The sequence below is a fragment of the Acinetobacter sp. TW_SC_4 genome (assembly GCF_054861205.1).
On record NZ_CM142174.1, the window covers coordinates 1,095,759 to 2,018,504 of the forward strand.

At 41.8% G+C, this 922,746-nt stretch carries 843 protein-coding genes, 12 tRNA genes, 3 rRNA genes, 1 other RNA gene, 28 pseudogenes, 1 riboswitch and 2 other annotated features (2 of these 890 running past the window's edge); of the genes and pseudogenes, 470 read left to right on the forward strand and 417 right to left on the reverse strand.

Annotated features, from left to right (window positions below; all coding sequences use genetic code 11):
• On the forward strand, positions 1-71 hold the end of the coding sequence (locus tag ACWM1W_RS05180) for a pyridoxal phosphate-dependent decarboxylase family protein (protein WP_208462056.1). The gene continues 1,462 nt to the left of window position 1, outside the view; 71 of the gene's 1,533 nt are visible here — the last part of the coding sequence; its start codon lies off the left edge, out of view; it ends in the stop codon at positions 69-71.
• An 87-nt stretch (positions 72-158) separates the two neighbouring features.
• Here ACWM1W_RS05180 and ACWM1W_RS05185 read toward each other — a convergent pair whose 3' ends face one another.
• Positions 159-1,211: a Rieske 2Fe-2S domain-containing protein gene (locus tag ACWM1W_RS05185; RefSeq protein WP_175967275.1), complete on the reverse strand. Its 1,053-nt coding sequence runs from the start codon at positions 1,209-1,211 to the stop codon at positions 159-161.
• Between the two features lie 304 nt (positions 1,212-1,515).
• Between ACWM1W_RS05185 and ACWM1W_RS05190 the strand changes: the two genes are divergently transcribed.
• Positions 1,516-2,946 (forward strand): aldehyde dehydrogenase family protein, encoded by a 1,431-nt coding sequence (locus ACWM1W_RS05190; protein ID WP_208462058.1) that lies wholly within the window; start codon positions 1,516-1,518, stop codon positions 2,944-2,946.
• A 53-nt stretch (positions 2,947-2,999) separates the two neighbouring features.
• Here the strand turns inward: ACWM1W_RS05190 and ACWM1W_RS05195 are convergent, their stop codons facing one another.
• Positions 3,000-3,473 carry an Lrp/AsnC family transcriptional regulator gene (locus ACWM1W_RS05195; protein ID WP_034170074.1) on the reverse strand — a complete coding sequence of 158 codons (474 nt, stop codon included), beginning with the start codon at positions 3,471-3,473 and terminating at the stop codon, positions 3,000-3,002.
• A gap of 139 nt (positions 3,474-3,612) precedes the next feature.
• Here ACWM1W_RS05195 and ACWM1W_RS05200 point away from each other — a divergent pair, with 139 nt between their 5' ends.
• The 10 genes from ACWM1W_RS05200 to ACWM1W_RS05245 all read left to right on the forward strand — a co-directional run bounded on the left by ACWM1W_RS05200 (position 3,613) and on the right by ACWM1W_RS05245 (position 14,159).
• Positions 3,613-5,328 (forward strand): alpha-keto acid decarboxylase family protein, encoded by a 1,716-nt coding sequence (locus ACWM1W_RS05200; protein ID WP_208462059.1) that lies wholly within the window; start codon positions 3,613-3,615, stop codon positions 5,326-5,328.
• 44 nt (positions 5,329-5,372) lie between these two features.
• Positions 5,373-6,755 carry an amino acid permease gene (locus ACWM1W_RS05205; RefSeq protein WP_208462060.1) on the forward strand — a complete coding sequence of 461 codons (1,383 nt, stop codon included), beginning with the start codon at positions 5,373-5,375 and terminating at the stop codon, positions 6,753-6,755.
• 194 nt (positions 6,756-6,949) lie between these two features.
• Complete coding sequence (locus ACWM1W_RS05210; RefSeq protein WP_005234940.1) at positions 6,950-7,975, forward strand: substrate-binding domain-containing protein; 1,026 nt, start codon at positions 6,950-6,952, stop codon at positions 7,973-7,975.
• 100 nt (positions 7,976-8,075) lie between these two features.
• Entirely contained in the window at positions 8,076-9,455 is a 1,380-nt protein-coding gene (gene pstC / locus ACWM1W_RS05215) for a phosphate ABC transporter permease subunit PstC (RefSeq protein WP_005234942.1), read from the forward strand.
• Positions 9,452-10,843, forward strand: a complete 1,392-nt coding sequence (pstA, locus tag ACWM1W_RS05220) for a phosphate ABC transporter permease PstA (RefSeq protein WP_005234946.1) — start codon at positions 9,452-9,454, stop codon at positions 10,841-10,843. Before pstC ends, pstA begins: the two co-directional genes overlap by 4 nt.
• A 13-nt stretch (positions 10,844-10,856) precedes the next feature.
• Entirely contained in the window at positions 10,857-11,780 is a 924-nt protein-coding gene (gene pstB / locus ACWM1W_RS05225; protein WP_208462061.1) for a phosphate ABC transporter ATP-binding protein PstB, read from the forward strand.
• 202 nt (positions 11,781-11,982) lie between these two features.
• Positions 11,983-12,225 carry a hypothetical protein gene (locus ACWM1W_RS05230; RefSeq protein WP_034170036.1) on the forward strand — a complete coding sequence of 81 codons (243 nt, stop codon included), beginning with the start codon at positions 11,983-11,985 and terminating at the stop codon, positions 12,223-12,225.
• Between the two features lie 138 nt (positions 12,226-12,363).
• Entirely contained in the window at positions 12,364-13,326 is a 963-nt protein-coding gene (gene sohB / locus ACWM1W_RS05235) for a protease SohB (protein ID WP_005234956.1), read from the forward strand.
• A 107-nt stretch (positions 13,327-13,433) separates the two neighbouring features.
• Positions 13,434-13,895: a hypothetical protein gene (locus ACWM1W_RS05240; protein ID WP_005234958.1), complete on the forward strand. Its 462-nt coding sequence runs from the start codon at positions 13,434-13,436 to the stop codon at positions 13,893-13,895.
• Positions 13,896-13,922: 27 nt separating this feature from the next.
• Positions 13,923-14,159: a hypothetical protein gene (locus ACWM1W_RS05245; protein ID WP_005234962.1), complete on the forward strand. Its 237-nt coding sequence runs from the start codon at positions 13,923-13,925 to the stop codon at positions 14,157-14,159.
• Between the two features lie 62 nt (positions 14,160-14,221).
• Here ACWM1W_RS05245 and ACWM1W_RS05250 read toward each other — a convergent pair whose 3' ends face one another.
• The 5 genes from ACWM1W_RS05250 to ACWM1W_RS05270 form a co-directional block, all read right to left on the reverse strand.
• Complete coding sequence (locus tag ACWM1W_RS05250) at positions 14,222-14,863, reverse strand: DUF2238 domain-containing protein (protein WP_005234963.1); 642 nt, start codon at positions 14,861-14,863, stop codon at positions 14,222-14,224.
• A gap of 89 nt (positions 14,864-14,952) precedes the next feature.
• Positions 14,953-16,341 carry an adenylosuccinate lyase gene (gene purB / locus ACWM1W_RS05255; RefSeq protein ID WP_034170034.1) on the reverse strand — a complete coding sequence of 463 codons (1,389 nt, stop codon included), beginning with the start codon at positions 16,339-16,341 and terminating at the stop codon, positions 14,953-14,955.
• 57 nt (positions 16,342-16,398) lie between these two features.
• A complete protein-coding gene (gene hflD / locus ACWM1W_RS05260) occupies positions 16,399-17,130 on the reverse strand; it encodes a high frequency lysogenization protein HflD (RefSeq protein WP_005234970.1) in 732 nt (243 codons plus the stop codon).
• Positions 17,131-17,137: 7 nt separating this feature from the next.
• Positions 17,138-18,277 (reverse strand): tRNA 2-thiouridine(34) synthase MnmA, encoded by a 1,140-nt coding sequence (mnmA, locus tag ACWM1W_RS05265; RefSeq protein WP_005234972.1) that lies wholly within the window; start codon positions 18,275-18,277, stop codon positions 17,138-17,140.
• A gap of 4 nt (positions 18,278-18,281) precedes the next feature.
• A complete protein-coding gene (locus ACWM1W_RS05270; RefSeq protein WP_034170033.1) occupies positions 18,282-18,767 on the reverse strand; it encodes an NUDIX hydrolase in 486 nt (161 codons plus the stop codon).
• A gap of 271 nt (positions 18,768-19,038) precedes the next feature.
• On the opposite strand from ACWM1W_RS05270, the gene ACWM1W_RS05275 reads away from it, so the two are divergent.
• Entirely contained in the window at positions 19,039-20,973 is a 1,935-nt protein-coding gene (locus ACWM1W_RS05275; protein WP_034170032.1) for an acyltransferase family protein, read from the forward strand.
• 66 nt (positions 20,974-21,039) lie between these two features.
• Here ACWM1W_RS05275 and ACWM1W_RS05280 read toward each other — a convergent pair.
• Positions 21,040-22,622 (reverse strand): annotated as a pseudogene (locus tag ACWM1W_RS05280) (ATP-binding cassette domain-containing protein).
• Positions 22,623-22,979: 357 nt separating this feature from the next.
• Between ACWM1W_RS05280 and ACWM1W_RS05285 the strand changes: the two are divergent.
• Positions 22,980-23,495 carry a DUF1543 domain-containing protein gene (locus ACWM1W_RS05285; protein ID WP_005234992.1) on the forward strand — a complete coding sequence of 172 codons (516 nt, stop codon included), beginning with the start codon at positions 22,980-22,982 and terminating at the stop codon, positions 23,493-23,495.
• Positions 23,496-23,534: 39 nt separating this feature from the next.
• Here the strand turns inward: ACWM1W_RS05285 and ACWM1W_RS05290 are convergent, their stop codons facing one another.
• The 4 genes from ACWM1W_RS05290 to ACWM1W_RS05305 form a co-directional block, all read right to left on the reverse strand.
• On the reverse strand, positions 23,535-24,065 hold the full coding sequence (locus ACWM1W_RS05290) for a gamma carbonic anhydrase family protein (protein ID WP_214001404.1): 531 nt from the start codon (positions 24,063-24,065) through the stop codon (positions 23,535-23,537).
• Positions 24,066-24,168: 103 nt separating this feature from the next.
• Positions 24,169-25,317, reverse strand: a complete 1,149-nt coding sequence (gene dacC / locus ACWM1W_RS05295; RefSeq protein ID WP_214001403.1) for a D-alanyl-D-alanine carboxypeptidase PBP5/6 — start codon at positions 25,315-25,317, stop codon at positions 24,169-24,171.
• A 128-nt stretch (positions 25,318-25,445) separates the two neighbouring features.
• Positions 25,446-25,826: an MCR_0457 family protein gene (locus tag ACWM1W_RS05300; protein ID WP_214001402.1), complete on the reverse strand. Its 381-nt coding sequence runs from the start codon at positions 25,824-25,826 to the stop codon at positions 25,446-25,448.
• Positions 25,827-25,986: 160 nt separating this feature from the next.
• Entirely contained in the window at positions 25,987-26,358 is a 372-nt protein-coding gene (locus ACWM1W_RS05305; protein WP_004782632.1) for an MCR_0457 family protein, read from the reverse strand.
• A gap of 108 nt (positions 26,359-26,466) precedes the next feature.
• Between ACWM1W_RS05305 and surE the strand changes: the two genes are divergently transcribed.
• From surE to ACWM1W_RS05320, 3 genes are all read left to right on the forward strand, one after another.
• On the forward strand, positions 26,467-27,243 hold the full coding sequence (surE, locus tag ACWM1W_RS05310) for a 5'/3'-nucleotidase SurE (protein ID WP_214001401.1): 777 nt from the start codon (positions 26,467-26,469) through the stop codon (positions 27,241-27,243).
• 107 nt (positions 27,244-27,350) lie between these two features.
• Positions 27,351-28,190: a peptidoglycan DD-metalloendopeptidase family protein gene (locus ACWM1W_RS05315; RefSeq protein WP_214001400.1), complete on the forward strand. Its 840-nt coding sequence runs from the start codon at positions 27,351-27,353 to the stop codon at positions 28,188-28,190.
• 91 nt (positions 28,191-28,281) lie between these two features.
• The gene (locus ACWM1W_RS05320; RefSeq protein ID WP_214001399.1) at positions 28,282-29,211 is read left to right on the forward strand and encodes a LysR family transcriptional regulator; all 930 of its coding nucleotides are present in this window, start codon (positions 28,282-28,284) and stop codon (positions 29,209-29,211) included.
• A gap of 57 nt (positions 29,212-29,268) precedes the next feature.
• Here the strand turns inward: ACWM1W_RS05320 and ACWM1W_RS05325 are convergent, their stop codons facing one another.
• Positions 29,269-30,480 (reverse strand): aspartate aminotransferase family protein, encoded by a 1,212-nt coding sequence (locus ACWM1W_RS05325; protein WP_214001398.1) that lies wholly within the window; start codon positions 30,478-30,480, stop codon positions 29,269-29,271.
• A gap of 160 nt (positions 30,481-30,640) precedes the next feature.
• On the opposite strand from ACWM1W_RS05325, the gene grxD reads away from it, so the two are divergent.
• Positions 30,641-30,982: a Grx4 family monothiol glutaredoxin gene (gene grxD, locus ACWM1W_RS05330; protein WP_004782624.1), complete on the forward strand. Its 342-nt coding sequence runs from the start codon at positions 30,641-30,643 to the stop codon at positions 30,980-30,982.
• Positions 30,983-31,080: 98 nt separating this feature from the next.
• Here grxD and ACWM1W_RS05335 read toward each other — a convergent pair whose 3' ends face one another.
• Entirely contained in the window at positions 31,081-33,720 is a 2,640-nt protein-coding gene (locus tag ACWM1W_RS05335) for a Lon protease family protein (RefSeq protein ID WP_375725986.1), read from the reverse strand.
• Positions 33,721-33,898: 178 nt separating this feature from the next.
• Between ACWM1W_RS05335 and ACWM1W_RS05340 the strand changes: the two genes are divergently transcribed.
• From ACWM1W_RS05340 to rpmE, 4 genes are all read left to right on the forward strand, one after another.
• Positions 33,899-36,070, forward strand: a complete 2,172-nt coding sequence (locus tag ACWM1W_RS05340; RefSeq protein ID WP_375725985.1) for an AmpG family muropeptide MFS transporter — start codon at positions 33,899-33,901, stop codon at positions 36,068-36,070.
• A gap of 1 nt (position 36,071) precedes the next feature.
• Entirely contained in the window at positions 36,072-36,473 is a 402-nt protein-coding gene (gene gloA / locus ACWM1W_RS05345; RefSeq protein ID WP_004782618.1) for a lactoylglutathione lyase, read from the forward strand.
• A gap of 144 nt (positions 36,474-36,617) precedes the next feature.
• Positions 36,618-37,595, forward strand: a complete 978-nt coding sequence (locus tag ACWM1W_RS05350) for a bile acid:sodium symporter family protein (protein ID WP_034170026.1) — start codon at positions 36,618-36,620, stop codon at positions 37,593-37,595.
• Positions 37,596-37,798: 203 nt separating this feature from the next.
• Positions 37,799-38,023 (forward strand): 50S ribosomal protein L31, encoded by a 225-nt coding sequence (rpmE, locus tag ACWM1W_RS05355; RefSeq protein WP_004782616.1) that lies wholly within the window; start codon positions 37,799-37,801, stop codon positions 38,021-38,023.
• A 98-nt stretch (positions 38,024-38,121) separates the two neighbouring features.
• On the opposite strand, the gene ACWM1W_RS05360 is transcribed toward rpmE, so the two are convergent.
• The 3 genes from ACWM1W_RS05360 to epmB are packed head-to-tail and all read right to left on the reverse strand — an operon-like array spanning position 38,122 to position 43,046.
• Positions 38,122-40,287, reverse strand: a complete 2,166-nt coding sequence (locus tag ACWM1W_RS05360; protein ID WP_034170025.1) for an EAL domain-containing protein — start codon at positions 40,285-40,287, stop codon at positions 38,122-38,124.
• Positions 40,269-42,014 carry a GTPase gene (locus ACWM1W_RS05365; RefSeq protein ID WP_261634913.1) on the reverse strand — a complete coding sequence of 582 codons (1,746 nt, stop codon included), beginning with the start codon at positions 42,012-42,014 and terminating at the stop codon, positions 40,269-40,271. The genes ACWM1W_RS05360 and ACWM1W_RS05365 overlap by 19 nt, the downstream gene beginning before the upstream one ends.
• Positions 42,015-42,023: 9 nt before the next feature.
• Positions 42,024-43,046: an EF-P beta-lysylation protein EpmB gene (gene epmB, locus ACWM1W_RS05370; protein WP_261634912.1), complete on the reverse strand. Its 1,023-nt coding sequence runs from the start codon at positions 43,044-43,046 to the stop codon at positions 42,024-42,026.
• Between the two features lie 378 nt (positions 43,047-43,424).
• On the opposite strand from epmB, the gene efp reads away from it, so the two are divergent.
• From efp to ACWM1W_RS05420, 10 genes are all read left to right on the forward strand, one after another.
• On the forward strand, positions 43,425-43,994 hold the full coding sequence (gene efp, locus ACWM1W_RS05375) for an elongation factor P (protein ID WP_004782608.1): 570 nt from the start codon (positions 43,425-43,427) through the stop codon (positions 43,992-43,994).
• 170 nt (positions 43,995-44,164) lie between these two features.
• Positions 44,165-46,264, forward strand: a complete 2,100-nt coding sequence (locus ACWM1W_RS05380; RefSeq protein WP_005235012.1) for a carbon starvation CstA family protein — start codon at positions 44,165-44,167, stop codon at positions 46,262-46,264.
• 10 nt (positions 46,265-46,274) lie between these two features.
• Positions 46,275-46,577 carry a YbdD/YjiX family protein gene (locus ACWM1W_RS05385; RefSeq protein ID WP_104426300.1) on the forward strand — a complete coding sequence of 101 codons (303 nt, stop codon included), beginning with the start codon at positions 46,275-46,277 and terminating at the stop codon, positions 46,575-46,577.
• A 381-nt stretch (positions 46,578-46,958) separates the two neighbouring features.
• Positions 46,959-47,909, forward strand: a complete 951-nt coding sequence (locus tag ACWM1W_RS05390; RefSeq protein ID WP_375725984.1) for an AAA family ATPase — start codon at positions 46,959-46,961, stop codon at positions 47,907-47,909.
• A gap of 12 nt (positions 47,910-47,921) precedes the next feature.
• Complete coding sequence (locus ACWM1W_RS05395) at positions 47,922-48,827, forward strand: DUF58 domain-containing protein (protein ID WP_034170023.1); 906 nt, start codon at positions 47,922-47,924, stop codon at positions 48,825-48,827.
• 11 nt (positions 48,828-48,838) lie between these two features.
• Positions 48,839-50,836: a transglutaminase TgpA family protein gene (locus ACWM1W_RS05400; RefSeq protein ID WP_375725983.1), complete on the forward strand. Its 1,998-nt coding sequence runs from the start codon at positions 48,839-48,841 to the stop codon at positions 50,834-50,836.
• A gap of 47 nt (positions 50,837-50,883) precedes the next feature.
• Positions 50,884-50,960, forward strand: a tRNA-Val gene (locus ACWM1W_RS05405).
• 1,213 nt (positions 50,961-52,173) lie between these two features.
• Positions 52,174-52,920 (forward strand): IS5 family transposase, encoded by a 747-nt coding sequence (locus tag ACWM1W_RS05410; protein WP_261634917.1) that lies wholly within the window; start codon positions 52,174-52,176, stop codon positions 52,918-52,920.
• A gap of 744 nt (positions 52,921-53,664) precedes the next feature.
• Positions 53,665-55,902, forward strand: a complete 2,238-nt coding sequence (locus tag ACWM1W_RS05415) for an NADP-dependent isocitrate dehydrogenase (RefSeq protein WP_461603309.1) — start codon at positions 53,665-53,667, stop codon at positions 55,900-55,902.
• 246 nt (positions 55,903-56,148) lie between these two features.
• Entirely contained in the window at positions 56,149-57,192 is a 1,044-nt protein-coding gene (locus ACWM1W_RS05420) for a metallophosphoesterase (RefSeq protein ID WP_034170010.1), read from the forward strand.
• A 43-nt stretch (positions 57,193-57,235) separates the two neighbouring features.
• On the opposite strand, the gene ACWM1W_RS05425 is transcribed toward ACWM1W_RS05420, so the two are convergent.
• On the reverse strand, positions 57,236-57,658 hold the full coding sequence (locus ACWM1W_RS05425) for an OsmC family protein (RefSeq protein ID WP_004782528.1): 423 nt from the start codon (positions 57,656-57,658) through the stop codon (positions 57,236-57,238).
• Between the two features lie 147 nt (positions 57,659-57,805).
• Between ACWM1W_RS05425 and crp the strand changes: the two genes are divergently transcribed.
• From crp to clpB, 4 genes are all read left to right on the forward strand, one after another.
• Positions 57,806-58,513 (forward strand): cAMP-activated global transcriptional regulator CRP, encoded by a 708-nt coding sequence (gene crp / locus ACWM1W_RS05430; RefSeq protein ID WP_005235028.1) that lies wholly within the window; start codon positions 57,806-57,808, stop codon positions 58,511-58,513.
• A 193-nt stretch (positions 58,514-58,706) separates the two neighbouring features.
• A complete protein-coding gene (locus tag ACWM1W_RS05435) occupies positions 58,707-59,756 on the forward strand; it encodes an NADP(H)-dependent aldo-keto reductase (RefSeq protein ID WP_214001389.1) in 1,050 nt (349 codons plus the stop codon).
• Positions 59,757-59,901: 145 nt separating this feature from the next.
• Positions 59,902-60,267, forward strand: coding sequence for an MbcA/ParS/Xre antitoxin family protein (locus tag ACWM1W_RS05440; RefSeq protein ID WP_005235031.1), 366 nt, complete (start codon positions 59,902-59,904; stop codon positions 60,265-60,267).
• Between the two features lie 254 nt (positions 60,268-60,521).
• Positions 60,522-63,101 (forward strand): ATP-dependent chaperone ClpB, encoded by a 2,580-nt coding sequence (gene clpB, locus ACWM1W_RS05445; RefSeq protein WP_175967300.1) that lies wholly within the window; start codon positions 60,522-60,524, stop codon positions 63,099-63,101.
• Between the two features lie 66 nt (positions 63,102-63,167).
• Here the strand turns inward: clpB and rlmKL are convergent, their stop codons facing one another.
• Positions 63,168-65,372: a bifunctional 23S rRNA (guanine(2069)-N(7))-methyltransferase RlmK/23S rRNA (guanine(2445)-N(2))-methyltransferase RlmL gene (gene rlmKL, locus ACWM1W_RS05450; protein ID WP_214001388.1), complete on the reverse strand. Its 2,205-nt coding sequence runs from the start codon at positions 65,370-65,372 to the stop codon at positions 63,168-63,170.
• 655 nt (positions 65,373-66,027) lie between these two features.
• Here rlmKL and ACWM1W_RS05455 point away from each other — a divergent pair.
• The 4 genes from ACWM1W_RS05455 (at position 66,028) to ACWM1W_RS05470 (ending at position 70,537) form a co-directional block, all read left to right on the forward strand.
• Positions 66,028-66,360, forward strand: coding sequence for a hypothetical protein (locus ACWM1W_RS05455; protein ID WP_034170006.1), 333 nt, complete (start codon positions 66,028-66,030; stop codon positions 66,358-66,360).
• 224 nt (positions 66,361-66,584) lie between these two features.
• Entirely contained in the window at positions 66,585-67,601 is a 1,017-nt protein-coding gene (locus ACWM1W_RS05460; protein WP_034170005.1) for an aspartate carbamoyltransferase catalytic subunit, read from the forward strand.
• 10 nt (positions 67,602-67,611) lie between these two features.
• Positions 67,612-68,850 carry a dihydroorotase gene (locus ACWM1W_RS05465; RefSeq protein WP_034170004.1) on the forward strand — a complete coding sequence of 413 codons (1,239 nt, stop codon included), beginning with the start codon at positions 67,612-67,614 and terminating at the stop codon, positions 68,848-68,850.
• Between the two features lie 193 nt (positions 68,851-69,043).
• Positions 69,044-70,537 carry an OmpA family protein gene (locus ACWM1W_RS05470; RefSeq protein WP_214001387.1) on the forward strand — a complete coding sequence of 498 codons (1,494 nt, stop codon included), beginning with the start codon at positions 69,044-69,046 and terminating at the stop codon, positions 70,535-70,537.
• A 57-nt stretch (positions 70,538-70,594) separates the two neighbouring features.
• On the opposite strand, the gene ACWM1W_RS05475 is transcribed toward ACWM1W_RS05470, so the two are convergent.
• From ACWM1W_RS05475 to ACWM1W_RS05510, 8 genes are all read right to left on the reverse strand, one after another.
• Positions 70,595-72,007 carry a short-chain fatty acid transporter gene (locus ACWM1W_RS05475; protein ID WP_104426287.1) on the reverse strand — a complete coding sequence of 471 codons (1,413 nt, stop codon included), beginning with the start codon at positions 72,005-72,007 and terminating at the stop codon, positions 70,595-70,597.
• Positions 72,008-72,102: 95 nt separating this feature from the next.
• Positions 72,103-72,741 (reverse strand): CoA transferase subunit B, encoded by a 639-nt coding sequence (locus tag ACWM1W_RS05480; protein WP_214001386.1) that lies wholly within the window; start codon positions 72,739-72,741, stop codon positions 72,103-72,105.
• A gap of 2 nt (positions 72,742-72,743) precedes the next feature.
• On the reverse strand, positions 72,744-73,448 hold the full coding sequence (locus ACWM1W_RS05485) for a CoA transferase subunit A (protein ID WP_180013207.1): 705 nt from the start codon (positions 73,446-73,448) through the stop codon (positions 72,744-72,746).
• Positions 73,449-73,548: 100 nt separating this feature from the next.
• Complete coding sequence (locus tag ACWM1W_RS05490) at positions 73,549-74,451, reverse strand: hydroxymethylglutaryl-CoA lyase (RefSeq protein ID WP_214001385.1); 903 nt, start codon at positions 74,449-74,451, stop codon at positions 73,549-73,551.
• Positions 74,448-76,442, reverse strand: coding sequence for an acetyl/propionyl/methylcrotonyl-CoA carboxylase subunit alpha (locus tag ACWM1W_RS05495; protein WP_214001384.1), 1,995 nt, complete (start codon positions 76,440-76,442; stop codon positions 74,448-74,450). Before ACWM1W_RS05495 ends, ACWM1W_RS05490 begins: the two co-directional genes overlap by 4 nt.
• Positions 76,443-76,461: 19 nt before the next feature.
• A complete protein-coding gene (locus ACWM1W_RS05500) occupies positions 76,462-77,256 on the reverse strand; it encodes an enoyl-CoA hydratase/isomerase family protein (protein WP_180139268.1) in 795 nt (264 codons plus the stop codon).
• Between the two features lie 12 nt (positions 77,257-77,268).
• The gene (locus ACWM1W_RS05505) at positions 77,269-78,870 is read right to left on the reverse strand and encodes a carboxyl transferase domain-containing protein (RefSeq protein ID WP_004782485.1); all 1,602 of its coding nucleotides are present in this window, start codon (positions 78,868-78,870) and stop codon (positions 77,269-77,271) included.
• Between the two features lie 35 nt (positions 78,871-78,905).
• Entirely contained in the window at positions 78,906-80,078 is a 1,173-nt protein-coding gene (locus tag ACWM1W_RS05510) for an isovaleryl-CoA dehydrogenase (protein WP_375725680.1), read from the reverse strand.
• A gap of 146 nt (positions 80,079-80,224) precedes the next feature.
• Between ACWM1W_RS05510 and ACWM1W_RS05515 the strand changes: the two genes are divergently transcribed.
• From ACWM1W_RS05515 to ACWM1W_RS05535, 5 genes are all read left to right on the forward strand, one after another.
• Positions 80,225-80,860, forward strand: a complete 636-nt coding sequence (locus ACWM1W_RS05515) for a TetR/AcrR family transcriptional regulator (RefSeq protein ID WP_214001382.1) — start codon at positions 80,225-80,227, stop codon at positions 80,858-80,860.
• Between the two features lie 97 nt (positions 80,861-80,957).
• The gene (locus ACWM1W_RS05520; protein ID WP_034169998.1) at positions 80,958-82,646 is read left to right on the forward strand and encodes an AMP-binding protein; all 1,689 of its coding nucleotides are present in this window, start codon (positions 80,958-80,960) and stop codon (positions 82,644-82,646) included.
• Positions 82,647-82,888: 242 nt separating this feature from the next.
• On the forward strand, positions 82,889-83,560 hold the full coding sequence (locus ACWM1W_RS05525) for a class I SAM-dependent methyltransferase (protein ID WP_005235056.1): 672 nt from the start codon (positions 82,889-82,891) through the stop codon (positions 83,558-83,560).
• A gap of 62 nt (positions 83,561-83,622) precedes the next feature.
• Positions 83,623-84,420 (forward strand): thioesterase family protein, encoded by a 798-nt coding sequence (locus tag ACWM1W_RS05530; RefSeq protein WP_214001381.1) that lies wholly within the window; start codon positions 83,623-83,625, stop codon positions 84,418-84,420.
• 83 nt (positions 84,421-84,503) lie between these two features.
• Positions 84,504-85,280 carry a Rossmann-like and DUF2520 domain-containing protein gene (locus ACWM1W_RS05535; RefSeq protein WP_034169997.1) on the forward strand — a complete coding sequence of 259 codons (777 nt, stop codon included), beginning with the start codon at positions 84,504-84,506 and terminating at the stop codon, positions 85,278-85,280.
• Positions 85,281-85,323: 43 nt separating this feature from the next.
• Here ACWM1W_RS05535 and trmB read toward each other — a convergent pair whose 3' ends face one another.
• Complete coding sequence (trmB, locus tag ACWM1W_RS05540; protein ID WP_005235062.1) at positions 85,324-86,040, reverse strand: tRNA (guanosine(46)-N7)-methyltransferase TrmB; 717 nt, start codon at positions 86,038-86,040, stop codon at positions 85,324-85,326.
• A 150-nt stretch (positions 86,041-86,190) separates the two neighbouring features.
• Positions 86,191-87,636, reverse strand: a complete 1,446-nt coding sequence (locus ACWM1W_RS05545; protein WP_214001380.1) for a SulP family inorganic anion transporter — start codon at positions 87,634-87,636, stop codon at positions 86,191-86,193.
• A 216-nt stretch (positions 87,637-87,852) separates the two neighbouring features.
• On the opposite strand from ACWM1W_RS05545, the gene ACWM1W_RS05550 reads away from it, so the two are divergent.
• From ACWM1W_RS05550 to ACWM1W_RS05560, 3 genes are all read left to right on the forward strand, one after another.
• Positions 87,853-88,464, forward strand: a complete 612-nt coding sequence (locus ACWM1W_RS05550; protein ID WP_004782472.1) for a glutathione binding-like protein — start codon at positions 87,853-87,855, stop codon at positions 88,462-88,464.
• Between the two features lie 156 nt (positions 88,465-88,620).
• Positions 88,621-89,202, forward strand: a complete 582-nt coding sequence (locus ACWM1W_RS05555; RefSeq protein ID WP_005235065.1) for an NAD(P)H-dependent oxidoreductase — start codon at positions 88,621-88,623, stop codon at positions 89,200-89,202.
• A 15-nt stretch (positions 89,203-89,217) separates the two neighbouring features.
• Positions 89,218-89,529: a putative quinol monooxygenase gene (locus tag ACWM1W_RS05560; RefSeq protein ID WP_005235067.1), complete on the forward strand. Its 312-nt coding sequence runs from the start codon at positions 89,218-89,220 to the stop codon at positions 89,527-89,529.
• A 40-nt stretch (positions 89,530-89,569) separates the two neighbouring features.
• Here the strand turns inward: ACWM1W_RS05560 and ACWM1W_RS05565 are convergent, their stop codons facing one another.
• The 6 genes from ACWM1W_RS05565 to ACWM1W_RS05590 all read right to left on the reverse strand — a co-directional run bounded on the left by ACWM1W_RS05565 (position 89,570) and on the right by ACWM1W_RS05590 (position 93,387).
• Positions 89,570-90,295 (reverse strand): hypothetical protein, encoded by a 726-nt coding sequence (locus tag ACWM1W_RS05565; protein ID WP_005235069.1) that lies wholly within the window; start codon positions 90,293-90,295, stop codon positions 89,570-89,572.
• A 309-nt stretch (positions 90,296-90,604) separates the two neighbouring features.
• Entirely contained in the window at positions 90,605-91,387 is a 783-nt protein-coding gene (locus ACWM1W_RS05570) for a thiazole synthase (RefSeq protein WP_214001379.1), read from the reverse strand.
• A gap of 17 nt (positions 91,388-91,404) precedes the next feature.
• On the reverse strand, positions 91,405-91,602 hold the full coding sequence (gene thiS, locus ACWM1W_RS05575) for a sulfur carrier protein ThiS (protein ID WP_005235073.1): 198 nt from the start codon (positions 91,600-91,602) through the stop codon (positions 91,405-91,407).
• Positions 91,603-91,641: 39 nt separating this feature from the next.
• Positions 91,642-92,007, reverse strand: a complete 366-nt coding sequence (locus ACWM1W_RS05580; RefSeq protein WP_214001378.1) for a DUF423 domain-containing protein — start codon at positions 92,005-92,007, stop codon at positions 91,642-91,644.
• A gap of 135 nt (positions 92,008-92,142) precedes the next feature.
• Positions 92,143-93,012 (reverse strand): RNA polymerase sigma factor RpoH, encoded by an 870-nt coding sequence (gene rpoH / locus ACWM1W_RS05585; RefSeq protein ID WP_004782464.1) that lies wholly within the window; start codon positions 93,010-93,012, stop codon positions 92,143-92,145.
• Between the two features lie 141 nt (positions 93,013-93,153).
• Positions 93,154-93,387, reverse strand: coding sequence for a sulfurtransferase TusA family protein (locus ACWM1W_RS05590; protein ID WP_175968201.1), 234 nt, complete (start codon positions 93,385-93,387; stop codon positions 93,154-93,156).
• Positions 93,388-93,771: 384 nt separating this feature from the next.
• Here ACWM1W_RS05590 and ACWM1W_RS05595 point away from each other — a divergent pair, with 384 nt between their 5' ends.
• Together ACWM1W_RS05595 and rhlB are read left to right on the forward strand one after the other, a co-directional pair.
• A complete protein-coding gene (locus ACWM1W_RS05595) occupies positions 93,772-93,987 on the forward strand; it encodes a cold-shock protein (RefSeq protein WP_004782461.1) in 216 nt (71 codons plus the stop codon).
• 96 nt (positions 93,988-94,083) lie between these two features.
• Entirely contained in the window at positions 94,084-95,235 is a 1,152-nt protein-coding gene (gene rhlB, locus ACWM1W_RS05600; protein WP_004782458.1) for an ATP-dependent RNA helicase RhlB, read from the forward strand.
• 62 nt (positions 95,236-95,297) lie between these two features.
• On the opposite strand, the gene ACWM1W_RS05605 is transcribed toward rhlB, so the two are convergent.
• Complete coding sequence (locus ACWM1W_RS05605) at positions 95,298-95,675, reverse strand: hypothetical protein (protein WP_375725705.1); 378 nt, start codon at positions 95,673-95,675, stop codon at positions 95,298-95,300.
• A gap of 265 nt (positions 95,676-95,940) precedes the next feature.
• Here ACWM1W_RS05605 and ACWM1W_RS05610 point away from each other — a divergent pair, with 265 nt between their 5' ends.
• The 13 genes from ACWM1W_RS05610 to ACWM1W_RS05670 all read left to right on the forward strand — a co-directional run bounded on the left by ACWM1W_RS05610 (position 95,941) and on the right by ACWM1W_RS05670 (position 108,876).
• Entirely contained in the window at positions 95,941-96,519 is a 579-nt protein-coding gene (locus tag ACWM1W_RS05610) for a nitroreductase family protein (protein ID WP_004782456.1), read from the forward strand.
• A 33-nt stretch (positions 96,520-96,552) separates the two neighbouring features.
• Positions 96,553-97,626: an NAD(P)H-dependent glycerol-3-phosphate dehydrogenase gene (locus tag ACWM1W_RS05615; RefSeq protein WP_214001376.1), complete on the forward strand. Its 1,074-nt coding sequence runs from the start codon at positions 96,553-96,555 to the stop codon at positions 97,624-97,626.
• Positions 97,627-97,699: 73 nt separating this feature from the next.
• A complete protein-coding gene (locus ACWM1W_RS05620) occupies positions 97,700-98,155 on the forward strand; it encodes a SixA phosphatase family protein (protein ID WP_214001375.1) in 456 nt (151 codons plus the stop codon).
• Between the two features lie 30 nt (positions 98,156-98,185).
• Positions 98,186-99,328: a type II secretion system protein GspL gene (gene gspL / locus ACWM1W_RS05625; RefSeq protein ID WP_214001374.1), complete on the forward strand. Its 1,143-nt coding sequence runs from the start codon at positions 98,186-98,188 to the stop codon at positions 99,326-99,328.
• A complete protein-coding gene (gene gspM, locus ACWM1W_RS05630) occupies positions 99,328-99,807 on the forward strand; it encodes a type II secretion system protein GspM (RefSeq protein WP_214001373.1) in 480 nt (159 codons plus the stop codon). Before gspL ends, gspM begins: the two co-directional genes overlap by 1 nt.
• 90 nt (positions 99,808-99,897) lie before the next feature.
• Complete coding sequence (locus ACWM1W_RS05635; RefSeq protein ID WP_005235085.1) at positions 99,898-100,899, forward strand: quinone-dependent dihydroorotate dehydrogenase; 1,002 nt, start codon at positions 99,898-99,900, stop codon at positions 100,897-100,899.
• A gap of 5 nt (positions 100,900-100,904) precedes the next feature.
• Positions 100,905-101,486, forward strand: a complete 582-nt coding sequence (locus ACWM1W_RS05640; protein ID WP_005235088.1) for a CvpA family protein — start codon at positions 100,905-100,907, stop codon at positions 101,484-101,486.
• A 24-nt stretch (positions 101,487-101,510) separates the two neighbouring features.
• On the forward strand, positions 101,511-103,046 hold the full coding sequence (gene purF / locus ACWM1W_RS05645) for an amidophosphoribosyltransferase (protein ID WP_214001372.1): 1,536 nt from the start codon (positions 101,511-101,513) through the stop codon (positions 103,044-103,046).
• A gap of 91 nt (positions 103,047-103,137) precedes the next feature.
• Complete coding sequence (locus ACWM1W_RS05650; protein ID WP_214001371.1) at positions 103,138-105,027, forward strand: M48 family metalloprotease; 1,890 nt, start codon at positions 103,138-103,140, stop codon at positions 105,025-105,027.
• A 209-nt stretch (positions 105,028-105,236) separates the two neighbouring features.
• The gene (locus ACWM1W_RS05655; protein WP_214001370.1) at positions 105,237-105,884 is read left to right on the forward strand and encodes a hypothetical protein; all 648 of its coding nucleotides are present in this window, start codon (positions 105,237-105,239) and stop codon (positions 105,882-105,884) included.
• Positions 105,885-105,906: 22 nt separating this feature from the next.
• Positions 105,907-106,887: a 2-hydroxyacid dehydrogenase gene (locus ACWM1W_RS05660; RefSeq protein WP_214001369.1), complete on the forward strand. Its 981-nt coding sequence runs from the start codon at positions 105,907-105,909 to the stop codon at positions 106,885-106,887.
• Between the two features lie 85 nt (positions 106,888-106,972).
• On the forward strand, positions 106,973-108,415 hold the full coding sequence (locus ACWM1W_RS05665) for a M48 family metalloprotease (RefSeq protein ID WP_214001368.1): 1,443 nt from the start codon (positions 106,973-106,975) through the stop codon (positions 108,413-108,415).
• 101 nt (positions 108,416-108,516) lie between these two features.
• Entirely contained in the window at positions 108,517-108,876 is a 360-nt protein-coding gene (locus ACWM1W_RS05670) for a hypothetical protein (protein ID WP_214001367.1), read from the forward strand.
• An 80-nt stretch (positions 108,877-108,956) separates the two neighbouring features.
• Here the strand turns inward: ACWM1W_RS05670 and ACWM1W_RS05675 are convergent, their stop codons facing one another.
• Entirely contained in the window at positions 108,957-109,403 is a 447-nt protein-coding gene (locus ACWM1W_RS05675) for a GatB/YqeY domain-containing protein (protein ID WP_005235099.1), read from the reverse strand.
• Positions 109,404-109,436: 33 nt separating this feature from the next.
• Positions 109,437-109,652, reverse strand: a complete 216-nt coding sequence (rpsU, locus tag ACWM1W_RS05680; RefSeq protein ID WP_001136722.1) for a 30S ribosomal protein S21 — start codon at positions 109,650-109,652, stop codon at positions 109,437-109,439.
• 146 nt (positions 109,653-109,798) lie between these two features.
• Between rpsU and tsaD the strand changes: the two genes are divergently transcribed.
• The 3 genes from tsaD to ACWM1W_RS05695 all read left to right on the forward strand — a co-directional run bounded on the left by tsaD (position 109,799) and on the right by ACWM1W_RS05695 (position 113,510).
• On the forward strand, positions 109,799-110,815 hold the full coding sequence (tsaD, locus tag ACWM1W_RS05685; protein WP_214001366.1) for a tRNA (adenosine(37)-N6)-threonylcarbamoyltransferase complex transferase subunit TsaD: 1,017 nt from the start codon (positions 109,799-109,801) through the stop codon (positions 110,813-110,815).
• A 205-nt stretch (positions 110,816-111,020) separates the two neighbouring features.
• Entirely contained in the window at positions 111,021-111,977 is a 957-nt protein-coding gene (locus ACWM1W_RS05690) for a sensor domain-containing diguanylate cyclase (RefSeq protein WP_214001365.1), read from the forward strand.
• Between the two features lie 489 nt (positions 111,978-112,466).
• On the forward strand, positions 112,467-113,510 hold the full coding sequence (locus ACWM1W_RS05695) for a hypothetical protein (protein WP_214001364.1): 1,044 nt from the start codon (positions 112,467-112,469) through the stop codon (positions 113,508-113,510).
• 56 nt (positions 113,511-113,566) lie between these two features.
• On the opposite strand, the gene ACWM1W_RS05700 is transcribed toward ACWM1W_RS05695, so the two are convergent.
• Positions 113,567-114,439 (reverse strand): ATP-binding protein, encoded by an 873-nt coding sequence (locus tag ACWM1W_RS05700; protein WP_214001363.1) that lies wholly within the window; start codon positions 114,437-114,439, stop codon positions 113,567-113,569.
• Positions 114,440-114,633: 194 nt separating this feature from the next.
• On the opposite strand from ACWM1W_RS05700, the gene ACWM1W_RS05705 reads away from it, so the two are divergent.
• From ACWM1W_RS05705 to ACWM1W_RS05745, 9 genes are all read left to right on the forward strand, one after another.
• A complete protein-coding gene (locus ACWM1W_RS05705; protein ID WP_214001362.1) occupies positions 114,634-116,142 on the forward strand; it encodes a DUF3336 domain-containing protein in 1,509 nt (502 codons plus the stop codon).
• On the forward strand, positions 116,114-116,953 hold the full coding sequence (locus ACWM1W_RS05710; RefSeq protein ID WP_171065449.1) for a protein kinase domain-containing protein: 840 nt from the start codon (positions 116,114-116,116) through the stop codon (positions 116,951-116,953). Before ACWM1W_RS05705 ends, ACWM1W_RS05710 begins: the two co-directional genes overlap by 29 nt.
• A 107-nt stretch (positions 116,954-117,060) precedes the next feature.
• Positions 117,061-117,145: transfer RNA gene (locus tag ACWM1W_RS05715), tRNA-Leu, on the forward strand.
• A 33-nt stretch (positions 117,146-117,178) separates the two neighbouring features.
• Positions 117,179-117,252: transfer RNA gene (locus tag ACWM1W_RS05720), tRNA-Trp, on the forward strand.
• A gap of 40 nt (positions 117,253-117,292) precedes the next feature.
• Positions 117,293-117,377, forward strand: a tRNA-Leu gene (locus ACWM1W_RS05725).
• Positions 117,378-117,761: 384 nt separating this feature from the next.
• Positions 117,762-117,847 (forward strand) — tRNA-Leu (locus ACWM1W_RS05730).
• Positions 117,848-118,201: 354 nt separating this feature from the next.
• Positions 118,202-118,286: transfer RNA gene (locus ACWM1W_RS05735), tRNA-Leu, on the forward strand.
• Positions 118,287-118,319: 33 nt separating this feature from the next.
• Positions 118,320-118,393: transfer RNA gene (locus ACWM1W_RS05740), tRNA-Trp, on the forward strand.
• A 40-nt stretch (positions 118,394-118,433) separates the two neighbouring features.
• A tRNA-Leu gene (locus ACWM1W_RS05745) sits at positions 118,434-118,518 on the forward strand.
• Between the two features lie 145 nt (positions 118,519-118,663).
• Here the strand turns inward: ACWM1W_RS05745 and ACWM1W_RS05750 are convergent.
• Complete coding sequence (locus tag ACWM1W_RS05750; RefSeq protein ID WP_004786362.1) at positions 118,664-118,867, reverse strand: hypothetical protein; 204 nt, start codon at positions 118,865-118,867, stop codon at positions 118,664-118,666.
• 537 nt (positions 118,868-119,404) lie between these two features.
• Here ACWM1W_RS05750 and ACWM1W_RS05755 point away from each other — a divergent pair.
• A protein-coding gene (locus ACWM1W_RS05755; RefSeq protein WP_375725726.1) for an IS3 family transposase occupies positions 119,405-120,549 on the forward strand; the annotation gives its coding sequence in 2 pieces (ribosomal slippage) (positions 119,405-119,669 and positions 119,669-120,549; 1,146 coding nt in all).
• A gap of 71 nt (positions 120,550-120,620) precedes the next feature.
• Positions 120,621-120,845, forward strand: coding sequence for a hypothetical protein (locus tag ACWM1W_RS05760; RefSeq protein ID WP_448765306.1), 225 nt, complete (start codon positions 120,621-120,623; stop codon positions 120,843-120,845).
• A gap of 11 nt (positions 120,846-120,856) precedes the next feature.
• Here ACWM1W_RS05760 and gloB read toward each other — a convergent pair whose 3' ends face one another.
• Both gloB and ACWM1W_RS05770 read right to left on the reverse strand, forming a co-directional pair.
• A complete protein-coding gene (gene gloB / locus ACWM1W_RS05765) occupies positions 120,857-121,591 on the reverse strand; it encodes a hydroxyacylglutathione hydrolase (RefSeq protein WP_261634901.1) in 735 nt (244 codons plus the stop codon).
• Between the two features lie 120 nt (positions 121,592-121,711).
• The gene (locus tag ACWM1W_RS05770) at positions 121,712-122,296 is read right to left on the reverse strand and encodes a flavin reductase family protein (protein ID WP_214001360.1); all 585 of its coding nucleotides are present in this window, start codon (positions 122,294-122,296) and stop codon (positions 121,712-121,714) included.
• Between the two features lie 116 nt (positions 122,297-122,412).
• On the opposite strand from ACWM1W_RS05770, the gene ACWM1W_RS05775 reads away from it, so the two are divergent.
• Complete coding sequence (locus ACWM1W_RS05775) at positions 122,413-123,234, forward strand: PhzF family phenazine biosynthesis protein (RefSeq protein WP_461603310.1); 822 nt, start codon at positions 122,413-122,415, stop codon at positions 123,232-123,234.
• 141 nt (positions 123,235-123,375) lie between these two features.
• Positions 123,376-126,141: a M16 family metallopeptidase gene (locus ACWM1W_RS05780; protein WP_214001359.1), complete on the forward strand. Its 2,766-nt coding sequence runs from the start codon at positions 123,376-123,378 to the stop codon at positions 126,139-126,141.
• Between the two features lie 271 nt (positions 126,142-126,412).
• Here the strand turns inward: ACWM1W_RS05780 and ACWM1W_RS05785 are convergent, their stop codons facing one another.
• On the reverse strand, positions 126,413-127,477 hold the full coding sequence (locus tag ACWM1W_RS05785) for an amidohydrolase family protein (RefSeq protein ID WP_005235122.1): 1,065 nt from the start codon (positions 127,475-127,477) through the stop codon (positions 126,413-126,415).
• A gap of 108 nt (positions 127,478-127,585) precedes the next feature.
• Positions 127,586-127,981 (reverse strand): DUF3144 domain-containing protein, encoded by a 396-nt coding sequence (locus ACWM1W_RS05790; RefSeq protein WP_005235124.1) that lies wholly within the window; start codon positions 127,979-127,981, stop codon positions 127,586-127,588.
• 110 nt (positions 127,982-128,091) lie between these two features.
• On the opposite strand from ACWM1W_RS05790, the gene ACWM1W_RS05795 reads away from it, so the two are divergent.
• Positions 128,092-128,724 carry a hypothetical protein gene (locus ACWM1W_RS05795; protein WP_004786345.1) on the forward strand — a complete coding sequence of 211 codons (633 nt, stop codon included), beginning with the start codon at positions 128,092-128,094 and terminating at the stop codon, positions 128,722-128,724.
• Positions 128,725-128,743: 19 nt separating this feature from the next.
• Here ACWM1W_RS05795 and ACWM1W_RS05800 read toward each other — a convergent pair whose 3' ends face one another.
• Positions 128,744-130,198, reverse strand: a complete 1,455-nt coding sequence (locus ACWM1W_RS05800; RefSeq protein ID WP_005235126.1) for a CYTH and CHAD domain-containing protein — start codon at positions 130,196-130,198, stop codon at positions 128,744-128,746.
• Positions 130,199-130,320: 122 nt separating this feature from the next.
• A complete protein-coding gene (locus ACWM1W_RS05805) occupies positions 130,321-131,778 on the reverse strand; it encodes a CYTH domain-containing protein (protein ID WP_034169976.1) in 1,458 nt (485 codons plus the stop codon).
• A gap of 333 nt (positions 131,779-132,111) precedes the next feature.
• On the opposite strand from ACWM1W_RS05805, the gene ACWM1W_RS05810 reads away from it, so the two are divergent.
• From ACWM1W_RS05810 to ACWM1W_RS05855, 10 genes and pseudogenes are all read left to right on the forward strand, one after another.
• Complete coding sequence (locus tag ACWM1W_RS05810) at positions 132,112-132,495, forward strand: Mpo1-like protein (RefSeq protein ID WP_034169975.1); 384 nt, start codon at positions 132,112-132,114, stop codon at positions 132,493-132,495.
• Between the two features lie 836 nt (positions 132,496-133,331).
• Complete coding sequence (thiE, locus tag ACWM1W_RS05815; RefSeq protein WP_004786336.1) at positions 133,332-133,952, forward strand: thiamine phosphate synthase; 621 nt, start codon at positions 133,332-133,334, stop codon at positions 133,950-133,952.
• Positions 133,953-133,991: 39 nt separating this feature from the next.
• Positions 133,992-135,293: a glutamate-1-semialdehyde 2,1-aminomutase gene (gene hemL, locus ACWM1W_RS05820; RefSeq protein ID WP_214001358.1), complete on the forward strand. Its 1,302-nt coding sequence runs from the start codon at positions 133,992-133,994 to the stop codon at positions 135,291-135,293.
• A 125-nt stretch (positions 135,294-135,418) separates the two neighbouring features.
• Positions 135,419-135,835 (forward strand): annotated as a pseudogene (locus tag ACWM1W_RS05825) (GlcG/HbpS family heme-binding protein).
• Between the two features lie 201 nt (positions 135,836-136,036).
• A complete protein-coding gene (locus ACWM1W_RS05830; protein WP_228301712.1) occupies positions 136,037-136,276 on the forward strand; it encodes a hypothetical protein in 240 nt (79 codons plus the stop codon).
• A gap of 265 nt (positions 136,277-136,541) precedes the next feature.
• A complete protein-coding gene (locus tag ACWM1W_RS05835) occupies positions 136,542-137,252 on the forward strand; it encodes a phosphopantetheine-binding protein (protein WP_214001357.1) in 711 nt (236 codons plus the stop codon).
• 178 nt (positions 137,253-137,430) lie between these two features.
• The gene (locus ACWM1W_RS05840) at positions 137,431-138,027 is read left to right on the forward strand and encodes an RluA family pseudouridine synthase (RefSeq protein ID WP_286740928.1); all 597 of its coding nucleotides are present in this window, start codon (positions 137,431-137,433) and stop codon (positions 138,025-138,027) included.
• A 143-nt stretch (positions 138,028-138,170) separates the two neighbouring features.
• Entirely contained in the window at positions 138,171-141,008 is a 2,838-nt protein-coding gene (rapA, locus tag ACWM1W_RS05845) for an RNA polymerase-associated protein RapA (RefSeq protein ID WP_214001356.1), read from the forward strand.
• 146 nt (positions 141,009-141,154) lie between these two features.
• Entirely contained in the window at positions 141,155-141,421 is a 267-nt protein-coding gene (locus tag ACWM1W_RS05850) for a PAAR domain-containing protein (protein ID WP_375725682.1), read from the forward strand.
• A 128-nt stretch (positions 141,422-141,549) separates the two neighbouring features.
• Entirely contained in the window at positions 141,550-142,350 is an 801-nt protein-coding gene (locus ACWM1W_RS05855; protein ID WP_214001354.1) for an alpha/beta fold hydrolase, read from the forward strand.
• 46 nt (positions 142,351-142,396) lie between these two features.
• Here the strand turns inward: ACWM1W_RS05855 and fabR are convergent, their stop codons facing one another.
• Positions 142,397-143,074, reverse strand: coding sequence for an HTH-type transcriptional repressor FabR (gene fabR / locus ACWM1W_RS05860; protein ID WP_004786319.1), 678 nt, complete (start codon positions 143,072-143,074; stop codon positions 142,397-142,399).
• 153 nt (positions 143,075-143,227) lie between these two features.
• Between fabR and ACWM1W_RS05865 the strand changes: the two genes are divergently transcribed.
• Entirely contained in the window at positions 143,228-144,292 is a 1,065-nt protein-coding gene (locus ACWM1W_RS05865) for a ferredoxin reductase (protein ID WP_214002318.1), read from the forward strand.
• Positions 144,293-144,306: 14 nt separating this feature from the next.
• Entirely contained in the window at positions 144,307-145,401 is a 1,095-nt protein-coding gene (locus tag ACWM1W_RS05870; RefSeq protein WP_214001353.1) for a fatty acid desaturase family protein, read from the forward strand.
• A 53-nt stretch (positions 145,402-145,454) separates the two neighbouring features.
• On the opposite strand, the gene ACWM1W_RS05875 is transcribed toward ACWM1W_RS05870, so the two are convergent.
• On the reverse strand, positions 145,455-146,120 hold the full coding sequence (locus tag ACWM1W_RS05875) for an HAD-IB family phosphatase (RefSeq protein ID WP_214001352.1): 666 nt from the start codon (positions 146,118-146,120) through the stop codon (positions 145,455-145,457).
• A complete protein-coding gene (locus ACWM1W_RS05880) occupies positions 146,087-147,292 on the reverse strand; it encodes a DUF1615 domain-containing protein (RefSeq protein WP_214001351.1) in 1,206 nt (401 codons plus the stop codon). The genes ACWM1W_RS05875 and ACWM1W_RS05880 overlap by 34 nt, the downstream gene beginning before the upstream one ends.
• Positions 147,293-147,372: 80 nt before the next feature.
• On the opposite strand from ACWM1W_RS05880, the gene dusB reads away from it, so the two are divergent.
• Positions 147,373-148,398 carry a tRNA dihydrouridine synthase DusB gene (gene dusB / locus ACWM1W_RS05885; protein ID WP_214001350.1) on the forward strand — a complete coding sequence of 342 codons (1,026 nt, stop codon included), beginning with the start codon at positions 147,373-147,375 and terminating at the stop codon, positions 148,396-148,398.
• 245 nt (positions 148,399-148,643) lie between these two features.
• The gene (locus ACWM1W_RS05890) at positions 148,644-149,321 is read left to right on the forward strand and encodes a hypothetical protein (protein ID WP_214001349.1); all 678 of its coding nucleotides are present in this window, start codon (positions 148,644-148,646) and stop codon (positions 149,319-149,321) included.
• A 64-nt stretch (positions 149,322-149,385) separates the two neighbouring features.
• On the opposite strand, the gene ACWM1W_RS05895 is transcribed toward ACWM1W_RS05890, so the two are convergent.
• Positions 149,386-150,429: an NAD(P)H-dependent flavin oxidoreductase gene (locus tag ACWM1W_RS05895; protein WP_214001348.1), complete on the reverse strand. Its 1,044-nt coding sequence runs from the start codon at positions 150,427-150,429 to the stop codon at positions 149,386-149,388.
• Positions 150,430-150,637: 208 nt separating this feature from the next.
• Here ACWM1W_RS05895 and ACWM1W_RS05900 point away from each other — a divergent pair, with 208 nt between their 5' ends.
• From ACWM1W_RS05900 to ACWM1W_RS05910, 3 genes are all read left to right on the forward strand, one after another.
• Positions 150,638-151,897 carry a putative DNA modification/repair radical SAM protein gene (locus ACWM1W_RS05900; RefSeq protein ID WP_175967365.1) on the forward strand — a complete coding sequence of 420 codons (1,260 nt, stop codon included), beginning with the start codon at positions 150,638-150,640 and terminating at the stop codon, positions 151,895-151,897.
• Positions 151,897-152,676 (forward strand): TIGR03915 family putative DNA repair protein, encoded by a 780-nt coding sequence (locus tag ACWM1W_RS05905; RefSeq protein ID WP_214001347.1) that lies wholly within the window; start codon positions 151,897-151,899, stop codon positions 152,674-152,676. The genes ACWM1W_RS05900 and ACWM1W_RS05905 overlap by 1 nt, the downstream gene beginning before the upstream one ends.
• A gap of 62 nt (positions 152,677-152,738) precedes the next feature.
• The gene (locus tag ACWM1W_RS05910) at positions 152,739-153,248 is read left to right on the forward strand and encodes a hypothetical protein (RefSeq protein WP_214001346.1); all 510 of its coding nucleotides are present in this window, start codon (positions 152,739-152,741) and stop codon (positions 153,246-153,248) included.
• A 44-nt stretch (positions 153,249-153,292) separates the two neighbouring features.
• Here the strand turns inward: ACWM1W_RS05910 and ACWM1W_RS05915 are convergent, their stop codons facing one another.
• The 3 genes from ACWM1W_RS05915 to metK form a co-directional block, all read right to left on the reverse strand.
• Positions 153,293-154,504, reverse strand: a complete 1,212-nt coding sequence (locus tag ACWM1W_RS05915; RefSeq protein WP_214001345.1) for a YeeE/YedE family protein — start codon at positions 154,502-154,504, stop codon at positions 153,293-153,295.
• Positions 154,505-154,754: 250 nt separating this feature from the next.
• On the reverse strand, positions 154,755-155,099 hold the full coding sequence (locus ACWM1W_RS05920; RefSeq protein WP_175967370.1) for a hypothetical protein: 345 nt from the start codon (positions 155,097-155,099) through the stop codon (positions 154,755-154,757).
• A gap of 336 nt (positions 155,100-155,435) precedes the next feature.
• Positions 155,436-156,602, reverse strand: a complete 1,167-nt coding sequence (gene metK, locus ACWM1W_RS05925; RefSeq protein WP_214001344.1) for a methionine adenosyltransferase — start codon at positions 156,600-156,602, stop codon at positions 155,436-155,438.
• A 471-nt stretch (positions 156,603-157,073) separates the two neighbouring features.
• Here metK and ACWM1W_RS05930 point away from each other — a divergent pair, with 471 nt between their 5' ends.
• From ACWM1W_RS05930 to ACWM1W_RS05950, 5 genes are all read left to right on the forward strand, one after another.
• Positions 157,074-157,457 carry a pilin gene (locus ACWM1W_RS05930; RefSeq protein ID WP_214001343.1) on the forward strand — a complete coding sequence of 128 codons (384 nt, stop codon included), beginning with the start codon at positions 157,074-157,076 and terminating at the stop codon, positions 157,455-157,457.
• A gap of 441 nt (positions 157,458-157,898) precedes the next feature.
• Positions 157,899-159,887 (forward strand): transketolase, encoded by a 1,989-nt coding sequence (gene tkt / locus ACWM1W_RS05935; RefSeq protein WP_214001342.1) that lies wholly within the window; start codon positions 157,899-157,901, stop codon positions 159,885-159,887.
• 135 nt (positions 159,888-160,022) lie between these two features.
• Positions 160,023-160,238 (forward strand): hypothetical protein, encoded by a 216-nt coding sequence (locus ACWM1W_RS05940; RefSeq protein ID WP_004786275.1) that lies wholly within the window; start codon positions 160,023-160,025, stop codon positions 160,236-160,238.
• A 204-nt stretch (positions 160,239-160,442) separates the two neighbouring features.
• Complete coding sequence (locus tag ACWM1W_RS05945) at positions 160,443-160,856, forward strand: GNAT family N-acetyltransferase (protein WP_214002317.1); 414 nt, start codon at positions 160,443-160,445, stop codon at positions 160,854-160,856.
• A gap of 129 nt (positions 160,857-160,985) precedes the next feature.
• Complete coding sequence (locus ACWM1W_RS05950) at positions 160,986-161,573, forward strand: YceI family protein (protein WP_005235180.1); 588 nt, start codon at positions 160,986-160,988, stop codon at positions 161,571-161,573.
• Positions 161,574-161,620: 47 nt separating this feature from the next.
• On the opposite strand, the gene ACWM1W_RS05955 is transcribed toward ACWM1W_RS05950, so the two are convergent.
• A complete protein-coding gene (locus ACWM1W_RS05955; RefSeq protein ID WP_214001341.1) occupies positions 161,621-162,337 on the reverse strand; it encodes a glutamine amidotransferase in 717 nt (238 codons plus the stop codon).
• A 225-nt stretch (positions 162,338-162,562) separates the two neighbouring features.
• On the opposite strand from ACWM1W_RS05955, the gene yfcF reads away from it, so the two are divergent.
• Both yfcF and ACWM1W_RS05965 read left to right on the forward strand, forming a co-directional pair.
• Entirely contained in the window at positions 162,563-163,210 is a 648-nt protein-coding gene (gene yfcF, locus ACWM1W_RS05960) for a glutathione transferase (protein WP_214001340.1), read from the forward strand.
• Between the two features lie 197 nt (positions 163,211-163,407).
• The gene (locus ACWM1W_RS05965) at positions 163,408-164,358 is read left to right on the forward strand and encodes a cation diffusion facilitator family transporter (protein WP_214001339.1); all 951 of its coding nucleotides are present in this window, start codon (positions 163,408-163,410) and stop codon (positions 164,356-164,358) included.
• A 56-nt stretch (positions 164,359-164,414) separates the two neighbouring features.
• Here the strand turns inward: ACWM1W_RS05965 and ACWM1W_RS05970 are convergent, their stop codons facing one another.
• The 3 genes and pseudogenes from ACWM1W_RS05970 to ACWM1W_RS05980 form a co-directional block, all read right to left on the reverse strand.
• Entirely contained in the window at positions 164,415-165,392 is a 978-nt protein-coding gene (locus tag ACWM1W_RS05970; protein WP_214001338.1) for a fatty acid desaturase family protein, read from the reverse strand.
• A 94-nt stretch (positions 165,393-165,486) separates the two neighbouring features.
• The gene (locus ACWM1W_RS05975) at positions 165,487-166,275 is read right to left on the reverse strand and encodes a PaaX family transcriptional regulator C-terminal domain-containing protein (protein WP_005235191.1); all 789 of its coding nucleotides are present in this window, start codon (positions 166,273-166,275) and stop codon (positions 165,487-165,489) included.
• A 479-nt stretch (positions 166,276-166,754) separates the two neighbouring features.
• A pseudogene (locus ACWM1W_RS05980) lies at positions 166,755-168,000 on the reverse strand (IS3 family transposase).
• Positions 167,609-167,725 (reverse strand) — a sequence feature (AL1L pseudoknot). (Overlaps the previous pseudogene by 117 nt.)
• A 66-nt stretch (positions 168,001-168,066) precedes the next feature.
• Here ACWM1W_RS05980 and ACWM1W_RS05985 point away from each other — a divergent pair.
• The 16 genes and pseudogenes from ACWM1W_RS05985 to ACWM1W_RS06060 all read left to right on the forward strand — a co-directional run.
• Positions 168,067-168,177: pseudogene (locus ACWM1W_RS05985) on the forward strand (IS5/IS1182 family transposase); the annotation flags it as partial.
• Positions 168,178-168,185: 8 nt separating this feature from the next.
• The gene (locus tag ACWM1W_RS05990) at positions 168,186-168,611 is read left to right on the forward strand and encodes a hypothetical protein (RefSeq protein ID WP_005235199.1); all 426 of its coding nucleotides are present in this window, start codon (positions 168,186-168,188) and stop codon (positions 168,609-168,611) included.
• A 146-nt stretch (positions 168,612-168,757) separates the two neighbouring features.
• Complete coding sequence (gene cysS / locus ACWM1W_RS05995) at positions 168,758-170,179, forward strand: cysteine--tRNA ligase (protein ID WP_375725683.1); 1,422 nt, start codon at positions 168,758-168,760, stop codon at positions 170,177-170,179.
• 65 nt (positions 170,180-170,244) lie between these two features.
• A tRNA-Gly gene (locus ACWM1W_RS06000) sits at positions 170,245-170,320 on the forward strand.
• 273 nt (positions 170,321-170,593) lie between these two features.
• Positions 170,594-171,571: a KpsF/GutQ family sugar-phosphate isomerase gene (locus ACWM1W_RS06005; RefSeq protein WP_005235203.1), complete on the forward strand. Its 978-nt coding sequence runs from the start codon at positions 170,594-170,596 to the stop codon at positions 171,569-171,571.
• Positions 171,572-171,574: 3 nt separating this feature from the next.
• Positions 171,575-172,114 carry a KdsC family phosphatase gene (locus ACWM1W_RS06010; protein WP_214001337.1) on the forward strand — a complete coding sequence of 180 codons (540 nt, stop codon included), beginning with the start codon at positions 171,575-171,577 and terminating at the stop codon, positions 172,112-172,114.
• Between the two features lie 33 nt (positions 172,115-172,147).
• Positions 172,148-172,696, forward strand: coding sequence for an LPS export ABC transporter periplasmic protein LptC (gene lptC, locus ACWM1W_RS06015; RefSeq protein ID WP_005235213.1), 549 nt, complete (start codon positions 172,148-172,150; stop codon positions 172,694-172,696).
• On the forward strand, positions 172,680-173,246 hold the full coding sequence (gene lptA, locus ACWM1W_RS06020; protein ID WP_004786229.1) for a lipopolysaccharide transport periplasmic protein LptA: 567 nt from the start codon (positions 172,680-172,682) through the stop codon (positions 173,244-173,246). The genes lptC and lptA overlap by 17 nt, the downstream gene beginning before the upstream one ends.
• Positions 173,246-173,989, forward strand: a complete 744-nt coding sequence (gene lptB, locus ACWM1W_RS06025) for an LPS export ABC transporter ATP-binding protein (RefSeq protein ID WP_005235214.1) — start codon at positions 173,246-173,248, stop codon at positions 173,987-173,989. Before lptA ends, lptB begins: the two co-directional genes overlap by 1 nt.
• A gap of 332 nt (positions 173,990-174,321) precedes the next feature.
• A complete protein-coding gene (locus tag ACWM1W_RS06030; RefSeq protein WP_079281079.1) occupies positions 174,322-175,350 on the forward strand; it encodes an IS701 family transposase in 1,029 nt (342 codons plus the stop codon).
• A pseudogene (locus ACWM1W_RS06035) lies at positions 175,347-176,778 on the forward strand (TolC family protein). Before ACWM1W_RS06030 ends, ACWM1W_RS06035 begins: the two are co-directional and overlap by 4 nt.
• Positions 176,775-178,913, forward strand: a pseudogene (locus ACWM1W_RS06040) (type I secretion system permease/ATPase). The pseudogenes ACWM1W_RS06035 and ACWM1W_RS06040 overlap by 4 nt, the downstream one beginning before the upstream one ends.
• Positions 178,910-180,097, forward strand: coding sequence for an HlyD family efflux transporter periplasmic adaptor subunit (locus tag ACWM1W_RS06045; RefSeq protein ID WP_214001336.1), 1,188 nt, complete (start codon positions 178,910-178,912; stop codon positions 180,095-180,097). Before ACWM1W_RS06040 ends, ACWM1W_RS06045 begins: the two are co-directional and overlap by 4 nt.
• A 120-nt stretch (positions 180,098-180,217) precedes the next feature.
• Entirely contained in the window at positions 180,218-180,817 is a 600-nt protein-coding gene (locus tag ACWM1W_RS06050) for an IMPACT family protein (protein ID WP_214001335.1), read from the forward strand.
• Entirely contained in the window at positions 180,810-181,427 is a 618-nt protein-coding gene (locus ACWM1W_RS06055) for an acyltransferase (protein WP_214001334.1), read from the forward strand. The genes ACWM1W_RS06050 and ACWM1W_RS06055 overlap by 8 nt, the downstream gene beginning before the upstream one ends.
• Positions 181,428-181,613: 186 nt before the next feature.
• Positions 181,614-182,456, forward strand: a complete 843-nt coding sequence (locus ACWM1W_RS06060) for a universal stress protein (RefSeq protein ID WP_034703837.1) — start codon at positions 181,614-181,616, stop codon at positions 182,454-182,456.
• A gap of 170 nt (positions 182,457-182,626) precedes the next feature.
• On the opposite strand, the gene ACWM1W_RS06065 is transcribed toward ACWM1W_RS06060, so the two are convergent.
• The 21 genes and pseudogenes from ACWM1W_RS06065 to ACWM1W_RS06165 form a co-directional block, all read right to left on the reverse strand.
• Complete coding sequence (locus tag ACWM1W_RS06065) at positions 182,627-183,292, reverse strand: O-methyltransferase (RefSeq protein ID WP_175967406.1); 666 nt, start codon at positions 183,290-183,292, stop codon at positions 182,627-182,629.
• A gap of 132 nt (positions 183,293-183,424) precedes the next feature.
• Entirely contained in the window at positions 183,425-184,138 is a 714-nt protein-coding gene (locus ACWM1W_RS06070; protein ID WP_461603311.1) for a peptidase M15, read from the reverse strand.
• 141 nt (positions 184,139-184,279) lie between these two features.
• A complete protein-coding gene (gene fdxA, locus ACWM1W_RS06075) occupies positions 184,280-184,603 on the reverse strand; it encodes a ferredoxin FdxA (RefSeq protein WP_004786212.1) in 324 nt (107 codons plus the stop codon).
• Between the two features lie 204 nt (positions 184,604-184,807).
• Positions 184,808-187,432: a DNA mismatch repair protein MutS gene (mutS, locus tag ACWM1W_RS06080; RefSeq protein WP_214001331.1), complete on the reverse strand. Its 2,625-nt coding sequence runs from the start codon at positions 187,430-187,432 to the stop codon at positions 184,808-184,810.
• A 289-nt stretch (positions 187,433-187,721) separates the two neighbouring features.
• Positions 187,722-189,728 (reverse strand): esterase/lipase family protein, encoded by a 2,007-nt coding sequence (locus ACWM1W_RS06085; protein WP_261634883.1) that lies wholly within the window; start codon positions 189,726-189,728, stop codon positions 187,722-187,724.
• A gap of 124 nt (positions 189,729-189,852) precedes the next feature.
• Positions 189,853-190,803 (reverse strand): ABUW_2363 family tetratricopeptide repeat lipoprotein, encoded by a 951-nt coding sequence (locus tag ACWM1W_RS06090; RefSeq protein ID WP_214001329.1) that lies wholly within the window; start codon positions 190,801-190,803, stop codon positions 189,853-189,855.
• Positions 190,804-190,926: 123 nt separating this feature from the next.
• Positions 190,927-191,736, reverse strand: coding sequence for a serine O-acetyltransferase (gene cysE / locus ACWM1W_RS06095; protein WP_214001328.1), 810 nt, complete (start codon positions 191,734-191,736; stop codon positions 190,927-190,929).
• On the reverse strand, positions 191,736-192,584 hold the full coding sequence (locus tag ACWM1W_RS06100) for an RNA methyltransferase (RefSeq protein ID WP_214001327.1): 849 nt from the start codon (positions 192,582-192,584) through the stop codon (positions 191,736-191,738). The genes cysE and ACWM1W_RS06100 overlap by 1 nt, the downstream gene beginning before the upstream one ends.
• A 35-nt stretch (positions 192,585-192,619) precedes the next feature.
• Entirely contained in the window at positions 192,620-196,192 is a 3,573-nt protein-coding gene (gene dnaE, locus ACWM1W_RS06105) for a DNA polymerase III subunit alpha (RefSeq protein WP_214001326.1), read from the reverse strand.
• Positions 196,193-196,776: 584 nt separating this feature from the next.
• Complete coding sequence (locus tag ACWM1W_RS06110) at positions 196,777-197,472, reverse strand: methionine ABC transporter permease (RefSeq protein WP_214001325.1); 696 nt, start codon at positions 197,470-197,472, stop codon at positions 196,777-196,779.
• Complete coding sequence (locus ACWM1W_RS06115) at positions 197,469-198,494, reverse strand: methionine ABC transporter ATP-binding protein (RefSeq protein WP_261634882.1); 1,026 nt, start codon at positions 198,492-198,494, stop codon at positions 197,469-197,471. Before ACWM1W_RS06115 ends, ACWM1W_RS06110 begins: the two co-directional genes overlap by 4 nt.
• A 72-nt stretch (positions 198,495-198,566) precedes the next feature.
• The gene (locus ACWM1W_RS06120; RefSeq protein ID WP_214001323.1) at positions 198,567-199,442 is read right to left on the reverse strand and encodes a MetQ/NlpA family ABC transporter substrate-binding protein; all 876 of its coding nucleotides are present in this window, start codon (positions 199,440-199,442) and stop codon (positions 198,567-198,569) included.
• 540 nt (positions 199,443-199,982) lie between these two features.
• Positions 199,983-200,522, reverse strand: a pseudogene (locus ACWM1W_RS06125) (GNAT family N-acetyltransferase).
• Positions 200,523-200,649: 127 nt separating this feature from the next.
• Entirely contained in the window at positions 200,650-201,933 is a 1,284-nt protein-coding gene (gene purD, locus ACWM1W_RS06130; RefSeq protein WP_214001322.1) for a phosphoribosylamine--glycine ligase, read from the reverse strand.
• 150 nt (positions 201,934-202,083) lie between these two features.
• Positions 202,084-203,658 carry a bifunctional phosphoribosylaminoimidazolecarboxamide formyltransferase/IMP cyclohydrolase gene (purH, locus tag ACWM1W_RS06135; RefSeq protein WP_005235255.1) on the reverse strand — a complete coding sequence of 525 codons (1,575 nt, stop codon included), beginning with the start codon at positions 203,656-203,658 and terminating at the stop codon, positions 202,084-202,086.
• A 95-nt stretch (positions 203,659-203,753) separates the two neighbouring features.
• A complete protein-coding gene (gene fis / locus ACWM1W_RS06140) occupies positions 203,754-204,023 on the reverse strand; it encodes a DNA-binding transcriptional regulator Fis (protein ID WP_001086304.1) in 270 nt (89 codons plus the stop codon).
• 401 nt (positions 204,024-204,424) lie between these two features.
• Entirely contained in the window at positions 204,425-205,285 is an 861-nt protein-coding gene (locus ACWM1W_RS06145; protein WP_005235262.1) for a DUF3426 domain-containing protein, read from the reverse strand.
• Between the two features lie 18 nt (positions 205,286-205,303).
• Positions 205,304-206,209 (reverse strand): 50S ribosomal protein L11 methyltransferase, encoded by a 906-nt coding sequence (prmA, locus tag ACWM1W_RS06150; RefSeq protein WP_214001321.1) that lies wholly within the window; start codon positions 206,207-206,209, stop codon positions 205,304-205,306.
• A gap of 123 nt (positions 206,210-206,332) precedes the next feature.
• A complete protein-coding gene (locus ACWM1W_RS06155; RefSeq protein ID WP_180017654.1) occupies positions 206,333-207,232 on the reverse strand; it encodes a bile acid:sodium symporter family protein in 900 nt (299 codons plus the stop codon).
• Between the two features lie 88 nt (positions 207,233-207,320).
• Positions 207,321-208,208: a bile acid:sodium symporter family protein gene (locus ACWM1W_RS06160; RefSeq protein WP_214001320.1), complete on the reverse strand. Its 888-nt coding sequence runs from the start codon at positions 208,206-208,208 to the stop codon at positions 207,321-207,323.
• Between the two features lie 212 nt (positions 208,209-208,420).
• The gene (locus ACWM1W_RS06165; RefSeq protein ID WP_175967433.1) at positions 208,421-208,792 is read right to left on the reverse strand and encodes a hypothetical protein; all 372 of its coding nucleotides are present in this window, start codon (positions 208,790-208,792) and stop codon (positions 208,421-208,423) included.
• Positions 208,793-209,041: 249 nt separating this feature from the next.
• Between ACWM1W_RS06165 and mnmG the strand changes: the two genes are divergently transcribed.
• Both mnmG and ACWM1W_RS06175 read left to right on the forward strand, forming a co-directional pair.
• Positions 209,042-210,922, forward strand: coding sequence for a tRNA uridine-5-carboxymethylaminomethyl(34) synthesis enzyme MnmG (gene mnmG, locus ACWM1W_RS06170; RefSeq protein ID WP_214002316.1), 1,881 nt, complete (start codon positions 209,042-209,044; stop codon positions 210,920-210,922).
• Positions 210,923-211,106: 184 nt separating this feature from the next.
• Positions 211,107-211,433, forward strand: a complete 327-nt coding sequence (locus ACWM1W_RS06175; RefSeq protein ID WP_214001319.1) for a hypothetical protein — start codon at positions 211,107-211,109, stop codon at positions 211,431-211,433.
• 56 nt (positions 211,434-211,489) lie between these two features.
• Here the strand turns inward: ACWM1W_RS06175 and glnG are convergent, their stop codons facing one another.
• Entirely contained in the window at positions 211,490-212,971 is a 1,482-nt protein-coding gene (glnG, locus tag ACWM1W_RS06180) for a nitrogen regulation protein NR(I) (RefSeq protein WP_175967439.1), read from the reverse strand.
• Positions 212,958-214,067, reverse strand: coding sequence for a nitrogen regulation protein NR(II) (gene glnL, locus ACWM1W_RS06185; RefSeq protein ID WP_214001318.1), 1,110 nt, complete (start codon positions 214,065-214,067; stop codon positions 212,958-212,960). Before glnL ends, glnG begins: the two co-directional genes overlap by 14 nt.
• A gap of 350 nt (positions 214,068-214,417) precedes the next feature.
• Here glnL and rimO point away from each other — a divergent pair, with 350 nt between their 5' ends.
• From rimO to ACWM1W_RS06250, 13 genes are all read left to right on the forward strand, one after another.
• Positions 214,418-215,761 carry a 30S ribosomal protein S12 methylthiotransferase RimO gene (gene rimO / locus ACWM1W_RS06190; protein ID WP_004786172.1) on the forward strand — a complete coding sequence of 448 codons (1,344 nt, stop codon included), beginning with the start codon at positions 214,418-214,420 and terminating at the stop codon, positions 215,759-215,761.
• 46 nt (positions 215,762-215,807) lie between these two features.
• Positions 215,808-216,536, forward strand: a complete 729-nt coding sequence (pyrH, locus tag ACWM1W_RS06195; protein WP_004786170.1) for a UMP kinase — start codon at positions 215,808-215,810, stop codon at positions 216,534-216,536.
• 79 nt (positions 216,537-216,615) lie between these two features.
• Positions 216,616-217,170, forward strand: a complete 555-nt coding sequence (gene frr, locus ACWM1W_RS06200; protein ID WP_005235283.1) for a ribosome recycling factor — start codon at positions 216,616-216,618, stop codon at positions 217,168-217,170.
• A gap of 7 nt (positions 217,171-217,177) precedes the next feature.
• Entirely contained in the window at positions 217,178-217,930 is a 753-nt protein-coding gene (gene uppS, locus ACWM1W_RS06205; RefSeq protein ID WP_005235285.1) for a polyprenyl diphosphate synthase, read from the forward strand.
• A 5-nt stretch (positions 217,931-217,935) separates the two neighbouring features.
• Positions 217,936-218,760 (forward strand): phosphatidate cytidylyltransferase, encoded by an 825-nt coding sequence (locus ACWM1W_RS06210; RefSeq protein WP_004786167.1) that lies wholly within the window; start codon positions 217,936-217,938, stop codon positions 218,758-218,760.
• Positions 218,761-219,957 (forward strand): 1-deoxy-D-xylulose-5-phosphate reductoisomerase, encoded by a 1,197-nt coding sequence (gene ispC, locus ACWM1W_RS06215; protein ID WP_005235287.1) that lies wholly within the window; start codon positions 218,761-218,763, stop codon positions 219,955-219,957.
• 3 nt (positions 219,958-219,960) lie between these two features.
• Positions 219,961-221,316 (forward strand): RIP metalloprotease RseP, encoded by a 1,356-nt coding sequence (gene rseP / locus ACWM1W_RS06220; protein ID WP_214001317.1) that lies wholly within the window; start codon positions 219,961-219,963, stop codon positions 221,314-221,316.
• 83 nt (positions 221,317-221,399) lie between these two features.
• Positions 221,400-223,859, forward strand: a complete 2,460-nt coding sequence (gene bamA / locus ACWM1W_RS06225; RefSeq protein WP_375725706.1) for an outer membrane protein assembly factor BamA — start codon at positions 221,400-221,402, stop codon at positions 223,857-223,859.
• Positions 223,860-223,939: 80 nt separating this feature from the next.
• Positions 223,940-224,431, forward strand: coding sequence for an OmpH/Skp family outer membrane protein (locus ACWM1W_RS06230; protein ID WP_034581159.1), 492 nt, complete (start codon positions 223,940-223,942; stop codon positions 224,429-224,431).
• Positions 224,432-224,434: 3 nt separating this feature from the next.
• Positions 224,435-225,505: a UDP-3-O-(3-hydroxymyristoyl)glucosamine N-acyltransferase gene (lpxD, locus tag ACWM1W_RS06235; RefSeq protein ID WP_005235295.1), complete on the forward strand. Its 1,071-nt coding sequence runs from the start codon at positions 224,435-224,437 to the stop codon at positions 225,503-225,505.
• A 5-nt stretch (positions 225,506-225,510) separates the two neighbouring features.
• Positions 225,511-225,996: a 3-hydroxyacyl-ACP dehydratase FabZ gene (gene fabZ, locus ACWM1W_RS06240; protein WP_171064833.1), complete on the forward strand. Its 486-nt coding sequence runs from the start codon at positions 225,511-225,513 to the stop codon at positions 225,994-225,996.
• Positions 225,993-226,781: an acyl-ACP--UDP-N-acetylglucosamine O-acyltransferase gene (gene lpxA / locus ACWM1W_RS06245; protein WP_005235299.1), complete on the forward strand. Its 789-nt coding sequence runs from the start codon at positions 225,993-225,995 to the stop codon at positions 226,779-226,781. Before fabZ ends, lpxA begins: the two co-directional genes overlap by 4 nt.
• Before the next feature lie 139 nt (positions 226,782-226,920).
• Positions 226,921-228,072: an IS4-like element ISAbe18 family transposase gene (locus tag ACWM1W_RS06250; protein WP_004646736.1), complete on the forward strand. Its 1,152-nt coding sequence runs from the start codon at positions 226,921-226,923 to the stop codon at positions 228,070-228,072.
• Between the two features lie 58 nt (positions 228,073-228,130).
• Here ACWM1W_RS06250 and ACWM1W_RS06255 read toward each other — a convergent pair whose 3' ends face one another.
• Complete coding sequence (locus ACWM1W_RS06255) at positions 228,131-228,934, reverse strand: YbgF trimerization domain-containing protein (RefSeq protein WP_214001314.1); 804 nt, start codon at positions 228,932-228,934, stop codon at positions 228,131-228,133.
• A 295-nt stretch (positions 228,935-229,229) separates the two neighbouring features.
• Here ACWM1W_RS06255 and ffs point away from each other — a divergent pair.
• Positions 229,230-229,326: signal recognition particle sRNA small type (gene ffs / locus ACWM1W_RS06260), an RNA gene on the forward strand.
• A 300-nt stretch (positions 229,327-229,626) separates the two neighbouring features.
• Here the strand turns inward: ffs and ACWM1W_RS06265 are convergent.
• From ACWM1W_RS06265 to ACWM1W_RS06280, 4 genes are all read right to left on the reverse strand, one after another.
• Positions 229,627-230,241: a regulatory protein RecX gene (locus tag ACWM1W_RS06265; protein WP_214001313.1), complete on the reverse strand. Its 615-nt coding sequence runs from the start codon at positions 230,239-230,241 to the stop codon at positions 229,627-229,629.
• A gap of 75 nt (positions 230,242-230,316) precedes the next feature.
• Positions 230,317-231,360 carry a recombinase RecA gene (gene recA, locus ACWM1W_RS06270; protein ID WP_004786150.1) on the reverse strand — a complete coding sequence of 348 codons (1,044 nt, stop codon included), beginning with the start codon at positions 231,358-231,360 and terminating at the stop codon, positions 230,317-230,319.
• Between the two features lie 145 nt (positions 231,361-231,505).
• Entirely contained in the window at positions 231,506-231,946 is a 441-nt protein-coding gene (locus ACWM1W_RS06275; RefSeq protein WP_004786147.1) for an RNA-binding S4 domain-containing protein, read from the reverse strand.
• Positions 231,939-232,625, reverse strand: a complete 687-nt coding sequence (locus ACWM1W_RS06280; RefSeq protein ID WP_214001312.1) for an HAD-IA family hydrolase — start codon at positions 232,623-232,625, stop codon at positions 231,939-231,941. The genes ACWM1W_RS06275 and ACWM1W_RS06280 overlap by 8 nt, the downstream gene beginning before the upstream one ends.
• Positions 232,626-232,637: 12 nt before the next feature.
• Here ACWM1W_RS06280 and ACWM1W_RS06285 point away from each other — a divergent pair, with 12 nt between their 5' ends.
• From ACWM1W_RS06285 to ACWM1W_RS06295, 3 genes are all read left to right on the forward strand, one after another.
• On the forward strand, positions 232,638-233,489 hold the full coding sequence (locus tag ACWM1W_RS06285; protein WP_375725687.1) for a 3'(2'),5'-bisphosphate nucleotidase CysQ family protein: 852 nt from the start codon (positions 232,638-232,640) through the stop codon (positions 233,487-233,489).
• A gap of 60 nt (positions 233,490-233,549) precedes the next feature.
• The gene (locus tag ACWM1W_RS06290) at positions 233,550-234,299 is read left to right on the forward strand and encodes a histidine phosphatase family protein (RefSeq protein WP_034590199.1); all 750 of its coding nucleotides are present in this window, start codon (positions 233,550-233,552) and stop codon (positions 234,297-234,299) included.
• 120 nt (positions 234,300-234,419) lie between these two features.
• A complete protein-coding gene (locus ACWM1W_RS06295) occupies positions 234,420-234,542 on the forward strand; it encodes a hypothetical protein (RefSeq protein WP_004786141.1) in 123 nt (40 codons plus the stop codon).
• Between the two features lie 139 nt (positions 234,543-234,681).
• Here ACWM1W_RS06295 and rpsT read toward each other — a convergent pair whose 3' ends face one another.
• A complete protein-coding gene (rpsT, locus tag ACWM1W_RS06300; protein WP_004786139.1) occupies positions 234,682-234,951 on the reverse strand; it encodes a 30S ribosomal protein S20 in 270 nt (89 codons plus the stop codon).
• A gap of 213 nt (positions 234,952-235,164) precedes the next feature.
• Here rpsT and ACWM1W_RS06305 point away from each other — a divergent pair, with 213 nt between their 5' ends.
• The 5 genes from ACWM1W_RS06305 (at position 235,165) to ACWM1W_RS06325 (ending at position 240,082) form a co-directional block, all read left to right on the forward strand.
• Positions 235,165-235,830, forward strand: a complete 666-nt coding sequence (locus ACWM1W_RS06305; RefSeq protein WP_004786137.1) for a Rossmann-fold NAD(P)-binding domain-containing protein — start codon at positions 235,165-235,167, stop codon at positions 235,828-235,830.
• Between the two features lie 12 nt (positions 235,831-235,842).
• Positions 235,843-236,352 carry a ribonuclease E activity regulator RraA gene (gene rraA, locus ACWM1W_RS06310; protein ID WP_004786136.1) on the forward strand — a complete coding sequence of 170 codons (510 nt, stop codon included), beginning with the start codon at positions 235,843-235,845 and terminating at the stop codon, positions 236,350-236,352.
• Positions 236,353-236,453: 101 nt separating this feature from the next.
• Positions 236,454-237,251: a glutathione S-transferase N-terminal domain-containing protein gene (locus ACWM1W_RS06315; protein WP_004786134.1), complete on the forward strand. Its 798-nt coding sequence runs from the start codon at positions 236,454-236,456 to the stop codon at positions 237,249-237,251.
• Between the two features lie 225 nt (positions 237,252-237,476).
• Entirely contained in the window at positions 237,477-238,160 is a 684-nt protein-coding gene (locus ACWM1W_RS06320) for a LuxR C-terminal-related transcriptional regulator (protein ID WP_214001310.1), read from the forward strand.
• 59 nt (positions 238,161-238,219) lie between these two features.
• Entirely contained in the window at positions 238,220-240,082 is a 1,863-nt protein-coding gene (locus tag ACWM1W_RS06325) for a sensor histidine kinase (RefSeq protein WP_375725688.1), read from the forward strand.
• A gap of 86 nt (positions 240,083-240,168) precedes the next feature.
• Here ACWM1W_RS06325 and ACWM1W_RS06330 read toward each other — a convergent pair whose 3' ends face one another.
• The 3 genes from ACWM1W_RS06330 to ACWM1W_RS06340 are packed head-to-tail and all read right to left on the reverse strand — an operon-like array spanning position 240,169 to position 242,339.
• Positions 240,169-241,338, reverse strand: a complete 1,170-nt coding sequence (locus tag ACWM1W_RS06330; protein WP_214001308.1) for a ribosomal protein uL16 3-hydroxylase — start codon at positions 241,336-241,338, stop codon at positions 240,169-240,171.
• Positions 241,339-241,362: 24 nt separating this feature from the next.
• On the reverse strand, positions 241,363-241,956 hold the full coding sequence (locus ACWM1W_RS06335) for a Maf family protein (protein WP_214001307.1): 594 nt from the start codon (positions 241,954-241,956) through the stop codon (positions 241,363-241,365).
• Positions 241,956-242,339: a DUF2237 family protein gene (locus tag ACWM1W_RS06340; protein WP_214001306.1), complete on the reverse strand. Its 384-nt coding sequence runs from the start codon at positions 242,337-242,339 to the stop codon at positions 241,956-241,958. The genes ACWM1W_RS06335 and ACWM1W_RS06340 overlap by 1 nt, the downstream gene beginning before the upstream one ends.
• A gap of 141 nt (positions 242,340-242,480) precedes the next feature.
• Here ACWM1W_RS06340 and ACWM1W_RS06345 point away from each other — a divergent pair, with 141 nt between their 5' ends.
• The 4 genes from ACWM1W_RS06345 (at position 242,481) to ACWM1W_RS06360 (ending at position 246,198) form a co-directional block, all read left to right on the forward strand.
• Complete coding sequence (locus ACWM1W_RS06345) at positions 242,481-243,668, forward strand: phosphoglycerate kinase (protein WP_214001305.1); 1,188 nt, start codon at positions 242,481-242,483, stop codon at positions 243,666-243,668.
• Positions 243,669-243,822: 154 nt separating this feature from the next.
• Positions 243,823-244,101: a hypothetical protein gene (locus ACWM1W_RS06350; protein WP_214001304.1), complete on the forward strand. Its 279-nt coding sequence runs from the start codon at positions 243,823-243,825 to the stop codon at positions 244,099-244,101.
• A gap of 119 nt (positions 244,102-244,220) precedes the next feature.
• Positions 244,221-245,258 carry a class II fructose-bisphosphate aldolase gene (gene fba / locus ACWM1W_RS06355; protein ID WP_004786117.1) on the forward strand — a complete coding sequence of 346 codons (1,038 nt, stop codon included), beginning with the start codon at positions 244,221-244,223 and terminating at the stop codon, positions 245,256-245,258.
• Between the two features lie 85 nt (positions 245,259-245,343).
• Positions 245,344-246,198, forward strand: coding sequence for a DMT family transporter (locus ACWM1W_RS06360; RefSeq protein ID WP_214001303.1), 855 nt, complete (start codon positions 245,344-245,346; stop codon positions 246,196-246,198).
• Here ACWM1W_RS06360 and ACWM1W_RS06365 read toward each other — a convergent pair.
• On the reverse strand, positions 246,161-246,388 hold the full coding sequence (locus ACWM1W_RS06365) for a hypothetical protein (RefSeq protein WP_004786112.1): 228 nt from the start codon (positions 246,386-246,388) through the stop codon (positions 246,161-246,163). The two genes, ACWM1W_RS06360 and ACWM1W_RS06365, sit on opposite strands and share 38 nt — an antisense overlap.
• Positions 246,389-246,495: 107 nt before the next feature.
• Entirely contained in the window at positions 246,496-247,149 is a 654-nt protein-coding gene (gene nfsB, locus ACWM1W_RS06370; protein ID WP_175967469.1) for an oxygen-insensitive NAD(P)H nitroreductase, read from the reverse strand.
• Between the two features lie 245 nt (positions 247,150-247,394).
• On the opposite strand from nfsB, the pseudogene hpaI reads away from it, so the two are divergent.
• Positions 247,395-248,190 (forward strand): annotated as a pseudogene (gene hpaI / locus ACWM1W_RS06375) (4-hydroxy-2-oxoheptanedioate aldolase).
• Between the two features lie 652 nt (positions 248,191-248,842).
• Positions 248,843-249,061: a hypothetical protein gene (locus ACWM1W_RS06380; RefSeq protein WP_004786100.1), complete on the forward strand. Its 219-nt coding sequence runs from the start codon at positions 248,843-248,845 to the stop codon at positions 249,059-249,061.
• Positions 249,062-249,098: 37 nt separating this feature from the next.
• Here ACWM1W_RS06380 and ACWM1W_RS06385 read toward each other — a convergent pair whose 3' ends face one another.
• Together ACWM1W_RS06385 and ACWM1W_RS06390 are read right to left on the reverse strand one after the other, a co-directional pair.
• The gene (locus ACWM1W_RS06385; protein ID WP_034170333.1) at positions 249,099-249,824 is read right to left on the reverse strand and encodes a UDP-2,3-diacylglucosamine diphosphatase; all 726 of its coding nucleotides are present in this window, start codon (positions 249,822-249,824) and stop codon (positions 249,099-249,101) included.
• Between the two features lie 119 nt (positions 249,825-249,943).
• Positions 249,944-250,453 (reverse strand): peptidylprolyl isomerase, encoded by a 510-nt coding sequence (locus ACWM1W_RS06390; protein ID WP_004786097.1) that lies wholly within the window; start codon positions 250,451-250,453, stop codon positions 249,944-249,946.
• A 430-nt stretch (positions 250,454-250,883) separates the two neighbouring features.
• Between ACWM1W_RS06390 and ACWM1W_RS06395 the strand changes: the two genes are divergently transcribed.
• Positions 250,884-252,611 (forward strand): glutamine--tRNA ligase/YqeY domain fusion protein, encoded by a 1,728-nt coding sequence (locus tag ACWM1W_RS06395; RefSeq protein ID WP_005235338.1) that lies wholly within the window; start codon positions 250,884-250,886, stop codon positions 252,609-252,611.
• Between the two features lie 66 nt (positions 252,612-252,677).
• Entirely contained in the window at positions 252,678-253,589 is a 912-nt protein-coding gene (locus tag ACWM1W_RS06400) for a bestrophin family protein (protein WP_214001299.1), read from the forward strand.
• A gap of 117 nt (positions 253,590-253,706) precedes the next feature.
• Here the strand turns inward: ACWM1W_RS06400 and ACWM1W_RS06405 are convergent, their stop codons facing one another.
• From ACWM1W_RS06405 to putA, 4 genes are all read right to left on the reverse strand, one after another.
• Positions 253,707-254,270, reverse strand: a complete 564-nt coding sequence (locus tag ACWM1W_RS06405) for a lecithin retinol acyltransferase family protein (protein WP_034170334.1) — start codon at positions 254,268-254,270, stop codon at positions 253,707-253,709.
• 390 nt (positions 254,271-254,660) lie between these two features.
• Positions 254,661-254,885, reverse strand: coding sequence for a hypothetical protein (locus ACWM1W_RS06410; RefSeq protein WP_004786091.1), 225 nt, complete (start codon positions 254,883-254,885; stop codon positions 254,661-254,663).
• 242 nt (positions 254,886-255,127) lie between these two features.
• Entirely contained in the window at positions 255,128-256,210 is a 1,083-nt protein-coding gene (trmA, locus tag ACWM1W_RS06415) for a tRNA (uridine(54)-C5)-methyltransferase TrmA (RefSeq protein WP_005235344.1), read from the reverse strand.
• Between the two features lie 179 nt (positions 256,211-256,389).
• Entirely contained in the window at positions 256,390-260,145 is a 3,756-nt protein-coding gene (gene putA / locus ACWM1W_RS06420) for a trifunctional transcriptional regulator/proline dehydrogenase/L-glutamate gamma-semialdehyde dehydrogenase (RefSeq protein ID WP_375725689.1), read from the reverse strand.
• Positions 260,146-260,263: 118 nt separating this feature from the next.
• Between putA and ACWM1W_RS06425 the strand changes: the two genes are divergently transcribed.
• Positions 260,264-260,761 (forward strand): Lrp/AsnC ligand binding domain-containing protein, encoded by a 498-nt coding sequence (locus tag ACWM1W_RS06425; protein WP_004786082.1) that lies wholly within the window; start codon positions 260,264-260,266, stop codon positions 260,759-260,761.
• Between the two features lie 54 nt (positions 260,762-260,815).
• Here ACWM1W_RS06425 and putP read toward each other — a convergent pair whose 3' ends face one another.
• A complete protein-coding gene (gene putP / locus ACWM1W_RS06430; protein ID WP_375725690.1) occupies positions 260,816-262,330 on the reverse strand; it encodes a sodium/proline symporter PutP in 1,515 nt (504 codons plus the stop codon).
• 414 nt (positions 262,331-262,744) lie between these two features.
• On the opposite strand from putP, the gene aspA reads away from it, so the two are divergent.
• From aspA to ACWM1W_RS06455, 5 genes are all read left to right on the forward strand, one after another.
• Complete coding sequence (gene aspA, locus ACWM1W_RS06435; RefSeq protein ID WP_005235353.1) at positions 262,745-264,193, forward strand: aspartate ammonia-lyase; 1,449 nt, start codon at positions 262,745-262,747, stop codon at positions 264,191-264,193.
• 124 nt (positions 264,194-264,317) lie between these two features.
• A complete protein-coding gene (locus tag ACWM1W_RS06440) occupies positions 264,318-264,677 on the forward strand; it encodes a hypothetical protein (protein WP_214001295.1) in 360 nt (119 codons plus the stop codon).
• 124 nt (positions 264,678-264,801) lie between these two features.
• Positions 264,802-268,263: a transcription-repair coupling factor gene (gene mfd / locus ACWM1W_RS06445; RefSeq protein ID WP_214001294.1), complete on the forward strand. Its 3,462-nt coding sequence runs from the start codon at positions 264,802-264,804 to the stop codon at positions 268,261-268,263.
• Between the two features lie 226 nt (positions 268,264-268,489).
• Positions 268,490-268,924, forward strand: coding sequence for an HIT domain-containing protein (locus ACWM1W_RS06450; RefSeq protein WP_004786072.1), 435 nt, complete (start codon positions 268,490-268,492; stop codon positions 268,922-268,924).
• A gap of 57 nt (positions 268,925-268,981) precedes the next feature.
• Positions 268,982-270,472 (forward strand): adenylate/guanylate cyclase domain-containing protein, encoded by a 1,491-nt coding sequence (locus ACWM1W_RS06455; RefSeq protein WP_375725691.1) that lies wholly within the window; start codon positions 268,982-268,984, stop codon positions 270,470-270,472.
• A gap of 71 nt (positions 270,473-270,543) precedes the next feature.
• Here ACWM1W_RS06455 and fdx read toward each other — a convergent pair whose 3' ends face one another.
• From fdx to ACWM1W_RS06495, 8 genes are all read right to left on the reverse strand, one after another.
• Positions 270,544-270,882, reverse strand: coding sequence for an ISC system 2Fe-2S type ferredoxin (fdx, locus tag ACWM1W_RS06460; protein ID WP_004786069.1), 339 nt, complete (start codon positions 270,880-270,882; stop codon positions 270,544-270,546).
• Positions 270,883-270,897: 15 nt separating this feature from the next.
• Positions 270,898-272,757 (reverse strand): Fe-S protein assembly chaperone HscA, encoded by a 1,860-nt coding sequence (gene hscA / locus ACWM1W_RS06465; RefSeq protein WP_034170341.1) that lies wholly within the window; start codon positions 272,755-272,757, stop codon positions 270,898-270,900.
• Positions 272,758-272,796: 39 nt separating this feature from the next.
• On the reverse strand, positions 272,797-273,312 hold the full coding sequence (gene hscB, locus ACWM1W_RS06470; RefSeq protein ID WP_004786065.1) for a Fe-S protein assembly co-chaperone HscB: 516 nt from the start codon (positions 273,310-273,312) through the stop codon (positions 272,797-272,799).
• A gap of 131 nt (positions 273,313-273,443) precedes the next feature.
• Positions 273,444-273,764, reverse strand: a complete 321-nt coding sequence (gene iscA, locus ACWM1W_RS06475; RefSeq protein ID WP_004786063.1) for an iron-sulfur cluster assembly protein IscA — start codon at positions 273,762-273,764, stop codon at positions 273,444-273,446.
• A gap of 36 nt (positions 273,765-273,800) precedes the next feature.
• Positions 273,801-274,187 (reverse strand): Fe-S cluster assembly scaffold IscU, encoded by a 387-nt coding sequence (gene iscU, locus ACWM1W_RS06480; RefSeq protein WP_004786061.1) that lies wholly within the window; start codon positions 274,185-274,187, stop codon positions 273,801-273,803.
• A 104-nt stretch (positions 274,188-274,291) separates the two neighbouring features.
• Positions 274,292-275,509 carry an IscS subfamily cysteine desulfurase gene (locus tag ACWM1W_RS06485; RefSeq protein ID WP_375725692.1) on the reverse strand — a complete coding sequence of 406 codons (1,218 nt, stop codon included), beginning with the start codon at positions 275,507-275,509 and terminating at the stop codon, positions 274,292-274,294.
• 1 nt (position 275,510) lies between these two features.
• The gene (locus tag ACWM1W_RS06490) at positions 275,511-275,984 is read right to left on the reverse strand and encodes an Rrf2 family transcriptional regulator (protein WP_004786058.1); all 474 of its coding nucleotides are present in this window, start codon (positions 275,982-275,984) and stop codon (positions 275,511-275,513) included.
• Between the two features lie 111 nt (positions 275,985-276,095).
• On the reverse strand, positions 276,096-276,746 hold the full coding sequence (locus ACWM1W_RS06495) for a hypothetical protein (protein ID WP_375725693.1): 651 nt from the start codon (positions 276,744-276,746) through the stop codon (positions 276,096-276,098).
• Positions 276,747-276,951: 205 nt separating this feature from the next.
• Between ACWM1W_RS06495 and ACWM1W_RS06500 the strand changes: the two genes are divergently transcribed.
• The 3 genes from ACWM1W_RS06500 to ACWM1W_RS06510 all read left to right on the forward strand — a co-directional run bounded on the left by ACWM1W_RS06500 (position 276,952) and on the right by ACWM1W_RS06510 (position 279,857).
• A complete protein-coding gene (locus ACWM1W_RS06500) occupies positions 276,952-277,431 on the forward strand; it encodes a phasin family protein (RefSeq protein WP_034170344.1) in 480 nt (159 codons plus the stop codon).
• 157 nt (positions 277,432-277,588) lie between these two features.
• Complete coding sequence (locus ACWM1W_RS06505; protein WP_004786051.1) at positions 277,589-277,861, forward strand: HU family DNA-binding protein; 273 nt, start codon at positions 277,589-277,591, stop codon at positions 277,859-277,861.
• 130 nt (positions 277,862-277,991) lie between these two features.
• Entirely contained in the window at positions 277,992-279,857 is a 1,866-nt protein-coding gene (locus ACWM1W_RS06510; RefSeq protein ID WP_005235368.1) for a SurA N-terminal domain-containing protein, read from the forward strand.
• Positions 279,858-279,973: 116 nt separating this feature from the next.
• On the opposite strand, the gene ACWM1W_RS06515 is transcribed toward ACWM1W_RS06510, so the two are convergent.
• Entirely contained in the window at positions 279,974-280,846 is an 873-nt protein-coding gene (locus ACWM1W_RS06515) for a DUF2797 domain-containing protein (protein WP_034170346.1), read from the reverse strand.
• A 35-nt stretch (positions 280,847-280,881) separates the two neighbouring features.
• Between ACWM1W_RS06515 and ACWM1W_RS06520 the strand changes: the two genes are divergently transcribed.
• Positions 280,882-281,352, forward strand: a complete 471-nt coding sequence (locus tag ACWM1W_RS06520; protein ID WP_005235370.1) for a DUF6231 family protein — start codon at positions 280,882-280,884, stop codon at positions 281,350-281,352.
• A gap of 113 nt (positions 281,353-281,465) precedes the next feature.
• Positions 281,466-282,140 (forward strand): YidB family protein, encoded by a 675-nt coding sequence (locus ACWM1W_RS06525; protein WP_005235371.1) that lies wholly within the window; start codon positions 281,466-281,468, stop codon positions 282,138-282,140.
• 58 nt (positions 282,141-282,198) lie between these two features.
• On the opposite strand, the gene ACWM1W_RS06530 is transcribed toward ACWM1W_RS06525, so the two are convergent.
• From ACWM1W_RS06530 to ACWM1W_RS06540, 3 genes are read right to left on the reverse strand one after another with little or no spacing between them, the layout of a single operon-like run.
• Positions 282,199-282,819: an OB-fold-containig protein gene (locus ACWM1W_RS06530; protein ID WP_005235372.1), complete on the reverse strand. Its 621-nt coding sequence runs from the start codon at positions 282,817-282,819 to the stop codon at positions 282,199-282,201.
• A gap of 20 nt (positions 282,820-282,839) precedes the next feature.
• Entirely contained in the window at positions 282,840-283,148 is a 309-nt protein-coding gene (locus ACWM1W_RS06535) for a Rieske (2Fe-2S) protein (RefSeq protein ID WP_373684488.1), read from the reverse strand.
• Positions 283,149-283,162: 14 nt separating this feature from the next.
• Positions 283,163-284,167 (reverse strand): adenosine kinase, encoded by a 1,005-nt coding sequence (locus ACWM1W_RS06540; RefSeq protein ID WP_375725695.1) that lies wholly within the window; start codon positions 284,165-284,167, stop codon positions 283,163-283,165.
• 261 nt (positions 284,168-284,428) lie between these two features.
• Between ACWM1W_RS06540 and ACWM1W_RS06545 the strand changes: the two genes are divergently transcribed.
• The 3 genes from ACWM1W_RS06545 (at position 284,429) to ACWM1W_RS06555 (ending at position 289,130) form a co-directional block, all read left to right on the forward strand.
• Positions 284,429-284,878: a GNAT family N-acetyltransferase gene (locus tag ACWM1W_RS06545; RefSeq protein ID WP_375725696.1), complete on the forward strand. Its 450-nt coding sequence runs from the start codon at positions 284,429-284,431 to the stop codon at positions 284,876-284,878.
• Between the two features lie 147 nt (positions 284,879-285,025).
• Positions 285,026-287,965, forward strand: coding sequence for an insulinase family protein (locus ACWM1W_RS06550; RefSeq protein ID WP_375725697.1), 2,940 nt, complete (start codon positions 285,026-285,028; stop codon positions 287,963-287,965).
• A gap of 22 nt (positions 287,966-287,987) precedes the next feature.
• Entirely contained in the window at positions 287,988-289,130 is a 1,143-nt protein-coding gene (locus ACWM1W_RS06555; protein WP_375725698.1) for a phospholipase A, read from the forward strand.
• Positions 289,131-289,194: 64 nt separating this feature from the next.
• On the opposite strand, the gene ACWM1W_RS06560 is transcribed toward ACWM1W_RS06555, so the two are convergent.
• The 3 genes from ACWM1W_RS06560 to ilvA form a co-directional block, all read right to left on the reverse strand.
• Entirely contained in the window at positions 289,195-290,535 is a 1,341-nt protein-coding gene (locus ACWM1W_RS06560; protein WP_313659699.1) for a TrkH family potassium uptake protein, read from the reverse strand.
• Positions 290,532-291,188 carry a potassium channel family protein gene (locus ACWM1W_RS06565; RefSeq protein ID WP_125278300.1) on the reverse strand — a complete coding sequence of 219 codons (657 nt, stop codon included), beginning with the start codon at positions 291,186-291,188 and terminating at the stop codon, positions 290,532-290,534. The genes ACWM1W_RS06560 and ACWM1W_RS06565 overlap by 4 nt, the downstream gene beginning before the upstream one ends.
• A gap of 162 nt (positions 291,189-291,350) precedes the next feature.
• Positions 291,351-292,889, reverse strand: coding sequence for a threonine ammonia-lyase, biosynthetic (gene ilvA, locus ACWM1W_RS06570; RefSeq protein ID WP_375725699.1), 1,539 nt, complete (start codon positions 292,887-292,889; stop codon positions 291,351-291,353).
• A 104-nt stretch (positions 292,890-292,993) separates the two neighbouring features.
• Here ilvA and rpiA point away from each other — a divergent pair, with 104 nt between their 5' ends.
• From rpiA to ACWM1W_RS06605, 7 genes are all read left to right on the forward strand, one after another.
• Positions 292,994-293,665 carry a ribose-5-phosphate isomerase RpiA gene (gene rpiA / locus ACWM1W_RS06575; RefSeq protein ID WP_034170356.1) on the forward strand — a complete coding sequence of 224 codons (672 nt, stop codon included), beginning with the start codon at positions 292,994-292,996 and terminating at the stop codon, positions 293,663-293,665.
• Positions 293,666-293,794: 129 nt separating this feature from the next.
• Positions 293,795-294,475: a M48 family metallopeptidase gene (locus tag ACWM1W_RS06580; protein WP_004786018.1), complete on the forward strand. Its 681-nt coding sequence runs from the start codon at positions 293,795-293,797 to the stop codon at positions 294,473-294,475.
• Between the two features lie 198 nt (positions 294,476-294,673).
• A complete protein-coding gene (argC, locus tag ACWM1W_RS06585) occupies positions 294,674-295,729 on the forward strand; it encodes an N-acetyl-gamma-glutamyl-phosphate reductase (protein ID WP_375725707.1) in 1,056 nt (351 codons plus the stop codon).
• Positions 295,730-295,805: 76 nt separating this feature from the next.
• Positions 295,806-296,552, forward strand: a complete 747-nt coding sequence (locus tag ACWM1W_RS06590; protein WP_004786014.1) for a DUF6776 family protein — start codon at positions 295,806-295,808, stop codon at positions 296,550-296,552.
• Positions 296,553-296,570: 18 nt separating this feature from the next.
• On the forward strand, positions 296,571-296,984 hold the full coding sequence (gene clpS / locus ACWM1W_RS06595; RefSeq protein ID WP_034170359.1) for an ATP-dependent Clp protease adapter ClpS: 414 nt from the start codon (positions 296,571-296,573) through the stop codon (positions 296,982-296,984).
• A gap of 9 nt (positions 296,985-296,993) precedes the next feature.
• Positions 296,994-299,270 (forward strand): ATP-dependent Clp protease ATP-binding subunit ClpA, encoded by a 2,277-nt coding sequence (gene clpA / locus ACWM1W_RS06600; RefSeq protein WP_375725700.1) that lies wholly within the window; start codon positions 296,994-296,996, stop codon positions 299,268-299,270.
• A gap of 107 nt (positions 299,271-299,377) precedes the next feature.
• Positions 299,378-299,731 (forward strand): YnfA family protein, encoded by a 354-nt coding sequence (locus tag ACWM1W_RS06605; RefSeq protein WP_005235392.1) that lies wholly within the window; start codon positions 299,378-299,380, stop codon positions 299,729-299,731.
• An 80-nt stretch (positions 299,732-299,811) separates the two neighbouring features.
• On the opposite strand, the gene ACWM1W_RS06610 is transcribed toward ACWM1W_RS06605, so the two are convergent.
• From ACWM1W_RS06610 to ACWM1W_RS06620, 3 genes are all read right to left on the reverse strand, one after another.
• Positions 299,812-300,285 (reverse strand): hypothetical protein, encoded by a 474-nt coding sequence (locus tag ACWM1W_RS06610; protein ID WP_005235393.1) that lies wholly within the window; start codon positions 300,283-300,285, stop codon positions 299,812-299,814.
• A 106-nt stretch (positions 300,286-300,391) separates the two neighbouring features.
• Positions 300,392-301,312, reverse strand: coding sequence for an ornithine carbamoyltransferase (gene argF, locus ACWM1W_RS06615; protein WP_005235395.1), 921 nt, complete (start codon positions 301,310-301,312; stop codon positions 300,392-300,394).
• Between the two features lie 112 nt (positions 301,313-301,424).
• Entirely contained in the window at positions 301,425-302,075 is a 651-nt protein-coding gene (locus ACWM1W_RS06620; RefSeq protein WP_375725701.1) for a TetR/AcrR family transcriptional regulator, read from the reverse strand.
• Between the two features lie 229 nt (positions 302,076-302,304).
• Between ACWM1W_RS06620 and prpB the strand changes: the two genes are divergently transcribed.
• Positions 302,305-303,189: a methylisocitrate lyase gene (prpB, locus tag ACWM1W_RS06625; protein ID WP_034170361.1), complete on the forward strand. Its 885-nt coding sequence runs from the start codon at positions 302,305-302,307 to the stop codon at positions 303,187-303,189.
• A gap of 4 nt (positions 303,190-303,193) precedes the next feature.
• On the forward strand, positions 303,194-304,333 hold the full coding sequence (gene prpC, locus ACWM1W_RS06630) for a bifunctional 2-methylcitrate synthase/citrate synthase (protein WP_005235399.1): 1,140 nt from the start codon (positions 303,194-303,196) through the stop codon (positions 304,331-304,333).
• 75 nt (positions 304,334-304,408) lie between these two features.
• Here prpC and ACWM1W_RS06635 read toward each other — a convergent pair whose 3' ends face one another.
• Positions 304,409-305,023: an aminotransferase gene (locus tag ACWM1W_RS06635; RefSeq protein ID WP_375725702.1), complete on the reverse strand. Its 615-nt coding sequence runs from the start codon at positions 305,021-305,023 to the stop codon at positions 304,409-304,411.
• Between the two features lie 108 nt (positions 305,024-305,131).
• Entirely contained in the window at positions 305,132-305,605 is a 474-nt protein-coding gene (locus ACWM1W_RS06640) for a CinA family protein (protein WP_034702490.1), read from the reverse strand.
• A 255-nt stretch (positions 305,606-305,860) separates the two neighbouring features.
• Here ACWM1W_RS06640 and ACWM1W_RS06645 point away from each other — a divergent pair, with 255 nt between their 5' ends.
• Positions 305,861-306,091: a hypothetical protein gene (locus ACWM1W_RS06645; RefSeq protein WP_034702487.1), complete on the forward strand. Its 231-nt coding sequence runs from the start codon at positions 305,861-305,863 to the stop codon at positions 306,089-306,091.
• A gap of 623 nt (positions 306,092-306,714) precedes the next feature.
• Positions 306,715-306,957, forward strand: a complete 243-nt coding sequence (locus ACWM1W_RS06650; RefSeq protein WP_375725703.1) for a hypothetical protein — start codon at positions 306,715-306,717, stop codon at positions 306,955-306,957.
• 92 nt (positions 306,958-307,049) lie between these two features.
• Here ACWM1W_RS06650 and ACWM1W_RS06655 read toward each other — a convergent pair whose 3' ends face one another.
• Positions 307,050-307,391: a hypothetical protein gene (locus ACWM1W_RS06655; RefSeq protein WP_448765270.1), complete on the reverse strand. Its 342-nt coding sequence runs from the start codon at positions 307,389-307,391 to the stop codon at positions 307,050-307,052.
• A 485-nt stretch (positions 307,392-307,876) separates the two neighbouring features.
• Positions 307,877-308,623 carry an IS5 family transposase gene (locus tag ACWM1W_RS06660; protein ID WP_261634917.1) on the reverse strand — a complete coding sequence of 249 codons (747 nt, stop codon included), beginning with the start codon at positions 308,621-308,623 and terminating at the stop codon, positions 307,877-307,879.
• Positions 308,624-309,527: 904 nt separating this feature from the next.
• On the opposite strand from ACWM1W_RS06660, the gene ACWM1W_RS06665 reads away from it, so the two are divergent.
• The 3 genes from ACWM1W_RS06665 to ACWM1W_RS06675 all read left to right on the forward strand — a co-directional run bounded on the left by ACWM1W_RS06665 (position 309,528) and on the right by ACWM1W_RS06675 (position 310,586).
• Complete coding sequence (locus ACWM1W_RS06665) at positions 309,528-309,818, forward strand: type II toxin-antitoxin system HigB family toxin (protein WP_375725348.1); 291 nt, start codon at positions 309,528-309,530, stop codon at positions 309,816-309,818.
• A 1-nt stretch (position 309,819) separates the two neighbouring features.
• Complete coding sequence (locus ACWM1W_RS06670; protein WP_375725349.1) at positions 309,820-310,221, forward strand: helix-turn-helix domain-containing protein; 402 nt, start codon at positions 309,820-309,822, stop codon at positions 310,219-310,221.
• 212 nt (positions 310,222-310,433) lie between these two features.
• Entirely contained in the window at positions 310,434-310,586 is a 153-nt protein-coding gene (locus ACWM1W_RS06675; protein ID WP_375725350.1) for a hypothetical protein, read from the forward strand.
• Positions 310,587-310,677: 91 nt separating this feature from the next.
• Here ACWM1W_RS06675 and ACWM1W_RS06680 read toward each other — a convergent pair whose 3' ends face one another.
• From ACWM1W_RS06680 to ACWM1W_RS06690, 3 genes are all read right to left on the reverse strand, one after another.
• Positions 310,678-311,976 (reverse strand): Y-family DNA polymerase, encoded by a 1,299-nt coding sequence (locus tag ACWM1W_RS06680; RefSeq protein ID WP_375725351.1) that lies wholly within the window; start codon positions 311,974-311,976, stop codon positions 310,678-310,680.
• Positions 311,973-312,530 (reverse strand): LexA family protein, encoded by a 558-nt coding sequence (locus ACWM1W_RS06685; protein ID WP_159122954.1) that lies wholly within the window; start codon positions 312,528-312,530, stop codon positions 311,973-311,975. The genes ACWM1W_RS06680 and ACWM1W_RS06685 overlap by 4 nt, the downstream gene beginning before the upstream one ends.
• 119 nt (positions 312,531-312,649) lie before the next feature.
• The gene (locus ACWM1W_RS06690; RefSeq protein WP_375725352.1) at positions 312,650-313,285 is read right to left on the reverse strand and encodes an SOS response-associated peptidase; all 636 of its coding nucleotides are present in this window, start codon (positions 313,283-313,285) and stop codon (positions 312,650-312,652) included.
• Between the two features lie 326 nt (positions 313,286-313,611).
• Here ACWM1W_RS06690 and ACWM1W_RS06695 point away from each other — a divergent pair, with 326 nt between their 5' ends.
• The 4 genes and pseudogenes from ACWM1W_RS06695 (at position 313,612) to ACWM1W_RS06710 (ending at position 319,327) form a co-directional block, all read left to right on the forward strand.
• The gene (locus ACWM1W_RS06695) at positions 313,612-313,752 is read left to right on the forward strand and encodes a hypothetical protein (protein WP_375725353.1); all 141 of its coding nucleotides are present in this window, start codon (positions 313,612-313,614) and stop codon (positions 313,750-313,752) included.
• Positions 313,753-314,022: 270 nt separating this feature from the next.
• On the forward strand, positions 314,023-314,364 hold the full coding sequence (locus tag ACWM1W_RS06700; RefSeq protein WP_005235426.1) for a hypothetical protein: 342 nt from the start codon (positions 314,023-314,025) through the stop codon (positions 314,362-314,364).
• A gap of 2,157 nt (positions 314,365-316,521) precedes the next feature.
• Positions 316,522-317,772: pseudogene (locus tag ACWM1W_RS06705) on the forward strand (IS3 family transposase).
• Positions 316,797-316,913: a sequence feature (AL1L pseudoknot), on the forward strand. Its footprint overlaps the pseudogene before it by 117 nt.
• Before the next feature lie 388 nt (positions 317,773-318,160).
• Positions 318,161-319,327: an MFS transporter gene (locus tag ACWM1W_RS06710; RefSeq protein ID WP_375725354.1), complete on the forward strand. Its 1,167-nt coding sequence runs from the start codon at positions 318,161-318,163 to the stop codon at positions 319,325-319,327.
• Between the two features lie 15 nt (positions 319,328-319,342).
• On the opposite strand, the gene ACWM1W_RS06715 is transcribed toward ACWM1W_RS06710, so the two are convergent.
• Positions 319,343-320,833, reverse strand: a complete 1,491-nt coding sequence (locus ACWM1W_RS06715; RefSeq protein ID WP_375725355.1) for an amidase — start codon at positions 320,831-320,833, stop codon at positions 319,343-319,345.
• 49 nt (positions 320,834-320,882) lie between these two features.
• A complete protein-coding gene (locus tag ACWM1W_RS06720) occupies positions 320,883-322,313 on the reverse strand; it encodes a sensor domain-containing diguanylate cyclase (RefSeq protein WP_375725356.1) in 1,431 nt (476 codons plus the stop codon).
• A gap of 325 nt (positions 322,314-322,638) precedes the next feature.
• On the opposite strand from ACWM1W_RS06720, the gene ACWM1W_RS06725 reads away from it, so the two are divergent.
• A complete protein-coding gene (locus ACWM1W_RS06725; RefSeq protein WP_375725505.1) occupies positions 322,639-323,085 on the forward strand; it encodes a hypothetical protein in 447 nt (148 codons plus the stop codon).
• A 62-nt stretch (positions 323,086-323,147) separates the two neighbouring features.
• Here ACWM1W_RS06725 and accC read toward each other — a convergent pair whose 3' ends face one another.
• The 3 genes from accC to aroQ are packed head-to-tail and all read right to left on the reverse strand — an operon-like array spanning position 323,148 to position 325,425.
• Positions 323,148-324,518 carry an acetyl-CoA carboxylase biotin carboxylase subunit gene (accC, locus tag ACWM1W_RS06730; protein ID WP_375725357.1) on the reverse strand — a complete coding sequence of 457 codons (1,371 nt, stop codon included), beginning with the start codon at positions 324,516-324,518 and terminating at the stop codon, positions 323,148-323,150.
• A gap of 18 nt (positions 324,519-324,536) precedes the next feature.
• Positions 324,537-324,953: an acetyl-CoA carboxylase biotin carboxyl carrier protein gene (gene accB, locus ACWM1W_RS06735; RefSeq protein ID WP_004785952.1), complete on the reverse strand. Its 417-nt coding sequence runs from the start codon at positions 324,951-324,953 to the stop codon at positions 324,537-324,539.
• Positions 324,954-324,969: 16 nt separating this feature from the next.
• Positions 324,970-325,425, reverse strand: a complete 456-nt coding sequence (aroQ, locus tag ACWM1W_RS06740; protein ID WP_375725358.1) for a type II 3-dehydroquinate dehydratase — start codon at positions 325,423-325,425, stop codon at positions 324,970-324,972.
• A 1,033-nt stretch (positions 325,426-326,458) separates the two neighbouring features.
• Between aroQ and ybaK the strand changes: the two genes are divergently transcribed.
• The 3 genes and pseudogenes from ybaK (at position 326,459) to ACWM1W_RS06755 (ending at position 328,938) form a co-directional block, all read left to right on the forward strand.
• Entirely contained in the window at positions 326,459-326,926 is a 468-nt protein-coding gene (gene ybaK / locus ACWM1W_RS06745; RefSeq protein WP_375725359.1) for a Cys-tRNA(Pro) deacylase, read from the forward strand.
• Between the two features lie 260 nt (positions 326,927-327,186).
• Positions 327,187-328,391 (forward strand): annotated as a pseudogene (locus ACWM1W_RS06750) (YncE family protein).
• 64 nt (positions 328,392-328,455) lie between these two features.
• On the forward strand, positions 328,456-328,938 hold the full coding sequence (locus tag ACWM1W_RS06755) for a hypothetical protein (RefSeq protein WP_375725360.1): 483 nt from the start codon (positions 328,456-328,458) through the stop codon (positions 328,936-328,938).
• 110 nt (positions 328,939-329,048) lie between these two features.
• On the opposite strand, the gene ACWM1W_RS06760 is transcribed toward ACWM1W_RS06755, so the two are convergent.
• Genes ACWM1W_RS06760 through tusD form a run of 4 tightly spaced genes read right to left on the reverse strand, consistent with a single transcriptional unit; the run spans position 329,049 to position 330,440 of the window.
• Positions 329,049-329,360: a TusE/DsrC/DsvC family sulfur relay protein gene (locus ACWM1W_RS06760; protein ID WP_004785942.1), complete on the reverse strand. Its 312-nt coding sequence runs from the start codon at positions 329,358-329,360 to the stop codon at positions 329,049-329,051.
• A gap of 14 nt (positions 329,361-329,374) precedes the next feature.
• Entirely contained in the window at positions 329,375-329,659 is a 285-nt protein-coding gene (locus tag ACWM1W_RS06765; RefSeq protein ID WP_034171185.1) for a sulfurtransferase TusB, read from the reverse strand.
• A gap of 17 nt (positions 329,660-329,676) precedes the next feature.
• Entirely contained in the window at positions 329,677-330,027 is a 351-nt protein-coding gene (locus tag ACWM1W_RS06770) for a hypothetical protein (protein WP_034171184.1), read from the reverse strand.
• A gap of 44 nt (positions 330,028-330,071) precedes the next feature.
• Positions 330,072-330,440: a sulfurtransferase complex subunit TusD gene (gene tusD, locus ACWM1W_RS06775; RefSeq protein WP_004785936.1), complete on the reverse strand. Its 369-nt coding sequence runs from the start codon at positions 330,438-330,440 to the stop codon at positions 330,072-330,074.
• Positions 330,441-330,720: 280 nt separating this feature from the next.
• On the opposite strand from tusD, the gene ACWM1W_RS06780 reads away from it, so the two are divergent.
• Positions 330,721-331,740: a tyrosine-type recombinase/integrase gene (locus tag ACWM1W_RS06780; protein WP_180025369.1), complete on the forward strand. Its 1,020-nt coding sequence runs from the start codon at positions 330,721-330,723 to the stop codon at positions 331,738-331,740.
• On the opposite strand, the gene ACWM1W_RS06785 is transcribed toward ACWM1W_RS06780, so the two are convergent.
• The 12 genes from ACWM1W_RS06785 to ACWM1W_RS06840 form a co-directional block, all read right to left on the reverse strand.
• Positions 331,737-332,015 carry a DNA-binding protein gene (locus tag ACWM1W_RS06785; RefSeq protein ID WP_180053630.1) on the reverse strand — a complete coding sequence of 93 codons (279 nt, stop codon included), beginning with the start codon at positions 332,013-332,015 and terminating at the stop codon, positions 331,737-331,739. The two genes, ACWM1W_RS06780 and ACWM1W_RS06785, sit on opposite strands and share 4 nt — an antisense overlap.
• A complete protein-coding gene (locus ACWM1W_RS06790; protein ID WP_162835340.1) occupies positions 332,015-332,167 on the reverse strand; it encodes a hypothetical protein in 153 nt (50 codons plus the stop codon). Before ACWM1W_RS06790 ends, ACWM1W_RS06785 begins: the two co-directional genes overlap by 1 nt.
• The gene (locus tag ACWM1W_RS06795; RefSeq protein ID WP_180003601.1) at positions 332,160-332,324 is read right to left on the reverse strand and encodes a hypothetical protein; all 165 of its coding nucleotides are present in this window, start codon (positions 332,322-332,324) and stop codon (positions 332,160-332,162) included. The genes ACWM1W_RS06790 and ACWM1W_RS06795 overlap by 8 nt, the downstream gene beginning before the upstream one ends.
• Positions 332,324-332,707: a hypothetical protein gene (locus ACWM1W_RS06800; protein WP_375725361.1), complete on the reverse strand. Its 384-nt coding sequence runs from the start codon at positions 332,705-332,707 to the stop codon at positions 332,324-332,326. Before ACWM1W_RS06800 ends, ACWM1W_RS06795 begins: the two co-directional genes overlap by 1 nt.
• Positions 332,707-332,991: a hypothetical protein gene (locus ACWM1W_RS06805; protein ID WP_375725362.1), complete on the reverse strand. Its 285-nt coding sequence runs from the start codon at positions 332,989-332,991 to the stop codon at positions 332,707-332,709. Before ACWM1W_RS06805 ends, ACWM1W_RS06800 begins: the two co-directional genes overlap by 1 nt.
• Entirely contained in the window at positions 332,988-333,668 is a 681-nt protein-coding gene (locus tag ACWM1W_RS06810; protein WP_375725363.1) for a putative quorum-sensing-regulated virulence factor, read from the reverse strand. Before ACWM1W_RS06810 ends, ACWM1W_RS06805 begins: the two co-directional genes overlap by 4 nt.
• Positions 333,665-334,786, reverse strand: a complete 1,122-nt coding sequence (locus ACWM1W_RS06815) for an ATP-binding protein (protein WP_341256456.1) — start codon at positions 334,784-334,786, stop codon at positions 333,665-333,667. Before ACWM1W_RS06815 ends, ACWM1W_RS06810 begins: the two co-directional genes overlap by 4 nt.
• 1 nt (position 334,787) lies before the next feature.
• Entirely contained in the window at positions 334,788-335,324 is a 537-nt protein-coding gene (locus ACWM1W_RS06820) for a hypothetical protein (protein ID WP_291359975.1), read from the reverse strand.
• Positions 335,321-335,755, reverse strand: a complete 435-nt coding sequence (locus tag ACWM1W_RS06825) for a hypothetical protein (RefSeq protein ID WP_375725364.1) — start codon at positions 335,753-335,755, stop codon at positions 335,321-335,323. Before ACWM1W_RS06825 ends, ACWM1W_RS06820 begins: the two co-directional genes overlap by 4 nt.
• 325 nt (positions 335,756-336,080) lie before the next feature.
• Positions 336,081-336,314, reverse strand: a complete 234-nt coding sequence (locus tag ACWM1W_RS06830) for a hypothetical protein (RefSeq protein WP_180033910.1) — start codon at positions 336,312-336,314, stop codon at positions 336,081-336,083.
• Positions 336,315-336,521: 207 nt separating this feature from the next.
• Positions 336,522-337,025, reverse strand: a complete 504-nt coding sequence (locus tag ACWM1W_RS06835) for a hypothetical protein (RefSeq protein ID WP_375725365.1) — start codon at positions 337,023-337,025, stop codon at positions 336,522-336,524.
• 43 nt (positions 337,026-337,068) lie between these two features.
• The gene (locus ACWM1W_RS06840) at positions 337,069-338,016 is read right to left on the reverse strand and encodes a GGDEF domain-containing protein (protein WP_375725366.1); all 948 of its coding nucleotides are present in this window, start codon (positions 338,014-338,016) and stop codon (positions 337,069-337,071) included.
• Positions 338,017-338,197: 181 nt separating this feature from the next.
• On the opposite strand from ACWM1W_RS06840, the gene istA (ACWM1W_RS06845) reads away from it, so the two are divergent.
• Entirely contained in the window at positions 338,198-339,217 is a 1,020-nt protein-coding gene (gene istA / locus ACWM1W_RS06845) for an IS21 family transposase (RefSeq protein WP_286716026.1), read from the forward strand.
• Positions 339,217-339,990, forward strand: coding sequence for an IS21-like element ISAba8 family helper ATPase IstB (gene istB / locus ACWM1W_RS06850; RefSeq protein WP_075167882.1), 774 nt, complete (start codon positions 339,217-339,219; stop codon positions 339,988-339,990). Before istA (ACWM1W_RS06845) ends, istB (ACWM1W_RS06850) begins: the two co-directional genes overlap by 1 nt.
• 137 nt (positions 339,991-340,127) lie before the next feature.
• Here istB (ACWM1W_RS06850) and ACWM1W_RS06855 read toward each other — a convergent pair whose 3' ends face one another.
• The 6 genes from ACWM1W_RS06855 to ACWM1W_RS06880 form a co-directional block, all read right to left on the reverse strand.
• Entirely contained in the window at positions 340,128-340,481 is a 354-nt protein-coding gene (locus ACWM1W_RS06855; protein ID WP_005262268.1) for a hypothetical protein, read from the reverse strand.
• 206 nt (positions 340,482-340,687) lie between these two features.
• Positions 340,688-341,023, reverse strand: a complete 336-nt coding sequence (locus tag ACWM1W_RS06860) for a hypothetical protein (RefSeq protein ID WP_375725367.1) — start codon at positions 341,021-341,023, stop codon at positions 340,688-340,690.
• 94 nt (positions 341,024-341,117) lie between these two features.
• The gene (locus ACWM1W_RS06865) at positions 341,118-341,555 is read right to left on the reverse strand and encodes a hypothetical protein (protein WP_375725368.1); all 438 of its coding nucleotides are present in this window, start codon (positions 341,553-341,555) and stop codon (positions 341,118-341,120) included.
• Entirely contained in the window at positions 341,552-343,414 is a 1,863-nt protein-coding gene (locus ACWM1W_RS06870; RefSeq protein ID WP_375725369.1) for a DEAD/DEAH box helicase, read from the reverse strand. Before ACWM1W_RS06870 ends, ACWM1W_RS06865 begins: the two co-directional genes overlap by 4 nt.
• A gap of 162 nt (positions 343,415-343,576) precedes the next feature.
• The gene (locus ACWM1W_RS06875; protein WP_180003584.1) at positions 343,577-344,332 is read right to left on the reverse strand and encodes a DUF3800 domain-containing protein; all 756 of its coding nucleotides are present in this window, start codon (positions 344,330-344,332) and stop codon (positions 343,577-343,579) included.
• A 45-nt stretch (positions 344,333-344,377) separates the two neighbouring features.
• The gene (locus tag ACWM1W_RS06880; protein WP_375725370.1) at positions 344,378-345,076 is read right to left on the reverse strand and encodes a LexA family protein; all 699 of its coding nucleotides are present in this window, start codon (positions 345,074-345,076) and stop codon (positions 344,378-344,380) included.
• 116 nt (positions 345,077-345,192) lie between these two features.
• Between ACWM1W_RS06880 and ACWM1W_RS06885 the strand changes: the two genes are divergently transcribed.
• The 30 genes from ACWM1W_RS06885 (at position 345,193) to ACWM1W_RS07030 (ending at position 364,079) form a co-directional block, all read left to right on the forward strand.
• Positions 345,193-345,447 (forward strand): hypothetical protein, encoded by a 255-nt coding sequence (locus tag ACWM1W_RS06885; protein ID WP_375725371.1) that lies wholly within the window; start codon positions 345,193-345,195, stop codon positions 345,445-345,447.
• 57 nt (positions 345,448-345,504) lie between these two features.
• Positions 345,505-345,996 carry a phage regulatory CII family protein gene (locus ACWM1W_RS06890; RefSeq protein ID WP_375725372.1) on the forward strand — a complete coding sequence of 164 codons (492 nt, stop codon included), beginning with the start codon at positions 345,505-345,507 and terminating at the stop codon, positions 345,994-345,996.
• 49 nt (positions 345,997-346,045) lie between these two features.
• Positions 346,046-346,702: a Rha family transcriptional regulator gene (locus ACWM1W_RS06895; protein WP_375725373.1), complete on the forward strand. Its 657-nt coding sequence runs from the start codon at positions 346,046-346,048 to the stop codon at positions 346,700-346,702.
• Positions 346,699-347,433 (forward strand): helix-turn-helix domain-containing protein, encoded by a 735-nt coding sequence (locus tag ACWM1W_RS06900; RefSeq protein WP_375725374.1) that lies wholly within the window; start codon positions 346,699-346,701, stop codon positions 347,431-347,433. The genes ACWM1W_RS06895 and ACWM1W_RS06900 overlap by 4 nt, the downstream gene beginning before the upstream one ends.
• Positions 347,433-348,032: a restriction endonuclease gene (locus ACWM1W_RS06905; RefSeq protein ID WP_375725375.1), complete on the forward strand. Its 600-nt coding sequence runs from the start codon at positions 347,433-347,435 to the stop codon at positions 348,030-348,032. Before ACWM1W_RS06900 ends, ACWM1W_RS06905 begins: the two co-directional genes overlap by 1 nt.
• Positions 348,029-348,364, forward strand: a complete 336-nt coding sequence (locus ACWM1W_RS06910; protein ID WP_286378633.1) for a hypothetical protein — start codon at positions 348,029-348,031, stop codon at positions 348,362-348,364. Before ACWM1W_RS06905 ends, ACWM1W_RS06910 begins: the two co-directional genes overlap by 4 nt.
• On the forward strand, positions 348,361-348,636 hold the full coding sequence (locus tag ACWM1W_RS06915; RefSeq protein WP_461603312.1) for a hypothetical protein: 276 nt from the start codon (positions 348,361-348,363) through the stop codon (positions 348,634-348,636). Before ACWM1W_RS06910 ends, ACWM1W_RS06915 begins: the two co-directional genes overlap by 4 nt.
• Positions 348,633-348,923, forward strand: a complete 291-nt coding sequence (locus tag ACWM1W_RS06920; RefSeq protein WP_375725377.1) for a hypothetical protein — start codon at positions 348,633-348,635, stop codon at positions 348,921-348,923. Before ACWM1W_RS06915 ends, ACWM1W_RS06920 begins: the two co-directional genes overlap by 4 nt.
• The gene (locus ACWM1W_RS06925; protein WP_375725378.1) at positions 348,920-349,327 is read left to right on the forward strand and encodes a hypothetical protein; all 408 of its coding nucleotides are present in this window, start codon (positions 348,920-348,922) and stop codon (positions 349,325-349,327) included. Before ACWM1W_RS06920 ends, ACWM1W_RS06925 begins: the two co-directional genes overlap by 4 nt.
• Positions 349,324-349,833: a hypothetical protein gene (locus tag ACWM1W_RS06930; RefSeq protein WP_375725379.1), complete on the forward strand. Its 510-nt coding sequence runs from the start codon at positions 349,324-349,326 to the stop codon at positions 349,831-349,833. The genes ACWM1W_RS06925 and ACWM1W_RS06930 overlap by 4 nt, the downstream gene beginning before the upstream one ends.
• Positions 349,826-350,242 (forward strand): RuvC family protein, encoded by a 417-nt coding sequence (locus tag ACWM1W_RS06935; protein ID WP_375725380.1) that lies wholly within the window; start codon positions 349,826-349,828, stop codon positions 350,240-350,242. Before ACWM1W_RS06930 ends, ACWM1W_RS06935 begins: the two co-directional genes overlap by 8 nt.
• A gap of 11 nt (positions 350,243-350,253) precedes the next feature.
• Positions 350,254-350,694: a hypothetical protein gene (locus ACWM1W_RS06940; protein ID WP_375725381.1), complete on the forward strand. Its 441-nt coding sequence runs from the start codon at positions 350,254-350,256 to the stop codon at positions 350,692-350,694.
• Positions 350,695-351,560: 866 nt separating this feature from the next.
• Complete coding sequence (locus ACWM1W_RS06945) at positions 351,561-351,749, forward strand: type II toxin-antitoxin system HicA family toxin (RefSeq protein WP_034581200.1); 189 nt, start codon at positions 351,561-351,563, stop codon at positions 351,747-351,749.
• A gap of 2 nt (positions 351,750-351,751) precedes the next feature.
• Positions 351,752-352,138, forward strand: coding sequence for a type II toxin-antitoxin system HicB family antitoxin (locus ACWM1W_RS06950; protein ID WP_375725382.1), 387 nt, complete (start codon positions 351,752-351,754; stop codon positions 352,136-352,138).
• Positions 352,139-352,195: 57 nt separating this feature from the next.
• On the forward strand, positions 352,196-352,366 hold the full coding sequence (locus ACWM1W_RS06955) for a hypothetical protein (protein ID WP_180025358.1): 171 nt from the start codon (positions 352,196-352,198) through the stop codon (positions 352,364-352,366).
• 226 nt (positions 352,367-352,592) lie between these two features.
• Positions 352,593-353,030, forward strand: a complete 438-nt coding sequence (locus ACWM1W_RS06960) for a hypothetical protein (RefSeq protein ID WP_034703017.1) — start codon at positions 352,593-352,595, stop codon at positions 353,028-353,030.
• Positions 352,990-353,631, forward strand: coding sequence for a putative metallopeptidase (locus tag ACWM1W_RS06965; protein WP_375725383.1), 642 nt, complete (start codon positions 352,990-352,992; stop codon positions 353,629-353,631). Before ACWM1W_RS06960 ends, ACWM1W_RS06965 begins: the two co-directional genes overlap by 41 nt.
• Before the next feature lie 45 nt (positions 353,632-353,676).
• Complete coding sequence (locus tag ACWM1W_RS06970; RefSeq protein ID WP_180049187.1) at positions 353,677-354,174, forward strand: DUF2280 domain-containing protein; 498 nt, start codon at positions 353,677-353,679, stop codon at positions 354,172-354,174.
• Complete coding sequence (locus ACWM1W_RS06975; protein ID WP_375725384.1) at positions 354,171-355,847, forward strand: terminase; 1,677 nt, start codon at positions 354,171-354,173, stop codon at positions 355,845-355,847. Before ACWM1W_RS06970 ends, ACWM1W_RS06975 begins: the two co-directional genes overlap by 4 nt.
• Before the next feature lie 9 nt (positions 355,848-355,856).
• Positions 355,857-357,314 (forward strand): phage portal protein family protein, encoded by a 1,458-nt coding sequence (locus ACWM1W_RS06980; protein ID WP_375725385.1) that lies wholly within the window; start codon positions 355,857-355,859, stop codon positions 357,312-357,314.
• 3 nt (positions 357,315-357,317) lie between these two features.
• Complete coding sequence (locus ACWM1W_RS06985; protein WP_375725386.1) at positions 357,318-358,523, forward strand: phage head morphogenesis protein; 1,206 nt, start codon at positions 357,318-357,320, stop codon at positions 358,521-358,523.
• Between the two features lie 502 nt (positions 358,524-359,025).
• Positions 359,026-360,000 carry a hypothetical protein gene (locus ACWM1W_RS06990; protein WP_375725387.1) on the forward strand — a complete coding sequence of 325 codons (975 nt, stop codon included), beginning with the start codon at positions 359,026-359,028 and terminating at the stop codon, positions 359,998-360,000.
• Entirely contained in the window at positions 359,997-360,383 is a 387-nt protein-coding gene (locus tag ACWM1W_RS06995) for a hypothetical protein (RefSeq protein ID WP_180018049.1), read from the forward strand. Before ACWM1W_RS06990 ends, ACWM1W_RS06995 begins: the two co-directional genes overlap by 4 nt.
• Before the next feature lie 3 nt (positions 360,384-360,386).
• Positions 360,387-361,460, forward strand: coding sequence for a major capsid protein (locus ACWM1W_RS07000; protein WP_005236581.1), 1,074 nt, complete (start codon positions 360,387-360,389; stop codon positions 361,458-361,460).
• Between the two features lie 10 nt (positions 361,461-361,470).
• The gene (locus tag ACWM1W_RS07005) at positions 361,471-361,809 is read left to right on the forward strand and encodes a hypothetical protein (protein WP_086044619.1); all 339 of its coding nucleotides are present in this window, start codon (positions 361,471-361,473) and stop codon (positions 361,807-361,809) included.
• 7 nt (positions 361,810-361,816) lie between these two features.
• Positions 361,817-362,257, forward strand: a complete 441-nt coding sequence (locus tag ACWM1W_RS07010; protein WP_086044620.1) for a gp436 family protein — start codon at positions 361,817-361,819, stop codon at positions 362,255-362,257.
• A 7-nt stretch (positions 362,258-362,264) separates the two neighbouring features.
• Positions 362,265-362,759 carry a phage virion morphogenesis protein gene (locus ACWM1W_RS07015; RefSeq protein WP_375725388.1) on the forward strand — a complete coding sequence of 165 codons (495 nt, stop codon included), beginning with the start codon at positions 362,265-362,267 and terminating at the stop codon, positions 362,757-362,759.
• Complete coding sequence (locus ACWM1W_RS07020) at positions 362,737-363,156, forward strand: phage tail terminator protein (protein WP_375725389.1); 420 nt, start codon at positions 362,737-362,739, stop codon at positions 363,154-363,156. Before ACWM1W_RS07015 ends, ACWM1W_RS07020 begins: the two co-directional genes overlap by 23 nt.
• A gap of 9 nt (positions 363,157-363,165) precedes the next feature.
• Positions 363,166-363,336, forward strand: a complete 171-nt coding sequence (locus tag ACWM1W_RS07025; RefSeq protein ID WP_162835337.1) for a hypothetical protein — start codon at positions 363,166-363,168, stop codon at positions 363,334-363,336.
• Positions 363,336-364,079, forward strand: coding sequence for a phage tail tube protein (locus ACWM1W_RS07030; RefSeq protein ID WP_291358679.1), 744 nt, complete (start codon positions 363,336-363,338; stop codon positions 364,077-364,079). Before ACWM1W_RS07025 ends, ACWM1W_RS07030 begins: the two co-directional genes overlap by 1 nt.
• Positions 364,080-364,215: 136 nt before the next feature.
• Here the strand turns inward: ACWM1W_RS07030 and ACWM1W_RS07035 are convergent, their stop codons facing one another.
• Entirely contained in the window at positions 364,216-365,244 is a 1,029-nt protein-coding gene (locus ACWM1W_RS07035) for an IS701 family transposase (protein ID WP_079281079.1), read from the reverse strand.
• An 852-nt stretch (positions 365,245-366,096) separates the two neighbouring features.
• Here ACWM1W_RS07035 and ACWM1W_RS07040 point away from each other — a divergent pair.
• The gene (locus tag ACWM1W_RS07040; protein WP_375725390.1) at positions 366,097-366,435 is read left to right on the forward strand and encodes a hypothetical protein; all 339 of its coding nucleotides are present in this window, start codon (positions 366,097-366,099) and stop codon (positions 366,433-366,435) included.
• Between the two features lie 30 nt (positions 366,436-366,465).
• On the opposite strand, the gene ACWM1W_RS07045 is transcribed toward ACWM1W_RS07040, so the two are convergent.
• The gene (locus tag ACWM1W_RS07045; protein ID WP_005262212.1) at positions 366,466-366,636 is read right to left on the reverse strand and encodes a hypothetical protein; all 171 of its coding nucleotides are present in this window, start codon (positions 366,634-366,636) and stop codon (positions 366,466-366,468) included.
• A gap of 499 nt (positions 366,637-367,135) precedes the next feature.
• On the opposite strand from ACWM1W_RS07045, the gene ACWM1W_RS07050 reads away from it, so the two are divergent.
• From ACWM1W_RS07050 to ACWM1W_RS07065, 4 genes are read left to right on the forward strand one after another with little or no spacing between them, the layout of a single operon-like run.
• Positions 367,136-367,696, forward strand: a complete 561-nt coding sequence (locus ACWM1W_RS07050) for a hypothetical protein (protein WP_375725391.1) — start codon at positions 367,136-367,138, stop codon at positions 367,694-367,696.
• Between the two features lie 52 nt (positions 367,697-367,748).
• Complete coding sequence (locus ACWM1W_RS07055; protein ID WP_375725392.1) at positions 367,749-368,030, forward strand: hypothetical protein; 282 nt, start codon at positions 367,749-367,751, stop codon at positions 368,028-368,030.
• A 2-nt stretch (positions 368,031-368,032) separates the two neighbouring features.
• On the forward strand, positions 368,033-368,452 hold the full coding sequence (locus tag ACWM1W_RS07060; RefSeq protein ID WP_375725393.1) for a hypothetical protein: 420 nt from the start codon (positions 368,033-368,035) through the stop codon (positions 368,450-368,452).
• Complete coding sequence (locus ACWM1W_RS07065) at positions 368,449-368,937, forward strand: DUF4124 domain-containing protein (RefSeq protein WP_375725394.1); 489 nt, start codon at positions 368,449-368,451, stop codon at positions 368,935-368,937. Before ACWM1W_RS07060 ends, ACWM1W_RS07065 begins: the two co-directional genes overlap by 4 nt.
• 6 nt (positions 368,938-368,943) lie before the next feature.
• On the opposite strand, the gene ACWM1W_RS07070 is transcribed toward ACWM1W_RS07065, so the two are convergent.
• Positions 368,944-369,270, reverse strand: a complete 327-nt coding sequence (locus ACWM1W_RS07070; protein ID WP_375725395.1) for an Arc family DNA-binding protein — start codon at positions 369,268-369,270, stop codon at positions 368,944-368,946.
• 116 nt (positions 369,271-369,386) lie between these two features.
• On the opposite strand from ACWM1W_RS07070, the gene ACWM1W_RS07075 reads away from it, so the two are divergent.
• The 19 genes from ACWM1W_RS07075 to ACWM1W_RS07165 all read left to right on the forward strand — a co-directional run bounded on the left by ACWM1W_RS07075 (position 369,387) and on the right by ACWM1W_RS07165 (position 390,549).
• Positions 369,387-369,542: a hypothetical protein gene (locus tag ACWM1W_RS07075; protein ID WP_375725396.1), complete on the forward strand. Its 156-nt coding sequence runs from the start codon at positions 369,387-369,389 to the stop codon at positions 369,540-369,542.
• Positions 369,543-369,620: 78 nt separating this feature from the next.
• The gene (locus ACWM1W_RS07080; protein ID WP_375725397.1) at positions 369,621-370,478 is read left to right on the forward strand and encodes a KilA-N domain-containing protein; all 858 of its coding nucleotides are present in this window, start codon (positions 369,621-369,623) and stop codon (positions 370,476-370,478) included.
• A gap of 83 nt (positions 370,479-370,561) precedes the next feature.
• Complete coding sequence (locus ACWM1W_RS07085; protein WP_375725398.1) at positions 370,562-374,836, forward strand: tape measure protein; 4,275 nt, start codon at positions 370,562-370,564, stop codon at positions 374,834-374,836.
• Positions 374,833-375,252, forward strand: coding sequence for a hypothetical protein (locus ACWM1W_RS07090; protein WP_375725399.1), 420 nt, complete (start codon positions 374,833-374,835; stop codon positions 375,250-375,252). Before ACWM1W_RS07085 ends, ACWM1W_RS07090 begins: the two co-directional genes overlap by 4 nt.
• A complete protein-coding gene (locus ACWM1W_RS07095; protein ID WP_375725400.1) occupies positions 375,242-377,203 on the forward strand; it encodes a hypothetical protein in 1,962 nt (653 codons plus the stop codon). Before ACWM1W_RS07090 ends, ACWM1W_RS07095 begins: the two co-directional genes overlap by 11 nt.
• A gap of 9 nt (positions 377,204-377,212) precedes the next feature.
• Positions 377,213-378,826: a hypothetical protein gene (locus ACWM1W_RS07100; RefSeq protein WP_375725401.1), complete on the forward strand. Its 1,614-nt coding sequence runs from the start codon at positions 377,213-377,215 to the stop codon at positions 378,824-378,826.
• A gap of 53 nt (positions 378,827-378,879) precedes the next feature.
• Complete coding sequence (locus tag ACWM1W_RS07105; protein ID WP_375725402.1) at positions 378,880-380,133, forward strand: hypothetical protein; 1,254 nt, start codon at positions 378,880-378,882, stop codon at positions 380,131-380,133.
• A 277-nt stretch (positions 380,134-380,410) separates the two neighbouring features.
• Complete coding sequence (locus ACWM1W_RS07110; protein WP_375725403.1) at positions 380,411-380,797, forward strand: hypothetical protein; 387 nt, start codon at positions 380,411-380,413, stop codon at positions 380,795-380,797.
• A gap of 17 nt (positions 380,798-380,814) precedes the next feature.
• The gene (locus tag ACWM1W_RS07115) at positions 380,815-382,902 is read left to right on the forward strand and encodes a hypothetical protein (RefSeq protein WP_375725404.1); all 2,088 of its coding nucleotides are present in this window, start codon (positions 380,815-380,817) and stop codon (positions 382,900-382,902) included.
• Entirely contained in the window at positions 382,895-383,128 is a 234-nt protein-coding gene (locus ACWM1W_RS07120; protein WP_375725506.1) for a hypothetical protein, read from the forward strand. The genes ACWM1W_RS07115 and ACWM1W_RS07120 overlap by 8 nt, the downstream gene beginning before the upstream one ends.
• Positions 383,129-383,191: 63 nt before the next feature.
• Positions 383,192-383,587, forward strand: a complete 396-nt coding sequence (locus tag ACWM1W_RS07125; protein WP_034171137.1) for a hypothetical protein — start codon at positions 383,192-383,194, stop codon at positions 383,585-383,587.
• Positions 383,588-383,598: 11 nt separating this feature from the next.
• Positions 383,599-384,354, forward strand: coding sequence for an NlpC/P60 family protein (locus ACWM1W_RS07130; RefSeq protein ID WP_375725405.1), 756 nt, complete (start codon positions 383,599-383,601; stop codon positions 384,352-384,354).
• The gene (locus tag ACWM1W_RS07135) at positions 384,351-384,629 is read left to right on the forward strand and encodes a hypothetical protein (protein WP_179992528.1); all 279 of its coding nucleotides are present in this window, start codon (positions 384,351-384,353) and stop codon (positions 384,627-384,629) included. The genes ACWM1W_RS07130 and ACWM1W_RS07135 overlap by 4 nt, the downstream gene beginning before the upstream one ends.
• 235 nt (positions 384,630-384,864) lie before the next feature.
• A complete protein-coding gene (locus ACWM1W_RS07140) occupies positions 384,865-385,875 on the forward strand; it encodes an NAD-dependent epimerase/dehydratase family protein (RefSeq protein WP_375725406.1) in 1,011 nt (336 codons plus the stop codon).
• Between the two features lie 139 nt (positions 385,876-386,014).
• Entirely contained in the window at positions 386,015-387,409 is a 1,395-nt protein-coding gene (fumC, locus tag ACWM1W_RS07145) for a class II fumarate hydratase (RefSeq protein ID WP_375725407.1), read from the forward strand.
• Positions 387,410-388,157: 748 nt separating this feature from the next.
• Positions 388,158-388,649 (forward strand): hypothetical protein, encoded by a 492-nt coding sequence (locus ACWM1W_RS07150; protein WP_005235543.1) that lies wholly within the window; start codon positions 388,158-388,160, stop codon positions 388,647-388,649.
• A 416-nt stretch (positions 388,650-389,065) separates the two neighbouring features.
• Complete coding sequence (locus ACWM1W_RS07155) at positions 389,066-389,668, forward strand: nitroreductase family protein (protein WP_375725408.1); 603 nt, start codon at positions 389,066-389,068, stop codon at positions 389,666-389,668.
• 131 nt (positions 389,669-389,799) lie between these two features.
• Positions 389,800-390,165 carry an immunity protein Imm33 domain-containing protein gene (locus ACWM1W_RS07160; protein ID WP_004785922.1) on the forward strand — a complete coding sequence of 122 codons (366 nt, stop codon included), beginning with the start codon at positions 389,800-389,802 and terminating at the stop codon, positions 390,163-390,165.
• Positions 390,166-390,180: 15 nt separating this feature from the next.
• Positions 390,181-390,549, forward strand: a complete 369-nt coding sequence (locus ACWM1W_RS07165) for a hypothetical protein (protein ID WP_375725409.1) — start codon at positions 390,181-390,183, stop codon at positions 390,547-390,549.
• A gap of 34 nt (positions 390,550-390,583) precedes the next feature.
• Here ACWM1W_RS07165 and ACWM1W_RS07170 read toward each other — a convergent pair whose 3' ends face one another.
• Positions 390,584-390,865, reverse strand: a complete 282-nt coding sequence (locus tag ACWM1W_RS07170) for a type II toxin-antitoxin system RelB/DinJ family antitoxin (protein ID WP_375725410.1) — start codon at positions 390,863-390,865, stop codon at positions 390,584-390,586.
• Positions 390,866-391,525: 660 nt separating this feature from the next.
• Between ACWM1W_RS07170 and ACWM1W_RS07175 the strand changes: the two genes are divergently transcribed.
• Positions 391,526-392,293, forward strand: coding sequence for an alpha/beta fold hydrolase (locus tag ACWM1W_RS07175; RefSeq protein ID WP_375725411.1), 768 nt, complete (start codon positions 391,526-391,528; stop codon positions 392,291-392,293).
• Positions 392,294-392,356: 63 nt separating this feature from the next.
• Here ACWM1W_RS07175 and ACWM1W_RS07180 read toward each other — a convergent pair whose 3' ends face one another.
• The 5 genes from ACWM1W_RS07180 to tssH form a co-directional block, all read right to left on the reverse strand.
• A complete protein-coding gene (locus ACWM1W_RS07180; protein ID WP_448765092.1) occupies positions 392,357-393,283 on the reverse strand; it encodes a M15 family metallopeptidase in 927 nt (308 codons plus the stop codon).
• 184 nt (positions 393,284-393,467) lie between these two features.
• Entirely contained in the window at positions 393,468-394,280 is an 813-nt protein-coding gene (icmH, locus tag ACWM1W_RS07185; RefSeq protein ID WP_375725413.1) for a type IVB secretion system protein IcmH/DotU, read from the reverse strand.
• Between the two features lie 8 nt (positions 394,281-394,288).
• Positions 394,289-395,653 carry a type VI secretion system baseplate subunit TssK gene (gene tssK / locus ACWM1W_RS07190; RefSeq protein ID WP_375725507.1) on the reverse strand — a complete coding sequence of 455 codons (1,365 nt, stop codon included), beginning with the start codon at positions 395,651-395,653 and terminating at the stop codon, positions 394,289-394,291.
• 7 nt (positions 395,654-395,660) lie between these two features.
• Positions 395,661-396,782, reverse strand: coding sequence for a type VI secretion system protein TssA (tssA, locus tag ACWM1W_RS07195; RefSeq protein WP_034171461.1), 1,122 nt, complete (start codon positions 396,780-396,782; stop codon positions 395,661-395,663).
• 37 nt (positions 396,783-396,819) lie between these two features.
• Positions 396,820-399,471, reverse strand: coding sequence for a type VI secretion system ATPase TssH (tssH, locus tag ACWM1W_RS07200; RefSeq protein ID WP_034171460.1), 2,652 nt, complete (start codon positions 399,469-399,471; stop codon positions 396,820-396,822).
• Between the two features lie 352 nt (positions 399,472-399,823).
• Between tssH and ACWM1W_RS07205 the strand changes: the two genes are divergently transcribed.
• The 16 genes and pseudogenes from ACWM1W_RS07205 (at position 399,824) to urtE (ending at position 419,425) form a co-directional block, all read left to right on the forward strand.
• Positions 399,824-400,483, forward strand: coding sequence for a hypothetical protein (locus ACWM1W_RS07205; RefSeq protein ID WP_313399506.1), 660 nt, complete (start codon positions 399,824-399,826; stop codon positions 400,481-400,483).
• A gap of 14 nt (positions 400,484-400,497) precedes the next feature.
• Positions 400,498-401,001, forward strand: coding sequence for a type VI secretion system contractile sheath small subunit (gene tssB, locus ACWM1W_RS07210; RefSeq protein WP_313399504.1), 504 nt, complete (start codon positions 400,498-400,500; stop codon positions 400,999-401,001).
• Positions 400,994-402,405 (forward strand): annotated as a pseudogene (gene tssC / locus ACWM1W_RS07215) (type VI secretion system contractile sheath large subunit). Before tssB ends, tssC begins: the two are co-directional and overlap by 8 nt.
• Positions 402,406-402,459: 54 nt before the next feature.
• On the forward strand, positions 402,460-402,963 hold the full coding sequence (locus ACWM1W_RS07220; RefSeq protein WP_004785894.1) for an Hcp family type VI secretion system effector: 504 nt from the start codon (positions 402,460-402,462) through the stop codon (positions 402,961-402,963).
• A gap of 75 nt (positions 402,964-403,038) precedes the next feature.
• Complete coding sequence (gene tssE / locus ACWM1W_RS07225) at positions 403,039-403,518, forward strand: type VI secretion system baseplate subunit TssE (protein ID WP_375725415.1); 480 nt, start codon at positions 403,039-403,041, stop codon at positions 403,516-403,518.
• An 11-nt stretch (positions 403,519-403,529) separates the two neighbouring features.
• The gene (gene tssF / locus ACWM1W_RS07230; protein ID WP_375725416.1) at positions 403,530-405,338 is read left to right on the forward strand and encodes a type VI secretion system baseplate subunit TssF; all 1,809 of its coding nucleotides are present in this window, start codon (positions 403,530-403,532) and stop codon (positions 405,336-405,338) included.
• Entirely contained in the window at positions 405,302-406,297 is a 996-nt protein-coding gene (gene tssG, locus ACWM1W_RS07235; RefSeq protein ID WP_375725417.1) for a type VI secretion system baseplate subunit TssG, read from the forward strand. Before tssF ends, tssG begins: the two co-directional genes overlap by 37 nt.
• On the forward strand, positions 406,294-407,757 hold the full coding sequence (locus tag ACWM1W_RS07240; RefSeq protein ID WP_375725418.1) for a hypothetical protein: 1,464 nt from the start codon (positions 406,294-406,296) through the stop codon (positions 407,755-407,757). The genes tssG and ACWM1W_RS07240 overlap by 4 nt, the downstream gene beginning before the upstream one ends.
• Positions 407,758-407,790: 33 nt before the next feature.
• Entirely contained in the window at positions 407,791-411,630 is a 3,840-nt protein-coding gene (gene tssM / locus ACWM1W_RS07245) for a type VI secretion system membrane subunit TssM (RefSeq protein WP_375725419.1), read from the forward strand.
• A 42-nt stretch (positions 411,631-411,672) separates the two neighbouring features.
• On the forward strand, positions 411,673-412,632 hold the full coding sequence (tagF, locus tag ACWM1W_RS07250; protein ID WP_375725420.1) for a type VI secretion system-associated protein TagF: 960 nt from the start codon (positions 411,673-411,675) through the stop codon (positions 412,630-412,632).
• Between the two features lies 1 nt (position 412,633).
• Positions 412,634-413,401, forward strand: a complete 768-nt coding sequence (locus ACWM1W_RS07255; protein WP_375725421.1) for an OmpA family protein — start codon at positions 412,634-412,636, stop codon at positions 413,399-413,401.
• Positions 413,402-413,851: 450 nt separating this feature from the next.
• A complete protein-coding gene (gene urtA / locus ACWM1W_RS07260; protein WP_375725508.1) occupies positions 413,852-415,090 on the forward strand; it encodes an urea ABC transporter substrate-binding protein in 1,239 nt (412 codons plus the stop codon).
• A gap of 94 nt (positions 415,091-415,184) precedes the next feature.
• Positions 415,185-416,822: an urea ABC transporter permease subunit UrtB gene (urtB, locus tag ACWM1W_RS07265; RefSeq protein WP_375725422.1), complete on the forward strand. Its 1,638-nt coding sequence runs from the start codon at positions 415,185-415,187 to the stop codon at positions 416,820-416,822.
• A gap of 4 nt (positions 416,823-416,826) precedes the next feature.
• Positions 416,827-417,900: an urea ABC transporter permease subunit UrtC gene (gene urtC, locus ACWM1W_RS07270; RefSeq protein ID WP_004785875.1), complete on the forward strand. Its 1,074-nt coding sequence runs from the start codon at positions 416,827-416,829 to the stop codon at positions 417,898-417,900.
• Positions 417,897-418,715 (forward strand): urea ABC transporter ATP-binding protein UrtD, encoded by an 819-nt coding sequence (gene urtD / locus ACWM1W_RS07275; RefSeq protein WP_375725423.1) that lies wholly within the window; start codon positions 417,897-417,899, stop codon positions 418,713-418,715. The genes urtC and urtD overlap by 4 nt, the downstream gene beginning before the upstream one ends.
• An 11-nt stretch (positions 418,716-418,726) precedes the next feature.
• Complete coding sequence (gene urtE / locus ACWM1W_RS07280; protein WP_313582825.1) at positions 418,727-419,425, forward strand: urea ABC transporter ATP-binding subunit UrtE; 699 nt, start codon at positions 418,727-418,729, stop codon at positions 419,423-419,425.
• A gap of 84 nt (positions 419,426-419,509) precedes the next feature.
• Here urtE and ACWM1W_RS07285 read toward each other — a convergent pair whose 3' ends face one another.
• A complete protein-coding gene (locus tag ACWM1W_RS07285) occupies positions 419,510-420,253 on the reverse strand; it encodes a hypothetical protein (RefSeq protein WP_375725424.1) in 744 nt (247 codons plus the stop codon).
• Positions 420,254-420,522: 269 nt separating this feature from the next.
• On the opposite strand from ACWM1W_RS07285, the gene ureE reads away from it, so the two are divergent.
• The 14 genes from ureE to ACWM1W_RS07355 all read left to right on the forward strand — a co-directional run bounded on the left by ureE (position 420,523) and on the right by ACWM1W_RS07355 (position 431,629).
• Positions 420,523-421,005 carry an urease accessory protein UreE gene (gene ureE, locus ACWM1W_RS07290; RefSeq protein ID WP_005235563.1) on the forward strand — a complete coding sequence of 161 codons (483 nt, stop codon included), beginning with the start codon at positions 420,523-420,525 and terminating at the stop codon, positions 421,003-421,005.
• Complete coding sequence (locus tag ACWM1W_RS07295; protein WP_004785865.1) at positions 420,992-421,657, forward strand: urease accessory protein UreF; 666 nt, start codon at positions 420,992-420,994, stop codon at positions 421,655-421,657. Before ureE ends, ACWM1W_RS07295 begins: the two co-directional genes overlap by 14 nt.
• 81 nt (positions 421,658-421,738) lie before the next feature.
• Positions 421,739-422,353 carry an urease accessory protein UreG gene (gene ureG / locus ACWM1W_RS07300; RefSeq protein WP_375725425.1) on the forward strand — a complete coding sequence of 205 codons (615 nt, stop codon included), beginning with the start codon at positions 421,739-421,741 and terminating at the stop codon, positions 422,351-422,353.
• A gap of 13 nt (positions 422,354-422,366) precedes the next feature.
• Positions 422,367-422,933 carry a HupE/UreJ family protein gene (locus ACWM1W_RS07305; RefSeq protein WP_375725426.1) on the forward strand — a complete coding sequence of 189 codons (567 nt, stop codon included), beginning with the start codon at positions 422,367-422,369 and terminating at the stop codon, positions 422,931-422,933.
• A gap of 43 nt (positions 422,934-422,976) precedes the next feature.
• Positions 422,977-423,852 (forward strand): urease accessory protein UreD, encoded by an 876-nt coding sequence (locus ACWM1W_RS07310; protein WP_375725427.1) that lies wholly within the window; start codon positions 422,977-422,979, stop codon positions 423,850-423,852.
• A gap of 160 nt (positions 423,853-424,012) precedes the next feature.
• Positions 424,013-424,315 carry an urease subunit gamma gene (ureA, locus tag ACWM1W_RS07315; protein WP_004785859.1) on the forward strand — a complete coding sequence of 101 codons (303 nt, stop codon included), beginning with the start codon at positions 424,013-424,015 and terminating at the stop codon, positions 424,313-424,315.
• A 9-nt stretch (positions 424,316-424,324) separates the two neighbouring features.
• Positions 424,325-424,636: an urease subunit beta gene (locus tag ACWM1W_RS07320; protein WP_005235571.1), complete on the forward strand. Its 312-nt coding sequence runs from the start codon at positions 424,325-424,327 to the stop codon at positions 424,634-424,636.
• A gap of 33 nt (positions 424,637-424,669) precedes the next feature.
• A complete protein-coding gene (gene ureC, locus ACWM1W_RS07325; protein WP_375725428.1) occupies positions 424,670-426,370 on the forward strand; it encodes an urease subunit alpha in 1,701 nt (566 codons plus the stop codon).
• Between the two features lie 108 nt (positions 426,371-426,478).
• A complete protein-coding gene (locus ACWM1W_RS07330) occupies positions 426,479-427,351 on the forward strand; it encodes a DUF2971 domain-containing protein (protein WP_375725429.1) in 873 nt (290 codons plus the stop codon).
• 125 nt (positions 427,352-427,476) lie between these two features.
• Positions 427,477-428,442, forward strand: a complete 966-nt coding sequence (puuE, locus tag ACWM1W_RS07335) for an allantoinase PuuE (RefSeq protein ID WP_375725430.1) — start codon at positions 427,477-427,479, stop codon at positions 428,440-428,442.
• Between the two features lie 141 nt (positions 428,443-428,583).
• Positions 428,584-429,087 carry a 2-oxo-4-hydroxy-4-carboxy-5-ureidoimidazoline decarboxylase gene (uraD, locus tag ACWM1W_RS07340; protein ID WP_175967567.1) on the forward strand — a complete coding sequence of 168 codons (504 nt, stop codon included), beginning with the start codon at positions 428,584-428,586 and terminating at the stop codon, positions 429,085-429,087.
• Positions 429,084-429,404 (forward strand): hydroxyisourate hydrolase, encoded by a 321-nt coding sequence (gene uraH / locus ACWM1W_RS07345; RefSeq protein WP_375725431.1) that lies wholly within the window; start codon positions 429,084-429,086, stop codon positions 429,402-429,404. The genes uraD and uraH overlap by 4 nt, the downstream gene beginning before the upstream one ends.
• Before the next feature lie 33 nt (positions 429,405-429,437).
• The gene (locus ACWM1W_RS07350; RefSeq protein WP_375725432.1) at positions 429,438-430,793 is read left to right on the forward strand and encodes a nucleobase:cation symporter-2 family protein; all 1,356 of its coding nucleotides are present in this window, start codon (positions 429,438-429,440) and stop codon (positions 430,791-430,793) included.
• 122 nt (positions 430,794-430,915) lie between these two features.
• Positions 430,916-431,629, forward strand: a complete 714-nt coding sequence (locus tag ACWM1W_RS07355) for an outer membrane protein OmpK (RefSeq protein WP_375725433.1) — start codon at positions 430,916-430,918, stop codon at positions 431,627-431,629.
• A 55-nt stretch (positions 431,630-431,684) separates the two neighbouring features.
• Here the strand turns inward: ACWM1W_RS07355 and ACWM1W_RS07360 are convergent, their stop codons facing one another.
• Positions 431,685-432,182, reverse strand: a complete 498-nt coding sequence (locus ACWM1W_RS07360) for an ureidoglycolate lyase (RefSeq protein ID WP_375725434.1) — start codon at positions 432,180-432,182, stop codon at positions 431,685-431,687.
• A gap of 12 nt (positions 432,183-432,194) precedes the next feature.
• Positions 432,195-433,199, reverse strand: a complete 1,005-nt coding sequence (gene alc, locus ACWM1W_RS07365; RefSeq protein ID WP_034170911.1) for an allantoicase — start codon at positions 433,197-433,199, stop codon at positions 432,195-432,197.
• A gap of 213 nt (positions 433,200-433,412) precedes the next feature.
• Between alc and hpxO the strand changes: the two genes are divergently transcribed.
• Complete coding sequence (gene hpxO, locus ACWM1W_RS07370) at positions 433,413-434,570, forward strand: FAD-dependent urate hydroxylase HpxO (RefSeq protein ID WP_375725435.1); 1,158 nt, start codon at positions 433,413-433,415, stop codon at positions 434,568-434,570.
• 85 nt (positions 434,571-434,655) lie between these two features.
• Here the strand turns inward: hpxO and ACWM1W_RS07375 are convergent, their stop codons facing one another.
• Complete coding sequence (locus ACWM1W_RS07375; RefSeq protein ID WP_034170910.1) at positions 434,656-436,008, reverse strand: 8-oxoguanine deaminase; 1,353 nt, start codon at positions 436,006-436,008, stop codon at positions 434,656-434,658.
• A 39-nt stretch (positions 436,009-436,047) separates the two neighbouring features.
• Positions 436,048-436,989, reverse strand: a complete 942-nt coding sequence (locus ACWM1W_RS07380) for a LysR family transcriptional regulator (protein WP_375725436.1) — start codon at positions 436,987-436,989, stop codon at positions 436,048-436,050.
• 280 nt (positions 436,990-437,269) lie between these two features.
• On the opposite strand from ACWM1W_RS07380, the gene ACWM1W_RS07385 reads away from it, so the two are divergent.
• The 7 genes from ACWM1W_RS07385 to ACWM1W_RS07415 all read left to right on the forward strand — a co-directional run bounded on the left by ACWM1W_RS07385 (position 437,270) and on the right by ACWM1W_RS07415 (position 445,818).
• On the forward strand, positions 437,270-438,325 hold the full coding sequence (locus ACWM1W_RS07385) for a Rieske 2Fe-2S domain-containing protein (protein WP_375725437.1): 1,056 nt from the start codon (positions 437,270-437,272) through the stop codon (positions 438,323-438,325).
• Between the two features lie 124 nt (positions 438,326-438,449).
• Complete coding sequence (locus tag ACWM1W_RS07390; RefSeq protein WP_286740903.1) at positions 438,450-438,935, forward strand: nucleoside deaminase; 486 nt, start codon at positions 438,450-438,452, stop codon at positions 438,933-438,935.
• 621 nt (positions 438,936-439,556) lie between these two features.
• On the forward strand, positions 439,557-440,657 hold the full coding sequence (locus ACWM1W_RS07395; RefSeq protein WP_375725438.1) for a BMP family ABC transporter substrate-binding protein: 1,101 nt from the start codon (positions 439,557-439,559) through the stop codon (positions 440,655-440,657).
• Between the two features lie 111 nt (positions 440,658-440,768).
• A complete protein-coding gene (locus ACWM1W_RS07400) occupies positions 440,769-442,370 on the forward strand; it encodes an ABC transporter ATP-binding protein (RefSeq protein ID WP_004785825.1) in 1,602 nt (533 codons plus the stop codon).
• A gap of 15 nt (positions 442,371-442,385) precedes the next feature.
• A complete protein-coding gene (locus ACWM1W_RS07405; RefSeq protein ID WP_375725439.1) occupies positions 442,386-443,480 on the forward strand; it encodes an ABC transporter permease in 1,095 nt (364 codons plus the stop codon).
• 24 nt (positions 443,481-443,504) lie between these two features.
• Positions 443,505-444,425, forward strand: a complete 921-nt coding sequence (locus ACWM1W_RS07410; protein WP_286964232.1) for an ABC transporter permease — start codon at positions 443,505-443,507, stop codon at positions 444,423-444,425.
• A gap of 25 nt (positions 444,426-444,450) precedes the next feature.
• Entirely contained in the window at positions 444,451-445,818 is a 1,368-nt protein-coding gene (locus ACWM1W_RS07415; protein ID WP_005235624.1) for an amidohydrolase family protein, read from the forward strand.
• A 35-nt stretch (positions 445,819-445,853) separates the two neighbouring features.
• Here ACWM1W_RS07415 and ACWM1W_RS07420 read toward each other — a convergent pair whose 3' ends face one another.
• Complete coding sequence (locus ACWM1W_RS07420) at positions 445,854-446,357, reverse strand: hypothetical protein (protein ID WP_005235625.1); 504 nt, start codon at positions 446,355-446,357, stop codon at positions 445,854-445,856.
• Positions 446,358-447,260: 903 nt separating this feature from the next.
• Between ACWM1W_RS07420 and ACWM1W_RS07425 the strand changes: the two genes are divergently transcribed.
• The 3 genes from ACWM1W_RS07425 to ACWM1W_RS07435 all read left to right on the forward strand — a co-directional run bounded on the left by ACWM1W_RS07425 (position 447,261) and on the right by ACWM1W_RS07435 (position 453,472).
• Positions 447,261-448,523, forward strand: a complete 1,263-nt coding sequence (locus ACWM1W_RS07425) for a carbohydrate porin (RefSeq protein WP_286964235.1) — start codon at positions 447,261-447,263, stop codon at positions 448,521-448,523.
• 166 nt (positions 448,524-448,689) lie between these two features.
• Complete coding sequence (locus tag ACWM1W_RS07430) at positions 448,690-451,092, forward strand: glucose/quinate/shikimate family membrane-bound PQQ-dependent dehydrogenase (protein WP_005235630.1); 2,403 nt, start codon at positions 448,690-448,692, stop codon at positions 451,090-451,092.
• 232 nt (positions 451,093-451,324) lie between these two features.
• Positions 451,325-453,472, forward strand: coding sequence for a TonB-dependent receptor family protein (locus ACWM1W_RS07435; protein ID WP_448765091.1), 2,148 nt, complete (start codon positions 451,325-451,327; stop codon positions 453,470-453,472).
• A 279-nt stretch (positions 453,473-453,751) separates the two neighbouring features.
• Here ACWM1W_RS07435 and ACWM1W_RS07440 read toward each other — a convergent pair.
• Positions 453,752-454,131, reverse strand: a pseudogene (locus ACWM1W_RS07440) (tautomerase family protein).
• Positions 454,132-454,314: 183 nt separating this feature from the next.
• Here ACWM1W_RS07440 and ACWM1W_RS07445 point away from each other — a divergent pair.
• The gene (locus ACWM1W_RS07445; RefSeq protein ID WP_375725441.1) at positions 454,315-454,605 is read left to right on the forward strand and encodes a hypothetical protein; all 291 of its coding nucleotides are present in this window, start codon (positions 454,315-454,317) and stop codon (positions 454,603-454,605) included.
• 203 nt (positions 454,606-454,808) lie between these two features.
• On the opposite strand, the gene ACWM1W_RS07450 is transcribed toward ACWM1W_RS07445, so the two are convergent.
• The 4 genes from ACWM1W_RS07450 to ACWM1W_RS07465 form a co-directional block, all read right to left on the reverse strand.
• Entirely contained in the window at positions 454,809-455,252 is a 444-nt protein-coding gene (locus ACWM1W_RS07450; RefSeq protein ID WP_375725442.1) for a BLUF domain-containing protein, read from the reverse strand.
• Between the two features lie 215 nt (positions 455,253-455,467).
• A complete protein-coding gene (locus tag ACWM1W_RS07455) occupies positions 455,468-456,475 on the reverse strand; it encodes an HlyD family secretion protein (RefSeq protein ID WP_004785789.1) in 1,008 nt (335 codons plus the stop codon).
• Between the two features lie 34 nt (positions 456,476-456,509).
• Positions 456,510-456,710, reverse strand: coding sequence for a DUF1656 domain-containing protein (locus ACWM1W_RS07460; protein ID WP_005235637.1), 201 nt, complete (start codon positions 456,708-456,710; stop codon positions 456,510-456,512).
• A gap of 3 nt (positions 456,711-456,713) precedes the next feature.
• Positions 456,714-458,789: an FUSC family protein gene (locus tag ACWM1W_RS07465; RefSeq protein ID WP_375725443.1), complete on the reverse strand. Its 2,076-nt coding sequence runs from the start codon at positions 458,787-458,789 to the stop codon at positions 456,714-456,716.
• Positions 458,790-459,213: 424 nt separating this feature from the next.
• Here ACWM1W_RS07465 and ACWM1W_RS07470 point away from each other — a divergent pair, with 424 nt between their 5' ends.
• Positions 459,214-460,008 (forward strand): IclR family transcriptional regulator, encoded by a 795-nt coding sequence (locus ACWM1W_RS07470; RefSeq protein WP_375725444.1) that lies wholly within the window; start codon positions 459,214-459,216, stop codon positions 460,006-460,008.
• Positions 460,009-460,370: 362 nt separating this feature from the next.
• On the opposite strand, the gene ACWM1W_RS07475 is transcribed toward ACWM1W_RS07470, so the two are convergent.
• Complete coding sequence (locus ACWM1W_RS07475) at positions 460,371-461,300, reverse strand: LysR family transcriptional regulator (protein ID WP_375725445.1); 930 nt, start codon at positions 461,298-461,300, stop codon at positions 460,371-460,373.
• A gap of 134 nt (positions 461,301-461,434) precedes the next feature.
• On the opposite strand from ACWM1W_RS07475, the gene ACWM1W_RS07480 reads away from it, so the two are divergent.
• The 3 genes from ACWM1W_RS07480 (at position 461,435) to ACWM1W_RS07490 (ending at position 463,231) form a co-directional block, all read left to right on the forward strand.
• A complete protein-coding gene (locus tag ACWM1W_RS07480) occupies positions 461,435-461,863 on the forward strand; it encodes a DMT family transporter (RefSeq protein WP_004785781.1) in 429 nt (142 codons plus the stop codon).
• Positions 461,864-461,875: 12 nt separating this feature from the next.
• Positions 461,876-462,340, forward strand: a complete 465-nt coding sequence (locus ACWM1W_RS07485) for a DMT family transporter (protein ID WP_005235646.1) — start codon at positions 461,876-461,878, stop codon at positions 462,338-462,340.
• Positions 462,341-462,532: 192 nt separating this feature from the next.
• On the forward strand, positions 462,533-463,231 hold the full coding sequence (locus ACWM1W_RS07490; protein ID WP_375725446.1) for a DUF1826 domain-containing protein: 699 nt from the start codon (positions 462,533-462,535) through the stop codon (positions 463,229-463,231).
• A 65-nt stretch (positions 463,232-463,296) separates the two neighbouring features.
• On the opposite strand, the pseudogene ACWM1W_RS07495 reads toward ACWM1W_RS07490, so the two are convergent.
• From ACWM1W_RS07495 to ACWM1W_RS07515, 5 genes and pseudogenes are all read right to left on the reverse strand, one after another.
• A pseudogene (locus ACWM1W_RS07495) lies at positions 463,297-463,698 on the reverse strand (flavin reductase); the annotation flags it as partial.
• A gap of 189 nt (positions 463,699-463,887) precedes the next feature.
• The gene (locus tag ACWM1W_RS07500) at positions 463,888-464,580 is read right to left on the reverse strand and encodes a metallophosphoesterase (RefSeq protein ID WP_375725447.1); all 693 of its coding nucleotides are present in this window, start codon (positions 464,578-464,580) and stop codon (positions 463,888-463,890) included.
• A 447-nt stretch (positions 464,581-465,027) separates the two neighbouring features.
• Complete coding sequence (locus ACWM1W_RS07505; RefSeq protein ID WP_375725448.1) at positions 465,028-466,344, reverse strand: PQQ-dependent sugar dehydrogenase; 1,317 nt, start codon at positions 466,342-466,344, stop codon at positions 465,028-465,030.
• Positions 466,345-466,518: 174 nt separating this feature from the next.
• Positions 466,519-468,243 carry a protein kinase domain-containing protein gene (locus ACWM1W_RS07510; RefSeq protein WP_375725449.1) on the reverse strand — a complete coding sequence of 575 codons (1,725 nt, stop codon included), beginning with the start codon at positions 468,241-468,243 and terminating at the stop codon, positions 466,519-466,521.
• Between the two features lie 52 nt (positions 468,244-468,295).
• Positions 468,296-469,105 (reverse strand): formate/nitrite transporter family protein, encoded by an 810-nt coding sequence (locus tag ACWM1W_RS07515; RefSeq protein ID WP_104426134.1) that lies wholly within the window; start codon positions 469,103-469,105, stop codon positions 468,296-468,298.
• Between the two features lie 280 nt (positions 469,106-469,385).
• Between ACWM1W_RS07515 and cynS the strand changes: the two genes are divergently transcribed.
• The 6 genes from cynS (at position 469,386) to ACWM1W_RS07545 (ending at position 475,186) form a co-directional block, all read left to right on the forward strand.
• Positions 469,386-469,835 (forward strand): cyanase, encoded by a 450-nt coding sequence (gene cynS, locus ACWM1W_RS07520; protein ID WP_448765090.1) that lies wholly within the window; start codon positions 469,386-469,388, stop codon positions 469,833-469,835.
• Positions 469,836-470,177: 342 nt separating this feature from the next.
• Positions 470,178-472,334 carry a TonB-dependent siderophore receptor gene (locus tag ACWM1W_RS07525; protein WP_375725450.1) on the forward strand — a complete coding sequence of 719 codons (2,157 nt, stop codon included), beginning with the start codon at positions 470,178-470,180 and terminating at the stop codon, positions 472,332-472,334.
• Positions 472,335-472,406: 72 nt separating this feature from the next.
• The gene (locus ACWM1W_RS07530; protein WP_208462302.1) at positions 472,407-473,018 is read left to right on the forward strand and encodes a DUF4198 domain-containing protein; all 612 of its coding nucleotides are present in this window, start codon (positions 472,407-472,409) and stop codon (positions 473,016-473,018) included.
• A gap of 45 nt (positions 473,019-473,063) precedes the next feature.
• Positions 473,064-473,342 (forward strand): hypothetical protein, encoded by a 279-nt coding sequence (locus ACWM1W_RS07535; protein ID WP_166138842.1) that lies wholly within the window; start codon positions 473,064-473,066, stop codon positions 473,340-473,342.
• Between the two features lie 3 nt (positions 473,343-473,345).
• Complete coding sequence (locus tag ACWM1W_RS07540; RefSeq protein ID WP_375725451.1) at positions 473,346-474,905, forward strand: PepSY-associated TM helix domain-containing protein; 1,560 nt, start codon at positions 473,346-473,348, stop codon at positions 474,903-474,905.
• Positions 474,902-475,186, forward strand: coding sequence for a hypothetical protein (locus tag ACWM1W_RS07545; RefSeq protein WP_375725452.1), 285 nt, complete (start codon positions 474,902-474,904; stop codon positions 475,184-475,186). The genes ACWM1W_RS07540 and ACWM1W_RS07545 overlap by 4 nt, the downstream gene beginning before the upstream one ends.
• A 97-nt stretch (positions 475,187-475,283) precedes the next feature.
• Here the strand turns inward: ACWM1W_RS07545 and ACWM1W_RS07550 are convergent, their stop codons facing one another.
• The 6 genes from ACWM1W_RS07550 to ACWM1W_RS07575 form a co-directional block, all read right to left on the reverse strand.
• Positions 475,284-476,177, reverse strand: a complete 894-nt coding sequence (locus ACWM1W_RS07550) for a copper resistance protein B (RefSeq protein WP_375725453.1) — start codon at positions 476,175-476,177, stop codon at positions 475,284-475,286.
• On the reverse strand, positions 476,164-478,056 hold the full coding sequence (locus ACWM1W_RS07555) for a copper resistance system multicopper oxidase (RefSeq protein ID WP_375725454.1): 1,893 nt from the start codon (positions 478,054-478,056) through the stop codon (positions 476,164-476,166). Before ACWM1W_RS07555 ends, ACWM1W_RS07550 begins: the two co-directional genes overlap by 14 nt.
• Positions 478,057-478,095: 39 nt before the next feature.
• On the reverse strand, positions 478,096-478,521 hold the full coding sequence (locus tag ACWM1W_RS07560; protein WP_375725455.1) for a hypothetical protein: 426 nt from the start codon (positions 478,519-478,521) through the stop codon (positions 478,096-478,098).
• A 118-nt stretch (positions 478,522-478,639) separates the two neighbouring features.
• Positions 478,640-479,515 carry an MBL fold metallo-hydrolase gene (locus ACWM1W_RS07565; protein WP_375725456.1) on the reverse strand — a complete coding sequence of 292 codons (876 nt, stop codon included), beginning with the start codon at positions 479,513-479,515 and terminating at the stop codon, positions 478,640-478,642.
• A gap of 2 nt (positions 479,516-479,517) precedes the next feature.
• On the reverse strand, positions 479,518-479,934 hold the full coding sequence (locus ACWM1W_RS07570) for a DUF6691 family protein (protein ID WP_313582749.1): 417 nt from the start codon (positions 479,932-479,934) through the stop codon (positions 479,518-479,520).
• Positions 479,935-480,351: a YeeE/YedE family protein gene (locus ACWM1W_RS07575; RefSeq protein WP_375725457.1), complete on the reverse strand. Its 417-nt coding sequence runs from the start codon at positions 480,349-480,351 to the stop codon at positions 479,935-479,937.
• A gap of 104 nt (positions 480,352-480,455) precedes the next feature.
• Between ACWM1W_RS07575 and ACWM1W_RS07580 the strand changes: the two genes are divergently transcribed.
• Entirely contained in the window at positions 480,456-480,767 is a 312-nt protein-coding gene (locus ACWM1W_RS07580) for an ArsR/SmtB family transcription factor (RefSeq protein WP_005235664.1), read from the forward strand.
• 62 nt (positions 480,768-480,829) lie between these two features.
• Here ACWM1W_RS07580 and ACWM1W_RS07585 read toward each other — a convergent pair.
• Positions 480,830-481,081, reverse strand: a pseudogene (locus tag ACWM1W_RS07585) (ABC transporter ATP-binding protein); the annotation flags it as partial.
• A gap of 198 nt (positions 481,082-481,279) precedes the next feature.
• On the opposite strand from ACWM1W_RS07585, the gene ACWM1W_RS07590 reads away from it, so the two are divergent.
• The 3 genes from ACWM1W_RS07590 to ACWM1W_RS07600 all read left to right on the forward strand — a co-directional run bounded on the left by ACWM1W_RS07590 (position 481,280) and on the right by ACWM1W_RS07600 (position 483,394).
• Positions 481,280-482,149: an SDR family oxidoreductase gene (locus tag ACWM1W_RS07590; RefSeq protein WP_375725458.1), complete on the forward strand. Its 870-nt coding sequence runs from the start codon at positions 481,280-481,282 to the stop codon at positions 482,147-482,149.
• Between the two features lie 229 nt (positions 482,150-482,378).
• Entirely contained in the window at positions 482,379-482,543 is a 165-nt protein-coding gene (locus ACWM1W_RS07595) for a hypothetical protein (protein WP_005235678.1), read from the forward strand.
• 173 nt (positions 482,544-482,716) lie between these two features.
• A complete protein-coding gene (locus tag ACWM1W_RS07600; RefSeq protein WP_034170877.1) occupies positions 482,717-483,394 on the forward strand; it encodes a type 1 glutamine amidotransferase domain-containing protein in 678 nt (225 codons plus the stop codon).
• A 243-nt stretch (positions 483,395-483,637) separates the two neighbouring features.
• Here ACWM1W_RS07600 and ACWM1W_RS07605 read toward each other — a convergent pair.
• The 4 genes and pseudogenes from ACWM1W_RS07605 to ACWM1W_RS07620 all read right to left on the reverse strand — a co-directional run.
• A pseudogene (locus ACWM1W_RS07605) lies at positions 483,638-484,786 on the reverse strand (AMP-binding protein); the annotation flags it as partial.
• 76 nt (positions 484,787-484,862) lie between these two features.
• A complete protein-coding gene (istB, locus tag ACWM1W_RS07610) occupies positions 484,863-485,636 on the reverse strand; it encodes an IS21-like element ISAba8 family helper ATPase IstB (RefSeq protein ID WP_075167882.1) in 774 nt (257 codons plus the stop codon).
• The gene (gene istA / locus ACWM1W_RS07615; protein WP_286716026.1) at positions 485,636-486,655 is read right to left on the reverse strand and encodes an IS21 family transposase; all 1,020 of its coding nucleotides are present in this window, start codon (positions 486,653-486,655) and stop codon (positions 485,636-485,638) included. Before istA (ACWM1W_RS07615) ends, istB (ACWM1W_RS07610) begins: the two co-directional genes overlap by 1 nt.
• Before the next feature lie 87 nt (positions 486,656-486,742).
• A pseudogene (locus ACWM1W_RS07620) lies at positions 486,743-487,279 on the reverse strand (AMP-binding protein); the annotation flags it as partial.
• A 281-nt stretch (positions 487,280-487,560) separates the two neighbouring features.
• Between ACWM1W_RS07620 and ACWM1W_RS07625 the strand changes: the two are divergent.
• Positions 487,561-488,824: pseudogene (locus ACWM1W_RS07625) on the forward strand (MFS transporter).
• Between the two features lie 66 nt (positions 488,825-488,890).
• Here ACWM1W_RS07625 and ACWM1W_RS07630 read toward each other — a convergent pair.
• The 7 genes from ACWM1W_RS07630 to ACWM1W_RS07660 form a co-directional block, all read right to left on the reverse strand.
• Positions 488,891-490,387 carry a flavin-containing monooxygenase gene (locus tag ACWM1W_RS07630; protein WP_375725460.1) on the reverse strand — a complete coding sequence of 499 codons (1,497 nt, stop codon included), beginning with the start codon at positions 490,385-490,387 and terminating at the stop codon, positions 488,891-488,893.
• Between the two features lie 14 nt (positions 490,388-490,401).
• Positions 490,402-491,241 carry an alpha/beta fold hydrolase gene (locus ACWM1W_RS07635; RefSeq protein ID WP_005235689.1) on the reverse strand — a complete coding sequence of 280 codons (840 nt, stop codon included), beginning with the start codon at positions 491,239-491,241 and terminating at the stop codon, positions 490,402-490,404.
• Positions 491,242-491,376: 135 nt separating this feature from the next.
• Positions 491,377-493,179: an acyl-CoA dehydrogenase C-terminal domain-containing protein gene (locus tag ACWM1W_RS07640; RefSeq protein WP_375725461.1), complete on the reverse strand. Its 1,803-nt coding sequence runs from the start codon at positions 493,177-493,179 to the stop codon at positions 491,377-491,379.
• Between the two features lie 207 nt (positions 493,180-493,386).
• Positions 493,387-494,367: an NAD(P)H-dependent flavin oxidoreductase gene (locus ACWM1W_RS07645; protein WP_005235692.1), complete on the reverse strand. Its 981-nt coding sequence runs from the start codon at positions 494,365-494,367 to the stop codon at positions 493,387-493,389.
• Positions 494,368-494,378: 11 nt separating this feature from the next.
• Positions 494,379-495,167 carry an enoyl-CoA hydratase-related protein gene (locus ACWM1W_RS07650; protein ID WP_005235693.1) on the reverse strand — a complete coding sequence of 263 codons (789 nt, stop codon included), beginning with the start codon at positions 495,165-495,167 and terminating at the stop codon, positions 494,379-494,381.
• 37 nt (positions 495,168-495,204) lie between these two features.
• The gene (locus ACWM1W_RS07655; RefSeq protein WP_375725462.1) at positions 495,205-496,128 is read right to left on the reverse strand and encodes a 2-hydroxyacid dehydrogenase; all 924 of its coding nucleotides are present in this window, start codon (positions 496,126-496,128) and stop codon (positions 495,205-495,207) included.
• Positions 496,125-496,880 carry a class II aldolase/adducin family protein gene (locus ACWM1W_RS07660; RefSeq protein ID WP_004785712.1) on the reverse strand — a complete coding sequence of 252 codons (756 nt, stop codon included), beginning with the start codon at positions 496,878-496,880 and terminating at the stop codon, positions 496,125-496,127. The genes ACWM1W_RS07655 and ACWM1W_RS07660 overlap by 4 nt, the downstream gene beginning before the upstream one ends.
• A 110-nt stretch (positions 496,881-496,990) precedes the next feature.
• On the opposite strand from ACWM1W_RS07660, the gene ACWM1W_RS07665 reads away from it, so the two are divergent.
• Positions 496,991-497,428: a PaaI family thioesterase gene (locus ACWM1W_RS07665; protein WP_004785711.1), complete on the forward strand. Its 438-nt coding sequence runs from the start codon at positions 496,991-496,993 to the stop codon at positions 497,426-497,428.
• Positions 497,429-497,549: 121 nt separating this feature from the next.
• Here ACWM1W_RS07665 and ACWM1W_RS07670 read toward each other — a convergent pair whose 3' ends face one another.
• The 3 genes from ACWM1W_RS07670 to ACWM1W_RS07680 are packed head-to-tail and all read right to left on the reverse strand — an operon-like array spanning position 497,550 to position 501,083.
• The gene (locus tag ACWM1W_RS07670; RefSeq protein ID WP_375725463.1) at positions 497,550-498,761 is read right to left on the reverse strand and encodes a 3-oxoadipyl-CoA thiolase; all 1,212 of its coding nucleotides are present in this window, start codon (positions 498,759-498,761) and stop codon (positions 497,550-497,552) included.
• A gap of 25 nt (positions 498,762-498,786) precedes the next feature.
• Entirely contained in the window at positions 498,787-500,307 is a 1,521-nt protein-coding gene (locus tag ACWM1W_RS07675; protein ID WP_375725464.1) for a 3-hydroxyacyl-CoA dehydrogenase, read from the reverse strand.
• Positions 500,308-500,309: 2 nt separating this feature from the next.
• Entirely contained in the window at positions 500,310-501,083 is a 774-nt protein-coding gene (locus ACWM1W_RS07680; RefSeq protein ID WP_004785705.1) for an enoyl-CoA hydratase, read from the reverse strand.
• Positions 501,084-501,533: 450 nt separating this feature from the next.
• Here ACWM1W_RS07680 and ACWM1W_RS07685 point away from each other — a divergent pair, with 450 nt between their 5' ends.
• From ACWM1W_RS07685 to ACWM1W_RS07695, 3 genes are all read left to right on the forward strand, one after another.
• Positions 501,534-502,832 carry an MFS transporter gene (locus ACWM1W_RS07685; RefSeq protein ID WP_262735793.1) on the forward strand — a complete coding sequence of 433 codons (1,299 nt, stop codon included), beginning with the start codon at positions 501,534-501,536 and terminating at the stop codon, positions 502,830-502,832.
• A gap of 223 nt (positions 502,833-503,055) precedes the next feature.
• Positions 503,056-504,321, forward strand: coding sequence for a DcaP family trimeric outer membrane transporter (locus ACWM1W_RS07690; RefSeq protein ID WP_375725465.1), 1,266 nt, complete (start codon positions 503,056-503,058; stop codon positions 504,319-504,321).
• Positions 504,322-504,338: 17 nt separating this feature from the next.
• A complete protein-coding gene (locus ACWM1W_RS07695) occupies positions 504,339-505,538 on the forward strand; it encodes an MFS transporter (RefSeq protein WP_262735792.1) in 1,200 nt (399 codons plus the stop codon).
• 533 nt (positions 505,539-506,071) lie between these two features.
• Here the strand turns inward: ACWM1W_RS07695 and ACWM1W_RS07700 are convergent.
• From ACWM1W_RS07700 to ACWM1W_RS07720, 5 genes are all read right to left on the reverse strand, one after another.
• Positions 506,072-506,746: a 3-oxoacid CoA-transferase subunit B gene (locus tag ACWM1W_RS07700; RefSeq protein ID WP_375725466.1), complete on the reverse strand. Its 675-nt coding sequence runs from the start codon at positions 506,744-506,746 to the stop codon at positions 506,072-506,074.
• Positions 506,746-507,414 (reverse strand): 3-oxoacid CoA-transferase subunit A, encoded by a 669-nt coding sequence (locus tag ACWM1W_RS07705; protein ID WP_004785693.1) that lies wholly within the window; start codon positions 507,412-507,414, stop codon positions 506,746-506,748. Before ACWM1W_RS07705 ends, ACWM1W_RS07700 begins: the two co-directional genes overlap by 1 nt.
• 50 nt (positions 507,415-507,464) lie before the next feature.
• Complete coding sequence (locus tag ACWM1W_RS07710) at positions 507,465-508,745, reverse strand: MFS transporter (protein ID WP_208462498.1); 1,281 nt, start codon at positions 508,743-508,745, stop codon at positions 507,465-507,467.
• 210 nt (positions 508,746-508,955) lie between these two features.
• Positions 508,956-510,155 carry an acyl-CoA dehydrogenase gene (locus ACWM1W_RS07715; protein WP_005235711.1) on the reverse strand — a complete coding sequence of 400 codons (1,200 nt, stop codon included), beginning with the start codon at positions 510,153-510,155 and terminating at the stop codon, positions 508,956-508,958.
• A gap of 32 nt (positions 510,156-510,187) precedes the next feature.
• Complete coding sequence (locus tag ACWM1W_RS07720; RefSeq protein ID WP_034171043.1) at positions 510,188-511,342, reverse strand: acyl-CoA dehydrogenase family protein; 1,155 nt, start codon at positions 511,340-511,342, stop codon at positions 510,188-510,190.
• A 568-nt stretch (positions 511,343-511,910) separates the two neighbouring features.
• On the opposite strand from ACWM1W_RS07720, the gene ACWM1W_RS07725 reads away from it, so the two are divergent.
• Positions 511,911-512,747 carry an IclR family transcriptional regulator gene (locus tag ACWM1W_RS07725; protein ID WP_004785687.1) on the forward strand — a complete coding sequence of 279 codons (837 nt, stop codon included), beginning with the start codon at positions 511,911-511,913 and terminating at the stop codon, positions 512,745-512,747.
• A 162-nt stretch (positions 512,748-512,909) separates the two neighbouring features.
• Here ACWM1W_RS07725 and ACWM1W_RS07730 read toward each other — a convergent pair whose 3' ends face one another.
• The 5 genes from ACWM1W_RS07730 to betI all read right to left on the reverse strand — a co-directional run bounded on the left by ACWM1W_RS07730 (position 512,910) and on the right by betI (position 520,105).
• Entirely contained in the window at positions 512,910-515,108 is a 2,199-nt protein-coding gene (locus ACWM1W_RS07730) for an OsmC domain/YcaO domain-containing protein (protein ID WP_375725467.1), read from the reverse strand.
• Positions 515,109-515,463: 355 nt separating this feature from the next.
• Entirely contained in the window at positions 515,464-516,234 is a 771-nt protein-coding gene (locus ACWM1W_RS07735; protein WP_375725468.1) for a TorF family putative porin, read from the reverse strand.
• Between the two features lie 129 nt (positions 516,235-516,363).
• Positions 516,364-518,019: a choline dehydrogenase gene (gene betA / locus ACWM1W_RS07740; protein ID WP_034171040.1), complete on the reverse strand. Its 1,656-nt coding sequence runs from the start codon at positions 518,017-518,019 to the stop codon at positions 516,364-516,366.
• Positions 518,020-518,029: 10 nt separating this feature from the next.
• Positions 518,030-519,505, reverse strand: a complete 1,476-nt coding sequence (gene betB, locus ACWM1W_RS07745; protein ID WP_004785680.1) for a betaine-aldehyde dehydrogenase — start codon at positions 519,503-519,505, stop codon at positions 518,030-518,032.
• A 21-nt stretch (positions 519,506-519,526) separates the two neighbouring features.
• Positions 519,527-520,105 (reverse strand): transcriptional regulator BetI, encoded by a 579-nt coding sequence (betI, locus tag ACWM1W_RS07750; RefSeq protein ID WP_034171039.1) that lies wholly within the window; start codon positions 520,103-520,105, stop codon positions 519,527-519,529.
• A 270-nt stretch (positions 520,106-520,375) separates the two neighbouring features.
• Between betI and ACWM1W_RS07755 the strand changes: the two genes are divergently transcribed.
• Positions 520,376-522,412 (forward strand): choline transporter, encoded by a 2,037-nt coding sequence (locus ACWM1W_RS07755; protein WP_034705245.1) that lies wholly within the window; start codon positions 520,376-520,378, stop codon positions 522,410-522,412.
• Between the two features lie 28 nt (positions 522,413-522,440).
• Positions 522,441-523,049: a MarC family protein gene (locus ACWM1W_RS07760; RefSeq protein ID WP_312309992.1), complete on the forward strand. Its 609-nt coding sequence runs from the start codon at positions 522,441-522,443 to the stop codon at positions 523,047-523,049.
• 67 nt (positions 523,050-523,116) lie between these two features.
• On the opposite strand, the gene ACWM1W_RS07765 is transcribed toward ACWM1W_RS07760, so the two are convergent.
• Positions 523,117-525,324: a TonB-dependent receptor family protein gene (locus tag ACWM1W_RS07765; RefSeq protein ID WP_375725469.1), complete on the reverse strand. Its 2,208-nt coding sequence runs from the start codon at positions 525,322-525,324 to the stop codon at positions 523,117-523,119.
• Between the two features lie 480 nt (positions 525,325-525,804).
• A complete protein-coding gene (locus ACWM1W_RS07770) occupies positions 525,805-526,008 on the reverse strand; it encodes a hypothetical protein (protein ID WP_208462514.1) in 204 nt (67 codons plus the stop codon).
• Positions 526,009-526,353: 345 nt separating this feature from the next.
• Here ACWM1W_RS07770 and ACWM1W_RS07775 point away from each other — a divergent pair, with 345 nt between their 5' ends.
• On the forward strand, positions 526,354-526,932 hold the full coding sequence (locus tag ACWM1W_RS07775) for an ANTAR domain-containing response regulator (protein ID WP_004785667.1): 579 nt from the start codon (positions 526,354-526,356) through the stop codon (positions 526,930-526,932).
• Positions 526,933-526,942: 10 nt separating this feature from the next.
• A complete protein-coding gene (locus ACWM1W_RS07780) occupies positions 526,943-527,947 on the forward strand; it encodes an ABC transporter substrate-binding protein (protein WP_375725470.1) in 1,005 nt (334 codons plus the stop codon).
• A 67-nt stretch (positions 527,948-528,014) separates the two neighbouring features.
• On the opposite strand, the gene mtlD is transcribed toward ACWM1W_RS07780, so the two are convergent.
• Positions 528,015-530,141: a bifunctional mannitol-1-phosphate dehydrogenase/phosphatase gene (gene mtlD, locus ACWM1W_RS07785; RefSeq protein WP_375725471.1), complete on the reverse strand. Its 2,127-nt coding sequence runs from the start codon at positions 530,139-530,141 to the stop codon at positions 528,015-528,017.
• A gap of 405 nt (positions 530,142-530,546) precedes the next feature.
• Between mtlD and ACWM1W_RS07790 the strand changes: the two genes are divergently transcribed.
• A complete protein-coding gene (locus ACWM1W_RS07790; RefSeq protein WP_312533486.1) occupies positions 530,547-531,257 on the forward strand; it encodes an HAD family hydrolase in 711 nt (236 codons plus the stop codon).
• Between the two features lie 69 nt (positions 531,258-531,326).
• Here the strand turns inward: ACWM1W_RS07790 and ACWM1W_RS07795 are convergent, their stop codons facing one another.
• From ACWM1W_RS07795 to ACWM1W_RS07815, 5 genes are all read right to left on the reverse strand, one after another.
• Entirely contained in the window at positions 531,327-531,677 is a 351-nt protein-coding gene (locus tag ACWM1W_RS07795) for a hypothetical protein (protein WP_180017333.1), read from the reverse strand.
• Between the two features lie 250 nt (positions 531,678-531,927).
• Entirely contained in the window at positions 531,928-533,094 is a 1,167-nt protein-coding gene (locus tag ACWM1W_RS07800) for a fatty acid desaturase family protein (protein WP_312157076.1), read from the reverse strand.
• A gap of 40 nt (positions 533,095-533,134) precedes the next feature.
• The gene (locus tag ACWM1W_RS07805) at positions 533,135-534,157 is read right to left on the reverse strand and encodes a flavin reductase family protein (protein WP_375725472.1); all 1,023 of its coding nucleotides are present in this window, start codon (positions 534,155-534,157) and stop codon (positions 533,135-533,137) included.
• 318 nt (positions 534,158-534,475) lie between these two features.
• The gene (locus ACWM1W_RS07810; RefSeq protein ID WP_313397604.1) at positions 534,476-536,113 is read right to left on the reverse strand and encodes a long-chain-fatty-acid--CoA ligase; all 1,638 of its coding nucleotides are present in this window, start codon (positions 536,111-536,113) and stop codon (positions 534,476-534,478) included.
• 258 nt (positions 536,114-536,371) lie between these two features.
• The gene (locus ACWM1W_RS07815; protein WP_162835335.1) at positions 536,372-536,533 is read right to left on the reverse strand and encodes a hypothetical protein; all 162 of its coding nucleotides are present in this window, start codon (positions 536,531-536,533) and stop codon (positions 536,372-536,374) included.
• Positions 536,534-536,722: 189 nt separating this feature from the next.
• Here ACWM1W_RS07815 and ACWM1W_RS07820 point away from each other — a divergent pair, with 189 nt between their 5' ends.
• Complete coding sequence (locus tag ACWM1W_RS07820) at positions 536,723-538,144, forward strand: aminotransferase-like domain-containing protein (RefSeq protein ID WP_375725473.1); 1,422 nt, start codon at positions 536,723-536,725, stop codon at positions 538,142-538,144.
• 41 nt (positions 538,145-538,185) lie between these two features.
• Here ACWM1W_RS07820 and ACWM1W_RS07825 read toward each other — a convergent pair whose 3' ends face one another.
• The 3 genes from ACWM1W_RS07825 to ACWM1W_RS07835 all read right to left on the reverse strand — a co-directional run bounded on the left by ACWM1W_RS07825 (position 538,186) and on the right by ACWM1W_RS07835 (position 542,153).
• On the reverse strand, positions 538,186-539,529 hold the full coding sequence (locus ACWM1W_RS07825; protein WP_461603198.1) for a DcaP family trimeric outer membrane transporter: 1,344 nt from the start codon (positions 539,527-539,529) through the stop codon (positions 538,186-538,188).
• 112 nt (positions 539,530-539,641) lie between these two features.
• On the reverse strand, positions 539,642-541,012 hold the full coding sequence (locus tag ACWM1W_RS07830; RefSeq protein WP_395521595.1) for an aromatic acid/H+ symport family MFS transporter: 1,371 nt from the start codon (positions 541,010-541,012) through the stop codon (positions 539,642-539,644).
• A 229-nt stretch (positions 541,013-541,241) separates the two neighbouring features.
• On the reverse strand, positions 541,242-542,153 hold the full coding sequence (locus tag ACWM1W_RS07835) for a LysR family transcriptional regulator (protein WP_005100217.1): 912 nt from the start codon (positions 542,151-542,153) through the stop codon (positions 541,242-541,244).
• A 115-nt stretch (positions 542,154-542,268) separates the two neighbouring features.
• On the opposite strand from ACWM1W_RS07835, the gene ACWM1W_RS07840 reads away from it, so the two are divergent.
• The 12 genes from ACWM1W_RS07840 to pcaD all read left to right on the forward strand — a co-directional run bounded on the left by ACWM1W_RS07840 (position 542,269) and on the right by pcaD (position 553,468).
• Complete coding sequence (locus ACWM1W_RS07840) at positions 542,269-543,378, forward strand: muconate/chloromuconate family cycloisomerase (RefSeq protein WP_104426112.1); 1,110 nt, start codon at positions 542,269-542,271, stop codon at positions 543,376-543,378.
• Between the two features lie 15 nt (positions 543,379-543,393).
• The gene (gene catC / locus ACWM1W_RS07845) at positions 543,394-543,684 is read left to right on the forward strand and encodes a muconolactone Delta-isomerase (protein WP_104426111.1); all 291 of its coding nucleotides are present in this window, start codon (positions 543,394-543,396) and stop codon (positions 543,682-543,684) included.
• A gap of 155 nt (positions 543,685-543,839) precedes the next feature.
• Complete coding sequence (gene catA, locus ACWM1W_RS07850) at positions 543,840-544,760, forward strand: catechol 1,2-dioxygenase (protein WP_104426110.1); 921 nt, start codon at positions 543,840-543,842, stop codon at positions 544,758-544,760.
• A gap of 75 nt (positions 544,761-544,835) precedes the next feature.
• Positions 544,836-546,224 carry a benzoate 1,2-dioxygenase large subunit gene (benA, locus tag ACWM1W_RS07855; RefSeq protein WP_104426109.1) on the forward strand — a complete coding sequence of 463 codons (1,389 nt, stop codon included), beginning with the start codon at positions 544,836-544,838 and terminating at the stop codon, positions 546,222-546,224.
• Positions 546,221-546,712 (forward strand): benzoate 1,2-dioxygenase small subunit, encoded by a 492-nt coding sequence (gene benB, locus ACWM1W_RS07860; RefSeq protein WP_104426108.1) that lies wholly within the window; start codon positions 546,221-546,223, stop codon positions 546,710-546,712. Before benA ends, benB begins: the two co-directional genes overlap by 4 nt.
• Positions 546,713-546,800: 88 nt before the next feature.
• On the forward strand, positions 546,801-547,817 hold the full coding sequence (gene benC, locus ACWM1W_RS07865) for a benzoate 1,2-dioxygenase electron transfer component BenC (RefSeq protein ID WP_104426107.1): 1,017 nt from the start codon (positions 546,801-546,803) through the stop codon (positions 547,815-547,817).
• A gap of 16 nt (positions 547,818-547,833) precedes the next feature.
• Positions 547,834-548,619, forward strand: a complete 786-nt coding sequence (benD, locus tag ACWM1W_RS07870) for a benzoate diol dehydrogenase BenD (RefSeq protein WP_104426106.1) — start codon at positions 547,834-547,836, stop codon at positions 548,617-548,619.
• 44 nt (positions 548,620-548,663) lie between these two features.
• Positions 548,664-549,884, forward strand: a complete 1,221-nt coding sequence (gene benE, locus ACWM1W_RS07875; protein WP_395521596.1) for a benzoate/H(+) symporter BenE — start codon at positions 548,664-548,666, stop codon at positions 549,882-549,884.
• Between the two features lie 24 nt (positions 549,885-549,908).
• Positions 549,909-550,580 (forward strand): 3-oxoacid CoA-transferase subunit A, encoded by a 672-nt coding sequence (locus ACWM1W_RS07880; RefSeq protein WP_175967690.1) that lies wholly within the window; start codon positions 549,909-549,911, stop codon positions 550,578-550,580.
• 15 nt (positions 550,581-550,595) lie between these two features.
• Positions 550,596-551,252: a 3-oxoacid CoA-transferase subunit B gene (locus ACWM1W_RS07885; RefSeq protein WP_175967692.1), complete on the forward strand. Its 657-nt coding sequence runs from the start codon at positions 550,596-550,598 to the stop codon at positions 551,250-551,252.
• Between the two features lie 133 nt (positions 551,253-551,385).
• Complete coding sequence (gene pcaF, locus ACWM1W_RS07890) at positions 551,386-552,591, forward strand: 3-oxoadipyl-CoA thiolase (protein ID WP_175967694.1); 1,206 nt, start codon at positions 551,386-551,388, stop codon at positions 552,589-552,591.
• Positions 552,592-552,688: 97 nt separating this feature from the next.
• Positions 552,689-553,468 (forward strand): 3-oxoadipate enol-lactonase, encoded by a 780-nt coding sequence (pcaD, locus tag ACWM1W_RS07895; RefSeq protein WP_175967696.1) that lies wholly within the window; start codon positions 552,689-552,691, stop codon positions 553,466-553,468.
• Between the two features lie 56 nt (positions 553,469-553,524).
• On the opposite strand, the gene ACWM1W_RS07900 is transcribed toward pcaD, so the two are convergent.
• A complete protein-coding gene (locus tag ACWM1W_RS07900; RefSeq protein ID WP_175967699.1) occupies positions 553,525-554,412 on the reverse strand; it encodes a DMT family transporter in 888 nt (295 codons plus the stop codon).
• Between the two features lie 229 nt (positions 554,413-554,641).
• Positions 554,642-555,106 (reverse strand): GNAT family N-acetyltransferase, encoded by a 465-nt coding sequence (locus ACWM1W_RS07905; protein WP_175968213.1) that lies wholly within the window; start codon positions 555,104-555,106, stop codon positions 554,642-554,644.
• A gap of 457 nt (positions 555,107-555,563) precedes the next feature.
• Between ACWM1W_RS07905 and ACWM1W_RS07910 the strand changes: the two genes are divergently transcribed.
• Positions 555,564-556,652 carry a zinc-binding metallopeptidase family protein gene (locus ACWM1W_RS07910; RefSeq protein ID WP_175967701.1) on the forward strand — a complete coding sequence of 363 codons (1,089 nt, stop codon included), beginning with the start codon at positions 555,564-555,566 and terminating at the stop codon, positions 556,650-556,652.
• A 126-nt stretch (positions 556,653-556,778) separates the two neighbouring features.
• Here ACWM1W_RS07910 and ACWM1W_RS07915 read toward each other — a convergent pair whose 3' ends face one another.
• Positions 556,779-557,954, reverse strand: a complete 1,176-nt coding sequence (locus tag ACWM1W_RS07915) for a thiolase family protein (protein ID WP_175968215.1) — start codon at positions 557,952-557,954, stop codon at positions 556,779-556,781.
• A 78-nt stretch (positions 557,955-558,032) separates the two neighbouring features.
• Positions 558,033-559,814, reverse strand: coding sequence for an acyl-CoA dehydrogenase C-terminal domain-containing protein (locus ACWM1W_RS07920; protein ID WP_175967703.1), 1,782 nt, complete (start codon positions 559,812-559,814; stop codon positions 558,033-558,035).
• Between the two features lie 520 nt (positions 559,815-560,334).
• On the opposite strand from ACWM1W_RS07920, the gene ACWM1W_RS07925 reads away from it, so the two are divergent.
• The gene (locus ACWM1W_RS07925; protein WP_005235816.1) at positions 560,335-560,943 is read left to right on the forward strand and encodes a TetR/AcrR family transcriptional regulator; all 609 of its coding nucleotides are present in this window, start codon (positions 560,335-560,337) and stop codon (positions 560,941-560,943) included.
• 53 nt (positions 560,944-560,996) lie between these two features.
• On the opposite strand, the gene ACWM1W_RS07930 is transcribed toward ACWM1W_RS07925, so the two are convergent.
• The 4 genes from ACWM1W_RS07930 to cysK all read right to left on the reverse strand — a co-directional run bounded on the left by ACWM1W_RS07930 (position 560,997) and on the right by cysK (position 565,555).
• Entirely contained in the window at positions 560,997-561,194 is a 198-nt protein-coding gene (locus ACWM1W_RS07930) for a heavy-metal-associated domain-containing protein (RefSeq protein WP_125278609.1), read from the reverse strand.
• A gap of 54 nt (positions 561,195-561,248) precedes the next feature.
• Positions 561,249-561,683, reverse strand: coding sequence for a Cu(I)-responsive transcriptional regulator (gene cueR, locus ACWM1W_RS07935; RefSeq protein ID WP_159122916.1), 435 nt, complete (start codon positions 561,681-561,683; stop codon positions 561,249-561,251).
• Entirely contained in the window at positions 561,683-564,373 is a 2,691-nt protein-coding gene (locus ACWM1W_RS07940; RefSeq protein WP_395521597.1) for a heavy metal translocating P-type ATPase, read from the reverse strand. Before ACWM1W_RS07940 ends, cueR begins: the two co-directional genes overlap by 1 nt.
• Positions 564,374-564,556: 183 nt before the next feature.
• The gene (gene cysK, locus ACWM1W_RS07945) at positions 564,557-565,555 is read right to left on the reverse strand and encodes a cysteine synthase A (RefSeq protein ID WP_175967709.1); all 999 of its coding nucleotides are present in this window, start codon (positions 565,553-565,555) and stop codon (positions 564,557-564,559) included.
• Positions 565,556-565,846: 291 nt separating this feature from the next.
• Between cysK and ACWM1W_RS07950 the strand changes: the two genes are divergently transcribed.
• The 5 genes from ACWM1W_RS07950 (at position 565,847) to ACWM1W_RS07970 (ending at position 570,901) form a co-directional block, all read left to right on the forward strand.
• Positions 565,847-566,167, forward strand: coding sequence for an ArsR/SmtB family transcription factor (locus ACWM1W_RS07950; RefSeq protein ID WP_104426093.1), 321 nt, complete (start codon positions 565,847-565,849; stop codon positions 566,165-566,167).
• A gap of 206 nt (positions 566,168-566,373) precedes the next feature.
• On the forward strand, positions 566,374-568,122 hold the full coding sequence (locus ACWM1W_RS07955) for a SulP family inorganic anion transporter (protein WP_180053228.1): 1,749 nt from the start codon (positions 566,374-566,376) through the stop codon (positions 568,120-568,122).
• 313 nt (positions 568,123-568,435) lie between these two features.
• On the forward strand, positions 568,436-569,632 hold the full coding sequence (sstT, locus tag ACWM1W_RS07960; protein WP_395521598.1) for a serine/threonine transporter SstT: 1,197 nt from the start codon (positions 568,436-568,438) through the stop codon (positions 569,630-569,632).
• Positions 569,633-569,674: 42 nt separating this feature from the next.
• The gene (locus ACWM1W_RS07965) at positions 569,675-570,349 is read left to right on the forward strand and encodes a YoaK family protein (protein ID WP_005235831.1); all 675 of its coding nucleotides are present in this window, start codon (positions 569,675-569,677) and stop codon (positions 570,347-570,349) included.
• A gap of 15 nt (positions 570,350-570,364) precedes the next feature.
• Positions 570,365-570,901, forward strand: a complete 537-nt coding sequence (locus tag ACWM1W_RS07970; RefSeq protein ID WP_004785589.1) for a DUF2058 domain-containing protein — start codon at positions 570,365-570,367, stop codon at positions 570,899-570,901.
• Between the two features lie 317 nt (positions 570,902-571,218).
• On the opposite strand, the gene ACWM1W_RS07975 is transcribed toward ACWM1W_RS07970, so the two are convergent.
• On the reverse strand, positions 571,219-571,548 hold the full coding sequence (locus ACWM1W_RS07975) for a hypothetical protein (RefSeq protein WP_262477254.1): 330 nt from the start codon (positions 571,546-571,548) through the stop codon (positions 571,219-571,221).
• Positions 571,549-571,955: 407 nt separating this feature from the next.
• Between ACWM1W_RS07975 and ACWM1W_RS07980 the strand changes: the two genes are divergently transcribed.
• The 5 genes from ACWM1W_RS07980 to ACWM1W_RS08000 all read left to right on the forward strand — a co-directional run bounded on the left by ACWM1W_RS07980 (position 571,956) and on the right by ACWM1W_RS08000 (position 578,593).
• Complete coding sequence (locus tag ACWM1W_RS07980) at positions 571,956-573,215, forward strand: mechanosensitive ion channel family protein (RefSeq protein WP_180017393.1); 1,260 nt, start codon at positions 571,956-571,958, stop codon at positions 573,213-573,215.
• Between the two features lie 244 nt (positions 573,216-573,459).
• Complete coding sequence (locus ACWM1W_RS07985; RefSeq protein ID WP_395521599.1) at positions 573,460-575,316, forward strand: ABC transporter ATP-binding protein; 1,857 nt, start codon at positions 573,460-573,462, stop codon at positions 575,314-575,316.
• Between the two features lie 376 nt (positions 575,317-575,692).
• Positions 575,693-576,721: an AraC family transcriptional regulator gene (locus ACWM1W_RS07990; RefSeq protein WP_395521600.1), complete on the forward strand. Its 1,029-nt coding sequence runs from the start codon at positions 575,693-575,695 to the stop codon at positions 576,719-576,721.
• Positions 576,722-576,803: 82 nt separating this feature from the next.
• Positions 576,804-577,178 (forward strand): glycine cleavage system protein GcvH, encoded by a 375-nt coding sequence (gcvH, locus tag ACWM1W_RS07995; protein WP_104426083.1) that lies wholly within the window; start codon positions 576,804-576,806, stop codon positions 577,176-577,178.
• A gap of 239 nt (positions 577,179-577,417) precedes the next feature.
• Positions 577,418-578,593: an MFS transporter gene (locus ACWM1W_RS08000; RefSeq protein ID WP_005235840.1), complete on the forward strand. Its 1,176-nt coding sequence runs from the start codon at positions 577,418-577,420 to the stop codon at positions 578,591-578,593.
• 74 nt (positions 578,594-578,667) lie between these two features.
• On the opposite strand, the gene ACWM1W_RS08005 is transcribed toward ACWM1W_RS08000, so the two are convergent.
• From ACWM1W_RS08005 to ACWM1W_RS08025, 5 genes and pseudogenes are all read right to left on the reverse strand, one after another.
• Complete coding sequence (locus ACWM1W_RS08005; RefSeq protein WP_005235842.1) at positions 578,668-579,864, reverse strand: PilT/PilU family type 4a pilus ATPase; 1,197 nt, start codon at positions 579,862-579,864, stop codon at positions 578,668-578,670.
• 400 nt (positions 579,865-580,264) lie between these two features.
• On the reverse strand, positions 580,265-581,443 hold the full coding sequence (locus ACWM1W_RS08010; protein WP_375725492.1) for a PilT/PilU family type 4a pilus ATPase: 1,179 nt from the start codon (positions 581,441-581,443) through the stop codon (positions 580,265-580,267).
• 266 nt (positions 581,444-581,709) lie between these two features.
• Positions 581,710-582,759 (reverse strand): 3-deoxy-7-phosphoheptulonate synthase, encoded by a 1,050-nt coding sequence (locus ACWM1W_RS08015; RefSeq protein ID WP_005235846.1) that lies wholly within the window; start codon positions 582,757-582,759, stop codon positions 581,710-581,712.
• Between the two features lie 551 nt (positions 582,760-583,310).
• Entirely contained in the window at positions 583,311-583,841 is a 531-nt protein-coding gene (locus tag ACWM1W_RS08020; RefSeq protein ID WP_005235848.1) for a hypothetical protein, read from the reverse strand.
• 208 nt (positions 583,842-584,049) lie between these two features.
• Positions 584,050-585,163, reverse strand: a pseudogene (locus tag ACWM1W_RS08025) (S-(hydroxymethyl)glutathione dehydrogenase/class III alcohol dehydrogenase).
• Positions 585,164-585,283: 120 nt separating this feature from the next.
• Here ACWM1W_RS08025 and ACWM1W_RS08030 point away from each other — a divergent pair.
• From ACWM1W_RS08030 to ACWM1W_RS08040, 3 genes are all read left to right on the forward strand, one after another.
• On the forward strand, positions 585,284-586,837 hold the full coding sequence (locus ACWM1W_RS08030; protein WP_375725493.1) for a phospholipase D family protein: 1,554 nt from the start codon (positions 585,284-585,286) through the stop codon (positions 586,835-586,837).
• A 263-nt stretch (positions 586,838-587,100) separates the two neighbouring features.
• On the forward strand, positions 587,101-587,538 hold the full coding sequence (locus ACWM1W_RS08035) for a hypothetical protein (RefSeq protein ID WP_395521604.1): 438 nt from the start codon (positions 587,101-587,103) through the stop codon (positions 587,536-587,538).
• Between the two features lie 178 nt (positions 587,539-587,716).
• A complete protein-coding gene (locus ACWM1W_RS08040) occupies positions 587,717-588,208 on the forward strand; it encodes a pyridoxamine 5'-phosphate oxidase family protein (RefSeq protein WP_395521605.1) in 492 nt (163 codons plus the stop codon).
• A gap of 60 nt (positions 588,209-588,268) precedes the next feature.
• Here the strand turns inward: ACWM1W_RS08040 and ACWM1W_RS08045 are convergent, their stop codons facing one another.
• The 7 genes from ACWM1W_RS08045 to ACWM1W_RS08075 all read right to left on the reverse strand — a co-directional run bounded on the left by ACWM1W_RS08045 (position 588,269) and on the right by ACWM1W_RS08075 (position 595,194).
• Positions 588,269-588,853, reverse strand: coding sequence for a uracil-DNA glycosylase family protein (locus tag ACWM1W_RS08045; protein WP_395521606.1), 585 nt, complete (start codon positions 588,851-588,853; stop codon positions 588,269-588,271).
• Positions 588,854-588,885: 32 nt separating this feature from the next.
• Complete coding sequence (locus ACWM1W_RS08050; RefSeq protein WP_448765088.1) at positions 588,886-589,596, reverse strand: SGNH/GDSL hydrolase family protein; 711 nt, start codon at positions 589,594-589,596, stop codon at positions 588,886-588,888.
• A gap of 217 nt (positions 589,597-589,813) precedes the next feature.
• Positions 589,814-590,872 carry a fatty acid desaturase gene (locus tag ACWM1W_RS08055; protein ID WP_395521608.1) on the reverse strand — a complete coding sequence of 353 codons (1,059 nt, stop codon included), beginning with the start codon at positions 590,870-590,872 and terminating at the stop codon, positions 589,814-589,816.
• Positions 590,873-591,284: 412 nt separating this feature from the next.
• The gene (locus tag ACWM1W_RS08060; protein ID WP_395521609.1) at positions 591,285-592,028 is read right to left on the reverse strand and encodes an SDR family oxidoreductase; all 744 of its coding nucleotides are present in this window, start codon (positions 592,026-592,028) and stop codon (positions 591,285-591,287) included.
• A 53-nt stretch (positions 592,029-592,081) separates the two neighbouring features.
• Complete coding sequence (locus ACWM1W_RS08065; protein WP_034171363.1) at positions 592,082-592,780, reverse strand: histidine phosphatase family protein; 699 nt, start codon at positions 592,778-592,780, stop codon at positions 592,082-592,084.
• Positions 592,777-593,898, reverse strand: coding sequence for a phosphotransferase family protein (locus tag ACWM1W_RS08070; protein WP_034171364.1), 1,122 nt, complete (start codon positions 593,896-593,898; stop codon positions 592,777-592,779). Before ACWM1W_RS08070 ends, ACWM1W_RS08065 begins: the two co-directional genes overlap by 4 nt.
• Before the next feature lie 54 nt (positions 593,899-593,952).
• Positions 593,953-595,194, reverse strand: coding sequence for an acyl-CoA dehydrogenase family protein (locus tag ACWM1W_RS08075; protein ID WP_375725495.1), 1,242 nt, complete (start codon positions 595,192-595,194; stop codon positions 593,953-593,955).
• Positions 595,195-595,288: 94 nt separating this feature from the next.
• Here ACWM1W_RS08075 and ACWM1W_RS08080 point away from each other — a divergent pair, with 94 nt between their 5' ends.
• Both ACWM1W_RS08080 and ACWM1W_RS08085 read left to right on the forward strand, forming a co-directional pair.
• The gene (locus ACWM1W_RS08080) at positions 595,289-596,206 is read left to right on the forward strand and encodes a LysR family transcriptional regulator (protein ID WP_448765087.1); all 918 of its coding nucleotides are present in this window, start codon (positions 595,289-595,291) and stop codon (positions 596,204-596,206) included.
• Positions 596,207-596,366: 160 nt separating this feature from the next.
• Positions 596,367-596,984 (forward strand): thermonuclease family protein, encoded by a 618-nt coding sequence (locus ACWM1W_RS08085; protein WP_375725497.1) that lies wholly within the window; start codon positions 596,367-596,369, stop codon positions 596,982-596,984.
• Between the two features lie 81 nt (positions 596,985-597,065).
• Here ACWM1W_RS08085 and ACWM1W_RS08090 read toward each other — a convergent pair whose 3' ends face one another.
• The 3 genes from ACWM1W_RS08090 to ACWM1W_RS08100 are packed head-to-tail and all read right to left on the reverse strand — an operon-like array spanning position 597,066 to position 599,629.
• Complete coding sequence (locus ACWM1W_RS08090; protein WP_104426067.1) at positions 597,066-597,173, reverse strand: DUF2474 domain-containing protein; 108 nt, start codon at positions 597,171-597,173, stop codon at positions 597,066-597,068.
• Positions 597,174-597,182: 9 nt separating this feature from the next.
• Positions 597,183-598,187 carry a cytochrome d ubiquinol oxidase subunit II gene (cydB, locus tag ACWM1W_RS08095; RefSeq protein ID WP_375725498.1) on the reverse strand — a complete coding sequence of 335 codons (1,005 nt, stop codon included), beginning with the start codon at positions 598,185-598,187 and terminating at the stop codon, positions 597,183-597,185.
• Positions 598,184-599,629, reverse strand: a complete 1,446-nt coding sequence (locus ACWM1W_RS08100; RefSeq protein WP_005235865.1) for a cytochrome ubiquinol oxidase subunit I — start codon at positions 599,627-599,629, stop codon at positions 598,184-598,186. Before ACWM1W_RS08100 ends, cydB (ACWM1W_RS08095) begins: the two co-directional genes overlap by 4 nt.
• A gap of 260 nt (positions 599,630-599,889) precedes the next feature.
• Between ACWM1W_RS08100 and ACWM1W_RS08105 the strand changes: the two genes are divergently transcribed.
• From ACWM1W_RS08105 to ACWM1W_RS08115, 3 genes are all read left to right on the forward strand, one after another.
• Positions 599,890-600,333 carry a MarR family winged helix-turn-helix transcriptional regulator gene (locus ACWM1W_RS08105; protein WP_004785531.1) on the forward strand — a complete coding sequence of 148 codons (444 nt, stop codon included), beginning with the start codon at positions 599,890-599,892 and terminating at the stop codon, positions 600,331-600,333.
• Complete coding sequence (locus ACWM1W_RS08110; protein ID WP_034171368.1) at positions 600,330-601,529, forward strand: MFS transporter; 1,200 nt, start codon at positions 600,330-600,332, stop codon at positions 601,527-601,529. Before ACWM1W_RS08105 ends, ACWM1W_RS08110 begins: the two co-directional genes overlap by 4 nt.
• An 85-nt stretch (positions 601,530-601,614) precedes the next feature.
• Entirely contained in the window at positions 601,615-601,758 is a 144-nt protein-coding gene (locus ACWM1W_RS08115) for a hypothetical protein (RefSeq protein ID WP_161792067.1), read from the forward strand.
• A 45-nt stretch (positions 601,759-601,803) separates the two neighbouring features.
• Here ACWM1W_RS08115 and ACWM1W_RS08120 read toward each other — a convergent pair whose 3' ends face one another.
• Complete coding sequence (locus ACWM1W_RS08120; protein ID WP_034171369.1) at positions 601,804-602,784, reverse strand: GlxA family transcriptional regulator; 981 nt, start codon at positions 602,782-602,784, stop codon at positions 601,804-601,806.
• A gap of 78 nt (positions 602,785-602,862) precedes the next feature.
• Here ACWM1W_RS08120 and ACWM1W_RS08125 point away from each other — a divergent pair, with 78 nt between their 5' ends.
• Complete coding sequence (locus ACWM1W_RS08125) at positions 602,863-604,686, forward strand: acyl-CoA dehydrogenase (protein WP_375725510.1); 1,824 nt, start codon at positions 602,863-602,865, stop codon at positions 604,684-604,686.
• Positions 604,687-604,740: 54 nt separating this feature from the next.
• Here ACWM1W_RS08125 and ACWM1W_RS08130 read toward each other — a convergent pair whose 3' ends face one another.
• Positions 604,741-605,955, reverse strand: coding sequence for an alkane 1-monooxygenase (locus ACWM1W_RS08130; RefSeq protein WP_375725499.1), 1,215 nt, complete (start codon positions 605,953-605,955; stop codon positions 604,741-604,743).
• Positions 605,956-606,143: 188 nt separating this feature from the next.
• Between ACWM1W_RS08130 and ACWM1W_RS08135 the strand changes: the two genes are divergently transcribed.
• Complete coding sequence (locus ACWM1W_RS08135) at positions 606,144-607,094, forward strand: AraC family transcriptional regulator (RefSeq protein ID WP_262735757.1); 951 nt, start codon at positions 606,144-606,146, stop codon at positions 607,092-607,094.
• Here the strand turns inward: ACWM1W_RS08135 and lpxB are convergent.
• Positions 607,083-608,255 (reverse strand): lipid-A-disaccharide synthase, encoded by a 1,173-nt coding sequence (gene lpxB, locus ACWM1W_RS08140; RefSeq protein ID WP_375725500.1) that lies wholly within the window; start codon positions 608,253-608,255, stop codon positions 607,083-607,085. The two genes, ACWM1W_RS08135 and lpxB, sit on opposite strands and share 12 nt — an antisense overlap.
• A 407-nt stretch (positions 608,256-608,662) precedes the next feature.
• Between lpxB and ACWM1W_RS08145 the strand changes: the two genes are divergently transcribed.
• The 3 genes from ACWM1W_RS08145 to ACWM1W_RS08155 all read left to right on the forward strand — a co-directional run bounded on the left by ACWM1W_RS08145 (position 608,663) and on the right by ACWM1W_RS08155 (position 611,361).
• The gene (locus tag ACWM1W_RS08145; protein ID WP_262735755.1) at positions 608,663-609,553 is read left to right on the forward strand and encodes a sulfite exporter TauE/SafE family protein; all 891 of its coding nucleotides are present in this window, start codon (positions 608,663-608,665) and stop codon (positions 609,551-609,553) included.
• A 127-nt stretch (positions 609,554-609,680) separates the two neighbouring features.
• On the forward strand, positions 609,681-610,772 hold the full coding sequence (locus ACWM1W_RS08150) for a 3-deoxy-7-phosphoheptulonate synthase (protein WP_122959132.1): 1,092 nt from the start codon (positions 609,681-609,683) through the stop codon (positions 610,770-610,772).
• A 64-nt stretch (positions 610,773-610,836) separates the two neighbouring features.
• Positions 610,837-611,361, forward strand: a complete 525-nt coding sequence (locus tag ACWM1W_RS08155) for a protein tyrosine phosphatase family protein (protein ID WP_375725501.1) — start codon at positions 610,837-610,839, stop codon at positions 611,359-611,361.
• Between the two features lie 2 nt (positions 611,362-611,363).
• On the opposite strand, the gene ispF is transcribed toward ACWM1W_RS08155, so the two are convergent.
• Positions 611,364-611,852, reverse strand: coding sequence for a 2-C-methyl-D-erythritol 2,4-cyclodiphosphate synthase (ispF, locus tag ACWM1W_RS08160; protein ID WP_005235881.1), 489 nt, complete (start codon positions 611,850-611,852; stop codon positions 611,364-611,366).
• A gap of 99 nt (positions 611,853-611,951) precedes the next feature.
• Here ispF and ACWM1W_RS08165 point away from each other — a divergent pair, with 99 nt between their 5' ends.
• Positions 611,952-612,605, forward strand: a complete 654-nt coding sequence (locus ACWM1W_RS08165) for an A1S_1983 family putative colistin resistance protein (protein ID WP_005235883.1) — start codon at positions 611,952-611,954, stop codon at positions 612,603-612,605.
• Between the two features lie 195 nt (positions 612,606-612,800).
• Here the strand turns inward: ACWM1W_RS08165 and ACWM1W_RS08170 are convergent, their stop codons facing one another.
• The 7 genes from ACWM1W_RS08170 to ACWM1W_RS08200 all read right to left on the reverse strand — a co-directional run bounded on the left by ACWM1W_RS08170 (position 612,801) and on the right by ACWM1W_RS08200 (position 619,420).
• Positions 612,801-614,045 carry a D-amino acid dehydrogenase gene (locus ACWM1W_RS08170; RefSeq protein ID WP_005235888.1) on the reverse strand — a complete coding sequence of 415 codons (1,245 nt, stop codon included), beginning with the start codon at positions 614,043-614,045 and terminating at the stop codon, positions 612,801-612,803.
• Between the two features lie 134 nt (positions 614,046-614,179).
• Positions 614,180-614,267, reverse strand: a riboswitch (glycine riboswitch).
• A gap of 292 nt (positions 614,268-614,559) precedes the next feature.
• Positions 614,560-615,468, reverse strand: a complete 909-nt coding sequence (locus ACWM1W_RS08175; protein WP_005235890.1) for an AEC family transporter — start codon at positions 615,466-615,468, stop codon at positions 614,560-614,562.
• Between the two features lie 160 nt (positions 615,469-615,628).
• Positions 615,629-615,880 carry a hypothetical protein gene (locus ACWM1W_RS08180; RefSeq protein WP_005235892.1) on the reverse strand — a complete coding sequence of 84 codons (252 nt, stop codon included), beginning with the start codon at positions 615,878-615,880 and terminating at the stop codon, positions 615,629-615,631.
• A 244-nt stretch (positions 615,881-616,124) separates the two neighbouring features.
• Positions 616,125-616,655 carry a GNAT family N-acetyltransferase gene (locus ACWM1W_RS08185; protein WP_005235896.1) on the reverse strand — a complete coding sequence of 177 codons (531 nt, stop codon included), beginning with the start codon at positions 616,653-616,655 and terminating at the stop codon, positions 616,125-616,127.
• 64 nt (positions 616,656-616,719) lie between these two features.
• Positions 616,720-617,814 (reverse strand): chorismate synthase, encoded by a 1,095-nt coding sequence (gene aroC, locus ACWM1W_RS08190; RefSeq protein WP_004785500.1) that lies wholly within the window; start codon positions 617,812-617,814, stop codon positions 616,720-616,722.
• 12 nt (positions 617,815-617,826) lie between these two features.
• Positions 617,827-618,837, reverse strand: coding sequence for a 50S ribosomal protein L3 N(5)-glutamine methyltransferase (gene prmB / locus ACWM1W_RS08195; protein ID WP_375725502.1), 1,011 nt, complete (start codon positions 618,835-618,837; stop codon positions 617,827-617,829).
• 196 nt (positions 618,838-619,033) lie between these two features.
• Positions 619,034-619,420, reverse strand: coding sequence for a DUF1311 domain-containing protein (locus tag ACWM1W_RS08200; protein WP_375725503.1), 387 nt, complete (start codon positions 619,418-619,420; stop codon positions 619,034-619,036).
• 201 nt (positions 619,421-619,621) lie between these two features.
• Between ACWM1W_RS08200 and ACWM1W_RS08205 the strand changes: the two genes are divergently transcribed.
• The 6 genes from ACWM1W_RS08205 (at position 619,622) to ACWM1W_RS08230 (ending at position 625,609) form a co-directional block, all read left to right on the forward strand.
• The gene (locus tag ACWM1W_RS08205) at positions 619,622-619,930 is read left to right on the forward strand and encodes a hypothetical protein (protein ID WP_005235902.1); all 309 of its coding nucleotides are present in this window, start codon (positions 619,622-619,624) and stop codon (positions 619,928-619,930) included.
• 156 nt (positions 619,931-620,086) lie between these two features.
• The gene (locus ACWM1W_RS08210) at positions 620,087-621,460 is read left to right on the forward strand and encodes an ABC1 kinase family protein (protein ID WP_375725504.1); all 1,374 of its coding nucleotides are present in this window, start codon (positions 620,087-620,089) and stop codon (positions 621,458-621,460) included.
• A gap of 251 nt (positions 621,461-621,711) precedes the next feature.
• Entirely contained in the window at positions 621,712-622,998 is a 1,287-nt protein-coding gene (locus ACWM1W_RS08215; RefSeq protein WP_375725511.1) for an acyl-CoA dehydrogenase family protein, read from the forward strand.
• Between the two features lie 23 nt (positions 622,999-623,021).
• Positions 623,022-624,221 carry an acyl-CoA dehydrogenase family protein gene (locus ACWM1W_RS08220; RefSeq protein ID WP_448765330.1) on the forward strand — a complete coding sequence of 400 codons (1,200 nt, stop codon included), beginning with the start codon at positions 623,022-623,024 and terminating at the stop codon, positions 624,219-624,221.
• Between the two features lie 106 nt (positions 624,222-624,327).
• Positions 624,328-624,816 carry a GNAT family N-acetyltransferase gene (locus tag ACWM1W_RS08225; protein WP_034171385.1) on the forward strand — a complete coding sequence of 163 codons (489 nt, stop codon included), beginning with the start codon at positions 624,328-624,330 and terminating at the stop codon, positions 624,814-624,816.
• Positions 624,817-625,102: 286 nt separating this feature from the next.
• Positions 625,103-625,609, forward strand: coding sequence for a lytic transglycosylase domain-containing protein (locus tag ACWM1W_RS08230; RefSeq protein WP_227504435.1), 507 nt, complete (start codon positions 625,103-625,105; stop codon positions 625,607-625,609).
• Positions 625,610-625,763: 154 nt separating this feature from the next.
• Here the strand turns inward: ACWM1W_RS08230 and rrf are convergent.
• The 9 genes and pseudogenes from rrf to ftsY all read right to left on the reverse strand — a co-directional run bounded on the left by rrf (position 625,764) and on the right by ftsY (position 635,278).
• Positions 625,764-625,878: ribosomal RNA gene (gene rrf, locus ACWM1W_RS08235) — 5S ribosomal RNA — on the reverse strand.
• Positions 625,879-626,108: 230 nt separating this feature from the next.
• Positions 626,109-629,000, reverse strand: a 23S ribosomal RNA gene (locus ACWM1W_RS08240).
• 379 nt (positions 629,001-629,379) lie between these two features.
• A tRNA-Ala gene (locus tag ACWM1W_RS08245) sits at positions 629,380-629,455 on the reverse strand.
• Positions 629,456-629,516: 61 nt separating this feature from the next.
• Positions 629,517-629,593, reverse strand: a tRNA-Ile gene (locus ACWM1W_RS08250).
• 61 nt (positions 629,594-629,654) lie between these two features.
• A 16S ribosomal RNA gene (locus ACWM1W_RS08255) occupies positions 629,655-631,192 on the reverse strand.
• Together the 16S, 23S and 5S rRNA genes with 2 tRNA genes alongside form the textbook arrangement of a ribosomal RNA operon.
• Before the next feature lie 478 nt (positions 631,193-631,670).
• Complete coding sequence (locus tag ACWM1W_RS08260; protein ID WP_034171089.1) at positions 631,671-632,336, reverse strand: DUF2057 domain-containing protein; 666 nt, start codon at positions 632,334-632,336, stop codon at positions 631,671-631,673.
• A gap of 194 nt (positions 632,337-632,530) precedes the next feature.
• A complete protein-coding gene (locus tag ACWM1W_RS08265; RefSeq protein ID WP_034171088.1) occupies positions 632,531-633,124 on the reverse strand; it encodes a nitroreductase family protein in 594 nt (197 codons plus the stop codon).
• Positions 633,125-633,304: 180 nt separating this feature from the next.
• Positions 633,305-633,994: pseudogene (locus ACWM1W_RS08270) on the reverse strand (nitroreductase family protein).
• A gap of 180 nt (positions 633,995-634,174) precedes the next feature.
• The gene (gene ftsY, locus ACWM1W_RS08275; protein WP_034171087.1) at positions 634,175-635,278 is read right to left on the reverse strand and encodes a signal recognition particle-docking protein FtsY; all 1,104 of its coding nucleotides are present in this window, start codon (positions 635,276-635,278) and stop codon (positions 634,175-634,177) included.
• Positions 635,279-635,510: 232 nt separating this feature from the next.
• On the opposite strand from ftsY, the gene ACWM1W_RS08280 reads away from it, so the two are divergent.
• Positions 635,511-636,851 carry a M16 family metallopeptidase gene (locus tag ACWM1W_RS08280; protein ID WP_375725873.1) on the forward strand — a complete coding sequence of 447 codons (1,341 nt, stop codon included), beginning with the start codon at positions 635,511-635,513 and terminating at the stop codon, positions 636,849-636,851.
• 11 nt (positions 636,852-636,862) lie between these two features.
• Positions 636,863-638,440: a M16 family metallopeptidase gene (locus ACWM1W_RS08285; RefSeq protein WP_171248469.1), complete on the forward strand. Its 1,578-nt coding sequence runs from the start codon at positions 636,863-636,865 to the stop codon at positions 638,438-638,440.
• On the opposite strand, the gene ACWM1W_RS08290 is transcribed toward ACWM1W_RS08285, so the two are convergent.
• Positions 638,364-638,687, reverse strand: coding sequence for a hypothetical protein (locus tag ACWM1W_RS08290; protein ID WP_375725870.1), 324 nt, complete (start codon positions 638,685-638,687; stop codon positions 638,364-638,366). The two genes, ACWM1W_RS08285 and ACWM1W_RS08290, sit on opposite strands and share 77 nt — an antisense overlap.
• A gap of 104 nt (positions 638,688-638,791) precedes the next feature.
• Positions 638,792-639,154, reverse strand: a complete 363-nt coding sequence (locus tag ACWM1W_RS08295) for a hypothetical protein (protein ID WP_081402667.1) — start codon at positions 639,152-639,154, stop codon at positions 638,792-638,794.
• Positions 639,155-639,374: 220 nt separating this feature from the next.
• On the opposite strand from ACWM1W_RS08295, the gene ACWM1W_RS08300 reads away from it, so the two are divergent.
• From ACWM1W_RS08300 to ACWM1W_RS08310, 3 genes are all read left to right on the forward strand, one after another.
• A complete protein-coding gene (locus ACWM1W_RS08300) occupies positions 639,375-639,608 on the forward strand; it encodes an SEL1-like repeat protein (protein WP_312331263.1) in 234 nt (77 codons plus the stop codon).
• A 156-nt stretch (positions 639,609-639,764) separates the two neighbouring features.
• A complete protein-coding gene (locus ACWM1W_RS08305; protein ID WP_034171083.1) occupies positions 639,765-640,139 on the forward strand; it encodes a DUF2750 domain-containing protein in 375 nt (124 codons plus the stop codon).
• Positions 640,140-640,239: 100 nt separating this feature from the next.
• Positions 640,240-640,671, forward strand: coding sequence for a CBS domain-containing protein (locus tag ACWM1W_RS08310; RefSeq protein ID WP_313660819.1), 432 nt, complete (start codon positions 640,240-640,242; stop codon positions 640,669-640,671).
• A gap of 140 nt (positions 640,672-640,811) precedes the next feature.
• Here the strand turns inward: ACWM1W_RS08310 and trpB are convergent, their stop codons facing one another.
• The 9 genes from trpB to ACWM1W_RS08355 all read right to left on the reverse strand — a co-directional run bounded on the left by trpB (position 640,812) and on the right by ACWM1W_RS08355 (position 648,529).
• Entirely contained in the window at positions 640,812-642,017 is a 1,206-nt protein-coding gene (trpB, locus tag ACWM1W_RS08315; protein ID WP_375725869.1) for a tryptophan synthase subunit beta, read from the reverse strand.
• 107 nt (positions 642,018-642,124) lie between these two features.
• Positions 642,125-643,312: a vWA domain-containing protein gene (locus ACWM1W_RS08320; RefSeq protein WP_180003757.1), complete on the reverse strand. Its 1,188-nt coding sequence runs from the start codon at positions 643,310-643,312 to the stop codon at positions 642,125-642,127.
• 13 nt (positions 643,313-643,325) lie between these two features.
• Complete coding sequence (locus ACWM1W_RS08325; protein WP_104426039.1) at positions 643,326-644,177, reverse strand: AAA family ATPase; 852 nt, start codon at positions 644,175-644,177, stop codon at positions 643,326-643,328.
• Positions 644,178-644,198: 21 nt separating this feature from the next.
• Entirely contained in the window at positions 644,199-644,582 is a 384-nt protein-coding gene (locus tag ACWM1W_RS08330) for a hypothetical protein (protein ID WP_180003755.1), read from the reverse strand.
• Positions 644,583-644,603: 21 nt separating this feature from the next.
• Positions 644,604-644,909, reverse strand: coding sequence for a YcgL domain-containing protein (locus ACWM1W_RS08335; protein ID WP_341256479.1), 306 nt, complete (start codon positions 644,907-644,909; stop codon positions 644,604-644,606).
• 129 nt (positions 644,910-645,038) lie between these two features.
• The gene (locus tag ACWM1W_RS08340; RefSeq protein ID WP_034171077.1) at positions 645,039-646,181 is read right to left on the reverse strand and encodes a ribonuclease D; all 1,143 of its coding nucleotides are present in this window, start codon (positions 646,179-646,181) and stop codon (positions 645,039-645,041) included.
• 192 nt (positions 646,182-646,373) lie between these two features.
• Complete coding sequence (gene recR, locus ACWM1W_RS08345) at positions 646,374-646,970, reverse strand: recombination mediator RecR (RefSeq protein WP_004783720.1); 597 nt, start codon at positions 646,968-646,970, stop codon at positions 646,374-646,376.
• Between the two features lie 13 nt (positions 646,971-646,983).
• Positions 646,984-647,313, reverse strand: a complete 330-nt coding sequence (locus ACWM1W_RS08350) for a YbaB/EbfC family nucleoid-associated protein (RefSeq protein ID WP_375725868.1) — start codon at positions 647,311-647,313, stop codon at positions 646,984-646,986.
• A 28-nt stretch (positions 647,314-647,341) separates the two neighbouring features.
• The gene (locus ACWM1W_RS08355) at positions 647,342-648,529 is read right to left on the reverse strand and encodes an O-succinylhomoserine sulfhydrylase (protein ID WP_375725867.1); all 1,188 of its coding nucleotides are present in this window, start codon (positions 648,527-648,529) and stop codon (positions 647,342-647,344) included.
• Between the two features lie 142 nt (positions 648,530-648,671).
• Here ACWM1W_RS08355 and ACWM1W_RS08360 point away from each other — a divergent pair, with 142 nt between their 5' ends.
• From ACWM1W_RS08360 to ACWM1W_RS08405, 10 genes are all read left to right on the forward strand, one after another.
• Positions 648,672-649,769 carry an alpha/beta fold hydrolase gene (locus ACWM1W_RS08360; protein WP_375725866.1) on the forward strand — a complete coding sequence of 366 codons (1,098 nt, stop codon included), beginning with the start codon at positions 648,672-648,674 and terminating at the stop codon, positions 649,767-649,769.
• A gap of 55 nt (positions 649,770-649,824) precedes the next feature.
• Positions 649,825-650,697 (forward strand): NAD(P)-dependent oxidoreductase, encoded by an 873-nt coding sequence (locus ACWM1W_RS08365; protein WP_375725865.1) that lies wholly within the window; start codon positions 649,825-649,827, stop codon positions 650,695-650,697.
• Positions 650,698-650,780: 83 nt separating this feature from the next.
• A complete protein-coding gene (locus ACWM1W_RS08370) occupies positions 650,781-651,047 on the forward strand; it encodes a YARHG domain-containing protein (protein ID WP_004783731.1) in 267 nt (88 codons plus the stop codon).
• Positions 651,048-651,078: 31 nt separating this feature from the next.
• Positions 651,079-651,492, forward strand: coding sequence for an HIT family protein (locus tag ACWM1W_RS08375; RefSeq protein ID WP_034171073.1), 414 nt, complete (start codon positions 651,079-651,081; stop codon positions 651,490-651,492).
• A 344-nt stretch (positions 651,493-651,836) separates the two neighbouring features.
• Complete coding sequence (locus tag ACWM1W_RS08380; protein WP_104426033.1) at positions 651,837-652,889, forward strand: porin; 1,053 nt, start codon at positions 651,837-651,839, stop codon at positions 652,887-652,889.
• 429 nt (positions 652,890-653,318) lie between these two features.
• Entirely contained in the window at positions 653,319-653,510 is a 192-nt protein-coding gene (gene cydP, locus ACWM1W_RS08385) for a cytochrome oxidase putative small subunit CydP (protein WP_004783737.1), read from the forward strand.
• Entirely contained in the window at positions 653,510-655,129 is a 1,620-nt protein-coding gene (locus ACWM1W_RS08390; RefSeq protein WP_104426032.1) for a cytochrome ubiquinol oxidase subunit I, read from the forward strand. Before cydP ends, ACWM1W_RS08390 begins: the two co-directional genes overlap by 1 nt.
• On the forward strand, positions 655,126-656,271 hold the full coding sequence (cydB, locus tag ACWM1W_RS08395; protein WP_180003736.1) for a cytochrome d ubiquinol oxidase subunit II: 1,146 nt from the start codon (positions 655,126-655,128) through the stop codon (positions 656,269-656,271). Before ACWM1W_RS08390 ends, cydB (ACWM1W_RS08395) begins: the two co-directional genes overlap by 4 nt.
• 24 nt (positions 656,272-656,295) lie before the next feature.
• Positions 656,296-656,397: a cytochrome bd-I oxidase subunit CydX gene (cydX, locus tag ACWM1W_RS08400; protein WP_004783742.1), complete on the forward strand. Its 102-nt coding sequence runs from the start codon at positions 656,296-656,298 to the stop codon at positions 656,395-656,397.
• A 3-nt stretch (positions 656,398-656,400) separates the two neighbouring features.
• Complete coding sequence (locus ACWM1W_RS08405) at positions 656,401-656,703, forward strand: cyd operon YbgE family protein (protein ID WP_004783744.1); 303 nt, start codon at positions 656,401-656,403, stop codon at positions 656,701-656,703.
• A 46-nt stretch (positions 656,704-656,749) separates the two neighbouring features.
• On the opposite strand, the gene ACWM1W_RS08410 is transcribed toward ACWM1W_RS08405, so the two are convergent.
• From ACWM1W_RS08410 to ACWM1W_RS08440, 7 genes are all read right to left on the reverse strand, one after another.
• Positions 656,750-657,109, reverse strand: coding sequence for a hypothetical protein (locus ACWM1W_RS08410; protein WP_375725864.1), 360 nt, complete (start codon positions 657,107-657,109; stop codon positions 656,750-656,752).
• A 138-nt stretch (positions 657,110-657,247) separates the two neighbouring features.
• Complete coding sequence (gene rodA / locus ACWM1W_RS08415; protein WP_375725863.1) at positions 657,248-658,387, reverse strand: rod shape-determining protein RodA; 1,140 nt, start codon at positions 658,385-658,387, stop codon at positions 657,248-657,250.
• Positions 658,388-658,487: 100 nt separating this feature from the next.
• Entirely contained in the window at positions 658,488-659,201 is a 714-nt protein-coding gene (ispD, locus tag ACWM1W_RS08420) for a 2-C-methyl-D-erythritol 4-phosphate cytidylyltransferase (RefSeq protein WP_312087901.1), read from the reverse strand.
• Positions 659,170-659,559: a septum formation initiator family protein gene (locus tag ACWM1W_RS08425; protein ID WP_004783752.1), complete on the reverse strand. Its 390-nt coding sequence runs from the start codon at positions 659,557-659,559 to the stop codon at positions 659,170-659,172. The genes ispD and ACWM1W_RS08425 overlap by 32 nt, the downstream gene beginning before the upstream one ends.
• A gap of 7 nt (positions 659,560-659,566) precedes the next feature.
• A complete protein-coding gene (gene eno, locus ACWM1W_RS08430) occupies positions 659,567-660,856 on the reverse strand; it encodes a phosphopyruvate hydratase (protein WP_034171067.1) in 1,290 nt (429 codons plus the stop codon).
• 64 nt (positions 660,857-660,920) lie between these two features.
• Positions 660,921-661,778: a 3-deoxy-8-phosphooctulonate synthase gene (gene kdsA, locus ACWM1W_RS08435; protein WP_375725862.1), complete on the reverse strand. Its 858-nt coding sequence runs from the start codon at positions 661,776-661,778 to the stop codon at positions 660,921-660,923.
• Positions 661,779-661,809: 31 nt separating this feature from the next.
• A complete protein-coding gene (locus tag ACWM1W_RS08440; protein WP_104426986.1) occupies positions 661,810-663,450 on the reverse strand; it encodes a CTP synthase in 1,641 nt (546 codons plus the stop codon).
• Between the two features lie 228 nt (positions 663,451-663,678).
• Here ACWM1W_RS08440 and ACWM1W_RS08445 point away from each other — a divergent pair, with 228 nt between their 5' ends.
• Positions 663,679-664,134, forward strand: a complete 456-nt coding sequence (locus ACWM1W_RS08445; RefSeq protein ID WP_375725872.1) for a hypothetical protein — start codon at positions 663,679-663,681, stop codon at positions 664,132-664,134.
• 61 nt (positions 664,135-664,195) lie between these two features.
• Here the strand turns inward: ACWM1W_RS08445 and ACWM1W_RS08450 are convergent, their stop codons facing one another.
• From ACWM1W_RS08450 to ACWM1W_RS08460, 3 genes are all read right to left on the reverse strand, one after another.
• A complete protein-coding gene (locus ACWM1W_RS08450) occupies positions 664,196-665,302 on the reverse strand; it encodes a YheT family hydrolase (RefSeq protein ID WP_375725861.1) in 1,107 nt (368 codons plus the stop codon).
• Positions 665,303-665,373: 71 nt separating this feature from the next.
• Positions 665,374-665,784 (reverse strand): nuclear transport factor 2 family protein, encoded by a 411-nt coding sequence (locus ACWM1W_RS08455; RefSeq protein WP_214002218.1) that lies wholly within the window; start codon positions 665,782-665,784, stop codon positions 665,374-665,376.
• 266 nt (positions 665,785-666,050) lie between these two features.
• On the reverse strand, positions 666,051-668,075 hold the full coding sequence (locus ACWM1W_RS08460) for an oxidoreductase (protein WP_375725860.1): 2,025 nt from the start codon (positions 668,073-668,075) through the stop codon (positions 666,051-666,053).
• A 166-nt stretch (positions 668,076-668,241) separates the two neighbouring features.
• On the opposite strand from ACWM1W_RS08460, the gene ACWM1W_RS08465 reads away from it, so the two are divergent.
• From ACWM1W_RS08465 to ACWM1W_RS08480, 4 genes are all read left to right on the forward strand, one after another.
• Positions 668,242-668,790: a PadR family transcriptional regulator gene (locus tag ACWM1W_RS08465; RefSeq protein WP_004783769.1), complete on the forward strand. Its 549-nt coding sequence runs from the start codon at positions 668,242-668,244 to the stop codon at positions 668,788-668,790.
• Positions 668,791-668,804: 14 nt separating this feature from the next.
• A complete protein-coding gene (locus tag ACWM1W_RS08470) occupies positions 668,805-669,737 on the forward strand; it encodes an alpha/beta fold hydrolase (RefSeq protein ID WP_375725859.1) in 933 nt (310 codons plus the stop codon).
• A gap of 19 nt (positions 669,738-669,756) precedes the next feature.
• Positions 669,757-670,461, forward strand: coding sequence for an SIR2 family NAD-dependent protein deacylase (locus tag ACWM1W_RS08475; RefSeq protein WP_375725858.1), 705 nt, complete (start codon positions 669,757-669,759; stop codon positions 670,459-670,461).
• An 87-nt stretch (positions 670,462-670,548) separates the two neighbouring features.
• Positions 670,549-671,448, forward strand: a complete 900-nt coding sequence (locus tag ACWM1W_RS08480) for a LysR substrate-binding domain-containing protein (RefSeq protein ID WP_034171059.1) — start codon at positions 670,549-670,551, stop codon at positions 671,446-671,448.
• 293 nt (positions 671,449-671,741) lie between these two features.
• Here the strand turns inward: ACWM1W_RS08480 and map are convergent, their stop codons facing one another.
• The gene (gene map, locus ACWM1W_RS08485) at positions 671,742-672,536 is read right to left on the reverse strand and encodes a type I methionyl aminopeptidase (RefSeq protein ID WP_375725857.1); all 795 of its coding nucleotides are present in this window, start codon (positions 672,534-672,536) and stop codon (positions 671,742-671,744) included.
• Positions 672,537-672,888: 352 nt separating this feature from the next.
• On the opposite strand from map, the gene brnQ reads away from it, so the two are divergent.
• Positions 672,889-674,175: a branched-chain amino acid transport system II carrier protein gene (gene brnQ, locus ACWM1W_RS08490; RefSeq protein WP_312308580.1), complete on the forward strand. Its 1,287-nt coding sequence runs from the start codon at positions 672,889-672,891 to the stop codon at positions 674,173-674,175.
• Between the two features lie 591 nt (positions 674,176-674,766).
• Positions 674,767-674,982, forward strand: coding sequence for a hypothetical protein (locus ACWM1W_RS08495; protein WP_004783783.1), 216 nt, complete (start codon positions 674,767-674,769; stop codon positions 674,980-674,982).
• 107 nt (positions 674,983-675,089) lie between these two features.
• Here the strand turns inward: ACWM1W_RS08495 and ACWM1W_RS08500 are convergent, their stop codons facing one another.
• The gene (locus tag ACWM1W_RS08500; RefSeq protein ID WP_375725856.1) at positions 675,090-675,548 is read right to left on the reverse strand and encodes a hypothetical protein; all 459 of its coding nucleotides are present in this window, start codon (positions 675,546-675,548) and stop codon (positions 675,090-675,092) included.
• A gap of 116 nt (positions 675,549-675,664) precedes the next feature.
• Between ACWM1W_RS08500 and ACWM1W_RS08505 the strand changes: the two genes are divergently transcribed.
• Entirely contained in the window at positions 675,665-676,531 is an 867-nt protein-coding gene (locus ACWM1W_RS08505; RefSeq protein WP_104426018.1) for an alpha/beta hydrolase family protein, read from the forward strand.
• 152 nt (positions 676,532-676,683) lie between these two features.
• Here ACWM1W_RS08505 and gltS read toward each other — a convergent pair whose 3' ends face one another.
• The 8 genes from gltS to ACWM1W_RS08545 form a co-directional block, all read right to left on the reverse strand.
• Positions 676,684-677,907: a sodium/glutamate symporter gene (gltS, locus tag ACWM1W_RS08510; RefSeq protein ID WP_004783788.1), complete on the reverse strand. Its 1,224-nt coding sequence runs from the start codon at positions 677,905-677,907 to the stop codon at positions 676,684-676,686.
• Positions 677,908-678,031: 124 nt separating this feature from the next.
• Complete coding sequence (locus tag ACWM1W_RS08515) at positions 678,032-678,253, reverse strand: hypothetical protein (RefSeq protein ID WP_034171055.1); 222 nt, start codon at positions 678,251-678,253, stop codon at positions 678,032-678,034.
• 6 nt (positions 678,254-678,259) lie between these two features.
• Entirely contained in the window at positions 678,260-679,054 is a 795-nt protein-coding gene (locus ACWM1W_RS08520) for a hypothetical protein (protein WP_034171054.1), read from the reverse strand.
• A gap of 28 nt (positions 679,055-679,082) precedes the next feature.
• Entirely contained in the window at positions 679,083-680,075 is a 993-nt protein-coding gene (locus ACWM1W_RS08525; protein WP_375725790.1) for a restriction endonuclease, read from the reverse strand.
• A gap of 63 nt (positions 680,076-680,138) precedes the next feature.
• A complete protein-coding gene (locus ACWM1W_RS08530; protein ID WP_034171052.1) occupies positions 680,139-682,778 on the reverse strand; it encodes a bifunctional aconitate hydratase 2/2-methylisocitrate dehydratase in 2,640 nt (879 codons plus the stop codon).
• 297 nt (positions 682,779-683,075) lie between these two features.
• Complete coding sequence (locus tag ACWM1W_RS08535) at positions 683,076-683,345, reverse strand: hypothetical protein (RefSeq protein ID WP_005235947.1); 270 nt, start codon at positions 683,343-683,345, stop codon at positions 683,076-683,078.
• Positions 683,346-683,558: 213 nt separating this feature from the next.
• Positions 683,559-683,918 (reverse strand): hypothetical protein, encoded by a 360-nt coding sequence (locus ACWM1W_RS08540; RefSeq protein WP_004783806.1) that lies wholly within the window; start codon positions 683,916-683,918, stop codon positions 683,559-683,561.
• 112 nt (positions 683,919-684,030) lie between these two features.
• Positions 684,031-684,477 (reverse strand): I78 family peptidase inhibitor, encoded by a 447-nt coding sequence (locus ACWM1W_RS08545; protein WP_375725789.1) that lies wholly within the window; start codon positions 684,475-684,477, stop codon positions 684,031-684,033.
• 455 nt (positions 684,478-684,932) lie between these two features.
• Here ACWM1W_RS08545 and ACWM1W_RS08550 point away from each other — a divergent pair.
• Positions 684,933-685,055 (forward strand): annotated as a pseudogene (locus tag ACWM1W_RS08550) (hypothetical protein); the annotation flags it as partial.
• Between the two features lie 13 nt (positions 685,056-685,068).
• Here ACWM1W_RS08550 and ACWM1W_RS08555 read toward each other — a convergent pair.
• A protein-coding gene (locus ACWM1W_RS08555) for an IS5 family transposase (protein ID WP_085064288.1) occupies positions 685,069-685,891 on the reverse strand; the annotation gives its coding sequence in 2 pieces (ribosomal slippage) (positions 685,069-685,509 and positions 685,511-685,891; 822 coding nt in all).
• Positions 685,892-685,920: 29 nt separating this feature from the next.
• Between ACWM1W_RS08555 and xseA the strand changes: the two are divergent.
• Together xseA and xseB are read left to right on the forward strand one after the other, a co-directional pair.
• Positions 685,921-687,090 (forward strand): annotated as a pseudogene (gene xseA, locus ACWM1W_RS08560) (exodeoxyribonuclease VII large subunit); the annotation flags it as partial.
• Complete coding sequence (xseB, locus tag ACWM1W_RS08565; RefSeq protein ID WP_005235956.1) at positions 687,080-687,274, forward strand: exodeoxyribonuclease VII small subunit; 195 nt, start codon at positions 687,080-687,082, stop codon at positions 687,272-687,274. The pseudogene xseA and the gene xseB, both read left to right, overlap by 11 nt.
• 107 nt (positions 687,275-687,381) lie before the next feature.
• Here xseB and ACWM1W_RS08570 read toward each other — a convergent pair whose 3' ends face one another.
• Together ACWM1W_RS08570 and ACWM1W_RS08575 are read right to left on the reverse strand one after the other, a co-directional pair.
• Complete coding sequence (locus ACWM1W_RS08570; RefSeq protein ID WP_375725788.1) at positions 687,382-691,905, reverse strand: translocation/assembly module TamB domain-containing protein; 4,524 nt, start codon at positions 691,903-691,905, stop codon at positions 687,382-687,384.
• A 38-nt stretch (positions 691,906-691,943) separates the two neighbouring features.
• Positions 691,944-694,700 carry an autotransporter assembly complex protein TamA gene (locus ACWM1W_RS08575; protein ID WP_375725787.1) on the reverse strand — a complete coding sequence of 919 codons (2,757 nt, stop codon included), beginning with the start codon at positions 694,698-694,700 and terminating at the stop codon, positions 691,944-691,946.
• 174 nt (positions 694,701-694,874) lie between these two features.
• Here ACWM1W_RS08575 and ACWM1W_RS08580 point away from each other — a divergent pair, with 174 nt between their 5' ends.
• The 3 genes from ACWM1W_RS08580 to ACWM1W_RS08590 all read left to right on the forward strand — a co-directional run bounded on the left by ACWM1W_RS08580 (position 694,875) and on the right by ACWM1W_RS08590 (position 698,278).
• Positions 694,875-696,194, forward strand: coding sequence for an MFS transporter (locus ACWM1W_RS08580; RefSeq protein ID WP_313583310.1), 1,320 nt, complete (start codon positions 694,875-694,877; stop codon positions 696,192-696,194).
• Positions 696,195-696,197: 3 nt separating this feature from the next.
• Complete coding sequence (coq7, locus tag ACWM1W_RS08585; RefSeq protein WP_313583312.1) at positions 696,198-696,833, forward strand: 2-polyprenyl-3-methyl-6-methoxy-1,4-benzoquinone monooxygenase; 636 nt, start codon at positions 696,198-696,200, stop codon at positions 696,831-696,833.
• A 434-nt stretch (positions 696,834-697,267) separates the two neighbouring features.
• Positions 697,268-698,278: a KGG domain-containing protein gene (locus ACWM1W_RS08590; protein ID WP_461603199.1), complete on the forward strand. Its 1,011-nt coding sequence runs from the start codon at positions 697,268-697,270 to the stop codon at positions 698,276-698,278.
• Between the two features lie 476 nt (positions 698,279-698,754).
• On the opposite strand, the gene ACWM1W_RS08595 is transcribed toward ACWM1W_RS08590, so the two are convergent.
• From ACWM1W_RS08595 to ACWM1W_RS08615, 5 genes are all read right to left on the reverse strand, one after another.
• The gene (locus tag ACWM1W_RS08595) at positions 698,755-699,189 is read right to left on the reverse strand and encodes a 2-amino-4-hydroxy-6-hydroxymethyldihydropteridine diphosphokinase (RefSeq protein WP_461603200.1); all 435 of its coding nucleotides are present in this window, start codon (positions 699,187-699,189) and stop codon (positions 698,755-698,757) included.
• The gene (folB, locus tag ACWM1W_RS08600) at positions 699,146-699,526 is read right to left on the reverse strand and encodes a dihydroneopterin aldolase (protein WP_034171633.1); all 381 of its coding nucleotides are present in this window, start codon (positions 699,524-699,526) and stop codon (positions 699,146-699,148) included. The genes ACWM1W_RS08595 and folB overlap by 44 nt, the downstream gene beginning before the upstream one ends.
• 132 nt (positions 699,527-699,658) lie before the next feature.
• Positions 699,659-700,957, reverse strand: a complete 1,299-nt coding sequence (locus tag ACWM1W_RS08605; protein ID WP_005235976.1) for an ABC1 kinase family protein — start codon at positions 700,955-700,957, stop codon at positions 699,659-699,661.
• Between the two features lie 58 nt (positions 700,958-701,015).
• Entirely contained in the window at positions 701,016-701,786 is a 771-nt protein-coding gene (locus ACWM1W_RS08610; protein WP_214002305.1) for a HesA/MoeB/ThiF family protein, read from the reverse strand.
• A 39-nt stretch (positions 701,787-701,825) separates the two neighbouring features.
• A complete protein-coding gene (locus tag ACWM1W_RS08615; RefSeq protein ID WP_005235980.1) occupies positions 701,826-702,014 on the reverse strand; it encodes a hypothetical protein in 189 nt (62 codons plus the stop codon).
• A 259-nt stretch (positions 702,015-702,273) separates the two neighbouring features.
• Between ACWM1W_RS08615 and ACWM1W_RS08620 the strand changes: the two genes are divergently transcribed.
• Entirely contained in the window at positions 702,274-702,783 is a 510-nt protein-coding gene (locus ACWM1W_RS08620; protein WP_034704527.1) for a pyridoxamine 5'-phosphate oxidase family protein, read from the forward strand.
• Positions 702,784-702,972: 189 nt separating this feature from the next.
• Here the strand turns inward: ACWM1W_RS08620 and ACWM1W_RS08625 are convergent, their stop codons facing one another.
• From ACWM1W_RS08625 to ACWM1W_RS08635, 3 genes are all read right to left on the reverse strand, one after another.
• Positions 702,973-704,619: an AMP-binding protein gene (locus tag ACWM1W_RS08625; protein WP_375725600.1), complete on the reverse strand. Its 1,647-nt coding sequence runs from the start codon at positions 704,617-704,619 to the stop codon at positions 702,973-702,975.
• Positions 704,620-704,873: 254 nt separating this feature from the next.
• The gene (locus ACWM1W_RS08630; protein WP_313399928.1) at positions 704,874-706,010 is read right to left on the reverse strand and encodes an acyl-CoA dehydrogenase family protein; all 1,137 of its coding nucleotides are present in this window, start codon (positions 706,008-706,010) and stop codon (positions 704,874-704,876) included.
• Positions 706,011-706,102: 92 nt separating this feature from the next.
• On the reverse strand, positions 706,103-706,873 hold the full coding sequence (locus ACWM1W_RS08635; RefSeq protein WP_375725599.1) for a 3-hydroxyacyl-CoA dehydrogenase: 771 nt from the start codon (positions 706,871-706,873) through the stop codon (positions 706,103-706,105).
• Between the two features lie 138 nt (positions 706,874-707,011).
• On the opposite strand from ACWM1W_RS08635, the gene ACWM1W_RS08640 reads away from it, so the two are divergent.
• The 4 genes and pseudogenes from ACWM1W_RS08640 to ACWM1W_RS08655 all read left to right on the forward strand — a co-directional run bounded on the left by ACWM1W_RS08640 (position 707,012) and on the right by ACWM1W_RS08655 (position 710,737).
• The gene (locus ACWM1W_RS08640) at positions 707,012-708,034 is read left to right on the forward strand and encodes an AraC family transcriptional regulator (RefSeq protein WP_375725598.1); all 1,023 of its coding nucleotides are present in this window, start codon (positions 707,012-707,014) and stop codon (positions 708,032-708,034) included.
• A 227-nt stretch (positions 708,035-708,261) separates the two neighbouring features.
• The gene (locus ACWM1W_RS08645; protein WP_448765321.1) at positions 708,262-708,615 is read left to right on the forward strand and encodes a hypothetical protein; all 354 of its coding nucleotides are present in this window, start codon (positions 708,262-708,264) and stop codon (positions 708,613-708,615) included.
• A 323-nt stretch (positions 708,616-708,938) separates the two neighbouring features.
• Positions 708,939-709,910 (forward strand): aliphatic sulfonate ABC transporter substrate-binding protein, encoded by a 972-nt coding sequence (locus tag ACWM1W_RS08650; RefSeq protein ID WP_313583326.1) that lies wholly within the window; start codon positions 708,939-708,941, stop codon positions 709,908-709,910.
• A pseudogene (locus tag ACWM1W_RS08655) lies at positions 709,910-710,737 on the forward strand (ABC transporter permease). Before ACWM1W_RS08650 ends, ACWM1W_RS08655 begins: the two are co-directional and overlap by 1 nt.
• 174 nt (positions 710,738-710,911) lie before the next feature.
• Here ACWM1W_RS08655 and prmC read toward each other — a convergent pair.
• Positions 710,912-711,730 carry a peptide chain release factor N(5)-glutamine methyltransferase gene (gene prmC / locus ACWM1W_RS08660; RefSeq protein WP_375725596.1) on the reverse strand — a complete coding sequence of 273 codons (819 nt, stop codon included), beginning with the start codon at positions 711,728-711,730 and terminating at the stop codon, positions 710,912-710,914.
• Complete coding sequence (gene prfA / locus ACWM1W_RS08665) at positions 711,730-712,818, reverse strand: peptide chain release factor 1 (RefSeq protein WP_034704545.1); 1,089 nt, start codon at positions 712,816-712,818, stop codon at positions 711,730-711,732. Before prfA ends, prmC begins: the two co-directional genes overlap by 1 nt.
• Before the next feature lie 354 nt (positions 712,819-713,172).
• Here prfA and ACWM1W_RS08670 point away from each other — a divergent pair, with 354 nt between their 5' ends.
• The 4 genes from ACWM1W_RS08670 to ACWM1W_RS08685 all read left to right on the forward strand — a co-directional run bounded on the left by ACWM1W_RS08670 (position 713,173) and on the right by ACWM1W_RS08685 (position 716,305).
• Complete coding sequence (locus ACWM1W_RS08670; RefSeq protein ID WP_375725595.1) at positions 713,173-713,601, forward strand: glycine zipper domain-containing protein; 429 nt, start codon at positions 713,173-713,175, stop codon at positions 713,599-713,601.
• 249 nt (positions 713,602-713,850) lie between these two features.
• A complete protein-coding gene (locus ACWM1W_RS08675) occupies positions 713,851-714,300 on the forward strand; it encodes a hypothetical protein (RefSeq protein ID WP_375725594.1) in 450 nt (149 codons plus the stop codon).
• A gap of 155 nt (positions 714,301-714,455) precedes the next feature.
• On the forward strand, positions 714,456-715,460 hold the full coding sequence (locus ACWM1W_RS08680) for an LLM class flavin-dependent oxidoreductase (RefSeq protein ID WP_312307873.1): 1,005 nt from the start codon (positions 714,456-714,458) through the stop codon (positions 715,458-715,460).
• 281 nt (positions 715,461-715,741) lie between these two features.
• On the forward strand, positions 715,742-716,305 hold the full coding sequence (locus ACWM1W_RS08685) for an NAD(P)/FAD-dependent oxidoreductase (protein WP_312307874.1): 564 nt from the start codon (positions 715,742-715,744) through the stop codon (positions 716,303-716,305).
• 199 nt (positions 716,306-716,504) lie between these two features.
• Here the strand turns inward: ACWM1W_RS08685 and ACWM1W_RS08690 are convergent, their stop codons facing one another.
• Positions 716,505-717,533 (reverse strand): IS701 family transposase, encoded by a 1,029-nt coding sequence (locus tag ACWM1W_RS08690; protein ID WP_079281079.1) that lies wholly within the window; start codon positions 717,531-717,533, stop codon positions 716,505-716,507.
• Positions 717,534-717,654: 121 nt separating this feature from the next.
• The gene (gene ppsR / locus ACWM1W_RS08695; protein WP_004783863.1) at positions 717,655-718,491 is read right to left on the reverse strand and encodes a posphoenolpyruvate synthetase regulatory kinase/phosphorylase PpsR; all 837 of its coding nucleotides are present in this window, start codon (positions 718,489-718,491) and stop codon (positions 717,655-717,657) included.
• 154 nt (positions 718,492-718,645) lie between these two features.
• Between ppsR and ppsA the strand changes: the two genes are divergently transcribed.
• From ppsA to alr (ACWM1W_RS08755), 12 genes are all read left to right on the forward strand, one after another.
• Positions 718,646-721,024 carry a phosphoenolpyruvate synthase gene (gene ppsA, locus ACWM1W_RS08700; protein WP_375725593.1) on the forward strand — a complete coding sequence of 793 codons (2,379 nt, stop codon included), beginning with the start codon at positions 718,646-718,648 and terminating at the stop codon, positions 721,022-721,024.
• 522 nt (positions 721,025-721,546) lie between these two features.
• Positions 721,547-722,353: an RDD family protein gene (locus tag ACWM1W_RS08705; protein ID WP_375725592.1), complete on the forward strand. Its 807-nt coding sequence runs from the start codon at positions 721,547-721,549 to the stop codon at positions 722,351-722,353.
• A gap of 301 nt (positions 722,354-722,654) precedes the next feature.
• Positions 722,655-723,731, forward strand: coding sequence for a ubiquinol oxidase subunit II (gene cyoA / locus ACWM1W_RS08710; RefSeq protein ID WP_005236020.1), 1,077 nt, complete (start codon positions 722,655-722,657; stop codon positions 723,729-723,731).
• 3 nt (positions 723,732-723,734) lie between these two features.
• Entirely contained in the window at positions 723,735-725,723 is a 1,989-nt protein-coding gene (gene cyoB, locus ACWM1W_RS08715; RefSeq protein WP_175967748.1) for a cytochrome o ubiquinol oxidase subunit I, read from the forward strand.
• Between the two features lie 4 nt (positions 725,724-725,727).
• Positions 725,728-726,348, forward strand: a complete 621-nt coding sequence (cyoC, locus tag ACWM1W_RS08720; RefSeq protein WP_004783873.1) for a cytochrome o ubiquinol oxidase subunit III — start codon at positions 725,728-725,730, stop codon at positions 726,346-726,348.
• Positions 726,345-726,674, forward strand: a complete 330-nt coding sequence (locus ACWM1W_RS08725) for a cytochrome o ubiquinol oxidase subunit IV (RefSeq protein ID WP_171064814.1) — start codon at positions 726,345-726,347, stop codon at positions 726,672-726,674. The genes cyoC and ACWM1W_RS08725 overlap by 4 nt, the downstream gene beginning before the upstream one ends.
• A 10-nt stretch (positions 726,675-726,684) precedes the next feature.
• Positions 726,685-727,563, forward strand: coding sequence for a heme o synthase (gene cyoE, locus ACWM1W_RS08730; RefSeq protein ID WP_375725591.1), 879 nt, complete (start codon positions 726,685-726,687; stop codon positions 727,561-727,563).
• A gap of 285 nt (positions 727,564-727,848) precedes the next feature.
• Positions 727,849-728,235, forward strand: coding sequence for a 30S ribosomal protein S6 (gene rpsF, locus ACWM1W_RS08735; protein WP_004696436.1), 387 nt, complete (start codon positions 727,849-727,851; stop codon positions 728,233-728,235).
• A 12-nt stretch (positions 728,236-728,247) separates the two neighbouring features.
• Positions 728,248-728,475 carry a 30S ribosomal protein S18 gene (gene rpsR / locus ACWM1W_RS08740; RefSeq protein WP_004278792.1) on the forward strand — a complete coding sequence of 76 codons (228 nt, stop codon included), beginning with the start codon at positions 728,248-728,250 and terminating at the stop codon, positions 728,473-728,475.
• A 9-nt stretch (positions 728,476-728,484) separates the two neighbouring features.
• Entirely contained in the window at positions 728,485-728,931 is a 447-nt protein-coding gene (rplI, locus tag ACWM1W_RS08745; RefSeq protein ID WP_004783880.1) for a 50S ribosomal protein L9, read from the forward strand.
• Between the two features lie 222 nt (positions 728,932-729,153).
• Positions 729,154-730,593, forward strand: coding sequence for a replicative DNA helicase (gene dnaB, locus ACWM1W_RS08750; RefSeq protein ID WP_375725590.1), 1,440 nt, complete (start codon positions 729,154-729,156; stop codon positions 730,591-730,593).
• Positions 730,594-730,824: 231 nt separating this feature from the next.
• Positions 730,825-731,895: an alanine racemase gene (gene alr, locus ACWM1W_RS08755; protein WP_034170534.1), complete on the forward strand. Its 1,071-nt coding sequence runs from the start codon at positions 730,825-730,827 to the stop codon at positions 731,893-731,895.
• Between the two features lie 62 nt (positions 731,896-731,957).
• Here the strand turns inward: alr (ACWM1W_RS08755) and ACWM1W_RS08760 are convergent, their stop codons facing one another.
• The 5 genes from ACWM1W_RS08760 to ACWM1W_RS08780 all read right to left on the reverse strand — a co-directional run bounded on the left by ACWM1W_RS08760 (position 731,958) and on the right by ACWM1W_RS08780 (position 736,219).
• Positions 731,958-732,389, reverse strand: coding sequence for a BLUF domain-containing protein (locus ACWM1W_RS08760; RefSeq protein WP_375725589.1), 432 nt, complete (start codon positions 732,387-732,389; stop codon positions 731,958-731,960).
• A gap of 114 nt (positions 732,390-732,503) precedes the next feature.
• Positions 732,504-733,238, reverse strand: a complete 735-nt coding sequence (locus ACWM1W_RS08765; protein ID WP_005236031.1) for a proteasome-type protease — start codon at positions 733,236-733,238, stop codon at positions 732,504-732,506.
• 20 nt (positions 733,239-733,258) lie between these two features.
• The gene (locus ACWM1W_RS08770; RefSeq protein WP_375725588.1) at positions 733,259-734,038 is read right to left on the reverse strand and encodes a transglutaminase family protein; all 780 of its coding nucleotides are present in this window, start codon (positions 734,036-734,038) and stop codon (positions 733,259-733,261) included.
• Complete coding sequence (locus ACWM1W_RS08775; protein ID WP_004783892.1) at positions 734,035-734,637, reverse strand: alpha-E domain-containing protein; 603 nt, start codon at positions 734,635-734,637, stop codon at positions 734,035-734,037. Before ACWM1W_RS08775 ends, ACWM1W_RS08770 begins: the two co-directional genes overlap by 4 nt.
• A gap of 22 nt (positions 734,638-734,659) precedes the next feature.
• On the reverse strand, positions 734,660-736,219 hold the full coding sequence (locus ACWM1W_RS08780; protein ID WP_375725587.1) for a circularly permuted type 2 ATP-grasp protein: 1,560 nt from the start codon (positions 736,217-736,219) through the stop codon (positions 734,660-734,662).
• Between the two features lie 241 nt (positions 736,220-736,460).
• On the opposite strand from ACWM1W_RS08780, the gene ACWM1W_RS08785 reads away from it, so the two are divergent.
• The gene (locus ACWM1W_RS08785; RefSeq protein WP_005236034.1) at positions 736,461-737,483 is read left to right on the forward strand and encodes a helix-turn-helix transcriptional regulator; all 1,023 of its coding nucleotides are present in this window, start codon (positions 736,461-736,463) and stop codon (positions 737,481-737,483) included.
• 456 nt (positions 737,484-737,939) lie between these two features.
• Positions 737,940-739,610: an FMN-binding glutamate synthase family protein gene (locus ACWM1W_RS08790; RefSeq protein WP_175967750.1), complete on the forward strand. Its 1,671-nt coding sequence runs from the start codon at positions 737,940-737,942 to the stop codon at positions 739,608-739,610.
• Between the two features lie 84 nt (positions 739,611-739,694).
• On the opposite strand, the gene ACWM1W_RS08795 is transcribed toward ACWM1W_RS08790, so the two are convergent.
• From ACWM1W_RS08795 to ACWM1W_RS08810, 4 genes are read right to left on the reverse strand one after another with little or no spacing between them, the layout of a single operon-like run.
• Positions 739,695-740,738: an alpha/beta hydrolase gene (locus ACWM1W_RS08795; protein WP_375725586.1), complete on the reverse strand. Its 1,044-nt coding sequence runs from the start codon at positions 740,736-740,738 to the stop codon at positions 739,695-739,697.
• Positions 740,738-741,877: a YdcF family protein gene (locus ACWM1W_RS08800; protein ID WP_312088162.1), complete on the reverse strand. Its 1,140-nt coding sequence runs from the start codon at positions 741,875-741,877 to the stop codon at positions 740,738-740,740. Before ACWM1W_RS08800 ends, ACWM1W_RS08795 begins: the two co-directional genes overlap by 1 nt.
• Positions 741,878-741,882: 5 nt before the next feature.
• On the reverse strand, positions 741,883-742,920 hold the full coding sequence (gene murB, locus ACWM1W_RS08805; protein ID WP_034170542.1) for a UDP-N-acetylmuramate dehydrogenase: 1,038 nt from the start codon (positions 742,918-742,920) through the stop codon (positions 741,883-741,885).
• A gap of 3 nt (positions 742,921-742,923) precedes the next feature.
• A complete protein-coding gene (locus ACWM1W_RS08810) occupies positions 742,924-743,433 on the reverse strand; it encodes a low molecular weight protein-tyrosine-phosphatase (protein ID WP_034170543.1) in 510 nt (169 codons plus the stop codon).
• A gap of 118 nt (positions 743,434-743,551) precedes the next feature.
• Here ACWM1W_RS08810 and ACWM1W_RS08815 point away from each other — a divergent pair, with 118 nt between their 5' ends.
• Together ACWM1W_RS08815 and ACWM1W_RS08820 are read left to right on the forward strand one after the other, a co-directional pair.
• Complete coding sequence (locus tag ACWM1W_RS08815; protein ID WP_375725585.1) at positions 743,552-744,709, forward strand: iron-containing alcohol dehydrogenase; 1,158 nt, start codon at positions 743,552-743,554, stop codon at positions 744,707-744,709.
• A 54-nt stretch (positions 744,710-744,763) separates the two neighbouring features.
• Positions 744,764-745,198 carry an acyl-CoA thioesterase gene (locus tag ACWM1W_RS08820; protein ID WP_214002143.1) on the forward strand — a complete coding sequence of 145 codons (435 nt, stop codon included), beginning with the start codon at positions 744,764-744,766 and terminating at the stop codon, positions 745,196-745,198.
• Between the two features lie 7 nt (positions 745,199-745,205).
• Here the strand turns inward: ACWM1W_RS08820 and dnaX are convergent, their stop codons facing one another.
• The 5 genes from dnaX to ACWM1W_RS08845 form a co-directional block, all read right to left on the reverse strand.
• Positions 745,206-747,293, reverse strand: coding sequence for a DNA polymerase III subunit gamma/tau (gene dnaX, locus ACWM1W_RS08825; protein ID WP_375725584.1), 2,088 nt, complete (start codon positions 747,291-747,293; stop codon positions 745,206-745,208).
• 275 nt (positions 747,294-747,568) lie between these two features.
• A complete protein-coding gene (locus tag ACWM1W_RS08830; protein ID WP_375725583.1) occupies positions 747,569-748,012 on the reverse strand; it encodes a copper resistance protein NlpE N-terminal domain-containing protein in 444 nt (147 codons plus the stop codon).
• A gap of 83 nt (positions 748,013-748,095) precedes the next feature.
• Positions 748,096-749,346, reverse strand: coding sequence for a serine hydrolase domain-containing protein (locus ACWM1W_RS08835; protein WP_448765155.1), 1,251 nt, complete (start codon positions 749,344-749,346; stop codon positions 748,096-748,098).
• A gap of 71 nt (positions 749,347-749,417) precedes the next feature.
• Complete coding sequence (locus ACWM1W_RS08840) at positions 749,418-750,272, reverse strand: MaoC family dehydratase (RefSeq protein ID WP_214002139.1); 855 nt, start codon at positions 750,270-750,272, stop codon at positions 749,418-749,420.
• A gap of 194 nt (positions 750,273-750,466) precedes the next feature.
• Positions 750,467-751,858 carry a 3-oxoacyl-ACP reductase gene (locus ACWM1W_RS08845; protein WP_214002138.1) on the reverse strand — a complete coding sequence of 464 codons (1,392 nt, stop codon included), beginning with the start codon at positions 751,856-751,858 and terminating at the stop codon, positions 750,467-750,469.
• Positions 751,859-752,098: 240 nt separating this feature from the next.
• On the opposite strand from ACWM1W_RS08845, the gene ACWM1W_RS08850 reads away from it, so the two are divergent.
• On the forward strand, positions 752,099-753,616 hold the full coding sequence (locus ACWM1W_RS08850) for an acetyl-CoA C-acetyltransferase (RefSeq protein WP_214002137.1): 1,518 nt from the start codon (positions 752,099-752,101) through the stop codon (positions 753,614-753,616).
• Between the two features lie 94 nt (positions 753,617-753,710).
• Here the strand turns inward: ACWM1W_RS08850 and aceI are convergent, their stop codons facing one another.
• Positions 753,711-754,142 (reverse strand): chlorhexidine efflux PACE transporter AceI, encoded by a 432-nt coding sequence (gene aceI, locus ACWM1W_RS08855; protein ID WP_034170552.1) that lies wholly within the window; start codon positions 754,140-754,142, stop codon positions 753,711-753,713.
• A gap of 94 nt (positions 754,143-754,236) precedes the next feature.
• On the opposite strand from aceI, the gene aceR reads away from it, so the two are divergent.
• From aceR to ACWM1W_RS08875, 4 genes are all read left to right on the forward strand, one after another.
• Positions 754,237-755,127, forward strand: a complete 891-nt coding sequence (gene aceR, locus ACWM1W_RS08860; RefSeq protein ID WP_214002136.1) for an HTH-type transcriptional regulator AceR — start codon at positions 754,237-754,239, stop codon at positions 755,125-755,127.
• Positions 755,128-755,216: 89 nt separating this feature from the next.
• Positions 755,217-756,188 (forward strand): transaldolase, encoded by a 972-nt coding sequence (gene tal, locus ACWM1W_RS08865; protein ID WP_214002135.1) that lies wholly within the window; start codon positions 755,217-755,219, stop codon positions 756,186-756,188.
• An 82-nt stretch (positions 756,189-756,270) separates the two neighbouring features.
• The gene (gene leuE, locus ACWM1W_RS08870; RefSeq protein ID WP_375725581.1) at positions 756,271-756,921 is read left to right on the forward strand and encodes a leucine efflux protein LeuE; all 651 of its coding nucleotides are present in this window, start codon (positions 756,271-756,273) and stop codon (positions 756,919-756,921) included.
• A gap of 119 nt (positions 756,922-757,040) precedes the next feature.
• Entirely contained in the window at positions 757,041-758,216 is a 1,176-nt protein-coding gene (locus ACWM1W_RS08875; protein ID WP_034170600.1) for a benzoate/H(+) symporter BenE family transporter, read from the forward strand.
• Positions 758,217-758,252: 36 nt separating this feature from the next.
• On the opposite strand, the gene ACWM1W_RS08880 is transcribed toward ACWM1W_RS08875, so the two are convergent.
• Both ACWM1W_RS08880 and ACWM1W_RS08885 read right to left on the reverse strand, forming a co-directional pair.
• The gene (locus ACWM1W_RS08880; RefSeq protein WP_034170601.1) at positions 758,253-758,597 is read right to left on the reverse strand and encodes an SMR family transporter; all 345 of its coding nucleotides are present in this window, start codon (positions 758,595-758,597) and stop codon (positions 758,253-758,255) included.
• A gap of 67 nt (positions 758,598-758,664) precedes the next feature.
• A complete protein-coding gene (locus ACWM1W_RS08885; RefSeq protein ID WP_214002134.1) occupies positions 758,665-759,669 on the reverse strand; it encodes an alpha/beta hydrolase in 1,005 nt (334 codons plus the stop codon).
• 275 nt (positions 759,670-759,944) lie between these two features.
• Between ACWM1W_RS08885 and ACWM1W_RS08890 the strand changes: the two genes are divergently transcribed.
• Together ACWM1W_RS08890 and ACWM1W_RS08895 are read left to right on the forward strand one after the other, a co-directional pair.
• Positions 759,945-760,388 (forward strand): universal stress protein, encoded by a 444-nt coding sequence (locus ACWM1W_RS08890; protein ID WP_005236076.1) that lies wholly within the window; start codon positions 759,945-759,947, stop codon positions 760,386-760,388.
• Positions 760,389-760,513: 125 nt separating this feature from the next.
• Positions 760,514-760,960, forward strand: coding sequence for a universal stress protein (locus ACWM1W_RS08895; protein ID WP_034170557.1), 447 nt, complete (start codon positions 760,514-760,516; stop codon positions 760,958-760,960).
• Between the two features lie 37 nt (positions 760,961-760,997).
• On the opposite strand, the gene ACWM1W_RS08900 is transcribed toward ACWM1W_RS08895, so the two are convergent.
• Both ACWM1W_RS08900 and pepN read right to left on the reverse strand, forming a co-directional pair.
• Positions 760,998-761,207, reverse strand: coding sequence for a hypothetical protein (locus ACWM1W_RS08900; RefSeq protein ID WP_034170558.1), 210 nt, complete (start codon positions 761,205-761,207; stop codon positions 760,998-761,000).
• A gap of 209 nt (positions 761,208-761,416) precedes the next feature.
• Positions 761,417-764,026, reverse strand: a complete 2,610-nt coding sequence (pepN, locus tag ACWM1W_RS08905) for an aminopeptidase N (RefSeq protein ID WP_375725580.1) — start codon at positions 764,024-764,026, stop codon at positions 761,417-761,419.
• Between the two features lie 679 nt (positions 764,027-764,705).
• Here pepN and ACWM1W_RS08910 point away from each other — a divergent pair.
• The 3 genes from ACWM1W_RS08910 (at position 764,706) to thiM (ending at position 767,165) form a co-directional block, all read left to right on the forward strand.
• Positions 764,706-764,963, forward strand: coding sequence for a hypothetical protein (locus ACWM1W_RS08910; RefSeq protein ID WP_005236083.1), 258 nt, complete (start codon positions 764,706-764,708; stop codon positions 764,961-764,963).
• A gap of 168 nt (positions 764,964-765,131) precedes the next feature.
• Entirely contained in the window at positions 765,132-766,292 is a 1,161-nt protein-coding gene (locus ACWM1W_RS08915; protein ID WP_375725579.1) for a hypothetical protein, read from the forward strand.
• Positions 766,293-766,331: 39 nt separating this feature from the next.
• Positions 766,332-767,165, forward strand: coding sequence for a hydroxyethylthiazole kinase (thiM, locus tag ACWM1W_RS08920; RefSeq protein ID WP_375725578.1), 834 nt, complete (start codon positions 766,332-766,334; stop codon positions 767,163-767,165).
• Positions 767,166-767,642: 477 nt separating this feature from the next.
• On the opposite strand, the gene ACWM1W_RS08925 is transcribed toward thiM, so the two are convergent.
• On the reverse strand, positions 767,643-769,166 hold the full coding sequence (locus ACWM1W_RS08925) for a TerC family protein (protein WP_214002129.1): 1,524 nt from the start codon (positions 769,164-769,166) through the stop codon (positions 767,643-767,645).
• Positions 769,167-770,129: 963 nt separating this feature from the next.
• Here ACWM1W_RS08925 and ACWM1W_RS08930 point away from each other — a divergent pair.
• Positions 770,130-770,594 (forward strand): MarR family winged helix-turn-helix transcriptional regulator, encoded by a 465-nt coding sequence (locus ACWM1W_RS08930; protein WP_005236095.1) that lies wholly within the window; start codon positions 770,130-770,132, stop codon positions 770,592-770,594.
• 82 nt (positions 770,595-770,676) lie between these two features.
• Here ACWM1W_RS08930 and ACWM1W_RS08935 read toward each other — a convergent pair whose 3' ends face one another.
• From ACWM1W_RS08935 to ACWM1W_RS08955, 5 genes are all read right to left on the reverse strand, one after another.
• Complete coding sequence (locus tag ACWM1W_RS08935) at positions 770,677-771,339, reverse strand: SOS response-associated peptidase family protein (RefSeq protein WP_375725577.1); 663 nt, start codon at positions 771,337-771,339, stop codon at positions 770,677-770,679.
• Between the two features lie 92 nt (positions 771,340-771,431).
• Positions 771,432-772,874: an aldehyde dehydrogenase family protein gene (locus tag ACWM1W_RS08940; RefSeq protein WP_375725576.1), complete on the reverse strand. Its 1,443-nt coding sequence runs from the start codon at positions 772,872-772,874 to the stop codon at positions 771,432-771,434.
• Between the two features lie 462 nt (positions 772,875-773,336).
• Positions 773,337-775,502, reverse strand: coding sequence for a malate synthase G (locus ACWM1W_RS08945; RefSeq protein WP_214002126.1), 2,166 nt, complete (start codon positions 775,500-775,502; stop codon positions 773,337-773,339).
• 363 nt (positions 775,503-775,865) lie between these two features.
• The gene (zapE, locus tag ACWM1W_RS08950; protein ID WP_034170565.1) at positions 775,866-777,017 is read right to left on the reverse strand and encodes a cell division protein ZapE; all 1,152 of its coding nucleotides are present in this window, start codon (positions 777,015-777,017) and stop codon (positions 775,866-775,868) included.
• A gap of 83 nt (positions 777,018-777,100) precedes the next feature.
• The gene (locus ACWM1W_RS08955; protein ID WP_034170603.1) at positions 777,101-778,108 is read right to left on the reverse strand and encodes an AraC family transcriptional regulator; all 1,008 of its coding nucleotides are present in this window, start codon (positions 778,106-778,108) and stop codon (positions 777,101-777,103) included.
• A gap of 144 nt (positions 778,109-778,252) precedes the next feature.
• Between ACWM1W_RS08955 and ACWM1W_RS08960 the strand changes: the two are divergent.
• Positions 778,253-779,748: pseudogene (locus ACWM1W_RS08960) on the forward strand (flavin-containing monooxygenase).
• 65 nt (positions 779,749-779,813) lie between these two features.
• Entirely contained in the window at positions 779,814-780,722 is a 909-nt protein-coding gene (locus tag ACWM1W_RS08965; RefSeq protein WP_375725575.1) for a LysO family transporter, read from the forward strand.
• Positions 780,723-780,797: 75 nt separating this feature from the next.
• Here ACWM1W_RS08965 and ACWM1W_RS08970 read toward each other — a convergent pair whose 3' ends face one another.
• From ACWM1W_RS08970 to ACWM1W_RS09110, 29 genes are all read right to left on the reverse strand, one after another.
• Entirely contained in the window at positions 780,798-781,019 is a 222-nt protein-coding gene (locus ACWM1W_RS08970) for a hypothetical protein (RefSeq protein WP_448765154.1), read from the reverse strand.
• Positions 781,020-781,106: 87 nt separating this feature from the next.
• Positions 781,107-781,787 carry an orotidine-5'-phosphate decarboxylase gene (gene pyrF, locus ACWM1W_RS08975; RefSeq protein WP_004783982.1) on the reverse strand — a complete coding sequence of 227 codons (681 nt, stop codon included), beginning with the start codon at positions 781,785-781,787 and terminating at the stop codon, positions 781,107-781,109.
• Positions 781,788-782,028: 241 nt separating this feature from the next.
• Positions 782,029-782,394, reverse strand: a complete 366-nt coding sequence (locus ACWM1W_RS08980; RefSeq protein WP_005236124.1) for a lipopolysaccharide assembly protein LapA domain-containing protein — start codon at positions 782,392-782,394, stop codon at positions 782,029-782,031.
• A 22-nt stretch (positions 782,395-782,416) separates the two neighbouring features.
• Positions 782,417-782,722 (reverse strand): integration host factor subunit beta, encoded by a 306-nt coding sequence (locus ACWM1W_RS08985; protein ID WP_005097312.1) that lies wholly within the window; start codon positions 782,720-782,722, stop codon positions 782,417-782,419.
• A gap of 164 nt (positions 782,723-782,886) precedes the next feature.
• Entirely contained in the window at positions 782,887-784,563 is a 1,677-nt protein-coding gene (rpsA, locus tag ACWM1W_RS08990; RefSeq protein WP_004783987.1) for a 30S ribosomal protein S1, read from the reverse strand.
• Positions 784,564-784,673: 110 nt separating this feature from the next.
• Entirely contained in the window at positions 784,674-785,357 is a 684-nt protein-coding gene (gene cmk, locus ACWM1W_RS08995; RefSeq protein ID WP_214002125.1) for a (d)CMP kinase, read from the reverse strand.
• 14 nt (positions 785,358-785,371) lie between these two features.
• Positions 785,372-785,806 (reverse strand): SRPBCC family protein, encoded by a 435-nt coding sequence (locus tag ACWM1W_RS09000; protein WP_004783989.1) that lies wholly within the window; start codon positions 785,804-785,806, stop codon positions 785,372-785,374.
• 62 nt (positions 785,807-785,868) lie between these two features.
• Positions 785,869-786,384: a tRNA adenosine(34) deaminase TadA gene (tadA, locus tag ACWM1W_RS09005; protein WP_214002124.1), complete on the reverse strand. Its 516-nt coding sequence runs from the start codon at positions 786,382-786,384 to the stop codon at positions 785,869-785,871.
• 6 nt (positions 786,385-786,390) lie between these two features.
• Complete coding sequence (locus ACWM1W_RS09010; RefSeq protein WP_214002123.1) at positions 786,391-787,512, reverse strand: enoyl-CoA hydratase/isomerase family protein; 1,122 nt, start codon at positions 787,510-787,512, stop codon at positions 786,391-786,393.
• The gene (gene ung / locus ACWM1W_RS09015) at positions 787,509-788,222 is read right to left on the reverse strand and encodes a uracil-DNA glycosylase (protein WP_005236130.1); all 714 of its coding nucleotides are present in this window, start codon (positions 788,220-788,222) and stop codon (positions 787,509-787,511) included. The genes ACWM1W_RS09010 and ung overlap by 4 nt, the downstream gene beginning before the upstream one ends.
• Positions 788,223-788,267: 45 nt before the next feature.
• On the reverse strand, positions 788,268-788,864 hold the full coding sequence (locus ACWM1W_RS09020; RefSeq protein WP_375725574.1) for a 6-pyruvoyl trahydropterin synthase family protein: 597 nt from the start codon (positions 788,862-788,864) through the stop codon (positions 788,268-788,270).
• Positions 788,865-789,022: 158 nt separating this feature from the next.
• On the reverse strand, positions 789,023-789,994 hold the full coding sequence (gspK, locus tag ACWM1W_RS09025; RefSeq protein WP_313399570.1) for a type II secretion system minor pseudopilin GspK: 972 nt from the start codon (positions 789,992-789,994) through the stop codon (positions 789,023-789,025).
• A 14-nt stretch (positions 789,995-790,008) separates the two neighbouring features.
• Positions 790,009-790,635 carry a type II secretion system minor pseudopilin GspJ gene (gspJ, locus tag ACWM1W_RS09030; protein ID WP_375725573.1) on the reverse strand — a complete coding sequence of 209 codons (627 nt, stop codon included), beginning with the start codon at positions 790,633-790,635 and terminating at the stop codon, positions 790,009-790,011.
• A complete protein-coding gene (gene gspI, locus ACWM1W_RS09035; RefSeq protein ID WP_375725572.1) occupies positions 790,632-791,216 on the reverse strand; it encodes a type II secretion system minor pseudopilin GspI in 585 nt (194 codons plus the stop codon). Before gspI ends, gspJ begins: the two co-directional genes overlap by 4 nt.
• Positions 791,206-791,754, reverse strand: coding sequence for a pilus assembly FimT family protein (locus ACWM1W_RS09040; protein WP_005236134.1), 549 nt, complete (start codon positions 791,752-791,754; stop codon positions 791,206-791,208). Before ACWM1W_RS09040 ends, gspI begins: the two co-directional genes overlap by 11 nt.
• 18 nt (positions 791,755-791,772) lie before the next feature.
• Complete coding sequence (locus tag ACWM1W_RS09045; protein ID WP_005236135.1) at positions 791,773-792,378, reverse strand: TetR/AcrR family transcriptional regulator; 606 nt, start codon at positions 792,376-792,378, stop codon at positions 791,773-791,775.
• Between the two features lie 40 nt (positions 792,379-792,418).
• Positions 792,419-793,192 (reverse strand): TatD family hydrolase, encoded by a 774-nt coding sequence (locus ACWM1W_RS09050; protein ID WP_005236141.1) that lies wholly within the window; start codon positions 793,190-793,192, stop codon positions 792,419-792,421.
• A 27-nt stretch (positions 793,193-793,219) separates the two neighbouring features.
• Positions 793,220-793,561 (reverse strand): PilZ domain-containing protein, encoded by a 342-nt coding sequence (locus ACWM1W_RS09055; RefSeq protein ID WP_005236142.1) that lies wholly within the window; start codon positions 793,559-793,561, stop codon positions 793,220-793,222.
• A gap of 17 nt (positions 793,562-793,578) precedes the next feature.
• The gene (locus ACWM1W_RS09060; RefSeq protein ID WP_214002119.1) at positions 793,579-794,559 is read right to left on the reverse strand and encodes a DNA polymerase III subunit delta'; all 981 of its coding nucleotides are present in this window, start codon (positions 794,557-794,559) and stop codon (positions 793,579-793,581) included.
• Between the two features lie 14 nt (positions 794,560-794,573).
• Complete coding sequence (gene kdsB / locus ACWM1W_RS09065) at positions 794,574-795,335, reverse strand: 3-deoxy-manno-octulosonate cytidylyltransferase (protein ID WP_214002118.1); 762 nt, start codon at positions 795,333-795,335, stop codon at positions 794,574-794,576.
• A gap of 12 nt (positions 795,336-795,347) precedes the next feature.
• A complete protein-coding gene (lpxK, locus tag ACWM1W_RS09070) occupies positions 795,348-796,352 on the reverse strand; it encodes a tetraacyldisaccharide 4'-kinase (RefSeq protein WP_375725571.1) in 1,005 nt (334 codons plus the stop codon).
• A gap of 3 nt (positions 796,353-796,355) precedes the next feature.
• On the reverse strand, positions 796,356-798,083 hold the full coding sequence (gene msbA, locus ACWM1W_RS09075) for a lipid A export permease/ATP-binding protein MsbA (RefSeq protein WP_375725570.1): 1,728 nt from the start codon (positions 798,081-798,083) through the stop codon (positions 796,356-796,358).
• Positions 798,083-798,505 carry an ExbD/TolR family protein gene (locus tag ACWM1W_RS09080; protein ID WP_004784014.1) on the reverse strand — a complete coding sequence of 141 codons (423 nt, stop codon included), beginning with the start codon at positions 798,503-798,505 and terminating at the stop codon, positions 798,083-798,085. The genes msbA and ACWM1W_RS09080 overlap by 1 nt, the downstream gene beginning before the upstream one ends.
• Positions 798,506-798,515: 10 nt before the next feature.
• The gene (locus ACWM1W_RS09085) at positions 798,516-799,157 is read right to left on the reverse strand and encodes a MotA/TolQ/ExbB proton channel family protein (RefSeq protein WP_446053831.1); all 642 of its coding nucleotides are present in this window, start codon (positions 799,155-799,157) and stop codon (positions 798,516-798,518) included.
• 37 nt (positions 799,158-799,194) lie between these two features.
• On the reverse strand, positions 799,195-800,082 hold the full coding sequence (locus tag ACWM1W_RS09090; RefSeq protein WP_375725569.1) for a ParB/RepB/Spo0J family partition protein: 888 nt from the start codon (positions 800,080-800,082) through the stop codon (positions 799,195-799,197).
• Positions 800,079-800,861, reverse strand: coding sequence for a ParA family protein (locus ACWM1W_RS09095; protein ID WP_375725568.1), 783 nt, complete (start codon positions 800,859-800,861; stop codon positions 800,079-800,081). Before ACWM1W_RS09095 ends, ACWM1W_RS09090 begins: the two co-directional genes overlap by 4 nt.
• A gap of 24 nt (positions 800,862-800,885) precedes the next feature.
• Positions 800,886-801,518, reverse strand: a complete 633-nt coding sequence (rsmG, locus tag ACWM1W_RS09100; RefSeq protein ID WP_004784021.1) for a 16S rRNA (guanine(527)-N(7))-methyltransferase RsmG — start codon at positions 801,516-801,518, stop codon at positions 800,886-800,888.
• 85 nt (positions 801,519-801,603) lie between these two features.
• Entirely contained in the window at positions 801,604-802,293 is a 690-nt protein-coding gene (gene murU, locus ACWM1W_RS09105) for an N-acetylmuramate alpha-1-phosphate uridylyltransferase MurU (RefSeq protein WP_104425947.1), read from the reverse strand.
• Positions 802,294-803,307: an aminoglycoside phosphotransferase family protein gene (locus ACWM1W_RS09110; RefSeq protein WP_034170583.1), complete on the reverse strand. Its 1,014-nt coding sequence runs from the start codon at positions 803,305-803,307 to the stop codon at positions 802,294-802,296.
• 121 nt (positions 803,308-803,428) lie between these two features.
• Here ACWM1W_RS09110 and ACWM1W_RS09115 point away from each other — a divergent pair, with 121 nt between their 5' ends.
• Together ACWM1W_RS09115 and ACWM1W_RS09120 are read left to right on the forward strand one after the other, a co-directional pair.
• Complete coding sequence (locus tag ACWM1W_RS09115) at positions 803,429-805,900, forward strand: LPS-assembly protein LptD (RefSeq protein ID WP_448765156.1); 2,472 nt, start codon at positions 803,429-803,431, stop codon at positions 805,898-805,900.
• Complete coding sequence (locus ACWM1W_RS09120) at positions 805,900-807,207, forward strand: peptidylprolyl isomerase (RefSeq protein WP_104425945.1); 1,308 nt, start codon at positions 805,900-805,902, stop codon at positions 807,205-807,207. The genes ACWM1W_RS09115 and ACWM1W_RS09120 overlap by 1 nt, the downstream gene beginning before the upstream one ends.
• A gap of 101 nt (positions 807,208-807,308) precedes the next feature.
• On the opposite strand, the gene hfq is transcribed toward ACWM1W_RS09120, so the two are convergent.
• The 4 genes from hfq to tsaE form a co-directional block, all read right to left on the reverse strand.
• The gene (gene hfq, locus ACWM1W_RS09125; RefSeq protein ID WP_104425944.1) at positions 807,309-807,833 is read right to left on the reverse strand and encodes an RNA chaperone Hfq; all 525 of its coding nucleotides are present in this window, start codon (positions 807,831-807,833) and stop codon (positions 807,309-807,311) included.
• 91 nt (positions 807,834-807,924) lie between these two features.
• A complete protein-coding gene (gene miaA / locus ACWM1W_RS09130; RefSeq protein WP_104425943.1) occupies positions 807,925-808,869 on the reverse strand; it encodes a tRNA (adenosine(37)-N6)-dimethylallyltransferase MiaA in 945 nt (314 codons plus the stop codon).
• A 6-nt stretch (positions 808,870-808,875) separates the two neighbouring features.
• Positions 808,876-810,846, reverse strand: coding sequence for a DNA mismatch repair endonuclease MutL (mutL, locus tag ACWM1W_RS09135; protein WP_104425942.1), 1,971 nt, complete (start codon positions 810,844-810,846; stop codon positions 808,876-808,878).
• Entirely contained in the window at positions 810,839-811,315 is a 477-nt protein-coding gene (gene tsaE, locus ACWM1W_RS09140) for a tRNA (adenosine(37)-N6)-threonylcarbamoyltransferase complex ATPase subunit type 1 TsaE (RefSeq protein WP_104425941.1), read from the reverse strand. The genes mutL and tsaE overlap by 8 nt, the downstream gene beginning before the upstream one ends.
• Before the next feature lie 129 nt (positions 811,316-811,444).
• Here tsaE and ACWM1W_RS09145 point away from each other — a divergent pair, with 129 nt between their 5' ends.
• From ACWM1W_RS09145 to ACWM1W_RS09155, 3 genes are all read left to right on the forward strand, one after another.
• Positions 811,445-812,353, forward strand: a complete 909-nt coding sequence (locus ACWM1W_RS09145) for an RluA family pseudouridine synthase (RefSeq protein ID WP_104425940.1) — start codon at positions 811,445-811,447, stop codon at positions 812,351-812,353.
• Between the two features lie 113 nt (positions 812,354-812,466).
• Entirely contained in the window at positions 812,467-812,814 is a 348-nt protein-coding gene (locus tag ACWM1W_RS09150; RefSeq protein WP_004784032.1) for a type II toxin-antitoxin system RelB/DinJ family antitoxin, read from the forward strand.
• A gap of 99 nt (positions 812,815-812,913) precedes the next feature.
• Positions 812,914-813,357, forward strand: coding sequence for a GNAT family N-acetyltransferase (locus ACWM1W_RS09155; protein ID WP_104425939.1), 444 nt, complete (start codon positions 812,914-812,916; stop codon positions 813,355-813,357).
• A gap of 10 nt (positions 813,358-813,367) precedes the next feature.
• On the opposite strand, the gene ACWM1W_RS09160 is transcribed toward ACWM1W_RS09155, so the two are convergent.
• On the reverse strand, positions 813,368-814,075 hold the full coding sequence (locus ACWM1W_RS09160; RefSeq protein ID WP_104425938.1) for a pseudouridine synthase: 708 nt from the start codon (positions 814,073-814,075) through the stop codon (positions 813,368-813,370).
• A 137-nt stretch (positions 814,076-814,212) separates the two neighbouring features.
• Between ACWM1W_RS09160 and ACWM1W_RS09165 the strand changes: the two genes are divergently transcribed.
• Complete coding sequence (locus tag ACWM1W_RS09165; RefSeq protein WP_034170593.1) at positions 814,213-814,665, forward strand: DUF441 domain-containing protein; 453 nt, start codon at positions 814,213-814,215, stop codon at positions 814,663-814,665.
• A gap of 209 nt (positions 814,666-814,874) precedes the next feature.
• On the opposite strand, the gene ACWM1W_RS09170 is transcribed toward ACWM1W_RS09165, so the two are convergent.
• The 5 genes from ACWM1W_RS09170 to hrpA all read right to left on the reverse strand — a co-directional run bounded on the left by ACWM1W_RS09170 (position 814,875) and on the right by hrpA (position 824,696).
• Positions 814,875-816,590 (reverse strand): AAA family ATPase, encoded by a 1,716-nt coding sequence (locus tag ACWM1W_RS09170; RefSeq protein ID WP_104425937.1) that lies wholly within the window; start codon positions 816,588-816,590, stop codon positions 814,875-814,877.
• An 87-nt stretch (positions 816,591-816,677) separates the two neighbouring features.
• Positions 816,678-818,684 (reverse strand): hypothetical protein, encoded by a 2,007-nt coding sequence (locus ACWM1W_RS09175; protein ID WP_375725566.1) that lies wholly within the window; start codon positions 818,682-818,684, stop codon positions 816,678-816,680.
• Positions 818,685-818,838: 154 nt separating this feature from the next.
• Positions 818,839-819,597 carry a 1-acyl-sn-glycerol-3-phosphate acyltransferase gene (locus ACWM1W_RS09180; protein WP_214002107.1) on the reverse strand — a complete coding sequence of 253 codons (759 nt, stop codon included), beginning with the start codon at positions 819,595-819,597 and terminating at the stop codon, positions 818,839-818,841.
• Positions 819,598-819,611: 14 nt separating this feature from the next.
• The gene (locus ACWM1W_RS09185) at positions 819,612-820,721 is read right to left on the reverse strand and encodes a beta-ketoacyl-ACP synthase III (RefSeq protein ID WP_004784039.1); all 1,110 of its coding nucleotides are present in this window, start codon (positions 820,719-820,721) and stop codon (positions 819,612-819,614) included.
• A 30-nt stretch (positions 820,722-820,751) separates the two neighbouring features.
• On the reverse strand, positions 820,752-824,696 hold the full coding sequence (hrpA, locus tag ACWM1W_RS09190) for an ATP-dependent RNA helicase HrpA (RefSeq protein WP_375725565.1): 3,945 nt from the start codon (positions 824,694-824,696) through the stop codon (positions 820,752-820,754).
• 362 nt (positions 824,697-825,058) lie between these two features.
• Here hrpA and ahpC point away from each other — a divergent pair, with 362 nt between their 5' ends.
• Together ahpC and ACWM1W_RS09200 are read left to right on the forward strand one after the other, a co-directional pair.
• Entirely contained in the window at positions 825,059-825,622 is a 564-nt protein-coding gene (gene ahpC, locus ACWM1W_RS09195; protein ID WP_004784041.1) for an alkyl hydroperoxide reductase subunit C, read from the forward strand.
• 295 nt (positions 825,623-825,917) lie between these two features.
• Complete coding sequence (locus ACWM1W_RS09200; protein ID WP_004784043.1) at positions 825,918-826,124, forward strand: KTSC domain-containing protein; 207 nt, start codon at positions 825,918-825,920, stop codon at positions 826,122-826,124.
• A 16-nt stretch (positions 826,125-826,140) separates the two neighbouring features.
• Here the strand turns inward: ACWM1W_RS09200 and ACWM1W_RS09205 are convergent, their stop codons facing one another.
• Together ACWM1W_RS09205 and ACWM1W_RS09210 are read right to left on the reverse strand one after the other, a co-directional pair.
• Positions 826,141-826,731 carry an O-methyltransferase gene (locus ACWM1W_RS09205; protein WP_375725564.1) on the reverse strand — a complete coding sequence of 197 codons (591 nt, stop codon included), beginning with the start codon at positions 826,729-826,731 and terminating at the stop codon, positions 826,141-826,143.
• Between the two features lie 43 nt (positions 826,732-826,774).
• Positions 826,775-826,993: a DUF1653 domain-containing protein gene (locus ACWM1W_RS09210; RefSeq protein ID WP_004784046.1), complete on the reverse strand. Its 219-nt coding sequence runs from the start codon at positions 826,991-826,993 to the stop codon at positions 826,775-826,777.
• Positions 826,994-827,226: 233 nt separating this feature from the next.
• Between ACWM1W_RS09210 and ahpF the strand changes: the two genes are divergently transcribed.
• Positions 827,227-828,792 carry an alkyl hydroperoxide reductase subunit F gene (gene ahpF / locus ACWM1W_RS09215; RefSeq protein WP_005236514.1) on the forward strand — a complete coding sequence of 522 codons (1,566 nt, stop codon included), beginning with the start codon at positions 827,227-827,229 and terminating at the stop codon, positions 828,790-828,792.
• A gap of 65 nt (positions 828,793-828,857) precedes the next feature.
• Here the strand turns inward: ahpF and ACWM1W_RS09220 are convergent, their stop codons facing one another.
• Positions 828,858-829,841: a serine hydrolase domain-containing protein gene (locus tag ACWM1W_RS09220; protein WP_395522023.1), complete on the reverse strand. Its 984-nt coding sequence runs from the start codon at positions 829,839-829,841 to the stop codon at positions 828,858-828,860.
• Positions 829,842-829,856: 15 nt separating this feature from the next.
• Positions 829,857-830,258, reverse strand: coding sequence for a DUF3887 domain-containing protein (locus tag ACWM1W_RS09225; RefSeq protein ID WP_375725563.1), 402 nt, complete (start codon positions 830,256-830,258; stop codon positions 829,857-829,859).
• A 459-nt stretch (positions 830,259-830,717) separates the two neighbouring features.
• Between ACWM1W_RS09225 and ACWM1W_RS09230 the strand changes: the two genes are divergently transcribed.
• Positions 830,718-830,966: a hypothetical protein gene (locus tag ACWM1W_RS09230; RefSeq protein WP_004784054.1), complete on the forward strand. Its 249-nt coding sequence runs from the start codon at positions 830,718-830,720 to the stop codon at positions 830,964-830,966.
• A gap of 127 nt (positions 830,967-831,093) precedes the next feature.
• Positions 831,094-831,303, forward strand: coding sequence for a hypothetical protein (locus tag ACWM1W_RS09235; protein WP_034171414.1), 210 nt, complete (start codon positions 831,094-831,096; stop codon positions 831,301-831,303).
• On the opposite strand, the gene ACWM1W_RS09240 is transcribed toward ACWM1W_RS09235, so the two are convergent.
• A complete protein-coding gene (locus ACWM1W_RS09240; protein WP_034171409.1) occupies positions 831,300-831,938 on the reverse strand; it encodes a LysE family transporter in 639 nt (212 codons plus the stop codon). The two genes, ACWM1W_RS09235 and ACWM1W_RS09240, sit on opposite strands and share 4 nt — an antisense overlap.
• A gap of 225 nt (positions 831,939-832,163) precedes the next feature.
• Entirely contained in the window at positions 832,164-832,730 is a 567-nt protein-coding gene (locus tag ACWM1W_RS09245; protein ID WP_375725562.1) for an FxsA family protein, read from the reverse strand.
• Between the two features lie 125 nt (positions 832,731-832,855).
• Between ACWM1W_RS09245 and ruvC the strand changes: the two genes are divergently transcribed.
• The gene (ruvC, locus tag ACWM1W_RS09250; RefSeq protein WP_004784062.1) at positions 832,856-833,401 is read left to right on the forward strand and encodes a crossover junction endodeoxyribonuclease RuvC; all 546 of its coding nucleotides are present in this window, start codon (positions 832,856-832,858) and stop codon (positions 833,399-833,401) included.
• Here the strand turns inward: ruvC and ACWM1W_RS09255 are convergent.
• Both ACWM1W_RS09255 and ACWM1W_RS09260 read right to left on the reverse strand, forming a co-directional pair.
• Positions 833,398-833,679, reverse strand: a complete 282-nt coding sequence (locus ACWM1W_RS09255; protein ID WP_375725561.1) for an acylphosphatase — start codon at positions 833,677-833,679, stop codon at positions 833,398-833,400. The genes ruvC and ACWM1W_RS09255 overlap by 4 nt on opposite strands.
• Positions 833,680-833,690: 11 nt before the next feature.
• On the reverse strand, positions 833,691-835,148 hold the full coding sequence (locus ACWM1W_RS09260) for an NAD(P)H-hydrate dehydratase (protein ID WP_375725560.1): 1,458 nt from the start codon (positions 835,146-835,148) through the stop codon (positions 833,691-833,693).
• A 23-nt stretch (positions 835,149-835,171) separates the two neighbouring features.
• Here ACWM1W_RS09260 and queG point away from each other — a divergent pair, with 23 nt between their 5' ends.
• From queG to bioB, 3 genes are all read left to right on the forward strand, one after another.
• Positions 835,172-836,266: a tRNA epoxyqueuosine(34) reductase QueG gene (queG, locus tag ACWM1W_RS09265; RefSeq protein ID WP_375725559.1), complete on the forward strand. Its 1,095-nt coding sequence runs from the start codon at positions 835,172-835,174 to the stop codon at positions 836,264-836,266.
• A gap of 106 nt (positions 836,267-836,372) precedes the next feature.
• Complete coding sequence (locus tag ACWM1W_RS09270) at positions 836,373-836,582, forward strand: hypothetical protein (RefSeq protein ID WP_375725558.1); 210 nt, start codon at positions 836,373-836,375, stop codon at positions 836,580-836,582.
• 139 nt (positions 836,583-836,721) lie between these two features.
• Positions 836,722-837,723, forward strand: coding sequence for a biotin synthase BioB (bioB, locus tag ACWM1W_RS09275; RefSeq protein ID WP_375725557.1), 1,002 nt, complete (start codon positions 836,722-836,724; stop codon positions 837,721-837,723).
• Positions 837,724-837,733: 10 nt separating this feature from the next.
• Here bioB and ACWM1W_RS09280 read toward each other — a convergent pair whose 3' ends face one another.
• Both ACWM1W_RS09280 and ACWM1W_RS09285 read right to left on the reverse strand, forming a co-directional pair.
• Complete coding sequence (locus ACWM1W_RS09280) at positions 837,734-837,961, reverse strand: hypothetical protein (RefSeq protein ID WP_034171405.1); 228 nt, start codon at positions 837,959-837,961, stop codon at positions 837,734-837,736.
• A 1,014-nt stretch (positions 837,962-838,975) separates the two neighbouring features.
• Positions 838,976-839,179, reverse strand: a pseudogene (locus tag ACWM1W_RS09285) (DDE-type integrase/transposase/recombinase); the annotation flags it as partial.
• Here ACWM1W_RS09285 and ACWM1W_RS09290 point away from each other — a divergent pair.
• A pseudogene (locus ACWM1W_RS09290) lies at positions 839,173-839,313 on the forward strand (hypothetical protein); the annotation flags it as partial. The pseudogenes ACWM1W_RS09285 and ACWM1W_RS09290 overlap by 7 nt on opposite strands.
• 45 nt (positions 839,314-839,358) lie before the next feature.
• On the opposite strand, the gene ACWM1W_RS09295 reads toward ACWM1W_RS09290, so the two are convergent.
• The 5 genes from ACWM1W_RS09295 to ACWM1W_RS09315 form a co-directional block, all read right to left on the reverse strand.
• Positions 839,359-842,328 (reverse strand): hypothetical protein, encoded by a 2,970-nt coding sequence (locus ACWM1W_RS09295; protein WP_375725556.1) that lies wholly within the window; start codon positions 842,326-842,328, stop codon positions 839,359-839,361.
• Between the two features lie 4 nt (positions 842,329-842,332).
• A complete protein-coding gene (locus tag ACWM1W_RS09300; protein ID WP_375725555.1) occupies positions 842,333-843,406 on the reverse strand; it encodes an OmpA family protein in 1,074 nt (357 codons plus the stop codon).
• A gap of 3 nt (positions 843,407-843,409) precedes the next feature.
• The gene (locus ACWM1W_RS09305) at positions 843,410-849,424 is read right to left on the reverse strand and encodes an SdrD B-like domain-containing protein (protein WP_375725554.1); all 6,015 of its coding nucleotides are present in this window, start codon (positions 849,422-849,424) and stop codon (positions 843,410-843,412) included.
• Between the two features lie 98 nt (positions 849,425-849,522).
• On the reverse strand, positions 849,523-852,315 hold the full coding sequence (locus tag ACWM1W_RS09310; RefSeq protein ID WP_313583547.1) for a hypothetical protein: 2,793 nt from the start codon (positions 852,313-852,315) through the stop codon (positions 849,523-849,525).
• Positions 852,316-852,357: 42 nt separating this feature from the next.
• Positions 852,358-852,867, reverse strand: a complete 510-nt coding sequence (locus ACWM1W_RS09315) for a hypothetical protein (protein ID WP_227504436.1) — start codon at positions 852,865-852,867, stop codon at positions 852,358-852,360.
• 838 nt (positions 852,868-853,705) lie between these two features.
• On the opposite strand from ACWM1W_RS09315, the gene ACWM1W_RS09320 reads away from it, so the two are divergent.
• Both ACWM1W_RS09320 and ACWM1W_RS09325 read left to right on the forward strand, forming a co-directional pair.
• A protein-coding gene (locus tag ACWM1W_RS09320) for an IS3 family transposase (RefSeq protein ID WP_375725553.1) occupies positions 853,706-854,865 on the forward strand; the annotation gives its coding sequence in 2 pieces (ribosomal slippage) (positions 853,706-853,952 and positions 853,952-854,865; 1,161 coding nt in all).
• A gap of 5 nt (positions 854,866-854,870) precedes the next feature.
• Positions 854,871-854,972: pseudogene (locus ACWM1W_RS09325) on the forward strand (IclR family transcriptional regulator); the annotation flags it as partial.
• A gap of 104 nt (positions 854,973-855,076) precedes the next feature.
• On the opposite strand, the gene alr (ACWM1W_RS09330) reads toward ACWM1W_RS09325, so the two are convergent.
• The 8 genes from alr (ACWM1W_RS09330) to ACWM1W_RS09365 form a co-directional block, all read right to left on the reverse strand.
• Entirely contained in the window at positions 855,077-856,303 is a 1,227-nt protein-coding gene (gene alr / locus ACWM1W_RS09330) for an alanine racemase (RefSeq protein ID WP_214002097.1), read from the reverse strand.
• Between the two features lie 60 nt (positions 856,304-856,363).
• Positions 856,364-857,863, reverse strand: coding sequence for an amino acid permease (locus ACWM1W_RS09335; protein ID WP_313583552.1), 1,500 nt, complete (start codon positions 857,861-857,863; stop codon positions 856,364-856,366).
• 399 nt (positions 857,864-858,262) lie between these two features.
• Positions 858,263-859,243, reverse strand: coding sequence for a succinylglutamate desuccinylase (astE, locus tag ACWM1W_RS09340; RefSeq protein ID WP_461603201.1), 981 nt, complete (start codon positions 859,241-859,243; stop codon positions 858,263-858,265).
• 21 nt (positions 859,244-859,264) lie between these two features.
• Positions 859,265-860,605 carry an N-succinylarginine dihydrolase gene (gene astB / locus ACWM1W_RS09345; RefSeq protein ID WP_375725551.1) on the reverse strand — a complete coding sequence of 447 codons (1,341 nt, stop codon included), beginning with the start codon at positions 860,603-860,605 and terminating at the stop codon, positions 859,265-859,267.
• Positions 860,606-860,629: 24 nt separating this feature from the next.
• Entirely contained in the window at positions 860,630-862,099 is a 1,470-nt protein-coding gene (gene astD / locus ACWM1W_RS09350; protein ID WP_375725550.1) for a succinylglutamate-semialdehyde dehydrogenase, read from the reverse strand.
• Positions 862,099-863,130: an arginine N-succinyltransferase gene (gene astA / locus ACWM1W_RS09355; RefSeq protein ID WP_034171394.1), complete on the reverse strand. Its 1,032-nt coding sequence runs from the start codon at positions 863,128-863,130 to the stop codon at positions 862,099-862,101. The genes astD and astA overlap by 1 nt, the downstream gene beginning before the upstream one ends.
• 13 nt (positions 863,131-863,143) lie before the next feature.
• Positions 863,144-864,361 (reverse strand): aspartate aminotransferase family protein, encoded by a 1,218-nt coding sequence (locus ACWM1W_RS09360; RefSeq protein WP_034171393.1) that lies wholly within the window; start codon positions 864,359-864,361, stop codon positions 863,144-863,146.
• Positions 864,362-864,433: 72 nt separating this feature from the next.
• Complete coding sequence (locus ACWM1W_RS09365; protein WP_171248480.1) at positions 864,434-865,708, reverse strand: Glu/Leu/Phe/Val family dehydrogenase; 1,275 nt, start codon at positions 865,706-865,708, stop codon at positions 864,434-864,436.
• A 202-nt stretch (positions 865,709-865,910) separates the two neighbouring features.
• Here ACWM1W_RS09365 and ACWM1W_RS09370 point away from each other — a divergent pair, with 202 nt between their 5' ends.
• A complete protein-coding gene (locus ACWM1W_RS09370) occupies positions 865,911-866,333 on the forward strand; it encodes an Lrp/AsnC family transcriptional regulator (RefSeq protein ID WP_214002092.1) in 423 nt (140 codons plus the stop codon).
• A 268-nt stretch (positions 866,334-866,601) separates the two neighbouring features.
• Here ACWM1W_RS09370 and ACWM1W_RS09375 read toward each other — a convergent pair whose 3' ends face one another.
• Both ACWM1W_RS09375 and ACWM1W_RS09380 read right to left on the reverse strand, forming a co-directional pair.
• Complete coding sequence (locus ACWM1W_RS09375; protein ID WP_375725549.1) at positions 866,602-867,207, reverse strand: metallophosphoesterase; 606 nt, start codon at positions 867,205-867,207, stop codon at positions 866,602-866,604.
• 84 nt (positions 867,208-867,291) lie between these two features.
• Complete coding sequence (locus tag ACWM1W_RS09380; RefSeq protein WP_214002090.1) at positions 867,292-868,275, reverse strand: hypothetical protein; 984 nt, start codon at positions 868,273-868,275, stop codon at positions 867,292-867,294.
• Between the two features lie 102 nt (positions 868,276-868,377).
• Here ACWM1W_RS09380 and ACWM1W_RS09385 point away from each other — a divergent pair, with 102 nt between their 5' ends.
• Complete coding sequence (locus ACWM1W_RS09385) at positions 868,378-869,250, forward strand: competence protein CoiA family protein (protein ID WP_375725548.1); 873 nt, start codon at positions 868,378-868,380, stop codon at positions 869,248-869,250.
• A gap of 122 nt (positions 869,251-869,372) precedes the next feature.
• Here ACWM1W_RS09385 and ACWM1W_RS09390 read toward each other — a convergent pair whose 3' ends face one another.
• From ACWM1W_RS09390 to ACWM1W_RS09400, 3 genes are all read right to left on the reverse strand, one after another.
• Entirely contained in the window at positions 869,373-870,650 is a 1,278-nt protein-coding gene (locus ACWM1W_RS09390) for an McrC family protein (RefSeq protein ID WP_214002089.1), read from the reverse strand.
• 12 nt (positions 870,651-870,662) lie between these two features.
• Positions 870,663-872,846: an McrB family protein gene (locus tag ACWM1W_RS09395; RefSeq protein ID WP_228301761.1), complete on the reverse strand. Its 2,184-nt coding sequence runs from the start codon at positions 872,844-872,846 to the stop codon at positions 870,663-870,665.
• Between the two features lie 226 nt (positions 872,847-873,072).
• A complete protein-coding gene (locus tag ACWM1W_RS09400; RefSeq protein WP_375725547.1) occupies positions 873,073-873,228 on the reverse strand; it encodes a hypothetical protein in 156 nt (51 codons plus the stop codon).
• A gap of 122 nt (positions 873,229-873,350) precedes the next feature.
• On the opposite strand from ACWM1W_RS09400, the pseudogene ACWM1W_RS09405 reads away from it, so the two are divergent.
• Positions 873,351-873,902: pseudogene (locus ACWM1W_RS09405) on the forward strand (IS1595 family transposase); the annotation flags it as partial.
• Positions 873,903-873,906: 4 nt separating this feature from the next.
• On the opposite strand, the pseudogene ACWM1W_RS09410 reads toward ACWM1W_RS09405, so the two are convergent.
• From ACWM1W_RS09410 to ACWM1W_RS09445, 8 genes and pseudogenes are all read right to left on the reverse strand, one after another.
• Positions 873,907-874,657: pseudogene (locus ACWM1W_RS09410) on the reverse strand (IS5 family transposase).
• A gap of 102 nt (positions 874,658-874,759) precedes the next feature.
• Positions 874,760-876,022, reverse strand: coding sequence for a 5-methylcytosine restriction system specificity protein McrC (locus ACWM1W_RS09415; RefSeq protein ID WP_375725546.1), 1,263 nt, complete (start codon positions 876,020-876,022; stop codon positions 874,760-874,762).
• A 1-nt stretch (position 876,023) separates the two neighbouring features.
• Positions 876,024-877,916 (reverse strand): AAA family ATPase, encoded by a 1,893-nt coding sequence (locus ACWM1W_RS09420; RefSeq protein ID WP_375725545.1) that lies wholly within the window; start codon positions 877,914-877,916, stop codon positions 876,024-876,026.
• 28 nt (positions 877,917-877,944) lie between these two features.
• On the reverse strand, positions 877,945-881,208 hold the full coding sequence (locus ACWM1W_RS09425) for a type I restriction endonuclease subunit R (RefSeq protein ID WP_375725544.1): 3,264 nt from the start codon (positions 881,206-881,208) through the stop codon (positions 877,945-877,947).
• A 70-nt stretch (positions 881,209-881,278) separates the two neighbouring features.
• Complete coding sequence (locus ACWM1W_RS09430) at positions 881,279-882,001, reverse strand: Hint domain-containing protein (RefSeq protein ID WP_375725543.1); 723 nt, start codon at positions 881,999-882,001, stop codon at positions 881,279-881,281.
• Positions 881,998-883,380, reverse strand: a complete 1,383-nt coding sequence (locus tag ACWM1W_RS09435) for a restriction endonuclease subunit S (protein ID WP_375725542.1) — start codon at positions 883,378-883,380, stop codon at positions 881,998-882,000. Before ACWM1W_RS09435 ends, ACWM1W_RS09430 begins: the two co-directional genes overlap by 4 nt.
• The gene (locus ACWM1W_RS09440; protein WP_375725541.1) at positions 883,380-885,698 is read right to left on the reverse strand and encodes a type I restriction-modification system subunit M; all 2,319 of its coding nucleotides are present in this window, start codon (positions 885,696-885,698) and stop codon (positions 883,380-883,382) included. Before ACWM1W_RS09440 ends, ACWM1W_RS09435 begins: the two co-directional genes overlap by 1 nt.
• Positions 885,699-885,896: 198 nt before the next feature.
• Entirely contained in the window at positions 885,897-886,244 is a 348-nt protein-coding gene (locus ACWM1W_RS09445; RefSeq protein ID WP_375725540.1) for a helix-turn-helix transcriptional regulator, read from the reverse strand.
• A gap of 448 nt (positions 886,245-886,692) precedes the next feature.
• Between ACWM1W_RS09445 and ACWM1W_RS09450 the strand changes: the two genes are divergently transcribed.
• From ACWM1W_RS09450 to ACWM1W_RS09465, 4 genes are all read left to right on the forward strand, one after another.
• A complete protein-coding gene (locus ACWM1W_RS09450; RefSeq protein WP_375725539.1) occupies positions 886,693-887,334 on the forward strand; it encodes a hypothetical protein in 642 nt (213 codons plus the stop codon).
• A complete protein-coding gene (locus ACWM1W_RS09455; RefSeq protein ID WP_375725538.1) occupies positions 887,324-889,507 on the forward strand; it encodes a hypothetical protein in 2,184 nt (727 codons plus the stop codon). Before ACWM1W_RS09450 ends, ACWM1W_RS09455 begins: the two co-directional genes overlap by 11 nt.
• On the forward strand, positions 889,500-892,559 hold the full coding sequence (locus ACWM1W_RS09460) for a tyrosine-type recombinase/integrase (protein WP_375725537.1): 3,060 nt from the start codon (positions 889,500-889,502) through the stop codon (positions 892,557-892,559). Before ACWM1W_RS09455 ends, ACWM1W_RS09460 begins: the two co-directional genes overlap by 8 nt.
• 459 nt (positions 892,560-893,018) lie before the next feature.
• A complete protein-coding gene (locus ACWM1W_RS09465) occupies positions 893,019-893,363 on the forward strand; it encodes a helix-turn-helix domain-containing protein (protein WP_103799872.1) in 345 nt (114 codons plus the stop codon).
• Between the two features lie 507 nt (positions 893,364-893,870).
• On the opposite strand, the gene ACWM1W_RS09470 is transcribed toward ACWM1W_RS09465, so the two are convergent.
• The 3 genes from ACWM1W_RS09470 to ACWM1W_RS09480 form a co-directional block, all read right to left on the reverse strand.
• Complete coding sequence (locus tag ACWM1W_RS09470) at positions 893,871-894,128, reverse strand: hypothetical protein (RefSeq protein ID WP_103799874.1); 258 nt, start codon at positions 894,126-894,128, stop codon at positions 893,871-893,873.
• Between the two features lie 127 nt (positions 894,129-894,255).
• Positions 894,256-895,455, reverse strand: coding sequence for a tyrosine-type recombinase/integrase (locus ACWM1W_RS09475; RefSeq protein WP_103799875.1), 1,200 nt, complete (start codon positions 895,453-895,455; stop codon positions 894,256-894,258).
• A gap of 193 nt (positions 895,456-895,648) precedes the next feature.
• Positions 895,649-895,725, reverse strand: a tRNA-Ile gene (locus ACWM1W_RS09480).
• A 797-nt stretch (positions 895,726-896,522) separates the two neighbouring features.
• On the opposite strand from ACWM1W_RS09480, the gene ACWM1W_RS09485 reads away from it, so the two are divergent.
• A complete protein-coding gene (locus ACWM1W_RS09485; protein WP_004784088.1) occupies positions 896,523-897,077 on the forward strand; it encodes a 1-acyl-sn-glycerol-3-phosphate acyltransferase in 555 nt (184 codons plus the stop codon).
• A 243-nt stretch (positions 897,078-897,320) separates the two neighbouring features.
• Complete coding sequence (locus ACWM1W_RS09490) at positions 897,321-898,070, forward strand: YebC/PmpR family DNA-binding transcriptional regulator (protein ID WP_004784089.1); 750 nt, start codon at positions 897,321-897,323, stop codon at positions 898,068-898,070.
• 67 nt (positions 898,071-898,137) lie between these two features.
• On the opposite strand, the gene ACWM1W_RS09495 is transcribed toward ACWM1W_RS09490, so the two are convergent.
• The gene (locus ACWM1W_RS09495) at positions 898,138-898,608 is read right to left on the reverse strand and encodes an Lrp/AsnC family transcriptional regulator (protein WP_034170685.1); all 471 of its coding nucleotides are present in this window, start codon (positions 898,606-898,608) and stop codon (positions 898,138-898,140) included.
• A 703-nt stretch (positions 898,609-899,311) separates the two neighbouring features.
• Between ACWM1W_RS09495 and ACWM1W_RS09500 the strand changes: the two genes are divergently transcribed.
• Positions 899,312-900,007 (forward strand): hypothetical protein, encoded by a 696-nt coding sequence (locus ACWM1W_RS09500; protein WP_375725536.1) that lies wholly within the window; start codon positions 899,312-899,314, stop codon positions 900,005-900,007.
• Positions 900,004-900,645, forward strand: coding sequence for a hypothetical protein (locus ACWM1W_RS09505; RefSeq protein WP_227504410.1), 642 nt, complete (start codon positions 900,004-900,006; stop codon positions 900,643-900,645). Before ACWM1W_RS09500 ends, ACWM1W_RS09505 begins: the two co-directional genes overlap by 4 nt.
• Before the next feature lie 56 nt (positions 900,646-900,701).
• On the opposite strand, the gene ACWM1W_RS09510 is transcribed toward ACWM1W_RS09505, so the two are convergent.
• Positions 900,702-901,466, reverse strand: a complete 765-nt coding sequence (locus tag ACWM1W_RS09510) for a glutathione S-transferase family protein (protein WP_375725535.1) — start codon at positions 901,464-901,466, stop codon at positions 900,702-900,704.
• A 381-nt stretch (positions 901,467-901,847) separates the two neighbouring features.
• Here ACWM1W_RS09510 and ACWM1W_RS09515 point away from each other — a divergent pair, with 381 nt between their 5' ends.
• From ACWM1W_RS09515 to ACWM1W_RS09550, 8 genes are all read left to right on the forward strand, one after another.
• The gene (locus ACWM1W_RS09515; RefSeq protein WP_375725534.1) at positions 901,848-903,050 is read left to right on the forward strand and encodes an SfnB family sulfur acquisition oxidoreductase; all 1,203 of its coding nucleotides are present in this window, start codon (positions 901,848-901,850) and stop codon (positions 903,048-903,050) included.
• 11 nt (positions 903,051-903,061) lie between these two features.
• A complete protein-coding gene (locus ACWM1W_RS09520; protein WP_375725533.1) occupies positions 903,062-904,285 on the forward strand; it encodes an SfnB family sulfur acquisition oxidoreductase in 1,224 nt (407 codons plus the stop codon).
• A complete protein-coding gene (locus ACWM1W_RS09525; RefSeq protein WP_125279408.1) occupies positions 904,285-905,700 on the forward strand; it encodes an LLM class flavin-dependent oxidoreductase in 1,416 nt (471 codons plus the stop codon). Before ACWM1W_RS09520 ends, ACWM1W_RS09525 begins: the two co-directional genes overlap by 1 nt.
• A 28-nt stretch (positions 905,701-905,728) precedes the next feature.
• Complete coding sequence (locus ACWM1W_RS09530; RefSeq protein ID WP_313584007.1) at positions 905,729-906,559, forward strand: MetQ/NlpA family ABC transporter substrate-binding protein; 831 nt, start codon at positions 905,729-905,731, stop codon at positions 906,557-906,559.
• A gap of 10 nt (positions 906,560-906,569) precedes the next feature.
• Positions 906,570-907,640, forward strand: coding sequence for a methionine ABC transporter ATP-binding protein (locus ACWM1W_RS09535; RefSeq protein WP_375725532.1), 1,071 nt, complete (start codon positions 906,570-906,572; stop codon positions 907,638-907,640).
• The gene (locus ACWM1W_RS09540) at positions 907,621-908,280 is read left to right on the forward strand and encodes a methionine ABC transporter permease (RefSeq protein ID WP_375725531.1); all 660 of its coding nucleotides are present in this window, start codon (positions 907,621-907,623) and stop codon (positions 908,278-908,280) included. The genes ACWM1W_RS09535 and ACWM1W_RS09540 overlap by 20 nt, the downstream gene beginning before the upstream one ends.
• Positions 908,281-908,391: 111 nt before the next feature.
• The gene (gene ychF, locus ACWM1W_RS09545; RefSeq protein WP_005236355.1) at positions 908,392-909,483 is read left to right on the forward strand and encodes a redox-regulated ATPase YchF; all 1,092 of its coding nucleotides are present in this window, start codon (positions 908,392-908,394) and stop codon (positions 909,481-909,483) included.
• Positions 909,484-909,698: 215 nt separating this feature from the next.
• Complete coding sequence (locus ACWM1W_RS09550; protein ID WP_125279404.1) at positions 909,699-910,313, forward strand: superoxide dismutase; 615 nt, start codon at positions 909,699-909,701, stop codon at positions 910,311-910,313.
• A 528-nt stretch (positions 910,314-910,841) separates the two neighbouring features.
• On the opposite strand, the gene ACWM1W_RS09555 is transcribed toward ACWM1W_RS09550, so the two are convergent.
• Positions 910,842-911,336, reverse strand: coding sequence for a hypothetical protein (locus ACWM1W_RS09555; RefSeq protein WP_375725530.1), 495 nt, complete (start codon positions 911,334-911,336; stop codon positions 910,842-910,844).
• Between the two features lie 128 nt (positions 911,337-911,464).
• On the opposite strand from ACWM1W_RS09555, the gene ACWM1W_RS09560 reads away from it, so the two are divergent.
• The 6 genes from ACWM1W_RS09560 to dapC all read left to right on the forward strand — a co-directional run bounded on the left by ACWM1W_RS09560 (position 911,465) and on the right by dapC (position 918,488).
• On the forward strand, positions 911,465-912,193 hold the full coding sequence (locus tag ACWM1W_RS09560) for an AzlC family ABC transporter permease (RefSeq protein ID WP_179993099.1): 729 nt from the start codon (positions 911,465-911,467) through the stop codon (positions 912,191-912,193).
• Positions 912,190-912,537, forward strand: coding sequence for an L-valine transporter subunit YgaH (gene ygaH, locus ACWM1W_RS09565; RefSeq protein ID WP_312332436.1), 348 nt, complete (start codon positions 912,190-912,192; stop codon positions 912,535-912,537). Before ACWM1W_RS09560 ends, ygaH begins: the two co-directional genes overlap by 4 nt.
• A gap of 244 nt (positions 912,538-912,781) precedes the next feature.
• Positions 912,782-913,264 carry a hypothetical protein gene (locus tag ACWM1W_RS09570; protein WP_375725529.1) on the forward strand — a complete coding sequence of 161 codons (483 nt, stop codon included), beginning with the start codon at positions 912,782-912,784 and terminating at the stop codon, positions 913,262-913,264.
• Between the two features lie 127 nt (positions 913,265-913,391).
• Positions 913,392-914,606 carry a formate-dependent phosphoribosylglycinamide formyltransferase gene (gene purT, locus ACWM1W_RS09575; protein ID WP_180002242.1) on the forward strand — a complete coding sequence of 405 codons (1,215 nt, stop codon included), beginning with the start codon at positions 913,392-913,394 and terminating at the stop codon, positions 914,604-914,606.
• 23 nt (positions 914,607-914,629) lie between these two features.
• Positions 914,630-917,296, forward strand: coding sequence for a [protein-PII] uridylyltransferase (gene glnD / locus ACWM1W_RS09580; protein WP_005236380.1), 2,667 nt, complete (start codon positions 914,630-914,632; stop codon positions 917,294-917,296).
• Between the two features lie 22 nt (positions 917,297-917,318).
• Positions 917,319-918,488, forward strand: coding sequence for a succinyldiaminopimelate transaminase (gene dapC / locus ACWM1W_RS09585; protein WP_375725528.1), 1,170 nt, complete (start codon positions 917,319-917,321; stop codon positions 918,486-918,488).
• 131 nt (positions 918,489-918,619) lie between these two features.
• Here the strand turns inward: dapC and ACWM1W_RS09590 are convergent, their stop codons facing one another.
• Positions 918,620-919,096 (reverse strand): glutathione peroxidase, encoded by a 477-nt coding sequence (locus tag ACWM1W_RS09590; RefSeq protein WP_004784130.1) that lies wholly within the window; start codon positions 919,094-919,096, stop codon positions 918,620-918,622.
• On the reverse strand, positions 919,093-919,512 hold the full coding sequence (gene msrB, locus ACWM1W_RS09595) for a peptide-methionine (R)-S-oxide reductase MsrB (protein ID WP_004784131.1): 420 nt from the start codon (positions 919,510-919,512) through the stop codon (positions 919,093-919,095). The genes ACWM1W_RS09590 and msrB overlap by 4 nt, the downstream gene beginning before the upstream one ends.
• Positions 919,513-919,664: 152 nt before the next feature.
• Between msrB and ACWM1W_RS09600 the strand changes: the two genes are divergently transcribed.
• Positions 919,665-920,900: a pyridoxal phosphate-dependent aminotransferase gene (locus tag ACWM1W_RS09600; protein ID WP_004784132.1), complete on the forward strand. Its 1,236-nt coding sequence runs from the start codon at positions 919,665-919,667 to the stop codon at positions 920,898-920,900.
• Between the two features lie 208 nt (positions 920,901-921,108).
• Complete coding sequence (locus ACWM1W_RS09605; RefSeq protein WP_034170700.1) at positions 921,109-922,320, forward strand: YbfB/YjiJ family MFS transporter; 1,212 nt, start codon at positions 921,109-921,111, stop codon at positions 922,318-922,320.
• A gap of 70 nt (positions 922,321-922,390) precedes the next feature.
• Here the strand turns inward: ACWM1W_RS09605 and ACWM1W_RS09610 are convergent, their stop codons facing one another.
• A protein-coding gene (locus ACWM1W_RS09610) for an SGNH hydrolase domain-containing protein (RefSeq protein ID WP_375725527.1) crosses the window boundary here: on the reverse strand, positions 922,391-922,746 show its 3' end. 361 nt of this gene lie beyond the right edge of the window; only the last 356 of its 717 coding nucleotides appear in the window; its start codon lies off the right edge, out of view; the stop codon is at positions 922,391-922,393.

The following is a 922,746-nucleotide window of genomic DNA, read 5'->3' on the forward strand; positions in this document are numbered from 1 at the left end:
TGGTGCTTGCAGAAGCGGATCGAATCAAGGATTCCATCGCTGACGGTACTTATACACCACCAATTGCATAAGCTGTGATGGTGTGAAAAAGGAGATCGTTAAGATCTCCTTTTTTATTGGAATTTGGCTGACACATAGATAATGATTTTTAAATAAAATTAAGCTGCAAATAAAGGACTAAAGCCTTTTTTCCTTAACAGTTTGCGGTACATGCTGGAGCTGCGATCTGCCGGGAAATGTGCTTCCAGAGATAAGTCCAGCGGTAAAAACTCAGGCTTCTGATTTTCGACAATCAGGCGATCTTCTTCAAAAATCTTCAGATTAAAATCATAGGCTTCTTCGACGGGTAGGTCTTTATCATAATTACGACAGATAGGAGCAAACAGTCGGGTCTGACGGGCGGTCATCGGTGAAGCAGCATTCATAATCACCTGTTTGGCATCATTAGGGAAATGAATGGTCAGGGTCGCGGTAAAGGGCAGACTAATTTCAAAATGTCGTAGCCATTTAAAATCTTCCTGACCACGCTGATCTAACCCAATCGGATAACGGCCAACACTGCTGATATAGTCGGCACTGAAACCATATTCAGTTTCTATTGGTGTGTAATTCGGGACTTCAACATCATTCGGATCACCAAAGGTATCCGGATGTACCCAGGCAAAATGGGCTACATCAATAAAGCCTTCTAGCTGTCTGCCAGCAAAACATTTGATGTCGACTTGTGGGCAAACCAGTTGCTGATAATCTGCATCGTTCCAATAAGGCATCATTGGAATATTCGGTTCAGCGTCTTTGTCAGCTGTCAGTGAACACCAGATCAGACCATAACGTTCAACCGCGGCATAAGCCCGTAAATGAAACCGATCTGAAATTTTATGCTGTGGATGTGCAGGGATACGGTTACATTTACCTTGTGCACCAAAACGCAAGCCATGATAAGGACAGACGACGCCTTGACCATCATTTTTTCCCAGACTTAAGGGCACACCACGATGCGGGCAGGCATCTTTGGCCACGATCAGTTCATCCTGCATCTTGTAAATGACCAGTGACATATCTAGAAGCATTGTTCCTAACGGCTGTTCAGAGACATCACGGGCTAAGGCCACTGGATACCAATATTGAGCAAGGAGATGCCAGTCAAGTTCTTCAAATGTCATGTGAATCGGTAAATCGGGATTGAAAACTGGAATGGTTGTGCTGTTCATGGTGCTATCACTGTAATTCTTTATTTCAATATAGGCCAATGTGATGTTCTACGAAATTTCAAAGATCAGGACATCCTGTTGCATAAATTCGAACAGGATGTAAGGAAGAATGAGCTATAGACAAAAAAATTAAAGGAAGCGATATTTAAAGCGCTTAAAAACGTATACCGAAAGATACTTCTTCTATTTTCCATGCACAAAATGTGTATTCAGGGCTTTATACCTAATGTGATATGCAAGCTCCATTCAGACAAAATCAGCTAATGTCAGGGAACAACAAAAATATCTGATTCAGGATGAAGAGATGACTAATTTGCATGTATCCCAACCCGTTGGCTGTATTATTCAAGGAAAAATGATACAAGGCGCTGCCGAAAGTTTTGTAGTGATCAATCCTGCTGATGAGCAGGTATTGGCACTGTGTTCCTCTCCCTCAGAAGCACAAATTGAAGACACCATCCGTAGTGCCGAGCAGGCTTTTCATCAATGGAAAAATACGGATGATGCCACGCGACAGTCAATCTTGCATCGTATTGCGGATCGTATTGAAGAACATCGGGAAGAGTTAGCGCGTTTGGTGGTGCAGGAGCAGGGCAAACCTTATGCGCTGGCTGAATTTGAAGTCGGTGGGGCCATTGCCTGGACCCGCTATCAGGCAGAACTCAAGATTGAAACTGAAATCTTACAGGATGATGCCAATAAACGGATCGAACTGCATCATCGGCCTTTAGGGATTGTGGCATCGGTCACTCCATGGAACTGGCCTTTAATGATTGCTGTCTGGCATATCATGCCGGCAATTCGCGCTGGCAATGTGGTCATCAATAAACCTTCAGAATTTACCCCATTGTCGACCCTTCGACTCGGTGAGCTGATTCAGCAAGAAGTTGCACCTGGAGTCGTATCTATACTTACTGGAGGCGGCGAAGTTGGGGCCAAGCTGACCAGTCACCCTGCAATTGCTAAAGTGGTATTTACCGGTTCGACCGCAACTGGTCAAAGAATCATGCAGAACGCAGCTGCGACTTTCAAGCATTTAACACTGGAACTTGGTGGCAATGATGCAGGCATTGTTTTGCCAGATACCGACATTCAGGCAATGGCAGTCCGAATCTTTCATGGAGCTTTTATCAACATGGGCCAGACCTGTGCTGCGTTGAAGCGTCTTTATGTGCATGACAGCCAGTATGATGCACTGGCACAGGAATTAGTAAAAGTCGCACAGCAACAATCTCTGGGAGATGGTTTAGCCAAGACGACTACTTTTGGTCCGGTACAAAATATTAAGCAATACCAAAAAGTTCAGGCCATGATTCAGGAAGCCCGGGATGAAGGGGCAATAGTCATGACATCTGGTCAGAATCTACCGGATACAGGCTATTTTATTGCACCGACGATTGTGACCAAGGTAAGCCCAGATAGCCGTCTGGTACAGGAAGAGCAGTTTGGTCCGGTATTACCTTTGATTCGTTATCACGATATTGAAGAAGTACTGACTGAAGCCAACAATACGGATTTTGGTTTAGGTGGCTCAATCTGGTCATCCGATCTGGAGCAGGCGCAGCAGTTTGCTCAACGGCTGAGTTGTGGTACGGCATGGATCAATACGCATGGTGAGATTTTCCCGCATGTACCTTTTGGCGGATGGAAGCATTCAGGTATCGGTGCCCAGTTCGGACTGAGTGGTCTGCTCGAAAATACGATTCAGCAGATTGTTTATATCAATAAAAATTAAATCAAAAAAAGCTCAAGTTAAACTTGAGCTTTTTTCTTCTGCTTTAAGACATATTAACGTAATAAAGGGCGGGCAGCCTGAAAATCAAAATGTAATTGCTTGAATTTATCTAAGACAATATAAGATTTGATATGGCCGATAAAATTACAGCTTAGTAATTTTTCAGTCACAAAATTTGCCAGCATTTCCAGATTTTTAGCGCCTACTTTTAACATGAAATCTGCATCACCACTTAAAGAAAAAGCTTCCTGAATGGCTTCTTCTTCTTCAATCAATTGTTGAAAAGCGATCTTGGCTGCTGCGTCATGTGTTTTGAGATTGACCTGAACCATAGCCAAAACTGCAATTCCCAAAGCTTCAGGATGAATGCAGGCGCTATAACCCAAAATAATTCCTTTTTGCTCCAGCAGCTGACGCCGTCTAGAACATTGAGAGGCTGACAGACCGATTAAATCCCCGATTTCCTGATTCGTTAGGCGCCCATTTTTTTGCAAAGCCTGGATGATTTTCCAGTCAAATTTATCCATTGCATCCATTGCACTGAATCCTTATCCGATACACGTTTTATGTGTTTTTGAATCATTGTGACTTGCATTATGCACGAAATCAGAAAATGAAATGCAATATTCTGTAATTGAAGCATAATAATTGATAGGGAAAATAATAATGTTTATGGAAATTGGTCAATACCTTAATCAGCGCCTGCAAGAACTAGGAATTCAGCATATTTTTGGTGTGCCAGGTGATTTTAATCTCTCCTATTTAGAACAGATCGAAATTGATCCAAAACTGGAATTTATCGGTAACTGTAATGAGCTAAATGCAGCCTATGCAGCAGATGGTTATGCACGTCTGCATGGTGTCGGTGCTTTGCTCACCACTTATGGTGTGGGTGACCTGAGCGCGATTAACGGCATTGCAGGTGCATATGCCGAGCAGGTTGCCATGGTGCATATTTCCGGTATTCCGCCTTTACATGCCGTAGAACAGGGTGCTTTGTTACACCATACCCTGATCGATGGTGATTATGACAATATCATGAACTGCATGCGCGAATTTACCGTGGCACAGACGCGTTTGACTCCAGCCAATGCAGTGAGTGAAATTGACCGGGTATTAAAGCAATGTATTTTGATGCGTCGACCGGTTCATATTCAGCTTCCATCGGATATTACCCATCTCCAGATTAAAGTGCCTAAGCAGCCTCTGGATCTGAGCCGTCCACAGAGTGATCCAAAACTTCTGCAAGAAACTGCGACACGGATAGCCAAACGCATCAAACAGGCACGTCAGCCAGTTCTGCTCATTGACAATGAAGCAGAAATTTTCCAGCTTACCGATATGCTGCAAAATTGGGCTGAGCGCATGCAGATTCCCTATACCTGCCTGTCTACTGCCAAAAATATCATGAATGAAAGTCACCCCTTATATGCGGGCGTTTATGCAGGTGCAGCAAGCGCAGCATCGACTTGTCAGCTGGTGGAGCAGTCAGACTGCCTGATCGCTATTGGGCCACGTTTTACCGATGTTGCCACAGCATTTTTCTCACATCGTGTATCCGCACAAAATATGTTGTATCTGGCGGATTCCTGTCTTTGCTTGGATGGGCAGATGATCAGTGGACTGGATTTAGTTCAATTGGTCCAAGCCATCTCAAAACAGACTTTAGATGATCAACCACGTACTTTTAATCCTGCACCGAAACCATCGTTACAAACTCAACAGATCGAAGAAAATACTGCGCTTAGCCAAACTGCACTCTGGCAGCAAATTTCTGAGTTCTTACAGGAAGATGATGTGATTGTGGCAGAAGTGGGCACTGCCAATGCAGGTTTATCAGGATTGACTTTACCTGTGACTGCTAAGTATCTGGTTCAACCGATCTGGGGATCGATTGGTTATACCTTGCCTGCTTTGCTTGGCAGTATGCTTGCTGCACCGAAGCGCCGTCATCTGTTATTTATTGGGGATGGTTCGATTCAGCTGACCATTCAGGAGCTCTCTACCTTATTAAGAGAAGGCTTAAAACCTGTAATTTTTATTTTAAATAATGGCGGCTATACCATTGAACGTTTGATTATGGGTGAAAATGCCAAGTACAACGATATTCAGAACTGGCAATACAGCCAGTTTGCTCAAGTCTTTTCTGCTGATACTCCGCATCAGGCTCATATAGTGAAAACCCCGGCAGAATTAAAGCGTACACTCGCACAAGTTCATCAGGCTGAGAAATTATGTCTGATTGAACTGCAACTCCCACGTATGGATGCGCCACAACGCTTAAAACAGTTTGCTGAAGTCGTGGCACGCTATGACTATGGTGAATATGGTTATAAGCAGCTGGTTGAGCAGAATACACCTCTCTACAAAAAGGCAATCTAGCAAAATGTAGAAATTAAAAAAAATTGTTCACAAGGAGTGACAATATGGATGTTGAAGATCATCAATTAAAAAAACAGCTTTCCAACCGGCATATCCAGCTAATCGCCTTAGGTGGAGCGATCGGTACAGGATTATTTTTAGGTTTATCACATACGATTCAGCTGGCAGGTCCATCAGTACTTTTAGGCTATGCCATTGCTGGCATCATTGCATTTCTGATCATGCGCCAATTGGGTGAGATGGTGGTGCATGAACCGGTTAGTGGTTCATTCAGTTATTTTGCTAATAAATACTGGGGCAAAAAAGCAGGCTTTATTTCAGGCTGGAACTATTGGGTGCTCTATGTCTTAGTCAGTATGGCTGAGTTGAGTGCAATTGGTACTTTCTTTCAGTTCTGGTGGCCGGAGATTCCGACCTGGCTCACGGCACTGGCATTCTTCCTGCTCATGAATGGCATCAATCTGGTCAATGTCAAATTCTTCGGTGAGAGTGAATTTATATTTTCCATGGTCAAGATCATTGCCATTTTAAGCATGATCGGATTCGGGATCTATCTGTTGTTTAGCGGTTCTGTTGGCAGTCAGGCCAGTGTGACAAACTTGTGGCAGCATGGCGGATTTTTCCCTGAGGGCTGGTCAGGTTTTATGATGGCACTTGCTGTGATTATGTTTGCATTTGGTGGGCTTGAGCTGATTGGTATTGCTGCCAGTGAAACCAAAAATCCAGAAAAGACCATTCCAAAAGCAGTGAATCAGATTGTCTACCGTGTATTGATTTTCTATATTGGTGCCATTGGCGTGTTGCTATGTCTGTATCCATGGAATCTGGTGGCGCAGGGCGGTAGTCCGTTCGTAATGATTTTCCAGTCATTGAACAGTCATGGTGTGGCGAATGTTCTTAATTTTGTAGTTCTGGTTGCTGCACTTTCGGTCTATAACAGCTGTATTTATTGTAATACCCGCATGTTGTTGGGTCTGGCCCAGCAAGGTAATGCATCAGCATTTTTGAAGAGAATTAACCGCCGGGGTATCCCAGTAAATGCTGTTCTATTCTCGGCAGCAGTCTCCGGTATCTGTGTATTAATGAATTACCTCATGCCGGGTGAAGCTTTCGGTATTCTGATGCTACTAGTGGTTTCTGCTTTGGTAATTAACTGGCTGATGATTTCACTGACCCATTTGAAATTCAGAAAAGCCATGCAGGAACAGCAGCAGACGACCGCATTCCCAAGCCTGTTTGGCCGCTGGAGTAATTACCTGACAATTTCATTTATCATCATGATTTTAATGATCATGAGCTTTACCAAAGAAATGCAGATTGCCGTTGCATTGGTGCCGGTCTGGTTGCTGTTTTTGACGGTGATGTATGTGATGAAATATCGCAGGAAACCGGTACTCTTGCCTGAATCTACTGAACCCACCACTTAAATAGAAAGGCCCTGAAAAGGGTCTTTTTTCTATTATATTGTCTTGAGCAGATAACGAATTAATTATCATAAAACCGTCATAAAGCTGTAACCCGGCTGTCATATTCTAAAATCAAAATGCGTGTATCGAAAAAGTACAAGACTTTATTAGAAAGTGGCGTACTCCAATAAATGCATCAATAAAGAGAGATGAGAATGCGCTTCAATCATATCGCAATTGCGTTGGCACTTTCAGGGGTAGCTGTTGCAACAACTGCAAATGCAGCTCGTGACACGATCCAAATTGCTGGTTCTTCTACAGTTTTGCCTTACGCGAGTATTGTTGCAGAAGAGTTTGGTAATACATTCCCACAATTTAAAGCACCTGTTGTAGGTTCTGGTGGTACTTCGGGTGGTTTGAAACAATTCTGTAATGGCGTTGGTGATAACACTATCGATATTGCTAATGCATCTCGTAAAATTAAAGACACTGAACTTGCAGCTTGTAAAAAAGCAGGTGTAAACCAAGTTCTTGAGATTAAAGTAGGTTATGACGGTATCGTGTTTGCATCAAACGCTAAAAAAGCGGCATTCAAATTACGTCCACAACATGTATTCGCTGCTTTAGCTGCTGAATTACCATCTAACGGTAAAATGGTTGCAAACCCATATACACGTTGGAACCAAATTGATCCAACACTTCCAAATGAAGCAATCACTTTAGTGATTCCTGCATCAAACCACGGTACACGTGAAGTGTTCCAAGAAAAAATGGTTGATGCTGGCTGTGAAACTTACCAAGCATTTGCGAAGTTAGATAAAGATGCACAGAAAAAGGCATGTTCTACATTCCGTAAAGATGGCCGTGTGATTGAAATTTCTGGCGACTACACTGAAACACTGGCACGTTTAAAAACATCTCCAAATGCAGTCGGTGTTTTTGGTTTAGGTTTCTATGATCAAAACCGTGACAAATTACGTGTAGCGACAGTTAACAACGTAGCTCCATCTGAGAAAACAATTCTGAATGGTTCTTACCCTGTATCACGTCCATTGTTCTTCTACGTGAAAGGTGAACATCTTAAATCAATCAAAGGCTTGAAAGAATTTACAGAATTCTTTGTAAGCAAAAAAGTATCTGGTAAAGGTTCTAAGCTTGAAAAAGCTGGTCTGATTTCAATGTCTGACAAAGAACGTGCTGCGGTACTAGCAAACTTCAAAGCGGGTAAAGCTGTTAAATAAAAGTATGGAAATAGCCAATGGCAGGGTCGACCTGCCTTTGGTTTTTTTGCAAAGAAACCGTTTTTTCAAAGTGTGTAATTGAAGAAACAGTGGAGATTACATGAATCTGCTCCTCATTGGTGTGTTACTGGCGATTATTGCCATTGCCTATCAAGTTGGCTTAACCAAGAGCCGTAAACTTGCAGGTAAAGGGAATAACTCAGCGATGCTGCATTCTCGACCGGGTTACTATGGTGCATTGGTCGCGTTGTGGTGTGGTATCCCAGCATTTTTAATTCTGATTGTTTGGAATTTAGTTGAACCAAGTATTTTTCAACAAGTCATTTTAAATCATGTGCCTGAACAAATTCGTGCGACGCTAGATCCGGCGAGTACAAGCGTGATGGTTGAGCGTGTACAAGCATTGGCTTCGGGTTTTGGGGTGAGCGATACACCAGCTGCTTATGAACTTGCAGCAGCAGAACAGTTAAAGAAAATTGAGAACATTGGTTCATTCGCGAAATTAGCAGTTGTTGTAAGTGCGGCATTGATTGGTTTAGTGATGGCTAAACGTCGCATTGCAGAAAAATATCGTGCACGAAATCAAGTTGAAAAAGTCTTAAATGTAGCATTGGCACTATGTTCAGGCGTGGCGATTTTGACCACTGTCGGTATTGTCATGTCGATGTTTAGTGAAGCAATGCGCTTCTTTAGTTTTGTTAATCCTCTCGATTTTTTCTTTGGTACTGAATGGAACCCAGGTTTTAGTACTTCGGGAAGTGCAGAAGGCAGTTACGGCTTGTTACCTTTATTGTGGGGTACGCTCATGGTGAGTGGTATCGCATTATTGGTAGCTGTTCCTGTTGGTTTAATGATTGCGATCTATCTTGCTGAATATGCAAAACCAAGTTTTCGTTCATGGGCAAAACCTGCGATTGAAGTATTGGCAGGTATTCCAACCATTGTTTATGGTGTCTTTGCTTTAATGGTCATTGGTCCATTTGCTAAAGATTTAGGCGCAATGATTGGGCTCGAAATTAATGCGACAAGTGCCTTAACCGCTGGTTTTGTCATGGGCATTATGATTATTCCATTTGTCTCTTCATTATCAGATGACATCATTACTCAAGTGCCACGAGCACTACGTGATGGTTCACTCGGATTAGGTGCGACAAAATCTGAAACGATTCGCCAAGTGGTTATTCCAGCAGCATTGCCAGGTATTATCGGTGCGTTCTTGCTTGCAGCATCACGTGCCATTGGTGAAACCATGATTGTGGTACTAGCCGCTGGTAATAGTCCGCTGTTACATATCAATCCACTCGAAGCGGTTTCGACAGTCACAATTACCATTGTGAATCAATTAACAGGTGATACAGATTTTGCGAGTCCTCAGGCCTTGGTTGCTTTTGCATTGGGCTTAACGCTGTTTGTAATTACTTTAGGTCTGAATATTGTTGCGCTGTACATCGTGCGTAAATACCGTGAGCAATACGAATGAGTACGATTAATACATCAAATATGGATCAAACATTCGATCCGCAAGCTGCTGCTGAGCAGCGTGAAAAGCGTAAAAAAATCATCGAAAGCTCATTGGCAAAGCGTCACCGTAAAGAAAAGACATTTCGTATGTTTGGCTTCGGTGCGGTCATTACAGGTTTATTATTTGTTGCTTTGCTATTTGGCAGTATCTTGGCAAAAGGCTTACCTGCATTTTGGCAAAGTAGCATGACTGTGCCAGTGTTTTTTGATCCAGCAATTATTCAAGTCGGTCCTAAACCGGTTCAAAAAGGAGGTGAGTCACCTGCACAGTTTGAAGAGCGTTTTATCGCTTGGCAAACTGAAATGGGTATGGTGGATTGGGATGCGCTCATTGTTAATGGCATTGTTAAAAAAGCACCTGAAATTGCAAATCAAAGTGATGAGTTGAATAGTATTTACACCAGTTCCGAAGCTTATCGCTTACGTGATATGGTGATGAAAGATCCGTCACTGATTGGTAAAACGCAGGACTTCAGAATTTTAGCTGATGCGAATGTCGATGTATGGTTAGCAGGTAATATTGACCGTAGTCTTCCAGATGAACAGCAACAGCTGAGCCCTGAAGTACGTCAATTGGCCGATCAGTTAAAAGCCGATGGTGTAATCACGAATAGCTTCAATACAGAAATCTTTAAAAATCCAGATTCACGTAGTTCACCAGCAACTTCTGGCTTAGCAGGCGCATTTATGGGCTCGCTATTTATGATGCTGATTGTGATTGTGTTGTCTATTCCAATTGGTGTGGCATCTGCTATTTACCTTGAAGAATTTGCACCGAAAAACTGGATTACTGACATTATTGAAGTCAACATCAATAACCTTGCAGCAGTACCATCGATCGTATTTGGTTTGTTGGGTGCAGCAATCTTTATTGGTTGGATGCATATGCCACTTTCTGCACCTGTTGTGGGTGGTTTGGTCTTAAGTTTAATGACACTACCAACCGTAATTATTACAACGCGTGCATCTTTAAAAGCCGTTCCACCTTCGATTCGCCAAGCCGCTTTAGGCTTAGGTGCATCACGCTTACAAACAGTTTTCCACCATGTATTGCCATTGGCTTTGCCGGGTATTTTAACGGGCGGTATTATTGGTGTTGCCCAAGCTTTAGGTGAAACAGCACCACTATTACTCATTGGTATGAGCGCCTTCGTTGCAAACGTACCTGCTACGCCACTTGATCAATCGACTGCTTTACCTGTTCAGATTTTCTTATGGCAGGGGAATGAATTGCGTAACTTCTTCGAAGGACGTACCGCAGCAGCGATTATTGTACTTCTTGCACTGATGATTGGCTTAAACAGTCTAGCCATTTGGCTACGTAAGAAATTTGAAGTACGCTGGTAATTGAGAGCATTATATGAATACAGTTATTACTCTAGAACAGAATTCCTTAGAACAGGATAAGTCCGTGAATCCAGAACCAACGCAATTTACCTCTGCTCAGGGCAGTCAAAAACAGCCATCGACTTCGTTTGTGTCTCAGTTCGATACACAGACAAGTCAAAAGAAAGATGCCAAACCTACTGATGTAAAAATTAGCACACAAGATGTTCATGTTTACTACGGTGAGAGTGAAGCCATTAAAGGAATTGACCTAAATATTTATGCAAATGAAGTGATTGCATTTATTGGTCCATCTGGCTGTGGTAAGTCAACATTCTTACGTACCTTAAACCGTATGAATGACACCATTGATAGCTGCCGTGTAACAGGTAAAGTGATGATGGATAATCAAGATATCTATGATCCAAATCTAGATGTGGTGTTACTACGTGCACAAGTTGGTATGGTTTTCCAAAAGCCAAACCCATTTCCAAAGTCAATTTTTGATAATGTCGCTTATGGACCAAAATTGCATGGTCTGGCACGGGATAAATATGATCTGGAAGAAATCGTAGAAAACAGCTTGCGTAAGGCAGGGCTGTGGGATGAAGTCAAAGACCGTTTAAATCAGCCGGGTACAGGGTTGTCGGGCGGACAGCAACAGCGTTTATGTATTGCACGGACGATTGCCGTTTCTCCTGAAGTGATTCTGATGGATGAACCTTGTTCAGCACTCGATCCGATTGCAACAGCTAAAGTTGAAGAACTGATCTCTGAACTTTCAACCCAATACACCATTGCTATTGTGACTCACTCCATGCAGCAGGCAGCGCGAGTCTCTGATCGGACTGCTTATTTCCATTTAGGTGATCTGATTGAAGTCAACTCGACCGAGAAAGTCTTTACTCAGCCTGACCATCAGCTTACAGAAGCCTATATTACCGGGCGTTTTGGTTAAGAAGTTTTATCTCAAGAAAGAAGGGCTAAAAAGCTCTTTTTTTATATCCAAAAGTAACGAAAGAATAAGATATATCAATTTAATCAGTGAAATGTGGAAAAATAAACCGAATCCTATTGTGCCCGAAATTCTTATAGAATATGCCGTCTTTGACATGGCAGAGCTGTCAAAAGATAGATGTTAAGAAAAGGTTGCATCCGCTATGGAAACACTCAAAACGATGTCAGTTTTTCTGATGCTGCTGATCGCATTAAGTTTAAGCATCGGTGGTCTGTGGCATCAATTACAAGGCGGCAGAATGTTTTATATACTGATTGGATTGCTGTATGGACTCAGTTTGAATTTCTATTTCAAAAAGCAGGAAAAAGCCTTATATACGAATTCTGCTATATTGCTAGGAGTTATTGTCTGGGCAGGTTATCAACATGGTATTAATTTTCTATAGTGCGAATTATTTTTGCCTTACTAAGACCATATGGATACTGCTCAGTTTCAGCAATTAAACAACAATATTCTATTGAAAAAAATTCATTTGACCTTATCTTAAATTGAAACCTATATAAATAATTGAGACCCGATTTTTATGTTATTTCATACCCCCAAATTACCCGCTGAAATCCGTATTAGTCATTTGAATGCGCGCATTAATGAGCAACGAAAAAAAATAGCGCAAACAACGTCGTCTAAACTGGAACTTTTGCAATTGAGCCAGCAATTGTCAAAAGAAGCGCGTGCGCGTAAGAAAACTAACCAGAAAATCTATGTACTCGATTTTAAAGGTGATATGGCTGCGTCAGCAGTAGAAAGCTTGCGTGAAGAAATTACCCTGATTCTATCTACAGCCAAAGCTGGTCGTGATCGTGTCATTGTACGTTTAGAAAGTCCGGGTGGTATGGTACATGGTTATGGTCTTGCAGCTGCGCAGCTGGTGCGCTTACGTGAAGCGGGTTTTCATGTGACCATCTGTGTCGATAAAGTTGCAGCCAGTGGCGGTTATATGATGGCGTGTATTGCAAATGAAGTGCTTTCTGCACCGTTTGCGATTGTGGGTTCAATTGGGGTAGTGGCACAGGTGCCAAACTTTAACCGTCTACTGAAAGAAAACAAGATCGATTTTGAACTTTATACTGCGGGTCAATATAAACGTACGGTGACCATGTTTGGTGAAAATACCGAAGAGGGCAAAGCCAAGTTTGAAGAAGAATTGCAACAGACACATGCCTTATTTAAACACTTCGTGGAAAAATATCGTCCACAGTTAAATGTTGAAAAAGTGGCAACGGGTGAACACTGGTATGGTCAGGATGCCCTAGACCTGAATCTGGTAGATAAACTGCAAACTTCTGATGAATATCTGCTAGGTCTTTTACCGCAACATGATGTGTATTTAATCCAGACCCGTAAAAAACCAACGCTGGGCGAAAAACTAGGTTTGCAAGCAGCACAAATCGCAGATTCTTTTATCCCCGCGGTGATGGATAAAGTGGTAGATACGCTAACCAAAGCCAATTCAAATCTGGTTCAGATGCGTGATCCGAAACTTTAATTTATTGCTCTAAAAATGATATGGAAAGCTCACTTGGTGGGCTTTTTTATTTTTGAAATCAAATCATTATGATATAAGTGAAGTACTTTGGTTAAGTCTAGGCTCATATGCTCACGTTTATTTTATTATTGGGATTCTTTAACATCGTGTTTATTCCGATGTTATGTATGCTCTATGCTGAAGCCAAACTCATAAATAATGATTCGAAGAAGATTCTGTTTTGGCTGAGCTTTCTACCTGGTGCATGTATTTTTCTATTATATGGTGTTTTAAAGCCAAATAATCCACCCGTTACTTCATCGAAAGAATGTGGTGTGGTGCAGTCTTATCAGGTATATAAAACTCGAGGTGGAACTCAGCATGAAAGCGTGATCATTCGCTTCAATGGTGCCAAGTATAGTCGTTATTTATATTTCGATCAGCATTTTGAGAAAATGCCGAAAGGGCAAAGGGTCTGTTTTGAGTATTTAGATAAGTTTAAATACCCACACTTGTCAAAATCTAAGTTTGTTAAATGGATTGACCCCACTGAAATGCCGACCAGCACTGAGGTAAATCATATAAAATAAAGCATATTTTACTGTTAGAGCAGAAACATGGCTGTCGCTGAAGCATATCTTGCAACGCAAAATTGTTATTTTAATTACGAGTTTGAAGAATTGAATTTAGAGGATTTTCCTGAGGAGTTATCTGTGTCACTGCGTGGCATGATGTTCCGCCATGAGATTCAATATCCTGATGCCACCTATTTTATTTATTACAGCGAGATATTGACGGGTCATGAATTGCAAAAAATGAAAGATGATTGGATGCGATATTGCCCACTTCCATAATTGAAAAATATGCAGCTCATTAAATTTGTGATGACACACTTTAATTCAATGAGATGCTGAGTTTAAGAGCTTGCTTCTATGGGCTTTTTTTGTAATAGCATGATACTCCCCGTAAATATAGCGCCAATGGTTGCCAGCAAAATATCTTTATGTGCATCCCACATATCACCTTGTTGTCCATTATAGTTTTCAGCTTCCTCAGGAGATAGACCAATGGCAATCAGCCATTCCAGCCATTCATAGAGCATGCTGCTGGCCACCACAAACTGAATCACCAGCAGGAAAATGACCACAGGTTTCTGCTGCGGCAGCCAGACCTGAAACAACCGGTAAAATACCGGGTAGAGTAAAAGACCAAAAGCCAGGTGCACAAAACGGTCAAACATGTTGCGTGACCAGCCCATGGCAGCATTCAGGTCAAAGCCAAAGAGTGTCTGAGTCCATTCATTATAAGGTACATAAGAATACAGATAATGTGCAGCAACCACATGAATCAGCAGAAAAGCCAGATAAAGGTTGAAACTGAAGAAGCTCAATCCGATTTTATACAGGCACAAGATCAACATAACGATCATAAAAACCGTACCTGTTTGATGGAGCAGATAAGATTCCATTTCTAAAGGTTGAATACTGGCAAAGATAATCGCAATTGCCAAAATCCCTAAACTAACAAAATGTTTGCTGCTTAATCGATGATCCATCATCTATTTCTATATCATTTTTCTTAAAGTTAGACATGATTATAAATAAAAAAGCGAAGCCGGAGCTTCGCTTTTGGTCTTAATTGTCTAAATTAGATTTTAGCGATTAAGTCTTTAATTTGTTTTGCTTGTTCAGATGCATTACCTGTATATGTTGCAGGTGTCATTTCAGCCAAACGAGCACGATCCGCTGCAGGAACAGCTTCTAATTCGTTACCGTTTACGAAATCAACCATCATGTCGCGAGTCATGGCTTGACCACGAGTCAGTGCTTTTAATTTTTCATATGGTTTTTCAACATTATAACGACGCATAACCGTTTGAATTGGTTCAGCCAAGACTTCTTGAGCATTGTCTAAGTCTTCATCAATACGTGCAGCATTCAGTTCAAGTTTACCCACGCCTTTTAAGCAAGCTTCAAACGCGATCAAGCTTTGCGCAAAACCTACACCCATGTTACGAAGAACAGTTGAGTCAGTCAGGTCACGCTGCCAGCGAGAAATAGGCAGTTTTTCACCTAGATGCGCAAGAACTGCATTGGCAATACCCAAGTTACCTTCTGAGTTTTCGAAATCAATCGGGTTAACTTTGTGCGGCATGGTTGAAGAACCCACTTCGCCTTCTTTCAATTTTTGTTTGAAGAAACCAAGTGAGATATAACCCCAAACGTCACGGTTGAAATCGATCAGGATAGTATTGAAACGACGCAGCGCATCAAACAGTTCCGCCATGTAGTCATGTGGCTCGATCTGGGTGGTGTACGGGTTAAAAGTCAAACCTAAAGATTCAACAAATGCTTGTGAATGCGCAGGCCAGTTGATGTCTGGGTAAGCTGAAAGATGCGCGTTGTAATTACCCACTGCGCCATTGATTTTGCCCAGTAGCTCAACTTGCTTGAACTGTTTGATTTGACGGGCAAGACGGTAAGCCACGTTCGCCATTTCTTTACCCAAAGTTGTTGGGCTCGCTGTTTGACCATGTGTACGAGACAACATTGGTTGGTCAGCATGTTTCTCAGCCAATGCAACAATTGAATCAATGATTTGTTGCATAGACTCAACCAGTACATCACGACCGCTTTTCAGCATTAATGCATGAGACAGGTTATTGATGTCTTCAGAAGTACATGCAAAGTGAATGAATTCGCCTGCATTTTTCAGTTCTTCAATGCCTGCAATTTTTTCTTTCAGGAAATATTCAACCGCTTTCACGTCGTGGTTCGTAGTACGTTCGATCTCTTTAATGCGGTTGGCATCTTCTTCAGAGAAGCTGGCAACAATCGCATCAAGTGCAGCATTGGTTTCAGATGAGAACGCTGGCACTTCAGTGATTTCAGGACGGTTGGCAAGCGCTTGTAACCAACGCACTTCAACAGTCACACGAGCATGGATCAGACCAAACTCAGAAAGAAAAGGGCGCAGCGCATCACATTTGCTAGCGTAGCGTCCATCTAATGGAGAAAGTGCAGTTAAAGCGTTCATATCGATTCCCTAAATTTTGGAATTAAACGAAAAACGGTGCGCGTACAACAACATGGTTTAGATCACCTGAAACTGTAAGCGCGCGAGATTTTGGATATCCTGTAGCAACTTGCGCTTGCCAAAAATCATGCCCCATGAACTGCCGCCAAGCTGACGCCATAAGTGCGCCATTTGCAGTCCAGTAAAGAGTGAAGCACGGATGCGGTTGGTATGACCGGAATCTTTAAAGGCTTCAGCATTGCCACGCACCATGATCCGCGGATTGATCTGGCCGGCGGTATCGACATAGGTCTGAGCGAGATTGGCAATGATGCTGGGGTGCATGTAATTGTTATCGAAGAAGGAGAGCTGTCTGAGGATTTTTTGCTGGGATTGTTCGATGATTTCAACAAACTTGGTATTGCTATAGACCTTCTTTTCTAACTGAAGAAGTGCCATGGCATAGGACATTGGAAGCTTGGTCGATGAAAGTTTTGGAAGTCTGGATTTTGGGGAAGTATTAAAAGGTTGGGTAATGCTGCTTTCCAGGGTTTTTAAACCGAGGGAAATATCGGCCAGCTGATTAAAGAAGTCTAAGGTCTGGGCATTTAACTTGCCACTTGGACGGATATTTAAACTGGCTTTAATCAACTGTTCAAAATAGAAATTACCGCTTTCACCAATGCTTTGCTGTCCCGTCAATGCAGTCATATGCGTCAGCTGGGTGGCCTGAAAAACCCCCGCTAGCGCCAACGCACGATTTTGACGAACATTCAACGTTGTGGCTTGTTGAAACGGTAACTCCGTCATACCGAAATCATCCTTTAATAAAATCAGGTTTAGGCGCATTGGTATGATGAATCACGCCACCACCTAAACAAACTTCACCTGAGTAGAATACAACGCTTTGACCCGGGGTCACTGCACGTTGCGACTCATCAAATTCAACACGAACACCATTTGGTGTTTCTGGATCCTTGAAAATAGTACACGCTTGGTCAGGCTGACGGTAGCGGGTTTTTGCCGTACAGCGGAAACCTGTTTCAGGAATATCCTGTTCACCGGCTACCCAGTCAATCGCTTCAGACCACAATATGGTACTGTGCATCAGTGGATGTTCATGACCTTGACCCACCACCAGACGGTTACCTTCAATATCTTTATGCAGTACAAACCAGGCACCCTCTTCCGCGCCTTTCATACCGCCAATACCGATCCCGCCACGTTGGCCGAGCGTATAGTACATTAAGCCGTGATGATCACCAACCTCTTTGCTATCTTCCAGCACGATTTTTCCAGGTTGCGCCGGCAAATATTGCTTTAAGAAGTCATTGAAGCGACGTTCACCAATAAAACAGATACCCGTAGAATCTTTTTTCTTCGCTGTTGCCAGACCTAATTCTTCTGCAATTTTACGGACTTGCGGTTTTTCAATTTCGCCGACAGGGAACAGGGTCTTATTAATTTCACGACCATGGACCGCATGCAGGAAGTAAGTCTGGTCTTTATTATTGTCATAACCACGCAGTAATTGGGCATATTGCTCACCGCGCGAATTGGTCATGGTTTTGCCGCGACGACAGTAGTGACCAGTCGCGATAAAGTCAGCGCCCAGATTGATCGCATGATCCAGGAAGGCTCGGAATTTGATTTCTTTATTACACAAAATATCCGGGTTTGGGGTACGGCCAGCAGTATATTCAGCCAGAAAATGCTCGAACACGCGATCCCAGTATTCCATCGCGAAGTTGGCGGTATGCAGTTTGATCCCGATCTTGTCGCAAACGGCTTGTGCATCGGCAAGATCTTCCATTGCCGTACAGTATTCTGTGCCGTCATCTTCTTCCCAGTTTTTCATGAAAAGACCTTCAACCTGATAACCCTGTTGAAGGAGGAGAGCTGCAGACACAGATGAATCTACACCACCAGACATACCGACGATGACACGTTGTTGCATAGGATTAGGCATCCAAATTTAAAATTAAGGGAGAATTTTGGTGCTCGTAAATGAGCGATAAAGGATAGTGTTTGCCAGCTTGGGCATCCTGCACGGCTTTAATCACCAATGGGCTGCGAGCACGTGCGGTTTCAACCAGTTCATCCAGCGTCATCCAGACTGCACCGACAATACCGGTATCCAGTTCAGCATTTTCATCATGGCTGACGGCTTCTGCTCTCAGGCAGAAACGGAAATAGGTACGATCCGGGAACATCGGCGGGGTATAGGTATAGATGCCGATCAGATCAGTAACATTGACCTGATAACCGGTTTCTTCTATGGTTTCACGAATGGCTGCTTCGACAATGGTTTCACCTGCCTCCACATGGCCTGCCGGCTGATTGAATACGGTATGGATGACACCTTCAGTATGTTCTTCAACGAACAGGAATTTTCCATTTTTTTCGACGATAGTTGCGACAGTGACGTGAGCAGTCCAAGCGATCATAGAGGAGCACCATGGAATAAAAACTGTATTCTACAAAATTTAGGCGGCGGTGGCTATGTTGATACTCGGGATTTTAATTTAGATGATTAACAATAAAGGTATTTGGCGAAAAAGAAAGCGTAGAATATAATGAGTGCATAAAATACTAAAACAGCAATATTTGCATTCTACGCTTTAATATAAGAATTTGATTTAAAATAAAATTTAATAAAAATTAGCAGTATTTCATAACAATTAAAATAAATAACAGGCTTTATAGGACAGGACTCCAATGAAATTCAGAACAGACATCAATGGCCTCAGAGCAATTGCCGTGATTGCAGTCATGCTATTTCATTTTAATGCGGCATGGATGCCTGGCGGTTTTGTTGGAGTAGATGTCTTCTTTGTGATTTCAGGTTTTTTAATGACTGGAATCATATTTAAAGATTTAGAACATGAAAAATTTTCTATTCTGAAATTTTATGTGGCTCGTGCGAATCGGATTATTCCAGCTTTGGCCGTGCTGTGTCTGGTATTAATGATTTTTGGCTGGTTTTATCTGACGCCTTTTGATTACAAGTTATTGGGTAAGCATGCCGCGAGTAGCATGACTTTTTTATCCAATATCAGTTACTGGAAGGAATCCGGTTACTTTGAGGCAGGCACTCACGAAAAGTGGTTATTACATACCTGGTCACTTTCCGTCGAATGGCAATTCTATATGATTTATCCGCTCGTTCTCATTGCCATGCGCAAGTTCATGTCTATCCAGACCATGAAATTTATGCTGCTGGCAGGAACGATTTTAGGATTCATTCTATCTGTGATCGCTACCTACAAATGGCCAAATCCCGCTTATTTCCTGTTACCTACCAGAGCCTGGGAAATGATGATCGGGGGAATTGCTTATCTTTACCCTTTGGCCTTGCAGGAAAATAAGAAAAGGTTGCTGGAAGGAACGGGATTGGCACTTATTCTGGGATCCTATTTCTTCATTTCTGCAGAAGACTTGTGGCCTGGTTATCTGGCAGTTTTTCCTGTTACCGGTACCTTCCTGATGATTCAGGCACATCGACATGACAGTGTTCTTACCAATAATATTGTATTTCAAAAGCTGGGGACTTGGTCTTATTCTATTTACCTATGGCACTGGCCTTTGGTTGTGCTGATCTATATCTACTCATTGCCTGAGTATTATGTGTATGCCGGAATAGCACTTTCTATAGGGTTAGGTTTTCTGAGCTATAAGTATATTGAGCAGATTAAATTACCTTCATATCATCAGTGGAAAGATATTTATCGTATAAAACCGCTTTATTTTTCTCTAGTGCTCATGAGCTTAGGCGTTACTTTAAATATATTTAATGGTTTTAATACAGATCTGCGCCAAGGTGCAGCCTCAGAACAGGCAAAATTTTTAGATTATTATAATGAGAAATTCAAAAATTTAAGGGATGCATACTGGCTGAAATGTGATACTTACGTGAGCCTGACTGAGCATAATAGTTATGATCCTGATCCAATCTGTATCACGAAACAAAAGGAAGGTGGGGTGTTCTTATGGGGAGATTCTCATGCTGAGGCACTTTCTTTAGGGCTGAGGACATTACTGAAATCCAATGATATCCCTTTTTATCAGAAAACCTCCTCCATTTGCCGGGCATCGCTGACCGAGATCAACTATCATAAAGGAGCTTATAAAGAAGCCTGTGACTATTCCAATAAACTGGCACTAAAGAGCATCGCAGAACTGAAACCCAAAATTGTGGTTATCACTCAAGCCCTGAAACACGATGAAACCAATTGGGAAAATATCGGGAAAAGTTTGCTTCAGCTTGGCGTATCTAATATCGTCATTGTGGGGCCAATTTCGCAATGGAAACCTTCGCTTCCTAAAGTGATGGTGAAACCGAAAAACTGGAATAGTGCTGAAGATTTTATATTTGATGCCGGACTGGATTTAAGAGCAGTTCAGGTAGACGAGAAAATGAAAAAATTACAATATCCTCAGGGAATTACCTATATATCCCTCATTGATCATCTATGTAAAAAAGATGATGTGCAGCAGCAATACAAATGTCGGATTCGGGCAGCTCAAGGAGAAGACCTGCTTCAGGTGGATTATGGGCACCTAAGTGAATCAGGCTCTTTATTTGTGGGGAATACCATACTGTCAAAATACTTATTAAATTTATATTCTCAGGATGTGACCACAAAACAATAAGCTTATTTCCTATGATTGATCAGCCACCCATTGAGGTGGCTTTTACGTATATAAGTTTAATCAAAATTATTCATTCATATTGAACACTTCAGTGATCCCGCAATCACGCACAAACTGTTCATCGTGTGAAACTAAAATCATAGCGCCTTTATAAGACCGAATTGCACTTGCCAACGAAGCTTTAGACTCAATATCCAGATGATTTTCTGGCTCATCCAATAATAAAAGTTCGGGTTGAGGAGAGACTTGGCTGAGACCTAGTAACGCCACTTTCAGCTTTTCACCACCACTTAACTGAGGCAAAGGATAAGTACCTTTATCACCACGAATTCTAAGTTGGCCCAATAAATTACACCATTTCACTTCCGGAATATCAGGATTCATCTGCCTTAAATTTTCAATTGCACTTAGTGCTTCATTGAGAAAACTAAAATTTTGATCCAGATAAAAACAGTTTCGTGCCAAAAAGATTTGATCGAGAGGTTGCTGCTTTTGTAGGGCGGTCAGTTTCAGCAAAGTGGATTTACCACTTCCGTTTCGGCCTACAATATGGATTTTTTCACCTGCACTTAAAGCAAGATTCACAGGCTATGGAGTACCAAAAAGAAGCTTTAAGTGTTTAACCCGCAGAATTTCACCAGACTGTAGTTTAAGGTCTGGAAATTGAAATAGCTGAGGTTTTATCTTTTTAAGTCGCTGCTTTTGAACTTTTAATTCAGATTGTTCATTCGAAATTTGCCGTTGGTGCTGTGCCTGAACTTTCCCTACACTTTGACCAGCCTGTTCTTTTTAAAGTCTAAAAGCACTTTGGCTTGGGAATTCGAATCACGTAATTTGTTTCCGGCATGTTCCTGCTTTTATACTTTCATTAAAACGTCATGCTGCTTGTGCTTCATCTGTTTAATATCACGCTGACTCTGTTGAATTGACTGTTCGAGTGAAGCGACATTTTTCTGATACTGTTCAAAAAACTCCGCATAGTTTCCAGTAGAGTGCTGTAATCCATACTCATTTAAATAATAAATATGATCAACCTGATCTAGTAAAGTCCGGTCATGACTAATGATCAACGCACCAGCAGGATGTAATTTTAAATGCTCTATTAACCATGTTCGTGCTTCACAATCCAGATGGTTAGTCGGTTCATCCAGCAATAAATAATATTCAGGCTTTAAGAACAAGCTACATAAAGCAAGTTTGGTCTTTTGGCCCTCACTCAAATATTGCACAGGAAAGTCCAGATCGGTGGGTAATTGTGCTGAGCTCAACAGTTGCTGCCATTCATGCGGCAAGTGCCAACTATCCTCAAGTAGCTCATAATCCTCGAAACTGACTGTACCATGTTCAACATTTTTAAAAGCACGATGTAATTGACTTACTTCGAGTGCTTCAGCAATTGTGGCTGCCTTTAACCGATGCAATTGTGGTAGATAGGCATTATGCATTTGCCAGGAAACTTTACCTGAGCAATGTGGAGTAGAATACTGAGTCTGATGCAAAAGCTGCATGAGCAAAGACTTACCTTGTCCATTACGGCCTATTAAAGCGCTGACCTGAGCTTTAGGAAGGGTAAAATTTAAATTCTGAAATATGACTTTGGACGGGAATTCTAAAGTCAGATTGGATATTACACATGCCTGTTGAGTCATAAATAACCTCATAAATACAGGATGCACAAAATAAACAAGAGATTTTTTCTAGAAAAGATCAAGCCAGACGATCTATTTTGCACATCAATCTAAAAATAATCGTTGATGAGAAAAATAGACTTACTTCATTGGCGTGACTCATTTATAAGAGAAGGGGAGTTCGGACCTTATTTTAATATAAATAAGCTTGCTTAAAAATAGATCAAATTAGGATTGTTTATCCACTGTATTGATGCTGATTTAAGTGAATTTCAGGATTTTAAGAATATGAGATGATTGACTTGAAGTGGAACGAGTAAGTTTCATTTATACTATGCGGCTAAAGTCTTCTCTATTTTGCTTTTAAAGGATTTTTTTATGTCTGAACTCAAGCTCTACATTGCTTTATTGGGCGGAAAGCATGAAAAAGCCAATGTAGAAGTACATGACGTAATTCCGGTCATTAGTTCAGATATTAAGACAGCTTTCCCATATTTGAAGCAGCAATGGTTTGGTTTACAAAAAGGCCTGCATGTCGATGGTTGGATGACGATCAATGGTGTCAACTATCAGGATCTGAATTATCAGGTTCAGGTGACGGACATACCTGTAAAACAGGATTTAAAACTATTCCTGATCAATCTGGGTGCTTATGTGCCAGATCAGTTTGGTGAAATCCATAAATATCTGGTAGTTGCTGCAAAAAATAAGACTGAGGCTAAAGCACAAGGCAAGCTGGCCATTGAAAAAACTTGGTTTAAACCTCATACCGATGCCGTGATTGATGTGGATGATTGCTTAGAACTGAACAAGATTGACCAGAAATTTGTGCATCTAGTAGAGGGAGACTTTGAAGCCAATAGTTTTAAGAACGATTATGTGGTTATTCCTTAATTAAGATAAGGCTACATAAAGTAGCCTTAGTTTGTCGATTTATTTGTAATAACCTGAGACTTTCACATAATTCTGTGCTGAATAAGGCAAGAAAGCTATTTCCTTTTCAGTCAGTGGACGCACTTTTTTGACTGGACTGCCTACATACAAGTATCCACTTTCTAATACCTTATTCGGTGGTACCAGTGAACCTGCTCCAATCATCACATCGTCTTCAACAACTACATCATCCAGAATAATTGTACCGATACCCACTAAAACACGATTACCAATGGTACAGCCATGTAATTTTACATGATGACCAATTGTCACATCTTCACCAATAATCAGTGGTGAACCTTCAGGTTTATCCGCCTTTTTATGACTCACATGCAACATGGAATGATCCTGTACATTCGAATTCTTGCCAATACGAATATGATTCACATCACCACGAATTACAGCAAAAGGCCATACAGATACATTTTCGCCTAAAACAACATCACCTACGACCACCGCCATCGGATCGATATAACAGGAGTCAGCGACTTGCGGGCGAGTATCCAGATAAGGGCGAATGTTTTGGCTCATGTCAGTATAATCCTGAAAGTTTATAAGTATTATAAAATAAAAAAGCACACATTCGATGAATGTGTGCTTTCGCTTTAGTAAGATCTAATATTGATAATAAATATTAGAACAGGTTACTAAAAAATTGTTTGATATGATCCAGCAAACGAGCAAAGAAGCCAGCTTCTTCAACTGCTTTTAGTGCAACAAGTGGTTTCTCAGCAATCACTTTGCCGTTTAAAGTCGCCACATATTTACCTACGACTTGACCTGGTTGTAAAGGTGCAGTCAGTTTAGGCTGAACGACCAATTGAGTTTTAATGGCATTGGCCTGACCTTTAGGCATAGTCACGTTAAAGTTTTCTGCAAGACCGATCTGAACTTCATTTTCCTTACCAAACCAGACTTTAGACTTGGCTAGAACCTGTTTAGCTGGCTGAACATTTTTGGTTTCAAAGTTTGCATAACCCCAAGCCAGAAGTTCACGTGTTTGTGATGCACGTTCATTCATGGTTGGTGCACCGAAAATCACTGAAATCAGACGAGTCGGACCACGTTTTGAAGAAGTCGTTAAGCAGTAACCGGCTTCATCGGTGTGACCAGTTTTCAGACCATCTACACTTGGATCAGTATAGAGCAGGGCATTACGGTTACCTTGCTTAATCCCGTTAAAAGTAAATTCTTTTTCAGAGTAAATTGGATAGTATTTTGAACTGTCTTTAATGATGTGCTGAGCCAAAGTTGCCATATCTTTCGCTGTCGAATAATGGCCTTCAGCTGGCATACCAGTCGAGTTGATGAAGCTGGTATTAGTCATGCCGATCCGTTTCGCTTCCTGGTTCATCATATGTGCAAAGGTACCCTCGTTCCCTGCAATATGTTCAGCCATCGCTTTAGACGCATCATTACCAGACTGGATAATAATCCCACGCAACATTTCTAGTGCAGTCGCCGTACCGTTTAAAGGTACATACATACATGATTCTGCACTGCTACCACGGCACCATGCAGATTCATTCATGCGAACCTGTTCATCTTCAGTCAGCTCACCACTTAATAACTTCTGCTCGATGATGTAACTGGTCATCATCTTGGTCATTGAAGCAGGGGCTAATTTTTCATTTTCATTTTTTGATGCGAGAATTTGCCCTGTCTCGTAGTCCATTAGCACATAAGATTTATTATTCAATTCTGGTGGTGCAGATAAGACAGTTGCTGCAAAGCTAAAACTAGGAATTAATAATAATGCAGCAAGGGCAGTTTTTTGGGTCATTTCTAGTGGGTTCCAATATCTTGATGTAAGCACGAAGAGCCTAGCATTTTAGGACAAAGCTAGGCTGACTTCTATGGGAAACCCGGGGTTATTTCAAAAGTATTGTAAGCAATCACTCAAAAAGTGGATTATTTACTGTAGCTCACCAACTCATTGCAAATGGCCTGATTCTTTTTCTTGCCAGCCTTTTTGGCATCGCTCTGTGCTTCAGCCAGAATGTTACGGAAATCTGACTGTTTTACCATCTGGTTCAGGCGTTCTACCGGATTTTTTTGACCCGGCAAATATTCAGTTACGAGCTGGTTATAACCCTGATTGAATTTTGCTTTGTCTTTGACCATGCTTGGGCAAATTTCAGAAAGGACATAAATTGCAGCTAATTCTTGCTTGGTGATTTCCTGACTCGGGGTGACTTCAATATTTTCATTTGCTGCATAAACCGAGCTGCCCCAAAGTGTCATACCAGCAACAACAGATAAACTTAAACTTTTAACTAATGTATGTTTCATCAAAAAACTCAAAAATTACATGTAGAACAATAATTTGTTAGCTTAAAGATATTTTTAAAATTGAAAAGAGGGGAAATGTAGTGAAGCTGTAGAATTATGAAGAAATGTGTAAGAGAAAAAAAGACGATGCTGGCATCGTCTCATTTTAGTGAGAAAAACCTTATTCCTGATAGGCTAAAACATCTTCACACGCTGTTTTTTGTTCGTCTTTTGCAGTCTGTTTTGCACCTTGACGTGCTTCTTCAAGCACAGTCTTGTATTCACTGTCTGCCTGAAGTTTTTGATAGGTCATCGACTTGTCAGAGTATTCTTTTAGATAAGATTGAATCAGCTGCTGAATCGTTGTATCGAATTTTGCATTCTGACCAATAATGCCTGGGCATACTTCAATCATTACCTGTGCAGACGCAACATCTTCTTTCACGATCATGTCATTTTCTTCAGCTGTCAAATCATTGGCAATAACTGCAGGAGAAACAAAAGTTGCCAAACTTAAAGCCAAAGTACCCCAAAGAGAGAATTTTTTCATCATCTTAAGCCATATGTATTAATGGATATCGTGCTACAAATATATATAATTCCTGAACTAATACAATGAAATGTCCTAGCGAGTCATTTTTTAGCTCAACGAGATTTTGCAGTGAATATATTAATTTCAAATGATGATGGTGTTTTTGCACCGGGTATACAGGCATTGGCGCAGGCCTTGAGACCTTTAGGACGCGTTGTGGTGGTAGCTCCGGAAAGTGAACGTAGCGGATTTTCCAGTGCACTCACTTTAGACCGACCATTAAGACCAATCCAGATTTCTCCCGATGTATGGGCAGTGAATGGTACGCCAGCAGATTGTGTTTATCTGGCCATGAATGGTTTATTTGATGTTGAATTCGATCTGGTGGTCAGCGGCATTAACAGTGGTGCCAATCTGGGAGATGATGTGCTGTACTCAGGGACGGTGGGTGCCGCATTTGAAGGTCGTCTGGCCAAACAACCTGCATTGGCAGTTTCTCTATGTGGGCAAAATGTTCGATCTTATACCTTGCCAGAAGATTATCGCATTGCAGCGCAATGGGTACATGATTTTATTGCGGCAGGTTTGCCGACTTTGCCTGAGCGTCATATTTTTAATGTGAATATTCCTGATGTGGCTAAGCTGAAAGGAACTAAAGTGACCTTTCAGGGTCGCCGTAGCCAGTCCAAGCCGATTACCAGTCATGTAGATCCACGTGGTCGTCAGGTTTACTGGATTGGGCTATCGGGTGAAGCAGTCGCAATGCCAAAACATAAAGGAACTGAAATCGAGTCAGACTTTTTCGCAATTGCCAATGGCTATGTAAGCGTGACGCCAATTCAGATGGATGCCACAAACTATGACACACTTCACACTTTGCAAGCCCAGATTCTAAATAAAATCTAATGAATGTTATAAGTTTGTGAAAAATGAAAGCTTACAAGTATATTGTAGTAAAACTTTGCTAATCTTACTGGGTTTTTGCAACCGTATAGATGTTAGAGAGGAAGATAATGTCCTTGGTGTCACCGAAATACTTCATTCATGCTTCACCATCCAGCTTCATCAAAACTCTGGTTTTGTCCACTGTGGTTGTTTCCACAATGATTATTACTGGTTGTGCCACTAAACCTCAGGTCAATAATATGACCCGCTATGCCGCAGCGCCTGACTTCTATACGGTACGCTCTGGGGATACTTTGAGTGGCATTGCTGCACGTTATGGTCTGAGCTATATCAGTGTGGCAGAGATGAATGATATTGCTCCGCCGTATCGTATTTATGTGGGTCAGTCGATTCGCCTGAAAAATAACACTACCGCTCGCCGTACTACCGCGACTCAACCTGTTACCCAAGTTTCACCGATTCAGCGTCAAACGATTGCGATTCCAGCGCCAACCACTCCCGCTCCAACAACTGTTAAGACTACGCCAAAACCTGCCACCACTACTTCTGCACCGATTACCCCAGTATCGACAGCAGCAGGATTACGTTGGGTCAAGCCATCAAATGGTCCGGTATTACAAAACTATGATCTGGCTGCAAATATCAAAGGTACCCGTTATGGCGGTAATGTCGGAGATCCGGTCTTTGCTGCAGCAGATGGGCAGGTGGTATATGCAGCAGATGGCCTGAAGGAATATGGTAATCTGGTACTAGTTAAACATATTAATGGCTATATCACCGCTTATGCGCATAACAGTAAATTAAGCGTGAAAAGTGGCCAAAATGTAACGGCTGGTCAAAAAATTGCCGAGATGGGGGCGACTGGTACAACCCGCACTATGCTTGAGTTTCAGGTTCGCTTAGACGGAAAACCGATTAATCCAACAACAGTTTTACCAAATAATTAAATAAATAATGCAAAACGTAAATTTCACCGTATAATACAATGAGTTGCTTTTATCAAAAGATGAAGCATCTCATAAGTTTAGAGGGGAATTTATGTTAGATCAACTTCGAGCAATGGGTGTCTTTGCTTGTGTTGTGGAAAAGAACTCGTTTAGCGGTGCTGCACGTGAGTTAGGGATTACAACCAGCGCCGTGAGTCAACAAATTCGCTCTTTGGAACAGGATATGGAAGTTGTACTTCTAAATCGTTCTACGAGAAAATTAAGTCTGACCGAAGCGGGACAAGCTTTTTTTCACAGCTGCCAGGAAATGTTGTCTGCTGCTGAGCGTGGAAAGGTTCGCATTAACGAGTTACGTGACGATCTTGTTGGTGAACTTCGTATTGTATCCTTACCGGAAGTGTGCGCGAACCATGTGATTCCTGCACTTTCTCACTGGATGTCCGCACACCGTGGCCTGACAGTCCACCTGGAAACAAACAATCATGAGGTTGATTTGTTGGAAGGGCGCATTGATATTGCCCTGCGATTTGACCAGAACGATGATGACCACAACCTTCAGGTTGTGCCATTAATGCAGATTGAACAGATTCTTGTTGCTGCGCCAAGCTATATTAACCAGACCGCAATTATCTCGCGTCCTGAAGACCTGAAACACCATGATGTTTTGCCTTTAACGCATATTAAAAATCATCAGAATTTCAGTTTTCAGCATGTGCATAGCACAGAAAAGGTTGAATTTGAACTAAGCTCACGCTTTAGTACCAATAACAGCTTGGTTGCAAAAGCCATGTGCCTGCAAGGCAACGGGGTTGCCAAGATTTTATATCTTGATGTTAAAAAAGATTTATTAAATGGTTCACTGATTGAAGTCTTGCCTGAATGGAAACTTCCGCCAGTCACCCTTTATGCAGTTATACCTAATCGAGAACAGCAACCGACTAAAGTCCTGCGCTGTCTGGATGCATTGAAACAATATTTTAGCCAGATCTCTGGTGGACGTTTGTTGCAAGTCGCATCATAAATTCCCTATAAACAAAAAAGCCGCTTTAAAGCGGCTTTTTTGTTTTTCAAGATAGACTTAAGCAAGGTAGGCCTTGATCATTTTCACTAAACGCTCGATCAGTTGATCGGCCTGTTCCTGTGTAATATTCAGGGTAGGCAACAGACGAACGACATTACCTGCAGTCACGTTGATAATGGTTTTGTATTCATCGCGTGCAATATCCACCAGCTCACCACAATCTTTAGGCAACTCAATCCCAATCATCAGACCGAATCCGCGTATAGTCACTTGATGATCTGCAAGCTGGTTACGTAACTGCTCAACAATATATGCACCTTTTTCAGCGGCATTGGCTACGATATTTTCTTTTTGCATAATATCGATGATGGTATAAACCACGCGTGAACCCAATGCAGTACCGCTATAAGTCGAACCGTGATTCCCCGCAGTTAAAACACCGACACCACGACCTTGAGTCATCACGGCACCAATTGGGAAGCCATTGCCCAGACCTTTAGCAGTCGTCAATACGTCGGGCACAATATTGGTGTGCTGATAAGCAAAATATTTACCGGTACGGCCATTACCTGTTTGTACTTCATCCAGCATCATCAAACAGTTGTGCTGATTACAGATCTGACGGATTTCTTCCAGGTAACTAAAGCCTTGCGGTGCTGTATTGACACCACCTTCACCCTGGATCGGTTCAACCAGAATAGCCACGATATCCGGATGGTTAATTGCAGCTTCTTCAATGGCTTCAATATCACCAAAAGGTACACGAATAAAGCCTTCAACCAATGGACCAAAGCCTTGTTGAACTTTTTTGTTACCGGTTGCAGACAGGGTTGCCAGCGTACGGCCATGAAAAGATTTGTCAGCTACAATAATTTTTGGTGACGCAATACCTTGCATATGACCGAATTTACGCGCAATTTTGATCGCACCTTCATTCGATTCTGCACCACTGTTGGAGAAGAAAACTTCTTCCATGCCAGCGACTTCAGCCAGTTTCTGTGCTGCAGCAGTTTGCCAAGGCACTTCAAACAGGTTACTGGTATGAATCAGGGTTGCAGCCTGTTCCGCAATTGCTTCAGCAATCACTGGATGAGCATGACCCAAACCGCAAACGGCGATCCCAGTTAAGGCATCTAAATACTCTGTACCATCTTCGGTATAAAGATATGCACCTCGTCCTCGGACAAAGCTGATCGGTTGACGACCAAAGACTGGCATCAAATGTGAAGGTTGATCAGTTTGTACCGGAGCGAGGGTAATATTGTTCATGACTAACTCTTTACTGTTAGGTGGAAAGAAAAACTTATATAAGCAAAAACTTGGTCAGATTTAAAGGGTAATTGTAAATAAAAATGGATTTATTACTTTAGACGTACTGTTTTTCTCTGTTTTGGGTATAATGCGAGACAGATTAGTTGAGGATTTATCAATGACTGAACAAGCACGCGATACCGAAGCGTTAATTCGTGACCAAATTGCCAAGCACGCAGTACTTCTTTATATGAAAGGCACACCACAATTTCCACAATGTGGTTTTTCTGCACGTGCGGTAGAAGCACTCAGTCAAATTGGTCGTCCATTTGCTTATGTTAATATTCTGGAAAACCCAGATATTCGTGCAACTCTGCCACAAATTGCGAACTGGCCGACATTCCCACAACTTTGGATCAATGGTGAATTGATCGGTGGTAGTGACATCATCCTAGAAATGTTCCAAAAAGGTGAGTTACAGCCTTTAGTAGAACAATACAGTCCAGCACCTGAAGCTTAATCCTTGGATTAAACTGATAGATGTGAAAAAGCGCTTCCGAAAGAAGCGCTTTTTTTATGGGTGAATAGTGAGAAAGGGGGGCAGAATTAATCTTCTGCCTAATCCTCAGATTTTTCCAGTTCTTTTGATTCAGCAACCAAGGCCTCAGCTAAGGTATCTGGATCGGTCAGAACTTCCTTTATAGGCGCCTTATCTTTTTTCTTTTTCTTCTTTTTTTTCTTTTTCTTAGGTTCTTCGTCAAACTCGGCACCATCTTCAATGGCTTGCCAGTATTCGAGTTGTTCCATCACAGCAGCAAAGATCGAGTTTTTGCTATAACGGCCTTTCTTGTCCATAGTCCCGACCGGACGTGCCATCAGAATTTCCAAAGCCTGCGCGATATTATCAATGGCATGAATATGGAACTGACCTTCTTCGACTGCAGCAATAACATCTTTACGTAACATCAGATGCTGCATGTTTTGTCGTGGAATAATCACACCCTGCTTACCTGTCAGGCCTTGCAGCTTACAGGCATCGAAGAAACCTTCAATTTTTGCATTAACTCCACCAATCGGTTGCACCTGACCAAGCTGGTTCATGGAACCGGTAATCGCCCAGGACTGGTCAATCGGTAACTGACTAATCGCAGAAATAAGCGCTGAAAGTTCAGCGACTGTCGCGCTGTCACCATCCACCTGACCATAACTCTGTTCGAAAGCCAAAGCGGCAGAGAAGTGCAGGGTCTGTTCGCGGCCAAAATGTGCTTTTAGAAAAGAGGCCATCAATAACACGCCTTTGGCATGTAAAGAACCGCCAAGTTCTACGCTACGTTCGATATCCAGAATATCACCGCCACCCTGATATACAGAAGCAGTTAAGCGTGAAGGTAGACCAAATTCAACATCTGCATAATGAATCACAGACAGCGCATTGATTTGGCCTAGACGATGACCGCGAGTTTCAATCAGTTGAGTGCCACGGGTCAGATCTTGCCAGAATAGCTCACGTAAATAGCCTAAGCGATATTTACGATGATCCAGTGCGGTATTGATATGCTTTTCTGACACCATCTTATCACCCGCTTCGAATGCATGATGATGCGCTTCACGAATCAGGTCGCCCAGCGTTAATGCATGTAGTGACAGGGAACTCTGATCTTCAGCCTGACGGCTTGAGTCGGTCAGCAGGGCAGATAATGCAGAACGGTCAAATGGTAATAATTTATCTGATTGCACATAGTCAGCAATGAGCTGCATATAGGCTTGCTCATTTTCATCATTACGTTGCAAGGTATCGGTAAAATCAGCACGGATTTTAAAGATACTGCCTAGTTCTGGTTCAAGTTCCAGAATTTCATAATAAATTTCTGGCTCTGCCAGCAGCACCACTTTGATATTCAGCGAAATAGAAGCTGGTTCAATGGAAATGCTACCGGTAAGAGTCAGCATATGCTCTAAAGATGAAAGCTTGAGATGCCCAGATTTCAAGGCACGTTTCAAACCTTGCCATGCATAAGGTTGTTCCAGTAACTGTTCAGCTTCAAGTATCAGGAAACCGCCATTGGCATTATGCAAGGAGCCGGGACGGATCAGCGTGAAATCTGTAGTAATCGTACCATTTTGGGTCAGCTGTTCTACATGACCCAATAGATTGTAATGCGTCGGGAAATCTTCAAAAATAACGGGTGCACCGCTATTTGGCTTATGGGTGACGATCACATTGGCCTGGAAGCGCGCTGGTACGCGGCTGAACTGGGCAGGGGTAAAATCGTCTTCTTCCTGTTCCAGTACAATTTCAACATTATTAATAATGTCTTCAGCATATTGCTTCAGATATTGTTCTAGACCTTCGACATGCTTGAATTTAGTCAGCATCTGCTCAACGCGTGGCATCACTACCTGTTTGGCAATATCACGATTCAGCACTTGAACACGGTCACGCGCATCATCTTCCAAATCGCCCAAATGAAGGCCCAGGCGTTCCAGTTTCTTGTCCATGTAACGCATGTTTGACGCGATTTCAGCACGATCTTTATTGCTTAAAGCATTCAAATCTTCCTGAGACATTTCCTGTACTTTGTCATCTTTCAGATGAATCGGTACAAAACAATGTTCATCACTGCGAGAAATCAATTTCAGATCGAGTTCTTCACCTTCACGGGTCAATTCGATCAGTGCGAGTTGCTGTTCATCACCCGTTTCCTGACGAATCATTTCAATCCGGTTGTGATAGCTTTCTGTAGTAAAACGGCGCTCCAGCTGTTTTAGAATAGATTGCCAGCTTTGATGCAGCATCGTCTGAAACTTGGGTCCCTGACCGGCTGGAAATTCCAGTGCGATAGGCTGACGAGGATTCTGAAAATTATTGACATAGACCCAGTCATTAGGCGTTTGCATGGTTTTGGCATGCTGTTGCAACAAACGCTTTACCATAGTGCGTTTGCCGAGTCCTGCTGTACCCACCGCAAAGATGTTATAGCCTGAATATGGCAGGGCAATACCGGCTTCAACCGAAGCACGGGCACGGTCCTGGCCTAGAAAATTATTTAAAGGCTTGATTCGCTTGGTCGATGCCGGGATTTTATCCGGATCGGCAATACGCGTCAGTTGTGCCGGTTTCAGGCATGTCTTTTCAAGGGTTGGTGTAATTTCGCTTTGTTCAAAGGCTGAGATAAGTAGGTCGGAGCTGATGTTTTGTTGAGATATAGTTGTATTACTTGAAATTGAAGAATGAATTTGATCGAGTCTCTGAGTCACTGTTGAAAGTCCAAAACGAAATATGACGTGGATAAGGTTTAAGGTATACAGATTTACTTGAAAAATTCAAGCCAACATGTCAGTTTTGCCACAAAATAAAAAATCGGGTATGCGAGAAATATATAAATTTTGTTGAAAGATACGTTATTAAAGGATTGAATAGCAGCAATTGGTTTTCGTGGAAAATAACAAAGCAATGACAACACAAACGACGGGTTGGAAATCCGCATTTACAGCATTTCTGGATCGACGTGCCCTGATCATGCTGTTTCTCGGATTTTCAGCCGGTGTCCCGATTCTTTTGATCTTTTCCAGTTTGTCTTTATGGCTCGGTGAAGCCGGAATCAGTAAAAGTGCGGTGACTTTTTTTAGCTGGGCTGCACTAGGCTATTCATTTAAGTTTGTCTGGGCGCCATTGATTGATGAATTACCTGTCCCATTTCTGACCAAAGCTTTGGGTCGCCGGCGCGCCTGGCTATTGATTGCTCAGATCCTGATTGTAACTGCGATTTCAATTATGGCTTTTTCAGATCCAGCATTGGGGCAGGCACATTTACAGCAGATGGCATTAGGTGCAGTCCTGCTGGGATTCTCGGCTGCAACGCAGGATATTGTCATTGATGCCTATCGTATTGAGCTGGCCGAAACTCAGATGCAGACCGTACTGGCATCGACCTATAATGCGGGTTACCGGATCGGGATGATTGTGGCTGGCGCTGGAGCTCTGTTTCTGGCGGCATATTTAGGCACGGCCAAAGGCAATTATATCTATGATGCCTGGAAATGGACTTATCTGGCGATGGCAGTGGTTATGCTGGTTGGGATTATTACTACACTGGTCATTCGTGAGCCTCAGGTGGATCGGATACGTAAAGATTACCAGCGCAGTGATTATTTCCGTCTGGTTGGCGTGTTTTTTGTGGCTGTTATAAGCTTTGTGCTGAGTTATGTCTATTCCGGTGACTTGGTATCGAGTATCACTGAACAGTGGGCGATTCAGGATACTTTTGCCTTATTCTGTTTTGAGGCTTTACGCTTTATCGGTTCAGGTGCTGTTGCTTTCGGTGTGGGTACGATTCTGGTCAAAGTGGGTGCTGTGAATAAGCAGATGGCATTCGAAACCTGGGTCAATCCCGTAGCAGATTTCTTTGATCGCTATGGCTTAAAGCTGGCTTTGGTGTTGTTATTGTTGATCGGTTTCTATCGGGTCTCCGATATTATTGCCGGTGTGATTTCCAATGTGTTTTATCAGGATCTAAATTTTAGCAAGGAGCAGATTGCTGAAGCTGTGAAAGTGTATGGGGTAATTTTCTCCTTGCTTGGCGGTTTTTTAGGTGGCTTGCTGGCCCAGAAAATGAACATCATGAAACTGATGTTTGTAGGCGCGATTCTGGCCTGTTCAACCAATCTGATTTTTATTGGCTTAGTGAAGTCTGGTGAAAAGCTGGGGCAGGTCGAAGTTCAGGTAGGTCAGCAAACCTTTCGGGCAGATACAGATGAAGTCGGTTACTGGAAACTGAATGTACCCAATACTGCTTTTAAAGAGGCCGAACAGATTCAGGTTCGTGCACATTATCTGAATCATCCGGCAGATGCAGTACAAGTCAACCTGCCTTATCTGCAACAGAATGATTCGAAAGCAGCACAATTACAGCTTCTGCCTGTTACCACAGATAACCTGATCAGTGCCAATGAACAGGAAAATAGCATCGTGGTTCGCGGTCAGTATCTAGGGCCGGATTTAACTGCAGAGCAAAAAATTGTATTGGAGCTGAATGGCGATAAATTCGAAGCCAAGCTGGATGAAGGACGTGTCTTTAGTGCTGCTATTCCTGCCGAAAAACTGATTGCTGCACCTGTGAAGCAAATCAATGCAAGCTTAATGCAGCAAGAGCATCCGATAGTTGCCCAGCAGCATTCATATGCTGTGGACTTGTCGCAGACCCAAGCCAATCCGATGGATATCGATGTTCAGCCAATTATAATTGGAACTGGTGAGAATGTCGAAATTCAGGGTAAAGTGATTAAACCTTATAGTTCATGGTGGCTGTATTTTGCAATTATTGTCGATAATCTGGCTGCAGGTCTCGCAGGTGCAGCCTTTATTGCTTTCCTGTCCAGTCTGACCAGTGTGTCCTTTACCGCTGTTCAGTATGCTATTTTTAGCTCACTCATGACTTTAACCCCTAAGATTTTAGGTGGATATTCAGGTACTATAGTGACCAATATCGGTTATCCGAATTTCTTCCTGATGACCACTTTAATCGGGATTCCAATCCTGATTCTGGTGGTTTGGGTGGCAAAATTACTCGGTGAACACCAACAACAATCTGTAAATAAGGATGATTAATATGCGCATGCTGCATACCATGTTACGTGTAGGCAATCTGGAACAATCACTCAAGTTCTATACTGAGGTTCTTGGTATGACTTTACTTCGTAAGCGAGATTATGAAGAAGGTCGTTTTACCTTGGCTTTTGTAGGTTATGGCGATGAAGAAAATCACACTGTGCTTGAACTGACCCATAACTGGGATACAGAAAGCTATGACCTGGGCAATGGCTACGGTCATATTGCGATTGCGGTAGATGATGCTTATAAAGCCTGTGAAGAAATCAAGGCACGTGGTGGCAATGTTGTTCGTGAAGCTGGCCCAATGAAAGGCGGTGTCACTGTGATTGCATTTGTGGAAGATCCAGACGGTTATAAAATCGAATTGATCCAGCAAGACAATAACGCACGTAATAACTAAGTGTTATAGAGCGAGATATGTGAAATGTATTCATGTATGGATGAAAATATTCCATCAATCTGAATGCATAATATGGACCCGGCATCTGTTAAGATAGCCGGGTATTTTTTATCGAATAATAAAATTTTGAGGGAAGGAAATCAGATGCTTAAACTGCTGGCATTGGACCGCTTCACGATCTTGCTCTTTGTTATGGTGTTACTGGCCAGTGTATTGCCAGTGTCAGGGCAGGCAGCTGAACTCTTTAGCTGGATCACGACAGCAGCCATTGCCATCCTGTTTTTCCTGCATGGTGCCAAGCTTTCGCGTGAAGCTGTAATTGAAGGCTTGATGCACTGGAAATTACACACTTTGGTCTTTGCCTTGACCTTTGCACTCTTTCCAATTTTAGGCTTGCTGGCAAAGCCAATCCTATTGCCAATGCTGGGGCAAGAATTATATTGGGGATTCCTGTTTATGTGCTTCTTGCCATCAACCGTACAGTCTTCCATCGCCTTTACCTCAGTGGCTCAAGGGAATATTGCCGGTGCAATCTGTAGTGCTTCATTTTCCAATATTATCGGGATGTTCATTACACCGATGCTGGTCGCATTCTTTATCCTTGGGAAATCTCAGCATGGCTTTGATCCGACAGCATCGATTCTACAGATTACGCTGCTGTTATTAGTGCCTTTTATTTTAGGTCAGTTACTACGTCCATGGATTTTCCCAAAAATGCAGAAGATGCCCAAGATCGTTAAAGTATTCGATCAGGGCTCAATTCTGATGGTGGTTTATGGGGCATTTAGCAGTGCGGTGGTGGCTGGGCTTTGGCGTGAAGTCAGCTTAAGTACTTTGCTCTTGCTGCTGCTGGCATGTTCGGTTTTATTGACCATTGTGATGCTGTTGTCGCTATTTATTCCACGCTGGTTGGGCTTTAATCGTGCTGACCAGAAAACGGTGTTCTTCTGTGGTTCCAAAAAAACGCTTGCCAGTGGTGTACCGATGGCACAGATTCTGTTTATTGGTCAGCCACTTGGCATAATTGTTTTACCAATTATGATTTTCCATCAAATCCAGCTCATGGCCTGTGGTGTGATTGCGAATCTCTGGGCCAAACAGGCCGTACATACAGAAGAATAATTCGCTTATTGGATTTGTTTGCCGTATAATACCGCCCAACTTGTTGTGCTTAGCTCTGACGGTATCCGTCTCGGTGGGCCAAAAGAATGGTCTGTTGTGGTGTTGATCTGCCTGAATCCTGATTCTGGCCCTTCCTCAATATTTGAGAGTGATCAATTGCGATGACAGCAAAACCTTCTTTCATCTTAATGGAGTAATCGACGATGCGCGCCGATATTCACCCAAAATACGAAAAACTAGTTGCTACTTGTTCATGTGGTAACGTAATCGAAACTCGTTCAGCTGTTGGTAAAGAAACTCTTTACCTAGACGTATGCTCAGCTTGCCACCCATTCTACACTGGTAAGCAAAAGAACGTTGACACTGGCGGCCGTATCGACAAGTTCAAACAACGTTTTGCTGGTATGTCACGTTCTGTTAAACGTTAATACCCAAAATAAAAAAACGGGCTTTATGCCCGTTTTTTTTGTGCCTGCAATTTAGAAAATCATTTCACGTTTCTAGATTGAAAGGCGAGTACAAGACCTTAGTGGTCTTGTACATCAATCAGATGATCCAGTTTTTTCTGGAAATAATCACCCTGAATAAAGCGTGCATCGACGTTCCAGGCATTCGCAAATAAGGTCATGTCATTCAGTTCACGGATCATGATATTCACTGGTTTGATTTCATTGTACGTGGTGATTTTTTCCTGTAACTGTTCAATTTCAGCATCATTGTTCAGCATCTTGGTCAGTTTGCTATCCAGGCTCAGACCATTGATATCAAACTCACGTAGTAGGGTTTCACTATACATTGAGTGACCAAAGTTACGAATCGCAATTCGCGCGCCATGTTCACGTAAAGTACGTAGATATTTCTGCGCATCCTGCTGGTTCATCAGGATATCTTCTTCTGAGAACTGTAAAGTTAAAGGATGTTCGACTTTACTGCGAATAATGGTAATTAGTTTGGAAATAAACTCAGGAAAAGTACGGTCTTTAAATAGTACCGCACGGTTCAGGTTCACGATTAAACGGGCATCCGGATACTGGGTAATGAAGTTGTGCAATTGCTTGCTTGATTCAACCAGAATCCAGCGATCGAGTTTAATAGATAATTCATCATCTTCATTGAGTTCTATCAAGGAAGAAATGTCCTGCCATTTATTTTCAAAGATAAAGCCACTAGTCACCTCATACATATAGAGGTTGGTATCTTCTTTATCATACAGCTGTTGATATTTCAGATGAATTTCACCACGTTCCAGACATTCACGCAGTGCTTTTAATACTGGCGATGTAGTCAGTGGTACAGCACTGACTGCTGGACTGACCGGTATGGACTCAGGCGCTGGAATAACGGGTTCTGAAACCGTGAAGTCAATGCTTGGCATTGAAATCGATTCCTGAGTCGTTGCAGGAATATCCAGAACAAACTCAGAAGTTTTTTGTGCTTGTGGTAAAGGAGTAGAGAAAGCCCGACCGATTAATTCATTACAATGGCTTTCATCACGCAGTTCACCGTCAAGCAGGGTATAACCGATGCGCAGATTGAGCGGATAAGTTTGCTGATTCACTGTAATGAGCTGTGGTTTGGTCAATGAACCTAGTCCAACCAGTTTGGATTCCAGAATGTCTTGCGCATCTGCCTGAATGATCCCCACCAGAACATCATGTTCCAGTTTGAAGAGCGGAATACGAACCTGCTCTTTCAGGAATTTCTTAATTTCATGGAAGTAACCTATGTAGGTCGCCCAGTCACCATTCAGGACTTGCGGTTCATACGCAGCAAAGGAGAAAGTGATCAATGCATTGGCTTTGGCCGGTTCACGATTGAGTTCACGCTTAAGTGACTGTAAGGTATTTGGCTTGTTTGCAACTTTTTCAGAAGAGGCACTTGCCTGAGTAGTCGCTGTATCAATCGTAATTTGTAGTGCATCTTCTTCAGCACTAGATGCCAGAAATTCCAGTTTTAATGGATTGGCAGCAGCCACATTTGGATTCGACGAAGTAATATCAAAACGGCCTAAATCAAACTGGCCCTGAGAAATCTTTTTAAAGCGGGTTTTAAAATCATTCAAATCTTGCGGCTGTAACAGGTCTAAAAGCGGCAGACCGATAATATCATCCTCGCTTTTAAGGCCAAACAGTTTGAGATAATCGGCATTAGCCTGAATATGGATGCCTTCCTGAATGGTTGCGACCGCACGGTTACTGTCTTCTACCAATGATTGTGCCTGGCTTTGTGCAGTTTCCAGTTCTTCAATTAAATGGCGCTGTGCTTGCATCGTACGGCTAAAGGAAAGGGCACGTACCAGATTAAGGAAGAAGCGGCCTGGGTAATCCAGATTCAGAATGTCAAAAATACCTTTACGGATATACTGGGCATATTGTTCAGCCTGATAATCTTCTGGTTTTAACAAAAGAATAGGAAGGTCAGGTTGCTGCGAAAGTTGAACCAGACTTAAGGCCTGTTCATATTTCAGATCATACGCACGACCAAAAATAATCAGGTCCCAGTTAAAGTTTAACTGTTTTTCAAAAGATTGCAGATCATCAAGCAGAACGGCATCGACCTGATATTCATTGCTGGTTAAGAGATCACGGATTTGGTTATATCTAATTTGATTATCATCAATGATCAGTAAACGTGTTTCAGTACGTTTTAACTTTTTAGACAATAATGGATTTCTCACTTCAATGCTTCCCATAAATCGTGATTTCTAGTTTCATTCAATTGCTTATGTATAAAGTTTTCGATGATATCTTCTTCTTGATCATTTAATAATTCATAGTCAAAACGGATAAAACTTTGTGTAATGAGCTGCGCCTTGGTCAGGTAGATTCTGAGTTCTTTTTGGCCAAGTCGTAAATGAATGGTCTGTTTTTCCCTAAACATTTGTGAGCCAGAGACAATAATACTGGTTGAGACCTGATCAAGCTGGGTCATCTGTACCAGAATGGCTGGCTGATAATTGACACTGTGTTTGTCGGTACGGGCATAGACTGCGCAAGGGAACAGTTCCTGTGCGAGAATTTCCAGACCAATTTCCAGACTTTTATCAGCAGACTGTTTGATCCAGCGAATGACACCACCACGCCACTGGCTTTGAGATTTTTCCTGAACCAGAATAAATTCGCCAGTTTTCAGATTGGCAGGTGTGATACCTGACCATTTAATCCGGTAACCATTAACACTGATATCGAGAACTTCAGCGGTATGAATCTGTTTGGCTTCGCGATCGAGCGCCTTGATACTGCTGAATCCGCTTGGAACGGTATTATGCATTGAGCTGATAAAACTGCTTTCGCTCTGGAAACCATAATTACCTTCCAGTTCCAGCGTTTCATTAAAGTTTTTACCCTTAGACAGATAAAAATGCGCCACCGTTAAGCCAAAGCAGATATTGATCTGTGCAGAATATTCATAACGCTCATGACGGCGTTCGACATTATTCGAAAGCAGGTTATAGATATGAAAATGCAGGGCAGGCGTCAGGAACAGCTTTTCATTACGTGACAGATATTGGGCATTTTTGCTTTGAGTGCCGGTCAGGTGTTCCATCAGGTTTTGTGTCGAAATATAGAAGCTCGGCTGGAAATGCTGACCCTGATGAGAATTTAATAAAGGTGGATGATCTTTGCTGGCATCAACCACATAACGTGATAGCGTGGTTTCTTTCGGTAGAATCTGAACCAGTTTCGCCCAGTCTGCACTACATAAATATAAGCCCTGAATTTCAGCAGGACGAATCTGATGAGTATTAAAAATATCTAGTAAGATCAGTCGTGCATAGGCTTGGGCAATATTCTGGATTTCGTGCTGGGTGCCAAGAACCTGATTAATGTTGGTCTGATAGAAATTATTGTCCATCGCACATTCCAGCAACTGATGTGCTGCCAACCACTGGCCAGCGCCAGGTGTGCTATACAGCATATGCTGTTGATAGAGCAGCAGGCTTAACTGTTGCAGACCATAGTAAATGGAAACCATCCGGGCACTTTGCAGACTTTTCTTTTTGCCCAAGGAAAATAGTGAAAACTTTTGATGATTCAGCTGATGATTACAGCGTTTGGCAATATCTATATAGATCTTGGCAAAATAGCTGCGTAACAGCATGGCCAGCTCAATAATCTGGTCATTGCGATCCGTCGTGATCAAACCCTGATTGACGAAATGTTTCTCAAGACTGGCCAAAACATTTTCAAGGGTAGGGTGCAATACCTGAATCAGGTCAAAACGCAAGGTTTCCGCACATTTCAGTTCGGAAATTTCCAGTAAAGCACTGAACAGAGATTTGGATGAATTCCCCAATTGCAGGATTGAAATTCCTGCGACCCATTCCTGCAATGCTTTGGCATTTGTGGGACAAAAACTTAGCTGTTCTATGGTGAGTTCAGCCGTTGTCTGAAAAATGTCTGCAGTATGCTTACTCATCTTTATTATTTAACTCAAAAATGTTGAAACCCCAAAAAGCGGTGTCTTATTCTTCTCACCCGCTATTTCTCGAACTAGTTTAGGAACCAGATACCCCGGTAGGTTCGCTAAAACTTCTGTATAAATCTCATTGATGTGCTCAGCAGGTAAATCAAAATGATGCGCACCTTTTACTTTATCAAGTACATGTAAATAATAGGGCATCACTCCAGCATCAAACAAGCGATAGCTTAAATCAATCAAAACTTGAGCAGAATCATTAACCCCTTTTAATAAAACTGCCTGATTGAGTACCGTGATCTGATGCTGAACCAGCTGATTAAGCTGCTTACAGGTCAGGTCATCCAGCTCTGATGCATGGTTCGAGTGTACCACTAGAATAATACGTAGCCTACTGTTTTTTAACATGCTTAGTAGCTCTTCGTCGATCCGGTTTGGGATCACAATAGGAACTCGTGAATGTATTCTTAAAAATTTGAGATGTGGTACCGATTCTAGTCGTTCAATCCAGGTTTTTAATTTTCGGTTAGATAAGGTCAGTGGATCACCGCCACTCAGAATTACTTCATTAATATCTGGCTGGCTTTCCAGATATTGTTTGATATTAATCCAGTCCTCATTTTTAGGCAGGTTTTCCTGATAGGGGAAATGGCGTCGGAAACAGTAACGACAGTGAACTGCACAGGCACCGGTTAAGGTCAGTAAAAAACGTGACTTATATTTATGTAGAACACCAGGCTGCTGATTGGCTTGTTCTTCACCTAGGGGGTCGGTGACAAATCCCGGATGATCTTCCAGTTCCAGATGATGCGGTAACACTTGTAATAAAAGTGGATCTAAAGGATTGCCTAGCTGCATTCTGGAAGCAAAAGCTCGTGGTACACGTAATTTAAAGGCTTGAGAGGCCAGAAGAGCACCAGATAACAGCTGATCTGGGGAAAGCTGTAAAATCTGTAGTAGTTCCTGTGGATCGGTGATCAGGTCGCTCAGTTGCGATTGCCAATTTGCTTCTTGATATAAATACTGTGTCATGCCGGAAGATCAAAAAAAGATGAAGACGATAGCCAGAAGTGAGCAGTTTAGCAGTTTGTCTAGAGATGGGAATGTGAAAGCTGGCTAAAATTTCTCTAAACACGATCAGTTTGCTATGGTATGCAAAAGCATAGAGACTTTTATATGCTTGGAAGACTGGTTGTGCACCAGTATTGGAATAGCTGATGCTAAGTTAAGCAGTGTCAGCAAGTTAAAACCGATTTTTTCGTTGCGACTTGGTGTATTGCTCATTTAGAATACGCAACATTAAATGAATGTGCATGTGGCAACTCATGTTCGTGTCAGACTTGCTAAATGACATTGCAACAGCCCATAGCATCAATAGCTTAAAGTTAGTAAGTTTGGAGTGAGCCAATCATGGCCTATTATTCTACGAACGATTTCAAGTCTGGCCTGAAGGTTATGCTTGATGGTAACCCATGTTCAATCATGGAAAACGAATACGTTAAACCAGGTAAAGGCCAGGCGTTCAACCGTGTTAAATTACGTAACCTTCGCAGTGGTAAAGTTTTGGAAAAAACTTTTAAATCTGGTGATTCTCTAGAAGCTGCAGACATCGTAGAAGTAGAAATGGAATACTTGTACAACGATGGCGAAATGTGGAACTTCATGGATCCTGTAACTTTCGAACAGATCGCTGCTGATAAAACAGCAATGGGCGATGCTGCAAAATGGTTAAAAGACGATTCAAATGAAAAATGTACTATCATGTTGTGGAATGGCGTACCTTTAACAGTAAGCCCACCAAACTTTGTAGTATTAAAAATTGTTGAAACTGATCCGGGTGTTCGTGGCGATACTTCTGGCGGTGGCGGTAAACCAGCGAAACTTGAAACAGGTGCAGTAGTACGTGTTCCATTATTCGTTCAGCAAGAAGAAAGCGTTCGCGTAGACACCCGTACTGGTGACTATTTAGAACGTGCATAATGGTCGGAAAATAGACTATTATCAAAGGGGATGACTAAAATCGTCCCTTTTTTTATGCCAAAGTCTTAGAGGAATTCGAAAGGAACAAGCGTAAAGTCGCAAGGGAAAACAGCAGTACCTCGAATAAAAAAATCACGCTGATTTATATGCTTCACAAAATGAGGGATTGAATGGAAACTTTACAACAGAAGTCAACCATGACTTCGAAAATCATCTGGCTCCTGGTAGCCATAGTCGGGGCAGTCTCCTTCGGGATACTTGCACTCAGTCGTGGTGAGCATGTGAATGCAGTCTGGCTGGTACTGGCCGCAGCCTGTGTGTATAGCATCGCTTACCGTTTCTACAGTTTATTTATTGCCAATAAAGTTTTTGAACTGAACGCACGCCGTTTAACGCCTGCCCATCGTCTGGGTGATGGTCTGGATTATGTGCCGACCAATAAAAGTGTGTTATTCGGTCACCATTTTGCCGCGATTGCCGGTGCGGGTCCTTTAGTCGGTCCAATCCTTGCAGCACAGATGGGTTACTTGCCGGGCACGATCTGGCTACTGGTCGGTGTGGTACTGGCAGGTGCGGTACAGGACTTCCTGGTATTGTTTATTTCTACTCGTCGTGACGGCCGTTCACTGGGTGAAATGGCGAAACAGGAACTGGGTACCTTTGCCGGTATTATCGTGATGCTCGGTGCGCTGGGTGTGATGATCATCATCCTAGCAGTATTGGCGCTAGTCGTTGTTAAAGCACTGACCAACAGTCCATGGGGCGTATTCAGTATTGCCGCTACGATTCCGATCGCCATCTTCATGGGTATCTACATGCGATTTATCCGTCCGGGTAAAATTGCAGAAGTTTCGATCATTGGTTTCGTATTGATGATGCTTGGCATTATCTATGGTGAAAACGTTGCACAGCATCCCTACTGGGGACAGTTGTTCACTTTAACTGGTACTGAACTGACTTGGGCTTTGATCATTTATGGTTTTATTGCATCGGTATTGCCCGTCTGGTTATTACTTGCACCGCGTGACTATTTATCTACCTTCCTGAAAATTGGTGTGATTGCCGGTCTGGCGATTGGCATTCTGTTCGCGATGCCGGAAATGAAGTTGCCAGCGATTACCAAATTTGTCGATGGTACAGGCCCAGTATTCGCGGGTTCAATGTTCCCATTCCTGTTTATTACCATTGCCTGCGGTGCGATTTCCGGTTTCCACGCACTGGTTTCTTCAGGAACAACACCGAAACTGGTCAACAACGAACGCGATATCCGGATAATCGGCTATGGCGGTATGCTGATGGAATCCTTTGTAGCGATCATGGCTTTGATCTGTGCCGCGATTCTTGATCCAGGTGTGTACTTTGCGATTAACTCACCAGCAGCACTACTAGGTACAACCGTAGATACTGCGGCTGAAGCAGTACGTAATCTTGGTTTTGTGGTAACACCTGAAGCACTGACATTGCTGGCACAGGAAGTAGGTGAAAATTCGATTCTGTCACGTACGGGTGGTGCACCAACTTTCGCGATTGGTATGGCGCATATCATTACCGAAATCTTTAACAGTCGTGAAATGATGGCCTTCTGGTATCACTTTGCAATTCTGTTTGAAGCTTTATTCATTCTGACCGCAGTAGATGCGGGTACTCGTGCTTGTCGCTTCATGGTTCAGGACACAGTTGGTATCGTGATTCCTGCGGTAAAACAATCTCATAACTTCTTCGGTAATATGCTGGGTACAGCCGTTGCTGTTGCGGGTTGGGGCTTCTTCGTTTATCAAGGTGTCGTTGATCCATTAGGCGGTATTAACAGCTTATGGCCACTGTTCGGTATTGGTAACCAGATTCTGGCTGCAATGGCATTGATTCTGGGTACAGTCATCCTGTTCAAGATGAAGAAAGAGAAATATGTGTGGGTAACCATTGTTCCAACCGTATTCCTGTTTATTACTTCAATGACGGCTGGCTGGCAGAAGATTTTCCATGAAAATCCGAAAATCGGTTTCTTGGCACAGGCAGAGCGTTTCAATACGGCAATTGCGAATAATGAAATTCTGGCACCAGCGAAAACCCTGGCTGAAATGCAGACTGTTGCAATGTCGAACCAGATCAACGCAGCACTTTGTGGCTTCTTTATGATTGTGGCGTTTGTAATGCTATTTGCTGCAATTGGCGTAATCCGTCGAGCCCTGGCGAGCCCGGTACCAACAGTAAATGAAGCAGAAGCAGTATATGGCGATCCTGAAGAAATTCAGCCTGCAAAAGGACATTAAGGAGCAGCGCATGAACTTGAAGTTTGCTAAAGGTGGAAAAGCGGTTATCTATAAAATCATCAAGATGACCGTGATGTCACAAAAAGACCTGATCCTGAACCCGAAAAACTGGTCACGGATTGCGACATTGTGGCAGCGTTTACAGCAGAGTTTCCGCCTGATGGTGGGTGTGCCTGATTATCAGACCTATTTGGCGCATATGAAAAAGCACCATCCTGATCTGGAAGCGATGGACCCTAAAACATTTTATCGTCACTGTGTAGATTCTCGTTATCCATCTGCCGGTGGAGAGATGAAGAAGTGTCCATGCTAATGCATGAATAAAATGAGCGCCTTTCGGGGCGCTTTTTTATGGGAAAATTTTAGGATTCAAACAAGATAAAACAAAATCATGATCTATTTTGACATTGGGAATTTAAATTTTTAAAAGTCTCTATCTTTTAGGTATAAGTTCAGATCTCAAAGATTTTTAATAGCTGGTTATTTCTAATAAATATGCCAATCAAAATGCAACTTATCTAAACTTTAATCTTAAAGCTTCAATTAGTTCTTATAGCAAATCTAATCATGTAAAATTCCCAATTTATTCCGTAGAAATAAAGCCGGCAGATGACTGATCTTTGGGGAATTTTAAAAAACAGTGTATGTTAATCCTACAGCATGTTTTATTAGGGAAAATATTGTGATCTGGGGCATGAAACAAAAAGAAAAGCTGGATATTGCGCACGATAATGATGAGCTTGAACAGAAGCTGGCTGATTATGCACCCAAGATTCAAAAATTTTTCGAAGAAATTAATGCGATTGTTCTGGATAAACATGCACAGACCAGATTAGCACTATGCTGTCTGATTGCAGGCGGGCATGTTTTGTTTGAAGATTTACCTGGTTTGGGCAAGACAACATTGGCAAGCAGCCTAGCCCATCTCGCAGGACTGAAATTTCATCGGATCCAGTTTACCAATGACATGCTGGCTAGTGATGTGATTGGTATCAATATGTTTAACCAGAAAGAACATCAGTTCGAGTTTAAACAGGGACCTATTTTTACCCAGATTTTGCTGGCAGATGAAATTAACCGTTCCAGTCCCAAAACTCAGAGTGCCTTGCTGGAAGCGATGGAAGAAGGCTATACCACTGTGGATGGGATACGTTATGCCTTGCCTAAACCATTTTGGGTAATCGCAACCCAAAACCCGTTATTTCAAAGTGGCACTTATGCCTTGCCTGAATCTCAGCTAGACCGTTTTTTAATGCGCCTGTCTTTGGGTTATCCATCCCGTCATGCTGAAAAACTTTTATTACAGCAAGAATCTCGTTTTGCTTTGATCGCTAGCTTGGCACATGTATTTACTGAAAATGAAGTGCTGGAATTACAGCAGTTGACCCAGCAGATTTTTATCAGTGAAACGGTCCAGGAATATATGCTGGATCTTGCGGAAGAAACTCGCAAGAAACGCCAAGGCTTATCAACACGAGGTTTGCTGGCGCTTAAACGTGCAGCACAGGCCAATGCCATCATTCAGCAACGTAGCTTTGTAACTCCAGACGATGTGCAAGCCGTTTTTGTGGCAGTCGCCGCCCATCGTCTGGGACTGAGCGATGCAGAAACATTAAATGTGATGCAACAGGTTGCAGTCAGTTAAAGGAGTCCGCTCTTGGATAAAACCTGGCAAAACTGGCTGGCGAAACGTTTTCAATTTTCACAGCAAAAACAGCTTTCCCAAAAGGATGTACTGGTCTTTATTTATCAGCAGGGTTATCTATATCTGGTTCTGATTTTTATCACCTTTATTGCTGGCGTGAATTATGCCAATAACCTGATCTTAGGTTTCTGCTTTCTGATCAGTGCAGTGCTATGTGTCAGCTTCTATCTGACCTTTAAACAGTTGCATGATCTGGATATTGAAATGGTTGCTGAAGACGTCGGACAGGTGGGTGATGCACTCAATTTGCATTTTTATTTTCAGCAAGCCACAGCCCGGCCGCGTTATCTGTATATTAAGGCCGGCAATCAGCTGGAGAAAGTTTATCTGACTGAACAAAAGCAGCATTGGGTGCTGCCATTTTATGCAGAACGTCGCGGTAAATTTGAGTATCCGGTGATTCAGATCTATTCAGTCTATCCTTTTGGTCTGGTTCGAGCATGGACCTACCTTTATCATCATCAGTTTGCCTGGGTGGCACCCAAAGCCCAAAATAACACTTCGGAAAACAAGATTTATCAAAATAGCTTTGAACCGGATATGGATGAGTTCCGTGAATTACGAAATTATCAATCTGGAGACTCATTGCAGGCGGTTTCCTGGAAACAGTTTGCACGTGGGCAAGGCTTATATGTCAAAGTCTTTGAACAGTATCAGGATGAACATAGCATTGAGATTCATTATGAACATATGCCTAGCCAGTCGCATGAGGAGAAACTGGGCTTGATGATGGGACTGATTGAGCAATGTGAGCAGCAGCAATGTGCATATGCGTTACATTTACCACAGGTAGAATTGCCGCAGGGAGCAGGTGAAGAACAGTTACGTAAGGCTAAACAATTATTGGCTCAGGCATAACGGGTGAATCTATGATTGATGGAAAAATCCGAATTTCGATCGTCTTGACCCTAGGCTTGATCATCCTTGCCCAAGTAGCTTTCATCCCGGTGCTGCTCAGCATTATCTTTGTCATTAGCCTACTGTGTATCTGGATTTTTCTTAAACGGCAAAAGCCATTTCCTAAAATAGGGACTTTTCTACTCACTGGTTTGGCATTAGGTAGTATTTATCTCAGCCACCAAAGTTTTATTGGAGTGGAGGCAGGTGTTGCAGTTCTTTCCACTTTTTTATTTGCCAAATTACTGGAAACGAAAAACCGGCGGGATCTGATTATCCTGTTTAATTTTGCGCTTTTTGTTGCGGCCAGTTCATTTCTATATAGCCAGTCTTTTGGTATGGCTGTTGTGATTATTCTATGCTTGTTGAGCTGTCTAATTGGTTTATACCGGATTCAGACCAGTGAGTTTCAGCAGAGTCAGCAATCACCACGTATAGCCTTGCAGCAAGATGCCAAATATGTTGGCAGCTTTGTGCTTTATGCTCTGCCGTTTTTTATTTTGTTATTCATCTTCTTTCCGCGTTTGCCACCGCTTTGGCATATCCCGATTCCAGAAAATAAAGGCGTGACCGGGATCGGTGACAGTATGTCACCGGGAGATATTGCTGAATTATCTCAATCTAATGCTTTGGCTTTCCGGATTATTGGTGATGTTAGTAAACTGCCGCCACGTTCAGAATTGTATTGGCGGGCATTAGTTTTAGATGAGTATGATGGACAGCGCTGGACCAGTAGCTTTATTAATCAGCAGCCTTTAATCCGTCAGCCTGGAGAAGTTGTTCCAGTATCCCCATCAGGGTGGAATTACCAATATTTGGCTGCTGATCCTTCTGTGTTCTGGGTGATGGGGCTGGAAAAATCGATGCCTTTGGAACGCCGTTATTATAATCGTCAGGATTGGAGTATCGTACCAAGGCGTTTGACCCAAAGGGTAGAACCGATTCATCTGCAATGGCTAGGTAGTCAAAATACTGAAAGTATTTTACCGGAGCAATTTGTTCAGCGACTGAATACCCAGACTCAAGTCCATTTGGATACTCAGGCACAACAGTTGGCACAGCGTTTATATCTACAAAGTGGGGAGGATCCGCGACGTTATATCCGAACAGTCTTGAACTGGTACCAGCAAAATCATTTTGTATATACCCTGAAACCAGGTGTACTCGGCAAAAACCGGATTGATGAATTTCTGTTTAAATCCCGACAGGGTTTTTGTGAACACTATGCTTCCAGTTTTGTGATGCTGATGCGATATGTGGGAATTCCGGCACGTGTGGTCACAGGTTATCAAGGTGGACAATTGGCACCCGATGGGAAAAGTTGGGAGGTTCGTCAGTTGGATGCCCATGCCTGGACAGAAGTCTGGATTGACCAAAGATGGCAGCGTTTTGATCCTACCGCAATGGTAGCCCCGCAACGTATTGATGATGGGATGCAAAATTTAATCTCGCAAGATGAGCGAGTATGGGCAAGTAATTCTGGTTGGACATCACAGCGTAATGTATGGCTGACCAAACTAAGAGTCTGGAGTGATTATGCAAGTTACCAATGGCAAAGTAAGGTCGTGGGCTATAATGCTGAATCTCAACAAGGCTGGTTAGCGAAGTTAGGTCTAAGTTCAGTTTATTCCAGTGTGATCATTCTCATATCCGGTATTGGCATACTCATATTGCTTTATATTATAAAAATCTACCTTAAAGCTCGACAATTACAGTCACCCTTTGATTACTCCATTCAGCAATTTAATCAGACTTTAAAAAAAGATTTAGAAAGACAACCTGCAGAGACTTTTCACCAATGGATGTTAAGGCTATCTCAGCAAGTTCAGGATAAAGATCAGCCTGTATTTTTTGAAGCAATCAGACTATTTGAAAAATCAATTTATTCTGGTAGGGAATTCTCAGACCAAGATCTGAAACAATTCAAAGATTTGCTTAAAACTTGTACGTATATATTGAAAATTAAATGAAAAGGCTTGTCTTAGGATCGAAAAATTTATAATATGCCAAGCATTCTAGGTGTATAGCTCAGTTGGTTAGAGCGCTACGTTGACATCGTAGAGGTCTCCAGTTCGAGTCTGGATATACCTACCAAGATTCAAAACTAATGTTATAAGGGTTTTAAGCGAAAACAGTAGCTTAAAACCCTTTTTTTATGCCTACAGTAAAAAGTACCTTTATCCGCATTATCTTTAAAATTACTGCTTTTTACCGATTATAAGGCTTAAATTACGTCATGAAACTATTTAAGTTAAGCTAAGAAAAAGCAAAAGACAGGGCTTCCAAATATTCATTTTTATGACACGCGACATGAAGCACTCAACCCTTTGTGAATAATTAGAAATTATCGATTGATGTGCTGGCCCTGATCACTGGGCGTATATCAAGGTGCTTGTAAATACTTACTACATCCGGGATCGAAGATTTTGCTAACATGTTAGAGGCAGCATACGAAAAGCCTTATTCAGTTAATGGGGTAGGGTAACTATGTGGGTAGTGAGGCTGAGGATTGGTGTGTGATACGAGATTGTTAATCTTCAGTTATTGTAAAGTGATGAATTATTAGGTCAGTATTATTTGTATCATATATTATAGAAACTAATACATCATATATAGTAGTTAGCTCATCTAGGCTATTGAAAGCGCTCTTTCTATTTATACGCTTATACATATCAAAAGTATTTTTTTGAACTTCTTCAGCATGGTTAATTTTTTCTTTAGTGGGTGTAATTAACTTTCGAATATCACCTTCTATTACTTCGCTATTCTGATCGAGTGATTTGATAGACCCTTACGACAATTCTAATATTTTTTGTAAGTTATTTATTTTTAATACGTTTTATCCAAAGCTATGAGTAACATATTAAGGCATTGTATTTTTAATTCAAATTTTCTTTGTTCATCTGCACGATCTTCCTATTTTTTTTTGCAATTTTTATCTGTTCAATTATTTGTCTATAATCAAAAATTGCAGACTTAGCGCTAATATGCCTATCAGAATCTGAATCTGTCCTGAATTGCTCTTAGCCCCTGTCGAAAAACTAACTAAATAATTCAGCATAAAATAGACTTCTTGCGTTAGTCAAAATTTAAACAGCCCAAAGCTACATTTTATAAGGTTTTAGCTAATTCAAAAATTAGGTAAAACGATACTTTCGCAAGAGGTCTAATAAGTCCTTATTGTAAGTTAATCAGCATTCTACCCAAATTTAATTAGAAGATTCTTATTAGGGTGTGTTGACACTTTTAGCTTAAAAAATAGCGAAGTAGTAAAATCAAATCGCCAAACCCAATTTTACTATTCGCTATGCCTCGTACCATGCTGACAGATCAACACTGGCAAAAGTTGAAAACTATTTTGCGTAATTTATCTATTCATCACAACTCAAACTTACGTAATTTTATTGAAGCTATTCTCTATAGAATTAGAACAGGCTGTCCGTGGCGAGATATTCCTTCCTATTTCGGTCAATCAAACTCTATTTTCAAACGTTTTAATCGTTGGTCAAGCAGCGGTAAGTTGCTTAGATTATTCAAATTATTAGCATCATGCCCCGATATGGAGTGGATTTTTATTGATGGCTCTCACGTACGTGCTCATCAACATTCTGCCGGTATAGCGAATCAATCCATTTCTAAAAGTGTAGGAGGAAACTCCTCAAAAATACATTTGATTGTTGATGCAAATGGCAATCCTGTTGATTTCATGATTACCGATGGAACCACACATGACGTCAAAGTTGCACCTGATTTAATATCAACATTAGACTTAAAAGAGACAAAAGTGGTCTGCGCAGATAAAGGCTATGATTCAGAACCACTGCGTGAACAGATCAGAAAAACAGGGACAAAAGCGAATATACCAAAGAAAATAAATAGCCAATCGAACAATGATCATATGGACTGGTATTTATATAAAATCAGGCATTTAGTTGAAAATATGTTTTGTAGATTAAAGCAATTTAGAGGAATAGCTACTCGATATGACAAGCTCAAAAGAAATTATCAAAGTTCTGTTGCCTTAGCCTGTATATTTTTATGGCTACCTTTATAGGTTTAATTATGAACAGTAAATGTCAACAGACCCTAATTAAACCAACGTACTGGCATCATCTAAAGCCTATTAAACCAATAAAACCAATTTTTTATTTGAATTACGGTAGATACATTTCCAGTGTTTGTAAAGGTAATTAAAAAAATGCACATAATTTAAACTGAAGAAAGAGTAGAAAGGTGACTATTATTTAGGTTGTCTTAAGCCTTCAGGATCAACTATCAATTTATCAGGTGCAGATCATAAATTTCGATAGGAAAGCACAGATCTGTTTCAATTCGCTTTTTAACCCATACTTATGGAAATTACGGTCATTGATAATTTATTTTCATGATACCCAACATGTAGATAAAAATTGATGGCAAAAAACTGAATTAAGCACACTTTAAGTTTATAGGTGAATTTGTTTGATTTTTAATTTAAGTAATTGAATTGTAATGCTTAAATTATATTTTTTGGTAAAATTAAGCAAAATTCGCAAATTAACCTTCTAATGCAAAAATCACATGGTTTGGCAATGTGCCAATTCGAAAAAAGGTTCATTTTCACGTAGAATACTGCTGTCGGTGAATCACACTGACGATCTATACGAATTTTTTAGGCAAAGTTGAATATGTATTGATATTCCTTTGACTGAGGTGCAACCAGCACCACTACTTTCAAAGTTTATTTAAGTAACCGGTTCGCTGAAATTAGGCCAAAAGCCTGATGATCAGAAACTCAATCCAAAGCAAGGGGCTATATATGGCTGGTGGAAAGTCAACAATCATTTACACACTGACCGACGAGGCGCCATTATTGGCGACTTACTCTCTACTGCCGATCATTGAGACCTTTACTAAGCCGGCGGGCGTTGAGATTGTTAAGACAGACATCTCTGTAGCCGCACGCGTACTTGCAGAATTCGCAGACTATCTAAGCGATGAGCAGAAAGTTTCAGATAACCTGGCAGAATTAGGTCGTCTTACCCAAGATCCAGATACTAATATCATTAAACTCCCTAATATTAGTGCATCTGTTGCTCAGTTGACGTCATGTATTAAAGAACTTCAGTCTAAGGGCTATGCACTGCCTGACTATCCAGAAAACCCGACTACTGAAGAAGAAAAAGCAATTAAAGCGCGTTATAGCAAGTGCTTAGGTTCAGCAGTGAACCCGGTACTTCGTGAAGGTAACTCTGACCGTCGTGCGCCGACAGCAGTGAAAAACTACGCGAAAAAACACCCACATTCTATGGGTGAATGGAAACCTTGGTCACAAACTCACGTTTCACACATGCAAGAAGGCGACTTCTACCATGGTGAAAAGTCTATGACTTTAGACCGTGCGCGTAATGTGAAAATGGAACTGATTACCAAGTCTGGTGAAACTATCGTTCTTAAGCCAAAAGTTGCGCTTCAAGATGGCGAAATCATCGACTCAATGTTCATGAGCAAAAAAGCACTTTGCGACTTCTATGAAAAAGAATTAGAAGATTGTAAAGAAGCTGGCATTCTGTTCTCTTTACACGTTAAAGCGACCATGATGAAAGTGTCACACCCGATCGTATTCGGTCACTGTGTGCGTATTTACTACAAAGATGCATTTGAGAAACACGGTAAACTGTTCGACGAGCTAGGCATTAACGTAAATAACGGTATGGCTGGTCTTTACGAAAAAATCGAATCTTTACCGACTTCTTTACGTGAAGAAATCATTGAAGATCTTCACGCATGTCAAGAACACCGTCCAGCACTTGCGATGGTTGATTCAGCAAAAGGTATTACTAACTTCCATTCTCCAAACGACGTGATTGTAGATGCTTCTATGCCTGCAATGATCCGTACTGGCGGTAAAATGTGGGGTGCTGATGGTAAACCTTACGACTGTAAAGCAGTCATGCCTGAATCTACTTTCGCACGTATTTACCAGGAAATGATCAACTTCTGTAAATGGAATGGTAACTTCGACCCACGTACTATGGGTACAGTTCCTAACGTTGGTCTGATGGCTCAAAAAGCTGAAGAATACGGTTCTCACGACAAGACTTTCGAAATTCCAGAAGCTGGTGTTGCGAACATCACTGACCTTGAAACAGGTAAAGTGTTGATGTCTCAAAACGTGGAAGAAGGCGATATCTGGCGTATGTGCCAGGTGAAAGACGCACCGATCCGCGACTGGGTGAAACTGGCTGTGACTCGTGCACGTAACTCTGGCATGCCTGCTATCTTCTGGCTTGACCCGTACCGTCCACACGAAAACGAACTGATCAAAAAAGTTCAAACATACCTGAAAGACCACGATACTGAAGGCCTGGACATTCAAATCATGTCTCAAGTACGTGCAATGCGTTACACACTTGAACGTGTTGCTCGCGGTCTGGATACTATTTCTGTAACTGGTAACATCCTGCGTGATTACCTGACTGACTTGTTCCCAATCATGGAACTGGGTACTTCTGCGAAAATGCTGTCTATCGTGCCTTTAATGGCAGGTGGCGGTATGTACGAAACTGGTGCTGGTGGTTCTGCACCTAAACACGTACAACAGTTGGTAGAAGAAAACCACTTACGTTGGGATTCTCTAGGGGAGTTCTTGGCATTGGCTGTTTCTCTGGAAGAAATGGGCATTAAAGAAAACAATGCACGTGCGAAACTGCTTGCGAAAACACTGGATGCTGCGACTGGAAAATTGCTTGACAATGACAAGTCTCCATCACGTCGTACTGGCGAGCTAGACAACCGTGGCAGCCACTTCTACCTAGCTAAATTCTGGGCTGAAGAACTTGTAGCGCAAGACGAAGATGCAGAATTGAAAGCGAAATTTGCACCGATCGCTCAGTCTCTTGCTGAAAATGAAGAGAAGATCGTAAGCGAATTGAATGCAGTTCAAGGCCAATCTGTAGATATCGGTGGTTACTATGCAGTTGATCCTGCGAAAGTAAATGCTGTAATGCGTCCAAGTGCTACATTGAACCAAATCATTGAATCACTAAACGCTTAATCAGACTGTACTAGCTTTAAAGCTCGTAAAGTGAATAAAACCGGTGCTTAGGCGCCGGTTTTTTATTGTTTTTAGATATACATTTAGATAAGAAATGAAGAAAAGACATTCCAGTTAAGTTTCTGATCTATCATCATTTGATTAAATGATCGAGATGATTAAAAAATAATTCTGAACTTGTTATATTGATTTAAAGTATAAACGCTATATTAAAAAAGGTTTTATTGACCTGGGTAGGGTAGAGCCATGAGTAATCAGATATTCATACAGCAGACTTTTGATGGTCCGGTGGATATTATTGGCGATATTCATGGTGAGATCGACGCGCTACAACAATTGTTAGAAGTATTGGGCTACGATCTGCAAGGTCGTCATTCTGAACAGCGTAAACTGATTTTTGTCGGGGATCTGTGTGATCGTGGACCAGACAGTATCGCTGTCATCAGACAGGTTAAAACCTTAATAGAAAATGGCAATGCGCAATGCATTCTAGGTAATCATGAAATCAACTTGTTAACCGATACGCTACGGGAAGGCAATGGCTGGTTTTTTGGTTCACCGCATCAGGATGATCTCAAAACTTTTGATTCAGTTCAGGCTTCAATTCAGGATCGTGCATGGATTCTAGAATTTCTAAACAGCCTGCCTTTGGCTCTAGATGCACCCCATTTAAGAATTGTGCATGCTTGCTGGGATACGCAGGCAATTCAACAATTGAAATCTGTTCCTTTTAATTCAATCAGACAGGCTTATGATTATTTTGTCCTGAAAAATGAGCTTGAGTTGCAGACGTTAGGCTTTGATGAATATATCCAGAGTGAACAGCAGCAATACCAAGGACAATTCAAGGATCCAGCAGCTAGCATTCCCTTATTAAAATATATCGCTGAGAAAGAGTTACGCGACCAGATGCAAAATCCGATTCGTACCTTAAGCTCAGGCGCAGAGAAAATTGCGCAACGTCCAGTCTATGCAGGGGGACGCTGGCGCATGATTGATCGTTTGCCATGGTGGGAGTGTTATACAGATACGATACCTGTCGTGATTGGCCATTATTGGCGAAACTTTAAAACCACCGAAGAAAAATCCGGTCTGTTTAAGCATATTGATGCCCTGCAATGGTTTGGACAGCAGCAGAATGTATTCTGTGTGGACTATTCAGTAGGCAGGCGTTATCGTGACCGACAGCAACAGGCTGAGTATGCTCATCATCTTGGGGCTTTAAGACTGCCTGAAAATCTGGTGATTTTTGAAGATGACCAGCAGTATTTCACTCAAAAAATGACGTAAAAAAAGCAGCCACGAAGACTGCTTTTTTAATGAAATTAGCGGATCATTCCACTTCTACAATTTCAAAATCGTGGGTGATTTCGACACCACCATCAGACAGCATTTTGCTGGCAGAGCAGTATTTCTCAGCAGAAAGCTCTACCGCTTTAGCGACTTGTTTCTCTTTGATGCCTTTACCGCTGACCACAAAGTGTAGATGGATTTTGGTAAATACTGCAGGAATTGTATCGGCGCGTTCTGCTTTTAATTCACAGCGAACATCAGTAATTTCCTGACGTGCTTTCTTTAAAATTGTCACAATGTCAAAAGAAGCACAACCGCCCAGACCGGTTAAAATCAGTTCCATTGGGCGAGGACCACGGTTTTCACCGCCATATTCAGGTGAACCATCCATGATGATACTGTGACCACTTTGAGTTTTTGCTTCAAAAGCAACATTCTCTAGCCAATGAACACTCGTTTGCATTGCAACTACCTAAAAAAAGCTATAAATTTACGAAGTAACTGTACACTAACATAAATTGGGTTGATAAGGAATTTCAATCCCACTGTGTGACAAGTTGACATTAGGTCTTGTGCGATCTATAAATTATCCATATTCGGAACTGTAAGCATGACTTCAAACTTTTCACAATTAAGCACAGACGCACTTTCGCCGGGGCAACTACCTGTATCAGTGAAAGCGTTATTAAAACGTGCATATATCAATCGCTATCCAAAACGTACCACGATCGTGGATGCAGGGTCAGAATCTAAATCTCTGTATTTAATTCTGAAGGGGTCTGTGTCTATCATTCTTCGTGAAGATGATGAACGTGAGATTGTGGTAGCTTATTTAAATGCGGGAGACTTCTTTGGGGAAATGGGTCTTTTCGAAGCAAATCCACAGCGTACTGCGGAAGTGCGTACTCGTGATGTCTGTGAAATTGCTGAAATTACCTATGAAAACTTTCATGAAATTAGCAAACAATATCCAGACCTAAGCTATGCAGTTTTTGCCCAGCTGGTTCGCCGTCTGAAAAATACCACACGTAAAGTGACTGACCTGGCATTTATTGATGTATCTGGTCGTATTGCGCGTTGTCTGATTGACCTGTCATCTCAGCCAGAAGCGATGATCTTGCCAAATGGTCGTCAAATCCGTATTACCCGTCAGGAAATCGGCCGTATTGTAGGCTGTTCACGTGAAATGGTCGGTCGTGTTCTAAAAACTCTAGAAGAACAGGGCATGATTGAAACCGATGGTAAGGCGATTCTGATTTTTGATGCATCGCTGGAAGAACCTGAAGCACTGGGTGCTGGCGAGTTCGAAGACGAATAAGCCAAAAGCACGATAAAAAGCAAATCTTCGGGTTTGCTTTTTTTATTCCTGTTTAAAAATTTCAGCCTGATTTAGAACATAACAAATTGGCACAAGCTTGTTAGAAAAGATGATTTAAGTCCGTCTTATAATTCCGATAGGCTATAGCACACTTGCTCTTGATAAATAACAGATAAACTTAAAGGACATTTTTATGCAATTCAGACCATTGGCGGATACGGGAATCTTATTGCCAGAAATCTGTTTGGGCACCATGACTTTTGGTGAGCAAAATACTCAGGAAGAGGCTTTTCAGCAATTAGACTATGCCTTGGATCAAGGTTTATATTTCTGGGATACCGCAGAAATGTATCCAGTGCCACCTAAGGCAGAAACGCAGGGTGCAACTGAACGCATTATTGGTAACTGGATTGCTTCACGCGGTGGTCGTGACAAACTGTTTTTAGCTTCGAAAATTGCGGGTCCGTCGCAAGGTGGGAGCCATATCCGTGATGGTCAGACTAAGTTCGTGGCTTCGGAAATTGCATCAGCAATTGATAATTCATTGTCACGTTTGCAAACTGATTATATCGATCTGTACCAATTGCACTGGCCACAGCGTGCGACTAATTTCTTTGGCAAGCTGGGTTATGGCAATGCAGAAGCTGCAGATGATTGTGCCGTAACGAATCTGGAAGAAACCCTGACGGCTTTGCATGACGAAATTAAGAAGGGTCGTATCCGTTATATTGGCCTGTCGAATGAAACCCCTTGGGGCACCATGAAGTTCCTGCATCTGGCAGAGAAACTGGGACTGTCCAAATTTGTTAGCGTGCAAAATCCATATAGCCTACTGAATCGTACTTATGAAATTGGCATGTCGGAAATTGCCAAATATGAAGGTGTGGGTTTGTTGGCTTATTCACCGCTGGCATTTGGTTATCTGACTGGTAAATTCCGCAATGGTGCACGTCCAGCCAATGCACGTGTGACTTTATTCTCTCGTTTTAGCCGTTATAGCAATCCGGAAAGCGAGTGGGCCGTCGAGCAATATGCACAACTGGCTGAGCAGCATGGCCTGACATTAACCCAGTTGTCACTGGCTTTCATTAAACAGCAGTTCTTCGTGACCAGTACCATTATCGGTGCGACCAATCTGGATCAGCTCAAAGAAAACATTCAGGCGTTTGACGTGAATCTGTCTGAAGAAGTCTTGCAGGGCATTGAAGTGATTCACCGTCAGCAGCCCAATCCGGCACCATAATCGTTTAATTGTTCTCTTTAAATGCCCTCCAAGTGAGGGTATTTATTGTTTCAATAAAGGATCAAATTTAATGATAAACAATATAGCAAGAAAAGGATAAAGGCAGCATAATCAAAACAAGATTCATCAATAGAATTTGACAAAAATGAATAATGAAACGGATATTTCTAAATCCCAAGTATTAGCTATAGCAATATTCAATCTCGCTGAACAGTTGCAATTGCAAGAATTTGAGCTTGCATTAGTTCTGGATCTATCTAAAGCAGAATTATCGTCAATCATAAATCAAAAAGAATTAGAACCAGATACTACCGCAGGTAAAAGAGCAATAACTTTAATCAATATCTATCAGGCATTATTTAGTCTGACTGGTGGAGACTTGAGCTGGATGCGCCAGTTTATCAATTCGCCTAACAAGCTTTTGGATGAGCAAACGCCAAGATCCTTGATACAAACAGAACATGGTTTGAGTGCAGTATTGCGATTACTAGGACGCTTGCAACCGCACTAAAAGTCTTTCTCTATTTTCTACCCAGCCGAAAAATAGCAGAGTCAATTAAATCAGATATTAATTATTGATCTTCACTTTAAAAATTCTACTTTCGCTCACTTGAAATATTTTCCTGGAATACCAATATTAATACTGATAACTCTGTCCATTATTAAATTAAGTTTTTGAAAAATAAATAAAAAAATTATTTGAAATTTTATTTCCAGCACCCATATATTTATCAAGTAGAAAATTTGTTGTGAGGAATAACAAGAATGCGTTTTGAGAAATTTACTAATCGCTTACAGCAAACCCTTTCCGATGCGCAATCTCTGGCAATGAGCAAGGATCATGCTGCCATTGAAGGGATTCACATCTTGTCCACCTTGATGGAAGAAGCATCGAATGTGAGCTTGCTGCAACAGGCAGGAGCGAACCTGCGTGAACTGCAAAGCAAAGTACAAACTGCGCTAAATAATGTAGCTACGCTCGGTAATCCCTCTGCCGATATCAATATCAGTCAGGAAGCAGCCAAAGCCCTGCATCTTGCGGACAGTTATGCACAGAAAGCAGGAGATGAGTTCCTGTCCACTGACTGGGTATTACTGGCACTTGCAGAAACGGGTGCCACCAAAACCTTATTAAACAGTGTTGGCGTAAAAACAGAAACTTTACGACAGGTTATTAATCAAATTCGAGGCGATGAAAAAGTCATGAGCAATAATCATGAAGATCAACGGGACTCACTGAATAAATATACGATTGATTTAACTGAACGTGCCATGGCAGGCAAACTTGACCCGGTGATTGGTCGTGATGATGAAATCCGTCGTACGATTCAGGTGCTGTCACGCCGTACCAAAAACAACCCGGTACTGATCGGTGAGCCAGGTGTCGGTAAAACTGCGATTGTCGAAGGTCTGGCACAACGTATTGTCAATGGTGAAGTTCCAGAAGGACTGAAAGGCAAACGCGTTCTGTCATTGGACTTGGGTTCATTGTTAGCTGGTGCCAAATATCGTGGTGAGTTCGAGGAACGTCTAAAAGCTGTTCTGAAAGATCTGGCTAAACATGAAGGCGAAATCATCCTGTTCATTGACGAGCTGCATACATTGGTCGGTGCCGGTAAAGGTGATGGTGCTATGGATGCGGGTAACATGCTGAAACCTGCATTAGCGCGCGGTGAATTACGCTGTGTCGGTGCAACGACTCTGGATGAATACCGTCAGTACATTGAAAAAGATGCAGCCTTAGAGCGTCGTTTCCAGAAAGTGCTGGTGGATGAGCCAAGCGTGGAAGACACCATTGCGATCCTGCGTGGTCTGAAAGACCGTTATGCGACTCACCATGGTGTGCAGATTCTGGACTCAGCAATTATTGCTGCGGCGAAAATGTCACATCGTTACATCACTGACCGTCAATTGCCGGATAAAGCCATTGACCTGATTGATGAAGCAGCATCCCGTATCAAAATGGAGCTGGATTCTAAACCTGAAGCACTGGATAAACTCGAACGCCGTCTGATTCAGCTGAAGATGCAGCTTGAAGCGGTGAAAAAAGATGCAGATTCTGGTGCGCAGGGTGAAGTGAAACACTTGGAAGAGCAGATTGCCACTGTAGAGAAAGAGTACAGCGAACTGGAAGAAATCTGGCGTGCCGATAAAGCGCTGGTAGCAGGCAACAAAGACATTCAGGTGAAACTGGATCAGGCTCGCATTGCTCTGGAAAAAGCCCAGCGTGAAGGTGATCTGGCTGAAGCAGCACGTTATCAGTATGGTGTAATTCCGGAGCTGCAAAAACAGCTGGAACGCATTGAAGGGGCTGAAGAAAGCGAAGCACCAAAACTGCTACGTGACAAAGTCACTGACAATGAGATCGCTGAAGTAGTCAGTGCTGCGACCGGTATTCCTGTAGCAAAAATGCTGCAAGGTGAGCGTGATAAACTGCTGCATATGGAAGACTTCCTGCACAATCGTGTTGTTGGTCAGGAAGAAGCTGTAGTGGCTGTATCTAATGCTGTACGTCGCTCACGTGCTGGCTTGTCAGATCCAAACCGTCCAAGTGGTTCATTCCTGTTCTTGGGCCCAACAGGTGTGGGTAAAACAGAATTGACCAAAGCCTTGGCGAACTTCCTGTTCGACAGTGACGATGCCATGATCCGAATTGACATGTCCGAATTTATGGAAAAACATTCGGTGAGCCGCTTGGTCGGTGCACCTCCGGGCTATGTCGGTTATGAAGAAGGTGGTGTGCTGACTGAAGCGGTGCGCCGTAAACCATATAGCGTGGTGTTATTCGATGAAGTCGAAAAAGCGCATCCGGATGTGTTCAACATTCTGCTGCAAGTGCTGGATGACGGCCGTCTGACCGACTCGCAAGGCCGTGTGGTGGACTTTAAAAATACCGTGATTGTGATGACTTCGAACCTGGGTTCACAAGATGTCCGTGAGCTGGGCGATCAAGCAACTCGTGAAGAAGTCCGTACTGTGGTGATGAATGCGGTATCGGAACATTTCCGTCCAGAGTTTATCAACCGTATTGATGAGCTAGTGGTGTTCCATGCACTGGAAAAAGACCAGATCCGTGGTATTGCTGATATCCAGTTGAACCGCTTGCGTCAACGTCTGGCAGAACGCGATATGCGTCTGTCTGTGGATGACAGTGCTTTCGATCAGTTAATCGAAGCTGGTTTCGATCCGTTGTATGGTGCGCGTCCATTAAAACGTGCGATCCAGCAACGTATTGAAAATGGCTTGGCACAAAGCATCCTGGCAGGTGAGTTTGGTCCTGGTGATACTATCGTCGTTCGTGGTGAAAGCGGCGAACTGGTCTTTGAAAAATTGAAACTCAGCTAATACCAGTTTTCCTCGCAACAAAAAACCCAGCCTAGGCTGGGTTTTTCTTTATCTTATATTCACGCCTTACATTTTTGGATGAGTAATTTTCCAGGCACGGTGAATTTTTTGATTACGCTTGAAGTCTGGACCAATGGTTTCATGCGTGATTTCTTCCACGTCGTATAAACCTTCAATCATTTCATCCATTTCGAAACCACGATAGTTATTCGAGAAATACAAAGTACCGTCAGTGATTAAACGGTTCATGGCACGCTTCAGCAAAGAGACATGGTCACGCTGAACGTCGAAAGTCCCGTAGAATTTTTTCGAGTTAGAGAATGTCGGTGGATCGATAAAGATCAGGTCATATTGTTCATGACCTTCTTTCAGCCATTCGAAACAGTCAGAGGCGAAGAACTGATGTTGCTGATCGGCATGGTCTACAGTCAGGCCATTTAGCACAAAGTTCTCTTTTGACCAGTTCAAATAAGTATTAGACAAATCCACGCTGGTGGTACTCGCTGCACCACCTAAAGCTGCATGTAAGCTCGCGGTAGAGGTGTAGCTGTACAGATTCAGGAAGTGCTTACCTTTGGCTTCTTTGGCAATACGCAAACGCATCTGACGGTGATCCAGGAACAGACCGGTATCCAGATAGTCGGTCAGGTTGACCAGAATCTTGGCTTGGCCTTCCTGTACGATAAAACGTTTAGACGCGGTACTTTGTTTGGTGTACTGGTTTTTACCTTCCTGACGGGCACGGGTCTTGATAAAGATTGCATCACGGCCCAAACCGGTCACGGCACGAATCGCCTGCAGAGCCAAATTGAAACGTTTTTTGGCTTTTTCAGGATCAATTTTCTTCGGTGGTGCATATTCCTGAACATGCAGACGTTCGCCGTATAGATCAACTGCTACGTTAAAGTCCGGCAAGTCCGCATCATACAAACGCAGGCAGTGAATATTTTCTTTTACTGCCCATTTTTTCAGGGTTTGCATATTCTTGGTCAGACGGTTAGCAAATTCCATCGCACCTTCAATCGGCTCGAATTGTTGCGGCTGCCAGCTTTCCAGGAAAGGACGTGTGACTGCTGCCGGTTTTACAGTACCGAAACGGATATAGATTGGCAGTTTACCGTTCATTAAACGCAGAATTTGTGGATCATTGAACGCCAAGACATCGGCTTGTTCCACCTGAGCAGCAATGACTGCCGCTTTCTGATTCGGGAAATTCTTTTGCAGCAGGTTAGACAGACCCAGATACAAGGCACGGTTAGAGGCTTTATCACCTAAACGCTCACCGTACGGTGGATTCGTCACAAAGAAGACTTTCTTGCCTTCAGCCTGGAAATCTGGCCAGTCGGATAAAGTACGCTCTTCGATCTTGATCTGGTCAAGGGCTGATTCAAAACCTGCCGCAATAATATTCTGTTTAGTGGCTTTCACCGCTTCCCAGTCTGCATCGAAAGCATAGAATTTTGGTAATGGGTTTTCTAGCGCAGCTTTATGGCGTTCAGCCGCTTCAGCTTTAATACCCATCCATAATTCATGATCATGACCATTCCAGCCATTAAATCCGAAACGACGCACCAGACCCGGGGCACGGTCAGTCAGAATCATCAGTGATTCAATAATAAACGTCCCTGAACCACACATTGGATCAACCACAATATCCGGGTTGATGTCTTTCAGGCCGCCTTTTTGCAGGATCGCAGCCGCCAGATTTTCCTTGATTGGTGCTTCAGTCATAAAGCGGCGATAGCCACGTTTATGCAGTGAATCACCAGATAAATCTAAACAATAAGTATGTTCTTTTTTACCGGCCAGAATGTACATAGTAATTTCTGGCTGTTTGGTATCAATACTTGGACGCTTGCCCACAGCTTCCATAAAGGAATCGACGACGCCATCTTTGGCACGTAGAGTTGCAAACTGGGTGTTGACCTTAATATCACGTTCAACATGCAGACGAATTGCGAAGGTGCTTTGTGGTGCAAAAATCAGTGACCAGTCGAAGCTCATCGCACCTTCATAAAGCTCTTCTGCAACATCACGCGCATCGTGTGAGAATTCGATTTCATGCGTATGAATTGGCATCAGGACACGAGAAGCCAGACGAGACCACATACAGATGCGGTAAGCATTTTCAAGCGTGCCTTTGAAGGTCAGACGACCTGGGAAACGTTCAATATCCTGAACACCTAAACCTTTGATTTCTTCTTCTAATAAGGTTTCCAGACCATCGGCACAGGTGACCCAATAATTGCTTAAACGTGAAGAGGTATTCATAAAATAGAGAGACCGGAAAAGAATAAATAAAAAACTGCGCTCAGTTTAGCGTATTTTGCCTGTTAAAGCTTTGGAAATTTTTTAAATTCGAGCACATGCAGCCTAGTGTTATTCATCCTAAAAAGCGCTAAATGTTGACTTAAAAAGCAAACTGAAAATTTACGAGATATGTAAGACTACACAATACCAATAAGGTGGATTTTCAATTAAATCTTTTATTTTACAAAGGGATATGTGGTAGGTATTAAAACTAATTCGCAATCTAGCTCTTCAATTGCGACCATGTTGTATGTGTAATTTAGAAAGATAAATAATCGGATTAATGATGTGATGGATCTGATACAGGGTCGTTTATATACACCTCATGGCAACAGCATTACTCTAAAAGTAAAAGCTAAAATTTGGTCATTCATGTCAAGTGATCGAGACTAAGAATTGATTAGCCAGACGAGGAGTGAATCTAAAACAAAAAAGAAGCCAACCTACTATTGCTTGGAGTAGATTAATTTTCATTCATCTCAATTTATAACTCACATAACTTATTTATTAATTTTGGTACGTTTATTGCTCTATCTAATATCAATGAAGCTGTAATGCTGAGGGGAATCATTACAGCTTCATCTTTATTCTTAATTATTATTTCGGAGGGGCTTAGATGTTGGATCTTCAATTACGCAGGAATGAGGCATTTTCAATCGCTACCTTGATCTACGCACGTTTAAGACGAGTAACTGGACGAGTAATTGATGCCATGTATCTTGCAGAAAATATCCACTATGCAAAGCATGTGATTGGGCTGGCAGAGCAGACTGAAGATCCTGAGCTTTTACATCTGGTCAACCGCTTAAAAACCACTCTGGATTTATCGTCATTTTCAGAACTGCAGGCTGAAGAACAGGCGGAAAAGGAACTGATTTCTGTAGAACCAAGTGAAGAAGATATCTATCGCGCACAGGTTTCACATCATTATATTGGCGCATTGCGCTAATTGGGGGGATTGGGTGTGGATGCTCCAGACTGAAGCACTCATGTTTAAATGAAAAAACAAGCATATAGATAAACAGGTTAAATTATCTTATTGAAAAAATGCATGGGAATTTAAATTTCCATTCTTATTACTGAGATGGTTTTTGTACAACTGAGCTCTTTATCAACTATAAAGATTCGCTAATCTCTGTATAATACGTTGACTTAACGTATAAGGAATCTCTCATGCACTTGGCGGCATTGCATACACCGAGCCAGATTCAACTCAACAAAGCAGGTAATCTTAAACATTTCCTGACCATCGAAGGTCTTTCTAAAGAAACTCTTACAAAAATACTGGACACTGCGTTGTCCTTTTTTAATGACCAAAATCAGCTGATCACCAATAATTTGCTCGAAGGCAAAACGGTGATGAACTTATTTTTTGAAAATTCTACCCGAACGCGTACTACTTTTGAGGCAGCGGCCAAACGTCTGTCTGCCAACGTGCTGAATATCGATATTGCCCGTTCAAGTACCTCTAAAGGTGAAACTTTACGTGATACCTTGTGGAATCTTGAAGCTATGGCGGCAGATATTTTCGTGGTACGTCATTCATCTTCAGGTGCAGCACACTTTATTGCCAAAGATGTCTGTCCAAATGTCGCCATTATTAATGCAGGCGATGGCCGTCATGCCCATCCAACTCAAGCGATGCTGGATATGCTGACCATTCGCCGCGAGACCAATAAAAAATTCGAAGATATGTCGATTGCGATTATTGGCGATATCAAGCATTCGCGTGTAGCACGTTCAGATGTGGCGTCACTGCAAACCTTAGGCTGTAAAGATATTCGCGTGATTGCACCGAATACGTTGTTGCCATACGGTTTTGATGACTACAGTGAAGATGTACGCCTGTTTAATAAAATGGAAGATGGCATCAAAGACTGTGATGTAATCATTACCTTACGTATTCAAAACGAGCGTATTGATTCGCCAGCGCTGTCTTCTCAGGCTGAATTCTACAAAATGTATGGCCTGAATAAAGAACGTCTCGCCATGGCCAAGCCGGATTGTATCGTGATGCATCCAGGACCAATGAACCGTGGTGTGGAAATTGATTCCAGTATTGCAGACGGTCCGCAATCCGTGATTCTGAAACAGGTTACTAACGGGATTGCAGTACGTATGGCGGTACTGGCTCTTGCGATGCAGGGTCAGTTACAGGAACAGGGTTTGATTGAAGCGATTGCGGTATAAGGAATAAGTCATGTCTATTGTAAAAATTGAAAATGTCCGTGTTCTTGACCCAATCCAAAACACTGATTCAGTCGAAACGGTTTATCTGGAAAATGGTAAACGTGTTGCAGAGACTGCTAACGTATCTGAAACCATTGATGGACAGGGCAAATGGCTGATGCCAACCATGGTGGATCTATGCGCACGTTTACGTGAACCGGGTCAGCAGCAACACGGAACTTTAAAGTCTGAAGGTAAGGCTGCACGTGAAAACGGTATTCTGCATGTATTTACCCCGCCAGATTCCAAACCGATTGTGCAGGATAATGGTGCGCTGATTCATGGTCTGGTTGAAAAAGCCATGCTGGATGGTGGTATTTATTTACAGGTGATCGGTGCGCAAACTCAAGGTCTGCAAGGTCAGCAACCGGCCAATATGGCAGGTTTGAAAAAGGGCGGATGTACTGCGGTTTCTAATGCCAGTGCACCGTTTGCCAATGATGATGTGGTATTGCGTACACTTGAATACGCAGCGGGCTTAAACCTGACTGTAGTGTTCTATGCAGAAGAGCCGCAAATTGCCAAAGATGGCTGTGTGCATGAAGGCTTTATTGCTTCACGCCAAGGTTTGCCAATGATTCCGGCATTAGCTGAAACTGTGGCCATTGCCAAATACCTGCTCATGATTGAAGCGACTAAAGTACGCGCTCATTTCGGTTTGTTATCTTGTGGTGCATCAGTAGAACTGATCCGTATTGCCAAAGAAAAAGGCTTGCCAGTCACTTGTGATGTCGCAATGCATCAATTACATCTGACTGACCATCTGATTGATGGCTTTAACTCTCTTGCACATGTGCGTCCGCCATTACGTTCTGAATCTGACAAAGAATTACTGCGTCAGGGCGTAAAATCTGGTGTGATTGATGCGATCTGTACCCATCATGAACCACTAAGCAGCTCTGCCAAAATGGCACCGTTCGCAGAGACACAGCCTGGTTTTACCGCTTTTGATACCTACGTACCGTTCGGTATCCAACTGGTGAATGAAGGTTTCTTTACGTCGTTAGAATGGGTGGAGAAAGTCACAGTTGCTCCCGCGAAAGTCGCTAACATGTTTAATCGCTGGAAGGCAGAAGCTGGTTGGGTACTGGTTGATCCAGAACAGGAATGGACGTTGAGCAAAGAAACGATCGTTTCTCAAGGTAAAAATACACCACTGCTCAATCAAAAAGTGAAAGGTAAAGTGCTGCAAACTTTTATTGCTGCATAACACTTACATTTCGCGTTTACAAAAAGTCAGCTTCGGCTGACTTTTTTATATCTTAATCAAAATACTAGAAAAGTTAGCCATACATAAACAGTGAAACTTTATGATATCAGTACAATTATTAACATTCCAAAGAGGGTGGGTCGCTACACTGATTAAATATTAAACATTATAAATCAGAATAATGGTGATCTTGATGAATACAGATTTAATTGAACGTTTAAAGAGTGATGTGACCGCCATTGTGCTGCAAGGTGAAACAGAACATCTATTTGCCAAGGATCAGTCCTTAGCCCAATTCTATCCTGTATTGTTAAGTATTCTTCGTGCAAGACCGGCCTGGATTGAAAGTCTGGGGCAGCAACTTAATCCCAAGATTGATGAATTATTTAATAATAATCCGACCCTAAAACAACAATTCCTGGCTCAGTTAGATTCAACTGCACCTCAAGATGAAATTGAACAGACCCTGAACCGGGCAATTGTTCCAACCATGAACTTCTTGCAGGCAGAAGCGGGTGCACCCACTGCTGAAGCGGTAGGCCATTTGTTAGATACCCATGCAGACTCGATTCAACGGGCATTACCAGTATGGGCCGGTCCTATACTGGCATCTTTAGGTGTATCTCCGCTGGCGGGACAAAACCTGAACCGCGCACCGGGTCGGGCTTCCGAACCGGAGGCAGAGCCGGAACTGACTGAAGAGAAAAAAGCAGTAGTGTTCTGGCCATTTATTCTCCTCGTGATTATTGCTGCAATTATCTTATTCTTCTTCCGTGGATGCCTGCGTGATGATGATCCGGATGAATTACGAAATGCTCAGGCGGTAAGCGAAGCTGCTGCAACGAACCCTGCAATTTTAAAAATCAGCACCGGTAGCCAAGGTGAAATTGTCAACTGTCAGGTACAGATGAATGATCCGAAATATATGCAAATTCTGCAAAATGAAATTAAACAGATCTTTAATTACAGTATTGGCTGTGGCGCAGTAGCCAATGAAAATTACCACTCAGAATTTATTGATCAGGATACAATTCCATCCGTATTGAAATTACTGCAAGGCATGTCAAATGTGACTTTGACTTGGGCAGGTAATCAGGTGTCTGTACAGGCAGCGAACAGTGCAGATGCACAGCGTCTGGCGGGTCAGATTCGTGGTCTAGCTAAAAATGTAGAAGTTGTGACCCAAAAACCAGTTGATATGGATGAGGCGATCAATACAGCCAATACCGAGGCTAAAAAAGCTTTAGACGAACTTCAGATGGAAAATATTGAGGCGTTAGATGTTGCAACTGCCTTAAACCTGCAAATTATTCATTTCGCGACAGGTTCCACCGAAATTCCTGAAGTGAATAAAAGCTTGCTGGATCAGACCGCAGCTTTATTACAATATGCCAAAGATGTACGTCTAATCGTGATGGGCCATACTGATACGGAAGGCAGCAGCACTCAAAATCAGGAGCTATCTTTAAAACGTGCTCAAGCCATTGTGAATTATCTGGTGCAGAAAGGGGTGAACCCGGCGCAGTTACAACCAGTAGGTATGGCGGCGAATCAGCCTGCTCAATCGAATGCGACTTCGAACGGTCAGTATCAAAACCGTCGTGTAACTTTTGAAGTTATGAGTACCGAAGATGATCGTGTCCATACTGTAGATAATGAAGGCGTAGTTGAAAAGAAAGCCAGCTAAATAATTCTTTCATCATAAAAAAGGACGAATGATTCGTCCTTTTTTATTTATTATGAATTAAGAGAAGACAGGTGGGGTATAAGTCAAAGTTCTTCCCAGGAACCAGAGTAAGAACAGTACCAACGGAAGATGAAAGACCAGTTGTGTCACTGTAAAGCCAATTACATCTTTAGCCTTTAATTTCAAGATTCCCAGCATGGGGAGCATAAAGAAAGGATTGATCAGATTGGGTAAGGCTTCGGCTGCATTATAGATCTGGACAGACCAGCCCAGATGTACTTTCAGGTCATGTGCGGCCTGCATCACATAAGGCGCTTCAATAATCCATTTTCCTCCACCAGAAGGAATGAAGAAGCCTAGAATCGCAGAATAAATTCCCATAACGATGGCAAAGGTTTCCTGCGACGCAATCGACACGAAGAATTCGGCGATATAATGTGACAGGGAAAGATCAGCAGAATTCAGGGCATTGGTCATCATAAAGGCAATACTGCCATAAAGCGGAAACTGGATCAGCACCCCTGAAATGGCCGGCACAGCTTTGGATACGGCATTGAGAAAATTACGTGGTGTACCATGTAAAGCTACACCTAAAATCAGAAAGATAAAGTTATAAGTGTTTAAGCTGGAGATTGCCAGAATCGGATTGCTCTTGGAAAACTCGTTAAACATCCAGACCAGACCCAGAACCACAATCAGAATACTTAAGATTGGCGAGTTTTCAAGCCAGTCACCTGGCCGTTTATGGATCACGGTTTCAGTCTTTTCTTCTTCAATCTGGATCGGGAAATGATCAATGGTTTTAATATGATTGCCTTTGGGCGCAGACCAGTAGGCAATGGCAATCGAGGCGATGATCAAGACTGCTGTCATAATCATGGATTGCGGCAGGAAAATCGTTTCAGTAAATGGAATCACGCCAGTCAGATTATACAGAGGTTCTGGCAGGCTGGATTTGTTGGCCTGTAATTGTGCGGCAGAAGAGCTGATACCGAGCGCCCAGGTTGCACCCATCCCAATAATCGCTGCTGCGGCAGCTGCACGGTAATCCATATTTAGCTCTTTACGCTGTGCCAAGGCAATCACCAAAAGTGCAGTTAGCACTGTACTCATCGCCCAGTTAATCAGGGAAATCAGTAGGCTAACTGTGGCGACGAGAACGATAGCTCCACGTCCAGAATGAGGAATGCGCGCCATTTTCTGAATCAATAATTGCATCGGTTTGGAAACCGAAACTACATAACCGACCACGATCAGCATACACATCTGTAAGGTAAAGGGAATCAGGCTCCAGAATCCATCACCAAATGAAATCGCGACGTCTTGTGCCGGTGCACCAATGCCAATCGCGGCAATCGCAACGATGATGACACCGAGTAGGGCAAAGATATAAGAGTCCGGAAACCATTTTTCAGACCAGTCGCTGACGCGCATGGCAAAGCGCTGCAAGATATTTTGTTGAGTTTGCATGATTAAAATCCCTTTATTCTGCATTTGTTATTAAGAAGTGGCTTTCTTCAGCCAAAAAGAAACCCTTAAAATTTTATTTTAAGGGCTGGGAAAAATCAGGCTGCTTTACGGAGTAAAGGTACGCCGGTGACTTTCTGAATTTCATCAAAACTGACATCGGGTGCCAGTTCTACAAGTTGAATACCTTCAGGTGTGACATCCAATACACCTAAGTCAGTAATAATCCGATTGACTACGGCCTGGCCAGTAAGCGGAAGACTACATTGTGAGACAATTTTAGGCGTACCATCTTTGGCGCAGTGTTCCATCAGCACCACAACTTTTTGCACACCTGCGACCAGATCCATGGCACCACCCATGCCTTTGACTTTCTTGCCCGGAATCATCCAGTTGGCTAGATCACCATTTTCTGAGACTTCCATAGCACCCAGAATGGCGATATTGACATGACCACCACGAATCATGGCAAAGGAGTTGGCACTGGAAAAGAAAGAAGCACCTTTGCGGGCAGTTACCGTCTGTTTGCCAGCATTGATCAGGTCGGCATCTACAGTATCTGCCGTTGGAAATTCTCCAATACCCAACAGGCCATTCTCAGACTGTAACCAGACATTAATATTCTCTGGAATATAATTCGCGACTAAGGTTGGCAGACCAATACCCAGATTCACATAGAAACCGTCTTCAAGTTCCTGTGCGGCGCGCTGCGCCATTTCATTACGTGTCCAAGCCATGATCAAGCCTCCGCCTTTAAAGTCATCTGTTCAATCCGTTTTTCCGGTTGGGTATTCAGTACAATCCGGTTCACATAAATGCCTGGAAGATGAATTTCATCTGGATCAAGGGCACCGATCTCGACAATTTCTTCGACTTCAGCAATGGTCACTTTACCAGCCATCGCACAGACCGGATTGAAGTTTTGGGCAGTTTTACGGAAAATCAGGTTACCGGCTTTATCGGCCTTATAAGCTTTAACCAAAGCCACATCAGCAGTCAAGGATTCTTCCAGAATATAAGACTTGCCATTGAATTCGCGGACATCTTTACCTTCAGCAATAACGGTACCGACACCAGTCGCGGTATAGAAAGCGGGAATACCTGCACCACCGGCACGTAATTTTTCCGCTAACGTGCCTTGTGGAGTCAGTTCAACTTCGAGTTCCCCGCTTAAGTATTGGCGTTCAAATTCTTTGTTCTCGCCCACGTAGGAAGAGATCATTTTTTTAATCTGTTTTGTTTCCAGCAATAGTCCCAAGCCAAAGCCATCGACACCGGCATTATTGGAAATACAGGTCAGATTTTTGGCACCGGTTTCTTTTAAAGCTGCAATAAGGGCTTCTGGAATACCACAGAGTCCAAAACCGCCAACTGCAAGAGTATGTCCATCCTGGACCACGCCGTCTAAAGCGGCTTTTGCACTGTCATACACTTTATTTGACATTTTTACCTCGATTTATTCTTCTCTTGCAGATCTCTTTTATTTAAAGATCTGCTGATTTCTATCCATGAGGACTTATAGAGTGTCCGGCTATTTCAAGTTTTTAAGCACAGGCTTTTTGCCAATAGGCATTGGCATAATTGGAGGGATTATTGCGTTGTAGAACCTCACTGATATTACGGCTGGTCTGCATCAGAGTATCCAGTTGAATACCGGTTTCAAAGCCCATCTTGGAGAGCAGGTAATACAGGTCTTCAGTTGAAACATTGCCGGAAGCACCTTTGGCATAAGGACAGCCACCGAGGCCGGCAATAGAGGAGTCAAATACCCGAATACCTTGTAATAGTGACTGGTAAATATTAGCGATGGCCATGCCATAGGTATTATGAAAATGGCCAGCCAGCGCTTTACTATCAATTTCTGAAAGACACGCATCCCAGACGTTCTTCACGCGATCTGGAGTTGCCGTACCAATGGTTTCACCCAGTGATACTTCATAGCAGCCCATATCTAGTAAGCGCTGCGTAACTTTTACGACCTGCTTCGGATCAATTGCACCTTCATAAGGGCAGTCCACCATACAAGAGACATAGCCACGAACCTTGACATCATTAGCTTTGGCAGCTGCCATCACATCTGCAAACTTTTTAAAGCTTTCATCAATAGAGCAGTTGATGTTCTTACGAGTAAAGCTTTCAGAAGCTGCGGTAAATACCGCAACTTCTTTACAACCCACAGCCAGCGCTGATTCAAAACCTTTCATATTTGGCGTCAGTAAACTGAACTGGATATTCGGATCTTTAGGCAAGCTGGCAAATAGCACATCGCTATCTGCCATCTGTGGGACCCATTTGGCTGAAACACAGGAACCGACTTCAATTGCCTGTAAACCTGTTTTCATCAAATCCAGAATCAGGTTTTTGCGGTCATCTAGTGTTAAAGGTGTTTTTTCGTTTTGCAGACCATCGCGTGGCCCGACTTCTACGATTTTAACGAAATCTGTCATGCAACTTCCTCCGCTAGAGGCTGGAACTCTACCAGTTCATCGCCAGCTTTAACCTGGTCACCTTTTTGAAAGTATGAGTTTGCGATAATGCCATCATGCGGAGCGCGAATGGTATATTCGATCTTCATTGCTTCCAAAGTCAGCAGTACATCGTCTTTTTTCACTTTGTCATTTGCCGCAACCAGAACCTGAGTAATCACACCTGGCATTGGTGCAGTCAGATTGTTTTCAGTGCCTTGTTCATCCTGGCCATTAAAATCAGACTTCAGATAAGTAAACTTGTAACTTTGCCCATTCTGGAACAGGGTAATGCCATGTTCAGTCTGACTAAATGCCAGTTTCTGCTGTTGACCTGCAAGATTTAACTGGAGTAGGTGTTGATCGAGCAGTTCACCTTGGATATTGAGTGTCTGGCCTTCATGGTTTGCCAGGAAGCTATTTTCTAGCGCTTTAAAGCTCACCACACGTAAAACGTCATTACATTGTAATTTGATTGTGTAGCTATTTTGCTGATTCAGACGCCAAAATGCTTTTTGCTGCCAGACAGGATTATTGCTCGTCGGGTTTTGAGCCAGACGAGATAACAGTTCAACCAAGGCGGCACTGACCACTAATTCTGCGCTGATATCAGCAGATGGTTTGAGTAGGAACTCTTCTTCGCGTTGAATCAGGCCAGTATCGAGATGGGCATTTTTAAATGAGTCACATAATACTAAGCGATCAAGAAAAGCGATGTTATTCCCGAGTCCATCGACATGGAACTGACCCAAGGCGTGATGCATCTGGGTTAAAGCCGCTTCACGGTTTTTGCCCCAAACAATCAGTTTGGCAATCATCGGATCATAATAGGTGCTGATTTCATCACCTTCGACAATGCCACTATCCACACGCACGCTGTCATTTTGTTCTGGATAGTGCAAATAGCTGATCTGACCGATGGCAGGAATAAAACCTTTTTCTGGTTCTTCAGCATAGACACGTGCTTCGAGCGCATGACCGTGTATCTGTAATTCATGTTGCTGTTTCGGTAAAGGCTCACCGAACGCGACACGTAGCTGCCATTCCACCAGATCCTGACCGGTGATCATTTCAGTGACTGGATGCTCAACCTGTAGACGGGTATTCATTTCCATGAAGTAGGCAGTACCATCTTGTTCAACGATGAACTCGACTGTACCCGCACCAACATAATTCACGGCACGTGCAGCATCAATCGCGGCTTGGCGCATCGCTTCAAGTTTGTCTTCTGGCATTTTAGGTGCTGGTGCTTCTTCCAGAACTTTCTGGTGACGACGCTGCACGGAGCAATCACGTTCAAACAGATGCACATAATTGCCATGTGTATCACCAAAGACCTGAACTTCAATATGACGTGGCTGCACGACATAGCGTTCAATCAGCACATCTTCATTGCCGAAGCTGGAACGTGCTTCGCTTTTACATGAAGCGAGTGAACTGAGGAAATCTTCACTACGCTCGACCAGACGCATGCCTTTACCGCCACCACCAGCACTAGCCTTGATCAGTACCGGATAGCCAATACTGTCTACCTGCTGTTTCAGGAAATCCGCATCCTGATTGGTACCATGATAGCCTGGAGTTAACGGTACACCGGCTTTTTCCATCAGTGCTTTAGAGGTCGCTTTCAGACCCATTGCTAAGATTGCATCCACTGGCGGACCAATAAAGACAATATTGTTGTCCTGACAGGCCAGGGCAAACTGGTCATTTTCAGACAGGAAACCATAACCTGGATGAATGGCCTGAGCACCGGTAGTTTTAGCTGCCTGAATAATACGTTCAATCTGTAAATAACTTTGTGCAGCAGGCGATTCACCAATATGGATGGCTTCATCTGCCAGTTTGACATGCTGTGCCTGTGCATCGGCATCGGAATATACGGCAACAGTAGCGATGCCTAACTTTTTCGCTGTACGAATTACACGACAGGCAATTTCACCACGGTTGGCAATTAAAATCTTTTCAAACATCCTACGATCCTTCTTGTTGTTATGCCGTGGTCTTGATCCAGGCCGGGCTTTGTTTGTTTAAAAATGCATTCAGTCCATTTTTCGCCTCATCTCCCTGGCGAACATGGGCAATATGCTGTGCGGTTTTAAGCAGCAGATCTTCAGTCAGAACTTGCTGATCAACCAGTTGAATCAGCTGTTTTGAAGCGTTTTGCGCTGCTGGTCCACCGAGTAAGAGCGCTTCCACAATCTCATCAATTTTGCTGTCGAGCTGTTCTGGTGCAGTCACTTCATGTGCCAGACCAATGGTTTTCGCCTGTTCAGCTGAGATTCGCTCAGCAGTCAGGAAATAACGTGACGCCTGACGGGCGCCAATCGCACGAATCACATACGGACTAATGGTCGAAGGGGCTAATCCTAAACGTACTTCAGACGTTGCAAACTTGGCATCAGTGCTGGCGATACAGATATCACAAGCGGATGCCAGTCCCATACCGCCGCCAAAAGCAATTCCATGGACACGGGCAATCGTCGGTTGTTTTAATGTCGCCAGACTTTGCAACATTTTTGCCAGTTTGAGAGCATCGGCTTCATTGTCTGCCTGTGAGGCCTGACCGGCCTGTTTCATCCAGTTCAGATCTGCACCCGCAGAGAAGCTTTTGCCTCGGCCTGCCAGAATCACCACGCGTACGTCATCACGCTGATTTAAAGACTGGAAACAGGCATGTAGCTCTTCAATGACCTGGGTATTAAACGCATTATGCAGTTCAGCCCGGTTAATCCAGACCGTTGCTACCTGATTCTGCTGTTCGAGCTGTAAAAATTGATAGTCCATTTTTGTCACCTCTTACATGCGGAACACGCCGAATTTGGTTGGCTGGATTGGTGCATTCATCGCTGCAGCCAGACTTAGGGCCAGGACTTCACGCGATTGCGCTGGATCAATGACACCGTCATCCCATAAACGCGCAGAAGCATAATAAGGATGGCCTTGGCGTTCATATTGGTCACGAATTGGCTGTTTAAACTGGTCTTCTTCTTCAGCTGACCAGGTTCCACCTTTTTGCTCAATCTGATCGCGTTTCAAAGTCGACAATACGCTAGAGGCCTGTTCACCGCCCATCACCGAAATACGTGAGTTTGGCCAGGTCCACATAAAGCGTGGCGAGTAAGCACGGCCACACATACCATAGTTACCGGCACCAAAAGAACCGCCAATCACCAGAGTCAGTTTAGGCACATTGGCTGTCGCGACGGCCATCACCAGCTTGGCACCATTTTTAGCAATACCTTCATTTTCATACTGACGACCCACCATAAAGCCGGTGATGTTTTGCAGGAAGATCAGCGGAATATTGCGCTGGGTACATAGTTCAATAAAATGCGCGCCTTTTTGTGCAGACTCAGAGAATAAAATTCCATTGTTGGCAATAATTCCAACTGGCATTCCATAGAGCTTGGCAAAGCCAGTGACCAGGGTAGTCCCAAAGCGTGCCTTGAATTCGTCAAAGCGTGAACCGTCGACAATACGCGCAATCACTTCACGGATATCAAACGGTTTACGTGCATCGCTTGGCACAATGCCGTACAGCTCTGAACTGTCAAAACGCGGTGCTTCGATTTCATCTGCAGTTTTATTTGGCTTTTTGTTCAGGTTCGCCACAATGTTGCGGGCAATGGCAATTGCGTGTTCATCATTTTCTGCCAGATGATCGGCAACCCCAGATAAACGGGTATGTACATCACCACCACCTAAGTCTTCACTAGAAACCACTTCACCGGTTGCCGCTTTCACCAGAGGAGGGCCGCCGAGGAAAATCGTGCCTTGATTACGCACAATAATGGTTTCATCTGACATCGCTGGCACATAAGCACCACCTGCCGTACAGCTACCCATTACCACTGCAATCTGGGCAATACCCAGACTCGACATACGTGCCTGATTGTAAAAGATACGACCGAAGTGATCACGATCCGGGAAGACTTCATCCTGTAAAGGCAGATAAGCACCACCAGAATCCACCAGATAAATACATGGCAAATGATTCTGCTCGGCAATTTCCTGGGCACGTAAATGCTTTTTTACCGTAAGGGGATAATAAGTACCGCCTTTGACTGTGGCATCATTGGCCACGATCATGCAGGTCACACCATTGACCTGCCCCACACCTGCGACCACGCCTGCTGCAGGAACATCATCCTGATAAACCTGATAGGCAGCCAGTTGACCGATTTCCAGAAAAGCCGTGCCTGGATCAATTAAATGATTAATCCGTTCACGCGGCAGTAATTTGCCGCGATCCAGATGTTTCTGGCGGGCAGTTTCTCCGCCACCCAAGGCAATTTTTTCTACTTTTTGTTTCAGATCATCGACCAGTTGCAGCATGGCAGCCTGGTTGGTCTTAAATTCTTCACTACGTATATTGATTTTGCTCTGTAACTGATTCATGACGAACATCCTTGTTTTATTCTAAGTGTTAATGTTTAGGCTGTTTCGTTGAAGAGCTCACGGCCAATGAGCATGCGGCGGATTTCAGAAGTTCCGGCACCAATTTCATAGAGTTTGGCATCGCGCCATAAACGGCCTGCAGCAAATTCATTGATATAACCGTTACCACCTAGAGTCTGAATAGTTTCACCCGCCATCCAGGTCGCTTTTTCAGCGGCATATAAAATGGCACTGGCAGCGTCTTTACGCAGGCTACGGCTATGATCGGCCTTGTCACATTCAGCACCAACGGCATACACCAGTGCCTTACTCGCCAGCCAGGTAGAGTACATGTCAGCAATTTTGCCTTGCATCAACTGGAATTCACCCAGTGCCTGACCAAACTGTTTACGGTCATGAATATAAGGAATCACGGTATCCATGCAGGCATCCATAATGCCCAGTGGGCCAGCACTCAGAACCGCACGTTCGTAGTCCAGACCACTCATCAGCACTTTAGTTCCATTGCCGACACCGCCAAGCACGTTTTCTTTCGGAACTTCGACATTGTCAAAAAACAGGGGATAAGTATTGGAACCGCGCATACCCAGTTTGTCTAAGTGGGTGCCGTGACTAAAACCTGGCATATTTTTCTCAACCAGGAAGGCGGTCATGCCTTTGGCGCCAGCTTGTAAATCGGTTTTGGCATAGACGACGAGTACATCGGCATCACCGCCGTTAGTGATCCACATCTTGGAACCGTTGAGTAGATAATAATCGCCTTTGTCTTCAGCTTTCAGTTTCATGCTGACCACATCTGATCCGGCATTCGGCTCAGACATTGCTAATGCACCGACATATTCACCAGAAATCAGTTTTGGCAGATAACGCTGCTTTTGTTCTTCATTACCATTTCGCTTAATTTGGTTTACACATAGGTTAGAATGGGCGCCATAGGACAAACCAATGGATGCTGAAGCACGGGAAATTTCTTGCATGGCAATAATATGGGCCAGATACCCCAGATTGGTACCGCCATATTCCTCACTGACCGTTAAACCAAGTAGGCCCATATCACCAAATTTTTTCCAGAGGTGAGCCGGGAATTCATTGTCACGGTCAACTTGCTGGGCAATTGGGGCAATTTCCTTGGCGCAAAAAGCGGCCACTGAATCACGAAGCGCAATAAGAGTTTCATCTAAACCGAAATCTAAGCTTTGTAAATTCATTCTTCATCCATCCTGAGATTATATTTGTTGTGTCCAAAAGCATTTTTGTTGTGCTTGTTTTTTTAACATACAACGAAAAATTAAAAAAGTGAACCTATATTCACAAAATGATTTACAATTCATTTTATCTGGTTGAGAATAAGATTATGAGTTATAAAAGATCATCACTGATGCAGGAACGAATGGAACAAAATCGTTTGTCGATTTTACAGTCTGCTCGTGAACTGATTACTCAAGGGGGCTTTAAAGAGGCGTCGATTCAGGCGATTGCAGAACGCGCAGGCGTTTCTACAGGGCTGGTATATCGATATTTTGAAAACAAAAGCCAGATTTTGATTGAGGTTTTGTCGGCAGCGATTCAGCATGAAGTGGGAATTCTTGTTTCCATTGCTGGGTCGGATTTGTCGCCAAAACTGAAATTGCAAAAATCTGTTACAATTTTTGTGAAACGTGCCATGAATAGCCCCCAGTTGGCGTATTCACTTATGTTTGAACCGGTTGATCCGGAAATGGAACATGAGCGTTTTCGCAGTAAACAGCTGCTTAAACAAAGCATTAAGGAAATCCTGGCCGAAGGAAAGGTGAATGGAGAGTTCGAGTTTGAAGATTTAAATACGGCAGCTTTGGGTGTGGTCGGTGCCATGACCTTTGTCGTGATTGAACCTTTGAATCCGTCCCGTAATGTGATGTTTGATCAGAACTACAAGGATCACTTTGTCAAACAGATTGCCGATTTTTGTGTTAACGCAGTACATCGACAGGAGGGGAATTCAGCAGCATAAACACACAAAAACAGGCACATAGACAAGGTCGTCGTGGTCATAAAACAATTAGTAAAGTTGAAAATCAGAATTACAAAGAATCAAGGAGATCGATTCAATGACACAAGTACGGTTAAGCTATGCCTATGGAACCAGCAGCCAGCCTTTATTGGGCATGACGATTGGTGAAAAATTTGATCAGGCTTGCGAGCAATATGCAGATCGCGATGCAGTCGTCAGCATGCATCAGAACATACGCCTGAGTTATCGGCAGCTACAGGATCAGGTCAATGCCTTTGCCTGTCAGCTGCTGAAATTGGGTATGCAAAAAGGTGACCGTCTGGCGATCTGGTCGCCGAACTGTGTGGAATGGACTATTACCCAATTCGCAGCTTTCAAGGCAGGCATTATTCTGGTTAACCTGAATCCAGCCTATAAAAGCAATGAGCTGGAATATGTTTTGAATAAAGTGTCCTGTAAGGGACTGGTTATTGCATCGCAGTTTAAAACAACGGACTATCAGGAAATTCTGACCAAAATTGCGCCTGAATTAAAACAGGCTGAAAATAAATTACTGAATGCAGAGCGTCTACCACATTTAAAGCATGTCATTAAAATTGATGAGCAGCAGCATACGGGTATTCATCGTTTTCAGGATTTAATGCCTATACCAAGTGCTCAAGAGCTGGAACAGCTGCAACAGATCTCCACTGATTTGCAGTTCGATGAAACCATTAATATCCAGTTTACGTCAGGCACCACAGGTAACCCTAAGGGTACGATGCTGACCCATAACAATATTTTAAATAATGGTTACTTTGTGGGTGAAGCGATTCACTTAACTCCAGAAGACCGTGTCTGTATTTCTGTTCCATTATTCCACTGCTTTGGCATGGTAATGGGTAATCTGGCTTGTATTACCCATGGTTCAGCCATGATCTATCCATCTGCCGTATTTAATCCGCTGGAAACCTTAAAAGCCATTCAACAAGAAAAATGTACGGCAGCTTATGGTGTACCGACCATGTTTATTGCTGTGCTAGAACATGAACAGTTTGACGATTTTGATCTGTCTAGCCTGCGTACCGGCATTATGGCGGGTAGTCCATGTCCACAGGAAATTATGCAGCGTGTAATAGAGCGAATGCATATGTCTGAAATTACCATCTGTTATGGCATGACTGAAACAGCACCGGTAAGTGCCCAAAGTTCAACAGAAGACAGTGTTGAACGTCGTGTGAGTACAGTTGGCCGTGTCCATCCGCATCTGGAAGTTAAAATTGTCGATGAAAATGGCAAGGTGGTGCCGCGCGGTCAATTGGGTGAACTGTGTGTGCGTGGTTATTCCGTGATGCTGGGTTATTGGGAAGATCAGGACAAGACCCAGGAAGTCATTGATGCTGCGCGCTGGATGCATACTGGTGATATTGCGGAAATGGATGATGAAGGCTTTGTCAAAATCAAGGGTCGTATCAAGGATGTGGTCATTCGTGGCGGTGAAAATCTATTCCCGAAAGAAATTGAAGATTTCCTTTATACCCATCCAGCGGTTTCAGATGTACAGGTGATTGGCGTGCCAGACCATAAATATGGTGAAGAGCTTTGTGCTTGCATTATCCTGCATGAAAATGACCCATGTACCGAAGAGGCCATCCGCCAATATTGTGCTGAGCATATTTCTCACAATAAAGTGCCGCGTTATGTGCGTTTCTTCCATGAATTCCCGATGACAGCTTCAGGTAAGGCACAGAAGTTCAAGTTGCGTGAATTTATGCGTGAAGAATTAAATTTAAAAGAGATTGCTTAAATTAATTAAAGCTAAGTTTAAATAGTATTTGATCAGATGACCTGGCGGCATGGATGCCGCCGTTTCATTGTATGGCAAGGATGCCATATCAATGAAACAGAAGGGTTTGGTTACTTTGCCCAGTCAAAGTAACGAAGCACCTGCACAATGGAAGAAGAATCCATCTTGCAAATTGAGGTCATGTATTTAGCAATTTCTTTAAATAGATAAAAATTTATTTCTATATAAATCAGAGTAAACAGATGGCAAAAAACTTTCACAGTGAAGTCGTGGTCGCCAGCTATGACGATCATATCCGCAAACTGATTCCCGGATATGAACTGGTGCATCAGCAGATTGAAGCAATTCTCAGCACTGAACTCCCGGAAACCGCTCATATTTTGGTAGTGGGCTGCGGGACGGGTTATGAGCTATCTTATTTATTGCAGCAGCATCCAAACTGGACATTTACTGCGATTGATCCTTCCGCTGCGATGCTTGGGCAGGCAAGGAAGCATCTGGCTTCTATTGGAGTTGAACAACGAGTTCAGTTTATACAGTGCACCACTCAAGAACTGGATCAGCAAAATACTTACGATGCTGCACTCGCTATTTTAGTCGCCCATTTTATTCCTGAACCTCAGAAATCTGATTTTTTTCAGGATATCTATCACAGCCTTAAAACTGGCGGGATCGTATTGACCTATGATCTGATGCAGCCTGAAGGTGAGAATGAATTAAAGGTAATGCAAAAAATGGCACAACAAACCGGACTTAGTGTGCAGCAAAGCGAAAATATGATGGCCAGATTGCAGCAGGACTTTTTCCTGATTTCAGTAGAAAATTTAAATGAACTTTTAACAAAAGTCGGATTTAAACAACACAAAATTTATAGTCAAATTATGAATTATTGTGGTTTTTTACTCAGAAAATAAAGATCATGAAACCTTATATGAATTTTAAAGTTTAAGAGAATAATCAAGGAAGTTTAAGAAGAATGTCAGCATATTATAGTTTGATCCAGCGCGAACAGCATGCAGATGGCAGTACTACTGCCTATTATTGTTCCAATATTCATGCTCAAGGTGCGTGGAATCCTCATGAACAGCACATGGCACCGGCAACCGGTATTCTATGTGTTGAACTAGAACAGTTTCAGCCTAGATCAGAAATGCGTATTGGCCGGGTTGGACTGGATATTTTTGGACTGATTGCATTTGGTGAGTTTTCTATTACTACGCGCATGATCCGTCCTGGCAAAACTATTGAACTGATTGAGGCGGAAATGTGTGCCAATGGAAAAACCTGTATCGTTGCTCGTGCCTGGAGGATGCTGACTTCGGATAGCCGGGCCATTGCAGGTATCGAAGATTTTCCGATTGAAAGCCCTGAGTTTTTACCGGTTTGGGAGGGTATGAGTTGCTGGCCGGGTGGTTATATTCAAAGTATTGAAACCCGTGCACATCCTGATCATCGAGCAGGCAAAGGCATTGTCTGGCTCAGAAATTCACTGGATATGGTCGAAGGACAACCGACTACAGATTTTAGTCGTTTACTTGGTATGGTAGATACGGCCAATGGCATTGTGCCGCGTCAGGATCCAAATGCGGGCTGGGGATTTCCAAATCTGGATTTACAGATTCATATGCACCGTCTGCCGCAAGGTGAATGGCTGGGGCTGGAAGTAGTGCAACAGTATGGTGAAGATGGGATTGGTCTCACCAGCGGTGTGCTGCATGATATTCACGGGCCTTTCGGTCGCAGTGAACAGATTCTGACCTTACGTAAATTCTAAATCCGATTCAAAAGCAAAAGGATGAATTGATTCATCCTTTTTTTATTGGCATGCTGTGCGCAATGGTTCAGGAATATTGATGAATGCGGATTAGTATCATTGGGGCAGGACGAGTGGCTTATCATCTTGCCCGTGTATTGTCAGCACAACATGAAATTGTACAGATCTACAGCCGGACTCTGGATAAAGCACAGCAACTGGCTAATCGATTTAAAGCGCAAGCTATCGCTCAACCTGAGAATCTGAATCAGAATATAGATTTGATCATCATTGCCGTGAGTGATCAATCAATTGCTAATGTCATCAGACAAGTCCATTCTTATTTGCAAGATGTGCTGATTGTCCATACTTCGGGTAGTACTCACCTGAATGTTCTAGCAGATATACATGCAAAGTCTGGCGTCTTTTATCCATTGCAAACCTTTAGTCTGGAACGTGAAATCGACTGGGAAAATACGCCTTTATTTATTGAAGCATCTGACCCAACAGATCAAGAAATCTTAACCCATTTAGCAAATAGCCTAAGCAAAAGAGTTTATCAATATAGTTCGGACCAACGTTTGAGCTTGCATCTGGCTGCTGTGTTTGCCTGCAATTTTAGCAATTACTGTTATGACATGGCTAAGCAGGTGGTAGATGCACAACAGGTAGATTTTAGCCTGCTTTATCCATTGATTCTGGAAACAGCCAATAAGGCGACGCAAAATGATCCTCGCCAAGGACAGACGGGACCTGCGATGCGTGGTGATCAGAATATTCTGAATATGCATCAGCAGATGCTAGAGCAATCTCAACGACAAGACTTGGCAGGTGTGTATAAATTACTCAGTCAGCAGATTTTAGAACGCCATCATAGCTAATAAAAAAGCGCTGAATAATCAGCGCTTTTTAGACTTATAGATATTAAGAAATTTTCTTAAAGATAAAGTCATTAATCTTGTGGCCAGCTTCGATTCCGCGACGCTCAAACTTGGTTTGTGGACGCCATTCAGGGCGAGGATAGCTGTTGCCTTTATCCGCCAGATTTTCTAAACGTGGACGTTCTTCCAGAACTTCCAGCATCCACTCAGCATACGGTTCCCAGTCTGTTGCAGCATGGAAAGTACCGCCAAGTTCCAGTTTTTGCTCAACCAATGACATGCGGTCATGAGATACAAAACGGCGTTTAAAGTGACGTTTTTTCTGCCATGGGTCAGGGAAGTACAACTGAACGGTGTTAATGCTATTGTCTGGCATTTCACGAAGCACCTGAATCGCATCAGCATCCAGTACACGTAAATTAGTCACGCCCGCCATACCTGCTTCATACACGCACTGCGCAATACCCGGTACATGCACTTCAATTCCGACAAAGTTACGCTCTGGATTCGCTTTAGCCATGAGTACCAGAGAGCGGCCCATACCAAAACCGATTTCTACAGTCAGCGGACGTTCAGGATGTTCAAAATACTGACGCAAATCACCTACCGGATATTCCAAAATTAAGTGACCATATTGTTCAAGCGCAGTACGTTGAGAGGTATTTAATGGCGCTGAGCGGCGCATAAACGTCACAATTTCACGGTGCTCGCTTAAATTGTCCAGCTCCACGACTTGCTGGTCTAATTGATCGTTCGACATAATTTTGGCAAATCTAAAAATTCAGAATGCGGTATTTTAAGTCCTGAGCGGTGCAAGTCAAACTTTTCTCGGTATTTCTCCATAAAAATCGAGCCAGAGATCCCAGGCAAAATAAAAGAGCCAGTTGGCTCTTTTATAGATCAAGCTTGATCAGGTACTAAAACGGTCGATCAAAGTGCTACTGGCTTCATTTAAACCAATTACGGTCACGTCTATGCCTTGGGCTTTAAACTTCTGGATGACATTATTGAGCATATTTACTGAAGTCACATCCCAGATATGTGCATGGGTCAGATCCAGCTCAACATGATCCGGCTTTTCTTTAAAATCAAAAAACTGGTAGAACTTTTCTGTACTACTGAAAAAGATCTGTCCAGAAATTTTATAGCTACGTGAATTAGGCTTATGCAAATAAGTCGAGACATGTACAGTTCTTTCTAGCTTATTAATAAAGAACAAAGCAGAGAGCAATACACCGACAAATACACCGAGCGCCAGATTATGAGTAGCAAGCACGACAGTTATCACAGCAATCATCACGGTATTAAATTCTAGCGGATGCTTGCCAAACTGTTTGATTGCACCCCACTGGAAGGTGGTAAATGACACCATAATCATAATAGCAACCAGCGCAGCCATTGGAATATAAGCCAGCCAGTCTTTCAGGAAGACTACCAGACACAGCAAAAACACGCCAGCCACCAAAGTGGATAAACGGGTACGTGCACCTGAAGAGACATTGATAATCGACTGACCAATCATGGCACAACCGGCCATTCCGCCCATAAAACCGCTGACAATATTGGCCATACCCTGACCACGACATTCCCGATGGCGGTCACCTTCAGTTCCGGTAACTTCATCAATCACTGTAGTCGTCATCATACTTTCAAGCAGACCTACAGTGGCTAAAGTAAAGGAATAAGGCAGGATAATCTGCAAGGTTTCCAGATTCAGTGGAATTTCTGGAAGAAGAAAGACGGGTAGGGTATCTGGAAACTGTCCCAGATCGCTCACAGTACGCATATCTGCACCAAGCAATAACGCAAGTGCGCTCAGCACGACGATACAGATCAGAGGCGATGGAATCGCTTTACCGATTTTCGGTATATAAGGAAACAGATAGATAATTATCAAACCTACTAAAATGAACAGATAACCCGTACTGTCCATCCGGTTAATTTCCGGGATTTGTGCCACAAAAATCAGGATCGCGAGGGCATTCAAGAAACCATATACCACAGCCTGCGACACAAAACGCATCAGCTTGGCAACTTTAAAAAAGCCCGCAATCACCTGAATAATCCCGGTCAGAATTGTGGCTGCAAGCAGATATTGCAAACCATGATCCTTGACCAGCGTAATCATCAGTAGCGCCATTGCACCAGTCGCCGCAGAGATCATGGCAGGACGGCCACCGAAAAAGGCAATGGACACCGCAATACAGAAAGAGGCATACAAGCCGACTTGCGGATCAACACCTGCAATCGCAGAAAAAGCAATAGATTCAGGAATCAGGGCCAGTCCAACCACCAGACCTGCCAGCACATCAGTCCGGATATTGGAAAACCATTCTTCTTTTTTCAGGTTAATCACGAAATATCATCTAAATTTTGAGAACCTGCGTATCTTAAACAGATACAGATAAAAATCTACACAAGATTGACTTGCAAAAGCCTGTAAATTCCTCAATATTGGATATGTAACTGTGCCGAATCACAGTTACGCTTTTTTGCAATTTACAGGTTTGATCACTTGAAAGTTTGTCAGAAGCGATTTAAAACATTGAGAAGTGTATAACAAGGATCAGAAATGAAGCTTTACTATTCGCCAGGCGCATGCTCTTTGGCAGCTCATATTATTTTAAATGAAATTAATGTCGATTTTGATTTGGAACGTGTTGACTTAAAAACCCATAAAACAGAAAAAGGTGCAGATTATTACGAAATTAACCCAAAGGGTTATGTCCCAGCACTAGAAATTAATCCGGGTTTAATTCTTACAGAAAATGTTGCAATTTTACCGTTTCTTGCTCAACACGATCCAAAACAAGATCTGATTCCTCCTTCTGGCATGGGACGTGCCAAAGTGCTGGAGTGGTTAGGTTATCTCAACTCAGAACTGCATGATGCTTATGCTGTCTTCTTCACAGGAAAATTATCAGATGAAGCCAAAGAAAAAGCATATGCAGAAATTGACCGTTTATTGAGTTATATCGATAAGGCCATTGGTGAATCGGACAATGATTATCTGGTCGATGATAATTTCGGTCCGGCAGATGCTTACCTATTTGTTCTGACCAACTGGTCGAACCAGATTGAACATGATCTGAGTCCATATAAAAATATTATTCATATCCGCAATAAGGTTGCAGAACGTCAATCTGTACAGATTGCAATGCGTGATGAAGGTTTAATCCCTTAATCACAAAATTTTGAAAAAGCGCCGTAGGGCGCTTTTTTATTCCTTCCAAAGTAATTGTTGATATTTAGTCAATAATGATTTGCAAAATCACTGCTTTTTAGCAATAAGCAGAATCTATATAGTGCCCGTATAAATTTTTGGTTTCAGGTTCTTTCCATGAAAAATATTCTATTAATTAACGGCGCAAAAGCTTTCGCCCATTCAAATGGTCAGTTAAATGATACTTTGGCCGAACTGGCTCAAGAAGTATTAACAAAGCTGGGGCATCAGGTTCAGGTGACTCGTGCTGATAGTGAATATAATGCAAAAGCAGAAGTGGAAAAATATCTTTGGGCAGATACGGTCATTTACCAAATGCCAGGCTGGTGGATGGGTGCGCCGTGGCCAGTGAAAAAGTATATTGATGATGTTTTTACCGAAGGGCATGGCAGCCTATATGCAAATGATGGTCGCTCACGTTCAGATGCTTCAAAACAATACGGCTCAGGTGGCCTGATTCACGATAAAAACTATATGTTATCTCTTACCTGGAATGCACCGATGGATGCGTTTACGGATACCGAGCAGTTTTTTCATGGCGTGGGTGTAGATGGCGTTTACCTACCTTTTCATAAAGCCAACCAATTCTTGGGGATGCAGGCTTTACCGACATTTATTGTGAATGATGTAATTAAAGCCCCTGAAGTTGAAGCGTATATTACACAGTATCGTGAACATTTAATTCAAATTTTTGCTTAACCAGGAGATATGACCATGCTAACCGTTATTGCTGAAATCATTTGTCATTCGGAACAAGATATGAAAACAGTGCTGGATTCATTTAACAACATCCGCGCACAGGTATTACAAGAGCCAGGCTGTCATCTTTATGATGTTTATATTGATCATCCAGAGATTGAGAGCCGATTACAGACCAAAGTGCCTTTTTCAATCATGATGTTTGAAAAATGGGAAAGTATTCAGCATCTGGAAACCCATATGCATAGTGTAAATATGCAGCAACATGCTAAAGCCACTCAAGGTGCGGTTGCGAGTGTAAAGATCCGAATTTTAGAAGCACTTTAAGCTGTAATTCTCAGTTTGAAAGAGTTTGTGATATTTAATTTTATTTGAACTCTTGTGGCTGATTAAATTGAACCTGTTCAAATTTTAGTGCGTAGCGGTGTTTTAAAGTGGACCATTGAACTTTGGCAGGTTGCGTCTGTTCTGCAAATTCATTTTCATCTGTTGTAGTTTTTACCTTGCCTGTTAAAAAGTTAATGCTTAGTGCTGTACTCTCACCCGAAGCACGGTGAAAATCATCTACATCATAGCCGATCAGCTTAAAAGCATTATTTTGGTATCGGAATGTATAAGTATGATTGGTGACATACCATGAACCACAGCTTAGCCAGTAATATAAATGAACCCGAAGTACACCTTTTTGAATGCTTAAGGCTTCGGATTCACCAAGTGGATCAGCGAGACAAGGTGATTCAACATCACCTTCGTTTGGCAAAGTAGTATTGCTAGCTGCAAGCTGATAACCACTTTCTTGCTTGAATAAAATCAAAAGTTTTCGTTTGTTGGTATTCAGAACATGATTGCCTACACCTGCATTTGCAACAAGGTTTTCGGGATTAGTATCTTCAATAATCAGCGCGAGATCTGCTTGACCGTCCTGATTTAAATCGCCTTGCGTTTTTTCTAGAACTTTCCAGTTTTTCGGAATAAAAGATTGATAGCTTGATTTGAAAGAACTATCTGTCTGAGGTTTTGCACATGCATTTTGTGTAAATGCTATACACAGCAGGGTGCTAAATAGGAAAGGCAGTTTGATCTGATGAAGCATCGGTTTAAATTCCTTTTATTTATAATTTTTTTGATGGTCAAAGCTGAGTAATAAGTTTAGCCAACAAGGTTAAGTCATTTCTTTGAATATTGGATAGATATTTATGGTGAACTTTAAAGCTTTTTTATAAATTCAACTATGGGGATTTGAAGTTCCTATTCAAATTTGTCTAAACCAAGAAGTGAACTTTTAATATTCAATCTTCAAATTTAACTTGGGTATCTAAATTTAAAAGTTCAGGAGTTTGCTAGAAACTCCTGAACAGATCGATATGATTCAAATAATCTTTTAAGCTTCTAGCCCTGATTATTATTTAAAGAAATAACCGGTTTCAGGTGAGCTGGCATTGGCCATGCGTTTGCATGGCATACGGCCGGCAAGGAATGCTTCACGACCAGCTTCAACCGCTTTACGCATCGCAGAGGCCATTAAGACCGGATTTTGTGCTGCTGCAATCGCCGTATTCATTAGTACGCCGTCACAGCCCAGTTCCATGGCAATCGCTGCATCACTGGCTGTACCGACACCCGCATCAACCAGCACAGGCACTTTGGCATTTTCTTTAATGATCGAAATTGTATGTGGATTCAGAATCCCCAGACCAGAACCGATCAGGCTCCCCAAAGGCATGATTGCTACGCAGCCCATACTTTCCAGTTCTTGTGCTACGATCGGATCATCTGAGGTATAGACCATGATTTCAAAACCGTCATCGATCAGGGTACGCGCTGCTTTCAAGGTTTCAGTAATATTTGGATAAAGCGTCTTTTCATCACCCAGAACTTCCAGTTTTACCAAGTTATGACCATCCAACAGTTCACGTGCCAGCATACAGGTGCGTACTGCGCTATTGGCATCAAAACAGCCTGCTGTATTTGGCAAAATGGTGTATTTTTCTGGTGGAACCACTGAAAGTAGGTTTGGTTGGTCCGGATGCTGACCAATATTCACCCGGCGAATAGCAACCGTTACAATTTCTGCACCGCTGGCCTGAATGGCCTGATCTGTTTCATTTAAATCTTTATATTTGCCTGTGCCTACTAAGAGACGAGACTGGAATTGGCGTGAACCGATCTGTAATAAATCTTGCATAATTGTTCCAAGTGTTATTAGCCGCCACCGACTGCGTGAATAATTTCTATTTTGTCCGCTTCGCAAATGGGCGTTTCACCCAATCTGCTTTTAGAAATAATCATTTCATTTACCTCAACAGCAAAGCGCTTACCCTCAAGCGCCAGACTTTGAACCAGTTCCAGCAGGTTCTTGCATTGAGTTTCTTGTTGTTCGCCATTGATATATACCAGCATCTTGGCAACCCTCCATGATTATTGATTAAAGCATCAGACCTATTTGAGGTATTTTACGGCATTCCAGGCCAAAATTAACCAGCCAGCAATCATTAAGGCACCACCAATTGGCGTAATTGCACCTAAACCGCGCGGCAGACCTAGTGCCATGATATAGAGTGAGCCACAGAACAGGAAAATCCCCGCCTGAATCAGGAGAAAACTCCATTTGATTGGCAATTCAGGAATCACTCGGCTGATCACTGCCACAATAAGTAAGCCAAGAGCATGGTAGAAGAAATAATCTGTGGCCGTTTGCCACCAGGTCAACTGTGCTTCAGTTGCTCGAGTCTTTAAACCATGGGCACCGAATGCACCGAGCATGACTGCAAGCGCAAGATTAAGTGCTGAAATCGCAATCCACATTTGAATTGATCTTCCCAATAAAGTTTGCGCTTAACCTTAACATAAAAGCCAAGGCTGAAACACGGCATTAAAAGACAAAAAAGCCTTCATACATGAAGGCTTTTTTTAAGATTAGTAGCTTATTAATTCAATACATCAGTTTGAAGACATTGCCACTTTGATTTTTTCCATTGCATTCTTTTCAAGCTGACGAATACGTTCGGCGGAAACATTATATTCAGCTGCCAGTTCATGCAAGGTTGATTTTTCATCATCCAGCCAGCGACGCTGCAAGATATTGCGGGAACGGTCATCTAGCTGTTCCATTGCTTCATGCAGGGCAGAGGTGCTTTGTTCCTCATAGTCTTCATTTTCAATCAGACGTGCCGGGTCATAACGGTTGTCTTCCAGATATAGTGCTGGAGCAACGTGAGTTGAATTTTCATCATCATCGTCACCTGATGCTTCAAATGCCGCATCATAAGCAGTCAATCGGCCTTCCATTTCCAGAACCTGTTCTGGCGTTACATTCAGGTCATTGGCAATCGACTGGGCTTCTTCAAGCGTTAACTTTTTAGAAGACTTTTTCAGGCTACGTAAATTGAAGAACAGTTTACGTTGCGCTTTAGTAGTCGCAATTTTGACAATACGCCAGTTACGAATTACATATTCATGAATTTCAGCTTTGATCCAGTGCACCGCAAATGACACCAGACGTACGCCCATACTCGGGTCAAAACGTTTAACGGCTTTCATCAGGCCAAGGTTGCCTTCCTGAATCAGGTCACCTTGAGGCAGGCCATAACCTGCATAACTACGTGCAATATGCACCACGAAACGCAAATGAGACATAACCAGCATTTTTGCTGCGTCCAAGTCTTGGTCGTAGTAATAGCGTTCGGCCAACTCTTTTTCTTGTTCGGCCGTTAAAATAGGAATTTGATTGACAGTGCTAATATAAGCACCAAGATTGACACCTGGCGCCGATAATGACAGAGGCATCAATTGATTGCGGCTGTCACTCATGTGTTCTCCTTGAAGTGCGGGGGATTTAACCCTTAACTAGGTTTTATCTTAATCCAAACTATCCTCAAATAATGAATATTTGGGTAGAGAAATGTAAACTTTTATACGAGTATGGGGAGCATCCAGTTTAATTGAAAATTTTTAAGATTCAATCAGGTAGTGATACTCGGTTGCAGAAATCTGTTGAGATTCGCATTTTAACTGATGCATTTGGCAATACCGTGTAACATCAGTTTGACTATGTGGATCTGATGACTTTAGCAAGAATGTTTTGCCCTGATCTGCTTTTAATGCACGCTTTAACATCAGGAGCGGCATCGGACAGGGTTTACCCATGGCATCTATAATATGCGCTTGACCGTGGTTATCACTCATTTCCGTTTTATTCATATCGCAAAAAAAAAGGCTATAAATATTAGCAAATAGGATGCCAAAACCCAACTATTTGGCTAAAAAGTTACATGAAATAATATATATAATTTTTCTGATATATATTGTGAAAAAAATAACTAAATCAAAAGGAACAAAGCTAAAAAATATCTATTAATTGTCATAAACCCATGTTAAGCTCGTTGTGTATTTAGGATTTCAGATAAACAAATTGATTGTTTTTCGCCCTATACACAATGGATGTAACCGGGATTTTGTTAATAGTTTTACAGAATGATTACAAGCTTAAAAATAATATTTTCAAACTTGTTTGCTCTGCTGTTTGCAACACCGGGTGGTCCTTTTTTTAGTATCAATGAGGATTAACTTATGACAGCTGCTCGTGAACAAGGCGTAGTTAAATGGTTCAACGACACTAAAGGCTTCGGCTTTATTCAACGCAACGGCGGTGATGACGTATTCGTTCATTTCCGTGCAATCCAAGGCGAAGGCCACCGTTCACTTCGTGACGGCCAACGTGTTGAATTCAGTGTAGTTAAAGGCCAAAAAGGCTTCCAAGCTGAAGAAGTTCAACCATTAGACTAATCTTCGGATTAAGCTAATAAACGCCTCAATATAAATTGGGGCGTTTTTTGTTTATACTATTCTATCTTAGTGATTATCAAATTAGAGCAGTGCTTTATGTCATCTGGTTTTGAAACCTTAAATTTACATCCCCAACTGAAAAAGGCAATTGATGCTTTAGGTTTTACGTCGATGACGCCGATTCAGCAGAAGGTTTTAAAATTCACCTTGGCAGGACATGATGCTATTGGTCGTGCACAAACGGGTACGGGTAAAACTGCCGCATTCCTGATTAGCGTGATTAATGATTTGCTGAATAATCCGGTAAAAGAACAGCGTTATCGTGGTGAACCGCGTGCTTTGATTCTGGCACCGACTCGTGAGCTGGCATTACAGATTGAAAGCGACGCGCATGAGCTGACTAAATTTACGGATCTAAGTGTCGTAACACTTCTGGGTGGTGTAGATTTTGACAAGCAGAAAGCTCAATTGGATAAAGCGCCAGTCGATATCATGGTGGCAACGCCAGGGCGTCTGATTGACTTTGTCGAGCAAAAAGAAGTTTGGCTAGACCAGATTGAATTCCTAGTGATTGATGAAGCCGACCGTTTACTAGATATGGGCTTTATTCCATCAGTAAAACGTATCGTGCGTTTCTCGCCACGTAAAGAACAGCGCCAGACGCTGATGTTCTCTGCAACCTTTAGCTATGATGTGTTGAATCTGGCACAACAATGGTTATTTGAACCGGTGACTGTTGAAATTGAGCCGGAAAAGAAAACCAATGCCGACGTTGAACAGCGTGTGTATATGGTCGCGAAGGCAGATAAATATAAATTGCTGCAAGACATTCTGCGTGATGAACCGATTGAGAAAGTCATGATTTTCGCTAACCGTCGTGATCAGGTGCGTAAGCTGTATGATCATTTAAAACGTGATGGTTATAAGGTGGTAATGTTGTCAGGTGAAATTGCTCAAGACAAACGTCTGAAAATGTTAGACCAATTCAAAAATGGTAAACATAACATCATGATTGCGACAGACGTTGCCGGTCGTGGTATTCATGTAGACGGCGTATCTCATGTGATTAACTTTACTTTGCCTGAACAGTCAGATGATTATGTACACCGTATTGGTCGTACCGGTCGTGCGGGAACGCGTGGTGTAAGTATCAGTTTCCTGGCTGAAGATGATGCCTTCTATCTGCCAGAGATTGAAAAAGCGATTGGACAGAAATTACCGCTGACCCGTTTGGAAGGTTATTGCTAATCTAAATTGCAAAAAAAACCGCTCTTAAAGAGCGGTTTTTTTATTGTTGCACATGTTGAAGCTTATTTAGCTTCACAACGGAACGTTAAAACAGTCTGATAATCATCATTCTGGTTCAATCCGGTATTGGTGCCGGCAATATTGCCTAATACAGTCGCAGCAGCCTGAATCATTTGTCCGGTCTGTTCATCGACTACACCTTTTAGTGCACCATCATAAGAAGTTTTTTCATCCAGAATAATCGCAGTTGCTTTGGAGCCACAGGTTTTGCTGGCGGCATTCACTGCATTATTTTTAGAGGTTAACTGGTTTTTACCTAATCCTGTTACTTCAAACTGATTATTTTCCTTTTGAACCGCCACTGAAGTCGGGTTAGATGCACAGGCAGTTAAAAGTAGAGCTAAAGCTGCTAATCCGCTGATCGCAATTGTTTTTTTCATCATAAAATCTCGCTTGAAAACAGAACTGGGAATATTGAAACACAGTAAAAAGCACAGAATTAGGAGCTGTTGTATAAGTTTGGCAATTTTTGATGTTACTCTATAAGAGAAAAGTGAATGAAAGAGGCATTTTATTGATTCCACGGAAAATATTATAATCTTCCTTAAATATTTTCAAGGTAGAGGTATTTGCAAGTTTCTAGAGTATTACTAGTGGAATATGCTAATCTTGACCGTAGTTTTTAAGTTATAGATCTATAAAACAATGACGGAATCTGTGGTCGACATCGTTCATCAAAATATTCACCAACGTCAATCAATAGGACATTTGCTGGCACCTGCACCAAATGCAGAGCAGTTAGAACTGGCATTTAAAGCTGCTTTGACAGCACCAGATCATCACCGATTGAAGCCTACCACTTTTGTGATCATCCCGGATGCGCAACGTGAAGCATTTGGCGAACTATTATCACAAGCACTGATAGATCTGGGTCAAACTGAATCAGCTCAGATTGAACGGGTCAAAAATCATCCTTTTCGTGCACCTTTGCTGGTACTGGCATTAACCCGTTTGCAGGATCATCCTAAAGTGCCACATTTTGAACAGATTCTGAGTTCAGGTGCCGCTATTCAAAACTTCCTGCTGTCTTTACAGGCTCAAGGTTTTTCAACCATGTGGCGTAGTGGCGCAGTGGTAGAATCAAAATTTTTCAAGCAGTCGCTCGGCATTGGTAAAGATGATCTGGTTTCTGGCATTATCTATATCGGTACGGCGGCAAAAGCGATTGCACCACGTGCTGAAATCCAAACCCAGAATTATGTAAGTTATTGGAATCAAAACTAAGGCATTTCAAGACACAGGATATTAGAAAATAAGATGTCAGAATTAAATTTTACCAATTTGATTGAACCGGTTGCGGTCAACCAGAATACGGCTTTAAGAATTACAGTTTTAGGCGGTGGTAGTTTTGGTACTGCAATGGCCAATACCGCGGTTCGAAATGGCTGCGATACCATGATCTGGATTCGTGACCCGGAAGTAGCTGAAGATATTAATGCAACACATATCAATAAGCGCTATCTTCCGGATTTTAAGCTGGAAGAAAATCTGCTTGCTGTGTCCAATCTGGAGAAGGCTGTTCGTGATCGCGATATTATTCTAGTCGCGATTCCAAGCCATTCTTTCCGTGATGTATTGCAGCAGATCAAGCCTTTTATCACATCTCAAGCGGTGATTTCCCTGACAAAAGGGATTGAAGCCAATACTTTCAGCTTTATGAGTGACATCATTCGTGAAGAATTACCGGAAGTGCCTTATGGTGTGCTGTCTGGTCCAAACCTGGCCAAGGAAATTGTTGCAGGACAGCCGGCAGGTACGGTGATTGCCAGTGAATCTGAACTGGTACGTTATGCAGTGCAACAAGCACTCCATAGTGCGTTATTCCGTGTTTTTGCCAGTGATGATGTACATGGCGTAGAACTGGGCGGTGCACTGAAAAATATTTATGCGGTCGCAATGGGAATGGCGGCTGCCTATAATGTCGGTGAAAATACCAAGAGTATGATTCTAACCCGTGCTTTAGCAGAAATGAGCCGATTTGCAGTCAAGCTAGGTGCAAACCCGTTGACTTTCCTGGGGCTTTCAGGTGTAGGTGATCTATTTGCCACTTGTAACAGTCCGCTGAGTCGTAACTATCAGGTTGGTTATGCATTAGGTAAGGGTAAAACCCTAGAGCAGGCGACGACTGAACTGGGGCAGACGGCAGAAGGGATTAACACGATTGTGCAGGTAAAAGCACGCTCAGAAGAGCTGGATGTGTATATGCCGATTACAACTGCTTTGTATGAAGTGATCTTTGAAGGAGCGCCGCCGCTGACGATCGCTTTATCCTTGATGAAAAATGGTCATCGCAGTGATGTCGAATTTGTCTTGCCACATCATCAAGTCTGATCTATAACACAAGAAGCGCGATGATTATGATGCTGACTGATGATCGTAGCGACCAAATAAATAGGGAAATAAGATGCAACTGACTTTAGTGCGACATGGCGAAGCCGCGCCACCAGTGAATGGGAATGATACCAAGCGTCCCCTAACGGAGCGCGGGCATCAACAGGCGGAACAGACAGCACAGTATTTAAAGGACATCATTAAACCGGAAGTGTTTGTGGTAAGTCCTTTATTGCGTGCGCAGGAAACTCTGGCGCATTTACAGCACTATTTTAAAGATGTACCCGTGGTGATCTGTAATACCATCAAGCCTGATGATGATGCCAAAGTTGCAGTTGAATGGTTATCACAACTGCCGTATGAGTCCATTGTGGTGGTTTGTCATATGAATGTTGTGGCGCATATTGCCTCCATTCTCGTGACAGAGTCTTTTCATCCATTTCATTTGTCAGAAGCACGTATTTATGATCAGGCCGTGATTGCACCAGGTCTATCAACACAAGTTAAAAGCTTTATTCCAACAGTATAAAAAACCAATTAAAACGGTAGAACACAATCGATGTTGTATTTATGGATGCCGGAAGCCAATGGGGTTTGGCAATGGTCAAAGGGGGAATTCTGGAGCACTGCTGCGACACTCGAGCAGCTGATTCAGGATATTCAGGCCTATCATGGTGAAGAGGCGACGGTCTTTTTTCCAAGTCGTCATGTGCAGATTTTGCAGCAGACTTTGCCAAAGAGCCAATATAAAAAAATGGGCAATGATGGCATCAAATATCTGTTAGAAGAATATGTGGTACTGCCTGTCGATACCATGAAAGTGCTGCATCATTTTCAGCAGCCTGACCAGATCAGTATTATGGGGATTGCAAATTCTACAGTTGAAACTTTGCAGCATGCCCTGAATTTGATTCCTGTTAAAGTCGCTGCTTTATTGCCAGACTTTCTGGTCCTGCCAGCGCCTGAACATGCACAGCAGCGCGCTATTGCACAAATTGGTGGGCATTTGCTGGTACGTGAAGCTGAATATATCGGCCAGTCAGTGGATGATTTGAGCCTTTATCTGGATTTTCAGCCTAAAGATCTGGAATATCAGGTCAGCAATCTCAGCCCTGAACAAATGAGTAGTTTAGAAGCAGTAGCAACACGTGAACAATTAAACTCGTTCCAATATACGTTGCCAATGCTAAAAAAACCGAAACAGCATCCATTTAATATCCTGCCAAAGGGTAAATCGGATCATACTGTTTCTGGTTACTGGAAAGCCTGTGCGGCGGTTTTTCTTGGGATTCTGGTACTGCAGGTCACTTACGATGCAGTGCGCTGGTACCAATATAAGAAAGTCGCCAATACCACTGCAATGCAGGCGATTGATCAGTTTAAATACTGGTTCGGACAGAATTATCCGGTCACTGAGCAGAACATTAAAAGCCAGTTCGAAGCTCAGCTTCGTCAAAGCCAGACCGCAGACACTCAGGCCTTACAGCTCATCAGCCGAGTCGGGCCGGTACTAATGCAAAACCAGATTGTGGCACAGCGCGTCAATTATGACCCGTCAGGATTGAGTCTACAATTACAGTCCAATTCATCTGAAAGTTTAAATACTTTAACCAAGCAACTGGGGCAGCAGGGCTTTAAAGTGGAATTGGGAAATATACAGGCGAATGGAACAGGCGTCGTAGGACTGGTGAAAATACAATAATGAAAGCCATTGAAATTTTACAGAACCGTATGGATCTGCAAATTGAAAAACTGACCGATTATCTGGATCGTTTGTCAGCACGTGAACGCATTCTGGTGATCTTTACAACGATCTTTGTGTTGGTGACCGCTGTTGCAAGTGCACTCTGGGCGATGCATCAGGCAGCAGATACCCAGCAGAAACGTTTAAATGATCTAAAAGATACGCTGGTCTGGATGCAAAGCAATGCGGTTACCATGAAGCCGGCAGGAGACTTGCAATTAGATGCAGCAGAAAAAGTGCAACGCATTGCCCAGCAACAAGGGCTGTCGATTGCATCACAGCAAATGGATGGAAAAATTCAGTTGATGCTGTCTCATGAAAATTATTCTGTGCTGGCCAACTTCCTGACGCAGCTGGCACAAATGGGGCTAAGTATCGAGAAAATGGAACTAAATAATGAAGCAGGGCAGATTAAATTAACAGCGACTGTGCAATAACTGGTAAAAATAAAGATTTGCAAAGCATGGTTTTTTTGTCAGCCTATGCCTATAATATGCCGACTTAAAAAGCAGTAGACTTTTCTAGATATGTTGTATTCTCTAGCCCGCCCTTTGTTGTTTTCTTTAGCACCAGAGCGTGCACATGAGCTGACACTATCACTATTAAAATCATCCCATAAAATGGGCATGATGCGTCAAAATGTTGCTGTGAAACCTGTGACCTGTATGGGAATCGAATTTCCTAATCCGGTCGGTCTTGCAGCAGGGTTAGATAAAAATGGTGCCTATATTGATGCCTTGGCCAGTCAAGGCTTTGGTTTTATTGAAATTGGTACCATTACTCCACGCCCGCAACCTGGTAATCCTCATCCACGTTTATTCCGTCTTCCGAAAGCCAAAGCGATTATTAACCGTATGGGCTTTAATAATGATGGCGTGGATAAGTTGATTGAAAACGTTAAAGCTGCAAAATTTAAAGGTGTACTGGGAATCAATATCGGTAAAAACGCTGATACTCCGGTAGAAAAAGCAGTAGATGATTACCTTATTTGTTTAGAAAAAGTCTATAATTATGCTTCCTATATCACCGTTAATATTTCTTCTCCAAATACCAAGAACCTGCGCAGTTTACAAAGTGGCGATGCACTGACTGAATTGCTGGAAACGCTGAAGAATCGTCAGCTGGAACTGGCTCAGGAACATCAGCATTACGTTCCTCTGGTATTAAAAGTTGCACCGGATCTTGAAGCTGAAGATATTGCCTTTATTGCCAAGCAGTTATTGCAATACAAGATTGATGGTCTGATCGTGACCAATACCACATTGTCACGTGAAGGTGTGGAAGGTCTGGAGCATGCAGAAGAAGCGGGCGGTTTATCAGGCGCGCCAGTCTTTGAGAAAAGCACGGCATGTCTGGCTGCATTTGCAGAGGAATTAAAGGGACAAATTCCATTGATTGGTGTGGGTGGTATTCTTTCAGGTGCGGATGCGCTGGCCAAGAAAAAAGCTGGTGCAAGCCTTGTACAAGTCTATAGTGGCCTCATATATACTGGGCCGGAACTGGTTAAAGACTGTGTAGCCGCGCTTTAAGTCCTATGAATGCCATTGATATCTTTCTACTGATTATCTTGCTCATTGGAGGGCTCAACGGTTTGCGCCAAGGATTTATCAAAGCCTTTGCGAACTTAGTGGGATGGATTTTTGCCTTGATTATTGCGGCGAAATATTCAACACTACTTGCGCCCTCAATGGTTGCTCTCAGTACAGATCCAGTGGTACAGAAGATTGCAGCCTTTGCCTTTATTGTTCTGATGATTGTGGTACTCACCTGGATTGTCACCTTTCTGCTCAACCGCATTTTAAAAACCCTGAAACTTGGTCCGCTGAATCGTCTTGCGGGGGGTGTTTTCGGCAGCCTGAAAGGTTTGCTGATTGTTCTGATTACCATGCAGGGTATTGGTCCGTGGGTCGAAAGTTCGCCGCACTGGAAGCAGTCTAAATTTATACAGGTCTTATTGCCATATGCGCCTTGGGCAACAGAGCTCTCCAAAGAAGCCGCAAATGGCGCCCTGCAACATATCAAGTCTGAAGGGGCACAGAAACCTTCAGATTCCTCATCTGAACCGGCATCCAAGGCCAAGAGTTCAGATGCGTCAACGAATAATCCTTTTTATTAATCCTAGCTTGTCTGCGAGGTTGCTATGTGTGGAGTAGTTGGTATAGCTGGTAAATCACCTGTTAACCAAATGTTGTTTGATGCATTAACGATGTTACAACATCGTGGACAAGATGCAGCTGGGATTGTGACTTGTCAGGAAGGCCGTCTGTTCCTGCGTAAAGATGTCGGTATGGTGCGTGATGTATTCCATACCCGTCATATGCGTGCTCTTCAGGGTAATTATGGTATTGGTCATGTGCGTTACCCAACGGCAGGTACCTCAAGCAGTGCTGAAGCGCAACCATTCTACGTAAACTCACCTTATGGGATTACGCTGGCGCATAACGGTAACCTGACCAATGCTGAAGAAATTCATGATGACTTATTCAAAACTGATCTGCGTCACATGAATACTGATTCAGACTCAGAAGTGCTACTAAACGTACTAGCGCACGAATTACAAAAACGTGGCAAGCTGGTACCAACATCTGAAGATATTTTCCAGGCTGTAACGCGTGTACATGAGCGTTGTAAAGGTGGTTATGCCGTTGTTGCGATGATTACTGGCCAAGGTCTGGTAGGTTTTCGTGATCCAAACGGTATCCGTCCATTGATTTACGGTTCGCGCGAAACAGAAAATGGTATGGAATATATCATTGCTTCTGAATCTGTAGCGATTACTGCGCTAGGCTTCAAGGTTGAGCGTGATATCGAACCGGGTGAAGCGGTTTTCATTGATTCTGACGGTAACTTCTTTACCCAGCAATGTGCAGCAAATCCAGAATACCGTCCATGTATTTTTGAATATGTGTACTTTGCCCGTCCAGATGCAACCATTGATGGGATCTCTGTGTATAAAGCCCGTCTGAAAATGGGTGAGAAGCTGGCACAAAAAATCCTGCGCGAGTGGGGCGATGAGCACGACATCGACGTGGTGATTCCAATTCCGGATACTTCACGTACTTCTGCACTTGAACTGGCTAATATGCTGGGCGTGAAATTCCGTGAAGGTTTCATGAAAAACCGTTATATCGGCCGTACCTTCATCATGCCAGGTCAGCAACTGCGTAAAAAATCAGTACGTCAAAAACTGAACCCGGTTGAGCTCGAGTTCCAGGGCAAAAACGTTCTACTAGTCGATGACTCGATTGTGCGTGGTACGACTTGTAATGAAATTATTCAGATGGCACGTGATGCGGGTGCGAAAAAAGTATTCTTCGCTTCTGCGGCACCTATGGTGAAATATCCAAACGTATACGGTATTGATATGCCGGCGAAATCTGAACTGATCGCTTCTGAACGTAGTGTAGAAGAAATCCGTGAAATTATTGGTGCTGACCGTCTGATTTTCCAGGATCTGGAAGACCTGAAAGATGCAGTACGTACCAAAAAAGTTCCTCATTTGCGTGAATTTGACTGTTCTGTATTTGATGGTGTGTATGTCGCAGGTGGAATTAATGCTGAATACCTCGATCAATTAGAGCAAAAACGCAGTGATGGCGTCAAAAAAGGCGACAATTTTATTGATGTGAATATTGATGCAGCATCAGTTGATCTGACCGGTGTACGCGAAGTCTAAGCAATTAAAATCATGATGAAAAAGCGGGAATTTCCCGCTTTTTTGTTTTATGATGAGCCCAAGGAAAGACCAGATCAGTTAGGGTGGTAGATTGAAAAGCGTAGGATATGCTTTGGTCAAAAACAAGAATATGCTATTGCTAGCCAGCTTTTGTCTGATTGCGATACTATTAACAGTTCTGATTATCAATACAGTGGTTGGCCTGTTTGTTTTCTATGCTGATCCTGGCCAGTCGATATGGTGGCATGTCCTTAGTCCTTATCTGGTAGCACTGGTTTTGTTCTTGATGATTATTTCGGTCATCTATGAATTTTATACGTTTCGTGCCGGCGGCTATTCTTTAGCCCAGCAAATGGGCGCGCGTCGACTGAACCAAATGGAAAGTATCCCGGAAGAAAGTGCTGCACTACGGATCAATACTCAACTGGCAGATACGTTCCTGATTGAACCGCCAGCTATGTATGTCCTGCCGAATGAAGTGGGGGTTAATGCATTAACAGCGGGTTTTAGTCCACGTGATACTGCTATTATTCTGACTTGGGGTGCATTACAAACTCTTGATGAAATTGAACTTTATGGCTTGCTCAGTCATGAATTTAACAAGATTCTATCTGGTGAAACAGCTGAAAATACCCGCCTGAAAATTCTATATAGCAGTCTGACCACTTTTAGCCAGTGGGGCAGCAAGATTGCGAAGTTGGGGTTTTATCGAAATGATGTACCTCGCGAAAACAAGTTTGAAACTTTCTATGTCTCAATCGGAGCAGTCATCTGGTTGATTGGCAGCTTGGGTATTTTGATTACACGTTTTATTAAATATATTTCATTGGGCGGACGTACCTATAAAAATGACCAGAAAACCCGACGCCTGATTCAGAATGATGCCAATATTCAGACTTTATTGCGCATTCATGTGCATCATTCAGGTTCACAGATTTACAGTGAATATGCCGAATCCATTTCACATATGTGTTTTGCCAATTCTTTAAGTCCACAGAACTGGTTGAATATTCATCCGAATATTAATCAGCGTATTTATGAATTAAATCCTGCCTTGATTCAGGATCTGCAGCTTGAAAATCTGAAGAAATTAAAAAACCAGCCTTTGTTTAGTCTGTTTCGTTCACTCGAAGATGTCGTGCCTGAAAGCACAGCAGTCTGGGAATCCCCACAACCTTTGCCTTTGTTACGCTTGTCTCCAATTAGCTTCGCCATTAAAGATGCCATCAAGCCATTAAATCCGGAGCTGCGTGCCAATATGCCGCGTCCGGAGCTGATTGAACGTGCTTTGCAAACTTCGACCGGTTCACGTGAAGTGATGGTCGCAATTTTGATGATCCGGCAATATCGTGAATTTATTCCGACCGAGGCAGAGGTCAGTCGTGCGATTATTGATTCATTATTAAATCTGGATGGACGGGTACATATCTCGATTTTCCAGCAAGCCTGTAAAAATATTGGTGGAATGCCTACCACAGTTGCACGGCAGTTTTTAATGAAGCTGGCAAGGATTATTCAGGAAGATGGTGAAATCGGTTTGCTGGATGCTTTATTGCTAGAGCGGGTGAAGTATGAACTGAATTTACTGCCGATGCATACGCCAACGTCTTTGGATGAGGTCAAACCACAGATTGTACGTCTGATTGATGCCTTGCTGCATGTGCAGCAGATTAATAGCGATAATCAGCTGGAAGTTAGGGAAAAGATTTTAAATCGTATTCTGACACCACGAGAACTTGAGCTGTATAGTGAAATCTCAGATGAGCCGATTGATTTAGCTGAGATTTTAAATGATATTGCCGGATTGTTATTGCGTGATCGTCTGAGCATGTTGGGAATTGCAGAAGTTTGCCTGTGGAGCGACCGGATCATGACTCAGGATGAATTGGATGTGATGGAGCTTTTATACTGGCGCTTGGGCTTTGAATCCAATGAAATTACCTCGCAAATGCTTAAGAAAAACAGCTTGATGATTATCTAATATTTTTAAATTAAGAAGATGTATTTAAGTCCAGTTTTTCAAGAACTGATCTATAAAAGAACTTGCAGTAGAAAAAAAGTAATCTTATAAATTGATTTCTATTCTGAGTTAAAATGATTCAAGATAGAGAGTGAAAAACTGGAAATAGTTCGGCAAAGAAAAGCGAATCCCGTTAAAATGTTCGACCTGAAATAGGTGATGAAGAAAAGATGATTGGGCATCAGCGTGACATACTGGCAACATTAGGAATAGATATCTGGATTCCCAAGGGCGACGTATGTCAGCAGCATCAGGTTTCGATCTGGCGTGATCAGGCCCCAGCAGAATTGCATAGCGAAATCATCCTGCCACAACCGGCTCAGATTGCTCCGGTAGCAAAAGCTCCTTTAATTGCGCCTGAGCCTGTTACAGTTGAAGCAAAAGCTGAAGCTAAAAGTGAAGCGCCAGTAGTTGTTGCAACAATTCAGGAACAGCGGGAAATTCTACATATTCCGCCATTCAACTTGCAGGCTTTAAGCTTGGAACATTGTACGATTGTCATCGATGCCACAGAAATGACCGAGCAAACCCAGCTTTTATGGATCAACATCCAGCGTGCTCTGCAAAGTGAATTTTATGAACTGAACTGGCCATTTCCTTGGGTGAATCTGCAAGATGGTCGAGGTGTTGAATCTTATATTCAAGGTTTTCTGGACATGATGAGCCTGGAAAAAAATATCATTTCCCTTGGCTCTATTCCGCATGTGACACATAATAAAATGATTCAACTGGCATCTTTACAGGAAATGCTGGATCAGCCAATACATAAAAAACGCTTATGGCAGTTTATGCAAAACAGGCCAGCGAACTCAGATTAATATTGATGTGGAATAGGGACATATGAAACAAAAAGTGATTGTATTCAGCCAGATCGATCAGGATGTCCAAAAAAAACTCGAACAAAATTTTAATGTAGTGACCTTACAGCCGAAACTGGGCAATGTGCATGAGCAGTTGCTGGAACAGGTGCGCGATGCCGATGGCATGATTGGGACAGGCCGACTGCTCAATCGCGATAATCTGGCACCAGCAACCCGACTTAAAATCATTTCTAGTGTCAGTGTCGGGTATGACAACTATGAAGTTGATTATCTGAATGAAAAAAATATCTATCTGACCAATACCCCCCATGTCCTGACTGAAACCACGGCAGATCTGGGATTTGCGCTATTAATGGCAGCTGCACGCAAAGTGGCTTATCTGGATCACTGGACCAAGCAGGGACAATGGCACCGTACAACACGTGAAGCACAGTTTGGTGTGGATATTTTCGGAAAAACGCTGGGGATAATCGGCCTAGGGCATATTGGGGCAGCAGTTGCACGTCGTGGGTTTTACGGTTTCAATATGAATATCCTGTACCATAATCGCCATGAAAAACCGGAATTGGCTCAAGGCCTCAATGCACAGTATTGCTCTCTGAATGAGCTTTTGCAGCGCTCAGATTTTGTGGTGGTTACCGTGGATTTAAATGCTGAATCAAAAGCTCTGATTGGAGCCGAACAACTGGCACAAATGCAGCCACATGCGGTGCTGGTGAATATCTCCCGTGGGTCTGTGATTGATGAGCAGGCTTTGATCAAAGCCTTAAAAGCCAACCAAATTTTTGCTGCGGGGCTGGATGTTTATGAGAAAGAGCCTTTAAAAGAATCAGAATTATTTGAGCTGGATAATGTTATTACCTTGCCTCATGTCGGTTCGGCCACAGTGGCAACACGTCGAAAAATGGCTGAGCTGGCTTATCAGAATCTGGTCGATGCACTTGAAGGGCGGGTGCCACGCTATGTGGTGAATCCGCAAGTGATTGGTTCATCTAAGTAATATTAAATAACATTTTCCTGCATCTATGCTCATTTTTCGATGCTATATTCGAGACAGGTTGAAACTGAATTTTAGAGATTTTTCATTGAAACGTTTGGTATTGGCGTGCGGGTTAAGTCTGTGTGCAGCAGCAGGACATAGTGATAATGATTATTTTAATCAGCCTGCTGCACAATTTTCTGTACCGGATATTGGTGCGGGCGTCGGATTGATCGACCAGCAAAAAGAACAAATGATTGGTGAAAAGGTCTATCGTCAAGTCCAGAAACAAATGCCTGTGATTCAGAATCCATGGCTTGAAGATCAGTTACTTTCCATATTTTCCCAAATTCTCAGTCAGACCAAATTACAGCAACCGATCGGTTTAATGGTAATCAATGATCCGCAAATTAATGCCTTTGCGGTACCTGGTGGGTTATTTGCCCTGAATGCGGGTTTGATTAATTCTGCTCGAAATACGGATGAAGTGGCAGGGGTGATGGCACATGAAATTGCACATGTCACACAACGTCATTACAGTCGTTCGCAAGAAACCTTTAAAGGACAAGGACTGTTGGCCCTGGCAGGGATTCTGGTGGGTGCATTAGTGGCTTCACAGGCAGATGGTGATGCAGGTGCAGCAGTGATGATGGGTTCTCAGGCAGCTCTACTGGATCAGCAATTAACTTATAGCCGTAATCAGGAACGTGAGGCGGACCGGATCGGCATGCAATATATGTATGCTGCCGGATACAGTCCGCACAGTATGGCGGATTTCTTTGAAGTGATGCATCGTTCCACTAGCCGTTTAAGCTTTATGCCTGATTTCTGGCTGACGCATCCTCTAACTACTGAGCGTATGAGTGAAGCACGTTTGCGTGCCAATCAGCTGCCTGCGGTTAAGCGTAATTTAAATGATCAGGATTTTGAAATCATTAAATGGTATACACGGGTACTGTCACGTCAGACTACTGAACAACAGCTCAACTTAATGGTGCAACGTAATGATTTTCCTGGTCAGCTCGCTTTAACGGCTTATCAGCTTCAACAGGGAGATTTTCAGGCGGCACAAACCGCACTGGATCAAGCCAAAAAGCACAATAAAATGCATCCTTTGCAGGTGTTATTTCAGACTGATATTTATCTGGGGCAAAATCAGCTGGATAATGCGCTAAAAAGCATTAGTTCAGCCGCAAGGATCATGCCGGAAAACCGTGCTTTAAATTATAAATATGCCGAAACCCTGATTCGTGCCAAACAACCTGATCAGGCCAAAACGATTGTGCAGCCCTTTTTAAATAGCAATACCCGTGATGTTAGTGGCTGGAGATTAATGCAACTGGCAGCGAATGCAGCACCTGATTCATCGATAAAAGCCGCCAATGTCTTACGTTATCGTGCCGAAGTAGAGTACTGGTCAGGCTATGAAGAAACTGCGATTAAATCCTTAATACATGCTCAACGCATCAGCAAAAATAATCAATCTTTGTCAGCAACCATTGGTCAACGTTTAAAACAGATGCAGCAAACGCGACAGTTTAAAATTTAAGTCTATTTTTCTAATGATTTTTAGCTTCAGTAGATATAGCCGAAGTTCACTAAATCACGCTACAATCCGGGCAAAGCTAAGTTGTCTATTTTAATTATTTTATGAAAAAAATATTATTGGGTTTATTGATATTGGGGTGTGGCGGAAATGTATTGGCGGCTAGTGCGGCAGAATACGTGCAGTCCGTTGAGCAGATTAATGCTGATTATCAAAAAGAATCACGTCAGTTTTTAAAAGGTTTAAATCCACAGCAGCAGGGTTTTAGCGCATCGCAGAATCAGCAGTTTTGCGCGATTGTGCAGCGCTATGTGGATCGTTTATATAAAGCGGCAGACCAGAACCGGGCTTATCTGGATCGTCAGTATCAAAATGTAGGCAAGCAGGATGTCATACTGCAGGTAAAATCTTCAAAAGAGATGCAGTTGCTGAAACGTTATAATGTGGACTGTAATTTACAGTAAGAATAAATAAGAAAATGCTGAGAACTGTCCAGAATGGAGGCAGTTCAACGCAGATTTAGATTTGAAATAGAATGGGGGAATTAAGCAAGTTTTGCTTTAATTTTTGCTGAAACTTGTGCAGGATCGGCGCGCCCGGCTATGAGCGGACGCAGAGAATTCATCACCTTACCCATATCTTTCATGCTAGTAGCTTGTTGCGCTTCAATTGTTTGCGCAATCAGGGAATCAAGTTCTTCCTCAGTCATAGCTTCTGGTAGAAATTGAGAGAGAACCTCAACTTCGGCTTGTTCCTTACTAGCTAAATCATCTCGACCAGCGCCTTCAAAGGCTTTAATCGATTCTTTACGTTGTTTAATTTGCTTTTCAATGACCGCAAGAACTTGAGCGTCGTCAAGTTCTTTACGCTCATCGACTTCGATTTGCTTAATTGCTGCTTGCAGACTACGAATGACCGTCAACTTTGACATATCTTTGGCACGCATAGTGGCTTTCAATACGTCAGTAATCTGGTTTTTTAAAGTAGTCATTATTTATTCCAAGCAGTCAATCACAAATTAATCTTAGTAAAGGCGAGTAGTACGTACTGATTCACGTGCCAATTTCTTTTGGTAGCGTTTAACAGCAGCAGCTTTTTTACGTTTACGTTCTTGAGTTGGTTTTTCGTAGAATTCACGTTTACGAACGTCAGCAAGAACACCCGCTTTTTCGCATGAACGTTTGAAACGACGGATAGCTACGTCTACTGGTTCGCCTTCTTTCAATTTAACTTGTGGCATGAAGAATCCTCATTAAGTTATGGATAAGATCAGGGCCGAATTGCCCTCGATCACAAGTGAAGGTCAGTATTTTACTCATTTACATCTCATATCACAAGTCTATAATAGTTGCTGCAATATATTTGATACAGGTTATAGGCAGTTTAATGATCGTTTTAGGCTTGGAAACGTCGTGTGATGAAACAGGACTTGCGCTGTATGACAGCGAGTTGGGTTTGCGCGGACAGGTGCTGTACAGCCAGATTAAACTGCATGCTGAATATGGCGGCGTCGTACCAGAACTAGCTTCGCGGGACCATGTGCGTAAACTCATTCCTTTACTGAATGAACTGTTTGAACAAAGTGGCATCAAAAAATCAGAAATTGATGCGGTGGCTTATACCCGTGGTCCGGGCCTGATGGGCGCATTAATGACGGGCGCACTGTTTGGTCGGACTTTGGCCTTTGCCTTAAATAAACCGGCGATTGGTGTGCATCATATGGAAGGTCATATGCTGGCGCCATTACTTTCTAAAACGCCACCGGAATTTCCATTTGTGGCATTACTGGTGTCTGGTGGTCACTCACAGCTCATGGCTGCTTATGGCATTGGGCAGTATGAATTACTCGGTGAATCGATTGATGATGCAGCGGGTGAAGCATTTGATAAAGTTGCGAAGATGATGGGTTTGCCATATCCAGGTGGCCCGAATATTTCCAGACTGGCTGAGCAGGGCGATCCGAATGCCTTTGCTTTCCCACGTCCAATGCTGCATCAAGGTTTAGAATTTTCATTCAGTGGTCTAAAAACCGCAGTTTCTGTACAAATGAAAAAACTCGGTGATGAAAACCGCGATGCCGATATCGCTGCCAGTTTTCAGGAAGCCATTGTAGATACTTTAGTGAAAAAGTCGGTGAAAGCATTGAAGCAAACAGGGCTTAAACGTCTGGTAATTGCGGGCGGTGTCAGTGCCAACAAGCGTTTACGTGAGCGTTTAGAAGCAGATTTAGCCAAGATTCGTGCATCGGTTTATTATGCGGAACCTGCACTCTGTACAGACAATGGTGCCATGATTGCTTTTGCGGGCTATCAGCGTCTAAAAGCAGGACAGCATGATGGCTTGGCGGTGACCACCACACCACGCTGGCCAATGACGGAACTGACTAATCCGACAGAGGCATAGATTTCAGGCTTGAAGAAAAGAGACTTAGGCCTCTTTTTTTATTGTGAATTTTTAAATGAAAACTTATAGCAACGGTATGTTGTAAATATATAGTTTTATGGCTGTATTTAGAGCTCGTATATTCTATTGAAACCGGAAAAATAGTTTAATAGCTTAAGTTTATATCATGCATATTTTTACAGGTTCGCAGCAGAGGCAATCTCGGATGGAAATTATAAATTTCAAAAGTTTTCAGGATGCGGGACAGGCAGTTTTAAAATATCTGCATCAGCATTTTGGCTTTAATTTATGGATGATCACTCGAGTAGAAGGCCAAGACTGGATTGTGCTGCAAAGTGAAGACCATGGTTATGATATACGACCCGGCCAAGTGTTTCAGTGGGCTGATTCTTTTTGTTCTCATATGGTCGTAGGTAAGGCCCCGAGAATTGCCCCCCGCTCTGAAGAAATTCCTTTATACGCCACAGCGCCGATTAATCAGCAGGTCTGTATAAAATCTTATATTGGTCAGCCACTCCTTAAAGAAGATGGCAGTTTGTTTGGAACACTCTGTGCGATTGATCCAGAAACCAAATCGGAAGCTATTTTGCAAGATATGCAACTGATCGAGTTATTGGGACAATTGCTCAGTTCGATCTTGCAGGCAGAATTGCGTCAGAGTGAGCAGATAAGACAGCATGAATTATTGCAGGAAGAAGCCAGTAAAGATGAATTGACCGGGCTCTATAATCGCCGGGCCTGGGAAAAACTGCTGCGAGCTGAAGAAGAGCGTTGCAAGCAATATGGTCATCCCGCCGCTGTATTATTTATTGACCTGAATGACCTAAAAAAGGTGAATGATAGTTTGGGTCATGATGAAGGTGATAAGCTGATTCAAAACGCGGCTCAAGTATTACGAGATAATGTACGGATCAACGATATTGTTGCCCGTTTAGGTGGCGATGAGTTTGTGATTCTTAGCGTGGAAAATGATGAAACGAGTACTGAAAGTTTAGTGGATCGTTTAATTAATGCCTTTGCAGCAGCAAACATTGGCGCAGCGATTGGTATGGCGATGCGTCATCCTGGTCATGGTTTATTTGCAGCGCTCGCACAAGCGGATCAGAACATGTTTGAGTATAAGCGTCGGAAAAAATCCAGTGAATCGAGCAATCTAAAATAATTCACGCTTTAAATCTTCTATAAGTGATTAAGCATCTCATATCATGAAAATGATTATTTTCTATGCTCTAAAGTCATCCTATCTTTCAATATTCTCTTTCATCGCCATGTATGAAAGTTGAACATGATTCTCCATAAAAAAGAAAATTCAATCCATCTTTAACTTAACCATTACAAATTTTATAAGCTTTGTTGCAAACTTAATCGATCTAATTAAATGTGCTTTAAGTGTGTTGAAAAGTGACTCTGGTAAGGAAAAAAATTCAAATAAGCGCTTCATTTCTTATGATAATTGTTGTTCGAAATATAAATTAAAATTACAGAGTTAATCCTTAGTTTATTAAAAGATAAAGCACGATCAGAGTGTAAGAAATACTGTCCAGAAAAAATATCATCGACAGGTAGTGGGTTTGTATTGTGCAGTTTTAATACACCCATCTTTCATTCTCAGTGAATAAAAATGCAAAGAAATTCTAGGGAATAAAATTTTATGAAAAAGCAGATGTCATTCTTTGGGCTGGTTTTGGTTTCAGGCTTGCTTACCGCATGTGGTGGCAGTGGAGGTAGCTCAGACAATTCTACAGTGACCACACCGCCAAATGTTCCAGAGCAGAGTATTTCTCCTGAACTTTCAGAAGAATTTATTCCTTTTGAGGATCGCGATATCATCGAGAAAATCCGCGACAAAATTAACAATAGCACCAGTAATGATACGGACTATAACGTTGCGTTAGGTCATATGATTGGTGAAGTTTTTGCGGATTATCCTTATGGACGCACGAGCCGTATTATCAAGATTTATAATTTGGGTGTGAACAGCATCAAATATCCGAATCTGATCTGTTCTGAAGTGAATACCAATGGTGCAGTGAAAACTTTTAAATTAAAAACCGATAAAAATAACTGTATTGTTCTGGATAAAACCTATCGCAAAGATTCAACCATTACCCAAACGGTCAACGATGATACTACGACCTTGACCTTTAGCAATGTACATTATGGTTCCAATGTTGATTTTAATCTAAAAGATGATTATCTGATTTCAGGTACGATTGTTCATACCAAAAGCAAAAACAATTTGGGTGCATTGGAAAGCTATAAAATTGCCCGTCTGGAATTTCAGCGTGTAGCGGAAGACAAGAATGCGGGTAAATCTGGCGCCGAGTATGATGAGCTGAGCAAGGAATACTTACTGGTACGTAATTATAACTATAGCCTTGTAGATGACTATGGTAGTGGCAGTAATGGTATTCGTACCTTAACCAGCAGCGACAGCATTATTGGTCAGCCAAATTTGGCGGATTACCGTTATAGTTTTGATTTTAATACGACTACATCATTCAAGATGGACGAAACGGTGTTAAATAATTATAAGCATCTGCCGAAAGAGGGGGTGCTTAAAATTACTGACAGTTATGATCAGGTGATTGAGGTTAAACAGAATCAGCCTGAATCCTTAAAAGCGACTGTCTATTTCAATGGCAGTGAGCTGGATGATCTGCTGTGGTCTACGATTATTGGCAATAAAAAATAAGAACTAACCTTATAAAAAAAGCTCCATTAAGGAGCTTTTTTTATTTGGGGAAAAATTTACAGAGAATTTAACTGCTGCGAACCAATCCAGTGTTTAGAGAACTGATAGGCTGCACGGCCTGAGCGTTGGCCACGTGCCTGACACCAGCGTAATGCTTCAGCACGGGCTTCAGCTGTAAGTTGCATATCTGCCTTTTTCAAATAATGCTCAACGATTTCCAGATACAGGTTTTGATCCATTGGGTAGAACGACAGCCATAAACCAAAACGATCCGACAAGGAAATTTTCTCTTCAATGGCTTCCTGTGGATGTAACTCTGTATATTGCGGTACATCTACTTTGGTCACCGGGGTATTTTCATGCATGAATTCCGGTAATAGATGACGACGGTTACTAGTCGCATAGATCACAAAATTACTGGAACCGGACTGTAATGAGCCATCTAAAACACTTTTTAGACTGCGATAGTTTTCATCTTCCGCATTGAAGGCCAGGTCATCACAATAGACAATAAACTTTTCCGGACGACCGGCGATCAGTTGCTGAATTTGTGGAAGATCTGACAAATCATCACGTTCAATTTCAATCAAACGTAGACCCTGATCTGCATATTCAGTCAACAAGGCACGCACGATCGAAGATTTGCCTGTACCGCGAGAGCCAGTGAGTAAGACATCATTGGCAGGTAATCCTTTTAGAAACTGCAAAGTATTCTGAATGACTTTTTCTTTTTGTCGCTCAATGCCTTTTAAATCTGCCAGTTCAATCTGTTTAAGCTGGTGAATGGGTTTGAGTTCTCCAGCCTGCCATTTATAGGCATAAGCAGAAAAATCAGGACTTTGTTTTAATTCAGGCAGGCTTTGCTGGAGCTGGAGAAGAACAGTAGAAAGAGCATTTACGATATTGTCAGGTAAATCAATTTTCGCCATGATTTGAGCAGTACATTTACAATTATGGCTAGAATACTATCACTGTAAAATTCACAGTCAAAGTCTGGAAAGTGTGATAATTTGCCTAAAGTGGTGAATTTTCGTTATTGTAGTACAAAGAAAATAGATGCCCGTTTTTTGTTTATGGCTGCAGGGTGTCTGAAAATTACAATATAGATAGGGAAGAGGGGCAGATGCTGTTTAAAGATTTTACTCAGGATATCAATCCACATCAGGCCTATCGTATTAAAAAGCTGAAGCAGCAATTGCAGCAGGCTGAAACTTACGAAGAATGGAAATATATTGCCTTAAAGATCGACGAAGAATCTGGGGCACAAGAATGGAAATTGGATAATAGTTCACCGTATTTTGATGCCGAAGTGATTGCGCATCGACTGGGGAAATTAAGACGTTACCGTCAGCAGAAACGCACTCGTGACCTGATGTATATCCTGCGTGAAGGGCTGAGTTACGATATTGCCAATATCGCCCATCCTTTATTGTTTACCGTCACTTATGTCGGCACTAAAAAAATTATTGAGGATTATGTAGAAGAAGTCAGTCTGGGCTTGGCTTATATTGCTTCTGCACAATGTACCTGTCTGACTCTTGAAGAGAAAATTGAATATTTTGAGCACTGCCAACGTGCTTATGGTCAGCCAGCTTTAATGTTCTCGGGCGGTGCAACACTCGGCTTATTTCATACCGGTGTATGTAAAGCGCTAATGGAACAGGATCTGTTACCTCGAGTGATGTCGGGTTCTAGTGCTGGTGCAATTATGACCGCTATGTTGGGCGTCTCCAAACCCGCACAATATGTGGATATTTTAAAAGGTCATAACTTTTTCCATGAAGCATTCCATTTCCGTACCATGAGTGAATTACTGAAGGGTAATGGTGGTCTGGCGGATGTTAAATACCTGAAAAAATTCCTGATCGAAAACTTGGGAGATATGACCTTTGAAGAAGCATTAAAAACTTCGGGTCTACATATTAATATTGCGGTCGCGCCTTATGATGCAGCGCAGGATGCCCGGATCATGAATGCCTATACCTCTCCAGATGTACTAGTCTGGAGTGCGGTGCTGGCATCTTGTGCTGTGCCAATTTTGTTCCCGCCGGTACGTCTCACCAGTAAACGCCACGATGGGCAATATACGCCTTATATGGGCGCAACATGCTGGGTAGATGGCAGTGTTCGTAGCGATTTCCCGCAGGAGAAAATGGCGCGGCTGTACAATATCAATTACACCATTGCCAGTCAGGCCAATCCACACATTGTGCCTTTTATGCAGGATGATATTTCACGCTTCCGTAAAGGGACATTAAGCTGGCCGAAACGCATTGTACGCCGTCAGAGTGTGGTATTTACCAAAGGGATTATGGATTTTGCCCGTGAGCATGCGGGAAGTTTGCCGCCAGTCCGCCGTTTGCTGGATCATGGTTATGGCGTGGTGGATCAGCGTTACTATGGCGATGTGAATATTGTGGGTAAATATAGCCTGCGTCATTATAGCTATATGCTGCAAAATCCTCGTCCGCATTTATTCAAGGTGTTGCAGCGTGAAGGTGAGCGGGCGACCTGGCCAAAAATCTCTCTGATCGAAACTCAGGAGCGGGTAGGTAAAACTATTCAGCATTGTCTGGAACTGCTAAATTACCAGCATGCTCCAGATGCCAAGCAGGAATATATTGTTACTTAACCCCGCCAAACTGCATCAGCTTGATTTTCAGCTTAAGACCAAAGCCCGAAGTCTGGGTTTTGGTCGCCGTCTTTATTATCTAGAATTTAATCCTGAGACCGGGTCAGCATTGTGGTTAAAAACCCAGAATCTGGATTCAACGGCTATTTCTCACTATGCCCAGACTGGCTTAAGTCATGAATTGGATTTTTATGAAGCTTATGGTGAGCAAGAAGGGCGGACTTTCATGCTTCCGCATCAAACTATTCGAAAGCCGTTTCAGATTGGAGATGAATCTTTCAAACTGGCTTTGATCCTGCCTGATGCACCAGCACATTTTGAGGTATGCCCTAAGCTGTTTTCAATTCAAGAAGTCCGTCAGCATATACTACGGGCATTAGAAACGTTGATAAGCTTACAAGAACTCGGGTATCTGCATGCTGATCTCAAACGAGAGCATTTTGTCATTTATCAGAATCGGGTTTGTTTGATTGATTTTGAGCAGGTGCAGCCCCTCAACACTACCAGCCAAGCAATGAACGCAACGCCTCGTTATATGGCGCCCGAATTGTTCCAAGGGCAAGCCAAGTCGCTACAGAGCGAAGTTTATGCGCTGGGTATCATTTTTTATGAGTGGCTTACAGGGCAACGTTTAGAAGCGACAGATTATCAAGATTGGGCATTATTGCATTGTCAGCATTTTAAACCTGAGCTCCCTGCACAATATCAAGCTTTGCAAAGCCTGCTACAAAATATGCTTCGAAAGCACTCACAGGATAGATTGTCTGATTTCAAAGCCGTAAAACAGGCCTTACTTACTGAAATTGCATGAGAAAAATACAATAAATTGGATATTGTTTTTTATTTAATCAAACGAGTAGTTTTTTCTTAAAAAGAGCTTGTCAGGTGAAATTGATCCCTATAGTATACACAGCCATCGGGGACGTGGCGAAATTGGTAGACGCACTGGATTTAGGTTCCAGCGCCGCGAGGTGTGAGAGTTCGAGTCTCTCCGTCCCCACCAATTTACTTAAGAGATTGAGTAAAATGGCCGAGTAGAGGATTGGTGTAATGGTAGCATGACGGTCTCCAAAACCGTTCGTCAAGGTTCGAATCCTTGATCCTCTGCCAAAGTTTGAAAAAAAGTCCAACACAAAGTTGGTACCCTGATGGGGACGTGGCGAAATTGGTAGACGCACTGGATTTAGGTTCCAGCGCCGCGAGGTGTGAGAGTTCGAGTCTCTCCGTCCCCACCATCAAAAGAGACAAGGTTGATGCCTTGTTTTTTTTTGCTTGGAATTTAAGGCTGAGCCATCTTTTAATCTCATTTTCATTATTCGCTTACTTTCGATGAGTAGATTTTAAATACTCAAACTAAGTATCAGTGAAGGTGAGAAGAGGGAAGTCCTTTAAAATATCCAATCAATTGGCTGATCTAAACACTATTAAAATCAATATTCAGCACTCTTTCAAATAACTTGATTTTTTAAATTGGAGAAATGAAATTAAGCGGTTTTATTAAAAATAAGCCAGTATTTAATCACCAAAGAATTAACTGATTAATTTTTGATATAAAAACACCGAGTTGATCATAGAATCGCTTGTCAAGCAGATGCGATCGCTATAATATACACAGCCACGGGGATATGGCGGAATTGGTAGACGCACTGTGTTCAGGTCGCAGCGCCTTCTGGGCGTGAGAGTTCGAGTCTCTCTATCCCCACCATATATGAAGAAACAAGGTTAATGCCTTGTTTTTTTTTGCCTGAAATTTAGTGCGACATTTTTATTGGCTCGGCTTTTTATTCTTTGTATTGGATTAATTTATTGTTTAAACAACATGCTTGATCAAGATAAGTGAGGTTCTAGAGGTCTGTGATCTGCTGGGATTGAACTAGAGAGGCTTAGAGATCAAGTTCAAAGCAGTAGCAAAGAAACCTCATAAGGCCGAGTTTTCTTGTTAAATCTTATAAAAAATAAAAAAATTGCATTAACTGTTTAATTTATAGCGGAATAGGCAGTGATTGCTTGTAAAATCACTTGTCAATGACCTGCTATCTCTATAATATACACAGCCATCGGGGACGTGGCGAAATTGGTAGACGCACTGGATTTAGGTTCCAGCGCCGCGAGGTGTGAGAGTTCGAGTCTCTCCGTCCCCACCAATTTACTTAAGAGATTGAGTAAAATGGCCGAGTAGAGGATTGGTGTAATGGTAGCATGACGGTCTCCAAAACCGTTCGTCAAGGTTCGAATCCTTGATCCTCTGCCAAAGTTTGAAAAAAAGTCCAACACAAAGTTGGTACCCTGATGGGGACGTGGCGAAATTGGTAGACGCACTGGATTTAGGTTCCAGCGCCGCGAGGTGTGAGAGTTCGAGTCTCTCCGTCCCCACCATCAAAAGAGACAAGGTTGATGCCTTGTTTTTTTTTGCCTGAAATTTTATAAACGAAAAAAAGCCCATCGAAATGGGCTGATTATAGGAATAATAGAATTTTACTCAAATAAAAGGGTAAATCATGACTGCATTGATTAATTAAATTTAAGCTTTCAGATGATCTTCAAACTCCTCACCCAGCTGCATGGCCAATGCATTACCTGAAAGATCGCAGGTCACCAGACCATATTCTTTTTTAAAACTGAAACTAAAACCACGATTATCTGCCAGGGTGCGAACCGAATACCCCAATTTTTCTAACCAAAGTCTAAATGCGAGAACGTTTTTTGCTTTAACCACTTTTTTCACGAGATAACTCCTTCATCAGTTAAATCATAGATAAGGGTGAGAATTTTCGTTTTAAAGGGCAAATACCCTTATTTAAATTAATTTAATTGAATTTGTGGATTTAATGAACAAGATAATATAGACGAAATATAAGGTTTTTCATCTAAGTCTATGTTTTTTATTATTTTCAAGATGTTGTAACTAAATATTTTAATTTTAAGCCTAAATAATTTTTTGAATAGTTATTAATATTCAAATATTTAAATCAATAATTGTTTATATATTATTCATTTTAAATTAGGAATTAGCGTGGTTTGAAGTTTTAGAGTTTGAATAAGGCTGAAAAAATATACAATCTAGTAAAGTTTCCGAGTATTCAGATCATGGTGTTAGGCTCAGCCCTTTATACTGTCATGGATATAATTTAAATAAGATTGATGATGACTGAATTAAATATTGAACAGTACGTCAAACAGCAAATTAGAGGTGGATCAGGAAATTTGAACAACACTTATAAGTGATATTTTGCTCCCCAAATGATGTTATAAACATCAATATATGGAGTATTTTATGGCACGTAGACCAAGAAGAAATCATTCAAATGATTTTAAAGCTAAGGTAGCACTTGCTGCGATTAAAGCAGAAAAAACACTTGCTGAATTGAGTTCTGAATTTGATGTTCATCAAAACCAAATTATCGACTGGAAAAATCAACTGATTTCAGCTTCCTCGCAAGCTTTCGATCAATCAAAAGCTCCAACAGAACCACCCATCGATCTAAAAAAACTACATGCAAAAATCGGTGAGCAGGCATTAGAAATTGATTTTTTAGAAGGTGTGTTGAAGAAACTGGGCCGCTTCAACCACAAAAGTTAATCGATGACTCACTTCAGATTTCAGTATCTAAGCAAGCTCAGCTGCTGAAAGTCTCCCGTGGTTGTTATTACTATCGCCCAAAACCTGTGAGTGCATCAGATCTGAAGCTGATGCGGTGTATGGATGAGTTACATATGCAATACCCTTTTGCAGGTAGCCGTATGATGCGTGATTTGTTGAATCGTCAAGGACATCATATAGGACGACGTCATACACGTACTTTAATGAAGAAAATGGGCATTAATGCGTTATATTGCAAACCAAATTTAAGCCAGGCTAATCAAGCTCACCGCAAATATCCATATCTGCTCAAAGGATTGGCTATTCAGCGCAGTAATCAAGTGTGGTCTACGGATATAACGTATATCCCTATGGCAAAAGGCTTTGTTTATTTATGTGCTGTGATTGATTGGCATAGCCGCAAGGTACTTGCGCATAGAGTATCGATTAGTATGGAGGTTACATTTTGCATAGAAACATTAAATGAAGCTATTGAAAAATATGGTCGACCTGAAATATTTAATACAGACCAAGGCAGTCAGTTTACCAGTGATGCATTTATTGATGTATTGAAATCAAATGGCATTCTAATCAGTATGGATGGTAAAGGTCGATGGGTAGATAATGTGATGGTTGAACGATTATGGCGGAGCGTTAAATATGAAGAGGTGTATCTCAAAGCTTATAGCAGTGTCACAGATGCGAAAAAGCAATTGAGTGCATATTTTGAGTTTTATAATCTGAAACGACCTCATTCGAGTCTAGACAAAATGACACCAAATGAGTTTTACTATGATCAGCTACCCCAACAAAACAAGGTGGCTTAACTAGAGCGGAATATCACTTATAAATACGCTTTTAGTTGTTCAAACATGTGGGACCACCTCTAATTGAACTTATGCAGCAACAAAGGCAGGAGCCGGTTGCTGTGATGCTGGGTCATGAAGACTGGCTGGATTTTTCGGTACAGTCCAAGGTGGCGTATACGCCATTCGGTAGTGCGCGTCGTTATCAACCTGCTTTGGGTGGATTATTGCTGGTCAGGATTGATGAAATGAATGCGGTACGAGTGGTCACCCAGCAAGAACTGGATGACTATGCTCAGAAGCATCAGCTGCTCTAAGCAGCTATAGTTTAAAACGAGTCTTTCATCACGCGTAAACGTTGAAACTCTTCGACACTGTCTGCGCGTAAAAAAGGATTGGTTTCCAGTTCTGCTGCAATAGTACTGGGTAAGGTGCATTGCCCAAGCATGCGCATACGCTCAACCTGTTCGAAACGCTCCAGAATTGCTGGATTATCCGGTTCTACATGTTTGGCAAACTGTGCATTCGACAAGGTGTATTCATGCGTGCAATAAACCTGGGTACGTGGCGGTAGGGCAGCCAGGCGAGCCAGAGAGTGGTACATCTTCTGATAAGTACCTTCAAATACCCGTCCACAGCCCATGGCAAACAGGGTATCGCCACAGAACAGCATATCAATGGCATCCAGGAAGTACACGATATGGCCTAGGGTATGACCCGGTACGGCAATAATCTGTACCTCAACACCATGAAAACTGAACTGGTCGTCATGTTCAAGTGGATGGTTAATAAACGGAATTTTTTCCAGCTCAGCTTTTGAGCCATATACCGGTAATGTTTGTTTTCGAATTAAATCCGGAACACCAGCGATATGATCTTTATGCCAGTGGGTGAGCCAGATCTGACTCAGCTCAAGCCCGTGTTCGGCGCAGTAATCCTGAACTAGCTCAGCTTCAGTGGGGTCAATGACCGCGACCTGATGCGTCGGTATATGTTCAAGTAACCAGATATAATTTTGTAATGAGTTTTTGACATCAATACAGTGGATTTTAAACGGCATCATAAGACATCAGACCAAACAGATATTATGGATAAAGTAGCATAAATTCAGGCAGTCTGACTGTGGTCAAGGCCGCCTGTTTGCAAGAATTTTTTATATAATTTGTTTAAAAAGATCAGTTATTTATTCTGCATCTTTTACTGCGACAGCTTCGCCAATGGTATAGAAGTGACCACCGGCGACATGATGAATACTTTTCCATTCTTCGCTGACTTCATGATAGTACCAGTGCCCATTACGGAACACCCGATCATCGGCATAAGCCGCAATGACCTTACCAATAAACAGGTCATGGGTCTGCTGGTTATGTGGCTCGGAAATCAGCTCACATAAAATCCAGGCGGCACAACCTTCTACAACTGGGATCTCTTGATCTGCGAATTTGAATAACTGCACACCGGACTGCTCCAGTTTGTCTGGGTCATTGTACAGACTCAATGTTCCCAGGCTATAGACCATTTCCAGCTGTTTGAGGGTGGGAATCTGCAGTGCAAAGTTGCCAGAATTTTCAATTATTTTTCGGGTCTTGGTGCTTTTATCCAGCACTACGGTGACTTTTGCTGGACTGAATTCGAGTGCACATGCCCAGGCAGCGGTCATGACATCAGTGTCTTGCCCATCATTGGCAGACACCAGTACTGTTGGGCCGTGCGTAATCAGGCGATAGGCTTTTTCTAAAGGTACAGTTTGAATATGTGAATTGTTCATAAAGAACCTTAATGAGTGAAAAGGGAGAAAAATAAATCATCTGATCCACAGCATATAAAATTCCCCTTCTGGAAAAAAGCTTTTAAACTAAACACCTACATACAGGAGTAAAGAAAATGAAAATGTACCAGGTGGATGCTTTTACGACGCCTCTATTTAAGGGAAATCCTGCTGCAGTCATCGTGCAGGATGCTTGGCTGGATGATCACCTGATGCAGAATATTGCCCTGGAAAATAATCTGTCTGAGACCGCTTTTGTCAAAGTGCTGGATGCAGAAAATTATGAAATTCGCTGGTTTACACCGACCAAGGAAGTGGATTTTTGCGGACATGCCACATTGGCCAGTAGCTTTGTACTGTTCAAGGATTTTAGCTCTGCAAAAACCATTTATTTTCATGTCAAAGATCTAGGTATTTTTACAGTACGCCAGGATGAAGATGGCAAAATCCGGATGAATTTCCCAATCCGTCAGCCTGAACTCATTACAGAATATCCGGAAGCCTTAAGACAGGCGCTGACGAAGCCTTTTAAAAATGTTTATCTGAATACACAAGGTTATATTATTGAATATGAATCAGTGCAGGATGTGCTGGATGAGCAACCCAATATTGAATTGCTGAAGCAGCTGAATGGAAAAAGAACCGCGATTACAGCGGTGGGTCCATTACTGGATGTCGCGATTACCGCTGGCGATACTCAATATGATTGTATATCACGTTATTTTGCACCAAGTAACGGGATTAATGAAGATCCGGTCACCGGTTCAATTCATACCGGGATTGCACCGATCTGGGCGGAGAAATTAAATAAAACTGAACTGGTGGCTTATCAGGCCTCTCAGCGTGGTGGTGTATTATATTGCGCATTAAAAGAACAAGACCGCATTGAAATTTCTGGTTATGCCAAACTGTTTATGCTGGCCGAACTTTATATTTAATTAATATATTCAATAAAATACCGTGAAATTGCGCGGTATTTTATTTGGCCTCTTATAAAATAGACTATTCATAATAAAGACTTTTCTCTAAGATCAGAGTGACTGTAAATAAAAATTCACACTTAAAAATTTGGATGAACAATGCAAATACGCTTTAAACGTTTGAGCTTGGCGATTTTATTATCTACCTGGACAGCGGCCAGTTTTGCACAGCCGGTATTGGTGAAAACAGAACAGAATATCGAAGAATATCGACTGGAAAATGGCTTAAGAATTATTCTTGCGCCCAATGATAAAGAAAATAAAGTGTTTATGAATACGGTTTATCTGACCGGTTCACTGAATGATCCGCAAGGCAAAGGTGGTCTGGCACATCTGCTTGAACATTTGGCATTTAAAGGCACGGAAAATGTAAAGGGAGATGAGTTTCAGCGCCGTCTGGATCAATATACCTTAATGACCAATGCCAGTACTGACTATTACTCAACCAAATATACCAATGTGATTCGTCCTGAGCAGACTGCGGTCAATGAAGTAATTTTCCTTGAAGCTGAACGTATGGATAAGCTTGTCCTGCAAGAAAAGTATGTGCCAACTGAAATTGATATCGTGAAGCGTGAGCGTGAAATCCGTCTGGATCAGCCATTTTCCGTGCTGATGGATCAGGTGTTTAAATCAGCTTATGGCAATCAATATCTGGGACGATTACCGATTGGCGATTTGAACGAACTGCAATCGATCAAGATGCAGGAGCTGAACCAGTTTTATCGCCATTGGTATGCACCGAATAATGCCCTCATGATTATTTCGGGCAAATTTAATAAGGCAGAAGTGCTGAAGCAGATTGATACCCATTTTAGCCCGATCCAGTCCCGCAAAGTGCCTGAAGCGGTAAAAGTGCCTGCGCTAAAACCTGAACAGATCAAACAGCGTGAATTTACCGTGCAAAAGGGTAGTGATCTGGCCAAATTTAATATTTATCTGAACCAGTCAGAAGAAAGTATTAAAACCACGCTGGCCATGTCTCCAATCTTATATACATTGCAACCTAGCGGACACCTGTATCAAAGTCTGGTCGAGACGGGTAAGACCACTACAGTGCAGTCTATGACCTGGCTGGATAAAGATTTTAATCTGGTGTTTATGGGTGCCATCTATGCGCCAAATCATCAAGTCAAGCAGGTTGAGCAGGGCCTGATTCAGGGTGTAGAGCAGAGCCAGCCATTTAACGAAACTGAATTAAACCGGGCTAAAAGTCTAACCCGAAACCAGGCGGACAATATTAAAAATAGCGCAACCGCTTTAGGTTCGCGTTTAAGTGAATATGTAGTGGCTTATTCAGGTGACTGGAGCCAGTATTTTAAAGATCTGCAAGCCATAGAAAAGCTGGATGTCAATCAGATCAATCAGGTGTATAAGGCATTCTTTAAGCCAGAATATCGTATTTCTGGCAATATCTTGCCGACACCAGAAGATCAGAAAAAAGCACAGGAGCTGACCCAGACTGAAGTGCCGGCTCAAACTCTGGACCAGCAGGCTGAAGCAGCAGAACCGCTGAAAGATGTCAGTGTCTATCAGGCAGAAGTAAAGCAGTATGTGGTGCAGTCCAAGCAATATTTACAGGCTAAGGACAAGCAGATTCAACGGGGCAAACTGAAGAATGGCATTAAATACGCTTTATTCCCGACCCAGACTCAGGATGACAAAGTTTATGCCACTATTGCACTTAATTTTGGCACGGCACAAAGTTTGTTCAATAAAGGCGAGGTTCTGGATCTGACAGCTTACTTATTGCTGCGTTCTTCTGAAACCCAGAGCTTGCAACAGATTGCCGATAAAATTATTGAGTCTGGTGGTTCAGCCACGGCCAGTTCCTCTGAAAATGGCATGAGCATTCAGATCAGTGCCAAAAAAGAGAAGTTTGAAGAATTTTTCCAGTATGTGCTGGATGTGCTCAATAAACCGGCCTTTGAGCAGAGCCAGTTTGACCTGATTAAAGGACAAAGCCTGTCTGCGTTAGACCGTCCTTATACTGAGCCCAATATGGTGGCAGGCCTGACTATGTCTCGCGCGACCGAGATTTATCAGCCGGGTGACCTTCGCTATCATTTTGAACCTGAACTAGCAAAAAAACAGATTCAAGCTGCTACTCGTGAACAGGTCGTAGCGTTATATCGACAGTTCTTTAATACCCATCATGCCCAGATCGCAGTGACCGGGGAATTTAATCCGAAGTCCGTAAGTAAAGTCCTCAAAAATAACTTTGCGAGCTGGAAAGCTAAGCAGCCTTATGAGCTCTTAAGTGGTCAATATACAGTTTATCCGGCACAGAAAATCCATGCGTTGTCTGAACAGCGTGAGTTCGGTCATTATCAGGCTGTCATGACATTTCCTGTCGGTGCAGAACATGTAGATTTGCCTGCCATGCTGGTATTCCGACACATTCTAGGTGATTCACAGTTGTCTTCACGTTTAGCACAGGAACTGCGTGAGAAAAATGCGCTGGTTTATGGTTTCAGTGCCAATGCTCAGTATGATGAATGGATTGACTCAGGTGCATTAGGCATTCAGGCGAATTATACGCCTGGCCGATCAGCACAGGTGTCCCAAGCTGTGCATAAGGTATTGAATGAACTTTTGGCCAAAGGAGTAACCGAGCAGGAAGTTGAAGCAGCGAAAGCCACGATTTTGAAACAGCGCGTCACTGCACTGGAAGATGATCGTCGTATTCACAGCATGCTGATCCCACAACTTGAAAAGGATCGTAATCTGATTTATCGGGAAAAACGCGATCAGGCCATTGCCAAGCTGACCAAGGCAGATGTCGATGCCGTTATCAAAAAATATGTTAAACCGGATCAACTGGTTGAAGTCATGGCGGATCAGTATGGGAAAGCGGTGAAATAAACTCCATAATTTTTATAAGCCAATGACGGTATCTTTTCATTTTGAATCAGTGTTTAGATGTCTATATGGCTACTTTTGTTTCGGCAAAAGTAGCCAAAACCATTTGTCATTTGCAAAACTCGTCCACCACCTTCACGAAATAAATTTATTATAGAAGCCATCTTCTTACGATGTAGTCCTGCCTCAAACAATTGCGGATGACGTTTCCGCGTATCTATGACCATGAAAAATTTTAATCTACTTGTTGATTCAGTTTTACCCAATAAGACTTCTATAAGCGATAAAAGCGTTTCGCATTCTCATAAAAAACCGGCTTTACAGCATGTTCGTCATAGTTCTGCACAATATCGCTAAAGGCATCAATGATGGTGACCAGATCTGTGCTGACACGATCCATCGGGAAATTAGAAGCAAACATGATGCGATCTTTACAGAAACATTGTAAGGCATGTTGGATTAGCGGAGTCGCGAGCTGAATCAGTTCATCTTTTTTTGCCAGTTTTCGATCTAAATGAAAACGGTGACCGAGTACAGGCATAAACAGACCGGAGATTTTGCTATATACACTCGGGCATTTTGCCAGTTCAGCCAGGTCTTCTTTCCAGGTCTGAAAAATATAGTCTCGCTGCTGTGCTGTTTGTCCTGTCGCTATACCGACTTTACCAAAGATGCCGGCAGGTGTGCCCAAGTGATCCAGCACAATTGGTGTTTCAGGAAATGTTTTGGCCAGATGGGCCACATCAGAAATTTGGGTAGAATAAACCCAGGCATCAAAACTTAAATTGGCTTTGGCTAATTCCTCAAATCCTTTCAGAAATTTCTTGTTGCAGTATAAATGCGGTTCATCGGTCCAAGCATGAATGCCTTTATCGGCATGGAACGATGCCATTTTACGAATACCACGTCGTTTAGGCGAAACTTCCTGATGCAATTGCAGCAGCTGTTTAAAGTTTTTTTGACGAGGTTCAGCTGTGGCCACAATGCCGCCTAGCTGAATACTCTGTTCAGCAAAAGGCAGTCCGGCAATAAACCTGGTTTCATTAACCACACCAGTACCTTTATGCTCATGCCAGCTTGCTTCTATATGAACAATCTGTTCCACCTGATAATGACCGATGTCACGTTTATAATTTTCAGGTAGATAAGGTGCGGTCAGATGTTCGGTTAGACCAATGGTATCGATCACCGCTTTGGGCTTGATCAGTCGCACCATCTTGTCCAGCAGTTTTGGATGTTTGCCAAATAATTTTACGGCAGAGGCTGCGGCATGCGGTGTGGTATAAGGGTCCCATTGATGAATATGCGGATCTATAATCGGAAAGGGCAGTTGCTGCATGATATTTGTGGTCGTCGTTTAATTTTTATTCATTTTTTTATAGGATAAATGCAGCATTAAAGTCAAATTAAAAATCAAAGATTTAAAAAAAGCCCCGTAGGGCTTTCATTAATGATCGTGGTCGTGTTGATGCTTGTTGGCATGAAACTCTTCATTACGACGGAAACGTAAATAGTTTTCAAACTGCTCACAGTATTCATCATAGTTATCTTCCAGCATCATCTGAAATTGCTGCAAGATATAAGACATGACCTGATCTTTAGCGTCGCGCATCTCGTTGCCATCTTTGAAATTGTTGGCAGCGACCCAAGTATTAAAGCGGGCAGTACCAAACAGCATTGCGGCGCTGACTTGACCACGTTTTTCTGCCGGGTTTTCCTGAGAGCCTTTTTCTATACGGCTAAATTCGTTGGCCTGTTTAATAAATTCATCAGCACGTTCAAAGAATGCAGCATTTAACGCTTCTTCTTCGGTTACATCGGTTGCTTCAATCTTTTGAACCATGAATTTTTCCTGATAATAAAATCTTAATCACTAATTATAGGCAAAGCCTTGCAGAAACTAAACCTTTGCCTTAATCTAAAAATAGCCTAAGCAATAAAAATGTGAATCTCATGCAAGATGCAATTGCGGTACAGAGCCTGAAAAGTGATATTGCCTTATTGCGCCAGAATATCTGGCCACCGGCAAATCTGGCTAATGTTGAAGGATTGCCAATTTATTATGGCACCAAGTCGCAGGTCGAAGAATATTACAAGCAATGGCTGGGTCTGATTGAAAGGGCACAGGATCTGTTTCAGCCTTTTATGGAAGATGAAGTCCTGGATGCGATTCATTTGCCAAGTCATTTGAATTTGCCTTTATTCTATTTTCATGTAGACCGCATCCGGATTAATAAAACCCGTGCTAAAGAATCCAAGACCTTTCGTGGTATTGCCAGCCTGATTGAAAAATGTGGACAATTTGAACCGGAACAGATTCAGGCCATGCAACGCTGGCTAGACAGTGATGAGACGGCGGCTTTGGTGGCACATCGTGAATTTGTAGATCTGCGTACTTATGTGTTCCAGCATGGTCAAAGTGAATACACTCGGACTCGATTTTATGTGAATGGAATCGTCCTGAGTGTTGAACCACATTTTGAGCTGGTTGATGCCCGTGATAAGCCGCGTAAGCAGCGCAGCGATAGTTATAGCGATCCATTAGCCGATAACAATACCTGGAAAGTGTACGGCAAATATCGCTAGAGCGATTTTGCCTATTTATCTATTGCCAGAATGGTTTGGTGTGAGAAAATTTCTGTAACTGCTCGGCAGCCTGTTTCGACAGATGCTGCTGTTCTGCAGTAAGCCACCCGATGACAAACCATGCCTTGGAGTGTTTTTTGGCATAAGGTCTATACAGGCTTTCTGCGACAAACAGGTCATTATAATGACCCAAAGTTTCCTGTAAGGGTTTTAGCGCTTTCAGATATCTTTTAACTTCCTTTTCAGGAAACAGACTTTGCAGAAATTCCACATTATAACGCAAGCGTTTAACCCGCTTGCGGGTGCGATGGCGCGATTCAATATCCAGTTCCTGATAACTCTCTGCATCTGCACAGACTTTCTGGTGCAGTTTACTCAGTCCTTTACACAGGATTTTATGGGAGGACTTTTGCTGTTTTTCACTCTGATCCTGACTAAAACGTAATAGCTCCAGTATCAGCTCCATCGTGGTGGACTCTTTGAATAATTGGCTAATATCTGTCTGATCCTGTTGGGCTGGAGGTAATTGCAATACTGGTGAACCTGCCGCTTCTAGCTGAGGAAGCAGACTTTCAGCCAAAGCATCGCGATCCCGGGTAGAACCCAATTGCTGGAAGATATTTCGTAACTGATCCTGCCATTCCTCTGGCAAATCCTGATGATAGGGCTGGAAGATTTTTAAGGCACTGCGTAAACGCCGGATAGCGACGCGGGCCTGGTGCACATGGTCACTATTGTAATTCTCTAGCGCAATCGCCGTCGCATTAGGAAACAAGTGAGTCAGACAGTTGCTGATAATTTTTTGCAAGATATGATGAATATCGTCTTTAGCTGCGAGCTCTAAGGTTGTCTGATGCTGGACCGGAAGATCAGTTTTATTATTCAACAGGGCATAACCACGTTCAGATTTGCTGCGTACATCCAGCCATAACTGATAGCGTTGAATCCAAGGTTTAACAAAATCAATTAGGTCACTAAGTCTGCCACTTTTAAGCTCAAATTCGACTTCATAAATATCCAAAGTTTGGCCCTTAGAACGAATCTCACCTCTATCTAGTGCAATTTCAATCTGACTTCCTCGGTAATCTTTAACCCAAAGATCCCTCTCTACATCAGTTTCAAATTGTAGAGACAGAGTCGTATCTAGGGTGTGAAGTGCCTGTTTTAGAATCTTCCGAGCTTGTTTATGCTTGCTATAAACTTTTAAATCACACCTATCCGGTGCAGTATCCAATGCTTCTTCTAGTTCAAAGCGTTCAAACTGATGCTGGCTCGGTGCTTTTAAGGTCTGAAACCATTGCTGATCTTCCAGACGCTGCCGGAGTGCAATTTTGTGCTGCTGTAACTGCTGATCGGCAGTATCAAAGTATTTGGCACATAAATGATGTCGAGTCGGCCCGTACTGCTGAAAATCTTGTTCGAATTGGTGACGTATACTTTGCGGAATCTGGAATTTGAGTTCGATTTCTGCCATCGGGCCATTCCTTCTCGATGAAGCTCATAACAATCAATATAGACCAAACAACGAAAGTGGTGTGATGTGCTTGTGCAACAAAAAAAGCACGCCGTAGCGTGCTTTGAAAGTCAGTTAAATACTTATTTAAGGAATTTGCGGCTGACCAGAAACTGTTCTGTCGCTTCCAGTAATTTTTGTGCATAGACTTCCTGTTTTGCGGTCAACCAACCCAGCACAAACCAGTCACTGGCTTCCAGCTCGGTCTGTTGAATATAGACTGCAGAAGAGGCTAGCGTCTGATATTCATTAGCTGCCTGCTGTGCATCATTTAAAGCCTTGCTGTATTTTTGCAGGTTTTTGACATCATAAATTGTGGTCAAAATCGGGAAGCTGAATTTTAATTCCTGAATGCGAATTGCTAGCTGATCCAGACTTTCAAAATTGGTAATATCAGTCTGGTTCATCTGTTCTTGCAAGACTTTGTATTGTTGCTGCAAGGTAGTTTGCGCTGCAGATTTCAATTCCTGCGACTTAGCTTCATCTGTACTTAAGCTAAAGACCAGCAATTCCAGATAGTGATGCACATTCTGGGTGGACTTCACCAGATTGCCCAGCTTCTCTTTGGCATAAAGGATATCTTTAGTCAGGTTCTCTGCGGTTGTAGGATTTTGCAGGAAACCAGCCAGAGTGTTTTGCATGTGCTGTAAATGTTGCAGATGTTCAAACTGGTGTTTAAATGCGGCAAGCTGATGCGCCCATTTGTCTGAAACTTGAGGATGCCAATCTTTAAACAAAAGTAGGGTCAGATAGAGATGATCTAAGGCCTGTTGTGCCTGATCAATATGTTGCTGTTCTGCCACTTGCGCGGAGATTGCCGCGATATTGGGCAATAGATGCTGCATTTGCTGGGCCACCAGATGACACAGGTTTTTACCCGCACTATCTTTTTTGCTGATCTGGAATTCTTTGGCAAAAGTAGCGGGACTCACGCTCTGATTAGTTGCTAACAAATTCCCAATTTCAGCCTTACTACGTACATCCAGCCACAGCTGATATTTTTTGACCCATTCAAAACTAAAGGCCAGCAAATCCTGAATTGAGCCATGCTTTAACTCGAATTCAACCTCATGCACTTCCTGTTCAGCATGAGGCGTGCGAATACAGCCGATATCCAAGCTGACTTCGATTGACGTATTTTCATATTCAATCACGCGCAAGGTACGGGCAATATCGGTTTCAAACTGCAGTTGCAGCAGGTCAAACTGATCACCTAAAGCACGATTAAGCAAGGTTTGCGCTTCAGCAGACTGCTTGTAAATACTCAGGTCCAGCTCAGGAGAATATTCTAATTCACCTAGATCATGATTATGCTCGAAACGTTCAATGTGGCTTTTACCTGCCGCTTTTAACGTCTGAACCCAACGACTGCCTTCTAATCGCTGACGTAGGGCAATTCCATGCTGGGCCAGTTGACGGTCTGCAGTATCATAGTATTTGGCTTGAAGCTGGATCTGTTGAGATTTCTTGGGATCAAGTGCCTTAAGCAGGGCAGTACGGCGTGCCGCGGGAATCTGGAACTTGAGTTCAACTTCAACCATGATAATCATCCTGTCTATTCAATTTATTGAAAAATATTAAAAAACAAATTGAATTTTTATTCGCTTGCATGAAATTCCGATATGAAACGGAAATATTTTTTAGACTTTTGAGCGGCTGATTGTAACGAAAAACCAATCTGATGTAAGACTTGACCGATTGAAAAAAATGGAAATGGAAAAATTAACATGCTGATCTCATTCACCAGTTTTTGCTGAAAGCATGACAATTCAATATCTAAGCCAAATTCAGGTACAGAATTGCATGAAAATAAAGGTACTTTTAATTGCCTAAATTATGCGCTAAGGTGAAGAAAAAAGATTAGGATGATGATAATGAATGCACAGGTGCAGCCGAGCAATGAGATTGCAGTACTGACTTCTTCACAAATGCCGATTCGTGACTATCATGAATTTTACCGGTTTTATCTGACTGAGCATCGCCATATCATGAGTCGCCGCTTGCATGTCGCAGGCAGCAGTATCGGTTTATATTTTTTTAGCAAAGCCCTTCGTCAGCGTAAAGCCAAATATGTGGCCTATGGACTACTCTCAGGTTATGCCTGTGCCTGGATTGGTCATTTCATTTTTGAAAAGAATAAACCGGCCAGCTTTAAACAGCCGCTTTACAGTTTTATTTCAGACTGGCGTATGTTTGCTGATGTATTACGTGGTAACCTGAGCTTGGTCGATCGTAAGCACGACAAAACTCCAAGTTAGGGCTTATGACGTTTTATCGGATTTATGCTTAAGTATTGCAATAAAAACGATAAAAACACTTGCAAGTGTAGAGTTATTATTCTATTAATTGTTTTATTACCTATTCAGTATTTTATCAAAGAGTATAAGTCACTGAATAAATCAGTTTTCCAAGCCTGGAGTGACCTTCTCCGGGCTTTTTTTATATTTAAAAAAATAGAAAGATGTGCATTGACGTATTTTTAATTTATCTGAATGATTTCGAAAATATTCACGAGATGAATGAGGCAAGTTCGAAAGATAAGATGGTCGGTTTTTGCTTAGATGGGTCGACCCTTTCTAGCTTTGACACGTCTCCTCATTAACGGTTTACCCAAAGCTAGAAAGGATCTGGTAGATAAAACACAGCTTTTGCTTTTCTATTTATTTGTTGTGTTCAAACTTATTTAAATCCTTTAATGGGTGTAAACCTATCCCTGAAATTGGGTATTTTGAAGTTTTCTTTGAGTTTTTTGACTAATGGTATTCGAACAATTTTATAAACAGGAATTGTAAAATTCGGACATAAAAAAATCGCTTTCAGAATTTTGCAACTTCTCCACTAAGTTATCTGCAAAATCCTAAAAGCGTTTGTCGGAGCGCGTAAGCATTAACACTTTATCATTATTGTTATAAAACCATTAAAACGTAAATTCTCGCAGCCGCCTATCACTGAAAATAGGGATATTGATCAATCACCTGTATAAAAAGTACAAATAATAATCTAATACCTGAATTGGGTATTATTCAGTGTTTAGGATGGGGAAACTCGCCCATTTATGCCTATAATAGCGTATGTATTTTGAATGGCGGCAGTCATGCGCGGTTTGTATTTAATTACCAATGATGATCCTATTGAACTTCTCTTGGCAAAACTTGAAGGTGCAATGGCGACTTATGAAGTTGCGGTACTTCAGTATCGTCGTAAAAAAGTAGCGAAAGAAGATCAGGCTTACGAAATCGAATATATGAAACAAATGTGCGAACAGTACAAAGTTCCATTTGTGATTAATGACGATTTAGAAACTGCAGTAAAATATGGCGTAGGCGTGCATTTGGGTCAGGATGATGGCTCAATTCAGGAAGCTGTTGAACGTTTGCCCAAAAATGTATTGATTGGCCGCAGTTGTAATAATTCACTTGAGCTTGCTGAACAAGCCATTGCTGATGGGGCTAATTATGTGGCCTTTGGCGCGATCTATGCGACTGATACCAAGCCAGAAGCAGGTAATATTGGTCTGGAAACCTTAAAACAGGCCAAAAGTAAATTAAATGTACCGATTTGTGCTATTGGCGGTTTGACGGTGGAAAACGGCAAAGAAGTCATTGAAGCCGGCGCCGACCTTTGTGCAGTCATTAGTGATGTATTGGGTCGCTCAATGTCGACTGTTGGTCAACGTGTGTATGATTGGTCGGAACTGTTTGCTGAACAAGCTTAATTTTTATTTCTTATTGTATTTTTGAGTTGAGTGATTCTCATGAGTTTATCTCCAAAGCAAGAACAACTATTTAAACAAGCCAATAAACATATTCCGGGTGGCGTCAACTCACCTGTACGTGCCTTCAATGGCGTGGGTGGTACGCCTATCTTTATCGAGAAAGCCCAAGGTGCTTATCTGTACGATGTCGATGGCAAGCGCTATGTGGACTATGTGGGTTCATGGGGTCCAATGATTCTGGGTCATGCACATCCTGAGATTATTAAAGCGGTGCAAGATGCAGCAGTAGATGGATTAAGCTTTGGTGCACCAACCGTGCATGAAACGACTCTGGCAGATATCATTTGCGACATCATGCCGTCGATTGAGTTGGTGCGCATGACCAATTCCGGTACTGAAGCAACGATGACTGCGATCCGCTTGGCGCGTGGTTATACCGGACGTGACAAAATCGTAAAATTTGAAGGTTGTTATCACGGTCACTCTGACTCGTTGCTGGTAAAAGCAGGTTCTGGCCTGCTAACTAAAGGCGAAGGTGAAGCAACTTCAGCGGGTGTACCTGCTGATTTTGCCAAACATACTTTAACCCTTCCGTATAACGACATCGCTACTTTAAAAGAATGCTTTGCCAAGTTTGGATCTGAAATTGCGGGTGTGATTGTTGAGCCAGTAGCAGGGAACATGAATCTGGTGAAACCGATTGATGGTTTTCTACAAGCTATTCGTGATGTCTGTGACGAACATGGTTCAGTCTTCATTATCGATGAAGTGATGACAGGCTTCCGCGTGGGTCTCGGTGGTGCTCAAGCACATTATGGCGTGACTCCTGATTTAACCACTTTGGGTAAAATTATTGGTGCAGGGTTGCCAGTCGGTGCTTTTGGCGGTAAGCGTGAAGTGATGGAATGCATCGCGCCACTAGGTAACGTGTATCAGGCAGGTACCTTGTCGGGTAACCCGCTAGCAATGCGTGCCGGCATCGAGATGTTTAAACATCTGCGTGAGCCAGGTTTTTATGAAAAACTGAATGCTCAACTGGAAAAACTGCTTGCAGGCTTACAAGCAGCAGCGGATGAAGCTGGTATTTCATTCAAGACTCAACAAGTGGGCGGTATGTTTGGCCTGTACTTCACGGATCAGGAAGACATCACCAGCTTTGATTCAATGCTGAAGTGTGATGTTGAAGCCTTCAAAAAATTCTTTCATGGCATGTTAAGTCGTGGTGTGAACCTGGCTCCATCTGCATTTGAAGCAGGATTTATTTCAGCTGCGCATAGTGATGAAGATATTGAATTTACGATTCAAGCGGCTAAAGAAACTTTTGCGGAAATGAAAGCTTAAGTTTTTAATCCCCCCTAACCCTTCTTTGGAAAAGGAGGGAAATCTTAAGCTTAAAAATTTAAGTTCCCCCTCTTTTAAAAGAGGGGGCTAGGGGGAGATTCATATTAAAAATTAGGAAAATCTTGATGAAAACCAAACATTATTTGACCTTAAGCGATGCTGAGTTCTTATTAAATCAGGCCTATGAATATGCGTTAAAGTAGGGTTTTAATGTCAGTATTGCAGTGGTCGATGAAACTGGTAATTTACTGGCAATGAAGCGTATGGATGGTGCATCACCGATGACAGCAAACATGTGTCTGGAAAAAGCAAGATGTTCTGCCATTAGTCGCCGTCCGTCCAAGCTGTTTGAAGATATTATCAAAGGTGGGCAAATGGGCTTTATGACGATGGATACTTTTTCTGGGATGTTAGAAGGTGGTGAGCCGATTCTGTATCAGGGTCAGTTGGTTGGTGCGATGGGTGTTTCTGGAGTGAAGTCTTTCCAAGATGCTGAGATTGCACAGCAGGAGATTGAGGAGTTTTTGGCTAAGCAAAGCTAATCCAAAATAGAAATTGATCAGCTCAATTTAATAAAATCATCCAACGATGTTCCAAAATGAAGCGTGGAACGTGAAATATCAACTAAAAAGCCCAATCGCTAGTGAGAGGGCTTGTCTATATACAATAAAATTATGATTTAAAAAGGAAATCAAAATAATTTCGTATAACGCGTATTATGTTAATTTTAGAAAAATTTAAGTATGTGGAAAATATATAAAGAAGAAAGTTCTGATCTTGGATTTGCTATTGGGTGTCTATTTTCAGAAGCAATTAATTTAAATGAGTTTAGGCAATGGGTTGAGCTTTGTATTAACGATTTAAATCAAGATGAAATACCACTTTATATGTTTGATCTTATAGATTTCGAAGACTCATTAGCGAAGATTCATTTAGTTATTGGATTTGTGCCAAGCTCTGGACTATCAAAAACAGAAAAATAGCGTTAGAAGGCATTTCTTATCTAAGGGGAATAGATATTTTTGACCCTATTTCTACGCAAGAACAATCCATTGAATACCTAAAGAACAACCCACATGTCTCAGAGAAATTTAAGCTCACTTTTCCTTTTATAAATTTTATTTAACATAATGGCGGTTATACGAAATTAGAACAATAAACGTCTGTAAAATCAAAGTGTTTTTCAAATCGATGCTAAACTAAAATAGCATGAATCATCATGCTATTTTGTATTTATAAGAGCTTCCCATGCTGTACCCCATGCCCAAAAAAATCCAACTCGCGCCATCTCAAGCCAAATGGCAGCTTACATCAAATGAATCTGTTTTGGTTTTAGTCGGATTGCAAAACTTGCGTATGCAGCAGGGCATACAAGACAGCGACCTGATAACTCATCTGATCCAGATCAGTAATAAAGCCAAAGCACTCGATATTCCAATCGTTGATTTGTATGGCGATGATTTAATGCAAGGTATGCAGCAACTTGGAGAATATGCTTCAACTCATTCACAACTGATTTTCGCCGGACAGATTACACCGATGCTGAAACAGATCCTGCCACATCTGCAAAGTGTGACAGAGCAAATTTGCATAATTAATGATGCAATTTTGATGCCTAGTCAGGAACAGCATATCCAGTGGATTGAGAATATATCGGCACAAGGTTTGCATCATATGAACAGCTATAGTCTGACCCGATTGTGGAACCTGAGTGCGTCGTCAGAATATGTATTGTCAACCAAAGGCATCATGTTAGCAGTAGCTGAACAGCTGGATATGGATGCGCTGGAAATTGATCCTTATGCTGACTTAAAACAGTATGGACTGGACTCGGTTGCGGTAGTGAGTCTGGTTGGCACATGGCGTGCGCATGGTGCTGATCTACGTTATGAAGATGTGCTGGAACACCCGTCATTACATGATTTAGTGAGCTTCGTAATGCAATCTGCACGTCGATGATCGGTAATTGGGTAATTTTCTTAAAATAATCGGAAATTTCATCGCCATTTACATAAATGCGCATTGTAATTATCACTCAAGCTTTCTATTATGGCCGCCTTGTTTTTCGCGATCAGCGTGGGATTGAACTTTGAGTAATTTTCTAACCGAACATCTGATACATCGTGATGAAGATTTTATGGTCATCCATAAGCCTGCAGGCTTACTCACAGTGCCCGGTAAAACAGAAGATTTACAAGATTGCCTGATCAATCGCCTCATCAAATTAGAACCTAAAACTTTACTGATCCACCGTCTGGATCGAGATACTTCCGGTATCTTAGTATTTGCCTTAAGCCGTGAAGGGCAAAAATCCATCTCCCGCCAGTTCCAGGAACGCCAAACCGATAAAACCTATCAGGCCATCGTGGCTGGAACATTAGAAGGCAAGGGTACAGTTGATGTGCCTGTCATTTATGATCCAAGCCGTCCACCACTGCATATTGCTGAACCGAATCATAATAAGCCGGCTATTACAGAATGGCAGGCCATCGAACATTTTGAAATTCAGGGGCAAGCTGTGACCCGGGTGAAACTGACCCCGATTACCGGTCGTTCACATCAACTCCGTGTACATATGCAATATCTCGGACATCCGATTATTGGCGATACCTTATATGCAACGCCAGAGCAGCAACAGCTTAGTCCGCGTCTATGCTTACATGCTGAGCGTTTAAGTTTTTATCATCCTAAAACACAACAGTTAGTTGAATTTAATTGTCCGGCTGAATTCTAGGAAATACTTGTTTAATCGACGTGAATTATGCTCACTTTTTAGTGGGCTTTATGTCAAAATACATTGCTTGAAGGTGTGAAATTTTGCTCAAATGACGTTTCGTGATTGAGCATGATATTCATAATCTTGTACTTAAGATAAAGGTGGAAAAATTGCAGCAATTTGCTATTGGTCAACGTTGGTTATCAGATACTGAAACAGAACTCGGTTTAGGGGTTCTCATTGATGTTGATGAGCGATCGGTCAGCATTTTATTCCCAAAAAGCGATGAAACTCGCGTCTATGCTCGCAGTAACGCACCCTTATCTCGTATCGTATTTAATGCAAATGACGAGCTGCAAGATCAGGAAGGTACGATCTGGACCGTTGAGTCAGTTGAAGATCGCAATGGCGTAGTGCGTTATCACGTGGTCCGTACTCTTGAAGATGGCACAGAAGAACGTAAAGCTTTAAATGAAACCCGTGTAGGCGCAACGATCCAGTTGTCTAAACCTTTAGACCGTTTACTGGCCAGCCAGATTGACTATAAAGAGTGGTATGACCTGCGTATTGAAGCCTTGCTGATGCAAGCCAATATGCAAACCAGTCCATTGCGTGGCTTGGTCGGTTCGCGTGTAGGTCTGATTCCACACCAGTTGTATATCGCACATGAAGTCGGTCAGCGTTTTGCACCGCGTGTTTTACTGGCGGATGAAGTTGGCTTGGGTAAAACCATTGAAGCTGGTCTGATCATTCATCAGCAACTTAAAACTGGCCGTTCTGAACGTATCCTGATCTTGGTTCCAGATTCACTGCAATATCAGTGGATGATTGAGATGCGTCGTCGTTTCAATCTTGAATTCTCTCTATTTGATCTGGCGCGTACTGCCTCGATTAAAGAGCATGATCCTGATCTAAATCCGTTCCTGACTGAGCAGCGCATTATTGCTTCTGTGGACTTGATGGTGGATCACGAAGATCTGCGCGAACAGGCGATTGAAGCGGGCTTTGATCTGTTGGTTGTCGATGAAGCGCATCACCTGATGTGGTCTGAGGAAGAAGGTGGCAATGACCGTTATGATCTGGTCGAAGAGCTGGCAGAGAAAACACCGGGCGTATTGTTATTGACTGCAACACCAGAACAGCTCGGTGTAGAATCTCACTTTGCACGTCTACGTTTACTTGATCCGCAACGTTTCAGTTCATTGGACCGTTTCCTGGATGAAGAAGAGCAGTATCAGCATACCGCTAAAATCGCTGAAGTGTTGATGTCAGATCTGCCACTTGAAGCAGAGCATTTCACTGCGATTGAAAGCCTGCTTGGTCATGCGATTGAAGATACCCCAGAGCAACGTTTCCGTGCGATTCATGAATTGCTAGACCGTCATGGTACGGGCCGTATCCTGTTCCGTAATACACGTGAGGCAATTCAGGGCTTCCCGGGCCGTGACTGTCAGCCAGCACCATTGCCAGCGCCAGAAAACTGGTCTAAAGATGGTAAATTGCGTGAGCAAATGTGGCCGGAAGAATCTCAACTCGATGGCTCGTGGATGGAAACTGATCCGCGTGTAATGTGGTTGATGGAAAAGTTGCGTACTGATCTGAAGCATAAAAAAGTATTGCTGATTGCGCGTAGTGGTCCAGTGGTTGAAGCGCTAGAAAATGTATTACGTCTGCATGCAGGTATACGTACTGCCATGTTCCATGAGGGCATGAGTCTGCTGGAACGTGACCAGGCAGCTGCTTATTTTGCTGAAGAATCTTATGGTGCACAGATTTTATTGTGCTCTGAAATCGGTTCAGAAGGCCGTAACTTCCAGTTTGCATCTGACTTGATCCTGTTTGATTTGCCAGCCAACCCGGATGTTCTGGAACAGCGTATTGGTCGTCTGGACCGTATCGGTCAGGAAAACCGTATCCAGATTCATGTGCCTTATCTGATGGGTACTGCGCAAGAACGTATGTTCCGCTGGTATAACGAAGCGCTGAATATTTTCAGCAACATTTCTCCAACTGCACAAACGCTGCAAGAAAACTTTATTGTTGCTCTGAAAGATTGCCTGCTGGCAGATAAAGGACAGGAATTTGAAGATCTGCTGGAAGAAGTTAGCGTACAACGTGAAGCACTGGAAGCTGAGTTGCAGGAAGGTCGTGACCGTCTGCTTGAGTACAATTCTTGCCGCCCCGTCGTGGCACAGGAAATTGTTAATGCGCTTGAAGACTATGATGACAATACCACCTTGCCAATGTTCATGAAGCGTTTCATGGCATCGACCAATATCGATTTTGATGAACAAAGTAATGGTACGGTGATCATCAAGCCAACGGATCAGATGCAGGTACAAGGTTTAACCCTGGATGAAGAGGGCATGACAGCCACTTTCTATCGTGACCAGGCTCAAATCCGTGAAGATGCACAGTACTTGACCCTAGAACATCCATTCACTGAAAGCGTGATGGAAATGATCAATACTCAGGGCTTTGGTAGTACCAATGTTACAGTCTTAAAGTCTGCAGCGTTACCACAAGGTTCTGTATTGATGGAAGTGTGGTTCAAGGTTGATGTGGTTGCACCAAAAGCACTAAACTTGCCATCAAGCTTGCCACAACAGCTGATCCGTGTATTGCTGAGTGAAAAAGGTCAGGACTTGTCTCAGAAGATTGCGCCTGAAATCCTGAAACCATATCTACATCATTTAGATGGCAATAGCTGCCGTCAGGTAGTGAAAGCGCGCCGTGAAGTAATTGAAGCGCGTTATCAACAAGCATTGGAATTGGCTCGTTCAGCATTACCAAACTTCAAGCAGCAGGCTAAAGAAGTGTATGGTAATAAATGGCAGTATGAAATTGACCGTCTGACTTACTTAAAACAGTTCAACCCAAGTATCCGTGAAGATGAAATCGCACGTTTACAGAAATTGCAGAAAGAAGGTTTGAGTTTGTTAGAAGGTTTATCCGTAACACCTGAAGCAATTCAGGTAATGGTCGTGGTTAAGCCATAAAGGTCTAATGAATTAAAAAGCGGCTTTCGGGCTGCTTTTTTATGACTGAAATTTAAATCTTCATTAAGTGCTTGGTCGGGCCGTGCTAGCTGATATTTTCTGTATTGTTTAAAATCAGCACACCTAAGAATAAGAAATAAAATACCATGTCCAAAGCATTGATTACTATTGGCGCGAAAACCAGCCATGGCGGTATGGTCTCTGAGTGTGAGAGCTCTTTTTTAATTAATGGTATGGCAGTGCATCTGAATGGCATGAAGCATTACTGTCCCAAGTGTCAAACTACGGTTACTGCAATTGCTAGTGATTTATCTACAATAGTCAAAGGTAGGGCTGTAATCATTGCTGGAGATAAAGCCAGTTGTGGAGCCACTTTTTTACCAATGCAGAACCTGACTATTTCTAAAAAATAATGGACCATATGTCGATGTAAGCCAGGAGTGACTTAAAGGTCATAGATTGGTGAATTCGATCCTGTGGAATTTCATATTTTAATATTAAGCTTCTATCAGGCTTTATAAAGAAATGATCAAAGAAAATAATGAAACAGGTTTTGCATTTTACTCATGCCAATGGCATTCCATCGGCAAGCTATCGGAAGTTTTTAAATTATTTTCAGGATGAATATCAGGTCAAGGCGATTCCGCTGATCGGGATGAATCCAGCCTATCCAATTACCAAAGACTGGCGTTATCTAGTAAATGAAGTGATACAGGATATCCAGCAGCAATCTCCGGATCAAAAGGTGATTGGGCTGGGACATTCATTTGGTGGTTTAGTGACGTTAATGGCAGCCTATCAACGTCCGGAATTATTTTCCAAACTGGTGATCATGGATCCACCTTTCGTAATTGGGAAAAATAGTGCATTGTTTGAAGTCGTGAAAAAGTTCAACTTAAAAAGTATTGACCGCTTCACTCCGGCAGGTATTACCCTAAAACGTAAGGATTACTGGCCATCTAAACAGGACGCCGTTGCAGCGCTGAGATCGAATCGTCTGTTTAAGCATTTTGATGAGCAATGTTTTCAGGATTATATTGAAAGCGGGATTGTGCCTGATCAAGAGCGTGGAGGGGTAACTTTAGCTATTCCGAAACAGATTGAGGCAGAAATTTTCCGGACTGTACCGGCCTGGTGGTGGCGTACACCAAGAAAACCACCACAGGTTCCGATACATTTAATCACAGCAGAGCGCAGCCAGTTTTATCAGCAAGGTTTACCACAAGGCATGTATAAGGTTTATCGGGTAGATTATTCAGTGGTGCAGGGCGGACATATGTTTCCACTAGAACATCCAGAAGTGACAGCAAACCATGTTAAAGCTAAATTGAATGAGCTTTAACCTTTATAATAAAAAAGACTCACTAAGAGTCTTTTTTTCAGCTGGTTTAACGGATCTGAGACTGATCCAGATGACGGGCACCTTCCAGAATCATGCGAATCATGATCATGGTTTGTTCCGCAATTTCCTTACGGTCTTCAGGTGCCATATCGATCACATTGGCTCCCATATTAAATACCAGTTGGGTAATCGCTCTGGCAGCAATCTCGGGATGAAATAATTTTTTATTATTAAGTCGTTCCAGACGGATCAGGTCTTCCTGAAGCTCCTGCTGGAAATAGTTCAGTTGGCGTTCGACTGCCTGTTTATAAGATTTTGAACCGGTATAGCCTTCACGTAATAACAAGCTTAAATTGCCTTCATCAGCATCCAGCTGGGCAATAAAGACTTCGACAGAACTACGGATAATACTATTCTGTTTCGATGCTTTTAGGCGGGACTCATTGAGAATCTGACGCAGCACAATCCCGGCACGATCAATCAATTCAATCGCCAGTTCATCGATATCTTTAAAATGACGATAAAAACTGTTCGGAGCAATTCCAGCCTCACGGGCAACTTCACGCAAGCTTAAAGATGAAATACTTTTTTGTGGTCCAATCAGGTTTAAAGCAGCCTGAAACAGTTCTTCCTTGGTAATGGTCGCTTTACGGCCCACACTACGGACAATAATGGGCTCATCAATGCTTTTCGATGGTAAAGACGCGTCACTGCTTATTTTCATTGAAGGCTCATTCATGAGGTGATTAGTAAAAGGCATTAACACATTATAACGAAGGCAGTCCAGCTTGTGAAATGATTAGAAACAATACAAATGTATATACAAGTATATATACAAGTGTATAATAATTAAAAATCCAAGGTGATGTCTAAAACGATGCCTGTACTCGAAAAACTTAAAACGCCATTAAATACGCTGAAAGAGAGTGTGATTGATCCATATGCGATTAATTTCTGGATGCAGAAATTAAATCCTCTATGGTCGATGAATCAGCCTTTAGGCAAGATCGTGCGCAAAGAAAATGCTGCGCAGGATATGCTGAGTCTGACGATTCGTGTCAATCATTTATTCCAGTTCGGTCAGGCGGGCCAGCATCATCCTGTATTTGTGGTGGTGAACGGCATTCGTTATGAACGTAGCTATAGTCTGACCCGTATTGATCAGCAGCATGTTTTATTGACGGTTAAAAAAGTGAATGCAGGTAAGGTTACCACCTGGTTTGCTGAACAGGCTGAAGTCGGCGATATCATTGAATTCGGTCAACCTTTCGGTGACATGACTTTGCCAGAACAGAGCAGCCCATTGCTTTTGCTTGCTGCGGGTAGTGGTATTACACCAATGCTGAGTATACTGGAAGCTTTAAATGATAAAGCTGAATTGGTTGCACCAGTAACTTTATGGTATTGGGTCAAGAAAAATCAGGATGCTGCTTTCATTGCGCGTTTTGAAGAGCTGACACAAAAGTTTTCAAACTTTTCTTATCAGGTATTTGCAACTCAGGAACAACCGGCTGCGCCGCGTCTTGATGAATCTTATCTAGATCAATTGCAGGCATTGGAACACAGCACAGTCTATGCGTGTGGACCATCAGGTTTTGTTGCGACTGCAGAACGACTGTTTGCTTCAGCAAAACTGTTCAAAAGTGAAGCTTTCAGCATGAGTCTGAATGATGAAGCTGATACTGGTTTTGTCAATGTAACCCTGACTCAATCGAAAAAAATTGTCACGATTCCTAAAGGTCAGTCGATTCTGGTGGGTCTGGAACAGCAGAATATCCGACCGACCCATGGCTGTCGTATGGGCATCTGTAATAAATGTGCCTGTAATAAAGCAGAAGGTTCAACCAAGAATTTGGTCAATGGCGCACAAAATACCGAGCCAGGTAATCTTTTAAAAATTTGTGTTAACTCAGCGCAGACTGACCTTGTCATCGACTTATAAGCGAGTTTTATCCTATGAATATGCCAGTAAAATTACAGTATTTTAAAAATCCTAAAAACCGTGAACTGACCCAATCTGAGCTAGATGAACTTGCACGTGAGCTTGATGCCATCAAACAGGAAGTGCTGGATGATTTAGGTGAAAAAGATGCCAAATATATCCGTCGCGTATATTCGAGCATCCGTTATTCATCGATTGCAGGTCGTGCCTTATTATTCGCAGGCTGGTTTCCGCCAGCATGGTTGTTGGGTACAGGCTTATTAGGCTTTGCCAAAATCATGGAAAATATGGAACTGGGTCATAATGTCATGCACGGTCAATATGACTGGATGAATGATCCGAAGCTCAATGGCCAGACTTACGAGTGGGATATTGTCGGAACTTCAGACAACTGGCGTCAAACCCATAACTTTAAGCATCATACCTATACCAATATTAAAGGTATGGATGATGATATTGGTTATGGCTTGTTGCGTTTATTCCCTGAGCAACGCTGGAAACCAGGCTATTTATTACAGCCAATTTACAGTATTCCATTTTGCTTATTATTCCAGTGGGGCGTAGCCATTCAAAACCTTGAATTGGGTAAATACTTCAAAGGCCGTAAAACCAAAGAACAAACTCTTGAAGAATGGGAGCCAATGCAGCGTAAAATTGGTAAGCAATTATTCAAAGATTATGTATTCTTTCCGTTGATTGCAGGTCCTGCAGCATTACCGGTATTGACAGGTAACCTGGTGGCAAATGGTCTTCGTAATATCTGGACTTTTAGTATTATTTTCTGTGGTCACTTTACTAAAGATGTAGAAGTGTTTCCGAAAGCCGTCATGGAAAATGAAAGCCGTGGTCACTGGTATATGCGTCAGATTCGTGGTTCTTCAAACTTAACCGGTTCTGAAGCGTTTCATATTTTGACTGGACATTTGAGCCATCAGATTGAACATCACTTATATCCAGATGTGCCTGCACGCCGTTATCGTCAAATGGCACCAAAAGTAGAAGCGGTATGTAAAAAATACGGCTTAAACTATAATAATGCCAGTCTGGTAAAACAGTATGGCAGCGTGATTAAACGTATCGTGAAATATGCGTTTCCGTTTAAGAAGTAATATAGATTTCAATAAAAAACCGCTGTTCATAGCGGTTTTTTATTATTCTCAGTTTAATTAATTATTTTAAGTTCAGACTTGGGTAAATTCATTTCAAGTAATGGAAGTACTTTATCTCGTCCTTCTAAATAAGCATACTGTGCAAGGCTTAACATTGCCTCATCTTCCTCACTATTTCCATAAGCATAAATTTCAGCATAATCTTCTAAATTATATTTTTCCAAGATTCTGCTTTTCTTCTGATCCTTACTACAATCAGGTGTGTTGTATAAACCTGTCATTTCGCCTGTCAGAATTTCTACTTCACTACAAATCAGGTCAATGCCTAAATAAGTACAAACCGGTTTTAAATATAAATTTAACGAGGCTGAAACGAGAACGACTTGATGCCCGAGTTGCTGGTGTTGTCTGAGTTGCTTTAAGAGCTTGGGATTCAATCTTAAAACAAGCCGCTGTGCATATTCTTCGGCAAGCTGCTGAATTTCATGCGCATGACTATTTCTGAACATGGTGTAATACAGTTTTGGTCGCATCGCATGAGCAGGATAGAGCTTAAGATAGTAAGCCTGAATCCAAGGCAGAATACGAAGTCCACGTTTCAGAATTTGCCTTTTCTTTAAGGCATAGAAAATGAACCCTGTGAAACTGTCATAAGGATACAGGGTTCCATCAAAGTCAAATAAGGCTAGAGTTTTATGTTTTTGATGCGGCGCATGCATGTTTGGTAACGACCATCGACACGGGTGGCAAACCAGTTAGTATTATACTCACGACTCAATTTTGGGCCTGAGATCACGACTTCTGGCATCATTGCATAAATTGGCTCTTTACCAGTTTTTTCTTGATAAAGTTTACTGATGCCACGATAAGTCATAGTATCCTCAAAATCTTTAACTTTTTCTTTCTTTAAGTCAGCCCGAATCTGACGTTCAGTAATAATAAAATTATTTTTTGCAAAAACGTTGATGAGCTCTCGTTCAGATTGACTCTTTTGTGAGCGAATCGCGCCATCTTTAGTATATAGTAGTAAATCGCCATCCAGACTCAACTCAGCTTCGGTTAAGCTATTTAACATGCTCTGGAATGCTGCATTACGGCTGGAATACATCCCAGAGTTATAATCAGCAAAGCGATAAATCGGTTTTTCATAATCCGCAGGGTACATCATCAATCGATGAATCCCGTAATAGAGTCCGCCATACTGGCTATACAGGTCACTACGTAAATCAGCAATACTACCACCTTGACGTTTATATTCCTTGGCATAGCTGATATGAACCTGCATAGAACCCAAGGTTGTAATCGGATTCATTTTTTCGCCAATATTTTGCCCAAACAGTTTAGCTGCACCTGTCAATGCACTTACATGATAATGCTTAGCCATGTAATCAAAGATTTCACGATAAAGTTCATCTAATTGACGTTCGGTTTTGACCCGACGCATCTGGCTTAAATAATTGTCTTCTGGGCTTGGATGGTTTTTTAGTACATCCTGGAAATATCCTGCAACTGTTCCACCGATACTTTCACCAAGTTTATCTTTAAATTTTTCTTCCAGCCGTTCCTGAACTTCTTTAACGGCTTTTCCACCAAGACCAGGAACTACCGGGTCTGCATTAAAGTTAGATTCCTGATCGACAACTGCTACGATTGAACAGATATTCTCTTTAGTTTGTGGAATACCGAGCTGGTCAGTAATGTCATAAATATCTTGTGCCCAGGATTCGCGCTGACTGACACGACTTGGAATGGCTTTGCGAATATGTTCAACTTCAAGAGTTGGTTCATCATTTGACCACCATGAACCATTGCCACACCCTACAAGGCTAATAGATAAAGCAAGTAGGGATAAGGACTTAAGAGAAAAAGCTTGAGCAAAATATTTGTTCATGGTGTCGTAAATAAATTGAAAAGATGAGTGAACAAGGCAGATGCAGTATACTATGACCATTAGAAAAGTGATGAATTTATATGTATATTGGTCCCTATCAACTGTCAAATAATTTGATTGTCGCTCCCATGGCAGGTGTCACCGATCGTCCATTTAGAACCTTATGTAAGTACTTCGGTGCGGGTCATGCAGTCAGTGAAATGATGACTTCTGACAAGACCTTGCGCATGAGCAAAAAGAGCTTATATCGGGCAAATTTTGATGGTGAGCTGGCACCAATCTCAGCGCAGATTGCTGGTTCTGATCCGCATGACTTAGCTGAGGCAGCACGTTATCAGGTTGCAAATGGAGCACAAATTGTTGATATCAATATGGGTTGTCCAGCCAAAAAAGTCTGTAATAAGTTGGCTGGTTCTGCCTTGTTAAAGGATGAAGATCTGGTTGCACGTATTTTAGATGCAGTCGTCGCTGCAGTTGATGTTCCTGTGACTTTAAAGACCCGTTTAGGTTATCTGAATGGACACGAAAATATTCTGCGAGTTGCAAAACGTGCTGAAGACGCGGGGATTGCAGCATTAGCATTACATGGTCGTACTCGTGAAGACATGTACCTCAATACGGCACGTTACTCCTTAATCAAGGAAGTTAAAGAGATGCTGAATATTCCCGTGATTGCGAACGGAGATATTGATAGCTCTGAGAAAGCCAAATATGTACTGGACTATACAGGTGCAGATGCCATCATGATTGGCCGTGCTGCACAAGGACGTCCGTGGATTTTTCGTGAAATTGCACATTATTTAGAAACTGGAGAGCATCTTGCTGCACCAAGTATTGCTGAAGTGAAAAATGTGTTATTAGGACATCTATCTGAGCTTTATGAATTTTATGGTGAATACTCAGGTTGCCGTATTTCGCGTAAGCATATTGCCTGGTATACCAAAGGTTTACGTTCCAGTAATGAATTCCGTCAAAATATGTATCAGGTAGAAAACACTGCCGATCAATATAAAGTGGTGGAAAACTATTTTAATGGACTACTAGAACAAGGCCATATCATGAGCGATGTACAAGTAGATCAGGTGAATCTGTTAGAAACTAAATAAAAAGAGAGATTTCCTAGTTCTTCTAAAAGGTACTGTAGTAAATACAGTACCTTTTTTATCTTATAGCTAAAATTTTATATGCTTCCGTTACATTAAAGACTGTAGTGAACATAGCCGCATATTAAGTTCACTGAAACTGGACAGGATATGGACATTGTTTACGTGAAATTGCTCTAAGCTGAATTTCTAGCATGGCAAGATGTTTATTCAATCTTGTTCATTCTCATGATCAAGGGAGATCTATAATGACAAATACCAATCGTCCAGTTACAGACTTTGGCAATAAAACCTCGACTGAATTACCAGAGGAACGTAGTGACGCATTAAATCAAGATGCAACAGATGCCAGTGCTCGACCAGATTTGAATTCACCTCAAAAAGATAATCCTCGTGTGCCAGATATGAATGAAGGCGAGGATAATGTACTTGCTACCAGTGCAGGTACTTTAGGCGGGGCAGCAGTTGGAGCGACTGCCGGTCTGGTAGGTGGTCCTCCAGGTGCAGTAGTAGGCGGTATCATTGGCGGTGTTGTAGGCGGCATTGCAGGAAATGATATTGCTTCACCTGATCATTCGAAACAGACGGATAACTACGAGCATCCAGAAAATCATCCAGAGGCAGATAATTATCAGCATCCGGACACGATTAAGCAGGAAGATGATTACTGGAGAACTGAGCATACTAACCGTCCGTACTATACTGAATCACGTATTACCTACAGCGATCTAGACTATGATCGTGACTATCGTAGTGCTTATCGGGTTGGTTATGAAAACCGTCCGCTATATGACCGTCAGACTGACTTTGAACATGCCGAACCTGAACTACGAACTAAATGGGAACAGGTGAAAGGTGAATCTCGTTTGAATTGGGAAGAAGCAAAATTTGCGATCAAAGATGCTTGGCATCGTATGACGCGTTAAAAGAATCCATATAAAAAACCTCTCTTTGGAGAGGTTTTTTTATGTTCTAAAATTAAATTTTGCTTTATTTTTGTTTCATTTCCAGCACTAACTGATTAATTAAATCAGAGGCTTCCATCTCACGAATTTGCGCCACATTTGAACCAGCCCAAAACGCGCCATAACCCTGATCACCATGTTTGGACGCTGCTGCATGTAACTGCTTGGCCAGATCATAAGTATATGGATAGGCAGGTACATCCAGACGATCAGGAGTGTCGATGTCTATATGCCAGTGATTAATGATGCCACGCGCTGGACGGCCGGAAATGCTGGCACTAACTTGAGTCAGCGGCTTGGACAGTAGCGCTTTACGATAGGCGTCATTGGCATTGGAAGATTTACACTGAACAAATGCCGTGCCTAATTGTACTGCTTCAGCGCCGAAGTCCATCATCTGACGTGCTTGTTTACCATTCATGATTCCGCCTGCAGCAACCACTGGCAATGAAAAATGCTGTTTTATTAACTTGACCAGATTAGAGGTTTTGACTGAGGCATCAAACTTGGTGCTAAAGATACCTCGGTGACCTCCAGCCTCAATGCCTTGAGCAATGATGATATCAATCCCTGCCTCTTGAATGGCTTTGGCCTCAGCAAAATTGGTGGCAGATACCATCGTCAGAATACCGGCATCTTTTAGAGCCTGAACCTGATGCGGAAGAGGAATGCCAAAATGAAAGCTGACCGCACATGGTCTGGTTTCCAGAACCAGATTCAAGAAATCATCATTGTCTTTAAAACTTGGGTAAATACAGTGTAATTGAGTGGGTGGATTAATTCCGTATTCAGCAAATTTATCTTTAAACTGGTCAATCCAGGCTTGAGCTACGTTTTCATCAAGAGGCTGGCTGTCATGACAGAAAAAGTTAACCTGAAATGGGCAGTCTGTAAGTTCCTGAGTTATTAAAATCTGCTGGCGCGCAGATTCTACGCTGCTGGCTCCCAAGCCGAGCGAACCCAGACCACCTTGATTTGAAACTTCCGCTGCCAGTTCAGGTGTCGAAACGCCTGCCATAGGGGCCAAAAAAATAGGATGTTTTATTCCAAGTTTTTCTAATAAAGACATAGATTTGCTCCCTGTTACTCTACCTACTTTGCCTATAGCCGCAGAATTAAGCAAATCATATTGGTTATTTTATTTTGAAATAATGCTGTATGGATAACGGTTCAATTACATTTCTTACGACATGAGATGTCGTCACAAAGACAGCAAAGCTATAGTTCAGAACAGGGAAAATTTATAATAGGTTTTTAGCCAACAACTTGCTGAAATCATGTCTGATCGTATCCGAGAAAAACTACAAATTTTAGCTGATGCCGCCAAATATGATGTGTCCTGTTCATCGAGTGGCAGCAACCGCAAAAATAAAGACAAAGGCTTGGGCAATACCGGAAATGGGATCTGTCATAGTTATACTGAAGATGGCCGCTGTGTCTCATTACTGAAAATACTGTTTTCCAATGTCTGCATTTTTGACTGTGCCTATTGTGTCTCCCGTCGTTCCAATGACGTAAAACGTGCTGCATTTACCGTGCAGGAAGTGGTCGATCTGACCATGAATTTTTATCGCCGTAATTATATTGAAGGGCTGTTTCTCAGTTCGGGAATCTTTAAATCAGCAGATTACACCATGGAGCGGATGTTGCAGGTGGTGAAAAAGTTGCGTCTTGAAGAAAATTTTAATGGTTATATTCATCTCAAAACCATTCCTGGAGCATCACAGGAGATTATTACTGAAGCAGGTTTATATGTCGACCGGATGAGTATCAATCTGGAAATGCCGACCGAAGCAGGCTTACAAAAGTTTGCCCCAGAGAAAACCCATACTGAAGTACAAAAAGATCTGGGAATTGTGCGGGACCGTTTAATCCAGTTGAAAGATGAACGTAAGATCATCAAATCCGTTCCTAAATTTGTTCCTGCAGGGCAGACCACGCAAATGGTGGTTGGTGCGCATAGTGAGACGGACAAAGATATTATTTTGATGGCTGATCGGCACTACAAGGAGTTTAAGCTGAAACGTGTGTATTTTTCTGGCTATATTCCGATTAATCCCGAAGAAAAAGCCTTACCGGCAATTGGCTCAGCACCACCCTTATTAAGAGAAAATCGTCTATATCAGTCTGACTGGCTGATGCGTTTTTATGGATTTTCAGCAGATGAAATTGTAGATGACCAGCATCCAAATCTGGATCTGGATATTGATCCAAAGCTGAGCTGGGCTTTACGTCATCCTGAGGCCTTCCCGGTTGATATTAACCGGGCCGACTACAAAATGATTTTACGCGTGCCGGGCATTGGAGTACGTTCTGCCAAAAAGATTGTACAGGCACGCCGTTTTGGTCAGATTCATATTGACCAACTGAAAAGGATGGGCGTGGCGTATAACCGGGCACAGCATTTTATCCGCTGTGCAGATACACCAAAATTTAAAAAGGAGCAGCAATCCCAGCAGATTCGCCAGCAGATTTTACAAGCTGGTCAATCCAAATATCAGCAACAATTGTCACCTCAACTGGGATTCGGTTTCTGATGGCACACTACTGTTTTGATGGCACCATGACCGGTTTATTAAGTTGTATCTTTCGGGCTTTTGAATTTAAAGAATTTGATGTCAAGGTGACTGCCAATCCGCAGGCACAAAATGGCTTATTCGATGATTTTATTCATGTGGCCTCGAATGAAAGTCATGGGCAACGTGTCTGGCAAGGCCTAAAACAGAAAGTATCATCTAGCAGTTTAAAGGCCTTTTATTATGCTTTTCTTTCTGAAAAAGAACAGGCATTTCAGAACCTGTTCGATTTTGCAGTTTATGTATTTAAAAACCAACGGCCGGTTGATAAAGATTATGGCCATCATGCAGTCATCGGAATGTCACAATGGTGCAAACAGGTCGGGCGTGAAAAGCATCGTATGGAAGCTTTTGTCCGCTTCAAAAAAGCCAAAGATGGATTGTTCCTCAGTCTGGTCAAACCGGATTTTAATGTACTGCCGATTATTTCCCGGCATTTTAAGGAACGTTACCAAGATCAGCGTTGGTTAATTTATGATGAGCAGCGCCAGTACGGTATCTATTACGATTTAGATGATGTACATCAGATAGAAATGAATGCAGAAATAGTTGATCCACAAATCCGGATTGGACATAGTCAGTCTTTTAGCATTGAACTGGATGATGAAGAAGTACTCTATGATCAGCTTTGGAAAGATTATTTTAAAAGCGTGAATATTCAGGCACGACAAAATATGAAACTGCATATCCAGTATGTACCTAAGCGCTACTGGCGTTATATGAATGAGAAAGTACTTTAAATAAAATCTTCGCCCAAGTTTAAGGCATAATGGCAGCTAATATTTAGATCGAGTGTATAGATATGAAGGTATGGCTGGCATCATTAGCTATGGTAACTGGATTGGCTGCATGTTCAGCAGAGCAACAGAAAATAGCAGTAGATCCGGGTAAATATCAGGTTAAAAGTGCACAGGAATTACAGCAACGTTTTGATGATCTAAACAGTAAGTTGGCACAGGACTTTCAGCAATTTAAAAAAGTAGAAAGCATTGCCTTTTCTCATCAGCTGCCTCTGGATGTAAATAATCTGCAAACCTTGAATCAGCATCCTGTCAGCCGGACTGCTCTAAAATCCAGTAAAGTGGCCTATTGTGACATGATGAATGGCTATTTTGCCGAGATGTATCGCTTGGGGCATTATAATCTGAATCTGGTCGATCAGATCCAGTTACCTAAAGCCGAGAATGAAGACCTGAAATCCAATTTTGCATCTAGCGATCAGTTCTATACTTTTATTCTGGATCGTTATACCACTTATCGCCAGGTTCAACAGACCATGAATTATGGCTGTAACTTAAAAGCTGCGTTATAAGTATGAAGCTATAAAAAAGCCCATCACAAAGATGGGCTTTTTATTTAGCAACCAGTTAATTTTTCTGGTTGAGGTTTCTCACCGGGGAAGAAAATTGGACGAAGTTTTACACCCAGACCATTTCCAAGGAATGCAAAGACCAACCATAACCAGCCATGTACGCTGCCTGAAGCAATACCACTAAAATAGGCACCAATATTACAGCCATAAGCCAAACGAGCGCCATAGCCGAGCATCAAGCCGCCAATAACCGCAGCAACCAATGAACGTTTTGGAATATTGAAGTTCGGAGCAAATTTACCTGCCAGACTGGCAGCCAATAATGCACCAAGCATGATGCCAAAGTTCATCATGGACGTAATATCGAACCAGAGCGATTCAGATAAGGCCTTGGCATTTGCTGGTTGCTGCCAATACGCCCAAGAGGCTACATCAATTCCAACAAAACTTGCAGATTTCGCGGCCCAGACAGCAAGGGCAGAAGTAACCCCCCATGGACGACCAGCCAGCGCCAAAGTAGCAAAGTTAAGCAGGGTTAAAATGATTCCGCCCCAGATTAATGGCCACGGACCACGTAAAAAACGTTTCCAGCCCTGATGCTGGCTTTGAGGTTCAACTTCTAAATTGCCATGACGTTTCTTTTCAAAAAAGATAGTTGCAGTAGCAATAACAGCAAAAATAACAAAGCTCAAAACAAGTGCAGGAATGACACCAAAACTTTCTACAATGGAGATAGGTGCGAAATGAGGTAGGTTAAACCACCAGTCAATATGCGAAGTCGCAATCAGTGAGCCGGCACAGAAAAAGAACAGGGTGACCAGCATACGGGCACTGCCACCACCCACAGTATAGAGTGTACCTGATGCACAGCCGCCACCGAGCTGCATGCCAATCCCGAAAAGAAATGCCCCGATCACCACAGACAGTGAAACCGGACTGACAAAGCCTTGAACTGGATTACCGAACAGTTCACCTGCGCCTAAAGCAGGGAAAAATAGCAATACAGCAAGACTCAGCATGATCATTTGGGCACGTAAGCCACGACCACGACGTTCTTTAATAAAGATGCGCCAGCTGGAGGTAAAACCAAACGAGGCGTGATACAAGGTCATGCCCAGTGCACCACCCACCAGAAATAATAGAGCCTGGTTTAGACCTACGATGTGATAAGCACCGACAGTTCCTAATACAAGTAAAATAAAAGCCACACAGACCGAGAGATTCGATCGCTGGGAAGACGCAGCAATAACAGACATGGGAGATCAAGCTTTAAAAATAAAGTCGCGTATATTACGCAATTTCTCACTAAAATGGGCTGATCTAAGGCTACTAAGAGTCAATTAAACATCCTGATAACTGATAATAATTATGACTTTAAATGATATAAGGTCGTGATTATTTCAAAAGATATCAGCTTAATTAGAACAATCACCTGCCTAATAGTGAAACGTATAAAAAGTTTAAAAGCCTGCAAAGCAGGCTTTTAAAGATCGAAAGCTTTAAAAATTAATTTTCAGCTTTCTCACGTACTTTGCCTGCACCTTCTTCAATAGCACCGGCAGTTGCAGCAGTCGCGTTTTTAGCGGCTTCAGCAGTGGCATCGGCTGCTCGAGAAGTCGCAGCGGCGGCTTCATCAGCGGCACGGGAAGCATTTGCAGCCGCATTATCCATGGCTTGATCAGTTTCTTGAGAAGCCTCATGAGTGGCATCTTCTATATCATGGCCTGCTTGATCAGCAGCATTTTCTAAATGTTCGCCAGTTGTCGCACCTGTTTCAGGATTTTCTTTCTTATTACAACCCACTAAAGCAACGGTTGCAGCTAAACCCAAAGCAACAAGTAATTTATTCATCGTGTCATATCCTTTGTAGTTGTAAGGTCGAAAACAGTCTAGCGAGTATTTATTTGAATTTATGCTAATAATTAGATCAGAATTTGTTCGCTAAATGTAATTTTTATAAAGACTTATACAATTTCTGCTAAATATCAATCGTCTGATTATTTGAATGTATTTTCTTACAAACCTTGTGTGGATTGCTTCTCACCGCTTATAAAAAGTGAGTTTATCTGCTTTAAGATGTAGTTTTAGATGTAACAAAACACAACTATTTCCGGCTCAATTTTTGTCAGGCTAAAATTAGAAGCCATAAAAAAGCCCGCATAAAGCGAGCTTTTAAAACCTGAAAACTTATAGACCAGCAGATGCTTTAAGTGCTTCGACTTTGTCAGTTTTTTCCCAAGTAAACGCAGTATCTGAACCTTCACGACCAAAGTGACCATAAGCAGCAGTCTGTTTATACATCGGTTGGATCATGTTCAACATACGGGTAATACCGTATGGACGCAGGTCAAAGTGCTCACGTACCAATTGAACGATCAATTCATCAGACACTTTGCCTGTATTGAAGGTATTGATTGAAATTGAAGTAGGCTCGGCTACACCAATCGCATAAGACACCTGAATTTCACATTTGTCTGCAAGACCCGCAGCGACAATGTTTTTCGCAACATAACGGCCTGCATAAGCAGCAGAACGGTCAACTTTCGATGGATCTTTACCAGAGAATGCGCCGCCACCGTGACGTGCCATACCACCGTAAGTGTCTACAATGATTTTACGGCCAGTCAGACCACAGTCACCTACAGGACCACCGATCACAAACATCCCGGTCGGGTTGATGTGGAATTTGGTATCTGCATGGAACATGTCGGCAGGAATGATTTTTTTCACGATTTCTTCAATCACAGCTTCTTTTAAATGAGCTTGTGAAATTTCAGGATCGTGTTGAGTCGAAAGCACAACAGCATCTAGACGAACAGGTACGCCATTTTCATAAGCGAAAGTCACCTGGCTTTTTGCGTCTGGACGTAACCAAGGCAATGTACCGTTACGGCGTAATTCAGCCTGTTTTTCCATTAAGCGGTGCGCATAAGAAATTGGCGCAGGCATAAGTACATCAGTTTCACGGCTGGCATAACCAAACATCAAGCCTTGGTCGCCGGCACCTTGATCTTCCGGTTTCTGACGGTCTACACCCTGAGCAATTTCAGGAGACTGTTTACCGATCATGTTGATGATCGCACAAGTCGAACCATCAAAGCCAAGGTCAGAATGATGATAACCAATACTGTTAACGGTATGGCGGACAACCGCTTCAAAATCGATGTTCGCAGTTGTTGTGATTTCACCGGCAAGTACAACCGCACCTGTTTTTACAAGCGTTTCACAAGCAACCCGTGCATATGGGTCTTCTTTTAAGATTGCATCCAAGATAGCATCACTGATTTGGTCAGCCATTTTATCTGGATGGCCTTCGCTTACAGATTCCGAAGTAAATACAGCGTACTCGCGCATAGTCCTATCACAGTTAAATTTAAAGACCCGATATGTTACATCGACTTGTGCTCTAGGACTAGCGCAACTCGACAAAATTGCACGAAATTGTTTCAAATTATTGTGCTTTTATTTGATTATTGGAATTAAAAAAACTGATATGCCTAATTAAACAGCAGGGTGGATTCATTTAATAAACTTAATAAATAATCTGTGAATTGATAAGAGACGCTTATTAAGCAGTGATATTTCTAAACAAATTTGCATAACTAAGTACTAAGAAAAATATAAAAATTAAATGCCTCAAATATCAAGGAAAGTGATCATTCTATTAATAAATTAAGGTGGGTGTATTGACCACACGACAGACAGCCTTGCTGCAAATAGTACGACTCTGCATAGTAGCTTCAAGTCTTCAGAAACCGCCTGTCAGGAAGTGGCGAAATCTTTTGGTATGGATTTGTTTAAAAGACTGTACGGAGATGAAAAAGCATGTATCAAAAGGCGTTTACCTTGATTGAAGTCATGATTGTACTCACGATTATTGCCATTCTGGCGACAGTAGCAGGCATGAGTTATCACAGTTATGTAGTGCGAAGCCAACTAGCAGAGGTTTTTAAGCAGGCAGGTAGCTATCGAACTCAATTTATTGCATCGGATGGCCATTGTGATGCAGGCCGTCAAATTGGCAGCGGAACCCAATATATTGAAAAAGTCGTGATCAATGCCGCTTGTCGGATTGAATTTAAGCTACGGCAGGATAGGGTAGATACGGCAATCCGTGGGAAATCCATCGCTTTTGATGTCTATAGCGGCAGTTGTTCGTCGAGCGATATCAGTCAGCGTTATTTACCTAAAGATTGCCGAGGACAATAATTTTCGTGGTATCGATTAGCCTGATTGAACTTCAACCTTTATCTTTTCATGTCTGATGATCTTGGGCAGATAATAGATATTCACATATGCATTTTTATGGACTGGAAAAGATCACTTATTTAAGTCTGGATCTTCTGTTTTGACTCCTATCTGGATGTATCTTGGAGAGGAATTCAACATATTGTGAAAGTTTAATTTATAAAAAATAGTTAAGAATAATCCCAGATTTATCATCTTATTAGAATCTAACTTAGATTCTAATCAATCAATGCACCTTAAAAGTGCAGAATATTTATCCGATAGGTAAATACAAGATCAATAAATTGATAAATATTGTAGGCTAGTCTTTACCCCTCGCTGTTTTTTTAAGACAATAGACGGCAGTTTTGAAAGTCTTTTCATCATTTCCTATTTCTTCTGAATTTATTTGGACGCTGATTTATGACAACCCCGCTTAATGAACGTCGTATTGCAAACGCAATTCGTGTATTGGCAATGGATGCTGTGCAAAAAGCAAACTCAGGACATCCAGGTGCTCCAATGGGGATGGCAGATATCGCTGATGTGGTTTGGCGTGAATTCTTAAACCATAACCCAACAAATCCGAATTGGGCTAACCGTGACCGTTTCGTATTGTCGAATGGCCATGGCTCTATGCTTCAATACGCACTTCTTCATTTAACGGGCTATGATCTTTCAATTGAAGATCTTAAAGCATTCCGTCAACTTCATTCTAAAACTCCAGGTCACCCAGAATTGGGCTATGCACCGGGTATTGAAACAACCACTGGTCCTTTAGGCCAAGGTATCGCAAATGCTGTTGGTTTCGCACTGGCTGAGAAAACTTTAGCTGCGCAATTCAACAAAGACGATATCAAAGTTGTTGATCACTACACTTACTGCTTTCTGGGCGATGGCTGCTTGATGGAAGGTGTTTCTCACGAAGCATGTTCTTTGGCAGGTACTTTAGGTCTAGGCAAGCTGATTGCTTACTATGACGACAACGGCATTTCAATTGACGGTGAAGTTGAAGGCTGGTTCTCTGACGATACAGAACAACGCTTCAAGTCTTATGGCTGGCAAGTGATCAAAGTTGACGGTCATGATGCTGATGCAATCCGTCAAGCGACTGTTGAAGCAAAAGCTGAAGCGAACAAACCAACCATCATCATGTGTAAAACAGTGATCGGTTTAGGTTCACCAAACAAACAGGGTAAAGAAGACTGTCACGGTGCACCTTTGGGTAATGACGAAATCGTATTGACTCGTGAAGCGCTTGGCTGGTCAGACGAAGCATTTGTCATTCCTGAGGATGTATACACAGCTTGGGATGCCAAAGAAAAAGGTTCACAAGCTGAAGCAGCATGGAACGAAACTTTTGCCGCTTATGCAGCAAAATATCCAACAGAAGCAGCTGAATTAAAACGTCGTCTTTCTGGTGATCTTCCAGCTGACTTCGTTGCAAAAGCAGATGCTTACATCGCTGAAGTAAATGCGAAAGAAGAAACCATTGCAACACGTAAAGCGAGCCAAAATACGTTACAAGCACTTGTACCTTCATTACCAGAAGTACTAGGTGGTTCTGCTGACCTTGCAGGTTCTAACCTGACACTTTGGAAAGGTGCACAAGGTGTACAGGACAATCCAGCAGGTAACTATGTTCATTACGGCGTACGTGAATTTGGTATGACTGCGATTGCCAATGGTGTAGCATTGCATGGCGGTTTCATTCCTTATGTAGCAACATTCCTGATGTTTATGGAATATGCACGTAATGCAGTACGTATGTCTGCGCTGATGAAACAACGTGTGATTCATGTCTACACTCACGATTCAATCGGTCTGGGTGAAGATGGTCCTACACACCAGCCAATCGAACAAATCGCATCTTTACGTGGTACACCAAACCTGAATACATGGCGTCCATGTGACACCGTTGAAGCAGCGATTTCCTGGAAATCTGCTTTAATGCGTTCAGAAGGTCCAACAGCGTTGATCTTCTCTCGTCAAAACCTGCCATTCCAGACTCGTACTCAAGCACAAATTGAGAATGTAGTGAAAGGTGGTTATGTTCTGGCTGAAGAAAAAGGCGAATTGAAAGCGATTATCATTGCGACTGGTTCTGAAGTTTCTCTTGCAATGGAAGCTTATGCACAGCTTGAAGGTGTACGTGTCGTATCTATGCCATGTGCTGAAGAATTCATGAAGCAAGATGCTGCTTACCGTGAATCAGTTCTTCCTGCAGCGATTCGTGCACGTGTAGCGGTTGAAGCTGCACATGTAGATTACTGGTGGAAATTTGTAGGTCTTGATGGTCGTGTGATCGGTATGACCACTTACGGTGAATCTGCACCTGCTAAAGACCTGTTCAAACACTTCGGTATTACAACTGAAGCTGTTGTAGCAGCTGTAAAAGAGATTACTGCTTAATCAACTGATTAAGTCGTTTTTTAAGGGCGCCCCAGTTTTGGGGCGTCTTTTGTTTTTTCGCTTTCTAGCCTTGTTTTCATGTGGCAACCGCTAAAAAGTGTTCTCCCATAATTGAAATGAAAGAGTGAGATAAACATGAGCTTGTATGAACAAATTAGTGATGAAATTACTTTAATGGATGCAGGCGAGCAGAAATGGATCGGGCAGGATCTCCCCCTTGAAGCAATGGTTGCGGTTGAGCTATTACTTCAGGAAATGGCTGAAGAAAAAATCATTAAAGTACGTCGCAAGAACCATGAAAAGCATTCTGGTTTGAAACAGGTGGATCGTATTCTGGTTGAAAAACTTTAAATATAAAGCGTGAAAAGTCCCTAATTGGGGCTTTTTTTATGTCGGATGATTTCCATCTGACAGGTTGCTTATGAGCGCCAGATGAGATAAAGCTAAGTTGAAGTTGCTATAAAAATTCCGCGACCACTATCGAAACGACTTAAATTAAAGAAATAAGCCAAAGAAGCAGTTAAACATGAATATACAGCCCTAGATCCAGATCAAATCTCACAGTCAGAATGGCTATCTTTATGGCAAGACTATCAACGCTTTTATCAAACGCAAATTTCGGATGAGGTAAGTAAAAATACCTGGGATAAATTAACCAATTATGAATTAGATTCAATGTACGGTTTTGCGGCCTTGATTGATGAAAAGGTCGTTGGGATTGTGCATGTCATCGAGCATAACAGTAGCTGGACAGTAAGACCATATGCTTATTTGCAGGATCTATTTACCTATCCGGACTATCGCGGACGGGGCGTGGCGCGAAAGTTGATTCAGCATGTCTATCAGGTAGCGCAGCAGCGTAATTGCGACCGGGTTTACTGGCTGACTCAGGAATCAAATCATCAGGCGCAAGCGTTGTATAACAAAGTCGCCAAGAAAACTGGATTTATTCAGTACCGTATGGATTAAAGCTCAAAAATTAAAAAAATAACTTACAATTTTATCGTTTCATTGCTGCAACAAAACGTTTTATCTTTAAGGCTGTAAACGGTTCCAGATTCTATACACTTAATAACATCCAAAACGTGAGATAAAAACATGAATTTAAAAACATTAGCATTAGGCTTGGCGGTCGCATCTGTAGCAACATTTTCTATGGCAAAACCAGTGGCTTATACGATTGACCCGACTCATTCAGCAACGGTTTTTTCTTGGAGCCACTTTGGTTTCTCTACACCATCTGCAAACTTCAGTGATATACAGGGTACGATTAATGTTGATAATGAAAAACCTGCGAATTCTTCGGTCAATGTGAATATCCCGGTTGCAAGCATTAATACGAATGTGAAAGCGCTGGATGACCATATTAAGACAGCAGAATTTTTTGATGCTGCCAAATATCCGAATATCACTTTTAAAAGTACTAAAGTTCAGGCTTTAGGCAAAAACAAATACAAAATCACCGGTAACTTAACCGTGAAAGATGTCACTAAACCTGTGGTACTGGATGCAGTTTTAAATAAACAAGGCGTACATCCAATGACCAAATTACAAACGATTGGTTTTAATGCAACCACTTCATTTAACCGTTCAGCCTTTGGGGTAGGCGGCTATGTTCCAAATGTGGGCGATAAAATTACAGTGAACATTACTACCGAGGCTTCTGTACCTGCTCCGAAAAAGTAAGAATGACAAATTAAAAAAGCACCCAATAGGGTGCTTTTTTATTACGGTTATTTAAGTTGCAGGTTTTCTAAATAATGCATCAATACCGAACTGGCTGCCTGTTCAAGCGCGGGTGCATAGCTTTGATGATCCGCCCGCAAGGTGGGGATATTGATTTGGGCTTTGCGTAACTCACAGGTATGTCCAATCAGCCATTTCTCTAAACTTTCACTGGCTACTTCAGCATGGAATTGTAGTGCTAGAATATTCTGTCCTACCCGAAAGGCCTGATTTGGATAAAGATCAGAGCTGGCCAGCAATTCAGCCTGTTCAGGCAGATCAAAAGTATCGCCGTGCCAATGTAGCACTTCAATATTTTCCAAGGCTTGTAGTGGATTATTCTCAGCGACTGGAAGAGTAAGCTTAGACCAGCCAATTTCTTTGCTATGTCCTGCATAGACTTTAGCACCGAGTGCATGAGCAATGAGTTGAGTACCCAGACAAATACCTAAAGTGGGTAAATTCTTCTCTAAACGCACTTTAAGTAAGTCTATTTCTTGTTGTAAGAAAGGGTAGTCCACCGTTTCATAGACACCAATTGGACCCCCTAAAATAATTGTCAGACCTTTATATTCATACGCCTTTCGTAGGTCATCAATTCCGGCTTCAAAATAGCGAACACGTAATCCTAGCTGATAAAACACATCTTCCCAGGCACCTAGGTCTTCAAAAGCCAGATGTTGAATGGCATATACGGTATCAGGGAAGTGGTCAAGGTTCAGCATAGCAGTCAGGTCTAAATGGAAAATATTTATTTAACGTTATTCTGCAAAAAATTAGAAGTCTTTTTAATCCGGTGATTTAGCCTTAGGTAGGTGATTCATCCGAATCGGCAAGCCTATGTAAGACTATAACTCCGCTTTGTATCATTATGCAGCGATATTTTCCTTTTCTATAAAAAAGGCGTTAGAGTAGAAAGCAGTGGATAATCATAAGAGGCAGGATAAAAAATGCACAATATCTGCTTATATGTCGATAAAAAACGTATCAGTCCTTATGTCATGTCGGTTTATGTGGCTTTAAAAGAGAAAAGACTCAACTTTCAGGAAAAAATGATCGATCTGAATCTGCTGGAACAGCAATCTTTAGCTTATCGTAAAATTTGTCCGAGTGGCAAAGTCCCTTGCCTGATTATTGATGATTTTCATTTGTTTGAATCTTGGGCGATTACCGAATATCTGGAAGATGCTTTTCCGGCACCGGATTATCCTGCTTCATATCCTGCAGAGATGAAAGCCAGAGCAAAATGCCGCGCCGTTCAGGCTTTGATGAAAACTGATTTTTCCTCTATCCGGCAGGATATGCCTTCAACTTCGATCTTTGTTCCACCTAAAAGGCCTTTAATCGCATCGGCTGAAACCATGCAGGATATTCAGCGCTTACTGGCAATCACAGAAACTTTACTTGAAGAGCTATGGCTCACCGAACAATGGTCAATTGCAGACTTTGATCTAGCCTTTATGCTGCATCGTCTGCTTAGTCACGATGTTGAGCTTCCCGAAAAGATTCAGGCTTATATTCAGCGTAATTTTCAGCGATCTTCAGTGCAGTCCTGGATTTTGGAAAATGAAAAACTGCGTACTCATGCTGAGTTTTGATTCTATATCGGGTAGAGAGGTAAATTTAATAATTTAAGTACTAAGTTTGCTTAATGAATAGACATGGATATTTTAAAAGAGAGACACGTTATACAAAAAATTGCTTAAATATCAGCAGCGCAGGCGTAGTATAGAAAGTATAGGTAATAAGAAGTAGCTAAAACTTAGAATCAGATTCAAATGAAAAGGAGTATACGGTGGGTGGATCACATCATCATGATCATAGTCATGTAGAAGTTAGTGCGAAGAATGCTAAAAAACTGTCCATCGCCTTAGCTCTGACGACAGTCTTTTTAATTGTAGAAGTCATTGCCGGTTTTATGACTCAGAGTCTGGCCTTGCTTTCTGATGCGGCACATATGTTTACAGATGCAGCCGCACTGGCGATTGCTCTAGCTGCAATTAAGATCGGGCAAAAACCAGCAGATGATAAACGTACCTTTGGCTACCAGCGATTTGAAATTCTGGCAGCTTTGTTTAATGCGATTATGCTATTTCTGGTAGCGGTGTATATCCTGTTTGAAGCTTACCAGCGCCTAAGTCATCCCCCTGAAATTGAAAGTCTGGGCATGTTGATTGTCGCCATACTTGGACTGGTTATTAATCTGATTTCCATGAAAATTCTGGTTTCTAGCAGTCAGGAAAGCTTGAATATTAAAGGAGCTTATCTGGAAGTACTGAGTGATGCACTAGGTTCGGTGGGTGTCATTATTGGCGCAATCATCATCTATTTCAGTGGCTGGATGTGGATCGATACCGTGATTGCGGTCATGATCGGATTCTGGGTAATTCCACGGACATGGATTTTGTTGAAACAGAGCATCAATATTCTGCTAGAAGGGGTTCCTGATGAAATCGATATTGAAAAACTGCGCCATGACCTACTGGCGCTAGACGGTGTTGAAGATATTCATCAGCTAAAAGTCTGGGCGATTACTTCCAAGAAGGTAATGTTGACGGTGCATTTAGTTGCGCCAGACGTTGACTATAAAAAGTTGCATCAAGAGGCGTTTGAGATGTTGCATTATGAACATCATATCACCGAGATGACATTGCAAATTGAAGCAGAAGATTGTCCCCCAGAACAGCATCGGCAATCGGACCATTTACATGAACAGCATGAGCATAAGGAAAGCCATCAACATTAAGTTTGAGAAATTTTGCCATCACACTTAATGTATTTTTAAACTTCGATCTTTTAATTTTAGTCTTTCAATAATGACACAATTACATCTTTATAACTCGGTGGTGCTTTCACATAATCGCGCTCTCGCAACATCTGATGCATTTTGGGCAGATTTTGATGTGGAACAGAGGCCATTAAATGATGTTCAATATGATAATTTACATGAATCGGTGCAACGAAAGCACGCGCTAGCCAACCTGCACGAGTGGTACGGGTATTAGTCAATGCAGAATGGCTGGTTTCTAGACCAGCATGCTCAGCCATTGCCCGGATACGGATAAACAGTGGGAAAGGGGTAATATAAGCTAGGGGCCATAATAAATAAAGTTTCGGATGACCGCTGGCCCAAAGTGCGGAAAATAAGGCAGCATTGGAAATCAGCATGCCCGAGCTATTTTTTAACAGATTCTTTGCCAGTTCCAAGTTACTGCGATTACCACGAGGAATTGGTTTCGGATCATTGGAAACACTCCATTCCAGAAGTTCTAAATCCATCAAGACTCGGCCAGACAGAAATTTTAGGCCGGATTGACCATTTAGATCTCTAAAGAATTTTCTGAATAATGATTGTTTAGTAATTGGAAAGTTTTTGACCAGACCTAAATCTGGATCATCAGGTTGAGAGGTGCGGGCATGATGTTTCAAATGATAAGGACGATATTTACCGACCTCATTCCAGATCGGACGGGCGCATAGCCAGTCAGTGAAGTGTGTGTTTAGCCACTTGGTTTTAAACAAACTATGGTGTGAGGCGTCGTGCATCAAAATGGCCATAGCGAGTTGGCGACCCGCCAGAATGGCTAATGCCAAGGCACACATCAATATTTTTCCCCAGACTGGTAAATATTTCCAGCTATAAGCAATTGTGCCAAAGGTCAAAACAATCACAGCCCAAGTTGAACCCACTGCCAGAGCACCCTGTAAATCGGATGGGGTAGTCAGCTCTCTAATTTCTTCACGGCTAAATAGCTCTGTGACGCTCACTTTACTGTTCATTATTCTGCCTTGATCTAATTCTTGTATTTCTTATCACTATATTTGAATTAAAATATTACAGTCAATTTACTTTTGTGAGTATGTAGGAAATAAATTATACACCTTGTTGTTGAAAATATTGCTGCCATAACTGCTGGCCTTGCTCCTCCATACGCCGTACGGCCAGTTCAAACTTTTGTCGGGCTGGAGCATCTAGCCATTCTTCAGGCAATAGCGGATCTGCACGCAGACTAAATACAGCAGATTTTGCCAGATAAAAGGCGGTTTTAGCTGATTCAGCCAAGGATAACTGTTGATGGTTTTCAAACCATTGTTCAATTTCCTGGCTGATATTCAAATAAGTTTGATGCAGGCCATGAATATCCCAAAGTGCAGATACATGGGTGTGCTGATCGATCTCGCTGACCTGAAAAAATCGTGCGCCTTGATCCAGACCAAACTTGACGGCTGCTGATTTAAGCTCGTTCAAACCAAGTTGCAAATTGTCCGGGCGGATAAACACGTTCTGTTCCAGTTCCTGAAATCCATAATAACGCAGGGCTTTTTCCCGTTTAGATAAGGCCGTACGATCTACTCGCCCCAAAGCACCGGTATAAACCAGAATGTACTTACCATCCCAAGCCGTAGCGGTCTGCATATTGGGATGTTTGTTCAGGCTAATAAAAGAAGTATCAAATTTTTTTTCAATTAACTGATAAATGCCGCGTTCTACTGACTGAATGATCTGATCCTGATTAAGTCGTGCGACTGCAACCCGCAAGCTGTTGTCAGAGATTCCTAATAAATCTGCTGCACATAACATCTGTTTGATGCTAACAGTAGAGTTATGTGAGGCATAGAGCAGGTCTAGCACCAGATGTCGGGCATTCAGTTTATAAGTCATGAAACTAGATCGTGATTAGAAAATGAGAAATTGGAAACTTTTTGTACAATAGCATTTTGAATATGAAGAACCAAAGAGAAATACGACTAAAGTGTTTGTATATTCAGGCAATTAATTTTAATTAAAGACAACGTATATGGATAAAAATGACTAGATAAGGTGTTGGTTTTCTACTGTGGCACACTATTTCACAGTCAATAAGTTGGTCTAAGCAGCAAGTCAACGAAAAAGACATGAATCTGTTTTTTTTCTCTTTATTCTTGATTATTTTTAATCCCAGCTCCCTAGGGAACTGGGATTACCTAAAAAATTAAAGTGAAGTGTTAGTTATAACTGCTTCAAAATTGGGTATATGAACAAGAAAAAGATTTCTTATTCATACGAATTACCTTACATATTCGGGTAATTCGGACCACCGCCACCTTCCGGTGTTACCCAGGTGAACCGTACCGGGTTTGTCGGAGACTTTTTTATTTAAGTTAGGCCACCTGACCTAACGGGTTAATCTTATCATAGTACATTGCTTCAAACTCAAAAGGCGATAAATAACCCAGTGCACTGTGTACACGCTTTTTATTGAACCAATCTACCCAGTTGAATGTCGCAAGTTGTACATCTGCTAAACCTTGCCAATCTGCTTTTAAATATTCAATCACCTCTGTTTTGTATAAGCCATTCACCGTTTCAGCCAAAGCATTATCGTATGAATCACCAGTTGTACCGACTGATGCTCGTAAATTTGCAGCTTCTAAACGATTGGTATAGCGAATAGAAAGATATTGAACACCTCTATCAGAATGATGAATCACATTCTTTGGCATGCCTTGATCGTGTAATGCTTGCTCAAGTGCATCGAGCACCATATCTGTATTCATCCGTATAGATACTTTCCATCCAACAATTGCTCGTAAGAACACATCAATAATAAAGGCGATATAGCCCCAACCTGAATTGGTTTGAATATACGTGAAGTCATCGAACTTAGCACTGCTTCGCACGGGTCAGGATGATCAGCATTAAAATTCCGTTTCACTAAATCATCTGCTCTTTTTTGAACATCTAGGCTACGGGTGGTTTGTTTATTCTTACCATGCTAAACACCTTGTATACCTTGCTTTTTCATTAATCGAGCAACAGTACAGCGTGCAATAATATAGCCTTCACGTTTCAGTTTTTGCCAGACTTTACGCACACCATTCCGACCTGAACTTTCCTTCCAAATTCGTTTAATCTCCTCAGCATGATGCTCATCATGTAGATCTCGTTTCGCTCGATGTTCCCTTGCAAAGCGATGCTTTTCATCAGCGAGATCTAAAGTTCGGTAATAGGTTGAAGCTGCGATCGGTAAAATCCTACAAATCGCATCAACACCATATCGATCTTTATTGTTATGGATGAAATCCACCATTATTTATGTGGGCGGTCGAGCTCCGCCTGGGCGAAAAAAGCGGCTGCTTTACGTAGAATTTCATTGGCACGCTTTAATTCTTTAATTTCACGTTCCATTTGCTTCATTTTTTCTTGATCAGATATCTGTTGTACTTTAATAGGATTTTGCTGATCTAAATGCTTTTGATGCCTGGCACGTAGTGTTTCAGGAGTACAACCAATCTTAGGCGCAATTGCTGTGATTGCAGCCCAATTCGATGGATAATCTTTTTCAGATTCAATCAATAATTGAACCGCTCTTTCTCTGATTTCAGGGGTATATTTTAATTTTGTCATCGAACCTTGCGAAGCAGCGCTTCTCACTCAGAATATTGACTCTCCGACAAACCCGGTACGGTTCAGTTTTGTAGATTAAAGCAATTTAGAGGAATAGCTACTCGATATGACAAGCTCAAAAGAAATTATCAAAGTGCTGTTGCCTTAGCCTGTATATTTTTATGGCTACCTTTATAGGTTTAATTATGAACAGTAAATGTCAACAGACCCTAATTGGTCTTGGGGCTATGCTTGTGTCAGGTTCAGTGTTCGCAACAATTGAACAGACTATTGTGAAACTATCTTTAGGGGAATTAAAAGGCCGTTATGCTTTGGATTGTTCAAAAGAGAAAGCTCATAATCTATCTTATGTTATTGGTGAAAAAAGCATTTTGCGCTTGATTTCTGCTAAACAAAAGCGTGCTTTATTAAAGTCAATTGAGCCTAAGTCTGAAAAATCTTTTGACGATTATCAATATATAACTACCGCCGAGTACCAGGGGGCTACGGTAGATTTCTACCAGAAAGATCATCAAAACTATGCGCGTGTTTTAAATACCAGTCTAAGTAATTCATTAGGTCCAAAAAACAAGCAGATGTTAATACAGTGCAAAACTGAAGCTAAATCCTGATATCTAAAAAGACCAGCAGTTGCTGGTTTTTTTAACAATATAGAAATAACCGCAGAAAAAGTCTTGAAAACTTTTCTTAAAACTTTATGAAAAATAATGCTTAGGTTAAGATGAGCCATCATTTGTAAAAGCATTCTAGAAGACCTATGCAACCATTTGTTCTATATAACTCAGAGCAACGTAAAAAAGTAGAATTTGTGCCTCGTAAAGAAGGTCAGATTGATCTGTATGTTTGTGGGATGACGGTCTATGACTACTGTCATATTGGACATGCACGCACGGTGGTTGCATTTGACTATATTATTCGTTTCTTGCGTAGTCAGGGCTGGAAGGTTAAATACATACGCAATATCACTGACATTGACGACAAGATTATTAAACGTGCCAATGAAAATGGGGAAAGCATTTCATCACTGACCAGCCGTTTTATTGATGCCATGAATGAAGACTTTGCCAAATTAGGCTGTCTTGCACCGGATGAAGCACCAAAAGCCACTGATTACATCAATCAGATGCAAAACATGATTGGTACGCTGGTGGAAAAAGGGACTGCATATCCGGCAAATAATGGCGATGTTTACTTCGAGGTTGAAAAATTCGCCAAATACGGGCGTCTCTCAGGCCGTAAACTGGAAGATATGCAGGCAGGCGCTTCTGAACGTGTAGACGTCGAAGTTGAGAAAAAACATCCGTTTGACTTTGTGCTGTGGAAACATGCCAAAGAAAATGAACCGTCTTGGGCTTCACCATGGGGCAATGGTCGTCCAGGCTGGCATATTGAATGTTCAGCCATGTCTACCTGCTGCCTCGGCAATCATTTTGATATTCATGGCGGTGGCGCTGACTTAAGCTTCCCGCATCATGAAAACGAGATTGCACAGTCTGAAGCAGCGACAGGTGAACAGTATGTGAACTACTGGATGCATGCCGGCTTCATCAATGTTGATGGCGAAAAAATGTCGAAGTCTTTGGGTAACTTCTTCACCATCCGTGATGTGATTGAAAAATTCCATCCGGAAGTGGTGCGTTACTTTATCGTATCTTCACACTACCGCAGCCCGGTGAACTATTCAGATGTAGCTTTAAAAGAAGCGAAAAATACGCTAATGCGTTTCTATCATTCTTTCAAAGCTTATCAGGCAGTATATGGCGAACAGCTGGTTGATACGTTAGATCAAGACTTTGTTGAGCGTTTTAATACGGCAATGCGAGATGACTTCAATACGCCAGAAGCCATTGCTGTATTATTTGAACTGAATAAAGAGCTGAACCGTGCGGTAAAAGACCAGAATCAGGAGCAGGCTACTGTTTATTATTCCACTTTGCGCCATCTCACCAATATTCTGGGTCTGGTACAGCACAATATCGACGAATTCTTAAAGTCTGATATTGGTCAGGAAGCTTTAGGCTTGTCTGAAGAGCAGATTGAAGATCTGATCCAGCAACGTAAAGATGCCAAAAAAGAGAAAAACTTTGCTCGTGCCGATGAAATCCGCCAGTCTTTATTAGAACAAGGGGTGGTGCTGGAAGATACCCGTCAAGGAACTGTATGGCGTCGTGCCGATTAATTCGACAGTTGAATCAATAGAGAGTTGACAGTTAGCAGAAACTCTCTATAATTCACTCCCATATTGCGGGAATAGCTCAGTTGGTAGAGCACAACCTTGCCAAGGTTGGGGTCGCGAGTTCGAGTCTCGTTTCCCGCTCCAAAATTCAAAAAACCCTGATCGAAAGATTAGGGTTTTTTATTGCCTACGTAAAATAAAAAGGACAATCAAAACTGGTTTACCTAATGAAATTTTAAATAATGGAGAGTTTTCGGTCAGGGAAATTTTAGAACATTCTGTTTAAGTTTTATGAAAAGCTCTACATTTTGAAACCTGACATTTGCATAGATATGATAAAATTGCGAAAATTATTTTTTGCTAGACTGAGTCAACTCTGTATAGAGTTAAGGTAAACCTACTTTGAACCCACCAAATATGCCAAATCAAATAGACTTCCAGAAAGTTGCACTTGAAACCTTGCGTATCGAAGAACAAGCATTACAGATTTTAGCCACGCAGATCGATGAGCGTTTTAGTCAGGCATGTGAAATTATCTTGCAGTGCAAAGGTCGTCTGGTGATTACCGGGATGGGGAAATCCGGGCATATTGGCCGTAAGATGGCGGCAACTTTTGCCTCTACGGGTACGCCTTCATTCTTCATGCACCCGGGCGAGGCAGGGCATGGTGATCTTGGAATGCTAGTACCGGGTGATGTACTGATTGCCATTTCAAACTCAGGCAAAAGCGATGAAATCATGATGCTGATGCCTTTGATCAAGCGTCTGGAAATTCCTTTAATTACTATTAGCGGTGATGCCAAAGGTCCAATGCCACAAAATGCTGATGTGGCTTTAACTTTGGGTCATCTTCAAGAGGCCTGTCCGCTTGGTCTGGCACCGACTTCGAGTACAACGGCAACTTTAGCGCTGGGTGATGCACTGGCTGTCGCTCTTCTGGATGCACGTGGTTTTACTGCTGATGATTTTGCACTATCACATCCAGCGGGTGCCTTGGGTAAACGTTTATTGCTGCATGTAAAACATCTCATGCATACAGGTTCGGAATTGCCAAAAGTGTCACCAGATACACCGATGAATCAAGTTTTATACGAGATTTCAAATAAACGCCTAGGTTTAACCACAATTGTGGATCAAAATGATGTTCTGCTGGGTATTTTCACTGATGGTGACTTGCGCCGCCTGATCGACAAACAGCAAGGTTTTGATGTCAATTTACCGATTCAGGAAGTGATGACCAAAAATCCGCTGACGATTTCTCAGGAAGCGCGTGCTGTCGTTGCACTGGAAAAAATGAACGAACGTAAAATTAATCAATTTGTTGTGGTTAATGATGCCAATAAAGTCATTGGTGTAATTAGTATGCATGACCTGATTCAGGCTGGGGTAAATTAATAAATGGCATCTTATGTATTATTAGAGCAGGCACGTCATATTAAGGCACTGGTACTTGATGTAGATGGTATTTTAAGCGACGGTTTTGTCACATTGACCAATACGGGCGATGAAATCAAATCTTTTGATATCCGTGATGGTCTGGGCATGAAACTGGTACAGCAAGCCGGAATCAAAGTAATCATTATCACTGGACGTCAAAGCAATATCGTACAGAAACGTATGTCGGATTTAGGTGTAGATCTGGTTTATCAGGGCCGTGAAGATAAAGGGACTGCTTTACGTGAAGCTTGTACTCAGCTCAATATCGATCCTGAAGACTGTTTATACATGGGTGATGACTGGCCTGATCTGTCTGCCTTCGCGATTGCAGGCATGAAAGTGACTGTTCCAAACGGGCATGTTGAAGTACGTCGTCGTGCTGATCTGGTAACGCAGGCCTATGGTGGTCGTGGTGCGGTACGCGAAATTTGTGACATGTTACTGATGTCCAAAGGTAAGTACCAAGAGTTACTTGAAAAATATACTCGTGCGCCTTATTAATAAGTCATACATCCTGGATTAAGTACACCGCTTATGGACACTAGAGTTTTATATCTTACGGCTATTATCATTGCCGCAATAAGTGGTGGTTATTACTATTACAGCGGTAAGGGCAATAAGTTGCAGACTGATTCTGCACGTAGCATGACTTATTCTGCAAATAATATTAACTTAACCCAAACTGATGAAAAGGGCATGTTGTCTGTACGTGCCCAGGTCGACCAGCTTGAACAAAACCTGCAGCTAGAGACTTCGAGTCTCAAAAATCTGCAGGCAACGACCTATAAAGACGGTCAGGTTGATGCGACATTTTTTGCCAAACAGGGCAACGGTTATGATGACAATACAAAAGTTGTACTTTCTCAAGAAGTGCTGGCGACCAAGATCATGCAAAATGGAAAAATGCAGTTCCACACCGAGGAGCTAACGGCTTTTCCGAAAATACGTGAAATTGAAACCGATAAAACCGTCATTGTTGAATCTCCACAGGCTGAATTTATCAGTCAGGGCCTAAAAGCCAATCTTAATGATGGTCAATACGAATTCTTTAATATTCGAGGAAAGTATGAACCAAATTCCTAGAGCTAAAATGATGAACACTTTCCTTAAGCGCGCCGCGTTGTTAAGTTTGGTTGCATTGGGTTCAGCCACTGCGTTTGCATTGCCATCTGACCGTAACCAACCAATTACCTTATTAGCTGACCGTGCGACTTTTAATGAGCGTACCGGAGTCACCACTTATTCGGGTAATGTCATCATTGAACAGGGCACCATGAAATTGCAAGCCAATTCAATTGTGGCGAATCTGAATAATAAAAAACAGATCAGCCTGATTACGGCAACAGGTAGCCCGGCTCAATTTCAGCAGAAAGTTGATCCTGCCAAAGGTTTGGCCAAAGGTCAGGCACAGAAAATTGTCTATAATGCGGAAACCGGGATTATTACCCTGTCTGGAAATGCCTACTTGCAGCAAGATGGCGCTAGTATCCGTGGTAATACGCTGAAATACAGCATGAATAAAGGCGATATTGAAGCAACAGGTACACCAAATAAAACCGGTTCAGCAGCAGGTCGTGTACAAATCGTGATTCCGCCTTCATCTTCGAAATCCTTTCCGGGAGCACGTGATTAATGGCACAGACGCATCAGGTTCAAACTTTAGCCATCAAGCATCTGGCGAAAAATTATAGTAAACGCTGGGTAGTCAAGGACGTTTCCTTCAGTATGGAAAGTGGGCAAATTGTTGGGCTTTTAGGGCCTAATGGTGCAGGTAAAACCACCAGTTTCTATATGGTGGTGGGTCTGGTGCGTATGGACAAGGGTGAAATCCATCTGGATGATCTGGATTTGTCGGACTTGGCGATGCATGAACGTGCGCGTAAAGGGATTGGCTATTTACCTCAGGAAGCTTCTATTTTTAGAAAACTAACCATTTCTGAAAATATTATGGCGATTCTGGAAACCCGTAAGGATTTAAGCAAAGCCCAGCGTCAACAACGTTTAGCCGAATTACTGGCAGACTTTAAAATTACCCATATTAAAGATTCATTGGGTATGAGCGTGTCGGGTGGTGAACGTCGTCGTGCTGAAATTGCCCGTGCTTTGGCGGCCGACCCAAAATTCATGTTACTGGATGAACCTTTTGCCGGGGTTGACCCGATTTCCGTAGGTGATATTAAAGATATTATTACCACGCTGAAAGATCGTGGAATTGGTGTATTGATTACCGATCACAACGTTCGTGAAACTTTGGCCATCTGTGAACATGCCTATATTGTCAGCGAAGGTTCAGTCATTGCTGAAGGCACGGCACAAGAAATTTTGGCCAATGAAATGGTACGTAAAGTTTATCTGGGTGATGACTTTACTGTATAGAAAATTTTCATTATCAGAAAAAACCCGCATTAAGACTTTAGTCGTCAAATGTGGGTTTTTTTACTTAAATTAAGACGAAAAAGCTATCTTTTTGTATGATTTGATATATTTTTAGGCTAAAACACGAAACATTCATTATTATGCAATTTAGGGTGCAGCACTTAAAAAATGTTCAGGGGATAATAGATAAAAATAAGGGAATATAGATCATTCTTCTTTTACCTTTATCTGTGCCATTCGTACATGCAGAAAATTCACAGAATTATTTTAATAATATAGGACTTACGCATTGACGGATTCAAAAAAGTATTAAAATGCTTTATAAAGTATCTGTGATCAGACGAATTAAACATGCTTCTACAGCAACTTGTACATTACCCATTTATATGGGCTTTCTCATGACAGAACCGAACTCTATTAGCTGCACACAACTTGCCGAGACTTATAATATCTCGCATGATAGTGTAAATCGCTTTCTAGAGCGTGAAGACTACACACCTCACGACCTATATCAAGAATCAATTCAACATATTGATAATAATAAACTTATAGTCAGTATTGATGATACTGTTTTAGATAAACCATATAGTCAACATATGGACTTGGTTAGCTATTTTTGGTCAGGCAAACACCACCGATCCGTCAAGGGTATTAATCTCATTACCTTGTATGCGACAGATCAAAATGGTCAAAATATTCCAATTAATTTCCGAATTTATGACAAATCTGAAAGTAAAACCAAGAATGATTACTTTATGGATATGTTAAGTGAAGTACTCAATTGGGGTGCAAAGATTCAATTTATTACAGGTGATAGTTGGTATTCATCGACTGGAAATCTAAAAACCATAAGAAAATATGGTATTCGATTTATGTTTGGTATCGACTGTAACCGTAAGGTTTCCCCAGAAAAAGGACAATGGTTTCAACTGCGTTTATTGCCAGATTTCCATCAGGGTCAAGTGGTCTGGCTCAAAGATTTTGGCTTTGTACAATTATTTAAGACTCAGTTAAAAGAACAGCAGAGGTTTTATATTGTGCATCAAGATGAAGATGATTTATTGTCCTTTGAAGGTTTTCATGAATTACATTCAAGTCATTGGAAAATAGAGCAATATCACCGGGTGATTAAACAGGTTTGTCATATTGAAAAGTTTCAAGTAAGACGATCTAAACTGATTTTGAATCATATTTTTTCAGCCTTGATGGCCTACGTTGAGATACAAAAGAACCAGTTTGAGCGGATCTTTGAAAATATATATCGTTGGCAGAAGAAATTATTTAGACCAATTATCAAAAACTTCATTGATGACTTTATTCTCGATAAAAATCATCTGCTACCACAGAGAATCTATAAATAATAGTGCGTAAGTCCTATAATATTAAAAGTGGATTAGGAAAACTGATTGCACCAGAGCCAACGCGATCTGCGCAAACGATTGATATTAGCTCACTCAGTCAGTACTCACTGGATAGCTCAAAGGTGGCTGAACTGCCGCAGATTACTCGACCGCAGCAGGGACAATCTTCAATTCGGCCTATAAATGCTGATATTCCTGCAAAAATGAGTCTAATTGAGGCGGTTCATACAGCAGTTCAGCGTCGTCCGGAAATTGCCCAAAGTATTTCGTCTTTATCTGCACAGGCAGCCAATATTAATGTGGCCAAAGCAGCCTATTAACCGCAGTTATCTGGCGGTGTAGGTAATGGAGATTTGACCTCAGGTGAACGTGGACGTCAGGTAGCCTCTCTGAATGCTACCCAGATGCTATATGACTTTGGCAAGATTAAAACCAATGTCAGTGTTGAAGAGGCGAGACTGGCAGAAGACCAGGCAAGAGCATTAGTGAGTCTGGATCAGGTTGCACTGGAAGTAGCGGATGCTATTGTCCATGTCAAACGCTATCAGGAAATTACCAAGATTGCCGAACAGCAGATTCAGGGCATTGCACGAATTGCAGAAATTGCCAATTTACGTGACCGCGCCGGAATTAGCACATAGGCTGATCCGGTTTAGGCGCAGTCTAATCTGGAAGCTGCACAATCTAACCTGATCGTGCAACAGACCCAGTTAAGACAATATCAGCAACGTCTCAGAACTTTATTGGGATTTGATTTCTCTGCAATTCAATGGGAAATTCCAGATCGTATCGTAAACCAGGCTGATCTTTATCAGGATCATGAATTTACCCAGATTCCAAGCATGATCTTGGCACATTCAGGAGTAGATGTAGCCCGATTGCAAAAAGATCAGGTACTTTTAAGCCGTTATCCGACTATTAATCTGAAAGGTAGCTTAAGTCAGGCGGTTAATGGTCGAAATCCGAATAATAATGAAGATGATGGCTTTTATAATTCAATCATGATTGAAGCCAGCAGTAATTTTTATCAGGGGGGAGCTGTTCGGTCTCAGGCACGTGCTGCCAGTTATGCCGAAGAAGCTGCACGCGCACAGGTCAATACTGTCTATCTGGATGTACTGGATCAGGTTCGCTTAATCCGGGAATAGATTGAAAATAAACAAAAACAAATGGATGTCCTGGCTCAGCGCCGTGAAACCACGGTACGAACCAAAGAGCTATATCAAGAACAATATAAATTGGGCACACGGACTGTAGTGGATTTATTAAACGCAGAACAGGCTTATTCACAGCGCAGCACAGGAATTTGAATCAGCGCGCTATGACATCTATTCGGCGATTGTGCAATACATTCAGGTGACAGGTCGTACACGGGATATTTACGCGCTTAACCGTATTTCTATTCAGGGGTTTGAAGTCCAGCCATGAGTACTACAATAAATTATCAGCCGTGGCTTCAGGCAGTTTTGAACATTGCCAAGTATTATCGGATCGAACCATCTGAGGAGCGGATTCGTCTGCAACTGGACTGGAACCAGCATCATGACATTGATGAAATGCTCAAAATTGTCAACCGTCAGATGGGATTAAATGTCCGTAAAAATAAATTCGATAGCAGTTTGCTGAATCCCTGGCGTTTGCCCTTACTGGTTGAATTTGATAGCGGAGATGTTGGTGTTATTGAACGTATCGACACACAAGGCAATGTCAGTGTACAACTGAGTGGAAATGCTGGTTTATCGCAAAGTTTTACGATTGAGCAGTTAGAAACAGGTGCGGAGCATGTTTATATCCTGCGACCAGAGTCTTCTGTGCGGGATGCGCGTGTCGACGAATACATCAAGCCCTTTGAGAAAAACTGGTTCTGGTCAATTGTTTTGAAAGACTGGAAACGCTATATCGATGTGATGTTTGCCTCTTTAATCGCCAATATTTTGGCTTTGGCAACTATTGTTTTCTCGATAAACGTTTATGACCGTGTCATTCCTTCACAATCGATTCCCACTTTATGGGTGCTGGCCGGTTGTGTACTGATTGCGGCCATTTTCGAGTTTGTATTGCGGGTATCCCGTATTTATCTCTCCGACATTATTGGTAAACGGGCTGACCTGAAAATATCTGACCGGGTATTTGGGCATTCCTTAAGAATTAAAAACAGTGAGCGTTCCAAATCGACCGGAACGTTTATTTCACAGATTCGTGAACTTGAAGGTGTGGGTGAACTGGTCACTTCCACTACCGTGACGGCAATTGCAGATCTGCCGTTCTTCTTCCTGTTCCTGGGAATCTTCTGGATTATTGGCGGTAACCTGTTCTGGGTCATGCTACTGGTAGTACCACTCATGATTCTTCCTGGGATTCTGGCACAGAAAAAACTGGCCAAGCTGGCACAGTTGGGAATGCGTGAGTCCGCAATCCGTAATACCTTATTAGTTGAAGCCGTACAGGGTATTGAAGATATCAAGCTGTTAAGAGCTGAAACCCGCTTCCAGAACCAATGGAATCACGTGAATGAAGTCTCTGCTGATGTCAGCATGCAACAACGTAAAATTGTTGGATTGATGACCACATGGACTCAAAAAATTCAGGGTTTAACCTTTGCCATTGTGGTCTTGGTGGGTGCATTTGCAGTGATGGATGGTGAGATGACCACAGGTGCTTTAGTTGCCTGTTCAATTTTGTCATCACGGATGCTGGCACCTATTTCACAAATCAACGGTGTCTTAGGGCGTTTACAACAAGCCAAAGTTGCTAAAGGCGGTCTGGATGAATTGATGAAAAAACCGGTGGATCAGCCTGATTATTCACACCTGATTCACCGTCCTGTATTAGATGGTCATTATGATTTGAGTGGTGTGGTGTTCAAATATGGCGATGATGATCCTCAACCAAGTCTGGTCATTCCAAAACTGGAATTCAAGCCCGGTGAAAAAATAGCAATTCTGGGTCGTAACGGTGCAGGTAAATCGACGCTGTTGCAACTGTTGTCGGGTATGCAAACTCCAGCACAAGGCAAGGTCAAGCTGGATGGGATTGATCTGACCCTGATTGATCCGTCAGATGTGCGGCGTGATATGAGTTTGCTAAATCAGAACTCGCAGTTATTTTATGGTTCAATTCGTGAAAACCTGACTTTGGATGCACCTTTGGCCACCGATCAGCAAATTCTGGAAGCCTTATAAATTACCGGTGCACTGGGATTTGTACAGGAGAAAAAAGAAGGGCTGGATCATATCATTTTAGAGGGTGGTGTCGGCTTTTCTGGTGGACAGCGCCAAGCCTTGTTATTAGCGCGGTTGTTGATTCGTCAACCAAAGATTTTGCTACTGGATGAACCGACCGCTGCCATTGATGATGTGTCAGAAAAACAGTTGATTGATCATCTTAAAGGGTATTTAACCCATCGTACGCTGATAGTAGCAACGCATCGTCGCGCCGTACTGGAGTTAGTTGACCGTATTCTTGTGGTCAATGATGGCAAAATTGTCATGGATGGTCCACGAGATCAAATATTAAATCAGTCACAGGTAGGAACTAAACGGGTCGTGGGAGCAAGCGCATGAGTGAACCACATACATTAATGCGTTCAAACAAAGTGAGCTTTCAGGAACCACCATTACCTAAATCCAGTCTGATTATCTGGATTGTGGGCATTGGTTTGTTAATACTGCTGACGTGGGCTTGGTTATTTAAACTGGAAGAGGTTTCGACCGGTACGGGTAAAGTCACTCCATCTTCCAAAGAACAGGTGATTCAGTCTCTGGAGGGTGGCATTCTAACCAAGTTGAATGTCAAAGAAGGTGAGATTGTAGAGCGTGGCCAAGTCTTGGCACAGCTCGATCCAACCCTCTTTGAATCCAACGTCGGTGAATCAGAATCCTTGCTGATCGCTTCACGCGCCACTTCAGCCCGTTTACGTGCAGAAGTAAGTGGTACGCCGTTGTCTTTCCCAGAAGAAGTGCTGAAATACCCGAAACTGGTTAAAGAAGAAACGGCACTGTATCAGTCACGTCTTGCCAATCTGGAAGAATCTCTTGCCGGCTTGCAACAGGCATTAGAACTGGTACAACAGGAACTACAAATGATCGCGCCATTGGTGGCTAAAGGGGCAGCCAGAGAAGTTGAAGTTTTACGGTTGAAGCGTGAAGCCAATGACCTGCGTAACCAGATGAATGATATTCGCAACCAATATTATGTGAAAGCACGGGAAGAACTGTCCAAAGCCAATACTGATGTGGAAACCCAGCAACAGGTGGTACGCGGCAAGTCAGATACCTTGAACCGGACCATTTTTAAATCTCCAGTCCGTGGCGTGGTCAAAGAAATTGATGTCATGACTTTGGGTGGCGTAGTACCGCAAAATGGCAAGCTGATGACTATCGTGCCTCTGGATGAAAAATTACTGGTTGAAGCTCGAATTTCGCCGCGTGATATTGCCTTTATTCGCCCTGATCAGGAAGCATTGGTTAAAATTACAGCTTATGATTATTCGATCTATGGTGGGTTAAATGGTAAAGTTGCGATGATTTCACCGGATACCTTGCGTGATGAAGTTAAGCAAGATCAGTTCTATTACCGTGTCTATATTCGCACAGACAGTGACAAACTGAATAATAGTGCAGGCCAAGAGTTCAATATTACTCCAGGGATGGTGGCCACCGTGGATATTCGTACAGGTTCAAAAACCGTGATGGACTATCTGATCAAGCCATTTAACAAAGCAAAAGAAGTCTTGCGTGAACGATAATATCTACCAAGCAAATGAGTAAAACAATCGATTAAAATCAGGCCTCTCCGTAGTAGAGGCTTTTTATTTGTCTGTGCAAAGCGGGTATACTGCAGCAGTGAGAGTTTAAAGCCTGATGTTATGCCATTTACCATTGCCAGCCTGGTCAGTTTTGAGGAAGACATTAAAAAGAGCCGATTTCAGGCCTTTGCCACACCTGTAGAAAATGAGCAGGATGTGAAGGATTTTCTGGAGGCCTACCGTGATCAGACCACCACTCATCAATGCTGGGCCTGGAAAATCGGTCATCATGTACGCTTTAATGATGATGGTGAGCCATCGGGTACAGCAGGTCGGCCGATCCTTGCGACTATTGAGGGCAATGAGCTAACTAATGTACTGGTACTGGTGAATCGCTGGTATGGCGGTATTAAACTAGGGACTGGCGGACTGGTACGGGCCTATGGCGGTTGTGCTGGACAATGTTTATTGTTGGCAGAAAAAATTGAACTGATTGAAAAGAAAAAGGTGCAATTTTCCTGTCAATTCAGTGAATGGCCCATCTTTCAATATGAATTAAATCAGCAGCAAATTGATTATCAGGAAGACTATAGTGCCCAAGGAGTGCAGGTCAGCGCCTTATTTCAGTTACATCAAATTCAACCCTTTGCCTTAAAAATTCAAGATGTGACCCGCGGCCGCGAACAGCTCAAAATCATAGAAGAAGCGACAGATGACTGAACAAGATCCATTACTGAAATATCGCGAGCAGCATAAACACCGCCTGAATTATATGCCTTGGCTATATTGGTCCTTAAAACCGAAGAATCGTGGTTGGGCTGAAGCTTGGCAGAAAGAATATCAGACCTATCTAATGGAGATGGAAACAGTCGAGATTGGTGAAAACTGTTTTATTTCGCCTCTTGCACATATTTTCGCTGAACCGGGGCGTAAAATTATTATCGGGGATAATACCTTTATTGCGGCAGATTGTACGCTACATGGCCCTTTGGAGATCGGTAACGAAGTCGCCATCAATCATCACTGTATTCTGGATGGCGGTCGGGTAGGGATTAAACTGCATGATCAGGTACGCATCGCAGCTTATTGTCATCTTTATGCTTTTGATCATGGGATGGAACTGGAGCAGCCCATTTATCAGCAGCCGGTCAGGTCTAAAGGAATTGAGATTGGTCGGGATGTTTGGCTAGGTGCCCACGTCGGCATAAAAGATGGGGTGAAAATTGCCGATCAGGCAATTATAGGCATGAATAGCATGATCACGAAGGATATTGAAGCGCGTGCAATTGTCGCCGGAAATCCGGCAAAATTGATTCGATATCGGGATTAAAATAGTAAAAAAGGTGCTTGGAAAAAGGATTTATATCAAGCGCTTAATATTAGGTAAAGGTCTTATCACATCACATAAAAGTTAACATATTTCAATTCAAGCCTTACAGATTTCAGTGCACATTTACTAATGCTTGTGCTAATTTAAAAATAACTAAGAAATTTTATTATAAAAGAGAGGCTGAACATGAAACGTGTCATTGCCTGCATAGACTCCTCACCATGCACGAACGCGCTTGCAGATGCGGCTGCATGGATTGCCAAACAGACCGGCCGTGAACTGGTTTTATTACAGGTTCTGGATTATTACCCGGCCAGTTATCATCTTGGGGAAATTAGCGGTGTGATTGGCTTTGAAAGCAATGCCATGTTGCTTAAAGAGCTGGCTGAGCTGGAACAGAAGCAAAGTGAAATCGCACTCAGCTATAGTAATAATCTGCTCCAGCACATTTCGGACCGTATCTTTAAAGATTATGGCATCCGCACCACGCATATTCAGGAAAAGGGCGATTTTCTGGAACAAAGCTTTCAGATTCTAAAACCTGATGATATTGCAGTCATTGGATTACTCGGTGAACGTTCTGCCGAGAAAAACAAGCCAATCGGCACTAATGTAGAAAACTTTATCCGTGGTGCTAACTGTACAGTGATGACTGTAGGGGAACACTTCAGACCACCGACACGTTTTATCTTTGCTTATGAATATTCACCAACCTGTGTGAAGATGATGAAACGTATTGCAGAAAGTGATTTATTAAGACAATTACAATGTCATCTGCTTTATATCGGGGATCATGTGGAAATCCTGAATGAGCCTCTGCAATATTTGACAGAAGCAGGACTAGAGGTCGTTCCAGAATATCGCTATGGAGAAGTAGCTGAAAATATCCTGTCTTATCAGCAGGAACATGGGATTCAGTTAATTGTCTTGGGGGCATTCAGTCACAGCAAGATCCACCAGTTCTTCTTGGGCAGTATTGCGACAACGATTTTCCGCAATTCTAAAGTGCCATTATTGGTAGCAAAGTAAAAAGAGGATAACAAAAGCGGCAGAGACGTATTTTTTGATAAATTGTTACAGCTTGAATTAAAAATAACCAGAGTTATCCTCATATATTGTGGATAACTCTGTGGTTACATTCTGTAAGATGGTGTTATTTATCAGGAATACTTTATTGGCTGATTTTTGTTCTAGTCGTTTTATTTAACAATTGCGAGTGCAAAACCATCATGGCCTTTGCTACCGACGGTCTGTAAAGCAGTACAAGACAAGATACGTGGATGATTTTCCAGCGCTTTAAACATGTCACGAATGCCTTCAATACTTGGTTTTTTATTGTCCGGATTGATGATATCACCGGCACGAATCACATTGTCCAAGAAAATGATGGTACCGGAGTGAGAAAGGTTTAAGCTTAGCTCCAGATATTCTGGATAGCTTTGCTTATCAGCATCAATAAAAATAAAGTCAAAGGCTTCAGTATCTTCAGGCAGGGCACGAAGCACATCTGCAGCCCGGCCACATTTCAGCTCAATTTTCTGTTTTAACTGTGCACGATCAATATTTTCCTGTCCCATGGCAGCATGCGTGTCACGGCCTTCAATGGTCAGAATATAACCGTCTTCAGGTAGGGCACGAGCCAGCCACATGGTGCTATATGCAGCAAAGGTTCCCAGTTCCAGTACACGTTTGCACTTATTCATTTGGATCAGCATTTGCAGCAGCATTCCCTGATTAGACGCAACAGCCAGATGATCTGGAAAACCATGTGCAGCAGTATTTTCAAGAGTCTGATTCAGGATAGGATCTTCAGGAATTAAATGTGAATCAATGTAGCGGTCAATATCTGTCCACATTTGTTGCATAGTACTCGCACCTCTATTGTGATGCGTGCATTTTAAACTTTTCCGGGCACAGCGCAATTTATTGTTCTATATTCGCTGGTTTTTTCGGCTATACAAAGCCAAAAGTTGGCTTTGTATAGGAAATGGAATGACTTAGTAATTACACATTGATGAGCGACGGCTTAAATCCTGACCCCAAGTACGATAACCTTGAGTATCAATATGGATTTGGCCAGAGGCATATAAACCGAGCCCCATATTCAGGCTTTGTCCATGTTGTAACCAGAATTGGCACAGTTTGAACTTGGTATTTTCAATTGCTGCATAATCCTGAGTCTGTGGGTACTCAGGTCCGATCCGGAAATCAATTGCCGAGTTAAACAGGTGACGTGAAGAATTGGCTCCACCGGCACACTGATTTAAAGGCAGGTCACGATAAACCGAAGTGACTTCAAAATCAGTCAGCACATTGGCTGCAACCAGATATTTAAAGACACGTAAGGTCGGCACCTGATTTGACCAGAGCTCACGGCTTGGAATCATGTATTGCGATCGACCACATTTAGCCCAATCCCGTGCAGTACGCATTAGCTCAAAGCTTGGAATAATATTCCCGACTCCTTGCTGGGCCAAAAAGTTTTCATATTCACGTACAAGAGACAGGTTATTCAGTGCCGATACCCAGTGAGTATAGACATAAGGAACCGGTTTAGGCTGTGGTTTATGATTGTACTGGACTCGTTCTTCTGGGATGTAAATCCTTTTATCTGGAGTTACCTTACCAGACTGTTTTGTGGTGGTAGCACATCCTACAAAGACAAGCGGGATTATACAAACACTCAATAACCCCTTTATTAAATGCTTCATTAATAGCAATTCGGATATTTATAAAATAGCGCTATTTTAGTCCACTTTTACGGAGAAAATCAGGATAAATTGCAATGAAATGTGTGGATGGGGTATAAAAAAAGACCATTCTATGCTGGTCTTTTTTTAAGATTTGAAAAATTATTTTTCAAGATATTGTAATTTATCAGTTTTACCATTCCACTCTTCACGGTCAGCAGGTTGCTCACCAATTTGAGTGATGTTCGGCCATTTTTGAGACAGTTCAGCATTTAGCTCGATAAAAACTTCTTGGCCTTCCGGTAACTCATCTTCAGAGAAAATTGCATTCGCAGGACATTCAGGCTCACATAACGCGCAGTCGATACACTCGTCCGGGTTAATCACAAGGAAGTTAGGACCTTCATAGAAACAGTCTACAGGGCAAACTTCAACACAGTCTTGATATTTACATTTAATACAATTTTCAGTGACAACGAAGGTCATGGCGACAGCTACCTAAAAAATATGGTTCTAATGACGAATACCGTATTTTAGGCAAAAATAGAGGGAACAAACAATTCCTTTTATTGATATTTGTTATATATAGGGCTGTTAAATTTGAAAAAACTGCGATGATTTGAGGAAAGGCTCAGGGAATGAGAATCATCATCAGCTAAGCCCTATGCAGGATAGGGCTTAGGAGTGATTTTAACTTGGCTGTTTCATGAGATCTTTAAGAGCATAAAGTTGCTGTAATGCTTCACGTGGACTCAAATTGTCGACATCAAGGTCTTCTAATAATTCAAGCGCTGCTGAAGGCTTTTCAATCTCGATGACTTTTTCAATGATTTCAGGCATCGCGAACAGATCATGCTGTGGACTTTGCGGTTTGGCCTGATGCTGCTTTTCCAGAATCTTCAAACGATGTTGAGCTTCTTTAATTACAGCCGCAGGAATACCTGCCAGTTTAGCCACCTGTAAACCATGACTCTGACTAGCTGGACCATGTTGGACTTTATGCAGCAGAATCAGGTTGCCATTTAGTTCTTTGGCTGTGACATGGTAGTTATCAATGCCTGATTCTTTATCCAGTTCGGTCAGCTCAAAATAATGTGTTGCGAACAGACATAGACATTGAATCCGTTTAGTCAGATCCAGCACACAAGCCCAAGCGAGTGATAGTCCGTCATAGGTACTGGTTCCACGACCCACTTCATCCATCAGAACCAGAGATTGACTGGTAGCATGATGCAGAATTTGCGAAGTTTCCGTCATTTCCACCATAAAGGTTGATTTGCCAGTCGACAAATCATCTGCAGAGCCAATCCGGGTAAAGATCCGGTCAATTGGACCCAGTGTTGTCGATTGCGCTGGCACATAACTACCGCAATAAGCCAGCAGGGCAATTAGGGCAGTCTGGCGCATAAAGGTGGATTTACCACCCATATTTGGACCGGTAATAATGGCCATACGGTGCTGATAATCCAGCTGGGTATCATTCGGAGTAAATGCAGCCTTGCTTAAAGCTTCCACCACTGGATGACGGCCGGCAACGATTTTCACACCAATTTCAGGGCTGAATTTTGGTCGTGCCCAATTGCGTAAACGTGCTTGATGCGCAAAGTTTGCCAACAGATCGATCTGGGCAATCGCACTGCTCATCATCTGTAGATTACCAATATCCTGACGCAGTTCATCCAGCAACATTTCGAACAGCATTTTTTCACGAGCAAGCGCACGGGATTCGCTAGACAGCACTTTATCTTCAAAAGCTTTTAGTTCAGGCGTGATATAACGCTCGGCATTTTTCAGTGTCTGACGACGGATATAATGTTCAGGTGCCTGTTCAGCTTGTGCACGTGTCAGTTCGATATAATAACCACTGACACGGTTATAGCCGATTTTCAGGGTAGGAATGCCGCTTTGCTCCCGTTCCTTAATTTCCAGATCAATCAGGAACTGTCCAGCATGATCACGGATTTTACGCAGCTCATCCAGCTCGGTATCGAAACCTTCTGCAATGACATTGCCATCACGTAGCAGTACCGGTGGATTTTCAACGATAGCGGACATCAGGCGCTGATGCAGACCATGAAAATCGCCCAGTTCTTGATTCAGCTGCTGTAATAATTTCGAATTCTGCTGACTTAACAGTGGTTGTAACGCATGGCGTAAAAATGGAATCTGTGCACAGGCCTGACGTAATTGAACCAGATCGCGTGGACGCGCACTGCCTAAAGCGATACGGCTGAGTACACGTTCAATATCACTGATTTCTTTTAAGACCAGACGGACTGGCGATTCATGGAAACCTTCAAGCAATACCTGTGTGGCATCCAGTCGCTCATCCAGAATCGCAGTATCACGAAGCGGTTGCATCAGGGTGCGGCTAAGCAGACGGCCACCCATAGCGGTCTGACAGTCATTGATCAGCTGGAACAATGAAGTGCCATGCTCAAATAAAGGCTCAATTAGCTCAAGATTACGACGGGTGACTGGATCCAGTGCAATAAAGTCTGAACTTTGTTCCAGTTGAATGGTTCGGATATGCGGTAAAGCCGTTTTCTGGGTTTCTTTGGCATAGTGAATCAATGCAGCCGCAGCAGCTTTGGCCAAGGGCAGATGATCAATTCCGAAACCTGAAAGCGTACTTACTGCAAACTGGTCACATAAGGTTTTCTGAGCATTGTTCTGGTTGAAGTCAACATTCGGACGTTTACTGATTGGAACATCTAACTGTTGTTTTAAGTGTTTTACCAGTGCTTGATCTTGCAGATTTTCATCAATCACAATTTCGCTAGGTATCAGGCGTGCCAACTCAATGGCTAACTGACTTAAGTCATAATCGATTTGCTGGACTTTAAATAAACCAGCACTCAGGTCAAGAAGTGCAATTCCGATTTGTTGCTGGTGAACACACAGAGCAACCAGGTTGGAGGTTTGATGAGCACCTAATAAGGCATCATCGGTTAAGGTTCCAGGGGTAATGATTCGGACGACACCACGTTCAACTGGGCCTTTACCAGTCACTTCACCGATCTGCTCGCAGATCACCACCGTTTCACCTTTTTTCACCAGACGAGCCAGATAGCCTTCAGCAGCATGGAAAGGTACACCGGCCATCGGAATTGGCTGGCCATTGGCTTTACCGCGATGGGTCAGGGTAATGCCTAAAATTTTGGCGGCCTTATGGGCATCTTCAAAGAACAGTTCATAGAAATCACCCATGCGATAAAACATCAATGAGTGTGGATGCTGCATTTTGACCGACATGTACTGCTGCATCATGGGCGTTAAGCTAGAGAGATCAGCCACAAGTTCTGAACTGGTCATTAAGAAAAAATCCTTTAAATATATAAAGCAAAACCTGAATCTTTTTCCGAAACACTATCCTCGGAAAACCTGGAAAATAGCCTAAGCTAAAATCCTGTAAAGACCGATTTGAATGTCAAAAATAATTGCCTTAAGTCTAACAAATTTAATTTTTAGAAAGAAATATAAATCCTCAGGAATCTGTATTTAGACGGACTTAGTCGATATAAAGCATAAAAGGGTATTGATACATGGGTTGCCCATAAAAAAAGCCACCGATTGGCAGCTTTTTTATGTCTTTCATCAAAATTTAATCAGGGTCATACAATCCTAAGTCGACCAGATGTAATCTGAGAAGGCGGCGGAGTTCCAGTACAGCCTCAGGCGTTTCCTGAACGGAATGTCCACCTTTGATAATTTTATTGGAAGCCGCACCTTCAAGATATGCACTCTGATAAGCAACGACATCATCAGTCATGATATTTTCATCATCACTATCTGTATTATTGCCAATAATCGAGTGAAATTTGAATCCCGGTGCAGGATTAATATCTTTAGTCAATGCCGTGAATTTTGATTTTTTACTAAGGTCACTCGGCCCATTTTGAATCAGGTCACGACCGACTTCATGTAGAAAATCACTTAAGCCAATTTCACCTTGGACTGTGTCGGCAAATGCGCCCAAAAAGGCACTCGGAACACGAATAATTTTACGTGCCAGTTTGGTATGCCAGCGATCTGCATAATCGGTCCCTTTATGCGGTGCTGCCAGGAAAATAGCGCGACTAAAATTCGGAACTGGCTGCATTTTCAAGCGTGCTTTAAAGAGCGGATTGTCCCGGAACTTGGTCAGCTTTGAATTTTTTACAATATTAAAAGCGGGCTCGGTAATATCTGCATCACTTACCAATAGACGGGCAATGACACCGCCCATACTGTGTCCAACCAGTACAGCTTCTTTTTTGGCTGGTGCATTATTACTAATACGCGCGAAACCTTGTTGAAGCAGCGCATTAATCTGGAAACGGCTTTCCAGAATAGGCATGTTGGTTGAGTAGAAGACCTGCCACACCTGGAAATTTTCTCTTAAGACCGGATCACCCATAATATCATTCGTTAAACGAATCCAGGCTTCCGGGCTGCTGGCCAAACCATGAATCAGCACTAAAACCTTTTTATTTGGATTATAAGGTTCCAACATAAATAGATGAGGCATGACCAGATTATCGTCACGATTGATCAGTGTCAGATAGGCTGCACGTCCCAGGTTATTTTCTGCCAGCCATAAGCCATAAGGCGCTGAAAAATTTGCAGCTAAAGTATATTCCTTATTGGCAACTTTAATCTTGTCATATTTATACGGGTCATAAAGTTTTAAATGGAAGTTGCTGTTATTTAGGATCTGTTCTACAGAGTTCGCTGATTCTGGAATGGCAGTAATTGTGGTTGCCAGATAACGTGCTGAATGAATAAAAGGATTTACGCCATTTTGATATTGGTAATTTAGTGGATCAACCAGATATTTTTTATCTTTTTTGGAAATTTTTTCTTCCGGCAAAACCACCAGAAACTCAGAGCCGAAACCGTCACGACGGGTAATCGAGTGCAAACCAGAGAAGTTCATGTTATAGGTCGACATTAACTGTTCAATCGACTGACTCTTGAGCTGGGGGAAATTGTCCAGATTAATGCTATAGACACTGTTGCCAACCTGTAGACGTTGTCCGGTTTCTTTGGTTTTATAACGTTCCGCGTAGATCTGGATTAAATGAGCAATCGCCAGGTTATAAAAGTCACGAATCTGAACTTGTCGGTTGTCGAAAATCCGGTCTTGGGGCGCACGTTCAGTCTGGAACAGATAGGCATAACTGTAGCGGATACTTTTATCCAGCATTTGTAACTGCTGTTCCTGACATTTTTGCAGGTTCTGGGTTTGCAGTTGCTGTTTTTCTTCAGATCGGGTTTTAGCCAGAGCACTGGTTTTACATTCAGCCGATTTACCCAGCTGTAGTGATTTAGCTAGATATAATTCACTCGATGTGGAAAGTAATTGCTCATCCAGAATCTGTGGAATTTCTTGTAGCTCTTTCACACATTCTTCTGGATTATTTTCACAGACTTGTGCTTCACGTCCGGTCATGGACAGGACATTCAGACTGGCCTCACTCAACTTATCGCGTGTAAGAATGCTATCGCGTTCATTATTGATGGTGACATTAATAGCCTGCTCTTTAACACTCACCACCTGACAGCCACTGAGTAAGGCTGTCATGAGTACAGTGCAAAGTAATGCTATCTTATTTATTTTCTCGTGCATAAAGACTTTGAACACTCATTTAAAATTATAAAGCTTGATAATGCTTTGTATTTTACTAATTTTTTCCCATAAAAATAGACCGCCGGAGCGGTCTATTTGTAATATTATGAATCTGAAATATAGCTTATTGTGCTGGTGTAGGCGCCGGGGTTGTTGGTGCAGGAGCGGCTGTTTGCATGACTTGCCATACGTTCCAGCGACCCTGTTTTTCAATTTCCTGAATCAGACGATCAGCGACTTCAGCTTCTTGCGGATATTTAATTTTGTAATTATTCAGAACCTGAACAGCATTCTTTTTATTCTCCATGGCAATGTAGTTATTTGCCGCAGATAAATAAGCTTCCTGAACACTCGCCTGCATTGCCTTGTCCAAATACTGAATCGCCTCACGATGACCGCCACCTTCAGACAGACCAAAGCCAAACCAGAAGTTTGCTTCAGCATCATCCTGGTTGATACGAAGAATGCGCTGTGCATAGGTCATTGACTTGGTGGTATAGATAGAACCTAAATCAAGATTACGTGCCATCACGCTAGCCTTAAATGCACGCATTAATACATCAAATGAAGCATTTGGACGTGAAGCTAGAGTATCTAGCTGTTGAGAAACTTCGCGAAGTTTTGCTTCAAAACCACGGCGTTCCTGACGGTCGCTAAAACGAGGTGGATAATGACGCGCTTTACCTTCTACCATCTGCAAGAAATCATCGATTTCGGTAATGTCGATTTCATTTTCATTGGCAAGTGCTGCATAACGCATACTGCGTGTATTGCTATCCACCATCGGGATAATTAGCTTGTTTACATCTAGGGTTAACTGTTTAGACGGATCTTTAGGATCAGTCACCACCATTTTTGTCACTGGCTGCGCAGCGGCCTTTTGCAAATGAACTTCAAATGGAGGTGGTTCGTTATAGCTAAACGGGTTTAAAGCATAAAATGGCGGAGTAATTTCAGGTTCAACAAAAACTACCTGATCAGCTGGTTTCTGTTCTTGTTTGCTTGATGTTGGTGCCATAGAGCACGCCGTCATGGTAAAAGCTAAGCAAGAAATTGCTAAGGGCTTCAAGGTCATAATATCCGTCCATTCATGTTATTTTTTAAAACATCTATTCAAAAAAATGCATGATCGTCAGTCTATGAAAAGTGCTGCGATCATGCAAGCAAATGCGTGTTACAAAAGAATTACGATTTACAGTCAGGCCTTGGACTGACTGGTTTGTGCTTCGCACTCACGACGCGCATCTTCCAGAATTTTAAGTTCTTCTTTGCTAAATGGCTGTTCATTTAACTGGTTTTTCTTGAAAGTCGGGTCAAGCAAAGACAGGCGGTTGCACAGCGTATTCATGCGTTTTTCATTTTGTTGAATACGGTCAAGTAGAACACGCATGCCTTCCAGAATCGGGTCTGTCTGATCCTGTGTAGTTGCATAAGGCTGGAAGCCAATACTTTCGGCATAATCACGACGACGTGCTTCAGCATCATCTTTTGGCTGATCTTTGGTGATAAAGCGCGCTGGGTTGCCAACCGCTGTGGTATTCGGCGGAACTGCTTTGGTAACTACAGCATTGGAACCGACCTTGGCATTTTTACCTACCGTGAATGGACCCAGGATTTTGGCACCTGCACCAACCACAACACCATCTTCCAGGGTTGGATGACGTTTGCCTTTATTCCAGGTTGTACCACCCAAGGTCACACCGTGATAAAGAGTAACATCATCACCGATTTCAGCTGTCTCACCAATCACCACACCCATACCATGGTCAATAAAGAAACGGCGGCCAATCTTGGCACCGGGATGGATTTCGATACCTGTTGCAAAACGGCTAAAAGAGGACAAAACACGCGCTGTACCTTTACAGTCTTTTTTCCATAGCTCATGTGCCATGCGATGCATAATCAGTGCATGGATGCCAGGGTAGGTGGTTAAGACTTCTAAGGTATTGCGTGCTGCAGGATCGCGCGCAAAGACAGCTTGGATATCTTCTTTGAGCTGTTTTAGCATTAGTTTTGATCCTCATCCTGTTGTGATGTATGGGAAGATTTTTTCCAGGTGCCGTTATTCAGTGCCTGAACACGAGTGAAAATACCACGAAGTAAGTGATATTCCATACGATCTAATTGTATACGTCCGAAAAGGCGACGCAAGCGTAAAGGAAGTAATCGTGGGTTTTTTGAATCCATAAATTCAATTTCTGCCAGCATTTTTTCCAGATGAGGGTAGAACTGTTCCATCTGTTCATGGGTCACCAGCGGTTCATCCCATTCCATTTCAATGCCATCAATAACTTGCATGGTGGCTTTTGGATCACGTGGGTGTTCAACCTGATCCAGTGCCGCCATACGCAGTTCATAGCAGATCACCTGAATGGCTTGAGCAACATTCAAAACACCATAGTCAGTATTCACAGGAATGGTTAAGTGATAATTCGCCATCGCCAGTTCTTCATTGGTCAGACCACGGTCTTCACGGCCAAACAGAATCGCAATTTCCTGTTTTTCTTGCACCACAGCAGAAAGTGCTTTTTCTGCCGCTGGACGGACATCTAGTAAAGGCCATGGAATAGTGCGACTACGCGCACTGGTACCAAAGACGATCTGGCAATCTTTAATGGCTTCTTCTAGCGTTTCTACGATCTCAATCTGTTCGATCAGATCGGTTGCACCTGCAGCCAGCGCATCAATATCTGGATGCGGGTAGGTTTTTGGTGCAACCAAGACCAGTTTGCACAGGCCCATGGTTTTCATGGCACGTAAGGCACTACCAATATTGGCAGGCAGGGTGGTATTAACCATGACAATACGCACATGGGAGAGATGTGCTGAAACAGCAGCATTGTCAATTTGACTCATGATGATTCCAGTTTGGATATATTAAAATGGAAGATTTATGAATACTGCAGCTGAGATTCAGCTTCATATTGTGCCAAGGCATCGTCCATGCTCATGTCAGCAGGCGGAGGCGGAACCTCAACTGGCTTAGCTTCTTCATAAGATATGGCACGTGCAGCTTTAGACTTCACCTGATACTCGATATAGAGCGCAGTCTTGCCAAAATAGTCACGCAGCTTGGCGAGAAGATCATCCAGTGGTGCAACTTTCCAGCTTAAGCCCAGATGCAGTTCAGCCGTGGCATAGCCATAATCCAGATACAGAATCACTGGAATATGCGTGCTCATATCCACATTGGTATATGGCATCAGAATTTGCTGCAAGTCACGGCTGAGGGTTTTGCTGTAATGTTCAGCTTGCAAGGTAATCTTGATGCTGTTAGCACGTTTCTGACGGATTTCATTCAGGCTAAAGGCTTTGGTCAAACGACCGAGTGGGCGATCAAAACCTTCACGCTCGTAAATTTCACCTTCAATCACCACGACTTTATCAACCTGAACGATATCTTTAAAGCGCTGGAAGCGTTCATGGTTGGTGGAGATTTCGATACGTGCCGTACCATCATCTAATGTCACCATCATCCGGTTCGGGAAGTTAGCGACATCGACTACCAGACCAGCAAACACAGTCGTTACACCACGACGGGTCGGGGTTAATTCATTGATCTGACAAGGTACGAATGCTTTTAGCTCATTACGATATACATCAATTGGGTGACCCGTTAGATATAGGCCGAGTGTATCTTTTTCACCTTTGAGACGGACTTCATCAGACCAAGGTTTCACCGGTTTGGCCGGTTTACGCTGAACTTCTTCAACTTCACCAAATAGATCCATGATCCCGGTTTCACGGTTCTGACGGGCCTGATCTGCAGCCTGTACTGCTTCAGGAAGCTGTGCCATTAAATCAGCGCGTTCAATGCCCAAGCAATCCAGTGCACCAGCACGGATCAAGGCTTCGAGCGTACGTTTATTGATTTTTTTCAGGTCGATACGGTGACAGAAGTCAAACAGGTCTTTATAAGGACCTTCTTTCTGACGTGATTCAATCACTGACTGCATTGCCGCTTCACCCACGCCTTTAATCGCACCTAAACCATACACAATAGTTTTTGGATCACTGGCATGGAACTGGTAAATCGACATATTCACCGATGGAGGCAATACTTCCAGTCCGTTATGACGGCAATCATCAATCAGGAACACCACGTTATCAGTGTTCTGCATTTCCGAGGTCATCACCGCTGACATAAATTCAGCTGGATAATGCGCTTTCAACCAAGCTGTTTGATAGGCGACAAGTGCATAGGCTGCAGCATGCGATTTGTTAAAGCCATAGCCTGCGAATTTTTCCATATAGTCGAAGATATGGTTCGCCGTTGCTTCATCGATATCTTTTTTCGCAGCACCTTCAATGAAGATCTTACGCTGCTTGACCATTTCTTCAGGTTTTTTCTTACCCATCGCACGACGAAGTAAGTCCGCACCACCCAAGCTATAGCCGGCACAGAACTGTGCCGACTGCATTACCTGTTCTTGGTATACCATGATGCCGTAAGTCGGCTCTAATACCTTTTCCAGTAATGGATGCAGGTATTCAAACTCGCCACCATGCATACGATGGATAAAGTCAGGAATCAGATCCATTGGACCCGGACGATATAACGATACGAAGGCGATAATTTCTTCGAACTTACTAGGACGTGCTTCCTTCAACATTTTTTTCATGCCGACGGATTCAAACTGGAATACCGCGGTGGTATTCGCCGTCGCGAAGATGTTATAGGCTGGCTTGTCATCCAGCGGAATATAGGAAATATTCACCGGTTCGGTCACGTCTGGGCGTGCATTGATGTGCTTGATGGCATCTTCAATAACGGTCAGGTTACGTAGACCTAAGAAGTCGAATTTCACTAGACCGGCAGCTTCGACATCATCCTTATCAAATTGAGCAACACGTGCTGTACCATCCGCATCACACATCACGGCTGAATAGTCGGTCAGTTTGGTCGGTGCAATCACTACACCACCGGCATGTTTACCGGTATTACGGGTAATGCCTTCAAGCTTGAGTGCCATTTCCCAGATTTCTGAGGCATCGTCATAATCGGGATTGGATGGATTGGTGACGATATCTTTCAGTTGAGGTTCAGCTTCCAATGATTCTTCAAGGCTTAAACCCAGAGGCTTGGTTGGAATCAGTTTAGAAATACGATCGGCTAAACCATAAGATTTACCCAAGACACGGGCTACATCTCGAATCGCACCTTTCGCTGCCATGGTACCGAAGGTGGCAATCTGCGATACCGCATCACGACCATAAGTCCGTGCCACATAGTCAATTACGCGGTCACGACCAGCGATACAGAAATCGACGTCAAAGTCGGGCATCGAAACACGTTCCGGGTTCAAGAAACGTTCGAACAGCAGGTCATAGCGCAGAGGATCAAGATCGGTAATTTTCAAACTATAGGCTACGAGGGAACCCGCACCTGAACCACGGCCCGGACCTACCGGTACGCCATTTCCTTTGGACCATTGAATGAAGTCCATGACGATCAAGAAGTATCCTGGGAAGCCCATATCCAGAATAATCTTGATCTCAAAGGCCAGACGTTCATCATAAGGCTGACGGATTATAGGCCAATCTTCTTCACGTTTTTCTGGTGGGTACAGGAAGTTCAGGCGTTCTTCTAAACCTTCTTTACATAAATGTGCGAAGTAGGTGTCAATAGTATGGCCTTCAGGAATTGGATAATCTGGTAGATCGTTGAAACCTAAACGTAGGGTGACATTACAACGTTTTGCGATATGGAAGGTGTTTTCAATCGCGGTTGGAATATCGCTAAACAGTTCCGCCATTTCTGTTGAGCTTTTAAAATATTGCTCAGGGCTATAGGTTTTAGGACGGCGATTATCACCAAGCACATAACCATCTGCGATACAGACACGCGCTTCATGTGCTTCAAAGTCTTCGCGTGCAATAAAATGCACATCATTATGTGCAACTACACCAATATTATATTTCTTTGCGAGCTTTACCGCTTCTTCAATGAAAGTATCTTCATTAGCACGGCCAGTGCGGGTGAGGGCGAGATAAACACGATTTCCAAATTTCTCTACCCACTCTTGCAGTAGCGGTTCAGCTTTATCGGGATTTGAAGTAATCAGCATTTTGCCGACATCGGACTGTATACCGAGCAATACGATCATGTCATCGTGCTGATTCAAGATCCAATCTTTTTGTACGCAAGGAATATCCAGTTGCTGGCCGCTGATATAACCTTCAGACACCAGTTCGGTCAGGTTGCGCCAGCCTTTGTTGGTCATGGAAAGCAGGGTAACCCGATGCTCAGCATCATTCAGACGAATTTCAGAGCCAAGAATCGGTTTGATGCCTTTATCCAAACATTTTTTATAGAATTTAACAGCAGCATGTAGATTGGATAAATCAGTCAGCGCGAGTGCTGGCATCTCGTCATTCGCAGCAGCTTTGACCAAGTCAGGTATACGTACGATGGATTCAGTAATCGAAAATTCTGTATGAATACCAAGATGAACAAAGTGCATAAATGAGTCCCTGCAAAAACCACTCGATAGTTTAGCACGGGATTTATTGTTTCAGTTTGAAATTGAGGGGAAATGCTGAACTTTTAGATTGTGAATTAGAATTGACTTAAAGTCATGTTTATAATTTTATCGGAATAGAACTACGCACCCAAATTGAATTTGTAGTAGGCGACATGGATGTCGCCTTTGGCTTGTGATACAGGGAAGTATTATCAAGCCAAAAAAAGATTTTTGTTACTTTTGATCTTTCAAAAGTAAAAGAAGAATTTCAAGTGCTAATAAGCTTTGTCATGAAGTTATTGGAAAAATCGAATTTCAGTATTTTATTCAATTTTAACTTTGTAGTGTTTGTGCCTTACTTTTGACGAGTGACGAGCCAAAAGTAACAAAACCCCTTTGTTAATCTGATGGCACGTCCATGTGCCACAGATCAACGGGTGACATCCTGTCACCATTCTTTACAGTTAGTGCTTAGTGGAATTTGAATAAAGAGCTGTTAAGGTGGATTTGTAATGTAAGATCATTTGCTTAATAGATAAAATAAAACCCTCAAAAAGAGGGCTTTACTTACTTAGGAATTTAGCTTAACGAAGTCGAGATAACCAGTCACCGACACTTTGTACAATCTGCACCAGAATCAACAAGACAATTACAGTCATGATCACCACAGATGTATCAAAACGCTGATAACCATAAGAAATTGCCAGATCACCAATGCCGCCGGCACCAACTGCTCCAGCCATCGCCGTTGCACCAATCAGACTGATGGTTGCAGTCGTCAGGTTAAGAATGAGTGAGCTACGTGCTTCCGGCAGAATAAATTTAAAGATAATCTGCATTGGCGTCGCACCCATGGCTTGAGCAGATTCGATAATGCCTTCATTCACTTCCAGCAGAGAGGTTTCTACCAGACGGCCGATATAAGGGCCGACATAAATAGTTAGAGGTACAATCGCTGCCCAAGTACCAATTGATGTTCCAACCAAAAACTTGGTTAGTGGAATCACCGCAATTAGCAAAATAATAAATGGCAGGGAACGCAGTGCATTCACAATCGGGTTTAGAGCATGGTAAATCACACGATTAGACAGAATCCCGTTTGGACGAGTGACAAGTAAAATGATCGCCTGAATAAAGCCCCAGATACAGCCAAACAGCATTGCAAAGAACACCATGTGAAAGGTTTCTTGTAATGCAGTAACAAACTGATCCATCGACAGCGAACTTTTCCAGAATGGTGCAGTAATGGTGGTCAGCCACTGTACAATTAAGTCTCTCATTCTTGTACTCCTGCCTGATCTACTTGTACGCCGTTATCTCTCAGATATTGCATTGCCGCTGTGATTTGCGCTGGATCGCCTAAAAGTTGGATAAACATCTGGCCAATCACCGACCCATTAATTTCCGTCATATTGGCAAACAGGATATTTAAACTGATATCAAACTGTTTAATTACACCCTGAATCACAGTTTCTTGCGCTGAGCTACCCAGGAACTTTAAACAATAAATACTATGATGATTCTGATTTTCCAGATTCGTCAGAATATTTACAGGCAAGTTTTGCTGTAAGACGGTTTGAATAAAGTTTTTCGTGGTCGGATGCTGAGGTTGACTGAAAATCTGTAGGGTAGAGCCAGTTTCAATCACATCACCTTTTTCCATGACTGCCACATAATCACATACAGTTTCAATTACATCCATTTCATGGGTGACCATCACAATCGTAATGCCTTGTTCCTGATTAATGCGTTTCAGCAGTTGCAGTACAGACTTGGTGGTTTGCGGATCGAGAGCTGAGGTTGCTTCATCACATAACAAGATCTTTGGATGATTCGCTAAGGCACGGGCAATACCGACACGCTGCTTCTGACCGCCAGAAAGTTCATCTGGAAAAGCATTGCGTTTATGTTTTAAATCAATAAAGTCCAGCAATTCTTCAAGACGCTTTTCCCGTTCAGCTTTACTCCAGCCAAGCAGTTTCATTGGCATTTCAATATTGGCAGCCACAGTTTTGGTCTGCATCAGGTTAAAGTGCTGGAAAATCATGCCAATCTGGGTACGTTCCTGACGCAATGATTTGGCATCTAAAGCAGTAAAATCTGTCCCATTAATTATTACCCGGCCCGAAGTTGGTCGTTCCAGCAGATTAATCAGGCGAATCAGGGTACTTTTACCAGCACCACTATAGCCAATAATACCAAAGATACTGCCAGTCGGAATCTGCAGGTTAATCCGGTTCAGGGCACGTAAGGTTTGACCCTTGAGCTCATACTGTTTGGAGATGTCTTTAAATTCAATCATAGTGTCAAATACTGCATCACGAATAAAAAAACAGGCAAGAAATCTTGCCTGTTCTGAATATTGATTATTGTATTACTTTTCTTCGGTTAAATAAGTCACAGGTTTATTTACAGCAACTTTAGTACCACCGAAGTGTTCATCAACATAGGCTTTCACAGCAGGAGTATGATACAACTGGCCAACTTTTTGAAGTACAGGATCATTTTGACGGTCAGCAGCGACAGCTAAAATGTTAACATTCATTTTAGTACTTTGATCAATCGCTTCGTAATAGATCGCATCTTTCAATACGTTCAGACCACCTTCCATTGCCAAAGTATTACCTAGAACAATCGCATCTACTTCATCTTTCACACGGACTGCAGTCGCCATTTGAATTGGCTTGATGACAATCTGTTTCGCATTTTCAGTGATTTCAGCAGGCGTACCTTTTACCAGGTCAAAGTTTGGTTTAAGTTTTACCAGACCCGCAGATTGTAAAAGTAACAATGCACGTGATTCATTCGCGCCATCGTTAGGAATAGCAATTGTCGCACCTTGCTTAAACTCTTCAACTTTTTTCACTTTGCTTGAGTAAATCCCCATTGGCTCAAGATAAGTCGTAGAAAGTGGAGCGATCTTTTGAGTATTGGCGTCGTTATAAGCCACCATATAGGCATAAGATTGGAATGCGTTAACATCAATTTCTTTGTTGGCAACCGCAGTGTTCATCGCAACATAATCAGTGAAGTTTTTCACATCAAGTTTGATGCCGGCTTGTTTAGTTTCAGGCAAAGTTGAAATGTAGCGCCATACGTCAGCATCTGAACCAGTGGATGCCATAGTAACTGTTTGAAGTTCACCTGAGTCTTTGTTTTGTGCTGCGTCCGTTGCAGGCGCTTCTTGTTTTCCGCATGCAGTTAGTGTTAATACAGATGCACTGATTAAAACGCCAAGTAGCTTTTTCATAAAGATGTCCTAATTCTCGTGTTGCCTAAAGTATATGCATTTTAAGGTCATGTTAAAGTGGAGTTTTATTACACTTTCATCTGACCCTGGATCGATGTCGCATGTGGCTCCGGCAGGGAAAATGCAAATGTACTGCAACAGTTCACGTTAATTCGATCGGGTCGGAGTTCACCAAACCACTATATCGGTTTTCTATTTGGAGAGAGTAAATAGAGATTTTATAAAAGATATAGTCAAATTTGGTACTCTGAATGGGCGCAATCATAGCAATTATTATTTATTCGATATAGTGGATAAAAACTATCTACTTATCTATTTAATAGAATATATATTAGATGAAAATGATTAAAATATTAATGAATACAATATATTATTTTTATTGAAGATAAATCAGAATTACATATCGCTTAAAGATTGATCTTTATAAGATTTTATCCAATAGAAATCATAAAAATGAATAAACATAGGTAAATTTACTAGCTCATTGAGCTACTGAAAAATCTTTTTTAATGAATGGTTAAGGAGGGTTTAAGTCAACTCTTATTTACTTAAATAATTGCTTTGATTAATTTCATACAATACATGCCAACATAAAGGATGATCCTTAGGCAAGCGTGGATGCTGAAATTCTTGAGTCTTTACCATGCCTATCTTTTTCCTCACCGTTTCGGATGGTGTATTGACTGTGACAGTGAAAGATACAACTTTATTCAAACCTAAAGTATTGAATGCGTAATCCAATACTGCGCGAGCACCTTCAGTGGCATAACCTCGATGCCAATATTTTTTGGCAAGACGCCAGCCAATTTCAACACAGGGTGTAAACTCAAACAGATTAGGCTACGGTTGCAGGCCAATAAAGCCAATAAATTCTTTAGTCTCTTTTAGCTCAACTGCCCATAAACCCCAACCATACTGATCAATCTGATTAGTTACTTTTTCAATAAACTGTAGACTTTGTTCAGGTGTCAGTAGGCTGGGAAAATAACGCATAACTTCAGGATTTTGCCCCATAGCAATAAAAGCTGGATAGTCCGATGCTTGCCAAGGTCGAAGGATGAGGCGTTCTGTTTCTAACATTTCTAAAAATGGAGTTTAGTGATCTAGCTATTTATAAAACTATAAAGCCAAGCATGAGTAAAGTTGAAATTCTTCACTATAAAAAAACCCCGCATTCAGCGGGGTTTTTATTTAATCTAAATATAGATTAAGCATTTTCACGCGCAATTGCACGGTAACCAATATCTTTACGGTATTGAACGCCGTCGAATGTTACTTTTTCACAAAGCTCTAATGCTTTCGCTTGTGCTTCACCGATGGTATTACCCAAAGCAGTCACACAAAGTACACGACCGCCAGCAGTGACAATATCACCATTTTCATTAGCTTTGGTGCCTGCATGGAATACTTTCGCATCTGCCATTTCAGTATCTAAACCTGAAATCACATCGCCATTGCTTGAAGTTTCAGGGTAGCCTTTAGATGCTAAAACGATACCCACAGTTTTACGCTCATCCCACTCTGCTTCCGCAGGAAGATTGCCTTCAAGACCTGCTTGAACCAAATCTACCAAAGATGATTTTAAGCGCATCATGATCGGTTGAGTTTCAGGATCACCAAAACGACAGTTGAACTCGATTACTTTTGGTTGACCTTTATCGTCAATCATCAGACCTGCATACAAGAAACCTATGTATACTTGACCATCTTTTTTCATGCCTTCAACAGTCGGGCGCATCACTTCATTCATAGTTTTTTCAAATACGCCAGCAGTCACAACAGGAGCAGGAGAGTAAGCACCCATACCGCCAGTATTTGGACCTTGGTCGCCTTCAAAAATACGTTTATGATCTTGAGATGTCGCCATTGGCAGGATGTTGTCACCATCAATCATACAAATGAAAGAGGCTTCTTCACCAGCAAGGAATTCTTCAATGACTACGCGAGAACCGGCATCGCCAAATTTGTTGCCAGCCAGCATGTCATCAATCGCATCAAATGCTTCTTGATTGGTCATGGCAACAATCACGCCTTTACCTGCAGCAAGACCATCAGCCTTGATCACGATTGGTGCACCATTTTTCTCTACAAAGGCTTTCGCTGCATCTACTTCGGTAAATACATCGTAGAAAGCTGTTGGAATGTTATGGCGTTTTAAGAAGTGCTTAGCGAATGCTTTAGAGCCTTCCAGCTGAGCAGCAAATTGAGTTGGACCCCAAATTTTCACGCCTGCTTCGCGGCAAGCATCAACCACACCATTCACAAGCGGTGCTTCAGGACCCACAATAATCATTTCAACTGCATTATTTTTCGCAAAATCAATGATGGCAGGATTGTCGAGAATGTCCAAAGCGACATTTTCACATTTATTTTCAGTTGCGGTGCCTGCATTGCCCGGTGCAACAAATACTTTTGCCACTTGATCGTCTTGTGCGATTTTCCATGCAAGCGCATGTTCACGGCCGCCACTACCTAAAACCAGAATATTCATTTAAAAAATCCCTCAAAATTGAATCCCTCCCAACCTCCCTTTACGAAAGGGAGGGGAATCGCGAAATAAAGACTTCCTCTATATGCGCGAAAAGTCCCCCTTTTTATAAAGGGGGATTTAGGGGGATTAATAAATACAACTTATAATTAATTAGTGGCGGAAATGACGCATGCCAGTGAATACCATTGCAATACCAGCTTCATCCGCTGCAGCAATTGTTTCTTCGTCACGCATTGAACCACCTGGTTGGATAATGCATTTGATGCCGGCTTTAGCCGCGTTGTCGATACCGTCACGGAATGGGAAGAAGGCATCAGATGCCATAACTGCACCTTCAACCACTAAACCAGCGTGTTCAGCTTTGATCGCAGCAATACGAGCTGAGTTTACACGGCTCATTTGACCTGCGCCCACACCAATAGTTTGACGGTTTTTCGCATAAACAATCGCGTTTGATTTCACGTATTTCGCAACTTTCCAAGCAAAGATCATGTCATCGATTTCTTGTTCAGTTGGAGCACGCTTAGTCACTACTTTAAGGTCATCTTTCGTGATCATGCCCAAGTCTTGATCTTGAACCAGTAAACCACCGTTTACACGTTTGTAGTCAAGCTGTGGAGCACGTTCATTAATCGCTGGAAGTTCGCCACATACGAGTACACGTACGTTTTTCTTCGCGTCAGTCACTTCAAGTACGCCGTCAGCGATACTTGGTGCAATGATCACTTCAACGAATTGACGATCCACAATTGCTTGCGCAGTTGCAACGTCTAATTCACGGTTGAACGCAATGATGCCGCCAAATGCAGATTCTGGGTCAGTTGCATAAGCAAGATCATAAGCGGCTTTGATGCCGTCTAGAGATACTGCAACACCACATGGGTTCGCGTGTTTTACGATCACACAAGCAGGTTTCGCGAATGATTTAACGCATTCAAGTGCAGCATCAGTATCCGCGATGTTGTTATATGAGAGTTCTTTACCTTGTAACTGCTTAGCAGTCGCAACAGAAGCTTCTTTCGCAGCAGGGTCAACATAGAACGCAGCAGACTGGTGCGGGTTTTCACCGTAACGTAAGTCTTGAGCTTTGTTTAATTGAGTATTGAAAGTACGCGCAAATTTATCTGCCTGACCTTCTTCTTTACCTACGCGAGCGCCTAGGTAAGATGCGATCATACCGTCATATTGAGCAGTGTGTTCGAATGCTTTAACAGCAAGGTCAAAACGCGTTGCATAAGATAAAGCACCCTCAGCTTTAAGCTCAGCAATCACAGTCGTATAGTCAGCAGCATTTACCACGATACCAACAGATGCGTGGTTTTTCGCAGCAGCACGAACCATTGTTGGACCACCGATGTCGATATTTTCAATCGCATCAGCCAGTGAACAGTTTGGTTTCGCTACAGTTGCAGCAAATGGATACAGGTTAACAACGACAAGATCGATCGCATCGATGTTGTGTTCAGCCATCACAGCTTCGTCTAGACCACGACGAGCCAAAATGCCACCATGAATTTTCGGATGTAGTGTTTTTACACGGCCGTCCATCATCTCTGGGAAACCAGTGTGCTCCGAAACTTCTACTACAGCGACATTATTGTCTTTCAACAATTTGTATGTACCACCTGTAGATAAAATTTCTACCCCAAGAGCAGCAAGGTCTTGTGCAAATTCCACAATACCGGTTTTATCGGAAACAGAGATTAAAGCGCGTTTAATAGTCATGATCTTCGTCACAGTTACCAAGGAACAGATTAAATCTAAATAGCTAATTAACAGTCAAAAAAAAATGCCTGCGGTAGCCGCAAGCATTTTATCATTTATTCACTCATTAAACCGTGAGCTTTTAACTTTTTGCGTAAAGTACCGCGGTTTAGTCCGAGAATCTCGGCAGCGCGTGTCTGATTACCACGCGTATATTCTAGAACGACAGATAATAAAGGCTTCTCCATTTCTGCCAGCACCATGTCGTACACCTGAGAAGGTTGCTCGCCTTGCAGTTGTGCAAAGTAGTGGCGAACTGCGCGATCTACGTGAATACGAAGAGCGACATCAGATTGTGCAGTAAAAATAGGAGATTTGCTATTCATGCGAATTAATCCGAAAAATCAAATATCACTTGGGTAAAGCGATATATAAAAGTGGTCTAGAAATTGAAATGAACTCCATTTTAGATCCTAAAACTGGAGTTCTAAAACTTGGTCATTACATTGAGCTTGTAGCTTGCCACATCTCGACGATTTGGTCGAAAAATAAGCGTAACAATAGTTAAAGTTTTGTTACTGACCAAAATCAAAACAAAAAAATCTGCTAGATACGCAATAAGTTTTAGAGCGCATTAGGCAAGACTGTATTTGTTGTGAAAAAGTAGCGAGGAGTTTGCAGCACATAGCTTTCGTGGCGCGTATAATACCATTGTCTCGGGAAAAGTGAGCAAGAAAACTGCATTTTTTTTAACTTTTTTTTCGTTTTTTAATAGTTTTTATCAATATTAAGGTCGAATTATTTCCAAACTGTAATTATCGAAGTCTTTACGGTCGACAGGAAGCACAAATTCAAATTTAAATGGGCTGTTTTGGGGAATACGTTGAATCTTGACCAAGCTTTCGATCAGGTATTCCTGAGGTTTTAAATTATAAGTCGCCAAGACCACACCCTGATCTTTAAGGTGGACTCTCAAATTTGGCATTTCCAGACTACGCTTATGGAAATTGATCAGTTCACCGCTAAACTGGGTTTTATCTGTAGCAATTGCTTTGGCTTTGACCTTATTGGTATTGATCAGATTGTAATGTTCTTCGAGATTGGAACAGTTGAACACTTCACAGATATTGTTAAAAGCCACACTCATCACATGACTATTCTTAATATAGTGTGGATTAAACCAGAAGAATTGAAATAAAAGTAAGCCAAATAAGAACAGGTTTAGGCTGGTCCAGCCTAAATAATAAAGCGGGCCTTTATTGTGCTGTTTATCAGCCTGATCATCCCAGTTCATGCTAGGGAGGATTGCAATCGGTTCGGTACTGAAATAATTCAGGTTGTTCAGATATGTTTTCAGATCAATATTTGAGTTTTCAACTTTTTCATCAAAGATGTTGAGTAAATAGTGCTGATCTGAAGAATTGGCTGAACAAGTAGATTCGGCGAGGCTTCTATTAATATAAGAAACATGACTTGGCGTATGGGTAAGGGCGACCGAATTCTGTGCTTCGGTCACCAGATGCGATAAAGCATTAAAGGTCGTACTACATTTTGGGCAGCAAACCATGCCTTGGGCAATGGTTAATTGCGCAACCGTAACTTTATAGGTTGTAGAGCAGGTCGGGCAGTGGGTTCGCTTGTCACTCATAAATGTTTTATAGACTCTTTAATTCTTATGGCGTTTCCCCGAAATACGGCACCAGTGTTCATCGCGTTTTTCTACTTCTAATATATCAAAATGTTTTGAGTAAATGCTAGTAACATCAGCAACTTGCTCTTCAATAACACCTGCGAGTGCGAACTCTGCCTCAGGTTTGACCAATTCTGCGAACTCAGGCTCAAGCATCATGAGTGGGCCAGCCAGAATATTAGCAACAAATACATCTGCTTTCTGCTCGCCAAGCTCTGCATTGAACTCCTCTGGTAAACCAACATAAAGTCGATCCAATACACCATTCAGTTCAGCATTCTGTTTGGTGGCCAAAACAGCTTGTGGGTCAATATCAGTTGCATACGCATATTTGGCACCGAGTAACAATGCAGCGACAGCCAGAATACCTGAACCACAGCCATAATCGATCACGATCTTGTCTTTTACATCAGTTTTACCCAACCATTGCAGGCAAAGGAAAGTAGAGGCGTGGTTACCTGTACCAAAAGCTAAACCTGGATCAAGCTTGATATTCACTGCATCTGCTTCAGGCGCTTCCATCCACTCTGGAACAATCCAGAATTTTTCAGAAATCTGGATTGGCTCGTAGGCATCCATCCAGGTGCGTTCCCAAGCTTGATCTTCCAGGAATTCGTGGCGGATGGGTGCTTCAGGTAGTTGTGCGCGAATAAAGGTTTCCAAAGCAGCTACATCGATTTCTTCTTCGTCATCTTCTTGAGCATAGATGCCAGTCACGATCACTTTATTCCAGAGCGGTGTTTCACCTGGAAGTGGTTCCAGTAAATCCTGGTTTTCAGCATCATCCAGAGTGACACTTAAGGCGCCCAGTGAGCTAAGTAATGTTTCAGTAAAATCTACCTGAGCTTGATCAACTGTAATATGAATTTGTAACCACTTCACAGAAATAACCTTTATACATTTTTTCAAAAAGCTATTGTAACGGAAGTTCAGCTTGAAGGTGTGATCTTCTTGAGATGGAGTCAAATAAAAAGGATGCTTACGCACCCTTTTTATAAAAACCGGTTAAAACGCATTTTCTTGAGTGGGAGAGATGGTAGGGCGTGCAGCTACTGGAGCAAAGCGATTCAGTAATAATCCAAAAATAGCCGCGAAGATATACATAAAGATGGAATAGACCGCAGCAGGCATGGCAACCACAGTGCTGGACATGACAGTAAGTGCAATGGTCATGGCGAGTGTACTGTTATGAATACCGATCTCGAAAGCGCTGGCACGTGCTTGAGCAGAATTGATGTTCATTAGTCGTGGAACAAAATAGCCAATCATTAAGCTGAAGAGACAGAACAGGGCGGTTGCTAAACCCACCTGAGTCAGATATTCGGCAATATTGGCGCGTTCACTATAAATTGCTCCGGCAATAATCAGCACCAGAAAGAGGACTGCAAAAATGCGAAGAGGCTTATTCAGCTTTACAGTGAGTGCTGGGGCATAATGACGAATCAACATACCAATCGCGACTGGTATAATAATGATACCAAACACTTGCAGAATCTTTCCAAACTGCAAGCTGATCTGCTGACTGTCCTGCATAAAATGCATGATCGAGAAATTCATGATTAAAGGTAAGGTAAATGCAGCAACCACCGAATTGATCGCAGTCAAGGTAATATTAAGCGCCAAATCACCTTTAAATAGATAGCTGAACAGATTTGCGGTGCTACCACCTGGCGATGCGGCCAGCAACATCAGACCAACAGCGAGTAAAGGTGGTAAAGCCAGAACTTTACATAGAATGAAAGCAATGCTTACCAGCAGAATTAATTGACAAAACAAGGCAACCAGCACTGCTTTAGGGTGCTGACTTACCCGCGCAAAATCTTTGAGTGTGAGTTCGAGTCCTAATCCCACCATGATGATGGCGAGTGCGAGGGGGAGGAATATTGTTATGATGCCAGAGTCCATTTGCATGCTCCTTATATAAATTTATTTTAATAGTTTTAAATTTTCTATAAAAAAGCATACAGCTTAAGCAGGCAATTGACTTAGAAAGTTACAAATCTGATAAACGACTCTTGCCACTATAGCTGAGTTTCTGCTGGCTGATCATAAAACCAAAAATACCAGCAAAAACGTACATGACAATTGAATAAATACCCGCAGGGATGGCAATGGTGACATTATTCAGGACAGAAATCGCAATCGTCATGGATACAGTTGTGTTATGAATGCCGACTTCAAAGGTACAGGCACGTGCCATCTTGTCTGGAATATCCATTAATAAAGGCAGGCAATAACCGAGAAACAGGCTGGAAAAACATAATATAGAGGTAGCAATCCCAATGCTGGCAAAATATTCGATAATGTTAAAGCGCTCTTGGAAAATGGCATAGATCAAGAGCATGCTTAAAAAGGCGATAGAAAGCAGCCGCATTGGCATATGTACAACATCTGAAAGCTTTGGAAATTTTGCCCGAATTAGCATGCCGATCACAACCGGAATCAGCGTAATCAGAAAAACCTGAGCCATTTTTTCAAGCGGTAAGCCGATGCCGGTATCCTGTCCTATAAAATAGTACAGGGACAGGTTCATAATAAAAGGTAAGGTAAAAATAGAAATAATCGTATTGATAGCGGTTAACGTGATATTAAGCGCAACATCACCTTTATAAAGATAACTCAGCAGATTGGCAGTAGCTCCTCCTGGAGAGGCAGCCAGCAGCATCATGCCTACAGCAAGCAATGGCGGCAGATCAAGTACCAGACAGATTAAAAAGGTTAAACCGGTTAAAATTACCAGTTGTGAGAATAAGACAATAAAAATCACCTTAGGATAACGGCTAACATGTAGAAAATCCTTGATTGTTAACTGTAGCCCTAACCCCATCATTGTTATTGCCAAAGTAATCGGCAAAAACAAGCTAAAAAACCCCGAATCCATGAAGTTTCCTTTTTATTATTCATTTTTTAGGTATGTTTTGAGTTTAGCGTAGATGAATAAATAAGCAATATAAAAACGGGTAAAATTTATGCATTTTACCCGTTAAGTTTATGATTAAAAATATATTTAATCAGCTATATAGTGATTTACATCCCTGATTGAGATGGGGTTTGAGGCTGAGTTTGCATTTGCGGTTGAGACTGCATATCTTGTTACATCCGTGGCTGAGACTGCATTTGTGACTGTGGACGTGGAGGGGTAAAGCCTAATGCACATTTACCATTGATCTGAGTGCCATTAATGGTTGCAGAAGTTTCGCCGCCTGAACTACAAGATGTATAAAGTTCGGGTTCATCGCCTTTGATATTGGTTGATGATGAAGGGAAGAACTGTTGCTGACAGGTACCATTCCAGATAATGCCGCGGTAAGCAAAACTTACAGGAGCACCCTCTGATTTACCTTTACAAACTTGCTGGTATTTTTGGGCATTATAAACCTTTTCGACTTTATCATTTGCTGAGGCTGCAAATGGAGCGAAACATAGACCGCAGAGCGCTGTTGCTAGGAAAATATTCTTATTCATCATGTATACCTTTGTTTGTAATGTGACCACTTTATAGATTAAAAACTAATCAATATTAAACAATATGAGTCGGGTAACTTTTTGAGTTTAGATGTTTAATTTATATAGTAAGTCTGCAAAGTTTAATTACATTGCTTTATTGGCTGGCAGGGCAAATTCCGAAGGATAAATTCAAGTGATTTTGTCAACTTTGGAAGGAAGTTTGCTATAATGTTCAGCTATCCTTTTTCTATCTCTCTATTTACCACTATGCACTATCCTAAAGTATACGATGTCATTGTTATCGGTGGCGGTCACGCAGGTACGGAAGCAGCACTGGCTGCAGCACGTATGGGTCGACAGACATTACTCTTAACTCATAACATTGAGACTTTAGGGCAGATGAGCTGTAACCCGGCCATTGGCGGGATCGGTAAATCACATTTAGTGCGTGAAATTGATGCCTTGGGCGGTGCGATGGCGCTGGCTGCCGATAAAGGCGGTATTCAATTCCGTATTCTGAATTCACGCAAAGGTGCAGCAGTACGTGCGACTCGTGCGCAGGCTGACCGTGTTCGTTATAAAGCGGCGATTCGTGAGACTTTAGAAAATCAAGCGAACCTAGATATCTTCCAGCAAGCGGCAGATGACCTGATTGTTGAAGGTGATACCGTTAAAGGTGTCGTGACCCAAATGGGTATTCGCTTTGATGCGAAAACTGTGGTGCTGACTGCGGGTACATTCTTAGGCGGTGTGATTCACATCGGTTTAAACAATGCTTCAGGTGGTCGTGCTGGCGATCCTCCTTCAATTTCTCTGGCGCACCGTCTACGTGAATTAAATTTACCTGTGGGTCGTTTAAAAACGGGTACACCACCACGTATCGATGCGCGTTCAGTTGATTTCTCTGTAATGACTCCACAGCCGGGTGATTTTCCATCTCCGACCATGTCATTTATGGGTGATGTGTCTATGCACCCTGAACAGGTGAATTGCTATATTACACATACCAATGAACGTACTCATGAGATCATTCGTGGCGGTTTAGACCGTTCACCAATGTACACTGGTGTGATTGAGGGTGTAGGTCCACGTTATTGCCCATCGATTGAAGATAAAATTCATAAATTCGCGGATAAAGACTCACACCAAGTATTCCTTGAGCCTGAAGGCTTGGATACACATGAGCTTTATCCAAACGGTATTTCAACGTCTTTACCATTTGACGTGCAGTTTGAACTGGTACGCTCAATCCGTGGTATGGAAAATGCACATATTCTTCGTCCGGGTTATGCGATTGAATACGATTACTTTAACCCGCAAGCGTTGAAATTCACTTTGGAAACCAAAGCGATCAATAACCTGTACTTTGCTGGTCAGATCAACGGTACGACAGGTTATGAAGAAGCGGGTGCTCAAGGTTTGCTTGCAGGCTTGAACGCAGCACGTCGCGCTTGGGATCAGGAGCAATGGACACCAAAACGTGATGAAGCATACATGGGTGTACTGGTTGATGACCTGATTACTTTAGGTACTAAAGAACCGTACCGTATGTTCACGTCTCGTGCGGAATACCGTTTGATGCTACGTGAAGACAATGCGGATCAACGTTTAACACCAATCGGCCGTGAAATGGGCTTAGTTGATGACGAACGTTGGGCAGCTTACTGTGAAAAAATGGAAGCTGTAGAGAAAGAAACAGGTCGTTTGCAACATCTTTGGGCTGCACCAAACAACTCAATGGGTAAAAAATTCGTTGAGATAACAGGTGCGGATCTTTCTAAAGAATGTTCTGCGATTGATTTGCTGAAACGTCCAAACATTACCTTTGCTCAAATTGCTGAATTGACTGGTTCTGAAGTCTCTCAACAAGTGGGTGACCAGATTGAGATTGCAGTGAAATACGAAGGTTATATCAACCGTCAGCATCAAGACGTTGCGCAAATGAAACGTTTAGAGGAAACCAAGATTCCTGCTGATTTTGACTATGATGTTGTTTCAGGTCTTTCTCGCGAAATTACCTTGAAGCTAAAAGATATTCGTCCTGAAACACTGGCTCAGGCAAGTCGCATTCCAGGTGTAACACCAGCAGCGGTTCAACTGGTGATGATCACCATCCGTAAGAATGCTCAAGCGAAAAAATCTGCTTAAGATCATGAAGTAATAGAAAACCCGCTAAGTGCGGGTTTTCTATTGTGGAATAGAACTGTTGTTTTGAAATCTACCTCTCCCTGATCCTCCCCTAAAAGGAGAGGGAAAGATCTGTTTATAATAATTAGATTTCATATTCAATCGTTTGTTAAAATAATGAAGGTCTTAATTTTAGATATTAAAGATGCCATATCAACTTGTAGAACTCGACATCCAAGCCACCGATAATATTGCCTGCCCACATTGCCATCAAGAGATTATTAACTGGCAAGAAGAACAGTATGTTCAACCCTGTGAACATACCTTATTTATTGCCATGGATATCGGCTTTGAATACATTACCGATGAATTTGAGCAAACTATGCGAAAGACAGTGGATGAGCTGCATGCCAATGATGACATCGTCAACATGTTCGAAGAAATCACCACAAGTGCTTATCCGAATTATCTGATTTTAAAATCTGATTTGGGTGCAGCAGGTTATTCGCGTTATATCGGTTTAACAGTGTAAGAATCTCATTACTATATATAAGCAATAAAAAAGCACCCTTGGGTGCTTTTTTAATTTCAGGCCTGGCCTTCGACTTCTTCTACTTCATCGTCATCCGCACTGTCCATACCGAGTTCTTTCAGCTTACGAGTGAGTGTATTACGTCCCCAACCTAATAGTTCGGCTGCATGACGCTTACGACCACGGGTTTGTTGTAGTGCAGCATTGATCAGAGTGCGTTCAAACATTGGTGTGGCCACATCTAACAGCTTCATTTCGCCGTTTTTCAGTTTCTGGATCGCCCATTGACCTAATAATTCATCCCAGTGATGCGGTGCAATTTGATTCAGGTTGGGAATTGGAGTGCCCGGATCCTGCTGCTGAATTGGAATTTGCTTCAATTCAGGTGGTAGATCTTCTGGATAAACTTCACGGCCTGTGATCATCACTGTGAGCCAGCGACAGGTATTTTCAAGCTGACGCACGTTCCCTTGCCAAGGCAGCTTTTGCATATATTCCTGAGTTTCAGGGCGCAAGATTTTAGGATTTACACCCAGTTCTTTACCTGCACGCGCGAGGAAATGCTGTGCCAGCATCGGAATATCTTCAGAGCGATGTGCCAGTTTAGGAATATGAATACGAATCACGTTTAGACGGTGATATAAGTCTTCACGGAAGCGGCCGTCATGTACCAGTTTTTCCAGATCCTGATGCGTTGCAGCCACAATACGTACATCAACTTTAACCGGAATGTGACCACCAACGCGATAGAATTCACCATCTGCCAGGACACGTAATAAACGCGTTTGTGTTTCAAAAGGCATGTCGCCAATTTCATCCAGGAATAGCGTACCGCCGTTGGCCTGTTCAAAACGGCCCTGACGTTGCGTATTTGCACCGGTAAAAGCGCCTTTTTCATGACCAAACAATTCAGTCTCAATCAGGTCTTTTGGAATTGCAGCCATGTTTAGTGCAATAAATGGTTTATTACTACGTGGTGAATGGCGGTGTAGGGCATGCGCGACCAGTTCTTTACCTGTACCCGATTCACCATTAATCAGCACGGTAATATGTGATTGAGACAAACGACCAATCGCACGGAACACTTCCTGCATCGCAGGCGATTCACCAATGATCTCCGTTGACTGAATCGTTGGTGCAGATTTAGCAGATTCTTGCTGCTGTAATTTGGTGATATGCAAAATCGCACGATTAACCAGTGCCAATGCTTCATCAATATCAAATGGCTTTGGCAGGTATTCAAAAGCACCCGTTTGATAACTGGATACCGCCGATTCCAGATCTGAATGCGCCGTCATAATAATAACTGGCAGATCAGGATTGGTATTTTTTACTTTGCCTAAAAAGGTCAAACCATCAATACCCGGCATACGGATATCGGTAAGAATCACATCAGGTGCATCGACACCCAACTGATCAAGTGCTGACTGGGCTTCTTCAAAACTGGTAACGTCGAAACCTTCTTCTTTAAATGTTTTTTCTAGTACCCAACGCATGGCACGATCGTCATCAATCACCCATATTTTATTTCGCGACATGATCTGACTCCCAAGGTAAAAATAAGCTAAATAAGGTTTTTCCTGGAACTGATTGGCATTCAATCATTCCGTTATGTTGGTGCATTATATTTTGAGCAATACTGAGGCCCAGGCCGGTTCCTTTGGCACGGCTGGTCACCAGCGGGTAGAAAACGGCTTCAATAATATCGTCTGGTACACCCGGACCATTGTCTTCAATGTCGATGCGTACCACTGAGCGATGTATCACACCATTAATAGTGTATAAACGCTGAATCCGGGTTCTTAAAATAAGTTCCGGTTGATGCTCGATAAAGAAATCCTTGTTTTCTGTCATCGCCTGAACGGCATTCACGCAGATATTTAGCATAACCTGAATGAGCTGATCGCGATCTGCCAGAACTTCCGGCAGGGACAGGTCATAGTCCCGGGTAATTTTAATTTTCTTTTTAGTCTGATTTACAATCAGTGAGCGGACGCGTTCTAAGGGTTCATGCACATTGACCATTTCATAGCTTGGTAATTGACGTGAACCGAGCATGCTATCTGCCAGATTTCTCAGGCGATCCACTTCACTAATAATAATGTCAGTGAACTCTTTATATTTTGGATCTTCAAGGCTACGTGCCAGAAGCTGGGTTGCACCACGAATGCCACCGAGTGGATTCTTGATCTCATGTGCCACGCCACGAATCAACTGACGCGCGACCTGGTGCTGTTGGATATAGTTTTCTTCACGTGAGATTTTCAGCATACGGTCACGCTGATTCAGCTCGATCAGCAATAAAGGATGATTTGGCTTGCCCGCATTGAGCAGGGAAACCGTATAGTCCACATGAATGTCTTTAAAGTTGACGATGATCGTCGCCTCACGGCGAGTATAAGGTTGGCCAGTATGCAGCGTGTTATATAGAGATTCTTCAGTATTGAATTCATCTGTTGGCGCTTGCAGTATATTTAAGACCGGCGTGCCTGATGCGCGTAACAGGCTGACATCAAACATAGCCTCGCAGGCTGTATTTAAGTAATAAATATTCAGTTGGCTATCAACCAGCATAATGGCAGTGGTCAGGTTGTCCACCAAAAGGCGATAATCGATGGAATGAGGCTGATCCATTAGCGGTGGTTTTCCTGTATTAAAATGGCGCAATGGCATCTTCATAAAGCAAAATAACAATTTCAAAGTTCAGATTTGAGGCAAATTAAGCAAGATGCACGCCAACTTTAGAACTCTTGTTAAAATTTTGCTGAAAAATGCACGAAATCTGACGGGGATGCCCAATCAAACTCAGGTATAACGGATTAAATTGAGGCTGTAAACCTAAAATGATTCATTTTGGTGCATAAGCTTTTATATTGAATATTTTATGGCGTTATTTTAGTGCGTGATGCAAAGAGTAGCCATTTCAACTATTTTTATGATGCGAAAAGACATACAATACGCGCATTCTAGTGGAGCGCAGATTCATGAAGTCCCCCAAAGTCGGTTTTGTATCTTTAGGTTGTCCTAAGGCATTGGTAGATTCTGAACGAATTTTAACTCAGTTAAAGACTGAAGGTTATGATGTCGCATCGGATTATGACGGTGCTGATTTAGTAGTAGTAAATACCTGTGGTTTTATTGAATCTGCAGTACAAGAGTCTTTAGATGCCATCGGTGAAGCGATGAGCGCGAATGGTCGTGTCATCGTAACAGGTTGTCTAGGAAAAGACGAAGATAAAATTCGCCAAATGCACCCGAATGTCCTGAAGGTGACGGGTGCAGCAGCATATGAAGAAGTGATGGATGCGGTACATGAATATGTCCCTGAACCGCCAAAACACAATCCATTTATTGATCTGGTGCCTGAGCAGGGTATCCGTTTAACCCCTAAACATTATGCATACCTGAAAATTTCGGAAGGCTGTAACCATCGTTGTACCTTCTGCATCATTCCAAGTATGCGTGGTGATCTGGTATCTCGTCCAGTCGGTTCTGTGCTTGAAGAAGCTGCAGCACTGAAACGTTCAGGTGTCAAAGAAGTACTCGTGATCTCCCAAGATACTTCTGCTTATGGCGTCGACACCAAATACAAACTGGATTTCTGGAACGGCCAGCCAGTTAAAACCAAATTCTATGACATGTGTGAAGCATTGGGTCAATTGGGCATCTGGGTGCGTCTGCACTATGTCTATCCATATCCACACGTAGATGCCGTGATTGATTTGATGGCTCAAGGCAAAATCCTGCCTTATCTGGATATTCCATTCCAGCATGCTAGCCCAAGAATCCTGAAGCTGATGAAACGACCTGCTCACAGTGAAAATACACTGGAGCGTTTAAAAGTTTGGCGTGAGAAATGTCCTGACCTAGTCATCCGTTCTACATTTGTGGTGGGTTTCCCGGGCGAAACTGAAGAAGATTTCCAGATGCTTCTGGACTGGCTGAAAGAAGCACAACTGGATCGCGTGGGCTGTTTTACTTACTCACCAGTTGAAGGTGCGACGGCGAATGATCTTCCAGACCATGTGCCGGAAGAGATCAAGCAGGAGCGTTATGAACGTTTCATGCAGGTTCAGCAGGAAATTTCAGCAGCGAAGCTACAAAAACGTATTGGCCAGAAAATGACGGTGCTAGTCGATGACCTGGAAGAAGAATTCCCGGTTGCTGTAGCGCGCTCATATGCGGATGCGCCTGAAATTGATGGTAATGTTTTTGTTGAAGATATCGACAAAAGTGTGATTAAGGCAGGGGATTTGCTTGAAGTCGAAATCACTGATGCAGATGAATATGATTTATTTGCCAAACTGATCTCAATCAAGTCTGCTTAAGATTTTGAATTAAAAGAATTTAGATTAAATAATTTGGAGTTTGATGATGTTGGATTCTAAAAAGCCACGATTTGGTCGCATCCTGCTAAAGCTATCTGGTGAAGCACTGGCAGGAAACAAGGACATGGGTATCGATGCACAAGTGCTCGATCAGATGTCACTTTCTATTGCGCATCTCGTGGGTTTGGGTGTACAAGTCGGTATCGTGGTGGGCGGCGGTAACCTGTACCGTGGTAGCCAGTTGCAAAAAGACGGTCTTGTTGGTCGTGTAACCGGTGACCAGATGGGTATGTTGGCGACTGTCATGAACGGTCTGGCATTACGTGATGCTTTGGTACGCCGTAATATCAAAACCCGTTTGATGTCTGCATTACCGATTGGTGCAGTGGTTGAATCTTATTCTAGCCGTGATGCGATTCGTCATCTGACTCAAGGTGAAGTGTGCGTATTTGTTGCGGGTACAGGTAATCCGTTCTTTACTACGGATACAGCAGCTTGTTTGCGTGGTATCGAGATTGAATCTGACCTGATCCTGAAAGCTACTAAGGTTGATGGCGTTTACAACAAAGATCCAAGCAAATACGAAGATGCCGTGAAATACGATACCTTGACATTTGATCAGGTGCTGGACGAGAAGTTGGGCGTCATGGATTTAACTGCGATCTGCTTATGTCGTGACCACAATGTGCCACTTCAAGTATTTGACATGAACAAATCTGGCGCATTGCTTTCAGTGGTGATGGGTGAAAAAGAAGGAACTCACGTCACCAATTAATGACGTGAGCTACAAAGCCCTTTATACTACCTCCTAATTTAGTAAATACATCTTTTAAGAATTAAGTAAGGAAGATCATATGATTAACGATCTTAAAAAAGACGCAGAAGAGCGTATGAACAAGTCTCTTGACTCGTTAGAACATGGTTTCGCAAAAGTTCGTACCGGACGTGCGCATCCATCAATTTTGAACGGCGTCATGGTTCCTTACTACGGCTCTGATGTGCCATTGAATCAGGTTGCAAACGTAGGCGTGGAAGATTCACGTACATTGCTGGTTCAACCATTTGAACGTTCAATGGTTGCTGCGATTGATAAGGCGATCCGTGAGTCTGATCTTGGTTTGAACCCGATTACTGCTGACGCGATCCGTGTACCAATGGCAGCGTTGACTGAAGAAACCCGTCGTGACATGCAGAAAGTTGCACGAAACGAAGCTGAAAATGCCAAAGTCGCGATTCGTAACATCCGTCGTGATGTATTGGGTGACATCAAAGCATTGTTGAAAGAAAAAGAAATTTCTGAAGATGATGAACGTCGTGCATCTGACGAAATTCAGAAAATCACAGACAAATTTGTTGCTGAAGTTGACAAGCGCTTGGCTGCGAAAGAAGCTGAATTGATGAAGGTTTAATTCATCAATGACCGCTTCTGAAGAAAATTCCCGTCTTCCAAAACATGTTGCCATCATCATGGATGGCAACAATCGTTTTGCCAAAAAAAATCAGATGCAGAAAGGCGATGGACACCGTGAAGGAAAAACGGTTCTAGACCCGATTGTTGAACATTGTAGAAAAAGAAATATCCAGGCTTTAACGGTCTTTGCATTCTCTAGCGAAAACTGGAACCGTCCCCAATATGAGGTCGACTTGCTCATGAAGTTGTTGGAAGACACGATTCATGAACAGTTACCACGTATGCAAAAATTTAATATTGCTTTACGTTTTATTGGTGATCGGTCGCGTTTATCTCCTGAATTGCAAGCATTGATGTTGCAAGCAGAACAAAGGACTGCTAATTTCGATAGTATGACGCTTACCATTGCAATCAGCTATGGTGGAATGTGGGACATGGCACAAGCTGCGAAGCAGATTGCTGCGGATGTTTTAATAAATAAATTAGATCTTGAAGCAATTGATACTGATGTGTTCGGTCAATATGTCAGTTTGAGTGACTTGCCGCCTGTTGATCTGCTGATTCGTACCGGTGGAGATTTCCGCCTGTCCAATTTCCTGCTCTGGCAGGCAGCATATGCAGAGCTGTATTTTACTGAGACCTTATGGCCAGAATTTACCGTAGAGGAATTCGATGATGCACTTGCTGTATTTGGTGGGCGCGAACGTCGTTTTGGTAAAACATCAGAGCAGATTCTTCAAGAAAGACTTGAGAATTAATACACATGTTTGAGCGGATTATAACCGCATTGGTGCTGGTTGCAGTCGTACTGAGCTGTATGTTTGCGACCAAATCACAATATCCAATGTTCGCATTGATGGTTGTGGCTGCCGGGGTGGCAGGCTATGAGTGGTTTAAACTCATGCCGCGAAAATGTAAAAATGTTATCAAGCCAGTGGCGTGGGGCTATGGTCTACTGACTGCAGCCCTATCTGCACTGGCTTTATACTATTGGGATGTGGCCTTATTATTGTGGTCGGCATCTATTCTGACCTGGTTGCTGAGTATCTACTGGGTTAAAACCTATCCTGATTATGATGGCTGGTACAATGTCAGCTTGCATGGCATCGGGATTGTACTGGTTTCTGCTGCTGTTACGGCAATCTTCTCGGTTTGGTTAAACTCCCCATGGTGGTTAATGTACCTGTTCCTGCTGGTTTGGGGTGCAGACAGTGGCGCTTACTTTGTTGGACGCAAATTCGGCAAGAAAAAACTCGCACCAAATGTCAGCCCAAACAAGTCGGTAGAAGGTCTATACGGTGGTATTCTTACCTCCATGCTCATCGTGGTTGCCGTCGCTTCACTTTATCTGGATATGACCTGGCCAGAGCTATGTCTGTTCCTGATTCTTTCTGTTATTACCGTATTTAGTTCAGTGCTAGGTGACCTGTTTGAATCCATGATCAAGCGTCGTGCTGGAATCAAGGATTCGGGCCGTATTTTGCCGGGTCATGGTGGTGTACTAGATCGTATTGATTCTTTGCTTGCTGCAGCTCCTATCTTTGCAACAGGCATATATGTTTTAAAACTTATTGGCGTAGATTTATAAATGTCACAAGCTGTTTGTATACTGGGTGCTACAGGTTCAATTGGTCAAAGTACTTTAAAAATTTTGCAGCAACATCCTGAAGCTTACTCGGTTTTCGCTGTGACAGCGCAAAGTCGTATTACTGAGCTGGCAGAAATCTGTCAGCAGTACCGTCCTAAAGTGGCTGTAGTGCCTGCAAATAAAGTTGATGAGCTTTCTCAGCTGCTACAAGTACAGGGCTTATCAGATATCGAAATTCTTCAGGACGAAGCAGGCTTAATTTCAGTCGCAGAGTATGCGGATGTTGATATCGTGATGGCAGCAATTGTCGGGGCGGCGGGCCTGCTTCCTACATTGGCTGCAGTCAAAGCGGGTAAGCGTGTCCTATTGGCCAATAAAGAAGCCTTGGTCATGTCCGGCGACATCATGATGCAAGCTGCGCGAGATTATGGTGCATTATTATTGCCAGTCGACTCTGAACATAATGCGATTTTCCAGTGCCTGCCTCAAAACTACTTTGATGCCGAACGTAATGGTCAACCTAAGCTCGGTGTTCATCAGATTTTACTGACTGCTTCTGGCGGTCCATTCCTGAATCATTCTCTTGAGCAATTGCATGATGTGACGCCTGCTCAAGCCTGCAAACATCCAAACTGGTCAATGGGGCAAAAGATTTCTGTAGATTCAGCTACTTTAATGAATAAAGGGCTGGAACTTATCGAAGCGTGTCATTTGTTTGCAGTTCAAGAACAATTTGTTACAGTTGTTGTCCATCCACAGAGTATTATTCATTCCATGGTGCAATATGTGGACGGGTCGACATTGGCACAAATGGGTAACCCGGATATGGGCACGCCAATTGCACATGCTTTGGCATGGCCACAACGGATCAGTACCCATATCCCGGCTCTGGATTTGTTTAAGCATTCACAGCTGAATTTCCAGGAACCGGATGTGGTGCGTTTTCCGGCACTGAAATTAGCACGTCAAGCCATGAAGAGTGGTGGAATTGCGCCTACAATTTTGAATGCGGCCAATGAAATTGCAGTTGCTGCATTTTTAAATCAGCAAATCAGATTTACCCAAATTCCTCAGGTGGTTGAAACTGTCCTGAATCAGATGGACAATCAACCAGCACATGATCTGGATACTATTCTGCATGCAGATCACACAGCACGAGGTTTATCACAGCAATATGTTGTGAATAAAGGAAGTTAAGACATGAACGCCTTGTTTATTATTGCAGCCGCAATCCTATTACTCGGTCCCTTAATTGCGATTCACGAGTTTGGTCACTACATTGTGGCACGTAAACTGGGCGTTAAAGTACTGGTCTATTCCATTGGTTTTGGGCCAACCCTCCTAAAATGGACTTCTAAAAAATCCGGTATCCAATATCAGCTTTCAGCTTTGCCTTTGGGTGGCTATGTCAAAATGCTAGACGAGCGTGAAGGCAATGTGGCAGAAGAAGACTTGCCTAAAGCCTTTAACCGTCAGCATCCCTGGAAACGTATTGCCATCGTTGCTGCGGGTCCTCTCATTAACCTGCTTTTAGCCGTTGTCCTGTTTTGGGTGCTTTTTTTACCTGCACAAGAACAGCTTAATACTCGCGTAGGCAAGGTCTTACCAAACACACCGGCAGCCGCAGTACAGATGCAGCCGGGTGACAAGATTGTCGCTGTAGATGGTGCGCAAGTCGAAACTTGGGAAAAACTGAGTTATGCCTTGGTGGATCGTGTGGGTGAAACTGGTGTGGTCTCGATTCAGGCAGACCGTGCGGGTGAAAACAAGATATTCCAGTTACCAATTCAAGACTTTCTTAAAGATCAAAGTCAGTCACCTCTTGATACACTAGGTTTCTTGCCATATCGTCCGGAAATTCCGGCTGTGGTGAGCAAACTGAGTGAAGATGGTGCAGCCATTCGTCAGGGTCTTAAAGAAGGCGATAAGATTCTGGCCATTGATGGTGTACAGATGAAAGACTGGTTCGATGTGGTACAGGTTGTACAGGCATCACCAGAAAAATTACTTAAGATAGATGTATTGCGTGGTAACCAGGTGGTACATCTTCAAGTCATGCCGCAAGGCAAACGTGACAATATGGGGAATGTAACCGGTATGCTCGGAGTTCAAAGTGATCCGGGCAAGGTGACAATTCCTGCTGAATATAAACAGACGATTCACTATACGCCTGTTGAGGCGATGGTGATGGCCTTTGACAAGACAGCACATCTGTCTTCAATGATTTTGAACTCGATCGTCAAAATGGTACGTGGTCTGATTGGTCTGGATAATCTTTCTGGCCCGATTACCATTGCCAAAGTGGCGGGACAAAGCGCGGAAATGGGTTGGAAAACTTTTATTTCCTTTATGGCGCTAATGAGTGTAAGTTTAGGGATATTAAACTTATTGCCAATCCCAATGCTTGATGGCGGACATCTGGTTTATTATTTTATCGAATTAATTCGTGGTAAACCTGTTTCTGAACAAATACAATTGGTTGGATTAAAAATTGGTATGGTACTGCTCGGCAGTATGATGCTTTTGGCATTATTTAATGACTTTATGCGTTTATAATAACGTAAATGGAATAATTAACAGCGGAAAAGACTGGCATGCAGCACACACATTTATTTATGCCTTTGGCACTCGTTAGTGCAATGGCAGTAGCACAACAAGTATATGCGGCAGAAGACTTCATTGTACAAGATATAAAATTTGATGGATTGGTACGTTTAACTCCAGAAAATGTGTACGGCTTGGTGCCAATCAACAGTGGTGACCGGGTGAATGATCCGATCATTGCCAATGCGATTCGTAGCTTGTATGCATCTGGACTATTTGATGACATTAAAGCCGTTCAGCAGGGCAATACCTTGGTATTCCAGGTGGTAGAACGTCCGGTAATTTCAAAAATCGAGCTGAAAGGCAATAAGCTGATTCCGAAGGAAGCGCTGGAAGAAGGCCTGAAAAAAATGGGTCTGGCTGAAGGTGAGGTACTGAAGAAATCTGCACTGCAAACAGTCGAAACCGAGCTGGAACAGCAATATATGCAGCAAGGTCGTTATGATGCCGATATTACGGTAACAACGACACCGCGACCAAACAACCGCGTTGAAGTGCTGATCGATTTTGTTGAAGGTAAAGCCGCTAAAGTTTTTGATATCAATATTATAGGCAATACTGTCTTTAAAGAATCAGATATCAAACAGGCATTCGCTGTTAAAGAAAGTGGCTGGAGCTCGGTCATCTCGCGTAATGACCGTTATGCACGTGAAAAAATGGCTGCGAGCCTGGAAGCCTTACGTGCGATGTATCTGAACCGTGGTTACATCAACTTCAATATTACCAATTCAAGTCTGAACCTGAGTGAAGATAAAAAGAATGTCTTTATTGAAGTTTCAGTCAATGAAGGCGAACAGTTTAAGTTTGGACAAACCAAATTCCTGGGTGATGCGCTTTATAAACCTGAAGAGCTACAAGCTTTGCAATTATATAAAGAAGGCGATACCTATTCTCAGGAACGAGTGAATGCGGTTAAACAGTTATTGTTACGTAAATATGGTAATGCTGGCTATTATTATGCTGAAGTAAATGTTGTACCTCAAATCAATAATGAAACTAAACAGGTTGATCTGAACTACTATATTAATCCAGGTCAACAAGTGACTGTACGTCGGATCAATTTCACAGGTAATTCTAAAACTGCCGATGAGGTATTGCGTCGTGAAATGCGCCAGATGGAAAGTGCACTGGCAAGCAATGAGAAGATTGATCTGTCTAAAGTACGTTTAGAACGTACTGGTTTCTTCAAAACAGTTGATATCAAACCTGTTCGTATTCCAGGATCACCAGATCAAATTGATTTGAATGTGGCAGTTGAAGAGCAGCATTCAGGTACAAGTACTCTAGCTGTTGGTTTCTCGCAAAGCGGTGGTGTAACGTTCCAGGCTGGATTAAGTCAGACTAACTTCCTGGGTACAGGGAACAGCGTTTCGATTGATCTGTCACGTTCTGAAACTCAAGATTATTATAACTTGAGTGTAATGGACCCGTACTTCACGATTGATGGTGTACGTCGCGGCTATAATATGTACTACCGTAAAACCAAGCTGGATGATGACTATAACGTAAACAACTATGTTACAGACAGCTTGGGTGGTGGTATCAACTTTGGTTATCCAATTGATGAGAACCAGAGTGTAAGCCTGGGTCTGAATATAGACCAGACTGAAGTGACCACAGGGCCATATGTATCTACATATGTGGCTGACTATTTGGAACGTAATGGTGGTAAAGAAACCAAGCGTGGTGACTTCTGTCCAGGTCAGGTTGAATCTGCAACAGGCAACTGTGTAGATGCAAATGGTGCTCCACTTGATACTATTTCATATGGTCAAGAGTTTAAGGGTGATTTCTTGACCTATAACCTGAATCTGGGTTGGTCTTATAATACTTTGAACCGTCCAATGTTCCCGACCACAGGTATGTCACATCGTGTCAATGCAGAAATTGCTTTGCCAGGTAGCGATGTGGAATATCAAAAGCTCACTTATGACGCTCAGGCTTTCTTCCCATTAGGCAAAGATTTTGTTCTGCGTGGATATGGTAAGTTGGGCTATGGTAATGACTTGCCTTTCTATAAGAACTTCTATGCCGGTGGTTATGGTTCAGTACGTGGTTATGAAAACAGTACCTTAGGTCCTAAATATCCAGGCGTATATTTCTCTGACATCGGCCGAACTGATCCATCCCCAGAAGAAGTGGGCGGTAATGCTTTAGTTCAGTTTGGTACTGAGTTGGTTCTGCCTGTTCCATTTAAGGGAGATTGGGCGCGTCAGGTTCGTCCGGTACTCTTTGCTGAAGGTGCTCAAGTATTTGATACTCAGTGTGATGTATCTAATGATAATATTTTCGTGAATGGCAGCTCGGTGAGTGGTAAACAGTACTGTAAAGATAACTTTGGTTTCGATGCAGGCAATATGCGTTATAGCGTAGGTGCTGGTTTCACCTGGATTACCATGATTGGTCCATTATCACTGAGCTATGCATACCCGTTGAATGATAAAGACGGTGATGAAACTCAAAATGTTCAGTTCGAAATTGGACGTACTTTCTAAGAAGACTTTGATCTTAAATACAAATTTTGCTCATGAAGCCATCAGGTTTTGTGAGCAAAATTTTTTGAATGGGTAAAAACATGAAAAAAATGATGATGGCAATGGGTATTGCTTTAGCGGGTTTAACTTCATTGTCACATGCGGATGATTATGGGATCGTTGATCTGGAAAAAGTAGTACAAAACAGTACTTATTTAAAGCAGCAAAATGCCACTCTGGAAAATGAAATCAAGCCGCAAACTGCCCAGATTGCACAGTTTCAAAAAGACCTTGCTGCAATCAAGCAAAAAGGCCAGACTGCAAAAACACAGGCAGAACGTGAAAAAATAGCTAAAGAATTTGAAGGGAAAGCGACTCAACTGGCAGGTGTACAGCAACAGGTACAGGCAACTGTACAAACGCGCATGCAAAGTGTAAATAAGGCTTTTGAAGGGAATTTGAAGCGTGCTGCTGAACAATTGCGCCAAGAAAACAAGCTAGATGTGGTTTTAAATAAAAATTCCGTACTTGCTTATGACGCGAAGTATGATTTAACTGATAAAATGATTCAAAAGGTTAATGCAATTAAATAATCGATGAATCATCAAAAACTTCAGTTAGCTGACCTCGCTCGTCTTGTCCAAGGTGAGTATGTAGGTCAGGCGGATTTATGTTTGAGAGGTTTGGCAAGTCTTGAAAATGCAACCTCTCATGACCTTGCATTTGTCAATGCAGATAAATATCTGGAACAGGCAGCTCAGAGTAAGGCAGGTGCTTTAATTGTGACTGCTGAATTAAAAGAGCAGCTAATTTCCCAGCAGAACTTCATTGTCGTTGCCAATCCTTATCTGGCTTTTGCAATTCTGACTCACGTTTTTGAGAAAAAGCATACGACTCAGGGAATTGAAAGTACCGCACAAATTCATCCATCTGCCATCATTGCTGACAGCGCCTATATTGGCCATTATGCCGTCATTGGTGAGAATTGTGTGGTGGGTGAAAATACCATTATCCAGTCACACGTTCAGATTGACGACCAGGTTGAAATTGGTCGGGACTGTTTTATTGATGCACATGTGACTTTAACAGGTGCTACAAAAATTGGTAATCGTGTTCGTATCCACGCCAATACCGTGATTGGTAGTGAAGGTTTTGGTTTCGCACCTTATCAAGGTAAATGGCATCGGATTGCCCAGTTGGGTTCAGTCCGTATTGCAGATGATGTCCGGATCGGCTCAAACTGTAGTATTGACCGGGGTGCACTGGATGACACAATTCTGGAACAAGGTGTCATTATTGATAATCTTGTGCAAATCGCCCATAACGTCAAGATTGGTGAAAATACTGCGATTGCAGCCAAATGCGGGATTGCCGGTAGTACCACGATTGGCAAAAACTGTATTCTCGCGGGGGCCTGTGGGGTAGCAGGACACCTACATATCACCGATAATGTGACCTTGACAGGAATGTCAATGGTGACAAATAACATTACTGAAGAAGGTACTTATTCTTCAGGCATGGGATTGTTGCCAAATCAGCAATGGAAACGCACAGTGGTTCGCTTAAGACAATTAGCAGATGTGCCATTGACCCAGTTGGTAAAACGATTGGATCATATGCAATCTCAAATTGAGTCCATTGAATCAACATTTAAGTTGCGTAAATAATTATGATGACAGAGTCGAATTTGCCTACATTCACGAAGCCTGAATTGCCAATGAATATTCAAAAGATTCGTGAATATTTGCCCCATCGCTATCCATTTCTGCTGGTAGATCGCGTTGTCGATATTACCGAAAATGGCATTGTTGGTTATAAAAACGTCTCAATTAATGAAGAGTTTCTGCAAGGCCATTTTCCGAACTATCCAATCATGCCAGGCGTATTGATTGTCGAGGCATTAGCACAGATCTCAGGTATCCTTGGTTTTGTCATGAATAATGAAACTCCAAAAGAAGGTTCATTATTCCTTTTTGCTGGCGCTGAAAAGGTTCGATTTAAAAAACAAGTGGTTGCTGGCGACCAATTAGTACTTAAATCTGAATTAGTGATGCAAAAACGTGGCATTTATAAATATAATTGTATTGCCACAGTAGATGGCATTGTCGCAACAACCGCGGAAATTATGGTTTCCCATCTGAAAGTCGAGCAGGCATGAGCAATAATCCCCTAATTCATCCAACTGCCATCATTGACGCATCTGCAGTAATTGCTGCAGATGTACAGATTGGCCCTTATTGTATTATTGGGCCAAATGTCACGATTGGTGCTGGTACCAAACTGCATTCACATGTCGTGGTAGGTGGTTTCACACGTATTGGTGAACATAATGAAATTTTTCAGTTCGCCAGTGTTGGTGAAGTCTGCCAAGATCTGAAATATGCAGGTGAGGAAACCTGGCTGGAAATTGGTGATTATAATAAGATTCGTGAACACTGCAGTCTGCACCGTGGTACGGTTCAGGACAAAGGTATTACCAAGATTGGCAGTCATAACCTGTTAATGGTAAATACGCATATTGCACATGACTGTATGGTTGGTGATCATAACATTTTTGCAAATAATGTCGGTGTGGCGGGTCACGTACACGTAGGCGATTATGTCGTGATTGGTGGTAACTCAGGTATTCACCAGTTCTGTAAAATTGACTCTTACAGCATGATTGGTGGTGCTTCACTGATTCTGAAAGATGTTCCTGCCTATGTGATGGTATCGGGTAACCCGGCCCATGCATTTGCCATGAATATTGAAGGCATGCGTCGTAAAGGCTGGTCAAAAGACGTGATTAATGGTTTACGTGAATCCTTTAAGCTGATTTATAAATCTGGCTTAACGACTCAGGAAGCTATTGAGAAAATCCGTAACGAGATTCTTCCAGAAGTTTCTGAAGCCCAACGTCTGATTGATTCACTTGAACAATCAAAGCGTGGCATTGTGCGTTAAGTTATAGAAGTGAAGTTGGAATTAAAAAAGACACCTGCATGGCACTGCTGTCCCATAGTTTACTTTAAATAAAAAAACCTGAGTCCTAACAGTTAAAATATGAGTGCAAACAAACACTTTAATGACCAGGATTCAGGTTTTGTCACATCAGAATACCGTATTTCATGAGCTAATTAAACCTGTTGTGCGACAGGATTTTGAACAACTTGCTAAAGTACACCATGTTGGACAGAAATTTAGAGCGGCTTCCCGGTGGGATCAGTTTATTGCCATATTGATGTCTCAATTCTCTTGTAGGCAAAGTCTGAGAGATATTCAATCCAATTTGGAGTGCCAACAGGAAAAGCTAAGTCATCTCGGAGCAAAGTCTATTCCCCGAAGCACGCTGGCACGAATCAATGAGCAGCAGCCTGCTGCCTTGTATCAACAGCTATTTTACAAGTTGCTTAAATACTATGAACACTCAAAAGTAGCTCATAAATTTCGCTTTAAGAATCCCTTGTATTCCTTGGATGCCAGTCATATTGACCTGTCGCTTTCCTTATGTGAATGGGCCAAAGTTCACGACTCAAAAGCCAGCATGAAACTCAGTATAGGATTGAATCACAGCAATGATATTCCTGAGTTTGTTGCAGTTGAAAATGGCAAAGAAAATGACATGGTACAAGGCCGCAAATTCCAGTTTCCTGCTGGCAGCATTGTAGTTTTTGATAAAGGCTATGTCGATTACCAATGGTATGCAAATCTGACTGCTCAAAACATTGGATTTGTCACACGTTTTAGGCCTAAATCTGTGTATCAGGTGATCCAGCAACATCCAGTGCTTGAATCCAAAGGTATTCTAAAAGATGAAACCATTCAGCTGAATAGCGCACATGCCCTAAAAAGAAAAGCCCCAGTGTTAAGAAGAATTGAATATAGAGATCAGCAAAGTGGCAAGCACTTTAGCTTTCTCAGCAATAACTTTCATTTAGCCGCCTCTACCATTGCGGCGATTTATAAAGATCGTTGGAAAGTTGAGCTGTTCTTTAAGGCGATTAAGCAGAATCTCAAATTAAAAGCGTTTCTAGGCCGCAGCAGGAACGCAATTCAGACACAAATCTGGATTGCGATGATCGCCTATTTATTGGTGAGTTTCGCTCAACATTTAGGAAAAACAGGTTGGACAGTTCAACGTTTACTCAGAATAATTCAAGTGAATTTGTTTGAAAGAAGAACTTTAAAAGCCTTATTTTCACCCGATAAAATACCCATAAAACAAGAGGAAGCTCAAATGAGCTTCCTCTTGTGAAAAATTGTGGGACAGCAATGACCTGCATGGTGTCTTTTTTATTTTGAGGCTTTATATTTTACTTAAGAAATTTAACTTCTTCAGCTTTCGGATAGTTCTTGAGTAGTTTCGCTTTATATTGCGAAGCAAGAGTAGCATTCTTTTCTACATCCTTACTAATATTATAAAGCTGATAAACGGCAGTAGAGGCTTTTGCAGAATTCGGATAGCGGTCAACCACAATCAGATAATTCTTCTTTGCTTCATTAAAATTCGGTGGATCAATGGACAGGTTGAATTCGGCTAACCAGAAGTGAGCATTGCTGATATAGACGCTATTTGGGTTATTCTTGATGAAATTCTGCATGGGCGCAATGGCTTTAGCTGCACCACCATTTTTATAGGCATCCAGTGCAATAGTATAAGCCGCTTTTTCCTGCTCACTCGACTGTTGCGTTGTGGATGTTTGATTAGTGGTCGTAGGAGCATTAGAGCTTAAACTGGGAGAAATATCCTGTTGGTTATCCTCCGCGGGAGTATCTTCAGCAGGTTCAATTTTTTGCTGCAACAGTTCAAGACGTTGATCCAGATCGGCATAGCGGTTGGTTAATTCGCTTTTTAATCTCTCGATCTCATTTTCTTGTTCCTCGATTTTTCCACGTAAACTGCGTAGATCATTTTCAAGCTGCTGGTTTTTTTGCATGAGCTGCCAGCTGGTATTGGTCTGAGGCGCATCTGCACCTGTAGCAATGGCAGATTGAGAGCTGATATTATTTGATTGAGCACCTTGGCTGAGTCCACGTGATTCGATAGGAATCGCAGCAAAAAGAGAGGTTGTACAGAGTGCAGTGAGGGCACACAATACCTGTTTCTTAAACATCATATAAGTTCCATGATTTTTGGCGAGATTATGTATCCGCAGCTCATTTATTCTAAAAGAGATAACCCGTTTATAGCTTCACATTTAAAACGGCATTTTTAGAAATTGCAACAAGGTTTTACAAAGATCATGTGAATTTCGATATTCATGAATTAATTGTGAAGAATATTAAAAAACCAGCATCTTGGGGCATATTGTTTTTAAAATAATCAAACGGATAGCTTATGCCGAAAATTTGAAATACAGCCCTTGCAACTTCAATAAAAATCTCTATACTCTGTTTCTGTAATGGTAGCCCTGCCGGTTACTTCGCAATTGTACTCTATGAACCCCGCCAGGACCGGAAGGTAGCAACGGTAGTAGATCTATGATGTGCCGGAGCTTTGCTGGTAGGGTTGCCACCAGATTTATAATTATAAAATTTCTCTATTCTCTCTTTATTTTTCAATCTTAATCTTCATTGTTTTCCCTTTCTTTAATGTTTACTTTTAAATTTCTATCTAATGCCACTTCCTTGGATACTTGAATTGTTTGGAACATTAAAATTCAATCATGAAAATAGATTATCTTAATTTGAGCTTTTGAAAGCTTTTTGCTGTTTGAGATTAATTGTAATAAGGGAAACTATTTAAGCAGGATAGCAAAGAGGAAAATAAAAAATAGCCTAAGCATATTTTTTCACAAATACAAAAGAATTAATCTTCTGCCTTGCGGCTAATCGCTTTCATGATCGCATCCATTTCAAAACCACGATACATTAGAAAACGGATCTGTTTGGCTTTAAGTTTTGGGTCTTTCGTCACTTCTGGGCCATATTTTCTAAGCTTCAGTTCATAAGCCTGTTGTACCCAGTCCGTTTCTTTGAGTTCTTCACTGATCAGGGCAGTATCAATCTTTTTGCTTTTTAGCTTCATTTTAATCTGATTGGGGCCTTTACCTTTACGCTTTTGGCTCGACAACATGATTTCAGCGACACGTTGATCACTTTGATAGTTTTCTCTAGATAGTTCTTCAACCAAAGTGACCACTTCATTGCGATCTTCTGCATAAAGTGCCAGTTTTTCGATGAGTTCAGCTTTGGAGTATTCCTTGCGAGTCAGTACAGCAAAGGCATAAGAACGCAAACGGGAGCCGGTTAGACCGGGTTTCTTTTGCTCTTTATTAGAGTTACCAAATAAGCTATCTTCCGGATCAAATTCTGGCAAAGCCTGTGACTCAACAGGTGCAGGAGTGACTGAATCTTCAGCATCACCAAACTGCTGTTTAATCGCATCATAGTCCAAAAGTTTGCTGAATTTTGCGTCTGACATATTGATCTCGATTAAAATATCTATTCCATAATAACAAAAACGCCCCTTAGGGCGCTCTGTTATGATGTTTAAGGATTATGCATCCAGAAAGTCTGCTGGTTCTTCTTCGTCTTTATCTTCGACTACTTTGCCTGTAGTAAGCAGTTGCTCACGGATCAGTTTTTCAATGGTATCCGCCAGCTCTTTGTGTTCTTCCAAGTAACGGATGGTATTGTTCTTACCTTGGCCAATCTTGTCACCTTGATATGAATACCATGCACCCGCTTTTTGAACGATTTCTTGCTGTACTGCAAGATCAATCAGTTCACCAAGATGGTTAACACCTTTACCATACAGAATCTGGAACAGAGCTTCTCTGAATGGAGGCGCCATTTTGTTTTTCACAACTTTGACTTTGGTTTCAGAACCTACAATCTCGTCGCCTTCTTTTACCTGACCGATACGGCGGATATCCAGACGTACAGAAGCATAGAATTTCAGTGCATTACCACCAGTAGTCGTTTCCGGGCTACCGAACATAACACCAATCTTCATACGGATCTGGTTAATGAAAATCACCATACAGTTTGAACGCTTGGCATTACCGGTAATTTTACGCAGTGCCTGGCTCATCAAACGTGCTTGCAGACCCATATGCGAGTCACCCATTTCGCCTTCAATCTCGGCGCGAGGCGTCAATGCAGCAACAGAGTCGACTACAATCAGGTCAATTGCGCCAGAGCGTACCAGCATGTCAGCGATTTCAAGTGCCTGTTCACCGTTGTCTGGCTGAGAAACCAGCAGGTTATCAATATCTACACCGAGTTTACGGGCATATTGAGGATCAAGTGCGTGCTCGGCATCGATGAATGCACATGTACCGCCAGCTTTTTGACATTCAGCAATTGCTTGTAATGTCATTGTGGTCTTACCTGAAGATTCAGGACCATAAATCTCGATAATACGGCCTTTCGGTAAACCACCAATACCGAGTGCAATATCAAGCGTTAAAGAACCCGTAGATACAGCTTCAACTGCTTGCACGGTATTGTCACCAAGACGCATCACTGTGTTTTTACCAAACTGTTTTTCAATCTGGCTTAAGGCAGCGTTGAGCGCCTTGTTTTTATTCTCATCCATCTTACAACCTCAATACGATGTCACAAACTTAGTACTCAAGTGGATGTCTTACATTAGAGCTTCGTTCCACAGGAATATAGTGACAGAAATTTCCCTTGTGTTCTATAAAATCCAGCAATGTTACGACACATGCTGACGCTTGAATTTAATCATCATTATATGACCAATGTTGATCAAAGTTCTGACTATTTTCATTCTTGAATCGACTGATGTCTCGACGATCTTTTTTGCTTGGTCGATGATCGGGACGCGCTAGATTATGCAACTTTCTTTGCGATGCAATCAATTCCCGGCGAGCGATACTGACTTCAGTTTCTTCATACAGTTTCTGTGCCACAGGTGCAGGACCACGAACATCAGAAAGTTCTTTTACAACTACGGTTTTTTTGTCGATACCTTGCTGAATCGTCAACTCCATACCCACACGGACTTCGCGAGATACTTTTACACGCTCACCATTATGATGGACTTTACCGCCCTCAATAGCATTCTTGGCAATTGAACGGGTTTTAAAAAAACGTGCCGCCCACAGCCATTTATCTATACGCATGCCTACCGCATCTTCGGGTAAAGACGATTTACGCATATTGCTTGTTTACCTCAGACTGATTTAAATGAGTGATTAAATCTGTTAATTGGTGCAGCATCGGGTAATTGCAAGTCTGGCGCGCAACTTTACTGGAAGATGGTTGCTGGATGCAGAACAGGTTCTGGATGCCATAAGCCTTGGCGCCATTCAGGACTTTTTCGGTATCATCAATAAAATAGACCTGCTCAGGATCAAAGGAATGCAGGGCATTCAGGCCTTGCCAGAATTCTACAAATTCTTTGGCATGCCCAATGCTTTCCGAGCTGACAATGACATCAAAATAATTTTTGAGATTGAGATGTTCCAGTTTAAAGGCTAGACCGGCACAGTCGGCATTGGTGGCAAGCCAGATCGGATAGCCATTATTTTTAAGATAATCGAGTAATTCGAGGCAATAAGGGCGTAAGCTAACTTTATCTTTATGCTCAATTTGCATGGCCAGAACATCGACTTCGACTTTAGCTGTCCAGAAGCGAGAAGAGTACCAGTTTAGGGTATGATTATGTTGCTGATAGAATGCATAAAGCGTTTCGCGGCTCTGTTCCAGACTACAGCCATGTGTTTCAGCATAACGGACCGGTAGTAATTCGTTCCAGATGAAATCATCGTAGGCAAGATCAAGTAAAGTTCCGTCCATATCAAAAATGACAGGCGGTTTTTCTGAGCAATTCGACATATAAGGTTTTCTATGTTTAAAGCGACAATAGCACCACAAGATCCGATGATTTTGCAGTTTGTGCTCATTTTGACACAGGCTTGTGAAATTTTGCGAGAAGAATATCAGCGTTATTGTTCAGGTGCTGCGTTTGATATTGTCAAGAAAAGTGATGATTCTCCTGTGACCCAGGCAGACTATCGGGTGAATAGTTATTTAACCCAGGCTTTGGCAGAAATTTCAGAATTACCTTTACTGTCAGAAGAGGGGCAGCAGGATCAGCGTCATGCCTGGACAGATTTCTGGTTACTTGATCCTCTGGATGGCACTAAAGAGTTTCTGCACCAGCGCCCGGAATTTACGATTAATCTTAGTCTGATCAGAGGCAGTCTGACTACCTTTGCTATTTTGGCGGTTCCTGCGCAGCAGTTGATCTATTTCTGCCCTGAACAGGGCATGCCTTTAAAATACGATATTCAGGATCAGGCATGGTTTGACTATGAGGCAGCTACTGATCATCAGGATGTCTTTGTCGGTCTGAGTCAGAGCAGTCAGCAAAAGCCAAAATATGTCGAGTATTTGCAAAGTCTAGCTAAACTTAGCGCGTACACCGAGTTCAAGGCAGGAAGTGCCTATAAATTCTGCATGATCCTTGAAGACCGGGTAGACATTTATCCTCGTTTCCATCCAACCTCTGAATGGGATACCAGTGCCGGTCAATGCATGCTTGAGCGGATTGGTGGAGGGCTGGTTGATCTTGAAGGTCGGCCATTCATCTACAACCAGCGCAAGACCTTACTGAATGGCGGGTTTATCGCCTATAAGAATGAAGCTATGAAGGTATTGGCTTTACGGGCACTGGCGGACATGCAAGACAATGATTGAGCTCATAGCCGTTCATGGTATAGTGAGGAAGATTCCGTTGATAGATCAGTTGGCAAGATTGTGGCATTAAAACTGCTTCCACCAAGTATGCTCAGTGCAATAGATTTATTGCCTAATACCAAGACACCTGTGACTCTGTTTACGCGGCATTCTCTGCGTGAAGATGTCGCTGGTCAGGGACTGGCAGGTTATGATTTGCAGTTGACGCCGCAAGGACGTGATCTGGCGCAGGAATGGGGCGCTTATCTGGTCAATCAAACAGATCGGCATATCCAGCATTGTATATCGAGTCCGATTCAGCGCTGTGTAGATACCGCAGCATTGATGATCGAAGGGGCAGATGCAACGGATAAAGCACCGCATACCCATAAGATTGAAATCGTTGAACAGGGTTTGCTAGTTGAGCCAGGCAGTTTTGTACTGGATATTCAAAAAGCAGGGCCATATTTCAAAAAACAGGGGGCATTAGGCTTTATCAATAGCTTCGTCAATAATGCTTTGCCTGGAATGAAACATCCAATTAATGGCGTAGTAGATGTGCTTGAATTAATTTATAACACTCATCCGAAAACGCCGTATGGGCTCAGTCTGGCAGTCAGCCATGACACCATTCTGGCAGCGATGATTGCAGTGATGTCGGGACATCAGGAAGTCAGCCGTGAAGACTGGCCGAAAATGATGGAAGGTCTGTTTGTCTGGTTTGAAGGCGATGTATTTGAGGAATCTAAACTAAAATGGATTTGGCGTGGCAAAGTGCATGAGCTGGATATTTCCCAATTTCAGAATACCGAATTAAAGGTAAATAAATAATTCAAAGGCTCAATCATTTAGGTTGAGTTTTTTACATTTATCGTATGAAAGTGAAATAGAGTAACGATGAAATATCACTATGCTGATATTTAAACCAATTTTGGAAGCATGGGAGTCATCATGAAAATAATCACAATTTTAAGTCTAGTCGTTATGCTGGGATTAACTGCCTGTCAGCGTGATACAGACAATGCACAGCAAGATCAGACCACCACGCCTCATTCTATGGATAAGGATGAATAATTTATTCTGTTTTTATCTAAGTAAAAGATTTCTATGACTAGGATTGAGAATAATCTGGTATTCATCATTCTTTATTGTTGATTTGGTATTAAATTTCAGGCACAAAAAAAGCCCTAAAAGGGCTTCTTTTGATTTGCGATTAGTTAGAAGCTAATGCTTTAACTTGCGCGTTCAAACGGCTCTTATGACGAGCTGCTTTATTTTTATGGATGATACCTTTGTCAGCCATACGGTCGATTACTGGAACAGCTTTTTTGTAAGCTTCAGTAGCAACAGCATAGTCGCCAGCAGCAATAGCAGCTACTGTACGTTTAAGATATGTACGAACCATAGAACGCAAGCTTGCGTTGTGTTTGCGTGCTTTAACGTTTTGACGAGCACGTTTTTTTGCTTGAGCAGAGTTTGCCACTCGTGCACTCCTTGAAATAGATTGGTCTGGGCGGGCTGAAACTCAACTGAAAACCACATCAGAAGAACTATCACCAGCCCGTAAACAAGTGCTATATTTTGAGGAAACTATGGGCTTAAGTCAAGTCTTGACATGCTTTGACAACATTTTAGTTGCAGAAAAATTCTAAAGAAAACGTTAGATTAGTATCTAAGCAGGGAGATCGTACAAAAAATGACTAAAACCATTACATATCCTATCGTGATTGGCGCTACAGGCTTGGTCGGAAAGACTTTGGTGCAACAGCTGGTAAATGAACCAAGTTGTAAGCGTATTAGCGTCATCGTGCGTAAACATCAACCAGAATTTGAACAATGGCACAAGGTCAAACAGGTGGTCATTGAGGACTTTTTAATGCTCAATGACCAGGATGTCAGTGGCCATACCCATGCCTTTAGCTGTCTGGGTACTACCTTAAAGAAAGCCGGCTCCAAAGAAGCTTTTTATAATACCGATTACACCATCAATGCCCATTTTGCCGAACTGGTGCAGCAAACGGATGCTCATTATCTGTTGATTAGTGCGATGGGTGCCAATTCAAAATCCAGACTGTTCTATAACCGGGTAAAGGGTGAATTAGAGGATTATATCCAGACCTTGTCTCTGGAGCGTATCAGCTTGTTCCGACCGTCTTTGTTGATTGGTGAGCGGGATCATCAGCGTTTACTGGAAGACGCGGCACAGAACCTGTTTGACAAGTTTTCGCATTTTATCCCCGATTCTTTTAAATACAAGCCAGTGACAGCAGAGCAGGTGGCTCATACTATGGTATATGCAGCGCTTAATCAGACTGTGAAATTTGAAATTTATGATAATTTAGCCATACAAAAAATGAAATGAGGGTAAAAAATCGTGTCCAGCGTACCATTTGTAACTTGTGACCTGCTTGATGATAATCCGGATAAAGACCTGCAGGTAGTCGCCCCATGCCTGGATGGCAAATTCTTCAGAAGTTATGGCGCACGTAAAAGCTTCGGCGGCCAGATTGTGACCGTAAAATGTTTTGAAGATAACTCTCGCGTAAAAGAGTTATTAGCGACAGATGGTACAGGCAAGGTTCTGGTCGTAGATGGTGGTGCTTCTATGCGCTGTGCATTGATGGGTGACCTGATTGCTGAATCTGCGGTGAAAAACCACTGGAATGGCGTGATTATCTACGGTTGTGTGCGTGACGTCGATGCGATTGCAGAGCTGGATCTTGGTGTGCATGCACTGGCTTCAATTCCACAGAAGAGCAACCGCAAGGGAATTGGTGAAGTTGATGTGCCGCTTTATTTTGGTGGTGTGACCTTTAAATCGGGTGAATACGTTTATGCCGATAACAATGGCATTGTCCTGTCCAAAGAACAATTGGTGGACTAATTCCGGTTATTGAAAATATACAAAAACAAGCTATACCGTGGAAGTTAGGCAGTTTAGATTGCTGCTTTCACGGTTTGAAAATAATAAAGAGGACAGACGATATGTTAGGCCATCAGATTAAAGTAGCACAGGCATTGGCATCCGCATTTCTGGAAGGTGGACGTGGTACGACCGGTACACCATTTCCGAATCAGCCTGAAAAGCCTCTCAAGCTTTATGAATATGAAGGATCACCTTTTTGTCGTCGTGTCCGTGAGGTCATGACTTTACTGAATCTCGATTATGAAGTATATCCGTGCCCACGAGGCGGTAAACGCTTTCGTCCCGAAGTGAAACAGCAGGGTGGCAAACTTCAGTTTCCATTTTTAGTAGATGAAAATACTGGAGATAAGCTATACGAATCTCAGGATATTATTCATCACTTGTTTAAGCATTATGGCAAGACGGGTAAAACACCAGCTAAGTATTCAAATTATCCAAAAGTACCGGTTGCTGCCATTGCAGGTACGATGGTAAATGGGCTACGTGGTGGCATGGCTAAACCGTTGTCGAAGAATACCCCTGCACCTGAACAGCTTCTTGAACTATGGGGCTTTGAAGCCAGTCCTTATACCCGTATTGTCCGGGGCGTATTGTCTGAACTTGAAATCCCTTATATCTATCATAATGTGGCGAAAGAACGCTGGCAGGATCAAGGTCTAGCAAAATTGCGTTTAAAACCGGGTAAATATGAACCCTTATCGGGGGGTAAACGTGAACAAGTCTTAAAAGTAATGGGGAATAATATCCAGGTTCCTTATCTGGTTGATCCAAATACTGGTGTCAAGATGTTCGAATCTAAAGATATTGTGGAGTATTTGAAGCAGCAATACGGTTCTGAAAAGAAAAGCAAAAAATAAACTGCTATTTAATATTTAGAAGCTACAAAAAAATGCCATCTTAAAATAGATGGCATTTTTATAGTTTATAAATTTGAATTTTCCAAGAACAAGAACTCTGCTTCCAAAATTATTCATACATAAAGCTACTCACAATAAAGTTAAAAAAACTCATGATTTTTCTTCTTTTTTTGTTTATATTTTAATCTCAATGGGGTAATAAGAATAACGATAAGGGGTGTGCTTATGACAGCACAAGATGCCGTACTACCGGTACCTGTATTAATTGTTGAAGACGAATATGTCATTCAGTGCCGTTTAAAGAACATATTGAAGGATCTAGGGTATAGCGATGAGGTATTGCTATTCGCCAATAATGTCAGGGAAGCCGAATATCTTCTGCAACAAGAACCGTTCTGTTTAGCACTGATTGATCTTGGACTGTCAGATGGAAATGGCATTTCCATTATTGAAAAAATACATGAGCTCGGTTCACAAACTTTGGTACTCGTCGTATCCGCTTGGAGTACTCAGGACAGTCTGCTAAAAGCAATTAAAGCAGGAGCAACTGGTTATGTACTCAAGGAACGCGATGATACAGAAGTGAGTCTGGCAATTCGCAGTATTTTGTGCGGCGGCGCACCCATTGATCCTTTTATTGCGCGTGAAATTCTCAAGCAGATTTCCAGTTCAGAGCCATCTTCCTCTTTGGAGCAGGTCGTACCTGATCCTGAACAGGAAAGCCTGACCCAACGGGAAAAAGAAATTCTTTCATTGGTGGCACAGGGCCTTAGTAATCGTGAAATTGCCGATGAACTCTGTGTGTCACGGTATACCGTTGAAAGTCATATCAAGCATATTTACCGCAAACTCTGTGTCAGCAAGCGGACTAAAGCAGTCAGCACGGCCCGGCATTTAGGTATTCTTTAGTGCGAATGCTGTCTGTTAGCAAGATGTTTAGACAAGGATTAAGGTTCTTCGCTCTATTAATGATAGGGAGCTGGCTGAGCCTGTTCTCTTGCATCAGTCTGGCACAGAATAATTTTCAGATTAACGAGCTTTGTCAGGTGAACATTGAACAGCAACAAAAAGTTCAAGTGCCGAGCCATCTCGAGATTCCGGAGGGAGGCTGGCAACCTGTAACATTGCCGGATAACTGGAAAAATACCTGGCCGAAATATAATGGGGGTGCCTGGTATAAAATTCGCTGGGGTTGGTCTTGTCGGGACAATATACGTCTGGCTGAACCCATTGTTTTTGGGATTGACTATCTAAACTCTGCTGGCGCTGTTTTTCTGAATGATGATCTGCTGTGGTCGGATCAAAATCTGCAAGAGCCTTTGTCTAAAAGCTGGAATGTACCACGTTACTGGATTTTGCCTATTGCAGGCTTGAAGCAGACAGACAATGAACTGCTGATTTATGTACGAGGCTATAGTTTCCAGGGTGCAGGGCTTGGCAGAATTGAATTCCATAATGTTATTGCCAATGACCAGCATTACTCAAAAAAGATCTGGGATCGCCGTACGCTCTTTCAGATCAATATGATTCTATCCGGTACGATTGGAGTCATTAGCCTGATTATCTGGCTATTCCGACGTTCAGAAACCACTTTTGGCTGGCTGGCGCTAAGTTCATTATTGTGGATTCTGTTTATCTCCAATGTATTAACCACAGAGAATTTTCCTTTTTCCTCCAGTATACGGGCCAGTAAAGCCAATCTGATTTTCTTTATCCTCTATATGCACTGTTTTTGTCTGTATCTAATTCGGTTCTTAAAGCAGAAATTTCAGCGTTTGGAGCGGGGACTTATCGGGGTGACTGCTTTATTCAGTGTATTCATCATAGCCAGTTCTTTAGAGTATTTAGAAGCGGTGCTCAGTGTCGCTTTTGTCTCATATGTGCTGCTTTATATTAGCTCTGTTCTTTATGTCAGCTACTGGGCCATTAAAACCCGCAATGGGGAATATCTGTTCCTGATGCTTTGTCTGTGGGGGATTTTGCTGTGTGTCGTTATGGATCTGATCATTCTGGGTCAAAGGGCGGTTAGTGAATTCTCACCTTTATCACCTTATACATCACCGATTATTATCCTGTTTGTCGTGCTAATTATGGGGACACGACTGAATCGTAATATCAAAAAGATCGAAAAATTTAATACGCAGTTAGAATCCAAAGTGCGGCAAGTCAGTGCAGATCTAAATAAAAGCCTGAGTGATCAGCATAAACTGGAACTGGATAATGTGCGTTTGCAGGAACGGATTAATCTTTCACATGAACTGCATGATGGACTGGGTGGTTCGATTGTACGTTCCATGATTCTGGTGGATCAAAGCACCGAAAACATTTCCAATCGACAGTTTTTATCTATGCTGAAGCTGCTTAGGGATGACCTGCGTCAAATCATCGATAGCGGTTCTTCTATTGACAATAAAGTGCCTGAAACGCCAGTGATCTGGATTGCGCCAGTACGGTACCGCTTTACCCAGTTGCTGGAAGAAATGGATATTGCCGTAGAATGGTCATTTCCTAAAGTTTGGCAACGTGAACCTACGGCTTTGCAATGTCTGACCCTGATTCGTGTGGTAGAAGAAAGCCTGACCAATATTATCAAGCATAGTCAGGCCACAAAAGTGAGTGTGAGTATGGAATATACACAACCACATCAACTGACTTTAAAAATTCAGGACAATGGGGTTGGTTTTAATCCAGAGATGGTGCAGAAAAACGGCATGAGTATTGGTATGCGCAGTATGAAAATGCGCATTGAACGTATGGGTGGAATGCTGGATATTCAGTCTGTAAAAGGTAATACCTGCGTACACGTGGTGATGGAACTCTATCAACCTTAGTCATCTCAAAATTATCCAGACATAAAAAAGGAGGACCATATGATCCTCCTTTTTTTTATAGATTTAAATGACCAAGATATAAAAACTTACTCTTCTTCAACCGGTGGCACTAGCATCAGTACAGAATCATTCAATAGCTCAGCAACATCCTCCAGCATATCTTCGTCAGCGAAATCTTCATCCAGTAAGACACGCTCACCATCAGCAATCTGCTTCAGTTTTGCGGTAAATGCTTCAGAAATACAGATTCCTTCACCATTGGCCCAGAACAAGGTTTCACCGTCTTCTTTTGTATAGAGCAAGCGTGAAGCGGGTTCGAGCATCAGGCTATAGCCTTGATCAAGTGCTTCTTCCAGATCGCCTGTACCAATTTCTTCGGCTTCTGGGATATTCTCTTCATATTTTGGTTCTGACATCAGGCTCATGATGGCGTCTTCAAGCACGTTGGAGTTATGCAACTGCTCTATGATTTTGCCTTTCAGATATTCAAGTTCATTGCCTGTGACTTCACCCGCAGCACTGATATAATCGCGAATAATGTCAGTCAATGGATTGCGTAAGACTTCATTTTCCGCAAATTTATCACCGACACGGTCCATCATGTCACTGACATTTGGCATACGGAAACCAAAAGAGAAAGTCAGACAGTCATCTTCTGCTACGCCGTAGTGGGAAAGGCCGGGTGGAACATACAGCAAATCACCGGGTGCAAGGACTTCATCAAAATTCATATCCATTTCTGGCAATAATTTTAATGGCTGCCCCGGTACAAGTTCGGTCTCGGCATCACACATTTGCCCCAGTTGCCAGCGGCGATGACCATAGCCTTGAATCAGAAAAACATCATAAAAGTCAAAATGTTGACCGACTGAACCGCCTTGAGGCGCATAAGACACCATGATGTCATCACGACGCCATTGAGGGATAAAGGCAAACTTTTTCCAGAGTTCAGACAGGTCGAACGAATAGTGATCCACAGCCTGAACCAGTAAAGTCCAGAGCTTAGGCATCTTCTGGAAGTCAGCTTTCAATAAAGGAGATGTCTTTACCGACCACTGATTTGGATCACGATCTTTCTGCTTGATTAGACGTGCAGTGACATTTTCTTCAAGTGCCAGCTCCATGACATCATCAGGCTCTAGCAGACCTGCGATTTCAGGCATGGCATTACGTACCAACAGCGGTTTTTTCTGCCAGTATTCGGCAAGGAATTGTTCAGCGGTAATACCGCCTAAAACGTCTAGAGGTAGGGACATAAATAAAGCCTAAAATAAAGGAGATTAAGGAACTAAAATCTTTAGCTCACGCAGAATATTGCATAGCTGAATCATCGGCATACCCATCAGGGTAGTTTGATCCTGCCCAATCATGGTTTCAAACAGGCTAATACCTAGGCTTTCACATTTAAAACTACCGGCACAATGCAGGGGCTGTTCGATCTCTACATAACGCTCAATTTCTGCTTGAGATAATTTGCGGAATTTGACTTTATAGTGTTCCACCAGCGTACGTTCAAAACCGGTTGATTTCTGCTGAACGCTGAGCGCCGTACTGAAATACACAATCTTGTCCGAATTGGCCTGCAGCTGGCGAATGGCCTTTTCTATTGTTAAAGGCTTACCCATAAAGATATCTGGTGCGCCTTCACGCCAAGCGACCTGATCAGAACCAATTACAATCGCATCAGGATGTAGCTCAGCGACATGACGAGCTTTCTCAAAAGCTAGGCGTTTAGCTAATTCATCCGCATGATTTTCACCTTGGGGTGATTCATCTATGTCCGGGACGACCGATACGTAATCAAGACGTAGACGGTTCATCAGTTCTTTACGGGTCTGGCTTGAAGAAGCCAAGATGATTTTTGCGGTATTCATTAGACAGCGTATTCTTCTAAAATATGGAGATGAACATAAGCAAGGACAGCTTTGTGACAGGCTTGCAGCTTGACCGGTGGCGCTTGTCCAGCTTCATAAGCTTCTACCCAGCGTGTCACGCAGATACACCAAAAATCACCAGGTTGCAGTCCAGGAAATCCCAGTTCTGGTAATGGTGTAATCAGGTCATTGCCCACTTTCTGGGAAAAATTCAGAAATTCAGAGGTCATCTGTGCACAGACAGTGTGCTGTCCCAGATCGGTAGGTGCGGTATGGCAAAAGCCATTACGGAAATACCCAGTAATAGGATCAAAACAACAGCTCGCCAAAGGCTCGCCCAGAACATTGAGACGGTTAAGATTAGGATCAGGATGTATCGACATAGGTACTGAATCTGGAAGAAGCTTTTTTCTATCATAACAAAACTTTGGCATTCATAATGTTTTCTGCAAAAGATGCTAACCTTTTTCTGCATAATCATTTAAAATCGCCTCGTTTTTAATATCTATAAAGAGAGCTCTACAATGAACTTTCAGCGTATGACTGACCTTGACCTGATGGGTAAACGTGTTCTGATCCGTGAAGATTTAAATGTACCGGTTAAAAATGGTGTAATCACTAGCGATGCGCGTCTACGTGCTGCATTACCAACAATTAAAGCTGCAGTAGAAAAGGGCGCGGCTGTCATGGTGTATTCTCACCTTGGTCGTCCAGTTGAAGGTGAGCCGAAGGCTGAACAGTCTCTTGCACCTGTAGCAGCTTATCTGACTGAAGCATTGGGTCAGGAAGTAAAACTTTTCACAGACTATCTAAATGGTGTTGAAATTCAGCCGGGTCAAGTGGTTTTACTGGAAAATTGCCGTTTCAACATAGGTGAAAAGAAAAATAATCCTGAACTTGCAGCAAAATATGCAGCCCTTTGTGACGTATTTGTGATGGATGCATTTGGTACTGCACACCGTGCAGAAGCATCAACTGAAGGTGTCGCTCGTTTAGCTAAAGTAGCAGCAGCGGGTCCTTTATTGGCAGCTGAGTTAGATGCTCTTGGCCGTGCATTGAAAACGCCTGAAAAACCAATGGTTGCGATCGTTGCGGGTTCTAAAGTTTCTACCAAGCTTGATGTTTTGACTTCATTGTCTGACATCTGTGATCAATTAATTGTTGGTGGTGGTATCGCAAATACGTTCCTTGCAGCTGCTGGTTACAATGTAGGTAAATCACTGTGTGAAAATGACCTGATCGATACAGCGAAAACCATTGCCGCAAAAGTTTCAGTTCCACTTCCTACTGATGTTGTGGTTGCTGATGCATCTGAAATCAACTTTGATGACTTCCTGGGTTCATTGGCTGCTGCTAAAGCGATTGTGAAAAAAGTTGAAGATGTTGCTGACAACGATATGATCCTTGATGTAGGTCCAGAAACTGCAAAAGCATTTGCTGAAATTTTGAAAACGTCTAAAACGATTCTTTGGAATGGTCCAGTGGGCGTATTCGAAGTAGATCAGTTCGGTGAAGGTACTAAAGCATTGTCTTTAGCGATTGCGGAATCTGAAGGTTTCTCGATTGCAGGTGGTGGCGATACTTTAGCTGCGATCGATAAATACGAAGTTGCTGACAAAATTGGCTATATCTCGACGGGTGGCGGTGCATTCCTTGAATTCGTTGAAGGCAAAACCCTTCCTGCAGTTGCGGTACTCCTAGAACGCGCTTAATTGCATGTTTTAGCTTAAAAAAGCTGGCCAAGTGCCAGCTTTTTTATGTCATTTTTTTGACAGCGGAAACTTATCATTCATGACCTCGTCATTAAAATGCAATAAATCTGTCATAAGATGCAGACATTAAATCACCAAATGATGAGATTACGTGATGAAAAAACAGTTAACTTTAGCGGCATTATTGGCAGCATCATTGGCACTGACTGCATGTGCGAAACAGGAAAATGCCCCAGCAGCTGAAGCAGAAGCTTCGGCAGCCGTTGCAGATGAGACTGTAACACCAGAACAGCAAGCAGCGATTGATGCAATTGATCAGCCGGTTCTAGATGAAAAAAATACAGATGTTCCGGCTGAAATTGCCAATGCACCTGCAGATGCAGCGACTGCAGACGACTCAGTCGCAGCAACTTCGGAAGCTGTGGCACCTTAATTAGGTCAATGTGAGACAAAATCCCTGCAAATGCAGGGATTTTTTTTAAATAGTGTTATTTGTTGCTGAATTGAAACCTTTGTGCATGTAGAATATGTGGCATTCACTGGGAGGATATTATGGCTCTTATTTCATTGCGCCAGCTCTTGGATCACGCCGGCGAACATGCTTACGGCGTACCAGCATTTAACGTAAACAACTTAGAACAAATGCGTGCCATTATGTTGGCAGCGGACCAAACAAATTCACCTGTAATCGTACAGGCATCTGCGGGTGCACGTAAGTACGCAGGTGCACCGTTCTTGCGTCATCTGATTTTGGCAGCAATCGAAGAATGGCCACACATTCCAGTGGTAATGCATCAAGACCACGGTACCAGCCCTGACGTATGTCAACGTTCTATCCAGTTAGGCTTCTCATCAGTGATGATGGATGGTTCTTTGGGTGAAGACGGTAAAACACCAACTTCATATGAATACAACGTCGATGTCACTCGTCGTACGGTACAAATGGCGCATGCGTGTGGCGTTTCTGTTGAAGGTGAAATTGGTTGTTTGGGTAGCCTGGAAACAGGTATGGCGGGTGAAGAAGATGGTGTAGGCGCTGAAGGCGTATTAGATCATTCTCAACTGCTAACTTCAGTTGAAGAAGCGCGTCAATTCGTTGCAGATACTAATGTTGATGCATTAGCTATTGCAGTGGGTACTTCTCACGGTGCATACAAGTTTACTCGTCCACCTACAGGCGATATTCTTGCAATTGACCGTATTAAAGAAATTCACGAGGCACTGCCAAATACTCACCTTGTAATGCATGGTTCTAGCTCTGTGCCGCAAGAATGGCTGGCTGTGATTAACCAGTATGGCGGCGACATCAAAGAAACTTATGGTGTTCCTGTTGAGCAACTGGTTGAAGCGATCAAACACGGTGTTCGTAAAATCAACATCGATACTGACTTACGTTTAGCTTCTACTGGTGCAATGCGTCGTATGATGGCTGAAAAACCAAGCGAATTCGATCCACGTAAATTCTTCAGCGCAACTGTAGATGCAATGAAGCAAATTTGTATCGACCGTTACGAAGCATTTGGTACTGCAGGTAATGCAGACAAGATTCGTCCAATCTCTTTAGAGAAAATGGTTGAGCGTTATAAATAATTCATTGTGAATAATTTATAAAAAAAGCCCACAGCGAATGTGGGCTTTTTTATATATAAATCAAGATGAAGAATAAGAGCAGCATATGGAACTGATTTTTATTGCAGCATTATGTAGTGTTGCAGTCTCAATACTCTTAAAAATTGCTAAAAATAGAGGCATGAGTCCAATCCACATGATTAGCTGGAATTATGTCACAGCTAGCATATTGTGTTTTTTTTGGTTCAAACCAGACATCCAGCATATTTCCATGAGTCAGACTCCATGGCTACTGATTTTGGCGCTTGGCGTTTTATTACCGAGTGTATTTCTATTTCTGGCCAAATCATTACAAACAGCAGGAATCTTAAAAACTGAAATTGCCCAGCGATTATCAGTGGTATTATCACTGGCCGCTGCTTATTTCATTTTTCAGGAACAATTTAACCAGCTCAAGATACTGGGTATTGTCTTAGGCATAAGTTCCGTACTGTGCATTCTATTTTCACACCGTCAGGCATCAGAAAGCTCCAAGCAGGGAATGTTTTTTCTAGGCCTAGTGTGGTTTGGTTATGCACTGATTGATGTCTTATTGAAATATACGACCAGCCTCGGTTTGCAATTTGCTGTGGCACTGAACTTGATGTTTATCTGCGCCATGATTCTGTCGATGATCTATCTGCTGCTGCAATACCGTCATCTGGGTTCTGGCAAGGATATTGGTTTCGGTCTGTTATTGGGTGCGTTGAACTTTGCCAATATCGCTTTTTACGTCAAAGCACACATGATGCTCAAAGATACACCAGCGATTGTATTCGCGGGTATGAATATTCTGGTGGTGATTTTTGGTGTAATTGCAGGTTTGCTCATCTTTAAAGAACGACTCAAACCTGCAAGTATGATCGGGCTGATTCTAGGCGTGATTAGTGTTGTTTGCCTAGCATATGCAATGTCTGTTTAACATAGGAAGATGCAAATTCAAGCGGATAACGTAACAGGTCTTCTTTTTCAGCCCGTCCAAGCAGTAAACCGGCCTGTTTGCAGTCTGGACAATGCGGATAACGATGCTGGGCATTAGCATAGTGATGTAAATAGATCTTATCGCAGTGTTTGCATTCGAATTTTAAAGAGCTGGATGGTAAAACAGACATGGGTACCTCTAATTGTTATTCTAGTTGGATGTTTGGAGAATAAAGCAAAAATTAGGCCCGAATTGACAAGAAAAGGGGCACTAGACCCCTTTTATAACATAAAATGCTTACAGTTTGGTGAAAATATCTTCAGCTTGCAGGCGGGATTTCGGCAATTTGGCATTGAAATCATTTTCACTGCGGTAACCTAAAGTAAGCAATACTGATGGAATCAGGCCTTGTTCAGCTAACTGTAATTCCTCACTCAGAATGTCTTCATCAAAACCACCGATCGGTGTGGCATCAATACCTTCACTTCCTGCAGCCAGTAAGATCTGTCCCAGTGCAATAAAGGTCTGGTTTTCTGCCCAGCGCTGAATATCACCTTTTTCATTACGATAATAATGTACATAGCCGGTACGGGTATTCTTTTGACCTTCTTTGGCGCTCTCATCTTTAAAACGACCACTGAGATCATCACGATTTAACAGATTGTCCAGATGTAACTCGTCAATATCGGCTTTGGTACAAAATAAAATGGTATGGGAAGAGTCCAGCACTTTGGGAGCATTGTAGGCATAAGTTCCAACTAGTGCTTTGGCAATACGCTGTTTAGCGGCATCATTGTCGGCAATAAAAAAATGCCAAGGCTGAATATTAATCGAAGATGGGGTCAGGCGTAAGATTTCTAATAAACGTTCAAATTGTTCTGCTGGAATCTTCTTGTTAGGGTCATAAGCTTTAGTGGTATAACGGGTTTGAGCGATCTTGAGTAAATCCATTAGTGGACTCCAATCTTTTGATAAGGCGTTTAGAAATATGCTTTAGGCATCTAGATTTTTCTGATCAAAAGATTATTACAATTAAAACATCATCGGCAAAGTCTATATTTATATAATCTTGAGTAAAATTTTATGAAAAACTAAGAGTTAAATCAGATAAAAAGCAAGCTTTTGTATATTGGCAGTTTTTAGTAACAGGAGTTTAATAAGAGCTTCAGGCAATAGCATGCAAGATAGGTGGGCCGATGCAATATACCAATTACTTTAAACGTAAATTAAAGACGCAGCAGCAAATTGGCTTGTGGGTCGGACTAGCTGACGCGTATGGGACAGAAATTGCGGCAAATGCAGGCTATGACTGGCTCTTGATTGATGGTGAGCATGCTCCAAGCGATTTAAGAACAACGCTCTCTCAATTACAGAGTATCGCTGCTTATCCATCTCAAGCTGTAGTACGCCCCCCCAATAGGCAGTGTATAACTGATCAAGCAGTTACTCGGTATTGGCGCACAGACCTTATTGATTCCTATGGTAGAAACTGTGGAGCAGGCCGAATTAATGGTCAAAGCAGTCCGCTATCCACCAGAAGGAATTCGTGGTGTGGGTGCTACATTAGCACGTGCGACACGCTGGAACAGTATCCCGAATTATTACCAGACTGCTCATGAAAATATCTGTTTATTAATTCAGATCGAATCAGTGACAGGTCTAGAAAATCTGGATGAAATCCTCAAGATCGAGGGGATTGATGGTGTATTTATTGGGGCGGTAGATCTTTCAACGACTATAGGCTATCAGGGGAATCCAAACCGTCCTGAAGTACAAAAAGCAGTAGTAGATGCCATTCAGCGGATTCGTGCATCTGGTAAGGTTGCTGGGATTTTATCGACTCAGCATGAAGCTACTCAGAAATATCTGGCGCTTGGAACTGAGTTCGTTGCAGTGGGTGTTGATATCAGTGTGCTAATGAATTCGCTTCGTGAACTTTTGGCAAAATATAAACCTGATGCTGAAGTCATCAAGTCAGAAGGCGGTTATTGATCATAAAAATATCTGAGAGTCGTAAATTATGATTTCTCAATATTTATTACTTAAACAAAAGATATTTTATAAAAGCTCTGATTTGTCAGAGTTTTTTTTATCTACTTTAACTATAGTAATTTAAAAATAATATGGGTGGGGATTGAAAAATGAAACCAGAAGAAATTGATGTATTTTATGAGCAGCAAAAACAGATCCATGAGCAAAAAAAGCAACAACCTTATCGTTTAGGGCAAGGTATCTTTTAGTCTTTATGCTGATTTATACATTGGTTACTGGATATCTGACAGTTTTAAACTTTCTTGATTCAGGTGATTTGATCTCTGGTTTTAGTGTCATGATATTGATCGGTTTGTTTTATATCGTGAAATATTTCTTTACTGGACATTAAGATATGCGAAAAAGCATCTAAAAAATACTACTTTTGACATATGTCATTACAATGTAATTTTGCTATTTGGTCAAAAAAGAGTTATAAGATAATAACTTTAAAGCGAATACTGTTTTCGCTGGTTTATTTTTAGCTGATTGTGATACACGAAAGACAGGTTTTCCTGTTAAAAAAACTCTAGCAAACCCAGAAATAAGATTTATTTTTAGTCTATAGCTCTCCTTGTTTAATCACAAAAAGCTCATATTATGAGTGAATATTTTGAAAAATTTAAATACATGGTCTATCGCGACCGCCATTAATGGTTGTGAAATTCAAGTCAAAGTTGTACCAATGCAACGCCAGCAAAATACCATCAATGGTATGATTATGGTCAATGTGGGCAAGATGATTGAACTTGAAAACGGTGAACAATATCCATTTAATCTGGATGGTAAAAGTTTCTATACTGGTTTTAACCAGTTATACCGTTTAAGTTAAATAAAATATAAGAAGCAACTGTTCGCAGTTGCTTTTTTTATGGGTAATACCAGATTTTTAGCTGAATGTTATGAATATCAATATCAGAGCTACTCAGCTCTAAAATCTCAGCATAATCAGCTTTCCAATCTCCTAAAACAATTCTTTTTTTACCATTTATATCATGGATTGCTGCGCGGTGAGTATGTCCGTGAATCAGTACATCTGCTTCTTTGAGAGCAGTTTCTACCGCAATTGGATTTACATCCATAACTTCATAGCTTTTCAATTGCTGTGCTTCATGGCTTTTCTTGCGGAAACCATTAGCGAGTCTGGCACGAAAGCTAAGTGGCATTTTTCTTAAAAAGCCTAATATCCAGGGATGACGGATGACTTTTTTGAAACGCTGATAGGACACATCATCGGTACAAAGTGCATCACCATGTTCGATCCGATATCGGAGTGAACCGATATTTAAGCTGGTCATTTCAGGTAAAAGCTGTCCGGAAAATTGATCCAGAAAATCTTGGCCTAAGGCAAAGTCACGGTTACCGATGAGAAAATAGATTTGATTGCCGGCTTGATTAAACTGTTTTAAAGTACTGACGATTTCATCCAGCCAGGGAGCAGTGTAGTCATCTCCAATCCAGGCATTGAACCAGTCGCCCAAAATATACAGTTGGGTATTTTTATGCTGATAAGCTGCCAATAAATCTAAAAACCCCCGAACAAGTCGAGGGTGATCAGGTGACAAATGTAAATCTGAGATAAACAGATAGGTCACGAATCTTTTCCTTATTTTTTAATCCCTCCCGACCTCCCTTTGCAAAAGTGAAGAGAAAAACCATCTTTAAAAATGGTGGTTCCCTCCTTTATTAAAGGAGGGTTGGGGAGGATTTAAAATTACTCAGAAATGATTTTTGCAGATTCGATCACAACGTTCTCTAAAGGAACGTCAGCGTGGTAGCCACGGTTGCCAGTGCGAACGCCTTTGATTGCATCAACAACGTCCATGCCTTCAACTACTTTACCAAATACGGCATAACCCCAACCTTGTGCAGTTTTGCCAGTGTGGTTAAGGAAAGAGTTGTTTTTCACGTTAATGAAGAACTGAGCAGAAGCAGAGTGAGGTGCTTGAGTACGTGCCATTGCAATGGTACCTACATCGTTGCTTAAACCGTTGTCAGCTTCGTTTTCAATCGCATCACGTGTTGCTTTTTCTTTGAAGTTTTCATCCATGCCGCCGCCTTGGATCATGAAACCATCAATAACGCGGTGGAAAATTACGCCGTCATAAAAACCGTCACGTACATATTGCAAGAAGTTAGCTACTGTTTTAGGTGCTTTTTCAGCGTTTAATTCAAGAACAATACGACCTTTATTGGTGTTTAATTCGACTTGAGGAAAACTCATTGTGTAATCTCCTAATCATGGACTAATGCCATGGTTTTTTCTGAATGAAGGAAGCATAAGCAAACTACAATCGACAAGGCAAGCAAAAACATAATTTTCTTTGTTAAAAACATAAAAATCGTATCTTATTTATGCATTGATTTACAAAGTCATTTCTTCGAGATCATTCGTCTTTATAAAGCTTGTCTGACCCTAAGAGCATGCACTGATCTGTTGGCTCAGTCAAAAGCGGATATTTTACGATTTGGTAAGCTATTGTATTTTCCAATTTGAAAATGAACGAATTGAAATCAAATACCTAAGTTAACGGTTGAGAGATCATTCACCTATAGTTAAACTAAAGAACCTTTATTTAGTGAATACAGTTAGACCGCGTGAGCTACTGCATATTCATTAATCCCTTTTTAACTTTAGAAGTGAATGATTAATCATGAAGCCAAATGATGTTGTGACGTCTCTGCCCGACAACCCGACCCAAAATAAGAATGCAGTCGATTCAGCGCAGCAGCAGGAACAACAACCAGGCTTAGACTTTGTACGTCAGGTGATTACTGACGATCTAGCAGCTGGCCGTACCCAGCAAGTGGTCACCCGTTTTCCGCCTGAACCAAATGGTTATTTGCATATTGGTCATGTTAAAGCGATCTGCCTGAACTTCGGTATTGCTGAAGAATTTGGTGGCCTGTGCAACCTGCGTTTTGATGATACCAACCCCGATGCAGAAGAGCAGGAATATGTGGATGGTATTGCCAATGATGTGAAATGGCTGGGCTTCCAGTGGAATGGTGAACCACGCTATGCATCAAGTTATTTTGACCAGTTATATGCATGGGCAATTCAACTGATTGAACAGGGCGATGCCTATGTGGATCTACAAACTCCGGAAGAGATCAAGCTAAACCGCGGTAACTTCGTAGAGCCAGGTAAAAACTCGCCACAACGCGATGCGACTGTGGAAGAAAACCTTGAGCGTTTCGAAAAAATGCGCACTGGTGAATATGCTGAAGGCGAAGCGGTATTGCGTGCCAAGATAGATATGAACTCGCCAAATGTGCATATGCGTGATCCGATTCTGTATCGTATTCTGCATTCTGCGCATCACCAGACTGGCGATAAATGGAAAATTTATCCAATGTACGACTATGCGCATCCATTATCAGATGCGATTGAAGGCATTACACACTCACTTTGTACACTGGAATTCCAAGATCACCGTCCATTCTATGACTGGGTGGTGGAAAAAGTTAAATCGCCATCTGTGCCACGTCAGTACGAATCTAGCCGCCTGAATGTTGATTACACCATCACTTCTAAACGTAAGCTGCGCAAGCTGGTTGAAGGTGGTTATGTCAATGGGTGGGATGATCCACGTATGCCGACTGTTGTGGGTATGCGCCGTCGTGGTTTCACCCCTGAAGGTCTGCGTGATTTCTGTAAGCGTGTAGGTGTGTCTAAAGTCGATGGCAGTATCGTTGATGTAGCAATGCTTGAATATTGCATCCGTCAATCTTTAGAAAATACTGCAGCTCGCGGTATGGCAGTATTGAATCCATTAAAAGTGACTTTAACCAATCTGCCAGCGGATATGGATCTTACTCATTCACGTCATCCAAACGTGGATATGGGCGAACGTATTATTCCGCTCACTTCAGAAATCTATATCGACCGTAAAGACTTTGAGGAAGAGCCACCTAAAGGCTTCAAACGTCTGATTCCGGGCGGTGAAGTGCGTCTTCGTCATGCTTATGTCATCAAATGTGATGAAGTGATTAAAGATGCGAACGGTGAAGTAGTTGAACTGAAGTGCTCAATCGATCCTGAAACTTTAGGTAAAAATCCTGAAGGCCGTAAGGTAAAAGGTGTGGTTCACTGGGTATCTGCAAGCAAAGGTGTTCCTGCTGAAGTTCGCATTTACGATCGTCTGTTCACTGAATCTGATCCAGAAACTGGTGATGACTTCCTGGCGAATCTGAATCCTGAATCATTGAAAGTGGTTCAAGCAGTTATTGAGCCTGCACTGGCTCAGGCAAAACCGGAAGATCGTTTCCAATTTGAACGTGAAGGCTATTTTGTAGCGGATCAATATGATCATACAAGCGACAAACCAGTATTCAACCGTATTCTGGATCTGAAAGACAGCTTTAAACCTGGCAAATAATTTAAGCTAAATCTCTAAAAAGCCCAACTCCGATTGGGCTTTTTCAATCGTGGCAGGGAAGAATGAATGATTGTTCGTGATAAAAGTAATAGCTTTAGTCTGCTGTTTGCATGGCATGGCACAATTTTGCCTAAAGTTTTGCCTGCCTTGGGACTGGTAATTTTTCTTTCAGGCTTGCTAGTTTATCTGCGTCAGGCGCATTTTTTTAGCTTTCCTGCAGTGCCAGCCATTGGCTTTACCATCTTCGGGGTGATTCTGTCGATCTTTCTCAGCTTTCGTAATACCGCCTGTTATGACCGCTGGTGGGAAGGACGCAAGCTGTGGGGAGCGCTGATTGCTACGACACGTCATTTATGTCGTGATAGTTACGTCCTTGATGATCAGTCACGTGAAATCCTGTTGTATCGAATGATGCTGTTCACTCATTTATTACGTGACCGTTTGAGACAGCAACAGCAAAGTATTCAGCATTACCAGGCCCACACTGGTTTTGAAGCTGCTACATATGAACAATTGCCCACGCATATCAATGCATCACAATGGGTACTGGAACAGATCCAGAAAGATTTGGTTCTGCTCTATAAACAGGGCAAAATCACAGATATTATTTATAACAACCTGAATCAGCATACAGTGGCTTTAGGCGATATACAGGCGGGTTGTGACCGGATCCTGTCGACGCCGTTACCATTTTCCTATTCGGTGCTGTTGCATCGTGCTGTTTATTCTTTCTGTTTTATCCTGCCATTTAGTCTGGAAGCCAGTCTTGGTTTATGGACTCCGATTCTAGTCGGCCTGATTGCTTATATGCTGTTAGGGTTAGATGAGCTGAGTGCGGAACTGGAAGAGCCTTTTGGGCTTCAGGATAATGATCTGCCTTTAGACTCTATTGTGAGATTGATCGAACGTGAAACCCTGAGTTCTTTAGGACAAGGACTACCTGAAGCGATTAAAGTCCAAAAAGCTTATTTAACTTAGGTTTAAACTGATTTTATTGAAAGGCTAATCATTAAATAAATCAAATGAAAGTTATCTTATTTTTAAATTATTTTTAAATAGCTATCTTAAAAACTTTAATAGCAAAAAACTAAAACCTTAACGATGTTTTAAATGATTGCCAAGATCTGGGCTATTGTTTTTGACCTGCTCATGTAGCTCACGATATTGCTCTAAACGTTGTTTGGCCTTGTCACGAAGCTTTTTCTTGATATAGAGGGCTAGAGCGAAACAGGTGGTCGTCAAGGTCAGGAAAAGGCTATTCATAAAGCTCATCATGGAGCTGATATAACCGATCGTCGTTAGGCGATTCATCATCTGAATGACTTGTGGGCTGCTTTCTATACCAGTGATTGCCCAAGTACAGAGATGTTCACAATTATTAATAATCAGGTGATAGTTATTTTCATGCATTCTGGAACGCATACGACGCACGACTTTACGGCCTTTATATTTTGCTGAGGCATAATACTGGATCTGAATCAGTTTGCCGTTGCTGAATTTCTCAATTGAGGTGATTTCAATTGGATGCTTCTTAAATAAATGTGCAAAACCGGAATAGTGGATGACACGACCACGCCCGGCATAAATCCCGTGATGAGTATAACCGAAATGTTTAACCATAAGATGCGCACCTATGGGAAACCGTTTAGTTCGCTGCATGTAAAGATTAAGCCATTTAATAACAAGTGTATTTTAAACAGCAAGTGTACTGTTTTTTTGTGAATTAATCGATGTTTTAGGGCTTAATTCTATCCAGAATTCGTTGTCTAGACAGTCATCTTTAAATTTCTCAAACCTTATAAATGTTGTATGTGAACTGATTAAGGCAAATCTAAAATTATAATGTCTAAATAGCCTAAGCAAATATGAAAAGTCATTTATCTGCATATTTGAAAAGAAGTAAAGATATAGACACATAGACACTTAGGTTTAGATATAAGGAGTAGGTTCAATTTGATTGAAAGCAAAGAGGGGTAGGCAAAAATCCAAATGATAGATATAAAAAAAGCATTTGCGTATGCAAATGCTTTTTATCAAGACCTAAGCTGCTTATTGCAGCGGCAGGTGCTGAAGTTCATTGAGTTCTTTACGGCTGTAACCGCGAGAAGCTAGAACTTTTTTGATTCCGATAATGATATCTTCATCAGTTGCTTTAGACAGTGCTTCAAGGAGCTGTTCATTTGTCTTGCAAGAGCAATCATTTTCAACACAAGCAATCTGGTTCTTGTGTTCATTTTGTTGTTCATCTGAAAACAACTTCTGCCAGAAACTCATAGAGCCTTCATACACAACCTAACATAGGGTGAAATATATCCAATTTAATAAATAAAGCAATAGGCCCTATGTGATAAAAGCAGCAGTCAGTATTTTAAATTTTCGATTGTAGAAGAGATTTTGAACGATATTATTTGATTGAAACAAGATAATTCATGGATAAGTTACTAATTTTATGTATAAAAAATGGAGCTAACAAAAGCTCCATTTATGTAACAAAAAAATAAATTGAAACAATATTTTTAGCGTTTTTCCAGCAGTACTCCGGACTCTACATGATGGGTATAAGGGAACTGATCGAATAGGGCAAACTTGGTAATTTTATGGGTTTGGGACAGTTGTTTCAGATTGTCATGTAATGTGTCCGGATTGCAAGAAATGTAGATGATTCGTTCAAAGCGCTGTAGCAGTTTCAATGTTTCATCATCGATCCCTGCACGTGGGGGATCGACGAATACCGTATCGAAGTCATAAGTCGACAGGTCAATATTGGCTTCTTGTAGACGGCGGAAAGTACGATCACCATTAAAAGCTTGTGTAAATTCTTCCGCAGATAGACGTGCTACCTGAATATTGTCGATACCGTTCTGCTCGATATTCCATTCAGCCGCATACACAGATGACTTGGCCAATTCAGTTGCCAATGCACGACGGAAACGGGTAGACAATGGCAGGGTAAAGTTACCATTGCCACAGTAAAGCTCTAACAGGTCTTTATCAGACTGCTGCGCGGCATTACATGCCCATTCCAGCATTTTCTGGCAGACTTGCGCATTGGGTTGAGTAAAGCTGCTTTCGATCTGTTTGTACTGATATTTGCGGTCAAATACACTGAGTTCTTCTACGACAAACTCATCGCTCAAGACAAATTTCTGGCCACGGCTACGACCAATCAGCTTGATCTTTAATTTTTCAGCTATTGCTTTAGCTGCAGGTTCCCAGCTTTCATCCAGCTTGCGGTGATAGATCAGGGAAACCAGTACTTCACCTTTTAGTGTTGCCAGGAAATGCACTTCAAATAGGCGGTGACCCAGCGTTGCATCGGCTTTGAAGGCTTCTAGTAATTGCGGCATTAAGTCATTAATACTGCGGTCAGCCACAGGGAATTCATTAATACGGATCACTTTTTTATTATTGTTCTCATCACGCTCAAACATGGCATAGAACAGGTCATCTTCAGTATGCCAGATCCTGAATTCAGCACGCATGCGATAGTACTGTTCAGGTGACTCAAATACTTCAAGGGCAGGTGGTTGATATTCGGCAAATTGTGCGCTAATGCGTTCAACTTTGGCATCCAGTTGTTGCTGATAAGATGAGGTCATATGCAGTAAAAAATCGCAAATATTTTGAAAGCCAAGATGGTAGCAAAAATTTGCTGTTCTGCCTAAGACTATTCAGGGAAACAGGCTGGAAAAGCAGTTAAAAAAAGGCCAAATCTTCAAAGGGGAGAGATTTGGCCATAAGAGGAAAGGGATTAAAATAATCTCAGTACTAAAGCTTTTTACAGACCTGACATGGTCATGAGACTGGCATTACCACCTGCAGCTGCGGTATTGATACTGATTGCACGTTCAATCACGAAACGCTCCACTGGAATCTCATAATTTCCTGAGCTTAAATGCGTGATACCTACAATAGCTCCTTGTCGTCTTGCAATACGTTGCTGCAAATCCATCAATGCAGAGGTCTTGCCATGATGCAGTACAGCTTCAAAATCACCTGATTCAATATCCTTGATAACTTTAATGGCCTTCACCACACTCGCGGGCATACTTTGCAGATACTTGAGTATAAAAGTATTGTCTGCCAGTACAGCCGGACGGCTACCGACCGATAAAATTGACAAGATTTGCTGAATCTGATCCATATCATTTTCTGCTAGTGATAACACACTCTCACGCGGCAAGATCAAGTACTGGTTTTCTTCACCCGTTGGACCTTGTAGGCTAAAGCTATGTACCGTTGTAATCTGAGCAGGAGCTTGCAAAGAAACTCTTGGGAAAGTCTTGTTTACCCAGGCCTTAAAGTCCTCTAACACCGGATTTCCAAAGGAAGCTTGGGCAGGCTGCATGGCATAAGGCTGAGCCAGTTTCTTCTCAGACACCTGATGCATTAAACGGTAGATATAAAGTGGACCGCCAGCTTTAGGACCAGTCCCAGACAGACCTTCACCACCGAAGGGTTGTACACCCACCACAGCACCGACAATATTGCGGTTGATATACAAGTTCCCGACATGCGCTTTTGAAATCACGGTTTGCATGGTTTCATCAATCCGGGTATGTAGGCCCATGGTTAGGCCATAACCTTTACTATTGATCTGATCTAGAAGTTGTGGCAGCTCACCGGCTTTATAGCTAATCAGATGCAGCACTGGACCAAAGACTTCACGTTCAAGATCATTCAAATTCGGCAGTTCAATCAAAGTTGGTGGGATGAAGGTACCTTGAGCTAGATCAAAAGCATCCTGATTAAACATTAGTTGATGAACTTTATGACCTTTACTGCGCATCTGCTCAATATGTTCCTGGATGTTTTGCTGTGCTTCGGCATCAATCACAGGACCGATATCCATTTTGAGTAGAACCGGATTACCGACTCGCAATTGCTGCATTGCACCTTTTAGCATCTTACGTACGGTATCTAGATTATCTTCCTGTACGCAGAGCACACGCAGGGCAGAACAGCGCTGACCAGCACTGTCAAAGGCTGAGTTAACTACATCCAGCACAACCTGTTCGGTGAGCGCAGACGAATCTACGATCATGGCATTCTGACCACCAGTTTCGGCAATTAAAGTGACGCTTTCGCCAAACTGATTCAGGCGTGCTGCGACAGTTTTTTGCAGAATCTTCGCTACTTCGGTTGAACCGGTAAACATGATGCCCTGGATGCGTGAATCTTGGCTGAGTTGAGCACCAATGGTTTCACCACGACCCGGTAATAATTGCAGTACATCTTGTGGAATACCCGCTTCCCAGAGAATCTGCACAGCTTGAGCGGCAATCAACGGAGTCTGTTCAGCAGGTTTTGCGATGACTGTATTGCCAGCAACCAATGCCGCCGAAATCTGTCCGGTAAAGATCGCTAACGGGAAGTTCCAAGGACTAATGCAGAGTACAGTTCCTAAAGGCTGAATATGTACATCATTAGACAGGTCCAGCATCTGGCCAGCATAGTAGCGTAGGAAGTCAATCGCTTCACGAACTTCGGCAATCGCATTGGCATAGGTTTTACCGGCTTCACGAGACAGTAGAACCATCAGTGGCAGTAAACGTTGTTGCATCAGGTCGGCGGCTTTGTTTAGGCAAGCAGCACGTTCATTCTTTGGCAGATTACTCCAAAAACTTTGTGCATTCACTGCCTGAGTCAGGGCAATTTCTGCCTGTTCAGTGGTGGCTTCATAGACAGTACCAGCAACGTCCTGATGCTGTGCTGGATTGATAATCTGTACTGGATGACTACTATCGATTTCTGAGAAAGCAGTACCCATTGCAGCAGCCTGGAATTGACTATTCGCTAAGTCTGTTGCAACTTCATTTAAGGCTTGCAGGTTTGCATCATTGGCCAGGTCCAATCCGGACGAATTTGATCGCAGAGCACCGTATAAATCTTTTGGATAAGGGATTTTCGGATGTTTAGCACCTAAGGCATTTTCCTGTTGGGCTGCTTTTAAAATGGTTTGACGTGGATTCTCAATCAGGTCTTCGACTTTTAAATTTTTGTCGGCAATGCGATTCACGAATGAAGTATTGGCGCCATTTTCTAACAGACGACGCACCAGATAAGCCAGTAGAGTTTCATGGTTCCCGACAGGTGCATAGATCCGGCATGGAACACCGAGTTTTCCAGCAGCTTTGTCACCCACCACATTTTCGTATAGTGGTTCACCCATGCCATGCAGACACTGGAATTCGTATTGACCGGTGTAATAACGTTCTGGATTGGCTAGTTGGTAAATAGTGGCAACAGTCTGCGCATTATGCGTCGCAAATTGCGGGTAGATATAGTCCGGTTCTGCTAATAGTTTTCGTGCACAGGCAATATAGGATAGGTCAGTATGCACTTTACGGGTAAATACCGGATAATCTGACATGCCTTCAATTTGAGCTTTCTTGATTTCGCTATCCCAGTAAGCGCCTTTCACCAGACGAATCATCAGGCGTTTCTGGCTGCGTTTAGCCAGATCAATGATGTAATCCACGACATAGAAGCAGCGTTTCTGGTAAGCCTGAATCACGAAACCAATGCCTTTCCAGTTATTGAGTTCAGGTTCAAAACACAGGCGTTCTAAAAGCTCTAAGGAAATTTCCAGACGCTCGGTTTCTTCCGCATCGATATTCAGACCGATATTGTACTTTTTCGCCAGAACCGCCAGATTCAGTACTTTGCTATACAGTTCATCATTCACACGATCCATCTGTGAGCGTTGATAACGTGGATGCAGCGCAGACAGTTTAATGGAAATACCCGGGCCGTTATAAACATCTTTATCTGTTGATGCCTGACCGATGGCATGAATTGCATTTTGATAATCCTGATAATAACGTTCTGCATCCGGATCGGTTAGTGCTGCTTCACCCAGCATGTCATAAGAATATTGGAAACCTTTTTCTTCCAGACGTTCGGCATTTTTCAGTGCTTCATCAATGGTTTCGCCAGTCACAAACTGTTCACCCATCATACGCATCGCCACATCGACCGCCTTGCGGATAATGCCACGGCCACTGCGTGCCAAAAGGCCAGTTAACAGACTTGACAGGCTTTTCTGTTGTGGGGTTTCCATCAGCTTTCCGGTCAGCATCAGTCCCCAGGCCGCAGCATTGACAAACATCAGCTGGCTTTGCCCGAGATGTTCTTTCCAGTTGCCCTGATTGATCTTGTCACGAATCAGCAGGTCGCGGGTCGCCGTATCCGGAATACGCAGCAAAGCTTCTGCCAGACACATCAATGCGATACCTTCCTGAGAAGACAGCGAAAATTCCTGTAATAGCCCTTGTACAATGCCGGCCTTGCCACCTGAACCTTTACGTTCACGCAAGGAATGCGCCAGATCAAAAGCCAGGTTTTGGATTTTGTCCGTCAGTTCAGAGGAAATTTCACTATGTTCCAGCAGGTTTTCCACGCACTCGGATTCTGCACGTCGCCATGCAGAATTAATGCGCTGTTCATATTCATTTTTATCCTTAAATTCAGCAATATAATTCGACTGCTGCATGGCATTCGAGTGCGAATTTGGGCGTAGGGTGGTGGACATAGTGACTTCCTGTACTGCGTCAAACGGTTCTTTGAGTTGAATGAGTTTTAATCTATAATCCCAAAATAATTGACGAATATCTCACTATAGTTTGTATCATTTTTAGAGAATAATTCTAATGAATAGCCCTTATTTAAGCCTTGACCGAATAGATATTCGCATCCTTGATTTGCTGCAGTCTGAATCGAAAATTTCCAATATTAAACTGGCAGAAATGGTGAATCTATCACCAACTGCGGTACTGGCGCGTGTACAAAAACTAACCAAGGAGGGATTTATTCTCGGTTATGAAGCGCGGCTTAATCCGATCATGCTGAATAACGGTTTTGTGGTCTTTGTTGAAATCCTGCTGGATAAAACCACACCGAATGTGCTGGAAGAATTTTCCGAGGCAGTGCAGCATATTCCGGATATTGTGGAATGTCATATGATTAGCGGCGGCTTTGATTTCGTAGTGAAAATTCGCTGTGCCAATATGGATGAATTCCGAAAAATCTCCGGTGATATTTTGTGGCAATTACCGGGGGTAAAAGAAACCCGTAGTTATCCGGTCATGGAAGTGATCAAGGAAACCCAGCAGATCAAGTTGAAAATGCCGGCTAAAGCTAAGGTATAAATTCAGACAAAACAAAAGGGACATAAAGTCCCTTTTTAATTTGAAATAGAAAGATTATTTATTCATTTCAGCCATTTCTTTTTGATATTCAGCTTTCGCCAGTTCAAAACGATTAACGACATCGTGACTTGGCGCTTTATCCAATAGACTCACAATCACAATACTCAGCGCAGCCAGAATAAAGCCCGGGATAATCTCATATAGACCGGTATCACCCATATAATTTTTCCAGGCAATTACAGTTACAGCACCAACTACCATTCCGACAATCGCGCCATTGAGGGTCATGCGTTTCCAGAACAATGAGAAAATGATCAGTGGACCAAAGGCAGCACCAAAGCCAGCCCACGCATAAGCCACCAGACCCAGAACTTTACTATTCGGATTAATGGCCAAGGAAATTGCAATCAAGGCAATCACAATCACCATGCCACGACCCACCCAGATCAGTTCTTTTTGTGAGGCATTTTTACGTAGGAAACCCTTATATAAATCTTCAGTCAGGGTAGTGGAGCAGACCAGCAATTGACAGCTCAATGTACTCATAATCGCAGCCAGAATCGCAGCCAAGATGATACCTGCTACCCATGGATTAAACAGAATTTTAGTCAGTTCCATAAACACGGTTTCAGGATTCTGGTTCACGATTGCAGCAGCTGGCAGGTCAGGTTTTGCCGCAAAATAAGCAATTCCGATATAGCCCGCAGACATCGCACCCACCAGACACAGAATCATCCAAGCCATCCCGATCCGGCGTGCAGCAGGAATGGTTTTAACCGAATCTGCCGCCATAAAGCGCACCAGAATATGTGGCTGACCAAAATAGCCTAAGCCCCAAGCTAGGCTGGAAATAATTGCCACAAAACTCAGACCTTCCAGCATATTGGATGCGTGTGGACGGGCGGTTTCTAATAGAGCACCTACTTGTTGAGCATTATCACCCAATGCCAAATAGGTAATGATCGGTGTAATGAGCAGGGCAAAGATCATCAATCCTGCCTGGAAAGTATCGGTCCAACTAATTGCCAGGAAGCCGCCAATACACACATATAGAATCGTAGCCACTGCACCAAGCCAGAGTGCCGTGGTGTAATCCCAGCCAAACAGGCTTTCGAACAGACGTGCACCTGCGACCATGCCGGAAGCACAGTAAATTGCAAAGAACACCAAAATTACAATCGCAGAGAGTAAGCGTAGAATCCGTTTCTTATCCGCAAAACGGCTGGTGAAATAATCCGGCAGGGTCAGGGCATTGTTCTGGTACTCGGTATGCGCCCGTAGACGGCCAGCAACCAGTAACCAGTTCAGCCAGGCGCCAATAATCAGGCCAATCGCAATCCAGACTTCAGACAGGCCAGACAGATAAATGGCTCCGGGTAAACCCATCAGCAACCAGCCGCTCATATCGGATGCACCTGCGGATAGTGCAGTCACTACACTGCCCAGACTTCGCCCACCCAGAATATATTCATCAAAATTGGACGTCGCACGATAGGCGTATAAACCGATCCCAATCATGGCGACGATATAAAACATAAAAGTAATCAGTGTCGGGTTTAGCGAGCTCATAGGCAGAGTATCCTTAAATTTTAAACATCATCATCCGGGATGATTTTTTGAACTGCGTTTACAGGGCAGTGATTCAAACACGGTTTAAAAATTACACTCTGTAACAGTTGATCAGCTTTTATGTATATTTTGTGTAAATTAAGGGTTTTCTCATAAAAATGCAGAATTAGTAGAGGGTCGTAAAATGCAAAGTTACACATGGTTTTGAAGAAAAATAGGTAATTTTAATAAACGGTTAAATTCATTGAAATTTTGTATTTTAATTACACAAATTTACAAAACTAACAACAAGCTCGAATTAGTCATATTTTGTTTCAAATCCTGCTTAAATCCCTTCTATTTGTTTTTAGAGCCTCTCTTCATAGTGCAGTAATGCCATTCTGAATGGCGCATCATCGCTAAGAGTAATATGACATGGACAATATGTTGCAAATAGAATCAAGCCGAATTGAACAGGATTTATTGGGTAAGAAGCAGATTCCCCAGCACAGCTATTATGGTATTCATACTTTGCGTGCGATTGAAAATTTTCAGATTTCAGGTCTGGCAGTAGGCCAGCAAGCACACTTTATTCGCGCATTGGCGCAAGTTAAAAAAGCAGCAGCACAAACAAATTTACATTTTCAGAAAATATCAGAACAACAAAGTACTGCTATTCAACAAGCCTGTGATGAGTTGATTCATCAACCTCAGGATTGGCAGGAAGCATTTCCGCTTGATCCTTATCAGGGGGGAGCCGGTACTTCTATTAATATGAATGCGAATGAGGTTATTGCAAATCGGGCGCTAGAATTGCTCGGGCATCGTAAAGGCGATTACCATATCTTGCATCCGAATGATCATGTGAATACTTCGCAATCGACCAATGATGTCTATCCCACGGCACTACGTCTAGCGACATATACACGTCTGGATGAACTGCTTCATGTACAAAAATCGTTGATTGATACTTTATATAGCAAGGCATCAGAGTTTCAGTATGTGATCAAGATGGGGCGTACCCAGTTACAGGATGCAGTTCCAATGACCCTGGAACAGGAATTCCGTGCTTTCGCGACTCTATTAAAGGAAGACCTGAAGCTGATAGAACAAATGCGTCAGTTATTGCTGGAAGTGAATCTGGGTGCGACAGCCATTGGAACCGGCGTGAATACTCCTGATGGTTATGCCAAACATGCAGTACACACTTTAGCGAAAATTACTGGCCTACCTTTAAAAGGCGCGGAAGATTATGTCGAAGCGACCAGCGATTGTGGTGTGTTTATTATTCTATCGAGCAGTCTGAAACGTCTGGCTGTTAAATTATCCAAGATCTGTAATGACTTGCGTCTTTTGAGTTCTGGCCCACGTACCGGTCTGGCGGAAATCCGTTTGCCAGAATTGCAGGCAGGTTCTTCTATCATGCCAGCCAAGGTCAATCCGGTTATTCCGGAAGTAGTCAATCAGATTGCGTTTCGCGTGATTGGCAATGACTTGACTATAACGATGGCAGCAGAAGCAGGGCAATTACAGCTCAATGTCATGGAACCGGTCATTGCAGTATCCTTAAATGAATCCATCCAATTATTAACTCAAGGTATGCAGACCCTACAACAAAAATGTATTGCCGGGATTCAGGCCAACGAACAGAACTGTTTAAATGCAGTGATGCGTAGTATCGGGATTATCACCTTACTGGAGCCACTTTTAGGTCATGCCACTTGCGATGAAATTGGCAAGCAATGTATTCGTGAAAATAAAACTGTACCCGAAGTGGTGCTGGAGCTGGGTTTGTTGAGTGAAATTCAGCTGGATGAAATCTTTGCCTTTGAAAATTTGGTTTCAGAAGTCCCAATGATGAATCAATGGGAACAGGTATCCTGAAAGCTTAAAGATGAGCCGAATATAGATTCGTGCTGGTTTTAACCATTTGCCTCAAATCCCGTCTGTGGGTTTGGGGCATTTTCATCTAGACTATATCGATCATACGATGAATTGAGTGTATAGCATGTTTGATAAAATCAGTAACTTATTTAAATCAAACAAACCTGATCCGGCTCAGGCTTTTTTGGAAGAGAATCATATCCAATATATAGAAGGGACTGGTTATATTGTGGATGGAATTAATTTAAATCAGGAGCTGGGTGAGCGGCTGGAATACTTGTCTAACCGACGTATGAAAACATTTGATGATTTAAAATCGCTATATTCAACTGCAATGATCATTAATGAAAAAATTGATCTGGAAATTGCCAATCAACGTTTTAATGCAAGATTAGGAAATACTGAAGAAAACTTGCTGCAATTTAAAATGATTGTGAAAAAGTTAAATGACTATTATCGTAACTTTTTACGCGACAAAAAATAGATGAATCATAGGCTGATCTTATCCTGTGCAGTCAATCTGTAACGACTGCATAAAAATAACGAAATAGCACCAGATCATCGTGATAGTATAAGCTTCATGTTGTTTAGACTTTAAAGCTATATACATGTTCCAACAAGAAATTTCCCAACTTAATTTACCCAAGCTCAAGGCAGGCGAGAAACGCTGGTTAGGCAATCTGCAAGGCTCGTCTACTGCATTATTGCTGAAAGAAATTATCAAGCAGCAGCAATCGCGCCTATTTGTTATTGTTGCACGTAATAACCAGCATTTGGGTCAACTGGAAAGCGAACTGGAATTTTATGGGATTAAACCAACCATATTTCTAGATTGGGAAATTTTGCCTTATGACCGTCTGTCACCGCATCAGGATATCGTTTCTGAACGTCTGGCAATTTTATCTAATATGCCTCAAAGTGGCGTATTGTTGCTGGCAGCTTCTACATTGGCACAGCGTGTTGCACCTACTTCATGGGTGCTGGGTGAACACTTCGATATTCGAGTTGGACAAAAGCTGGATCTGGAACAGCAAAAGAAAAAACTGATTCAGGCTGGTTATCATCTGGTCGATACCGTTTATGACCATGGTGAATTTGCAGTTCGCGGTAGCATTATCGATATATATGCTTCAGGTCAGGATGCACCGATCCGGATTGACCTGTTCGATGACGAAATTGAGACCCTGAAATTTTTTGATCCGGAAACCCAGCGTACTACGCAAACTCTAGAACAATTTACGGTATTACCCGCACAAGAATTTCCCCTTAAGGAAGGTCGTGCTACTTTCCGTGACCGTTATGCAGAATTTTTTCCGACAGCTAATCCAAAGAAAAATCCAATTTATCAGGATGTGATGGATGGCATTGCCTCACCTGGAATTGAGTTCTACCTGCCTTTATTCTTTAGGCATGAAACGATGCAAGGGCAAAGTACCTTGATTTCGTATTTACCAAAGAATAGCATTGTCATTACAGATAAGGCATTGGAGCAGAGTTTAGAACAGCTCTGGCAGGACGTAACTCGCCGTTATGAAGATCGCCGCCATAATATTGATCAGCCGATTCTGCCGCCTGAAGTACTGTTCTGTCCGACCAATCAGCTTTTAGAACAGCTAAATCAGTTTAGTCGCATCATTGCGGCACAAGAAGCTTTTGATGAGAAAGCCGGCGTGATTAATCTGGATACCCAGTTACCACCACGCTTGCCTGTTGATCCAAAACGTGAAAAGCCCTTTACCGAAGTCAAAAAATATATTGATGCGGCCAATCATCCGGTTTTACTGGTCGCTGAAAGTGCCGGTCGGCGTGAAACCTTAAAAGATGCGCTGCGTCCAAGTCTGGGTGATATTCCGACCGTAGAAAACTTTGATGCTTTTGTTGAATCTCTGCATGCGATTGCGATTACCAGTGCACCATTAGAACGTGGTCTGGTTCTGACAAATCGGATTAGTGTGATCTCGGAAAATCAGCTCTATGAACATCGTGTAGTTCAACGTCGTCGCAAGCGTCAGCAGGAAGTGTCAGAAGAATTCCTGATCCGCAGTCTGACCGAGCTTAGCATTGGTGCGCCAGTGGTACACATTGATTATGGTGTAGGACGTTATGCAGGCTTAATTACTTTAAGTATTGATGATCAGGATCATGAATTTCTGCAACTGGATTATGCAGAAGGTGCCAAAGTCTACGTGCCGGTGACTAATCTACATCTGATCAGCCGCTATAGTGGCGGTGATCCAGATCTGGCACCTTTACATAAACTGGGTACGGATGCCTGGAATAAAGCCAAACGTAAGGCTTTAGAACAGATTCATGATGTCGCAGCCGAGTTATTACATATCCAGGCACGTCGTTCATCTAAGCCGGGGATCAGTTTTGAAGTTGATCAAAGTCTGTATATGCAGTTTGCCAGCGGCTTTGCCTATGAAGAAACACCAGATCAGGCCAATGCGATTGAAACCACGCTATATGATATGCAACTGGCTAAACCAATGGACCGTCTGGTCTGTGGTGATGTCGGGTTTGGTAAAACTGAAGTCGCCATGCGTGCAGCCTTTGTCGCAGTACAGAATAATCGCCAGGTTGCGGTATTAGTACCCACTACTTTGCTGGCACAGCAGCATTATGAATCTTTTAAAGACCGTTTTGCAGATTGGCCTGTACGTATTGAAGTACTTTCCCGTTTCGGCTCTTCTAAAGCTCATACCAAAACCATTGAAGACCTAGCAGATGGCAAAGTCGATATTGTCATCGGCACCCATAAGCTTTTACAGGAAAATGTCCAGTTCCATAATCTGGGACTGATGATTGTCGATGAAGAACACCGTTTCGGGGTGCGTGATAAGGAACGTATTAAGGCTTTGCGTGCCGATGTTGATATGCTGACCCTAACAGCAACGCCAATTCCACGTACACTGAATATGGCCTTTAGTGGAATGCGTGATCTGTCGATTATCGCGACGCCACCAGCACGCCGTCTGGCTGTAAAAACTTTTGTGCAGGAACATACCAGCGACACCATTCGAGAGGCGATTCTGCGTGAATTGCTGCGTGGTGGTCAGGTCTATTTCCTGCATAATGAAGTCGATACCATTGAACGTGCTGCAGAAAATATCCGGAATCTGGTGCCGGAAGCACGTGTCATTGTGGCACATGGGCAAATGCGTGAACGTGAGCTTGAGCAGGTCATGCAGCAGTTCTATCACAAGGAATACAATGTCCTGGTGTGCTCGACTATTATTGAGACCGGGATTGATGTGCCGAATGCCAATACGATTATCATTGAGCGGGCAGACAAGCTCGGTCTTGCACAGTTACACCAGTTGCGTGGTCGGGTTGGGCGTTCGCATCACCAGGCTTATGCCTATCTGTTAGTGCCATCCCTAAAAGCCTTGAAAGGTGATGCAGAAAAACGTCTGGAAGCGATCCAACGTGCCTCGACTTTGGGTGCAGGCTTTATGCTGGCCACCGAAGATCTGGAAATTCGCGGTGCAGGTGAACTTCTAGGTGAGCAGCAAAGTGGTTCGATGCAGGCGATCGGCTATAGCCTGTATATGGAAATGCTGGAAAAGGCGACTAAAGCGATTCAAAAAGGTAAAACGCCGAATTTTGATACGCCACTGTCTTTAACTGCGGAAATCAACCTGCATATGCCAGCCCTGATTCCAGACGATTATCTGGGTGATGTACATCAGCGCTTGCTGTTCTACAAACGCATCAGTAATACTGATACTCAGGAAAAACTCGATAATATCCGTATGGAACTGATTGACCGTTTTGGCATTCCGCCGCAACCGGTGAAACAATTATTTGCTGTGCATCAGCTACGTCTTAAAGCCGAGCAATTGGGCATCACTAAAATTGACATTGGTGGGCAGGGTGGCCATATCGAGTTTGCGCCAGATACGCCAGTTCAGGCTATGAGTATTATCCAGATGATGCAGAAACATCCGACATATTTCAGGATGGAAGGCGGCCAGCGATTAAAAGTGATGGTGATGCTGGAAGATTATCAAAAACGAATCCAGTTCATCAGCGATTTACTGGATAGCCTATTAAAAGAGCTAAATTAATATTTTTAGATTTCATGGAATATGAATATTCACGCTATATTTCATTTTTATAAATATAGTGTGAATATCAGCTTGTTTTCATATGAAATTATTTAAGCTAATAGTTTGCCGTTTTGTCCTTCACAATTCATACAAAATTGCCCTAAAGCGCCCGCTTACAATACTCAGTCGCAATTGTATATGGTAGTATTAGCCATCATTCTAATTTTGCATCATTTATAAAGATATGTTTAGTTTGCATCCACAACTTGCTCAAGATACGTTTTTTGTAGGCGACTTTCCTTTATCAACATGTCGTTTGATGAATGATATGCAATTTCCATGGTTGATTCTGGTTCCGCGTGTACCAGGCATTACCGAATTATATGAATTGAGCCAAGCTGACCAAGAACAGTTTTTACGTGAATCAAGCTGGTTATCTAGCCAGTTAGCGCGTGTATTCCGTGCCGATAAAATGAATGTCGCAGCTTTGGGCAATATGGTGCCACAACTGCATTTTCATCATGTGGTGCGTTATCAAAATGATGTAGCATGGCCTAAGCCGGTATGGGGTACTCCAGCAGTTCCTTATAGCAGTGAAGTATTGGCACATATGCGTCAAACCTTGATGCTGGCTTTACGCGGTCAAGGGGATATGCCATTTGACTGGCGTATGGACTAAGCGTTGACATACATTTTATGGTCCATTCAGGATTCTGGACTTTAAGAGAGTAATTGAGTGCAATTAGACGACTGGATTCATCAGGAACCGAAACAGTTTGAATATTTCCATCGGATGATGGGATATATCATGCTGTCTCTGGTTCTGATCGTCTATCACTATACGGAGCCGGATACCAATTACCAGATTTTCGTTCCGTTGTTTCTGGCACTGGTCTTGGTGATCACACCGAAATTATCCCGGTGGATGATTTATAAATACGACTATAATTTAAAACGTAATTTCTTCTTTGTTCTAGATGTGATTATCGTATCGGTTGTACTTGCAGCTGTGCATCTGGATCTGGTGTTGTCCCTGCTGGCAGTGGTCACATTGCTGTATACTGCCATTAATAACAAGATTTCATTCATGATGGTGTCACTGGCTGGCCTGATTGGCACGATGATCTTTTATCTGTCTACCATTGGTATTTTTGGATTTACCAGCTATTTCAGTCCAACCAGTACCGAACTCACCGTACTAGGTTTCATCTGTCTGATTACTTATTTTGGTGTTGGAAATTTCTATCAAAGCGGTCGTATGCAATATATGACCCAGAAGAAAAACCATTATTTCGACCAGATGAACCGTTATATGGAATTCGCCAATCAGCTCAGCCGTTATGCGCCAGTGCAGTTATGGCAATCCATCATGAAAGGCGAATCTGAAGCTAAGATCGAATACAAACGTAAAAAACTCACGATTTTCTTTTCGGATATTCAGGGATTTACAGAGCTTTCTGAAACTCTGATTCCGGATGACTTGGCTTTCCTGCTGAATGACTATTTAAGTCATATGACTGAAATCGCCAAGAAATATGAAGCAACAGTCGATAAGTTTATGGGTGATGCCATCCTGATCTTCTTTGGCGATCCGCATTCAGATGGTGTAGAGCAGGATGCTAAAAACTGTCTGGAAATGGCAATTTCAATGCGTCAGCAAATGAAATTGTTACGCGAACGCTGGATCAAAATGGGTTATTCGCCATTACATATCCGTATGGGGATTTCAACCGGTTATTGCCACGTGGGGAACTATGGCGCCAATCACCGTATGGCCTATACGATTGTTGGTCGTGATGCCAATCTGGCTGCACGCTTACAAAGTGCTGCGGAAGTTGATGAAATCCTGATTTCTGAAGATACCCATAACCTGATCAAAAATGACTATCTATGTGCACCTAAAGAGCCAATTTTCCTGAAAGGGATTAAGGCACCAGTTCGCACCTGGCAGGTGATGGAAAAATATGCATTCCAGAAAGTTGAATATCAACGCTGGTTTGATTATGAATATAAAGGTTTCCATTTACTGTTAAATCTGGATGAAGTGCAAAACTATGATTACCCAGAGTTGCTGCATGTGCTGGAGAAAATGATTAAACGCATTCAAACCCAGCAGCAACTGACCAACTCTCAAGGAATTGTGAAATTAAAACTTGAAGATGAAGTGATTGAGCCTTTATCTACTGATGAAGCATTTCGAGCAGCTGAACGATCAAAAGTCATCTAATTTTTATGATTTAAATAAATAATAAAGACCATAAAAAACCACGCCTAAGCGTGGTTTTTTGATTTTGAATCTTAATGATTTTCTGAAGCATGGTTGATGGTGTATTTTGGAATTTCAACTTCCAGATCTTCATCTACAATCTTCACTTGGCAAGACAGACGAGAGTCGGGTTCTAAACCCCAAGCACGATCGAGCAAGTCAGCTTCGACATCATTCATGTCTTCAAGGCTGTCGAAACCGCGACGGACAATTACGTGGCAAGTGGTACATGCACATGACATATCACACGCATGTTCAATCTTGATTCCGTTTTTCAGCATGCTTTCACATAGATTGGCATCTTGTTCAACTTCAAACTCAGCGCCTTCAGGGCAAATTTGCGCATGTGGAAGAACTTTAATACGTGGCATAGTCTTTACCTTAAATTAGTTTGAGTTTGACCAATCGTCGAGTTTAGTGCCTTTAAGGGCAGCATCAATATGTTGATTCATGCGCAGAGCAGCAAATGCATCACTATGTATTTTAAGCTGTTCTACTGCAGATTCAATGGCTTTGATATCTGTACCTTGTAGCTCGGACTCAAGTCGTGCTTGCGCAACAGTCAGTTCTGCCAATTGCTGTTCATTCATCAATTGAGCATCTACTTTCAGTGCCTGAACCAGTGCTTCAAGTTCACGTTGTGCTTCCACCTTGGTTTCCTGCAGATGACGAAGATTTTTATCTTCTTCAGCAAACTGATAACCTTCTAACAGCAGACGTTCAGTATCTTCACTCGACAGACCATAAGATGGTTTGATATCGATTTGTGCAGTCACACCTGAAGTCATTTCTTTGGCAGAAACGGTTAACAGGCCATCTGCATCCACTTGGAAAGTCACTTCAATGCGTGCTTGACCTGCAGTCATTGGAGGAATACCATGCAGTACAAAACGGCCTAAGCTACGACAATGTTCTACCAGATCACGTTCACCTTGAACTACATGGATCAACATCGCGGTCTGACCATCTTGATAGGTGGTAAATTCTTGACGGCGTGCCACAGGAATCGCAGTATTACGTGAAATCAGACGTTCTACCAGACCACCCATGGTTTCAAGACCCAGAGACAATGGTGTTACGTCTAATAATAATGAACCGTCGGTTGAATTACCAATCAATTGATTCGCAGTAATCGAGGCACCAATTGCAACTACTTCATCTGGATTGATGGTACATAGAGGTTCTTGGTTGAACACTTCACGCACTGCTTTCTGAACGGCATAGGAGCGGGTAGAACCACCTACCAGAACCACGTTTTGAATATCATCCAGTTCCAGTTTGGCATCACGCATGACACGCTTACATACACTGATGGTTTTATCCAAGGCAACCTTGATGATTTCTTCAAAGGTTGGACGATCTAAAGTCAGGCTTTGGTCAAGCAGCTTTAATTCAACTGAGTCAGCATCAGATAATGCTTCTTTAGCTTTACGCGCAGCAGTAATGAAATGCGCATATTCAGCATCATCTAGGGTTTCGATATTAAGCTGTTTTTTAGCCCATTTTAAAATCAGACGATCCAGGTCATCACCACCCAGGGCAGTATGGCCGCCAGTCGCTAATACTTCGAACACACCTTGAGAGAAACGCAGAATTGAAACGTCAAAGGTACCGCCACCCAGGTCATAAATCACATAGTTGCGATCTGTGCTCAAGTTGGTTTCCTGATCCAATCCATAAGCTACCGCAGCAGCCGTTGGTTCATTCAGTAAACGCAGGACGTTTAAACCAGCCAGTTGCGCAGCATCGCGTGTTGCCTGACGCTGTGCTTCATCGAAATATGCAGGAACCGTAATCACGGTACCATTAATCTCATTTTTTAAGCTGGCTTCAGCACGTTCTTTAAGCTGCTTTAAAATTTCCGCAGAAATCTCAACTGGCGTTTTACGGCCTTGCGCAGTTTCAAATGCCGGCATTTCATTCGCTTCGCCCACCAAGGCATAAGGATGCTGGAATTTAATATCTGCTTGGGAGCGACCCATAAAACGTTTTACGGATACAATCGTATTTTTAGGATCGGTGGTAATAAAAGGTTTGGCATCATCGCCATATTCAGTGCTTTGTGCTGCATAATGAACGATAGAAGGAAGTAACACACGACCTTGTTCATCTTTGAGTACTTTGGCTTGACCTGAAAGAACCGTGGCAACCAAAGAGTGGGTGGTGCCTAAATCGATACCAATCGCAATGCGGTGTTCATGTGGTGCACTTGATTGACCTGGTTCTGCAATCTGCAAGAGAGCCATAGTGTTACATCCTTTGCACGTTAAAATTAAATAGAAAAATTAAAATTCATCATCAAGATCAAAGCTGTCATCATCCAGGAAACGGTCTTCCGCTTTGTCGATGTCCGCCATGACTTTAACAAAGAAACGCAGTTTACGCACGGTATCGCGAGCTTCACCCCAGTCTTCATCTTCATAGTCGATTTTGAACTCACGAACCAGACCATCAATCCATTGCTGAACTTCAACTTTCAGAGAAGAAAGATCTTCAGCAGATGAGGCTTCATCTAATTGCTCGCGAATTTCCAGCGCATCCTGAAGAAATTCAAAATCGCTAATAGACTGATCCAGATGATAGTCCTGTTTTTTTAAAGACAGTAAATAAGCTGCACGGCTATCAACCGCTGACAAAGCCTTGAATGCTTGGTTGATCTCGCTTGATTTAATCAAAGCCTGATCTTTATCTTCAGCTTTATCGGGGTGATATTGTTGCTGCAACTTTAAAAATTCTGCTTTTAAAGTGGCTAAATCAATATCGAGTGCTACAGGAAGATTGAACAACTCAAAATGATTCATGGGAGATAGAGTCCGCGATTAATATGCAAAAATGATTAAGCTTGATGACAATTAAAATAACTGCCTAAATGCAATTAAAACAGTGTATTTCACACTGTTTTAATGCTGAAAAAAGAGAATTATTGTTGCAATCAGACAGTGAATGACTCACCACAACCACATTCGCCTTTTTTATTTGGGTTATTAAATTCGAAGCCTTCGTTCAAGCCGTTTTTCACGTAGTCCATTTCTAGACCTTCGAGATAAACCAGACTTTTTGGGTCTACGAAAACTTTAACACCAAACTGTTCAAAGACTTGGTCATGAGTATCGACTTCGTCAACAAACTCAAGAACATAAGCAAGACCAGAACAGCCTGAAGTTTTCACACCAACACGAATGCCTTCACCCTTACCGCGACTTTTGAGGTAATTGCTGATATGAGTTGCTGCATTTTCAGTTAAGTGGATCATGAAAACTCCGTGAATCTTTCTTCAAAAAACGAATGATTAAGCTTTAGACTTCTTGTTACGGTAGTCTTCAACAGCCGCTTTAATTGCATCTTCAGCCAATACAGAGCAGTGCACTTTTACTGGTGGAAGAGCCAATTCATTTGCGATATCAATGTTTTTGATCGCTTGTGCCTGGTCTAAGGTTTTACCTTTTAACCATTCAGTCACTAATGAACTTGATGCAATTGCAGAACCGCAACCATAAGTTTTAAAACGTGCTTCTTCAATCACGCCTTCATCATTAACCTGGATCTGTAAACGCATTACGTCACCACAAGCAGGTGCACCGACCATACCAGTACCAACGTTTTCTGCATTTTTGTCTAAAACACCAACGTTACGTGGGTTTTCGTAATGATCAATTACTTTTTCGCTATAAGCCATGTTGCTTCTCCAAAACTCGGGGTCAGCCTTAATATAAATATGGGGATTAAAAATTTTTTATCAATAAGATAGCGGTATAAATACAGCTATCTCAGAGTCAAAAATTAGTGCTCAGCCCATTCAACTGTAGAAAGGTCGATACCTTCTTTGTACATATCCCAAAGCGGAGAAAGTTCACGTAATTTCTCAACAGCAGCTTTAGTGATATTTAAAACGTGATCGATATCTTCTTCAGTGGTGTACTTACCAAAGCTGAAGCGGATCGAACTGTGTGCAAGCTCATCAGAAAGACCTAATGCACGAAGTACATAAGATGGTTCAAGTGTTGCAGATGTACATGCTGAACCTGAAGATACCGCTGCATCTTTCAGTGCCATCATCAATGATTCACCTTCAACAAAGTTGAAACTTATGTTTAAGTAGTTTGCAACGTTTTGAGTTTGGTGACCGTTCAGGAATACCTGTTCAAGACCTTGTAAGCCATTCCAAAGCTTGTCACGAAGGACACGTAAACGAGCTTGTTCAGACTGGAGATTCTTGCCTGCAAGTTCAAATGCTTCACCCATACCAACGATCTGGTGAGTTGCAAGAGTACCAGAACGCATACCACGTTCATGACCGCCACCATGCATTTGTGCTTTTAGACGTACACGTGGTGAACGACGTACGAACAGGGCACCAATACCTTTAGGACCATAGATTTTATGTGCAGAGAAGCTCATCAAATCGACTTTCAATTGAGAAAGATCAATTTCAACTTTACCCGCAGCCTGTGCAGCATCGACGTGGAAGAAAATCTTTTTCGCACGGGTGATTTCACCAATCGCAGCAACATCAGTTGTCGTGCCGATTTCGTTGTTTACCATCATCAGAGAAACAAGAATGGTGTCTGGACGAATCGCTGCTTCAACCATTTTTGGGGTAATTAAGCCAGTTTTTGGTTGCGGCTCAAGATAAGTAATCTCAAAACCTTCAGACTCTAGCTCACGACATGTATCCAAAATTGCTTTATGTTCAATTTTAGAAGTAATGATGTGTTTGCCTTTAGATGCATAGAATTGAGCTACACCTTTCAATGCAAGGTTGTCAGATTCTGTTGCACCTGAAGTCCATACGATTTCACGCGGATCAGCTTTTACTAAATTCGCCACTTGTTCACGGGCGTATTCAACTTTTTCTTCCGCTTGCCAGCCATAAGCATGTGAACGAGATGCTGCATTACCGAAGGTGCCTTCGAAAGTTAAGCATTCCATCATACGTTCTGCAACTTGAGGATCTACCGGAGTTGTTGCTGCATAGTCAAGATAAATCGGACGTTTCATGTCAAATACCTGTAACCGATAAAAGGGCTGAATCAATGTTTGCTGAATTTTGGCGTAATGACACGGTTTGTACGTTGTCACGGGCTACAAGGTCAGCAAGGGTGATTTTTGCGAGATAATCGGCAATGTGGTGGGAGAGTTCTTGCCATAAATCATGAGTCAAGCACATCGCGCCATTTTGGCAGTTGCCTTTATGGTCACAGCGAGTCGCATCAACTGTTTCGTTTACAGCTTCAATAATTGCTAACACAGTAATTTCATCTGCGCTGCGTGCTAAATGGTATCCACCATTGGCACCGCGAACACTCGAAACTAGACCATGACGTTTTAGTTTCGCAAATAACTGCTCGAGATAGGCAACAGAAATAGTTTGACGTGCTGCAATTTCAGCAAGCGTGATCGTTTGTTCAGATGGCTGCAAAGCTAAATCAAGTAGAGCAGTCACTGCGTAGCGACCGCGAGTGGTTAGGCGCATGATTCGATACACATGGTTAGACTAGATGTGTAGATTTTATGAATCCCGACTAAATTAGTCAAGTTATTTTTGTGAATGGCGAGCGTATTTAATTTTCTGAAATTGAAAGAATTACGCGTTGATCCAATTATACACTAATAATGCAATCAAAAGTAATGTGATTATACTAAAGGCCATATTGATCTGCTTTTGACGGCGTTCCATACGTTTAATGCGGTTGCGATACTGTTTAACTTCAACTTGCAGGCTATTAATTTTAGAACGTTGATCTTCAATTTTCTTTAATAAAGGCGCAATACGTTTTCTTGATGAAACAATATCGGTCTCATCTGCTGGTGGTTCAGATAACCAGTGTTTCCAGTCGGACAATACTTTAGGTAAGGCAAATAAAGTCAGTAAATCCCGGAACTCGTCTTTTAAAACCTGATTGCCGTCAATACGCATCGCACGAATGCTTCTGCGATTGCCAAAGATAAAAATTTTAATCAGATCCATTAAAGTGGTACGAACATCCAGATCAATAACTCTGCCTGGTGCTTTATAGTCAAATAACAGCCCGTCTTTGGTAAACTGAACATAGAAATCAAAATATGGAATATAACTATTGATTTTTATTGTGATATTCTCATCTACAAACTTCTTCGCCTGAAGTGCAACAACACGGTCATGTTTGAGAATAAACGTGAATATTGTTTCTAAAACGATCAAAGTCATCGTAAGCAACAAATGTGGTTGATTTTGACTTTGTTGCGATTCACTCATATATACAACCAATCCTTACCTGAAAATTAAAATGAAAAAGCATCCTGCTGAGTAAAAGATTTCAGGGTTAAATCAAATTAGACTTGAAATAAAGTGCTTTGTAGAACAGTTTAGCAAATCTATCAAGCCCTAAATTTGCTATTATGCGGTGATTTTGTAGATAATTTTATGATATTTGCATAGAGAATAAGCAGGAGTCGTGTACATGGATAAAACAAAAACGACACAAGATACAGATCAGGAATTGATTGAAAAACCAGTGAAGAGTAAGTCAAAGTCTGCTTCCGAGCGACGTTCGATGCTGGACTTTCGCAAATATACCAAGCAGATCTGGTTAGCTGGCCTTGGGGCATTTTCCCGGGCGGAGGAAGAAGGCAATAAACTGTTTGACTCGCTGGTCAAGGTCGGAGAAGAGCTGGAATCCAAAACAGTCGATATTGCAGATCAAACTGTGGAAAAAGTCTCCGAAAAAGCACGTGAATCTGTGACAGATACCAAAGATAAGGTTGAAAAATTGATCGACAACTCTGTTCATCATTCCTTGAATCGTATAGGATTAGTAACACTGAAGGATGTACAACATCTGGAGCGTTTAATTCTTCAGTTGCATGCCAAGGTTGATGAATTGACCTTGCAGCAAGAAAAAATACAGAAAGAATTATCGGAAAAAATACACACAAAATGACTTTCTTCATAATTCAATGTTTTTTTCGCATATATTTTGAAAAAAAAGAGGTTTATAAGTATTGCGTTTATACCTAAAGCATTGCTATAAAGGCGTTATGGTAGTTTAAACAAATTCTTGGACCTTAAATAAACGATATTAAGAGGACGTAGTTTTCATGAATAAATCAGAATTAATTGATGCAATTGCAGAGAAAGGGGGATTATCTAAGGCTGACGCAGGTAAAGCTTTAGATGCTACAATTGCTTCTGTTACTGAAGCTTTAAAAGCGGGTGATACAGTAACTCTAGTTGGTTTCGGTACTTTCGGCGTTAAAGAGCGTGCTGCACGTACTGGCCGTAACCCACAAACTGGGGCTACTCTTGAAATTAAAGCAAGCAAAGTACCTAGCTTCAAAGCAGGTAAAGGCTTAAAAGACGCTGTTGCTTAAGCTGCTTCAATCCTAAAACGCGCCTTCTTTGGCGCGTTTTTTATTGATAGATTTAATTGTTTTGATTAACACATTCATTCAATGGGTTTTTTCGGTTAAAATCCTCTGCAAATAAAATATTGGAATACTTATGGAATCTTTTCGTAAAGTTATTAAGGGTTGGTTGGGCAAGGTCTTGCTCGTTCTGTTTTTAACCCCTTTAGCGCTTGTAGGTATTGAAGGATATTTTAGCGGCGGGAATTCTGATGCAGCAAAATCAGTCAATGGAACTGATATCTCTAAACAAGAATTAGAGTCACTGACAAAATCATTCAAACAACAATACTTAAGTTATGCCAATGGTGATGAAACCTTATTAAATCAAAGCTTCATCGATCAAAAAGCGATGGATACCCTAATTGCGCGTACCTTGCTTTTGCAACAGGCAGAAAAACTGGGAATTAGCCTGAGTGACCAGCAGATCGCACAAATGATTTCACAGCAGCCTTCTTTCCAGGAGAATGGCAAATTTTCCAATGCTTTATATGAAAATTATCTGAAATCAATTGGCATGACCAACAATGCTTTAGTAGAAAGTTTACGTAAAGACCATGCACTGAAAATGCTGTCTTCTACTTTTATGGATTATCCACTGGTCAGTCCGGTAGAAATGCAGCAAATTGCAGATCTGCAAACTGAACAGCGTCATATTCATATCGCTAGCGTGAATCTGGACAGCTATAAAAAAGCAGTAAAAGTATCAGAAGCTGATATTGCAACATATTATGAAAAGCACAAATCCCAGTTCAAGCAACCAACTAGCGTTGATGTGGATTATGTGGTGATCAAGGCGAGCAATATTGATACTGCCAATGTAGCGGTTAGTGATGCAGAATTGCAGGAAGCCTATAATAAATTTGTGGCTGACCAGAAGCAGAATGTGAAACCAGAGGTTAAACATATTCTGGTGACTGCTGATAGTCGTAGCGATGCTGAAGCCAAAAAACTGGCAAACGAAATTGCAGCTAAAATCAAAGCCGGTACCACTTTTACACAAGCAGCAGCTCAATACTCTGAAGATCCTGAATCTAAATCTAAAGGCGGTGCTATTGCTGTGTATGAAAAAGGCGTGTTCGGTACTACTTTTGATCAGACTGTTGCATCTTTAAAATCTGGTCAAGTTTCAGCGCCTGTTAAAACAGATTATGGCTACCATATTATTTCAGTCCAATTGCCTGATGTGGCAGTTCCATCTTTTGAGTCTCAAAAAGCACGTTTATCTGAAGAAGTATTGGCAGCAAAAAAATCTAATGCATTCTCTGATACGGTAAACAGTCTGAATGACATGGTCGTAAGTGCGGACTCGCTGGATGTTGTTGCTCAGGAAGTGAAGGGTGTTCAAGTTCAGAAAGCAAATGGTGTGACCCTTGCGACACGTGATCCATTGCTAAGTAATGCGGCTGTCAAAGTTAAACTATTTAATGATGACGTGAAAAATGGCGACCGTAATGCATCGTCAAGCATTCAGTTAGCCAATGGTGATGTGGCTTGGGTAAAAGTTCGCAATTATCATGCAGCGGGTGAGCAGACACTGGCAGAAGCTAAACCAGCAGTAAAAGCGAAACTGATTCAAGATAAAGCATTTGCTGCGGCTAAAGCTGAAGTGCAAACTGCATTAAATGAGTTTAAAACCAAGCCTGCAGCATCAGTTGCGAAAGGTAAACTGGTATTTGAAGATGCAGGCATCTATACACGCGCAGAAGGTCTGCTTAAGCGTGATGTACAACGTGCAGCATTTAGCGTACCAGCGCCTAAAGCAGGTCACTGGTCAGTAACGACAGCAAATATGCCAAATGAATTGGTTGTTGTGGCAGTTTCTGAAGTGAAGAAAAATCCGATCGATGTTTTAAGTGCAGAGCAACGTAGTGAACTGGTGAAATTATATCAACAGCTTCGTGGTCAACAAGAATTTGATGACTATACGCGTTACTTAAAATCTCACGCAAAAATCAAATAAGATCCGATTGTAAAAAACCAGCCTGAGGGCTGGTTTTTTATTATTCTGAGTAGTGAAATAAATCATATCGAAAATAAAAAAGAGAGCATATAGCTTTCTTTTAAAATCCGGCTATTTTATTCCGCTCTAAAAATCAGCTCATAACCTGTATATTTTCGGATATTAATCACGCCAGTATCTAGAATCAGATATTGACCTTTAATTCCTTGTAATTTGCCTCGGATCACTGGAGTTTTGTCCAGATTGTGAGATTTGATTTTGTCTGGATATTGCTCTACCGGATAAATGAACTCACGCGGTAATTCCTTGTCCAGTACTTCAATATTCTCATTAAACTGCAAATTCTGATTAAACTCTTCACGAATGGTTTGGATTTTTGGTGCAAATTCTTCAATCAGCTGATCGCGAACTTCAATCAGATTTAAAGGTTCCGCTTCGCCTTTGAGTAATTTACGCCAGTCAGTTTTATCTGCGACTTGGGTGCCAAACATCACTTCCAGTTTACCGGAAAGCCGGCGAGAACCCACTTTCATGATAGGAAGCGCCTGAGTTGCACCTTGATCCAGCCAACGAGTCGGCATTTGATTGATACGGGTAATTCCGACTTTCAATGCACTGGAATTGGCCAGATAAACAATATGTGGCTGGAAGCAGACATTCTGTGCAAATTCATCTTCCCGGCAGGTACCTAAATGATAATGGCAGGTTTCCGGTTTCATGATGCACATATCACATGAAGCTTTAGTTTTAAAACATTTAAAACAGTGGCCTTGTGAGAATGATTTAGAAGTTTTTTTGCCGCAAGAAACACAATAGATATTTCCTGTCCATTCAATCTCGATTTCCTGACCTAACTGAAATGGAAGGTTAATTTCTGATCCATCTAATATTAATTTATATTCAACATTTGCCCGCTGGGTATTTTGATCAGTTACACTAAGGTCTGTAAGACCGACGTGCATTTTATGGCAAATGCCCTGAAGTTCCATAAAAAATTACTCACTTAAATCATAAGGATGCAGTCATGGCTGAACAGAATGTCATCACTTCAATGCTAGACGATTTCGCTAAGGAACAGCCAATTCATACTGCTATTTGTATCGGGCAGGATTTGACCCAATCTCAATTTCAGCAATCTATTCAATGGCACTATTTTAACGTATCTGAGGTTTTAAATCTGCCTTTTCAACAGCGTTATGACCTGGCAATAGTGATGCTGGATACTCCTGAAACCTTAGCATTGTCAGAACAGCAGAAGAGTCAAATTCTGGTTAAAATGCGTGATTTATTTGCAAAACGTCTGGTTGTGGTGAGTCGCTTGCAGGATGAGAAACTGCTCAGGTCTCTGGGTTTGACCCAGCTGATTGACAAGACAGTTCATGGGGTAGATTTTGCACTCTGGCAATTCAATATTTTGACTTATAAACATGTGCCAGACTGGTTTAACTCTAAATTCTGGGCTAACCCTGAAAATTGGGATAAATATCGCTGGTAAAACTGGAGGGCTGATAAGGTCTTATATCAATATTGCAAATATTAACAAAATCCTGCATGGAAAATAGGAGTCAAGACTCTATTCTGTAGAGAAGTCGTATACAGGAATGAGTTATGACCAATCTTAGTAGTATTGTGGAAATGCTGGCCAAGCAAGCCTTGGGAAATAACCAGTCGCAATCCCAGCAGCGTTCATCCCAGCAAGGGGGATTGGCAGATATTCTTGGATCAGTATTGGGTCATATCAATAATGCCAGTCAGCAAAACCAGAATCCAAATCAGCAGCATCAAAACTCACAACAGCAAAACAAGCAAAATGGTCTAGGCGCAATTTTAGGTTCTGTACTCAGTCAGCTCGGAGGTGGGAGTCAATCTTCCGCTCGACCGAGTTCTGGACTTGGTGGCAGTTCAACGACAAAGACTTTATTGATTGCTGTCTTGCCTCTGGTCTTGGCCTGGATTCAGAAACAGGGCGGTTTGCAAGGAGCCTTGGACAAACTCAAAGGACAAGGTTTAAATAGCCAGGTCGATGACTGGGTCTCTACTGGCCCGGGTGAAAATGCCAATCTTGATCCGCAGCAGGTACAAAACCTGTTTGATGACCAGGAAGTAGAACAGGTCGCAGAACAGACCCATGTGCCTAAACAGGATGTCTATAGCGCCATTTCTCAGGTCTTGCCGCAGATTATTGATTCACTGACACCACAAGGTGAGCAAACCAGCAAGCAGGAAGCCAATAATGATATTCAGAATGTATTGAATATGGTCTCAGGCTTGTTTAAAAAATAAATCTATCTATCCAATAAAAAATCCCGACTTTTAGCCGGGATTTTTTCTATTGAATTCTTTAAGCTTCTTCCAGATTCAAACTAAAGAGTCGGTTGGATTTACAGATCTTCTTGGCCACATAATGCGATTTTCTAAGACGGATTAAAATAATCTGAGACTGAAATTCCAGTTCGCCAAATTCAGGTTCGACCTGAACATAGTGCAACTGACCATACTCATCCCGAACTCGCGCTTGGGCAGAAAACCCGGGTCGGGCATTACCGCTCGAAATTGTGGCTAAACGGCCTAACAGGTTTACATCATTCTTTTTATATTTAGGTGGAATGACCTGATCCAGACAATGAATCATAAATACGGTAAAGAAAATCGCAATGATCAATGCCGGTAGAATGATGTAATAGGCAGGTAAGAAATGATATTCCTGTGAATAGATCAGAAACTGAAGCAAATAGCCGGCAAAGCTAAAATTCATCAAGAAGAAAAAAACAATCAGGGTTTTGGAAAATTTAACATTTAGCCATTCAACATTCTGAAAGTCATATGGGGAAATGCGTTTCAGGAGTTGACTGGGTTTAAGCTTAAAATAGAAGGCAACTGTTTTTGCCATACCAAGCAGAATGATGAACAATAAACTGAGATGAAATGGCATCAGGTTATAGTCAAGTAAAAACTCAGGCATGGCAAAATCCGTTTTAGCTATTATTCTGAAAGATAAATTCCACCATCAGAATGCACGGTAATATCAACTTTTTCAAGTGATTGACCTTGGCAAGGTCCAGAAATACATTCACCGCTTTCTACTACGAACAGCGCACCATGAGTAGAGCATTCAATAAACTCCTGATCACGGTCCAGAAACTGGTTTTCCAGAAATTCCAGTTCTACCTGTAAATGTGGACAAATATTCTGGTAAGCATAAAACGAACCATCACGCTGGGTGATAAAAATTGTATCCCCATTTGGAAGTTCGAAAGAGCGCGCTTCACGCTCTGGAATATCGTCAGTCATGCAAATTTTTAACATTAAGCACATTCCTTAAGAACATCTTTTAATAATGCTGTGTATTCTGAAACAGCCAGACGTGGACCAAATTGCGCTACCACTTGACTAGACACTAAAATTGCCAGTTCTGCTGCTGTTTTTAAACCAAGACCTGCGTTAAGTGCATATAAAAAAGCACCCGCAAAAGCATCGCCAGCACCATTGGCATCCACTGCAGTTACAGCACGGCCCGGTACAGTAAAGGTTTCACTATTATTGGAAATAAGCGCACCATCAGCTGACATTGTAATGACAACGTATTGACTTAATTTCTTGAGTTTAGCTAGAGCTGCTTCGATGGTATCTGTTTCGGTATACATCAATGCTTCTTGCTGGTTGCAGAACAAGAGATCAACGCCATCTGCAATCATTTCATCCAGACCGGCACGAGCATATTGCACCATGGCAGGATCAGAAAGGGTAAATGCGATTTTAACCCCATTGGCTTTGGCAATTTCACGCGCCTGTTTTACGGCCTGACGCGCTGTTTCTGAAGTGGATAGATAGCCTTCGATATAGAGCCATTTAGCGGTTGTTAATGGCTGGAAATCAATCTGTTTATCTGTGAGTTCAGCAGTAATACCTAAATAGGTATGCATGGTACGTTCAGAATCTGAGCTGACCAGAACCATACAGGTGCCAGTTACACCTTCGCTGATCGATTGGGTTGTAGTTTTAATGCCAGCTTCATTTAAGCCATGCAGATAGATATGCCCCAGATCATCATCACCGACACGGCAGGCATAGAATGCAGAGCCGCCCAAAGCTGCAAATGCAACCGTAGTATTAGCTGCTGAACCGCCTGAAGCCTGACCTTTATAGGTTTGAGTTGCTTTTAAATTTTGATACAGAGTAGCCTGAGCTTCACCATCCGCAAGTTGCATGGTGCCTTTTTGCAAGTGATGTGCAGTTAAAAACTCATCAGAAACTTTAAATTCCTGGTCAATCAGCGCATTGCCAATCGCAAAAAGGTCAACAGTAGACATATTCAAATATCACATTAAAAATGAAAGTGCTAAGTTTACACGATTGCTCGGGTTTGCTGTAGTTCACTGAAACATTTTCAGAATACTTTAAAAAATACTCTAACTTATTCAGCTTGAATCTTTGGTCTAAGAATTGGTTTATTTTTAAACGGTGGAGAGTACAGGCATTGATTTAAAGGTTGGATTTTATTTATAAGATTAGAGTACCAAGCAGTTATACTGGTGCGACATTTGAACAATCATCTAACACAGTGTGGGTATATGGATATTAAGATTGTAACAGCCGAGCAACTCCCTGATCAGATTGACACTCTAGCGACACTGGCGCGTAAAGAAGGTTATGACCTGATTGATAAGTTAATTGAAGAATACCGCACTGGAAAAAACTGTTTCAGTCAAACTAATGAATTTCTGGCCTGTGCCTATGATGGCAATAAACTGATTGCCTGTGGCGGATTAAACCAGCAATGGGGTGATAACGGCATTGAAGAACGGATTGGACGGGTACGTCGTTTCTATGTGCATCCAAAATATCGTCAACATGGTGTAGGTAAGCAGCTTCTGGCTTATCTGGAGCAGTTGGCACGACCATTTTATTCAGCACTTTGTTTACAGACCGATACCAAACTGGCCGCCAGTTTCTATCAAAAACAGAACTATGTCTTTGTTGAAAACCACCCGAGTTATAACTATTTCAAGTATATGGTCTAGAGATCATTGCCAAACCTGATCATTTAAAAATCAGATGATCAGGTTTACTTAATTCGATCAAAATCCTCGGTTTTCTGCGTGAATAATTCAAACAACTACAGCTATAATGCGAATAATAATTTTTTAATTTAAGCATTAGGAGATCGCATGACTGTAGATGTCACTGAAACCATTTCTCAAACTGTACATCCTGCGTTTCAGTTGGTACGTCAACAACATGTTGAAGCTTTAGACATTTTAGTGTCTGAATATAAGCATAAAGTGACTGGCGCCACCCATTATCATCTGGCGACCAATCATGATGAAAATGTTTTTCTTGTTGCGTTTCGCACTCAGCCAATGGATTCGAAAGGTGAAGCGCACATTCTGGAACATACTGCACTGTGCGGCTCAGAAAAATTCCCGGTACGTGATCCGTTCTTCTTGATGATTCGCCGTTCGCTTAATACTTTTATGAATGCCTTTACAGCGGCAGACTGGACGGCTTATCCATTCGCAACTCAAAATGATAAAGACTTCCAGAACTTATTAGAAGTTTATATGGATGCGGCCTTTGCTGCGAACCTGAATCCGCTGGATTTTGCTCAGGAAGGTATCCGTATTGAGCTGGAAAATGGCGAGCCAGTGTATAAAGGCGTGGTATTTAATGAAATGAAAGGGGCAATGAGTTCACCTTCAGATCAGCTTTATCATACTTTGGCGCATCACTTATTCCCGGACACTACCTATCACTACAACTCAGGCGGCGATCCTAAAGATATTCCAAACCTGACTTATGAAGAGTTGGTGAATTTCTATAAAACGCATTATCACCCAAGTAATGCTGTATTTATGACCTTTGGTAATAAATCTGCTGCTGAGTTACAGGAACAGTTTGAAAATCTGGCACTGTCTAAATTTGGAAAAGGTGAAACACTTTATTCAACGCCAGAAACCCGTTTAACTGCGCCACTCAATGTAACAGAAACCTATGCAGTTGATGGGGAAGATCTGAAGGACAAGACTTATCACGTATTGTCATGGTTATTGCCAGAAGCGAGTGATATCAAGTTACGTTTAGGCTTGCGTCTGGTAGAAGGGATTTTGCTGGAAGATTCAGCATCTCCCTTACGTCATTACTTGGAAACCTGTGGTTATGCACAGTCAACTGGCCCATTCATGGGCGTAGATGATTCCAACTTTGAAATGACCTTCTACTGCGCGGTTCAAGGTTCAAACCCGGAACATGCTGAAGAATTCAAAAACGGAGTTTTCAAAGTTCTGGAAGATGTTGCCTCTAAACCTGTTGATCAACAGGCAGTAGATGCGATCCTGCATCAGATCGAATTGCATCAGCGTGAAATCAATGGTGATGGTACACCTTATGGCCTAAGCCTGATCTTGAGCGGTTTAAGCAGTGCAATTCACCATCGTGATCCGGTAGAAGTCTGGGATGTGGACTCTGCAATTGCTTCAGTAAAAGAAGAATTGCAAGATCCAATGTGGCTGTCGAATCTGATCAAAGAACATCTTTTAGATAACCCGCACCGTGTTCAACTGACTCTGGTTCCGGATGCAAGCAAATCTACCAAGGAAGCGGAAGAAGAAAAAGCACGTCTGGCTGAAATTGGTAAAGCTTTAACTGAAGAGCAAAAAGCAGAGATCAATGCCCAAACTGAAGCATTAAAAATTCGTCAGGATACACCGGATGACTTGAACTTGTTACCTAAAGTGGGTCTGGAAGATGTGCCTGCGGAATTGCAGATTGTTCAAGGCCAGTTGCGTGAGATTATCTGTAACCGCGTAGATACGCCGTTGAATCTTTATCATGCAGGTACCAATGGGATTTATTACCAACAGGTATTGGTGAAAATTCCAGATGAAGTGGTGCAATCACCGTATTTCAACCTATTGTCTATTTTAATGGGTGAAGTTGGTGCGAGTGAATATGATTACCTGCAATTTCAGCAACTGCAAACAGCAGTCAGTGGTGGTCTGGGCATGGGCGCTTCATTGCGTTCTAAAGTGGATGACAAAAACAAGATCAGTGCGTGGTTAACTTTAACGACTAAATCTTTGGCCAGCCATCTAGATGCGATCCGTCTGTTAAAGATCGGTTTTGAGCAGCTACGCTTTGATGAAAAAGGCCGTATTATTGAGTTATTACAACAACGTAAAACTCGCTGGCAATCACGTATTTCCGGTTCTGGTCATAGCTATGCGATGCAAGTGGCATCACGTCAGCATAGTGCTCTAGCCTTGCGTGATTATCATAATACTGGTCTGGGTGCTTTGAACTGGCTGATTAACTTGGTCAATCAGGCTGAAAAAGATCCAGCAGCTTATGACGCCATGATTGATGAATTAAAACGCATTCATGCAGTCTTGCTACAAGCACCAAAACAATTCCTGTTGGTGTGTGAAGAACAGCAGTCTGAGCGTCTGATTGAAGAAATTCAAAACGTGTGGGACAAACTGGAAGTGAATACTGCACCTGCAGAATTGACTCAGGTTGAAAAAGTTAATCATAGCAATGATGAAGCCTGGTTGATTCAGACTAATGTACAGTTCTGTGCAGCAGCTTATCCTGCGGTAGAAGTTTCACATCCTGATGCTGCTGCCTTGATGGTATTGGCAGGCTACTTGCGTAATGGTTATCTGCATAGCGCAATCCGTGAAAAAGGCGGTGCTTATGGGGGCGGCGCAAACTATGACGGAAATGCATGTTCTTTCCGCTTCTATAGTTATCGCGATCCACGCTTAGCAGAGACTTTCCAAGACTTTGATGCAAGTATCCAATGGTTGCTTAACGCACCTCAACAACCGCATCAGCTGGAAGAAGCTATCTTAGGCTTAATTGCTGGTATGGATAAACCGGGTTCACCAGCAGGTGAAGCAATTACCGCCTGTTATGCCTACCTGCATCAACGTACACCAGCGTTCCGTAAACAGCTTCGGGAACGTTTGTTGCATGTCACTTTAGATGACTTGAAACGTGTTGCACAGACTTATCTGGTTGAACAGAAAGCTTCAAAAGCGGTTGTTGCGCCATTTGCCAAACGAGAAACTTTAGAACAACTCGGCTTTACAATTCAGCAAGTTCAATAAATAAAAACAATGAGGATAGAGGATGGCGCTTAATTCTATTAAGCGCTCAACTTTGCAGCTGGGCGTTTTGTTTGGCTGTGTAGTTGGGACGCAAGTTAATGCGGAAGATAAAAATGTAGTGAGTAGTCCGATGCCGGCAACGGCTGAGGCTTGCTCTGCGGTTGAAACTAATTCAGAACGTTTGGCCTGTTATGATGCGGTATTTAAAATACCGGCTGATAGTAAGCCTGAGATTGTTTCTGAACGGCGTGCAGCCATAGAAATTGCGCCCGAACCCGATAACCTCAAAGCAAAAATTGAACAGACCGTTTCCAATATTTATGCTTCTGAAGGATCAAAGCTGACTCCGGCTTTATCTTTGCTGGATAGTCGTTGGGAACTGTCGCCGGAAAGTAAACTGGGTACCTGGAATATCCGTTCCTATCAGCCGATTTATCTGATGCCAGGATTCTGGACTTCCAAGAAAAACGAGTTTCCGCAAAGTGAAAACCCAAATAACACCGTTGAAGAAGACCAGAATTTGACCTCGATTGAGGGGAAATTCCAGTTATCTTTAAAAACCAAGGCGGTTGAGAATATTCTGGGTGATAACGGGGATCTCTGGTTGGGCTATACCCAGTCTTCACGTTGGCAGGTGTATAACTCGGAAGAGTCCAGACCATTTCGTGAAACCAATTATGAGCCTGAAGCCAGCCTGATTTTCCGCACCAATTATGACTTGTTTGGTTTGAACTGGCGTATGCTGGGATTGACGCTTAATCACCAGTCTAATGGCCGTTCCGATCCATTATCTCGTAGCTGGAACCGGGTAATGCTGAATCTCGGTTTTGAAAAAGACAACTTCGCCATGATGCTGCGCCCTTGGTATCGTATTGAAGAAGATCGTGCAGATGACAATAATCCCGAGATTAAAAACTATATCGGGCGTGGGGATTTAACTGCATTTTATCGTCATAATGCCCACGATTTTTCCCTGATGTTGCGTCATACACTTAAAGGTGGTGATGATAACCGTGGTGCGGTACAGTTCGACTGGTCATTTCCGATCAGTGGGCGTCTACGCGGCCAATTCCAGCTCTTTGATGGTTATGGTGAAAGTCTGATTGATTATAATCACCGTGCGACCTATGTGGGTCTAGGTGTATCCTTAATGAATTGGTACTAATCTGTTTCATGTAAAAAACCACGCTCAGGCGTGGTTTTTTTGCTTATGGGTATTCATTTAAATCTTAACCAATCTGAATTTCTGAAGGCGGATGTTTAAGACGACTCTTTTTCGGTGTTGCAATTAAATAGGCAAGAGTTAAAGGCCCTAGACGACCCGCATACATCATCAGCATTAGAATGATTAAACTCGCTGGCTGCAATTCTCCAGTAACACCACGCGTTAATCCAACCGTACAGGCTGCAGAAACCGCCTCAAATAGCAAATCTAAAAAATCATGATCGGGTTCTAGAATGAGTAAACTCATAAAACCGGTCATGACCAGACCTGCGGTAATACACACAACCGCTAAGGCTTTAAAAGTAGTTTTCTCAGAAATAGAATGATTGAACAAGCGGATTTCATCTTCACGGCGTAGAAAACTGATCACGCTGATCACTACAATAATAAACGTACCAACTTTAATTCCGCCCGCCGTACTTAAGGAACCACCACCAATAAACATTAAAAAAATGGTAACTAGACTTGAGGCATCACTCATCTGGTCCATGGGCAGACTATAAAAACCTGAGGAGCGGGGAACGGTGGCATGGAACCAGGCGTTGAGTGCCTGATCACCCACGCTCATCAGCGCTAGAGTCTGTGGATTAGAGGCCTCTAATAGCCAGAGTACAATAAAAGCACTCAGGTTCAGGCCCATAATTGTAGTCAGAATCAGCTTGCTATTCGGACTGAGCTTGCGCCAGCTTTTATTCTGTTTTACATCCATCAGAACCAGAAAACCGATCCCGCCAATGATATACAGCATACTGATCGTAAAGGTCACAAAATACTGCTCGGAAAAGCTCATTAAACTATTTGGGAAAAGAGAAAACCCGCCATTATTAAACGCAGAAACACTATAGAAAGCCGCATAAAACAGTGCTTCACCAAAAGGATAATCTTCCAGCCACGCCAAGGTTAAAATCAGGGTGCCAATCGCTTCGAAAAACAGGGAATATAGGAAAACTGCTTTAATGGTAAAACTGACTTTCTTCAAACTGGTCTGGCCAATAGCTTCCTGTGCCATTACTTGCTGTCTTAAACCAAGTTTAGGAGACAGGCTCATGAAGGCGAGTATGGCAAAGGTCATAAAACCGAGGCCACCACATTGCAGCAGGAACATAATCACGACCTGCCCAAAGGGTGTATAAGCTTCACCAACATTGACCACAGACAGTCCGGTAATTGTCACTGCAGAAGTCGCTGTAAAAATCGCCTCTAACCAGCTGATTTCAGTTTGATGAGCAAAGGGCAGCATCAGTAATAAAGAACCAATAAAAATCAGTCCTAGAAAACCTAAGGCCAGTAGACTCGGTGGACTGAGATTAACAATCCTGTTCTGGTTTAAATTTGAGCTTTTCATATGGCCTTAAAATGCTTGGACAAACGGCGTAAAGGTTCTAGCAATCCTTCCACTACCAGAATGTCACCTTCTTTAAGTAACAGCTCAAGATCTACGATATGCTGTATTTCAGTGCCGCGTTTATGCAAAAGAACTTTAATTTCGGGAACCTGGTTCATTAACTGGCGTAAAGGAGTGTCATGATGATTGGCATGAATCTCAATTTTGACAATATAGTGATCGTCTTCAAGTGACATATAACGACTAACCATCGGATAGCTGAGTGATTGTGCCACACGGACGCCCATATCTTCTTCAGGATGAATAATTTTTTCGACATTCAGATGAGTCAAAATCATATGGTGGGCTTTGGATTTGGCTTTGGCCCAGATTTTCTTTACACCCATATTTTTCAGATGCAGTACACACAGAATACTGGCTTCAATATCTTCACCAATTGCGACTACGACTGCTTCACAGCGCTGGATATCCAGTTCATCCAGAACATGCTCATCGGTTGCATCGGCAATGACCGCATGGGTGAGCTGATCGGAAATATTTTCCACATATTTTTTATCGAGGTCGATTCCAATCACATCATGTTTCAGGCTGATCAGTTGAGTCGCTACTGTTGCACCGAAGCTGCCCAGCCCAATGACTGCAAATAAAGCCATGCATATTTCCCTAAATCTTTTTATTTCAAATCAGTTCATGTCTAAGTACGTATCTTAAAGATTTTTATAGTTTTCAGCTATCTGGCCTTACATAAATACTTCATACATTTTTTCAGCCGGACATAAAAAAACCGCCTCAATGGGCGGTTTATATTAAACTGATTATTTCAAGAAACGCTGATAACCCAGGTTATTGGTGATTTCTTCATATGGATAAGTGATGCTTTTCAAAGTTTCGATCAAACCATCTGGATTCTGCTGGGCATCTTCTGCTTCCAGGCCGACCAGTACGCGACCTTCTGCAGCGCCGTGGTTACGGTAATGGAACAGGGTGATGTTATGCGTTGGGCCAAGACGTTCTAGGAACATTAGCAGGGCACCTGGACGTTCCGGGAATTCCACGCGGAACAGGCGTTCATTTTCAATATCGGCATGACCGCCGATCAGGTAACGGATATGTAGTTTTGCGACTTCGTCATCAGACAGATCATCAACATCGTAGTCGAATTTCAGGTTTTCATAGATTTCCTGACGTTCTTTTTCACCATTTTTCAGGCTGATACCGACAAAGACCTGAGCTGCAGAAGCATCACTTGAACGGTAGTTAAACTCTGTGATATTACGGCCTTGTAGTGCACGGCAGAATTTCAGGAATGAACCTTTTTCTTCTGGAATAGTTACGGCAAAGATAGCTTCTTTGCGTTCGCCGAGTTCTGTACGTTCGGCAATATAGCGCAGACGGTCGAAGTTCATGTTCGCACCGCAAACAATCGATACGATGTTTTTGCCTTTAATGCCGTGTTCTGCTACATATTTTTTGATACCAGCCAATGCCATTGCACCAGATGGTTCTACAATACTACGACATTCGTCATAGGTATCTTTAATTGCTGCACAGACTTCATCGGTATTGACCAGTACCACATCAGGTTCAACGATTGGGCCAGAATTATCTGATTTTTGCAGGCGGATGACCTCAAAAGGTTTTTCACCAATTTGTGCCACTGCAGTACCATCGGCAAATAAACCGACAGATGGAAGAATCACACGTTCATTGGCTTCTAAGGCCGCTTTTAAGCACGCGGATTCATCATATTCCACAGGAATAACTTTGACATGCGGAGCCACATCTCCCAAGTACGCTGCAACACCGGCAATCAGGCCACCACCACCAACAGCAACGAAGACATATTCCACATCACGCCATTGACGCAAAATTTCATTGGCAATGGTGCCTTGACCGGCCATCACCAGTTCATCGTCATAAGGTGGAATAAAGGTCATGCCATCTTCTTCGGCACGTTGAATGGCATATTTGTTGGCAACGTCAAATGAATCACCATGTAATACTACTTCACCGCCTAAACGTTTTACCGCTTGGACTTTAATATCGGGCGTGGTTTTTGGCATCACAATAATCGCGCGAATCCCCAGCTTTTTCCCTGACAGTGCCACGCCTTGTGCATGGTTGCCTGCTGAAGCTGTGATAACGCCACGTTCGAGTTGTGATTTCGGTAATTGACTAATACGGTTATAGGCACCGCGTAGTTTGAATGAAAAGACCGGTTGTAAATCTTCACGTTTAAAGCGAATATTATTATTTAAGCGTTCGCTAATTCGTGGCGCTGCTTCGAGTGGGGTTTCGATTGCAACATCGTAGACCGTTGCTTGTAAAATTTGTCGAACCAAACGAGACAGCATGTTAATTTTCCATCTAACAGTTTAAAATAAGACTCTATTGTAACAAACCACACGGCTTTGCGGTTTAAAATTACTGCAAAAGTCCAAATTAGTTGAGTGATGTCATGAGTCTATATGCAACCCAAGATGAGAAAAAACAAGCTGCAGCCAAAGCGGCTTTAAAACACTTACCAAAAGGGGGCATTTTAGGCGTAGGTACAGGTAGTACCGTTAACTTTTTAATTGACCTTTTACCAGAACTGCAATTGGAAGCTGCTGTTGCAAGTTCTGAAGCGACTGCACAGCGTCTGAAAAAATTAGGCATTGAAGTGGTTGATATGAATAGCGTGGGCGGTTTAGATGCCTATGTCGATGGTGCTGATGAAATTGACCGTCATATGCACATGATCAAAGGTGGTGGTGCTGCGCTTACACGTGAAAAAATCGTGGCGTCGATTGCGAAAAAATTCGTATGTATCGTCGATGATTCGAAATGGGTAGAGCAGTTGGGTCGTGATTTCCCATTACCTGTTGAAGTGATTCCAATGGCACGTTCAGCAGTCGCACGTAAGTTGGTGGCATTAGGTGGTGATCCTGCTTACCGTGAAGGTGTAGTGACTGATAATGGAAATGTTATTTTGGATGTGCATAACCTGAATATTCTGAATGCGCTTGAGCTGGAAAAAACGATTAATGACATTCCAGGCGTCGTATGTAACGGTATTTTCGCGATCAATAAAGCGGATATTGCGATTGTTGCGACCAATAATGGTATTGAAGAGCGTACTGCTGTTTAATTTTAACTCCTTGAAGAGCTAATCTCCCCAAACCCCTCTTTAAAAAAGAGGGGCTTTCTCCCTCCTTTGAAAAGGTGAGCAGCACTGCTGCGCAAGGAGGAGGATTTAAATAACGATTAAATATAAAAAATGACCCTAAACGACCTACCTGAAATTCAAATTACTCGAAATGTTCGCTCAACACGTCTCAGACTGCGTGTAGAAGGTGATCAAATCCGTTTAACCGCACCTGTATTTTGTAGCAAAAAACAGATTCAGAATTTTATTGATCAAGCTGAAAGCTGGCTACTGAAAACATGGAAATTGCAGCAGGAAAAAAATCAAAGTATTGATAGATCTTTACCAGCAGAATTGCAGCTTTTCGATCAGGCTCAGCCAATCCAGATCGTGTATCAAAGTCAAAAGCAGAACTTTGTTTTTGATGCTAAATTATTACAGCTATCGATCAGTGACCGTCATCCTGAAACCTATTTAAAAGCCTTTGCCATTTCTTATGCTAAAGAACAGTTGCCTGTTTATCTGGACAAAGTAAGCCAAGAAACAGGATTATCATTTAACATTTGTAATGTTCGCCAACCGAAAACACGATGGGGCAGTTGTTCTGCCAAACATGACATCATGCTAAATAGTGGCATCATTCTGTTTCCTGAAAATATCGTGCGTTATTTATGTGTGCATGAATTAGCCCATACCCGGCATTTTGACCATAGTCCTCGTTTCTGGGCGGAAGTGGCAAAGCATGATCCAAACTATTTAACTCACCGCAAAATTCTGAAAAATACTGTCATGCCATATTGGTGGGCAGCTTAAGAATATCTTTAGAGGAACGAAGATAGTATTTACTTACTTCTAAATAGCCTAAGCAAAAGATATAATTCTCTTAAAGTTTTTAAAAACACTCAAAATAGAAGCGTAAATAAAAAACCATCAATCCCTAGTGAAACAGTTTAGAAAACCTCAAGTTCCTGTCATACTACAGCCCATAAAGGAAACATCTAGTTTGAGGTAATCATCGTGATTTCAGTGGGTATTGTGGGTGGTACAGGTTATACAGGCGTTGAACTTTTACGTCTATTACTGCGACATCCGAATGTAGAAGTTAAAGCACTGACATCACGTACTGAAGCAGGCCGTCGTGTTGACGATATGTTCCCGAGTCTGCGTGGACATACGGATCTTCAATTTTCTGACCTCAGCCTTGATCTTTTAAAATCATGTGATGTGGCATTTTTCGCGACACCACATGGCGTTGCCATGAAACATGCTGAAGAACTTATTGCAGCTAATACCAAGGTAATTGACCTTGCAGCGGATTTCCGTTTGCAAAATCTAGAACAATTCGAAAAATGGTATAGCATGGAACATGCTTGCCCAGAAGTATTAAAAGATTCTGTTTATGGTCTGTCTGAACTTAATCGTGAACAGATCAAACAGGCGAGTGTGATTGGTAATCCGGGCTGTTATCCAACGACGGTTCAGCTTGGTCTAGCACCCGTATTGAAATCAAATGAAGCCTTGGTAAAACCAGAAAGCATTATTATCGATGCGAAATCAGGCGTATCAGGTGCAGGTCGTAAAGCAAGCCTGGGCATGATCTATTCTGAAAATGCTGATAACTTTAAGGCTTATGGCGTTGCAGGCCATCGTCACCATCCTGAAATCGTAGAAGCATTGGAAAACATTTCAGGTCAAAAAGGCGTATTTGACCATATCCTGTTTGTGCCGCATCTGGTGCCGATGATTCGTGGCATGTTATCAACGATTTATATCGACTTGACTGAAGCAGGCCAGGCAGCTGACTTGCAGTCACTGTACGAGCAATTCTATGCCAATGAACAGTTTGTTGATGTGATGCCAGCAGGCAGTTCGCCAGAAACCCGTTCGGTGCGTGGTGCTAACCAGTTGCGTATCGCACTGTATAAGCCACAACCAACCAAACTGGTGATTCTGGTGGCTCAGGACAATCTGGTCAAAGGTGCAGCTGGTCAGGCAGTACAAAACATGAACCTGATGTTTGGCTTTGCAGAAAATGCAGGCTTGAATAATATTGGTTTATTACCATAAAAAACGTATTAGAACTTCACACACATTTAGATTTGGATTTAAATGTGTGTCTTGAACAAAGTATACAGAGATCAAAATGCCGAATAATGAGTCAAACATGACGATCCAGGAACCCTCTACAAAGAAACCATTGATGAAAGGCAATACACCTTTGGTAATCGGTGCTGCTGTGTTGATTCTGGGTAGTGGCTTGCTGGGCTATACGGTCGGGCATCGGCAAGGTTTGACTGCGGTAGGTTTTGAGGCAGATGCAGAACAACTGGTTGAAGTGGTACAAAAACAGAAAACCAGTCTGGAAACACTGAATAAATCTCTGAATACAGCGGTACAAGAACGTGATTTGGCCGTTAGTAATGCCAATGATCTTTATCTTGCAGCAAATAAGGCGCGTGATGCCCAGGAGCAGGCTGAAAGCGTTGGTACGATCTACCGCGAGATTTTGCGTCAACGCGGTGGTTTAGCATTAACAGTTCAACATCTGGGGATCAAAGCTTTACCTGATAATGCCTTTGAATACCAGATTGATCTGGTTCAGGTCAGTCCGGGCAAAAATCGCGCCTCTGGTACAGTGGAACTGCGCTTGATTAAGGGCACTGAAATTCTGGTCGTGCCGCTTGAAGATAAAAACTTTAATTTCGACAATTACGAACGTTTGACTGGTCGCTGGACCATGCCTAAAGGCTTTAAACCAGAATTTATTGAAGTGCGTCTCTCAGGTGCTAAGCCTGTAATTCGCCGTTTTAGCTGGGATCAAGGGAAAGCTGTTGAAAGCCAGTCAACAGTCCTGTCAGAGATTCCAAAAACTGAAGCAAATGCAAATTAAGTGTGAAATAGAAATCGTATGCCAAGCAATAAACGTCCAAAATGTTTAAGTGAGATCAAAAATTCTTTTTACGAGTCCGGCATGGTTGATTGGCATATTAGCCCGCGTTTAACAGACGAGCCTTTTCACGATGATGACGCTGACCTTGCAGTCCAGACTGCACCTCCTGAACTGAAGCGTCCACCGATGTATGCAGTGGTGTTATTGAATGACGACTACACTCCAATGGAGTTTGTAATTGAAATTTTACAACAATACTTTGCAATGAATCTTGACCAAGCTACACAAGTAATGCTAACTGTACATTATGAAGGAAAAGGTGTAGCTGGGGTCTATCCTCGAGACATTGCGGAAACCAAAGCGAACCAAGTCAATAATTACGCTCGATCTCAAGGTCATCCTTTACTTTGCCAGATTGAGCCGAAAGATTAAGGGGGTTGCATGCTCAGTCGTCAATTAGAAGTATCACTACGTTTGGCTGTCAGCATGGCTCGTCAAAAGAGACATGAGTTCCTGACCGTAGAACATTTATTATTAGCTTTACTCGACAATGATTCTGCCGTGAATGCCTTAAAAGCATGTGGTGCAGATATTATCGTTTTGCGTAAAGAATTAGAAGAGTATGTAGAACAACATACCCCTAAACTCGGTGAAAATAGTGATCAGGCACCTCATCCTACAGAAAGTTTTGACCGGATTTTGCAACGTGCAATTTTCCATGTTCAATCCAGTGGCGGTGATCGTACTGTAGAAGGCGCCGATATTCTGGTTGCGATGTATTCTGAGCGTGATTCTTTTGCGGTTTATCTGCTTAAACGTCATCAGATTAACCGTCTGACTTTAACTCAGTACCTTTCTCATGGTACGCGTAAAGACGAAGTACAGTCTGAAGAAGAAATTGAAGAGCTGGATGGTGAATCGGCTTCTTCCAATAATTCTGGTCCGCTAGAGCTGTATACGACCAATTTGAATCTGGAAGCTCAACGCGGCAAGACAGATCCATTGATTGGCCGTGAAAAAGAAATTGAGCGGGCAGCGCAAATTTTATGCCGTCGCCGTAAAAATAACCCATTGCTGGTCGGTGATCCAGGCGTGGGTAAAACGTCGATTGCTGAAGGTCTGGCTTGGTTGATCGTAAATGGTAAGGCACCAAAACCGCTAGAAAATGCTGAAATCTATAGCCTAGATATCGGTGCGCTGGTGGCGGGAACTAAATACCGTGGTGATTTCGAAAAGCGTTTAAAACAACTATTAAATGCCTTGAAGAAAAAATCGGATGCAGTGCTGTTCATTGATGAAATTCATATGATCATCGGTGCAGGTTCAAGCATGGGCAGCACTATGGATGCATCGAACCTGATCAAACCAGCATTAGCGAACGGATCTTTACGTTGCATCGGTTCAACCACATTCCAGGAATATCGTCAGGTCTTTGAAAAAGATCATGCCTTGTCACGTCGGTTCCAAAAAATAGATGTGAATGAACCTTCGATTACAGAAACGATTGATATCTTGCGTGGCCTGAAATCTAAATTTGAAGATTTCCATCATGTACAGTATGACGATCAGGCACTGGTTTCTGCGGTTGAGCTGTCAGCGAAATTTATTAATGACCGATTCTTGCCAGATAAAGCGATTGACGTGATTGATGAAGCCGGCGCACAACGACGTTTGAAAGCTGAGCAAGATGACAGCCTGATTACGGTTGAAAACATCGAAGACATTGTGTCCAAGATTGCCCGTATTCCACCGAAAACCGTCTCTAAAGATGATAAGTCTGTACTGGAGAACCTTGAGCGTGATCTGAAACGTGTGGTCTTCGGCCAGGATGAAGCAATTGAAGCTTTGGCTTCTGCGATCAAACTGTCTCGTGCAGGTTTGAAATCTCCAGATAAGCCAGTCGGTAGTTTTGTCTTCGCTGGTCCTACCGGTGTGGGTAAAACTGAAGTTACCAAGCAATTGGCGAAAATTTTGGGTGTAGAGCTGGTACGTTTCGATATGTCTGAATATATGGAACGTCACGCAGTCTCTCGTCTGATCGGTGCGCCTCCTGGCTATGTTGGTTTTGACCAAGGTGGTTTGTTGACCGATGCAATTCACAAAAATCCGCACTGTGTATTGCTGCTGGATGAGATTGAAAAAGCCCATCCAGATGTATTCAACTTGCTATTACAAATCATGGATCATGGTTCATTAACGGATAATAATGGTCGTAAGTCCGATTTCCGTAATGTGGTGCTGGTTCTAACGACTAATATTGGTGCGGAAAGTATTTCTCGTGTCAGCATTGGTTTCATGGAACAGGACAACAGTAATGACAACCAGGAAGCAATGAAGAAAGCGTTCTCGCCAGAATTCCGTAACCGTCTAGATGGCGTGATTCAGTTCAAGGCGTTGCCGAATACCATTATTGAAAATGTCGTGGATAAATTCCTGACTGAACTTCAAGCACAACTGGATGAGAAGAAAGTAGTGCTAGAGGTGGATCAAAGCGCACGTGAGTGGATGGCTGAAAATGGCTATGATCGCTTGATGGGTGCTCGACCAATGCAACGTCTGATTCAGGAACATCTGAAAAAACCATTGGCTGAAATGATTCTGTTTGGTGAACTGGCCGAAAATGGTGGTAACGTTTCAGTTTCTGTGAAGAAAGAAAATGGTAAGTCTGTCGGTCTGAAACTTGAAGTCTTCGAAGACCAGACTGCTGAACCAGCTTAATCATTGAATAGATCATCATCAGACCCGTGTTCGCACGGGTTTTGTTGTTTTATTTACCCTTAATTTATGTACTCTTGGTTTAAAGAGTTTCTGATTTAGAGAAATATATGGATATCCAGATTAGCAAGCTTTTAACTACGTTTTTTCTGTTTTTATTAACGGCATTGATGGAAATTTTGGGCTGTTATTTTCCTTACCTGATTTTAAATCAGGCTAAGAGTCAGTGGTTGTGGGTTCCGGCGGCATTAGCCTTAGCTGCGTTCGTCTGGCTTTTGACTTTGCATCCAGCCGCTTCTGGGCGTATTTATGCCGCTTATGGGGGAATTTATATTTTCTCAGCGTTGATGTGGCTGAGATTCGTGGATCAGGTCAGCCTTTCACGTTGGGATCTGCTGGGTGGAGTGGTGGTCATTCTAGGTGCGCTGATTATTATTTTACAGCCACAAGGTTTGATTCGTTAATCGTCTAGGTGTGTTTAGCAATGAGAACTAATCTAAATATAAAAGGCAGCTATAGCTGCCTTTATTGATTCTGGACAAGATTATTTTACATTACAGTCTTTCTGGGAGAGATCTACATTATAAGTATGCGTTTGGGAGCTAAGGCTAAGTTCGATTTTATAAGGATTGACGATTTGATAGCGATGTTCAAAAAAGATCTGACAGTTATTTAGAAGATTATTACGAATCACCTTAAGGACTTCTTTACGACCTAGGTCTTTCTCAAACTGGCTAAAGTCGGGTGTAGTGATCATGCCTTTAAGTGTGGTTTTATTGGCAGTAAGTTGTAACTGTTCTATGATTGTATTCTGATCGATTTGTAGTGGCAAAGTCTTGGAATCTTCCGCACTTAGCACGGCAAGCAGTTCGTTCAGCTCAGCTTTTTTCTCAATTTTAAACTTGCTGTCTAGAATGCCTTTTACTTGGAGATACTGGTCGAATTCAGAAGCATACACCGGTAAAGCAGCACTACTAAAACCTGCCAAGAGTGCCAAAGTCCAATATTTTTTTTGCATTGTATCGCATCACTTTTTATGTCGTTTCAATTCTGATTATAAGAGCTGAAACAAAAAAAGCACCAGAGATTGGTGCTTAATTTGTGAAGATTTTTTTTTGAGAAAATCAGTCTTTTTTCAGATTTTCATTCAACAGAAATTCAACCAGTGCTTTTTGTGCATGAAGACGGTTTTCTGCTTCATCCCAAGCCACAGCATTTTTGTGATCCAGCATGTTTTCAGAAATTTCTTCACCACGATGCGCAGGCAGGCAATGCATGAACAGGCAGTCTGGATGTGCAAGATCCATTAGGCGTTCATTCACCTGATAGTCCGCAAAAGCTTTCTCACGGATTTTCTGTTCTTCTTCCTGGCCCATACTTGCCCAAACGTCAGTTACGATCAGGTCGGCATTGACTGCTGCATCTTCAGCAGTATCGACCAGTTCTACACAATGTGCGAATTCAGACAGGAACTGTTCTTGAGGTTCATAGCCTTTCGGTGCTGCAACTTTTAGCTTGAAGCCCCACATGTGCGCTGCTTCGATATAAGAATTACACATATTATTGCCATCGCCAATCCAGGCAACAGTTTTACCTTCGATCGAACCACGATGTTCCAGATAAGTCTGCATGTCAGCAAGTAACTGGCAAGGGTGATGATCATCAGTCAAAGCGTTGATCACTGGAACTTTTGAATAAGAAGCAAAGCGTTCTACGATATCGTGACCGAAAGTACGGATCATCACAATATCCAGCATGCTGGAAATCACACGTGCAGAATCTTCAATTGGCTCACCGCGACCCAGCTGGGTATCACGTGAAGACAGGAAGATGGCACTACCACCGAACTGGCTCATGCCTGCTTCAAACGAAACACGCGTACGGGTACTCGATTTTTCAAAAATCATGCCCATGACTTTACCAACAAAGGGTTGGAACACTTCATTATTGTGCTGTTTGCGCTTAAGCTCGATTGCGCGCTGTAAAATCTGGTTCAGTTCTAAAGTTGATAAATCGCGTAAGGTGAGAAAGTGACGGAGAGCCATTCGTTACTCCACAATAATTGCCGAAAACTCGATCAACAATCAGTTGTTGGTTGGTTTAAGAAAAAAATACGGAATCGGCTAATATACTATATGAACAGGAAATTGCAAAAAACTAGACTTTTTGATGACCGTCTAAAAATCGATCCACGCAATAACTGATGTATTTGTCGATTTCTTGATCATCTTCCTCTATGGTAATCCCCATTAGAATCCGCCATTCCAGAGTACGCAAAATACCAAAATATAACTGGGCAGAATATTGCGGATTTTCACAATATAGCAAACCTTGTTCATGGGCCTGTTCCAGTGCGGTAGCAATGGAACTTTGTACCTGAACCGGGCCGCGTTCATGAATATGGCGGGCCAGTTGAGGATTACGCTGACTTTGTTCCAGTACCAAACGCATAAAGGCTGCATTTTCCGGCTGCATGATTTGGCGGTAGAAGGTCAATAATGTCTGTACCAAATAACTACGAAAATCTAGCGCCATCAGTTCAATCGGAATGCTGATATCTTCAAAAAACTTGGTACGTCGATAATCACAAATAGCTTCAAACAGGCCTTCTTTATTGCCAAAGTACTTGTAAATGGAAGCTTTGGAACCGCCTGCATGCTGGACAATATCATCTAGAGAAACTGCCTCATAACCATGTTCCAGAAACAGTTCGGTCGCAGAGACCAACAGCGCAACGCAGCGCTCATGACCACGTTTGGTTTGAGGCAGATCTTTGGCGAGTGGTTCCAGATGAACAAGGTTTTGCATAGAGGATGGTATATCAACAGGTTATATAAACTTGGTAGTTCATCATAACAAATATATCCGCAGATTTCACAATCACACCGAATGAAGGCGGAATTTATTCAGTGAATCAAGTAAAACTTAAAAGTTTGACTAAAGTTTTAGAGTTTTTATTCTATTGGCTTATAGCATCATGGTTTCAAATCAGTATACTCAAATCTCAATAATTATAGCCAAGACTGTGGAAAGGAAGATGACAGAACAAATGTCTGCAGGTTTAAAGTTTAGACAAGCGCTTGAAGTCGAAAAACCATTACAAATTATGGGCACAGTGAATGCCTATGCTGCCATGATGGCCAAACAGGTCGGCTATAAAGCCATTTATCTCTCTGGCGCCGGTGTTGCAAACTATTCTTATGGTCTACCTGATCTAGGCATGACGAGTCTGGATAATGTTCTGGAAGATGTGCGTCGCATTACTGAACGCGTAGATACACCCTTACTGGTTGATATAGATACAGGCTGGGGCGGTGCATTTAATATCGCACGTAGCATCAAGCAGATGATTGCTGCTGGCGCTGCAGCTGTACATATCGAAGATCAGGTTGCACAAAAACGTTGTGGTCATCGTCCGAATAAGGAAATTGTGACCCAACAGGAAATGGTTGACCGGATTAAGGCGGCAGTCGATGCCAAAACCGATTCAAACTTTGTAGTGATGGCACGTACCGATGCACTTCAGAAAGAAGGTTTGCAGGCAGTGATTGACCGCGCTTGTGCCTGTGTCGAAGCAGGTGCAGATGCCATTTTTGCTGAAGCGATGACAGACATTACCATGTATCGTACTGTATGCGATGCAGTTGGTGTACCGGTTTTGGCCAATATTACGGAATTTGGTGACACACCATATTACACCACTGAAGAACTGGCTGAGCAGGGTATTCGCATGGTACTTTACCCGCTATCAGCTACCCGTGCGATGCAAAAGACGGCACTGGAAGTGATGCGCTCAGTGCGTGAAAATGGTACACAGGTGCATGTACTGGATAAAATGCAACCGCGTAAAGAATTATACGAATTTTTAGATTATCACAGCTTTGAAAACACATTAGATAAACTGTTCAAGCAGGAGAATTAAAACAATGGCTGAAGGAAAAGTACTCACTGGCGCAGGATTGCGCGGACAAGTTGCAGGAAAAACTGCACTTTCAACAGTAGGCAAAAGTGGTGCAGGCCTGACCTATCGCGGCTATGACGTACAGGATCTGGCAGAAAACTGTCAGTTTGAAGAAGTCGCTTACCTGATTTTCTTTGGTGAATTACCAACTTCAGAACAGTTGGCTGCCTATAAAGCAAAACTGAAATCTTTGCGTGTACTACCACAAGCGCTGAAAGAAGTACTTGAGCGTATTCCTGCTGATTCACATCCAATGGATGTGATGCGTACTGGCGTATCGATGCTGGGCAACCTTGAGACTGAACAGTCTTTTGATCAGCAACAGGATGTCGCAGACCGTATTCTGGCGACGTTGCCAGCAATTATCTGCTACTGGTATCGCTATAGCCATGACGGCGTACGCATTGATGAAAATACCGATGATGATTCAATAGGTGCTCAGTTCCTTCATTTGCTACATGGCAAGAAACCGAATCAGCTACATGAGCAAGTGATGAATGTATCCCTGATCCTGTACGCAGAGCATGAATTTAATGCTTCAACCTTCACAGCGCGTGTTTGTGCATCCACTTTGTCTGACTTGCATTCATGTATTACCGGTGCAATTGGTTCACTACGTGGCCCATTACACGGTGGTGCCAATGAAGCGGCAATGGATATGATTGAAAACTGGAAATCTCCAGAAGAAGCTGAGCGCGAAATGCTGGGCATGCTGGAGCGTAAAGAAAAAATCATGGGCTTTGGTCATGCGATTTATAAAGACAATGATCCGCGTAATGGCATTATCAAGCAATGGTCTGAAAAACTGGCAAAAGATGTAGGTGATACTGTGCTCTACCCAGTATCAGTGCGTTGTGAAGAAGTCATGTGGCGCGAGAAAAAACTGTTCTGTAATGCGGACTTTTTCCATGCTTCTGCTTATCACTTTATGGGTATCCCAACCAAACTGTTTACGCCAATCTTTGTAATGTCACGCGTCACAGGTTGGGCGGCGCATGTGATGGAACAACGTGCAGATAACCGTATTATCCGTCCGAGCGCGGATTATACTGGTCCAGAGTTGCGTAAAGTGGTTCCAATTGCTGAGCGCACTTCTGCTGCGTAAGCCAGAGATATTCTAAATATGAAAATAAGGTCTCCATGAGGCCTTATTTTTTGCTGATTGTTGATTGACGTTGGTTTACCGACTTAATAATGCTGGATCTTCAATGTGATAACCACTTTCGAATGGGAGGCCTAAGTATTTTACCGTCACCAGTATTTTATTCTGTTTCGGTACTTGATAAGTTTGGCTTAATCTTAAATCTGCTTTATAACTGACTGCTTGTTGAACAGGACTTTTATACTGGCTAGATTGCACCTGATATTGATAAGTCCATTTTGGAACTTTCTGTTTAGGATCATGCCATGCAGGGGCAGTACCTTTGCTGGTCTTTAATAGCTTGAGCTGAATGTTTTGCTTTTGCAAAGATACTAACGGAATCAGACGCTTTTTAATTTTGGCAATTTCCTGGTCAAACTTACGGCTGTCCTGATCATAGTCAATCTGCTTGGTTTTTGGATTGATATACAGGGAGTTCACCTGAATTAGCTGATGCGGAGTTTTGGATTTAAAATGATAATAATACAGTTGAGGTAGGCGTCCGCGACCATCGAGATAATGCCGCAACAGATAAAGTTTCTGGTCTTTGACTTCATACCCCAAAACTTCAATATTCTGTGGGCCACCGACAGTGGCGAAAGCGGATACAGGAATGCCAAGTGCGAGCAAAAGGGCTGTAAATCTTATTTTCATCACTGATCAGGCCTCATTAAAACAACGTGCTTTTATAAGAAATAATTTAACTATAAATACAGTAGAAATAATGAAGTTTGATCAGCATTCATATAAACAGTTTTGGTTTTAGGTGTTGAGTAGATTAATCATGTCATGTGCGATGACGGCTGCCAGTTTATTGAGACGTTCCTGTGGTGTGCCTTTAATATAATACTGGAACTGGTGAGTCTGAAGACCATCATAAACAGCGGCGAAGAAAGTACCTTCCGGTTTATCAGGTGTTGCACTACCGCCTGGTTTAAGCAAGCCTGTACAAGCAATAATCCAGTCCGCCTCCTGAAACATTTTTTTACCTGCCTCAGCCAGAGCTACCGTTACAGGCATAGATTCGGCTGAATGGGTGCTAATTAGATTCGGAGAAATTCCCAAAACATTGATCTTCACGGACGGATCGTAGCATACCAGACCTCCCAACAAGATTTCAGCACCTTCATTTTTGCAAATTGAAAACTGACTGGTTAAATATCCAGAACTTGCACTTTCAATAAAAGCAATCTTGATGTTTCTTTGTTCCAGCAGGCCACAACATGTTTTAATCATAATGTCTTTTTTGTCTTGGAAGGTAATCTTTATTCCAATGTAGTCCCATTTTGCTTTTGTATCAACTGTGAGATTATTTCTTTATTATGATGAAAGGTAAAATATTTTTTGTAATTTTAGTATTCCAAGCGTAAGTTTGGCAGTTGTTAAACTGATTGCTTAATGCTTGGACAATATTTGAAATTAATGGTTTTAACTTGCTCTGATCAGTGGTAAAAATAAAAATAAAGTGCGTAAGGAAAGTAGGTTGTAAGAATGAAAACCACAGTAAAGTATTCCGTATTAAAAAGTCTAGATTATCAACTGGGTACTCCTTTATTTCAGGAAGAAATTGAGGCAGATGGTCAATATTTTGATCAGATCCCAAGCATCATTCATTACCAGAATTTAAAGTTTAAAGTTAAAAGCAAAGAATTAAAGCGTTTATATCTGGCCGAAGAGCAAGAAGAAAGCCAAACAATTATTGTAAAAGTGGTCGCAATCTAAAAATAACTTATTGAAAATAAGCCTCTTAAAATAAGAGGCTTATTTATTAGATAAAGGTCATTAAAATAGAATTTGATTAGATTTAATAAAAAAATCTAATAATAATTTTAAAATATAAAGTCAAGGTAAATTGGCAACTGAAAAGGCCTTATTTGTGATTCTATGTAATATAGACTGCTATTTAAAAATGTTTTTTTCGTTTTTATATTTAATGATTTAATTTTTAAAAAATTAGGTTAAACATGTATAAGAAATTATAATTTTAAATAATTAATAAAATTCAATAACTTATAAATATAATCATATTTTATATAAGTATCAAAATGTATTTCTAAATTTTATTTTAAATTTAAGTTTATATAAAATTTTTTGATTAATTTATGACTTTAAATGAAAAATAAAATTTATAAAAGATAGAAAGCTTTCAATATGTATTCATTCTATTATTAAAAGTAATTTATGTTTCTTATAAATCCAGACTTCAATTACTTAACTTACCTTTTTTTACATTGAATTAATATGTAACAGGTAATAACTTGGCGAATTTTTAAAAATAGGTAGAGTAAATATTAAGTCGAAACCTAATCATCGGCGATTTAAAGCAAATAGTAAGGAGTTACACCATGGCTAATAATCAACAGCAAAATCAGCAAGACCAACAGAACCAACAGCAACAACAACAGCAAGACCAACAACGTCAGCAAAACCAGAATCAAAATCAGCAACAGCCGAACCAGCAGCAACAACAGCCGCAGGGACAGCAAAACCAACAGCGTCAGCAGGGCCAACAGGACCAGCAACTCAATCAGCAACAACAGCAACAGCCACAACAAGATAACCAGCAGCAAAATTTGCGTAATCAATAAGATTAGTCAAAGCTACAGTGCTCATATCTAAGCTGTGTAATCTCTACAAAAAACCGCCTTTTTTAAGGCGGTTTTTTATTGTTCAGAATAAATCAGCATTGAATATTGGCTTTTACTTTATAAAAGTCGAGCGCATTTTTCAGATCTTTCAGTAGTTCCTGCTCATCATATGTTTGTGGCATCAGTTTTATTAGGGCCGGCATATAATGAGTTTTATATTCTTTAGGATAATCCTCACATAAAATATGTGTTCTTTCCTCAAGACTAATAGTAGAAGAATCTAATTTATCTAAATAAGCACTCAATCGGGCATCGGATTTTTCAAATTGAGCTTTCACTGCTGGATCAGGTTCAGCTGATACATCTGCCTGTTGTTTCTGGCAGCCTGTGATGGCCAATGTCAATAGGGCAATTATGAATAATGATATTTTCATGGCAACAAGATATTGTTATCAGTCATTGGAAAAATTATAAAGAGAAATGAGTGAAAGAGCACCTGCCTTTAAACTCATTGACAGCTGAGAAAATAAAAAATGAAAAGGACTTTGATAAAATAAGTAAAATATCTACCAATATGTATAAGTTGCATATTTGCTTTTATGACTCACTTGATTGAATGAAAACTGCATGAACCAAAGTTTTTTGTATTTAATTGCATCTAAGTTGATGAAAAATAGCCAATAAAATATAAAACATAACCTATATTCAACATTTGGTAAAAAAGCCTCTATATTTCATATACATATTAGATGCATGACAAGTGGTACTTTATCATCACTATAACAACTCAGATAAAATAATTTAAAATCAGCAAGTTAAAAAGCCCTGCTTAATCCAGACAGTTAAGCAGGGCTCATTTTTTAGATCATAAATATGCCAAAAAGTAGGGTCTGTTGACATTTACTGTTCATAATTAAACCTATAAAGGTAGCCATAAAAATATACAGGCTAAGGCAACAGAACTTTGATAATTTCTTTTGAGCTTGTCATATCGAGTAGCTATTCCTCTAAATTGCTTTAATCTACAAAACATATTTTCAACTAAATGCCTGATTTTATATAAATACCAGTCCATATGATCATTGTTCGATTGGCTATTTATTTTCTTTGGTATATTCGCTTTTGTCCCTGTTTTTCTGATCTGTTCACGCAGTGGTTCTGAATCATAGCCTTTATCTGCGCAGACCACTTTTGTCTCTTTTAAGTCTAATGTTGATATTAAATCAGGTGCAACTTTGACGTCATGTGTGGTTCCATCGGTAATCATGAAATCAACAGGATTGCCATTTGCATCAACAATCAAATGTATTTTTGAGGAGTTTCCTCCTACACTTTTAGAAATGGATTGATTCGCTATACCGGCAGAATGTTGATGAGCACGTACGTGAGAGCCATCAATAAAAATCCACTCCATATCGGGGCATGATGCTAATAATTTGAATAATCTAAGCAACTTACCGCTGCTTGACCAACGATTAAAACGTTTGAAAATAGAGTTTGATTGACCGAAATAGGAAGGAATATCTCGCCACGGACAGCCTGTTCTAATTCTATAGAGAATAGCTTCAATAAAATTACGTAAGTTTGAGTTGTGATGAATAGATAAATTACGCAAAATAGTTTTCAACTTTTGCCAGTGTTGATCTGTCAGCATGGTACGAGGCATAGCGAATAGTAAAATTGGGTTTGGCGATTTGATTTTACTACTTCGCTATTTTTTAAGCTAAAAGTGTCAACACACCCTAATGATTCTTTGACATTTATCCTTCACATAAGTTTTCATATACAACATAAAACCTGAAAATACGTTCAAGTGTGAAACATGAATAGATGTTATTTATATATCTCTTTTCATGAAAAGATAGGTTAGAGCTATGATGAGATGTATCTGTGCATTTGGTATGGGTGTCATGGTGGGATGTTGCTTTAAATCTTGCAAAGAAAAAATGTGCCGGATGATGAGCAAGGATCACGGTACCAAAGACCAAGCGCCAAAACATGAAGAGAGTGTACAAATTTAGAGGCTATAGCTTGCCTGTGCAATCGCAGTACAGGTGAGTGATTCAATCGTTTCAAGGTAAATAAATCGTGGAACTGTAAGCCATTATCTTTAAAGCAACAAAGCTCGATCCATGATCGAGCTGTTCACAGTCAGGAGAAACATATGTTCCAATTTATATGTTGTTTATTTGGTCTTCATGGTGCGACTGAAATTGATTATACAGTCGATGATTTCGAAGTCAAAAAGTGTCGTGATTGCTTGAAAGATTTAAATTAACTCTCCAGACCTTCGTGGTTTAGATGGATGTTGAACCCCCGTTCGATTTTAGATTGACGGGGGTTTTCATTTTTTTATCATTGCTATTTGAAAATAGAACCAACATATCCACGCTAATTTATAAATATTGATAGTTAATTAATAAAGATTATTAAAAATAAGGGTTTATTTAATTTTAACTTGTGATTTGATCATAACAATACTCATCTCAACTAAATTCATCCTTTAAGCGTTATTGCAATATGCGATATTTAGGTTATACTTTCAATATAGCAAAATGCGATAAATAATCATGCATGTGATCACTCACGCTCGGATTCTGGAAGCAATGCAAAAGTGGCCACACGCTGAAACTGCATTGGATGGTTGGTATCGACTTATCAAGGCCAATGATCCTAAGGATTTTGCCGACATGAAGCGATTATTTCCCGCAGTCGATAAAGTCGGGAAATTTCATGTCTTTGATATTGGTGGCAACAAGATCAGGTTGATCGCAGTTGTGATGTATCAGGCAAAACGTATCTATATTCGCCATGTCTTATCCCATCAGGAATATGACAAAGGTCATTGGAAGGAGGCTTAATATGAATGCAATGATTAAACAGGCCGTTGATCACTGGCGTTATGTTGCACCATTGCTTAGCAAGCCAGAAAATGAAGAAGACTTTAATACCCTTACTGAAGCTTTAGATGAACTTCTGGATATTGTAGGTGATGATGAATCGCATTCCTTAATGGGGCTGATTCTTCAACTGGGTGACTTAGTCTCAGCTTACGAGCATGAGCATTTGCCGATGCCAGAAGGAGATGGACGTACTGCATTGGCTTTCCTGATGGAACAGCATGGCCTAAGCCAATCAGACCTATCTGAGATAGCTACCCAGTCGGTCATTTCTGAAATCCTGAATGGTAAACGTCAGCTCAATATCCGTCATATTAAAGCTTTGTCTGAACGTTTTAATGTTTCTACAGATACTTTCTTTTAAGTAATAAGAAACCAAATTTTAAGATCTATGAGCTGTGTTTCCTGAAAGCAGGTTGCACAGCCAGACAGATTTAGATTAGAACAAGAAGTCTATATAAGCTCGGATTAGAAGAATATATGTTTATTAAAATGTATGGAAAACATAAATATTATTGATGTTTAACCTTATATGTCCTAATAATTTTCCAAGCATCTAGAGAAAAGGGAATATATATGACAACTCATGCAGACCACCAAACAGAGCAAGAAGATAATCCGCAAAAAGAATCTAATGATGATAAAGGCAATCAAGCAACCTATAAGAGTGTAAAGCCTGAGAAAAAGCCTAATGCAGAGCCTGAGCATCCGCTGAGGGAGCAAAAGTAAGATATGAATATCAGAAAGCCCTAATTAAATTTAGGGCTTTTTTGATTTGAGTCTCGGAAAATTTCTGCTTCACTTTACTGGGAAGATGAAATTAATGATCAATCTTTAACAGTCCATCCCAACTAAAATAATTCTGGCTTAGATGCTGTTGAGACATGGCCCAGCTCCGGTCAGGCATTTTAGTTGCTCCAATTGCCAGCTTTTGATCGCCAAATTTTTCTTTTACTTTTTCTAGCGCTTGTTGAAGCTTCTCATTTTTCTCGATCTGAGCATGATCAGAGAGCAAGTCATAGACATAGGCCGATTTAGGTTCAAGCGCCGTTAAAATAACCCCGCATTTTTTAAACTCTACACCTTCTGAAAACAGCTCATGCATCTGTTGCATCAATGCCCGGTTCATGACAACAGCAGAATCAGTAGGTTCAGGAAAAGCGATATTGATAGATTTATGATAAAAGGATCTGTTCTTGTCAAAAAGATTGGCTTGAGCGAAAGCAATGATGCACCCACATAAGGATTGATCTTCTCTTAAGCGTTTGACAGCATTTTGCAGGTAATCACTCATAGCTTCCGTTAAAGCTTCAAGATCTGTTATTCGGGAACCAAATGAGCGTGAAGAAATAATCTGCTTCTTGGGCTGGCACGTCTGTTCAAGTTCAATACAGGAAACTCCCTGTAATTCCATCACAGTTCTTTGCATAAGAACTGAAAATAATTTTCCGATTCGATGACAATCGGCCTGAGCTAAATCAAGAACGGTATATATACCTAAGTTCTTTAACTTTTTACTCTGCTGGCGCCCAATCCCCCAGACTTCAGCAACATCAATCAAGCTCCAGAAGTAATTTCTATGTTTTTGATTCATAGAAGAAAGATCGCAAACCCCATTAAAGCGTTTGGCTTTCTTGGCCATATAGTTGGCTAATTTAGCTTCGGTTTTGGAACGGCCAATGCCGACACAGACGGGTAAGCCAATCCACTGCAAAATACGCCGTCGCATATCCTGACCATATTCTGTTAAATCATGATTTTTTGTATAAGCTGTAATTTTCAGAAAGCATTCATCTATGGAATAAACTTCCTGTTCACCAGGTGCTACATATTCAGACAGAATGGAATGAAAGCGTTTGGACATTTCTGCATATAGCGCATAGTTACTGGATAGCACCTGAACTTGATGCTGTTCGACAATATCGCGAATCTGGAAAAGTGGAACAGCCATTTTAATGCCGAGATCTTTTGCTTCCTGCGAACGTGAAACTACACAGCCGTCGTTATTTGACAACACGATCACAGGTACGTGATTTAGTTTCGGATTGAATAGGCGCTCGCAACTGACATAGCAATTATTGACATCAATCAGCGCATAGATTTCCTGCTGATATTTCATCTGAATTTTTTAATGACGTTGGTGACTACGCCCCAGATTTCAAATTGCTGACCTTCTACAGGATGAATATCCGGATAGTCGTCATTCTCGGCTTTTAGCCAGCAACCTTTTACATCGACAATAAGCCGTTTGACCGTAAACTCGTTATCTACACAGGCAATCACAATATCTCGGTGTTGCGCTTCAATGCTACGATCTACAATCAGAGCATCATTGATATCAATACCTGCATTCAGCATCGACAGCGAATTGGCACGAACAATGAAAGTGGCATTGGCGTTATTGATCAGGAATTCATTCAGATCGAGTTTTTTATCAATATAGTCTTGTGCGGGTGAGGGAAAACCAGCCTGAACGCGTTCAGTGACCAAAGGAATTTCCATTTGAGTAACGGGATCAAACTGGCGAATATCACTGATTTCATTTTCTTTTTTAAGTGATTTTAAGTATGCTTTGATATCCAGGACTTTAGATTCAGGTACACGAATTACTTTGGTTTCTTCGGCCTTTTTTCTGCCTGCACCAATTCTAAAGCCCCCATGTGAATTTGTCATAACTCTGCTACTTCTTGATTTTTGTTACATTAATCAAGATTGTAATGATTGCTTTATTTTTATACAAATAAAATAAATGATTTAAAATCAGATATGAGTGATTAAATTGCTTTTATATTTCAATTTTCCGACAAACGGGGATCTCGCGGCTTTGCAATAAATTCATCCCGCATTTCGAAGAAAAACTCACTTGCTTCCTCATGATCGCAGTGCAGCCAATCCTGTCTTGACTCTTCCGGTATCACAATAATCGAGCGTTTTTCATCATTCGGATTATGGAATTGTTTCATAAAAGGATGCTGATTTGCATTAATCGTGAGCATTGAAAAAGACCGAACTTTTTCACCCTCAATGATTGCATCATCATAAATGGCTGCAACAGTAAAAGGATCGCCGTCTTCACGAGATATTGCATACCAATGAGATTTGCCATCAATGTATTTGGGTTCATAGAACGTATCTACAGGTATCAAGGCAAACTGATTGTTTTTCCAAGCATGCCGAAAACTTGCTTTTGAGGCAACCGTTTCAGTCCGGGTATTATAAGTATGCTGACCAAATTTTAATTCTTTGGCCCAGGAAGGGATAAGTCCGAAACGTGCGATATCCAGTTCAAACTTGTCAGCACCGCGCATAATGATGGGAGCGGGAGCCAAAGGATATACATGCGTTTTCATATCTAGTTCAAGTTGCTCTTCATGAATGTCTAATAAAGAGAGACGGCTTTTTGAGGGAAATTCATAGTTTGAACACATGGGCGAAGGCTCTCATGATGATCTATCATGAGAATTAAAATATAAGAGAGATAAGTTCAAAACAATTTGAATATCGTAAGTTAGATTTTAATCAGAAAGTAAGATTCTTATTTTATAAGTATATATCTAGAGCTTAAAAATATTTAACTCAATAATATTTTAAGTAAATTTAATATTATGAAAAGATTAAAATTTTATTTGATGTATACAGATATACATAATTTAACTTTTTATTTAAAAAAACACTCTAAATGGCTTTGGAAAACTACAAATATAGATGTTAGTTATATAGGCTTGCCAACCCAATTATGAGCATGAGGTGAAAAATGAAGTTATTAACGTTAATTGGTGCAGGTGTACTTGCGGGTTATTGTTATAAGAAAATGAAATACAAAAAGGACGGTTCAAATCATCCTGGTCCTCAGAATGAACAGGTAGATAACCAAGCAGCAAATCCTGTTGAATAATCTCTTTAAAGGACCTCACTACTAGCAAGAGAAGGTTGTGGGGTCTCTGATTTTCTCAGTAGAGCCATCTCTGACAAGTCTTATATAATTTTCAGAACTTTACTATTTGTAGAGAAACAGCAAGCTCTTTTTAGCTATTTTTCCTTTTCATCTGTTCTAAATTTTCCTGATTAAATTTATTGATAAAGTTGAATGGTTTACAAAACTATTCATTTTAATAATAGCCATACTTTAAAAGTAATGTGATCCTCTTTCTCAGGAGAACAGCTTATGAAAAAACTAATTATCTTGCCTCTTGTAGCTTTAATACTTCTGGGGTGTAGTCAACCAAATACCCAGCAAGAAGCTGACTCTAAGATCCTACAGGATGAGGATTTAAAAAAATTTAGGGAGATGGTAAGGAATGCTTTACCGAATTCAGATCTGGTTCAATTTCATCAACAAGAGGGAGAATGTGGTGAGGTTAGTTTCAGAGATAAATCTACGAATGAAATGAAGCATCGGAGGTTTATTTTAGTGAATAAAAATATTGTACTGATTGAAAGACGGCAGATAGATCAGGAATATTTTGACCTTTCATGGAGGAATGCATGTCGAGATTATTTCGGGTAAAGAAAGAATATTTATTAAAATTCTTATTTGAAAATAGTGACCGCTATAATCGAATATCAATAAAAACATTTAATCATTGAGCCACTCTTTAGGGTGGCTTTTTAATGTCTAAATTTCTGAATTTTGTTCGAAATATGATTACTGAGTATATCGGTATTTCATATACTAGCTTCGTACCAATAAATAGAATATTGATCAATTTATATAGATAATAAACATAAAAATTATTTAAAAAAGGAGCAAAAATTGCTTCTTGAAAGCATAGCTTTTGCTTTAGGTTGTGGATATGTATCTCTTTAAAATATGCGGCATTATTTTCCTTGTCATCCTTGCTGTTTCTCTAATGGTTTTAGGTCTTATTTATCAGGATCCTTTATTTGCTTTGATCGGACTATTGTTCACGGTTTGCGCAGTATTATTATTTTCCATGATCAAGGAAAGTTTTGCTGATTTTTAGATCACTCATTTCGTTTAAAAGTTTAAAAGTTTAAAGATTTAGAGTAGAGATCAAGGTGAATAGCAGGATGATAGCGATCAATATTATGCACCGAGATGGAGTCAATAATTTGGAAAAGTAATCTTATTAAAGAGTATTCAGATCAATAAGTGGAATAAGGAAGACTTATATAGGCAACCAGTCATGTGGATTAGATTGATAAGATGATCTGATAACACACTCATTGCTAGGTGCTATTTTGTATAAGTTCATCGAAAGATGGGCTTTTTTGTTGCCTAAAATAAAGCTTCATTAAGCTCAACTAGGAAATTATTGACTCCAAAGATCACAATTCAGACTTTTTATGGATGGATAGATATTTAATTTATATATATTTATATTTGTCATGAATTGGCTATTGTTTGACCGCTGTACATTTCGTCAACAATCCTGAATCAGCGCAAAATGATAAAGGGGAAGAGCCCACAGCAATGTGGGCTTTTTTTATTGCCTAAAGAAAAGTTTGGCTTAATTTCTTACTATATATCTGGCTTGAATAGCCTAGCTAAGCTAAGTAATAGATCTGGTCAAAGATTAAGATTAACTAGAAATTTGAATAAGTGACTTATTTCTATTTTATCGGTCAATATGATTGTTAATCATCGACTTAATATAAAAGTGTGATTGACTGCATACAATATTTTCATTATATTTTACCATATGTTCAAAAATCTCCACGTTTTGAATTTAGAGTTCTGCCCACATCGTCCCCAATGATGTGGGTTTTTTTGACTCAAATATACTGATTAATATTTTTATTTACTTATGCTTAATTTATGAACGCTAGAAACAGTAGTATCTAGTTCCATGGAGAGGCTATTTTTACATCAATAGGTATGATAGATTAGAGTTCTGGCGGTAACTGCCAATGTGGGTCAGTCCAGCAAGTTTATCTTGTGACACTCCCGCCGTTTGAAGTGTTACTATGAGGAAGCTCGCCAAATGGTAGGCTTTTTAAGAATTCAAAGTTCATATACCTGCATTCCATGACTTGCGGGTATTTTTTTGTTTGGTGTAATGTGGATCAAGGACTTTGAATGTTGAGACTTGGTATTGTATATTTTACCAAATGTTGAAAATTGGTATATCGGTATGTGGGATTTTGTAAAAAGTTTTAATAATTCTAATACTTATTTAATAATTTCCTTTGTTTTGTTGTTAGTGCTTTCTATGTATTTTTACGTGATAGATCCTATGTAAGAAAATTAAGTTTAAAAAGCTCACCAAATGGTGGGCTTTTTTTATTGATGTTTTATTAATCAAATAAGTGGCATACTAGGTCTCTTGTCTAAATCAAGTTGAATCCTTGTGAAAAAGAAAAGGGTTGTGATTTTATGCGGAGTATTATTAGCACTTATATTCTTTTTGTGTTTTCACGTACATAACCTTTCTAAAAAAGAGAGGTTGGAGAGTTTAGAGAGACTATCCAGGGAGGTTGCAACCTCCAAATAACTTTTCAACAAAGATTAAATGAAAGCTCATCGAAAGATGGGCTTTTTTGTTGCCAGGAGAAAAGTATGCTCCAATTCATATTCTGTTTGTTTGGCCTACATGGTGTCACTGAAATCGATTACACGGCTGATGATGAAGAAATCACGAACCGTACCGGGTTTGTCGGAGAATCAATATTCTGAGTGAGAAGCACTGCTTCGCAAGGTTCGATGACAAAATTAAAATATACCCCTGAAATCAGAGAAAGAACGGTTCAATTATTGATTGAATCTGAAAAAGATTATCCATCGAATTCGGCTGCAATCACAGCAATTGCGCCTAAGATTGGTTGTACTCCTGAAACACTTCGTGCCTGGCATCAAAAGCATTTAGATCAGCAAAATCCTATTAAAGTACAACAGATATCTGATCAAGAAAAAATGGAGCAAATGGAACGTGAAATTAAAGAATTAAAGCGTGCCAATGAAATTCTACATAAAGCAGCCGCTTTTTTCGCCCAGGCGGAGCTAGACCGCCCACATAAATAATGGTGGATTTCATCCATAATAATAAAGATCGATATGGTGTTGATGCGATTTGTAGGATTTTACCGATCGCAGCTTCAACCTATTACCGAACTTTAGATCTCGCTGATGAAAAGCATCGCTTTGCAAGGGAACATCGAGCGAAACGAGATCTACATGATGAGCATCATGCTGAACAAATTCAACGAATTTGGAAGGAAAGTTCAGGTCGGTATGGTGTACGTAAAGTCTGGCAAAAACTGAAACGTGCAGGCTATATTATTGCACGCTGTACTGTTGCTCGATTAATGAAAAAGCTAGGTATACAAGGTGTTTGGCGAGGTGAGAACAAACAAACCACCCGTAGCCGAGATGACCAAAAACGAGCACCTGACTTGGTGAAACGGAATTTTAAAGCTGATCAGCCTAATCACCTTACGAAACAGTGTTTCTCAGGTTGCTGACTTTACCTATATTCAAACCAATTCAGGCTGGGTCTATACCGCCTTTATTATTGATGTGTTCTCACGAGCAATTGTTGGATGGAAAGTATCAACACGTATGAATACAGATATGGTGCTCGATGCACTTGAGCAAGCATTGCACGATCGAGGTATGCCAAAGAATGTGATTCATCATTCTGATAGAGGTGTTCAATATCTTTCTATTCGCTATACCAATCGTTTAGAAGCTGCAAATTTACGAGCATCAGTCGGTACAACTGGTGATTCATACGATAATGCTTTGGCTGAAACAGTGAATGGCTTATACAAAACAGAGATGATTGAATATTTAAAAGCAGATTGGCAAGGTTTAGCAGATGTACAACTTGCGACATTCAACTGGGTAGATTGGTTCAATAAAAAGCGTGTACACAGTGCACTGGGTTATTTATCGCCTTTTGAGTTTGAAGCAATGTACTATGATAAGATTAACCCGTTAGGTCAGGTGGCCTAACTTAAATAAAAAAGTCTCCGATAAATCCGGTAAGGTTCAAGGGTTTTTTCTTTTCTTATTGGTGATATCCATGACAGACAAGCCCGAGCAAAACTTAGAATTTTGCAGTGCTGAGCTGTCTAAATGTTATAACCTCAGTCATTTTAATTCTTAGATCCATCAAATGATTACGATTGATAAGCTCATATGTGAACTAGCAGAATAAATTAAGAATTTAGCTAATGTATTAAGTTAAAATTTAACTTTTCTCAAATTAGTTAAAGAACTTTGAAGAATCTATAGATGATTATCTTATAGATTATCGAGATCCAACCGAGACCCATTCAATGCAACTCAGCGCAACTTATATTTATTTTAAGTTATCAGAAATGAAAGAGTATCTAGTCTGATGCAATCTCTAGCTATTCATTACAGACTCAGTTTTTTCTACTTTTTTTATTATGCGATTGTGGGCGCATTCATGCCTTTCTGGAGTCTGTATCTGGAAGATCAAGGCTTTAATTATCAGGAAATTGGGATTTTATCTTCGATTGCGATTGTCACCCGATTTTTTGCGCCATTTATTTGGGGGTGGATTGCAGACAAATCCGGGAAACGCATGTTACTGGTACGTATAGCTACCTGGATGGAAGCTTGTATCTGGTTCATGATTTTTATCATTCCAAATAGCTTCCAGTCAGTCGCTTTGCTCATGCTGATTTTCAGTTTCTTTCAAAATGCAATTTTGGCTCAGTTTGAAGGCGTGACTTTATTCTGGTTAGGTGAAAAAAGGGCAGAGCTCTATGGCAAAGTGCGTAAGTGGGGTTCTATTGGATTTATTATTGGCGTATTTGGTTTAGGGGCCATTTTTGAGATTATTAGCATTAGTATGCTACCAGTCTTATTACTCTGTATCTCATTTCTGGCTTTTCTCTGGTCGTTCACTATCAAAGAACCAACAGTAGCACCGACAGCACAGAAAAAACTCGAAGCTTTATGGCCGATTTTCAAGCGCCCGGTGGTATACAGTTTTTTTCTGATTGAACTGATCATGCTGTTTTCACATGCGCCGTTTTATAGTTTTTATAGTAACTATCTCAGCCAGAATGGATTCAGTACCAGTCAGATCGGATTGCTTTGGTCGGTTGGGGTTATTGCTGAAATCATTATGTTTGCCTATGCCACATTTTTTCTGACACGCTGGTCATGGCGTCATCTGGTGATGCTATGCCTGTTAATGACCGGTTTAAGATGGCTAACAGTCGGCATATTTCCATCGTTATTTCTGGCACAGTTTTTTGCCCAGACCATTCATGCCCTAAGTTTTGGCTTATTTCATATGATTGCCATGCGGGTTATTTTTCAGAACTTCTCTGCCGGACAGCAAGGCCGTGGACAGGCACTGTATAGCACCATGTGGGGTTTAGGCGTGGCGAGTGGCAGCATTCTAGCCGGTCGTTATTGGGATCAGGTCGGTGGAACATCAATCTTTATTGCTGCTGCGCTGTCGACCTTGCTGGGCCTATTGCTGGTATTTGGCTTACCCAGCAAAGTCGAACTGCAAAAGCAGGTTTAAGATACGATTGAATGATTAAATGCGGATTTTGGAATATTGATCAAACCAGGGCTGAGCCTGTTCTAATTGAGCGGCTAGTTGTAACAGCAAATCTTCACGGGCAAATGGTGCAATAAACTGTGAGCCCAAAGGCAGGTTATCTTCATTCCAGTAAAGCGGTACTGACATTGCCGGAAGGCCGGTAATATTGGCTAATTGGGTGAATGGCACCCATTGCAGGTTTTCTTTTACAATCTGATCGACCAGCTTACCTTGTGCCAATAGATGTGCCTTATTCATTTTTAATAAAGCTTTAAGAATCGGCTTCTGCCAGTTTGGTGTCTTGACTTCGCCATTTTTGGGTGCAACAGTGGCCGTGGCTGGCGTCAGGTAGAGATCATAATCATCAAAGAAATGATTCATCTGGGCTACATATTGTCCCCAATTAGTCAGATTCTGGATATATTCAATCGCCGTTGTTTTGGCACCAAAAGCAGCCAGAGCCAGAGAATCCAGTTCAAAATCGCCTGATCTGGATGGATAGCCTTTCTGGATTTCGTTCAGCATATAAGAAAACTGGCTAAACCACGTCGTAATAAAATCTTTAGCCAGTTGCATGCCATCAATCTGCGGTTGATCCTCAACGACTTCATGACCTAAAGATTCCAGTAAACGGGCAGTTTGTTCTACCGCTTTAATAGCATCTTGAGAAACAGGCGTATCGATGCTGGAACGCGTATTAAATGCGATTTTTAATTTTTTTGGTGGTTGCTGAATCACTTCCAGATAATGTGTATGCGGACGTTGAATCGTAAACAGTGAACTGCGATCTTCACCATGGGTGGCATCCAGCATTGCTGCACTATCCCGAACAGTTTTAGTGAGTACATGTTGAATGGCAGCACCATGCATTGCTTCACTCATTTGCGGCCCCCACGGTGTACGTCCACGGCTTGGTTTTAAACCAAACAGACCACAGTAGGAAGCCGGAATACGAATTGAGCCACCACCATCACCTGCACCAGCAATTGGCACAATGCCGGCTGCCACAGCAGAAGCAGAACCGCCTGATGAGCCACCGCTGTTATGTCTTAAATTCCACGGATTTTTACAGCTACCCCAGGCATCTGGCTCGGTAATGCCTTTAATTCCGAATTCAGGAGTGTTGGTACGGCCAAAGGTCACGATACCTGCCTGTTCCCAACGGTTAACAATCTCGGCATTGGTATCAGCTATATAGCCAATGCGCTTTAAACCCTGACATCCATAAGACGTCGGATAACCTGCATATTCCTGAAACAGGTCTTTGACTAGAAATGGAACACCGGCAAAGGGACCTGACAGATCTTGCCGGGTACGCTGCAAGGCATGCTCATGCATGGGAATAATAATGGCATTGATTTCAGGATTAATATTCGCACTACGTTCTAAAGCGACTGATAAAAGTTCACTTGAATGTATCTGTTTATTTTTAACCAGTTCAGCCAGTCCTAATCCATCGTATTGTAAGTATTCTTCAAATTTCATCTGCATTCCCTAGCGTTGATATTGTTATAAGGTTGTAGAGGGTTTCAGTTCAGGATGCAAGCACCACCTGATTACGTCCCAAGTGTTTGGCCTGATATAAGGCCTGATCTGCGGTATTGACCAGTTGCTGTAAATCTTGAGAAAGTGGCGCATGTTGATGCGTAATCCCGAGACTCACGGTAATCGATAAAGGTGAGCCATCAGGTTGATACATTGGCGTTTTAGCTACCAGTTCACGAATACGCTCAGCAATAAATTGGGCTTTAGAAGGTTTAGTATCCCAAAGCAAAATGACAAATTCCTCACCACCAATACGCGCAAACAGATCTTGAGAACGTAAATTAGAACGGATGATTTCAGCAAAGTGTTGCAGTACTTTATCGCCCACATGATGGCCAAAATGATCGTTTAAACGTTTGAAATGATCAATATCCAGCATAATCAGGGAGAACTGCACACTCTTGGAATGTTGTAGTAAATATTCACCTTTCTGGAAGAAAAAATGCCGGTTCATGGTCCGCGTCAGACAGTCATGATTGGCCAAATACAATACGCGTTTAAATAGGTCGTTACGGTTCTGACTGATAATACACAGGATCAGCGGCGACAATGCCAGCATAAACAGTCCGATCCTTAATGAGATATAAATGGTCGAGTCTGCCAGCGTATCATGTGTAGTGGTATAGAACTGGGTCAGGCTGTAATACATCAAAATGATTACAAAGGCATTAATAATTGCAATCGTAAAGATGCGATAGGTCAGTGCTGCCCAGATTAAAGCTGCTAAAGGATAAAGCAGGGCACCTGGACCGACAAAAATATTGCTCAGGATAATACACAGGATTACCGTGCCTGCTGGCAGTAAATAACTCAATGAGTTCTGCTTCTTTCTGCGGTTTTTAAATAAATATTTGAGATCTTTGGTTCTAGGAAAGGCCAGAAAAAGCGGCAGGACAATAATGTAATTTACCATTTCGCCTGTCCACCACAGCCCAAAATCTATCCATAAATTTTCCTTGGTCATAAAGGAATGGGGAAGATTGGGTAAGGTCGCAACGGCAAACACTGCACTGGCCAGGCATCCTGCGAATGCACAGATGCCGAACATATGCACGAAAGTGAAGCCAGTATTGTAGTACTTATAATTGATCTGGAAATATCGGATAAAAAACAGCGATACAATAGTACTAATCAAGTTGGCAAGCGTTAGAAACAGACTCTGTAAAAGATTATTACCTGTCGCCAGATCAGCAAGCATGAACGCACAGAAAGCACCTAGCCACCCGCCCATATTGTTTAAATGGGGGAAGCGTAAAAACATGGCCAGTAAGGCAGCATTGGCAGGCCAGAGTATGGCTAAGTAATCCTGTGTCCTGGTCATAATGCTAATCAAACAAGTCACTAAAATAATGAAAAGAATGACCAAGTAGGCATATGTTTCAGGATTCAAGTTCCGGTCTGTGATTCGAGGTATTCGCAAATCTAAGTCCTGTATCTAATTTTTATTTGTGAAATATCACTTTGTTTGGGAAATGCTTTTTACCCAAAAGTACAACTTTATTCTTGGAATAATCTGTTTTTACTTACGTTATCAATATACGTTTGTATACGAAATATATACAAAAAAATTAAAAAAGGAAATCCATGTTTTTAAACTATAATGATAAAAATTTGTTTTATTTCGGTATTTAAACTGATGCAGAGCAGAATATGATCCCGAAAAATATGATAAGTTAAAATTAATTATTAGGATTGAAACGAAGCCTGTGAATATGAAAAAAACCTGTCTTGGCCTTGTCTTGCTCATGAACTCATCTTGGCTAATGGCAACAGAAAATAATAATCAAGCTGCAAATAGTATTGCGAAACCTCTCGAAGTTCCGAATACTTTTACCATTAATACTCGTCCTGAAATTGTTGGGCTATGGGGAATGGAAATTCCAGATAATAAAAAATGTGTTGAATACTATAATTTTAAAGGTAATAACAATGTAGTCATTAAAAGTGGTTCAGAATGGACCACAGGGCTGTATGACTATCAGCCTTCACAAGATCCGGCTGCACAGATACCAGCGTTGATTATGCAGGTTAAATACGATAATAATGAAAAAGACTGTTCCGGCAATCAGGTAGATCAGTCAGGTGAGATTTCGCAGTATTTTGTGAAGTGGCAGAATTCTAATACCATTAATTTCTGTGCCAATGAAAAAGCAGAACAATGTTTTGCTGTGCTTCGACGCATTTTGCCTTGATTGAAGGCTAGATATAAAAAAACCGCTGACTTCAGCGGTTTTTTATTAGATCATGTCTCAAATCAAGCTTTTTCTTTGTCTTCAGCACCTTCAAGCTGCTTTAACAAATGTTTTTCCAGATAGTGAATATCCATTGCATGTTCACAGAAATTTTCATCCTGAAGAATCAGATCTTTGTGTAATGGAATATTGGTTTTCACGCCTGTCAGAATCATTTCATCCAAGGCCTGTTTCATGCGCGCAATTGCAGTTTCACGATCTTTACCATGGGCAATCAGTTTGGCAATCATAGAATCATAATACGGCGGGATGCTATAGCCTGGATAGATATGAGAGTCTAAACGGATACCTGCGCCACCTGGCGCATAGAAGGTCTCGATTTTGCCCGGAGATGGCATAAAGTTCGATGGATCTTCTGCGTTGATACGACATTCGATCGCATGACCTTTAACACGTACATCTTCTTGCTGGATATCCAGACCTAAGCCAGCTGCAATACGTAACTGCTGTTCAATGATGTCGATACCGGTGACCATTTCAGTCACAGGGTGTTCCACCTGAACACGGGTGTTCATTTCAATAAAGAAGAATTCGCCTTCTTCAAACAGGAACTCGAATGTACCAGCACCACGATATTGCATCAATTTACAAGCATTGACACAGGCTTCAAGAATGTCAGCTCGAGCCTGTTCTGGCAGGTTAGGCGCTGGCGCTTCTTCAAGTACTTTCTGGTGACGACGCTGTAAAGAACAGTCACGGTCATATAAATGGATCGCATGACCATTACCGTCGCCTAGAACCTGTACTTCGACGTGACGCGGTTTTTGCAGGAAACGTTCCATATAAACCGTGTCATCACCAAACCACATTTCAGCATCACGCTGCGCAGCTTGTACTGATTCAAGCAGGGTATCTACACGTTCTACAATACGCATACCACGACCACCACCACCGGAAGCCGCTTTCACGATGAGCGGGAAACCAATTTCTTTGGCTTCAGCAAGCGCATTGTGAATCGTCACGGCATGATCGCAGCCCGGTACGGTTGGTACACCCGCTTTTTTCATGGCAATAATCGCAGAAACCTTGTTCCCCATCAGGCGAATATGTTCTGGACGTGGACCAATGAAGATAAAACCAGAACTTTCTACGATTTCAGCAAATTCAGCATTTTCAGATAAAAAGCCATAACCAGGGTGGATGGCATCTGCACTGGTGATTTCAGCGGCTGTAATCAGGGCTGGAATATTCAGATAACTGTCGCTGCTTGCGCCAGGACCGATACACACGGCTTCATCACAGAAGCGTAAGTGCATCAGGTCTTTGTCAGCATCTGAATAGACACCGACGGTTTTAATTCCTAAAGTTTTGCAAGCTCGGGCAATGCGCAGGGCAATCTCACCTCGGTTTGCAATTAAAACTTTTTGCAACATTATGAATCCCCGAAGTGATTAGGCGCGGTAACGGAAAAGTGGCTGACCAAACTGAATCACTTCACCATTTTTCACCAGAATTTCTTCAATCACGCCGCTTTGAGTTGCTTCAATCGGGTTCATGATTTTCATTGCTTCAATGATACCCAGTGTTTCGCCAGCAGAAACAGTTTGGCCAATTTTTACAAAAGGTGCTTCACCTGGGCTTGGAGCTGCATAAAACACGCCAACCATTGGAGATTTTTCAACTGCACCACGAGGAGATTTAGCTGCAGGGACGTCAGCTGCAGGTGCAGGCATTGCAGGAACAGCTGCTGCAACTACTGGATTACGACGAGTCAGAGCGATCGACTGATCACCTTCCTTAACTTCAATCGCCTGTAAGTCAGATTCAATCATCAAATCGATGAGCTTCTTGATTTTACGGATATCCATGAGACAGTATTCCTAATTAAGATTGTTTAGAAGATTGTATTTTTTCAATGACATAGTCGAGTGCGGCAGCATAGCCTTTTGCACCTAGACCACAGATCACGCCAATAGCTTTATCGGATAGATATGAATGATGTCGGAATGCCTCACGTGCATGGACGTTAGACAGGTGGACTTCAATAAACGGGATTGCCACGCCAAGAAGTGCATCACGAACTGCAACTGAGGTATGCGTCAGGGCAGCAGGATTAATAATGATATATTGCACGCTGTCTTGTTGGGCTTGATGAATTCGGTCAACAATTGCGCCTTCCCAGTTGCTCTGGAAAGTGTCAAGTTGTAAAGTAGCTTTTTTAGCCTGAGCAGTAAGCTGCTGATTAATATCTTCTAGAGTTAAATAACCATAAACTTCGGGTTCGCGCTTTCCTAGCAAATTTAAATTCGGTCCATGAATAACCAAAATAGTCGAAGTCATCTATGGTGCTCCAGTTAAAAAGTTTCAGGATGGGTTTGCAAGATGTCTACAAACTTCACCTATTATCGCATGAATTCCTACATTATTTTTATAATTTCTTTGAATTGACATAGAAAAGCATGTACCACGCAGTGGCCATATAATGAAAACTTTGCAAGTATTTAGCAATGTTCAAAACTACCAAATCTTCATCTTTTACATCATTTCTAGATTTTAGATGAATTGGCTTAATTGTTACATTTATGCTGTGTAAGTTAGACCTCAATGTTTATTCATAATTCTTTTAAATTGAGTGTTTATTCGGCACGAGCTTGTCAAAAATAAAAAATATTAGTCGAAGTCTCCGCTCATATCAAAAATTATGGTGATCGGTAAAAGACCGGGTTTTCATTATATTTTTGGATGAATCAAAATTTTATTCTATTCATTATTCTGCAAACTAAAATATCAAACTTGGAATAAAAATCAAAAAGTTATTTGATAAATGGTATGAACTAAAGTTTATTATTGAATGGGTTTTATTTCGTTAGCAAAGTAAGTAGCACATTATTTTTCTGCAAAAAGAGATAGGCTCATTGCTACTGAGCATTGGCTAAATGATACTGATCACAAACGTAAAATTAAAAACTTATGATTCTTCATTAATCTTTTACTAGTCTCATCTGATATTGACGAATGTGCTCAATTTTCTAAGCATTACCTTTATTTGTCATTCTTTATGTTCGCTCAATAACATTGGCAAAATGGCACTTCATGTATAGGCGTTGTTATTCATCTGAATGTTGCCTAAGTTTTTAAATGATGAATTTTTAAGCTTAAGAACGAGCTGGTATGCGGAATTACAATGATAAATGGGATAGCTAAGTTCAGTTAAAGTGCAGTATGAATAGATATTCTTGATTAAAAGCTAATGGTATCTGATTGTATTTTGAACACATATTAATTGTATAGGCTATTCAGAATCACAGAATAAAACCCAAGCAGACTTGATAAGCTATAATGAAGATCCCGTCAAAATACTATCGAAGCTGTTATGACACCTGCATGCAAATTATTAAAATCTCAAAAAATTGAATATAGCATTCACGAATACGAACATGATGCCAATGCTAAAAGCTTTGGTTTGGAAGCAGCAGAAAAGTTAGGGCTAGCAGTAGAAGAAGTATTTAAAACATTATTGGTCACGGATGAGAAGCAGTATTTTGTAGCAGTTCTTCCAGTCAACCATCAGTTAAACCTAAAAAAAGTAGCATCAGCCTTTGGTTGTAAAAAGCTACAAATGGCTGACCCTAAACAGGCAGAACGTCTAACGGGTTATCTCGTAGGTGGGATTAGTCCGGTCGGGCAGAAAAAACGCCTGAAAACTGTCATTGATGCATCAGCGGAACAGCTGAATAAAATTTATGTCAGTGGGGGTAAACGCGGGCTGGATATTGGTTTAAGACCTGCGGATCTGGCTAAGGTTCTAGATGCAAAATTTGTGGATGTATTAGATATCTAAAATTTTCAGTATTCTTCAATAAAACTATCTTACTGAGAAGCGTTCATATCAATGGACGCTTCAACTTTTCTGGGTTCTCATATTTCTATTCTGTCGGAAAATTCAGCATGGTTTTTTCTTCATTGTATAGTGGATGATTGAGATCCACAGCCTGACTGTGGATTGAACAAAGATAAAAACAATAAAATAGAAAATATGGAGAATACCGTATGGAAATCCAGAAAAAACGATTATCACGGTTCTGTATGAGCTTGTCCGCGATGGCCATGCTCTCAGTCTTTTCAACTGCACAGGCAGACTCGTCTACCCTTGCCTCAGCCACCCAATTCCCAGCAAGTTTTTTTTGTGGGTAATAACTGAGATGGAACAGTTACAGTGATTCGGTCTTCAGGTGACTTTGGCAAGGTTGGTGTGATCAATATGATTCCTGATCGTAAGGAGCATCTGAAGGAGATTCACCTCAATCCCTTAAACTAATTGCCTAAACCTATATTTAAGCTACTGCGGGTGAAGGTAATGATCAGCTGGTCGACGATATGTATTCCATGCCAGATGGACAGTCAGTGGTCGCATCCCGTCCAAGTTTTTTGCCGATGTGGTCTCGATTAACATCAAGACCGGCAAGATGAACTGGCGTACTCCAGTTGAAGGCTTCAGTGCGGATCACATGGCAGTTTCACCAGATGGCCAGCGTGTCGCGGTTTCTGCATCATCCGGAAATGTGGTGCATGTACTAGATATTCATACGGGTAAGGAGCTTGGTCGTTTTGCGACAGGTGATAAACCGCATGAAAATATTTACTTTGATAATGGCAAAAAAATTCTGAACTCGGCCATTGGTAATGTAGGAACCTCTCTGGATGCCCAGTGGCAGGATTTCACTAAAGGTAAACGTTATATCACCATTGCAGATGCCAATACCCATCAGGTACTTAAAAAAATTGACTTTAGACCGGCATTGGATGCTTTTGGTCGAAAAGATTTATCTAATTCAGTGCGGCCGATGGTTTTTAGTAAAGATGAAAGCAAACTCTATGCTCAGGTATCATTTTTTAATGGTTTGATTGAGTATGACTTAAACCAGAATAAAGTGACCCGTATTGGTCAGTTGCCAGGTAGCGATAGCATTTCCAAAGATCGTACTAAATGGGTGAATGATTCCCGGCATCATGGTTTATCCATCAGCGCAGACGGTGAAAAACTCTGTGTTGCGGGCACGATGGATAATTATGCCACCATTGTCGATCGTAAGAGCCTGACTGCCGGAAAATTAATTCCTGCAGGTAAACCATACTGGGCCACCCGAAGTCCGGATGGCCGTAGCTGTATCATTTCAGAAAGTGAAACGGATGTGGTGACCGTAATTAATTTCGCGACAGGAAATAAAGTGACCAGTGTGCCTGTAGGAAATCATCCACAGCGTGTCCGAATCGGTTATGCCCCAGCAGACTGGTCTACGCCGTAGCAAATAATGGCTTTAAAAGAGCAATGTGTTATGGACGTTGCTCTAAGCATTGTAGGTAGCATATATGAGGGACAAAACACTTACTTTATATCTGCTGGCGGGAATGTTATCAACCAGTATTCTGGTTGGGATTGCTTATCAGGTTCATAAGGATATTTATAAGACAGAATTCAATATACTGAAACCTGATGATCAGATGACTTTTGCAACGAAATCACTAATTACTTCGAGTTTAAATCCTAAAACAGCTGTATCGGCAAGAACAGCTAGACACCCGGAAGTGGATTCTGAACAGCAGGTCTTATTACAACAGAGAGAGCAGCTTTATCTGGATTTTACCCAAATGATGAATGGCTTAAGTCAAGGTGAAAAGCCAGACTATCGCCAGCTAGATCGTTTGCTGGTACAACAGCAGAATCTGGTGAATGCTCAGGTCGTTGCTCCGAAAGAGGCGAGAGCTCAAATAGAATTTTTGCAGAAAGTTCTGCCTGAAATCTCTCCACAGCTGGATCAAGCCTTAAATGCATTGGATCAGAATAGTTTTTAATCTTCCGGTTTAAAGATTTATTTAGTTGTGAATACAGATCATAGATAAGCTTGATAAGATAAAAGCCCGTAAAAACGGGCTTTTTCTTCATTCATGTTTTAGATTAAAACTTATAAGCAGTTCGCGGGTTTCGGGATGCCAGCCAGTCGGCTTAAATGACGTGCCACCAGACCCGTATTAAACTTTTCCTGTAATAAGGCATTGTTAATTTCCGGACTCACTGTCTTCATCAAAAATTTAATCAACGGACGGGTTGCAGGAGAATGCCCAAACTGATGATAAAACTGACGAACAGCCTGTAGCACTTCAAAATGCCAAGGAGTAAGTTGAAGTTCTAGTGTATCTGCCAGTACTTGGGCAACGTCTTCATTCCAGATGGTGTAATCGACTAAATGACCATCTTGGTCCAGTTCTAGATTCATATGTGACTCATGGATTATTTCATTGAGATGCAGCGACTAAATTTCAGACATAGATCTGCAAATTCGGAGTAGTCGAGTAAAACAACATTTTCCGATAAAGGTGAGATCAGAATTTCTGCATCATTTTTCAGGATATAAACTTGCGGCAGTTGCTGTACGAAGGCATGGTCCAGATACAGCACTGATTCTCCCATCAGGACCACTTGATCATCTGAAGCATGGAGCTGTGCTAACTGATCAAGGACTGACACCGTCGCTGCATAATCTGACTGGATCAGGTAAAGGGTTTGATCTGACATTTATTTATCCTTCGTCCTTACCAATACAATACGTGATCAAATTTTTGAACGAATTCTGAATTGAATTCAATCAACTCAATCTCCTGTTCGCTTTGCTTTACAAAAGGAGAGTCCTGATTTTTCTGTTCAACCAGAATTGGGGTTAGGTCATAAAATTCGAAACTATCCACCAGATTTGAGGCCAGTTTAAAGGCATGTTTCAGCTGGTCAAACTGAAGCTCAGAACGTAAAAGACTCAAGGCTGCGCCTTGGAGTAATACTTTAACTTCAGCACCGAAGGTCGCCAGTACCATCGTGGCAGACAGGCTTTCATGCACCTGCAAGCTGTTTAAGTTGGCTTGGGTTAATATAACAAGTACAGATTTCACACAAGATTCCTTTTAAAAGCAACACATCCTGAAAAATGAAGCATCTAGAATTGAATTAGACGTTGTGAGGACTGAACAGCATCAGCAAGCTCGCCTAGACCGACCAATTCAAAACCATCAGCAAGATTATGTTGCTGAATATTGTGACGTTGAGCATTTTCCTGATCTGTAATCCCACGCGCTAAGGCTGCACTGACACAAACGGGTAGGCGGATATTCAGATCCTGCCAGGAACGTGTGAGATGACGCTGGTCGTCGGGCACCCATTGCAATGCATTTGCGACCGACACGCCATCTTGATAGAAAAATACACGGAAAGCTTCCTGTTTATGTTGTAAAGCTTGGGCGAGTCCAAGCGCATGCCAGGCATAAATAGAAGTCGGTGCGGAGGTAACAAGAATTAAGGTGCTCATCGAAATTCACTACAGGCTTGATCAACGCGGGATGATGATCTTGGCTACAAAGAAAGTAGGTAGTATACAATGATTTTAGATGATCTTTTCTGATAAAAAGACAAAAAATAAAATATAGAAATAATTAATTTTAATAAAAACAATAATTTAAAACAGTATGTTAATCCTATCCCGTCACTAACCCATACCCAAAACTGCACAAAATCCCTTCTATATCCTTTCATTTTTTTACTTTACCGATAAAATGCAAAGTAATCTGCACCAAATCTGCACCAATAAAATGAAAATACCCAAACCCATCCAGCGAGGGTCCAGCTGGCGCATCATTGTCACTTTTGATAAGAAAAGATATTCAGCCACCCGAGACACCGCAAAAGAGTGTGAACAGTGGGCCTATAATAAATTGCTTGAACTTCGGTCTGGTAAAAAGGCAATAGAACAAGGCGAAAAGCCGAATTATCCATTTAGGGAACTTTGTGCTAGATACTATCAAGAGCATGGTCGTCACATGCGATCTGCACGGACTATCAATTTTAAAATTAAAAACCTTGACCGGATTGCACCAAATTTAGCTGACAAGTCTATTTATGATTTCAAGCCTGCTGACATTGCAGAATGGCGAAATAACCGTAAAAAAGAAGTGAAGATAGCAACACTCAGGAATGAACACGCCATTTATTCAGCCGTGTTTACCTATGCCATGAAAGAACTGTTTTTGATTGATTCTAACGTCTGGCATGCGGTCACCATGCCGAGCAAGGAAAAATCCAGAAGCCAGCGTATTACAGAAGAAGATCAAGAATTGTTGCTAAAGGCGTTAAGCTGGGATGGATCTACAACACCAGAAACGTCACGTCACTATGTAGCATGGGCATTTCGATTTGCTCTGGAAACTGCTATGCGTCAGGGTGAAATACTGGCAATGCGTAGGAAGGATATTAAAGAAGGCTTTGTGCATTTACCGATGACAAAAAATGGTGAATCCAGAAACGTGCCTTTATCTGGCGAAGCAAAAAGACTGCTTTCTTTATTACCTAAAGGAACAGATAAACTTCTGCCTATTGATAAACAGATATGTTGTGCTACATGGATGAGAGCAAAGAAAAGAGCAGGGCTTACACATATCAACTTCCATGATTCACGACATGAAGCCATCACTAGAATGGTGAAGGTGAGAAAATTACCGGTTGAAGTGTTAGCCAAAATTACAGGCCACAAAACTATCTCAATGCTGGTGAATACTTATTACAATCCAGATGCTCAGGATTTGGTAGAAATGTTTAACGACAGTGAGAGCTAATTAGCTCTCGGTCTGCCTACTTTAACTTTGGTTGTCAGCAGGTCATGGGCCAACTTTGGATTGTATAGCGCCTTGCCTTGTGTACCTTGATTGATCGAAACTAATTTTTCTCGAATCGTGGTCACTGACAGATTGTATTTTTGAGCCAGATAAGAAGCTGAAACCAGTTCAACTTCAACCTCTTTAAGCTCCTTCACTATTGCGCCACCAATATTCTGGCCTAGCATGATTTGAGGCGGTCTTTCAGCTTCTACAGTGATGTTGTAACGAGCCATTAAGTTACCTCTTTTAAACTTTGTTGTACTGATTCCGGTAAACCAAACACATCCTTAAAAGCCTGATCAAAACCACCGTCAGCAATAAAGCTATCAATAACGTTTTCTTCTTGACCTTCGGATACATCAATGTTTTCTTGAATTTCAGTCACTGTTTTTCTCCTGCAGTTTTAAATATTCAAATTTCGCATCAGCCCAATTCTTTGCATCGTATGGGCTTAAACCTTTTTCTTCACACCATTTGGTGCACCAGAGAAACTGAGCATCGTCATAGGGAGTTGGCTTAACTACTTGATTAGTACTATCCATCACGCCACTCCATAGAAGCGCTTGGCTTCATCAAAATCAAAAGTAATTAACTCAGCATCATCTTTGTAGCAGTGCACGATTTCACCATACTTAAAAGCTTGTTCAGCCTGCTGCATGTTTTTGCACTGATACATCGGCTCTTTAAACCAGTCTTCTGTGTAAAACATTTGCTCCTGGTGTTCTTTCGCTGTGCCTTCCCATTCTTGAACCTGGAAGTATTCATCAAATGATTCAATCATGAACTGATTGCCTTCAGCTTTAGTCATAGCTCTGTAGCGGGCTAAAGCACGTTCAGCAATTTCTTTTGACTGTGCTGGTTGCTGCTCATGTGGGCTATCACCTTCAGGACAAATACCTACACACCACAATTTGCTATCTTCCATCACGCCACCTTCATAATCTGATTAGCCACAATCTTTGTTAAGTTTTCGCTGGTTTCATTCGAAACATTCGGGCAGCGCAGATGCATTTCATATTCATCAAATAGCATCTGGCATGCTGCATTACCTGTTAAATCGTTCTTTAAAAACACATAGCTCAGTGCTTTACGTGTGCCTTTGCCTGAAAAAGTAGCGCTACCATCTGCAAGTTCTTTCTTCGTATAACCCAACTTTTCCAGCCAAAGTTTGAAACCAGCTTCATGTTTCTTTTTAATTTTGAAAATCATGCCGCAGCCTCCAATGCTTTACGCAGATAAGGATCAATATCAGTGGTCAGCATCCATTTCACATAGTCCTTTGGAACCTCTTTTAATGGAGTGCCTTTATGCTTGCCGTAAGGCATTACATTTGGAGTGCGAACCTGTTCAGATAGGACATGCAATGAATTCATGTCTTTGATACCCAACTTTAAACAGATGTTTTTCAGGATGATGTATGTGAACCAGATGTCATACTTCGCACTGTGAGCATTACGCAGGTAATTACGTGCTTTTTCCTTGTCTGAGCTCACAAAATAGAACAGGGCGCTCAGGGTGTGAGTTTCCAGTTCTGGCCATGTGAAACGAGCCAAAGCCAAAGTACAGATAGACTTTTCAGGAACATCCGTACTACATTTACGGATCGCCTCAATGTCGTAATTGATGTTATGGCCAATCAAGCAATCCACATCTTTAGGTAAGCGGAAAGTATCAAAGCTTGGCTTGCCCTCGATGTCAGCTTCCAGGATGTGATGCACTGCCATTGCACCGTAAGCGATTGGCTCAGGACATGAGTAGAACTCATCAAATATCTGGCTTTGATCAAACCCCAAGTTACCTTGCTCAAAAGAGCAAGGTGCGTATGCGATTTCAATAGGGAAACCATTAATCGTATGAGTTTCCGTGTCCAAAATTATTGCTTTCATGCGTTAATAGTTTCCTTTGCTAATTGTTCAATTTCTTGTTGTACAGCCACCAGTTTGCTGGCTTCAATTTGATTAAGTGCATCGATACCTAGATGCTCACATACGGTTTTGGCATCTAAGCCACGTGTATCGATGAAGTCCTGAAGCTCAGCCAGTTGTTGGTCATTGATACCAAAGAACTCAGCAGGATCTACCCATGCATTACGCTGCATATCAAAGGTGCACTTCATTTCGTCAGCTCTGGTTTTAAGAGCAACACGCATATTTTTGTAATACGTATGGTTCTTATCGATAGACTCAGTAAGTTGGTTTAGGTCGCTGGCATACTGAGCTTCAGCACAACTCTGGATCCAGTTATCTAAATCTTCCTGTGCCTTCATTGATGCAAGCTGTTCAGGTGTCATGGTGTTGATGTGGTCTTTGGCCTGCTTGATGAGATCTGCCAGGAAAGACGGATTCGCTTTTAAGTCTGGAACCCATACCTCACCAGTTTCACCGCCTAAACCACCTGCATTTTTGGCATGGTGAGTAGGGCAAGGTCTAAAGCTGATCACACGTTCATGCTTGCCTTCACCTGTTTGCACAGTGGTCAGGTAACCCATTACATCTGCAATGCGGTAAAGCTCATTACGGTTCTTACCACCAAGATCTGGCCGGTAAATCACCTGGTCACCGTTCTGGTCTTCAGAAGCATGGGCAATGAAAACGACGTCTTTACCTGAAGCAATTAGCGTATTCACGTATTGCTTGAAGATGTTATTGGCCAAGCCTTGGGCCTTAAGTTTTAAAGAGCCATCTTTTTGCTTGTTTGTACTGTTTAGCAATAGGTGAGTCTTAATGCTTTCAAGCATTGCGCCAACGGTATCAATCACAATCGTTTTAAATGGTTCTAGATCCTGCATGGTCAGGTTAGCCACATCAGCCCATTGATTGACCTGGACTACAGCACCGCGACGTAGTTCACCAGTACGGTGAGAACCTTTATCAAAGTCGAATGAAATTGCTTTTTCACCAGTGAAGCCAATTGATGTTTTACCCAAGCCCGGATCTGCGTACAGATAAACGATGATGGCTTGTACCAATAGCGGTTGATCCGCTGGAATAATATTAATCGCCATCTCAACGCACTCCTAGCTGACGATTTTTGCGTTTAAAGTTCTTATAGTCCTCAGACCCAAAGAAGCCGGTACTTTCTAAAACTTGATGACGTTTATTTTTGCGCATGGCGACTCGCGCATTTTCCAAACCATCTAGAATCCACTGTGGAGCTGTAGACTTATCCATTTTCTTCAGAGAGCCGTCAGGTTGGATGGAGTAAATCAGCGTATTGCAGAAATAGTCAGCAATAGTTCCTGAGCTTTTGACACGTAAAGCGAAGTAGCTCACCCGATTTTTACCAACCCTGTAAATCTCAAGTCCTTCAAACGTCTTGATGTATTCAGAGAAGTAACGATGAGTTGAGCCAAACTCTACTGGCATTGGAATGACAGGTAGTTCATCTGCTTTGAATTGCAGAAAACCAGTGTAAAGATCAGCAAAATTAACTTGTGCTTGGTCATTAAGTGGGGACCAATCATCAGAGCCATATTCACACCAGTAAACCAGCTGGCCATTCAAAAGTGCTTCAAAGATTTGATCGGCAGATTTAAGAATCATGACTGCACCTCCACCAGACGATGCTTCATGATGTGGCCAGCGATCATTGCGTTAATTTCACGGTGATCCTGATAATCAGTGAAGTCGTTATAAGAATTACCATTGGCATCAAATACCTTGATTTCACCAAGTTCTATCACTTCTACATTAGTGAACTCGGAACCTGGTACACCGTAGTCATCTGGATGTGCTGCAACTTCAAACGAAGTGATTTCCAAACGGAAGCCATCTAGATTAAGGGTTGCTTCACCGCGTACGTCATCAAGCATCTTTAAAGATACGATGCCGTATTCAGATTGAATATTTTGAGCTGGAGCTGCTTGGCTAGTACCAAAGTCAGCACGCCAACCAAACGCTATTGCGCTTACAGTTAAGGCAGTAGCAACAAGAGTTACCTTGAAACTATTGTGTGGAGTCAATTTTGTGTTCATAATAGTCTCACTCAGTAGGGTGATGGGTCACGCTCCAGGTTGTTTGCGCAACACTGGGGCTTTTTGTTGTCTATGAGATGTAATTTAGTATTTACTAAATATTAAGTCAATAGTATTTACTAAATAAATTTAGTGTATATTAAGTTTTTACTAATTTTTATGCTTTAATAGGCAAAAGAAAACCCATCACAGGGATGGGTTGTTTGGAGTTTCACTATGTTGGATCACAATGAAAAATTAAAACTTGTAATTGAATTAATTAGTGCTGGTGTTACTGACGCCTCTATTATCATTGCGAATATAAAAGAAATCGAGGAGGGTTTATTTAAGAATTGCTCTCCTGCAAAACATCCTTAACATCAACACCACTCCAGCTTACGACTCTATGACATTGGTTGTAGAGTTTTAAATAATATTCTCTTGAATTGGGTTTGCGAAATTTTTCCTTATCAGCCACCCTTTCGGATTCTGAAATTATTTGCATTAATTCCAATGCAACCCTTTCAACCGACTTGTCTTTAATTTCGATTGGTCCACTTACTGTAGTGCTATTACTCATTCTTTTCTCCACCCGATCCAAGAGCCGCTCGGGTATGCGGCAAGGTAATTGTTATGAAATTAGAAACTCTTGTTTTAATGGAAGATCGTCTTCATCCTGGCTCAACACAGATTTATCTGGAGCACATAAAAGAAGATGTGCCTGAATTTTTTGTGCCAGTAGGCGATTACAATAAGTCGATTGGTTATTTGAAATTCAAGAATATCGCTAAAAAAGGCTGCTTTGAATTAAGTTCATTAGAGAGCCTAGACCATCCCAGCCCGTATCCACAATTTTCGTTGACAGGTGTTTTATATTCTCGGCGGGCAGCTCTTGAAGCAAACCACGTAATCTCTGCTTATCAGCAGGCGATAAATCGGATTGATCCACCTTTAATTGCAAAATAGTGCGAATGGTATCAGCCTCAAACCTTACAGTTACTACACCTAAAATCGCTGAAAGACCACCATCATCTTTTAGAAAATCCAAGCCTTTTTCTGTGATTTCCGGCTTCATGATAAGAATGGAGCCACCACCATCTCCAGATTTACTATGCACCACTTTGGTGGAGTTCTCGGTAAGAAGGCCATGACCCTTGAGATAGTTCAAATTGATAGCAATTTTATGATACTCAGCACTATCTGGCTTTCGCTCATAATCAGTCCATACAAATGGGTAGCACTCTGCGATCTTACTTAACAACTCAAGCTGTAATTCTCGATCCAATATCATATAGCTTCCTGCTTATTGAGCCGCGTCGGGTTCGCGTTTTTTATTAATTAGTCTCAGGTGATTTGCTTAGGGCTTTATCCTGATACATTTTTTCATCTGCCTCTATGATAGCTGCTGATAGACCGTATGTGGGATTTCGCATTGCAAAACCAATTGCAGCACTAATGCCAGCTTTTGCAATAGCAGTTTGAATTCTGGTTGCAAGTTTATCCGCATTTTTTCGGTTGGTTTCAATACTGAGTACAGCAAACTCATCACCACCTAGACGAGCGACAATATCATTATTGCGTACAGTGTTTTTGAGGGTTAAAGCCATTCTTTGAATGAGTTCATCACCTGCAGCATGCCCCAAAGTATCATTGGTGATCTTGAGGTCATTAAGATCAATCATAAGAATAGCAACAGGGTGACCATATCGTTTGCAGCGCTTTTCTTCTAATTCAATTAACTGGTCCCAAGCACGACGGTTAAAAAGGCCAGTCATCGGATCGGACAATGCCTCCACTTCAAACCGTTCAGCTTTACGTATGTACTCAGCGGCTTTTAATTCAGCTTGAATATTATAGCTAAGCACTTGTGCTAGCAGCTCAAATAATGGAGCTTCCTCGACCAGATTTTTAGATTGAGGTTCAGGATCGATTGCACAGAGAGTGCCAAAAAGGGACCCATCTTCTTTATACAGAGGTTGGCCGATATAGGCTTTAATTGGGACTAAGTGATTTATAGGTGCGTCTACGTAAACTTGAATATCAGGTGAATAGGGGGCAATGCGGGGCGCATTATTTTGTACCATGTGTGAGCAGAAAGAATCTGCCCATCGAAATACTTGTCCTGGCTTAACGTTATAGCCATTATCTTCACTTAGTAACACGATCCAGTCATCACCCTCCGTACGCGTAATCATCCATAACTTGAAGCCAAAGCGTTGAGATAAGAACTTTAAAATAGCTTGGCCTGCTTCTTCAAAGTTCTTAAAGCTAATATTATTCATTAAGTTAGTCCGTATTTGCACTAAGAGAGATATGGAAAAAACAATTTTTAGACTACAGCGTCATATATTATAATTTTAAACTGATAGGAATATTGTTAGCGGCAGTGTAAAAATGACCCCCTAACGGCATTTAAAAACTGACCCCCTTGGTTAATATAGCGGTCATTTTGGACTGCTCAACATGTTAACTTTGGAGCAAGCAGTGACAATCCAAATACTTCATCAGCAAGGTAAATCCATTAAAGCCATTAGTCGTGAACTGGGGGTGTCCCGAAATACCGTACGTAAATATTTACGGCAGAAGGAAACACCTCAGTATCGGCGTACACAACCTAGAACAAGTATTCTTGATCCATATAAACCCTATTTACTCAAACGTGTAAACGCAGCTCATCCTGAATGGATTCCTGCTGTTGTGCTCTACCAGGAAATTTTAAGGTTGGGATATCCAGGAAAGATCAGGATCTTGAGGGAATATCTCGCAACATTAAAACCAGTTGCTAAACCGGAACCGATCATTCGTTTTGAAACCCAACCTGGCCAACAAATGCAGGTGGATTTCACCACGATTCGACGCAACAACACGACTTTGAAAGCCTTTGTCGCAACATTAGGGTATTCCAGAGCGACTTTCGTGAAATTTTATGATCATGAACGTACCGATGCATGGATCGATGGTCTAGAAAATGCATTTCAGTTCTTTGCAGGAGTACCTCAAGAAATCCTGTTTGATAACGCTAAAACGATCATGATTGAACGGGATGCCTATCAGGAGGGGCAGCATAAATGGAACCCCAAACTGCTCGACTGCGCCAAGAAATACAGCTTTCGTCCTCGCGTATGTAAGCCCTACCGTGCACAGACCAAAGGCAAAGTTGAACGCTTTAATGGATACCTCAAATCAAGCTTTATTGTGCCATTGAAAGCAAGCCTGAAGACTTCGGGTTTACTGTTAAATGTTGATGTCGCCAATGCCCACATTGGCCGGTGGCTGCATGAAACCGCCAATCAGCGGATTCATGCCACCACGCAAGAAAAACCGGCTGTTCGACTGCAACAGGAGCAGCAAAAATTTACGCCATTACCGCAATCAGATACAGGTTCTGGCACTGTACCTGTTGCAGCAGCACAGCATATCATGCCCTACGAGAGTTTGCAGCATCCCTTATCGGTATATGATCAGTTGCTAGGAGTTTCCTGATGAATCTGCAATACGACCGTATAGAGCAGCTTTGCCAAAAGCTCAATCTGCCTGCCATCGCATCACAATGGTCACATCATGCACAACAAACATTAGGTCAGGATGGAAGTTATGCCGACTTTGTTGAAGCAATCTTGACGCATGAATATGCTGCCAGGCAACAGCGCAGTCAGCAGGTACTGATGAAACTCTCAGGCCTGCCTCAAGTCAAAACCCTGGAAGACTATGATTTTAATTATGCCCTAGGGGCCCCTAAATCACAGGTGATTGAACTGTTCAATCTGAGCTTTATTGCTAGAGCAGAAAATGTGGTGTTTCTGGGGGCTAGCGGAGTAGGAAAAACGCACTTATCTATGGCATTAGGCTATAAGGCCATCATGAACAACATTAAGATCAAGTTCATTACCGCAGCGGATTTAATGCTGCAACTGAGTACAGCCTATCAGCAAGGTAAATTGAAAACCTATATGCAGCGTGCGGTACTGGGACCAAAGTTACTGATTATCGATGAAATTGGTTATTTACCATTTGGACGTGAAGAAGCGAATCTGTTCTTTAACGTGATTGCCAAGCGTTATGAAAAAGGCAGTACGATATTGACGAGTAACTTACCCTTTAGCCAATGGTCTAAGTCATTTGCGGATGATGTCACGTTGACCGCTGCGATGTTAGATCGGCTATTACATCACTGTCATGTGGTACAAATATCGGGTGAGAGTTATCGTTTGAAGGGTAAAAAAAGAATTGGGATTCAGCCCCAGGTTGAAACTTAATACGAGATCAAAGGGGTCAATTTTACTTTGCCATTTGTAAGGTAAAAGGGGTCAATTTTAGAATGCCGTTGACAATATTACTTCATATAATAAAAAGACAACCCACCACTGGGGTGGGTTGCCCTAGAGCAATAATCTTATTTTTTGTATTCAGTAATACTGATAGGTTTGTCTTTCATAAACTCTACAATACCTTCACCAGCTTTGAAGTGAATTGAAACACCATCATTATTGGCTAAACGCATACCACTTCCTGAAATAGCTCGCTTAAGGTGATAAACCTTGCCAGAATTATCTGTCATTTCTGCAGTTTCAAAATTATCCGAAGATTTCAATTCAACTGTAAGATCCATTGGACCAGTAAAGTTAATTACCTGAGTTTCAGCCGGAGTATTGCTCACAACTTTTTCTTGTACCACTTCGTTTTTTGGATTTGAAGTACAGCCAGTAATTGCTAATCCTAACAATGCTGCACCTAACAAATATTTCATTGATACTTACCTTTCTATTTATGAATCATAGGTGTCTTTATACTAATTGTTATAATGTAGCGTTTAAAGACAAGGTTACACTTACCTTACATAAAGAAAAACCCGCGGATAGCGGGTTAGTGATGCTCTACTTTGTTATTACAGACCTGGTCATGAGAGGTCTTAAGTCCAATATAAAGATTTAATATTTCAGAAGTAAGAAAGCTTTAGCACTGAATAGCATCTTTCTCTTTGTAGTGATCCAAAACCAAATCCATATCAGCCAGAAGTGTAGCTTCAGAGTATTCACCGGGTGATAGCTTCAACAAGTTGGGCATATAGTTCTTTTCATACTCACGCGGATAGTCTTTGCATAAGATTTTTACCCGCACATCTTGAGTGGTGAACTCTGAATCAAGCTTTTCTATGTATTTACTAACAATGTTATCTGAGTTCTCAAGAGCTGCTGTGGTTGTGATTGGGTCTATATCTTGACTTGGTTGCTTCTGGCAGCCGGTAAAAGCTAAAGACAAGAGTAAAGTGATAAGTGTAATGTACTTCATAGTTATAGTTTTATTGTTATTGGAGTTCGAATTATAAGTCAGTCTGAGAAAAAGAAAACCCACCGACGGGGTGGGTTTTTAATAAGACTAAAACCTAACAAGCTATTTTGAGAGTTTTGCTATTTCTTAAGTTGAAATCTTTTGGAATGGTATCTAATATTTTCTGAATCTGATTATCACTGTAGTTAGAATTTTCTAGGGTTTTACTTAATTTATCTAATGATGAATTAATAAGCAAAGTTCTATCCCAAACAGTTTTAAATTTTTTAGAATTAACTGCTTCTTTAATTTTCATTAAAAATTTACACTCATCATAAATATATTTCATATGATGAGTGTAAATTTTACCTGTAATCTCACATTTTTCATTAAATGTAAGCGTAACCTCAATCTTATCCATCTTTCTTTCAGAAATCATATCCACATATGACTCTTCAAAAATTGAATCAGCGAGTTCAGATGGCTGTATTCCTTTGAAAATATAAAGGCTTGCTAAAGAATCTGTAATTTGGGTAAGTGTGAGGTCGGTCATATCATTTTCCTTACTTCTTCAATAAGAGAAGGAATTACCTTCAAGGATTTTACAAGAGTTGGATTATCTCTTGACGCAATGGAGCCAAATTTATCATATAGTTTAAAATTAATATACATTACTAACGTGCCATCATTAGCGGTACCAGGTTTGATAATTGATGTATGTCTTGAAAATAAATTCGCTAATTCAAGCCCTTTAGGGTTATATCCATGGTCTGAAAGAAGATTAGTAACTTCATCTTCAGTTTTCTTTTTAATTAGTTTTCTTAACTGATCACGTGCTACTGTTGGACGTTTTTCAAGTAATTCTGGATCAATAAAGTCAGTTGAAATTTTTTTACTTTCTTGATCAATTAACTGTTTTTCTAAGGTTTTAAGAATATTTTCGTCAAGATCCTGTATCTCTTTAAACTTTTTAAGTGTTTCTTGAACTTTGGAATTTATTTCCTTTCTTTTAGTTTCAAATAATTCATTGAAGTCTATATCTGGTAAAAAAGAATCTTGGTCGCTAATAAAAGCAGCCTCAGAGTCAACATTACCAAGAGTTTGCGGTCTGCGTTTATAATCTGATGTTAACTCTTTCAGAGTATAATCTTTAATTCGCTCAGATTTGGCACGATTAACTTCTTTTTGAAAATCTTCCCATAATTCATTTAAGCCAGTTTCTTCGTGAAAAATAACTGTAGCATTATTATCAATTTCAAAAGCTTTAATCTCTTCATCTGGAATTGCTCGTAATACACGACCTATTACTTGAGCAAATGCATTCAGACTTTTATATGGACGAAAAATCGATAGTATTGTGAGGTATTTATGATCATAGCCCTCCATTAACATATTAACGGAAACAACTACATCGCATTCATGATTCTCAATGGATTTAAATTTTGCTCCTTGAGTACTTTTATCCATATTACTGTGAATTAATATAGATTTAAGCCCTACCTCTTCATACCATTTTTGCAGATCTTCAGCATGTTCAATACTACAGCCAACTGCCAGAATTTTATGAGGTACATCGGACGATATGTCTCTTAGCTCTTTCAACTTAATAAGGCTGTGATTAATAACATCCATTGAGCATTCTTTAGATAGAGCTATACATTTTTGTAACCACTCAGTATCTTTAAATCGTAATACTTGCTCTACTGTTAGCTTCTCATCCGGAAATTCAGGTGTTATAAAATATAGGTGGTGGGCATTTACTGTTTCTTTTTTTAGGTATTTTACCAATCTATCGCGCATAACCTCGGATAATGGGGTTTCATGGATTTTTTCACCAGGTATCGGTAAACCATCTCCCCTAAAAGGAGTACCTGTAACATGAAGTTTCTTAGCGGTATTAAAATACGCAAGGATTGATTCCCAGCTAGATGCAACGGAGTGATGCGACTCATCAATAATTATCATGTCAAAAAAGTCGGGTGAAACTCTATTTTTCAAACAACTATCAGATTGACTTATGACTCTCTGAATATTTGAATAAATAATATTGCTATTAGTTAAATGCTCGTCAGTAATATCAGATGTATATTCACAAACAATAGGCAAGTTATTAGAACCAAAAATTACATCATAGTTAATCCAAAAGTTATCTTTTAATGATTCTTGAGTTTTACTTATACTTTCTTTTGTGACCAATCCAGGGGTAATAATAAGCACACGACCGTTTGATGTTCCATATGGCGCAATTGAAATAAGCCCAGATTTTCCAGTACCTGTAGGCAATACAACTAGCGCTTCACCTTGTGGATTTTGTTCAAAATAATCTTGAATCTTTATATAAGCCTCGATCTGAGGAGATCTAAGCTTATTGTTTCCAACAATATTAACTGTCGTATCTTTAAAATAAGACATACGTAAACCCCTATATTCCCGATCAAAGACCTGCGTCGGGTTCGCAGTATAATGAATCACTATTGCATATTACTTATTTGTGTTTTACACTGTTACACATGGACCGGGGATTCCCAGTCGGCGAAAGGCTCTAGCGTTATGTTAGGGCCTTTTGTTTATCTGTTATTTGGGAAATACTTTTAAACCATAGCCATGATATCCAACCCCAGCTCCTTTACGTCCGTTTGAGCTATAAAATTTATACTTCAACACATCAAACGCTCTGTTAGCCTGGTCTGGTTTTAAGACATGGTTACCAATAGGGCGCGCAACTAAATCAGCAATTTGTAAGCCTGATGAATTTACTTTTTTTGATGCCATTTTAATTTCAAATGGAAGACAGATTTTTTGATAATTATTTCCATCGCATACTCTTCTAAATTCAAGCTCTAGATCTCTATCTTCCTGCAATCCGCGTTGTTCAAAAACAATAAATGTCTTCTTATCTTGTTGATTCTTCTCCACCAAAAACTTATAGATTCGTTCCAAACCGAACTCTAAAGCAATAAAATATGGATTTTTGGGAGCAGCATACCTTTGAATTAAAATATCTTTTCTAACAACACATGAAATTAAAATAAAATTTGTTTCTTGCATTAATTCGGTAAGGTCACTTAAAAGAGCTTCTTTCTGTTCTTTCGAAGAATAATTCTTAAACTCCCCCGTGCCTTTAAGAATATCCCTTTCATGCATCACGATAATATCGTGACCAAAATGCTTAAATTTAAGTTGCTCTAATCTTTTGATTACAGTTTCTGTGTAATATCTTTTATGAAAAATACAAAAAGCCAGAACAAAGACAGGGTACTTTGTGTTGTAGCCATTTATGGTATGGTCGCCACTTTCATCAACATAAACAATATAATCGCTAAACTCCATACCCCACTCCAATACCGACTAAGCCGCATATAGCGGCTTTTATTTTTAATTTTTTCTTAATCGTGGTTTTGCGTGATAAACGTAGCGTACACAGTCCACAACCTGGCCAACAAATTGGCATTCTTCATCAAATTCAATAATATTTGGCTTGAAGTCTGGATTTAATGCTTGAAGGTATCTCTTTCCATTTGTCTCAATAACCAATTTCTTAAAAGTAGCATCATCACCTCGACGAACTACAATAATGTCTCCAGATTGCATGTCTCCATAATAAGCATCTGGATTCACAACAATGTAGTCACCTTCAATAAAATCTGGAAAATTACTTATCCCTTGAACTCTAAGAAAAAAGCAGTTTGAACACTCATCTTCTGGTAGTGGCAACCACTGTGAAACTTGACTCATATCAACTGCTGCGACATTGGTAAAATTACCAGCCTGTACCCAAGATAAAACAGGAGCCATGCGCGCCTTAACTCGCGGAACATTGGCTAAAGTCTCTTCACCGAAAATATTTTTTGTCGGCTCTCTATCAAGCAGGCCCGCTTCCCAGCCGACCTTTTTCTCAAGATTGCGTGCGGCACGCTCACCAAAACTCCCATGACCTTTCACAAGCTGAGATATGTGACTTGGATTCAGGTCGTAATGCTCACAAAAGGCAGCATCCGAAGAAAACCCCTCAGATTTTATTTTGGCATCAATAGCCTGGCGCAAATTAGCGCGTCTTAAAGAAATTATGTCCATTTCGGTATTTCACAGACTTTTTAGTAAAAAGTAAATTCGCAAACACTAAATCTTTATTGACTTGTTAAGTGATAAAAATTAGTATTTACTAAATTAAATTAGTAAAGGAGATTAATATGTCTTCTTCCCAAACAATCGAACTTAAAAGTTACCTCAGCCAATTAACCCTTAGTGAGCGAAAAGCATTTGCTAAACGCTGTCAAACATCGATTGGTTACTTAAATCAAATCATGTATGGCAATAGCAAATGTGGCGTCTCCTTAGCAATCAAGATTGATAAGGAGAGTAACGGTCAAGTGAGTTGTGATCTGTTGTGTCCTGATGTGGATTTTAACTACATCCGAAATCAAGCCTTATCGCTAACCGCTTAAACCAATTATCAACAACTTAGTATTTTTAATAAACGTGAAAGTAAATAAGGTGTTCACATGGATATATCGAAAGAGACCAAAACCGCACTACACAAGATGATTCACCAATCTAACGGGATTACGCCTAAAGAGATTGCTGATGTTGTTGGTGTGTCTCACAACACGATTTTGAACTATGCCAATCCAAATATGGAAAACCATTTGCCGAGCCTAAAGGCATTTGAAGCAATGCTGACTTATACGCAAAACCCAGCTTCGTTAAAGGTATGGGCGCACAAATTAGGTTTCGCATTAATGCCAGTAGAGCAAGCGGAAGGAAAAGATCATCAACTAGGTGTTCTTGAGTCACTGCTTGGCATGAATGTTGGTAATGGCGCAGCGAATAAACAGGTTTTATCTGCTCTGGAAGATGGTGTGGTGACACCTGCTGAAATGGATGAGACAGATCGCATCCTGGAAGGAATCGAACACAAAATTCAGTCTTTGCGTAAAGCCATGAAAGGCGAGTGCGCAAAGTATTTATCAGCTCTACAACGAGAAAAAGCCTGACGGGCGAGGTCAGGCTTTTTCGGTGTTTAAATCATCGGAGATCCAAACAATGAATATGTTAGCACAGATCAATTCTAGCGTAAAAACAATGAGTAGTCGAGAAATATCGACTTTAACCAATAAACAACATTCTCATGTTATTCGTGATGCAAAGGTTGTTATAGATCAAATCCTTGATGATCCAAATTTGGATGATCCTCACTTTCAAATTATCCAAGATGGCCGTGGTTATATTTCAGAAATCCACATGGATCGCAATCTGACTTTATGCCTTGTTTCCGGGTATAGCGTTTCACTTCGCATGGCTATTATTAAGCGTTGGGATGAACTAGAAAACCAAAACGCTGTACAACTTCCGCAAACTTTTGCTGAAGCACTCCAACTAGCAGCCGATCAAGCACGCCAATTAGAACTCGCAGCCCCTAAAGTCCAGTACTTCGACCGTGTTGCCGACACTAAAAATCTTTTAAATGCCTCTCAGGTAGGTAAAAAGGTCGGCATGTCGGCGGTAAAACTCAATCAATACCTTGCTGATATGGGGGTATATGACCGTCGTATTGCTGGACGTACCTTTGCCCAGTGGTTTATTGACAAAGGTTATGGCGAAGTCAAGCAAACAGAACAAGGCTACCCACAATCCAAATTCACCAATAAAGGCGAACAGTGGGTAATTGAGCAGCTTGTGAGTGAGGGGGTGGTGCAATGAGCTTAGATGCAACTCGCTGGGCGTGGACTGCGCCTGTAGAAAGCTGCCCTCAGCGCACTGTCTTACTTTCGTTGGCTGACCGCGCAGGAGAGGATCATAAGGCATGGCCGAGCATCAAACGCCTTGAGGTTGACACCAAGTGCGATCGCAAAACCATTATGAAAGTTTTGGAGCGCCTGCAAGAAATAAACCTTATTCGCTTTACTGAAGAAACGCGTGGCAATGGGGTAAAAGTTTATCAACTGGTTGGTGTGCGTGGTCGCGAAGATGACCTAACTAGTACCAAAAAAGGAACCAGTACCAAAATTGGTACTAGTACCAAAAACGGTACTTCAACCAGTACCAAAATTGGTACCGCGACCAGTACCAAAAACGGTACACAGAATCTACCAATAGAATCTACCAATGAATCTACCAATATATATAAGGAAAAATTCAACTTTGCTAACGCTCTAGTTTCTCAAGGAGCAGATCAAAAGCTTATCTCTGAATACATGGAAGTTCGTAAAGCAAAGAAGGCTGTTAATTCAGAAACAGCATTCAAGTCTCTTATCTCTGAACAACAAAAATCTGGTCTTACTTTGAATCAGGTCCTTGAACACTGTGTTGTGAATTCATGGAAAGGATTTAAGGCGGAGTGGATGAAGAATCAAAACCAACCTGCTCAACAAAACAAACCTCATCGATTTGGCCAAGGCTTTAACCAGCCACAAATGAAGGATGTGAACTAATGAACAGTATTCAGTTATTTCAAGATGCCTTCGCTGTGGACTTTCCAGTTGAAGTGGCAGATCAGATTTTAGGTCGTATACAACAACTTTACGGTGCTGAGTTCGACAAGAAGTTTGGTTCTATTGATCCAGTTCAATTACAGCAAACCACCTGCACTGTTTTGAATGGCCTTAAGCCTAAAGACATTAAGCGCGGTTTGGATCGCATGTTGACTGAAAAATGGTGTCCATCGCTTCCAGAATTCCGTAGCTGGTGTATTGCGGCTGACTGGTGGACTGCTGATCAGGCTTGGGCAAAAGCAATGAACTTTGAAGCAGACCCATCAAAACCGATCACAGCTCTTGCTAAATGCGCTTTGGATGAAGTTCGCCATATCTTGGATGTGGAAGGGCAAAAAGCGGCTCACAGAGCATTTAAGGACATTTACGAGGACTATCTGCAAAAAGCGAAAGATCAAGGCCGTGCTCAAGAGCTTTGGAAAAAGCCGGAAGTGAAAACGATTGGGCATAACTATGCACCGAGATCTGGTGTGCCGTGTCCGCCTGAATTGGCTGCAATGGTGAAACGTGTAGGAAAAAGCGCAGGGGGTGGGGTGTGAGTTTTGATTGGATAAATAAAAACTATGGTGTGAATGCTTGTGTTGGTCGTCGCGTGATAGTTGATGGCGAGCCTGGTGTGATTGTTGGCGCTAAAAACGGGCACATCATCGTCAATTTCGATTCCCACAAAGCAAGTCAGAGGGATTTTTGCCACCCAACATGGCGCGTCGAATATAAAGACATGGGAAAGGTTCGCAAAATGACCGCAGGGCAAAAGCGCTATCAAGAGTATTTGAATTCTGACTGCTGTGAAAGTTTTGCCGAGTGGCTTGGTGTGGATAAGAAGTCCAAAGAGCATCGCGAGTGGCTTAAAAAGTGGGGTGCCGCATGAAAGACCAAAACGACAATAAAACCGTGGATTGGGTGAACGTAAGCCGGTCTAGATCATGTTTTGAAAAGAGAATGGATATCCTGGTCTATTCAGCTTATGCAACCAAGGATGTGACTGTAAGCAACATTATTGAGAATGTACTGAACAGCACAAGGGACACCATTCGGGCTTGCTTAAAAGACTTGGTAGATAGTGGTTATTTGGAAAAGACATCGGTCTGGACTTATAGACCAACTGAAAAGACCAAACAGTTATTTGGGGTGAAGGGATGAACTTAATCGAAAAATTAGGATTGGAAAAGTGCAAGCAGATTGTGGATGGGGCGCCTGTGGGAGCGACAGATTTTCTACATGATACCTACTTCCAAAAAAGAAATGCAGTTGAGTGGTATTACTGGGAGGAGGATCAATGGAAATTTACTAGCTATTCCGAGCGTTTTAAGCACCTTCTAGTTTGTCTTGGGGATCTGCGCGCAACCATCGCCGACCACGACCGCACTGACCATTGCAGCGACATCAAAAACCATATCAGCCCAACTACAGTGGTGATTGAGAGATGAGTGATTTTGAAAAGTGGTTTGAGGATCAAGACTTCTACACAAACATGCGATTCATCCATGGTGACAAGCTGTTTGATAAGGATGGTGGTGCTTATCGGGTGCTTCCGGTTCAGATGACTTATCTAGCTTGGCTGGTTGGTCGAGCCGCCATCCAAGAAATGGATGAAGTAATCAAACTCCAAGATGCCGACCTGCGGAAGTATGAGAAGCAGATTGAAGGTCTGAAAGCCCAGCTCAACAACATGGAGGCTTGTTGTATCCATGTGAAGAAGGAAAGGGATGAACTTCAAGGGCGAGCAGGCGAAGCATTAGAGGAAATTCAAAGAGCATCAAATTGTTGTGAGTCGGCTGAAACCGCTTGTGTATTGGGTGAAGTAAAAGAGATCTTGCGAGGTGAGTCATGAATAAGAACCCAGTAACAGAACAAGATATTCGGTTGCCTCAATTCCGTGATGCAAAACTAGAAGATCTGGAATTTGATGCAAGTGGTGAAGTGGTTAGAAAAGATCGCTTTGAAACATCTATGCGAAAAATATCAAGCATGCTTCATGGTGTTAATGGTCTTTCTGCTCGTTGTGGTTGGACTTGTGAGCAAGTCGTTGGTGCGGTTGATGAGATTAAATCGAAGTTAGAGCGCTTAAAAAGTTTGGTCCTAGCAATTGAATCGGTTCCTGATGGGGCTGAGTTCTATCACATCGAGAACAAGGAGTATGTCAAGAATATTGCTAAAGATGCTCTGGCAGTAGCTGAGAATGAGCCGCAACTTTCTCATTTGGTTGACTTTGATATCTGCAAGCCTGGCGGTGAATGGGAAGAATCTAGTGCATGGCTGGAATATATCAAGGTGCTTGTGAGAGTCAGCGACCTTGAGGCTGAGATTGACAGTATTGTGCGAGGTGCCAATGACTGACCTGATTATCGGCATCGATCCAGACTTGGAGAAATCAGGAGTGGCTGTCTTAGGGCAGTCACTGGAACTTAAAAATTTAACCTTTGCTCAGACTGTAGAGTTATTTCGAAGCCACCAGGATGAAATCAAGAAAGTGGTCATTGAAGCAGGTTGGCTTAATAAGAAATCTAATTTCCGTTTTGGTCATTCTAAGACCGCAGGAGAGAAGATTGCCAAGAATGTAGGGGAGAACCACGCAACGGGTAAATTGCTCGCAGAGATGGCAAAAGAATGCGGTTTAGCGGTGGTATTGGTAAAGCCGACACGTACAAAGTTGAAGGCGGAAGATTTTAATCGAATTACAGGTTGGCAAGGCAGAACGAATCAAGAACAACGGGATGCTGCGATGTTGATCATAGGTATGAAGTAAGGGGTGATGGGATGAATGCGATGGTTAAGACAGAAATTATGAACTGGGATCGTTTTAGTATTGAAGATTGGCTTAAGCAGTATGGGGCATACATCCAGATTTCACGTATGAAGTCAGGAAATCAACCAGACTCACTTGGGGTAAATCAGATCTACTGGCTGATTCTTGAAAACAACAAAGGGGTAGCGCCACGTAGGGATCAGATCGTTTGCCAGATTGGTGACTTTGAGGCTGAGCAGGTGCGGAAATTGATTGTTGATTTTAATAAGTCGAGTTCGGTTTGTGCTTCGGCGAAAGTGGCTGTGCAGTTGTTTATCGAAAAGAATGTGAGAGGGATGTCATTAAGCCAGATGGAGAGAGAATTTGCTCTATCAAGAAGCTCGATAAACAACATGGTTTTTGCAGGAAGTTACTATCTGGTAGGTCATGACAAAAGACTTCGCTTAAAATGATTAAATAACTTGCGTTTAAATGCGAATATGCTATTTTGTGTTATAAGTGACCGAAGTGTAAATAATGCACTTGGTTCTAAAAGAAGCTCATCGAAAGGTGGGCTTTTTTATTGCCCTGAGAAATACTAGTGTAATCATACCAAATTAAAATGCTTGATTAACCAGGAATGAATCTTGCTTAGTTCGACAAAGTTAATGACATTATTTCAGTAATGAATATTATAAATTTATGTTTTATAAGTGAAAATAACTGACATTTCTTGCGACATGATTGCTTGATTGTCCAGGAGTAAAATCATGCTTAGATTACTGATGTGTTTATTCGGCCTGCATGGTGCGACTGAGATCGACTACACGATTGATGATGAAGAAATCAAGGTGTGTCGGAATTGTTTGAAAGAAATAAAGTGACTTAATTCAATTTAATCGTTAAAATCACTTAGTAATTAATAGTTTATTTTTAAAACGAGTTAGATCTCAAATATAATACATACTATCTTACCGATTATTCAAAATCTCCACATTTTGAATTTAAAGTTTCGCCCACATCGACCCCAATGGTGTGGGTATTTTTTTGACTAAAATTCGCCGGACGTATTACGGCAATCAAAGCCCCTCGCATTCTAGATGTTGAGGGGTTTTTCTTTTTATTAAAATATTTTGTTACATTAAATGAACGCCTAGCTTAGTATTTGTTATTCATTAATTTTATTTTTTTTAATGTTAATATATTATTATAAAACAATAACATAGTAAAATATTGCTATTGAGAGTTAGTGCTTTAGTAGTCATCATGAACTAAATACGAAATAGTTATTTAGAGACTTTTTATCATGAAACCACCCAAAAGTGTGTATAGTTACACAATGAACAGCAAAGATATTATTAAGCGTCTAGAGCAGGAAGGCTGGTATAAGGTTGGCGGTAAGGGCGACCATGAAAAGTACAAGCATCCTGAAAAGTCCGGGCATGTTGTGGTGCCACATCCACGTAAAGATATGCCGATAGGAACTCTACGCAATATATATAAACAGGCTGGTTGGGAATGGAGGTAAAAATGTTATATCCAGTATATGTTCATAAAGATGAAGATACTGCATACGGTTTAACTTTCCCTGACTTTGAAGGGTGTTTCAGTGCTGCTGATGAAATGCAAGACATCCAGCGCATGGCGCAGGAAGCGGTTGAAGTTCACTTTGATGGTGAAGATATTCCGTTACCTACACCGTCAAGCCCGGAACAATGGTTAAGTGATAAGAGATTTGAAGGTGGTTTTTGGTTGTTAGTTGATATTGATACAGCAAAGGTAAATACCAAGTCTGTTCGTATTAATATCAGCATGCCAGAAGCTTTAGTGAAACGTATTGATGCTATGGCTAAAAAACAACATTTAAGCCGTTCGGCATTTTTAGCCAAAAGCGCGGAAATGGCATTGCATCAGTAAAATAAACAATATGACAGACCCAGCCTGAGTGCTGGGTTTTTTTATTTTGGGGTACCCATGACAGACAAAGTACAAGCTAAACAAGACTTAGAATTTTGCAGTGCTGAGCTGTCTAAGTATCAGAACCTCAGTAGAGCTGGGCTTAAGCGGCATCAAATGATTGCGATAGATGAAATTATGATTGAACTGAAACAACGAATTAAAAATCTTAGAAATATGCTGCAATAAAAGATTAGTCAAGATATTTAAAATGATCACTTTTGATATTGTTCCATATACCTTTTATCTTTATATCTATTAATGGTAGACATAAAGCTAAGGCATTCTCTAATGACAAAAATTGAAATGTTGGTAACTTTATTGGCGATCTTAATTATAAGCTCAATAATCTATCTAATAGGGCAAACGTACAAATAAAACCTCCTTCGGGAGGTTTTTTAATGGCTGATCTTTTATGGATGAGAAAGCATACAAAATTTTTACTCAGAAGATCCCACCCAAAAAGAAATCACGAACCAGACCATTACCTAAGCCTGGTGAGAAATACTTAGAAGCATTCGATCGACTCAAAGAAATTCTTGATCGGATGGAAATCAAGTACGAAGAATATTTTCATTTTAAAAGCACTAAGCATTGGCGCTTTGATCTTCACCTCGTGGGCTACCTTACATTAATTGAAATTGCCGGTGGTCCTTGGTCTGGTGGGCGTAGAGGTAAGCTGGCAAATAAGGCGTGGAGTGTCGACAAATACGATCATGCTGAAGAAATGGGGTATCGGTTTATACGTTTTGAGATTAGCGATATTCATTCTGCAATCGCCACAAGATGGCTGCGAGATTTAAAGGCATCACATGGAACAGTTCAGACCATTCCCACCGACGGATCTGATTGATCAGGCCGAAGAAGAGGAAGCCATTCGCTTGGCACCTGCACCAGAGCTTAAAGAATGGGTCGTAAAGAATTGGCTTACTTTAGGTGGTGAACTGCACAACCCGGATCATGACCATGTTGCTGAATTACTGCATGACAATGAAGAGTTTCTTGCATTCGCCTGGGCTTCATCTGCCGCCGTAGCGAAAAAACGTATGGTGTTAGGCCAATGTGAAAAGGTCATGTTTAACGTGGGCGGCTGGAAGAAAGCACGCCAGGAACAACAAATGCGTGATTGGTTTGGATTCGTACCCCAATATCTGATTACGGTTGATGCAGCATTCTGTGAACAGGCTTCGGATCGTGAATTCTGTCGACTGATTGAGCATGAGCTATATCATATTGGTGTAGAGCGTGATGAAGATGGCGAAATCATTTATAGCGATATGACTGGGCTGCCTAAGCATTACTTAGCTGGCCATGATGTAGAAGTGTTCTTTGGTGAAACCAAACGATGGGGGGCTGATGATTCAGTGAAACGTCTCGTTGAAATTGCGAAGAATGCACCGTTTGTATCTGAAAAAAGTATGGCTGCGTGTTGTGGGAACTGTGTCATCGGTTAATTTTTTTGCCCACTTTCCTTGATGTACCTTGATGGATGGTGATTTATGGCAAGACTTAAAAAACACGAAAAAGTATTTATAGTTCGAGCACTTGCCCAGTTTATGACCCCCACTCAAGTAGTAGAAGACATCAAGGTAAAATTAGGAGTTGATGTTTCCCCACAACAAGTGGAGACATATGATCCTACCAAAGTTGCAGGTGCTGACTTATCACAGGAATTTGTAGATCTATTTAATGAAGCACGTAAGCAATACATTGCCCAGCCGATCTATAACATTGAAGGTGCTAACGATATTGTGCAGCTTCAGATACTGAGTGATTTGCTGGTTTCAAAAAAAGGTAACGTGGTGATGGCAATCAAACTGATTGATCAGATGCAGAAGATTGTCAAAGGCCACTATGAAAAGAAAATAGAGATTACCGGTAAAGACGGTGGACCTATTCAGCAAGAAACTAAATCAACGCATCAATTCACACCAGATGAGCTTAACGGACTATCCGCGCAAGAGCTTTCGCGTTTAGCAATTAATGGCAAGTTATGACTTACGCAATCGAAGATATAGCGCCACTAATTAAAGAGTGGACGATCAATACGCGTCTGCCTGAAATCATTGAAGAAATGAAACGGCGTTATTACTACCGGATGCTGATAGAGCAGAATGAACTAAGTCGAGAGGCTGAAATCTACAGATGTAAGAGTAATCCGGCTCATTGGTTTAATCACTGGGTATGGACTTACGATCCACGGGGCATGCCTTTCGGGTTACCGGCCAATATTCCTTTTGTTTTGCGTCCGGGTCAGGTTGAGCTTGTTGATTGGCTATTAGAGCGTGAAAGCACCCAGACACACGGCTTAATTGAAAAAAGTCGTGATGAGGGTATGAGTTACGTTGTACTTGGTTTTTATCTGCACCGATGGCTATTTGTTGAAGGCTTTGCAGGTGGCGTCGGTAGCCGTAAAGAAGATCTGGTTGATAAGAAAGGTGATCCGAAAACCTTGCTGCACAAATTCAGGGATATGTTTTCCAAGCTGCCTGACTGGATGAAGCCTAAAGGCTTTGTTGAGAAAGTGCATGACAACTACATGCGAATCATCAACCCGGACAACGGTGCAACTGTTACCGGTGAAGCGGGTGATAACATTGGCCGAGGTGGTCGTACCACAATGTACTTTCTGGATGAATGGGCATTCGTAGAGCGTCAAGAAGCAGTTGATGCTGCAATTTCTCAAAATACTAACGTACACATCAAGGGGTCTACTCCAAACGGGATTGGTGACAAGTTTCACCAAGATCGTTTTAGTGGGCGTTACGCCGTTTTTACAATGGCATGGCGTGATAACCCAGATAAGAATTGGCAGGTCGAATTTAATGGCAAATTAATTTATCCCTGGTATGAAAAACAATTGGCCACCCTTGATGACATCGTTTTAGCTCAAGAGGTTGATATTGACTATGCCGCCTCGGTAGAAGGTGTGTTGATTCCATCAGCATGGGTACAAGCTGCGGTCGATGCTCATCTTGAATTAGATATTCAGCCGTCAGGCGAACGGATGGGCGCGCTTGATGTGGCGGATGAAGGTAAGGATAAGAACTCTTTTGCTGCACGTCATGGCATCGTATTGCAGTATTTAGATACTTGGTCTGGTATTGGTGATGACATCTTTGGAACGACTCAAAAAGCCATTGATGCTTGTCTGGATCTACGCTTGAACTCGTTTTTTTACGATGCTGACGGCCTTGGTGCTGGTGTACGTGGTGATGCCCGAGTCATTAATGAGCAGAATAGATCCAAAGGTATTCCGGAGATCGAAGCAAATCCATTCCGAGGCTCAGGTGCGGTGCACAACCCAGAGCAGGAAATGGTTGAGGCGCGTAAAAATGTAGACTTCTTTGCCAATCTTAAGGCTCAGATGTGGTGGTCATTACGCATAAGATTCCAGAATACTTATCGAGCCTTACAAGGTATGCAATATGACCCAGACAATCTTATTTCGCTCTCTACCAAAGACATAAACAAGCAGGAGCTTGAACAGCTCAAGCGAGAGTTATCGCAACCCACTTATACAAAAAATGGTGCAGGCAAAATCCTAGTCAATAAGCAACCGGATGGAGCTTTATCTCCAAACCGAGCAGACAGCATCATGATTTGCTTTAGCGATATCCGAGAGCGAAAACGGAAAAAACCTGCAGGTGCAGGATCTCGAACTTATTAAGGTGTTTACATGGCAAAGTCTAAAAAGGACAAAGCGTCAAAGAAGGCTTTGTCTTATGGCAATTTATACACTCAAGAAGCGGTCACTCAGTTTCTGGTGAACTTTGGCAAACAGCCTGATACGGATGAAGTACTACGCAAAGCAGGCATTACACGTCATAGATTACGTGTACTGCTTGATGATGATGAGATTGCTCAAGTAGTGGAAACGCGAATTGATGCATTGCTAGCTACGCCGTTGCGTGTTGAACCCAATGATACTGATGAAGCACAAAAGCTTAATCTGATATTGAAAGAATGGTTTCATGAAATTGCTACTGGTGCCATGAGTGCACTGTTCTTTGGTTATTCAGTACAAGAAGCTGTCTATGAGTTAAAACCAGAAGGCTATTTGGGTATTCAGTGGATCGGTGAAAAACCTATGCAGTGGTTTGAACCTAAAAATGATGGCCGCTTAATTTACCGACCAGAAGGCATTGGTACCGAGCATGAAGTGGATCAGGTATTCAAATTCTTTTTAACACGCCGTAAGGCTACATATGAACAGCCCTATGGCAAAGCGCTATTGGCTACCCTGTATTGGTTGTTCTTCTTTAAACAGAATGGATTCAAGTTCTGGGCTAAATTTCTGGAGCGTTTTGGGACGCCGATCTTACTGGGTAAATGTAAAGATACTGAAACCGAGGACATGAGCAGAGCATTGTTAAATGCACATGCACAGAGCGTCTTATCGATTGATGCAGATGATGATGTTCAGATTTTGTCTACATCAGGGACAAGTGGTACTGCTGGTGCTGCGTTTGAATCATTCAATAACCAACTGATTCGCCAGATCCAAAAGGTTGTATTAGGGCAGACGCTTACCAGTGGAACAGATGGAAAGGGAAGTTATAGCCTTGGCCAAGTGCATGAAAATGTAAGATTGGACAAGTTGAAGTCAGATATTCGATTGGTGACTCCAACCCTGCAAGCTGTAGTCGACTCATTATGTGTCTTGAATGGGTGGTCTAAATATACAGTTATGTTGGGTGAAAAGCCAAAACCACTGAATAAGGACCAGGCAGAGCGAGACGTACACTTAAAAAATGCAGGTGCCAATCTTTCTAAAGATTACTTCATTCGTGAGTATGGGCTGCAAGAAGAAGATCTGGTTGATCAAGTCCAAACTGGTTTCAATCAATTCACTGCATTACCTCGCCAGGCATTCAACTTTAAGGCAACAGCCAACAAGCTCTCACCAGAACAGCAGGAAGTTGAAGAACTGACTGATGGTCAGGATGAATTGCAGCTACTGAAACCAGATCAGGTCAAGGAATTGGTATTCAAGTCTGATAGCCCTGAAAGTCTGGCTTATAACCTGATGCAATTAATACCTGGTGCAACTCAGACACAGTTCACAGCTAATCTGGACCAAGCTTTGTATGCTGCAGATGTATTGGGGTATGTGACGGCTCAAAACGGGAAGTAAGCTATGCAACCAGTCACGTTTCTTGAGGCGCTTCGGTACGCTCACAGCAAAAAGATCGTGCTACCTGATGAGTTCTATTCAATGGACCTTAAGACCCGGCAGATGGCAACTACGGTTAGCTTTCTATCGAGTCTTGAGCAGATTGAGACTGTCATCAAGGCAGTGAATAAATCCATTGCCGACGGCGGTACTTTTAAAGATTTTCAGAAGCTTATTGAAGAATCTGAAATCATTCTGCCAAAGCACTACCTGGATAATGTATTTCGTACCAATATTCAAAGTGCTTATGGTCATGGGCGGTGGCAACAACAGCAACGAAATAAGGCTAAGCGACCTTACCTGATGTACTCGGCGATCAATGATAGCCGCGTGCGTCCGAGTCATTTGGCCTTGAACCGGATTGTTCGTCACATTGATGATCCATTCTGGCTGACACATTATCCTCCCACAGGTTTCCGCTGTCGGTGCACATGCATAGCATTAACTGAGAAACAGGCGCTGAAATACGGCATTACACCTGATGATCAGTTGCCTGAAATTGCCGAGGCTTTGGACTGGAGTTCTCATCCATTACAGTTTGGTGAACTTGAATCGCTGGTGGATAAAAAGATCAGTGCTTCGAGTTTAGATAAGGAATATCTCCTGGAGCAGAAAGAAGTTATTAAGGCTGAATGGACAGCGAGTAAAAAGCTCACCAGCCTATTTACTCCGATGGATGATAAGACTCGGGACTTATTCGATACTGTGGCCAATACAGTAATACCACTTGATCCAAGCATTCGACCAAGTGCGATTCGCACCTTCTTGGACTATGTGCAGGGAAATGATGCCGCACTGACTGGCTATTTAAACTCTGCTACAGGCTCACTAGCTGATGATGTACTTAAGCGCTGGCTGAGTACTGATCTGGCAGCTATTCAAGCTGTGGCGAGCAATGCGGCTTCAACCGTGGTGGGTGCTGCGACACTTAATCAAGTAGCGGCTTATCAGGTTGGGCAGACAGCTCAGCTTAATGCGCCGTTGCTGATGGCTGATACAGCTTCAGATATCGTGATTAAGATTGAGAATGCTAAAGGCTTGGGTGTTGATCTGGATATGTTGAATGCTGGTAACGGCGTTTTAATACCGATGGGATTGTCATTTGAGGTTGTTTCGATTGAAGCGGTTGAAGGGCAGATGGTTTATACGATCAGACCACTAGTTAATTAATCTTTTAATTAACTAATCTGCTATAGGACAATGTTTAAGCTACATTTTTTATACAACGAATGGAATATTTAAATATTGGATTAGTGGCAAAGTAGACTTATAAAATCTGTACAGCTTAGTCACTTGGTTGGGATATGGTTTGTTTTGCAATTGAGATCGAAATACCTGCAGATAAGTGCCCTAAAATAAGAGGCCGAAAGCGTTTAATAAGAGAAGGAAAGGCAAGGGTTCTTTTGTCAAATAATACTTCTACAAGGAGAGCGCTTACGGGATTTACAAGGTATGGGGTATCTAGCGGAAGGAATGCAATAGTCTTAACTCCATATGAGTTCAAAGATCGTGAGAACCAGATAACAAACTTTCTAAATAAGAGGTTTGATAGTGAATGGAAACTTAAGCTGATACCTATAAAGAATACTTGAACTATTTACCCACCTCGGTGGGTTTATTTGTAGCTATTTTACGCCGTCCGAAAGGGCGGTTTTTTTATGGAGCATGAGAAATGCCAAAAGAAGAGGAACATAAGCCGAATCAGTATTGCTTCCAGATTGGAAATTTAAATGTTGACCAAGCTGAAGAAGGCAAGAAGAAGCGTACTTTCTCCGGTGTTGCATACAGTGGTGAAGTTATTACCGATCATTGGTATTGGGATCGAATCGTCTTTGATCTTGATTCAATGCAAATTAAAGGTCGAATTCCTGCGTTACTGGATCACTCAACTCGGCAACGTGCTGGAGCCATTAATAGCCATAGCATTGATCACCAGAACGGTCTAACAGTTTCAGGTGACCTAATGAGTAATGAGTTCGGTACTCAGGTTGCCCAGGACTCTGACGATGGCTTTCCATGGCAGATGTCAGTGCGCATTGAACCCTCCGCAGTTGAAGAAATTCAAGCAGGTGCATCAGTCACTGTAAATGGGAAATTGCATCAAGGCCCTATCACGGTGTTCCGCGGTGGTCGTATCCGTGAAGTGTCTTTCTGTGCTTTGGGTGCGGATGACAATACAAACGCAGTGGCAGCAAGTCACTCTCCAAAACAATTTAATCAACCAGAGGACACAGACGTGACCGAATTAGAAAAGGCTCAGGCCAAAATTACCGAATTGGAAGGTCAGGTGAATACTCTGACTGAACAAAACAAACAATTCGCTGCTGCAAAACGTGAAGCTGAAATCACTGCATTAGGTAAAGACCTAGGCAAAGAGTTTAGCACTGAAGATGTTGAAGAAATGAAAAAGCTTGATGATTCTGCATTTGCATTCTCGGCTAAGCAACTTCGTCAATTTTCTGCAGGTAGCCAGCAACCACCAGCTACACCACAGACACAACAAACACCAAGTGTGAATCCGGCATTTGCTCACTTGTTCACTCATCAAGCCAATCCGGGGCAGGGTGGTCAAACTCCACAAGGCTCGGCTTTAGATCAGGCATTCAATCAGTTTATGGCAGCGCAGCAACAAGGAGCTAAATCATGAGCCAAGTATTAACAGGCACTATTGAAAATAAACAGCTAGTGGTCGGTGACGGCGTACGTACAGAAAATGCCAAAGTAAAAACTGCTACAGCATATAAGCGCGGCGATTTACTTAACGTAGATGCCAATAACGTTGCTGATCATCCTGTTGTCACTGAAGGTGTAGTAGGTGAATGGAATGCGATTGCTGTGTCAGATTTCAATGCAGAGCAATCTACTTACCATGCGGCTAATAATCTTGAGATGCCGATCTACGTGCAAGGTCCATTTGATATTGCAGTAGTTACAGTGAATGGAACACCTCTGACTACTGCTCAATATGATGCAGTACGTGCACAAGCATTAAAAAACAAAATCGAACTTCGTAAAGTTGTGGGGAACTAAGACATGAGTCAAACTTTTACATTTCAAAATGCACCAGTGGAATTACTGGATGTGCCACAGCTGGTATTACTGACTGATACCACTCAAAAGGTAGATACCTGGCTGATGGACCGCTTTTTCCCTCAGCGTGTTTCCTACACTAAAAAAGAAGTTCCAGTAGGTGAGCTAAATACAGCGACTCCACTTGCGCCGTTTGTTACTCCGACTGCAGCTGGACGTCAGATTAAAGTAGGTGAATCTGGTAACGTGAAATTCGTTAAGCCAGCTTATCTGAAACCAATGATGACAGTCATGCCAAGTGAAGTGCAAAACACTGCTCTGATCGCACGCTTACGTCAGTTTGGTGTGATTGCGACTGGCTCAAATCGTTTATCAGATGCAGATCTGCTGTTAATCGATCAGGCTCAAAAAGCATTGTATCTGCGTCAGTCTATCGAAAACCGAAAGCTATTAATTGCTCGTGATGTGCTTCTCTACGGTAAAACCACTTTTGCTTCTGCAGACTTCCCGATGTATGAAGTAGATTATGAACGTAATGCAGCATGTAACTTTACGCCGTTGATTAAATGGGGCCAAGCTGGTGCTACTCCAGTCAAAGATATTCAAGCGATGATTGATCTTTCTGTTGAGCATGCTGGTACATCACCAATCATGGCCTTAACTACGTCGAAAGTGTATAACACGCTGATTAAAGATCCTGAGTTTAAGGAAAAGTTCATTGCTCCATATGCGGGTGTGAGTGTTCCACTTACTCCAACCTTTGATCAGTCTGATAAACCTCAGTTCCGCGGTACCATCGATAACCTGGAAATCTGGACTTATGATGCGAAACACAGCATGAATGGAAGTGTTGAGCGTTTCATTCCAGAAGATTTCTTTGGGCTGGTTTCTGATGCTAATGGTTGGATTGCTCACTGTGCATTGCAAAACGTCGAAGCATTTGGTCAAGCTCTAGAATTCTATTTAAGCCAATGGCAGGAAAAGAATCCTTCAAGCATTCAACTACTAGCTGAATCATCTCCACTTGCTGTTCCTAATAACAAGAACGGTTTAGTCGGTGGACGTGGATTTGTATAAGGAGATCAAAATGCCAAAGTACATTGCAAAACAATCGATCGGACACTTCCGTCCAGGTCAGGAAATTGAGGGGCTTGAAGCTAAACAACTTCAGGCCCTTTTAGCATCTGGGGCTATTGAAGAATATCAAGAGCCGGAAGAACCTAAGGCAGATGGTGCCGCTGCACGTTTAGCTGAACTTGAAAAAGCCAATGCTGAGCTGATGAAAGCCAACACTGATCTTGAAGTTGCGAAAGTGAAGGCTGAAAAAGAAGTTACCGAGCTAAAAGCAAAAGTGGCTGAACTTGAAAAGGCGAAGCCTGCTGCAAAACCTAAAGCAGACTCAAAACCTGCTGACGAAACCAAGTAGGTGATCTATGTATGCGACTGAAGCAGATTTGGTCGCACGATTTGGTGATGAGATTGAAAATCTGAAAGCGATGCTTCCTTCTCAGTCTTCAATAACTGATGCAATTCAGGATGCAACAGAGGAGATTAACGGTCATATCGGTGGTCGTTATCCTTTGCCACTTCCCAATGTGCCTAGTAACTTAAAGCGTATGGCGTGTGACATCGCACGCTATCGTCTTTACTTCCAGCAACCCATCGAAGAGGCCCGGAAGCGTTATGAGGATGCAATTGCATTCTTAAAACGTGTGGCTGATAACAAAGCACATTTGCAGATTCAGTTACCAGAAACAAACCAGATCGTGGATGACCAACCTAAAGGACGACCTTCAACAGCACCAGTCGGGACTTCATATACCGGTGGTGTATTTGGAGATTCTATCCTGGACCAGATGCCCAGCTTGAAGTGAGGTGCTTATGGCTTTTGCAATAACCATTCAAGCTGATAGTTCACCGATTGAAGCAGTGCTTAAGCAATTAGGTAACTTTGAATCATTAAAGAACCAGCTGTTTGATGAGATTGGTGCTGGACTTGTGGATAGTGTGCAGCATAGATTCTTAACGGGTACTGATGTAGATGGGAACCCGTGGAAGATTTCATGGCGTGCACGTATGCAGGGTGGTGAAACGCTTCGAGATACTGGCCGCCTGATGAATTCCTACACACACAATGTTCTTTCAAATGGTGTGGAAGTGGGCACTGATGTTGCGTACGCACCGCATCTGCATTACGGCGCAACAATCCTACCTAAGAATGGCCAATACATTACTTTTGCAGTGGGTGGTCAATATCGGAAAGTTAAGCAATCCATTATTCCACCTCGGACTCAGCTTGGTATTGATACTGAAGATGAAGCCATGGTTTTAGATATTGTCGGGAGTTTTATAGATGACATTCTTCGCGGTGCGTGATGAGATTGCAGAAAAGCTGAAAGAAATTCCAGAACTTCTAAAGATCTATACGCCGTTAAACTCAGTCAGCGTAACCGAGATGTCACAAGTCACGCCATCTGCGCATGTCAATTTTGTCCGTATTGACAAGAAAGCCAGCGCAGGTCGTGGAAGTATCAATCAGATCGGTCAGCAATGGGCGGTTACGGTTGCATGTCGTAATGCTCAATCTCAAATGACTGATGGCCGAGTGGTGAGTGATGAAGCTGGTCTTTTAACTGAGAAGGTAATTCAATTGCTTTCCGGCTGGCAGCCTCAGGCATCACGAACGGCACTAGAAATGATTTCGGTTCGGGATGGTTATAGCCCAGGATTTGCATACATCACGATTATTTTTGAATCACAAAAATTCATTTAGGAGCCAGTCATGGCAAAACAATACAAAGCATTACAGCCTGTAGGTCGCTTTCAAAAGGGCGATGTGGTCGGTGGGCTGAGTGATGCACAAATCAAAAAATTACTTGCAGATGGTGTAATTCAGGAACTACCTGAACCTAAAGCTGCTCCAGCCAAGAAAACTACAGGGGATGAAAAGTAATGGCTAAATCAGATTTAATCTCGCTTCAAGGTGAGCTTCATTTGGCGAAGATGGTTAATAGTGTACCTTCCGCATTATTGCCTGTAGGTAATACACCGGAATTGCAAATTGCTATTTCTAGTGAATCAACGGATCACTATGAAAGCAAAACCGGCCTTCGTGCTAAGGATGCGGTACTACGCAAACAAACTGCAGTGGCTATCTCTGGTACGCTTGAAGAAGTAACAAAGCAAAACTTAGCAATGGTCCTAAGTGGCAAATCAATCGAAATCCCTGAAACTCAGCTGACTGATATCGATTTAGGTACAGTACAGATTGGTGCCATGATCGATCTGGGCCATCGCAATTTAAGCGAAGTGGCTTTTAAGGATAGTTCGGACGCTGCTATTGAGGCAGACAAATATTTGCTTGATTCAGTTTATGGCACCGTAATTTTTAACGAAGCTGTAACTGGTCCAGTTAAGTTTTCAGCCAAGTCTGGTGCTAAGACACGTACGACAATTGCAACAAACCTAGGTAATGAATATCGCTTGCTGTTTAAAGGCATTGATACTGTTACAGGTGATAAGGTGATCTTAACTTTATGGCGCGTCGAATTTTCACCAGACACTGAATTTGATCTAATTCATGAGGACTTCGGATCTTATTCAATTGAAGGTGAAGCACTGGCGGATATTACTAAAGCAAATGACGAAGAGCTTAGTGTATTTGGTCATATTGAGCGCTTCAGTGTAGCTGCATAAACTCATACAGGCACAATGAACTCCACGGCGCATTAGCGTCTTTTTTTGTGCCTGTTTAAATATAGAAATTGACTATTTATAAAAATTATTTTATTCATATTTAAGGATATTTATCCTTATTAGGACTTACGCACTATTATTTATAGATTCTCTGTGGTAGCAGATGATTTTTATCGAGAATAAAGTCATCAATGAAGTTTTTGATAATTGGTCTAAATAATTTCTTCTGCCAACGATATATATTTTCAAAGATCCGCTCAAACTGGTTCTTTTGTATCTCAACGTAGGCCATCAAGGCTGAAAAAATATGATTCAAAATCAGTTTAGATCGTCTTACTTGAAACTTTTCAATATGACAAACCTGTTTAATCACCCGGTGATATTGCTCTATTTTCCAATGACTTGAATGTAATTCATGAAAACCTTCAAAGGACAATAAATCATCTTCATCTTGATGCACAATATAAAACCTCTGCTGTTCTTTTAACTGAGTCTTAAATAATTGTACAAAGCCAAAATCTTTGAGCCAGACCACTTGACCCTGATGGAAATCTGGCAATAAACGCAGTTGAAACCATTGTCCTTTTTCTGGGGAAACCTTACGGTTACAGTCGATACCAAACATAAATCGAATACCATATTTTCTTATGGTTTTTAGATTTCCAGTCGATGAATACCAACTATCACCTGTAATAAATTGAATCTTTGCACCCCAATTGAGTACTTCACTTAACATATCCATAAAGTAATCATTCTTGGTTTTACTTTCAGATTTGTCATAAATTCGGAAATTAATTGGAATATTTTGACCATTTTGATCTGTCGCATACAAGGTAATGAGATTAATACCCTTGACGGATCGGTGGTGTTTGCCTGACCAAAAATAGCTAACCAAGTCCATATGTTGACTATATGGTTTATCTAAAACAGTATCATCAATACTGACTATAAGTTTATTATTATCAATATGTTGAATTGATTCTTGATATAGGTCGTGAGGTGTGTAGTCTTCACGCTCTAGAAAGCGATTTACACTATCATGCGAGATATTATAAGTCTCGGCAAGTTGTGTGCAGCTAATAGAGTTCGGTTCTGTCATGAGAAAGCCCATATAAATGGGTAATGTACAAGTTGCTGTAGAAGCATGTTTAATTCGTCTGATCACAGATACTTTATAAAGCATTTTAATACTTTTTTGAATCCGTCAATGCGTAAGTCCTACTTATTTAATATCATAATTTATATTTTATATATATGATCGGCGTGTTGGATATTTCGAGAAATTAGCATGCCTACTAAAGTAGAAGCTTTTTTGATTGCATTATTGATTTTTGCTGCGATTGTGGTTGTTTACATAATTGGACAAAGCTGTAATTGGACTCTCAAATAACTTACACACAAGCCTTTAAAGCAAACTTCCTTAGGGAGGTTTGCTTTAGCTTTAGTTTAAAAACTTTTTAAAGTAAGTTATAAAAACTCTTCTAAACAATAAAAAAGCAGAAACAATTATGAAAAAATTGATATTGCTGATCCTGGTAACTTGCTTTTCAACAATAGCTTTTACGCATGATGGAAGAACTGATAAGAATGGTTGTCACAATTAAACTAAAGCCGGTACCAGACACTGTCATTAATAGGAAACACCTTTAAGGTGGTTTTTTAATACTTCATCATTTTGTAATATTTTGTTAGTTTAATTAGCGCTCAATAGGGCTATAAAAGATATTCAGTTCACGTTGAGAATAAAACTGCTATGACTAAAATAGAAATATTTGTCTCCATCCTAGCCGTAATAATTATTTCTACTTTTATTTATCTTGTATGTCAGTAAGTTAGTAAGCTAAGAACCGCCTTTAGGGCGGTTTTTTGATAAGTGGAAGTTTCACCTGGCTATATAGGGTCAATTTTAAAAAGACTTAAAATAGTAAAACATAACTTTACAAATTCACTCTCCCTAGGCTTTAGATAAGATTGAAAATTAATGTAAAGTGTGGCCCTTGAAAGAAAAGGGGGAATTATGAAAAATTTAAGCTTATTCTTTTTTATTGTGATTTTAGCTGGGTGTGGACACAAGGAATCTAACGGTCAGCATCTTGATTTAGAAACAAGCAAAAAGGAACAGCTTGAATTTGCAAAAGAAGCTACAAAAAAATTCATTCCCAACCCTGATTCGGCAAAGTTCCGCAATCAAATAGGAGAGTGTGGAGAGGTAAGCTATAAAGAAGCAGATAGTGATTATGTTCCCTTCCAGCGTTTTATTGTGCTTTCAAAGGATATAGTACTTGTAGAAAATCAGGCGGATCAAAAGCAATTTGAGTTGTCATGGAAGAATGCTTGTACGCCAAGCTGGAAGTAATTAAAAAGCCCTTTAATTAAGGGCTTTCTTTTATTCACCAGATGATTCAGATTTTTGATCTTTTTCATTTCCATACTCTAAAGCAACCTGTTGCGCTTCAGCTGCAGCAGTGGCTTCTATCGGAATCGAGTCAGCTGCGATAGCAACGGTACCGGTAAATCCCATTAAAGCTAAGATTAGAATTTTCGAATACTTTTTCATTTGAATTTCCTCTACGTTTCTAAGACTTAATTTCAGTGTAGAGAATGATTTAAATCACGGATGTATCAGCTATGTCGGGATATGTAAAATATTCAGGTCTAAAGTTATAGGTTTCTAGGTTTGCGTAAGAATGCTTTTCGGTTGAAACTTTTTGTTGAGTTGCTTAACGAAATGTTTGAATGCTTCAGTAGGTAGTTACACTCTAAAGAAACTTCCCTAACTTCTAAATCTTTGTAACATCCAATAATTTTTTTGTAATCTTTATGTTATTAATTGTATGCTTTGCTTATCATATGAATGATGAAAAGTGGAGCTCCGAAAATGCTGACCAAAGCCGAAATCGTTGTTGTCGTTCTAATGATAGTAGCCTTAATTCTCATCGTTTATGAGATGGGGCAAGGTCGTAATTGGGCTTTATAAAATTCAGCCTTTATTAAAGTTAAAAGAAAAGCACCTCCGGGTGCTTTTTTGATGTCTAAAATTTTCTCGAGACCCCATCATGAATGATTTTTTCTTAGCCACAAATCGAAGCATCAAAATCAATGACATTGAAGTCCGCCAGATCCAGATAAAAGACTTTGACACCTGGGCAATGCATGCTGAAGTTTTGAAAAACTTCATCAAAGACCAGAATCATTCAGATGAAATTTTGACAGGGCTATTCAAGGCTCATGGTGTACAGGTCATTTCGACTATTGCCTGTGTTACTGATCTGGACAATGAATCACTGGTAGAACTTGCCGCTGATGAACAGGTATTTAAGGACCTACTTAAAGCTGTGCTTCTGGTCAATCAGGCATATTTCAAATACGAAAAGCCTAAACGTGGCATTAAAAAGAAAGATGATTCCACCTGGTTTGATTCATTCCAGTTTCTGGTATCAATGGGTCATCAGCATAGCGAGATCATGGAAATGACCTACGGTGCATTCCAGGGCTATGTTAAGGCAGCAAATAAAATGTACAAGCAGGGCATCTTTAACTCTGCGATTGCTGCACGTGTAGCCCAATCTGACAAAAAAGGCTTTGAGTCATTCAAGAAAGAAATGGTTTCTGATTGATCATGCATTACCCTAAAGTTATGATAGGAAAATAATAATTTAGGGGGTTACTGTGAAAAAATTATTATTAATTACGATTCTTATGCTTAGTACCACAGCTTTTGCTGTAGAGGTGAACTCAGTACGTGGCAGTACCAGTTATGTGAAGCCTGGCTCTACATTGGGGCAAATGTATGATGTATTGGGTGAACCTGAATCTTCTTATCATCACGTGATTCATGACCGTAAAGGTTGGCCACATAAAGCTACTTCTTATCGTTACACTGTAAATGGTCAGAACTACACAATTACTGTGGTGAATGGCCATATATACAAGATTGAGTGGGAGCGATAGGAATGGCTACAGTTGAGTGCCTAGTGTGTGGTCATGTAGGGTCTACAAAAACCAAAGGTAGTTTTGCTATTACTTTAATTTTGCTTTGGTTTGCTATTTTACCAGGTATTATTTATGAAGTTTGGCGAAGATCTGGTGGTAAGGTTTGTAGCGCTTGTGGAAGTCACAGTGTAAGGCTTTATACGCCTGTAAATAGAGTGGTAGTGCAGCCTGCCAGTCAATCTACAACGGTTGAGCCTACTAAAAACTATGGTAAAAGCAAGTTAGTGGCAAATGATACCTTCTCATATAGTGCCGGTGAGAGGCTTAATCAAGAAAATCAAGGTGAAAATCCTGAATTTAAAGATTGCCCCTTTTGTGCTGAGAAAATAAAGCTCGCTGCAATTAAATGTAAGCACTGCGGAAGTATGGTGGAAGAATGAAATACTTATTAAGTATTATGCTGTTGCTTTTAGCTCAAAACTCTCTTGCTGCTGAGGTTTATACTTGTACCACAAATGGTAAAACAGTTTACCAAGGAAAACCTTGTAAGGGTGTTGGTAAAACAGTGGGCGATAGAGTGAGAGAGAATAAAGAAGCAGAAAGACATTCAACCGTCCCTACTTATTCCGCTAGTGCTTCAACAACACAAGGCAACAAGTATTCTGAGCAGGATTGGAAAGCCATTTGTAGATCTGCATCAAAAGCAGCTGGTGCTGTTATGCGCAATAGGCAGCTTGGCATATCAATGAATAATCAAATGGATACCCTGCTACCCAAGGCTGAACCAGCTATTAAGGGTATTATGGAGTCCATGATCCGATTAGCGTACACCAAACCAAGATTTAGCACACAAGAATACAAGAAAAGTGCCGAGACGGACTTTGAGGATGAATATCATCTTTTGTGTTTAAGAGCGAGAGAATAAAGCACCCTAGGGTGCTTTTTTAGTGTCTTTATAAATATCAAAAAGATGCTTTTCATCAACCATGATTGCTTTGGTGATTCTTTCCATAGCTTTGGTAAATGATGGGTTTGGGTTATCTGCTTCATTTGCAACAATCATAGCAACATTTGCTAAAAGCATTCTTTTGTAAGGATCAGACGCAACCAAGTTTGTCGTAGTGAAACTTTCTTCTAGTCGAGCAACCATCTCAGCACTTTGGGAGCGATTGTTTTTCTCTGCCGCCTCTTCAATTTTTTGTTTTAGTTCAGGTGGTACACGCAATCTAACTATAGTGTGATCAGCTTGATTACTCATTCAAAAACCTCAATGCCACAAATTGTGGTAAATATTTCATGATAGGTATTTACATTACCACAAAGTGTGGCTATAGTTATTAAACGCCACAAAGTGTGGCATTAATGGAGGATAATATGAAAGAAGATATCGTGTATGTAAAAGGTCGGCTTGATAGCGATCTTCATAAAGAGCTCAAAGCAATCGCAAAGGAGGAAAAGAGGTCAATAGTTTATCTTTTAAATGAAGCGGTTAAATTACTAATTGAAAAACATAAGAGTGCGAAAGCATGAAAACTACAGGCACAAAAAAACCTTGCCATCCGCCAAGATTAAACAAGGTTTTTTTGCCATCACTTAAGGAAAGTAACTATGTCTAATTTAACACAAAATTCAGTAAATCCAAATACTCAACCGTTGGTTATTGGTGATTTCCAGATTCGTCAAGATGAAGATGGCCGTTATTGCTTGAATGATCTACATAAGGCAAGTGGGTATGATAAGAAACACCAGCCTGCTTACTTTATTCGCAATCAACAAACCAAAGACCTAATTGCTGAAATTGAAAACCCTTCGAATGGGGCCTCTGCAAATTTGCAGATGCCTGCTGTTGGAAAAGTTAATGATGGTAAGAATAATGGTACATATGTAGTCAAAGAATTAGTTTACTCATATGCAATGTGGATCTCTGCAAAATTCCATCTACAAGTTATTCGCGCTTATGATGCGATGGTGATGCAATTTAGAGTTAAGGCGCGCCAGGCTATTTCACCAGAGCAACAAGCCTTGCTTCACGAGATTGTGGATCGGCGTTCACAAGGCAATCGCAAGATTTATGCAGAAATGTGGTCGCGCCATAACCGACACTTTAAAATCCCGCGTTATGCTGAGCTTTTAGAGATTCACTTTCCAGAAGCAGTCCACTACCTAGAAACAATGGATCTAAAAGCGAAGGTAGAAAAGCAGGAAGTTAAAGCTTTACCTTACCCTCAAGAAGTTATTCAGGTCGCCCAGCAGATCAGTAACGAGTTCAATAACTCTCGGTATGATTCTTGGCATGTAAGTGCTCGCAATGGCGTATTGACCGCAATGCCACTACCTCCGGGCTTCTACCCAACAATGGATATTGCCGAATTTACCAAGCGTTTTGATAGTGTATTGGATTTGCTGTACGGCACAGATACATTGCGTGTAGGAAGGCATTTTCTAAAAGAGCGTAATTCTAAATAAAACAAGAACCTCCTTCGGGAGGTTTTTTACTTGATTCACACCCGCTTCGGCGGGTTTTTTATTGCCAAAATTTAGAGGTCATCATGGCTGGAAAAGAACTTACATTTAAACTGGTAATAGATGCTGATACTAAAGACTTTGTATCTAATGTTCAGCAGTCTGAGAAAACCGCAAAAGCCCTCTTTGATGCGATAAAAATAGAATCAGATAAACTTAAGACAACATCTGAAGAAACAGCAAAAGAAGTCGGTAAAATTGTACCAGATGACCTCCAAAAGAAAGCTGATCAGGCTAAAGGCAAGTTAAGTGAAGTGTCTCAAGCAGCTAGTGAACTACAAGGTCAAGCTATTGAGGCTGCTGGTAAAATTGATGGTTTAGGCAATGAGCTTCAAGACACAGCAAGCAAGGCCAATAAGGCTGGTTTTGAAATCGGCAGTGCCATTCCTAGTGACGCTGTTCAGTTAGCAGAAATGCTAGGCAATAAGTTCTTCTCTGCCGCAAAAGAAATTGAATCTCTGGGTGATAAATCGACTATCAGTGCTGGTGAACTCCGTGCAATGTCGAGTGCTGGGGAGCAGGGGCTTAATGAACTGAATTTGGCACTGAAAGCCGCTCAGGCTGAGTTGGTTCGTCTACAAAGCACTGATGGCACCCTACAAGACATTGAGATTGCTAAGCAGCGCGTTTTAAGTATTCAAGATGCGATTAACGAAGCCTCCAGTGCCTTCAACTACTACCAAGGTGTAGCGATCAATGCCATGAAAGGCGTGGATGGTGCCACTCAATCAGCTATTAACCAGGTCCAACGTTTTAGCGCCGTAGATCTAACTGGGGTAGTAGGGGAAGCACAGACTGCCACCCGTGCAATTGAAAGTATGGGTGACGGCGCAAGCCTCAGTACCAAAGAAATTGAACGTATTGGCAGCATTGGCACCAATAGCATTAATGCCCTAGAGCGTGAATTACTGACAGCAAGAAATGCATTTTCGGCACTAGAGCAAAGCAGTGAAGCTGTAACACTTAATGAGATTAAGGCAGCTGGTGACAAGGTTAAAGGTCTTGAGCAAGCAGTAGATCTGACTAAATCAGCCTTCTCCGAATTTAATGTAAAAGCCACCACTGCAATGCAGGGCGTTTCCACAAGCACAGATAAGGCATCCGGTAGTGCCAAGCAAGCCGGACATGCAATTTATGAAGCATTAGGCATTAAACCGCCGTCCGTGATTAATGACGCAATTGCAGACCTCACTAACAAACTTGAGAATTTTAAAGCCAATAGTAAGCTCCCCGCAGAAGAAGTAGCGCGTGTAACTCAGGCCACCGAGCAAGAGATCGTAAGGCTAAAGAATGAATTAAATGGAATAGAGCCGGCTGCACAAAACGCCAATTCTGGTATTTCTGGCCTATCTAAGGGGATGGACGGCGCGAAGTTCGCAGTAAATGCCCTTGTTGGTGCTATGGCTACAGTCGGCATTGGGCTGGGTATCCGTGAGCTTGCACAGGCAGCAGATTCCTATACAAACCTTTCAGTACAAATTCAGATTGCCACTCGTGAAGGCGGTGATTTTACATCGGCCATGGCTGGCGTTCATCAGGTCGCATTAGCAACAAACTCAAGTTTGGATGCTACAGCAGGCTTATTTACCCGATTGAATACAGTCGGTAAAGAAATGGGGATGACGCAGCAACAAGCGTTAGACCTTACTAAAACAGTGACCCAAGCGATTCAGATTGGTGGTGGATCAGCACAAGCAAGTGAAGCAGCAATCACTCAGTTTATTCAAGCAATGCAAGGCGGTGTTCTTCGCGGTGAAGAATTCAACTCCATCATGGAAAATGGCTATGGTCTTGCTGAAGCATTAGCTAGAGGGTTGGGAGTCACTACCGGCGAACTTCGCAAGATGGCTGAAAATGGGGAGCTTACCTCTGAAAGAGTTGTTAAAGCTGTTCAAAGCCAGGCTACCCAGATCCAAGAAACCTACAACCAGTTTCCAACTACTATTAGAAATGCACTGCAGAAGATATCAACACAGTGGCAAATCCTGATTGGTGAGATGGATCAAGCCAATGGGTCAAGCGCGACGGTAGCTAATGCTCTCTCAGTCATCGCTGATAATCTTGGAATTTTAAAAGTATTCTTTGATGATGTGGCTGAAGGTGTTGGATGGTTTCAAGACAAGCTCTCTGAAATCGATCCATCTACAATTGAGGCTATTAGAAGCACTTTATCTGCTGTATATGACACGATTAAAACAGTCATTTCAGGCATGGCAGGAATCGCTGAAACCGCCTGGAGTGCCTTCACATCTACCTTGGATGCAATCGCCCCGCTATTTAACGCAATTATGGGTGGTAAGGAAGAGGTTAGTGGCTTAACCACCTTATTCAATGTTTTTAAAATTGCACTGGGTGTGGTTTCCGATGGTGCTACCGGATTAAATATTGCCTTGAAGCTACTCCTTGCAGGTATCCAGTTTATTTCCGGTGGTATTTATGCGCTTAGCGCCTCGGTATTAGATTTCCTTGGTTTCGATGATCTTGCTGCACAGGCTCAAAATGCGTCTGATGCTCTATTTAGACAAGCCGAAAAGAATGGTAAAGAGGCTAACAGGCTAGCACTTGAAAGCAAATCTGCGACAAGAGAAGCAATTCGAGAGATTCGTCAGACTGAGGATGAGGCAAATAAAGAACGGGTTGCTGAGAGCCAAAAAACTCTTAATGAATTAAAGCTTCAAGAAGAAAAGCATAAGGCTGACTACAAGGCTATTAGTGATGAGCGTGTTCAGCTAGAGCAGCAACTCCATGAAGCACGCAAAACTGGCAATCAGGCTGCAATTGATCAGGCTGTAAAAGGTCTTGCCGAACTGGATGCCAAGGAAAAAGCATATCAGGCTGAAAGTCAGAAAATCACTGAAGCTAAGATTCAGGCTGCTCAGATCGTAGCAAGTGCAATGATTCGATCTGCAGATGCTGCGGGGATGGCGCAACTAAAAGTTCTTAATGCCCAGTTGGCTGCCCAAGGCTTACAGGCTGAATTTGATAGCACCGGTAAGGTAGTTGTGAAAGCGATGCAGGATGCAACAATCGCCACCGACGGTCAAGTTAGTGCGACAGACAAAGCCCGCAAAGCTGCTGCTGCGCTTGGTATTGATTTAGATGTAGCTCTTAATCGGGTTTCTAAAAAATTTGCTTCTGATCAGAATCATTTGAACAGTTATGCAGGTGGCTTAGAAGCAATGGGTGTCACTGGCGCACGTGCAACTGAGCTAATTTATCAAGGGTGGGAGAAATGGGCAGAGCAAGCCAAATCACCAGCCGAAATCGATGCAGCAAAAGCTCAACTCCTTTCCTTTGAAAAACAAGGAGTGTTTTCTGCAAAACAAGTTCAGATGGGTATGGAGCATCTGGATCAGGTTAATGGAAAACTGCCTCAAAATATTTCTGAAGTTGAAAAAGCCTATAAGCTGCTTGGTATAACATCAAGAAAAGAAGCGGGTGAGGCTGCGGATGCTCAAATGAGAGCATTTAATGTATTAAAGCAAAGCGGTACTGCCTCGGTCGAAGAACTAAGACAAGCCTTAATTAACATGGCTGATAAGGTCTATGCTTCTGGTGATGCAGTTAAAATTGCAGCCTATGAAGCTAAGCTTGCTTACCACGGTCTATCAAAAGAGGTAAGTGAAACCGGCCAAGTTTCAGTGAAAGCCAATAATGCTGTGGAAGAAAGCTTGCACCGTGTTCGTAATGCCACAAGTAATGCGGGTGATGGCTTCGATGATCTCGGCCGTAGGGGTGTTAGAGCAGGTAACGATACTACTGAAGCATGGGAAGAAGCTCGCAAAGCAACGGAAGCAGCTATGGCTTCTCAGGGCAAGATGAAGGCATCCAAAACTGGAACAACTGCTAAACATGGGCTTTCTGTTGAAGAAATTGAACAGAGACTTAAGGATATTGGTTATGAAGGTGATACTAAGCAAAAAGCCAAACAACTTTTTCAGGATGCCGAGCCGGTGGCTGGGGGTTATTACAAATCAGCCTCCAATGAATGGGTGAAGAAAAAGTATGGTACTACTGCTTACGATAACCAGAAGGCTTTAGGTAATGCTATGTATGTTATGGAACAGATCGAGAAGTTGGAGCAGTATGTAGGTAAAAGTGGTAGATCAGCCAACTTGGGTGATTATGCGCCGTCAATTCCTTCCGTACCATCAACTAAAGATTATGGTAAGGGGGGTGATAGTGTGAATTACAACATTCAATTCGGAGGTCAAACCCTATCCCTTACAGGTGATGCAAGCCAAAAGGATGTAATGACCAATCTGGTAAATCAATTAAAAGGTATAGCGAAATCAACATGAAACTTATTCGCTTAGCAACATCAGAAACCGTCCCATTAGAGGACGGTTTTTTATGGTCTGATGAATTCTCCTGGAAGCCCATCGAACAAACTCAGGCTTATGCAATGGATGGCACTTTGATCATTCAGGAAGGCAAAAAGAAATCTGGTCGGCCTATTACTTTACAGCCAGCAGATCAGGAAATGGGCTGGATCAAATTGCGTGAATTACGAACTGTTCGAGAATGGTCCATGTTGCAGAACGAAGTTTTCAAACTGAAGTTTGAACAACCTCATGACAATCGGCAATTTACTGTCAAATTTAACCACCAGGATGGGGCTTTAGAGGCTGCACCGGTGAAAGGAATTCCAGCGGTATCACTGGATGATTATTACAACGTGACCTTACGCTTTACGGAGTTAGACGATGGCGATTGAAACTAAGGATTTAGTAATTTACAAGTCTGAACGCTTGACTGATAACTCGGATGGCGGTGGTAAATATTCTGGTGTTGTAGTGCAGGATGGCATTAGTAATAACCTGTTCAATGATGTATCTGAAATGGATCGAACCATGGGTGATGTGTCCATGCGCAAGGTTTTCCCAGCGGTTACCACTGAAGATACAGATTTATTGATGGGTGCAACTATTTTTGTATCTGAGCTACCAGAAGATCCAAACGTATCAGCATTGCTTTTCAGTACCAAAAACTGGACCGATGAACGCCAGTCTGCCCAAAACCGGGTAGAAAACTATCTTGCAAAAGGTGGTCAAATTGCTGGCACGCCACTAGATACCCATTGGCAGGGCATGTCATCACTTCAGGTTGTGATGTGGCCACAGGAGGTTGAGGCATCGGTAGGCGATACCATTGTGCTGGTCAGTGATGAAGGCAAGGTATTGGAGCGCGAACAGTACGTACGAATCACCAAGGTCGAAACCCGTACTGCCATTATGGTGATTGATAAAGAGAAAATTGAATACAAGGTTGCAACCTACTCACTCAATGATGCACTTGAAGTTGATTTTTTCGGTCTTTCAGCACGCCAGTGGTACAACGGTGAGAAATCAAAAACCATTATCCGCGATACCATTGTTGCGGATACCGGCCTGTACTATTCGTCTACAAAATTGGCTGCTGATGCGAATGTGGGTGAATTTACAGTCAATGCCAAAAGCATCTTTGCCCAGCTTATTCCATCGGCCCAGACCGAAACACCAATTATTGATGTAAATGCTGCCGGTGAAAGCGTGGTGCTTGTGGCAGGTAATGAAGGCACGATCACGGTTAATTACCCGAATATCGTGATTGGTGTCAGTCAGAATCTGTACATCGGTTCAGCAGTGATTCCATCCAGTGTAGCTTTCACATTACAAGGCCAGCAGATCACCGATCAGGGTGGCTTGCTGAAAAACACCCAAGGCACTCAAGTCGGAACGATTGATTATCAGCGTGGCTTGATTCAATGGACTGCCGCAGCGCCAGCTGGCACCGCAAGTTTGAATATCACATTCAAGCCAGCAGCCGCACCGAATCAGTATTATCAGAGCCATGCGATTCCAGTGACTCAGAATAACCAGAGCACCAACTGGACTGGAGTTTTAATTCCGATTCCAGCACCAGGCGCTTTGTCAATCTCGTATATGTCACAAGGCAAGTTCTATGAACTCAAAGATGATGGCTCGGGGCAGTTAAAGGCTGCGAGTTCGTCATTTGGTTCAGGCATGATCAATTATGAAACCGGCTCATGGTTATTAACGACTGGCGCACTACCAGATGTAGACACACCAATTCTGCTGAACTGGGGTACACCGATTGTCACCTTTGTACGCTCCAATTTAAGTGTGGAAAAAGCTGCATTTGATTTTGATTTAGGTCGACCGGGTGTATTGCCGGGTATCACCATTAACTGGCTGCTTGAGGGTGAGGCGAAAACTGCAACATCAAATGATCAAGGTAAGTTTACTGGGGATGCCACAGGTGAAATTAACTATGCCACCGGTATTGGCAAAATCATTCCAAATAAGTTGCCACAGAAAGGCACGGTCTTTTCGGTGGTCTATAACTACGGCGCTTCACTTGAGCAGACCAAGATGGATGTTACTCCTGTAAATCAAAAGCTGACCTTTACCATTGGTACGGGACCAGCAATTCAGCCAAATAGTGTGGAATTAAGAATTCCACTTCAAAGCAATGAGGGGATTACAGGATCTGTAACCCTGACAGATGTGCCGGTGAATGCAACTATGGGTAATCTAGTGAATAGCCGCGGTCAAGTGCAAGGCACCATTATCTATGCCACTGGCGCAGTTGAAGTCACACCAAAAAGTACAGCGAGCAGATTTGTGCAAACCTTTACACCTATGGCTACCTATGCGGCTGCCTAGCGAGGAAATATGTCTTTTTATTCTCCACAAACGTCAGACATCCAAGGTCAGCAGGTTGAATTAAAAGCCCTTAATGCTGTTGATGTTCAAGTGAAATACCGCGATACCTCTGGCTCGAACTCAGCAACCCATACGGTGACGGCCAACAAGCTCAAGCTGGATTTATCTTCTGGTTTTGATGAGCAGATTCTAACAGGCTCAGCCCGATTCAAAGTCGGTGCTGATACTTTCCTAGACCGTACTGGCTTGCTGTATCGTAATGTGAATCCGGCGAATAACAGCGGAATTCAGTCTGGTGCCATTCAATATGGCACCGGGATCGTTGAAATTGATTCCTGGACCCCGAATGCAGATAACACAATTACACTGGAATCCCTAACCACCACAACCGACTTGTTGCCGGTCAACAAGATCAGCTTTAGAACGCCGATCATGCCGATCCGGCCACAATCCTTAAATGTGGTTGTGGGTACCACTGAATTTGGTCAGCTGACATTAACCGCTGATGAAAATGGCGTAATCGAAACCAGCCGGGCGCATGGTCAGGTCAATTGGGATAATGGCTTTGTGACGATCTACTTCTACACCAAAACCAAAATCACAGAAGCCAACCGTGCGGAGATTGAGGCAAGCGACTGGTATGACCTGCTGCTAGAATACCAGGAGGGAGCCGATACTTATATCAATGTTCCGGTCTGGGTGGATGCTTCAAGTGTACGCTATAACGCAGTGGCTTATACTTATATTCCTTTGGATTCTGAAATCCTTGGTTTGTCTGCCACACGTTTGCCGATTGATGGCCGTGTCCCGATCTTCCGTGTCGGTGGGATCGGCATTGTCAGCTCAAGCAAAGCGCAGGAATTACCAAGTGCAATTGCAGGAACCACGTACGATCTCAATGATCAGCGGATCTCATGGGCAGAATTGGAAGATGCCAACGGAACGAAAGTCGCCTTCGATTTGTACACGGTTGATTATGACTATGGTCGCGTGACGCTGGGTGGTGACTTTGTACTGGGTAATCTGGTTGCGCCACTGACAGTGAAATACCGCTATCAGGATATGGGTTTGATCCGTGACGTGCAGATCAATGGTCAACTGACATTTACCAAGCCACTGACGCATAACTATGATGCAGTGGATACCATTGTTGGCTCTGCTTTAGTGATTGGCGATATGCAGGCGCGTTATACACGAAAGTTTGTGCAAGGTTCATGGAGTAATGCCTGGGCAGATGAACCGAGTTCAGGAATTTTAGCGAACTACAATGATTCCCTCTATCCACTCCAAGTCACAAACAAGGGGGCGATTCAAGAACGCTGGGCATTAATCTTTACGGATGCACAATCATTCCGCTGCATCGGTGAATACTCGGGTCAGATTGGGACAGGTACTACCAATGCAGATTATGCGCCGCTCAATCCGGTGACTGGTGTGCCGTATTTCACGATCAAAAAAGAGGGGTGGGGCGCAGGCTGGGCCAATGGTAACGTCTTGCGCTTCAATACTGTGGCTGCAAACTTCCCGGTCTGGGTGATCCGTACAGTGAAACAATCCGAACCAACGGTAACCTCAGATCAATTCCAAATCATGCTTCGTGGTGATATTGATCGCGTGGTTTAAAAGTTAAATCAAATATGACCGCTTTGTGCGGTCTTTTTTACGAGTGAATAAAAATGGTTGCAAGTACAGATATCAAGTTTTATGTGCATACCAATAACAATGCACCACAACTGCAAAATGCTTATGGCTCGATGATTAATGTGTTAGATGCCTGCCTGGTAAATGGGATCAATATTGGCACAATTTCATCACTCACAGCATCGGGATCCACGGTCACTGCGCTATTCAGCTCTGCACATAATTTGATGCAATACCAAGTGATTAAAATCACAGGTGCCAATCAACCTGAATTTAATGGTGAGCATCGCGTGCTCACTGCGCCAAATGCTCAAACAATCACATTTGAGCTTGCTGCAGTACCAAGCGTGACCGCTGCAACAGGTGTGATTACAGCATCATTACCGCCGCTAGGGTGGGAGAAACCATTCTCTAGCAGTAATCCAAGTGGTGGTGGTAAAGCTGCATATCGTTCGACCAATTTGCTTTTGCCAAGCCGTCCTTTTTTACGTGTTGTAGATGAGCCAGATCCGGCTTACAACACAGCTTATGCAAAATTCGCAAAGGTTGGAATGGTTGAAGATATGACCGATATTGATACCATGATTGGGGTTCAGGCGCCGTTTAACCTAACATTGCCAGAAAAAAATTGGGTGGGTACAGGCTCTGGCATCAATGCAATAAATGGCTGGGCGCGTTGGTATTACGCAAGAAGTGGGGACGCCAGGTCAGATGCAAAAGATTTGACATCACCAGGTAATGGAGCAAGGGAGTATGTTTTAATTGGGACTGATGAGTATTTTTATATCATCAACTCTACGGGGTATTTAGCGAAATATGCCCAGGTTTATGGGTTTGGGGCTTATGACCCCCTTGAAAATGGTTATACGTTTATTAATTTTCTATCCGCCACACTTAACAGTATAAATGGAGATGCTTGGAATAATGTCGGGGAACTTACACCGATAGCCAATAATAACGGTGGCGCCTACTTGATAACTGAAAGATTGTTGTCTAGACATGATAATTATGGCCTTTCTCGAGTTTTTTCCAGCGCATTAGGTAGTGGTACGATATCAGGTTCAGTGGATTCTCACGCATACAGAGCTGATACCGCAGCATTTCCTGTATATATTTCCGGCGAGGGGTTGTATGGAAAACTAAAGGGATGTTTTCACTTGGCTAATAAAGAGCCATATACCCACAAGCAAATAATCGCAAGGCTTAACAAAGCCTATATCGCCCTAAGTGTCGCCAAGTATAACAATATTATGGGGCAAATGATTTTTGAGATTGGGGATATAGCATGACTTTAAAAATAATTGATTCTCTAATTATGTTGAATGGAAGTCCGGTGAATGCAAACCTTACCCGGTCTATACAGGGGCATGTTTTTGAACTAGGGAGGGTCCTACCCTGTAGAGTAAGATTATTTGAAAAGGTATCTGGGAGGTTAATTCGCGAAACTGTTTCCACAGAAACAGGGTTTTATAAATTTGAAAACCTTGATTTAAAAAATTATTTCATTGTTGCCCATCACCCAGCATCTCAATTTAACGCAGTCATTCAAGACAACGTGGTGCCAAAATGAGTCAAACATCAATCAATGCTCGGCTTGCCATGATTCAAGCCTTTTCAGAATTTATGGATAACGGTAGCCAAAGTGCTACCGTTATTTTTTATGCAGGCACGCAGCCTGCCAGCCCTGCGGTTGCAGCAGATTCAAATAATGCATTGGTGACGCTGACTTTTCCTGAGCCATGCATTAAAGAAGCCACAGCTACTTATATTGAATTCCACCCAACAGATGCCGCGACTGTGATTAAAACAGGTACTGCAACGTGGGCGCGTATTTATAGCGGTGCTGGCGAAGTGGCTGCCGATCTGACAGTAGGTACGGATATTGCGTTAGCGAATACCAATTTGGCTTTGGGTGGCACGCTATCCATCACTTCGATAAAACTCAGACCTTAATTTAAAAGGGTGCTCATGTGGATTTTAAAAATAAGCTCGGCACCGTTGATGCTCACAACTTAAACTTAAATTTTAAGCCTGATAATAGCGATAGCCACAATATCATCCTGAATTTTGAGCATCTTGCTGATGGCTCAACTAATCTTAATTTTGGCGATGATGTTACAGCTGTAATCGATACATTACTCGATGCTGAATTCTCATTTGAAGTCACTGCAATTTATGCTGATAGTGGTGTAAATACTGCAGTCATCGACACGATACTTGATACTGAGTTTAGCTTTGAAGTTGTCGCAGTCTTTAAAGACAATATTGATGTTGTCGGGCAGATCGATACTGTCTTAGACACCAGTTTTAGTTTTGAAGTCGAAGCGGTATTTAGTGAAAACCTGTGCACGATTGATATGGTTTTGGATACTGAAGTTCAATTTGAAGTTAAAGCTCTGTTTGATATTAATCATATTGTCGGAGTGTCTTACGGCTTTGATATGCGCTATCAGAAAGCCATCACGGCCTTGAGCGCTACAGAAATACCATGGGCAAAGCCTATTTTGAGAGTCTCAAATGAGGCTCTTTTTTATGAGCAGGGCTTGGTGATTTCCAATCAAGTGGATTTCTGGCATGAGCAGGCCGGATCATTAACCCGGGCGATTAGATCCTTTCATGAGCAAGCAACCGGTTTAAGTTCAGATGCATATGTGATTTGGGAAGAGGGTGATAAACGCTTTATTCATCAGCGTTACTTGCATGAAGAAACGGTCAAGTTGCGCCATAACCGGGAAACCGTTTGGCAAGAAATGATCCGCCGGCGCAAGACCTTTACTTATTCACATGAAGTGGCTCAGGCCTTTGAGCACCGCTTTTCATTTGAGTGGGATAAAGGTCTTGAGATTATTACCAAGTCAGATTTGCCATGGGATAAAGCCAAAGCGATTCATTATCGCAAGCATCCGGTTTTGCCTTGGCCAAAGCCTGAACCTCAGCCATATCAGGGTAGTACAGATTTAAACTTTATCTGTCTCTGTCATGAGAATGACTCACACAATGTTGTTTTAAATTTTGGTGCAGATGACTGTATTCCAGCACTGCCGAACAGAAACTGGTGGTATATCGTGAATACATTAACAGCCGAGCGACTGGATACCGGCGAGAAGATCAAGGTGATTGATGGGACTTACAGTACCAGCCGATCACAGTGGTGCTGGACCTACTCAATTACCGTGGCACATACTGAAAAAGACAAGCTGCAACCTATCAATGACCAGCCGGTGATTCTAAAAGTTATAATTAATGGTTTTGAGCATCATATTTTGCTTGAGGATCCAGAAGAAACTCGGCGCTTTGCCAGTGTTCTCTACACTTACCCAGGTCGAAGTGTCACAGCCTTGAACTCAGACAAGTACTCACCTTCACGCTCATTTATTCAGGACAATGAGCGAACCTCTGTACAGCTGGTGCAAGCTGAACTAGACCGGGCTAATGCCGGCACAGTCTTGGATTGGAAACTGATTGATGAGTTAGGCTGGATCGTACCAACTGAAAGCCTGAGTTATGCAGAACTTGCGCCAATTGATGCAATAAAGCAGGTCGTTGATGCAGGCGGCGGTTTTATCTATAGCCAGAAAGCGGGCAACACATTGACTATTTTACCCCGGTACCAGAAAGGCTATTGGGATACGATGACCGTGGATGATTACGATATTCTATTGTCTGAAAGCCTAGTCATGCAGCAGAACATCAAAAAGAACGATGAATACATTGCTGACTTCAATGCCATCACTGTAGTAAATAGTCGAAGTGGTGAGAGCCTGAAAGTACAGCAACGGGGTACCTCAGGTGATGTGCCGCTTGAGTCAGTCACTGGTCCACTATTCAATGTGGTGTCAGGTGCTAGTTACGGCAAGAATGCATTAGTGAAAGCCAATATTCAAGAACTGCACACATTCTCTGATATTCCGGTCAGTCAGGAAATTGGTGAGATGCTACCTGGTAAAACCATTGCTTTTAATGGTCAGTGGTGGGGTGTGATCGATTCAGTTTCAGGTAGCTTCTCACATGAAAAGGTCAATGAAACAATTACAGTGGAGCGTATCAGCCGTGAGTAATCCATTATTTGAATTGCGAAAGCTCTTGAATCCGACCCATGCAGAATATATTGGCACCATTACATCAGTGAAACATCCAGAGTATCGGGTACAGATTGATGGTGGATCTGGTCCGGTGCTTTGCACATCCGGCACAGCCTACAATTTAGGTGCCCGGGTATTCATCTCAAACCAGGTGATCCTAAGACCAGCACCTACTGGCCATCATTCAGAAATAGAAGTCTAAACTTAACCAAATGACAGCACCTTTTTTAGGTGCTTTTTTATTGCCAAAAAAATAGGGGGGCGTATGCCTGACAGTGAAACGTATGGGGTGCGAGTTGAGAAAAAATTAGATCAACTGCGCTTGGAAATGGGTGAATTAAACAACAACGTCATTCGCTTAACTGAACGGAATGAATATTACCAGTCACAAGCTGTGGCAAACCGACGGGATATTGATCTGCTTCAGGCGGATATGAACCAGGCTAAAGGAGGGCTCACCTTTGCGAAAGCCCTAGGTGGAACTGCTATTGGGCTACTCATTGCCTTTGGTTCATGGATAGTTCAAGGGAGCACAGCACTTGCTAAAGAAAATGCAGGACTAAATCAAAAATTAGCCATTATCGAATCAAAGCAGATCCGCATGGATACAGACCTGGCAGCAATGCGGAACCAGATTGATCAACAAAAAAACAAACAGTGAAGAGAGATAAGATGAAATTAATTAAAGAAAGTGTTTGGAAGTTTGACTCAGTAAAATATGGCGCCTATATGGCGCTTTTTTTATCCTGTGTACATTTAGTTTTGCAGGAAGTCTATAACGCCAATGTCTTGCCTGAACCGTATCAAAGCATTGTGTCTATTGTATTGGTATTCTTGGCTACATATGTAGGACGCAAAAAAGCTCAGCCAGAACTACATGAGCCAAGCCTATCTGGGGTAAATAGCCTTTTAACAGTACAACAGCCAACCAATGATCTGGCATGGATGATTGAAGCTAAAAAGCATATTGGACTACGTGAGGACACCAGTAAGACTAAGCATAATCCAACTATCCTGAAGTGGCTTAAATCACTTGGCGCATGGTGGTCAGAGGATGAAACAGCCTGGTGTGGAACCTTTATTGCTCACTGCTTAAAAGTAGCCGGTGTGAAATATCCGAAGCATTGGTACCGGGCATTAGATTATGTGAATTACGGTGCAAAGTTATCTAAGCCAGCTTATGGTAGTGTAGCTATTAAATCACGTAAGGGTGGTGGTCATGTCTGCTTTGTAGTGGGTCGTGATAGTAAAACAGGTAAGCTGGTTTGCTTGGGTGGTAATCAGTCAAATATGGTGTGTTATGCCTTATATGCTGAGTCTGAATTTCAGGAGTTCCGTTGGTATGGCATGACTAATCGGCCAGCCGATCACCGTTATAACCTTCCAGTTATGTCTGGCGTAACTGCTACAGGAGTGACTGAAGCATGACAGCATTAACAATTGAACAAGTATCAAAATCAACATTAGAAGTAGCTGAATCAGGCGGCCCAATTTTAAGCCAGATCGCAAAGTATATGGATGCTGCTGAAAAGCTGAAAAACAGCACTTTATCTGGTGAAGAAAAACGGAACTGGGTAATTGGGTATGCGAAGAAGGAAATTGTAGAAATATTCACAAACCTTGATTACTGGATACCGATTATCATCCGATTTATTAATGCGGCTAAAGCTGCATTTAATCTACTTAAAAAAGCTATCGTTTGATTAAGTAAGCCCTCGAAGTGAGGGCTTAATTCATTGTCATGAATTCCATACATTACATAACAATCAACTTTTGTTCGACCTGTAAAATAAAATATACTTATTGAGCAGATTAGCCGGCTCAGAAGAAATTTTGGGTCGGTTTTTGCGTTTTTGATCCTGTGGATAAGTTGGAGAAAGCACCAAATAAACACCATATCAATTTAAGATGCTGATTCTAAAGCGGAGTTAATAAACAATGATTTTAGTGACGGGTGGTTTAGGCTTTTTAGGCTCACATATTGCTTTAAGTCTGATGGCACAAGGGCTAGAGGTCATTGTGGTTGATAATCTGGCCAATGCCAGTCTGCAGACCCTAGAACGCCTTGAATTTATTTCCAATCGCTATGTGCCTTTTGTCAAAATTGATATCCGCAACACTCCAGCATTAAATAAAGTTTTTGAACAGAATTCCGTGCAGGCTGTCATTCATACTGCAAGCTTTAAATCATTAGAAGAATCAGTTTTAAAACCACTTGAATATTATAATGATAATGTCAGCTGTATCATGAGCCTGATGCGTGCCATGCAACGTACCGGAGTGCGCAATCTTGTGCATTTGTCTTCATTGACTATATATGGGCATTCTGGAACGGATTTAAAAGAAGATCAGGCTTTCAATTACACTTACCCAAACCCTTATATTAAATCCCAACAGATGGTGGAAGAAATCATCCGGGATACTGCTAAGACGGACAATGAATGGCGTATTGCGATGTTACGTCTTTCCAATGTCGCGGGCGCTTTTGAAAATGGCATTTTAGGTGAATGGGTGCCGCCTTTACCAAAGAATATTGTGCCTCTGGCTATGCAGGTGGGTGCGAAGCAGCGTGAATATTTGGAATTGCGCCGTCAGGCAAAGACCGAGGACTATACGGTAGAACGCAGCTTTCTACATGTAATGGATGTCTGTGATGCGGTATTCAAATCACTACATTGGCTCTCGCAACAGCAACAATGGACTTGCGAAGCCTTTAATATTGCTGGAGAGCTAATCTCAATGCAGACTTTGCTGGATCAGGTTGCAGAAGTCACTCAATCCGCTGTTCCTACAGTAGATGCTTTGCCATATCCACATGCCGAAATGGATCAGCTAGGCGCTAATACAGATAAGGCCCAACAATTGTTACATTGGCAACCACGTTATACCTTGAGGAAAATGTTAGAGGATGAATGGCTGTTCTATCAGAACACGTTAAGAGGGCAGTGATTTAGAATCCTATAAGCTAATTATTGATAATAATTATCATTTGCAAAATTAATCAAACTCATTAAGATGAATGAATGAAGTACAGTATTGAAGCTGCTGTCTAAATGAGTAAAACATGGAATAACAATTGAGGTTGAGCATGCAAACACGTATTGAACATGACACGATGGGAGAAGTCGCTGTACCGAGTGAAGCACTTTGGGGCGCACAAACTCAGCGTAGTCTACAGAACTTCAAAATTGGCAATGAGCATCTGCCGCGCGCCATGATTCGTGCCATGGGCTTGGTCAAGAAAGCAGCTGCAATCACCAATGCCGAGTTAAACCAGATTCCTCATGAGTTATCGACCTATATCATCGGTGCTGCGGATGAAGTGATTAGCGGTCAATGGGATAGCCAGTTCCCCTTAGTCGTATGGCAAACCGGTTCGGGCACGCAAAGTAACATGAACTGTAATGAAGTGATTGCCAATATTGCTAACCAGAAACTGGGCAATCCTTTAGGTGCACAAAAGCCTGTGCATCCAAATGATCATGTCAACCGCGCTCAATCGACCAATGATTCTTTTCCGACCGCGATTCATGTGGCAGCTAGCTTACAGATCAACGAACTGTTAATTCCGGCAGTGACACGTTTACGTGATACCTTGCATGCTAAATCTCAAGAATTTGCCGAGATTGTAAAAATTGGTCGTACCCATCTTCAAGATGCCACACCTTTAACTTTAGGTCAGGAATTCAGTGGATATGTCTCTCAACTGGATCATGCCTTGATTCGTCTGTATCAAGCTTTGCAAGGATTATATGAATTGCCACTGGGTGGAACCGCCGTCGGTACAGGCCTCAATGCCCATCCAGATTACGCCGTTAAAGCCGCCGATACTCTAGCTGAATTAACGGGTTTTCCTTTTGTCACCGCTCCTAATAAGTTCGAAGCTTTAGCCGGCCGTGATGCAGCAGTTTTTACTTCAGGTGCTTTAAAGACTTTAGCGGTTAGCCTGAATAAAATTGCTAATGATATTCGCTGGTTGGCAAGTGGACCACGTTGTGGTTTTGGTGAATTACGTATTCCTGAAAATGAACCGGGTTCAAGTATCATGCCGGGTAAGGTGAACCCAACTCAAAGTGAAGCCATGACCATGGTAGTTGCCCAAGTCTTAGGAAATGACACGACAATTAATGTGGCCGGTGCATCAGGGAATTTTGAGCTGAATGTCTTTATGCCAGTGATTGCTTATAACCTGTTGCAGTCAATCCAACTGCTTGGCGATGCATGTAACAGCTTTAACAATAACTGTGCAGTCGGAATCGAACCTAACCGTGACAAGATTGAACACTTCCTGCATGATTCATTAATGCTGGTCACTGCATTAAATCCAGTCATTGGTTATGAGAATGCAGCTAAAGTGGCCAAGACCGCCTATAAAGAAGGTAAAACCTTAAAACAGGTCGCAGTCGAACTCGGATTGGTGACTGCAGAACAGTTTGATCAAGTGGTGCGTCCTGAGAATATGGTGGCTCCAAACGTAAAATAAGTCTTCTAATTATGGTTAAATAATAAAGCCCTCTAAATGTGGGCTCTATTATATCTAAGGATTATTCATACAAATTTTAATAAAATAACAAGCACATGTTTTTGCCAGAAAATTCTTATTCAATTGAGCTTGTTTATTAAATGCTATGAACCATCTATCGTTCAGGTTTTGACAGATATACAACGAAGGATTACTAATAGAAATTCCCTGATAACTAGAAAAATGAGGTAAGGGTGATGACTGACTTTGATGATGATTTTGATCTGGAAGAGCCCTATCCAGATGAGGATCTATATCCAGATTATACAAAAAAGAAGTGTAGCAGCTGTAGCAGTACCGGCTATAACGCTGTGGACGTTAGACAGTGTATCGAATGTATGGGAACCGACAAAACTGGTGAGATAGACTCATTCAAATTATCATTGTTTATTAAGCCTGCTCTATGAGTGGGCTTTTTTATTCTCCTCATCAGGAGTTCTTAAGTTTATAGATTCATGAGTAAATAAAAGAAAGAATTTAAAATTACGGGTGAAATCGTATTAGAAGGACGTTTAGAGATAACTATTGAAGTTTTTTTAGTGCTAAAGCCTATCCTCATGACTTCTCATACCGAATTAACATTGAATAAGCGTATATAGCTGCTAAAATGCAGTTCGTTTTTACTGCTGTTTTGTCGTTTATTCAGCATGAGTTTCTATGACTTATGAATAAACATCCATAAAATAGCAGGTTGTTTAAGGAAAATTTAATGCTTGATATTTATTTAACAGATGTTCAAAAAAAGGTTCAATTTAAGGATTATCCAGGTGAGCATCCTGTTAAATTTATTCTGAATTTTAAAAAGATTTTTCCAAGCGTAATGGAACTTCTTTTACCTGTTCTCCCGGAAAATGAAAATCTTGATGAAATGACGTGGGAATCAACCACTCAGGACTTTGAAACGTTTCAGATGTTATTAACAGGGTGGGGCATTATTGAATTGCGTTTAAATGCGATCACCCAGTATAAAGATAAGACATTTGCAGATCAGTTGGTGAAAGAGGCACAGCAAAAACGCAGAGAATATCAGAAGAAACATCTTAAGCTTTCTAGTGTGGATCTGGATTACCTATTTATGCATGATGTGCATGGCTTGATTGATGCTGAACTGGTAGAACTAGGTGAAAAATTCTATTTACCAACCTTACGTGATCTTTGGAAAAATAAAGTCTCTGCTCAAGTGCTTAATGCCAAATTCTAAGTAAATTTAAGCTGATTTATTCAATTTCATCCTCCAAATTGGGGGATGATTTTATATAGCGATTTCTTAGGATTGACATTTCCCTTACAATAAATAGCCTAAGCAAATTTCTATATTTATCATCAAAACAACTTTCTGCTACATGATTAAACATGGTGACTTATTTTAAAACAGAAAGTGACTCAGAAAAGAGCATTTATTTTATCGTTTGATAAAAAAATAAATTAAAAAACTATGCTTTATCAAAAGAATATATAAAGATATTACTTTAAGAATATAGCTATTCCAGTCATATTTTTTTAAGCTATCAGTACTAATCAATAAATGAATCACAGAATTCTTATTCATTAGAATTCCTTCATAAAAATAAGTGAAGGTTCCAGTTTTCCCGAAGATATATCCAAGGATTTAACCGAATGTCGAATCAGTTTTTAGATTTAATTACAAAACGCCGTACTATTTATGCCATTGGTAAAAATGTAGAACAGTCTCCTGAATATTTAACTGATTTGATTCAAAATGCGATCAAGCAAAGTCCGTCATCTTTTAACTCACAATCATCTCGCGCCGTTATTTTATTCAATGGCGAACATGAAAAATTCTGGGGCATTGTCGCTGATAAATTAAAAAGCTATGCCAAAGATGAAGAAAGTGCTGCAAAAACGACTGCAAAAATGGCAACCTTTGCTGCAGGTACGGGTACAGTTTTATTCTTTGAAGATCAAAATGTAGTAAAAGGCTTGCAAGAGCAATTCCCATCTTATGCCGAGAATTTCCCAATCTGGGCAGAACATTCAACTGCTATTGCTCAGTTCTCTACCTGGACAGCATTGCATACTGAAGGCCTGGGTGCATCTTTACAACACTATAATCCGATTGTAGATGAGCAGGTTCATGCAGAGTGGGATATTCCAGAAAACTGGAAACTTCGTGCTCAACTGGTATTTGGTTCAGTTGAAGGCGAAGCGCGTGCGAAAGATTATCTGGAAGATGATCAACGCTTCAAAGTTTTCCAATAAGTTTAATTTCCGATCTGTCTTTAATCCTTTTTAAGGACAGATCTCCAGGTTGTTTATAAAAATACGCATTAGATTTTTTAAAACTAGGCTAAACTAAAGCGGTATTTAAAGAATTTAATGAGTCAAACCGAATGTCGAAAAACACGCAGAAGTTATCACCATTACAGGAACTGATTGTAGAGCAGAAATTGCTGTGTGAAGAGGTCGGTTCTGCCTATGTAGAAGTAAGTGGTGATGATGTCGTTGCAGTGGCTGTACATACATTGAAGCAGGATCCAATTGTCGGAATCCGTAGAAAGCCTGAAACAGACGAAAATATTAGCTGGTATATTTATGGTGGTGAACTGGCTTCAAATGAAGATGCTTTTGAAACCATGACTGTGCGTGAGTTACAGGATATCGCCCCTGAAGTTTTACCTTACCTGGCTTTAGAGCAGGGCTACCGCTTCATGATTGATGCAGATGATTATGAAGATGTCTGGAAAGAAGAAAACTAAAAGAAGACCTTCGAAATGATCAAATTCTCATCTTTAATATGTACTTTCTTTATTTGCATGCAATTGAACAATATGGCTTTTGCCGAAAAGCTTTCACAAGTGGATTATGATCAGTTTATTGCTGCGCAAACAAAAAAAGTCAATGAAACCAAACATATTTTAGATGAGCCAGATCAGAATGCTGATGCACAAAGTCAACGTCAGGCATTCTGTCAGCGTTTAACGGCTTATGAAGAGATTCAAAAAGTCTCTGAAGAAAATCAAGAGCTCAATATGGCGCCCACAATGGCGATGATTGCTAAAAACTTTTTGGATCGACAAGCACAAAGTATGAATAATTCAGGTATGACCACCGCAATATTTTGTAAAAGTAGGGAAGTGTAATTAATCCATAAAAGCAAGAGCATTGTCTTGAGGTTTAATAGCCACCATCATCATTTAAAAATGCATCCTTCTGTTCTGGAGTGGAAACTTTGACAGTTGGAATAGAGGAACTCGCTGCTGTTAATCGAGCTATATTGAAATCCTTAGTTCCTACTTGAAGAATAATAGGTATTTGACCTGTTCGAACAATTTCACCATAAACTATCGTAATTAATTCTGCTGGAGTTAATCCGGCTTCTGTGATCACGCATTCTGCTGACTCAACAACGTCTTGATCCACCAAGAATTCAACGCTTTTTTTAACTAAATTGTTCATAAGATAGCCTTAGAATACATTTTATACACTACTTTAAACTATCAGATATGAAGCATATAGAAGCTAATGAAATTAAATCTTCATATCTTATTTAGGAATGTTGATCTTGATAAAGGTATAGACGGATAAAAAAGGGTAGGGCCAAAAAATTAGCCCCTTTTTTCGACTTTCAGCTTGCTTATAAAATGCATAAATACTCTGATACGTAGCATAAGGATTTCAGTGCTTTTTAAATTACTCATTAAATAAACTTTATAAAAATCTATTTATATACAAATTTTACCGGGGATATATCAGCTACTTTTGAAATTTATTAAGAAATATTAAATATTTATGTGTTTCTTTTTTTACTCAAACGAAGGGTGCTAAAATCATTGCATGCTAAAATAGCCTAAGCAAATCTCTACTTTATATTAATTCTCACAAAATTCCATATCCCATAACTAAAACTTAATACTCAAATAAACTCTAAAGCTCAGATACCTCCTGAAAAATTTTTAAAATATTTTCTTTTATTAATGAGCTGATGTGACGCTCAATTATAAGCAGATCTGGTCAAAATAGCCTAAGCAAAATTTTAAATTATGTCATTGGCAATTGATTAACTTCCAATATAACTCCACTATTAACACCTAACATAGGAAATCACGGAATTCTCAAATGATCCTGAATTATCAAATACAAACCCATGAAACATCAACTTTAGCACCAATGGTATTTATTCACGGTTTATTTGGTAGTTTAAGTAATTTAGGTATGTTAGCCCGACATTTTTCAGAGCAAACAACTACGGTTCAAATTGATGTCAGAAATCATGGTTTATCTGACCATTCTAATGAAGTGAATTATCAAGTCATGGCCGAAGATATTTTAGAAACGTTAGCCAGTTTAAATATTAAAAAATTTATTGCAGTCGGGCATTCGATGGGTGGAAAAATTGCCATGAAGCTGGCAGACCTGGCGTCTGATCAGATTGAAAAACTGGTTGTATTAGATATCACGCCAATTCAATATCAAGAAAACCATCATTCTGAAATATTTAAAGCCTTGTTTGCAGTCCAGCAGGCGCAAGTTGCTTCACGGAATGAAGCAGCAAAAATTATGCGTGAATATATCCAAGAGGAAATAGTCCTCCAGTTTCTTTTAAAATCATTCAATAAAGGGCGGTGGTTGTTTAATGTGCAAGCACTGTATGGTCATTATGAAGATATTACTGCTTGGGAGAAGATAGAAAAAAATGAACTTCTAGCATTATTCTTAAGAGGTGGAAATTCATCGTATATCTCTAAACCTGAACATTTTGAAGCCATCAATCAGCAGTTTATTCATGCACAGATTGAAGTGATTGAAAATGCAGGGCACTGGCTACATGGTGAAAAGACGGCGGATGTTTTGCAGCATATGCAGAATTTTATTGATGAAAAATAAATAATAGAAATGAGCAGATGTATCTTCTGCTCATTCTTATGGCTGGGATGTTATTGCATGAGTTTACAGCTGACTTTCATTTATTAATTGATAAGCCATTTCAGGAGTTTTCTTCAGACCAGGCATACGATATTCCGTATGCCCATAATCCTGAATGGTTTTCCATCGTCCCCCCCAAGTGAGTCCAACTGACTCTGCGATTTGTCCATACAGTTGATAACCGCGCATAGCCCATGGATCACGTTCACTAATCACCACTTTGCCATGACGCTTAAAAGCAATATCTGCAGCCAAACCAAACTGATGATAACTCTGAAAGCCTTTGGCACGAGTAATATTACTATTCACTGCCAGCGAATTCTGTCTTTCAGGACTCCGATAGCCTTCAAGCAATACCAGTTCATAACCATGCTGTTCCTGCATGATTTTAAATACCATCAATAAACGCTGCTTAAAACGCGGATTCATCTTATGCCATTTGCGATCAGCTTGATTCAGATTTTGATAGTGGTTTAAATGTATATCCTGAATATTGGAATTAAATCGTTGCGCTGAAATTACCGGTTGATGGGCATATTGATCTTCCTGCAAAGCTTTAAGAATAAGAGCTTTATCAACTTCTTCAGGTGGAGTCAAAATCTGACCTTCCAAAAGTGCATATATTTGCGGGTCGACTTTTTGTAAATAACGTGCCTCAGACATACTGGCAGAAACAGGTCGAGTCAAAGAAAAAATCAGGATACTGATAAACAATATAGACCCGGCAATCAAGATCCACCATTGTTGTAAATACCAATGTGATTGTAGATAGTCTGGAGATCCAGCCAGTTTAAATTGATGTATAAATTGCTTAATTGTGATGAACTGTTTTTTAGTTTGTGGCAGCCATGCAATTAAAGAGTTCTGTATATGCTGCCTAAGCTCATAGAATTGCATCAAAACCAAAATACAGCTGAGAAGAATAAAGCTGCTAATAATGATAAAAATCATCTAGCGGTCATCCCATTCGAGCAGTTTAATATCAGCCTGATATTAAAATATTCATAAATTAAAGCATTTTTTTCCAGGAAGAAATGGCACATTATTTGATATAAGCTGCTTTGTTTTATCTTCATTTTTATTTTAAGTCATTATTTTTTTATTACTTTTTATGGATCATTTATTATAGGCTTCATTAAGGTAAATGAATCGTAATGTAGGCCTGTTCCGCTAGTGCACTCATCACATTCTGATATTGAGTAAAAATTTCTGTAGTTTCACTCGAGAGCATATATTTTAGACCCGCGAAACTCATTAGAGTGAACAAAAGCAAAAATACCAAAATCCATAAAAATGGTAATTCACGATGAATAATATGTTTGATCTTGTCAGGTAGTGCTGCAAAAGGGGAAAACGGCGTTTTCTTACCTTTTAGGTAATCAATCTGTTCACTCACTTGGGTAATCAGCTGATTCAAACTATGCACAGACTCAAGCCGATATTTTCCATGAAAACCTAATAACAGGCAGTAGTGATAGACTTCCAGTACCGCTAAACGTTCATTATCTTTATAAAGTATTTCCTCTAGATGCTCAAAGAAACGATAACCTGCAAGTTGAGAACCAAATAAATTTAATTGTAAGGGATCCATCATCCAGTAATTTTGCAGATCAAAGAAACGGGCATCCTGCTGCGTGACAATGGTTTCATCTAATAAAGCACAATAAGCATATTTAGCATCCTGAATGTCTTCAAAAGAAAATTGCTGTTTACGTGCTTGATGCTCAAAATAGTTTAGCATTTCCAGAATCTTTTCACGAAACGATGCTGGGTGCGAAGGGATATAATGATTTTTTAGCAAAAAGACAATATAAAATCCGTCATAAAGAAGATCAATCAGATTGGTCGTCATATGAGATTTCTGATCAGTCATTTGAGTAAAAATCTGTCCAGATCCGATCTGGCCATCATCAAATAGTGATGGTGCAGAATTTGTAATTATATTCATAATGATACTTATCCTTTCATGACTGCAACAAGTTCAATCCTGATATCCTGAAATCCATTCGGGATATAAATACAAATCGATTCTGAATCGAACATGCGTTGATACAAATCGTTATTCGGTTCAATTTCGAAATAGCTGACTCCAGAACGAACCGGGATCGCTGTTGGTACCTGAATTAAATGTTGAATTGGAATGGCAGGGAGGGCTGCAATGACTCGCTGTTCAACATCAACTGTACTGCCAACTTTAAAACGGATCGGCACATAAGCAATTAAATCTTGGACAGGCATCGCACTGCTTGAAACAGCCAGATATAGACGCGTATCTCGGGTAATCTTGTCGGTTTCCAGACTGCCAAGCCAATAGGATGGTCGGGTTTCTTTTAAGGAGATGCTGATATAACGATTCGAGATAATGATATCCAGTAGATTTCTTAAAATAATGTCTAACTGATTGTAGCTTTCGTATAGATGATAGTGCTGATATTTAGGCAGTTGATCGACATCATAAGCAGTCGAAAAAGTTAGCAATGAGCCAGTTAGGCGTAATAGTTCACTATAGAGACGTTCAGGATGAATAATCGGATACTGCAAAATATGGTTTAGGCTCGCATATGCAGTATTTAAGGCATTGACCAGCCAGAAAGACACAATATCCCCAGAGCGGAATTCAATCAGTTTCTGTTCATTTTCCCGATTATTACTCTGGATGGTCTTAATCTTTGCCTGAATGATATTCAAGGTGCGTTGTAAATTAACCAAAAGATTTACATTGGCCTGTATATGTAAAATTGGTGGAATAAATTTATGATCAAAAATAAAATTCCCCGAACTTTGCCGTTTAATTCGACCTACTGGAAGATATAGATACCCATCCATCTGATGCTGAGGTTCTTGGCTAACTTCAAATATTTTTAATTCAGCACGACGGCGCAATAATGTAATCTGCGCAGTACTTGCATCGGTAAATAAGTCATGAGTTGAACTTAAATGGGAATGATAACGGCTAGGTCGGGCTTGATCAACATGACTGACATTCTGTTTATTTGGCTGTACCATCGGTAAGGCCAAATAAATTTGCATTTCACTTTGTAAATTTAGGGTATCTAGCTGAACCGGTTCAGGTAATAAATCCTTTGCAGGTGCCTGATAAATTTCCCCATCTTGCCAGATCATTTCAACTTTATTTAATGCCAGAATTTGCATTCCAAGTTGAGCTTCATCAAACTCAATCGACTGAATGCCATGAGCAAAAGGGAGGGTCGCACGAATGGTGTGATTCAGTCGCTGTTCGTGATAGGCATCCTGTAATTGAAAATGTTGAGGTCTTAAAAACAGACCTTCACCCCAAAGTATTTTTTCTGCTTTAAACATTGAGATTTCACCACTCGCAGCTTGATTCATTTTGGGCAGGGATGCCTAATAATTCATGTAGATGTTCTAAAGGATTTTCATTTTTAATCACTTTGGCTAACCACTCATGTAAAGGCATTTGGCTCCATGTAATAGTCTTTTGCAGCATATAGCTTACCGGGCTATGTGGCTCATTCATCTGAAAATAATCGGCAATTTCTTTCAGAATCTGGATAGCCTGTTCACGATTAAAAATATGATTTTGATTATGGAATTGAACAGATTGCTGGAAAGTTGGCAGCACCTGACCTGAAGAAAGGTTTATTTCATTTTGAGCAAGTATCTGAGCCAGTTGATGATCGTCTGGAGCCGGAGATGCAGATTTCGCTGAACTTATGTCTTTTTTATATATCCGCTGAGTATTGGCAAAAATAGATTCTAATTGAGCATCAGCTGCAGCAAAACTTGGCCCATCTATTCCAAGAAGTTCATCAAGCGCAGACTTGAACTGTTGCCATTGATGTTGAATATCTAATATATACTGATAATTTTGCTGTTGAACTTCTTTAGGAATATTAAGCAATAACTGCTCAAAATGCTCTAACTTTTGCTCGGAGCCTTCTTGTGCTTCCAAATCATCTACTTGTTGTTTACGTTTTTGATTCTGTAAATATAGAAAATTGTCATAGTCTTTCAGACTATAAAAAGGAGATTGCTGAATAAGAGGAACCTGTTTAATTAATCTCGGAAGTTGATTAATAAAACCTTCCAATAATCCCAAGCGTTGATCCAGATCATTCTCTTCAATTTTAGGATGCAGTTGCAACCAGTATTGCTCCAAGCTACGATGACAAAGTTCCAAACCACAGGCAACACCTTCAAAACCATATAGATGACTCCAAGCTTCAATCAGCCAGGTATATAAACGGATATCTTTGGTTTTTTCGGTCAGTAGTTCTATCGACTTTATTTCTACTAAAGCCCAATCTGCTTGCTTGGGTTCGGCAACCCATTCTCCCTGATCCAGTAAAGGATCATCCTGCATTCTGGCACTTTTAATACTTAGAAATTCGTTCGAAAATGAGCAATCTATACCGCAAGGATGCTCTATAGAAATTTCTTCAAATAAATATTCAAATTTCAATGTCATTATGAATCCTAATTATTCTTATTTTAATCTTTGCTGTTTAAGCAACATTTGTCTTATTTTTCTTGGAATGCCTTTTTTTAAGCACTGATAATTCTGTATCCAGATGATAATAGAAAGTATCTTTCTGAACATCGATATGAATCAGTTTTGGCAGTTGGTTTTCACTCATAGCCACCAGTAATTTTGTCGCCAGATCTGGCAATATGGATGCATTTAAAATGTGATCAATATTTCGTGCACCACTATCTATTTCTGTACATCGACTGAGTAATAATTCTAGTACCTCATCGCTATAGCTCACTTGAGTCACATACTGCTGCTGAATCCTCTTGGTAATTCTCCCTAATTTATGCTGAATTATCTGGATTAACAGTTCATCTGAAAGCGGATAATAAGGAACAATTCGCATGCGTCCTAAAAATGCTGGTTTAAACTGTTTATAAAGACTCGGTTTTAGCTGCTCAATTAATGTATCTGCATCTGGCCATTGATCAACTTCTTGATTTATACAGGCTTGCATAATGACATGTGAACCGACATTCGAAGTCAGCAATATGGTGGTATTTTTAAAGTTAATCAGGCGACCTTCGCTGTCTTCGAGCACACCTTTATCGAAGACCTGATAAAATAATTCTTGTACATCTGGGTGGGCTTTTTCGATTTCATCCAGAAGTACCACACTATAAGGATTGCGGCGAACGGCTTCTGTTAATACACCACCTTGACCATACCCAACATAGCCCGGGGGTGCACCTTTCAAAGAAGAAATTGTATGTGCCTCTTGATACTCGGACATATTAATCGTGATTAGATGCGATTCACCACCATAGAGTTCCTGAGCAAGAGTAAGGGCTGTTTCGGTTTTTCCAACTCCACTTGGACCGGTGAGTAAAAATACTCCTTGAGGTTTATTTGGATCTTCCAATCCAGCCTTTGACGTTTTAATGCCTTGAACCAGTTGTTCTAAAGCATAATCCTGACCCATGACTCGCTGTGAGAGTTTGTTTTTTAGATCAAGAATCTGCGAAATATCATCACTCATCATTTTACCGACTGGAATTCCAGTCCAGTCCGAGATAATCTCATTAATAATGTCGGCATCTACACGTTCATAAACCAACGGACTTTGCGCCTGAATCTTAGCTAATGTTTGACGTAATTGATGAATCTGGTATTGATCAATCGATGCTTCAGATTTAGTTAAGCCATGAATCTCATGAATAAGCTGCAGCTCTTGTTGCCATTGATCATGAGTCTGGTTAATCTCTTTTTCAATGGAATGAATCATATCTGACAACTCTTGTAACCGATCGGTTCGAGATGAAGTTGTCTGTTCTTGATCAAGAAGGTGATATTCTAGCTTGAGATTATGCAGTTGAGCCTGTAACTGATCTAATTTGGCTGGTTGAGCATTTTGGCTCAAGGCCACCCGTGCAGCCGCAGTATCTAATACACTAATTGCTTTGTCCGGTAACTGACGGCCACTGATATAACGATGTGATGCATGCACAGCGGTACGAATGGCTTCATCATCAATCTGGATTTGAAAATGCTGGCTCATCACAGGAACCATAGCACGAAGCATATCGATGGCGACCTGCTCAGTTGGTTCTTCAATTTTGATTACCTGAAAGCGGCGGCTCAGTGCAGCATCTTTTTCAAAATAATGTTTATATTCAGCCCAAGTCGTCGCTGCAATAGTTCTTAATTCACCACGTGCTAGCGCCGGTTTTAATAGATTTGCCGCATCATTCTGGCCAGCTTGACCACCAGCACCAATCAGCGTATGTGCTTCATCAATAAAAAGAATAAAAGGTTGGGTAGAGGATTGTACTTCTGCAATGACCTGCTTGAGGCGATTTTCAAATTCACCTTTGACACTGGCACCTGCCTGTAATAAACCCATATCCAATACGTGCAACTCAACTGTTTTAAGGGCATCCGGAACTTGGCCATTTACAATTTTCAATGCTAAACCTTCAACTACAGCAGTTTTTCCTACGCCTGGTTCACCAGTGAGAATAGGGTTGTTCTGACGGCGGCGCAATAGAATATCCAGCATTAACCTGATTTCAAATTCACGCCCAATCACCGGATCAATATCACCACGACGAGCCTTTTCAGTCAGATTAATCGTGTATTGGTCAAGTGCGGGTGTCTTTTTGGGAACATTAGATAAATCTGGAGAAGGAATAGAGGGTTGAGGCACTTTAAGTTGTTCAATACTTTTCTGGCATTGTTCCAGAAATTGATGCTTCATACTGCCCACTGGAAAATGTGAAAACAGTGAAGATGCCCGAAGAGCAATTTGATAAAGCTCTGGCGAAATCAGTAAAGCGACTAACAAGTGGCCACTACGAATCACTGGGTTTTGATCTGCGGATGCCAGCAACCAGGCCTGTTCCAAGAGTTGAATAATTGATTTGGCAAAAATAGGGGTACGGGAATTTCCCTTGCTAAGCTGCTGGATACTTCGTTCAAGCTGATTAATCAGATGGTCTTTATCCATACAATGTTTTGCTAATAATATTTTTAAATCATTCAATTCTGGATGCTGGAGTAATTCTAGAAAAAAATGCTCGATCTCAATTTCATAATTTTTTTGATGGATACAGGTATTGGCAGATTTCTCAAGACATAGGCGTGCATGTTCAGAAAGTTTCAAAATCAAAATTTTTAAATTATTCATGAGTTTCTCATTATTGTTAGCATACACAACTTTATAATTTTTAAATGGATAGCTGTGTTTTTTTATATTTATTAAAATGAATATTTCTCTATTTTTATCCGGCCCATATTTATACTTTTTATGAAAATTGACCGAACAATTTTGGCTCATTTTACTCAAATAAAAATAAAAGTCTGTATCTTTCATCAGAATTTTGTCAATTCTTAAAATTTTTTGTCACTAAGTCCGTTAATCTCTTTTAGCTTGACTTCTCCTTAATGTTTTATGTTAAATCCGCCAAACGATTGTCAAATAAAAATAATATTTAGACATTAAAAAATATAACAACAAACAAAAACAACTGAGGCTCATTTTGAAAAAGTATATAAGTTTCATATCATTATTTATATTTGGTACAGCCTGTCTTTACCTTCCACAAGTACATGCTGCTGAATTAAAAAAATCATGTATTAAGGCCAATCCTTATGCCGCGGGTGAAACAGACCCAACATTAATTGGCTTATATCAACAGCTTTGTGATAAATCGGCGAAGAAAAATATTTCTTTACAACATGAACTAAATACACAAATTGCTAAACGTTATGTGGAGTTAGGTTCTCATCTCAAAGCACTCAATTTGATTGATCAATTGCATCGTCAACAACAGCATAACCAGACTTTAACAGACTTGGGTTTTATGGCAGGAGTCGCTATTTCATCGAATGCTTTGCAACAAATGCGTAGTACAGAAGTTCGTGCCTTAAATGAAACGACCTATCCTCAAGCTAAACTGTTGGCTGAGAATATTCAGTTTGCAAAACCTGTACCAGCATCGGTTGAGCCTAAATCATATACTGCTTCAAATATTAAGAATATCAAGAAACAGACTGCTGTAAGTATGAAGCGATCTACTACGTCCAGCACTAAAACAAAAAATGTAGTCAAATCTGCCTCTATTAAAAAGACTGAAAATATCAGTACTCGCACCAATACAGCCAGTTCTAATCCATTTGGTTCATTAAAGAATAATTAATAAGGAAACACACAATGGCCAAACGTGAAAGCGTACAGAAAAAATTACAGCGGATCCGACCACCACGTGTGCAGCTAACCTATGATGTGGAAGTAGGTGATGGAAAGGAAATCAAGGAACTACCATTTGTTGTAGGTGTTTTAGGCGATTTTTCTGCTTCCTCTGAGCTGGAAAGAACCAAATTAAAAGATAAAAAATTTATCAATGTCGATTTAGAAAATATTGATGAAGTGATGGAATCACTTGCTCCGCGAGCAAATTTTCAGGTTGAAAATACTTTAACCCAAGCCGGCGGCACTATGGCGATTGACCTGGTATTCAATGGGATGAATGATTTTCGCCCAGAGCAAATTGTGCAACAGGTGGAACCGTTACGTAAGCTGGTTGAAGCACGTGGACGTTTGACTGATCTGCGTAATAAAATTTCCAATAGTGAACGTCTGGAAGATTTATTGGATGAAGTGCTGAAAAACACGGATCAAGTACAAAAGATCAGTGTGGAGGCTGGTGATGAATAATTATAATGCTGCAACTGCCATAGATACTGCACTTGAAGAACATTCACTTTTGGATTCAATTGTCGAGCGTAGCCGTATTGCTCGTACTGAAAAAGAACATGATCGTGCTAAAAGTTTGATTGGTGAACTTGCTAAAGAGGTTATGGCAGGGACCATTACTGTTTCTGAGAATATGACGCTGGCACTTGATAAGCGTATTGCTGAAATTGATGCCATGATTTCAAGTCAGCTTAGCAAGATTATGCATCATGAAGCTTTTCAAAAAGTTGAGTCTACTTGGCGTGGTTTATATTATTTCTGCCAGGAAACACCAGCACATTCTTTAATCAAAGTACGTTATTCAAGAAAATCTATGAAGAAGAATATGGTTCATTCGGTGGTGCACCTTATGCAACGCTGATTGGTGACTATGAATTTGACCGCACACCTGAAGATACGTACCTTCTGGAACAGATTTCTCATGTCGCTGCGGCAGCACATGCGCCATTTATTTCTGCTGCAAGCCCATCAATGTTTGGACTAGAATCATTTACTGATATTGATCGTCCACGTGATGTTTCTAAAATTTTTGAAACAGCAGAGTATGTACAGTGGCGTTCTTTCCGTGAAAGCGAAGATGCTCGCTATGTGGCACTGACTATTCCTCGAGTACTGGGACGCTTACCTTATCATCCACGTGAAGGTACAGTGACTGAGGGCTTCAATTATATCGAGGAAGTTTCTGGTGAACATCATAATGAATACCTCTGGATGAATGCAGCTTATGCGTTTGGCACCCGTTTGACCAATGCCTTTGATCTGCATGACTGGTGTGCAGCCATTCGTGGTGTGGAAGGTGGTGGTCTGGTTGAGGGCCTTCCAGTACATAGCTTCAAGACCAATGATGGTGAAGTGATTTTTAAATGTCCAACAGAAATTGCCATTACCGATCGGCGTGAAAAAGAGCTGAGTGATCTTGGTTTTATTCCTTTAGTCCATTGCAAAAATACGAACTATGCTGCGTTCTTTGGTGCACAGTCTGTGCAAAAAGCCAAAAAATATGACAATGATATTGCTAATGCCAATTCTGCATTATCAGGTCAAATTCAATACATTATGGCAGTTTCACGTATCGCTCATTATTTAAAAGCCATGATGCGGGATAAAGTGGGCAGTTTTGCCTCGGCTGGAAATGTTGAAGCCTTTCTTAATGACTGGCTGTCTCAGTACATTTTACTAGACGACGGTGCTTCACAAGAAGCAAAAGCTCAATATCCGCTTCGCGAAGCTTCGATCAAAGTTGTAGAAAATCCAGCTGAACCTGGTCACTACAAGTCTGTGGTTTTTTTAAGACCACATTTTCAGTTAGATGAGCCCTCTGTATCACTCAGGCTGGTCACTGAACTGCCGCAGTCAAGTCAATAGGACTACTGCGATTAAAGAACTACAAGTATTTATAACAATAGGATAATTATTAAAATGAAAGACATTTATGTCCAATTTCGTGGCAAATATAAAGTCGATGGCGAATCACGCGATTCTGAACATAAAAGCTGGTTAGAAGTAAATTCATGGGCACACCATATCCGTCAGCCTAAATCCGCGACCTCTTCAAGTGTGGGCGGCCATACTGCAGAACGAGTTGAGCATTCTGATATGGTCTTTGTAAAGGATCTGGATGCAACGAGTCCAAAGCTTTGGGAGGCTTGCTCTGCAGGGTATACCTTTGATGAAGTACAAATTGATTTTTATCGTGCCAACGGTGACAAACGTATCAAGTATTTGCAGATCAAACTCAAGCATGTCTTGGTTTCTCAAGTGACACCAAATGTGAATCAGGAAGGCGTTCCAACTGAAACATTTGGTTTGAAATATGCTGCAGTTGAGTGGACTTATAATCAGCAGGATATTAACGGTTCGCAAAAAGGTGCAGTTACCAAGAAATGGTCATTATCAAATAATACTGCTTCTTACGCAGCTTAATTTACATAGCCTGGATAAAGGCTGATATCCCTAGCCTTTATCTTTCTCTTTTAGAAAATATCTAATGAAAAGAATATGAATCTGGATCAACTTTATCCTTATGGATTTAGAAGTACGTTATTCGAACGTTTATTACCTGTAGATGATCAATACAATGGACAAGGTTTGTCTATACAAGAATTAAGACAATCCATTGCCCATGATCTCGAAGACCTTTTAAATAATCGGATGACTCGCCTGAACCAAACGGAAGAGCATTATCCTGGGATAAAAAATTCAATTCTGCAATTTGGAATTATTGATTTTGTTGGCTTGTCGACTGCGAATCCTACAGATCGTGACAAAATTTGCCGTTCAATTGAGCAGTCTATCAGTGCACATGAACCGCGTTTAAAACAGGTAAAAGTAGAGATGCTCATTAATGAAAACAACATGAGTAGCCTGTATTTAAGTATTTCAGCCTACTTAAATATTTCACCTTTATATGAGGTGGTGATGTTTGATGCATTACTTAAACCAACAACACAGCAATACGTTATCTTGGCTCAGAAATAAGCAGGCTGCATGTGATTGAAGATTTACTACCATATTATGAAAAGCAGTTACAGGAGTTTAGCCAGCAATCACGAGAGTTTGCTACTAAATATCCTAAAATTGCGCAACGCTTATCTTTAAATCAAGAACATATTGATGATCCACATATTGAACGGCTGATACAGGCATTTTCGCTGATTTCCGCACGTATTGATAAAAAGCTGAATGACAGTTATGAAATCTTTACACGCTCAATTTTTGAGGTGATGTTTCCACAATATCTAAAAACTTTTCCTGCCTGTTCACTCGTCAGCTTCGAAGATAGCAATAAGACAAAGAACTTAAAAGAAGACTATATAATTCCGAAAAATACAGTCTTAAAGGCGCGCAGTATTCGTGGTGTCCAGTGTGAATACCGTACCGTGAATGATGTCACTTTATTACCAATTCAGTTGAAAGAAGTGAGCTTTAAAACGCATCCTTCTGCCTATATTTATTTGAATCGTAATGCCACACTTATTATAAAATTTGAAATATTTAATCAGCAACTTGAACTATTAGCCCGACAAAAATTGTCTTTATATCTGGATGCGATTTCTAATTTTCCCTTACAGGTTCTCGATACGATTTTTAAGTCTGACACCCATTTTTCTTTAAAATATCAGAATCACGAAGTTGATATTGCTCGTCCATTTGAAGTGATGGGTTTTACTGAGGAGGAAAGTATTCTTCCGATTGATCAACATACACATCAAGCTTATCGTCTGTTGACTGAATATTTCTGTTTTCCAGAAAAATTTAATTTTTTAAATCTCAATTTAAATTTTTTAAAATCTGTGATGGAAGATATTACAGATTTCGAATTGCAGATTCATTTTAAGGTAGACCTGAATGATCAAGCGGTCATCCGAAATTATGCAGAGTTAAATAGTGCAAACTTCAAGCTGTTTAGCACACCAATCGTCAATTTGTTTGAAAAACAGGCTGAACCTCAAAAAATTGATCATCAACAACTCGAATATCCTTTAATCAGTGATGCTCATCATCCTGAATATTTTCAGGTTTACGGCATTACTGAGATGAATCTCTTAAGAGAAAAGAGTGACAAGAATCAACTGATTTATAAAGTATTGCCATTTTTTGCCATGAGTCATTCTCATCAGGAGAACCAACAGTTTTTCTATCAGCTTTTACCAGCAGCGAATAAAAATAACAGTATTGATTTTAAATACTCGATTATTTCCAAGAATTTAAAACCGGGAACGACGACTTCTGATTTTATTAGTGTACGTTTACTATGTACTAATAGGGATCTGCCTTATCAAAGTTATCATCAGGATCAAAACAGTTTATCTCTCAATGAAAATCATCTGGTACGGAAAGGTAAATTATTAAAACGGCCGAACTTACCTTATCGTTTTCAGCAAAAACAGCTAGAACAATGGCGAATCATTTCTCATCTGTCTTTGAATAATTTGTCTCTGATGAAAGGGGATTCAGTTAGTCATATGAAAGAGCTGTTTGAGCTTTATAACTTACCACAAACGAAAGAAAATCAGCACATTATTAATTCAATTCAGGCGATTGAGTTTTCCTTGGGACAAAAGCTGATTGATCATCATCCATTTCCACTGTTTGTTCGAGGGGTTAAAGTCGAGATCCAGCTAGATACCCAAGTTTTTCGGGGTACAAGTATTTATATTTTTGCCCAGATTCTAAATCATATTTTTAATTTAAAAGTTCAGATGAATAGTTATGTGGAGATGACTGTGCTGGACTCAGAATCAAAACAGGAGTTATACCAATGCGTGCAGAACGTTGGTGGCAAGAGACTTCTGTAATTGATCAGCTCTATCAGCGACCGACTGCATTTGAACTGGTTCAGGCAACGCGGTTACTACGACATGATCCTCAGCAGCAAAATCAACAAAAATGGAATAATACTTTTTATTTCTTAAGTTCATTGAATTTGAATTTTCCAGTATCTGAAATTGAATCACTTCAGCTCGACGATGAACGGGTACAAATCACTAATCTGATGGTGGGGCTGACAGGGATTCAAGGGGTATTACCTTATACCTACACCCATAAAGTCAGACATGCAGCACGCCAACAGCATGAACAAAGTCTGCATTTTTTAGGGCTGTTTAATAATAAACTCACTGTGCAATATATAGATGCCTGCCTGAACTACAACCTGCCTGTGCGGTATGAAATTGAACAGGATAATCACTACTTAAAAATTTTACATGCCTTGAATGGTTATGTGGAAGGGCAACAAGACCAACAATACATAGATGATTATTTTGCTGAATTTGCAGGCTTGATGCAGGGACAAAATAATAGTGAATATGCTTTGAAAACCATTCTGTCCTGTATTTTTCAATTTGATTTTGAAATCAAGCAGCTGATGCCAGAGCAATTCCATTTAGATGATCAGCAGAAAAGTTCTTTGAGTGAAGCTCGACCAGTTGTACTCGGCATAAATAGCTTTTGTGGTGAAAATATTACTCAAATAGATGAAAAAATTGAAATTATAATTGGTCCTTTACGCCGGAAGGATTATCTAAATTTCTTAGCCCAAGGGAAATACAGCCTTAAATTACAAAAAATTATCAATACTTGGTGCAGTCCGACTATGCAAGTCGATATTCGACTGATTCTGGATAAACAAGATCTTTTATCTATAGAGCTTGGTAAAGACAGTTCAATGACATTGGGTCAAGGGGCCTTCATCCTGCCTAAACAGGATGAACATAATAATGAAACGTGTTATTGCTTAAAGGGGAGCATGGCATGATCAAATTTATCATTTCTGCTTTTCTGGTCCTTACTATTTTAATTGGCACTTTAGTGATCTATTACTGGCGAGATAGCCACTATGATCCATCCCAAATGGATCTGATCTGGTCTTTTATCTTGTTACCAATTTCACTTTGTCTACTAATTCTAAGCCCTTATTTTATTTATAAAACTATTCAATATTTCCGCAACAAAAAACTGCAGCAACAAAAAGATCAGGAATTATTTATTTTAATACAGCAAAAAGAAAAACAAGCTGTGAATTTAGCTAAGCAAACAGCCCAGCATTACACTTTGAACATTTTATCCAGCGCTGCTTGGCATTGTTTTGGAGAAAATGAAGAAATCATACAGTTTATACAGCAGTTTAGAAGCCCTGATCTGGATTTCCAACTGAGCAATAATTATGGCTTGCCACTTTTATCTTATCGTATTACAGCACTCGATCAGTGTCTGAAAAAAACTCAAAATGATGATGAAGATCAATCTTTAATTTTGACTACACGTGAACGGCGAATACAGCAGTTAATTTGGCAGCAACTACAACAGCATGAACATAGCTTGCAAGGGATTTCCCAGCAGTTAAAACGTTCTGCACTTTTTTATGAGAGTGACTTTGCCTACCAATACCGTATGCATCGCGGATGGGATCCAGAAAATCTTCCTGAAAATGTCGAAGAGGAAGAGGAGATTACTCAGAAAGAGATAGAAACTGTAGTACGTTTAAATCGTCTCAATGTTTATATCTTATTAGCAGAAAATCTGATTCACACTTGGGATGATCAGGTTTTTCAAACTCAACTTTTACAGCAGTTAGAAGATGATTACTCATTCCGGGCAGATCATCTGCATATTGAATTCTATTATTTCAGCCAACCAAAGGCTTATGCTTCTTATATTGAACTTTTACAAGAGATCGCGCAGCAGCCTGAACAAGCAAACCTAATTATTATGGTGGATTCTGAAATCGATCAGGACTGGCTAGATGAACAACTTTGGCAAAATGAACAATATATTGCTTCAGAATATGCAGCCAGTTGGTGCTTAACTGCTGAACAAGTCGTTCTTGAGGTAGTTCCTGTATTACAAAAAATAAAAATAAGTACTCAGATCAAAGAGTTAAAAAATTATTTAACTGAGCAGCATTTAGATTTAGCTGGCCAGATCGAAAAAGAACAGGCCTTTGTATTGCTCTTAGATGAAACAAAAAAATCCAAACACCTTCATCAATTACAGCAAACTTTTATTCCGTTTGGAGTTCATCCAGAATTTTTTATTTATATTCAATCTTTTATAGGAAATACGCAATGTTTAGGACATATTTTTGGGATGATGCTAGTGACACAAATGCGGGACAATATCATAACGATAACCTATAGCTTGGAACAAGAAAACATATATATTTGTTGTGAAAATAAAGATTTAGAAAAAATTGAAGCAACAGCTTTAGTCGCATAAATAACTAAAAATATAGAATAATTAGAGATTATAGTGAATACATTAATTTATACGATCCTAGGTTATGTCTGGCAATATGTCACTCATCCTAAAGTGATCATGGCCCTATCTTTCTTAGTTGTTCTGATTTCAATGAAGAATACGGTATCTGATCGGATCTTCTGGAGTCTGGCAGCTATTTATATTGCTGTTCTGGTTGGCTGGGGAATTTATGAGCTGATTCAACGTTATCGCCATGGCAAAAAGGGTAAGGCGCTAGCTGAGGCCATGTCTAAAAATGCTGAAGCAGAAAATAAATATAAAAATAAGGAAGAACTGCAACTGATTAATCAGCAAATGAAGCAGTCAATCCAACTTCTCCGAAAATCTAAATTGGGGGATCGTAAAGGCAATGCAGCCCTTTATGAATTGCCTTGGTATATGGTCATTGGCAATCCGGCAGCAGGAAAAAGTTCAGCGATTTATCATTCTGGATTAAATTTCCCGTTTGAAGAAACCCATCGTAAAACGGTGTCTGCTGGTTTAAGTGGTACACGAAACTGTGACTGGTTTCTCTCTACAGACGGTGTTTTACTGGATACAGCCGGACGTTATTCAGTATATAGCGAAGATCATTCCGAATGGCTAGGTTTTCTCAATATTCTAAAAAAGAGTCGTTCCAAAACACCAATTAATGGGCTAATTGTCATTGTCAGTATTGCTGAGCTGGTGAGCCAGAGCCCAGATAAATCAATTCAACTAGCAAAAAAATTGCGTGCCCGGATTCAGGACTTGACTGAACGTTTAGAAGTTGTGACACCCGTGTATCTGATCTTTTCTAAAATGGATCTGATTGCTGGCTTTACTGAATTTTTTGATTGTTATAGCGAGCATGAGTTCAATCAGACCTGGGGTGCTACCTTAGCCTACGATCCTCAGTCCAGTGAGAATGCGGTTCAGCTCTTTGAAAAGCATTATAATATTTTATATGACGGTCTAAAAAATGTCAGTCATACCCATTTGTCTCGTCGTCATTCTCAATATATTTCACCAAGTGTGATGACTTTTCCGCTTGAGTTTAAAAGTTTAAAACCGGTATTAAGAACCTTTATTTCAGCCCTATTTCAGGAAAATCCTTACCAGTTTAAACCAGTATTTCGTGGCTTTTACTTTACTAGTGCCCTGCAGGAAGGAACCATTGAAAGCCCAAAAACCGAACAGATTGCTGAAGATTTTCACCTGATTCGAAGTGAAGATGCTGAATTTGGTCTACCTACACGATCGATATCTCAAGATCATGGATATTTTCTAAAAAATCTGTTTTCAGAAGTGATTTTAAAAGATAAAAATCTGGTTAAACAACAGATTAACCCGCTGCGTAAACGTCAGCGTTTTATCGGGTTTATAGGCACTCTGCTGACAGTTGCGATTGTACTCAGTTTATGGATCTGGTCATATCGTAATAACCAGCAACTAATGAGCGAAATCCAGAATGATTTAAATAAAGTTGTGCAGCTGCAACAGCAATCTGGTCATGAACTCTCGACCCAATTGGATGCTTTATTGATTTTGCAAGATCATTTACAACAATTGGATCAATATGAACAGCAGCTTCCATTCAAATACAGTTTTGGACTCTATCAAGGTGATCAAATTCGGGAACAGCTCGAAACTGAATATTTAAAAGGAATAGAGCTGTTGGTATTGCAACCCACACAACAAAATATTGCTCAATACTTACAACAGCTCAAATTAAATGAAGCTCATCTGAAAGCCAATTATATCAATGTACCTGTACAGCAGAATGTTCAAGTGCAACAAGTGATATCAGAACCGTCTGAGCAGAATCCGCAAGATGCTTATAATGCCTTGAAAACTTACTTGATGCTGAGTAATCGGCAGTATATCGAGGCGGGACATCTGAGTGATCAGGTCACCCGTTTCTGGCGTTCCTGGTTGGACACTCATCGTGGTGAGATGCCTCGTGCCGAGATGATTCAGAAAGCTGAAGAGCTATTAAGTTATGTCATGACCTTAACCAATCGCCAGCATTTCCCTCAATTAGATTCTGATGCGGTGTTGGTCGAGCAAAGCCGTCAGATTTTAACCGCGATTACAACAGGCGTTTCGGCACGAGATCGCGTCTATAACGAGATAAAAATGCGTGCTTCTGTGCGTTACCCCATTTTGACATTGAAACAGATCCTAGAACAAGATACTCAATCCACGATGTTAGGTAGTTATGCCATACCCGGTTTTTTTAGCTATCAAGCCTGGAACGAGTATGTACAACCTGCGATTGAAAAGGCGGCACAAAATCCGACCGAGAGTAAAGACTGGGTACTGAATGTCTCAAAATCTGATGATCTCAGTTTTAGTGGCAGTCCGGAACAAATCCGTAAACAGCTCACAGAGATGTATAAAAAAGAATATATTGCCGAATGGCGTAAGTTCCTGAATGGTATTCATTATGCTAAAGCAGCAGACATGAACCAGCAAATCCGCCAAATGGATATTCTGGGAGAAATAGAACATTCTCCAATCCGAATCTTATTGCAACGTGTTGCCAAAGAAACCAGTTGGGATAATCCAATGGTTCAAGCGGAATTAGCGACGCCACAAAAAGGTTTCATGGCCTGGTTTAAACGAAAAATTTTAAGACATGATGAGAAAAATCTGGCACAAAATGCAGATGCTCATTTGTCTCAAGGCATAATTGCCCAAGATTTTCAGGTGCTATACCAAATTGTCCGCCAGCGAGATGATCTGAAAAACAAATCATTACTGGATGAATATCTTGCGTTACTGGGCAAGATGCGTAGCCAGTTCAATGACCTGAAAAGTTCTGGTGATATTGGTCCAGCAAGTATGGCTATACTACGACAAACGATTCATGAGCAGAATTCTACCTTTAATTTAAGCCAGAAATTTGTCACTGAAAAAATGTCGGCAGGAAGCCAGGAACTCGATCAGCAAATCCTGCAAAAGATTTTAGTCGCACCACTGACACAGGCCTTTTCGAGTCTGATTCCACCAGCACAGGCTGAAATCAATAAGTTATGGCAGATTCACGCTTATCGGCCATTTAGCAGTAGTCTTGCACATAAATACCCTTTTAGCAGCCAAGCCAGTCTGCAAGCAACGACGGCCGAGATTAACCAGATTTTTGCTGAAAATGGCAGTATTGCCCGCTTTGTAAAAGAATATCTGGATCCTTTAGTAATTCGTCGTGGCTATCAGCTGACTTCTAAAACCTGGCAGGATTTAGGTGTCGGTTTGAATCCTGCTTTTGTGTCAAATTTTCAAAATTATGTTGCACCTGTACATGGGGTCGCTACAGGTGAATTAAACCAAAGTTCGAATAGAGCAACCTCTTCAAATCAGTCAAATTTCCAGTTCTATCCTTTGGAAAATCCGAATGTATTGTCCTATAGCATTGAGATTGATGGACAGCGTATGCATTTTGAAAACGGCATTCAACAATGGGTGAATTTTATCTGGCCAAATCCCGGAACAATTCCAGGTGCACGGATTAGCGTAGTCGATCTTGAAGGGAAGACCCATACCATTTTTGATGAGCCAGGTGAATATGGGATTAATCGGTTAATTGATTCAGCGCAGCGGCAGCAAAAAGGGAATATTTTTGAAATGGTTTGGCAGAGCAAAGCGCAGCCGAACCTAGCAGTAAAAGTTAATTTCCGTCTGGTCAGTGGAGATACTTCTAGTTCGATTGCAGGAGGTGCGGGGTATCACAATTTACAGCTGGTTGATCAGGTCATGTCAAACAAGGCGGTTCGAGTGGTTGCTGCACAGTCGGCAACTAACAATGGTCAGTTAACGTCATCTTTAACGATGGCGACTAGCCAGCAAAAGTTAGAGGCAACTGCACCATGATGTGGATCAATTTATGGGAGCAGAATTTTGAGGTGAGTGGCGATGTATAAACTATCGACCCAGCCTTTATATTATGGAAAATGCCCAGCTCATGGTGACTTCTTAAAATCCCAAGGCCAGCATGGGCTGATTCAATCTATAGACCGTTGGATCAGTAAAGCGCTTGAATATGCGATGCAGTCTAACAATTTCAAGCAGTATTATATCAAATTGCCATCTTTAGATTTTTTCCTAGTCAATCTTCAGGTAGGTCAGTTTTTGGTGGCAAACCTGATCAGCAGTGAAGATTATTCAGGCCGTCATTTTCCAATGGTTTTAGGACAAGTTATTGAAACGGATCAGCCTCATGAAAACCTGATGTATTTACATTACCGGTTTAAACCGATGCTGATCGAGCTTTATCAGCGTAATCTGGTGATACGCTCGATTCAGAGTCCAGATATTTTATTGGATAAATTAAGTAAATTATCAGATCAAAGTTCGGTATATAGTGCTGAAGATGTTCAGCATTTTTATGATACGCAGACATTGAATTCGCTGGCTAGGCTCATGGGGGGTACAGTATATGAACTGGTACAAACACTGATTGCACTCGGATTATTACTGCAACCCATTATTCAGCAGGGTACAGACCGGTTAAATAAAATTCTGATTTTACCTATTCATAACGTGCCCTATTGCTATGAAATCGCTGCATTCTGGATCAATCTGATTAGCCTGTTTATACAGAAACAGTCTAGTCATTTATTTATTGGATTGTTGCATGCAGATCAACCGGTTTTATTATGTGGCTTCCAAGGTACTGATAGTATAGCTTTAGGCGATATCTTTAATCAAAATATGCAGAGTCAGCATTGGGTGTCCTTGGTGCATGCGGCTTGGATTGATCCTTATCTAGAACAAAATGCAGGACTAGCAGTGTTAGAACAAATACTGAATCAACAACGGATGAGCCTGACTAATATTATTCAAATTTTTAAACAAACATTTATTGAAGAATAAGATGAAAAAAAAGAACTATATTGACCCAATAAAAATACTAATAAGTGTCTTAGGGCTAAGTACAAGCTTTATGATTTTTGCTCAACCGATTGTGATTGAAGGGGTAGTGCCAAATGAGAAAATAAAGACTGAGATTTTGGCTAAAGCTTATAGCATTTATGGACAGCAAAATGTGGTGGATCAGATTCAGGTTCGCCAGGTTACAACACCGAGTGACTGGATAAATACAGTAACGAAAGTGATTAATGATGATCTTAAAAAGGTGAAACAGGGCAATTTAACGGTAAAAGGAACAGAGATTAAGCTGACAGGAAAATTGTCCAACTCTGAAGATTTACAAACAACTCAAGTTAAATTTCAAAGTTTGATACCAGTAAATTTTCGCTTAAATACCCAGTTTTCACTGAATCAGACAGAACAGCAGATTATTGATGCTGTATTAAAAAATCGTATTATTGAATTTGAATCTGGTAGTGCAATTTTAGCGGCATCAGGGGTGCAGATTTTAGATGAAATGGCAGTTGTATTGAAACGTGTGCGTGGAAAAAAGGTCAAGATTTTAGGGCATACAGACAGTTCTGGAGATGCTGATAAAAATATCATCTTGAGTCAGCAACGTGCAGATGCGGTTAAAACTTATCTAATTCATAAGAATATTCCGGCTGAATCTTTAAGCACTGAAGGCCTTGGTTCGAATAAACCAGTTGCTGATAACACAACTTCCGAAGGGCGTAAAAAAAATCGTAGAATTGAGTTTGAGGTGCTTTAATAAGGAGAGTGAGTAGTCAAAAAATTTAAAAATATGAACGGATTTTTAGAATAAGCCAAAAAGTTATGCTTAAAGAAGAAACAATATGGAGTTTTAAAATTTAGAAATGAACTCAAGGTTAGAAAACGCATCATAAATAAGCATTATTGAAATTTAAGTTTGAAAAGCCTGCACTTTTTTGAGGTTTTATAGTCTAATTAATTGATTTTCAGCCTCAGACTTTATTTTCTATTTTAGGGCAACATGTATTTATTGGTGCAAAATTTAATCTCTATTTTTATTCGAAGTAGATAATCATAATGAAATTCAGTGGTTTAAAATTATAAATTAAAAGTGGCACAGTATTTGAATAGCTTCTCTCAAATTTTCTAAAAAAGCCTAACTAGGGTTGGAGAGAAGTAAATGAAAGTCGAACAAAAAAAGTTTTCTAAAAATTTAATTGTTGCTGCGATGTTGGGGACACTGACTTTAACAGGTTGTTCGAAGTCGCCTGAAGATAAAACGGCCGCTACCTCTGAGCCGAAAGCAGCTGCAACTAGTGGGGAAACGATTAAAGTTGGTATTTTGCATTCTTTATCTGGCACGATGGCCATTTCTGAAACTTCACTAAAAGATACAGCAATAATGGCGATTAATGAAATCAATGCAAATGGGGGTGTCTTAGGTAAAAAGCTTGAACCGGTTATCGTTGATCCAGCATCTGACTGGCCACTATTTGCTGAAAAAGCACGTCAGCTCATCACTCAGGATAAAGTTGCTGTTATCTTTGGTTGCTGGACTTCAGTATCGCGTAAATCGGTATTGCCAGTGGTTGAAGAGTTAAACGGCTTACTGTTCTATCCAGTCCAATACGAAGGTCAGGAACAGTCTAAAAATATTTTCTACACTGGTGCTGCGCCTAACCAGCAAGCAATTCCAGCTGTTGAGTATTTGATGAGTGAAGAAGGTGGTAAAGCAGAACGCTTTGTCTTACTAGGTACCGACTATGTTTACCCACGTACCACCAACAAAATTCTTCGTGCTTTCCTGAAATCTAAAGGCGTTGCTGATGCTGACATCATGGAAGAGTACACACCATTTGGTCATAGTAACTATCAAACCATTGTGGGCAATGTGAAAAAATTTGCTGCAGGTAAAAAGACTGCGGTGATCTCAACCATCAACGGCGATTCAAACGTACCGTTCTATCGTGAATTGGGTAACCAGGGCATTAAAGCTTCTGATATTCCGGTTATGGCATTCTCTGTAGGTGAAGAAGAGCTTCGCGGTATTGATACCAAGCCATTGGTCGGTCATTTAGCGGCATGGAACTACTTCATGTCCGTGAAAAATCCTAAAAATACCGAATTCAGCGGTAAGATGAAACAGTATGCAGTGGAATACAAACTGCCTAATGCAGATAAGTTTGTAACCAATGACCCGATGGAAGCGACTTATGTCGGTATCAATATGTGGAAACAGGCGGTAGAAAAAGCCGCTTCTACTGAGGTAGATAAAGTTCGTGAAGCAATGGCAGGTCAGACCTTTGATGCACCATCTGGTTATCAGTTACAAATGGATGCTAACAACCATCATTTACATAAACCGGTGATGATTGGTCAGATTCGTGGCGATGGTCAGTTTGATGTGGTTTATAAGACACCGAAAACCATCGCTGCTGAGCCATGGAGCCCATACATTCCTAAATAATTTCCTCCGAAGCCTGCTGCTTCGGCAGTAGGCCTTTCTTGTTTTTCATTTCCCGGACGGGATAGCGTTAAATATATAAATAGGGAGGGCACTCATGTCCACTCGCCTAAATCTCGCGGCCATTTTTTTAATTTTGAGTCAGTGTTTATGTCTCAATATGGTGCATGCGGAAACTCAATCTAGCGAAACAACCGTATCACAATCATCTCAACAGTCACTTGATGCCATTCAGCAGTTTGTTCGTGGGGACTTTGCCACTCGTCGTGCTTTATTAAATCAGTGGCCAGCCAGTGTTGAACAACTTGATCAGCTGGCAGAATTTGTTGAAAAAGATCAGCTTTATACTGACAGTGCAGGCAATACTTATATTCTGGAAGCAGAAGACAAATTGGTCAGCTATCCGGATAAAAAAGCCGTTGAAACCTGGCCATCTGATGTAACGCAAATTACGTTGGTAAATACCTTACATAAAGCACTGACCTTCGGTTTAGCAAAAAAGAAATTAAATTCAGACGAAGCCTCTCAGCGACTTGAGGCGATTGATATTCTGGAAAGTAACTTGTCTGAACTTGATGCTCAAGCTATCAATCAGATGTATTTAAATGAAAAAAATAATACGGTTAAAGCACGATTTGCCCAGTTAAAAGCACGTCTGGATTATCAGTCCGAAGATGTACTGACCAAAATAGAAGCGGCAAAAGTTTTAAAAGACTCCAATAGACCAGATGTTCTTGCACTGGTTGAAAATGAACTGGCTCAGCCAAATCTGCATCCCGATTTAAAAGCAGCGCTGGTCGATGCCAGAAGCAGTATCAAAACTCGAATTCAGGCCAGTGAATGGGCTGGACATGTATTTTCCGGTTTAAGTACTGCCAGTATTTTATTGCTTGCGGCTTTAGGATTAGCCATTACATATGGCTTGCTCGGTGTCATTAATATGGCGCATGGCGAGCTGATCATGATCGGGGCGTATACCACTTATGTAGTGCAAAGCTTCTTTAAATCCCATTTTAGTGGTTGGGTAGATTGGTACCTGATTGCAGCGATTCCTGCGGCATTTATTGTCAGTGCAGCGATTGGCATGCTGATCGAACGTACCGTGATTCGTCCTTTATATGGCCGTCAACTGGAAACCTTATTGGCAACCTTTGGCGTGAGCCTGATCCTGATGCAAGTGGTGCGGATGATCTTTGGTGCACAAAATGTCGAAGTGTCCAATATTTCATGGCTTTCAGGCGGGATCTCGATTACTCCAAGCCTGATGCTACCTTATAACCGTATCGCAATTATTGTCTTTACTATTGCTGTCTTACTGTTGCTGGTTTATCTACTCAATAAAACCCGTTTTGGTTTATTTGTCCGTGCCGTAACGCAAAATCGTCAAATGGCTCGTGCTGTCGGTATACGATCCAGCCGAATTGACATGATGGCATTTGGTCTAGGTTCAGGTCTTGCCGGTCTTGCCGGTTGTGCCTTGGCGCAAGTGGGTAATGTGGGGCCAGATTTGGGCCAGAACTATATTATTGATGCTTTCCTTGTGGTTGTTGTCGGTGGGGTTGGTCAAGTATGGGGTGCAGTTCTTGCCGCTTTGGGACTAGGTGTCAGTGGTACCATACTAGAAATTGGTATGGGTGCAGTATTGGCGAAAATTATTCTCTTGGTTCTTGTGATTTTGTTTATTCAGAAACGTCCACAAGGTTTGTTTGCCATTAAAGGACGCTTTGTGGAGTAAGCCTATGAAAATCACATCATTACTTTCAGATAAACCTTATAGCACACTCGCAATTGCGATCTGTTTTGTTATTTTACTGGCCTTGCCATGGCTGCATTTATTGCCAGCAGATTCGAGCCTGCATCTGTCTGCTTATTGGGTCACTTTGATCGGCAAGATCATGTGCTTGGCATTGGTGGCTTTAGCACTTGATCTGGTCTGGGGCTATGCCGGTATTTTAAGTTTAGGTCATGGCCTGTACTTTGCCTTGGGTGGTTATGCCTTTGGGATGTATCTAATGCGTCAATCAGCAGGTGATGGTTTGCCTGACTTTATGCGTTTTCTGAGCTGGACTGAGTTACCCTGGTTTTGGGTGGGGACTAATCATTTCTGGTGGGCCATGATACTTGTGGTTCTGATACCAGGACTGATTGCTTTTATTTTCGGCTTCTTCGCTTTCCGCTCCAAAATCAAAGGCGTTTACTTTTCGATTATTACTCAGGCGATGACCTTTGCGGCAGCGCTTTTATTCTTCCGTAATGAAACAGGCTTTGGCGGGAATAACGGATTTACCGGTTTCAAAACTATTTTAGGCATGGACATTACCTCAGCACCGATGCGTGCCAGCCTATGTTTTATCACGGCTCTGGTGTTATTGCTGTGCTTTGTTGGTCTACGCCATTTAATGAATAAACCTTATGGTCGTGTGCTTGGCGCAATTCGTGATAGTGAAAATCGTCTGCAATATTTGGGTTACCGCACCTTATGGTACAAGCTTTCAGCCTGGGTATTATCTGCTGTGATTGCAGGTATCGCTGGTGCACTGTATGTACCACAAGCCGGGATTATTAACCCAAGCGAAATGAATCCAGTGAACTCGATTGAAATGGCAGTCTGGGTAGCGGCTGGTGGTCGAGGTACCTTGATTGGGCCGATTCTGGGTGCAGGCTTAATTAATGCAGTAAAAACTTATTTTACTGTCGCTTATCCGGAAGCATGGTTACTAATTCTGGGGGCATTATTTATTGTGGTCACCATCTTCCTGCCTAAAGGTTTGATTGGTTTATTCGACCGTTTTAAAAAGGAGCGTAGCGAATGAGTGAAATTTTACAACCTCATGGCGGCCATGCTTCTGAAGGCTATGGCCGACCAAAAGAGCAAGGGCCAGATTTTAGCCATGGGATCGCACTTTATCTGGAAAAAGTCAGTGTCTGGTTCGATGCTTTCCGTGCCTTAAATGATTTATCGCTGTATATCGAAGAAGGTGAATTGCGCTGCATCATTGGGCCAAACGGCGCGGGTAAAACTACGTTGATGGATGTCATTACTGGGAAAACCCGTCCTACTGAAGGTTCTGCATTTTTTGGCCAGACCTATAATCTGGCGAAAATGAGTACTGAAGAAATTGCCGAAGCTGGCATCGGGCGTAAATTCCAGAAACCGACAGTGTTTGAAAATTTTACCGTGATGGAAAATCTACTATTAGCTGCACCTAAAGATAAACGGGTGAAAAAAAGCTTTTTCAGCAAGCTCGATCCGGATGCACAAAATGCCTTGGATGAATCCTTACAGCAGATCCGCTTGCAGGAATTTATTCACAAACCTGCAGGGCTTTTATCTCACGGCCAGAAACAATGGTTGGAAATTGGCATGCTGCTGATGCAACGTCCAAAACTGATTTTACTGGATGAACCAGTGGCAGGGATGACTGATGCTGAAACTGAACGGACTGCTGAACTGTGTCTGGAACTGAAAAAGAATCATACCCTGGTAGTCGTCGAACACGATATGAGCTTCATCGATACTATTAGTGAGAAAGTCACGGTGCTGGCACAAGGGGCGATTCTGGCTGAAGGTACATTGGCAGAAGTACAGGCCAATGAAGAGATTATTGAAAAGTATCTTGGACGTTAAGGGGCTGACTGATGCTAGAAGTTAAAGATGTAAATCAGTTTTATGGCGGTAGTCACATTTTACGTGATGTGTCTTTCAATGCGCCTGTTGGTGAGTGCTCAGTGGTACTAGGTCGTAACGGCGTTGGTAAAACGACATTACTTAAATGTCTGATGGGGATTTTGCCCATTAAATCAGGTCTGATTCTTTTAGATGGCAAAGATATTGCCAAACTGAGTCCTGAACAGCGCGTTCGAGCTGGTTTGGCTTATGTGCCACAAGGACGAGATATTTTTTCGACGTTAACCGTTGAAGAAAATATTCTGATTGGCATGGCGAAATTTAAAGGAACCAAAACTCGTAAAGTACCGGAACATCTCTATGAGATTTTTCCGGTATTAGAGGAAATGAAATATCGACGCGGTGGTGACTTATCCGGTGGCCAGCAACAACAACTGGCGATTGCCCGCGCATTGGCATCTGAACCGCGTGTGCTCATTTTGGATGAACCGACTGAGGGGATTCAGCCATCTATCATTAAAGATATTGGTCGGGTAATTCGTAACCTGGCTGATGGCGGTGAAATGGCGATTGTTCTGGTAGAACAGTTCTATGACTTTGCTGAAGAACTGGCAGATGGTTATACGGTTATGGCACGTGGACAAGTGATTGCTCAGGGTGTTGGAAGTGAAATGCCGGAAAAAGGGATTCGCGATTTAGTGGCGATTTAATTTTTTCTAGCTCAAATCCTCTCTTGCAAAAATTTAAACATTTATATTTTAGATTTGATCAGGAGAGGGATTGTCTATTCATGATTATTTTTCTACTTTTAAATAAGTCCCTTCAGATGAGACATTATAGCCAAAACCACAATCAGGACTTATGCCTGACTGTTTTACAAGAATCTGTTGTCCATATTTTTTATCAAAATTAAAAGCTAAATCAATTTTACAATCTTCAGTTTTATATGTTGTTTTTTTCTGATCCAGAGCCATGTAAGTGATAAATTCGCCCATATTTGGACCAGAAATCAATCCTCGATAAGGAAAGTATAATCCTTCATAACTAATTTCATAGTAACTTTGGTTTTTCGTTACTGTAATGGTATCCCAGAAGCCAAAACGATTACTGCGAATATACGGACCACTTAAACTATGAGATGCTTTGGGCGTAGGTAATTTACTTAAGTTAAACTGGCTCGATGTTGCTTCTGGATTAAGTAAGAACCAGGCACGAGCCCAAAGTGGTTTTCCTAACTTGGCATAAGTCAAACCCACATTATTATTGGCTATAACAACATCCTGTTCAGATAATTTCATCCTACTATCTTCTTGATTTAATAAACAGAAAGATGTCCAAGAGGCTTGATCTTGAAATTGATCAAGAGCTTTTTTATATTGTTTTTGATCATAATATTTTTTGCCTAACAAGCCATAAGCTTTGACTTTATTACAGCCACCTCGAATTTCTTGTTCAATTGAAAAATCGGCATGTCCCAATGGTAGTAAAAGAATTAAAAGTGCTAAAACAGAAAAATTTTTAATCATTTTATTGGTCATATTTATGTTTGTGATTTTTGAACTATAACGGAATTTAAAGCCTTATTTAAATTTTTCAAACTAATCCTGTTAAAGCTGATCTCAATCCTTGAGATAACATTTATTTTATGCAATGGGTATCACAAAACGAAATTAACAGAGATGAATAAATAACTAAAATCCAAGTTGGCACGATAACTGCTTTATTTTGATGCAAATTTTAAATGCTAAAAAATATTTGGTTTCAATTTGGAACAAATACAGGATTTATCAGCATCAGTAGGGTAGTTATGAAAATTTATACGCAACGTTTGGAAAACATTGCACCAGAAAGTGATTTTGAGTCTCTTGAACTCACATTCGATACACGACAAAAGAGCCGTTTTCGTGCAACTTTAAAAAATGGTGTCGATATTGGTGCAGATTTACCACGTACTGGAATCTTGCGTAGTGGTTCTTTTATAGCAACTGAACAGGGTGACATTCTTCGGGTCGATGCGAAACCTGAAAAATTGATGCAGGTGACTACAAACAATAGCTTTGATTTATTAAAAGCAGCCTATCACCTAGGGAACCGTCATGTTCCTCTCATGTTAACACCTACTGCATTGTACTTTGAACCGGATCATGTACTGGCTGAAATGGTGCAGGGTTTAGGCCTTGAAGTTCAGGAAGTCATGCACCCATTTGAACCAGAAAGCGGTGCTTATGCACAGCATCAGCATGACCACCGTTTAAGCCCAATCAAGGCTTTACATCATGTCCATCACTAATGCATCTCAGCTACTCAGCTTGCTGACTCTATCTTCAACGGCATTGCCGATTGGAGCGTACTGTTATTCGCAAGGGGTGGAAAGTGCGATTGAAAAAGGCATGGTACATGATGAAGCCTCTTGTGTGAGCTACTTCCAGGAAGTATTGGAAATGCTGCTGGTGCGTTTTGAGCTTCCAGTACTCAAGCGTCTGGTAGAGACTTTTGATGATGCAGAACAGTTTCAGTATTGGGCAGAACTGTATCGAGCCAGCCGAGAATCCAAAGAATTACTGGCTGAATCTCAGCAGTTGGCATTTTCCTTGAATGCATGGATTAGAGATGTTTTAAAACAGTCCCCGAGCGTAAAAAAGCAATTAGGGTTTGTGCCGGTATATGCACATTTATGTGGTGAACTAGGTTTAGATCTTGCAGATGTATTAACTGCTTATAGCTTTACAGTTTTGGAAAATCAGGTGCTGGCAGCAGTAAAAACCATCCCACTCGGGCAAATGAGTGGGCAGCGGATTATTTGGCAATTACATCAGGAAATTCCTGAAGCTGTACAGGCAGCACTAGCTTTGGACGATCATGAAATCAGCAGCGCATTACCGCAATATGCCATGTTGAGTATGTCGCACGAAACCCAGTATTCACGCTTATTCCGGTCTTAGTTTTCAGATTAGAACAGCAGTAAAAAATTTGAAAAGCATCATTAAAACTGATGCCCAGAAAATGTAATAAAGGAAATCAACATGTCAGAACGTAGTCCATTGCGCGTTGGAATTGGTGGTCCGGTTGGATCAGGTAAAACTGCTTTAACCCTGAATTTATGTCTTGCACTGCGTGAAAAATACAATATGGCAGTGGTGACCAATGACATCTACACCAAAGAAGACTCGAACTTTTTAACCCGGCATGAAGCGATGTCGCCTGACCGCATTGTCGGTGTAGAAACAGGCGGCTGCCCACATACTGCGATTCGTGAAGATGCGTCCATTAACTTGGCTGCGATTGATGATTTGTGTGAAAAGTTTGATGGGCTGGAGCTGATCATTATTGAAAGTGGTGGCGATAACCTTGCGGCAACCTTTAGCCCGGAATTATCTGATCTCACTTTATACGTGATCGATGTTGCCGGTGGCGAGAAAATTCCACGTAAAGGCGGTCCCGGTATTACCAAGTCGGATCTGCTGATTATCAATAAAATGGATTTGGCGCCAATGGTCGGTGCCAGCCTCGAGGTGATGGATCAGGATGCGAAGCGGATGCGTGGCGATAAACCATTTTTATTTTCTAATATGAAAACACAAGATGGCTTGAACGAGATTATCAGCTTTATTGAAAAACAAGGTTTATTTAAGTCTTAAGGGGAAATTCATCATGCGTCTATTCAAACAGTTACTGGTCGCAGGTATTGCTGCTTTACCTATGTTGGCAATGGCTCACGCGGGACATGACCATCACAGTGGATTCTGGTCTGGCTTTGTCCATCCTTTTACCGGTTTAGATCACCTGATGATGGCGATTGCCTTTGGTGTATTGATGTGGACTGCAAATCAACGCTGGAAAATTTCGGGTCTCATCGGTCTGGCAGTAGCGATGGTTGCAGGCTTTGTGCTCGGTAGCAAGGGTCTGCTTTCAACTTCACTGGCTGAGTCAGGCATCATCGCTTCACTGGTCATTTTAGCTGTTGCGCTGTGGACTAAATCGAATAAGATTTTGCCTGTCGCTGCAATCTTATTGGCCAGCTTCCACGGCGTGGCGCATGGAAGTGAATTGGGACAAGGCGGACATGTATCCCTATTAATTGTTGGCATGGTTTCAGCAATGGCTTTGATTTATGGCGCAGGCTTGGCTCTGGGTGCATTCGTAAAAAAATATGTGCCTTATGGCAAGCAGATCGTTGGTGGTCTAGCTGCAGTTGTTGCTGTCATTGGCCTGGCTTAATGCCTGGAAAATCATTTTCAGATGAAATTGAGTTGATTTGTTGATGTATGAACTGGCAGAAAAAAGCACACAGCAGAACTTATGGTATGCACGTCTGGAAATGGGATTTCAGGCGCAGCAACAGACTACGCGAACCATTTTGCAGCACCGCAAGCATCATGGTCCGGTACGCATCCAGAAAATGTTATGGCCTGAATCTAACGGAATCTGTCATGCCATTATCGTGCATCCGCCAGCAGGGATTGCCGGTGGGGATCATCTCACTTTTGATATGCAGGTAGATGCCAATGCTCATGCCTTGGTGACCACACCAGGCGCAGGTAAATGGTACAGAACCAATGGCAAGCAGGCTTTTCAGCATATTCACATCCGTTTAAATGACAATGCGATTTTTGAATGGCTACCTCAAGAAACCATGCTATTTGATGGGGCTAATGCCAGTTCCGAAACAATCATCCATTTAGATGCGGCAGCCAGTTTTACCGGTTGGGATATGCTGGTGATCGGCCGTCAGGCACGAGATGAACAGTTTGCACAGGGGGCTTATCAAAACCGTTTTCAGCTTTGGCGTAAAGACAAATTGCTGGTTGCAGATACCTTGAATTTTAAAGGCAATGACCGCTGGCTCAGTTCGTGTCTAGGCATGAATGGACATGCGGTGATGGGCAGCTTCTGGGCTGTACCGCCTGAAAAATACCGTGCGAGTTTTTATCTGGAACAGCATCTCGATTTGATTCGTGAGCTCATTATGCGGATGGATGTTCCGATTACCTTGACCTTGCTTGGCGATGTAGTTAGCGCACGTTTTCTGGGAGATGATGTCCGTCAATGCCATGATGGCTTTGCTGCAATTCGCGCTCGTTTAAGACGTTACTGGTTCGATCTGGATGAGGCATTTCCGAGGATTTGGCGGACGTAATCCTTTAATTCCCTCTCCTTATAGGAGAGGGTCAGGGAGAGGTGATTAAGCATTTATTAAGACCCTCCCTCTAACTCCCTCCCAAAGAGAGAGAACACCAAATATCGAATCTTGCACATATTTTGCTTAGAAATACATATATATCAATGAGGAACCAGTTATGGAACTCAATCCTACAGAAAAAGATAAACTGCTGATTTTTACTGCGGGTCTGGTGGCAGAGCGTCGTAAAGCTCGAGGTTTGAAGCTGAATTATCCAGAAGCCATTGCCTATATTTCTGCAGCACTGCTTGAAGGTGCGCGTGATGGCATGACGGTCAGTGAATTAATGCATTACGGTACGACCTTATTGACACGTGATGATGTCATGGAAGGCATTCCGGAAATGATTGCAGAAGTGCAGGTTGAAGCAACCTTTCCAGATGGATCAAAGCTAGTCACTGTCCATCAACCGATCGTATAGGAGCAGTACATGATTCCAGGAGAAATTTTTACGCCTGAGAGCGATATTGAAATGAATGTCGGTCGGGAAGTTTTGAAGGTAACTGTTGCTAATATTGGTGATCGACCGATTCAGGTCGGATCACATTTCCATTTTGCCGAAGCGAATGATGCCTTGCAATTTGATCGTGAACTAGCCAAAGGCTTTCGCTTAAATATTGCAGCGGGAACGGCGATTCGTTTTGAACCTGGGCAAAAACGCGATGTGGAATTGGTTGCATTAGCAGGTAAACGTGAGGTTTACGGTTTCGCCGGGCGAATCATGGGCAAGCTCGATTCATAAAAATTGCAGCAGAATTATAAAGGTTTATAAATCATGAAAATGTCACGTCGTGCTTATGCCGAAATGTTTGGACCGACTGTAGGAGATCGTGTTCGTCTCGCTGATACTGAATTATTCATTGAAGTCGAACAGGATTTCACCACTTATGGTGAAGAAGTTAAATTTGGTGGCGGTAAAGTCATTCGTGATGGTATGGGTCAATCACAACTTTTGTCATTCGATGTGGCTGACACTGTCATTACAAATGCACTGATTGTTGACTGGTGGGGTATTGTAAAGGCCGATGTAGGCCTAAAAAATGGTCGAATCTGGAAAATCGGTAAAGCCGGTAACCCGGATATCCAGCCAAATATTACCATTCCATTGGGTGCTGCAACTGAAGTCATTGCTGGTGAAGGACAAATATTAACAGCTGGCGGAATTGATACCCATATTCACTGGATCTGCCCGCAGCAAGTTGAAACGGCACTGATGTCTGGCACAACCACGATGGTCGGTGGCGGTACGGGTCCGGCAGCTGGAACTTCTGCGACCACTGTAACTCCAGGACCTTGGCATATTGCCACTATGTTACAAGCGATTGATGATTTACCGATGAATATTGGTTTATTAGGCAAAGGCAACTTAAGCCAGCTAGAGCCAATTGCAGAACAAATTAAAGCTGGTGTAGTTGGATTAAAACTGCATGAAGATTGGGGCTCGACACCAGCAGCGATTGATAACTGTCTGACTGTGGCCGATCAGTATGATGTGCAGGTTGCTATTCATACTGACACACTAAACGAAAGTGGCTTTCTGGAAGAAACTTTGGCAGCTTTTAAAAACCGAACCATTCATACCTATCATACTGAAGGTGCAGGTGGCGGACATGCTCCTGATATTCTAAAAGCCATTGGTCAACCGAATGTATTACCATCTTCAACCAATCCAACCCGTCCATATACGGTAAATACCATTGATGAACATCTGGACATGTTGATGGTTTGTCATCATCTAGATCCAGCGATTGCAGAAGATGTGGCCTTTGCAGAAAGCCGTATTCGTCGCGAAACCATTGCTGCAGAAGATATATTGCAGGACATGGGCGCAATTGCCATGATGTCTTCTGACTCTCAGGCGATGGGCCGTGTCGGTGAAGTAATTTTACGGACTTGGCAAACGGCGCACAAAATGAAAGTGCAACGTGGGCCTTTGGAAGGTGATACTGCCTATAAAGACAATAACCGGGTTAAACGTTATATCGCCAAATATACGATTAATCCTGCAATTACTCACGGTTTAAGCCATGAAATTGGCTCTGTTGAAGAAGGTAAGTTAGCTGATCTGGTATTGTGGAAGCCTGCATTTTTTGGAGTAAAACCATCCATGATTATTAAAGGCGGGATGATTGCAGCAGCGCCAATGGGTGATATTAATGCTTCTATTCCAACGCCACAGCCTGTGCATTATCGTCCAATGTTTGGGGCTTATCCGCGCGGGGTACATAACACCTGTATTACATTCCTCTCACAAGTTGCAATTGATGATGGCGTACATGAAAAATTAGGTCTGAAAAAGTTGATTTCACCATGTAAGGCGACACGCCAGGTCACCAAACAGGACATGAAACATAATAGTTATTGCCCTGTAATGAAGGTGCATCCAGAAACTTATGAAGTTCGTGCCGATGGTGTGCATCTGACCTGTGAGCCAGCAGAAGTGTTGCCGATGGCGCAGCGGTACTTTTTGTTTTAATTGCTTCTAAAATCCCTCTCAAAAGAGGGATTTTTTTCAAAGTATATTTGAGTTATATAATTTAATCTTTAGTGTTAATTTATCAAGACTAAAAAAAATGATTTTATTATGAACTTAGAAAAAATTTTACATGTACTTATGCAAGAAGTCTCAAGACCAGATTATTTAAGGCAATTTGAAAATATTAAATGTGATGATCAGTATTATTATCTCTATAAGCATTTAAGCTTTGATCCAAAGCTTCAAGTGTTAAATTTATTTAAAAAACTTCAATTAAAGTTTACCCATCCTGATAATTTTAATGATCCATATGATTGTATGGGATCTATTGAATTCAATAATGCGTCGAATGATGTTAAAGAAATTCTACATCAACATTTCTCTACAGCTATAAAAGCAAAGCTGAGTGTAACTTGTTTTAATAATAATCCATTAAATATGCTTATGTGGTCTCATTATGCTCAAAGCCATAAAGGTTTTTTAGTTGAATTTAAAATCCCACATCCTAATCCTAAAGCTATGGTACATGAGGTATTTAATGTCCAAGCTGTAAAATATCAGAATGAATTTCCAAAAATTCCTTTAGATATATCAAATCCATTAGCAATGTTTGATGGAGCAAATGGAGCAAAATTGCTGGATTTCGTTGCGAATCAATATTTAATAAAATCAACGGATTGGTCATATGAAAATGAATTTAGAACATTAGCACATGATTATGATTCTAGTAATTTTAATTCACTGTTAAAAGAAATTCCTGCAACTTATATATCTTCAGTGATTTTGGGGGCAAAGCTCACTAATCATGACCCAAATAAAATGGCTTTAATTGAATCAATTAATTATTTTAATAAATACTATCAACAAGATATTAAAGTTTATGAGGCTGTTCTAAAACCTAATAGTTTTAAAATCACTGTTCCTAATCACCCAATTCTAGATAAAAATACTAAAACTTTAGCAGCATTTTTATCTAATTAAACTTGTGGAATGATAAGAAATATTAGGAATATTTTTAAATTTCATAGATGTTCTATTATGGCGCATAAATTGCTTGTCACGCTTATTCAATTTTACTGTTTGATATAACACATCAGGGATTAAACGTGACCAGCACATATCTACGCGGACAAGAACTCATAGATCAAATTCGAAACCAGCCCTATTCACGTGATTTGATTGGCTATCATGGCGATGTACCAAAAGTAGAATGGCCTAATCAGGCCCGTGTCGCAGTTCAGTTTGTACTGAATTATGAAGAAGGTGGTGAAAACCACATTGAACATGGTGATGCCGGTTCAGAACAGTTTTTATCCGACATTATTGGCGCAGCCAGCTTTCCAGACAAACACATGTCGATGGATTCTATGTATGAATATGGCTCACGTGCAGGTTTCTGGCGGATTTACAATGAGTTTAAAAAGCGTAATCTGCCGATGACTATTTTTGGGGTTGGGATGGCTTTAATCCGCAATCCTTATATAGTCGAAGTGATTAAAGAAGCCAATTATGATGTAGTGTCACATGGTCAGCGGTGGGTGCATTATCAGGACATGCCGATTGAACTTGAACGTCAATACATGGATCAGGCGATTAGCGTATTGGAAACCCTGTTCGGCAAAGCACCGATTGGCTGGTATACCGGTCGGGATAGTCCAAATACCCGTCAATTGCTGGCTGACTTTCCTCAGATTCAATATGACTGCGACAACTACGGAGATGACTTGCCATTTTGGAGCACATTGACCAATCAGGCAGGTGAAACACGCCCTCATTTGATCATCCCCTATACTTTAGAAAGCAATGATATGAAATTTAGTTCACCGGGCGGCTTTAATAGCGGGGAACAATTCTATCAATATTTAAAAGATGCCTTTGATGTACTCTATGCTGAAGGTGAAACTGAACCAAAAATGCTATCAATCGGGATGCATTGTCGTATTTTAGGGCGGCCAGGACGCTTTAAAGCCCTACAAAAGTTCCTCGATTATGTGCAAGGTCATAAAAAAGTCTGGATTTGCCGACGGGGTGATATTGCAACGCATTGGTATAAATATCACGCACCAAAATGAGAAAAATATATTAAAAAAGAGAACCTTGAGTTCTCTTTTCTGCTTTATATATTATATAAAAATACAAGATCAAAAAGATTTGGCACTGTTATTGCAAAACCTGTACTGAACAAAAAATGAATATCATCAGGCGATTTAATAGTGCAACTCGTTGAATTTAATCAGGCATCTCCAGAAGAGGCCATTACGTTTTTAAAGCACTGTGTGCAAATACCGAGCTGGTCGACCCAGATTGAAGCAAAGCGTCCTTATGCATCTGTTGAAGATATATTGAATATAGCCAGACAACAGGCTGCAACCTGGACCTGGGACGAAATCAAAGCAGCTTTGGATAATCATCCACGTATTGGTGAAAAAAAGGCACAGGCTGAATTAAGCGAAGTTGAAAAAAACTTTTCCAATCGTGAACAGGCTGCGATAACTCAGGACGAAGCAACTCAGCAAGCTTTGCTAGAAGGCAATATCGCTTATGAAAAAAAATACGGTTATATCTTCCTGATTAAAGCGGCTGGTCTAAATAGCCAAGAAGTGCTGAATGCCTTGAAAGATCGTTTAGCTAATGATCCGGAAACTGAAAAAGGTATTGTTCATACGCAACTGGCGGAAATCGCTTTATTAAGACTGTCACAGGAGCTGCAAGCATGATCAGCACTCATATCTTAGATACGCATCTCGGTAAACCTGCAGCACATGTTTTAATCAAACTCTTTGATGAAGAAGGTGAATTACTCGGAAAAGCATTTACCAATGCAGATGGTCGAGTCACCGATTTTGGTTTAACCGAATTTGAAGAAGGTGGATACAGTCTTGAATTTGCTACTTCTGATTATTTTGAAGGCTTAGGTCTAGAAACTTTCTTTCCTAAAGCAGTCATTCATTTTCAGGTGAAAGATGCCTCTCAGCACTTTCATATTCCTTTACTGATCAGCCCATTCGCGTACTCCACATATCGCGGAAGCTGATTTTTTATTTAAGCTTTGAGGGAGAGAGAAAGAATGACAGAACAAAGCACAAACATTTCACCTGAACATGAATATCTGGGGGCAGGCAAAAGTGCAGCTTATGGCTTGCAACATGTATTGACCATGTACGGCGGTATTATCGCACCACCACTCATCGTGGGTACTGGCGCAGGTTTGGAAGCTACACAAATCGGTTTATTGATTGCGGCTGCATTGTTTGTTGGCGGTCTGGCTACGATTTTACAAACCATTGGAGTGAAATATATCGGAGCCAAATTACCACTGGTACAAGGGGTTTCCTTTGCGGGCGTGGCGACGATGGTGGCGATCGTAACCACAGGTGGAGGCCTATCAGCTGTTTATGGTGCAGTCATCGTAGCTTCATTAATTGGTTTCTTCTTGGCGCCTTATTTTTCTAGAATTATCCGCTTTTTCCCGCCAGCCGTGACCGGCTGTGTGATTACTATTATTGGTTTATCACTTTTACCCGTAGCTGTTCGCTGGATGATGGGGGGTAATAAAAATGCACCTGAATGGGGAAGTGTTGAAAATATCAGCCTGGCCGTGATGACCTTGGCTATTGTGATCTGTCTAAACTTGAGCAGAAATGCCTCAATTCGTCGCTTATCTATTTTATTGGCGATCGTATTGGGTTCAGTGCTGGCTTATCTATTTGGTTTTGGCGATTTTAGTAAAGTCGGCAATGGTGCATGGGTACAATTTCCGAGTTTCTTTGCTTTTGGCATGCCGACCTTTGAACTCAGTGCAATCATTTCCATGCTGATTGTAACACTAGTAATTATGACTGAAACGACGGCTGATATTATTGCTGTAGGTGAAATTGTTGGAACCAAAGTAGATTCAGAACGTATTTCCAATGGTCTGCGTGCAGATATGTTCTCAAGTGCAGTTGCACCGATTTTTGGTTCATTCATGCAAAGTGCTTTTGCACAAAACGTCGGGCTGGTTGCCATTACCGGGATTAAAAGCCGTTTTGTGGTCGCTGCTGGCGGTATGATTTTAGTGGTTTTGGGATTACTTCCAATTATGGGCCGACTAATCGCCGCAATTCCGGTTCCGGTACTTGGTGGTGCAGGATTGGTGCTATTTGGTACAGTGGCTGCGAGTGGTATCCGCACCTTGGCGAAAATAGATTATAACGAGCAGAAAAATCTGATTATTGTTGCAACTTCAATTGCAGCCGGCATGATCCCGATTATTGACTATTCTTTCTATGCCAATTTCCCTAAATGGTTCCAAACCCTGTTCCATTCTGGCATCAGTTCAACCTGTTTAATGGCGATCCTTTTAAACATTCTGTTTAATCATCTGCCAATGTTTAAGTCAAAAACAGAGGTTCCGGAAAAGGTCGCAGAAACGCTGCATTAAAGTTTGATTTCCTCCATATGCCCATGCCAGTCATGGGCTTTTTTTATCAAAAATTAAAAAAGTTGGCTTTGTTCTTGCTTAATCCAGAATGAGATTTTTAATTCCATTGGGGAACCTTATTTATGAAATTTACTCAAGTTGCTGCTGTAACATTACTTGCATTAGGTGCAGCATCTGCACAGGCAAAACCAGTCTGGCAGGATTTTAGCGTTACTGGGCTTTATGGGGAAAACTATGAAGTTGTAGATGAAAAACAGGCAACCCTAACTGTTGAATACGCTGCAAAAGTTAAATATGTAGATGTCTTCTTTTTCATTGACCGTATGCGTGGTTCCGATGATATTAAATCAAGTTATTTTGAATTTTCACCACGTTTAAGTCTGGGTGAAGTTTCAGGCCAAAAGCTGGCATTTGGTCCAGTGAAAGATGTGCTGGTGGCAACGACTTGGGAAGGTGGTGAAGGTTTTGATAACTTCCTGTACGGTGTAGGTTTCGACCTGGCTATTCCAAAATTCAATTATGCCAGCGTAAATCTTTATCGTGTAAATAACGAAAATATGGAAGACGACTATCAGCTCACCTTGACCTATGGTGTACCATTTAAATTGGGTACTGAAGAATTCCTGGTAGATGGCTTCCTGGACTGGTCAACTGCTGAGGATGATCATGCGAGCGAGATGAACTGGACGACCCAGTGGAAATGGAATGTCGGCAAGCACATTTCTCCAGATACCAATTTATATCTCGGTATTGAGCATTCGGTCTGGAATAACAAATACGGTATTCCGGATGCAGATGAAAATAACGTGAGTGCTTTAGTGAAATATCATTTCTAAATACAACAAATAAGAAATTTAAAAGCCCTTATTGATAAGGGCTTTTTTAATGGGCTTAATTTTCAATAAAAATCTTTTCAGGAAAAGTATAAACGTCACAATTTGGACCAGTACCGATGCGATCGATCACCACAAAATCACTCGGATCTTCAAAGGTCAGCAAAGGATGATGCCAGGTTCCGGCACGGTAATTTACACCTTGTGTGCCATTACTGATAAAAGCCTGAATTTGACTGAGATCAGGTTTTTCATGATCCAGATTAGGCGCAACCACAATTAAAAATTTCTGGCCATGCATTGGGATGAACGCTTGTGAACCGGCAGGATGACGCTCCAGCATTTCGATTGCAAAGGGAATTGCTGTAGTCTGAATATTTCTAAAAATACTTAGACCAACTTTAGCATCTGTTTCAGCAACCGCCAGAGCATGATAACGCTCAGTCTGCTGATCATTAATATGGAAGAAATCATTGCCTTCACAGGCAATGACCTCGCCATAAGGCAAGAAACTTTCAGCAGTTAAGGGCTGTATTTTTATGCTTTGTATGCTCATAGATATAATTACTCAGGCAACTTTTCCCCACAGTCGAATCCGGCTAATGCCACCATCCGGAATCATGTTCACTCGAATATGGGAAATCTTTTCCTGTTTTAAGATTTCTTCAACAAAGCTATGAATATGATCCATCTGCATATCTTGTGCTTCAAGCAGGAATGGCCAGAACATACTTTGCGGAATTAACTGCTGATCAGTCGCATCTTCAATATAAATCGCTTGAATAGAAACTTGTGCAGGGAAGTTGCCTTTAAAATGCGCAGTATCAATCTCAATTTTTTCAATCTGACCACGTTGACCCAGAGCCAAGATACACCAGTCAAAGCCGGGTGTACGACGGCGCTTGGTTTCCCAGCCATCACCCATATTGATGCCACGCCCCGGATTAATCAGATTACGTGGATGGCCAAAGTGCGCATCACTATAGGCAATGACACGGCCGCCATTTTCCAGAGCGACCAGATCAACCACCTGATTGCTGTCCTGAACCTGAATTTTTACTTCACCATAGACTTTAAAGCGCGCTACACCACCGTCAGGGAAAATATTTAGACGCACATGCGTAAAGACTTCGTCTGAAGTAATATTAAAAATATGATGCTGACTCGGACCTAATATACTGTTTGGTAAAATTGAGTGCCAGGTTGCAGTGCTTAAGTCACCATTTGGTGCATAGCAGGCTTCAACTGCAGCAGAAGCCGGGTAGTTACCGGTAAAGAACGTGGTGTCGATATCCAAAGCTTTAATGGTTCCAGTCACACCTAGTTTGACAATGGCCCAGTCATAGCCGGCATGGCGCTTGCGGCGAGTTTCCCAGCCATCCATCCATTTGCCATGATCATCAAATTTATCTTCAACAAAAATTGGTGCATCAAATTGCAACATTCGTTTTGCTTCAGCAAAAAAATCATCTGAACATTCAAGAATTTCTGCACCAATCCGGCTATCAGCCAGGTTGGTAAGCTGCTGGATATGCGCAGGGATCTCGAAAATGGGTGCAAATAATGTTGCCATAACTATGTTCCATTCAAATTATGTTTAACGTGAATCTAATTTTTTATAAAAGTCTGTAATTCTGCTGAAAGACCTTATAAAAACAGGTTTTTAATGAATAGATGAATGCACGGCCTGTGCCAACTTTTGAGAAAAATCAGTGCATTATTTTCGAAATGGCACGCTTTTAGCTACACAAGGAGGAAGAAATACAATTTTGAGAGGAGTAAATAGATGGAGATTACAATTATTGGTGCAGGGATGGGGGGATTGACCACAGGAATTGCACTAAAAAAGTTTGGGCATAAAGTCACCATCTATGAACAGGCAGAAAAAATTTTACCGGTGGGCGCGGCAATCTCACTTTGGTCAAATGGGGTAAAATGTTTGAATTATCTGGGCTTAACTGAACAGGTCGCCAAGCTTGGTGGCCAAATGGATCAGCTGGCCTATATTGATGGCTTGACGGGCGACACCATGACCCAGTTTAGTTTATTGCCGTTAATTGAAGAAGTGGGACAACGTCCATATCCGGTGGCACGTGCAGATTTACAAAACATGTTGATGGACGAGTTTGGTCGTGAAGATATTCAGCTTGGCAAGAAGATGGTTGAGCTGCAAGAACAGGAAGATGGTGTTCTGGTTAAATTTGCTGATGGTACAGAAATCAAAACAGACCTACTGATTGGTGCAGATGGAACCCATTCCATTACCCGTACCTATGTACTGGGTGAACAGGTTGCTCGTCGCTATGCCGGTTATGTTAACTGGAATGGTCTGGTAGAAATTTCAGAAAAGCTTACTCCGGCAGATCAATGGACCACATTTGTCGGACAAGGTAAGCGTGTTTCGCTGATGCCTGTGGCAGATGGAAAATTCTATTTCTTCTTTGATGTGCCGTTGCAAGTTGGTTTAGAGAATAATCGGGCGGAATATAAAACCTTGTTGAAACAGTATTTTGAAGGTTGGTGTGCGCCGGTTCGGCATCTGATTGATGCGCTGGATGAACAGAAAACCAATCGGGTTGAAATTCATGATATTGAACCGTTTGCCCAGTTCTATAAAGGTCGTGTCGTAATTGTTGGTGATGCCGCACATAGCACCACACCGGATATTGGTCAGGGTGGTTGTCAGGCCATGGAGGATGCGATCTATCTGGCTCGGTCTTTACAGATTAATACGCTGGGTCTGGAAGATGCCTTGAAACGCTATCAGAACAAACGTAATGAACGTGCCAATGAGCTGGTCTTGCGTGCACGTAAACGTTGTGATGTCACACATATGAAAGATGAAGCCGTGACCAAAGAATGGTATGAAGAACTGCGTAAAGAGCAGGGACCGCATATCATGAAAGGGATTATCAGCAATATTATTGGCAATCCTTTAGATTAATTCTACGTTTAACCTCTTGGCAAAAAGCCCTTCATATTGAAGGGCTTTTTTATATTTAAATATTAGGGATTCGCTAATAGATTTTTTAGGCAGCAAGTAAAGCTTTCGCTGCCTGACGATGTGCAGCCTGAACCGCTTCAAGATCCAGATTTAGAATTTCCCGGTCTTTTACGACCCATTGTCCATTGACCATGACATGTTCAGCACGGTCTGCACCGCACATTAATAGGCCGGCAATCGGGTCATGAATCCCTGAAAAACGGACATCATCTAGGTTATAAAACGCTAAATCTGCCTGAAAATCTGGTGCGATTTGTCCTAGGTGCTTTTCACGTCCCAATAACTGTGCCGAGCCTTGTGTAGCCCAGGTTAAAGCACGTTCAGGTGTAATCACTTCTGCACCATATTTTAAGCGCTGTAAATACATCGCTTGGCGGGCTTCCAGAATCAGGTTAGATGCATCACCTGAAGCAGAGCCATCCACACCCAGACCAATGACTGCACCTGCTTCCAGTAAATCTATGGTTGGGCAAATCCCTGAAGCCAGACGCATATTGGAATGTGGACAATGACAGATACCGACCTGAGCCTGTCCTAAGCGTTGGATCTCATCAGCATTAAAATGAATGCCATGCGCCAGCCAGGTTCTGGAATTAAGCCAGCCTACACTTTCCAGATAATCGACGGTACGCATGCCAAATTTGGACAGGCAAAATTGTTCTTCATCCAGTGTTTCAGCCAGATGGGTATGCAGACGTACATCCAGTTTTTCTGCCAGTGCAGCACTTTCTTGCATAATTTCTTGTGTGACTGAAAATGGTGAACATGGTGCAAGCGCAATATTGACCATGGCATCAGCACTACGCTGATGGTATTTCTGCACCAGTCGTTCTGAATCCAAAAGGATCGTATCCATATCCTGTACGGTATGTTGTGGTGGCAGGCCACCAGAATCTTCACCCAGACTCATGGAACCACGGGTCAGCATCACACGAATCCCTAATTGTTTTGATGCTTCAACCTGAACATCAATGGCATCGGACAGCTGCTGTGGAAATAGATAATGGTGATCCGCAGCAAAGGTACAACCGGAAAGCAGTAATTCAGACAATGCAATTTGTGTGGCTAGATAATGCTGTTCAGTATTCAATTTGGCCCAGACTGGATATAAGGTTTTTAGCCACGGAAATAGCGGAGCATTTACCACAGGAGCCCAGGCACGGGTTAAGGTCTGATAAAAATGATGATGGCTATTAATCAGTCCCGGTGTAATCACTAAATTCTGGGCATCAAAGAATTGGTCATAAGGCGATGCTGGGGTTCGTCCTAGAGCCACCAGTTCAATAATTTTGCCATCACAAATGACCAAGCCACCACGGGTATCCAGATCATTCTCGGTAAATACAGCGAGAGGATTTTTAATCCATAAGGTTGTCATATCTTTTTTCCAATAAGTTTTATTTGTCCTGCATATGAATCAGGCAGCACATGAGGCATTAAGCTGTTGTAATTTGATTTTCAAATCTTCCATCTGGTCGATCAGATGGTTCATCATGATTTGTGAGATACGGGAAATTTGCCGTTTCGGTGCCACACAAAGGGCAAGGGTCAACGGATGCATCCCTTTTTCAATGATCGGTTTAAACACCAGTTCATCACGCTCTAAATAAGGCAAGGCATCGATGTAGGACAGTACCCCAATCCCTAAGTTGCGCTCTGCCAGAGAGGTAATCATGCGAATGTCATTACACTCCAGCTTTTGCTGTGGCATAAATTGGTGATGTTTATACAGGCTATAGACATAGTCATGAATGATTAAAGGGGCACAGGGAATGAGATGCTTAAAGTATAAAGTGTCGGAAAAATAGATTTTTTCTGCCTGAGCTAAAGGATGAGATTTGGCCATCACAAATCCAACCGGGATTTCCACAAAAGACATGACTTCGAGCTGATTATGACTTTTAGGATTGAGCAGAATGCCAAAATCAACTTCAGCATCCATAATCATTTTAGAGACGGTATCACTTTCCTGAATCTGGATATTGAAATTGATCCAGGGATAGTTTTCATACATATATTGCAGGGAATCTAAAACGAAACCGTCACTGAGTGCCACAATGAGCCCTAGTTCAATGCTGCCGCGTGATAAACCCTGAATTTCATCAAAACGTACACAGGTCTGCTGGAATTCTTTTTGCCATTTGAGTAGATCCGCATACAGTAATTCACCCGCTAAAGTTAGCTTCAGGCCACTCGGTAACCGTTCAAAAAGCACGATACCAAATTCTTCTTCTGCCAGAGTGATCTGACGATGAATCGCGGAGACGGAAATATAAAGCTGATCAGCTGCTTTTCTGAGGCTGCCTGTTTTGGCTACGGCAATAAAATATTCTGAAAATCTTGAAAAAGTAATATTCATAAAATCACGTCAATCCACCTGCACATCGTTTTAATCACATAATTTTCAGCTAGAAATTAAGTGATTCTGGTTCTATCAAGTGGATAAGCGATTTCTGTGCCAATTTTCAAAGAAATGGAACGGTAGAAGTTTTGTGTTCTATTTTTTGGAACATAGGCTACGAAACATTCTAATAGACAGCAGAACAGGCATTTGGCTAATTTTATTAAAGAACAACAAGGCAGCTTAATGAGAGAAAAATTTAAGCCGTTGTAATGCGATAAATATTTGTGAGTGAACTATGAATGCGATCCCGGTGCTTAATTTATTCAGTCAACCGCACTGTAGCGGCTTTGACCCATCAGACTGGAATATCCTGGCTCAGCATTGGTATCCAGTTGCCCGTATTCAGGATGTGAGTACTACGCCACAACAGGTACAACTACTGGATGTAAAGATGGCCCTATATCAAACTGAGAGTGGCAGCATTCATCTGGTTCGTGATATTTGTCCGCATCGTGGTGTGCCATTAACCAAAGGCTGGGTAAAGGGTGAAGAAATCATTTGTCCTTATCACGGCTTGCATTACAACACACAAGGAAAATGCACCAAAATACCGGCTCAACCAGAACTGACTAACATTTCGGATCGTTTTACTTTAACCAAGTTTCCAGTGGTCTTGAAATATGGTCTGCTCTGGACCAGCTTATTTAGCCGGAATGAATCCGAAGCTAATTTCCCTGATCTGGATACCTGGGACAGCGCAGAGCATCAATCCATCCTGCCTCCATTTGTTGATATCAGCGGTTCAAGTGGCCGGCAGTTGGAGGGCTTTATCGATGTAGCGCATTTTGCCTGGGTGCATCATGAATCTTTTGCTTCACGTGATAACCCGATCGTGCAAAAGTATTCCACTGTGCGCACCCCTTATGGCTTGCATACGGAATATGTCAGTGATGTCAGCAATTATCCGCATGGCCTGCAGCATCTGGCACCAGAAGGATTCCTGTGGAAACGTGTGTTTGATGTTTATCCACCATTTTCAGCGATTTTAACGGTGCATTTTCCAGAAAATGGCATTCTGAAAATTCTGAATGCCTGCTGTCCGGTATCTCACAATAAAACCCGCTTATTTGTGCCGTTGACCCGTAATTTTGATACGACTGGTGATCTGCAAGCAGTTTACGATTTTAACGCACAGATTTTTTCTGAAGATCAGGACATGGTCGAAAGCCAAAAGCCGGAGGAGTTACCTTTGGATATTACGATGGAAGCGCATTTTGAAGCTGACCGTTCTTCAACGACCTATCGCCGCATTTTGGCGGAATGGGGGCTAAGCAAACGTTATATTGTTTAAATTAAATTTCCTCCTTTATGCACTCTGGTCTGTTGGGGTGCTTTTTTTATTCCATGTCATCTGTTCAAAGTCCTATTTTATAAAGCATATATGACCTTTGAACTCTCAATTGTTAGAGTGATTTATGCCACAGCCTAGTCATGAGCAAATGCTATCTTTTTTAAAATTATCCAATGAAGTTGCCAAACGAGCAATGTCTTTAGGCCATCATCCTTTTGGTGCAGTCCTAGTTGCACCTGATCATGAAACGGTTTTATTGACCCGATGTAATATCGACACGGTCAACCATGCAGAAAGTACCTTAGCCCGGATCGCAGCCAGCAATTTTACACCAGACTATTTAGCTGAATGCACCTTATATACAGCAGTTGAACCTTGCTGCATGTGTTCTGGAACCATTTACTGGGCCAATATCGGACGGGTGGTCTATGCCATGACCGAAGAAAAATTATTGCAATGTACTGGAAACTACAATGAGAATCTGACCATGAGTGTTTCTGCTGCTTATGTCTTTACACATGGTCAGAAGAATATTGAGCTGATTGGACCAATCACGGAACTTGAACAGGAAACGGTTCAATTACAAAAAGACTTCTGGTCATCTCGGTGAAGATTTGAAATTATTCTTTTTATAATCCTGCTTCATTTTATTTATAAGACCATAAATATAGATTTTTTGGATTGTAAGCTCAATTTAAAACGCTGCAATCCAGTTTCTGTATTTTTTTCAAATTACTTTGCTAAATTTGTTTTTCTATTTTTAAAAATCTATTTCTATCCATTCAGTACATTGCCAACTATAAGCCATTTATTGGCGCACACGATTTAGATCTGACGCACTTATCTAGCGCAGATCAGAAGAAAATCACAAGAAATTTTAAATATTCAATCTTATTAACTTCTCAATCTTGAGCTGAGCCTGGTTTTCTAGCAGCTTTGTTTATTGACTTAGATTGGAGTTTATATTTCTCGACTTATTTTCTTAACTGTTAAACTTTTTTATATCAAATATTTGGTAGTAAATAATTGTAATTTGTAAAAATAAATAAAAGAACAGATCATTCTAAAAATTATAAGTGCTTTTCAATCCAGCTGTTCTATTTTTTGAACTGAATTGGAATAGAAGTTGCTAATTAATAGAAATATAGCAATCAGTAAAATTTTTGATGTCGATTCAGATCTTTTAAAGCCGCTATTTATAAAACTCAAATGGCATTCACGGAGGCAATTTATGCTGAATATGTCCAAACATAAAAAGATAATGAAAAAATTTTCACTGCCTGTAATTGCGGCTGCAATTATTGGTTTGGGGATCAGTAGCCAGAGCTTCGCAGTCGATAAAGCTGCATTTGTCTATATTGGACCAACCAGTGACCATGGCTGGACATATTCTCATGATCAGGGGCGTATTAAAGCTGAAAAAGCTTTGGGCGGAAAATTTAAAACGACTTATATCGAAAATGTGCCTGAAACGGCCGATGCTGAACGTGTGATTCGTAATCTGGCACAGCAGGGCAATAAAGTCATTTTTGCGACCTCTTTTGGTTATATGAACCAGATGGAAAAAGTCGCGAAGCAGTTCCCCAATACTGTATTCATGCACGCGACTGGTTATAAGCAAGGGAAAAACCTCGGCATCTATGATGTGCGTACCTATGAAGGTGCTTACATGCTGGGTGTAGTGGCAGGGCAAACCACCAAAACCAATACCTTGGGTGTCGTAGCCTCATTCCCGATCCCGGAAGTGGTTCGTAATATTAATGCCTATACCTTGGGTGCACAAAGCGTCAATCCTAAAGTCAAAACCAAAGTCATCTGGGTGAACTCATGGTTTAACCCGGGTAAAGAACGTGATGCGGCTTTGGCACTGATTTCTCAAAAAGCTGATGTGCTGATGCAAAACACGGATTCGCCAGCAGTGGTGCAAGCGGCTCAACAAAAAGGCGTTTATGCCTTTGGTTGGGATTCAGACATGAGCAAATTTGGTCCTAAAGCACATCTGGCTGCTTCAGTATTGCACTGGGAAAAAATTTATAGCCCAGCCATGCAGCAAGTGGCTAATAAAACCTGGAAACCTGCCGCTCTCTGGTATGGCGTAAAACAGGATGCAGTGAAAATTGAAAACTTCGGGCCTGCTGTTCCTGCCAAGGTGAAACAGTCCGCTTTAAATGCACAAAGTGCGATTCATAAAGGCACATTACATCCATTCCAGGGGCCAATCTATAAACAGGATGGAACTTTGGTGATTACCAAAGGCAGCAAAATGACAGATGAAGCGCTTGGAAAAATGAACTTCTATGTAAAAGGGGTTGAAGGTTCATTACCTAAATAATTCTTTCACTATGTGTATGACTTAAAAATAAAAGAAAGTAAATCCTGAAAAATCATCCCCCAGTCCATGAATCACTTTATGGACTGGGCCAAAATGAGTGGAGACTGAGTTATGAGCGATCTGCCTCACATGTCAAATGACATCGAAACGTCATCGCTCAATGAGCAGCAAATTCCACGACTGGAGCTGATTAATATCAGCAAAAGCTATAACTCATTGAAAGCAAATGACAGTATTCATTTAAAAGTCCAACCTGGGCAAATTCATGCCATCCTGGGTGAAAACGGTGCTGGTAAAAGCACCTTGATGAAAATCATCTACGGCGCCACCAAAGCAGATAGCGGTCATATCGTCTGGAATGGTAAAGAGGTACAGATTGAAAGTCCGTCGATGGCCAGAAAACTGGGCATCGGCATGGTGTACCAGCATTTCTCCCTATTTGAAACCATGACCGTGGCTGAAAATATTTTATTAGGTCTGGATGAAAAAATAGATCTAAAAAGCTTATCGGCTAAAATTACCGAAGTATCAGAACAATATGGCTTGCCGGTAGATCCACGGCGTGAAGTTTTTTCTTTATCGGTTGGTGAACGACAACGGGTCGAAATTATCCGCTGTCTACTCCAAAATCCGTCCCTACTCATTTTAGATGAACCGACTTCAGTCTTAACCCCACAAGCGGTACGTCAGTTATTTAAAACTTTGCGACTGGTGGCTTCACAAGGTGTTTCAATTCTTTATATCAGCCATAAATTGCATGAAATCAAAGAACTCTGTGATGAAGCTACAATTCTGCGTAATGGCAAAGTCACCGGCTATGTACTGCCTTCTGAAAATAGTACCAGTGAACTGGCCAAATTAATGATTGGCCGGGAATTGCCGACTTATGCGCATGCTAAATATACAGGCGAACATCGCACGCTGTTCCAGGTAAAAAATCTGAATTATGAAACTGATGATCCTTTTGGCGTGTCCTTATCCAATATTCAACTCAACCTGAATTCGGGTGAAATTCTGGGCATTGCCGGTATTTCGGGTAATGGTCAATCTGAATTACTAGCTCTGCTTTCCGGTGAGCAAACGGCGAAAAAAGGCCAAGTCTTTCTATTAGATCATGACATTTCTGAACTCAGTGCAGGCCAGCGACGTGATCTAGGCTTGGGCTTTGTTCCGGAAGAGCGTTTAGGTCGGGGTGCTGTGCCGAATATGACATTGGCACAAAACACCTTACTGACTGCTTTCCGTCAGGGTTTAAACAAATGGGGCTTTATCCAGTTTGATAAAACTGTCGCTTTTGCCCAGCAATGTATCGAAAAATTCGGGGTAAAAGCAGCAGGACCACAAGCTGAAGCGCGCAGCCTTTCGGGCGGGAATTTGCAGAAATTTATTGTAGGACGTGAAATCCTGCAACAGCCTAAAGTGCTGATTATTTCCCAGCCAACCTGGGGCGTTGATGTCGGCGCATCGATGTTTATCCGTCAAACCCTGATTGATCTTTCCCGCCAAGGCGTTGCGATTTTAGTAATTTCGGAAGAGCTGGAAGAACTGTTTGAAATTAGCGACCAGATTTGTGTTCTGGCTGGTGGAAAGCTGTCTGCACCCGTTCCAGCTAAAAATACCAATGCAGAACAGATTGGCCTGCTCATGTCAGGTATTCAGGCAGATCCAGCAATATTAGCTGAGTCCGAGCCTGTCCATGAAGCACACGCGTAGAGAAGAGGTGTAAATATGCATTTATTAGAACCTAGAGAACATCCTTCTCAATTAATGAAATGGCTTTCCCCCGTGCTTGCATTACTCGCCATGCTAGTGGTGGGTAGCCTATTGTTTTTAATGCTTGGAGTGAACCCTGCTCAGGCTTTATATATCTTTTTTATCGAGCCGCTAAGCTCAATCTATAACCTGAGTGAGCTGATAATTAAAGCCAGTCCGCTGATTTTAATTGCCTTAGGTCTAGCTGTTGGGTTTCGTGCCCGTCTGTTTAATATTGGTGCCGAGGGGCAGTTGGCTATGGGGGCCATCTTTGGCGGTGGTATCGCCATCCTGTTTCATGAGCAGATCGGCTGGTGGATTTTACCGTTGATGGTGATTATGGGCGCGATTGGCGGTGCAATTTGGGGTCTGATTCCAGCACTGCTAAAAACCTATTTTAATGCACAGGAAACTTTGACGACCTTGATGATGAACTATGTCGCGTTTTTCCTGCTCATGTATCTGGTCAATGGCCCATGGCGTGATCCGGATGGTATGAATTTTCCACAATCCGTAATGTTCTCGGAAAGCGCGACCTTGCCGCTGATTATGGAAGGCACACGGATTAACGCCTCAATTTTTATCACAATCATCGCAGTGGTGCTGTTCTGGATTTTTATCCGTAAGAGCTTGATGGCCTATAAACTGGAAGTCAGTGGTCAGGCGCCTTTAGCAGCCCAATATGCAGGATTTTCAGCTAAAAAAGCCATCTGGTTAAGTTTAGGAATTTCAGGTCTGATGGCGGGGATCGCCGGAATCTGTGAAGTAGCAGGGCCAATCGGCCAGCTCAATCCGAACATTTCGCCAGGATACGGTTATGCGGCCATTATTGTGGCTTATCTCGGCCGACTAAATCCAATTGGAATCGTACTTTCAGGTTTCCTGATGGCGCTGATCTATTTAGGTGGCGAACTGGCACAAATGCAGTTGCAACTCCCAGTCGCGATTACCGGAATTTTCCAGGGCCTGCTTTTATTTTTCCTGCTGGCTTCAGATGCCCTGATTGAAAACCGCTACCGTTTTGCCAAAAAGAAAATCAAAAAAACCATGACCACTGCGCAAGTAGCCTGATCCAGACAGAAGAAGGATAACAACATGAGTATTGAATTAACCGCAATTGTTGCCGGAACTGTCGCTGCGGCAACGCCATTGATCTTTGCCGGGCTGGGTGAGCTGGTAGCAGAGCGTACCGGTGTCATCAATCTTGGGGTAGAAGGCATGATGCTGGTCGGTGCCATTGCTGGATTTGCTTTCGCTAGCCAGTATGAAGCCAGTGTCGCCAGTGCCTTATTTATGGGCGGATTGGCAGGCACATTGATGGCACTAATTTTTGCATTTTTTACTTTGTCCTTAAGTACTAACCAATCCGCCTGTGGTCTGGCACTCACTATTTTTGGGATCGGGATTTCAGCCTTTCTTGGACAGAATTATGTCAGTACCGCCTTACCGGGTCTGGAAAATCTAAAAATTCCGGGACTCGTAGATATTCCATTCATAGGACCAGTCCTGTTCCAGCAAAACTATGTAGTGTATCTGTCCATTCTTGCTTTTGTGTTGGTGTGGTGGGTACTGAGTAAAACTCGTTTAGGCCTGTTACTGAAAGCAGTAGGGGAATCTCCAGAAAGCGCACATGCCATGGGCTATAACGTGCTGGCGATTCGCTATGGTGCAGTCATGTTTGGCGGTGCAATGGCAGGTATTGGCGGTGCATTTTTATCTACGGTTTATACGCCCATGTGGGTTGAAAATATGGTTGCAGGGCGCGGCTGGATTGCAATTGCTTTAGTCGTTTTTGCTGCATGGAAACCAACACGTTTGATGTTGGGTGCATATCTATTTGGTGGTGTAACGATTTTGCAGTTTCATGCTCAAGCGCTGGGTCTAGAAGTACCGAATGAACTGTTATCGGCATTGCCATACATCGCAACCATTATTGTCTTAGTCCTCATTTCACATGACAAGAAGTTATTGAAACTCAATTTGCCAGCGTCACTTGGCAAAACCTTTAGCCCTTAATCGGACGAATTTCAGGAATTACTTTATGAAAATTATAAGCGCAGATTATGTCCTGACCATGAACTCAAACCTGGACTGTATTAAAGGTGGTGCCATCCTGATTGATGGTGTTCTCATTAAACAGGTAGGAACATTACAGGAAGTAACTCAGCAATATCCTGAAGCTGCAGTTATCCAGTATCCCAAAAGTTTATTGATGCCGGGTTTGATTAATACCCACTGCCACTCAGGCCTGCTCCGCGGTACTGCCGAAGGTTTACCAGTCTGGGACTGGCTGCAGCAGTTTATTGACCCGATGCATCGGGTAGTGACTCCGGAAGATGCCAAAATCGCCTCTTATCTCTGTTATGCAGAAGCGCTGCTATCCGGCACAACTACCATTGTGGATATGTGGCGTTATATGGAAGGTAGTGCCGAGGCTGCACAGCAACTCGGTATACGTGCAGTGCTGGTGCCATATGTGGCTGAACATCTAGATCACAACTATTTTGAAACCCTCAATAGCAATGAAGCTTTAATTCAAAAATGGCATCAAGCCGAAAATGGGCGAATTCAGGTCTGGGTTGGCTTGGAACATCTGTTTTATGCTGAAGAAAATGCATTGGCACGTATCCAGAAAATATGTCATGAATATCAGACTGGTTTTCACACGCATAGCAATGAAAGCAAGTTTGATGTCGAAGAAAACCTTCGACGTTATGGCGTGCGCCCGATCCAGACGCTGGAGCAAATGGGTATGCTGGATGTGCCTCAATGTCTGTTAGCGCATTGTGTCTGGGCTGATTCAACAGAGATCGAAATCTTAAAACACTATAATATTGGTGTCGCACATAATCCGATCTCGAATATGAAACTCGCCTCGGGGGCTGCACCCATTACGGAAATGCTTAAACACGGCATAGCAGTAGGACTGGGTACAGACGGCGAGAAAGAAAATAATAATCTGGATATGTTTGAAGAAATGAAAACTGCTTCATTATTGGCGAAGTTTTCTGGTTTAGATGCCGCAGCACTCGACTCATGGTCAGTCTGTCAGATGGCAACTCGGACAGGTGCCAAAGCCTTAGGTATGCAGGATCAGATTGGTTCGCTAGAAGCTGGAAAACTTGCCGATATGATTGCAGTAGATATTGCGACCCCAAGAATGACACCCTTGATTGATCAAGGCCCGTTATTTAATTTACATACCAATCTGGTACATGCAGTACAAGGACAGGATGTGCACATGACCATGGTGAACGGTCAGGTAGTAGTAGAAAACCGAAAACTGGTGCGTGCTGATCTACAAATCTTAATTGATCAGGTCAATCAGGCTGCTCCAGCCTTGTTCCAGCGCCGCGCGAAATGGCTCGCAGAACAGGGAAGTACGGTCAATGAGTTACAGCGCCTATAAATAGAACTCAAAATTGCCCCTAACTTTAAACAGGCTTATCTATGCTCCAGAATGGATAAAAAGGCTTCGATAAAGTTAGGCAGTCTTTTATGATGAATCTGGCCGACCTTGATCACTTCATAGGTCAGACCATCAGCCAGAAGGTTGTTACTTTCAGCTTTTAATTTCTGCAATGTTAACTGTAAGCCTTTTAACCATTCTTCAAGCGCCTTGATCGGAATATCATTTTTAAGATTTCCACCTTGCATGGCAGTTTTAAAATGACTCAAGGTCGTACTATCTTTAAAGCAGGCTTCCACCTGATGTTCAGTACTTTCAAACAGGTCATGCTTAATCACAAATAAAAATTTTCCAATCGCTGGTTTAAGCGCACTGAGATAAATATTTTTTTTATTCAGGGTATATCTTTTATTTCTGGTATTAATAAATTTTGAATTCCAGCCTTGAGATTCTAGAAAATGATCCATTTCAGCGAAGATGAGATCAGTGAATTGTTCCTCAATGCGTTCTGCGATTTCCTTCAGTTCATGACTGAGCACGATCAGGTTATTTTCCAGCTTTGAGCGCTAGGATTTTTCTTCATTATGCTGCTTGGATTGGACCAAAATGGCTTGGAAGCATTGTTCAGGCGTCATGATTTTACTCACTTGATATGCAGCCTTGATCACTTAATCATGTGACTGAATAGCTTTAATTGCAAGTAGGAAAAGAGGAGGGAGAATTGGTAAGATTTGAAAAATAAAATATATACTTTTATCGATGCAAATTATTGTTTTTAAATTTTATATTCTATATTAAATCATGTTTTATTTAGTTTTAAGCTCGAATCATTACATATTTTGTAGCGATTCAATGGAGTTATTTATAATGACTCATTTTACTTACAATTAGCTGATCAAAAGATGAAGCCAATATAAAGTGGTTAACGAGAATATTGATAGAAAGGATTAAGAAAATATACATCTATAATCAACTATAAAGAGTCAATAATTTTAATTTTTACATATATTTAAACTTTATCTAACAGATATCACTTTTTATCTTATTTAATGGTTTTAGATACCTTTATAGAACCAGATTTTTTCAATTTTCCTCGGTAACAAATTCAAGAATAGAAAGGCGATGACCATCAAGTTTCAGTATAAAAAACGCACAAAAAGACCAAATGTTTTTTATTACGCAATTTGAATTGGTAAATTTTTGTACAAAAGAACTAATGTAGAAAAAATATTTATAGGTAGCATTATTTTTATTAATATTATATTTAATTCCTCTTAAATTATTGAATTTAAAATTTAAAATTTTATTAAATTAAAATTAACAAAAGGATTAGATTAGCTAAACTTCATAACATTATTAATACTTTTCCTTCATTATTTGAAACTAAAAAATTAAATGAGTGTACTATATTTAGTAAAAACGTGATTAAGGTGAAGCATTTAATGTTTATTTCTCCCTTATCTAAGGCTGTCTATACATCTTTAGTTGGATTGCTATTGGCAAATACAACTACTCAGGCCGCTGATGCATTTAGTGCAGAAAGTCCGTGGATGTTGGGTGACTGGAATGGTCAACGTATCCAGCTTCAAGAGCAGGGCTATGATTTTAGCTTTGGATATACAGGTGAAATGGCAACTTTGCTTGACGCGAAACGCTCAAATAGCCATGGCACAGAATATACAGGTCAGTTAAACCTGGGTATTCATCTGGATCTGGAAAAAATTGCTGGCTGGCAAGACACTGAAGCACAAATTACAGTAACTCATCGCGATGGTCGCAACCTTTCGAATACTTCTGATGCGCTTACAGGACATTTAAGTTCAGTTCAGGAAGTATGGGGTCGCGGTCAAACTTGGCGTCTAACAGATTTCTGGATCAAGAAACAATTCTTGGATCAAAAACTGGATGTAAAAGTCGGGCGTTTTGGTGAAGGTGAAGACTTTAACAGTTTTGATTGTGACTTCCAGAATCTGGCATTGTGCGGTTCACAAGTGGGTAACTGGGTAGGGGATCAATGGTATAACTGGCCAGTTTCTCAATGGGCTGCGCGGGTTAAATATAACGTTACCCCGGAAGTTTATACTCAGGTAGGGGTTTATGAATACAACCCTGAAAATGCTGACAATCGTGGCAAAGGCTTTAGCCTGAGCACAGACGGATCTAAAGGCGCGATTATTCCTGCAGAAGTGGTCTGGACACCGAAACTGGGTGAGCAAAAACTGCCAGGTGAATATCGTGCCGGTTATTACTACAGCACCGCTGATGCCAAAATATTTGATGGCGTGACTCCACAAGATGAACAAACCCAAAATGGTCATCATCACGGGGGGTGGATTGTAGCTAAGCAACAGCTGACTTCACATCAAGGGGATACATCACGTGGTTTAAGCGGTTTCGTGAACGTCACTGTTCATGACTCTAAAACCAACCAAGTTAGTGATATGCAAAATATCGGTCTTGTCTACAAAGGTGCGATGGATGCCCGTCCACAGGATGAAATCGCTTTAGGTGTTGCCCGGATCAATATGAACAATGATGTATTGGGTAACCGTAGTGAAGAAGTCGATGCAGAAATCTATTACGGCATTCATGCAACTAACTGGCTAACCATCCGTCCAAACCTGCAATATGTCCATCATGTCGGCGCATATAAAGACGGTGAAAATGTCTGGGTAGGCGGAATCAAGTTTAATACGTCGTTCTAAACGGAGTTTTTAGTTGCAAATACACAATTGATTCTTCCTTTACTTTGGGGCATTGATGAACTGATACTCCAAGTATTCATGTATTTATAACTAAGAACTTAACAATATGGTGTCTATGCCGCTTAAGTGCTTAGACGTTCAAGAAATCAAAAAAAAGGTGTTCAATATGAATACTTCGTCTTCAGGTTCAGTACTGAAAACGATTCTGGCAGCTATTGCTGCCATTTTCGGTTTGGTTCTGCTATTTGGAGGAATATATCTGGCAACACTTGGTGGGTCTTGGTACTACATCATTGCCGGTCTGTTCTTCCTGGCGACAGCAGTGTTATTACAAAAACGTAAAAGCACAGCTCTTATTGTTTATGCAGTATTGGTCCTTGGTACAGTGGTATGGGGGCTTTGGGAAGTGGGTTCAGACTTCTTTGCACTGGCACCACGTCTAGATATTTTAGGCCTATTCGGTCTGGCTCTGCTGATTCCTGCAGTGACTCGCGGTTTTGGCGACAGCAAAGCGGCAAAAATGGCGCTGACTGGCTCCTTGGCAATTACGATTGCTGTCATGATTTACTCTGTATTTAATGACCCGCAAGAAATCCGTGGCGAATTAAAATCACAGCAACCTGCAGTCCATCAAGCCATTCCGGGTATTGCCGATGAAGATTGGCCTGCTTATGGTCGTACTCAGTCAGGTTTACGTTATTCTCCATTAAAACAGATTACTGCTGATAACGTAAAAGATCTGGAGTTAGCTTGGGAATTTCATACCGGTGATGTAAAAACGGATAAAGATTCTGGTGAAACTACGAATCAGGTAACCCCGATTAAAGTGGGTAATAACCTGTTTATGTGTACCACTCACCAGTACCTGATTGCACTTGATCCTGCGACGGGTAAGGAAAAATGGCGTTTTGATCCTAAGCTGAAAGCGGACAATACCTTCCAGCATTTAACTTGCCGTGGCGTATCTTATTATGATGCGAACAATACTGCAGGTTTTGAAAGCAGCCTGGCTGCGCGTTCAACTACGTCTGCCGAATGTCCTCAGAAAGTAATCTTACCAGTGAATGACGGACGTTTGGTGGCGGTCAATGCAACTACTGGTAAGGTATGTTCCGACTTTGGTAATAACGGCGAAGTCGATCTGCAAAAAGACATGCCATTCCCATATCCAGGCGGTTATAACCCGACTTCACCTCCTGTGGTGACAGGTACAACTATTATTATCGCCGGTTCAACCACAGATAACTATTCAACTGAAGAACCTTCAGGTGTCATTCGTGGTTATGATGTAAATACTGGTGAATTGCTCTGGGTATTTGATACTGGCGCAGAAGATCCAAACGCGATTCCAGCTCCTGGTCAAAAATTCGTAAATAACTCTCCAAACGCATGGGCGCCATTGGCTTATGATGCACAGCTGGATATCGTCTATGTACCAACAGGTGTAGGTACACCGGATATCTACGGTGGTCACCGTACTGAGCTAGACGAGCGTTATGCGAACTCTATGCTGGCGATTAATGCATCTACCGGTAAATTGATCTGGAACTTCCAGACTACTCACCACGACTTGTGGGATATGGATGTACCCGCTCAACCGACATTGACTGATATCAAAGACAAAAACGGGAAAATGGTTCCAGCGATCTATGTGCTGACCAAAACCGGTAATGCCTTTGTATTAGACCGTCGTACAGGTGAAGCGATCGTTCCGATTACTGAAAAACCAGTACCTCAGTCAGTAAAACGCGGTCCACAAACCAAAGGCGAATGGTATTCAAAAACTCAACCATTCTCTGACTTTAACCTGGCACCTAAAGATAAATTGACTGATAAAGACATGTGGGGTGCCACTATGTTTGACCAGTTGATGTGTCGTGTATCGTTCAAGAAATTAAACTATGACGGTATTTATACGCCACCCTCTGAAAATGGTACGTTAGTGTTCCCGGGTAACCTCGGTGTATTCGAATGGGGCGGTATGTCAGTCAACCCAGACCGTCAAATCGCATTAACCAATCCAATTGGTTTGCCATTTGTATCTCGTCTGATTCCGCAAGATCCGAACCGTAAGCAGACTGCCAAAGGTGCAGGTACTGAAGCGGGGGTACAGCCAATGTATGGCGTGCCTTATGGTGTTGAAATCAGTGCCTTCCTCTCTCCATTCGGCTTACCATGTAAGCAACCTGCATGGGGTTATGTGGCTGGTGTTGATCTGACCAATCATGAAATCGCTTGGAAACGTCGTATCGGTACGATTCGTGACAGTATGCCGGGCATTCCATTACCTCCATTTAAAATGGGTGTACCAATGTTAGGTGGTCCAATCTCGACTGCAGGTAATGTGATGTTTGTCGGTGCAACTCAAGACAATTACATCCGTGCGATCAACGTGACTAATGGTGATGAGCTGTGGAAAGGTCGTCTACCTGCAGGTGGTCAAGCGACGCCAATGACTTATGAAGCCAATGGTAAGCAGTATGTTGTGATTATGGCGGGTGGTCACGGTTCCTTCGGTACCAAAATGGGTGACTCTTTGGTTGCCTATGCACTACCTGACAATAAATAATGAAGTTTTATAGTTAAGTAAAAAAGCCTGATTCGTCAGGCTTTTTTATGCAAAATACAGGCTGTTATGACAATAAAGCTTGATTAGAAAATCATGAACCTTTAGCTCAGCTTTCCTGCAAGTATTCAGTTTGATCTTATGCAGATGCTGAGTCTTTAAAATTAATAAGACACTTTTAAAACGTTTGAACTCCCATGGCATGAGTGAATGCCATATATCAGGAATATTAGCTATGCACCTTCATACCACGCGGTTGCCGATGAAATCGACTTTATCCTGTCTGATTGCTTGTATCAGTCAAGGAATTTATGCGGAAGAACCGGTTACAGAGGTACAGCGACTGGCTCCCATTGTGGTTGAAGCAACCCGTACAGATCGTGCCATTCTGGAAACACCGGCATCTACCTATTATCTGAATCAGGAACAACAGAATAGCCTGAATGTAAATCTGTCTGAAACCTTAAAAGGTGTACCAGGTTTGCAGCTGAATAACCGCGAAAATTATGCTCAGGATTTACAGATCTCAATGCGGGGCTTCGGTGCGCGTTCGACTTTCGGTGTGCGAGGAGTACGTTTATATGTAGACGGTATTCCTGCGACTATGCCGGATGGGCAGGGGCAAACCTCGAATATTGACCTGAATAGTTTGGATCATATTGAAGTGCTGAGTGGGCCATTTTCTTCGCTATATGGTAATTCTTCTGGCGGAACCATCCTGACACAAAGCCGTGAAGGACAGGGACCTGATTCAGTCACTTTGGGATATTCGGGTGGCAGTCAGAATAAAGGCCAAACGAACCTGGTGCTACAAGGTGGTTCAGAAAATGCTTCTGAACCAAGCTATATCATCAGTTCATCTTATTTTGATACGGATGGTTTTCGTGATCATAGTGGTGCACATAAAGTACTGAACAATGCCAAGCTGACGTGGGATCTGGACGATGGCTCTAAAATTAATTGGATCAATAACTATGTCAAAATTGCAGCAGATGATCCAGGTGGTTTAACTCGAGATCAATGGCGAGAAAATCCTGAACAGGTCGCAGCGAATGTGTTGCTATATAATGCACGTAAAGAAATTGAGCAAGTGCAAACTGGCTTAACATGGAATAAACCCATCAATGAATTAAATGAAATTTATGCAATGGTCTATGCTGGTCAGCGTTCTGTAACCCAATATCAATCAACGCCTAAATGTGCTTATGTTAAGGACACAGATGTTTGTATCCCTAATACAATCCAGCTGGGTAAAAAGCATGCGGGTGGTGTCATTGATTTTGATCGTAACTTTTATGGTGCAGATATCCGTTGGATGGGTAAAGAGGTTATACATAACTTAAAATTGATTGCTGGGGTGGCGATTGATGGCATGACCGAAGACCGTAAAGGCTATCAAAACTTTGTCGGTAATACTTTAGGCGTTAAAGGTGAACTCCGTCGTAATGAAGACAATACGCTTTGGAATGCAGATCCTTATATTCAAGCATCTTATAACTTTGCGCCAGATTGGACGCTAGATGCTGGTTTGCGTTATAGCAATGTGCATTTTAAATCTGAAGATCGATACCTAAGCAATGGCGATAATTCAGGTAAAACGACTTATGAGAAATTACTGCCTTCAGTTGCATTAAGTTGGAAAATTCTTCCTGATTTAATGACTTATGCAAGCTATGCACAAGGTTTTGAAACACCAACATTTACCGAAATGGCTTATCCGGCTGATGGTAGCAACGATGTACTAAGCTTAAAAGCGGCTGAAAGTGAAACTTATGAGCTAGGATTAAAATCTGCGAATCGCTTTGGTGATATGACCTTAGCAGCATTTCAGACTCAAACCAAAAATGACATTGTTTCTGCGGGAAGTGATGGCGGGCGCTCAACGTTTCGTAATGCAGATAAAACTCTAAGAAAAGGATTAGAGCTATCTTGGAATAAAGATCTTTGGCGTGATCTAACAGCTCAAGCCAGCTATAGCTATATTGATGCAACATTTGATGCCGATATTCCAGCAATTGGTACAGTAGCTGCAGTTTCGTCAGGTAATTATATTCCTGGAATTGCTAAAAATCAGGCTTTTGTCAGTCTAGGCTGGAAACCTGAAAATGGCTTTAATGCAGGTCTTGATGTGCGTTATTCAGACCGAATTTTTGTGAATGATATTAATTCTGAAGTTGCACCAAGTTATACAGTGGCTGGGGCTAATGTAGGCTATAACTGGAATGTCAAAGATTTATCTATAAAAACGTTTGCACGCGTAGATAATCTGTTTGATAAGGATTATTCAGGTTCAGTCATTGTCAATGAAAGCAATGGTCGTTTCTATGAACCTGCAGAAGGTCGTAACTGGAGTGCTGGGTTAAGCGTGACAAAACAGTTTTAATTTAAATCTGATTTAAGCTTTCTCAATTTATTTAAGATTAATATTCACATATGAGTGTCCGCCAAGATAAGCAATAAGTGCAAATCTAAGGCGGACATTTCTATTTAAAGCTAATATATAATTCATTTCGTATAATGTATATTATGTTAAATAAAATATTATGCATATAGCCTATTTCTGTATGCAGCACTCACCAATTAGTTAATATCTCTTTTTCATCCTATTCGCGTTGAACGTAGATATTAAGATTAGTCTTAAGGTTTTCTTTATATAAATCAATTAAATATTTGCCTCATAACCTAGATGAAGCTCATCCGCAATTTTCCCTCGAATACCCCCCAGTTTTCTTTAAAAGTTTCAAATATGGTTATTTCAATATCATTAGATTTAATCCCACATAAATGACTTATATTTTTAATAAAAGCCTAAATAAATACTCTTTTGGCCTCTTCGTTCTTCCTTCAAACATTGAAACCTCGATAATGATATAAAATCTAGATCGATCCTTTGGATAAATAAAATTTCAGACTCTAAAGGTATAAATCGTTGAAAAATATTTTCCTCGGGATCACTTCGCTCTTTGATTAAAGCTTGATGGATAGCTTTATTCAATATACTTCGATTGTTTCATTTAAAGCATAAATTTTTATTTGAGACATTGTTTTCTACGCTCTTATAGTTACAGTTTTAATTATAGTGTGGGCTTTAATCTGGCTGGCATTGTTGTTCAGCATCATTCATAAAAAGTTCAATTATTTATACAAAACAACTAAATGCTGCCCTGTCTAAATTGTTAAAATTTTGGTCCTCTATAAAAAACTTGAAGATTGATAAGGACTAAAGTGAACAGACAACATAATTTACCTGAACTAAGTAAATATAGTGAGCTAAGTAGCGATGAACAAGTAGCTATTCATCAAATGCTTATCTCTTACGTACGCTCAGATCACTTTTATAATATTATCTTGACTCACAATGTTGAACCTTATGACTTGGTTAAGCTTGTAAGTATTAGTTTTGAGAATAGAGACGCAGCTATCTGGGTTCATTTTGAAACAATAACTGCTGAAAGACTAACTATGCCTCTCGATTTTATTTCAAGAATAGAAATATGTAATCAGGAAATATTTTAAATACTGAGACTTGAAGTGCTGAAATTTATTTAAGTTGTCTCGGAATTTTAAATCCATTAGAAATAGAGATGGTTAACCATCTCTATTTTTTTAAACTGAAAATTTAATTATTTTATAAATTTCAAAAACTTAAAATTATAAATATAACATATAATATAGCAATTTCTTTAAATTAACATATCACATGTTACATCTTAATCTGACTAAGCCATCACCTGAGCTTTGTATAAATCATCTTCGTGCTGTCTGAGTAATTCTATAAAAGCAGGAATAGTGTCTGGTTCCAGGAGATAAGGATTAAATCCATCATGATGATTCTTGATAAAGAACTCAATGAGATCATTATGGACATTGGCATACTTCATGTGCCAACTGGAAAAAAGATATGAGTCGATTATTTCATAAGAGAGAATTTCACAGTTCTTATGGCGTGGATCTTTGACTATTCGATTGTAGAAAAGGTCTTTTACATCTTCTTCAGTACCTTCCAGACACTGGACAAAATAATTATTACCAAAATAGAGTGCGCCATAAATTTTGTGTAACTCATTAAATTCTAAGGCTTCTGTTAAAATATTATAAAGTTCAGAAGTAGAGTATCTCTCATCTTTGAACTTACTTACATATGAAAGCCTTACATCATTCATAATAAAAATTTCCTCCTGCTTAAAAAAGATCCATACGAAAATATAAAAATTTGAACGAATGGTCAATAAAAATGTAATGACAAGGTAATTTAATGGTCAAATTACATACTTCTTATTATTACTGTTTTTATATAGCTATTTGATCTTTTAAATCAGGATTCATGACAAGGTTCTCTTTTCGTAAAGAACCTTGTGTTATTGAATTACAGGTCAGTTTATTTTTCTTGCTTTTCTATATGTACTGTTGCTGTTCGCCCTGCAACGAAGGCAAGTTCATTCTTTGGTAACTCATCCAGAATAATCTTAACAGGGACACGTTGGGCTAAACGCACCCAGCTAAAAGTTGGATTCACATTCGCTAAAAGTCCTGAACCAGCAGTACGCTCACGATCTTCAATCCCCGAGGCAATACCTTGCACATGGCCTTTAAGTTTTTGCGAATCACCCATCAGCTGAATTGTAGCTGGTGCTCCCACGTAAATTTTATCCAGTTTGGTTTCTTCAAAATAACCCACTACATAGAGCTGCTTGCGATCTAGTAATGCGGCAACTGCTTGGCCAACTTTGACATAGTTCCCTTCTTTTAATTCAAAATTTGATAATGTCCCATTTGCCGGGGCAACAACTTCTGAACGATGTAAATTAAGTTGCGCGAGATTGAGGTTATTCTCGGCGACTTGTATTAATGCTTTTTGCTGTTCGATATTCGCTTTGGCCTGTTCGATTGCAGCTAAAGACTGCTCATGCTCGGCATGTGATTCATCTCGTGCAGCAAAAATTTGATCCTGTTCCTGTTTTGAAATAGCACCATCCATTAAGCTTGAATAACGACTTGCATTCTTGTCTGCCAGATGAATATTTGCTTGGGATTTCACGACATTGGCTTTAGCATTCACCAGTTCAGCCTCAGCTTGCGCTAGACCTGCTTTTGCTTTCGCAAGATCCGCACGAGCTTCTTGAACATCCAGTTCTTGACGTTCAACATCAATTTTAAATAAAGGCTGCCCTTTCTTGATGGTCTGGTTATCCTGCACCAGGACTTCTGTGACCAGGCCTGAAATATCTGATGACACCTGAATTACATCACCACGTACACGCCCGTCCCTCGTCCATGGCTCAGAATTATAATAATTCCAGATATGTCGAATCACTAAAATGGCGAGAACAGCCACTACCGTCAAAAGTACAGGTCGCAAATATTTGCGTAAATTGACAGATGTCATATACGGTTTTCCTCAATCATTTTAATATCAGACCTCATAGTAATAAGCCTGCCCAATGGACGGCGCCCAGCAAAAGTACGTAAGTGCATAAATAGAAAATATTCGGCATGATGATCCAGTCATTTGCGACTAGTCTGTCTAGCCACTTCATCAAGATTCTGAGCAGTACATAGGCAATCACAGCTTGAATCAATAAAATCGGCACATACACACCATAGATATTCAGCTCTCCCATGTATTAATCTCCTGCGCCTGCATATCTTGGCGGTGTCTTGATATGACATAAGCTGCTACGAATATTGTTGAGTGAAATATGCAGCCGTTCTACAACATCTGTATGTTCCTGCATGATGAGATCTGCTTCCAAAGCCTGTATTTTGTTAATTAACTGTGTGAAGGCAGCATCATAATTTTGTCCAATTTCTTTGGCACGAAAATATTCATCCAGCTGTATTTGAAGATCTTCGAGTTGCTGGGTCAAAGGCTGCTGTTCAGGTAACTTGAGTATGAGTTCTTGTAACCGTGCCAGATCCACGACGGCGCTGGATTCAATGAGTGCCTGATTGATTTTATTTTTCAGATCTTCAGATTCTACTGTTTTAGTATTTAATACCCCGATGCGGTCAATCATCGTACGTAAATGAATACGGAACCGTACCCCATAAGGAATATACAGTGCCTGACGAATGGCTCGGTTATGAATGGCCAAAATGCGCTGTACGGTTATATCTGGAGACATTGCACGGATCATATGGATAATAAATACAGCGATGATTGGCCCAATCACTGTACCAATCGCTGCATCGAAGAAAGAAATTTGATCGAGTGTATAACGGTTATGAAAATTCAGCCCCATGATCGTACCCATCAACAAAGGCAAACCAATTCCAACCAAGGGTGGATGCAAAAAAAGCATCAGGCAATATATGCAGAATGGTGCAAGTACAAGTGCTAACTGCCAGAACTCTATAATATTTGGAAAAATTCCATAGGCATATATGAAGATCACGATCGAAGCATATAAGCTACTACGAATAAACAGCTTTAATGCAGGCACCGGATTATCCAGCGCTGTTAATATACATGCACTAATTGCAGCCATTTCAGCCAGCATAAATCCAGCTTTCCAGCCGCTTAAGATCCAAAAGGCAGTAGCAATAAAAACAGTGAGACATGCAGAAACCCCGCCCCGCACTGCTACACCATGATCACGATGCAGAGTTGGATAGTTTGTAGTAAGTGGAACAATCATTTCAGGCAGTGAAGTATCCCCTTGTTGGATTCGCTGCCAGATCAACTTAATTGCATGGATATTCTGAATGAAATGGCGGATATCCATTTTCAAGCTTTTCAATATCACAATTTGATCATCTTTTGAATGTTCAAAAATTTTCAGGAAATCTGTTTCAAAATCAGCAGGAAGCTGATTCAGTTCAGACTCTTTTAATGCATGTTCATCAGTTAGATATGTATTAATTTTGGAATGTAAATCTGCTAATGACTGGCGATATCCTGTATCAATGAAGTCTAACTGTTGCATGCGTTCTGACATTGCCACCAAATTACTCACCAGCATTGTGATCTGGTTCAGCATTTCCTGCAGTGGTTTGGTCATTCCCTGTAGAGCCGACTTTTCATAGCTTAAATGCACAGCCATGACATGAATATCTGCAATATCTGCAGCCAATTGACTCAAAGCTTTTGTGTAGTTCTGGTCTTGACGTGGTTCTAATAGAATTTTATTAAAAATCTGCTGAGTATCCGCTAAGGTTTTACTGACACGACTTTTCACTGCGGGGCCAATATGCATTGGAAATATCGTCGTTGTCACAATCGCGCTGCAAACGACGCCAATGGTAATTTCCAGAAAACGCCCTACCGCCATGTCAAATAATGAAGCAGTATCAATAAAGTAAATGATATTAAAGCATATGATGACTGTCGTATATCCAGCCAGCATCAGTATATAACTGCGCGGTGTACGATCAAGCAGAGAGAAATATAAGCAGAGGCCAACCCAGCAGGATAAAAACAGCGTAAACAACCACGGTGTATTGATTAGCCAAGGAGTAACTGCAACTGCCACAATTGCGCCTAATAAAGTACCTAGTACACGATAGATACTTTTTGAAGCGGTCATACCCGTATAAGGATTGGCAATAACGAAAACTGTGCCAATAGCCCAAATCGGATAAGCAAGATCCAAAATCAACGCAACGTAGAGCGCCAAAATACCAGCCACAAACGTTTTAGTCGCAAAAATCCAGTCCATTTTATTTGGACGAAATGCGAGTAAAGATTTTATAAGCAGCATGGTTTCTCTCTAAGAGCTTATTTTATTTTCTAAAGTAAATAACCTGCCCACCAAGCCCAAAGAGCTCAGTGACAAAATTTTTACTTGTTGAAAGGCTATAAAATTAGAATATTCAGCTGATTAAACTGAAACTGTCTGATGAAAATATAAAAAGCAAAAGATAACACTTTGCTTAATTATTCATCATTGGATATTTATGTAATTAATTTTTTCAAATAAACGCTTTATTGTCAATAAAAATATCTCTATATGAGAATAAGTATGATTTTTTTATCATTGCATAGGCCGTTATGCTGAATATTTATCTCTTTTCTTCCTATATCCTCATGATTCGAGAATTTAAGATAAATAATTGCCTCTACTACCCTCTTTTAAGCTAAAGTGAGTCATCATCTTTTTCAATGGTCAGCATTTCAGGTTTTTTATGGCGCAAGCAAGTTTTGGAAAAATTCTTACGGTTCTCGATCTATTTTCATTATCACGTTCAGTGATTAATGTAGATATCATCAGTGAAGAATTAAACCTCTCCAAACCTACCAGTTATCGCTATTTAAAAGAATTGGTATCGGCTGAATTATTACAGCGCATCAGTGGCACATCCGGTGACTACACCTTGGGTTCAAAAATTGCTGTTCTGGATTATATTTCAAGAAAAACTGATCCTTTGGTACAGATCAGCATTCCCTTTATGCAGGAAATCGTCGAACGGACTGAGTTCTCTTGTATATTGACTCATCTCAATTATGATTCTTGTATCGACTTACATGACGAAGTCTTTAAAAATGCACATCTGCTTTCATTCGGGCGTGGTTGTCCACGTCCTGTCTATGTAGGCTCATCGTCAAAAGTCATCATGGCACATTTACCGAAACAAGCGTTGCTTGACTATTACCAACGTTATGCAGATGCATTTGCAGAAGTGGGATTTGTACAGAATGAAACCGCTTTTATGGAACAAATGAGAAAGATCAAAAAACAGGGGTATTATTATTCTAGTGGTGAACTTGATCCTCAAGTTGCCGGTTTGTCTGTGCCAGTTAAATTCTCTCTTAAAGAGCCACCTTTAGCGCTTACTTTATTAGCTTCAAAAAATAGATTTGATTTTGTAAATCTAGAAAAGTTAGTACAAATTCTTCAGGAGAAAGCACAGATTATTGAAAATAAGTTCCTCCACCATCCTGAAAGTACAACAGATATTCGTAATAATTTAACCAAATAAAATTTAAATTATGTTTGAAAAACTATTCATATTCTCATAATATGATTATCAGTCTTTAAGCCATAGCATTCTTACTGAATTAAATGGCGAGAAGATTCCTCAGAGGTAAAAAAGCCTATTTCGAATGAGATAGGCTTTTTTATTTTAATTTTGGATTTATAACAATAATGCGGATACATTTAAGGAAAGTTAAGAATTTTACAATTGCGATGTGTAGATAAAATCTAAAGTTAGAAATTTGAAATCGTATAAATTCATCCATTTTATGCTTTTAATTTTAGCTCTGCTTTAGAATCCTTCTTGATCAAAAACGAGATAACTAAGAAGCCCATTAAGCTTCCTATAATTGAATCATAAAATCTTTATAGCTTAAGAATATTATCCCAGTACGGCGGATCTCCAATTTCTTTTAAAATAAAATCAAGCACAGTTCTAACCTTTTGCGAACGAATTCTGTTTTCAGGAGAAACCAGATGAATCCCTATAGAATAAGGCTCTACTGTACTGATCCAGTCAGGAAGAAGTTGAACAAGTTTATGTGTTTTGAAATAGTCTTCCATAAAAATCCAGGTTGGAAATAATACAATCCCCCGTCCTTCCAATGCCGCATCTACCAGGACTTCTGCATTATTGCTTCTTAAAGGTCCTTGTGGCTCAATTAAAATCGGAGTGTCATGCTCCTGTTGACGGAAATACCAACTTTGACTGCCTGAAACGCCCTTATACACTAGACATTGATGATTCTGAATCTCGTGTGGGGAATGTGGAGTTCCATACTTTCCAAGATATGCAGGACTCGCACACAGCACATATTGTTGATCACAGACCTTGCGTGCAATTAATGCCGAATCTTGTAATGAGCCAATCCGTATGGCAATGTCTACACCTTCTTGTACAGGATCAATAAAAGTATCCGTCAAGATCAGCTCGACTGAAAGATCTGGTAAGCTATCATGCAAGTTATTCACTATACGCGATATATGTAGCCTTCCCAGCGCAACCGCCGTATTGATGCGAATTAATCCTCTGATCGCATTTCTACCAGAAATTTCTTCATTGGCCAGATCTAGCGTATCAAGCACTTCCTTAATTTGCACAAAGTACTTTTCTCCTATGTCAGTCAGCCGGACAGAGCGTGTATTACGATAAAAAAGTTGCTGTCCAATTTCCTGTTCAAGTTTGGAAATAAAACGAGATACTGAGGAAGATGGAACCTGAAAATGCTTTGCTGTGGCTGAAAAACTGCCTGTGGTTGCTACCATCACAAAATAGCGTAATGCATTGAGTTGCATACCTGATCTATCCCTGAATTTAATTTAATCATTTTATTATTGTCATAATAGCAATTATGTTTTGAAAAATTACGGAATTGTAGCTTTTAGATAAGAGAATATAATTCGGTGCTTTCTTCCTTTGGAAAGCATATATGAAACAGTTGTGGATTTTCCCATTAGTCGTTCTTGCAGGTATGGGGTTATCTGTTGAAGCGGGTTTACTGGGTCCACTCGGGGAAGAAATTGGCCATTTCTGGGCCACCTTGGGAATTTTCGCGATCGGTTCACTGCTCTTAACTTTCGGACTGATCTTTAGCCGTCCAAAACTTTCTCTCATGTTCAAGCAGCCACGGTGGCAACTGACTGGTGGCATATTAGGCCCTATATATGTAGTAGCTTTAACTATAGCAACACCTCATATTGGCGTTGGCCTCACCATGGTGGGCATCCTTTTTGGCCAGGTTGCGACCAGTCTTATTATTGATCACTGGGGTTTGTTAGGTAGTCATAAACGGGCTGTAGATAAATATCGTATTGGCGCGCTGGTGGCTATTTTAGCTGCATTATGGCTTATTCAATAAGGAAGCTTCTCCATGATTTATATAATGTTATTAGTCGTTATTTTTGGCGGAGCAGTTTTATGTGCTCAATCTTCAATTAATGGTCGTCTAGGTGCTAAAGTAGGCGTATTAGAAAGTTCTTGGCTGACCTTTGTTTTAGGTGCTTTAGTCAGTTTTCTAATTGCTTTCTTTCTTGAACCAAACCATGAGTTGAATTTATTCACCGCACCAAGATGGCAGCTAACAGGCGCATTTTTTGGCGTAGCCTATATGCTTACAATTGTATTTGCCATGCCTAGACTAGGCGCTGCTGCCACCACTGTCGCCGTCATTAGTGGACAGTTATTAATGAGTCTGCTTATCGACCATTTCGGATGGTTGAATAATCCGGTGATTCATTTAGATGGTTCCAGACTAGCAGCAATTGCTCTATTAGCCGTTGCACTATTTTTTATCTATAAAAGTAATATTGCAGCCAAAGCACAAGCTGAAAATTAAGAGGCTGTGAAAGGAAAGAGATTTTAGGTTTTAAAATCTCTTTTTTTTATGGGTCATAAAGTTATGAGGCAACACCTTAAAAATAGTCAAAATAAAAATGTCGATAAAAGCAGCTGATATCTTTTGCTTTATGCCATTGTGAGGAATCTAAGGGTAATATTAGGCATAGTTCATAAGTCATTTCATTTAAGCATGCATAATCAATTTTCAGGCAATAAACAAATTCGTGTAGTTTCAAACTTTTCTGAACTTGTTAATTCGCATTTTAAGGATGAGATGAATGCGATTTGCTGGTCTAGAAATTTAGCGGGCAATTTTGCCGAGATCGTGAATAAGCTTCATTTAGAGGAAAATATGACCGAAGTTTCAATTGATGATCTGATGACACTCCAGCTTTCAGAAAGCGGTCATCTGGCAAGAGAGATTATCTTAAAAGATATACAGCGACTAACTGACTACGGCGCTTCCCCTTCACTCAATCTGCTCAAATGCTATGAACGGGATAATGAGCTTGATTTTATTACTACAGATGTCTATTCATTTCATGTCGATCGCTCACCGATTGAAACAGATACTTTCTTATGTACCTATCATGGCGCTGCAAGCGATATCTTGCCCACTGATCAGGTGGAACAAAAGATTCTGATTCCAGAAATCAGGGCAAAGCTGAAAGAATTATATGATGGCCCAGAAGCCGGATTTGAAGATTTTCTGGAAGAATATTTCTTTGATCTGCATTATCAACCTAAGCCTGATGCCAAACCTGTCAATTTAGGTCAAGGCCATCTTTGGCGATTGGCAGTAGATCATCCCACCCAACAGGCTCTACCATGTGTACATCGGGCTCCAGTTGAAAATGAGGGTGAATACCGATTGCTTTTGATTTGTTAAATTCGATACAAATCTTAAAAATGAGAAAATCCACATTATCTTATTGTCATTTTTTTCATTTATATTCAAGCAAATTTTAATTGTCCAACCGAATGGTAAGTACGATTAAAATACACTAGGCTCTGATCCTGTTCGCTCCGTTGAATCGCAACCACTCGGCACATCAAGATACTGTGTATCCCTACTTGTTAGATATTCTCGATTTCACAGTCAAAACTCACTAATGCATCGTCTAATACAGGTGAACCTGTTTTTAGCGGTGTCCAAGAACCTAATTGAAATCTTCGTTCAGAACTGAATTTGCTGGATGCGAATGCATTGGAAATCTGTTCGTGCTGTGGACCTAAGACGTTCACTGACAAAATTTTGTTCTCAATAAAATGCACATGTGATCGAGACGACTGATTCATACAGACCAGCAATGTCGGTGGCGTATCGGTCACGCTGCATACCGCAGATGCCGTAAAACAAAGATGAGATAAATTCACTATAGCCGAATTATTTGTATGAATACTTACTTAGAATTAAATAGGACAAAATACAGTTTCTCATTCAAACATTAATGTAGATCGACTTTTGTAAAAATAAGCTATCAAGTTAATTTTAAAGGCAGAAGTTATTGATATATTTTTACAGTTGGCTCTTAGCAATAGTACCTAGTTTGCATCTTTTATTTTAACAATACACAACTTCTGCGTATAAGAAGAACCGACATCGATATAGTGGCAATTATCAATTTGGATATGTTTTTTTACAATCGTATGACCCAGATAGATCTCATCGATATTTTTAACGGTTCCATAGCGATAAGAATGATTGCGAATTCTCCCTCTACCCCAAAGTGCATTGGTATATGCTGAAGTTAAGCCTGGAATTCTACTTTCACCTTTTGCAATTTTCTTTTTAAATACATTCCAGTCATTTAGCGCAATATCTGCGTGCAAAATGCCAATCTTTTTATGTTTTAGGTTTAGTTCAATGGCCAAAGGAAGTGCCGAAAAAATTTCACTGAGTTCATCCTGTTTTTCGGTAGATAAAAGATAGAACCACTCACCGCCATTCTGTGCATGTATATCTTGAATCCATGCATCGTCACGGCCCTTAATACACATTTCCTCATGATTACCGCGAACGCAATAAAACCAGGGTTGACTAACCAATGAAACACATTCTAGATTTTCATTACCACGATCGACCAGATCTCCGGTACAAATCAGTAGATCTTTCTCAAAATTAAAATGAACTTTCTCCAGTTCTTGCATGAGCAAGCTGTAACAACCATGCAGATCCCCGACCACATATAAGGCAGAGAAATTAGATCCATCAATTACCTTAGTTAAAGTGTTCATAAATATCTTCTATAACCTGGAACCCTAGCTGCCAAACCTGAAGCAAAAGATGATTTTTAAATCATATCTTTTAATTTTAATGCTGTTTATAACTGGAAAGTAGTTATTTATACACTACTATTGACTGATTTTTATCTTCAAAAACCTTTGTAAAATATAAGAATATTCACACAATGTTAACTTTTGTATAAATATATTATTTTTTGTAAGTTTTGACTTACATAGTTTGGAGCAAATACTCTATATCCTGATTCCTCAATTTTTGACATTATGTTTCACATAAAGAGTCAGCAAGGAAAGCTGATAATAATCGCATTACAACGATAATAAAGTCGAAAGACAGCGAACTTACTGGGATGGTAAGTGATAAAAGTAGAGACTACAGCCGCTAAGCCTTATAGTTTTGGGAGAGACTATAAGGCTTTTATTTTATTAGTATCTAATTATTTATTGATTCGGTGATACTCGCCAAATCACGTTCCCTACATCATCAGCAACTAATATTGCACCTTGGGCATCTGTAGCCACACCCACAGGTCGGCCAAATGCATCTCCATTTTTGCTTAAAAATCCGGTCAGAATATCTTGAGGCTGCCCAGAAGACTGACCATTTTGAAATTGCACAAAAATAACTTTATAACCGCTATGAGGTTTCCTGTTCCAAGAACCATGCTGGCCAATAAGGGCTCCATCACGATATTGAGGCATTAAATTGGCTTTATAAAATGTTAGTCCCAAAGAGGCAGTATGATTCCCCAATGCATAATCTGGCTTAATTGCCTGTGCGACCAGTTCAGGCTTTTGTGGTTTTACTCGTGTATCTACATGCTGGCCATAATAACTATAAGGCCAGCCATAAAAAGCACCATCTTTTACCGAAGTCATATAATCAGGAACCAGATCATTACCCAGCTCATCGCGCTCATTCACTACAGTCCATAAGGCTCCACTCTGAGGCTGCCAGTCCATGCCATTGGGATTACGCAGGCCTGTAGCAAACGGCCGGGCTTGACCTGTAGAAAGGTCCAATTCCATGATCAGGGCGCGTCCTTCTTCCTGAGCTATGCCATTTTCAGCCACATTACTATTGGAGCCTACCGTAATGTAGAGCTTCGTGCCTGCAGGATTGGCAATAACATTTTTCGTCCAGTGATGATTTAAAGGGCCTGCAGGCAAGTCTAATACATTAGTTCCTTTTTCTTTAATCTGGGTCATACCTGGCTGATAAGAGAATCGCACTAAAGCATCTGTATTTGCGACATAAAGCATATTATCCACTAAGGTCATTCCAAACGGCGAGTTTAAATTTTGCAGAAATACCGTTTTCTGGTCAGCAATGCCGTCTTGATTACTGTCACGCAGCAGGCTAATACGGTTGGCGCTTGGATAGGATGATCCTGCTCTTCTCATTACCATTTTCATGATTTTACCTTTAATCCCTTTACTGTCTTCAGGCTTAGGTGGAGCATCAGTTTCAGCTACGAGTACATCTCCATTCGGCAATACATATAACCAGCGCGGGTGTTGAAGGCCTTGTGCGAATGCTTGCACTTTTAAACCTGGTGCTGGCGTTGGCATGACACCTTCAGGCCAACCTTTTGCAGGGGCAATGTTGACGACCGGAAACAGTCTTGATTTTGGTTCAGGTAAAGACGGCTGGGAGCCATAACTATCTGTTGCAGGTGTTTTGGATGAAACTGTACAGCCGGTAAATGCCAATATGATTACGGTACTTAAGGCTGATAGGAGAAATTGAGCCGCCATGGTAGTTCCTTGCTTTTTGTTTTTATCTCTCCCATTTTAAAAGGTGGTTGAAATCGTAATGATATAGTTCTTGTAGTTTCTGGTTGTGGATTGATTGCCATAAATATACTAGTGACGCAAGCTGTCCAAAGCATAGAACACGGTCTAATTTTTTACTTATATTCACTCCAACCTTTAAATAAATGGCCATGCAATACTTAATAAAAGTAAAAGTCCTAATACAGCACAACTGATTTGCCAGAAACGTAAAGGATCACGTTCAATAATGGTGGGGGCCTTGAATTTTAATAATTCCTTGGATGGGTGTTCCAGATCATGGATCAATTCAGTCAATGCCTCATAACGATACATTGGCTCGATACTCAGAGCCTTTTTTAGAATCTGGTCTAACCAAAGTGGTAAATCTGGCCGATATTTTTGAATGGAATGATATTGAACTTTCTTCAGCTGCTTCAGCGTATTACAACGAGCCAAATCTGTACCATAAGGAAGCTGTTTAGTCAGTAAATAATAAGCCATTGCCGCCAAAGAAAATTGATCAGACTGCACGGATGGTGAATGTTCAATGAAATATTCAGGTGCCATAAATGCCAAGGTACCAAGTGGCCGATTCACATGTTTAGGATTAATTTCGACTAAACCTCGTACAGCAGTTGAACCATAATCAATCAGTTTGACTTTAAGTGTATTATCAACGTTTAAGACCATGATATTTTCAGGACGTACATCTTGATGCAACATTTCCAGTCGGTGCATTGCATTTAAGGCCAATGCTGTTTGCTGCAAAATAGGGAGAATATCTTCCATCTGCAAAGGCTTTTTCTGTTGATGCAGCCAGCGATCTAAGGTTTCTCCCTGCAAATATTCATAACTCTGGAATAAATATTTTTTCTCTGATTGATGCGTATAACATTGCAGCAGATTTTCGTGCTTAAGACGCTTTGAAACCCAGTCTTCAAGTTGAAACTGTTCAACAGCCTGTTCATCTTGTTGTAAATCTACTGCCAGAGTTTTAATCACTAGCGGTTGCCGATCATGATCGTGTGCCAAATACAGGCAACTGCGGTGATTTTGGTGCAGGATTTTGTCAATGGCATAGCCTTCAAATGCTTCACCTTTGCTGAGCTGGGGTGGAAAAACATAATCCTGGTGCATATAAAACTGATCTGGTTCAGGCAACTGCTCAATACGGAGCACTTGAAGACTTAAATTATCATCACTGCCCTGTTTTAAAGCCTGTTCAACCAGGAATTTGGCAAGTTGATTTAAGTGATCTGCTGCTAAGGTGAAATCTAATAATTGTTGGTCTGTAACAAACTCATAAATCCCATCAGTCATGAGTAGAAAGACATCTTTTTCTTTTAGTTCAAGGCTTTGATAATCAATTTCAATACGATAATCCACGCCTAAGGCACGACTGAGATAATGTTCTGTCGAAGACAGACAGACGCGATGATCATGGGTTAATAATTCAATTTCACCATCTCGGATTCGATAAATACGACTATCACCGACGTGAAAAATATGCGCCTGATGCTGCTTTAAAATAAGTGTGGATAAGGTACAGACATATCCCCGATCTTTATCGAAACGTCCCTGACTTTGTTGAGTTTGTGCATATAACCATGAATTAGTGGCACGAATCACCCGTGCTGCTGAAGTCTGAGTGCTCCAGGCATCCGAAGTCGAATAATAATCAGAGAGAAAACTGCTAACGGCTGTTTCTGCGGCAATGTGACTGACATTGCTACTACCGATCCCGTCGGCAATCGCACAAGCTATACCTTTTTGCTTCAGTACATGACCTTCTGGTAAAAAGATGCCATAAAAATCCTGATTCTGATCTTTAATACCAGCCGTAGAATATTGTCCAATAGCGACTTTTAATGTTTTTTTCATATTGAAAACTCAAAAAAGGGATCATATTGATCCCTTTAAAAATGATTCATTATTAGAATTCTTTTTTCGCGCCAGTACGTACATGTGTGGTGTAAAGTGCCAGACCTGTTAAGGCTAAACCACCGACCAGATTACCTAAAGCAACCGGTAATTCATTCCACAGGAAATAATCTGCAATCGAGAAGTCACCACCCATCATCATGGCAAATGGGAACAGGAACATGTTTACCACTGAATGTTCAAAGCCCATGGCAAAGAACAGCATCACTGGCATCCACATTGCGATGAACTTGCCACTCACCGTAGTTGACATCATTGCGCCAATCACACCTAAAGACACCATCCAGTTACACAGCATGCCGCGAATAAAAATAGTCATCCAACCTGAGAAACCATAAGCCGCATAACCCAAGGTCCGGTCTTCACCGATATGAGAAATTTTTTCACCAACTGGATTCGGATCAGTTGCAAAGCCCATGGTATAAACCGCAGCCATCAGGACTGCAACGACTAAACACCCAGTAAAGTTACCTAAAAATACCAGCCCCCAGTTTTTTAAAATGCGTGCCCAGGTAACGCCAGGACGTTTATCCAGCCATGCCAGCGGTGTCAATACAAATACCCCAGTCAGCAAGTCATAGCCCAATAAATACAACATGCAGAAGCCAACAGGAAACAGTAATGCGCCAATCAGTGGCACACCAGTTTGCACTGCAATCGTAATTGCAAATACGGCTGCCAAGGCCAAAATTGCACCTGCCATAAAGGCACGAATCAGAACATCACGGGTTGCCATATGAAGCTTGGATTCACCCGCATCTACTACTTTTTTTGCAAACTCCGCAGGAGCAAGATATGCCATGTTGTCGTCCTCTTTTTCAATATACGGACCTGTTTTTCGAAAAAAAGACGCCTAAGATCACTGAAGACCTTAGGCGCCGTTGCCTTGAATATTAGAACAGGTAATGGTGAATGGCGTCGTTGCCATGTATATCGAAACAGAAGCAAAAGCTGTGCCACAAAAAATTAATAATCGCTTAAATATTCATTTTCTATTTAGCATGAACTCTAGAATGCTGTTGGCATGATATCTGCATTATCCGTTCTGCATACATTCATTTGAGAATAATTTGGAGAGGATTATGATTACCCATCGTCAACAAGTAACTGACATGATCATTTCAGCGAAAGTTTTAAAGTCAATTAAGTGGTCAGATGTTGCCAAAGAGATTGGTCTTTCTAAAGAATGGGTAACCGCTGCATGTTTAGGTCAGATGGCGTTTAATAAAGAGCAAGCAGAAAAGATTGGTCAGATTTTTGGCTTAAGTGATGAAGCCATTGCATGGCTACAGATCGTGCCATATAAAGGTTCCCTGCCAACCAGCGTACCGACTGATCCTTTAATTTACCGTTGGTATGAAGTGGTGAATGTATATGGTTCTACCATTAAAGAACTGATTCATGAAGAATTCGGTGACGGTATTATGAGCGCGATTGATTTTAGTATGGATATTCAACGCGAAGAAAATCCGAATGGCGACCGCGTCAATGTCGTATTGTCTGGCAAGTTCTTGCCTTATAAAACTTATTGATCAATATCATTTATAAAAAGCCATCAATGTGATGGCTTTTTTTTATTTCATTTTTCTTTTTATATTTGAGCATTAATCGCATTCTATACATGAAAAATATTTAGCAAATACTTTATAAATTTAAAATTAATATGAAATCAATAATTTAAATATTATTTTACTGAAATGAATCGTTTTTATTTTAAGCAAAATCTTAATCCCTTCTTTTAATCTGCTTTAACTGCAAAGTATTCCTCTATCAATGAGTATTTTTTAATTTAAATTTCCTATTGTATTTAGATTGATTTAAAAATATCTAATCAATAACATTAGCGATAATTATTATCATTTACATTCATTAAAATGTTTTATACCAATCATCCAACTTTCAAGCTATCTTTGCTCAGTTTTGCCATTTTGCTGACCCAGCAAAGTTTTGCAGAAAATAGTCAGCAGCTTCCTACCATCACGATAGTCACTGATGCAGCACAAACAACAGAAAGCTCTGAACAGACTAAAAGCTATATTATTCAAAATTCTGCAACAGCTTCTAAACTAAATATTCCTCTTAAGGAAACGCCACAAACAGTGAATGTAGTGACGCGTCAACAATTAGATGACTTTGCACTGGATAATACCCGTGATGTACTCCGTAACTCACCGGGGATCACTGTAAGTAACCAGGAGACCGAACGAACTTCCTATCTATCACGTGGTTTTGAAATCTCAAACGTATTGGTAGACGGCGTTGGGATTCCGCTTGAAGGCTATAACTACAATAATGACAATCCAGACAGCTTTTTATTTGACCGTATTGAGATCGTTAAAGGTGCAAATGCCTTAAATAATGGTATTGGCGATCCGGGCGCTACCATTAATATGATTCGAAAACGCCCTACTCAGGAGCTTCAAGCCGCGTTTAATACCAGTTATGGTTCATGGAATACCCAACGTTATGAAGCAGATGTTTCCTCTCCCCTGACACAGGATGGAAAAATCAGAGGCCGAGTATTTGGCTATCAGCAGACAGGTGATAGTTATCTGGATCACTATGAACTCGAAAAAAATGGCATTGGTGCAGTTGTTGAGGCTGACCTGACTGATTCGACCTTAATAACTGCTGGTTATACCGAAACGAATCATAATCCAAATGGTGTCAATTGGGGTTCCAATCCTTTAATCAATACTGAAGGTGAACAGTTAAGCTATTCAAGAAATTATAATTACAGTCCGGACTGGGCCTACTGGGACAGTAATATTAAAAACTATTTTGCCGAGATCGAACAACAACTTGGTGCTGATTGGAAAGCTAAACTGAGTTATGAGGAAAAACGGACTGACCGGGATTCAAAACTTTTATTCCTGTCCGGTAAACCTGGTGCTGACGGTACTTCAGGTATTTTCTTATATCCAGGCATGTATATTGATGACAATAAAGAACAACAAGCCAGCCTGATTTTTAGCGGCACCTATCCGCTTTGGGGACAACGCCATGAAGCCTCATTGGGCTATGTCTGGGCCAAAAATCGTCTGGATGAATTGGGTTATGCTGGCAGCTTTGTCAATCCGCTGACCACAGATTTAGCCAGCTTTACACCCGAAGAACCAAGCTGGGATCTATCGAAAACCAGTGGTGAAATGCATATCCGGCAGAAGAACCAGAGCCTTTATGCTGCGACCCGACTGCATCTGAATGATGATCTGAAACTGCTTTTAGGTGTGAACTACGTTCAGGCTGAAAGCAGTGGCAGTAGTTATGGAAAAGATACTGTTTATGATGAAGCTAAAGTTTTACCCTATGCCGGTCTGACCTATAATTTTAGCCCTGAATATACAGGCTATCTGAGTTATACCTCGATTTTCCGTCCGCAAACCACCAAAGCAGATGATGGCAGCATTAACAAACCGATCGAAGGTGAAAGCTATGAAGTTGGAGTCAAAGGTTCTTGGCTAGATGACAAGCTTACCGCCAGCATGGCTGTGTTCAGAACCGAGCAAAGTAATTATCCGCTTCGTGATTCTGATGGTATCCCGACTTTACGCACAACTCAGGTCAGTGACCTGCGTTCCCAAGGCTACGAGTTTGGCTTGGCGGGACAACTGACCGACCATTTTAACTTAAGCTTTGGTTATACCCAGTTTAGCCTGAAAGATCTGATCAATGGCGGTGATGCGCGTACCTTCAATCCAACCCAGTCTTTTAATCTTTTAACCACCTATCAGGTGCCACAACTTCCAAAACTGAAACTGGGCCTTGGTGTGCAATGGCAGGATAAAACTTATCTAGAAGTTCCTGAAGCTGCTACAGAGGGTGTTGTTACCCAACAAGCAGGCATTATCAAACAGGATGCATATGCGCTTGTGAATCTGATGGCCAGTTATGAACTCAATGATCACATTACTTTGCAGGCCAACGGGAATAATCTCACCAATGAAAAATACTTATTTAATTTCCCGAATCAGCAAGGCTTCTATGGTGCACCGGCAAATTACAGTGTGGCCGTAAAATTCAAATATTAATTTTTCGCTTGAGCTTTGAAAGAATATTCGGAGCTCATTTTCTTATATGTAAACAATCATCAGGTAGAATTCATGAAAAAAATCATTACTTTGACAATTGGACTGTCAATGGCCCTTTCTACTCAGGCCCATATGCTTTGGCTAGAACGTGCTTCAGATGCAAAAACACATGCATTCTTTGGTGAATATAGTGAACAGCTCAAAGAGACTCAAGAAGGTGCCTTAAAGGCATTCAGCCAAGCAAAAGCGATTCAGACTAAAAAACAATTTAGTCCCCAACTACACCAGGATCATCTGGTCTACTCTACAAAGGATCAAGCAGATGTAGAGCTCCATCATGAACTGATCTATGGGGAATCCTTACTCAGCTATCATGCCAAATCCGGCAGACAAAACTTGAAAGCAGAGTCCGAACTGGATATTGTCCCAACCCAGATCAACAGCAATACATTTACGGTACTGTATCAGGGTAAACCCGCTGCGGATGTCAAAGTGACTGTCTATTCCCCACAGCACTGGCTTAAAAACTATACGACCAACAAGCATGGCCAAATTAATATTGCTACGCCATGGAAGGGTCAATATGTACTAGAGGTGAGTCAAGAAGTAGACAAGACAGGAAAATTAAATCAGCAAGTGTATAAGAAACAGTACCTGGTCACTACTTTAAGCTTCGTGCATTAAGTTACCTCAATATTTATTTATACAGATTCATATAAAGGCCTTTCCATGATTTCTACCCTTCAGCCACTTGCTATCCTGTATCGATTAGGCATGAGCTTTGGTATTGGTTATTTATGTAGTTATCTGATTGCTCTCGATCTGGCCTATTTTTTACAGGCGAGTCTACCCAAAGCTGAATCGGTTTATCTGGCTGCCTTTATTGCCCTGATTTTTTATGTCTGTTTTGTGATTGGAATCTTCTGTATCCAAAGTCTTAAAACACTTTCAGTCTATAGCCTGATTCCTCTCATTGTTTTATTTGTCATTTCCCGCTTCATAGGTTAAACCATGCATAAATCTGTCCGTCAATCTATGGCATGGCTACATTCATGGCTAGGTTTAAGTTTTGGCTGGCTCCTCTTCGCGATCTTTTTAACAGGTGCGGTTACCTATTATCGCCATGAAATTACAATGTGGATGCAGCCACAATTTGTCATGATGCAGGTGAACCAGGAAACAGCTTTAAAAACTGCTTATAGCTATTTACAGCAACATGCACCTGATGCACAGAACTGGTATATCGGGGTAGCAAATCATGATTTACCGGTTAATAAAATTTATTGGCAAACTGCAGAGGGTGCTTATCAACTTAAAACCTTGGATGCTATGACAGGTAAGGAATTAACGCTTTCGGCTACACAGGGCGGAGATTTTTTCTATAACTTTCATTTTCAGCTATATGGCGTACCTTATACCATTGGCCGTCTGATTGTCACCATTGCTGCATTCATCATGTTGATGACCCTGATTTCCGGAATCATTACCCATAAAAAAATTCTGACCGACTTCTTTACTCTGAGAGCTTTTAAAGGACAACGTTCCTATCTGGATTTTCATAATGTCAGTTCCGTCATTGCGCTACCGTTCTTTTTAACTATGACTTTTACTGGACTGGCTATTTTCTTTTATATTGTTTTGCCTTCTGGCATGAAGCAGCTATATCCAGAAAATCCATTTCAATATTTTGAAGAAATCCGAACCAAAAATGTGCTTGCTCCCTCTGCTGTGCCCATTAAAACGGAGATGTTACCGATTCAACATTTTATCACTACGGCGCAGCAGCACTGGGGAAAATCAGAATTTGACAATATTACCGTGAAGCAGCCGAATACCCAGCTGGCAAAGATTACCTTAACCGAATTGAAAGATCATTCTATTACCCGCAATCAGGCACAACTCGTATTAAATGCGACGACAGGCAAATTGCTTGAAAACACTCGTAATGACAGTGCAATTGCTACCCTGAATGCCGGAGTATATGGTTTGCACATGGCACGTTTTGCTGAACCTGTTTTACGTGTAGCCCTATTTTTCTCAGGCATATTAGGCTGTGCCATGATCGCTTCCGGATTATTGCTCTGGAGCCTGAAACGGCAGATGCAGAAAAAATCGGATCGTTTTCACTTTGGATATTATCTGGTGAATCGTCTGAATATCACCATGATAATTGGTTTACCTATTGCCATGCTGGCTTATCTTTATGCAAACCGTTTAGTTCACATTCCTGGAGGCACAACAAATTATGAAATCTATATCTTCTTTGGTATTTGGCTGAGTAGTTTTATCTTGGCCTGTTTAACGCCACAACTGCATTTATGGAAAACGCAGCTTAAAATTCTCATCTGTGCCGCTTTTATGCTTCCATTCATCGACCTATATTATTTATGGTCTCAGCATTATCTGGATTCTTTTGCAAACTATTGGCTGTTTTTGCGTATCGATCTGATGCTCTGGATCTTGGCACTTCTCGCTTACTTCCTACATCAGAAAATTACACCTATCCAGCAAAAAGCTGTTCATAAAATTCAGGCCAAGCTTAAAACTGCACAGCAGGAGTCTTCTTCATGATATGGATGGCAATAGTAGGGCTGATCTGGATGGCCTGTTTTGGTTTTTATGCAGTGAGTGAAAAACAGATTTTAAAAACCAGACAATCTCGATATTCTTTTCTTGTGAGTTATCCGGTCATCGTTAAATTGATCTCAGGCAGTCTTTTACTATTGGTATTGTCCCTTTTACGAACTCAATTCAGTAGTAGTATTAGCTTTATAGCACTTTGGGTTTTTATAAGTCCAATCGTATTTATATTTATTCTGAAGATGAATAATTTAAAACAAAGAAAAATTTAAAAGTTTATAAAGGCCTTAAGAATAAGATATAACTGAGTATATGAGGCGAGAAAATGATTTTTCCGCCTCATAAATATTAGCTTATATACATATCTGTTTAGAACATCATTCTTAAACCGATTCCATAACGCCAGCCCTGTTCAGAATCAGATGCGTCCTGCCATGAGGTGTGCTCATTACCCTTGGAATATTCATAAGCAATATCAAGATAAGGCATGATCTTTTTATTGATTTCATAACGAGTTTCCAGACCGAATGCCGCATGACTTATTCCAGTCTTTTTGGCATTGGCTGCTTTATCCTTCAGAATGAGGTCAACTTCAAAATAAGGCTGCAAAATCAGTTTTTGTGTGAGTAGCAGATCACGTTCTGTTTCCAATTCAAGCCCGATAAAATCATCTTCACCAAGATACAGATGTGTATTGGTTTCAAAGAAATACGGCGCCAGTCCATGGAATCCAAACACTGCATCTACATGTTCACTATCTTGCCCAGCATTAGGCTGCCTCAAACTTTCCTGACGATAGCGAAGACCCGCCTGAGCATCCCAGAAATCTGAAATATTCCGGCTATACAGAGCTTGGACTGCATATTCTGTTGTTCTGGATTCTTGTTTGTCAGCTTTGAGTTTAATGAACAGTTTATTTTCATCCGTGCCAATCCGAAGCTCATTCTCAGACTGTAAACCTCCCTCACCTTCTGAATTTTTGATCCATGTATTGTCCAGTTTGACCCACGCATAAATTTGCCCTCCATGTTCCTTGCGATGATCATGCTCATTGGAATAGGTTGAAGCTGAATCTGGAATTAAATTTTCAGCAACTTCCGGTGCTACTGAAGTTAAATAATGCTCTGACGATTGGAGTGATTGTTGATGATGCATCGAATGATCAGCATGCTGTTGAGAACTTTCTTCAGCAAAAACAGCAATATTTCCCAACGCCAATACACTAGCCAAAACAGGTTTCAAACAAAGATTAATGGTGCGCATGAGCATCTCCTTGTTTTTCTGCTGGTTTTGGCATGTGATGATTGGAATGATCTTCTCGCACAGTATCCCGAGTCGAAACGCCATTTTCCTGAACATTTGCTACAATCAGTTTATTCATCATGCCGGCAGTCATGTGATACAGCAGATGACAATGAATCGCCCATTCACCTAGTTCATTTGCAGTCAGCAAAGTCGTAACGGTTTTTCCAGGTGGGACAATCACTGTATGTTTATTCGGCATATCTATTGCAGACTGGCCATTTTCGAGCTGCATGAACATGCCATGTAAATGCATTGGATGCGCCATCATACTGTCATTGATAAATTTCAGCCTGATCCGTTCCCCAAATTTCACTTTGAGCGGCTCTGCTTCATTAAATTTTTTGCCGTTCATGGTCCAGATATACCGTTCCATGGTGCCGCCTAAACGAATCACCAATTCGCTTTCTGCTTCGCGAATATCTTTTTGCGGGGTCAAAGATTTTAGATCGCTATATTGCAAAGCTTTATGCCCTACCGGTGTAGAGGCATTAGCCCAGCCGTAAACTGGTTGCTGCGTAGAAGTTTTGGCGTCTTTTTCATGTTGCATATGCCCGGTCATATTTGAGTGATTCACATGATCTATAGCGGATGAAGTATCTGAATGCTCGGCATGATTATCTTCCCCTTGCTCGATCACTTTGGCTGATGCATGCTGCTCATGCCCCATCATCGAATGTTTAGTAGCTGTTTTGACATTTATGTCATGACTAGCATGATTCTGATGATTCATCTGCTCGTGTTCTTCACCCTGCATGTTGCCATGTCCCATATCTTCCATAGTCAATAAGGCACGAGGACGGGATATAGGTTTGTGTATGGCATGATGAACTGGCTTTAACTCATTCTGTAAGCTGCCAATCGCAAAACCAGAACGGTCAATCGATTCAGCTTCAATCTGATAGTGTTCCGCAGCGGGCTCCACAATCACATCATAGGTTTCTGCGGCACCAATGCGGAATTCATCGACAACTACAGGTTTGACAGGCTGCCCGTCTGCACTGACCACTGTCATTTTTAACTGTGGAATACGCACATCGAAAAATGACATGGCAGAGGCATTGATAAAACGCAGTCGCACTTTTTCATTCGGTTTAAACTGTGCCATCCAGTTCTGTTCAGGCGTTTTTCCATTCACCAAAAAGGTATAGCCGGTTACATCAGACAGATCGGTTTTCAGCATGCGCATCTGATTCCACATTTTGCGATCATTCCAGGTGGCTTTAAGCCCTTCCCGTTTGATTTGCTGAAAAACATCGCCCAGAGTTTCACGCTGATTTTGATAATACTCGGCAGATTTTTTTAAATTATTCATGATCTGCTGGCCGGACTGCTCATGAAATTCTGAAAGCATGACCACATAATCACGCTCGGTATGCTCATGTGCAGGAACTTCCGCCTGGTTTTTGGGATAGATCACAAAGGCGCCATAAAGGCCGTCCTGTTCCTGACCCTTGGAATGGGCATGATACCAGTAGGTTCCACTCTGACGAATTTTAAAGCGATAGACAAATTCCTGATCAGGTGCAATGCCCTGAAACCCGTTAAAACCCGGGACACCATCCATCAGGCCGGGTAGCAATAAACCATGCCAATGAAGAGAACTTTCTTTATTTTTTAGCTTGTTTTTGACGCGAATAACAGCTTCATCACCTTCCTCAAATTCCAGTAAAGGTGCAGGAAATTTACCGTTAACTGTAATACGTTGTACCGTTTTACCAGTGATATTGACTGGACCTTCATCAATAACCAGCTGATATTCTTTTACAGCAGCAAATAATGAAGACGAGATCACTAAACTTAAGCCCAATAATAGGCTTTGACTAATTTTAATCGACATAACTTAATCCTTGATTTATTAAAATATAAATATCGAGGATTAAGCTTTAGGTGGGCGCAGTATTTCCTGCCAATACCCGGCAAGGTGCTTGGCTTGATAATTAGAAATAAAAGTAGTTTCTAAGGCATGAATCTCAGGGAGAGTTAACTTCGAAATTTCCATATCGATCCAGCTACTCAGGTTATGGCAAGAGCTATAAATACAATCCGGACAGTCATCTTTGTGCTCGTTTAAGTCGGAGTGGCAATCCATGTCCTGACTCATATCATGAGCAGAACTATGCATAGCTTGATGCTGGCTATGTAACTTCTCTATTTTTGCCATTTCCTGACAATGGGAACTCATCTGCTTGGCTGACGTTTCCAGATGCATCGTTTTTACTGAAGCAACAGACATGCCGCTCCAGCCTACGGCGAAGACCATAAGCATCACAAACCAGATCTGTTTAAAGAGCTGTCTGAGCACGATGCACCCTGAAAATATAAAAATGAGTTAACCCAAATAGCATAGGGTGGAATATTAAAATTCGCAAACTTTATAAGCGCTTAATTTAAAGATTAATATTTTGTTCCTGATAAATTGATCACTTCTTAAAATAATTTAGCGGCAGCTTCAAATAAGACATACCATTGTTTTCTGGCATTGGAAACTGTCCTCCATTCATATTGATCTGGATCGCAGGCAAAATCAGTCTAGGCATACTTAGACCCGCATCACGCTGCTCTCGCATCTGTACAAATTCAGATTTGCTAATCCCTTCACGGATATGAACGTTTTGCTGTTTTTGCTGCTGAATCGTCGTTTCACATTGATATTCATGACGTGACTCTGGCAAATAGTCATGACATAAAAATACCCGGGTACTTTCCGGGAGTTGAAATAGCTTGTGAACAGAATCATATAAAACCGAGGCACTGCCATTTGGAAAATCACAACGAGCCGTGCCATAGTCAGGCATAAACAGTGTATCCCCTACAAAGACGGCATCACCAATCACATAGCTTAAACAGGCAGGTGTATGGCCTGGCGTAGGAATATTATAAACTTTCAGTTCTCCAATCTTGAAATGCTCACCATCTTCAAACAGATAGTCAAAAGGCTGATGCGCATTGATCTGTTTCATGTCCAGATGATAAATCTCGGCAAAAGTTTCCTGCACCAGCGAAATTTTCTTACTGATTGCAATCTTGCCGCCTAATTGCTGTTTCAGATATGGAGCGGCTGTCAGATGATCAGCATGAACATGGGTTTCCAGAATCCATTCCACGGTCAAACCTTGTGATTTTACATAGGCAATCATCTGATCGGCATGCTCGGTCGATGTGGTGGCAGACGCAGCATCGTAATCCAGCACGCTATCAATAATGGCACATTGGGCAGTTTGAGGATCACTCACTACATAACTAAAAGTATTGGTATTTTTATCAAAAAATGCTTTGACGTGTGACTGCTGTGTCATATTTATACTCCTGCCCATTTACGGTGAATCCAGACCCCAAGCATCATAGATGCGATAAAATACAAGGCTTGATAATGTCCCAAACCAATCAGGGTAAAACTGGGTGCCGGACAAATGCCTGCAATTCCCCAACCGATACCAAATAATAAACTACCCGACAGCAGTTTAGGGTCAATCTTTTGATGCTTTGGTAAATCAATGGATTCATTAAATAAAGTGGTTGGATTTGGATTATGTTTAGCTTTCTGGAAAGGAATAAAAGCCACCAGAATAGCCCCCATCATGACAAAGGCAAGGCTGGCATCCCAATCCCCAAACAGATCCAGAAAATCCAGAACTTTTTCAGGATTAGACATGCCTGAGAGCATTAAGCCGACTGAAAACAGGCCACCAAATAGAAAAGCGAATAGATTTTTCATTTAGATAGCTCCAACCAGATGACGAACAACATAAACCGTGATAAATCCCGCCAGCATAAAAGACCCGGTCGCAACAAAGGAGCGATTTGACAGACGGCTAATCCCACAAATGCCATGCCCACTGGTACAACCTGAGCCTAAACGTGTACCAAAACCGACCAGCAAACCGGCAATGATCATCATCAATGGGCTGGCATTCAGCTCAATTTCTGGCTGAAACAAAACGCCGTAGATAAATGGAACTATAAATAGTCCTGCTAAAAACCAGACCGCAGGAGTTTTGAAAATCGTCTTTCGATTAAGTACTTGCCCAACCAAACCACTCACGCCCGCAATATGGCCATTGACATACAGATAGCCGACCACTGAAAGACCAAGCAGTAATCCACCGAGAAACGCTGCCAAAAAGTCATGCATGAGCATATCCCACTTACAATATATATTTTTATATTATATAATTAAAAATATTAATCAAGACAGTTTTTGAATATTGCGTGACTAATACAAATATAGGTTTTTATATGACAGCAGATGAATCTCAGACACGTATTGATTTTTCTCAGGCTCATGTAGTGAGCGAACGCTTAAAAGTGTTGTCGAATTCTGACCGTCTGAAAATTCTATGTGTACTGGTCGATAGTGAAATGAATGTACAACAGATTGAGCTACAAACTGATATTCACCAACCTACTCTCTCGCAACAACTTACCGTACTCCGAAAAGCCGAAATGGTCAGCACGCGTCGTGAAGGCAAACAGATTTTTTATCAGCTTTCCGACCCCAAATTACTCACCCTGATGCAAACCTTATATCAGCTTTATTGCAAGGCTTAAGTGATAAGAAAAATCTTCATTTATCTATAATTGAAGAATAAAACTTCTTAACTATTTAAAAGTTAAGTACTTTCAGGAATATCTGCTGGAGCTGTTTTGGTATCACTTTGAATCAGACCGTCAACTAACTTGATAGTGCGGTCACAACTAACAGACAAGCGCGGATCATGAGTCACCAGCAAAATGGCACAGCCCTGTTCCTTATTTATTTTACGAAACAGTTCAAAAACTTCAGACGCGGTCTGGGTATCCAGGTTCCCGGTTGGTTCATCGGCCAGTAACAAGGCAGGTTCTGTAATGAGGGCACGAGCAATTTCTTAAAAAGAAACCCGATATTTCATTCTAGAAGTCGACTTTAAATAACTCGAACATACAGTTTTAAAGTGTCAATTTAAGCTAAATGTATAAATGCTAAATCTTGCACAGGTTCTGTTATGAAATGTTGAGTCTAATTTAATCCCAACTAAAAGCTCCTAATATATTTTTTCATCAAGAGCAATCAAGGAAAAAATATGAATAACTATCCTGAAACTCCAGCTTCAACTGAAACCCAGACTCATCAACCGGGTGATCAGACTAAAATGGATCCTACTCCGGAAGTCATTAAAGATAATTATAAAGGTAGCGATAAATTAAGAGGCAAAGTAGCACTCATTACAGGTGGTGACAGCGGGATCGGTCGCTCTGTATCAGTATTGTTTGCTCGCGAAGGTGCCGATATTGCCATTTGCTATCTGGATGAAGACCGGGATGCGCTTGATACCAAAAAAATGGTTGAAGCAGAGGGACGTCGTTGCCTGTTGATTCAATGCGATTTACAGCATCCTGATGAAATCAAAAAAATGGTTGAGCAGACCCTTCAGGAATTTAAAACCATTAATATTCTGGTAAATAATGCAGGTGTACAGTATCCGCAGGACAGTATTACTGATATTTCTCCAGATCAGTTATTCAAGACCTTTAATGTCAATATCCTGTCTATGTTCCATCTGACTCAGGCGGTGCTTCCGCATATGCAGGCAGGTGACAGTATTATTAATACGACCAGTATCACCAGCTATCATGGGCATGACACGTTGATAGACTATTCGAGTACCAAAGGCGCGATTACTTCATTTACTCGCAGCTTATCTACCAATCTGGCGAAAAATAAAACCGGAATTCGTGTGAATGGTGTTGCACCAGGCCCAATCTGGACACCACTCATTCCAAGTAGCTTTGATGAAGAACAACTGGAAGATTTTGGTAAACAGACACCAATGGGACGTATGGGACAACCGAGTGAGGTCGCTCCTGCCTATTTATTTCTGGCCAGTGAAGAAGCCAGCTATATTTCAGGTCAGGTCATTCATGTAAATGGCGGCAGTATTATTAACGGCTAATCAAAGTTTGAAAGTAGATAGCGGTCTTTTAGGTCGTTATCTACTTTTTTATTAATTACTTGATATGTTTTAGATTCAGACACCTTTCAAAGGATAGAATTTGATGAATATCAATAAAATTCATCTTAAAGCTATAAAACAATTCAAACAAATCCTGACAGATGATTACCCGCGCCAAAATCATCCCTTGTTATAGTGATTTCAGACCCTACCTGATGAGGATAGTAAAATGTCTAGAGGTGATAAATCGGCTTATACCGAAAAGCAAAAACGGCAAGCTAAGCATATTGAAGACAGTGAAAAAGATCGTGGTCGTTCTGAAGACGAAGCAGAGCGTATTGCCTGGTCGACTGTGAATAAGCAAGACGGCGGTGGCAAGAAAAAGAAAAACTGAGCTATCCAAAGTTCAAGGAAAGTGATGCTATTGATTTAGCATCATTTCAACTATCCAGATTTTATTCTTTTTATTTTTAAACAATCGAAAAAATCTGATTGCGTTAGGAAGTCAGATTCGTTCCTTTGTTTCGTTATTTCATCAAGTCATTCAAGATAATTTTAAGGAAAAATATGAAAATTCTGATTGTATTAACCTCACATGATCAACTTGGCGAAACGGGAAAAAAAACCGGATTCTGGCTCGAAGAACTCGCCGCGCCTTACTACACTTTTATTGATGCAGGTGCAGACGTAACATTAGCCTCTCCTGCTGGTGGCCAGCCACCACTTGATCCAAAAAGTAATGAACCTGATGCACAAACCGAAACAACCAAACGTTTTGAAGCAGATGAAGTAGCCATGCAGGCACTTGCCAATACGCATAAATTAAGTGAAGTGCTAAATCAGGATTTTGATGCGGTCTTTTATCCGGGCGGTCATGGACCGTTATGGGACCTGGCCAAGGACCAGAATTCTATTTCCTTAATTGAACAGTCTCTACAGGCTAATAAACCTGTGGCACTTGTCTGTCATGCACCGGGTGTACTTCGCGATGTTAAAAATGCAGAAGGCCGACCTATTGTCGAAGGTAAATCAGTGACTGGCTTTAGTAATACCGAAGAAGATGGTGTTGGCCTGACTGATATTGTGCCATTTTTAGTTGAAGATACACTAAAAGAAAAAGGCGGACAGTATTCCAAGGCTGAGGACTGGCAGGTGCATGTACAGCAAGATGGCTTGTTAATTACCGGACAGAATCCGGCATCTTCTGCCGCAACGGCTGAGGCGCTGTTAAAGTTATTAAAATAAGATTTCATCCAGATATAAGTCATTGTAGGCCAGTTATTTATTTACTGGTTAAAAACCCTGATGTGATGTCACATCAGGGTTTTTATTAGTTTTATGCCGAAATTCTAATTCGCTACTGCTGCTGTTGATGCAGTTTGTTTGCACTCATATTTTAACTGTTAGGACTCAGGTTTTTTTATTTAAAGCAAACTATGGGACAGCAGTGATCGAAAGATTCCTTTTTTATTTTGACTATGTCATTCCTTAACAGGCTTTAGCATCCGGCTGCACGGTTTTAGGCAACTCACGACGTAGAATTTTACCGACTGCAGACTTTGGCAATCCAGACACAAACTCAATATATTTTGGTAGCTTATAACTGGTCAGTTGTAGTCTCAGATAAGTCATGACTTCATTCTCAGTCAGACTGGTATCCTGTTTTACAATAAAGGCTTTCGGGACTTGTCCAGATTTTTCATCATTAACCCCAATGACAGCACATTCCAGGATTTTCGGATGTTTGGATAAAACACCTTCCAACTCATTTGGATAGACATTAAAGCCGGAGACCAGAATCATGTCCTTTTTACGGTCCAGAATGGTGATATAACCCTTCTCATCCATACAGCCGATATCACCTGTCAGGAAGAAACCATCTTTGGTAAATACCTGTGCTGTTGCTTCCGGTTGCTTCCAGTAACCTTTCATCACCTGAGGGCCGCGAATAGCAATTTCTCCAGCCTGATGAAGTGCTACAGGTTTTCCTTCATCATCCAGAATCTGAATTTCTGTGCCTGCCAATGGCAAGCCAATACTACTGCTAAAGCGCTTGCTTAAAGGCGGGTTAAATGTTGCCGTTGGTGAGGTCTCAGAAAGACCGTAGCCTTCATAGATATGACAGCCTGTGACTTCATACCATAATTCTGCCGTGTTTTTTAAAACAGATGCACCACCGCCTGTCGTGGTTTTTAGGCGTGAGTGATCCAGCTCGCGGAAACGTGGATGATGAGCCAATGCATTAAACATGGTATTCACGCCCGGAAACACCGTCGGAGGATGTTTATGATATTGATCGACTAAAGCATCCAGATCTCTTGGATTTGGAATCAGCACATTGGCAAAACCTCGACTTAGTCCATAACTGAACAGGCAGATGGTAAAACCATAAATGTGATACAGCGGCAAGGCACAAAACACATATTCATCTTCTGTGGCATAACGATCGCCAAAATGGCTGATAAACACCGTACTGTTCTGGGCAATATTAAATAAGATATTGCGATGACTGAGCTCAGCACCTTTGGAAACACCTGTAGTTCCACCGGTATATTGCAGAATAACGGTATCTTCCTGCTGCTGTACAGGCGCTTCAAAATCAATGACCCGTACCTGATCGATGGCCTGTTTAAAGTCAGTGTCAACGGCATTCTAAAATTGACCCCTTTTACCTTACAAATGGCAAAGTAAAATTGACCCCTTTGATCTCGTATTAAGTTTCAACCTGGGGCTGAATCCCAATTCTTTTTTTACCCTTCAAACGATAACTCTCACCCGATATTTGTACCACATGACAGTGATGTAATAGCCGATCTAACATCGCAGCGGTCAACGTGACATCATCCGCAAATGACTTAGACCATTGGCTAAAGGGTAAGTTACTCGTCAATATCGTACTGCCTTTTTCATAACGCTTGGCAATCACGTTAAAGAACAGATTCGCTTCTTCACGTCCAAATGGTAAATAACCAATTTCATCGATAATCAGTAACTTTGGTCCCAGTACCGCACGCTGCATATAGGTTTTCAATTTACCTTGCTGATAGGCTGTACTCAGTTGCAGCATTAAATCCGCTGCGGTAATGAACTTGATCTTAATGTTGTTCATGATGGCCTTATAGCCTAATGCCATAGATAAGTGCGTTTTTCCTACTCCGCTAGCCCCCAGAAACACCACATTTTCTGCTCTAGCAATAAAGCTCAGATTGAACAGTTCAATCACCTGTGATTTAGGGGCCCCTAGGGCATAATTAAAATCATAGTCTTCCAGGGTTTTGACTTGAGGCAGGCCTGAGAGTTTCATCAGTACCTGCTGACTGCGCTGTTGCCTGGCAGCATATTCATGCGTCAAGATTGCTTCAACAAAGTCGGCATAACTTCCATCCTGACCTAATGTTTGTTGTGCATGATGTGACCATTGTGATGCGATGGCAGGCAGATTGAGCTTTTGGCAAAGCTGCTCTATACGGTCGTATTGCAGATTCATCAGGAAACTCCTAGCAACTGATCATATACCGATAAGGGATGCTGCAAACTCTCGTAGGGCATGATATGCTGTGCTGCTGCAACAGGTACAGTGCCAGAACCTGTATCTGATTGCGGTAATGGCGTAAATTTTTGCTGCTCCTGTTGCAGTCGAACAGCCGGTTTTTCTTGCGTGGTGGCATGAATCCGCTGATTGGCGGTTTCATGCAGCCACCGGCCAATGTGGGCATTGGCGACATCAACATTTAACAGTAAACCCGAAGTCTTCAGGCTTGCTTTCAATGGCACAATAAAGCTTGATTTGAGGTATCCATTAAAGCGTTCAACTTTGCCTTTGGTCTGTGCACGGTAGGGCTTACATACGCGAGGACGAAAGCTGTATTTCTTGGCGCAGTCGAGCAGTTTGGGGTTCCATTTATGCTGCCCCTCCTGATAGGCATCCCGTTCAATCATGATCGTTTTAGCGTTATCAAACAGGATTTCTTGAGGTACTCCTGCAAAGAACTGAAATGCATTTTCTAGACCATCGATCCATGCATCGGTACGTTCATGATCATAAAATTTCACGAAAGTCGCTCTGGAATACCCTAATGTTGCGACAAAGGCTTTCAAAGTCGTGTTGTTGCGTCGAATCGTGGTGAAATCCACCTGCATTTGTTGGCCAGGTTGGGTTTCAAAACGAATGATCGGTTCCGGTTTAGCAACTGGTTTTAATGTTGCGAGATATTCCCTCAAGATCCTGATCTTTCCTGGATATCCCAACCTTAAAATTTCCTGGTAGAGCACAACAGCAGGAATCCATTCAGGATGAGCTGCGTTTACACGTTTGAGTAAATAGGGTTTATATGGATCAAGAATACTTGTTCTAGGTTGTGTACGCCGATACTGAGGTGTTTCCTTCTGCCGTAAATATTTACGTACGGTATTTCGGGACACCCCCAGTTCACGACTAATGGCTTTAATGGATTTACCTTGCTGATGAAGTATTTGGATTGTCACTGCTTGCTCCAAAGTTAACATGTTGAGCAGTCCAAAATGACCGCTATATTAACCAAGGGGGTCAGTTTTTAAATGCCGTTAGGGGGTCATTTTTACACTGCCGCTAACATCAGAAAACTGTTTTCCTGAATATTGCGCAGCCTGTCTATAAGTTGAAACAGGCTGATCCTGAATGAAATCGAGCGGATGGGTAGAAATTACATGTTTCAGTGCAGGACATTCATCCAGATTATTTAACTGTTTTAAGGTTGAGCCTAGAATAATCAAGGCTTCTGCTCCTGAATCCTGCACTTGATGATACAGCTCGCGTTGGGTGTACATCGGGTTTATATTCACCAGAATATAACCTGCGCGAATAATCGCGAAAGTCGCAATCGGATATTGAATAATATTCGGCAACATCACAGCGATCCGGCTACCGGCCGCCAAGCCTAGATTCTGTAGGTAAGTAGCCAGTTTCTGGCTATAAACATCAATCTCCTGATAGCTGAAATTTCGATCCAGATAAAAAAATGCAGTCTTATCTTTAAACTTAAGTAGATTCTCAGCAATTGTCATGCTCAAAGTTTTATCAGGGTCAGGCCAGGTAAATTCCGGATTGACGTTCCATTTTTTATATTCTTCCATCCATGGCTGACTTGTCATTACAGCACTCCTACCCTTGATTTTAAATTTATTTTGTATCGTGAAACTTTATTTTGATTAAAAAATAATAACGTTATCTTTCCTCCCAAATCAATGCAATATTTGGCTAATTTCAAATTTTTACAAATAAAATCACGAATTTTATGGCTAATTATTTGGATATATTTTATCAATTAATAATATGACATTTCTTATAGCGAAATAATAAATCAGTAAAAGCAACAAAAAAATGTGGATTCATTCTTATAAAACAACAATGTAAAAAGAAAAGGATGTCGATGATGACGTATGAAACTTCAGTGCTAGAAGCTGAACAGGCCACAGTTCAGCCTAAAAAAATATGGATGACCGCGTTTATTCTATGTTTTCTTATTTTACTTGCAGACGGTGTTGATCTGGCTTTCTTGGCCTATAGCCTCACCAGTATCAAAGCTGAATTTAATTTAACCACGGTTCAGGCAGGTGCCTTAGGGAGCTGGAGTCTGGTCGGTGGAGTGATTGGCGGTTGGGCCTGTGACCGTTTTGGCCGGGTGAAAGTTATTGTATTTTATATGATTCTTTCTTCAATTTTATCTTGCACTTTGGGTTTTGTAGAATCTTATCATCAGTTTTTAATTATCCGCAGTATTGCAGCTATTGGACTGGGTTCCCTATACATTGCCTGTAATACCTTAATGTCAGAATATGTTCCGACAAAATACCGGACGACTGTTCTGGCGGCACTTATGACCGGTTTTACCTTAGGTTCATTATGTGCAACTTTACTGGCGGGCTGGATTATTCCTGAATATGGCTGGCGTATGCTGTACTGGATTACCATTTGCCCGATCGTTCTGGCTTTTCTGCTTTATTTTCTTGTTCCTGAGCCGGATTCATGGCTACGTTCACGTGAATTAAAACGTCAGGAAGCAGCTAGCAAAGTTAAGGTGAAAAAAGAGAATCCTTATAAAGTCATTCTCAAAGATAAAAATCACCGCTGGATATTTTTACTATGGATTTTAAGTGCAGGTGCCCTGCAATTTGGCTATGCCGGTTTAAGTAACTGGTTACCTGCCTATCTCGAATCGGATCTGGGCATCAGCTTTAAGGCCATGACTGGCTATATGGTTGGCACGTTTATGATCATGATTTTTGCCAAGATCGTCGCCGGGATTCTGGCAGATCGTTTCGGACGACGTGCCTTGTTCGCTTTTGGAACCATGGGCACAGCCCTGTTTCTTCCGATTGTAATTTATTTCAATACACCGACCAATATTTTGTACCTGATGCTCATGTTCGGCTTCTTGTATGGTATACCATTTGCCATTAATGCCACGTATATGACTGAAAGCTTCCCTACTTCGATTCGTGGTACGGCTGTAGGTGGTGCATTCAATATAGGCCGTATCGGAGCAGTATTTGCACCACTCACTATTGGTTATTTTGCTCATGGAGGCTCAATTGGAACGGGTTTACTGGTAAATGGCAGGTGCCTATTTTATTTGCGGTCTGATTCCTGCACTGTTTATACGTGATCGCTTATATGATCCGCAAAAAGCAGATTAATCTCTATCATCTTTTGATAAAAAACCAGTCAAATAGACTGGTTTTTTTAATGAATAAATTTAAAAATCAGACAACTTTTCTCTGAGCATTTTCTATATATTCATAATGGTAACCACTGCGAATAAAATGCTGGTTTTTATCTCTGAAAGAATGTGCATAATCCGGCCAGACCAAAGTCAGTTTGCGACTCACCGGGTCCAGATACCAGCTTTGACAGCTTTCTGATAACCAGACACTGCCTTGGGAAAGTTGCTGTAATTCCTGCATATAGCGATTTTCGGCGTTCTGATCGGCTTCAAAAACCTGAATCTGTTGCTGTTCAAAAAATTGCAAGGCGTCCAGTACCAGATCAAATTGGGTTTCCAGGAAATAAAGCGCTGAGTTATGCCCACTTCCGGTATTGGGACCATTCAGAATGAACAGGTTTGGAAAATTATGGACTGTCGTAGATTGATAACCCTGCATACCACTAGACCATTGCTGCTCCAAGCTTAGGCCATGTTTACCCACTACCTTTGCGGCATAAGGTGGTTGTGCTGCTTCAAATCCGGTAGCAAAGACAATAATATCTGCAGGAAATTCATTGCCGGACTTGCTGATCACGCCATCCTTATTCACTTGAGCCAAAGCTGAATCTTCAAGCGTGACATTCGGTTTTAGAAAAGTCGGATAATAATCATTGGACAGCAGTAAGCGCTTACAGCCCGGTTCATAATTCGGTGTGAGTTTCTGCTGTAATTCAGGATCTGGAATCTGGTGTTTCAAGAATTGTAGGCAGTTTTTTTTGACCCGCTCAATCTGGCTTTTCAGATTACGGCGCTGGGCAAAATTGTATTCATTACCCCAGAACAAGGAATGTCTTAACGCCGACGTGCTGTCCGGATCTTTGCGGAAAAGCTGTTTTTCTGACTCAGAATAAGGTCGGTCCGGTCGCGGCAAGATATACGGTGCACTACGTTGCAATACGGTCAGACTTTTTGCTGTTTTGGCAATTTCCGGTACAAGCTGGATCGCAGAAGCGCCTGAACCTACGACGACCACACGCTGATTATCCAGATTCACTTCGTGATTCCAGCGTGCAGAATGCATCACCTGACCTTGAAATTCATCCAATCCCGGAATTTGTGGCAGATGTTCATCTGCCAGATGCCCGGTTGCTGTAATTAAAAAATCTGCCTGATACAAACCGTTAGAGGTCTGGATTTCCCATATACGTTTTTCGGTATTCCAGCTGGCTTTTTCCAGTTGTGTATGAAAATCAATATGTGACCGGATATTTTCCTGATCACAGCATTGGATTAAATAACGCTGAATTTCTGCCCCTTGCGGAAAGACACGTGACCAGTTGGGATTTTTAATAAACGAGAAAGAATATAAATGTGATGGTACATCACAGGCGACGCCGGGATAGGTATTATCCCGCCATGTTCCGCCTACTTCTGCTGCACGTTCAATGATTTTAAAATCGTGAATGTCCTGCTGTTTAAGACGGATCGCCATTCCTAGGCCACCAAAACCACTGCCTACAATTAAAATCTTGCTGCGCTGTCCTTGAGCCTGCATTATTTTTCTCCTTTTTAAGGCATCATGGGCTGGATTTTTTGATTCGCCGGATACTGCTCTGGATGCTGGCTAAACTGATTAATTAGCTGCACAACTTCTGCTGGCGCTTCAATATGAATCGCATGTCCCGAAGAAATTTCGATATAACGGCTATTCTGAATCGAAGCAAAGAGTAATTTTGCTTGCGCTAAAGGCACCATACGATCTTCACGACAGGCCACGATCAAGGTCTCAGCAGAGATGTCCGGCAAAATGGCGGTGATATCAATGCGATAATTCAGTTCACGCTGTTTAGCTGCATCTTGAGAAGGTTTGACGAAACGTGCCAGATCAAGCACCTGTTTTTCAGTACGAGCTGACAGATAGTCATCGCTATATAGGCAATAATTCACGAAATGCGGCAATGCTGCAGATTGATCATTAAATAACTGTTGCCAGATGGTGGTTCGTAGTTGTTGCACCGAACTGGTTTTTGCCCAACCGGCTAACAAAATCAAACGTGCCACGCGCTGTTTAAGACTTGCAGCCACTTGTGCAGCAATCACGGCACCGAGTGAATAACCCACCACAGTAATAGCTTCATCTTCTTCAACTGCATGATGGATCAGTGCTTCAACTTGGTGACTAAAATCAGTCACTGCCAGATCGGCTTTATCCGGGGTATACAAATCAATGGATAAAACCCGCTGATGAATACCGAGCATGGGGAAAATATAACTGAAATGTTTGTCGGTATTTCCACCTGTGCCATGAATCAGAATAATGGTGGGATATGAGGATTTCTGTCCGACTTCATGATAAGTGAGTTGTTGATCACCATAAGGACATTGTCGTGTAATCGTGTCTAAATCCATATAGACTCCTGATCTTGTTGTTTTATGGCCGATGTAATACTGAAAAGTACCCATCGATATTGAATATTGTGCAGGATGAAAAAATAGAAATTAAAAAAAGACCCACGATCGAGAGATTGATCGTGGGTAAAAGAATTAATCGAATTTAAACTCTTCAGGAGTCAGTAGGAACAAGCTCTCACCACCGGCCTGAATATTGGCAATGTGGCTTGAAGTTCTTGGCAGAATACGTGCAAAGAAGAATTGTGCGGTTTTGATCTTCGCTGCATAGAACGGATCAGTATTGCCTTCTTCAATCTTTTGCTGAGCCGTAATCGCCATTTTTAGCCATAAATATGAAGACACTACATAACCAGAGAAATATAAGTAATCGACTGATGCCGCACCGATTTCATTGGCAGACTGTTGCGTCTGAGACTGAATGGTTTTGGTTAATTCTAGCCATTGCTCAGTCAACTGGCTCACTTGTGCCACTTGCTGGTTAAACTGGGCATGTTGCTGATGTTCTTTTACAAAGCTCTGAATCTCATCTGTTAATGCAGTTAATAAACCTAGTTTCGAACCCAGCACTTTACGAGCCAGTAAATCAATAGACTGAATTTCAGTGGTACCTTCATAGAGGCTAGCAATACGTGCATCACGGGCAATCTGTTCCATGCCATGTTCAGCAATATAGCCGTGTCCACCAAAGACCTGCATACCGTGTTTGGCTGCTTCTACACCCGTTTCAGTCATTAATGCTTTAGCAATTGGGGTTAATAATGCCAGACGATCTTCTGCGGCTTTTTTCTCTTCAGGATTATCTGTTGCTTCAGCAATATCTGCATACGTAGCCAGATAATAAGCCAAGGCACGTGAACCTTCTGCAAATACTTTCTGAGTCAGTAACATATTACGTACTGCCGGATGCACGATGATTGGATCCGCAGGCAGATTTGGCTCTTTCGCACCTTCAAGTGAACGCATCGCCAGACGGTCTTTGGCATAAGCCAATGCACCTTGATAAGAAGATTCAGCTGCAGCAAGACCCTGAATCGCCGTTCCAATACGCGCAGAGTTCATAAAGGTAAACATGCAGTTCAAGCCGCGGTTTTCAGGCCCGATCAGGAAGCCTTTGGCATTGTCAAAATTCAGCACACAGGTCGCATTGCCATGAATACCCATCTTGTGTTCAATCGCGCTACACACCACGCCATTGCGAGAAGCCACATTCCCAGCTTCATCCAGATTGTATTTAGGCACGATGAACAGTGAAATACCTTTGGTGCCGGCAGGCGCATCCGGTAAACGTGCTAATACAATATGCACGATATTTTCAGCCAGATCATGCTCACCTGCAGAAATAAAGATTTTCTCACCGCTGATGCTGTAGCTACCATCTTCATTTGGCACCGCTTTGGTACGGATCAGGCCCAGATCAGAACCCGCATGTGATTCAGTTAAACACATGGTGCCTGTCCAGCGGCCTGCAATTAAAGGTACCAGGAATTTCTGTTTCTGTTCGTCGCTACCATGATGTTCCAAGGTACGCATCGCACCATGTGACAGGCCTGGATACATACCCCAAGACCAGTTGGTCGCTGTGATAATTTCTGAAATGGCAATACGGTATAAAGTCGGGAAGCCTTGGCCGCCATATTTTTCATCACCAGTTAATGAAGTAAAGCCGAGTTCTACATATTTGTCATAAGCCGCTTTAAAACCATCCGGTGTAGTTACGACGCCATCCTGCAAACGGCAGCCCTGCTGGTCGCCTGTTGCATTAATCGGTAGAAGTTCGTTTTGGCAAAAGTCCGCAGCGACTTCCAGATATTGTTCCATAATATCCATAGAAACTTTGTCTGCAAACTTTGCATAGCCTGTGTATTTCTGTTCAACATTGAGCAGATCTTTCAGGACAAACTTCATGTCTTTTAATGGCGCAATATAATTTCTCATCGTAATTCCCTTGTATGAGTTCTAATTTGTATATTTATGACAATTAATTTCATAATACGAAATTATGTTTTAGGTCGAATATAATATAAGTTCATGGATAAAATCTAGTCATGACATAAAAAATCACATTTAAAAAATTAAAACTTTGGTATAAAAAAGCCATTCGGTAATGAATGGCTTTTGATTAAATGATCAAAATGAAACGATCTAGCGCGGGAAAAACTGAGCCAAACGTTGCTGAACAATCTGTTCTGCTTCTTGCATGATAGTGTCAATCAGCATTTGACAGGTTGGAATGTCATGGATCAATCCCATTACTTGACCTGCTGTCAGTATGCCTGCATTAACATCGCCATTTTCCAAAGCCAGCTTGCCTTTTAAGCCACTGACATAAGGGCGAATCTGTTCAAATTCCAGATTTGGATCTTCACCCATTTTAACGACGAGATCAGATACTGCATTCTTCGCAACACGCGCAGTATTCCTGAACTGACGGTAAAGCAGATGCGTTGCCCGTTCATCATTGTCGACATAAAACTGCTTGATATTTGGATGGATCGGCGCTTCTTGTGTGGCACAGAAACGTGTTCCCATATTGATGCCTTCTGCACCTAAAGCAAGTGCTGCCACCAAACCACGACCATCCGCAAAACCACCACTGGCTACAATCGGTACAGTGAGTTGATCAGCGGCTGCTGGAATCAGAATCAGTCCAGGAATATCGTCTTCACCCGGATGACCAGCACATTCAAAACCGTCAATCGAGATCACATCCGCGCCGATTCTTTGTGCTGAAAGTGCATGACGTACCGAGGTACATTTATGAATCACAATGATGCCATGCTGTTTAAAGGCTTCAATGTGTTCATGTGGTTTGTTGCCTGCCGTTTCTACAATCTTGATTCCACTTTCAATAATAGCCTGTCGATATTCGGCATACGGCGGTGGGTTTACAGCGGGCAATAAAGTCAGATTTACTGCAAAAGGCTGATCTGTCATTTCACGGCAGCGTGCAATTTCCTTGGTCAGCGCTTCAGGTGTAGGTTGTGTCAATGCCGTCAGCGTTCCCAAACCACCTGTATTGGAGACTGCACTGGCCATTTCTGCAGTACCGACCCACATCATGCCGCCCTGAATAATCGGATAACGAATGCCTAAAAGCTCGGTAATACGCGTTTGAATTTTCATGAATGCTCTCCTTAGCGTCCGGTAAATTGTGCGGGGCGTTTTTCGACAAAGGCCTGTACACCTTCTTTATAATCCTGACTACTCAGGGCCAGATATTGCAGGTTTTGTTCCAGCTCCAGTTGCTGATCCATGCTATTTTCAGCACTGCGTTGCAGCGCCTGTTTAGTTAAAGCCAGTGCATAGGTCGGCTGTTGTGCCAGTCGCTGTGCAAGTTCTTCGATATAAGCATCAAATTCTGCATCAGGGATCATTTTCCAGATCATGCCCATTTCAGCAGCCTCTTTGGCATGCACAGGTTCACCGAGTAAGGTTAATGCCATAGCGCGTGCATAACCAATTAAACGCGGCAACATCCAGGTACCGCCGGCATCAGGAATTAAGCCGATTTTAGAAAAGGCTTGAATAAATTTGGCACTTTCCTTGGCAATGACCAGATCGCAAGCCAGTGCGATATTAGCCCCTGCACCGGCAGCCACACCATTTACCGCTGCAATCACAGGTTTAGGGCTTTTGCGAATCAGGTTGATCAAAGGATTATAGTATTTAGCCAGCGAACCCTCTGGTGGCAAAGGTACATTGCCAAGCTGTCCAGCCCGTTCTTTTAAATCCTGCCCCGCAGAAAATGCCCGGCCATTACCCAGAATCACAATCACCCGAATATCCGGATTCGTATTCCAGCTTTTCAAAACCTGTTGCACTTCCTCATGCATTTGCCGGTTAAAACTGTTCAGTGAATCTGGCCGATTAAAACTTAAAGTAGCGACGCCTTGCTGAACCTGAGTCTGAATCATTTCCCACATCATCAATTTCCTTATTTTTTTATCTGTATCCCTACAATTAATAGCCTTTATTGACATCCACCTGATGACACAAATCCAGGCCTTGATTTAAACGGCGGTCATTTTCCAGAATCTGCTCTACCACCACAGACATTGGGGCATGTGAGGCCACATGTGGTGTCACCACAATTTTTTCGTGCTGCCAGAATGGATGGTCAGCAGGCAGCGGTTCCTGCTCAAATACATCAACAATCGCACCACGCAGATGACCAGAATCCAGTGCATCCAATAAATCCTGCTCGATTAAATGCTGGCCACGCCCGACATGAATCAAAACTGCCTGTTCAGGCAGTTGCTGAAATAATTCAGCAGAAAGAATCCCGGTATTTTCTTCGGTAAGGGGTAGCAGGTTAATCAGAATCTGACTTTGAGCCAGGAACTCGGAAAGCTGTTCTTGGCCCACATAACTTTTAACTTGATTGATATCTTTTGGGGAATTCGACCAACCAGAGACTTGATAGCCCATGTCAGCAAAGCGTTCTGCTACGTATCCGCCCATATGCCCCAGTCCCATAATCCCGATCTGGATATGATGGCTATAACTTTGACGATACTGTTTCAAGAGCTGCTGCTTTTGCTGCTGGATCATGCAGTCAAAATAACGCTGAAAATACAGCACGCCCCAAAGCAGATAATCAAACATGCCCTTTTGGTGATGTGGATCCAGTACCCGGCAAACGGCTTGATCTGGGCGTACAGCATTTAAGTTTAAATGTTCTACCCCAGCAGCAATCGAATGAATCAGGCCAAGCTTTGGTAGCTGCTGCACTTTTTCCAGATCTGGAAACCAGGCAGCAACTGTGGTTGCCCGTTCAGCTTCAGGGCTGTCCACTGTACAGAAACTGCCTGCAGGCGCATATTTTTGAAAAGACTTGATCAGAATGGCCTCAATATTCGGTACAGAACTGGAAATAACAATCATGATGCATACTCCGTATATTGATGCTCAATCAGGGACAAAGCGGCCTGCCAGGCACGCTGTAATATCGGTTCAATGAGAGGACTCGCGAACTGCTTGGCTGTTTTAATTCGGACTTCTTCTGCTGGATAATGCAATTCAGCACCGCCGCTTAAGGCTTTCACCTGTGCCTGACAGGCGCGTTCCAGAAAATAAATTTCATGAAAAGCCCGTGCAATGGTCTCCCCAGCCGTTAATAGTCCGTGATTGCGTAAAATCATGGCACGATGGTCGCCCAAGTCCTGAATCAAGCGTTCTTGTTCGTCAGTTGAAAGCGCAACGCCTTCATATTCGTGATAGGCCACATGCTGATAAAATTTCATGGCGTGCTGGGAAATTGGGAGAAGCCCATGTTTCTGTGCAGAAACAGCAATTCCATCCGCGGTATGGGTGTGAATAACACAATTCAGATGAGGATGTGCTTCATGAATCGCAGAATGAATCACGAAGCCTGCCATATTCACTGGCTTATCTTGTTCATAGCTTTCTACTACCTGTCCTTCATGATTAATCTTCACCAGCGTTGAGGCACGCATTTTTTCAAATGCGACTCCATATTGATTAATCAGAAAGCAGTCAGGCTGATCTGGAACTCTTAAACTGATATGGGTATCAATCAAGTCAGTCATCCGATAATGCGCAATAATGCGATAAAGCGCTGCCAGTTCACAGCGTGCCTGCCATTCAGCAGCTGTAACGAGATTTTTTATTGTCATCATTCCATCCTAGAAAAATATAGCATTTCGATCACTATCTGTTATATCATAATTTTATAAAAACAGAATATTATTTCATAAAGCGAAATATTTTATTAAAGGGAAACGATATGACTACAGCTCAAATGAATGGACTTGAATATCTAACCGCAATTAAAAATGGCGAATTGCCTGGTTCAGCGATGGGACAACTGATTCCCATGAAACTCAGTGTCGTCCATGAAAACTATGTGGAATATGAAGTTTATCCAGATGAACGTCACTTCAATCTGCAAGGCGGCATTCATGGTGGATTTTGCGCCACTGTTCTGGATAGCGTAACTGGTGCAGCAGTGCATACCACAGTTGATGCTGGTGTCAGTTTTTCCACTATTGACCTGAATGTCAAAATGCTCAAAGCCATGAAAAATGGTGAAACTTATACAGCCATTGGTGAAGTGATCCGGATCGGACGCAATGTGCTGACCTCAGAAGGCCGAATTGTCGACAAAGACGGTAAAATTTATGCCTTTGGTTCAGCAACTTTATTGGTCACTGACCGCAAATAGTCCTTACGCTGATTTAATTAATCCCTGCGATATGCAGGGATTTTTATTTCTATATAAATAGTCTAATAAAAAATGCCATATATATTATCTATACATGGCATTAATACGATGACTAAAGCTTTTATGCAGCTTCAGGGTTTTCAATCACCATCGCCAGGCCTTGACCCAGACCGATACATAAACTAATCACGGCATATTTTTTACCAGTACGCTGTAATTGACGTGCGACGGTTAAGGCCAAACGCGCACCTGAACAGCCCAATGGATGGCCAATCGCAATACCACCACCGTTTGGATTCACACGCGGATCATCAAATGCAACATCCAGACCTTTCAGGCAAGATAACACCTGGCTGGCAAATGCTTCATTGATCTCGATAATGTCCATATCATCTAGCGTCAAACCTGCACGTTTAACGGCTTTTTTGATTGCTTCGATTGGACCTGCGCCCATGATGCGTGGCTCAATGCCAGCGGCTGCAGAAGACAGGATACGAGCTAAAGGTTTTAAGCCATACTGTTCCTGAACTTTTTCACTGCCGATAATCAGTGCTACAGCGCCGTCATTGATACCTGATGCATTACCCGCAGTGACTACACCACCTTCGAAAAGCGGTTTTAACTTGGATAATGCTTCAAATGTCGAAGATGGACGTGGATGTTCATCTTCAGTCACTAATTTAGGCGGTAATTTACGCCCTTGTGAAACTTCAATCGGTGTAATTTCACCTTCAAAGAAACCTGCTTCTTTTGCAGCTTGATATTTCTCTTGTGATGCAGCAGCAAAAGTATCTGCCTGTTCACGCGTAATGCCAAACTCTTCGGCGACGTTATCACCTGTTTCTGGCATGCTGTGCGCGCCAAACTGATCAGTAAATTTACGGTTTGGGAAACGTGTACCAATCGTGGTGTCATAGATTTTGGCATCACGTGAATACGCGCTTTCAGCTTTACCCATTACAAACGGTGCACGCGTCATACTTTCTACACCACCTGCAATATACAGCTCGCCTTCACCTGCGGTAATGGCACGTGCTGAATCAATCACAGCGCCCAAGCCTGAAGCACAAAGACGGTTCACGGTTTGACCTGGAACGGTCACAGGCATACCAGCAAGCAGTGCCGCAAAACGAGCCACGTTACGGCTGTCTTCACCGGCCTGGTTGGTGCTACCAAAGATCACATCTTCTACGTCAGCTGCTGGAATACCGGTTTTTTCTAGCAGATTTTTAATGACTGTTGCTGCCAGATCATCTGGACGTACAGTTGCCAGGCTTCCTGCATGGCGACCGATTGGAGAACGTAAACCATCATAAATATAGGCATTTAACATGAGTGTTATTCCTTTAACTTTTTAATTAATGTGTAGTATGAATAAGAGGTAAACCGAGCTGAACGCGGCGGCGCAACCAAGGACTTGGGCGGTAACGCTGGTCACGGGTAATTGCAGTCATGCGGTCTAAAATTTTCAGAATTTTTTCCGCACCCAGTACATCGCCCCATTCAATTGGGCCGTATGGATAACCAAGGCCTAACTTCACGGCAACGTTGATATCTTCTACGGTTGCAACACCTTGCTGGGCAATATCACAGCCAAGATTCACAATCATGGCCAAAGCACGTTGCGCTACAAAACCAACGCTTTCCTGAATTGTGCTTGCAGCCACACCATCCAGATTGAAAATCGATTGCGCTGCGTTTACCAGTTCAGCTTTGGTCACAAACGTTGGCATCAGGGTACGGTGTTTATTTAGGCCATAAAGCAGATCAATGCAGACTACTTGCTGCGGAGACACCTGATAGCGGACTGCGGCTGAAGTGGCATCTTCACCATAAGTCGCAATTAGGATTAAAGCATCTGCTGAAGGTGCGTCAGTCTGCTCGATCTGGATATTGAACTGCTGTAGATATTGCTCAAGTGCTTGACGGTCTTCGCTATATTCTGTACCCAGCCAAACCGATGGATATTGATCCAGCTTTTCAACCAAGGTTGGAGCTACATCACCTACTTTGCTCCCCGAGGTATAATCGTAAAAACCTTTACCGGTTTTACGACCCAACTGTTTGGCAATAAAACGTTGACGGGTAATCACGCTTGGGCGATAACGTGTTTCTTCATAATACTGGTGATAAATTGATTCACTTACCGGATGAGATACATCCATGCCGGTCAGATCGCCTAACTCGAATGGTCCCATCTTGAAACCGATGCCGTCACGATAGATGCGGTCAATGTCATAAAATGGAGTGACATTTTCATTCAAAATCGCATAGGCTTCGCTACCAAAAGCACGGCCAGCATGATTGATAATGAATCCTGGGGTATCTTTGGCTTTTACCGGGCGATGTCCCATTTTTGTAGATAACTGAGTGAGTGCATCCACAATATCAGCACGGGTATTAAAGCCTTCAATCACCTCAACCACTTTCATCAGTGGAACCGGGTTAAAGAAGTGATAACCGGCAACGCGTTCCGGTTGGCGGCAATTGGCGGCAATCGCACTGATAGACAGTGAAGATGTATTGGATGCCAGAATTGCTTCCGGTTTTACGATACCTTCCAGTTGCTGCATCAGCTTTTGTTTGATTTCCAGATTTTCAATAATCGCTTCAACGATTAAATCGCAATCTTTCAGGTCTTCGATCTGCTGGGCAATGGATAAATGAGCAAGATCTTCAGCAGCTTTTTCATGGCTGAATTTACCTTTATCAGCCAGGGTATTTAATGTTTTAGCCAGCTTTTCCTGTGCCTGTTCAGCAGCATCCGCTTTGGCATCAAACAACACGACATCATGGCCAGATTGAATTGCGATCTGGGCAATGCCCGCACCCATGGTGCCTACGCCAATAATACCGATTTTCTGAATTTGAATGCTCATGCTTATCGTCCCTGATAATTTGGTTTACGTTTTTCAATAAAGGCTTGCATACCTTCTTTTTGATCTTCTGAAGAAAACAGCATCTGGAAAGATTTACGTTCCAGCATTAAGCCAGCATTGAGTGGCACATCTTCAGCCAGTAAAGCCACTTCCTTGATTTGTTCAAGCGCGATTGGCGGCATTTTTGCCAGACCTTCAGCCATTTTGATTGCTGTTGCCAGGGTTTCACTGTCTTCCGTTACTTGAGACACCAGGCCAATCTGATAAGCTTCCGGCGCTGGTACCAGACAACCCGTCATGATGATACGCATCGCATGGAATTTACCCACGGCACGGAATAAACGCTGTGTACCACCAGCACCCGGCATTACCCCTACTTTGACTTCAGGCTGACCGAACTGGGCACTTTTTCCGGCAATAATAATGTCCGCATGCATCGCCAGTTCACAGCCACCGCCCAATGCATAACCGTTTACTGCTGCAATCACCGGCTTTGAACACTGCGCAATGGCTTGCCAGTAACGCTCAGTACGACGTTGCATCATCTGGATCGTTTCAGCATTGGCTAATTCTTTAAGGTCAGCGCCTGCAGCGAAATCAGTTTCACCGCCAGTGAGAATAATGGCACGGATATTTTCATCGTCATTCAATTGCAGAAAAGCCGCAGCCAGTTTCTGGCGCACTTCTGTATTCAGGGCATTTTTAGCTTCTGGACGATGGATCTTGACCATCGCCACATGTGTCGAGATTTGCTCTACTTGAACTACCTGTTCCATCAAAAATCTCCATTTATTTTGTATAGCGAAATTTTATTTTATATAAAACTACGGTTTCTAGACCCATAAATCAAGATTTTTTCTCTAAAAAACGTAAAAAAGTTATTTTTTAATAAAAATTAGAGTAAAAAATCTTGTTCAGCTGGCTATTTTATGATTAATTGATTTCGCAATACGGAATTAATTATTTAATTCGAATTTTGGTTATTCATTTATGTAAATATTAACCACAATACAAAATAAAAAAATTAATTTCCGTCATAAGGATACTACGTTGTTCAGTGATTTTTCACTCAAGGTGAAACGGAAAAATCAGATCCAGCCTGATCGTAACAGGGCGAATGCGCACAGACGCTTAGACCTTAGATGAGGAAAATGCTTTTCCGTGAGGAAGAAAATGGATTTAGCGGTAGCAGAGGAATGCTACTTTAATATATAGAGGATATAAGAATGACAAGCGATACCATCGTAGCTGAGGAAACTAAAACGGGGGTCTCCTCCGACGGCACCATTAAGCAGGCACCTAAACGCCTGTGGATGACGGCCTTTGTCTTCGCTTTTTTGATTTTACTATGTGACGGTGCAGACATTGGTATTCTGGCTTTCAGCTTGACTAGTTTGAAAGCAGAATGGGGACTGACTTCTGTACAGGCCGGTGCCTTGGGAAGTTATTCTCTTTTGGGTATGGGGATCGGTGGCTTTATTGGTGGATGGGCCTGTGACAAGTTTGGACGTGTACGTGTCATCGTTTTGGCCACTATTTCCTTCTCAATCTTGTCTGCCTATTCAGGTTTTGCCCAGTCTTATCAAGAGTTTGCGATTTTACGTACCCTTTCGTGCTTAGGTTTGGGCTGTTTATATATTGCCTGTAATACCCTGATGTCTGAGTATGTACCAACCAAATACCGTACTACGGTACTGGCAACATTGATGACCGGTTTCACTTTAGGTTCATTGGTGATTACCATGATTTCAGGCTGGATTATTCCTGAATTCGGCTGGCGTATGCTGTACTGGGTGACAATTGCCCCATTAGCTTTGGGTATTTTGATGCACTTCATGGTACCAGAACCAGAGTCATGGAAACGTGTCCGTGAAATGAAAAGAACTGGTCAGATCGTGGATAATGATGCCAAAAAAGGCAATCCGTATATCACCATCCTTAAAGATAAAACCCATGGCAAGATGTTCATCCTTTGGTCTTTCAGCTCTGGTTTCCTGCTATTCGGTTATTTCGGTGTAAGCAACTGGTTACCAAGTTATCTTGAAGCTGAATTAGGCATTAAATTCAAGGAAATGGCGCTATACATGGTAGGTACTTTTATCACCATGATGTTCGCCAAAATCATTGCAGGTTATGTGGCTGACAAAATTGGTCGTCGTATCGTATTTGCTTTCGGCACCATGGGAACAGCGCTGTTTATTCCTGTCGTGGTGTATATGCACAATGCCGATAATATTGGTGTACTGATGCTGATCTTCGGATTCCTGTACGGTATTCCATATGCCATTAATGCAACCTATCTAACCGAAAGTTTCCCTACTGGAGTACGTGGTACAGCAGTTGGCGGTGCGTTCAATATTGGTCGTATCGGTGCAATCTTCGCTCCAATTACGATTGGTTATCTTGCGATGAATGGTTCGATCGGTACGGGTCTATTGGTGATGGGTGCAGCTTACTTCCTATGCGGTTTGATTCCTGCCCTGTTTATTAAGGACCGTTTATACGATCCACAAAAAGCTGAATAACTTTTAACTCAAGAGGGCGGTAAATTTACTGCCCTCCTTCATCTATATTTTTATGACTTTAAATATCGAATACATACCCTTTGACCTGAACAGGATGTTTCTTGGTTGAACGAGATTCGTATTCATTATTCAAAAGTCAGCATCTCTGCATTTAGCAATGAGAGCAACGACAAGGAAAGATTTTCCTTCTTAGATATCAGAAAATTTCTTTAGGGATTAAGAAATGAAAAAATTAGTTTTAGCAACATTATGTGGTATTGCTTCAGCACAGGCATTTTCAGCAGAAGCGTCAGAAGACCGGATGCAGTTTTTAGAATCACAGTTAAAGCAAATCCAAGCCGAACTGGAACAGCAGAAAGCCGCGCAACTTGCGTTAAAGAACCAGCAAGAAGAAGCCAAAGCACAAGACTCTAAAACGCTGAGTTCGATGGTGGATAATGTCGATGTTTATGGATTGATTCGCTTTGATGGCGCAGTTGATTTCAAAAGTACCCCTGAAGCTCGTGGCCGTACCATTAACCAGATTAATAAAGTACCTTTCACTGAACCTGACTCTACCCGTTCAGATTTTACTGCTGCTGCCAGCCGAATTGGTTTCCTGGCTAAAGACTTGGGTGGAAATCCAAATGTTTCTGCACGTTTAGAAGCTGACTTCTGGACCAATAATGGTAAAGGCGATGGTGGACTACGTATCCGTCATGCACATTTAAAATACTATAACTGGACTTTTGGTCAGGCCTGGTCATTAATGTCGACACCAGAAATTAGTACTGAAGCTGTCGATTACAGCTTATTACTGGGTGGATCGGTCCTACGTACGCCTCAAGTCAGCTATGCTTTCAAATTTGATCCGGAAAATACTTGGAATGTTGGTCTGGAGTATATGGCTGGTGGCGATCGCTCTTCTGCCTTGCCTGCTTTAACCACTAAATATATTCATCAATCAGGTCCGCTGCATTTATTAGCTCAAGGCTTTGTCAATCAAAAGCAGGCGCAAACTGATACAGGTGATATTGAAAAAGTTGGTTGGGGTGTAGGTCTTGGTGGACGTTATCATCTCAATGATCAAAACTCGATCCAGGGTAACTATTTCCATATGGTCGGTGACCAGCGTATTGCAGCTTTCTTGACTCAAGGTTCAACAACCGATGGTGCTGCTTGGGGTGGAGATTATTCAGTCGATCCAATCAATAACGAACTTTTACTCAATGAGTTTAATAGTTTAAATATCGGCTTTACGCATAAATTTACGCCAAAACTACGTAGTAGCATTAATGCCAGCGTGGTAGATTTTGATGATTCCAGCGACTATGCACGCGCGAATCCTGAAACCAATAAACGTTTAACTGACTATGTGGCTAACGTGATTTATTCTCCAGTTCCAAAGGTTAATCTGGGCGCAGAATATCACCACGGCAAACGTGAAACTTTTGATAATCGAGAAGCGGATGTTTCTCGTGTGAATTTATCAGCGACTTATAGTTTCTAAAGCCTTAGGAGACAAGGATGTCAGCCCAAGGGCAAATTTCACGAAAATTTATGTTTATGATGGCCATGACCTGCGCACTCTGCGCGGGTTGTAACTATTTTAACCAGCCATTAATTTATTCTATCGCAGAAGATCTGCATATCAGTGTGGCTGAGTCTGGTTGGACTGTCGTTTTAACCCAGATTGGTTATGCCACTGGGTTATTCTTGTTTGTGCCTTTAGGCGATTTGTTTGAAAAACGCCTCTATATTTGCAGCCTCATGTTATGTACGGGGCTGGCGCTAATCGGACTTTCTGCCAGTACCAATCTGCATATGCTGTATGGTTTTACCCTGCTCGCTTCTTTTTGTTCGATTACCACCCAGATTCTGATTCCTTTTGCGGCTAACCTGTCTCAAAGAGAAAAAAGTGCTGAAGTGGTTGGTCTGCTGATGAGTGGCGTACTGGTCGGTATTCTGTTTGCCCGGACTGTATCAGGACTGATTTCTACCCTATGGTCTTGGCATGCAGTCTACCTTTTGAGTGGCTGTTCTATTCTCTTGCTCAGTATCGCTATGTGGTATCAGTTACCTAAAGCGAAGAGCCAATTACAAATGAGTATCTTACAGATTTATCCCTCACTATTTACCTTTGCCAAAACTGAACCCATGCTGATCCGACGTAGCATCATTGGTGGTTTGGGCTTTGGTATGCTGAGTATTATTTTTACCACCATGACTTTTGTACTGGCGGAAGCACCCTATCATTTTAATGATTTCCAGATTGGGTTAATGGGTATTGTTGGTGTGGTTGGCATCTGGTCATCACAATGGACCGGTAAAATGATTGGTCGACATCGGGAAAAATGGGTTGCACAACTTGCTACCACGGGTTTAATTCTGGCCTGGATTCCGTTATTTTTTGCGCAAAGCTATTTATGGGTGTATATCATTGGATTAATTCCCGCTTATTTTGGGATTTCTTCACTGCATGTGTTAAATCAGAATCTGGTATATCGAATCTCGGTACAAGCCCGTTCCCGTATTAATGCAATCTATATGACCTGTTATTTTTCAGGTGCCGGGATCGGTGCATTTCTATCGCTAAACCTATGGAAAATGTATGGTTGGTCAGCCTGTGTTGCATTGGGCTTTGGCTTTGCCCTGCTCATCTTTAGTATTAACCGCTATGACCTAAGCCGCGAACGCAATCTGGTCAATATTCAGCCCCAATCCTAATCGATTTAGACTCATACATTGTGCACTCATAGAATATAAGATTGGGTGCGCAGTACATGACACATTATCTCTGCATTTCTATTTTGAATTCTTTTCTGTGAAATTTAGAACTGCTCCCCAGTTTAAAAAGAACTCGGCTCCTGCCAGCATCATTTTCAGGTCAAGTATCGAATTCTTTTTTTAACTTAACACTTAAATAGAGAATGTTACTAAACCATAATTACTTGGATATTTATTCTTATTGCATCAGGACATTTTTTCCGTTTATAGTTAAATGAGACTACATAAAACCGTGGAACATTGCTTATTCATTGAACGTGAAACATGAAAAATTATAAAAAAAGCCCAATCTGTGATGATTGGGCTTTTTTATGGGGTAACACTATGATTTATAAAGATAAATAAAAATATGTTATTCCTAAGTAGAAATGTCCGCTTTTAGAATGCATAACTTAGCGCAAAAAATACAACACATAAAAAAATCGCAGCCTAAGCTGCGATTTCTAATCATGTTTAAATGATTGATAGAATTATTATACGGATGGTTTTAACTGTGCAGCTGCACGGCTATCAAGTAACTTGCAACCTGTCTGTTGCTGAAGTTCTTCGAAACTCAAGCCATCCACCATTTCTAGCACCCAAGCCTGATTATCTTTGAGTTCAATAATGCACAAATCGGTATAAATGCGGTCAACGCAGTTTTTACCAGTAATTGGATAAGTCAGCTCTTCCACAATTCGTGGTTCGCCATTTTTTGTGACATGTTCCATGCAAACATAGACACAGCGAGCACCAACCGCCAGATCCATGGCACCACCCACTGCTGGAACCGCATCCAGTGCACCGGTATGCCAGTTAGCGAGATCACCATTCACGGCGACCTGAAAGGCGCCCATAATACAGAAATCTAAATGGCCGCCACGCATAATATCGAAGGAATCTGCAGAGTTCATAAAACTACCGCCATCGAGCATGCTGACCAGTTCTTTACCGGCATTAATCAGATCATCATCAGCCTGTTCAGGATCAGTTAAAGCGGTAAAACCCAGAACACCATTTTCAGAATGCAGGACAATATCCTGTTCAGGTTTTAAATAACCAGCAACGCGTGTTGGTAAGCCAATGCCTAAATTCACATAAGAAGCGGTCGGAATATCCTGTGCAACTTTTTCTACAATCTGTTCGCGTGTACGTTTTTGAATTGTCATTATTTGATATCTCCTACCTTCACCACATGCTGCACGAAAATACCCGGCGTCACGATAATCTCTGGATCAAGCTCGCCTAACTCTACAATTTCATGCACTTGGGCAATCGTGGTTTTGGCCGCTTTTGCCATTAACGGGCCAAAGTTTCGCGCTGCTTTACGGTAGGTCAAGTTGCCCCATTGATCAGCCTGATTGCCATAAACCAAGGCATAGTCCGCATGAATTGGATATTCCAGCACATAGTCCTTGCCATTGATATGGCGGGTTTCTTTGCCTTCAGCAATCTTGGTGCCGTAACCTGTAGGCGTAAAAATAGCGCCCAGACCTGCACCCGCTGCCTGGATACGGCAAGCCAAGTTGCCTTGTGGTACCAACTCTAGTTCAACCTTTCCAGCTTTATACAGCTCTTCAAACACCTTGGAGTTATTGGCACGAGGAAATGAACAGATCATTTTTGTCACCAGTCCTGACAATAACAGGTTGGTTAGGCCACGGTCACCAGAAGCAGCATTATTGTTGATGATGGTCAAATCTTTAGGACCAATATCAATCAAAGCTTCAATCAGTTCGATTGGCTGTCCTGCCAAACCGAAGCCACTAGTCATAATATGCGCACCATCTGGAATCTGCTTGAGTATAGTTTCGATATCCTGTGTGATTTTATTCATTTAATTGCTTCCTAGCATCTTCCTGTCTTTATAAATATTTGATTAATCAATTAGTCAGCTTTTTGTGGGTCAAACAAACGGTTTTTAATGAAAATCGCTGGGATCAAACCACAAATAAAATAAGCCACACTCATGATAAGTAGACCTGTACCAATTGAGCCACCTTGCGCAAAATAACCGATGGTTAAAGGTGCCAATACTGCGCCTAGACGGCCAATGTTATAAGCGCCACCTGTAGCTGTACCACGGACTTTGGTAGAGAAACTTTCAGTCATATAAGTCGCGTTAATGCCATATGGAATACCGTAAAGGAATCCGAAAAACAGCATCAGCCATAAGATATTGTCCGGTGTGTTGCCAAAGACAATAATTGGAATAAAGATTGCAGTGCCCATGGTACCGAAAGCAAATACTGCACGACGGCCAATTTTATCCGCAATAATGCCTGCGATCACTTTGGTACACATCATGATCAGGAAGGTCCCAATCATATAGGTGGTCATTTCTTTAAATTTAATACCGAGATCTGATTCCAGATAAGCCGGTAACCAGTTACTTACACCGTAATAACCAAACTGTAAAAATGCGGTACTGAACGACCAGAGGATGAACATGCGACGGCTTAAAGCATCGGCAAAGATCATTTTAAACGTATTCTTCGGTTTTTCCTGCACCACGCCGCTGGCTTTGGCTGCCAGTCTCTCTTGACGCGCCTTTAACCAGGCTTGTGGTTCTGGTACCAGGAAGAACATGCCAATGGCAAGAACAATCGGAACAATGGCGATATAGTAAAGGTAACGCCAGCCTAATTCTGGAAGTAACCATCCTGCAAGTACAGTGGCAACGACTGAACCAAGTGTCCAACCTGTCATTAAAGCAGCAAGTACTGTAGAACGATATTTTGTTGGCACATACTCTGCCATTAGCGTATTACAGGCAATATAGAGGGCACCTAAGCCAATTGCTGAAAAGAATCGCAACCATTTGAATTCTTCATAGCTTTGAGTAAAGCCTAGCCAGAAGGTTAATGAAGAGAATAAAGCGATCGCAACAACAATCACCCGAACTCGCCCGAAGCGGTCACAAGCCCAGCCACCAAAAAAGCCACCAATGGCCATACCAGCAAGTGTCCAGCTACCAAGTGCACCTGCCTGAATACTACTTAAAGAAAATTCTTGTTTGAGGCTGGTTAGACTGTAGGCTAATAGTGCAAGATCTGCACCATCTACCAATAACGCTAAAAATGAAAAGACAAAAGCCAGAATCCAGACCTTTTTCTTAGGCATATTTTCTTCTGGTAGAAGATTTTGTTGTGAATTAAGCGTATTCATAATGTCCTTTACACTTTGCTGGCACTCCTGTGCCTTTTAAAAGTTTATGTTTCACCTAATTAATTAAATGAAACATAGAATGTTTAATTGAGCTTTAATTCTGAAACTGACTAGATTTTAAAAAACCATCCCAGAACTTGATTTGCTGACTTTAATTAAAGTCAGCCAAAACAAACTAGCCAGCATTGCTGGCTAGAAGTTGATCTGCATTTAGTTGGAGAATGCAGCAATACCTGTTTGAGCACGACCTAGAATTAGGGCATGTACATCATGGGTACCTTCATAAGTATTGACCACTTCCAGATTTACCAGATGACGAGCTACACCGAATTCATCAGAGATCCCGTTACCGCCCATCATGTCACGCGCTAAACGGGCAATGTCTAAAGCTTTACCACAATTATTACGTTTGATCAGTGAAGTACCCTCGACTGAAGCAATACCTTCATCTTTCATGCGACCAAAACGTAATGCCACTTGCAGACCCAGCGCAATTTCAGTTTGCATGTCTGCCAGTTTTTTCTGAATTAACTGATTGGCAGCCAATGGACGACCGAACTGTTTACGGTCCATGGTGTATTGATGCGCTGTATGCCAACAGAATTCAGCTGCACCCATCGCACCCCAAGCAATACCGTAACGGGCACTATTCAGACAGGTAAATGGACCTTTTAGACCACGAATTTCCGGGAATGCGTTTTCTTCTGGAACAAAAACATTGTCCATCACGATTTCACCGGTGATCGAAGCACGTAAGCCAACTTTACCGTGAATCGCTGGTGCAGAAAGCCCTTCCCAGCCTTTTTCTAAAATAAAGCCGCGAATATCACCGACATTGCCTTCAGGAGACACTTCTTTTGCCCAAACCACAAAGACATCAGCAATCGGACTGTTGGTAATCCACATTTTGGCGCCTGTCAGACGGTAACCACCATCGACTTTTTTGGCACGGGTAATCATGCTGCCCGGATCTGAACCATGATCTGGTTCAGTCAGACCGAAACAGCCGATATATTCACCGGTCGCCAGTTTTGGCAAATATTTCTGTTTCTGTTCTTCAGAACCAAATTCATTGATTGGCACCATCACAAGAGAACTTTGCACACTGGCCATAGAACGATAACCTGAATCCACACGTTCTACTTCACGGGCAATCAGACCATAGCTGACATAATTTAAGCCGGCACCGCCGTATTGCTCAGGAATGGTTGGACCCAGCAGACCGAGTTCACCCATTTCACGGAAAATAGTGGGATCTGTTTTCTCATGACGGAACTGTTCTAGTACACGTGGCATCAGCTTATCCTGACAGTACGCATGCGCGCTGTCACGGATCATACGTTCTTCTTCAGTCAGTTGCTGTTCCAGTAAAAATGGATCTTGCCAGTCAAATCTAATTCTTGTGCTCATTTTAATATTTCCAATATTCTAAAATCTGCTGCTTACGCGGTCGCTTGTTTAATCATTTCACGTGCGATGATGATTTGCTGGATTTGAGTTGTACCTTCATACAGACGGAACAAACGCACATCACGGTAGAAACGTTCAATTGAATATTCACTGATATAGCCCGCGCCACCATGAATTTGCAGACAGCGATCCGCTACACGGCCACACATTTCAGTCGCAAACATTTTCGCGCATGAAGATTCAGTAGTCACATTCTTGCCTTCGTCACGCAGGCGGGCAGCATCTAGAACCATACATTTCGCTGCATAAATTTCAGCTTTAGAGTCTGCCAGCATGCCTTGGATGAGCTGGAAATTCGCAATCGGTTGACCGAACTGCTTACGTTCCACTGCATAATTTAAAGCATCTTCCAGCATACGCTCTGCCATACCTACGCTATAGCCAGCAATATGCAGACGGCCTTTATCCAGAACACGCATTGCAGTTTTAAAGCCAATGCCTTCAACACCACCGATCAACTGATCTTTATGAACTTTACAGTTGTCAAAAATCACGTCACAAGTGTATGAACCATGTTGGCCCATTTTTTTATCAATTTTGCCCAGACTTAGGCCCGGTGTATTCGCTTCTACCAGGAATGCAGAAATGCCGCTTGCACCTTTGATATCAGGATTGGTACGCGCCATCACCGTAAATGTCGTTGCACGCGGTGCATTGGTAATAAAACGTTTGGTACCGTTTAAAATATAGTAATCGCCATCTTTAACCGCGCTGGTTTTTAAAGATGCTGCATCTGAACCTGAATCCGGCTCAGTTAAACAGAATGAACCAATGATTTCACCAGTCGCATAACGTGGCAGGTATTTCTGTTTTTGCTCTTCTGTACCGTCAATCACGATCCCGCTTGAACCGATCCCGTTATTGGTCCCGATCAAAGAACGGAATGCAGCCGATGTACGGCCTAATTCCATTGCGACCAGAATTTCCTCTTCCATGGTGATACCTAAACCGCCGTATTCCTCTGGAATGGTTAGGCCAAACAGACCCAATTCTTTCATCTGCTCGACAATACGCTCAGGAATCGCGTTGCTTTCTTCAACTTCATGTTCTAAAGGGACTAGTTCATTTTTGACAAAGTTACGAATAGTCGAAAGAAGTTGCTCAAGCATTTCCGGATCGCGAATCATAGGGATCTCCATGTTATTTAGTTCATCTGGGTAAATTCCTTTACCCTTTAATTTTAGTTTCGTAATACGAAATAAATAATCATAAAAATTCATTTTGAGCAAGAAAAATTATTAAAAATTTTATTTTTTAAGCAAAAAAGCAAATTTTTCTAGCTTTAATTAAAAATTTTAGTTAGAATTTTATTTCACAATGCGAAATTTTTAGATTGTTGGTAGATTTAGAAAAGAGTTAGATGATTTGAATCAGGTCATAATTGATTCTATAAAAGTGCAGCGAGATAAGAATGTTTCAATTAAATTGTGCTGATGATTCTCGTTTTGATTGGCTCCATTTTCCTGAAATTTTATCTGGTGAACTTTAAATTTTCTAAAGATACTTAAAAATCATTACAGGTCCCAAAAACCTATAGATTCTGCATGGTTTTTAGCTGAATAGCGCTAATTAACTTAAATACAGATAAAGTGAGCACTTTTTTATTTATTTTTATCACTAATAGAAGTGTTTTATTTTGTATCGTGAAATTTAATTGCTATCATATTTATTAATTTACCTTTAATTGCTCTGACCATGACAAAAAATAAAACTGGCGAAATACCTAATTTTGATGAGATCCGTTTAGATCCGATTTCACATATTCATAGAGAAAATAACCCACAATTTATCGCGTCTATTGCACGTGGTTTAGAAATTCTCAGATGTTTTTCCGCAACGAATCAATTACTGGGCAACCAGGAAATTGCACAGCTAACTAATCTGCCAAAACCGACTGTTGCCCGGATCACCAGCACGTTGGTTTCTTTAGGTTATCTAAAACAGTTACCGAATACGACCAAATACCTGTTGGACGTTGGTGTATTGGCTCTGGGTTATGCAGCGCTAAGCAATATTTCGGCACGTACACAGGCATATCCATTTATGGAAGAAATGTCACGTTATGCTCAAGCGCCTGTCGCCATGGCAACCCGTGATCGTCTGAGCATGATTTATTTGGAAGTCGTTCACACAGAGTCTACTTTGACCATGCGTCGTCCAGTTGGCTCTACCCTGCCTATTCATAGTAGTGCGATGGGCCGTGCCTGCCTAGCTGCGATGGAAGTTAAAGAACGTGAGTATCTATTTGATGCCATCAAGAAAAGAAATGAAGATCAGTGGCCAACCATTAAGCGTAATTTAGAACGTGCTATTCGTGATTATCAGGATTATGGCTATTGCTTATCTCTCGGTGATTGGGCCAAAGATGTGAACTCTGTTGCAGTGCCATTGATTCATCCTAAACATGGTATTTTGACTTTTAACTGCGGCGCACCAACCTATCTGCTCAATCAGGAAAAACTGGAAAATGAAATCGGTCCTCGTCTGATTCATATGGTCAATAACATTTCTCTGACTTTAAATAATATCTAAGCTGTTATTTAAGATTTAAATGGGCGGCAATGATCGCCCTTTATTTTTCTTTTTTAAAACACTCGCAAAATGTTAGAGCAATATAAAAAAATAGCCCATTCTAAGATGGGCTATTTTTTAAAGATTTAAAGACCAGTAAAGTCAGCTAATCATCTTCACTTATTACGCTGCTACAAACTTGGCGCGCGCTGCATGGAGTTTCTTGTAGCTATCAATTAAACGCAGATGACGATCCAGACCTTCAAGCTGCATATTGGTTTCAGCTAAACCGTAGAAACGTACTGTACCTTCTACTGAACCGAGGACTGCATCCATACGGGCATCGCCAAACATACGGCGGAAGTTGTGTTCATAGTCTTCCAGTTCCATTTCATCATCCAGAATGACTTCAAGCACTACATTCATGCATTGATAGAACAGGCCACGTTCAACGGTATTGGTATTGTATTGCAAGAACTGTTCGACCAGATCTTTAGCTTCTTCAAATTGTTGTAGAGCCAGATAGATCAGGAGTTTAAGTTCCAGAATGGTCAGCTGACCCCATTCGGTATTTTCGTCAAATTCAATCCCGATCAAGGTACGGATCTCGGTGTAATCATCTTCATCTGCTTCTTCCAGACGTTCAACCAGAGCTTCTAGCTGTTCATCATCCAGACGATGCAGGTTCAGAATATCTTCACGATATAACAGCGCCTTGTTGGTATTGTCCCAAACCAGATCTTCCACCAGATAAATTTCAGAATAACCCGGCACCAGAATACGACAAGCGGTTGCACCTAAATGCTGATAGACCGCCATATAAACTTCATGGCCCATCTCTTCTAGAATGGTAAACAATTCCTGTGCCTCATCGGCATTTGAGTTTTGGCCATTATTGGTGAAATCCCACTCAACAAAATCATAGTCAGATTTTGCGCTGAAGAAACGCCAAGATACGACACCACTTGAATCAATAAAGTGCTCAACAAAGTTATTCGGTTCAGTGACTGCATTTGAACTGAAGGTTGGTTTTGGCAGATCATTCAGGCCTTCAAAACTACGACCTTGTAACAGTTCAGTCAGACTGCGCTCTAAAGCCACTTCAAAGTTTGGATGTGCACCGAATGAGGCAAAGACACCACCCGTACGCGGGTTCATCAAGGTCACGCACATCACCGGGAACTGACCGCCCAAAGAGGCATCTTTGACCAGTACTGGGAAGCCTTGCTCTTCTAAGCCTTTAATACCTTCAATAATTTTCGGATATTTTGCCAGTACGTGTTCAGGTACATCCGGCAGTGCCAGCTCACCTTCCAGAATTTCACGTTTAACCGCACGTTCGAAAATCTCAGACAAACATTGTACTTGAGCTTCAGCTAAGGTATTGCCCGCGCTCATACCATTACTGAGGTACAGGTTTTCAATCAGATTCGATGGGAAATATACAGTTTCACCATCAGACTGACGTACAAATGGCAATGAACAGATACCACGTGCTTTATTGCCCGAGTTAGTGTCATAAAGATGAGTGCCTAGTAACTCATCTTCAGGATCATAAATTTCACGGGTATGTTCATCTAAAACTTCTGCTGGCAACTCACCATTTGGACCCGGCTGGAACCATTTTTCATCCGGATAATGCACAAATTCTGCATTGGCAATATCTTCACCCCAGAACTGGTCATTATAGAAGAAATTACAGTTCAGACGCTCGATAAATTCACCCAGTGCAGATGCCAGCGCACTTTCCTTGGTTGAACCTTTACCATTGGTAAAGCACATCGGTGACTGGGCATCACGAATATGCAATGACCAGACATTCGGTACAATGTTACGCCAAGACGCAATTTCAATTTTCATGCCGAGGCCTGCCAGAATCGCAGACATATTGGCAATAGTTTCTTCAAGTGGTAAGTCTTTACCCGGAATACAGGTTAGGCTGTCTGAAGCCAGATTTGGCATCAACAAAGCCTGCGCATCGGCATCAATGCTCTCAACTTCTTCAATAACAAATTCAGGACCAGTCTGAATCACTTTTTTGACGGTACAGCGGTCGATCGAACGCAAAATCCCCTGACGGTCTTTTTCAGAGATATCAGCCGGTAGCTCGACCTGAATTTTAAAAATCTGTTTGTAACGGTTTTCAGGATCGACGATATTGTTTTGAGACAGACGGATATTGTCGGTTGGAATGTCACGCGCTGCACAATAAACTTTAACAAAATAAGCTGCACACAACGCAGAAGATGCCAGAAAATAATCAAATGGACCTGGCGCAGAACCATCACCTTTATAGCGGATCGGCTGATCGGCGATTACCGTGAAGTCATCGAACTTGGCTTCCTGACGAAGATTATCGAGATAATTGACCTTAATTTCCATGTGGATACCTAAATATTCTTATGTGCCACCACGGACAGATAAGATGCTAAATCTGAATATACAAGCCGAATCACGGAGGAGAATTTGACTCAAAAATAATAATAACCCGGGTTAAACCTTCAACCAGTTAGTTTCAGGATAAGCTCGAGTAAGAATGGGCGCTATTATAGAATCATTTTATGAAATTGATAATGTTTGCTCGAATTTCCTGTGGATTTATCAAAATATCTGTTAATTAAATATTCAGAAAATCTGGCTTTAAGCCGGGAACAGACTGTTTTTATTAATACTTGCTGTTCCGGGCCGGATTTTATGGACTGGGAAATGCGTTTTTTAAATCAGATCAAGATCCAAATTAAAAATCATAGCCAATACCAAACACAGCGAGATCGCGCTGTTTATCACCAAAACGGTCATAACCACCAAAGATATAATCACCAGACAAGGTCAACTTCGGGACAACTTCATAACTCAATCCGGCAGTTGCATAACGGAAAGCATGCTGTTTTGTCGTATTACCCAGCTCATTATCTTCATATTTGCCTTCATCATTAAAATAACCACCCGCTGCACCGACATGCGCACCCAGCTTGTCATTAATCTGATGGGTTAAATCCAAGGTATAAAAAGTATCACCCTGATTGGCATAAGCCACATCATATAAATAGGTCGACACACCTGCTGTAACACTAGTCTTGTCATTCAGTGCACGACTTACGTTCAAACCTAATTCATTTGAAGTCGTATGGCTGCCACCCGGATAATAATAGGTCGCATCCCAAAAATTCCAGTCGTAGTTTTCACTGCTATAGTTATAGCCCACGATAAAATCATGTTCGAATTTATCACGACGATGTGATTTCTTGCCTTCCAGTTCCGGATAGGAATACCCTAAGGTTGAGCCCCAGTAACCGACATAAAAATTACCATAAGCCAGATTCAGTGCTGCCTGTAAGGCAACGTCATCATTTTCTGGTGCATTGGTCAGACCACGGGAGATGTATTTAGAAACTACACTGATGTTTCCACTGGTTTCAATTTTTTTTGCTTCTGCATCGTCTGCAAAACAATAAACACTAGAAACAGCAGCACAGCCGAAAAGGACTGTTTGTTTGAAAATTCTCATAAAATATAAATTATATTAAGCAAAGAATGGATAACACTGAAACCGATTACAGCCTCTTATCCAGCTTTGGGTAAAAATAAATTCCGCTATATTCCTTGATGCAACAAGCAACAGGAATATAGCCATGACTTAAGCGCGTGGGGCCCGGTAGAAAGGCGCTGTAGAAGCAGGTAATGCCTGCTTGCCACAGATATGATCTGCAAGCTTTTCAGCCATCATGATCGTGGTTGCATTGAGGTTGCCTGTAATAATGAGCGGCATAATTGAAGCATCAATGACACGCAGGCCTTGCATCTCATGCACACGCCCATAACCATCGACAACGGCCATATCATCCTCACCCATTTTACAGCTACAGGACGGATGATACGCTGTTTCTGCATGATTACGAACAAATTCATCAATTTCTGCATCAGTTTGCAGATTTTTGCCCGGACTGATTTCTTCACCACGATATGGATCCAGGGCGGGCTGATGCATAATTTCACGGGTAATGCGGATGGCATCCCGGAATTCACGCCAGTCCTGTTCGGTACTCATATAGTTGAACAGAATACTTGGATGCTCGAACGGATCTTTGGATTTCAAACGGACTCGACCACGAGATGGTGAACGCATAGAACCGACATGGGCCTGGAAGCCGTGCTCATGGATAGCATTAGTTCCATTGTAATTGATCGCCACTGGCAGGAAGTGATACTGGATGTTTGGCCATTCGAACTCATCCGAAGAACGGATAAAGCCACCGGCTTCAAACTGGTTGCTGGCACCAATTCCTTTACCTAAGAATAGCCATTCTGCGCCAATCATGGGCTGGTTATACCATTTTAATGCTGGGTATAAGCTGACCGGTTTTTTGCACTTATATTGTAAGTACATTTCCAGATGGTCTTGCAGGTTTTCACCCACACCCGGCAGGTCCTGAACCACCGGAATATCCAGACTTTTTAACAATTCAGCCGGACCTACACCGGAGCGTTGCAGGATTTGTGGAGATGCAATTGCACCTGCACATAGTAGAACTTCACGATCCGCAAAGACCTGAATCGGCTGTAAGGTATTTTGACCTTCAAAATATTCTACGCCAATCGCCTTATTGCGATTAAACAGAATTCGGTTGGTCATGGCATGGGTAATAATGGTGAGATTATCCCGGCCTTTGGCCATATCCAGATAACCACGTGCCGTACTGGAGCGACGACCTTGTGGTGTCACAGTACGATCCATTGGCCCGAAGCCTTCCTGTTGGTAGCCATTCAAGTCATCGGTACGTGGATAACCGGCTTGAACCCCAGCTTCGACCATAGCATGAAACAGCTCATTATTACCATTCTTAGGCGTTGCGACTGAAACCGGGCCTGAATCGCCATGATAGTCATTGCCGCCAATATCGCGGGTTTCAGCTTTTTTGTAATAGGGTAGACACTGCGCATAGTTCCAGTGTTCCAGACCTTTAAGGCTGGCCCACTGTTCCAGATCCATAGCATTACCACGGATATAGCACATGCCATTAATCAGTGAAGATCCGCCCAGACCTTTACCACGGCCGCATTCCATACGGCGATTGTTCATGTGGGGTTCTGGATCGGTCAGATAGGCCCAGTTATAACGGCGTCCTTGTAAAGGATAAGCTAAAGCGGCCGGCATCTGGGTTCTAAAATCCAGACGATAGTCCGGGCCACCTGCCTCAAGTAATAGCACCTTAGTATCTGGATCTTCAGTTAAACGCGCTGCCAGAACATTACCCGCAGAGCCCGCACCGATAATAATATAGTCGTAATTCATCAAATCCCCCTTATGCGCTAAATACAGATTGGAAAGGACTGAGTTCGACCTGAACCGATTTGGTCTGGGTGTAATGCTGCAAGGTCACAAGCCCATTTTCACGTCCAACACCGGAATGTTTATAACCACCGACAGGCATTTCTGCAGGCGATTCACCCCAGGTATTGATCCAGCAGATACCCGCTTCTACCTGATGAATAATTCGGTGTGCACGGGCTAAGTCTGGTGTGACGACACCTGCAGCCAGACCATAATCGGTATCATTGGCACGACGAATCGCTTCTTGCTCAGTGTCATAACTGAGAATACTCATGACTGGACCGAAGATTTCTTCACGTACAATGGTCATGTCATCACGACAGTCGGTAAATACGGTTGGCAGGACATAAGCCCCTTGGACAAACTGTTCATCCTCAGCACGACCGCCACCACATAATAGGCGTGCCCCTTCTATCTTGCCTTTTTCAATATAGCCCAGCACTTTTTCCATATGCTCAAAGCTGGACACAGGACCGAAATTGGTTTCAGGATCGAGAGGGTCACCCATACGAATATGTTCAACACGCTGTAAAATTTTTTCTTCAAATGCTGCTTTCAATGCCAAAGGCACAAATACACGAGTACCGTTGGTACACACCTGACCGGAGCTATAGAAGTTGGCCATCATGGCAATATCAGCCGCCAGATCCAGATCGGCATCTTCACAGATAATCAGCGGAGACTTACCGCCCAGCTCCATGGTAACTTCTTTCAGGCTAGAATTTGCAGCTTGCGCCATGACTTTTTTACCGGTAGAAACGCCACCGGTAAAAGACACTTTGGCAATATCGGGATGCGAAGTTAGATAACCCCCAATTTCACCACTACCGGTAACCACATTAAAGACACCATGCGGCACACCGGCTTCGGTATAAATTTCTGCCAGTTTCAGCGCAGTTAAAGGCGTAACTTCACTGGCTTTGAAAATCATGGCATTGCCTGCAGCGAGTGCCGGTGCAGATTTCCACAATGCGATCTGAATCGGATAATTCCATGCGCCAATTCCAGCGACAACCCCCAAAGGTTCACGGCGAGTATAGACAAAGGAACTGCTTCTCAGCGGGATTTGCTGGCCTTCAAGAACCGGTAGAATTCCCGCATAATATTCGAGTACATCTGCACCTGTCGTAATATCAACAGTTGATGTTTCACTAAAGGCTTTACCGCTGTCCAAGCTTTCTAATTTTGCCAGTTCATCGTTACGCTCGCGTAAAATGGCGACTGCCTTGTTCAAGATGCGCGAGCGTTGAATCGCGGTCATTTCTGCCCAGACTTTTTGCCCTTGTTGTGCAGATTCAACCGCACGATCGATATCATTTTTTGAACAGACCTGCACTTCAGCCAGGACTTCGCCTGTTGCAGGATTAATAGTTTGAAACGTGCTATTGGACGTTGCATCGACATATTGTCCATGAATATAAGGACGTTGCAGTTTGAATGTTGTCAATGGAATTCCCTCGCAGATTGGTTATTTGAGTTGTTGCCGGATATATTCACTACACAGTTCAATCGGCAGTTCTGGATCAATTTCGCCACTTACTAAAGCACCTCTTAGCCAGAATCCATCAATGAGTGCAGCCAGACCTTGTGCTGCCTTCTCAGCTTGATCCTTACTCAGCTTTTTCATGAATTCATATTTAAGATTGGAATGTAAGCGGTAATGGTTTATTTGCTGTAAACGATGTAAATCGGGCTGATGCAGACTGCTGGTCCAAAAAGCCAACCACACCTTCATGGCCGCTTTATCCGTTTGTGGAGCAGTAAAATTGCCACGCACAATTGCCAGTAAGCGTTGTTCAGGGGCGTCATTCACCTGTGACTTGATTTCAGCAACAGATTTACCTAATTGCTGCAATAAGTAACGCATTGTGGCTTCAATTAACCCATTTTTACCTTGAAAATAATGACTTATGATGCCTGTTGAGACACCTGCCCTCTGAGCAATCTGACTAATTGAAGCTTCTGCAAAACCTAGCTCATTCACTGCAGCTAAGGTGGCATCGATCAGTTGCTGACGACGGATCGGTTGCATACCAACTTTTGGCATAGGACTAACCTGAATAACGGATGTAGCAATACAAAATCACTCTGCTAAAGCAAATAGCGGAATGATGTAACAATTCCTAAACGCTTTTTTAATTGAACGTTCAATTAATAAAAATTATAGTACCAGCTCACCCTTGATGTACAGCGCAGTTTGTTTTGGATTTGCAAAAGTTTGTAATTCACGAAAACAAGGAAGCTTTAGGGCCAGCTTTTGCTTTTAAATCACACTGCACTGTAGATCATTCGGCAACAAAACGATGGTCAGAGATTTATGCAAAAGAAAAACGAAGAGGTGCAAGATAGTCTGAATAAGGTAGTCTTCTATTGTTCGGCGACGCTTATTCTGTTGTTTTCTATCATCACGATTTTATTTAATGAACAAGCCAATCTAGTCATTATTAATATTTTAAACTGGGTCAGTAGTACCTTTAGCTGGTATTACCTGCTGGCGGCAACGCTGTATCTGGTTTTTATTGTCTTTATCGCCTGCTCACGTTATGGCGAAATCAAGCTTGGTCCCAAACATTCTAAACCCGAATTCAGCCTGCTGAGCTGGTCGGCCATGTTGTTCTCAGCCGGGATCGGGATTGACTTGATGTTCTTCTCGGTCGCTGAACCCTTGTCTCATTATATGAGCCCTCCAGTCGGTGAAGCTGAAACCTTTGAAGCCGCGCGTCAGTCTATGGTCTGGACCCTGTTTCACTATGGTCTGACCGGCTGGAGCATGTACGCGCTGATTGGGGTTGCGTTGGGATATTTCAGTTATCGGTATAATTTACCACTGACAATTCGCTCTGCGCTTTATCCTATTTTTGGAAAAAGAATTAATGGCCCGATTGGCCATACGGTAGATACCGCTGCAGTACTCGGTACGATTTTTGGTATTGCCACCACCTGCGGTATCGGTGTGGTTCAGCTAAATTACGGTCTGCATGTACTGTTTGGCTTGCCGGAAAATATCTGGATTCAAACTGCATTAATTGGTGTTGCAGTCATTATTACTATTATTTCAGTCACTGCGGGTGTCAATAAAGGTATTCGGGTTCTGTCTGAAATTAATATCTATGTATCAATCGGGTTGCTGCTCTTTATTCTCTTTATGGGAAATACAGAGTTTTTATTAGCGGCTCTAATTCAGAATTTTGGTGATTATCTCAGCCAGTTCCCGAAACTCTCTTTAAGCAGTTTTCCTTTTGAGCAGCCTAAAGAATGGATGAATAGCTGGACCCTGTTCTTCTGGGCATGGTGGATTGCCTGGTCACCTTTTGTTGGTCTGTTCCTGGCACGTATTTCCCGTGGTCGTACTATTCGTGAATTTGTCACCGGGACTTTGGTTATTCCTCTGTTATTTACCCTCACTTGGTTGTCTATTTTCGGTAACAGTGCTTTATACAGTGTGATTTTTGATGGTAATACTCAGCTTGCGACAACTGTTTTAGAAAATCCAGCCCATGGTTTTTATGATCTGCTGGCACAGTATCCAGGTTTCACATTTCTCGCAGGTGTCGCCACCATTACAGGTTTGCTGTTCTATGTGACTTCAGCGGATTCAGGGGCATTGGTATTGGGGAACTTCACCACTAAATTCACTAATATTGAGCATGATTCACCGCGCTGGCTGAGTGTGTTCTGGGCCATTGCTATCGGTTTGCTAACTTTGGCAATGCTCATGGCGAATGGAGTGACAGCATTACAGAACACCACGATTATTATGGGTCTGCCTTTTAGTTTCGTGATTTTCTTTGTGATGGCCGGACTGTATAAGTCCTTGCGTCTGGAGGATTTTCGGCAGGCCAGTACCAGTCTGAATGCTGCGCCTGTGGTCGGTAATGTGGATATCCTGAACTGGAAGAAGCGTCTGAGCCGGGTCATGCTGCATCCAAGCCTGTCCCAGACCCGAACCATGCTGGATAATGTTTGCAAACCAGCCATTGAGGCCGTTGCAACCGAGTTAATTGACAAAGGCATTCAAGTAAATATTCAGGAAAAATCGCTTGAGGAAGAACCTGAACTGTATCACCTGGATCTGACCATTCAGCTCGATGAAGAAGAAAACTTTGTCTATGAAATATGGCCAGTACGCTATGACACGCCAAATTTCAGTTCACGGGGTAAACGAACCAAACGTTATTACTATCGTCTGGAAAGTTATCTGTTTGAAGGCTCTCAGGGCAACGATCTGGTCGGTTATAGTAAGGAACAGGTGATCAATGACATCCTGGATAAATATGAACGCCATATGATGTATCTGCATATTAACCGGATCAGCCCAGGTAAACGTCCGCTGTTCCCGGACCGTGAAATCTAGGATATCTCAACTACGGAAGGACTGAATGATGTCAGAAAGTTTGAATGCATTTGCCCTGTTTTTCTCCCTGCTCAACCCTTTTCTGATGAGTATTTATATGCTCGGAATTATCCGTAATTCCGACGCAAAAGTATTCAACATGGCATTGATTCAGGGCAGTCTGATCAGCTTTATTGTGTTCATCATTTTTGCAAAAACCGGTGAAGCCTTCTTTAATGAAGTCTTGCATGTACGGTTTGAGTCCTTCCAGATTTTTGGCGGTATTATTTTTCTGGTGATTGGCTATCGTTATGTCTTTGAAGGTGCTGATACGATTGGTGTGATGCGTGGAGCGCCCAGTCATCTGGCGGGTACGATTGCCATGCCGTTTATGATCGGTCCCGGCACCATTTCGGCTTCCGTGATTACCGGGATTCAGCTCAGTTTAATGCAAACCATTCTGGTGATCTTTTTCACTTTATTTTTAACCTGTAGCTTACTGATCCTGATGAAGTATCTGCATGATCATATGCAGCACAAATATTCTAATTATATTGACCTTTATGTCGATATCGTTGGTCGTGTCGCAGCGTTACTAATCGGTACTATTGCCATTGATATGATTGTGACAGGTGTCAGTGGAATTCTGGAAGGTTAGTTTTATACAAGCTGACAGGATAAAAAAAGCGGGCAAAAATGCCCGCTTTTTTTATGAAATGATGATTTTAAAATTTAAACGACACACCTGCATAGGTCGAGAAACCTTCACCTGGTGAAGATCGTGCTTCATCTTTCCCATTATCATTAAGACCTGGAATCACCACTGCTGCATATTTCTCATCGGTGATGTTCTTGAAGTTAACCCAGGCACTCCATGACTGATCTTCTGGCACATATCCCAGATCAATACCCCAAATCTGATAATCATCACTAAAGCGGCTATTGGCATAATCATGTGCCATCTTCGATGCGTATTCAGTATTTAACCCCACATAAAAACCATTATTCAAGGCATAACTGAGCTGCGCCTGATAAAGGTGTTTTGGAATTCCCGGCAGCTGGTTTTTGCCAAATAAAGGATCGTTTTTATATTGGAAATCACTCAAGGTATAAGCCTGTCGTAGGCGAAGTTCACCCTGCTGTGATGCATACAATGGTGTATCCAGACTTAGTTCCACCCCTTGATGAATCGTTGGCGTGGCATTTGCTTCTACACTAATTCTTTCCTCTGAAGTATTAGAATCAGAATCATTCCCGTAATTTTTAATCATTTCAGAAGACAATAGCTCCTTTTTAATCTTGGAATAATAGTAGCTCAGTGCCCAGTCTCCAAAGCCCGATTGTCCAAGCCCCCCCAGTTCAAAACTATTGGCGGTTTGCGTGTCTAAATAGATTGGCGCACGTACTCGATTTGATGCAGCTCCACTGTCTTTAGAATAGTAATAAGGTGAAGACCAAGCCATTGCCCAAGGATGTGCCGGTTCAATGCTCCGGCTTAAATTGGCAAACCATTGCACAGAGTCATTTGGCTGATAGGTCAATCCAAGTCTTGGTACAAAATTCCATTCATAACGACTGACTTTAGGATCTACATCAGGACCTAAATTTGGGTCGTGAATAATATTTGCATGAGTCACTTCACTTTCCCGATGGGTATACACGGCTGCCAGTCCCAGATCTAATTTGAACTGATCATTTAATGTAGTTTCCTGATCAAATTGCAGAACGTTATCTGAACCACGATAGGTATAACGGCGTGTTACGGTACCTGCTGGATACTCGTCCCCGTTTATAACCCGATCAGTTCTTAAACTTTCGGTAACCCCACTGTTTGGACGGTGCGTGGTACTTCGAAAAGCAACTCGTCCTTGATGTTCAAGACCGAACAACTGATAAGGCTTTTCATACTGAATCCGTGCACTAATATCTTCATAATCGACATTAGTACGATAGGTACTTTCACGTAAATCTAGTGGATAATGATGATAAGCCAGACTACCGGTCAGTTTGGCATCATCCTGCAAGTTCCAGGTGGTGGTATTTGCCAGCCAGGTACTGCCCGGCTGAATCCGTTTGGCATCAATAGTTACGAAATTAGTGTCAGCCGCTTCAGGATTATTCTTGAGCTGTTCCTGGGTAATGCGTCCCGGCGTTAAGTGTTTGCTTTCACGGTAACGGGCATAAAAGCGGGTCTCAATATCCGGACTGATCTGATAACCCAGATTAAAAGCCAGGCCTTTGCCATCACCTTCGGCATGATCCTGAATCCCGTCAAACTGTGAACCTGTCACTGCGAGATAATAATCTAACTTGTCGAGTTGTCGGCCAGTACTAAACTGGTACTTTTGATAGCCATGGCTACCCGTTTCATATTTTAATTCAGAGCCATTCTGCTCTGCACCAGTCTTACTTTTATAGTTAACTGTTCCACCTAAGGACAATCCGCCCTGTTTTAAACCATTGGCACCACGGTACACCCCAACATGATCAATCCACCATGGCTCAAGTAGTTCATAAGCTGTACCACCCGGTCCGGTAAAGGGAATATCATCGATCATGACATAAGTTCCGGATGCATGTGCACCAGAAGTACGGTTAATGCCAGAACCACGGATAGAAATTTTGGCTCCTTCATTGCCCGGCGATTGGGCATAAATACCGGGCTGGAGACGGAAGACGTCAGCAGTGGTTCCCAGACGCTGATGTTCTAACTGCTGATCTGAAATAAAGTTGGTTCCTCCCGAAACGCTGGCAAGTTCGGCCTCAGTCTGTTTCTGAGAATTTGTATTTTGCTCAGTGGTCACCACAATAGTGTCCAGCTGCTGAACACTATCCTGTGCTAGCGTAGTTTCAGCATAAAGATGGCCTGAAAATGCCGACAGTATCATCAGGCTAAGCGGATTTTTCTTGAGAGGAATTTTTGTCATATTCATGGCGAATTTATACAATCCTGTATAAGTGATCCTGATCTACTTTAGGACTTGGCTTAAAATTTAAGCTGTAGCATAAATGAAGCATGCAAAATTAAGCAGATATTTTCTGCCAAAATATCTGACTGGTGCGGCAATATTTTAATTTATTCTATACAAATAATCTGTCAGTACTTTGCAAGATCGCAGATAGATTCAAACAAGTTCTGATATCTAATTTATTAAGTATTTGTAATTTATAGATATGTATTTTTTTCTTGTAACCATCTCATTCGAGTTGGCAAAAAGTGATTTAAATTAAAAATTTTAAGGATATAAACAATATTCTGATTCATAAAGATCAGTTTAGTAGACAGGTTTCTAAACCAAAATCTAAGTTATAACTAGAAAATAGAATTCTTATTTTTTGAACTATGGCCTATAAATTTCAGTCAAAAAAGAAACCCTCCTGCTGGAGAGTTTCTTCATGTATTTTGGCTATCGTTATTTAGAGGCATTTTCGATTACTTGCGCTTGTAATGGTGCAGCTTGCTGGGTTTCGGCTGATTTTTTCTTGGTTTTCATTTCTGCCACTTTGGCCAGAGTTTTCTCGGTAAAGCGTAAACCACCGTCTTCTGCCATCACATTACCCGCCATCAAAAGACTGCTCATTACTACTAGCAGGGATGGTATAAGATGTAATTTCATGTCTATTCCACCTTTTTATTTTATAGTGGATTAAAAATAAGCAATTATTATTCCAATATTTTTATCTATATTTGATTTTTTATTTTTCCCGATCATCTTGATGAAATTAAAATTGATCTAAGCAATAAATTTTATATTCTTTATTGCCTTAAAACTCCTTCTTTTAGTGCGCTTATTTCAAGAACGCCTCATTTTAGTCAGATTAATTCGGACGTCTAAGTTCCTCTGCACTATTTTTATGACACTTTTAACCTGATCTCTTAATTTTTTGCACCAAATTGCATGGTATGTTTTTTGCATAAGTCCTTATGGAATATTCCCCGATGTACTAGCTAAAAATCTTGCATGTCTAAATTACGAATTGCCCTGATTGATGATGATCCAGAACGCGCTGAATTTATTCAGGCTTCTTTGCTTGCACATGATTTTCATGTGGTGGCCTGTGTCATTCTGAATGACCTCAACATTGTTGATATCAAAAGCCTGCATGCCGATGTCATTCTGTTAAATATGGATCATCCTCATCGCGATATTATCGAAAGCTGCGTGAGTCAGTATGAATTACCTACGGTTCTATTTACCCAAAATTCCAACAAGGACACCATCAGAAATGCCATTGATGCCGGAGTCACGGCATATATTGTGGACGGGATCGATCCAACCAAACTGGAAAATATTCTGGAAATATCGATTGAACAATTCCAGAAACATAAAAAACTGTTACACGACCTGAAGGAAACTCAGGAAAAATTAAGTGATCGCAGGGATATTGATAAAGCCAAAGTCCTGCTGATCCAGCTGCATGGACTGAGCGAAGAAGAAGCATTTGCCCTATTGCGCAAAAATGCCATGAGTCACCGGATTACCATTGGCGATATGGCACGACGCTTACTTGATGCGCAAAAACTGTTATCTGGCCAATAAGGAGCATTCAATGACAACATTAGAAAAAACAGAACTCAATATTGGCTATATTCCCCTGCTTGATTGTGTTGCCATTCTCTGGGCGGAGCGTCAAGGTTATTTTACTGAACAGGGTTTAAAGGTAAATCTTATCCGTGAAGCCTCCTGGTCCAGCTTACGCGACCGTCTGGCCTATGGCTTTCTGGATGCTGCCCATTGCCTGTCTGCCATGCTTCCCGCGGCTGCTTTGGGCGCAGACCAGTTACAAGTCGCTTTGCAGACTCCATTAGTACTCAGTATCAATCAGGCATTTATCAGTTTAAGACAGGATCTGTGTTATGAACTGGGCATTCAGCCTGAAGATAATGAACAGATCACGTCACAAAAGCTGGTCAGTGCCTTAAAGCAGCAACACAAAGTAGGTCTGTCACATGTCTATAAATATTCCATTCATCATTATTGTTTAAGAGAATGGCTGGCCTTAAGTGATCCACAATATGCCAAAAATATATTGCTCAAGACCTCACCCCCCCCTTTAATGGTCAAAGGGATTGCAGCACAGATTTTTGATGGTTTTTGTGTGGGTGAACCATGGAATATTCAGGCCAAGCTTGAAGGTTATAGCCTGATTGTTGCAGCTAGTCAGAATGTCATTCCTAAAGTAGCAGACAAAGTGCTGGCAATAACTCAGGAATGGGGCGAGTTGCATCCACTGACTGTTGAGGCCTTAGTCTCAGCTGTAAAAAAAGCCCAGATGGATTTAAAGCATGCTACCAATCTTTCTGAAGTTTGGGACATGCTGATCGATTATCAGATTATCCAGTTTGAATGTTCAGCTTCCCGACACGTTTATGACTTCCATAAGATTCAGAATATTATCCGTAACCTTGCAGGTGAAAATGTTGAGCCTCAATTCACCGATTTTATCTGGTTATTGGGGCAGATGGAAAAATGGGAAAATATTGATCTGTCTGCAGATGATCAGCGACAGATTGCCCAATCCTGTATTTATCAGCAAGAATCCACGACTGTATAAATTATAAATTTATAAACTTCCATAAAAAGACCCAGAATCGTTCTGGGTCTTTTTATTCACTGCTGATTTAGCTGAACGCTTGCTGTAAATCCAGTTGCATGAATTTCTGCAAGGACAATTTTCCAGCAATAATCTGATTGATGAATTGTGACATTTCATCATACAAGGTCTCATATAGCTGCGGTTCTAATGCCATATGTCTTAACTGGATCTGTAAATGCATCAACAGTTCCTGCTGCTCGCATTCACCCTGTTCCAGAGCATAGATATAGCCCAACACTGCGCCTTTTAAAACCACATCAAATGGCAAGCTATATTTAAGCAAGGTCGATAATGAACCCATAACCCGTTCATTGTGTTCCAGCTTTCTTAGAGGTTCTCGCCCTACACGTGCACATGGATCCTGATAAGCATAGGCACAGGATTCAGTGAAACTTTGCGCCAGACGTTCCAGATCTGAAGCATGCTTAGGAATCTGGTAGCAGAGACTATGCTTCACCTGCGCTAAGGCCTGCTGCATGAATTTTCTGACCGCATGATCTGACATGGCCACGCCAATGGTCTGATGACCGCGCAGGCTGGCATACCAGGCCATCATCGCATGCACACCATTCCATAAGCGGTTTTTAATCAGCTGGATATTGGCAATATCATCTACCAGAATCATTTGGCGCATTTTGGCCAATAATGGACTGTTATTTTCTACATAGATTGGCATATCTGTTTCGGCATTAAACAGAATCAGATCCATCGACTGCAGGATATGACTTGGCTGGAAATTACGGCGCAGGTCTTCAATATACAATCCGGCCTGATGTTCCTGTTCGGCATTCAGGGCTGTAGAATCATCCAGATCCACTACGGACAGATCTTCATCCAGCTGATACTGCTTGAACATGTTGTATTTGATGCGCAGCTGACGATACAGCTTCTGATCCGACAGTTTGGAGACCATACGGTTCACCACTGTGTCACAGAAATAATGCTGATCCATAATGTGCTGCGCTGTCTGTTCATCCGTAATCTGTTTCAAACGGCTCAGAATCTGCTGCATCACCAGCTGTTTGGCCCCGATTTTATTCAGGATAATTAACAGCGTCAGCGGCTGTTCCTGTTGCTCATAAGCCAAGTATCGGGCATATAAACCCTGTGCAATCACCTCTGCTTCAGAAACCAGAGCTTCCTCAGGGACACAGACTGCCACCAGGCTGGATTCAATATACATGTTCTGCATTTGCTCCAGATCATGCGCATCAATCACACTCATATTTTCAATACGCTGGTCAAAAGAGTTCTGACCATAACGAATGCAATAGGTACCAAATGCATTTACGGCAGACTGATAGAGTGGATTACGGGTCGAGGCAATAATTTTGCGTGGACGCGTATAGCCATCCCAGTGTGATAACACCTGAGCCAGATAACCACCGCCAATCGCACCAAAACCGTGAATCCCGACCGTTAACTGATTCAGCGTTTGCGGAAATGTCGTCTCAAGTTCAGGCATTTCTAGCACCGGAACAAACTGGTTCAGATCTGTCAGAAAATCTTCCATCGTTTCATAATAATACTGGGCTTGTGCCAGCATTGATTCATTCGGCGTTTTAATATCTTTAAAAAGTACCGTCATGCCACCTGCATCATAGGCAGATCGCAGGCCATTTTCAGAATCTTCAAACATCAGGCATTGAGCCGGACTTAAATTGATTTTTTCGGCTGCGCTGATAAAAATTTCTGGATGAGGTTTCCCCTGTTTAATCTCATCGCCACACACCAGCACATCAAAAAATTTATAGACATTGGCATTGATCAGATATTCTTCTGCGATCGTACGTCGACTCGAAGTCGCCACAGCCATTTTTAGGCCTGCCTTGCGTAGGCGTTCCAACACCTGTAATAAACCTTTTTTAATCGGAACACCATAATTGCGTACATGTTCTAGTTCCAGTACATCAGCACGCTGGCGGATCTCGGCATAAGGAACATCTTGTCCATAACGTTCTTTGGCCAGCTGTTCGGCACTACGGGCACTTAAGCCCAAACACTGCATTAAATAGTTTTCAGAAAATTCGACGCCGATCAGCTCACGTGAAGCTTGTTGCAAGGTTTGAAAGCGCAAACGTTCAGTATCAAACATGGTTCCATCCATATCGAAAATTGCGCCGTGTACGATTTGATTTTTAAATTCTAGCATTGCTCCCCTTTTATAATTCAATGAGTTAAGAAGTGGACAATACCTTAAGGAAAATAAGAGATTAAATAAACCGATGTAAAGATATGAAATAGTTCTGACTATAAATTAATCAATAAAGACTAAATTAAATAGTTTTAGGTTTTCTTATGTAACCGTTAGGTAACAAAAAGTAACCAGCAAGTTGTTTCTTATAAAAAATAAATATTCAAATTAGGAGGTGTAGATAAATTCAAATGCTGTGCCAATTTAGTATTACGATTTTTATTATTAGTAATACTTAAAATGCTCAAAATAAGTTCATTTTACGAATTTATTGATAAATACAGTCTGGATGTGCACCCAAACTGGACTTTTTATCTCTATCCAAAAACGGGATAATGGCGGTGAAAGAGAATTGGGTGTGACATGTTTAAAGATAAAAAGCTGGTATGTTTTGACCTGGATGGGACCTTGATTGATTCAGTGGGAATCTGGAACCAAGTCGATGCTGCCCTGATTCAGGAATTGTCGGGGATCGAAGTCGGTCTGGATCAGATTCAGCAACTGCGTGACCTGCAACTGAAAGCCTTTAGACATATGCCCGATCCTTATCTGGAATATTGTGGCTATTTAAAAGAGCTATATGGTTTTGAACCCAGCAAGGAAGAGGTTAAAAACCGTCGTTATCATATTTCACGGCATTTTCTGGATCATGTGATAGAACTCAAACCGCAAGCTGAGCTGCTGATTCAAGCCTTAAAACAGCAAGGGATACAATTGGCACTCACGACTACCACTAGTTTATTCAATGTGCAGCGTTATCAGGACAATAACCAGAAGATTAATCAGAAAATCAGTTTTGATGATGATTTTGCGATTATTTTGACTCGTGAAAATGTTGAGAATATCAAACCGCATCCAGAAGTGTATTTAAATGCGCTCCAGCATTTTGAAATTGAGGCTCAAGATTGCCTGATTGTTGAAGACTCTTTAATTGGGGTGGAAGCTGCCAACAATGCGGGAATTGATGTCGTTGCAATTTACGACCAGTATTCTGCGCATGAAATAGATCTGATCAAAGCCAAGGCAGATTATTTTGTAGAAGATTTTGCTGGTCTCATAAAATTGGTGAACTAAAAAAATGCCATGAATCCTCCCTGATCATGGCATTTTTCGTGTTATCTCTGAATTGATTAGATTAGAGCATTATTTGGCTTTTTTATAGACGGAGCCTGAACCCACCAGATTGCCAGTTTTTTCGTCAATTGCGAAATCAACGACACCTGTACCTGAATTAATCTGAAGCAGACCATTATCAGCGACTGAAGCTGGCATCGGATTTTTCTTGTCAGTTTTGCCGCTTTCTTTATCTTTAATAGTATTGGTAATGAAATAGTTTTCACCATTTTTGGAAATTACTAGGATATTTTCCAATTTTGGGTTTTCCAGTGTATTTTTCCAGTTCCCCTGATAATCTGGTGCTGGAGTTTCCGGGGAATTACACGCGGTTAACAGCAATAACAGTGAGATGCCTGAAAAATATTTAAGATATTTCAAAACTGAGACCTTGAATGCTTGAATGCGGCCATTATAAAAAGAACCTCCTCGAGGTAAACGCTTAGCTTGTAGGCGAAGCGTTTCAGTCGTAGTAAATCTGTCCCGGCTTCGTCATTTTTTGAAAAACATCTTCATATTTCATTCATAAATTCGTGTGAACTGACCACTTTTTAACAGATAAAAAAATCCTCAATAGACCATCCAAATCTATTGAGGAGTACCAAACTGGATAATAGAGAAACCTTAAAAATTAATTTACAAGCTTAGATTTAAAATAACGAAACACCGATTTAACTGCATGAGTTTTTTCTGTAATTTGCTGATTCCATTCATTTGGCAGTGAGCATTTCGCCAGTCTGACCCATACAGTCGAGAACTGCTTCATAAAGCTAGCTTCGTTATAGTGAACCCCATACTCAGCACATAAGGCTTTGATTTTTGGTGCTACTTCGGCATAACGGTTTGCTGGCATATTTGGGAACAGATGATGCTCAATCTGATGGCTTAAATTACCACTCAGAATATGCAACCAGTTCGCCCCACTGAAGTTGCTCGAACCACGGATCTGACGCAGATACCATTCCGCACGGGTTTCATTGTCGGTATTATCCATTTCAAAGGTTTCTGCATCTTCAGTGAAATGTCCATTGAAGATCACCGCAGACGCCCATAGGCTACGAATCACATTGGCAACCGCATTCCCGGTAAATACTGGAATCGCATTTGGACCGGCAATAATCGGGAAAAATACATAATCTTTCAGGACCTGACGGCGCATTTTTTTGCGTAAAGGTGCTGCTTCTTCCCAGACCTGTTTCCAGGTTTTGGTTTTATAGGCAATTACATCTTCCAGATGCAAACGCTGTACACCCACATACCATTCAAAGAACACCATCAACTGAATGGTTAAAGGAATATTCCAGATAAAACGTAGTTCCCACGGCTGAGATTCACTGACACGGATCAGACCATAACCGACATCGTGATCCATACCGACAATATTGGTATACGTGTGGTGAATATAGTTATGCGTGTATTTCCAGTCATCCCCAGTGGAAATAGTATCCCAATCATAAGTCGAACCATTCAGGCTCGGATCATTCATCCAGTCGAACTGGCCGTGCATCACGTTATGGCCAAGTTCCATATTTTCCACGATTTTTGAGATACCCAATAAGCCTGTGCCCGCTAACCAGACTGGCGGCAACCAGCCTGCAAACATCAACATGCCGCGGGAAGCAATCTCGCTATAACGTACAAAATTACGGATTTTATAAATATATTCTGCATCTTTTTCGCCCAAATCTTCCATTACTTCACAGCGGATAGCATCAACCTTGGCACCGAACTCTTCAGTCTGTTCCGGGCTTAGAAATTGAGATTTACTGTGTTTTTTAAAATCAATTTGCATATTCATGGGAGCACCTTCTTATTCGTTTAGTAATGCTTGGAATAGCTTATAAATTAATCACTACAGGACTGACGGCCTGTGAAATACAAAGTTTGATTGGAGTATTGCTGCCGTGGTCGATCTCACCCGTCAGCATGTTTTTCACCGAACCGTTGACTTTGGTACATGAGCAAGTATTACAAATGCCCATACGGCAACCATGCGCTGGACGAAGACCCGCCTGCTCTGCACTTTCCAGCAGATTAGATTCTGCCTGGAATTCCTGCTGCGATCTTAAAAACTGTACAGGCTGTGCTTTCGCTTTTTCATCCATTGCAATCTGGAAATATTCAGAATGAAAGCTGGATTTCACCGCCAGTTTATCAGCAATTTTGAGTGCAGTTTTCATCATTCCCGCGGAACCACAGGCATAGATTTCACGCTGTTCAAAGTCTGATACCAGCTTGTTTAGCAATTGCTGGCTCAGATGCTGCTTATGCTCGACTGTATTAAAATGATGATATTTCAGATGAGGATGCATTAACGCCAAGGTTTTGATCTCGGCATGAAATGCATCATCACGGGTGAAATAGATCAGGTCAATCCGATGCTGAAACTGCACGACTGCTTTTTGCAATAAGGAATAAATTGCTGTAATGCCACTACCTGATGCCAGAAATAGAATCGGTTTAGGAGAGTTTAATAAGGTAAATTCGCCCTGTGGCTGAGACAGCTCGACCACTGCGCCCAGTTGCAATAAAGTTAGGGCACGCGACACTTTACCTTGCTGCTTGACTGCAATAATCACATCACCATTTTTTAAAATGGTCACGATAGAATAATGACGTTGATGACGTACTCCATCCAGACGCAGAGTCACCGCGATATTTTGACCGGCCTGAAATGACCCGCGGTTAAAGTTATAATTTGGACGTAACTGGATTTTAAAAAAGTCAGGGCTGACCGCCTGAATATTCACGACCGATGCTTTGACTTTTTTGAGTGCCCAGGTTGGATGGATTTTTTCACCAACAAAATCAATGAAATCTTCACGAATCCAATGCGGCTTGTAGGTTGTCATACTTGTCATTTTTATCCCCTCTATTCCGCAGACAGTATTAATGTACAGCTGTCTATTTATTATATAGTCCAGAATAAAGAATTCTGAAGCTCACACCATGTCAATGTAGGTCAAATTATGTGCTTAGAAACCATAGTCGGACTTTTTGTAAGACAATCCTAGCCAGAAAGTGCTGTTAAAACTGTATGAACTGAATAAATTGCTTTTTTGGTCTGTATATTTTTAGCAAAAACACATAAAAAAACTGACCTCTATATAAGAGATCAGTTTATGTTTTAAATATTGGGTGAGTTAAAAAGGCAAAAATTTACCTTTTAAAAAAATAGCTTAACCTACAGCCTGTTCGAGCAAGATAGAACCATAAAGTTCACGCAGGTCTTTTTTCAGCATCTTGCCGGTTCCACTTAATGGAATAGAATCTACAAAAATCACGCGATCCGGGATCTGCCATTTTGCGACCTTGTCCGCATAGTAATCCAGAATTTCGGCTTCACTTACATGACTCTCTGGCTTTTTAATTGCAATTAGAACGGGACGCTCATCCCATTTAGGATGCTGTGCCGCAATCACGGCAGCCATGGCAATTTCAGGATGTCCCATGGCCATATTTTCAAGATCGACTGAAGAGATCCATTCACCGCCTGACTTGATCAGATCTTTGGAGCGATCACACAGCTTCATAAAGCCATCTTCATTTAAGGTAGCAATATCTCCGGTATCAAACCAGCCATCTGCTGTGAGTGCAGATTCTTCCTTGCCAAAATAATGATCAATGATCCAGTGCCCTTTAATTTGTAGATTCCCTATGGTTTCACCATCTCGGGCAATTTCCTGAGTTCCTTTTTCTTCATCGGTTAAACGTAAATCAACGCCAAACGGTGGACGACCTTGAGACAGACGAATCTGCATTTTTTCTTCATCCGCCAGATCAAGGTGTTTGGTTTTTAGCTGATTGGCACTACCGAGTGGGCTGGTTTCAGTCATCCCCCAGGCATGAATGGTTTCGCAGTTAAACTGCTCTTTAAAGGTTTTCAGCATCGCCGGTGGGCAGGCAGAACCACCGACCACATTCCGTTTCAGGCTTTCCAGTTTTGAACCACTTTGCTGGGCAGCCGCAATCAGCCCTTGCCAGATCGTTGGAACGCCTAAAGCTACAGATACTTTATACGTATCAATCAGATTGACCAGACTGGCTCCATCCAGGCCCGGCCCCGGCAGCACCAAGGTACAACCGACCATGGCAGCGGCATATGGGGTTCCCCAGGCATTGACATGGAACATTGGTACCACCGGCAGCATGATGTCACGCGCTGCCACATTCAGGGAATCCGGCATGATAATGGCGTAACTATGCAATACTGTTGAACGATGACTATATAAAACCCCTTTTGGATTTCCGGTCGTACCGGAGGTATAACACAGTGAACTCGCTGTATTTTCATCCAGTTCAGGCCAGTCAAATTCTGCAGATTGCTGGGCAAGCAAATCATCATAAAACTGAACTTCCGGAATGGCTTCACGAATCGCGGAATCTTCAGCATCCAGACAGATATACTGTTCTACAGTTTTTAATAACGGTTTGACGGCTTTAATCAAAGGTGCAAAGGTTTTATCAAACAGCAGTACCCGATCGGCAGCATCATTGATAATAAATACCAGCTGTTCCGGAAATAAGCGCGGGTTAATGGTATGGCAAACCAGTCCACTTCCCGAAATGGCATACCAAGATTCTAGATGCCGATGATTATTCCAGGCAATGGTTGCAACCCGGTCGCCGAGTGTCAGACCGAATTGCTGTAATACATTGGCAAAACGTTTCGAGTTTTCCCGGATTTCTCCCCAATTGGTCTTTTTAATGCTGGTATCAGTATTTTTAGAAATGATCTCGGTATCGGCATGATAACGGCCGGCATGTTCAATCATGCTGCTGATCAGTAAGGGCTGGAACATCATATTTCCGAGCATGCTTCACTCCTTTATCCTTGCTATTTGTCCATCTGTTATATCGTTGTTATTTCTGTATGATGCGCTGGCGAAAAGCCTGTATTCATTTTTATCATCAAACAGTCTGAATCTAGCAAGGAAATCTGACTTTGTGAGTGTCAAATTGTGACAAAGTCATAAAGTGGATGCAGAAAAAAACAGAAAATAAAACTGGTAATGTGTGCCATAAAAAAAGCCCCAATTTAGATTGGGGCGATGATAGTGTTCAGGGAGAGAATTTTAAAAGCCGCTCATCATAATTTTGTCTGCATTTACTACAAAGATAACGCCTAGGCAGAATAAACCGGCATAAAGTGCAAACCAGAGAATCATCTTCTTGAATGCTGCATCAGAAATACTGCTATCCGCATATTTTGGTGCTTTGTTGTCTTCTGAATTCATATGATCACCCATAGGTTGGTCTGGCGTTATGTGCTTTATTATCAGCAGACCTAAATCAGCTGTATAGATACAATATTCATTAAAAAAAATATAACAGTTAGCCACTGTTTTTCTTCATTTGTTATATTTTAACAACTTATTCATAATATAATCCTGATTATATTAGTACAGTTTAGATTTTATTTTCTTATGTTCAAATCTGAAAAGCTGGCCCAGAATATTCGCCAGATGATTGAAAATGGCGCATGGAAGGCCCATGACAAATTACCTTCATTGCGGGAACAGACTGAACTGTCCGGCTATAGCCTGATGACGGTGCTTAATGCCTATCAGGTGCTTGAATCGCAAGGATTAGTCTATGCCAAAGATAAATCTGGCTACTATATTGCGGAGCGACCTCAAACCTATAACAGCAAAGAACCTGCGGTACAGATTGGCTTAAATTCCAAAATTAAAATCAACTCTGTGGTATTTAATTATTTAAAGTCACTGCAAACCCCAAATATTGCGCCTTTTGGTTCAGCTTTTCCAAATGCTGAACTGTTATATAACAGCCGGTTTATGCAGATTCTGGCGCAGCATAGCAAAAGAAAAAGCAGTTATAGCCATCAAAATCATATGCCACCGGGTAATCAGGAATTACGTCAACTGATTGCCAACCGCTATCAGTTACAAGGCATAAACTGCACTTCGGATGACATTGTCATTACTTCTGGTGCATTGGAAGCCCTTAATCTGTCTTTACAGGCTTTGACTCAACCTGGTGATTTTATCCTGCTCCAGCAAACCATTTTTTATGGTGCCTGGCAGGCGGCTGAACGTTTAGGCCTGCAAGTCATCACAATCCCTGAACATCCACATTTTGGTTTTGACCTGGAATCATTTGAACAAGCACTTAAACAGTACCCGATCAAAGTTTGCTGGCTGATGCTGAATGTGCATAATCCGATTGGCTTTACGGTAAATTCAGAGATCAAGCAAAGAATTGCGGAACTGTTGAATGAATATCAGGTATATCTGATTGAAGATGATGTCTATCAGGAACTAAATTACGGCGCTTATAAACCGGTTTCCGTAAAATATTTTGATCAACATCAACGGGTACTGCACTGCTCTTCATTTTCCAAAACCTTGGGCATGGGTGCGCGGGTCGGCTGGGTTTTCGCTGGCCCATTTTCCGATGCAATCCAGCATTTACAGCTCATGAGTACGTTAACTGTTAGTCCGCTATTACAAAATGCACTGGTTGATTTTCTGTCCCATCATCATTATGAAAAGCATTTGCGCCATTTAAAACAGCAGCTGGAAAAGTATAAGCAAAAGTTTTATCAGGAACTTAAAGCGCGTTTAGATTCAGTCTGTGAAATTTATTATTATTCTAGTGGGTATTTTCTCTGGATCAAATTGCCGGAACAGCTGGATGGCCAAGTTTTATATGAACAGCTGATTCAGTATAATATTGCCATTGCCCCCGCTTTGCTGTTTAAACCGGAACATACCAGCCAGAATTATATTCGCCTGAACTGTTCATTTGACTGGACCTCTGAGATAGAAAACGCTGTCGATGTGCTGGCAAAGGTGATCCTGAATCATGCAAAAAGCGTGGATTAATTCATCCACGCTTAAGGTTTCTTATGTAAAATCGATAGAGCTTAGAAACTGTAAATTGCAACCGCATTCACTCGGTTATCTTTACCTTTTGTACTGCCATTTGGTGCAGCACCCAATGCTTCACGTTCGCCATAGACATATTCCAGGCCAAAACTCAGCGGTTTCGTAGGGTTATAGAACATATTGGCCCAAGCCTGCCAAAGGTCTTTGTTCACTGCTGTTAGATTCAGGCCAGGAGCAGCAAGATATCCATTATCTTGGTCGAAATTCATATAACCATAGCCTACTGTGCCACGCAATTTATCATTAAACTGCTGCGTTAGACCGACTGTAATTGAGTCGAATTCACTCTGTAGAAGATCTCCATTAGCAGCTGTAACGACACCTGGATTAGCATAAGAGACAAAACTGCTATCACCTTTGACATGATAATAATCTGCCTTAAGGCTGGTGCCTGGAACAAACTCGTATTTCGCGCCTACACCTACACCCCATGCAGTTTTTTCATCTTCATTCACGCGTTTTTCATTCCCCATCGCACGCGCGCTGACAGAAAGATTATCCGCAAATTTGTGGTTTAAGCGTGCTGTTAAGGCAGGTAAACGCTGTTTGATTCCCGTAATGGTCGCATCTTTCGGATCTTCTACTGCAAGCACCAGATTGGTCGCTGGACTCAAAGTACTGGTATGACGAATCTGAGGTGTCCGTTTAATTGAACCGCCAGCATAAACCAGTGCATCTACAGTCTCAGGTATATAGTCCGGAGTTGCAAAGTTTGACCAGGTTTGGCCAATTAACCAGTCAGCATAGCTGATATAGGCATGACGGATACGCAGGTTGTCAAAGCCAGCTCCACCTAGGAAATCGACCTCAACCTTACCCCTTAAGGCATTTTCCCCAGCACCCACGGGCGCTTTAAAATCCATCCCTAAACGGGTGGCTGAAAGCGTGGACTTAAACTCATCACTGCGTTCACCTGTGCCTTCAAGAGGTACTGCATTAATCTGGTTATACATACGTGTCGCTGCACCGCCCTCAGCCTGATAAGAGGCATCAGCACGGATATTACCGTATAAATTAAACTCGGCCCCACTGGCAATTTTCATCACAGGTTTGCTTGTAGGAGCTACTGCTGTATTTGCAGGTGCCGGTGTTGTCGCTACAGGTGCAGTCACAGCAGCTGTCTGAGTTTGCTGCTGTTCAATCAAAGCACGTAAAGCTTTAACCTCCTGACGCAACTGCTCAATTTCCTGCTGATTGGACTGAGCTGGAGTTTGTGCCTGGGTAGACAAGCTAAGGCCCCCTAAACTCATTGCCATCATGCTCATCAGAACCGTGCGTTTTAATGTGATTGTTTGATTATTAAATAATTGTTTCGTGTTCATCCTAAACTCACTTTTTTATTATGCGTCTCGATTCTAGCAACAGATCACCACCGCTTACGATGGCGATCTCTATCATTAGAAGTGTTTTCTTTATTAATTGATATTTAATCCATTAACTTGCTTTTTCAGCGAGAGAATTAGTACGAATCTCAGGTGCAGCAAGGGCTTGACCTTCTACAGACATTTTTAAGTTAACCAGGAAAATTGCCAGCGCAGCAATCAAACCGGGAATCGCAATTGCAAAGAAGTTCATTTGATGCGGTAAATTCATGGTGAGTAAAGCACCTGTCAATACCGGTCCAACGATCGCACCAATACGTCCAATCCCAGAGGCCCAGCCCATGCCGGTAGAACGCACCGTCGATGGATAATATTGTGCCACGAAGGTATAGAGCAGGATTTGAGAACCAATGGTTGCTGCTCCAGCCATAGCAATCAAGCTATAAAGCACGAATTGCGGACTGTTATAACCGAGCAGGATTAAAGAAGCTGCCCCGCAAAGAAACATCATTGTCAGTACTTTTTTGATATGGAAACGGTCTGCCAGATAACCTCCACCAATGGCACCAATCATTCCACCAATATTCAGGGCAAATAGGAAGATCATGCTGGCACCCAGTGAATATCCAGCCTGGATCATCAGTTTTGGTAACCAGCTGCCTAGTGCATAAACCATTAATAAACACATAAAAAATGCCAACCAGAACATAAAGGTACTAAATGTGCGGCCTTGCTGGAATAGTGCTTTTAAAGGTGCTTCATCGCCTTTTTGTACTTCATTCAGGACGAACTGGGTGTCAGATCCAATTATCTGTGTTGGCGAGATTTTCTGGATAATGCTTTGCGCTTGAGCAGTCTGCTGCTTATTGGTCAGATACATCAACGATTCTGGTAAATATTTCCAGAGTATCGGCAGGAACAGTAAAGGAGTACCCGCAAGCAAGAACATGATTTTCCAGCCAAACTGTGGTACCAGCCATGCGCCAAGCAAGGCAGATGTCATGCCGCCGATGGCATAGCCACTAAACATCAAAGCGACCAGTGTACTGCGAATCCTTTTTGGTGCGTATTCCGTCATCAGGGCAACGACGTTTGGCATCACGCCACCAATTCCGAGTCCGGCAAGAAAACGTAAAATTCCGAATTCGACAGGTGATGTTGCAAAGGCACCGATAAACGTAAAACCACTAAAGATCGCGACACAGATCATGATGGTTTTTTTACGTCCCAGTTTATCGGACAAAGTGCCGAAACTCATCGCTCCAAACATCATACCGAACAAGGCGGTGCTGGCTAACATGCCTGCCTGTACTGCACTGAGTGCCCATTCCTGCATCAGTAGCGGTAAAGCCACGCCGTAAATCACCAGGTCATAACCGTCAAAAATAATGATCAGCAAACACCAGATCAGGACGCCCCAATGAAATGGCGTGAACTTTGCTTCATCAATCAGCGTATTTATATTCACTTTATTTGTAGACATCTCCACCTCCTAATTGTGAAGTTCAATTTATGAGATTCACAATGCAGAAGATGTGCATAAATGTCCAAAACTGAATAGGCATGCTTCTATACCTATAAAGTCTGCCTTAAAGAAAAAGCTTTATTTACTATGCCTTAATGATATTCATCCAAAAAATGAAACCTTCATTCAATATTAAAATATGGATTCGCTTTATTCCCTATAAGATCCAGACAGGTATTGATCTGAATTAAAATACAGCACGATCATATTTAATCGCTTCAAGATCATAGACCTGATAGACCGCATCAAACAGATAACGAATATATTCACTTTCATCCATATTACGAATAGCCATAAAAACCGGACTGACCGCAAATTCATCTAATAAAGGGATAAAGTTTAAATGTGCCAGACGAATATTCTGGGCACTTTCCGGCACAATACAGACGCCCTCTCCGGCAGCCACAAAACCAAGCGCCAGTTGCAATTCACTGACTGCACGGATATTTTTCGGTTCCAGCCCATACTCGGAAAATATACCGCGCACCTGGGTAGAAAAATTAGCCTTACCATTATTCGGGTATAAAAAGAGTGGCTGATCTACCAGTTCAGCCAGATTCACGCCATCTCGTTGCGAAAGAAAATGGCTGGAATGTGCCGCGACCATCAGCCGTTCTTCACGCAGTAATACCCGTTTCACTGCCGGATCTGAAATCCTTAAACGTCCAAAACCGACATCAATCCGCCCTTCTTTAAGTGCCTGAATCTGCTCTGAAGTATTCATTTCAACCATCTCAATTTTGAGCTGGGGATGTTGCTGCTTAAATAGAAACACAATACGCGATAGCAAACCGAACAATAACGAGCCAACAAAACCAATGCTAATGGTGCGATCCGCGATACCAATCCGCTTGGTCATCGATTTGATTTCTTCCGCATTAGACAAAAGTTTAACCGCATGCTGGTAGAAGAATTGACCTGCTTCTGTGGTCTTAAGCGGTCGGCTACCTCTTTCAAAGAGCTGAATATCCAGTTCCTGTTCCAGATTTTGTATCTGTCTGCTTAAAGGTGGTTGAGCAATAAACAGTTTTTCTGCCGCCTTGGTAAAACTTTGTTCTTCGACGACTGCGACAAAGTAACGCAAATGCCTGAGTTCCATATTCCTAAATACCTTTAAAGTATAAAAAAATGCTAAATCGATCTTAGACCAATCAAAATTATTCTTTTAAGGTATATCAAGTCAAAACATTAAAGCAAGAATGTGAAGCGTAATTATGTATAAGTCAGTTGAAACCTTGCTGGTTCAAATACCGACGATCCGTCCTCACAAGATGGCTGTCGCAACCATGCAAACCCAGACACTGGTCCTGGTCAAAATCACCACCGAAGACGGCTATGTGGGTTGGGGCGAAGCCACCACTATTGGCGGTTTAGGCTACGGTGAAGAAAGCCCAGAAAGTGTCAAAGTGAATATTGAGACTTACTTTGCACCGCTTCTGAAAACATTATCGGGTTTGAATGTTGCACAGACATTACGAGCCATCAAAAAGAATATTAATGGTAACCGTTTTGCCAAATGTGCCATTCAAACTGCGCTACTGGATATTCAGGCACAACGTCTGAACCAGCCACTGAGTGAAATTCTAGGTGGACGTTTACGTAACAGCGTACCAGTGCTGTGGGTATTGGCATCTGGCAATACCGAGAAAGACATTACTGAAGCCCAGAAAATGATTGCGGCCAAACGCCACAATATTTTCAAACTGAAAATTGGTTCTCGTCCAGTGGAACAGGATGTTGAACACGTGCTTGCCATTAAACAGGCATTAGGCAAAGACATTTCGATCCGTGTTGATGTGAACCGTGCCTGGACAGAGCTAGACGCGATTAAAGGTATTCAGTTACTCCAGGACGGCGGCATTGACCTGATTGAACAGCCATGTGCCATTGATAATCTGGATGCAATGCGACGTCTGACCCAGCGTTTTGATATCGCCATCATGGCGGATGAATCCTTGATGGGTCCGCAGTCTGCCTATCAGATCGCACGTCAGCATGGCTCATCAGTTTTTGCAGTCAAAGTGGCGCAATCTGGTGGCCTGATTGAAGGTTGTGAAGTTGCAAAAGTGGCACAGCTGGCAGGTATCGATCTGTATGGCGGCACCATGCTTGAAGGTCCGGTGGGCACGATCGCCTCTGCCCATGCCTTCTCGACTTTTGAAAGTCTCGCTTATGGCACCGAACTGTTTGGTCCACTGCTGTTAACTGATGAAATTTTAAGAACCCCACTCCAGTATCAAAACTTTGAACTTGAGATTCCGAAAGGACCAGGTCTGGGTATTGAGTTGGATGAAAACAAGATTGACAACTTGCGTCATCAATAATTCCAGGAGAATCCCATGCTTTTCCAAGTACGAATGGACGTCAATATTCCAAAAGATATGCCAGTTGAACAGGCCAATGAAATTAAGGCTGTCGAAAAAGCCTATTCACAGGATCTGCAACGCCAGGGTAAATGGCGTCATATCTGGCGCATCACCGGACAGTATTCAAACATCAGTATTTTTGATGTTGAAAGCAATGAAGAGTTGCACAACCTGCTACAGGGCTTGCCGCTCTACCCGTATATGAACATCGAAGTTATGGCATTGAACCGCCATCCATCATCGATTCGAGATGATGACAAGTAATTAAAAATTTGGGAATGGAAATGAAAGAATTTCCTTCCCACCCCATACACCTGAGGGTAATCCAAAAGGACTTGTGGCCAGCAAGATTTAGCCAGCCAAACGAATGCTAAAACATGCGCCACTAAAATATGAAAACATACTTTAGGAGCAATAGTATGAACCGCCAAGAAATTGATGCACTGGTTAAAAAAATGAATGTCGATACAGCGACAGGACCAGTTGATGAGCGTGTACAACAAGTTGTTGTACGTTTATTAGGTGATCTTTTCCAGGCTATTGAAGATCTTGATATTTCTCAGACTGAACTCTGGAAAGGTCTGGAATACTTTACTGATGCAGGTCAAGCCAATGAATTAGGCTTACTGGCTGCAGGTCTAGGTCTGGAACATTACTTAGACTTACGCGCGGATGAAGCAGATGCCAAAGCCGGCATTACTGGCGGTACACCACGTACCATCGAAGGCCCGCTGTATGTTGCAGGTGCTCCTGAGTCAGTTGGTTTTGCGCGTATGGATGATGGTTCTGAAGAAGGCAAAATTCCAACCCTGATCATTGAAGGCACAGTGACTGACACTGACGGCAACATCATTGAAGGTGCAAAAGTTGAGGTCTGGCATGCCAACAGCCTGGGCAACTACTCTTTCTTTGACAAGTCACAATCTGACTTTAACCTGCGCCGCTCTATCTTTACCGATCAAGACGGTAAATATGTTGCCCTGACTACCATGCCGGTCGGTTATGGCTGTCCACCTGAAGGTACTACCCAGTTCGTACTGGATAAATTAGGTCGTCACGGTAACCGCCCATCTCATGTGCATTACTTCGTATCTGCACCGGGTTACCGAAAGTTAACCACACAGTTCAATATCGAAGGCGATCAATACCTGTGGGATGACTTTGCCTTCGCCACACGTGATGGTCTGGTCGCAACCGCTGTTGATGTGACCGATGAAGCTGAAATCGCACGTCGTGGTTTAAATGGTCCATTCAAACATATCCAGTTCAATATTGAACTGGTGAAAGACCAGGCTGCTGCACCAAGCACTGAAGTAGAACGTCGTCGCGCAAGCGCTTAATTCAAAATGGAATCGGGATGTCAGTCTGAGCAACATCCCGATGACTTCCCCTCCTTGGAAAGTCGGAGACTGGACATGCCTCGTATTCCTGTAATTAACACCAGCCATTTAGACCGTATTGATGAATTACTGGTCGATGATTTTGAATCTGGTGAATTTAAACTGCACCGTTCCGTATTTACTGATCAAGCCCTGTTTGATCTGGAAATGAAATACATCTTTGAAGGAAACTGGGTTTATCTGGCCCATGAGAGCCAGATTCCCAATAACAACGATTACTACACAACCCATATTGGCCGTCAGCCAATCATCATTGCACGTAACCGCAATGGCGAACTGAATGCCATGATCAATGCCTGCTCTCACCGCGGTGCACAGCTCTGCCGTTATAAGCGTGGCAATAAAGCAACCTATACCTGCCCATTCCATGGCTGGACATTCAATAACTCAGGCAAGCTGTTAAAGGTGAAAGATCCTGCTGATGCAGGCTATTCAGATTGCTTTAACCAGGACGGTTCTCATGACCTGAAAAAAGTAGCCCGTTTTGAAAATTACAAAGGCTTCTTGTTTGGCAGCCTGAATCCTGATGTTCCATCTCTGGAAGAATACCTGGGCGAAGCTACCAAGATTATCGACATGATCGTAGGTCAGTCTGAGCAAGGTCTGGAAGTTTTACGCGGTTCATCGACTTATACCTATGAAGGTAACTGGAAGCTGACTGCAGAAAACGGTGCCGATGGTTATCACGTCTCTGCCGTGCACTGGAACTACGCCGCGACCACTCAGCAACGTAAGGAAAAAGAAGCTGGCGATAATATTCGTGCCATGAGCGCAGGTTCATGGGGTAAACAAGGCGGTGGTTCTTACGGCTTTGAACATGGCCACATGCTGCTTTGGACCCAATGGGCCAATCCGGAAGACCGTCCAAACTTTGCCAAGAAAGATGAATATACCGAGCGTTATGGCGAAGCCATGGCGAAATGGATGATCGAACGCTCACGTAACCTGTGTATCTATCCAAACGTTTATTTTATGGATCAGTTCGGCTCACAAATCCGTGTTCTGCGTCCAATCTCCGTCGATAAGACTGAAGTGACGATTTACTGTATCGGTCCTGTCGGTGAAGAGCCTGAAGCACGCACCCGCCGTATCCGTCAGTATGAAGATTTCTTTAATGCTTCTGGTATGGCTACCCCAGACGATCTGGAAGAATTTCGTGCCTGTCAGGCGGGCTATGCCGGGATCGCACTGGAATGGAATGACATGTGTCGTGGTTCTAAACACTGGATTCAAGGGCCGGATGATGCAGCCAATGAAATTGGCCTGAAACCAAAGCTGTCTGGCATTAAAACTGAAGATGAAGGCTTATATCTGGCACAACACCAGTACTGGCTAGAACTGATCAAAAAAGGCATTGCGACTGAAAAAGAAATTGCTGCAAGCACTGAAGGAGAAACCGCATGAGCGACATCACTTTAGAAAATATTGCACAGTTCCTGTATCAGGAAGCCCGCTTTTTAGATGATGAGCAATGGGATGACTGGTTACAGTGCTACGCCCCTACTGCTTCTTTCTGGATGCCAGCCTGGGATGATGATGACCGCCTGACTGAAGATCCACAGTCTGAAATCTCACTGATCTATTACCCTGACCGTCAGGGCCTGGAAGACCGTGTGTTCCGGATCAAGACAGAACGTTCATCTGCCACCATGCCGGATACCCGTACCAGCCACAACATCTGCAATATTGAAATTGTGGAACGTGATGGCGACAAGGTCATTGTGCGCTTTAACTGGAATACCCTGAGTTTCCGTTACAAAACCAGCTACAGCTATTTCGGTATGTCTCGTTACGAGATCGATTTTTCAGGTGAAAAACCACAGATTCTAAGCAAATACGTGGTGCTGAAAAACGATTACATCAACCAGGTTATCGACATTTATCACCTCTAAGACTGTTTCGACAGCAAGGTCAGACCTTTCAGCTAGGGAAATATGGCTGAAAGGCTAAGTTTCAAAGATTTATATAGGATATTCAGCCATGTCAAACCACAATGTTGCACTCCAATTTGAAGATGGCGTTACACGTTTTATTAGTGTTGCCCAAGGCGAAACCCTGTCCGATGCAGCTTACCGTCAAAAGATCAATATCCCTCTAGATTGCCGTGACGGTGCATGTGGAACGTGCCGCGCTTTCTGTGAATCAGGTGCGTATGACATGCCTGAAGAAATGTATATTGAAGATGCACTGACTCCAGAAGAAGCCGCAGAAGGTTTTATTCTGGCTTGCCAATGTAAACCGACTTCGGATGCCGTGTTCCAGATTCAGGCTTCGTCTGATGTCTGCAAAACCGAGATTCACGCATTTCAAGGTACGTTGGCTCGTGTAGAAAACCTGTCTGACTCCACCATTACCTTTGATATTCAACTCGATGATGGTCAACCAGATATCCATTTTCTGGCCGGACAATATGTCAATGTCGGTATTCCTGGAACCACCGAAACCCGTTCTTATTCATTCAGCTCTAAACCGGGTAACCGTTTAACTGGTTTTGTAGTTCGTAATGTCCCTAACGGCAAAATGTCGAGCTTCCTCAGCGCTGATGCAAAAGCCGGTGACAAAATGACCTTTACCGGTCCATTCGGCAGCTTCTATCTACGTAATGTCACCCGTCCGGTATTAATGCTGGCAGGTGGTACAGGCATCGCACCATTTATGTCGATGTTACAGGTACTGGAAGAAAAAGGGTCTGAACATCCAGTACGTCTGGTCTTTGGAGTGACCAATGACTTCGACCTGGTCGCAATTGAAAAGCTGAATGAACTACAGGACAAATTCCCATGGTTCGAATATCGCACGGTGGTCGCAAATCCAGAATCTACACATGAGCGTAAAGGTTATGTGACTGGCCATATTAAAAATGAATGGCTAAATGGTGGCGATGTCGACATCTACCTGTGTGGTCCAGTGCCAATGGTTGAAGCAGTTCGCAGCTGGCTGGATGCGGAAGGTGTTAAACCTACCAGCTTCCTGTTTGAAAAATTCTCAGCGAACTGATTGAGGATATTTCGACATGACCGAACGTCAAAGATTTTTAAATAAAGTGGTTATCGTGACCGGTGCTGCCCAAGGTATCGGCCGCGGTGTAGCCATCCAGGCTGCTGCTGAAGGCGCACAGCTAGTATTGGCCGATATTTCCGACTATGTGCAGGAAACCCTGGCAGAAATCGAAGCGGCTGGCGGTGATGCCATCATCGTCAAGGCCAATCTGGAAACCTATGTTGGTGCCGAAGTTGTCATGGCTAAAGCATTAGAGACCTATGGACGTATTGATGTGCTGATCAACAATGTTGGCGGTGCGATCTGGATGAAACCTTTTGAAGAATTTTCTGAAGAAGAAATCATCAAGGAAGTGAACCGTTCATTGTTCCCAACCATGTGGTGTTGCCGTGCAGTGCTACCGCAAATGATCAAGCAGCAGCAAGGCACGATCGTGAATGTGTCATCGATTGCGACCTGCGGGATCCATCGTGCGCCGTATTCGGCTTCCAAAGGTGGCGTAAATGCGCTGACCGCTTCCCTGGCCTTTGCCTATGCCAAAGATGGTATCCGCGTGAATGCAGTGGCAACCGGTGGTACCGAAGCACCGCCACGCAAGATTCCACGCAATGCCAAACCGCTGAGTGAACAGGAAGAACAATGGATGCAGGATGTGGTCGACCAAACCAAGGATCGCAGCCATATGAAACGCTATGGCACGATCCAGGAACAGGTCAACGCCATTCTGTTCCTCGCTTCAGATGAAGCATCGTATATGACTGGAACCGTGGTTCCCGTTGGTGGCGGTGATCAGGGTTAAACCTGATTGCATACAGGTTCATTGACCGCAAGGAGGCAACCGCAATGACACATCTGTTTCAAACCCTGAAGGATGACTGGTCAATTTCAGCCACTGTGGCAGGATTTTTAGCAGTGCTGATTTCCTATTCCGGTCCCCTGATTATTTTTTTCCAGGCGGCCCAGCAGGCGCAGGTCTCGCCTGCCATGATGATTTCATGGATCTGGGGTATTTCCATCGCTGCTGCTATTTCCAGCATTTACCTGTCGGTGAAGTTTAAAGTCCCGGTAGTGATGGCCTGGTCAGCACCAGGAACAGCCCTACTGGTGACCCTGTTTCCTGAAATTTCCCTGAATGAAGCCATTGCCGCCTATATCACCACAGCTGTGGTGTTGTTCGTGATTGGTATTACAGGTTATTTCGACAAATTACTGGCCTTGATTCCACAATCGGTAGCTGCCGGGATGATGGCCGGGATTCTAGTGAATTTTGGACTTGGGCTTTTTACTGCTACCGAAAACATGCCCATCATCGTGACCAGCATGCTGATGGTGTTCCTGATCGCGAAACGCTTTAACCCACGCTATGCCATGCTCTGGGTACTGGGTGTAGGGCTGATCCTGAGTTTGATCTTTGGCAAATTCCAGCCCGTTACCATGAATTTCAGTATTGCTATTCCTCAATTCATCCAACCAGAATGGAGCTGGAATTCTACCCTAAACCTGGCACTCCCGCTGATTCTGGTTAGCCTTTCGGGCCAGTTCCTGCCAGGCATGAGTTTATTAAAGCTGTCTGGTTATAACGTTCCAGCCAAACCGATTATTACCACCGCCAGTATTACCTCACTGATTTTTGCCTGCTTTGGTGCCATCACAACCGTGCTTGGTTCGATTACTGCAGCCCTGTGTATGGGTGCAGATGCGCATGAAGCCAAAGACAAACGTTATATCGCTGGTATCTGTAATGGACTGTTTTACATCCTCGGTGGCCTGTTTGCTGGCAGCATTGTAATGCTGTTTAGCCTGTTTCCAAAAGAACTGGTCGCTGCACTGGCTGGTTTGGCATTACTCGGTGCAATTTCCAGCAACCTGACCGTGGCCATGCAAACCGAAAACCAGCGTGAATCTGCCCTGATTACCTTTCTAGCTACTGCTTCTGGCATGAGCCTGTTGGGCATGAGTTCTGTGGTCTGGGGCATCTGTATCGGCCTGCTGGCGCACTTTGTACTTACCTCAAAGAAATCTTCACCGAAAACAAATTTAGCTTCTGATTCAAAACGTGCCTGAGTGATAGGCAGTAAAGGAAAGATTATGATTGATAAAAGTTCTGCTTCTCTGGTTGAAGCACTTTCACAAATCAAAGACGGTTCCACCATCATGATTGGTGGTTTCGGTACCGCAGGTCAGCCTGCTGAACTGATTGATGGTCTGATTGAGCTGGGCGTGAAAGATCTGGTGATCGTTAACAATAATGCCGGCAATGGTGACTATGGTCTGGCAAAACTGCTAAAGACTGGCGCAGTACGTAAAATCATCTGCTCTTTCCCGCGCCAGTCAGACTCATGGGTCTTTGACGAGCTGTACCGTGCCGGAAAAATCGAGCTGGAACTGGTGCCGCAAGGAAACCTGGCCTGCCGGATTCAGGCTGCAGGTATGGGGCTAGGGCCAATCTACACGCCTACCGGTTTTGGTACCTTGCTGGCGGAAGGCAAGCCTACCCTGAATTATGAAGGCAAAGATTACGTTTTAGAAAATCCAATTAAAGCAGACTTTGCCCTGATCAAGGCGCATAAAGGCGATCGCTGGGGCAATCTGGTTTACCGTAAATCCGCACGTAACTTTGGTCCAATCATGGCGATGGCCGCAGACATTACCATTGCCCAAGTCGCTGAAGTGGTTGAACTCGGTGAGCTGGATCCGGAACACATTATTACCCCGGGCATCTTTGTCCAACACGTTGTCCAAGTACAAACGGCACAGTAATTCAGGAGCAAAATCATGAGCTATATCAAACTGACCCGCGACCAGATTGCTGAACGTGTTGCCCAGGACATTCCTGATGGTACCTATGTCAACCTTGGTATTGGCCTGCCGACCAAGATTGCTAGCTATCTGCCTGCAGACAAGGATGTTTTCCTGCATTCTGAAAATGGCTTGCTAGCTTTTGGCCCGCCACCTGCCAAAGGTGAAGAAGACCCTGAACTGATCAATGCCGGTAAAGAATTTGTGACCATGCTGACTGGCGGTGCTTTTTTCCATCATGGGGATTCTTTTGCGATGATGCGCGGCGGACACTTAGATATCGCAGTTTTGGGTGCTTTCCAAGTCGCTGAAAATGGTGATCTGGCCAACTGGCATACCGGTGCACCCGATGCAATTCCTGCAGTCGGTGGCGCGATGGATCTGGCCGTCGGCGCCAAGAAAGTCTTTATCACTACTGATCACGTCACTAAAAAAGGCGAACCTAAGATTGTGGCTGAACTGACTTATCCTGCGACTGGCCTGAAATGTGTGGACCGCATCTATACTGACCTGTGTGTAATTGATGTCACTCCTGAAGGCATGAAAATCATTGAAAAAGTCGAAGGTCTGTCATTTGAAGAATTGCAGGCATTAACTGGTGCCAAACTGATTGATGCGACTCAATCAAATTAAGGGGAAGTCCCTCCTTTATTAAAGGAGGGATTTAGGGAGGATTTGAGGATTAAAACTACTTCATTAAATCCCTCCCAACCTCCCTTTAAAAAGGGAGGAGTTTTCTTCTTTTAAATATGTGAGCAAATACACAATGAAAAACGCATATATTATCGATGCCATCCGTACCCCATTCGGCCGTTATGCCGGTGGCCTCGCGCCTGTCCGTGCAGATGATTTAGGTGCGCTGCCAATTAAAGCTTTGATGGAACGTAACCCATCGGTAAACTGGGAACAGGTCGATGACGTGATTTATGGCTGTGCCAATCAGGCCGGTGAAGACAATCGTAACGTCGGTCGTATGTCTTCACTACTTGCAGGTCTGCCTTATCAGGTGCCGGCAACGACCGTGAACCGTCTGTGTGGTTCATCGATGGATGCAGTCGCGATGGCAGCACGTGCGATTAAAGCCGGTGAAGCCCATCTGATTATTGCCGGTGGTGTAGAAAGCATGTCGCGTGCCCCATTCGTGATGGGCAAGTCAGAAACAGCGTATGGCCGTAGCCAGAAGATTGAAGACACCACCATGGGCTGGCGTTTTATCAATCCGAAACTGAAAGAAATGTACGGCGTAGAAACCATGCCGCAAACTGCTGAAAATCTGGCAGAACAGTTCAATATCAACCGTGAAGATCAGGACAAGTTTGCTCTGACCAGCCAGCAACGTACCGCAGCAGCGCAGGCCAATGGTTTCTTTGCCAAGGAAATCATTCCTGTGGTGATTCCGCAGCGTAAAGGCGATCCGATCGTTGTCGATACTGATGAACATCCGCGTGCCTCTACCACAGCAGAAGCTCTGGCGAAACTGAAACCTGTGGTGAAAGCAGAGGGGACTGTAACGGCGGGTAATGCTTCTGGTATTAACGATGGTGCGGCTGCCCTGCTGATTGCATCTGATGAAGCTGTTGCTCAGCATGGCTTAAAACCACGTGCCAAAATTATTGGCTCAACCGTTGTAGGTGTTGAACCACGAATCATGGGTTTTGGTCCAGCACCTGCCATCAAGAAATTACTGGTACAAACCGGTCTGACTTTAGAGCAGATGGATGTGATTGAGCTGAATGAAGCTTTTGCTGCTCAGGCACTGGCATGTACCCGTGACTTGGGTATCGAAGACGGTTCAGAGAAAGTCAATCCAAATGGTGGTGCGATTGCTTTGGGTCATCCACTCGGTGCTTCAGGCGCGCGTTTAGTGACGACTGCACTCAACCAGCTGGAACAAACCGGTGGTCAATATGCGCTGTGTTCAATGTGTATTGGTGTCGGTCAAGGTATTGCTTTGATTATTGAACGTGTTTAAAAAATCCCTCCTAACCTCCCTTTCTTGCACAAGGCTTAAGCAGTGCTTATGCCTTGTTCAGGGAGGAACTTTTAGAAGGAAATAAAAGGAATAACAAATGCCAACATTTACATCAAATGATGCCCAGATTAATTACCAGATTTTTGGGGATGCCAACAAACCTGCCTTGGTATTTTCCAACTCACTGGGCACCAAATACAGCATGTGGCAGCCACAGATTGCGCATTTCCAGCAAGATTATTACGTAATCTGCTATGACACCCGTGGTCATGGTGGTTCGGAAGCACCGCAAGGCCCGTATAGCCTGGAGCAGTTGGGTCAGGATATAGTGAATCTTCTGGATCATTTGAACATTGCAAAAGCAGCATTCTGTGGTATTTCTATGGGTGGCTTAACCGGTCAATGGTTAGCGATTCATAAGCCAGAACGTTTTAGCCAGGTGATTGTCTGCAATACTGCAGCCAAAATTGGCCAGGAACAGGCATGGCAAGACCGTGCTGCGCTTGTCCGTGAGCAAGGTCTTGCTCCGATTGCTGCAACTGCGGCATCACGCTGGTTTACCGATCCCTTTATCCAGAGCAACCCGGCAGTCGTTGCAGAACTTTCAAACGACCTCGGAGCTGGCAGCCCAGAAGGCTATGCAAACTGCTGTGAAGCTCTGGCTAAGGCGGATGTCCGCGAACAACTTAGTAGCATTCAAATCCCTGTGCTGATTATTGCGGGTCAGCAGGATCCGGTGACGACTGTTGCAGATGGACAGTTTATGCAGCAACGTATTGCGAATAGCCAGTTGTTTGAAATCAATGCTTCGCATATTTCCAATATTGAACAACCGGAAGCCTTTAATCAGGCAGTACAAACTTTTCTTGCTGCTTAATTCATTCTTATAAAAAAGCCACGATAATTCGTGGCTTTCTTTTATTCGAGTATTTGTTAAGCCCAGATCACCAGCATCGCTGCAATCACCACCAGTACCAAGCCCCAATGCTCGGCACGCGCCAGTTTTTCTTTAAAGAAATAAGCTGAAATCAGCAGACTGAACAGGATTTCGATTTGTCCCAAGGTTTTCACGATTGGCACGCTCATCATACTCATGGCGGTAAACCAGCCGAGGGATGCTATAAAGCTGCAGAAGCTGACTTTAAAGGTTAGACCTAAACGTTGCCACATGGCAACTAAGGTTTTTCGACTAAACAGGCTCAGGTAAATCAGCATACTGATGCACTGGAAACCAATCACCGAAATTAGTACCCATGAAGCGCGATGTACGGTTGGCAACATTGGTAGTTCCAGACTGGCTTCACGTACCAAGAGTGAAGTAATAGCAAAGCTCAAACCGCTGCCGATTCCGATGGCTAAAGTCTTGGTGGATAAGCCGGTCAGCTGATTGCCTTTACTAAGCAAAAACACAGCATAACCACCGATCAGCACCCCGATCCATGCCAGTACAGAAAGATGATCTGATAGAAAAATCACTCCGATAATGGCTGCCAGAATCGCTTCACTTTTTGCCAGTCCAACGCCAATCGCATAATTTTTCTGTTTAAATAGCTGCACCATCAAGGCGGTTGCCAGAATCTGGCTGATACCCGCAATCAGGATATAGATCCAGTACTTCGGGGTAAAATGCACCACACATTCTACCGGTTTGAAGTGGTATAAAGCTGCAATGTAAAGCCCGGCCAGCGGCAAGCCAAACAGGAAACGTGCCAGTGTCACGCCCCAAATATCGACAGTAGTACTGAGCTGTTTTTGAAAGGCATTTCGCCAAGCCTGCATAAATGCAGCCATTAAAGTAAAGAAAATCCAGCTGATTGCCATACCCTGATCATTAGTACCGTAAAAGTGAATTAATTCTATGCCTTAGTACAATCTATGACTAATTAAAAAAGAGATAATGGCTAATAGCTAAAAGTTTAATTTTCTAATTTAGAAATAATTAAAATTTATCAGTCTGATAGGGATAAAATTGATTTCTTAGATTTGAACTATGCTGAAAAAATAAGAAAATAACTCCAGATTCTTGATTAAATTATAATAAAAGACTTTCCTATTCTAAGGGAGCTATATTTGATTCAACAGGATAAACTTTTTCCATTGGAATAAAGCGAATGCCATGTTTGTGAGTAAGTTCACCTGTTTCTACAAAACCAAATTTTTTATAAATATTGAAGCCATATAAACTGGATTTGACTGTGATCCTTTGATGCCCTTGATTACAGATTTGTTCTTCTAAAAAATTCCACATTTGTCGTCCATATCCCTGCCCCTGATAAGCTGGATCCAGAAAAAAGTGCATGAAGTGTGCAGGTTCCATATAGGCCACCACGCCCACAATTTTTTGATTAATTTCTCCAACAAAATAATGAATATCAGCTCGATCAAAAATGGTCTGAAGAATTTTAGGTTGAAAACGCTTGCGTCCCTCTTCACTAGAAATCAAGACATCAACAAATGGGGCAATGACGTTCGCAATTGCTAGTGTGTCCTGAACAGTGGCTTTTCTTATCTTCATCATATTTTAATACCCCAAAAGCAGAACTAAAAAATTAAAAATAATTTATTTTTCAGCATTATGTATGTTTTAAAATTGAGCAAAATATATACCAATTAGGTCTTTTGAAAAACGCGATTCAATCGATTTTTTTCAATAATTTTTGATCTCTAATTTTTTTATAGTTTGCATTATTCAGTTTTTTAAATTAGTGCTCTGTTTTTTTATTTAAGAAAAAAATACATAAATCAGTTCATCAGTTTTTACAGTTCACTCAGCTTTTCTTCTATAAACAGTCACTAAACTATAATTTAATGAATAATCGATCACACGCATTTTACAATTAATCAACATAGTGTTTTTTAAGAAATTTTTATGATGAATTTTTAAACAGGATAAAATTCCGCAATGCAATCTGAATATAAATTATAGAGTTTCAGTAATTCATTGTAATTCATTCATTTTGCAGGGAGTATCGATGAAGTATTTTGAATGTCCAGTTTGCGAACAGCAGATCTTTTTCGCCAAATTCGTATGTGATCACTGCCTTTCTCCTATCGGCTATATCGCATCCGAAAAAGAAATGACGACATTTAAAAAGCTGAATGCTCAGGAGTGGGTTCCCGTTGCCGAAAAGTATCAACATTCCCGTTATAAACCTTGTTATAACTATACCCATCATCAGGTATGTAACTGGATGATCCCTGTAGATGACGAGGAAGATTTTTGTGAATCCTGTCAGCTGACGCATGTGATTCCGAATCTGGAGAATTCTGAGAACATGATTTACTGGTATCGGCTCGAGGAAGCCAAACGCCGTTTTCTGTATCTGACCCAACGTATGAACATTATGCCTCGTCCAAAACATTCGGATGATGATCCGTTGGGTTTGCGTTTTGATTTTCTTCTTCCTGAAAAAGACAAGCCAGTACTTACCGGCCATGCCAATGGTGTGATTACCTTAAATGCCTTCGAGGCCGATGTGGTTTATCGTGAAACCACCCGGGTCAATATGGGTGAAAATTACAGGACATTATTAGGGCATTTTCGTCATGAAAGTGGGCATTTTTATTTTAATGTCATCCAGCACCTACACCCGGAATTACTCGATGAACTTCGCCATTATTTTGGGGATGAGCGGCAAAATTATAGTGAAGCACTCGAGAGGCACTATAATCAGGGTGCACCTATTAACTGGCATGAAAAATATATTAGTCCCTATGCCACCGCACACCCGTGGGAAGACTGGGCTGAAACCTGGTCGCACTATCTGCATATCATGGAAACACTGGAAACAGCATTTTATGCTGGTCTACGCGTGGAAGGTAATGGCCGAAACCTGGCCAGTATGGACTTTAAAGAATGCCCGATTGGTGGACAGGATTTTGAACATATCCTGGAAAACTGGGTCACCCTGACTTTTAACTTGAATGCTTTAAACCGCAGTATGGGTCTGGAAGATGCTTACCCGTTTAAGCTGACTGAAGCTGTGAAAGATAAACTGCGTTTCATTCATCGGCATATATTGGATAAAGTCTTTAATAACCCACGTCTGATTCAGAACTAAAATATTTATCTAACACAATAAATAAAGCCCGTGATTTACGGGCTTTATTTTGGGCTTAATACTATTTCAATAAATTAAGCGATACTCTTAGCTTACCAAAAGCATCGCTATCTCATCTAAATGAACTTAAACCAGTTCTACCGCAATCGCTGTTGCTTCACCGCCACCAATACATAGCGCTGCAATACCTTTTTTGCCGCCAGTACGTTTCAAGGCATGAATCAGGGTCACAATGATACGAGAACCTGAAGAGCCCAGTGGATGACCTAGAGCACAAGCACCGCCATTAATATTCACTTTGGCAGGATCCAGTTCAAAGGCATCAATCGCTGCCATGGTCACCATCGCGAAAGCTTCATTAATTTCCCATAGATCCACATCAGCTGCATTCCAGCCAGTTTTCTTCAGTACTTTTTCAATTGCGCCCACCGGTGCAATCGTGAATTCTGATGGATGTTGTGAATGGCTGGCATAAGCCAGAATATTCGCTAGAGGTTTCAGGTTACGCTGTGCTGCAATCTCGCTCGATGTTACAACCAGTGCGGAAGCACCATCGGAAATTGAACTGGCATTAGCCGCAGTAATCGTACCGTCTTTTTTAAATGCCGGACGTAAAGATGGGATTTTGTCTGCTTTGGCATTCAGTGGCTGTTCATCCTGCTCAACCACCACATCGCCTTTACGCGTGCTGACTGTAACTGGCACGATTTCATCTTTGAAGAAGCCCTGCTGAACAGCAGTCACGGCTTTATTTAAAGAGCCAATCGCATAATCATCCTGTTGTTCACGAGTATAGCCTTTCTTGTCCGCCATTTCTTGTGCCAGGATGCCCATAGATAGACCAGTTTCAGCATCTTCCAGGCCTTCCTGGAACATATGGTCAATGACTTTTCCATGCCCCATACGGAATCCGGCCCGTGCCTTGTCCATTAAATAGGGTGCGTTTGACATCGATTCCATACCACCTGCAACCACAATCTCTGCTGAACCGGCCTTGATTGCGTCTGCTGCTTGCATCACCGCCTTCATGCCTGAACCACAAATTTTATTAATCGTGGTCGCCCCGGTGGAATCCAGTAGACCCGCCTGACGCATGGCCTGACGTGCCGGACCCTGTTTTAAACCGGCAGGAAGAACGCAACCCATGATCACTTCATCAATATCATTGGCTGCCAGACCTGCACGCGCTACCGCTTCCTTGATCACTACAGCACCCAAATCTGGTGCCGTACAGCTTGAAAGTGAGCCTTGAAAACCACCCATCGCGGTACGTACAGCTTCTACAATTACAATCATTCTAATTTCATCCTTTAACATCATTGTTATCAACACTGCAAAGTGATAGCTCTACAGTGTTTGTCCTTCGCAATATTTGCGGGTTTAGGCTTGTGCAGTGAAATATTCTTCTGGCAATTGCATCACCAGCTCTGCACCTGCCTGAATGCGTTGAATTCTCGCACTCAAATCCGGGAGTACTTTAGCAATATAGTAATTTGCCAGTACCAGTTTATTCTGGAAATAGCTCTCTTCTTTGGTAGCCGCCGCTTTGCTGATACGTGCATACATATAGACGAAGCTCAGCAGACCTACAGCGTGCAGATAATCAACAGCAATGGAGTTGGCGAAATCAGGATTCTGCTGAGACTGCTCAACAATAAAATTGGTAATATCTTCCAGTTGCTGACAGGTATCTAAGGTTGCCTTTTTAATCATTAAGGCATCATCCAGACCTTGGGCAAAATCGCGAATTTCCGCGATATATTCTGCAATATAAGCACCTTTACATTTTGTGGTTTTACGGCCAATCAGATCAATCGCCTGCACGCCATTGGTCCCTTCATAGATCTGTGAAATGCGCAGGTCACGGATACATTGTTCCATGCCCCATTCACGAATATAACCATGACCACCGAAGCACATTTGTGCTTCAAGTGCAGCATCCAGTGCTTTATCGGTGAGGTAAGCTTTGGCTATAGGCGTTAATAAAGCTACACGATCGGTTGCTTTACGCACTGCCTCTGGATCAGTGGAGTATTTGGTAATATCCAGCTGCTGGCCGACATAAACTGCGAAAGCACGTGAAGCTTCATTATTGGCACGTACATTCAGCAGCATACGGCGTACATCACCATGAACCAGAATTGAATCGGCTGGTTTTTCTGGTGATTTTGCACCAGTCGATGCACGGCCCTGTAAACGGTCGGTCGCATATTGGGCTGCATTCTGATAAGCAAATTCTGCCGCGCCAATGCCTTGAATCCCCATCGACAAACGTTCGTAGTTCATCATCACGAACATGCCCGCCAGACCTTCATTTTCATTACCCACCATATAGCCTTTGGCACCATCAAAGTTCATGACACAGGTTGCTGAGCCTTTAATTCCCATTTTATGTTCGATTGAACCGGCAGATACTGCATTACGCTCACCTAGTGAACCATCGGCATTGACCAGAAATTTCGGCACAATAAACAGGGAAATACCACGTGAACCTGCTGGTGCATTCGGAGTTTTTGCCAGCACCAGATGAATGATATTTTCACTCAGATCATGCTCACCGCTGGTAATGAAGATTTTGGTCCCGGTAATGTTGTATGAACCATCTTCGTTTGGTTCAGCCTTGGTCTTGATAATGCCCAGATCTGTCCCTGAATGCGGTTCAGTCAGACACATCGTACCTGACCATTCACCCGTATAGAATTTTGGCAAATAGGTTTCTTTCTGTTCCTGCGAAGCACGGTCATTGATCGCCATGCCAGCACCGACAGTTAACAGCGGGTAAAGCATGAAAGAGGGATTGGTACTCCAGATCATTTCGTCTGCAAGTACAGTCAGCATTTTTGGCATGCCCTGACCGCCCCATTCTTCAGGCGCGCCCAGCCCTACCCAGCCGCCTTCAGCAAACTGCTTAAAAGCTTCCTTAAAGCCTGCAGGTGTTTTGACTTCACCATTACTAAACTGAGCACCACCTTCTTCATCTGCAGGGCGGTTCAGATCAAGAATCACATTCTTGGAAAACTTGGCCATCTCCTCCAGAATTGCATTTGCAGTTGCCATATCTAAATGTGCAAGATTTTCATTATCTTGCCAAAATTGTTCGGCCTGAAACACATCATTTAAAATAAATTCCATGTCTTTTAGTGGCGCATTATAAATAGGCATTTTTACATTCCTTCACTGGTGATACTCAATCCTGTTACTGAGTATTTTTTCATTATGGATTCGAGAAAATATTTTGAGGCTTTTTGCTCAAATCCATGCATGTCATTCATAAATCAGCGATATAAAATTTGAAATCAAAAATTTTATACCTTTGGTATTTACTGAATCCTTAAAACTTAAATCCATTAATAAATGAAAAATTTAAGCTGTTAAAATGACTCTGGCTTCACTGCGCTAAACCTTGTCTAGTCTAGGTTTAAAACGAAAATATAATTCAGCTTTATGCCTTAAAACCATAAATCAAATATATTGAAAATGGAATTTTATTTAACAAAGTTGATCTCAAGGGTTCAATTTTCTTGACAATATTTTTAATGCAGCTGTATATGACTTTTTTCTACAAGAAATGTTGAATAAATATACAAATTTAGATAAATATCACGACCTTAGTTTTATAGCTATACCTGCGAAAATAGCATATTCTTAGTAGGTTCCTTTTCGAAAATGATGAGTCAAGAAGATGACGACTGTAAGACAGCAGAACTTCCTTCTTCGTAAAGAGAAGATCCTGAGCATGGCAGAAAGTCTACTGCTTGATAATAATCAGGACATCACCTTGAGTGAACTTGCTGAAGAACTGGACATCGCCAAAGGAACCATCTACAAGCATTTTAAAAGCAAAAACCAGTTATATTTAGAACTCATCATTCTGAATGAAAAAAGAATTCTGGCAATTTCCGATAAATATAATAATGATATTAAAAATTATGTTTCGCAATATATGCTTTATCACATGCTCAATTCAAACCGGACTATTTTGCTGCATGTCATTGAAGAGCGTTTAACCAATAATGAAAAAAACCTGAAAGAGTTATTTCAGGAACTCTATCGTATTCGTGAAGAACGGATTATCCGCATTAAAGATATGACCCATGATTATCTGGTATCTTTAGACAGTGCCATGTCAATCCGGGATTATTTATCTTATATCTGGACAGTCACTTATGGCGCTTCATTATTATTAAATTCGACCAGTTATCAAAAAGCGATTGGTTCACGTGAACGCCTGATTAAGCTATATATTAATCAGGCATTGATGACGCCAGATAAAATATCGGCAGTTTCATAAAAAATGCCTAATCATGATTAGGCATTTTAAAATTATTTTTTAAATGGCAAATATCAAGCCATAGTTTCAGGCGGAAAGCCATCTTCAGTTAATGCCGCGATAATCTCAGATTCGCTTGCACTCGATTCAACTTCCACCATTTTGCTGACTACATCAACATTGACTTTAGCATTTTCATCCAGCTCCTGAATGGTTGCAGTCACACTACGTGCACAACCACCACAAGTCATATTTTCAATACGGAATTTCATCTTGATCTCCCTTTGATCAGTTTAAATTTGGGTTAAGCGAATTTTAATTCAAGGCTATTGATCTGCTTTGATAGCCGTATGTGCAGTTTTCCCATGTGACACACCCTGCTCAATCTGTTTCAGAATCTGACAGTCAGATTGCTCATCTCCAGCACACTGTGCAACCGATTGCTGCAAAATTTTCATCATGTTTTGCATGTCCGCAATTTTCTGTTGCAGTAACTCGATATGCTTTTGCGCCAACTGTTTGACATCACTGCTGTGTCTGGCATCGTTCAGCCACAGGCCGAGCAATTCTTTCATCTGTTCAGAAGAAAAACCCAGTTCACGCGCATGCTGAATAAAACTTAAAGTCTTGATGTCATCGTCACTATAGATACGATAACCCGAATCGCTACGTTTAGGATTGGGTAATAAACCGATATCTTCATAATAACGGATCATTTTGGCCGAGATCCCGGAGCGTTTCGCGGCCTGTCCAATATTCATTACACTGCCTCCTTCAACTGGATCGGCTGATAAGTCTTTAAACGAAGCGCATTGCTGACCACAAAAACTGAGGATAATGCCATCGCGCCTGCTGCAAACATCGGTGATAACAAAATACCGAAGAATGGATACAACAGACCGGCAGCAATCGGAATCAAGGCAATATTATAGACAAAGGCCCAGAACAGGTTCTGTTTAATATTGCGCATGGTCGCCTGACTCAGGCCAATACCGGTTGCCACATGCTGTAAATTTCCAGACATCAGCACCACGTCTGCTGCTTCGATTGCGACATCCGTACCAGTTCCTATTGCCATTCCAACATCGGCCTGAGCCAAAGCAGGTGCATCATTAATCCCGTCACCGACAAAAGTGACGATGCCATGTTGCTGTTGGAGTTGGCGTACCGCATCGACTTTTTCATTAGGCAGAACTTCAGCAATGACATGATCAATCTTCAACTGTCTGGCAATGGCCTGTGCAGTATGCTGGTTATCACCGGTGATCATGGCAATCTTTAAGCCTTGATCATGTAAGGCTTGAATCGCACTATAGGTTGTGGCTTTAATCGGATCAGCCACAGCAATAATGGCAGCCAACTGCTGATCTATCGCGACATATAAAGGCGTGCGTCCCTGCTCGCCTAACTGTTGTGCTTTCTCTTTAAAAATATCGACACTTAAGCCCAATTGCTGCATCAGGCGTTCTGCGCCAATATGAATTTGCTGACCTGAAACTTGAGCTTTCACGCCTGCACCAGTGATTGAATCAAAATCACTGACTTCAGGTAGTGGCAACTGTTGTGCTTTCGCAGCTTCCACAATCGCATGAGCAATGGGATGTTCGGATTTGGCTTCCACTGCTGCGACCATTTGCAATACTATTTGCTGCTCAAAACCAGATGTCACTGCAAAATCGGTTAGGGCTGGTTTCCCTTCAGTTAAGGTTCCGGTTTTATCCACCGCCACAACTCTGGTTTGCTGCAAGAGTTGCAATGCTTCGCCTTTACGGAACAAGACACCCAGCTCTGCTGCCCGGCCGGTGCCGACCATAATAGATGTTGGCGTAGCCAGGCCCATTGCACAAGGACAGGCAATAATCAGTACTGCAACAGCATTGACCAGTGCATAAGTCAGATTCGGTTCAGGACCCAACAGGAACCAGACAATAAAAGTCAAAGTCGCGAGCAGCATCACAGCCGGTACAAACCATAAGGTCACTTTATCGACTGCCGCCTGAATGGGAAGCTTTGCGCCTTGTGCCTGTTCCACCATATGAATAATCTGAGCTAGAACTGAATCTTGTCCGACTGCTGTCGCCTTGATCTGCAAGGTGCCATTCTGATTTACCGTTCCGCCAATCACCCGATCTCCAGCCTGTTTAGCCACCGCTAAAGGTTCACCGCTGATCATGGCTTCATCGATATAACTTTGACCAGAAACGACTTCACCATCAACTGCGACTTTCTCACCCGGACGAATCTCGATCAGCATGCCCTGCTGTACATCAGCAATTTTCAGATCAACCCAGGTTCCATTTTGCTGTACTCGAGCAGTTTTTGGCTGCAAGCCAACCAGATATTGAATCGCTTCAGAGGTTTTACCTTTGGCTCTGGCTTCCAGATAACGCCCCAGTAAGATCAAAGCAACAATCACCGCTGCTGCTTCGAAATACACATGCACAGTGCTTTGCGGCAATAATTGCGGAAAGAAGGTGGAAATACAGGAAAATCCATAAGCGGCTATTGTTCCCACGGCAACCAGAGAATTCATATCGGGGGCCAGTCGGAATAATGCCGGAATCCCATGCTGATAAAACCGCCGTCCTGGAATCAGCAGAACCAGAGTGGTCAGCACAAACTGGATATACCAGCTGTTTTGGGTACCTAGCGTATGTGCAATCCAGTGATGAAAAGCCGGAATCAGATGTGAACCCATTTCCAGAATAAACACCGGAACAGCCAGAATTAGTGCTAACCATAAGTCACGTTTTAGCTGTTCAGTTTCAGCGGTTTTCTTTTCCTGAAATGCCGTCTGGGCATCGGTAGCCTGTGTATCTAATTTTACATGGGCGTTATACCCAGCTTTTTTGACAGCAGCAATTAAAGCTGGAAGCTGACTACGTGGCGCCTTGACCCAAGCGGTTTCAGTAGCGAGATTGACGTGTGCTTCACTTACCTGATCGACTTTTAATAAAGCCTTTTCTACACGTGCCACACAGGAGGCACAGGTCATTCCTTCAATAGCCAGTTCAATTCGGTCGGTTTGAATATCAAAGCCAGCTTTTTGTACCGCCTTAACCAGTTGGGAAACAGCGAGAGGACGAATTGCAGTGACATGAGCTTTTTCGGTTGCCAGATTAACCTGCGCATCTAGTACCTGATCGACTTTTTTCAAGGCTTTTTCAACACGAGCTACACAAGAGGCACAGGTCATGCCTTCAATATTTAAATCAAACTGCTGGATCACGGCTTCAAAACCGGTTTTATTGATAGCATTAACGAGTTGCGTTGCAGGAATGGGTTGTTCACTTTTTAAAAAAGCTTGTTCAGTGGAGAGATTGACGTTCGCTTCCACCACACCTTCAATTTTCTTTAAGGCTTTTTCCACACGTGCGACACAAGAGGCACAGGTCATTCCTGAAATCTGTACCTGCTGTTCGTACAACTGTGTGGTTGCTGGTTTATTCATTCTGCGCTCTCCATTCACCCATTCACTGCCTATGCTATAGCTTAAACATTACCATAATGGGAAGGTCAAGCTTCTGGTTTAAATTCTTGATCTTTCATTATATGAAGGCATAAAGTCCAATAAAAAAGCCCAAAGATGACTTCAGGCTTTTTCGAGATTTAGTGAAACTAATTTGTTAAATATTTACTCAGCAGAAATATCTTCAAAAAGAATTGAAGATAAATAGCGCTCACCACCATCTGGCAGAATCACCACGATATTTTTGCCTGCATTTTCAGGACGTGCAGCCAGTTGCGCAGCTGCAGCCATTGCAGCACCACTTGAAATACCCACCAAGATGCCTTCTTGAGTCGCAGTTTTACGTGCCCATTCCACTGCATCGCTACTAGTAATGGCAATCACTTCATCTACCAGATCCAGATCCAGGTTCTTTGGAATAAAGTTCGCGCCAATACCCTGAATTTTATGTGGTCCTGGAGTGAGTGTCTCACCACGTTTTGCTTGACCAATAATGGCAGATTCAGCAGGCTCTACAGCAACTGAATAAATCGGCTTGTTTTTCACTTTTTCAAAAAAGCGTGAAATACCGGTAATCGTACCGCCTGTACCTACACCCGCTACCAGAATATCGACATTACCTGCAGTCGCTTCCCAGATTTCAGGACCGGTCGTCTCTTCATGGATTTTTGGGTTAGCTGGATTTTCAAACTGTTGTGGCAGGTAATACAGTTCAGGATTTTCATTCACCAGACGTTGTGCTTCTTCCACCGCGCCTTTCATGCCTTTGGCTGGATCTGTCAGTACTAAATTAGCACCTAATGCTTTCACCACTTTACGGCGTTCAATACTCATGCTGGATGGCATGGTTAAGGTAATATCATAGCCTTTAGCCGCTGCTACAAATGCCAGCGCAATACCGGTATTACCACTGGTTGGCTCAACAATGTGCATGCCCGGCTTCAATTTACCTGACTTTTCTGCATCAGCAATCAAGGCTGCGCCAATACGGCATTTCACCGAAAATGCCGGGTTACGGCTTTCAATTTTCGCAAGTACAGTCGCTCCGCCTGAAATGACACGATTGATACGAACCAGAGGGGTATTACCAATTGCCTCTGCATTATTGCTATAAACCGCGATACCTAAATTGGCAGGTGTTGGAAAAGCTGAATCTGTAGTCATTAGAATATCCTTGATGTTATTCGCCAAGATGTATTTACATGATACAAGCATTTTCCGGCTTTGTAGATGCCTGAAACAAGATGGAATCACGATAGCAGTTTGAAATGAAACATCTTCTTCCTAAAAAACCGGAACACGATAAAATTATCTTATATTTTAATTAGTAAATTATAACTATTCTTGATAACACAATTCATTAAAAACCATAGTAATTCACGCTTTCTATCCATCAATTCACGCTGTTCGAGTCGTATAATTCGCGGGCTGTAATTGTATAAATGGACATAGTAAATGAAAACCGATCTTGAAATTGCCGCGATGCGGGATTCAGCTCAACAGGTTGTCGGTATTTTAAAGTTAATGGCCAATACGGACCGACTGCTCATTTTATGTCATCTCTCCCAAAATGAACTGAATGTCTCTCAAATTGAAGAGATTACCGACATCAGACAGCCAACCCTGTCTCAGCAGCTCATGATTTTGCGTAAAAGCGATGCGGTAAATACCCGTCGAGACGGTAAACAGATCTATTATTCGATCAAAGACCAGAACCTGGTAGAAATGTTAAAAAAGCTTTATCAAATCTACTGTGTAAATCAAGCAGTCGCTTAAAGCTGCAATTTACCTCATTCGTCCTGTTTTATTTTAAAGCGATCTGCCTGATTTAAATTTTCTCTACTGAGAGTTTTAAGTCTTTTGTCTTGATCCTTTGTCCTCTCATTCATTTTTTAAAATGTGAATGATCACCTATTTATATCCTAAGACTTCTTAGCAGAATTTATGCATAATATATCTATATTTGTGATTTAGACCTGTATATGCCAAATTTTAAGTCTAGACTGCTCAATAGACTCCCTGCCTGGTCATGGTTAAGTCAGTACAGCCCAGTGAAATTAAAATCAGATGTACTGGCTGCCCTGATTGTCGTCGCGATGCTGGTACCCCAAGGGATGGCCTATGCCATGCTGGCAGGTTTGCCGCCGATTATGGGACTCTATGCCAGTATTCTACCAATGATCATTTATGCCTTATTGGGCGGCAGTACGACCTTATCGATTGGACCAGTAGCCATCATTTCCATGATGACCTTTGCCACACTGAATCCATTATTTGAAGTGGGTTCTCCGGTCTATATTGAAGCGGCAACTTTATTGGCATTGATGGTCGGCATTATTTCCCTGCTTTTAGGTGTATTCCGTTTCGGCTTTTTAATTCAGCTGATCAGCCATCCGGTCATTCAGAGTTTTATTATCGCTTCGGCTCTATTGATTGCTTTTGGTCAGTTCAAGTTTCTGGTGGATTTACCTTTAAAAGCCAATAATATTCCCGAGCTGGTGAAAAGCCTGATTGAATATTTACCACTTTTGCATCTCCCGAGTCTGATCTTTGGCCTGCTTTCTATCGGTTTACTGGTTTATCTGCCGAAACTATTAAAATCTCAAGCAGTACAAAGCCGGATCGGTTCGACTGATTTTCTGGTTCGAGCAGTTCCACTGATTCTGGTTTTTCTCGGTATTGCAGCCGTTCTGTTTTTAGACTTAAAAGTTCAAGGCATTAAAACGGTCGGTGAAATTCCTTCTGGCTTTCCGCCCTTGTCTTTCCCACACTGGAACTGGGAGCTGGTGATGACCTTATTACCGGGTGCCAGCATGATTGCCATGATCAGTTTTGTGGAATCTCTCTCTATTGCTCAGGCAACAGCGCTACAGCAGCGTAGCAATTTAAATAGCAACCAAGAACTGATTGCGCTCGGTGTAGCCAATATCAGTGCCGGAATCAGTTCCGCCTTTCCTGTAACCGGTAGTCTGTCACGTACTGTGGTTAATGCTGACGCTGGCGCCAAAACACCTTTGGCTGGCGTATTGTCTTCTTTATTGATTGTCGTGGTCAGTCTGTTCTTTACCAGCTTCTTTGAGGATCTACCACTGACCATTCTGGCTGCAACCATTATTGTATCTATCTGGAAACTGGTCAATTTCCAGCCTTTCGTCGATGCCTGGCGTTATTCCAAAGCTGACGGCATTGCCATGTGGATTACCTTTTTTGGTGTGGTATTACTGGATATCACCACTGGCCTGATCGTCGGGATTATTTCGACCTTTATTCTTATGCTATGGCGCATCAGCCGTCCTCATATTGCTGTTGTGGGTCTGGTCGAAGGCACCCAGCATTTCCGGAATATCCAGCGTCATCAGGTGATGACTTCTGATCGGGTACTGTCTCTGCGTATTGATGAAAATCTAAGTTTTTTAAATGCGCATACTTTAAAAGGTTATCTGATTAATCAGTTAAGTTTAAATGACAAGTTAGAGCATGTGATTTTGAACTGCTCCAGTATCAGTGCGATTGACTTGAGTGCTTTGGAAACGCTGGAAGAGCTCAATGCTGAATTGTCTAAACTGAATATTCGCTTGCATTTTGCAGAAGTGAAAGGCCCGGTATTCGACCGTTTGCAGGCCTCCAAACTCATGACACATTTGAGTGGACAGATTTATCTGACCCATTTTCAGGCGATTCAGGATCTGGCACCGGAAATTTTCGAAAAGCCTCAGCATTATATGATTTAAGATTTTTCAATTCTTTGCATGATAGACATGCTGTCATGCAAAGAATTCAACTGAAATATAACTGGAAATGATTGATTTAAATTCTATATTCATCTAAAAAATAAAGATTAAAAACCGATCAGTAAATCTGGCCAATTCTAAGAATTTTGTATGGAAATAATACGATCAAGATAAAAAACCATCTTGATTATTTATTAATTTTCAGTCACTTAAATATTATCTAAAAATATATTTTAAGCGATCCTTAATTTAAGTATAAAATAACGCAAATTTTTTTCGCATTTAGCCCTCGTAATTTTCACAAGGCAACCTTATGTTTTCTGCCCTATCGCGTCTGAGTTTAGTCTCCCGAATCATCATCGCCATTATTCTAGGCGTTGGTGTGGCTCTGTTATTTCCTGAAGCTGCACCTTCCTTAAGCCTGTTAGGTGATCTGTTTATTAAGGCACTAAAATCCGTCGCGCCAGTTCTGGTTTTCATTCTGGTTCTTGCATCAATTGCAAATTTCCAGGTTGGCCAGACTAATTCAACGATAAGACCTATTATGCTGATGTATGCTGTCGGCATGTTCCTGGCAGCACTAAGCGCTGTCATCGCCAGTATTTTATTTCCAAGTACATTGTTCCTTGATATTGCAGCGCAAGGTGATTTACAGCCACCAGGCAGCCTAGGTGAAATTCTCAAAAATCTAGTGCTGAGCTTTGTGGCGAACCCGGTAGTTGCCATTGCTGAAGCGAATTTTATCGGGATTCTGGCATGGTCAATTGCGTTAGGGATTGCCTTTCGTCATGCATCGCACACGACTAAAACCTGTCTGAATGACGCTGCCAATGCAATCAATTATGTAATTCGTCTGGTGATCAGCTTTGCCCCAGTCGGTATTTTTGGTCTGGTTGCCGTGACTTTTGCCGAAGCCGGTCTAGATACTCTGACTAGTTACGCGCATTTATTAGCTGTTCTGCTGGGTACCATGGTATTTGTAGCCTTGGTGATTAACCCGTTAATGGTGGGTTTCATTACCCGTCGCAATCCGTATCCACTGGTGTTTACCTGCTTACGTGAAAGTGGTATTACCGCATTCTTTACCCGCAGTTCTGCTGCCAATATTCCAGTAAACCTGGACTTGGCAAAACGCTTAGGTGTGAAAGAGACTACTTCAAGCGTAGCAATTCCTTTAGGTGCAGCAATTAACATGGCTGGTGCATCAGTGACGATTACCGTGTTGTCTTTAGCTGCAGTAAATACTTTAGGTATTAATGTTGACTTCACCACTATGCTAATTCTTTCTATCGTGGCAACTGTGTCTGCGTGTGGTGCTTCAGGTGTGGCAGGTGGTTCACTATTGCTGATTCCCGTGGCTTGTGGCCTGTTCGGGATTTCTTCAGATATCGCAATGCAAGTGGTGGCAATTGGTATGGTGATCAGTGTATTGCAGGACTCTACCGAGACTGCACTCAACTCATCTACCGATGTTTTATTTACAACAGCAGTAGACCGCGCTACAGATTGATTTTATATTGAAGAATCAAGATGTTTTGCTAATGATATTGCCATGCCATTACAGCGTTTACCATCGTGGGTTCAACTGGGTGCATTCTTCCTTGCGGTAAATGCCGGAATGATTAATGTATTAGGACTGGTGACCGTGTTGCATCAGTCCGTTTCACATATGACCGGTAACGTCAGTATGCTGGCAATGGCGCTGCTGGACTGGCAACCACGCCAGATTCTGTATCTGATTCTGGTTACGCTCTGTTATGTGATTGGCTCGATGTATAGCGGGCTGATTTTAGGAAATAGTCACTTTCGCTTGGGGCGCCTGTATGGTTATCCTTTAAGCCTGGTGGCTTTTTTTATATTCATTTGCTGGCTATTATTGCCCTATTTCCCGCGTTATGCCTTGTTATGGGCCTGTGTCGCGATGGGTGTACAAAATGCCATGGTCAGCCACTATAAAGGTGCCATTATCCGGACCACACATCTGTCTGGTGTACTGACAGATTTAGGTCTGGCTATGGGCTATCGCCTGCGTGGTCTGGTAGTAGAATCCCGTAAAGTGATCCTGCATATGCTGATCTTGGTCGGCTTTTTAATGGGTGGCATACTTGCCAGCTGGATTTATCCTTATTTAAAATTAAATGCATTCCTAGTCCCTACAGCGTTAAGCCTGCTGCTTAGCCTGACCTATTGGGTGATCTATTTACGTTATCGACATCAACACGACTAATTTCTGGAAACTCTCATGGTTAAAAATGCATTACAGGCACAATTGTTAAAGGCAGGCCTGGTCGATAATAAAAAAGCCAAAAAACTGTCTAAACAGGCTGTACATGAAAAGCGCACAGGCGACAGTAAAGAAGCCGAAATCAAGGCAAAGATTGAGCAGGACAAACAGGAAAAGCTGGCTAAAGACCAAGCGATTGAACAGGCGAAAAAAGTCCAGTTGCAGGAAAAAGAACTCAAAGCGGCCATCATGCAGATGATTAATCAGCATAAAATCCGCGATACGGATGGTGAGATCAGTTATCAGTTTATTGATGACAGCAAGATCAAGAAAGTTTATATCAACCAGCAGATTTATAATGCACTGGTCGCTGGCAGTCTGGTGATTGCACGTGAAAATGAGAGTTATGCCTTCCTGCCTAAAGCTCTGGCGGATCGCATCAATTCAAAAATGGAAGGCTTTATCATTGTGAATAATTCAGAGAAAAATGAAGAAACCACTGATGAAGAAGACCCATATGCAGCTTATGTGATTCCTGATGATTTAATGTGGTAAGCACATTTTCCTTAAAAGGAAAGCATAAATAAGAAACCGGCATATTTGCCGGTTTTTTTAATCTGTTTCATTAAGTTTATGTCAGCTTGCCTTTTGCATATTCTTGTTTTAATAGATAGCAAATTTCACTCAATTTAAATCTTATTTGGAAACGGCTTTGTTGCATAAATACATAACCAACTGATTTTGTTCATTCAATTTTTAGGTTGAAATTTATACAAACCTATTTAAATCAGAAGCTTACAAAATCTTTATGCAACAAAGCCTTTGGAAACTTCAGATTTCATATAACTAGCCTTAAATGAAAGCGCTAATAACTAAAATTTAGTCTGTAAATATGCAATAAATCCCTCAATTTTCTTAATAACGTATAAGCAGATATGCAAAGGACTCACGTTATTTTGCTGAGCTTTTTCTACCCTATACTTTGCTCTTTCTAAGAGTGCTATTACATAATATATAGAGCTTTTAAGAATTTTTTTCGGATCTTTTTTTGAATACAAGTAACAATCAATTTTTTCAAAAGATTCATCATTAACCACTATCTCTAATATAGTGTTATTAATTTCATAGCTTATTGATTGCTCAATATGTTCCAGTTCATAGAAATGTAGAGCTTGTGCTATAACTATTTGAAGATTTTTCATTTTTAATGATTAAGATTATATGATTTTAATCCTAGCACTATCCCCTATAAAAATTAAGTATATAAAATTTAAAATAAACATTAAGTTATGTTGAATTAACATAATAAACGCTATACCAAATTCTTTTAATTCACTTTGACCTTTTTAATTTTTTAAAGTTTAAAAAGAAGTATAGGAATACCAAGTTAGGCTGTTCTATCGATTTTTCACGTTTCCTAGCCATTAACCAATCAATTTCCATTGATCTATTTAATCTGAATTAACCTGAAGGAAGAAATAAATGTCTGAATAGTGATTAAGTTCGCATCCTCTAAGAAAGATATGTTTTAAAAGGTTATCCAAGATTAAAAAATTGCGTTTAAACCTATAAACTCTAACAAATTTTTTGAGTTAAAGAGAAAGATCAGTTGGAACAGTTTAATTTTATTCAGAATATTCGAGATTGGGCCGATCAGTACCCATGGCTGGAAATGTTATCTTCACTGAGTATTGTGATTTTACTGGCCATCCTTGCCAATGTATTTGCCAAACAGATTGTCGTACGCGGCATCCGTCAACTGATTTCCAAAATGCCCTTTGCCAATAATCAGATTTTTGCTGAACATAGTGTGATTCGCCGGATTTCCAATATTGTTCCGGCAATCGTGATCATGAACGGGATTACCACTGTCCCGCATTTATCCGATAAAGTACAAACTTTTGTACAAATGGGTGCTCAGGCGTTTATTTTCCTGACCATTGCTCTGGCACTCGGTGAGTTACTGAATATCTTTAACCTGATTTATCAGCGTAATCCCAAGTCACGCAACAAGCCGATTAAAGGTTATTTACAGCTGGTCAAGCTGATCATCTTCATTGTTTGTGGCTTGATGATTTTAGGCACTTTCCTGAAAAAAGATGTATTCACCTTGCTCGCTGGCTTTGGTGCAATGGCCGCTGTCCTGATGCTGGTCTTTCAAAATACGATTCTGTCACTGGTGGCTTCGGTTCAGATTTCATCTTATGACATGGTACGTATTGGTGACTGGATTGAAATGCCGACCCTAAACGCCGATGGTGATGTCATTGATATGTCATTACACACAGTGACTGTGCAGAACTTTGACAAAACAGTGACCACGATTCCGACCAATAAACTGGTGACTGATACCTTTAAAAACTGGCGCGGCATGCAGGAAGCGGGTGCCCGCCGGATCAAACGTTCAATTCATATTGACCAAACCAGCGTGCATTTCATGACGGCTGAAGAACAGAACAAACTAAAAAATTTTATCCTGCTGGATCAATATCTGAATACCAAATCAGAAGAACTAGAGAAGTTTAACCAGCAACTCCAGCACCATTCACAATACAACCAGCGCCGTCTGACCAATTTAGGCACGTTCCGCGCTTATCTGGAATTTTATCTGCAACAGCATCCCGGTATTGCCAAAAATTTCTCGTTAATGGTGCGTCAGTTACAACCGACTAGCGAAGGCTTGCCACTGGAAATTTATGCTTTCACCAATACGACGGTTTGGGCAGAGTATGAAAATATCCAGTCAGATATCATGGACCATATTCTGGCGATTATTCCGGAATTTGGATTGAAGGTGTATCAGGCGCCTTCTGGAAGTGATTTTAAGGAATCTTTTAACGCGAGTTCTTCATCTCCGATTATCACTTAAACTAACCTCTCAACTTAAGCCCGAAATAATCTCTTATTTCGGGCTTTTTACTCAGTATTTAAAATGAATTCAATCTCTTATTTTTGGTCTTCATATTATTTGGTATAAATCTGGTATGGGTTTTTGCTCTGCAACCTAAAGTTTGATTTGGTTAAACATTTGTGGCAATTTCACTCAAATTCAGACTTAAAAAGCAGAATCCTTTATAATTTTCGCAAAGAAAATACATGATAAGAGTACGTGAATGTTTCGATGGCTTGAACGGCTGGTAGATCCCTATCCCACCAAAAACCTGAATCAACCTTTACCCACCAGGTTTTTTCCCTTTGTCTGGCAAGCAGCCTATGGGGTACGCCGTTATTTACTGATTCTGGTGCTATGTACCGCGGGTGCAGCCAGTTTTGAGGCCTTACTGTATTCAAAAATTGGCGATCTGGTGAACTGGTTGAGTCAAAGTCAGCCAGAAACTTTTTTAGATCAACATGCCAGCAACCTGACCTTATTAAGTATTATCTTGCTGGCTAATATCCTGTTTGCCAGTGCCCAGTCCCTGATCAAGCATCAGATTTTATATAGTAATTTCCCGATGCGTCTGCGTTGGCGCTTCCATAATTTATTGCTCAAACAGAGTTTGGACTTCTTCCATAATGATTTTGCCGGACGTTTATCAGCCAAAGTCATGCAAACGGCGCTAGCGATCCGGGAATTCTGGGTCATTTTGGGCGATATGTTGGCCTATGTGCTGATTTATTTCGTCACAATTAATATTGTTTTGGGTGCCATTTCACCCTTACTTATTTTGCCGCTTATGGTCTGGCTATTACTGTTTATCTGTGCTGCCTGCTATTTTATTCCAAGATTAAGCAAGATTTCATCCTTACAAGCGGATGCACGTGCAGTCATGACCGGACGTGTGACTGATGCCTATACCAATATTCAAACCGTAAAACTGTTTGCGCATGCAGGTCGCGAAAGTCAGTATGCCAAATCCTCCATGCAGGAATTTATGGTTACGGTGTATAAACAGATGCGTCTGGGCGCTCAATACGAAATCAGCATTCTGATGCTGAGTGTTGTGCTATATGCAGGTGTGCTGGGAACTGCGATCTTGCTCTGGATGCAAGGTCAGGCACAGCTAGGGATTATTGCAGCCACCACAGCGATGGTATTAAAGCTGAATAGTATTGCCGAGTTTATGATGTGGCAGACCTCTGCCCTGTTTGAAAATGTCGGTACTATTCAGGACGGGATGAAAACTCTAGGTCGTCGAATCAATATTCAAGACAAAGAAGATGCGAAAGAACTGCAACTGAAACACGGTGAGATTAAATTCGATAATGTCACTTTTGCCTATAATGAAAAACCGGTCATTGACCAGTTTAATCTGACCATTCGTCCGGGTGAAAAAATCGGCATCGTGGGTCGTTCCGGTGCCGGTAAATCAACTCTGATTCAATTGTTACTGCATTTCTATCATCTGAATCAGGGCCGTATTCTGATTGATGGCCAGGATATTGCCGATGTCACTCAGGACAGTCTGCGTAAAAATATTGCGCTGGTCACTCAGGATACGTCTTTGCTGCATCGTACCGTTGCTGAAAATATTAAATACGGTCGTCCAGATGCGACTGATGAAGAAATGTTTGAAGCTGTACGCAAGGCCAAAGCAGAAGAATTCATTCCGAATCTGACTGATTTGCGTGGCCGTAGAGGCTATGACGCCTATGTGGGTGAACGTGGCGTGAAGCTTTCTGGTGGACAGCGCCAACGTATTGCCATTTCCCGGGTATTCCTGAAAGATGCACCGATTCTGATTCTGGATGAAGCCACCAGTGCTCTGGATTCTGAGGTCGAAGCAGCTATTCAGAATAGTTTGGATGACTTGATGCAAGGTAAAACGGTTATTGCCATTGCGCATCGTCTATCTACCATTGCCCAGATGGACCGTCTGATTGTGATGGATCAAGGTAAAATTGCTGAGCAAGGTACGCATGATGAACTGGTGGCCTTAAACGGGATTTATGCGCAGCTATGGCAACGTCAAACCGGCGGGTTTTTGGTACAACAACATGCCAAATCTGACAGCTTGCATGAAGCATAATTGCTCTCTATTCAGTAGTAGCTAAGCTCTACAACAAAAACCGAAGCATTCTATTTGAGTCACTTGAATAGTAATGCTTTGGTTTGCTTTTATGGGAATATCAACTATTCCACAGGCATTTTTAAATTCCAGATTATTCAAAAAACAGCCCTATTCTGAATTAATAGAAATCTGTAGCCTTAAAATTAAATACCTAAAATATCTCTGGTTTACATTGATTTTCAACTTTAAATTAGGCTACTCTGCTTGAAGTTGATTGAAATTTTCTTGTGGAAATAGCCGCAGCTTTGTCCAACAATTTTTATCAAGAAAATGGCTTTTTCATGCCAATATGAAGTGAAAATAAAAAAATTTGAATGAGTGCAACGGATCGCGCATGAAAACAATAGCTCCACGCCAAGACCAAGGTATTCCAGGTGTATACGGTCTCTTGCTTCTCGATGTCATTTCCCGCTGGGGGTATAATAATGAGTCGCTTTTTAAGCCTTTTGGCCTGACCAGTGAACAGTTGGCAGATCCTGATTACCGTATTCCGACACCAGTGGCCAATGAACTGGTCAAGTATGCCCTGAAACTCACTGGTGAACCGACATTGGGTTATCACTTAGGTACACAGATGCGGATTTCGATTCATGGCTTTATCGGTTATGCCATCATGACGGCGAATAATATTACCGAAGCTCTGGTGCTGGCGAACCGATTCATTCAGTTACGTTTACCCTTCCTGCAGTTATTTTTCTCGACCTTTGGCGCTAAGGCAACGGTACAGCTGCAAACTGATATTCAGCTTGAACCGCTTCGTACAGAAATTTCGATTGCCCTGATGATTGGTCTGATCAGTATGGCTAAGGCTATTACAGGGGTTAACGATGCAACCGGAGAAATCGACTTTGATTTCAAAAAGCCAGAAGGTTTTGAGCGCTTCATGGCGAAATTTCCTACGCATCAGTTCCGTTTTGAACAGCCGCATTTAATTTTAAGCTTTGATAAAAGCTACCTGATGAACAAGTTGGTACATGCTGATCCAATTGCCAGCCAGATTGCGATTAACCAGTGTGAAGCCGAATTATCAGCCCTAGGGGAACGGCACCGGATTGCCATGCGGGTACGGGATATCCTGACTCATTCCGAACAGCATTATCTGAGTATTGAAAGCGTAGCTGAACGCCTGCATATGTCAGATCGAACCTTAAAGCGTCAGTTGGCCGCTGAAGGTACTTCTTTCTCTACGCTGGTGGATGAAGTGCGCTACCGGCATGCCACTTCCTTATTATCCCGTACAGACTTTACTCTGGAGCAGATCGCTGATGAACTTGGCTATAGTGATGTGGCCAATTTTAGTCGGGCGTTTAAGCGCTGGAGTGGTCGTAGCCCGAGCAACTGGCGTAAAGATCCTTATTTATAAGCAAGGATAAACCTTTTGTTTTGGCCAAAAAGAATGTATAAAACATATCAAAAATGATCTTAAGATTTTTAGGGAGTTATCAATGAATCATCCTTCAGAATTAAAGTACGCAAGTACACATGAATGGGTACGCATTGAGGGTGATCTTGTTGTGACCGGTATTTCCGACCATGCACAGGATGCATTAGGTGATCTGGTTTATGTAGAAGCACCAGATCTTGACTCACATATTACTGCGGGCGAACAGGCTGGCGTGGTTGAATCAGTGAAAACCGCTTCTGATATTCATGCGCCTGTCTCTGGTACAGTCGTTGAAATCAATGCTGCGCTTGAAGATGATCCTGACTTCATTAATGATGACCCGTATGGCAAAGGTTGGATCTATAAAATCAAACCGGACAATATGGCAGATGTTGAAAAGCTGCTTTCCAATACAGAATATGAAGCTGGTCTCTAAGCCGGTTTAAATTTAGAAAATCAGCCTTCGGGCTGATTCTTTTATTAAAGATCAATCGCCGCATTTCCTAGTTCAAATTAAATTTCATGTATTTATCATGAAATATCATTGTATTTTTCACTTATTTTTCCTAAAGTCTTGATCATATTCACTTCGCTCCTGAATAGGTCGCGCTTATTTATAACAATAATTTCCCATGCTGAGCCCAGCGTCTTACAGCATATCATTTTAGGAAAATCATGAACGTCAATGCAGCGCCATTATGGACCAAGCCTTTTGTGCTGTGTCTGGCCAATAACCTGTTTTTATTTATTTTCTATTTTGCACAAACTACAATTTTACCAATTTATATCCTGAAAGAATTAGGCGGAAACTTAGCCCAAGCTGGTCTGGCTATGACTTTGTTTATGATTTCAGCGATTGCGGTACGTCCATTTAGCGGCTTAATTATTGAAAAATTGGGTATCCGTAAAACCCTGATTGTTTCTGGAATCTTTTTCAGTCTATTTTCCCTAGCCTATTTGCTTGCCGATCAGCTGATGACCTTATTTATCATCCGTTTTTTGCATGGGATCTGGTTTAGTATTTTGACTACAGTCTGTGTCCCTGTAGTAAATCAGTTTATTCCAGAACAGCGTAAAGGCGAAGGCATGGGCTATTACGTCATGTCAGTCAATCTGGGTATTGTTCTAGGACCATTGATTGGCTTAAGTCTGATTGAATACTGGTCTTATTTTCAGATCACAATGCTGCTTATTGCATTAGTTTTTATCGGATTTGCTTTCTGCTTAATGATTCCGGTCAAAGAGCCTGAGCACATCATTCAAACTATTCCTGAGAAAAAAGGACTGGCGTTGTCTGATGTTGTAGAAAAGAAAGCATTGCCTGTTGCTGTTCTGGCAGCTCTGATTTCTTTCTCTTATGCCAGCATCATGTCTTTTATTGCACCTTTTGCGGCCAGTAAAAACCTGATGGCTTATGCCAGTTTATTCTTTGTCGTATTCGCCATTTCCATGATGAGTTTACGTCCGATTACCGGAAAAATTTACGATCGCAAAGGTCCACAATATGTGATTTATCCTGCGCTATTAGTATTTAGTTTAGGACTTTTTTTACTCAGTCAGATTCAGACGTTGTGGGGATTCCTGCTGGCTGCGGTATTGATTGGTGTCGGTTTTGGTAGCGCACAACCTTGCATCCAGACACTGGCCATTCAACGTGCACCGAAACACCGAATTGGTTATGCGACTTCGACCTTTTATACCTTTTATGATGTAGGAATTGCGGTCGGCTCGCTCCTGATTGGGGTGCTTATTGCGACTTATAGTTATCAGTTCGCCTTTATTCTCTGTAGTTTACTCACCCTATGCAGTATTGTTTACTTTAAATTGGTCGTTCAAGTTAAGACTGCCTAATACAAGTTAATGTCTAAATATAATAAAAAACAGGCAGATGAACTGCCTGTTTTAATTCTGACACGAAGATGTATTTATTCAGATGCTGAAGTATTTTCTTGTTCTTTTTCTTCAGCTTTCGGTTCTTGCATCATCGTGAATTGTGTTGCTTCTCCGGCAGCAGGATTATCTTGGCGGTTGCTTTTCAGCTTGATCTGTAAACGTAATTCATTAGTCGAATCGGCATTACGCAATGCTTCCTCATAAGAAATCGCACCCTCGTTATACAGGTCAAATAAGGCCTGATCGAAAGTCTGCATGCCCAGTTCACGAGATTTGCCCATAATAGCTTTCAGCTCATGAAACTCACCTTTTAAAATCAGATCAGAAATCAAAGGTGTATTTAACATGATTTCAATCGCAGCCCGACGGCCTTTCCCATCCTGAGTACGAATCAGACGCTGGGAAATAATTGCCTTCATATTCGAAGATAGATCCATCAATAACTGATTACGGCGTTCTTCCGGGAAGAAGTTAATAATCCGGTCCAAAGTCTGGTTAGCATTATTGGAATGCAGTGTGCCCAGACATAAATGTCCGGTTTCGGCGAAGGCAATTGCGTGTTCCATGGTTTCAGTATCGCGAATCTCACCAATCAGAATCACATCAGGTGCCTGACGCAAGGTATTTTTCAACGCATTGTGCCAGGAATGGCAATCTACCCCGACTTCACGGTGAGTAATCATAGATTTCTTGTGCTTATGCACATATTCCACTGGGTCTTCCACGGTAATAATATGCCCTGCAGAATTTTCATTGCGGTAGTCGATCATCGCTGCCAAAGAGGTCGATTTACCTGAACCTGTTCCTCCCACAACCAGTACCAGACCACGTTTTTCCATAATCACGTGTTTCAATGATTCTGGTAATTTCAGTTTCTGAAAATTTGGAATTTCTGCCGTAATGGTCCGGATCACCATCCCAACCTGAAGCTGTTGTACGAAAACATTTACTCGGAAGCGCGATACACCCGGCACGGTAATCGCGAAGTTACATTCTAGTTCAGCTTCAAACTCTTGACGCTGTTTGTCATTCATCAAGCTATAGGCAAACAGTTTGGTTTTTTCAGCAGTTAAGGTCTGTTGTCCAAAGGGCTTCATTAAGCCCTGGTGTTTAATACTCGGTGGAAAATCTGCGGTAATAAATAAGTCTGAGCCCCCATATTCCACTACTTTGGTCAGCATGTGATGCATGAATTTTTTTGCTTCGTCCAACAGTTCTGCCGTGAACATTCTCTTCCCCTGGAAATACACAATTACATGAATTTTAAATGCTTGATTCATGCCAATATCATTTGATTTTTATTGTGCAGCGTTTTTTTTAAAGCCTCAAATAGATTTGATTTATAAAGAAAATATTTTTGGAAAAATATGTGATACAGTTCAATAAAATATCAATTAAGTGGACATGATTTGATTTTTAAAACTATTCCACTTTAAAAGAATATTACGATGAAAAGATCATATTTAGGATAAATGCAGACAGGGTTAAATTAAATTCGTCAGGACAGAAAGGATAGAATTTAAAATAGATAGATGGCCGAAAACTGCCTTGCTTAAAAGCCACCATTAAAGAAGATTTATGACTCAGTTCTATTGAGCTGAATGACAGTCTGTTAATAAAAAGCAAAGATTAATCAGGAGAAAGTGCACGTAATCTGGACTGTTCCAGAAGTGATATTTGTGCATTTTCTGCCCGTAAGACTGGATTAATACGACTGCTCTTTAGCTTGATTTGTAGACGTAATTCATTGCTGGAGTCTGCATTACGCAAGGCTTCTTCATAAGAAATAATGCCTTGGTTATATAAATCAAACAACGCTTGATCAAAGGTTTGCATGCCCAGTTCCCGCGAACGAGCCATAATCGTTTTAAGTTCATGGAATTCACCTTTACGAATCAGGTCAGAAACTAAAGGTGTATTTTGCAGAATTTCTACCGCAGCCCGACGACCTTTACCATCTTCAGTACGAATTAGGCGCTGAGAAATCACGGCTTTGATATTGGCTGATAAATCTAGCAATAGCTGATTACGGCGTTCTTCCGGGAAGAAGTTAATAATCCGGTCCAGTGCCTGATCGGCATTATTGGAATGAAGTGTGGTAAGACATAAATGGCCGGATTCAGCGAAGGCAATTGCATGTTCCATACTGTCTGTATCGCGGATTTCACCAATCACGATGACGTCAGGTGCCTGCCGCATGGTATTAATCAGTGCATTGTGCCAGGAAACACAATCCACACCAATTTCCCGCTGGGTAATCATCGATTTTTTATGCTGATAGACATATTCCACCGGATCTTCGATTGTAATAATATGCCCTTCAGTATGCGTATTACGGTAATCAATCATAGCTGCTAATGTAGTCGATTTTCCGACACCCGTTGCGCCGACTACCAGCACCAGACCACGTTTCTGCATGATGACCTGTTGCAATGAAGCCGGTAAGCCTAGTTGCTCAAAGCTTGGAATATCTGTCGTAATGATCCTAATCACCATGCCTACATTGTGCTGTTGCTGGAAGACATTAACCCGGAAACGAGACACATTCGGGATGCTAATACTAAAATTGCATTCCATCACCGATTCAAACTCCTGAATCTGTCGCTCGTTCATCAAGGCATAAGCAAACAAACGGGTCTTTTCGGCTGTGAGTTTCTGCTGGCCAAACGGTTTCATTAACCCCTGCTGTTTGATACTAGGGGGGAAATCAGCTGTGATAAAAAGATCGGAACCACCATATTCAACGACTTTGGTCAGCATTTGGTGCATAAATTTACGTGTTTCATCGAGCAATTCAGTTGTATACATAGCAAGATTCCTGGGATCATGACTCATCCGCTGTATAAAAACAGTGTCAGACTGACCTCTAATAAGTTATTGTTATTGTTATTGTTATTGTTTATTTTTTAAATTAATTATTTTTTATTCAATTTTTAAAATCGTTTTAATACTCATTGTTTTAATTTTCAAAATATCGAATAGTTTTCTTGAGTGTCCAAATATACACTTCTTAATACCCATATTCGATCATAATATCTTTCCCCAACGAATTGAGGAAAGACAAGACCGTCAGTTTAAGCGCTACGCTTTAAACTTTCGCATCGCAGTGAATCTGCCATATTTAACAATAATTGCTCGGTTTTTGTCCAGCCCAGACATCCATCAGTCACTGACTGGCCGTAAACCATATCTTCTGAGATTTTCTGGTTGCCATCGACCAGATGACTTTCGAGCATTACACCACGTACATTGTTGTGCAAACGTTCAGCGACGATCTGCTCCAGCACTTTAGATTGTAGCATTGGGTTTTTTGAACTATTGCCATGACTGCAATCAATAACCAGGGCCGGCAAATCGATTGAGTGTTTTGCTTTAATCTTTTCAATTTCAGACAACTGGTAGTTCGGACCACTATTTGAACCACGCAGGATCAAATGTGCTTTTGGATTACCTTGTGAGTTCAGGATACATGGCAAACCCGATTGACTCATGCCCATGAACTGATGGGAGTTGGAAGCTGACTGAATGGCATCAAGAGCAATTTGAATCGAACCATCTGTCCCATTTTTGAAACCGATGCTGTACGACATATGGCTGGAAATTTCACGGTGAATTTGTGATTCACTGGTACGCGCGCCAATCGCGCCCCAGGTCAATAGATCATCAAAATACGCCGTTGCCATTGGACTTAAGATCTCTGAGGCAATCGGCAGGCCCATGCCAATCAGTTTTAGGTACAGTGCACGAGATTTTTCCAGACCCAATTGCATATTGGATGAGCCATCGAGTTCTGGGTCATACAGGAAGCCTTTCCAGCCGACAGTAGTCCGTGGTTTTTCAATATAAGCCCGCATAACCAGGAAAATTTGATCTGAGACCTGTTCCTGAAGCTGTTTTAATTTTTCTGCATATTCCAGTGCGGAAGCTTCATCATGAATGGAACATGGTCCGGTAATCACCATTAAACGGTGATCTTTACCCTCTAAAATATTTTGAATAATTTGACGCTGTTCAGCGACTTGTACAGCCAATTGCGGAGACAGTGGCAATCGCTGCTTAAGCTGCTGTGGCAAAGCTAAAATGGTTTCTGTTTGATGTTGTTGTGATGTATTTGCAATATTCATGACTTTAAATCCTGGGACTGGCAATCAGTCCAAACTTTTATTTGAGCGTTATGGGTCTAATCGAAGATGTCGAAAGCGTCATTAGCTGGCTAAAGTAAGACCAATAAAAGTTGCTAAAGTATGAATAGTTAAAGTTTGTCATGTCTGTCTCCAAAAACTGTTAAATCACATGCATAAAAAAACCTGATCAGGGTTGCCGATCAGGTATTAACTGGTGGGCAACCTTTTCATTGCCCAAACGCATTCAGGCAATTATCTAAACTGCCAAAAATAAAAATAAGCGTTTGAAATGATAGGTTGCTTTAACATGTTTATGTCTTTCATAAAAATGTGAATCTGAAATTAAAATACGCGCTCTATCCAGTTTTGACAAGTAGTAAATATAAAAAAATATTTATCAGCATTTGTACTTTTACTTATCGCCCTAGAATTCTAGCCTTTCAGTGATTAATTTTCAGATATTAATAATGAACAAAGTCTTGAAAGTCAGCGGACTTTGCCCATTTCCTTAAAACCAAGAGCATATTAGATCTTGGTTTTGGCATTTGCAATTAACGGGTTACGCGATTCCATGCATCACGTACTGCAAATTTTGCCTGTTCCCAGTTCAGACGTGACTGGCCTTTTGCTTGCTCCCATTTTACTTTCAGATCGCTTTCTACGTCTTCAAAACGGGTATTAGCATCATATGCCCCACGGTTTTCATAACCGACACGATAGGCCGCATCATAGTCACGATCGTAATCTAAATCGCTATACGTGGTACGGGCATCTGAATAATAAGGGGTTTCAACAGCATTATCTCGCCAGAAAGCTGCTTCTTCAGTCGGGTTCACAGCTTCGCCTACGCCTTTACCTGCGAGACCACCGACCACTGCCCCAACAACACCGCCTACTGCTGCACCGACCGGACCGCCTGCGGCACCGACCGCTGCACCTGCCGCTGCGCCACCTGCAGCACCAATACCTGTACCCACAGGATGAGCACCAGGTTCACCAGTAATTGGATCAGCATTTAAATCATCGCGGACATCTTTAGGCGCATTCTTAATTACATCACGATCAAAATTATCATTCGACATAGAGCTTATCCTTATTCTTTAAAATGGTTTTATCACGTATTTTCATACGTCCTATTTAATATAAGCATCTGGCATGTAATGACATTAGCAGGCGTGTGTTGTTTCAGTGACTCTCTGTGAGGCTTTCATGCACTAATGTATCTTGAATCAAGTGAAAGCCGCATAAAAAAGACCGGATTGGTACCGGTCTTTTTTAGATTAAAACAGCTTAGTCAAAATGAATGACTGTACGGATTGATTTACCTTCATGCATCAGGTCAAAAGCTTCATTGATCTGATCTAATGGCATCGTATGTGTCACAAATGGTTCTAATTGAATTTCGCCTTTCATGGCCTGCTCAACCATGCCCGGTAATTGAGAACGGCCCTTAACACCACCAAATGCCGTACTCATCCATTTACGGCTTGTGACTAGCTGGAATGGACGAGTCGAGATTTCTTTACCTGCACCTGCTACGCCAATAATCACAGACTGACCCCAACCGCGATGCGCACATTCTAGTGCTGAACGCATTACGTCGACATTACCAATACATTCAAAAGAGTGGTCTACGCCCCAACCGGTCATTTCCACAATCACTTGCTGAATTGGCTTGTCATAGTCTTTCGGATTCACAAAATCAGTAGCACCAAACTGTTTAGCCAGTTCGAATTTATCTGGATTGGTATCCACGGCAATAATACGACCTGCCTTAGCCTGACGAGCACCCTTGTACAACTGCAAGTCCAATACCGCCTAAGCCAAATACAGCAACACTATCGCCTTCCTGCACTTTAGCAGTGTTATGTACTGCACCAATACCTGTAGTCACGCCACAGCCCAATAAACACACTTGCTCATGGTTAGCTTCAGGGTTAATTTTCGCCAGAGAAACTTCTGCAACGACTGTATATTCAGAGAACGTTGAACAGCCCATATAATGATAAATTGGCTGGCCATTATAAGAAAAACGGGTAGTTCCATCTGGCATTACACCTTTACCCTGAGTCGCACGAACCGCTACACACAGGTTGGTCTTACCCGATTTACAGAACAGACATTCACCACATTCTGCTGTGTAAAGTGGAATCACATGATCACCCGGTTTCAGACTCGTTACGCCTTCACTTACCTCAACGACCACACCCGCACCTTCGTGGCCTAAAATTGCTGGAAATACGCCTTCCGGATCATCACCAGACAAGGTAAATGCATCGGTATGACATACGCCAGTATGGCTAATTTTTACCAGTACTTCACCTGCTTTTGGTGGAGCAACATCTACTTCCACAATTTCTAATGGCTGACCTGAGCCAAATGTAACCGCTGCACGTGATTTCATGTAAAACAAGCCTTTTATTACTGATTTACAGATGGTTAACAGTAACCTCTTTCTATTCGGAGATTCAACCATTAACATCACTAGTTGAGGAATAAAACCCCTATAACAAATGGAACATCAATGACTAAGCCCTCGTCAATTACATGTTTAAGTATTTTTGTTTTTAGCCTGACTATTTCTGGCTGTGAATTAGCTCCCAATACAGCAAAAGAAGAAGCTATTACTCCCGTACAATCGGCCCACTGGATTAGAGAGGAACAGCTACCACAGATTCAGGAAGGTAAAACGGCTTATCTGCCTTTATATGATGGTTTTATGAGTATGGCGGCAAGGTTATATCTGATCAATCAGGCCAAATACCATCTCGACCTGCAATATTACATCTGGAAAGATGACTATATTGGCAACATGATTCTCTCCCAATTATTAAAAGCCGCTGATCGAGGCGTGAAGGTTCGGGTTCAGATTGATGACCAGAACGGAACTCAACTGGATGATAAGCTGCTGGCCTTAGCTCAGCATCCTAATTTCGAAGTCAGATTATTTAATCCTTATAAATTCCGTCATTTGCGTGCCCTAGATTACGGATTCCGTATGAAATATGTTAATCCGCGCATGCATAATAAACTGATTATTGCGGATGGTACGGCAGCGGTCACAGGTGGTCGGAATATCAGTAGTGAATATTTTGATGCCAGTGAAGACTTTCAGTTTAGCGATGTTGATATTTTCTTTGCCGGAAAACCAGCACACGATGCGAATCAGACCTTTATCAAATTCTGGAACGATGATCTAAGCTATGACATCCGACAAGTTCTAAATGATTCAGGTAATCCACAACTTTTAAAACGGTTGAGAACAGAATTTAAAGAAGATGAAGTCGATAAAAATGAACTAAGACGTCGAGTCGGTATTGCGGAACAGCAGATTGATGAGCAGCTGAGAAAGCGCCCGATAAAATGGGGAAATGCCTATTTTGTTGCCGACGCCCCTTCCAAGGTCCGTGGTAGCACCCAGAATGGTGATTATATTTATACTCATATGCTGGAACTTATGGGTGAGCCCAAAGACCATCTGGAACTGGTTTCTTCTTATTTCATTCCTACTCAGGAAGGTGCGGATTATTTAAGTAAACGTGCCCAACAGGGTGTCAAAATCAGAATTTTAACCAATTCGTTCCAGGCAAATGATGTTGCTTTGGTTCATGCCTATTATCAGCAATACCGTAAACAGCTCCTCAAAAATGGAATTGAACTCTGGGAATTTAAACCCTATATTGAACGACCAAAACGGACCTGGTATGAAATTATGACCGGTAATATTATTCCGGCCAAAAATAAGAACAGTTCCAGTCTACATGCCAAATTCTTTGATCTGGATGGCATGGTATTTATTGGTTCCTTTAACTTCGATCCACGTTCTGCCTATTTAAACACTGAAGTCGGTCTGGTGATTGAATCTGATCAGCTCCAAGATGAAATTACCAAGTCCTTAAACCAGTATTTACCCAGAATAGCTTATCAACTTAAGTTAAATAAACAGGGCGAGATCATTTGGCTGGAACATCAAAAAAATGGTTCAGTGATTCAGCATAATCATGACCCTGAAACAACACAATTCCAGCGTTATATGATGAATCTGGTGACAAAATTCCCGGGAGAATGGTTAATGTAATGACAGATACATTGCGATCAAATCACATTTAGTGTGGTTTTTCCTTAATTGATAGTTGGCTTTAGATATTTTAGATCTTTATTGGTAATAAGCTGAACAATATAAAATTGACTAAATCTCTAAATCGAGTTTTTCTACTTATATTTTTCAGCTTATTTCTTATACATTAATCAGATCAATGCTGACAAAGGTTTTACCTATTCCGTTGATTGCTCTAGAATTACACTTTTCTAGTATTTTGCGAATTTTCGCTTTCCACTCCCATGCAATTTTTTGATTTAAGCCGCCAGTTTAAACTCAGTGATATTCTCACCCCTGTTAAGACCTTGCAGGATCTGTCTCAACAAGAATGGTTTTTAGCCAAAGTACGGGTTGAACATGATTGCCTGTCTGATTCAGACTTGGTCGAAGGTCAGGTCGTACTTAAATCTAATCAGAATATCCAGATCGAACTGGAATGGTTGATTCAGGATAACGGTTATGAATTACAGGTACTATTTAAAGGTGTTGAAACCGAAGCTTCTGAAGAAACGCTGGTGATGGTTAAAGGTGTACAACTGGTCGATGAACAACAGCAACTGATTTCTGCACAGGCTTTAAGTTTATGGATTGACGGGACATTACTTCCAATGTTGCCAAATATTCGCAAGGAAATTAAAGCGCGCTTAAACCTGTGGGATTATGTGGAATATGATAGTTAATTCATTTTTCCATTTTCCATTTCTAAAATTTAAAAGAGCCATATCGGCTCTTTTTGTTCATAGGAAATTTATTTCTTATTTTTAATTGGTTAAATTGCCTTGACCTGAATATTTTTATGGCAATGCCTATTTTAGACATACAGATTAAGCTTGATTAAAATAATAAAGAGAAAACATCATGATTTCCCCTTCTGAATGGCAAAATATCCGTCAGGTAGTTGCTAATGCACAGCGTGCAGCAATGTATTGTTCGATCGCAACCGTCAATCCCCAAGGCTTTCCTAGTATTACTCCGATCGGAACTGTCTTCCTGGATCAGCAGTCTAATACAGGTTTCTTTTTTGATACCTACTCCACCACCTTCTCTGAAAATTTACAGCATCAGCCACTTGCATGCATTCAAGCTGTGAATAGCAGCAAACTTTTCTGGTTAAGTTCCATGTTTAAGGGAAAATTTAAGCATTATCCCGGTGTACGTCTATATGCAGAAATTGGCTCTTTACGTCCTGCTACAGCGGAAGAGATTGAGAAAGTTGAATCTCGTATTTTAGCTTTAAAATGGAGTAAAGGTAGCAAACTGATCTGGTCCAGCTTTCATCATGTGCGGGATATTAAAGTTAAGGATTATCGCTGGGTCGAATATTCTAATATGCCGATAGAAAACATTTAAACACTTTCTAAAAGTAAGTTTATTTCATAAATATACTTAAAATTTATATTTATTCATAACTCAAATTAGGCCGACATGCTCGAATATCATCCGGTAACTATCTGCTTTCTTTTCCAGAGCCAAAGGATAAGCCCGGGATGAAGACGGCATCCGGTATAAATACAGATCACGACCAATAAAATGTGCTTGGGTAGGTTCGCCTATACTTGGTTTCAACGTACCTTCAGGCATAGATAGCATCAGAGTATCTGTAGCCTTGTCGCCTGTGGTCATGATGTGGTTGCAGTCTGGCATTTTCCCTAATAGATCCTGCAAATTGGTTGGCACTACAATTTCCAGAAATTTATCGGAAGCATTTCCCTTCAGGCGTCGAATCTGATAAGCACTGTCAAAAATCGCAATCCCCGTTTCAGTTAGAAACTCACGGATTAGATGTTCCTGAAATTTTTTATTGGGTAAGTCCAAAAAGTAATCTTTATTTTTAAAGAAAATTAATCCAAATATCCGCCACATATCATTTTGGTAATTCGGATAATAAAAGTTCATTTTCCAGCGCGTTGCGGGTGGCGGAAAACTGCCCAACATTAGTAATTTGGCATTGGGCGGTAAAAATGGCGGTAATGGATGGGTTTCAATATCCGACATAAACTGTTCCAGATTCAGGTAGTTCAGTTATTTTAGAATGCCTGACGGATCTTGCCAGCAACTTCTTGTCCCCAAAGTGTATAAACTTCCTTACTTGGATGAAAACCGTCTTTGGCCATTTGTAAATTCATGGCATGATATTTTTCAATATCGTATTCAATCCATTGCATGTTCCTCTGCTTGTTCACAAATTTTTCCAGTTGCTGGTTCATGTGTTTGGCATATTGACCAAATAACCAAGCCAGAGGATTCGGTAAAGCCGGGAACATGTTCATTGGAGGAACACCGGCTGCAATCACCAGTTTTGGATTAAACTTTTGCTGGATTTTGCTATAAAACTGTTTCTGCTTCTTGATCCAGACATCGGCAGGCATGAGTTTAGTCACATCATTCACGCCGACTGAAGTCACGACCACATCATAGGATTTAGCTTCAATCTGGTCTAAAGTACGAATGACTTTTGAGGTGGTATCGCCTGTTTTTGCCTGCAACTTCCATTCAATTTCAAAGTCATTTTTTAGCTCATTCAGAATCGCGCCGAGTAAGGCATCATCCTGATGATCTACGCCCACGCCTGCTGCTGCTGAATCACCTACAATCAGTAATGAAAGTTTTTTTCCTGTTCCTGTTTGCCCTTCACGTGCACCTTCTGGTTCTGGAAGTTTTATCGTATTTTTTTTGACACGGTTACCCTGAATTATGAGCGCGGGAATTAAGGCGATAGTGGCAGCTTTGAGCAACATAATGGACTAATTTATATAAAGATATGATTGATTTTACTGCAATTTATGGATTACGAGTAATACCTCAGCAGTCATTTTTAATGAATATTCACGTAACTTAGAATTTTGTCCGTACATTGCTTTCTAATATTTGTATATAAAATTTTTACTTAACGAGTAGATTAAAAATTAAAAAATCCCGCCATTTAGCGGGATTTTTTTTAATGTAGCTGATCTATCAAACTTTATGATCATTCCAGCGGTTCATGCGCTTGAAAGTTCCGATATCATTAAAGCGTACACCCACTTCTTTCATGACTTTATGCGCCGTTTTAGAGGTCAACTGACGTATATAAAAGGGTTCTTTGACCACAAAATGATGGATCGCATGAGTTGAACCGAAATTACAGCAAAATAACTGGAATGGCACCATCCACCATGGATTCAGTACCTGAGTCTGCTTGATGACATCGCGTGGATCAATATCACCATAATAATGCATATTGGAGCTAACGAATTGCAGGCTAAAAGAACGGATAAAATTCGGAATGATCCAAATTACTGCCAAGAAATTCACGAGAGGCATAGCTTCGATGATACTTTCCGACCAAAGCATTTCATAACCAAAGATTGGTGCAACAGCATTGCCTACATGAAAAACTACAAATAAATAGCACAGACCATAATAAATCATGCTTAATGGCAAGAAGCCCAAGAGCTGAGAAATCATTGTAACTTTACGTTCTTTTTCAGGTTGTTTTTCCATAAAAAGATGAATCATTTTAAACATCTGAAAAGGACGCAAATACACTGACATCAACTGGTCACTGATCACTAGAATGCGGCGAATCCCCCATGGCATACCATTACTGATGCCACGTTCTTCAAGATCATATTCAGTGCCTGAATATTTATGGTGATGCAAATGCATGCGTCGGCGAGCCCATGGACTAATCGTATTTGGACGAGCCAGCCACACTAAAGCCAACATCAAATGATGTGCCCAAGGCGTTTTTCTGAAATACATATAATGAATCAAATCATGTTCCAATTCATGTGTCAGTGATGCAAAAATTGCAATCAATGGAATGGTGAACCACGCCGAAAGATAACCATATCCATATGCCAATGCGCATGCGATCATCCCCGTCCAGGCAAAACCTAAAATACTCGCACCAATAAAATTCTGATGTTTGAGTATAGGATAACGGGTACGTATTTCTTCCCCGGCCTGTGTAACGATATTTCTGACCTTAGAGATTCGCTGTTGGTCAGTCATATCCGAAGATGTAGACATATGGACAACCTTTGATTTCTGAACAGTTGTACATTAAAGGAATTTATAAAAAAGAGAAGTTATCTTTCCACTTTCGCAGCGAGTATGTCCAAGTTTTGGGCAGTTTTAGTAATTTTTTTAAGATCAAGAATAAAGCAGAAAAATAAGGAGATATTTTCTATAAAATTTATCGTCTAAAAATTCTTTTCTAAAAAATTTAATTATCTCTATTCTGATAAAATTTTTATTTTTATATAGAAATAAAATTTATTCATCATCAAAGTGTTAATGACTTTTAGGAATTTAACTAAACATCTTAATAATTTATAACGCCTTTAAATCCGATACCAGAATTATCCAACCTACTTTTATCCAAATTTTTAAATACTAAAAATTAAAAAAGCCCCTGATGGAGCTTTTTTGAATTGAAGTTTTAACCTAATTTATTGACTAATTTTAGCGGCAATACTTTCATTGCCAGACCGAGTGGCAACCAAGGCCATTTCGGTACATAGGCTTTGACTGGCGCTTTCTCAATTTCTTCTGCCAATAAACGTGAACCCGTTTTCTCATCCACTTCAAACGGTAATTTTTTCGCGCCTTCATTGATTTCAGTACGAATATAGCCTGGGAAAATGGTCGTAACTTTAATTGGTGTATCAATCAATTCAGCACGAATGCCTTCAGCCAGATGTGCAACCCCAGCCTTACTTGCGCCATAAGCGGTCAAGTGTTTTGGCATACCACGCATTGCGCTCATCGATGAAATCATCACCAGATGACCAGAGTTTTGTGCGCGGAAAATTTCCACTGCAGCTTCACATTGTGCCAATGCAGAAATAAAGTTGGTTTCGACAGTGGCTTTATTGATTGCAAAATTACCTTTACCAATCCGGCGGCCTTCACCTACGCCGGCATTGACAATAATCCGGTCAATGGTGCCAAAGTCTTCTTTAAAGGCACGGAAAACTTCAAAAACCTGATCATAATTGGTCACATCCAGTATTTTGGCAATGACTTTAATATCATATTGGCTTTCGAGTTCCTGCTTCAAAGTTTCCAAACGTTCCAGACGACGTGCACAAATCGCCAGGTTATACCCTTTTTTTGCAAATTCACGTGCCATACCGGCACCAATCCCTGAACTTGCACCAGTAATTAAAATCGTTTTAGCCATATTTTTACCCTATCCCTTTATTTTTTTCTAAGGTGTTTTATCTTCAAAAATTTTTAAATCCAGGTTAGCAGGTCTGGACGTTGTGCTTTAATAAAATGATGTTCATTCAAGCTGAGTAGCTGGGGTTCATTTCCGACCAGACGTAATGTAGTAATGCTGGTATTGGTAATTGCCCAGTTTAAAGCGAAAGTTTTCTCTGGACTCAGACCCAGGATTTTGCCTACCGCGACAGAGATGACACCACCCGAGGTATACACGATTGCATAGCGCGGTTTAGTTTGCGCAAGCTGGTCACATAAATTTTGCAAACCGGTTTCTACACGGCTTTTAAAATTGGGCCAGGATTCATCATATTCGTGGTGATAATCATCACAGGTCCATCGAGCAATCGCTCCACTAAAGATTTTGCTCAAATAGTCTCGCGGATTGGCATGTTCTGAGACATCCTGCTTCAGCAGTTCTGGCTGATTAAAACGCGGTTCATAACGGGCAAAGACCTGCTGATGATTAAACTCATTCCAGGCACTATCGGTCAAAATCTCGCTTTCAGGAAAACATTCTTCTAGAGATAACTGCGCCGTTTGTTGATGACGTTGCATAGAACCAGCCACTACATACGGTGCTTCTTTCAGAATTTCATCAAAATAACGACCGAGCAATTTTGCCTGTAGTTCCCCATTTGGCGAAAGCTGATCATAACTGGCTGCTCCGAAAGATGCCTGTCCATGCCGGATCAAGTAAATGGTGGTCATTTTTGCATTAACTCTTTAAATTTCAGGATATATTTTTGTGCAATGTCATTGGCTTCAAGCTTTTGTAGACCAATCAGTTTTAATGCACGGATATGCAAGGCATGAATCACTACCCAAAAATCCTTAAAGGCCGGATTGTTGGTTTGTTTGTGGTAATAACGGTAATAGATCTGCTGAGCAATCACTGAGAGACGGAAAATCCCAAACACTTCATAGAATGTCCAGTTTTCCGGTTGCAGACCGGTTTTCTCCAGATAGTAATCCACCACTTCTTTACGGGTAAACATACCTTTTAAATTGGTGGGCTGACGACGTGTTGCTTTAAAAATGGCATTGTCCGTATCTTCTACCCAATAAGCCAAGGCAGAACCCAAGTCCATCAGCGGATCGCCCAGAGTGGCCATTTCCCAGTCCAGCACCCCAATAACTTCAGTTGGATTTTCTGGATCCAAAATGACATTATCAAAACGCCAGTCATTGTGAATGACACAGGTTTTAGAATCAGATGGAATATTATCTTTCAGCCAGTTACGCACGTATTTAAAAGATGGAACATTTAATGTTTTGGCTTTTTCGTAACGTGCATCCCAGCCTTCTACCTGACGACGGCAATAGCCTTCACCTTTGCCTAACTTTTCCAGTTCTGTACCAGTGTAAGGAACTTGGTGTAGTTCGATCAGCTTATCAATCACATTAATACATAGAGTCTGGATATCTGGTTCAGTCAGTTGTAATTCAGGCGGCAGCTTGGCACGCGGAATAATACCTTCAATGCGTTTCATCACATAAAAATCACAGCCAATGACTGATTCATCCTGACAAAGTGCCACCATTTCAGGTACGACTGGATAGTGTTCAGCCAAAGCTTTTTGTACATGATATTCACGTGCCATGTCATGCGCAGATTTAGCTTTAGTCCCTTGAGGCGGACGACGTAGAATCAAATCGGCATTGGCATATTGCAAACGATAAGTCCAGTTTGAAGCTCCACCGGAATATTGAGTAAGCTCTAAAGGACCTTCTACATTTACTCCTTGTTGATTTAACCAATCTGTGATGGCCTGTACATCCAGTTCCTCACCTTCACGAACTGATCCACCTACATCAATGACCGCCATAATTTTTCCTTAAAATCTTCTAATACGTTTCAATGTTCTGTATATAAAGCCAGCTTATTTTTTACGACGTGTGCTATAACCACGTTTTGCCAGTTCCAGCTTGGCAATCATACCTTTATGCACTTCATCCGGACCATCAGCCAAACGTAAGGCACGGGCTTGGGCAAAGAATCCGGTCAGCGGTGTATCACGAGAAACACCCGCACCACCGTGGATCTGAATCGCCATATCCACAACTTTTTCCAGTACACTTGGCGCAACGACTTTAATTGCAGAAATTTCAGTCAGTGCTGCCATATTCCCTAAAGTATCCATTTTATAGGCAGCATACAAGGTTAATAATCGAGCCTGATCAATGGCAACGCGAGCTTCTGCGACACGTTCCAGGTTACCACCCAGTTTTAAAATCTCTTTACCAAATGCGGTACGGCTCATACCCCGGTCAATCATAAGTTCTAATGATTTTTCAGCTGCACCGATGCAACGCATACAATGGTGAATACGGCCTGGCCCTAAACGCCCTTGGGCAATTTCAAAGCCTTGACCTGCACCCCCAATAAAATTCGAAACTGGAACACGAACATTATCGAAGCTGACTTCACCGTGGCCATGTGGTGCATCATAATCACCAAAGACTGGAAGCATCCGTTCAATTTTCACGCCTGCAGTATCGACTGGAACTAAAACCATGGAATGCTGATGATGACGGTCTTTGGATTCATCCGGTGTATGTGCCATAAAGATGATGATTTTGGCATTTGGATCACCCAAACCCGAAGACCACCATTTACGACCATTCAAAACAATTTCATCACCTTCAACTACTGCCGTCGCCTGCATATTGGTAGCATCACTTGAAGCCACAGCAGGTTCAGTCATACAGAACACTGAACGGATTTTCCCTTCCAGAAGTGGCATCAACCATTGCTGTTTTTGTTCTTCAGAACCATAGCGCCACAATACTTCCATATTACCGCTATCTGGCGCATTACAGTTAAAGACGGTAGGTGCAATCAGGCTTCGTCCAGAAAGTTCAGCGATATGTGCATATTCCTGAACGGATAATCCCTGACCTAATTCTGGACAAGGCAAAAACATATTCCAGAGACCTGCCGCTTTGGCTTTATTTTTCAATATTTCAAGCTCTGCCGGCCATTGCCATTTGGTCCAGTCGCCACCTTGATTCAGTTGATGCACCTGATGCCAGAAATCAGCCTCGACAGGTTCAATTTCATCAGTAATAAACTTTTTTGTTCTATTTAAATAATCCTGTGCTCGTGCAGACAACTCAAACATTGCTTTATCCCTCTGAATATTCTAATTCATACGCTTTACAAAACCTTAACCCAAAATATATTATGAATAAAATGATTTAATTCCATATAGCAGTATGCATAGTATTCATTCAAAAACCGTGATGGATCTACGAAATTTTCATCGTATTGATATTAATCTTTATCCACTTTTTATTGCCATTTACGAACAAAACAGTATTTCTAAAGCCGCGCAAATTCTATCGATAAGCCAGTCAGCGGCCAGTCATGCTTTACAACGTTTAAGACAGCATTTACAGGATGATTTATTTGTGCGAACGAGTAGCAAGATGCAGCCCACACCGTTTGCGGATCAGATCTATCCTGAAATTAAAAATGCACTTTTTGCGATTCAGAATATTTCAATGCAGCATCAGCAATTCAGACCGGAATTGATTCATAGCTTAAAAATCGCTGTACATGATGAAATTGAACCCATGATATTTCCAAAACTGGTTCAACATTTTCAAAAAATTAACCTGGATCTTCAGCTGAGTAGCATGAAACTCGACCGTAAAAATATTGCTGCAGATCTCGCCTCTCAACAGGTCGATTTTGTCATTGATCTGGAGCAAAGTATTAGTGAAAAAATTCAGTTTGAACGACTGGTACAAGATGAATTCGTGGTCTGTACACAACAAACAGAAATGAATGAACAGATTTATCTGGCCTCACCTCATATTGGCGTTTCCTCACGCCGTACGGGAGTTTTAGTTGAAGATATATATTTAAGTCGAAAACATTATTCCCGGCAGATTTTTTTACGTTGTCAGCACTATTCCACAGCCCTCCAAATTCTGGAACAGCAAAAGACTGCCATGCTGACAATTCCTAAAAATGTATTGACACATCTACAGTTAGCAAACTGTCTGAATATTTTTGACGTTCCTGTACAACTGCCGAAAATTAATATGGGGATGTATTGGCATAAAGAACTGCAAGAAAATAAAAGACATCAATTTTTAAGAAATGAAATTTATAAAATTTTTACTTAGGCTATTTATGAGATGATTTAAAATTGCTTAGGCTATTTTATTATCAAGTTTTAGGATTGAGATTGGCCTAATTTGATGGTGCTTAGGCTATTTTATCGGTACAAAACTAAACACTGATTGATGACTTTTTAAGCCTTATGCGGAGTGGCTTTGATCTAAAATGGCTCAACTTTTAGCTGTGTTTATGCGGCTGTTTTTGCTGATTTGGATCTTGCCCTTGTTACATCTCTCTACCACCTGGCAAATTGTGCTGGGCTTCGTACTTCTGTGTTTTTCCTATTATCTGCTGCATAAAATTACGGTGTATTTAAAGGACCTATTTCGCCCCTTTAAGAAAGGTAAGAAATACTGGTGCCGGGTTAGTACTGTCAGTGATGGCGATACCCTCACCTGCTACCGTTTTAATATCCGTCGCTCTGAGACCAAACTGCGCTTTGCTTATGTCGATGCACCTGAATCTTCACAGGCCTATGGTAAGGAATCGCTACGCCTGGTTCAAAGTATGGTTAAAAATAAAATGATTCGTGTACAAATTACTGATATTGACCGATATGGTCGCTGTGTCGGTGTGGTCTATCGTTATCGCAAGAATATTAATGAAGAGATTGTGAAACGTGGTGCGGCATGGGTTTATGAGGAATATATCCGGGATAAAAACCATTTACGCTATATGATGGAACTACAGAATAAAGCCAAAAAGCAGAAAAAAGGGTTATGGAAAAATAGCCGCCCTGTCCGTCCAAGTGTGTATCGTAAACAGATCAAAGCCTCATCTTGATTTTAAAGATCTAAAATTTAGCTTATAAAAAAGGGATCTGTACTAACAAATCCCTTTTGCTTGTTCAGTTCATATCATGACCTAATAGGCCAAATGCACCAGAAAGCGGAATGCCCCTGCAATAAGTGCCAGTGTCAAAAAACCTGCAAGCCATAAGCCTACAAACCATACTATCTGTTTGCGTGTCATACCTGCTCCTTAATGATAACCATCATCACCAACACGCACCTTGTGTCGGAATACCCAATAGGACATGCAGGTATAAATCACGATAATCGGAATCAGGACTAAGGCTCCAATCAAAGCAAATAACTGACTATTTTCATGTGCCGCTGCCTGCCAGATCGTGACTGATGGTGGAATAATATAAGGCCACAGACTAATCAGAAAACCGGTATATGCCAGGAATACCAGCACTAACATATAGGAAAATGGACCTAGTTCACTGCGTCTTTTACAGGCACGTAAGGCCAGCCAGGTAAACAATATGACCAGGATCGGTACGGGCATAAAGTAGGTAAATTGAGGCTGGCTGAACCAGCCCTCCGCAATTTGCGGATGGGTCAACGGCGTATAGACACTAACAGCACCTAGAATAATCAATAAGGCTATAATCAGCTTCGGCATCAGTTTAAACATACGATCCTGTAAATCATCACCGGTTTTATAAATGAGCCATCCACAGCCTAATGCTGCATATAGCACCACGACACTGATTCCTGTAAAGATACTAAATGGACTGAGCCAATCCAGACCACCACCTACATAGACACCATTTCGTGTTTCAATTCCCTGAATATATGCACCCAGGATCATTCCTTGCAAGAAACTGGTGACGATCGATCCACCTATAAAAGCTTTATCCCACCAGTGTTTGCTTTTATTCGCCTTAAAACGGAACTCAAAAGCAACACCACGAAAAATCAAGGCGATCACCATCAGGATAATGGGCATATACAGTGCTGAGAGTATCGTCGAATAAGCCAATGGAAAGGCAGCAAATAATCCAGCGCCCCCTAGAACCATCCAAGTTTCATTACCATCCCAGACCGGAGCGACCGTATTCATCATGACATCGCGTTCATCCTGATGCGGGAAGAATGGAAATAGAATGCCAATGCCCAGATCGAAACCATCGAGAATAGTATAGACCAGTACACCCAGTCCAATAATCGCAATCCAAATTAATGATAAATCAATCATTTTTTATCCTCCTGATCCGGATGTTCAGGAACCTCTTCAATACGTTCGCGAATACTGCTCAATGGTCGACGGGAAGCCTGAACCACATCGCTATCCGATTCATGGTGTGGTCTGGAATGAATAAATTCTGGACCTCTATGCATTAGGCGCAACATGTAGAAAATTCCTACGCCAAAAACAACGCAGTACACCACCACAAAGATAATCAAGGTCAAACCGACCTGTTCAGCGGACACTGGTGATAATGCATCTTTGGTCCGCATAATGCCGTAGACAACCCAAGGCTGACGGCCGACTTCTGTGGTAAACCATCCTGCCAGCATGGCAAGAAATCCAGATGGACCCATGATGAGTGCAAAACGATGCAGACCACGTGACTCATAAAAACGTCCTCGGGTACGTGACCATAGTCCCCATAATGCAAGCAAGAGCATCAACATACCCATCCCGACCATAATCCGGAAACTCCAGAACACGACCAGTGAATTGGGACGATCTTCAGGCGCAAAATCTTTAAGCCCCGTGACTTTTCCATCCATAGAATGCGTCAGAATCAGGCTACCCAATTTAGGAATACCAATTGCATATTTGGTTTCTTCCGCTTGCATGTCTGGAATCCCAAACAGGTATAAAGGCATTCCTTCATCATGATTGGTTTCCCAATGGCCTTCCATCGCGGCCAGTTTGGCTGGCTGATGTTCAAGTGTATTCAGACCATGCATATCCCCCACAAAAATTTGTAAAGGTGCAAGTGCCAGAATCAGCCACATGGCCATGGAAAATGAAGTTTTAACTAAAGGATCGCGACGACCCTTGATCAGATGCCATGCCGCTGTTGAGGCTACAAGTAAGGCCGAGACTAGAAAGGCGGCCATCGCCATATGGGCCAGACGATAAGGAAAAGACGGGTTAAATACGATCGCTACCCAGTCCTGCGGGACGATTAGGCCGTTTTCAATCGCAAAACCTTGTGGGGTCTGCATCCAGCTATTGGAAGATAAAATCCAGAACATGGAAATACAGGTGCCGACTGCGACCATTAAAGTGGAGAAAAAGTGTGCTCGTGGGCCAACCCGATCCCAGCCAAAGAGCATGATGCCCAGGAATCCGGCTTCTAAAAAGAACGCAGTTAAAACTTCATAAGCCAGCAAGGGTCCGGTCACACTTCCAGCGACCCGGGAAAACTCACTCCAGTTGGTTCCGAACTGATAGCTCATTACCACACCGGATACGACGCCCATACCAAATGCAACGGCGAAAATTTTGACCCAAAACTTGAACAGATCCTGAAAAATCGGATTTTTAGTCTTTAACCAGCGCCATTCCAGAATAGCCAGAAAACTTGCCAATCCGATTGAAATTGCAGGAAAGATAATATGAAAAGATACAGTAAAGGCGAACTGTATACGTGCTAACTCTAATGCAGTTAAACCCAGAGTCATAAACTTCACCTATGTAGTGTTATTTGGCATATCTGCCCTTCAGTTATTAAGTGATGGATTTTTCTAGTGCTTAGGTAGCTTAGGCTGAATCATTCTTAAAAGTATGTAGTCTTTTGTTGATTGTTTTTTAATCAGGTTGAAGACTTGTAATAACTTAGTCAAAAAGACGTTAACCATGCAAAAATTTTCAAAATTTCCCTCTTGTCTAATTGAATAAAGAGGCGTAAATTAGGCACAATTTAGTTAGCCAGGTTAACTATATGTTTCAACCCTCTTCCAGATTTCGTTCACTGTTGCTGCGTTGCGCACGACTCATGAGTGATGAAATCAATACTATTTTGTTATCCTCCCAACTTAATTATTCCTTATGGCAAGTGCTCTATACCATTCAATCCCAACAGCAATGCACACTGGTTGATATTTCAAGCTATTTAAATGTTTCAAAACCAAGCATAACCAAACGTATCCAGCATTTAAGTGAACTCGACTTAATCTGCCAGATCGAAACCGAAGATAAACGTCAAAAAGTATTTAAACTCAGCGAGCAAGGGGTTAAAACCTTTAACCTGTGTTCTAAACAGATTGATGCTTTTGAAGATCAGTTACTGCAACAGATTGACGCAGATGATCTGCAAAGCAGTAAAAATACTTTGGTTCAGCTGATTCAGCAATTACACCCTTCATCTCAGGAAACACCACAATGAGCCAAGATCAAGCCCGCCTATGGACCCCTAATTTCGTCCTGGTCAGTCTGGTTAATTTCCAGCTTGTTCTGGTGTTTTACCTGCTGGTGATTGTGATTGTCGGTTTCTCGGTCGCTGAACTGGGAGCATCGACTGCACAAGCCGGTCTGGTATCCGGTCTGTTTATTGTCGGAACGCTAATTGGACGCTTATTTATTGGGAAATTGCTGAATCGTCTAGGGCTGAAAAATACTCTGGTGATTGGCCTGACCGGCTTTTTGCTATTTTCCGGACTTTATATGATTCCGGCCAAACTAGAAGTGTTATTGGGTATTCGTCTGATCCACGGCTTTATGATGGGTATGGCCTCTACCGTACTCGGCACAGTAATTGCGCAAACCATTCCGGCAACACGACGTGGTGAAGGTATCGGTTATTTCAGTATGAGCAGTACGCTTGGTACAGCGATTGGTCCTTTTGTCGGGATTTGGCTGATGACGAATTTTAATTATCAGGTGATTTTTATCTTCACCACTATCGTTGCGCTCAGCTGCCTGATCTGCGGTCTGTTTATCCAGCCGCCGCGCCTTAAAGCGAGTGGTACATCAACTTCCTCTGTTCCACAATCTGCCAGTAAACTCGCTCAATATGTAGAGCCCAATGCCTTGCCGATTGCTGTCATTGTCCTGCTGGTGGCCACCTGTTATTCAGGCGTACTGTCCTTTATCCACTTCTATGCCAAGAACATCAATCTGGTTGAAGCAGCCTCTTTCTTCTTCCTGATGTATGCCTTTGCTATTCTGCTGTCGCGTCCTTTTACTGGCCCATTAATGGACCGTAAAGGTGAAAATATCATTATCTACCCTGCAATCGTGATTATGGCAGTAGGTATTCTGATGCTGAGTCAGACACAAAACTCTGTGATGTTACTGGCGAGTGCCGCGTTATTAGGTTTTGGTTTCGGGAATATCCAGTCCGTGTGTCAAACCATTGCTGTGAAAAGTACCACCTTGCAACGGATGGGTCTCGCCACCTCAACCTTCTTTATTGCACTGGATGCAGGTCTTGGTTTCGGCCCTTATTTCCTCGGCATGCTGCTGGATCAGGTGGGTTATCGTCAGCTTTATCTGTTCTCTGCATTGCTTACCTTTAGCTGTCTAATCTGGTATTACCTGCTGCATGGCCGCAAGGTTAAATCGACCTCAGTCAAAGCTTAAACGAGTTGATTCAATACTTTTTTAAACGGGCATCAAGCCCGTTTTTTATATCTCAACTTATTTTTTGGGAATTAGTTCAGCCTTTTTGATCATCATCGGATTTGAAGGCTTCGGACTAAAATGGTTAGAACGTGAAGTTTTCATTTACTGGATCATGTTCACTGGCTTCCTGCAAAGCATCGCCTCAACTATTTATACGCATTATTTACGTAAAGACATCTTTAGCTAATAAGTATGTTAAGAGAGACTTTCGAATCTCCCTGTTTATCAAAATCTAGAAACGTCGGCTAAAACGACGGCGATATTCTAAGGGTGTTAACCCTGTTTTTTTATAAAATAAACGCCGAAATGAGCTTGGATCCTGATAACCGACATTTTGCATAATCAGATCTATTGCCTGATCAGTTTCCTCAAGCCGTTTACGTGCTGCTTCAATGCGAATGGCTTGCAGATACTGGCTCGGTGCAATATTTAGCGCCTGCTTAAAATGCCGGATTAAAGTACGAGTGGTGACATTAAAACGTTCTGCCAGTGCATTCAAAGTGAATTCTTCATGAAAATGCTGCTCTAACCAGTCCTGAACTTTTTGCACCAGTTCATCATGATGAGGTTGACCAATCTTCATTAATGAATAAGACAATTGACTATCACGTCGATAATCAATCACAAAGGATTTGGCAGATTGCATGGCAACTTCAAAACCATAGAAACGTTCAATCAGATGCAAGCCTAAGTCAAACCAGGCCAAGCCTCCACCTGCACAGTAAATATTCTGATCCCGGCTAATCATCAGATCGGCATTGAGTTTGACCTGAGGATAACGGGCACGAAACATGTCCTGAAATCCCCAATGCGTTGTCGCCACACGTCCATCTAAAATGCCGGCTTCTGCCAGAAAGAAATTCCCGGTGCAGTTTCCAGCGATTAAGGTGGATTGTGTATGAGCGGAAGTTAAAAACTGAATCAGGCCTGGATTTTCATCCAGTACCTCTTGAATAGGTGCGGCAATGGTCGGCACTACCAGAATATCTGCTGTTTGAATCTCTTTATACGCACAATGAGCTTGCAATTCCAGACCATTAATGCAACGAATTGGCTGTCCATCTGGACTGGCGATCCTGACTTTAAACAGGCGTTGCACATCCTGCCGCTGAATCCGGTTCCAGCTGACGCCCGCCATAGCAAATAAATCGACGACACCCGTAATAGCCGAAGCTAAAGCACCATCAAAACCTAAAATCACTACCTGTTGCATATTTTTCTATTTGTCGTTTTTCACCCGTTTCATGTCATTATTGACAATCCTCCTTGATAAATGCAACTGCTAGTCTTGATGCTATCTCAAGGATTGTATATTCAGGATCGTACTGTGACTCAGCTGATTAATGATAAAGACCTCAATTTTCTGCTTTATGATGTTTTCAAACTCGAAGCCTTAACTGACCTGGAACGTTATCAGGATCATGACAAAAATACCTTTGATAGCATTCTGGAAACGGCAAAAGGCATCGCGACCGATTATTTTGCGCCGCATAATGCCAAGGCTGATCATCACGAACCGAGCTTTGATGGCAAACAGGTGAAGACCATTGATGAAGTGAAAATAGCATGGCAACAATTTGCTGATGCTGGCCTACTCTGCGCCCAGCATGATTACGCAGACGGCGGCATGCAATTGCCGACTTTGGTGAATATGGCCTGCAATGCCTATTTCATGTCGGCGAATCCTTCGACTGTTGCCTACTCTTTTCTGACAGCCGCTGCAGCAAATCTGATTCAGGCCTTTGCTTCTTCAGAACAAAAACAAATGTTCTTGCCGCATATGCTCAGTGGCCGCTTTGCCGGGACTATGGCGATGACCGAGCCGAATGTAGGTTCCTCTTTGGGAGATCTAACCACTAAAGCGATTTCTCAGGCAGATGGAAGCTATAAAATTAAAGGCCAGAAAATGTTTATTTCTGGTGGTGATCAGGACATTACTGAAAATATTGTGCATCTGGTTCTAGCTCGTATCCAAGATGCACCACAAGGCGTAAAAGGTATTTCCTTATTCATCGTGCCGAAACTCAAAACCAATACAGATGGCACTTTAGGTGAATCCAATGATGTCCAGCTGGCTGGCCTGCTACACAAAATGGGCTATCGCGGCACTACTTCAACAGTGCTAAGCTTTGGGGAAAATGACAATTGCTTAGGCTATTTAATTGGTGAAGCGGGGCATGGTTTAAAATACATGTTCAAGATGATGAATGAAGCACGTGTCGGTGTTGGTCTCGGTGCAGCCATGATTGGTTATCGTGGTTATCTGGAATCTCTGGACTATGCCAAAAACCGTCCTCAAGGCCGGCTGGTTCATGAAAAAACACCTGGTGCCAAGCCCGTGAATATCATTGAGCATACTGATGTCAAACGCATGTTATTGGCACAAAAGTCTTATGTTGAAGGTGCTTTGGCGCTGTGCTTATTTGCAGCCCGCTTAATTGATGAACATCAGGCTGCACAAGATGAAGATAGTGCCATTTTGCTGGATCTCATTACACCCGTGGTCAAGTCCTTCCCTTCTGCCTATGGTCCTAAAGCCAATGATCTGGCGATTCAGGTCTTGGGTGGTGCGGGCTATACGCGTGAATATCCGGTTGAGCAATGCTATCGTGATAACCGCCTTAATCCGATTCATGAAGGCACCTATGGGATTCAGTCTCTGGATCTACTAGGTCGTAAACTCTGGCAGCATAATGGCAAAGGTCTGACCCTGCTTATGCAACGCATCCAGAAAACCTTGTCTGAGATTCAGGATAGTAAGTTAACAGAACTGGCAGATGTCTATAAACAGCATCTTGCCACTGTGCAAAAGACCACTCAGGTTTTAGGTCAGGCTCTGCATCAAGGCAACGTTAGTGAAGCTTTGGCCAATTCTGGCCTATATCTGGATATGATGGGCAAAACTATTATTGCGTGGTTGTGGCTGGAAATGGCTAATCAGGCTCAACTTAACTTTGGCACATCTTCTCAACAGGAAGATCAAGCTTTTCTGGCAGGTAAAATTCAGGCAGCTCAATATTTTATTCAGTGGGAACTGCCTGAAATTGAACATCAGGCTAAATTACTGATGAACTTCGATGACACCTGTCTAAATATGCAAAGTGACTGGTTCTAATTAAAAATCAATAAAAATGCGCCTCGAATGGCGCATTTTTATTGATTTACATCATCAAGCCGCAGCGTCTTTTAGACCAAATTTCTTAAGCAGCTTGGCACGCTTCGAAGGCAGAATATTCGCTTTAGTCAGATCGCCTTGATAATGCTGATACACACGTTGATCCATCATCTTGTACCAAAATGGTGGAATCAGTGCTGGAATCAGCATGGTAGCATAACCACTTGGTAATTCTGGCGCTTCATCAAAATGTCGCAATGCCTGAAATGGCCGACTTGGATAGGCATGATGATCCGAATGGCGTTGTAACTGGTACAGGAACAGATTAGTCACGATGTTGTTATTGTTCCAGCTATGCTCGGGCAAGGTTCGCTCATAGGTACCATCCATTTTTTGCCCGCGTTTCAATCCATAATGCTCGATATAATTCACGATCTCAAACAGGCTGATGCCATAGAAGGCTTGGGTCAGCGTATAAGGAATAATTTTCTTGCCATACGTTTTCAACATCAAGGCATGATAGCCTGCACTCATGGCCCAGCCATGAAACAGTTCATTCTCCTGACTAAAGAATTTTAAGCCTTTACGTTCCAAACGTCTTTTTTCTATCTGAATTGCTGATTTCAAGCCACCCAATACGGTACGTGGCCAGAAACGGTAGAAAGATTCACCCATTTTCAAAGATGCCGGGTCTTCTGGCGTCGCCACCCTTTTATGATGTCCATAAGGATGCTCAATCCGGAAATGGTTATAGGCCAGTGGCATCAGGCTGGCATGCGACCAGTAATGGTCTTTTTTCTGAGAACGATGGCTCAGCTCGTGCGCAGTATTCACGCCGATTCCATTGATCGCCCCCATAGATACGCCAAGTAGAACCTGATCGACCAGAGAAACATTTGGGCGGGATACTACATAGCCTGCAAAAGCATTGGCAGCCATTTGCAAAGGAATAAACATCTTCACAATCTGGTCATAATAAGGATCTCTGACCAATGCCTGAATCTGCTCATCATTTGGATTATTGGCATCATCACCAATTAAAGCATCCAGAGTCGGGATAATCACATGAAATAATAAAGGTCCACCCATCGCAAAGACTTTTTTAGTGGCTTTGGGACCAAAATGATAGCCAGCCAGAATTCCCATACCGATCACAGGCAAACTGGGACTGAGCAGCCAGCCAAAACGTTTTTTATCCAGTTGTAAACCTTTCAGCGCTGACACATCCTGCGTGAACTGAGCTTTGCTAATTTGTGCAGGGGCATTCATTACGACCCTCCTTTTTTATGTTACTCTGCACATATAGTTGAATATTTCAGCATTAGCGAACAGTATTGAACGTCCAGAAAAACTATGTCAGCGTCTTTGGCGCAATAGGCCAAAACTTGGCCTTAAATCACAAGACTGGGCTATTTAAATTTAATTAAATGAATTAAAACAAAAGAATAGAGTCAGGCATGGATGCTTTAAGTAAAATTTTTGATGATATTCATCTGGAAAAATCAGAATATCTCTATCTCAATGTGTTTCATCCAGGCGGGTTTGATTATCGGTATGAACCTTCCATGCTGGCTTATGTGTTATTGCAAGGTCAAGCGCAATTAATATTTAAAGATGGTGATTTGCTTGAGCTGCAACAAGGTGATCTGGTGTTATTGCCTGCAGGTTCTGCCCATCGGATTTCTAGTCCCGGTAATGCAGATTTTTCTGAACATCATTCGATCAATTCTTATTTTCAGACTCATGCACAGCAATGTGTGGATCTCAATATCACCCATTCAGCAGAACGTAGTTTTATTTTGGCGATTCGTTCCAATCTGGATATCCAGATGGCGAAACCGCTATTGAGTGCTTTACCCAAATTTCTGCACATCCAGCATATTCTGGGAGATACAGCACCAGAATGGTTACAGGTCGGTTTGCAATTTCTGGCGCTAGAAACCCAACAACTTCGTCCTGGACGGGACAAGATTCTGGATCATCTGGTCAGTATTTTACTGATTGAATGCGTACGAGATTATATTTTAAATCTGGAAAATGCCTCAAGCTGGCTAAATGCCCTTTCGCATCCTGAACTATCCAATGCCTTGGCAGCGATTCATGGCAAACCAGAACAGCCTTGGACTGTAGAAAGTTTGGCTGAACAATGCCATATGTCGCGTTCCAAATTTGCCCAGCTGTTTACCCAGATTGTTTGTGAGCCGCCATTAGCTTATCTGCAACAGCATCGACTTCGACTGGCAGCACAATATCTCAGAAATAGCGGATTTAGTATTCAGCAGATCGCCTATCTGGTGGGCTATTCTTCGGAAACGGCGTTTAGTCAAAGCTTTAAAAAACAGTTTGAACTAACCCCGACCCAATATCGTATTGCCTGTCAGAAAAACAAGACGCCTTTATTGGACTAAGTCTAGTACCGCTTTGACAGGATCTTCACTATTGCCGGAAAGCAGCTGCTTATGCATGGTGAGATGCTGCATCACTTGAATTTGAGCTGCTTCAATATCCATCAATTTTTCAATTTCAGCAGCCAGATTTTCAGGCGTTGCTTCAGACTGAATTAATTCCTGAATGACTTTTTTGCCAGCGATAATATTTGGCAATGAGAAATAAGGAATTTTGACCAGTAATTTGGCAATCTGGTAAGTCAGCCAGTGCAATTTATAAAAGGTTACCATCGGACGATGCAATAACATGGCTTCCAGTGTCGCAGTACCTGAAGCCAGCGCAATGATATTGGACGCATTCATCACCTGTCGGCCAATTTTTGACTCGCTACTGGTATTTTCCATCAGGCGGATATGCACTTTTAAACTGTCCGGATATCGTGCCAGCAAGTTTTCAATTTGCTGTTTGCGCATCTCATTAATGGCAGGAATCAAAAACGTATAATCCGGGTATTTCTGATGCAGAATTTTGGCTGCATCCAGTACTAATGGTCCTAAACGTTCAATTTCACCACGGCGGCTTCCTGGCAGCAGTGCAATATACTTTTGCGTAGGATCCAAACCCAGTTCTGCCTGTGCTTCAGCCAGATCATTGTTGAGGGGTAACTGGCTTGCCAATGGATGACCGACAAAGGCAGCCGGAACATCCCATTTCTTGAAAAATGCTTTTTCAAATGGAAATAGGCACAGCACCAGATCAATACTGGCCTTGATGCCATGTACCCGGCCCTGACGCCATGCCCAGACCGAAGGACTGACATATTGCACGGTCTTAATGGGTAACTGTTTTTGCTTCAGGGTTTTGGAAAGTCGCAAATTAAAATCAGGCGCATCAATACCGATAAACACATCGACTGGATCTTTCGTCCAGGTCTCGACCAGACCATCACGAACTGCAAACAGTTTTTTAATATCTTTCAGGACTTCAACAATGCCCATGACCGAGAGAATATCCATTGGATAGTAGCTCTTGAAGCCTTCCGCCAGCATTTGTGGACCGCCGATCCCTTCAAACTCTGCATCAATACCCTGCTCTCGAAAACTACGGATGAGCTTCGCACCAAGCGTATCTCCAGATACTTCTCCCACCACGATTCCGATTTTAAGTTTCCGATTTTGCAAGTGTATTCCCTCGAATGAGACAAATTAATTCCGTTCAGATTCTATCATAAAGCGTGATTTGAGCATGCCTAAGTGTTGAACTCACAAATCGTGGCTATCCCAAATAATAAAACTCTGGAAGCTGTACAACGCTCGCGCCTTAGCCCAGCTTAAAAATTAAAATAAATTTAAAGCGGCTGATCTTTAAACAAATAAATCAAAAGGCATTTTGCAGAATCTTTATCAATTTTCGTACTTAGCAATAGAAAGGTGTGCTAGATGATTCAAATTAAAATATAAATCAGGATGAATTACTTTAAATTTTACAGTCTTTATCTCTTTTTAGAATAAGCAAATCAATAATCAAGACAACGACTTATATTTAAAAGTCATAAGATATGCTCGTTTTTTGATTTTGGCATATACGCATGTTTGGTCCGATTGAATTTATTTTAGCAGGTGTATTGGTTGGTTTCTGTGTCGGGATTACCGGTGTCGGTGGCGGTTCGTTGATGACCCCAATCCTGATTACACTGCTTCGGGTTGAACCGCATATCGCGATTGGTACAGACCTTCTTTATGCCGCAATTTCTAAATTTTGTGGTTCATTGGTTCATGCCAAAAAAATGAATATTGTCTGGCCTATTGTGATCTGGCTGGCCATCGGTAGTATCCCTGCCTCATTTGCGACCCATTGGGTACTAGAGAATTACCTCAGTCAATCGACACATTATAAAGCAACGCTGACCATGGTATTAGGCTTTATGCTGACCCTTACCGGGGCATCTATTATATTCCGCAATTCTATTGAAAAGTTTTTTAATAAATACCGCAAACAAGAACTGCCTGACATGACTCAGGATCTGGACAAAGTTGACTTTAAATCTGGTAATAAACGTGTCTTGATCGTGATCATGGGGATTGTACTGGGCGTGTTTGTGACCCTGTCATCTGTCGGTGCCGGTGCTTTCGGTATTATGGCCCTGATCCTCATGTTTCCGAATTTACCCATGATCCGCATTATCGGTTCGGATGTAGTACATGCAGTACTTCTAACTTTAGTCGCAGGTCTGGGCCATATGAGTGCTGGTAATGTAGACTTTACTTTATTAGGCTGGTTACTTTGCGGTTCTATTCCAGCAATTGTGATTGGTACACTGATCAGTTCACGTATGCCAGAGAAAATTATCCGTAAAATTCTTGGGATTACCCTGTTCTGTCTTGGCGTGAATTTCATTGTGAATCCAGTCAAGTCAAAACCGGCACAACCCGCCCAACCTGAATTGGTAACAGCAGTAGAAAAAACAGCTGCTGTTTAAACTAAATCATGGATTCATCACTTTTTTTTCAAAGAAGTATTCATCTTTTTTATAACAAAGTGACGCATTATTCATGTTATATTCAGGCTATTAAACAACCTTTTGTATGATCAAACCAGTGACGGCAATGAATACACTACAGTCAAAACCTATTTCAGCATCAGATATTGATGACGTGAATATCCAAAGCATGATTCCTTTGGTAACACCTGCTCAGTTGAAAGCAGAGTTACCTTTGACTGAAACTGCTTATCAAACCGTACTGCATGGTCGTGAAACGATTCGTAATATCCTGGATGGCAAGGATAAGCGTATTTTTGTAGTGATTGGTCCATGTTCAATTCATGATCCAGCGGCTGCGCATGAATATGCTGAACGTTTAAAAGCTTTAAGCGAAAAAGTAAAAGATAGCCTGTATATCGTAATGCGTGTTTATTTTGAAAAACCGCGTACAACTGTAGGCTGGAAAGGTCTGATCAATGACCCTGATATGAATGACTCTTTCAATATTGAGAAAGGTCTGCGTATCGGTCGTAAACTGTTACTGGAGCTGAATGAACTTGGCCTGCCATGTGCGACAGAAGCACTGGATCCAAACTCTCCACAGTACTATCAAGATCTAATTTCATGGTCAGCGATCGGTGCACGTACTACCGAGAGCCAAACTCACCGTGAAATGTCTTCTGGCCTGTCTTCACCAGTCGGCTTCAAAAATGGTACAGACGGCGGCTTAACTGTTGCGACCAATGCAATGCAATCTGTTAAACATGGTCACAGCTTCTTGGGCCTTAACGATCAAGGTCAGGTTGCGGTGATTCGTACTTCAGGTAACCCATATGCACACGTGGTTCTACGTGGTGGTAATGGTAAACCTAACTACGATGCAGGTTCAGTTGCAGATGCTGAAGCAACTCTTGCGAAAGCCAAAGTCAGCGGCAAAATCATGATTGATGCCAGCCACGCAAACTCGAATAAAGACCCGTACTTACAACCGCTTGTCTTAAAAAATATTACTGAACAAATTCTTGATGGAAACAAGTCAATTGTTGGTATTATGGTAGAAAGTCACCTGAAAGGTGGCCGTCAGGATATTCCTGCCAATCTTTGTGATCTGGAATATGGAAAATCAGTAACTGATGGCTGTATCGATTGGGAGACCACAGAAAAAGTGTTGCTTGACATGCATGAGGCATTGAAGGACGTTTTACCTAATCGTTAAACGAACTGACAAACGCCATCGACAAGATGGCGTTTTCATTTCTGAACAAGGAAAATTTTATCTGATGAATGAAATTGAAACTGCATTAAGTCAAATTGAAAATTTTCAGTTCATCTATGACCATCTGTTCAGCTCTGGTCAGCCGACAACTGAACAACTGAGGTTGATTAAAGAATACGGCGTCTCTACCGTAATCAATGTGGCATTAACAGATAGCGATCATCATCTGTTACATGAAGATAAAATTTGTCTTGATCTTGGCTTGAACTATATCCAATTGCCCATCTCTTGGGAAACTCCCTCAGATAGTCAGTGCCTACTGGTACTGGATCTGATTGATTATCTGGTCAAAGAACAAATGGTCTGGGTACATTGTACGCAGAATTATCATGTCAGCTGCCTGATATATCTATACCGTCAATACTATATGAATATGGATATGCCGACTGCGCAGGAATATCTGCATCAGCTCTGGGAACCGAATGAAACCTGGACCGGTTTAATTCATGCGGTTGCCCTACAGCTGCAAGGCCGTAAAGCAACACATGAACTGGAATTATCCCTGATTCATCCCAATAACTTCGGTTGATGTTATTTGTAGTGGATGATTAGAACAGTTGCCATAGACATAATACCTTCCTGACGGCCAGTAAATCCTAATTTTTCAGTGGTTGTGGCTTTAATACTGATTTGAGTCACATCCACATCCAGTACATCGGCAATGCTCTGACGCATTTCCAGATTATGTTTAGCCAGCTTTGGACGTTCACAGGCCACCGTAATATCGGCATTATTCAGGCGATAACCACGATCCAGAATTAGCTGATAGACATGCTTTAACAAGACCTTGCTGTCCGCACCCTTAAACTGCGGATCGGTATCCGGAAAATGTTGACCAATATCGCCCAGTGCTAAGGCACCTAATAAAGCATCACAAAGTGCATGTAAAACTACATCACCATCAGAGTGTGCTTTCAAGCCATGCGTATGTGGAATCTGAATACCTGCCAGAGTGACAAAATCACCTTCTTCAAATGCATGTACATCCAGTCCCTGACCAATACGAATTTGTGCAATCACTTTTATATCCTTTAGAAATAACTGATTGAAATCTTGTACACGACGTTTCTATTTCGCTATAGTTAGACCTAGCGTAACACAGTGAAAGTATAAGCGATCATGCTACTGAAAACTGATATAAATATGATGAAAATAATGGGACTTTTACTCGGGACAGGCCTTTTTGCTAGCAGCATTCATGCTGAATCGCTGGACTGTAGCAGTCATCATAACAATAACGCAGCCATGAAAAAGATCTGCTCAGCCTCTCTAGCTGAACCGCGTGAAAAACTGACAGATCAATATTTTACCGCTTTTCTGATTACAGATGCACCTGTTCGCTTGTTGCAAGATACCCAGCAACTATGGAGCACACGCTTACAGCAATGTAAAACGCTGGACTGCTTTAAACAGCAATTTGACCAGCGTCTGGATGACCTCAATATTTATATTTCTTTGAATCAGAGCCTGACTCAGCACTATCTGAAGTTTGAACAGGGCCAAATGGCCAAACAGCCGATTCATCTCAAGATTCATCAGCTGACGAAAGACCGCATCAAGATTGAAGGGGTCGCCTACCGTAATCCGAATAATCGTGCAGAAACCCAGACCATTCCTTTTCTGGCTTATACCACGACGGAAACTAAAAGCCAGATTACGGATAATGAGCATGACTGCAAATATAACTTTAATTATAGCAAGGCAATCTTGACGGTCAGTACTGAACAAAAAGGCTGCGAGCGCTTTAGTGGTATTTATCGTTTATATGATTAAACAGCTGACCTTTATTTTTATCTATCAATGTCCTAAATATATATTTAAAAATTTAAACTAAAAACTCCCTCTCCTTATAGGAGAGGTTTTTATAAAGATTCACGTCACCTTATTCTTGTTCCTCAGGTAGAAGGAGCTTAATGAATAAACAATTATTTTTTGAGCTTTAAAATAGCCCGCAAACGGGCTATTTACTTAGGCCGGATAATGCTGAGCTATTTCTTGGCTAATCATAGCTGCGGTTGCCGCTGATAATGTCCAGCCCAAGTGTCCATGACCGGTATTATAAAAGACACGTTCCTGTCTACCACGGCACACTACAGGCATCATATTCGGCATCATGGGACGCAGACCTGCCCACGGCACCACATGTTCAGTACACAGATCGAAATTGCGTTGTGTCCAGTCAATTAAAGGCTGAATCCGGTCAACACGAATATCGCGATTATAACCATTAAATTCCGCGGTTCCTGCAACACGTAAGCGGTCTTTACCTAAACGTGACAAGACGATCTTGGCACTCTCATCTAGCAGACTGACCCAAGGAGCATTTTGCTGACTTTGCTCATCATTGAGCTTTACCGTAATTGAATAGCCTTTCACCGGGTAGACATTCACTCGCTCACCCAACAGATCTGCCAACTGATAACTGCTGACACCAGCACATACTACAATGGCATCTGCCTGAATCTCGAGCACATCTTCAGCATCGGCACGCACATTTTCAGGGCTGGACCTGCATTTAACTGTAATCTGCTGTGCCTGGTGATCGACTGCAAATACATCCTGACCAAATTCGAATTTCACCCCTTTTTTCATACAGGCATTTGCCAGTCCGGTACTGAATTTATGAATATCTCCAGTCGCATCACTTTGGCAATAAAACCCGGCGTAGTAATCTCCAGTTAATGCAGGTTCAATCTGCTTGATTTCTTCATTTGTAATTGCATTACGTTCTAGACCACCACTACATAGGAGATCATTGACATTAATTGCGACATCATAATCAGCTTTATTATGGTAGAAATGTAGAATTCCGCGCTTTTCCAGATCAAAATCAATCTGCTCAATTTCGGCAATTTCAAACAGGCGTTTTCTGGCCAGTAGCGCGAGTCTTACCGTTTGCCGGGTATTGGTTTCATAGTTTTTAATATGACCTAGAAATTCCATCAGCCAGCTATATTTATGCAGATTAAAAGAAGGATTGAGCAATAGTGGCGCGGTTTTTTGTGACATCCATTTGATGCCTTTCAATACAGTGGCTTTTTGATTCCAGACTTCTGCATTACAGGCAGAAAGTTGTCCGCCATTGGCAAAGGATGTTTCCATCGCGGGATAAAGATGACGGTCGACCACCGTGACCTGATAACCGAGTAAAGCGAGCTCATAAGCTGTTGTTACACCGGTAATGCCTGCCCCCACCACAATAACATGACGCATAGACACCTCTCCTTAATATGTGATGTCTTTCCCATCTGTCATGTGTACCTGAGAGCATCGGTGACTGCATCATAACTGTATGCAGCAACCTTCCCCCTTCGGTGAGTGATTCAACACTTCTCTCCAGAGTTTAATATATTATTGCAGTCCTTTTGCCTGAGAGTTTCCTGGGACCTTGCTCCTTCGGCGAATGCAGTAGCATTTCTCTCCTGCAATAATATTTTTATTATCCTGAGCAATTTATATACCATCTTATCGGGGACTACAGTTTTTTATTTATGTTAATTCACGTGATTTAAGTGGTAACAACACTTTCAATAAATTTAGAAGAAATAACACTATCTATTTCAAATGAGTTTTAAGATTTTAATTTGGTTTTTTGCCTCATTTTTCTACGTCATGCTCCAATAAAAAGCATTTAAGAAAAGCAATAAAGTTAATATTTTCTTAGGCTATTTACGAGATTGGTTTACCAGAAAACTCTCAATATATGACTGGCTTTCAGAGCCTAAAATTAAATTAACCAGGAAAGAATTAACATGAGAGATCCAGCCGCGACTACCGTTTGCATACTGATAATACTGGCCATGAACTGGCTATCTCCTCCATAGACACGCGTCAGCACATAAGAAGCTGAAGCTGTAGGTAAAGCAAAAAACAACACCAGTACCTGTGTGGTTAAAGGATCAATATCAAATAATTGGCAGACAAAGAACGCAGCGAGCGGCATTCCCAATAAACGTCCGAAAGTCGCCAGGCCCAATGGGAAGATATCCCGCTGGAAGCCTTGGAATTTTAAAGCAGCCCCCACACACATCAAACCAAGCGGCAAACTGCATAAGGCAATCTGTTTTAGGAATAATTCAAACCCGGCCCAGAGTGATAAGCCTGAAAGATTAAATAGGCCACCCACAAGAGAACCTAGAATTAAAGGATTCTTTAACAGATCAACCAGAATTTTGAAGATCTGCATATCTGAACTACGAGTAAATGCAAGTACAGATAAAATATTGACCAGTGGAATACACAACACCATCACTACGGCGAAAATGGTCATGCCCTGCTGATGAAATAAGGCATTCACTGCTGCAAGGCCGATATAGGTGTTAAAGCGCAGAAGTGCCTGCACATAGACCCCAAAACGTGCATAGCCAATCTGATAAATCTTGCGCAGTACATATAGCGCAATACTGACCACCGTCATAAGGCTAAAGATCACCAGAATCACATCTTTAATGACTGCCATTTCAATCTTGGCTACGGCCAGATTTAAAAACAGCATAACTGGAAACAGGACAAAATAATTGAGTTTTTCTGCCCCATGCCAGAAACTATCTTCCAGCCATTTCCTTTGTTTTAATACATAGCCCAAAGTAATCAGGCCAATAAGCGGAAACAGTACAGTGAAGATAGTCTGAAACATTGAACAACTCATGATATGGGTTTTGCGGCAATCGCATCCAATTCAATTGCCTATCAATGAGCAAGAATACAACAACCGGCTCATTTCAGGATAAAAATAGTGGAAAATTCAATGGATAATAAATAAAAAACACTTTGGCTGGCTTTAATTAAAATATGCTTTAAATCCAACTTTCATCTTTTGCAACATTTAGTGCATCATTTTTTAGTCTTTCAAGCTCCTCATAAACCTTTGCATCAAGCTTCGGACGGGCTTTTTCAAACTTAACTTTTAACAAATCTAGGCTTCTTAAGAGCATCCTAAAAATGAGTCTCTCACGGCCTAAATCATCTGTTGCCTTAAAATTTGTTGGATCAATCCTTAAAACGGAAATCCATATTTCTACGCTTAAATGAATAAAAAATACGTTCATCAAAACTATCATTTCCCATCATAATTTCAATGCACTTCCATTTATCTATCGGAATATCATACGACTTATTTTGTAGTTGAGCATTTAAGGCATTTTCTACTGTGTTACGTGCTTTATTTTCGAGATCAAGATGATCTTCTGTTAACACTTCCCTACTTAATTCAGCACTTAACCATACTTCTATTCATATATTCATACATCCTGTTATTATTCTTATTAAACACACTTAGAATCAAAAATAGATTCAAATAACTTCATAAATCTTTTCGAGACTCTTTTCTAAAATCACCAGATTTAAATCTACTAAAGGTTGTCCAGCATCTGCATCCAGTGGATAACTCTCTGTTTTGCCGGTTTGGTGATAACTACAACGCTCATAATACGCGATTAATTCAATGCGAACATTAAGAACAGACATTCTAAGTTTTTTGAAAGGTATTTTTTCTCTAGAGTATTGCTCAGCGAAATCTAACAATATTCGACCATAACCTGAATTTTGCCGGACTGGGTAAATAGCAAAACTGCCGATTTCAAAACAATCTGGCAAGTGTGTCACACCAATGCAACCCACCAGTTGGTCATCATTTTCCAAAACATAAAGTTCAAAATCAGATCGTGTTAAAAGCTCACTTAACTGAGCCTCATTAATTCGATCACCTGAAACAATGCCATGTTCATGCGTCCAGCCCAAATTAGATCGATAAGCTGTATTAATCAACTTAACAATGCCTTGAATGTCCGTAGGTTGGGGTAAACAAATATTGTTATTTTTCATTTTATAAATATGAAAAAGTCAGACCGAAGTCTGACTTTAATTTCATTTAATTCTATAAAGCAAATTATTTAGGTTCAATTGGCTCAAACGGCGCAACGACATCGGCATTTTGTGCACGATGACGCATGAAGTGATCCATCAAAACAATTGCTAGCATCGCTTCAGCAATTGGGGTTGCACGTACACCCACGCAAGGATCATGACGGCCTTTGGTCAGGACATCAGTATCTTCACGGTTAATGGTAATAGTTTTACCCGGAGTCGTGATGGAAGCAGTTGGTTTCAGCGCAATCGAAACACGAATATCCTGACCGCTAGATATACCACCCAAGATACCGCCAGCATGGTTCGCCAGGAAGCCATCTGTTGTGAGTTCATCACGGGTTTCATGACCGAACTGCTCAGCCACACCAAAACCATCACCAATTTCCACGCCTTTCACGGCATTAATTGACATCATGGCATGGGCAATATCAGCATCTAAACGATCAAATACTGGTTCACCCCAACCGACTGGTACTTTAGAAGCAATAATTTCTAAACGTGCACCACAGCTTGTGCCTTGCTCACGTAATGAAGTTACCAATGCTTCAAACCGCGGCACCGCATCAACATCACCACAGAAGAACGGGTTATTTGGCACTTCATTCCAGTCCAGTTTTTCTGCTTTTTCAGTACCGATTTGGGTCACATGACCACGGATTTCAATACCGAATTTTTCAAACAGGAATTTCTTGGCAATCGCGCCCGCTGCAACACGCATCGCAGTTTCACGCGCACTCGAACGGCCACCACCGCGATAGTCACGAAAACCATACTTCTGAGTATAGGTATAGTCTGCATGGCCCGGGCGGAAAGTTTGCGCGATATTGCCATAATCTTTCGATTTCTGGTCCGTATTGCGGATTAAAAGACCAATTGAAGTACCGGTGGTTTTACCCTCAAACACACCGGAAATAATTTCAACTTCATCCGGTTCTTTACGCTGTGTTGCAAATTTTGATGTGCCTGGCTTACGACGGTCCAGATCCTTTTGCAAATCAGCTTCAGACAGTTCAATTCCTGGTGGAACCCCATCAATGATCGCCATCAGGCCAACACCATGAGATTCACCACAAGTCGTTACACGGAAGAGTTGCCCTATACTATTACCTGCCATGTGAACGACTCCTTATGAATTAACAGATTGAGTGAATAAATCGCGATATTGACGGCATTGGGCTGCAGTCAGTGCAAAGATACCTGAACCACCACGTTGGAACTGCAACCAGTGAAAATCAACGGTATTGAAGTTTTGCTTCATTGCCCATTCAGAGTTACCCACTTCAATCACGATCAGACCATCTTCAGTCAGATAATCAGCTGCTTGAGCCAGCATCTTACGAACTAGATCCAGACCGTCTTGACCAGCAGCCAATGCCAGCTCTGGCTCATGATGGAATTCATCAGGAAGATCAGCCATATCCTCTGCATCGACATATGGAGGATTAGATACGATTAGATCATATTGGTTTTCAGCTGGAATTTTAGCGAACAAATCAGATTCAAGTAAGGCCACTTGGTACTGTTTACTGTGATGTTCACAGTTAATCTGCGCCACTTCCAAGGCATCTTTAGAAATATCAGTTGCATCCACTTCTGAATCCGGGAAAGCATAGGCCAATGCAATCGCGATACAGCCAGAACCGGTACACATATCCAGAATGCGTTGTGGAGTTTTTGGATTCGGGTTTTCTGGCAAGTTATTTACTGCTGCGCGCATTTCACCATTTTCAGTCAGGCAATAAGGAGCAAAGCGGTTTTCAATCAGCTCAACGATTGGCGAACGTGGAATTAATACACGTTCATCGACATAGAATGGCTTGCCGAAGAAATAGGCCAGATTTAATAAATAAGAGGTTGGAACACGTTCATTAATGCGGCGTTCCAGCAAGCTTAAGAACTCAGCGACTTCACTCGGCAATAATTTAGAGTCCAGAATTTCAGGATCTGCATTCCAGTCCAGTGACAAGGTTTGTAGAACCAGCGCTGAACTTTCAGCAAAATAATCTTCTGTACCTTGACCTAAGTGCGCATCGTATTGACGTAATGCTGTAACCCCAAAACGAATAAAATCACGAATGGTAGTTAAATTTTCAGCGGCTTCCTGCAAATGTTCAGGGCTAATAGTCGGTCGATCCACTTAAGGCGTCTCCAAGGTCATTTTTTAGAACGCCTTATGATACCTTGTTTTGAGGTCTTTTATAATGCCAAAACCATGAAAAACCCGAATTCTCCATGGTTTATCGATGACAGATCTTCTGGATTTCAGACAGATTAGAATCCTGCTTTTTAAGGTTTATCACTATTTCCGGAAGGATTTATTAACTTAAAACCAGTTAAACACCGGCACGATAAGAACGCGATTGATACAAATTCGCCTGATCTTTTACCATCTCTAGCGCACATTGACCCTGTTTAATCTGGGCATATTGGGTATTCATGGTCAGCTTGCATTGCTGTGATAGTTTACGTTGCCACACTGTATGCTGATCACGAATATTATTACGATAGCCAGCATTCAATTCCAGATAAGTCTTATAGTTTTTCTTCAGACGTTTGTTCTGTGCTTTTAATTCTTTTTTCACACATTTTTGTAGTTTAGCTGTTTTGCCATAACTAAAGTTTATGCACTGGATATATTCCTGAGAATAACCTGTAGCCGCCTGAACCTGTAATGCCACCGTCCCCAAACAACCTGCCATTAATAAACATGCAAAACGCATAATATCCCCTTCACCAAAACCGACTTGTTTCCAATCAATATTGAATAATGAATCTTGTTTATATTATTGCCTGATACTAACTTAGTCCTCGATAAAATCCTATATTTTTCTCGCTTAAAAAGATGTCACAGTTCTTTGGTTGAAACTTGATTTTATGGCCGCATATAATTCGGCAATGATGTCCAAACGAGCCCAGATCTTATGAGCTATAAGCACAACAATCTTATGGCCATGCGCCAGAACTACTGGAATGACCAGTTATCTAGTCAGGTGCAACAGGAAAAGGTATTTTTACAAACCACATTAATGCAGCAAGGCGTATTTAGTAGCGCGACACTGGAAGATGCCAAATACCTGTTTTTCAGCTTGCCAAGCATCGTTATTGTGAAGGGTTATGCGCTGGGTTTTATGCATGAAACAGTCCAGAACCTAATTCATCAACATATTCAAACAAATAAACAACAGTTACAACAACGATCTGAATTAAAAATTCAATTTCAAATGTCATAATATTCACCCTACACTGGTCAAAACGGCAAGCGATATGCTCCTGCCGAGATTTTCACCGTGAATTCAGCGGCTTAAACTTTTTTAATACGTGCAGACACGGTAATATCCACTACAATGATTTATTCCGCTTTATGCTGATAAAAGGATTGAGTTTACATGTCAGATCAGAACGATAAGCTTAAACAATTGAAAACTTCCTCAATGGATCGACGCTTATCGATCGCAAAGGCATCTTTGCTGGCAGGTACGCGCTGGGCAGCATCCAGTGCGGGTTCTATGTTCTCGAGCGAAGAAGAAAAAGAAAGAAGACGCAAAAAAGCCATGAAAGAACAGGCCGATTATCTGGTTGCAGAAATTGGCAAGCTTAAAGGTTCAATTGTCAAAATTGGCCAGATGATGGCACTGTATGGCGAGCATTTTCTGCCAGAAGAAGTTACTCAAGCCTTAAATACTTTAAATAATAAAACAGTCGCTTTGGCTTGGCCGGCGATCAAAGCCCAATTACAGCAGCAATTAGGTTCCAAGCTAGATGATCTGACAGTTGATCATGAGCCCTTGGGCACTGCCTCTTTGGCTCAGGTGCATCGTGCGGTGCGTAAGTCAGACGGTATGGAGCTGGTACTTAAAATCCAGTACCCGGGTGTAGCTGAAGCTATTGATTCTGATATGAGTCTGTTTAAGAACATGCTCAAATTGACCCGTATGGTGCCGCAAACCCGTGAATTTGATCAATGGTTCGATGAAGTTCGCGAGATGATGCATCGTGAGGTCAATTATAAAATCGAAGCAGATACCACTCGCCGCTTCTGTAAGCGTCTTCAAAATGATCCACGATATATCATACCGACCATCATCGATAACTATTGTACCGACCGTGTCCTGTGCATGACCTTTGAACGTGGTGTACCGATCAATAGTCCAGTGATGCTGTCTCTACCACAGGAACGTCGTAATAAACTGGGTGAAGCTTCCCTTGAAATCGCTGTACGTGAGATTTTTGAATGGGGCGAGATGCAGACTGACCCAAATTTCGGCAATTATCTGGTACGTCTAGGTGATGGCGAAAATATTCAGGACAAGATTGTACTTCTTGACTTCGGTGCAATCCGTCAGTTTGACCAGCATCTACTCAATGTAGCGCGTAACCTGATCCAGGCCGGTTATCATCATGATTCAGACATGATGGTGAAAGCCATGACCGGTTATGAATTCTTTGATTCTATTCCGCCTAGCATCAAACCGGATATGGCGAAAGTCTTCCTGTTAGCCACAGAAGCCTTCAGCTCACCAATGAACAATAAAGACCTGCCTCCAGGTGTGATGGATGAACATGACCGCTATAACTGGAAAAAAAGCCAGCTTCATAGCCGGGTAATGCAGCAGGCTTCTAAATCCATGGCTTCACGTTATTTCAGTGTACCGCCTAAAGAATTTATGTTTATCAGCCGTAAGTTCATTGGCGCTTATACCTTCATGACGGTGATTGATGCGAAAACTAATGTACGCGCAATGATTAAACGTCATCTCTAATAGACTAAGTTATTATTAGCCTTATATAAGACCCGAATGATTTTGTCATTCGGGTCAATTTTTGATAAAAACCAAATTTTTCTTATTTCATTTTTCTATTTATTTTCAATATCTTAAATTTTAAATCCCCTCTTTATTTTAATGATAAATTGACAATGATTCATGTCATTGATGACATGGTTTTTTCTAGAACTGCATGTCAACATCAGGTAAATAAGATAACACCCCGTAGGATAATTAGAATGAACAATATGGTGAACAAAGCACAAGGATTTGGCTTGTCCATCCTGACCAAAGTGGCTGGAAGTGATTTACTCGACCAATTAAAGCTGCGTAAATTTTTAGAAAAATCTCTTTATCAAAGCTCTAAAGCAGGTTTTAAAACACTCAGCCAAACTCAGAAAATCCTGAAATCTGGTCAGAAAATTCAAAGACAACGTTTACCACATCAGTCCAAATCCCTGTTTGATCTGAATCTGACTGAAGAACAGCAAATGACCTGCGAGGCGATGCAACAGTTTGCCAGCGAAGTCCTTTATCCTTTGGCACATGATGCAGATCATCATGAAATCTTCCCAGAGGAACTCTGGCAATATTCAACTGATCTGGGTCTTAATTTTTATGCTCTGCCTGAAGCTCTAGGTGGCGTTGCTGCAGAACAGAATATCGTCAGCAATGTCCTGATGGCTCAACAGTTGGCTCAAGGTGATTTCAGTCTGACCGCTGGACTGCTTTCTACCTTTAGTGTGATTAATGCGATTACCCATTGGGGTTCAGAACAGGTTCAGGCTGAGTATTTGACTGCATTCGCCGATGATCCTCATCTTAAAGCTACCTTCGCAGTACAGGAAGCAACAGCCGCCTTTAATCCTTATCAGTTAAAAACTCAAGCAACGTCGAATGGAGATCACTATTTAATTAATGGTGAAAAAACCTTGGTGATGCTCGGAGAAACTGCTGATATTTATCTGGTCAGTGCAGATCTGAATGGCAAAACCGAAGTATTTATTATGCAACGCAATAATACTATTACTGCACAAAAATCTTCGGCTATGGGCCTGAAAGCCACTCAAACCATGAATCTCAAATTTAATAACACACCGGCACAACGCCTGGGAGATGACGATTTTGATTACACCGCTTTTCTTGATCTAGGCAATTTAATGTGGTGTGCCATGGCGGTCGGTACCTGTGAAGCGGTTAAAAAATACTGTGTGCAATATGCCAATGAACGCACAGCCTTTGGTGAACCAATTTCCCATCGGCAAAGTGTAGCTTTTATGATTGCAGATATGGCGATTGAAATTGATGCCATGCAAATGCTGATCCTGAATACCGCCAGTCTGGCAGAATCCGGGCAGGATTTTCATCGAGAAGCTTATCTGGCCCGTCTGCTCTGTGCAGAAAAATCCATGAAAATTGGCACAGATGGCGTACAGGTTCTGGGCGGACATGGCTTCACCAAGGAACATCCAGTAGAACGCTGGTATCGGGACTTAAGAGCAGCAGCAATCGTACATTCTGGCCTTCATGCCTGAGCAAAGAATAAGGAAAAAAATAGATGAACTTGCAAAATCCTAAAAAATTCAAATTGCTGATTGATCAGGCACATGGAGTTGCTCTAAATGTACTCCGCCCTATTTCACGCAAATATGACAAAGCTGAACATGCTTATCCGAAAGAGTTAGATATGCTTGCCTCTGTCGTCGATGGCATGAACCAAGGCAGCGAAGGCATGAATGCGGGAGCTGCGGTCAATAAGCGCGGTGATAACGATGAAAGTAATAAAAATGGCGTCAATATGTCCACTGCACTTAGTATTGTCGAAATGTGTTATGGCGATACCGGACTACTTTTATCAATGCCGCGTCAAGGTCTAGGAAATTCAGCCATTGCTGCTGTTGCTAATGATGAACAGTTACAACGCTTTCATGGCATCTGGGCAGCGATGGCAATCACTGAACCAGGCTGTGGTTCCGATTCAGCTGCCATTCGTACTACTGCTATTAAAGATGGTGATGCCTATATCCTCAATGGTGAAAAAATCTTTGTCACCTCTGGCGAACGTGCAGATGCGGTTGTAGTCTGGGCGACTTTAGATAAAAAACTTGGCCGTGCTGCGATAAAGTCCTTTGTCGTACCCAAAGGTACGCCTGGCATGAAAATCGAGCGTCTGGAACATAAGCTAGGCATTAAAGCCTCGGATACGGCTGCGACTAGTTTTATTGATTGTCGTATACCTGCTGCTAATTTGCTTGGACATGCTGAAATTGATGTTGCCAAAGGTTTTGCGGGTGTCATGGAAACTTTTGATAATACCCGTCCACTCGTTGCAGCAATGGCAATTGGTTGCTCTAAAGCTTCCTTAGAAAGAATTAAGGAGATTTTTAAGGATCAGCTAGATTCTGAGTACCATACACCTTACTTACAAACATCGAATATTGCAGCGCAGATTTATCGTATGGAAGCCGAATGGGAAGCCGCCCGTTTATTAATGCTGAAAGCTGCGTGGATGGCGGATAATCGTAAGCCTAATTCCCGTGAAGCTTCTATTGCTAAAGCCAAGGCGGGTCGTATTGCGAATGAAATCACTTTGAAGTGCGTCGAATTAGCAGCATCTATAGGCTATAACGAGACTGAACTTTTAGAAAAATGGGCACGTGATTCCAAGATTCTAGATATTTTTGAAGGAACTCAACAGATTCAGCAACTCATTATTGCTCGACGTGAACTAGGTAAATCTTCAAGTGAATTAAAATAATCAAAAACTGGAAATACTGCTTTATTAAAGAACGAATCATCAAAAAGGATGGATTTTTTATGGTTTTCGGACTATAAAATTTCCATCCTTTTTTATGTCATAATCTATGTATTTTATTCGTCCTATACAACCTCAAGATAATGCTCAAATTGCCAAAATTATTCGTGAAGTTTCCGTAGAATTCGGGCTTGCAGCAGAGTCCGGCTTTGCTGTCGGTGATTCAATTCTGGATAATCTGTATGAAGTATATCAACAGCCAAAAGCGGCTTATTGGGTCATTGCCGATGAGCAGGATCAAGTGTTTGGCGGTGGAGGTATTGCGCCATTAGAGGGTGATCAGAGTATTCTAGAAATACAGAAAATGTATTTCTTACCTATTATTCGTCGTTATGGATTTGCAAAACAGATTTTAAATCTGGCTTTTGACTTCGCTCATGAGCAGAGCTTTAAACGAATCTATCTTGAAACTACTGCAAGTCTTTGGCAGGCAGTAAAGCTTTACGAAAAATTAGGTTTTGAACATCTGGATCATCCCGAAGGCAATACAGGTCATAGTGCAGCTTGTGAAATCTGGATGCTAAAAACTTTAGACTAAACTTTCTTGTGCATTCAGATACAAACACTTTAAAGAAAAAGCCAGAAATAAAAATTCGACTGCTAACTGGCTTTTCTTTAAGCAATTCTTCATAAAAAATTCATTATTCAACAAAATCTAATTTGTCTTTGTAAACAAATCATCTAATTTCTTGACGATTTTAATACATCTTCCTAAGATCAATCTAATTTTAAAAATACAGGGAAGCTGAAAGTTGTTGGGCAAATTTTCTGGCAAAAACTATTCGTTATTAAAGGTCTTAAATCCTACTACTTTAAAAATTGGGATGCTTGGCTTTAGTACAATATTAATAAGTGCTTGCTCTTCACTAGGAGGTAACTCCTTAGAAAAACGCTCTGCTAAACTGTCTCAAGGAATTCAGACTGCATATGCTGTGCCTGCGACAACTGCTACTCGCGTTTCACCTTTAATTATTCAGAATGCAGAAAGACATAGTATAGATCCCTTGCTAGTAGCAGCCGTGATTCGACAGGAATCTACCTATCGCAGTCAGGTCGCTTCACCTGCAGGTGCAGTGGGTCTTATGCAAATTGTTCCGCGTTATTGGCAATCTACCTGTGGACCTGATTTATTTAATGAAGCAGTCAATATTGGATGTGGGAGTTATATTCTGTCACGTTATCAGGAATCTAGCGGTAGCCTAGAAAAAGCACTGGGCTATTATAATGTAGGCCCTACTGCCTATGAGAAAGATCGGAAAATGCGTAAACAAGGCAAAAAATATGCAAAAGAGGTTTTAACGCACCAGAAGCAACTTAAAAAATCAATGTAATTAGAATGTACTAATAATTAAGTAAATGCATTCCAGAAATATTAATACATAAATAAAACGGCTTAAATTAAATTTAAGCCATTTTTATCTTGTCTAATTAAACCCCACGCATAAAAAAAGCCCCCTGCGTGAGCAGAGGGCTTTTGGAATAATGAGCTGGCGATGACTTACTCTCACATGGGAGACCCCACACTACCATCAGCGCTAAGAGGTTTCACTTCTGAGTTCGGGAAGGGATCAGGTGGTTCACTCTTGCTATGGTCGCCAGCACAACTGTTTATGGATACTTGCTTTGGTCTTATGTCTCACTTTTCAGTGTATGCCAATGCTTTTTCCAAATGAGTTATTAACAGAATATCTGAGTTCTTGCGAGTAGAACTAAGCAGTGCTTAATTATACTCTCATTTGTTCGATTAGCTTAACTAAATCAAGTTTTCGTCTGATCGTTAGATCAATATGAAATCAATTGACGCTTTATATACAACTGCTTGGGTGTTGTATAGTCAAGCCTCACGAGCAATTAGTATTGGTCAGCTTCACATATCGCTATGCTTCCACATCCAACCTATCAACGTCGTAGTCTTCAACGGCTCTTTAGGAGACATAAAGTCTCGGGGAAATCTTATCTTGAGGTAGGCTTCCCGCTTAGATGCTTTCAGCGGTTATCCCTTCCGAACATAGCTACCCGGCGATGCGACTGGCGTCACAACCGGTACACCAGAGGTTCGTCCACTCTGGTCCTCTCGTACTAGGAGCAGATCCTCTCAAATTTCCAGCGCCCACGGTAGATAGGGACCGAACTGTCTCACGACGTTCTAAACCCAGCTCGCGTACCTCTTTAAATGGCGAACAGCCATACCCTTGGGACCTGCTTCAGCCCCAGGATGAGATGAGCCGACATCGAGGTGCCAAACACCGCCGTCGATATGAACTCTTGGGCGGTATCAGCCTGTTATCCCCAGAGTACCTTTTATCCGTTGAGCGATGGCCCTTCCATACAGAACCACCGGATCACTAAGACCTACTTTCGTACCTGCTCGACTTGTGGGTCTCGCAGTTAAGCGCGCTTTTGCCTTTATACTCTACGCGTGATTTCCGACCACGCTGAGCGCACCTTCGTACTCCTCCGTTACTCTTTAGGAGGAGACCGCCCCAGTCAAACTACCCACCAGACATGGTCCTCGCTCCCGATCAGGGAGCAGAGTTAGAACCTCAATATTACCAGGGTGGTATTTCAAGGACGGCTCCATGGCAACTAGCGTCACCACTTCAAAGCCTCCCACCTATCCTACACAAGTAAGATCAAAGTTCAATGTCAAGCTGCAGTAAAGGTTCACGGGGTCTTTCCGTCTAGCCGCGGGTACACCGCATCTTCACGGCGAATTCGATTTCACTGAGCCTCTGCTGGAGACAGCGCCGCCATCATTATGCCATTCGTGCAGGTCGGAACTTACCCGACAAGGAATTTCGCTACCTTAGGACCGTTATAGTTACGGCCGCCGTTTACTGGGGCTTCGATCAAGAGCTTCGCTTACGCTAACCCCATCAATTAACCTTCCAGCACCGGGCAGGCATCACACCCTATACGTCCACTTTCGTGTTTGCAGAGTGCTATGTTTTTAATAAACAGTTGCAGCGGCCTGGTTTCTGAGGCTGCCAACAGCTCAAGGAGCAAGTCCTATCACCGCCGGCAGCGTACCTTCTCCCGAAGTTACGGTACCATTTTGCCTAGTTCCTTCAGCAGAGTTCTCTCAAGCGCTTTGGTCTACTCGACCTGACCACCTGTGTCGGTTTCGGGTACGATTCCAGTGTAACTGAAGCTTAGAGACTTTTCCTGGAAGTATGGTATCAGCCACTTCACCAGTAAACTGGCTTGCTATCAACTCTCAGCATAGAGCACCCCGGATTTGCCTAAGATGCATGCCTACTGTCTTCCACCTGGACAACCAACGCCAGGCTGACTTAACCTTCTCCGTCCTCTCATCGCATTACACTGAAGTATTGGAATATTAACCAATTTCCCATCGACTACGCCTCTCGGCCTCGCCTTAGGGGTCGACTCACCCAGCCCCGATTAACGTTGGACTGGAACCCTTGGTCTTTCAGCGAACGGGTTTTTCACCCGTTTTGTCGTTACTCACGTCAGCATTCGCACTTCTGATACCTCCAGCAGACTTCTCAATCCACCTTCATCGGCTTACAGAACGCTCCCCTACCACTTGCAATAAATTGCAAATCCGCAGCTTCGGTACATAGTTTTAGCCCCGTTACATCTTCCGCGCAGGCCGACTCGACTAGTGAGCTATTACGCTTTCTTTAAAGGGTGGCTGCTTCTAAGCCAACCTCCTAGCTGTCTATGCCTTCCCACATCGTTTCCCACTTAACTATGATTTAGGGACCTTAGCTGGCGGTCTGGATTGTTTTCCTCTTGACTACGGACGTTAGCACCCGCAGTCTGTCTCCCGGATAGTACTCATTGGTATTCGGAGTTTGCATCGGTTTGGTAAGTCGGGATGACCCCCTAGCCGAAACAGTGCTCTACCCCCAATGGTATTCGTCCGAGGCGCTACCTAAATAGCTTTCGGGGAGAACCAGCTATCACCGAGTTTGATTAGCCTTTCACCCCTATCCACAAGTCATCCCCTGGCTTTTCAACGACAGTGGGTTCGGTCCTCCAGTTAGTGTTACCCAACCTTCAACCTGCTCATGGATAGATCACCCGGTTTCGGGTCTATACCCAGCAACTAAACGCCCTATTAAGACTCGATTTCTCTACGGCTCCCCTATGCGGTTAACCTCGCTACTGAATATAAGTCGCTGACCCATTATACAAAAGGTACGCAGTCACCACACAAAGTGGCTCCCACTGCTTGTATGCATGCGGTTTCAGGATCTATTTCACTCCCCTCACAGGGGTTCTTTTCGCCTTTCCCTCACGGTACTGGTTCACTATCGGTCAGTCAGGAGTATTTAGCCTTAGAGGATGGTCCCCCTATATTCAGACAAGGTTTCACGTGCCTCGCCCTACTCGACATCATCATATCAGCCCTTTCGTGTACAGGACTATCACCCACTATGGTTGCACTTCCCAGAGCATTCCACTAAAACTGATATGACTTAATGGGCTGTTCCCCTTTCGCTCGCCGCTACTGAGGGAATCTCAATTGATTTCTTTTCCTACGGATACTGAGATGTTTCACTTCTCCGCGTTCGCCTCATAAACCTATGTATTCAGTTTATGATACCGACCTTATAGCCGGTGGGTTTCCCCATTCAGACATCTCCGGATCACAGGATATTTGCCGCCTCCCCGGAGCTTTTCGCAGGCTATCACGTCTTTCTTCGCCTCTGACTGCCAAGGCATCCACCACATGCACTTAATTACTTGACTATACAACCCCAAACAGTCGTTACACCTACAAGTCAGTGTAGCAACGTAGTTGTTTGCGATCTTGTGAACTTAATCACTGTACAGCTTCAATTAGATTCATATACCAAAACGCTTGATTCAGTTAATTTCGCTAGTTCTCATTCAATCACTTCAACAATCAATCTTGCGATCTCTTGTTTCCGCTCTTGTATGAGTATGAACAAATTATTTCAACTCAAATATATTCTGTTAATGATTTAATGCATCCTCGTCGGACTGCATTACTGTGATAAATCACAGAGCTTAATAACAATGCCGCGTATTATACGCCGCTTTCTTACTAAGCTCTATAAGCTATCAAACCGTTTGCTTAATGTTTAACTCATTGCATCGCAATGAGTGGTGGAGACTAGGAGAGTCGAACTCCTGACCTCCTGCGTGCAAAGCAGGCGCTCTACCAACTAAGCTAAGTCCCCAGCTTATCAATAAGTCAATGTCTCTGATTTCTTCACTCTGCAATTGCTTGCTTGTCGTTAGTGGTGGGTCTGACAAGACTTGAACTTGTGACCCCACGCTTATCAAGCGTGTGCTCTAACCAACTGAGCTACAGACCCTCAGATACATCGTCATGAAGAACAACTTGTTGTGGATTCTTACCAATCGTCAATCTTTCGTTAAGGAGGTGATCCAGCCGCAGGTTCCCCTACGGCTACCTTGTTACGACTTCACCCCAGTCATCGGCCACACCGTGGTAACCGCCCTCTTTGCAGTTAGGCTAGCTACTTCTGGTGCAACAAACTCCCATGGTGTGACGGGCGGTGTGTACAAGGCCCGGGAACGTATTCACCGCGGCATTCTGATCCGCGATTACTAGCGATTCCGACTTCACGCAGTCGAGTTGCAGACTGCGATCCGGACTACGATCGGCTTTTTGAGATTAGCATCTGCTCGCGCAGTAGCAACCCTTTGTACCGACCATTGTAGCACGTGTGTAGCCCTGGCCGTAAGGGCCATGATGACTTGACGTCGTCCCCGCCTTCCTCCAGTTTGTCACTGGCAGTATCCTTAAAGTTCCCACCCAAAGTGCTGGCAAATAAGGAAAAGGGTTGCGCTCGTTGCGGGACTTAACCCAACATCTCACGACACGAGCTGACGACAGCCATGCAGCACCTGTATCAGAGTTCCCGAAGGCACCAATCCATCTCTGGAAAGTTCTCTGTATGTCAAGGCCAGGTAAGGTTCTTCGCGTTGCATCGAATTAAACCACATGCTCCACCGCTTGTGCGGGCCCCCGTCAATTCATTTGAGTTTTAGTCTTGCGACCGTACTCCCCAGGCGGTCTACTTATCGCGTTAGCTGCGCCACTAAAGCCTCAAGGGCCCCAACGGCTAGTAGACATCGTTTACGGCATGGACTACCAGGGTATCTAATCCTGTTTGCTCCCCATGCTTTCGCACCTCAGTGTCAGTATTAGGCCAGATGGCTGCCTTCGCCATCGGTATTCCTCCAGATCTCTACGCATTTCACCGCTACACCTGGAATTCTACCATCCTCTCCCATACTCTAGCTAACCAGTATCGAATGCAATTCCCAAGTTAAGCTCGGGGATTTCACATTTGACTTAATTAGCCACCTACGCGCGCTTTACGCCCAGTAAATCCGATTAACGCTTGCACCCTCTGTATTACCGCGGCTGCTGGCACAGAGTTAGCCGGTGCTTATTCTGCGAGTAACGTCCACTTATCCCAGGTATTAACCAGGTAAGCCTCCTCCTCGCTTAAAGTGCTTTACAACCAAAAGGCCTTCTTCACACACGCGGCATGGCTGGATCAGGGTTCCCCCCATTGTCCAATATTCCCCACTGCTGCCTCCCGTAGGAGTCTGGGCCGTGTCTCAGTCCCAGTGTGGCGGATCATCCTCTCAGACCCGCTACAGATCGTCGCCTTGGTAGGCCTTTACCCCACCAACTAGCTAATCCGACTTAGGCTCATCTATTAGCGCAAGGTCCGAAGATCCCCTGCTTTCTCCCGTAGGACGTATGCGGTATTAGCGTCCCTTTCGGAACGTTGTCCCCCACTAATAGGCAGATTCCTAAGCATTACTCACCCGTCCGCCGCTAGGAATCAGGTGCAAGCACCCTATCCCCGCTCGACTTGCATGTGTTAAGCCTGCCGCCAGCGTTCAATCTGAGCCATGATCAAACTCTTCAGTTAAAATCATTTCGAGTTTTATAAGTAAAACTCTTAAACTTGGCTCATCAATTTCCTGACTTAAATTTCGCTCAAATAAACTTCGAGTAATTCAAACCAATCAATCAATGAAAATAATTTCGATCAATCAACCAGTAAAAATCCACACAAGTTGTTCTTCATAATCTCTTAATGATCTTACTTAAAACCTCGTCAGTTTTAAGCTCCAACCCAATCACTTAACGTTTTGTTTCATGCATTGCGTTGGTGTGCTGCGTATTCTATACAGTTTCAGAACCAGTGCAAGAGCTTTTCTTAAAAATATTCAAAAAAGCGTATCGTACGTTTATTTTTTAATCTAAACTGCTATTTTTAGCAGTTTTAATGCTTTTTTCCAGTTATTTTTAGCCTAAAAGTTTAAGCAAATGTGAATTTCTACTGGTTTAGTTTTTATTAAAAGGGATCGTTGCATACGATCCCTTTTATTATTGAACAATAAATTTTAATTTACCTGCTCGCCAAGCCAATTCATAAATTTTTGTCGTTCAGCTTTAGATGCCTGTTTCCACAACTGAATTAATTGCTGATCAAGCTGACCAACTGATGCATTTTCCCGAACGTTTGCTGTAGCCACATTCGGTGTGCTTGCAGTTTGAGTGTAGACCGCTGCCGGCTGATTTGTTGGAGTTACAACTTTATTCGTTGTCAAATCCACAGATTTTCCTAAAATACTTTGCCCTAGTAATGGTTTCGCTGCATCTTTTGCTCCTGCCTGCTGAACCAGAAGCTGATTTTTTGCATCATATAAACCAATAATTGGCTGATCTTTATATTTTTTCGCTTCATCAAAATTTTTAGGCGCGTTAATTAAACCCAATTTATAAGCTTCACCATCTTTAAGTTCTGGAGTTTTTACAGTTACTACGCCAGATTTTAAAATGTCATGAGAATTATCATTGTGCTGGAAAAATTCAGTATAACGAACACTAATCGCATTCGTACCCGCATCCAGTTTATAAGTTTGATCTGAGCGTAATAGACCTGAACGTACTTCCTGATCATTCACTGCAATCATCTTGATTTCTTCAGGTACGGTTAATGTCACGGCTGAAAAAGCTGATGTGCTGCCCAATAATGCAACTACAGCTGCTGTAATACGTAAACCCATGTCACTCACTCATTCTGGTTAATATATAAAATTTTCATTGCACTATGCCGTGTACAAATGACAATTCTATGACAAATGCTTTGCCTCTACAGCACTTTACCCAGCATTTATCAGACTATCTATCTTCTGATTTCTGCTATATCACACATAAAAAAGAAGTACTTAACAGTACTTCTTTCTCATCTCTAAATCGATTATGCAAAGGTCTTAAATCGTTCTGCATCATCCATAAAGGTTTTTTCACCTGGAGGGGCTTCGATTGAACCAAATACCAATTGAGCACGAAGCTTCCAGTTCGATGGAATACTGAAAGTTTGCGCCACTTCTTCATCAATGATCGGATTATAGTGCTGTAGTGATGCACCAATATTATGTTCAGCCAAAGCTGTCCAGGTTGCAAACTGAGCGATACCGCTGGCATGCTCTGACCAGATCGGGAAATTATCTGCATATAGCGCAAATTTTTCTTGCATTCCTTTAATGACATTCTGGTCTTCATAAAACAGTGCAGTTCCACAACCTGCCGCAAAACCATCTATTTTGCTATTGGTAGCCTCAAAAGCATCTGCTGACACCAAGTCGCGTAAAGTTTCACGCACAATATGCCAGAAAGTATCATGTGATTGACCAAACAAAATCACTACGCGTGAAGATTGCGAGTTAAAAGATGATGGACTATGTTTCACCGCCTCTTTAATGATGTGCTCAATTTCTGCCTGATCCAGGCTGACATTTTTCCCAATAGCATAAATACTACGGCGTTTTTTAATATGATCTAGAAATGCCATGATCTCACCTCGTTCTATTCTGATTTAAAAACCGATAAGATCATCCTAAGCATTTTCACTGCCCAAAACAGTCTTATTTCGATAACAATGTGTTTTATTTATAGAACATTCTCAGAGATGTTAAGGTTGATACTTTGTATCAATCACCTTAGCGCATGCTAATTTCAAAAATCGCCGGTCTTAGCTAAATACCTGGAAGCTGTCTGGATTTACAGACTCAATTTTGTCTTCTATTGCTTCTTCAATTGAACCGAAACAGAGCTGAGCACGTAGCAACCATTTTTCATCAATTTTAAAATGCTCAGCTACAGGATGATTGATCTGTGCATTATAATGTTGTAAAGAAGCCCCCAGACCGGAATCAGCCAGCGCAGTCCACGCAGCAAACTGTACCATGCCGGAAGTCTGCTCTGACCACAGTGGAAAATCATCGGCACTAAATGGAATCTTTTTCTGTAATTGCTGAATAGCATTCTGATCTTCATAGAATAAAATCGTGCCATAGGCATTTTCACATTAATCCAGTTTGATTCTAATCCCTTCATAGACCGATGCCGGCACATGCTGGCGTTGAACATCTTTCACAATGTTCCAGAATTGATGATGTGAATCGGCAAATAACACGATAATGCGTGCACTTTGTGAATTATAGGCTGAAGAACAGCTATGCACTGCTTCCTGAATCAGCTCGGTCAGATAAGCCTGACTATAACGCACACGCTTACCTAGCTGATAAGTCCCACGGAACTTTTTTAATTTCTCAACAAAAGTGAATTCTAAATGTTCAACTGCTTTACTGTTTTTAGGAAATTTAAAATCCTTAGTAAGGTCACTTGTTAATACCTGCCCAATTTTATTGAGTAATGCCATTTCTACCCTCTACATATAGCCTGAACTTCAATCACCAGGCAAATCCCATACAATTATAATGGGTTTATTCAGGTAGGCAGAATTTGCTGTTTTTTTTCATGCTGCTTTTTAGAACATTTAAACCCTTTAAAACAATAAACTCCGCATTTAGCGGAGTTTATGTGGTGCAAGTCGCATTAATTATTTTTCAGTTTCAAACAATGCCGCAACGAATGATTTTGCTGAGAATGGACGTAAGTCATCAATTTTCTCACCTACACCGATAAAGCGAATCGGTACATGCGTACGGCTGGCAATATTAAACAGCACGCCACCTTTGGCGGTACCATCCAGCTTGGTAATGGTTAAACCCGTTAAACCTACTGCTTCATCAAACATTTCAACTTGATTAATGGCATTCTGCCCTGTACCGGCATCCACCACCAGCATCACTTCATGTGGCGCAGTCGCATCAATCTTCTGCATGACACGTTTAACTTTGGTCAATTCCTGCATCAGGTGACCTTTGTTATGCAAACGGCCTGCAGTATCCGCAATTAAAACATCCACACCTTTGGCACGCGCACTTTCGAAAGCATCAAAAATGACTGAAGCAGAGTCAGCACCATGACCTTGGGCTACGACGGCAATATTGTTGCGTTCACCCCAGATCTGTAACTGCTCAGTTGCAGCAGCACGGAAAGTATCACCCGCAGCCAGCATGACTTTTTTACCTTCGCCTTGCAGACGTTTTGCCAGTTTACCAATGGTCGTGGTTTTACCTACACCATTTACACCCACCACCAGAATCACATACGGATTTTTGTTTGGATCGATATGCAGTGGTTTTACACGCGGAGCCAGCAGAGCCACCAGTTCTTCCTGAAGCGCTTTATACAGCGAGTGAGAATAAATCAGGTCACCACGTGCGGTACGTTCAGTCAAATTGGCAATAATCGTTTTAGTCGCATCAACACCGATGTCTGCAACCAAAAGCTGTTCTTCAACTTCTTCTAATAATTCATCGTCAATTTCTTTGCCACCAATCAGGATATTGACCATCCCATCGGCAAGATTTTTACGAGTTTTGGTTAAACCCTCTTTCATACGGCTAAAGAAACCGCCTTTTGTAGCAGGTTCTTCTTCCTGAGCTTCCGTCGCCACAGGTGCAGAAACTTCAGCAGTTGCGCTTGGTGTTTCTACAATCGGCACATTAACCGCAGGTAAACTCGGTAATGTGACATCATCATCTCCGATATCAGCATCAATCAAAAATTTGTTTTGCCCATTAGATTGCTGTTGCATGCCGAATCCTTGAAAAGCATTGCGTTAAAAAATTGAATTCTAGCATAACTTGCAGTGTTTTGAGCGGGAAATCCAATCCATGAATAAACAACCAAAAAATAACAGTGTTTGGTTGCTTTCAATACAAGATTTCTGAAAAATAATCCTAAATACAAATATCTATTCATTGGAAGACTTTGTGTCCATATCTTTTTTTGCTATCTCCTCCTTATCCAGAATCATCAAACAGCGGATTTCTCCAGTCGCAGTACTCATCCTGAGTTTTGGTTTTAGCCCCGTACATGCCGCAACCCAGAGTGAATTATCCCGCACCACCATCGAAACCTATTTAGGTAATGGCTTAAAAGTCATTATCCGGGAAGATCATCGCTCTCCGATGGTGATGACACAGATCTGGTATAAAGTCGGCAGTAGTGATGAGTCCGGCAATATTCTCGGTGTCTCTCATGCTTTGGAACATATGATGTTTAAAGGCACGAACAAAGTTCCCAATGATGAATTTACCCGCCTGAGCCGGATTTATGGCGGCAGTATTAATGCCGCAACCTTTACCAATTACACGAACTATTATCAGCTCTATCCTAAAGCCTATTTTCCGATGGCGCTTGAACTCGAATCTGACCGCATGAACAACCTCTTGTTACGCCAGCAAGATTTTGATCCGGAAATTAAAGTGGTAATGGAAGAACGGCGTCAGCGTACTGATGATAATCCGCGTGCCCAGGCATTTGAACGATTTAGATGGATCAGTTATCCCACCAGTCACTATCGTCAGCCCGTGATTGGTCACATGAAAACGCTCAATAATATTCAGCTCAGTGATGTTAAAAAATGGTATCGAGACTGGTATAGCCCGAATAATGCCATTCTGGTCATCGTCGGGGATGTTGACGTTCAAGAAGCTCTCGTTCAGGTACAGAAATATTTTGGCGATATTCCGGCACGTCCTACACCATCACGTAATGACGTACTCGAGTTTGAACGCTTAGGCTATCGTCATATGGAAGTTGAGAGTAATGTCCAGGTGCCTAATCTGTATATGACCTGGAATGTGAAATCTCTATCTACCGCCAAGAATCCTCAAGATGCCTACGCCCTAACCATTATCCGCAGCTTGCTGGATAGCGGAATTTCTTCTCGTTTGCAGGATCGTCTGGTTCGCGACCGCAAAGTGCTTACTTCTGTAAGTGTGTCTTATGATCCTTATAACCGTGGAGATAGCCTGTTTGGTATTTCCGCACTTCCGGCTCCAGGTGTAAATCTGACAGAAGCACAAACGGCCATCCAGAAAGAAATTAATTTACTAAAAACTGAAACTATTTCTGAGTATGAACTGGCAAGGATCAGCACACGCTTTATTTCAAATCTGATTTATAGTCAGGACAGTCTGAGCGGACAGGCCAAAATGATTGGAAACCTTGAAGTAAACGGATTGAGTTACCGCCTGATGGATGAACTGCCTCAGCATTATGACAGTGTCCGTGCAGAGGACATTCAGCGGGTTGCTAATGCCTATTTTGTCCGTGAAAATTTAAGTACGCTCTACCTTTTGCCTGAACAGAAAGATCAATAATGGTTATTACAATGTCTAAAGTTCGCTCTCTTATCCTTTTAACCAGCTTAAGCCTCAGTTCAAGCCTTTGGGCAGAAAATTATTTAGATACCCAACCTGATTTGAATGATAATCCCAGTCAGTTACAAGCGATCCCTCTCCTGCAAAGCTTAAAAAACATTAATCAAAAGCAGGCATTTCAGGCACCTTTTATCCATGACCTGAATAATCGTTACAAAGTTCGCACTCTATTTGTTGAAACCCGAGATCTGCCGATGGTCGATATTCAACTGACCTTTAATGCCGGATCAGCACGAGATCAGGAAATTGCTAAAGGTCTATTTGGTTTATCCAGCACAGCAGCCAAACTGATGCGCGAAGGAACAGATAAATATACGGCTGCACAGGTGGCTTCAGTCTTTGATGCGACAGGCGCACAATTTAGCGTGCAGGCTTATCGCGATATGTTTGTCGTTCGCCTTAGAACTTTATCAGATCCCAAAAAAATGGAACCTGCTTTGGCCATGATGATGGAAGTTCTCAAAAATGCCACATTCAAGCCTTCGAGTATACAGTTAGCACTCAGTAATACTCAAGTAGGACAAAAACAGCTTCAGGAAAATCCAAGTAAACTGATGGATATCCGGTTTTATCGGGCATTGTATGGCCAGCATCCTTATGCCGAACCCATTACCGGCACCATTGGCAGTACCAAAAAAATTACGGCTGATTTACTGAAAAAATTCCGCGACCAGTTTCTGGTAGCACAAAACATGAATATTGCCATTACCGGCAAACTCAGTTCTAAACAGGCACTGGAACTTTCTGAACGAATTGCAGGCAATTTGCCTCAAGGACAGAAAGCTGTTGCATTAGCTGAACCTGAAGAAAAATCGGGTTTTGATATCGTGCATTTGCCTTATAACTCATCCCAAGCGCATGTGACCTTCGGCCACTTAGGACCAAACCGTTTTACTGAAGATCGACTTGCTCTGGAAGTGGCCAATCGCATGTTTGGTGGTGGTGGGTTTAATGCAGTATTGATGCAGGAATTAAGGGTAAAACGCGGCTATACCTATGGTGCTTATAGTACATTTAGCTTTAGTCAGGCACCCGGCATATTTAGCTTCCGTTATTCGACTAGACAAGATCAGTTACTGGATAGCATTCAGATCGCACATCAGGCTTTTATCAACTTTGTAAATCAGCCGATTGATACTAAGCGCCTGGAAGAAACCAAGGCCGGGATGTTAAGAGCATTTCCAAATAATTACAGCAGCAATGCCACGATTAATGCCCAGTTAGGCACAATGGGCTTTTATGCAGAGCAAGCCGACTATCTTTCACGCTATCCAGAACGTTTAGCCAAAATTACCGCTGCAGATGTGCAAAATGCCGTGCGCAAACATTTGCATCCAGAACGTTTAACACTGGTCGTGGTGAGTCAAGAATTGGATAAAGAAGCATTAAAACTACGATTGGAACAGAACCTGTTAGATCCTTCTACACCACTACCTAATATGATTTCAATACCTAAGGCATATCCACAGAAACCGGCGGAAGCTGACGAGTCCGTAGAGATTCCTGCTGATACGCCTGCATCAATTTAAGATATTGACCGCGATGGATGCGTTGCTGTTGCAGCAAAGTCTGAGCCATATCCTGGGTTTGGGGCAAGCTCTGCTGTTCTGCAAGTTGCAGAAGCAAATTAAATTGGGAAGTCGTCAGTGGACGATAAATAGCAAATGTGGCCAGGCATAAGATTAATGCCACAATGAAAATAACAACCGCATTATAAATTTGTTCAAGCTTAATTTTATTCAGAAAATCGCTTAATTTTTTGCTATCTATAGCCATACACTACCTCAAGTTGCAGCTAGTGTATGGCTGGGCCCCATGAAGTTCAAGTCAAAGATTGAATGACCAGTATAAATACACATCTCGATATGACTATAAATCGGTTAGGATTTCAACAATTCGTACACACTCCAGGCAATGACCATAGCCACCAGACCTAAAACCAGTAAAATTGCAAACTTGCTTAAGCCGGCTTCTGCTTCAGGTGGATGCAGTCGATCTTCATCTGCAATTCGGACCAATTCATCATTATAGTGACTATAAAACTCTGCACGCTGGGTTTCGTCCAGAGCGCGGGTAAAATCATAAACTTCTTTACGTTGAGCCAGACTGTAATCACCTAGATGGGTATATTTGTCATAAATTGCCTCATCCAGTTTTTTACGGTGTACATGCGCCAATTCTGTAATCTGACTGGCTGTTGGGGGCATATCAAAACTGAGCCCTTCAAGAGTTCTTTGCATCATGTTGTTCTCCTTTTCTTTTGTTCTATTGTTAAAATCTATACCAACCAAACTTCCAATTGTGTATAGTTTGATCGTACAAACTATAAATTAAGTAAACAGGAAAGCTGATATAGTTGACTTTTCCATTATTTTGTAATATTAGTTTAATAATACTAAGTTATATTTGTATTTAGACTTAAAAGTCTATCCGAAATCATAATTAAAATTAAGGAGTTTTTATATTATGCAGAATATCTCTCAACATGATTTGGAACATCTGTATGCAAATGCAGTGAATACCATTCAATCGCAAATGAACTTTGTCGATGCAGTAAAACAATTAGAAGATGCAGCGCGCGCCGGTCACGGTAAAGCAGCACTCTTCTTAGCTGAACTGTATTATCAGGGTTTTCGTGTAGAACGAGATTCACTCAAAGCACAATACTGGCAGAACATGGCCACCATGCAAGCTTGAAGAAACGTCACCTCGGTGACGTTTTTTTATGCCATTCTTTCGAAATACTGCAATTAAGACATAATTTATTACGATTGCTTGCAAAGCTGAAACAGTAATTTCACTGGAACTTTCTAGAATAGAGCTGAACTCTAATAGCACTTTATTTTAACGACAATGCGAAAAATTATTCAATACGACCCGATATGTAAAAACTTTCTTTTGAGGCTCACCATCCTCAAATCCATGATGTATTGTGGCGTTTTGTGGGGCGTCTATCATCAGGGTTGGGCGATGATGCGCGATCAGGAAGATTATATTTTTCCATTCTGGCTTAATTCTCTGGATGCTAAAAATTATGCCAAGGAACATTGGCCAGGTTATGTACCACGTAGAATCAACCCCGAAGATTTTGAAAACAACTTATTACCTACACTGTCCCGATTAGCCGTGACACCTACTTTATGTAGCGGTAATGGCACTAAACTAAAGTTATCCATTCCACAGATGCGCCACCTGTTTTTTTCACAACAAAGACTGCACTTCGCCTAAAAACATGTTATTTATAAAGACATAAAATAGACACCTAGAGATGTTCAGTTGGATACATACTCTAGGACTAATAATAATTAGTTAAAAAGGACTCAATAGAATGACCAACGTAGCACAAGTGCTCGGTGATAAAGTACATCAGGCAGTTTATACCATCCGTCCAGACTCTACAGTTTTAGAAGCAATTAGCCTGATGGCAGAAAAAGGAATTGGGGCGCTGGTCGTTACCTACGAAGACAGTGTGGTCGGCATTTTGTCAGAGCGTGATTACACCCGTAAAATCGCATTGATGCAAAGAACCTCTTTTGATACCACGGTCAATGAAATTATGACACCCAAAGTCATAACCGTGACTTCTGCAACTTCTGTTGAAGACTGCTTAGGATTAATGACTGACCGCCATTTACGTCACTTACCTGTAGTTGAAAATGACAAACTGATTGGTCTGATTTCGATTGGTGACTTGGTCAAAGCTGCAATGGAAGATCAACGTAAGCTGATTGATCAGTTACAACAATATATTTCAGGCTAAAATTCTTTCTTATTTCAATACGTGAATTAAATTCCAAAATGTCATTACAAACAAATAACAATGCAATATCAAAACCAGATCAGATATAAAAAATCCCAGTCTTAAGACTGGGATTTTTTTGATTATGACTATAAATCAAATTAAAGACCGAGTTTCTCTGCGACATAATCAGAGTCTTTATCACCACGCCCTGAAAGATTCACTACAATCTTAGTCTCTTTAGGTAATTTACCCGCTTCACGAATTGCCCAAGCCATTGCATGTGAACTTTCTAATGCTGGCACAATTCCCTCAACGCGTGACAGGGTCATAAAGGCATCCAGACACTCCTGATCTGTTGCCGTAGTGTATTCCACACGACCCAGATCTTTAAGCAGGCTGTGCTGTGGCCCTACGCCTGGATAATCCAGGCCAGAAGCAATCGAATGCACAGGTAAAGGTTCACCCTGCTCATCTTCAAGCACATAACATGCCATACCATGCAACTGGCTTGGTTTACCCAAAGTCAGCGTTGCGGAATGCTTATCAGTATTTAGGCCATGACCAGCAGGTTCTACCCCTACCAGTTTCACGTCTGGATCATTCAGGAATGCCGTGAATGCACCCATGGCATTTGAACCACCACCCACACATGCCACCACATAGTCTGGGTTTGCACCGAAGCGTTCATTGGTTTGAACCTTGATTTCATCGCCAATAATGGACTGGAAATCACGCACCATCATTGGGAATGGATGCGGTCCTACCACCGAACCAATCGCATAGATATAGTTTTTCGGATCTTTCAAGTATTCTTCAAAAGCACTGTCGACTGCATCTTTAAGGGTTGCTGTACCACGAGTCACAGAAATCAGCTTAGCACCCAAGATTTTCATCTTTACGACGTTTGGATGTTCTTTTTCGATATCCACCTGGCCCATATGAATTTCACATGGAATACCCACCAAAGCACATGCAGTGGCTAATGCCACACCATGCTGACCTGCACCGGTTTCTGCAATCACTTTGGTTTTACCCATATATTTCGCCAGCAGTGCTTCACCCAGACAGTGATTGATTTTATGTGCACCGGTATGATTCAGGTCTTCACGTTTTAAATAGATCTGTGCTCCACCTAACTGATCAGAAAGGCGTTTAGCATGAAACAAAGGGCTAGGACGGCCGACATAGTTAGCAAACAGGTCTTTTAATTCATTCTGAAATTCTTCAGTTTGACGGATTTCCTGATAGGCAACATTGATGTCATCCATGGCCTGTTTTAGCTCTGGTGGAATGAACTGACCGCCATATTGACCAAAGAAACCCTCTTCGTTGGGCAACGCAATACCATTAATTTGATGAACCATAATAATTCCTGAATATTGGAATAAGGTATAACAAGTGACTTTATACTAGAATAATTCGTTTTAAAGCACTAATAACTATAGATAAAGTCACTTATAGATAAATGGAATCAACGCGCCAGATATTTGGTCATATCCTCAATACCTTTTAAGGTCATTGGAAACATATGATCTTCAAAGATTTGCTTAATCAGGCCAATAGTATGCGTGTAATGCCAGTATTTTTCTTCTTCAGGATTGAGCCAGGCGGTTTTATCAAAATGCTGACGCAGACGCTGTAACCAGACCTGTCCTGCCTCATCATTCATATATTCGACCGAACCACCGACGGAGTTCAACTCATAGGGTGCCATGCTGGCATCACCCACTACAATCACTCGGTAATCCCGTCCATAGGTATTGAACAGATCCCAGGTATTCATGCGCGAGCTGGAACGACGGACATTATCTTTCCAGACATAGTCGTATAGACAATTATGGAAATAGAAATATTCCAGAGTCTTAAATTCGGTCTTGGCTGCGCTAAACAGTTTTTCACACTGAGCGATATGCGCATCCATCGATCCGCCGATATCAAACAGCATTAAAACTTTAATGCGGTTACGTCGCTCTGGTACCAGCTGAACATCCAAGATGCCCTGTTTGGCGGTTTCACGAATAGTGCTATCAATATCTAGCTCTTCAGCCGCACCCTGACGGGCGAACTTACGCAAACGGCGCAGTGCCATCTGCATCTGACGACTACCAAGAATCTGATCATCATCCAGATTACGGTATTGACGCTGTTCCCAGACTTTGACGGCGGAACGTTTACGCCCCGGCCCGCCAATGCGCACACCTTCAGGATGATCACCATAGGCACCAAATGGCGATGTGCCACCAGTACCAATCATCTTATTCCCGCCCTGATGTTTTTTATGCTGTTCACGCAAGCGCTCTTCCAGCATTTTCATCAGTTCTTCCAGCGACCCGGCTTTTTTCAGTTCTTCACGCTGTTCAGGGGTTAAGTGCTTTTCTAGAAGTTCCAGATCAAACCAGTCTTTAGGCAGTTTATGCACCTGATTCAGCAGTTCATCCAGATCAAAGGTCGCGATACCATCAAAGTAGTCTTTCATGGCACGATCGAACTTGTCGAAGTAGCGCTCGTCTTTGACCATCACAGTTTTAGCAAGCTGATAGAACTCGTCCTGATCGGCAAAAACCACGCCTGCCGCCACCGCCTGATTCAGATCAATCAGCTCACGGGTGGAAACTGGTACGCCATATTTTCTGAGGGTATAAAACAATCGCACAAACATGCGTGTTTCTCCCTTAGCGACGCGACATAAAGGCTAGACGTTCAAGCAGTTGTACATCCTGCTCATTTTTGATCAGCGCACCGTACAAAGGTGGGATCGCTTTGGACTTGTCGGTATTTCTTAAAATGTCTTCCGGCATATCATCTGCCATTAACAGACTTAACCAGTCGATCAGTTCAGAAGTTGAAGGTGGTTTTTTCAAGCCTGGAATCTGGCGTAACTTGAAGAAGACTTGCAGAGCTTCATTCACAAGCGTTGCTGAAATATTCTCAAAATGTACATCGATAATTTCACGCATGGTCGCTTCATCCGGAAACTCGATATAGTGGAAGAAACAACGGCGCAAGAAGGCATCTGGAAGTTCTTTCTCGTTATTTGAAGTGATGATGACAATCGGACGCTGGGTCGCAGTAATGGTTTCACCCGTTTCATAAACGAAGAAAGACATCTTGTCGAGTTCATGCAGCAAGTCATTTGGGAACTCGATGTCTGCTTTATCGATCTCATCAATCAGTAACACACAGCGTTCTTCACTAGTAAACGCTTCCCAGAGTTTACCCGGCTTGATGTAGTTCTTGATGTCATAAACGCGATCATCACCTAACTGACTATCACGTAAGCGTGATACCGCATCATATTCATACAGGCCCTGCTGTGCCTTGGTCGTTGACTTAATATGCCAGGTAATCAGCTTCAATCCCAGACTTTGTGCCACCTGTTCAGCCAACAGGGTTTTACCTGTACCCGGCTCACCTTTGACCAGCAAGGGTTTTTGCAAACTACGCGCAGCTTTCACAGCCAGTTTTAAACTGTCAGTGGCAATGTACTGATCCGTACCTGAGAATTGTTGAATATCAGCAGACATGATTGAACCTTATTTTTTTATTTACAGCGGTGAACTTTTCTTGTTTGACCCAAGACCCGTTTTACTGGATGCATAGGTCGACCAGCAATAGCCAATCACAGACCCGATACCAATGACAAATAAAATAAGTGACGCATTAATCCAAACGAGTTCATATTCCTTGGTCAGAATACCAAACAGCAGCCCGAAAATAGCAGGTGCAACTGAAGCATTACTGCCTTCAGAAACGGTTGGGGTCAACAGCACGGCAAAGGCCAATAGCCATAAAAAACCGCCCATTGCCTTTGGCATGCGCTTGGTCACGCCATACCAGCAGGCTAACGCAATCAGACTGCCCAGCAGATACACTGCAAACGCAATACTCTGGTCAGGAATTGAGTCCAATACAGCTACAAAACCATTCATTTCACAACTCCTGAACTGAGCTTAAGCCCCACGAAGACCTTCTGGCGCTGGTGCATTCGGGTTAATCAAACCTTCTGGTGGCATTTGCAGGAAGAAACCACGGGTAGAAATTGAATCCATCACATGTAAAACATTAGCACGTGCCAGTTTACGCGATTCACTCAATTCAAGATGCATAACAAAAGTCGCACGACCAAACGCCACACGTATCGGTTCAGCCAATACCTCTAGTGGTTCAAATGTTTCGGCTTCGTTCTCATCTGCAGGACGCGCCACATAAAGATACATTTCATCTTTTTTGCTAGATTTGTAGATAGACACTTGCATGTTTCAAACGACTTTTCTGAAAAAACAATCGCAAGGATACATCAAAAAAACGACAGAAACATTAGCCGCTTCAAATGCATCAGTCGTGATTTTGTATAATTGCTTTATCTTTAATCAATCCAGTAAAAATCACTCAACTACTTTCATCTGGGTCGACAGATAAGACTCATCCTGATGCAATACCTTAATTAGCGGCAGAGTTAATAACTCATAGCGCCAGCCGAGCAAGTAGTTTGGCAGATCCTGTTCATCCTTATGACATACCACATGTTGATATAAGGCATTCAGCCATTTCTTTCGCATCAGTACTTCTTTCGGTACAGAGATTTCATTGGATATATTCTGGATCATTGTTTCGACCTTCTCGCCAATCTCTCTGGATGAATGGCGAATTGGACGTGCCAGACGCAGCGGCCATTCGGCTTGATCAGGCAGGAATTTCAACAGATCCAAAATGGTCTTGCCATGTTCGCGGACAATATTGGCCCGGATGTCTTTTATCTGACTGAGCTGGAAATTATTGCGAGGGAATTTCTCTACCAGATCAATCATGGTCGAGTTTTTCAGAATGAAGCTGCGTGGCTGATTCAGCGCCTTGGCAATCTGCTCACGCCATACAGCCAGTTGTTGTAACTGCATTAATTGACGGCGTGAATGACGATAATTACCGACATCCTGATAAAGCAAGGCAGTCGGTGTTTCTTCACCAATTTCATGGGTCAAAAAACGGCAATCTTCAAGAGCGAAATCGAGCAGATACTTGCTTTCCAGATCCTGTTTGACTTTATCCGACAGTTGCACCAGATAATGCACATCATTGGCTGCATACAGCAACTGCTCAGAGCTTAAAGGACGTGCCAGCCAGTTAGAGCGAGTCTGATCTTTTTCAATATCGACATCCAGCATCTGTTTCAAGGCATTCTGATAGCTGACCTGCAAACCATGTCCGAGGAAAGACATACCGACCTGTGTATCAAAGACATTACTCAGGGCTTTTTTCTGGGTGTAATGGTAAATCAGGTCAATGTCTTCACTGCAGGCATGGAAAATATTCTGTTGAGCATTAAAAATCTTGTTCAGAAATTCACTCAGATCCAGTGTTGTTCCATCCAGCAAATAGACATTGTTATTGACATTGATTTGAAAAACACCAAGTTTTGGCCACAAGGTGTCTACCTTAATGAATTCTGTATCCAGGCCATAGACCGGATTTTGATCCATAAGGTTCAGGACATGATTTAAGTCGTACTGATGTTGAATAAATTGAAACATAAAGACTGAGTCTAAAATTAGATGCTCGATGAAGCTATATTACCCGATATATAGAATTTTTATATAAAAATGTGACAACCAAATCATACTTTTTGTTCCATATTTTTTTCGAACATAGCTTATCTAGTAAACATTTTATATTTTTACTAATATATTTTTTATATTATATATTAAGAGAATATAATTAATATTTCACTTAATTCGCATCCGGTTATGCACTGCCTGACTCAGAGTATGACTATCGACATACTCCAGTTCTCCACCTTGAGGCACCCCTTGAGCGATACGCGTCATTTGCACTGGTAAATGCTTACTGGCTTCAACCAGATAATGTGCGGTTGCTTGTCCTTCGACAGTCGCATTGGTGGCCAGAATTACTTCCTTGATCTGTCCCTGACTTAAGCGTTGCAGTAAATACGGAATACCGATTTCTTCAGGCCCGATTCCATCTAGAGGTGACAGATGACCACCCAGAACATGATATTTACCACGAAAACTGCCGCTTTGCTCAATTGCCATAACATCTGCCGGTGACTCCACTACACAAAGCAGTTCATCATCACGCTCAACTGAGGTACAGATATTACAGACTTCATCTTCCGTCAATGAATGGCAGATCGAGCATTCATGAATGTGATCGGTTGCTTCAGTCAAGGCATGTGCCAGACCAATCGCCCCTTCACGATTTTTCATGATTAAATGCAAAGCCATACGCTGGGCCGATTTCGGCCCAACGCTTGGCAAAATGCGTAATGCTTGAACCAGTTGATCAAAACGATCACTAAACATTGCGCATACTTCCTTAGAATAAACCAGCCAGACCAGGTGGTAAGCCCATACCTGAGTTTGCAGATTTCATTTTCTCTTCAGAGATCACTTCTGCTTGACGTGCTCCATCATTCATCGCTGCTGCAATCAGATCTTCGATCATATCTGGATCGTCCTGTAGCAGTTCAGGATTAATTTCGATACGTTTCACCACATTGCGGCAAGTCATGGTGACTTTCACCAGACCGCCACCAGCCTCAGCATGCACTTCAGTTTGCGCAAGCTCTTCTTTGGCTTTTTTCATGTTGTTTTCGACTTCTTTTTGCATGCGCTGTGCTTGCTGCATCAACATATTAATGTTCATAAAGATCTCCGAACATATATTTATAAAATTAGATTAGATCTAAACCGCGTGTAATGTCGCGAATAATATCATCAATCTCTTCCAAACCAACAGAAACGCGAATTAAACCTTCACGAATACCCGCTGCTGCTTTGGCTTCTGGAGACAATTTACCATGCGTGGTTGTTGCCGGATGAGTAATGGTTGATTTCACATCACCCAGATTACCGGTGATTGAAATGAACTGGGTATTGTCAATTACTTTCCAGGCACCTTCACGGCTACCTTTCACTTCGAAAGATACGATACCACCGAAACCGGTTTGTTGTTTTGCAGCCAGTTCATGATCAACATGTTCAGGTAAACCTGCATAGTAAACTTTTTCTACTTTCGGATGTGCATTTAAGAATTCTGCCAGTTTTTGTGCATTGGCAGAATGCTCACGCATACGTAAACGTAAAGTTTCTAGACCTTTCAGGAATACCCAGGCATTGAACGGGCTCATAGAAGGACCAGTGGTACGTACATAACCGAAGATTTCTTCAAGCAGTTTGTGGTTACCTACCACAGCGCCACCGAGTGCACGGCCTTGGCCATCCAGATATTTAGTCGCAGAATATACGACTAAGTCTGCACCAAATTTGAGTGGTTGTTGTAACACTGGTGTACAGAAGCTGTTGTCAATCGCGAGCAATGCATCATTGGCATGTGCAATATCTGCCAAAGCCTGAATATCCGCGACTTCAGCCAGTGGGTTTGACGGAGATTCAACAAAGAGTAATTTGGTTTCTGGCTTGATGGCATTTTTCCATGCATCCAGATCAGTCAGATCGACAAACTCAACTGCGACACCAAATTTAGCCACGTATTTTTCAAATAAAGAGACTGTTGAACCAAATACGGCGCGTGAACAAATGACATGATCACCTACTTTCAGGTAAGCCATCGCCACCGCCATAATCGCAGCCATACCAGAGCTGGTCGCAACAGCGCGTTCTGCGCCTTCTAAAGCAGCCAGACGCTTTTCAAACATGGCAACAGTTGGATTGGTAAAGCGAGAATAAATATTACCCGGCTCTTGGCCTGAAAATTTTGCTGCAGCTTCAGCCGCATTTTCATAAACAAATGACGATGTTAGAAAAATCGGTTCACCATGCTCACCCTCAAAGCTACGGGTGTGACCAGTACGGATGGCTAAAGTTTCTAATTGATAGTTAAAATCGTCTTGCTGGCTCATCACTTTACTTCAGCCCAAAGGCTGCCTTTTGTAAAAAATTGCCAACATTTTGAGCGTCTAAGCTATTTCAGGTCAAGGCATAATAAGCAATTATTGCTTAGACTTCGACCAATTCTCCTTTGTATACGGATAAATTATTTACATGATTCAGTTAAAACAAAATATTCAACGCCAGAAGAAAAAATTAAAACACCTGAATGCCCGGTTATTTAACTCGTCTTCTCTGATTCTTTCGCAAAAAACGCCATTTGAATATATTGCTGCGACTGAGTTCTGCAAAATTCGCTATTATGCAGCGCCTGAAAAGAAGTACCATGAGCCCTTAGTCTTTGTTGCCCCTCTTGCGATCAATATGGATATTTATGACCTGTATCCTTACCGTTCACTGGTCAAGCATTTTCAGCATAGCGGTTTTGATGTCTATTTAATGGAATGGAAACGTTTCCGCTATAAACACCGTCACTTGAATTTTCTGTCTTTTATTGACGGCGCGATTCCTCAGGGTATTGAACGGATCTGCTCGCATTCAGGCAGTCAGTTTATTTCCCTGCATGGCTGGAGTATGGCCGGAATTTTTGTCACGCTTTATACAGCGCTGCATTCCCCTGAACATGTTAAAAACCTGATCGTACTGGGCAGCCCGATTGACAGTTATGCCTCTGGTCGGGTTGGCAAGCTGTTTAGCACCACCAATAAGCTCATTTCCAAAAATAAAAACCTGCAACGGGCGATTCACCAAGGATTGATTCCCAAGGAATATATTCATTCGCCCGGTATCATCAATGCACTGGGATTTAAGCTGCTTGATCCGATTGGCTGGTTTAAAAGCCAGAAGCAGTTTTTGATGAACCTGGAAAATGTTGAAGATGTTTATGAACATGCCACCATGGGCAATTTTCTGAACAAGATGATTGATTATCCGGGCGGAATCAATCAGGACATGGTGCTGCATTTATGGCTGCAAAACCCTTTAAAAAATGGCTCGATGACTTTAAATGGCCGAACGATTGATCTAAAAAATATTAACTGTTCCTTGCTGGTCGGGGCTGGGAAAACCGATCAGATTGTTACGGAACAGTCAGCTAAACCTTTGATGGAATTGACAAGTAGTACCGATAAGACGTTTACTCTTATCCCGGGTGGTCATCTTGGACTGATGTCCAATCAGAAAACAGCCAATACATTCTGGCCGAAATTGACCACCTGGCTGGCACAACGCTCAACCAGGATAGATGCTTAATTCCGGAAGAGCCGGCATTTTTCAGGTATTTATTATTTTATTCAGAGGGTATGACATGATTCAGTCAGTGGCATTTATTGGTTTAGGCGCAATGGGTTATCGCATGGCAGCGCATTTACCCAAGCATTTTGAGACAGTCTATGTCTGGAACCGTACTTTCGCCAAGGCTGAAGAACATGCTGCTAAATATGGCACCCAAGCTGTCGCTTTAGAACAGGCAGTTCAGGCAGATATTATTTTTTCCTGCCTGCCGACCAGTGCCGATGTTGAAGCATTAATCCAAGGCCTCAGCCTTAAAGCTGGCAGTATCTGGGTAGACTGTACCAGTGGTGTTCCTGACGCTGCCCGATGCCTAGAAGAAGCACTGACTGAACAGGGTGTGATTTTCCTGGATGCGCCTGTGAGTGGCCAGACCATTGGTGCGGAAAATGGCACATTGACTGTGATGGTCGGTGGTAATGCAGAAGGCTTTGAAAAAGCCCTGCCAGCGATGCAGGCTTTTGGCAAATTAATTAAGCATGTGGGTACATCAGGTGCTGGCTTTGCGGTAAAAGCGGTAAATAATATGTTACTGGCTGTAAACCTGTGTGCGGCAGCAGAAGGCTTTACCACGCTGAAAGCACAGGGGGTTGACCTGAATGAAGCACTGGATTGTATCAATGCATCAAGCGGCAAAAGCAATGTGACTGAAACCGTTTTACCACAGCGTATTTTGAACCGTAGCTTTCCTGTTACCTTTGCCCTGCCTCTCTTGGCCAAAGATACCGGCATTGCACTTGATCTTGCGCGTGATGCTAAACTGGCAGTGCCACTTCTTGCTTTGGGTCAAAGTCTGATGCAAACTGCTAGCAATCTGTCGGATAAAAATAGTGACTTTTCCAGTGCTGTAAAAATGTATGAATCATGGAGTAATATTACCATTGAGTAATATCTCGCCATTGAATAATAATAAACAAACCTAATATTGTGACTATAGACTAGCCACATGCAGTGATACCTGAGGAAACTCTTATGAATAAGTTATTTGTTGTAGCACTCGTCGGTTCTGCAACTTTGTTTGGGGCTTCAACATCGGTTCTTGCATCTGAACAGGAATGCAAAAAATTGAAAAATGACCATGATGTCATTTATGCATCAAAAGGTTTCTGTTTCAAGGATCCTGAAGCAAAAGCAAAGTTTAATGACAATTGCTACACAACCAAGCCAAAATTTTCAGAAAAAGAGCAGCAACGTCTTGACGCGATCAAAGAACGTCAGAAAGAATTGAACTGTAAATAATACAATTCAATTCTACTCAAGGAATGCACTTATGACTTACGATGACCAAAATATTTTTGCACGAATTCTGCGTGGTGAACTTCCAGCAATTAAAGTGTATGAAGATGACCAAGTTCTTGCATTTATGGACATCATGCCACAGGCCGATGGTCATACTCTGGTCATTCCTAAAACACCCGCAATTACCTTGCTTGACCTGGATCCTGAAATTGCAGCCTATACCATTCAGGTGGTGCAAAAAATTGCCAAAGCGATTGAAAAAGGTTTAGGTGTAGATGGCATTGTACTGATGCAGCTCTCTGGCGCTGCGGCGGGTCAGACTGTTCCGCATGTCCATTTCCATCTGGTACCTACTTCTTTGCACAACCTTGGCAAACATGCTGCACAAATGGGCGATCAGGAAAAAATCAAGCAACTGGCAGAGAAAATTAAAGCTGCCCTGTAAGCTATTCTTAATATTTAAAAATGGAGCTTCGGCTCCATTTTTTATGTCTGATGTATTTCACCTTGAATTAAGCCACTAAAATATCAATAAAAGTCACCTAGCCTATTTTTAGGTTTTACAGCAAACACCGAGCCTAGTTGTATTTGTATCAATCTTGCTTATCCCACTCATAATTCTATAAAAAATAAGACAATGATTGTCTTTAATATTTCTGAAATATTTCCTTAATCATATTGACTTATTTGTAATGAATACTTGGCACCAATAGAGCAGTAGATGTTTCAAAACAATACTGAAACTTGTTTTTAAGACGATGAATAAAAAAGTCTTTATTGGAGCAACACATGAAAAAAACGTTATCTGCATTAGCAATCGGGGCAACAATTTTAACACCAGTAATGGCAGCTGCTGCTGATGTTAAAGTGTATGGTCGTGCACACGTTTCTTTAGATTATCTGGATGATGGCCAGGATTATAACGAAGTAGGTCTTTCTTCAAACTCTTCACGCCTAGGCTTTAAAGCTGAACAAAAACTAGAAAATGGTATGACCGTATTTGGTCAAATCGAACAGGAAATTAACTTTGCAAGTGGTTCTGCAAACGATGATGTTGAATTTGCAACTCGTGATACTTTTGTTGGTTTAAAAGGTGATTTCGGTCAAGCGCGTATCGGCCGTTTTGACAGCCCATTCAAAGTAGCACGTGGCCCGGTCAACTTCTTTGGTGATATGGTTGGTGATGTTCGTAACGTCACGCGTGTAGGCAACCTGCGTTTTGATGAACGTAATGCCAATACGATTGAATATAAATCACCAAAATTCGGCAACGGATTTAATGTTCTGGGTGCACTTTCCCTACATGAAGCCAACAGCCCGGATGCATCTAAGGATGGTGAAAAAGATAAAGATAAGGCTTATGACCTCGCTTTAACCTATAAAGAAGGTAAAGTTGATTTCGCCGCTGCATATGAACACTATGAAGAAGAAGCTGCCCGTGGTGAGCGCGATGGTTTCCGTATCGCAGGTGCTTACAAAATCACACCTGAATTCAACTTGGGTGGTTTATACCAATTCCTTCAACACGATAATTCTGAAGCAAACCCAGATGCACAAGTATTTGGTATAGCCGGTGAGTATAAATTTGCACCAAAAACCTCATTCCGTGGTGAAGTATTCCACCGCGATGTCGATGCGGACGATGCAAATGCAACTTTACTGGCAATCGGACTTGAGCACCGTTTAGATCCAACAGTTCGCGTTTATGGCAACATAGCAACTGTATTAAATGATGAAAACTCAAACCTTACCCCTTGGGCACAAGCTCGTACCAATGCTGTAGGTGGCGTACGCGGTGAAGACAGCCTAGGTCTTTCTCTAGGTATGCGTTACGACTTCTAAAACCTCCCCAATTTCATATTAGAAGAGAGCCTGCCTGATGCGGGTTCTTTTTTATTTTTTAATTAATCCTGACTATTTTAATTAGAATAAAAACCGGATAAAAACCCCAGCAAAATAGTCAGATTTAATAAGATTAAAAAATAAATCCCAACCATTTTAATCAGATTAATTTTATCTATTTAATAATTAAACCAAGCAAATTAATCCACTTTAAAAATATAAATATAAGCATTTTAGTCAGATTTAAATAATCTGTTTTTTACACAAAATAATCACAAATATTTAGAATAATTATCAAACTTTTAATAGTATATTATTAATATTTTCAATAACTTATAAATATATGTTTATTTAAACTATTTAGTCTATTTATTTTTTAGTTACAATCGATTAATAATATATAACAAACCACATAATAGGCTTGTTCACATGAGCTTAGTTTCTAAAAACTTAAACCAAAAAACAGTAAGAGAGATTACTGCGATTTTAATTATCAAGATCATTCTACTTCTGGTAATTAAAAATATTTGGTTTGATGCGCCTACTATTCCAAAAGATTTTGACACTCAAGTCGCCGAGCGTATCGCCGGCAATCCTTCCCAAATCAAGGAGACACGTTGATGATTTCTGAAAGCGTGGTCGATCTTTCGCGGTTCCAGTTCGCTATGACCGCGATGTATCACTTTATTTTTGTTCCACTGACCTTAGGCCTGGCATTTCTGCTTGCTATCATGGAAACCACCTATGTGATTTCCGGCAAAGAAATTTACAAGGACATGACTAAGTTTTGGGGAAAACTGTTCGGGATTAACTTTGCCTTAGGGGTAACCACAGGCTTGACCATGGAGTTCCAGTTCGGAACCAACTGGGCATATTATTCGCATTATGTGGGTGATATTTTCGGTGCACCATTGGCTATTGAAGGTTTGATGGCCTTCTTCCTTGAATCTACTTTCATTGGTTTATTCTTCTTCGGTTGGGACCGTTTATCCAAAGTACAGCATCTGGGCGTGACTTGGTTAGTTGCACTGGGATCTAACATGTCTGCACTGTGGATTCTGGTTGCCAATGGCTGGATGCAAAACCCGGTTGGTTCAGCATTTAACTATGAAACCATGCGTATGGAAATGGTGGACTTTGCAGCACTGATCTTTAACCCGGTTGCACAGGTTAAATTCGTACATACTGTTTCTGCAGGTTATGTGACTGGTGCCATCTTCGTACTGGCGATTTCAAGTTACTACATGCTGAAAAAACGTGACCTGCCATTTGCACGCCGTTCATTTGCGATTGCTGCCATTTTCGGTTTAGCGTCTACCCTTTCAGTGATCCTGCTGGGCGATGAGTCTGGTTATGAAATTGGTGATGTACAGAAAACCAAACTGGCTGCGATTGAAGCAGAATGGGAAACTGAACCAGCGCCTGCAGCATTTACTTTATTTGGCTTCCCAAATAAAGAAACCATGTCTACCGATTATGCTGTGAAAATTCCTTATGTCATGGGCATCATCGCCACACGTTCTGTAGATACTCCTGTTACCGGTATTAAAGACCTGCTGGTAGAACATGAAGGTCGTATCCGAAACGGTATGGTAGCTTATGAACAACTGGAAAAACTACGTGCTGGCGATCAGTCTCCTGAGCTGAAAGCTGCATTTGCAGAAACTCAAAAAGATTTAGGCTACGGTCTGCTTCTGAAAAAATATACTGCAAATGTTGTAGATGCTTCAGACGAGCAAATTAAGGCAGCAGCAAAAGATACTATTCCACATGTACCAAGCCTGTTCTGGGCATTCCGTGCCATGGTCGCTTCTGGCTTCCTGATGCTGGTTCTGTTTGTATTAGCAACTTTTGCGGTGGCTAAACGCAATGCAGAAAACAAACCTTGGTTATTAAAATTTGCATTATTTGCATTACCACTTCCATGGATTGCGGCACAAACTGGCTGGTTTGTTGCTGAAGTAGGTCGTCAACCTTGGACTATTGGTGAGGTTCTGCCTACACATCTGTCGACTTCAAGCTTAAGCACAGGCGATGTATGGGGTTCAATCATTGCATTAGCAGCGTTCTACACTGTCTTGCTGATTATTGAAATGTACCTGATGATTAAATTCTCACGTCTGGGTCCAAGTTCATTACATACCGGTAAATACCACTTCGAAAAATCTAATTCTCAAGCAGCAGCCGATCAAGAAGATGCAGCTCTTCCAGAAGGCGTAACTGGCGAGGTTCAATCATGATTGAATACGAACTCCTCAAAATAATCTGGTGGGTACTGGTTGGCGTCTTGCTGATTGGTTTCGCCCTGACTGATGGCTTTGATATGGGCTCCATGGCGATCATGCCATTCGTGGGTCAGAATGATGAAGAACGTCGTGCGGCAATCAATACGATTGCCCCGCATTGGGATGGTAACCAGGTCTGGTTTATTACTGCGGGTGGTGCCCTGTTTGCTGCCTGGCCAATGGTTTATGCAACTGCCTTTTCTGGTATGTACTGGGCACTTCTGCTTGTTCTGTTTGCCTTATTCCTGCGTCCAGTAGGATTCGACTATCGCTCTAAACTGGAAAATACCAAATGGCGTAATGCCTGGGATTGGGGCCTAGCAGTTGGTGGTGCTGTGCCTGCACTAGTTTTCGGTGTTGCATTCGGCAATATGTTCCTGGGTGTTCCATTTACATTAGACGAAACAGTTCGTTCGACTTATTCTGGCAGCTTCTTTGCCCTGCTCAATCCATTTGCATTGGTATGTGGTGTTGTCAGCTTATCTATGCTGTGTGCACACGGTGGTGCATGGTTGATGCTACGTACAGATGGCGATTTACGTGAACGTTCTGCCAAAGCAACCAAAATCATGGGGATTGTTTATCTGGTAGCTTTCCTGGCAGTCGGTGCATGGTTATATTTCGGTGGTATCCAGGGTTATACGCTAGTGACTCCTTACGAAACTAACGGTATCGCTAATCCACTAGCAAAAGAAGTACTGACCAATGCCAACCCAGGCTGGATGAACAACTACAGCACTTATCCAATTACGATACTGGCACCAGTTGCAGGTATTTTAGGTGGCATCATTGTGGTATTGGCTGCATCTAAAGCCAAAGCAGGTTTGAGCTTCCTGGGTTCATCTTTAGCGGTGATCGGTGCGATTTTGACTGCCGGTTTTGCCCTGTTCCCATTCCTGATGCCATCTAGCATCAACCCAGTTGCAAGCTTAACCATGTGGGATGCGGTATCCAGCCAAAATACCTTAACTGTGATGACCGTAGCTGCATGCATCTTCGTTCCACTGATCCTGTGCTACACCACTTGGTGTTACTACAAGATGTGGGGCGTGATTACCAAAAAACATATTCAAGAGAATTCACACAGCCTGTACTAAGGCTGTGTCTTAGGAGATAAAATTATGTGGTATTTCGCATGGATTCTCGGCATTTTGATGGCCTGTTTCGCCGGTGTACTTAGTGCACTATATATTGAAAATCATCAAGACCTGGATGAGAAATAAGAGATGACAGACGCTGCAGTTGAACAAGTAAAGATAGAAAAAAAATCTAACCCTTTTGCAATGGTGATTTCTTGCCTATTGGCTTTTCCACTCGCAGCGGTGTTGCTGGTTCATCCTGCTGCGATGCTGGATGCCAACGGGGAATATAGCCACCGCGCCATGATGTTTATCATGATCGGGATTTCAGGCGGTTTTATTCACGGAGTTGGCTTTATCCCTCAGTACTGGTTCTGGAAATGGCTATTTAGTCCGTTTCTGGCTTGGCCTTTAATGCTTTGGGGTTATTACACCTGGTTTCTTAGCTAAGTATGAAACAACCACAAAAAGCCCTCATTTGAGGGCTTTTTGTTCTTTATTTTTTTTGTGAAACACAGCCTGTTTCATAGGTAGTTCCCAAATCCTGAAGAGATTGAGTAAACTGATTATCTAGTTTACTCACAAACTGGAATTCATCTTGCGCTGCCGCAAGATGCAGATTCTGTTCTGATAGATACTTTAACTGCTTTAAACCGGTTGCATATTCACAGGCTTTAGCAATTATAAGTGCAGTATGCTCACGTCGGTCTACCGATGAGTTCAATACAGCAAGTTTTAACTCCAACTCATCATATTTTTGTTTGGTTTTTGCCTTAAATTCAGCCTGACTCAGTGGTTTGGCCCAAGCTGAAACAGATAACCCGAAAATTCCAATGGTTATCATTAATTTATTCATTTTCCCCCTCAACAATAAAAATTGCATATGATTTATCTAAGTTATTGAATATTTATAGCATAAAGCTACTTTTAACAAATACGAGTAATAAAAAAGCCAGAACTGGTCTGGCTTTGAAAACTTACTTCATTGAATTTTCTAACGATGAGTATGGATTGACATCACAATACCCATCCCTGCCAACATGGAAATCACGGCTGTCCCCCCATAACTCATCAATGGCAAAGGGTCACCCGTCACAGGTAAGATCCCACTGACCATGCCTGAGTTTAAAAATACAAAGAAGAAAAAAGTTAGTCCGATCGCACCGGCGTATAAACGGCCAAAGTTATGAAAGCTATTCATGCCAATAATCAGACAGCGAATAATAATGGCCGTAAACAGGCTGAATAGAAGAAACACCCCGATAAAACCAAATTCTTCCGCATAAGTCGACATAATAAAGTCGGTATGATGTTCAGGCAGATAACCTAGATGAGACTGCGTACCTTGTGAGTAACCTTTTCCCATAATCCCGCCCGAACCGATGGCAATTTTGGACTGGATAATGTTCCAGCCTGCGCCCAAGGCATCCGATTCTGGATCGAATAAAGTCAGAATCCGTTTCTTTTGATATTCCTGCAACAAGAACATCCACAGCAATGGCACTGCAATAGCTAAAGCAGCAAAGGCTCCAGCAATTAGGCGCCATGACATGCCGCTCAGGAATAGTACAAAAATCCCGGGAATCACCAGACCGATATTTAGATCGGGTTGCAGTGCTACCAATACAAATGGCACGCCTAAAATCACCAAAGCACCGACAATGTCTAGAAACTTCGGCGGGAAAGGTTTACGGGCAAAGTACCAGGCCATCATCAGTGGCATGGCAAACTTCATTACCTCACTCGGCTGCATACTCCCCACACCCGGCAACGTAATCCAGCGGGTTGCCCCAAGACGCTTCTCACCAATCACAAAGACCAGCAGTAGCATAAAGATACCGAACATATAAAAATATGGACTGGCAGCTTGATAAACCTTAGGTGGTACTTGGGCACAGATAAACATCACCACAAAGCCCACACCAAAACTGATCGCCTGACGGATCACCATCCCGGAATCTTCCGAGGTGGCACTGTAGACCACCATCAGACCCAAGATCGCATTTAAAATCAGGAAGCAAAGCAGCCATGGATCAAGGTGCGACTTGGCCCATCGGGAGGCATTTTGGGGATTAATACTACGTCCATCGCGTGCGGACTGCCGCAAAAAACGATACTGCTGAGAAGGGATCATTGGCCCACGGGTAGAAAATTCATGATGGCAAAATTATAAGTTAAAGTGCTCCGGAATAAATCGCCATTGACTGATTTATTCCATTTTTATTGCAATATATTTAGCGCTGGGCAGCCAGTATCAGTTTGGCCAGTTCCAGATCATCTGGATAGGTAATTTTAATATTGTCAGAGCGGCCTTGTACTACTTGAACTGGTTCATCTATATGTTCTAGTGCACTGGCTTCATCGGTAATGGTAGCACCATCTGCGAGTGCCTGCTGAATTGCACGTTTTAAGGTTCCAAGTTTCGCCATTTGTGGTGTTTGCGCCTGCCACAAAGTTGAACGATCTACCGTCGTTTCAATATCATGACTCTTTACGACACGCTTTAAGGTATCCCGTACAGGAATGGCCAGAATCGCCGCCTGATCGGTTTGAATTGCTGTATTGACCAGATCAATCAAGGAGCTTTGACTCACACAAGGACGGGCTGCATCATGCACTAAAACCCAGTCTTCTTCTGAAGCTATCTCAGATAAATATTCCAAGGCATTTAGTACAGAGTTGACGCGTTCTGCACCGCCCAAGCAAAAATGCGCTTTATCCAGACGAGAAAGTGGCAGAGTCTTGGCAACATCATCCTGTGCACCGATTGCAAGGACATAACCTGCTAATGGCAATTGATTCAGGCGCGAAACCGTATGTTCAAGAACGGTCTGTTCTTGAATCATCTGGTATTGTTTAAGTTCGGTTTTGGAAAATCGGCTACCGGAACCTGCAGCTGGTAAAATAACCCACAATTTATGGTGTTGTTGGAACATCAGCTGATTCATTGGTTCTCAGGTCTACTTTATTCGGATTAAGATAAATCGGTTTATATTGAGTACTAATAGTGCTCATTTGTACAAAGGTTTCATGCGGCTTGATCAAACCTAAATCGAGACGAGCATGTTCTTCGATGGCTTCAATACCATTCTTCAAATCATAAACTTCTGCAGCCAGAACGCGATTACGTTCTTTTAGCTCTTCATTCAATTCTACTTGTTGCTGGATTTTCTGGGTCAATGCCTGATGGTCATTATAACCACCCTCACCAAACCAGTATAAATATTGAAACCCTGCGATCAGAACGATCGCAAGGCCCAACAGTACTTTACTCATCAAGGAGTCGAATACATTTAACATTGACATAAGTCGCTTAGTTCAAACCTTTGAACTCAGCTTTACCGCGATATGCAGCTTGAGTCAATTCTTCGATACGAAGTAATTGGTTATATTTCGCTACACGGTCAGAACGGCAAAGTGAACCAGTCTTGATTTGACCCGCTGCTGTACCCACTGCAAGATCCGCAATAGTTGAATCTTCAGTTTCACCTGAACGGTGAGAGATTACAGTAGAGTAACCATTTGCTTTCGCAAGGTAGATGGCATCTAAAGTTTCAGTCAATGTACCGATCTGGTTATACTTGATCAGGATTGAGTTGCCTACTTTCTCGTTGATACCACGTTGAAGAATCTTAGGATTCGTAACAAACAGGTCATCACCAACCAACTGGATCTTGTCGCCAAGAATCGAAGTCAGGTAAGACCAGCCTTCCCAGTCAGATTCGTCCAGACCATCTTCAATGGAGATAATTGGGTATTGGTTTACCAGACCTGCAAGGTAGTCAGCAAACTGGTTGCTTGTGAACGATTTGTTGCCTTCACCAGCCAAGATATATTGACCATCTTTGTAGAATTCTGAAGATGCACAGTCAAGCGCAAGCATAATATCAGAACCAGCCTTGTAACCAGTTTGCTCGATTGCAGACAGGATCACAGTAATAGCTTCTTCGTTAGAACGAAGGTTTGGCGCAAAACCACCTTCATCACCAACTGCAGTGTTCAAACCTTGTTTCTTCAAAACTGATTTTAAAGAATGGAAGATTTCAGCACCCGCACGTAACGCTTCAGAAAATGAAGTGAAACCTACAGGCTCAATCATGAATTCCTGAATATCAACAGTGTTGTCTGCGTGAGCACCACCGTTCAGGATGTTCATCATTGGAACAGGCATGGTCAAAATCTTTTGACCACGAAGATCTGCGATATATTGGTAAAGCGGAGTTTTCTTTTCTTCAGCAGCAGCACGCGCAGCAGCAAGAGATACTGCCAAAGTTGCGTTTGCACCTAATTTTTCTTTGTTTTCAGTACCATCTAAAGCGATCATCGTATTGTCGATGTCTTTCTGTTCGAATACTGATTTACCCACTAACGCATCACGAATCAGAGTGTTTACGTTGTTAACTGCAGTTTTAACACCTTTACCTAGGTAACGTGCTTTATCGCCATCACGAAGTTCTAAAGCTTCACGAGAACCAGTTGAAGCACCAGATGGTGCACATGCACGGCCAACTACGCCAGATGCTAAGATAACGTCTGCTTCGATGGTTGGATTACCACGAGAGTCCAAAATTTCACGTGCACGAATGTCAACGATTTGACTCATGAACTATTCCTCAGTTGATTAATAAAAATGATGCGTCAAAAAAGACGCATCAATGTATATTGAATTAATGTGTATCTAGCTTTGCGAAACCTTTGACCAAGGTATCTAATTCTTTCAGCTGCGCCAGGAAAGGCTCAAGCTGTGACAGGCGCAATGCGCAAGGACCATCACACTTGGCTTTTTCCGGATCCGGATGTGCTTCCAGGAACAGGCCTGCAAGACCAGTTGCCATACCGGCACGCGCCAGTGTAGTAATCTGCGCACGACGACCACCAGCCGAGTCAGCACGACCGCCTGGAGTTTGTAATGCATGCGTTACATCAAAGAATACTGGCACATTCATTTCTTTCATGATGTCGAAGCCCAGCATGTCTACAACCAGATTGTTGTAACCAAAGGCTGAACCACGCTCACAAAGAATCAGCTTGTCATTCCCTGCTTCCAGACATTTATACAAAATGTGGCGCATTTCATGCGGAGCAAGGAACTGGGCTTTTTTGATGTTGATGATGGCATCAGTTTTTGCCATCGCTTCAACCAGGTCAGTCTGACGACTTAAGAATGCAGGTAGCTGAATAATGTCAGCAACTTCTGCCACAGGAGTAGCCTGATACGGCTCATGTACATCAGTGATAATTGGTACATTAAAATGTTTTTTAATATCGGCTAACCACTCGATTCCTTTTTCGAGGCCAGGCCCACGGAATGAGTTCAGGCTTGAACGGTTGGCTTTGTCAAAACTTGCTTTAAAGACATATGGAATATCTAAACGCTTGCAGATATCAACATAAGTCTCTGCAATTTCAAAAGCTAAGTCTTTCGACTCAAGTACGTTCATGCCGCCGAATAGTACAAATGGCAAGTGGTTTGCCATTTGTATATCGCCTAAACGTACAATTTCTTGTGGTTTTAATTGTGACATTCAAACTTCCTAGTTGTGTCTTAAACTCGCATTATTTGGTTTTTTGGTACTGTTTTTTTGCAGCATCAATGAAACCGGCAAATAATGGATGTCCATCACGTGGCGAGCTGGTAAATTCCGGGTGGAATTGTACTGCAATAAACCAAGGATGTGCAGGAATTTCAACAGTTTCTACCAGATGTTGTACCGGAGAGTAACCAGAAATCTTCATGCCTTTTTCTTCCAGCACTGGGATATAACGGTTGTTCATCTCGTAACGGTGACGGTGACGTTCGATAATTTCATCCGAACCATACACTTCAGCAGTCTTGGTACCCGGTACCAGTTCAGACTTCTGTGCACCTAGACGCATGGTACCGCCAAGGTCTGAATCTACTGAACGCTGTTGAACTTCACCGCGCTCATCCAACCATTCAGTAATCAGACCAATCAATGGAGATTTGGTTGAGCGGTTGAATTCTGTTGAAGTCGCATCAGTGATACCCGCCACGTTACGTGCATATTCGATCACTGCAAGCTGCATACCCAAGCAGATGCCCAGGAATGGCACACCGTTTTCACGTGCAAAACGAATCGCTTTCATTTTGCCTTCAGTACCACGCTCACCGAAACCACCCGGAACCAGAATCGCATCCGCATCTTTCAATACTTCATTGACATCTTGGCTTTCAAGTTCTTCAGCATTGACATAGTCGATCTGAACTTTCACTCGGTTTTGAATGCCCGCATGTAAAAGTGCTTCGTTCACAGACTTGTAGGCATCTGGAAGTTCAACATATTTACCCACCATTGCAACACGTACAGTGTATTCAGGGTTCAGTAAAGCTTCTACCACATTATCCCAGTCAGACAGGTCTGCTTCTGGAAGATTGTCATAGCCAAAACGTTCACAGATGAGATCATCAACATTCTGTTCATAGAAAGTACGTGGAATCTGGTAGATCGTACGTGCATCTTTACACACGACTACTGCACGCGCTTCTACGTTAGTGAACAAAGCAATTTTACGCGTCGTATCTGCATCAACATCATGTTCAGTACGGCAGATCAAAATGTCTGGTTGAATACCAATAGACAGAAGTTCTTTTACTGAGTGTTGAGTTGGTTTAGTTTTTAATTCTGCTGCAGACTTAATGTATGGGAGTAACGTTAAGTGCATCAGCATCGTACGTTTATGACCAAGTTCAACCATTAACTGACGTACAGATTCCATGAATGGGAGAGATTCAATGTCACCTACAGTACCGCCGATCTCAACGATCGCAACGTCATAACCTTCGCCAGCGCGAAGTACACGTTCTTTGATATTGTCAGTAATGTGTGGAATAACTTGTACAGTACCACCTAGGTAGTCACCACGGCGTTCTTTATTCAGAACATCCTGGTAAACACGGCCTGATGTAAAGTTATTCAGTTTGGTCATTTTCGCACGACGCAAGAAACGTTCGTAGTAACCCAAGTCTAAGTCTGTTTCAGCACCGTCTTCTGTAACAAAAACTTCACCGTGCTGGAATGGGCTCATAGTCCCTGGATCGACATTAATGTATGGATCCATTTTTACCATGGTCACTTTTAAACCACGGGCTTCTAAAAGTGCAGCAACAGAAGCAGCTGAAATACCTTTACCTAGTGATGAAACAACACCACCAGTCACGAAAATAAAATGGGTCATTGGGTTTCTCGTACAATCGAGCCTAAATCGGCCTGCAATGTTGCGCAATTTTACTTTACCTTGTACCAATAAAGCAAAGTCAATCCGCATCAAATCAAAGAACAATAAACAATTGACTATTCTAACAGCAATTCCTTAAAAAAATTACAGTAAGTTCATATGATTTATATATTGCATTTTGCTGCTATAATAGGAGCATTCACACCCTACACTATTCTGTTTGATGCAATGATGATGAAGAAACTTTTAATCTGTACCCTGATCCTGACTGGCCTTACACTGACTGGTTGTGTAAAAAAAGAAGCTCCAAAAGAAGAAGAACAAACCGAAGTTACTCCAGCATCTGAAGTGGTTGCTCCGGAACCTGTACAACTTGAGCCTGTTGAACCATTAGAATCAACACCAGTTGAACCGGTTGAAGAAGCACCAGCAACACCGACTGTTGAAATCCAGCGCGAACAAACTGCGAATACTACAACTGAAATTCGCCGTGAAGTTAAAAAACCAGAACCTGCTCAATCAGAGCCTGCGCCTGCAGCTGAAACAAATTCAAGTACTGAGCAGCCTGCAAAACCTGCAGCAACACCAGCCGCTCCTAAAAACAACTCATCTTCTGCAAACAAGTCTGAAGATGATGCAGTTGCAGATGCGATTGCTGCTGCTATGCCAGCACTTGAAAACTAATATAATCCTTCATCAAAAAAACCCAGCTTATGCTGGGTTTTTTATGGTTTAAAAATCTCTTTCAAGCTGCCGTTGGAGTATCGGAAAGTTGCAGTAAATACTCTGCCATCAGACGAGTGGCCCATGATTCTGTCTGCATTAAACCCTGATAAAAGCCACAGTGGCTGCCTTTTTTAGTGGTGACGACTACAATATTCGGCATAGCTCGAATGGCATCCTTATACGGTTCCAGATTCTTGATATGACAGACCGGGTCATCTTCCGAGTTCAAAATCATTAATGGAATTTTGACATTTTCAAAGACATAAATCGGGTTGGTGGCCTTGGTATAGCTTTCATAGTCTGAAAAGCCTGCCAGCTCATAGTAGTGCTGTTCAAATTCAGACAAGTCTTTCACCTCAAGCAATTGCTTCCATGAAGGATAAATCTGCCAGGTTTCCTGATAAGGGTGGATAAAACGTTTGATCAGTTTTTTAGCCATGACTTTGCTATAAAACGGATGCACATAAGCAAAACCGGTTTCGGTATTATAACCTGGGCATAAGGCAAAGGCTGCTTTAAGCGGGGTTTGCTCGCCCTCCTCACCCAAGTAGCGAACTAACAGTCCTGTACCCGCAGAAGAACCCACACCATAGAGATCGGATTGAGGAAATTTGTCCTGAATATAGAGCAGCTGTTCACGCAAGTCCTGAGTGGAGCCAAACAGGTTCATTTTTGGCACAGGCATTGGCAGGTCAGCATGACCACGGCGCAAACACAGGGCAACACGCCAGCCTGTATAGTTATGCAGGTCACGTACCAGCTCCCGCATGGATTCCGGAGAACCGGTAATGGTATGTAATAACACAATAGTAGGTGTACTTGGCGGTAAATCTAAACCATACCAGGCAATGCCAGTAATGCCGCCATCGGACATATTCAGCTGCTCAAGCACATCATATTGCAGCTTAATCATGCGTTTTTTTATCAAGTCCAGATATAAAATGTGCGCATGCGCATTCGATAACCACGGTGTTGGACGATATTTCTGTTTTAAAAGTGGTAATCGTTCAATCACACCAGAAAATAAACCATTCGGATTATAATAAAGTGTTGGAAGATCCGCTCCGCTAAAGCGGTCTAGATATTCACTTGAAAGTTGACTCATTTTTTTAAGCCACATTTTCATCTGTATTCTCCCCTCTAGTTTTCTATCAGTGATGTACAAACTTCATGCCGACTTGAATCAATTTTAGGAAATTAAGTATTAGCCTGATAAGCCTGAATCCGCTGGCCCATTTCTACAGCTAAGGCTTCAAGTCCAGATTTTGGTCGGATCATTACTTCAAAATCAATGATCTGACCTTCATCATTGAACTGAATCATGTCGATTCCCTTAAGTTTCTTATCGCCGACATTGGCGGAAAACTCAAGTACAACATTGTTACCATCTTCACTAAGAAATTCACGGTGATAAGTAAAGTTTTCAAAGACCTGAATCACATTGGTCAAGATAAAAAATACAACCTGTTTCCCGGGATAAGGCTGAAAAGCCACGGGCGAGCGGAATACGACATTATCCGCGAGGAGTTCATTCAATATGGACATATCACGTGTTTCCAACATTTCATGCCAGCGTGTAATAGCCTGTTTTGTTATTTCAAGTGTCATTTTAGATTCCTTTTATTTTTAGAGTTCTATCTATACGCTTTCTTCGTTTTAATAATGAAATTTCCCCCTTTAATAAAGGGGGTTAGGGGGATTCTCTTTATATTTAAATCCCTCCCAACCTCCCTTTTATAAAGGGAGGAGTATTCTTTTTTGGACAGCTTTTGTCTTTAAACAAAAGTTCCTTCTCTTAGAAGGAAAAGCTGAGCGAGAGGTAATTTATTACCCTCATCCCAGCCCTCTCCCAGAGGGAGAGGACTTGAAGGCTATTAAATCACCGCAGCTAATTCAGCACCCTGACGGATCGCACGTTTAGCATCCAGCTCACCTGCTTCTTTCGCACCACCAATGAGATGTACGTTTTTACCGGCAGCTTTCAGTTCATCAAACATGGCGGTATAAGATTCCTGACCAGCACAGATAATGACATTATCTACGTCTAATACTGCAGGTTGATCATTCACTATAACGTGCAAGCCCTGATTATCGATTTTTTCATAGCTTGCACCGGCAATCATTTTGACATTGCGATGTTTTAAGCCAGTACGGTGAATCCAGCCTGTGGTTTTACCCAGACTTGAACCGACAGAAGCTGCTTTACGCTGCAATAAATAAATTTCACGTTCAGGTTGTTCTAGATTGGCTGTCTTAAGTCCACCAACATTTTCATAGTTAGTGTCGATCCCCCATTCATCATAGAATTTTTCCGGATTGACACTGCCACTTTCGGTCCCATGACTGAGCAGCTCGGCTGTATCAAAGCCAATACCACCTGCACCAATAATCGCTACACGCTGGCCGACTGGTTTACGCTCTCTTAGTACATCCAGATAAGACAATACTTTAGGATGATCAATTCCAGGAATATCGAGCTGACGCGGTGTCACCCCAGTGGCAACCACAATGTCATCAAATTCGGCTGAAATCAGCTGATCAAAGGTCGCGGTGCAATTTAATTTCAATTGAATACGTGGTTGCAACTCAATCTGACGTTTGAAATAACGTAAGGTTTCATAAAACTCTTCCTTACCTGGAATGGTCTTCGCAATATTAAATTGCCCACCAATCTGTGCTGAAGCTTCAAATACAGTGACATGATGGCCACGACCTGCTGCATAGATGGCAAAGCTTAAACCTGCCGGCCCCGCACCAATCACTGCAATATTTTTCGCTACAGTGGTTTCTTTAAAGATCAGTTCGGTTTCATAACAAGCACGTGGATTCACCAGACAGGTGGCAATTTTCATCGAGAAAATATGATCCAGACAGGCTTGGTTACAACCGATACAGGTATTGATTTCATCACTACGGCCCTGTTCTGCTTTTAAGACAAACTCAGAGTCTGCCAGCATTGGACGTGCCATTGACACCATATCGGCATCACCTGTAGCCAGGACATATTCTGCCATTTCCGGGGTATTAATACGGTTAGAGGTAATAAGAGGAATATTCACCTGACCTTTTAGCTTACGCGTAACCCAGGTAAAGGCCGCACGTGGCACTTTAGTAGCAATGGTCGGAATACGCGCTTCATGCCAGCCAATACCGGTATTAATAATCGTCGCGCCCGCTTTCTCAATGGCTTTGGCGAGTTGGATTACTTCTTCTAGAGTTGAACCGCCTTCAACCAGATCCAGCATCGAAAGACGATAAATAATAATAAAGTTCTCACCGACCATTTCACGGGTACGGCGTACAATTTCAATCGGGAAACGGATACGGTTTTCATAGCTGCCACCCCATTCATCATCACGATGATTGGTACGTGCTGCGATGAACTCATTGATCAGGTAACCTTCTGAGCCCATGATTTCGACACCGTCATAACCTGCATACTGAGCCAGTCTGGCACAGTTGGCAAAATCATCGATGGTCTGCTGCACTTCAGCCGAGCTTAAAGCATGCGGTTTGACTGGATTAATCGGTGCCTGAATTGAAGACGGCGCAACATTTTCCGCCTGATAAGAATAACGGCCGGTATGCAGAATCTGCATGGCAATTTTCCCGCCAGCTTCATGTACAGCTTGGGTGATCACTTTATGCTTTTCAGCTTCTTCAATCGTATCGAGCTTGGAACCACCCTGAAAAGTGACGCCATGATCATTCGGCGAAATACCACCTGTGACAATTAAGGCTACACCACCCTTGGCACGTTCTGCATAAAAGGCAGCCATCCGATTATAACCGCCCGGTGCTTCTTCTAAGCCCACATGCATGGAGCCCATCAAGACACGGTTTTTAAGCGTGGTAAAACCCAGATCCAGTGGGGCAAGTAAATTCGGATATTTAGACATTTCAACTCCTTAGCGTGCAGATGTGCTGGCTATTTTTATTCAGGCTGACTGATTTACTTCCATCAAGCAGCAGTCTTATGCAACTTGTTGCACTAATTTATAGTGCAGAATTGATTTTTATGCAACATGTTGCATAATAATCCCGAGTCATTTTTTTGAGACGTTTATGTCTTTATCACATGTTTTACTCACCAGCCTGATTGAGAAACCGAGCACTGGCATTGAACTGGCACGCCGTTTTGACCGCTCCATGGGCTTCTTCTGGAATGCCACCCATCAGCAGATCTATCGTGAACTGAATGCCATGCTGCAAAAAGGCTGGATTTCGACGATAGAAGAGGAAGATTCTCATAGCCGTAAAAAAACCTATCAGGTAGAGCGACTCGGCCGGGAAGAACTGGCTAACTGGATGCTGGAGCACAGTTCCCCAGCACAGCTTCGGGAAGAACTGATGGTTCGTCTGCGTGCAGAAGCCCAGCTGGGCGGCAACAGCACCTTACCTGAACTGGAACGCCATCTAGAAATACATAAAGAGAAGCTTAAAACCTATCAGCAGATTTTCGCCAAAGACTTTGCTCAAGCTGACGAAAATGACCGAACCCTGTATATTCATAAAATGATTCTGCAACTGGGTATTGACCAGGAACTGGGCTGGATTGCCTGGCTGGAACAGGTTATTCCCAAACTTAAACAATTCGATGTAGAAAAATTATAAATACGGAGATATGCATGCCCTTCTATAGCATGCCAGATGGCGAACAGTTATTTGTACGTGAATACGGTCAGGGTCAACCGGTCCTGGTCCTATCAGGTCTGGGCATGTTGAGCTGGCAATGGGCAGCTTTTCTCTATCCACATCAGAAAAATTTCCGCTTTATTATTCCCGAGTGGCGTGGGTTTGGGGCATCTAGTCACTGCAAAATTCCGCAAGACCTGGATGCGATTTCCAGTCACTGGCTTGATGTTCAATCAGTGATCCAGCAGCTCAATTTAGATCAATTCATTGTGATCGCTTACTCTATGGGTGCGACCACCACCATGCATGGCTTGTGCTATGGGGATTTTGCCAAACACATAGCAGCTTATTTGCATATTGACCAAACACCTAAGATTCCGGTCGATAATGCCTGGGCATTTGGACTTTTTGGTCCACGCCATCAGGAATTTATTGAAATTTTGCAGCAGCTTTCAACATTACTTGCAGAACATCAGCAGATTGAACTCATTCGGAATCTGGATACTGCAGTACGTCAGCAAATTACAGCATTATGGCTGTGCTTCATCCAGCTACAAAATGATCGTCCAGCCAGTTTAAAAGTGTTTAAGTTCATCCTGAACCGACCTCGTCTGCAAAGCCTGCTCCTGCCCTCCAGTCGGGTAGATTATATGACGTGGTACATCAATAATTATTTATATCATCAAGAAGATTATCGTGAAGCTCTGGCGAAGCTTACTTGTCCGGTGACTTTCTTTAGCGGTGTGCAGTCCAAACTTTATCCTGTGGAAGGCCAGCGCCTGATTGCCCAAAGCCTGCCTCAGGCTAAACATGTGCTTTTCAACAAATCTGGTCATACCCCTTTACTGACCGAACCACTCAAATTTGCCAAGGAGCTCGGCATCTTTCTGAAAGAAAATTTACAGTCCAGCTCTTCAGCGGCTTAAAGATTAAGGAGAAGAAATCATGAAAAAACTGGTGGTGTTTTCAGGTGCTGGCATGAGTGCTGAAAGTGGGATTAACACCTTTCGTGACAGTGATGGGCTTTGGGAACAGTATCGTATAGAAGAAGTGGCCACACCGGAAGCTTGGGCTAAAAATCCGGAACTCGTGCAACGCTTTTATAATGCCCGACGTAAAAATATTCTGGAAGCACAGCCAAATGCAGCTCATCAACTCATTGCTGAACTTGAAGATGATTTTGATGTCCATGTGATTACCCAAAATATTGATGATCTGCATGAACGTGCCGGAAGTTCTAAGGTTATTCACCTGCATGGCAATATCCGCCTAGCCAAAACCTCAGGCCCGAATTGCCAGTACACCACCGAGTTTTATCCAATCGAAGGCACTGATTTAGATTTGACTAAACACTTCTGTAAGGAAGGCTATCCACTACGTCCACATGTGGTCTGGTTTGACGAAGCTGTACCAGCTTATGAAGAAGCACAAGATTGTGTACAGGATACTGATATTTTTGTGGTCATTGGAACTAGCCTGCAAGTATATCCTGTTGCTGGTTTAATCCATGAGATTCCGGCTCACTGCACAGCTTATTATATTGATCCCAAAGCAGATCAAAAACATTTACCCGTTCAGTTTCACAAGATTTCCCAGACGGCCACAGAAGGCATGAAAACCTTACTTAAATTACTGGAGTCCGAGATCTAGTCATCGTTCAAAATTCGTATTCTATAGTTGACAGTATGCAACAATCATTTTTTAATCAGTCTATTGTTGCAGGAATGGAATTAAACGATGCTGACTGATCTGGATGATTTTTACTGTTTTGCGCAGGTCGTCGAACATGGCGGCTTTAGTGCAGCCGAACGTGCTACCGATATTCCCAAATCCAAGCTCAGCCGCCGCGTTTATAATCTGGAAGAACGTCTTGGCGTCCGTCTGATTCAGCGTAGTTCCCGTCATTTTGCAGTCACTGATATTGGCATGAATATCTATCGCCATGCACAAGTGATGCTCAGTGCAGCACAGGCTGCACACGACCTGGTAGATCATCTCAGTACTGAACCGCGTGGCACTATTAAAGTCAGCCTGCCCGTCTCCATTGCCCAGAATGAAATGGCAAAAATCCTGCCGGATTTCCTGAAAAAATATCCTGAAATTAAAGTCCAGATGATGATCACCAATCGACGCGTGGACATCATTAACGAAGGCTTTGATCTGGCCCTACGGGTACGGACCAGCCTGGATGATGATCCGAATCTGGTAATTCGTCAGTTTGAAAAAATCGAACAGCATCTGTTTGCCAGTCAGGGCTATCTGAATGAATTTGGCGATCTGAAAACGCCTGAACAGCTCTCTGAACATAAAATTTTAAGCATGGCTGAGGAACATACTGAACAGTTCCTGATATTGCAGAATGAGCAGCAGCAACAGAAAAAAATCCGGATCAACCCGACCGTAATGGGATCAGACCTGAATATGCTGGCACAACTGGCGGCTTCAAGCTGCGGCATTACCTTATTGCCCGATAATGTCGTGCAGCAATATGTAGAACGTGGCGAACTGGTTCGGGTACTTTCAGACTGGAAAACCGCACATGGCATTTTTCATCTGGTTTATCCTTCCCGTCGTGGCCTGTTACCGGCTGTGCGGGTATTTATTGATTATCTGGTTGAGCACCTGCATCTTGTATAAATAGAAATATTTCAGGCAAAAAAATAGCTCATTCTTGGGGAAAAATGAGCTAATAAAAACAATTCACTACAGCATGAAGTGAACGAAAGGAAACTACTACCGCTAAGCCAAATCTAATACACAGTAATCAGACATCTAATAGAACAATCATGAACTAACTATAAATAGATTAAGAGAATTTGGCTGGTTAAACCACTCCTTCATGTAGTGTTTTGTAGGCTTTCGTCACCAATAGCAAGCAAACTGTAATTTATGTAAGCTACTGTATTTCAATGCATAACATGAAAAATAATTTAAATTTCTGGATACTCGCCTGTACCTTCTGGCCACGGCGATAACAGCTCAAAACCTGTGTCGGTCACGACTACCATGTGCTCCCATTGAGCTGACCAGGATTTATCCGCAGTCACGACTGTCCAGCCGTCCTTTAACTCTTTAACACGTGCTTTGCCCATATTGACCATAGGTTCAATGGTAAAGACCATACCGGGTACCAGTTTGATGCCCTGACCTGGTTGCCCGTAATGCAGAATGTTTGGCTGTTCGTGATAAATTTTACCAATCCCATGACCACAATATTCACGCACAATGGTGTAGCCTTCACGCTGTGCAACAGACTCGATTGCATAACCAATATCGCCTAGGGTTGCGCCCGGTTTAACGGCATGAATCCCGGCAACCATAGCTTCATAAGTGGTTTCGACCAGACGTTTGGCTTCAGGAGAAGGTGTACCAACATAATACATCCGGCTGGTATCGCCAAAATAACCGTCTTTAATGATCGCAACGTCAATATTAATAATATCGCCATCTTGCAAGACCGTATTCGGAGATGGAATACCATGACAAACCACTTCATTCGGTGAAATACAGGTGGTTTTGGTATAACCATAATAGCCAATATTAGCTGGCGTCACTTTTAGTGTATTGACGATAAAATCATGACAGATGTCATCCAGATATTCAGTTGTGACACCCGGCTTGACATGCTCCCCGATCATTTCCAAAACCTGTGCAGCCAAACGCCCAGATATACGTAATTTTTCGATATCTTGTTCGGTTTTCAGAGTAATCGCTGGAGCTCGCATGGATCTATCCTCAAGGTGAATCGGGAAATTATAGTCCTTTTTCAGCCAAGATGCGCATTTGTTCGCTCTGCATGACAATTCTTAAAACTTGCTCTAGAGAATCTCAATGCTGCTTATTTATACAAACAATAAGCTTAAAATGATTGAGTGAAGCCTAAATGATTTATTTATTTAAAAATAAATTATATTTTTTTCAACTGAATATCAAAGATATATTTCTACCAAGCTTTTAAAGTTCATATTATCCGATCATCAAGATCAGTAAAATCAAGGCTTTCAGCATTAAATTAAACTCCAAAAATCATGACATATACACTAAAATCGCTTTCTTTTAGTTATTTGTTCTCCCTCTATGACAAGTCTCCGTACAAGAGATATTGTGGCCTTAGGTTTTATGACCTTTGCACTGTTCATTGGTGCGGGCAACATTATCTTTCCACCGATTGTGGCTCAACAAGCCGGTGAGCATGTATGGTTAGCTGCCCTAGGTTTCCTGATTACGGCAGTTGGCCTACCTGTCATCACCATCGTGGCATTGTCACGTGTTGAAGGTTCCATCCAGATCTTAAGTTCTCCTTTAGGTAAAGCTGCCAGTCTTTTACTGACTGTCGTGTGTTATCTGACGGTTGGACCTTTATTTGCGACACCACGTACTGCAACCGTTTCTTATGAAATCGGCTTCTCTTCATACTTTGGCAATGCACCTAGCAACCTGCTGATCTATAGTGTGATCTATTTCGCTGTAGTGACTCTGGTTTCCCTTTATCCAAATAAGATTCTGGATACAGTTGGATACTTCCTGTCTCCAGTAAAAATTATCGCATTGATTATTTTAGGCGGTGCTGCAGTATTGATTCCTGCCGGCAAACCACCTGCTGCAGTGGGTAACTATGTTACAAGTCCGGTCACTGAAGGCATCGTTAATGGTTATCTGACCATGGATACCTTAGGTGCATTGGTCTTTGGTATTGTGATTGTGCGTGCGATTACTTCTCGTGGCGTAACGGATCGCAAGCTGATTACCAAATATGCAGTCAATGCAGCGATTATTTCTGGTATCGGTTTGACGCTGGTGTATCTCAGCCTGTTTAAACTAGGCTTAGGTAGTCATGATGTTGCCCCTAATGCTGCCAATGGTGCGATTATTCTGCATGCCTATGTACAACATGCTTTTGGTGATATGGGTGCTTATTTCCTTGCCACCATGATCTTTGTTGCCTGCATGGTGACTGCGATTGGTTTAACCTGCGCATGTGCTGAATATTTCTCGTCTATTACCAAACTGCCTTATAAAGCCTTTGTCTTTGTACTGGTCGGCTTCTCGCTGGTGATTTCAAATCTTGGTTTGACCAAACTAATTGCCGTTTCTGTGCCTGTATTGAGCGCGATTTATCCGCCTGCGATTGCAGTGATCCTGCTAAGCTTCTGCGGTCATTTCTTTAGAAAACCTGCTCAAGTTGTTGCACCGACTACACTGGTTGCATTTATTTTCGGTGTTTTTGATGGGCTTAAAGTTGCTGGTCTTGAATTACCTGAATTGCTACAGAACTTACCGCTTTCTGAACAAAATATGGCATGGCTGATTCCATCTCTTATTGTTCTTGTCATTGCCGCTGTGATTGATCGCATCAGAAATTAATCTTTCTAAGAGGTCATAAAAATCGTATTTTTACCCAAAATCCGGTTTTAGCGTGATCAATAACTGTCAGGTTTTACCCAAACCGGCATTTATTGTTTACACCCTCACCTTCTCATCATAACCAAATTGTATTTTAAAAAGCGTTATAGACTTTTAATCAATTATTTTAATTAGCTTCTTTCTTACTTCTATTTTCATTCTTTAGCAGAAGATCAACCCTACTCTGTATTTTACTGTTTTTTAAACATATTGTTTCCTGATTAAACCAACTCACCTTCATCATTCTACATAGACTTACATTCTCTGGATTATCTCTACAAATCTTTGGCGTAGAATTTGCTTTTCCCAATGGTAGCAATGAATGATTGCTTGAAACTTCAGTCGGACTGCACTCGCTGAAATGTTTAAGATGATGATCCAGATGCAATCATTGATTAGTGCGGTAATACGACTAAAGGAAGCCTTTTTAACTGTTAAAGTTCACTTAAATAGTTGCAAAGGTTGAAATTAAGAAGTACAACTGTATATTCAATTCAGACTAAATCAATAAGATTTACTCTTCAATTATACAAATAAACAGGAGGGATGGAGATGTTATCAGTACATTTCAAAAAGCAAGTCTTCATTGACGCTCTTAAGGCAAATACCAATCTGGTGACTTTCTTAAGCACCACGGTTGCGCTTATGCTGACCTTGATTGTGCATTGTTTAATTCAAGGCAATTTAAAATTTGAGTACGTAGGTTATGCCTTGATTGTTTCGGCAGCCTTTTTCTTATGGGCTGTGATTGACCAGAAATACCGATAATTTATTAATAAATTTATACCCCAGTGGATGATCTGGCCAGTCATCCATCTGGCAGAAAAGAAATAAATTAAGCTTAAAGCTCGAAAAATAAAATCAACCATTAAAAATTAGAATAATCCGATCGCCGCCCCATAAAGAAGCACGCCCGTTCCTCCCAATTCTGCAATAATCAAACTGACCATTGCCAAAGTCATAAGCACGCCCGGCAACTGAAATTTACCCAGTTGATGCGGTCGCTTAAACTGATTCGTCGTATCTTTCAAAAACCCATGCAAGATATACGCACTAATCGAGAAACTGAAAAAGAGAATATTGATCAATACACAGATCAAATTAATTTGCGAAGATAATGCTGAATAATAAGCCAATACTGCCAGAATCAATGCCGCAGGGGCATAAAGCAGACTGCTGCGATGAGCAATATCCACATAATAATGCGCCCGTGAATTGACAGACTGACGGATTTGCCAATATTTCCATACCCCGGTTAACATCCCCACCCATAAGAATATTCCACTAAAAATAATCGCGATCTTTACTGCCAGATCAAGTTCGATTCCCTGCATATTTTCATTCCGTTTTTATCATCGTAATGACTTTTTAGTCATTGTTTTAACAAGTTTCTTTGAAGAAGTCAGGTAAATTTAAGCATTCATTCTGATTCAAAAATATAGTGTAGCCCATGTCTGAATTCGAAACATTGACTCTAAAGTGCCAGGATGGCTATCAATTAAGTGCACGTTTTTATCCAGCTACTGATGCTGAATGCAAGAAATCTCCTATATTAATCTGCCCTGCGACTGGCATTACCAAACAGTTTTATCATAGTTTTAGCTGTTGGCTGCAAGCTCAGAGTTATGCAGTGCTGGTATTTGATTTTCGGGGTATTGGCGAATCCTTAAAAGGTCCGGTTAAGCATTCTAAAGCCAGTATTGTGCAATGGGGACAACTGGACATTCCGGCTGCAATTGATGCGCTATTAGCTAAGACTCAGACAGAAAAGGTCATCTTACTTGGGCATAGTGCTGGTGGACAGCTGCTGGGTATTGTCCCAAACTATGCCAAAGTGGAAAAAGTCGTGGCAATTGCTGGATCGACGGGTCATGTTAAAGGTTTAAAGGGGCGCACCAGATTACTAGCACCAGTGATGTTCAATATCATTTTCCCATTGGCACGTATCACCAAAGGCTATGGTCCAACTCAAGCGATTGGTATGGGTGAAAACCTGCCAAAAGATGTGGCGCGTGAATGGGCAGAATTTTGTAGTAAACCAGGTTATATAATTAATGCGATTGGTAAAAAGATCGCACCAGCACATGACTATCATGCTCAGATCACCTGCCCGATCACATCAATCTGGGCTTCGGATGATGAAATCGCCACTCAAGCGAATGTCAAAGACTTGCTGCGCTTATATCCAAAAGCAGCCACAGAAATGATTGAGCTAAAACCCCAAGAATATGGTCATAAAGGGATTGGCCACATGCTGATGTTCAAGAAGTCACATCAAAACTTATGGCCAGTCATTGAGCAACAGTTATCTGCCTAAAGATGTTTTAAATGGCTATTGACAGGTTAATGTGCTTTAATACGCTCAGTATGAGATGAGCCTCTTACAGTATGTGCCTCAGATGTGCATACGACTAGCCCCTAACCATGGGGCTTTTTAATGTCTATATGATTTTGAAGCCGTATTAAAATTTAACCGAAAAATGCAATGATGCTCTGAATCACCACAGCATTCACGATATCAATAAAAAATGCACCACATAGCGGTACGATCAAAAATGCTTTATGTGATGGACCATAGCTATTGGTGACCGCCTGAATATTTGCAATCGCAGTTGGAGTTGCTCCCATACCAAAACCACAATGCCCCGCCACCAATACGGCTGCATCGTAATTTTTTCCCATGATTCTAAAGGTCACAATTGCGGTAAATAAAATCAGTACCGCTGTCTGCGCAAACAAAATGGTAATGAGCGGGCCTGCCAAATCGGCCAGTAACCAGAGTTGCAACGACAGTAAAGCCATTGATAAATACAGAGACAATGACGCATTTCCGAATACATCAATAGCACGGTCAAAAATATCGACTTTTAGCACATGCTCCAGGAAGTTACGTACAATCACCCCTGTCCCTAAGGCCCAGACAAAGGTCGGCAGTTCAAACCATCTTCCCTGACTAATCTCTGTCATTTCATTCGCAACAAAAATACATAGTGCAAACATCCCCAAAGTTGACACTGCATTACTGGCTGTAATCAACCGGGTTTTCTTTGGATATTCGAAGGGTGCGGTGTTGATACTAGTATCGAGTTGTTGTTCATTGGTCTCTTGCGCTACTGTCTCTGCCAACTGATTTCGTTTAATCAAAAATTTGGCAACCGGACCACCCACAAGTCCACCAATAATCAAACCAAAAGTAGCACTTGCCATTCCGAGGACAATTGCCCCTTGGATTCCATGTTGAGTTTCAAGCACTTCACCCCAGGCACCGGCAGTACCATGTCCACCTGTTAAGGTAACAGAACCAACAATCAAGCCAATCAATGGATCAAGTCCAAGTGCTGTGGCTAAACTCATGCCAACCGCATTTTGCACGACTACAAATAGAATGACGCAGACTAGAAAGATCAGCAGTGATTTTCCGCCTTCTTTGAGCTTGGTAAAGTCTGCACCTAAACCAACAGAGGTAAAGAACATCAGCATCAGAATAGTTTGGATTTCTGAGTCAAATGTGGCACTGATATTAAAAAATTTATAGAGAATAAAAGCCGCAATCGCTGCGACTAAACCGCCGATTACGGGTTCAGGTAAATTATAGTTTCTAAAGAAGCCAATTTTACTAACCAAATACCGCCCAATAAAAAGAAAAAATACCGCAATTACCAAAGTGCCAAAGGCATCGATCTCATAATTCATAACATTCCCTGTTGGCTTTATTTTTATACAGTTTTAAGAAAAAAGTATGAAAAATCAATTTTAGAAATGTTATGCAAGTTATTGTTTCTAGTAATTGTTTAATTTATAGCTCGAACAGGTGCAATTAATACAATGGAATATCATAGACCCAGTTTTTGGTTTGTTGGTCAGTGGTGGTTTCACACACATAGTAATCATGATCCCATGCTTCTTGATGGAAAATAACCTGTTTACGATAGCCAATTTGCTGGCCATTTTCGACACAGACAAAGCTATCTCCTTGGTCTTTGACTTGAGTTCCATTGAGGAAGCCACCGATACAAAGGAAGCGGGATTGTTTAAGCATTAATATTCAACCATTAAACTCTTTAGTCTTAAATTTAATCATAAACTTTCTTCCTTTATCCTGTAATTCAAATATTTTCCCCTTATTACCTACATCCTTAATTAAACCTTCAGCTTTAAGAGATTGAAGTGCTTCTGAATAGTTCAAATACTCTCTCAAAGCTTGTTCTTCTAAAAATTCTTTAGGACCGATAGTAATACTAGGTTTATAAGACACCTCATTTTTACCGATATATTTACCTTCATTATTAACAAGATAATCAAGAATTTCTTTTTCATATGAATTTAATTTTTTATCTTTAACTATATCGTTAGTATGAGCTAATTGATTTCTTTCCTGCCGTAATTTATCAATTTCAGCTTTCAAACTTTCTTTTGCATTTTCATCATCAATTTTTTCTATATCAATATCACGTTTAGCTTGATCAATCAGCTCATTTTCTTTATTTGCTAATTCAACGGCTCTTTCTTTTTCCAATTTATTTTTCTCAGCAATATATTTATGCTCCCTAGCTAATTCTTGTGAATTTAATTGTTCATAAGCTATTCTTGATACCATACCAAATAACACTTTTAACCAAGGTGTGATTAAGAGAATTGACAAGGCCGTTACTATTGGGAAGACTACTAAACTCCAAAAGCTTGTTTCAACATCAAATAAATTAATTTTTTCTTGTGCTGTCCCTATTGCGAAGCAAAGAAGAAATAACGCTTTCCAATTAAAAGCCAAAAAGGATATAAGAAAAAATCCCCAATATGGTTCTTTTACTCTTGTATTAATCGCATCTAGAAGATCTTTCATTAACTATCTCTTTTCTAGTAATTTTATGTCATGCCCAACTCAACTTTGGCATATCAACAATACCTAAATTTTCTTTTGTAATATTTTTAAGTTTATCTAAATTCGTATATATCCAATCTACAAATTGCTCACCCTCCATAATATTGATTTGATTCTCTTCAGCATACAATTTAGATTCATCAGAAATATGCCCTGTTGTAATTACCCATTTATAGGCATTGGTTGCGGTCTCATTCTCATAAGCTATTAACTGATTTATTGCATGCTTACTTGTCTCACCTCTATGGTGTTTCACCTGAACAAGAATATCTTTTAAAAAAGGATTTTTTTCAGAAGTTGCTTGAATATCAATATCAGCAATACCTTCACCGTTCTTTTTATCTAAGATATACACATTTGAATAACCTTCAATTTCCAATAGCTCTTTCACAAGCTCTTCTAGGCCTCTTCCACCAGCTTTTAAACGCGTATTTCCTTTCCAAAGTGCATCCAATAACTCTTTCTTAAATTCTGCTTCATATAAATCACTTTTTTCTTGATAACTATTTTTTACATCAAAACCGCCATAGTCATTCAAGTTTTGAATAATATGTTCGATTTCTTGAGAAAATCTTGATAGGTCACCAATTGTCGTTCTAAGTTTTAATCTACTTTCTAAATTTTCTTTTAACTTAGATCTTGGAATATAAATTACTTTATTCTCTTTTTTAAAGAAATCTACTGTAACTTGGTTTGCACCATGACCTCCTTTAAATAAAGGATCATAATATTTTTGACCTAAAACTCGTCCTATCGCAATTTTCTTGCCTAAAGGAACAATAACGATATCGCCATTTTTTAAACTAAAATAATTTTTTACTTGATTGGTCATACGACCAATTGAACCATTTTTTTCAATAATATCTTTAATTAAGCTTTTAATTTCTTCATGTGCTGAGAAATTAACATGCATCCACCCATATCCGATTTTATTATCTTTTATTAAAATTTCTGGACTTCTTACCATCAAATATTTTTTCATTTTTATCACACAAAAAATAAGGGCCGATTTCTCGGCCCTTATTTTAAACTACTTTTTGATCAATTAAGCTAATTGAGCAGCAGCAATTTTTTTGGTATCGATGTCTTTAGCAGCATCTGTATACTCGCTCATCTTGTCGAAGTTCAAGTATTGGTAGATGTCAGCAGACATGCTGTCGATTTGAGCAGCGTACTGTTGGTATTCTTCTGGAGAAGGTAATTTACCCAATACAGCAGCAACAGATGCAAGTTCAGCAGACGCCAGGTAAACGTTCGCACCTTGACCTAGACGGTTCGGGAAGTTACGAGTAGAAGTCGATACACAAGTTGTGTTCGGTGCTACACGTGCTTGGTTACCCATACATAATGAACAGCCTGGCATTTCAGTACGAGCGCCAGCTTTACCATAAGTATTGTAGAAACCTTCTTCCATCAATTGGTGTTCGTCCATACGAGTTGGAGGAGCCAACCATAGACGAGTAGATAAAGAACCACCAGGAACTTTGTCTAGAAGTTTACCAGCTGCACGGAAGTGACCGATGTTAGTCATACAAGAACCGATGAATACTTCATCAATTTTAACGCCTTGAACGTCAGAAAGAAGTTTTGCATCATCTGGGTCGTTCGGGCAGCAAAGAACTGGTTCTGTGATTGTAGAAAGGTCGATTTCATACACTTTAGTGTATTCAGCGTCAGCATCAGCTTTAAGAAGTGATGGGTTAGCCAACCATTTTTCCATGTTCTCAACACGGCGCGCCATAGTACGAGCATCGCCATAGCCTTGTGAAATCATCCACTTCAGCATAGTGATATTAGAACGTAGGTATTCAGCAACTTTCTCTTCAGAAAGCGTGATCGCACAACCAGCCGCAGAACGTTCAGCAGAAGCATCAGAAAGTTCGAATGCTTGCTCAACAGTCAGGTCAGTTTCCATTTCTGTCAGGTCGATCTCAAGGATACGGCCAGAGAAGATGTTTTTCTTACCTTTCTTCTCAACAGTCAGGTCACCTTCTTGGATTGCTACGTAAGGAATTGCATGTACTAGGTCACGTAAAGTGATACCAGGCTGCATTTTACCTTTGAACTTCACAAGAACAGACTCTGGCATATCAAGTGGCATAACACCAGTTGCTGCAGCGAATGCTACAAGACCAGAACCCGCTGGGAATGAAATACCGATTGGGAAACGAGTATGGGAGTCACCACCAGTACCAACAGTATCTGGAAGAAGCATACGGTTTAACCAAGAGTGGATAATACCGTCACCTGGACGTAGAGAAACACCACCACGGTTCATGATGAAATCAGGAAGCGTGTGTTGCATTTGAACGTCAACTGGTTTTGGATACGCAGCTGTGTGACAGAAAGATTGCATTACAAGGTCAGCAGAGAAGCCTAGGCAAGCCAAGTCTTTCAATTCGTCACGAGTCATAGGACCAGTTGTATCTTGAGAACCAACTGTAGTCATGCGTGGTTCACAGTAAGTACCTGGACGGATACCTTGACCTTCAGGAAGACCACAAGCGCGACCAACCATCTTCTGAGCAAGGGTGAAGCCTTTGCCAGTGTCAGCAGGTTGTACTGGAGTACGGAACAGAGTTGAAGGCTCAAGACCAAGCTCTTCACGTGCTTTAGTTGTCAAACCACGACCGATGATCAGGTTAATACGACCACCCGCACGAACTTCGTCTAGAAGTACTGGAGTTTTAAGGTCAGCTTCAGCGATTTGAGCGCCGTCTTTGAACGCAGTTACTTTAGCAGCAGCTTTGTCGATTTTAAGAGTGATTTCATCACCCATGTTCATGTTTGCTACGTCAATTTCAACTGGTAACGCACCAGCGTCTTCCATCGTGTTGAAGAAAATCGGAGCAATTTTAGAACCTAAGCAGTAACCGCCTTCTTTCTTGTTAGGAATGTGCGGAATTTCGTCACCGAAGAACCAAAGTACAGAGTTAGTTGCAGATTTACGAGAAGAACCTGTACCAACAACGTCACCTACGTAAGCAACTTTGTTGCCTTTCGCGATGAGGTCTTTAATTTGGTTTAATGGACCAACTTCACCAGGAACTTCTGGGTTGATGCCATCACGTTCGTTTTTTAGCATTGCATTTGCATGCAATGGAATGTCTGGACGGCTCCAAGCGTCTTGTGCTGGAGACAAGTCATCAGTATTCGTTTCGCCAGTTACTTTGAAAACTGTCAGTTTGATTTCTTCTGGAACATCTGCACGGTTTGTAAACCATTCAGCATCAGCCCATGATTGAAGAACAGCTTTTGCATTTGCATTACCGGCACGTGCTTTATCAGCTACGTCATGGAACGCATCAAATACAAGAAGCGTCTTTTTCAAAGCTTCAGCAGCAAGACCACCAAGCTCTGCGTCTTCTAGAAGTTCAACTAAAGGAGCAACGTTATAACCACCAAGCATAGTGCCCAGTAAGTAAACCGCACGTTCTTTAGAAACTAGTGGAGAAGTCGCTTCGCCTTTTGCCAATGCAGCTAAGAACGCAGCTTTTACGTATGCAGCTTGGTCAACACCCGCTGGAACACGGTTTTCAAGCAAGTCAACTAAGTATGCTTCTTCACCAGCTGGGGGATTTTTTAATAATTCAACTAATGCAGCAGTTTGAGCATCATCAAGTGGCTTCGGTGGGACTCCGAGTGCGGCACGTTCTTCAACGTGTTGGCGGTAAGCTTCTAGCACGGTGTTATTCCTCTTTTTTAAAAAATTACCTGTGAATTCCTGCTTTATAAAAGCTTCACAAATAATATGGACTCTAAAATTTTACTAAAATTCCAGTTAAAAGTTAATGCAAGTACAGTGTTTCTTTGTGATGCTCATTATTTTATAACTAAATGATGCTTATAAAGATCATTCAATAATCAAATCATCATCGCCTTGCATAATTTAAGTACAGATATGGCAACTTTTAACCAAATTCGACGCATAAAAAAGGCAACATCGATGTTGCCTAATTTACTTAGAAAAAGATACTCCACCTTAGTGGACTGTCGTCGAGTTCAAATATTGCTGAAAAGCGTCCCGACAACCCTCAAATTTTAATTCACATTGATCTTCATAGGTCTGACTGTGATTGTTGCTGGCAAAGGAAATCTCTACCAAACAGCGTTTTTTGTCCTGCACCAAGATCTGCTTAATCACGACCTTGTCTCCTACACTCAGAACATAGCGTCCGCTACCGATAATCGCCAATCCTTTTTCATCTTCTAACAGCAGATCTGAGTGATATAAATATTTCACGACGTCCATATTATTGTTCTCCTAAAGGCTTTGGAGTTAAATTAATTATTCAATATAAAGATAAGCATTTCTATATTTTAGATTTAGCAATTGTCACAAATTATATTTAATATTGCTTAGGCTATTTTTATTATAGAAGAATATTTTTATATCTATAAACTACTATTTAATTTGAATGAATATTCCTTAGTTTGCTTCATTCAAATATAAAAAAACCGTTCCTTAGAACGGTTTGTAATCTGGCATTTTATCATGCGGTGTGGCGATACATTTTTCAGTAAATTCAGCGCGGACTTTCTCACGGGCTGCATCTACATCAGTCTTAATTTCCTGTTCCGGAAGTGCATAGACTTCATCGATAATATTCAGGATAAAACCGCGAGTGATGTCATCATCGATCTTGTTGGCATGCTCAACAGCCTTTTCTTTCTCGATCGCATTCTGACGATCCAGCATAATGGTCCGTGCAGCATTCCCCACACTACGACAATAGCCATGCCACTGCTCTTCAGGGGTTAAAGGTTTTTTCTCTGCACAGCCGACCAGAGCAACCATCAGCGATAAAGCAAATAACTTTTTCATGAATTTCTCCTTCCGAGAGGCACTATAAGAGATCAGCACAGATTTGTCATTTAAAATGAAATTTTTACCTATTCTTATTGATACTGCCTGCTCGAAAGTAGCATTTCATATCTTAACCACAGCTGGCCTGAACTACTTTCTTAGTGGCTGGATCTACAGTGACCGTCACGCGCTCTTCACGATAATCCATAGTGACAGGCTGGCCAGGTGCAACCATGCGTACCATTTGAGCTTTGGTTTTCTCTTTGATTTTTGCTTCAGTTAAATTGGATTGGCCAACCAGCGCAGCTGCCTGATCAGCGATACATTTAGGCTGGTTTGCTCGGAAATATTCCCATTCTTCGACCACTTGCCCTTTTTTTAAATGACAATAGCCCACTTGCCCATTAGTTTCATTACGGATTTCCAGCTTTCCACCTTGATTAATACAATAGGTACTCGCTGGATTCGCTGTTCCTAATGACGCTGAGTTTGAGTCAGTCGACTGGGTCGTACTACAGCCAGCAAGGAGGATGGATGCAAATAATCCGGACAAACCAGATAAAATTATTTTTTTCATGAGCGGTATTCTTCTAAAGGAATTCGCCTTTAATGTAGCATATTCCATTTACAGCGTCAGATCTGAAAAGGCTTGAGTGTTTGTAATTCTGTAAAAAGCGGCAGGATCATTTCTTAATATCATTAGGTTTAATCCTATTTAAGTTCTCACTATTTCCTATGATTTACCTTAACCAATAATCAACCTTCAAAAGTGGTTTCTTTTTTCAAATAGCCAAAATTTAGTTTTAGTTAACTATTGGAATGGCTTAAAAATGACAATGTCATTACATTATTATACAAAGTGTTTATTACCCTTCATCAACCAAGTATTATTCTAATATTTTGTTTTTAGATTATTAAATTAATTATTGCCCAGCTTCTTTGTCCTTACCTTTTTTTATGCACGAAGCTTGATGTTTGTACTAGCGGCCATATTGCTTTAATATTTGATTGAATTTTAAACTTTATCTCAGCATGCAAGACGATCTCCAGCTTTCTTTAAAAGAATACCTTTCTACGGTTCATGAAGTGGTAAAAATCACTTTCGATACACCGGTGTGGGTCAAAGCCGAGATTCGTAATTTAAATATTAGATCTCTTGCGAAAGTCGTTATTGCAAGTTCATCCGGTTTACCAGTGCAGCGATTAAGTTAATGCGTAAACCGAATCTTTTCCGTCTATTTCGATAGCGTTCACTTAGTATTCTAAATCTTTTCAATTGACTGTTAATGTGTTCGATTACAACTCGTATTTTTCCAATCATTTTATTGTAATTTTTCTCAGCATCAAATAAGGGTAAATTCTTCTTTTTCTTTATTGGCATCAATAATTTAAAGCCATCTTGCTCTAACCCATAGTACCCTAAATCGGTCATAACATAGTCACAATGTTTGAATTTCTTAACTGTTTTTCTTGCCAATTTAATATCATGCTGACTGCCAGACGATATATCTACTCCTATGATTTGTTTGCTCTTCGGATGATAGATCACTTGGGCTTTTAACGTATGTTTCTTCTTTTTACCACTGTAGAACTTACTCTGATTTTTTTTTCGGGCGTTCTATTAAACATTCTGTCGCATCAATAATTACCCAGTTAAATTGTTCGTCTGCTGTGGTAATGCTTCGTTTTGGCAGGGTAAAACGTCTTGATTTCATTAATGCATCTTCAACCTTTTTAATAGTTCGATTCACATTACTTTCAGCGATATGGTAATTTGCCGCCAATTCCAATTGGGTGTTGTAGCTCCGTAAGTAATTGAGTGTTAATAATAATTGATCCTCTATAGCTAAAGTATGAGGACGCCCTAATTTCTTTTTAAGTGATTCTGCTTCTTTTAAAACTTCGACCATTTCACTAAAAACTGCTCGAGGTACACCAACCAAGCGCTGGAATTCAGAATCTGAAAAACGATTTAATTTCTGATATTTCATGAAATCTATATTGAGGCAGTTTTTACTTTCGCAAGAGGTCTATTAAAGCTGGCCATTATTATCTAGAACTGGCAGAAAAAGATCCTGACAATGATCAGGTCATTGCCAGTTGCCGGGCCACAATCTGGAAGTTTGCTGCGCAGAAAATTGTGACGCAATTTGAACGTGAAAGTGGTATTGAACTAAGCCGGGATCTTAAAGTTTTAATCAAAGTCAAAGCCAGCTTTGATCCGCAATATGGGTTTTCCCTAAATATTGTAGAGATTGATTCTGGATATACCTTGGGAGATATAGCCCGACGTTATCAGCAGATTATAGAAAAACTGACAACCGAAGGTCTGATTAATCGCAATAAAAATCTCCCTACACCTTTTGACCTAAACCGGATTCTGGTGATTGCTCCAGAAAAGGCTGCCGGTCTGGGCGATTTCAAGAAAGATGCTGATGCTTTACAAAAAGCTCAGGTATGCGAATTTATCTATCACAGTGCGACCTTTCAGGGAAATATGGCACCGCAAAGCATCATGCAAAGCTTGGCACAAGCTTTAAAGCAGTGGGCACAAACGTATCATCACGCGCCTGATCTGATCGTGATCATTCGTGGCGGTGGCGCAATCAATGATCTGGCGTATTTGAATGACTATGCGCTGGCTGCCCTGCTCTGCAAACGTTCAGTTCCCGTCTGGGTTGGTATTGGTCATGAAAAAGATCGGACGATTTTGGATGAAATCGCTCATCGTTCTTTCGACACACCGAGCAAGGTGATTGCTGGAATTCGCAATCATGTCGTCGAGCTGACGCAAGAAGTTATAAATAACCTGCAAAGCATCCAGCGACTTTCTCAACAGCAAATTCAGGCTTATCAAAACCAGAATGAGCAATATTTAAAACTAATCCAAAATCTGGCCAATCACCAGATTGTGAATGCCTTGCAAAGTTTAGAGCAGCTCAAGTCCAATACTTCTAACCTTGCCCAGCAACAGACCCAACTAATTAATCAGCAGCTAGATGCCCTGATGCGGGAAACACTACTGCAAAATCCCAAACATGTTTTGTCCAAAGGCTATGCCATTGTGCGCCAGCAAGAACACGTGGTTCGTTCAATTCATCAAATTGATGTGCAACAACCCGTTCAGGTTGAATTACACGATGGCCTATTTTCAGCACAACTTACGCAGGTAACTCCCCATGAGTCATGATACTTTGAGCTTTCAGGAAGGCTATGACATCTTGAAAAAGAATGCTGAATTACTTGAATCTCAGCAAGAACCAGATATTGATAATTTGATGAAAATCGTTGAAGAGTCTATGCAGGCGTATAAAGCTTGTAAATCCCGAGTGGAAGCCGTTCAGAATGCACTGAACGAGACCTTTAAGGATTAATTTTATTGAATACCTTAAATCAGTATAGCTTGATGATTTAAATGCTTAGGCTATTTTAAAATCTCTTGCCTATAAAAAAGCCCTCATTTAGAGGGCTTTTTATTAGCTTAGAACCGCCAATTATAGAATAAGTCAATTGCACGTTCTAAAGACTGACTGGCTTCCAGATATAAACGCTGATTCATTTGATAACGTAAAGTCAACTTGTTTACTGGGGTAAATACGCCAACCCCATAACGGATATATAAGTCTGGCGTAATATAACCGGTTACAGACACCTGAGTATCATCCCCGGTTCCCTGTGCATCCAGTGCCAGACCGCTCAAGCCAAAGCTGCGGCCAATCTGGTTGGTCAAGGCACGCGTACCGCCTAAGCCCAGACTGATCCCTGCGGCTGCAATGGTGTTATTTACATCAGATCTGAAACCTTCTGCCTGACTCAAGCCTGAAGCCCCTTCATTAATACGACCAGTAATCAGGGCATTCAACGCTTCCTGTTCAGACAGGCCAGCATCATTATAAATTTGAATGGCAGGACTTGAGGCTGTACCAGTGACACGTACACCCACCGTGCTACCTTGAATGGATTTATTGGCATCAATATCCAGGGTTGGATTCGACAACGGGCCATTGAAACGTGCAATTGCACGGTTCAGATCCAGACTTTGTCCATAAGCTTCAATTTTCACCCGTTGTGATACCCCGATCGCACCATTGGCACGCATCGCAGATTCCAGACCACGTTGTGTCAGATTGACACGACCTAAGAGTGGAATACGGCTGTCAAAGCCCTGGAAGATCACCTGATTTCCTAACGACACTGCAACATCTGCGCGAATATCCCATGGACGTGCCGCTTTCAGAATGGCGAGCTGGTCATCTCCCTCACGTACTACGCGTACGTCAGAAGACAAGCCCACAACAGGTTCAGACGCTTCAGGCATAGAAATCAATGCACGAGGAACATCGACCTTACCACTCAAGCTCAATTTTTTATTGAACGGATACATATCCAGGGTCAGATCAGGCGTAACCACCGCAGTAATCAGCGGTGCCTGGCGAATCAGCAGATTTTCACCCTGAAGTTTGAGCTGTACGCGAGGATCACCTTTCCAGTCTACAGAACCAGTTAATTTACCAGCACCACGACCACTATTAAATGCACCATTAATAGTCGCGGTATTTTGACGGACTGATGAATAGAGCTGCACATTGGTTAGATTGACTGGTAATGAAATCATGCTGATCGCCCCGTCCTTAACCCGAATTTCACCTTCAAGTAATGGATCGGTTAACGTTCCGCTAATTTTACCTGCATACGACAGGGTACCATCGAGATTACGCACATCCTGAATGAATGGCTTAAAGACCTTCAGCTGAACCTGGTTAAAGGCAATCTCGCCACGCATTGGTTTATTGTCACGATATGGATCAATAATCACATTGGCATAGCCTGTACCAATATCCGGCGTTTTCACATCCAGACGAATCTGTAATCCAGCGGCCACGCTTTTTGCGACCAGCCCCACTTCATCATATTTTAAAGTCGAGCCTAAATATTCCGGATCATCAGAAGATAAGCCGATCACCCCATTGCGGGTTACCAGACGAGCATCAATTTTCGGTTTAGCACCTTGTGCCCAAGCTGCCTTGGCATAACCATTCACTTTACCGGTTAATGCTATGCCTTCTGGCAGGAAGGCACTAAAGTCAGCCAGATCCAGGTTACGGGTAATAAATGAAGCACTACCTCGAGTTTTATTGACTCGAATTGGCTGGTCAAAGCAAAGTTGACTTTGCTGACTCATCCAGCAATGAGCGCCAACAAACAGATCCGACTGTGCAGTGTTATAAATTACAGCTGCATTTTGACGCTGCACCAGATGAGTACGCAGTGAGTCGAAATCACCGCGCTGGATCTGGCCTAACCAGTTATTTTGTGCATTAAAACCACCTGCGAGCTGAACAAAGAATTTAGACAGCTTATTTTCAGCCTGAACTTGCAGCACATGCGCGGCGCGCGTTCCAGCAAGTGACACTTCACCGCGTACAATCTGTCTATTGCCACTACGCAACTGATCCATGGTCGCAGTCAATAAAGTCGGTGTGGTTTGTGAAGTCGGTAACTGGCCACGTACCCGAATCTTGTCTACGCTAAACAGGTTCTTGAAGGCAAAATTATCCACTGCCAGATTCGCAGTTGCTTGTAAACGCGGTTGTGCTTGCATATTAATGTAGCCTTGCACCCGGCCTCTTAACCCCGGATAAAGCTCATATAATGCCGGCGCATTGACTTTCAGTTGCAAATTCTGCGCATTACCTGTGGCCTGTATCTGGTTGCTGGCATAAGACAGGAACAGGTTATTGGCTTCAAACTGCTGCGGTACAAAACCACGCTGCTTGGAATCAATCAATACAGCCAGATTACCCTTACCGCGTACCGGTTTATTATTCAACATACCGGCCAGATTTAAGCGTTGAATCTGGACACGCTTCACTGCATCCGACCAGACACCTTGGGTTTGCAGATTGCCAGACAATTCACCTTTAAGCTTGGCATTGAAATACTGAGGTTTGAAACGCACCAGAGAGGCATTTACATTCCAGCCAATACCATTTGTCAGATTCACCTGACCATTGGCATTAATTTTTCCTGCGACACCATCATGACGCAGTTCCTTGATATTCAGCATATCAGGCGTACCTGACAAGCGCAGTTTCAACAATCCCTGACCGGCCTTGATCTGGCTGGCACTTAATGCACCATCATAATTGACCGCATAACTTTTAAATCCGCCACCTGCTTTTTCATCATGGAACAACAAGGCAATATTACTATTACCTGTCAGATGAACGGTTTCATTTTGCGCAGCCAGTCGTCCGATCAGATCTATACCGCTAAGATTAATAATTTGCTGATTCGGGCGTGCATAACCACGGGCTTTTATCCGACCATTCAAGCGGTCAATTGGTGAAGCTGCAGCCAGAGTTTGAGTATTCAGGTTCTGGGCATTTAATACTGCGGACCATTTGAGCTGACGTTTTTCTTCTGGCAGTTCAACCCGTGCATTACCTGTTAGACTGCCGGCCTGTCCATTTCCACTATATTTAAAACTTGGAACATTCAGAATATTATTTTTCAGGTTTAGTTGTGCCTGATACATTCCTGTCGGCAACAGCCCTTCTTCATGCTGAGCAACCTGAGTAGCGACATGGATATTCTGCTGGCCTTCGACCAGTACCAGATCGACATCGCCTGATTCACTTTTTAACCAGCCGATATAAGGCACGGCACGATCAATATTTTTCCAGGCCACATCCAGTAACATCGGTTGAGCTTTATTGTCTTTAACCGGCTTCTGATCCAGCTTGATATTCCAGGTTTCATAGCGGTCAAAATCCACCAGTCCTGTTAAATGCAGGCCATTTTCCAGGTTACCGGTAGAGGCAATATTACCGTCCAGACTTGGTGGCAGAAAGTCTTGCACCACCTGTGGAATTCGCTGATGTTTTGGATCAATCCCATTCATGCGACCTGTCAGATCCCAATCCACCTGATCAGCCCAGCCTACAGTACCTGCCAGGCTTACCGAACCTTTCATCAGCTGACCATTTAGATCAGTAATATTGAGCTGATTGACCAGATCGGTGTACATCACTGCGGTATATTGCCCATCCGGGATATTTTCACCTTCAATATCAGTGCGAACATTCAGATCCAGGCGCTTGGTATTCCCATTAAACTCAGCCACACCATCTTTCGTAAACAGTTTTTGCTCTGTCAGGATTGGCCAGTGATATTGCTTGAACTGGAGTTCACCACGCATGGGTACATTAGGACGCATCGGGTGCAGAACTGCCCAGCCTGTCAGCAAATCTGGCGTGTTGGTCGCGACCCCGGCCTGAATGGTATCCAGTGTGCCTCTAGCACGTACTTGAATATCATGAATATTCAAGCTTTCTCTGAGTGAAGGCAGATTTAGAATACCGCGTGCATCTAGTGGATATTTACCTTCAAACTGCATTTTCCCAGTAGCTTCACGTACCGACAGATAGCCCATGTCCATGCGGGAATCTTCGAAATTCAGCTCGGTACCTGACCATAATGCTTCATTCAGTTCAATATTATAAAAATCAACTGCATTGGTCTGAGTCTTAATCACCAAGTGATCGAGAAGTAAATGATCAACCCGCAATACAAACGGTAAACGAATTGCATTGAACTTGAATGGCTCATCACTTGGCGGATTTTTATTAATAATCTGTAAATTCAGTACATCTGCTTCAGTCAGATGAATTTCTTTTTTGATAATCGCCCGCCAACCCAGCTTGACATCAGCACGGTCAATTTTGACATCGACCGGTTTCAGGGTAACCAGAACATTTTTCAGGATAATCCCGCGCCACAGGTTCCCACCTTCATATTCATAATGAATGATTTCCTGGCGCTGCATCACCTGATCGAGCAGGAATTTACTGCCTTTATCGGTAGAAAACAGGATCGCCAGTACAGACAGCAGAAAAATAAGAGAAAAAAGGACCGACAATAGAATACTTCTAAATATACGGCGCTTTTTCGGCACAACTTCAGGTTGTTGCTCCTGTTCTGGCTGTGGTTGGTTTTCGACCATGATCTACCCAAATAACTATTTTTTAATTAATAAATGTTTTATAACTGCGAGCCAATAAAGAAGTGCAAACGAATCGGATAATTGTCATCCGACAGTCCGGTCGCCACATCTAAACGAATTGGGCCAATCGGTGAAGCCCAACGAATCCCCAGCCCCGCACCATATTCTGTCGGATTACTAAAATCCTCATTATAGGCATTTCCGGCATCCGCAAATACTGCAGCGCGCCAGCCCTCCCTGAACTGATAATTATATTCCAGTGAAGCCACACCCAAAGCCTGTCCGCCCACTTTAAAGCCTTCAATTTCCGGAGAAAGACTCTTATAGTCAAAACCACGGATACTTTGATCACCGCCACTAAAATAGCGCAGGTTATAAGGTACTTTGGCAAAATCTTCAGTAAAGATATAACCCAGATCCGCACGTCCAACAAACTGGTGATCGGCATTTTCACCCAGTGAATAGATAAAACGCCAGCCTGCATTCACAATCGCCATATCGGCATCAGACAATAGAGCTTCACTGCCCAATTCGACTTTATAGGTTTGCTTAAAGCCCTTGGTCGGGTTCACGCGGCGATCACTATCAGTACGGGAAACTTCATAACCCACCAGTAAAGACTGCTGTTCATCTTCAGTATTGAATCTGAATGCTTCCGGAATCTGGCTAAAATCAACCGAACCATCCTGCGTCAGACGATCCAGACGGTAACGTAGACCGTAAGTTTGTTGCCAATTAGCACGCGGATTTTTAATAATCCGGTCAGCACCAAGTACCGCGGATTCAATTAACAGGCCATCACCTTGGGCCACACCATCACGTTCTTCACGCTCATAACCACCCACGATACTGATATAGTCATTAAGTGGATGGTTGTATGGAATATTATAACGGCCATCAATTGACTGACGGATTTGTGACAATTCAAGGTTGGCATCAAATGAGTGACCACGCTTGTTTACGATCGCGCGGCGATATTGTCCACGTAAGCGTGTTCCGGTATCCGTACCATAACCCAGACCGACTTCGGCACTGTTAAGACGGTCTGCATTCAGTGTCACAATCACCGGAATTTTTTTCTCTTCACGAGCCTGAGCCTTTAAACGTTCTTCTTCGTCTTCTTTGGTCTGCTGCTGAACCCGCAAAGTTCTTAAGTTTGGATTTTCTGCATCACGACTACCGGCGAACTGATCTTCATCCACCACATCCTGTGTAACTTCCTGATCGGATACTGGTGCAGCTTTCTTGGCCACACCTATTTCATCTTCTGAAAACTTCTGTTCTTCTATCAGACTCTGAATATCCGGTGCCAGTTCCAGCTCTCGATCAATAGGATCAGGACGAATTGTATCCACCAGCGTATAGTTAAAATAACGTGAGTTCGTCAGGTTGTTGGCCAAGCTATTCACACGCCAGAAGGTGTAGTCAGCACCATCTTCCCAGGTGACCAGACTTTCCAGTACATCACGATTCAATGGAAATTCTTTTTCAGGATCACTCATCCTGAACTCTACATTACCCAGTTTATAACGCTCACCTGTTTCAAAGCGCAGATTCACATCGGCTGTATTTTCGGGTTGGGCAATGCGCACATCATGCAAGCGCCAGTAAGCATCAAAATAACCATTGTCGCTGGCTGCGGTATTAATCCGGTCCTTGGTTTTTTCATAATCCCCATGGTTAAAGATATCACCTTCTTCCTGTTCAGGTAGAAGACTAATAACCTGGAACTGCGGCTGTTCACCACCTGGCCCACTAAACTCAATATTATGGGTATTGATAATGACCGGCTCATTCGGGGTTACATAAACTCTGACCCGGCTATCTGATAATTTTTCAAATCTGAACTGGGCATTGTAATAACCTACAGCTTGGGCAGCCTGATTGGACAGATTACGGAGTTGCGGTAATGCAGATGAAAAATCTTCAAAGGATTCCTGGGTAAAGCTAGAAAGTTTAGCTTTTACATTATTTCTAAGATTCGTATAACCTTCTGACTGGGCTTTACGATTCAATCCGCCATTGCTTTGTGTAGTGCCATTTCCATTCACAATGACCACATCTGCACTGATCCGAGGCAAACTGGCGGTCATAATCTGGCGAGGTGGACGTATTTTATAAAACAGTCGCTTGAAAATATTAGGGCGTTTATCATTTTCAGGCGTCGTTGGTGCAGGCAACTCGGATAAGGTCGCACCCGACTCATTTCTTTGGACAATAATCTGGCTATCGGCCTGAATGGACTGCATAAGCTGATCAACATTCACAGGTGCCTGATTGATTTCAACCAGTTCCTGCTGACTCATATCATTGACTACTGTTTTAGTTTGCACGGTCTGGCGATAGGCTTGCGCCTCGCGTTTCGCTTCTTCCGCAACCTGATAAATCTCGTTTGCCATGCTCTGGTCAATCGTTTGTACCGGCAGGCTTTCTAAATCATCAAACTCAATTGGCTGAAATTCACCCAGAGACGTTCCCATAGCCTGCTGTTCTTGCAGCATTTGCATACTATCTACAGTCGAAGTTTCAGGTTCTAAAGCTTCTTCAACTTTTTCTGTTGCTTCAGCCTCGGTTGTAGCTACCCCTTGTCGAACGGCTTCTTGGGATAACTCTTCGATCATTTCTGCCTGAGATAGTGCTACCGGAGTTTCCGTCTGCTCGGTTTGTGCCATGCCCTGATGCGATAACATCATGAAAAATATACTCATACATAGCCTGGCTCGGCCATGATACGGTACGAGAGACCCCATACTACGATTTAGCATCGTTTGTTTAAATTTTCTCTTTGCGGGCATAGCAAACTCTAAACGAATACATTCTTTAATTGATTATTTGACCGAAAAAGATAAGCTAAAGAACTTAAATTATTGGGTTTTGCCTTTACATGGACGAAAGTATCTTACATGATTTTTCTCAATGTTTACGTATATCTCACATTTCTTAATAAATCTTAATGTAGCACGTCTTATATGAACAACAATGAACATTTGTTAGCGAGCCGCCGCTTTTTACCCATGTTCCTAACCCAGTTTTTTGGTGCACTGAATGATAATGTTTTTAAACAGGCATTATTATTGGTGATTACCTATGGCTGGATTCAGCAACAATCAGCCAGTATTAGCACCTTAAATAACCTTGCTGCACTATTGTTCATTTTGCCTTATTTTATTTTCTCTGCGACGGCAGGCCAGATTGCAGATAAATATGAACGTTCCCAGCTGATTCGTTATTTAAAGATTTTTGAAATTGTGATCATGATTCTGGGCACCATTGGCTTCCTGCTCGGTCATTTATGGATTCTTCTGTTTGCCCTGTTTTTAATGGGCACTCAATCCACTTTTTTCGGCCCGATTAAATATGCCATTTTGCCTGAAGTATTAAAACCGGATGAATTAATGTCAGGTAACGCACTATTCCAGTCAGGTACATCACTGGCTATTCTGTTTGGTATGATCTTAGGCGGTGCAGTCATTGCGGCTTCTACAGGCAATCTGATCTGGATCAGCCTAACGGTGTTAAGTATTGCCGTGGTTGGCTATTTCTCCAGTCGTTATATTTTAAAGCAGAGCATTCCAGCACCCGAAATCAATATTGACTGGAATTTTTTCCGGACCAGCTTTCAGACCATTAAATATGCCAAAAGTTTACCGCTGGTTTTTTTAATTTTACTGGGTAACTCCTGGTACTGGTTTTATGGTGCAACTTATTTGACCCAGATTCCACAGCTTACCTTACAAAACCTGCATGCTTCTGAAAATGTTGCTAGTCTGCTTTTAACCTTTTTCTCTGTCGGAATCGGCTTAGGTTCTTATTTATGCCGCAGATTAGGCGGTACTGAGGTCAATATTAAAATGGTACCGATTGGCGCTATTGGTCTGGTGGTTTTTGCCTTATATCTAGCAGCAAGTCTTGCCTTTGTTCCGGAACATACCGGTACGTTACTCGGCTTGGCAGATGTATTCCAGCAAGGCTGGAGCTATTATCATGTGATGCTGGCGGTAACTTTACTGGGCATCAGTGGCGGTTTTTATATCGTGCCGCTGTATGCCATGATGCAAGCGCATTCTCCCCGCTCACATCGTGCACGTGTGGTTGCAGCAAATAACATCCTGAATGCCGTTTTCATGGTATCTTCTGCTATATTCTCGATTATTATTTTAAGCATTTTAGAGTCTGATCTTAAAATACTTTTCTGTATTACTGCAGTGTTGAGTGGCCTGTTTACTTTATGGCTGCTTTATAGATTGAAACCGATGATCAAAACCGCAAAAGCCCCTTTGGAGGATTAATTCATGCGTCAATATACAGGTGTCGATAAGCTTATTCATTCTTTTGACCAGGCATTACGCAGTCTTGTTCCAGGAACGACTTCCTCACAACGGGAAAATCCAGCCAAACCGGTTGAAACCCAGCTTACCGTGAGTGATGCCCGTCATGTAGCTGGGTTAATGCGCGTAAATCATAGTGGTGAGGTTTGTGCCCAAGCGCTTTATCATGGACAGGCATTAACTGCGAAGCTGCCAAATGTACGTCGGGAAATGGAACAGGCGGCAATTGAAGAACAGGATCATCTGGCCTGGTGTGAAGACCGCTTACAAGAACTGGATAGCCATACCAGTTTACTCAATCCGGTCTGGTACGGCCTTTCCTTTGGTATGGGTGCAATTGCCGGCATTGCGGGTGACAAATATAGTCTGGGTTTTGTTGCAGAAACCGAGCGTCAGGTGAGTATGCATTTACAGCATCATATTAGCCAGTTACCGCCGCAGGATGAACGTTCTCGTCGTATTCTGGAACAGATGAATGAAGATGAACTGCATCATCGGGATACAGCATTAAACGCTGGCGGTGTAGATCTACCCGTTCCAGTTAAGATCGCCATGACCGGTATTTCCAAGTTAATGACCAAAACCAGTTATTATATTTAAGTATTAAATAAAGCCCTCATTTTTGAGGGCTTTATTGTAATCAAAATAATTAAGGAAAAAATATTTTAAGAACTCTTTTTTTAAATTTTTTATTTATCATTATTTTATCTGCTATTTTTATTTAATTTATATTAAAAAAATTATTACTATTTTTTAATAAGAAATTTTAAGTCAACTTCTGATTAATTAAATCCCTAGTTTATCAACTCTCATTTTAAAATTTATCGTTCATATAACTTTCTGTTTCTTTATGTTTATATAGAGAACAGATTTACATAATTAAAAGATTACATTTACTTCATAAGCAATTAGTTAGATTAAATTTGATATTTACAGTCATAATAATCCATCAACAATGTAAATTCACTATTTGCTTTATATCTATGCATTCGTTAACTCAGTCAACTTCCCCGGAATTTTAAAGGACGGTTAAAATGGCTAATCAAGATAATGAAAAAGATACCGATAATTCAAATCGTGGATTCGCAGGCATGGAAGCGGAGAAACAACGCGAGATTGCAAGCCAAGGCGGGAGAGCTGCTCATGCAAGTGGTAATGCCCATGAATTTACTTCAGAAGAAGCTCGCGAAGCTTGTTCACGCAGCCACATAAATGACCGTGGTCGCAGCCGTGATGACGACGATGATGATGATGACGATCGTCGTGGCGGACGCGGTCGAGGTCGTGGCCGCAGCCGTGACGACGATGATGATGACGATCGTCGCGGTGGACGCGGCAGAGGTCGTGGCCGCAGCCGTGATGATGACGACGATGATGATGACGATCGTCGCGGTGGACGTGGCAGAGGTCGTGGCCGCAGCCGTGATGATGACGACGATGATGATGACGATCGTCGCGGTGGACGCGGCAGAGGTCGTGGCCGCAGCCGTGATGATGACGACGATGATGATGACGATCGTCGCGGTGGACGCGGTCGAGGTCGTGGCCGCAGCCGTGATGATGACGACGATGATGATGACGATCGTCATGGTGGACGTGGCAGAGGTCGTGGCCACAGCCGTGATGATGACGACGATGATGACGATCGTCATGGTGGACGTGGCAGAGGTCGTGTCCGCAGCCGTGATGATGACGACGATGATGATGACGATCGTCGTGGTGGACGTGGCAGAGGTCGTGGCCGCAGCCGTGATGATGACGACGATGATGACGATCGTCGTGGTGGACGCGGTCGAGGTCGTGGCCGCAGCCGTGATGATGACGACGATGATGATGATGACGATCGTCGCGGTGAACGCGGTCGAGGTCGTGGCCGAAGCCGTGATGATGACGATGATGATGACGATCATCGCGGTGGACGCGGCAGAGGTCGTGGTCGCAGCCGTGATGATGAGCACGACGATGATGATCGCCGCGGACGTTCCAGCAATGGAGGACGAAGAAGTCCACCACGTGATGACCGAGGAAGATTTACTTCTCGTTAATTCATTGCAATATAATTAGCTTTATAAACATAAAACGTGGATTTAGGTCCACGTTTTATTTAATACTTTCATTCTACTTTATCGATAAAGAAAAATAGAAATTATTTAAATCAATCTTGTAGATTTTTATTTTTTATCATCCTTATTTTTTGATATATTTAGATGACTATATTATTTAATATTTTTTATAAAAATTAAATTTTATTTAAAACCAAGTTAAAATATAATTACCTTCATGGTAAATTAATTAAAATTTAAAATATATTTATTGTTCTCTATTTTTTAAAATTGGTAGTAAAAATGATTATTTAGAGGTAATTTATGGAAACAGGTATTATTCTTGGCATTCTATTCGCAATTATTGTGTTGTTAGTTATTTTTTATAAAAAGAAAAAGTAAATAACAGTTTTTTGGCAAATACAGATCCCCTACTTACATAAAACTGAAAAATTCATTAGCTTAATTTCGAATCCAGATTAAATTTTGACTTGTGGATATTGAAGACGGCGATCATATTCAAATGCAGGATGAGACCAGATGTCATGCATCGGAATTTTAACATCCAGTGCAAGCGGTAATTTTTTAGGATTAAATTCCATCTGGTTTAAATCATTTCCCCATGCAATCAGGTCGACATCCAGGTTGATCTGATGAGATGGCCGAACCCGCCCCGAATCCGTTTCCATTTGCTTTAATAAATTAGTCATATCTTGAACAGGAACTTCACTGTATAGGAGGCAGGCCGCATTCCAGTAATGTGCCCCGATACTATCCCGACATGGAATGAGGTAAATTGGAGAAAACCAAACTTTCCCAAACTCGCTGATCCGCTGCTGGGCAGCCTGAAAATGTTGCTGTGGATGACAATTACTCGCCAGTGCTAGGGCGAATATCGTTGCGGTGGCGTTCAAGACGTATCCCTACAGAATTAGCTTGCGCGATAATGGCAGGCTTACGGATCGTAATCATAATCGATTCTACACTTTCAAAGGTAGCAAAAAGCGCGTCTAGTACCAGTTTTGCTGCATGTTCGATCAATTTTGGCTGGGCGTCCTGAATCACCCGCGCTGAAATCTCACAGATTTCGGCATAATTCAAAGTATCTTCCAGTTCATCTGACTGTGCCGCTTGTTCTAATTTGGTACGAATAGTGAGATCCAGCATTAAAGGCTGAATGATTTGACGCTCCCAAGTAAAGCAGCCGACTACTGTATCGACCTTTAAGCCTTCAATAATAATTGCGTCCATTTTAAAACTCGGAATTTAATATTTACCAATAATCTCCCTAAATCCCTCTTTAATAAAGATGGACTTTCATCACTTCTAATTATTTTGTAATGAAAGCCTCCCTTTATTAAAGGGAGGTCGGGAGGGATTAAATTAATGCTTTAACAGTAAATTTGGGTCCATGGTCTGGACCATCTGCAAACGCTGATCTGCATAGATGTCTGTATACGGCGCCAGAATTCGCATAAAACGGTCAAAATACAGCATTTGCTTAAACAATAAGGCAAAGTCACGTGGGAAACGAATACCATGGCGTTCACCGACTGCTACCATATCCATCATGATATCGTTAAGATCGGCTGGGCTTGAAGTCAGCAATTCCTGAGGATCAGCTAACATCACACCACTAAATAAACGTTCAAGATCAGCCGCAAGCACTTTGGTATCAATCTCAACTGCAGTCATACCCATTTTCAGCATGTTTTCTGCCATCAGGGTATAATTGGTATGCTGCAAGGCATCCATAAAGGCCATACACGCTGTCCAGACTTCTGGTTTAAGCTGGCCGACAATACCAAAATCAATAAAGCCCACACGACCATCTTCAAGCAGCATCAGATTACCCGCATGTAAATCAGCATGGAAACTGTTACACATCATCAGGCTGCCAAACCAGGTGTTCATTGCAGTGATGAGAACCTGTGATGGGTCTTTAGCGACCTTTTTCACCACTTCAAAATCAGTCAGTGGCACGCCATATAAACGTTGCATGGTCAGTACACGACGTGTTGAATATTGATGATAAACCTTAGGAGCAGTTGCTGCTTTATTATTGGTGATATTCAGATAATTGACGAAATCATCCAGATTTTGTGCTTCCTCGATGAAATCGACTTCACGCACCATTCGGGTTTTGATTTCTTCGACAATATCGGCCAATGAGGCAAATTTTACTTTCGGCACTGCTTTTTCCAGCAGTTTGGTCGCCCAATGCAATACATTTAAATCGGTATATAGAATTGTTTCCACACCCGGCTTTTGTACTTTAATAACTACATCTTCACCAGAAACCAGCTTAGCCGCATGTACCTGTGCAATGGAAGCCGAAGCCAGTGGTGCTTCTTCAATTGAGGCAAAGATTTCATCCAGATTGCGACCAGAAAACTCTGATGCCAATACTTCCTGAATATAGCTGAATGGCAAGGTCGGTGTTTGATCCAGACAACCCTGAAACTCTTCCACATATTCACGTGGAAACAGCGACGGCGTACTGGCAATAAACTGACCGAGCTTGATATAGGTTGAGCCTAAAGACTCAAATGTTTCACGCATGAGTTTGGCATTACTTGGCTTTTCAGTGGCATATTTAATGCCGGCCTTCGCCGCAACTACCGCGGTTTCACCCATACGGGCAACCGAACGTATTCCATCTAACCAGATATTTTTTTTCATAATGTCTTAGGAAAAATTAATTACATGCAGTGTAGCAAAAAAATTAAATTTTGCAGGCCTATCTTGCCTGACAGACCGGGCAATCTGTATCTTTTTCGAAACTTAAAATGCGCTGTTTAAAACTCAGACCATCCCAAAGTAGAAGTTTCTGTCTAAGTGGCATTTTACCCAGGCCTAAATAAAGCAAAGCATGATGAGCTTGCAAACTCGCCATCACATTTGGCGTAGTCGCCAAGACACCTGAGTCTGCGCAACGCAAACTGGTATCAGCCTGATGTTCAGGTGGAAACAGGCAGGCATAGCAAGCTGAATCCCCTTCCATCATGAACAGTTGTCCTTGCAAACCAATCGCAGAAGCACTGATTAAAGGTATATTCAGTTTTACACAGCTCTGATTGACCAGATAACGTGTCTCGAACTGATCACATCCATCCAGCACCAGATCTTGATGTTCAATAATACTTTCTGCATTTTCAATCATTAAAGCTTGATTAATATATTCAATCTGAATATTCGGATTAATCTGAGCCAGCCTTTTCGCGAGTATTTCTGCCTTATAAAAGCCTAAATCATTTGGCGTAAATGCCAGTTGTCGTTGCAGATTACTCATCTCGATGGTATCAGGATCAATCAGAGTAATTTTGCCTACACCTGCTCTAGCCAGAAGTTCTGCCAAGGCACAACCAATCCCGCCACATCCCACGATACAGACATTGGAAAATTTCAATTTTTCTTGGGCTTCAATATCCCAACCGTCCAAGAGAATCTGGCGGCTATATAAATGCAATTCAGCATCGGTGAGTTCAAACTCTGGGGATATGGCATCCATAGTCGATATAGACAACGTCGTTCCTTGTTTCGAAGATTTTTAAGAAGCATGTGCCACAAAAAGTGCATTTACCGAAATTTCAATATGTTGATAAATCTCAAGCAAATTAACTTCTCTGCGCATAAACAGCAAATCAATAAATGGCTTGGCAATACTAGCGCCAAATAGCATATCAGTTAAATGCTCCGTATCAAGCTGATAATGTCCTGATAAATATGTAATGGTCATATTATGAATGCACTTAACTTGATCTATATGCCACTTAATTTATTCACGTATTACATCTTCTGGCTAATCTCGTTCTTCTATTCCTTTATCACCCTGTAACTGTCTTCCGCTTGTTTAGCACTTCTGTAGCTGCTGCCTGCAATTCAGTAGGAAAATGTATCAGTTCAGTGAGACCCTCTGTATCCATTATCAAATATGATTAAGCTGCTTAAGGAATAGCAATTATCCTCGCTTTCAATAAATAGTATGGAGCATATAGATGAACGAACAAAATCAGCATAATAATCGTGAAAAATTATGGGAACTAATCAAAGATGTGCGTTACACCATGATCAGCCATGTAACCGAAAGTCAGGAAATTCATTCTCAGCCGATGACCATGCTCAATTCTGAGCAAATGAATGAAGATCAGAACTTGTATTTCATCATGCGTGATACCAATGATCTGGTGAAAGCTGCCACTACTGGTCGCACTCAGATTGGCCTGTCTTTCGCTAAACCTTCTGATGGTATTTATGTATCGATCAGCGCAAATGCACAGATCAGTACTGACCGTATTTTGATTGAAAAATTATGGAATCCATGGGCAGAAAACTGGTTTGAAGGTAAAGATGATCCTAGCGTACGTGTACTGATTGCTGAAGCTGAAAGTGCAGAATACTGGAATGTCACTGATAATAAAGTAACTCAGCTATTTAAGGCACTAAAAGGTGGCGTAACTGGCGAAGCTGGGGAACCGGATGCTGAGCACAAAAAAGTTGATCTATAAGTAAATAAGAATTCCACTTTCAATTTAGCCTCTTAATAAGAGGCTAAATTTTTGATTTATTCTATTTAAAAGATGAATAGTATTACATTGTAATGACAATTATATTCTCTCATAACTTCTAAAATAAACAAATTAACCATATAAAAAAGGCCGCAATTGCGACCTTTTCACTATATTTAAATGAATATATTAACTGACCTGTTTAATACCCTGAATCTTGACAATTTCCTGCTGTTTAAGCAGATTACGCTGAATTTTACCGCTAGAGGTTTTAGGCAAATCACTTACAAACTCGATCTCTTTCGGATAGGCATGTTTAGATAAACGGGAACGCACATAGTTTTGCAATTTCAGCATCAGTTCTTCACTAGCGTCATATTGTGCTTTAAGCACTACAAAGGCTTTCACAATTTCGGTACGTTCCGGATCTGGCTTTCCAACCACAGCGGACTCCAACACCTCTTCACACTCCAGCAAGGTACTTTCTACATCAAAAGGTCCAACTCGATAACCCGAAGTCGTAATGACATCATCCGCACGACCAATGAAATCTATTCCACCATGCTCATTCAGTTTTACGGTATCACCCGTTAAATAGTACTGTCCCACAAAGGCTTTACGATTATTGCCGCCATAGCCTTCGAACCACATCAAAGGTGAGGCTGAGCAGTCCATAGCCAAGGTCCCAATGCCGCCTTTTTCGACTTCCTCATGCTCTTTATTTAAAACTGCAAAACGATGTCCTGGAATGGCAAAGCCAGCGGAACCGATTTTCTTGTGATGCTCCAGCGCATGATGATTGGCAATCACCATTCCCAGTTCCGTCTGTCCATACTGGTCGTAGATATTGACGTCCATTTCATGATTAAACCATTGAATGACTTCAGGCGTTAATGGCTCACCTGCACTACTGACCACACGTAAACACGAGCTAATCTCAGCATCAAATTTTTCCTTAAAGCCATAGAACATCCGGAATGCGGTTGGAGAACCGGTCAGGTTATTTACCCGATATTTTTTAATGATTTCAACAGCATTGTCTACGCTAAAAGCACGTTCATCCATAATGATGCTATGTCCCAAACTTAATGGACCTGCAATCCCATAATACAGACCATAAGCCCAACCCGGATCTGCCAGATTCCAGAAAGTATCTTCGTCACGTAAATCTACGGCGTGCAGCATATAGCCTTTAAATGCCAGTAAAGCTTTAAGCGGAACAGGCACTGATTTTGCCAGTCCTGTTGTACCTGAAGTAAACATCATCAGGAAAATGTCACTAAAACGACCTTGAACCGGCTCAAATTCAGTTGAACATTTCTTGAGCTCTGTCCAGAAATCAGCATCCTGATTGGTACTTTCAGGAGTTTGATGTACGGTTAAAATATGTGGAATATCGAGATTATCTAGTTTTGCACGCTGTTCCTGGTTGGTAATAATCAGTCGGGTATGTGCGGTATTAATACGATGCTCGATTGCCTTGCTTTCAAAAGCGGTAAATAAAGGCTGATAAATTGCACCAATACGCCAGGTAGCTAGAATGGTAATTAATAATTCTGGGGTTCGTGGGAGCAAACCAGCAATACAGTCACCTGCTTCTAAACCCAGTGAGGTCATATAATGAGCCAGTTGTCCTGAAGCCTCGGCCAATTGTTCAAAAGTCCAATATTGGGTCTTGCCATTTTTACCTTCCCAGATTAACGCGATCCGGTTTTGTCCCAGAAAACGTCCACAGCATTCTGTATAGGCATTGAGTGCATCTGGCGTTCCTGCCAGATGTTGTTGAACCATAGTGTCAAAATTAAATTCACGATACGCTTGTTCTAGTGTCTTCATCACGACAACCTCTATTCCGTTTATAAACAGACTTTATGTCTGTGTCCGTTGTATTTGTTGTTCTGTCTACTGCCTGCGAATTCCATTGCAATGCCGGTTTTATATAACATGCCCTATTGCTAGGACATGTTAGGTGTCACTCTGCTGAGTCACTTTTCGCTTAATCAATAATTGACCATGTTTTATAGACCATCACAATTCCCATATCCCTCAAATGAGCTGCAAGATTTGAACAGTCGGCTATTTCATGACTTTTAAACTTTGCTCACTTCCCGGGCAATGACCAGACGCTGAATATCAGATGCACCTTCATAAATCTGGCTCACTCTGACATCACGGTAAATACGTTCGACCGGGAAATCTGAGACATAACCATAACCGCCATGAATCTGAATCGCATCCGAGCAGACTCGCTCTGCAATCGTCGAAGCAAACAGTTTAGCCATGGACGCCTCTTTTAAGCATGGTAATCCTGCATCTTTAAGCGTTGCTGCATGTAAGACCAGTTGTCTTGCAGCCTCAATCTGGGTGGCCATATCTGCGAGACGGAACGCTACCGCCTGATGCTGTACCAGCTCTACACCAAAGGATTTACGTTCATTGGCATATTCAACGGCAGCATCCAGTGCAGCTCGTGCCATACCTACAGATTGTGCCGCAATCCCGATCCGGCCAGATTCCAGATTAGACAAGGCAATCTTGTAGCCTTCACCTTCTTGACCTAACAGGTTCTCAGCCGGAATCCGGCATTGATCAAAAATAATGGTCGCGGTATCGGAACAATGCTGCCCCATTTTTTCTTCCAGATTCGAGACGATATATCCTGGACTATCGGTAGGTACCAAGAAACATGAGATTCCTTTTTTGCCTGCAGATTTATCTGTCACTGCAAATACCAGTGCAATCTGGGCATGCTTACCGGTGGTGATAAACTGCTTGGTGCCATTTAATACCCATTCATCACTATCTCGTTCTGCCTTACATTCCAGTGCGCTGGCATCGGAACCGGCTTGAGGTTCAGTCAGGCAGAAACACCCTAACCATTCACCGGTCGCCAGTTTAGTCAGGTATTTCTGCTTTTGTTCCTCTGTACCATAACGCTGGGTAATCCCGCAAGGTAGTGAATTCTGCACACTGACAATGGTCGAGATGGCTCCATCTCCAGCCGCGATTTCCTCAAGGGCCAGTACCAACGACACATAGTCCAGACCTGCTCCACCCCATTGTTCAGACACGGTCATGCCAAGTGCACCGAGTTCACCGAGTTCTTTCAATTCCTGTGCTGGAAATTGTGCCGTTTTATCCCTTAAACCAGCAGTGGGTTTCAGTTTTTGTTGCGAATAGTTTCGCATCATTCCCTGAATCATTTTCTGTTCGTCATTTAAAAGCACTGCGTATATCCCTTACTTATCTTTTAATTTTCTATATAGAGTGAATAAACCTATCTACTCTGACTTTTGTATTTCGCTTCGTTGGCTCGAACTTATTTTGGAGCCATACGGATGGCACCATCTAGACGAATCACTTCACCGTTTAGATAGCTATTTTCAAAAATATGACCCACTAACTGGGCAAATTCCTGAGGTTTGGCCAGACGCGGTGGAAATGGAACCATCTGTCCCAGAGCATCCTGTACATTTTGCGGCATGCCTTTCAGCATTGGGGTTTCCATAATGCCGGGGGCAATGGTCATGACACGAATCGCTTCACGCGCCAGCTCACGTGCTAGTGGCAGCGTCATCGCAACGACCGCACCTTTAGACGCAGAATAAGCTGTCTGACCAATCTGACCATCAAAGGCTGCAACTGAAGCCGTATTCACAATCACGCCACGCTCTTCTTCATCGGTTTGCAGCTCATACTTAGCGATTAAAGCCGCCGCAAAACGCAGCATATTGAATGTACCACTTACATTGATATTCAACACTTTCTGGAACATTGCCAGTTCATGAATTCCATTACGGCCCAATACCTTGGCAGAAGGTGCAATACCAGCACAGTTCACCAAGCCATTGAGTTGGCCATACTTGTTTTCAACATGATTAAAGAAAGCTTCAACCGTCTGCTCATCCGTTACATCCAGTTGAACAAATTCAGCCTGCTCACCCAGTTGCTGTTGTAAAGCATTGCCCTGTTCCTGGTTCATATCGACCAGAATCACTTTTGCACCCTGTTCTACCAGATGAGTCGCTGTGGCTGCACCCAGACCTGATGCACCACCAGTTACCACAATCACTTTTCCCTGAATTTTCATGTTAATGTCCTGTTCCTATTTTTATGACAAGCTACGACTTAATAGGCAGAGTAAACAGAGATTTTATTCTGTACAATTTCCAAATGTTGCATCTTGATTGAGGCATTTTGACAATAAAAAAGGGATATCTGACTGGCTATGCAATTACCAGCCTTGGAATATAGTAAGGGAACCATCTCGATTGATCTGGTTCATGAAGCACTGCTGAATGCCAAAGCACAGCATTATGATATTGCTGCGATTCTAACTAAGGCTGCCATTCCTTTAGAGATTCTTCACTCTGCTAAAGCACGGGTGTCAGTGGCGCAATATGCCGCGCTATGGACTGTACTTGCCGATAATATGAATGACGAATTTTTTGGCATGGACAGCCATCCAATGCGCCGTGGCAGTTTCAAATTACTATCTAAAATGCTGTTACAGACCGATACGCTGGAAAAAGCTCTGCAGCAAATCCTGCAATTTTTTAATCTGATTCTGGATGATCTGCACAGCACACTGATGGTCGAGGAAAACTTTGCCTATATCGTGATCTATGACCAGAAACAGACCAAGCGCATGTTTAGTTATGCAACCTATCTAATGCTGATCCATACCCTGCTATGCTGGTTAAGCGGACAGCGGATTTTACTCAATCAGATCCAACTGAAATGTGCCGCGCCACTCGATGATTTTGATTATAAAGTCCGTTTTTGTGAACAGATTGAATATCAGGCCAGTGAAAACTATATCCAGTTTGATGCCGCCTATTTGCAGCTCCCGGTAAAACAGGATCAGACCTCCTGGTATCAGTTTATTCAGCAGACTCCGCATAACCTGCTGGTTCGCTTTAAAAATCCTTATGCGCTAAGTACACAGATCCGCAAACAGCTTTTGAAAGTACCTCCGGTTGAATGGCTGGAACTGAATGAGCTGGCTTTGAAAATGAATATGTCTGAAGCCACCATGCAACGGCGTCTTAAAAATGAAGGTGTGACTTATCAACAGCTCAAAAATGAAATTCGTCGTGATACAGCCATTGAGCTGTTAACCCGTACAGATCAAAGTTTGCAGGACATCAGTGATCAGCTTAACTTTCAGGAAGTCAGTGCTTTTCATCGCGCCTTTAAAAAATGGACAGGGGTTAGTCCAGGTGCCTATAGACAAAATACTACTAGATAATTTATATTTAATAAGACTTAAAAACGATTAAAATTCAGCGTATAAATTTAAATCCATATTTTCTCAACAGTTATATTTTTCAAGGCTTACAGCCCAAAAATAGAGGACTGAACGGTCATCCATAATGCTTTGCATTTCCTATTAATATAGTTTATTTTTCAATCAATCTTTAGTGTTTCACTTTTGGCTGTACTCCCTTTTCCTCTTTCCTTGTTGAAGGTATTTCCATGTTAAAGATGACTGATGTTCTTGGACAAAATCTTGTTCAAAACTTCGCCCAGGCTTTAGTTTCTTCGACCGATCTTAATGCAGAGCAATTGAATCAAGGCATCTTGAATGCGTCTGATTCTGCCCTCAAAGATGCTATTGTGCACTTCTTTAACCAGATTGATGCCATTGAAGCTGCGAAATCGCTTGAAATTCCGGCTGAGCGCATCGTTGCATTACAACAAGGTATTGCACTGAAAGATGAGCAATATCTTGCTGATACCGCCAAAGTCGTGGCTCTTTGCCTGGCAATGGAAACTGGTTGCCTAGATCAAGTCGAAGTTTATGACTGTCTGCAAGACTACCCAATATAAGCTATCCAGATTTATAAAATAGTGACTCAAAAAGCGATGCGGATGCATCGCTTTTTTATGGCACTCGTTATTTATAAAATCTCATACTGCAAGGACGAATAATTAAAAAAAACAGCTTATCAATTTATGCCATACTATTTTTAAAATTTTATCTAAGCAAAACCCTTCTATTTTTTATTAAAAAAATTTAATTAAAAACAACCACCTATATTTAAAGCTATTAATTATTTCATTTTTTGATTTGATTATCTCTTTTTCTTTTTTGTGTGCTTATCGATTTACCGCTATGAATGCCAAAAATTTAATTCAAGATTGAGATATTCATGAAAAAAACATTAACAACTTCGGGCCTGACTTTACTCGGTCTTTCTATTTCTCTCTTTACTGGCTTGGCTAACGCAGCGATTCCATCTGAATTAAAATTGGACTATGCCTATTACGCACCGACTAGTCTGGTGGTCAAAGAACAGAAACTGCTAGAAAAAGCTTTACCAAAAACCAAGATTAAATGGGTATTTAGCCAAGGCAGTAACCGCTCACTCGAATATCTAAATAGCGGTAGCACAGATTTTGCTTCTACTGCAGGTTTAGCGGCAGTGCTTAGCCGCGCCAATGGTAGCCCGATTAAAACAGTTTATATCCAGAGCCAGCCTGAATGGACAGCACTGGTCGTCAATAAAGATTCGAATATCAAATCACTGAAAGATCTGAAAGGTAAAAAGATTGCTGCCACTAAAGGTACAGATCCTTTCTTATTTACTTTACAAGCCTTAGATACGATTGGTTTGGGCAAACGTGATGTAGAGCTCGTTCATTTACAGCATCCGGATGGTAAGACTGCGTTAGAGCGCAAACAGGTCGATGGCTGGGCAGGCCTTGATCCTTTAATGGCATCTGCGCAGGCACAGTCAGGTGCAAAATTACTGTATCGCAATGTCAGTTTTAATTCTTATAGCGTACTCAGCGTAAAAGACCAGTTTGCCAAATCCAGTCCGGAAGCGATTGAAGCGGTGATTAAAGCTTATGAACAGGCACGTAAATGGGCTAAAGCCAATCCCGACAAGCTGGCTGAACTTCTGGCACGTGAAGCCAAGCTTCCGATTGAAGTCGCTAAACTTCAACTCAGCCGTACCAATCTAGATCAGAATATTCCAACCACCAAACATACGGGTGCATTACAAAAAGCCAGTCGTATCCTGACTGAAGAAGAACTGGTTCGTAAAGGAACCAATGTCAATCAGGTCGTAACTCAATTATTTGATGCCTGCTATGCAAAAAAGGTTGTAACTAAGTAATGGCTATACCGAAAAGCATCTCGGAACAGTTGAGCGTGGAAGAACAGCCAAAATCCTCTGTGCTACCACGCAGCATTTCGCTAATCAAGCCCCTAACCCTGCCTGTTATTTTTATCGTATTGGTAGAAATACTGGTCCGTAATGGCGTGATCGAACCTTATTTATTGCCTGCACCGAGTAGCCTGTTTCAGTCCTTTACTGAACTGGCTGAGGGCGATTTATGGCAACATATTTGGGCCAGTAGCTGGCGAGTTTTCTTAGGCTTTGGAATTGGTAGTGGATTAGGACTGATCTTTGCGATCCTGGTGGGATTAAACAGACATGCAGAAGATTTTCTGGAACCAACCTTTTCTGCGATTAAATCTATTCCGAGTCTAGCCTGGATTCCGTTACTTTTACTTTGGTTAGGGATTGATGAATCTTCTAAAATCACCTTGATCGCAATTGGTGCCTTCTTCCCGACCTATACCAATACTGTGGCTGCGATTCAGGGTGTGGATCGTAAGCTGATTGAAGTCGTAAAAGTCTATCGCCTGAAATACTGGCAACAAGTTCAGCAAATTGTATTGCCTGCTGCCTCACCAGGAATATTGACTGGCTTAAGGAATAGTCTGAGTTTGTCCTGGATGTTTATGATTGCGGCTGAATTGATTGCTGCCACTTAAGGGATTGACTATCTGCTCAGTGATGGTCGTGAAACTTCACATCCGGATATTGTGATTATTGCGATTATCCTGTTAGCAGTCCTAGGCAAAATCACCGATAGCATTATGAAGTTGTTTGAAAATCGCTTATTGCTTTGGCGGGATGTGATTAAAAAGTCATAATTTATTAGACCTCTTGCGAAAGTATTATTTTTGACTATTTTAGACTTTGATATTTATTTAAAAATCAACGTTTATCACTGATTAAATTTTGACTAACGCAAGAGATCTATTTAATAAAAGCATTAGAAAAGCGACCTATCTAGGCCGCTTTTCTATTAAATCAAGCTTTAAAAATTAATGCGGCCACTGACCTAAAGTTACCCGATCATTGCCGCCATAGTCTTTTACTGTACGGACCTGTTTATAACCAGCTTGAGTAAACAGATGACGAACCGCATCGCCCTGATCATAGCCGTGCTCAAGCACAACCCAGCCATTTACGGTCAGATGTTTTTTGGCTTGCTGAATAATCATCTCAATATCAGCCAGACCATTTTTGTCTGAAACCAGCGCACGTTCCGGCTCAGTTGCCAGATCTGGCATATGCTCATCGTCTGCATCAATATACGGTGGATTAGATACAATCGCATCAAAGAACTGCCGACCAAATGGTTTAAGCCATGAACCAAGGATAAATTGCACCTGATCCAAATCATGCTGTTCTGCATTATATTTGGCAACTTCCAGTGTAGGTTCATAAATATCCGAAGCTGTTACAGACCAGTTCGGGCGCTCAGACGCCAGTGACAAGGCAATGGCGCCTGTACCAGTCCCCAAGTCAACAATTCGCGCATCTTCCGGCAAGTCTAATTTCAGGACTGTTTCGACCAGCACTTCGGTATCCGGGCGTGGCACTAAAGTATCTTTGGTGACTTTAAGATCCAGTGTCCAGAATGGTTGTAAGCCTGTGACATAGGCCAAGGGCTCACCGGCAGCAATCCTCGCCAGACCTTCGACATAGACCTGTTCCTGTTCAGGTGTTAACTGCTGGTCTTTTTTCATTACCAGATCAAAATAATCAATCTTGGTAATGTGTTCCAACAACCAGGCATTTTCCTGACGTTCATAACTTTCAGGTTCACCACGTAAAGCCAGTGCTTCTTGAATGTTCATTAGCCACCATTCTGCTGTGCAAGCATGGCCAGCTGATCAGCCTGATATTCACGATGCAGACTGTCTAATAGCTCAGTCAGATCACCTTCCATTACAGCATCCAGCTTATATAAAGTCAGGTTAATACGGTGATCAGTCATACGGCCTTGTGGATAGTTATAGGTACGAATACGTTCTGAACGGTCACCCGAACCGACTAGGTCACGGCGCATTTCAGAAGTCGCTGCATCTGCTGCGGCACGTTTGGCATTTTCCAGACGTGAAACCAACAAGGCCATCGCTTTGGCTTTGTTTTTATGCTGTGAACGCTCATCCTGACATTCCACCACTGTACCGGTTGGAATGTGCGTAATACGCACCGCAGAGTCAGTTTTGTTAATGTGCTGACCACCGGCACCTGATGCGCGGTAAGTGTCGATACGCAAGTCAGCCGGATTAATGTCGACTGATGTATCTACATCCACTTCTGGAAGAATCGCTACCGTACACGCTGAGGTATGTACACGACCTTGCGATTCTGTCGCAGGTACACGTTGTACACGATGCGCCCCACTTTCAAATTTCAGGCGACCATAAACGCCTTCACCATTCACCAGGCAGATGACTTCTTTATAACCACCATGCTCACCTTCATTTTCAGACAGGATTTCAATACGCCAGCCTTGAGATTCCGCATACTTGCTATACATACGGAATAAATCACCTGAGAAGATTGCCGCTTCATCACCACCAGTTCCGGCACGGATTTCCAAATAAGCAGAGTTAGCATCATTCGGATCTTTTGGGATCATCAGGATATTTAGTTCAGCTTCAAGCTGTTCGATCAGAGCTTTATTTTCCTTGATCTCTTCCTGCGCCATTTCCTTAAAGTCAGGATCAGACAGCATGGCTTGCGCTGTTTCAATATCTTCTTCAGCCTGTTTGTACTTGGTCCAAACGCTGGTAATCTCGGTTAAATCATTATGCTCACGTGATAACTGGCGAAAACGCTTGTTGTCCGAAATCACTTCGACATCTGCCAATAACGCAGTCAATTCTTCATGACGGTCAGAGAGTTGGTCTAATCGTAAACGTAACGATTCTTTCATTTTCTAAAAAATCTCAAACATAAGGCTGTGACTAAACAGTGATTTAGCACAGCGAAATCAAAAAATTGCGCCTAGTTTAACGATTCTCTGGGTCAATGAACATCATTATTCAGTAAGTCAGTGCTTAGATGCAGCGATGTCACCGCTGTTTGTTAACAAATATAAATAAAATCTTCAGTTTTGGATTTTTTCTGCTCAAATCGATCCTTATTTATTTCTCATTTTACAAATTGGCAAATAAACACATTAAATATGGAGGTAGATCTTCACATTCTTTTGGGCATAATTTGTTACATTTTCTGCGTCGAAACACACTAACATATGAAAGTCCTATCAGGGACACGGAGTTACAACATGAAACTCAATGCAATTTTACTGAGCGCTGCAATGGCTGCAGGCTCAATGATGACAGTGAGTGCGCATGCAGACAGTACTGCACGTGTGGCAGCAGCAAGTGCTTTAGGTAGCGTTGCTGGTACTGCACTGGGCAAAAACATGGGGGGCAACACCGGCGCAACAATTGGTGCCGCTTTAGGTGGTGCAGGTGGTGCTGCTGTTGCAAGTAACAAGAAAAACCGTACTGAATCTGCCATTGGTGGTGCTTTAGGTGGCGGTGCTGGTTATACGGTAGGTAAAAACATGGGCGGTTCTAATGGCGGCTATATCGGTTCAGCACTTGGTGCTGCGGGTGGTGCAGCATTAGGTAATAAAATTTCTAAAGATAAAGCAGCCGATCGTGCCAAAGCGAATCGTGCTAAACACTGGAAAAAACGTCACCGTTAATTTCCTGCCCTCAGGCTCTTTAAATTCGACGCTACATTTAACATTAAAAGCACCTGTTTGGGTGCTTTTTTTATTGTACATTTAACACATCCAAATTAATGTAATACATCAACTTATTTGAACAAGATCATGAATAAATTAAGGAGATAAAAATCACAATTCGCCAACACTGCCTCCATGCTATTTGACGGTTGCTAGATTAAATTTATCTCATCAACAAATACAGCTAGATATATAAAAGGTGTACTCATGAATTACAAATCTCTAATGATCGCTGTCGTAGCAACCTCAGCCATGGGTATGACAGCCGCCAATGCCGGAAATACAACGAATACGGCTTTAGCTTCTGCTTTGGGTGGTGTCGTTGGTGCCGCAGTGGGCAATAAAATGGGTGGTACAACTGGCGCAACAATCGGTTCTGCGATTGGCGGTGGTGCTGGTGCCGCAGTAGCAGCGAATAAACGTGACCGTAGTGGCGCGATTATCGGTGGTGCTTTAGGTGGTGGTGCCGGTTATGCCGTAGGTAAAAATATGGCGGGTTCTAATGGCGGCTTAATTGGTGCTGCATTAGGTTCTGCAGGTGGTTCTGCCCTTGGTAAAAAAGTCAGCGAAGACCGTCGTTATGATGACCGTTATGACCGTCGCTATAGTTCAAAAAACTATCGTACTAGCAATTACCGTTATAACCACCGTCGCTAAGATTTCCTCTAATTACTTTTCCTCCTTGAATAAGCATCTTCGGATGCTTATTTTTTTGTCTGTTATTTCGATTTACATATATATCGATTTTTTTCGATATACAAATACAATGCAAAGTCGTATGCTCTTAGTCATGTTTATTCAAGAGTAATATTATGCGTACGCTTACCGATACCCAGTTCTCTATTCTCGAACTGGTTCCAGTTCGTGACGATAAGACCATTCAATTCTCCCTGCAACATGCGCTGGAACTGGCTCAGACTGCAGAACGTCTAGGTTATAGCCGGATGTGGCTGGCCGAGCATCATAATATGGATGGTATTGCCAGCTCAGCGACCGCCGTTCTGTTAGGCTATTTACTGGCGAATACCAATAGCATCAAACTTGGCTCTGGTGGCATTATGCTGCCAAACCATGCGCCCCTTGTAGTAGCAGAGCAATTCGGTACATTAGCGACTTTATATCCAGATCGTATTGAACTGGGGTTGGGCCGTGCTCCGGGTACCGATCAAGTGACCATGCGTGCTTTACGTCGTGGCCGGCAGGAAACTGAAGATCAGTTCCCGCAGGATGTTTTAGAAATTCTGCAATACTTTAAAGATCCGATTCCAGGCCAACGCATTGTGGCAACTCCAGGCCAAAGCACACACGTACCTGTGTGGTTATTAGGTTCGAGCCTGTTTAGCGCACAACTGGCAGCAAAACTTGGTCTACCTTATTCTTTTGCCTCTCACTTTGCTCCGCGTATGCTTGGTCAAGCGATTCAGCTGTATCGGGACAATTTCGAACCGTCTGAATATCTGGATCGTCCTTATGTTTCTATGGGCGTACCAACTTGTGTGGCAGATACAGATGAAGAAGCTGAATATCTGGCAACAAGTGCTTACCAGCGTGTCCTTGCCCTGATTCGCGGTCAAAGCCTGAAATTGAAAGCACCGATTGATTCTATGGAAGGACTCTGGTCACCACCTGAAAAAATGTCTGTCGATAATTTCTTTGCCATGGCACAGGTGGGTTCTAAAGAAACTGTTAAAGCCGGTCTGGAAGCACTCCTAGCAAAATATGATGTAGATGAGTTTATCTTCACCTGTGATATCTATGACACAGAGAAACGTTTGCATAATTTTGAATTGCTGATGCAGATCAAAAACGGGCAATAATGCTGTCTTGCTTTGCCTAATTTATTCTTATCTATATACCTATTCTTCGGAATGGGTATATTTTTTTAAAACTTTATTTGAAAATCTTAAGTTTCCAAATGGATAAATTCATATCTAAGATAGATCTCCTGCTCTTTACTACATCTATCTCCCATTAAAAATACAATAGAAAAAAGAATGACTGTCTAAGTTAAATTTTGAACTTTACCGCTCTAGGGCTTTTGTTAATATCTATAACAAAGCAAATAAGACCAATTATTAAATAATTTTAAGGAAAAACAATGTCCACCAAGCAGGATGCACACGCGGGTATATTTGAGAATCGTCCCGAGAATTTTCAGCATTTTACTGGCATTAAAGTACCCTCTTCCCAGCTCGCTGAACTTGACTGTGCCGGAAAAGATATTGCGATTATCGGTACAGATCAATTTACCGTAAGCCAGCTCAACAAGATTAGCCAGCAAGCTCGCTCAGTAAAAGTTTTTCAGATTAATCCACAATTTGTATTGCCAGGTACTGAACGTGGTTTGCAGCGCCTTCTGAATCATCCCTTGATCATTAAAAATCGACGCCTGTTTAATAACCGGATTAAAAGCATTTTGTCATTACGTTATCTGGAAAATCAGGTGCAGAATTTATGGTTAAGACGTCAACTCATGCCAAATCTTGCAGCTGCATCCAAAGTTTATCTTAAATCAGACCACTATTATGCTGCTCTGCAACGTGAAAATTGCCAACTGATTACCTGGCCTATTGCAAAAATTTCTGAAAATAGTATTCATTGTATTAATGGAGATGAACATCAGGTTGAGCTAATTGTGTATACTTTTCAATCAGAAAATTAATCTATTTTTAGCTCATAAGATTAAAAATTCGCAGTGTATTTGGGAAAATTTGACGCTGAAAGATTGAATTGTTTAGCTCATTGAAGAGCAAATAAGCTTAAAAACCAACTACTGCATTTTTTATTAAAATAATGAATATTTCAATCACTTATACTATTCATATTTTATTTCTATGAAAGTAGTTAGGACTTACGCACTATTATTTATAGATTCTCTGTGGTAGCAGATGATTTTTATCGAGAATAAAGTCATCAATGAAGTTTTTGATAATTGGTCTAAATAATTTCTTCTGCCAACGATATATATTTTCAAAGATCCGCTCAAACTGGTTCTTTTGTATCTCAACGTAGGCCATCAAGGCTGAAAAAATATGATTCAAAATCAGTTTAGATCGTCTTACTTGAAACTTTTCAATATGACAAACCTGTTTAATCACCCGGTGATATTGCTCTATTTTCCAATGACTTGAATGTAATTCATGAAAACCTTCAAAGGACAATAAATCATCTTCATCTTGATGCACAATATAAAACCTCTGCTGTTCTTTTAACTGAGTCTTAAATAATTGTACAAAGCCAAAATCTTTGAGCCAGACCACTTGACCCTGATGGAAATCTGGCAATAAACGCAGTTGAAACCATTGTCCTTTTTCTGGGGAAACCTTACGGTTACAGTCGATACCAAACATAAATCGAATACCATATTTTCTTATGGTTTTTAGATTTCCAGTCGATGAATACCAACTATCACCTGTAATAAATTGAATCTTTGCACCCCAATTGAGTACTTCACTTAACATATCCATAAAGTAATCATTCTTGGTTTTACTTTCAGATTTGTCATAAATTCGGAAATTAATTGGAATATTTTGACCATTTTGATCTGTCGCATACAAGGTAATGAGATTAATACCCTTGACGGATCGGTGGTGTTTGCCTGACCAAAAATAGCTAACCAAGTCCATATGTTGACTATATGGTTTATCTAAAACAGTATCATCAATACTGACTATAAGTTTATTATTATCAATATGTTGAATTGATTCTTGATATAGGTCGTGAGGTGTGTAGTCTTCACGCTCTAGAAAGCGATTTACACTATCATGCGAGATATTATAAGTCTCGGCAAGTTGTGTGCAGCTAATAGAGTTCGGTTCTGTCATGAGAAAGCCCATATAAATGGGTAATGTACAAGTTGCTGTAGAAGCATGTTTAATTCGTCTGATCACAGATACTTTATAAAGCATTTTAATACTTTTTTGAATCCGTCAATGCGTAAGTCCTAGTAGTATTTTTTATTAATTTTTATCTATAAATCAGAGCCAACCAAAGTCTGGCTCTGAATTCTTTTTAGCCAATTCGACGTTTTAGTCCTGTCATTTGTAAGACACGAGTTGAAATTTCTTCAATCGACATTTCCGAGACATTCAGGTACTTGATCCCTTCCGAAATATAGATACCTTCAATTGCACGCAGTTCCATCTGGCACTGGCTAAAGCTGGCATAACGGCTGTTGGCCTTACGTTCCGTACGTATTGCAACCAGACGCTCTGCATCAATCATCAGGCCAAAAAGCTTGTTTTTATGCGGTCTTAGCACTGCTGGCAGGCGGTTATCGTCCAGATCTTCTTCAGTTAGCGGATAGTTCGCTACACGAATTCCAAATTGTAAAGATAAATAAATTGAGGTCGGAGTTTTACCGGAACGCGATACGCCAATCAGGATCAGATCAGCCTTATCATAGTGACGCGTACGCGCACCATCATCATTGTCGAGCGCAAAATGTACGGCATCAATACGCGCCTTATAGGACTCGGAATCGGTCACCGCATGGGTCTGACCGACTAAAGTCGTAGGTTCAGTACCAAGCTCTTCTGATAATTTGCTTATAAGCCCTTCAAAAACATCAAGATTTACTGCATTTGCAGTATTAATAATGTCTCGTACATAGGGATCCACCAACGTATCGAAAACCAAAGGTTTTTGACCATCTTTTTGGGCACGTTCATTGATCTCTGTGACCACATTCATGGCCGCTTCTTCAGAGCTAATATAAGGGATAATATGAATGTCAAAATCCACATGCGGAAACTGCGCTAACAGCGAGTGGCCAAGGGTTTCAGCAGTAATGGCAGTACCATCGGAAATAAAAAACACACTCCGCTGAATTTGTTTACCTTCTGACATTAAAATTCTCCTCAAACATTTGTCTTAGTACTATATAATCTTTATAGTAAACCGATCTTACATGACTGTCGCTTAGTAAAATCAAAAACCTAGAAGATTTGCTATACTCTCATGCCAAGATAGTGATTAATACTGCAAAAGTGGAGTAACAACTTTGGAAGCGCGCGTAATTGGTCTAGAAAAATTAGGGAAGCACGATGTTGAGCTTGTAGGTGGGAAAAACTCATCTCTGGGCGAAATGATCAGCCACTTATCTAATGCTGGTGTATCAGTACCAGGTGGCTTCGCAACAACAGCTGCTGCTTATCGTGAATTTCTCGAGCAAAGTGGCCTAAACGCTAAAATCAATGCAGAGCTTGCTGCACTAAACGTTGATGACGTCAATGCACTTGCTGAAACTGGTGCAAAGATTCGTCAATGGATTGTGGAAACTCCACTTACTGCTGAACTGGAAAAGGAAATTCGTGCAGCTTTTGCAGAACTTTCAAACGGCAACCCTGATATCGCGGTTGCCGTTCGTTCATCTGCGACTGCAGAAGACTTACCTGATGCTTCTTTCGCAGGTCAGCAAGAAACCTTCCTGAATATTCGTGGTATCGACAACGTTCTGATCGCGATCAAAGAAGTGTTTGCATCTTTGTATAACGACCGCGCGATCTCTTACCGTGTACACCAAAACTTTGCGCATGACGTGGTTGCTCTTTCTGCTGGCGTACAACGTATGGTTCGCTCAGAAACTGGTGCTGCTGGTGTAATGTTCACTTTAGATACTGAATCAGGCTTCCGTGATGCAGTATTCATTACAGCTTCTTATGGCTTGGGTGAAATGGTGGTTCAAGGTGCAGTAAACCCGGATGAATTCTATATTTCAAAACCGCTTCTAAACGCAGGCAAACATGCTGTACTGCGCCGCAACTTAGGTTCTAAACACCAGAAAATGATTTATGGTGAAGAAGCAGCTGCAGGTAAATCAGTTGTTGTGGTGGATGTAGAGAAAGCAGATCGTCAACAATTTGCATTGAATGATCACGAACTGCAAGAATTGGCTAAACAAGCATTGATCATTGAAAACCACTACGGTTCTCCAATGGACATCGAGTGGGCGAAAGACGGTGATGACGGCAAAATCTACATCGTTCAGGCGCGCCCTGAAACTGTGAAGAGCCGTGAAAATGTCGGCACGATGGAACGCTACCTGTTAAAGCAACGTGGTACTGTAATCTGTGAAGGCCGTTCAATCGGTCAACGTATCGGTTCTGGTAAAGTCCGCATCGTAACTTCAATTAAAGAAATGGACAAAGTACAAGACGGTGACGTACTTGTATCTGACATGACTGACCCGGATTGGGAACCAGTGATGAAACGTGCTGCTGCGATTGTAACTAACCGTGGTGGTCGTACTTGTCACGCTGCGATCATCGCACGTGAACTTGGGGTTCCAGCTATCGTAGGTTGTGGCAATGCAACTGAAGTGCTGGTAGACGGTCAAGAAGTAACTGTATCTTGTGCTGAAGGTGATACTGGTTTCATCTACGAAGGTGCATTGGATTTCGAAATCCAAACCAACTCTATCGAATCTATGCCAAAACTTCCGTTCAAAATCATGATGAACGTAGGTAACCCGGATCGTGCATTTGACTTCGCGCAAATTCCGAACGGAGGTATTGGTCTTGCTCGTCTAGAGTTCATCATCAACCGTATGATCGGTGTGCATCCTAAAGCATTATTGAACATCGATAGTCTGCCACGTGAAACTCGTGCTGCTGTACTTGCTCGTACTGCAGGTTATGCATCTCCAATCGAATTCTATGTAGAAAAACTGGTTGAAGGTATCTCTACTCTTGCTGCTGCGTTCGCTGACAAACCAGTGATCGTACGTATGTCTGACTTCAAGTCAAACGAATACGCTAACCTGATCGGCGGTAAACTGTACGAACCTGAAGAAGAAAACCCAATGTTGGGTTTCCGTGGTGCAAGCCGTTATGTATCTGACAACTTCCGTGACTGCTTCGAACTTGAATGCCGCGCACTGAAAAAAGTTCGTGACGAAATGGGTCTGACTAACGTTCAAATCATGATCCCGTTTGTACGTACTGTTGCTGAAGCTAAACGTGTTATTGAGCTATTAGGTCAAAACGGTCTGAAACGTGGTGAAAATGGTCTTAAAGTGATCATGATGTGTGAATTGCCAACTAACGCTTTGTTAGCTGAACAGTTCCTTGAACACTTCGATGGTTTCTCTATCGGTTCAAATGACTTGACTCAGTTAACACTTGGTCTGGACCGTGACTCTGGTATTGTTTCTCACCTGTTTGATGAACGTGATCCAGCAGTAAAAGCGCTTCTTTCTATGGCCATCCATGCTTGCCGTAAAGCCGGTAAATATGTAGGTATCTGTGGCCAAGGTCCTTCTGACCACCCAGATCTTGCACAATGGCTGATGGAACAAGGTATTGAATCTGTATCTCTTAACCCAGACTCAGTATTGGATACCTGGTTCTTCCTGTCTGAAGAGAAAGCTCAAAAAGCTTAATTAACTCTTTAAAAAAAGACCCTTTCATAGGGTCTTTTTTTATGTTCTCAATATTACCTAGATATTAGACCTCTTGCGAAAGTATTATTTTTGACTATTTTAGACTTTGATATTTATTTAAAAATCAACGTTTATCACTGATTAAATTTTGACTAACGCAAGAGGTCTATTATCTTAATTATATTTATAGTTAAGTGATTAATCATATGTTTTTTGATTTAACAGAAATCAAATTATTTATATAAGCATAAGCTTCTTAGTGTAATGACAAACAAACACCAACAAACAGCATGATAAAAAATTGCATAATTAAATTTAAGTGAATTTTCACATCTTGATAGCAAAATCATCAATCCTTGCTACACTGTCTCAATTATGGAGGAATTTGGTGATGAACATTCTTGAAAATCCTAAACTTATTCATATATTACATTTATATTCTTTTATTTGTTTTCAGCCTGAAAATACTTAAACTCCTAGTTCAATTTTTGTCTAAATTTATATTTTTGAGATTCAGTTTATATGCAGATTTACTTGGCACGAAATAATCAACAAGCTGGCCCATATACGCTCGAGCAATTAAATCAGATGCTTGCCAACCAACAGGTACTTCTGACTGATTTGGCTTGGCATCAAGGTATGACCGAATGGAAAGCTTTAGGTGAACTCACCCAAGGGAAACTGATCTATCAGCCTGAAGGCTATGTAGCACCAGAAATGCCAGCGACACCTGCCTATCAGGCTCCACAGAACGCAAATGAGTCAAGGACAGACCATCTTCGTGCCCGCAGCTCTCAAAATGTTGCAGCAAAAAAAGAACTGGCGAGTATTCCAAGCCGTATTTTAGCCAAGATTGTGGATCTGCTTTTATGGCTGACTGCGACGTTTATTTTGACCGCATTTTTTACTCCTGAACAGGAAACTCAGTTCGCACAACTGAATCAGGAGTTCATGAATGTGATGTTAAGTAGTGATGCTGACCCTGCCTTGGCACAGCAACTACAGACTCAGATGTTTGACATGTTTTCACAGCAGGCTTGGATTGCGACTGCAATTTACCTGGTGATCATGCTCGCTATTCAGGCCTTTTTAATTGCCAAATCAGGTCAAAGTATCGGTAAAAAACTGACTAAAATTAAGATCGTAGATGCCGAGACTGGTGAAAAAACCAGCTTAATGCGTGCTTTCACTATTCGCAGTGTATTCTTTATTTTCCTGAATATTATCTTCATGCCACTCAGCACAATCATTGACTGGGCGTTCGGTTTAGGGAAAAAACGTCAAACCGTGCACGATAAACTGGCAAAAACCCAAGTCGTTAAACAATAATTAGTCCTGCCATAAAATGGGATGTTTTGGCATCCCATTTTCCTATATAACTTTGAAATTACAATAAAATTCCTATAAATATTCTTGAAATCCGACCGACAAAATCGGTTTTTATTACAGTCATTTAAAGCACCTTTATATATAGCTTAGTTTGGCAATATCAGGCATAATGCCCTACAACGTAGCGGTGTATTATGATTAGAAGGGTGTTTTGTAAAAAAACAGCCTCTTTTATCATGCGACACTTTAATCGCTATCCCATATTAAATTAGGGAATGGGACTCTTCACCGAGGTTGTAAAATGAGACAAACGATTTTAGCTGTATTGTCTTTATCAACGATGGCTGCACTTTTAACAGGGTGTGGTGGTGATCTAGTACTTCTGAACTCTAAGGGTCCAGTTGCTGAAGGCCAAAGTAGCCTGATGATGACTGCGATTTACTTAATGCTATTGGTGGTAATTCCATCAATTATCATGGCATTATGGTTCGGTTGGAAATATCGCGCATCGAATAAAGACGCAGACTATAAACCTACATGGGCACACTCTACTGCGATTGAAATTGTAGTTTGGGGTATCCCTGTCATTATTATTGGTATTTTAGCTTGGTTAACTTGGTGGGGTTCCCACAAGTACGACCCATACCGCCCACTTGAGGCAGATAAAGCACCATTAACAGTTCAGGTTATTGCTGAACAGTTCAAATGGATCTTCATCTACCCAGAACAAAACATTGCGACTGTAAACGAAATTCGCTTCCCAGAGAAAACTCCGGTAAGTCTTCGTTTGACTTCTAACTTCACGATGAACTCATTCTTCATCCCTGCGTTAAGTGGTCAGATCTATGCAATGGCGGGTATGCAAACTCACCTGAACTTAATGGCAGACGAAACTAGCCCAGCTGAAGGCTACCGCGGTTTCTCTTCTAACTATTCAGGCTATGGCTTCTCACAAATGCGCTTCCGTGCACATGCTGTGACTGATGCTCAGTTTGCTGAATGGGTAGCTGCAGTTAAAGCAGGTAACGGTACTTCAGTAAATCCAGAAGCAGTTCAAAAAACTGTTTTAGACCAAGCTGAATTTGCAAGCTTGCGTGACGGTAACCGTGGTAAACACCAAATCGAAGCGATTATTGCAAAAGCTACGACTCCTGAAGAGAAGGCTGCTGCTGAAGCAATGAAGCCTTACCCAACTAAGCCACATCCAGTGACTTACTACTCTTCTGTTGAGCAAGGTTTGTTTGAATCTGTGATCAATAACTACATGAGTAACTATCACGGTGCTGATCACTCAGCGTCTTCTGTTGCTCACCAGGAAGCAGCTGCTTCTGAAGCACATGTAGATGTTGAACATGCGACTGCTTCTCAAGGAGAATAATTCATGAGCTTCTTAGGTAAGTTAGGTCCAGATGCAATTCCGTACGATCCAATCGTACTGGTAACTGTTGCAATGATGATCTTAGGTGGTATCGCAGTTGTTGCGGGTATTACCTACTTCAAAAAATGGGGCTACCTGTGGAACGAATGGTTCACATCTGTAGACCATAAAAAAATTGGTATCATGTATATCTTTGTATCAGTGATCATGCTGGTACGTGGTTTCGCCGATGCGATCATGATGCGTCTTCAGCAGTTCCTTGCAAAAGGTGGCGGCGAAGGCTACTTGCACCCAGAACACTATGACCAGATCTTCACCGCACACGGTGTGATCATGATCTTCTTCGTGGCAATGGGTCTTGTTGTTGGCTTAATGAACATCTCTGTACCGCTTCAAATCGGTGCACGTGACGTTGCATTCCCATTATTGAACTCTTTAAGCTTCTGGCTGTTTGCTGGTGCTGCAGGTTTGATGATGGTTTCACTTGCTCTAGGTGAATTCGCTGCGACTGGTTGGATGGCTTATCCTCCACTATCAGGCATTGAATACTCTCCTGGCGTCGGTGTGGATTACTACATCTGGGCACTGCAGATTTCAGGTTTGGGTACGCTATTAACGGGTGTTAACTTCTTCGTTACCATCATCAAAATGCGTGCGCCTGGCATGAAACTGATGGAAATGCCAATCTTTACCTGGACATCTTTATGTACAGCAGTTTTGATTATCGCAGCATTCCCAGTGTTGACTGCTACTATTGCAATGCTGTCTCTTGACCGTTACTTCGGCTTCCACTTCTTCACAAACGAGCTAGGCGGTAGTCCAATGCTTTATGTGAACTTGATTTGGACTTGGGGTCACCCAGAAGTATACATTCTGGTATTGCCAGCATTTGGTATTTACTCTGAAGTTGTATCGACTTTCGCTCGTAAAGCGTTGTTCGGTTACAAATCAATGGTCTATGCAACAGTTGCAATTACAGTATTGTCATTCGTTGTATGGGTTCACCACTTCTTTACCATGGGTGCAGGTGCCAACGTTAACGCGTTCTTCGGTATCATGACCATGATTATTGCGATTCCTACTGGTGTGAAAATCTTCTCTTGGTTGTTCACCATGTACAAGGGTCGTATCGTTTACACTACCCCAATGCTATGGACACTTGGCTTCCTTGTGACCTTTGGTATCGGTGGTTTAACAGGTGTATTGATGGCGGTTCCACCAGCGGACTTCCTGGTACACAACTCTTTATTCCTGATCGCTCACTTCCATAACGTAATTATTGGTGGTGTAGTATTCGCGATGTTCGCGGGTATCATCTTCTACTGGCCGAAAATGTTCGGTTGGAGACTGAATGAGACTTGGGGTAAAGCAGCATTCTGGTTCTGGTTCTTCGGTTTCTACTTTGCATTCATGCCACTTTATATCCTTGGTTTCATGGGTATGACTCGTCGTCTGAATACATTTGATAACCCAGACTGGGATCCGTATGTAAACATCGCAATGTTCGGTGCTGTTCTAGTTGCACTTGGTATTGTATGTTTCATCATGCAAATCGTTGTTGGTTTCCTACAACGCGATCAACGTCTAGATTTGACTGGCGATCCATGGGATGGTCGTACGCTTGAATGGGCTACATCTTCTCCTGCTCCGTTCTATAACTTTGCTCATCTTCCAAAGATCAATGGTATTGATACTTTCTGGATCGAGAAAGAAAACGGTGTTGCTTATGCAAAACCTACGAAGTACGAAGATATCCATATGCCGACTAACCGTGCTGCTGGTTTCATTATCGCAATGTTCATTACTGTTATGGGCTTCGCGTTAATCTGGCACATCTGGTGGTTAGTAGCGGTTACTTTCGTAGCAGCTATCATCAGCTTCATCGTGTCTTCTTTCACCAAGAAAGTGGATTACTATGTTCCTGCTGCTGAAGTTGAGCGTATTGAAGGTGAACGTTACGCGATCCTTGAAAAACACTTGAAGAAGGACTAAGACCATGGCTGAAGTACTTCATCACGATAACCACGGGCACGATGAGCATCATCATCACGATGATACTGACATCACTGTCTTTGGTTTCTGGACTTACTTGATGAGTGACCTTATCCTTTTCGGTACACTCTTCATTGCATTCGCTGTTTTAAGTAGCCACGTTCCACTAGGCACTCCAAGCGCGCGTGATCTGTTTGGTGATTCATTAGGCTTCGTTTTAACTGAAACGTTTGCCCTCTTGATCTCTTCCGTAACTTTTGGTTTTGCCGTTCTAGCTGCCTACAAGAAAAACGTTGGTCAGGTTCTTACCTGGTTAGCGATCACTTGGTTATTCGGTGCTGCCTTCATCGGTATGGAACTTTATGAGTTCAATCATTTAGTTCATGCTGGTCATGGCCCTAGCACTTCTGCGTTCCTGTCTTCGTTCTTTACGTTGGTAGGTACGCACGGTATCCACGTGACTTCAGGTTTGGTATGGATGATCGTGTTAATGATTCAAATCAAGAAATATGGTTTGACTCTACCTAACACTCGTCGTCTTGCGTGCCTAAGCTTGTTCTGGCACTTCCTTGACATCGTATGGATCTGTGTATTCAGCGTAGTTTACTTGATGGGAGTTCTATAATGAGTCATGATCATAACGCTGCTGGCGAATCACACGGTAACATGAAGCAATATACTGTTGGCTTCATCCTGTCTGTTGTCCTTACTGTAATTCCATTCGGTATGGTTATGGCAGGTGGTTTTAGCCGCGGTATCTTGATTACTGCTATTGCAATTACTGCAGTCGCTCAGATTCTTGTGCAATTAATTTACTTCTTGCACATGAACTCTTCTTCAGAGCAACGCTGGAACGTAATTGCATTTGTGTATACCATCTTAACCATCGCTATTCTTTTAGTGGGTTCTGTATGGATCATGAACTACCTACACTACAACATGATGATCTAAACTGGTTGTCATGCTGAAAAAGTATTTATTCCTGACTAAGCCAGGAATTCTCTTCGGTAACTTTGTTACCACTTTGGGTGGCTACTTCGTAGCCACTCAAGGTTCTGTAGATTTCCTTCTCCTGCTTCTTACTCTTATTGGTACTACTCTCGTAGTAGCATCAGGATGCGTGGTCAATAACGTTATTGATCAGGACATCGACCAAAAAATGCAGCGCACGCAAAATCGCGCACTTGTCAAAAAAACCATTTCTGTCCCTGTTGCTCTCGCCTTTGCTTTTGTACTGGGTGTGATCGGTTTTGGCATTTTATGGTTCTGGGTAAATGCATACGCTTTCCTATTCGCAGTTATTGGTTTTGTCGTATACGTTGGTTTTTACAGCTTATGGACAAAACGAACAACTATTCACCAAACACTGGTAGGCAGTATTTCTGGCGCAGCACCGCCTGTGATCGGTTATACCGCAGTTGCAAGCCAGTTTGACCTGGGTGCCCTTTTAATTTTTCTAGGGTATGCACTCTGGCAAATGCCTCATTCATGGGGAATTGCAGTTTACCGTTTTGAAGATTACAAAAATGCAGGCATTCCAATTCTGCCTGTCGCTCGTTCAATTCGACGTACCAAGATCGAATCTTTGATCTACGTGATATTGTTCGGAATCACCATGAATGCTCTATTTGTTTATGGTTATGCAAACTGGATTTATCTGGTGGTATTGAATCTGATGACGTTTTACTGGATCTATCTCAGTATCCAAGGCTTTAAAGCTGAAGATGATCAGGCATGGGCAAAACAGTATTTCATGTTCTCGGTCAAACTGATTACCGTGATCAGTATTATTTTCTGTTTTACTTCTACTGCCCCGCAGAATCCAATCATATTTTTTTAAGAAGATAGAGTTTTACTCTATCTTTTTTATTTCTCTTATTAAAAACATAATTTCTTTCAAACTTACTTAAAGTAACTTTGTTTCCTTTAGAAATTTTCTTCTTGTAAATTTTTTCATTTACTTCCTTACCTGCTTAAACATTCATCATCTGGCAAGATTTGCTTGTATTTCAGCCCCAAAACCACTAAACTTCACGCTTCGCATATTATGCGACACAACCAAGGTTGTGACTCCTTGCTTCAATTTCACTTAAATTGGGGCTGTTTAAACCGTAAGGAGCTGACAATGCGTCACTACGAAATCGTACTATTGGTACATCCAGACCAAAGCGATCAAGTTGTGGGTATGGTAGAACGTTACCTAACTCACATCAAAGAAGCTGAAGGTCAAATCCACCGTCTTGAAGACTGGGGCCGTCGTCAATTGGCTTACCCAATCAACAAGATCCACAAAGCTCACTACATTCTTATGAATGTTGAGTGTGGTCAAACTACTCTTGATGAGCTAGAAGAATTGTTCCGTTATAACGATGCAATCATTCGTAGCCTTATCATCCGTCGTGAAAACGCTATCACTGAAGAGTCACTATTGGCTAAGAGTGCTGAAGAAAAACGTGCGCGTAAAGCTCAACGTGAAGAAGCACAACAAGCTCAAGACTCTGCTGAAGCATAAGGAGAACCTAACATGGCACGTTTTTACCGTCGTCGCAAGTTCTGCCGCTTTACAGCTGAGAACGTTACGTACATCGACTACAAAGATATCGACACTTTAAAACAGTACATCACTGAAAACGGCAAGATTGTTCCTAGCCGTATTACAGGTACTAAAGCTCGTTACCAACGTCAGCTAGCACTTGCTATCAAACAAGCTCGCTACTTGTCTTTGATCCCTTACACTGACAATCATAAGTGAGGTTGAGCTGTGGATATTATCTTATTACAACGCATTAAAAACCTTGGTAAACTTGGTGATAAAGTTTCAGTTAAAGCTGGTTACGGCCGTAACTACTTGATCCCTCAAGGTAAAGCAGTTGCAGCTACTGAAGCTAACACTGCTGCTTTTGAAGCTCGTCGTGCTGAACTTGAGAAACAAGAAGCTGAAGTATTAGCTGCTGCTCAAGCACGTGCTGACCAATTGAACGAAGTTAACATCGTAATCACTGCGAAAGCTGGTGATGAAGGTAAACTGTTCGGTTCAATCGGTACTCGTGACATCGCTGACGCGTTGACAAATGCTGGTCTTACAGTTGACCGTGCTGAAGTTCGTCTTCCAAATGGCGCGCTTCGCAACACTGGTGAATTCAACATCGCAATCCAATTGCACCATGATGTTGCTGCAGAAGTTCTGGTTACTATCGTAGCTGAGTAATTTCTCACCGAAAAAAGGGCATGCTTTGGCATGCTCTTTTTTTATCTCTAAAAAATATAATCTGCTCAAGCTCAACAGTAGAAAATTCAATTTATTCTTCGTGTTCACAAAAAATTGCACTTCGCATTTTGGATCAGACCGCGTATCATTTCATCTCGTAGTGAATAAACCTTATTCATCTCCGACAATATTTAACCATTGTATTTAAAATCAGGGATTTATATGTCACAGGCGAATGCCAGCAAAAAGGCACCTACCGCTAAACCAGAAATTGTTGCTGATACCCAACTTAAGGAGTTCCGTACTCCCCCGCACAATTTAGCGATTGAACAGGCTGTACTTGCTGCCCTTATGACTGTGGCTGAATCTTTTGAACAAGTCGGCGATGTGCTGACTGAAAATGATTTTTATGCGACCCGGCATAAATATATCTTCCGTGCCATTGAACAGCTTTCTAAGGAAAATTCGCCTTATGATGCAGTACTGGTTCATGACTGGCTGATCAAGCAGAACTTACTCGATGCTGTCGGTGGTGAAGAATATTTAATGCAGCTAATGGCTGACTCGCCTTCAAGTTTCTACAACCTGGAAACCTATGCCGGCAAAATTAAAGAGTTCTCTACTTTACGTAGCATGATCAAGGTCAGCTCTGAAATTTTACAGAATGCCTATGACACTAAAGGTCGCCCGGTCAGTGAAATTCTGGATTTGGCTGAAACTAATATTTTTTCGATTGCCGAACAACATAATAACAATGCCAAGGCTCAAGGCCCGAAAGCAATTAATACCGTGGTAGCTGACGTATTCGACAAGTTAAATGAACTGTCTCAATTAGAAGGTTCAATTACCGGTCTGACCACCGGTTTCGTGGAACTGGACAATAAAACTTCCGGTATGCAGGCCGGTGATTTGATTATTGTCGCAGCCCGTCCTTCTATGGGTAAAACCACCTTTGCCATGAATTTGGTCGAAAGTGTGCTGTTTAACAACAACCTCCCTGCGCTGGTCTATTCGATGGAAATGCCAGCGGATTCGATTGCGATGCGTTTGATTTCATCTTTCGGCCGGGTGCATCAAGGGCATTTACGTGCCGGTAAAATGGACAGTGATGAATGGTCTAAGGTAACCAGTACCATTGTACATTTACAGGAAAAGCATCTTTATATCGATGACTCCTCTGCACTACCACCGACTGAGGTTCGTGCGCGTGCGCGTCGTATTGCTAAAATGCATGGTGGTAAACTCGGTTGTATCATGGTCGATTATCTTCAGTTGATGAAAGTGCCGGGTATGGGTGATAACCGTGTAGGCGAGATCTCGGAGATTTCTCGCAGCTTAAAAGCCTTGGCTAAAGAAATGCAATGTCCTGTGATCGCCTTATCACAGTTGAACCGTTCTCTGGAGAACCGTCCAAATAAACGCCCGGTAATGTCTGACCTTCGTGAATCTGGTGCGATCGAGCAGGATGCCGATTTGATCATGTTTATTTACCGTGACGAGGTTTATAACAAGGAATCCAAAGAAGCTGGTACTGCCGAGATTATTATTGGAAAACAGCGTAATGGTCCAATTGGTACAGTTCGTCTGGCATTTGAGGGTCAATATACCCGTTTCAGTAACCTCTCTTCTGAGTTCTATGCCCAGTATGATGATGAAGAGTAAGCACTCAAGGTTAATCTGATTCCAAAAAAGAGGCCGAAATGGTCTCTTTTTTATTTAGAATGCTTGCTTTGCATGAAATTATATAAATGAGCATGTCCATTTATGGTAGATAGGTCTACAATATTCGCAATTCTGAAATGACCGCTTTTGTTTTCACAATCCTGTTATTTCTCTCCCTCTTTTGTGTGTTCCACACGATATTATTTTTGTCATCCCGCAGGAGTATCTAGGGTGCGCCAAGCTACAGTTTATATTGACAGTGAAGCACTGCAATATAATTTAAACCGTGTCAAACAACTTGCCCCAACCGCTAAAATCGTCAGCATGGTCAAAGCCAATGCTTACGGACATGGAGTTAAAGACTGCTTAGCAGCCTTAAAAGATAGTGATGCCTTTGGTGTCGCTTGTCTGGAAGAAGCGCTGGAAATTCGTGAACTCGGCTATCAGCAACCCATTACCCTGATCGAAGGCATTTTCTCTGCAGATGAAATGCAGGTTGTGATCGATCAGAATATTGAAGTCATTGTGCATCATCAGCCACAACTGGATTGGTTACTGGCAAATAAAGAAGCCTATATTGCGAAAGGCTTAAAAGTTTGGGTAAAACTCAACAGCGGTATGAACCGTCTTGGTTTTAAAATTGATGTGATTAAAGATGTGATCAATCAACTAAAAGCAGAAGGTTTTACCTGCGTGCTGGCGATGCACTTTGCCAATGCGGATGCGGAACATCCACTCAATGAACAGCAAATCCAGCAGTTCCTTGAAGTGAAAAATGACTGCGCACCTTTAATAGGTTCTTGCTGTAACTCAGCTGCAATCTATAAATATCCAGAATTGCATTTTGACTTTGTCCGTCCAGGCATCATGCTCTACGGCGCGACTCCATTTGCAGACAAAACTGTACATGATTTAGATCTAAAACCAGTCATGACTTTTACTGCCGAAGTGATTGCACTGAACAATATCAAAGCGGGTGAACATGTCGGCTATGGTTCTACTTTCACTGCTGATCAAGATATGGCTTTAGCCATTGTTTCTATCGGTTATGGTGACGGTTATCCACGTGCTTTCCTGAAACAGAACTATGTAGCGATTAATGGTCAGCAAACCCGTGTGATTGGCCGTGTGGCAATGGACATGATTGCCATTGATGCAACTGGTCTCAATCTGGAATTAGGTACTGAAGTCGAACTATGGGGCAAATCCCGTCTGGTTGATGATGTAGCTGAAGCCAATGGTACGATTGGTTATGAATTACTTTGCCGCATGTCTGCCCGCCCGGTACGCAAACTGGTTTAAAGAAAAACTAGCCAAAAATAAAAAAGCCCAATATAAATTGGGCTTTTTTATACGGTCAGTATTTAAGCTAATTTTTGCTCTTCATTTTCGATTAATGACAGTTCAAGTAATAAAGCATCTACTTGTTCCTGGTTAAAATCATTAGGCGTAAAAACTTCAAGCCCCATCTCTTGGCAGAATTGTTGAATGGAACTACGTTTAGAAATGTATTTCATCGACCAGTCGACAAAAGTACGCTGCTCAATCTCTTTAGTTTCAAATAGTTTAATATTTTTATGGCGTGAATCTTTAGATAGTCTCTCTGTCAGTAAAGCTTTTAAAACCAGACTTTCACCTTCCAAGCACTGGAAAAAATGTCCATCAGCAAAATAAAGCACCCCTGTTATTTGATTAGGATGATTAAAATCACGTGCTTCTTTAAGGATATCCGTTAAATCTTGAAGTAAGTCGGCTTTGGACGAGGTACTTTCACTAGCATAACAAAATTGGTACATGCGGCTAACCTCTATTCTTATCTATGCAATATCGTATAGAAGTTAGCACTGTACACTAAGCAGTCAATTTTTACTAATTTTTATAAGAAATACTTATTTTTATTTCTATAAATCTTATAAGAAATAGTCATTCGATGGTGTGGGTAATTCCGCCAGGCCTTTCTTTAAAGTTTCTGACCATTGCCGGCTAATATCCGTAAAATACTCATCGTCTTCAGCAATACGTTTCCCTTTCGGCATCATTAAACTGTCTTTTTTATAGACGAGTACATCCAGCGGCATACCGACAGATACATTTGAACGTAAGGTAGAAGCAAAAGAAATTAGAGAACAGCGTAATGCCTCATCGAGTGGCATATCATAGGTCAGAGCACGATCCAGAATCGGCTTACCATATTTGCTTTCACCAATCTGGAAATATGGCGTATCCCGTGTCGCGCAAATAAAATTGCCTTGCGGATAAATATGATAGAGCTGCATTTCCTGATTTTTAATCTGGCCGCCGACCAGGAAATTACAATAGTAAGTACTTTGTTCTAAACTATCATCAGTCACATTGGCAATTACTTTTTTGAGCGTATTGCCCACCAGTTCCGCAACATCAAACATGGTGGGTAAACTCAGGATATTCGGTTCCTGCCTGAGTTCCAGCTGATTTCTGATATGTCCGATTACTGCCTGTGTTGTTGCCAGGTTTCCGGAGGCCTGGAGTACGATAACGCGCTCCCCATCTGCCCCAAAGGTATATAATTTTCGGAATACCGAAATGTGATCCACACCAGCATTGGTGCGTGTATCACTGATAAATAGCATACCTTGCTCTAAACGAAGGGCACAACAATACGTCATTTTTTGTCCTTATTAATGAATTAACATTCTAGTACTTGGACGATGGAATACATGGATTCCTCACCGCCTTCTTCTCTTACACCACGAACCGGTGCAACATCCCAATAGTCGCGTCCCACCGCAACATAGACATGCGCACTTGGCGTAAATAACAGATTACTCACATCAAAACAGTACCATGCCTGTTCAACAAATACCTCAGCCCAAGCGTGACTCGCCAGATGTGAGGCATTCTGTGCATAAAGATAACCTGATATATAACGTGATGGTAAACCTAAATGTTTACACATGGCGATAAAAATATGACTGTGGTCCTGACAGACGCCCTGACGTACTTCAAAGGCATCAATCGCAGAACCCTGTACCGTAGTACTATTTGATATATAAGGAACGTATTCAAGTATAGCTTGAGCCAAGCCGATTAAATGTTTACGAGTTAATGCTGGAACATGCCGCTCTGCAAAATCCTTCATCTCTGCATTACATTTTGTAGCTTCAGTCGGCTGTAAAAACAGATATGGATTTAATGAATCATTTAAGCCCTGCTCATGCGCGAGTTTTAGCTCAACGATGCCTTGTGCCATGATCATCAGGCTATGATAGGATTCACGCTGTGTACTGGTCATCCAGAGATTTTTAAAGGCATCATGCCGAATCACTTTCTGCCCCGGTACACTGACATCCCAATAATGCACTTTCTGATGCTCATTGGTGGAAGGCATCATTTTGATATACTGAATACTGTTCCTCACCTCGGCTGTGTACGTATATTGCGTTTGGTGATTCACCATCAATTTCATACATCAGCCTCGAACAAGCGATGAATATGATCACTAAACTGGTAAAACTGCTTCAGATCAGGTGCGGCACGTAACTGTGTCCAGTATTGCTTTACACTGCCCCAGCCAATCTCACAGAGCGTATCCACAATATAATCGATTTTACATAAGGTACGGGTCGTATCCTCACCGAGACGTAATTGCTGATCTAGCTGTTCCAGACATTGGCCCAGACTGAAAAACAGAAATACATCTGATGATTCTGCTTCCAGAATTTCGGCACAATCTGTCACGACATCGCAGATATAACCGGCATTCTGATCGGCAGTTTTAATCAGTTTCAGTAGTTCGGAATAGGCTTTGCCAGACAATACACCGCGTAATTCCTGAATATTGTCTTTTGCCACTTGAAACTGTTGGGTAAATGAAGTCGGCTGGGTGCTATCTAGAACCAGCTCATTTAAGGAACTGGCATCAAACGCAGGCAAACAGAAAGCATGTGCATAAGCCACAGCGGCTTCATCATCTAAAAATGGAAAATGCGAACATAAAAACTGGGTACGAGATAAATAACGGCCTAACCAAAAAATATGTTGCGCATTGGTATTTAACAAAACCATGACGTTATCCTTCTTTGGAATGTTATGAATGTAAGTTGTCGACTACCCAAGTATCTTTGATCCCGCCACCTTGCGATGAGTTGACCACCAGTGAGCCTGCCTGCATGGCTACCCGGGTCAGACCACCTGGCACAATTTCAGTGCGGTAAGGTGAGCTCAAGACAAAAGGACGTAGATCAATATGTCGTTCAGCAATACCAAAATTGCTTATAGTCGGACTGACCGACAAATCCAAAGTTGGCTGCGCAATATATAAATGCGGCGCAGCTAAAATCTTATCTCTGAAAATATCAATATGCTGTTGAGAGGCTTGTGGCCCAATCAGCATGCCGTAACCGCCAGAACCTTGTGCTTCCTTGACGACCAGCTGATCCAAATTTGCCAACACATAGTCCAGATCTTCCGGATTACGGCATTGGTAGGTTGGAACATTATTTAAAATCGGTTTTTCACCTAAATAAAAATGAATCATTTTATCGACATAAGGATAAATCGATTTATCATCTGCCACACCTGTACCCGGTGCATTTGCGATTACAACATTATGTTGTAAATATGCAGACATTAAGCCCGGGACACCCAAAGTACTATCTGGTTTAAAGCACAGTGGATCAAGATAGGCGTCGTCGACCCTTCTATAAATAACATCAACCTGTTGACGCCCACGTATCGTTTTTACATAAACCTTAGAGTTCTCAACAAAAAGATCACGTGATGTCACTAAAGGCACATCCATGTCCCTTGCAAGGCAAGCATGTTCATAGTAAGCACTATTGAAACGACCCGGAGTCAAAACCACAATGAATGGATTATCGGTATAGGCATTTTCCGCCAGAATTTCTCTTAAGAGTTTTGGATATTGCTCAATACCGGCAATATTGGATTGCTCAAACACTTTTGGCATTAACTTCTGGCTGATCTTGCGGCATTCCAGCATATAGGACACACCAGACGGCGTTCTCAGGTTATCTTCCAGTACATAAAATTCGCCTTTGGAATCCCGGATAACATCAATCCCGCTAATCTGGCTATAGATACTGCCTTTCAAATGATGCTGATACATATGCGGCTGATACGCTTCATGGGTCAGTACCTGAAGTTCAGGAACAATATTGGCTTTGAGAATATCCTGCTGATGATAAATATCATGCAGAAAAAGGTTTAAGGCACGAACACGCTGTGCTGAACCGAGTGCCACCATATTCCACTGTTTACGGGCAATCACCCGTGGGATTACATCAAACGGAATAGTCCGCTCAGTGCCTTGCTCATCGCCGTATACGGTAAACGTAATACCATCATAAAGAAAATGTTCTTTTGCTACTTCATTTAGCTGATTCAGTTCATCCAGTGTATGCTGTGACAGCCATTCTTCAAGTCGTTGACCTGCCTGACTGTTCATCACCTGATGATCACGCATTTCATTGAAAAATTTCGAAGAAATCTCTTGGTATAAAAAATGCGGACTATGTTTGATTGAAATATTGAGTGCTGTAGTATCTGTAAAATTTTTGCTTAAATCTGCTGCAGTATGATTTTCTACTGTTGTAATAGTATTTGTATCCTGGCTTTCTTTTAGCATACAAACCTCTTCATTGTAATCTACTATAATAAAATCAGAGCAATATCCATGCCATGACATCCGTTTCGAAGTCTGTATTAACCCAGTAAAGTGCCTATTCACTCAATATCATTTTTCGCCAAGGTGTTTACGGATTGTAGGACAATTGTTGCGCAGAATAACTTGCGAAAAAAATCCAGATTTCTTATTGTGGTAAGCTCATATTTAATTTTTTTCCACTGATTGCCAGTAAAAATACATTATGTCAGCACAAGAAAAAGAAACCTCCAATAGCCTTTACCGCCAATGGCAAATCTTGTCGCGTCTTTCTACCGGCAAATGGATGGGAACCCGTGAACTCCAGGAAATCTTGAATCGTGAAGGGATCGAGATCAGTTTGCGTACCATTCAGCGTGACCTGAACCAGATTGCCCAGCGTTTTCCGATTGAGAGCAGTAAAACCACGCCACAAGGCTGGCGCTGGCGTTCAGATGCGCCCATTCAAAGCTTGCCGCATATGACCAGTTCACAGGCGGTGACTTTTATGATGGTGGAAGAACATCTCAAACACCTACTGCCACCTAGTCTGATTGAAGAAATGAACCCCTGGTTTGATCTGGCTCGACGCAGCCTGTCATCACAAAATAATGTACGGCAATGGATTAACCGGGTCAGAATCGTGCCCGCCACTCAGCCACTTATTCCGCCTGTAGTCGATAAAACGGCCCAACAGGCGATTTACGAAGGCCTGTTACAGGACAAACAGCTGGAATGTGTTTATCAGGGTCGTGGTCATAATGGCGAAGAGAAAACCTATATTTTAAATCCGCTGGCATTGGTACAAAAAGGTTCAATTATCTATCTGGTCTGTACCCGTCATGATAAATCGGATATTCAAACCTTTGCCCTGCACCGTTTTAAATCAGCGGTGGTGCTGAATTCTCGTGCCCTGCATCCGGTAAATTTTGATATTGATGAATACATCGAATCTGGGGCTTTAGGATTCCGGGTCGATTTTAACCAGCCAACAGAAAATGTATTGCTTCAACTGAGCATGCCTGAATCTGATGCGCACTATTTTGAAGAAAGTCAGCTCAGCAAAGATCAAAACATTGAAAAAATTGAAAATGGCATGGCCCTGATTAGTGCGACTGTGCCTTTTACCTCGCAACTGGTCTGGTGGTTACGCAGTTTTGGTAATAAAATCAAAAACATCGAACCAAAAATAGTGGCAGATGCTGTTTACCAAGTGAATGAAACTGATTCAGTCTCTTCCAAAGAATAAAAAAGTCCCCATTTTGGGGACCTGATCAATTTATCATTTTATTTTTATTATTGCTCTGGTGATCTATTACTGAGCCGGTCTACTTTCCTCTTGCCCCAGAAAACAGACCGGATGTGTCACATTAGAAATGAAAGAGCCTGATAACATGAGCAAGCCAGCTCTGCATTATTAAAACGGATCGATTTTTTTGTCATAATTTACACTCCTGCTGTGGGGATAAAAATCACTATAGAGCGCTTAAGCCTGTTTTTGAAATAAAAAGAATGCATGCCTTTTGCATAATTTTTCCATAGAAGATTATTTGGAAAATTTATTATCTAGAAGATAAGTATGGCAGCTATTAAAAGACTTTCAGCAAGTTTATAAAATTAAAAAACAATTCTATGCTTGTATAAGCCAGGCAGCTCTGCACATTATTAAACGCTATCGTAGTGGAAATAGGAATTTAATTTCATAATGGCTAACCCTGCGCAATTAGTACGACACAAATTACTTAATACTTTCTTTTCACGGCACTCGGTCTGGTTTGCCTGCATCACCATCGCCGTTATTTTTACGATTTTTCATATCGGTTATGAACCGCGCTATATCTATTATTTTATGCCGGCAACTTTGGTGAATACCTTATGGATCGTCAGTATTCTGCTGAGCCTGCTAGGCCTATATGATGTCTTGCAGAACAGACATTCAATCTTAAAAAATTACCCGATTATGGGTCATTTCCGCTTTATCTTTGAAGAATTCCGTCCTGAAATTCGTCAGTATTTTATTGAAGCGGATCGGGATGCCCTGCCATTTTCACGTATGCAGCGCAGTCTGGTGTATCAACGGGCTAAAAATGAAAATTCAGATAAGCCCTTCGGCTCGATCATGAATGTCTATGAAGAAAATTATAAGTTTATTAGCCATTCCCTTACCCCTTGCAGACCTGCCGATCCAGAAACCTTTCGTATTCTAATCGGCAATGAGCAATGTACCCAGCCTTATTCTGCTTCCATTTTAAATATCTCGGCTATGAGTTTCGGAAGTTTAAGTGCCAATGCGGTTCGGGCTTTGAATCTTGGTGCGCAAAAAGGCAAATTCTTTCATGATACCGGGGAAGGTAGTATCAGCCCTTATCATCTGGAACATGGCGGTGACATTGTCTGGGAAATTGGTAGCGGATATTTTGGTTGTCGGACCTTAGAGGGTCAGTTTGATCCGGTGAAATTTGCAGAAAAAGCCAAGCTACCTCAAGTAAAGATGATTGAAATCAAGCTTTCACAAGGCGCAAAGCCTGGACATGGCGGGATTTTACCTAAAGCCAAGATTTCAGAAGAAATTGCTCAGATTCGCGGGATTAGCCGTGAACATGATTGTGTGTCTCCTTCTGGGCATCCGGCGTTTAAAACTCCCATTGAAATGATGAATTTCATTCAACAACTGCGCGAGCTTTCTGAAGGTAAGCCAGTCGGATTCAAGCTTTGCCTGGGTCAGCCCTGGCAATTTATGAGTATGGTGAAAGCCATGCTGTATACTAAAATTTATCCTGATTTTATTGTGGTAGATGGATCTGAGGGCGGTACCGGCGCTGCACCAATTGAATTGATTGACTATATGGGTACTCCTTTAAGAGAAGGTCTTTTGTTTGTGCACAATACCTTGGTCGGTGCAGGATTGAGAGACAAGATTAAAATTGGTGCAAGCGGGAAAATTATCAGTGCTTTTGATATTGCCAGTACCATGGCACTTGGCGCAGATTGGGTCAATTCAGCGCGCGGATTCATGTTTGCAGTCGGATGTATTCAGGCACAGAGTTGTCATACCAATCAATGCCCAGTAGGAGTGACTACTCAGGATAAAGAGCGTCAAAAAGCACTACATGTCCCGACTAAGGCAGAGCGAGTGTTTTATTTCCATAAAAATACAATGCATGCCCTGTCTGAGCTAATCGCTTCAGCAGGTTTAAAACATCCTTCTGCCATTAAGCCGCATCATTTGGCACAGCGAATCAGCAATCATGAAATCAAGAACTTTGCCCAGATTCATTTCTGGCTTAAAGAAGGCGAATTATTACATTGCGAAAATAAAGATGAGGAAAATTTCTATTTCCGTATGTGGAATATGGCCAAACTGGAAAGTTTTTGAGCTTATAAGAAATAAAACTTAGTTAAATTAGACAAGAAAAAGGCGTTTACTGAAACGCCTTTTTTTAATTGAGAGTGTGACAGTCTAATAATAGGTCTTACTGCCATGCGCATGTAAAAAGGCTGGAATTAAACCTGTGAGTGCTGCACGGATATCCGCGCGTTCATTAATCAATTGATGTGAACCTTCTTCCAGCATTAACAAAGTTTGCAGGCGGAACTTGCGACGGATAAATTCAATGTTATAACGCCAGTCCACTGTCTGATCCTGAGCACCTTGAGCTAACCAGACAGGGATTCGGCAGGCTGGACGTGCTTCCATTTCCAACATCCAGCGTGACATCGCCAGAATCCAATCCATGCTCATCATGCGGGGTTGTAAAGGATCTTTAAGTCGGATAAAACGCAGAAATTCAGGATTATGGTTATTACGGCGGAAATGACGTGGTACTTCACGCTTGATCCGGCTGATAATGCCGAGACCGAGCGGATTATGCCACCAGGCAGTTTTAGCTGGACGAATCAATGGTGACAATAACAGCACGCGATCTACAAACGGATTTTCGCGTCGTTCTGCAAATTCGAGCAAATGATGCATCCAGATCGCACCACCGGTACTTTGTCCAATGCCAACCCAAGGTTTAGGTAACTGCTCGGCATGCTTCACATAACGATATACCGCATGCAAAACCTGTTGGTAATGATCAAAATTCTGGATACTGGCAGATGAACCATCGCTGAGACCATGCCCCGGCAGATCATAGGTCAGGACGCTAAAACCCTGTTCCAGTAACTCACGTACGATCGGCTGATAAATTCCGCTATGTTCCAGATATCCATGTAATAGAAACGCCGTTCCCTGAATCTTGTCAAAACGGGTATTTTCTAGATTAGGTGTAAATACTTGCACATGCAGTTTAAACAGCGGCATCTGTACATAGCCTTGCCAATGCTTGCAATCCAGTAAATCAAAACCATACAGTCTGCGATAAGACAGCAGATCAATAGTGGGCTGGTCATCCCTGTTCAGGTTTAAGGGCTGTAAAAGCTGTGGCGTTGTTTCCCTGCTTGGCACAGGTAAATCCAGCTGTTTCAGGATGGTCGGGGTTAAAAACGGAATATCAGACATTAAGGCACCTCCCGACAGTCACTGGAGCCAAACCACATATCGCGGATAGTGGCCAGCATTTCATAATTGGCACGGCGACTATGATCATAATTTTGTCGACTTGGACGCCAACGGGTCAAGGACTTCGGCATCGGTGCTTCCACTGGAATAGTTTGAATGCCATTTAATGCAAACAGACGACGGGTACGTGGCATATGATAACGGTCGGTAATCAGAATCACAGTCGGTGCTCCACCTTTTTTTTGCAATAATAATGAGCTGAAACGGGTATTTTCACAGGTATTCATGCTACGGTCTTCAAGCAATTTGGCATCGACATTGTAATTTTGTAACCAGCGCTGCATATACGGCGCTTCCACACCACTCAATACGATCGGTAACTGATACTGTTTTTCAACTGCGAGTGTGGTTTCCAGACGCAAACGGGTATAGTCATTGACCACAATATCCTTACCATTTTCATGCAAGGTTAAACCACCACCTAAGACCACAATGGCATAAGGCTTAGATTGATTGACCGGTTTTTGTTGCTGCTGTTCTTGCAGTAAAGCCAGATCTTCCTTGATTTCCTCTTTCGCTGTGACCTGAACGGCACTCGCTTCTTCATCTTCTAAAGGATGAGTTGTCAAGAATTCAATATATTGCTCAACGCGTTCTTTGTTTTCATTACTGTCCCACTCCAGCAGTTCGCGGACCTTCTGAGTTGGGTCAACGGCTTCAACAGGTTCTTGCTGGGACAATAAAGGCACTTGTGCAGGCTGATTCTGTTCTGCTTTTTCTTCCTGCTGTTCACGCTGATGTTCTTCAATCATCTGTTGCAGTATCTTGTAGCGTGCCTGAATCAGCATCAGATTGGCAGAATGATTTTTCTGGATATCCTGTTCCATCACATGGAAATAAGCCTGACGGGCAATCCACTGATCAGAACCTGGTTCGAGCGTATCATCTTCACTCAGGGAAGCCATTTTCTGGCTTTGTGCTGCAACTTCGTTAATTTCAAAGGACACAAATCGATTGAGTCCCTTAACCACAAGCTGCGAATAAAATGGCGAATAGATTAACATCACCAGACAGCCGAAAAATACAAACAGTCCTGCGACGATTTGTACTAAACGGACCATCCAATGGGTGTTTTTCATATACGTTATTTATCCTGATGAGATCGAATTAAGCCTTTACAATCAAATAATACCGGTTCAGGTTCGAGCATAATCTTAAATTTATCCCAGACTGTCTGCTGTACTGCGCCATAGGTTTGACGGACATCAGTCAGAGAAGCATGACCATAGTTCACCAGAACCAGCGCCTGTTTATGGAACATGCCAACTGGCCCAAGCTGTTTCCCCTTCCAGCCTGCCTGATCAATCAGCCAGCCTGCCGCCATTTTAACCTGATCATTGGCCTGCGGATAATGGGGCAAATTAGGAAAATGCACAGCAATTTGGTCAAAAACCTGTTGATTTACGATAGGATTTTTAAAGAAACTTCCCACGTTTGGAAATTCTTTAGGATCAGGCAGTTTACTCTGACGAATCCGGATCACCTGCTGCTGCAAGTTTTCTGCTGTGAGATTATCACCGACCGCTGCTTTAAGATCACCATAATTCAGTTTCAGATTTGCCTGTTTTAGTAATTTAAAAATAACGTGTGTAATCACATAACGTGTTGGATCATCTTTAAAAATACTATGACGATAGGAAAAATGACAGTCTGCGGCAGGAATGGAATCAAATTTTTTCAGCTTACGGTCATAGACCTCTACCGCATGAATAAATTCGCCGACCTCGACACCGTATGCCCCAATATTCTGCACTGGAGATGCGCCGACTAGTCCGGGAATCAGGGCCAGATTCTGCAAACCATAGAATTTCTGTTCTGTCGTCCAGAGTACGAAGTCATGCCAAACTTGGCCCCCGCCTACCCGCAGACATTGATGCTGCTCATTTCCTTCCAGCATTTCAATGCCCTGAATATCCATATGCAGGACGAGTGCATCAATCTGTTCCGGCAATAACATATTGCTACCGCCAGAAAGAATTAACACATTCAGTTGTTGCTGCTCAGCAAACTCCAGTGCAGCAATCAGATCATCAGTTGATTGGATCTGGCTGTAATAAGCGGCAATCGCTTCAAGATTTAGCGTGTTAAAAGGTTTAAGTTGAACCTGAGTCTGAATCTGCATGACTTAAACCTTTTCTGTTTGATGTTGTTTAAAAATTTCTACCCAAGCCCGACTGCTGGACTCACATTGGTTCAGGACACGCTCAAAACCATCTGCCCCGCCATAATATGGGTCTGGCAAAGCCTGTTTTGGATAGTGCTGATCATGTTCACTCATTAAAGCAACCTGAGCACGCAGGTGTCCGAATTCTGCCTCTGCCTGATGCTGAAGCGCGTGAATATCCGCCAGATTTTCCAGATCCATCGCCAGAATCAGATCATAGTCAATAAAATCATGGGTTTTAAGTTGACGCGCACGCAGACCGGAAAGATCATAACCTCGCTTTAAGGCATGCTGCTGGCTACGCAAATCAGGTGCTTTCCCCGGATGGTAATTACTGGTTCCTGCTGAGTCGATCACAATATCGAGTTTCTGTTCATCACAATAATGTCTGAGTACCACTTCTGCCGTGGGAGAACGACAAATATTTCCCAAACAAACACATAACACCTTATATGGCGTTCTGGATGACATAAACAACCTCAGAGTTAATCATTTTCAAGATACTTATGTTAAGTTATTTACCTGATGAATCCTATATCACCGCCCCATAATAATTTTGTATTTGCGATAAAAATTAAAGGATAAAGACATGAATCGATTTCAGTTTCAAACCGTTCCCAACATCATCGCCGGCCTTGGCACGATTCAGGAATTATCCTCTATTCTCAAACAGGGCCGTTATCAGCGTGTTTTACTGGTCACTGATTCAGGTATGCTACAGCATCAATTACACATGCCTATTCTGGAAATTATTGAAGATGCGGGACTAGATTATGCAATTTATTCCGATGTACAGGCCGATCCACCTGAGCATGTAGTGCTTGAAGCCGCAGATTTTGCCAAACAGGAAAATGTGGATATCGTAATTGGCTTTGGTGGTGGCAGCTCTATGGATGTCGCCAAGCTGATTGCAATCTTGAGTCATCCGGCACAGCACCAATCTTTATCCGATTTGTATGGCGTAAATCAGGCTACTGGCCCCCGTTTGCCCTTGATTTTGGTTCCTACCACTGCAGGTACAGGATCTGAAGTCACCCCAATTTCAATTGTCACTACCGGTGAAACCACAAAAACCGGCATTGTGGCACCGATCCTGTTTGCGGATACTGCCATTCTGGATGCAACATTTACCCAGAATCTGCCGCCCTTAATTACTGCTGCGACTGGCATTGACGCCATGGTCCATGCCATTGAAGCTTATACTTCTAAAATCAAAAAAAATCCTTACTCCGATATGCTGGCCAAGCATGCTTTGAAACTGTTAAATGCCAATCTACAACGTGTGCTGGACGATGGTCAGGATCTGGAAGCACGTCAAAACATGCTGGTTGGCTCGATGTTGGCAGGTCAAGCCTTTGCCAATGCACCAGTGGGTGCTGTGCATGCGTTGGCATATCCGTTAGGTGGACACTTCCATATTTCGCATGGACATAGTAATGCACTAGTACTAACTGAGGTGATGAAATTTAATACACCAGATGCCAAGGAGCTCTATGCCGAACTGATGTGCTGGTTAGATCCACAAAGCAAAGGCTGTCACGATGGCCTGACTGACCTGTTTATTGATCATTTTAATAACCATCTGGTGAAAAGTGGCTTAACCCTGAAACTCAAACAGTTAGGAATTCCTGAACACATGCTGATGATTATGGCGGAAGATGCCATGAAACAGAGCCGCCTGTTACAGAACAATCCACGTGAACTTACTCTGGAAGATGCTTACAACATTTATCAGGCGATTTATTAAGTTTCAGATTATTTTCGACTCAGCAGATCTAGCTACTACAAGTTATTTAAAAATATGAAAGCAGCTCTTAAACAACGCGAACATTATTCATTTTTTCTGCCGATACAGACTCGTTGGGCGGACAATGATCTGTATGGCCATGTCAATAATGTCACTTATTACAGCTATTTTGATACGGCCGCGAATGCCCTCTTGATTCAGGAAGCCGCATTTGATCCCAAATATTCTCCAATAATTGGACTGGTGGTCAGCTCGCAATGCCAGTTCAATCAGGAGCTGTCTTATCCGGAAATTATAGAGGTAGGTGTCGCCATAGAAAAAATGAGTAATAGTTCTCTCAGCTATGATCTGGCAATTTTCAAAATGAACTCTGATACGGCAGCAGCTCAAGGCAGTTTCGTGCATGTGTTTGTCGATCGCTACACACGGAAAAGCACTCCGATTCCAGCTGAAATGCGGGATGCTTTAGCGCGTTTTGTCTCAGTATAAGATTATTTTATTTCAGCTGAATATTGTGCAATTCACCATCAAACTGTTCTAGCAAGTCTCGTACAGCCGGTTCAGCCTGCAACAGCTCTTCTGCACGTTTAAAAGCACGTACTTTACGTTCTTGCTGCATGGTATATGGCGTTAACTGCTCTACATCTTCAAACTTCACCTGGAAAATGGTCTGCGGCCATTGTTCCCGTAAAGCTGCTTCCAGATGATGTTGTAGCTGTGACAAAAGCGGCTGATAACGCTCTGGAATATGAAAGACCGATGCTGCATTAATCTGGCCGGTCATGATGCCATACTGAGCCAGTTCCTGAACTGCTGGAGATAACTGGCTGTTACGAAACCAGAATTCCCATTTTTCTACCGCCCATTCACCTTGCATATTCTGTACCGGAATTTGCAGAATATCCTGAGGCATCAGATTACGGTCTGTAGAAATATTTGTATTTGCGATTTGAGTTGATGCAGCCTCTGTCTGAGTAGAAATTTCTGGCTGGCTTTCACCTGCTTTATGAATCACTTGTTCTGATCCAGGAGTCGAGGCATCTAGATTAAACTCTGGTTCTTGTTCTACTGGCGCAGCAGTATCATTTTCAGGAATGAATTCTTCTAAGAGGAAATCATCACTGCTGGCTTCAGGGCTGGATGGAACAGGTTCTGCAGGAACATCGTCAAAACCAAACAGACCATCTTCCAGGTTTGGATCAAATACAATTTGTTCAGACTCAGATTGTTCTACTCTAGTTGATTCAGCTTGTATAACTTGAGGCTCAGAATTGGTTTCTGGCTCGTTTTCATCCAGAAAGTCATCCGAAGATGGTTCAGACTGTGCAGTGACTGGATTATCATCCTGATCGTCTTCATAGCCAGCATCTAATGAAAAATCTTCTACAGCTTGAGTAACCGGAGCACGCTCCTGCTGCATTATCTGATTTTGTTGTGGAGCTGAAGCAGCAGGTACAGCTTGTTGTATCTGAGCTGTATTGGCTGGAATTTCATTGGGCTGTAGCGGACGGAAGGCTAGCAAACGCAGCACCGTCATCTCAAAGCCTTGCTCTTGCGTAACTGCAAGCTGTAGGTCAGCACGACCTTTACAGGCGATCTGATAATACAGTTGCAAATCTTGTGCTGAAATTAAAGCCGATAACTGCATGATCTTTTGATTGATCTCGGCACTGTATTTCAGGCTTAAATCTGGCAGGTATTGTAATAAAGCCAGTTCATGCAAGGTAGAAATCAACTGATCTAATACCAGTGATACATCTAGCGCCTGCTGACGGAATTGCAATAATAATTCGCTAACACGTGCTTTCTGGTTCTGATGAATCGCCAGAATCAGATCATAAATAATTGTTCGGTCGATCAAGCCCAGCATGTCTTTGACATCCTGATGCTGGATCGCCCCCTGACCATAGGCAATCGCCTGATCGGTTAAGGATAAGGCATCACGAAGCGAGCCCTGAGCAGATTCAGCAATCTGCCAGATCGCATCCTGATCAGCCTGAATGCTTTCTTTCGTCAGGATATTGCCCAGATGTTCGGTAATTTCATCAACAGCCAATGGACGCAAAGTAAATTGCAGGCAGCGAGAAATAACTGTAATCGGCAACTTTTGTGGATCTGTGGTTGCGAACAGGAATTTGACATGCTCCGGTGGTTCTTCCAGTGTCTTTAATAGAGCATTGAAGGAATGCGTGGACAGCATATGTACTTCATCGATCAGATAAACCTTGAAACGACCCTGAGTTGGCGCATAAGGGACATTGTCCAACAGCTCACGGGTATCTTCGACTTTGGTACGTGATGCCGCATCGATCTCAATCAGGTCAATAAAACGGCCTTCATTGACGGCGGTACAGGTCGGACACACCTCACAAGGAGTTGATGTAATACCGGTTTCACAGTTCAAGCACTTCGCCAAAATACGTGCAATCGTGGTTTTACCAACACCACGCGTTCCCGTAAACAAATAGGCATGGTGCAAACGGCCACGCTCCAGTGCGCTTGTTAAGGCACGTGAAACATGGTTTTGACCGACCAATTCGTTGAAATTGCGGGGACGGTATTTTCGCGCAAGTACTTGATACATGTATGCTCCTTTTTACAGGTCTAAGCATACTGTTTTTTTATAAAATAGTGAATGAATTAATCAGTTATAATCTGGAGAGATAGGCCTATCAATCTGATTTAAATCAACTATCTCGAAGCTGTTTGCTCCATTTTTATGCCTGAGTGAAATATCAGAATAGGTTTTGTATATTTGAAAGATAAAATATCTATTGATCTTCCATCTATTTGAGTAGATGAATACAATCTTAAAAATAAAAATTTCTGATCGAAGGTAAAAAATTGAGTTGAATCTGCTTAAGCGAATCGCCCTAAAATAAAATCACTCTGCATATGGTAACGTTTACCGCTTTTGTCTTCACGGATTTCCAGCACATGCTCTTCCAGATCAACATACAGTAAATTACGAGTTGCTACATTCACCAGCTCAATTTTCTGATAAGAATCATCCTGAAAACGAATCGGACCACTAAAGGTTTCCACCCCATTATGACCACTCAGGCTTTCACGCTGCAAAGTATAAGTCTGATCTTCATACAGAGTTAGCATGACAGCCATACCTGGGCAATCATCACAACGCGACAAGCAGCCCATACAAGGAGTTGTACCCTGATACTCTCCCGCCCATGCTGGAATCTGCGCCTTGGCTTCAACAATAGTATTTTTAGCTGACTGGGTTTGATCCTGACAACCGAATAAAGCACCGGTTGCCACTAAGGGAATCAGTATTACTTTTTTCATGATTTCATTTCGCAGCGCTGGAATTTGCCACAAAATAGCATATTTTAAATGACTGATTAAACTCCCAAATCAAGGATATTCAGTTAGCGCCAGCCTTTTCTTCCTGTCAATACCGCATCAGCACAGCGCAAAGTTTCCTGCGTCAGCCCCCAAAGACGGTAATCTCCAGTTAATGAACCTGTGGGGAAGTTATGGGTATAGGCAAAACTTAAACTGCGTTCCGGATCGCACCAGGCACCAGAACCGTTAAAGCCCATATGACCGAAACCTGTAGAGGCTTTACCCAAGGTCAAAATACGGTGATAACCCAGACGCCAGTGCATGGGTACAGGCATCACCCGATCACGATGGGTATATTGCACCTGGTTTAGTCGCTGCAATACTGGAGGTGAAATCAACTGCTGGCCTTGCCAGGCACCGTGATTGGCCAACATCACATAGATTTTTGCCAGACTGTCTGCAGTAAAGACGCCATTAGCCGAAGGAATAATTGCCTGTAAACCTTCATCACTAAAGAAGTTAAAATTCTTCATGCCTTTAGGAATCATGCCATCCTGAAAATCTTGGGGACTCTGACCACTCCAGACCAGGGCGCGCTCCATTAAACCAGGTTTGCGTGCAGCTACTTTTTTGGCTTTAGAAGATTGAGATGTAGATTTTGCTTTAAAGATCGGTCGCGCAACTCGAGGCAGTTCATCCAGCGGCACACTAAAATAGGCACCATTTAATTGCAGAGGCTGAACCAGATATTCCTGCATTAATTGGTTTAATGATTTACCGGTTGCCTTTTCCAGTACTCCACCCACTTGCCATCCAAAAGTCAAAGGTTGATAAGCGGCATCTGTCGTGGTCTGAAAACGTGGTTCAGCTGCCGCGATCCGCTCCAGCATGTGTGACCAGTCAGCCATTTCAGTGGCATCATCAATGATATTACGGATATCAAACAAGCCACTTTGATGGCTCAGCATATGTGCCAAAGTAATCGACCGTTTACCTTTCTGGGCAAATTCAGGCCAGTATTCTGCAACTGATCTGTCATAGTCCAGATAACCTTTACTGACCAGAATATGCGCTAGGGTTGCTAGTACACCTTTACCAGTGGAATAGCATAGTGACATGGTATCGGGCTGCCAGTTTTCTGTGGCAGACTTCTTTCCGGTATAGATATCGACAACTTTTTGTCCCTGAAAATATACAACAAGTGCTGCACCACCCTGATCAGTACGTGCATCCTGTAAGCGACTAAACTGACGAGCAAGGTCGCGAAAACGTGTATCAACATCGCCCTGATAATTATGTTGATCAGCAAACAGATAATTTTTGATTGGCTGCATCATTCTATCCATAGAATTTTGATCCTTTAAAATGAAAAAGCCTAAATCGAGTTTAGGCTTTTAATTCAGATTTAAATCGCTTTTACATGGCCGGTCACATGCGGCTTCTGGTTTTTGCTGTTCCGGATCAGGAAGTCAGTATCATTTGCTGCTTGAGCAGTCAGAAACTCAACTTTAGAGGGCAAGTACATCGGCAGCTTGAACCAGACATCGGCTTCATAGGCATCCGGCAATGACAGATTAGCCAGCGCTTTGGCTTTGCTCCACATACCATGTGCAATCGCCTGTTTAAAACCAAAAGCCTTCGCTGTAACAGCATGAATATGAATCAGGTTAAAATCCCCTGAGGTCATGGCATAACGGCGGCCGGTATTTTCTGAAATTTTCCATTCAGTATTCAGCTTATAGTCCGGCGCTCTACTTTCTGCCGGTTTGACAGCAGCTTTAGCATCCGTTTTTTGACGTGAAAGATAAGTCGTTAATGCCTCAACGACGACTTCATTGCCTACTTTGACTGTGGTAATAAAATCAAACTGAACCCCTTTGTCATGTGGCTGTAATTCACCAAACTTGCATGACAAGGTTAAAGTCTCATTTACACCGACTTTACGGTATTGCTTGACCTGATTACGGATATGTACCAGTCCTAAAATCGGGAACGGAAATGCCTCCGAGGTCATCATGTGCATTTGCAGGCTTTGAGACAGCACGGTCAAATAAATAGCTGGAATATAGCCATTATTTTTAAAGCCACATACTTCATTATAGGCTTTTAAATGTTTCTGATCGACCTTGAATGAATCCACCACATATTCAACTTGCGGTAGAACTTTTTCAGCTTTCGGCTTTTTAAAAATCAAGCCTTGAATCACTTTTGGATAGGCTAAATAAGGTTTTGGAAGTTGACTAAAATGGCGCGTATTCATACTGAACCTTTGGAAATATTATCTTTATAAAGTGACCTCTCCTGAGCATACTTCAATCATTGTATGAAAGTGAAGCACTAGAGAGGTTTTGAGAATTCTTGGAATTTTCTCTTTAGAATTTTAATCCCCCTGAACCCCCTTTATCAAAGGGGGACTTCTCCTCTCTTTTATAAAGAGAGATCAGGAGGGATCTATTAAGCCCCTAACAGGCTTTGACCACAGACACGAACCACGTTGCCATTTAAACCTGTTGAAGCCGTAGAAGCAAACATGGCAATTGTTTCTGCAACATCTACAGGTAGACCACCTTGGCTCATTGAGTTCATACGGCGGCCAGCTTCACGGATTGCAAATGGAATCGCAGCCGTCATTTGTGTTTCGATAAAGCCCGGTGCAACAGCATTAATCGTTATACCATTTTTTAAGATTGGTGCTGTAAATTTCACCACACCAATCACCCCTGCTTTAGACGCTGCATAGTTGGTTTGACCCAGGTTACCTGCAATGCCTGAAATTGAGGATACACAGATAATGCGGCCATTGGCATTTAGACCATTGTTGGAGATTAAATAGTCATTTACACGTTCAATGGCAGACAGGTTGATGTTAATCACCAGATCCCATAGCTCAGGTTTCATATTAGCCAAAGTCTTGTCGCGGGTAATACCGGCATTGTGCACAATAATATCCAGACCGCCCTGCTCAGCTGCTGCCGCTTTGATTTTTTCACCTGCATCTGTAGCGGTAATATCAATGGCTAAAGTTGAACCGCCAATTTCACCGGCTACACGGTCGAGGTCCGCTTGCTGCTGTGGAACATCCAGACAGATGACATGTGCGCCATCACGTGCCAATACATGCGCAATCGCTTCACCAATACCACGGCTAGCACCGGTCACTACAGCAGTTTTTCCTGCTAATGGTTTAGTCCAGTCCACATCCACTTTTTCAGCAGGTGAAACACGAATCACCTGACCAGAAACATAGGCAGAACGTGGAGAAACTGCAAAACGTAAAGCAGACTCAAGGTTTGCTTCTGCACCAGCATCTACATAGATCAGGTTCGCTGCAATTCCCTTTTTAAACTCTTTACCCACAGATTTTACAAAACCTTCCAGTGCGCGTTGAGCAATTGACTGACTGACTGATTTAGCAGTTTCGGGCGTAGTCCCCACAATCACGATACGGCCAGAACTTTGAATTTGACGTGCAATCGGGTTAAAGAAATCATAAAGTGATTTTAATTGTTCTGAATTTTCGATTCCTGAAGCATCAAAAATGACAACTTTGAATTTTGATTCTTTATCGCCCGGATTAAACGCACCCAGATTCAGTCCAGCTGATGCAGCAGCCTGTTGCAGTTCAGCATTGTTACCTGCATAGCTATTCGCATGAATATTTGCCAGAACCTGAGCAATAGCACCGGTCAATGTACTTGCTGGTGCTGCTCCAAACAATACCGCGCCTTTAACTACAGGTGTAGCAGACTCAAAACGGTCTAAAGAAGTTGGGGATGGCAGACCCAAATTTTTAATGACAAATTTACCAATAGGAGATTTTGCAAAAGTTTGGTACTGATCAGTCATGTTTATTATCTCTCATACAAATTAATTTTTGGTTGATCTAAAGTTATCCTTAAACTTCAGTATGATGCCAGACACTTATATTTCAATAGATCTACCAGATTCCGCCCAATCATACTTGAGATAACAGGCAGATGACTTGACCTAAGCGCAGTCTGTAATGTCATTGTAGTCAATACAGCCTATCTTCTTCTATGCTAATGTAACCACCAAGAAGACGATCTATTTGCCTGGTAAAGCCTTATGAGCAAAACAACTCAAGATAATCCAGCAGTCGAGAACTCTGCGACAGAAACTGTGTCAAAACCATCAACGCGTAGCAAGCGTAGCACTAAAAATCCTGATACAGCCAATGCCGCAGAAAAAAGTCCGGCTAAAACCACACGTACACGCAGTACATCTGCACGTACCAAAAAAACGACTTCAAGCCAACAAGATTCAACATCTATAACACAGACTTCTGTTCAACAGGAACCAAACATGAGCCAAAATACAGTTCGCCGCGTTGCTATTATCGGTGGTAACCGCATTCCATTTGCACGTTCTAACGGTGCTTACTTTACGGCATCCAATACTGATATGTTCACAGCAGCCCTGAATGGTATGGTTGAACGTTTTAACCTTCAAGGTCAACGCTTAGGTGAAGTGGTTGCAGGTGCTGTACTGAAACATAGCCGCGACTTCAACATGACTCGCGAATGTGTACTGAATACTGCTCTTGCACCGGAAACCCCTGCTTATGACATCCAGCAAGCATGTGGTACTGGCCTTCAAGCGGCATTCCTAGTCGCAAACAAGATTGCTCTAGGTCAAATCGAAGTGGGGATCGCAGGCGGTGTAGATACAACTTCTGATGCACCAATCGCTTTTGGTGATGGCTTACGTAAAGCATTACTTGAGCTGAATATTGCGAAAACGGCGAAAGACCGTTTAAAAGCACTGACTAAAATCAATGTGAAAGACCTGATGGATGCACCCAAAAATGGTGAGCCACGTACTGGCCTGTCTATGGGTGACCATCAAGCAATTACTACACTGGAATGGGGTATTTCTCGTGAAGCGCAAGATGAGTTAGCCGCTTCTTCACACCAGAAAATGGCAGCAGCCTATGAAGAAGGTTTCTTTGATGACCTGGTGACTCCATTCCTAGGTCTTGAACGTGACAACAACTTGCGTCCTGATTCTTCAGTTGAAAAACTGGCGAAACTAAAACCTGCTTTTGGTAAAGGTGATGCACGTACCATGACTGCGGGTAACTCTACTCCACTGACCGATGGTGCTTCTTGTGTGCTACTGGCTTCTGAAGAATGGGCTAAAGCAAATGGCCATGAAGTACTGGCTTACCTGACTTTCCAGGAAACTGCTGCCGTTGATTTCGTAGAGAAGAAAGAAGGCCTGTTGATGGCACCTGCTTATGCAGTCCCTCGTATGCTGGAACGTGCTGGTCTGAAACTGCAAGATTTTGACTACTATGAAATTCACGAAGCATTTGCATCGCAAGTACTTTCAACATTGAAAGCTTGGGAAGATCCAAAATTCTGTAAAGAGCGTTTAGGTCTGGATGCTCCACTAGGTTCAATTGACCGTGCCAAACTGAACGTAAAAGGTTCTTCTCTTGCTGCAGGTCACCCGTTTGCAGCGACTGGCGGTCGTATTATCGCGACTGCGGCAAAACTGATTAACCAGAAAGGTTCAGGTCGTGTGCTTGTTTCGATCTGTGCAGCTGGCGGTCAAGGCGTAACAGCAATTATTGAAAAATAATCCAAGCCTCATATAAAAAACCGCTCATAAAGAGCGGTTTTTTATTGCGGTAATTTTCATAAATCACTGAAGATTACTCTAGTAAAGACTCAAGTTAAGCTTTTCGGTAGTCTGGTTCCAGACCCATTTTGGCTTCAAGGTGGTCATAGCACCACTGGAAAATAAAGGTATACACCAGAATACATAACGTCATCGCCAAATCCAGAAGAAAAGCCTGCGCCAGACTGATCTGTAATGCATAAGCCACCATCGGAATCGTCGCCAGCATCAAACCACCCTCAAATCCAATCGCATGAGCAATTCGCACTTTGATGGTTCTTTTCAGACGATGTTTGGCTTCAAACTTTTCAAAATAATGATTAAACAGCATATTCCAGAACATTGAAGTCACAGCCATCGCAATTCCGAGAGCGCCTGTGACCTCAAGCGGCATATGCATGAGCGTACTCAGTAATATGGCAATCACCACCAATAAAATGCCTTCATATAAGGTGGCATGAATCAGTCTTCTTTTCGAAATTAACATTTCAGTTCATCAAGTCAGGAGATAAAAGAATTTTATTTCTTTAAATTTGATTATTCGAGTTAGAATCTATCAATAAAAATGAAAGATAGAATTCATGAATATTAATCAAGAACAGCTGCTGATGTTTAAACTGGTCATGGAAACCGGCTCCTTCTCTGCTGCTGCACGTAAACTTGGTAAAGTTCCTTCTGCAGTGAGCATGTCCATTGCCAATCTGGAAATTGATCTTAATCTGGTGCTATTTGAACGCATTGGCCGTGAACCGAAACCCACCGCGCAGGCGAAAGTGCTATATGAAAAAACTGAACAGCTTTTGGTTGAAATCAATCAATGGAAGCAACATGCGCTTGCGCTCAGTTCAGGCCTGGAATCTGAATTAAATATTGTGGTGGTGTCTGAATTACTCCATACCCGCTGGACCGATTATATCGTTTTGCTGGAACGGGAATTTCCAGCGCTGCAAGTTAATGTATTTAGCGCACCCCAAGAGGATGCTCATCGCATGCTGTTTGAAGGTTCAGCGCAGTTAGCGCTGATGTTTGAACGAGAACAGTTGGAAACCCGTGAACAGTTTATAGAATTAAAGCGTGAGGTACTGGTCGCCGTTGCGGGCAAACAGCATCCATTAAGTCAATTTCATCAGGTCAGTTATGAGCAGATTTTACAAAATCGACAGATTGTTGTTGCCAGTCGTGATCGTAGCATTAAGCCAGAACTGCTCTTTTCCCGAAATTACTGGCGCACTGACAATCATCAATCTGCCTGTAACATGATCCTGCAAGGTTTAGGCTGGGGGGTACTTCCTCTGGAAATGATCAATGAACAGCCACACTTGCAGGAGCAACTACAGATCTTGCAGCTGCTCGATTTCACCCCAAAATTTGAATATTTTGTTGATTTGGTCTGGAGTCGGGAAACTCGACTGGGTACAGCTGCTCATTTTTTGATTAATCACTTGCGTCAGCAGCGAAAAACCGACCATTAATCACAGAAATTCAACGACAGTCTACTTGGTAAGAGGATGATTTATGATATATAAGAATGCATAAGCAATAACCATAGAACTATATCGTAATGACATTAACTGCATTAAACCAATTAAAAAACTTGACGACTATTGTGGCAGATAGCAGTGATTTAAGCGCAATTGAGAAATTTCGCCCTCTGGATGCAACCACAAATCCATCTTTGATTACTGCTGCAGCGAAACAGCCTGAAAATCAGGCATTGATTGAAGCTGCTTTTCAACAAGCCCAGCAAGAAGGCTATGTTAATAATGCTCTGATAGAACGCACTATTGATATTTTGACCGTCAAATTCGGTGTTGAAATTTTAAAACTGATTGAAGGTCGTGTTTCGACTGAGGTGGATGCCTCCCTGTCTTTTGATACTGAAGCGACCATCGCCAAGGCTAAAGAATTACTCGCGCTATATGAGCAATATGGGATTAATTCTGACCGCATCCTGATTAAGATCGCATCGACTTGGGAAGGTATTCAAGCAGCGAAAGCGCTGGAAGAAGAAGGTCTCCATACCAACCTGACCTTATTGTTTGGCCAGCATCAGGCCCATGCCTGCGCTGATGCCAAAGTGACTTTAATCTCACCTTTTGTCGGCCGCATTCTAGACTGGTACAAGAAAGCGGAAGGTGTTGAGTCGTATCCGATCGAAAAAGATCCGGGCGTACTTTCAGTGAAGCGCATTTATGAATTCTATAAAGCGCATGGGATTAAAACTGAAATCATGGGTGCAAGCTTCCGTAGTATTGAACAGGTCCTGGGCCTCAGCGGTTGTGATCTGCTCACTGTCGCACCAAACTTGCTGGAACAACTGGAAAATGATCAGCGTGAAGTTCAGGCTCAACTTTCAGCCAAAGATATTCAATCTCAAGGTGAACTGAATCCAATCAGTCATGCCGATTTTGATGCGCAACTGAAACAGGACCAGATGGCTAGTGAATTACTGCAAGGTGGTATCGATGGCTTTATCAAAGCCCGTGAACAACTGGCGGCTTTATTAAAGGAAAGTTTTTTGAGCACCACCTAATTTCACAGCGAATTTATAGAATTTCTCCAAGCCGATGTTGCTATAATGCCACATCGGCTTTTTTCATTTTTGTGAGTTCTTCGTGTTTGGTATCACAGATCTAACGACCTTTATCATTGGGACAACGTTAATTGTGTTACTGCCGGGGCCAAATTCCCTCTATGTCATGTCGATTGCCTCCCGCTTTGGTATCAAGACCGGTTATATGGGCGCCTTAGGGGTTTATAGCGATGACCTGATTCTGATTCTATGTACGGCGTTAGGCGCAGCCTCTCTACTTCATGCATTTCCCGTGCTATTTATTGCCCTGAAAATTATTGGTGCTGTCTATCTCAGTTATCTTGGGATCAAACTGATCATTGCCGCCTATCAGACTTTTTTTCCGAAACAGTCGTCACAACGTGTTCAGATTAAAAAGGCTACTCCTGAAACTGTCGAGTCGATTCAGCCCTTTCGCACAGCATTGACGATCAGTGTTTTAAATCCTAAGGCAATTCTATTTTACTTGTCTTTTTTTGTGCAGTTTGTCGATCCTGTTTACCCTTATCCGGCACCGACTTTTGCACTCTTGGCTTTAATCCTGCAACTGATCAGCATGACCTACCTTTCAATCCTGATCTTTTCCGGGGTCAAACTCGCGAGCTATTTCAACCAGAATTATAAATTGACCGCTGGCGGAGTTGCTTCAGTAGGAATTCTATTCTGCGGGTTCGGAATCAAACTGGCGACTTAAACCTTCTAAAAATTAGTAGATTTCTGGCAAGAGCAGCTCTTTCTAAAATTGTTAAAAACATTGTGTTTATATATGAAAAGCGTATGATTTAAACGCATTTAAAAATAGTTTCATGGATGATGCCTAAACTTTTACAAGATCTCTCCTTTCCTGCCATCATGGCGGGTTTTATTACCTGCATGATTGGGATCAGCGTATCCGCGGTACTGGTCATTGAAGCAGCGCAAAGCCTGGGTGCAAATGCAGCGCAAATCAGTTCCTGGTTATGGGCACTCGGCATAGGTATTGGGGTTTCCGGCTTGCTGCTTTCCTGGAAATATCGCTATCCAATTTCCACCGCATGGTCGACAGCCGGCCTGGCGTTAATTATTGCTTCCGCAGGCCATTACAGTCTAGCCGAAGCGATTGGCGCTTTTCTGATTTGCGGTATCCTGATTGCCTGTCTGGGATTTTTCGGAATATTTGACCGGATTTTTCAGTTTATTCCGCAAAGTCTGACCAGCGCCATGCTGGCTGGTGTTTTGCTGAAATTTGGTATTTCGGTATTTGGCAGCCTGCAACAATCCTGGGGCTTTGTGCTTACCGTACTGGCTATCTATCTCATTTCCAAAAAGCTCAGTACCCGTTATAGCATTGTCATTACCGTCTTAATGGCAATTACGCTCTGCCCGTTCTTTATCGATTTTACGCTTCCACATTTGAACTGGAGCATCGCCCAGCCTGTATGGACCACACCAGAATTTAGCCTGCAAGCTATTTTAGGACTGGCTCTTCCGCTGATGGTGATTAATCTGGCATCGCAATATTTACCAGGCCTGGCTGTAATTAAAAGTTATGGCTATCCACCCAAGGTAAATTCGATTTTAGGCTGGACGGGCCTCACTCAGGCACTACTCGCTCCATTTGGCTGTTTCAGTGTTAATCTTGCTGCAATTAGTGCAGCAGTCAGTCTGGATGCACAGGCACATCCTGATCCAGCTAAGCGTTATATCGCAGGTATGAGCTGTGGTCTGTTTTATATTCTGATGGGTTTCTTCGCTGCGACCCTGACCAGCTTATTGATGGCTTTTCCGGGTATTCTGATTACGGTTCTGGCTGGCATTGCCCTGTTTGGCACCATTGGCCACAACATTGCACTGGCTTTTCAGGACAGTCATGACCGCGAGGCCGCACTGATGACCTTTCTGTTCAGTGCATCCAATATCCAGTTTTTCGGCATTGGTTCTGCTTTCTGGGGCCTACTGCTTGGCTTGATGGTTTATTTACTATTTAAGCTTAAACCTCAGCTGGCTTAAATTCATGAAAATAGAGATAACTTATGTCTATCTCTTTTAATGTCCTGATGCTTGAGAAAACAAATTAATGACCACTACACCGGAAATAATCAGGGCAATACCGATAAAAGCAGGAAGATCCAGCGCCTGCTTAAATACAATATAACCAACAATGGCCGTGAGAATGATCCCCACACCGGCCCAGATCGCATAAGCAATGCCTAAAGGAATCACCTTAATCACCTGAGACAGCAAATAAAAGGCGATACAAAATAAAACGACCACCGCTAAAGAAGGCCACAAACGGGTAAAGCCTTCAGATTTCACCAGAAATGTAGATCCAGTGACTTCGGCAATAATGGCCAAACCCAACAAAAGATATGCCCAAGTCGCAGGGTTCATTTTTTCCATTCTCCAAATCTATCTTTCCTAAAACAAAGCTTAGTTATGCTCTTAAGAAATAAATTTTTTATAAGTTTATGTTGAGGGGCGAAAGCTGATGCAAAAAATCCAGCGTCTTGATAAAAGTCTGCTGACTTTCTTTCTTGCCCATAAAGAACTGATATTCATGAATCAGCCAGGCTTTAGATTCGGGATAAAAAACTTCTGTCACTGGAACCTGTTGCGCTTTTAAAGCTTTGATAAAAGGCAAGGATTGGGTATTAGTCAGAAAGTCCTTGTTGCCCCCGCTAATGAATACTGGCGGGTACGACGGCGTAATATACTGGATTGGAGAAATACGTTTGAGAAACTCGGCATCATTTTTACGATCCCCTGTATAGGCCTGAATCAGGCTATATACGCCCCACTCTACGATCTTCATTTCATCAGGTGCAGTACTGGCAAATGACTCCAGGTCATAAATACCACAGTGCAGAATCAGACCTTTAAGCTGAGAGGGTTGCAGATAAGGCTGAAAATCAGATTGTTTGGCGAAGTCAGGATTTGTTAGAAGCGCAGCATAATGGCTGGCCATATTCGCCCCGGCAGAATCTCCGGCCAGATATAAATTCTGGGCATCAATCTGGTATTCGGCTGCATGTTGAGTAATAAACTCCAAGGCCTGATCAATCTGATGTAACTGACTTGGATAAATCGCTTGAGGTGCAAACTGATATTGGACCGATACCACGTTATAACCTTGCGCAGCCAGAAGTTTAAAATAACCTCGGGCATGCTCTTTAGAACCAGAAATCCAGCCACCACCATGAATCCACACAATAGTTGGTTGAGGGCCGATACTTTCGATATTTTGTGGTTGATATAAATCCAGAGAGAGCTTTTTCTGCGGTGAATAGACCATATTCTGATGCACGATGACCGAACCGGGTGCATAGCGATCCATCACCTTTTGCTGCATCCCTGTGGTCAAATTAAAAGCACCGGCAATGACCCGGCTATTTTGTACAGTATTTTGACAGCCTGCCAGAATAATTGAACAGAGCAGCAATAAATGAATGGCAAAAAACCTCAAAACCTTCCTCATAGATCAGCCCAAAAATAAGCCTAGGCAGTTTAAACCATCCCCAGAAAAACAGCGTCATTTATTCTGTTATTTTTGATCAACAAACCTGAATTCCTAGTTTTTTGCTCTGTTTTTTCTTTAATCAAATCTCTGCTTTCACGTGAAAAATATCTGTAATTTAAAGATTTTTTGCCATTTTTCAGCTTTTTGCAATTGCACCCTTGGTTGCACTGTGCTATCAATAAATCAGAGCGTAAAAGACACACAACATGCGGAGAAAAATCATGGCTTACCAACATATTTTAGTCCCAGTAGACGGTTCAGATATTTCCTTTTCTGCAGTTCGACATGCAGCCAAAATTGCCAAGGCATTTGGCAGTAAACTTTCCCTGATCAGCCTGATTGCAGAAGACCCTTTTACCGAAGCTGACTTCTACTACAGTTCAACCATCATGAAAGAGTATTTTGCTCAGGCTCATGCCAATGCAAAAAATGCCCTAAAAGAAGCCACTGCAATTGCAGACAGTGAAGGTATAGAAGCAGATTCCCGCATTGTGACTGGTCTGGTGAATGCCGAACATATTGCTGAGACTGCAGAGGAAACCCAGGCCGATCTGATCGTCATGGGTTCACACGGCCGTAAAGGCTTCCAGAAAATGATTCTGGGCAGCTTTGCACAAGATGTTTTGGGCGCCAGTCAAATTCCGGTATTAATCGTTAAAAAATGATCTGATTTGCGCATCTTCAAGGTGCGCAATTTTTTCAGGCAGTGTTTCTGTCTAAACCCTTCTACAGTGAACCTCCATTTTCTAAATGACCATTTCACTGCATATCCTAAAAATGAGGAGGCACTATGCAAAACTATGAACATATTCTTGTCGCACTCGATGAATCCTCAATGTCCTATGCTGCAGCTGAACATGCCCGTGAGCTGGCTAAAGCTTTTAGTAGTAAGGTGACATTGGTCAGTATTATTGCCGTAGATCCATTTAAAGGTGTGGACTTTTATAAGGTTGCTCCCGCAGTCACTGACTATTTCATGCAGGCAGAACAACATGCACTGGATCTTTTAAATGAGATCAAGGCAAATTTTGTGCATGATGGTACGCAAGTCACGACTAAAATCATTCATGGTATGGCACCTTCTGAAGGAATTCTTCAGGCAGCGCAGGAAGTTCCGACCGATCTGATTATCATGGGATCACATGGCCGCAAAGGTTTGCAAAAACTGATGCTGGGCAGCGTGGCACAGAATGTCCTTTCCCAGTCCGAGATTCCGGTATTGATTGTGAGACCGTAAAGCAGACAACAAAAAAAGCCTGCTATGCAGGCTTTTTTTAGCGAATTTTTTGATTCAGTTCATTCAGGAAGAGTTCAGCATCCAGCTGGCTATTAAATACTTTTTTGTATTCTCCAGCTTGCTGAATAGAATGCGGTGTATATTGAAGGGAGATTTCAAACAGACCAGTCGCAGCATTTCTGCTGACATGAACCGCAATAATATGCCGAGTATTTAAATAAAAACCATCTTCGATTTTCACCAACATCTTGAATAAGACCTCTAGTATATCAATTTGAAGATTTCTTCATGTTTAATAGAAAAGTATAGTTTTACTTTCCTGTCTAGCCTCTTACTGTAAACCTTTTATGTGGCTGATTTCGCATTATAGGATTTTAAATGTGTTTAAATTCACCATTTAAAATAAGTAAATAATAAGAAGCCGGATCAGATGATCCGGCTTTTTACATAATGATCTTATACGCTTAACATGCTGTTCAATGTCTCAGAGACATTTTTCGATTTCACCTGTGGTTTTAAAGCTTCAAGTTGTGCTTTGACTTCACTGCGCTGCGGTTCAATCAGGGTATACCAGCGTGAAAGCACCTGAAGCAGACGTGAACCGACAATCGGGTTTTTCTGATCCAGATATTTCGCCAGCTCGATATAATGCTGTACACCAAAGCTCCAGGTATTGACCGGATTGGCATTCAAACCGCCACTCACTGCACGAATACGGTTTGGCACTTTCAAGTCATAATCTGCATGCTCAGTGAGTGCTTTAATTGTTTCTGCTGTCGCTTTTGGATGAGCGGCTTGCAGCATGAACCATTGATCCAGTGCCAGTGCTTCATCTTTAAAGCGGTTATAGAAATCATCCAGGAATGCTTTGGCTTGAGGTGCATCATTCCATACCAGCACACGCAAGGCACCTAAACGTTCAGACATGTTGCCTGTGTTTTGGTATTGCTGCTCTGCCAGTTCAAATGCACTTTCATCACCTTGACGTGCAATCAGCATCAACATGATATTTTTCAATGCACGTACACCCATCGCTTGGGAGAAATCTGACTGCAATTCAGGATCCAGACTCAGATAGATTTCTTTAGCTGTGGCTCCAAAGGCACGTGCCAATTTATGCAGCAAGGCATCACGTTTTTCCTGAATCATGGCTGGATTATAGTCTGTATCAATCCGGCTACCCAGGTAACCTTCAGCCGGTACATCAAACAGACGGGAAGCCAATAACGGATCTTTTTGAATCAGATCAGGCAAGGTATTCAGCATCGCCTCGATATAGATTTCAGAAGGTTGATCATCCAGCAGAATACGTTCTAATAAAGTCTGCGTCGCTTGCCACTGGTTAAAACCATTGGTTTCATATTGCAACAGGAACGCCAGTTCTTGTTCAGAGTAATCAAAATGCAGAACAACGGGTGCAGAGAAGTTACGCAGTAAAGAAACAACCGGCTTGCTAGTTATACCGCTAAACTCGATGGTCGCTTCATCCTGATCAAACAAATACACCCCATCTTTGACGCCATTTTCAAATAAGGCATCAGAGTGCAGGCTCAGCTGCTCACCTGTAGCCGCATCAAACAAGGCTAAAGCCACTGGAATCGGAACAGCTTTCAGATTCGGATATTTCGGATGAGCTTTCAGGCTTTGCTTAAAGCTAAGACGATAAGTTTGTGCATCTGCATCATACTCACCTTTTGCGACCAGTTTCGGTGTACCTGGCTGGTTATACCAAGTCAGGAAGTTTGATAGATCCACACCAGAACCGGCAGTCAATGCAGCTACCCAGTCTTCAACCGTTACGGCCTGACCATCATGACGGCGGAAATATTCATCTGTACCCTGACGGAATTTTTCTTTACCGAGCAAAGTCGCCATCATACGGTTAATTTCTGCACCTTTTTCATACACGGTCGCAGTATAGAAGTTATTAATTTCTACAAAATGATCCGGACGCGGTGGATGCGATAAAGGGCCAGAATCTTCCGGGAACTGATGCGCTTTCAGGACTGCAACATCATCAATACGCTGTACCGCAGCAGACTGTAAATCTTCCGAGAAAGACTGATCACGGAATACAGTCAAACCTTCTTTCAGACACAGCTGGAACCAGTCACGACAAGTAATCCGGTTACCCGTCCAGTTATGGAAATATTCATGGGCAATCACGGACTGTACACGCATGATAGCAGCATCAGTTGTATATTCTTCATCAGCCAATACGCATGAGGTATTGAAGATATTCAAGCCTTTGTTTTCCATCGCTCCCATGTTAAATGCGCTGGTTGCTACGATCATGTAATTATCGAGGTCGTATGGCAGACCATAATGCTCTTCATCCCAACGCATGGAATGTTTTAAGGCTTCCATCGCGATTTTGCATTTTGGAATGTCTTTTTCTTCAGCATAGATTTCCAGTGCCACATCACGACCTTCTGATGTGGTATAGCGATCTTTCATTACTGCCAGATCACCAATGACGCAGGCAAATAAATAGCTCGGCTTTTTGGTTGGATCTTGCCAAAGTGCATAGTGACGGTTTTCATCCACTTCACCCGTCTCAATCAGGTTACCGTTAGCCAGTAGCACTGGATACTTTTTGTCAGCTTCAACACGAGTAGTAAATACAGACAATACATCTGGCCGGTCTGGATAGAACGTAATTTTACGGAAACCTTCCGGTTCGTTCTGAGTAACGAACAGATCCGAACTGGCCTGATACAGACCTTCCAGCATGGTATTGCTTTCAGGATGAATCTTGACGACTGTTTCAATGGTCGCCTGATCTGGAGCATTGCTAATCACCAGTTGCTCAGTATCCAGAATATAATCTGATGCATTTAGTGGCTGACCATTTAACTGGATCGATTGCAGTTCGAGGTCACGACCAAGCAATACCAGATCACCTGCTGTTTGACGCTGCATCTCCAGTTTGCTGCTGACTAGCGTATGATCGTCATAGACTTGAATATTCAGGTCGATAGAATTTACAACAAAAGAAGGTTTTTGATAGTCTTTTAAATAAATGGTTTGATCTGCTTCGATCACCGGATTCGCCGCGATATTCATATAATGTCCTGATCCTTTATTGCACAGCTTCTAAGGCAAAAGATTGTAAATGTATTGATCATACGTCTTGATCTTGGACCTGTCTGTGCGTTTCATTTGTATTGTATATGGGAATAATTACTGATCTTTTCAATTGAGCTACATCAAAATATACGATAATCGCCTTATATTTGCCCGATATCTAAAATCCCCCTCTGTAAAACAACTTAAAGATAGAATAAAAAAAGCCCTCATCTGCACTGTATGATTCCTCTATGCATGTTTCCTGCACATGCAAAGTATTATTCCAATATTAAAATTTACTGCCTGAGTTCAGAACAACCTTATCCAATTTAGATGCTGGGCGCTGCAAAATCTGACTTCTAAAAGATTAAGTTCTGATTAATCTGCGTTCTGAATTTCACTTTAAATGCACAAATGATATGCACCAGTTTGAATGCATTTTGTCTCACCCAACAGCAACGGCAGGATTTAAAGAAAGATATATGCCAAGTTTTCAGCCAATATCATATTTTTTTACATTTTCTTATCTATTTGATTTAAAATATATAATTTAGGATTAATAGCAATTCCGAAATACTGATTAAAAAATGAGCATGGTTTTTGCTACAGTTTAAGTGTGTTTTCTCCAAGCGCAAAGACTCCAAGAATAACGACAACAAAGAAATTGAGGTGAGCTATGTATTTAAAACAGCATGTGGTACGGATTGAAAATCTTAAAACACTTCAGGTTCTGGATCAGGCCAATATTGATCATAAAGTCATTGCCCTGTTTATGAGTTCTGAAGGCGTTCAGCTACAAGCGCATGAGGTCAGTGCGATTCTGAATACTTATGATGCACTCGGTGGCAAAAAGGTTCCATCCAAAAAAGTGCAGGCGTTGATTCAAGCGAAACATCAAGGAGAGGAAGACGAAACATTACCCTGCCCCGTTTAAAAAACGATGATCCAGTTTTCTTGAATACAGGGCTACTTCGGTAGCTCTGTTTGTTGAAAGGCTATCTCCTCCTGAAATCTGCTGCATTAAAATATTCTCAAATGACGCGTGACTTTGATGAGCTGTGTATAATCGCAGTTTCTCTTTATTCTGGAGTTGTGCGCAATCATGGTATTCAACGTTCTGCAAAAACAGCTTGATGAAAGTACGCAGTGCCCACTATGTAAGGCCTCCATGTACTGGATCGAGGCAGAACAGTATGATCAGGACATTACTTATCATGAATGCAGCCACTGCCAGCATCAGCTCTATACCGACCAGAAACATAACTGTTATTGCGATCAGTGTCTGGCTCAGCGTAAACGTATGCTGAAAGAAGTCCGTTTACAGGAAAACCGGAAATTTCATAAAAAGCAGGATCGGCATGAATATGAGCTCAATCAGCTCAGTTTTATTAATAAACTGTTTCTGCTCTCGATTCTGGATGAACAGGTTCAGGAACATAGCCAGCATCAGGAATATATTGACTGGCATGCCATTAAATATTATTCCATCAGCCCGAATTACCTGTATCAGCATGGTCTGGTCAAAAATCTGCTGAAAGATCAGATTCTAGTTCCTAGAGATATTCAACAAGAGAATCAGCAGTACTATATTAATGTACGTCTGGATGGCTATTCTGAGCCAAGCCTGTTTAGTATTACCCAGCAGTTGCGTTTCTGGTTCTATGAAAATCTGAGCAAAGGCGTGCCTTTTAAAGGTGCGGATGAAGTCAAAGATGCACTGTATTGTCTACTGTATCAGGAAGTCATTCAATTCGCTCAGTTCTATTGCCGTAGCTGGGGTATCCAGATTGCGGGCAATCAAAGTTTTCAGGCTTTCTGCTATCGCCTGCTCGATGTTTTGGCTGTGGGACAGATTTATTATCTCGTGCAATCGGCCCTCGAATATCTGTATCAGCAGAAAGCTTTAAAACCACGAAATGAAAATTTCATTAATACCAATTTACTGAAAAAGACCCTACAGCAATATCGGGAACGTTCAGTGAATGAAAAATGGGAAACCTCAATTCTGCCTCGTCCACCACAATTGCCTTTGAGCAAAATGAGCAGCATTCTGTTTTTCCGCTTTCTTGGTTATGATGAAAATATTTTCTTCCAGCCGATCTGGCGTTCATGGCAGAAGATTGAACCACGCCTGAAATTTTATTCACAAAAACGCTGTATGCATTGCGGCTCACAAGAGCTTACTGTTGAATATGATGCCAGCGATTATGTCAGCCTGTTATGCCGTAACTGCAAACATCAAGACCATTATTTTACCCGCTAAGCATTTAGCAGCTCTATTCATATTTGAAAGATCAGGATGATGAATACTTCCGTGCAACAATTACAAAATACTCTTCTCGATCAGATCTGTGAAGCCTGGACATTGCTTCAAGAGCAGCAACCATTGGTGCATGTGATGACCAATGCGGTGGCCAGCAACTATGTGGCCAATATCTTGCTGGCTGCGAATGCTTCGCCCGCTATGATTGATAATCCTTTTGAAGCAGAGAGCTTTGTCAAAATTGCTGGAGCACTCAGTTTAAATTTGGGAACGCCGACTACCGAACAGGTCGAGGCGATGCAGATCGCTGCTAAAACAGCACACAGTATCCAAAAGTCATGGGTACTAGATCCTGTTGGTTATGGAAACGTACTGCATTGGCGTTCAGGTGTTGTGGATCAGCTCATGACCTATCAACCCACAATTTTACGGGGGAATGCTTCAGAAATTGGTGCTTTGGCTGGAAAGAATATCGAGTCTAAAGGCGTCAATAGCACTGTTGATAGCTCAGAAGTTTATCTACAGGCGCAGTCCTTACTGGAACAATGTGAATGTATTGCTATTTCAGGTGAGTCTGATTACATCATTTCCAGAGATTATCCTGTGATTCAGGTTTTAGGCGGTTCATATTTACAGCCGCGCGTCACAGCAACTGGATGTGCTCTAGGCGCAATGATTGCAGCTTATAGTGCAGTAAGTTCTCCTGCGATCGCAGCACTCTCTGCTCATGTACATTTTGCAATCGCCGGTCAATTGGCTTTTGCCAAAGCACCGACCTTAGGTCATTTTAATGCTGCATTTATGGATGAGATCCATCAATTGAACATAGAAACGATCCGTCAATATGCAGACTTTCGGATTTTGGCAGATTAAGCATCAGTCGGGTGTTTTATAATGAACACATGGAACACCCTATTATACTATTCAACTTATTTTTTAGATAATTAAATTCAGCCCTAATCTGGCAAAAATAATTTTTCAAGCGCTCAAGCTCAGTATTGTGTAAGCTTTGGATGAGCTTTTGTATCTCAAATTTGACTAATATCTTTCGAAATTACGTGAAATATATATTTTACCAATTAGTCAAATTTACACTTATTTTTAAACTTTATTTAAATTTGTTTAATAATTCTAAATAAAGCATGTCTGCAATTTAATACTTCATTAAGATTTCTTACTTCTAAGCCAGTAAAACCTATTACTCATTCTTGGCTTCTGAAATATTCAATACTCCATTTAGCCTGAAAAATAAGCTTAGGTAAGCATTAATATCTAAGTCATAAAGAATATTCAATAAAAAAGTCAGTCGCTCTTAAGCAACTGACTCAAAAAAATAATAAAGACAGGCGATTAACCCTGATAATGGATACTCACCGATTTAATCCGGTTATTTTCGATTTCCATCACCTTGAATTGAACACCTTGGTAGTTCAGTTCAGTACCTACCTCGACCACACTATTGGTTTTATCCAGAATCAGACCAGCAACACTGATATAGCCTGCATCTTCATCAATCAGATCCAGCATACCGAGCTCAAGTTCTAACTGGTACAGATCCAGCATACCGGACGCAATCCAGTGTGTATCATCAACTTTGACCAGATCCAGCTGCTCATCGGCATCTGGGAATTCACCGGCAATTGCCTCAAACACGTCTAGCGGTGAAATCAGACCTTGTACATGACCAAATTCATCACTGACCAGTACCAGAGAGCCTTTTGATGTGCGCAAGGTATTAATCGCGTCAATCACCTTCATTCTTTCAAAGATATAGATAGGGCGATGACGCTTGATCAAAGCTTTTAATTCTTCCGGTTCATCCAGTACATCTAACAGTTCTTTGGCACGAACGATGGTAATCACCTTATCCAGACTGCCCCGGCAAACCGGAAACAGGCTGTGGGGTACAGACAGGATTTTTTCACGGATCTGTTCCGGACTATCCTCCAGATCGACCCAGGAAATCTGGCTTCGTGGGGTCATGATCGATGCTACAGAACGCTCTGCCAGGGTCAATACTCCGCCAATCATATAGCGTTCTTCATCCGCAAAGGTTTCCTGCGCTTCATGCTGAGGAGTACTTGTGGTTTCAAGCTTGGCACCCATCAGTTGAAGAATACTGTTAGCGGTACGATGACGCAGCGGAATCTTGGCTTCATGCTTCGCAGCATTGCGCTGACTAAACTGGTTAAAGGCTTCAACTGCAATTGCAACACCAATACCAGAGTAGATATAGCCTTTCGGAATATGGAAACCGAAACCTTCTGCCATCAGGCTGATCCCGATCAGTAACAGGAAGCTCAAACATAGAATCACAACTGTCGGATGACGATTCACAAAGTTAGTCAATGGTTTAGACGCCAGTAACATCACGGCCATCGCGATAATCATGGCTGCCATCATGACATAGATATTATCGACCATACCTACGGCGGTAATCACCGAGTCTAATGAGAATACAGCATCCAAAATGACAATCTGAACCACAACGGCTGTAAAGCCCGCATATGCCACCTTGGTCGTGACCTGTATTTCAGGCTTGCCTTCAATTTTTTCATGAAGTTCGGTAACAGCTTTATAGAGCAGGAATAGCCCCCCAAAGAGCAGAATCAAATCCCGTCCGGAGAAGGTCCAGTTAAATAATTGAATAAGCGGTTGAGTCAAGGTGACTAACCAGGAGATCGCAAACAGCAGACCTAAACGCATTAGTAAGGCTAAGGATAGACCGATCACGCGGGCCTTATCACGCTGTTCAGGAGGAAGTTTCTCAGCCAGAATGGCAATAAAGACTAGGTTATCAATACCTAAAACGATTTCGAGAATAATAAGAGTAATTAAACCAACCCAAATTCCGGGATCTAATAAAAATTCCATTAGCACACCATCCCATTTGAGTATGTAAGCAACGAATATGGAAGATCAACGCACGGCGAGGGATCCATTTAATTTAACCTTTTCAACTTAAGATACATCCATTATGCATAAACTTATGATTTTTGAACAATAAAATTTATGAAAAACTGTTACACCGCTTTGCCTCCCCCTTGTGGTGAAATCTTTTAATTTTCAAATCATTGGCTTGAATCTGTTATGTTCTACATAACTCATTACAAATTAAAGAAAATTTAGGCTTCTTTTTGACCCTAAGCCCATTAAATCTATCTGATAGGAGCCTGAGATATAAATTACTGTTTCTCTTAATATTCATATCTCTTCATACATCATAAAATATTGAATGATCCACTATCCTGCTACGTCCCTTAAATCCACTTATCTAAAGACATATTTTAAATATGGATTTTTTTATTAAAATAGTTCATACACGTTATAAATAGTTAGTCGTGGGATCAAAAAGATGCATAAGTTTCTCATCCAAAACGGTTTTATTAGATGGGTGACCAACTTAAATGTACTCGCTCTAGCTTTCGATCAGCTTTGAGAAATCCGAATCTGCATCGTGCTACAGATTAAAAAATGTATCAGAGCATTCATTTAAACAGCATCGATTTTGAATTGTATTTCCGCATACTCACCAAAAGTAAGATATGCGCAGGTCGGCCATTTATCCATATGGTTTGCCAATCTAGTTCTTATTCAGACTCTAAATTTAATCTGGAGTCTTAAGATTTGCATGTCATATCAATGCCATTCATCTGGATAAAGACAGTTACAATTTGCCCCGATTGATCTACAACACATAAATCACCTGATTTTTTTGATGTTAAGAAGATCTAACAAATGCAATCTCGTTAACATTTTAAAAATAAAGGTTGAAACATGTATAAACTTTTACATAAAATGTCAGTGCCCTAGAAAAATAAATAAAAGGAACATTTCATGACTAAAAAATATGCAAAATTTTTACCTTGTGCAGAACACTTTAATTTAGAAAACTTTCCATACTACTGGGTGACTCAAGTTCATGCCCAATATGTCCTAAATGTAGATCATGCACTTAAAAAGTATGGTGTCGATAATTCACGTCGCCGTATTTTGCTTGCTCTTAAAGCCAAACCACATGCCAGCGTTTCTGACCTGTCAGAAATGGTCGTATCTAAAATGTCGACAACCACCAAGATCGTTTATCGCTTAAAAGATGAAGGTCTGGTTGAAACCTATTCCTGTGAAGACGATGCTCGTATTACCCGTGTCGTGCTGACTGAAAAAGGAATGGAAATGACACATAAAATTAATGACCTGACCAATGTTGTACTGGAACAGTCATTTGAAGGGCTAACCCCATTACAAATTGAAAAAACTATGGAAAGCTTACGCCATATCTTTAAAAATTTGGCTCGTTAAGTATTTTTCAATTTTGAATTTAGCTGGCGAGATCAATAACACCTTTTATAATAATTAACGATCCGCCATTGCTTTCTAGGTTTTAGGAATCAAAAAAGTTCAGCTGTGGACTGGCTTTTTTAATTCTTTCTTTTGGTACATGTGAACATTCGAACTCCTCTACTGGAAATCCCTGTACAAAGCTGCGAATATCCGGTTGCGTGAGATTCAGCCATTCATGTAAACGTTCGTGCGGAATCACAATGACTGAACGTTTAATATTTCCCGGCTCATGAAACTCTTTCATCATGGGATGGTCTATTGCATCCATCGTAATCATACTGGCTGAACGTATGATTTCATCCTGCACCCGAGCAATTTCATACAGTGCCGCAATAAAGGTCGCCTTTCCATCTTTACGTCTGACGCCCCAGCGCTGTGGTTTATTATCAAAATACTTTGACTCATAAAATTCCGAGACGGGAATCACCCCAAACTTGCATTTGGCTGTCGCCTCTGCAAAGGTTGGTTTTTGCAGCAAAGTTTCATTTCTGGCATTGTAGGTTTTTGTCCCAATCGTTTTATCCTCTGCCCATTTGGGAATAAAGCCAAAGTTAACCGAGCGCCATTCCAGACCTTGATCAGATTGAAATAACAAGGGTGTAGCATAATTCGGATAGACTTCTTCCGGATATTCAAAGGGAATTTCCGGCAAGCCCAGATCATGTATTTGCTGCGAAGTTAAAGGCTTAAAGTTGGCACACATGCTTAATCAGACAGATCACTTGATATTCTGATTATAGCTTGATGCCAAGCTTAAACCTGTATGTATTATGGATAAGTTTCTATCATTTAATATTATTCATTGGGTACAGTCAGCCAGTGAGTACGGGTGAATTCCTCAAAAATCCAGCGTCCATTAAAACGTCCAAGTCCAGAGTTTTTCTCGCCCCCAAACGGTGCATTAGCCTGATCTGCCACACTAATACTATTGATATGGGTCATACCGATATCAAGCTGTTCCGTAAAATTAATACCACGTTCAATATTCGAGGTACAAACCGCACTGGATAAGCCAAAACGGGTATCATTGGCCAGCTTTAAGGCATGTGTTTCATCACGAGCTTTCAGTATTGGTAGAATCGGTCCAAAACTTTCTTCCTGAGCCAGTGGAGATTCAGGTGCTACCCCAGTAAAGATATGTGGATAGACCAGATTACCTTCTATACCCCCTTCATATACTAGCTCTGCACCCTGCTCTTTTGCACTTTGAATAATCTGCTGATGTTTTTTGACCTGACTCTGATTGATGATCGGACCAATAATGGTCTCTTCCAGATTTGGATCACCCACAGCAACAGTTTTCACCCGTTCTAAAAGCTTTTCCACATAGGCATCATGGATGGACGCATCGACAATGACGCGATTAGTGCTCATACAGATTTGCCCCTGATGCATAAAGCGTCCCATAATTGTCAACTCTACTGCCAGATCAAGGTCTGCATCATCCAGAATCACCAGTGGCGCATTTCCGCCCAGTTCCAGCGCCAGACGTTTAATTCGAGGGCTGGCTAAGGCTTTGCTTCCTACTTTCTGTCCGACTTCTGTAGAACCCGTGAATGAGATCATTTTTGGAATTGGGTGCTCGACAAAATAATCACCAATTTCACTGCCTGCCCCTGAAACCACATTGAGCACACCTGCAGGTAAGCCAGCTTCTTCAAACAGCTTTCCTAATAGGGTTCCACCTGTTACCGGCGTATCACTTGCTGGCTTGAGTACCACACTATTTCCACAGGCAATCGCTGTTGCTACAGAACGCATGGATAAATGAAATGGAAAATTCCATGGACTAATGATGCCAATCACACCCAAGGGTTTTCGTAGTACCAGACTTTTACGTTGTGGATCTTTGCTCTCCAGCTGTTCAGTCTTGATCTGCTTTGGAAATTTCTGGCTTTCCTGAATAATAGATAGAGCAGCGCCAACTTCCAGACCAGCTTTAAAACGGGTACTTCCAGACTCAAGAATCAACCATTCAATAATTTTATCCTGACGTGCCTGAATTACCTGTTGTAGTTTTTGCAAGATTTGCTGTCTTAACTCAACTGATTTAATGATACCCTGCTGGAAAGCTTTATCAGCTGCCGCATAAGCCGCATCAACATCTGCAGTACTAGCCGCCTGTAAAGTAAAGATCGTATCTTGGGTGTAGGGATTCAAATTCTGAATCATTTTCTGAGAACGGCCGGGTTGCCACTGACCCGCAATAAACTGCTGATCCAAATTTTGATATACCATGCTGTTCTTCCCTGCAATTTATTGATTTGCTTTTACTTTAGCAGAGCCATTTCAGGATGGAAGTGACAGCGACGAATTGTTACGCTTTTATCTTGAGCTTTCTAAGTGAATGAAAATTATTGATCCATGAATCTCATTCTTTGCTGTCTAAATCTTCCAGTACGTCAGCCCAAATACGATTCTTAGAAGTTAAAAATTGAGAATTAAATTGAGTCTTCAACGTCATTATCCAAAGCTCTACAGCTATCCAGCATGAGGAGCTGTAAACGCTCATACGAATAGCGATTGGCAAATATAAAGCTACTGTTTAACAAATAATTATTATTAAAATTTTGTTCTATGACATTGTTCTGTTTTAGGTGTTCCGTCAGTTAATTTACATTCCAGAAATACATTTTTATCCTTAGATCTTTTTTAAGAGCAATAAAAAAGCCTCCGAAGAGGCTTTTTCAAGTTACAGGATTAGTCACCTGTATAACCTTTAAGTTTTAAACGCGCTGCGTGTAGAAGCGGCTCTGTATAACCTGATGGCTGTTCACCACCTTTGAAAATCAGGTCAGAAGCAGCCTGGAATGCAATGCTGTTGTCAAAGTCAGCAGCCATTGGCTTATACAGTGGATCATTCGCATTTTGCTCATCCACAATTTTCGCCATGCGTTGCATTACTTCTTCAACCTGTTCACGCGTTACAATTCCATGACGTAACCAGTTGGCAACGTGCTGAGAAGAAATACGTAAAGTTGCACGGTCTTCCATCAAGCCCACATCATTGATGTCTGGAACTTTAGAACAACCTACACCCAGATCAACCCAACGAACGACATAACCCAAGATACCTTGGCAGTTATTTTCCAGTTCTTTTAGTTTCTCTTCTTCAGACCAGTTGGTATCAGTTGCAAGAGGTGGAGTTAACAAATCATCTAAAGGCAATGCTTCAGTTGCAAGCAATTCTTGCTGACGGTTTGCTACATTAATTTGATGGTAGTGAATCGCGTGAATCACTGCACCTGTTGGAGATGGAACCCATGCACAGCTTGCGCCTGCTTCAGGATGTTCAGTCTTCGTTTTGTACATGTCTAACAGCATGTCTGGTTTTGGCCACATGCCTTTACCAATCTGTGCTTTACCACGTAGACCTGTTTGTAGACCTACCATGACGTTACGGTTTTCGTAAGCTGGGAACCATTTTTGGCCTTTAATTTCGCCTTTACGAACAAATGGACCTGCTTCCATGAAGGTATGGATTTCATCACCTGTACGGTCCATGAAACCAGTGTTAATAAAGATGGTACGGTCTTTCGCCTGAGCAATACAGTTTTTCAGGTTAACAGAGGTACGACGCTCTTCATCCATGATACCGATTTTCAGGGTTTTAGCAGGTAAGCCAAGCGCTTGTTCAGCACGTTCAAACAGCTCAACCGCAAATGCTACTTCTTCTGGACCGTGCATTTTTGGCTTAACGATATACATAGAACCGGTACGTGAGTTCTTGATCGTGTTCTCACCACGGATATCAGCCACAGAAAGCAATGGAGTGACCAATGCATCCATGATGCCTTCATAAATTTCTTCGCCATCTACAAGGATCGCTGGGTTTGTCATCAAGTGACCAACGTTACGAAGCAGCATCAATGAACGACCATGAACCTTGGTCTCAACGCCTTCAACATTTTTGAAAGTACGGTCAGCATTGAGTTTACGGGTAATAGTCTTGCCATTTTTCTCGATAGACTCTTCAAGCGTACCTTTCATCAAGCCTAACCAGTTACGGTAGCCTTCTACTTTCTCTTCAGCATCAACTGCTGCAACAGAGTCTTCCAAGTCCTGAATCGTTGTTACAGCCGCTTCAAGTACAACATCTTTCACGCCAGCTGCATCTGTCTGTCCAATTGGACTGTTTGCATCAATCTGGATGATTGCGTGCAGGCCGTTATTTTTCAGTACGATTTCAGTCGGCGCAGAAGCTTCGCCATTGTAACCAACGAATTTAGAGCTATCCGCAACAGTTGTGGTAGAACCGTCTTTCAGCGTTACAACCAGCGCATTACCTTCAACTGCATATTTGGTTGCATCAGCATGTGAACCTTGTGCCAGCGGGAATGTTTCATTTAAGAAGTTTTTCGCGAATGCAATTACTTTCTCACCACGTTTCGGGTTATAGCCTTTACCTTTTTCAGCACCATCTTCTTCAGAGATCACGTCGAAGCCGTATAAAGCGTCGTATAAAGAACCCCAGCGTGCATTCGCTGCGTTCAGGCAGTAACGCGCATTACGTACTGGAACTACCAACTGTGGGCCAGCCAATAGTGCAATCTCTTCGTCTACATTTTCAGTGCTGATCTGGAAATCTTCTACTTCTGGTAATAAGTAGCCAATCTCAGTCAAGAAAGCTTTGTAAGCTTGTAATTCAAATGTGTTATTGCGATGCCATTCATCAATTTTAGCTTGAATATCATCACGCTTAGCCAAAAGTGCTTTGTTTTTAGGGCTAAGATCAACAACGACTTGTTCAAAGTTCTTCCAGTATGTTTCGCTGTCCAAACCAGAACCTGGTAGTGCTTCATTTTCGATAAAATCGTAAAGTTCTTTAGCAATCGCTAACTTGCCTTTTTGAATACGTGCAGTCATTGTCTTTCCTGATATTGCTACTTTTTATACAAGAGATTCTAGTATACCGATTAAAATCTAGCTGAATAGTACTATCACACCGCAAAATAATGAGCATTTTTCTAATAAGAATACCCTCATATCCTTATTAAATGATGTCTCACACGATGCAATATCATCCTGCTAAATACCCTCATGACAGTGTATAAAGTTTTTGAAATGTAGAAATTAGACTTAAGTTCAGAATTTTGAATAAAAGTTGTCCGTTCTTTTTATACAAGGTCATATTTAGATCAAGATTAAGCCATGTTTGGCTGAACTTGTCGATCTTTGATGCAATGAAATGCATAAAAAAGCGCCGGTCATGACCAGCGCTTGTTGTATTTATTCAGGCTCGCTCGAAGCTATTTTCTCGATCTGGCGATGTTCAGAATGCAGGTATTCATCTGACTGCATTTCCAATAAGCGTGAACGAGTCCGTTCAATTTCGAAAGCCAGTCGCTCACCTTTATAAAGATCAACGATATTATCTTCTGAGGTCAATAGTAATTTGACTCCACGGTCATAAAATTCATCGACCAGATAAATGAAACGGCGTGTGGCATCATTCAGGAAATCGGTTAAATGCGGCACATTGCTGACTAATACCGTATTGTAAATATTCGCAATTTCAATGAAGTCAGCTGGGCTACGCGGTTTTAGACACAGTTCAGAGAACTCACACCACAAGACATCTTCAGTATGGGCTACAGTTTCCACAATACGGTTATTGATGATGATTGACTCTTGAGAAGAGGTTTGGGTTTGAGTCAGTGCAGTATAGCGATGTGCCAACCAGTTTTTATTATCATGCGTTAATGGATATTTGAATAACTGTGCCTGCTTTAAGACACGTAAACGGTAATCCACACCGGCATCTACATTCAGAATGACACAGTTTTTCTTGACCATTTCAATGGTTGGCAGAAAACGGTCACGGTGAATCCCATTTTTATATAAACCATCTGGCGCAATATTCGAAGTCGCCACCAGCGTAATGCCACGCTCAAACAGCTTCTGGAACAGATCACTCAGGATCATGGCATCTGTCACATTAGATACAAAAAATTCATCAAAGCAGATCACCACAGCATCTTTATAAATCTGATCCGCTACCAAATCTAGCGGATTGCGCTGACCTGAAAGCTTGTTTAACTCACGATGCACATGCTGCATGAAATGGTGAAAGTGCATACGGGTTTTACGGCGAAATGGAATCGACTCATAGAACTGATCCATGAGCCAGGTCTTGCCACGACCTACTCCACCCCACATGTATACACCTTTTGGCGAAGTCTGACGACGGAAACGGCGAAAGGCCTTCTTAGAAGCTTTAAAACGCTGAATTAATTCCAGCCAGGTACGATTCAGCTCATGTACGGCCATGGCCTGTGCATCATCGGGCATAAACTGTCCTGAAGACAAAGCCTGTGCATAACGTTCTGCAGGAGAGATCGGACTAAAAGCGGTGCTGTGCTGTGAATTAAAATCGGACATAGGTTTCGTACTATTCAGGATCTGTTTAATTATAGCGGAGTTTAGAACGCACACTATAACACTTTGGCATTAACTAACTTAGGCTATTTTATATATTGCCGAGGACTTTGCCCAAACCAGCGCTTAAAGGCATGGTTAAAAGCAGCCGGTTCGGAATAACCCAATAACTCTGCAATCATTTCAATCGAATACTGTTTATATTCAATGAGTCGCAAAGCTTTGTCTTTAATAATCTCTTCGCGAATCTGTTTATAACTGGTATCGAACTGCTGTAATTGATGGCGTAAAGTACGTTCTGGAATATTCAGAGCCTGAGCCGTTTCAGCCATACTCGGCATCAAACCGGTTTGCAACTCCAGATAATCCTGTACTCGCTGTACCACAGTCGGGACATCCACATCTTCCGCCAGACGTTCCAGTTCAGCTAAACACTTTGCTTCATAGATTGCAAAAGTCTCCGCATCTGCTGAAGGAATCCGGATATCCAAAATGGCCTCATCAAACCAGAATGCAGCTCTTGCAGCACCAAACTGTACCTGTGTTCCATAATAATCATGATAGATTTTCTGGGTAGCAGATTGTTCCGGTGCGGCGAAAGGCAGTTCAATCTGCAAGTCAGGTTTGGACAGGCCCATCATCTTGTAAATATCGCGAATGAACTTGAATGTACCTGAAATCTCAGCTTGCGCGACCAGCATTCCCAGATGGTCTTCCGTTTTCTTGGGATAATAGCAAAGCGCACTGCGGTACTCACTTTGCTCCAGTCCCAACTGGCCGGTAAGATGCGTCAATTGCTGAAAACGAATTACCTGATGCATCGCATCCCGTACGGTTGGACTGGTCACCAGCAACATCAGCAAAGGCCCATAACCTGCCAATGCATAATGCTGGCCGATCAATAAACCCTGTTCTGGCTGGATATCCTGACCCACCACTTTGAGCACATCATATTCCACGCTTGGGTGAATAATTGAAGTCGGATCAAGCGCATCAACACGCAAGCCGATATTTTGCAGTTTTTGATCGACCTCTATGCCAGCCTTGCGCATACCCTGGATCAGATACATCAGACTGAGAACAGAACGTTTCATAACCATACAAATACAATGTGATAGCTCTAGTTGTACTATAAAAATAAACTGTCGGCTATTGCCGTTTAGATCAATTTTATATCTAATAGCCAGTTAATAAATCAAGATAATTATCCATTATTAAAATAAGCAAGGAATGCGAAGATGCTGGACAATACACGCCTTACCCACACTCACCCTTATACCAAAGTGGCCATTATCGGTGCCGGTTTTGGCGGGATAGCGATGGCAATACGTTTACAGCAACAAGGCATCCATGATTTTATTATTTTAGAAAAAGATAGCGATTTTGGTGGAACCTGGCGCGATAATCAGTATCCGGGAGCGGCCTGTGATTTGCAATCACATATGTATTCCCTATCCTTTGTACCCAAAACTGACTGGTCAAAACGCTACGCCGAAGCACCGGAAATTTTTAGCTATATTCAAGATTTAGTCAGTGATTCTAATCTTCGGGCTTTTGCTCGGCTGAATACTGAAGTACTCGGGATTCATTATTAGCAAGACCGATGCTTATGGCAGATCCATCTGCATGATCAAAGCATTCTGGAAGCTCAGTTTGTAGTATTTGCCTCTGGTCCTTTACATGTTCCTCAAATTCCCCATATTGCGGGCATTGAAAAATTTAAGGGCAAAATCTTTCATTCTTCTCACTGGGATCATCATTATGATCTCAAGGGAAAAAATGTTGCATCGATTGGGGCTGGTGGCAGTGCAATTCAATATATCCCTAAAATTGCACCCAAATGCAAACAGCTCTATGTCTTTCAACGTACTGCGACTTGGGTTATTCCACGGGATGAGCGCCTATATCATGACCTGGAAAAAAGCTGTTTTCCAAATATGAATGGTTCCGCAAGTTACACCGGATTCGTCTGTACTGGTCTAATGAGTCGCGTGTAATGCCTATCGTTAAACCAACTGTCATGAAATATGCTCAGAAACTCGCAGAAGCTTATATTCGCTATCAGGTCAAGGACAAGGAAACTGCCAAGAAATTGACCCCAGATTACATCATGGGCTGCAAACGGATTCTGGTGTCTAACCAATACTTCCCTACCTTTAACCGTAAAAATGTGGAACTAGTGACTGAAGGTATTCGTGAAGTGACCGAAAACAGTACTATTACTGTAGATGGTAAAGTACGTCCGATTGAGTGCCTGATCTACGGTACCGGATTTATTACCGATCCAAGAATTTATCTGAAAAATTTCGATTGCACTGGCCTGAATGACATTCACTTAACTGATGTCTGGAAAGATGGTGCCGAAAGCTATTATGGAATCTGTGTTAAAGGTTTTCCGAATCTGTTCCAGCTATTAGGACCGAATACTGTGCTGGCACATAACTCAGTGCTTTTTATGATTGAAGCGCAAGTAAGTTATATCCTGCAAATGATCGCCCTAGTAGATCAATCACATAGTGATGCGATTGTGGTCAAAGATCAGGTACAGGAAAAATTCAATCAGGATGTCCAACATATGCTGGACAATACGGTCTGGCAATCTGGCTGTGTCAGCTGGTATCAACAAGAAGGTGGGAAAAATTTTGCCTTATGGCCCACCTATACCTGGAAATACTGGCTCAAAACCAAAACCATTAATGCAGCAGATTATTATTTTTTAAATAAAGCCAGTTAAAAGTCCTTCACATTCATAGTGCTAGCGATGGCATAATAAAGACTGATTTATCATACTTTTTTATTATGCAATCGCTTTGGTTAGTCTCCCAGCTTCTGGTCTGTTTAGCGCTTGGTTTTGTTTTTGCAAAACGGCTTCCTGCTTCACTCACGAAAATATGCTTTAAGGTTCTACCATATTTTAGTTATATCTTACTGGTCGCTATTGCTTTTGAGTTTTCTGGGCTTCTGACGGAATTACCTCACCCTGACCAGATTCTAAATACCTCTATTACAATTGCTTTTCTCACCTCTATTGGGGCATTTAGCTGTTGTTATCTGCTATTTAAATGGGCAGATTTTCAACCTTCTTCTGGACGAGTCTCCACTGAGCTAGTAATTAAAGCACTGATTAATATCAGTTATGCATTCTTCGCCTTAGCTGCTGGGTACTTGCTGCATTATAGTTTCACTCAAATGGGGCTTTCTGTTCAAATCAGTACTTGGCATTTATTACTGGTCTTTATGTTTCTGATTGGACTGGATCTTGCCTACTCACCACTTGATCGCTCATGGTTGAACTGGAAAATCCTGCTGGTCCCAACAGGTTGTATTGCTGGTTCATGCGTGGCTGCAATTATCTATTCTTTCTGGAATCCGGATATTCATTTAAAAGACCTGATTATGCTGTCACAAGGTTATGGTTTTTATTCAATGTCAGGTGTTGTCGTTACAGAACTAAGAAATGCGGAACTGGGCAGTATTGCCCTGATGAATGACCTGTTTCGGGAAATTTTTGCGATTTTACTAATGTATTGTGCAGGCTGGCGTTACCCAAGATCAGCAATTTCTGCTGCAGGTGCGACTGCGATGGATGTGACTTTACCCATGGTCAAACAGGCCTGTGGCAATGATTTTATTCCACATGCCATGGTGAGCGGTTTTATTTTATCTGTATTGGCGCCAGTAGCGGTAAGTGTGTTGGCGGTAATTTAAAAATCCCTCCCGACCTCCCTTTCATAAAGGGGGATTTAGGGGGATTCAATTAGAAATAAAATAAACTACGGAATATTAAAAATTCAAATCAACCCTACTCAATGAATCTCCTACTGTCTCCATCATCTCTGAAGCGAGTTCTACAATATCTATGCTATGAAGGCCTGACATCCAGTCCCATGAACCCGACTGTGCCTGTTGTTTATATTTTTCCTGCTGTTCGAACTGATCTGCTATTTTTTCCATCTCCAGCCTTTGTTCTAGCATTTTTTGTTCTGGTGTCTTTATTATTCTCATTTGAAATTCCTTTTTATTTTTATACAGCTTTTCTCAATGTATAAAAAAAGCCTTTAATATGAAAGGCTTTTCATCGGGTAACTGGAATTACAATGTTGCCAAAATATCTTTTAGAGTCTGACGAGGATTTTCCGACTTGGTAATTGGTCGTCCAATCACCAGATGTGTTGAGCCATCCAGCATTGCCTGTTTTGGTGTCACAATACGTTTTTGATCGTCTGCATTTGAACCTTCAGGACGAATCCCAGGAGTGACCAGAGCAAAGTCTTGTCCAATGCTTTCACGCAGCATTTTCGCTTCTTGTGCGGAACAGACCACTCCATCTAAACCACTGTCTTTAGTCAGCTGAGCCAGACGTTTTACATGTTCATTAGGCTCAATATCCAAGCCAATGTCTTTCAGGTCTTCACGTCCCATAGACGTTAATACAGTTACTGCAATAAGTTGAGTTTTATAGTTGCCTGCTTTTAAACGCTCAACACAGGTCTCCATCATTTTACGACCACCTGAAGCGTGGACGTTGACCATCCACACACCCAAGTCTGCCGCGGCACATACCGCTTGTGCAGTGGTATTTGGAATATCATGGAACTTCAGATCTAGAAATACATCAAAACCTTTATCCTGAAGTGCTTTTACAATGATAGGACCTTCATGAGTAAATAACTCTTTGCCCACTTTTACTCGGCATAAGGCAGGATCGAGCTGCTCTGCAATCCTTAAGGCATCAAATTGACTTTTAGCATCCAGTGCAACGATGATACTCATGAGAAGACCCTTCAAATTGACAAAATTAAACCATTATACGGATTAGCCCTATAACAACCAAGAATATTTTCGCAAAAATGATTTTTTTAATTCAAATTAAGTCATTTATTTATATAATTTTTATATATTTTTCTAAATACCATTAAACAATAAAAAACGCCTTAGAAGCTAAGCTAAAAGGCGTTCGATCAAAACAGGCGAAGTAAAGATTCGGTAGATTACTTCTACTTGTCATTTTCGTTTAAAGCGGTGCCGATGGCCTGTCATTAGAATTAATATCTAATACTGTTTTCTCATGTCGTGTATGAGCCGCCGCTTCTGCTGCCATCATCTTGGCAGTATTCAACTGTTCCTTACGTAGATGCTCAATATCTTTACGTAGTCGTTTAATTTCCCAATTGCTCTGAAAAACGCGGAAAACCTGCACACCGAGTAACAAGCCAACCACTATTCCTAAGGAAAGAGTCAAAAGGAGCAATAACCCTAAACGCATTGCAGGAACTTGAGTAAATAACAAGTCCACTGAGACCTCAGTCCCGTTTTGCAACACCAAAGCTAATGAATAGCCAAAGACGAGCAATAAAAGAATGACCAGAACGTAACGCATGAACACCCCGTAAATATCTTGTTTATTTGTTTGCAGATTCGTTTACTGCATCACGAAGTGCTTTACCTGGCTTAAAGTGTGGAACAGCTTTTGCTGCAACTTCAACAGATTTACCAGTTTTAGGATTACGACCCACGCGAGGCTCACGATGATGTAATGCAAAGCTGCCAAACCCGCGAATCTCAATACGGTTATCAGATGATAAAGCTTCAATCATTTGATCAATCATAATTTTAACTGCTTCTTCCACTAAAGGTTCAGCTAAATGCGGATTCTTTAGCGCGATGCGCTCTATTAAGTCAGACTTATTAAGTGCTTCAGTAGTCATCTGCGACCTCTTTAATTATCAAGCTACTCGGGATCTATTTTCCGATAATAACCTGTTTAAATACAAAACGGTAGCGCAATAATTAAATACTACGCTACCGTTTACAGTATTTGTGTAAAAAGTATTACTTAATTTACATTAACAATACAATTCACCATCTACTCTTAGTGATTCATTTGCGCTTTGATCAAGTCACCAATAGTTTTAGGACCATTGTCTTGACCAGCAGCAGCTGTTTTCAGATTTGCAACAGCTTCTTTCTCTTCAGCTTCGTCTTTCGCTTTGATAGACAAGTTGATAGAGCGAGATTTACGATCTACATTAATGATCTTAGCTTCAACTTCTTGACCAACTTCAAGGAATTTAGTCGCATCTTCAACGCGGTCGCGGTTGATTTCAGATGCTTTAAGAGTTGCTTCAACTTCATCAGCTAACTTAACAGTAGCGCCTTTAGCGTCAACTGCAGTTACAGTACCTTTAACAAGCGCACCGCGTTCGTTAGCAGCTAAGAAATCGTTGAACGGATCGCTGTTCAATTGTTTGATGCCCAGGCTGATACGGTTGCCTTCAGCATCTACAGACAGGATAACTGCTTCAACAGTGTCACCTTTCTTGTAACGACGGATAGCTTCTTCGCCTTGTTCGTTCCAAGAGATGTCAGACAAGTGAACTAGACCATCGATACCACCTGGTAATCCGATGAAGATACCGAAGTCAGTGATTGACTTGATAGTACCAGATACTTTTTCACCTTTATCGTGGTTCTTAGCAAACTCTTCCCATGGGTTAGCACGAGTTTGTTTGATACCAAGAGAAATACGACGACGTTCTTCGTCCACTTCAAGAACCATAACGTCAACTTCGTCACCGATCTGAACAACTTTAGATGGGTGGATGTTTTTGTTAGTGTGGTCCATTTCTGAAACGTGTACTAGACCTTCAACGCCTTCAGCGATTTCTGCGAAACAGCCGTAATCAGTAAGGTTAGTTACGCGAGCTTTAACGATAGAACCTTTAGGATAACGGCTCATGATCGCTAACCATGGATCTTCACCTAATTGTTTAAGGCCTAAAGATACGCGGTTACGTTCGCGGTCGAATTTAAGTACTTTAACAGTAACTTCTTGACCCACTTCAACAACTTCTGATGGGTGCTTGATACGTTTCCAAGCCATGTCAGTGATGTGAAGAAGACCGTCGATACCGCCAAGGTCAACGAACGCGCCGTAATCAGTAAGGTTCTTAATAGTACCAGTAACTGTTTGACCTTCTTCAAGCTGAGCAAGAAGAGCTTCACGGTCAGCTGAAGATTCAGCTTCCATAACAGCACGACGTGAAACAACAACGTTGTTACGTTTAGCGTCAAGTTTGATTACTTTAAATTCTAACTCTTTGCCTTCTAAGTGAGTAGTATCACGAATAGGACGAGTATCAACTAAAGAACCTGGAAGGAACGCACGAACTGGACCGATGTCAACAGTGAAACCGCCTTTAACTTTACCAGAGATAACACCAGTAACGATTTCGCCGTCTTCAAAGATTTTTTCAAGTTTAGTCCAAGTCTCAGCGCGTTTAGCTTTTTCGCGAGAAAGAACTGTTTGACCCATACCATTGTCAAGTGCTTCAACAACTACGTCTACAGTGTCGCCAACTTGAACTTCAAGTTCGCGCTGTTCATTTAAGAACTCAGCACGGTCAACAACGCCTTCAGATTTAAGGCCAGTGTCAACAGTTACCCAATCAGAGTCGATGCTTACTACAACGCCTTGGATGACTGCACCCTTTTCAACGTTGAGGTTTAATTCGCTTTCTTCAAAGAGGGCTGCAAAAGATTCGGTCATGATATATCCGATAAAGTCAGCGGTCTTGGATCAGACAAGGCCGGTTTAATTAAGCGTCTACATAGTCCATATAAAACTGATCAAGCTATGCATCTGCTGAAATAATAGGGTTATTGAGCTAATTGCTGATCCACATACGTGGTCATCAGCTTAAATACTTCATCGATATTCAAATCTGAACTGTCGATGATGTACGCATCAGCAGCAGGTTTGAGCGGAGCGACAGTGCGTTCCATATCTCGTTTATCCCGCGCTTCGATATTAGCTAAAATGTCGTTTATTTTAACATCCAGCCCCATACCCTGCAACTGCTTTACACGTCTTTGCGCACGGGATTCAGCCGAAGCTGTCAAATAAATCTTGGCTTGTGCATCTGGGAAGATACTGGTCGCCATATCGCGGCCATCTGCCACTAGACCAGGAGCTTGAGCAAAAGCATGTTGACGGGCCACCATAGCAGTTCTAAGTTCAGGAATTGCAGCAACTTTTGAAGCATACTCACCCACCCGTTCGGTACGGATAGTTTGGGAGACATCTTCACCATTCAGCCATACCTGAACACCTGATTCAGTGCTGACAAATTGGATATCCAAATTTGTTGCAATTTGTACGCATTCAGCCAGTTGAGTATCCAGTTCATCGAGTAAATTATGGTGATGCAATGACAGTCCTAATAAACGATACAAAGCCCCTGAATCCAGTAAATGAAACTGGTAATGTGCTGCCAGTTTTGCAGCCAGTGTGCCTTTGCCAGATCCGCTTGGACCATCAATGGTAATAATTTGAACTGTCATTACTTTCCCGTTATTTATACAGATTTTGCAAGTTTTGCGAGGCCTAGTTTAATCCCTGTCTTGAGCTGTGCAAGAATTAATTTACTGACAAATGGAAGACGTGCCTGCAATTCTATCGTATAAGTCACCAGACTTTTGTTATCGTCCAATGCTTCAAACTCAATAATACCCAAATGATGTTTAATCAAAGGATTCTTTACGATCTTGTATTCAATACGGGAGTTCGGCTCTAGCAAGGTAATTTGCTCTTTTAGCGGCTTGACTGGACCTAAACCCATGCTACGCACAGAACCCACACCATCTGGGCGTTCAGGGTCTGCCGAATCCTTGATTCGTTCAACCTGCATTGGTGCAAAAGCCACGTTATAAGCATCGTGTTTAGACAGCAATTCAAAAACCTTATCAATCGCTGCTGGGAATTCTTTTTTTACCTGAATCGCATTTTTCATTTTTCTTTTTCCTGAAAATAAATGATTTTAAAGTGAGCAAAGTTTAACGAATTAGATTTAATTTATTTATGAGCATTCAGTAATTTTTCTTGCAATTTCAGCTGCCGTTTCTGTTCACGGCGCAACTTGAAAAATGCACTGAGCTGTTCAGCACACTGCTGCTGCATACAGCCCGAGTCAAATGGAAATACATGATTATAGTAGCCGGTCTCAAAAAGCTTGCGTGCACTCACCAAAGAACCTGCTTTGGGCTCAGTTGTACCAAAAACGACCCGCGAAATACGCGAATGCACCAATGCCCCTACACACATGGTACACGGTTCCAGAGTTACATAGAGGATAGCATCTTCAGGCAGGCGGTAGTTTTGCAGGTTCTGACATGCTTCACGTAATGCTATGATTTCAGCATGGGCAGTCGGATCATTTAAAGAAATAGGCGCATTGTAGCCACGGCCAATGACCTGATTTTGGCTGACAATCACGGCACCCACAGGAATTTCACCCTGCTCAGCAGCAAGTGCAGCCTGCTCATAAGCAAGCTGCATCCAGTACTCATCGGTAAATTGTGTTTCGGACATTCAGACTTAAATCACACCATAGTGTTTGAGTAGCTCATTCCAGCTTTCAATGGTGGTTACCGGTGGATTCTGAGACAGAATGCCTTTCAGGCTTAAATCACTGCCTTTTTGCCATTCTGGAGACAGATCTTTATCGACCAGACGTGCACGTACACCTTCGACAAAGTCAAGATGACGGATTTTCCAGTCTGAAATCTGGATTTCCAGTTCAAAAATCTCATTCCACGAATGAACCTGTTTACCCCATTGCCATAATAACCAGCTTAAAGCAGCGGTTGTAGGTGAACCTTTTTGCAGGTTTTCGCTGGCCTGACGCAACCAGTCACTGCGCGCATCACTTAAACCAATAATCGATTCATAGTCATGTTCAAAGTTTACGCCACGACATACACTGTGGATTACATCCAGTGAGTTTTGCAGAGGACCCGGGCCTACAGGACGGTGCATGCTGTTCAAGGTGTCATCAATCGCACGGAAATCGCCAGCTGGATAATGTTCCCAGTCTATATTCACGACCTTATCTAACACTGAATCACGTTGTGCATCACAGATATGAGTCGCCCAGCCAATACCGTAAGCACCCGCAGCAGTCATAATGGAACCCGTTAAACCTGTAAACAGGCCAATCGCTCCACGGTCTGCTAGGAAGCGGGTCGCACCCACATCTGGATATAAACCAATATTAATCTCAGGCATGGCCAGACGTGAATACGGCGTCACCAAACGGAATGGAGCCGCCATAAACAGGCCTAAACCACCACCCATAACATAACCTTCACCCCACACCAATACCGGCTTGGCATAGTTATGCAGTAATAAATCCAGCGCATATTCCTGTTCAAAAAACTTATTGGCGGTTGCCACTTCATCATTAATTACTAACTGACGCAGCTTACGTACATCGCCACCGGCACAAAATGCTTTCGGGGTAGTTGAATCCAGCCAGATCGCTTTTACGCTGTCATCTGTATGAAAGTCCTGAAAGACTTCTAGCAATGCTGAAACCAGAGATTCATCTAAAGCGTGTAATGATTTTGGACGATTCAGGCGAACAATGCGCCAGCCATTATTGGCTTGTTCAACAATCAGGTCCGGATGGTAAGGTGTAGTTACAGGAGAATAAATCATGCGTCCAGCTGCCAATCTATAGGCTCAATGCCATGTTGTTTGAGATAATTATTCGTTTTCGAAAAAACTTTACAACCAAAAAAACCACCCCGGTTTGCTGACAAAGGCGAAGGATGTGCTGCCTTTAAGACCAGGTGTTTATTTTGATCAATGCGCTGTCCTTTACGCTGTGCGTATGCGCCCCAAAGAATAAAAACGATATGTTCACGTTGTTCATTCAATACATCAATGACGTGATCTGTGAATTCCTCCCAGCCACGTTTCTGATGTGAAGTTGGCTGTGCTGCCTCTACAGTCAATACAGCGTTGAGCAGAAGTACACCCTGTTCCGCCCAATGAGTTAAATCACCATGTTTAGGGATTTTTACGCCTAAATCATTATGTAACTCATGAAAAATATTACGTAAAGATGGAGGTAATGCAACCCCTTTTTGCACCGAGAAGCTTAAACCATGCGCCTGATTCGGGCCATGATAAGGGTCCTGACCAATGATGACCACTTTGACCCGGTCTAATGGCGTTGTATTCAAAGCATTAAAAATCAGATGATTTGGTGGGTAAATTACCTTGTCTGCTTTTTTTTCTTCAATTAAAAACGTTTTTAACGCATCCATTTTCGGGCTCAGTAAAAAATCACTGAGTCCATATTTCCAGCTGTCATCTAACTGAACTTTATTCAGTTTGGCAATTTGCTGTTCATTTAAAGACATGCTTCAATCCTAAATCTATGTCAGTCTGCGTTTATATTCGAATTTTTAAGGCTGGACTTGCAGATCCACAGCCGGGTTATGAAATGAAAGACCATGTTTCAGTTTCGCAAACATCTCTGAATCTGTCCATTCTGCCCGGACCTGCTCCGAGAATTCAATCTGTTCCAGGCTAAGTGGACCCATCTGTTCATTCTGGATATCTTCCAGGAAGCTTTGCGCATAGCCTGTATCAGTTTCATGGACAATCACAGAGTAAACTTCAACATCCCCTTCACCATTCTGAGTAATGGTGGATGCCAATACCTGCTGAGCCAAGAAGAAGAAAATACGTGAAAACTGTTCTGCAGACGGTGAAACTGGCAAAGATACCCAACGTGCACTAAAGTTTTTACATGCCTGAATATATTCAGGATCATCTTTTTGCCAGAAGCAGATCGCATGGTCAAAAGAATCAAAGAAATCCTTAATCACCCCTTTGAGCAGACCAAAATCATATACCATCTGGCCATGATCCAACTTCGACGCTTTCAGCAATAACTCAACTTTATAACTGTGACCATGGATCGAACGTTTACAGCGATCCGAGGTGCAGTTACGCACAATATGAGCATTTTCAAACTTAAATAACTTACGAATTAACATATGCCGTAATGTCGTCAAAAAATAGGTGAATTAATTTCAATTATAAAGCAAAAGTAAACCTATGAGGATTAATTTTGCAGTTCATCATGATAGGGAAAAGGGATTAAGGCTACGCGAATCAAATTCAAGAAATGAGAGCATTCTAAAATGATGATATTTTAAAAAGGCGCCATGCTTCGATAGGCAACATAAACCTTTTTGTCCTGCCGCACCAGATCACTACTAAACTGACGTTTACGTTCATTCAGCATCACTTCAATACGTGCTTTAAAGTGATTGGATTGCACCCCAAGCAAGTTATTAAACAGGTTATGTTTAGCTGCATCCACCTGAGCAAAGGGTTCTAGTGTCCAGAGATCAGCTACATTGGAAAAATATTCCAGATTTGCCTGACGGCGATCCAGCAATTGCTGCACAGTATTCACATCCAGCCTTTCATCCATGCTCGCCAAAAGAAATGCAGATGCGGTATTAATATTGACTTTACTGTCTTCTACAGGTGCAGCACTGAGATAAGGTGCGATTAGTTTGTACTTGTTTTCTTCAAAGCCTCGTACCAGTTTCAGCTCTTCAACGCTATGAAATTTGGTATTTGGAGGCAGAGAACCATTCGGCAAGCCCTGATAATAATTAGATTCTGCACCCATTGGGCCACTCGGCATTTCATCTTCATCCTGCCAGTCGATCACGGCTTCACTCAACTGCTCTGGCAATCCAGCACGTTTTAATATCAGCTCAAACCAAGCTTTAGCATTTTCATTTACCGTACCTTCAGCTGTAATCAGGCTATTTAAATTAAACTTACCTGATTCATCTTGCAGTATTCCCGAAACATAACCATCTTCAACCGGAAAAGCTGGCATCGGCTGCGCCCAGGTTTCATTTAAATGATCAACTTCAGCAGCATTCTCTGCGTCATCCACAAGTAATTCAGAAAAAAACGCTTCAGCACTTTTGGCATACATCAAAGACTGGTTTTGTCGCATTAAATAAGCAGTACTTTCAGCAGTTGCAGCCTGACGTTTAGCAATAGTCGCAGCCAAAATAGTTGCAAGAGCCACCATCACTAGAATGGTAATCAGAGCAATCCCCTTCTGCTGTTTGATCATCATTGCTTTGTTCATCTGCATTTTATTATTCTTTGTCAGGTTAACTTTTGGGTTTCAAGCAGGAAATCTGTATTCAATAAACTGAAAATCCACTCATAACTGACCCCATTAACCATTAAGTTGATTTTAATGCCTTTGGGCAAGCGCTGTTTTTGCTCAACCTGATTTAAATCAAATGATGAGTCTGGCCATTGGGTCATTTCATTCGGATTAAGCACTACGATCTGAAACTGCTCAACATCGGACAACAACACACTGGATTCAGGTTGATCACGACCGGTCTGGTTTAAATTCCGGTATTTCAAGCGATATAGTTTTTGTTCATCTGCCCGGTACTGATATTCAACCCGTTCATCTGGAGAAATTCCCTCTTCCAGAGGATCGGTAACTCCAGTCTTACTAAAGTTAAAACGCCCGTTTTGCAAAACCAGTGCCGGCTGAATATCACCATTAATATTGGCCGTTAAAGGCACCGCCTGTACCGTATCACGCAAGATCTGCTGATAAGTATCTTGCAACTGACTTAAGCGCTGTTCATGCACCGTATTACGGTCTTTGGTTTGTATAATATAATCAAATACTTTCCAGCCTAGAGCAGACAGTACGGCGAAAATAGCAATAGCAACCAGTAGTTCGACCAGCGTAAATCCCTTTGACTTCATGGCGCTTCATTCATCCGGTGATTAAAGAACATCAAGCTGCTAATTCCATTTTCTGCCTGACCAGTTTCAGTGTTGACCAGACTCACCTGTAATTCAATACGTTGTACATTAGGACTTAAAGTAGGCTCACTGCGCTTATCAATTTGCCAGGTTTCGCCCTGCTGGGTGAGTTGTTTAGATTCAGTACCAGTGAACCACTGCTGATTGATTTCCATCAGTGCCGCTTCATTCAAGGCAACAAACTGAGCTTGGGTTCTCATAATGGCATTCGAAGTCGATTGGGTATATTGCATGGCAACTTTAGTCAGGGTCATAGCTGCTGTGGCAAAAATCGCCAGCGCAACCATCACTTCCAGCAAGGTAAATCCTGAGGCACGATTAAGTCGAGTAATACTCGACCTGAGCGGCATTGTCGCGCAAGAAAGTCCAAAAGCTGTGCTTGAGGAGCCGCGATGAGTGAAATGCTGTTTCACCGCTGCGCAAGACGAAGAGCTATGCCCGGAGTGCGCACGATCAGCATTTGACTTAAATGGCTTGATTACATCAGCTCCGGCACTCTGCTTGAAAACCCTAGCTTTCATGGACTTTACCCAAGTGATCAATTTCAATCGGATTGCCTACTTCACGATCTTCCAGATAAAACTGGATTCTGACCGGTTTAACTTCACCATTGCCTAACCAGATCAGCTTGGGTGCATTGGCTTCAGTAAGATCCCGATTTTGGGCATTATTATAACGTTGCTCTAAAGGCTGAATCCGGAAAGAGACCTGTTCTGGTAAATTGCGCAGATTAAACTCCGCATAACTTTGCCATTTCTGCTGATTTAAAGTCGGTTCTGCCTGATTAGGTGAACGATATTCCACGACCCCGTAGCGAAATGGTGAAATATCAGTGGCAGCCTGAACATCAAGCGCAAGAATACGGGATTGATCATTAGCTTCCCGCAAGATCCGCTGCAAATCCAGTAACAGGACTTCCCGCGTCTGCATTGCCTTGCGCTGATCTACCCCACCAATATTCAATACAACTAGTGATGCCATAATACTCATAATCACAATCACCACCATCACTTCGATTAGAGTGAATCCACGAATGGAGGCGTGATGTGATCTGATCATAGGCAACTCTTAGGCGAACTACTCGGCAGGATGAACCTGTTTCGGTAAAGCTAAAGCTTGATCAATAAGGGCAACGCGCAAGGTATCGCGTGAACCAAGATAGCGCTGGTAGAAACTGGAGTTAAGAATAGCAGCTGCACCATGGGTCAATGACCAGATTGAGGCCAGATAATCACGCACCGACATGCTGCTATTGATTGAAGCCAGATAGCTTTCAGTCATACGGATAATCAGACGTAAGCGCTGTTTGCGCACCTGATAAAGTTCGCTAAACAGATGCTGAATTCCAACACCTGTTGTAGAAAGACGTTCTTCAATCTGATGAAAAAGGACAGTACGTTCAGGGTGATGCAGATGGTGCAACATAAAGAAAGCCAGATGTTCAGGAAAAGCCTTGTCACTATCCTGAATCATTTCCAGCAACATGCGCTCATTACGGATAATCAGCAGTATGTACAATTCATCTTTACTCTGAAAATGCTTGTAAAGAGTGCCTTTGGCCAGATCCAGTTCTGCTGCCAGTGCATCCAGGGTCATCCCGGCTTCACCATTTTCTAGCAGTAACTGTTCTGCGACTTGAAAAATCAAGGTTTCTCTTGCTCGAAACTGAGCCTGACGATCCATCTTCACCCTATAACTCTCTTGTACTCTTATCTAACTTTATTTACTTCGAATTCAGAAGATTCTCAAAGTTCTGCTTTGTGATATAAGCCATTTCTTCTAGCGACTTATCATATACATCGCAAAGGGCTTTGGCTACATAAGGAACGTATTTTGGTTCATTAGATTTGCCACGATATGGCATTGGAGCAAGGTAAGGACTATCCGTTTCGATTAAAACACGATCAAGTGGAACCTGTTTGGCAACGTCACGCAAATCCTGGGCATTTTTAAAAGAAACAATACCGGAGAAAGACACATAGTAACCGCAGTCTAAAACAGCTTTAGCGGTTTCCCAGTCTTCGGTAAAACAGTGCAAAATGCCATGGGTAGATTTCTCTGCACGAATAATATCAACCGTGTCATGCTTGGCAGAACGGGTATGCACAACGACAGGTTTTTTCACAATTTGTGAGGCATGAATATGACGGGCAAAACAGTCTTTTTGCTCGGCAATAAAATCGGTGCTGTGATAATAATCGAGCCCCGTTTCACCAAGCGCCCAGACTTTTTCTGGCTGTGCCAGTTCAACCAGATATTCAGTAGTCGCACGCGCCATCGTTGCCGCATCTTCGCAAGGATGTACACCGACGGTATAACCGACATCAGGATGACGGGCAGCGATTTTAGCCAGCTCGATATGATCATCCAGATCCACCGAGATACTCATAAACTTGGATACGCCTGCTTCACGGGCCTGAACAAGCGCCTGATCCAGATCACCATTATAAGGTGTTAAATCGAGCAGTGTTAAATGACAATGAGTATCTACAAACACAATGAGTTCCTACCGAAGGTAAATTAACTACATAGTGTAACTTTTACGTCCATCAGATTTAAGACCTGCAACCAGACGATCTGCTTCATTTTTGAAGAAAACGCCTTTTTCACCGGTGAGCTGAATCCCAAAACCTTGTGGCTTGATGCCATTCTGCTTTTGAGATATCCAGATTACTTTTCCGGTTAATGGAATTTTCTGCGTCTGTTCAGGTAAAGTCGTCAAAACAAATACTTCTTCACCCAGCTTGACTGGTTGCTTGGAAGGAATAAAAAGTCCACCACCTACAACATATGGCATATAACTGGCAAATAACGTTTCAATATCCGGAATATTGGCCTGAATAATACCGCCCATACGTGGTTGCATCTTGTTTTCCCCTTAAGCTAAAGATTCATCAGCTTGATACACAATTCATCGAGCACCAGATTACTTTGTACATTCTGCTCAAGATATTGTTTGGCTCGCTGAAAATCCTCATAAATTTCAAAAAGTGTTTCCAATGAATATTGTTCGGCCAATACATTAAAGTCCAGATCAATGTTTTTTACGGCCTGATTTAGCTTGACACAAATTAAATCGGACAACAAGTATTCAAACATTTGACCAAATTCACCAAAACTCAGGCTTTTATTCCATTTGGTCGCAATTGCCATGGGCATATTTTTTTGAATAGCCAGTTTTTTCCAGTCTTCTATGAATTCCTGACGTAGTGGCAGCCATGAACTTTGTGCAACCTCAACCGCTTGCAAAGGCATCTGATTGGATAAATTCATCAATAACTGCTGCTGGCTCGAACCTGCTTCAGGTAATTGCACTTCTACATATTCACTGAATTGCACTGATGAAATCCGGTCCAAAGCAAAATGCTGTAAACGGCTGCGAATAGTTGCAGGCAATTTCAGATAATGATCCGCAAGTAAAATGATGACAATATTTTCACCCGGTTCTTCCAGAGTTTTCAGCAAGGCATTAGAAGAGGCAATATTTAATGCTTCAGCGGGTTCAATGACAACGACGCGCCAGCCATCCACGGTCTGCTGTACAAAAGGCAGAAGATCACGGATTTTTTCAATTTTAATTTTGGCATTCTGTTTTTTATTGTCTTCATCAGTACTAATATAGACGTAATTCGGATGGGTATCCGCTTTTAACCACTGACAGCTACCACACTCACCGCATGGCCCATCAGGCTGACGGTTCAGGCATAAAACCCAGGCCAGAAACTGCTGGGCAAAGGCTTCTTTACCACAGCCTTTTTTTCCATAGAATAACAAACCATGTCCAAGCTTAGGAAAACGCCCGGTTAGCGTTTCCCAAACCTGTTGCTGCCATGGATAAATCTGTGCATTGACATCAAGCGGCATGGAGAATTCTCAAATTAAGCAAAAGAAGATGGATCCATCTGGTTCAGGCGGTCCAGATCTTTCTGCGTATCGACACCTGGCGGTAAATTGGCTTCTGCCACAGCAATGGCAATACGGTGACCATTTTCCAGTACACGTAACTGTTCTAAAGATTCCAGTTTTTCCAGCACACCTATTTCCCAGGTTACATATTCCTGTAGCAGTTTCACGCGATAAGCATATAAACCCAAATGACGATAAGCCCGATCATGCAGTTTTTGTTTAGCCAGTTTGGCACCATCACGGTCATAAGGAATCGTAGCACGACTAAAATACAATGCCTGATTGTGCTTAGACATCACAACCTTAACGATACTGTCACGCTTGAATTCCTCTAAATGATGAATTGGCTCACATAGAGTCGACATTGAGCAAGCTGGCTGATCTTCTAAAAGTTGCGCCACCTGTTTAACTAACTGGGCCGGCAATAAAGGTTCATCACCCTGTACATTCACGATAATGTCATCACTCGCCCAGCCCTTTATTCGAGCTACTTCACTTAGACGATCCGTACCTGATGGATGATCTACTGAAGTCAGGACCACATCAACGCCTTCAGTACGGCAGACTTCAGCAATACGCTCATCATCTGTCGCCACACACAGGTCATCAAAGCCTTGTACTTTTTTAGCCTGATCCACGACACGCAGAATCATTGGACGACCATGGATTTCCAGCAAAGGTTTACCCGGCAAACGTGAACTGGAGAAGCGTGCAGGAATAACTATATGTTTCATCGTAAATAAACCTTAAGAAATAGAAATACCCTGTTGCTCTAATTGCTGCTGCAATATTGTATAACAGGCAGGTGACAAGACTGCATCGACCGGCACCACCCAGATATCCCGCTGATAATCTGGATACTGTTTGAGTAATGCCATAATTTTAACTGCATCTTTTTCAGTAGTAATAATCGGACTATTGTCATCGAATTGCAGGTCTTCAATTTCATAATCATGATGGTCTGGAAATTCGTGACACTGAAATTGCTGCAGCCCCAGATGTTCTAGCGTTTGATAGAAACGCTGCGGAAAACCGATGCCGACTACTGCATAAAAAGCCGCAGTTGGATCAAAGCTTTTGATGACATCCTGATTTAATAGATAGGGCTGAGAGGCTGCAAGATGCATATGCAAAGGTGAAACTGGATTTGCTGCATGTTCAATTACGGTACCCTCTTCTAAGCGGGTAACGGGTTCACGCAGATAACCTTCAGGTAAAAGTTTCTGGTTGCCCAAGCCTCGGTTATTGTCCAGCACAATCCATTCAATCTGACGATTTAAAGCCCAGTGCTGCAAACCGTCATCACAAATGATTAAATCCAGTGCATGCTTTTCTAGCAAAAGCTCAATGCTCTTCTGGCGATTTGGCCCCACAGCCATCGGCACACCAGTCGCTTGGACAATTAAGGCTGGTTCATCCCCTACCACTTCAGGCAAGGTATTTAAATCGACATAGGCAGGAAAAGGACCTTTAGCACCATAACCTCGGCTGATCACACCAATCCGTAGGCCTTTTTCATTAAGGTAATCCACCAGATGAATTAGCAAAGGTGTTTTACCACTCCCACCTACGGTAATATTCCCAATCACCATTACTGGAATAGGTGCGGTATAGCTTTTTTTGATCCCTTTACGGTAAAGCCAGTGATTGCTGACAAAACCCAAGCGGTAAAGCCAGGACAAAGGACGCAGCACAACCAGCCACTTTGCCTGTGTATTCCAAGCATCCTGAATGATCTGTGCCAAAGCCATGACTTAATGTTCCTCGAAATTACGTTGGTGCAGCTGATAATAAGCACCTTGGCGTGCAATCAGCTCAGCATGATTACCCTGCTCAATAATACGACCTTGATCCATCACGACAATGCGATCGGCATTTTCAATTGTTGATAGACGATGCGCAATCACAATCGTAGTCCGATCTTGCATCGCCTGATCAAAGGCACGCTGAATAAAGTATTCAGATTCGTTATCCAGCGCACTAGTCGCTTCATCCAGAATCAGGATCGGTGCATTTTTCAGAATAGCACGGGCGATCGCAATACGCTGACGCTGACCACCTGACAGATTCAGACCTTGAGCACCTAGTGGCGTATCATAACCTTGTGGCAAGGCCATAATGAAATCATGCGCATAGGCGGCTTTTGCTGCTGCAATGATTTCTTCATCACTCGCACTTTCTAGCTGGCCATAAGCAATATTTTCACGGACAGTACGGTTAAACAGCACTACCTGCTGGTTTACCATCGCGATCTGGGTACGTAAAGCAGTCAACTCATAATCAGTAATCGGTTTTTGATCCAGTAAAATTTGCCCGGATGTAGCTTCCTGATAACGTACCAACAGATTCACTAGAGAGGTTTTGCCTGCTCCTGAACGTCCAACCAATGCGACAGTCTCGCCCGCTCTCACTTCCAGGTTAAAGTCATGAATCGCATGGTGACCATCGCCATAAACCAGATTGACATCTTTAAATTGAATATTGCCTTTTAAGGTATCATTGAGTTTGCCAGTATTATGCTCTTCAGGCATATCTAGCAATTCAAACACAGAATGTGCGGCCGCCATACCACGCTGAATTTTTTCATTCACATCAGTTAATGTCTTGATTGGTCGCGCCAACATGCCTGCAGCTGTAATATAAGCAACAAATTCACCCGCAGTAGTATCTCCCAGAATTTGTGGGCGCAATGCAATATACATCACGATACTAAGTGAAACTGACATGATCAGCTGCACCACTGGACTGTTCAGCTGCTGTACTGCCACCATCTTTAAGCCACGGCGCAGGTTTTCCAAAGAATTCTGTTTAAAACGTTCCTGCTCATAAATCTGACCACCAAAACCTTTAACGATCAGATTGGCATTTACCGTTTCCTGAACCACATGGTTCACGTCACCCATGGTGTCCTGAACTTGCTGTGATAGCTTGCGCATCCGTTTTGAAGCTTTACTGATCACGAAACCAATCACGGGTCCAAAGATCAGAATACACATGGTTAAACGCCAGTTGGTATATAAAAGATATCCCAATAAGGCAATTGTGATCAGACCTTGCTGAATGATCGTTCTAAGTGCTTCAGTTGAGGCTGCGGTGAGCTGCTCAACGTTATACATGATTTTGGCCGTAATATGACCGCTGGTATTGTCCAGAAAATATTGCGCAGGCAAACGCAATATTTTGGCAAAGACTTCCTGACGAATATTAAATACCAGATTACGGGAGATGACCGCCGTATAATACCCACCGAGGAATAGGCCTAAGCCCCTGAAGAACATCAGTACTACCACTAAGAATGGGAAAAGTAAGGTGAAACCCTGGTCTCTATTTTGTATCGCCTCAATGATATATTCCAGTAATTTGGCTACAGAAACTTCTGTCGCCGCATTCATAGAGAAACCAAGCAGGACAATTAAGGCTGTGCCCCAAAATGGTTTTAAATAGTTTAAAAGGCGAAGATAGACCTTAAAATCGTGCTTCACTAATAACCTCGAGTTGGTACTTTCGTACTGATGTTGACATTAACAAAGCCAAGTTGCCCTGCAACGTCCATGACACGAATAACATCCTGATGTGTCGCTTTTGCATCAGCGGCAATGACAAACATTAAATCACGACGTTCATTCGAAATCTGTTTAATTGCCGTATTTAAATCTGCTGCATCTTTACTGGCAATAGACTGACCATTCACGGCATAGTGACCATTGGCATCCACAATCACTTCAATTTTCTGGTCAAAATTCTTGGGCGGCACACCTTGCGCATCTGGAAGCGTCAGGTTCATCCGGCTCATCTGGTTAAACGTGGTTGAAAGCAGCAGAAAGACCAAAATAAATAGCAGGCAATCAATCATGGGCGTCAGATTGATATGTACATCTTCCACCTGGTTACGTTTAAATTTCATGCCCCTGCTCCTAGCTTGCTTTCTTGATGCGTTCTTCCACATCATCTGAAGCATTCAAATAGAACAGGTTGGCATGAAATAAGGTTGCCTGCTGTTCAAGTTCCGCCACATATTCCTGAACCAGACGCTGGAAATAACGATGTGCAAATAAAGCAGGAATAGCAATCAACATACCCGCTGCTGTTGTGATCAGTGCTTTGGAAATACCGGGCATCATTAACACCGGGTCACTATTAATACCGACATCAATCATTAAAAATGATTCGATAATCCCAATGACTGTACCCAGCAAACCGAGTAAAGGCGCTACTGCGCTCAAAGTACCCAGAAAATTAATATTTTTTTCCAGATAGCCAATTTCCTGTGAAGCTATCACTTCCATCTGGGCACGAGCATATTGCTCAGACTGGTGACGCGCTTCAAAACCAGCAGTAAATACACGACCCAAAGTACTGTTTTTCAAAGCTGAACTCTGTTGCAGCTTTTGCATGGCTTGGTCTGCATTTTGTGCAGGACCTATCAGAAGTGAGTTGGGCAGTACCAGACTCTTTTTTAAACGAATGAAGCGCTCGACCGAGATCGCCAGCATAAATATCGAACACAATACTAGCGGCAGCATCAACCAGCCGCCTGCTTTAACCAATTCCCACATCTGATTTATTCCCCAATAAAAACAAATTTTAAATTAATTATTCTTCGCCCAGGATCGAAAGAATCCCATCCAGCTCTTCTAAAGAATGATAGCTAATGACCAGCTTGCCTTTTCCTTGCTTGTTGTAGTCAATTTTAACATCCGCACTAAAGCGCTCAGACAGACGCTGAGTCAGCTGCTGAATGTCTGGCGCAATCGCTGCTTTTGGTTTTTCTGTTTTCGGTGCATTGTAGTCGCGTACCAACTGTTCGGTTTGGCGTACTGATAGGCTTTTTTCAATGACCATCTCAGCAACTTTAAGCTGATCTTTAGCCTTCAAAGTCAGGATGGCACGTGCATGTCCCATATCCAGCAAGCCCTGCTGCATAAAGTCTTTTACTTCTTCAGCCAGAGTTAGCAGACGCAGCAGATTGCTCACTGTGGTACGCGCCTTACCGACAGTATCGGCAATTTCCTGATGGCTTAAACCAAACTCGTCATGGAAACGCTGCAAAGCCATCGCCTGATCAATCGGGTTCAGGTCCTGGCGCTGAATGTTTTCGATTAAAGCTAATGCAATTGCGACCTGATCATTCAGCTCACGCACAATCGCAGGAACTTCAGTCAGGCCTGCCAGTTGGGCCGCACGCCAGCGACGCTCACCCGCAATAATCTCGTATGGATAGCGTTCATCATCGACCGGACGGATCACGATCGGTTGCATGATGCCATGCTTTTCAATCGATGCTGCCAGTTCCTGCAGATCCTGCTCATTGATATAGCGACGTGGCTGATATTCACCACGTTTCAGCAGATTGACATCAATCTGTTTCAACTGACCATGATCAAAACCTTGTGCTTCGAGTTGTAATTTTTCTTTTTGAATTGATCCCAGCAAGGCATCTAAACCACGACCTTTGGCGAGTCCACGTTTCTTGACGGTCATGCTTTACTTCCTTTTTTCACTTTGCTTTTCTTTAATACTTCAGCTGCCAGATTCAAGTAAGCAACTGCACCCTTTGAACTTTTTTCAAAATAAATCACTGGTAGACCATGTGCCGGCGCTTCAGCCAGACGGATATTACGTGGAATCACGGTTTCATAAAGTTTTTTACCAAAATATTGTTCTAACTCTTCCGAGACATCACGGGTCAAGGCATTTCGAGCATCATACATGGTACGCAATACACCCACGATCTGTAGGTCTGGATTAAGTGCCTGCTGAATGCGGTCAATGGTTTGTGTCAGATCAGCCAGACCTTCCAATGCATAATATTCGCATTGCATCGGGATGATGACGCCACCCACCGCTGCCAATGCATTCACGGTGATCAGGCTTAAGCTTGGTGCACAATCAACAATGATATAGTCGAATGAGGATTCAATTTCCTGCAAAGCTTCACGCAAAATGAATTCACGGCCTTTTTGCTCGGCAATCGCCAGCTCCACACCAGCCAGATCACGGTTTGCCCCTAAAACCTTATATCCGACTTCAGCTTTAGTAATCGCAGTTTCAATCGGCACTTCACCTAGCAATACATCAGTCACTGAATACAGCAGGTCATTTTTCTGAATCCCCGACCCCATGGTCGCGTTACCTTGAGAATCCATATCCACAAGCAAAACGCGTTTTTTTAACACAGCGAGAGATGCCGCCAAATTTACTGCGGTTGTGGTTTTACCGACACCACCTTTCTGGTTGGCAATCGCAATAATTTGTGCCATGTTGACCCCGATCCTTCAAAAATTTTAAATACGTTTTAATAGAAGTAAATGACGTTGTTCGTCCAAGCGCGGAACCTTCAGTTCAATAATCTGACAGCTAAATTCATCTTTTAACGCTGCCACTTCCTCTTCAGGAATCAAACCTTTCATGGAAGCAATAATACTCTGCTCATGCATATACGGTTTAGATGCATTCACAAAATCTGTCAATGAAGCAAATGCACGACTGGTAATCACATCAAACTGACCCAGCTCATTGATACTGTCTTCATTTTCCACACGGGTTTGTACTGCAATGACATTTTTTAATTTTAGGTCTGCAATAAACTGCTTCAGGAAACGAATTTTTTTACCGTTTGAATCCAGTAGTACACATTCACGCTCAGGCTGACATAAAGCAATGATCATGCCCGGCATACCACCACCAGTCCCGATGTCGAGCAAACGACCTGCAGGCAAATCCTTTAGAATACTCAAACTGTCAAGCAGATGCTTAACTAGCATTTCCTTAGGATCACGAATTGCAGTCAAATTGTATGCTTTATTCCACAGCACCAAAGCGTCCTGGTACTTGAGTAATAAATTTAAAGCTTCATCAGACAGCTCTAAACCTAAAGCCTGGCTACCCTGCTTTAGTTCTTGAAAAAACGTGTGCATAAACAATCAATGCTCGAAAAAGTTAAGTGGAAGTATACCGTTTTCTCTATATTGGCACAGTAGGGAGTGCTTAGTGAATATTCACTTAAGCAGACTTCCCTTCTCGGATCATTAAATCCAATGCATTCAAACGCTCAGGTGTTCCCACATCCACCCAAATACCTGTCAATTTAGAAGCAGCAATCTTTTTTTCCAGCATTGCTGCTTTTAATAGTGGTGCTAAAGGACGTTTTCCAGCCTCTAAGCCTGCAAACATTTTCGGATGAATCACTGATACACCACTAAAAGTCAGGTTTTCACCCGCCACCTGCTGGTCAAAGGTATAAGCCTTGCCGTCTGCAAGTGTAAAATCACCGTTAGGGTGCTGCTCCGGGTTTTGTACCAAAACCAGATGTGCCAGATTTTCACCCAGCTCAACATTCAATAAAGGTGCAAAGTCCATGGTTGTCCAGACATCACCATTGACCAGAATAAAAGGCTCATCACCCAGAAGTGGTAAAGCATTAATAATGCCACCGGCTGTTTCCAGCCCTTCACCTTCATGTGACCACAAAATCTTGACACCAAACTGTGAACCGTCACCCAAAGCCTGAGCCAGTTTTTCACCTAGCCAGGCAGTATTGATGACAATTTCATTCACACCCATCGCAGCCAGTTTTTCAATATGCCAGACAATTAATGGTTTGCCGCCCACTTCCAGCAAAGGTTTTGGCGTATGCAAAGTTAAAGGACGCATGCGGTTGCCCAAGCCAGCCGCGAGAATCATCGCTTTCATTTAGGCCGCTACCTCGTATGAACCATATTTTGCTTCAAAAGCTGGCATCACTTTTTCATGAATAAACTGCATAAATGGCTGTAATTCTGGATAGTCTTTGGTTTCTTCGAGCAGATACCACATCACACGTGGCAGGTCTTTTAGATAGCCAGATTTCCCATCTCGCTCAAATAGACGTACGAAAATACCTAAAATCTTGATATGACGCTGAATCGCCATCATATCCGCATCTTTTTTAAACTGTTCGAAATCACGGTCCTGTTTTGCCGCTGCTGGTAACAGGTCATAGAACACTTTAAACCAGCGATACACGCGATCTGCATTCCACTGCACATAGGCATCACGGGTAATAGAGATCAGGTCATAGGTATCAGCACCAATCACTGCATCCTGAAAATCAATCACACCCAGTTCGGTTTCATTTTCGATTTTCATCAGGTTACGGCTATGAAAATCACGATGCACAATGACTTGAGGTTGTGCCAAAGCAGCATTCGCCAGTATCGCAAATGTGCGCTTGATCAAAGCAGATTCCGCTTCAGTAGGCTGGATTTTTAGAGCAGGTAGCATCCAGTCAGTCAGCAACTCCATTTCAGAAATAAGCTTCTCATAAGAATAAGCAGGAAACTGACCTTCTCCAGGAATGGACTGCAGCTGAATCAGCTGTTTAAAACTTTGCTCATAATAGGCATCAACCGTCTGATCATTCAGCAGATTTGACAACAGCACATCACCAAAATCTTCGAGCAGCAAAAAACCATTTTCCAGGTCTTTGGCCACAATGTGTGGAACACGTACGCCATGGGCATCAAAAAATTCATCAATCGTCACAAAAGGCACACAATCTTCTTTTTCTGGTGGTGCATCCATGAGCATAAATGTTTTATTATTCAGTTTGATTCGTGCATAACGACGAAAACTTGCATCGCCTGCTAAAAAATGTGTTTCAAATTGATCTGAACCGAGTACAGAAGCAATCCAAGATTGTATCAATTGTTCGCGTTGAGTATTCATTTGCAATAAATTCTAGTACAGGCTGAGTTTTTAAAGTGCTAAGTGTAGCTACTTATCAACTTTTTCTCTATGATGCGACAATAATTAATTGCGATAAAAGCATGATTGGTTAATGAGACAAATGAAGCATCACTTTAAAATAAACCCTCTAGCGACTGCGATCTTAACCCTTTTATGTAGTAGCTCGGTCTCAAGCTATGCTGCATCAAATGACTCATCCAATGTAAATGCGGAACAACTTAAACAGCGCATTAATGAGACCTATCCCGGTGAAGCATTCTTCTCACAATATTATGTGGATAAATCTTCGCCAGAAGCACAGCAGCGTCAAGGTAAATACCTCAGTTCAGCCTATTGTGAGGGCGCCTGGGTCACTCCTATTGCACCTGATGCACCGACGATTGACCCTGAACAGGCAACTTCAACCATTACTGCAGACTATGGTCATTATAATCCGGCCGGGGATTCCTACTTAGAAGGCAATGTGATCATTGATCAGGAAGGTCGCCAGATTCGTGCGGAACGCGTGACGATTGATCAGACTCAAACCTATGCTAAGGCAGAAGGTCAAGTCCAATTGGCCCAAGGTGGCTTGATTTCGCAAAGCGATGATATCAATTACAACCTGAAAACCCAGCAAGGTGACTTAAACAATAGTTTCTTCATTGCCGAAGAACAACATGCGCATGGTCGTGCTGAAAAGATTGCCAAAACCTCTGACGATACGTTTGAACTGGAAAATGCCACCTATTCCACCTGTCCACCTGAACAAAAGCCGACCTGGAAAATTCAGGCAGATCAAATCAAGCTGAATCAGGAAACCGGTCGTGGTGAAACCCGTAATACCAAGCTCTATGTGAAAGATGTTCCGGTACTGGCTGTTCCTTATTTTAACTTCCCAATCGATGATCGCCGTACCACAGGGATTCTGACGCCAACTTTCGGATTTACCAATGATGGGGGTCTGGAATTGGGTATGCCGGTTTATCTTAACCTGGCACCACAATATGATGCGACCATTACGCCACGTTATATTAGTGACCGTGGTGCGATGCTGGATGGCGAGTTTCGTTATCTAACAGAAAACTATGGTGAAGGCCGGATTTGGGGTGGCTACCTGCCATCTGATGAAAGTTATAGCAATAAAGACCGTAAAGACCTACACTTCCTGCATAACTGGCAAATCAACGATCAGTTCTCAACAAATCTTGAATATAATTACGCATCAGACAAGGACTTTTTTGCCGATCTGGATAATAACCCAGATTCAAAAACAGACCTGAACTTGCGCCGTGCTTGGGAAGTTAATTATAAAAATGGTATCCCCGGCTTAAAAGCTCAGTTTAAAGTTGAAGATTTCCAGACGCTTGATCCTGCCGTTCTGGATGAGGACCGCCCTTATGCGCGTTTGCCGCAGCTTTTGGTGAATTATAAGACCGGTAACCCACTGGGTTTACAATACGAATTTAATAACGATACGGCTTATTTCCAGAAAGACATCAGAAATACTGAAAATATTGATACCGGTGATGAAGCCATCTATCAACCAAGTGGTACACGCATCTATAATGATTTCTCGGTACGCTATAATCACTTTACCCCTTGGTCATTCTTCATTCCTCAGGCGACATTACGCAATATCAATACTTTCTATGATCAAGATACTATTGATCGTATTAATAATAATCAAACCAGCTCATCAAGTGAAAATCATTCTATCGTAGTGCCACAATTTACGCTGGACACCGGTTTAATTTTTGAAAAAGATGGTCGCTATTTACAGACCTTGACGCCTCGCCTGTTTTACGCTTATTCACCATATGAAAATCAGCGCAATCAGCCAAACTTTGACTCTGTCGTAGCCTCAATTAATTATGATCAATTATTTAGTGCACGCCGCTTCTATGGTAATGACCGCTTAGAAGACAATAACTTCGCTTCTTTAGGTCTTAGTTACAGTTTATTTAATGAAGAAGGTTTAGAGCGATTACGCGCCAGTGTGGGACAAAGTTTCTTCTTTGAAGATCGCCGTGTCACATTAGATCGTGAAGCAGATAAATTTGATCGTGAAAGCCATACTGGTCCAGTTATTCAGCTTAGAAGTCAGTTAAACAAAAACGTGCATGTCAACCTAAATTCTAGCTGGATGTCGAATGGCTCCAATGCCCAGCGTGATGTACAGGTTTATTATACGGGCGATCAGGGCAATCTATATAACGTAGGCTATTTCTATCGTAAAGATATTCCAAACCGCCAGGAAAGTTATGATCAGGTGGTTGGCTCATTTATCCAGCCAATTGCCAATAACTGGCGTCTGGTCGGCCATGCACAATTTGACCTGGACAATAGTGTCGCACGTGAATATTTACTTGGCGTAAACTATGAGTCATGCTGTTGGGGAGTATCTGTCTATGGCCGCTCATACTACAATGACCTAGACGATATCAATGACCCGGATGTGAAAGCGAAACGTGCAGTGATGGCTGAAGTAACGCTTAAAGGTCTTGGCGGGTTAAGCAACAAGCTAACCTCATTACTAGAAAATCGTATTCTAGGTTTTAACAATATCAATCAAACTTGGACAGAACGTTAATGAAGACAAAACAGTTAAAACAAATTTTTAAAGCGACCGCACTTGCGCTATGTCTTTCTTCAGCGATGACGACTTTTGCTGTTGCCCAACCTAAAGATGAAGTTGTAGCTGTTGTCGACAATAGCGCTATTCTGCGTAGTGATCTGGCACAAAGCGTTGCTGAAATTTCTCACCAGTTGCAAAAGCAAAACAAGCCTGTTCCACCGCAACCTTATCTTGAACAACAAGCACTTGAACAGCTAATTGTACGTCAGGCTCAACTGGAACAGGTTAAACGCTACAATATTCGTCCAGATGAAAAATCTTTAAATGAAGCAGTGCTTAAAGTAGCACGTGATTCAGGCTCCCCTAGCTTGGAAGCTTTCCAGCAAAAACTGGATGCTATCGCGCCGAATACGTATGCCTCTTTACGTAACCGTATTGCAGAAGATCTAGCACTTAGCCGTTTACGTCAGCAAGCAGTAAATTCACGTATTCAAATCAGTGATCAAGATGTTAAAAACTTCCTGAATACACCACAAGGTCAAGCTTTGTTAGGTAGCCAGGTACATGTTCTGCATTTACGTATAACCGGAGAAAATGCTCAACAGATTGCTGCGCAAGTAAGAAATGATTTAAGCAGCAGCAATGATATTCAGGCGATCAGCAAAAAATATTCAACTGGCGATATTAAAGTAGATGCATCTGATATGGGTGTTCGAAACCTATCAGAAATTCCAGGCGAACTCGCTGCACGTGTTTCTACTTTGCAAGCGGGTCAAACATCTGAGCTAATTCCTGCGGCAGATGGCGTGCATGTCCTGAAACTTTTAGAGCGTAAAGATGGTGAACAAAAAGCACTGGTACCTCAATACCAGACTCGTCATATTCTGATTCAAACATCAGAAGTGGTTAGCCCGGAAAATGCTAAGCAGATGATTGATAGCTTGTATACGCGTCTTAAGCAAGGTGAAGATTTTGCAGTATTGGCGTCTACTTTCTCTAATGACACAGGTTCAGCGCGTGATGGCGGCAGTTTAGGCTGGGTCAGCCCAGGTGTCATGGTACCTGAATTTGAACAGCGTATGAAAAGTACGGCAGTAGGTCAGATTAGTGAACCATTCCAGTCACAATTTGGCTGGCATATCCTGCAAGTGACCGATACACGTCAACAGGATATGACTCAGGAATATCAGGAACGTATGGCCCGCCAGATTCTGGGTGAACGCCAGTTTGATGCTGAGCTAGATAGCTGGTTACGTGAAACCCGTAGCAATGCCTATGTAGAAATTAAAGATCCACAGCTAGATCCTAAACGCGCTCGTTAATTTAAGAGAAGAAAAGCCAGCATTATGCTGGCTTTTTTAATGACTTAATTCTTTAAATAATAAAAAGCCTCTTATTAAGAGGCTTTCTATTTCAGATCCGATTAACGATTGTTTTCGTCGTCAGAAGAATCTTCAAATTTTGAATCGTTGTCAAAACCTGCGCCTTGACCACCAAAGCCAGCGCCTTGACCACCAAAGCCAGCACCTTGACCACCGAAGCCACCTTGACCACCGAAGCCACCTTGACCACCGAAGCCGCCTTGACCACCGAAGCCACTTTGACCACCGAAGCCAGCACCTTGACCGCCGAAGCCACCTTGACCGCCAAAGCCACCAGCAGCGCCTTGACCACCGAAGCCACCCGCGCCACCTTGACCACCGAAGCCCGCACCTTGTGGACCAGCAGGAGCACCAGCTGGACGAGGATTACGTGCAGGTACTACTGTAGAAATCGCGTGTTTGTAAACCATTTGGCTTACTGTATTTTTTAATAATACAACGTATTGGTCAAAAGACTCGATGTGACCTTGTAATTTGATACCGTTTACTAGGAAGATAGAAACTGGAATACGTTCCTTACGGAGAGAATTCAAGAATGGATCTTGTAAAGTTTGACCTTTAGACATGTTATAACTCCAAAAATTTAAAAATCAGCGCAAAAAACTATCTCTATTTTTCAATTAAAAATTATAAAAAAGATAGTACTCAAATTTTGCTTTATCCGTGACAGTTTCGCAAGTCTTCTTGGGCCTGCTCGAGCGTAAAATATGTTGTAAATTTATGCTTTTCTTGCAAAGATCTCAACCAGGTATATTGACGTTTGGCAAGTTGTCGTGTCGCAAATAAAGCCTTATCCTCCATTTCCTGTTGTTTTTCATGACTTAGGTCACCTTTTTTTAAGAATTCTATGGCTTGGCGGTAACCTACTGAACGCATTGAGGGTAAATTTTCGTCAAAATCGTATTTTCCCATTAATCCTTTAACTTCATTTAAAAATCCGTTTTTCCACATAATTTCAAGACGTTTTTCAATACGCTTATGCAATTCTAACCGATCAGGCATTAAGGCATAATTATAGAAACTGTAACGATATGGTAAATTTTTTGGTTGTTCTGCTTGTAGTTTTGTAATCGGCTCACCTGTTAGCTTAAAAACCTCTAATGCGCGGATAATTCTCTGTTTATCACTCACTTTAAATTTCTGACCCGCCAAGGGATCTACCTGACATAATTTAGCATACACCGCTTCCCACCCTTCACGAGCTGCTTTCTCTTCAATCTGGGCACGCACCGCGTAATCTGCGCTTGGTAAATTATCAGACAAGCCTTCAAGTAAGGCCTTAAAATACAGCATGGTGCCACCCACCAGAATTGGAGTTTTACCACGTGCATGAATATCATCAATCAGACGGCAAGCATCTTCGACAAAGTTTGCTGCAGAATAGACTTCGAGCGGACTAATAATATCGATTAAATGATGCGGATAGCGCTCTAACTCGTCTTTAGAAGGTTTCGCTGTACCAATGTCCATTTCCCGATAGACCAGCGCAGAATCGACAGAAATCAGCTCAAAATGACCTTGCTCGTATAGTTCACATGCCAAAGCAGTTTTACCGCTTGCAGTTGGTCCCATTAAATTGATGACCGGCAGTTGATTGGACATGTAAGGTTACTCTCCCCGAGCAAAAAGTTTATCAAGTTGAGACAATGGAAATGCTCGCCAGGTTGGACGACCATGATTACATTGGCTCGCAAATTCAGTTTGTTCCATCTGACGCAGCAAAGCGTTCATTTCAGACAGACTCAACATTCGATGTGCACGTACCGCACCATGACAGGCCATACCTGCAAGAATCTGATCACGTTTTTGCATTAACCCCTGTCCCTGATCATTCGGATCCAGATCATTCAGTAATTCAAGGATCAAGGCATCAAAATCAGCCTTATATAAAATGGCCGGTACGCCTCGCACAATGACCTGTTCATCACCATACTGGTCAATTTCCAGACCTAAACGAGCAAGTTGATCTTTGAGTTCGTCAACACGCATGGCTTGCATACGACTAATGCTCACCACTTTAGGAATCAGCAATTGCTGGGATATCCAGAATTCCGGTTTATCCCAAGCCATTTTCATCTGTTGCAGCAGAATACGCTCATGCGCCGCATGCATATCTACGATGATTAAGCCTTCGGTATTTTGCGCTAGTATATAAATACCATGCAGCTGGGCGATCGCAATCCCTAAAGGATGCTCATCCACTTTACTATGTAAATGTGACTGTAATGCATTCGATGCTGAATGACTAGTTTCTGCTTCAGTTTCTCTTAAAGGAGCGAGATAACTTTTCAAGGCATTATTCAGCTGCTGTGAACCCGAATATGACTTACTGTAATCCTGTGCATAATGCACAGTTTGTGGACCAGATGATTCAAAATCCGTTAACACATCAGAAGCTTCTTCTTCACGCTGATGATATGGATATGTGGCGGGAATAACTGGTTGAGTGACTACGGACTGATGCAGGCTAAACTGCTCCTGATAGCGTGGCTGAGGTGTAATTGCAACAACTTCAGACTCAGTTTTCATGGCCTCAGCCAGATCAGCGGTCGCAGTCTGGAATTGTGCCAGGGTTTCCTTGGCATAGTGACGTACAAATTCATGTACTTCACGCTGGTTCAGGAAACGAATTTCATGTTTGGTCGGATGCACATTCACATCGATACTTTCTGGATCGATTTCCAGAAAAAGTAAATAAGCGGCATGCTGATGCCCATGCAGGATACCATCATAAGCCATACGCAGAGCGTGCGAAATGGTCTTGTCCTTAACGATCCGGCCATTCACATAGACATATTGCAGATCGGCTTGAGCCCGTGCATCCGAAGGATGTCCGAGCCAGCCAGATAAACGCATATTGATACTATCTGCATCAATCCAGTAAGCATTTTCAGTAAACTGACGGCCAAGTAATTGTTGCACACGTTGAAAACGCAAAGCACCACTATCTGCGACCGGCAAATTCAGCTTGATGGTTTGGTTATGTTCCAATACAAAGCGAATATCGAAATGCGTTAAAGCCATACGGCGGACAATTTCTTCGATATGTCCAAATTCAGTGCCGGGCTTTTTTAGAAATTTGCGCCGCGCCGGAACATTGAAGAATAAATCCTGCACCCGGATCTGGGTACCTTTGGATGCTGCGACCGGTTGAATGTCTTGATGATCAAAAGCCGTACCGTTCACTTCGACCTGATAGCCGATACCATCTTCATTCTGGCTACTCGTTAGAGTCAAACGAGACACTGCAGCAATTGAAGCCAATGCTTCACCACGAAAGCCCAAGCTGGTAATCGCATGCAACTCTTCAGCTGTTTGAATCTTACTGGTTGCGTGACGCATCACGGCCAATGGCAAATCCTCATGATGAATGCCTCGGCCATTATCAATGATTTCAATCAGCGTACTGCCGCCCTGTTCCACCCGGATGATCAGCTCGGTTGCACCCGCATCAATCGAGTTTTCCAGCAACTCCTTGACCACAGATGCAGGACGTTCAATCACCTCACCTGCGGCAATCTGGTTCGCCAGCGCAGGATTAAGTGCACGGATACGGCGTATGCTTAGATCATCAACCATTTGGGAATTCACGCTCCAAAGCTTGCTGTAAGGCCAGATTAGAAGAAATCAGACTTGCAGTACGGGTCAGCTCATCTTCTGATTTTAAAATTTCAATAATTAAATCGGCTTGTGGGATTTCATCGCCACCCTTAGAAGGCCATTCAAATAAAAATAGCGCATTGGGAGTTTCTAAATAATCCCGAATTCCCATCAATTCAAGTTCATAAGGGTCATTGAGACGATATAAATCAAAATGAAAGATATCCTGACCATTCACCTGATAGGGCTCCACCAGTGTATAAGTCGGACTTTTTACTGAGCCTTTATGACCGAGTTGTTGTAAGTAATAACGCGTCAGCGTGGTTTTCCCCGCACCCAAGTCACCAATCAGATATATAACGCCCGCAGAAAAATTATTTGCCAGAACTTTGGCCAGATTTTGGGTGTCATCTTCATGTTTTAAAGTGACATTAAATGAATAAGGCATATTACTCACGACATGATGAAAAAGAATAATTATGATAGCATCGCAACGCTTTAAAAGCCTATTCACCTCTGTGAGAAACTGTATTTTTTCACAGCATCCGTTCCAGACCAGAGATAGATCCACGTTGTGATGACTTCGACTGTTGAATTTAACCCACCCATGCTAAATGGGGTTACGGCAAGTAAAGTATTCCTGCAAGCGACCTCAGATTCACCCAATACAGTCTATGCCTATCTCTGTGCACAATTTCCACATATTGAGTCAAGCGAATGGCAATCCCGTTTCAATAATGGTCTGGTTTATGATGCTCAGGGCAATACCTTAAGCATCGAAAGTTCTTTTCAAGCGAATACTCATTGTTTTTATTATCGTTTTTTGGCACACGAAGTGCATGTTCCTTTTCAGCATCAGATTTTATTTGAGAATGAGCATCTGCTGGTCGTAGATAAACCTCATTTTCTGACCATGAGTCCTACTGGGCAATATGTACAGGAAACCTTGCTGGTACGCCTAAAACAGCAAACTGGAAATGAACATCTTACTCCGATTCATCGATTGGATCGTGAAACGGCAGGTGTGGTGCTGATTTCAAAATGTGTGCAATCGCGTGGGGTTTATCAGCAAATGTTTGCGACTCGGCAAGTACAGAAAACTTATCATGCGATTGCGGCTTATCGTGATGATTTAAGTTTTCCTCTCATCACAAAGCTGAAAATGGAAAAAGGCCAGCCCTTTTATACCATGCAGGTGGTAGAAGGAGAACCTAATAGCGAAACCGAAATTCAACTGCTACAACATGATCAACAATGGGGCAAATATGAGCTAAAACCGCATACAGGAAAGCAACATCAGTTAAGGGTACATTTAAGTCATTTGGGAATTCCGATCCAGAATGATCCTTTTTATCCGCAGGTTTGCCATAAGGCGGGGGATGATTTTTCTACACCGTTACAGCTACTGGCCAAACACATTCAGTTTACGGACCCAGTTACCCAAAAGCAGATGCAATTTAGCTCTGAACTTGAATTGACACTGTAAATCTCTTGTCATTACAGATTATTTTCTAAAAACGGCAATTTGACGATTGAAATCCCGAAGTTATCTATTAGAATAAGGCGAAAAGTTAAGTAATTTAAAGCTTTGAAAATATTATGAGAAAAACTGAAGTTTATCAAATTCGCCTGGATTCCCAAGAAAAGAAACAGGCATTTGCAGTATTTAAACAATTGGGGATTACGCCGGCTCAGGCAGTTCGTCTTTTTTTTAAACAGGTGGTTCTGACCAAATCAATCCCCTTCTCGATTGAAAATCAGAATATTAATCTGGAACAGCTGATCAAGTTACGCAAGCAGAAACAGAATGAACTTAAGGCAGAACAAACCTCAAGTCCAAGTACTACAGCGATTCCAGCAGATCATCAGGAGATGAATCTGGATGATGATCATTTTGATTTATTTGAAGAACTGAATGCCATTTTAGGTGAGAGCGACAAAATTTAACATTGTTGCATTTACGAACAATTCTTAAGTTTCTCTCCTTTCAAACTTCGCTATGCTTGATGTTAATGATAAATAATAAAATTAACATGGAGTAAGCCGATGATCGTGCGACGTGCCCAGTCAGAAGATATACCTAACCTGGCCGTTTTATTTGATGAGTACCGTCAATTTTATGGTACTTCTTCCAATCTGGATTTATCTTACGAGTTTTTGAAACAGCGTTTTGAAGATGGTCAAACTGTCATTTTTATCAACACTAAAGATGAGATTTTTACCGGATTTATTCTGCTGTATTTAAGATTTTCCTCAGTCGCATGTTCTACTTATTATGTGCTGGACGATGTCTATATTAGTCCGCCTTATCGCCGGCATGGTGCAGCCAAGCAACTGGTTGACACTGCTATCTTGTTTGCCCGACATGAAAATGCGCTTCGAATCAGCCTGGAAACGCAAAAAACCAATTATCAGTCACATAAACTTTATGAGTCACTTGGATTTATTCAGGATAATGAATTTGTGACGTTCCATTGTTTCCTGAAATAAATCCCAGACTTTATTCGGTACGGAATTTTGCCTGTGCCACTTGTTCTGCGTCCAGATAGGTCCATTCCCCTATTGCCAGTTCATTCAAGGCCAATGCACCAATCTGGGCACGATGCAGCTGCTCCACTTTATTACCAACAGCTGCCAGCATACGTTTCACCTGATGATAAACCCCTTGATGAATGGTTATTTGCAGACGATTTTCATCTAGACGAACAATATCTGTAGCAGCAAAGGTGCCTTTTTCATTTCTCAATTCCACACCCTGTTCAAGCTGTTGAATCTGCTCATCTGTCACGGGATCGGTAGTAGTCATCTGATAGACTTTCGCCACATGTTTTTTAGGATGGGTCAACGCTTGTAGAAACTGACCATCATCCGTCAGCAATAACAATCCGGTGGTGTCCTGATCGAGACGACCTACACATTGAATTCCACGGTTTAACAGGATGTCATCAAACAGATCAAATACACTGAAATGATGTGTGGTCTGATGTGAGCACTCATAATCTTGTGGCTTGTTGAGCACAATATATACTTTTTCCCGATAGCGATACTCATGACCATAGACGCTAAAAGTCAGATCTTGCAGATTCAGCTTATGCTTGGGGTTATCGATGAGTTCGCCTTGAATCGAAACAGCACCATTTTTAATCAGTTGCTGACAATGTTTTCGTGAGCCGAAACCTTGTGATTGCAACATTTTTTCCAATAGCATCTGTCTGAACCTGTTTAAACGAACAATAGGCGCATTCTATACCGAAAACTAACTAGATTCAGTTCTTATAAGGCTTTCTCCCTTTAAATGGCTAAAAAGCCTATAATCCTGTGACTTTTCATTTTTCCTATCTCCTTATGTCCCAATTTGATCTGAATCTGCTTGTTCTTCTGGTTCTACTGGCTTGCGGTATTTTTAGTCATAATACTGCTGTGACCATTGCTGCGGCCGTGTTGATCATATTAAAAATCACGCCTCTCAATGAACTCTTACCTTATGTACAGCAACATGGCCTAAATATCGGGATTATTATTTTAACCATTGGTGTATTGGCTCCAATTGCTAGCGGAAAAATTCCCGGTGACAGTATTCTGAAATCTTTTCTTAGCTGGAAATCTTTACTGGCAATTGCAATCGGTCTATTTGTTGCCTGGCTTGGTGGACGCGGAGTGAAACTGATGTCGAGTCAGCCTGATGTCGTTGCAGGTCTATTAATTGGTACGGTCGCAGGTGTGGCGGTACTTCGTGGTGTCCCAGTCGGGCCATTAATTGCAGCCGGGATTTTATCGTTATTGATTGGAACGCAATAAGTCTTTAACCATGATTGTGCAATATTCTTAAAAATTAATATTCTAAAATTAAGAACTACATAGTATTAAATCACATGATCAGCGACATGGATGTCGCTCGTTGGATTGATGTACAGGATGTACCTTCAATCCAACAAAAGATTTTTGTTACTTTTGATCTTTCAAAAGTAAAAGCTCAGGTTAAATACTAAAATTTAAAAACCCAAATTTTATTCCACAAACAGCAAAGCCAAACGCACCTGATCATAACCCATACGCGGACTGGTCAGTTCCACGATCGGACGTAATTTAATACTGCCATCATCATTAAAATGATCTGAATTTTGACGTTTGGTTAGACGTTTATAAATCTTACGGACTTGTTCAACAACTTCCTCACCCGGATGAGCTACTGAGATATCAAGACCTTGCTCTTTATGCAAACGTCCGAGATGGTTAATGATGGTTGCTGGTGTCAAGCCACGTTCAGTTGCAATATCGGAAATCTCATACCCTTCTTCAAACAGTTCACGGGTTTCATCCAAGGTTGCAGTCGCATAGTTTTGCTTACCACCATTTTTGGCAATTTTCTTCTCATTACGCTGGATCTCAACTTCGTTCAAAGTGCCACCACAATGGCGGATAAAGGCCTTATGCTGTACAGTCAAATCCACGTTTTCAAAATTCGCTTCTGCTTCATCTGACAGTTCCTGAAAACGGCGATCAGCCTTAATGGCAAGACTATCAAGTTCCAGAGCCTGTTCATTAAAGCCTTTCAAGCGTAGACCATTTAAGCTTTTTAAACGGGATAATGCTACATAGCCCTGACCTTTTTCAAAGGTATGACTCAGGTCAATCTCAGCAGCTTCTAGCGTCATGCCTTGAGACTTATGAATGGTAATCGCCCAAGCCAAACGTAGTGGAATCTGCTGGAAACTGGCAATAGTTTTACCTGCTTCATTATCTACCGACCAGGTTTCAGGCTCTACAATTAATGTAGTTCCATCTGTCAGTTTAACTTTTGGCAGAATGCCATGCTCATCATCATCTTCAAAGCCGATCACTTCACCCAAGCTGCCGTTGATATAACCCATATCAAAGTTGTTTTTCACGAACATGACCTTGGCATGTTTTTTCAGGGTTAAGGCTTCGGGTGCTCGGACTGAAGACTTTAAGGCTTCAATCAGTTTTTCATTACCATCACATTGCGCATCAAACTGGCGGGGATCCTGATCAATTTCATTCAGATGCTTAAAGTTAATGCTGTCGACATCCATATTGTGGGTATAGAGACGTGTATAGGTATCGCCAATGTCCTGCTGACGTGTACCCTGTAGCGCTGAACGATGTTCAGGTGAAATGGCCTGTGCACGAATGGCATTCAGAATATCATTTAGATAGTCATTGCCCTGACGGTGCTGTTCAGTCAAGTAACAGACACGGAACTTGGCTTCAACCCAGGCATCCGACATAAAGCAGAATTTATCGCGGTTACGCTCATCATTTTTCCCAACGGGCGGCAACTGGAAAAAGTCCCCTGCTACAATGACCTGAATCCCACCAAAAGCTTCATCACTTTCCTTGAAATATTTCAGCACCTGATTGACCAGATTGAGCTGCTTGGCATGCAGCATGGAAATTTCATCAATGATCAGGACTTGCGCATTTTCCAAGTGTTCTTTCAGGTATTTACGCTCTTTCATGCGCTTCAGATCTTCTTCAGACAAAAAGTCTTTGATCCCGATTCCTGCCCAGGTATGAATGGTCATGCCATTCATATGCGTTGCCGCAATACCAGTCGATGCAGTAATGGCAACCGACACCTTACGGGCTTTCAGATAATTGATATATTGATTAAGCGTATAAGTTTTCCCTGCACCCGCAGAACCGGTTAAAAAGACATTTTCCCCTGCTTTTAAGAGCTTAAGTGCAGTTTCCTGTTTCATAAAAGAGATACCGTAAAAGAACGGCTATAGCCTAACGATTTTTGCCGGAAAAGTTAAGCTTCACGGACAGAAAAGCACTGAATCAGGTCAAGCCTGCAGGTTTAACCAGTTAATAAAATGCTGGGCAATATTGATATATTCAACTTCCGCTTTTTGATTATTTGGATACTCAAGCTGGTCAAAAATGACTTGGTCATTCTGCAACTGACAGCCTAAAATCAAAGGTAATTTAATGGCAGGATGTGACATGCGAAAGGCCACATATTCACCTTCGACTATACGCTGTGCATAACTTGCAGCCAGACAGTTCCGGAATATTCTAGCCTCTTCAATAATCCGCTCTAGTGTTTTCAATTCCTCAAACCGCCAATTAAAATACAGTAGAAAATGTGCTTGTGTGAGCGGCCTCCAGCTGGCTAGAGCAAAGTCTTTTTTGAGCTTGGCAATAATCTCTTGCTTCTGAATTTGCTCATGCCAGACAACTGCCTGCGTAAATAAACTGGTCCAGCTTAAATTTTTAGGCACTTCTGTTTGAGTAGAAAAATACTCCGGCAGATAATCACGGATATAACCATCCAAACAGGATTCCCGCACATGCCTTGCATGTAAATAAAAGCGCTTCCTGAACTCTACAAATGGAATCTGGTTACGTTGTAGCACGTTATAAAAATCACGGTCTTGCTGAGTTTGGGGCCGAATATAAGCCAGCACATCCTCAGGCAAATCACGGGTGACCTTATACAGATGCTGCATATAAGCCTGCATCACCCGACTTAAGTTGGCGTAAACTCTTTTAGTCATCTGATCACCCATTGCCACTACATCCCGCAATAATCCGATCCATTCATCCAGATATAGAATCGATGGACTAATGGCAATACGATGATCCTCAATAGCCTGACGCGTCCCTTTGAGAACAACTGTTCGATTTAGCTCATGCTCAAACCAGTGATGCTGAATGGCATATTGATGAACATCATCAATAAACAGACGTGCTGCGATATATTGAAAATATTGCAAGGTAGCTAAAACAATCTGCGGATGAATATGATGCGTATCGATAAAGCTTAAAGCTGTTGCTGCTACCCGCACACTGCTATGTTGAATGTTGCTGCTCAGCCAATCCAAGATTTCCGCAGGCTGTTTAAATAGCCAGTTCACTACGCGATGACAGTCAAATAAAGGAAGTTTGGCGACTTTTTTTTGCCATAAATAAGGATTATTTTCCAGAAAATTGCGTTTGGATAGCAGATCATTCCGATGCCAGCTATCACGATTCATCAACCGAACAAAGCCCAGTAGATGACTTTGCTCTTCAGCATGCCGATACAGCAAACGGATATCGTCAATATGGTCATTCAGCTCATGCAGATTGAACCGGTTTTCAAAGGATAAGGAGATAATCCGGAAGGTTGCTGGGTGCAGAAACTCAGGCGCACTAAAACAAAATGCATCCAGACTATCCATAACTGACTGAATCGATAGAAACTCATCTGGCTGCAAATATTGCAAGGAAAAGATTTGCTGTAGCTGTTTTAAGACATTCGCAGGAATCTCATGCCCACTTTGAATCCAATTACTGATACAAGGCTGAGTATAAACTTCGGCTTTAATCATAAAGGAGTCGATGATTTCAGCCTGCACAAGCGACATCTGTTTTAAGCAATTAGCAACTCGGTCAGGCGCATTAACCCATATATAGACTTGATCAATAATGAGCTGCCGGAGCTGTTTGGCTTTATCACGTAAAAACAGGGAATGCTGGGGCTTTAAATCACCAGTCAGAAAGTAAATATCCTGAAAGAAAAACTCTTCCAAAGCCTCTGCTTTAGCCAGACTGGAATCAATGTGCATTTCTGCTAAGGCATGAGGATTTTCCGGATTTAAATCTTGAGGTGTATATAGCTGGATATTTAATAAGCCATTAAGCAGATCAATTCGATGCTCATCTTGATGTATCTTGAACAAATTCTGGGCATTCACATGACCAACAAAAGCCATTTGATCCAAATACAGCTGATTTAACTCAGGAAAAATACTGAGGCATTGTTGAGCGAGCTGTCTGAATGGCAGTAGCAAACCCTCCTGTTCCATATTTCCCCCTTCGTTTTAACCCTATTGAGTTACAGACCTACTGAATTTCAATCCTTTAAAATCACTTTTTCCTTTCTATTACAGAAATTGATGCATGGTGATTTTTTAGACGATTCGATCTCAATGTAAAGCAAAGCAGGAATGATGAAAAGACCTAGACTTCATCTTGCCGACGTCTGTCAGCCAACAGTTCTAGCCCCTGATAGATCTTGTGTTGTAAATGCTCACGAAAATCAATCAGATCATTCTCGTGCTGTACATGATGAATCGGCTGCCGCGGCATAAACTGAAAATAAAAAGGTAAGTGTTTGGAAAAAAGGTTTTTAGGCAAAGAAGGAATTACATCACCATGACGTAATAATTTATTGAGTTGAGGGATTTTTAATAATTTTTGAAAATACTTATGTTGAATGATTTTATTTGCATCAAATCCAATCTCATAGATTTCATCACCGCCAAGTGCAGCAAAAGGGACAATATCATATTGAAACTCTTGAGCTAATTTCAGAAAACCGTAACGCTCTTTCCAGATCAGCTGATACTGCTCACCTTCCCGTTTCAGCACTTCACGGCCACCACCCGGAAAGACCAGAATCGAGTAGCCTTGCTGCATGGCCGAGCGGACGTAGTCCTGTACACCATCAATAGCACCAAATTTCTTCACTGCTTCACGCCATAGCGGCACATAAAAATGGCTATGATCAGCATTACTGACCACAGCCACTTGATGTTCATTGTACAAGTAATCAATCAGCATTGGCGCATCAAAGATGCCATACATGGAATGATTACCGACATACATTGCAGGTCGACTGGCATCAATATTTTCAGCCCCTAAAAAAGTAGGCGTGAAATACAGTTTGGATAAGGCACTTAAGCGCCTGATCCATGCTCCGTCATGCTTGACCTGCAAAATATACTCCCGGCTTACGCCACGCGTTTTTGTACCAGGATTGAACCCACTGAATAGCCTGCACCAAATGAACACAGTACGCCATATTCGCCGTCTTCAACTTCATTTGCAGTACGGTGTAAGGCAATGATGACACCTGCGGAAGAAGTATTGGCAAACTCATTCAGAATGATAGGTACCAGACCTGGTTTGGCATTTTCTTTACCCACTACCAGTTTCAGAATTAATTCATTCATGCTGGCATTAGCCTGGTGCAACCAGAAGCGTTTCACATCTGTAGGGGCAATATGATTTTTCTCAAGTTGAGCAGTAATCATCTTGGCAACCAGTGGACACACTTCTTTAAATACTTTACGACCATCCTGACGGAAACGTTTGTCGTCAATATCTGCATTTTCAGACGTATTCAGGAAACCGAAGTTATTACGGATATTGTTTGAGAACTGAGTAAATAATGAAGTATCCAGAATCTCGAAACCGGTTTTAGTTTCAGTATCTTCAATGATCGATGCAGTTGCCACATCACCAAAAATAAAGTGACAGTCACGTGAACGGAAATCGGTATGTGCAGAGGTAATTTCGACATTTACCAGCAATACACGACGTGCACCTGCTTTGATGGCATCGGCAGCCTGTTTTAAACCAAAAGTTGCTGCTGAACATGCGACGTTCATGTCATACGCATAACCTTGAATACCCAGAGCAGTCTGGATTTCAATCGCAACCGCAGGATAAGCGCGTTGCAGGTTTGAACATGACAGGATCACGACATCGATATCTTCAGCAGTAACACCGGCATTTTCCATCGCCTGTTTAGCGGCAATCACGCCCCATTCTGCCTGAAGGGAAATTTCATCATCTGAACGTTCACGTAGATTTGGACGTAAACGTTTTGGATCGAGGATGCCAGTTTTTTCTGACACATAACGGCGTTGTACGCCTGACGCTTTTTCAATAAATTCTGCGCTAGAACCACGACGCGCATCTAATTCGCCTGCAGCGATTTTATCTGCATTTTCGTGATTATACAGTTCCACATAAGCATTTAAACTTTCAACTAACTCTTCATTGGTAATGACATCTTCCGGATGGAACAAGCCAGTACCCGTAATACGGATGCCCATGTAAAACTCCTTCTCAAAATGACCTATATCTTAACTGATTCCAAGACGTTCCCATACTTTTTGCAGGCGAGTTGGAGAAACGGGTGTTTTCGTTTTCATCGGTTGAGAAAACAATGAGATCCTTAACTCCTCAACCATAAAATACAATTCTTTAAGGCGAGCGTCATTTTTAAACTGAAATAATTTTTCCATCCACGGATCAATTTGGTCAATGGCGGAATCATCCCTCTGTAGGTTATTTGGCAAGCGTTCTAAACGCAAGATCAGGGCTTTCAAATAACGTGGAAATTCTGACCATACGTCGGAAGGTTTCCGATAAACGAAGTCAGAAAGACTCATCAAATCAAGCTGATCCTCAATATCATCAATATTTTTTCCAAATATAGATGGGTCTAAAACCAGTAATTTACGACGGATTTCCTGCCACTGGATATAAATATCCGTGATTTCTTTCAGTGCAGTCTGGCCATGAGTCAGGAAAGATTTTTTTACATCCTCCACCAACTTTTGGAACTCTTGCATATTGACAGGCAGCTCATTAATTGACAGGTGCAGTGCGGCATAAACTAGCATTTGCTCCAGTTGAGCCTTATCACCAAGCGGTGAATATGCCAGTGCCAGCGGTTTGGAAATCTGTTTTTTCAGCTGGCGCACCAGATCTCCGAGCTGCATATGCACCAGTCGAATAATCCCTTCACGGTGCTGTTTGACGGCTTCAGCCTGATCATTAAAGGTCTGAATCACGACACCAGATTCATCTTTCTGTTCCAGTGCAGCGAAGTCTTTGGTCGGAACCAGTGCCTGATATTGCTTGACCACTACACCCGTCACTTTTTGCGACGCTTCAAAGACAAAGTTTTCTGGGAAAGTTTTAAATTCACCTTTTAACTGTTTCACCGGACTATGAGTTTCAGTACGGCAACGGGCTTTCAGTTCGGCAAGATCACGGCCTTGTTCAATCACACGACCTTTTTCATCAATCACCTTGATCAAAGGCAAGAGATATTGCTCAACCCGATCCAAGCTAAAATCTTTTTCTGTAATCTGCTCGCCACGCAACTGGAAAGCCAGAAAACTGAAAATATGCTCACGTAGATTGACTGCATCAATACGGGCTGCCAGCTTTTTCGCAGTATCTGGAATCGGCACCAGACTACGGCGTTTATCTTTAGGTAAACTCTTTAATAAAGCTTCGATCAGCTCCAGACGCCAGCCCGGAATCCCCCATGACCAGATATTTTCATCGACCTGCGGCAAAGCCTGCAGCGGGATTTTAACCGTTGCACCATCTTCATCATGACTTGGGTCAAAACGGTAACTGGTCGCCAGACGCAATTCACCATTACGTAAATAATCCGGAAACTGTTGTGTGGTCGGACGATCATTCAGCCACAGCGCATCATCATCAATAAACAGATAACGTGGATCATGTGGCTCTACTGTCGCACGCCAGTCCTCAAAACTGCGGCGACTGGCTACTTCTGGTGGTACTTTGGAGGCATAAAACTGGTAAATGGTTTCTTCATCCACGACCAAGTCACGACGGCGTAGCTTGTCTTCTACCCGCTCCACTTCTTCCAGTTTCAGCAAATTATGCTTCAAGAAGGGTGGATTAATGCCGAGATTACCAGTAGTCAGTGCATCACGCAGGAAGATTTCATGCGCAGCCGGCTGATCCACTTTCTCATAATTGACCGGACGTTTCGGCTCGATGATTAGACCAAACAGAGAAATCTGATCATACGCATTGACCACACCTGCCTTTTTCGACCAGTGTGGTTCGAAATAATGATGTTTCAGTAAGTCACGCGCAGCGAGCAGAATCCATTCCGGCTCAATCTTTGCCAGAGTTCGTAAATACACCTGCGAGGTTTCAACCATTTCAAAAGCCATCACCCATGGGGTATTGGTTTTGTGCAGCGTTGATGCCGGGAAAATTCGTGCTTTCTGCTGACGGACTGCCATAAATACATTACGTTCATCAGTCTTGTTGGCAATAAAAGACAGTAAGCCGGTCAATAAAGCGCGATGCAGATTTTCATAACTGGCTTTCTTTTCATTAAAGGATAGCTTTAAGCCTTTAGCCAGATCCACCAGCTGCTCATGAGTTTTCTTCCATTCACGCAGACGTAACCAGCTCAGGAAATGATTACGTGCAAAAGTACGACGTTTGTTTTCGCTCATACTTTCACGGTTGTTATGCAAGGTATCCCAGAGCTTGATATAAAACAGGAAATCTGAATCTGCTTCACGGAACAAGGCATGTTTCTGATCGGCCTGCATCTGCTTATCCGCAGGACGTTCACGTGGGTCTTGTACTGCCAGAGCTGCAACAATCACCAAAGCTTCATTCAGCGCACCAAAATGAGCACCGCCAAGAATCATTCGCGCCAGACGTGGATCAATTGGCATTTTTGCCATTTGCTGACCGATTTTGGTTAGAGAATCCCCCTTGCCTTGAAGTCCTCCTTTCGTAAAGGAGGATTTAGGAGGATTAGTAGAATCTCCCCCAACCCCTCTTTCAGAAAGAGGGGCTTTACTCTTCTCCACCATCGCCCCAAGCTCAATCAAGAGCTTGCGACCATCATTGACCAGACGGTGATCTGGTGGCTCAATGAAATCAAAATCTTCCAGTGAACCTAAGCCCAGACTTTGCATCTGTAAAATAACGGATGCCAGATTGGTCCGTTTAATCTCTGGTTCGGTAAATTCAGGACGACTTAAAAAGTCTTCTTCACTATACAGACGAATACAGACGCCTGGCGCAATACGACCACAACGGCCTTTACGCTGATTGGCAGCAGCTTGAGAAACCGCTTCGATCGGTAAGCGCTGCACCCGTGAACGATAGTTATAACGGGAAATACGGGCAAAACCGCTATCAATCACATAACGGATATTAGGTACAGTCAGTGCAGTTTCTGCTACGTTCGTGGCGATAATAATGCGTCGGCCGCCGCCCGAAGGATTAAAGATTTTTTGCTGTTCTGCTAATGCTAATCGTGCGTAGAGTGGTAACACTTCAGTATGGCGTGGACCATGCTTGATCAAGGTTTCCTGCAGTTCACGAATCTCCTGTTCGGTACTGGCAAAAATCAGGATATCGGCATGTTCTAGATGACCTTTTTCCTGTGCATCCTGAAAACATTCTTCTACAGCTGCAACCACTGCACGTGGCAGATTTTCTTCAAAATCATCAAACTCGTCGTCATCACTGCCGACAATGCTCATTTCAGAAATTGGACGATAACGCACTTCTACCGGATAGCTACGCCCTTCCACTTCATAGATCGGCGCGCCATTAAAGTAGTTACTGAAACGTTTTACGTCCAGCGTTGCCGAAGTAATGATGACTTTTAGATCTTTACGACGCGGCAACAGCTGCTTGAGATAACCCATGATGAAATCGATATTCAGCGAGCGTTCATGCGCTTCATCGATAATAATGGTGTCGTATTTGGTCAGGAACCGGTCATTGGCTAGCTCTGCTAATAAAATACCATCCGTCATCAAACGGACAATCGAATCCTGCGAGCCCTGTTCATTAAAACGGACTTTAAAGGAGATCGATTCCCCCAGTTTCTCGCCAACTTCTTCCGCAATACGCTGTGATACGCTACGCGCAGCCAGACGACGTGGTTGGGTATGGCCAATCAGTCCAGTCAGGCCGCGACCTGCCAGCATGGCGATTTGTGGTAATTGTGTGGTTTTACCGGAACCGGTTTCACCAGCCACAATAATGACCTGATGCTGCTGGATCGCTTCGATCAGCTTGTCTGCATACTGGGTAACAGGCAGATCCTGATTCAGCTTGATATTGGGAATGCGTTCGATACGCTGCATGACTTTGGCATGCGATTTTTCAAATAATTCTTGATATTGCTTTTGGTTGGCATCTTTACCTTTTTGGAGTCGATTTAAACGATGACGGTCACGCGCCATAACGAGCTGATCTACATTTAAAGGACTCTGCACTGAGAAAACACCTGATATAAAAAAAGACAATAGGCAGCTATTTTACGCTGTATTGCCCCTAAGCGAAAGAACGGCCATTTTGAATATTTTTATAATTTTTTAATTTTTACCCTTGAATTTTACTGCTTGCGGCATCATGTCTGAAGAGGCATTAAACCGGGGTGAGTCTTGTCATGATGTATTCACCATTCTACGGTTGAATCATTTATATCAAGAGCAATGCTGTTTGCGCTGATGGTGTTTTATTTTTAGCTTAATTCGGTTTTTCCGATGTATGTTATGTAAAAATACTGTTTCAGCAAGAAAAATAATTTCTGTACCCTATTGGAAATTAAATACAAACCTCAATCATGGAGACAATGATGAGCTTAATTAATACTGAAGTTAAACCGTTCAAAACAACTGCGTTCCAAAATGGTAAATTCATCGAAGTAACAGAAGCTGATCTTAAAGGTAAGTGGTCTGTAGTATTCTTCTACCCAGCTGACTTCACTTTCGTTTGCCCAACTGAACTTGGCGACCTTGCTGACAACTACGAAGAATTCAAAAAATTAGGCGTTGAAATCTACTCAGTTTCTACTGACACTCACTTCACTCACAAAGCTTGGCACGATTCTTCTGAAGAAATCAAAAAAATCCAATACGTAATGGTTGGCGATCCTACTTGGACTCTTGCTAAAAACTTCGACGTACTAATTGAAGCTGACGGCCTTGCTGACCGTGGTACTTTCGTGATCGATCCAGAAGGTAAAATCCAAATCGTTGAAATCAACGCTGGCGGTATCGGTCGTGATGCTCAAGAACTTCTTCGTAAAGTTAAAGCAGCTCAATACGTACACGCTCACCCAGGTGAAGTTTGCCCAGCTAAATGGAAAGAAGGCGACGCAACTCTTGCTCCTTCAATCGACCTAGTTGGTAAAATCTAATCTGTATTAGATTGAACTGATTCAAAAAAAAACCACGCTTTTAGCGTGGTTTTTTATTTGAACATTTATTTGATTGCTCTATTGGCCAACCGTTTTATTTTCCTTTTCCTTCTATCTAAAGCCATCCTGCCAAATCTTTATTTTTCACTTTAAAGATCATATAAAAATCAGGCATGCATATTGCATCCTCTTCATAACAATCCCCTACTTATGCTTACAATTCAGTTATACATCTTCAATGTCAGTTGGCATAAGTTCAAGACATAAGATAATAATATTCAGTGGAGGAAAACGTATGCAAAAACTGCTAACCGTGATCTCATGGGCTTATAGTCCTTCTAGCCGCCACCTGAAAATCATTTATAGCAATGGCGATATAGAGCTCTACCATCCTGTTCCCGAATTTGTTTATGACAACCTGTTAAGACGACAAGATAAAATGGCCTTTGTACAGAAGTATCTTGAATACAACTTACATTTTGACCGGGTTTGCCTGTTTTAATTTAACTAATTTCTACTTAACGATAAGTCACCATGAATAAGCCAGCTCCAATCGGCAATGTACTTATGATAAAACGTGAATCCTGCTGGATCAGCTGAATAAATTCTTCTACTTCCGCAGCATGTGAAATCACATTATCCACCAGCAATACTCCACCTTTTGGCTTGAGCAATCGGGCCAAATGGGTCCAATAATCCACATAAGCATCACGTTCCGCATCTAACAATATAAAATCAAATACGTCCTGCTCAGCTTGCAGATAATACAAGGCATCTGTCACTTTAAAATCAATCAAATCCTTTAAGCCTAGCTGATTTGCATACTGCTCGGCCTGCGCAACTCTTTCTGCATCTGTTTCTAATGTTGTAATCATCGCTTGAGTCTGCCGGGCAGCTTCGGCCAGCCATAAAGTGGAATAGCCTGTAGAAGTCCCAATTTCCAGAATACGTTTGGACTGCTGGGCACGAATGAGTAATGATAAAAATCGGCCTGATTCAGGCTCAATATTTCGATAGCGTTGCAGACGTTCAGTTTGCTGAAGATCATGCGCATGAAAGGTCTTATACAGTTCCTGCATGAAACTTTCAAAATGTTGTAATTGATTCATTGCTCTTCCCTGAGGTTATCTAAATAAATTTTTTATGGATTGATTAAAGTGCCTGAACCAATTTAAAGCGTTCTACTTCACGATCATCACTGGTATTAATACTTTCTGTAAACATGGATAGCGGTCGAACCCAAATCGAATAGTCACCATAAAGACATTGATAAACCACCAGCTTTTCCTCCGTTTCACTATGTGTTGCCACATGCAGGACCTGATAAAGTTTACCCTTATAATGTTGATAAATACCGCGTTGTAATTCCATCGTTCAACTCTCAAATGCAGAATTCCAATCTTAACTGAAAAAGACCAATCACACTTTAAACTACTTGAAAATTCATGCTAAGCACCCATATATAAGCTTGAAATTAATCATGAATTTTTCAATACATTTGCAAAACCGATCAAATTTATAAGAACAAACTGTTTTATCTATTTATCGATTTGGCTTAGTATCTACTTATCGAATGAATTCTTACTCCTTTGGAGACGTTAGCAATGTTAGATCAAAATACTTCAGCTCAATTAAAAACACTACTTGAACGTTTGGAAGGCCCGATTGAATTAGTGGCAACTCTGGATGGCTCTGACAAGTCAGCCAAAATCAAAGAACTGGTTGAGGAAATCGCTCAGCTTTCTGATCTAGTCACTGCCCGTTTTGACGGTACCAACAAACGTGCACCAAGCTTTGGTGTGGCAAAAGCCGGTGAACAGCCTCGTGTGTTCTTCGCAGGCTTGCCGATGGGCCATGAGTTTACGTCGCTGATTCTGGCATTGTTGCAAACTTCAGGTTATGCACCAAAAGTTTCTGCCGAAGTTCTGGAATCAATTAAAGGCTTAGGGATCAAATCTGACTTTGACGTATTCGTATCACTCAGCTGTCATAACTGCCCTGATGTCGTTCAGGCACTCAACCTGATTGCCATCTATAACCCAGGTACAACTGCAACCATGATCGATGGTGCCTTCTTCCAGGACGAAGTGGAAGAACGCAAAATCATGGCCGTACCGATGGTGTTCCAGGACAATGAACATATTGGTCAGGGCCGTATGACACTGGAAGAAATCATTGCCAAACTGGATACCAATGCCGCAGCCAAAGACGCGGAAAAACTGAATGCCAAAGATGCATTTGATGTGTTGGTGATTGGTGGTGGACCTGCAGGGAATACTGCAGCGATCTATGCAGCACGTAAAGGCATCAAAACTGGGATCGTGGCTGAACGTATGGGCGGTCAGGTGATGGATACCATGGACATCGAAAACTACACATCAGTGCAAAAAACCCAAGGTCCGAAATTTGCCGCTGAAATGGAAGCCCATGTTCGTGAATACGGTGTCGACATCATGAACCTGCAACGTGTATCTGACATTAAAGGTGCAGATAGCACCGCCAATGGTCTGGTAGAAGTAACTTTAGAAAATGGTGCGAAACTTGAATCTAAAACCGTGATTCTGTCTACCGGTGCACGCTGGAGAGAAATGAATGTTCCAGGTGAGGCAGAATACAAAACTCGTGGTGTAGCGTACTGCCCACACTGTGATGGTCCATTGTTCAAAGGTAAACGTGTAGCGGTGATTGGTGGCGGTAACTCGGGTGTAGAAGCTGCGATCGACCTTGCGGGTATTGTTGAGCATGTAACGCTCGTTGAGTTTGATACAAAACTGCGTGCGGATCAGGTACTTCAAGATAAATTGAACAGCTTGCCAAACACCACCGTAATCAAAAATGCGCTTTCTACCGAAGTGATCGGTGATGGTTCACAAGTCACAGCGTTGAAATACAAAGACCGTGCAACTGATGAAGAGCATACAGTTGAACTGGCAGGGATCTTCGTTCAGATCGGTTTGTTGCCAAACACCGACTTCCTGAAAGGAACCGATGTTGAGCTAACTAACCGTGGCGAAATTATGATTAACGAGCGCAATGAAACCAATGTCAAAGGTGTGTTTGCTGCAGGTGACTGTACCACTGTTCCTTACAAACAGATCATCATCGCCACTGGTGAAGGTGCCAAAGCATCATTATCTGCCTTCGACTACATCATCCGTTCTGGTCAGTAATCCTCAAAATTCATGAATTAAAAAAAGCCCGCATTGTGCGGGCTTTTTACTATCTTAAAGCTGATTTATTCCTGTAGTAATTGAGCAGCCAGTTTTTCAATATTTCCCATTTCAGGATGTACAGCAGCAACATTAGCTAAAATCGTAACTGCCTTTCTCTTGTTTAAATCAATCATCAAAATAGCAGAATGCCCTGCGGTATTTCCCCCATGCCAAATGATTTTGGTGCCATTGTCCTGTTCTCGCACAAACCAGCCCAATCCCAATTGGTAGCTACCTGCTTTTTCTGTAGTTGCTTGCTGAGTTAATTGTACTACCGCATTTTTTGCATCGAGCTGAGCTTGTGCAAATCTGGTTAAATCTGAAGCTGTAGAGAGTACACCGCCCGCGGGTAAAAAGGTATCAAATGTCCAGGTGGTGATTTCTTTTCCTTGGGCATCAAATGCAGGCACAAGTTGCTTAGCTGCTTGATCAGGCGAGGTATAGCTATTTTTCATCCCATACTTTTTAAATACATATTCATTGAGTAACTCAGTAAAATCCTTATTTTGCGATTGACTCAAACTCTGTCCCAATAAAGCCACAGCCAAATTAGAATAATGTGGCACTTTTCTACTGTTATTTGCATGTTCAAGCTCTAATGAATTTTTTAAATATTCTTCCAGTTTAGCTGCATCATATTCCTTATATGGATCAGTATCATCATCTACTTCCAAATTACTCGGTAGTCGTGGCAGTCCAGACGTATGATTGGCTAAATCCTGAAAGCGAACCTGAATATTGTCCTTAAATAGAAATGTATAATAAGGATTAATCTTGCCATCTAGCTTAAGTTTATTTTGTGTCACCAGTTCAGCCAATATGGTTGATGTCATCACTTTGGCCAGAGAACCAATCGCAAAGACTTTGTCCTGATTGGCCTTGGCCTGGATTTTGTCCTTATGCTTCTGTACCCCATAGTAATGGGGTTTGTCCTGATCTAATACCGCTATCGCTACTTGAGTTTGTTCTGGAAAAGTACGAGTAGCATGATAAATTTTCTCTGCAATCTCTTTTGGATAGCCTTAAATGGTATTGACTGTCTTATTATTTGCTGCAGTAGATTCGATATAGGGCGTAAATAAAAGGCCGGAAATCTGTTGATCATTATTCAAACTCATGCTGAGTTTCAGACGGTCTTTTTCAAAGTTGGCCTTATAGACTGCAGTCTCTTTACCTTTAGACTCTATATACTCAAGACTTTGTATTTTGCCGAGTTGCTGCTGTAAGTCTTTAGAGACTTTTTCAAACATATTTAAAGGAATCGCCTTTTTCGCTTCAGGTGAAAACTTTTCAAAAATTGCTGCATAATTTTGCGCATTAAAATCCTGCTGAAACTGGGTAATAACTTCCCTTTCAATATCCGATTGTGCATAAAGACTGCTCATACAGAGCAAGGATGATAAAAACAGTGATATTTTCTTCATGAGATCAGTATTGTTCCTTAAGTTTATAGTGCACTTTAATAAAAATTATTGAAATTAAACATTTTTATAGACTTAATACAGTGCAACGAATAGTTAAAAAATAAGCAAAATATATTCCATATCATTCTATTTTGTGGAGCAGATCAATTCATCTAAGTTCTTGCCCTGTCTATTTCCCATTTTATACTTGTTGTTCTTAAGCTCCACTCGAACTGGTTCAAAAATTGCTTATGAATTGATAGATAGCATAGTTAATTATTCCAGAGAAATTTCTCGAAATAACTTAATAATGTTATGCACTTAGCCAATTATTATTTTTTTTCCTCACTAAGACTTGGGTAACTTTTTGTTATATGACTTGTCAGCGTCTAATTGCATCATTAATATGACATGTAGGCCTAAAATAAAAGTCCGTGAAAGATAACAAAAAAAATATCAGAAATGTAATGGAGCTTAGCAATGTACTATCAATATCACTGTGCGTGCTGCGATAAAGTTGTGGAAGCTGGCCAAAAAGAATGTCATGCTTGTGGCTCACATAATATTCGCAGCCCTTATGGTTTTTGGATTTTATGTCTGGTGGCCTGTCTGGTTACTGCAATCGCGTTCAAGGTAATGCATGTTTATATCCAGTCACAGCAGCAGGAAGTGCCAGCTCAGTCATCATTATTTGATGTGCTACAACAAGATAATAAACGTCCGCGCTAATTTTCTTATCCTCCAGCAAGACCTGACTTGGATCAGGTCTTTTTTATGCAATTTTAACTTGAATATGAAACGCTGCCAGAATAGAAAATTTGAATTACAATAAGTCATCTTGCAGTGAGAGATGAAAATGGTCCAGTTAATTAAAAAAGGCGGCTTACGTGAGCGTGCCAATCGCAGTCGCAGTTATCAGGGTTCGGAAAATACTGAGACTACCCTTAAACCGAATCGTTATCAGTCTCCAGTGCAGAAACAGGATAATCTGGTTTCTGACGCTTCCGCTGCACAGCAGCTTTTTAACGAAAACTCCTCTGTTACCCCATCGAATTTAGATTTTTAGTTCATTAGAACCAGCGCGTCATACCATAACCAGACTGCAAAAATCAGGAATAACCCGCCTGAAATCATATCGATATAATTTCCTGATCGCTGGTAAGCCTCTTTAATTTTAGGATGGGAAATTAATAGCATTAGTAAAGTAAAAGTAATAAAGGTTTGCAGCGGAATAATCACTGCCAGTTGCGCTTTTAAATAATCAGAAGCTGATGAACTCAGTGCAAGTGAAAATACGCTACTGAAATAGATCAGAGTTTTAGGATTCGACAGATTAGTCAATAAACCCTGCATAAAATAACTTTTTGGTGCTTCTACAGTATTTAAATCATCTTGAGTTTGATGTCTGTTCTGAAAACTTTGCCATCCGCCTTTTAGCATGGCCCAGCCCATTTTGGCCAAAAATAACCCACCGATGACCATCAATACCTGTTGAATCCAGGGAAACTGGTCGATCAATACGGTAAAGCCTGCTAGCGTCAATACCACCCAAATTACGATCCCCGCTGAAATTCCAGCAATCACCTTTAAGGCATTCATACGTGTCGTAGAGGCTGCACTTTTTGCGATAAGTAAAATGTCAGGACCGGGGCTTAATTGAGCTACAAAATGTAGAAAACAGATGGTAAAAAGCAAAGACATTTAAAAAAGATCAAATGGTAAAAAAACTATTATAACTTTTGTTTAACGAAATTAGAAAGTTCCAATAAAAAAGCCGAATCATGAGATTCGGCTTGAAGTATTTATATTAGACTTCTTGCGTTAGTCAAAATTTAAACAGCCCAAAGCTACATTTTATAAGGTTTTAGCTAATTCAAAAATTAGGTAAAACAATACTTTCACAAGAGGTCTATTGAAAGCGTGATTTTATTTCTTGTTCACATCTTTCATTTCAATTTTCTTGGGTTCCGGGGTCACTTCACGGGCTTCACCATCAATAATGGTTGAATCCCTATGACCACCCTGCTGGTTCTGCATATCCTGCATTTGACGCATCATTTCAGCAAACGGGTTTTGACCTGCACCGCCACCGACATCGCCCATCATGCCACCCATCATTTTTTCCATCATGGCTTGCTGACGTTTCATCATCATTTTCATCATGGCTGCCTGGAAAGCACGTTGTACAGGTGGAATCAGTATTAATACCGCAAGTACATCACTAATCAAACCAGGAATCAGCAGGAAAAAGCCGGCTAAGATCTTAGGTAAATTATTCGATAATGCCGGATCTGCACTCATTTGTCCCATCTGCATTTGCTGCATTTGCGGCATAACGCCGGCCGAATATTTCCGGATTAGGTTCATACCGATAAAGAAGGCCGCCACGAACCAGAAAAATACGTACCACATGCTCCCGACAAGGTCACCCACGCCAATCCATACAAATACTTCGAGGACTAAGCCGGCCAGGATAATAAGAAATAATTTCATGAAAATTAATCTAATCTCAGTAAAATAAATATTAGGATGCTGTAATCAACTGCTTCATCAGGATCAAGCTTTTTTGATACGCTTATGTAACAATATGGGCATTATTTTATTTTTAAAGTGCAGGCATGTCATTAATTATTGGGATTGATCCCGGTTCGCGTCTAACAGGTTACGGTATCATCCAGAAAGAAGGTTCAAAACTTACTTTTGTTGATGCGGGAACGATTAGAACTGAAACAGCGGAAATGCCTGAACGTTTAAAACGAATCTTTGCCGGTGTAGAACGGATTGTCAAATTTTACGGCCCGACCGAGGCTGCGGTGGAACAGGTGTTTATGGCACAAAATCCGGATTCTGCTCTTAAACTGGGTCAGGCTCGTGGTGCGGCAGTGGCTGCCTTGGTGAATCTGGATCTGAAAGTTGCCGAATATACGGCGCGGCAGATCAAACAGTCTGTTGTGGGCTATGGCGCTGCAGACAAAGAACAGGTTCAGATGATGGTTATGCGTATTCTGAACCTGACAATCAAGCCGCAACAAGATGCTGCCGATGCACTTGCTGCTGCGATTTGTCATGCCCATGCTTCAGGCAGCATGAGTAAAATGGCCGTATTGAATGCCTTGGGCGGTATGGCACGCGGACGCAGCCGGGTCAGCACCCGCCGCCGTTAATCTTCGGTTAATACTTTAAAGTCTTGAAAATCCGCGTCTTGAAGATTCAAACTCTGCTGATGTATTGCAGTGACTTTTGCACGTTGTGGTCCAGTTCTGCTGAGCTGGATCATTTTCCGAACAATCGCTTCCTTCCCAACAATGATAGCCTCAACTTCGCCTGTTTCCACATTACGTACAAAACCCTTTAAACCTAATTGAATTGCTTGTTGTTCGAACCAGCGACGGTAGCCTACACCCTGCACTTTGCCCTGAATGATTAAATGAATGGCCTGCATTTTTATTTTCCTTAGTGGTTCACAACCTGGTAAATGGCATGTTTCATATCTTGCGCCTGTAAGCCGCGTTCACCCTTTTCCGCCAGTACATCACCTGCAAGTGCGTGCAAAGTTACGATCTCGTGTAAATGGACAGTATTTCTAAATTGGGCTTTCAAACTGGCGATCATGCCAGCAAGTACATCTCCCATTCCTCCGGTTCCCATACCGGCATTGCCTGCGGTACAAATATAAAGATCATCCTCTAAAATCAGACTACCTGAACCCTTGAGCACCCATTGTCCCTGATATTTTTGCTGGAGCTGTTTAATTGTCTGAATGCGATCTGCTTCGACTCCTGATGCTTTCATTTCTAGCAAAGTAGCCGCTTCACCCGGATGCGGTGTTGCATAAGTATGGGCATTCAAATTTTGTGGTGCTTTTGCCAGAAACCACAAGGCATCTGCATCGAGAACTGTCTCCAGTTCTGATTGCTGAATCAGGTCAAACCAGTAATTATATTGCTTCTCAGCCCAAGCATCGCGTCCTAACCCCATACCAAAACAGACAGCATCCACATGACGAACTAAAGCTTGGCGTTGCTCAGCATCTAGCGCATTAATATCACGCAGCATGATATTCGGAGCACGTGACAAAATGGCAGTATGATGTTTGGCATCACAAACCACAGTGACCTTACCTGCACCAGCAGCAAAGGCTGCCTCAGCTGCCATAATGACCGCACCGCCCATATCGGCATGCCCCCCAATTACGAGCACATGCCCATAACTGCCCTTATGTCCAAAAGCTTCACGTTTAGGCAGATGAATTTGAGTCGAGGAAATTTGAGCTATCGGCACAAGTTCAGCATCGGGAGGAACAGCCGAGATGACCTCTACCTTGCCGGTATATTCTTTGCCTCGTCCGGTAAATAATCCCGCCTTTAAACCTAAAACAGTAAGACTATGATCTGCCTTAATGGCAACCGGTAAAGGCTGGCCTGTATTGGCATGCAATCCACTTGGAATATCTACTGCAATTTTGAGTCCTTGCTGAGCATTAAAGCTTTGAATAATCTGTTGCCAATTTTCATTCAGATCACGGTTCAAACCGATCCCAAATAAGGCATCAATATAAACTTCATATTGTTTCTGAAAATTAAAACCTGAATAAGTAGGTATACCGATTTGCTGAGCTTCCCCGATTGCTTGAGCCAGATCCTGTGATGGACCGGGTTCTGCTGTATAAATATCTATTTCAAAACCGACCTGTTTTAAATATTTTCCTACCAGATAGCCATCACCGGCATTATTACCCTGACCGCAACAGACAGCGATTTGAGTCAATTGCTGTTGTTCCAATAAAGGGATGAGTCGCTGCGCAATCGACCATGCCACCTGTTGCATCAAACCATAAGAACTATTTTGCTTGCCAAACCAACGCTGCTCCCATGCTTGTATATCGCGGCTATGATAAACTTGCTGCTGCATTTCTTATTTCCTGTTTCTGGTTTATGACAACACCCGATTCCCAAGCGCAAATTCAAGTTTATCAACAAGATCCAAATGAACTGAAAGCGTGGATCAAAGCGCAGGCACGAGAGCTGGGTTTTTCTGATTGTGTCATTGCCAAACCGGATGCTCAAGCAGAATTAGTACGTTTGCAGGAATATTTAGACCGCGGCTATCACGGTGATATGAAGTTTCTGGAAGAAAATCTGGAAAAACGTGCTGATCCCACACTGCTTATTCCCAATACCAAATCCGTGATCTGTGTACGAATGGACTATCTGGTCGATCTTCCAGAACCGCGCTTAGTGCCCTATGCACCAAATTCTGCGATTATTGCCCGTTATGCCCGTGGTCGTGATTATCATAAAACCATGCGCGGGCGCCTAAAAATGCTGGCTTCTAAAATTCGGGAAAAAGTCGGTGAATTTGAATCCCGCCCCTTTGCAGACTCTGCACCTGTATTTGAAAAATCTCTGGCCGAAAGTGCGGGCATGGGCTGGACCGGTAAACACACTTTATTAATCCACAAAAAATCCGGATCTTTTTTCGTTTTAGGTGAGCTGTTTAGCTCACTGGAACTGCCCTTTGATGAGCCTGCAAGCAAACATTGTGGTTCATGCACAGCCTGTATTGATATTTGCCCGACACAGGCTATTGTTGAACCGTATATGCTGGATGCACGTCGCTGTATTGCTTATTTAACCATTGAATATAAAGGAATCATTCCAAAGGAGTTACGTCGAGGGATTGGTAACCGGGTTTTTGGTTGTGATGATTGTCAGTTGATTTGTCCGTGGAACAGTTTTGCCCAGAAAACCAATATTGAAGATTTTCACCCCCGACATGGACTGGATCAAGTGAGTTTACTGGATCTCTGGCAATGGGATGAGGCTACATTTTTAAGCTCAACTGAAGGCAGTCCATTACGTCGTACCGGCTATCAAAGCTTTATGCGCAATATTGCGATTGGCTTAGGTAATGCACCTTTTGATCCACAAATTGTTCAAGTCTTACAAGCTCAGAAGAATCAACATGATGAGATTGTACAAGTTCATATTGACTGGGCTATACAGGAGCAACTGGCAAAATCCCGGTAATTTTCAATTTTTACTTCGGTTCACATTTTCTCGTCAAAGCCTTACACAGTTAGTGTGCAAGCTATGGCATAAAGAAAAAAGAATGGAAATAAAGCCGGAGGTGGATATGCAAAAGTCATCTGATACCCAACATCAAAATCAGGAACAGCTTGAAGAGTTGCAACATCAACACCAGAAGCAGCAACAGCAGCAGTCACAACATGGCCCGCTTGGCTCTCCAAAAAATAACCAGCACGAACAAGATGAACGTGTATTAAACAAGCAACATCGTAGTGATTTACAAAACCAGAATATTCACGGAAATCATCGTGAATAAAGTCTAATCAAGTGTTCAACAACAAAGCCCACCTTGTGTGGGTTTTATTTTTTCTATAAGGTCATATTTTGCTAATGAAGACGGCGATACTTTTACTTAAGATGGAGCCTGATAAATAAATATGAACAAGGATGGACAGATGAACAGTATTGATCCAATACGTAATGATTGGTCTCGTGCAGAAATTGAGACCCTGTATCAACAACCTTTAATGGACTTACTCTTTCAGGCTCAACAGGTTCATCGTCAATATTTTGATGCCAATACCGTTCAGGTCAGTACCCTGCTCTCTATTAAAACCGGTAAATGCCCGGAAGATTGCAAATACTGTTCTCAGTCCGCACATTATGATTCCAAACTCGAAGCGGAAAAACGAATCGCAGTAGAAAAAGTAATTCAGGAAGCTAAAGAAGCTCTGGCTTCTGGCAGTTCACGTTTCTGTATGGGAGCAGCGTGGCGTAATCCGCATGAACGTGATATGCCTTATGTGCTGGACATGATACGTGAAGTCAAAGCACTTGGACTCGAAACCTGTATGACTTTAGGCATGCTGAATGCCTCACAGGCAGAACGCCTGAAAGATGCTGGTCTGGATTATTACAATCACAATCTGGATACGTCACGTGAATACTATTCACATATTATCAGTACCCGCAGCTTTGATGACCGATTGGATACACTAGATCATGTACGCCAAGCTGGCTTAAAAGTGTGTAGTGGTGGTATTGTCGGCTTAGGTGAAAGCCACAATGATCGGATCGGTTTATTGTTTGAGCTTTCTACACTTCCAATTCATCCAGAATCTGTACCTATCAATATGCTGGTGCCAATCGAAGGCACACCGATGGCAGATGTTGAGAAATTGGATGTGATTGAATGGATTCGAACTATTGCAGTGGCCCGCATTCTGATGCCCAAAAGCTATATCCGTCTTTCGGCAGGCCGTGAATCACTGACTGACTCAGATCAGGCATTGGCATTTATGGCAGGCGCCAACTCAATTTTCTCAGGCGAAAAACTGTTAACGACTCCAAATACAGCCAAAGGTCGTGACCAACAGCTCTTTGAAAAATTGGGACTGGTAGCAGAACAACCTAAGCCAAGCATCCGCGCATTGGCGACTGATGCAATGGCAAGTTAATTGAAATAATTCAAGATGCTGAAAAGTTATGTGCAGTAATTAAAATACCATAACTGGCATTCAGAAAATCACCGATCCGGATCTGGTCTGTTCCATTGGCATGATGTACGACCAGCTCCTGCGTCAGTGCATCAAAGCTGAAAGAGTCATAACAGTCCTGATGCAGGCTTAACCAGTGCAAAGTGTTAGCCAGATTTTCATCTACAATATAGGTTTTGGCATGGAAATCTTTGCTCATTTAAGCCTTCTCATCATGTGGTACTGGTAATGATTTTAACGGATATGAGTTTAGATTAAATATAATGGATATAAAAAAGTGAGCATATTGCTCACTTTTTCTTGCAGTATTTTTTTAATCTCTTTGGGTACCACATTTGCGGCATTCCCAATCTGCCCCAATTTCCTCCATTTGCTGGTATTCATAAATGTGCAGACAAAATATTTTTTTTAATAATCGAAGCATTGCTAAAACTCCTGTAATTATTTTTTATCAGCTTCCTGATCTTTCTTCCTGAAACATCCATGATTTTGGTTTAAAAATCATGTTATATTTATTAACATATTTTTACATTCTGTCAAATACACTTCATCTGCTTTTTAAAGTTTTCTTCGATTCAAACATCATCATTTCATAGGTTACTGATTTATAGAAGTTATCTTTAATCAATAAGGTTTTTATAAGACAAGAAATTGAGCTTTAAACTATTCTATAGGCTATATAACGCCTGATTCAGTCAATATCAGGCTTAGAGAGATTCGAAAAAAGACTGAAGATAGATTCAGGCTTTCTATAAATTCGTTCAAATAATTTTGTCGGAATCATTACAGTGTAGCTAACTACTAGCCAGAGTTTAATGCTTTTAAATTCCTTAAATTTTCTCTATAAAATTGAAATTTGAAAGCTGTTTTTTAGTTTGAAATAGATCATAAAAAAGTGAACCAGAATCTGCTTTAGTGCCAACTAAGAAGAAATGATCAAAATATTCTTCGCCTTTACCTGGAATGATCTATTACCTACTAAAAGATTTTTATAATGAATTTTTAGACCAAGCAAATTCGAATCGATATCACGCATATGTATCACCTGTACCTATGAACCGTACCGGGTTTGTCGGAGACAGTTTATTTAAGTTAGGCAACCTGATCTAAGGATTGCATCTTTTCATAATACGTTGACGTTGCTTCAAACTTAAATAGCGAAACATATCCAATCGTACTATGCAGCCGTTTTTTGTTAAACCTATCTACGTAGTTCAAGTGCATCCAGAATCATATCTGTATTCATCCGTGTCGATACCTTCCAACCTACAATTGCCCGTGAAAATACATCAATAACAAATGCAGTATAGACTCAACCTGAATTCGTCTGAATGTATGTGAAGTCAGTAACCCACAGGTGGTTTGGTTGCTTTGCACTGAAATCACGTTTCACCAGATCATCAGCTCGTTTTTGATTTAATGGTTGAGCAGTCACCAACGGGTGAGCTTAAAGTCTGGCAAGGTAAATCAGCTTCTACCTTTGCAGGCAACTGGAAATTACAGAATGGAAATGATTTAGATAGTTATCACGTTGGTACAGGGCACTACCATGATAGGAACATCATAAATTAGACAATCATTATCATGTTAAACCTCTCATTGCATTTTGATGCCAAAATACAGAGACTTTTCCTGTTGTGATAACAGCTCTTTTAAGATCGTCTTAATTTTAACTGTGCCATCATCTTCAATTGTATTGTTGCTACTATCGGTAATGTTTTGACCATTACTTCCTACAATTGGCAATATACCTGAAAGTGCCCATTGCTGGGTATAAGCCGGATACATATCGTTAATCACTACATTGCTTAATGCCATACTGCCAGTATTTTTCACCATAATCCGGTAAATCAGACATTGATTCGGTTTCAGGTTTTCATTTTGTACGGTATACATTGCATTGATCACTGCCGCGGCATTTGCCATACTGCAATTTTCAACTTTGAATTGCGATTTCATAATTTTTAACTGATTCGGACTGACCGTAATCAAGTCCGTATTACTTAAATCAGCTAATGTCATGTCTTTCCCTACATTATCCGGCTTGGCAATCAGCTTAACTTGACTACTCATACCATTGTTGGCCGTTGATGGGGCTTCAACTTTAATCAATAAAGTGACCGATTTATTCGGCTCAATGATATTGCTTAATTCAGTTTCTGTACCGGATAGCAAAGTATCACTGGCATCTAGCGTGTCATTGCCATTTTGATCCAAAAACAAGGTATATAAAAAGCCATCGGTACGATTGACTGGGTTAAGACTGACCTTCACTTTAGTTTCATTTTCCACACCATAGTTGATCAGACGGTGCAAAAATACATAGCTTCCCCCGATCCCCACCTGTGCACTTTGATCATTGCTTAATTCCAATGTACGTTTCTTGGGCTGGGGAATCACGGCATCCAGAACAATGTCAGCCATGCCCGACTGAAGTGACTCGATTGCAAACCAAATATTGGTGGTCGTTGTCACAGAAGAATAAACGGTCACGACTGCGCAGAGCTGTGTAGTGTTATTGGCGGCAACATTCAGTTGAGTAATCTGCTGACCACTTACACCCGTTTTACACTGTGCAAGATCTGCCTTATAAAATTCAATTTTTAAACCAGAACTAAAGGGAGTAATACTATTTTTAACCAATGTTGAATAGTCACCCGTTCCTAGTGTTGGTTCAATTTTGCTACTAGAGGCATACAGTTGATAATCCTGTGCCAGATTGCCGTAATTTTGAATATTGAGCGGGAAATAAACTTTGGTGTTACTGTCTGATTTTTGAGTCCAAAGTGGTGTGGAACCGGTTCTACCCTCTTTTCCAATTACAAACATGCCAATACCTGTTTCTGTTACGGGTGCACCTGTTTTGTTATTGGACAGATCAGTTTTGGTAGCCATCATTGTTTTTACAGTGGATGTATTATTACTCGAGTCAATATCAGTTGAAGTAGTTGTCACAACTGCATTATTCACTATATAACCAGTATATTCACCTGTTGCATCTTCTTTGGCTTTTAGCTTATTTAGAGTAAATTTATACTTAGCGAGCCCTTTGATAGTACCCAGATTTAATCCACTAGATGAAAATAATTTAGTTACTGCATCATTAGGTAAAGTCGGGCAAGTTGATGTTGTTCCTTCATTAGTTATAGCTTCACAGCTTAAAGTTGCCGCATTTACACCCGCTGCATCATAAGCTAAATTAGCAAGAATATTATCTTTTAAAATAACTTCATCAGCATCCACTTTAGTCTTGTTGGTTAATTCCAGCGTGTAAGCAAGATATTGGTCTTTATATACCTTAGTGACAGACTCCGGTGTTAAACTTTTAATAATCTCTAGATCGGTATCGTCTTCTTTAATAGAAAAATCAAATGAACTTTTTATATTAGTTTTGCTACAAGTATCCAGAGTAATTAGAAGAACATCTGACATCGTTTCAAATGAAAACGGGAGTGTCTTGGTTCCAAAAGATTTATTATTATCTTTAATCTCGAGTACTAAACCATTAAATTCTACACCCTGTTCATAATTTAAACCTGAGTTATAATCAGGTTTATAAGAAAAAGTAACTTCCCCGGTACTTGTATTATAATTTAGTCCATCATCTACAGTCAGTTCTGTAAAAGTCGTCCCCGTCGCACCAATACGCTTCTTTAAAACATAATCAACTTTATAAATAGCGCGATTTTCCAAAGCGACCGAACTATTATAAGAAATTTTAAATTTTAAGGTAGGCATACTTGTGCTGGTAACATTACCCACCATTTTAAATTTAATTGGCACAATACCAGATACGTTTTCAAAGGCACTATCAGCAGCAGTAGTAAACTCAACCACTGGCTTTAAACCTGTAATGGCAATCTTATCTAAAAAATTGCCTACTGTCCCAGTGGATACCGCCTCAAAACCTAAGGAATAAACTCCTGAATTCGCAGGTATACTATTTACCGTAACAGTATCACTATAAGTCTTCCATGTCTTATTCGTAGGCGAATTCGTAGCCGATACTATATTTTGATGAGCAACCCAATTACGTTTAGTTGTGGCTGTGTCTGTAACTGTACCAATCGAAAACTTTGCTTTCTCGCTGGTACTCGATCTTGTTGCATGTGCAAAAGAATAGCTAAATGTTTCGCCTTTAATTAAACATATATTTTGGTATAAAACTGACTCTTCTTCTGCATTCAGTTCTGCATATTGATTGGTTGATGTCGATAATTCTCCTGTCATCTTATCGGATGGAGCACCTTGCCCTCGCCAAATTTCAATCAATCGCCCAGCTTGCCAATATGTACCGGCTGTCATAACTCTATGCGTTGTCCTCCAACCAGGTACAAGTGTTTCTGGCAGAGCAACATTCGTTGCTCCTGTACCTGCTTGACCAAAGCCATTATAATTTGCATTAATATTAGGATTACTAAAATCTAAGTTTACAAAACTACGTTGAATCAGCGTGGAGCCTGTTGCTGAATTATCTAATTGTGTATCTGCCGCATTAACTTGCGCCATACCGCCAAGCAATAAAACTGAAGATGCCAAAACTTGAGGTAAATATCGCTTGATCATACTGTTATTTCACCTTCACTTTTTGCTGTTTTGACTCTATTTGTAAATCTTGCCACTGCGGTAGATATTTAATTTCAACCCTATGTGTATCTGCAACCTGCAGAACTACCCGACGGCTTTTTGCCTCAGCTATTTTCATTTCTGTATCAGTTTGAAAATCAACTGCACCCTTGGCTTCAGTCGCAATATGTGCAATATCCATACCCTGTAACACAAGATAATCTTGTACTGCCTGAACACGGCGCTGTGCCAGTTGTATGTTATAGCTCGGGCTTGCATGCCGATCGGTATAACCCTTTAAAACAACAGACAATTGTGGATATTGTTTCAACTGGGCTACCCATTGTTGAAGAATCGTATGACTGGCTGGGCTTAAATCTGCACTGTCCCGGGCAAAATGTACAATATTATTGATCTTTAAACTATTAGACTGTTGATTTAATTGTACTTTAGCTAGGGGCCAAAATTTAGAATTTACTCCCTGACAACCCTTGCCATTCAGCTGCTGCAATGAAGGCAACTGCTCTGGCTGCCAGCTGATATCGGTGCGCTGTACACCTGTAGATTCAACCACCTGATATAAAGCCTGTTGCACCGCATTAAAAGGTTCTTGGGAATGTCTCCAGCCCAACTCGCAATATTCTGCTGCAGCCCAAACCAGCATCACTTCTGCATGTGCCAGACTTTCGGGCGCTTTATCAATGGCACCCTGCATTTTTAAATATTCAACCTGCCACCATAAATCCCGACGCATGACTTGTGACACATTTAAGACTGGTGTGGTTAAACTCAAATTTTGCTTGGACTGCAAACCACTGACAATACTTTGGGCCTGTTGCAAAGCTTCCTGCCCTGCAACGGTTAAACTGCGTTCGGATTGTTGATTGACTGCATAACTTAACCACATTTTTGCCTTGTAAGCATGATAGCGAGTCAGTGCATCAGCATCAGTATATTGTTGTAAAGTATTGGATAAAGTATTTATTTGACGCTGAGCATCAGCAGCCGAAAAGGGTTCAGCATACACCAAGCTGTTCCCTAAAAATAAAGCTGCAAGTAGTCCAGTAAGTGGTTTCATGTTTTATCGTCCCTGTTCTGGCTCTAAAGCAAAGTTTGTGTTTGCCGAACGGCGACCAAACAGATCTTCATCAAACTTGAATCTGAATCTTAAATACGCACCTTCACCGGTTGAACTGGTATTTGCCAGTTCATCATCCTGATAACCCATAAAGTTATAACCTGCCGAAACCCAAAAATTGGTTGCAAGCAAATACCCCAATTCTGCCCCGACCAAATAGCGTGTACCTGCACCGCGGTTAGCCCATAAACCACCTGCCTGTACACTCATGTCCCAACGTTCATTGATGTCATAAATTACACGACCGCTGAACAATTGCGTTAGAGCATTGCTAGTAATATAATCTTCATCGAGCTCAGACCATTTTGCTGCATATTGACCCGATAAAGTCAGACGGCGCTGTGGATGATAGTTAGTATGAATAGAAGTCACATAAGCTTCACGCTTGAATTCCGCTTCTAAATCAGTGGCGTTATTTTCATAGTAATATTCAATTTTCGACAAGATATCGAGTTTATTTTGATCATAATCACGCCATGCATAACCGAGCTGGAAACGGTTGCGTAAGTGATCACCCTGATCTACTGCTTTATTATCGACAAAGTTGAGCGTGTTTTTAGTCAGCACGGTGGCATCATCAGAGAGCTTATAGGCATAACCAAGGGTATTGATCAGGGTATCTGAAGTATCCGAACGGCGACCTTCCAAACGGGTGGTTGCTTTCCAATTCTCATGGACTAAATATTCAAGTCCCAGACTCAATGCAGTGGCATCATTACGGGTATTGTCTTCATTTTTAGATAAAGACTGAATCCGCTCAAAACTGCTACTAACATATACACGCGGTTTTAGCTGCCAGCGGTTACGTAGGCCCAATGCTGCTTCAGCTTCACGGTTACTGATGCCATCAGCAACACGATATTCACTGAATGCTGAACCATCTTTCATATAGTTGCTGGAAATACCGAACACCGTGCTGTTGGTTTCTTCTGTGCTATTCATGGAGTACAGGCCATCAATTGCTGAAATCAATTCATGGCGGGCATAAATTTCAGTATTGGGTAAAACTTTTGCCGTTCCCCCCACCAATAAAACCTGTTTGTCGGAATTGGATAAATCCTGTTCGTATTCAATAAAAGCCGATGCGCCTTTCCAAGGCAGATTACCAGTAAATTTGATACGCCCAGTCGTGCCATTATATGGACCCAGATTTTCTGTCGCTAAAGTTGCCGCAGCACTGGTTTCATCATAATGACGCAGCCCTAATTCGACCGCGAGAATTTTAAAGAAATTACGTTCCAGACTTGTAGACAATCCGGTACGAACGCCGTTATTTTCTTGATCTTCAGTACGAATTGCTTCAATACGAGCCAGGCCCAGTTTTGCAATGGGTGCTGAAGCCTTGATGCCACTTTCTTTACGTCCTGCACTAATGGTTGCCGCATCATTCTGGAAACCTTCTTCGGCTTGCTGGTGATAGGCACGAACATGGGCAAAGCCCGGTGCATATTCAAATTCGACCCGTGCGGCAGTACCTTGGTCTTTGTCACGATTTGAATCACTATTGATCTGAGTAATCTGATCTGCCGTAGATTCGGTATTTTTAGACTGTGCCACTTCGGCAATGAATTTACTGTATTGCCCAACTTTCACCACGGTATTTAAACTGGCAATCTGTTCCTGATTTAATGGATCATTACTTTGCACAAATGAACCACCCATTTTCAGATGGCTCTTCATGGCATAACTAAAACTCATCCCGCCGACTTGATATTCTTCACCAATTTCATCCGCTTCCACCGTAATACGGATAAAGTTTGGATTCAGGTCTTGATCGACACTGGCGACAGCCTGTTTTAGGTAAATGCTGTTGCTATAGGTGTCGGCTTCATAATCGCTAAAACGGGTAAGGCTTTGTTTGGCAATAATCAACCCCGGATTATTACGATCGCGGGTCAGAATCTCGACTTTTTCACTATTGTCTAAAATAAGTTCACTTGAAATTGAACCCAGACTGTAGGGACCAGAAATACCCAGTGCACGATTTTCTGTCACCACTTGACGCGATTTGGTTTCAGCCACAAATGCTGATGCCTGAAACTTATCTCCTTCATGTCCCACTTTCAGACCAGTCAATGAACGGTTATATTGCCCCAAAGCCAGACCTTCATCTTTTTCTGTACGGGTCACATAGTCGCCATACATCGCATATGAACGGCCTTTGTCTAAGCGTACATACAATTTGCTGGTCGATTGGGCTTCAAAGCCTTTTGCCGCTGCGTCACCATATACCGGATAATATTCATCAGGTTGAATATCGCGGAACAGGCGCTGCTTGGAACTTTTATTAGAATCATAAGCCAGGGTTAACAGATAATCGCCTCGGACTTTTCCTTTCAGGAACATTGCAGTGCGACCGGTCAATGAGGTGTCATTACCCCACTCGGCAATTTCATTCAGCTCATTTTCAAAACCATCATTACGATTCACACTGTGCAACTGTGTATTATCAAAATTATTAAAGTTAATTGAACCTTCAATTAAACCCACGGCAATCAGCGGACGTAAATCTGCCTGAAACTGAATGTCGATTTCTTCTTTGATTAAACCACTGCTAACGCGTAGTTTTCCACGTGCAGGCGCATTCGGTGCAAGAATCGGAATAATCATCTCGCCGCCATCAATGAAGCTTTGAATGCCCGGTTCATTTGGATTTAAATCTGGAAGATCAATAATCCCGATATCACTTTCTAGAGTGATCGAGGTACGGGTGGCCACTTTGATGCCTTGTTTGTCTTGCAACTGAACGCGCAGCTGCATCACATCCCGGCCATTGGCCATGACCGGGATTGGCGCTTGCTGTAATTTCAGCTGATGAATTTCATCTGGAACAATGACTTGAATGTGGTGGCTTTCACGAACATTACCAGCAAAATCCAATTGTTCAGCACGAATGCTGTTTTTACCGACTTTTAATGCCACTCCGACATATTCAACCCCTTGCTTACGATGCTCATCCAGGATGGCTAATTTACCCCGTTGTTTATCTGCCACCACCACGTCATTGACTAAAACACGCTGTGTCGCACCTGCTGCACCTTGAACTTGAATCGTCGTTTGTGCATGAGGTAGAACCTGTCCTTCTTTTAAGTTTAAAATTTCTAAAGCGTTGTTGTCGCTACGCTTTAAATATTCTTCAAGATTCACTAAAACAGGCGGTTTTACCGGATCAATCAACAATTGCGGTTGTTTTTGTGCAGCAAAATCACCCCGATTCAATAAGCAATTTTGATCATTGTCATTTGCCAAACAACCTTGGGTGTTTTCTGAACGGGTGCTGCTTTCCAGATAGCTCGGTGCATCAATAGAAAGTTGCTTGTTAATCGCTTTTTCAAGATTTAAATTGCTGCTGTTAATTTTTTCCTGACGCTGTTTGATTGCATCCGTTAAGGGTGCAGAACAGGCATCTGCCTGATTCGCCATGGCGAAATCAGCACGATGCAATTCGCCACGTTTGACATCGACAAAGCGGCTGGATGGATCACCAGCATTTCGGTTGGACTGAGTCAGCAACTCCACGCCGGTAGGTAAGGTGGTGCGGTCAATTTTAAGCACATGGGTTTTTGCCAACACGCCGTAAAAGTCATATTTACCTTCACGGTCTGTGATGACATAACTGCCATCTTCCATGTAGAGACGGACACCTGGCACACCCAACTCGCCTTTATCCTGTATGCCATTACGGTTACAGTCGGTATAAACTTTACCTACCACAAATGCATCGGCACTAAACGCACCCGGACGAACTTTAACTTTAGCCTGTGCTTCATTTGAACTGAGACCAGAACCGTCTACTGCACGAGCCCGGTTAATCCCATCTCCGTTTAAAGCATTGGGTCCGACCAGAACACGGTATTCAATTTTGGCGCTGGCATTGACTTCAAGATCACCCAAACCCAGCGTTAAATAAGGGCCTTTGCCACCTTCCGGGTCTGCCACGGGTTTGCCATCAATACGCATGGTATTTGGCACATAGCTAAAACCACGCGGTAAACTGTCTTGCAATTTAACATCACGTGCAAGTACATCACCTTTATTACTCACGGTAATACTGTAATCGGTGAAATCACCCAATTCGATACTGCTATCACGTGCAGTTTTTTGTACCATCAAACCCGATTGGCTTAATAGCGGGTCAATCGGAATATCGATATTCAATGCCGGACTGCTGGATGTCAGGGTAAATATGCCGCCATAAGAATATTGCGAATGTACCGCCATGCCGTTAAATGAGCTGATCGGATAAACCACCTGATCGCTGACAAAACTATATTGATGAGTAGCAATTGTTGAGGTATCGACTAACAATTTATAGTTACCCGGAATCACTTGCGGATAAACAAACTCACCTGTCGCAGACGTTACCTGTTTCGCAGGAATTGAACTTAACGCCCCCGTGGTACGGTCAACTTCAAAAGCCACATTATTACCGACCGGCTGATCATTTTCATCCACCAGTATAACGGTTGCCCCAGCCACAGGCTTTTTCGTTTTTGCATCGAAAATAATGCCGTATGGATCAATCAATATCTGCGTTGAAATATCATTAATCGGTGTAGTGGCCTGACCTTGCTCGTCGACGCATTCAACCAGACTCGCTGTAACCTCATCACGTTTAAGCGTTTGTAAAACAGCATCATTCAGATTTTTTTCTGCATTTTCTTCAGTATCTAAACTAAATTGGAACAGACCGGTATTTTCACCACTTTCCATGGCGGAAATAATAACAATATCACCCGTCAATTTAGACTGAATACGAATGCGTGCCTGCTCTTTGCTAAAACGGTTGGCATTACAAACCGCGGCATTGGTTTTTAAATAAATCGGTTCATTAACTTTGCCGGTATACAAGCTGATTTTAAAATCATTTGTGGTGCTATCTAAAGTTGGCTGACCTACAACCTTGGTTTCAACTTTATTGGACAAGGTTTTTTGATTCACTTGTCCTTTTTGATGCAGAACATAAGCTCCATTTACCAATGTGGTATAGCTAATGGTCGGTTGAGTTTTAACCTTTAACTTAATCTCGCTTTTTTGACCGGCTGCAAATGGTTTTTTATAAGCAACTACAGCATGGCCAATTTGGCTTTTATCCTGAGGTAAATGACTTGAATATTGTCCTTCTGCCAACTTATGCAAAACCAGTGTATTAGAAGCCAGATCTGAAACCTGAATATCTTCAAAAACAGTATTTGCCGGCAAAGGATCTTCAACAATCACCCATGATTGTTCCTGTCCATCCACCGTGACTGTTGCAGGTGATACCGGTAATGATGCCGAGTTGGTTACCGTCAAAGTATAATTCAGGGTTTGTGCCTGCTGAGTTATGCTAAGCAGTTGTTGGTCTACGGCTTTTTCTATTTTTAACTTTGCTTCAAAGACCTGTACAGGGTCTTGCACTGTTTTTTGTTGTTGCGGTTCTTCACGAATCTGTGCGGTTAAAGGAAGCTCTAACTTGGACTGATCGGGAGTTTGTAATGAGGTATCTGCCACGACCCATAAGTGTACAGTTTGATTGGGTTGTAATTCTAATCCATCTTTAATCAGGGTATCTGAAATATCCAGGACACCATCTTGATTGGCATCTAAATAGATTTTTAAATTGGATAAATGGTTAATAGCCGCGGTTTTAAAATCAAACCACGCATTTGTATTACTGGTATTGGTCACCTGATTTAACCAGATGACTTTTGAACCCGCTTCTACTTGCTGGAGCTGATCTGGAAATAGTTCAAGACCATAAAACTTTGCAATTTCGATATTGACTGCATTGGATTGAGTTGTTCGCAGTAATTGTCCACCGCTCAAATCACTGACTTCAAAACTTGCATAAGCAATATTCTGAATCATTTGTCCAGCCATAGGCATCGCAGCATGACCGTGATGTGCAAAGAACAAAGCAGACGCAAGTGCAGACAAAGATAATGTCTCCACTTTCTTATTCATTGCTTTTTTCATTGCCACACCCCAAAACCAAAAATACGAAAATACAAATAATTAGAACAAACGAATCGAGTCCCCCTTTTCGAAAAAAGAGGGAGAAAAGTTTTTAAAGATTATGGAGTGGTTGATTTATCAACTGTGACAGCAAACTTCAATGTGGCAAAAGCGCCAGGAGTTAAAGTACCGACATTGTAATTTACATTACCGTTAGCTTCTGTTGGTGCAGTGCCTTGAGCTGCTGGCTCACGTGCTACAGAACCGGTTTTGTACTTTGTGTATGCCGGCACAGCATCATTGATTACAACAGCAGTTGCATCAGCATTACCCTGGTTTGTTGCCTTTACTTTATAAAATACGCATTGACCAGGTTTAGCATTCTGTAAGTTTGCAGTATAGTCAGTATCAACGGGTGCTGCTGTACAGTCTGCAGCAAACTGGAATTTTTCTAAACGTACTGAACCCAGGTTAATTACTGTGCGGTCTGTAATTGATAAAATGCTGTTTGAACCTAATACAGCGTTAGCTTCAGGCTGAATTTGTACTGTAGATGTATAAGACTGGCCGGCCGTTGCAGTTGCTGCCGCTTCAACTTTTACATAAACAGTAACGGACTCGCCTTGCTGCAAACCAGGTAACTTAGATACATCAAATTTTGCATTTTGCAAAATGCTGTTTAAAGCACCTGTACCTGTTACAACTTCATTAGCATCCAGAATACCGTTACCATCTGTGTCCACATAAACAGTTACCGTTTCACCTGCTGTTGGCGTTGGTAAAATAAAATTCAATGTTTTACCATCAGCTGCTTCAGTAACGTTACCAATGTTGGTTAAGGTATGGCTGTAAATAATGCTGCCACCAGGGGCTAACTGGCCTTGACGGTCTGGCGTAAAGCTGATTGCGCGCTGTGCTGCAACGGTCAGTTTGAATCCAATGCTATCATTGCTGCCGGTAGAGGGCGAGCTGATGTTGACTGTAATAGTTTTTGCAATATCCGTTGCTGGCGTGCCATCTGGTGTTGTAACCACCAGGCAGTAACTGCCCGTACCGCCATTGGCGATTGTACCGGAGTTGGTTACTTTCGTGTTTGTACATTTGCCAGCTGCGTCTTTTCCAAAAAGTTCCGCTGTCCAGCCGGTTGGAATGCCTGTAACTACAATATTGTAGTTGTCCGGCGTACCGCCTGTATTTTTGATCGTAACATCCAGCTGTTTAGGTGTACCTGGAACTAAAGCTGTGTCAGGAACACCTGTGCTGCTATTCAAGCCATCACCGACATAAACGGGCGATCCTGTTGTGCCTATATTATGTACCAAGTCCACAGCACTCTTTGTAAATGAATCAACAACCAAAGAAATGGTATCTTTATTGCTACTGTTGTTGACTGAAGTGCTGGTCATAGTCAATTTAGTGCCTGCAGCAACTGTGCCGCTGGTTGGCAAAGTAACCCGTACCACAAATTTTAAGCTGCCACCCGCTTCAATCGGACCAGTATTGTTATCTGTCACTGGTGTTTTACCGTCAGCCTTCAGAATTTCAATGATGCTGCCGTTTGGCAAAGCGCCAGTCGTTGCAGCAACACTAAGGCTATAGTTGTCAGTCGTTGTGCCTGAGTTGTGGACATAAATCACATCGCCGCCCGAGGTGTTATTGCCAAAGACAATGGCCTGACCTTGCGAAGCTGTTGCATGGACTTCATCATCAATGCCCGTAGCGCTGCCGACTGGAACATTCTTGTCAATCCAAGAAACGTCTTTATCATCGTTAATTGAATGGGCAGTTATGCCTACAACAGTAACATTGTTCGGGTTAGATGGAACTAATGTCGTATCCGTAGTTGTCGGTGGAACAGATGGAACATTCGCTGGTGTTAATGGCGTACTTGTACCTGGTGTGAAGCCATCAGTATCCGCATATGCCGTGTTGGTAATTTTTTCACCATTTGCAGCAGCGTTTTTAACCTTAACAGTAAAAGTTAATTTACCGGTTGAACCCGCAGCAAGTTTTCCTGCATTAAAGGTAAAAACCTCTTTTGCATCACTACGACCACTAGATACATAAGCAAATTTATCACTATCTGTAGCATCACGAGTTAATGCTGAAGCGCTGCCATTATAATAGGCAGTTAATTTGCTATCAGCTGTATCAGCAAATGTTACATTGCTTGGGAGTACGTCATAAATAATGACATCTGAAGTGGCTGCAGCTGTACCTTTATTTTGGAAAGTCAAAGTATAGGTAATGTAACCATTGGCGCTAATTGTACTAACACTGGCTTCTTTTTTAATTTCAATGACTGCACCTGTAATAATGGTGGCTTTGTCAGTGTTGGACACTGTATCTTTGCCAATATCATATAGAGCCGTTTTGTTTGATGTTGCAGTTAAAGTCAGGCTGTCGTTTTGACCTGCTGTCGCTGCCAATGGCGTTTTAGCCACTACAACTAGGCCAATAGATTCACCGGCAGCTAATTCAATCGCTGTTGTTGATGCTAAAGCAGCTGCGCCGTTATCAGCTATGCCATCTTGATTGCGGTCAATATAAACATCATGGCTAGCCCAATCAAAAGTACCAGCCTCATTTGTAATCCTAAGCGTGAAGGAGTCCGTACCATTACCGGTATTTGTCAAAATATGCGGGAAACTTACACTGCTGTTAGCTGCGGTTTGACGCTCATTAGACTGCACAAGAGTAAAGCTGCCCACTTGTGCTACAAGCGTTTTAACCACGTTAGATGTTACTACGCGCTCAGTTTGCGTATTATCTGTATACGTTGCGGTTGCAACGTTACTAATATTCGTACCAGCTAAAGGTGCAGCAGCCATAGCCTGGCTACCAAGCAACGATACCCCACCCATTACTGCCAGTGATGCAGCAATTTTACCTAATTGAAAATTATTTTTCATAAAGAACCCAACAATAAAGTCGATATTGACCAATTAAAAATTTTATTTAGATGTATTAACTTGGACTTGAGCAGAAACAATAATTTTCTGTTTCGGTTTTAACTCACTCACATTCCATTGCAAAACGCGATATTCAGCCAGTGGGACATTTACTTTTTTGCCATTTTCCATACGGGTTAATGGGACCTTAGCAAAACTTTTGCCATCTACAGACGCATAGGCATCTTTGGGTAAGCTTTGCCCTGTGTAAGCTACATCCGCAGGAAGTGGAAGATTCAACTTTAAATTTTTCAGACTTTGACTCGATATATTTGAATATTCAACTTCGTACTCAAGCAATGCTTTCGGCTTTACTTGATCGGTTACTCTTAATTCTTTTTTTACTTTTTGGTTTGCCTCTATCTGAAACACTTTCATATCAGCAATTAAAGCTTGGCTATTCGCGAAGGAGTAGGTTGTAAAGCCTGAGATTAAGAGCAAGGATAGAGGAATCAAACTCAATTTTTTTCCGGATTCAATCATTTTTTGATACATTTTTAAACCTAATGTCATTGCATTTTCACATTAACAAACAAAAAAATATATAAAAATATGAAATCTGTCACATTTTTTTTGTGAAGCGTAATTTTGTTGTCCTTATATCGGAATAATTTTCACTTATTGACATTTTTTGTCACAAAAAATGCTGCTAATTGATCTAAGATATAATTAGTTAAGGATTTTAGTTATTCAATGTTCTCTGTATACAAAAAGAATAGACGATATTTATCTAGGAGAATGGTGGCAGTCAAACCTTTGCTTTGGAGCAGTCAAACCTTTGCTTTGGATTTGTTACAAAAGGATGTTAGAACTGCGTTAGATCTCATGCAAAATCAAAACTTAGGGTTAGATATTTAAAAAAGTTTTAACATCAGTTTAATCGGGTTGAGAAAATTCAAGCACAGCAACTAGATTTTTTAGCTGCTGTAAAAAGTTTAAAACAAGATACACAGCCCGTGTTACATGCTTAAGCTTAAAAACCGAATTTACAAATTCGGTTTTTCATTATTTTTAGTGCTTGAAGTTAAATAAATCCAAAATATAAAAATTATTTAAAAGAGGTGGTAGAAGTTGAAATCAAAGGTAACTTCATCTTTATTTTGATAAAAATAAAAATGTTTAACCCATTTTTCACCCAAGTAAATTTCAGGAACTAAAGATTACTACTGTAATCTTGATCCTAGCCAAAATAATGGACAATAGACCTCTTGCGAAAGTATCGTTTTACCTAATTTTTGAATTGGCTAAAACCTTATAAAATGTAGCTTTGGGCTGTTTAAATTTTGACTAACGCAAGAAGTCTAATGATTCCCTCTAAAGATAACGTAACGTTAACTTTGGAGATGTAAAAATGGCTAAACGCTTTAGTCCAGAATTTAAACAACAAGCAATTGATTATGCACTTTCAAACTCGCACGAATCTGTGGCTGCTATCGCCCAGAAATTAGGTGTGGGTTATTCAACATTAGATAAATGGATTCGTGAGACCAACCCCACTGGTTCCAGCAAAAGACAGCTCTCGCCAGAACAACAGCGTATTCTCGATTTAGAAAAAGAAGTCAAACAACTCAGGGAAGCTAATGATATTTTAAAAAAGGCGCATATGTACTTCCTGACAGATCATGCCAAGAAAAGTATACGGTAATCCAAGGCCTAGCTGTGACTGAAATTACGGTTTCTTCTGCCTGTAAATGCCTAGGTGTCAGCACTTCAGGCTATTATGCCTGGCGAAAACGCCAGACCAATCTAGCGCAGAAATATAATGATTTAAAAGCCGTATATTGGCAGCATCATGCACGATTGGGTGCACCTTCATTGGTACATGACATGCATGATTTAGGTTACAGCATGAGCGAACGAACCGTTGGAAGAATGCTTAAAAAGCTTGGTTTACGTAGCAGGATTGCATGTAAATATAAGCATACGACTTATTCAAACCATCGTTTGTCTACAGCACCTAACTTGTTAGATCGTCAATTTACGGTCAATGAACCCAATAAGATCTGGACAACAGATATTACCTATATCCGTACTAAGCAAGGTTGGCTGTATTTATGTGTGATGCTGGATCTATTCAGCCGTCGTATTGTCGGTTGGCAAACCAGCTATCGAATAGACCGTCAATTGGTATGTGATGCGTTTCATTATGCAATGGCTCGTCAGGGGTATCCAATGGGTGTCATGGTACATTCGGACCGAGGCTCACAGTACTGTAGTCGTGATTTTAGGGCGCTATTATTGACGAATAACTGCGTTCAAAGTATGTCACGCAGGGGAAACTGCTGGGATAATGCAGTGACCGAAAGCTTCTTTCATACATTGAAAGTTCATGTGGTCCATGGCAGTGTATTTGCCACTCGAAAAGAAGCGAATGCTGTCTTGTTTGACTATATTGAGATTTATTACAATCGAATCAGAAGACATTCTACAAACGGCTGGTTAAGCCCAGAAGTCTTTGAACAGAAATATTTCAAGAATTTAGAGGGATTTGTTGTCCACGATACTGTCTAGGATCAAATATTGTTTCGCCAACCATGCGCACAACCAAAGAGTATTTGATTCAACACATACTGCCTTTACTACAAGAAACCGCACGCGAACTACGTAATATTCTTTAATACTCAAAAGAAAATTACATAGTTCTTATCATATATCGGTCTATGATTCAGCCGAGAGGAACTAGAACAGCTTTCCGTGAATACACCATTTTCAATTAAAAAGGTTATTTCACCACAACCTTCGGATTAGAGTTGCCCCACATGGTGTAGACATCTGCCAGCAAAGCGCCATTGTATTCTTCCAAATCACTTTGCTTCACTGTTGCACCCCCTTGTTCGCCGAACAGGACCACTTCATCATTGGCACGAATATCTGGAAAATCAGTGACATCCACCATAGTCGTATTCATGGAGGTACGCCCAACTACAGGTACTTTATGCCCTCGAATCAACACATAAGCTTTGTTACTAAAAGCCCGTCGATAACCATCTGAATAACCAAGTGGTAAGTTCGCCAATAGTGAATCACGCTTCAAAGTATACGTTTGGTCATAGCCAACTGTTGTGCCTTTCAAGTAAGCATTGACTGTTGCCACTTGAGTTTTAAAGGTCATCAGCTTTTTATATTCGACCCGATCTGGAAGGCTGTCACCATAAATCACGCCACCTGCTCGTACCATATCTAAGTGTGACTCTGGAACCGTTAAAGTCGCAAAAGAATTTGCAGTATGTAAAATCAGCGTTTCTCGCTTTAATTTGGCTTTTTTAATCAACCAGTCCGTTTGCTGGTTAAAGGCCGCCAAACGCTCACGCACATATTGCTCATCTTCCACCGCATAATGCGTCATGATGCCCATCAACTTTAAATTTGGCAGTTTGGTCATACGTAGCGCTTGCTGCTTGCCCATTTCACTATTCAGCTCTAAACCATTTCGGTCCATACCACCTGCATTTAAACCTAAATGGTATTTAATGGTTAGACCCTGTTGTTTTGCCCACTGCGACATACGTTGTGCTTGCTCATAATTGCCCAACAACTCTTCCATATTTAAAGAAGCCGCATTTTGAATCTCTTGGTCTGTGGCTGCGCGTAGTCTTAATAGGCGTCCCTGATAACCAGACTGACGTACCATTGCCGCTTCGGCATTACTGGTAATCCCCACACAAGGTACATTCAGCTTCATAATACTCGGCATCAACAGTTCAATCCCGTGACCATACGCATCAGCTTTCATGACCGCACAAATTTGACTTTTGTCTTGTAATTGCTGCTGCAAAGTCTGAATATTTTGCTCAAAGGCCTGCACATTAATTTCAACCCAAGCATTTGCCTGAGGCGCGGCTGATTGGCTAGCTGAAATATGGGTGGTTAATAAAGGCGCTGCAAAACTGCTATTGATGTTCAACAGCCCTGCACCTAACATACAAGCAAATAATGTCGACTTTTTCAAAATAAAACCCTCTTCATCGTTATAACAAAAGAGAGGGTAAATACCCTCTCTCACTTTTCACTAATTATTTTCTTGCATGTCATCATGCTCAATGCGGCGACCATGGGTCAAAATCCAACTGCGCTCTGCATATTTTTTCGTTTTATAGTAATAAGCAATACCTAAGCCAATAAACCAAAGTGGGGAGAATGCCAATGAAATCATGGTGTCATGATCTAGTGCTAAAATCGCCACCACAAAGATCAAGAATAATAAGGTAAACCATGCCATGAATCGACCACCTGGCATTTTATACGCTGACTGCTCATGTAATTCAGGGTCTTTTTTACGATAAGCCAGATACGACAAAATAATCATGACAAAAGTAAAAATACATAGAATAGAAGTAAAGGCTGAAATGATAATGAATGCTGTCATGACATTCGGCACAATAAACAGAATCGACGTTCCTACCACTACACAGAACATTGAAAATATAAGGCTCAGCACAGGCACTTTACTTTTCGACAGTTTGGCAAAACTTTTCGGTGCATCTTTCTCTACAGCCAAACCAAACAACATACGGCTGGTCGCAAACACACCACTATTCGCAGAAGACATGGCAGAGGTTGCCACCACAAAGTTGACAATACTGGCTGCCGCAGGCAAACCAATTAAGGTAAACATTTCAACAAATGGACTTTTATCTGGAGAAATTTGTGACCAAGAAGTGACTGCAATAATACAAACCAAAGCACCGATATAGAACAATAAAATACGTAATGGAATCGAGTTAATCGCACGTGGTAAAGCATAATGCGGATCTTTGGTTTCTGCCGCAGTAGTACCCACCAATTCAATGCCGACAAAGGCAAATACTGCAATTTGGAACCCTGCTAAAAAGCCAGTTAAACCGTAAGGGAACAAAGACTCTTTCTCAACCACATGAGCTAACGACGCTTTGACACCATCTGGAGAGACAAATCCAATGGTAATGAGATATATACCAACACATAGGAATAAAATAATTGCGATAATCTTGATTAAAGCAAACCAGAACTCGACTTCACCAAATAACTTTACAGCAACGAAATTCAACAAAGTCAAAATGGCAATGGAGGTGAAAGCGGGTATCCATGAGGGGAGATCAGGAAACCAAAACTGTGCATAGCCCCCAATAACAATCACATCGGCAATTGCAGTGACAATCCAGCTAAGCCAGTACGACCACCCTAAAAAGAAGCCAGCCCATGGACCCAAATATGCCGTTGCAAAATCAGCAAAAGATTTATAGTTGGTATTGGAAAGCAGTAACTCCCCCATCGCACGCATGACGAAGAAGAAGAAGAAACCAATAATTAAATAGGTCAGAATAATGGATGTACCTGACACAGCCAACGTCTTACCCGATCCCATAAAGAGACCTGTACCAATCGCACCACCAATCGCAATCATCTGAATGTGACGATTGGTTAGTGAGCGTTGCAGTTGTTCTTCCTCAACTGACTCGTAATGATGTCCACCCAATAAATCACCTTCTAAAGGTTCTTTTTGTTGATGGGCTTGTTTTCCATTCATCATATTTTTACTCCAATTTACAGCCCAACGGGTGTAAATATGGGACTTTTTTAAAATAATTTCTTATTTCATTTCAGTCCAAATTAAGCTACATATTATCTTTCAATAACATTAATTTTTACTATTTAGAGCCAGTAGAGTTAATCCTTTATCAGCCACTAAATAATGTTTACACGACTTGCAAAACCTATGCCAAATTCAAATATTTTTTATTAAAAAATAATAACTTAATAAATAATAAACGCAAAAAAATCCACCAACCATAAGTTACCTTATAATCAGTAGATAAAAATATTGAATTAATATTTTTAACAATATCCATATATTCAATTCCATTGAAAATTAATTTAACGACTTAAGTTCGATAAACCACCATCAGCACATTTATTAAATTGATTAAAATCATCCTGAATAAACCTCAGTTAAAATCAGCCCTGCTCTTAATCCCTTTTTCACTTGAGTATTCGGAAACAAAATCCGAACCTGCTCTGGTGCAGTCACATACGGTTTGCCCTGTTGTAAGGCAATGACAGCACCAGTTTCAAACACAGAAAAATTAGGCGCAGCATCTGCCAAACTCAGTTGGAAGTCTTCTTCAGTTTTGATGATCGAATCAACGACTCGAAAAGTTTGAATTGCTTGTTTTTGGCGCACAGGTAAGGACTGCTCACTCACCACAGCGCGAAGCACATGATTAATCGCAGCGAATGCTGTCAAATCATTTTGTCCAAAGGGTTTTGCATGACCAAGTTCTAGCGTCGAACTGGCCGCTTGAAACTGAGAGCTGCTAAAATGTGTAAAGGTACGACCTACGGCATTGTGATACACTAAGGCATCCAATTCCGCAGCGTTTAGGCTGTCCAACATCGCAGCATCATAGTCATGGGTTTGATAAGGAAATAAGGCAAAAGTCGGCAACAAAGATGGGCGAATCGCGGTATGCAAATCGTAATGATAGCGTCGTACTTGAGCTGGACTATCATTAAAAAAAGCGGTGACGATCTGTTCTAAGACCGCCACCCGCTGCGCTTCAACTGTGTCGGTAAATTGTTGATAGACTCCGCAGAACATGCGGTTCATATCATTTTCAACATAGCGTTGCCCTGAGCGAATCGCGATAGGATTCCCTAAAATCAGCAATAACTTAACCTTGAGCTCTAATACCCCTGCAAACAAATCTTGACTCAGCTGCGCCAACAACTCGATTGGCGCAGTTTCATTGCCATGCACACCCGCGGAAAGCACGACTGCTTTTTCATAAGCCTGTTTCGGCGTAAAAGATAAAACACCTTCAGCCAACCATTCCCAACGAAAATCATGCTGTACGCCATGCGTAACTGTCAGGAAACGTTGTGCTAGAACATCCCCTAGAAAATCTATCATCTGCTTTCCCTGCACGATTGCTTAACGTTGGAAGTGATACACCGAACCTAAGTTCAAAATTTGCGTCAATTCATCTAACGCAGTACGGCTTTCAATCAGTAATTGCGGGTCAGCCAAATCTTGTTGCGCCAACTGGTCACGGTAGTACTGATCCACCCACGTGTTTAAACGGGTAAACAAGGCATCATTCATGAACAGGTTTGGGTTGATTGCATTCAGCTCTGCTTCATTCACCGCCACGCGTAAACGTAAACATGCAGGGCCACCGCCATTGCGCATACTTTCACGTAGGTCAAACACCTTGATGTCGTCAATCGGTGTACCCATTTGGATCATGTCGTTTAAATAACCCCACACTGCTGGGTTTTGACGCGATTCTTCAGGCACCACAATGCTCATCCCGCCATCGGCACGCGTGAGCAATTGACTATTGAACAAATACGTATTGACCGCATCTTTCACAGAAACACGCTGATCAGGTACTTCAATGGACACGAATTCGTGACCCAAGCGTGCCATTTTTTCGCGAATTTCTGACAACGCTTCAGACTGATTCAAAAATGCATGCTGATGGTGGAACAAGACGTTCTGGTTACTCACCGCAATCACGTCGTTGTGGAAGACGCCTTGGTCAATCACATCGGGATGCTGCTGTATAAATACCGTTTGTTCTGCTTTGAGCTGGTGCAAACGTGCTACTGCTTCACTCGCCTCAAGAGATTGACGCGCAGGATAGTGTTTCGGTCCAATACCTCCACCGAGGAACTGCTGACCATAGACAAACACTTGCACGCTGGCTTGATCATAAGCACCGCCTAAACGGTTATGATTCGCCGCGCCTTCATCACCGAATAATGCCACAGGTGGCAGTGCTTCGTGATGGGCAAAGTGACGTTCATCCTTAAACATCGCTGCCATAACACGCGATGTGGTGTCATGTTCAATCGAGCGGTGGAATTTGTTGTTTAAATTCGCCGCAGTAAAATGCACACGACTATCTGCACTGTCCGCCGACGGTGAAACGGTTGCCGCATTGGCAGTCCACATACAGGATGCTGAACTCAACGCGGATAACAATGCAGGCGAGGTACGCATCGCTTGTTCAATCACGCTGTGATCATCTCCACGGAAACCTAATTTTCGTAGAGTCGGGACATGAGGGCGTTCTTGCGGTGCAAATACACCCTGCTTTAACCCCATGTCGGCCAAAGCTTTCATCTTTAACAGACCTTGCTTGGCAGCCAACTTCGGGTTGGAAAGATTATTTTGGTTTTTGGTAGATGCCTCGTTTCCGAATGACAATCCTGCATAGTGGTGTGTTGGACCGACTAAACCATCAAAATTAATTTCATAGCCTGACATTTCTAAACTCCCTTTTCTGTCGACTTACAGCACAATGCCTGGCGATAATTTTTCAGGTAGGCTTACCTGCTGACTTTCCAGTGATGCCATTGGCCATGCGCAGTAATCTGCGGCATAGAAAGCACTGGCACGATGGTTTCCTGATGCACCTACACCACCAAAGGGTGCAGCACTTGATGCGCCTGTTAATGGTTTGTTCCAGTTCACAATGCCTGCACGTGCTTCAATCAATAAACGATCAAACAGCGCACGGTCAGGTGAAACTAGACCCACCGACAATCCAAAACGAGTGCCATTTGCTAGTGCCAAAGCCTCATCGAAATGGTCATAACGATAGATACAGCTCAATGGACCAAAATATTCTTCGTCAGGTACGTCACTCACATGAGTCACATCTAAAAGACCTGGACTTAACAAGCTACTGTTGGCATCCGCTTGAGTCACAGGGAGCAAAACTTGCGCTCCTAAATCAATCAGGCGTTGTTGTGCTTGTAAAATTTGCTGCGCAGCATGCAATGAAATCACACCACCCATAAACGGTTGTGGCTGAGCATCCCACTGACCCACCACCAAGTTACGGCTGACTTCAACTAAACGTTGAATGAAGGCATCGCCTACAGCGCCATTTTTAATGATTAAACGGCGTGCACAGGTACAACGCTGACCTGCTGAAATAAAGGCAGATTGGACGGTCAAATTCACCACCGCATCAATGTCGGTAATCTCGTCGATAATTAATGCGTTATTACCGCCCATTTCTAAAGCGAGAATTTTTTCTGGAGCACCAGCCAATTGTTTATGCAGGTGATAACCTGTATTGGCACTGCCTGTGAATAACAAACCATCAATTTCATGCGATTGTGCAAGTGCCTCACCTGTGCTACGGCCACCTTGCACCAAGTTCAACACACCCGCAGGTAAACCCGCTTCTTGCCATAATTTGACTGTTTCTTCCGCAGTCCACGGCGTCAATTCACTTGGTTTAAAGACCAAAGTGTTGCCTGCAATCAGCGCAGGGACGATGTGACCATTGGGTAAGTGACCGGGGAAGTTATACGGGCCAAATACAGCCAACACACCATGCGGACGGTGACGTAAGGACGCTGCACCATCTGGCATTGCCGTCAGACTTTCACCTGTACGTTCGTGATAAGCACGCACTGAAATCGCTACCTTACCAATCATCGACTGAACCTCAGTCAACGTTTCCCAAATCGGCTTACTGGTTTCACGACTAATAATCGTTGCAAGCTGTTGTTTGTTTTGTTCTAACAAGCTGGCAAATCGTTGAATAATTTCAAGACGCTCAGCTAAAGGGCGACGTGCCCAAGCAGCAAAGGCAGCACGTGCAGACTGACAAGCTTGTTCAACTTGCTCAGCTGTCGCTTCTGCACCGTGCCAAATTGTTTCTTGCGTAACAGGATCGAGTTTGTCCCATGCCGCACCTTGCGCTGGAGACCATGTCCCGTTTATATATAGATTCCCTTGTGACATTATTTTTGCTCCATCTTATCTAAAGGCAACATACGAATGCTTTGCCCTGCTTGCACACCAAGGGCATGCGCTTGTTCTACCGTTAAACTTAAACTGTCTGACTCAGCCGCATGCTGAATCAAAATCGCGCGATAGTCTTGATAGCGATCATTTGCCACCAAATAACGCCCTGCATCATCTGGAACGCTATCGACGATTTTCACTGCACAAGTGTGACTGTCTTTGACAGCACGCAGGCTACTGACTTCGGCTTCAAGTGTCGGGCCTGCATCAAAAATATCGACATAACCTTGGTAACACAGCCCTTCTGACTCCAACACACGAGAGGCTGGAACCGTCTGCGGATGCACCTGTGCAATTACTTGTTGCGCAGCCATCGGCAGCAAGTCGATATACACAGGAAAACGTGGCATCAACTCCGCAATAAAGACTTTTTGCCCTATACCACTGAGGTAATCCGCAGTCGAGAAATCCATATTGAAAAAGTGATGGCCTAAGGCATCCCAAAATGGCGAACGACCATTTTCATCGGAATAACCACGCATTTCCGCAATCAGCTTATTTTGAAAAGCCTGTTTAAAAGCAGCGATAAACAGAAAACGGATCTTCGACAGCAGTTTTCCATTTTGGTCTTTGCGGTACTCTGGGTCTAAAAACAGAGTGCAGAGTTCGCTACAACCAGTATGGTCATTGCTTAAAAACAGCGTATTTAAGGTTTTATAAACATTCAGAGTTTGTGAGGCATGGACTTGTTTGCCCACATGGTAGTTATAAAAAGGCTCAGTTAAACCCACTGAAACTTCAATTGCACTGACGCCAACCACACGTTGTAACAAGGTATCTTCTAAAACAAATAAATAGCCCTGTTCACTCGGTGTTGCCTGACCCGCTAAGGTCTTTTGCGTGCGTGCAATACGAGCCGATAAGATTTCTTTATTTTGGGGTAAAGAAGTCAGGCCAATGCCAGACTTCCCCGCCAGAATGTAGATATCATCTAAATCTCGATGCTCTGCATGTCTAACAATCATCATAACCAGTGGCCTATCACGCGCCAGCAAAGCGCGCGAGCGCACGTTCAAAGCGTTGTAAACCTGCTTCGATATCTGCTTCTGGAATAATTAATGATGGTGTAAAACGAACGACGTTTGGACCTGCAACCAGCGCCAATAAGCCTTCTTCACCCGCCAAAGTCACGATGTCTTTAGCTTTGCCTGCATATTCAGCTTTCAGTACACAGCCAATTAATAAACCTTGACCACGAACTTCTTCAAATAAGCCATAGCGTGCATTTAACTGGTTTAAGCCGTCAGCAAAAATTTGCGCACGTGTACGTACACCATTCAACACTTCTGGGGTATTGATCAAACCAAATACAGCATTTGCTACGGCAGATGCCAAGGGGTTACCGCCATAAGTCGTACCATGGTCACCCACCACAAACATGTTGGCATATTTGTCAGTTGTGATCATCGCACCAATTGGGAAACCACCGCCGAGAGCTTTGGCTGTGGTTAAAATGTCTGGAGTCACATCAGTGTTCATATAGGCATATAGAACACCTGTACGACCCACACCTGTTTGCACTTCATCAAAAATCAGTACAGCACCATGCTGGTCACACAGTTCACGTAAGCCTTTTAAGAATTCAGGATTTGCGGTAATTACACCACCTTCACCTTGAATTGGTTCAACAATCACTGCACAAGTGTCTGCATCAATTGCTTCACGTACTGCATCTAAGTCATTGAATGGTAAGTGCTGGATACCTTCTGGAAGCGGTGCAAAGTCTTGTGAATATTTCGGTTGACCACCAGCCGTAACCGTAAATAAAGTACGACCGTGGAAAGCATTTTTGAATGCAATAATTTTATTTTTGCGAGCCGAGCCTGAAAGTAGGCCCACTTTGCGCGCAAGTTTCAAAGCCGCTTCATTGGCTTCTGCACCAGAGTTACAGAAGAACACTTTGTCTGCAAAGGTGTTATCGACCAATTGTTTTGCAAGTGCCAGTACGGGTTCGTTGGTATAACCATTGCCAATATGCCAGAGCTTTTGACCTTGCTCGACCAAAGCATTAACCGCCACAGGGTGAGCATGCCCAAGTGCATTGACCGCAATACCACCTGCAAAATCAATATATTCTTTACCTTGCTGATCCCACAAACGAGAACCTTCGCCACGCACAGGAATAAACTGAGCGGGTGCAAAAACTGGCACCATATACTGATTAAAATCTTGGCGAGTAGGTTGACTATTCTGGTTCATGGTTTGTTCTTCCTTAATAAATCTGATGTTGTTCTGTCTTGAATGTGCCCCGGAGGGCACGAAACTCCCCCCTTAACCTGGGAAAATTCCTCGTTCTTTACGTGCTTTTAAGATACGTTGACATGCCAAGATGTATGCCGCTGTACGAAGGCTGCACTGCTTTTCGCTCGAAGTGAACCAAACATCTTCAACTGCTGACACCATAAGTTTGTCTAAACGCTGATTGATCTCTTCTTCTGTCCAGAAATAGCTCGCCATGTCTTGAACCCATTCGAAGTAACTCACAGTTACACCGCCTGCGTTACACAGTACATCCGGGACTATCGTGATTTGACGCTCTAATAGAATGTCTTCTGCATCTGGATAGGTTGGACCGTTCGCACCTTCCAAGACCAATTTTGCAGTTAAGTGTTGCGCACGTTCAGCGGTAATCTGACCTTCTAAAGCAGCAGGAATTAAAATATCCATGTCCACTGTCCAGAATGCTTCGTCTTCAATTAAAGTGGCATCAGGGAAACCTGCTACACCTTTATGAATCGCAACATAGTCCTGTAACTGCTTAACATTCATGCCTTCTGCGTTAAAGATCGTACCTGTGTGGTCTTGTACACACACCACTTTCGCATTGGCTTTGTAGAATAAGTATGCAGCTTCACTACCCACGTTACCGAAACCTTGGATCGCTACACGGCTACCTTCAAGTGCAAGATTGATTTTCTTAGCCACTTCTAAACCTGTCACAAACACACCACGGCCCGTCGCACGGACACGACCTAAAGAGCCACCTAAGTGCACAGGCTTACCTGTTACTACACCTGTTACGGTATGACCTTTAATGCTTGAATAGGTGTCCATCATCCAACCCATAATGTCTGCATTGGTGCCTACATCTGGAGCAGGAATATCGGTTTGTGGGCCGATGATTGGGCTAATTTCGCTGGTAAAACGACGAGTCAGACGTTCAAGTTCTCGTGGAGACAACTTGCGAGGGTCTACACGGATACCACCTTTAGCACCGCCATACGGTAAGTTTAAAACCGCAGTTTTAATTGTCATCCACGCTGAGAGTGCCATGACTTCGTTGAGTTCAACATCTGGATGGTAACGAATACCGCCTTTACCAGGTCCACGTGACAAATTGTGCTGTACACGATAGCCTTCGAAGTGCTGAATTGAACCATCGTCCATCACAATTGGCACATCAACAATCAAAGCGCGCTTTGGACGCTTTAAAGTGTTGATGAATGGAATTAAGTCGTCTTCCAGATATGGCGCAACACGGTTAATCTGTGCAAGATAGGTCTGCCAAGCGCCACTATTGTCCATTTCATATGACAAAGACATGATATTTCCCTTTAAAATTTGCTGAATCAAATCCATTAAATAGATATGAGACACCTCCTGTAGAACACATCGCCTCAGCTCGATGTAACGCTCATTAGAGTGCTTCTCAATACGCATAGTATGAAAAATCAAATTGCGCCCAAAAAGTTGTAAATTTGATTAAAATGAAATAAATTTCATCAAATTGATAACAGGAAAAATCAAAATGAACGATACGGACAGTCAAATCCTCGGCTTACTACAAGACAATGCCCGTATCTCGATTACCGAGATTGCGAACAAGCTCCATATCTCTCGAAATACCGTACAAAAGCGTATTGAATATCTGGAAACCAGTGGTTTGATTACAGGCTATACCGTACGGATTAAACCGGGTACTGAGAAGAATAGTATCCGTGCTTGGATGAATATTATGGTGGAGGGCACCAAGACCAGTGGAGTGGTCAAAGAGCTCAGAATCGACCCTGCTGTGCATACCTTGCATAGTACCAATGGCAAGTGGGATTTATTGGTCGAATTGAAGTCTGATAGCTTAGAAAATTTTGATCGGATTTTAGAACGAATTCGAAATATTTCAGGTATTTATAACACTGAAACCAGTATTTTGCTTTCTACCTATAAAGTGTAAAGTCAATAAAGGTAATCAGGGAGATTTATACTGTGTATATCTAGCCTATTGCCTTCAAAGTCAAAAGACACTGTAAATTGGATCCTGAACTAAAAATGTATAATCGAGAAATCCATAAAAGAATAACCGAGATTGAGATAGTAGAAATAGGATCTAATGGTGCAGAGCAGGATAAGGCAATAAATGCAGGTTTATTCGGTAGTGGTGAGCGATCATTCTTTGGCTTACCATCAAATAAGCGAATCCATTTGGATACAAGCTAATACACCTAACTTAAATAAAAAAGTCTCCGACAAACCCGGTACGGTTCAATTTGTGTCTGCTCTTTGACAATTGTATGACCAATGTAAATTTCGTCAATATTTTCGACGACATCATAGTGAGCTGAATGCTGACGAATATGTCCTCTCCCCCACAGCGCATTCGTATAAGCTGAAGTTACACCAGAGATCTTATAATCACCTTGACTAATATCTTGCTTAAATGCATTCCAATCATGTATGTCAATGTCTACATGTACAACACCAATCTTTTTATTTTTCAATTGGACTTCGATGACTAAAGGCAATTGCTTAAAACGTTCAATAATTTCTAGCCGCTGTATTTGAGATAACTGATAAAAGCATTCACCTCCATTACGTGCGTGAATCTCTTTTATTTTAGGATCATGAGCTGACTTGATACACATTTCTTCACGATTACCACACACGGTATAAAACCTAGCTTCATCCAATAAGGAGATACAGACTAAATTTTCTGCGCCTCGATCTACAAGATCACTTGTACAAATAAGCACATCATTTTGAAAATCAAAATGAATATTTTGGAGTTCTTGCATCAAAAGGCTATAACAGCCATGCAAATCACTAACCATATATATGATTCGTTTGATTTGTATTGATTGTCAAAATAGGAGAATAGCTCATTGTCTTAAATGTTCCCCTTAATTTCAATATGATTACCGACTTAACAGCTTTCCACTCATTAACACCCGATCAAAGCTATACACATGCGCAAAAGGACTTTCTACACAACGTCCAACTAATGGCAAATTATGATCAGGTTGACCAATTCTAAGTACAACCTCTGCTGAACAAATCGGACATATCCCTTTAAACCGGGTTATACGTGTTAATTGATTACGCTCTCTATCACGATACATCTCAATATCAGCATGATCCTCATTAAGTGAAATAAACGTCATAGGTGCCTTAATGACTCGATGCTCTGGTAAATTCCATAACGGAGTGAACCAATATTTGAATGATAGGTAAGAAAATCCAATTAAACAGGCTATAAACAACAAATCAAGTGTCGTGAAGTTTTGTCCTTCACGTACTAAAACCAATGAAAATGCACAAACATATAAAGCCCACGAAATAAAACCGCCAAAAAGAACGATCAGCATCATCAAACCTCTAAAGCTTTTATTTCTAATCTCTCCTTTTTTAAATATAAATCGGTAAAACCAAGACAATTTAATTTCAGAAGGATCAACCCGCTCATAAGAAATTTCATTCTCATCAAGCTTTTGATCTTCTTCATTTTGGGTCTGAGCGTATTCTGTAATATCCAACCAATAACGGCGCTCATTTCCTTTTCCTCCAATTGTATCGTTGGTTTTTACAACAGGAATATAACCAATCTCTTTGAATTTTTTAGTATGTTTTGTGATGACACGATCAAGGAATGCACTTAATTTTTTGTCACTCATCCACTTCCCTAGATCTTTTGAATCCATCGATGCAACAGATTGCTGACCATCAAGAATGAGTTTTAGTTGATATCTGGTATACGTTATTAGCTCTTCATTTTGAGTATTTAAAGCATCAATCGATGCGCTACAGATTACTTTTAAGCAATCGTATGCTCTGTTATCAGCTAAGTCCTTCTTTAAAATTTCATCTAACACAACAAAAACTTTTAATTTTAATTCAGACACTTAAACCCCCATTTTACCCGTATTTCCCCTTTATACGGTGTTAGGACAATTAGATCACAAGCATAGTGAATGAGTAAATCAACTTCCTAAAGGATTTTAATCATGACTATGTATATTGCATTAAACGAAAATAATAAATTGGTTAATATTGAGCAGGTTGAACGTGGACTCGCATGCCAATGCACTTGCTTTGAATGTGGTGAAGCTGTGATCGCTCGTAAAGGGGAAATTAAAGAACATCATTTTGCACACGCAAGCAATAAAGAAAGCTGTACGATTAACCCAGAATCTGTACTCCATAAATATGCCAAAGAAGTTATTCTTGAATCTATGGGACTTATGCTTCCTGCCCTACCTGATTCAGATAGTGAAGCTGCATGGTGGACCTTCGAAAAATTATTACCTGAATTTTCTCTCGGTTTAATTCGCCCTGACCTTATTGGTTATTTTGATGGCGAACCTATTTTAATTGAGATCGCAGTCACTCATTTTATTGATGCTGAAAAACTAAAACGCATTGAGGCATTTAAATCAAAATGTATTGAAATCGATTTATCACCACTTCTTAACAGTGATATTGCAATTCCAAGCACAGAAGCCAAACAGCAAATCCTCGAGAACCTGGACAATAGAAGATGGACTTACCCATTTCCTCAAAAACAATCCACTGGGCAACAAATAACTTCTACTTCCTACAAAGTCACAACCACTCTACCCGTAACGTCTGAACTACAGAACACCAGTCCGAATTGGCAGGACTATAAATTTAAAGTGAAAGGCATGCATCTTAATGTTCGCCATTTTGCGAGTGGTATGGTTTCAGTGAATAGCGCATATAACCCTGAAATCATTGCAATGCTCAAAGAATGGAAACGTGAAGGGATTGGCTCCTATAATCCTAAATATAAATCTTGGAACTATTGGCTACCATTTTCGGAACAGGTTTTACAAAGACTAAAAGAACTTAATGAATAAAACCACATTACCCATAAATACTTGCCTATTTCTGCCAAACGAAAAGTACCTAAACTGGGACTGATCTAGCTAAAAAGTAGATTTTAGTCCCAAATATGGGACTGACCTCACAAGATAAAAGACTAAATAATTTTGAAGTTTTTTGGATCATCTACATTGAAAGGTACTACACGTAGTTTTGCACTAGAGGGAAGCCTAAACTTAAAGTCATCCAATGGCTGCGTGAACTTGTCCTTCCGATATGGATAGACAAGTACAACATCACTGTCATGCTTGAGGTAATAGTGGCTATAAACAAACATTTGCTGAATATCACTATCTTTCAAACCATAACGCCCAGCTCGATCACTTTGATCAATCAACTTCCACTTGGTATCCATCACAATCGGTTTTGCATTCAGAAATTCAATGAAAATATCAGGCTTAAGCTTAAAAATACGACGTTCTTGATGCTGACAAATATACTCCGTCGCATACTGTGTCTTCACAGTATATTCAGGTAAGTTACGGCGTAGATGATAAGCAACATAGTGCTCAAATAGCTTCTCCATTGGGAAGAGTAAACTCATGCCACGCCACTCCCCCTGAGTAGATACAGGCATATATTCACCTAAGATTAACTCCGTCCAAGGTTTAATCTCAGCATACAAAGCGAGTAAACGTCCTGACTGCCATTGTCTAAAATCCTGCTTAATCTTTTGGCTTCGAGGGATTTCATTGGTCATGAGTCTCAGCTCTTGCGCCAATTTCCAATTACTTGCGTCTTTGCTCTTTTTACACACCACTTCTAAGGCTGTACGTATCAATCTATTTTCAGGTCGATTCACCTCATAAACATCATGCTCAATCGGAAAGATATGTTTCTTTGTAAGTGGCTGACGCATATATTTCACATGCTGTAATTGTCCACGTAAAAAATTTTGTTCCTCTTGCACACGGTTATAATCAAAACGTAAACCACGTTGTACCAAACGCTCAAACGACGCAAGGAACTGCGTCATAATCCATTCATGCAAAGGTTGTTTAAAGCGGTTTAAATTGGCACTTCCTGCTTCTCTATATGGTAAATGCAGTGAAACACTCAGCATTTTCTGAAGCAGTTTACGTTCTTGCTGAATAATATCTTGATCATCAGTGCCATTAAGCTCCACATGTTTAGGGAGGATTTCAATCCGTGTACCACATGGGGTTTCTATCACTCCCACATATTGATCAAGCTTAAGCTTTCTTCGCCCTGCCAACTCAAATACTTTCGCACCGTGCTTTGAAAATGATGCTGAGAGCCCACATAGATGCTCAAATGCTTTCCCAGATATATAAGCATGGTCTAAAGTTGGATCAGGACAGCCTTCATAAGCAATGCTAATGAAGGCATATTCTCGGACGGTAAAATCAGGCATCACGATCCCCAATTAGTGCTTAATAATCTTAGTAAAGCTCTCTATTGAATTAAATACATCATCGACGACTTCCCATGTTTTCTGCTCCTCAAAATAGCTCTCCGATTCATGTGCTACATTTGGGAATAATACTGATTTATCTATACCATTCGATCGCAGCATGCCATTTGCATTGAGCACCATATTGATCTTAGACCAATCATCAAAGAAATACTCTTGAAGCTGAGGAATGATTTTTTGCTTAAATATTTGCGCTAAGTTAGTAAGAGATGGATCTTTCTGCAAAGTCATAAAGTTGGCATGCCCAATACAGTGATCTCGGTCTAATAACACCTCAATACGCTGATTGATGGCTTCTAATAACTTTCTAATATCCAAACCCATAACCTCAACGCCAGTTAGAAACTCAGGCTTTGGTGGCATTTCGATAAAAGTAAAGCGACGGCGCAAGGCAATATCTAAACCTGTTAAAGATCTGTCAGACGAATTCATGGTACCAATAATGTAAACATTATCAGGTACAGAGAAGTCATCTTTAGAATATGGAAGTGTCACCGACAATGCATCGTCTGCGCCTTGGCGTTTTGAATCTTCAATTAGCGTAATCAATTCACCAAATATACGGGAAATGTTACCTCGGTTAATTTCATCAATGATGAGTACATAAGGTTTTACCTTTTCAATAGACTTTGCATATTCAACTTCTGAACGTAATGAATTAGCGATAGCCCATTCATAACTTTTTTGATCAACAATAATGTCACTTTGTGTCTTCAAATAGTTACGAATATGCCTAATAGATAAAGTGATATTACTTCCTGTAGATGTAAGAGCGAATAACGTGCCTGCTAAATTACTTGATACTTTAATTTCCGCACCACGTTTAGTATGAAAAATCATTTCCTCTGTTTTAGCCTGAGTAATGAGTTGATCAATCGCACTATTGATGCTTGCTTCAATCGGTGCTGATACATTATTTTGCTTAACATCAATTTCTATTTGGGCATCTTCACAAATCTCTTTAAATACGCCTGCTTTTACATCATAGCTTAATTGCCCATTATCATCCGTTTCAGCACGAATCCCTTCCACAAAATCTTCATAACTAAAACTTTGATGGAAAGTGACAAACTTAATTTGACCTTGTTCTTTGTACTGATCAAAACGTAATTTTAGCGCCGTGCGATCTTCTTGTTCTAAAATTTCGAGAGGTTTGTTTTCAATAATGGATAAGGCATGGTTAATCGTATGGTAAGTTTTACCTGTACCCGCTGCACCAAATAAAATACGGTTTAGGGGCTGTTTTATCTGTTCTGATGGATTCATCTTAGTCTCTATTATATCAATATTGTTATAGTTTTCCGGCCAGTAACCCACAAAAGGATCTCGATCAGTTTCCATTTTGTTCAAGGACATGCTTTTGAGTTCTTCTAATTTGGAGGCCGTTAATCGAATTGTTCCTAACTCATCTATTGAAAACTCTGATTCATTTTCATTTGGAATATAGAATGTGCCATCTTGATCGAAACCAACAGCAGCCACATAGCTCACTGTACTATTTCGCCCATTGAATTTATTGTTTGTGCCGAATCTAACCGGAGGCCGCTCTGAAGGTGCAACCCACCAATCCATAGGTGTTTCATGGATATATCTTGCTAACTCTAGAAAAAGCTTTCGATGCTCAGTATTTTGTTCAATGTGATTAAAATTCGGAACATTTTTAAACTGCTTTAGAATAAATTCATCCGTTAGCTTTTCTTTTCTACTCTCTGATCGTTTTTTATAAAGGTTTTCAAGTTCAGTTAAATCCTGAGTATGGCCTGAAAAGATACAGTCTTGGACATCTTTTCTTTTTATACGGGTGATTGTTTGACGATAAGTATAAAAGTAAATTATTTTTTCAGGTTCAAATTGTTGCTCCCATTCGACTTCTAAGGTGCGTCCATCATTTAAGTTTTTCTTTACGGTACCAATGGCTTTGACTTTCATGCAGCTTACAAGACAACCGTAATTATTAAACGGCATATTATATTTTTGGCCATAAATTGCTTTTATTGCAATTCGATCCCCTGCTTGAATAGCATTTACGCGATCCAGATATTTATCTGTATAGCCATTCTGCCAAATGCCTTTTTCAATAAACTCAGGTGTTTTATCTTCACCATCCCAATCAGCACCAGCAACCCAAAAATTCATCATTTCCCCCAAACTCAAAATCTATTTCTTTACGCTTTAATAAATGATTTCACTCGGTTTTAAATTCTGCCCAGTCTTAGCAAGGCTACCCAAGCTTTACTTTCTTTTAATCAAGAATGCTCTCTCATTTTTTTGTATATACGACAGGCTTTGTTGCATAAATATGTAAGCATCTGATTTAAATAAATTTAATTTTGGATCAAAAAAATAATCAAAACTTTTAAAATCATATAGTTATGAAATCTTTGTGCAACAAAGACCTTACAACATCAGAAACAATATCTACTGACGCACTTGCCGCATCACCCACTGCCTCTGCTACTGTGCTTGCTGCATCAGCGATTGTGCTACAAGCATCTGAAATAAAATCAAATAATCCCATGTCTTCCCCCCTTATTATTCTTCAATTACATCGTATTCATAATTTCAATTTGAATACAGTATTTTTATAGACTAAATAAAAAAGGCTCTAGACTAGCAGACTAGATATGTTAGTCCAGAATCATGATAGAAAATAGCAAATTAAGTAACTATAAGATTAAAAAAATTATTCAGTGCTTTTGCATTGATATTCCTGCTTCTAAAACAGCCTTATTGCTTAACTTGAACCGTAATACCATCAACTATTGGTACATGCTTTTTAGAGAAGCAATCTACGATCATCAAACAGATTTAAGAGCAAAGTTTGTAGGTTCTATTGAAGTTGATGAGAGCTATTTTGAAGCAAAAAGACAACGTGGTTTTCATGGGAAGTTGAAGCGAGGTCGAAGTACTTTAAAACAACCTGTATTTGGAATATTTGAAAGGAATGGTCGAGTTTATACAGAAATAGTCCCTGATTGTAAAAAGACTACATTACAACAAGTTATCTTAGGTAAAGTTGCACTTGAAAGTGTAATTTATAGTAATGGTTGGCGTGGATACAATGGTTTGGTAGATGTTGGTTACTCAAAGCATTTTAGAGTAAATCATGGAGCGAATGAATTTGCCAGAGGACAATGTCATATAAATGGAATAGAATCATTCTGGAGTTTTTGTAAAAGAAGGCTAGGGCGTGTCCTCATTTGGCTTTACACCAAATAAACATGCAAGCAATGTAAATCATAGACTGGTAATTTCGTGCAAGCTTATCAAATCGGGTTGCAATCGCTCGGAAATGCTTCAATCTCGCAAACACATTTTCAACTAAATGTCTTAATTTATATAGATATTTATCAAACTCCTTATTCGATCTTTTACTATTTGATCTCATTGGAATGATGGGAATCATATCCTTGTTCTGGGCATATATTCTAATGTGCTCAGCATCATACCCCTTGTCAGCAATGAGATAAGTTGCCTCGCCTACAGTATCAATCAGTTGTTTTGCAACTTGACTGTCGTGGACGTCACCCCCAGTGATTTTAAAATCAATCGGTAATCCATTCGCGTCGGTTGCAAGATGTATTTTTGTTGTTCGTCCACCGCGTGATTGTCCAATTGCTCTTTCGAAACCATGCCGAGCTCACTTGCATGTTGATGCACGCGTATGTAGCTTCCATCAATGAATACCCATTCCTGATCCAAGACGCCTCGTAATCTAAAAAAAATTTATCCCATAATCCCTTACTTGCCCAGCGATTAAAGCGATTGTAAGCAGTTTGCCAAGGGCAAAGTTCTTGAGGAATATCACGCCATGTCGCACCCGTACGCAGTTTCCATAAGATCGCTTCCATGATATTTCTACTATTCTTTGAACGGTAGCAACCATGTAATCGCATAGTATCTTGAATTTGCTGCCAGATATCATCGGTAATAAGAGTACGTGCCATTGAAAATATAGAAATAAAAATAACTCAAAGGAGGATTTTAAGTATTTAAAACCAATTCTTCAAATGAGGACACGCCCTAGAAATACCACTCAAAACATAAAATTATAATGTAGGTAATTTGATAGGCATCTTATAAAATTTTATAAATTGATCAATTGGCTGAGTTTTTAAAAAATTCGGTAATTGTTCTGAAGATCGTTGATCAGGATAAATAATTAGACAATCTACAACAACATTCTGCATTTCATCCTCACTATAATCAAGACACTGCAATATCTTTTTATCACGTGCATAACCAGCTATCTGACGAATGTCATCAGAATTATAACGATCATTACGTTGATCATTATTTTGGTAAATTTTTTTATATTTCGTATCAATCACCATCTTTTCAGTTTGACTCACTAAAAGAAAATCGGGTTCGCCATAATTCCCCTTAGCTTGGAATTGAATTTGGCTACTATATCGTTCTTTTAATAATCCCAATACATACAATTCAAATAGCTTAGGCATATCAATCCAAAATGGTGGAACATTAATAAGCTTTTCATTAACTTGTTGAATGTTATAACCAAACCTTCTTATGATCATTTTTGCCAAATCGAATGCATCTTGATACTCTTTATAAAAAGCATTTACTTTTATTTTCTTAAGCATATTCAAATCAAAATTTGAATCATCCACCTCGTGAAAAGCTGGCTTACAAAAATTTAAAAAAGGTAAAAAATACTCAGAAAACTGTCCGTAGTTATTCAAATATCGTTCCACGAATTTTAAAGCAGTCTTTAAAATTTTATTCTCAATACCATCAACACCATACACTTCAAAATTACATATAGTCTTGCTCGGTCTATTCCTTAAAATATTATGTTTTAACGTCTTTGATACCTCCACCTTACCTTTAATCTTAGAACTTAAATTCTGTTCTACACGATAATATGACTTCTTGAGACCCTTTCTCACTAATGACTTTAGAACTTGTAAATAGCGGATCATTAGGAGAGGCGTAATTAAATCTTGCTTTTGATCAATCTCAATATATGGTTCATCAAACTTAATTTCGTACAAGTCCTTCGAATGCTCTGCTATCTCAGAATGCTCCATACAAGAGAATAACATTTGGAAATAGTTAGTTTCTTTTGTTTCTTCGTTTAACTTTGGAGTAACATAAATAGCAGATTTATTCTTTATCAACCAATCAACGCCTACATAATAATTAGTATGTAACGTAGTCTTACCTTGACTAAACTTATACTCGATACACTTTTTTTCTTTATCATTACAGAAAAAAATTTCTTGTGCATCTGAAAAATTTTCCAATGCATCATCAACAGATAGATGTTCATATGTGATAAATAGCTTCACGTTAAACCTTTAAATTTTCAATACTCTTAGAAGCAGATTCATTTAGAACCCCATCTTTGAGATACTCTTTTAAAATTGGTTTAATTTCATACTCTAATTTAATTGCTAATGCAGCTTTATCCTTAGCAAGGAAGTAACTATGCCCAATCATGACATCTTCTTTTTGAAAGTCAGCTGACAAATGTTCTTCGAATAATCTAACCACTTCTTTAAAGATATTTAGAGCTTGTTCGTTTTCAATAATTTTTTCATCAGGTAGTACACTCACAAATGCAAAACGTCTCCTTATTGCATAATCAATATGACCTACCGAGCGGTCAGCCGTATTCATAGTACCAATAATATATAAGTTTTTTGGCAAGATTATTTGTCTCTCTCCTTCAAACTCATACATAGTGGTTACTGGCTCACCTCTATACTCTAATGCATAAATCAACTCCCCAAGCACTGATGGTAAATTTGCTCTATTGATTTCATCAATAATTAAGACATATTTTCCATTCGGATTTTCTTGAGCTTTTTTTGCAAATTTCGCTAATACTTTATTCTCAACTTTATAGGATATATTTCCATTATCATCAGTTTCTGCAACAATCCCCCTTACAAAATCCTCATAAGAATATGCTGGGTGGAATTGTATAATTTGATATTCTCCTTGGCTTACAACTTCATTTTCAGCACTGATGTCCTCTCCTGTTTTTAAATTAAAATTGGACGACAATAAATTTGAAAACTCAAAAGCTGTAATATCTAAATTAAACTTCGTTTTCTTTTCAACATAAATCTCATAAAGCTTTCTATTTTTTTCAAATAGATTTAGAGCTGAATAATCAACTTTAAAAATTTTCAAAGCATGATCAATCATTTTTTCACTATTTATTGGGAAATACTCTAATGGATAGTAAGTATTCAAAATTTTTAATATAAAGCTATCACCAAAGTACTTTGCAGTTTCGTCTATATTTTTTTGATTTACCAAATTATGAAGTAGTTTTGCAACTTCTTTCATTGCATCTTCATCATTCACAGTATTCTTAATAAATCCATGCTTACTATATTCCTGTGTACTCTTTTTCCAGTAAATTTGGTATGAACGAGATGATCCTGGGAAGTAATAACCTAAAGGTTGTAGCCCCCTCTCAATCCACCAACAGAAGTTGTCTCGATCCCCAGTACCTGTACAATATTTATCCAGAGTTAACTGTTGGTTTAAACTTTCTTTTGGAAATTGTTCTAAAAATTCATTACGAAGACGTTGATGGAGTTTTCTAGTTGCTTGAATATGATCGTTAGTTGAATCAAATTTTTTTAGTTCACTATCAATAATTTCTTCTGGATGGCCAATTACTTTCGATCTGATCATGTCTTCAGCAATCAATTTAGCTAAACGAGTTTTTCCCGTTCCTGGAGGACCTTGAAGAATAATCTGATGCTTATAAGTAAGTAAATTAATCACATTATCCATTTTTACTTTTCCATTTATATCTTGATACCAAAATTTAATAAAAGGTGAGTTGTTAGCTATTTCAATTGTTTTCGGCAAATATAAAGAATCCGTCCAACTCGCCTGATAATGCTTATTAAACTCTTTTTTATATAGACTACCTTCCAGCGATAGAATTTCTATTTTTCTGACCAAATCAAACCAGACGCTATTATCTGAGTTTTGATAACAATCACTAATAATTTTTACTAGTGCGAGTGGACCATCACTTCTGATGAGTACAACATCACCTACTCTTATCTCCTTTTGAAATTTTTGAGGTTGACCTCCGTCATTAGGCCATTGATCTCCTAAACCAATAACCCCTTTTTCTTTAAGGATTTTTTTTACTTCATTACGGTTAACAGCTTCTCTATCACCAGGGTGAAGCTGCATATGCCAAAAGTTCATTATATTTTCCAATATTCAATATTTATTCTTAAACCGATTTATTCTGCTGACTCACAAACACATCATAAACAATATGTGCAAACTGCCTCATCTTGGCAGGATCGCTGAGTAACTGATTGGTTTGCTCTGTATTGGCTTCATGGCTATCTAGTACGGCATCATAAAGCGCCGTATCAAACTCACCCAGCATCGCTTGTTCACGTGTGTTGTTACGAATCTGTTTTTCAATACGTGTATTCTCAGACATCTTATCTACTACGGTATGCACATAGTTGATCATGTCCTTATCGGTCAGGTTATCCGTCACAAACAAGTCATTCACACGATTCAAAATGACAGACAAGAAATCCTCTTTCTTCTCTTTTGCCTTCGCCGTCCCAATATCATTGCCCGGCTCAATCTTATGCTCTGTGCTATTAGCTTGTAGCTGAATATCCTGCTGACGCAGCTTCGATAGACGGTAATGGGTCATAGTCACATTACTTAAATCAACCTCATCATCTTGCATGGCTTGCTCACGCAGTAATGGTCTTAAATTACGTGCGAACAAACTCAGCTTTTCAAGGTCCTTGTCATTAAAGGCAACGATCTGAGAAATAAACTCATAGAAACGTGTAAAACTGCCCAAATCCTTTTTAAAGATTTCTAAGACTTCACGTTCTTTCTTGGCTTCAGCAAACTCTTTTTCTGCATTGGCAATCAATACAGGTTCATTGATTCGCTTGGTAATCTCTAAACGCTGTTTAGTCACCTCATAATCTGCAACGGCGCTGTTGTAGCGGAGTTGCCAGCGTTGCATGGCTGGCTTACAGATATTTGCCACGGCAGCCGCAGATTTGTTTTTGGCATAGAAAGCCTCTACAAACTGCTCTACCTCAGCCCATGTAAAAACTCCTGTTGCTTTTAACTTTTCAAACAAGTCATACACTTGATCAGGATTGGACACATCCGCAAGTTCTGCCGTTTGGTAGTATGGTTGGAAGGCATCCAAGATATCTTGTGGCTCATTAAAGAAATCTAAGACAAACGTGCCTGACTCCGCTTTAGCAGGATAAGTACGGTTTAAGCGTGATAGTGTTTGTACGCACTCCACACCACCGAGCTTTTTATCGACGTACATGGCACACAGTTTCGGTTGGTCAAAGCCCGTCTGATACTTATTCGCCACAATCATCACTTGGTAATCATCACTGTCAAAGGCTTTACGCATTTCACGGCCTTTGAGGTTTGGATTCATATTACTTTCAGTGAACTTCTGACCGATCAAATGAGTGCTATCCGTGTCGTTCTCGTTAAACTCAACCTCACCCGAAAATGCCACCATGGCTTGGATATTGGCGTACTTCTGCTCTGCCACATATTTATCAAAGGCTTGCTTATAACGCACAGCCTCTTTACGTGAACTGGTGACGACCATAGCCTTGGCTTGTCCACCGAGCAACCCCATCACATTGGCTTTAAAATGTTCAATGATGATGCGTACCTTTTGCGAGATATTATGATCGTGCAAGCGTACCCATTGATTGAGCTTGATCTTGGCTTTCTTGGCATCAACAGTATCGTCTTTTTCTTCGATCTTCTGTTTGAGCTTATAGATCACTTTATAGTTGGTGTAGTTTTTCAGTACATCCAAAATAAAGCCCTCCTCAATCGCCTGACGCATCGAATAGACATGATAAGCCTCTGGCTTATTGGTCTTAGACGGTGGCATACTTGGATCAGGCACACGCCCAAACAATTGTAAAGTTTTATCTTTAGGCGTTGCGGTAAAGGCATAGAAGCTTAAATTCTCACTGCCCTTACGTGATGCCATTACCGCATCTAAGATATCCTCAGAAGACAATTCATCTTCATCTTGACGCTCTTCTAACATCAAGGTTTCTTTCAATTGACGCGCCGTAGAACCACTTTGCGATGAATGTGCTTCATCGGCAATCACGGCATATTTACGCTGTTTTAGATTGGCGCTGTTTTCAATGGCACGTAGGACAAATGGGAAAGTCTGAATGGTGACAATAATAATCGGTTGCGCCATTTCCAAGGCTTTTGCCAATTTCTCTGATTTTGAGCCTTCGCCTTCTTTATTGTTAATCCGTCCAACCACACCATCGGCATGTTCAAACTGATAAATCGTATCTTGAAGCTGCGCATCTAAGATAGTTCGATCCGTCACCACAATCACCGAATCAAACATCTTTTTATTATTGTTATCGTATAAGGTCGAAAGCTGATGCGCTGTCCATGCAATCGAGTTGGATTTACCCGAACCCGCACTGTGCTGAATAAGATACTTTTGTCCTGTCCCTTCTTCCAAGGCGGCGTTAATCAGTTTGGTGACCACATTCCACTGATGGTAACGTGGGAAAATCAGGCTTTCTTTTTTGTACTTCTTGCCTTCCCAATCTTCTTTTTCATCAATTTGTAGATGAATAAAGTTACCAATGATATTGAGTAGATTCTCAGGCGTTAAGACTTCACTCCATAGGTACGCCGTGGCATATTGGTTTGGATCTTCAGGAACATCATTGCCTGCCCCTTGTTCTTTTGTGCCTTGGTTAAACGGTAGGAAATAGGTACTGTCACCATTCAAATGTGTAGTCATATAGACTTCATACTGACTCACGGCAAAATGCACTAATGCACCACGTTTAAAGGTCAGCAAAGGTTCAGGCTTATTGGTTTCTGGATCTTTCGGTAAGCGAGTTTTACGGTATTGACTCATGGCCTGGTGTACCGCTTGTTTAAACTCTGACTTCAGTTCCATGGTGGCGACAGGAAAGCCATTGATAAACAATACCAAGTCTATACGCCATTTTTTGGCTTGCTTACCTGTACTTTCTAATTCTTGTTTATTGGCATACGGGCTATACACCAGTTCTGGCACTAAACGAAAAATGTTCTTTTTGTAGTTTTCATTCAGCTCAGGGTTTAAGCCATGTTCAGGTTTGAACTGGCAAAATGAAAAACGACAGCCACGTGTACGCAGTCCATGACGTAATACGCCCAATGTACCAAAACGGCGTGAATCGGCATCGGTGGCATTGATATCGGCTTTTTTTAGTTGCGCCAATACAGCCTCTAAAAAATGGCGTTCGGTGTCATTAGGGAAGATGCCTTTAAACTTATTCCACTGTGCTTCTTGGGTACTTTGTACAAACGCCAGTAGGTCTGCTTCATACAAGGCATGTTCACGGTGATAGTCTTTGCCTGAACCTAGTTGCCAACCCTGCGCCTGCATTTGGGCAATGATATTTTTTTGAAATTCAGTTTCTAACGTTACATCCGTTCTCATATTTCCCTCGTCCCCTCAAACTCGAATTTCTTTATCTTTAAGTCTATATATTTAATCGATGTGCCAATCTTCAGAAAAGCCCATTCATTTGCTGTACCCAAAAGGATCGTGTCCCTGCGAAATAGTGATGCCCATTCTCTAACGATAAGGCATAAACTTCCGCCAAATATGGCGTGTACTGCGCCTGACCCTCAGCGGTATTCTCTATATCAGGATGGTACATAGGTTGAGCTGTAATCCTGCCTGTTTCTTTGATATTTTGAAGATCATAAGCAAGACCGTAGCCATCACCTTGTGGCTCTAATGCCCATGCAAGGTATGGCTGTTCGGTTTGATATAATGGCGCGGTATAGAGCACGACAAAAAACTTGTTATTCGACTGAATCACGTCGCCATTTTCTAATTGGTGAAGTGATCTCCATTGACCGTGCGTCATTTCCAAGCTTTCTAACTCACCACTCATGGACGCACTTCCGCACGTCCAAAAGGCTTGCGATGGCGTAGTCATGATATCGCTCGGCATGGTTGGGTTATTGCTAAAGTCTTCGATGAGCTCTAATACTTTCATCACCCACAGTGCTTGTGATGCTTGCAAATGAATATGCTTCACTGGTACAAAGTGTTCCGCCGTAGTGTCATGTTCTGAGCGAGCTAACACCATATCGCCTATTTGAATGTCTTCAATGGCTTTCCATATCGTGTGCGGTAATGTGTTATCTCTTGGCACTCGAATTAAAGTTCCTGCCACAAAACCGTTTAGAGATGATTGTGTAGCGATGGAATCTATGGTCATTGGCTCAACTCCATTTGTGCCTCGTTATTGTTATGGTTTGGATTTTGCCAATTGCGCACGTCGATTTTGCCTGTCACAGCAGATGAAATTAAAGCTGTACGGCGTTCTTGTAAAAGAATAATTTGTGCTTCTGCCTTAGAGGTTAAATCTTTATAAACCTGCATTTTGCGAGCAATCATCTCAACAATAGCCTCTTGTTCATCCAAAGGAGGCACTGGCATTACACTATTAGCTAAATATTCGTGTTCAATACTTTCAACAGTCGCCCCATCCTTAGACCATTCCAACAGTAATTGTGCAGTGTTTCCATGTATCAAATCAGCTATATACTCAACAATTACTCTTTTACTAAATTTTAGGGCTTTCATATCCTGATTCATTGTTACAGGAACTGTATTAATGGCAATAGGAATAGTCCTTTGTAAAATTCCCGAACGCACGACCATCAATAAACTATGTGGCTCAACCATATTGGTTGATGACTCTTTGACTGCCTTTTCAGTAATGTAATCTTGAGTTTCATTTAGCCAAAAAGTTTTCATATCCTTTGGTGAAACCCAAGGAATAGTTCCGTCTGTCCAATAACTTAAATTGTCTTTCGTTGGAGTTCCTCCACCGCTAAACGTACATAAATGTTTTAGTGGAACTAGCTCCCAATGCTCAGGTACTTGCCCTAACCATTCCACACCTGAATCCTTCATCGGCACATCAGGATTTAATCCTTTGGTCACCGCATGACTAATCACGGCTTGGCGTTTTTCTTTAAGCAGTTCAATCAGCTTTTGTTGCTTTTCAATGAGGCTGTCAATTTTTGCGGTTTCATGGTCGAGGAAGTCTACAATTTTTTGAATATTTTCAAATGCTTGAGGTAATGCAACTTTAATATCACCAACCGTATCAGTGTTTAAATTTAATTGCGTCCCCATCTTTCCGAGCCCTTTATAGGCTTGCTCCCCAGCAAATACATAAAATAGAAATTTATTAGGGATTTTTAAATCAGGGAAATAAACAAAACCATCGTGAATACATGCTTTAATTTTATTAATACATGGTTTACCAACAGTACCTGCAATACTTAGAAATAGTTCATTAGGTTCTAATTTTACACTTAATGAACTACCTAGCTTGGACATTGTTTGAGTTGTATTTACAAGATACGTATCTGAAGCAGATACATCTGCAATGCGAACCCAAGCATACTCACCATTATCATCAAAATATTTTGGGTCATCAATTGGACGAGGACTAGCACCACGCTTAACAGAACTAAGATGTTTTATCTTAATTACGTCCCATTCTTGTGGTACTTCTTCCAACCACTCAACCCCTGAATCTTTATATTCAGCATATTTCTGATACTTTGCCACTGCATTCACCATTACGAATGCACCTCTTGAAGAAGCTGCATAATCTCACGGCTGACCGCATCCAAATCCGCATCAATCTCGCTTAAATCACGTGGCGGTTCATACACATAAAAATGACGGTTAAACGGAATCTCATAACCCACAATACCAATTTCACCATCTTGTGTATCACGCTTATCGGCATTGATCCACGCATCTGCCACATGCGGTTGAACTTCACGCTTAAAATAAGATTCAATTAAATCAGTCGTTGTTTGACTTGGGTCAAGGGCAATATTTTCCGCATCACGTAAATCACCATCTTGCAAAAACTCAACCACTTTACCGCCATACTCAAACTGACCATATAAAGGATTGGCTTTGGTTTTTACAATCTTATTGATGACAGGTTCAGCTTCGGCATTTTTCCAAGTGATCGCATCTAGGAACTGTTTTTTCTCTTTGGTTTCTAGCTTGACTGAGGCATCTTTTAAGGCTGTTTTGAGTACATCATCAAAGGCATTAAAGTCGTCAAATTGCGCCGTGCCAATCTTCGCTTGTAGGCTCTTCGCTTTGGTTAATAAAGCACGTTGTTCTAACCAAAGCTTTGGCTCTAAAATGATCTTAATGTCTTTTTCTTTCAGTTCGCTAAATTCAGCTTTAATCAGTGCACGAATTTCCGCTTCATACTCGGTTAAATCGCCGTAGCTATCTGCCGTCCACGTTTCTGCATATTGGCTATACAAGGTTTGCATCACAGCATTAAACGGCTTAGGCGCAAAACGTAGGCTTTCTATACGCTCATTAGACAACTGTGCCGATAAACGTAACGGACGCTCAATGGTCACACGGCGGTAGCCGAACTCATAACTGTTAAAAATCTTACTGGCAAAGGTTTTAGCCGATTCAGTTTTAGGGCTAGCCGACTGACGACCACGATTCGACTTCACCTCAGCAGGTTTATCTAATTCACGTGCATCCATCACTTCAAAGTCACCAAAACTTTGCGTAATCATTTTAATGTCGTCTTCGCTCATTTCGTTACGCTTAGAGCCAAGTGATTTACGCATTTTGCCGTATAGCTGACTACCATCAATCAGTTGGACTTTGCCTTTACGTTTCGCTTCTTTCTTATTGCTGAGTAACCACACATACGTGGCAATGCCCGTGTTATAGAACATATCGGTAGGAAGCGCGACAATCGCCTCTAACAAATCGGCTTCCAAGATATAACGACGGATTTCACTCTCACCACTGCCTGCACTCCCTGTAAACAACGGTGAACCATTTAAGATAATCCCGATACGGCTACCTTGACCATTGTCATCTTTATCACGCATCTTACTAATGAGGTGCATCAGGAATAAGAGTGAACCATCTGACACACGTGGTAAGCCTGCACCAAAACGCCCATCAAAGCCTTTTTGCTCATGCTCGTCTTTAATGTCTTGTTCGATCTTCTTCCAATCCACACCAAAAGGCGGATTGGAGAGCATATAGTCAAATTTATCTGTGCTCAGTTGGTCATTCGACAGTGTATTACCCAGCTTAATGTTCTGTACGTCCTGACCTTTAATTAGCATGTCGGCTTTACAGATGGCGTATGACTCTGGATTTAACTCTTGACCATAGACTTTGATGACCGCATCAGGGTTATGCTCACGGACATATTCAGCACCTGACGATAAAAAGCCACCCGTACCCGCCGTTGGATCGTACACAGTACGGATAATGCCTTCTTGGTTTAATAGATCATCATCTTCACCAAAAACTAAACCTGTGGTTAAACGCACGATATCACGTGGGGTAAAGTGTTCCCCTGCGGTTTCATTCGAGCTTTCTGCAAAGCGGCGGATGAGCTCTTCAAAGACCAAGCCCATTTCATGATTGGATACGGCTTTATAACTGAGGTCAGTCGTCCCAAATTTTTGCACAACTTTATACAGTAGGTTGGCATCGTCGAGTAAGCCAATGAACTCATCAAACTTAAAGTGCTCAAAGATCTCACGGGCATCTTTAGAGAAGCTTTGAATATAACTGCTGAGGTTGGCACGAATGTCTTTTTGCCCAAGACTTGCTAAATCAAGTTCAGAGGTATTAAAAAACTTCTGTTCTGATGCTACCTTAAGAATCATCTTTTCTTTGGCTTCTTCAGGCAGTGGCATTGTTTTTACTTTTTCATAAGCTACCAACACATCAGCTTTATTCGGGGCTAATACGCATTCCAAACGGCGTAGTAACGTAAATGGCAGGATTACACGACCGTATTGAGATTGTTTGAAATCACCACGTAGTAAATCGGCTACTGTCCAAATAAAGGCTGCTACTTGTGAAAAATTATTGTTTGTCATGCGCAAAAATACCGCTCGCCCTCAGGCTTTAAAAATTTGAAATTTATACGGTTGATTGTGCCTGATTTACAAAGCAATTTGCTAGGGAAAGACTGTACAAAAGAATATTATTTATTATATGAATCGCTGTAAATAAAAGCGCTTCTTCAAGATTTTAGATTGTTGGATTAACTCCGCGCTGATACACGGAGCGGTATTTTACCAATCCGGTTCAGCCAATTGAATGCTTGGCTTAGCCTTTTTATTTTTACCAGAGGCTTTTTTTCTCACCTTGCCCTGCAGTTTCAACAACTGTATTGGAGAATATGGGACTTCTGGAATTAAGACGTCTAAATTCCCCAACATATCTAAAGCTCTTAGAATAGCGATTAAGTCCGATAAGCGAACATCGCCTTTTTCTGCATTTAAAACAGTACGCCTTTTGACCCAAGCTTTCTCAGCAACTTCTACTTGTGTCATGTCTTTATTTAGCCGTAAACGCTTTAATCTCTCTCCGAAAACAGATGCAATGTATTCTGAGCTATCATTTTTTGAGTAATTATTCATGCTTGTCACTCTTTCAAATTCAAACGTATATAACTTTTAAGCCATTACAATAAAAAATAACCGTATAGATAGATACCATTTTATGTACTTAAGTGACTTTATATGCAAAATAGGCTCACTTTCTTGTACCTACCGACGTCATTTTGCTTTAGCCGAATCGAGCACTTTTTTGTGCAGAGCTTTTTTAACACGTGCGCTAAACGAAAAGATCACCCTTAAGCTCCATTTATATAAAATACAAAACACGATGAAACCAGTCACATTCACATCAAATAAAATCAATAACTTGAAATAAAAATTCCAAATACACCCTATTTTTCATCCACTTTTAATCTCTCAAATTCATCAAAAACCGCCCACATTTATAACCACTTTCTTGATCTTTTGAAAAAAATAAAAATTTTTTTGCACTCCGTGATCTAAGTTAAAACATCAGGAGGGCGAATAAATGAAGCCGACGAAAGTAAATTCTCAGCTAGCCAGTAAAAGACCGTTTTATTGCGAGGGAGGCATGATCCGTCCTTATCCGCCTCTATTTAAAATTTACCAAAGCTACGCTCAGATTTTAAATGCCTCGCAACTGCCAACGCACTTTCAACATGACCTAAGCCTAGTGTCTACTACTAAGCTTACTCAAGCTGAGTTATTCGCAACAGATAACTTTCTGCTGGTTTATATGGCACAACAACAAAATATTCGAGTTAAAGCTCATCCCATTCTAGAAGCTGATATAGACCTCATGCAGGCTCAATATCAACTCAGCAACGCACTCTTTAAGTTGATGACTGAGCTCAAGATCAATCCTCAAGCGCTTCACCCTCACCAGCTCCTTCAGAACTTAAATCAGGCGCTTTCCAAACAAGCAATTTACGATGTGAATCGAAAGCTTTATGACAAGCCCAGATGCAGTCTTTCTCTAGACTTACTCGCTAAGTTAATCGACTGCAGTCGTAATCAACTGCTTTATCGGCAGAAGCAAATCAACGGCGCTCACGATCTACGAATTCAAGCACTCAAAAATAAATGTAAAGCACTCACAAACGTACAACCTTCCGCATCGCATTTCTGGAATTTAGACCATGCAAATTAAAAACATCATTGAACGAATGCTAGATCATGAATTGTTTGATCAAAGCTATCAGAATGCTATCGCACAGCACTTAAAACCAGCTGTCTCAATCCCTGAGCTAAAATCCTTATTCAATACAACTATCAGCTTCGATGCAGACTCTCGGTTTGAGCTCCCAACAAAACTACCTCTGCCCTCAAGTGTTGCTAAACATCCGATCTGTGCCTATCTCTATTCAGTTGATCAGCATGAATATGCTGTCATACAAAGATGGGCTGTGAATAATCTACATGCAGCATGTATTCTTAAAGCGATTCCGAATCCAACTGAAAAAGATCACCAAACTACCATTATTAGAGTGTTTGATCGATTTAGATTAGCAAATGAAGCTTATGCCGCATCACAACAAGGAAAAAAGCTGAGTAAGTATCAGCTTGAATATTTATGGATATGGGAGCAACTGCCTAGCGATGAAATACAATTAGCTGACTTCATTGAATATTTACGCCGTTTAGAAGCTAATCCCCAACTTAATCGCTTTCAATATTTACTCATTCTAGATATAAGGCGTTTTTATGATTATGTCTTAACACTTAAACCAAAGAAAAATTACTTGGCACCACCCAAACACATGGATGAGCCGATTTATTTGGATGAACACAACACCATTTTATACTGTCCATACGACATGCCTCAGAAACAGCATCCTGCTCTATTTTACGAGGAGCTACAGGATGAACAGCCAAATCAGCAATACTCACTTAATACAGCACAGGTATCGCCTTTAGCCACTCAATCTGGTTATTTGCAACATCAAGTGAGTAAACTGACACAACAGCACATCATTAGACAACAACATAATTTTAGCTGTAGTAAGCATTATCCAGATTTCAATAGCTTACGTGTATTGGTAGATCATTGCTACCAAGTCTATCTGAGTCATCCAGAAAAAAATAAAGCGTATCTTTTTATCTTACTCAGTTTCTTGAGCGGTGTTCCTGTTGAGCAATGGTTATATCTACAGTCCAAACAGCGCTATGCACTGAATAAACAACAGAAGATCATTTTAGAAAACGATCAATATTTTCTACGTTCCAAGTTCACGCTATTTGAAAGCGCTGACTTTGAATACAAAGATCAATTACTCAATCAAGTGACCTATTTCGATTTACCACTGATTAAAGAGCTCGTAGATAGTCTAAAACAGGCTCCAATTGTAAGCCAAGAACAAGTCAATCAAGCATTAAAAAAATGCCGTCACGAACTGTTTATACCATCGTTATCAACCAAAAAAATAAGTGTGTTACTACATCATTGTATTTATAGACATACCAATAACGAGCAACTCGCTGACATACTTACTGGCATAGATGCCAATCGATCGGTGTCTATTTCATATTGCTCGTATCCGGTATACCGCCTGCAACAGAATTACCAAAGCACGGTAGAACAGTTATCTCGTGATTTAGCAAAAAAAATTCATCTTACTTCCGATCCCGAGCTTAGATTTGGTAGTTGTAAAGCTCCCAAGCCTGCAACAGTAACGGCTATATTTGCCTACCTACAACATCAGATCATTCAAGCCCGACACAGTAGCCAAATGCTGGAGATGTTCAATCACTACAACATTTGGCTTTGGCATATTTTATTGCTATTCACTGCCGCTCGACCTGTAATTGGATTCCCAGGGTTCTTACGAAACTTCGATTTAAAACAGCAATGGCTTTGGGTCTCGGATAAAGAAATTCACTCAAGAATGGATGATGGTCGCTTAATCCCGTTATGTGATTTTGCTGTTCAAGAAGTCCGTCAGTTTATTGGCTATTTAAAAGAATTCAAACAACTGCATCCAGAGCATCAATCACACATTCAAGAAATTTTAAGCAGTAAAAAGCCACTGCTGAGTGTTTATCAGCAGGGAGAGTGGCAAGAGCTTAGTCCGCGTCTTATAAGCTCATTTACTCATGTTATGGAGCTCAACCACGCAAATTGGCTTAGGCATACAGCTCGTGCATATCTAACTTCGAAAGTTGATGAACAGTTCATTCTAGCCCTGATGGGACATGAACAAAACCAACAAGAAATGGGGCAAAAATTCTCAAGTCTGTCCCTTCGACAATATAGAACCCTCGCAGCTCATCTCAATGAAATGCAGAGCTTTTACAGTATTGATGGAGTGTACGAACATGCCTAAACAAACAAAGTATGCACATGAACGCCGTGCTAATAGTAGAGACCAAAAGCAAATTAAAGAGCGTATACAAATTCAAGCGATCATCGATGAGTTTCTGTCGTTCGAGCAATTACAGCAAGCACAGCGGTCAGGAAGTATAGTCACGCTCTTTGAGCAAGTTAGCCAACACTTGGATCAACATCAATATAGTTTTGCTCTAAAAAAGACGTTTTATCAGCAGTTCCGTAAACGTATTATTCAATACAATCACACAAATGATGCAGACTTACCACTACCTACTCAACATCTCGTCTCTATTCAACGCACGCCATTGCTTTTCAATGAGACTTGGCTAGAACAATCTAAATCCATCTCACTGATCAAAGAAAAACTTTTAAGATACTGGTATACGACGGATGACTTTACTGTCGATGAAAGCATTGGAAATATACTGATCTGCGCAATTCTGTATGGTGGGATATCAAGCCTTTCTAGCTTAGAGGCGTTATTACATCATCTAAAACAACAAGATCCCATTTATCAGATCTCAAAAATACAATTACCACTGATCTTTCTAGAACCACTATCACCTCAGTATGGTGATTTATATGACCCTAAATGTCCCTTAAGAAAATCTAGAAATTTTGTGCCAGACCGGTTAACACTGCTATGGATTGTGAGACTTAAAACACAAAAAATTGATATCCAATCTGATTGTTACACGTATATCAATTGTATTTTTAAAGCACTAGCACTTCCGTTAAGCCCAAAGCAATTTAATCAACTCTTACAAACCTCAAGTCACTCATGGATGCAGCTAGACAAGGTTGATTTAAGTCCTGCGCTAAGTCTTTGCTTATCAGAAGAGATTGAGACTTGTGGTTTAAGTCTAAGTGCGTTTAAACGTTATATCACGCCTCATTTAGCTATTTTCGATTCACAAAAAGCTGAAGAACTTCCGCCTAAAATAATAAATCCATTAGAAAAAGAAGAACAATCCTGCAAAGATCATTCTCTAGATTCATTGATTGGATTGCATAAACAAATTTTAAAATTTTTTAGAAATAGTGATCAGATCACAGTGGAGCTACGAAACTTCTTACTCAGCCAGCATGACCATTTTCCCGAAAATGCAAAAAGATTGGGGCTGTGGTTATACAGCCTGTTTCATCCTGCCATAGATGATATGCAATCTATCTGTAGGCTTTATCAGCTCGATCAAAATAAGTATTTACGCTATGTCGCTCAACAGCAAAAAATTCGTCATAGCTCAATATATAGCTACTACACAAAACTTGCTGAAACATGGTTGCTACACAGTAATGATTTTATAGAAGAACCTGATCTCAACGATCATTTAAAAACGATTTATAGCCGTATGTTAACTGGGGTAGGCAAATCTAGATCACAAAAATTCGATCTCCTAAAACGATTCCATCAATTCCAACAGATGCTATTTAATGCTGAATCGTTCCCTTTGAGCGGTGCGGGACTACGTGTTCATTCACCCAAAGCTGAAATTATCTCAGGAAAAACTTTTCAATATCTACTCAGCCAGCTTAGTCAATATAAACATTCCAGCTACACCGCACATGATTTAGAAATGCTGAGTATCGTATATACGATAGCTTTTCGTACGGGCATGCGCATTAATGAAATCCTCGGTATGCGAATCAAGGATGTGGAAGGTGTCAAAGCGAGTTCAATTTGGATACGTCCATATCGTGCGAAGCATCAACAGCATTTTCTTAAAACGGATAGTGCTGAGCGTAATCTCAACGTTCAAATTTTACTAAGCGAAGAAGAACATCTTAAATTTCAGCAATACTGCAAGGCACGCCGTAGCGCTTATTCATCCAATGACTACCTATTTACTCTTTGGAATAGTGCGGGACGTATCAAACCCTACTTGGTCACCACGCCTTTTCAAAAGTTACTTGATGCTATTTTGCCAAATCATTGCTATAGCTTTCACTCGCTGCGACATAGTGCGACGAACAATTTAGCCATGATTTTGACCATGGACTATGAGTCTGTAAGCATCTTCACTGACTATTCACATGAGCATTACAACTTGATTCGTAGTCAGCTCTTACGTTCTAGCACATCTCAAAATTCTTGGTATCTACTTGCGCATTTATTAGGTCACATAGACCCAACTGAAACATTTAGGAGCTATCTACACCTTGCTTACCTAATGGCCGGTTATCAGTTAAGAAAATTTGACCCATGTTTGGATCGAACTGTTATTCAGAAGATCTGTCCGGTCTTAAAGGTGCCAAAACAGCATCAAATAGCGCTGAGTTATTACGATGAACAAATAGCACAAACATTAAAAGTTAAATCTATAACAATGCCTGATGAATACATCAACACATCTAAGATCAAAGCTGATGTAGTCCAAGCAGAGGACAACAATTTCATTTATGGAACCAGTAAATCTAGTTATCCATTCCCTCTGATCTGCAAGATCCTCAAAAAATTAGATCAAGCATACACACCGCAACTGCTTTCACAACAATATGATTTTCCAATTGAGACTCTAATGCTTTGGCAACGGAATATAATCAGGCTCAAACAACTCAAAAATCGTAAAAATCGTGCGCGTTTCATCATTGATGCAGATAAATCAGAGCGCATACTTCCGCACATTGAAACAGCTGAAGAAAAATATGTCTTAGAGTATTTTTTTAAACAGCTCAATGAATTAAGACGTGATGATGCAAATATCTTAGATGCGATACATATTTTTGAGACGAAAGCGAATATTTCACACGCTGGATTAATCTTTAATAGTGCTGATTTAAGACTAGCTAAGCGATTTTTGAGAGGGATTTATTGTTTATTTCCAGAAAAATATTGGCAGATTGCAATATCTTCTGAAATCTCTGAGGAAAAGCTGATGGAACGACTGCCCTTTAAACTTCAATCTTGCGGTATCAACAGCAGTTTAAGTAATTCATTTAAAATTGAGCTGATATCTCAAAAAAATGCTAAATCACTCGGTATCTTTCGCTATTGCCTCCTGCTTTTACTGCTTCTATGTCCGCCGTTGCAACCAGATCATAGTTGATCTGGTTGATAGCCTGAAAACTCATAAAAGTCATGTAGCAGTTGGGAATAAATATCTGAAAAATTAATCAATTTCTCTGGTTGCAAACCATAGTGTTCAAAGTAGCGATCATCAATAAAGTATGCCACAGCAATATGAGTATTTAGATAAGTAGATACGCCAAGCTGTCGACAAAAATCGGGATTATATTGTAGTTGTAACGCCGTATTAATTATAATCTTTGACGCTACAATTTTAGCGACGTTTCTAATATTCACATGCCGAATACTTGGATGCATCGATGTCAAACTTCGACTCGAAGAATAATCCATCATGACTGTTTGACCTTCTATATCTAATTTTTTATCAAGTAATCATTTAGAGACTTCTCGTTACTCTGGTTAGCCTCTAAACTATGTCTATATTTATATAAAAACGTGACTAAATCGTCAAGTTTTTATTGTCTATTTGGCGGTATTTATGGCATTTGAATTAGACTCGAATAATTTTAAAATTCGATTGAAAGAAGTTAGAAAGACACGAAAGCTAACACAGCAAGAGTTAGCTGCAAAAACAGGAATACCAGTCACTTCAATCGCTCATTTTGAGTCGGGCTCGCGTAAACCCTCACTAGAAAACTTTTATAAGCTTATTGTCGTGCTCAATGTATCAGCAGATTACATACTGGGACGCAGTGAAAAAATGAGTGCTTGCGGCATCGATCCCATTATGAATACCCTACAAAAATTACCTGAGATAGAGCGCAGGATGATTGAAAAATTCATCGCTTCTTTAGAGAATGACCAGATAAAATCTGAAGACTAAATATGTAGTCCCAACAAAAATTCTAGATATTAAAAAACCACCTAAAAGTGGTTTTTTTAAGGAGCACAATAGCTTCGTCCTCATCAAATATTTTATTAAAATTAAATCATAGTTTTATGTAAGGCCCCCTTTATCATTTGTCCTAACGTTCCCATATAAGCCACAAGCCACTTTATTTTTTACACCTAGAAGACCTATTATCTTTCTGCATTACATACCAATTTAATACCTCAGCATAATCAAAGTAGTTATGTGCTTTCTCACCATTTGACAGTTTAAATGGTCTTGGAAAATCGGGATTCTTTATGATCAAAAAGTTTAGTCCTGTCCTCGATAAGCCTAATTTTTTTGCGACATCGTTAAACTTTAAAGCGAACGGTTGAATTACATGAATCTCAGTTGATTGCGGCGTATTACTTTCCAACATAATATTTTTTCAAAAAAAGAAAAAAGCATATCAGACTAAAAAAAATATTTTTCCATCCGTCTCGATTCACTCAATTCAACTCAAAAATCAGAATGAAATTCACCTATATACCACTCATAAATCTCATCAACATCAAAATACATCACTGCTTGTCGCGTATTCCGATCTCGCATAGGTTTTGGAAAATTTGGAAGGGCTTTTTGAAATTTGATCAGTTGCTGACGATTGATCTGTAAAATCTTGCACAATAAGCTACCAGAACAACGCCACACATTTTCTGAGCGAAGTTTTATTAAAATAGGACTTATTTGATGATTAGATTTAACTTCATTTTTCATGATTTTATTACATTTGCTAAAACTAATTAATCTACACTCATTTGAAAAATGACATCTCTAACCATCCTATTTCGCAAAAAAAAGCCGAAAATAAAATTTCGGCTTTTCAAACTAAAACAAAAACACGCTAATCAAATATTCTTACTCCACAAATCGAATCTAGATGATCAGCCCAGAATTGCATAACATCCACCCTTTCTCTTAAATGCGTACCTTTATCATATGCACCTTTCACACCTGCTTTTTGATGAGACAATGCTGATTCAATCACTTGTTCTTTATCACTAAATTTATCATTCAAAAAAGTACTTGCAATGTGGCGAAATCCATGCGGATCTTGCTTCTCACCATATCCCATTCGTTTTAATGCAGAATTGAAGGTCGCATCAGATATAAAGACTGCATTTGAGTTACTTCGCGAGGGAAACAAATATTCATTGCCATCCCTCGAAATCTCTTTTAATCGAAGCAATAATTTAATAGCTTGCTTCGGTAACGGGATCGCATGAGCTATTCTTCTTTTCATCAGATCAGCAGGTCTAAGCCATACTCCTGTTTCAAAGTTAAATTGATCCCAACGTGCAGCTCTTAATTCACCTGGCCGAGGAAATAGTACCAAGAGTAATTCAAGTCCAATACTAGTGACTTCAGAGCGATAATTACGAATCGCATTAACAAGATCGGGAAGTTCATCCATTGAGACATGTTTCATTGAACCCGAAGTATGATTTGCTAGCCCTTTTCTCACTCTTGCGAGGGGGTTATAGCTAATTAAATTATCATCAATGGCATAATCATAAGCATTACGACAATATGAAATTAATTTTTCAAGCCGATTGAATATTCCTTCATTAAATTGTTTTTCTCTAAAAAAGTCTTTCCATTCAGATGCTGAAATTTCTTTAAACAGGCGATGACCAAAGACTGGCAATATATGCTTTTCTATCGACTGATATTCTTTTTTATAGGTTTTATCAGTCCATACACCACGCTTCGTATTCATCCATTTAATCAGTAAGTTACCAAACAATAGGTTCTCTTGTTGTTTAGCTTCCAATAGTTTCTCATTTTTGGTTTTTAAATTAAGCTCACCATTTTGATATTTAATAGCTAATGAGCGTGCTTCTTTGACTGAAATTACAGGGTAACTTCCTAACCCAAGCCATGTCCACTTACCAATTGAGCTTTTAAATCTCAACTGCCAAGATTTTTTACCTGTAACACCAACTTTTAAATACAGACCGGCAATATCCGAAACTCTGTACTCAGATTCTTTTGCTTTTAAGGCAGCATATTGTGTATCTGTAAGTAATTTAGATTTAGCCATAAAATTTTGATTTTCCTAGATTAAACTAGGCTCCTGTATCCTGAGTTCTATTTTTTATACAGGATACAAGTCAGGATACAAATAGGGTGTTTTTATACGAGTACACCTGAGTATTCTTAAGACATTAAAAAACCCTTAACTCTTTTAGAATTAAGGGTTTAAGTATATATTTTACTATATAAATACATGAATTTGGTGGGCCCAGACAGACTTGAACTGTCGACCAACGGATTATGAGTCCGCTGCTCTAACCAACTGAGCTATAGGCCCTATTTAGGCTGAATTTGTTATATTTCAACTAGTTCAGGCGCATTGAATACTAGCCAAGATTAGATCAAAAAACAAGTACTTTTCTTGCTGCTTGCACACTTAGCCAGCAATCATTTTTTATCTTTAATAACTGTTCTGTTTAGGATTTAAGACTTCAGTCTAAGTTGAGCTAGCAAAAGCCTCATATGACATCTATATTTTCTATTTAAAATAAAGAGAGCTGTGCTAATTATTCGAATATCAAATTAATAAATTGATCGCTTTTACGTCTCAACACAATCATAACCAATAAAAATACCAACTATTATTTATAGAAATACAATCCCAGAAGATATTCTTTAAAAAGTTATAAAGATTAAAATTCCGATTCCAATTTCTCGTCTTTACGCAAATCCATATAGATTTCGATTAAAGACCATACAATAACCAGTGCTAAAAGAAGCATTGAGAACATGAAAGCTGTAATATACGTCATAGGTTTCAATCTCAAAGAGAAAATGACCAGAAAATAGAAAAGACACAATTTCTTCTTTTCTTCGACAAAAGTCTAATAACTAAAATTTGTGCTGGATAGTCATTTTTTCATCATTTTAAGACTTATTTTATATAAGATGATATATGCTAATGATTATTAAGTATTTATTTATATCTTTCAGGTCTTAAAAACTATTGAATATACTTTTTTGATCTTGGATTTTTCATATTATTAATGAATTTGAAATAAAGCCTATTGACTGTGAATAAGAACAGGAAGAAATTATGCAGTTCATACCGTTAGCTCTTATTTCTTTCTATTTATGCTCAACAAATTTATTGGCGAATCTGCATTTAAACTTGCCGGTTGGCAATATCATGTCGAACCTGATGTGCTCGAAGATAAACAGGTCATTGTTGGATTTGAACATACATCCATGATGGATGCGGTTTTATCTTTGGCGCTCTTTAAGATGTATGACATCAAAATTCATACCCTGATCAAGAAAGAACTGTTCAAAGGCCCAATGAAACCAATTCTGGAAGCCATGGGTGGTATCGCGGTCGACCGTAAGGCGAATAAGGATATTGTCAGCGTAATGGTTGAACATTTTCAAAATAATGAAAAATTCAATCTGGTGATCGCACCTGAAGCCACCCGTGCCAAAAATGGTGAAACGCGTAAACCGATCCGTACCGGTTTCTGGCATATTGCCAAAGCTGCCAATGTGCCAATTGTGCTTATGTATGCCAATTCCAAGACTAAGCAAGGGGGGATTTTTGGCAAAATTTATCCGACTGATCTTGCACATGATCTGGCTTTAATCAAGCAGCTCTATAAAGAGAATGTTGGTCTGGATATTATTATCCCGGAATAAACACTCCATAAAAGGGCTTGAGAATAATATTTCTCCTGCCCTTTTCTTATTTAGGTATTTTCTCAGCAAACATTTTCTTAAGTTTTTATTTACATTTATTGCTTTGCCTTTCTGTTTTACTGCCTATTTTTTTGGCATTATCATTAAATCTCAAATCCAGACTCTTTTTTCAAAAAAAGAGCTTATGGTAGAATCGGCGCAATTCGATAGGCATACAGCCAATCTACAAGGAGCATATTTCGCATGGCGGGTCATTCCAAGTGGGCCAATATTAAGCATCGTAAAGCAAAACAAGATGCCAGTCGTGGTAAGTTGTTTACCAAATACATTCGTGAATTAACAACTGCTGCCAAACTCGGTGGCGCTGATGCGGGTAGTAATCCTCGTCTACGTGCTGTTGTAGAAAAAGCATTATCTGTAAACATGACACGTGATGTGATCAATCGCGCGATTCAGCGTGGTGCCGGTGGTGAAGATAACGACGATCTGAAAGAAGTAACCTATGAAGGTTATGGCGTAGGCGGCGTTGCAGTTATTGTTGAAACTATGACAGATAACCTGAACCGTACGGTTCCTGATGTACGTCACTGCTTCACTAAAACTGATGGTAACCTCGGTACCAACGGTTCAGTATCCTTCCTGTTCACTAAACGTGGCGAGATTACTTTTGAAGATGTGTCTTTAGAAGATCAAATCATGGAAGTAGCGCTTGAAGCGGGTGCTGAAGACATTGAAGTGGATGAGGATGAAATCCTGGTCATCACCACGCCAGAAAGCTTCGGTACAGTACAAGATGCTTTAGCTGCTGCAGGTTTAAAATCTGATAACGCTGAAGTGGTGATGAGCCCATCTACCAAAGCTGAAATCACAGATATCGACCAAGCGAAAAAAATCATGAAAATGATTGATATGCTTGAAGATCTGGATGATGTTCAAAACGTTTATACCAACGTTGAATTCTCTGATGAAGTTTTAGCACAACTCGATGCCTAATCCTCTATGAGATCAAAACGCACCTTCGGGTGCGTTTTTTTATTGACTGAAAATAATAATTAAGAATTTAAACCTTATTTAAAAGACCACTACAGTTAAAGACATTATATTCCTTAATCACGAAGCTGGAATGCAGCGCTACAACATGCTCGATCTTACCAATTCTACTTAATAGAATCTGACTATAATTTTCCATATCAAGTGCCACAACTTCGACAATAAAATCCGCAGACTGTCCTGTCACCAGGAAAGCGTTAATGACTTCCGGAATATTTTCTAATTCTTCTAAAAATTTGGCAAAAGTATCGCTATCATGCTTGCTCAAGGAAACCTGCAACAGCACATGCAGGCTAAAGCCCAATTTTTGATAATTAATTTCGCGCTTCAAGCCACTGATAATATTATGATCGATTAAATGTTTGATCCTGCGGTGCACCGAACTCACAGATAAATTTACTCTTTCAGAGAGTTCATTTAGATTGACATCTTCATGGGTCAAAATTTCAAGAATATGCTTATCAAAACGATCTAATTCCATCTCTAATCTCTTGCCATTTTATTTAAATACATCATCATTTAACTCTTAGTATTGTGATTTTTTTCGTAAATTACCAGTTATTTGAAAAAAAATGCCAGACACATCTCAATGACCAGTTTTAAGCCATGTTTATGGTCGTTCGTCGTATAAAACAAATTTTCGATAAACGACGCTTTTAAATAAATCATTCTTATTTATCACTAAACTATTTATGAATAAAAACTATAAAGCTGATAACTGAATTTGCAAAGCATGATTAATCCAACTTAGATTTACACTTGTATAGAAATTAAATAAGAATAGAGCGGTTTATCTAAAACACACAACAAACATAACAAGATAAAAATTCGCAAAGAACGGTTATGGCTTTTAGTATTCTTAGTTCAATTAAAACTAAACTCAGTCCCGTGCTCACGACAGAGACGTAAAATACGAGTTTACTCAGCGGTTTATTGGGTGGCAGTCTTTCTGGCATTATTGGTTCTATTACAGGTTCTACCCCTCTCCCCCCTCCCTGGATTCTCTCTTAAACAGCCTGCTTTCTGGCAATAGTTTAAATTCCAGTTCCCTCACTGATTTAATTAGCCAATTTACAGGCACAAATGCTTCTAAACTTGATATCAATAATTTAATTAGCCAGTTAACGAAAGCCAATGGTGGCAGTTTCGACATAGGTTCAGTCAGCAATCTGCTTAGCAGCTTAATGGGTGGTAATACCTTAACCCTGGATTTAAATGCAGTTATCAAATCGGTCAGCGGATTGATGGGTGGCAGTGCTGGCAATCTGGATGTTAGTAAAATTGCTGAACTGGCTAGCAACTTATTGCAAGGTGGTGATATTGATATTACTCAAATTACCCAACTATTGAGCGGTCTGATCGGTTGTTCAGGTGGATTAGGCGGCATTGATATAGGAGCAATTGCAGGCCTCGTCGATGGCTTGATTCAAGGTGGCGATATTGATATCGCACAAATTGCTGAACTGGTAAGTGGCTTAATTGGTGGTTCTGGCGGACTTGGCGATGTAGATATTAATCAAATTGCCAACCTAGTCGGTGGTCTCATCAGTGGCAATGCCGCTAGTAATCTCGACATCGGTGCAATTGTTGACTTGATCAGCGGATTGATCGGTGGCTCAACAGGTAGTTTAGATACCAGTTCAGTCAATCTGTTAGCCAGTAACCTAATGAGCAATGCAAGCAGTAATCTTGATATCGGTGCTATTACCAATTTGCTCAGTGGTCTAATTAGCAATTCAGGCAATATCGATGTTGGCACCATTGCGCAAACTGTAGCGCAAAGCCTGATGCCACTGCTTGCATCGATTGATACAGGTAATTCATCCATTGATATGAGAATCAACTTACCCAAGTTTTACCAACAGTGGTTGGTAGTGTGACTACATTGATATCTACAATCAGTTCTGCAGACTCAGGTAATGTGCCAGACACCATCGCGGATGTACTAAAAGGCATCAATCCACTATTGAATCTATTAGCGAATAGTGACGTTCTTGATGCTGATCAGGCAGAAATCGTAAATACGCTTTACGATGTCCTGAATGGCGTACAAGTGGTACTGGACTTTGTGAATAACCCATCACTACTCACCTTATCCAGCGACCTCAACAATGTGATTACCGCACTAAAACCTGTAATTGCGCTGATTGATAGCGAAGGTCAATTCTCGGATCTTCTGGATGGTGTTCAGTTTCCTGAAATTGGCGACCTGCTCGGGTCACTCGGTTCTGACGTGCCAAGCTTAGATGGTTTAGGTCTGGATGCATTCACGGATAGTCTTGGCAATTTAGTCGGCAACAACTCATCCCTACAACTGCCTGATCTTAGTGAATTGATTTCCGGTATTAGTAATACTGATACGGGTACGAATATCAGCATTACTGAAATCATCCCAACCATTAAAGAAACCATTACCAATATCTCAAGTGGTAGCTCTCTGCCGAAGTTTGACTTTAGCTCACTGCTCAGTGGCTTCAATAAACCAAGTGATATTGATCAGACCAGCCCTTGGGGTTAATTCTAATCTCATCAAAAAACACGCTTTATGCGCGTTTTTTATATTTCATCTTTATTTTATACACCACGCCAATCAACACGGGCATTACGCTCATTACGATACATCTTTTGAATATATTGCCCTAATGGCAACTCAGCCAGATGACTTTGATATTCCCGGTATTCATCCGACATTGACTCAAAGCTTTCCCGCTCCCACGGTGTTCCAGAAATTGCCAGTAAAGGTGCCAGGATGGAACAGACGGCAATATCGGCCAGAGAGAAACGCGAACCCACGAGATAAGGTCCTTCTTTTTCCATACGGATCTGATTAAGCTGCTCAACCGAATCCTTGATAAATTGTTTGGACTGTTCCAGTGTTTCTTCAGTTAAGGCATAACCCTTGGTCAAAATGGTTTTTAGCAATGGCTTGGAGAATTTTTCAAACTGACGCAGATAGCCTTTTTCTCCAATCAGAATATCCATCGATTCATGATCATGCGATAAAGCCTGAGCCAGCATCCAGCGACGCACATGGCGGCCTAATTCCTGAGTGATTTTATCAATATCTAATGCCTGCCGGCGCAAGCTTGCTTCTGCAGGTAGCAGACGGTGTTCAGGATATTGCTCATCCAGATATAGGGCAATTTTGGTCGAGTCCACAATCCACTGTTCCCGATCACGCAGAATCGGTAAACGATTTTGTCCAGTTTTTAGGCGGGCAAAGGCACGATGGGCACCCGGCATCAGATTTTGCGCAATATATTCCAGCTCTTTGTAATCCAGCATCCAGCGTGCCTTTTCACAAAAATGAGAAAGTGGAAACTGGTATAAGATGCGCATAAATTCTCCATACTTGTTTTTAGGTCAGATCGCATTAAAACCATCTAATTTAGTCGGATACTTTAGTCACCCCAGACTGGAAATACAATGAACTTTTTATTCAAAATAAAGATGTTGCTTATTCAACACGACGATGAGTATTTTTATACATTTTTTTGTCTTGATTATCTATAAAGCAGATATGCACCGCTTTAAACTCATCTTTTAAAAACAAGGAAATATTAAAAACCTATTTAATTTTAATCAGTTACTATATTCCAAATTTATAAGAATCTAGCAGCTTTTATCTTAAATAGCTTTTTTCATAAGCTTTGCAAAAGCAATTGCTTAATTACATAAAGCTTTCGCTGTAACGTTTTGGCATCGATTTAGGATGTCATTATGTCTCGTTTAACTTCTGAAAAAGTTCACATCATCGAAAATGATCTCGACGCGATTAATGCTGCTTATCAGGTTGCAGACTTTGCCCTGGAAGGCCGTAATCAGCGTGATCAGCAACGCCTATTACCTTTTGCTGAGATTGACCTGTTCAGCCAGAAAGGCTTGGGTGGCATGCGCATTCCGAAACAGTACGGCGGTGCATTTGTTGCCAATAAAACCCTGACTCATGTATTCCGGATTATTAATAAAGCTGACTCTAGTGTTGGACAGATTCCGCAGAACCAGATTGCATTACTCAACATGATCCAGATCATGGGCACAGAAGAACAAAAACAGTTTATTTATAACGAAATTCTAAAAGGTAAGCGTCTGGCGAATGGTGGCCCGGAACGAAATACTAAAGATACTAAAACCTTGGCAACCACACTTACCCTTGAAAACGGTCGCTATTTTGTGGATGGCGAGAAATTCTATTCAACTGGCAGTAGCTTTGCCCATTGGCTGGCGATTAAAGCGATTCATCCAGAAGGCCATGTAGTACTAACCATTATCGACCGCAATGCTGAAAGTGTGGAAGTGATCGATAACTGGAATGGCTTTGGTCAACGCACGACTTCGAGTGGTACCGTCAAACTTCAGCATGTCGAAGTTGATCCGCTATTGATTTTTGATGAGCGTCTGTTAGGAAATCAACCAAGCTACCGCGGTGCCTATTCCCAATTGATGCAGGTCGCGATTGATGTCGGCATTGCCGAAGCTGCTTTTGCCGATACGCTGACTGCCGTACAAAAAGCACGTCCAATTGTCGATGCGCAAGTCGAAAAAGCCAGCTTAGAACATTATACCCTGCAGGAAGTTGGCAAATCTTCTGTGCTGCTCGATGCCGCGATTTTACTGCTGGATGAAGCCGCTGAATATCTGGATGAACTGGATCAGCTGGAATCTGTGACTGATGAGCAGGCAGCCAAAGCCTCAATTCTGGTTGCTGAAGCCAAGGTCTATGCCAACGATGCTGCGCTACATATCTCGGAAAAATTACTGGAATTGGGTGGAAGTCGCTCCAGCCTCAGTCAGCACAATCTGGATCAGCATTGGCGTAATGCCCGTGTGCATACCTTGCATGACCCGATCCGCTGGAAGCTGCATGCACTTGGGGATTATTACCTAAATCATAAGCTCCCTGCCCGCCACGCCTGGATTTAAGGATATTTGCCATGACTTCATTTCAAAACATTAGTCCATTGCAGTCAGAACAGCTGGCACATGCGCACATCATCAAATCTGATGAAGAAGCACTAGAAATTGCCCGTAATCTGGCTGAACAGTTCAAGATTAATGCGGTACAGCGTGATGCCGAACGTATTCTTCCTTTCGAAGAAACCGAGGCTTATAGCCAGTCCGGACTCTGGGCGATTACTGTACCTAAAGAATATGGTGGTGCAGAAGTGTCTAGCTATACCGTAGCGCAAGTGATTGCCTTAATGAGCGGTGTCGATGGCTCGATTGGTCAGATTCCGCAAAACCATTTCTATGGTCTGGAAATCCTGCGTAATAACGGCACCGAAGAACAAAAACATAAACTCTATGCCGAAGTGCTAAAAGGCGCCCGTTTCGGTAATGCCCTGGCTGAGTTCAAGACCAAGACTGCCGTACAACGCCAGACTGCAATCCGCAAGACCGAGCAAGGCTATGTCATTAACGGCGAAAAATTCTATTGCACCGGCAGCCTGTTTGCGCACCGCATCCCAACATTGGTCGTAGATGAAAACGAGCAGCAATTCTTGGTTTTTGTGCTACGTGACAGCGAAGGTCTCACCTTGATTGATGACTGGAGCGGTTTTGGCCAGCGTACCACGGGCAGTGGTACAGTGAAATTCGATAACGTACACGTGCTTGAAGAAGATGTGGTGCGTTTTGATACAGCCTATTCCCACCCAACCATTTCCGGACCTTTTGCACAATTGCTGCATGCTTCCATTGAAACCGGCATTGCCCGTGCTGCATTTAAGGAAACCTTAAACCGTGTACGTCAGGCGCGTCCCTGGATTGATTCGGGTGTGGACAAAGCCACCGATGATCCGCTGACCAAACTCGAACTGGGTCGTGTGATCGCTGATGTGCGTGCTTCTGAAGTGTTACTGAAACAGGCAGCCCGTTCTGTCGATGCAGCTAAAGCCGATCCGACTGAAGCTAGGGTTGCCAAAGCCTCTCTGGATGTAGCCAAGGCCCGTGCGCACAGTAGTGAAACTGCATTAAAAGCATCATCAAAACTAATTGAATTGGCTGGCAGTCGTGGTAGCCAACGCGAAGATGGTCTGGATCGTTTCTGGCGTAATGCCCGCGTACATACCCTGCACGATGCTTTGCGCTGGAAATATTATTTTATTGCCAATTATTTACTGAATGGTGTTCTGCCTCCACGCCGAGGGACATTGTAATGACAATTACAACGACTAATCCAAAAGCGAAAAAAATCTTACTGAACGCCTTTGATATGAACTGTGTGGGACATATTAATCATGGCTTGTGGACTCATCCGAGGGATGAATCGCATCGCTTTAATGAGCTGAGTTACTGGACCGATCTGGCAAAAACATTAGAACTAGGATTGTTTGATGGTCTGTTTATTGCCGACATCACCGGAGTCTATGATGTCTACCAGAATGGGATTGACCTGACGTTAAAAGAATCAATCCAGTTACCAAGCCATGATCCAAGCACCCTCGTGTCTGCCATGGCAGCCATGACCCACCATCTTGGTTTTGGCGTTACAGTCAATCTCAGCTATGAGTCGCCATATCAGTTCGCCCGCCGTTTTGCCAGTCTGGATCACCTGACTAATGGTCGTATCGGCTGGAATATCGTGACAGGTTATCTGGACAGTGCGCAGCGCCTGATTGGTGAAAATGGCCTGAAAGACCATGACCTGCGCTATGAACAGGCCGAGGAATTTTTACAGCTATGCTACAAATTCTGGGAAGGCTCCTGGGAAGATGATGCTGTGCTGAAAGACAAGCAGCAACGTATCTTTACTGATCCAGCCAAGGTGCACCAGGTCAATCATCAGGGTCAATTTTATCGTAGCCAGGGCGTGTTCCAGGTTTCACCTTCTGTTCAACGTACGCCTGTGCTGTTCCAAGCCGGTGCTTCACCACGGGGTATGGCCTTTGCTACTCAACATACTGAAGGCATGTTTATTGGTGGTGATCATCCGGACAAGATTAAAAAACAGGTTGATCAGATTCGTCGTCAAGCGGTTGAACAAGGCCGTGATCCTGAAGCGATCAAGATTTTTGTCGGCATTACCGTGGTCACTGCAGCAACGGATGAACTAGCACAGCAAAAGCTGGATGAATATCGCGCCTATGCCAGCCCTGAAGCAGGTCTTGCACATTATTCCAGCTCAGTTGGCATTGACCTGTCCAAATTTGCTGATGATGAACCAATTCCTTACAAGAAGACCAACAGTATTGCGACGGTTAATGACAAATTTAAAGAGCAGCAGATCACACCGAATGACCTGAAAGCCCAGCATGTGCTGGGTGGTCGTTATCCACTGATCGTGGGCAGTGGCGCAACGGTGGCAGAAAAACTGATTCAGCTGATTGATGAAACCGGGATAGATGGCTTCAACCTGACTCGCACGGTTGCACCTGAATCGCATCTGGATTTTATCCATTTTGTTATTCCTGAATTACAGCAACGCGGACGCTATAAGACTGAATATGAACAAGGCAGTTTCAGACACAAGCTGTTCCAGCAAGGAGACCGCTTATCCAGCGCACATCCAGTGCAGCAATTCCGATGTCAAAGCTCCGCCTCAACAGCGAACACGAACCTAAAGCAAAAATAATCAGCATAAATTTATTTTGAGGTGCAACATGGCACAAACCGTTAAAACAAAATTCACCGTTATTGGGGTGATTATTGCCGCCGTCATTATCGGACTGGTGGTGTGGAACCAGCAAAAGAAATCTGGTTCGGATGAACTGGTGATTGGGATCAGCCCATCTTTTGCTAAGCCTTTACAGGTCGCAGCAGAAGAAGCCAGACAGCAAGGTGTGAATGTCAAACTGGTCGAGTTCTCGGACTGGAATACACCGAATATCACCCTGAATCATGGCGATATTGATGCCAACTTCTTCCAGCATCAGCCATTTTTGGATAATGCCAAGAAAGAAACTGATTTTAAAATCAAGGCATTTGCCAAAGGTGCAGCGACTCACGTTGGCCTGTATTCCAAGAAAATTAACAGTCTGGATGAACTTAAAGACGGCGCGAAAGTTGTGGTGCCAAACGATCCAGTCAACCAGGGTCGTGCCCTACTGTTATTGCAACAGGCAAAATTGGTAACTTTAAAAGATCCAAACAACCACCTTTCTAGCCTAAAAGATATTGCAGTGAATCCGAAAAACCTGCAATTCGTTGAAATTGAAGGTCCGCAAACCGCGCGTGCCATTGATGATGTTGATTTAGCATTTGGCTATCCACACTACCTACGTCTGGCTAAAACAGCTGATCCAGAACAAGCGTTGTTATTTGACTCTAGCAAAGACAACCGTTATGCAATTCTGTTTGCAGTACGTGAGGACTATCAGGACAAGAATGACAAGCTGAAGAAATTTGTCGACATCTATCAGAATTCACCTCGCGTAAAGGAAGCTCTTGACGCTGACTTTGGTGCGAAGCTCTGGTTCCCGGGCTGGAAATAAGGAAAATACTATGGTGAGTTTTGGTTCTCAGATGGCGTTTTCCATCCCGCATATCAAAATCCGCAACCTGAATAAATATTATGAAGTTCAAGGCAAATCGGTACATGCCTTAAAGGACATCAATCTGGATATTCCTGAAGGAAAGATCTTCGGGATTATCGGAAAAAGTGGCGCGGGGAAATCTTCGCTGCTACGTACTTTGAATGGTCTGGAACAGATCAGTGAAGGTCATATCCATATCCATCAGCAGGATTTGGCTGGCTTAACCCATGCTGAACTGATCCAGTTACGTCAGCGCATTGGCATGATCTTCCAGCACTTCAACCTGATGTCTGCCAAAACCGTATGGGAAAATGTGGCATTACCTTTAAAAGTCGCGAATTATAAAAAATCAGACATTGATGCGCGTGTAAACGAAGTACTGCAACTGGTAGGCTTAAGCGAAAAAGCGCAGAACTACCCTTCTCAGTTATCCGGCGGACAAAAGCAGCGTGTCGGCATTGCCCGTGCGCTGGTGCATCATCCGGAAATTCTACTCTGTGATGAAGCCACTTCTGCACTAGACCCAGAAAGCACTTCAGTGGTGCTGTCTTTACTGAAAGAAATCAACCAGAAACTTGGCATCACTATTGTACTAATCACCCATGAGATGCAGGTCATTCGTGAAATCTGCGATCAAGTCGTCGTAATTGAAAAAGGTGAAATTGTTGAATCCGGTGAAGTCTGGTCTGTATTCTCCAATCCACAGCAACAAATCACCCAGGAACTGCTGAATCTGGAACAATTGGAACTACCATTTGCGATCAGTCCTGAAGTGACAGCTGATACTACGCATAGCATTATTAAACTGCGATATGCCTCTAGTGTTCAGCATTCACCAGATTTAAAAGTGATTTTCGAACAGTTCGAGCATCCGGTACATCTCTATAAAAGTCATATCGACAGCATTCAGAATCATCTGGTCGGTAGCCTGATTGTCGCGGTTGCTGATCTGAATCTGGACACGGACTTACTTCAGCAAAAATTAAAACAACACATTGCACAAATTGAGGTGATTGGCTATGCACGACCAACTCATTGATTTATTACTGACAGGAACTACTGATACCCTACTCATGGTCGGTGTATCCGCGATCGTTGCCTTTTTAATTGGCTTACCAATCGCGGTAGTGTTAGTCAGTACGTCTGAACATGGTATTTACCCATCTAAACCCATTAATCAGGCTTTGGGCTGGGTTGTGAATATTACCCGTTCGGTGCCTTTCCTGATTTTGATGGTGGCGCTGATTCCTATTACCCGCTGGATTGTGGGGACCAGCTATGGTGTCTGGGCAGCCGTTGTACCTTTAACCTTAGCGGCGACTCCTTTCTTTGCCCGGATTGCTGAAGTAAGCCTACGTGAAGTCGATCAGGGGCTGATAGAAGCGGCTCAAGCAATTGGCTGTAACCGTAAGCAGATTATCTGGCATGTGGTATTGCCTGAAGCTTTAGCGGGGATTGTGGCTGGTTTTACCGTCACTTTGGTGACCATGATTAACTCCTCGGCGATTGCCGGTGCGATCGGTGCAGGTGGATTGGGTGATATCGCCTATCGTTATGGCTATCAGCGTTTTGATATGCAGATCATGCTAGCCGTGATTGTGGTGCTGGTAATTCTGGTCATGCTAGTTCAGGCCACTGGTGACACCCTATCGAATCAGCTCGATAAACGTAAAATTTAAAGACATCTATTTCATAAGTTTTCAACAAAGCATCCAGCCATGACCTGACTTTGTCATGGCTTTCATGTAAAATCACTGGCAATTTTTATATAACGCTTTGTGAGTTATTTCATGGGTTTTAATTGTGGTATTGTAGGCCTGCCTAACGTTGGTAAATCTACGCTTTTCAATGCATTAACTAAAGCTGCAATTGCTGCGGAAAACTTCCCATTCTGTACGATTGAACCAAACACCGGTATCGTGCCTGTGCCTGATCCACGCCTGGACAAACTTGCTGAAATCGTAAAACCACAACGCGTGGTACCAACTACCATGGAATTCGTGGACATCGCGGGTCTGGTTGCTGGTGCATCTAAAGGCGAAGGTCTGGGTAATCAGTTCCTGGCGAATATCCGTGAAACGGATGCAATTGCTCATGTTGTCCGTTGTTTCGAAGATGAAAACGTGATTCACGTCAACGGTAAAATTGATCCGCTTGATGATATCGCAACGATTAACACTGAACTTGCTCTAGCTGATCTTGAAACTGTGACTAAAGCAGTGACTCGTTTGGCGAAGTCTGCCAAAGGTGGCGATAAAGAAGCTGTAGCCACTAAAGCCGTTCTAGAAAAAATCCTACCTCTTCTAGATGAAGGCAAACCTGCCCGTGCAGCAAATCTGGATGATGACGAACGTAAACTGGTTCGTGGCTTTGGTCTATTAACACTTAAACCAACCATGTACATCGCTAACGTGGCAGAAGACGGTTTTGAAAACAACCCGCACCTCGATGCGGTACGTGAACTGGCAGCTGCTGAAAATGCAATCGTGGTTCCACTTTGCAACCAGATCGAAGCTGAAATTTCATTGCTTGAAGATGAAGACCGTGCCGAATTCCTGGAAGCAATGGATATGGAAGAGCCAGGTCTGAACGTAGTAATCCGCGCAGGTTATTCACTGCTTGGCCTACAAACTTACTTCACTGCCGGTGTACAGGAAGTTCGCGCCTGGACGGTTAAAGTCGGCGCTACTGCGCCTCAAGCAGCGGGTGTCATTCACACTGACTTCGAAAAAGGCTTCATTCGCGCAGAATGTATTGCTTATGATGACTTCGTACAGTACAACGGCGAAGCTGGCGCCAAAGAAGCAGGTAAATGGCGTCTAGAGGGTAAAACTTATATCGTTCAGGACGGTGACGTTCTGCACTTCCGTTTCAACGTATAAGTTGAAGCCAAAGAACGGCCCCGATCATTCGGGGCTTTTTTGTTACCAAATTTGGCTTCTTGCTATTTTCATACGCATCTTTACACCTTATTTATAAAAACCATACCCCACAACATAAATGATAATAATTCTCATTGTATTTAATACAACACAAGCGTATTTTAAAATTTAGTCGAAAATTCCACTCACTTAATCACGCTTAAGGACAATTAAAAATGAGCTATACCCTTCCCGAACTCCCTTATGCTTATGATGCATTGGAACCGCATATTGATGCTAAAACCATGGAAATCCATCATACCAAACATCATCAAACTTATATCAACAACATCAATGCAGGTATTGAAGGCACAGAATGGGAAGATCTTTCTGTGGAAGAGCTGGTGAGCAAAGCCAATCAGGTACCTGAAGATTTGAAAAATAATGTGATTAATAATGGTGGCGGTCATGCCAACCATTCCCTGTTCTGGACAGTAATGAGTCCAGATGGTGGGGGCAATCCTCAAGGTGAAATTGCACAGGCGATCGACAAGGAGCTTGGTGGCTTTGAAGCTTTTAAAGAAGCTTTTACCAAGGCAGCCTTAACCCGTTTTGGTAGTGGATGGGCCTGGCTCAGCGTAGCACCTGATCAAACCATTATCATAGAAAGTAGCGCCAATCAGGACTCACCACTCATGCATGGCAATACTCCGATTCTAGGTCTGGATGTCTGGGAACATGCGTACTATTTGAAATACCAGAACCGTCGTCCTGAATATATTGCCGCTTTCTTTAATGTGGTGAACTGGAAGGAAGTGAATCGCCGTTATCTGGAAGCACTTTCAATATAAATGAATACAGTAGGACGAAATCTCATGTCTTGGCACTCTTTACGCTTGATCTGCGGCCTCAGTATTCTTTTGGGCGGAGCAGTGTTGTATCTAGAACGTCTATTCATGTTGCTTTAAGACATGATCGTCTAAGTGTATGGGAAGCCTTATTCTGAGGCTTCTTTTATTTTTTGCTGTTTGAATTTTCTATAGGGAGATGGATTTAAAATTTAAGAACGCAATTCACAAACATTGACGCTATCAAAGCCATTGGTACATGATGCCACTTCACACGCATAAGAAGCTTATACTGCATTTACTAAAACAGTACTTACACTTATCGCTAAAAACAATTTATTTAACATTTAAAATTACTCCGAAAATTAACTTTTATCTTTAAATCGCTTGATTACGAGTCAATTATAGGACTTTTTTAATGACTCAGGGCAATATTTCTCGATTTTAATTATTGTTTATTTATATAAATAGAATCGTTTTTTATAACAAAAAAGCGGAACCGAAGTTCCGCCTGAAGATTATAAAACCCGATTAAGACTGTTCAGCTACTGCATTACCTTTCTGCTTTGGATCAGTATTTCCCAGTTCAGGATGAGCAATTGCTCCCTGACATTGCTGTTTATCACGCTCATAGTCGGCCTGTCTCTGTGCCACGCTACTGCTATTTTCAACGGTGCTACGTGCCCAGATTTCCAGACTGGTTAAAGCCTTACGACATAAGGCATATTTTCCTTCCGTCACTGAGTCAGTCATTTTCACATTAATGCGCCAGTCAGTACTTAATTTACGGGCCGGTTGACGCACCTGAGCATCAATCTGCTCCATTTCCTTGTTATAGACCAGCGGATCGACTTCATTCATGAATTGCCATGCAGCATTAGCATAAGTTGTTGCATCATTGGAGAGTTTAGGTGCCGCTTTAATTTCGGCCTTTGGCGCTTGACTTTCATTTCCACAAGCTTGAAGAAATAAGGTGCTGCCGATTAAAACACCGACCAGCATTGCACGTGTCTTGAACATCAACATATCAGAATCGCCAGTTAAATATTTCGGCACTATGCTAGTAAATTCGCGTACAATACACAATCTTGATTTAATCCCTGTTTTAACTCTCTCCCTCAAGGTGTTTTGTGTCTGACCACAATCCAGTAGCGATGCAACCTGCCGGTTTCTGGCAAGGTGCCAAAGATAGCCAGGCCATTATATTTACTTACCTTCCGGTCTCCTTTGCCTTTGGCGTTTCTGCCACCCAGTTCGGTTTTACTGCCTGGGAAGCCTTATTTCTATCCTGCTCCATGTATGCCGGTGCCAGTCAATTTTTAGTTGTAGCTCTACTTGGTAGCGGTACTTCGATCTGGATGACTGCATTGACCGTAATTGCTTTGGACATTCGCCATCTTTTATACGGCCCAGCTTTACAAAACCTGATCCAAGATCGTTTAAACTTGAAGAAAACCGCAGTCTGGGCTTGGGGTCTTACTGATGAAGTCTTTGCTTCAGGTATGATCAAACTGTCACAACGGCGTCAGGAATGGTCAGAGTCGTGGATGCTCGGTCTGAGTCTGTTTAGCTGGTTATCTTGGGCGACAGGTTCATTTCTAGGCGGCCTATTTGCTGATCAGGTTAGTCATCTGCCACAATTCTTGCAGGCGGCTTTAGATTTCCTGCTACCTGCCCTGTTCTTAAGTTTCTTATTGGCAGCCTTTGAAAAGAAACATACCTTTGTCGTGACCATCACGATTATTGTCTCAGCAGTTGCCTGTTATTTTATCGATCTGTCCGCTGCGATCTTTATCGGCATCAGTTCCGGCATTTTGGCCGGCCTATTCAAGCACTATGTACTGAAAAAACCAGATCCTGAATATGCAGGAGATCAATCATGAATCTTGAAATTATTTTGGTCGGGATTATTGTCGGAATTGCCAATTTTGCCTCACGTTTTGGTCCTTTCTATGTGATTCAAAAATTTCAGCAGAGTTCGCAAAAACGTGGTGCGCTATGGCTGAAAATTGCCTTGGGTTCGATTGGAATTGCTGCCATCAGTTCCATGCTGGTTGTGGCGACTTTACCGCCCTTACTGGAAACGCCAGATAAAAGCTTTGCCATGCTGATCGGTTTCATTGTACTCGCTGGACTGTATTTTAAGTTTAAGAAAATCGTTATGGCGACCTTAACTGCTGCTTTAACCTATGGCCTGATTTATACCTATATCCCCATGCCTTTTTAAGCCTTTTAGAAAATTAGAAATCTCATTCAAGACTTATGCTAAATTAAATGCATAAGTCTTTTTGATATAAGAAGAAAAATAAGGAAAATATTGGCATGTTCGAGCCAAAGCAAATGATTGAAGGGAAAATATTTATTCATCATCGACGTGATGAAATGTTGGCTATTTTAACCAGTATGAATTACCCGGCTGCTATTTTGAATGTTTTATCAATGCACAGAATTTTACTGGTCATTTTGTAGAAGTGGTTGCTGAACCCGCAGATCATGTCCGTGTCATTTATATTCAGAAGCATGGCAAAAATAAAATCATTGCCCTATATAACCAGACTCAACAGGTAATCCATCTGCATCCCAAACAAATCATTTTTAGCCGATGGAGCCTGCTACATAAAGGCATTCCAAATCTCATTTCTGTATTTTGCTTTAGTGTAATTTTACTGTTTTTATTCTTTGCACTTGTCGCAATATCAAATCATCAATTCCATTTTTTCACTGTATTCCTCGATGCACTGCAATTTTCAGGATTTGGTTTATTGCTATGGATATTTGGTTTTATCTGTCCTTTTGTCATTCCCTTTTACGCCTTTAAGAGAATACAAAGTCTGAAACTTCTCCATCAACTTCAACTCAATGACATGCAAATTCTGCATATGGAAAAACTCAATCCGCAAAACCGTATTTATGATTTAAACCCTATGAAAAATACAGTAAAGCGAACTGCCTGATTTCAGATGCAATTCTCTATAAACTTTTATAAATAAAACTGCTGGCCAATATCACAATTTTGTATGAAACTCGGCTTATCTCGGCATTGAGTTCTGTTATGCTAAAAGTCCATAAAATCAAGCATGGATAATACACATGAACGTGACTATTGGTACTCCTCTTCAATCTTCAGCTTTTAAAGTTCTATTGCTAGGTTCAGGAGAACTAGGTAAGGAAGTGGTGATTTCCTTGCAACGTTTAGGTGTAGAAGTTCATGCTGCAGATCGTTATGCAGATGCTCCTGCCATGCAGGTGGCACATTTTTCTTATGCCTTAAATATGGCAGATGCAGCGGAACTCAAACAGCTCATTCAAAAAATTCAGCCGCATCTCATTGTTCCTGAAATTGAAGCGATTGCGACAGAAGTACTGGTTGAAATCGAAGAACAGAATATTGCCACTGTGATTCCGTCTGCCAAAGCAGTGAACTTGACCATGAACCGTGAAGGCATTCGTCGTCTGGCAGCTGAAGAACTAGGCTTACCGACCTCTGCTTATCGCTTTGCAGATTCTCTGGAATCTTTCCGGGCAGCCTGTGATGATATTGGTTATCCAAACTTTGTGAAACCTGTGATGTCTTCTTCAGGTAAAGGCCAATCTCGCGTGAAAAGCTTTGAAGAAGTTGATGCTGCCTGGGAATATGCGCAAACAGGTGGTCGGGTTAATCAGGGCAAAGTGATTGTCGAATCACAAATTGATTTTGATTTTGAAATTACCCTGCTTACTGTACGGGCTAAGAATCCTCAAACTGGCGAAATCGAAACCTCTTACTGTGATCCAATCGGACATCGTCAGGACTCAGGCGACTATGTAGAAAGCTGGCAACCTCAGCCAATGAGCCCAGCAGCTCTGGAAGAATCAAAACGTATCGCGAATAAAGTCACCACAGCACTGGGCGGTTGCGGTATTTTTGGTGTAGAACTCTTTGTCAAAGGCGACAAAGTATGGTTTAGTGAGGTTTCACCTCGCCCGCATGACACTGGTCTGGTTACCTTAGCTTCCCAGTTCCAGAGTGAATTTGAACTGCATGCCCGTGCTATTTTAGGCTTACCAGTCAATACAGCTCGCCATAGTGTGGCTGCCAGTGCCGTGATTTACGCAGGTGTCGATGATCGCAATCTTTCATTTTCTGGCCTGAATCTTGCTTTAGCCCATGCCGATACCGATTTACGCCTGTTTGGTAAACCTGAAGGTTTTAAACGCCGCCGTATGGGTGTCGCGACTGCGCGTGCAGAAAGCATTGAACAGGCTCGCGAGCTGGCTCAACAGGTTGCTGACCAAGTTAATGTGAATCAAAATTAAGTAAATACAACGGACCACTGTTCATGATCAATACCTCCCCACTGCTGAATTACATTAAAAGTCACAATGACATCAAAGCGATCAACCAATGGCGTAGCGATGTAGAAAATCAGCTTCAGGAATGTTTTGAAAATGGACAGTCTATCCGTGACATCATTCAGGCCCGTTCCAACCTGATTGATGAGGCTCTGCAATTCCTGTGGAATCATGCTGAACTGGATCAAACCGATTTGGCACTTTTCGCAGTCGGCGGTTATGGCCGCCGCGAAATGCTGCCTTATTCAGATGTCGATATCATGATCCTTTCTGAAGATGATTTCACTCCAGAGCAGGAAAAGCTGATCTCCAGCTTTATTTCCTCTCTTTGGGATGTAGGCAACTTCAAACCGGGTATCAGTGTTCGTACCATCAATGAATGTGTCAATCAGGCCAGCAGCGACCTTACTGTAGCGACGTCCTTGATCGAGGCACGTCTGATTATTGGCAATGAAAATTTGACCAAGTGGCCACGCCGAATCGTTTCACAAACCTGGACCGATAAAACCTTTTTTGATGCGAAAATGGATGAGCAGCACAAACGTTATGCTCAACACAATAATACTGAAAGCAATCTGGAACCGGATATTAAAAATGCACCGGGCGGTATCCGTGATATTAACCAGATTGGCTGGATTGCCAAACGTCATTTCCGTGTCAACCGTATTTATGACCTGGTGCATCTGGGCTTTATTTCAGAGTTTGAACTTGCCGTACTCGAAGAAGCTGAAAGCTTTCTCTGGGAAATTCGTCATCATTTACACCGTCTGACCAAGCGCGATGAAAATCGCCTGCTGTTCGATTATCAACGAGATATTGCGGCGATGTTTGGTTATACCCGTGAAGAAGGTCAGTCACCGAACTATCCAATCGAACAGTTTATGAAGCGCTATTACCGTAGCGCACAGCAGGTTTCGACTCTGAATGAAATGCTGCTGGCCTATTTTAATGAATCGGTCATTACTCCGCGTTTACCTCAATATGAACGCCAGATTGAAGAAATTAATGAAAATTTCAAACTGGTCGATGGCAAGTTAGCAGTTCAACATCACAAGATTTTCTCGGAAAAGCCAAGCGCCATTCTGGAAATTTTCTATTTGCTGGCTAATCGTCCTGAAATTGAGGGCATACGTGCCCGTACTTTACGTCTGCTTACTCTGGCAGCTAAACGTATTGATCAGGATTTTCGTGATAATCCGGTACACCAGGCCCTATTTATGGCCATCATTCGTTCACCGCATCGCCTCTATGAAACCTTGGTGGCAATGAAACGTTATGGTGTCCTGGGCAAATATATTCCGGCTTTCGGACAGATTACCGGCCTGATGCAATATGACCTGTTCCATATCTATACCGTAGATGCACATACCCTGCTCTTGATCCGCAATCTGAACCGCTTTAAGGAACCTGAATTTGCCAAAGAATTCCCTGTAGTCAGCTCCGTGTTCCAGCGCCTAGCACGTCGTGACATTGTTTATCTAGCGGCTATTTTCCATGATATTGCCAAAGGTCGTGGTGGCGATCATAGTGAGCTTGGTGCAGCCGATGCGATTCAGTTCTGCCGTACCCATGGCTTTACCGAACGTGAATGCAATCTGGTTGCTTGGCTGATTGAAAACCATTTGTCCATGTCGGTGACTTCACAGAAAAAAGACATTTCCGATCCGGATGTAGTCAAAGAATTTGCTGAAAAAATGGGCGATATGGAGCATCTGGATTATCTGTACACGCTGACAGTGGCAGATATCAACGCGACCAATCCAAAACTCTGGAATACATGGCGTTCATCTTTGATGCGTCAGCTTTATACACATGCGCGTGATGTGATCCGTTCAGGTCTCGGCCGTCCGGTTGATTATCAAATGCTGATTGAAGATACCAAATTCGAAGCCAGTGAACGTCTGGTAGAACATTTCTCACTCTATGACGTTGAAAAAGTCTGGCAGGAACTGGGTGACGACTACTTCCTGAAAGAATCTGCCGATGAAATCGCTTGGCATACCCGTGCCATTCTGGAACATGGCGATAATCCTGCACCATTGGTATTAATGCGTGCGCATCGTAAGTATGCACAGGATGCCGTGCAGATCTTCATCTATACTCAAGACAAGCCAAATCTGTTCGCTACCACGGTTGCTGTTCTGGATCGCATGAATCTGGACGTTCAGGATGCCCGGATTATTACCGCGACCAAAGCCTTTAGTCTGGATACCTATGTCGTACTTGACCGTTTTGGCACGCTGCTGACTGACCCAGAACGTGAAGCGACTGTGATTGAAGCCTTACAGGATGCCTTAAGTCATTCTGATGAATATCCAGGTCTGATGCAGCGCCGCATTCCGCGTCAGTTACGTCATTTTGATATTGAAAATACTGTCGATATCACTCTCAATGAGGCTTTAAATCAGAATATGGTGGAAATTGCGACACTTGACCATCCTGGTTTACTTGCGAAAATTGGCGGTTTATTTATGATGCAGGGTCTGGATATTCACTCTGCTAAAATTGCCACGCTTGGCGAACGTGCTGAAGATATTTTCTTTGTCACCAAAAAAGATGGCAGCCCAATGACCCAAACAGAGTCCGACAATTTTGCAGCGGCATTAAAAGCTGCTCTAGATGAGGCCTCACATCAGGTCAATGCTCAACACTAACACACTGCTCGGTAACACATTCATGAACTCTAGCTTGTCTTTATTGCACCCATATCCGTTTGAAAAGTTAAATAAACTTTTCGCGGATATCCAGCCTGCGAATATGCCATTGATTCCCCTTTCAATTGGTGAACCAAAGCATCCAGCACCCGAGTTCGTGAAACAGGCGATTATCGATAATTTCCAGCATCTATCGACTTATCCGAACAGCAAAGGCTTACCTGAATTACGAGAAAGCATTGCCAACTGGCTGACTCGTCGTTTTAAACTGAATAGCATCAGTGCAGACAGCAATGTATTACCGGTCTCTGGTACCCGTGAAGCAATCTTTTCTTTTGTTCAGGCGCTGATTAATCGTGAAGATGCGCCTTATGTGGTGATGCCAAACCCTTTCTACCAGATTTATGAAGGTGCTACCCTGCTTGCAGGTGCAAAACCTTATTTCATTAACTGTACTGAGGAAAATGATTACTTAGGCGACTTTGATGCAGTTCCGGCTGAAGTCTGGGAAAAAACTGCCCTGTTATTTGTGTGTACACCGGGCAACCCAACAGGTGCTGTTCTTTCTAAAGAGCATTTTAAAAAGCTGATTGCACTGTCAGACAAATATGATTTTGTCATCGCTTCTGATGAATGCTATTCAGAACTCTGGTTTGATGAAGCACCGACAGGTTTACTGGAAGTGTGTGCCGAGATTGGCCGAGATGACTATAAAAACTGTGTCGTTTTCCATTCTCTATCTAAACGCTCCAACCTGCCAGGCATGCGTTCAGGCTTTGTTGCAGGTGATGCCACTTTACTCAAACCTTATCTGCAATACCGTACTTATCACGGTGCAGCGATGCCGGTGCAACACCAGTTAGCATCAATTACCGCTTGGAATGATGAAGCCCATGTGGAAGAAAACCGGGTACAGTATCGTGCCAAGTTCGATCTGTTCCAGAAAGAATTGGGGCACTTGCTTCCGCTGAAAAAACCGGATGCGGGTTTCTACTATTGGCTCAAAGTGGACAATGATGAAGCTTTTGCCAAAATGTTGATGGAAAAAGCGCATATCAAAGTATTACCAGGCCGTTACCTGTCTCGTGAAACTACACAAGGCAACCCGGGTGAAAATCATGTGCGTCTGGCATTGGTGGCTGATCTGGCACAATGTGAGCAGGTAATTCAGCGTTTAAAAGCGATTCTTTAATCTTCTAAGACCTAAACACAAATAAAAAAAACCCACTTTCCAGAAGTGGGTTTTTTTATGGATATTGACTACAAATTATTTTTTATTTAACTTATTTTCTATTCATTAGAAATTAGACATTTCAAATAAACTTATAAAACCTTTTCAATTTCTGTTTCGAGATCTTCAGGTTTTGTGGTAGGTGCAAAACGGTTTAATACCTTGCCATCACGACCAATCAGGAATTTGGTAAAATTCCACTTAATACCATTTCCTAGAATTCCTTTAGAATTATTGGTCAAGTAACGGAAGATCGCATGCGCTTCTGGACCTTTAACATCTACCTTGGAAAACATTGGGAAAGAAACCCCATAATTTTTCTGGCAAAATTCACCGATCTGTTCATTTGAACCTGGATCCTGTCCACCAAACTGGTTGCATGGAAAACCTAAAACTTCCAGTCCCTGCTCTTTATATTTCTGGTAAAGCTTTTCCAGACCTGCAAATTGTGGAGTGAAACCACATTTGCTCGCGGTATTTACGATTAAAAGTACTTTTCCTTCATAATCTGCAAGTCGTTTGTTTTTCCCATCTAACAACTCAGCTTCAAACTGATAAATGCTGGTCATGGATAAGTTTCCTCGTCAGTTTTTTCTTGTGTTTGTAATTCTAAAGAGGCTGAGTTTACACAATAACGTAAGCCAGTCGGTTCCGGACCATCCGGGAAAACGTGTCCCAAATGTGCATCACAATGATGACAAACAATTTCTGTTCTCACCATACCATGTGAAGTATCAGGTAATTCTTCTACAACTGAGCTGCTCACAGGACGATAGAAGCTTGGCCAACCGCAACCGCTGTCATATTTAGTGGTTGAAGAAAATAGTGGTGTACCACAGCAACGGCAGACATAAGTCCCTTCCTGTTTTGTATTCCAGTACTTACCTGTGAATGCCGGTTCAGTTCCTTTTTCACGCGTAATGCGAAACTCTTCTGGTGATAACTCTCTTTGCCATTCCCGGTCTGTTTTATTGAGTTTTCCCATCACTAACTCCTTTAAATCTTTGACATTCAATGTCATGCTTCAGTACTTCCATATTTACGCTAGAGATGAAAAAATTTCTAGCGAAATTTCAGCATAGATTGTGATATTTGCGTAATCTATAGGTTTAACTTAAAAATTAATTGGATGGAATTATGTCCGGTATTGGTAACACCCCCCCTCGCGAGATCAAGAAATCGTCTAAGCTTGAGCATGTTTGCTACGACATTCGCGGACCAGTGTTACGAGCGGCCAACGAGATGGAAGAAGCCGGACATAAAATTATCAAACTGAATATCGGAAATCCCGCCCCATTCGGCTTTGAAGCCCCGCAAGAAATCATTAATGATGTTGCACTGAACCTGCCAAATGCGATTGGCTATACAGATTCCAAAGGAATTTTCCCGGCACGTAAAGCGATCTGTCAGTATTACCAGCAAAAAGGCATTCTGGATATGCACGTGAACGACGTGTATGTCGGCAATGGCGTATCTGAGCTGATCGTGATGGCGATGCAAGGCCTGCTGGATGACGGCGATGAAATGCTGATTCCAATGCCGGATTATCCATTATGGACTGCGGCAGTGAACCTGTCTGGCGGTACTGCGATTCACTATAAATGTGATGAAGAAGATCACTGGTATCCAGATATTGCGGATATGGAAAGCAAAATCACGCCAAATACCCGCGGAATCGTGATTATCAACCCGAATAACCCGACTGGTTCGGTTTATCCGCGTCATGTATTACAGCAAATCGTGGATCTGGCGAAGAAATATGATCTGATCCTGTTTGCAGACGAAATCTATGACAAGATCGTTTACGATGGTATTGAACATGTTTCAGTAGCTTCGCTTGCAGGCAAGCAATTATGTGTATCGTTCAACGGTTTATCTAAGGCCTATCGTATTGCTGGCTATCGCTCAGGCTGGATGGCGATTACTGGTGATAAATCACGTGCAATGGACTACATTGAAGGCCTGGATATGCTGGCTTCAATGCGTCTTTGCGCGAATCATCAAGCACAATATGCAATTCAGACTGCACTCGGTGGCTATCAGTCTATTAATGACTTGATCCGCCCAGGTGGCCGTCTATATGAACAGCGTAATATTGCCTGGGAAATGCTAAACGAGATTCCGGGGGTATCTTGTGTGAAACCGGAAGGTGCGATGTACTGTTTCCCTCGTCTTGATCCAGAAATCTATCCGGTTGAGGATGACGAAAAACTGATGCTTGATCTGTTACGTGCCGAGAAAGTTCTATTGGTTCAAGGTACTGGTTTCAACTGGCCAACACCGGATCATTTCCGTGTGGTATTCCTGCCAGCAGAAAATGAACTGCGTGAAGCGATTACCCGTTTAGGCCGTTTCCTGGCAAAAATGCGTTAATTTATAAAAGTTAACTCAAAAAACCGCATTTATGAATGCGGTTTTTTATTGTTTAAAAATTTCCGCGACAAGCTTTATAGATATTTAAAAAGAGGTATGCTGTTAATCTAGAGTTTCTTTTCTCAATAAAATCTATTCAGCCTTTTCTCCTTTAGCTTGATGATTCATGCTATTTTTTGAACAAATATAAAACTTCAAGAGTATATGGATGTCCTCAAATACGGTCAAGCTTAGTCTTTTTCTCTGCCTGAGCATGTGCTTAGGCATCGGCATTCTGCGTTTTTCCTATACTGCCCTGTTACCTGGTACACGTGAAGCCTTTGTCTGGAGCGCGAGTTTTGCCAGCCTTTTGGGTAGTGCCAATCTACTGGGTTATTTAATGGGTGCTTTTGCAGCGATGCGCTTGCCTCAAGATCGAAGCATGAGTACCTATATCCAGCTTGCTGCAATAGCTGGAATGGTTAGCTTATTCTGTTGCGCTTTTTCAGGGTTTTCTGAAATCTGGTATATCAGCTGGCGCGTGATCTCCGGTATCAGTGGTGGTCTGCTCATGATTTTGTCACCAAGTGTCGTGGCTCAGTGCTGCGATTTAAAAGACCGTTTTAAGATCAATTTTATTGGTTTTAGCGGAATTGGATTGGGGGTTTTACTAGCTACACTGTTTTTACCTTATCTTGACCAGATTTCCATACGTACGGCCTGGCTGATCTTATGTGGGTTTGCCCTGATGATTTGTATCTGCTTAAGCCTACTGATACAACAATTTAAACCCTATCTAGCTAAACAATCTGTTTCTCATGCTGCTCAAGTACCTTTAAATACAGTCTTTTATAGTTTACTGGCGGTTTATGCCTGTAGTGCATTTGCCTATATTCCGCATTCCCTGTTCTGGATTGACTATCTCAGCCATGAACTAGGATTAAGCTTATTCTGGATTAACTTTAACTGGATTCTATATGGTTTGGGCAGTGCCTTAGGTGCTTTTTCTGCCTATATTCTGGCAAGAAAATTTGGCAATTTTACCGCCTTAAAGATTCTTTATAGTGTGTATATTCTGGCGATTTTCATCGCGACTTTAAATGCTAACCCGTTCCTCACTTTCAGTTCTTCTTTTTTTACCGGAATGTTGAATCCCGCTGTGGTTTTCCTCACCTCTTATACCATTTTGCAACTGTATGGACTGGCCTATAAAAAGCTCTGGAGTATTGCGACTCTATGTTTTGCCTCTGTTCAGCTGATTGGTGGATTAAGTTTTAGCGCCCTGCAATATCTTGGATTGAACTATCATCAACAGTTTATGCTGGCTGCTTTAGTTTTATTAGGGGGAACATTACAACTGTTCTGGAATACACGTTCTTCCAAATATAAGATGGATGAGCAACCGCAACCGGTTTCTGTTCAAGAAGAAAGAATTAAATAAAGATTAAAATCAGTCAATGACCCAAATCCCAAGGAATAGGACCACGTCATTAAACGTGGTTTTATTCCATTTAATCTTTTTTCAAATCTTTAAGCGGATTAACAAACTGTTTTAGATATTCAACGCCCAATTGCCGTGAACCCTGATCATTAAGATGATTATCATCTTTAAAACGATACAAAGGCACATCATTCAACATCGTTTTACATGCCTGCTGATCACAGATGACTTTGGTTGGATCAATAATTTTTAATTGTGGATATTTCAGTTTTGCTTCTGCCAGAATCTGATTGAATTGCTTTAAATGTGCTTCATAACTTTTTCGAGAAACTGTACATGAAGCGTCTCGATGAAGAATCTCTTTACGAATATTACAATCAGATGGAATCCCTTCCCAGTCTAGATGTGGTACATCATTAATTAGCA

Excerpts from the sequence above, each read along its gene's own strand:
- ACWM1W_RS05185 (WP_175967275.1), bottom strand. The coding sequence starts at position 1,211 with ATGAACAGCACAACCATTCCAGTTTTCAATCCCGATTTACCGATTCAC.
- ACWM1W_RS05190 (WP_208462058.1), top strand. The coding sequence starts at position 1,516 with ATGACTAATTTGCATGTATCCCAACCCGTTGGCTGTATTATTCAAGGA.
- ACWM1W_RS05195 (WP_034170074.1), bottom strand. The coding sequence starts at position 3,473 with ATGGATAAATTTGACTGGAAAATCATCCAGGCTTTGCAAAAAAATGGG.
- ACWM1W_RS05200 (WP_208462059.1), top strand. The coding sequence starts at position 3,613 with ATGTTTATGGAAATTGGTCAATACCTTAATCAGCGCCTGCAAGAACTA.
- ACWM1W_RS05205 (WP_208462060.1), top strand. The coding sequence starts at position 5,373 with ATGGATGTTGAAGATCATCAATTAAAAAAACAGCTTTCCAACCGGCAT.
- ACWM1W_RS05210 (WP_005234940.1), top strand. The coding sequence starts at position 6,950 with ATGCGCTTCAATCATATCGCAATTGCGTTGGCACTTTCAGGGGTAGCT.
- pstC (WP_005234942.1), top strand. The coding sequence starts at position 8,076 with ATGAATCTGCTCCTCATTGGTGTGTTACTGGCGATTATTGCCATTGCC.
- pstA (WP_005234946.1), top strand. The coding sequence starts at position 9,452 with ATGAGTACGATTAATACATCAAATATGGATCAAACATTCGATCCGCAA.
- pstB (WP_208462061.1), top strand. The coding sequence starts at position 10,857 with ATGAATACAGTTATTACTCTAGAACAGAATTCCTTAGAACAGGATAAG.
- ACWM1W_RS05230 (WP_034170036.1), top strand. The coding sequence starts at position 11,983 with ATGGAAACACTCAAAACGATGTCAGTTTTTCTGATGCTGCTGATCGCA.
- sohB (WP_005234956.1), top strand. The coding sequence starts at position 12,364 with ATGTTATTTCATACCCCCAAATTACCCGCTGAAATCCGTATTAGTCAT.
- ACWM1W_RS05240 (WP_005234958.1), top strand. The coding sequence starts at position 13,434 with ATGCTCACGTTTATTTTATTATTGGGATTCTTTAACATCGTGTTTATT.
- ACWM1W_RS05245 (WP_005234962.1), top strand. The coding sequence starts at position 13,923 with ATGGCTGTCGCTGAAGCATATCTTGCAACGCAAAATTGTTATTTTAAT.
- ACWM1W_RS05250 (WP_005234963.1), bottom strand. The coding sequence starts at position 14,863 with ATGATGGATCATCGATTAAGCAGCAAACATTTTGTTAGTTTAGGGATT.
- purB (WP_034170034.1), bottom strand. The coding sequence starts at position 16,341 with ATGAACGCTTTAACTGCACTTTCTCCATTAGATGGACGCTACGCTAGC.
- hflD (WP_005234970.1), bottom strand. The coding sequence starts at position 17,130 with ATGACGGAGTTACCGTTTCAACAAGCCACAACGTTGAATGTTCGTCAA.
- mnmA (WP_005234972.1), bottom strand. The coding sequence starts at position 18,277 with ATGCAACAACGTGTCATCGTCGGTATGTCTGGTGGTGTAGATTCATCT.
- ACWM1W_RS05270 (WP_034170033.1), bottom strand. The coding sequence starts at position 18,767 with ATGATCGCTTGGACTGCTCACGTCACTGTCGCAACTATCGTCGAAAAA.
- ACWM1W_RS05275 (WP_034170032.1), top strand. The coding sequence starts at position 19,039 with ATGAAATTCAGAACAGACATCAATGGCCTCAGAGCAATTGCCGTGATT.
- ACWM1W_RS05285 (WP_005234992.1), top strand. The coding sequence starts at position 22,980 with ATGTCTGAACTCAAGCTCTACATTGCTTTATTGGGCGGAAAGCATGAA.
- ACWM1W_RS05290 (WP_214001404.1), bottom strand. The coding sequence starts at position 24,065 with ATGAGCCAAAACATTCGCCCTTATCTGGATACTCGCCCGCAAGTCGCT.
- dacC (WP_214001403.1), bottom strand. The coding sequence starts at position 25,317 with ATGACCCAAAAAACTGCCCTTGCTGCATTATTATTAATTCCTAGTTTT.
- ACWM1W_RS05300 (WP_214001402.1), bottom strand. The coding sequence starts at position 25,826 with ATGAAACATACATTAGTTAAAAGTTTAAGTTTATCTGTTGTTGCTGGT.
- ACWM1W_RS05305 (WP_004782632.1), bottom strand. The coding sequence starts at position 26,358 with ATGATGAAAAAATTCTCTCTTTGGGGTACTTTGGCTTTAAGTTTGGCA.
- ACWM1W_RS05315 (WP_214001400.1), top strand. The coding sequence starts at position 27,351 with ATGTCCTTGGTGTCACCGAAATACTTCATTCATGCTTCACCATCCAGC.
- ACWM1W_RS05320 (WP_214001399.1), top strand. The coding sequence starts at position 28,282 with ATGTTAGATCAACTTCGAGCAATGGGTGTCTTTGCTTGTGTTGTGGAA.
- ACWM1W_RS05325 (WP_214001398.1), bottom strand. The coding sequence starts at position 30,480 with ATGAACAATATTACCCTCGCTCCGGTACAAACTGATCAACCTTCACAT.
- grxD (WP_004782624.1), top strand. The coding sequence starts at position 30,641 with ATGACTGAACAAGCACGCGATACCGAAGCGTTAATTCGTGACCAAATT.
- gloA (WP_004782618.1), top strand. The coding sequence starts at position 36,072 with ATGCGCATGCTGCATACCATGTTACGTGTAGGCAATCTGGAACAATCA.
- ACWM1W_RS05350 (WP_034170026.1), top strand. The coding sequence starts at position 36,618 with ATGCTTAAACTGCTGGCATTGGACCGCTTCACGATCTTGCTCTTTGTT.
- rpmE (WP_004782616.1), top strand. The coding sequence starts at position 37,799 with ATGCGCGCCGATATTCACCCAAAATACGAAAAACTAGTTGCTACTTGT.
- ACWM1W_RS05360 (WP_034170025.1), bottom strand. The coding sequence starts at position 40,287 with ATGGGAAGCATTGAAGTGAGAAATCCATTATTGTCTAAAAAGTTAAAA.
- ACWM1W_RS05365 (WP_261634913.1), bottom strand. The coding sequence starts at position 42,014 with ATGAGTAAGCATACTGCAGACATTTTTCAGACAACGGCTGAACTCACC.
- epmB (WP_261634912.1), bottom strand. The coding sequence starts at position 43,046 with ATGACACAGTATTTATATCAAGAAGCAAATTGGCAATCGCAACTGAGC.
- efp (WP_004782608.1), top strand. The coding sequence starts at position 43,425 with ATGGCCTATTATTCTACGAACGATTTCAAGTCTGGCCTGAAGGTTATG.
- ACWM1W_RS05380 (WP_005235012.1), top strand. The coding sequence starts at position 44,165 with ATGGAAACTTTACAACAGAAGTCAACCATGACTTCGAAAATCATCTGG.
- ACWM1W_RS05385 (WP_104426300.1), top strand. The coding sequence starts at position 46,275 with ATGAACTTGAAGTTTGCTAAAGGTGGAAAAGCGGTTATCTATAAAATC.
- ACWM1W_RS05390 (WP_375725984.1), top strand. The coding sequence starts at position 46,959 with ATGAAACAAAAAGAAAAGCTGGATATTGCGCACGATAATGATGAGCTT.
- ACWM1W_RS05400 (WP_375725983.1), top strand. The coding sequence starts at position 48,839 with ATGATTGATGGAAAAATCCGAATTTCGATCGTCTTGACCCTAGGCTTG.
- ACWM1W_RS05410 (WP_261634917.1), top strand. The coding sequence starts at position 52,174 with ATGCCTCGTACCATGCTGACAGATCAACACTGGCAAAAGTTGAAAACT.
- ACWM1W_RS05415 (WP_461603309.1), top strand. The coding sequence starts at position 53,665 with ATGGCTGGTGGAAAGTCAACAATCATTTACACACTGACCGACGAGGCG.
- ACWM1W_RS05420 (WP_034170010.1), top strand. The coding sequence starts at position 56,149 with ATGAGTAATCAGATATTCATACAGCAGACTTTTGATGGTCCGGTGGAT.
- ACWM1W_RS05425 (WP_004782528.1), bottom strand. The coding sequence starts at position 57,658 with ATGCAAACGAGTGTTCATTGGCTAGAGAATGTTGCTTTTGAAGCAAAA.
- crp (WP_005235028.1), top strand. The coding sequence starts at position 57,806 with ATGACTTCAAACTTTTCACAATTAAGCACAGACGCACTTTCGCCGGGG.
- ACWM1W_RS05435 (WP_214001389.1), top strand. The coding sequence starts at position 58,707 with ATGCAATTCAGACCATTGGCGGATACGGGAATCTTATTGCCAGAAATC.
- ACWM1W_RS05440 (WP_005235031.1), top strand. The coding sequence starts at position 59,902 with ATGAATAATGAAACGGATATTTCTAAATCCCAAGTATTAGCTATAGCA.
- clpB (WP_175967300.1), top strand. The coding sequence starts at position 60,522 with ATGCGTTTTGAGAAATTTACTAATCGCTTACAGCAAACCCTTTCCGAT.
- rlmKL (WP_214001388.1), bottom strand. The coding sequence starts at position 65,372 with ATGAATACCTCTTCACGTTTAAGCAATTATTGGGTCACCTGTGCCGAT.
- ACWM1W_RS05455 (WP_034170006.1), top strand. The coding sequence starts at position 66,028 with ATGTTGGATCTTCAATTACGCAGGAATGAGGCATTTTCAATCGCTACC.
- ACWM1W_RS05460 (WP_034170005.1), top strand. The coding sequence starts at position 66,585 with ATGCACTTGGCGGCATTGCATACACCGAGCCAGATTCAACTCAACAAA.
- ACWM1W_RS05465 (WP_034170004.1), top strand. The coding sequence starts at position 67,612 with ATGTCTATTGTAAAAATTGAAAATGTCCGTGTTCTTGACCCAATCCAA.
- ACWM1W_RS05470 (WP_214001387.1), top strand. The coding sequence starts at position 69,044 with ATGAATACAGATTTAATTGAACGTTTAAAGAGTGATGTGACCGCCATT.
- ACWM1W_RS05475 (WP_104426287.1), bottom strand. The coding sequence starts at position 72,007 with ATGCAAACTCAACAAAATATCTTGCAGCGCTTTGCCATGCGCGTCAGC.
- ACWM1W_RS05480 (WP_214001386.1), bottom strand. The coding sequence starts at position 72,741 with ATGGCTTGGACACGTAATGAAATGGCGCAGCGCGCCGCACAGGAACTT.
- ACWM1W_RS05485 (WP_180013207.1), bottom strand. The coding sequence starts at position 73,448 with ATGTCAAATAAAGTGTATGACAGTGCAAAAGCCGCTTTAGACGGCGTG.
- ACWM1W_RS05490 (WP_214001385.1), bottom strand. The coding sequence starts at position 74,451 with ATGACAGATTTCGTTAAAATCGTAGAAGTCGGGCCACGCGATGGTCTG.
- ACWM1W_RS05495 (WP_214001384.1), bottom strand. The coding sequence starts at position 76,442 with ATGTTTGAAAAGATTTTAATTGCCAACCGTGGTGAAATTGCCTGTCGT.
- ACWM1W_RS05500 (WP_180139268.1), bottom strand. The coding sequence starts at position 77,256 with ATGGACTATCAATTTTTACAGCTCGAACAGCAGAATCAGGTAGCAACG.
- ACWM1W_RS05505 (WP_004782485.1), bottom strand. The coding sequence starts at position 78,870 with ATGAATCAGTTACAGAGCAAAATCAATATACGTAGTGAAGAATTTAAG.
- ACWM1W_RS05510 (WP_375725680.1), bottom strand. The coding sequence starts at position 80,078 with ATGAATTTACAAAGCTTAGATTTCGGTTTAGATGAAACTCTTATTGCG.
- ACWM1W_RS05515 (WP_214001382.1), top strand. The coding sequence starts at position 80,225 with ATGAGTTATAAAAGATCATCACTGATGCAGGAACGAATGGAACAAAAT.
- ACWM1W_RS05520 (WP_034169998.1), top strand. The coding sequence starts at position 80,958 with ATGACACAAGTACGGTTAAGCTATGCCTATGGAACCAGCAGCCAGCCT.
- ACWM1W_RS05525 (WP_005235056.1), top strand. The coding sequence starts at position 82,889 with ATGGCAAAAAACTTTCACAGTGAAGTCGTGGTCGCCAGCTATGACGAT.
- ACWM1W_RS05530 (WP_214001381.1), top strand. The coding sequence starts at position 83,623 with ATGTCAGCATATTATAGTTTGATCCAGCGCGAACAGCATGCAGATGGC.
- ACWM1W_RS05535 (WP_034169997.1), top strand. The coding sequence starts at position 84,504 with ATGCGGATTAGTATCATTGGGGCAGGACGAGTGGCTTATCATCTTGCC.
- trmB (WP_005235062.1), bottom strand. The coding sequence starts at position 86,040 with ATGTCGAACGATCAATTAGACCAGCAAGTCGTGGAGCTGGACAATTTA.
- ACWM1W_RS05550 (WP_004782472.1), top strand. The coding sequence starts at position 87,853 with ATGAAGCTTTACTATTCGCCAGGCGCATGCTCTTTGGCAGCTCATATT.
- ACWM1W_RS05555 (WP_005235065.1), top strand. The coding sequence starts at position 88,621 with ATGAAAAATATTCTATTAATTAACGGCGCAAAAGCTTTCGCCCATTCA.
- ACWM1W_RS05560 (WP_005235067.1), top strand. The coding sequence starts at position 89,218 with ATGCTAACCGTTATTGCTGAAATCATTTGTCATTCGGAACAAGATATG.
- ACWM1W_RS05565 (WP_005235069.1), bottom strand. The coding sequence starts at position 90,295 with ATGCTTCATCAGATCAAACTGCCTTTCCTATTTAGCACCCTGCTGTGT.
- ACWM1W_RS05570 (WP_214001379.1), bottom strand. The coding sequence starts at position 91,387 with ATGCAAGATTTATTACAGATCGGTTCACGCCAATTCCAGTCTCGTCTC.
- thiS (WP_005235073.1), bottom strand. The coding sequence starts at position 91,602 with ATGCTGGTATATATCAATGGCGAACAACAAGAAACTCAATGCAAGAAC.
- ACWM1W_RS05580 (WP_214001378.1), bottom strand. The coding sequence starts at position 92,007 with ATGTGGATTGCGATTTCAGCACTTAATCTTGCGCTTGCAGTCATGCTC.
- rpoH (WP_004782464.1), bottom strand. The coding sequence starts at position 93,012 with ATGAGTGACAGCCGCAATCAATTGATGCCTCTGTCATTATCGGCGCCA.
- ACWM1W_RS05590 (WP_175968201.1), bottom strand. The coding sequence starts at position 93,387 with ATGAGTGATAACCACGGTCAAGCGCATATTATAGATGCCATGGGTAAA.
- ACWM1W_RS05595 (WP_004782461.1), top strand. The coding sequence starts at position 93,772 with ATGACAGCTGCTCGTGAACAAGGCGTAGTTAAATGGTTCAACGACACT.
- rhlB (WP_004782458.1), top strand. The coding sequence starts at position 94,084 with ATGTCATCTGGTTTTGAAACCTTAAATTTACATCCCCAACTGAAAAAG.
- ACWM1W_RS05605 (WP_375725705.1), bottom strand. The coding sequence starts at position 95,675 with ATGAAAAAAACAATTGCGATCAGCGGATTAGCAGCTTTAGCTCTACTT.
- ACWM1W_RS05610 (WP_004782456.1), top strand. The coding sequence starts at position 95,941 with ATGACGGAATCTGTGGTCGACATCGTTCATCAAAATATTCACCAACGT.
- ACWM1W_RS05615 (WP_214001376.1), top strand. The coding sequence starts at position 96,553 with ATGTCAGAATTAAATTTTACCAATTTGATTGAACCGGTTGCGGTCAAC.
- ACWM1W_RS05620 (WP_214001375.1), top strand. The coding sequence starts at position 97,700 with ATGCAACTGACTTTAGTGCGACATGGCGAAGCCGCGCCACCAGTGAAT.
- gspL (WP_214001374.1), top strand. The coding sequence starts at position 98,186 with ATGTTGTATTTATGGATGCCGGAAGCCAATGGGGTTTGGCAATGGTCA.
- gspM (WP_214001373.1), top strand. The coding sequence starts at position 99,328 with ATGAAAGCCATTGAAATTTTACAGAACCGTATGGATCTGCAAATTGAA.
- ACWM1W_RS05635 (WP_005235085.1), top strand. The coding sequence starts at position 99,898 with ATGTTGTATTCTCTAGCCCGCCCTTTGTTGTTTTCTTTAGCACCAGAG.
- ACWM1W_RS05640 (WP_005235088.1), top strand. The coding sequence starts at position 100,905 with ATGAATGCCATTGATATCTTTCTACTGATTATCTTGCTCATTGGAGGG.
- purF (WP_214001372.1), top strand. The coding sequence starts at position 101,511 with ATGTGTGGAGTAGTTGGTATAGCTGGTAAATCACCTGTTAACCAAATG.
- ACWM1W_RS05655 (WP_214001370.1), top strand. The coding sequence starts at position 105,237 with ATGATTGGGCATCAGCGTGACATACTGGCAACATTAGGAATAGATATC.
- ACWM1W_RS05660 (WP_214001369.1), top strand. The coding sequence starts at position 105,907 with ATGAAACAAAAAGTGATTGTATTCAGCCAGATCGATCAGGATGTCCAA.
- ACWM1W_RS05670 (WP_214001367.1), top strand. The coding sequence starts at position 108,517 with ATGAAAAAAATATTATTGGGTTTATTGATATTGGGGTGTGGCGGAAAT.
- ACWM1W_RS05675 (WP_005235099.1), bottom strand. The coding sequence starts at position 109,403 with ATGACTACTTTAAAAAACCAGATTACTGACGTATTGAAAGCCACTATG.
- rpsU (WP_001136722.1), bottom strand. The coding sequence starts at position 109,652 with ATGCCACAAGTTAAATTGAAAGAAGGCGAACCAGTAGACGTAGCTATC.
- tsaD (WP_214001366.1), top strand. The coding sequence starts at position 109,799 with ATGATCGTTTTAGGCTTGGAAACGTCGTGTGATGAAACAGGACTTGCG.
- ACWM1W_RS05690 (WP_214001365.1), top strand. The coding sequence starts at position 111,021 with ATGGAAATTATAAATTTCAAAAGTTTTCAGGATGCGGGACAGGCAGTT.
- ACWM1W_RS05695 (WP_214001364.1), top strand. The coding sequence starts at position 112,467 with ATGAAAAAGCAGATGTCATTCTTTGGGCTGGTTTTGGTTTCAGGCTTG.
- ACWM1W_RS05700 (WP_214001363.1), bottom strand. The coding sequence starts at position 114,439 with ATGGCGAAAATTGATTTACCTGACAATATCGTAAATGCTCTTTCTACT.
- ACWM1W_RS05705 (WP_214001362.1), top strand. The coding sequence starts at position 114,634 with ATGCTGTTTAAAGATTTTACTCAGGATATCAATCCACATCAGGCCTAT.
- ACWM1W_RS05710 (WP_171065449.1), top strand. The coding sequence starts at position 116,114 with ATGCCAAGCAGGAATATATTGTTACTTAACCCCGCCAAACTGCATCAG.
- ACWM1W_RS05760 (WP_448765306.1), top strand. The coding sequence starts at position 120,621 with ATGCAGCAACAAAGGCAGGAGCCGGTTGCTGTGATGCTGGGTCATGAA.
- gloB (WP_261634901.1), bottom strand. The coding sequence starts at position 121,591 with ATGATGCCGTTTAAAATCCACTGTATTGATGTCAAAAACTCATTACAA.
- ACWM1W_RS05770 (WP_214001360.1), bottom strand. The coding sequence starts at position 122,296 with ATGAACAATTCACATATTCAAACTGTACCTTTAGAAAAAGCCTATCGC.
- ACWM1W_RS05775 (WP_461603310.1), top strand. The coding sequence starts at position 122,413 with ATGAAAATGTACCAGGTGGATGCTTTTACGACGCCTCTATTTAAGGGA.
- ACWM1W_RS05780 (WP_214001359.1), top strand. The coding sequence starts at position 123,376 with ATGCAAATACGCTTTAAACGTTTGAGCTTGGCGATTTTATTATCTACC.
- ACWM1W_RS05785 (WP_005235122.1), bottom strand. The coding sequence starts at position 127,477 with ATGCAGCAACTGCCCTTTCCGATTATAGATCCGCATATTCATCAATGG.
- ACWM1W_RS05790 (WP_005235124.1), bottom strand. The coding sequence starts at position 127,981 with ATGGTTCAAAAGATTGAAGCAACCGATGTAACCGAAGAAGAAGCGTTA.
- ACWM1W_RS05795 (WP_004786345.1), top strand. The coding sequence starts at position 128,092 with ATGCAAGATGCAATTGCGGTACAGAGCCTGAAAAGTGATATTGCCTTA.
- ACWM1W_RS05800 (WP_005235126.1), bottom strand. The coding sequence starts at position 130,198 with ATGGCAGAAATCGAACTCAAATTCCAGATTCCGCAAAGTATACGTCAC.
- ACWM1W_RS05805 (WP_034169976.1), bottom strand. The coding sequence starts at position 131,778 with ATGGTTGAAGTTGAACTCAAGTTCCAGATTCCCGCGGCACGCCGTACT.
- ACWM1W_RS05810 (WP_034169975.1), top strand. The coding sequence starts at position 132,112 with ATGAATGCACAGGTGCAGCCGAGCAATGAGATTGCAGTACTGACTTCT.
- thiE (WP_004786336.1), top strand. The coding sequence starts at position 133,332 with ATGCGCGGTTTGTATTTAATTACCAATGATGATCCTATTGAACTTCTC.
- hemL (WP_214001358.1), top strand. The coding sequence starts at position 133,992 with ATGAGTTTATCTCCAAAGCAAGAACAACTATTTAAACAAGCCAATAAA.
- ACWM1W_RS05830 (WP_228301712.1), top strand. The coding sequence starts at position 136,037 with ATGTGGAAAATATATAAAGAAGAAAGTTCTGATCTTGGATTTGCTATT.
- ACWM1W_RS05835 (WP_214001357.1), top strand. The coding sequence starts at position 136,542 with ATGCTGTACCCCATGCCCAAAAAAATCCAACTCGCGCCATCTCAAGCC.
- ACWM1W_RS05840 (WP_286740928.1), top strand. The coding sequence starts at position 137,431 with ATGGTCATCCATAAGCCTGCAGGCTTACTCACAGTGCCCGGTAAAACA.
- ACWM1W_RS05850 (WP_375725682.1), top strand. The coding sequence starts at position 141,155 with ATGTCCAAAGCATTGATTACTATTGGCGCGAAAACCAGCCATGGCGGT.
- ACWM1W_RS05855 (WP_214001354.1), top strand. The coding sequence starts at position 141,550 with ATGAAACAGGTTTTGCATTTTACTCATGCCAATGGCATTCCATCGGCA.
- fabR (WP_004786319.1), bottom strand. The coding sequence starts at position 143,074 with ATGAAAATAAGCAGTGACGCGTCTTTACCATCGAAAAGCATTGATGAG.
- ACWM1W_RS05865 (WP_214002318.1), top strand. The coding sequence starts at position 143,228 with ATGCCTGTACTCGAAAAACTTAAAACGCCATTAAATACGCTGAAAGAG.
- ACWM1W_RS05870 (WP_214001353.1), top strand. The coding sequence starts at position 144,307 with ATGAATATGCCAGTAAAATTACAGTATTTTAAAAATCCTAAAAACCGT.
- ACWM1W_RS05875 (WP_214001352.1), bottom strand. The coding sequence starts at position 146,120 with ATGCATGCGCCGCATCAAAAACATAAAACTCTAGCCTTATTTGACTTT.
- ACWM1W_RS05880 (WP_214001351.1), bottom strand. The coding sequence starts at position 147,292 with ATGAACAAATATTTTGCTCAAGCTTTTTCTCTTAAGTCCTTATCCCTA.
- dusB (WP_214001350.1), top strand. The coding sequence starts at position 147,373 with ATGTATATTGGTCCCTATCAACTGTCAAATAATTTGATTGTCGCTCCC.
- ACWM1W_RS05890 (WP_214001349.1), top strand. The coding sequence starts at position 148,644 with ATGACAAATACCAATCGTCCAGTTACAGACTTTGGCAATAAAACCTCG.
- ACWM1W_RS05895 (WP_214001348.1), bottom strand. The coding sequence starts at position 150,429 with ATGTCTTTATTAGAAAAACTTGGAATAAAACATCCTATTTTTTTGGCC.
- ACWM1W_RS05900 (WP_175967365.1), top strand. The coding sequence starts at position 150,638 with ATGTCTGATCGTATCCGAGAAAAACTACAAATTTTAGCTGATGCCGCC.
- ACWM1W_RS05905 (WP_214001347.1), top strand. The coding sequence starts at position 151,897 with ATGGCACACTACTGTTTTGATGGCACCATGACCGGTTTATTAAGTTGT.
- ACWM1W_RS05910 (WP_214001346.1), top strand. The coding sequence starts at position 152,739 with ATGAAGGTATGGCTGGCATCATTAGCTATGGTAACTGGATTGGCTGCA.
- ACWM1W_RS05915 (WP_214001345.1), bottom strand. The coding sequence starts at position 154,504 with ATGTCTGTTATTGCTGCGTCTTCCCAGCGATCGAATCTCTCGGTCTGT.
- ACWM1W_RS05920 (WP_175967370.1), bottom strand. The coding sequence starts at position 155,099 with ATGAATAAATTACTTGTTGCTTTGGGTTTAGCTGCAACCGTTGCTTTA.
- metK (WP_214001344.1), bottom strand. The coding sequence starts at position 156,602 with ATGCGCGAGTACGCTGTATTTACTTCGGAATCTGTAAGCGAAGGCCAT.
- ACWM1W_RS05930 (WP_214001343.1), top strand. The coding sequence starts at position 157,074 with ATGTATCAAAAGGCGTTTACCTTGATTGAAGTCATGATTGTACTCACG.
- tkt (WP_214001342.1), top strand. The coding sequence starts at position 157,899 with ATGACAACCCCGCTTAATGAACGTCGTATTGCAAACGCAATTCGTGTA.
- ACWM1W_RS05940 (WP_004786275.1), top strand. The coding sequence starts at position 160,023 with ATGAGCTTGTATGAACAAATTAGTGATGAAATTACTTTAATGGATGCA.
- ACWM1W_RS05950 (WP_005235180.1), top strand. The coding sequence starts at position 160,986 with ATGAATTTAAAAACATTAGCATTAGGCTTGGCGGTCGCATCTGTAGCA.
- ACWM1W_RS05955 (WP_214001341.1), bottom strand. The coding sequence starts at position 162,337 with ATGCTGAACCTTGACCACTTCCCTGATACCGTATATGCCATTCAACAT.
- yfcF (WP_214001340.1), top strand. The coding sequence starts at position 162,563 with ATGCACAATATCTGCTTATATGTCGATAAAAAACGTATCAGTCCTTAT.
- ACWM1W_RS05970 (WP_214001338.1), bottom strand. The coding sequence starts at position 165,392 with ATGAACAGTAAAGTGAGCGTCACAGAGCTATTTAGCCGTGAAGAAATT.
- ACWM1W_RS05975 (WP_005235191.1), bottom strand. The coding sequence starts at position 166,275 with ATGACTTATAAACTGAATGCCCGACATCTGGTGCTAGACCTGCTCTAT.
- ACWM1W_RS05990 (WP_005235199.1), top strand. The coding sequence starts at position 168,186 with ATGAACAGTAAATGTCAACAGACCCTAATTGGTCTTGGGGCTATGCTT.
- cysS (WP_375725683.1), top strand. The coding sequence starts at position 168,758 with ATGCAACCATTTGTTCTATATAACTCAGAGCAACGTAAAAAAGTAGAA.
- ACWM1W_RS06005 (WP_005235203.1), top strand. The coding sequence starts at position 170,594 with ATGCCAAATCAAATAGACTTCCAGAAAGTTGCACTTGAAACCTTGCGT.
- ACWM1W_RS06010 (WP_214001337.1), top strand. The coding sequence starts at position 171,575 with ATGGCATCTTATGTATTATTAGAGCAGGCACGTCATATTAAGGCACTG.
- lptC (WP_005235213.1), top strand. The coding sequence starts at position 172,148 with ATGGACACTAGAGTTTTATATCTTACGGCTATTATCATTGCCGCAATA.
- lptA (WP_004786229.1), top strand. The coding sequence starts at position 172,680 with ATGAACCAAATTCCTAGAGCTAAAATGATGAACACTTTCCTTAAGCGC.
- lptB (WP_005235214.1), top strand. The coding sequence starts at position 173,246 with ATGGCACAGACGCATCAGGTTCAAACTTTAGCCATCAAGCATCTGGCG.
- ACWM1W_RS06045 (WP_214001336.1), top strand. The coding sequence starts at position 178,910 with ATGAGTGAACCACATACATTAATGCGTTCAAACAAAGTGAGCTTTCAG.
- ACWM1W_RS06050 (WP_214001335.1), top strand. The coding sequence starts at position 180,218 with ATGCCATTTACCATTGCCAGCCTGGTCAGTTTTGAGGAAGACATTAAA.
- ACWM1W_RS06055 (WP_214001334.1), top strand. The coding sequence starts at position 180,810 with ATGACTGAACAAGATCCATTACTGAAATATCGCGAGCAGCATAAACAC.
- ACWM1W_RS06060 (WP_034703837.1), top strand. The coding sequence starts at position 181,614 with ATGAAACGTGTCATTGCCTGCATAGACTCCTCACCATGCACGAACGCG.
- ACWM1W_RS06065 (WP_175967406.1), bottom strand. The coding sequence starts at position 183,292 with ATGCAACAAATGTGGACAGATATTGACCGCTACATTGATTCACATTTA.
- ACWM1W_RS06070 (WP_461603311.1), bottom strand. The coding sequence starts at position 184,138 with ATGAAGCATTTAATAAAGGGGTTATTGAGTGTTTGTATAATCCCGCTT.
- fdxA (WP_004786212.1), bottom strand. The coding sequence starts at position 184,603 with ATGACCTTCGTTGTCACTGAAAATTGTATTAAATGTAAATATCAAGAC.
- mutS (WP_214001331.1), bottom strand. The coding sequence starts at position 187,432 with ATGACCAGTTCAGAACTTGTGGCTGATCTCTCTAGCTTAACGCCCATG.
- ACWM1W_RS06085 (WP_261634883.1), bottom strand. The coding sequence starts at position 189,728 with ATGCACGAGAAAATAAATAAGATAGCATTACTTTGCACTGTACTCATG.
- ACWM1W_RS06090 (WP_214001329.1), bottom strand. The coding sequence starts at position 190,803 with ATGACCTTGAAGCCCTTAGCAATTTCTTGCTTAGCTTTTACCATGACG.
- cysE (WP_214001328.1), bottom strand. The coding sequence starts at position 191,736 with ATGCTAAAACAGCTCAAAGAAGATATCCAAGCTGTCTTTGCGCGCGAT.
- ACWM1W_RS06100 (WP_214001327.1), bottom strand. The coding sequence starts at position 192,584 with ATGAGTCAAATTGACAATGCTGCTGTTTCAGCACATCTCTCCCATGTG.
- dnaE (WP_214001326.1), bottom strand. The coding sequence starts at position 196,192 with ATGCACTTTGTTCATCTTGGTATTCATACAGAATTTTCGATTACTGAA.
- ACWM1W_RS06110 (WP_214001325.1), bottom strand. The coding sequence starts at position 197,472 with ATGAGAGACTTAATTGTACAGTGGCTGACCACCATTACTGCACCATTC.
- ACWM1W_RS06115 (WP_261634882.1), bottom strand. The coding sequence starts at position 198,494 with ATGATTGAATTTAAAGACATCTCCAAACAGTATGAGCTCAAGGGTCAA.
- ACWM1W_RS06120 (WP_214001323.1), bottom strand. The coding sequence starts at position 199,442 with ATGAAAAAGCTACTTGGCGTTTTAATCAGTGCATCTGTATTAACACTA.
- purD (WP_214001322.1), bottom strand. The coding sequence starts at position 201,933 with ATGAATATTCTGGTTTTAGGTAGTGGCGGCCGTGAACATGCGCTTGCA.
- purH (WP_005235255.1), bottom strand. The coding sequence starts at position 203,658 with ATGACTATTAAACGCGCTTTAATCTCTGTTTCCGATAAAACCGGTATT.
- fis (WP_001086304.1), bottom strand. The coding sequence starts at position 204,023 with ATGAATAGCAAATCTCCTATTTTTACTGCACAATCTGATGTCGCTCTT.
- ACWM1W_RS06145 (WP_005235262.1), bottom strand. The coding sequence starts at position 205,285 with ATGAGTGACAAGCGAACCCACTGCCCGACCTGCTCTACAACCTATAAA.
- ACWM1W_RS06155 (WP_180017654.1), bottom strand. The coding sequence starts at position 207,232 with ATGGACTCTGGCATCATAACAATATTCCTCCCCCTCGCACTCGCCATC.
- ACWM1W_RS06160 (WP_214001320.1), bottom strand. The coding sequence starts at position 208,208 with ATGGATTCGGGGTTTTTTAGCTTGTTTTTGCCGATTACTTTGGCAATA.
- ACWM1W_RS06165 (WP_175967433.1), bottom strand. The coding sequence starts at position 208,792 with ATGAATAAGAATATTTTCCTAGCAACAGCGCTCTGCGGTCTATGTTTC.
- mnmG (WP_214002316.1), top strand. The coding sequence starts at position 209,042 with ATGCACTATCCTAAAGTATACGATGTCATTGTTATCGGTGGCGGTCAC.
- ACWM1W_RS06175 (WP_214001319.1), top strand. The coding sequence starts at position 211,107 with ATGCCATATCAACTTGTAGAACTCGACATCCAAGCCACCGATAATATT.
- glnG (WP_175967439.1), bottom strand. The coding sequence starts at position 212,971 with ATGTCGCGAAATAAAATATGGGTGATTGATGACGATCGTGCCATGCGT.
- glnL (WP_214001318.1), bottom strand. The coding sequence starts at position 214,067 with ATGGATCAGCCTCATTCCATCGATTATCGCCTTTTGGTGGACAACCTG.
- rimO (WP_004786172.1), top strand. The coding sequence starts at position 214,418 with ATGAAGTCCCCCAAAGTCGGTTTTGTATCTTTAGGTTGTCCTAAGGCA.
- pyrH (WP_004786170.1), top strand. The coding sequence starts at position 215,808 with ATGTTGGATTCTAAAAAGCCACGATTTGGTCGCATCCTGCTAAAGCTA.
- frr (WP_005235283.1), top strand. The coding sequence starts at position 216,616 with ATGATTAACGATCTTAAAAAAGACGCAGAAGAGCGTATGAACAAGTCT.
- uppS (WP_005235285.1), top strand. The coding sequence starts at position 217,178 with ATGACCGCTTCTGAAGAAAATTCCCGTCTTCCAAAACATGTTGCCATC.
- ACWM1W_RS06210 (WP_004786167.1), top strand. The coding sequence starts at position 217,936 with ATGTTTGAGCGGATTATAACCGCATTGGTGCTGGTTGCAGTCGTACTG.
- ispC (WP_005235287.1), top strand. The coding sequence starts at position 218,761 with ATGTCACAAGCTGTTTGTATACTGGGTGCTACAGGTTCAATTGGTCAA.
- rseP (WP_214001317.1), top strand. The coding sequence starts at position 219,961 with ATGAACGCCTTGTTTATTATTGCAGCCGCAATCCTATTACTCGGTCCC.
- bamA (WP_375725706.1), top strand. The coding sequence starts at position 221,400 with ATGGCAGTAGCACAACAAGTATATGCGGCAGAAGACTTCATTGTACAA.
- ACWM1W_RS06230 (WP_034581159.1), top strand. The coding sequence starts at position 223,940 with ATGAAAAAAATGATGATGGCAATGGGTATTGCTTTAGCGGGTTTAACT.
- lpxD (WP_005235295.1), top strand. The coding sequence starts at position 224,435 with ATGAATCATCAAAAACTTCAGTTAGCTGACCTCGCTCGTCTTGTCCAA.
- fabZ (WP_171064833.1), top strand. The coding sequence starts at position 225,511 with ATGACAGAGTCGAATTTGCCTACATTCACGAAGCCTGAATTGCCAATG.
- lpxA (WP_005235299.1), top strand. The coding sequence starts at position 225,993 with ATGAGCAATAATCCCCTAATTCATCCAACTGCCATCATTGACGCATCT.
- ACWM1W_RS06255 (WP_214001314.1), bottom strand. The coding sequence starts at position 228,934 with ATGATGTTTAAGAAACAGGTATTGTGTGCCCTCACTGCACTCTGTACA.
- ACWM1W_RS06265 (WP_214001313.1), bottom strand. The coding sequence starts at position 230,241 with ATGTCAGACGCAAAATTCAGCAAACTTTTGGACTATGATGCGATTAAA.
- recA (WP_004786150.1), bottom strand. The coding sequence starts at position 231,360 with ATGGATGAGAATAAAAACAAGGCGCTCAACGCTGCCTTAAGCCAGATT.
- ACWM1W_RS06275 (WP_004786147.1), bottom strand. The coding sequence starts at position 231,946 with ATGCGTAAATCGTCTTTACCCGAAGATGCGGTAGGCATGCGTATAGAT.
- ACWM1W_RS06280 (WP_214001312.1), bottom strand. The coding sequence starts at position 232,625 with ATGTCGAATTGCTCAGAAAAACCGCCTGTCATTTTTGATATGGACGGA.
- ACWM1W_RS06285 (WP_375725687.1), top strand. The coding sequence starts at position 232,638 with ATGTTTAAAGCGACAATAGCACCACAAGATCCGATGATTTTGCAGTTT.
- ACWM1W_RS06295 (WP_004786141.1), top strand. The coding sequence starts at position 234,420 with ATGAAAATAATCACAATTTTAAGTCTAGTCGTTATGCTGGGATTAACT.
- ACWM1W_RS06305 (WP_004786137.1), top strand. The coding sequence starts at position 235,165 with ATGACTAAAACCATTACATATCCTATCGTGATTGGCGCTACAGGCTTG.
- ACWM1W_RS06315 (WP_004786134.1), top strand. The coding sequence starts at position 236,454 with ATGTTAGGCCATCAGATTAAAGTAGCACAGGCATTGGCATCCGCATTT.
- ACWM1W_RS06320 (WP_214001310.1), top strand. The coding sequence starts at position 237,477 with ATGACAGCACAAGATGCCGTACTACCGGTACCTGTATTAATTGTTGAA.
- ACWM1W_RS06325 (WP_375725688.1), top strand. The coding sequence starts at position 238,220 with ATGATAGGGAGCTGGCTGAGCCTGTTCTCTTGCATCAGTCTGGCACAG.
- ACWM1W_RS06330 (WP_214001308.1), bottom strand. The coding sequence starts at position 241,338 with ATGTCCCTACCTCTAGACGTTTTAGGCGGTATTACCGCTGAACAATTC.
- ACWM1W_RS06335 (WP_214001307.1), bottom strand. The coding sequence starts at position 241,956 with ATGAATACCGCAAAAATCATCTTGGCTTCTTCAAGCCAGACCCGTAAA.
- ACWM1W_RS06340 (WP_214001306.1), bottom strand. The coding sequence starts at position 242,339 with ATGTCGATACATCCTGATCCTAATCTTAACCGTCTCAATGTTCTGGGC.
- ACWM1W_RS06345 (WP_214001305.1), top strand. The coding sequence starts at position 242,481 with ATGAACTTTCAGCGTATGACTGACCTTGACCTGATGGGTAAACGTGTT.
- ACWM1W_RS06350 (WP_214001304.1), top strand. The coding sequence starts at position 243,823 with ATGAAAAAACAGTTAACTTTAGCGGCATTATTGGCAGCATCATTGGCA.
- fba (WP_004786117.1), top strand. The coding sequence starts at position 244,221 with ATGGCTCTTATTTCATTGCGCCAGCTCTTGGATCACGCCGGCGAACAT.
- ACWM1W_RS06360 (WP_214001303.1), top strand. The coding sequence starts at position 245,344 with ATGGAACTGATTTTTATTGCAGCATTATGTAGTGTTGCAGTCTCAATA.
- ACWM1W_RS06365 (WP_004786112.1), bottom strand. The coding sequence starts at position 246,388 with ATGTCTGTTTTACCATCCAGCTCTTTAAAATTCGAATGCAAACACTGC.
- nfsB (WP_175967469.1), bottom strand. The coding sequence starts at position 247,149 with ATGGATTTACTCAAGATCGCTCAAACCCGTTATACCACTAAAGCTTAT.
- ACWM1W_RS06390 (WP_004786097.1), bottom strand. The coding sequence starts at position 250,453 with ATGAGTTTTCCTCAAGTCGAATTAAACACCAATAAAGGTCGTATTGTT.
- ACWM1W_RS06395 (WP_005235338.1), top strand. The coding sequence starts at position 250,884 with ATGAAGCCAAATGATGTTGTGACGTCTCTGCCCGACAACCCGACCCAA.
- ACWM1W_RS06400 (WP_214001299.1), top strand. The coding sequence starts at position 252,678 with ATGATTGTTCGTGATAAAAGTAATAGCTTTAGTCTGCTGTTTGCATGG.
- ACWM1W_RS06405 (WP_034170334.1), bottom strand. The coding sequence starts at position 254,270 with ATGCAGCGAACTAAACGGTTTCCCATAGGTGCGCATCTTATGGTTAAA.
- ACWM1W_RS06410 (WP_004786091.1), bottom strand. The coding sequence starts at position 254,885 with ATGAGTTTCTGGCAGAAGTTGTTTTCAGATGAACAACAAAATGAACAC.
- trmA (WP_005235344.1), bottom strand. The coding sequence starts at position 256,210 with ATGACCTCATCTTATCAGCAACAACTGGATGCCAAAGTTGAACGCATT.
- putA (WP_375725689.1), bottom strand. The coding sequence starts at position 260,145 with ATGTCCACCACCCTACGCCCAAATTCGCACTCGAATGCCATGCAGCAG.
- ACWM1W_RS06425 (WP_004786082.1), top strand. The coding sequence starts at position 260,264 with ATGAATAGCCCTTATTTAAGCCTTGACCGAATAGATATTCGCATCCTT.
- putP (WP_375725690.1), bottom strand. The coding sequence starts at position 262,330 with ATGAGCTCGCTAAACCCGACACTGATTACTTTTATGTTTTATATCGTC.
- aspA (WP_005235353.1), top strand. The coding sequence starts at position 262,745 with ATGGACAATATGTTGCAAATAGAATCAAGCCGAATTGAACAGGATTTA.
- ACWM1W_RS06440 (WP_214001295.1), top strand. The coding sequence starts at position 264,318 with ATGTTTGATAAAATCAGTAACTTATTTAAATCAAACAAACCTGATCCG.
- mfd (WP_214001294.1), top strand. The coding sequence starts at position 264,802 with ATGTTCCAACAAGAAATTTCCCAACTTAATTTACCCAAGCTCAAGGCA.
- ACWM1W_RS06450 (WP_004786072.1), top strand. The coding sequence starts at position 268,490 with ATGTTTAGTTTGCATCCACAACTTGCTCAAGATACGTTTTTTGTAGGC.
- fdx (WP_004786069.1), bottom strand. The coding sequence starts at position 270,882 with ATGCCACGTATTAAAGTTCTTCCACATGCGCAAATTTGCCCTGAAGGC.
- hscA (WP_034170341.1), bottom strand. The coding sequence starts at position 272,757 with ATGGCTCTCTTGCAGATTGCAGAACCAGGTCAATCAAGTGCACCACAT.
- hscB (WP_004786065.1), bottom strand. The coding sequence starts at position 273,312 with ATGAATCATTTTGAGTTGTTCAATCTTCCTGTAGCACTCGATATTGAT.
- iscA (WP_004786063.1), bottom strand. The coding sequence starts at position 273,764 with ATGATCCACTTAACTGAAAATGCAGCAACTCATATCAGCAATTACCTC.
- iscU (WP_004786061.1), bottom strand. The coding sequence starts at position 274,187 with ATGGCTTATAGCGAAAAAGTAATTGATCATTACGAAAACCCACGTAAC.
- ACWM1W_RS06485 (WP_375725692.1), bottom strand. The coding sequence starts at position 275,509 with ATGAAACGTCCGATTTATCTTGACTATGCAGCAACAACTCCGGTAGAT.
- ACWM1W_RS06490 (WP_004786058.1), bottom strand. The coding sequence starts at position 275,984 with ATGCGCCTAACCACTCGCGGTCGCTACGCAGTGACTGCTCTACTTGAT.
- ACWM1W_RS06495 (WP_375725693.1), bottom strand. The coding sequence starts at position 276,746 with ATGAGTGAATCGCAACAAAGTCAAAATCAACCACATTTGTTGCTTACG.
- ACWM1W_RS06500 (WP_034170344.1), top strand. The coding sequence starts at position 276,952 with ATGGATAAAACAAAAACGACACAAGATACAGATCAGGAATTGATTGAA.
- ACWM1W_RS06505 (WP_004786051.1), top strand. The coding sequence starts at position 277,589 with ATGAATAAATCAGAATTAATTGATGCAATTGCAGAGAAAGGGGGATTA.
- ACWM1W_RS06510 (WP_005235368.1), top strand. The coding sequence starts at position 277,992 with ATGGAATCTTTTCGTAAAGTTATTAAGGGTTGGTTGGGCAAGGTCTTG.
- ACWM1W_RS06515 (WP_034170346.1), bottom strand. The coding sequence starts at position 280,846 with ATGGAACTTCAGGGCATTTGCCATAAAATGCACGTCGGTCTTACAGAC.
- ACWM1W_RS06520 (WP_005235370.1), top strand. The coding sequence starts at position 280,882 with ATGGCTGAACAGAATGTCATCACTTCAATGCTAGACGATTTCGCTAAG.
- ACWM1W_RS06525 (WP_005235371.1), top strand. The coding sequence starts at position 281,466 with ATGACCAATCTTAGTAGTATTGTGGAAATGCTGGCCAAGCAAGCCTTG.
- ACWM1W_RS06530 (WP_005235372.1), bottom strand. The coding sequence starts at position 282,819 with ATGCCTGAGTTTTTACTTGACTATAACCTGATGCCATTTCATCTCAGT.
- ACWM1W_RS06535 (WP_373684488.1), bottom strand. The coding sequence starts at position 283,148 with ATGACTGACGATATTCCAGAGCGTGAAGCGCGCTCTTTCGAACTTCCA.
- ACWM1W_RS06540 (WP_375725695.1), bottom strand. The coding sequence starts at position 284,167 with ATGTCTACTGTTGACCTTTTTGCGATTGGCAATGCGCTGATTGACCAG.
- ACWM1W_RS06545 (WP_375725696.1), top strand. The coding sequence starts at position 284,429 with ATGGATATTAAGATTGTAACAGCCGAGCAACTCCCTGATCAGATTGAC.
- ACWM1W_RS06550 (WP_375725697.1), top strand. The coding sequence starts at position 285,026 with ATGACTGTAGATGTCACTGAAACCATTTCTCAAACTGTACATCCTGCG.
- ACWM1W_RS06555 (WP_375725698.1), top strand. The coding sequence starts at position 287,988 with ATGGCGCTTAATTCTATTAAGCGCTCAACTTTGCAGCTGGGCGTTTTG.
- ACWM1W_RS06560 (WP_313659699.1), bottom strand. The coding sequence starts at position 290,535 with ATGAAAAGCTCAAATTTAAACCAGAACAGGATTGTTAATCTCAGTCCA.
- ACWM1W_RS06565 (WP_125278300.1), bottom strand. The coding sequence starts at position 291,188 with ATGGCTTTATTTGCAGTCATTGGGCTGGGCAGCTTCGGTGCAACAGTA.
- ilvA (WP_375725699.1), bottom strand. The coding sequence starts at position 292,889 with ATGCTGTCTCGTTTGGTTCGACAAATTTTACAAGCAACGGTCTACGAT.
- rpiA (WP_034170356.1), top strand. The coding sequence starts at position 292,994 with ATGAGTCTATATGCAACCCAAGATGAGAAAAAACAAGCTGCAGCCAAA.
- ACWM1W_RS06580 (WP_004786018.1), top strand. The coding sequence starts at position 293,795 with ATGACCCTAAACGACCTACCTGAAATTCAAATTACTCGAAATGTTCGC.
- ACWM1W_RS06590 (WP_004786014.1), top strand. The coding sequence starts at position 295,806 with ATGCCGAATAATGAGTCAAACATGACGATCCAGGAACCCTCTACAAAG.
- clpS (WP_034170359.1), top strand. The coding sequence starts at position 296,571 with ATGCCAAGCAATAAACGTCCAAAATGTTTAAGTGAGATCAAAAATTCT.
- clpA (WP_375725700.1), top strand. The coding sequence starts at position 296,994 with ATGCTCAGTCGTCAATTAGAAGTATCACTACGTTTGGCTGTCAGCATG.
- ACWM1W_RS06605 (WP_005235392.1), top strand. The coding sequence starts at position 299,378 with ATGGATATCCAGATTAGCAAGCTTTTAACTACGTTTTTTCTGTTTTTA.
- ACWM1W_RS06610 (WP_005235393.1), bottom strand. The coding sequence starts at position 300,285 with ATGCAAAAAAAATATTGGACTTTGGCACTCTTGGCAGGTTTTAGTAGT.
- argF (WP_005235395.1), bottom strand. The coding sequence starts at position 301,312 with ATGGCTCTCCGTCACTTTCTCACCTTACGCGATTTATCAACTTTAGAA.
- ACWM1W_RS06620 (WP_375725701.1), bottom strand. The coding sequence starts at position 302,075 with ATGCAAAACCTTGTTCATCTGGAACCACTCGCCAAAGATCTGCCTCAA.
- prpB (WP_034170361.1), top strand. The coding sequence starts at position 302,305 with ATGACAGAACAAATGTCTGCAGGTTTAAAGTTTAGACAAGCGCTTGAA.
- prpC (WP_005235399.1), top strand. The coding sequence starts at position 303,194 with ATGGCTGAAGGAAAAGTACTCACTGGCGCAGGATTGCGCGGACAAGTT.
- ACWM1W_RS06635 (WP_375725702.1), bottom strand. The coding sequence starts at position 305,023 with ATGAAAATAAGATTTACAGCCCTTTTGCTCGCACTTGGCATTCCTGTA.
- ACWM1W_RS06640 (WP_034702490.1), bottom strand. The coding sequence starts at position 305,605 with ATGATTAAAACATGTTGTGGCCTGCTGGAACAAAGAAACATCAAGATT.
- ACWM1W_RS06645 (WP_034702487.1), top strand. The coding sequence starts at position 305,861 with ATGAAAACCACAGTAAAGTATTCCGTATTAAAAAGTCTAGATTATCAA.
- ACWM1W_RS06650 (WP_375725703.1), top strand. The coding sequence starts at position 306,715 with ATGGCTAATAATCAACAGCAAAATCAGCAAGACCAACAGAACCAACAG.
- ACWM1W_RS06655 (WP_448765270.1), bottom strand. The coding sequence starts at position 307,391 with ATGAAAATATCATTATTCATAATTGCCCTATTGACATTGGCCATCACA.
- ACWM1W_RS06660 (WP_261634917.1), bottom strand. The coding sequence starts at position 308,623 with ATGCCTCGTACCATGCTGACAGATCAACACTGGCAAAAGTTGAAAACT.
- ACWM1W_RS06665 (WP_375725348.1), top strand. The coding sequence starts at position 309,528 with ATGCATGTGATCACTCACGCTCGGATTCTGGAAGCAATGCAAAAGTGG.
- ACWM1W_RS06670 (WP_375725349.1), top strand. The coding sequence starts at position 309,820 with ATGAATGCAATGATTAAACAGGCCGTTGATCACTGGCGTTATGTTGCA.
- ACWM1W_RS06675 (WP_375725350.1), top strand. The coding sequence starts at position 310,434 with ATGACAACTCATGCAGACCACCAAACAGAGCAAGAAGATAATCCGCAA.
- ACWM1W_RS06680 (WP_375725351.1), bottom strand. The coding sequence starts at position 311,976 with ATGAAATATCAGCAGGAAATCTATGCGCTGATTGATGTCAATAATTGC.
- ACWM1W_RS06685 (WP_159122954.1), bottom strand. The coding sequence starts at position 312,530 with ATGACAAATTCACATGGGGGCTTTAGAATTGGTGCAGGCAGAAAAAAG.
- ACWM1W_RS06690 (WP_375725352.1), bottom strand. The coding sequence starts at position 313,285 with ATGTGTTCAAACTATGAATTTCCCTCAAAAAGCCGTCTCTCTTTATTA.
- ACWM1W_RS06695 (WP_375725353.1), top strand. The coding sequence starts at position 313,612 with ATGAAGTTATTAACGTTAATTGGTGCAGGTGTACTTGCGGGTTATTGT.
- ACWM1W_RS06700 (WP_005235426.1), top strand. The coding sequence starts at position 314,023 with ATGAAAAAACTAATTATCTTGCCTCTTGTAGCTTTAATACTTCTGGGG.
- ACWM1W_RS06710 (WP_375725354.1), top strand. The coding sequence starts at position 318,161 with ATGCAATCTCTAGCTATTCATTACAGACTCAGTTTTTTCTACTTTTTT.
- ACWM1W_RS06715 (WP_375725355.1), bottom strand. The coding sequence starts at position 320,833 with ATGAAATTTGAAGAATACTTACAATACGATGGATTAGGACTGGCTGAA.
- ACWM1W_RS06725 (WP_375725505.1), top strand. The coding sequence starts at position 322,639 with ATGAACTCATCTTGGCTAATGGCAACAGAAAATAATAATCAAGCTGCA.
- accC (WP_375725357.1), bottom strand. The coding sequence starts at position 324,518 with ATGTTGCAAAAAGTTTTAATTGCAAACCGAGGTGAGATTGCCCTGCGC.
- accB (WP_004785952.1), bottom strand. The coding sequence starts at position 324,953 with ATGGATATCCGTAAAATCAAGAAGCTCATCGATTTGATGATTGAATCT.
- aroQ (WP_375725358.1), bottom strand. The coding sequence starts at position 325,425 with ATGACTTCGACTATTTTGGTTATTCATGGACCGAATTTAAATTTGCTA.
- ybaK (WP_375725359.1), top strand. The coding sequence starts at position 326,459 with ATGACACCTGCATGCAAATTATTAAAATCTCAAAAAATTGAATATAGC.
- ACWM1W_RS06755 (WP_375725360.1), top strand. The coding sequence starts at position 328,456 with ATGAGGGACAAAACACTTACTTTATATCTGCTGGCGGGAATGTTATCA.
- ACWM1W_RS06760 (WP_004785942.1), bottom strand. The coding sequence starts at position 329,360 with ATGAATCTAGAACTGGACCAAGATGGTCATTTAGTCGATTACACCATC.
- ACWM1W_RS06765 (WP_034171185.1), bottom strand. The coding sequence starts at position 329,659 with ATGTCAGATCAAACCCTTTACCTGATCCAGTCAGATTATGCAGCGACG.
- tusD (WP_004785936.1), bottom strand. The coding sequence starts at position 330,440 with ATGAGCACCTTAATTCTTGTTACCTCCGCACCGACTTCTATTTATGCC.
- ACWM1W_RS06780 (WP_180025369.1), top strand. The coding sequence starts at position 330,721 with ATGAAAATACCCAAACCCATCCAGCGAGGGTCCAGCTGGCGCATCATT.
- ACWM1W_RS06785 (WP_180053630.1), bottom strand. The coding sequence starts at position 332,015 with ATGGCTCGTTACAACATCACTGTAGAAGCTGAAAGACCGCCTCAAATC.
- ACWM1W_RS06795 (WP_180003601.1), bottom strand. The coding sequence starts at position 332,324 with ATGGATAGTACTAATCAAGTAGTTAAGCCAACTCCCTATGACGATGCT.
- ACWM1W_RS06800 (WP_375725361.1), bottom strand. The coding sequence starts at position 332,707 with ATGGAAGATAGCAAATTGTGGTGTGTAGGTATTTGTCCTGAAGGTGAT.
- ACWM1W_RS06805 (WP_375725362.1), bottom strand. The coding sequence starts at position 332,991 with ATGATTTTCAAAATTAAAAAGAAACATGAAGCTGGTTTCAAACTTTGG.
- ACWM1W_RS06810 (WP_375725363.1), bottom strand. The coding sequence starts at position 333,668 with ATGAAAGCAATAATTTTGGACACGGAAACTCATACGATTAATGGTTTC.
- ACWM1W_RS06815 (WP_341256456.1), bottom strand. The coding sequence starts at position 334,786 with ATGGCGATTAATATTATTCCAGCGGATCAACCGCTATTGGTACAAGCC.
- ACWM1W_RS06820 (WP_291359975.1), bottom strand. The coding sequence starts at position 335,324 with ATGATTCTTAAATCTGCCGATCAAATCTTTGAAGCACTTTTGAATGGC.
- ACWM1W_RS06825 (WP_375725364.1), bottom strand. The coding sequence starts at position 335,755 with ATGAACACAAAATTGACTCCACACAATAGTTTCAAGGTAACTCTTGTT.
- ACWM1W_RS06830 (WP_180033910.1), bottom strand. The coding sequence starts at position 336,314 with ATGAGTAATAGCACTACAGTAAGTGGACCAATCGAAATTAAAGACAAG.
- ACWM1W_RS06835 (WP_375725365.1), bottom strand. The coding sequence starts at position 337,025 with ATGATATTGGATCGAGAATTACAGCTTGAGTTGTTAAGTAAGATCGCA.
- ACWM1W_RS06840 (WP_375725366.1), bottom strand. The coding sequence starts at position 338,016 with ATGAATAATATTAGCTTTAAGAACTTTGAAGAAGCAGGCCAAGCTATT.
- istA (WP_286716026.1), top strand. The coding sequence starts at position 338,198 with ATGTTAACTTTGGAGCAAGCAGTGACAATCCAAATACTTCATCAGCAA.
- istB (WP_075167882.1), top strand. The coding sequence starts at position 339,217 with ATGAATCTGCAATACGACCGTATAGAGCAGCTTTGCCAAAAGCTCAAT.
- ACWM1W_RS06855 (WP_005262268.1), bottom strand. The coding sequence starts at position 340,481 with ATGAAATATTTGTTAGGTGCAGCATTGTTAGGATTAGCAATTACTGGC.
- ACWM1W_RS06860 (WP_375725367.1), bottom strand. The coding sequence starts at position 341,023 with ATGAAGTACATTACACTTATCACTTTACTCTTGTCTTTAGCTTTTACC.
- ACWM1W_RS06865 (WP_375725368.1), bottom strand. The coding sequence starts at position 341,555 with ATGACCGACCTCACACTTACCCAAATTACAGATTCTTTAGCAAGCCTT.
- ACWM1W_RS06870 (WP_375725369.1), bottom strand. The coding sequence starts at position 343,414 with ATGTCTTATTTTAAAGATACGACAGTTAATATTGTTGGAAACAATAAG.
- ACWM1W_RS06875 (WP_180003584.1), bottom strand. The coding sequence starts at position 344,332 with ATGGAGTTTAGCGATTATATTGTTTATGTTGATGAAAGTGGCGACCAT.
- ACWM1W_RS06880 (WP_375725370.1), bottom strand. The coding sequence starts at position 345,076 with ATGGACATAATTTCTTTAAGACGCGCTAATTTGCGCCAGGCTATTGAT.
- ACWM1W_RS06885 (WP_375725371.1), top strand. The coding sequence starts at position 345,193 with ATGTCTTCTTCCCAAACAATCGAACTTAAAAGTTACCTCAGCCAATTA.
- ACWM1W_RS06890 (WP_375725372.1), top strand. The coding sequence starts at position 345,505 with ATGGATATATCGAAAGAGACCAAAACCGCACTACACAAGATGATTCAC.
- ACWM1W_RS06895 (WP_375725373.1), top strand. The coding sequence starts at position 346,046 with ATGAATATGTTAGCACAGATCAATTCTAGCGTAAAAACAATGAGTAGT.
- ACWM1W_RS06900 (WP_375725374.1), top strand. The coding sequence starts at position 346,699 with ATGAGCTTAGATGCAACTCGCTGGGCGTGGACTGCGCCTGTAGAAAGC.
- ACWM1W_RS06905 (WP_375725375.1), top strand. The coding sequence starts at position 347,433 with ATGAACAGTATTCAGTTATTTCAAGATGCCTTCGCTGTGGACTTTCCA.
- ACWM1W_RS06915 (WP_461603312.1), top strand. The coding sequence starts at position 348,361 with ATGAAAGACCAAAACGACAATAAAACCGTGGATTGGGTGAACGTAAGC.
- ACWM1W_RS06920 (WP_375725377.1), top strand. The coding sequence starts at position 348,633 with ATGAACTTAATCGAAAAATTAGGATTGGAAAAGTGCAAGCAGATTGTG.
- ACWM1W_RS06925 (WP_375725378.1), top strand. The coding sequence starts at position 348,920 with ATGAGTGATTTTGAAAAGTGGTTTGAGGATCAAGACTTCTACACAAAC.
- ACWM1W_RS06930 (WP_375725379.1), top strand. The coding sequence starts at position 349,324 with ATGAATAAGAACCCAGTAACAGAACAAGATATTCGGTTGCCTCAATTC.
- ACWM1W_RS06935 (WP_375725380.1), top strand. The coding sequence starts at position 349,826 with ATGACTGACCTGATTATCGGCATCGATCCAGACTTGGAGAAATCAGGA.
- ACWM1W_RS06940 (WP_375725381.1), top strand. The coding sequence starts at position 350,254 with ATGAATGCGATGGTTAAGACAGAAATTATGAACTGGGATCGTTTTAGT.
- ACWM1W_RS06945 (WP_034581200.1), top strand. The coding sequence starts at position 351,561 with ATGAACAGCAAAGATATTATTAAGCGTCTAGAGCAGGAAGGCTGGTAT.
- ACWM1W_RS06950 (WP_375725382.1), top strand. The coding sequence starts at position 351,752 with ATGTTATATCCAGTATATGTTCATAAAGATGAAGATACTGCATACGGT.
- ACWM1W_RS06955 (WP_180025358.1), top strand. The coding sequence starts at position 352,196 with ATGACAGACAAAGTACAAGCTAAACAAGACTTAGAATTTTGCAGTGCT.
- ACWM1W_RS06960 (WP_034703017.1), top strand. The coding sequence starts at position 352,593 with ATGGATGAGAAAGCATACAAAATTTTTACTCAGAAGATCCCACCCAAA.
- ACWM1W_RS06965 (WP_375725383.1), top strand. The coding sequence starts at position 352,990 with ATGGAACAGTTCAGACCATTCCCACCGACGGATCTGATTGATCAGGCC.
- ACWM1W_RS06970 (WP_180049187.1), top strand. The coding sequence starts at position 353,677 with ATGGCAAGACTTAAAAAACACGAAAAAGTATTTATAGTTCGAGCACTT.
- ACWM1W_RS06975 (WP_375725384.1), top strand. The coding sequence starts at position 354,171 with ATGACTTACGCAATCGAAGATATAGCGCCACTAATTAAAGAGTGGACG.
- ACWM1W_RS06980 (WP_375725385.1), top strand. The coding sequence starts at position 355,857 with ATGGCAAAGTCTAAAAAGGACAAAGCGTCAAAGAAGGCTTTGTCTTAT.
- ACWM1W_RS06985 (WP_375725386.1), top strand. The coding sequence starts at position 357,318 with ATGCAACCAGTCACGTTTCTTGAGGCGCTTCGGTACGCTCACAGCAAA.
- ACWM1W_RS06990 (WP_375725387.1), top strand. The coding sequence starts at position 359,026 with ATGCCAAAAGAAGAGGAACATAAGCCGAATCAGTATTGCTTCCAGATT.
- ACWM1W_RS06995 (WP_180018049.1), top strand. The coding sequence starts at position 359,997 with ATGAGCCAAGTATTAACAGGCACTATTGAAAATAAACAGCTAGTGGTC.
- ACWM1W_RS07000 (WP_005236581.1), top strand. The coding sequence starts at position 360,387 with ATGAGTCAAACTTTTACATTTCAAAATGCACCAGTGGAATTACTGGAT.
- ACWM1W_RS07005 (WP_086044619.1), top strand. The coding sequence starts at position 361,471 with ATGCCAAAGTACATTGCAAAACAATCGATCGGACACTTCCGTCCAGGT.
- ACWM1W_RS07010 (WP_086044620.1), top strand. The coding sequence starts at position 361,817 with ATGTATGCGACTGAAGCAGATTTGGTCGCACGATTTGGTGATGAGATT.
- ACWM1W_RS07015 (WP_375725388.1), top strand. The coding sequence starts at position 362,265 with ATGGCTTTTGCAATAACCATTCAAGCTGATAGTTCACCGATTGAAGCA.
- ACWM1W_RS07020 (WP_375725389.1), top strand. The coding sequence starts at position 362,737 with ATGACATTCTTCGCGGTGCGTGATGAGATTGCAGAAAAGCTGAAAGAA.
- ACWM1W_RS07025 (WP_162835337.1), top strand. The coding sequence starts at position 363,166 with ATGGCAAAACAATACAAAGCATTACAGCCTGTAGGTCGCTTTCAAAAG.
- ACWM1W_RS07030 (WP_291358679.1), top strand. The coding sequence starts at position 363,336 with ATGGCTAAATCAGATTTAATCTCGCTTCAAGGTGAGCTTCATTTGGCG.
- ACWM1W_RS07040 (WP_375725390.1), top strand. The coding sequence starts at position 366,097 with ATGAAAAATTTAAGCTTATTCTTTTTTATTGTGATTTTAGCTGGGTGT.
- ACWM1W_RS07045 (WP_005262212.1), bottom strand. The coding sequence starts at position 366,636 with ATGAAAAAGTATTCGAAAATTCTAATCTTAGCTTTAATGGGATTTACC.
- ACWM1W_RS07050 (WP_375725391.1), top strand. The coding sequence starts at position 367,136 with ATGAATGATTTTTTCTTAGCCACAAATCGAAGCATCAAAATCAATGAC.
- ACWM1W_RS07060 (WP_375725393.1), top strand. The coding sequence starts at position 368,033 with ATGGCTACAGTTGAGTGCCTAGTGTGTGGTCATGTAGGGTCTACAAAA.
- ACWM1W_RS07065 (WP_375725394.1), top strand. The coding sequence starts at position 368,449 with ATGAAATACTTATTAAGTATTATGCTGTTGCTTTTAGCTCAAAACTCT.
- ACWM1W_RS07070 (WP_375725395.1), bottom strand. The coding sequence starts at position 369,270 with ATGAGTAATCAAGCTGATCACACTATAGTTAGATTGCGTGTACCACCT.
- ACWM1W_RS07075 (WP_375725396.1), top strand. The coding sequence starts at position 369,387 with ATGAAAGAAGATATCGTGTATGTAAAAGGTCGGCTTGATAGCGATCTT.
- ACWM1W_RS07080 (WP_375725397.1), top strand. The coding sequence starts at position 369,621 with ATGTCTAATTTAACACAAAATTCAGTAAATCCAAATACTCAACCGTTG.
- ACWM1W_RS07085 (WP_375725398.1), top strand. The coding sequence starts at position 370,562 with ATGGCTGGAAAAGAACTTACATTTAAACTGGTAATAGATGCTGATACT.
- ACWM1W_RS07090 (WP_375725399.1), top strand. The coding sequence starts at position 374,833 with ATGAAACTTATTCGCTTAGCAACATCAGAAACCGTCCCATTAGAGGAC.
- ACWM1W_RS07095 (WP_375725400.1), top strand. The coding sequence starts at position 375,242 with ATGGCGATTGAAACTAAGGATTTAGTAATTTACAAGTCTGAACGCTTG.
- ACWM1W_RS07100 (WP_375725401.1), top strand. The coding sequence starts at position 377,213 with ATGTCTTTTTATTCTCCACAAACGTCAGACATCCAAGGTCAGCAGGTT.
- ACWM1W_RS07105 (WP_375725402.1), top strand. The coding sequence starts at position 378,880 with ATGGTTGCAAGTACAGATATCAAGTTTTATGTGCATACCAATAACAAT.
- ACWM1W_RS07110 (WP_375725403.1), top strand. The coding sequence starts at position 380,411 with ATGAGTCAAACATCAATCAATGCTCGGCTTGCCATGATTCAAGCCTTT.
- ACWM1W_RS07125 (WP_034171137.1), top strand. The coding sequence starts at position 383,192 with ATGCCTGACAGTGAAACGTATGGGGTGCGAGTTGAGAAAAAATTAGAT.
- ACWM1W_RS07130 (WP_375725405.1), top strand. The coding sequence starts at position 383,599 with ATGAAATTAATTAAAGAAAGTGTTTGGAAGTTTGACTCAGTAAAATAT.
- ACWM1W_RS07135 (WP_179992528.1), top strand. The coding sequence starts at position 384,351 with ATGACAGCATTAACAATTGAACAAGTATCAAAATCAACATTAGAAGTA.
- ACWM1W_RS07140 (WP_375725406.1), top strand. The coding sequence starts at position 384,865 with ATGATTTTAGTGACGGGTGGTTTAGGCTTTTTAGGCTCACATATTGCT.
- fumC (WP_375725407.1), top strand. The coding sequence starts at position 386,015 with ATGCAAACACGTATTGAACATGACACGATGGGAGAAGTCGCTGTACCG.
- ACWM1W_RS07150 (WP_005235543.1), top strand. The coding sequence starts at position 388,158 with ATGCTTGATATTTATTTAACAGATGTTCAAAAAAAGGTTCAATTTAAG.
- ACWM1W_RS07155 (WP_375725408.1), top strand. The coding sequence starts at position 389,066 with ATGTCGAATCAGTTTTTAGATTTAATTACAAAACGCCGTACTATTTAT.
- ACWM1W_RS07160 (WP_004785922.1), top strand. The coding sequence starts at position 389,800 with ATGTCGAAAAACACGCAGAAGTTATCACCATTACAGGAACTGATTGTA.
- ACWM1W_RS07165 (WP_375725409.1), top strand. The coding sequence starts at position 390,181 with ATGATCAAATTCTCATCTTTAATATGTACTTTCTTTATTTGCATGCAA.
- ACWM1W_RS07170 (WP_375725410.1), bottom strand. The coding sequence starts at position 390,865 with ATGAACAATTTAGTTAAAAAAAGCGTTGAATTCTTGGTGGATCAAGAC.
- ACWM1W_RS07175 (WP_375725411.1), top strand. The coding sequence starts at position 391,526 with ATGATCCTGAATTATCAAATACAAACCCATGAAACATCAACTTTAGCA.
- ACWM1W_RS07180 (WP_448765092.1), bottom strand. The coding sequence starts at position 393,283 with ATGATTTTTATCATTATTAGCAGCTTTATTCTTCTCAGCTGTATTTTG.
- icmH (WP_375725413.1), bottom strand. The coding sequence starts at position 394,280 with ATGAATATAATTACAAATTCTGCACCATCACTATTTGATGATGGCCAG.
- tssK (WP_375725507.1), bottom strand. The coding sequence starts at position 395,653 with ATGTTTAAAGCAGAAAAAATACTTTGGGGTGAAGGTCTGTTTTTAAGA.
- tssA (WP_034171461.1), bottom strand. The coding sequence starts at position 396,782 with ATGACATTGAAATTTGAATATTTATTTGAAGAAATTTCTATAGAGCAT.
- tssH (WP_034171460.1), bottom strand. The coding sequence starts at position 399,471 with ATGAATAATTTAAAAATTTTGATTTTGAAACTTTCTGAACATGCACGC.
- tssB (WP_313399504.1), top strand. The coding sequence starts at position 400,498 with ATGGCCAAACGTGAAAGCGTACAGAAAAAATTACAGCGGATCCGACCA.
- ACWM1W_RS07220 (WP_004785894.1), top strand. The coding sequence starts at position 402,460 with ATGAAAGACATTTATGTCCAATTTCGTGGCAAATATAAAGTCGATGGC.
- tssE (WP_375725415.1), top strand. The coding sequence starts at position 403,039 with ATGAATCTGGATCAACTTTATCCTTATGGATTTAGAAGTACGTTATTC.
- tssG (WP_375725417.1), top strand. The coding sequence starts at position 405,302 with ATGCGTGCAGAACGTTGGTGGCAAGAGACTTCTGTAATTGATCAGCTC.
- ACWM1W_RS07240 (WP_375725418.1), top strand. The coding sequence starts at position 406,294 with ATGATCAAATTTATCATTTCTGCTTTTCTGGTCCTTACTATTTTAATT.
- tagF (WP_375725420.1), top strand. The coding sequence starts at position 411,673 with ATGTATAAACTATCGACCCAGCCTTTATATTATGGAAAATGCCCAGCT.
- ACWM1W_RS07255 (WP_375725421.1), top strand. The coding sequence starts at position 412,634 with ATGAAAAAAAAGAACTATATTGACCCAATAAAAATACTAATAAGTGTC.
- urtA (WP_375725508.1), top strand. The coding sequence starts at position 413,852 with ATGTTGGGGACACTGACTTTAACAGGTTGTTCGAAGTCGCCTGAAGAT.
- urtB (WP_375725422.1), top strand. The coding sequence starts at position 415,185 with ATGTCCACTCGCCTAAATCTCGCGGCCATTTTTTTAATTTTGAGTCAG.
- urtC (WP_004785875.1), top strand. The coding sequence starts at position 416,827 with ATGAAAATCACATCATTACTTTCAGATAAACCTTATAGCACACTCGCA.
- urtD (WP_375725423.1), top strand. The coding sequence starts at position 417,897 with ATGAGTGAAATTTTACAACCTCATGGCGGCCATGCTTCTGAAGGCTAT.
- urtE (WP_313582825.1), top strand. The coding sequence starts at position 418,727 with ATGCTAGAAGTTAAAGATGTAAATCAGTTTTATGGCGGTAGTCACATT.
- ACWM1W_RS07285 (WP_375725424.1), bottom strand. The coding sequence starts at position 420,253 with ATGACCAATAAAATGATTAAAAATTTTTCTGTTTTAGCACTTTTAATT.
- ureE (WP_005235563.1), top strand. The coding sequence starts at position 420,523 with ATGAAAATTTATACGCAACGTTTGGAAAACATTGCACCAGAAAGTGAT.
- ACWM1W_RS07295 (WP_004785865.1), top strand. The coding sequence starts at position 420,992 with ATGTCCATCACTAATGCATCTCAGCTACTCAGCTTGCTGACTCTATCT.
- ureG (WP_375725425.1), top strand. The coding sequence starts at position 421,739 with ATGTCAGAACGTAGTCCATTGCGCGTTGGAATTGGTGGTCCGGTTGGA.
- ACWM1W_RS07305 (WP_375725426.1), top strand. The coding sequence starts at position 422,367 with ATGCGTCTATTCAAACAGTTACTGGTCGCAGGTATTGCTGCTTTACCT.
- ACWM1W_RS07310 (WP_375725427.1), top strand. The coding sequence starts at position 422,977 with ATGTATGAACTGGCAGAAAAAAGCACACAGCAGAACTTATGGTATGCA.
- ureA (WP_004785859.1), top strand. The coding sequence starts at position 424,013 with ATGGAACTCAATCCTACAGAAAAAGATAAACTGCTGATTTTTACTGCG.
- ACWM1W_RS07320 (WP_005235571.1), top strand. The coding sequence starts at position 424,325 with ATGATTCCAGGAGAAATTTTTACGCCTGAGAGCGATATTGAAATGAAT.
- ureC (WP_375725428.1), top strand. The coding sequence starts at position 424,670 with ATGAAAATGTCACGTCGTGCTTATGCCGAAATGTTTGGACCGACTGTA.
- ACWM1W_RS07330 (WP_375725429.1), top strand. The coding sequence starts at position 426,479 with ATGAACTTAGAAAAAATTTTACATGTACTTATGCAAGAAGTCTCAAGA.
- uraH (WP_375725431.1), top strand. The coding sequence starts at position 429,084 with ATGATCAGCACTCATATCTTAGATACGCATCTCGGTAAACCTGCAGCA.
- ACWM1W_RS07350 (WP_375725432.1), top strand. The coding sequence starts at position 429,438 with ATGACAGAACAAAGCACAAACATTTCACCTGAACATGAATATCTGGGG.
- ACWM1W_RS07355 (WP_375725433.1), top strand. The coding sequence starts at position 430,916 with ATGAAATTTACTCAAGTTGCTGCTGTAACATTACTTGCATTAGGTGCA.
- ACWM1W_RS07360 (WP_375725434.1), bottom strand. The coding sequence starts at position 432,182 with ATGAGCATACAAAGCATAAAAATACAGCCCTTAACTGCTGAAAGTTTC.
- alc (WP_034170911.1), bottom strand. The coding sequence starts at position 433,199 with ATGGCAACATTATTTGCACCCATTTTCGAGATCCCTGCGCATATCCAG.
- hpxO (WP_375725435.1), top strand. The coding sequence starts at position 433,413 with ATGGAGATTACAATTATTGGTGCAGGGATGGGGGGATTGACCACAGGA.
- ACWM1W_RS07375 (WP_034170910.1), bottom strand. The coding sequence starts at position 436,008 with ATGACAACCTTATGGATTAAAAATCCTCTCGCTGTATTTACCGAGAAT.
- ACWM1W_RS07380 (WP_375725436.1), bottom strand. The coding sequence starts at position 436,989 with ATGAATATTACTTTTTCAAGATTTTCAGAATATTTTATTGCCGTAGCC.
- ACWM1W_RS07385 (WP_375725437.1), top strand. The coding sequence starts at position 437,270 with ATGAATGCGATCCCGGTGCTTAATTTATTCAGTCAACCGCACTGTAGC.
- ACWM1W_RS07390 (WP_286740903.1), top strand. The coding sequence starts at position 438,450 with ATGCCACAGCCTAGTCATGAGCAAATGCTATCTTTTTTAAAATTATCC.
- ACWM1W_RS07395 (WP_375725438.1), top strand. The coding sequence starts at position 439,557 with ATGCTGAATATGTCCAAACATAAAAAGATAATGAAAAAATTTTCACTG.
- ACWM1W_RS07400 (WP_004785825.1), top strand. The coding sequence starts at position 440,769 with ATGAGCGATCTGCCTCACATGTCAAATGACATCGAAACGTCATCGCTC.
- ACWM1W_RS07405 (WP_375725439.1), top strand. The coding sequence starts at position 442,386 with ATGCATTTATTAGAACCTAGAGAACATCCTTCTCAATTAATGAAATGG.
- ACWM1W_RS07410 (WP_286964232.1), top strand. The coding sequence starts at position 443,505 with ATGAGTATTGAATTAACCGCAATTGTTGCCGGAACTGTCGCTGCGGCA.
- ACWM1W_RS07415 (WP_005235624.1), top strand. The coding sequence starts at position 444,451 with ATGAAAATTATAAGCGCAGATTATGTCCTGACCATGAACTCAAACCTG.
- ACWM1W_RS07425 (WP_286964235.1), top strand. The coding sequence starts at position 447,261 with ATGTTTATTTCTCCCTTATCTAAGGCTGTCTATACATCTTTAGTTGGA.
- ACWM1W_RS07430 (WP_005235630.1), top strand. The coding sequence starts at position 448,690 with ATGAATACTTCGTCTTCAGGTTCAGTACTGAAAACGATTCTGGCAGCT.
- ACWM1W_RS07435 (WP_448765091.1), top strand. The coding sequence starts at position 451,325 with ATGCACCTTCATACCACGCGGTTGCCGATGAAATCGACTTTATCCTGT.
- ACWM1W_RS07450 (WP_375725442.1), bottom strand. The coding sequence starts at position 455,252 with ATGAATGATGTAAGGCTTTCATATGTAAGTAAGTTCAAAGATGAGAGA.
- ACWM1W_RS07455 (WP_004785789.1), bottom strand. The coding sequence starts at position 456,475 with ATGACATCTGTCAATTTACGCAAATATTTGCGACCTGTACTTTTGACG.
- ACWM1W_RS07460 (WP_005235637.1), bottom strand. The coding sequence starts at position 456,710 with ATGGGAGAGCTGAATATCTATGGTGTGTATGTGCCGATTTTATTGATT.
- ACWM1W_RS07465 (WP_375725443.1), bottom strand. The coding sequence starts at position 458,789 with ATGCTGCTTATAAAATCTTTACTCGCATTTCGTCCAAATAAAATGGAC.
- ACWM1W_RS07470 (WP_375725444.1), top strand. The coding sequence starts at position 459,214 with ATGGCGCAAGCAAGTTTTGGAAAAATTCTTACGGTTCTCGATCTATTT.
- ACWM1W_RS07475 (WP_375725445.1), bottom strand. The coding sequence starts at position 461,300 with ATGCAACTCAATGCATTACGCTATTTTGTGATGGTAGCAACCACAGGC.
- ACWM1W_RS07480 (WP_004785781.1), top strand. The coding sequence starts at position 461,435 with ATGAAACAGTTGTGGATTTTCCCATTAGTCGTTCTTGCAGGTATGGGG.
- ACWM1W_RS07485 (WP_005235646.1), top strand. The coding sequence starts at position 461,876 with ATGATTTATATAATGTTATTAGTCGTTATTTTTGGCGGAGCAGTTTTA.
- ACWM1W_RS07490 (WP_375725446.1), top strand. The coding sequence starts at position 462,533 with ATGCATAATCAATTTTCAGGCAATAAACAAATTCGTGTAGTTTCAAAC.
- ACWM1W_RS07500 (WP_375725447.1), bottom strand. The coding sequence starts at position 464,580 with ATGAACACTTTAACTAAGGTAATTGATGGATCTAATTTCTCTGCCTTA.
- ACWM1W_RS07505 (WP_375725448.1), bottom strand. The coding sequence starts at position 466,344 with ATGGCGGCTCAATTTCTCCTATCAGCCTTAAGTACCGTAATCATATTG.
- ACWM1W_RS07510 (WP_375725449.1), bottom strand. The coding sequence starts at position 468,243 with ATGAAAAAAACATTAAAAGTCGCTATTGGACAATATTCTACGGCTGGT.
- ACWM1W_RS07515 (WP_104426134.1), bottom strand. The coding sequence starts at position 469,105 with ATGGCATATCTTGCTCCTGCGGAGTTTGCAAAAAAAGTAGTAGATGCG.
- cynS (WP_448765090.1), top strand. The coding sequence starts at position 469,386 with ATGATTACCCATCGTCAACAAGTAACTGACATGATCATTTCAGCGAAA.
- ACWM1W_RS07525 (WP_375725450.1), top strand. The coding sequence starts at position 470,178 with ATGTTTTATACCAATCATCCAACTTTCAAGCTATCTTTGCTCAGTTTT.
- ACWM1W_RS07530 (WP_208462302.1), top strand. The coding sequence starts at position 472,407 with ATGAAAAAAATCATTACTTTGACAATTGGACTGTCAATGGCCCTTTCT.
- ACWM1W_RS07535 (WP_166138842.1), top strand. The coding sequence starts at position 473,064 with ATGATTTCTACCCTTCAGCCACTTGCTATCCTGTATCGATTAGGCATG.
- ACWM1W_RS07540 (WP_375725451.1), top strand. The coding sequence starts at position 473,346 with ATGCATAAATCTGTCCGTCAATCTATGGCATGGCTACATTCATGGCTA.
- ACWM1W_RS07545 (WP_375725452.1), top strand. The coding sequence starts at position 474,902 with ATGATATGGATGGCAATAGTAGGGCTGATCTGGATGGCCTGTTTTGGT.
- ACWM1W_RS07550 (WP_375725453.1), bottom strand. The coding sequence starts at position 476,177 with ATGCGCACCATTAATCTTTGTTTGAAACCTGTTTTGGCTAGTGTATTG.
- ACWM1W_RS07555 (WP_375725454.1), bottom strand. The coding sequence starts at position 478,056 with ATGTCGATTAAAATTAGTCAAAGCCTATTATTGGGCTTAAGTTTAGTG.
- ACWM1W_RS07565 (WP_375725456.1), bottom strand. The coding sequence starts at position 479,515 with ATGACACAGCAGTCACACGTCAAAGCATTTTTTGATAAAAATACCAAT.
- ACWM1W_RS07570 (WP_313582749.1), bottom strand. The coding sequence starts at position 479,934 with ATGAAAAATCTATTCGCTTTTCTATTTGGTGGCCTGTTTTCAGTCGGC.
- ACWM1W_RS07575 (WP_375725457.1), bottom strand. The coding sequence starts at position 480,351 with ATGCATGACTTTTTGGCAGCGTTTCTCGGTGGATTACTGCTTGGTCTT.
- ACWM1W_RS07580 (WP_005235664.1), top strand. The coding sequence starts at position 480,456 with ATGACAGCAGATGAATCTCAGACACGTATTGATTTTTCTCAGGCTCAT.
- ACWM1W_RS07590 (WP_375725458.1), top strand. The coding sequence starts at position 481,280 with ATGAATAACTATCCTGAAACTCCAGCTTCAACTGAAACCCAGACTCAT.
- ACWM1W_RS07595 (WP_005235678.1), top strand. The coding sequence starts at position 482,379 with ATGTCTAGAGGTGATAAATCGGCTTATACCGAAAAGCAAAAACGGCAA.
- ACWM1W_RS07600 (WP_034170877.1), top strand. The coding sequence starts at position 482,717 with ATGAAAATTCTGATTGTATTAACCTCACATGATCAACTTGGCGAAACG.
- istB (WP_075167882.1), bottom strand. The coding sequence starts at position 485,636 with ATGAATCTGCAATACGACCGTATAGAGCAGCTTTGCCAAAAGCTCAAT.
- istA (WP_286716026.1), bottom strand. The coding sequence starts at position 486,655 with ATGTTAACTTTGGAGCAAGCAGTGACAATCCAAATACTTCATCAGCAA.
- ACWM1W_RS07630 (WP_375725460.1), bottom strand. The coding sequence starts at position 490,387 with ATGCAGGCTCAAGGACAGCGCAGCAAGATTTTAATTGTAGGCAGTGGT.
- ACWM1W_RS07635 (WP_005235689.1), bottom strand. The coding sequence starts at position 491,241 with ATGGATTTAGACACGATTACACGACAATGTCCTTATGGTGATCAACAA.
- ACWM1W_RS07640 (WP_375725461.1), bottom strand. The coding sequence starts at position 493,179 with ATGAGAAATTATATTGCGCCATTAAAAGACATGAAGTTTGTCCTGAAA.
- ACWM1W_RS07645 (WP_005235692.1), bottom strand. The coding sequence starts at position 494,367 with ATGAAAATTCAAACGCGTATTACCGAGCTTTTAGGCATTCGTTATCCG.
- ACWM1W_RS07650 (WP_005235693.1), bottom strand. The coding sequence starts at position 495,167 with ATGTGGGAAATGATTCAGACTCAGGTTCAGCAAGGCGTCGCTACTTTA.
- ACWM1W_RS07655 (WP_375725462.1), bottom strand. The coding sequence starts at position 496,128 with ATGATTGTTATTTCCAGTTCTGTACCGAATATTGAGGCCATTCTGATC.
- ACWM1W_RS07660 (WP_004785712.1), bottom strand. The coding sequence starts at position 496,880 with ATGACAATAAAAAATCTCGTTACAGCTGCTGAATGGCAGGCACGCTGT.
- ACWM1W_RS07665 (WP_004785711.1), top strand. The coding sequence starts at position 496,991 with ATGACTACAGCTCAAATGAATGGACTTGAATATCTAACCGCAATTAAA.
- ACWM1W_RS07670 (WP_375725463.1), bottom strand. The coding sequence starts at position 498,761 with ATGTTAAATGCCTATATTTATGATGGTTTACGTTCTCCAATCGGTCGC.
- ACWM1W_RS07675 (WP_375725464.1), bottom strand. The coding sequence starts at position 500,307 with ATGAGCATTCAAATTCAGAAAATCGGTATTATTGGCGTAGGCACCATG.
- ACWM1W_RS07680 (WP_004785705.1), bottom strand. The coding sequence starts at position 501,083 with ATGGAACAGGTAGTTCAAGTAGAGCAAATCTCGACACATGTGGCGATG.
- ACWM1W_RS07685 (WP_262735793.1), top strand. The coding sequence starts at position 501,534 with ATGACAAGCGATACCATCGTAGCTGAGGAAACTAAAACGGGGGTCTCC.
- ACWM1W_RS07690 (WP_375725465.1), top strand. The coding sequence starts at position 503,056 with ATGAAAAAATTAGTTTTAGCAACATTATGTGGTATTGCTTCAGCACAG.
- ACWM1W_RS07695 (WP_262735792.1), top strand. The coding sequence starts at position 504,339 with ATGTCAGCCCAAGGGCAAATTTCACGAAAATTTATGTTTATGATGGCC.
- ACWM1W_RS07700 (WP_375725466.1), bottom strand. The coding sequence starts at position 506,746 with ATGACAATTCAAAAACGTACACGCGAACAGATTGTAGAAAAAGTTGCA.
- ACWM1W_RS07705 (WP_004785693.1), bottom strand. The coding sequence starts at position 507,414 with ATGAATAAAATCACACAGGATATCGAAACTATACTCAAGCAGATTCCA.
- ACWM1W_RS07710 (WP_208462498.1), bottom strand. The coding sequence starts at position 508,745 with ATGAATACGCTTAATTCACAACAAAATCTTCTACCAGAAGAAAATATG.
- ACWM1W_RS07715 (WP_005235711.1), bottom strand. The coding sequence starts at position 510,155 with ATGAGCACAAGAATTAGATTTGACTGGCAAGATCCATTTTTACTGGAA.
- ACWM1W_RS07720 (WP_034171043.1), bottom strand. The coding sequence starts at position 511,342 with ATGATTCGCGATCCGGAAATGCTTGAGCAACTTCTTTCGACTATTCGT.
- ACWM1W_RS07725 (WP_004785687.1), top strand. The coding sequence starts at position 511,911 with ATGACAAAAAATAAAACTGGCGAAATACCTAATTTTGATGAGATCCGT.
- ACWM1W_RS07730 (WP_375725467.1), bottom strand. The coding sequence starts at position 515,108 with ATGGAAATTAAGGTCAATTATCTCGATAATCTTCGTCAGGAAGCCAAG.
- ACWM1W_RS07735 (WP_375725468.1), bottom strand. The coding sequence starts at position 516,234 with ATGAGAATTTTCAAACAAACAGTCCTTTTCGGCTGTGCTGCTGTTTCT.
- betA (WP_034171040.1), bottom strand. The coding sequence starts at position 518,019 with ATGAATTACGACTATATTATTATCGGTGCGGGCTCTGCGGGTAATGTT.
- betI (WP_034171039.1), bottom strand. The coding sequence starts at position 520,105 with ATGCCAAAAGTTGGTATGCAACCGATCCGTCGTCAGCAACTGATCGAT.
- ACWM1W_RS07755 (WP_034705245.1), top strand. The coding sequence starts at position 520,376 with ATGCAAAAGAAAAACGAAGAGGTGCAAGATAGTCTGAATAAGGTAGTC.
- ACWM1W_RS07760 (WP_312309992.1), top strand. The coding sequence starts at position 522,441 with ATGTCAGAAAGTTTGAATGCATTTGCCCTGTTTTTCTCCCTGCTCAAC.
- ACWM1W_RS07765 (WP_375725469.1), bottom strand. The coding sequence starts at position 525,324 with ATGAATATGACAAAAATTCCTCTCAAGAAAAATCCGCTTAGCCTGATG.
- ACWM1W_RS07770 (WP_208462514.1), bottom strand. The coding sequence starts at position 526,008 with ATGAAATTACATCTTATACCATCCCTGCTAGTAGTAATGAGCAGTCTT.
- ACWM1W_RS07775 (WP_004785667.1), top strand. The coding sequence starts at position 526,354 with ATGTCTAAATTACGAATTGCCCTGATTGATGATGATCCAGAACGCGCT.
- ACWM1W_RS07780 (WP_375725470.1), top strand. The coding sequence starts at position 526,943 with ATGACAACATTAGAAAAAACAGAACTCAATATTGGCTATATTCCCCTG.
- mtlD (WP_375725471.1), bottom strand. The coding sequence starts at position 530,141 with ATGCTAGAATTTAAAAATCAAATCGTACACGGCGCAATTTTCGATATG.
- ACWM1W_RS07790 (WP_312533486.1), top strand. The coding sequence starts at position 530,547 with ATGTTTAAAGATAAAAAGCTGGTATGTTTTGACCTGGATGGGACCTTG.
- ACWM1W_RS07800 (WP_312157076.1), bottom strand. The coding sequence starts at position 533,094 with ATGAATATGCAAATTGATTTTAAAAAACACAGTAAATCTCAATTTCTA.
- ACWM1W_RS07805 (WP_375725472.1), bottom strand. The coding sequence starts at position 534,157 with ATGACAAGTATGACAACCTACAAGCCGCATTGGATTCGTGAAGATTTC.
- ACWM1W_RS07810 (WP_313397604.1), bottom strand. The coding sequence starts at position 536,113 with ATGCTCGGAAATATGATGTTCCAGCCCTTACTGATCAGCAGCATGATT.
- ACWM1W_RS07815 (WP_162835335.1), bottom strand. The coding sequence starts at position 536,533 with ATGAATTCAGAAGACAACAAAGCACCAAAATATGCGGATAGCAGTATT.
- ACWM1W_RS07820 (WP_375725473.1), top strand. The coding sequence starts at position 536,723 with ATGTTCAAATCTGAAAAGCTGGCCCAGAATATTCGCCAGATGATTGAA.
- ACWM1W_RS07825 (WP_461603198.1), bottom strand. The coding sequence starts at position 539,529 with ATGAACACGAAACAATTATTTAATAATCAAACAATCACATTAAAACGC.
- ACWM1W_RS07830 (WP_395521595.1), bottom strand. The coding sequence starts at position 541,012 with ATGTCTACAAATAAAGTGAATATAAATACGCTGATTGATGAAGCAAAG.
- ACWM1W_RS07835 (WP_005100217.1), bottom strand. The coding sequence starts at position 542,153 with ATGGAACTCAGGCATTTGCGTTACTTTGTCGCAGTCGTCGAAGAACAA.
- ACWM1W_RS07840 (WP_104426112.1), top strand. The coding sequence starts at position 542,269 with ATGTATAAGTCAGTTGAAACCTTGCTGGTTCAAATACCGACGATCCGT.
- catC (WP_104426111.1), top strand. The coding sequence starts at position 543,394 with ATGCTTTTCCAAGTACGAATGGACGTCAATATTCCAAAAGATATGCCA.
- catA (WP_104426110.1), top strand. The coding sequence starts at position 543,840 with ATGAACCGCCAAGAAATTGATGCACTGGTTAAAAAAATGAATGTCGAT.
- benA (WP_104426109.1), top strand. The coding sequence starts at position 544,836 with ATGCCTCGTATTCCTGTAATTAACACCAGCCATTTAGACCGTATTGAT.
- benB (WP_104426108.1), top strand. The coding sequence starts at position 546,221 with ATGAGCGACATCACTTTAGAAAATATTGCACAGTTCCTGTATCAGGAA.
- benC (WP_104426107.1), top strand. The coding sequence starts at position 546,801 with ATGTCAAACCACAATGTTGCACTCCAATTTGAAGATGGCGTTACACGT.
- benD (WP_104426106.1), top strand. The coding sequence starts at position 547,834 with ATGACCGAACGTCAAAGATTTTTAAATAAAGTGGTTATCGTGACCGGT.
- benE (WP_395521596.1), top strand. The coding sequence starts at position 548,664 with ATGACACATCTGTTTCAAACCCTGAAGGATGACTGGTCAATTTCAGCC.
- ACWM1W_RS07880 (WP_175967690.1), top strand. The coding sequence starts at position 549,909 with ATGATTGATAAAAGTTCTGCTTCTCTGGTTGAAGCACTTTCACAAATC.
- ACWM1W_RS07885 (WP_175967692.1), top strand. The coding sequence starts at position 550,596 with ATGAGCTATATCAAACTGACCCGCGACCAGATTGCTGAACGTGTTGCC.
- pcaF (WP_175967694.1), top strand. The coding sequence starts at position 551,386 with ATGAAAAACGCATATATTATCGATGCCATCCGTACCCCATTCGGCCGT.
- pcaD (WP_175967696.1), top strand. The coding sequence starts at position 552,689 with ATGCCAACATTTACATCAAATGATGCCCAGATTAATTACCAGATTTTT.
- ACWM1W_RS07900 (WP_175967699.1), bottom strand. The coding sequence starts at position 554,412 with ATGGCAATCAGCTGGATTTTCTTTACTTTAATGGCTGCATTTATGCAG.
- ACWM1W_RS07905 (WP_175968213.1), bottom strand. The coding sequence starts at position 555,106 with ATGAAGATAAGAAAAGCCACTGTTCAGGACACACTAGCAATTGCGAAC.
- ACWM1W_RS07910 (WP_175967701.1), top strand. The coding sequence starts at position 555,564 with ATGAAGTATTTTGAATGTCCAGTTTGCGAACAGCAGATCTTTTTCGCC.
- ACWM1W_RS07920 (WP_175967703.1), bottom strand. The coding sequence starts at position 559,814 with ATGCCTATTTATAATGCGCCACTAAAAGACATGGAATTTATTTTAAAT.
- ACWM1W_RS07925 (WP_005235816.1), top strand. The coding sequence starts at position 560,335 with ATGACGACTGTAAGACAGCAGAACTTCCTTCTTCGTAAAGAGAAGATC.
- ACWM1W_RS07930 (WP_125278609.1), bottom strand. The coding sequence starts at position 561,194 with ATGAAATTCCGTATTGAAAATATGACTTGTGGTGGTTGTGCACGTAGT.
- cueR (WP_159122916.1), bottom strand. The coding sequence starts at position 561,683 with ATGAATATTGGACAGGCCGCGAAACGCTCCGGGATCTCGGCCAAAATG.
- ACWM1W_RS07940 (WP_395521597.1), bottom strand. The coding sequence starts at position 564,373 with ATGAATAAACCAGCAACCACACAGTTGTACGAACAGCAGGTACAGATT.
- cysK (WP_175967709.1), bottom strand. The coding sequence starts at position 565,555 with ATGACTACAGATTCAGCTTTTCCAACACCTGCCAATTTAGGTATCGCG.
- ACWM1W_RS07950 (WP_104426093.1), top strand. The coding sequence starts at position 565,847 with ATGAAAACCGATCTTGAAATTGCCGCGATGCGGGATTCAGCTCAACAG.
- ACWM1W_RS07955 (WP_180053228.1), top strand. The coding sequence starts at position 566,374 with ATGCCAAATTTTAAGTCTAGACTGCTCAATAGACTCCCTGCCTGGTCA.
- sstT (WP_395521598.1), top strand. The coding sequence starts at position 568,436 with ATGTTTTCTGCCCTATCGCGTCTGAGTTTAGTCTCCCGAATCATCATC.
- ACWM1W_RS07965 (WP_005235831.1), top strand. The coding sequence starts at position 569,675 with ATGCCATTACAGCGTTTACCATCGTGGGTTCAACTGGGTGCATTCTTC.
- ACWM1W_RS07970 (WP_004785589.1), top strand. The coding sequence starts at position 570,365 with ATGGTTAAAAATGCATTACAGGCACAATTGTTAAAGGCAGGCCTGGTC.
- ACWM1W_RS07975 (WP_262477254.1), bottom strand. The coding sequence starts at position 571,548 with ATGAAAAATCTTCAAATAGTTATAGCACAAGCTCTACATTTCTATGAA.
- ACWM1W_RS07985 (WP_395521599.1), top strand. The coding sequence starts at position 573,460 with ATGTTTCGATGGCTTGAACGGCTGGTAGATCCCTATCCCACCAAAAAC.
- ACWM1W_RS07990 (WP_395521600.1), top strand. The coding sequence starts at position 575,693 with ATGAAAACAATAGCTCCACGCCAAGACCAAGGTATTCCAGGTGTATAC.
- gcvH (WP_104426083.1), top strand. The coding sequence starts at position 576,804 with ATGAATCATCCTTCAGAATTAAAGTACGCAAGTACACATGAATGGGTA.
- ACWM1W_RS08000 (WP_005235840.1), top strand. The coding sequence starts at position 577,418 with ATGAACGTCAATGCAGCGCCATTATGGACCAAGCCTTTTGTGCTGTGT.
- ACWM1W_RS08005 (WP_005235842.1), bottom strand. The coding sequence starts at position 579,864 with ATGTTCACGGCAGAACTGTTGGACGAAGCAAAAAAATTCATGCATCAC.
- ACWM1W_RS08010 (WP_375725492.1), bottom strand. The coding sequence starts at position 581,443 with ATGTATACAACTGAATTGCTCGATGAAACACGTAAATTTATGCACCAA.
- ACWM1W_RS08015 (WP_005235846.1), bottom strand. The coding sequence starts at position 582,759 with ATGAATATTGCAAATACATCACAACAACATCAAACAGAAACCATTTTA.
- ACWM1W_RS08020 (WP_005235848.1), bottom strand. The coding sequence starts at position 583,841 with ATGTCGAATGATAATTTTGATCGTGATGTAATTAAGAATGCGCCTAAA.
- ACWM1W_RS08030 (WP_375725493.1), top strand. The coding sequence starts at position 585,284 with ATGACTAAGCCCTCGTCAATTACATGTTTAAGTATTTTTGTTTTTAGC.
- ACWM1W_RS08035 (WP_395521604.1), top strand. The coding sequence starts at position 587,101 with ATGCAATTTTTTGATTTAAGCCGCCAGTTTAAACTCAGTGATATTCTC.
- ACWM1W_RS08040 (WP_395521605.1), top strand. The coding sequence starts at position 587,717 with ATGATTTCCCCTTCTGAATGGCAAAATATCCGTCAGGTAGTTGCTAAT.
- ACWM1W_RS08045 (WP_395521606.1), bottom strand. The coding sequence starts at position 588,853 with ATGTCGGATATTGAAACCCATCCATTACCGCCATTTTTACCGCCCAAT.
- ACWM1W_RS08050 (WP_448765088.1), bottom strand. The coding sequence starts at position 589,596 with ATGTTGCTCAAAGCTGCCACTATCGCCTTAATTCCCGCGCTCATAATT.
- ACWM1W_RS08055 (WP_395521608.1), bottom strand. The coding sequence starts at position 590,872 with ATGTCTACATCTTCGGATATGACTGACCAACAGCGAATCTCTAAGGTC.
- ACWM1W_RS08060 (WP_395521609.1), bottom strand. The coding sequence starts at position 592,028 with ATGGCTAAAACGATTTTAATTACTGGTGCAAGTTCAGGGATTGGTGCC.
- ACWM1W_RS08065 (WP_034171363.1), bottom strand. The coding sequence starts at position 592,780 with ATGACCACCATTTACTTGATCCGGCATGGACAGGCATCTTTCGGAGCA.
- ACWM1W_RS08070 (WP_034171364.1), bottom strand. The coding sequence starts at position 593,898 with ATGGCGGTCATTGATGTAGGTGGATCAGTTCGTGAAGGTGAGGAACTG.
- ACWM1W_RS08075 (WP_375725495.1), bottom strand. The coding sequence starts at position 595,194 with ATGTTTGAGTTGTCTGCACGAGCACAGGATTATTTAAATAGAACAAAA.
- ACWM1W_RS08080 (WP_448765087.1), top strand. The coding sequence starts at position 595,289 with ATGCATAGTATTCATTCAAAAACCGTGATGGATCTACGAAATTTTCAT.
- ACWM1W_RS08085 (WP_375725497.1), top strand. The coding sequence starts at position 596,367 with ATGGCTCAACTTTTAGCTGTGTTTATGCGGCTGTTTTTGCTGATTTGG.
- ACWM1W_RS08090 (WP_104426067.1), bottom strand. The coding sequence starts at position 597,173 with ATGACACGCAAACAGATAGTATGGTTTGTAGGCTTATGGCTTGCAGGT.
- cydB (WP_375725498.1), bottom strand. The coding sequence starts at position 598,187 with ATGATTGATTTATCATTAATTTGGATTGCGATTATTGGACTGGGTGTA.
- ACWM1W_RS08100 (WP_005235865.1), bottom strand. The coding sequence starts at position 599,629 with ATGACTCTGGGTTTAACTGCATTAGAGTTAGCACGTATACAGTTCGCC.
- ACWM1W_RS08105 (WP_004785531.1), top strand. The coding sequence starts at position 599,890 with ATGTTTCAACCCTCTTCCAGATTTCGTTCACTGTTGCTGCGTTGCGCA.
- ACWM1W_RS08110 (WP_034171368.1), top strand. The coding sequence starts at position 600,330 with ATGAGCCAAGATCAAGCCCGCCTATGGACCCCTAATTTCGTCCTGGTC.
- ACWM1W_RS08120 (WP_034171369.1), bottom strand. The coding sequence starts at position 602,784 with ATGCAACAGGTAGTGATTTTAGGTTTTGATGGTGCTTTAGCTTCGGCT.
- ACWM1W_RS08125 (WP_375725510.1), top strand. The coding sequence starts at position 602,863 with ATGCTATCTCAAGGATTGTATATTCAGGATCGTACTGTGACTCAGCTG.
- ACWM1W_RS08130 (WP_375725499.1), bottom strand. The coding sequence starts at position 605,955 with ATGAATGCCCCTGCACAAATTAGCAAAGCTCAGTTCACGCAGGATGTG.
- ACWM1W_RS08135 (WP_262735757.1), top strand. The coding sequence starts at position 606,144 with ATGGATGCTTTAAGTAAAATTTTTGATGATATTCATCTGGAAAAATCA.
- ACWM1W_RS08145 (WP_262735755.1), top strand. The coding sequence starts at position 608,663 with ATGTTTGGTCCGATTGAATTTATTTTAGCAGGTGTATTGGTTGGTTTC.
- ACWM1W_RS08150 (WP_122959132.1), top strand. The coding sequence starts at position 609,681 with ATGAATACACTACAGTCAAAACCTATTTCAGCATCAGATATTGATGAC.
- ACWM1W_RS08155 (WP_375725501.1), top strand. The coding sequence starts at position 610,837 with ATGAATGAAATTGAAACTGCATTAAGTCAAATTGAAAATTTTCAGTTC.
- ACWM1W_RS08165 (WP_005235883.1), top strand. The coding sequence starts at position 611,952 with ATGCTACTGAAAACTGATATAAATATGATGAAAATAATGGGACTTTTA.
- ACWM1W_RS08170 (WP_005235888.1), bottom strand. The coding sequence starts at position 614,045 with ATGCGTCATGTTATTGTGGTGGGGGCAGGCATTACCGGTGTAACAACA.
- ACWM1W_RS08175 (WP_005235890.1), bottom strand. The coding sequence starts at position 615,468 with ATGTTTCAGACTATCTTCACTGTACTGTTTCCGCTTATTGGCCTGATT.
- ACWM1W_RS08180 (WP_005235892.1), bottom strand. The coding sequence starts at position 615,880 with ATGAACGTATTTTTTATTCATTTAAGCGTAGAAATATGGATTTCCGTT.
- ACWM1W_RS08185 (WP_005235896.1), bottom strand. The coding sequence starts at position 616,655 with ATGAAAAATAACAATATTTGTTTACCCCAACCTACGGACATTCAAGGC.
- aroC (WP_004785500.1), bottom strand. The coding sequence starts at position 617,814 with ATGGCAGGTAATAGTATAGGGCAACTCTTCCGTGTAACGACTTGTGGT.
- ACWM1W_RS08200 (WP_375725503.1), bottom strand. The coding sequence starts at position 619,420 with ATGCGTTTTGCATGTTTATTAATGGCAGGTTGTTTGGGGACGGTGGCA.
- ACWM1W_RS08205 (WP_005235902.1), top strand. The coding sequence starts at position 619,622 with ATGAGCTATAAGCACAACAATCTTATGGCCATGCGCCAGAACTACTGG.
- ACWM1W_RS08210 (WP_375725504.1), top strand. The coding sequence starts at position 620,087 with ATGTCAGATCAGAACGATAAGCTTAAACAATTGAAAACTTCCTCAATG.
- ACWM1W_RS08215 (WP_375725511.1), top strand. The coding sequence starts at position 621,712 with ATGGTGAACAAAGCACAAGGATTTGGCTTGTCCATCCTGACCAAAGTG.
- ACWM1W_RS08220 (WP_448765330.1), top strand. The coding sequence starts at position 623,022 with ATGAACTTGCAAAATCCTAAAAAATTCAAATTGCTGATTGATCAGGCA.
- ACWM1W_RS08225 (WP_034171385.1), top strand. The coding sequence starts at position 624,328 with ATGTATTTTATTCGTCCTATACAACCTCAAGATAATGCTCAAATTGCC.
- ACWM1W_RS08230 (WP_227504435.1), top strand. The coding sequence starts at position 625,103 with ATGCTTGGCTTTAGTACAATATTAATAAGTGCTTGCTCTTCACTAGGA.
- ACWM1W_RS08260 (WP_034171089.1), bottom strand. The coding sequence starts at position 632,336 with ATGGGTTTACGTATTACAGCAGCTGTAGTTGCATTATTGGGCAGCACA.
- ACWM1W_RS08265 (WP_034171088.1), bottom strand. The coding sequence starts at position 633,124 with ATGGCATTTCTAGATCATATTAAAAAACGCCGTAGTATTTATGCTATT.
- ftsY (WP_034171087.1), bottom strand. The coding sequence starts at position 635,278 with ATGCAACAGCAATCTAATGGGCAAAACAAATTTTTGATTGATGCTGAT.
- ACWM1W_RS08285 (WP_171248469.1), top strand. The coding sequence starts at position 636,863 with ATGTCTAAAGTTCGCTCTCTTATCCTTTTAACCAGCTTAAGCCTCAGT.
- ACWM1W_RS08290 (WP_375725870.1), bottom strand. The coding sequence starts at position 638,687 with ATGGCTATAGATAGCAAAAAATTAAGCGATTTTCTGAATAAAATTAAG.
- ACWM1W_RS08295 (WP_081402667.1), bottom strand. The coding sequence starts at position 639,154 with ATGATGCAAAGAACTCTTGAAGGGCTCAGTTTTGATATGCCCCCAACA.
- ACWM1W_RS08305 (WP_034171083.1), top strand. The coding sequence starts at position 639,765 with ATGCGAAAAATTATTCAATACGACCCGATATGTAAAAACTTTCTTTTG.
- ACWM1W_RS08310 (WP_313660819.1), top strand. The coding sequence starts at position 640,240 with ATGACCAACGTAGCACAAGTGCTCGGTGATAAAGTACATCAGGCAGTT.
- trpB (WP_375725869.1), bottom strand. The coding sequence starts at position 642,017 with ATGGTTCATCAAATTAATGGTATTGCGTTGCCCAACGAAGAGGGTTTC.
- ACWM1W_RS08320 (WP_180003757.1), bottom strand. The coding sequence starts at position 643,312 with ATGTTTGTGCGATTGTTTTATACCCTCAGAAAATATGGCGTACCAGTT.
- ACWM1W_RS08325 (WP_104426039.1), bottom strand. The coding sequence starts at position 644,177 with ATGTCTGCTGATATTCAACAATTCTCAGGTACGGATCAGTACATTGCC.
- ACWM1W_RS08330 (WP_180003755.1), bottom strand. The coding sequence starts at position 644,582 with ATGAATGGTTTTGTAGCTGTATTGGACTCAATTCCTGACCAGAGTATT.
- ACWM1W_RS08335 (WP_341256479.1), bottom strand. The coding sequence starts at position 644,909 with ATGCAAGTGTCTATCTACAAATCTAGCAAAAAAGATGAAATGTATCTT.
- ACWM1W_RS08340 (WP_034171077.1), bottom strand. The coding sequence starts at position 646,181 with ATGTTTCAATTTATTCAACATCAGTACGACTTAAATCATGTCCTGAAC.
- recR (WP_004783720.1), bottom strand. The coding sequence starts at position 646,970 with ATGTTTAGTGATCGTTTTGATCAACTGGTTCAAGCATTACGCATTTTG.
- ACWM1W_RS08350 (WP_375725868.1), bottom strand. The coding sequence starts at position 647,313 with ATGAACATTAATATGTTGATGCAGCAAGCACAGCGCATGCAAAAAGAA.
- ACWM1W_RS08355 (WP_375725867.1), bottom strand. The coding sequence starts at position 648,529 with ATGAGCCAGCAAGACGATTTTAACTATCAATTAGAAACTTTAGCCATC.
- ACWM1W_RS08360 (WP_375725866.1), top strand. The coding sequence starts at position 648,672 with ATGATTCAGTTAAAACAAAATATTCAACGCCAGAAGAAAAAATTAAAA.
- ACWM1W_RS08365 (WP_375725865.1), top strand. The coding sequence starts at position 649,825 with ATGATTCAGTCAGTGGCATTTATTGGTTTAGGCGCAATGGGTTATCGC.
- ACWM1W_RS08370 (WP_004783731.1), top strand. The coding sequence starts at position 650,781 with ATGAATAAGTTATTTGTTGTAGCACTCGTCGGTTCTGCAACTTTGTTT.
- ACWM1W_RS08375 (WP_034171073.1), top strand. The coding sequence starts at position 651,079 with ATGACTTACGATGACCAAAATATTTTTGCACGAATTCTGCGTGGTGAA.
- ACWM1W_RS08380 (WP_104426033.1), top strand. The coding sequence starts at position 651,837 with ATGAAAAAAACGTTATCTGCATTAGCAATCGGGGCAACAATTTTAACA.
- cydP (WP_004783737.1), top strand. The coding sequence starts at position 653,319 with ATGAGCTTAGTTTCTAAAAACTTAAACCAAAAAACAGTAAGAGAGATT.
- ACWM1W_RS08390 (WP_104426032.1), top strand. The coding sequence starts at position 653,510 with ATGATTTCTGAAAGCGTGGTCGATCTTTCGCGGTTCCAGTTCGCTATG.
- cydB (WP_180003736.1), top strand. The coding sequence starts at position 655,126 with ATGATTGAATACGAACTCCTCAAAATAATCTGGTGGGTACTGGTTGGC.
- cydX (WP_004783742.1), top strand. The coding sequence starts at position 656,296 with ATGTGGTATTTCGCATGGATTCTCGGCATTTTGATGGCCTGTTTCGCC.
- ACWM1W_RS08405 (WP_004783744.1), top strand. The coding sequence starts at position 656,401 with ATGACAGACGCTGCAGTTGAACAAGTAAAGATAGAAAAAAAATCTAAC.
- ACWM1W_RS08410 (WP_375725864.1), bottom strand. The coding sequence starts at position 657,109 with ATGAATAAATTAATGATAACCATTGGAATTTTCGGGTTATCTGTTTCA.
- rodA (WP_375725863.1), bottom strand. The coding sequence starts at position 658,387 with ATGATCCCTTCTCAGCAGTATCGTTTTTTGCGGCAGTCCGCACGCGAT.
- ispD (WP_312087901.1), bottom strand. The coding sequence starts at position 659,201 with ATGAATCAGCTGATGTTCCAACAACACCATAAATTGTGGGTTATTTTA.
- ACWM1W_RS08425 (WP_004783752.1), bottom strand. The coding sequence starts at position 659,559 with ATGTCAATGTTAAATGTATTCGACTCCTTGATGAGTAAAGTACTGTTG.
- eno (WP_034171067.1), bottom strand. The coding sequence starts at position 660,856 with ATGAGTCAAATCGTTGACATTCGTGCACGTGAAATTTTGGACTCTCGT.
- kdsA (WP_375725862.1), bottom strand. The coding sequence starts at position 661,778 with ATGTCACAATTAAAACCACAAGAAATTGTACGTTTAGGCGATATACAA.
- ACWM1W_RS08440 (WP_104426986.1), bottom strand. The coding sequence starts at position 663,450 with ATGACCCATTTTATTTTCGTGACTGGTGGTGTTGTTTCATCACTAGGT.
- ACWM1W_RS08445 (WP_375725872.1), top strand. The coding sequence starts at position 663,679 with ATGATGATGAAGAAACTTTTAATCTGTACCCTGATCCTGACTGGCCTT.
- ACWM1W_RS08450 (WP_375725861.1), bottom strand. The coding sequence starts at position 665,302 with ATGAAAATGTGGCTTAAAAAAATGAGTCAACTTTCAAGTGAATATCTA.
- ACWM1W_RS08455 (WP_214002218.1), bottom strand. The coding sequence starts at position 665,784 with ATGACACTTGAAATAACAAAACAGGCTATTACACGCTGGCATGAAATG.
- ACWM1W_RS08460 (WP_375725860.1), bottom strand. The coding sequence starts at position 668,075 with ATGTCTAAATATCCGAATTTACTTGCCCCACTGGATCTGGGTTTTACC.
- ACWM1W_RS08465 (WP_004783769.1), top strand. The coding sequence starts at position 668,242 with ATGTCTTTATCACATGTTTTACTCACCAGCCTGATTGAGAAACCGAGC.
- ACWM1W_RS08470 (WP_375725859.1), top strand. The coding sequence starts at position 668,805 with ATGCCCTTCTATAGCATGCCAGATGGCGAACAGTTATTTGTACGTGAA.
- ACWM1W_RS08475 (WP_375725858.1), top strand. The coding sequence starts at position 669,757 with ATGAAAAAACTGGTGGTGTTTTCAGGTGCTGGCATGAGTGCTGAAAGT.
- ACWM1W_RS08480 (WP_034171059.1), top strand. The coding sequence starts at position 670,549 with ATGCTGACTGATCTGGATGATTTTTACTGTTTTGCGCAGGTCGTCGAA.
- map (WP_375725857.1), bottom strand. The coding sequence starts at position 672,536 with ATGCGAGCTCCAGCGATTACTCTGAAAACCGAACAAGATATCGAAAAA.
- brnQ (WP_312308580.1), top strand. The coding sequence starts at position 672,889 with ATGACAAGTCTCCGTACAAGAGATATTGTGGCCTTAGGTTTTATGACC.
- ACWM1W_RS08495 (WP_004783783.1), top strand. The coding sequence starts at position 674,767 with ATGTTATCAGTACATTTCAAAAAGCAAGTCTTCATTGACGCTCTTAAG.
- ACWM1W_RS08500 (WP_375725856.1), bottom strand. The coding sequence starts at position 675,548 with ATGCAGGGAATCGAACTTGATCTGGCAGTAAAGATCGCGATTATTTTT.
- ACWM1W_RS08505 (WP_104426018.1), top strand. The coding sequence starts at position 675,665 with ATGTCTGAATTCGAAACATTGACTCTAAAGTGCCAGGATGGCTATCAA.
- gltS (WP_004783788.1), bottom strand. The coding sequence starts at position 677,907 with ATGAATTATGAGATCGATGCCTTTGGCACTTTGGTAATTGCGGTATTT.
- ACWM1W_RS08515 (WP_034171055.1), bottom strand. The coding sequence starts at position 678,253 with ATGCTTAAACAATCCCGCTTCCTTTGTATCGGTGGCTTCCTCAATGGA.
- ACWM1W_RS08520 (WP_034171054.1), bottom strand. The coding sequence starts at position 679,054 with ATGAAAGATCTTCTAGATGCGATTAATACAAGAGTAAAAGAACCATAT.
- ACWM1W_RS08525 (WP_375725790.1), bottom strand. The coding sequence starts at position 680,075 with ATGAAAAAATATTTGATGGTAAGAAGTCCAGAAATTTTAATAAAAGAT.
- ACWM1W_RS08535 (WP_005235947.1), bottom strand. The coding sequence starts at position 683,345 with ATGGACGTCGTGAAATATTTATATCACTCAGATCTGCTGTTAGAAGAT.
- ACWM1W_RS08540 (WP_004783806.1), bottom strand. The coding sequence starts at position 683,918 with ATGAAAAAGTTATTTGCTTTATCGCTGATGGTTGCTCTGGTCGGCTGT.
- ACWM1W_RS08545 (WP_375725789.1), bottom strand. The coding sequence starts at position 684,477 with ATGAAAAAAATAATTTTATCTGGTTTGTCCGGATTATTTGCATCCATC.
- xseB (WP_005235956.1), top strand. The coding sequence starts at position 687,080 with ATGAGTCATGATACTTTGAGCTTTCAGGAAGGCTATGACATCTTGAAA.
- ACWM1W_RS08570 (WP_375725788.1), bottom strand. The coding sequence starts at position 691,905 with ATGGTCGAAAACCAACCACAGCCAGAACAGGAGCAACAACCTGAAGTT.
- ACWM1W_RS08575 (WP_375725787.1), bottom strand. The coding sequence starts at position 694,700 with ATGCCCGCAAAGAGAAAATTTAAACAAACGATGCTAAATCGTAGTATG.
- ACWM1W_RS08580 (WP_313583310.1), top strand. The coding sequence starts at position 694,875 with ATGAACAACAATGAACATTTGTTAGCGAGCCGCCGCTTTTTACCCATG.
- coq7 (WP_313583312.1), top strand. The coding sequence starts at position 696,198 with ATGCGTCAATATACAGGTGTCGATAAGCTTATTCATTCTTTTGACCAG.
- ACWM1W_RS08590 (WP_461603199.1), top strand. The coding sequence starts at position 697,268 with ATGGCTAATCAAGATAATGAAAAAGATACCGATAATTCAAATCGTGGA.
- folB (WP_034171633.1), bottom strand. The coding sequence starts at position 699,526 with ATGGACGCAATTATTATTGAAGGCTTAAAGGTCGATACAGTAGTCGGC.
- ACWM1W_RS08605 (WP_005235976.1), bottom strand. The coding sequence starts at position 700,957 with ATGAAAAAAAATATCTGGTTAGATGGAATACGTTCGGTTGCCCGTATG.
- ACWM1W_RS08610 (WP_214002305.1), bottom strand. The coding sequence starts at position 701,786 with ATGGATGCCATATCCCCAGAGTTTGAACTCACCGATGCTGAATTGCAT.
- ACWM1W_RS08615 (WP_005235980.1), bottom strand. The coding sequence starts at position 702,014 with ATGACCATTACATATTTATCAGGACATTATCAGCTTGATACGGAGCAT.
- ACWM1W_RS08620 (WP_034704527.1), top strand. The coding sequence starts at position 702,274 with ATGAACGAACAAAATCAGCATAATAATCGTGAAAAATTATGGGAACTA.
- ACWM1W_RS08625 (WP_375725600.1), bottom strand. The coding sequence starts at position 704,619 with ATGAAGACACTAGAACAAGCGTATCGTGAATTTAATTTTGACACTATG.
- ACWM1W_RS08635 (WP_375725599.1), bottom strand. The coding sequence starts at position 706,873 with ATGAAAATTCAGGGAAAAGTGATTGTGGTAACTGGTGGTGCATCAGGT.
- ACWM1W_RS08640 (WP_375725598.1), top strand. The coding sequence starts at position 707,012 with ATGCAATTACCAGCCTTGGAATATAGTAAGGGAACCATCTCGATTGAT.
- ACWM1W_RS08645 (WP_448765321.1), top strand. The coding sequence starts at position 708,262 with ATGTTAAAGATGACTGATGTTCTTGGACAAAATCTTGTTCAAAACTTC.
- ACWM1W_RS08650 (WP_313583326.1), top strand. The coding sequence starts at position 708,939 with ATGAAAAAAACATTAACAACTTCGGGCCTGACTTTACTCGGTCTTTCT.
- prmC (WP_375725596.1), bottom strand. The coding sequence starts at position 711,730 with ATGAACATTCAAGAAGCACTGGCTTTACGTGGTGAACCTGAAAGTTAT.
- prfA (WP_034704545.1), bottom strand. The coding sequence starts at position 712,818 with ATGAAAGAATCGTTACGTTTACGATTAGACCAACTCTCTGACCGTCAT.
- ACWM1W_RS08670 (WP_375725595.1), top strand. The coding sequence starts at position 713,173 with ATGAAACTCAATGCAATTTTACTGAGCGCTGCAATGGCTGCAGGCTCA.
- ACWM1W_RS08675 (WP_375725594.1), top strand. The coding sequence starts at position 713,851 with ATGAATTACAAATCTCTAATGATCGCTGTCGTAGCAACCTCAGCCATG.
- ACWM1W_RS08680 (WP_312307873.1), top strand. The coding sequence starts at position 714,456 with ATGCGTACGCTTACCGATACCCAGTTCTCTATTCTCGAACTGGTTCCA.
- ACWM1W_RS08685 (WP_312307874.1), top strand. The coding sequence starts at position 715,742 with ATGTCCACCAAGCAGGATGCACACGCGGGTATATTTGAGAATCGTCCC.
- ppsR (WP_004783863.1), bottom strand. The coding sequence starts at position 718,491 with ATGTCAGAAGGTAAACAAATTCAGCGGAGTGTGTTTTTTATTTCCGAT.
- ACWM1W_RS08705 (WP_375725592.1), top strand. The coding sequence starts at position 721,547 with ATGCAGATTTACTTGGCACGAAATAATCAACAAGCTGGCCCATATACG.
- cyoA (WP_005236020.1), top strand. The coding sequence starts at position 722,655 with ATGAGACAAACGATTTTAGCTGTATTGTCTTTATCAACGATGGCTGCA.
- cyoB (WP_175967748.1), top strand. The coding sequence starts at position 723,735 with ATGAGCTTCTTAGGTAAGTTAGGTCCAGATGCAATTCCGTACGATCCA.
- cyoC (WP_004783873.1), top strand. The coding sequence starts at position 725,728 with ATGGCTGAAGTACTTCATCACGATAACCACGGGCACGATGAGCATCAT.
- cyoE (WP_375725591.1), top strand. The coding sequence starts at position 726,685 with ATGCTGAAAAAGTATTTATTCCTGACTAAGCCAGGAATTCTCTTCGGT.
- rpsF (WP_004696436.1), top strand. The coding sequence starts at position 727,849 with ATGCGTCACTACGAAATCGTACTATTGGTACATCCAGACCAAAGCGAT.
- rpsR (WP_004278792.1), top strand. The coding sequence starts at position 728,248 with ATGGCACGTTTTTACCGTCGTCGCAAGTTCTGCCGCTTTACAGCTGAG.
- dnaB (WP_375725590.1), top strand. The coding sequence starts at position 729,154 with ATGTCACAGGCGAATGCCAGCAAAAAGGCACCTACCGCTAAACCAGAA.
- ACWM1W_RS08760 (WP_375725589.1), bottom strand. The coding sequence starts at position 732,389 with ATGTACCAATTTTGTTATGCTAGTGAAAGTACCTCGTCCAAAGCCGAC.
- ACWM1W_RS08765 (WP_005236031.1), bottom strand. The coding sequence starts at position 733,238 with ATGACGTATTGTTGTGCCCTTCGTTTAGAGCAAGGTATGCTATTTATC.
- ACWM1W_RS08770 (WP_375725588.1), bottom strand. The coding sequence starts at position 734,038 with ATGAAATTGATGGTGAATCACCAAACGCAATATACGTACACAGCCGAG.
- ACWM1W_RS08775 (WP_004783892.1), bottom strand. The coding sequence starts at position 734,637 with ATGGTTTTGTTAAATACCAATGCGCAACATATTTTTTGGTTAGGCCGT.
- ACWM1W_RS08780 (WP_375725587.1), bottom strand. The coding sequence starts at position 736,219 with ATGCTAAAAGAAAGCCAGGATACAAATACTATTACAACAGTAGAAAAT.
- ACWM1W_RS08785 (WP_005236034.1), top strand. The coding sequence starts at position 736,461 with ATGTCAGCACAAGAAAAAGAAACCTCCAATAGCCTTTACCGCCAATGG.
- ACWM1W_RS08790 (WP_175967750.1), top strand. The coding sequence starts at position 737,940 with ATGGCTAACCCTGCGCAATTAGTACGACACAAATTACTTAATACTTTC.
- ACWM1W_RS08795 (WP_375725586.1), bottom strand. The coding sequence starts at position 740,738 with ATGTCTGATATTCCGTTTTTAACCCCGACCATCCTGAAACAGCTGGAT.
- ACWM1W_RS08800 (WP_312088162.1), bottom strand. The coding sequence starts at position 741,877 with ATGAAAAACACCCATTGGATGGTCCGTTTAGTACAAATCGTCGCAGGA.
- murB (WP_034170542.1), bottom strand. The coding sequence starts at position 742,920 with ATGCAGATTCAGACTCAGGTTCAACTTAAACCTTTTAACACGCTAAAT.
- ACWM1W_RS08810 (WP_034170543.1), bottom strand. The coding sequence starts at position 743,433 with ATGTCATCCAGAACGCCATATAAGGTGTTATGTGTTTGTTTGGGAAAT.
- ACWM1W_RS08815 (WP_375725585.1), top strand. The coding sequence starts at position 743,552 with ATGAATCGATTTCAGTTTCAAACCGTTCCCAACATCATCGCCGGCCTT.
- ACWM1W_RS08820 (WP_214002143.1), top strand. The coding sequence starts at position 744,764 with ATGAAAGCAGCTCTTAAACAACGCGAACATTATTCATTTTTTCTGCCG.
- dnaX (WP_375725584.1), bottom strand. The coding sequence starts at position 747,293 with ATGTATCAAGTACTTGCGCGAAAATACCGTCCCCGCAATTTCAACGAA.
- ACWM1W_RS08830 (WP_375725583.1), bottom strand. The coding sequence starts at position 748,012 with ATGAAAAAAGTAATACTGATTCCCTTAGTGGCAACCGGTGCTTTATTC.
- ACWM1W_RS08835 (WP_448765155.1), bottom strand. The coding sequence starts at position 749,346 with ATGCAGCCAATCAAAAATTATCTGTTTGCTGATCAACATAATTATCAG.
- ACWM1W_RS08840 (WP_214002139.1), bottom strand. The coding sequence starts at position 750,272 with ATGAATACGCGCCATTTTAGTCAACTTCCAAAACCTTATTTAGCCTAT.
- ACWM1W_RS08845 (WP_214002138.1), bottom strand. The coding sequence starts at position 751,858 with ATGACTGATCAGTACCAAACTTTTGCAAAATCTCCTATTGGTAAATTT.
- ACWM1W_RS08850 (WP_214002137.1), top strand. The coding sequence starts at position 752,099 with ATGAGCAAAACAACTCAAGATAATCCAGCAGTCGAGAACTCTGCGACA.
- aceI (WP_034170552.1), bottom strand. The coding sequence starts at position 754,142 with ATGTTAATTTCGAAAAGAAGACTGATTCATGCCACCTTATATGAAGGC.
- aceR (WP_214002136.1), top strand. The coding sequence starts at position 754,237 with ATGAATATTAATCAAGAACAGCTGCTGATGTTTAAACTGGTCATGGAA.
- tal (WP_214002135.1), top strand. The coding sequence starts at position 755,217 with ATGACATTAACTGCATTAAACCAATTAAAAAACTTGACGACTATTGTG.
- ACWM1W_RS08875 (WP_034170600.1), top strand. The coding sequence starts at position 757,041 with ATGCCTAAACTTTTACAAGATCTCTCCTTTCCTGCCATCATGGCGGGT.
- ACWM1W_RS08880 (WP_034170601.1), bottom strand. The coding sequence starts at position 758,597 with ATGAACCCTGCGACTTGGGCATATCTTTTGTTGGGTTTGGCCATTATT.
- ACWM1W_RS08890 (WP_005236076.1), top strand. The coding sequence starts at position 759,945 with ATGGCTTACCAACATATTTTAGTCCCAGTAGACGGTTCAGATATTTCC.
- ACWM1W_RS08895 (WP_034170557.1), top strand. The coding sequence starts at position 760,514 with ATGCAAAACTATGAACATATTCTTGTCGCACTCGATGAATCCTCAATG.
- ACWM1W_RS08900 (WP_034170558.1), bottom strand. The coding sequence starts at position 761,207 with ATGTTGGTGAAAATCGAAGATGGTTTTTATTTAAATACTCGGCATATT.
- pepN (WP_375725580.1), bottom strand. The coding sequence starts at position 764,026 with ATGAATATCGCGGCGAATCCGGTGATCGAAGCAGATCAAACCATTTAT.
- ACWM1W_RS08910 (WP_005236083.1), top strand. The coding sequence starts at position 764,706 with ATGTATTTAAAACAGCATGTGGTACGGATTGAAAATCTTAAAACACTT.
- ACWM1W_RS08915 (WP_375725579.1), top strand. The coding sequence starts at position 765,132 with ATGGTATTCAACGTTCTGCAAAAACAGCTTGATGAAAGTACGCAGTGC.
- thiM (WP_375725578.1), top strand. The coding sequence starts at position 766,332 with ATGAATACTTCCGTGCAACAATTACAAAATACTCTTCTCGATCAGATC.
- ACWM1W_RS08925 (WP_214002129.1), bottom strand. The coding sequence starts at position 769,166 with ATGGAATTTTTATTAGATCCCGGAATTTGGGTTGGTTTAATTACTCTT.
- ACWM1W_RS08930 (WP_005236095.1), top strand. The coding sequence starts at position 770,130 with ATGACTAAAAAATATGCAAAATTTTTACCTTGTGCAGAACACTTTAAT.
- ACWM1W_RS08935 (WP_375725577.1), bottom strand. The coding sequence starts at position 771,339 with ATGTGTGCCAACTTTAAGCCTTTAACTTCGCAGCAAATACATGATCTG.
- ACWM1W_RS08940 (WP_375725576.1), bottom strand. The coding sequence starts at position 772,874 with ATGGTATATCAAAATTTGGATCAGCAGTTTATTGCGGGTCAGTGGCAA.
- ACWM1W_RS08945 (WP_214002126.1), bottom strand. The coding sequence starts at position 775,502 with ATGACTGCACGTATTCAAAAAGGCAAGTTAGCGATTGCTAAAGAACTT.
- zapE (WP_034170565.1), bottom strand. The coding sequence starts at position 777,017 with ATGTCCGATTTTAATTCACAGCACAGCACCGCTTTTAGTCCGATCTCT.
- ACWM1W_RS08955 (WP_034170603.1), bottom strand. The coding sequence starts at position 778,108 with ATGAAACGTTCTGTTCTCAGTCTGATGTATCTGATCCAGGGTATGCGC.
- ACWM1W_RS08965 (WP_375725575.1), top strand. The coding sequence starts at position 779,814 with ATGCAATCGCTTTGGTTAGTCTCCCAGCTTCTGGTCTGTTTAGCGCTT.
- ACWM1W_RS08970 (WP_448765154.1), bottom strand. The coding sequence starts at position 781,019 with ATGAGAATAATAAAGACACCAGAACAAAAAATGCTAGAACAAAGGCTG.
- pyrF (WP_004783982.1), bottom strand. The coding sequence starts at position 781,787 with ATGAGTATCATCGTTGCACTGGATGCTAAAAGTCAATTTGATGCCTTA.
- ACWM1W_RS08980 (WP_005236124.1), bottom strand. The coding sequence starts at position 782,394 with ATGCGTTACGTTCTGGTCATTCTTTTATTGCTCGTCTTTGGCTATTCA.
- ACWM1W_RS08985 (WP_005097312.1), bottom strand. The coding sequence starts at position 782,722 with ATGACTACTGAAGCACTTAATAAGTCTGACTTAATAGAGCGCATCGCG.
- rpsA (WP_004783987.1), bottom strand. The coding sequence starts at position 784,563 with ATGACCGAATCTTTTGCAGCCCTCTTTGAAGAAAGCGAATTAAACCTC.
- cmk (WP_214002125.1), bottom strand. The coding sequence starts at position 785,357 with ATGACAGTTCAAATTATTACCATTGATGGTCCAAGCGGATCTGGCAAA.
- ACWM1W_RS09000 (WP_004783989.1), bottom strand. The coding sequence starts at position 785,806 with ATGAAAAATGCGATTCAGGTAAAAAAAGAATTCCCAGCAGCGATTGAT.
- tadA (WP_214002124.1), bottom strand. The coding sequence starts at position 786,384 with ATGTCCGAAACACAATTTACCGATGAGTACTGGATGCAGCTTGCTTAT.
- ACWM1W_RS09010 (WP_214002123.1), bottom strand. The coding sequence starts at position 787,512 with ATGATTTATTCTCCTGTAACTACACCTTACCATCCGGACCTGATTGTT.
- ung (WP_005236130.1), bottom strand. The coding sequence starts at position 788,222 with ATGTCTTTAAATGAACAGCAAATTGCCAAACTGAATAAAGTTCAGTTA.
- ACWM1W_RS09020 (WP_375725574.1), bottom strand. The coding sequence starts at position 788,864 with ATGTTAATTCGTAAGTTATTTAAGTTTGAAAATGCTCATATTGTGCGT.
- gspK (WP_313399570.1), bottom strand. The coding sequence starts at position 789,994 with ATGCAGATGAACAAAGCAATGATGATCAAACAGCAGAAGGGGATTGCT.
- gspJ (WP_375725573.1), bottom strand. The coding sequence starts at position 790,635 with ATGAAGTCAAAGGGATTTACGCTGGTCGAACTACTGGTTGCTATTGCT.
- gspI (WP_375725572.1), bottom strand. The coding sequence starts at position 791,216 with ATGAAAGCTAGGGTTTTCAAGCAGAGTGCCGGAGCTGATGTAATCAAG.
- ACWM1W_RS09040 (WP_005236134.1), bottom strand. The coding sequence starts at position 791,754 with ATGATCAGATCACATCACGCCTCCATTCGTGGATTCACTCTAATCGAA.
- ACWM1W_RS09045 (WP_005236135.1), bottom strand. The coding sequence starts at position 792,378 with ATGGATCGTCAGGCTCAGTTTCGAGCAAGAGAAACCTTGATTTTTCAA.
- ACWM1W_RS09055 (WP_005236142.1), bottom strand. The coding sequence starts at position 793,561 with ATGCAACCACGTATGGGCGGTATTATTCAGGCCAATATTCCGGATATT.
- ACWM1W_RS09060 (WP_214002119.1), bottom strand. The coding sequence starts at position 794,559 with ATGCCGCTTGATGTCAATGCACAGATTTATCCATGGCAGCAACAGGTT.
- kdsB (WP_214002118.1), bottom strand. The coding sequence starts at position 795,335 with ATGAAACATATAGTTATTCCTGCACGCTTCTCCAGTTCACGTTTGCCG.
- lpxK (WP_375725571.1), bottom strand. The coding sequence starts at position 796,352 with ATGGCTTTGGCACAGATCATTCAGGATGCTTGGAATACACAGGCAAAG.
- ACWM1W_RS09080 (WP_004784014.1), bottom strand. The coding sequence starts at position 798,505 with ATGAAATTTAAACGTAACCAGGTGGAAGATGTACATATCAATCTGACG.
- ACWM1W_RS09085 (WP_446053831.1), bottom strand. The coding sequence starts at position 799,157 with ATGTGGGAATTGGTTAAAGCAGGCGGCTGGTTGATGCTGCCGCTAGTA.
- ACWM1W_RS09090 (WP_375725569.1), bottom strand. The coding sequence starts at position 800,082 with ATGACCGTCAAGAAACGTGGACTCGCCAAAGGTCGTGGTTTAGATGCC.
- ACWM1W_RS09095 (WP_375725568.1), bottom strand. The coding sequence starts at position 800,861 with ATGGCACAAATTATTGCGATTGCCAACCAGAAAGGTGGTGTCGGTAAA.
- rsmG (WP_004784021.1), bottom strand. The coding sequence starts at position 801,518 with ATGCACACGTTTTTTCAAGAACTAAAGCAGGGTAGCCAGGCTTTAGGT.
- murU (WP_104425947.1), bottom strand. The coding sequence starts at position 802,293 with ATGAAAGCGATGATTCTCGCGGCTGGCTTGGGCAACCGCATGCGTCCT.
- ACWM1W_RS09110 (WP_034170583.1), bottom strand. The coding sequence starts at position 803,307 with ATGAATACTCAACGCGAACAATTGATACAATCTTGGATTGCTTCTGTA.
- ACWM1W_RS09115 (WP_448765156.1), top strand. The coding sequence starts at position 803,429 with ATGAAGCATCACTTTAAAATAAACCCTCTAGCGACTGCGATCTTAACC.
- ACWM1W_RS09120 (WP_104425945.1), top strand. The coding sequence starts at position 805,900 with ATGAAGACAAAACAGTTAAAACAAATTTTTAAAGCGACCGCACTTGCG.
- hfq (WP_104425944.1), bottom strand. The coding sequence starts at position 807,833 with ATGTCTAAAGGTCAAACTTTACAAGATCCATTCTTGAATTCTCTCCGT.
- miaA (WP_104425943.1), bottom strand. The coding sequence starts at position 808,869 with ATGTCCAATCAACTGCCGGTCATCAATTTAATGGGACCAACTGCAAGC.
- mutL (WP_104425942.1), bottom strand. The coding sequence starts at position 810,846 with ATGGTTGATGATCTAAGCATACGCCGTATCCGTGCACTTAATCCTGCG.
- tsaE (WP_104425941.1), bottom strand. The coding sequence starts at position 811,315 with ATGCCTTATTCATTTAATGTCACTTTAAAACATGAAGATGACACCCAA.
- ACWM1W_RS09145 (WP_104425940.1), top strand. The coding sequence starts at position 811,445 with ATGACTTCGACTGTTGAATTTAACCCACCCATGCTAAATGGGGTTACG.
- ACWM1W_RS09150 (WP_004784032.1), top strand. The coding sequence starts at position 812,467 with ATGAGAAAAACTGAAGTTTATCAAATTCGCCTGGATTCCCAAGAAAAG.
- ACWM1W_RS09155 (WP_104425939.1), top strand. The coding sequence starts at position 812,914 with ATGATCGTGCGACGTGCCCAGTCAGAAGATATACCTAACCTGGCCGTT.
- ACWM1W_RS09160 (WP_104425938.1), bottom strand. The coding sequence starts at position 814,075 with ATGCTATTGGAAAAAATGTTGCAATCACAAGGTTTCGGCTCACGAAAA.
- ACWM1W_RS09165 (WP_034170593.1), top strand. The coding sequence starts at position 814,213 with ATGTCCCAATTTGATCTGAATCTGCTTGTTCTTCTGGTTCTACTGGCT.
- ACWM1W_RS09170 (WP_104425937.1), bottom strand. The coding sequence starts at position 816,590 with ATGAAACAGGAAACTGCACTTAAGCTCTTAAAAGCAGGGGAAAATGTC.
- ACWM1W_RS09175 (WP_375725566.1), bottom strand. The coding sequence starts at position 818,684 with ATGGAACAGGAGGGTTTGCTACTGCCATTCAGACAGCTCGCTCAACAA.
- ACWM1W_RS09185 (WP_004784039.1), bottom strand. The coding sequence starts at position 820,721 with ATGGGCATCCGTATTACGGGTACTGGCTTGTTCCATCCGGAAGATGTC.
- ahpC (WP_004784041.1), top strand. The coding sequence starts at position 825,059 with ATGAGCTTAATTAATACTGAAGTTAAACCGTTCAAAACAACTGCGTTC.
- ACWM1W_RS09200 (WP_004784043.1), top strand. The coding sequence starts at position 825,918 with ATGCAAAAACTGCTAACCGTGATCTCATGGGCTTATAGTCCTTCTAGC.
- ACWM1W_RS09205 (WP_375725564.1), bottom strand. The coding sequence starts at position 826,731 with ATGAATCAATTACAACATTTTGAAAGTTTCATGCAGGAACTGTATAAG.
- ACWM1W_RS09210 (WP_004784046.1), bottom strand. The coding sequence starts at position 826,993 with ATGGAATTACAACGCGGTATTTATCAACATTATAAGGGTAAACTTTAT.
- ahpF (WP_005236514.1), top strand. The coding sequence starts at position 827,227 with ATGTTAGATCAAAATACTTCAGCTCAATTAAAAACACTACTTGAACGT.
- ACWM1W_RS09225 (WP_375725563.1), bottom strand. The coding sequence starts at position 830,258 with ATGAAGAAAATATCACTGTTTTTATCATCCTTGCTCTGTATGAGCAGT.
- ACWM1W_RS09230 (WP_004784054.1), top strand. The coding sequence starts at position 830,718 with ATGTACTATCAATATCACTGTGCGTGCTGCGATAAAGTTGTGGAAGCT.
- ACWM1W_RS09235 (WP_034171414.1), top strand. The coding sequence starts at position 831,094 with ATGGTCCAGTTAATTAAAAAAGGCGGCTTACGTGAGCGTGCCAATCGC.
- ACWM1W_RS09240 (WP_034171409.1), bottom strand. The coding sequence starts at position 831,938 with ATGTCTTTGCTTTTTACCATCTGTTTTCTACATTTTGTAGCTCAATTA.
- ACWM1W_RS09245 (WP_375725562.1), bottom strand. The coding sequence starts at position 832,730 with ATGAAATTATTTCTTATTATCCTGGCCGGCTTAGTCCTCGAAGTATTT.
- ruvC (WP_004784062.1), top strand. The coding sequence starts at position 832,856 with ATGTCATTAATTATTGGGATTGATCCCGGTTCGCGTCTAACAGGTTAC.
- ACWM1W_RS09255 (WP_375725561.1), bottom strand. The coding sequence starts at position 833,679 with ATGCAGGCCATTCATTTAATCATTCAGGGCAAAGTGCAGGGTGTAGGC.
- ACWM1W_RS09260 (WP_375725560.1), bottom strand. The coding sequence starts at position 835,148 with ATGCAGCAGCAAGTTTATCATAGCCGCGATATACAAGCATGGGAGCAG.
- queG (WP_375725559.1), top strand. The coding sequence starts at position 835,172 with ATGACAACACCCGATTCCCAAGCGCAAATTCAAGTTTATCAACAAGAT.
- ACWM1W_RS09270 (WP_375725558.1), top strand. The coding sequence starts at position 836,373 with ATGCAAAAGTCATCTGATACCCAACATCAAAATCAGGAACAGCTTGAA.
- bioB (WP_375725557.1), top strand. The coding sequence starts at position 836,722 with ATGAACAGTATTGATCCAATACGTAATGATTGGTCTCGTGCAGAAATT.
- ACWM1W_RS09280 (WP_034171405.1), bottom strand. The coding sequence starts at position 837,961 with ATGAGCAAAGATTTCCATGCCAAAACCTATATTGTAGATGAAAATCTG.
- ACWM1W_RS09295 (WP_375725556.1), bottom strand. The coding sequence starts at position 842,328 with ATGATCAAGCGATATTTACCTCAAGTTTTGGCATCTTCAGTTTTATTG.
- ACWM1W_RS09300 (WP_375725555.1), bottom strand. The coding sequence starts at position 843,406 with ATGAAACCACTTACTGGACTACTTGCAGCTTTATTTTTAGGGAACAGC.
- ACWM1W_RS09305 (WP_375725554.1), bottom strand. The coding sequence starts at position 849,424 with ATGAAAAAAGCAATGAATAAGAAAGTGGAGACATTATCTTTGTCTGCA.
- ACWM1W_RS09310 (WP_313583547.1), bottom strand. The coding sequence starts at position 852,315 with ATGAAAAATAATTTTCAATTAGGTAAAATTGCTGCATCACTGGCAGTA.
- ACWM1W_RS09315 (WP_227504436.1), bottom strand. The coding sequence starts at position 852,867 with ATGACATTAGGTTTAAAAATGTATCAAAAAATGATTGAATCCGGAAAA.
- ACWM1W_RS09335 (WP_313583552.1), bottom strand. The coding sequence starts at position 857,863 with ATGATGAATGGAAAACAAGCCCATCAACAAAAAGAACCTTTAGAAGGT.
- astE (WP_461603201.1), bottom strand. The coding sequence starts at position 859,243 with ATGATAGATTTTCTAGGGGATGTTCTAGCACAACGTTTCCTGACAGTT.
- astB (WP_375725551.1), bottom strand. The coding sequence starts at position 860,605 with ATGTCAGGCTATGAAATTAATTTTGATGGTTTAGTCGGTCCAACACAC.
- astD (WP_375725550.1), bottom strand. The coding sequence starts at position 862,099 with ATGTCACAAGGGAATCTATATATAAACGGGACATGGTCTCCAGCGCAA.
- astA (WP_034171394.1), bottom strand. The coding sequence starts at position 863,130 with ATGATGATTGTTAGACATGCAGAGCATCGAGATTTAGATGATATCTAC.
- ACWM1W_RS09360 (WP_034171393.1), bottom strand. The coding sequence starts at position 864,361 with ATGAACCAGAATAGTCAACCTACTCGCCAAGATTTTAATCAGTATATG.
- ACWM1W_RS09370 (WP_214002092.1), top strand. The coding sequence starts at position 865,911 with ATGAACGATACGGACAGTCAAATCCTCGGCTTACTACAAGACAATGCC.
- ACWM1W_RS09375 (WP_375725549.1), bottom strand. The coding sequence starts at position 867,207 with ATGGTTAGTGATTTGCATGGCTGTTATAGCCTTTTGATGCAAGAACTC.
- ACWM1W_RS09385 (WP_375725548.1), top strand. The coding sequence starts at position 868,378 with ATGACTATGTATATTGCATTAAACGAAAATAATAAATTGGTTAATATT.
- ACWM1W_RS09390 (WP_214002089.1), bottom strand. The coding sequence starts at position 870,650 with ATGCCTGATTTTACCGTCCGAGAATATGCCTTCATTAGCATTGCTTAT.
- ACWM1W_RS09395 (WP_228301761.1), bottom strand. The coding sequence starts at position 872,846 with ATGAATTTTTGGGTTGCTGGTGCTGATTGGGATGGTGAAGATAAAACA.
- ACWM1W_RS09400 (WP_375725547.1), bottom strand. The coding sequence starts at position 873,228 with ATGGGATTATTTGATTTTATTTCAGATGCTTGTAGCACAATCGCTGAT.
- ACWM1W_RS09420 (WP_375725545.1), bottom strand. The coding sequence starts at position 877,916 with ATGAACTTTTGGCATATGCAGCTTCACCCTGGTGATAGAGAAGCTGTT.
- ACWM1W_RS09425 (WP_375725544.1), bottom strand. The coding sequence starts at position 881,208 with ATGAGAACGGATGTAACGTTAGAAACTGAATTTCAAAAAAATATCATT.
- ACWM1W_RS09430 (WP_375725543.1), bottom strand. The coding sequence starts at position 882,001 with ATGACCATAGATTCCATCGCTACACAATCATCTCTAAACGGTTTTGTG.
- ACWM1W_RS09435 (WP_375725542.1), bottom strand. The coding sequence starts at position 883,380 with ATGGTGAATGCAGTGGCAAAGTATCAGAAATATGCTGAATATAAAGAT.
- ACWM1W_RS09440 (WP_375725541.1), bottom strand. The coding sequence starts at position 885,698 with ATGACAAACAATAATTTTTCACAAGTAGCAGCCTTTATTTGGACAGTA.
- ACWM1W_RS09445 (WP_375725540.1), bottom strand. The coding sequence starts at position 886,244 with ATGAATAATTACTCAAAAAATGATAGCTCAGAATACATTGCATCTGTT.
- ACWM1W_RS09450 (WP_375725539.1), top strand. The coding sequence starts at position 886,693 with ATGAAGCCGACGAAAGTAAATTCTCAGCTAGCCAGTAAAAGACCGTTT.
- ACWM1W_RS09455 (WP_375725538.1), top strand. The coding sequence starts at position 887,324 with ATGCAAATTAAAAACATCATTGAACGAATGCTAGATCATGAATTGTTT.
- ACWM1W_RS09460 (WP_375725537.1), top strand. The coding sequence starts at position 889,500 with ATGCCTAAACAAACAAAGTATGCACATGAACGCCGTGCTAATAGTAGA.
- ACWM1W_RS09465 (WP_103799872.1), top strand. The coding sequence starts at position 893,019 with ATGGCATTTGAATTAGACTCGAATAATTTTAAAATTCGATTGAAAGAA.
- ACWM1W_RS09470 (WP_103799874.1), bottom strand. The coding sequence starts at position 894,128 with ATGAAAAATGAAGTTAAATCTAATCATCAAATAAGTCCTATTTTAATA.
- ACWM1W_RS09475 (WP_103799875.1), bottom strand. The coding sequence starts at position 895,455 with ATGGCTAAATCTAAATTACTTACAGATACACAATATGCTGCCTTAAAA.
- ACWM1W_RS09485 (WP_004784088.1), top strand. The coding sequence starts at position 896,523 with ATGCTCAACAAATTTATTGGCGAATCTGCATTTAAACTTGCCGGTTGG.
- ACWM1W_RS09490 (WP_004784089.1), top strand. The coding sequence starts at position 897,321 with ATGGCGGGTCATTCCAAGTGGGCCAATATTAAGCATCGTAAAGCAAAA.
- ACWM1W_RS09495 (WP_034170685.1), bottom strand. The coding sequence starts at position 898,608 with ATGGAATTAGATCGTTTTGATAAGCATATTCTTGAAATTTTGACCCAT.
- ACWM1W_RS09500 (WP_375725536.1), top strand. The coding sequence starts at position 899,312 with ATGGGTGGTAATACCTTAACCCTGGATTTAAATGCAGTTATCAAATCG.
- ACWM1W_RS09510 (WP_375725535.1), bottom strand. The coding sequence starts at position 901,466 with ATGCGCATCTTATACCAGTTTCCACTTTCTCATTTTTGTGAAAAGGCA.
- ACWM1W_RS09515 (WP_375725534.1), top strand. The coding sequence starts at position 901,848 with ATGTCTCGTTTAACTTCTGAAAAAGTTCACATCATCGAAAATGATCTC.
- ACWM1W_RS09520 (WP_375725533.1), top strand. The coding sequence starts at position 903,062 with ATGACTTCATTTCAAAACATTAGTCCATTGCAGTCAGAACAGCTGGCA.
- ACWM1W_RS09525 (WP_125279408.1), top strand. The coding sequence starts at position 904,285 with ATGACAATTACAACGACTAATCCAAAAGCGAAAAAAATCTTACTGAAC.
- ACWM1W_RS09530 (WP_313584007.1), top strand. The coding sequence starts at position 905,729 with ATGGCACAAACCGTTAAAACAAAATTCACCGTTATTGGGGTGATTATT.
- ACWM1W_RS09535 (WP_375725532.1), top strand. The coding sequence starts at position 906,570 with ATGGTGAGTTTTGGTTCTCAGATGGCGTTTTCCATCCCGCATATCAAA.
- ACWM1W_RS09540 (WP_375725531.1), top strand. The coding sequence starts at position 907,621 with ATGCACGACCAACTCATTGATTTATTACTGACAGGAACTACTGATACC.
- ychF (WP_005236355.1), top strand. The coding sequence starts at position 908,392 with ATGGGTTTTAATTGTGGTATTGTAGGCCTGCCTAACGTTGGTAAATCT.
- ACWM1W_RS09550 (WP_125279404.1), top strand. The coding sequence starts at position 909,699 with ATGAGCTATACCCTTCCCGAACTCCCTTATGCTTATGATGCATTGGAA.
- ACWM1W_RS09555 (WP_375725530.1), bottom strand. The coding sequence starts at position 911,336 with ATGTTGATGTTCAAGACACGTGCAATGCTGGTCGGTGTTTTAATCGGC.
- ACWM1W_RS09560 (WP_179993099.1), top strand. The coding sequence starts at position 911,465 with ATGCAACCTGCCGGTTTCTGGCAAGGTGCCAAAGATAGCCAGGCCATT.
- ygaH (WP_312332436.1), top strand. The coding sequence starts at position 912,190 with ATGAATCTTGAAATTATTTTGGTCGGGATTATTGTCGGAATTGCCAAT.
- glnD (WP_005236380.1), top strand. The coding sequence starts at position 914,630 with ATGATCAATACCTCCCCACTGCTGAATTACATTAAAAGTCACAATGAC.
- dapC (WP_375725528.1), top strand. The coding sequence starts at position 917,319 with ATGAACTCTAGCTTGTCTTTATTGCACCCATATCCGTTTGAAAAGTTA.
- ACWM1W_RS09590 (WP_004784130.1), bottom strand. The coding sequence starts at position 919,096 with ATGACCAGCATTTATCAGTTTGAAGCTGAGTTGTTAGATGGGAAAAAC.
- msrB (WP_004784131.1), bottom strand. The coding sequence starts at position 919,512 with ATGGGAAAACTCAATAAAACAGACCGGGAATGGCAAAGAGAGTTATCA.
- ACWM1W_RS09600 (WP_004784132.1), top strand. The coding sequence starts at position 919,665 with ATGTCCGGTATTGGTAACACCCCCCCTCGCGAGATCAAGAAATCGTCT.
- ACWM1W_RS09605 (WP_034170700.1), top strand. The coding sequence starts at position 921,109 with ATGTCCTCAAATACGGTCAAGCTTAGTCTTTTTCTCTGCCTGAGCATG.